This window comes from Methanoculleus chikugoensis (genome assembly GCF_019669965.1).
GTDB classification, from domain to species: domain Archaea; phylum Halobacteriota; class Methanomicrobia; order Methanomicrobiales; family Methanoculleaceae; genus Methanoculleus; species Methanoculleus chikugoensis.
The window spans coordinates 773173-1677799 of record NZ_AP019781.1 but is presented as its reverse complement, the minus strand read 5'-3'; the positions used below and the strand labels follow the sequence as shown (position 1 = coordinate 1677799).

875 protein-coding genes, 13 tRNA genes and 1 other RNA gene (1 of these 889 cut by a window edge) are annotated in these 904627 nt (G+C 61.8%); 457 read left to right on the top strand and 432 right to left on the bottom strand.

Going from position 1 to position 904627, the window contains the following annotated elements; all coding sequences use genetic code 11:
* Positions 1-130: 130 nt before the first annotated feature.
* The gene (locus MchiMG62_RS08465) at positions 131-763 is read right to left on the bottom strand and encodes a hypothetical protein (protein ID WP_221056585.1); all 633 of its coding nucleotides are present in this window, start codon (positions 761-763) and stop codon (positions 131-133) included.
* Between the two features lie 365 nt (positions 764-1128).
* Here MchiMG62_RS08465 and MchiMG62_RS08460 point away from each other — a divergent pair, with 365 nt between their 5' ends.
* A complete protein-coding gene (locus MchiMG62_RS08460) occupies positions 1129-2652 on the top strand; it encodes a glycosyltransferase family 39 protein (protein ID WP_244987643.1) in 1524 nt (507 codons plus the stop codon).
* Between the two features lie 74 nt (positions 2653-2726).
* On the opposite strand, the gene wecB is transcribed toward MchiMG62_RS08460, so the two are convergent.
* Both wecB and MchiMG62_RS08450 read right to left on the bottom strand, forming a co-directional pair.
* Positions 2727-3806: a non-hydrolyzing UDP-N-acetylglucosamine 2-epimerase gene (gene wecB, locus MchiMG62_RS08455; protein ID WP_221056583.1), complete on the bottom strand. Its 1080-nt coding sequence runs from the start codon at positions 3804-3806 to the stop codon at positions 2727-2729.
* A gap of 66 nt (positions 3807-3872) precedes the next feature.
* Positions 3873-4604, bottom strand: a complete 732-nt coding sequence (locus MchiMG62_RS08450; protein ID WP_221056582.1) for a glycosyltransferase — start codon at positions 4602-4604, stop codon at positions 3873-3875.
* 279 nt (positions 4605-4883) lie between these two features.
* Here MchiMG62_RS08450 and MchiMG62_RS08445 point away from each other — a divergent pair, with 279 nt between their 5' ends.
* Complete coding sequence (locus tag MchiMG62_RS08445) at positions 4884-5867, top strand: lysylphosphatidylglycerol synthase transmembrane domain-containing protein (RefSeq protein ID WP_221056581.1); 984 nt, start codon at positions 4884-4886, stop codon at positions 5865-5867.
* A gap of 113 nt (positions 5868-5980) precedes the next feature.
* Here the strand turns inward: MchiMG62_RS08445 and MchiMG62_RS08440 are convergent, their stop codons facing one another.
* The 4 genes from MchiMG62_RS08440 to MchiMG62_RS08425 all read right to left on the bottom strand — a co-directional run bounded on the left by MchiMG62_RS08440 (position 5981) and on the right by MchiMG62_RS08425 (position 9413).
* Positions 5981-7147: a M20 family metallopeptidase gene (locus MchiMG62_RS08440; RefSeq protein ID WP_221056580.1), complete on the bottom strand. Its 1167-nt coding sequence runs from the start codon at positions 7145-7147 to the stop codon at positions 5981-5983.
* A 12-nt stretch (positions 7148-7159) separates the two neighbouring features.
* Complete coding sequence (locus MchiMG62_RS08435) at positions 7160-7669, bottom strand: hypothetical protein (RefSeq protein ID WP_221056579.1); 510 nt, start codon at positions 7667-7669, stop codon at positions 7160-7162.
* A 276-nt stretch (positions 7670-7945) separates the two neighbouring features.
* Positions 7946-8824 (bottom strand): GTP 3',8-cyclase MoaA, encoded by an 879-nt coding sequence (moaA, locus tag MchiMG62_RS08430; RefSeq protein ID WP_221056578.1) that lies wholly within the window; start codon positions 8822-8824, stop codon positions 7946-7948.
* Complete coding sequence (locus MchiMG62_RS08425; protein WP_221056577.1) at positions 8802-9413, bottom strand: RlmE family RNA methyltransferase; 612 nt, start codon at positions 9411-9413, stop codon at positions 8802-8804. Before MchiMG62_RS08425 ends, moaA begins: the two co-directional genes overlap by 23 nt.
* A 232-nt stretch (positions 9414-9645) precedes the next feature.
* Here MchiMG62_RS08425 and MchiMG62_RS08420 point away from each other — a divergent pair, with 232 nt between their 5' ends.
* The gene (locus MchiMG62_RS08420; protein WP_221056576.1) at positions 9646-10389 is read left to right on the top strand and encodes a DNA polymerase sliding clamp; all 744 of its coding nucleotides are present in this window, start codon (positions 9646-9648) and stop codon (positions 10387-10389) included.
* Entirely contained in the window at positions 10389-11393 is a 1005-nt protein-coding gene (gene priL / locus MchiMG62_RS08415; RefSeq protein WP_221056575.1) for a DNA primase regulatory subunit PriL, read from the top strand. The genes MchiMG62_RS08420 and priL overlap by 1 nt, the downstream gene beginning before the upstream one ends.
* On the opposite strand, the gene MchiMG62_RS08410 is transcribed toward priL, so the two are convergent.
* The gene (locus tag MchiMG62_RS08410) at positions 11390-11572 is read right to left on the bottom strand and encodes a hypothetical protein (protein ID WP_244987642.1); all 183 of its coding nucleotides are present in this window, start codon (positions 11570-11572) and stop codon (positions 11390-11392) included. The two genes, priL and MchiMG62_RS08410, sit on opposite strands and share 4 nt — an antisense overlap.
* A gap of 91 nt (positions 11573-11663) precedes the next feature.
* Here MchiMG62_RS08410 and MchiMG62_RS08405 point away from each other — a divergent pair, with 91 nt between their 5' ends.
* From MchiMG62_RS08405 to MchiMG62_RS08365, 9 genes are all read left to right on the top strand, one after another.
* Positions 11664-12212, top strand: a complete 549-nt coding sequence (locus MchiMG62_RS08405) for an HD domain-containing protein (RefSeq protein WP_221056573.1) — start codon at positions 11664-11666, stop codon at positions 12210-12212.
* A gap of 40 nt (positions 12213-12252) precedes the next feature.
* The gene (locus MchiMG62_RS08400) at positions 12253-12804 is read left to right on the top strand and encodes a thiamine-phosphate synthase family protein (RefSeq protein ID WP_244987641.1); all 552 of its coding nucleotides are present in this window, start codon (positions 12253-12255) and stop codon (positions 12802-12804) included.
* A gap of 12 nt (positions 12805-12816) precedes the next feature.
* Entirely contained in the window at positions 12817-13005 is a 189-nt protein-coding gene (locus tag MchiMG62_RS08395) for a 30S ribosomal protein S17e (protein ID WP_054847239.1), read from the top strand.
* Positions 13006-13015: 10 nt separating this feature from the next.
* Entirely contained in the window at positions 13016-13891 is an 876-nt protein-coding gene (gene dapA / locus MchiMG62_RS08390) for a 4-hydroxy-tetrahydrodipicolinate synthase (protein WP_221056572.1), read from the top strand.
* The gene (dapB, locus tag MchiMG62_RS08385; RefSeq protein WP_221056571.1) at positions 13884-14642 is read left to right on the top strand and encodes a 4-hydroxy-tetrahydrodipicolinate reductase; all 759 of its coding nucleotides are present in this window, start codon (positions 13884-13886) and stop codon (positions 14640-14642) included. The genes dapA and dapB overlap by 8 nt, the downstream gene beginning before the upstream one ends.
* 61 nt (positions 14643-14703) lie before the next feature.
* Positions 14704-14877, top strand: a complete 174-nt coding sequence (locus tag MchiMG62_RS08380; RefSeq protein WP_054847238.1) for a 4Fe-4S binding protein — start codon at positions 14704-14706, stop codon at positions 14875-14877.
* 47 nt (positions 14878-14924) lie between these two features.
* Positions 14925-15941 carry an aspartate-semialdehyde dehydrogenase gene (gene asd, locus MchiMG62_RS08375; RefSeq protein WP_221056570.1) on the top strand — a complete coding sequence of 339 codons (1017 nt, stop codon included), beginning with the start codon at positions 14925-14927 and terminating at the stop codon, positions 15939-15941.
* Between the two features lie 13 nt (positions 15942-15954).
* The gene (gene albA / locus MchiMG62_RS08370) at positions 15955-16230 is read left to right on the top strand and encodes a DNA-binding protein Alba (protein WP_074369882.1); all 276 of its coding nucleotides are present in this window, start codon (positions 15955-15957) and stop codon (positions 16228-16230) included.
* A gap of 232 nt (positions 16231-16462) precedes the next feature.
* Positions 16463-16906, top strand: a complete 444-nt coding sequence (locus MchiMG62_RS08365; protein WP_221056569.1) for a hypothetical protein — start codon at positions 16463-16465, stop codon at positions 16904-16906.
* A gap of 335 nt (positions 16907-17241) precedes the next feature.
* Here the strand turns inward: MchiMG62_RS08365 and MchiMG62_RS08360 are convergent, their stop codons facing one another.
* From MchiMG62_RS08360 to MchiMG62_RS08345, 4 genes are all read right to left on the bottom strand, one after another.
* Positions 17242-18366, bottom strand: a complete 1125-nt coding sequence (locus MchiMG62_RS08360; RefSeq protein WP_221056568.1) for a DUF373 family protein — start codon at positions 18364-18366, stop codon at positions 17242-17244.
* A 55-nt stretch (positions 18367-18421) separates the two neighbouring features.
* Positions 18422-19282 (bottom strand): coiled-coil protein, encoded by an 861-nt coding sequence (locus MchiMG62_RS08355; protein WP_221056567.1) that lies wholly within the window; start codon positions 19280-19282, stop codon positions 18422-18424.
* 360 nt (positions 19283-19642) lie between these two features.
* Positions 19643-20770 carry a cell division protein FtsZ gene (ftsZ, locus tag MchiMG62_RS08350; RefSeq protein WP_221056566.1) on the bottom strand — a complete coding sequence of 376 codons (1128 nt, stop codon included), beginning with the start codon at positions 20768-20770 and terminating at the stop codon, positions 19643-19645.
* A gap of 11 nt (positions 20771-20781) precedes the next feature.
* Positions 20782-20961: a ribbon-helix-helix domain-containing protein gene (locus tag MchiMG62_RS08345; RefSeq protein ID WP_067073974.1), complete on the bottom strand. Its 180-nt coding sequence runs from the start codon at positions 20959-20961 to the stop codon at positions 20782-20784.
* 197 nt (positions 20962-21158) lie between these two features.
* Here MchiMG62_RS08345 and MchiMG62_RS08340 point away from each other — a divergent pair, with 197 nt between their 5' ends.
* The 3 genes from MchiMG62_RS08340 (at position 21159) to MchiMG62_RS08330 (ending at position 24367) form a co-directional block, all read left to right on the top strand.
* On the top strand, positions 21159-22157 hold the full coding sequence (locus MchiMG62_RS08340) for a pyridoxal phosphate-dependent aminotransferase (RefSeq protein WP_221056565.1): 999 nt from the start codon (positions 21159-21161) through the stop codon (positions 22155-22157).
* Positions 22145-22741 (top strand): NTP transferase domain-containing protein, encoded by a 597-nt coding sequence (locus MchiMG62_RS08335; RefSeq protein ID WP_221056564.1) that lies wholly within the window; start codon positions 22145-22147, stop codon positions 22739-22741. Before MchiMG62_RS08340 ends, MchiMG62_RS08335 begins: the two co-directional genes overlap by 13 nt.
* A 396-nt stretch (positions 22742-23137) precedes the next feature.
* A complete protein-coding gene (locus tag MchiMG62_RS08330) occupies positions 23138-24367 on the top strand; it encodes an ornithine cyclodeaminase, nickel-pincer nucleotide-dependent (protein ID WP_221056563.1) in 1230 nt (409 codons plus the stop codon).
* On the opposite strand, the gene MchiMG62_RS08325 is transcribed toward MchiMG62_RS08330, so the two are convergent.
* Positions 24364-25350, bottom strand: a complete 987-nt coding sequence (locus MchiMG62_RS08325) for an archaeosine biosynthesis radical SAM protein RaSEA (RefSeq protein ID WP_221056562.1) — start codon at positions 25348-25350, stop codon at positions 24364-24366. The genes MchiMG62_RS08330 and MchiMG62_RS08325 overlap by 4 nt on opposite strands.
* A 28-nt stretch (positions 25351-25378) precedes the next feature.
* Here MchiMG62_RS08325 and MchiMG62_RS08320 point away from each other — a divergent pair, with 28 nt between their 5' ends.
* Positions 25379-26464, top strand: coding sequence for a hypothetical protein (locus tag MchiMG62_RS08320; protein WP_221056561.1), 1086 nt, complete (start codon positions 25379-25381; stop codon positions 26462-26464).
* A 39-nt stretch (positions 26465-26503) separates the two neighbouring features.
* Positions 26504-26588 (top strand) — tRNA-Ser (locus MchiMG62_RS08315).
* A gap of 646 nt (positions 26589-27234) precedes the next feature.
* Here MchiMG62_RS08315 and MchiMG62_RS08310 read toward each other — a convergent pair.
* From MchiMG62_RS08310 to recQ, 4 genes are all read right to left on the bottom strand, one after another.
* A complete protein-coding gene (locus MchiMG62_RS08310) occupies positions 27235-27909 on the bottom strand; it encodes a flavodoxin family protein (RefSeq protein WP_221056560.1) in 675 nt (224 codons plus the stop codon).
* 385 nt (positions 27910-28294) lie between these two features.
* Complete coding sequence (locus MchiMG62_RS08305) at positions 28295-28699, bottom strand: pyridoxamine 5'-phosphate oxidase family protein (RefSeq protein ID WP_221056559.1); 405 nt, start codon at positions 28697-28699, stop codon at positions 28295-28297.
* A 108-nt stretch (positions 28700-28807) separates the two neighbouring features.
* On the bottom strand, positions 28808-29725 hold the full coding sequence (locus MchiMG62_RS08300) for an endonuclease/exonuclease/phosphatase family protein (protein WP_244987640.1): 918 nt from the start codon (positions 29723-29725) through the stop codon (positions 28808-28810).
* A gap of 135 nt (positions 29726-29860) precedes the next feature.
* Complete coding sequence (gene recQ / locus MchiMG62_RS08295) at positions 29861-31675, bottom strand: DNA helicase RecQ (protein ID WP_221056557.1); 1815 nt, start codon at positions 31673-31675, stop codon at positions 29861-29863.
* Between the two features lie 145 nt (positions 31676-31820).
* Between recQ and MchiMG62_RS08290 the strand changes: the two genes are divergently transcribed.
* Positions 31821-32000: a hypothetical protein gene (locus tag MchiMG62_RS08290; RefSeq protein WP_074369867.1), complete on the top strand. Its 180-nt coding sequence runs from the start codon at positions 31821-31823 to the stop codon at positions 31998-32000.
* Positions 32001-32008: 8 nt separating this feature from the next.
* On the opposite strand, the gene MchiMG62_RS08285 is transcribed toward MchiMG62_RS08290, so the two are convergent.
* Both MchiMG62_RS08285 and MchiMG62_RS08280 read right to left on the bottom strand, forming a co-directional pair.
* Positions 32009-32689, bottom strand: coding sequence for an endonuclease III domain-containing protein (locus MchiMG62_RS08285; RefSeq protein ID WP_221056556.1), 681 nt, complete (start codon positions 32687-32689; stop codon positions 32009-32011).
* A complete protein-coding gene (locus tag MchiMG62_RS08280; protein ID WP_221056555.1) occupies positions 32689-34281 on the bottom strand; it encodes an NAD+ synthase in 1593 nt (530 codons plus the stop codon). The genes MchiMG62_RS08285 and MchiMG62_RS08280 overlap by 1 nt, the downstream gene beginning before the upstream one ends.
* Before the next feature lie 302 nt (positions 34282-34583).
* On the opposite strand from MchiMG62_RS08280, the gene MchiMG62_RS08275 reads away from it, so the two are divergent.
* Positions 34584-35927 (top strand): ATP-binding protein, encoded by a 1344-nt coding sequence (locus tag MchiMG62_RS08275; RefSeq protein ID WP_221056554.1) that lies wholly within the window; start codon positions 34584-34586, stop codon positions 35925-35927.
* Between the two features lie 8 nt (positions 35928-35935).
* Positions 35936-37171, top strand: a complete 1236-nt coding sequence (locus MchiMG62_RS08270) for a GNAT family N-acetyltransferase (protein WP_221056553.1) — start codon at positions 35936-35938, stop codon at positions 37169-37171.
* Positions 37172-37200: 29 nt separating this feature from the next.
* On the opposite strand, the gene MchiMG62_RS08265 is transcribed toward MchiMG62_RS08270, so the two are convergent.
* Positions 37201-37425 (bottom strand): hypothetical protein, encoded by a 225-nt coding sequence (locus MchiMG62_RS08265; protein ID WP_244987639.1) that lies wholly within the window; start codon positions 37423-37425, stop codon positions 37201-37203.
* Positions 37426-37617: 192 nt separating this feature from the next.
* Between MchiMG62_RS08265 and MchiMG62_RS08260 the strand changes: the two genes are divergently transcribed.
* Positions 37618-38115 carry a metallophosphoesterase gene (locus MchiMG62_RS08260; protein ID WP_221056552.1) on the top strand — a complete coding sequence of 166 codons (498 nt, stop codon included), beginning with the start codon at positions 37618-37620 and terminating at the stop codon, positions 38113-38115.
* 26 nt (positions 38116-38141) lie between these two features.
* Here the strand turns inward: MchiMG62_RS08260 and MchiMG62_RS08255 are convergent, their stop codons facing one another.
* Positions 38142-39521, bottom strand: coding sequence for a hypothetical protein (locus MchiMG62_RS08255; protein ID WP_244987638.1), 1380 nt, complete (start codon positions 39519-39521; stop codon positions 38142-38144).
* A 395-nt stretch (positions 39522-39916) separates the two neighbouring features.
* On the opposite strand from MchiMG62_RS08255, the gene MchiMG62_RS08250 reads away from it, so the two are divergent.
* Positions 39917-40393 (top strand): pyridoxamine 5'-phosphate oxidase family protein, encoded by a 477-nt coding sequence (locus MchiMG62_RS08250; RefSeq protein ID WP_221056550.1) that lies wholly within the window; start codon positions 39917-39919, stop codon positions 40391-40393.
* Between the two features lie 59 nt (positions 40394-40452).
* A complete protein-coding gene (locus tag MchiMG62_RS08245) occupies positions 40453-41445 on the top strand; it encodes a YisL family protein (protein WP_221056549.1) in 993 nt (330 codons plus the stop codon).
* Between the two features lies 1 nt (position 41446).
* Here MchiMG62_RS08245 and MchiMG62_RS08240 read toward each other — a convergent pair whose 3' ends face one another.
* Entirely contained in the window at positions 41447-41968 is a 522-nt protein-coding gene (locus MchiMG62_RS08240) for a hypothetical protein (protein ID WP_221056548.1), read from the bottom strand.
* 126 nt (positions 41969-42094) lie between these two features.
* On the opposite strand from MchiMG62_RS08240, the gene MchiMG62_RS08235 reads away from it, so the two are divergent.
* Complete coding sequence (locus MchiMG62_RS08235; RefSeq protein WP_221056547.1) at positions 42095-42970, top strand: Clp1/GlmU family protein; 876 nt, start codon at positions 42095-42097, stop codon at positions 42968-42970.
* 7 nt (positions 42971-42977) lie between these two features.
* Here the strand turns inward: MchiMG62_RS08235 and MchiMG62_RS08230 are convergent, their stop codons facing one another.
* From MchiMG62_RS08230 to MchiMG62_RS08205, 6 genes are all read right to left on the bottom strand, one after another.
* A complete protein-coding gene (locus MchiMG62_RS08230; RefSeq protein WP_221056546.1) occupies positions 42978-44231 on the bottom strand; it encodes an SLC13 family permease in 1254 nt (417 codons plus the stop codon).
* A gap of 82 nt (positions 44232-44313) precedes the next feature.
* Positions 44314-45321 (bottom strand): phosphate uptake regulator PhoU, encoded by a 1008-nt coding sequence (locus tag MchiMG62_RS08225; RefSeq protein ID WP_221056545.1) that lies wholly within the window; start codon positions 45319-45321, stop codon positions 44314-44316.
* A 147-nt stretch (positions 45322-45468) separates the two neighbouring features.
* Complete coding sequence (locus MchiMG62_RS08220; protein WP_221056544.1) at positions 45469-45804, bottom strand: hypothetical protein; 336 nt, start codon at positions 45802-45804, stop codon at positions 45469-45471.
* Between the two features lie 251 nt (positions 45805-46055).
* The gene (locus MchiMG62_RS08215) at positions 46056-47018 is read right to left on the bottom strand and encodes a sulfurtransferase (protein ID WP_221056543.1); all 963 of its coding nucleotides are present in this window, start codon (positions 47016-47018) and stop codon (positions 46056-46058) included.
* 1101 nt (positions 47019-48119) lie between these two features.
* Positions 48120-48794: a metal-dependent hydrolase gene (locus MchiMG62_RS08210; protein ID WP_221056542.1), complete on the bottom strand. Its 675-nt coding sequence runs from the start codon at positions 48792-48794 to the stop codon at positions 48120-48122.
* A 60-nt stretch (positions 48795-48854) separates the two neighbouring features.
* Positions 48855-49463: a helix-turn-helix domain-containing protein gene (locus tag MchiMG62_RS08205; RefSeq protein ID WP_221056541.1), complete on the bottom strand. Its 609-nt coding sequence runs from the start codon at positions 49461-49463 to the stop codon at positions 48855-48857.
* 309 nt (positions 49464-49772) lie between these two features.
* On the opposite strand from MchiMG62_RS08205, the gene glyS reads away from it, so the two are divergent.
* Together glyS and MchiMG62_RS08195 are read left to right on the top strand one after the other, a co-directional pair.
* Positions 49773-51503, top strand: a complete 1731-nt coding sequence (gene glyS / locus MchiMG62_RS08200; protein WP_221056540.1) for a glycine--tRNA ligase — start codon at positions 49773-49775, stop codon at positions 51501-51503.
* A complete protein-coding gene (locus MchiMG62_RS08195; RefSeq protein ID WP_221056539.1) occupies positions 51500-53761 on the top strand; it encodes a DEAD/DEAH box helicase in 2262 nt (753 codons plus the stop codon). The genes glyS and MchiMG62_RS08195 overlap by 4 nt, the downstream gene beginning before the upstream one ends.
* On the opposite strand, the gene MchiMG62_RS08190 is transcribed toward MchiMG62_RS08195, so the two are convergent.
* Positions 53752-54126: an Sjogren's syndrome/scleroderma autoantigen 1 family protein gene (locus tag MchiMG62_RS08190; protein WP_221056538.1), complete on the bottom strand. Its 375-nt coding sequence runs from the start codon at positions 54124-54126 to the stop codon at positions 53752-53754. The two genes, MchiMG62_RS08195 and MchiMG62_RS08190, sit on opposite strands and share 10 nt — an antisense overlap.
* Before the next feature lie 66 nt (positions 54127-54192).
* Here MchiMG62_RS08190 and MchiMG62_RS08185 point away from each other — a divergent pair, with 66 nt between their 5' ends.
* Positions 54193-54456: a stationary phase-response protein gene (locus MchiMG62_RS08185; RefSeq protein ID WP_054848394.1), complete on the top strand. Its 264-nt coding sequence runs from the start codon at positions 54193-54195 to the stop codon at positions 54454-54456.
* Between the two features lie 115 nt (positions 54457-54571).
* On the opposite strand, the gene MchiMG62_RS08180 is transcribed toward MchiMG62_RS08185, so the two are convergent.
* Positions 54572-54985 (bottom strand): secondary thiamine-phosphate synthase enzyme YjbQ, encoded by a 414-nt coding sequence (locus tag MchiMG62_RS08180; protein WP_221058720.1) that lies wholly within the window; start codon positions 54983-54985, stop codon positions 54572-54574.
* A 195-nt stretch (positions 54986-55180) separates the two neighbouring features.
* On the opposite strand from MchiMG62_RS08180, the gene MchiMG62_RS08175 reads away from it, so the two are divergent.
* Positions 55181-55330 carry a hypothetical protein gene (locus MchiMG62_RS08175; RefSeq protein ID WP_342367207.1) on the top strand — a complete coding sequence of 50 codons (150 nt, stop codon included), beginning with the start codon at positions 55181-55183 and terminating at the stop codon, positions 55328-55330.
* A gap of 97 nt (positions 55331-55427) precedes the next feature.
* On the opposite strand, the gene MchiMG62_RS08170 is transcribed toward MchiMG62_RS08175, so the two are convergent.
* From MchiMG62_RS08170 to MchiMG62_RS08110, 13 genes are all read right to left on the bottom strand, one after another.
* Positions 55428-55745, bottom strand: coding sequence for a hypothetical protein (locus tag MchiMG62_RS08170; RefSeq protein ID WP_221056537.1), 318 nt, complete (start codon positions 55743-55745; stop codon positions 55428-55430).
* Complete coding sequence (locus MchiMG62_RS08165; RefSeq protein WP_221056536.1) at positions 55742-56800, bottom strand: ABC transporter permease; 1059 nt, start codon at positions 56798-56800, stop codon at positions 55742-55744. Before MchiMG62_RS08165 ends, MchiMG62_RS08170 begins: the two co-directional genes overlap by 4 nt.
* Positions 56797-57708, bottom strand: a complete 912-nt coding sequence (locus tag MchiMG62_RS08160) for an ABC transporter ATP-binding protein (protein WP_221056535.1) — start codon at positions 57706-57708, stop codon at positions 56797-56799. Before MchiMG62_RS08160 ends, MchiMG62_RS08165 begins: the two co-directional genes overlap by 4 nt.
* Positions 57705-57923, bottom strand: a complete 219-nt coding sequence (locus MchiMG62_RS08155) for a helix-turn-helix transcriptional regulator (RefSeq protein WP_221056534.1) — start codon at positions 57921-57923, stop codon at positions 57705-57707. The genes MchiMG62_RS08160 and MchiMG62_RS08155 overlap by 4 nt, the downstream gene beginning before the upstream one ends.
* A 5-nt stretch (positions 57924-57928) precedes the next feature.
* Positions 57929-58480, bottom strand: coding sequence for a DUF2178 domain-containing protein (locus MchiMG62_RS08150; protein WP_221056533.1), 552 nt, complete (start codon positions 58478-58480; stop codon positions 57929-57931).
* A 158-nt stretch (positions 58481-58638) separates the two neighbouring features.
* Positions 58639-61023, bottom strand: a complete 2385-nt coding sequence (gyrA, locus tag MchiMG62_RS08145; RefSeq protein WP_244987839.1) for a DNA gyrase subunit A — start codon at positions 61021-61023, stop codon at positions 58639-58641.
* 31 nt (positions 61024-61054) lie between these two features.
* Positions 61055-63028 (bottom strand): DNA topoisomerase (ATP-hydrolyzing) subunit B, encoded by a 1974-nt coding sequence (gyrB, locus tag MchiMG62_RS08140; RefSeq protein WP_221056531.1) that lies wholly within the window; start codon positions 63026-63028, stop codon positions 61055-61057.
* 215 nt (positions 63029-63243) lie between these two features.
* Entirely contained in the window at positions 63244-63558 is a 315-nt protein-coding gene (locus MchiMG62_RS08135) for a hypothetical protein (protein WP_221056530.1), read from the bottom strand.
* A gap of 399 nt (positions 63559-63957) precedes the next feature.
* Positions 63958-64773, bottom strand: a complete 816-nt coding sequence (cbiQ, locus tag MchiMG62_RS08130; protein ID WP_221056529.1) for a cobalt ECF transporter T component CbiQ — start codon at positions 64771-64773, stop codon at positions 63958-63960.
* Positions 64770-65603 carry an energy-coupling factor ABC transporter ATP-binding protein, CbiO family gene (locus tag MchiMG62_RS08125; protein ID WP_221056528.1) on the bottom strand — a complete coding sequence of 278 codons (834 nt, stop codon included), beginning with the start codon at positions 65601-65603 and terminating at the stop codon, positions 64770-64772. The genes cbiQ and MchiMG62_RS08125 overlap by 4 nt, the downstream gene beginning before the upstream one ends.
* A 30-nt stretch (positions 65604-65633) precedes the next feature.
* A complete protein-coding gene (locus MchiMG62_RS08120) occupies positions 65634-65984 on the bottom strand; it encodes a PDGLE domain-containing protein (protein WP_221056527.1) in 351 nt (116 codons plus the stop codon).
* Positions 65984-66622: a cobalt transporter CbiM gene (gene cbiM / locus MchiMG62_RS08115; RefSeq protein WP_221056526.1), complete on the bottom strand. Its 639-nt coding sequence runs from the start codon at positions 66620-66622 to the stop codon at positions 65984-65986. The genes MchiMG62_RS08120 and cbiM overlap by 1 nt, the downstream gene beginning before the upstream one ends.
* Before the next feature lie 63 nt (positions 66623-66685).
* Entirely contained in the window at positions 66686-67816 is a 1131-nt protein-coding gene (locus tag MchiMG62_RS08110) for an NAD(P)/FAD-dependent oxidoreductase (protein WP_221056525.1), read from the bottom strand.
* A 714-nt stretch (positions 67817-68530) separates the two neighbouring features.
* Between MchiMG62_RS08110 and pth2 the strand changes: the two genes are divergently transcribed.
* Both pth2 and truD read left to right on the top strand, forming a co-directional pair.
* Entirely contained in the window at positions 68531-68893 is a 363-nt protein-coding gene (pth2, locus tag MchiMG62_RS08105) for a peptidyl-tRNA hydrolase Pth2 (protein ID WP_221056524.1), read from the top strand.
* Positions 68890-70161, top strand: a complete 1272-nt coding sequence (truD, locus tag MchiMG62_RS08100; RefSeq protein WP_221056523.1) for a tRNA pseudouridine(13) synthase TruD — start codon at positions 68890-68892, stop codon at positions 70159-70161. Before pth2 ends, truD begins: the two co-directional genes overlap by 4 nt.
* A 20-nt stretch (positions 70162-70181) precedes the next feature.
* Here truD and MchiMG62_RS08095 read toward each other — a convergent pair whose 3' ends face one another.
* Positions 70182-70874 carry a dihydrofolate reductase family protein gene (locus MchiMG62_RS08095; protein WP_221056522.1) on the bottom strand — a complete coding sequence of 231 codons (693 nt, stop codon included), beginning with the start codon at positions 70872-70874 and terminating at the stop codon, positions 70182-70184.
* Between the two features lie 143 nt (positions 70875-71017).
* On the opposite strand from MchiMG62_RS08095, the gene MchiMG62_RS08090 reads away from it, so the two are divergent.
* Positions 71018-71650 carry a CDP-alcohol phosphatidyltransferase family protein gene (locus tag MchiMG62_RS08090; RefSeq protein ID WP_221056521.1) on the top strand — a complete coding sequence of 211 codons (633 nt, stop codon included), beginning with the start codon at positions 71018-71020 and terminating at the stop codon, positions 71648-71650.
* Positions 71651-71958: 308 nt separating this feature from the next.
* Here the strand turns inward: MchiMG62_RS08090 and artA are convergent, their stop codons facing one another.
* Positions 71959-72783 (bottom strand): archaeosortase A, encoded by an 825-nt coding sequence (gene artA / locus MchiMG62_RS08085; protein WP_221056520.1) that lies wholly within the window; start codon positions 72781-72783, stop codon positions 71959-71961.
* A 125-nt stretch (positions 72784-72908) separates the two neighbouring features.
* On the opposite strand from artA, the gene MchiMG62_RS08080 reads away from it, so the two are divergent.
* Positions 72909-73223, top strand: coding sequence for a transcription factor S (locus MchiMG62_RS08080; protein ID WP_054847464.1), 315 nt, complete (start codon positions 72909-72911; stop codon positions 73221-73223).
* 623 nt (positions 73224-73846) lie between these two features.
* On the opposite strand, the gene MchiMG62_RS08075 is transcribed toward MchiMG62_RS08080, so the two are convergent.
* Both MchiMG62_RS08075 and MchiMG62_RS08070 read right to left on the bottom strand, forming a co-directional pair.
* Complete coding sequence (locus MchiMG62_RS08075; protein WP_221056519.1) at positions 73847-74686, bottom strand: hypothetical protein; 840 nt, start codon at positions 74684-74686, stop codon at positions 73847-73849.
* The gene (locus MchiMG62_RS08070) at positions 74683-74856 is read right to left on the bottom strand and encodes a hypothetical protein (protein ID WP_221056518.1); all 174 of its coding nucleotides are present in this window, start codon (positions 74854-74856) and stop codon (positions 74683-74685) included. The genes MchiMG62_RS08075 and MchiMG62_RS08070 overlap by 4 nt, the downstream gene beginning before the upstream one ends.
* 370 nt (positions 74857-75226) lie before the next feature.
* On the opposite strand from MchiMG62_RS08070, the gene acs reads away from it, so the two are divergent.
* From acs to mreA, 3 genes are all read left to right on the top strand, one after another.
* Positions 75227-77125 (top strand): acetate--CoA ligase, encoded by a 1899-nt coding sequence (gene acs, locus MchiMG62_RS08065; RefSeq protein WP_221056517.1) that lies wholly within the window; start codon positions 75227-75229, stop codon positions 77123-77125.
* Positions 77126-77167: 42 nt separating this feature from the next.
* On the top strand, positions 77168-77731 hold the full coding sequence (locus MchiMG62_RS08060; RefSeq protein ID WP_221056516.1) for a TATA-box-binding protein: 564 nt from the start codon (positions 77168-77170) through the stop codon (positions 77729-77731).
* Positions 77732-78114: 383 nt separating this feature from the next.
* Positions 78115-78495 (top strand): MreA family transcriptional regulator, encoded by a 381-nt coding sequence (mreA, locus tag MchiMG62_RS08055; protein WP_054847460.1) that lies wholly within the window; start codon positions 78115-78117, stop codon positions 78493-78495.
* Here mreA and rpiA read toward each other — a convergent pair.
* Complete coding sequence (gene rpiA, locus MchiMG62_RS08050; protein WP_221056515.1) at positions 78484-79182, bottom strand: ribose-5-phosphate isomerase RpiA; 699 nt, start codon at positions 79180-79182, stop codon at positions 78484-78486. The genes mreA and rpiA overlap by 12 nt on opposite strands.
* Before the next feature lie 21 nt (positions 79183-79203).
* Positions 79204-79995 carry a 5'/3'-nucleotidase SurE gene (gene surE, locus MchiMG62_RS08045; RefSeq protein ID WP_221056514.1) on the bottom strand — a complete coding sequence of 264 codons (792 nt, stop codon included), beginning with the start codon at positions 79993-79995 and terminating at the stop codon, positions 79204-79206.
* A gap of 83 nt (positions 79996-80078) precedes the next feature.
* Here surE and MchiMG62_RS08040 point away from each other — a divergent pair, with 83 nt between their 5' ends.
* Together MchiMG62_RS08040 and MchiMG62_RS08035 are read left to right on the top strand one after the other, a co-directional pair.
* Positions 80079-80966 (top strand): ATP-grasp domain-containing protein, encoded by an 888-nt coding sequence (locus MchiMG62_RS08040; RefSeq protein WP_221056513.1) that lies wholly within the window; start codon positions 80079-80081, stop codon positions 80964-80966.
* Entirely contained in the window at positions 80963-81892 is a 930-nt protein-coding gene (locus MchiMG62_RS08035) for a hydantoinase/oxoprolinase family protein (RefSeq protein ID WP_221056512.1), read from the top strand. Before MchiMG62_RS08040 ends, MchiMG62_RS08035 begins: the two co-directional genes overlap by 4 nt.
* 50 nt (positions 81893-81942) lie before the next feature.
* Here MchiMG62_RS08035 and MchiMG62_RS08030 read toward each other — a convergent pair whose 3' ends face one another.
* The gene (locus tag MchiMG62_RS08030; RefSeq protein ID WP_244987637.1) at positions 81943-82542 is read right to left on the bottom strand and encodes a hypothetical protein; all 600 of its coding nucleotides are present in this window, start codon (positions 82540-82542) and stop codon (positions 81943-81945) included.
* Between the two features lie 429 nt (positions 82543-82971).
* Here MchiMG62_RS08030 and fdhF (MchiMG62_RS08025) point away from each other — a divergent pair, with 429 nt between their 5' ends.
* From fdhF (MchiMG62_RS08025) to MchiMG62_RS08010, 4 genes are all read left to right on the top strand, one after another.
* Positions 82972-85038: a formate dehydrogenase subunit alpha gene (gene fdhF, locus MchiMG62_RS08025; RefSeq protein WP_221056511.1), complete on the top strand. Its 2067-nt coding sequence runs from the start codon at positions 82972-82974 to the stop codon at positions 85036-85038.
* A gap of 2 nt (positions 85039-85040) precedes the next feature.
* Positions 85041-86192 carry a Coenzyme F420 hydrogenase/dehydrogenase, beta subunit C-terminal domain gene (locus MchiMG62_RS08020; RefSeq protein WP_221056510.1) on the top strand — a complete coding sequence of 384 codons (1152 nt, stop codon included), beginning with the start codon at positions 85041-85043 and terminating at the stop codon, positions 86190-86192.
* Positions 86193-86405: 213 nt separating this feature from the next.
* Positions 86406-88472, top strand: a complete 2067-nt coding sequence (gene fdhF, locus MchiMG62_RS08015; protein WP_221056509.1) for a formate dehydrogenase subunit alpha — start codon at positions 86406-86408, stop codon at positions 88470-88472.
* 2 nt (positions 88473-88474) lie between these two features.
* A complete protein-coding gene (locus tag MchiMG62_RS08010; RefSeq protein ID WP_221056508.1) occupies positions 88475-89713 on the top strand; it encodes a Coenzyme F420 hydrogenase/dehydrogenase, beta subunit C-terminal domain in 1239 nt (412 codons plus the stop codon).
* Between the two features lie 432 nt (positions 89714-90145).
* Here MchiMG62_RS08010 and MchiMG62_RS08005 read toward each other — a convergent pair whose 3' ends face one another.
* Together MchiMG62_RS08005 and MchiMG62_RS08000 are read right to left on the bottom strand one after the other, a co-directional pair.
* Positions 90146-90640, bottom strand: a complete 495-nt coding sequence (locus MchiMG62_RS08005; protein ID WP_221056507.1) for a hypothetical protein — start codon at positions 90638-90640, stop codon at positions 90146-90148.
* Positions 90641-90848: 208 nt separating this feature from the next.
* A complete protein-coding gene (locus MchiMG62_RS08000) occupies positions 90849-91820 on the bottom strand; it encodes a DUF1616 domain-containing protein (RefSeq protein ID WP_221056506.1) in 972 nt (323 codons plus the stop codon).
* 145 nt (positions 91821-91965) lie between these two features.
* Between MchiMG62_RS08000 and MchiMG62_RS07995 the strand changes: the two genes are divergently transcribed.
* Positions 91966-92526: an archaellin family protein gene (locus MchiMG62_RS07995; protein WP_221056505.1), complete on the top strand. Its 561-nt coding sequence runs from the start codon at positions 91966-91968 to the stop codon at positions 92524-92526.
* Positions 92504-93085, top strand: coding sequence for a flagellin (locus MchiMG62_RS07990; protein ID WP_221056504.1), 582 nt, complete (start codon positions 92504-92506; stop codon positions 93083-93085). The genes MchiMG62_RS07995 and MchiMG62_RS07990 overlap by 23 nt, the downstream gene beginning before the upstream one ends.
* A 5-nt stretch (positions 93086-93090) precedes the next feature.
* Here MchiMG62_RS07990 and MchiMG62_RS07985 read toward each other — a convergent pair whose 3' ends face one another.
* On the bottom strand, positions 93091-93777 hold the full coding sequence (locus MchiMG62_RS07985) for a metal-dependent hydrolase (RefSeq protein ID WP_221056503.1): 687 nt from the start codon (positions 93775-93777) through the stop codon (positions 93091-93093).
* A gap of 93 nt (positions 93778-93870) precedes the next feature.
* Between MchiMG62_RS07985 and MchiMG62_RS07980 the strand changes: the two genes are divergently transcribed.
* Positions 93871-94062, top strand: a complete 192-nt coding sequence (locus MchiMG62_RS07980) for a hypothetical protein (protein WP_221056502.1) — start codon at positions 93871-93873, stop codon at positions 94060-94062.
* Here MchiMG62_RS07980 and MchiMG62_RS07975 read toward each other — a convergent pair.
* Together MchiMG62_RS07975 and MchiMG62_RS07970 are read right to left on the bottom strand one after the other, a co-directional pair.
* Positions 94047-94760 (bottom strand): DUF5714 domain-containing protein, encoded by a 714-nt coding sequence (locus MchiMG62_RS07975; protein ID WP_221056501.1) that lies wholly within the window; start codon positions 94758-94760, stop codon positions 94047-94049. The two genes, MchiMG62_RS07980 and MchiMG62_RS07975, sit on opposite strands and share 16 nt — an antisense overlap.
* Positions 94761-94807: 47 nt before the next feature.
* Complete coding sequence (locus MchiMG62_RS07970; RefSeq protein ID WP_221056500.1) at positions 94808-96649, bottom strand: ABC transporter ATP-binding protein; 1842 nt, start codon at positions 96647-96649, stop codon at positions 94808-94810.
* A gap of 120 nt (positions 96650-96769) precedes the next feature.
* Between MchiMG62_RS07970 and MchiMG62_RS07965 the strand changes: the two genes are divergently transcribed.
* Complete coding sequence (locus tag MchiMG62_RS07965) at positions 96770-97582, top strand: hypothetical protein (protein ID WP_244987636.1); 813 nt, start codon at positions 96770-96772, stop codon at positions 97580-97582.
* 153 nt (positions 97583-97735) lie between these two features.
* Positions 97736-98524 (top strand): hypothetical protein, encoded by a 789-nt coding sequence (locus MchiMG62_RS07960; RefSeq protein ID WP_221056499.1) that lies wholly within the window; start codon positions 97736-97738, stop codon positions 98522-98524.
* Between the two features lie 12 nt (positions 98525-98536).
* Here the strand turns inward: MchiMG62_RS07960 and MchiMG62_RS07955 are convergent, their stop codons facing one another.
* Both MchiMG62_RS07955 and MchiMG62_RS07950 read right to left on the bottom strand, forming a co-directional pair.
* Complete coding sequence (locus tag MchiMG62_RS07955) at positions 98537-99571, bottom strand: 6-phosphofructokinase (RefSeq protein ID WP_221056498.1); 1035 nt, start codon at positions 99569-99571, stop codon at positions 98537-98539.
* Position 99572: 1 nt separating this feature from the next.
* Positions 99573-100496 carry a beta/alpha barrel domain-containing protein gene (locus MchiMG62_RS07950; protein ID WP_221056497.1) on the bottom strand — a complete coding sequence of 308 codons (924 nt, stop codon included), beginning with the start codon at positions 100494-100496 and terminating at the stop codon, positions 99573-99575.
* Positions 100497-100958: 462 nt separating this feature from the next.
* On the opposite strand from MchiMG62_RS07950, the gene MchiMG62_RS07945 reads away from it, so the two are divergent.
* The 3 genes from MchiMG62_RS07945 to MchiMG62_RS07935 all read left to right on the top strand — a co-directional run bounded on the left by MchiMG62_RS07945 (position 100959) and on the right by MchiMG62_RS07935 (position 102407).
* The gene (locus MchiMG62_RS07945; RefSeq protein WP_221056496.1) at positions 100959-101213 is read left to right on the top strand and encodes a DUF2795 domain-containing protein; all 255 of its coding nucleotides are present in this window, start codon (positions 100959-100961) and stop codon (positions 101211-101213) included.
* 135 nt (positions 101214-101348) lie between these two features.
* Positions 101349-101618, top strand: coding sequence for a DUF2795 domain-containing protein (locus tag MchiMG62_RS07940; RefSeq protein ID WP_221056495.1), 270 nt, complete (start codon positions 101349-101351; stop codon positions 101616-101618).
* 84 nt (positions 101619-101702) lie between these two features.
* Positions 101703-102407: a glycerophosphodiester phosphodiesterase gene (locus tag MchiMG62_RS07935; RefSeq protein WP_221056494.1), complete on the top strand. Its 705-nt coding sequence runs from the start codon at positions 101703-101705 to the stop codon at positions 102405-102407.
* Here MchiMG62_RS07935 and MchiMG62_RS07930 read toward each other — a convergent pair.
* Positions 102379-103077, bottom strand: a complete 699-nt coding sequence (locus MchiMG62_RS07930) for an alpha/beta hydrolase (protein ID WP_221056493.1) — start codon at positions 103075-103077, stop codon at positions 102379-102381. The genes MchiMG62_RS07935 and MchiMG62_RS07930 overlap by 29 nt on opposite strands.
* Positions 103078-103228: 151 nt before the next feature.
* Here MchiMG62_RS07930 and MchiMG62_RS07925 point away from each other — a divergent pair, with 151 nt between their 5' ends.
* A complete protein-coding gene (locus MchiMG62_RS07925) occupies positions 103229-104284 on the top strand; it encodes a S1C family serine protease (RefSeq protein ID WP_221056492.1) in 1056 nt (351 codons plus the stop codon).
* Between the two features lie 11 nt (positions 104285-104295).
* Here MchiMG62_RS07925 and MchiMG62_RS07920 read toward each other — a convergent pair whose 3' ends face one another.
* Positions 104296-104883 (bottom strand): nitroreductase family protein, encoded by a 588-nt coding sequence (locus MchiMG62_RS07920; RefSeq protein ID WP_244987635.1) that lies wholly within the window; start codon positions 104881-104883, stop codon positions 104296-104298.
* A gap of 210 nt (positions 104884-105093) precedes the next feature.
* On the opposite strand from MchiMG62_RS07920, the gene MchiMG62_RS07915 reads away from it, so the two are divergent.
* Positions 105094-106842, top strand: a complete 1749-nt coding sequence (locus MchiMG62_RS07915) for a PAS domain-containing protein (protein ID WP_221056491.1) — start codon at positions 105094-105096, stop codon at positions 106840-106842.
* Positions 106843-107428: 586 nt separating this feature from the next.
* On the opposite strand, the gene MchiMG62_RS07910 is transcribed toward MchiMG62_RS07915, so the two are convergent.
* The 3 genes from MchiMG62_RS07910 to MchiMG62_RS07900 all read right to left on the bottom strand — a co-directional run bounded on the left by MchiMG62_RS07910 (position 107429) and on the right by MchiMG62_RS07900 (position 110903).
* On the bottom strand, positions 107429-107785 hold the full coding sequence (locus MchiMG62_RS07910; RefSeq protein WP_221056490.1) for a type II toxin-antitoxin system PemK/MazF family toxin: 357 nt from the start codon (positions 107783-107785) through the stop codon (positions 107429-107431).
* Positions 107786-107880: 95 nt separating this feature from the next.
* A complete protein-coding gene (locus tag MchiMG62_RS07905) occupies positions 107881-108723 on the bottom strand; it encodes a PKD domain-containing protein (RefSeq protein ID WP_244987634.1) in 843 nt (280 codons plus the stop codon).
* A 101-nt stretch (positions 108724-108824) separates the two neighbouring features.
* The gene (locus MchiMG62_RS07900) at positions 108825-110903 is read right to left on the bottom strand and encodes a copper-translocating P-type ATPase (protein WP_244987633.1); all 2079 of its coding nucleotides are present in this window, start codon (positions 110901-110903) and stop codon (positions 108825-108827) included.
* Positions 110904-111229: 326 nt separating this feature from the next.
* On the opposite strand from MchiMG62_RS07900, the gene MchiMG62_RS07895 reads away from it, so the two are divergent.
* Together MchiMG62_RS07895 and MchiMG62_RS07890 are read left to right on the top strand one after the other, a co-directional pair.
* Positions 111230-113644, top strand: a complete 2415-nt coding sequence (locus tag MchiMG62_RS07895; RefSeq protein ID WP_221056488.1) for a PAS domain S-box protein — start codon at positions 111230-111232, stop codon at positions 113642-113644.
* A gap of 62 nt (positions 113645-113706) precedes the next feature.
* Positions 113707-114570 carry a cupin domain-containing protein gene (locus tag MchiMG62_RS07890; RefSeq protein WP_221056487.1) on the top strand — a complete coding sequence of 288 codons (864 nt, stop codon included), beginning with the start codon at positions 113707-113709 and terminating at the stop codon, positions 114568-114570.
* Positions 114571-114609: 39 nt separating this feature from the next.
* Here the strand turns inward: MchiMG62_RS07890 and MchiMG62_RS07885 are convergent, their stop codons facing one another.
* A complete protein-coding gene (locus tag MchiMG62_RS07885) occupies positions 114610-116544 on the bottom strand; it encodes a heavy metal translocating P-type ATPase (protein ID WP_244987632.1) in 1935 nt (644 codons plus the stop codon).
* Positions 116545-116813: 269 nt separating this feature from the next.
* Here MchiMG62_RS07885 and MchiMG62_RS07880 point away from each other — a divergent pair, with 269 nt between their 5' ends.
* The 4 genes from MchiMG62_RS07880 to MchiMG62_RS07865 all read left to right on the top strand — a co-directional run bounded on the left by MchiMG62_RS07880 (position 116814) and on the right by MchiMG62_RS07865 (position 123213).
* Complete coding sequence (locus MchiMG62_RS07880) at positions 116814-119666, top strand: PAS domain S-box protein (RefSeq protein WP_244987631.1); 2853 nt, start codon at positions 116814-116816, stop codon at positions 119664-119666.
* 253 nt (positions 119667-119919) lie between these two features.
* The gene (locus MchiMG62_RS07875; protein WP_221056486.1) at positions 119920-121836 is read left to right on the top strand and encodes an MASE3 domain-containing protein; all 1917 of its coding nucleotides are present in this window, start codon (positions 119920-119922) and stop codon (positions 121834-121836) included.
* 108 nt (positions 121837-121944) lie between these two features.
* The gene (locus tag MchiMG62_RS07870) at positions 121945-122400 is read left to right on the top strand and encodes a hypothetical protein (protein WP_221056485.1); all 456 of its coding nucleotides are present in this window, start codon (positions 121945-121947) and stop codon (positions 122398-122400) included.
* A 171-nt stretch (positions 122401-122571) separates the two neighbouring features.
* Entirely contained in the window at positions 122572-123213 is a 642-nt protein-coding gene (locus MchiMG62_RS07865; RefSeq protein WP_221056484.1) for a PGF-CTERM sorting domain-containing protein, read from the top strand.
* 7 nt (positions 123214-123220) lie between these two features.
* Here MchiMG62_RS07865 and MchiMG62_RS13235 read toward each other — a convergent pair whose 3' ends face one another.
* Together MchiMG62_RS13235 and MchiMG62_RS07855 are read right to left on the bottom strand one after the other, a co-directional pair.
* Entirely contained in the window at positions 123221-123583 is a 363-nt protein-coding gene (locus tag MchiMG62_RS13235) for a DUF5671 domain-containing protein (RefSeq protein ID WP_244987630.1), read from the bottom strand.
* Between the two features lies 1 nt (position 123584).
* A complete protein-coding gene (locus MchiMG62_RS07855; RefSeq protein WP_221056483.1) occupies positions 123585-124592 on the bottom strand; it encodes a DUF7490 domain-containing protein in 1008 nt (335 codons plus the stop codon).
* Between the two features lie 484 nt (positions 124593-125076).
* On the opposite strand from MchiMG62_RS07855, the gene MchiMG62_RS07850 reads away from it, so the two are divergent.
* The 3 genes from MchiMG62_RS07850 to MchiMG62_RS07840 are packed head-to-tail and all read left to right on the top strand — an operon-like array spanning position 125077 to position 128519.
* On the top strand, positions 125077-125982 hold the full coding sequence (locus MchiMG62_RS07850; protein WP_221056482.1) for an ABC transporter ATP-binding protein: 906 nt from the start codon (positions 125077-125079) through the stop codon (positions 125980-125982).
* A gap of 1 nt (position 125983) precedes the next feature.
* Positions 125984-127081: an ABC transporter permease gene (locus tag MchiMG62_RS07845; protein WP_244987629.1), complete on the top strand. Its 1098-nt coding sequence runs from the start codon at positions 125984-125986 to the stop codon at positions 127079-127081.
* A 4-nt stretch (positions 127082-127085) separates the two neighbouring features.
* On the top strand, positions 127086-128519 hold the full coding sequence (locus MchiMG62_RS07840) for a COG1470 family protein (protein WP_221056481.1): 1434 nt from the start codon (positions 127086-127088) through the stop codon (positions 128517-128519).
* Between the two features lie 70 nt (positions 128520-128589).
* Here MchiMG62_RS07840 and MchiMG62_RS07835 read toward each other — a convergent pair whose 3' ends face one another.
* A complete protein-coding gene (locus tag MchiMG62_RS07835; protein WP_221056480.1) occupies positions 128590-131385 on the bottom strand; it encodes a PAS domain S-box protein in 2796 nt (931 codons plus the stop codon).
* A gap of 365 nt (positions 131386-131750) precedes the next feature.
* The gene (locus tag MchiMG62_RS07830) at positions 131751-132779 is read right to left on the bottom strand and encodes a GNAT family N-acetyltransferase (RefSeq protein WP_221056479.1); all 1029 of its coding nucleotides are present in this window, start codon (positions 132777-132779) and stop codon (positions 131751-131753) included.
* Positions 132780-133355: 576 nt separating this feature from the next.
* Between MchiMG62_RS07830 and MchiMG62_RS07825 the strand changes: the two genes are divergently transcribed.
* The 4 genes from MchiMG62_RS07825 (at position 133356) to cysE (ending at position 135749) form a co-directional block, all read left to right on the top strand.
* Positions 133356-133427, top strand: a tRNA-Cys gene (locus MchiMG62_RS07825).
* Between the two features lie 4 nt (positions 133428-133431).
* Positions 133432-133698, top strand: coding sequence for a hypothetical protein (locus MchiMG62_RS07820; protein ID WP_221056478.1), 267 nt, complete (start codon positions 133432-133434; stop codon positions 133696-133698).
* 208 nt (positions 133699-133906) lie between these two features.
* Complete coding sequence (gene cysK, locus MchiMG62_RS07815; RefSeq protein ID WP_280636147.1) at positions 133907-134779, top strand: cysteine synthase A; 873 nt, start codon at positions 133907-133909, stop codon at positions 134777-134779.
* Between the two features lie 16 nt (positions 134780-134795).
* Positions 134796-135749, top strand: a complete 954-nt coding sequence (gene cysE / locus MchiMG62_RS07810) for a serine O-acetyltransferase (protein WP_221056477.1) — start codon at positions 134796-134798, stop codon at positions 135747-135749.
* Between the two features lie 4 nt (positions 135750-135753).
* Here the strand turns inward: cysE and nadA (MchiMG62_RS07805) are convergent, their stop codons facing one another.
* Positions 135754-136629 (bottom strand): quinolinate synthase NadA, encoded by an 876-nt coding sequence (gene nadA / locus MchiMG62_RS07805; RefSeq protein WP_244987628.1) that lies wholly within the window; start codon positions 136627-136629, stop codon positions 135754-135756.
* A gap of 164 nt (positions 136630-136793) precedes the next feature.
* Between nadA (MchiMG62_RS07805) and MchiMG62_RS07800 the strand changes: the two genes are divergently transcribed.
* Positions 136794-137141 (top strand): hypothetical protein, encoded by a 348-nt coding sequence (locus MchiMG62_RS07800; RefSeq protein WP_221056476.1) that lies wholly within the window; start codon positions 136794-136796, stop codon positions 137139-137141.
* Positions 137142-137150: 9 nt separating this feature from the next.
* Here MchiMG62_RS07800 and MchiMG62_RS07795 read toward each other — a convergent pair whose 3' ends face one another.
* Entirely contained in the window at positions 137151-137804 is a 654-nt protein-coding gene (locus MchiMG62_RS07795; protein ID WP_244987627.1) for a radical SAM protein, read from the bottom strand.
* 541 nt (positions 137805-138345) lie between these two features.
* Here MchiMG62_RS07795 and MchiMG62_RS07790 point away from each other — a divergent pair.
* Both MchiMG62_RS07790 and MchiMG62_RS07785 read left to right on the top strand, forming a co-directional pair.
* Positions 138346-138540, top strand: a complete 195-nt coding sequence (locus MchiMG62_RS07790) for a ubiquitin family protein (RefSeq protein ID WP_221056475.1) — start codon at positions 138346-138348, stop codon at positions 138538-138540.
* A 4-nt stretch (positions 138541-138544) separates the two neighbouring features.
* Positions 138545-139462 carry a TIGR00269 family protein gene (locus MchiMG62_RS07785; RefSeq protein ID WP_221056474.1) on the top strand — a complete coding sequence of 306 codons (918 nt, stop codon included), beginning with the start codon at positions 138545-138547 and terminating at the stop codon, positions 139460-139462.
* Between the two features lie 6 nt (positions 139463-139468).
* Here the strand turns inward: MchiMG62_RS07785 and hgcB are convergent, their stop codons facing one another.
* The 7 genes from hgcB to MchiMG62_RS07750 form a co-directional block, all read right to left on the bottom strand.
* A complete protein-coding gene (hgcB, locus tag MchiMG62_RS07780) occupies positions 139469-139780 on the bottom strand; it encodes a mercury methylation ferredoxin HgcB (protein ID WP_221056473.1) in 312 nt (103 codons plus the stop codon).
* Positions 139780-140826, bottom strand: coding sequence for a mercury methylation corrinoid protein HgcA (hgcA, locus tag MchiMG62_RS07775; RefSeq protein WP_221056472.1), 1047 nt, complete (start codon positions 140824-140826; stop codon positions 139780-139782). Before hgcA ends, hgcB begins: the two co-directional genes overlap by 1 nt.
* Before the next feature lie 4 nt (positions 140827-140830).
* The gene (gene hgcC, locus MchiMG62_RS07770) at positions 140831-141121 is read right to left on the bottom strand and encodes an HgcAB-associated protein HgcC (RefSeq protein WP_221056471.1); all 291 of its coding nucleotides are present in this window, start codon (positions 141119-141121) and stop codon (positions 140831-140833) included.
* A gap of 194 nt (positions 141122-141315) precedes the next feature.
* Positions 141316-142095, bottom strand: coding sequence for a formate dehydrogenase accessory sulfurtransferase FdhD (gene fdhD / locus MchiMG62_RS07765; RefSeq protein ID WP_221056470.1), 780 nt, complete (start codon positions 142093-142095; stop codon positions 141316-141318).
* The gene (locus tag MchiMG62_RS07760) at positions 142095-143279 is read right to left on the bottom strand and encodes an aminotransferase class V-fold PLP-dependent enzyme (RefSeq protein ID WP_221056469.1); all 1185 of its coding nucleotides are present in this window, start codon (positions 143277-143279) and stop codon (positions 142095-142097) included. Before MchiMG62_RS07760 ends, fdhD (MchiMG62_RS07765) begins: the two co-directional genes overlap by 1 nt.
* Entirely contained in the window at positions 143276-144076 is an 801-nt protein-coding gene (gene larE / locus MchiMG62_RS07755) for an ATP-dependent sacrificial sulfur transferase LarE (protein WP_221056468.1), read from the bottom strand. Before larE ends, MchiMG62_RS07760 begins: the two co-directional genes overlap by 4 nt.
* Positions 144077-144090: 14 nt before the next feature.
* A complete protein-coding gene (locus MchiMG62_RS07750; protein WP_342367205.1) occupies positions 144091-144417 on the bottom strand; it encodes a transcriptional regulator in 327 nt (108 codons plus the stop codon).
* Between the two features lie 142 nt (positions 144418-144559).
* On the opposite strand from MchiMG62_RS07750, the gene nifS reads away from it, so the two are divergent.
* Genes nifS through MchiMG62_RS07715 form a run of 7 tightly spaced genes read left to right on the top strand, consistent with a single transcriptional unit; the run spans position 144560 to position 149379 of the window.
* On the top strand, positions 144560-145708 hold the full coding sequence (nifS, locus tag MchiMG62_RS07745; protein ID WP_221058707.1) for a cysteine desulfurase NifS: 1149 nt from the start codon (positions 144560-144562) through the stop codon (positions 145706-145708).
* Positions 145709-145720: 12 nt separating this feature from the next.
* A complete protein-coding gene (gene nifU, locus MchiMG62_RS07740) occupies positions 145721-146110 on the top strand; it encodes a Fe-S cluster assembly scaffold protein NifU (RefSeq protein ID WP_221056467.1) in 390 nt (129 codons plus the stop codon).
* Positions 146111-146114: 4 nt separating this feature from the next.
* Positions 146115-146849 (top strand): HesA/MoeB/ThiF family protein, encoded by a 735-nt coding sequence (locus MchiMG62_RS07735; protein WP_221056466.1) that lies wholly within the window; start codon positions 146115-146117, stop codon positions 146847-146849.
* On the top strand, positions 146846-147124 hold the full coding sequence (locus tag MchiMG62_RS07730; RefSeq protein WP_221056465.1) for a ubiquitin-like small modifier protein 1: 279 nt from the start codon (positions 146846-146848) through the stop codon (positions 147122-147124). Before MchiMG62_RS07735 ends, MchiMG62_RS07730 begins: the two co-directional genes overlap by 4 nt.
* 14 nt (positions 147125-147138) lie before the next feature.
* Positions 147139-147555 carry a molybdenum cofactor biosynthesis protein MoaE gene (locus tag MchiMG62_RS07725; RefSeq protein WP_221056464.1) on the top strand — a complete coding sequence of 139 codons (417 nt, stop codon included), beginning with the start codon at positions 147139-147141 and terminating at the stop codon, positions 147553-147555.
* Positions 147552-148766, top strand: a complete 1215-nt coding sequence (locus MchiMG62_RS07720; protein WP_221056463.1) for a YcaO-related McrA-glycine thioamidation protein — start codon at positions 147552-147554, stop codon at positions 148764-148766. The genes MchiMG62_RS07725 and MchiMG62_RS07720 overlap by 4 nt, the downstream gene beginning before the upstream one ends.
* Positions 148726-149379: a TfuA-related McrA-glycine thioamidation protein gene (locus MchiMG62_RS07715; RefSeq protein WP_221056462.1), complete on the top strand. Its 654-nt coding sequence runs from the start codon at positions 148726-148728 to the stop codon at positions 149377-149379. Before MchiMG62_RS07720 ends, MchiMG62_RS07715 begins: the two co-directional genes overlap by 41 nt.
* Positions 149380-149968: 589 nt before the next feature.
* On the opposite strand, the gene MchiMG62_RS07710 is transcribed toward MchiMG62_RS07715, so the two are convergent.
* Positions 149969-150199 (bottom strand): hypothetical protein, encoded by a 231-nt coding sequence (locus MchiMG62_RS07710; protein WP_221056461.1) that lies wholly within the window; start codon positions 150197-150199, stop codon positions 149969-149971.
* Positions 150200-150386: 187 nt separating this feature from the next.
* On the opposite strand from MchiMG62_RS07710, the gene MchiMG62_RS07705 reads away from it, so the two are divergent.
* Positions 150387-150692 carry an ArsR/SmtB family transcription factor gene (locus tag MchiMG62_RS07705; protein ID WP_244987626.1) on the top strand — a complete coding sequence of 102 codons (306 nt, stop codon included), beginning with the start codon at positions 150387-150389 and terminating at the stop codon, positions 150690-150692.
* Between the two features lie 25 nt (positions 150693-150717).
* The gene (locus MchiMG62_RS07700) at positions 150718-151029 is read left to right on the top strand and encodes a hypothetical protein (protein ID WP_244987625.1); all 312 of its coding nucleotides are present in this window, start codon (positions 150718-150720) and stop codon (positions 151027-151029) included.
* A gap of 190 nt (positions 151030-151219) precedes the next feature.
* Here the strand turns inward: MchiMG62_RS07700 and MchiMG62_RS07695 are convergent, their stop codons facing one another.
* A complete protein-coding gene (locus tag MchiMG62_RS07695; protein WP_221056459.1) occupies positions 151220-152071 on the bottom strand; it encodes an alpha/beta hydrolase family protein in 852 nt (283 codons plus the stop codon).
* Positions 152072-152210: 139 nt separating this feature from the next.
* Here MchiMG62_RS07695 and rbcL point away from each other — a divergent pair, with 139 nt between their 5' ends.
* Positions 152211-153503: a type III ribulose-bisphosphate carboxylase gene (rbcL, locus tag MchiMG62_RS07690; RefSeq protein WP_221056458.1), complete on the top strand. Its 1293-nt coding sequence runs from the start codon at positions 152211-152213 to the stop codon at positions 153501-153503.
* 738 nt (positions 153504-154241) lie between these two features.
* Here the strand turns inward: rbcL and MchiMG62_RS07685 are convergent.
* Positions 154242-154967: a DUF5591 domain-containing protein gene (locus MchiMG62_RS07685; protein WP_221056457.1), complete on the bottom strand. Its 726-nt coding sequence runs from the start codon at positions 154965-154967 to the stop codon at positions 154242-154244.
* Positions 154968-155296: 329 nt separating this feature from the next.
* Here MchiMG62_RS07685 and MchiMG62_RS07680 point away from each other — a divergent pair, with 329 nt between their 5' ends.
* From MchiMG62_RS07680 to uvrB, 4 genes are all read left to right on the top strand, one after another.
* The gene (locus tag MchiMG62_RS07680) at positions 155297-155752 is read left to right on the top strand and encodes a ferritin-like domain-containing protein (protein ID WP_054848274.1); all 456 of its coding nucleotides are present in this window, start codon (positions 155297-155299) and stop codon (positions 155750-155752) included.
* A gap of 189 nt (positions 155753-155941) precedes the next feature.
* Positions 155942-158752, top strand: a complete 2811-nt coding sequence (gene uvrA / locus MchiMG62_RS07675) for an excinuclease ABC subunit UvrA (protein WP_221056456.1) — start codon at positions 155942-155944, stop codon at positions 158750-158752.
* A gap of 252 nt (positions 158753-159004) precedes the next feature.
* A complete protein-coding gene (gene uvrC / locus MchiMG62_RS07670) occupies positions 159005-160555 on the top strand; it encodes an excinuclease ABC subunit UvrC (protein WP_221056455.1) in 1551 nt (516 codons plus the stop codon).
* Positions 160552-162480: an excinuclease ABC subunit UvrB gene (gene uvrB / locus MchiMG62_RS07665; protein ID WP_221056454.1), complete on the top strand. Its 1929-nt coding sequence runs from the start codon at positions 160552-160554 to the stop codon at positions 162478-162480. The genes uvrC and uvrB overlap by 4 nt, the downstream gene beginning before the upstream one ends.
* Before the next feature lie 592 nt (positions 162481-163072).
* Here the strand turns inward: uvrB and MchiMG62_RS07660 are convergent.
* The 3 genes from MchiMG62_RS07660 to MchiMG62_RS07650 all read right to left on the bottom strand — a co-directional run bounded on the left by MchiMG62_RS07660 (position 163073) and on the right by MchiMG62_RS07650 (position 165964).
* Positions 163073-163294, bottom strand: coding sequence for a PspC domain-containing protein (locus MchiMG62_RS07660; RefSeq protein WP_221056453.1), 222 nt, complete (start codon positions 163292-163294; stop codon positions 163073-163075).
* Between the two features lie 88 nt (positions 163295-163382).
* On the bottom strand, positions 163383-164642 hold the full coding sequence (locus MchiMG62_RS07655) for a RecQ family ATP-dependent DNA helicase (RefSeq protein ID WP_221056452.1): 1260 nt from the start codon (positions 164640-164642) through the stop codon (positions 163383-163385).
* Between the two features lie 530 nt (positions 164643-165172).
* Complete coding sequence (locus MchiMG62_RS07650; protein WP_221056451.1) at positions 165173-165964, bottom strand: N-formylglutamate amidohydrolase; 792 nt, start codon at positions 165962-165964, stop codon at positions 165173-165175.
* 175 nt (positions 165965-166139) lie between these two features.
* Here MchiMG62_RS07650 and MchiMG62_RS07645 point away from each other — a divergent pair, with 175 nt between their 5' ends.
* Positions 166140-167435, top strand: coding sequence for a sodium-dependent transporter (locus MchiMG62_RS07645; protein ID WP_221056450.1), 1296 nt, complete (start codon positions 166140-166142; stop codon positions 167433-167435).
* Between the two features lie 12 nt (positions 167436-167447).
* On the opposite strand, the gene MchiMG62_RS07640 is transcribed toward MchiMG62_RS07645, so the two are convergent.
* Positions 167448-167945, bottom strand: coding sequence for a redoxin domain-containing protein (locus MchiMG62_RS07640; RefSeq protein WP_244987624.1), 498 nt, complete (start codon positions 167943-167945; stop codon positions 167448-167450).
* A 112-nt stretch (positions 167946-168057) separates the two neighbouring features.
* Here MchiMG62_RS07640 and MchiMG62_RS07635 point away from each other — a divergent pair, with 112 nt between their 5' ends.
* Entirely contained in the window at positions 168058-169377 is a 1320-nt protein-coding gene (locus MchiMG62_RS07635) for a hemolysin family protein (protein WP_221056449.1), read from the top strand.
* 467 nt (positions 169378-169844) lie between these two features.
* On the opposite strand, the gene MchiMG62_RS07630 is transcribed toward MchiMG62_RS07635, so the two are convergent.
* From MchiMG62_RS07630 to MchiMG62_RS07610, 5 genes are all read right to left on the bottom strand, one after another.
* Complete coding sequence (locus tag MchiMG62_RS07630) at positions 169845-170360, bottom strand: FKBP-type peptidyl-prolyl cis-trans isomerase (protein ID WP_221056448.1); 516 nt, start codon at positions 170358-170360, stop codon at positions 169845-169847.
* Entirely contained in the window at positions 170360-173569 is a 3210-nt protein-coding gene (locus MchiMG62_RS07625; protein WP_221056447.1) for a tetratricopeptide repeat protein, read from the bottom strand. The genes MchiMG62_RS07630 and MchiMG62_RS07625 overlap by 1 nt, the downstream gene beginning before the upstream one ends.
* Positions 173570-173871: 302 nt before the next feature.
* Positions 173872-174258, bottom strand: a complete 387-nt coding sequence (locus tag MchiMG62_RS07620; RefSeq protein WP_221058703.1) for a rubredoxin — start codon at positions 174256-174258, stop codon at positions 173872-173874.
* Between the two features lie 159 nt (positions 174259-174417).
* Positions 174418-174849 (bottom strand): J domain-containing protein, encoded by a 432-nt coding sequence (locus tag MchiMG62_RS07615; RefSeq protein WP_221056446.1) that lies wholly within the window; start codon positions 174847-174849, stop codon positions 174418-174420.
* A 6-nt stretch (positions 174850-174855) separates the two neighbouring features.
* Positions 174856-175254 carry a DUF126 domain-containing protein gene (locus MchiMG62_RS07610; RefSeq protein ID WP_221056445.1) on the bottom strand — a complete coding sequence of 133 codons (399 nt, stop codon included), beginning with the start codon at positions 175252-175254 and terminating at the stop codon, positions 174856-174858.
* Between the two features lie 43 nt (positions 175255-175297).
* On the opposite strand from MchiMG62_RS07610, the gene MchiMG62_RS07605 reads away from it, so the two are divergent.
* A complete protein-coding gene (locus tag MchiMG62_RS07605; protein WP_221056444.1) occupies positions 175298-176485 on the top strand; it encodes a proteasome-activating nucleotidase in 1188 nt (395 codons plus the stop codon).
* Positions 176486-176604: 119 nt separating this feature from the next.
* On the opposite strand, the gene MchiMG62_RS07600 is transcribed toward MchiMG62_RS07605, so the two are convergent.
* Both MchiMG62_RS07600 and MchiMG62_RS07595 read right to left on the bottom strand, forming a co-directional pair.
* The gene (locus tag MchiMG62_RS07600) at positions 176605-177048 is read right to left on the bottom strand and encodes a DUF5804 family protein (protein WP_054848672.1); all 444 of its coding nucleotides are present in this window, start codon (positions 177046-177048) and stop codon (positions 176605-176607) included.
* A gap of 479 nt (positions 177049-177527) precedes the next feature.
* Entirely contained in the window at positions 177528-178751 is a 1224-nt protein-coding gene (locus tag MchiMG62_RS07595) for a proteasome-activating nucleotidase (protein WP_221056443.1), read from the bottom strand.
* Between the two features lie 30 nt (positions 178752-178781).
* Between MchiMG62_RS07595 and MchiMG62_RS07590 the strand changes: the two genes are divergently transcribed.
* From MchiMG62_RS07590 to MchiMG62_RS07550, 9 genes are all read left to right on the top strand, one after another.
* Entirely contained in the window at positions 178782-179300 is a 519-nt protein-coding gene (locus MchiMG62_RS07590) for a multiprotein bridging factor aMBF1 (RefSeq protein ID WP_342367204.1), read from the top strand.
* A 315-nt stretch (positions 179301-179615) separates the two neighbouring features.
* On the top strand, positions 179616-180407 hold the full coding sequence (locus MchiMG62_RS07585) for a 2-amino-3,7-dideoxy-D-threo-hept-6-ulosonate synthase (protein WP_221056441.1): 792 nt from the start codon (positions 179616-179618) through the stop codon (positions 180405-180407).
* A 4-nt stretch (positions 180408-180411) separates the two neighbouring features.
* On the top strand, positions 180412-181197 hold the full coding sequence (locus MchiMG62_RS07580) for a 2-amino-3,7-dideoxy-D-threo-hept-6-ulosonate synthase (protein WP_221056440.1): 786 nt from the start codon (positions 180412-180414) through the stop codon (positions 181195-181197).
* Positions 181194-182180: a 3-dehydroquinate synthase II gene (locus tag MchiMG62_RS07575; protein WP_221056439.1), complete on the top strand. Its 987-nt coding sequence runs from the start codon at positions 181194-181196 to the stop codon at positions 182178-182180. Before MchiMG62_RS07580 ends, MchiMG62_RS07575 begins: the two co-directional genes overlap by 4 nt.
* Positions 182181-182185: 5 nt before the next feature.
* On the top strand, positions 182186-183010 hold the full coding sequence (locus MchiMG62_RS07570) for a prephenate dehydrogenase/arogenate dehydrogenase family protein (RefSeq protein WP_221058701.1): 825 nt from the start codon (positions 182186-182188) through the stop codon (positions 183008-183010).
* Positions 183007-183801 carry a prephenate dehydratase gene (locus tag MchiMG62_RS07565; RefSeq protein ID WP_221056438.1) on the top strand — a complete coding sequence of 265 codons (795 nt, stop codon included), beginning with the start codon at positions 183007-183009 and terminating at the stop codon, positions 183799-183801. Before MchiMG62_RS07570 ends, MchiMG62_RS07565 begins: the two co-directional genes overlap by 4 nt.
* The gene (aroA, locus tag MchiMG62_RS07560; protein ID WP_221056437.1) at positions 183798-185066 is read left to right on the top strand and encodes a 3-phosphoshikimate 1-carboxyvinyltransferase; all 1269 of its coding nucleotides are present in this window, start codon (positions 183798-183800) and stop codon (positions 185064-185066) included. Before MchiMG62_RS07565 ends, aroA begins: the two co-directional genes overlap by 4 nt.
* Positions 185063-186439 carry a shikimate dehydrogenase gene (aroE, locus tag MchiMG62_RS07555; protein ID WP_244987622.1) on the top strand — a complete coding sequence of 459 codons (1377 nt, stop codon included), beginning with the start codon at positions 185063-185065 and terminating at the stop codon, positions 186437-186439. The genes aroA and aroE overlap by 4 nt, the downstream gene beginning before the upstream one ends.
* Positions 186436-187434 (top strand): chorismate synthase, encoded by a 999-nt coding sequence (locus MchiMG62_RS07550; RefSeq protein ID WP_221056435.1) that lies wholly within the window; start codon positions 186436-186438, stop codon positions 187432-187434. The genes aroE and MchiMG62_RS07550 overlap by 4 nt, the downstream gene beginning before the upstream one ends.
* A 471-nt stretch (positions 187435-187905) precedes the next feature.
* On the opposite strand, the gene MchiMG62_RS07545 is transcribed toward MchiMG62_RS07550, so the two are convergent.
* Positions 187906-188535: a type I 3-dehydroquinate dehydratase gene (locus MchiMG62_RS07545; RefSeq protein ID WP_221056434.1), complete on the bottom strand. Its 630-nt coding sequence runs from the start codon at positions 188533-188535 to the stop codon at positions 187906-187908.
* A gap of 81 nt (positions 188536-188616) precedes the next feature.
* A complete protein-coding gene (locus MchiMG62_RS07540; RefSeq protein WP_221056433.1) occupies positions 188617-189417 on the bottom strand; it encodes a pyrroline-5-carboxylate reductase family protein in 801 nt (266 codons plus the stop codon).
* A 97-nt stretch (positions 189418-189514) separates the two neighbouring features.
* Between MchiMG62_RS07540 and MchiMG62_RS07535 the strand changes: the two genes are divergently transcribed.
* Together MchiMG62_RS07535 and tpiA are read left to right on the top strand one after the other, a co-directional pair.
* The gene (locus tag MchiMG62_RS07535) at positions 189515-192034 is read left to right on the top strand and encodes a U32 family peptidase (RefSeq protein ID WP_221056432.1); all 2520 of its coding nucleotides are present in this window, start codon (positions 189515-189517) and stop codon (positions 192032-192034) included.
* 76 nt (positions 192035-192110) lie between these two features.
* On the top strand, positions 192111-192779 hold the full coding sequence (tpiA, locus tag MchiMG62_RS07530; RefSeq protein WP_221058700.1) for a triose-phosphate isomerase: 669 nt from the start codon (positions 192111-192113) through the stop codon (positions 192777-192779).
* A gap of 205 nt (positions 192780-192984) precedes the next feature.
* On the opposite strand, the gene relB is transcribed toward tpiA, so the two are convergent.
* Positions 192985-193539: a type II toxin-antitoxin system RelB family anti-toxin gene (gene relB / locus MchiMG62_RS07525; protein ID WP_221056431.1), complete on the bottom strand. Its 555-nt coding sequence runs from the start codon at positions 193537-193539 to the stop codon at positions 192985-192987.
* 85 nt (positions 193540-193624) lie between these two features.
* Here relB and MchiMG62_RS07520 point away from each other — a divergent pair, with 85 nt between their 5' ends.
* Positions 193625-193885: a hypothetical protein gene (locus tag MchiMG62_RS07520; protein ID WP_221056430.1), complete on the top strand. Its 261-nt coding sequence runs from the start codon at positions 193625-193627 to the stop codon at positions 193883-193885.
* A 42-nt stretch (positions 193886-193927) separates the two neighbouring features.
* Here the strand turns inward: MchiMG62_RS07520 and rnpB are convergent.
* Positions 193928-194270: RNase P RNA component (gene rnpB / locus MchiMG62_RS07515), an RNA gene on the bottom strand.
* Positions 194271-194439: 169 nt separating this feature from the next.
* Between rnpB and MchiMG62_RS07510 the strand changes: the two genes are divergently transcribed.
* The 4 genes from MchiMG62_RS07510 to arcS are packed head-to-tail and all read left to right on the top strand — an operon-like array spanning position 194440 to position 198674.
* Complete coding sequence (locus MchiMG62_RS07510; protein WP_221056429.1) at positions 194440-195000, top strand: flagellin; 561 nt, start codon at positions 194440-194442, stop codon at positions 194998-195000.
* A gap of 29 nt (positions 195001-195029) precedes the next feature.
* Positions 195030-195596: a TIGR00296 family protein gene (locus tag MchiMG62_RS07505; RefSeq protein WP_221056428.1), complete on the top strand. Its 567-nt coding sequence runs from the start codon at positions 195030-195032 to the stop codon at positions 195594-195596.
* Between the two features lie 5 nt (positions 195597-195601).
* Positions 195602-197053: a tRNA guanosine(15) transglycosylase TgtA gene (gene tgtA, locus MchiMG62_RS07500; RefSeq protein ID WP_221056427.1), complete on the top strand. Its 1452-nt coding sequence runs from the start codon at positions 195602-195604 to the stop codon at positions 197051-197053.
* On the top strand, positions 197040-198674 hold the full coding sequence (gene arcS / locus MchiMG62_RS07495; protein WP_221056426.1) for an archaeosine synthase subunit alpha: 1635 nt from the start codon (positions 197040-197042) through the stop codon (positions 198672-198674). The genes tgtA and arcS overlap by 14 nt, the downstream gene beginning before the upstream one ends.
* A gap of 684 nt (positions 198675-199358) precedes the next feature.
* Here arcS and MchiMG62_RS07490 read toward each other — a convergent pair.
* Both MchiMG62_RS07490 and MchiMG62_RS07485 read right to left on the bottom strand, forming a co-directional pair.
* Entirely contained in the window at positions 199359-199682 is a 324-nt protein-coding gene (locus tag MchiMG62_RS07490; RefSeq protein WP_054848611.1) for a YbjQ family protein, read from the bottom strand.
* Between the two features lie 7 nt (positions 199683-199689).
* Positions 199690-199866 carry a hypothetical protein gene (locus MchiMG62_RS07485; RefSeq protein ID WP_178377721.1) on the bottom strand — a complete coding sequence of 59 codons (177 nt, stop codon included), beginning with the start codon at positions 199864-199866 and terminating at the stop codon, positions 199690-199692.
* A gap of 183 nt (positions 199867-200049) precedes the next feature.
* On the opposite strand from MchiMG62_RS07485, the gene MchiMG62_RS07480 reads away from it, so the two are divergent.
* Both MchiMG62_RS07480 and gltA read left to right on the top strand, forming a co-directional pair.
* Positions 200050-200910: a sulfide/dihydroorotate dehydrogenase-like FAD/NAD-binding protein gene (locus MchiMG62_RS07480; RefSeq protein WP_221056425.1), complete on the top strand. Its 861-nt coding sequence runs from the start codon at positions 200050-200052 to the stop codon at positions 200908-200910.
* The gene (gene gltA / locus MchiMG62_RS07475; protein ID WP_221056424.1) at positions 200903-202246 is read left to right on the top strand and encodes an NADPH-dependent glutamate synthase; all 1344 of its coding nucleotides are present in this window, start codon (positions 200903-200905) and stop codon (positions 202244-202246) included. The genes MchiMG62_RS07480 and gltA overlap by 8 nt, the downstream gene beginning before the upstream one ends.
* A gap of 254 nt (positions 202247-202500) precedes the next feature.
* Here gltA and MchiMG62_RS07470 read toward each other — a convergent pair whose 3' ends face one another.
* Positions 202501-204801 (bottom strand): Orn/Lys/Arg family decarboxylase, encoded by a 2301-nt coding sequence (locus MchiMG62_RS07470; RefSeq protein WP_221056423.1) that lies wholly within the window; start codon positions 204799-204801, stop codon positions 202501-202503.
* Positions 204802-204859: 58 nt separating this feature from the next.
* Entirely contained in the window at positions 204860-205708 is an 849-nt protein-coding gene (locus tag MchiMG62_RS07465) for a GNAT family N-acetyltransferase (RefSeq protein ID WP_244987621.1), read from the bottom strand.
* 192 nt (positions 205709-205900) lie between these two features.
* Between MchiMG62_RS07465 and MchiMG62_RS07460 the strand changes: the two genes are divergently transcribed.
* The 6 genes from MchiMG62_RS07460 (at position 205901) to glgP (MchiMG62_RS07435) (ending at position 217264) form a co-directional block, all read left to right on the top strand.
* Entirely contained in the window at positions 205901-207346 is a 1446-nt protein-coding gene (locus tag MchiMG62_RS07460; RefSeq protein ID WP_221056421.1) for a glycoside hydrolase family 57 protein, read from the top strand.
* Positions 207328-208500 (top strand): glycosyltransferase family 4 protein, encoded by a 1173-nt coding sequence (locus tag MchiMG62_RS07455; protein WP_221056420.1) that lies wholly within the window; start codon positions 207328-207330, stop codon positions 208498-208500. Before MchiMG62_RS07460 ends, MchiMG62_RS07455 begins: the two co-directional genes overlap by 19 nt.
* Positions 208478-210427, top strand: coding sequence for a 1,4-alpha-glucan branching protein GlgB (glgB, locus tag MchiMG62_RS07450; RefSeq protein WP_244987620.1), 1950 nt, complete (start codon positions 208478-208480; stop codon positions 210425-210427). Before MchiMG62_RS07455 ends, glgB begins: the two co-directional genes overlap by 23 nt.
* Positions 210428-210433: 6 nt before the next feature.
* Complete coding sequence (locus MchiMG62_RS07445; protein WP_221056419.1) at positions 210434-212791, top strand: DUF3536 domain-containing protein; 2358 nt, start codon at positions 210434-210436, stop codon at positions 212789-212791.
* Positions 212792-212804: 13 nt separating this feature from the next.
* Complete coding sequence (gene malQ, locus MchiMG62_RS07440; protein WP_221056418.1) at positions 212805-214301, top strand: 4-alpha-glucanotransferase; 1497 nt, start codon at positions 212805-212807, stop codon at positions 214299-214301.
* A 716-nt stretch (positions 214302-215017) separates the two neighbouring features.
* Positions 215018-217264 carry an alpha-glucan family phosphorylase gene (gene glgP, locus MchiMG62_RS07435; protein ID WP_221056417.1) on the top strand — a complete coding sequence of 749 codons (2247 nt, stop codon included), beginning with the start codon at positions 215018-215020 and terminating at the stop codon, positions 217262-217264.
* Between the two features lie 22 nt (positions 217265-217286).
* Here the strand turns inward: glgP (MchiMG62_RS07435) and MchiMG62_RS07430 are convergent, their stop codons facing one another.
* From MchiMG62_RS07430 to MchiMG62_RS07420, 3 genes are all read right to left on the bottom strand, one after another.
* On the bottom strand, positions 217287-217616 hold the full coding sequence (locus tag MchiMG62_RS07430) for a hypothetical protein (protein WP_221056416.1): 330 nt from the start codon (positions 217614-217616) through the stop codon (positions 217287-217289).
* A 231-nt stretch (positions 217617-217847) separates the two neighbouring features.
* Positions 217848-218600, bottom strand: a complete 753-nt coding sequence (locus MchiMG62_RS07425) for a roadblock/LC7 domain-containing protein (protein ID WP_221056415.1) — start codon at positions 218598-218600, stop codon at positions 217848-217850.
* Positions 218601-218662: 62 nt separating this feature from the next.
* Positions 218663-219091 carry a HAMP domain-containing protein gene (locus MchiMG62_RS07420; RefSeq protein WP_221056414.1) on the bottom strand — a complete coding sequence of 143 codons (429 nt, stop codon included), beginning with the start codon at positions 219089-219091 and terminating at the stop codon, positions 218663-218665.
* 397 nt (positions 219092-219488) lie between these two features.
* Between MchiMG62_RS07420 and MchiMG62_RS07415 the strand changes: the two genes are divergently transcribed.
* Positions 219489-220082, top strand: coding sequence for an MJ0548 connectase family domain-containing protein (locus MchiMG62_RS07415; protein ID WP_221056413.1), 594 nt, complete (start codon positions 219489-219491; stop codon positions 220080-220082).
* Between the two features lie 77 nt (positions 220083-220159).
* Here MchiMG62_RS07415 and eif1A read toward each other — a convergent pair whose 3' ends face one another.
* Positions 220160-220477: a translation initiation factor eIF-1A gene (gene eif1A / locus MchiMG62_RS07410; RefSeq protein ID WP_221058696.1), complete on the bottom strand. Its 318-nt coding sequence runs from the start codon at positions 220475-220477 to the stop codon at positions 220160-220162.
* A gap of 269 nt (positions 220478-220746) precedes the next feature.
* Between eif1A and MchiMG62_RS07405 the strand changes: the two genes are divergently transcribed.
* A complete protein-coding gene (locus tag MchiMG62_RS07405) occupies positions 220747-221007 on the top strand; it encodes an RNA recognition motif domain-containing protein (RefSeq protein ID WP_048184174.1) in 261 nt (86 codons plus the stop codon).
* Between the two features lie 372 nt (positions 221008-221379).
* Positions 221380-221634 (top strand): DUF2795 domain-containing protein, encoded by a 255-nt coding sequence (locus tag MchiMG62_RS07400; RefSeq protein ID WP_221056412.1) that lies wholly within the window; start codon positions 221380-221382, stop codon positions 221632-221634.
* 185 nt (positions 221635-221819) lie between these two features.
* Here MchiMG62_RS07400 and MchiMG62_RS07395 read toward each other — a convergent pair whose 3' ends face one another.
* Positions 221820-222308, bottom strand: coding sequence for an SAM-dependent methyltransferase (locus MchiMG62_RS07395; RefSeq protein WP_221056411.1), 489 nt, complete (start codon positions 222306-222308; stop codon positions 221820-221822).
* 211 nt (positions 222309-222519) lie between these two features.
* Between MchiMG62_RS07395 and MchiMG62_RS13315 the strand changes: the two genes are divergently transcribed.
* The gene (locus MchiMG62_RS13315; protein ID WP_280636146.1) at positions 222520-222648 is read left to right on the top strand and encodes a hypothetical protein; all 129 of its coding nucleotides are present in this window, start codon (positions 222520-222522) and stop codon (positions 222646-222648) included.
* 102 nt (positions 222649-222750) lie between these two features.
* Here MchiMG62_RS13315 and MchiMG62_RS07390 read toward each other — a convergent pair.
* Together MchiMG62_RS07390 and MchiMG62_RS07385 are read right to left on the bottom strand one after the other, a co-directional pair.
* Positions 222751-222835, bottom strand: a tRNA-Leu gene (locus MchiMG62_RS07390).
* 86 nt (positions 222836-222921) lie between these two features.
* A complete protein-coding gene (locus MchiMG62_RS07385) occupies positions 222922-224625 on the bottom strand; it encodes an AMP-binding protein (RefSeq protein WP_221056410.1) in 1704 nt (567 codons plus the stop codon).
* Between the two features lie 128 nt (positions 224626-224753).
* On the opposite strand from MchiMG62_RS07385, the gene MchiMG62_RS07380 reads away from it, so the two are divergent.
* The gene (locus MchiMG62_RS07380) at positions 224754-225308 is read left to right on the top strand and encodes a TATA-box-binding protein (RefSeq protein WP_221056409.1); all 555 of its coding nucleotides are present in this window, start codon (positions 224754-224756) and stop codon (positions 225306-225308) included.
* A 491-nt stretch (positions 225309-225799) separates the two neighbouring features.
* On the opposite strand, the gene MchiMG62_RS07375 is transcribed toward MchiMG62_RS07380, so the two are convergent.
* From MchiMG62_RS07375 to MchiMG62_RS07365, 3 genes are read right to left on the bottom strand one after another with little or no spacing between them, the layout of a single operon-like run.
* A complete protein-coding gene (locus MchiMG62_RS07375) occupies positions 225800-228529 on the bottom strand; it encodes a DEAD/DEAH box helicase (protein WP_221056408.1) in 2730 nt (909 codons plus the stop codon).
* On the bottom strand, positions 228477-229211 hold the full coding sequence (locus MchiMG62_RS07370; protein ID WP_221056407.1) for a metallophosphoesterase: 735 nt from the start codon (positions 229209-229211) through the stop codon (positions 228477-228479). The genes MchiMG62_RS07375 and MchiMG62_RS07370 overlap by 53 nt, the downstream gene beginning before the upstream one ends.
* Before the next feature lie 7 nt (positions 229212-229218).
* Positions 229219-229977 (bottom strand): hypothetical protein, encoded by a 759-nt coding sequence (locus MchiMG62_RS07365; protein WP_221056406.1) that lies wholly within the window; start codon positions 229975-229977, stop codon positions 229219-229221.
* Between the two features lie 186 nt (positions 229978-230163).
* Here MchiMG62_RS07365 and MchiMG62_RS07360 point away from each other — a divergent pair, with 186 nt between their 5' ends.
* Together MchiMG62_RS07360 and MchiMG62_RS07355 are read left to right on the top strand one after the other, a co-directional pair.
* Positions 230164-231132 carry a replication factor C small subunit gene (locus tag MchiMG62_RS07360; protein WP_221056405.1) on the top strand — a complete coding sequence of 323 codons (969 nt, stop codon included), beginning with the start codon at positions 230164-230166 and terminating at the stop codon, positions 231130-231132.
* A gap of 10 nt (positions 231133-231142) precedes the next feature.
* Positions 231143-234322, top strand: a complete 3180-nt coding sequence (locus MchiMG62_RS07355) for an LAGLIDADG family homing endonuclease (protein WP_221056404.1) — start codon at positions 231143-231145, stop codon at positions 234320-234322.
* A gap of 123 nt (positions 234323-234445) precedes the next feature.
* Here MchiMG62_RS07355 and MchiMG62_RS07350 read toward each other — a convergent pair whose 3' ends face one another.
* Entirely contained in the window at positions 234446-234673 is a 228-nt protein-coding gene (locus MchiMG62_RS07350) for a type II toxin-antitoxin system HicA family toxin (RefSeq protein WP_221056403.1), read from the bottom strand.
* On the bottom strand, positions 234670-234873 hold the full coding sequence (locus tag MchiMG62_RS07345) for a type II toxin-antitoxin system HicB family antitoxin (protein WP_221056402.1): 204 nt from the start codon (positions 234871-234873) through the stop codon (positions 234670-234672). Before MchiMG62_RS07345 ends, MchiMG62_RS07350 begins: the two co-directional genes overlap by 4 nt.
* 558 nt (positions 234874-235431) lie before the next feature.
* Here MchiMG62_RS07345 and MchiMG62_RS07340 point away from each other — a divergent pair.
* The 15 genes from MchiMG62_RS07340 (at position 235432) to MchiMG62_RS07270 (ending at position 247385) form a co-directional block, all read left to right on the top strand.
* Positions 235432-235998: a DUF4367 domain-containing protein gene (locus MchiMG62_RS07340; RefSeq protein WP_221056401.1), complete on the top strand. Its 567-nt coding sequence runs from the start codon at positions 235432-235434 to the stop codon at positions 235996-235998.
* Positions 235999-236164: 166 nt separating this feature from the next.
* Positions 236165-236737, top strand: a complete 573-nt coding sequence (locus MchiMG62_RS07335) for a hypothetical protein (protein ID WP_221056400.1) — start codon at positions 236165-236167, stop codon at positions 236735-236737.
* Between the two features lie 44 nt (positions 236738-236781).
* Positions 236782-236904: a hypothetical protein gene (locus tag MchiMG62_RS13310; RefSeq protein WP_280636145.1), complete on the top strand. Its 123-nt coding sequence runs from the start codon at positions 236782-236784 to the stop codon at positions 236902-236904.
* Between the two features lie 594 nt (positions 236905-237498).
* Positions 237499-237852, top strand: coding sequence for a dihydroneopterin aldolase family protein (locus MchiMG62_RS07325; protein WP_221056399.1), 354 nt, complete (start codon positions 237499-237501; stop codon positions 237850-237852).
* Complete coding sequence (locus MchiMG62_RS07320) at positions 237824-238654, top strand: TatD family hydrolase (RefSeq protein ID WP_221056398.1); 831 nt, start codon at positions 237824-237826, stop codon at positions 238652-238654. The genes MchiMG62_RS07325 and MchiMG62_RS07320 overlap by 29 nt, the downstream gene beginning before the upstream one ends.
* 44 nt (positions 238655-238698) lie before the next feature.
* Positions 238699-238992: a DUF424 domain-containing protein gene (locus MchiMG62_RS07315; protein WP_221056397.1), complete on the top strand. Its 294-nt coding sequence runs from the start codon at positions 238699-238701 to the stop codon at positions 238990-238992.
* Between the two features lie 3 nt (positions 238993-238995).
* The gene (locus MchiMG62_RS07310) at positions 238996-240039 is read left to right on the top strand and encodes a 60S ribosomal export protein NMD3 (RefSeq protein ID WP_221056396.1); all 1044 of its coding nucleotides are present in this window, start codon (positions 238996-238998) and stop codon (positions 240037-240039) included.
* 8 nt (positions 240040-240047) lie between these two features.
* Positions 240048-240917 (top strand): class I SAM-dependent methyltransferase, encoded by an 870-nt coding sequence (locus MchiMG62_RS07305; RefSeq protein ID WP_221056395.1) that lies wholly within the window; start codon positions 240048-240050, stop codon positions 240915-240917.
* Positions 240914-242044 carry a bifunctional phosphopantothenoylcysteine decarboxylase/phosphopantothenate--cysteine ligase CoaBC gene (coaBC, locus tag MchiMG62_RS07300; protein WP_221056394.1) on the top strand — a complete coding sequence of 377 codons (1131 nt, stop codon included), beginning with the start codon at positions 240914-240916 and terminating at the stop codon, positions 242042-242044. Before MchiMG62_RS07305 ends, coaBC begins: the two co-directional genes overlap by 4 nt.
* Positions 242026-242868 (top strand): pantoate kinase, encoded by an 843-nt coding sequence (locus tag MchiMG62_RS07295; RefSeq protein WP_221056393.1) that lies wholly within the window; start codon positions 242026-242028, stop codon positions 242866-242868. Before coaBC ends, MchiMG62_RS07295 begins: the two co-directional genes overlap by 19 nt.
* Positions 242865-243596 (top strand): 4-phosphopantoate--beta-alanine ligase, encoded by a 732-nt coding sequence (locus tag MchiMG62_RS07290; RefSeq protein WP_221056392.1) that lies wholly within the window; start codon positions 242865-242867, stop codon positions 243594-243596. The genes MchiMG62_RS07295 and MchiMG62_RS07290 overlap by 4 nt, the downstream gene beginning before the upstream one ends.
* Entirely contained in the window at positions 243583-244593 is a 1011-nt protein-coding gene (locus MchiMG62_RS07285; protein WP_221056391.1) for an AAA family ATPase, read from the top strand. The genes MchiMG62_RS07290 and MchiMG62_RS07285 overlap by 14 nt, the downstream gene beginning before the upstream one ends.
* Positions 244568-245284 (top strand): class I SAM-dependent methyltransferase, encoded by a 717-nt coding sequence (locus MchiMG62_RS07280; protein WP_221056390.1) that lies wholly within the window; start codon positions 244568-244570, stop codon positions 245282-245284. The genes MchiMG62_RS07285 and MchiMG62_RS07280 overlap by 26 nt, the downstream gene beginning before the upstream one ends.
* Positions 245285-245414: 130 nt before the next feature.
* On the top strand, positions 245415-245963 hold the full coding sequence (locus tag MchiMG62_RS07275) for a winged helix-turn-helix domain-containing protein (RefSeq protein ID WP_221056389.1): 549 nt from the start codon (positions 245415-245417) through the stop codon (positions 245961-245963).
* 147 nt (positions 245964-246110) lie between these two features.
* Positions 246111-247385 carry a serpin family protein gene (locus MchiMG62_RS07270; protein WP_221056388.1) on the top strand — a complete coding sequence of 425 codons (1275 nt, stop codon included), beginning with the start codon at positions 246111-246113 and terminating at the stop codon, positions 247383-247385.
* A gap of 21 nt (positions 247386-247406) precedes the next feature.
* On the opposite strand, the gene MchiMG62_RS13230 is transcribed toward MchiMG62_RS07270, so the two are convergent.
* The 4 genes from MchiMG62_RS13230 to MchiMG62_RS07255 all read right to left on the bottom strand — a co-directional run bounded on the left by MchiMG62_RS13230 (position 247407) and on the right by MchiMG62_RS07255 (position 249628).
* Positions 247407-247556, bottom strand: a complete 150-nt coding sequence (locus MchiMG62_RS13230; RefSeq protein ID WP_244987619.1) for a HepT-like ribonuclease domain-containing protein — start codon at positions 247554-247556, stop codon at positions 247407-247409.
* Positions 247557-247593: 37 nt separating this feature from the next.
* Positions 247594-247809, bottom strand: coding sequence for a HepT-like ribonuclease domain-containing protein (locus tag MchiMG62_RS13225; RefSeq protein WP_244987618.1), 216 nt, complete (start codon positions 247807-247809; stop codon positions 247594-247596).
* Entirely contained in the window at positions 247806-248021 is a 216-nt protein-coding gene (locus MchiMG62_RS07260; protein ID WP_342367229.1) for a nucleotidyltransferase family protein, read from the bottom strand. The genes MchiMG62_RS13225 and MchiMG62_RS07260 overlap by 4 nt, the downstream gene beginning before the upstream one ends.
* 278 nt (positions 248022-248299) lie before the next feature.
* Positions 248300-249628, bottom strand: a complete 1329-nt coding sequence (locus tag MchiMG62_RS07255) for an AIR synthase-related protein (protein WP_221056387.1) — start codon at positions 249626-249628, stop codon at positions 248300-248302.
* 86 nt (positions 249629-249714) lie between these two features.
* Between MchiMG62_RS07255 and thiD the strand changes: the two genes are divergently transcribed.
* The 8 genes from thiD (at position 249715) to MchiMG62_RS07215 (ending at position 254591) form a co-directional block, all read left to right on the top strand.
* Positions 249715-250515, top strand: coding sequence for a bifunctional hydroxymethylpyrimidine kinase/phosphomethylpyrimidine kinase (gene thiD / locus MchiMG62_RS07250; RefSeq protein ID WP_244987617.1), 801 nt, complete (start codon positions 249715-249717; stop codon positions 250513-250515).
* Positions 250516-250714: 199 nt separating this feature from the next.
* The gene (locus MchiMG62_RS07245; RefSeq protein WP_074370376.1) at positions 250715-251146 is read left to right on the top strand and encodes an Lrp/AsnC family transcriptional regulator; all 432 of its coding nucleotides are present in this window, start codon (positions 250715-250717) and stop codon (positions 251144-251146) included.
* Positions 251143-251430: a hypothetical protein gene (locus MchiMG62_RS07240; RefSeq protein ID WP_083608946.1), complete on the top strand. Its 288-nt coding sequence runs from the start codon at positions 251143-251145 to the stop codon at positions 251428-251430. Before MchiMG62_RS07245 ends, MchiMG62_RS07240 begins: the two co-directional genes overlap by 4 nt.
* Position 251431: 1 nt before the next feature.
* Positions 251432-251884, top strand: a complete 453-nt coding sequence (locus MchiMG62_RS07235) for a hypothetical protein (protein WP_221056386.1) — start codon at positions 251432-251434, stop codon at positions 251882-251884.
* A 119-nt stretch (positions 251885-252003) separates the two neighbouring features.
* Entirely contained in the window at positions 252004-252528 is a 525-nt protein-coding gene (locus MchiMG62_RS07230; protein ID WP_221056385.1) for a zinc ribbon domain-containing protein, read from the top strand.
* A 77-nt stretch (positions 252529-252605) separates the two neighbouring features.
* On the top strand, positions 252606-252896 hold the full coding sequence (locus MchiMG62_RS07225; protein WP_221056384.1) for a nucleotidyltransferase family protein: 291 nt from the start codon (positions 252606-252608) through the stop codon (positions 252894-252896).
* A gap of 484 nt (positions 252897-253380) precedes the next feature.
* On the top strand, positions 253381-253779 hold the full coding sequence (locus tag MchiMG62_RS07220) for a type IV pilin domain-containing protein (RefSeq protein ID WP_221056383.1): 399 nt from the start codon (positions 253381-253383) through the stop codon (positions 253777-253779).
* A gap of 281 nt (positions 253780-254060) precedes the next feature.
* A complete protein-coding gene (locus MchiMG62_RS07215) occupies positions 254061-254591 on the top strand; it encodes a hypothetical protein (RefSeq protein WP_221056382.1) in 531 nt (176 codons plus the stop codon).
* A 556-nt stretch (positions 254592-255147) separates the two neighbouring features.
* On the opposite strand, the gene MchiMG62_RS07210 is transcribed toward MchiMG62_RS07215, so the two are convergent.
* From MchiMG62_RS07210 to MchiMG62_RS07200, 3 genes are all read right to left on the bottom strand, one after another.
* Positions 255148-255396: a type II toxin-antitoxin system RelE family toxin gene (locus tag MchiMG62_RS07210; RefSeq protein ID WP_054848116.1), complete on the bottom strand. Its 249-nt coding sequence runs from the start codon at positions 255394-255396 to the stop codon at positions 255148-255150.
* Positions 255390-255656: an AbrB/MazE/SpoVT family DNA-binding domain-containing protein gene (locus MchiMG62_RS07205; RefSeq protein ID WP_074370364.1), complete on the bottom strand. Its 267-nt coding sequence runs from the start codon at positions 255654-255656 to the stop codon at positions 255390-255392. Before MchiMG62_RS07205 ends, MchiMG62_RS07210 begins: the two co-directional genes overlap by 7 nt.
* A 157-nt stretch (positions 255657-255813) precedes the next feature.
* Positions 255814-256044 (bottom strand): hypothetical protein, encoded by a 231-nt coding sequence (locus MchiMG62_RS07200; RefSeq protein WP_221056381.1) that lies wholly within the window; start codon positions 256042-256044, stop codon positions 255814-255816.
* Between the two features lie 37 nt (positions 256045-256081).
* Here MchiMG62_RS07200 and MchiMG62_RS13220 point away from each other — a divergent pair, with 37 nt between their 5' ends.
* From MchiMG62_RS13220 to MchiMG62_RS07185, 3 genes are all read left to right on the top strand, one after another.
* The gene (locus MchiMG62_RS13220; RefSeq protein WP_244987616.1) at positions 256082-256282 is read left to right on the top strand and encodes a hypothetical protein; all 201 of its coding nucleotides are present in this window, start codon (positions 256082-256084) and stop codon (positions 256280-256282) included.
* A 273-nt stretch (positions 256283-256555) separates the two neighbouring features.
* On the top strand, positions 256556-256753 hold the full coding sequence (locus tag MchiMG62_RS07190) for a hypothetical protein (RefSeq protein ID WP_054848115.1): 198 nt from the start codon (positions 256556-256558) through the stop codon (positions 256751-256753).
* Positions 256738-257073 (top strand): type II toxin-antitoxin system PemK/MazF family toxin, encoded by a 336-nt coding sequence (locus MchiMG62_RS07185; RefSeq protein ID WP_054848114.1) that lies wholly within the window; start codon positions 256738-256740, stop codon positions 257071-257073. The genes MchiMG62_RS07190 and MchiMG62_RS07185 overlap by 16 nt, the downstream gene beginning before the upstream one ends.
* A 146-nt stretch (positions 257074-257219) precedes the next feature.
* Here MchiMG62_RS07185 and MchiMG62_RS13215 read toward each other — a convergent pair whose 3' ends face one another.
* Positions 257220-257417, bottom strand: a complete 198-nt coding sequence (locus tag MchiMG62_RS13215) for a hypothetical protein (RefSeq protein WP_244987615.1) — start codon at positions 257415-257417, stop codon at positions 257220-257222.
* 26 nt (positions 257418-257443) lie between these two features.
* Between MchiMG62_RS13215 and MchiMG62_RS13210 the strand changes: the two genes are divergently transcribed.
* Complete coding sequence (locus MchiMG62_RS13210) at positions 257444-257683, top strand: hypothetical protein (protein WP_244987614.1); 240 nt, start codon at positions 257444-257446, stop codon at positions 257681-257683.
* A gap of 365 nt (positions 257684-258048) precedes the next feature.
* Here MchiMG62_RS13210 and MchiMG62_RS07175 read toward each other — a convergent pair whose 3' ends face one another.
* Both MchiMG62_RS07175 and MchiMG62_RS07170 read right to left on the bottom strand, forming a co-directional pair.
* Positions 258049-258261, bottom strand: coding sequence for a hypothetical protein (locus MchiMG62_RS07175; RefSeq protein WP_244987613.1), 213 nt, complete (start codon positions 258259-258261; stop codon positions 258049-258051).
* Positions 258262-258316: 55 nt separating this feature from the next.
* The gene (locus MchiMG62_RS07170) at positions 258317-258544 is read right to left on the bottom strand and encodes a hypothetical protein (protein WP_244987612.1); all 228 of its coding nucleotides are present in this window, start codon (positions 258542-258544) and stop codon (positions 258317-258319) included.
* A 298-nt stretch (positions 258545-258842) separates the two neighbouring features.
* Between MchiMG62_RS07170 and MchiMG62_RS07165 the strand changes: the two genes are divergently transcribed.
* The gene (locus tag MchiMG62_RS07165) at positions 258843-259070 is read left to right on the top strand and encodes a hypothetical protein (protein WP_221056379.1); all 228 of its coding nucleotides are present in this window, start codon (positions 258843-258845) and stop codon (positions 259068-259070) included.
* A complete protein-coding gene (locus MchiMG62_RS13400; RefSeq protein ID WP_221056378.1) occupies positions 259067-259330 on the top strand; it encodes a type II toxin-antitoxin system RelE family toxin in 264 nt (87 codons plus the stop codon). The genes MchiMG62_RS07165 and MchiMG62_RS13400 overlap by 4 nt, the downstream gene beginning before the upstream one ends.
* 113 nt (positions 259331-259443) lie before the next feature.
* Here the strand turns inward: MchiMG62_RS13400 and MchiMG62_RS07155 are convergent, their stop codons facing one another.
* The 3 genes from MchiMG62_RS07155 to mgtA form a co-directional block, all read right to left on the bottom strand.
* Entirely contained in the window at positions 259444-259824 is a 381-nt protein-coding gene (locus MchiMG62_RS07155) for a type IV pilin domain-containing protein (RefSeq protein ID WP_221056377.1), read from the bottom strand.
* Positions 259825-260157: 333 nt separating this feature from the next.
* Positions 260158-260316: an AlbA family DNA-binding domain-containing protein gene (locus MchiMG62_RS07150; RefSeq protein WP_221056376.1), complete on the bottom strand. Its 159-nt coding sequence runs from the start codon at positions 260314-260316 to the stop codon at positions 260158-260160.
* A 113-nt stretch (positions 260317-260429) separates the two neighbouring features.
* Positions 260430-262952: a magnesium-translocating P-type ATPase gene (gene mgtA / locus MchiMG62_RS07145; protein WP_221056375.1), complete on the bottom strand. Its 2523-nt coding sequence runs from the start codon at positions 262950-262952 to the stop codon at positions 260430-260432.
* A 555-nt stretch (positions 262953-263507) separates the two neighbouring features.
* Between mgtA and MchiMG62_RS07140 the strand changes: the two genes are divergently transcribed.
* The 4 genes from MchiMG62_RS07140 to MchiMG62_RS07125 all read left to right on the top strand — a co-directional run bounded on the left by MchiMG62_RS07140 (position 263508) and on the right by MchiMG62_RS07125 (position 270051).
* Positions 263508-263705, top strand: a complete 198-nt coding sequence (locus tag MchiMG62_RS07140; RefSeq protein WP_221056374.1) for a hypothetical protein — start codon at positions 263508-263510, stop codon at positions 263703-263705.
* Between the two features lie 23 nt (positions 263706-263728).
* On the top strand, positions 263729-265333 hold the full coding sequence (locus tag MchiMG62_RS07135) for a right-handed parallel beta-helix repeat-containing protein (RefSeq protein ID WP_221056373.1): 1605 nt from the start codon (positions 263729-263731) through the stop codon (positions 265331-265333).
* A gap of 627 nt (positions 265334-265960) precedes the next feature.
* Positions 265961-268477, top strand: a complete 2517-nt coding sequence (locus MchiMG62_RS07130; protein ID WP_244987611.1) for a CARDB domain-containing protein — start codon at positions 265961-265963, stop codon at positions 268475-268477.
* 338 nt (positions 268478-268815) lie between these two features.
* Positions 268816-270051 carry an oligosaccharide flippase family protein gene (locus MchiMG62_RS07125; RefSeq protein ID WP_221056371.1) on the top strand — a complete coding sequence of 412 codons (1236 nt, stop codon included), beginning with the start codon at positions 268816-268818 and terminating at the stop codon, positions 270049-270051.
* Positions 270052-270317: 266 nt separating this feature from the next.
* Here MchiMG62_RS07125 and MchiMG62_RS07120 read toward each other — a convergent pair whose 3' ends face one another.
* The 3 genes from MchiMG62_RS07120 to MchiMG62_RS07110 are packed head-to-tail and all read right to left on the bottom strand — an operon-like array spanning position 270318 to position 274965.
* Positions 270318-272579 carry a DUF2206 domain-containing protein gene (locus tag MchiMG62_RS07120; protein WP_221056370.1) on the bottom strand — a complete coding sequence of 754 codons (2262 nt, stop codon included), beginning with the start codon at positions 272577-272579 and terminating at the stop codon, positions 270318-270320.
* An 8-nt stretch (positions 272580-272587) separates the two neighbouring features.
* Positions 272588-273838, bottom strand: a complete 1251-nt coding sequence (locus tag MchiMG62_RS07115) for a glycosyltransferase family 4 protein (protein WP_221056369.1) — start codon at positions 273836-273838, stop codon at positions 272588-272590.
* Positions 273787-274965 (bottom strand): glycosyltransferase family 4 protein, encoded by a 1179-nt coding sequence (locus tag MchiMG62_RS07110; RefSeq protein ID WP_221056368.1) that lies wholly within the window; start codon positions 274963-274965, stop codon positions 273787-273789. The genes MchiMG62_RS07115 and MchiMG62_RS07110 overlap by 52 nt, the downstream gene beginning before the upstream one ends.
* A 1295-nt stretch (positions 274966-276260) precedes the next feature.
* Here MchiMG62_RS07110 and MchiMG62_RS07105 point away from each other — a divergent pair.
* Positions 276261-280682 (top strand): Ig-like domain-containing protein, encoded by a 4422-nt coding sequence (locus MchiMG62_RS07105; protein WP_244987610.1) that lies wholly within the window; start codon positions 276261-276263, stop codon positions 280680-280682.
* Positions 280683-280888: 206 nt separating this feature from the next.
* On the opposite strand, the gene MchiMG62_RS07100 is transcribed toward MchiMG62_RS07105, so the two are convergent.
* The 15 genes from MchiMG62_RS07100 to MchiMG62_RS07035 form a co-directional block, all read right to left on the bottom strand.
* A complete protein-coding gene (locus tag MchiMG62_RS07100; protein WP_221056367.1) occupies positions 280889-281554 on the bottom strand; it encodes an ABC transporter permease in 666 nt (221 codons plus the stop codon).
* Complete coding sequence (locus MchiMG62_RS07095) at positions 281544-282482, bottom strand: ABC transporter ATP-binding protein (protein WP_221056366.1); 939 nt, start codon at positions 282480-282482, stop codon at positions 281544-281546. The genes MchiMG62_RS07100 and MchiMG62_RS07095 overlap by 11 nt, the downstream gene beginning before the upstream one ends.
* 9 nt (positions 282483-282491) lie before the next feature.
* On the bottom strand, positions 282492-282692 hold the full coding sequence (locus tag MchiMG62_RS07090; protein ID WP_221056365.1) for a hypothetical protein: 201 nt from the start codon (positions 282690-282692) through the stop codon (positions 282492-282494).
* Position 282693: 1 nt separating this feature from the next.
* Positions 282694-283896, bottom strand: coding sequence for a universal stress protein (locus tag MchiMG62_RS07085; RefSeq protein ID WP_221056364.1), 1203 nt, complete (start codon positions 283894-283896; stop codon positions 282694-282696).
* An 81-nt stretch (positions 283897-283977) separates the two neighbouring features.
* Positions 283978-286254, bottom strand: coding sequence for a fasciclin domain-containing protein (locus tag MchiMG62_RS07080; RefSeq protein WP_221056363.1), 2277 nt, complete (start codon positions 286252-286254; stop codon positions 283978-283980).
* Between the two features lie 124 nt (positions 286255-286378).
* A complete protein-coding gene (locus MchiMG62_RS07075; protein ID WP_221056362.1) occupies positions 286379-288004 on the bottom strand; it encodes a cytochrome ubiquinol oxidase subunit I in 1626 nt (541 codons plus the stop codon).
* A gap of 13 nt (positions 288005-288017) precedes the next feature.
* Positions 288018-288140 (bottom strand): hypothetical protein, encoded by a 123-nt coding sequence (locus MchiMG62_RS13305; protein WP_280636141.1) that lies wholly within the window; start codon positions 288138-288140, stop codon positions 288018-288020.
* Positions 288137-289753, bottom strand: coding sequence for a cytochrome ubiquinol oxidase subunit I (locus MchiMG62_RS07070; RefSeq protein WP_221056361.1), 1617 nt, complete (start codon positions 289751-289753; stop codon positions 288137-288139). Before MchiMG62_RS07070 ends, MchiMG62_RS13305 begins: the two co-directional genes overlap by 4 nt.
* Before the next feature lie 127 nt (positions 289754-289880).
* A complete protein-coding gene (locus tag MchiMG62_RS07065; RefSeq protein WP_244987609.1) occupies positions 289881-290450 on the bottom strand; it encodes a cupredoxin domain-containing protein in 570 nt (189 codons plus the stop codon).
* 47 nt (positions 290451-290497) lie between these two features.
* Complete coding sequence (locus MchiMG62_RS07060; RefSeq protein WP_221056360.1) at positions 290498-291652, bottom strand: radical SAM/SPASM domain-containing protein; 1155 nt, start codon at positions 291650-291652, stop codon at positions 290498-290500.
* Positions 291649-292137, bottom strand: coding sequence for a siroheme decarboxylase subunit beta (gene ahbB, locus MchiMG62_RS07055; RefSeq protein WP_221056359.1), 489 nt, complete (start codon positions 292135-292137; stop codon positions 291649-291651). Before ahbB ends, MchiMG62_RS07060 begins: the two co-directional genes overlap by 4 nt.
* Complete coding sequence (ahbA, locus tag MchiMG62_RS07050) at positions 292134-292628, bottom strand: siroheme decarboxylase subunit alpha (protein ID WP_221056358.1); 495 nt, start codon at positions 292626-292628, stop codon at positions 292134-292136. Before ahbA ends, ahbB begins: the two co-directional genes overlap by 4 nt.
* Positions 292621-293712, bottom strand: a complete 1092-nt coding sequence (locus MchiMG62_RS07045; RefSeq protein ID WP_244987608.1) for a radical SAM/SPASM domain-containing protein — start codon at positions 293710-293712, stop codon at positions 292621-292623. The genes ahbA and MchiMG62_RS07045 overlap by 8 nt, the downstream gene beginning before the upstream one ends.
* Complete coding sequence (locus MchiMG62_RS07040; protein WP_221056357.1) at positions 293712-294047, bottom strand: hypothetical protein; 336 nt, start codon at positions 294045-294047, stop codon at positions 293712-293714. The genes MchiMG62_RS07045 and MchiMG62_RS07040 overlap by 1 nt, the downstream gene beginning before the upstream one ends.
* Positions 294048-294276: 229 nt before the next feature.
* Positions 294277-295056: a cupredoxin domain-containing protein gene (locus MchiMG62_RS07035; RefSeq protein ID WP_221056356.1), complete on the bottom strand. Its 780-nt coding sequence runs from the start codon at positions 295054-295056 to the stop codon at positions 294277-294279.
* A gap of 153 nt (positions 295057-295209) precedes the next feature.
* Between MchiMG62_RS07035 and MchiMG62_RS07030 the strand changes: the two genes are divergently transcribed.
* Together MchiMG62_RS07030 and cooS are read left to right on the top strand one after the other, a co-directional pair.
* A complete protein-coding gene (locus MchiMG62_RS07030) occupies positions 295210-295554 on the top strand; it encodes a DUF488 domain-containing protein (RefSeq protein WP_221056355.1) in 345 nt (114 codons plus the stop codon).
* Positions 295555-295600: 46 nt separating this feature from the next.
* Positions 295601-297511 (top strand): anaerobic carbon-monoxide dehydrogenase catalytic subunit, encoded by a 1911-nt coding sequence (gene cooS / locus MchiMG62_RS07025; RefSeq protein WP_221056354.1) that lies wholly within the window; start codon positions 295601-295603, stop codon positions 297509-297511.
* Here the strand turns inward: cooS and MchiMG62_RS07020 are convergent.
* A complete protein-coding gene (locus MchiMG62_RS07020; protein WP_221056353.1) occupies positions 297508-298365 on the bottom strand; it encodes a TrmB family transcriptional regulator in 858 nt (285 codons plus the stop codon). The genes cooS and MchiMG62_RS07020 overlap by 4 nt on opposite strands.
* Positions 298366-298441: 76 nt before the next feature.
* Here MchiMG62_RS07020 and MchiMG62_RS07015 point away from each other — a divergent pair, with 76 nt between their 5' ends.
* Genes MchiMG62_RS07015 through MchiMG62_RS06995 form a run of 5 tightly spaced genes read left to right on the top strand, consistent with a single transcriptional unit; the run spans position 298442 to position 301043 of the window.
* Complete coding sequence (locus MchiMG62_RS07015; RefSeq protein WP_244987607.1) at positions 298442-299218, top strand: DUF2115 domain-containing protein; 777 nt, start codon at positions 298442-298444, stop codon at positions 299216-299218.
* Between the two features lie 30 nt (positions 299219-299248).
* Entirely contained in the window at positions 299249-299587 is a 339-nt protein-coding gene (locus MchiMG62_RS07010) for a cupin domain-containing protein (protein WP_221056352.1), read from the top strand.
* Positions 299588-299603: 16 nt separating this feature from the next.
* Positions 299604-300377, top strand: coding sequence for a 4Fe-4S binding protein (locus tag MchiMG62_RS07005; protein ID WP_221056351.1), 774 nt, complete (start codon positions 299604-299606; stop codon positions 300375-300377).
* 50 nt (positions 300378-300427) lie between these two features.
* On the top strand, positions 300428-300763 hold the full coding sequence (locus MchiMG62_RS07000) for a cupin domain-containing protein (RefSeq protein ID WP_221056350.1): 336 nt from the start codon (positions 300428-300430) through the stop codon (positions 300761-300763).
* A gap of 4 nt (positions 300764-300767) precedes the next feature.
* Positions 300768-301043 (top strand): NAC family transcription factor, encoded by a 276-nt coding sequence (locus MchiMG62_RS06995; protein WP_221056349.1) that lies wholly within the window; start codon positions 300768-300770, stop codon positions 301041-301043.
* A 90-nt stretch (positions 301044-301133) separates the two neighbouring features.
* Here MchiMG62_RS06995 and MchiMG62_RS06990 read toward each other — a convergent pair whose 3' ends face one another.
* From MchiMG62_RS06990 to MchiMG62_RS06950, 9 genes are all read right to left on the bottom strand, one after another.
* Positions 301134-303539: a fasciclin domain-containing protein gene (locus MchiMG62_RS06990; RefSeq protein ID WP_221056348.1), complete on the bottom strand. Its 2406-nt coding sequence runs from the start codon at positions 303537-303539 to the stop codon at positions 301134-301136.
* Positions 303540-303973: 434 nt separating this feature from the next.
* Positions 303974-304633, bottom strand: a complete 660-nt coding sequence (locus MchiMG62_RS06985) for a fasciclin domain-containing protein (RefSeq protein WP_244987606.1) — start codon at positions 304631-304633, stop codon at positions 303974-303976.
* 232 nt (positions 304634-304865) lie between these two features.
* Positions 304866-306296, bottom strand: coding sequence for an aldehyde dehydrogenase family protein (locus tag MchiMG62_RS06980; RefSeq protein ID WP_221056346.1), 1431 nt, complete (start codon positions 306294-306296; stop codon positions 304866-304868).
* 37 nt (positions 306297-306333) lie between these two features.
* Complete coding sequence (locus tag MchiMG62_RS06975; RefSeq protein ID WP_221056345.1) at positions 306334-307401, bottom strand: MFS transporter; 1068 nt, start codon at positions 307399-307401, stop codon at positions 306334-306336.
* A 2-nt stretch (positions 307402-307403) separates the two neighbouring features.
* The gene (locus MchiMG62_RS06970) at positions 307404-309296 is read right to left on the bottom strand and encodes a beta-CASP ribonuclease aCPSF1 (protein WP_221056344.1); all 1893 of its coding nucleotides are present in this window, start codon (positions 309294-309296) and stop codon (positions 307404-307406) included.
* 21 nt (positions 309297-309317) lie between these two features.
* Positions 309318-309962, bottom strand: coding sequence for an archaeal proteasome endopeptidase complex subunit beta (gene psmB / locus MchiMG62_RS06965; protein ID WP_221056343.1), 645 nt, complete (start codon positions 309960-309962; stop codon positions 309318-309320).
* Between the two features lie 145 nt (positions 309963-310107).
* The gene (locus MchiMG62_RS06960; RefSeq protein WP_074370844.1) at positions 310108-310968 is read right to left on the bottom strand and encodes a CBS domain-containing protein; all 861 of its coding nucleotides are present in this window, start codon (positions 310966-310968) and stop codon (positions 310108-310110) included.
* Between the two features lie 14 nt (positions 310969-310982).
* Positions 310983-311411 carry a universal stress protein gene (locus MchiMG62_RS06955; RefSeq protein WP_221056342.1) on the bottom strand — a complete coding sequence of 143 codons (429 nt, stop codon included), beginning with the start codon at positions 311409-311411 and terminating at the stop codon, positions 310983-310985.
* A gap of 36 nt (positions 311412-311447) precedes the next feature.
* Positions 311448-312494 carry an amidohydrolase family protein gene (locus tag MchiMG62_RS06950; RefSeq protein WP_221056341.1) on the bottom strand — a complete coding sequence of 349 codons (1047 nt, stop codon included), beginning with the start codon at positions 312492-312494 and terminating at the stop codon, positions 311448-311450.
* A 44-nt stretch (positions 312495-312538) separates the two neighbouring features.
* Here MchiMG62_RS06950 and MchiMG62_RS06945 point away from each other — a divergent pair, with 44 nt between their 5' ends.
* Positions 312539-312697, top strand: a complete 159-nt coding sequence (locus MchiMG62_RS06945; RefSeq protein ID WP_054848624.1) for a preprotein translocase subunit Sec61beta — start codon at positions 312539-312541, stop codon at positions 312695-312697.
* Here MchiMG62_RS06945 and MchiMG62_RS06940 read toward each other — a convergent pair.
* Positions 312694-313443 (bottom strand): coenzyme F420-0:L-glutamate ligase, encoded by a 750-nt coding sequence (locus tag MchiMG62_RS06940; RefSeq protein WP_221056340.1) that lies wholly within the window; start codon positions 313441-313443, stop codon positions 312694-312696. The two genes, MchiMG62_RS06945 and MchiMG62_RS06940, sit on opposite strands and share 4 nt — an antisense overlap.
* A gap of 620 nt (positions 313444-314063) precedes the next feature.
* Positions 314064-315335: a glycosyltransferase gene (locus tag MchiMG62_RS06935; RefSeq protein WP_244987605.1), complete on the bottom strand. Its 1272-nt coding sequence runs from the start codon at positions 315333-315335 to the stop codon at positions 314064-314066.
* A gap of 81 nt (positions 315336-315416) precedes the next feature.
* On the opposite strand from MchiMG62_RS06935, the gene MchiMG62_RS06930 reads away from it, so the two are divergent.
* The 3 genes from MchiMG62_RS06930 to MchiMG62_RS06920 all read left to right on the top strand — a co-directional run bounded on the left by MchiMG62_RS06930 (position 315417) and on the right by MchiMG62_RS06920 (position 319408).
* Positions 315417-316964: an FAD-dependent oxidoreductase gene (locus MchiMG62_RS06930; RefSeq protein WP_221056339.1), complete on the top strand. Its 1548-nt coding sequence runs from the start codon at positions 315417-315419 to the stop codon at positions 316962-316964.
* A gap of 88 nt (positions 316965-317052) precedes the next feature.
* Positions 317053-318591, top strand: coding sequence for an FAD-dependent oxidoreductase (locus MchiMG62_RS06925; protein ID WP_221056338.1), 1539 nt, complete (start codon positions 317053-317055; stop codon positions 318589-318591).
* 550 nt (positions 318592-319141) lie between these two features.
* Positions 319142-319408 carry a DUF1922 domain-containing protein gene (locus MchiMG62_RS06920; protein ID WP_221056337.1) on the top strand — a complete coding sequence of 89 codons (267 nt, stop codon included), beginning with the start codon at positions 319142-319144 and terminating at the stop codon, positions 319406-319408.
* Positions 319409-319412: 4 nt separating this feature from the next.
* On the opposite strand, the gene MchiMG62_RS06915 is transcribed toward MchiMG62_RS06920, so the two are convergent.
* The 19 genes from MchiMG62_RS06915 to ehaB are packed head-to-tail and all read right to left on the bottom strand — an operon-like array spanning position 319413 to position 330394.
* Complete coding sequence (locus MchiMG62_RS06915) at positions 319413-319562, bottom strand: DNA helicase PriA (RefSeq protein ID WP_048063768.1); 150 nt, start codon at positions 319560-319562, stop codon at positions 319413-319415.
* Positions 319562-320329, bottom strand: coding sequence for a formylmethanofuran dehydrogenase subunit C (locus MchiMG62_RS06910; protein ID WP_221056336.1), 768 nt, complete (start codon positions 320327-320329; stop codon positions 319562-319564). The genes MchiMG62_RS06915 and MchiMG62_RS06910 overlap by 1 nt, the downstream gene beginning before the upstream one ends.
* On the bottom strand, positions 320326-322026 hold the full coding sequence (locus MchiMG62_RS06905) for a formylmethanofuran dehydrogenase subunit A (protein WP_221056335.1): 1701 nt from the start codon (positions 322024-322026) through the stop codon (positions 320326-320328). The genes MchiMG62_RS06910 and MchiMG62_RS06905 overlap by 4 nt, the downstream gene beginning before the upstream one ends.
* On the bottom strand, positions 322023-323312 hold the full coding sequence (locus tag MchiMG62_RS06900; RefSeq protein WP_221056334.1) for a formylmethanofuran dehydrogenase subunit B: 1290 nt from the start codon (positions 323310-323312) through the stop codon (positions 322023-322025). Before MchiMG62_RS06900 ends, MchiMG62_RS06905 begins: the two co-directional genes overlap by 4 nt.
* Positions 323302-323691, bottom strand: coding sequence for a molybdopterin dinucleotide binding domain-containing protein (locus MchiMG62_RS06895; protein WP_221056333.1), 390 nt, complete (start codon positions 323689-323691; stop codon positions 323302-323304). The genes MchiMG62_RS06900 and MchiMG62_RS06895 overlap by 11 nt, the downstream gene beginning before the upstream one ends.
* The gene (locus MchiMG62_RS06890; RefSeq protein ID WP_221056332.1) at positions 323688-324296 is read right to left on the bottom strand and encodes a 4Fe-4S binding protein; all 609 of its coding nucleotides are present in this window, start codon (positions 324294-324296) and stop codon (positions 323688-323690) included. Before MchiMG62_RS06890 ends, MchiMG62_RS06895 begins: the two co-directional genes overlap by 4 nt.
* 4 nt (positions 324297-324300) lie before the next feature.
* Positions 324301-325389, bottom strand: coding sequence for a hydrogenase large subunit (locus MchiMG62_RS06885; protein ID WP_221056331.1), 1089 nt, complete (start codon positions 325387-325389; stop codon positions 324301-324303).
* Positions 325386-325841 carry an NADH-quinone oxidoreductase subunit B family protein gene (locus MchiMG62_RS06880; protein ID WP_221056330.1) on the bottom strand — a complete coding sequence of 152 codons (456 nt, stop codon included), beginning with the start codon at positions 325839-325841 and terminating at the stop codon, positions 325386-325388. The genes MchiMG62_RS06885 and MchiMG62_RS06880 overlap by 4 nt, the downstream gene beginning before the upstream one ends.
* Positions 325838-326224: an EhaM family protein gene (locus tag MchiMG62_RS06875; RefSeq protein ID WP_221056329.1), complete on the bottom strand. Its 387-nt coding sequence runs from the start codon at positions 326222-326224 to the stop codon at positions 325838-325840. The genes MchiMG62_RS06880 and MchiMG62_RS06875 overlap by 4 nt, the downstream gene beginning before the upstream one ends.
* Positions 326221-326463, bottom strand: coding sequence for a hypothetical protein (locus tag MchiMG62_RS06870; RefSeq protein ID WP_054847527.1), 243 nt, complete (start codon positions 326461-326463; stop codon positions 326221-326223). The genes MchiMG62_RS06875 and MchiMG62_RS06870 overlap by 4 nt, the downstream gene beginning before the upstream one ends.
* Positions 326460-327305: a respiratory chain complex I subunit 1 family protein gene (locus MchiMG62_RS06865; RefSeq protein WP_221056328.1), complete on the bottom strand. Its 846-nt coding sequence runs from the start codon at positions 327303-327305 to the stop codon at positions 326460-326462. The genes MchiMG62_RS06870 and MchiMG62_RS06865 overlap by 4 nt, the downstream gene beginning before the upstream one ends.
* Position 327306: 1 nt before the next feature.
* A complete protein-coding gene (locus tag MchiMG62_RS06860) occupies positions 327307-327510 on the bottom strand; it encodes a hypothetical protein (RefSeq protein ID WP_244987604.1) in 204 nt (67 codons plus the stop codon).
* A gap of 5 nt (positions 327511-327515) precedes the next feature.
* Positions 327516-328169 (bottom strand): hypothetical protein, encoded by a 654-nt coding sequence (locus MchiMG62_RS06855; RefSeq protein WP_221056327.1) that lies wholly within the window; start codon positions 328167-328169, stop codon positions 327516-327518.
* Entirely contained in the window at positions 328162-328764 is a 603-nt protein-coding gene (locus MchiMG62_RS06850) for an EhaG family protein (RefSeq protein ID WP_244987603.1), read from the bottom strand. The genes MchiMG62_RS06855 and MchiMG62_RS06850 overlap by 8 nt, the downstream gene beginning before the upstream one ends.
* A complete protein-coding gene (locus MchiMG62_RS06845) occupies positions 328761-329216 on the bottom strand; it encodes an EhaF family protein (protein ID WP_221056326.1) in 456 nt (151 codons plus the stop codon). Before MchiMG62_RS06845 ends, MchiMG62_RS06850 begins: the two co-directional genes overlap by 4 nt.
* The gene (locus MchiMG62_RS06840) at positions 329210-329449 is read right to left on the bottom strand and encodes an EhaE family protein (RefSeq protein ID WP_221056325.1); all 240 of its coding nucleotides are present in this window, start codon (positions 329447-329449) and stop codon (positions 329210-329212) included. Before MchiMG62_RS06840 ends, MchiMG62_RS06845 begins: the two co-directional genes overlap by 7 nt.
* Positions 329446-329676 (bottom strand): EhaD family protein, encoded by a 231-nt coding sequence (locus MchiMG62_RS06835; RefSeq protein ID WP_221056324.1) that lies wholly within the window; start codon positions 329674-329676, stop codon positions 329446-329448. Before MchiMG62_RS06835 ends, MchiMG62_RS06840 begins: the two co-directional genes overlap by 4 nt.
* Positions 329673-329912 carry an EhaC family protein gene (locus MchiMG62_RS06830; RefSeq protein ID WP_054847529.1) on the bottom strand — a complete coding sequence of 80 codons (240 nt, stop codon included), beginning with the start codon at positions 329910-329912 and terminating at the stop codon, positions 329673-329675. The genes MchiMG62_RS06835 and MchiMG62_RS06830 overlap by 4 nt, the downstream gene beginning before the upstream one ends.
* A complete protein-coding gene (gene ehaB, locus MchiMG62_RS06825) occupies positions 329909-330394 on the bottom strand; it encodes a [NiFe]-hydrogenase-3-type subunit EhaB (protein WP_221056323.1) in 486 nt (161 codons plus the stop codon). The genes MchiMG62_RS06830 and ehaB overlap by 4 nt, the downstream gene beginning before the upstream one ends.
* Positions 330395-330733: 339 nt before the next feature.
* On the opposite strand from ehaB, the gene MchiMG62_RS06820 reads away from it, so the two are divergent.
* Positions 330734-330818, top strand: a tRNA-Leu gene (locus MchiMG62_RS06820).
* 514 nt (positions 330819-331332) lie between these two features.
* Entirely contained in the window at positions 331333-332013 is a 681-nt protein-coding gene (locus MchiMG62_RS06815) for a hypothetical protein (protein ID WP_221056322.1), read from the top strand.
* 51 nt (positions 332014-332064) lie between these two features.
* Here the strand turns inward: MchiMG62_RS06815 and MchiMG62_RS06810 are convergent, their stop codons facing one another.
* From MchiMG62_RS06810 to MchiMG62_RS06760, 11 genes are all read right to left on the bottom strand, one after another.
* Complete coding sequence (locus tag MchiMG62_RS06810; RefSeq protein ID WP_221056321.1) at positions 332065-332349, bottom strand: hypothetical protein; 285 nt, start codon at positions 332347-332349, stop codon at positions 332065-332067.
* 173 nt (positions 332350-332522) lie between these two features.
* Positions 332523-332756: a hypothetical protein gene (locus MchiMG62_RS06805; RefSeq protein WP_221058795.1), complete on the bottom strand. Its 234-nt coding sequence runs from the start codon at positions 332754-332756 to the stop codon at positions 332523-332525.
* A 174-nt stretch (positions 332757-332930) separates the two neighbouring features.
* Positions 332931-333644 carry a M48 family metallopeptidase gene (locus MchiMG62_RS06800; protein ID WP_221056320.1) on the bottom strand — a complete coding sequence of 238 codons (714 nt, stop codon included), beginning with the start codon at positions 333642-333644 and terminating at the stop codon, positions 332931-332933.
* Entirely contained in the window at positions 333645-336734 is a 3090-nt protein-coding gene (locus MchiMG62_RS06795) for a type I restriction endonuclease subunit R (protein ID WP_221056319.1), read from the bottom strand.
* A complete protein-coding gene (locus tag MchiMG62_RS06790; RefSeq protein ID WP_244987602.1) occupies positions 336731-337051 on the bottom strand; it encodes a winged helix-turn-helix domain-containing protein in 321 nt (106 codons plus the stop codon). Before MchiMG62_RS06790 ends, MchiMG62_RS06795 begins: the two co-directional genes overlap by 4 nt.
* Positions 337048-338550, bottom strand: a complete 1503-nt coding sequence (locus MchiMG62_RS06785; protein ID WP_221056318.1) for a DUF4062 domain-containing protein — start codon at positions 338548-338550, stop codon at positions 337048-337050. The genes MchiMG62_RS06790 and MchiMG62_RS06785 overlap by 4 nt, the downstream gene beginning before the upstream one ends.
* Positions 338547-340418 (bottom strand): DUF4209 domain-containing protein, encoded by a 1872-nt coding sequence (locus MchiMG62_RS06780; protein WP_221056317.1) that lies wholly within the window; start codon positions 340416-340418, stop codon positions 338547-338549. Before MchiMG62_RS06780 ends, MchiMG62_RS06785 begins: the two co-directional genes overlap by 4 nt.
* Positions 340415-341677 carry a restriction endonuclease subunit S gene (locus MchiMG62_RS06775; protein WP_221056316.1) on the bottom strand — a complete coding sequence of 421 codons (1263 nt, stop codon included), beginning with the start codon at positions 341675-341677 and terminating at the stop codon, positions 340415-340417. The genes MchiMG62_RS06780 and MchiMG62_RS06775 overlap by 4 nt, the downstream gene beginning before the upstream one ends.
* Positions 341674-342117: a DUF1016 N-terminal domain-containing protein gene (locus MchiMG62_RS06770; protein WP_244987601.1), complete on the bottom strand. Its 444-nt coding sequence runs from the start codon at positions 342115-342117 to the stop codon at positions 341674-341676. The genes MchiMG62_RS06775 and MchiMG62_RS06770 overlap by 4 nt, the downstream gene beginning before the upstream one ends.
* Positions 342117-344558, bottom strand: coding sequence for a type I restriction-modification system subunit M (locus MchiMG62_RS06765; protein ID WP_221056315.1), 2442 nt, complete (start codon positions 344556-344558; stop codon positions 342117-342119). Before MchiMG62_RS06765 ends, MchiMG62_RS06770 begins: the two co-directional genes overlap by 1 nt.
* 686 nt (positions 344559-345244) lie before the next feature.
* Positions 345245-347506 carry a PAS domain-containing protein gene (locus MchiMG62_RS06760; protein ID WP_221056314.1) on the bottom strand — a complete coding sequence of 754 codons (2262 nt, stop codon included), beginning with the start codon at positions 347504-347506 and terminating at the stop codon, positions 345245-345247.
* Positions 347507-347897: 391 nt separating this feature from the next.
* On the opposite strand from MchiMG62_RS06760, the gene MchiMG62_RS06755 reads away from it, so the two are divergent.
* The 3 genes from MchiMG62_RS06755 to MchiMG62_RS06745 all read left to right on the top strand — a co-directional run bounded on the left by MchiMG62_RS06755 (position 347898) and on the right by MchiMG62_RS06745 (position 352315).
* Positions 347898-349418 carry a TrkH family potassium uptake protein gene (locus MchiMG62_RS06755; RefSeq protein WP_342367203.1) on the top strand — a complete coding sequence of 507 codons (1521 nt, stop codon included), beginning with the start codon at positions 347898-347900 and terminating at the stop codon, positions 349416-349418.
* Positions 349419-349577: 159 nt separating this feature from the next.
* Complete coding sequence (locus MchiMG62_RS06750) at positions 349578-351572, top strand: monovalent cation:proton antiporter family protein (RefSeq protein WP_221056313.1); 1995 nt, start codon at positions 349578-349580, stop codon at positions 351570-351572.
* Positions 351573-351727: 155 nt separating this feature from the next.
* A complete protein-coding gene (locus tag MchiMG62_RS06745) occupies positions 351728-352315 on the top strand; it encodes a DUF2179 domain-containing protein (RefSeq protein WP_221056312.1) in 588 nt (195 codons plus the stop codon).
* Positions 352316-352660: 345 nt separating this feature from the next.
* Here the strand turns inward: MchiMG62_RS06745 and MchiMG62_RS06740 are convergent, their stop codons facing one another.
* Positions 352661-352948 carry a hypothetical protein gene (locus MchiMG62_RS06740; protein WP_221056311.1) on the bottom strand — a complete coding sequence of 96 codons (288 nt, stop codon included), beginning with the start codon at positions 352946-352948 and terminating at the stop codon, positions 352661-352663.
* Positions 352949-353357: 409 nt separating this feature from the next.
* Between MchiMG62_RS06740 and MchiMG62_RS06735 the strand changes: the two genes are divergently transcribed.
* A complete protein-coding gene (locus tag MchiMG62_RS06735; protein WP_221056310.1) occupies positions 353358-354767 on the top strand; it encodes a phosphoadenosine phosphosulfate reductase domain-containing protein in 1410 nt (469 codons plus the stop codon).
* On the top strand, positions 354742-355350 hold the full coding sequence (gene hisH / locus MchiMG62_RS06730) for an imidazole glycerol phosphate synthase subunit HisH (protein WP_221056309.1): 609 nt from the start codon (positions 354742-354744) through the stop codon (positions 355348-355350). Before MchiMG62_RS06735 ends, hisH begins: the two co-directional genes overlap by 26 nt.
* Before the next feature lie 415 nt (positions 355351-355765).
* On the opposite strand, the gene MchiMG62_RS06725 is transcribed toward hisH, so the two are convergent.
* Complete coding sequence (locus MchiMG62_RS06725) at positions 355766-357604, bottom strand: AMP-binding protein (RefSeq protein ID WP_244987599.1); 1839 nt, start codon at positions 357602-357604, stop codon at positions 355766-355768.
* 165 nt (positions 357605-357769) lie between these two features.
* Between MchiMG62_RS06725 and MchiMG62_RS06720 the strand changes: the two genes are divergently transcribed.
* Together MchiMG62_RS06720 and MchiMG62_RS06715 are read left to right on the top strand one after the other, a co-directional pair.
* Positions 357770-358618 (top strand): SDR family NAD(P)-dependent oxidoreductase, encoded by an 849-nt coding sequence (locus tag MchiMG62_RS06720; protein WP_221056308.1) that lies wholly within the window; start codon positions 357770-357772, stop codon positions 358616-358618.
* Between the two features lie 33 nt (positions 358619-358651).
* Positions 358652-358828, top strand: coding sequence for a hypothetical protein (locus tag MchiMG62_RS06715; RefSeq protein WP_221056307.1), 177 nt, complete (start codon positions 358652-358654; stop codon positions 358826-358828).
* A gap of 15 nt (positions 358829-358843) precedes the next feature.
* On the opposite strand, the gene MchiMG62_RS06710 is transcribed toward MchiMG62_RS06715, so the two are convergent.
* The 6 genes from MchiMG62_RS06710 to MchiMG62_RS06685 form a co-directional block, all read right to left on the bottom strand.
* Positions 358844-359230, bottom strand: a complete 387-nt coding sequence (locus tag MchiMG62_RS06710; protein ID WP_221056306.1) for a nucleotidyltransferase domain-containing protein — start codon at positions 359228-359230, stop codon at positions 358844-358846.
* Positions 359215-359637, bottom strand: a complete 423-nt coding sequence (gene hepT / locus MchiMG62_RS06705; protein WP_054847228.1) for a type VII toxin-antitoxin system HepT family RNase toxin — start codon at positions 359635-359637, stop codon at positions 359215-359217. The genes MchiMG62_RS06710 and hepT overlap by 16 nt, the downstream gene beginning before the upstream one ends.
* Before the next feature lie 124 nt (positions 359638-359761).
* Positions 359762-360076, bottom strand: coding sequence for an encapsulin nanocompartment ferritin-likeEncB family encapsulin nanocompartment ferritin-like cargo protein cargo protein (gene encB / locus MchiMG62_RS06700; RefSeq protein ID WP_221056305.1), 315 nt, complete (start codon positions 360074-360076; stop codon positions 359762-359764).
* Between the two features lie 244 nt (positions 360077-360320).
* The gene (locus MchiMG62_RS06695) at positions 360321-362015 is read right to left on the bottom strand and encodes a bifunctional metallophosphatase/5'-nucleotidase (protein ID WP_221056304.1); all 1695 of its coding nucleotides are present in this window, start codon (positions 362013-362015) and stop codon (positions 360321-360323) included.
* A 143-nt stretch (positions 362016-362158) separates the two neighbouring features.
* A complete protein-coding gene (locus tag MchiMG62_RS06690) occupies positions 362159-362596 on the bottom strand; it encodes an FKBP-type peptidyl-prolyl cis-trans isomerase (RefSeq protein ID WP_221056303.1) in 438 nt (145 codons plus the stop codon).
* A gap of 155 nt (positions 362597-362751) precedes the next feature.
* The gene (locus MchiMG62_RS06685) at positions 362752-363474 is read right to left on the bottom strand and encodes a hypothetical protein (protein WP_221056302.1); all 723 of its coding nucleotides are present in this window, start codon (positions 363472-363474) and stop codon (positions 362752-362754) included.
* A gap of 58 nt (positions 363475-363532) precedes the next feature.
* Between MchiMG62_RS06685 and MchiMG62_RS06680 the strand changes: the two genes are divergently transcribed.
* From MchiMG62_RS06680 to MchiMG62_RS06665, 4 genes are read left to right on the top strand one after another with little or no spacing between them, the layout of a single operon-like run.
* On the top strand, positions 363533-364132 hold the full coding sequence (locus MchiMG62_RS06680; RefSeq protein WP_221056301.1) for a hypothetical protein: 600 nt from the start codon (positions 363533-363535) through the stop codon (positions 364130-364132).
* A gap of 60 nt (positions 364133-364192) precedes the next feature.
* Complete coding sequence (locus tag MchiMG62_RS06675) at positions 364193-364339, top strand: hypothetical protein (RefSeq protein ID WP_176788108.1); 147 nt, start codon at positions 364193-364195, stop codon at positions 364337-364339.
* Positions 364336-364917: a GNAT family N-acetyltransferase gene (locus MchiMG62_RS06670; protein ID WP_221056300.1), complete on the top strand. Its 582-nt coding sequence runs from the start codon at positions 364336-364338 to the stop codon at positions 364915-364917. The genes MchiMG62_RS06675 and MchiMG62_RS06670 overlap by 4 nt, the downstream gene beginning before the upstream one ends.
* Positions 364892-365197: a zinc ribbon domain-containing protein gene (locus MchiMG62_RS06665; RefSeq protein ID WP_221056299.1), complete on the top strand. Its 306-nt coding sequence runs from the start codon at positions 364892-364894 to the stop codon at positions 365195-365197. Before MchiMG62_RS06670 ends, MchiMG62_RS06665 begins: the two co-directional genes overlap by 26 nt.
* A 126-nt stretch (positions 365198-365323) precedes the next feature.
* Here the strand turns inward: MchiMG62_RS06665 and MchiMG62_RS06660 are convergent.
* A tRNA-Thr gene (locus MchiMG62_RS06660) sits at positions 365324-365396 on the bottom strand.
* A gap of 80 nt (positions 365397-365476) precedes the next feature.
* Positions 365477-366214 (bottom strand): sugar phosphate isomerase/epimerase family protein, encoded by a 738-nt coding sequence (locus tag MchiMG62_RS06655; protein WP_221056298.1) that lies wholly within the window; start codon positions 366212-366214, stop codon positions 365477-365479.
* A 171-nt stretch (positions 366215-366385) separates the two neighbouring features.
* On the opposite strand from MchiMG62_RS06655, the gene MchiMG62_RS06650 reads away from it, so the two are divergent.
* From MchiMG62_RS06650 to MchiMG62_RS06635, 4 genes are all read left to right on the top strand, one after another.
* On the top strand, positions 366386-367561 hold the full coding sequence (locus MchiMG62_RS06650; RefSeq protein WP_221058533.1) for a hypothetical protein: 1176 nt from the start codon (positions 366386-366388) through the stop codon (positions 367559-367561).
* A gap of 56 nt (positions 367562-367617) precedes the next feature.
* Complete coding sequence (locus MchiMG62_RS06645) at positions 367618-368544, top strand: radical SAM protein (protein WP_221058531.1); 927 nt, start codon at positions 367618-367620, stop codon at positions 368542-368544.
* A 63-nt stretch (positions 368545-368607) separates the two neighbouring features.
* A complete protein-coding gene (gene hypD / locus MchiMG62_RS06640) occupies positions 368608-369639 on the top strand; it encodes a hydrogenase formation protein HypD (protein WP_221058530.1) in 1032 nt (343 codons plus the stop codon).
* A gap of 52 nt (positions 369640-369691) precedes the next feature.
* A tRNA-Arg gene (locus MchiMG62_RS06635) sits at positions 369692-369763 on the top strand.
* Between the two features lie 145 nt (positions 369764-369908).
* On the opposite strand, the gene MchiMG62_RS06630 is transcribed toward MchiMG62_RS06635, so the two are convergent.
* The 3 genes from MchiMG62_RS06630 to MchiMG62_RS06620 form a co-directional block, all read right to left on the bottom strand.
* Entirely contained in the window at positions 369909-371045 is a 1137-nt protein-coding gene (locus tag MchiMG62_RS06630; protein WP_221058528.1) for a PAS domain-containing protein, read from the bottom strand.
* Positions 371035-372174, bottom strand: a complete 1140-nt coding sequence (gene ercA, locus MchiMG62_RS06625; protein ID WP_221058527.1) for an alcohol dehydrogenase-like regulatory protein ErcA — start codon at positions 372172-372174, stop codon at positions 371035-371037. Before ercA ends, MchiMG62_RS06630 begins: the two co-directional genes overlap by 11 nt.
* Before the next feature lie 291 nt (positions 372175-372465).
* On the bottom strand, positions 372466-373983 hold the full coding sequence (locus MchiMG62_RS06620) for a transglutaminase-like domain-containing protein (RefSeq protein ID WP_221058525.1): 1518 nt from the start codon (positions 373981-373983) through the stop codon (positions 372466-372468).
* A 312-nt stretch (positions 373984-374295) separates the two neighbouring features.
* On the opposite strand from MchiMG62_RS06620, the gene MchiMG62_RS06615 reads away from it, so the two are divergent.
* Together MchiMG62_RS06615 and MchiMG62_RS06610 are read left to right on the top strand one after the other, a co-directional pair.
* Positions 374296-374973 carry a hypothetical protein gene (locus tag MchiMG62_RS06615; RefSeq protein ID WP_221058523.1) on the top strand — a complete coding sequence of 226 codons (678 nt, stop codon included), beginning with the start codon at positions 374296-374298 and terminating at the stop codon, positions 374971-374973.
* 169 nt (positions 374974-375142) lie between these two features.
* Entirely contained in the window at positions 375143-376060 is a 918-nt protein-coding gene (locus MchiMG62_RS06610; protein ID WP_221058522.1) for a PhzF family protein, read from the top strand.
* Here the strand turns inward: MchiMG62_RS06610 and MchiMG62_RS06605 are convergent.
* From MchiMG62_RS06605 to MchiMG62_RS13365, 3 genes are all read right to left on the bottom strand, one after another.
* Positions 376029-376901, bottom strand: coding sequence for a PhzF family protein (locus MchiMG62_RS06605; RefSeq protein ID WP_221058520.1), 873 nt, complete (start codon positions 376899-376901; stop codon positions 376029-376031). The two genes, MchiMG62_RS06610 and MchiMG62_RS06605, sit on opposite strands and share 32 nt — an antisense overlap.
* A 79-nt stretch (positions 376902-376980) precedes the next feature.
* Entirely contained in the window at positions 376981-378564 is a 1584-nt protein-coding gene (locus MchiMG62_RS06600; RefSeq protein ID WP_221058518.1) for a sodium:solute symporter family protein, read from the bottom strand.
* Entirely contained in the window at positions 378554-378682 is a 129-nt protein-coding gene (locus MchiMG62_RS13365) for a symporter small accessory protein (RefSeq protein ID WP_342367228.1), read from the bottom strand. Before MchiMG62_RS13365 ends, MchiMG62_RS06600 begins: the two co-directional genes overlap by 11 nt.
* Positions 378683-379013: 331 nt before the next feature.
* Here MchiMG62_RS13365 and MchiMG62_RS06595 point away from each other — a divergent pair, with 331 nt between their 5' ends.
* Together MchiMG62_RS06595 and MchiMG62_RS06590 are read left to right on the top strand one after the other, a co-directional pair.
* Positions 379014-380042, top strand: coding sequence for a nucleoside recognition protein (locus tag MchiMG62_RS06595; protein ID WP_244987835.1), 1029 nt, complete (start codon positions 379014-379016; stop codon positions 380040-380042).
* Positions 380043-380229: 187 nt separating this feature from the next.
* Positions 380230-380721 carry an SRPBCC family protein gene (locus MchiMG62_RS06590; protein WP_221058516.1) on the top strand — a complete coding sequence of 164 codons (492 nt, stop codon included), beginning with the start codon at positions 380230-380232 and terminating at the stop codon, positions 380719-380721.
* Positions 380722-380808: 87 nt separating this feature from the next.
* Here MchiMG62_RS06590 and MchiMG62_RS06585 read toward each other — a convergent pair whose 3' ends face one another.
* Genes MchiMG62_RS06585 through MchiMG62_RS06575 form a run of 3 tightly spaced genes read right to left on the bottom strand, consistent with a single transcriptional unit; the run spans position 380809 to position 382763 of the window.
* The gene (locus tag MchiMG62_RS06585) at positions 380809-382038 is read right to left on the bottom strand and encodes a 7-cyano-7-deazaguanine synthase (RefSeq protein ID WP_221058514.1); all 1230 of its coding nucleotides are present in this window, start codon (positions 382036-382038) and stop codon (positions 380809-380811) included.
* Positions 382028-382318 carry a hypothetical protein gene (locus tag MchiMG62_RS06580; protein ID WP_054847211.1) on the bottom strand — a complete coding sequence of 97 codons (291 nt, stop codon included), beginning with the start codon at positions 382316-382318 and terminating at the stop codon, positions 382028-382030. Before MchiMG62_RS06580 ends, MchiMG62_RS06585 begins: the two co-directional genes overlap by 11 nt.
* Positions 382311-382763, bottom strand: a complete 453-nt coding sequence (locus MchiMG62_RS06575; RefSeq protein WP_221058513.1) for a hypothetical protein — start codon at positions 382761-382763, stop codon at positions 382311-382313. Before MchiMG62_RS06575 ends, MchiMG62_RS06580 begins: the two co-directional genes overlap by 8 nt.
* Before the next feature lie 300 nt (positions 382764-383063).
* On the opposite strand from MchiMG62_RS06575, the gene MchiMG62_RS06570 reads away from it, so the two are divergent.
* The 3 genes from MchiMG62_RS06570 to MchiMG62_RS06560 are packed head-to-tail and all read left to right on the top strand — an operon-like array spanning position 383064 to position 384440.
* Entirely contained in the window at positions 383064-383564 is a 501-nt protein-coding gene (locus MchiMG62_RS06570; protein ID WP_054847209.1) for an SRPBCC domain-containing protein, read from the top strand.
* Between the two features lie 43 nt (positions 383565-383607).
* Positions 383608-384159: a CPBP family intramembrane glutamic endopeptidase gene (locus MchiMG62_RS06565; RefSeq protein ID WP_221058511.1), complete on the top strand. Its 552-nt coding sequence runs from the start codon at positions 383608-383610 to the stop codon at positions 384157-384159.
* 41 nt (positions 384160-384200) lie between these two features.
* The gene (locus MchiMG62_RS06560) at positions 384201-384440 is read left to right on the top strand and encodes a hypothetical protein (protein ID WP_221058509.1); all 240 of its coding nucleotides are present in this window, start codon (positions 384201-384203) and stop codon (positions 384438-384440) included.
* An 18-nt stretch (positions 384441-384458) separates the two neighbouring features.
* Here MchiMG62_RS06560 and MchiMG62_RS06555 read toward each other — a convergent pair whose 3' ends face one another.
* The 4 genes from MchiMG62_RS06555 to MchiMG62_RS06540 all read right to left on the bottom strand — a co-directional run bounded on the left by MchiMG62_RS06555 (position 384459) and on the right by MchiMG62_RS06540 (position 386861).
* Positions 384459-384716 (bottom strand): type II toxin-antitoxin system RelE family toxin, encoded by a 258-nt coding sequence (locus MchiMG62_RS06555; protein WP_221058507.1) that lies wholly within the window; start codon positions 384714-384716, stop codon positions 384459-384461.
* The gene (locus MchiMG62_RS06550) at positions 384717-384959 is read right to left on the bottom strand and encodes a DUF7557 family protein (protein ID WP_221058506.1); all 243 of its coding nucleotides are present in this window, start codon (positions 384957-384959) and stop codon (positions 384717-384719) included.
* A gap of 259 nt (positions 384960-385218) precedes the next feature.
* On the bottom strand, positions 385219-386052 hold the full coding sequence (locus MchiMG62_RS06545) for an SDR family oxidoreductase (RefSeq protein WP_244987834.1): 834 nt from the start codon (positions 386050-386052) through the stop codon (positions 385219-385221).
* A 14-nt stretch (positions 386053-386066) separates the two neighbouring features.
* Entirely contained in the window at positions 386067-386861 is a 795-nt protein-coding gene (locus tag MchiMG62_RS06540) for an acetoacetate decarboxylase family protein (protein ID WP_221058505.1), read from the bottom strand.
* 319 nt (positions 386862-387180) lie between these two features.
* Here MchiMG62_RS06540 and MchiMG62_RS06535 point away from each other — a divergent pair, with 319 nt between their 5' ends.
* From MchiMG62_RS06535 to MchiMG62_RS06525, 3 genes are all read left to right on the top strand, one after another.
* Complete coding sequence (locus MchiMG62_RS06535) at positions 387181-387813, top strand: hypothetical protein (RefSeq protein ID WP_221058504.1); 633 nt, start codon at positions 387181-387183, stop codon at positions 387811-387813.
* Positions 387810-388415, top strand: coding sequence for a hypothetical protein (locus MchiMG62_RS06530; protein ID WP_244987833.1), 606 nt, complete (start codon positions 387810-387812; stop codon positions 388413-388415). The genes MchiMG62_RS06535 and MchiMG62_RS06530 overlap by 4 nt, the downstream gene beginning before the upstream one ends.
* Before the next feature lie 254 nt (positions 388416-388669).
* Positions 388670-391063 carry a DUF362 domain-containing protein gene (locus MchiMG62_RS06525; protein ID WP_221058503.1) on the top strand — a complete coding sequence of 798 codons (2394 nt, stop codon included), beginning with the start codon at positions 388670-388672 and terminating at the stop codon, positions 391061-391063.
* A gap of 180 nt (positions 391064-391243) precedes the next feature.
* Here the strand turns inward: MchiMG62_RS06525 and MchiMG62_RS06520 are convergent, their stop codons facing one another.
* Positions 391244-392614 (bottom strand): hypothetical protein, encoded by a 1371-nt coding sequence (locus MchiMG62_RS06520; protein ID WP_221058502.1) that lies wholly within the window; start codon positions 392612-392614, stop codon positions 391244-391246.
* 918 nt (positions 392615-393532) lie between these two features.
* Here MchiMG62_RS06520 and MchiMG62_RS06515 point away from each other — a divergent pair.
* Genes MchiMG62_RS06515 through MchiMG62_RS06485 form a run of 7 tightly spaced genes read left to right on the top strand, consistent with a single transcriptional unit; the run spans position 393533 to position 401297 of the window.
* Positions 393533-394144 carry a GNAT family N-acetyltransferase gene (locus tag MchiMG62_RS06515; protein WP_221058501.1) on the top strand — a complete coding sequence of 204 codons (612 nt, stop codon included), beginning with the start codon at positions 393533-393535 and terminating at the stop codon, positions 394142-394144.
* Complete coding sequence (locus tag MchiMG62_RS06510) at positions 394141-396087, top strand: proton-conducting transporter transmembrane domain-containing protein (RefSeq protein ID WP_221058500.1); 1947 nt, start codon at positions 394141-394143, stop codon at positions 396085-396087. The genes MchiMG62_RS06515 and MchiMG62_RS06510 overlap by 4 nt, the downstream gene beginning before the upstream one ends.
* Positions 396084-397025 (top strand): respiratory chain complex I subunit 1 family protein, encoded by a 942-nt coding sequence (locus MchiMG62_RS06505; RefSeq protein WP_221058499.1) that lies wholly within the window; start codon positions 396084-396086, stop codon positions 397023-397025. Before MchiMG62_RS06510 ends, MchiMG62_RS06505 begins: the two co-directional genes overlap by 4 nt.
* On the top strand, positions 397022-397729 hold the full coding sequence (locus MchiMG62_RS06500) for a hydrogenase subunit (RefSeq protein WP_221058497.1): 708 nt from the start codon (positions 397022-397024) through the stop codon (positions 397727-397729). Before MchiMG62_RS06505 ends, MchiMG62_RS06500 begins: the two co-directional genes overlap by 4 nt.
* The gene (locus MchiMG62_RS06495; RefSeq protein ID WP_221058495.1) at positions 397726-399207 is read left to right on the top strand and encodes a proton-conducting transporter transmembrane domain-containing protein; all 1482 of its coding nucleotides are present in this window, start codon (positions 397726-397728) and stop codon (positions 399205-399207) included. The genes MchiMG62_RS06500 and MchiMG62_RS06495 overlap by 4 nt, the downstream gene beginning before the upstream one ends.
* Positions 399200-400783, top strand: a complete 1584-nt coding sequence (locus MchiMG62_RS06490) for a hydrogenase large subunit (RefSeq protein ID WP_244987832.1) — start codon at positions 399200-399202, stop codon at positions 400781-400783. Before MchiMG62_RS06495 ends, MchiMG62_RS06490 begins: the two co-directional genes overlap by 8 nt.
* Before the next feature lie 10 nt (positions 400784-400793).
* Positions 400794-401297 carry an NADH-quinone oxidoreductase subunit B family protein gene (locus tag MchiMG62_RS06485; protein ID WP_221058493.1) on the top strand — a complete coding sequence of 168 codons (504 nt, stop codon included), beginning with the start codon at positions 400794-400796 and terminating at the stop codon, positions 401295-401297.
* 11 nt (positions 401298-401308) lie between these two features.
* On the opposite strand, the gene MchiMG62_RS06480 is transcribed toward MchiMG62_RS06485, so the two are convergent.
* Positions 401309-401617, bottom strand: coding sequence for a hypothetical protein (locus MchiMG62_RS06480; RefSeq protein WP_221058492.1), 309 nt, complete (start codon positions 401615-401617; stop codon positions 401309-401311).
* 323 nt (positions 401618-401940) lie between these two features.
* Positions 401941-402246 carry a GNAT family N-acetyltransferase gene (locus MchiMG62_RS06475; protein ID WP_244987831.1) on the bottom strand — a complete coding sequence of 102 codons (306 nt, stop codon included), beginning with the start codon at positions 402244-402246 and terminating at the stop codon, positions 401941-401943.
* On the opposite strand from MchiMG62_RS06475, the gene MchiMG62_RS13395 reads away from it, so the two are divergent.
* From MchiMG62_RS13395 to MchiMG62_RS13300, 3 genes are all read left to right on the top strand, one after another.
* Entirely contained in the window at positions 402191-402595 is a 405-nt protein-coding gene (locus MchiMG62_RS13395; protein WP_425331904.1) for an ATP-binding protein, read from the top strand. The two genes, MchiMG62_RS06475 and MchiMG62_RS13395, sit on opposite strands and share 56 nt — an antisense overlap.
* Positions 402550-402843 carry a Fic family protein gene (locus MchiMG62_RS06465; RefSeq protein ID WP_221058487.1) on the top strand — a complete coding sequence of 98 codons (294 nt, stop codon included), beginning with the start codon at positions 402550-402552 and terminating at the stop codon, positions 402841-402843. The genes MchiMG62_RS13395 and MchiMG62_RS06465 overlap by 46 nt, the downstream gene beginning before the upstream one ends.
* A gap of 459 nt (positions 402844-403302) precedes the next feature.
* Complete coding sequence (locus MchiMG62_RS13300) at positions 403303-403431, top strand: hypothetical protein (protein WP_280636178.1); 129 nt, start codon at positions 403303-403305, stop codon at positions 403429-403431.
* A 494-nt stretch (positions 403432-403925) separates the two neighbouring features.
* On the opposite strand, the gene MchiMG62_RS13205 is transcribed toward MchiMG62_RS13300, so the two are convergent.
* Positions 403926-404303 (bottom strand): type II toxin-antitoxin system HicB family antitoxin, encoded by a 378-nt coding sequence (locus MchiMG62_RS13205; RefSeq protein WP_243668303.1) that lies wholly within the window; start codon positions 404301-404303, stop codon positions 403926-403928.
* Positions 404304-404458: 155 nt separating this feature from the next.
* Between MchiMG62_RS13205 and MchiMG62_RS13200 the strand changes: the two genes are divergently transcribed.
* Positions 404459-404572: a type II toxin-antitoxin system HicB family antitoxin gene (locus MchiMG62_RS13200; RefSeq protein WP_243668301.1), complete on the top strand. Its 114-nt coding sequence runs from the start codon at positions 404459-404461 to the stop codon at positions 404570-404572.
* A 69-nt stretch (positions 404573-404641) separates the two neighbouring features.
* Here the strand turns inward: MchiMG62_RS13200 and MchiMG62_RS06450 are convergent, their stop codons facing one another.
* On the bottom strand, positions 404642-404860 hold the full coding sequence (locus tag MchiMG62_RS06450) for a type II toxin-antitoxin system HicB family antitoxin (RefSeq protein ID WP_221058485.1): 219 nt from the start codon (positions 404858-404860) through the stop codon (positions 404642-404644).
* Positions 404860-405057, bottom strand: a complete 198-nt coding sequence (locus tag MchiMG62_RS06445; protein WP_221058483.1) for a type II toxin-antitoxin system HicA family toxin — start codon at positions 405055-405057, stop codon at positions 404860-404862. The genes MchiMG62_RS06450 and MchiMG62_RS06445 overlap by 1 nt, the downstream gene beginning before the upstream one ends.
* Positions 405058-405118: 61 nt before the next feature.
* Between MchiMG62_RS06445 and MchiMG62_RS06440 the strand changes: the two genes are divergently transcribed.
* The 3 genes from MchiMG62_RS06440 to MchiMG62_RS06430 all read left to right on the top strand — a co-directional run bounded on the left by MchiMG62_RS06440 (position 405119) and on the right by MchiMG62_RS06430 (position 407491).
* On the top strand, positions 405119-405562 hold the full coding sequence (locus MchiMG62_RS06440) for a hypothetical protein (RefSeq protein ID WP_342367227.1): 444 nt from the start codon (positions 405119-405121) through the stop codon (positions 405560-405562).
* A gap of 181 nt (positions 405563-405743) precedes the next feature.
* The gene (locus MchiMG62_RS06435; protein WP_244987830.1) at positions 405744-407237 is read left to right on the top strand and encodes a DUF4062 domain-containing protein; all 1494 of its coding nucleotides are present in this window, start codon (positions 405744-405746) and stop codon (positions 407235-407237) included.
* Complete coding sequence (locus MchiMG62_RS06430) at positions 407234-407491, top strand: type II toxin-antitoxin system HicB family antitoxin (RefSeq protein ID WP_244987829.1); 258 nt, start codon at positions 407234-407236, stop codon at positions 407489-407491. Before MchiMG62_RS06435 ends, MchiMG62_RS06430 begins: the two co-directional genes overlap by 4 nt.
* A gap of 69 nt (positions 407492-407560) precedes the next feature.
* Here the strand turns inward: MchiMG62_RS06430 and MchiMG62_RS06425 are convergent, their stop codons facing one another.
* The 5 genes from MchiMG62_RS06425 to MchiMG62_RS13295 form a co-directional block, all read right to left on the bottom strand.
* Positions 407561-407779 (bottom strand): type II toxin-antitoxin system HicB family antitoxin, encoded by a 219-nt coding sequence (locus tag MchiMG62_RS06425; protein ID WP_221058481.1) that lies wholly within the window; start codon positions 407777-407779, stop codon positions 407561-407563.
* A gap of 74 nt (positions 407780-407853) precedes the next feature.
* Positions 407854-408189, bottom strand: a complete 336-nt coding sequence (locus MchiMG62_RS06420) for a type II toxin-antitoxin system PemK/MazF family toxin (RefSeq protein ID WP_221058480.1) — start codon at positions 408187-408189, stop codon at positions 407854-407856.
* A 1-nt stretch (position 408190) separates the two neighbouring features.
* Positions 408191-408670: a hypothetical protein gene (locus MchiMG62_RS06415; protein WP_244987828.1), complete on the bottom strand. Its 480-nt coding sequence runs from the start codon at positions 408668-408670 to the stop codon at positions 408191-408193.
* Positions 408671-408710: 40 nt separating this feature from the next.
* Complete coding sequence (locus tag MchiMG62_RS06410) at positions 408711-409052, bottom strand: transcriptional regulator (protein ID WP_011843947.1); 342 nt, start codon at positions 409050-409052, stop codon at positions 408711-408713.
* 146 nt (positions 409053-409198) lie between these two features.
* Positions 409199-409327: a hypothetical protein gene (locus MchiMG62_RS13295; protein ID WP_280636177.1), complete on the bottom strand. Its 129-nt coding sequence runs from the start codon at positions 409325-409327 to the stop codon at positions 409199-409201.
* A gap of 130 nt (positions 409328-409457) precedes the next feature.
* Between MchiMG62_RS13295 and MchiMG62_RS06405 the strand changes: the two genes are divergently transcribed.
* Positions 409458-409694: a type II toxin-antitoxin system HicB family antitoxin gene (locus MchiMG62_RS06405; RefSeq protein ID WP_221058478.1), complete on the top strand. Its 237-nt coding sequence runs from the start codon at positions 409458-409460 to the stop codon at positions 409692-409694.
* Positions 409695-409750: 56 nt separating this feature from the next.
* Positions 409751-409912 carry a type II toxin-antitoxin system HicA family toxin gene (locus MchiMG62_RS06400; RefSeq protein WP_243668291.1) on the top strand — a complete coding sequence of 54 codons (162 nt, stop codon included), beginning with the start codon at positions 409751-409753 and terminating at the stop codon, positions 409910-409912.
* Between the two features lie 276 nt (positions 409913-410188).
* Here MchiMG62_RS06400 and MchiMG62_RS06395 read toward each other — a convergent pair whose 3' ends face one another.
* From MchiMG62_RS06395 to MchiMG62_RS06375, 5 genes are all read right to left on the bottom strand, one after another.
* Positions 410189-411004 (bottom strand): hypothetical protein, encoded by an 816-nt coding sequence (locus tag MchiMG62_RS06395; RefSeq protein WP_221058477.1) that lies wholly within the window; start codon positions 411002-411004, stop codon positions 410189-410191.
* Positions 411005-411124: 120 nt separating this feature from the next.
* Complete coding sequence (locus MchiMG62_RS06390) at positions 411125-412099, bottom strand: hypothetical protein (RefSeq protein WP_221058476.1); 975 nt, start codon at positions 412097-412099, stop codon at positions 411125-411127.
* A 10-nt stretch (positions 412100-412109) separates the two neighbouring features.
* Positions 412110-413135, bottom strand: coding sequence for a DEAD/DEAH box helicase family protein (locus MchiMG62_RS06385; RefSeq protein ID WP_221058475.1), 1026 nt, complete (start codon positions 413133-413135; stop codon positions 412110-412112).
* A gap of 2 nt (positions 413136-413137) precedes the next feature.
* The gene (locus MchiMG62_RS06380; RefSeq protein ID WP_221058474.1) at positions 413138-413989 is read right to left on the bottom strand and encodes a hypothetical protein; all 852 of its coding nucleotides are present in this window, start codon (positions 413987-413989) and stop codon (positions 413138-413140) included.
* Positions 413990-414408: 419 nt separating this feature from the next.
* Positions 414409-416205: a GmrSD restriction endonuclease domain-containing protein gene (locus MchiMG62_RS06375; protein ID WP_221058473.1), complete on the bottom strand. Its 1797-nt coding sequence runs from the start codon at positions 416203-416205 to the stop codon at positions 414409-414411.
* 396 nt (positions 416206-416601) lie between these two features.
* Between MchiMG62_RS06375 and MchiMG62_RS06370 the strand changes: the two genes are divergently transcribed.
* The 3 genes from MchiMG62_RS06370 to MchiMG62_RS06360 are packed head-to-tail and all read left to right on the top strand — an operon-like array spanning position 416602 to position 422162.
* Complete coding sequence (locus MchiMG62_RS06370) at positions 416602-419436, top strand: type I restriction endonuclease subunit R (protein ID WP_221058472.1); 2835 nt, start codon at positions 416602-416604, stop codon at positions 419434-419436.
* A 21-nt stretch (positions 419437-419457) separates the two neighbouring features.
* The gene (locus tag MchiMG62_RS06365) at positions 419458-420654 is read left to right on the top strand and encodes a restriction endonuclease subunit S (RefSeq protein ID WP_221058471.1); all 1197 of its coding nucleotides are present in this window, start codon (positions 419458-419460) and stop codon (positions 420652-420654) included.
* The gene (locus tag MchiMG62_RS06360; protein ID WP_221058470.1) at positions 420651-422162 is read left to right on the top strand and encodes a type I restriction-modification system subunit M; all 1512 of its coding nucleotides are present in this window, start codon (positions 420651-420653) and stop codon (positions 422160-422162) included. The genes MchiMG62_RS06365 and MchiMG62_RS06360 overlap by 4 nt, the downstream gene beginning before the upstream one ends.
* Positions 422163-422323: 161 nt before the next feature.
* On the opposite strand, the gene MchiMG62_RS06355 is transcribed toward MchiMG62_RS06360, so the two are convergent.
* The 4 genes from MchiMG62_RS06355 to MchiMG62_RS06340 all read right to left on the bottom strand — a co-directional run bounded on the left by MchiMG62_RS06355 (position 422324) and on the right by MchiMG62_RS06340 (position 426997).
* Entirely contained in the window at positions 422324-423982 is a 1659-nt protein-coding gene (locus MchiMG62_RS06355; RefSeq protein ID WP_221058468.1) for an AAA family ATPase, read from the bottom strand.
* A complete protein-coding gene (locus MchiMG62_RS06350) occupies positions 423966-425153 on the bottom strand; it encodes an ATP-binding protein (RefSeq protein WP_221058466.1) in 1188 nt (395 codons plus the stop codon). The genes MchiMG62_RS06355 and MchiMG62_RS06350 overlap by 17 nt, the downstream gene beginning before the upstream one ends.
* 467 nt (positions 425154-425620) lie before the next feature.
* Positions 425621-426313, bottom strand: a complete 693-nt coding sequence (locus tag MchiMG62_RS06345) for a ribonuclease III family protein (RefSeq protein WP_221058464.1) — start codon at positions 426311-426313, stop codon at positions 425621-425623.
* A gap of 3 nt (positions 426314-426316) precedes the next feature.
* Complete coding sequence (locus MchiMG62_RS06340; RefSeq protein ID WP_221058462.1) at positions 426317-426997, bottom strand: hypothetical protein; 681 nt, start codon at positions 426995-426997, stop codon at positions 426317-426319.
* Between the two features lie 271 nt (positions 426998-427268).
* On the opposite strand from MchiMG62_RS06340, the gene MchiMG62_RS06335 reads away from it, so the two are divergent.
* Together MchiMG62_RS06335 and MchiMG62_RS06330 are read left to right on the top strand one after the other, a co-directional pair.
* Positions 427269-427484, top strand: coding sequence for a type II toxin-antitoxin system HicB family antitoxin (locus MchiMG62_RS06335; protein ID WP_244987827.1), 216 nt, complete (start codon positions 427269-427271; stop codon positions 427482-427484).
* Between the two features lie 236 nt (positions 427485-427720).
* Positions 427721-428449, top strand: coding sequence for a hypothetical protein (locus MchiMG62_RS06330; RefSeq protein ID WP_221058460.1), 729 nt, complete (start codon positions 427721-427723; stop codon positions 428447-428449).
* 320 nt (positions 428450-428769) lie between these two features.
* Here MchiMG62_RS06330 and MchiMG62_RS06325 read toward each other — a convergent pair whose 3' ends face one another.
* Positions 428770-431385: a hypothetical protein gene (locus MchiMG62_RS06325; RefSeq protein ID WP_221058458.1), complete on the bottom strand. Its 2616-nt coding sequence runs from the start codon at positions 431383-431385 to the stop codon at positions 428770-428772.
* 381 nt (positions 431386-431766) lie between these two features.
* Between MchiMG62_RS06325 and MchiMG62_RS06320 the strand changes: the two genes are divergently transcribed.
* Entirely contained in the window at positions 431767-434349 is a 2583-nt protein-coding gene (locus MchiMG62_RS06320) for a TrlF family AAA-like ATPase (RefSeq protein WP_221058456.1), read from the top strand.
* Between the two features lie 560 nt (positions 434350-434909).
* Here MchiMG62_RS06320 and MchiMG62_RS06315 read toward each other — a convergent pair.
* From MchiMG62_RS06315 to MchiMG62_RS06305, 3 genes are all read right to left on the bottom strand, one after another.
* A complete protein-coding gene (locus tag MchiMG62_RS06315; RefSeq protein ID WP_221058455.1) occupies positions 434910-436922 on the bottom strand; it encodes an ATP-binding protein in 2013 nt (670 codons plus the stop codon).
* Positions 436923-437382: 460 nt separating this feature from the next.
* A tRNA-Ala gene (locus tag MchiMG62_RS06310) sits at positions 437383-437454 on the bottom strand.
* Positions 437455-437511: 57 nt separating this feature from the next.
* On the bottom strand, positions 437512-438639 hold the full coding sequence (locus tag MchiMG62_RS06305) for a nicotinate phosphoribosyltransferase (RefSeq protein ID WP_221058453.1): 1128 nt from the start codon (positions 438637-438639) through the stop codon (positions 437512-437514).
* Between the two features lie 145 nt (positions 438640-438784).
* Between MchiMG62_RS06305 and MchiMG62_RS06300 the strand changes: the two genes are divergently transcribed.
* Together MchiMG62_RS06300 and MchiMG62_RS06295 are read left to right on the top strand one after the other, a co-directional pair.
* Positions 438785-439456 (top strand): MTAP family purine nucleoside phosphorylase, encoded by a 672-nt coding sequence (locus MchiMG62_RS06300; RefSeq protein ID WP_221058451.1) that lies wholly within the window; start codon positions 438785-438787, stop codon positions 439454-439456.
* Positions 439453-440760 carry an amidohydrolase family protein gene (locus MchiMG62_RS06295; protein WP_221058448.1) on the top strand — a complete coding sequence of 436 codons (1308 nt, stop codon included), beginning with the start codon at positions 439453-439455 and terminating at the stop codon, positions 440758-440760. Before MchiMG62_RS06300 ends, MchiMG62_RS06295 begins: the two co-directional genes overlap by 4 nt.
* 34 nt (positions 440761-440794) lie before the next feature.
* Here the strand turns inward: MchiMG62_RS06295 and MchiMG62_RS06290 are convergent, their stop codons facing one another.
* Positions 440795-441313 carry a GNAT family N-acetyltransferase gene (locus MchiMG62_RS06290; RefSeq protein WP_221058447.1) on the bottom strand — a complete coding sequence of 173 codons (519 nt, stop codon included), beginning with the start codon at positions 441311-441313 and terminating at the stop codon, positions 440795-440797.
* Between the two features lie 96 nt (positions 441314-441409).
* A complete protein-coding gene (locus MchiMG62_RS06285; RefSeq protein WP_221058445.1) occupies positions 441410-443110 on the bottom strand; it encodes an AMP-binding protein in 1701 nt (566 codons plus the stop codon).
* A gap of 95 nt (positions 443111-443205) precedes the next feature.
* Between MchiMG62_RS06285 and MchiMG62_RS06280 the strand changes: the two genes are divergently transcribed.
* Positions 443206-443358, top strand: a tRNA-Trp gene (locus MchiMG62_RS06280).
* 626 nt (positions 443359-443984) lie between these two features.
* On the opposite strand, the gene MchiMG62_RS06275 is transcribed toward MchiMG62_RS06280, so the two are convergent.
* Positions 443985-444551, bottom strand: a complete 567-nt coding sequence (locus MchiMG62_RS06275) for a DUF421 domain-containing protein (RefSeq protein ID WP_221058443.1) — start codon at positions 444549-444551, stop codon at positions 443985-443987.
* A 164-nt stretch (positions 444552-444715) separates the two neighbouring features.
* On the opposite strand from MchiMG62_RS06275, the gene MchiMG62_RS06270 reads away from it, so the two are divergent.
* From MchiMG62_RS06270 to MchiMG62_RS06260, 3 genes are all read left to right on the top strand, one after another.
* Positions 444716-445897 carry a bifunctional 5,6,7,8-tetrahydromethanopterin hydro-lyase/3-hexulose-6-phosphate synthase gene (locus tag MchiMG62_RS06270; RefSeq protein ID WP_221058441.1) on the top strand — a complete coding sequence of 394 codons (1182 nt, stop codon included), beginning with the start codon at positions 444716-444718 and terminating at the stop codon, positions 445895-445897.
* A gap of 115 nt (positions 445898-446012) precedes the next feature.
* The gene (locus MchiMG62_RS06265; RefSeq protein WP_221058440.1) at positions 446013-446600 is read left to right on the top strand and encodes a PH domain-containing protein; all 588 of its coding nucleotides are present in this window, start codon (positions 446013-446015) and stop codon (positions 446598-446600) included.
* Positions 446597-448102: a PH domain-containing protein gene (locus tag MchiMG62_RS06260; protein WP_221058438.1), complete on the top strand. Its 1506-nt coding sequence runs from the start codon at positions 446597-446599 to the stop codon at positions 448100-448102. Before MchiMG62_RS06265 ends, MchiMG62_RS06260 begins: the two co-directional genes overlap by 4 nt.
* 129 nt (positions 448103-448231) lie before the next feature.
* On the opposite strand, the gene MchiMG62_RS06255 is transcribed toward MchiMG62_RS06260, so the two are convergent.
* From MchiMG62_RS06255 to MchiMG62_RS06240, 4 genes are all read right to left on the bottom strand, one after another.
* The gene (locus MchiMG62_RS06255; protein ID WP_244987826.1) at positions 448232-450079 is read right to left on the bottom strand and encodes a TIGR03768 family metallophosphoesterase; all 1848 of its coding nucleotides are present in this window, start codon (positions 450077-450079) and stop codon (positions 448232-448234) included.
* Positions 450076-451203, bottom strand: coding sequence for an IS256 family transposase (locus MchiMG62_RS06250; protein ID WP_221056709.1), 1128 nt, complete (start codon positions 451201-451203; stop codon positions 450076-450078). Before MchiMG62_RS06250 ends, MchiMG62_RS06255 begins: the two co-directional genes overlap by 4 nt.
* Positions 451204-451698: 495 nt before the next feature.
* The gene (locus MchiMG62_RS06245; RefSeq protein WP_221058436.1) at positions 451699-452781 is read right to left on the bottom strand and encodes a GHMP family kinase ATP-binding protein; all 1083 of its coding nucleotides are present in this window, start codon (positions 452779-452781) and stop codon (positions 451699-451701) included.
* A gap of 13 nt (positions 452782-452794) precedes the next feature.
* A complete protein-coding gene (locus tag MchiMG62_RS06240; protein WP_221058434.1) occupies positions 452795-453346 on the bottom strand; it encodes a ferredoxin domain-containing protein in 552 nt (183 codons plus the stop codon).
* Positions 453347-453433: 87 nt separating this feature from the next.
* Between MchiMG62_RS06240 and msrA the strand changes: the two genes are divergently transcribed.
* Entirely contained in the window at positions 453434-453928 is a 495-nt protein-coding gene (gene msrA / locus MchiMG62_RS06235; protein ID WP_221058433.1) for a peptide-methionine (S)-S-oxide reductase MsrA, read from the top strand.
* 419 nt (positions 453929-454347) lie between these two features.
* On the opposite strand, the gene MchiMG62_RS06230 is transcribed toward msrA, so the two are convergent.
* The 16 genes from MchiMG62_RS06230 to MchiMG62_RS06155 form a co-directional block, all read right to left on the bottom strand.
* The gene (locus MchiMG62_RS06230) at positions 454348-454773 is read right to left on the bottom strand and encodes a PaaI family thioesterase (protein ID WP_221058432.1); all 426 of its coding nucleotides are present in this window, start codon (positions 454771-454773) and stop codon (positions 454348-454350) included.
* A gap of 4 nt (positions 454774-454777) precedes the next feature.
* On the bottom strand, positions 454778-455476 hold the full coding sequence (locus MchiMG62_RS06225) for a glycosyltransferase family 2 protein (RefSeq protein ID WP_221058430.1): 699 nt from the start codon (positions 455474-455476) through the stop codon (positions 454778-454780).
* A 156-nt stretch (positions 455477-455632) separates the two neighbouring features.
* Positions 455633-456610: a glycosyltransferase family 4 protein gene (locus tag MchiMG62_RS06220; RefSeq protein ID WP_221058429.1), complete on the bottom strand. Its 978-nt coding sequence runs from the start codon at positions 456608-456610 to the stop codon at positions 455633-455635.
* Positions 456607-457920: a protoporphyrinogen/coproporphyrinogen oxidase gene (locus MchiMG62_RS06215; protein WP_244987825.1), complete on the bottom strand. Its 1314-nt coding sequence runs from the start codon at positions 457918-457920 to the stop codon at positions 456607-456609. The genes MchiMG62_RS06220 and MchiMG62_RS06215 overlap by 4 nt, the downstream gene beginning before the upstream one ends.
* A gap of 109 nt (positions 457921-458029) precedes the next feature.
* Entirely contained in the window at positions 458030-459424 is a 1395-nt protein-coding gene (locus MchiMG62_RS06210; protein WP_221058424.1) for an NAD(P)H-dependent oxidoreductase, read from the bottom strand.
* Positions 459425-459495: 71 nt separating this feature from the next.
* The gene (locus MchiMG62_RS06205; protein ID WP_221058423.1) at positions 459496-460071 is read right to left on the bottom strand and encodes a hypothetical protein; all 576 of its coding nucleotides are present in this window, start codon (positions 460069-460071) and stop codon (positions 459496-459498) included.
* 5 nt (positions 460072-460076) lie between these two features.
* Positions 460077-460826, bottom strand: a complete 750-nt coding sequence (locus MchiMG62_RS06200) for a 4Fe-4S binding protein (protein WP_221058421.1) — start codon at positions 460824-460826, stop codon at positions 460077-460079.
* Between the two features lie 34 nt (positions 460827-460860).
* Positions 460861-461736 (bottom strand): EFR1 family ferrodoxin, encoded by an 876-nt coding sequence (locus MchiMG62_RS06195; RefSeq protein ID WP_221058420.1) that lies wholly within the window; start codon positions 461734-461736, stop codon positions 460861-460863.
* A complete protein-coding gene (locus MchiMG62_RS06190) occupies positions 461733-462524 on the bottom strand; it encodes an EFR1 family ferrodoxin (RefSeq protein WP_221058419.1) in 792 nt (263 codons plus the stop codon). Before MchiMG62_RS06190 ends, MchiMG62_RS06195 begins: the two co-directional genes overlap by 4 nt.
* Positions 462525-462656: 132 nt before the next feature.
* Positions 462657-464243, bottom strand: coding sequence for a sodium:solute symporter family protein (locus MchiMG62_RS06185; protein ID WP_221058416.1), 1587 nt, complete (start codon positions 464241-464243; stop codon positions 462657-462659).
* 205 nt (positions 464244-464448) lie between these two features.
* Positions 464449-464952, bottom strand: coding sequence for an acetolactate synthase small subunit (gene ilvN, locus MchiMG62_RS06180; RefSeq protein WP_221058414.1), 504 nt, complete (start codon positions 464950-464952; stop codon positions 464449-464451).
* Positions 464949-466625: a biosynthetic-type acetolactate synthase large subunit gene (ilvB, locus tag MchiMG62_RS06175; RefSeq protein WP_221058412.1), complete on the bottom strand. Its 1677-nt coding sequence runs from the start codon at positions 466623-466625 to the stop codon at positions 464949-464951. Before ilvB ends, ilvN begins: the two co-directional genes overlap by 4 nt.
* Positions 466597-468108 carry a 2-isopropylmalate synthase gene (locus tag MchiMG62_RS06170; protein WP_221058410.1) on the bottom strand — a complete coding sequence of 504 codons (1512 nt, stop codon included), beginning with the start codon at positions 468106-468108 and terminating at the stop codon, positions 466597-466599. The genes ilvB and MchiMG62_RS06170 overlap by 29 nt, the downstream gene beginning before the upstream one ends.
* Positions 468109-468501: 393 nt before the next feature.
* On the bottom strand, positions 468502-469179 hold the full coding sequence (locus MchiMG62_RS06165) for a DUF4013 domain-containing protein (protein ID WP_221058409.1): 678 nt from the start codon (positions 469177-469179) through the stop codon (positions 468502-468504).
* Positions 469180-469353: 174 nt separating this feature from the next.
* On the bottom strand, positions 469354-470037 hold the full coding sequence (locus MchiMG62_RS06160; RefSeq protein WP_221058407.1) for a DUF4013 domain-containing protein: 684 nt from the start codon (positions 470035-470037) through the stop codon (positions 469354-469356).
* 254 nt (positions 470038-470291) lie between these two features.
* Positions 470292-470957 (bottom strand): DUF4013 domain-containing protein, encoded by a 666-nt coding sequence (locus tag MchiMG62_RS06155; protein ID WP_342367226.1) that lies wholly within the window; start codon positions 470955-470957, stop codon positions 470292-470294.
* Positions 470958-471307: 350 nt separating this feature from the next.
* On the opposite strand from MchiMG62_RS06155, the gene MchiMG62_RS06150 reads away from it, so the two are divergent.
* Positions 471308-471688 carry a zinc ribbon domain-containing protein gene (locus tag MchiMG62_RS06150; RefSeq protein ID WP_221058405.1) on the top strand — a complete coding sequence of 127 codons (381 nt, stop codon included), beginning with the start codon at positions 471308-471310 and terminating at the stop codon, positions 471686-471688.
* Between the two features lie 103 nt (positions 471689-471791).
* Here the strand turns inward: MchiMG62_RS06150 and MchiMG62_RS06145 are convergent, their stop codons facing one another.
* The 3 genes from MchiMG62_RS06145 to purH all read right to left on the bottom strand — a co-directional run bounded on the left by MchiMG62_RS06145 (position 471792) and on the right by purH (position 474577).
* Positions 471792-472484: a DUF4013 domain-containing protein gene (locus MchiMG62_RS06145; RefSeq protein ID WP_221058403.1), complete on the bottom strand. Its 693-nt coding sequence runs from the start codon at positions 472482-472484 to the stop codon at positions 471792-471794.
* A gap of 130 nt (positions 472485-472614) precedes the next feature.
* The gene (locus MchiMG62_RS06140; protein ID WP_244987824.1) at positions 472615-473058 is read right to left on the bottom strand and encodes a GNAT family N-acetyltransferase; all 444 of its coding nucleotides are present in this window, start codon (positions 473056-473058) and stop codon (positions 472615-472617) included.
* Between the two features lie 34 nt (positions 473059-473092).
* A complete protein-coding gene (gene purH / locus MchiMG62_RS06135; protein ID WP_221058401.1) occupies positions 473093-474577 on the bottom strand; it encodes a bifunctional phosphoribosylaminoimidazolecarboxamide formyltransferase/IMP cyclohydrolase in 1485 nt (494 codons plus the stop codon).
* Positions 474578-474878: 301 nt separating this feature from the next.
* On the opposite strand from purH, the gene MchiMG62_RS06130 reads away from it, so the two are divergent.
* The 3 genes from MchiMG62_RS06130 to dnaJ are packed head-to-tail and all read left to right on the top strand — an operon-like array spanning position 474879 to position 478373.
* Complete coding sequence (locus MchiMG62_RS06130) at positions 474879-475388, top strand: nucleotide exchange factor GrpE (protein WP_221058400.1); 510 nt, start codon at positions 474879-474881, stop codon at positions 475386-475388.
* A gap of 4 nt (positions 475389-475392) precedes the next feature.
* Complete coding sequence (gene dnaK, locus MchiMG62_RS06125; RefSeq protein ID WP_221058399.1) at positions 475393-477219, top strand: molecular chaperone DnaK; 1827 nt, start codon at positions 475393-475395, stop codon at positions 477217-477219.
* A gap of 5 nt (positions 477220-477224) precedes the next feature.
* Positions 477225-478373, top strand: a complete 1149-nt coding sequence (dnaJ, locus tag MchiMG62_RS06120) for a molecular chaperone DnaJ (protein WP_221058398.1) — start codon at positions 477225-477227, stop codon at positions 478371-478373.
* A 114-nt stretch (positions 478374-478487) separates the two neighbouring features.
* On the opposite strand, the gene MchiMG62_RS06115 is transcribed toward dnaJ, so the two are convergent.
* Complete coding sequence (locus MchiMG62_RS06115) at positions 478488-479516, bottom strand: Fic family protein (RefSeq protein ID WP_221058397.1); 1029 nt, start codon at positions 479514-479516, stop codon at positions 478488-478490.
* Positions 479517-479755: 239 nt separating this feature from the next.
* Here MchiMG62_RS06115 and MchiMG62_RS06110 point away from each other — a divergent pair, with 239 nt between their 5' ends.
* The 4 genes from MchiMG62_RS06110 (at position 479756) to MchiMG62_RS06095 (ending at position 483008) form a co-directional block, all read left to right on the top strand.
* The gene (locus MchiMG62_RS06110) at positions 479756-480523 is read left to right on the top strand and encodes a class I SAM-dependent methyltransferase (protein WP_221058396.1); all 768 of its coding nucleotides are present in this window, start codon (positions 479756-479758) and stop codon (positions 480521-480523) included.
* A gap of 105 nt (positions 480524-480628) precedes the next feature.
* Complete coding sequence (locus MchiMG62_RS06105) at positions 480629-480805, top strand: hypothetical protein (RefSeq protein WP_221058395.1); 177 nt, start codon at positions 480629-480631, stop codon at positions 480803-480805.
* Between the two features lie 539 nt (positions 480806-481344).
* Positions 481345-482298, top strand: coding sequence for a methyltransferase domain-containing protein (locus tag MchiMG62_RS06100; RefSeq protein WP_221058394.1), 954 nt, complete (start codon positions 481345-481347; stop codon positions 482296-482298).
* 341 nt (positions 482299-482639) lie between these two features.
* On the top strand, positions 482640-483008 hold the full coding sequence (locus MchiMG62_RS06095) for a hypothetical protein (RefSeq protein WP_221058393.1): 369 nt from the start codon (positions 482640-482642) through the stop codon (positions 483006-483008).
* A gap of 545 nt (positions 483009-483553) precedes the next feature.
* Here MchiMG62_RS06095 and MchiMG62_RS06090 read toward each other — a convergent pair.
* On the bottom strand, positions 483554-484120 hold the full coding sequence (locus tag MchiMG62_RS06090; protein WP_221058392.1) for a diacylglycerol/polyprenol kinase family protein: 567 nt from the start codon (positions 484118-484120) through the stop codon (positions 483554-483556).
* Between the two features lie 114 nt (positions 484121-484234).
* Here MchiMG62_RS06090 and MchiMG62_RS06085 point away from each other — a divergent pair, with 114 nt between their 5' ends.
* Positions 484235-485008 (top strand): TIGR04255 family protein, encoded by a 774-nt coding sequence (locus tag MchiMG62_RS06085; RefSeq protein WP_221058390.1) that lies wholly within the window; start codon positions 484235-484237, stop codon positions 485006-485008.
* Between the two features lie 12 nt (positions 485009-485020).
* Here the strand turns inward: MchiMG62_RS06085 and MchiMG62_RS06080 are convergent, their stop codons facing one another.
* Positions 485021-485206: a DUF2795 domain-containing protein gene (locus tag MchiMG62_RS06080; RefSeq protein ID WP_054847872.1), complete on the bottom strand. Its 186-nt coding sequence runs from the start codon at positions 485204-485206 to the stop codon at positions 485021-485023.
* A gap of 139 nt (positions 485207-485345) precedes the next feature.
* On the opposite strand from MchiMG62_RS06080, the gene malQ (MchiMG62_RS06075) reads away from it, so the two are divergent.
* A complete protein-coding gene (gene malQ, locus MchiMG62_RS06075; RefSeq protein ID WP_221058388.1) occupies positions 485346-486845 on the top strand; it encodes a 4-alpha-glucanotransferase in 1500 nt (499 codons plus the stop codon).
* A gap of 382 nt (positions 486846-487227) precedes the next feature.
* Here malQ (MchiMG62_RS06075) and MchiMG62_RS06070 read toward each other — a convergent pair whose 3' ends face one another.
* The gene (locus MchiMG62_RS06070; protein WP_054847873.1) at positions 487228-487425 is read right to left on the bottom strand and encodes a hypothetical protein; all 198 of its coding nucleotides are present in this window, start codon (positions 487423-487425) and stop codon (positions 487228-487230) included.
* A gap of 156 nt (positions 487426-487581) precedes the next feature.
* The gene (gene glgP, locus MchiMG62_RS06065) at positions 487582-489354 is read right to left on the bottom strand and encodes an alpha-glucan family phosphorylase (RefSeq protein ID WP_221058387.1); all 1773 of its coding nucleotides are present in this window, start codon (positions 489352-489354) and stop codon (positions 487582-487584) included.
* Positions 489355-489447: 93 nt separating this feature from the next.
* On the opposite strand from glgP (MchiMG62_RS06065), the gene MchiMG62_RS06060 reads away from it, so the two are divergent.
* The gene (locus tag MchiMG62_RS06060; RefSeq protein WP_221058385.1) at positions 489448-491895 is read left to right on the top strand and encodes a plasma-membrane proton-efflux P-type ATPase; all 2448 of its coding nucleotides are present in this window, start codon (positions 489448-489450) and stop codon (positions 491893-491895) included.
* A 10-nt stretch (positions 491896-491905) separates the two neighbouring features.
* On the opposite strand, the gene ppsA is transcribed toward MchiMG62_RS06060, so the two are convergent.
* The 3 genes from ppsA to gap are packed head-to-tail and all read right to left on the bottom strand — an operon-like array spanning position 491906 to position 496408.
* Entirely contained in the window at positions 491906-494344 is a 2439-nt protein-coding gene (gene ppsA / locus MchiMG62_RS06055) for a phosphoenolpyruvate synthase (RefSeq protein WP_221058383.1), read from the bottom strand.
* Positions 494341-495396 (bottom strand): NAD(P)-dependent oxidoreductase, encoded by a 1056-nt coding sequence (locus tag MchiMG62_RS06050; protein ID WP_221058381.1) that lies wholly within the window; start codon positions 495394-495396, stop codon positions 494341-494343. Before MchiMG62_RS06050 ends, ppsA begins: the two co-directional genes overlap by 4 nt.
* A 4-nt stretch (positions 495397-495400) precedes the next feature.
* Positions 495401-496408 carry a type I glyceraldehyde-3-phosphate dehydrogenase gene (gap, locus tag MchiMG62_RS06045; protein WP_221058379.1) on the bottom strand — a complete coding sequence of 336 codons (1008 nt, stop codon included), beginning with the start codon at positions 496406-496408 and terminating at the stop codon, positions 495401-495403.
* A gap of 661 nt (positions 496409-497069) precedes the next feature.
* Here gap and MchiMG62_RS06040 point away from each other — a divergent pair.
* A complete protein-coding gene (locus MchiMG62_RS06040) occupies positions 497070-497714 on the top strand; it encodes an HVO_A0114 family putative DNA-binding protein (protein ID WP_244987823.1) in 645 nt (214 codons plus the stop codon).
* A 3-nt stretch (positions 497715-497717) separates the two neighbouring features.
* Positions 497718-498065, top strand: a complete 348-nt coding sequence (locus MchiMG62_RS06035; RefSeq protein ID WP_221058376.1) for a HEPN domain-containing protein — start codon at positions 497718-497720, stop codon at positions 498063-498065.
* A 512-nt stretch (positions 498066-498577) separates the two neighbouring features.
* Here MchiMG62_RS06035 and gpmA read toward each other — a convergent pair.
* A complete protein-coding gene (gene gpmA / locus MchiMG62_RS06030; protein WP_221058374.1) occupies positions 498578-499324 on the bottom strand; it encodes a 2,3-diphosphoglycerate-dependent phosphoglycerate mutase in 747 nt (248 codons plus the stop codon).
* Between the two features lie 254 nt (positions 499325-499578).
* Between gpmA and MchiMG62_RS06025 the strand changes: the two genes are divergently transcribed.
* Positions 499579-501156 carry an META domain-containing protein gene (locus MchiMG62_RS06025; protein ID WP_221058372.1) on the top strand — a complete coding sequence of 526 codons (1578 nt, stop codon included), beginning with the start codon at positions 499579-499581 and terminating at the stop codon, positions 501154-501156.
* A 219-nt stretch (positions 501157-501375) separates the two neighbouring features.
* Positions 501376-502227 (top strand): META domain-containing protein, encoded by an 852-nt coding sequence (locus tag MchiMG62_RS06020; RefSeq protein WP_221058370.1) that lies wholly within the window; start codon positions 501376-501378, stop codon positions 502225-502227.
* 66 nt (positions 502228-502293) lie between these two features.
* Here MchiMG62_RS06020 and MchiMG62_RS06015 read toward each other — a convergent pair whose 3' ends face one another.
* The 4 genes from MchiMG62_RS06015 to MchiMG62_RS06000 form a co-directional block, all read right to left on the bottom strand.
* Positions 502294-502692 (bottom strand): nuclear transport factor 2 family protein, encoded by a 399-nt coding sequence (locus MchiMG62_RS06015; RefSeq protein ID WP_221058368.1) that lies wholly within the window; start codon positions 502690-502692, stop codon positions 502294-502296.
* 51 nt (positions 502693-502743) lie between these two features.
* Complete coding sequence (locus MchiMG62_RS06010) at positions 502744-504543, bottom strand: molybdopterin-binding protein (RefSeq protein WP_221058367.1); 1800 nt, start codon at positions 504541-504543, stop codon at positions 502744-502746.
* 12 nt (positions 504544-504555) lie between these two features.
* Positions 504556-505326, bottom strand: a complete 771-nt coding sequence (gene tsaA, locus MchiMG62_RS06005; protein ID WP_244987822.1) for a tRNA (N6-threonylcarbamoyladenosine(37)-N6)-methyltransferase TrmO — start codon at positions 505324-505326, stop codon at positions 504556-504558.
* A 112-nt stretch (positions 505327-505438) separates the two neighbouring features.
* On the bottom strand, positions 505439-506080 hold the full coding sequence (locus MchiMG62_RS06000; protein WP_221058364.1) for an FmdE family protein: 642 nt from the start codon (positions 506078-506080) through the stop codon (positions 505439-505441).
* Positions 506081-506402: 322 nt separating this feature from the next.
* Here MchiMG62_RS06000 and fdhF (MchiMG62_RS05995) point away from each other — a divergent pair, with 322 nt between their 5' ends.
* From fdhF (MchiMG62_RS05995) to fdhD (MchiMG62_RS05980), 4 genes are all read left to right on the top strand, one after another.
* Complete coding sequence (gene fdhF / locus MchiMG62_RS05995) at positions 506403-508472, top strand: formate dehydrogenase subunit alpha (RefSeq protein ID WP_221058362.1); 2070 nt, start codon at positions 506403-506405, stop codon at positions 508470-508472.
* Complete coding sequence (locus MchiMG62_RS05990; protein WP_221058361.1) at positions 508473-509711, top strand: Coenzyme F420 hydrogenase/dehydrogenase, beta subunit C-terminal domain; 1239 nt, start codon at positions 508473-508475, stop codon at positions 509709-509711. It abuts the gene before it with no gap.
* 310 nt (positions 509712-510021) lie between these two features.
* Positions 510022-510510: a VOC family protein gene (locus tag MchiMG62_RS05985; RefSeq protein ID WP_221058360.1), complete on the top strand. Its 489-nt coding sequence runs from the start codon at positions 510022-510024 to the stop codon at positions 510508-510510.
* A gap of 94 nt (positions 510511-510604) precedes the next feature.
* Complete coding sequence (fdhD, locus tag MchiMG62_RS05980; protein WP_221058359.1) at positions 510605-511348, top strand: formate dehydrogenase accessory sulfurtransferase FdhD; 744 nt, start codon at positions 510605-510607, stop codon at positions 511346-511348.
* Positions 511349-511812: 464 nt separating this feature from the next.
* On the opposite strand, the gene MchiMG62_RS05975 is transcribed toward fdhD (MchiMG62_RS05980), so the two are convergent.
* Positions 511813-514452: an aminotransferase class V-fold PLP-dependent enzyme gene (locus tag MchiMG62_RS05975; RefSeq protein WP_221058358.1), complete on the bottom strand. Its 2640-nt coding sequence runs from the start codon at positions 514450-514452 to the stop codon at positions 511813-511815.
* A gap of 69 nt (positions 514453-514521) precedes the next feature.
* On the bottom strand, positions 514522-515076 hold the full coding sequence (locus tag MchiMG62_RS05970; RefSeq protein ID WP_221058357.1) for a hypothetical protein: 555 nt from the start codon (positions 515074-515076) through the stop codon (positions 514522-514524).
* Between the two features lie 145 nt (positions 515077-515221).
* Between MchiMG62_RS05970 and MchiMG62_RS05965 the strand changes: the two genes are divergently transcribed.
* The 3 genes from MchiMG62_RS05965 (at position 515222) to MchiMG62_RS05955 (ending at position 517533) form a co-directional block, all read left to right on the top strand.
* The gene (locus MchiMG62_RS05965) at positions 515222-515530 is read left to right on the top strand and encodes a DUF1894 domain-containing protein (RefSeq protein WP_054848406.1); all 309 of its coding nucleotides are present in this window, start codon (positions 515222-515224) and stop codon (positions 515528-515530) included.
* A 243-nt stretch (positions 515531-515773) separates the two neighbouring features.
* On the top strand, positions 515774-516343 hold the full coding sequence (locus tag MchiMG62_RS05960) for a DUF47 domain-containing protein (protein ID WP_244987821.1): 570 nt from the start codon (positions 515774-515776) through the stop codon (positions 516341-516343).
* 5 nt (positions 516344-516348) lie between these two features.
* Entirely contained in the window at positions 516349-517533 is a 1185-nt protein-coding gene (locus MchiMG62_RS05955; protein ID WP_221058355.1) for an inorganic phosphate transporter, read from the top strand.
* A gap of 714 nt (positions 517534-518247) precedes the next feature.
* Here MchiMG62_RS05955 and nth read toward each other — a convergent pair.
* The 3 genes from nth to pyrH all read right to left on the bottom strand — a co-directional run bounded on the left by nth (position 518248) and on the right by pyrH (position 519745).
* Entirely contained in the window at positions 518248-518904 is a 657-nt protein-coding gene (gene nth, locus MchiMG62_RS05950) for an endonuclease III (RefSeq protein WP_221058354.1), read from the bottom strand.
* Positions 518905-518910: 6 nt separating this feature from the next.
* Positions 518911-518985 (bottom strand) — tRNA-Pro (locus tag MchiMG62_RS05945).
* A 55-nt stretch (positions 518986-519040) separates the two neighbouring features.
* Positions 519041-519745: a UMP kinase gene (gene pyrH / locus MchiMG62_RS05940; RefSeq protein WP_221058353.1), complete on the bottom strand. Its 705-nt coding sequence runs from the start codon at positions 519743-519745 to the stop codon at positions 519041-519043.
* A gap of 40 nt (positions 519746-519785) precedes the next feature.
* On the opposite strand from pyrH, the gene MchiMG62_RS05935 reads away from it, so the two are divergent.
* From MchiMG62_RS05935 to MchiMG62_RS05920, 4 genes are all read left to right on the top strand, one after another.
* Positions 519786-519944 carry a hypothetical protein gene (locus MchiMG62_RS05935; protein ID WP_221058798.1) on the top strand — a complete coding sequence of 53 codons (159 nt, stop codon included), beginning with the start codon at positions 519786-519788 and terminating at the stop codon, positions 519942-519944.
* Between the two features lie 44 nt (positions 519945-519988).
* Positions 519989-521002 carry an AmmeMemoRadiSam system radical SAM enzyme gene (amrS, locus tag MchiMG62_RS05930; protein WP_221058351.1) on the top strand — a complete coding sequence of 338 codons (1014 nt, stop codon included), beginning with the start codon at positions 519989-519991 and terminating at the stop codon, positions 521000-521002.
* Complete coding sequence (locus MchiMG62_RS05925; protein WP_221058349.1) at positions 520983-521474, top strand: Mut7-C RNAse domain-containing protein; 492 nt, start codon at positions 520983-520985, stop codon at positions 521472-521474. Before amrS ends, MchiMG62_RS05925 begins: the two co-directional genes overlap by 20 nt.
* A gap of 184 nt (positions 521475-521658) precedes the next feature.
* The gene (locus MchiMG62_RS05920; RefSeq protein ID WP_221058669.1) at positions 521659-522813 is read left to right on the top strand and encodes a glycosyltransferase family 4 protein; all 1155 of its coding nucleotides are present in this window, start codon (positions 521659-521661) and stop codon (positions 522811-522813) included.
* Positions 522814-522819: 6 nt separating this feature from the next.
* Here the strand turns inward: MchiMG62_RS05920 and MchiMG62_RS05915 are convergent, their stop codons facing one another.
* The gene (locus MchiMG62_RS05915; protein WP_221058347.1) at positions 522820-523872 is read right to left on the bottom strand and encodes a hypothetical protein; all 1053 of its coding nucleotides are present in this window, start codon (positions 523870-523872) and stop codon (positions 522820-522822) included.
* 218 nt (positions 523873-524090) lie between these two features.
* On the opposite strand from MchiMG62_RS05915, the gene MchiMG62_RS05910 reads away from it, so the two are divergent.
* Positions 524091-527585 carry a HEAT repeat domain-containing protein gene (locus tag MchiMG62_RS05910; protein ID WP_221058346.1) on the top strand — a complete coding sequence of 1165 codons (3495 nt, stop codon included), beginning with the start codon at positions 524091-524093 and terminating at the stop codon, positions 527583-527585.
* 269 nt (positions 527586-527854) lie between these two features.
* The gene (locus tag MchiMG62_RS05905; protein WP_221058345.1) at positions 527855-531292 is read left to right on the top strand and encodes a HEAT repeat domain-containing protein; all 3438 of its coding nucleotides are present in this window, start codon (positions 527855-527857) and stop codon (positions 531290-531292) included.
* Here MchiMG62_RS05905 and MchiMG62_RS05900 read toward each other — a convergent pair.
* Entirely contained in the window at positions 531289-531957 is a 669-nt protein-coding gene (locus MchiMG62_RS05900; protein WP_221058343.1) for a flavodoxin family protein, read from the bottom strand. The two genes, MchiMG62_RS05905 and MchiMG62_RS05900, sit on opposite strands and share 4 nt — an antisense overlap.
* Positions 531958-532011: 54 nt before the next feature.
* Positions 532012-532479 (bottom strand): FxLYD domain-containing protein, encoded by a 468-nt coding sequence (locus MchiMG62_RS05895; RefSeq protein WP_221058340.1) that lies wholly within the window; start codon positions 532477-532479, stop codon positions 532012-532014.
* 91 nt (positions 532480-532570) lie between these two features.
* Between MchiMG62_RS05895 and msrB the strand changes: the two genes are divergently transcribed.
* The 11 genes from msrB to MchiMG62_RS05840 all read left to right on the top strand — a co-directional run bounded on the left by msrB (position 532571) and on the right by MchiMG62_RS05840 (position 541330).
* A complete protein-coding gene (gene msrB / locus MchiMG62_RS05890; protein WP_054847934.1) occupies positions 532571-533059 on the top strand; it encodes a peptide-methionine (R)-S-oxide reductase MsrB in 489 nt (162 codons plus the stop codon).
* A gap of 31 nt (positions 533060-533090) precedes the next feature.
* Complete coding sequence (locus MchiMG62_RS05885; protein ID WP_221058339.1) at positions 533091-533714, top strand: class I SAM-dependent methyltransferase; 624 nt, start codon at positions 533091-533093, stop codon at positions 533712-533714.
* A gap of 1022 nt (positions 533715-534736) precedes the next feature.
* A complete protein-coding gene (locus MchiMG62_RS05880; RefSeq protein ID WP_011843868.1) occupies positions 534737-534961 on the top strand; it encodes a HypC/HybG/HupF family hydrogenase formation chaperone in 225 nt (74 codons plus the stop codon).
* Positions 534961-535302: a hydrogenase maturation nickel metallochaperone HypA/HybF gene (locus tag MchiMG62_RS05875; protein WP_221058337.1), complete on the top strand. Its 342-nt coding sequence runs from the start codon at positions 534961-534963 to the stop codon at positions 535300-535302. The genes MchiMG62_RS05880 and MchiMG62_RS05875 overlap by 1 nt, the downstream gene beginning before the upstream one ends.
* Positions 535299-536294, top strand: coding sequence for a hydrogenase expression/formation protein HypE (hypE, locus tag MchiMG62_RS05870; RefSeq protein ID WP_221058336.1), 996 nt, complete (start codon positions 535299-535301; stop codon positions 536292-536294). The genes MchiMG62_RS05875 and hypE overlap by 4 nt, the downstream gene beginning before the upstream one ends.
* A 93-nt stretch (positions 536295-536387) precedes the next feature.
* Positions 536388-536816 carry a GNAT family N-acetyltransferase gene (locus tag MchiMG62_RS05865; RefSeq protein ID WP_221058668.1) on the top strand — a complete coding sequence of 143 codons (429 nt, stop codon included), beginning with the start codon at positions 536388-536390 and terminating at the stop codon, positions 536814-536816.
* Between the two features lie 6 nt (positions 536817-536822).
* Positions 536823-537737: a DUF2156 domain-containing protein gene (locus tag MchiMG62_RS05860; RefSeq protein ID WP_221058335.1), complete on the top strand. Its 915-nt coding sequence runs from the start codon at positions 536823-536825 to the stop codon at positions 537735-537737.
* Positions 537734-538996 carry a dihydroorotase gene (pyrC, locus tag MchiMG62_RS05855; RefSeq protein ID WP_221058334.1) on the top strand — a complete coding sequence of 421 codons (1263 nt, stop codon included), beginning with the start codon at positions 537734-537736 and terminating at the stop codon, positions 538994-538996. The genes MchiMG62_RS05860 and pyrC overlap by 4 nt, the downstream gene beginning before the upstream one ends.
* 196 nt (positions 538997-539192) lie before the next feature.
* Complete coding sequence (locus tag MchiMG62_RS05850) at positions 539193-539510, top strand: DUF167 domain-containing protein (protein ID WP_221058333.1); 318 nt, start codon at positions 539193-539195, stop codon at positions 539508-539510.
* Between the two features lie 257 nt (positions 539511-539767).
* A complete protein-coding gene (dnaG, locus tag MchiMG62_RS05845; protein WP_221058332.1) occupies positions 539768-540982 on the top strand; it encodes a DNA primase DnaG in 1215 nt (404 codons plus the stop codon).
* A gap of 63 nt (positions 540983-541045) precedes the next feature.
* Entirely contained in the window at positions 541046-541330 is a 285-nt protein-coding gene (locus MchiMG62_RS05840; protein ID WP_048112360.1) for a UPF0058 family protein, read from the top strand.
* Between the two features lie 45 nt (positions 541331-541375).
* Here the strand turns inward: MchiMG62_RS05840 and MchiMG62_RS05835 are convergent, their stop codons facing one another.
* Positions 541376-542170, bottom strand: a complete 795-nt coding sequence (locus MchiMG62_RS05835; protein ID WP_221058331.1) for an ATP-grasp domain-containing protein — start codon at positions 542168-542170, stop codon at positions 541376-541378.
* 96 nt (positions 542171-542266) lie between these two features.
* Here MchiMG62_RS05835 and MchiMG62_RS05830 point away from each other — a divergent pair, with 96 nt between their 5' ends.
* The 11 genes from MchiMG62_RS05830 to MchiMG62_RS05780 all read left to right on the top strand — a co-directional run bounded on the left by MchiMG62_RS05830 (position 542267) and on the right by MchiMG62_RS05780 (position 550460).
* Entirely contained in the window at positions 542267-542743 is a 477-nt protein-coding gene (locus tag MchiMG62_RS05830; RefSeq protein WP_221058330.1) for a hydrogenase maturation protease, read from the top strand.
* 101 nt (positions 542744-542844) lie between these two features.
* On the top strand, positions 542845-543477 hold the full coding sequence (locus MchiMG62_RS05825) for a hypothetical protein (protein WP_221058329.1): 633 nt from the start codon (positions 542845-542847) through the stop codon (positions 543475-543477).
* A 21-nt stretch (positions 543478-543498) separates the two neighbouring features.
* Positions 543499-544020: a hypothetical protein gene (locus tag MchiMG62_RS05820; protein ID WP_221058328.1), complete on the top strand. Its 522-nt coding sequence runs from the start codon at positions 543499-543501 to the stop codon at positions 544018-544020.
* A 32-nt stretch (positions 544021-544052) separates the two neighbouring features.
* On the top strand, positions 544053-544841 hold the full coding sequence (minD, locus tag MchiMG62_RS05815) for a cell division ATPase MinD (RefSeq protein ID WP_221058327.1): 789 nt from the start codon (positions 544053-544055) through the stop codon (positions 544839-544841).
* Between the two features lie 307 nt (positions 544842-545148).
* Positions 545149-545391: a 4Fe-4S dicluster domain-containing protein gene (locus tag MchiMG62_RS05810; protein WP_048184822.1), complete on the top strand. Its 243-nt coding sequence runs from the start codon at positions 545149-545151 to the stop codon at positions 545389-545391.
* Positions 545391-545954, top strand: a complete 564-nt coding sequence (locus MchiMG62_RS05805) for a hypothetical protein (protein WP_054848121.1) — start codon at positions 545391-545393, stop codon at positions 545952-545954. Before MchiMG62_RS05810 ends, MchiMG62_RS05805 begins: the two co-directional genes overlap by 1 nt.
* Before the next feature lie 10 nt (positions 545955-545964).
* A complete protein-coding gene (locus MchiMG62_RS05800; RefSeq protein WP_221058325.1) occupies positions 545965-546882 on the top strand; it encodes an NADH-quinone oxidoreductase subunit B family protein in 918 nt (305 codons plus the stop codon).
* Positions 546879-548246: a Ni/Fe hydrogenase subunit alpha gene (locus tag MchiMG62_RS05795; protein WP_221058323.1), complete on the top strand. Its 1368-nt coding sequence runs from the start codon at positions 546879-546881 to the stop codon at positions 548244-548246. The genes MchiMG62_RS05800 and MchiMG62_RS05795 overlap by 4 nt, the downstream gene beginning before the upstream one ends.
* An 11-nt stretch (positions 548247-548257) precedes the next feature.
* Complete coding sequence (locus MchiMG62_RS05790) at positions 548258-548605, top strand: roadblock/LC7 domain-containing protein (RefSeq protein ID WP_067075881.1); 348 nt, start codon at positions 548258-548260, stop codon at positions 548603-548605.
* A 4-nt stretch (positions 548606-548609) separates the two neighbouring features.
* Positions 548610-549281 carry a roadblock/LC7 domain-containing protein gene (locus MchiMG62_RS05785; RefSeq protein WP_221058321.1) on the top strand — a complete coding sequence of 224 codons (672 nt, stop codon included), beginning with the start codon at positions 548610-548612 and terminating at the stop codon, positions 549279-549281.
* Positions 549282-549521: 240 nt separating this feature from the next.
* Positions 549522-550460: an ornithine cyclodeaminase family protein gene (locus tag MchiMG62_RS05780; RefSeq protein WP_221058320.1), complete on the top strand. Its 939-nt coding sequence runs from the start codon at positions 549522-549524 to the stop codon at positions 550458-550460.
* A gap of 602 nt (positions 550461-551062) precedes the next feature.
* On the opposite strand, the gene tes is transcribed toward MchiMG62_RS05780, so the two are convergent.
* Entirely contained in the window at positions 551063-552532 is a 1470-nt protein-coding gene (tes, locus tag MchiMG62_RS05775) for a tetraether lipid synthase Tes (RefSeq protein ID WP_221058318.1), read from the bottom strand.
* 142 nt (positions 552533-552674) lie between these two features.
* On the opposite strand from tes, the gene MchiMG62_RS05770 reads away from it, so the two are divergent.
* From MchiMG62_RS05770 to argF, 4 genes are read left to right on the top strand one after another with little or no spacing between them, the layout of a single operon-like run.
* Positions 552675-553175 (top strand): CDP-2,3-bis-(O-geranylgeranyl)-sn-glycerol synthase, encoded by a 501-nt coding sequence (locus MchiMG62_RS05770; protein WP_244987838.1) that lies wholly within the window; start codon positions 552675-552677, stop codon positions 553173-553175.
* Entirely contained in the window at positions 553169-553681 is a 513-nt protein-coding gene (gene pyrE, locus MchiMG62_RS05765) for an orotate phosphoribosyltransferase (protein ID WP_221058316.1), read from the top strand. The genes MchiMG62_RS05770 and pyrE overlap by 7 nt, the downstream gene beginning before the upstream one ends.
* Positions 553682-553707: 26 nt before the next feature.
* The gene (gene purD, locus MchiMG62_RS05760) at positions 553708-555000 is read left to right on the top strand and encodes a phosphoribosylamine--glycine ligase (RefSeq protein WP_221058315.1); all 1293 of its coding nucleotides are present in this window, start codon (positions 553708-553710) and stop codon (positions 554998-555000) included.
* Positions 554997-555926, top strand: coding sequence for an ornithine carbamoyltransferase (argF, locus tag MchiMG62_RS05755; RefSeq protein WP_221058314.1), 930 nt, complete (start codon positions 554997-554999; stop codon positions 555924-555926). Before purD ends, argF begins: the two co-directional genes overlap by 4 nt.
* 864 nt (positions 555927-556790) lie before the next feature.
* Here argF and MchiMG62_RS05750 read toward each other — a convergent pair.
* Entirely contained in the window at positions 556791-557024 is a 234-nt protein-coding gene (locus MchiMG62_RS05750) for a hypothetical protein (protein ID WP_074369538.1), read from the bottom strand.
* Positions 557025-557037: 13 nt separating this feature from the next.
* Positions 557038-558534 (bottom strand): methanogenesis marker 14 protein, encoded by a 1497-nt coding sequence (locus MchiMG62_RS05745; RefSeq protein ID WP_221058313.1) that lies wholly within the window; start codon positions 558532-558534, stop codon positions 557038-557040.
* Between the two features lie 411 nt (positions 558535-558945).
* Between MchiMG62_RS05745 and MchiMG62_RS05740 the strand changes: the two genes are divergently transcribed.
* Positions 558946-559350 (top strand): pyridoxamine 5'-phosphate oxidase family protein, encoded by a 405-nt coding sequence (locus tag MchiMG62_RS05740; protein ID WP_054847887.1) that lies wholly within the window; start codon positions 558946-558948, stop codon positions 559348-559350.
* A gap of 8 nt (positions 559351-559358) precedes the next feature.
* Here MchiMG62_RS05740 and MchiMG62_RS05735 read toward each other — a convergent pair whose 3' ends face one another.
* Entirely contained in the window at positions 559359-560546 is a 1188-nt protein-coding gene (locus MchiMG62_RS05735; RefSeq protein ID WP_221058312.1) for an argininosuccinate synthase, read from the bottom strand.
* Positions 560547-560980: 434 nt separating this feature from the next.
* Between MchiMG62_RS05735 and MchiMG62_RS05730 the strand changes: the two genes are divergently transcribed.
* From MchiMG62_RS05730 to MchiMG62_RS05720, 3 genes are all read left to right on the top strand, one after another.
* On the top strand, positions 560981-562240 hold the full coding sequence (locus MchiMG62_RS05730; protein WP_221058311.1) for a quaternary amine ABC transporter ATP-binding protein: 1260 nt from the start codon (positions 560981-560983) through the stop codon (positions 562238-562240).
* Positions 562227-563069 (top strand): ABC transporter permease, encoded by an 843-nt coding sequence (locus tag MchiMG62_RS05725; protein WP_221058310.1) that lies wholly within the window; start codon positions 562227-562229, stop codon positions 563067-563069. Before MchiMG62_RS05730 ends, MchiMG62_RS05725 begins: the two co-directional genes overlap by 14 nt.
* Positions 563070-563480: 411 nt before the next feature.
* On the top strand, positions 563481-564341 hold the full coding sequence (locus tag MchiMG62_RS05720; RefSeq protein WP_244987820.1) for a glycine betaine ABC transporter substrate-binding protein: 861 nt from the start codon (positions 563481-563483) through the stop codon (positions 564339-564341).
* A 436-nt stretch (positions 564342-564777) separates the two neighbouring features.
* On the opposite strand, the gene MchiMG62_RS05715 is transcribed toward MchiMG62_RS05720, so the two are convergent.
* The 3 genes from MchiMG62_RS05715 to carA form a co-directional block, all read right to left on the bottom strand.
* Positions 564778-564924: a hypothetical protein gene (locus MchiMG62_RS05715; protein WP_221058306.1), complete on the bottom strand. Its 147-nt coding sequence runs from the start codon at positions 564922-564924 to the stop codon at positions 564778-564780.
* Between the two features lie 114 nt (positions 564925-565038).
* A complete protein-coding gene (gene carB, locus MchiMG62_RS05710) occupies positions 565039-568209 on the bottom strand; it encodes a carbamoyl-phosphate synthase large subunit (RefSeq protein ID WP_221058305.1) in 3171 nt (1056 codons plus the stop codon).
* Positions 568209-569264 carry a glutamine-hydrolyzing carbamoyl-phosphate synthase small subunit gene (carA, locus tag MchiMG62_RS05705; protein ID WP_221058303.1) on the bottom strand — a complete coding sequence of 352 codons (1056 nt, stop codon included), beginning with the start codon at positions 569262-569264 and terminating at the stop codon, positions 568209-568211. Before carA ends, carB begins: the two co-directional genes overlap by 1 nt.
* Before the next feature lie 145 nt (positions 569265-569409).
* On the opposite strand from carA, the gene MchiMG62_RS05700 reads away from it, so the two are divergent.
* Positions 569410-570294, top strand: coding sequence for a flavodoxin family protein (locus MchiMG62_RS05700; protein WP_221058301.1), 885 nt, complete (start codon positions 569410-569412; stop codon positions 570292-570294).
* Between the two features lie 28 nt (positions 570295-570322).
* Positions 570323-570667, top strand: coding sequence for a hypothetical protein (locus MchiMG62_RS05695; RefSeq protein WP_054847884.1), 345 nt, complete (start codon positions 570323-570325; stop codon positions 570665-570667).
* On the opposite strand, the gene MchiMG62_RS05690 is transcribed toward MchiMG62_RS05695, so the two are convergent.
* The 8 genes from MchiMG62_RS05690 to MchiMG62_RS05655 all read right to left on the bottom strand — a co-directional run bounded on the left by MchiMG62_RS05690 (position 570664) and on the right by MchiMG62_RS05655 (position 579391).
* Positions 570664-571245: a carbonic anhydrase gene (locus tag MchiMG62_RS05690; RefSeq protein ID WP_221058299.1), complete on the bottom strand. Its 582-nt coding sequence runs from the start codon at positions 571243-571245 to the stop codon at positions 570664-570666. The two genes, MchiMG62_RS05695 and MchiMG62_RS05690, sit on opposite strands and share 4 nt — an antisense overlap.
* 334 nt (positions 571246-571579) lie before the next feature.
* Positions 571580-573223 carry a dihydroxy-acid dehydratase gene (gene ilvD, locus MchiMG62_RS05685; RefSeq protein ID WP_221058297.1) on the bottom strand — a complete coding sequence of 548 codons (1644 nt, stop codon included), beginning with the start codon at positions 573221-573223 and terminating at the stop codon, positions 571580-571582.
* A 466-nt stretch (positions 573224-573689) separates the two neighbouring features.
* Positions 573690-574439 carry a uroporphyrinogen-III C-methyltransferase gene (gene cobA / locus MchiMG62_RS05680; protein ID WP_221058296.1) on the bottom strand — a complete coding sequence of 250 codons (750 nt, stop codon included), beginning with the start codon at positions 574437-574439 and terminating at the stop codon, positions 573690-573692.
* Positions 574436-575320 (bottom strand): hydroxymethylbilane synthase, encoded by an 885-nt coding sequence (gene hemC, locus MchiMG62_RS05675; RefSeq protein ID WP_221058294.1) that lies wholly within the window; start codon positions 575318-575320, stop codon positions 574436-574438. Before hemC ends, cobA begins: the two co-directional genes overlap by 4 nt.
* Positions 575305-576552: a glutamate-1-semialdehyde 2,1-aminomutase gene (gene hemL / locus MchiMG62_RS05670; RefSeq protein WP_221058292.1), complete on the bottom strand. Its 1248-nt coding sequence runs from the start codon at positions 576550-576552 to the stop codon at positions 575305-575307. The genes hemC and hemL overlap by 16 nt, the downstream gene beginning before the upstream one ends.
* A complete protein-coding gene (gene hemB, locus MchiMG62_RS05665; RefSeq protein WP_221058290.1) occupies positions 576539-577522 on the bottom strand; it encodes a porphobilinogen synthase in 984 nt (327 codons plus the stop codon). The genes hemL and hemB overlap by 14 nt, the downstream gene beginning before the upstream one ends.
* Positions 577501-578772, bottom strand: coding sequence for a glutamyl-tRNA reductase (gene hemA, locus MchiMG62_RS05660; RefSeq protein WP_221058288.1), 1272 nt, complete (start codon positions 578770-578772; stop codon positions 577501-577503). The genes hemB and hemA overlap by 22 nt, the downstream gene beginning before the upstream one ends.
* The gene (locus MchiMG62_RS05655) at positions 578765-579391 is read right to left on the bottom strand and encodes a precorrin-2 dehydrogenase/sirohydrochlorin ferrochelatase family protein (protein WP_221058287.1); all 627 of its coding nucleotides are present in this window, start codon (positions 579389-579391) and stop codon (positions 578765-578767) included. Before MchiMG62_RS05655 ends, hemA begins: the two co-directional genes overlap by 8 nt.
* A gap of 153 nt (positions 579392-579544) precedes the next feature.
* Between MchiMG62_RS05655 and MchiMG62_RS05650 the strand changes: the two genes are divergently transcribed.
* From MchiMG62_RS05650 to MchiMG62_RS05635, 4 genes are all read left to right on the top strand, one after another.
* A complete protein-coding gene (locus MchiMG62_RS05650; protein ID WP_221058286.1) occupies positions 579545-580483 on the top strand; it encodes a DUF7544 domain-containing protein in 939 nt (312 codons plus the stop codon).
* 120 nt (positions 580484-580603) lie between these two features.
* Positions 580604-581293, top strand: a complete 690-nt coding sequence (locus tag MchiMG62_RS05645) for a PrsW family intramembrane metalloprotease (RefSeq protein WP_221058284.1) — start codon at positions 580604-580606, stop codon at positions 581291-581293.
* Positions 581294-581465: 172 nt separating this feature from the next.
* Positions 581466-581537, top strand: a tRNA-Gly gene (locus MchiMG62_RS05640).
* Positions 581538-581735: 198 nt separating this feature from the next.
* A complete protein-coding gene (locus MchiMG62_RS05635; RefSeq protein WP_221058283.1) occupies positions 581736-583160 on the top strand; it encodes an APC family permease in 1425 nt (474 codons plus the stop codon).
* A gap of 204 nt (positions 583161-583364) precedes the next feature.
* Here the strand turns inward: MchiMG62_RS05635 and MchiMG62_RS05630 are convergent, their stop codons facing one another.
* Entirely contained in the window at positions 583365-585182 is a 1818-nt protein-coding gene (locus MchiMG62_RS05630) for a KUP/HAK/KT family potassium transporter (protein ID WP_244987819.1), read from the bottom strand.
* Between the two features lie 77 nt (positions 585183-585259).
* Between MchiMG62_RS05630 and MchiMG62_RS05625 the strand changes: the two genes are divergently transcribed.
* On the top strand, positions 585260-586009 hold the full coding sequence (locus MchiMG62_RS05625; protein ID WP_221058281.1) for a hypothetical protein: 750 nt from the start codon (positions 585260-585262) through the stop codon (positions 586007-586009).
* A gap of 19 nt (positions 586010-586028) precedes the next feature.
* Here MchiMG62_RS05625 and MchiMG62_RS05620 read toward each other — a convergent pair whose 3' ends face one another.
* On the bottom strand, positions 586029-586310 hold the full coding sequence (locus tag MchiMG62_RS05620; RefSeq protein WP_244987818.1) for a formaldehyde-activating enzyme: 282 nt from the start codon (positions 586308-586310) through the stop codon (positions 586029-586031).
* Positions 586311-586463: 153 nt separating this feature from the next.
* Here MchiMG62_RS05620 and MchiMG62_RS05615 point away from each other — a divergent pair, with 153 nt between their 5' ends.
* Positions 586464-587567 carry an inositol-3-phosphate synthase gene (locus tag MchiMG62_RS05615; protein WP_221058279.1) on the top strand — a complete coding sequence of 368 codons (1104 nt, stop codon included), beginning with the start codon at positions 586464-586466 and terminating at the stop codon, positions 587565-587567.
* Positions 587568-587578: 11 nt separating this feature from the next.
* Here the strand turns inward: MchiMG62_RS05615 and MchiMG62_RS05610 are convergent, their stop codons facing one another.
* From MchiMG62_RS05610 to MchiMG62_RS05580, 7 genes are all read right to left on the bottom strand, one after another.
* Positions 587579-588226, bottom strand: a complete 648-nt coding sequence (locus MchiMG62_RS05610; RefSeq protein ID WP_221058277.1) for a DUF2284 domain-containing protein — start codon at positions 588224-588226, stop codon at positions 587579-587581.
* 864 nt (positions 588227-589090) lie between these two features.
* The gene (locus MchiMG62_RS05605) at positions 589091-590218 is read right to left on the bottom strand and encodes a helix-turn-helix domain-containing protein (RefSeq protein WP_221058276.1); all 1128 of its coding nucleotides are present in this window, start codon (positions 590216-590218) and stop codon (positions 589091-589093) included.
* Positions 590202-591188 carry a homoserine dehydrogenase gene (locus MchiMG62_RS05600; protein ID WP_221058666.1) on the bottom strand — a complete coding sequence of 329 codons (987 nt, stop codon included), beginning with the start codon at positions 591186-591188 and terminating at the stop codon, positions 590202-590204. The genes MchiMG62_RS05605 and MchiMG62_RS05600 overlap by 17 nt, the downstream gene beginning before the upstream one ends.
* On the bottom strand, positions 591188-591676 hold the full coding sequence (locus tag MchiMG62_RS05595) for an amino acid-binding protein (protein ID WP_221058275.1): 489 nt from the start codon (positions 591674-591676) through the stop codon (positions 591188-591190). The genes MchiMG62_RS05600 and MchiMG62_RS05595 overlap by 1 nt, the downstream gene beginning before the upstream one ends.
* A gap of 116 nt (positions 591677-591792) precedes the next feature.
* Positions 591793-592509 (bottom strand): DUF169 domain-containing protein, encoded by a 717-nt coding sequence (locus MchiMG62_RS05590; protein WP_221058273.1) that lies wholly within the window; start codon positions 592507-592509, stop codon positions 591793-591795.
* A 73-nt stretch (positions 592510-592582) separates the two neighbouring features.
* Positions 592583-593395, bottom strand: a complete 813-nt coding sequence (locus MchiMG62_RS05585) for an NAD(+)/NADH kinase (RefSeq protein WP_221058271.1) — start codon at positions 593393-593395, stop codon at positions 592583-592585.
* A gap of 7 nt (positions 593396-593402) precedes the next feature.
* Positions 593403-594179: a bifunctional fructose-bisphosphatase/inositol-phosphate phosphatase gene (locus tag MchiMG62_RS05580; RefSeq protein WP_221058269.1), complete on the bottom strand. Its 777-nt coding sequence runs from the start codon at positions 594177-594179 to the stop codon at positions 593403-593405.
* A gap of 89 nt (positions 594180-594268) precedes the next feature.
* Between MchiMG62_RS05580 and MchiMG62_RS05575 the strand changes: the two genes are divergently transcribed.
* The 4 genes from MchiMG62_RS05575 to MchiMG62_RS05560 all read left to right on the top strand — a co-directional run bounded on the left by MchiMG62_RS05575 (position 594269) and on the right by MchiMG62_RS05560 (position 596274).
* Complete coding sequence (locus MchiMG62_RS05575) at positions 594269-594646, top strand: translation initiation factor IF-5A (protein WP_054847588.1); 378 nt, start codon at positions 594269-594271, stop codon at positions 594644-594646.
* 25 nt (positions 594647-594671) lie between these two features.
* Positions 594672-595523, top strand: coding sequence for an agmatinase (gene speB, locus MchiMG62_RS05570; RefSeq protein WP_221058268.1), 852 nt, complete (start codon positions 594672-594674; stop codon positions 595521-595523).
* Positions 595524-595757: 234 nt separating this feature from the next.
* Positions 595758-596054, top strand: coding sequence for a type II toxin-antitoxin system HicB family antitoxin (locus MchiMG62_RS05565; protein WP_221058266.1), 297 nt, complete (start codon positions 595758-595760; stop codon positions 596052-596054).
* Positions 596032-596274 carry a type II toxin-antitoxin system HicA family toxin gene (locus MchiMG62_RS05560; protein WP_221058264.1) on the top strand — a complete coding sequence of 81 codons (243 nt, stop codon included), beginning with the start codon at positions 596032-596034 and terminating at the stop codon, positions 596272-596274. The genes MchiMG62_RS05565 and MchiMG62_RS05560 overlap by 23 nt, the downstream gene beginning before the upstream one ends.
* 261 nt (positions 596275-596535) lie before the next feature.
* On the opposite strand, the gene MchiMG62_RS05555 is transcribed toward MchiMG62_RS05560, so the two are convergent.
* Positions 596536-597207 (bottom strand): hypothetical protein, encoded by a 672-nt coding sequence (locus tag MchiMG62_RS05555; protein ID WP_221058262.1) that lies wholly within the window; start codon positions 597205-597207, stop codon positions 596536-596538.
* Positions 597208-597578: 371 nt separating this feature from the next.
* Here MchiMG62_RS05555 and MchiMG62_RS05550 point away from each other — a divergent pair, with 371 nt between their 5' ends.
* The 16 genes from MchiMG62_RS05550 (at position 597579) to MchiMG62_RS05475 (ending at position 613299) form a co-directional block, all read left to right on the top strand.
* Complete coding sequence (locus MchiMG62_RS05550; RefSeq protein WP_342367225.1) at positions 597579-598145, top strand: flagellin; 567 nt, start codon at positions 597579-597581, stop codon at positions 598143-598145.
* 14 nt (positions 598146-598159) lie between these two features.
* Entirely contained in the window at positions 598160-598738 is a 579-nt protein-coding gene (locus tag MchiMG62_RS05545) for a flagellin (protein ID WP_221058261.1), read from the top strand.
* A gap of 870 nt (positions 598739-599608) precedes the next feature.
* The gene (locus MchiMG62_RS05540; RefSeq protein WP_221058260.1) at positions 599609-600403 is read left to right on the top strand and encodes a FlaD/FlaE family flagellar protein; all 795 of its coding nucleotides are present in this window, start codon (positions 599609-599611) and stop codon (positions 600401-600403) included.
* Between the two features lie 3 nt (positions 600404-600406).
* Positions 600407-600901, top strand: a complete 495-nt coding sequence (locus MchiMG62_RS05535) for an archaellin family protein (RefSeq protein WP_221058259.1) — start codon at positions 600407-600409, stop codon at positions 600899-600901.
* 2 nt (positions 600902-600903) lie between these two features.
* Complete coding sequence (locus MchiMG62_RS05530; RefSeq protein ID WP_221058258.1) at positions 600904-601383, top strand: flagellar protein FlaF; 480 nt, start codon at positions 600904-600906, stop codon at positions 601381-601383.
* A 9-nt stretch (positions 601384-601392) separates the two neighbouring features.
* The gene (arlH, locus tag MchiMG62_RS05525; RefSeq protein ID WP_221058257.1) at positions 601393-602133 is read left to right on the top strand and encodes an archaellum protein ArlH; all 741 of its coding nucleotides are present in this window, start codon (positions 601393-601395) and stop codon (positions 602131-602133) included.
* Positions 602134-602136: 3 nt separating this feature from the next.
* Positions 602137-603990 carry an archaellum flagellar ATPase motor FlaI gene (gene flaI, locus MchiMG62_RS05520; RefSeq protein WP_221058256.1) on the top strand — a complete coding sequence of 618 codons (1854 nt, stop codon included), beginning with the start codon at positions 602137-602139 and terminating at the stop codon, positions 603988-603990.
* Between the two features lie 3 nt (positions 603991-603993).
* A complete protein-coding gene (gene arlJ, locus MchiMG62_RS05515; RefSeq protein ID WP_221058255.1) occupies positions 603994-605592 on the top strand; it encodes an archaellar assembly protein ArlJ/FlaJ in 1599 nt (532 codons plus the stop codon).
* A 2-nt stretch (positions 605593-605594) separates the two neighbouring features.
* Positions 605595-606734, top strand: coding sequence for a hypothetical protein (locus tag MchiMG62_RS05510; protein WP_221058254.1), 1140 nt, complete (start codon positions 605595-605597; stop codon positions 606732-606734).
* A 48-nt stretch (positions 606735-606782) separates the two neighbouring features.
* Positions 606783-607589, top strand: coding sequence for a DUF8579 domain-containing protein (locus tag MchiMG62_RS05505; RefSeq protein WP_221058252.1), 807 nt, complete (start codon positions 606783-606785; stop codon positions 607587-607589).
* 69 nt (positions 607590-607658) lie between these two features.
* Positions 607659-608021 (top strand): response regulator, encoded by a 363-nt coding sequence (locus MchiMG62_RS05500; protein WP_074369477.1) that lies wholly within the window; start codon positions 607659-607661, stop codon positions 608019-608021.
* Positions 608022-608023: 2 nt separating this feature from the next.
* Complete coding sequence (gene cheB, locus MchiMG62_RS05495; protein WP_221058250.1) at positions 608024-609058, top strand: chemotaxis-specific protein-glutamate methyltransferase CheB; 1035 nt, start codon at positions 608024-608026, stop codon at positions 609056-609058.
* On the top strand, positions 609051-611015 hold the full coding sequence (locus tag MchiMG62_RS05490; protein WP_221058248.1) for a chemotaxis protein CheA: 1965 nt from the start codon (positions 609051-609053) through the stop codon (positions 611013-611015). The genes cheB and MchiMG62_RS05490 overlap by 8 nt, the downstream gene beginning before the upstream one ends.
* 12 nt (positions 611016-611027) lie before the next feature.
* On the top strand, positions 611028-611642 hold the full coding sequence (locus MchiMG62_RS05485; protein WP_221058247.1) for a chemotaxis protein CheC: 615 nt from the start codon (positions 611028-611030) through the stop codon (positions 611640-611642).
* 17 nt (positions 611643-611659) lie between these two features.
* Positions 611660-612151, top strand: coding sequence for a chemotaxis protein CheD (locus MchiMG62_RS05480; protein WP_221058245.1), 492 nt, complete (start codon positions 611660-611662; stop codon positions 612149-612151).
* A 59-nt stretch (positions 612152-612210) separates the two neighbouring features.
* A complete protein-coding gene (locus tag MchiMG62_RS05475) occupies positions 612211-613299 on the top strand; it encodes a ligand-binding sensor domain-containing protein (RefSeq protein ID WP_221058244.1) in 1089 nt (362 codons plus the stop codon).
* A 547-nt stretch (positions 613300-613846) separates the two neighbouring features.
* Here MchiMG62_RS05475 and MchiMG62_RS05470 read toward each other — a convergent pair.
* The 5 genes from MchiMG62_RS05470 to MchiMG62_RS05450 form a co-directional block, all read right to left on the bottom strand.
* A complete protein-coding gene (locus MchiMG62_RS05470) occupies positions 613847-615616 on the bottom strand; it encodes a ribosome biogenesis/translation initiation ATPase RLI (protein ID WP_221058242.1) in 1770 nt (589 codons plus the stop codon).
* 6 nt (positions 615617-615622) lie between these two features.
* Complete coding sequence (locus tag MchiMG62_RS05465; protein ID WP_342367224.1) at positions 615623-615874, bottom strand: EMC6-like membrane protein; 252 nt, start codon at positions 615872-615874, stop codon at positions 615623-615625.
* An 838-nt stretch (positions 615875-616712) separates the two neighbouring features.
* Positions 616713-617738 carry an mRNA surveillance protein pelota gene (locus MchiMG62_RS05460; protein WP_221058238.1) on the bottom strand — a complete coding sequence of 342 codons (1026 nt, stop codon included), beginning with the start codon at positions 617736-617738 and terminating at the stop codon, positions 616713-616715.
* Positions 617735-619648, bottom strand: coding sequence for a ribosome rescue protein RqcH (gene rqcH / locus MchiMG62_RS05455; protein WP_425331899.1), 1914 nt, complete (start codon positions 619646-619648; stop codon positions 617735-617737). Before rqcH ends, MchiMG62_RS05460 begins: the two co-directional genes overlap by 4 nt.
* 487 nt (positions 619649-620135) lie before the next feature.
* Complete coding sequence (locus MchiMG62_RS05450) at positions 620136-620867, bottom strand: peptidylprolyl isomerase (RefSeq protein WP_221058237.1); 732 nt, start codon at positions 620865-620867, stop codon at positions 620136-620138.
* Between the two features lie 139 nt (positions 620868-621006).
* On the opposite strand from MchiMG62_RS05450, the gene MchiMG62_RS05445 reads away from it, so the two are divergent.
* The gene (locus tag MchiMG62_RS05445) at positions 621007-622512 is read left to right on the top strand and encodes an AAA family ATPase (RefSeq protein ID WP_221058236.1); all 1506 of its coding nucleotides are present in this window, start codon (positions 621007-621009) and stop codon (positions 622510-622512) included.
* A gap of 44 nt (positions 622513-622556) precedes the next feature.
* Complete coding sequence (gene cyaB / locus MchiMG62_RS05440; RefSeq protein ID WP_221058235.1) at positions 622557-623087, top strand: class IV adenylate cyclase; 531 nt, start codon at positions 622557-622559, stop codon at positions 623085-623087.
* On the opposite strand, the gene MchiMG62_RS05435 is transcribed toward cyaB, so the two are convergent.
* Positions 623074-623715, bottom strand: a complete 642-nt coding sequence (locus tag MchiMG62_RS05435) for a metallophosphoesterase family protein (RefSeq protein ID WP_221058234.1) — start codon at positions 623713-623715, stop codon at positions 623074-623076. The genes cyaB and MchiMG62_RS05435 overlap by 14 nt on opposite strands.
* A 3-nt stretch (positions 623716-623718) precedes the next feature.
* The gene (locus MchiMG62_RS05430) at positions 623719-624828 is read right to left on the bottom strand and encodes a TIGR04013 family B12-binding domain/radical SAM domain-containing protein (RefSeq protein ID WP_221058233.1); all 1110 of its coding nucleotides are present in this window, start codon (positions 624826-624828) and stop codon (positions 623719-623721) included.
* A 161-nt stretch (positions 624829-624989) separates the two neighbouring features.
* Here MchiMG62_RS05430 and MchiMG62_RS05425 point away from each other — a divergent pair, with 161 nt between their 5' ends.
* The gene (locus MchiMG62_RS05425) at positions 624990-625250 is read left to right on the top strand and encodes a ChaB family protein (RefSeq protein ID WP_425331898.1); all 261 of its coding nucleotides are present in this window, start codon (positions 624990-624992) and stop codon (positions 625248-625250) included.
* Positions 625251-625326: 76 nt separating this feature from the next.
* Positions 625327-625716: a PRC-barrel domain-containing protein gene (locus tag MchiMG62_RS05420; protein ID WP_244987816.1), complete on the top strand. Its 390-nt coding sequence runs from the start codon at positions 625327-625329 to the stop codon at positions 625714-625716.
* A gap of 417 nt (positions 625717-626133) precedes the next feature.
* Here MchiMG62_RS05420 and MchiMG62_RS05415 read toward each other — a convergent pair whose 3' ends face one another.
* Positions 626134-627156: a PIG-L family deacetylase gene (locus MchiMG62_RS05415; RefSeq protein ID WP_221058232.1), complete on the bottom strand. Its 1023-nt coding sequence runs from the start codon at positions 627154-627156 to the stop codon at positions 626134-626136.
* 714 nt (positions 627157-627870) lie between these two features.
* Here MchiMG62_RS05415 and MchiMG62_RS05410 point away from each other — a divergent pair.
* Genes MchiMG62_RS05410 through MchiMG62_RS05395 form a run of 4 tightly spaced genes read left to right on the top strand, consistent with a single transcriptional unit; the run spans position 627871 to position 631778 of the window.
* The gene (locus MchiMG62_RS05410) at positions 627871-629082 is read left to right on the top strand and encodes a phosphoglycerate kinase (protein WP_221058231.1); all 1212 of its coding nucleotides are present in this window, start codon (positions 627871-627873) and stop codon (positions 629080-629082) included.
* Positions 629079-630050: an ATP-dependent 6-phosphofructokinase gene (locus MchiMG62_RS05405; RefSeq protein WP_221058230.1), complete on the top strand. Its 972-nt coding sequence runs from the start codon at positions 629079-629081 to the stop codon at positions 630048-630050. Before MchiMG62_RS05410 ends, MchiMG62_RS05405 begins: the two co-directional genes overlap by 4 nt.
* A 20-nt stretch (positions 630051-630070) precedes the next feature.
* The gene (locus MchiMG62_RS05400) at positions 630071-631042 is read left to right on the top strand and encodes an ABC transporter ATP-binding protein (protein ID WP_221058229.1); all 972 of its coding nucleotides are present in this window, start codon (positions 630071-630073) and stop codon (positions 631040-631042) included.
* Positions 631026-631778, top strand: coding sequence for an ABC transporter permease (locus tag MchiMG62_RS05395; protein WP_221058228.1), 753 nt, complete (start codon positions 631026-631028; stop codon positions 631776-631778). Before MchiMG62_RS05400 ends, MchiMG62_RS05395 begins: the two co-directional genes overlap by 17 nt.
* Positions 631779-631796: 18 nt before the next feature.
* On the opposite strand, the gene MchiMG62_RS05390 is transcribed toward MchiMG62_RS05395, so the two are convergent.
* Positions 631797-632216 carry a pyridoxamine 5'-phosphate oxidase family protein gene (locus tag MchiMG62_RS05390; protein ID WP_221058227.1) on the bottom strand — a complete coding sequence of 140 codons (420 nt, stop codon included), beginning with the start codon at positions 632214-632216 and terminating at the stop codon, positions 631797-631799.
* Positions 632217-632381: 165 nt separating this feature from the next.
* On the opposite strand from MchiMG62_RS05390, the gene MchiMG62_RS05385 reads away from it, so the two are divergent.
* A complete protein-coding gene (locus MchiMG62_RS05385; protein ID WP_221058663.1) occupies positions 632382-632687 on the top strand; it encodes a prolyl oligopeptidase family serine peptidase in 306 nt (101 codons plus the stop codon).
* Positions 632688-632734: 47 nt separating this feature from the next.
* Here MchiMG62_RS05385 and MchiMG62_RS05380 read toward each other — a convergent pair whose 3' ends face one another.
* The 7 genes from MchiMG62_RS05380 to MchiMG62_RS05350 form a co-directional block, all read right to left on the bottom strand.
* Positions 632735-633550: an ABC transporter ATP-binding protein gene (locus tag MchiMG62_RS05380; RefSeq protein WP_221058226.1), complete on the bottom strand. Its 816-nt coding sequence runs from the start codon at positions 633548-633550 to the stop codon at positions 632735-632737.
* A gap of 96 nt (positions 633551-633646) precedes the next feature.
* The gene (locus tag MchiMG62_RS05375; protein WP_221058225.1) at positions 633647-634387 is read right to left on the bottom strand and encodes a DUF1673 domain-containing protein; all 741 of its coding nucleotides are present in this window, start codon (positions 634385-634387) and stop codon (positions 633647-633649) included.
* Positions 634384-634863: a DUF1673 domain-containing protein gene (locus MchiMG62_RS05370; protein ID WP_221058224.1), complete on the bottom strand. Its 480-nt coding sequence runs from the start codon at positions 634861-634863 to the stop codon at positions 634384-634386. The genes MchiMG62_RS05375 and MchiMG62_RS05370 overlap by 4 nt, the downstream gene beginning before the upstream one ends.
* Positions 634860-635558 (bottom strand): DUF1673 family protein, encoded by a 699-nt coding sequence (locus MchiMG62_RS05365; RefSeq protein WP_221058223.1) that lies wholly within the window; start codon positions 635556-635558, stop codon positions 634860-634862. Before MchiMG62_RS05365 ends, MchiMG62_RS05370 begins: the two co-directional genes overlap by 4 nt.
* Positions 635549-636157 (bottom strand): DUF1673 family protein, encoded by a 609-nt coding sequence (locus MchiMG62_RS05360; RefSeq protein ID WP_221058222.1) that lies wholly within the window; start codon positions 636155-636157, stop codon positions 635549-635551. The genes MchiMG62_RS05365 and MchiMG62_RS05360 overlap by 10 nt, the downstream gene beginning before the upstream one ends.
* A gap of 127 nt (positions 636158-636284) precedes the next feature.
* Positions 636285-637043, bottom strand: coding sequence for a hypothetical protein (locus MchiMG62_RS05355; RefSeq protein ID WP_221058221.1), 759 nt, complete (start codon positions 637041-637043; stop codon positions 636285-636287).
* A complete protein-coding gene (locus MchiMG62_RS05350) occupies positions 637043-637489 on the bottom strand; it encodes a hypothetical protein (protein ID WP_221058219.1) in 447 nt (148 codons plus the stop codon). Before MchiMG62_RS05350 ends, MchiMG62_RS05355 begins: the two co-directional genes overlap by 1 nt.
* A 75-nt stretch (positions 637490-637564) precedes the next feature.
* Here MchiMG62_RS05350 and MchiMG62_RS05345 point away from each other — a divergent pair, with 75 nt between their 5' ends.
* From MchiMG62_RS05345 to MchiMG62_RS05335, 3 genes are read left to right on the top strand one after another with little or no spacing between them, the layout of a single operon-like run.
* Entirely contained in the window at positions 637565-638185 is a 621-nt protein-coding gene (locus MchiMG62_RS05345; protein WP_244987815.1) for a TetR/AcrR family transcriptional regulator, read from the top strand.
* 40 nt (positions 638186-638225) lie between these two features.
* Entirely contained in the window at positions 638226-639434 is a 1209-nt protein-coding gene (locus MchiMG62_RS05340) for an aldo/keto reductase (RefSeq protein ID WP_221058217.1), read from the top strand.
* Positions 639435-639483: 49 nt separating this feature from the next.
* A complete protein-coding gene (locus MchiMG62_RS05335) occupies positions 639484-640254 on the top strand; it encodes a DUF169 domain-containing protein (RefSeq protein WP_221058215.1) in 771 nt (256 codons plus the stop codon).
* A gap of 73 nt (positions 640255-640327) precedes the next feature.
* Here the strand turns inward: MchiMG62_RS05335 and MchiMG62_RS05330 are convergent, their stop codons facing one another.
* Both MchiMG62_RS05330 and MchiMG62_RS05325 read right to left on the bottom strand, forming a co-directional pair.
* The gene (locus MchiMG62_RS05330; protein ID WP_221058214.1) at positions 640328-641095 is read right to left on the bottom strand and encodes a dienelactone hydrolase family protein; all 768 of its coding nucleotides are present in this window, start codon (positions 641093-641095) and stop codon (positions 640328-640330) included.
* Between the two features lie 79 nt (positions 641096-641174).
* Positions 641175-642935 (bottom strand): dipeptidase, encoded by a 1761-nt coding sequence (locus MchiMG62_RS05325; protein ID WP_244987814.1) that lies wholly within the window; start codon positions 642933-642935, stop codon positions 641175-641177.
* A gap of 504 nt (positions 642936-643439) precedes the next feature.
* Here MchiMG62_RS05325 and MchiMG62_RS05320 point away from each other — a divergent pair.
* The 3 genes from MchiMG62_RS05320 to MchiMG62_RS05310 all read left to right on the top strand — a co-directional run bounded on the left by MchiMG62_RS05320 (position 643440) and on the right by MchiMG62_RS05310 (position 647688).
* On the top strand, positions 643440-644567 hold the full coding sequence (locus tag MchiMG62_RS05320; protein ID WP_221056709.1) for an IS256 family transposase: 1128 nt from the start codon (positions 643440-643442) through the stop codon (positions 644565-644567).
* 138 nt (positions 644568-644705) lie between these two features.
* Positions 644706-647204, top strand: a complete 2499-nt coding sequence (locus MchiMG62_RS05315) for a PAS domain S-box protein (protein ID WP_221058210.1) — start codon at positions 644706-644708, stop codon at positions 647202-647204.
* 169 nt (positions 647205-647373) lie between these two features.
* The gene (locus MchiMG62_RS05310) at positions 647374-647688 is read left to right on the top strand and encodes a hypothetical protein (protein ID WP_221058208.1); all 315 of its coding nucleotides are present in this window, start codon (positions 647374-647376) and stop codon (positions 647686-647688) included.
* On the opposite strand, the gene MchiMG62_RS05305 is transcribed toward MchiMG62_RS05310, so the two are convergent.
* A complete protein-coding gene (locus tag MchiMG62_RS05305) occupies positions 647667-649178 on the bottom strand; it encodes a PKD domain-containing protein (RefSeq protein ID WP_221058207.1) in 1512 nt (503 codons plus the stop codon). The two genes, MchiMG62_RS05310 and MchiMG62_RS05305, sit on opposite strands and share 22 nt — an antisense overlap.
* A 295-nt stretch (positions 649179-649473) precedes the next feature.
* Positions 649474-650982 carry a potassium/proton antiporter gene (locus MchiMG62_RS05300; RefSeq protein ID WP_221058205.1) on the bottom strand — a complete coding sequence of 503 codons (1509 nt, stop codon included), beginning with the start codon at positions 650980-650982 and terminating at the stop codon, positions 649474-649476.
* 59 nt (positions 650983-651041) lie between these two features.
* Between MchiMG62_RS05300 and MchiMG62_RS05295 the strand changes: the two genes are divergently transcribed.
* The 3 genes from MchiMG62_RS05295 (at position 651042) to MchiMG62_RS05285 (ending at position 652717) form a co-directional block, all read left to right on the top strand.
* Entirely contained in the window at positions 651042-651200 is a 159-nt protein-coding gene (locus MchiMG62_RS05295; protein WP_221058204.1) for a hypothetical protein, read from the top strand.
* A gap of 133 nt (positions 651201-651333) precedes the next feature.
* Entirely contained in the window at positions 651334-652371 is a 1038-nt protein-coding gene (locus MchiMG62_RS05290) for an AI-2E family transporter (RefSeq protein WP_244987813.1), read from the top strand.
* Positions 652372-652450: 79 nt separating this feature from the next.
* Positions 652451-652717 (top strand): hypothetical protein, encoded by a 267-nt coding sequence (locus MchiMG62_RS05285; RefSeq protein WP_221058200.1) that lies wholly within the window; start codon positions 652451-652453, stop codon positions 652715-652717.
* Between the two features lie 66 nt (positions 652718-652783).
* On the opposite strand, the gene MchiMG62_RS05280 is transcribed toward MchiMG62_RS05285, so the two are convergent.
* Entirely contained in the window at positions 652784-653200 is a 417-nt protein-coding gene (locus MchiMG62_RS05280; protein ID WP_244987812.1) for a cupin domain-containing protein, read from the bottom strand.
* Between the two features lie 478 nt (positions 653201-653678).
* Between MchiMG62_RS05280 and MchiMG62_RS05275 the strand changes: the two genes are divergently transcribed.
* Positions 653679-654269 carry a DNA-3-methyladenine glycosylase gene (locus MchiMG62_RS05275; protein WP_221058199.1) on the top strand — a complete coding sequence of 197 codons (591 nt, stop codon included), beginning with the start codon at positions 653679-653681 and terminating at the stop codon, positions 654267-654269.
* Here MchiMG62_RS05275 and MchiMG62_RS05270 read toward each other — a convergent pair.
* Positions 654251-655144, bottom strand: coding sequence for an ATP-binding protein (locus MchiMG62_RS05270; protein WP_221058198.1), 894 nt, complete (start codon positions 655142-655144; stop codon positions 654251-654253). The genes MchiMG62_RS05275 and MchiMG62_RS05270 overlap by 19 nt on opposite strands.
* Positions 655145-655289: 145 nt before the next feature.
* Between MchiMG62_RS05270 and MchiMG62_RS05265 the strand changes: the two genes are divergently transcribed.
* From MchiMG62_RS05265 to MchiMG62_RS05250, 4 genes are all read left to right on the top strand, one after another.
* Positions 655290-656597 (top strand): condensation domain-containing protein, encoded by a 1308-nt coding sequence (locus tag MchiMG62_RS05265; protein ID WP_221058197.1) that lies wholly within the window; start codon positions 655290-655292, stop codon positions 656595-656597.
* Positions 656598-656694: 97 nt separating this feature from the next.
* Complete coding sequence (locus tag MchiMG62_RS05260; protein ID WP_221058196.1) at positions 656695-657555, top strand: metallophosphoesterase family protein; 861 nt, start codon at positions 656695-656697, stop codon at positions 657553-657555.
* A 209-nt stretch (positions 657556-657764) separates the two neighbouring features.
* Entirely contained in the window at positions 657765-658271 is a 507-nt protein-coding gene (locus MchiMG62_RS05255) for a GNAT family N-acetyltransferase (protein ID WP_221058195.1), read from the top strand.
* A gap of 184 nt (positions 658272-658455) precedes the next feature.
* The gene (locus MchiMG62_RS05250; RefSeq protein WP_221058194.1) at positions 658456-659169 is read left to right on the top strand and encodes a DNA alkylation repair protein; all 714 of its coding nucleotides are present in this window, start codon (positions 658456-658458) and stop codon (positions 659167-659169) included.
* Positions 659170-659302: 133 nt separating this feature from the next.
* Here the strand turns inward: MchiMG62_RS05250 and MchiMG62_RS05245 are convergent, their stop codons facing one another.
* Positions 659303-659731 (bottom strand): pyridoxamine 5'-phosphate oxidase family protein, encoded by a 429-nt coding sequence (locus MchiMG62_RS05245; RefSeq protein WP_221058193.1) that lies wholly within the window; start codon positions 659729-659731, stop codon positions 659303-659305.
* A 252-nt stretch (positions 659732-659983) separates the two neighbouring features.
* Here MchiMG62_RS05245 and MchiMG62_RS05240 point away from each other — a divergent pair, with 252 nt between their 5' ends.
* Complete coding sequence (locus tag MchiMG62_RS05240) at positions 659984-661141, top strand: TIGR04083 family peptide-modifying radical SAM enzyme (protein ID WP_221058192.1); 1158 nt, start codon at positions 659984-659986, stop codon at positions 661139-661141.
* A 193-nt stretch (positions 661142-661334) separates the two neighbouring features.
* Here MchiMG62_RS05240 and MchiMG62_RS05235 read toward each other — a convergent pair whose 3' ends face one another.
* Positions 661335-662141, bottom strand: a complete 807-nt coding sequence (locus MchiMG62_RS05235; protein WP_221058191.1) for a class I SAM-dependent methyltransferase — start codon at positions 662139-662141, stop codon at positions 661335-661337.
* Positions 662142-662319: 178 nt separating this feature from the next.
* Between MchiMG62_RS05235 and rsgA the strand changes: the two genes are divergently transcribed.
* Positions 662320-663414, top strand: coding sequence for a ribosome small subunit-dependent GTPase A (rsgA, locus tag MchiMG62_RS05230; protein WP_221058190.1), 1095 nt, complete (start codon positions 662320-662322; stop codon positions 663412-663414).
* Between the two features lie 30 nt (positions 663415-663444).
* Here rsgA and MchiMG62_RS05225 read toward each other — a convergent pair whose 3' ends face one another.
* Positions 663445-664194, bottom strand: a complete 750-nt coding sequence (locus MchiMG62_RS05225) for a class I SAM-dependent methyltransferase (protein WP_221058189.1) — start codon at positions 664192-664194, stop codon at positions 663445-663447.
* Between the two features lie 87 nt (positions 664195-664281).
* On the opposite strand from MchiMG62_RS05225, the gene MchiMG62_RS05220 reads away from it, so the two are divergent.
* A complete protein-coding gene (locus tag MchiMG62_RS05220) occupies positions 664282-665475 on the top strand; it encodes a M24 family metallopeptidase (protein ID WP_221058188.1) in 1194 nt (397 codons plus the stop codon).
* Positions 665476-665498: 23 nt separating this feature from the next.
* On the opposite strand, the gene MchiMG62_RS05215 is transcribed toward MchiMG62_RS05220, so the two are convergent.
* A complete protein-coding gene (locus tag MchiMG62_RS05215; RefSeq protein WP_280636175.1) occupies positions 665499-666380 on the bottom strand; it encodes an alpha/beta fold hydrolase in 882 nt (293 codons plus the stop codon).
* 229 nt (positions 666381-666609) lie between these two features.
* Here MchiMG62_RS05215 and MchiMG62_RS05210 point away from each other — a divergent pair, with 229 nt between their 5' ends.
* Positions 666610-667416, top strand: a complete 807-nt coding sequence (locus MchiMG62_RS05210) for a hypothetical protein (RefSeq protein WP_244987811.1) — start codon at positions 666610-666612, stop codon at positions 667414-667416.
* Positions 667417-667548: 132 nt separating this feature from the next.
* Complete coding sequence (locus tag MchiMG62_RS05205) at positions 667549-668346, top strand: class I SAM-dependent methyltransferase (RefSeq protein ID WP_221058186.1); 798 nt, start codon at positions 667549-667551, stop codon at positions 668344-668346.
* 35 nt (positions 668347-668381) lie between these two features.
* On the opposite strand, the gene MchiMG62_RS05200 is transcribed toward MchiMG62_RS05205, so the two are convergent.
* From MchiMG62_RS05200 to MchiMG62_RS05175, 6 genes are all read right to left on the bottom strand, one after another.
* Entirely contained in the window at positions 668382-668954 is a 573-nt protein-coding gene (locus MchiMG62_RS05200; RefSeq protein ID WP_221058185.1) for a class I SAM-dependent methyltransferase, read from the bottom strand.
* 10 nt (positions 668955-668964) lie between these two features.
* Positions 668965-669270 (bottom strand): hypothetical protein, encoded by a 306-nt coding sequence (locus tag MchiMG62_RS05195; RefSeq protein WP_244987810.1) that lies wholly within the window; start codon positions 669268-669270, stop codon positions 668965-668967.
* Positions 669271-669307: 37 nt separating this feature from the next.
* Entirely contained in the window at positions 669308-670477 is a 1170-nt protein-coding gene (locus tag MchiMG62_RS05190) for an aminotransferase class V-fold PLP-dependent enzyme (RefSeq protein ID WP_221058183.1), read from the bottom strand.
* 101 nt (positions 670478-670578) lie between these two features.
* Positions 670579-671847 carry an APC family permease gene (locus MchiMG62_RS05185; RefSeq protein WP_221058182.1) on the bottom strand — a complete coding sequence of 423 codons (1269 nt, stop codon included), beginning with the start codon at positions 671845-671847 and terminating at the stop codon, positions 670579-670581.
* 311 nt (positions 671848-672158) lie between these two features.
* Positions 672159-673232 carry an NAD(P)-dependent alcohol dehydrogenase gene (locus tag MchiMG62_RS05180; protein WP_221058181.1) on the bottom strand — a complete coding sequence of 358 codons (1074 nt, stop codon included), beginning with the start codon at positions 673230-673232 and terminating at the stop codon, positions 672159-672161.
* A gap of 196 nt (positions 673233-673428) precedes the next feature.
* Entirely contained in the window at positions 673429-673875 is a 447-nt protein-coding gene (locus MchiMG62_RS05175; protein WP_221058180.1) for a DUF3887 domain-containing protein, read from the bottom strand.
* 328 nt (positions 673876-674203) lie between these two features.
* Between MchiMG62_RS05175 and kdpA the strand changes: the two genes are divergently transcribed.
* The 4 genes from kdpA to MchiMG62_RS05155 all read left to right on the top strand — a co-directional run bounded on the left by kdpA (position 674204) and on the right by MchiMG62_RS05155 (position 680510).
* Positions 674204-675910 (top strand): potassium-transporting ATPase subunit KdpA, encoded by a 1707-nt coding sequence (kdpA, locus tag MchiMG62_RS05170; protein WP_221058179.1) that lies wholly within the window; start codon positions 674204-674206, stop codon positions 675908-675910.
* Between the two features lie 4 nt (positions 675911-675914).
* Positions 675915-677978: a potassium-transporting ATPase subunit KdpB gene (gene kdpB, locus MchiMG62_RS05165; protein WP_221058178.1), complete on the top strand. Its 2064-nt coding sequence runs from the start codon at positions 675915-675917 to the stop codon at positions 677976-677978.
* A 10-nt stretch (positions 677979-677988) separates the two neighbouring features.
* Positions 677989-678573, top strand: a complete 585-nt coding sequence (gene kdpC, locus MchiMG62_RS05160; RefSeq protein ID WP_221058177.1) for a potassium-transporting ATPase subunit KdpC — start codon at positions 677989-677991, stop codon at positions 678571-678573.
* Between the two features lie 143 nt (positions 678574-678716).
* On the top strand, positions 678717-680510 hold the full coding sequence (locus MchiMG62_RS05155) for a DUF4118 domain-containing protein (protein WP_244987809.1): 1794 nt from the start codon (positions 678717-678719) through the stop codon (positions 680508-680510).
* A 128-nt stretch (positions 680511-680638) separates the two neighbouring features.
* Here the strand turns inward: MchiMG62_RS05155 and MchiMG62_RS05150 are convergent, their stop codons facing one another.
* The 5 genes from MchiMG62_RS05150 to MchiMG62_RS05130 form a co-directional block, all read right to left on the bottom strand.
* Positions 680639-682090, bottom strand: coding sequence for an ATP-binding response regulator (locus MchiMG62_RS05150; protein ID WP_221058176.1), 1452 nt, complete (start codon positions 682088-682090; stop codon positions 680639-680641).
* 256 nt (positions 682091-682346) lie between these two features.
* Positions 682347-682823: a RidA family protein gene (locus MchiMG62_RS05145; RefSeq protein ID WP_221058175.1), complete on the bottom strand. Its 477-nt coding sequence runs from the start codon at positions 682821-682823 to the stop codon at positions 682347-682349.
* Positions 682824-682971: 148 nt separating this feature from the next.
* Complete coding sequence (locus MchiMG62_RS05140) at positions 682972-684009, bottom strand: PDDEXK family nuclease (RefSeq protein ID WP_221058174.1); 1038 nt, start codon at positions 684007-684009, stop codon at positions 682972-682974.
* A gap of 125 nt (positions 684010-684134) precedes the next feature.
* Complete coding sequence (locus tag MchiMG62_RS05135; RefSeq protein ID WP_244987808.1) at positions 684135-684407, bottom strand: HepT-like ribonuclease domain-containing protein; 273 nt, start codon at positions 684405-684407, stop codon at positions 684135-684137.
* 68 nt (positions 684408-684475) lie between these two features.
* Positions 684476-684769 carry a nucleotidyltransferase family protein gene (locus MchiMG62_RS05130; protein WP_054847796.1) on the bottom strand — a complete coding sequence of 98 codons (294 nt, stop codon included), beginning with the start codon at positions 684767-684769 and terminating at the stop codon, positions 684476-684478.
* A gap of 104 nt (positions 684770-684873) precedes the next feature.
* Between MchiMG62_RS05130 and MchiMG62_RS05125 the strand changes: the two genes are divergently transcribed.
* Positions 684874-685260: an HTH domain-containing protein gene (locus MchiMG62_RS05125; RefSeq protein WP_244987807.1), complete on the top strand. Its 387-nt coding sequence runs from the start codon at positions 684874-684876 to the stop codon at positions 685258-685260.
* A gap of 264 nt (positions 685261-685524) precedes the next feature.
* Here MchiMG62_RS05125 and MchiMG62_RS05120 read toward each other — a convergent pair whose 3' ends face one another.
* From MchiMG62_RS05120 to MchiMG62_RS05105, 4 genes are all read right to left on the bottom strand, one after another.
* Positions 685525-685908 carry a hypothetical protein gene (locus MchiMG62_RS05120; protein WP_221058172.1) on the bottom strand — a complete coding sequence of 128 codons (384 nt, stop codon included), beginning with the start codon at positions 685906-685908 and terminating at the stop codon, positions 685525-685527.
* Positions 685909-686153: 245 nt separating this feature from the next.
* On the bottom strand, positions 686154-687479 hold the full coding sequence (locus tag MchiMG62_RS05115) for a M48 family metalloprotease (protein ID WP_221058171.1): 1326 nt from the start codon (positions 687477-687479) through the stop codon (positions 686154-686156).
* Positions 687476-688018 carry a hypothetical protein gene (locus MchiMG62_RS05110; protein WP_221058170.1) on the bottom strand — a complete coding sequence of 181 codons (543 nt, stop codon included), beginning with the start codon at positions 688016-688018 and terminating at the stop codon, positions 687476-687478. The genes MchiMG62_RS05115 and MchiMG62_RS05110 overlap by 4 nt, the downstream gene beginning before the upstream one ends.
* 192 nt (positions 688019-688210) lie before the next feature.
* Positions 688211-688295: transfer RNA gene (locus MchiMG62_RS05105), tRNA-Leu, on the bottom strand.
* Positions 688296-688444: 149 nt separating this feature from the next.
* Here MchiMG62_RS05105 and MchiMG62_RS05100 point away from each other — a divergent pair.
* Together MchiMG62_RS05100 and MchiMG62_RS05095 are read left to right on the top strand one after the other, a co-directional pair.
* Positions 688445-688906 (top strand): cupin domain-containing protein, encoded by a 462-nt coding sequence (locus tag MchiMG62_RS05100; protein WP_221058169.1) that lies wholly within the window; start codon positions 688445-688447, stop codon positions 688904-688906.
* A 143-nt stretch (positions 688907-689049) separates the two neighbouring features.
* Positions 689050-689721, top strand: a complete 672-nt coding sequence (locus tag MchiMG62_RS05095) for a hypothetical protein (RefSeq protein WP_221058168.1) — start codon at positions 689050-689052, stop codon at positions 689719-689721.
* Between the two features lie 60 nt (positions 689722-689781).
* Here the strand turns inward: MchiMG62_RS05095 and MchiMG62_RS05090 are convergent, their stop codons facing one another.
* The 14 genes from MchiMG62_RS05090 to MchiMG62_RS05025 form a co-directional block, all read right to left on the bottom strand.
* Complete coding sequence (locus MchiMG62_RS05090) at positions 689782-690528, bottom strand: tetratricopeptide repeat protein (protein WP_221058167.1); 747 nt, start codon at positions 690526-690528, stop codon at positions 689782-689784.
* A gap of 47 nt (positions 690529-690575) precedes the next feature.
* Entirely contained in the window at positions 690576-691754 is a 1179-nt protein-coding gene (locus tag MchiMG62_RS05085) for an aminotransferase-like domain-containing protein (protein ID WP_221058166.1), read from the bottom strand.
* Positions 691755-691797: 43 nt separating this feature from the next.
* Entirely contained in the window at positions 691798-693537 is a 1740-nt protein-coding gene (locus MchiMG62_RS05080) for a DUF2070 family protein (protein WP_221058165.1), read from the bottom strand.
* 80 nt (positions 693538-693617) lie between these two features.
* The gene (locus MchiMG62_RS05075; RefSeq protein ID WP_221058164.1) at positions 693618-694508 is read right to left on the bottom strand and encodes a carbohydrate kinase family protein; all 891 of its coding nucleotides are present in this window, start codon (positions 694506-694508) and stop codon (positions 693618-693620) included.
* Positions 694505-694843 (bottom strand): DUF555 domain-containing protein, encoded by a 339-nt coding sequence (locus MchiMG62_RS05070; RefSeq protein WP_074369394.1) that lies wholly within the window; start codon positions 694841-694843, stop codon positions 694505-694507. Before MchiMG62_RS05070 ends, MchiMG62_RS05075 begins: the two co-directional genes overlap by 4 nt.
* Before the next feature lie 24 nt (positions 694844-694867).
* The gene (locus MchiMG62_RS05065; RefSeq protein ID WP_221058163.1) at positions 694868-695395 is read right to left on the bottom strand and encodes a nitroreductase family protein; all 528 of its coding nucleotides are present in this window, start codon (positions 695393-695395) and stop codon (positions 694868-694870) included.
* Positions 695382-695738, bottom strand: coding sequence for a hypothetical protein (locus MchiMG62_RS05060; RefSeq protein ID WP_221058162.1), 357 nt, complete (start codon positions 695736-695738; stop codon positions 695382-695384). Before MchiMG62_RS05060 ends, MchiMG62_RS05065 begins: the two co-directional genes overlap by 14 nt.
* A 56-nt stretch (positions 695739-695794) precedes the next feature.
* Positions 695795-696100 carry a DUF5350 domain-containing protein gene (locus MchiMG62_RS05055; protein WP_221058161.1) on the bottom strand — a complete coding sequence of 102 codons (306 nt, stop codon included), beginning with the start codon at positions 696098-696100 and terminating at the stop codon, positions 695795-695797.
* 74 nt (positions 696101-696174) lie between these two features.
* Positions 696175-698031, bottom strand: coding sequence for a Glu-tRNA(Gln) amidotransferase subunit GatE (gene gatE, locus MchiMG62_RS05050; protein WP_221058654.1), 1857 nt, complete (start codon positions 698029-698031; stop codon positions 696175-696177).
* Positions 698031-699260 (bottom strand): Glu-tRNA(Gln) amidotransferase subunit GatD, encoded by a 1230-nt coding sequence (gene gatD / locus MchiMG62_RS05045; RefSeq protein ID WP_221058160.1) that lies wholly within the window; start codon positions 699258-699260, stop codon positions 698031-698033. Before gatD ends, gatE begins: the two co-directional genes overlap by 1 nt.
* On the bottom strand, positions 699260-700738 hold the full coding sequence (gene argH / locus MchiMG62_RS05040) for an argininosuccinate lyase (RefSeq protein ID WP_221058159.1): 1479 nt from the start codon (positions 700736-700738) through the stop codon (positions 699260-699262). Before argH ends, gatD begins: the two co-directional genes overlap by 1 nt.
* Before the next feature lie 396 nt (positions 700739-701134).
* Complete coding sequence (locus MchiMG62_RS05035; RefSeq protein ID WP_221058158.1) at positions 701135-701368, bottom strand: heavy-metal-associated domain-containing protein; 234 nt, start codon at positions 701366-701368, stop codon at positions 701135-701137.
* 23 nt (positions 701369-701391) lie between these two features.
* Positions 701392-703251: a heavy metal translocating P-type ATPase gene (locus MchiMG62_RS05030; protein WP_221058157.1), complete on the bottom strand. Its 1860-nt coding sequence runs from the start codon at positions 703249-703251 to the stop codon at positions 701392-701394.
* Positions 703252-703271: 20 nt separating this feature from the next.
* On the bottom strand, positions 703272-703574 hold the full coding sequence (locus tag MchiMG62_RS05025; RefSeq protein WP_221058156.1) for an iron-sulfur cluster repair di-iron protein, ric: 303 nt from the start codon (positions 703572-703574) through the stop codon (positions 703272-703274).
* 450 nt (positions 703575-704024) lie between these two features.
* On the opposite strand from MchiMG62_RS05025, the gene MchiMG62_RS05020 reads away from it, so the two are divergent.
* From MchiMG62_RS05020 to hisB, 17 genes are all read left to right on the top strand, one after another.
* A complete protein-coding gene (locus MchiMG62_RS05020) occupies positions 704025-705011 on the top strand; it encodes an ABC transporter substrate-binding protein (protein WP_221058155.1) in 987 nt (328 codons plus the stop codon).
* A 129-nt stretch (positions 705012-705140) separates the two neighbouring features.
* A complete protein-coding gene (locus MchiMG62_RS05015) occupies positions 705141-705917 on the top strand; it encodes an ABC transporter permease (protein ID WP_221058154.1) in 777 nt (258 codons plus the stop codon).
* A gap of 1 nt (position 705918) precedes the next feature.
* Positions 705919-706680, top strand: a complete 762-nt coding sequence (locus tag MchiMG62_RS05010; RefSeq protein ID WP_221058153.1) for an ABC transporter ATP-binding protein — start codon at positions 705919-705921, stop codon at positions 706678-706680.
* Between the two features lie 61 nt (positions 706681-706741).
* Positions 706742-707254 (top strand): 50S ribosomal protein L16, encoded by a 513-nt coding sequence (locus MchiMG62_RS05005; protein WP_054848291.1) that lies wholly within the window; start codon positions 706742-706744, stop codon positions 707252-707254.
* Between the two features lie 102 nt (positions 707255-707356).
* On the top strand, positions 707357-708196 hold the full coding sequence (locus tag MchiMG62_RS05000) for a fumarate hydratase (protein WP_221058152.1): 840 nt from the start codon (positions 707357-707359) through the stop codon (positions 708194-708196).
* Complete coding sequence (locus MchiMG62_RS04995; protein ID WP_221058151.1) at positions 708193-708750, top strand: FumA C-terminus/TtdB family hydratase beta subunit; 558 nt, start codon at positions 708193-708195, stop codon at positions 708748-708750. The genes MchiMG62_RS05000 and MchiMG62_RS04995 overlap by 4 nt, the downstream gene beginning before the upstream one ends.
* Positions 708747-709019 carry a 4Fe-4S dicluster domain-containing protein gene (locus tag MchiMG62_RS04990; RefSeq protein WP_221058150.1) on the top strand — a complete coding sequence of 91 codons (273 nt, stop codon included), beginning with the start codon at positions 708747-708749 and terminating at the stop codon, positions 709017-709019. The genes MchiMG62_RS04995 and MchiMG62_RS04990 overlap by 4 nt, the downstream gene beginning before the upstream one ends.
* Entirely contained in the window at positions 709016-710116 is a 1101-nt protein-coding gene (locus tag MchiMG62_RS04985; RefSeq protein ID WP_244987806.1) for a 2-oxoacid:acceptor oxidoreductase subunit alpha, read from the top strand. The genes MchiMG62_RS04990 and MchiMG62_RS04985 overlap by 4 nt, the downstream gene beginning before the upstream one ends.
* Positions 710113-710901, top strand: coding sequence for a thiamine pyrophosphate-dependent enzyme (locus tag MchiMG62_RS04980; protein ID WP_221058149.1), 789 nt, complete (start codon positions 710113-710115; stop codon positions 710899-710901). Before MchiMG62_RS04985 ends, MchiMG62_RS04980 begins: the two co-directional genes overlap by 4 nt.
* Positions 710898-711428 carry a 2-oxoacid:ferredoxin oxidoreductase subunit gamma gene (locus tag MchiMG62_RS04975; RefSeq protein WP_221058148.1) on the top strand — a complete coding sequence of 177 codons (531 nt, stop codon included), beginning with the start codon at positions 710898-710900 and terminating at the stop codon, positions 711426-711428. Before MchiMG62_RS04980 ends, MchiMG62_RS04975 begins: the two co-directional genes overlap by 4 nt.
* Positions 711429-711432: 4 nt before the next feature.
* Positions 711433-712518, top strand: coding sequence for a succinate--CoA ligase subunit beta (locus MchiMG62_RS04970; RefSeq protein ID WP_221058147.1), 1086 nt, complete (start codon positions 711433-711435; stop codon positions 712516-712518).
* Entirely contained in the window at positions 712515-713381 is an 867-nt protein-coding gene (gene sucD, locus MchiMG62_RS04965) for a succinate--CoA ligase subunit alpha (protein WP_221058146.1), read from the top strand. The genes MchiMG62_RS04970 and sucD overlap by 4 nt, the downstream gene beginning before the upstream one ends.
* On the top strand, positions 713378-714190 hold the full coding sequence (locus tag MchiMG62_RS04960; protein WP_221058145.1) for a DNA integrity scanning protein DisA nucleotide-binding domain protein: 813 nt from the start codon (positions 713378-713380) through the stop codon (positions 714188-714190). The genes sucD and MchiMG62_RS04960 overlap by 4 nt, the downstream gene beginning before the upstream one ends.
* Before the next feature lie 60 nt (positions 714191-714250).
* Entirely contained in the window at positions 714251-715453 is a 1203-nt protein-coding gene (locus MchiMG62_RS04955; RefSeq protein WP_221058144.1) for a methionine adenosyltransferase, read from the top strand.
* Positions 715454-715485: 32 nt separating this feature from the next.
* Positions 715486-716388, top strand: a complete 903-nt coding sequence (gene hisG, locus MchiMG62_RS04950; RefSeq protein WP_221058143.1) for an ATP phosphoribosyltransferase — start codon at positions 715486-715488, stop codon at positions 716386-716388.
* Positions 716389-716392: 4 nt separating this feature from the next.
* Positions 716393-717112, top strand: a complete 720-nt coding sequence (gene hisA / locus MchiMG62_RS04945; RefSeq protein ID WP_221058142.1) for a 1-(5-phosphoribosyl)-5-[(5-phosphoribosylamino)methylideneamino]imidazole-4-carboxamide isomerase — start codon at positions 716393-716395, stop codon at positions 717110-717112.
* Positions 717099-717680, top strand: coding sequence for an imidazoleglycerol-phosphate dehydratase HisB (hisB, locus tag MchiMG62_RS04940; RefSeq protein ID WP_221058141.1), 582 nt, complete (start codon positions 717099-717101; stop codon positions 717678-717680). Before hisA ends, hisB begins: the two co-directional genes overlap by 14 nt.
* Positions 717681-718480: 800 nt before the next feature.
* On the opposite strand, the gene MchiMG62_RS04935 is transcribed toward hisB, so the two are convergent.
* From MchiMG62_RS04935 to MchiMG62_RS04925, 3 genes are all read right to left on the bottom strand, one after another.
* Positions 718481-718687: a histone family protein gene (locus MchiMG62_RS04935; protein ID WP_011843678.1), complete on the bottom strand. Its 207-nt coding sequence runs from the start codon at positions 718685-718687 to the stop codon at positions 718481-718483.
* Between the two features lie 186 nt (positions 718688-718873).
* Positions 718874-719635, bottom strand: coding sequence for a methanogenesis marker protein Mmp4/MtxX (mtxX, locus tag MchiMG62_RS04930; RefSeq protein ID WP_221058140.1), 762 nt, complete (start codon positions 719633-719635; stop codon positions 718874-718876).
* A complete protein-coding gene (locus MchiMG62_RS04925) occupies positions 719626-720636 on the bottom strand; it encodes a methanogenesis marker 2 protein (protein ID WP_221058139.1) in 1011 nt (336 codons plus the stop codon). The genes mtxX and MchiMG62_RS04925 overlap by 10 nt, the downstream gene beginning before the upstream one ends.
* Before the next feature lie 222 nt (positions 720637-720858).
* Between MchiMG62_RS04925 and MchiMG62_RS04920 the strand changes: the two genes are divergently transcribed.
* Positions 720859-722223 (top strand): replication factor C large subunit, encoded by a 1365-nt coding sequence (locus MchiMG62_RS04920; protein ID WP_221058138.1) that lies wholly within the window; start codon positions 720859-720861, stop codon positions 722221-722223.
* A gap of 470 nt (positions 722224-722693) precedes the next feature.
* Here MchiMG62_RS04920 and MchiMG62_RS04915 read toward each other — a convergent pair whose 3' ends face one another.
* Positions 722694-723101 carry a UPF0146 family protein gene (locus MchiMG62_RS04915; RefSeq protein ID WP_221058137.1) on the bottom strand — a complete coding sequence of 136 codons (408 nt, stop codon included), beginning with the start codon at positions 723099-723101 and terminating at the stop codon, positions 722694-722696.
* Between the two features lie 17 nt (positions 723102-723118).
* Here MchiMG62_RS04915 and MchiMG62_RS04910 point away from each other — a divergent pair, with 17 nt between their 5' ends.
* The 4 genes from MchiMG62_RS04910 to MchiMG62_RS04895 all read left to right on the top strand — a co-directional run bounded on the left by MchiMG62_RS04910 (position 723119) and on the right by MchiMG62_RS04895 (position 726133).
* Positions 723119-723658, top strand: a complete 540-nt coding sequence (locus tag MchiMG62_RS04910) for an archaemetzincin family Zn-dependent metalloprotease (RefSeq protein WP_221058136.1) — start codon at positions 723119-723121, stop codon at positions 723656-723658.
* Between the two features lie 144 nt (positions 723659-723802).
* Positions 723803-724345 (top strand): universal stress protein, encoded by a 543-nt coding sequence (locus MchiMG62_RS04905; protein ID WP_221058135.1) that lies wholly within the window; start codon positions 723803-723805, stop codon positions 724343-724345.
* A gap of 10 nt (positions 724346-724355) precedes the next feature.
* The gene (locus MchiMG62_RS04900) at positions 724356-725678 is read left to right on the top strand and encodes an ArsB/NhaD family transporter (protein WP_221058134.1); all 1323 of its coding nucleotides are present in this window, start codon (positions 724356-724358) and stop codon (positions 725676-725678) included.
* 5 nt (positions 725679-725683) lie between these two features.
* Positions 725684-726133 carry a universal stress protein gene (locus MchiMG62_RS04895; RefSeq protein ID WP_221058133.1) on the top strand — a complete coding sequence of 150 codons (450 nt, stop codon included), beginning with the start codon at positions 725684-725686 and terminating at the stop codon, positions 726131-726133.
* A gap of 333 nt (positions 726134-726466) precedes the next feature.
* Here the strand turns inward: MchiMG62_RS04895 and budA are convergent, their stop codons facing one another.
* From budA to MchiMG62_RS04880, 3 genes are all read right to left on the bottom strand, one after another.
* Entirely contained in the window at positions 726467-727279 is an 813-nt protein-coding gene (budA, locus tag MchiMG62_RS04890; RefSeq protein ID WP_221058132.1) for an acetolactate decarboxylase, read from the bottom strand.
* 10 nt (positions 727280-727289) lie between these two features.
* Positions 727290-727724 carry a nucleoside deaminase gene (locus MchiMG62_RS04885; protein WP_221058651.1) on the bottom strand — a complete coding sequence of 145 codons (435 nt, stop codon included), beginning with the start codon at positions 727722-727724 and terminating at the stop codon, positions 727290-727292.
* Between the two features lie 155 nt (positions 727725-727879).
* Complete coding sequence (locus MchiMG62_RS04880; protein WP_221058131.1) at positions 727880-728422, bottom strand: HEAT repeat domain-containing protein; 543 nt, start codon at positions 728420-728422, stop codon at positions 727880-727882.
* Between the two features lie 101 nt (positions 728423-728523).
* Here MchiMG62_RS04880 and MchiMG62_RS04875 point away from each other — a divergent pair, with 101 nt between their 5' ends.
* A complete protein-coding gene (locus MchiMG62_RS04875) occupies positions 728524-728949 on the top strand; it encodes a hypothetical protein (protein WP_221058130.1) in 426 nt (141 codons plus the stop codon).
* Positions 728950-728959: 10 nt separating this feature from the next.
* On the opposite strand, the gene nadC is transcribed toward MchiMG62_RS04875, so the two are convergent.
* From nadC to nadX, 3 genes are read right to left on the bottom strand one after another with little or no spacing between them, the layout of a single operon-like run.
* Positions 728960-729814 (bottom strand): carboxylating nicotinate-nucleotide diphosphorylase, encoded by an 855-nt coding sequence (gene nadC / locus MchiMG62_RS04870; protein WP_221058129.1) that lies wholly within the window; start codon positions 729812-729814, stop codon positions 728960-728962.
* A gap of 6 nt (positions 729815-729820) precedes the next feature.
* Positions 729821-730717: a quinolinate synthase NadA gene (gene nadA / locus MchiMG62_RS04865; RefSeq protein ID WP_221058128.1), complete on the bottom strand. Its 897-nt coding sequence runs from the start codon at positions 730715-730717 to the stop codon at positions 729821-729823.
* 2 nt (positions 730718-730719) lie between these two features.
* A complete protein-coding gene (gene nadX / locus MchiMG62_RS04860) occupies positions 730720-731478 on the bottom strand; it encodes an aspartate dehydrogenase (protein WP_221058127.1) in 759 nt (252 codons plus the stop codon).
* 236 nt (positions 731479-731714) lie between these two features.
* On the opposite strand from nadX, the gene MchiMG62_RS04855 reads away from it, so the two are divergent.
* The 6 genes from MchiMG62_RS04855 to MchiMG62_RS04830 all read left to right on the top strand — a co-directional run bounded on the left by MchiMG62_RS04855 (position 731715) and on the right by MchiMG62_RS04830 (position 736473).
* Positions 731715-732869 carry a tRNA (N(6)-L-threonylcarbamoyladenosine(37)-C(2))-methylthiotransferase gene (locus MchiMG62_RS04855; protein WP_244987805.1) on the top strand — a complete coding sequence of 385 codons (1155 nt, stop codon included), beginning with the start codon at positions 731715-731717 and terminating at the stop codon, positions 732867-732869.
* A 43-nt stretch (positions 732870-732912) separates the two neighbouring features.
* A complete protein-coding gene (locus MchiMG62_RS04850) occupies positions 732913-733356 on the top strand; it encodes a metal-dependent transcriptional regulator (protein ID WP_221058126.1) in 444 nt (147 codons plus the stop codon).
* Positions 733357-733488: 132 nt separating this feature from the next.
* A complete protein-coding gene (locus tag MchiMG62_RS04845; RefSeq protein ID WP_244987804.1) occupies positions 733489-734325 on the top strand; it encodes a metal ABC transporter solute-binding protein, Zn/Mn family in 837 nt (278 codons plus the stop codon).
* Positions 734322-735086 carry a metal ABC transporter ATP-binding protein gene (locus MchiMG62_RS04840; protein WP_221058124.1) on the top strand — a complete coding sequence of 255 codons (765 nt, stop codon included), beginning with the start codon at positions 734322-734324 and terminating at the stop codon, positions 735084-735086. The genes MchiMG62_RS04845 and MchiMG62_RS04840 overlap by 4 nt, the downstream gene beginning before the upstream one ends.
* Before the next feature lie 2 nt (positions 735087-735088).
* Complete coding sequence (locus MchiMG62_RS04835) at positions 735089-735898, top strand: metal ABC transporter permease (protein WP_221058123.1); 810 nt, start codon at positions 735089-735091, stop codon at positions 735896-735898.
* 50 nt (positions 735899-735948) lie between these two features.
* Positions 735949-736473, top strand: coding sequence for a hypothetical protein (locus MchiMG62_RS04830; RefSeq protein ID WP_221058122.1), 525 nt, complete (start codon positions 735949-735951; stop codon positions 736471-736473).
* Positions 736474-736847: 374 nt separating this feature from the next.
* On the opposite strand, the gene MchiMG62_RS04825 is transcribed toward MchiMG62_RS04830, so the two are convergent.
* The gene (locus MchiMG62_RS04825; RefSeq protein WP_221058121.1) at positions 736848-737300 is read right to left on the bottom strand and encodes a hypothetical protein; all 453 of its coding nucleotides are present in this window, start codon (positions 737298-737300) and stop codon (positions 736848-736850) included.
* Positions 737301-737460: 160 nt separating this feature from the next.
* Here MchiMG62_RS04825 and serS point away from each other — a divergent pair, with 160 nt between their 5' ends.
* The gene (gene serS / locus MchiMG62_RS04820; RefSeq protein WP_221058120.1) at positions 737461-738738 is read left to right on the top strand and encodes a serine--tRNA ligase; all 1278 of its coding nucleotides are present in this window, start codon (positions 737461-737463) and stop codon (positions 738736-738738) included.
* A gap of 45 nt (positions 738739-738783) precedes the next feature.
* Here the strand turns inward: serS and MchiMG62_RS04815 are convergent, their stop codons facing one another.
* Positions 738784-740844, bottom strand: a complete 2061-nt coding sequence (locus MchiMG62_RS04815; protein WP_221058119.1) for a PAS domain S-box protein — start codon at positions 740842-740844, stop codon at positions 738784-738786.
* Positions 740845-741045: 201 nt separating this feature from the next.
* Between MchiMG62_RS04815 and MchiMG62_RS04810 the strand changes: the two genes are divergently transcribed.
* Positions 741046-742269 carry a serine hydrolase domain-containing protein gene (locus MchiMG62_RS04810; protein WP_244987803.1) on the top strand — a complete coding sequence of 408 codons (1224 nt, stop codon included), beginning with the start codon at positions 741046-741048 and terminating at the stop codon, positions 742267-742269.
* 19 nt (positions 742270-742288) lie between these two features.
* Here the strand turns inward: MchiMG62_RS04810 and MchiMG62_RS04805 are convergent, their stop codons facing one another.
* The gene (locus tag MchiMG62_RS04805; RefSeq protein ID WP_221058117.1) at positions 742289-742990 is read right to left on the bottom strand and encodes a heme exporter protein CcmB; all 702 of its coding nucleotides are present in this window, start codon (positions 742988-742990) and stop codon (positions 742289-742291) included.
* Positions 742987-743919: an ABC transporter ATP-binding protein gene (locus tag MchiMG62_RS04800; RefSeq protein ID WP_221058116.1), complete on the bottom strand. Its 933-nt coding sequence runs from the start codon at positions 743917-743919 to the stop codon at positions 742987-742989. Before MchiMG62_RS04800 ends, MchiMG62_RS04805 begins: the two co-directional genes overlap by 4 nt.
* 617 nt (positions 743920-744536) lie before the next feature.
* On the opposite strand from MchiMG62_RS04800, the gene MchiMG62_RS04795 reads away from it, so the two are divergent.
* A complete protein-coding gene (locus MchiMG62_RS04795) occupies positions 744537-745820 on the top strand; it encodes a uracil-xanthine permease family protein (protein ID WP_221058115.1) in 1284 nt (427 codons plus the stop codon).
* A gap of 212 nt (positions 745821-746032) precedes the next feature.
* Here the strand turns inward: MchiMG62_RS04795 and MchiMG62_RS04790 are convergent.
* Positions 746033-746105 (bottom strand) — tRNA-Ile (locus MchiMG62_RS04790).
* 416 nt (positions 746106-746521) lie between these two features.
* Here MchiMG62_RS04790 and iorA point away from each other — a divergent pair.
* From iorA to MchiMG62_RS04775, 3 genes are all read left to right on the top strand, one after another.
* Positions 746522-748291, top strand: a complete 1770-nt coding sequence (gene iorA, locus MchiMG62_RS04785) for an indolepyruvate ferredoxin oxidoreductase subunit alpha (RefSeq protein ID WP_221058114.1) — start codon at positions 746522-746524, stop codon at positions 748289-748291.
* A complete protein-coding gene (locus MchiMG62_RS04780) occupies positions 748288-748875 on the top strand; it encodes an indolepyruvate oxidoreductase subunit beta (protein WP_221058113.1) in 588 nt (195 codons plus the stop codon). Before iorA ends, MchiMG62_RS04780 begins: the two co-directional genes overlap by 4 nt.
* Before the next feature lie 90 nt (positions 748876-748965).
* Complete coding sequence (locus tag MchiMG62_RS04775; RefSeq protein WP_221058112.1) at positions 748966-750300, top strand: DUF8157 domain-containing protein; 1335 nt, start codon at positions 748966-748968, stop codon at positions 750298-750300.
* A 526-nt stretch (positions 750301-750826) separates the two neighbouring features.
* Here MchiMG62_RS04775 and MchiMG62_RS04770 read toward each other — a convergent pair.
* Positions 750827-751807: a DUF8173 domain-containing protein gene (locus MchiMG62_RS04770; protein WP_221058111.1), complete on the bottom strand. Its 981-nt coding sequence runs from the start codon at positions 751805-751807 to the stop codon at positions 750827-750829.
* Between the two features lie 135 nt (positions 751808-751942).
* Positions 751943-752575: a hypothetical protein gene (locus MchiMG62_RS04765; protein ID WP_221058110.1), complete on the bottom strand. Its 633-nt coding sequence runs from the start codon at positions 752573-752575 to the stop codon at positions 751943-751945.
* A 212-nt stretch (positions 752576-752787) separates the two neighbouring features.
* Between MchiMG62_RS04765 and MchiMG62_RS04760 the strand changes: the two genes are divergently transcribed.
* From MchiMG62_RS04760 to MchiMG62_RS04745, 4 genes are all read left to right on the top strand, one after another.
* Positions 752788-753201, top strand: coding sequence for a hypothetical protein (locus MchiMG62_RS04760; protein WP_221058109.1), 414 nt, complete (start codon positions 752788-752790; stop codon positions 753199-753201).
* A gap of 338 nt (positions 753202-753539) precedes the next feature.
* Positions 753540-754193: a hypothetical protein gene (locus tag MchiMG62_RS04755; protein ID WP_221058108.1), complete on the top strand. Its 654-nt coding sequence runs from the start codon at positions 753540-753542 to the stop codon at positions 754191-754193.
* Positions 754190-754891 (top strand): hypothetical protein, encoded by a 702-nt coding sequence (locus MchiMG62_RS04750; protein ID WP_244987802.1) that lies wholly within the window; start codon positions 754190-754192, stop codon positions 754889-754891. Before MchiMG62_RS04755 ends, MchiMG62_RS04750 begins: the two co-directional genes overlap by 4 nt.
* Before the next feature lie 112 nt (positions 754892-755003).
* Positions 755004-755567: a hypothetical protein gene (locus MchiMG62_RS04745; RefSeq protein ID WP_244987801.1), complete on the top strand. Its 564-nt coding sequence runs from the start codon at positions 755004-755006 to the stop codon at positions 755565-755567.
* Positions 755568-755702: 135 nt separating this feature from the next.
* Here the strand turns inward: MchiMG62_RS04745 and MchiMG62_RS04740 are convergent, their stop codons facing one another.
* On the bottom strand, positions 755703-758138 hold the full coding sequence (locus MchiMG62_RS04740; protein ID WP_221058645.1) for a DNA-directed DNA polymerase: 2436 nt from the start codon (positions 758136-758138) through the stop codon (positions 755703-755705).
* A gap of 19 nt (positions 758139-758157) precedes the next feature.
* Positions 758158-759024 carry a malate dehydrogenase gene (locus MchiMG62_RS04735; protein WP_221058106.1) on the bottom strand — a complete coding sequence of 289 codons (867 nt, stop codon included), beginning with the start codon at positions 759022-759024 and terminating at the stop codon, positions 758158-758160.
* 204 nt (positions 759025-759228) lie between these two features.
* Here MchiMG62_RS04735 and MchiMG62_RS04730 point away from each other — a divergent pair, with 204 nt between their 5' ends.
* Entirely contained in the window at positions 759229-760116 is an 888-nt protein-coding gene (locus tag MchiMG62_RS04730) for a dihydroorotate dehydrogenase (protein ID WP_221058105.1), read from the top strand.
* The gene (locus MchiMG62_RS04725; protein ID WP_221058104.1) at positions 760109-760873 is read left to right on the top strand and encodes a dihydroorotate dehydrogenase electron transfer subunit; all 765 of its coding nucleotides are present in this window, start codon (positions 760109-760111) and stop codon (positions 760871-760873) included. Before MchiMG62_RS04730 ends, MchiMG62_RS04725 begins: the two co-directional genes overlap by 8 nt.
* Positions 760874-760901: 28 nt before the next feature.
* Here MchiMG62_RS04725 and MchiMG62_RS04720 read toward each other — a convergent pair whose 3' ends face one another.
* The 5 genes from MchiMG62_RS04720 to MchiMG62_RS04700 form a co-directional block, all read right to left on the bottom strand.
* On the bottom strand, positions 760902-762089 hold the full coding sequence (locus tag MchiMG62_RS04720) for a WD40 repeat domain-containing protein (RefSeq protein WP_244987800.1): 1188 nt from the start codon (positions 762087-762089) through the stop codon (positions 760902-760904).
* A gap of 833 nt (positions 762090-762922) precedes the next feature.
* Positions 762923-763546 (bottom strand): molybdenum cofactor guanylyltransferase, encoded by a 624-nt coding sequence (mobA, locus tag MchiMG62_RS04715; RefSeq protein WP_221058102.1) that lies wholly within the window; start codon positions 763544-763546, stop codon positions 762923-762925.
* An 18-nt stretch (positions 763547-763564) separates the two neighbouring features.
* Positions 763565-764476 carry a ketopantoate reductase family protein gene (locus MchiMG62_RS04710; protein ID WP_221058101.1) on the bottom strand — a complete coding sequence of 304 codons (912 nt, stop codon included), beginning with the start codon at positions 764474-764476 and terminating at the stop codon, positions 763565-763567.
* Between the two features lie 20 nt (positions 764477-764496).
* Entirely contained in the window at positions 764497-764964 is a 468-nt protein-coding gene (locus MchiMG62_RS04705) for a methylated-DNA--[protein]-cysteine S-methyltransferase (protein WP_221058100.1), read from the bottom strand.
* Positions 764952-766961, bottom strand: a complete 2010-nt coding sequence (locus tag MchiMG62_RS04700; protein ID WP_221058099.1) for an ATP-dependent DNA helicase — start codon at positions 766959-766961, stop codon at positions 764952-764954. The genes MchiMG62_RS04705 and MchiMG62_RS04700 overlap by 13 nt, the downstream gene beginning before the upstream one ends.
* Before the next feature lie 250 nt (positions 766962-767211).
* Here MchiMG62_RS04700 and MchiMG62_RS04695 point away from each other — a divergent pair, with 250 nt between their 5' ends.
* From MchiMG62_RS04695 to MchiMG62_RS04650, 10 genes are all read left to right on the top strand, one after another.
* On the top strand, positions 767212-767466 hold the full coding sequence (locus tag MchiMG62_RS04695) for a DUF5654 family protein (protein WP_054848266.1): 255 nt from the start codon (positions 767212-767214) through the stop codon (positions 767464-767466).
* Positions 767467-767524: 58 nt separating this feature from the next.
* Positions 767525-768571, top strand: a complete 1047-nt coding sequence (gene corA / locus MchiMG62_RS04690) for a magnesium/cobalt transporter CorA (RefSeq protein ID WP_221058098.1) — start codon at positions 767525-767527, stop codon at positions 768569-768571.
* A gap of 63 nt (positions 768572-768634) precedes the next feature.
* The gene (locus MchiMG62_RS04685; RefSeq protein ID WP_221058097.1) at positions 768635-768946 is read left to right on the top strand and encodes a hypothetical protein; all 312 of its coding nucleotides are present in this window, start codon (positions 768635-768637) and stop codon (positions 768944-768946) included.
* Between the two features lie 152 nt (positions 768947-769098).
* Complete coding sequence (corA, locus tag MchiMG62_RS04680; RefSeq protein ID WP_221058096.1) at positions 769099-770097, top strand: magnesium/cobalt transporter CorA; 999 nt, start codon at positions 769099-769101, stop codon at positions 770095-770097.
* Positions 770098-770185: 88 nt separating this feature from the next.
* Positions 770186-772222 (top strand): acetyl-CoA decarbonylase/synthase complex subunit alpha/beta, encoded by a 2037-nt coding sequence (acsB, locus tag MchiMG62_RS04675; RefSeq protein ID WP_221058095.1) that lies wholly within the window; start codon positions 770186-770188, stop codon positions 772220-772222.
* A gap of 13 nt (positions 772223-772235) precedes the next feature.
* Positions 772236-773147 carry an acetyl-CoA decarbonylase/synthase complex subunit delta gene (locus tag MchiMG62_RS04670; RefSeq protein ID WP_244987799.1) on the top strand — a complete coding sequence of 304 codons (912 nt, stop codon included), beginning with the start codon at positions 772236-772238 and terminating at the stop codon, positions 773145-773147.
* Between the two features lie 3 nt (positions 773148-773150).
* Positions 773151-774485: an acetyl-CoA decarbonylase/synthase complex subunit gamma gene (acsC, locus tag MchiMG62_RS04665; RefSeq protein WP_221058094.1), complete on the top strand. Its 1335-nt coding sequence runs from the start codon at positions 773151-773153 to the stop codon at positions 774483-774485.
* On the top strand, positions 774485-776407 hold the full coding sequence (locus tag MchiMG62_RS04660) for an ASKHA domain-containing protein (protein ID WP_221058093.1): 1923 nt from the start codon (positions 774485-774487) through the stop codon (positions 776405-776407). Before acsC ends, MchiMG62_RS04660 begins: the two co-directional genes overlap by 1 nt.
* A complete protein-coding gene (locus MchiMG62_RS04655; RefSeq protein WP_221058641.1) occupies positions 776404-777429 on the top strand; it encodes a uroporphyrinogen decarboxylase/cobalamine-independent methonine synthase family protein in 1026 nt (341 codons plus the stop codon). Before MchiMG62_RS04660 ends, MchiMG62_RS04655 begins: the two co-directional genes overlap by 4 nt.
* Entirely contained in the window at positions 777426-778181 is a 756-nt protein-coding gene (locus MchiMG62_RS04650; RefSeq protein WP_221058092.1) for an ATP-binding protein, read from the top strand. The genes MchiMG62_RS04655 and MchiMG62_RS04650 overlap by 4 nt, the downstream gene beginning before the upstream one ends.
* A 522-nt stretch (positions 778182-778703) precedes the next feature.
* Here the strand turns inward: MchiMG62_RS04650 and MchiMG62_RS04645 are convergent.
* The 3 genes from MchiMG62_RS04645 to MchiMG62_RS04635 all read right to left on the bottom strand — a co-directional run bounded on the left by MchiMG62_RS04645 (position 778704) and on the right by MchiMG62_RS04635 (position 781988).
* A complete protein-coding gene (locus MchiMG62_RS04645; RefSeq protein ID WP_221058091.1) occupies positions 778704-779093 on the bottom strand; it encodes a cupin domain-containing protein in 390 nt (129 codons plus the stop codon).
* Positions 779094-779133: 40 nt separating this feature from the next.
* Positions 779134-780126: a TIGR03557 family F420-dependent LLM class oxidoreductase gene (locus MchiMG62_RS04640; RefSeq protein WP_221058090.1), complete on the bottom strand. Its 993-nt coding sequence runs from the start codon at positions 780124-780126 to the stop codon at positions 779134-779136.
* A gap of 455 nt (positions 780127-780581) precedes the next feature.
* The gene (locus MchiMG62_RS04635) at positions 780582-781988 is read right to left on the bottom strand and encodes a PAS domain-containing protein (RefSeq protein WP_221058089.1); all 1407 of its coding nucleotides are present in this window, start codon (positions 781986-781988) and stop codon (positions 780582-780584) included.
* Positions 781989-782269: 281 nt separating this feature from the next.
* On the opposite strand from MchiMG62_RS04635, the gene purB reads away from it, so the two are divergent.
* The gene (gene purB / locus MchiMG62_RS04630; protein ID WP_221058088.1) at positions 782270-783610 is read left to right on the top strand and encodes an adenylosuccinate lyase; all 1341 of its coding nucleotides are present in this window, start codon (positions 782270-782272) and stop codon (positions 783608-783610) included.
* Positions 783611-783628: 18 nt separating this feature from the next.
* On the opposite strand, the gene MchiMG62_RS04625 is transcribed toward purB, so the two are convergent.
* From MchiMG62_RS04625 to MchiMG62_RS13195, 3 genes are all read right to left on the bottom strand, one after another.
* On the bottom strand, positions 783629-783904 hold the full coding sequence (locus tag MchiMG62_RS04625; RefSeq protein WP_221058087.1) for a winged helix-turn-helix domain-containing protein: 276 nt from the start codon (positions 783902-783904) through the stop codon (positions 783629-783631).
* Positions 783901-784551, bottom strand: a complete 651-nt coding sequence (locus tag MchiMG62_RS04620) for a hypothetical protein (protein ID WP_221058086.1) — start codon at positions 784549-784551, stop codon at positions 783901-783903. Before MchiMG62_RS04620 ends, MchiMG62_RS04625 begins: the two co-directional genes overlap by 4 nt.
* A gap of 199 nt (positions 784552-784750) precedes the next feature.
* Positions 784751-785023, bottom strand: a complete 273-nt coding sequence (locus tag MchiMG62_RS13195) for a hypothetical protein (protein WP_243669894.1) — start codon at positions 785021-785023, stop codon at positions 784751-784753.
* A gap of 2 nt (positions 785024-785025) precedes the next feature.
* On the opposite strand from MchiMG62_RS13195, the gene MchiMG62_RS13190 reads away from it, so the two are divergent.
* Entirely contained in the window at positions 785026-785268 is a 243-nt protein-coding gene (locus MchiMG62_RS13190; protein WP_244987798.1) for a hypothetical protein, read from the top strand.
* 1411 nt (positions 785269-786679) lie between these two features.
* Complete coding sequence (locus MchiMG62_RS04610) at positions 786680-787837, top strand: peptidase S9 (RefSeq protein WP_244987797.1); 1158 nt, start codon at positions 786680-786682, stop codon at positions 787835-787837.
* Between the two features lie 86 nt (positions 787838-787923).
* On the opposite strand, the gene MchiMG62_RS04605 is transcribed toward MchiMG62_RS04610, so the two are convergent.
* On the bottom strand, positions 787924-788136 hold the full coding sequence (locus MchiMG62_RS04605) for a hypothetical protein (protein ID WP_221058084.1): 213 nt from the start codon (positions 788134-788136) through the stop codon (positions 787924-787926).
* 21 nt (positions 788137-788157) lie between these two features.
* Here MchiMG62_RS04605 and MchiMG62_RS04600 point away from each other — a divergent pair, with 21 nt between their 5' ends.
* The 11 genes from MchiMG62_RS04600 to MchiMG62_RS04550 all read left to right on the top strand — a co-directional run bounded on the left by MchiMG62_RS04600 (position 788158) and on the right by MchiMG62_RS04550 (position 800280).
* A complete protein-coding gene (locus MchiMG62_RS04600; RefSeq protein ID WP_221058083.1) occupies positions 788158-788478 on the top strand; it encodes a hypothetical protein in 321 nt (106 codons plus the stop codon).
* A gap of 156 nt (positions 788479-788634) precedes the next feature.
* On the top strand, positions 788635-789642 hold the full coding sequence (locus tag MchiMG62_RS04595) for an asparagine synthase C-terminal domain-containing protein (RefSeq protein WP_244987796.1): 1008 nt from the start codon (positions 788635-788637) through the stop codon (positions 789640-789642).
* Positions 789632-789901 carry an Asp-tRNA(Asn)/Glu-tRNA(Gln) amidotransferase subunit GatC gene (gene gatC, locus MchiMG62_RS04590; RefSeq protein WP_221058082.1) on the top strand — a complete coding sequence of 90 codons (270 nt, stop codon included), beginning with the start codon at positions 789632-789634 and terminating at the stop codon, positions 789899-789901. The genes MchiMG62_RS04595 and gatC overlap by 11 nt, the downstream gene beginning before the upstream one ends.
* A complete protein-coding gene (gene gatA, locus MchiMG62_RS04585) occupies positions 789902-791203 on the top strand; it encodes an Asp-tRNA(Asn)/Glu-tRNA(Gln) amidotransferase subunit GatA (protein WP_221058081.1) in 1302 nt (433 codons plus the stop codon).
* Positions 791200-792615 carry an Asp-tRNA(Asn)/Glu-tRNA(Gln) amidotransferase subunit GatB gene (gene gatB / locus MchiMG62_RS04580; RefSeq protein WP_221058080.1) on the top strand — a complete coding sequence of 472 codons (1416 nt, stop codon included), beginning with the start codon at positions 791200-791202 and terminating at the stop codon, positions 792613-792615. The genes gatA and gatB overlap by 4 nt, the downstream gene beginning before the upstream one ends.
* A 6-nt stretch (positions 792616-792621) precedes the next feature.
* Positions 792622-795417: a DNA topoisomerase I gene (locus tag MchiMG62_RS04575; protein ID WP_221058079.1), complete on the top strand. Its 2796-nt coding sequence runs from the start codon at positions 792622-792624 to the stop codon at positions 795415-795417.
* 4 nt (positions 795418-795421) lie between these two features.
* Positions 795422-796114 carry a phosphoglycerol geranylgeranyltransferase gene (locus MchiMG62_RS04570; RefSeq protein WP_221058078.1) on the top strand — a complete coding sequence of 231 codons (693 nt, stop codon included), beginning with the start codon at positions 795422-795424 and terminating at the stop codon, positions 796112-796114.
* Positions 796115-796117: 3 nt separating this feature from the next.
* Positions 796118-796816, top strand: coding sequence for an RNA methyltransferase (locus MchiMG62_RS04565; RefSeq protein ID WP_221058077.1), 699 nt, complete (start codon positions 796118-796120; stop codon positions 796814-796816).
* A gap of 22 nt (positions 796817-796838) precedes the next feature.
* Complete coding sequence (dcd, locus tag MchiMG62_RS04560) at positions 796839-797402, top strand: dCTP deaminase (RefSeq protein ID WP_074369321.1); 564 nt, start codon at positions 796839-796841, stop codon at positions 797400-797402.
* Between the two features lie 110 nt (positions 797403-797512).
* Complete coding sequence (locus tag MchiMG62_RS04555) at positions 797513-799351, top strand: threonine--tRNA ligase (RefSeq protein ID WP_221058076.1); 1839 nt, start codon at positions 797513-797515, stop codon at positions 799349-799351.
* A 473-nt stretch (positions 799352-799824) separates the two neighbouring features.
* Complete coding sequence (locus tag MchiMG62_RS04550; RefSeq protein ID WP_221058075.1) at positions 799825-800280, top strand: ferritin-like domain-containing protein; 456 nt, start codon at positions 799825-799827, stop codon at positions 800278-800280.
* A gap of 62 nt (positions 800281-800342) precedes the next feature.
* On the opposite strand, the gene MchiMG62_RS04545 is transcribed toward MchiMG62_RS04550, so the two are convergent.
* Both MchiMG62_RS04545 and eno read right to left on the bottom strand, forming a co-directional pair.
* A complete protein-coding gene (locus MchiMG62_RS04545) occupies positions 800343-801524 on the bottom strand; it encodes a cation:proton antiporter (protein ID WP_221058074.1) in 1182 nt (393 codons plus the stop codon).
* A 135-nt stretch (positions 801525-801659) separates the two neighbouring features.
* Positions 801660-802952 (bottom strand): phosphopyruvate hydratase, encoded by a 1293-nt coding sequence (gene eno, locus MchiMG62_RS04540; protein WP_221058073.1) that lies wholly within the window; start codon positions 802950-802952, stop codon positions 801660-801662.
* Here eno and MchiMG62_RS04535 point away from each other — a divergent pair.
* Positions 802951-803139, top strand: a complete 189-nt coding sequence (locus MchiMG62_RS04535) for a hypothetical protein (protein ID WP_221058072.1) — start codon at positions 802951-802953, stop codon at positions 803137-803139. The two genes, eno and MchiMG62_RS04535, sit on opposite strands and share 2 nt — an antisense overlap.
* A 42-nt stretch (positions 803140-803181) precedes the next feature.
* Here MchiMG62_RS04535 and MchiMG62_RS04530 read toward each other — a convergent pair whose 3' ends face one another.
* The 8 genes from MchiMG62_RS04530 to xerA all read right to left on the bottom strand — a co-directional run bounded on the left by MchiMG62_RS04530 (position 803182) and on the right by xerA (position 808918).
* A complete protein-coding gene (locus MchiMG62_RS04530) occupies positions 803182-803577 on the bottom strand; it encodes a DUF3795 domain-containing protein (RefSeq protein WP_221058071.1) in 396 nt (131 codons plus the stop codon).
* Between the two features lie 198 nt (positions 803578-803775).
* Positions 803776-804048, bottom strand: coding sequence for a type II toxin-antitoxin system RelE family toxin (locus tag MchiMG62_RS04525; RefSeq protein WP_221058070.1), 273 nt, complete (start codon positions 804046-804048; stop codon positions 803776-803778).
* Positions 804045-804272, bottom strand: coding sequence for a DUF7557 family protein (locus MchiMG62_RS04520; RefSeq protein WP_054848320.1), 228 nt, complete (start codon positions 804270-804272; stop codon positions 804045-804047). The genes MchiMG62_RS04525 and MchiMG62_RS04520 overlap by 4 nt, the downstream gene beginning before the upstream one ends.
* Before the next feature lie 302 nt (positions 804273-804574).
* Positions 804575-804647, bottom strand: a tRNA-Gln gene (locus tag MchiMG62_RS04515).
* 125 nt (positions 804648-804772) lie between these two features.
* Positions 804773-806125, bottom strand: coding sequence for a mannose-1-phosphate guanylyltransferase/mannose-6-phosphate isomerase (locus tag MchiMG62_RS04510; RefSeq protein WP_221058069.1), 1353 nt, complete (start codon positions 806123-806125; stop codon positions 804773-804775).
* A 200-nt stretch (positions 806126-806325) separates the two neighbouring features.
* On the bottom strand, positions 806326-806769 hold the full coding sequence (locus MchiMG62_RS04505; RefSeq protein ID WP_221058068.1) for a tetratricopeptide repeat protein: 444 nt from the start codon (positions 806767-806769) through the stop codon (positions 806326-806328).
* Positions 806770-806881: 112 nt separating this feature from the next.
* Positions 806882-807817, bottom strand: a complete 936-nt coding sequence (locus tag MchiMG62_RS04500) for an SDR family oxidoreductase (RefSeq protein WP_221058067.1) — start codon at positions 807815-807817, stop codon at positions 806882-806884.
* A 186-nt stretch (positions 807818-808003) separates the two neighbouring features.
* Entirely contained in the window at positions 808004-808918 is a 915-nt protein-coding gene (gene xerA, locus MchiMG62_RS04495) for a site-specific tyrosine recombinase/integron integrase (RefSeq protein ID WP_221058066.1), read from the bottom strand.
* 1413 nt (positions 808919-810331) lie between these two features.
* Between xerA and MchiMG62_RS04490 the strand changes: the two genes are divergently transcribed.
* The 5 genes from MchiMG62_RS04490 to MchiMG62_RS04470 all read left to right on the top strand — a co-directional run bounded on the left by MchiMG62_RS04490 (position 810332) and on the right by MchiMG62_RS04470 (position 817234).
* The gene (locus MchiMG62_RS04490; RefSeq protein ID WP_221058065.1) at positions 810332-810913 is read left to right on the top strand and encodes a DUF5806 family protein; all 582 of its coding nucleotides are present in this window, start codon (positions 810332-810334) and stop codon (positions 810911-810913) included.
* Positions 810910-811665, top strand: coding sequence for a molybdopterin-guanine dinucleotide biosynthesis protein B (gene mobB, locus MchiMG62_RS04485; protein ID WP_221058064.1), 756 nt, complete (start codon positions 810910-810912; stop codon positions 811663-811665). The genes MchiMG62_RS04490 and mobB overlap by 4 nt, the downstream gene beginning before the upstream one ends.
* Before the next feature lie 4 nt (positions 811666-811669).
* Complete coding sequence (gene glmM / locus MchiMG62_RS04480; protein WP_221058063.1) at positions 811670-813040, top strand: phosphoglucosamine mutase; 1371 nt, start codon at positions 811670-811672, stop codon at positions 813038-813040.
* 343 nt (positions 813041-813383) lie between these two features.
* Positions 813384-816950 (top strand): hypothetical protein, encoded by a 3567-nt coding sequence (locus MchiMG62_RS04475; protein WP_221058062.1) that lies wholly within the window; start codon positions 813384-813386, stop codon positions 816948-816950.
* Positions 816947-817234, top strand: a complete 288-nt coding sequence (locus MchiMG62_RS04470; protein ID WP_221058061.1) for an acylphosphatase — start codon at positions 816947-816949, stop codon at positions 817232-817234. Before MchiMG62_RS04475 ends, MchiMG62_RS04470 begins: the two co-directional genes overlap by 4 nt.
* Here MchiMG62_RS04470 and cas1 read toward each other — a convergent pair.
* A complete protein-coding gene (cas1, locus tag MchiMG62_RS04465; protein WP_221058060.1) occupies positions 817216-818151 on the bottom strand; it encodes a CRISPR-associated endonuclease Cas1 in 936 nt (311 codons plus the stop codon). The two genes, MchiMG62_RS04470 and cas1, sit on opposite strands and share 19 nt — an antisense overlap.
* 506 nt (positions 818152-818657) lie before the next feature.
* On the opposite strand from cas1, the gene MchiMG62_RS04460 reads away from it, so the two are divergent.
* From MchiMG62_RS04460 to MchiMG62_RS04450, 3 genes are read left to right on the top strand one after another with little or no spacing between them, the layout of a single operon-like run.
* Positions 818658-819947, top strand: a complete 1290-nt coding sequence (locus MchiMG62_RS04460) for a phenylacetate--CoA ligase family protein (RefSeq protein WP_221058059.1) — start codon at positions 818658-818660, stop codon at positions 819945-819947.
* Entirely contained in the window at positions 819947-821248 is a 1302-nt protein-coding gene (locus MchiMG62_RS04455) for a phenylacetate--CoA ligase family protein (RefSeq protein WP_221058058.1), read from the top strand. The genes MchiMG62_RS04460 and MchiMG62_RS04455 overlap by 1 nt, the downstream gene beginning before the upstream one ends.
* Positions 821248-821679, top strand: a complete 432-nt coding sequence (locus tag MchiMG62_RS04450) for an ACT domain-containing protein (RefSeq protein ID WP_074369301.1) — start codon at positions 821248-821250, stop codon at positions 821677-821679. Before MchiMG62_RS04455 ends, MchiMG62_RS04450 begins: the two co-directional genes overlap by 1 nt.
* 7 nt (positions 821680-821686) lie before the next feature.
* On the opposite strand, the gene MchiMG62_RS04445 is transcribed toward MchiMG62_RS04450, so the two are convergent.
* The 4 genes from MchiMG62_RS04445 to hxlA form a co-directional block, all read right to left on the bottom strand.
* Positions 821687-822055 (bottom strand): P-II family nitrogen regulator, encoded by a 369-nt coding sequence (locus MchiMG62_RS04445; RefSeq protein WP_221058057.1) that lies wholly within the window; start codon positions 822053-822055, stop codon positions 821687-821689.
* Positions 822052-822783, bottom strand: a complete 732-nt coding sequence (locus MchiMG62_RS04440) for a DUF1538 domain-containing protein (RefSeq protein ID WP_221058056.1) — start codon at positions 822781-822783, stop codon at positions 822052-822054. Before MchiMG62_RS04440 ends, MchiMG62_RS04445 begins: the two co-directional genes overlap by 4 nt.
* A complete protein-coding gene (locus MchiMG62_RS04435) occupies positions 822780-823475 on the bottom strand; it encodes a DUF1538 domain-containing protein (RefSeq protein WP_221058055.1) in 696 nt (231 codons plus the stop codon). Before MchiMG62_RS04435 ends, MchiMG62_RS04440 begins: the two co-directional genes overlap by 4 nt.
* Positions 823476-823560: 85 nt before the next feature.
* The gene (gene hxlA / locus MchiMG62_RS04430; protein ID WP_221058054.1) at positions 823561-824850 is read right to left on the bottom strand and encodes a 3-hexulose-6-phosphate synthase; all 1290 of its coding nucleotides are present in this window, start codon (positions 824848-824850) and stop codon (positions 823561-823563) included.
* Positions 824851-824953: 103 nt separating this feature from the next.
* Between hxlA and MchiMG62_RS04425 the strand changes: the two genes are divergently transcribed.
* Positions 824954-825916, top strand: a complete 963-nt coding sequence (locus MchiMG62_RS04425) for a TIGR03557 family F420-dependent LLM class oxidoreductase (RefSeq protein ID WP_221058053.1) — start codon at positions 824954-824956, stop codon at positions 825914-825916.
* 555 nt (positions 825917-826471) lie between these two features.
* Here the strand turns inward: MchiMG62_RS04425 and MchiMG62_RS04420 are convergent.
* Both MchiMG62_RS04420 and MchiMG62_RS04415 read right to left on the bottom strand, forming a co-directional pair.
* Complete coding sequence (locus MchiMG62_RS04420; protein WP_221058052.1) at positions 826472-826819, bottom strand: P-II family nitrogen regulator; 348 nt, start codon at positions 826817-826819, stop codon at positions 826472-826474.
* A 10-nt stretch (positions 826820-826829) separates the two neighbouring features.
* A complete protein-coding gene (locus MchiMG62_RS04415) occupies positions 826830-828023 on the bottom strand; it encodes an ammonium transporter (protein ID WP_221058051.1) in 1194 nt (397 codons plus the stop codon).
* A 145-nt stretch (positions 828024-828168) separates the two neighbouring features.
* Between MchiMG62_RS04415 and MchiMG62_RS04410 the strand changes: the two genes are divergently transcribed.
* Positions 828169-828717 carry a DUF2115 domain-containing protein gene (locus tag MchiMG62_RS04410; protein ID WP_221058050.1) on the top strand — a complete coding sequence of 183 codons (549 nt, stop codon included), beginning with the start codon at positions 828169-828171 and terminating at the stop codon, positions 828715-828717.
* A gap of 38 nt (positions 828718-828755) precedes the next feature.
* Here the strand turns inward: MchiMG62_RS04410 and MchiMG62_RS04405 are convergent, their stop codons facing one another.
* From MchiMG62_RS04405 to cobT, 5 genes are all read right to left on the bottom strand, one after another.
* On the bottom strand, positions 828756-829286 hold the full coding sequence (locus MchiMG62_RS04405; RefSeq protein WP_221058049.1) for a nitroreductase family protein: 531 nt from the start codon (positions 829284-829286) through the stop codon (positions 828756-828758).
* A 76-nt stretch (positions 829287-829362) separates the two neighbouring features.
* Entirely contained in the window at positions 829363-830559 is a 1197-nt protein-coding gene (locus MchiMG62_RS04400; RefSeq protein ID WP_221058048.1) for a TraB/GumN family protein, read from the bottom strand.
* Positions 830552-831094 (bottom strand): YkgJ family cysteine cluster protein, encoded by a 543-nt coding sequence (locus tag MchiMG62_RS04395; RefSeq protein ID WP_221058047.1) that lies wholly within the window; start codon positions 831092-831094, stop codon positions 830552-830554. Before MchiMG62_RS04395 ends, MchiMG62_RS04400 begins: the two co-directional genes overlap by 8 nt.
* Positions 831082-831636: a GMP synthase subunit A gene (locus tag MchiMG62_RS04390; protein ID WP_221058046.1), complete on the bottom strand. Its 555-nt coding sequence runs from the start codon at positions 831634-831636 to the stop codon at positions 831082-831084. Before MchiMG62_RS04390 ends, MchiMG62_RS04395 begins: the two co-directional genes overlap by 13 nt.
* 39 nt (positions 831637-831675) lie before the next feature.
* Positions 831676-832692, bottom strand: coding sequence for a nicotinate mononucleotide-dependent phosphoribosyltransferase CobT (cobT, locus tag MchiMG62_RS04385; protein ID WP_221058045.1), 1017 nt, complete (start codon positions 832690-832692; stop codon positions 831676-831678).
* A gap of 228 nt (positions 832693-832920) precedes the next feature.
* Here cobT and MchiMG62_RS04380 point away from each other — a divergent pair, with 228 nt between their 5' ends.
* The 3 genes from MchiMG62_RS04380 to MchiMG62_RS04370 are packed head-to-tail and all read left to right on the top strand — an operon-like array spanning position 832921 to position 834990.
* Complete coding sequence (locus tag MchiMG62_RS04380; RefSeq protein WP_074369288.1) at positions 832921-833364, top strand: phosphatidylglycerophosphatase A; 444 nt, start codon at positions 832921-832923, stop codon at positions 833362-833364.
* A complete protein-coding gene (cobS, locus tag MchiMG62_RS04375) occupies positions 833361-834071 on the top strand; it encodes an adenosylcobinamide-GDP ribazoletransferase (protein WP_221058044.1) in 711 nt (236 codons plus the stop codon). Before MchiMG62_RS04380 ends, cobS begins: the two co-directional genes overlap by 4 nt.
* 37 nt (positions 834072-834108) lie before the next feature.
* A complete protein-coding gene (locus tag MchiMG62_RS04370; RefSeq protein ID WP_221058043.1) occupies positions 834109-834990 on the top strand; it encodes a ferredoxin-like domain-containing protein in 882 nt (293 codons plus the stop codon).
* A 75-nt stretch (positions 834991-835065) separates the two neighbouring features.
* On the opposite strand, the gene MchiMG62_RS04365 is transcribed toward MchiMG62_RS04370, so the two are convergent.
* Complete coding sequence (locus MchiMG62_RS04365) at positions 835066-835368, bottom strand: hypothetical protein (protein ID WP_054848184.1); 303 nt, start codon at positions 835366-835368, stop codon at positions 835066-835068.
* Positions 835369-835545: 177 nt separating this feature from the next.
* Between MchiMG62_RS04365 and tuf the strand changes: the two genes are divergently transcribed.
* The 3 genes from tuf to MchiMG62_RS04350 are packed head-to-tail and all read left to right on the top strand — an operon-like array spanning position 835546 to position 838839.
* Positions 835546-836823 carry a translation elongation factor EF-1 subunit alpha gene (gene tuf, locus MchiMG62_RS04360; protein ID WP_221058042.1) on the top strand — a complete coding sequence of 426 codons (1278 nt, stop codon included), beginning with the start codon at positions 835546-835548 and terminating at the stop codon, positions 836821-836823.
* Positions 836824-836853: 30 nt separating this feature from the next.
* On the top strand, positions 836854-837162 hold the full coding sequence (rpsJ, locus tag MchiMG62_RS04355) for a 30S ribosomal protein S10 (protein WP_011843573.1): 309 nt from the start codon (positions 836854-836856) through the stop codon (positions 837160-837162).
* Positions 837163-837174: 12 nt separating this feature from the next.
* Positions 837175-838839, top strand: a complete 1665-nt coding sequence (locus MchiMG62_RS04350) for a flippase activity-associated protein Agl23 (RefSeq protein ID WP_221058041.1) — start codon at positions 837175-837177, stop codon at positions 838837-838839.
* A gap of 498 nt (positions 838840-839337) precedes the next feature.
* Here the strand turns inward: MchiMG62_RS04350 and MchiMG62_RS04345 are convergent, their stop codons facing one another.
* Positions 839338-840423: a hypothetical protein gene (locus MchiMG62_RS04345; RefSeq protein WP_221058040.1), complete on the bottom strand. Its 1086-nt coding sequence runs from the start codon at positions 840421-840423 to the stop codon at positions 839338-839340.
* Between the two features lie 9 nt (positions 840424-840432).
* On the bottom strand, positions 840433-841599 hold the full coding sequence (locus MchiMG62_RS04340; protein WP_074369281.1) for a tubulin/FtsZ family protein: 1167 nt from the start codon (positions 841597-841599) through the stop codon (positions 840433-840435).
* A gap of 114 nt (positions 841600-841713) precedes the next feature.
* Here MchiMG62_RS04340 and MchiMG62_RS04335 point away from each other — a divergent pair, with 114 nt between their 5' ends.
* The 15 genes from MchiMG62_RS04335 (at position 841714) to MchiMG62_RS04265 (ending at position 853669) form a co-directional block, all read left to right on the top strand.
* Entirely contained in the window at positions 841714-842946 is a 1233-nt protein-coding gene (locus MchiMG62_RS04335) for an NAD(P)/FAD-dependent oxidoreductase (protein WP_221058636.1), read from the top strand.
* On the top strand, positions 842939-843658 hold the full coding sequence (locus tag MchiMG62_RS04330; RefSeq protein WP_221058039.1) for a dolichyl-phosphate beta-glucosyltransferase: 720 nt from the start codon (positions 842939-842941) through the stop codon (positions 843656-843658). The genes MchiMG62_RS04335 and MchiMG62_RS04330 overlap by 8 nt, the downstream gene beginning before the upstream one ends.
* The gene (locus tag MchiMG62_RS04325; RefSeq protein ID WP_221058038.1) at positions 843642-844622 is read left to right on the top strand and encodes a lysylphosphatidylglycerol synthase transmembrane domain-containing protein; all 981 of its coding nucleotides are present in this window, start codon (positions 843642-843644) and stop codon (positions 844620-844622) included. The genes MchiMG62_RS04330 and MchiMG62_RS04325 overlap by 17 nt, the downstream gene beginning before the upstream one ends.
* Positions 844612-846612 (top strand): Chlor_Arch_YYY domain putative glycosylation protein, encoded by a 2001-nt coding sequence (locus MchiMG62_RS04320; RefSeq protein WP_244987795.1) that lies wholly within the window; start codon positions 844612-844614, stop codon positions 846610-846612. The genes MchiMG62_RS04325 and MchiMG62_RS04320 overlap by 11 nt, the downstream gene beginning before the upstream one ends.
* Positions 846613-846794: 182 nt before the next feature.
* Positions 846795-847163, top strand: a complete 369-nt coding sequence (gene rpl7ae, locus MchiMG62_RS04315) for a 50S ribosomal protein L7Ae (RefSeq protein WP_221058037.1) — start codon at positions 846795-846797, stop codon at positions 847161-847163.
* A gap of 10 nt (positions 847164-847173) precedes the next feature.
* On the top strand, positions 847174-847383 hold the full coding sequence (locus MchiMG62_RS04310; RefSeq protein WP_011843564.1) for a 30S ribosomal protein S28e: 210 nt from the start codon (positions 847174-847176) through the stop codon (positions 847381-847383).
* Positions 847384-847385: 2 nt separating this feature from the next.
* Positions 847386-847577 (top strand): 50S ribosomal protein L24e, encoded by a 192-nt coding sequence (locus MchiMG62_RS04305; protein WP_054848180.1) that lies wholly within the window; start codon positions 847386-847388, stop codon positions 847575-847577.
* 5 nt (positions 847578-847582) lie between these two features.
* Complete coding sequence (gene ndk / locus MchiMG62_RS04300) at positions 847583-848032, top strand: nucleoside-diphosphate kinase (protein ID WP_074370498.1); 450 nt, start codon at positions 847583-847585, stop codon at positions 848030-848032.
* An 821-nt stretch (positions 848033-848853) separates the two neighbouring features.
* Positions 848854-849525, top strand: a complete 672-nt coding sequence (locus MchiMG62_RS04295) for a MarC family protein (protein WP_221058036.1) — start codon at positions 848854-848856, stop codon at positions 849523-849525.
* On the top strand, positions 849522-849728 hold the full coding sequence (locus MchiMG62_RS04290; RefSeq protein ID WP_221058035.1) for a hypothetical protein: 207 nt from the start codon (positions 849522-849524) through the stop codon (positions 849726-849728). The genes MchiMG62_RS04295 and MchiMG62_RS04290 overlap by 4 nt, the downstream gene beginning before the upstream one ends.
* Positions 849725-850522, top strand: coding sequence for a nitrilase-related carbon-nitrogen hydrolase (locus MchiMG62_RS04285; RefSeq protein ID WP_221058034.1), 798 nt, complete (start codon positions 849725-849727; stop codon positions 850520-850522). The genes MchiMG62_RS04290 and MchiMG62_RS04285 overlap by 4 nt, the downstream gene beginning before the upstream one ends.
* 9 nt (positions 850523-850531) lie before the next feature.
* Positions 850532-851275: a metal-dependent hydrolase gene (locus tag MchiMG62_RS04280; protein ID WP_221058033.1), complete on the top strand. Its 744-nt coding sequence runs from the start codon at positions 850532-850534 to the stop codon at positions 851273-851275.
* A 62-nt stretch (positions 851276-851337) separates the two neighbouring features.
* Complete coding sequence (gene thrC, locus MchiMG62_RS04275) at positions 851338-852543, top strand: threonine synthase (protein ID WP_221058032.1); 1206 nt, start codon at positions 851338-851340, stop codon at positions 852541-852543.
* Complete coding sequence (locus MchiMG62_RS04270) at positions 852483-853097, top strand: DUF5803 family protein (RefSeq protein WP_221058031.1); 615 nt, start codon at positions 852483-852485, stop codon at positions 853095-853097. The genes thrC and MchiMG62_RS04270 overlap by 61 nt, the downstream gene beginning before the upstream one ends.
* Positions 853094-853669: a LysE family translocator gene (locus MchiMG62_RS04265; RefSeq protein WP_221058030.1), complete on the top strand. Its 576-nt coding sequence runs from the start codon at positions 853094-853096 to the stop codon at positions 853667-853669. The genes MchiMG62_RS04270 and MchiMG62_RS04265 overlap by 4 nt, the downstream gene beginning before the upstream one ends.
* On the opposite strand, the gene MchiMG62_RS04260 is transcribed toward MchiMG62_RS04265, so the two are convergent.
* The 7 genes from MchiMG62_RS04260 to MchiMG62_RS04230 all read right to left on the bottom strand — a co-directional run bounded on the left by MchiMG62_RS04260 (position 853644) and on the right by MchiMG62_RS04230 (position 859193).
* Positions 853644-854555 (bottom strand): thiamine pyrophosphate-dependent enzyme, encoded by a 912-nt coding sequence (locus tag MchiMG62_RS04260; RefSeq protein WP_221058029.1) that lies wholly within the window; start codon positions 854553-854555, stop codon positions 853644-853646. The two genes, MchiMG62_RS04265 and MchiMG62_RS04260, sit on opposite strands and share 26 nt — an antisense overlap.
* Entirely contained in the window at positions 854556-855710 is a 1155-nt protein-coding gene (locus MchiMG62_RS04255; RefSeq protein WP_221058028.1) for a transketolase C-terminal domain-containing protein, read from the bottom strand. It lies immediately after the preceding gene.
* Positions 855710-855970: a 4Fe-4S binding protein gene (locus MchiMG62_RS04250; protein ID WP_054848131.1), complete on the bottom strand. Its 261-nt coding sequence runs from the start codon at positions 855968-855970 to the stop codon at positions 855710-855712. Before MchiMG62_RS04250 ends, MchiMG62_RS04255 begins: the two co-directional genes overlap by 1 nt.
* Positions 855970-856515, bottom strand: a complete 546-nt coding sequence (locus tag MchiMG62_RS04245; protein ID WP_221058027.1) for a pyruvate ferredoxin oxidoreductase subunit gamma — start codon at positions 856513-856515, stop codon at positions 855970-855972. Before MchiMG62_RS04245 ends, MchiMG62_RS04250 begins: the two co-directional genes overlap by 1 nt.
* Positions 856516-856659: 144 nt before the next feature.
* Positions 856660-857277: a 6-phospho-3-hexuloisomerase gene (gene hxlB / locus MchiMG62_RS04240; RefSeq protein ID WP_221058026.1), complete on the bottom strand. Its 618-nt coding sequence runs from the start codon at positions 857275-857277 to the stop codon at positions 856660-856662.
* A 101-nt stretch (positions 857278-857378) separates the two neighbouring features.
* A complete protein-coding gene (locus MchiMG62_RS04235) occupies positions 857379-858251 on the bottom strand; it encodes a methanogenesis marker 12 protein (RefSeq protein ID WP_221058025.1) in 873 nt (290 codons plus the stop codon).
* A gap of 66 nt (positions 858252-858317) precedes the next feature.
* Positions 858318-859193 (bottom strand): DUF368 domain-containing protein, encoded by an 876-nt coding sequence (locus MchiMG62_RS04230; RefSeq protein WP_221058024.1) that lies wholly within the window; start codon positions 859191-859193, stop codon positions 858318-858320.
* A gap of 306 nt (positions 859194-859499) precedes the next feature.
* On the opposite strand from MchiMG62_RS04230, the gene MchiMG62_RS04225 reads away from it, so the two are divergent.
* The 3 genes from MchiMG62_RS04225 to MchiMG62_RS04215 all read left to right on the top strand — a co-directional run bounded on the left by MchiMG62_RS04225 (position 859500) and on the right by MchiMG62_RS04215 (position 863258).
* Positions 859500-860432 (top strand): NAD-dependent epimerase/dehydratase family protein, encoded by a 933-nt coding sequence (locus MchiMG62_RS04225; protein WP_244987794.1) that lies wholly within the window; start codon positions 859500-859502, stop codon positions 860430-860432.
* A gap of 51 nt (positions 860433-860483) precedes the next feature.
* Positions 860484-861638 (top strand): cofactor-independent phosphoglycerate mutase, encoded by a 1155-nt coding sequence (locus tag MchiMG62_RS04220; RefSeq protein WP_221058023.1) that lies wholly within the window; start codon positions 860484-860486, stop codon positions 861636-861638.
* 72 nt (positions 861639-861710) lie between these two features.
* Positions 861711-863258, top strand: a complete 1548-nt coding sequence (locus tag MchiMG62_RS04215) for a beta-ribofuranosylaminobenzene 5'-phosphate synthase (RefSeq protein WP_221058022.1) — start codon at positions 861711-861713, stop codon at positions 863256-863258.
* Positions 863259-863315: 57 nt separating this feature from the next.
* Here the strand turns inward: MchiMG62_RS04215 and MchiMG62_RS04210 are convergent, their stop codons facing one another.
* Positions 863316-864320, bottom strand: coding sequence for a glycosyltransferase family 2 protein (locus tag MchiMG62_RS04210; RefSeq protein ID WP_221058021.1), 1005 nt, complete (start codon positions 864318-864320; stop codon positions 863316-863318).
* Positions 864321-865281: 961 nt separating this feature from the next.
* Here MchiMG62_RS04210 and MchiMG62_RS04205 point away from each other — a divergent pair.
* From MchiMG62_RS04205 to MchiMG62_RS04170, 8 genes are all read left to right on the top strand, one after another.
* The gene (locus MchiMG62_RS04205; protein ID WP_221058020.1) at positions 865282-867633 is read left to right on the top strand and encodes a carbohydrate-binding protein; all 2352 of its coding nucleotides are present in this window, start codon (positions 865282-865284) and stop codon (positions 867631-867633) included.
* Positions 867634-867847: 214 nt separating this feature from the next.
* The gene (locus MchiMG62_RS04200; protein ID WP_221058019.1) at positions 867848-869602 is read left to right on the top strand and encodes a right-handed parallel beta-helix repeat-containing protein; all 1755 of its coding nucleotides are present in this window, start codon (positions 867848-867850) and stop codon (positions 869600-869602) included.
* Positions 869603-869847: 245 nt separating this feature from the next.
* Positions 869848-871071, top strand: a complete 1224-nt coding sequence (locus MchiMG62_RS04195; protein ID WP_221058018.1) for a glycosyltransferase family protein — start codon at positions 869848-869850, stop codon at positions 871069-871071.
* A 204-nt stretch (positions 871072-871275) separates the two neighbouring features.
* Positions 871276-871563, top strand: coding sequence for a hypothetical protein (locus tag MchiMG62_RS04190; RefSeq protein WP_221058017.1), 288 nt, complete (start codon positions 871276-871278; stop codon positions 871561-871563).
* Between the two features lie 123 nt (positions 871564-871686).
* Complete coding sequence (locus MchiMG62_RS04185) at positions 871687-873600, top strand: glycosyltransferase family protein (protein WP_221058016.1); 1914 nt, start codon at positions 871687-871689, stop codon at positions 873598-873600.
* Positions 873601-874491: 891 nt separating this feature from the next.
* Complete coding sequence (locus MchiMG62_RS04180; protein ID WP_221058015.1) at positions 874492-875694, top strand: glycosyltransferase; 1203 nt, start codon at positions 874492-874494, stop codon at positions 875692-875694.
* A 357-nt stretch (positions 875695-876051) separates the two neighbouring features.
* On the top strand, positions 876052-877164 hold the full coding sequence (locus MchiMG62_RS04175) for a glycosyltransferase family 4 protein (RefSeq protein WP_221058014.1): 1113 nt from the start codon (positions 876052-876054) through the stop codon (positions 877162-877164).
* A 280-nt stretch (positions 877165-877444) separates the two neighbouring features.
* Complete coding sequence (locus tag MchiMG62_RS04170) at positions 877445-879040, top strand: IS1634 family transposase (RefSeq protein ID WP_221058633.1); 1596 nt, start codon at positions 877445-877447, stop codon at positions 879038-879040.
* A gap of 80 nt (positions 879041-879120) precedes the next feature.
* Here the strand turns inward: MchiMG62_RS04170 and MchiMG62_RS04165 are convergent, their stop codons facing one another.
* The 3 genes from MchiMG62_RS04165 to MchiMG62_RS04155 form a co-directional block, all read right to left on the bottom strand.
* Positions 879121-879441: a hypothetical protein gene (locus MchiMG62_RS04165; RefSeq protein WP_221058013.1), complete on the bottom strand. Its 321-nt coding sequence runs from the start codon at positions 879439-879441 to the stop codon at positions 879121-879123.
* Between the two features lie 310 nt (positions 879442-879751).
* Entirely contained in the window at positions 879752-879898 is a 147-nt protein-coding gene (locus MchiMG62_RS04160) for a hypothetical protein (protein WP_221058012.1), read from the bottom strand.
* A gap of 337 nt (positions 879899-880235) precedes the next feature.
* Entirely contained in the window at positions 880236-880523 is a 288-nt protein-coding gene (locus tag MchiMG62_RS04155; protein ID WP_221058011.1) for a hypothetical protein, read from the bottom strand.
* A 63-nt stretch (positions 880524-880586) separates the two neighbouring features.
* On the opposite strand from MchiMG62_RS04155, the gene MchiMG62_RS04150 reads away from it, so the two are divergent.
* A complete protein-coding gene (locus MchiMG62_RS04150) occupies positions 880587-881603 on the top strand; it encodes a GNAT family N-acetyltransferase (protein ID WP_221058010.1) in 1017 nt (338 codons plus the stop codon).
* Between the two features lie 637 nt (positions 881604-882240).
* Entirely contained in the window at positions 882241-883128 is an 888-nt protein-coding gene (locus MchiMG62_RS04145) for a polysaccharide deacetylase family protein (protein WP_244987793.1), read from the top strand.
* Positions 883129-883226: 98 nt separating this feature from the next.
* On the opposite strand, the gene MchiMG62_RS04140 is transcribed toward MchiMG62_RS04145, so the two are convergent.
* Together MchiMG62_RS04140 and MchiMG62_RS04135 are read right to left on the bottom strand one after the other, a co-directional pair.
* On the bottom strand, positions 883227-884717 hold the full coding sequence (locus MchiMG62_RS04140; RefSeq protein WP_221058009.1) for a lipopolysaccharide biosynthesis protein: 1491 nt from the start codon (positions 884715-884717) through the stop codon (positions 883227-883229).
* A 288-nt stretch (positions 884718-885005) separates the two neighbouring features.
* Positions 885006-885182, bottom strand: coding sequence for a hypothetical protein (locus MchiMG62_RS04135; RefSeq protein ID WP_221058008.1), 177 nt, complete (start codon positions 885180-885182; stop codon positions 885006-885008).
* 143 nt (positions 885183-885325) lie between these two features.
* On the opposite strand from MchiMG62_RS04135, the gene MchiMG62_RS04130 reads away from it, so the two are divergent.
* The 7 genes from MchiMG62_RS04130 to MchiMG62_RS04100 all read left to right on the top strand — a co-directional run bounded on the left by MchiMG62_RS04130 (position 885326) and on the right by MchiMG62_RS04100 (position 891391).
* Positions 885326-885793, top strand: a complete 468-nt coding sequence (locus MchiMG62_RS04130) for a polysaccharide deacetylase family protein (protein ID WP_221058007.1) — start codon at positions 885326-885328, stop codon at positions 885791-885793.
* 96 nt (positions 885794-885889) lie between these two features.
* Entirely contained in the window at positions 885890-886900 is a 1011-nt protein-coding gene (locus tag MchiMG62_RS04125) for a GNAT family N-acetyltransferase (RefSeq protein WP_221058006.1), read from the top strand.
* 192 nt (positions 886901-887092) lie between these two features.
* Positions 887093-887479: a DUF8044 family membrane protein gene (locus MchiMG62_RS04120; RefSeq protein ID WP_221058005.1), complete on the top strand. Its 387-nt coding sequence runs from the start codon at positions 887093-887095 to the stop codon at positions 887477-887479.
* Positions 887480-887536: 57 nt separating this feature from the next.
* A complete protein-coding gene (locus tag MchiMG62_RS04115) occupies positions 887537-888334 on the top strand; it encodes a DUF7982 domain-containing protein (protein WP_221058004.1) in 798 nt (265 codons plus the stop codon).
* Between the two features lie 454 nt (positions 888335-888788).
* Positions 888789-889871: a CapA family protein gene (locus MchiMG62_RS04110; RefSeq protein ID WP_221058003.1), complete on the top strand. Its 1083-nt coding sequence runs from the start codon at positions 888789-888791 to the stop codon at positions 889869-889871.
* Entirely contained in the window at positions 889868-891103 is a 1236-nt protein-coding gene (locus MchiMG62_RS04105; protein WP_221058002.1) for a glycosyltransferase, read from the top strand. Before MchiMG62_RS04110 ends, MchiMG62_RS04105 begins: the two co-directional genes overlap by 4 nt.
* A gap of 63 nt (positions 891104-891166) precedes the next feature.
* Positions 891167-891391 carry a hypothetical protein gene (locus MchiMG62_RS04100; RefSeq protein WP_054847332.1) on the top strand — a complete coding sequence of 75 codons (225 nt, stop codon included), beginning with the start codon at positions 891167-891169 and terminating at the stop codon, positions 891389-891391.
* Positions 891392-891495: 104 nt separating this feature from the next.
* Here MchiMG62_RS04100 and MchiMG62_RS04095 read toward each other — a convergent pair whose 3' ends face one another.
* Positions 891496-892839 (bottom strand): right-handed parallel beta-helix repeat-containing protein, encoded by a 1344-nt coding sequence (locus MchiMG62_RS04095; RefSeq protein ID WP_244987792.1) that lies wholly within the window; start codon positions 892837-892839, stop codon positions 891496-891498.
* Between the two features lie 658 nt (positions 892840-893497).
* On the opposite strand from MchiMG62_RS04095, the gene MchiMG62_RS04090 reads away from it, so the two are divergent.
* Both MchiMG62_RS04090 and MchiMG62_RS04085 read left to right on the top strand, forming a co-directional pair.
* On the top strand, positions 893498-894673 hold the full coding sequence (locus MchiMG62_RS04090) for a glycosyltransferase family 4 protein (RefSeq protein WP_221058000.1): 1176 nt from the start codon (positions 893498-893500) through the stop codon (positions 894671-894673).
* A 185-nt stretch (positions 894674-894858) separates the two neighbouring features.
* Complete coding sequence (locus MchiMG62_RS04085) at positions 894859-897045, top strand: DUF2206 domain-containing protein (protein ID WP_244987791.1); 2187 nt, start codon at positions 894859-894861, stop codon at positions 897043-897045.
* Positions 897046-897082: 37 nt separating this feature from the next.
* On the opposite strand, the gene MchiMG62_RS04080 is transcribed toward MchiMG62_RS04085, so the two are convergent.
* The 4 genes from MchiMG62_RS04080 to MchiMG62_RS04065 form a co-directional block, all read right to left on the bottom strand.
* Entirely contained in the window at positions 897083-898324 is a 1242-nt protein-coding gene (locus MchiMG62_RS04080) for a lipopolysaccharide biosynthesis protein (RefSeq protein ID WP_221057998.1), read from the bottom strand.
* A 250-nt stretch (positions 898325-898574) separates the two neighbouring features.
* On the bottom strand, positions 898575-901139 hold the full coding sequence (locus MchiMG62_RS04075; RefSeq protein ID WP_221057997.1) for a CARDB domain-containing protein: 2565 nt from the start codon (positions 901137-901139) through the stop codon (positions 898575-898577).
* Between the two features lie 400 nt (positions 901140-901539).
* A complete protein-coding gene (locus MchiMG62_RS04070) occupies positions 901540-903192 on the bottom strand; it encodes a hypothetical protein (RefSeq protein WP_221057996.1) in 1653 nt (550 codons plus the stop codon).
* Between the two features lie 229 nt (positions 903193-903421).
* Positions 903422-904627 carry the 3' portion of a right-handed parallel beta-helix repeat-containing protein gene (locus MchiMG62_RS04065; RefSeq protein WP_221057995.1) on the bottom strand. It continues 348 nt past the right edge of the window, so the window shows 1206 of its 1554 coding nt (coding positions 349-1554); the start codon falls outside the window, past its right edge; it ends in the stop codon at positions 903422-903424.

Genomic DNA, 904627 nt, shown 5'->3' with positions numbered 1-904627 from the left:
TGTCTTTCCCCTAGTAACTAGGTTCTCCAGGTTAAAAAGGATTGCTCACCAGGCGATGAGAACGCCATGGCAATGACTGCAGATGCCGGAATTCGACGGAAAAAACCCGTTCAACGACCTGCCCCCGAGGCTACACGCCCCCGGCGCGCATCTCTACGTGCACCTTTACTTCGTTTCCGGAGAGCTCGATCAGGTAGTCCCCATACTTGCCGAGGTAGATCCGCTTATCGGTCGCCGTGCCGAAACCTTTTCCGAACCCGTCCTCGGCCACGATCTTGCCGGACTCGCGCTCCCTGACGGTCACCGTAAACCATGCATCCTCGCTCGGGTATTCCTGTTTGACGACTATGTCCTTTTTGCTGCCGTAATCGCTTGTAGTATGCTTCTCCCGTGTGACCATCTTCGGCTCCACATCGAACTCGATGATGAGCGGGGGCGCGGTCAGGTTGAAGGAGTAGGCGTCTCTCGGGTGAGCGGGACCGAACTCTGTTGTCCTGTCGTAGAGCGTCACGTAGGGGTCCGGCGTCGGTGGGACCTCCGCCGGTCTGCTGAGCGTGGGGCCGGCCATAGCGCTTGTTGCAGTCGGATACGGGGTTGCCGGGGTCAGGTATCCGGGATCGTCATCCTCTCCGGCCGTCTCCTCCGGTGAAAGGCTTCCGGACCAGCCCGGATCGTTGCCGGTCGGCATCTCCGTGCACCCGGCGGATGCGAGAACCAGGATCATCACCGCAGCTGCAAAGAGCGACTTATATACCATGCTCATCGTAGAGGGATTATGCAGGGGGATATTTATGTTTTTACTCTTGGATATTCGGTGAAATAATTTATACGGGAGATGTGGATCTGAGTCAGGTGTTGTAGCCCGAAATCCAGCCGGATTAAGGATTATATCAACCCGGCCTCTGAAGGGCCATCTCAAAGAGGATGGTCGTGTTTTTTTCCGGGGAGATTTACCGGAAAGGATTTTTATATCCACCAAAAAATGTCTGCTGTATTTCGAATATAATGCATACACAAACGGATGTAACATGCAGTGTTCGGGGAGGAATGCTCACCAGACCTGGATCCCATTATCAAATCAATCCAGTAACGTATATCTGCACCCATGGCCAACGGTTGATGATAACGATGGGTAAAAAGCAGGAGAAACGGGCCAAACGCAAGGCAGACGTGCACGATGGCGGAAGGGATCTTGATTCAGGGATCTCCACTTCGGTACGCCCGGGTGCATCCGCCCTCGATACCGTTGTGGCATCCATAAAAACCAGCAGGTATGTCCAGACTCTTCTTGGGTTGACACTCGCCGGTTTTCTCCTCCGGTTCTATAACCTCGCCGGCAACTCGCTCTGGCTCGACGAGGCTGCGACCCTCACATTTGCCCGGCAGTCACTCCTCGGCATATGGGGGAGCACCGCTGGCGGCGAGTTCAACCCACCGCTCTTCTACTGGCTGGAACACGGCATGCTCTTCTTCGGCGAGAGTGAGTTCGTGCTCCGGTTTCTCCCCGCACTCTTCGGCGTCCTGACGATCCCGGTTATATACTACATCGGCTCTGAGTTCCGGGACAGGAACGTCGGGCTCATCGCCGCCGCCCTCCTCACGTTCTCGCCCTTTCATATCTTCTACTCCCAGGAAGCCCGGGCATACGCCCCGATGCTCTTCTTCTTCTCCTTCGCACTACTCTTTTACGTGCGGGCAAACAGATCGAACGAGACCCGCTCCTGGGCTCTCTTCGGCTTCTTCTCCGCAATTGCCTTCTGGATGCACTTCTACGCCATCGTGCCGGTTGCTGTCCTCGTTCTCCACGCCCTGGTCACCCGCGTCGGCGAGATCCGAAAGGATGTCAGGAACGTGAGGAGCCCCATCCTCGCGCTCGCTGCCTTCATCGTTGCCACCCTTCCCCTGCTCATCGTCACGTTCAACCTCTTCATGGCGAGGACGTCATCCACCCCGACCTTCGGCATGCAGGGACTCGACGTCATCCACATGACCCTCTCGCAGATATCGGGGTTCAGCGACTTCATCATGGTTCCCTTCCTCCTCCTCTTTCTGCTCGGCGTCGCCTATACCTGGCGCGAGGACAGGAACGAAGCGCTCCTCCTCGTCTTCATGATGGTTCTCCCGCTGGCGGCGAGCCTTATCCTCTCTTCACGGATGCCGATGATCCCGCGCCACCTTATCTTCCTCCTTCCTATCTACTTCATCGGGATCGCGTCGGCGTATCCCGGACTCCATGCCCTCGTCAGGGACAGGAGAGCGGTCTATCTCGCTATCACGCTGGTGTTTCTCGTCAGCGCACCCTTCCTTGCAACCTACTACACGACACTGCAGAAGAACGACTGGCGGGGATTCTCCATGGAACTGGGCGAGATGACCGGAGAAGGGGATCTTGTCGTCATGCTGCCGTCCTACATGGCGCAACCGCTCGACTACTACTACAGCAACGCAACCGACGGAACCATCGAACTCGGGGCGACAACCGGGAAGGATCTCGAGGCGATCCGGGACTGGCATCCAGAACAGCGTGCGTTCTACATCGTGACCTGGGATATCTTTGCCGTGGACCCCACCGGGGATGCGGTGGACTGGCTTAATGAAAATGCAGAGTTCGTCAGGCAGCGTGGGGGGATCTATCTCTTTGTGTCGACCTAGAGGGGTGGTTACGATGACTGCGCCCTGCGGCTCTGCCGGTGAAAAACATAGACCGGGAAAAACGGCGGGCGACACTATCGGTCGCTGAGAAGCACCTCTATAATCCTTTTACCCGACTGCCCGTCACCGAAAGGATTCATCCATGTCGCCTCGGTCGACAGCGTGGTTGACACGGCCTGTAAAATCCGTTTGGGTTCAGTCCCTGCGAGGATGTTTCCCCCAGTATCAAGAGCCTCGGGCCGTTCCGTATTCTCCCGCAACGTTATGCAGGGAACATGCAATATGCATGCCTCTTCCTGGATGCCGCCGGAGTCCGTCAGGATAGCCCTTGCGGATTTTTCTAAGAGCAGAAATTCCAGATATCCCTGTGGTTCGAGTACGTATACGCCCTCCGGTACTGGCAGGCCAAACTCATTGAGGCGCTTCAATGTACGCGGATGCGCGGGGAACAGTATCGGGAGCCCGTAGATCGAATAGAGATCCTGCATTGCAACGATCAGGTTCTCCAATTTCGCACGATCGTCGACGTTCTCCTGCCTATGAGCAGTGAGTAAAAAGTATTTCCCCGGTTCCAGATCGAGATCGTGAAGAATGTGCGATCGCTGCTCTGCAATCTCGATATTCTGAAGAACCGCATCGACGACAGTGTTTCCAGTTACCCGAATTTTCTCCCCGTCGATTCCCTCCTGCAGAAGGTTGGTCCGTGCCTTCTCTGTAGGGGCAAACAGGTATCTCGATAAATGGTCTGTTAGGATGCGGTTAATCTCTTCAGGCATCGTTCTATCCCAACTCCGTAATCCGGCTTCCACATGCCCGACGTCTACGTTCAACTTCGCAGCAGATAACGCCGAACCCAGAACCGTGTTGGTGTCACCCTGTACGAGCACAACGTCGGGTCTATCGTGGATAAGGATGCGCTCCAGGCCGACCATAATCTTACCCGTCTGCTCGGCATGCGTCCCTGATCCTACATTCAGCTTATGCCCGGGTTTCGGCAGTTCGAGATCGTGAAAAAATGCTGCATCCATCTCATACGAGTAGTGCTGGCCGGTATGGATGAGAGAGTAGTCTAGGTCGAGTTCCTCGCAATACCGGATGATGGGGGACATCTTAATGATCTCGGGGCGGGTTCCAAGAACAACAGCAACGTGCATGCTATATCACCTCTGGGTGTCATGATTTTTGTTGTGCGGCGAGACCGACGCAAAATCCGATCCGCATCAGTCCCAGTTCCCTTTGAAAACTCGAATCTTGAAGATCTTGGTCAGAAGCCGCACATGGTTCCGGATCTCCTTGCTGACGTTGATCTTCGATTCGCCGTACCTGCGCGTATGGAGTACGACTGGGACTTCCACCACCGATCTGCCGTTCAGGATCAGTTTGGCCAGTATCTCGGCGTTGATCTCAAAGTTATTGCTCTGTATGCGTATCTCGTCAAGGACGTCCTTCCTGTAGAGCCGGAAGATGGGGCTTACACAGGTGATTTTCGCACCAAGCAGGATCTGGTACAGCGTGTTCACTACTTTGCTCGGCAGAAACCGGATAAAACTGACCTCCTCCATTAATCCCTGTTCGAGGTACGGAGATCCCGATACGCAATCCGGATGCGACGCCCGGTATGCGGCGATAAGGGCTTCGACATCCTCCGGGCGAAAAGTGAGGTCCGAGTCCATGGTTACAACAAGATCGCCTTTACAGTACTGCAGGCCGTGCTTTATCGCCGCTCCCATACCTTTATTTGTTCCATTGGTCACCGCGATAACGTCGGATCGTTCGCGAGCGAGGCCCTGCAGCAACGGATATGTATCGTCACGACTCCCATCGTCAACCATAACATATTGGAAGGATTCCCCCGTAGCACCCGCAATACGATCGATCTTTGGAAAAAGCTCATCCCTGTACGTCAGTATGTTGTCTCTCTCGTTGTAGAGTGGAATGACTATGGAGATCATCAGATATCCTCCGTAAGCTGCATGGATTAATTATCATTGGCATCCTGACCTGATAAACCCTAGGCGATTGAATAGCTTTTACACGGAGAGGCGTTGATATGCATAAAATCCGATTCTCGGTGGATATCTCCGCTGGCTTAATGTATCAAAGAGACATACAATGTATATGACCCATGCCCGTTGAACTATCCTGTTCCCGGAGAGGGCATCCCGAAATTTCTCTGGCTGGGATATGTTCTCTGGATGTGAGGTACAGCCAGCCGGAGAGCAGGAAATTAGGTGACGACCTCCAGAGAGCCCCGGAGTCCTGAGGATGCCATGAAGTTTCACGTACCTCGCCAGGGATTCATTCAGTTACTGCTCCTCTTGATCGGTCTCGTGATCCTGGCATATTTCATCCTGCAGTCAGGCATCATCGGCAACCTCTGGATTATTACAACAATCAGCATTCCTCTGTTTACCCTGGCGTTTCTGCTCTCTATTGCAAATATAGGATCGAAAGTCTATCGCTGGAAGTACCTTAGCAGATACTATTATCAAGAGATATCATGGTACGATGCCTCCTTGGTGAGTGTATCCAGCCTGTTTTTTGCGAATATTACTCCCGGAAAGGTCGGCGACCTCTACAAAGCGTACTTCATGAACCGCAGGTACGGCGTGCAGTTTCTGGATGGGATATCCATGCTCTTTTACGAGCGTTTTTTCGAATTAACCATCCTCTTCCTGGTTGCTGCCGGCATCGTCATGATCCAGCTCAAGGCCGTGACGGTAATTGTGCTCGAGTTCACTCTGCTGGTGCTGTTCCTGTTGCTGGTTCTCTACTACAAAGCAGATTTCTTCATGGGGCTGGCGGAGAAGGTTCTGGTCAGGCTGCCTATTGAGAAGAGAGAACTGGAGCCCAACCTGCACATCCGGAAGATGCCGCTTTCCAAGATCTTGGTAGTCTTCCTGATAACGCTGCTCTCACTGGTTCTGGAGTTTGCCCGGCTCTGGTGTGTAGCACTGGCATTCGGCTTTCTCGTAAACCCGATTCAGTTATCGATCTTGATGAGCCTTGCCTTCATTATCGGGCTTGTCTCGCAGATACCTCTCGGCGTGGGGGCGATGGAGGGCTCGCTGAGCTACTTCATCACGGCCATGGGCGTTCCCTCGGTCACGGCGATCGCTATCGTCCTTGTTGATCGCATGATCTCGATGTATTTCGCCCTAGTGCTGGGCTTCATCTTCTCGAAACTCTCTTTCGATGCTCTCAAGGGTGCATGAAGATCTGAGCGGTCAGGATCCGACTGCTTCCTCAACTGGATCGAGACGAGAAGATGGAGGATTGGGGGGGCAGCAGGGTTGGGATCCGGGTGCGCCGCGTCAGTGGGAGGGGGTCACCCCGAGTACGCCCGGATAACCCCCCGGTAGACATCCACCGCCTTCTCGAGCTGCTCTAACGAAACCCGCTCGTCCACCGCGTGCAGCGTCGGGATCTCCCCCGGACCGTACTCAACGACGTCGAACCCCACGTCGCGAAGGTACTTCGCGTCGCTTGCCGCCCACTGGAGAAACGGCGTCACCGTCCCATAGACCCGCTCCACCTCGCGGGAGACCGTCCGGACGATCCGGGCATCCGGAGGCGTCAGGGTCGGCTCGGCCACGTCCGTCTCGCGTATCACGGCGTCCGGTGCATGTTCGGCGATGCCCTTCCGGAGTTCGTCAAGGGAGCAGCCCCACGGCACCCGGATGTCGAGTTCCATCCGACACTGCTCCGCCACGATGTTCGCCTTCTCGCCGCCTTCGATGCGGCCCGGGTTGAACATCACCCTCGTGAGGATATCGTCCCCTCCCGCGATCCCGAAGATCTCGGAGAAGACCCGGGCGGACTGGTCGATGAGCGGCTGCAGGTCTTCGCCGACAGGGAACTGGCGGGCGTGAACCTCCCGCAGGTAGCCGATGAGATCGAACGCCGCCATGACGGCGCTCTTCCCGACCAGGGGGTAGAGGGAACTGTGGCCTGGCCTGCCGCGGAAGGAGAGATCGACCCGGTAGAGGCCTTTCTGGCCGACCGCCGGGCTGGTCTCCGGCGTCGGTTCGGCGATCAGGCATTCGCGGGGTTCGAGCAGACCCTGTGCAAGCAGCGACCGGATTCCGTACTCCCCCCCGGTCTCCTCGTCGCAGACGAAGGCGAACTGGACACCCGGCTCCACCCCGCCCTCGATGAGGTCGCGGTAGGCGATAAGGAGGGCGGCGCATCCCCCTTTCATATCGGTGGCGCCTCTTCCCCAGACGTAACCGTCGGCAACCTCCCCGCTATGGGGGTCGTGCGTCCAGTCGTCGGGGATGGCGGGGACCACGTCGACGTGGCCGCAGAGGAGGAGCCGGGAACCGGCCCCGGTCGTGACGAGGTTCTCCCGCCCGCCGGGATGCGAGATGATACGGTTCTTCACCCCGAGGGAGTCGAGGAACTCCCCGATGAACGCGACGACATCCGCCGTGCTCCCCGGGGGGTTCTCGCTCCTGATCTGGATGAGTGCAGAAGCGAGTCGGGCGACATCCATAGAGCGGTCCTCTTATGCCGGTCTGTTCCGGACGTACTCGTCGAAGAGCCGGGCAAGCGACGAGGTGTTGTAGAGCTGTCTGATGAACTTCGGGTCGAAGAACTCGTCGATGAACGTCGAGAGGTAATCGGCCGGGATCGCCCTCTTGTCGTCGGGGTTGAGCACGATCCGGAAACTCCGGTAATGAGCGGGGTCGTCGTTGTCGTAGACGCCGGTCCAGAGCATCGGGAGCGCCTCGTACTTCTCCGGCTGCTCTTCTTTGAGCCAGTTGATAAATCCGGGGAAGTGCACCCGGTCGCCGACCTTCTCCTCGTCCAGACGCCACCGCATGTATTCCACGCTCATGATGTTCCGGGGCGACATGTAGTTGTAGGCGAGCGTGCTGAGCGTGTAGTCGATGTGGGCGAGGGCATCGGTGAAGTAGAAGTGCAGGACCGGATGGAACTCGGCGGGGCTCTCCAGGATCAGCGATTTGCTGTACAACTTCTGCATGACGCGGACGTACTCGTTCATTTCCAGCATATTCTCTCCTATTGGGGAGAGAGGTACAAAAAGTATTCCTTCCCGGTAACAATGGCGGTGATACGGGGCGGTGGGGGCTCTGTTCTACCGAATCGGAGTGTGAGATGGCCGAAGGTCTTCGAGTAATGACGGGTCACAGGGCCGGAGTTCGAAAAGACCGAACATCGCCTTCGCACCTCCGGTGCTCACGCTCCTGCCCTTCGGCCAGTCGCGCATCGAAAATTGCTGCGCAATTTTCTCAAGCTCCGTTCGGCCGCGATCGCGGCCGAACATCGCTTACGTAAAGAACGGCTTTCGCCTGCCGACGGCTTCGCGGAAGGCATCTTCGAGTTCCTTGCCGTGCTTGCCCCGGATATCGATCAGGTTGTCGCTCCGGAGAAGGCAGGGCTTGAGTTTCCCGTCTGAGGTCACGCGCAGGCGGTTGCAGAATGCGCAGAACTCCGTGTTGTGGAGCGGGCGCACCACCTCGACCTCGGCGCCGTCGAGGCAGTACTTCTTGCGGTGGTGCATCCGGCGGGTGACGACCCGTTTCGCCCGCTCGTTCAGGTCCTGCTCGACGCCATCCACGTCTCCGTGGAACTTGCATTCGTTGAACTCCATCAGCTCGATGACCTGGAGGATGACGTCGCGCTTGCTCCGGACGAACGCCATGAAGTCGTCCAGTTCGTCCTCGTTGATGCCGTCGAGGAGCACCATGTTGAGCTTGACCGGAGTCAGCCCGACCTCGATCGCCGCGTCGATCCCCTCAAGAACGTCCGCGAGGCAGTCTTTGCCCGTGATCTGCCGGTAGCGCTCGGGGCGGAGGGTGTCGAGGCTGACGTTCACCCGCGCAAGCCCGGCCTCTTTGAGCTCCGCGGCCTTCGCCGCAAGCAGCGTTCCGTTCGTCGTCAGGGACGACTCCACTCCCGGCGGCACCGAGCGGATGATATCGACGAGGTCGCGGCGGAGCAGCGGCTCCCCGCCGGTGAACTTGATGCTCCTGATCCCGAACTGCACGCCCACCTGCATCAGCTCGGCGATATCCTCGGCACTCATCTGCTCCTCCGGGTTCACCTCGCCCTCGGCGTGGCAGTAGATGCACCGCAGGTTGCACCGCTGGGTGAGGCTGATCCTGAGGTTGGTTACGGTTCGGTTATAAGGGTCTTTCAGCACCATCGCAGGTTCCTTTGAAATTTTTTGCAATAATATAGGTCTCGGCACTCCCTTTCCGCGACGCCTTCGTCCTGTAGCCCCGGACGGAATAGAAATGCTTCCTCACCTCGGCAATCAGTTCGCCGAAGAGCTCGCCCTGGAACGACTTGATCACCATGTTGCCGCCGGGTTTCAGGATCGTGCAGGCAAACGCCAGTGCGTCCTCGCCGAGCCCGATTGCACGGGCCTGGTCGTAACTCTTCTGCCCGGAGAGTTTCGGCGAGGCGTCGGAGACCACGACGTTGACGACACCGCGGGCCTCCTCGCGGATACGCTCCTGAACAAGAGGGTCGGTGAAGTCCCCGACGATGGTGGTGATGCCTTCCATGGGCGCGATGGGATTGAGATCCACGCCGATGACCTTCCCGTCGGTCAGGTCGCGGAGCACCTGCAGCCAGCTGCCCGGCGCCGCCCCGAGGTCGACGATGTTGTCGCCGGGTCTGATGATGCCGTTTCGCTGCTGGATCTCCAGCAGTTTGTAGGCGGCGCGTGCCCGGTATCCCGCTTTCATCGCCTTTCGATAGACGCTGTCTTTAGTCCATTGAGAACCCATTGGGAGCTACCCTCCACCTGAGGTCGACGGATGGCTGCCCGCACCGCCGGCACAATCAAGAAGATTATGTATAGTATTCGATGCTGTTAAACATCAATGATACGGTTCCGAGTACGGGCGATCGGTGTCTGCCGCGACCGATGTCATGAGCCTTTTGCCGATTTTGATCGTAAAGCACTATAATGAATAGGGTGATTATATACTTTCAACGAGAGTTTAATAAGGGGTCACAATGTTAAAGGCAACGATTGACGCAGAAATATTTCGGGAATCCATCGATGCGATCGCCGCACTGGTGACGGAATGCCGCCTGCACACGGCCGAGGACCAGATCCGGACACGCTCCGTCGATACCGCAAACGTGGCCATGGTCTCCCTGGAACTCCAGAGCACGGCGTTCAACTCTTTCTCGGCAACGACCGGGGAGCTGGGTCTGGATATCGCAAAGATGAAGAACATCATCGGGATGATGGGGAAGGGCGACGCGCTGACCCTGAACCTGCTCGACGAAGAGCGGAAACTAGAACTGAGTTTCGGCGGCTACCGCTACTCCATCTCGCTCCTTGACGTCAACACCATCCGGAAAGACCCGAACCCTCCGGGAATCGACCTCCCCGGCAAGGCGGTCGTCCCGGGCGACGCGCTGAACAACGCCATCAAAGCCGCTGCCGTCATCTCCGATAAGATCGCGCTCGGGATCGACCCCGATGCCATGACCTTCTACATGGAGGCGGAGGGGGATACCGACCACATCAAACTCGCGCTCGGCGAGGATGAACTCGTCGCGTTAAACCCGGTGCGGGCCCGCTCTCTCTTCTCGATCGACTACTTAAAGGACATGGGCCGGGTCATGGCGCGCGCGGACGAGGTGGAGGTCTACCTCGGCATCGATCACCCGGTAAGGTTTGTCTTTGACATTGCGGACGGCAACGGCCGCGTCGAGTACCTCCTTGCTCCTCGGATCGAGGCCGATTGATGGATATTGTACTCGACCGCAAAGAACTCATCAAATACCCCTTTTTGAAAGAATCGCAGCAGCTGGCCCGCCGGCACGTTGAGTCGCTCGAAGAGTTCCTTACCGGCAGCCCGGGCGCCGCGGCACTCGAGCGGGCAAAGGAGCGGGTCGTTGCCGCGGTCACGTTCAAAAAGGAGTTCGGGGACGAAGATACCCGGAACCTCAAGCCCGAACTCGAGATCGCGAGCTACGCGCTTGCCCGGATGCTCGTCTCCTGCATCGGCGACCGGTCGCTCATCGACCGCCTTGCCCGCTACGAGGCCGAAAGCGCATCCTTCTTCCTCGCGGCCGAAGAGCCGGAGATACGGCGGTTCGTTGCCAAGAGTGTCGGCATCGATACCCGGGCGGTTTCAATGCCGGTCACCCGGTACGTCGAACTGGTTCCGCACCTGCGCGACAAGCGGTGGCGGCTCGTCAACCGGGAGGTCCGGCAGGGAGGCGTGAACCTTGAGGCGGGCGAGATCGATGAACTTATCCGGGAACGGATCCGGGCGATCATCGCCGACCAGTTGCCGCTCCGGGTTCCGGGGGGGATCTGCGAACGTCTCGCGCCGGTTACAGGCGAGATTGCCGCGCTGCAGCAGCAGCAGGCCCTCGAGCAGTTCGGCGAGGTCAGGGAGGAGGCGTTCCCGCCCTGCATCGGCGCGCTCATCCAGGCGATCACCGCGGGAACGAACCTGACGCACATGGGTCGGTTCGCCATCACGGCGTTCCTCCACACCATCGGGCTGAACGTCGCCCAGATAGCGGACGTATTCGCGCGCGCTCCGGACTTCGACCCGGATATGACGATGTACCAGGTGGAGCACATCTCCGGCCGGGGCGGCACCGAGTATACCCCGCCGTCATGCGCCACCATGCGCACGTTCGGGCTTTGCGCCAACCGGGACAAAGACTGCGAACGGGTCAACCATCCGCTGAGTTACTACCGGTTCAAGAAAAATATAAAGAAAAAACGGAGTTAAGCGACCTTTTTATCGATCAGGTAGCCGGCGATACTGAGCGCGGCGATGAAGGCGACCAGTGCGGCGACGTATGCAAACCCCTTCATCTCTACCATAAGATCGGGCAGCGTCACCAGCAGCACGACAAACAGTGCAAGACACCCGAATGCGGCCAGCACCTCAAGAACCCGTAGATTCATGTAAACAGGTGGGGTACGTGCAGGTATATCTCTATCCATAGGGTGGGGGCGACCCACACGCTTATCCGGGTCGACCGACAATCCCACGCTTATGGAGAGAGACGGGGCACTGGCCCTGCTCCGGCGTTACGTGACGTCGCCATCCCATATCATACATAGCCATGCCACGGCCGCCATCATGAGGAAGGTCGCGGAGCAGCTCGGCGAGGATGCCGCGACATGGGAGGTCATCGGCCTTCTGCACGACATCGACTACGACGTCGTCGGCGGGGATATGGAGCGGCACGGCGTCGAGGGCTACCGGATACTCGTCGAGAACGGTGTCCCGGAAGAGATCGCGGATGTCGTCAGGCGCCACAACCACATGCTCTTTGGGGATTATGTCCGGCCGGTCGAGGTTGCGCTCCAGGCGGCGGACAGCGCCTCGGGCCTGATCATCGCCTGCGCCCTGGTGAAAGGCGGGGCGATCGACGAGGTCACCCCCCGGACGGTGAAGAAGAAGTTCAAGGAGAAGTCGTTTGCCGCCGGCTGCGAGCGCGAGAGGATCCGGATGATTGAATCCCTGATGGACATGGAGACGTTCTACCGCCTCGCGATCGAGGGGCTCGCGGAGGTCCGCGGCGATGTAGGTCTCGGCTGAGCGCAATCCATATATGACTCCCGGACCGAGGATAGAAGGTATGATGCAGGAAGAGCGCGAGAAGGTTGTCGATCGTCTGGAAGAGGCCGTAGCGCTCCTGGTTGAGCGGATGGACGCCCGGCTCATCCCGGAGGTCGGGATGAACATCGGCTACGCCCTGCCCGATGCGCGGAGCAAAGACGATGTGGCGGGAGTCCTCGGCCGGATCGTCAGGCTCGGCGAAGCGGTGCACCCCGTCGGGGAGATCGCGTTCGGGGCAAGCGACCACGTGGCCCGGATCGTCATTACGGCCATGCGTTTCGACCCGCGCATCCGGAGCGCCGCGAACATCCGTTTCTCGGAAGCAATCCTCCCGGAGCTCGATAACCTCCTCTTCGAGGTCTGCTCGTTCGACCGGGAGAACGAACCGCCGGGCGTGCAGACGATGGACTGGGGAGTCGCCTCCTGCTGCCGGGAGGGCGTGCCCGACGTCATCTATGACCGGGGGGCCGTGGGGAAAGAGCCGATGATCCGGGTTCTTGGGGAAGATCCGGTCACGGTCGCACAAAATATTCTTAAACTGTCGAATCGCATTACCTATGCACAATTGTAAGGGTAGGTCCACATGGGAATAAAACCGTCATACATCAAGAACCTCGGCGAAGAACTGATCGTCAAGCACCGCAGCAGATTCAGCGGAGACTTTGAAGAGAATAAACACGCGGTCGCCGAAGTTGCCATGATTGACAGCAAGACCGTCCGGAACCGGGTTGCCGGGTACATCTCAAGAAAGATAAATACCAGGAAGCGTTAAACCAAACTATATGTTTGAGGGAATCCTTCCGGCAATCATTACCCCTTTTTACCGGGACTCGAGGGCGGGTCTCGATATTGAAGGATTGCAGTCCAACATAGAATCACTCCTGCAGCGCGGGGTTCACGGTATCGTGCCCTGCGGGTCGACCGGCGAGTCCGCGACGCTCACGTTCGAGGAGCACGAACTGGTGATCGGTAAGACCGTCGAGGTCGTCGACGGACGGGTGCCGGTGCTTGCCGGGACGGGTTCGAACAACACGGAGGAGGCCGTTCGCCTGACCCGGTCGGCGAAGGACGTGGGTGCGGACGGCGCGCTCGTCATCAGCCCGTACTACAACAAACCGAACCGCTCCGGGCTCATCAAGCACTTCACGAAGCTCGCCGACCTTGATCTCCCGATCGTCCTCTACAACGTCCCGGGCCGGACGGGGCAGAACCTCCAGCCCGACCTGGTGGCCGAGCTCGCGAGACACCCGAACATCGTCGGGATCAAGGAGGCGAGCGGCGACATCACCCAGATCTCCCGCATCATCGAGGAGACGCAGGACGAGGAGTTCAGCGTGATCTCCGGGGACGATGCAATGACCATGCCCGTCCTCGCCATAGGGGGCACAGGCGTGATATCGGTGACGGCAAACGTCGACCCCCGCCGGATGGTGGAGATGTACGAGGCCTTCCGGGCCGGCGACCTTGCCCGCGCACGGGTTCTGCATTATGAACTTGCTCCCCTCATGCGGGCGATGTTCGTGGACACGAACCCCATCCCCGTGAAGAAGGCGGTGGAGCTCATCGGGATGGCCGCGGGACCGGTCAGGCTGCCGCTCGACGAACTTGACGAAGCAAAGACGGAACAACTGAGGAAGGTGCTGGTAAACCATGGTTAAGGTAGTCGTATCCGGTGCCCTGGGGCGTATGGGCACCAACATCGGCCGGATCGTCGATGAAGCCCCCGACATGGAGCTGGTCGGCGGCATCGATATACGGGAAGGAACGCTGTTCGGGACTGAGGTCGTCCCGGCGGGGAAGATAGATGCGTTCCTGAACGAGAAGAAGCCCGACGTCCTGATCGACTTCACCGTTGCGGCCGCTGCGGTCGAGAACATCAAAGCCGCCGCCCGAAACGACGTGGCGCTCGTCGTCGGGACGACGGGGTTCTCCCCCGAGCAGCGGACGACGATCGCGAGCGCCGTCGAAGGAACCGTCCCGGCGGTGATATCGAGCAACTTCTCCGTCGGCGTCAACATCTTCTGGAAACTCGTGCGGGAAGCGGCACGCGAGCTCGGTGACTATGACATCGAGGTCACCGAAGCCCATCACCGCTACAAGAAGGACGCCCCGAGCGGCACGGCAAAGACCATCCTCGAGATCCTCGACCAGGAACTCGGAAGCCGCGAAAAAGTCTACGGCCGTGTCGGCGAGGCCGAGCGGAAAGGCGAAATCGGCGTCCACGTCGTCCGCGGCGGCGATATCGTCGGCGATCACTCCGTCCTCTTTGCCGGGAACTTCGAGTGCATCGAGGTCTCCCACCGGGCCTACGACCGGGCGGTCTTCGCTCAGGGCGCCGTCCGGGCCGCACGCTGGGTCGTCGGCAGGGAACCGCGCATCTATAGTATGCAGGATGTCCTCGGGCTGTGATAAGGAAAGCGAAATTTATTTTTGATGCGATTGTAAACTATGTACATTCGGAGGAATCAAATTGGCAGCAGTTGTTGATATTGAAAAGTGTACCGGTTGTGAAACCTGCGTGGATGTCTGTCCGGCTTCCGCCATCACTATGGAAGACGGGAAGGCGAAGGTCGACATCGATCTCTGCGTCGATTGCGAGACCTGCGTCGACGAGTGCCCGTCAGAAGCGATCTCCATGGAGTAAAGAAACCAACTCTTTTAATACCTCCTACACTACAGATATTTTTGTCTATGATCAATGTAGGAGTGCTTGGTGCCACAGGAGCGGTAGGACAGCGCTTTGTTCAGTTGCTGGCGGATCATCCCTGGTTTCATCTTCAGACGCTGACCGCATCTGAGCGGAGTGCGGGAAAACCGTACGGCAAAGTGGTCAACTGGCGCCTCGATGCGCCGTACCCGGACAATGTCAGCGATATCGTCGTCACTCCCACAACCGTCGAGAGCCTGAAGGACTGCGATCTCGTCTTCTCGGCGCTCCCTCCCGAGGTGGCGGCGTCTCTTGAGACGGAGATCGCTGATGCGGGTATCGGCGTCTGCAGCAACGCCCGGTCGCACCGTATGGATGCGGACGTTCCGCTGGTGATCCCGGAGGTCAACCCGGATCACCTCGGTCTGATCGACGTCCAGCGGGATCGCGGGCGTGAGGGATTCATCGTGACGAACCCGAACTGTTCGACGATCGTCCTTGCGCTGGCCCTTGCACCCTTGAGATCGTTCGAGTTCCATGACGTGCGCGTGGCGACCATGCAGGCTATCTCCGGGGGCGGGTTTGCCGGCGTCTCCGCTATGGACATCTATGATAACGTCGTTCCCTACATCGGCTCCGAAGAGGAGAAGATGGAGATCGAGACGCTGAAGATCATGGGATCGTTTGACGGTTCCGAGGTGACTCCGGCTCCGTTCAGCGTGAGCGCAAGTTGCCACCGGGTTCCTGTCATCGACGGGCATACCATTGCGGTCTGGATCGACGTGAAGGAGCCGGTTGCCGAGGTGAAAAAAGTTTACGCAAACTTTAAGTCACCCTTCAACAATCTACCCTTACAGCCGGAGAAGGCCGTTGAGTTCCTCGACCTGCCCGACCGTCCGCAGCCACGGCTCGACCGTAACCGCGGGCGAGGCATGACGGTGTCGGTCGGGAGAATCCGTGAAGGATTACGGTTCGTTGCGCTCGGTCACAACACTATCCGTGGGGCCGCAGGCGCATCCGTCCTCAACGCAGAACTGATATGCTCGAAGAAGTACCTTTAGACGAGGTGGGCTAATGATAAAGGACAACACAGTATTCGTAGGAAACAAACCTGTCATGAACTACGTGCTTGCGGTGGTCACTCAGTTCAATAACGGAGCGGAGGAAGTCGCGATTAAGGCCCGGGGGAAGGCAATTTCACGTGCGGTCGATACGGCGGAGATCGCGCTCAACCGGTTCCTTGCAAACGTGGACAAAAAAGAGATCTTTACGTCGACCGAGATGATCGACACCGATACCGGTAAGACTAACGTATCAAGCATCGAGATTGTCCTCGCTCATGCGAAGTGAGATCCCGAAGCACTTTTTGATACCCGTGGGGAGAGCGTAGCGGTCGGATGTCGATGGAATCTCTCCCTTCGGGAGTTATTCTCGCGGATGCTCCCGCACGGTGCGCCGGCGGCATCCGGCGCTCCGGAAAAACCTCTCTTGCGCGCCCTATCCGTCAGACGGTCGTGTATGCGGCCGATTTGGTGCGGATCGACCATAAAGGCTTTATGAGCCGCTCTATATACGCTATACCATGAAACGGTTGGCGGTCGGCATGGCGCTGCTGCTGGTGGCTGCTCTCATTGCTCCCGCGGTGGCGGCGGGCGAGGAGCGGTACAGTTACATCACCGTCAAAGACGTCACCGTCCGGCTGGAGAAGGCGGATGCCGTCGTCACCATGAACTATACGATAGACGACGGCATCGGGTTCCTCGTTCTCCTCATTGGGAAATCCGATCTGAGGCAGAAAGCACTCGAGATACTGAACTTCAACAACGCCAGCGTTCAGTATCTCGATCTCGAGCGCATCGAGGTGCGCGTGAAAGATGCATCGAACGACTACGGGCAGGGGTCGTACTGGTTCCCCGCTCACCGGTTCGGCGTGGTCGTGCCCTCGCTCACCGTCGTTACCTCTCAGGACGTCAAACACTACGAGAACGTCAGCGAATTCCCCGATGGATTCGGCTATTTTGCCTGATCGTCGGTAAGCCGGACTTTTGACGCTACCTTCAGGTCTTTCGAGTACGGCGTTACGGCCGTGCTCACGCCTGCGGCAGCGGCCCGATCCCCGTAAGGGCGCGGTGGGTGTGGCGGGTGAATTGAGAGTCTTTTGGGGCCGCTGCTGCCTCGCGGCAGGGACGATCCGGGGCGTCTGGCATCGTCACACAGCCCGATGAGTGCCGTCTACAACTGCGGTCGTTATCAGGCCGAAACGCTTCATCCGCTATGTCGTCGAGAAGTGAGGGGCGGGAATCTCCCGCAAGACGGGGAGAACCTGGGTTCTGAAAGGTGATCGGGCGCCGCCACGTCTCTTCAGTGCGACTGGTTCGCGACCGGTTCGCGTTCGTCGACCCAGCGGCCCAGGAACGACTGGAGGTATACGCCGAAAAAGGCGCAGAAGAGCCCTCCGATTATCGCGAAGAGGATATACAGCGCACCGCTCGTACTCGTTATGGGGAACCCGGAGATCTCGCTGCTGATCGAGAGGATGTAGATGCTTGCCCCGTAGGCGATGGCCCCGATCGCCAGAACGAAGAACGGCAGGGCAATCACCCGCTGGATGGCTTCGCGTTCGTTCAAGAAGACGTCGATGATCTTTCCCACCGATGCCACGAGGCCGGCGGCGGTGAACCAGGCGACGGCACCGTAGATGAACGCGAGCACCTGGATGACGATGCCGAACGGGGAGTAGTATTCGAGGAGGCTTATGAGCCCGAGGATAATCCCGACGATACCGAGGAGTATCGCAGCGATGTAGGAGACGAACGTGAACCTCCCGCCGTGGAGCGATGCTTTCAGCGAGGTAATCAGGTAACCGAAGACCTCGTCTATTCCGATGCCCTTGAAGAGCAGGTAGGTGCCGATGACGCCGACGACGACGATGGTCGCACCCTCGGGGTACCCGAGGAGGTATCCCACGGCATAGAGGAGCATCGCGAGACCGACCGGGACAAGCACGATCTTCGAAACCTTCGGGTCGTCGAGCAGACGCCGTAAGATATAATACGTCCCCTCGAGGTTCGGCATCTGGTTGACCACGACTCTCCGCACGCTGCTGACCGGCACCCGGGACTGGATGATGGGGAGGACGTACTCGTCCTCGGCTCCGTCCGTCACGATGATGCAGGATGTGGAACCCGTTGCGGAGAGGATTGCGTCGAGACTGGACGCTACCCGCCGATCACCCTCGAGCAGGTTCATATGGTTGCCGCAGATGACGGCGACGGCGACCTCTTCCCCTTTCCCGGTAAGTTCGTCGTGGAGTTTGATCGTCTCGAAGATCGCGTTGACGTCGGAGTCCTCGGGATCGACCAGGGCGAGCGAGGTCGCCGCATGGAGGCATGCCTCCCTGCCCACGATGGGGCCATCGATCCCGGCTTTAAACCCGAGATCGTCATCGCGATCGACACAGAGGACGAGCGTCCGCTCTTTTGCCATTCAATAGAACATCGCCTCAGATCTATTAAATGATTTGCGGCGCGGTAAAAAAGTATTAGATGAGTTTTGCACGCTGAAGCAGGAGCAGATCGTCGGTGGTGATCTTCTCACCGTCACGGAACTGCTGGAAGACACGTTCCGCCTCTTTCCGGACGGCCTTCTGCTCTTTGGTGACTTTGGTCTTCTTGGTCTTCTTCCGGAGACCCGAGATAACCTTGTCGTAGTCACGGAGCTCCTTCTGGCAGGCGATGAACTGCTTGTGCTCTTCGTCCGCAGCCTCCTGGGCCTCGACGAACTGCTGGTGGGCCTGATCGGCCTCTTCGCGGGACTTGTCGGCCTTCCTGTAAGACTCCACCATCAGGTCGTGGTGCTGCTGTGCGGCTTCGGCCTTCTCGGTGACATCCTTGTGGATCTCGGACGCCAGTCTGCGAAACTCGCGGGCGTCGGTAAGCTTCGTCCGCATCTCTTTGTTCTGTTCGAGCTCGGCCTCCTGGTCCTTCGCCGCCGCCTTGAGCTGCTTGATCTTCTCGATCAGCTCACGTTCCTTATCGGTGCTGTAGACCTCGGTCTGCTGCTTGAACTCCAGGTGCTCGATCTGCTTCTGCAGTTCCTTGATGCCCCGGTTCTGGAGGTTGCCGTGCTCTCTCTTGAAGGACTCGATCTCCTCGAAGAGCGCGTTTGCCTTGTCGTTGTAATCGTTTCTCTGGTCTTTCAGCGCCTGGACTTCTTCGTTGATCTTATCCCGCTGCTCCTTGTGCTGTTGCGCCTCCTCGACGAACTCGCGGGTCTGGCCATTCAACGTGTTGCGTTCCCTGGCGTTTTTGCTGGCAAGCGCGTTCAGCTCGTTTCGCCGGTCTTTGTGCTGTTCAGACTCCGCAAGGACCTTTTTTCTCTTTTCAATCAGATCGTTCAGCATTCTTTACCAATCCTCGACATTCGGTACCTGTCTCATATCCCCGCCAGCAAAAGGCCGCTCCTGTGTGCTGCAGGATGCCGGAGGCTCGTGTAGCGGCCACACCACAAGAAAAGACGCTTCCCGGACTCGGTGATCGAGACCGTCGTTCATCTGTCTGCTCATGTGTTCAACCCCGGTACTTTGGCAATCGCAGATCCGGTGGATCTATGCCCTGCACAATACACCCCGTGCTGGAGGGATTATACAAGAACGTCTATAATTCAAACGTCATCTGTGCTCTTAAGTATTTCGTAGAAGCATGGAGGGCGCCTCCGTGAAACGATTCCGATTTAAGAAAGGTATGATAGAGGGTAGGGGATTTTAGAGGAAGTCTATGAGGCCGCCCCCGCTCGGGGCGTCCCTGGCCATGCGCCTGTTGGCAGGTGCGCCGGACCGCTGGGTCGCGGGTTCGTAGGCGCGGTGGCTTCCGAGGATCTGTGCACTTTTCACGCCGGTCATGACTGCCATGACACGAACTCTTCCTTCGTACTCGCTGTTCACCCGCGCCCCCCAGATGACGTCCGCGTGGGGGTCGAGTTCGTAGGTCAGGGAGCTTGCGATCTCTTCGGCGTCCTGGAGGGTCAGGTCGTTTCCGCCCGTGATGTGGATGAGGCTGCCCGTTGCTCCGCGGTAGTCGATGTCCAGCAGGGGGTGGTTGAGGCACTCGTGAACGACGCTCTCGGCTTTGTTCTGCTGCTTGCTCTCGCCGACGAGCATCACGGCGACGCCTCCCTTGCTCATGATGGCACGCACGTCGGCGTAGTCGATGTTGATGAGAGAAGGCTCCGTGATCGTCTCGCTGATGCCCTTGACGGTCTCCGCGATGAGCTGGTCCATGACCGAGAACGCCTGGCCGAGCGGGAGGTTCGGCACGTACTTGATGAGGCGGTTGTTGTCGAGCACGATCACCGAGTCGGCAGCGGACGAGAGCTGTTCAAGCCCCTCTTCCGCGCGGAGAAGCCGGGCTTTCTCGACCTGGAAGGGGTAGCTGACCATGCCGACGACGATGGCGCCCTGCTCCTTTGCGATCTGCGCGACGACCGGGGCGGTGCCCGTACCGGTGCCTCCGCCCATACCTGCGGTGATGAAGACGAGGTCGGCGTCGCAGAGGAGGTTCTCCAGGGTGGGCCGGGCCATCTCGGCTGCACGCCTGCCGACGTCGGGGAACCCGCCGGCTCCAAGGCCTTTGGTGAGCGATTTGCCGACAAGAACTCTCTTGTCGGCCTGGATCATGTCCAGGTGCTGCTTGTCCGTGTTGATCGCGATTGTCTCCGCACCGCTGACCTGCATGTGGTACAGCCGGTTGACGGTGTTGTTGCCCGCACCGCCGCATCCTACGATGACAATGCGTGGCTGGCCGATGATGTCATCTTCGCCATCTGCCATGTCCGTCTTCAGGTACTTCTCACGTTCGGCGTGTCTTAACGCTTCGTTGATGATCGTCTGCATCAATATACCTCCTAAACTTTGAATGAAATCTGGTCGGCCTCACGTAGAACACGGTTTCCATGCCTTTCAAGAAGCGCCCTGACCGAATACCGCACAGCCTCCGATACTGTGGGGAATTCGCCGGCTTCCACCAGCCTCTCGAGCATCTCGACCTGTTGCCGTGGCAATCTGATTGTTATCCGATCCATCATTTCAATCACTCATATCTGACATGTGGCTGCCCCTTGTCGGCCATTTGTCAGACAATCGTAACCTTTTCGTCTGACTGCATCAGATAAGGCATAATAATATCCGGATGGTATATATATCTATCGGTATGAAATTCTGCCCGACATAACGGTTTTATGGATAGCAGCCGACAACGTATCCTCAAAGAGTTGCCACGAATATGAGAGATAATCTCCCCGAAAGGGCGGAACATGGCGGCCGGGTGCGCTGGCACCGCACCCGGGAGATGGGCGAGCTGCTTGATTTCAGTGCTAACGTGAATCCGTATCCTCCGGATATCCCCTGGATTCCGGACGTTTCGGCGCTGAAAGATTACCCCGACGACCGGTATGTGACGCTCAAAGAGGAAATAGGCAGAACATTCGGGCGCGATGCCGCAGAGGTCGCCGTCGGCAACGGTTCCGTCGAGTTGATTCGCGCGTTCTGTTCTGCCGTGCTCGGGACCGGTGATGCCGCCTATGTCGAGTCGCCGACGTTTGCCGAGTACGGGGTGTCGGTGAGGCTTGCCGGTGCCCGGTGTACGGCGGATGAGAACGGGGCTGCCGTTCGGTTCCTCTGCAACCCGAACAACCCCACCGGGAAACTTCTGACCCGGGTGGAAGTCCTCCGGTTGCTTGAGGGGGTCGCCGGCCGGGGAGCGTGCCTCTTCCTCGACGAAGCCTTCATTGAACTCTCCGACCCGGCCCAGAGCGTTGTCGACGTCTCCCACGAGAACCTCTTTCTGTTGCGTTCCCTCACGAAGAGCTTCGCCGTGCCGGGCATCCGGTTCGGCTACGCCTTCGGCGCGCCCGAGCTCATCGAGAGGGTGGAGACGGTGCGCCTTCCCTGGACGGTGAACGCGTTCGCCGAGTCGTTCGCGATCGAGGCTTTCCGGCACTACGACCTCCTTGAGGAGTCGCGGGAGCGGATTGCCCGGGAGCGTGCCTGGCTCTGCAGCCGCCTGGATGTTCTCAATCTCGGCTATGCGCCCCCCTCTGCGAACTATATCCTTATTGAAGTCCCGATGGAGGCGGAGGTGCTCGTTGGGCGGCTCCTCTCCCGCGGCCTTCTTGTCCGGGACTGCCGGTCGTTCGGGCTCCCCCGGCACATCCGCGTGGCCGTCCGGACCCACGAGGAGAACAGGCAACTCATTGAGGCGCTCGAAGCATGCTTGCCCTGATCATGGCCGGGGGGCGAGGTACCCGTCTCCGGATGGGTGAGAAACCCCTGGTCACCATCTGCGGCCGGCCGATGCTCTCTTACGTCACCGACGCCTTCACGGCCGCAGGCCACGAGGTGGTCGTGGTCGCCTCGTACCGGACGCCGTTCACCAAGAACTGGTGCCGGGCGCAGGGGGTCGGCCTGTACGAAGCGGAGGGGCTCGGCTACATCGAAGACATCAACGCCGCTGCGGCGGACCTGGAGGAAGAAGGAACGCCCTTCTTCACCTGCGTATCCGACCTCCCCTGTCTTGCGCCCGATATCGTCACCGCCGTCGAGGACGCCTGGCGCCGGGCGGGAACGCCGGCATGCTCGACGTGGGTGCCCCGAGACCTCTGCGAGGAGCACGGCTGCCGCACCCGGTACACGGAAGCGGTCGACGGTATCCCGGCCTGCCCCGCCGGGATCAACATCCTGACGGCGGGCGATTCCGGTGCGGCACAGGACGAGTTGCAACTTCTCCTGCGCGACAGACGGCTTGCCTTCAACGTCAACACCCGCGAGGAACTGGCGCTGGTGCAGAAGTACCTCTGCCGGAAGTGAAGTGCATAGGGCTTCGGAAACACGAAGAACAGGTTAGTTCGGAGTAACGCTCCTTCGCACCCGGCGGTGCTCGAACTCCTTTCCCCGCACCTTGCGGTGCTCACGTTCGCTTTCCCTCACGTCTTGAAGCATTCCAGGTTTCTCACGATCAAAGTCGCGTCCGTGCTGCCATCTGCTGCTGGAATACCCGCACTGTCTCAGTCTCCTGACGTCCCGCCTGTCGCACTCGACCCCGCTGAAGAGAATTTGAGCGCCGAAGTTTTCCCACCCTCGGGACCGGTGCGCGCCGCCACTCACCCGGGAGAGTATCGTCACGGACCGGCGGCTGGGGCAGTGTTCTGGGGGGAGAGGCCGGCGGGGAAACTGTATTATCGGACTATCACCCATCTTTATAACATGGAATCCTGCCGGGAAATCGAGCTAGAAGGCCATATCATCGATTCGGGCGTCATGACCCTGGTGTTTGACAGGATCATGGATATGGGAGGCGAATTCGAGATCCTCACGTTCAATGTCGGGAAGCTGAAGACGGACACCAGTTACGCACGTCTGCGCGTGACGGCGCCCGACGATCACCTGCTCGACGCCATCCTCTCCGAACTGCACCGGCTCGGCGCGCGTACCCCCGAGATCGGCGACGTCACCCTCGTACCGGCAGAGGGCGACCGGATCCTGCCGAAGGGGTTCTACTCGACCACCAATCACCCGACCTTTGTAAAATACCGGGACGAATGGCTGCCCGTCGAACGCATCGAGATGGACTGCCATATCGTGGTCGACGAGAAGGAGAAGCGCGCGATCTGCACCCCGATAGCGAAGATCAAGGCGGGGGATGCGGTCGTTGTCAGCGAGACCGGGGTTCGCGTGGTCTACCCCGAGCGGCCGAGGAAAGTCAGCACCTTCGAGTTCATGCACGGGACCGTCTCGTCCGAGCGGCCGAGCGAGGCGATCATCGGAAAGATCGCCCGCGAGATCCTGAGATCAAAGAGGAAAGGCGAGAAGATTGCGCTCGTCGGCGGCCCCGCCATCGTTCATACCGGAGCGGCCGACGCTCTCGCAACGATGATCCGTGAAGGCTACATCGACGTGCTCTTCGCGGGGAACGCGCTCGCCACCCACGATATCGAGTCCAACCTCTTTGGCACGTCGCTCGGGATGAACGTCAAAACGGGCACGCTCGTCACCGGCGGGCACAAGCACCACATCCGCGCCATCAGCGAGATCATGCGGGCGGGCTCCATCAAGAACGCGGTCGACCAGGGGCTCGTCACCGGCGGGATCATGTACGAGTGCGTGAAGAAGGGCATCCCGTTCGTGCTCGCTGGCTCCATCCGGGACGACGGCCCGCTCCCCGACACGATCACGGACGTCGTCGAGGCGCAGGACACCATGCGCTGCCATATCCACGATCTCGGGATGGTGGTGATGGTGGGAACGCTTCTGCACTCGATCGCCGTCGGGAACTGCCTCCCCTCGTACGTCAAGACCGTCTGCGTCGACATCAACCCCGCATCGGTTACGAAACTGATGGACAGGGGCACGACGCAGGCGATAGGCGTCGTGAGCGATGCGGGAACGTTCCTCCCGCTGCTCTGCGAGCAGCTGGAGAAACTGGAGAAGTGCTAGCGGGTGAGCGGCATACAGAACGGCTCTTCCTGATCCAGCACGAACTCCCACTCTTCTTTGCACCCGCACTCCGTCTCCGCCAGGGCACGCAGGAGTTCGACGTCGCCGGTTAGCGAGTAGTCGGCGATCCCCTTCACGATCGGGCGGTCGCAGCCGCCGCAGTTGTGCGGCCCCCGCATCTGTCCGCCGCCGACAGGATCGCAGAGGATATGCACCGGGGAGGCGATCAGCACGTCAAGGACGCTCCAGAGGTACGGCGGCCGGTATGCGTGCTGCTTCCAGAGATGTTCGACCTCGGTCCTGCTCTGGACAGTGCAGAGGTTCATGGAGACGCTGTCCGCAACGGGAGCGACGTCCCTGATCGAGCGTATCATATCGTCGCGTGCCTCGCGTTCGGTCAGGAACGGCGGTTTCATCATCAGGTAGGCCTTCATGCCCGCACCGGCGGCGTGGGCGACCTCTGCGGCGCGGAGGAAGTCGGCGTACGAGAACCCCTTGTCGATGCTCCTCTCCCGGATGAGATCGTTCGTGGTCTCGAGGCCCACGGCGACGTGAAGCGGTTTATCCCAGTCGCCGGTATCGATCTCTTCCCGGAACTCGCGGACTGCGTCGGCCTCGACGTACTCGGGCCGTGTCTCGGCAATCACGGCCTTGCCGCGGAACGCCTCCGCGACTGCGCGCCGGACGGCGGGGGGAACCTCGCCGGGGTCGAAGAAACTCCCCGACGTGAAGATCTTGAGCACCTGGTAGTCCTCGTCGCGGAAGTTCTCTTTCACCCAGCGGACCTGGCGGATCATCCGTTCGGCGAGTTCTTCCCCCGGGAGGTCGGGATACCGCTCGTGCCGGTAGCCGCACATCCGGCACCGGTTCCAGGAGCACCCGCCGCTTCGAAAGATAACCGTCAGGGTATCGAGGATCCGTCCGTCAAAGCGGTCTTTCCCTCGCCAGGACGCCAGCGGCTTCTCGGTTAATTTGGATACCATTATACCTCATATTCGAGGATGTAATGATATGAAAAGGATCGCATGGCTGACGATCATCGCCGCGATGATGCTCGTCGGTACGGCATCGGCCGCATATATCTCATTCAGTGCCCCGCAGACGGTGTACATCGGCGATACACTCGAAATTACCGGTACCACGATCGTGGAGGGACTTCCCAAACCAACGATCAATCCCGGGTTCAGCACGGAGATTATACTGTATCGTGCCCAGTATATGAAACACGAGATTGAACGAAAGATTATCACCGTCCAGAATGACGGGTCGTTCTCCACGACGTTCGAGACGGACGGCCTCGAACCGGGGCAGTACTCGATTGAGATCGTCGATCCCACGCTCTCTACCTTTGGAAGCAGTTCGAAGAAACAGCAGATCGTCAATCTGGTCGACCGGTCCGGGAGTCTCAAGATCAACTCTCCGGGCAACCAGGACTTCGACGGCACGCTCGACCTCCGGGGTTCGATCGCGGATCTCGGTGACGCAGGCGTACAGGTTCGGGTCGAACGCGACGGCTTTATCGTCTACGGGCCGAAGTACGTGGCGACCGACAAGAACGGAGCGTTCTCCGTTGAGGTGCCCATCTCCGAAGGAGGCTCGTACGAGGTCACCTTCTCCGATACCAAAGGCTACATCGGCGACGCCGTATTCGTGGTAGCAGGGACACCCGGTCCGACGCCGACGGAGGCGATGATCTCCGCGAGTTCCCCCGCCGGCCGGGCCGCCCCGGCCTACTTCGAGGTCGACACCAGAAGCGGCACGGTGAAGATCGTGACCTCGGCCGGGATCGACTGGGTGGTCGAGTACGTCGATGAGGATGGAAATCTCCATAAAGTCAACAACAAGGGCATGCTCGAGCCTGAGACCGTGGAGGTTGCCGCACGGGGCGGCCTGGTTTATGTCAAGGTCTATCCCATGAGTTACAACGACAGCGGCACAGTGCAGGTCTCGGCCTCGAACGCCGACGCAGTCCGGGTAAGCCAGACCGCGCCCGGTCTCTTCGGGGACGCGACCCCCACCCCTGCGCAGGCCGCGCCGCTCCCTGCTGCTCTCGCACTCCTCGCGCTTCTTGCCGTTGTCTTCGCGCGCAGGGGATGAACAACCTTTTTTTGTCCGGTGACCAATAGGTTAAGGCGAGCCGGGATAGTCTAGTCCGGGAAGGCGGTGGCCTTGAAAGCCACTGGTGCCTGGCACCTCGGGAGTTCAAATCTCCCTCCCGGCGTCTATTATTCACGTCCAATCGTTGAAGAAAGTTAGTTCGGCCTTGTTGAAACCCCCTGTTTGCTCCAGATGGCCGCAATCAGGGGTGCTCAGGAGCACGGCTTTCCACTGGGCTGCGCACCTAGCGGTGCTCGTGCTCCGGACGTTCCGTCCATCGCAAGTCCAAGACCTTCGATCTTCTCCAGCGATGTCCCGTAGGGGGCATCGCCTATCGCCATGACTGCCCCCGCCCCTCGGGGCGGGGAACGACTGCCGGAACGGCAGGAGTTCGAGCACCGTTAGGTGCGAATGAGGAGGCCGAAGGCCGGGCGGGGTGGGGTTGTAGGCTGATCCCTGTATGGTGGAGACAGGGGAGGGGGCGTGCCCCCTTCGCACCTATCGGTGCTCAAGCTCGCTCCGCTCGCACTCCCCGTCAGCCCCACCCCCAATGGCGATTCTCCCACGGTCCACTGCATGGGGATGTTCGAGGAAAAAAGGTTGATCCTAGGGACAGCCGGGCCCAGCGTTAACCTCATCAGGAAAGGATGAAGATGGAACGCGGTTTCAGCAGAACCGGTAGTTCCGCTCTTCTATGGCAAGATACAGCTCCCCATGTCCGGTCCGGAACCAACGGTACCGGCGAGACGATCTAATGACTGCCGGTCTCTTTATTCCTCCCCGATCCAGCCCTCGCGTACCCACCGCTCGTACCCGTCCGGCCGCCAGTCCCGGTTCGCCCGCACTATCTCGGCGAAGTACTTCCGGTTCTCCGCCATCCCGGCCTCCTGCTCGGGATAGCGCGGCCGGTCCCTGACGGCGAGGACGAGTTGCCGCCCGAGATCGCGCGCCGCCGGTTCCGCCCGGTCGAGCGCCTCTGGGTCGCTGCCGAGTGCGACGCTCATCCCCCCGACCGTCGTCACCCCGAGGTAGTTGAGCGCGTGGTTCAGGTAGCCCGTGACCGCATCGCCTCCCGAGATCTCGGTGGTCGCGACGCTGCAGCCGTACTTCCCGGCGAAGTTCTGGTAGTGCATCGCGTCCGCCAGCCGGTCGATGAAGACCTTCATCTGCCCGCTGACGTTGTCGACGTAGACCGGCGAGGCAAAGACCAGCCCGTCGGCATCCCGCATCCGGTCGTACGCGGCGGGGAGATCGTCGGCAAAGACGCACGTTCCGTCCAGGCTGCAGCTCTCGCAGGCGGTGCAGGGGGTGACCTGCAGGTCGCCGAGATCGATGATGTCAATATCGGCACCGGACTCTTTTGCCCCGGCGAGCACGAGATTTACAAGTTTTCTTGTCCTGCTCCGCATCCCCCGCGGGCTTCCCACAACTGCAGTTATCTTCACTCTTCCGTCACTTCCCGGAGGATGCGTTGGCTCCGGCGCGGGAAAAATGTGCGGAACGGGGGGCGGCGCTCGCCGCGAGACGCAGTGCTTCGCTAAAGTTCTGAGGAAGCACCCCGAGGGTCAAATTATCGACCTCCCTTCGCGTTCTTCGCACCTGACGATGTTCTAACTCCTTTCCCTGCGGAAAGTCGTCCTTCGCGGCTTCGCGTGAGGCAACATTATTGCCCTCTATTGGTAACTCAGCGTTCTCCGGGGGTTGCGTGATGCATTTCAACAGAGTGCTGTGCCGGGCTTTTTACGAACCCTTGGGTTCCTTCGATCGCTCCCTACATGGGCCGCGGAGATTGTCCACGACAGATCCCGGCAGGGATCCCGGAGAAAAAAGTTAAAGTATCTTCTCCCCGGCCTTCGGTCCGGGGGAGCACTCGTAGACCTCCCGGATCTTCACGATGAGGAGGTTCTTCGCCGGTGCCTTCGCCATCTTCGAGTGGACAGTGAACTGCATCTTCTCGAACTCCGGGCCGCTCGACCGGATTTCGACGTCGCCCTTGACCTGGAAGCAGCCCTTCGTCTCGGGCCCCCAGACGTAGATAGAGATCTTCGGGTTCTCCTGGATGTTTGCGAGCGTCTTCTTCATGAAGTTGTCCGCGATCCAGATCGTCTCGTCGTCGACGAGCTCGACGAACCCGATCGGAACCACGTTCGGCCAGCCGCCCTTTGATGCAGTGGCGACCGGGAACGCCTTCATTGTGCGAAACGCCGTCTTCATCTCTTCAGTAAGTGCAACCATCGTTTTTCACCGGTATGATCTCTCGATTGCAGGTTTAAAAATAGATCCTGTGGGAAAACAGCGGTCATGGTGAGTCCGATTGGGCTTGCGTCCCGTCGGCCGCACCGCTCACGGCTCGAAGTCCATCACGACGGCGGAGTGGTCGCTCAACCCCTGCCCGCGCAGGTCGTGGAGGTACCAGCACGCCGTCGGGTTGAGGCGCACGGACGCGAAGATGTGGTCGTAGCGTTTGCACTTCGGCACGTCCTCGGGCCCGCGGTCGGGGCACCAGCTGTACTCTCTCGCCTGGTAGCCGTGCAGCCTCCGGAAGACGTCGGGGAGGTCATACTCCGCGAGACCGGGGAGGACATTCATCTCGGCGTTGTACCACCACCGTCTCGGGCGGCCGAGGTACTCGTCGCTCTCGGAGATCGTGGTGCTGTAGGTTTTGTCCGGGATGATGTCGCGGTAGAACGGAACGATCGTCCCGTCGGGAAGCTCCGCCTCCGGGATATGGAGATCGCCGCAGAGGATCCGCGGCCGTGCCGACTGAACGGCGAGGTGCCGGTAGATCCCGACCAGCGTCTCGGCCTTGGCGATCTCGTTCCTCCTGCTCCCTATGGCCGTCGGCACATGGACGTTGTGGATCTCGAACTCGCCCGCCGGTGCGCTGACGACGGCGGAGACCACCCGCTGTTTCCGCGGGATATCGAAGTCCAGCGGGTTTAGCGGCGTGAGGGGATACCTGCTCGCGATCAGGCACCCGCAATCCTTTGCTTCGCCGGGAGGCGAGTACTGTTCCGAGAGCCGGGAGGCGCTGTACGCGAACTGAAAGGGATCGTTTGTGCCCCGCGCGCGAAGTTCGTTCAGCCGCTCGGCCATGTAGGCCACCCGCGCGATCTCCACCAGCGCAAGGCTGTCGACGGAGTGGAACAGCCCGAACTTCTCCAGTTCTTCCCGGAAGAGCGGCAGGGATCGATCCGTCACCTCCTGGAAAGCGACGATATCAGGCGAGTGCTGGCAGACCGCTTCGACTTTCTTCTCCACGCTCTTAAGACCGGAGCGGAAGAGATCCACGTTCCATGAAATGAGCCGCATATGCCCTGTACATGGCATATTAGCACTCCTTGTTCATTAATACATCGAGTTGAGGCAATTTCAAGGTGTTTGTGCAGGGCGGGGTCACCCGCTCCGCTGCTCCGGCCCGATCCCGTGTTCGGTGCAGTGCTTATCGATGGCGTCGAGGAATCTCCTGCCGTAACGTTTCAGTTTCGCCTCGCTGACGCCGTAGATGTCGAGGAGGGCAACGCCGGTGCCCGGGTAGAACGTTGCCATCTCCTTGAGGCTCCGGTCGTGGAAGACGACGAACGGCGGCACGTGGTCGAGGTCGGCAACGATTTTCCGGAGCTGCCGCAGCCGGAGGAAGAGGATCTCGTCGTAGTCGTTCTCGACCCGTGCCGCGACGACGCCCTCAGGACGCGGCTCTGCGAGCGGTACCGGGATCTCCCCCGCGAGCACCTCCCGGCTCCGGTCGTTTTGCACGAGAACGGGGTACCGGCCGCCGGTCGACGTGACGAACCCTTTCCCGACCATCTCCTGGATGAAGAGCAGCCACTGATCGCGGGTGTAGCCTCCGCCGGAGCCGTAGGCAGGAAGCCGGTCGTGTCCGTTCTCGCGGATCCTCGTATTCTTCGATCCGGTGAGGACATCGGCGACGTAAGAAGCGCCGAACCGCTCCCCGGTCTCGCGGATGCAGGCGATGACCGCCGACGCGACCTCTGTCCCGTCAAAGACCCGGATCTCTGTCTCGCAGCGGTCGCACGCGCCGCACCGCTCTTCGGGGTAGGACTCGCCGAAGTAGGCGAGCAGGAACTTCCTCCGGCACCCGGCGGTCTCGCAGTAGTCGAGCATCGCTCCGGCTTTGCGATAGGCGACGTCCTTCTGCACCGCATCGCCGCCCTCCTTCTCGATGACGTAACGGATTGTGCCGTAGTCGCCACGGGAATAGAAGAGGATGCAGTCGCCCGGCTCCCCGTCTCTCCCTGCTCTGCCGGTCTCCTGGTAGTAGGACTCGATATCCTTCGGGAGGTCGGTGTGGATGACGAACCGCACGTCCGGTTTGTCGATGCCCATGCCGAAGGCGACGGTGGCGCAGATGATCGCGACGTCGCCGCGAGAGAATGCCTCCTGGTGCTCCGCGCGGACGGCGTCGGGGAGGCCGGCGTGGTAGGGCAGCGCCGAGAATCCCTTATCCTGCAGTTTCTTCGCGAGTTCCTCCGTTGCTTTCTGGGAGAAGCAGTAGATGATCCCGGCATCGTTTGGGTGCTCGGCGAGATAGGCGACCAGCCGCGGGAAGTAGCGGGCCTTCGGCACCACCCGGTAGGTGAGGTTTTTGCGGTTGAAACTCCCGACGAACCGGACCGGGTTTTTCAGGGCAAGTTGCACCGCGATGTCGTTCTGGACGGCGGGGATGGCGGTCGCGGTCAGGGCGATGACGGGGACCGCGGGGAACCGCTCTTTGAGCACCTGGAGTCGGCGGTATTCGGGGCGGAAGTTGTGGCCCCACATGGAGATGCAGTGCGCCTCGTCGATGGCGATGAGCCGGACGTCCGCACGCTCAAGGAGCGAGAGGAAGAACGGCTGCACCGCCCGTTCCGGCGAGACGTAGAGGATCCTGATGCGGCCTTCGAGGATCACCCTCTCAATGATCTTCTGCTCGCCGCGCCCGAGCGAACTGTTGATCGTCGCCGCCGGGATGCCGTTTGCCCGGAGACCGTCGACCTGGTCTTTCATCAGGGCGATGAGCGGCGAGACGACGACCGTAAGCCCGCCGAAGACGAGGGCGGGGAGCTGGTAACAGAGGGATTTGCCGCCCCCGGTCGCCATGACGGCGAGGACGTCGCGCCCGGCAAGGACGGTGTCGACGATCTCCTCCTGGTGGGGAAGGAAGGACGTATAGCCGAAGTATTTCTCCAGAACACTGTATTTTGCATTCATTGCTTCATCGGAGTCGGTGTGCGAATAGAGTTGGGCGGAAGCCGGGATAGGGTTTGTTGTTCCGGGCGGCGGTGACAGGATCCCGCACTCTCTTTCCTGTCCGGATCGAAGCGCATATCCACGGGAAGCGCAACTACTGGAAACGATGAAGAACGTCGATATGGCGGTCGAGAAGAACATTCTCACCATACGCGTAGACCTCGCAAAGGAGTTCGGGGCGTCCAAGAGCGGGAAGTCGATCACGATCGCCTCCACCGAGGGGAACGTCCCGGTGCCGGGGCACGAGGAGATCAAGATCGGGCTGAACATCTACCGGGCGAAGTGAGCGGGCGGTTACGTCCGCCCCACGGCACACCGGAGCGGCCCGCGGACCTCCCGGATGGGACAGCGGTCGCAGAGCGGCGATTTTTTGCAGATGGTGCTTCCCAGGCGCACGATCTGGGCATGGTAGTCGTTGAAGAGTTCCGCGTCCGACTCAAGGTTCTCGGCAAAGAACTGTTGTGTCTGGTCGTAGGACGCCCCTTCAGGGAGGAGGCCGTAGCGTGAAAATATCCGCCGGGTATACGCATCGACGACGAAGACCGGCTTTTCGCAGGCATACAGCAGGATGGTGTCCGCCGTCTCCTTCCCGAACCCCCGGAGGGCAAGCAGCCGCTCGCGGAGTTCGCCGGTTTCTACGGCCGCCATCGCCGCCGGGTCGGCCCCGAACTCGGCGACGTAGACCGCGGAAAACTCCCTGATCCGCTCTGCCTTCTGGTTGTAGTACCGGGAAGGGACGATCAGGCACGCGATGGCGGCGGTATCGGCCGCAGCGAGGAGATGGGGGTCGAGCATCCCGGCGTCTTCGAGGTTACGGACGGCCCGCGCAGCGTTCGTCCAGGAGACGTTCTGGGCGAGGATCGCGCCGATCATCGCCTCGAACGGCGTCCTTGCGGGCCACCAGTGCTGGTGGCCGAACGCTGCGAAGAGGGCGTCGTAGATGAGGTTGAGGTCGTCGGTGAGGGTCACCGCCATCACTGCCACCAGGGCTTCGCGGCGATCGGCATATGCCAGTCGGTGGAAAACGCCCTGCCGGTCACTTTTATCCCCGGCGGAGCCTGCCTGCGCTTGAATTCTGCCCGATCGACCATTCTCGCGACCTCCCGGACGGTCTCCTCGGGATACCCGGCGGCGATGATCTCGTCGACCGACTCGAAACAGTCGATATGACGGCGGAGGATCGCGTCGAGAAGGTCGTAAGGGGGGAGGATCTCCTGGTCGGTCTGGCCGGGCCGGAGTTCCGCGGAGGGAGGTTTTTGTAGCACCCTCTCAGGAATGACGGGGCGTTGTGCGTTCAGCCACCGGGCAATCCGGTAGACCATCCCCTTCGGGACGTCGGCGATCACGGATAACCCCCCTGCCGCATCCCCATAAAGTGTGGAGTAGCCGACCGCGACCTCTGACTTGTTCCCGGTCGAGAGGAGCATGGAGCCGAACTTGTTCGCGAGGGCCATCAGCGCCGTCGCCCGGATCCTGGCCTGGAGGTTCTCTTCGGTGATGTCGGGGGCAAGCCCCGCGAAGACATCCGCGAGGGCGCCGTCGAACGCCTCCATCATAGGGGCAATTGGAATGCACTGCACCCCGATACCGAGGTTCGCCGCAAGTTCCCGGGCGTCTTCGATGCTCTCCGCGGAGGTGTGTGGGGAAGGGAGGAGCACCCCGAGGACGTTCTCCGGCCCGAGCGCCCGGGCGGCGACGGCGGCCACGAGCGAGGAATCGATCCCGCCGGAGAGGCCGATGAGGACCGATGTCAGGTCGCATTTCTGGACGTAGTCGCGGGTGCCGAGGACCAGCGCCCGCCAGATCTCCGCCTCAGGTGTCGGGTCGTCGGGAGCGACCGCCTGCGGGACGGGGCGGGCAAGATCGACGGTTACGACGCCCTCGGCAAAGGCCGCACCGCGGGCGATGAGGGTTCCGTCTGCGGAAACGGCAATGCTCCGACCGTCGAAGACCAGATCGTCGTTCCCGCCGACGAGATTTGCCGAGACGATTGCGACCTGGCGGGTCCTTGCGATCTCCGAGAGCGCCTCCTCGCGCAGGGCGTGCAGGCCTGCGGCAAACGGCGATGCGGAGAGGTTCACGATCACCTCCGGCACCGGCCCGGCACACCGGATCTCCTCACCGATGGTGACCCCGACCGTCACCCCGTCGAGGTTGAGGGATTGCGGGATCCCGGGCCCCGGCTCGAAGTAGCGGTCTTCATCGAATACGCCGGAGGAGAGAAGGGCCTTCCGGAACGTCTTACTTACCGCACCGTCCCGGAGGAGGGCGGCGGCGTTGAAGAGCGGCCGGCCGGTGCCGGTGAGGTTCGGCTCGGCGAAACCGACGAGAACCGGGGGCGCATCCCTGAGGTCGGCTGCAAGTTCGCCGAGGACGGTGAGACTGCGCGCGATAAACCCCGTTTGCAACAGCAGGTCCCGGGGTGGGCAGCCCGGCAGGGAGAGCTCCGGTGCCACGATCAGGTCCGGCCGGTAATGGACCGCTTCATCGACGCCTGCCGCTATCCTGTCGGCGTTTCCGGCGAGGTCGCCGACGACCGTGTTCAGCTGGAGAAGTGCGATCTTCATGGTTATACCCGGTTCATCCTGATCAGTAATTGCGAAATGAATGGCATATGCCTTTGCACGACCTTATTCTCCTATCCGGGCGTGCAGAACACCCCGGAGGCCCCGGGTCTCCTCGGAGAAACCAGTGTAAAAAAAGCCGATACCGGATCAGGACAGCGTAAAGAGCGATCAGTTTTAATGGCCAGACGTAAAAGCGCCTTATGAAAGACCATGCATGACATCTCCCGTAAAGAAGAAATCCAAACCTGGTACGCCCGGATTGCGTGCAGACAGTCCCTCCCGGGTCTGAGGCGGGTAGCCTGATGGCCGGACAGCGCCGGTTCGCAGGTATAGCAAGCGAGGACGCCCGTCTTCCCCTTCTTGCGGCCTCGGTCGTCATTGCCTTCGTGGCAAACGCTGCCGGGCTCGTTGCCGGGATCACGAGCGTCTTTCCGCACCTCATGTATCTGCCTATCGTGCTCGCCGCCTGCTGGTTCCCTCGCCGCGGCATCGCTTTCTCGCTCGCCATCGCCCTGGGCTACCTGGCAATGACCCTGCCTTTCGCCGGGGGCGACGCCGGACCGGTCGTTGCGGCGCTCGCGCGTGCGATGGTCTTCGTCGCAATCGGCGCAGTCATATCGCTCCTCATCCTGGGTCTCCGGGAACGGGAGCAGCGTTACCGGGCGGTCTTTGACAATTCGGAAGCAGGGGCGTTCATCCTCACTCCCGGAGACGGCGAACCGCGCATCGAGGAGGTCAACTACGTGGGCGCTGCCCTCCTCGGTTCCCGGGCGAACGATCTGGTCGGAGAGCCCATCATCCGGTTCCTCGACGATCCTGCCGTATGGAGAGAGTTCCAGGCGAAGGTCCGCCGCGACGGTGCAGTCTACGGGTATGAGGTGCCCCTCCGCCGCCCGGACGGTGTCGCCGTCCGGGTGCTCGAATCGGGAGGACTGCTCCCGGACGGGCGGATCATCCTCACGCTCGTCGATATCACCGCCCGGACAAATGCTGAAGATTCCCTCCGCCGGACGAACGCCAAGCTGAACATGCTGGGACGGCTCACCCAGAACGATCTGCTGGCGGGGATATCGACACTCCTTGGGCGGATAGGCGACGGGGTGCAGCAGTTTGACGATCCTGCCCTTCTCCGGTACCTGGGCGGCCTGGAACAGGATGCCCTGGTCGTGCAACGTAGTGCGGAGATCACCAGGGATTATCAGGATCTCGGCCTCCGGCCGGCGGACTGGCAGCCCCTGCAGAGCGCGATCCGGGAGGCGACGTCGTGCCTCCTGCTGCCCGAGTTATCGGTCAGATCCTGGGTGGAGCGGGTCGAGGTCTTCGCTGACCCGATGCTCGACCGGGTCTTTTTGAATCTCATCAAGAGTTCCGCTCGCCACGGAAAGACCGTCTCGCAGGTCGTCATCACCTACCAGGTCGGGGATGACGGGCTCCTGATCTATGTAGAGGACGACGGTGTGGGTATCCCCGAAACAGAGAAAGAGAGGATCTTCGAGTACGGCGCCTGTGCCGGAGGGGGACTCGGGCTCTTCCTCGTCCGCGAGATCCTCTCGATCACGAATATGACGATCCGCGAGATCGGGGAACCCGGCACGGGAGCAAGGTTTGAGATACACGTACCGCTGGAAGGATACCGGATAATCTGAGGGAGACCATGTTTAAGAAAGTACTCATCGCGACGGATCTCTCCGAAGCCTCCATAGCCATGGTGAAGCGGGTCGGCGAGGTCCCCGGGGTCCGCGAGGTCATCCTCTTCCATGTCCGGACCTCGGCCGCCTCCATACCCGCCGACGGTCCGATCCGCCGGATGCAGGAGTTGGTGCTGCGACAGGGGTTCTCCGTGGAGGTAGTGATAGCGGAGAACGACGGGACGACTGTTACCGGGAGGATACTCAGGGCCGCAACCGAGACGGGCGCCGATCTGATTGCAATGGGTGTCAGGAACCAGGGGCTCCTCAGGAACCTCCTCGGCAGGAACGTTGCGGCTACCGTGCTCCGGGATGCCAGAACACACGTCCTTGTCGTTCCGCAACCGGCGGAGGGCAGACCGCTGCTCTTTTCGCGACTGCTGGTGCCGACGGATCTCACTGCCCTGGCGCCGGAGGTCCGTTCACTCCTGGAATTTCCCGCCGGAGACGGGACGGCGGTGCTCCTGCACGTCGTAGAACCCGGTCGTGCAGGCACAGAGCCGGAGGCGACCGGCCGGCTCTCCGCTCTCCACAACGACCTCACGCTCCCGGCGGGACGGAAACTCCGGGCCCTGGTGCGTACCGGACCCCCGGCACGCACGATCTGCGCAGTGGCAGAAGAAATCGGCGCCTCTGCGATCATCATCCCGCGTATGGATAGGCGTGATGCCGCGGGAAGCATATCGCTTGGTTTGGTCGCCGCCGGTGTCGTGGAGTGCGTAAGGCCCCCGGTACTGGTGCTGGCGGTCCCGATTCACCTCGCGGTCGAGACCCGGGAACTGCGAAGCGAGGAGTTCGCGCTTGCAGAAGAGATCTGGGTTGATTACCACGAACTAAAGGCTGACCTGAAGACGGATCGGATATTCGGGGTCTTTGCGGGCGAGTTCCTCGTCTCTGTCGCCCGATGCCGGCGGCATCCGGACGGCTGCGAGGTAGACGGCGTCTTCACCCCGGTCCGGTTCCGGGGCAAGGGGTATGCCCGGCGGGCGATGGACGCACTCGTCGAGGCGTGCCAGCACGATACCCTGTACATGCACTCGGTCAGGAACCTCGTCGATTTTTACGGGGAGTATGGATTCATATCGATACCGGAGAGCGACCTCCCGCCGACGATCCGGGCAAGGTATGCGTTTGCTCTCGGCGAGATGGAGGGGGCGAACGTCCAGCCGATGCGCCGGGCCGCAGGCTGGTTCCGGCGATAACATGTTCTCGCGCGACCGTTCCGCCCGATTCAGTCGTCGTAGAGATCCGGGAATTCTGCATCGTCTTCGATCTCGTCGGGGTACGGGACATCGATGACGATCGATCCGTCTTCGAGGATGTCGCCGATCTCGATGCATACCCCGGCAGGAAACTCCCGCTCCTCTGTTCTGCCGTCAGAGTGTTTGATGTACGCCCACATGCTATACCTCTTTAGATCCATTCTCTCGGTGCTCCCGGCCAATCCCGGAAACATGCTCCTATTCCAGTATCAGATGGCGGTTTTATAAAGATTTTGCGCTTTAAAATGCCGGATTATGTCATACTATTCCGGATTTCCAGGGTGGTGTACATGGTAGCGCATCCCTGACGGCCGTGCTGAAGGGATCTGTTCTGCCCCGGCGGCGATAGACAGCCATATATCGTGGCGGTGTCCAGGGAAGCATACATGCGCATCGGGATCCTCTCGGACACACACGACTGCCTCGAGATGGTGGACGCGGCCGTAAAACAGCTGAACGGGGAACGGGTAGATCTGGTGCTTCACGCCGGGGATTACGTCTCGCCGTTCGTCATTCCCCGGCTTGCGAATCTGCAGTCGCCCATGATCGGCGTCCTCGGGAACAACGACGGCGATCACCGTCTCCTTTCGGCACGGTTCGCCGAGCACGACCGGCTCAGCCTGCGGGGCACGTTTGCCGCCGTCACCGCGGGCGGCATGACGATGGGGCTGCTCCACGGCGATGACCGCGAACTCCTGCAGGCGCTCATCGGGCGGAAAGCCTTCGATGTCGTGGTTCACGGCCATACCCACCAGGCGCAGGTCAGAACGCTCTGCGGGACGCTGGTCGTCAATCCCGGCGAGGCCTGCGGTTACCTGACCGGGCGGCCGACCGTCGCCGTGCTGGATACGGGAACCCGGAACGTGGAACTGCTCTCCCTCTGATGGGGGTGAAAAAGAGGCGGTGCGGGTTAGACCGCTTCCGCGTCGCCGGATCCTTCGTCGAGTATCCAGGCCGGAGTGCCGGCATACCCGAGATCCGCCCTGAGCGTCGCCCCGGAGACCTCGAACGTATCCGGGACGTCGAAGTAGAGGTAGCCTTTCAGCGACTCGTACCGCTCAAGCGGTTTTTTGTCGAACGACTCCCCGAGCGTGGTGAAGGGCGGGACATCCAGGGGGGCAACCGTGGTTCCCCCGTATTCGAGGACGAACGCGTCCCGTGCGGGCGACTCGATGGTGTAGAGGTCGGAGTCGCCCTTGTGCCCGAGGTTGGTCGATTTGACGGCTACGAGGAAGAACATACGCCCCTCGCCTGCTTCGACGGTCGGCGTCGACTCATTGCCGGGAAATTCCCGGTATGTCGTTGCGGTCCGGGTGGACTCGGCGAGCAGCGAGATCATGTTCTCGCCGCCCGGATCGTCGTAGGTGTGGCGGTCCATGAGCGGAAGAACCTTCTCCGGCGGTGCGACCACGACCGGTCCGGTGCTGACCGCAAAGGTGCTGGCGGCAACGTTCATCGTGGAGATGCCGCCGTCTGTCGGCTGTATCTCGGCGGCCTGCCGGGTGGCATTCTCAAGCCCCTCCGATGCCGTGGCGAGATCCCTGAACGCCGTCGGAACGGCATCTTCGCCGGTATCAACCGGGTCGAGGAGCGTCTTGCTTGCTGCTGAGTATGCTTCGAGCGACCTGACGAACTCGTCCTTGAAGGGCTGCCGTTCCGGGGAGACCTGGAGCGGCTGCACCTCGCCGAGCAGCCTGACGGAGAACGCATGCATGTCGTCCGCCGCTACGGCAGCGGCATCTGCGTCCTGCAGATAGAGGGCGTGGGCATGCTCCATCGAGAGTCTCATCAGGCGGATGCTGGCGGTCTCGACCAGCCCGGCCAGCCGTTCGTCGTCATAATCGCCGGTTCCCTCGTAAGGGGCCCCGACCACAGGAACGGGCCGGTCGGTGCTCTCCGGCACGGCATGCATCACCGGCTCCGCATCGCTCTCGGAGAGGGGTTCTTCGGGTGGAGAGGAGGCGTTCTCCCCGTCCTGGAACTCTGCGAACGGATCGGGGTTATCCCTCTCATCCATGTGCGCCGGGGAGGTCTCGGTTGCGTTGTCCTCCTCCGGGAGTACCGGGGCCGTGTCTGTTGCGTTCCCCTCATCGGCGAGTACCCGGAGGTCGGATGGCTCCAGTGTGTCCCCTATCGCCGACAGGTTGCCGGGCGAGAACGGCAATAACTCTCCCGACTCAAGTGCCATGAGCCCCTGGCCCGAGTCGGCAACGGCCGGTATGGTGAGGAGGAATCCCGCGCAAACGGCAATTCCCAGGAAAATGAGAGCATTCTCATGGTGCTTGCTCATGAGCATTTTCTTTCAGTGGATTTATATAAATATTATTATATTGCACATTTTGAAAAAACACCCCTCCGGCAAAACCGTTTCCGCTACCGCCGGAGATCCGCCATCCCCTAGCTGCGTGCCCGGCAGCACCGAAGTCGTCACGAACGACCCGGGCCGGAACCGGCCGACAGGCGAACCCCTTCCGCCCCCTCCTGAGACGTGGGAGCCCTGCGGCGGGGAGGGCCCGATGGTTCTGCTTCGGGTTGGGTCACGATCCTCGATTCCGGCTCTTGAGGCTGGTAGTATCGTGGTCGCGCCTGCTGCCGGTCGGTTACGCCGAACTCCAGGGGCGTTGCCTTCTCTCCCCTGGAAACCTATATGTACTCTCGCGGGTTACCGGGTTAAGAGGAAGCCTGATGGAGATCGTGAAGATACCGAATATGGATAAAGCGGAGTACGATAAGCTCATCGAGGAGGGGTTTCTCAGCCGTATCGCGTTCCAGGGGGCTAAATACCCCTATATCGCCCCGTTCCTGTATGTCTTCGACGGAAAGTTTCTCTACTTCCTGGCAACCAAGTACGGCAGGAAGAACGATCTCTTCCGGCAGCATCCATACGTCTCCGTCGAGATCGAGAAGTACTCCGGTGATCTCTCCTGCTACACCTTCGTGACGATGCAGGGGTACCTGGTGCAGCTTGAGGACGCGATCGAGAAGAAGATCATCAGGGAGAAGTTCGTGACTATGATCAAGGCGCACAACCTCTCGAAGAACATCCTCGCAGCGCTCGGCCATAAGCCGGAGGAGCCGATCGAGGCGATCGCCTCCGAAGAGCGTTCGAACATCTGGAAACTGACCGGCGTGACCGATATCGTTGCCTTAAAGAACCTCTAACTTTTTTGACGGAGCCCGGGGCGCGGAACCCTTATGAGTCGGGAAGACACGGGACGGCTATGGCTCCGGGATGCCGTTTGGTGCTCTCCGCTCTTCTTATCGCACTGCTGGTCGCGACGCCCGCTCTTGCTCACGTTCCGCTCTTCGCCCGGGACGGGTCGTCATCCGACTCGGCGTTCGTCGTAGAAGATCCTGCAAAGTCGTGGGTGATCTACGACACCCTGCCGGACGGCCCCGCCGCCCGGTACTACCGGTTCCGGATGGAGGAAGGGGAGCGGATATACGCAACGCTTCAGGTTCCGCGTGCAGGCGGGTTTGTGCCGGGCATGGTGCTCACGGGGCCGGGTATCGTGAACTCGGGCACTGTTCCGCCCTACGTGGCTGTCCCGGAGGGTACCGGCGCGACGGCGGTGCCGGGGAATCTTCCCGGGCAGCCGGAGTACGAACCGTTCACGCCGTCGAAACTCTATGAACTCGCCCGGATCGATACGGCGGCGCCGCAGACCGGTGACTATACCCTCGCGGTCTACACCCCCGAGGAGGGAGGGAACTATGCTCTTGCGCTTGGCTACGTCGAGTCCTACACCCTCGGAGAATGGGTTCGGGTTCCGATCGACGTCGTTGCCATCCACCGCCATGAGGGGCAGCCTCTCCTCCTGATCTTCGCACCGATGATCGCCGTCCTTGTCACGGGGGCCGCCCTGCTGCTCCGGAGTCGCCGCCCCTTCTCCCCCTTCGCGCTCTTTGCGGCGATCGTCGGTCTCCTCTACATCGGGAGCGGCGCCATGACCCTGATGCAGATGGTTATCGCGGCCGTGGGAACGGACGCCGGGGCCGCTCTCCTCCTGACCCTTGTCTTCGCGGTCATCCCCGTTCTCCTCGGGGTCTGGGCGCTCCTGGTGGCCTTCCGCAGGCACGTCGGGGCCGGGGAGCGCATCGCCATGGCGGCGCTCGGCCCTCTCGCCCTGGTCACCTGGGCGGGGCTCGTGATCGGCCCCGTGCTTGCCTTCATTGCCGCTGTCCTGCCGGCCCGCCGCCGTCCGTTGCCGTGAGTCACACAAGGAACGGTTCGAGCATTGCCCCGGCGGTATCGAGCAGGCCGGCGAGGCCTTCCGGTGTTGCGGTCCCTTTCTCCATCCAGCGGATGATGCCGCGCCCATCCAGGAGGTAGATGTAGGCGAGCGAAGGGTCGCCGATCGCGTAGGCCCGCCGGCACCGCTCGATATCCTCCGGGTAGATCAGCACCCGGTCGTGCTCTGCGGGAGGGGTGCCGCCCGCGAGCCCCTGCCGGATGCGGTCGGCGAGTGAACTCCCGATGAGGCTGTCCCCGATGACCGCAACGAGGTAGGTCTTCACCCGGGGATTCTCGGTGAACGCTCCGACGAAGGGGCCGCTCCAGGACTCCGCCATCGGCCCGGCGGACTCAAGGAAGACGAGGACGACGAGCGAGACGTCGCCCTCGGCATCGTCGGGGAGGGTGACGACCCTGCCGGAGAGGGACGCAGCCATGAGGGTGGGGAACGTCCTGCCGAGGGCTGCGGGCACCGGTTCGGTGGTTGTTGGCGTTCTGTCCATGGCCTGCAGGTAAGGGCACCCTTACTATAAACCCTCTCCCGGGGAGGTGTGGTCTTTGGGCGGGAGGCATTGCGCCAAGCACTATACCTTTCGAGCGCAACAGTTCCTCCAGGGAGGCGTACCAGGTTGATCAGCATCGGGGAAGGATGGGAAGACCTCGCCGCGGCGCTCCGGGGTTCGGATGCCGGTGAGCGCGTCTACGTCGTCGGGGCGACGGACTGCGGGAAGACGACGCTCTGTCGGTATCTCGTCGATACGGCGGCGGCGCAGACGAGGGCGGCATACGTCGACTGCGACACCGGGCAGTCCCGGATCGGTCCGCCGACGACCGAGGGGATGGCTGTCTATCCCGACCCGTCGGACCCCTATCTCCGGTTCGTCGGTTCGACGTCCCCGGGCGGCCACTTCGTCCAGATCCTCACGGGAGCAAAACGCCTCGCCGAGAAGGCCGACGAACTCTCCGCCCGCGTCACCGTCATCGACTCGCCCGGGCTCGTCTCCGGCGGGGTGGGCATCGAGTTCCAGTTGCAGATGATCGATCTCCTCCGCCCCACCCGCATCGTCGCCCTCCAGCGCGGGCGGGAGCTCGAACGGCTGCTCGCGAACTTTGCCCGTCGTCCGGGGACTCTAATCCACCGGCTGGCTGTCTCCCCTGCCGTAGTTGCCCGGCCTGCCGCCGGACGGCGACGTTACCGCGAGGAACGGTTCACGGCCTATTTTGCCGGCGCAGAATCTCAGGATATCCCGCTCCGGGGGCTCGGGCTCCAGGGCAGGGTGCCCGACCTCGGGAACCCCCGTGGGATCGGCGGGAGGCTGGTCTCCCTCAATGACCCCGAGAACTTCGTCATCGCTCTCGGCATCGTCGAGGACCTGCACCCCGGAAGGCGGCTCGAGGTCTTCGCCCCGCCCTTCGACCCGGCCGCCGTCGCCTCGATCCGGTTCGGTTCGATCTCCCTGGATCTCGGGGCGGCTCCGGGGTCGATGGAGTCGTTCCGGCGCTGAGCCTCTCTCACGCAGGGATGAGCGAGAGCCAGATTATGTAGACCGCCGCCTGGGCGAGGGTGAGCGGGACACCGACCCGCGCAAACTCGCAGAATGTCAGCGTCTCGCCTCCCTTCTCCGCACCCTGGATGACGATGACGTTGCTTGCCGCGCCGAGGATCAGCATGTTCCCGGCGATGGTGCTGCCGGCCGCAAGCGCCATCAGCCCGACGGTGGACGTCCCGAGGTGGGAGAGGGCCGGGAGGAAGAGGGCGACGAAGGGGACGTTCGAGATGAACTGGGAGACGACGACGCCGGTTGCGACGATGACCGGGACGGCGCCGAGATCGAGCGAACTCCCTTCGACGAGCGGCTGGAAGAACCCCGACTGCCAGACGCTCGCCATGAGGACGAAGAGGCCGGCGAAGAACGCCAGTGTCGGCCAGTCGATCCGGCGGAGGATCTCCAACCGCCGCCCGCTCCCGGCGAGGATGGGGATGGCTGCAACGGCCGCGATCCAGGTCAGCGGGATATCGAGACCCGGGATGAGCGTCACCGCCGCTATTCTAACTGCAATCATGATGACGAGCAGGATGAGCGAGAGGCGGGCGAGGGCCGCGAGGCCGGGATCACAGATCGTCTCATCGCGGTGAACCAGCGGGACGGTGGAGTTGAGTTCTTCCGGGAATGCCCGGCAGAGAAAGGCGTAGACGAGCAGGAGGGAGATCGCTGTCGGGACGGCGAGATAGAGGGGAAACGTGATGAACGGGTTTGCAATGTCGCCCGAGAGCGCGATGAGGAGGTTCTGCGGGTTCCCGATGGGGCTTGCAACGCTTCCGGTCGTGACGGCGAACGCAAGGGTGAGCAGGAGGAGTTTTGGGGAGATACCGTGCCGCCGGGCGAAGTAGAGCATCAGCGGGGTGCCGACGACCGCGAGCGTGTCGTTCATCAGGAGCGCCGAGAGGACGCCTGCGCCGATGAGGATGAGAACGACCAGATGCCTGGCCGACCCCGCCCGTGAGAAGAAGCGAAAGGAGAGGTGGTGGAGGTAACCGCTCGACGCGAGTGCCTCCCCGATCACGAACATGAAGAAGAGGAAGAGCATCACGTCGAGGTTGATCGACGCGAGCGCGTCGAGCGGTGCGATCGATCCCGTCGCGAGGACGGCCGCCGCACCGAGGAGCATCACCTGCCAGATGCGGAAGTTGACGTTCCCGATCTTTCTGACCGCGATCAGGAGGAAGACGATGACGAGAACGACGAGCGGGATGAGTGTGCCCATGATATCGCCGGCGAAGAACTGCGTGCAACCGATTGGTTTTGCCCTCTATCCGAAAAAGGGATCTCCCGGAGCCGAAGAGCCGTCAGGCCTCCCGTCCGACGGTATAGTTGATGACGCACTCGCCGATGTCGCCGGAGTATTCTCCGATCCGCCGGATGCTGTCTGTGATCTGCCCAATCGGGATCGCCGTCACCGCCTCGAACCGGAGTACCCGGGTAACGATATCGCGTGTCGTCTCCTCGAGGTCGCGCACCCTCTGAAGCGTCGCGTTTGCCTTCTCGACGTCTCCCGTGTGAAACGCCTCCATGCTCCACGAGAAGATCTGCAGGGCAAGCGTGCTTGCCTCGTCCATGAGATCGAGGGTCGCCGTCTCGATCTCCCGGTCGATCAGGAGGAGGGCGTTGTGCGCGACCCGGGTGGCGTGGTCGGCGATCCGCTCGATGATCCTGCTCACCTGAAAGCAGTACGCCGCCTGGGCTACCGGGATGTCCATCCGGCGCGCGAGCGTGGCGTCGCTCGCGATGAGATTGTTCTGCCGCGCAACGAGCCAGTGCAGCCGGTCGACTTCCGTGTCCCGCGCGACGACATCGCCCGCAAGAGCCGCATCGTGCCCCCGTAGCGCGGCCATAGCGTCCTGCTGCATGCCCCGCGCGAGAAGGTGCATCCGTTTGATGGTGTTTTCAAGCGGCATCTCTGCGGGGTTGAGGAGATCCTTGATCGTTATCGAGGTGTCGGTCTCGCCGACCACCTCCTGGCCGATCGCCATCTGCGTGAACTCCCGGACGAGTTGCAGGATGAACGGCGGCATCCTTCCTTTCGACTCAAGACGGATGGTCGTGAACCCGGCAATGTACGCTCCCACAAGGAGGCGGAGCAGGTAGGTGCGGTCGGTTGCGGCTCCTACTTCGAAGGTCCTGGTCCGGTGGGCCGGCTCGCCGCTGATCTTCGGGGTGATCAGGAGCGATCCGTCGGGCTGCACGACCAATCCCACCGGGTCGTTCTTCTGGATATTCGCGGCCCTGATCCACTGTTTCGGCAGGGATACGATGTATGACGAACCGCCGGTGATCTGGACTTTTCTGATCTCCATGGGTTGGTAGGCATTGGTGCCGGGAGGATATATGAGTTCTGCGGGCTATATACGCCACCGGTATCTACGAGGAGCGACTATATTGGTATAGTCGTTTTCGGGAACATCCGCCCGCGCGATCTCCGGCGGGCGAATACTGTCGTTATATCACATGAGCGCCGTGATCCAGAGGGGCAGGGTGAAGAGGATAGCGGTCGTTGCGATCGACCCGATCCGGTATCGTCGTGCGGCGGCTTTGTCCTGGGGAGCCCGGGGCTCTATCTTCATCAGGACCACGGCAACGAGCGCGCCTGCTATCGGCCCGACGATCTGTCCGGCAACCAGCAGCCCGGAGGCGATCAGGCTCATCGACCGGAGCACCAGGACGAGGCCGGCCACCACCGCCGGCGGGATGATGGCGGTTTGACCGGCAGAACGCGGTGATGGGTCGCGGAGACCTGCCTCCCGGTGGAGAGCGAGCCCTGAAGAAATGCGGTTTTGCACCTGTGGCGCTTCTGCTCCGGTCCTTCGGACCATCGCAACTCGAAAACGCTTCGCGTTTTCTCGAGCTCCGGCCCTACGGGCCGTCGCATTTAGAGAGAAGAGGATACACGAAAAGACGACGTCAAGGGGGGAAGTGTCTTGTGTGGATCCAAATCTCTCTAGGTCTATCTAGTGCATTTTAATATTTAATAATTCCTGTTCTGGAAATGTAGAAAATAAAGGTTTTGGCCGGTTGCCCGGGAATTTAAGGGTTACCGTGCGGGAGCCGCCTCAACGCTCGCCCCTCGGGGTTTCGGCCCCTCTACGACCGGGTTATTCGGATAGGTGACCCACTCGGTGAACGAACCCTCGTAGATCCGGACGTTTGGGTAGAGGTAGAGCCATTTCAAGAGGACAAACTCGTTCGTGGCCTCCCGACCGGTTCCGCACGAGCAGATGACCGCCTTGCTCCGGTCGACGCCGTGTTCTTCCAGGATCGTGTCGAGCTCGTCGTTCGACTTGAGCCGTGCCGGATTCGCCTCGTGCATCAGGCTCTTCCAGGGCAGGTTGACGGTACCGGGGATATGCCCGGCCTTCCGCCAGGGCCCCTTCCCTTCATAGACCTTTGCCGGGCGCGCATCGAGCACGACCACGTTGTCGTTGTCCTTGATCCGCACGAACTCCTCGTAACCGATGGGGTAGTCGTCGCGAACCTCGGCGATGAAGCTGGACGGCTCGACCGCGGGATAGTCCTGCGAGAGTTCCCGCCCCTCGCTCTTCCACGCGTCAATCCCGCCGTCGAGGATGTATACGGTGTTGTGACCGTATTTCGCGAGGGTATAGGCCATCATCGTCTGCCCGAGCCCGTCGCCCGCGCCGGAGAACGCGCCTTTCCCGGTGTAGACAACGACCGGGGAGTCGGCGTCGATGCCCGCACGTCGGAACGACTCCTGGATACAGGCGTTCGGGCTGTACGACCCCGGAAAGCCGCGGTTGGATACTCGCAGCACGCCTTCGGTCAGGTAGACGGCACCGGGGATATGCTCCTGGATGTAGTCGTGTATGTTCGGCTGAACGTCGACGACCGTCAGGTTGGCGTCGTTCCGGTGGCGGTCCAGCCACTCCGAGTTCACCAGTTTGACCTTCCCGTCGCCACGGGGGTACGGGATATTCTCCCGGTCGCTCGTGGCCTGCAGGCGCTCCATCCCGCCGGGAGTAAACATCTTCTCTTCCATTTTCCCTCACCTCATGCTGGATACTCTCACCGGGGGCCGGTGAGCCCGCGTCACTCCAGGTTTGAGACCACATATATCTTTGTGCAGGATCGAGTGGGGGGCGGGGTCTGGTGAGTTGGAGTATTGCGTTCCGGTGAGCACGTTTGCTAAAGCGACGAGCTCTGAAGGTTGGCGCGCTGGTTCAATAGGTGCCGGTATGGGGGTTTGGGTGTGTGAAAGGTTGTTCGTGGGCTGCTCATGGGGAGACGACGTTGCACCTCTGGCAACCTCCGATCTGCTGTTGCTCGAAGTCCGATGGTGCTTACGGCCACTGCCATCGCGGCTCGAAGACCTTTGGTCTTCTCGTATGCCACTTATGCTCGCATTTGGAAGCCTGATGTCTTCTTGAACTCTGTCGTACGGGTGATTCGCCTTATGGTGATTCTTCTTCACTATGTCGTAAAGCCCGTGCACGGATTTCGAGGGGACTGCACACCTTCGATGCTCATGCTCCGGCCCTTCGGCCCATCGCATTCCGAAGGAACGTTGTTCTTCGGTGTTCGTGTTCTTGTCCTTTGGCCAATCGCCGGTCTAAGACCTTCGGTCTTCTCCTGCTCCTGCCCTTTGGCCAGTCACATATCGCCACGCACTGCCCGCCCCCTTGGGGGGGCGGAACGACGTTCCATCAGGAGCGGAGTTTGAGCACCGTCAGGTGCGAATGAGGAGCGCGAAGCGCGGGGGTGGGGGGTTTTGAGGAGAGGCTTGCGAGCGCCCATATAGGGGGAGTCCGACTGCCCAGGAAGGGCGACGGACAACGCTGGGAGTTTGAGAAAACCGAAGGTCTTCGAGTGGGGTTACAGATATCGGCATACAGGGCAGAGACAGGGGAGGGGGGCATGCCCCCCTCCCCGTCAGCCCCTCCCCCAATGGCGATATCCGATGGAAATCCGTGCGCGGGACTTAAGATGTCCCAAAATGTGGCTGGAGGAGCGCAAGCACCGAAGGTGTGAGTTGATCTTCCTCAACCCTCAGTCAAATATGCCACCAAAAAATACCCCCGAGCATACGCTCTCTGTAACCGCAAAGCCCCGTTGCTCCCGGAGAGGCCGGAGTGCGAACCCCTCACTCCCCGCCCCCCTCCGGGCCGACCTCGATGCTCTCTCCCGGCGAGAGCAACGCGACCCGGATCGACGTCGTCCGCTCGATGGTTCGCTTGAACTCCTCCAGGTTCTGCTGGATGATGGGGAAGGTGTCGTAATGCATCGGGATCACGAGCGGCGCGCCGATGTACCGCGCCGCGATCATCGCCTCTTCGGGCCCCATTGTGTAACACCCGCCTACAGGGAGGAGCGCCACGTCCGGTCGGTAGAGGTCGCGGATGAGCTGCATATCGGAGAAGAGCGCCGTGTCGCCGGCGTGGTAGACGCTGACGCCGTCCATCGTGATGACGAATCCGGCGGCCACACCACCGTAAAATCCCGCCCCCTCGTCCTCCAGCCACGACGAATGGAGCGCGGGCGTCATCGTGAACCGAACGCCGTCGACGGTGATGGTGCCGCCGAGGTTCATCGGTTCGACGGGAACGCCCTTTGCCTTCAGGTACTTCGCCACCTCGTTGATGGCGACCGTCTTCTTCGAGAGTTTTACGGTGATACCCAGGTGGTCGGCGTGAGCGTGCGTCACGGCAACGATATCGGGCTCTGTGGCGAGAGATCCCTCCGGGATGAAGGGATCGATGAGGATCGTCCGCGATCCTGCAAGAGAGAAACACGCGTGGCCAAGCCAGGTCAACCTCATGGAGAAGAGATCGGCTCGGATGTTAAAAAAGTGTTCAGTGGGTTATGAGGATACCGGGGTTCAGAACTCCCCCATATCTATCGCTTCGGTGATGTCGATCGCTTCGCTAAGGCCGTCGTTGATGACACCGCGCGTCATCGTCTCGGAGAGATCGCGGTCTTCCATGACGTCCCTGATCCGTTCCAGAAACGGGTCGAGTGTGGTGTCTCTCTGCTGCTCGATCACGTGGCGGTACTCACGGAGTGTCGAGGGGCTTACATCGAGTTCCTCGCTGATCTCCTTCATGGTCTTTCCCGAATCAAGAAGTTCCGCCATCGCCGCCTGGTCGAACGGCATCTTGAAATCGAGCTCCCGGAAGAGTTTGAGGCGGACCCGGGCACGCGCCACGGTCTTGCTCAGCTTCTCATCGCCGAGCGCCCTCGCGATCTCGGTGTCGTTCTTACCGTCGTAGTACGCGACCACAAGTTTCGCGAGCTGCCGCGGGGCGAGTTTGGTTTTGAAATACCCCCGATCGAGGATCTCCCGCATGATCAGGGCAATCTCGCGCTCCACAGCGTCGCGATCCCGGAGCGTACCGTGAACCTTTCTCATCGGTTCGACGATCGTCTTCTTGTTCGTGATGGTCGTGAACAGCTCGAGGAGCTGCTGCTTGCGGGTATCTTCTGCCATGTCCGTCTCTCTCAGTTCTGTATTCCACCGTCTGGTTCTGAAGGTCACCCATGGCGACCCGGTATATATACATTTTCCCCCGACCGGGGCGTAACGTTCCCTACATTACAACCGCTAACATTTAAACATTACCATATAAACTCTCAAAACAGAAGGATCGTTTCGGTGGATGTCACCATATCTTCCGGGATATGCCCTGCCGTGAAAAAAAACCCTCTGCCGGATCATCTATTTCTCGAAGGATCGTGATCTCGTGCGAGGTGAGGACTATTCTTTATTAGCACCGCCGCTCAACTGTACTGCAAGACTATGGCCGAAACGAGCGATATTTACGAAAAAGTCATGGAAGTAGCCAGAAGACGGGGTTTTGTCTGGCCCTCATCCGAGATATACGGGTCGGTCGCCGGATTCATCGATTACGGCCCGCTTGGAGCGATGCTGAAGCGAAACGTCGAGAATCTCTGGCGGTCGTTCTACGTCTTCCAGGAAGGCTACTACGAGATCGAATGCCCCACCGTCGGAAACGAAGCGATCTTCGTCGCATCCGGCCATGTGAAAGAGTTCGCCGACAAGATGGTGCAGTGCCCGCACTGCGGCGAGTACCTCCGCGCCGATCATATCGCGGAAGAGAACGGCGTTGCGAACGCGGGCACGCTCTCGGCGGAGGCGCTCCAGGCGGCACTCTATGAGCTTCCCTGCCCGTCATGCAAGGAACCCCTGGGCGAAGCGGGAGTCTTTGCGTTCAACCTGATGTTTGAGACGACCATCGGTCCCGGCTCGCAGCGGAAGGGCTACCTGCGCCCCGAGACCGCCCAGGGCATCTTCACCGACTTCTCCCGGCTCCTGCGATTTTACCGGGACAAACTCCCCTTCGGCGCCGTTCAGATCGGGAAGTCCTACCGCAACGAAATCTCCCCCCGCCAGGGCATGATCCGGCTGCGGGAGTTCTCTCAGGCGGAAGCCGAGATCTTCGTCCATCCGGGTGAGAAGGATCACCCCGCCTTCCACCGCTACGCGGACTACACGGCCCCTCTCCTCACCATCGCGCGGCAGCTCGACGGCCAGGAGCCGGCCGCAATGACGATGCGCGCCGCGGTAGGCGAGGGAGTTATCGCGAACGAGTACGTCGCCTACTACATCGCGCTCACGCACCGGATCCTGACCGCCATCGGTGTCGATCCGGCAAAACTCCGGTTCCGCCAGCACCTGACCGATGAGCGGGCGCACTACGCGGCCGACTGCTGGGACGCCGAGGTCTACTCCGGCCGGTTCGGGTGGGTGGAGATCGTCGGCATCGCCGACCGCACCAACTACGACCTGCGCTCGCATGCGGAGCACTCCGGCACCTCAATGACGGTCTTCATGCCCTACGACGAGCCGAAACGGGTCGTGAAACGGCGGATCGTGGCCGACATGGGGGTGCTCGGACCGCAGTACCGCGGCAAGGCGAAGGCGATCGCGGATGCTCTCGCCGCATCCGAGCCGGGAGAGGACGGCGCGCGGGTCACCGTCGACGGGGAGGAGTTCTTCATCCCCGCCGACCTCTACCAGGTTCGCGAGGAGGAGGTCGAAGTTCGCGGCGAAGAGGTGATGCCCCACGTCATCGAGCCATCCTACGGCATCGACCGGATGATCTACGTCGCCCTCGAGCACAGCTACGCCGAGGAAGAGGTCGACGGCGAGATCCGGAAAGTGCTCCGGCTCCCGCCGGCGGTCGCGCCGATCCAGGCCGCTGTCTTCCCGCTGATGAACCGCGACGGTCTCGACGATATTGCACAGACGATCACGGAGAGGCTCACGCAGTGCCGCATCCTCGCCCAGTACGACGACTCCGGCGCCATCGGCCGGCGTTACCGGAGGCAGGACGAGGTCGGGACGCCCTTCGCCGTCACCGTCGACTACGATACGCTTGAGGACAACACCGTGACCGTGAGAGACCGCGACAGCATGGAGCAGGTCCGCATACCGATCGAGCGCCTGCCCGAGATCCTCTCCGCACTCATCTCCGGCACCACCGCGTTCCGTGACATCAGGGCATGAACTACGTCTCTCACCCGCTGATCCGGCCGGAGAGCATCGAGGAACGGCGGTATCAACTCTCCATCGCGCTCCGGGCGCTTGATGCGAACACGATGGTCGTCCTCCCGACGGGGCTCGGGAAGACGGCCGTCGCGCTCATCGTCGCGGCGTCCCGTCTCTATTCTCACCCCGGGAGAGTGCTCGTGCTTGCGCCCACGAAACCTCTGGTCGAGCAGCACCTCCGTTTCTTCAAACAGTTCCTGCTCATCCGGGACGGCTCCGAGCCGGATGAATCCGATTTTGCCATGTTCACCGGCGACACCTCCCCGGAGGAGCGGGCGCGGGCCTGGGAGGCGTGCCGGGTCTGTTTCGCCACCCCGCAGGTGATCAAGAACGACTGCCTTGCGGGGAGGTACAGCCTCGCCGACGTCGTGCTGCTGGTCGTGGACGAGTGCCACCGGGCGGTGGGGAACTACGCCTACGTCTTTCTCGCACAGCACTACTGTACCGCGGCGAACGATCCCCTGCTGCTCGCGATGACGGCCTCCCCCGGCGGGGACCCGGCGAAGGTGCAGGAAGTCTGCAACAACCTGCATATCGAGGCGGTCGAGACCCGGGTGGAGACCGACGAAGATGTCCGGCCCTACATCCACGAGCGCGAGATCCAGTACGTCGACGTCTACCTGCCCGAAGAACTGCAGGCGGCGATCGTTGTCCTCCGGGGGCTCGTGGAGTCGCGCCTTGCCCGGCTCGCGAAGCTCAACTTCCGCGTTCCGAAACCGGACAAACTCTCGATGAAGGCGCTTAATGCCTTGAACGCCCAGATCCAGCAGCGTATACGGACGCGCGATCCATCGGCGTTCATCGCGGCATCCCTGCATGCCGAGTGCATGAAACTCCGGCACGCCATATCGCTTGCCGAGACGCAAGGAAGCGAGGCGCTCAAACTCTACCTCGGCCGGCTCGGCGCGGAAGGCGCCTCGAGCTCGGGGAGCAAGGCGAGCAAGCGCCTCGTCGCCGATCCCGCTTACCTGGGCCTCGTCGAGGCCGCCGCCGGCTGGAAGGAGGAGTTGCACCCCAAGGCTTCGATCGTCCGCGAACTGGTGCGGGCGCAGCTTGCGGCGCACCCCGAGAGCCGGATCATCGTCTTCGCCACCTATCGCGACACCGTCCAGACGCTCGTGGATACGCTCACCGCCGCCGGTATCGCCTGCGAGCGGTTCGTCGGCCAGGCGTCCAGGGACGCGGAGCGGGGACTCTCGCAGAAGGAGCAGATCGCAAGTCTCGCCCGGTTCCGGGAGGGCGAGTTCAAGTGCCTGATCGCGACCTCCGTGGGCGAGGAGGGGCTCGACGTCCCCTCGACGGATATGGTGATCTTTTACGAGGCCGTCCCCTCAGAGATCCGGAGCATCCAGCGGAAGGGTCGGACCGGGCGGAGCGGCAGCGGCACGATCGTCGTGCTGGTGACGAAAGGCACGTCCGACGAGACGTTCCGGTACGTGAGCCAGAGCCGGGAGCGGGCGATGGTGACAGGGATCAAGGAGATGAGCGCTGCGCCCCTGCTCGCTCCCGCTCCTGCCCCGACCCCGTCCGTCCCGGCCGCAACCAGACAGGCGGAGATCCTTTCGTTTGCCCCGGCGGGGCCGGCGATCACCATCGACGACCGTGAGACGTCGTCGAGGGTCGTCGGGCGCCTGTACGAACTCGGGGCATCGATCGCCCTGGAGCGCCTCGAGGTCGGCGACTACGCCATCGGCGACCGTATCCTCGTGGAGAGGAAGACCGTGCAGGATTTCATGAACACCCTCGTCGAGCGTGATCTCTTCGGGCAGATCAAGGCGATGGCCGACGCGGTGCTGCGTCCCGTCCTGATCATCGAGGGAGAGGACGACCTCTATGCGGTGCGAAACATCCACCCGAACGCAATCAGGGGCACGCTTGCGGCCATAACGGTCGATATGGGCGTCGCGCTGATACGCACCAGGGATGCGGACGACACCGCCGAGACGCTCTACGTCCTCGCACAGCGAGAGGGGAGCGAGCGGGGAGAGCGGAAGATACACCCGAAGAAGTCGTACCGCTCGGTCCGCGAGGAGCAGGAGTACGCGCTCGCTGCGTTCCCGAGCGTCGGCCTAAAAAGCGCACGTCTCCTCCTCGAACACTTCGGGTCGCTTAAAGCGATTGTCGATGCCGAACCGGAGGAACTCTCGTCGGTGTACGGGATCGGGGAAAAGACCGCCCGTGCGATATGGGATCTCGCTCGCAGACCCTATCGCTGACCCAGTCTCGCGAGGGCTCTGGCGCCCCGCTCGACCGCCTTCATCAGGGTCAGGCACTCGTCGGGCCTCTGATCCGTTCTGATCCGTTCGCAGAGGTGGACGATCGTCCGCTCGATCTCGGCGGCGGCCTCGCCCTGCACTTCTCGTGATGCCGGTGCCGGGGCCCGTCCGGGTTCCGGGGCCGGTGCAGGGGGCTCTGGCTCGGGAAGAGGCTCTTCTGGAGCGACACGCGGGCAGATGACGCACTGTGTCTCTCCCTTATACTCAAACAGGGGGTAGCCGCAGACCTTACAGGATTTAGCGAGCATCTTTCCTCCCTTGAGGAGATACTCGGCCATGACTTCGTCAGCCTGATCAGCCGTCATTTCGTTGAACTCCCTTAATGAACTTATATATGTCTGGATGCCATTAATAATAGAGGGGTAATTCTAATGGCAAGTCCAGACGAAACAATACGGATCTGCATTCAGATGCTGCAGAATATCAGCGAAGATTCTACCATTCCAAGAAATATCCGGCGCGTCGCAGACTCAACCAGATCGGTTCTCCAGGACGAATCGAGAAGCATCGGCCTTCGCGCCGCAACCGCAATCTCCATGATCGACGAGATCAGCAACGATCCGAACATGCCGGTTCATGCACGGACCCGCATCTGGGAACTGGTATCTCAACTCGAAACGGTACCTCTCGATTAAACCACTCATTCTCCCCGAGCGATCCGGCCCGGGCCGGAAGCAGGGCGATACTATCCGGGTCTCCGGCCCGAACACCGTACCCTTTTGTCCGCCGTGCGGCAATCCGGTCGTAATCTCAGCCTGTGACGGTGACGTAGACCGTCCGCTCGCGTCTCGATCGCACGTCGAGTTCCAGGAGGACGATCTGCTGCCAGGTGCCGCACGCGAGCGCACCGCCGATCACCGGGATGGAGAGCGACGGGCCGACGATCGCCGCCCTGACGTGCGAGCGGCCGTTGCCGTCGCCCCATGCCGCATCGTGGGCGTAGGGGATATCGGCCGGGGCGATGACCGCGAGCGCCCGGGAGAGATCGGTGAGCACGCCCGGCTCGTACTCAATGGTGGTGACGGCGGCGGTCGAGCCCGCGACGAAGACGTTCGCGAGGCCTTCCCGAACACCGCTCTCGGCGACCGCCTGCGCCACCCGGGGCGTGAGGTCGACGATCTCTCCTTCCCCGTGCGTATCTACCCTGATTGTCGTACGGAACATCATGGACACCTCATCCGCACCTCCTGTTGTCCTGTGGGTCACTTAAACCTCGTGTTCCTGCGGAACCGGGACGCCCCGGAGACGCTTTATGTGCGAGACGGATATCTCCTCTCCGGAGATGGTGCCGGGTGCCCTATCGCTGGAATGATGGACAGGATGTAGACGAGGCAATCGTTGTCGTGATGAATACGCTTGATGCGGGCGAGGATATCCCGGGGTGGCTGCTGCGCACCCTGCAAGCAGGCGATCGACGACTCCGACCCAGAGCTCGCACAGTACTTCTTTGTGGAACTCAAGCGGCACCGGCCTGAGGCGCTCCGGTACTTCACGAAACCGGCGTTCTGAGCTCCATGAGGGCGTCCGGCGAACCTCTGCGGGACGTGAGCGTCAGCAGGCCCGTGGCCCCGGCCCGCAGTCGGATGACCATCTTCCCGGGTGGGGTTCAGGAGTTCTTTACCACATTCCGCTTCCAGAGATAATACGGCAGGAAGAACGGCCAGAAGATGATGACCCAGATTGCCCACGAGGCCGGCTTCCAGGTCTCGATATCGCGGAGCCATTCGATCTTTGCCCGGGTTCCGGCACCGATCGCCGTCGCATCGAAGTACACGACGACTGCGCTCGCGACCGCCAGCACCGCCATGAGATAGACGGCGACCTCTCTCCCGACGATGTTCGAGACCGTCGCCGCCGTCAGCCCGGCAAGGAGGATGATGAGCACCACGCTCGGCTTCTCCAGCCATGAGGGGGTTTTGGTCATCGGATATCCTCCCGCATGAACCGGACCCATGCCAGCCCGAAGAAGGCCGCCGGCATTGCAAGCAGGGCGATGATGTTGCAGGCGAGGGCGCCGAGCAGACTTCCGAGCCCCGGAGTATTATCCCCTGCGGGCTGTGATGCGGCGCCGAGAATCGTCTGGTAGTTGCCGGTCGGCGAGACGAGCGTGACGATATCGGTGATCGCCCGTTTCTGGTTCATGTACTCTCTCGATGCCCGCTCGTACTCCGCGAGGGCTTCCGGGTCTACGGCATCGTCGGATTTGTATGCAACCGCGACCGATGTCACCGTGTAGGCCGAAGAGCTCTGCTGGTAGGAGTAGGTGGACATGCCCGGCGGGGTGGGGGCGTCGCCGAAGACGGCCGAGTATACCGGGGTGTACGCGAAGATCGGGACGAACGAAGAGAGGACGATCATCACGATCAGGGAGTACAGCAGGGCGCTCCCGCTGTCTTTCGAGACCGTCGACATCAGGAGGGCGAGGGCAAAGAACGTGAAGACGAGGAGGAACGACGCCACCCCGAAGACCAGGATGCGGGCGAACTCGTCGACGTTCGGGACGATGCCGAACAGGGCCATGATTGCAACGGAGACGGCCAGGACGACCCCCATCGCGAGCGCGATTGCACCGACGCCTCCGAGGGCCTTTCCGTTGATCACCTCGTCGCGGAACACCGGGTAGGCGAGCAGGCTTTTGAGGGATTTACTCTCCTTTTCCCGGGTCACCAGGTCGAACCCCATCGCGATCCCGAGCACCACGCCGATACCGGCCATCAGCATTCCCATCTGGGAGTATGCCGAGAGGACGGAGGGTTTCATTCCAGCAAGATTGCCGGCGAGCGTCGGGTCGTCTTCATTCTCCGCAATCATCTGGACCGCGTTGTAGTCGGAGAGGTCTTTCGAGTACTGGACCGCTCCGGTGATCATGCCGACGGCGGCGACGACGGCCAGGATCGCGAAGAGGAGGTGGAACCGCCTGCTCCGGAGATGGTCGGAGAACTCCTTGCCCGCGATGATACGAAGTCCGGTTGCGGTCATGCGGTTCCCTCCGTATAATACGAGAGCAGGATATCTTCCATGTCGGGCTTCTCGACCGTCAGTCGCCGGGGGAGGACGCCTTCGGCGTACAGAGCCTCTGCGATGAGGGTGCTGATATCGCTCTTCGCGACGATCCGGGCGGAGCAGGCGTCCTGCGAATACTCCGTAGAGAGGACTTCCGGGTTCGTGAGCCGCGGCATCGGGGTCATGGTCTCGACGTCGATCGTCACCCGGTCCTGCATCGCAGCGCGCGAGAGCATCTCCCGGTCGCCGGACGCGATGAGTTTGCCGCGTGCGAGGATCCCGACGGAGGTGCAGACTTTGCTCACCTCCGGGAGGATGTGTGAAGAAACGAGGACGGTCGTTCCCTGGTCGGCAAGTTCCCTGACGATCCGGCGGTAGTCCAGCACTCCCCGGGGGTCGAGGTTTGCCGTCGGCTCGTCGAGGATGACGACGGCGGGATCGTTGACGAGGGCCCGGGCGAGGCCGAGCCGCTGCCGCATCCCTTTCGAGTAGCCGCCGACCTTCGTCCCGACGCCGTCCAGCCCGACGAGGGCGAGGAGGTCGTCGATCCGCCTTTTCCGCTCGTCCTCCTTCAGGCCGTAGAACCTCGCCGCGTAGTCGAGGTTCTCTTTTGCGGTGAGGTCGGCGTAGAACCCGACGTCTTCGGGCATGTAACCGATCTTCTTCTTCACCTCGATTGGGTGGGCGGCAACCTCGATCCCGTCGATAGAGCACGCGCCCGATGTCGGCTGGATGAGCCCGACGAGCATCAGGATGGTGGTGCTCTTCCCGGCGCCGTTCGGGCCGAGCAGCCCGAAGACCTCGCCGGCGGGAACCTCGAGGCAGAGGTCGTCCACGGCCGGGATGCCGTCGTAGACCCTGGTCAGGTGGTCGCAGCGGATCATCGCCCGGCCTCCGTATCCTCGTCGTCCTCGAAGCAGAAGACCTCCTCGATGGTGACGCCGAAGGTCTTCGCAATCTTGTAAGCGACCTCGATGGAGGGGTTGTACTTCCCCCGCTCGATAGAGTTGATCGTCCGCCGGGTGACCCGGATTGTATCGGCAAGTTCCTCCTGAGTCATGTCGTGCATCGCGCGAAAGACCTTGATCTTGTTCTTCATCGGCTTTACGCCCCGTATTTTCTGTTGTAATACCACAGGAACGCGCCGTACAGCACGGCCAGCAGTACCGTGACCATCCCGAGTGCTGCGCCGAACGCGCGGGTTGTATCACGGATGCGGTGGCCTTCGGCAAACATAGTCTCGATGGCATGGAGGTCGTCAAAGGTCAGGTGCGCCGGATCGGGGATAAAACAAGAACTTTCGTAGTGATAGTCAGGAATCCCATAAAAAAGACGAATCGACCCATTGTCATACGTTTTTATGCCTGATGTACACCCCTCGCCGAACGAGAAGGTCATCAGTACGGCAAACCCGATCGCGGCGACGATAATGGTCACCTCGAGTGCGCTGAGTGCCGCCTTCCCGTGCAGGATCGTGGAGAGTTCGTCTTCCGTGACCTCCGTCACGTTGCGGCGGCAGAGTGCCAGGATAGCGACTCCAGCGACGACGGCAACGACCGGGACGATCATGTTTGCGGTTGTCAGGCCGAACCCAAGAGCAAGGATCAGACCGGCCGCCACCAGGGCAATGCAGATGAGATAGGTTCTCTGTTTCATAGTGTCTCAATGTAACACATGCTTCTCTTATTGGGTAAATATCTTCCTATATGGTGCAGCCGGTTTCTCTATGTAGCAGGGTTTCACAACAGTCAATCAGAGGCTGAAGGCCACGCAGGGATCCGAAAAAAATGTGCAAAAAGAGGGGGGACGGGCGCTTATGCCTCTTCCCCGTCTTCAGAATCCAGGATCGTGAACCCGATAACCCGGTCGCCGTCGTCGAGTTTCATGACCCGGACGCCGCGGGTGCCCCGCTTCTGGATCGAGATCTCGGATACCTTCGTCCGGATCACGATGCCGGACGCGCTCATCACGATAATCTCGTCGTCGTCGGAGACCGCCATCGACCCGACGACGTTGCCTGCCCGGGCGTCGACGACGATGTTTCGCACCCCGAGCGTGCCCCTGCCGTGACCGCGGAACTCATCGAACTCCGTCCGCTTCCCGTAGCCCTGCTCCGTGATGGTGAGGAGATGATCCTCCTCGACCACCGCTACCGCCTGGAGTGCATCGCCGTGGCGGAGCTTGATCCCCCGCACACCCATGGCGTTGCGGTGAACCGGGCGGACGGCCTCCTCGTGGAACCGGAGGCTCTGCCCGAACTGCGTCGTCAGGATCAGTTCCCGGTTCCCGTCGGTCGCCTTCACGTCCACCACCGCATCATCGTCACGGAGGTTGATGGCGTTGATCCCGGTCTGCCGCGGCCGCGAAAACTCGTCGAGCGCCATCTTCGCGACCGTTCCACCCCTCGTCGCGAAGAAGAGGTAGTGGTCCGGCCTGAACTCCCGCACGGGGATCACGGTCGTCACCCGCTCCTCGCCGTCGAGATTCAGGAGGTTGACGAGGGCCTTGCCCTTGCCGGTCCGCTGACCCTCGGGGAGATCATAGACCTTCAGCCAGTAGACCTTCCCCCTGTCGGTGAAACAGAGGAGGTTATCGAGCATGTTCGCGACGAAGACGTTCTCGACGCCGTCATCGTCTTTCGTCGCCATGCCGATGACGCCGCGCCCTCCGCGCCGCTGGTTCCGGTAGGTGTCGAGGTCGATCCTTTTTACGTAGTTCGAGGAGGTGAGCGAGACCAGCATCGGTTTGTCCTCGATAAGGTCCTCCTTCTCCAGGATCTCGGTCGCGTGCCCGATCCGGGTCCGCCGTTCGTCACCGAAGCGGGCGCTGATATCGACGAGTTCCTTCCTGATCTCGGCGAGGATGCTCGCTTCGCTTGCGAGGATCGCAGTCAGCCGTTCGACCTCCTGTGCGAGGGCGTCGCGCTCGTCCTGGATCTTCCGGTGCTCGAGTGCCGCAAGCCGCCGGAGTTGCATCTTCAGGATGGCGTCCGCCTGCGCCTCGTCCAGACCAAACTTCGCCACCAGGGCCGTCTGTGCCTCCTCGGTCGTCCCGGATGCCCGGATGGTTGCGATGACGGCGTCGATGTTGTCGAGCGCAACAAGGAGACCGCTGAGGATGTGCCTCCGCTCTTCCGTCTTTGCGAGATCAAACTCGGTCCGCCGCCGGACCACGTCCACCCGGTGCTTGAGGAACTCGTGGACGAGCTCCTTGAGGTTCAGAACACGGGGCTGGCGGTCGACGATGGCGAGATTGATGATGCCGAAGGAGGACTCGAGCGCCGTGTGCTTGTAGAGGAAGTTCAGGATCACCTGGGGTGCGGCGCCTCTCTTCAGGTCGATGACGATCCGCATGCCGTCCCGGTCCGACTCGTCGCGGATGTCGGAGATGCCTTCGATCCTCTTATCGCGGACGAGGCCGGCGATATTCTCGATCAGGCGCGCTTTGTTCACCTGGAACGGGATCTCGCTGATGATGATCTGCGGTGTCCGGCCCTCTTCCTCGATCTCCACGACTCCCCGGACGACGCACTTCCCGCGCCCGGTGAGGTAGGCATCCCGGACTCCTTCGGTGCCCATCATGATCCCGCCGGTGGGGAAGTCCGGGCCGGGCATGACCCGCATCAGCTCCTCGGTGGATATGCCGGGTTCGTCGATGATGCGGCAGGTCGCCTCGCAGACCTCCCGGAGGTTGTGGGGCGGCATGTTCGTCGCCATCCCAACGGCAATCCCGCTCGACCCGTTGACGAGAAGGTTCGGGATCCGGGCCGGGAGGACGTCGGGCTCCTTGAGCGACTCATCGAAGTTGGGGACGAAGTCGACGGTCTCCTTGTCGATATCGGCCAGGAGTTCCTCCGAGAGTTTCGTGAGCCTGGCTTCCGTGTATCGCATGGCGGCAGCGGAGTCCCCGTCGATCGACCCGAAGTTCCCCTGGCCGTCCACGAGTGTATACCGGTAGGAGAAGGGCTGCGCCATCTTCACCAGCGTGTCGTAGATGGCCGAATCGCCGTGAGGATGATACTTACCCATCACGTCACCGACAATACGGGCGCTCTTCTTGTAGGGCTTGTCGCTCGTGTTGCCGAGCTCCCGCATGGCGTAGAGGGTACGGCGGTGAACCGGCTTCAAGCCGTCTCTCGCGTCAGGGATGGCACGGCCGATGATCACACTCATCGCGTAGTCGATGTAGCATGATTTCATCTCCTCTTCTATGTTGATCGGGATGACCCCTTCAGACGTCAAGGTTGTTCACCTCCTTTGCATGCCGGCGGATGAAGTCTCTCCGGGCGTCCACATTCTCTCCCATAAGTTTCTCAAATATTTCGTTTGCGTAGACGGCATCCTCGATCTTCACCTGTTTGAGGATCCGGTTTTCCGGGCTCATCGTGGTGGACCAGAGCTGTTCGGCGTTCATCTCACCGAGACCCTTGTAGCGCTGGATCGTAACGCCCTTCTCACCAAACTCGGCGACGATCTCCCGCATATCCTCCTCGCGGTAGGCATACTTCTCCTGTTTTCCCCTGGCGACCCGGTAGAGCGGCGGCTGGGCGATGTAGATGTAGCCGTTCTCGATGAGTTCCGTCATATACCGGTAGAAGAACGTGAGGAGGAGCGTCCGGATATGCGCACCGTCGACATCCGCATCGGTCATCAGGATGACATGGTGATACCGGGCTCTCTCAGCGTCGAAATTGTCGCCGACCCCGGTGCCGATAGCGGCTATCAGAGCCTGGATCTCGGCGTTTTTCAGGATCTTGTGCTCCGACGCCTTCTCGACGTTCAGGATCTTGCCCCGCAGGGGGAGGATTGCCTGGAACTTCCTGTCCCGCCCCTGTTTTGCGGAACCGCCTGCAGAATCTCCTTCCACGATGTAGAGTTCGCTCTTTGCCGGGTCCCGCTCCTGGCAGTCGGCAAGTTTCCCGGGAAGACCTGCTGATTCCAGCGTGCTCTTCCGCCGGGCAAGCTCGCGGGCGTTCTTTGCGGCCTCCCGGGCACGGGCAGCCGTAAGTGCCTTGTCCACGACAACCTGGAGGGTTTTCGGGTGCTCCTCGAAGTACTCGGTGAGCGACGAGTAGACGAGCGAGTCCACGATGCCCCGGACGTTGCTGTTCCCGAGGCGCATCTTGGTCTGCCCCTCGAACTGCGGGTTCGCGACCCGGGTACTGATGACGGAGGCGAGCCCTTCCCTGACGTCTTCGCCCCTGACCTGAGCGTCGTTGTTCTTGAGAAGGTTGTTCCGGTGGGCTGCGTTGTTGATCGCCCGGGTGAGGGCGCTCCGGAAGCCTTCGAGGTGGGTCCCGCCCTCCCGGGTGTTCACGCTGTTGACGTAGGTGTAGATTGTCTCTACGTATGAGTCGTTGTACTGCAGGGCAACCTCGACCTCGACCATGCTCTCGGGGTCGCGCTTCTGGAAGTAGATGACGTCGTCGTGGAGGCTCTCTTTCCCCTCACCGATATGGGCGACGAACTCTCTGATACCGTCGTGGAAACAGTACGTGACCGAGTCCCCGGTGCGTTCATCCCGGAGGCTGATCGTAAGGCCGCTGTTTAAGTAGGCGAGCTCGCGAAGCCGGTGGTCCAGCACATCGTAGTCGAACTCGACGGTCTCGAAGATCGACCGGTCGGGCTGGAACGTTATCCGGGTTCCCTGGAGCCGCTCGTAGTCGAGCCGCTGCCCGGTGGGGCGGGAACCGTACCGCTCCTCGTGGCGCACCGCCATCTCGTGCTCGGCCTCCGGGCGGCTCGTGATCGGCTTTGCTACCAGGCCCTGCCGGAACTGCATCGTATAGACGCTGCCGTCCCGGAAGACCGTCGCATCGAGCCAGCTCGAGAGGGCGTTGACGACCGAGACGCCGACGCCGTGCAGGCCGCCGGAGACCTGGTAGGTATTCTTATCGAATTTTCCGCCGGCGTGGAGCACGGTGAGAACAATCTCGAGAGCGCTCTTGCCGTACTGGGGCATGATATCGACCGGGATACCCCGCCCGTTGTCATCCACTGTGACCGAGCCGTCCCGGTTGATGATCACCTGTATCTGGTCGCAGAATCCGGCGAGCGCCTCGTCTACGGCGTTATCCACAACCTCATAGACAAGGTGGTGCAGCCCCCGGGTTCCCGTGCTGCCTATGTACATGGCGGGGCGCTCCCGCACAGGCCTCAGGCCTTCCAGTACCGTGATGTGGGAGGCATCGTAGGTATCAGTCATTTGTGACCTCCGCTGAACGAGCGGCGTCCTGAATCACAGCAAAACTCACAGTATATATTGGTCGTGTAGCCACTTATACTGTTTGGATCCGGGAAATTCTCTGATTTGAGGTAATCCTGCTGCTTTGTGGTTCGATGGGGCTCCAGCGCAGGCATGCCCGGAAAGCCCCGGCGTTCCGGCCATCCCGGTTATGGGATGGGAAGCATGCGCTCCCGTCAATCGTATTTTCCTGTATCCGGATCGGGTATGCCGAGTTCTTTATCGACCGCGACCGCGAGCCGGTTGAGGAGCCGTTTCACATCGGCCGCGTCCTCCTTGTCCAGGGTTCCCGGCTGGTGCCAGATCACCATCTTGCGGAGCCGCTCGACGAGTTCGTCGATCTCGGTTCCCCGGAACTGTTCCGGCACGATGAAGTCGTTGAGGTGGTCCGCGGCGCCGAAGAATGCTCGCTCGGGGGGCAGGCCGAAGTGCCGTGAAAGCAGCATCAGGTTGACGACGAACCCTCTGCCGAATTCGCTCTTTGCAGGCATACTACCCTATGCACCGCCGGGGAATATGAACGATCTGGTTTTTCGTGTGATGATCGTGCCAAAGAAACGGTTCCGGGTCTGCGGGTCGGTCCTGCCTCAAACCTATCACCGGTTTCCATCGGGTTGCGAGAAACAAACTGATCGAAGCGGGGAAAAATCCCGATGCAGTGGACCGTGGGAGTATCGCCATGGGGGGGAACGACTGTCCGAAGGACAGGAGTTTGAGCACCGAAGGTGCGAATTGGGGAACAGGGGGAGACCCCCCTCCCCTGCGACCCCTCCCCCAAATGGTGATATACCTCAAAATCCGTACCAAAGAAACACTGAGGCCTGAAAAAGCGGAGATTTTCAGATGGGGCCCCACTCCTGGCAAAGGGCTCTATAGCGTCCCGCACTCACCTACGGCTGCACGTAGATCAGAACCGCAGAGAGCACGATGAAGCCGAGCGTCGCGATGAATAACACGGTCTCCCTGGTGCGGAGAGGCTTTTTCTTGACATACAGGCCGGCGTTCGCCCCGTATCCCCGGCAGAGCATGCTCGTGTAGGTGCGTTCGCCCTGCTCGTAGGACCGGATGAAGATCGTCCCGACCGTGTAGCCGAGCTGGTGCAGCCGGTAGCGGTAGGGGAGGGTGCGGTCGAGGGGATCGAAGCACCGGGTCGCCATCGCGGTTCGTATCCGGGTAAACATCTCGGCAAAGACGAAGAGGTAGCGGACCATCATCGCGAGCGTGAGGGTGAACTCCCGGGGCAGGCCGAGCCTCCCCGCCGCCTCGATCATATCCTGCATCTTCGTCGTCGACGAGAGCAGGATGATGAACGATACGCTGACGACGAACTTCACGAGGAGGATCGACGCGAACTCAACCGACTCTGCGTAGACCTCAATCCCGAACGGCAGGGTTGCAATCGTATGAAAGATATCGTAGTAGGGGTTTTTCACGAATACCTGGAACCCGACCAGGAAGATGCCGAACGGCAGGATGAGCGCGAGCCTCTTCAAGTAGACGGTCGGCGGGAGGCGGGATGCGGCCCAGAGTAGAGCAAAGAGGACGAAGAGGACGGCACCGAGTTCGTAGACGCTCGTCGAGTAGGGCATGGCCACCATGGCCACGATGGCGGCGAGGGCTATGAGGAGTTTTATCCTTGCGTCCAGACGGTGGACGATGCTTGTTCGATAAGCATACTTCTCGATGAAGTAGAGGTCGTCGATCATCTTCGTCTCGCGTAGGCTTCGAGGAACGCCTTCTTCGCGTCCTCGTAGGTGTAGGCCATATCGATGGCGACGTCGTTCTCCTGGAGCGACCGGATCAGTTTCGGTATGGGCGGCACGTCGAGCCTTGTCCGGGCGAGCAGTTCCGGCCGGGCGAAGACCTCCCCGACCGTCCCGGAGCCCACGACCCTTCCTTTATCCATCACGTAGACATAGTCTGCCATCTCCGCCACGAGGTCGAGATGGTGGGTCGAGAAGATCACCGTCATCCCGTACTCCTCGGGCAGCCGGTTGACGAAGCGAACGAGATCGGCGACGCCCTGGGGATCGAGCCCCGCGGTCGGTTCGTCGAGCACCAGCACCTGCGGCTCCATCGCGAGGATGCCGGCGATCGCGACCCGTTTCTTTTCGCCGCCCGAGAGATGGTGCGGCACGCGCTCGCGCAGGCCCTCGATCCCGAGGAGGCGAAGGGCCTCCTCGACACGGTGGGCGACCGTCGCCTCGTCGAGGCCGAGGTTGATCGGGCCGAACGCGATGTCCTGCTCCACGGTGGGGGAGAAGATCTGGTCGTCGGGGTTCTGGAAGACGATCCCGACGAACTTGCGCACCTCGCGGACGTTCTCGTTCGTGATGGGCTCGCCCCTGATCAGCACCTCGCCGGAGGTGGGTTTGAGGATGCCGTTGAAGTGCTTGAAGAGGGTGCTCTTCCCGGCACCGTTCGGCCCGATAATGGCGATGCGGGACTTTCTCCCGGCAACGAAGTTCACGCCCTCGAGGGCGCGGACGTCGCCGCGGTAGGTGTGGGTGAGACCGCGGGTCTCGAGCAGGTGCATAATGGCAAAAAGTGAGATTTTTTCAGGTATCTAGTTATCGGGCCGTGCGGAGACCTTCGCGACGGCGAAGACCAGTGCCAGCATAAGTAGCGTGCCGATAACGACCGCAAGAACCTCTCCGGTCTTATCCATGCCGGGGATGCTGTAGTCGGGCATGAGCGCCCCGTACGAGAAGTCGTTTCCGGTCGTGGCGATCACCTGCTCCTCCGCAGCGCCTGCGGCATCTTCGTCGAGCTCGCTCCCCATGAAGGGTTTGGCTTCGTAGATGCTGAAGAACGCGCTCTCAAGCCCGTCGGGGTTCCCGGACGCGAGGAACGGCGCGGCAACGGCGATCACGAGGGCGACCGCGATCCCGATGACGACGAACCGCTTTGTCTCCATTACGCGCTCACCCCTGTCGGGCGTTCGAGGATGTCGGGCCGTGCCGAGGCTATCAGGTAGAGGGCGACCGCGGTGATGCCCCCCTCGATGAGACCGATGACCGCATGGTAGGTCCCCATCATGGTGAGGCCGAGAGCGAGCGGGAACGTGCCGGCGACGGCGAGTTCGATCGCACAGAGGATTGCGGAGATGAAGAGCGATGCCCACCCGGCGATGAACGCGGCGGCATATGCATTCCCTATCACGGCTTTGACGGCGGTATAGCCGTAGTAGCCGATGAACCCTCCGACGACGCCCATGTTGACGATGTTCGCGCCCATGACGGTGATGCCGCCGTCACCGAAGATGATTCCCTGCACGAGGAGCACCAGCGTCAGGACGAAGACCCCTGCAAACGGCGACCCGAGGACGATTGCCGCGAGCGCAGCACCGACCATGTGGCCGCTCGTCCCCCAGGGAATGGGGATGTTCAGCGCCTGGATGGCGAAGATGCCTGCGGCGAGCACGGCGACCAGCGGTATCTTCTCCTCTCCCATCGAACGCCGCGCCCACCGGAGGGCGAGAGCGATGAAGACGAGGGCGATGACCCAGTAGACCAGGGCCTGCCCCATCGGTATAAACGCGTCAGGTATATGCATGACACACCTTGTGGAGTGGTAATACATCCGGGTATAAATGTATTACTAAGCGCATCGAATATCTTACCCGGTAAGAATCCGGCGTACTCCCGATGCGAAAAGTATGCCCATTGCCCGCGCCAGCGCGGGTTTCAGGGCCAGTTTGCGAAGCAGGGTGCCCGGCCGGTCCATGTCGCCGTGCTCCACGATCGTCGCGATGAGATCCGGATCGTCGAGGGCCCGGCAGAGGCGGTCGATCTCCTCCGCGGTCATCTTCTGCCGCATCCGGAGCGCTTTCATCCCGATATCGAGTTCTTTTCCGAAATCTTCCTTCCATCGCCGCTCGTAGTTGCGGAGGCGTTCGTCGTCGAACTCCCCGTGCTCCATGCACGCCGCGGCGACGGCGGCCGCGTGCTTCGCCGACCGGACGCCGGTGTAGATCCCGCCGCCCGACGTGGGCTTCGCGAACCCTGCCGCGTCGCCGATGATGAGCGCCCGGCTGCCGTAGGTCCGCGGCATGACCCCGAGCGGGATGACCCCGCTCGCGAGGTGGAGCGAATTTTGCCCGTAGCGGGCGATGAACCGGTCGAAGTGGTCTTTTGCGTGCTCCCTGGCGCAGAGGCCGACCCGGGCGCGGGTCGCCGAGACTGGGATCACCCACCCGAAGAAGTCGGGAGCGGCGTTGGGGTGGAGTTCCACGTAGCGCGGATTCATCTCGTACGGAACCTCCGCCTGCACCCCGGCGAGGTAGAGCGCAGGGCGCTGCAGGCCGAGCATGCGGGCGATGGAACTCCGCGGCCCGTCGGCGGCGATCAGGAGGCGGAAGGGGATCTCCTCCCGCCCATGGACGCCCCGGGTCAGGAGTGAGGTTCCCCTGATGCCCGACGCGCTGGTCTTCAGGCGGAACTCCGCCCCGGCGTTCGCCGCCTTCTCTGCCATCTCCCGGTCGAGGAGGCCCCGGTCGACGACATGGGCCTTCGTGACCCCCGCATCGAAGAGAAGTTCCCCCCCGAGACCCGAGAGCATGCGGGCGCCGCTCACCTCGTTCAGGACCGAGCGGCTCGAGACGCCGCACTCGGCAAGAGCGGAGACCGAGAGCAGTCCCGCGCACTGCACGGGGTAGCCGATCGTTCCGTGCTCCTCGATACAGAGCGTCGAAAGCCCCTCCTCCGCGCACGCCCGCGCCGCCGCGCTCCCGGCAGGCCCTGCGCCCACAACGACTACATCCCAGACCAGAGTATCATGCCCCGCACAAGTTGGTTCCCGGCCGCCGGTGGCGGCCCGGTTCCTGAGTAGAGTGGACTTCCGGTAACATAAAAGGGAGCGGGTGGGGGGGCGCGGGTAGAGTCGTAAGCATGTCCCTCTCGAAGACCTTTGCTCTTCTCATGCTCACTTCGCTTGCACTCTCAGACTGCCTGATGGTGTTCGAAATCCAGGTAGAACCCCCGGCATTCTTCTAGACCGCGCAAGCCCTGGCACGGATTTCAGGGGATATCGCCACGCACTGCCCCCGCCCCTCGTGGGCGGGGAACGACTGCCGGGAGCGTAGCGGACGGCGGGAGTTTGAGCACCGAAGGTGCGGAGGAGGAGCGCGAAGCGCGGGCGGGGTGGGGTGACAGGTGCGGAACTTTGAGGGTCGGAGACAGGGGAGGGGGGTTCGCCCCCTCCCCTGCAACCCCTCTCCCATTTGCGATATCCACCACGGTCCAGTTTACGGGTTTTCTCTATGTCCATCTTTCCAGTACCTGCCATCGAAAACGAACGTGATTTAGGTTTAAATCCTGGTTGACGCCCGGTTCTCCTGAAGTCCTCTCTCCAACCCCTACCACGTGCCCCTCCCCGTGTGCAGACAGGCGATACAGATATCAGTCCCGCCCCCCTCGCCCCCACAGCTGCGTATTTGACGGATCATGCCCCAGGTAGTACGAAATGTCGGATATGCGGGAGTTTAAATGGAAACAGTGTCTGGTCGTGCGCGCCGACATCAAGATGAGTTGCGGCAAGAAGTGTGCGCAGATCGCCCACGCCGCCATCGGGGCGTACGAGAAGGCTGATAAGACGGCAAAGAAAGCCTGGCTCGACGAGGGGCAGAAGAAGGTGGTGCTGAAGGCTTCGACCGAGCGGCAGCTCTTTGAACTCAAGACGATCGCGGAGCGGGCAGGCATCCCCGCGTCGATCATCCAGGACGCCGGGATGACCGAGATCCCGCCGGGAACCGTGACGGCGCTCGGCCTCGGCCCCGCCCGCTCCGAAGACCTCGACCGGATCACCGGAGACCTCTCGCTCCTATGATGCCCTCGCCCTATCCCCTGGAACAGGACCTCGGGATGCGCTACTACGCGTCCGATGCCCCCGGCATCGGCGGGCGGCTTCGTACAAGCCCCGCCGACTTCGTCGTCGATGAACTCCCGCTCCCGATCGCCGACCCGGACGGCCCCTACCTCATCTGCCGGCTCACCAAGACGAACTGGGAACTCCAGCGAGCGGTCAAGGAGATTGCCAAACGGCTCGGCATCAGCCACCGGCGGATCGCCTGGGCGGGGACGAAGGACAAGAACGCGGTGACCACCCAGTTCATATCGATCTATGATGTCCCGCCCGAAGCGGTCGAGCAGGTGCATCTTGCGGAGATCTCGCTCGACGTCGTGGGGCGGTCGCAGCACGCGCTCGCCCTCGGCAGCCTCGCGGGCAACCGGTTCGAGATCGTCATCCGCGACTGCATTGCAGAAGACCTCCCGGCGCGGGTGCAGGCGGCGACGGAGGTGGCGTCCGCCGGGATACCGAACTACTACGGGCTGCAGCGGTTCGGCGTCGTCCGACCGGTCACGCACCTCGTCGGCGAGAGAATCCTCAAGGGCGACTATGAAGACGCCGTGACCACCTACATCGGTCGGGCCTACCCCCGGGAGCCGGAGGCGGTGCAGCGCGCCCGGACTCATTTCGCCGAGACCCACGATGCACGGGCGGCGCTCGCAGATCTCCCCGTCCGGATGACCTACGAGCGGGCGATGGCGAACCACCTCGTCGCGAACCCCGGCGACTACGCCGGCGCGCTCCGGGCGCTCCCCCCGAAGCTCCTCTCGCTCCTCGTGAGCGCATACCAGTCCTACCTCTTCAACCGCGCGCTCTCCTCCCGGATCGACGCCGGTATCTCGCTCACCGAGCCTGAAGTCGGCGACCGGCTCCTCTTTTCAGGCGGCCGCGAGGATATCGTCTCCGCGCGGAACCGGCAGGCGGCCCTGATGCAGATCCGCCGCGGCCGGTGCCGGATCGCCCTCTTCATCCCGGGAGCCGAACCGGTGGTATCGCACGGACCTATGGACGAGATCATGCAGGGCCTGATGACCGAGTCGGGCATCGATGCCGGGGACTTCAAGCGCGCCTCCCGGTTCGTGGAGACGGCGTTTGCCGGTGTTCTGCGACCGATCAGCCTCTCCGCCGACGTAGAGGCTGACGTATCCGGTACGGACGTCCGGCTCAAATTCACGCTCCCTCCCGGCCATTACGCGACGACGGTCTGCAGGGAGTACATGAAGGCCGACCCGTACGTGATGATCTAGGCGTTCGGCGTCAAAAAGGATTATTTGCGAGGGACGGGATGGTAGATCACGTCCCACTCGGTAACCAGGTTGCTCCCGCACATGAAGTGGCGTTTCAGGGAGAGCCGGAACATCTCGTCTTCGGTCTCGATATGCATTCCGCCGACGAGAGACGGGGTGTCTGCGCCGCCGACGATGAACGGCAGATGGATCAGGCGTATCTCATCCACGAGCCGGTGGTTCAGCATCGACCAGTTCAGCGTCGGGCCCCCCTCGATCATCATCCGGCCGACGCCGTAGTTTTTCTTCAGGATAGCCATCAGTCCCGGCAGGTCGACCTCGTTCTCTCCCGCGACGACGACGTCGACGCCGCGTTCCCGGAGCCGGGCGACATTCTCCGTCGGCGCGGCCCCGCTGACGGCGATGACCGTCCGCGCATCCGGGCCAAGGATGTTTGCGTCCGGCGGGATATCCGCCCGGCTGCTTGGAATGACGCGGAGCGGGCTTTTTCCCTCGACCAGCCTGACCGTCAGGAATGAGTTGTCGATCCTGATGGTGTTCGCCCCTACCATGATAGCATCGTATTCCGCCCGGGTTCGGTGAAGGAGGAGTTCGGTTTCGGGGGCCATGTACTTCATGAGGATCTTGCTCGAAGCCCCGCGCTTCAGGGTAAGTTTCCCGTCGACGGTGATCTCCGACATCATGAGCACGTGCGGCCTGTCGTGTTCTGGCATTGGAATTCGTTCCCGATGATCTATCTGGCGGGAGCGTTTATGAATCTGATGATTTTAGCCGGTAAACGGTATTCCGGGTGAAGCGTTGCGCCGCGACAGGAGAGAGCAAAGGTTAAACTCCATACGGGCTGATAAATTATGCGATGAATATAACCTCCCTGCGGCCGAAATTCATCAAATATACAGAGCGAATCGCGTCGTTTTTTATATGCCTGGGCGTTACGCCGAACCAGGTCTCGGTGCTCTCTGTACTCTTCGGCTTTTCGTGCGCCTTTGCCTTTGCCGGGCGCCACTTCCTCGCGGGCAGCCTGCTCCTGTTCGTCTCGGCGATCCTCGACCTGGTGGACGGGAATGTCGCCCGGAAGAATCACACGGAGAGCCGGTTCGGGGCGGTCTTTGACTGGATCGCCGACAAATATGTCGACGCGGCGGTCATCCTCGGCGTAGGGTTCTCCGGTATCCCCATCATCAGCCACCTCATCGAGGTCCCCCCGGTCGCCGACTTCGGTGTCGTGGGGCTGGCGCTCGCGGGATCGCTGCTGAACACCTTCATCAAGCCGGTCACGTACGCAGAGATCGGGTATTCCGAGAGGGTCGCCGGGAAGATCGAGGATCCCCTCGAAGGGGTCGGTTTCTTCGGGCGGCCCGAGACGATCCTCGTGCTGGTGCTCGGCGGCGTGACCGGGCTCCTCTGGGTCTCGGTGCTCCTCATCGCGATCTGCACGAACCTCTCCGCGGCCCAGCGGGTCTTCTACCTCTACCGGCGGTATTCCTGACCGGTTCGCAGCTCTCTTTTTCGGGTCTTGAGGTGGAGCGTGGTGGGTGGGCGTTGCAGCCCGCATCCCGGCGGTGCTTAAACCGTGCCCCTTCGTGATGTCGTCCTTCGAAGCCATCAGGCTTCTCAAACTCCACCCCTTCTGCCTTCGCGGCTTCGCGTTCTTCGCACCTTGCGGTGCTCATGCTCCGGATGTTCCATCCGTCGCACTTCGCGTGAGGCTGTACTGTTATCTGCACTCGTTATCTCATGTGAAACCGCGAAGAACGACACTCCGGAGCGCGACTGCCGGGCACTTCCCGCCCGGCGTCAGCGTTCGGTCTTTCCGGCGTTCGGCCGGACAATCCGCTCCACTTCGCCGCGGTAGAGACGGTAGAGGTTCTCGGCGAGGGTGCCGAGTTGGGGCACGATCATGAAGAGAGCGTACGCGAGGATCACGAGGAAGATGAGCGCCCCGAGTTCCGCCATGACGTTGTGCGCCCAGAAGAAACTCTCGTACCCGAATTCGCCGTTGCCGGCGATCTCGGGGAGGTAGGGGAACCACTGTTCGGTGTAGGCCGCGATCACGAAGACGTTCCGCACGATATTGAGGATGTAGATCGTCGGGACTACGATGAAAAAGCCGGCGATCTTCTGCTTCAGCGTCGACTGCACGCCCCAGGCGACCCCGAGCATGATCGCGATGCTCTGGATGCCGGTACAGGCGAGGATGATCTCGGTCTGGAGTCCGTTGCGCTCCATCAGGTTCCAGGTCTGGAGGGATACGGGGTAGCCGACGGCCGCGAGCGCCGCCGAGGTCTGGTCGGTGACGACTGCAATCAGCCAGTTCCCGAGTGCGGGGATGTAGCCGAAGGGAGCGTAGATCAGGAATGCCACGGCGGCTATCATCGAGATCTGGATCACCCGGGGATCGTCGCGGAGCAGGTATTTTGCGGTGATGTAGAGGAAGGGTACCGAGAGGACGGCTATCGCCGGATACATGAAGTTATTGAGCGAGAAGTAGTAGGGGAGCTCGAGGAAGAGATATCCGACGATGCTTATCCACCCGCCGAGTGCAAAGTACTTCCGGAATCTGCCCGGGATAAGAAAGATGAGAAAGCAGATGCAGGAGATCAGCACCAGGTAATCCTTCATCCTTTACCCTTCGGCGTATCCGGCTATAATTATTTGTGCACCCGCTCTGCCCGGGTCGCCCATCGTGCTGAACGATCATGCGGCATGACCAAGAATTAATTGTGATCACCGCCCCATTCATTATAATGATGTTCTGTCCGCAGTGCAAAGGTCTGATGATATCGTCCGGTGGTCAGCTGAAATGCAAAAAATGTGGCTATATCCGGGAGATCGATGAGTCCGACCGGTTAAAGAAGACAGACAAACGCGTGGAGAAAGAGATCACCATCGTCGACGAGGAGGATAAGATAGCGACCCTCCCGACCGCGACCATCAAGTGCCCGGAGTGCGACTGCACGACGGCATTCTGGTGGCTACGGCAGTTGCGTGCGGCGGATGAGAGCGAGGTCAGGTTCTTCCGGTGCACCGCCTGCGGTAAGACCTGGCGCGAGTACGATTGATTCAGCCGCTTTACTGTTCTGGCGCCCCTTCGGGGCGCATTCCTTTCTGCTGATTCTGCTGATCTTGGCGGGCTCTTCTCCACGAGGGCCTAGTGCTTGTTGTCATCTAAAACCCAAAAATCCGACATCACCTTCGCGATCTTCGCGGCTTCGCGTGAGGCAAGGTTGTAGAGACAGCAATATAGCCTCACGCGAAGAGCTCCGGATGTCCCATCCGGAGCTTGAGAAGGCCGAAGGCCTTCGAAGTGCGACGTTCTAACGGAACGGAGCATGAAAAACCCGGAGGGTTTCGAAGTGCGACTTTCCCGAAGTGCGATGGGCCATCTGCCCGGAGTTCGAGCACCGTCAGGTGCGAAGTGAAGTTGCCGGCAGGTATCGCTCCGTCTTCGCGTCCTCCCGCGTGAGGTCATAGTGCCTATTTCAGCGTGCGATAAAACGTTCCAAATAAAGTGACACGATGCAGTAGTCTCGCGTTCATGCCTGTATTCCCCGTGAGCGTGCGGATGTGAGCGCCTCCTCAAACCGTGGGTGGAAGTAGCCCGGTTTCCCGGCGACACTGTGCGGGGGTCTCGATCCGTATGCAGGAACTGGGCTGGCGGATGGGGGGCGAAGTCTTACTTCTGCTACGCTATTGTATCCTGCGGCCGCATAGGATCGGTCGGAAAACCCTGCCGTATCAGTTCCTTTAACCGATCGATCGACGCTCTGACCTCATCGCCGGTGACGTTGCCTGCATGGCCGCACTTCTCCCCGATCTCGGCAAGGTGCCGGATGGTTCCAAGTTGCGTGAGATCAATGCAGTCGTTTTCATACAATCTTTGCATCAGGGGTTCGATACCGTCTTCCTTCCGGTATTCGAGGCCATACCTGTCGCACAACGTTCTCAGTTGCCGTTCGAGTGCAACCCTCGCGAGGACGCCTGCGGCACGAGGATGACCTGTCCTGCAGAGACAATCGGCTCCGTCAACCTCCCGGTCGATGAAGTCTGACGATATGAGTTCCCGGAGGTTTATCCTCTCTATTCCGATCACGTCCGATACGGAGAGGAGGATACTCCTTTGAATCTCGAAGACCCGCCAGAATTCATCGATAATCCGGGACTTGTTGCGTGACCATTGGAGCCGTTCCAGTTTGATGTAATCGATAACGCCGTAGTTGCCGTGCTTATCGCCGGAATAGCATTGGTTGAACTCATCAACCCTTTCGGAGGCGTACTCCCCGACATACCGGTGGGCAACCGTGTACCACCGTTGGTACTTTCGTAACGTATCTCGCTGTTTCTGCTGCTCCAGGTCGGACAACTCGCTCCACTGGTTACTCGGTGCAAAAAAGAGTGTTTCTGCAGGATCCGGTTTGTGGATCAGTTCCACGGCTCGAAGTAGCTCGATTACCGCCCTCTCGATCTCAATTGCATCCGTCTCAAGTCCGTTTATCGTCTGCTCGATCCCTTCAATCTCCTTCATCCCTTCGCCCCCTCCGCGATCGCCACCTCGTCCTCCGCGAGCCCATACGACTCGTATGCCCGCAGGCCGATCTGCCGGTCGGTCGCGTCGCTCATCCCGGCGAGCATCTCGTGCTCGTGGTTCCGGAAGGAGACGGTCTTTTGAATCACCCCGTCGTGCATGGTGATCACGTGAATATGGAAAAGTGCCCGGCAAAAAGGTTGGCATTTGTCATTCCCATTACGGAGGCGGCCGTTGACCTCTTACAATTCCCGTCGGCCTATTTCGGTGCGGCGGCCATGCAGGCACCCCCTCGCTGCGCGGTGCCCCCCTTCCGGCGAACCCTCAATCCCGTCCCGGCGTCCGCCCGGTGGCCCGGCCTCCCCGGGTTTCGATTTCTCATAATATCGCAAGTAATGCATGCTCCGGCGCAACCGCCGGTCATTTCGGTGCGGTTCCGGCAACAGTTCCCTGCCGCCTTCCCTCTGGTGCATCCATCCCGTCAACCAGAATGTTGATATACAATATACATTATTAATAATGTATAATTGAGGTATATGGATGGCGGAGAACTTTGATGTCAAACTCGATGAGGCGAAGTACTATACCCCTAAAGCCCACTGCAGGGAACAGTCCTGGGTCGGGGATTACAACCGGGCCTACCAGGAGTTCCTTGCGAACCCCGACGGGTTCTGGGACAGCGTCGCCAGAGAGCTTGAATGGTTCCAGCCCTGGGATCGGGTGAAAGAATGGGAGTACCCCCACGCCAGATGGTTCCTGAACGGGAAACTCAACATCACCCATAACTGCCTGGACCGTCACGTCCAGAACCAGCGGCGCAACAAGGTCGCGATCATGTGGCGGGGAGAGACTGAGGAGGAGGAGCGAATCCTCACCTACCGCCAGCTCTACCACGCGGTCTGCCGGTTCGCGAACGGTCTCTCGCGTCTCGGCGTCGGGAAGGGCGACCGGGTCTGCATCTACATGCCGCTCGTCCCCGAGCAGATCATCGCGATGCTCGCCTGCGCCCGCATCGGGGCGATCCACTCGGTCGTCTTCGGCGGGTTCGGCGTCAGCGCGCTCAACCAGCGGATCAAGGGCATCGGCGCAAAGGTGGTCGTCACCGCCGACTTCACCTACCGGCGCGGCAAGGCGATCCCGCTCAAGAATGTCGTCGAGGAAGCGGTCGTCAACGCGCCCTCCGTCGAGCGTATCGTCATTCTCCGGCGGGATCTCGACAAGCCCGTGGAGATCCACCCCGAGATGGAGGTGGACTACTACGACCTGATGGAGGGTGTCGAGCGTGAGTGTCCCGCCGAGCCGATGGATGCTGAGGATCCGCTCTTCGTTCTGTACACGAGCGGCACCACCGGGACGCCGAAGGGCATCGTCCACACCTGCGGCGGGTATATGGTCGGGACCTACTACACGACGAAGAACGTCTTCGACATCAAAGACAGCGACATCTTCTGGTGCACCGCCGACCCCGGCTGGATCACCGGTCACAGTTACTGCGTCTACGGCCCGCTCCTGAACGGTGCAACCTGTCTCATCACGGAGGCAACCCCCGATTACCCGGACCCGGGCACCTACTGGGACCTCATCGAGGAGTACGGCGTCACCATCTTCTACACCGCCCCGACCGCCATCCGGATGTTCATGCGGGTGGGTGAAGAGTGGCCGAACCGCTACAACCTCTCGTCGCTCCGCATCCTCGGGTCGGTCGGCGAACCGCTCAACCCCGAGGCGTTCGAGTGGTACTACCGCACCATCGGCAAAGACCGGTGCCCGATCATGGATACCTGGTGGCAGACCGAGACCGGGATGCACATGCTGACCACGATGATCGGCGAACCGATGCGCCCCGGATTCGTGGGGCGGCCGCTACCCGGTGTCGTCGCGGATGTCGTCGATATGGCGGGCAAACCGGTCCCGCCGGGTACGGGCGGCCTCCTGGTCATCAAAGAGCCCTGGCCGTCGATGATGCGGACGATCTGGAACGACGATGAGCGGTACTGCAAGTACTGGAACACCATCCCGGGCTGCTACACGGCCGCCGACCTCGCGGTGAAGGACAAGGACGGCTACATCATGGTCATCGGGCGGTCCGACGACCTGATCGTCGTCGCCGGGCACAACATCGGGACGGCCGAGGTCGAGAGTGCGCTCGTCTCCCACGAGGCGGTGGCGGAGGCCGCCGTCATCGGGATACCCGACGCCCTGAAGGGGAACGCCATCAAAGCCTTCGTTATCCTCAGGAACGGCCGCCGTCCCGGCGAGAAACTGAGGAACGATCTCGTCTACCATGTCAGGATGACGCTCGGTCCCATCGCCATACCGTCCGAGATCGAGTTCGTCGAGTCGCTCCCCAAGACCCGGAGCGGCAAGATCATGAGGCGGGTCCTGAAGGCTCAGGAGCTGGGTATGGACCCCGGCGATATCTCGACTCTGGAAGAGTAGAATACTAACTATTTATATACCATTTTTAAGTATGCTATATATATGAATGAGCACAGACCAGAGGAGTCCCTCAAGATAGAAAATATCGTTGCTTCCGCGAAAGTGACGGATTCTCTTGATCTGCCATCTCTTGCATCCCGGTTGAAGGACGCGGAATACAATAAGAAGCGGTTCCCCGGCGTCGTTCTCCGGATGCAGGACCCGAAGATCGCCGCGCTCGTATTCGGTTCCGGCAAGGTCGTCCTGACCGGTGCGAAGAGCATCGACAGCCTCTCGCGGGGCCTTGAGATCCTTGTCGAAAAGTTGCGGGCGCTCGGCATCGAGATCCCTGAGAACCCGACCTACAAGGTCCAGAACATCGTCACGTCCGCAGACCTCGGGACGCCGATCAACCTGAACAAGATTGCCGTGGGCTTCAACCTGGACAAGATTGAGTACGAGCCCGAACAGTTCCCCGGGCTCGTATACCGGCTCGACGACCCCAAGGTGGTCGTTCTCCTCTTCGGGTCCGGCAAACTGATCATCACGGGCGGCAAGGTGCCCGAGGATGCCCAGCGTGCGGTACGGCGGATTCTCTCCGAACTCTCCAGTCTCGGTCTCATCTGAAGCCCGTTTGATAGTCCTTCTCTTTTTTTTAAGGTCCATAAGGGCCTTCAGGGCCGTTGGCATCCCATAAGGGCCTTCAGGGCCGTTGGCACCCCGTGCAAGCCGTTTTGCATCTCCGGCGAACCGGGTACCCGCAGTCTCCCCGTCTGATGGCGTGGCCGCCGTCTTCCGCTCCCCCCGCCATCCCGATCGTTCTCTCCCCCTCCGGAGAGCACCCTCTTACTGCCTGCGGAAGCGCGCTCCGGTGAAGAAAAGACTGTTCTCAGCGGTTTGATGGCTCATCCATTCACTTAAAACAAACACAATCGCCGGATCTCCCATTGAAATAATAATATTTTTATAGTCAGATTTAAAACAATAGATAACTATCTGATGGTGAATGGATGAGGTCCGATAAGGTACGGTATTTTACGCCACGCGACGAAGAACTCGCCGAGCTCTTGATGGGCATTGGAATCAAACGAAACGTCTCCAAAGTGCTTGTATACCTGGCAAATACAGAGGAAGCGACATCCCGGGACATCGAGCGCGGCACCGATCTCCGCCAGCCCGAAGTCAGCATCGCCATGCGCTACCTCAAAGAGTGCGACTGGATCGATACCCGCGAGAGCAAGTCGGAGAGCAAGGGAAGGCCGGTGAAGATCTACACCCTCTCGCGCTCAATAACGGAGATCATGGACACACTTGAGAAAGAAAAGAAGAAGGAAGCCCGGCATCAGTTAGACCTTATCCAGAAGATGCGGGAATGCATCTCAACGCAGTGATACGACACTGCAACCCTTCTCCTCACCGACAATAACCGTTATCTTTTCCGTGTAGGCCGAGAACAGGCCGCACTCCAGTGCACCGGGGATCGAGGCGATCGCCGTCTCCAGGCGCCCGGGGTCCGCGATCGTCCCGAAACTGCAGTCGACGATGAAGTTGCCGTTGTCGGTGACGACCGGGCCGTCTTTCTTTACCCCTTCCCGGAGGACCGGATCGGCACCGAGCGCCGCGAGCCGGCGGGAGACTGCCTCCACGGCGAACGGGAGCACCTCGACCGGCACGGGCGCGTCCAGGGTCTCCACCATCTTTGTCCCATCGACGACGATGACCGCCCTCCGCGCCGCGTCGCAGACGCACTTCTCCCGCAGAAGCGCGGCTCCGCGCCCCTTGATCAGGCGGAGAGCCGGATCGACCTGGTCGGCCCCGTCGATAGCGATATCGAGTTCGGGGTGCTCGTCGAGGCTCGTGAGGGGGATGCCGTACCGGCGTGCCCGGATGGCCGCCTGGTAGGAGGTCGGGACGCCGGCGATGGAGAGCCCGTCCTCTGCTATCCGCTTGCCCAGCCGTTCCATCGCGAAGAAGACGGTCGACCCGGTGCCGAGCCCGACGACCATCCCGTCAGCGACCTCTTCTGCCGCCCGGTGGCCTGCATTCCGCTTCGATACCGCCTGTTCTGCTGTACTCATGCTGTACTCTTCCCCTCCCGTTCAGATATGCATGCCGTCGAAGATGCCCCGGAGTTCGTCCGCGGCGGCATACGCCGTGCAGTCGAGCGTGATCGGCGTGATGGAGACGTTACCCCTCTGCACCGCGTGCACGTCGGTCCCCTCCTCCGCGTCCTCGTAGAGCGGCCCGTCGATCCAGTAATAGGGGCGGCCGCGCGGGTCGAGGCGCTCCTCCACACCGGTATAGAAGAGTTTCTCGGCAAGGCGGGTGATCTCGTATCCGCCGCGCACCTGCGCCGGGATATTCACGTTGATGACGTGGGCCTTTCCGGGGAACCCGTTTGCAAGCACCCTCTCGCAGATCTCACGAACCACCCGCTTCGTGTCGAAGTACCGGTCGGTGATCCGCGAGGGGTCGTCGAACTTGTCGCCCTGATCCTCCACCTGGAGCGAGAAGGCAAGGGACGGCACCCCCTGGTTCGATGCCTCGAGCGCGGCCCCGACGGTTCCCGAGGTCATGATCGACTCGAATGAGAGGTTCTCGCCGATGTTGACCCCGCTGACCACGAGGTCGGGGTTCAGGCGCAGCGCGAAGAGCCCGATGATCACGGCATCGGTCGGTTTCCCACCGACCGAGTAGGCGGTCACGCCGTTCATCGTCACCTTTGTCGCGCGTATCGGCTCGAAGATGGAGATAGACCTTCCTACAGCGCTCTGCTGGGTGGCGGGGGCGACCACGGTGACGTCGGCGATCGGCGCGAGTGCGTCGTATGCCGCCCAGAGTCCCGTAGAGGTTATTCCATCGTCGTTGGTGAGCAGAATCTTGGGCTTCATCCTTGTCTATAGGGATGGTTCCCGCGCATCAAAAACCTGCCCGATCGTCAGGGTCAAGTTCTCTGTAGCTAACCTCTACTGCAATGAAGGTCTTTCTCGCCGAATACTCCGTATGCAACGACCCCGAGCTTGCGCCCGAGGGCGCCGCCATGCTTGCCGCCATAAGCGGGAGTTTTGAGCGGTGCGGCTACGACGTGGTGACGCCCGAGCGCCCCGACTTCGAGGGCGAGATCCGGAGGCTCGCGCCGGGATGCGATGTGGGCCTGGTCATCGCGCCGGATCATCTCCTCTTCCGGTACACGCATCTCCTTGAAGGGTTGACCCACAACATCGGGTGCGGGAGCATGAACGCGGCAGTCTGCGCCAACAAGCAGCGGACGGCGGATATCCTCTCCCGGAACGGGATAGCCGTCCCCCCCGCTGCCGGGGAAGGGAGGAGAGTCGTCAAGCCGATCATGGGCTGCGGCGCCCTGGGGGTCAGGCTGACGGATGAGGAGCCGGGAGCCGGCGAGTTTGCACAGGCCTACGTCGAAGGAGAGGCGCTGAGCGTGAGCCTGGTGGGGAGCCGGGTGACCGGCAACGTATGCGAATTCTACTCGGGCGTTCCTCCGCTCCGGCTCGCCGTCAACCGGCAGGAGATAGCCGTCGCGGACGACGGGAGATTCCTCTATCTCGGGGGAGAGACGCCCGTTCATCCCGATCGCGAGGAGGAGATCGTCGATGTCGCCGTCCGGGCGATGAACGTCCTCGGGTGCCAGGGATACACCGGGATCGACGTCATCGTCGGCGAGAGAATCTACGTCGTGGACGTCAACCCGAGGCCCACGACCAGCCTGGTCGGCATCGCGGCCGTCATGGAGGAGGAGATCGCCGATATCCTCGTTGCAGCGTCGCACGGCGAGGCGCCGGCGGAGGTGCACCTCGCCGGGAGGGTGCGGTTCGACAAGGACGGGGGGCTTCACCGGCTATGATCGGGATCGATATCGGCGGTGCGAACCTCAAGGTCGTCGACGATGCCGGCGTGCATATCCATTACTGCCCGCTCTGGCAGGGCGCACCGCTCGCCGATCTCCTCAAACCGTATGCCGGAAAGCCCGCTGCCGTGGTGATGAGCGGGGAGCTCGCCGACTGCTTTGCGAGCAAGATGGACGGCATCCGCTGGATCGTTGGGGCAGTCCGGGAGGTCATCCCCGACACCGTCTTCTACGGCACCGATGCGGCGTTCCATACCCGGCCGGTTCCGGCTCTTGCCGCCGCGAACTGGCTGGCGTCGGCCGATTACCTGCGGGAGAACTACGCCGACGCGGTGCTCCTCGACGTGGGAAGCACCACCGCCGACGTCATCCCGCTGAACTGTTTTGAGGAACTGAAAGGTCTGACCGACACCCGGCGGCTGCAGGAGCAGTACCTTGTCTATACCGGCATGCTCCGGACGAACGTCGCGACGTTGCTCTCGTCGGTCACGCTCGATGGGACGGCGACCCCGGTGAGCACCGAGTACTTCGCCGCAAGCGCCGACGCGCACCTCGCGCTCGGTCAGATCGCCCCGGAGGACTACACCTCCCCTGCACCCGACAACGGGGAGAAAACCCCTGAAGCGGCGCTCCGGAGGCTTGCCCGGGTGGTCTGCGCCGATCTCGACGAGATCGGGCGAGGCGGAGCCCTGGCCGTCGCCCGGCAGTTCTGGGATGCCCAGCGAACGCTGATCGCCCGCGCAGTGGAGCATGCAGTGTCCCGGAGCGGTGCCGGGCGACTGATCACGGCCGGGATTGGAGCGGACCTCTTTGCCCGCGAACTTGGCGGCGTTACGCTTGAGGAGGAGATCGGCGTGGTCTCGGACGCACTGCCGGCATACGCGGTCAGGGAGGTGGCGCTACGGCGATCCGGTGGAACCTGACCCTTCTTCTGCTCGCGGTATCGATCGCCGTCACGGCCGTGTCGCTGGTGTCAGGATTCCCGTTCTTCTTTCTCTTCCTGTTCATTCCGCTGGTTCCGCTCTTCGGGCGTCCCCCTGCCGCGAAGCGATGTCCTGCCTGCGGGTGGGAAACCGCAGGCGGCGAGCGCTTCTGCCCCTACGATGGGACGCCGCTCACGGTCGAGGGTGAAGGTGGCGAGGTTCAGCAGGGAGAGCGGTAACAGGAAACCGAAGAGGTTGGTCGCGGGAATCGTCCCGAAATCGCGGGAAGCGTAGTTCCGGATCGTTCCCCGGTCGACGACGATCCCCATCGCCCGGAGGTGTTGCGCCACCTGGTTGAAGGGCATCTGCTGTGAGAGGAGGAGACAGAGATCGACGATGGGCGACGCGAGACGGGTGTCGGGGTAGAAGGGAGCGTCCGCATAGCAGAGGGCGCCGCAGTCCCGGCAGTAGAACCGCTTCACGAAGACCCGGACGGTGTGTTCTTTTCCGTTGTCGTGCATGACGGCAAACCGTTTTGCCCGCATGTCGTGCCCGATCACCTGACCCCCGCACGACGGGCAGGCGTCGAGACCGTCAAATATCGCGCCGTCCATCGACGCGAGGGCGTTTCCCACCAGGTCGACGAGCATCGGCGGGATCGGCAGTGTCTTCTTTGCGATGGCAACTCTCTCCCGTGCAGTTATATGAGAGGGTATGCATCCACCGATAATAACATCTCCCGTCAAATGGGAACGGACGGCAAGACGTTCCCACACGTAGAGGAGTGTCCCGGAATGCGGACGCTTTTTTTCTGCCGTTCTCACGCAGGTTCGGGGCGGTTGTCCCGGCCGCCCGGAGATGCCTCCGTCGGGCACTGGTTCAGCACTTATGTCTGGTTTCGATCCCGGTTTGGGCCGGAGTTCCGGTGATTCTCAAGTGTGTTAATACCTAAATAACTGATTCGGATTGTTATTTGCCCGCGAATGCTGTCAGCAAATGGGGGGTGAATTCGGTTAACTATTACAATTTAAGTAGCTTAACCTCCGATATTCGGCTTGCCATACAGGTGTGGTAAAATTATGACGTTGAAGTATGTTCCTACAACATGCCCTTATTGCGGTACTGGCTGCAGTTTCAACCTTGTCGTCCAGGACGGCAAAGTTGTTGGAACGGCACCCTACCGCCGCTCACCCGTGAACGAGGGAAAGGTCTGCCCTAAGGGGACCTATGCCCACGAGTTCGTGAACAGCCCGGACCGCCTCACAAAGCCGCTCATCAAGAAAAACGGCAAATTCGAGGAAGCAACCTGGGACGAGGCCTACAACCTGATCGCGCAGAAGTTCAAGTCGTACAGGCCCGATGAGTTCGCGGCGCTTGCATCGGCGAGGGTTTCGAACGAAGAGAACTACCTGCTGATGAAGTTCGCCCGCGGCGTGATGAAATCCCGTCACATCGACCACTGCGCCCGGCTCTGCCACGCATCCACCGTCGCCGGCCTCGCCGCCTCGTTCGGCTCCGGTGCGATGACCAACTCCATCCTCGACATCGCCGAGTCCAAGTGCGTCTTCGTCCTTGGGTCCAACACTCTCGAGCAGCACCCGCTGATCGGCCGCAAAATCGTCCAGGCGAAGCAGAACGGCGCCAAGGTCATCTGCGCCGACCCGCGCTACACCCCGACCGCCCGGCTGGCCGATCTCTACATGCCGTTCGTCTCCGGCTCCGATGTCGCTATCTTAAACGGCATGATGCAGGAGATCATCAAGAACGGCTGGGAGGACAGGGAGTTCATCGAGAAGAGGACGAAGGACTACGAGAAACTCAAGGAGGTCGTCATGAAGGACGCCTACAGCCTTGAGAACGTCTCGAAGATCTCCGGCATCCCGGTCGACCAGCTCAAGCAGGCCGCCGAGTGGTTCGGTACCACGAAGCCCGGCGCGATCCTCTACTCGATGGGCATCACCCAGCACACCGTCGGCGTCGACAACGTCCGGTCGGTCGCAAACATCCAGATGCTGACCGGCAACCTGGGCAAGCCCGGCGCCGGCGTGAACGCGCTCCGCGGCCAGAACAACGTTCAGGGCGCCTGCGACATGGGTGCGCTCCCGGTCGTCTTCACCGGCTACCAGAAGGTCATCGACCCGGCCACCCACAAGAAGTTCGCCGACGCCTGGGGATTCCCCGACGGCATCTGCGAGCCGAAGAACGGCTACGAGGTCACCGTCATGATGGACGTCCTGACCGACAACCCCGGCGAACTCAAGTGTATGTACATCATGGGCGAGAACCCGATGCTCTCCGACCCGGACCTCAACCATGTCCGACACGCCCTCGAGAGCCTGGAGTTCCTCGTGGTCCAGGACATCTTCCTGACCGAGACCGCTGAACTCGCCGACGTCGTTCTGCCTGCGGCATGCTACGCGGAGCGTGACGGCACCCAGACCTCCACCGAGCGGCGCGTCCAGATGTGGCGCACGGCCCAGGACCCGCCGGGCGAGGCAAAGGTCGACTGGAAGATCATCAGCGAGCTCGCTGCAAAGATGGGCTACGCCAAGCAGTTCCCCTACCAGAGCGCCGAGGAGATCTTCAACGAGATCGCCGCCCTCACGCCGTCCTACCACGGCATGAACTACGAGCGGTTGAGCAAGCCCGAAGCGCTCCACTGGCCCTGCCCGACCACAGATCACCCCGGCACACCCATCCTGCACATCGGCAAGTTCTCGCACCCCGACGGCATAGGCGTCTTTGCGCCCATCGAGTGGAAACCCCCGGCGGAAGTCCCCGACGCGGAGTATCCGTTCGTGCTCACGACCGGCCGTGTCCTCTGGCACTGGCACACCGGCACCATGACCCGTCGTTCCGCAACCCTCGATGCCGAGGTCCCGACGGGCTGGATCGAGATCAACCCCGAAGACGCGCAGGCGCTCGGCATCAGGGACAAGGAGAAGATCCGCGCCGTCACCCGCCGTGGGTCCGTCGACGTCCCCGCGAGGGTGACCAAGGACATCATGAAGGGCATCATGTTCATGCCGTTCCACTTTGCCGAGTGTGCAGCGAACGTCCTGACGAACAACGCTCTCGACCCGATCGCCAAGATCCCCGAGTTCAAGGCCTGTGCTGTGAAGGTCGAGAAGATTACGGAGGCCTGAACATGGCAGCAATTGGAGATATGTTCTACACATGGGCGGCGGACGCCGATGTGCTGAAGAAAGGAGAGTGCGGAGGTGCGATCACCGCCCTGCAGCAGTATGCCCTTAAGTCCGGCATGGTGGACGCTGTCCTTGCCGTCAGGAAGGGTGCGGACCTCTACGACGCGGTGCCGACCGTGATCACCAATCCTGCGGAGATCGCAGAGACGGCGGGCTCGCTCCACTGCGGAACGCTCCTGCTCTCGAAACTGGTGAAGGACTACCTCGATAACAACAAGACCGCGAAACTCGGCGTCACCGTCAAGGGCTGCGACACGATGGGTCTTATCGAGCTCGCGAAGCGGAATGCGGTCGATATGGATCGCCTTCTCCTGCTCGGCGTGAACTGCGGCGGCTCCGTCAGTCCGGTCCTGGCCCGGAAGATGATCCGCGAGAAGTTCGAGGTCGACCCCGACCAGGTCCACAAAGAGGAGATCGACAAGGGCCAGTTCATCATCGAGTATGAGGGCGGCCATAAAGGGATCAAGATCGACGATCTCGAGGACGAGGGCTACGGTCGCCGGAGCAACTGCCGCCGGTGCCTCTACAAGGTCCCGCGCCAGGCGGATCTCGCCTGCGGCAACTGGGGCGTTATTGGGGAGAAAGCCGGGAACGCCACGTTTGTCGAAGTCTGCTCCGGGAAGGGCGCAAAACTTCTGGATGCGGCCGCAAAAGCCGGGGCCGTCGCCACCGAGCCCGCGAACCCGAAGGGCATCGAGATCCGCGGCAAGGTCGAAGGCGCCATGCTGAATCTCGGCAACAAGTGGCGGAAGAAGAACTTCGAGGCTCTCGCCTCCGATCTCTGGGGCACCATCGCCCGCGAGACCGGCCGGTGCATCAAGTGCTACTCCTGCATCGAGAACTGCCCGGTCTGCTTCCCGGTAGCGGGCGAACTCAAAGGAAACTCCCGGATGGTCGTCTCGGGAGAGGTTCCGCCGAACCCGATGTTCCACCTGCGGCGGTTTGCGCACATCTCGGACTCCTGCATCAACTGCGGCCAGTGCGAGGAACTCTGCCCGATGGATATCCCGCTTGCGCTCTTCTCCCACGCCGTCAGGACCGAGGGCGACACTGCATTCGAGCCCAAGCTCGGGAAGGCACCCTATACCAACTAACCATTTTTTTCTGATGCGGTATTCAGGTGCGCATCCCGGATCCGGCCTATTTCATGCTCCTGAATGCAGGTTCGGGCGAGAATGATCGATATCGCACCGGGCTCCCGGTAAAGATCATGCTCCTGCCCACACTTATTCACCAAAAAAGTGGGTGTTAATCACTATAGTTAAATATTCTGAACCCCGTATTTCTATGTATCCGAGGTTTTTACCATGGATCTCAAGTATGTACAAACTACATGCCCGTACTGCGGTACGGGGTGCAGCTTCAACCTCGTCGTGAAGGACGGGAAGGTTGTCGGCACACAACCTTACAAGCGTTCTCCGGTCAACGAGGGAAAAGTCTGCCCCAAGGGCACTTACGCTCACGAGTTCGTGAACAGCCCGGACCGCCTCACAAAGCCGCTCATCAAGAAGGACGGCAAGTTCGTCGAGGCGACCTGGGACGAGGCTTACGACCTGATCGCACAGAAGTTCAAGTCGTATAAGCCCGATGAAATCGCCTGCCTTTCCTCAGCCCGTGTCTCCAACGAAGAGAACTACCTGCTGATGAAACTGGCGCGCGGCGTCTTCAAGACGCGGCACGTCGACCACTGCGCCCGGCTCTGCCATGCGTCCACCGTCGCCGGCCTCGCCGCCTCGTTCGGCTCCGGTGCGATGACCAACTCCATCCTCGACATCGCCGAGTCCAAGTGCGTCTTCGTCATCGGGTCCAACACATTCGAACAGCACCCGCTCATCGGCCGCAAGATCGTTCAGGCAAAGTTGAACGGTGCAAAAATCATCGTATTCGACCCGCGCTACACGCCGACCGCGAAGCAGGCTGATCTCTATGCATCCTTCTACTCCGGCACCGATGTGGCCATCCTCAACTGCCTGATGGGAGAGATCATCAGGAACGGATGGGAGGACAAGGAGTGGGTTTCGAAGCGCGCAAAGGGATACGAGGAACTCAAAGCGACGGTTCTCAGCGACACCTATCTCCCCGAGAACGTCGAGAAGATCTCCGGAATTTCCGCTGCAGATCTCAAGACCGCAGCCGAATGGATCGGTACCGCCGAATCCTCCGCGCTCCTCTACTCGATGGGCATCACCCAGCACACCGTCGGCGTCGACAACGTCAAGTCGACTGCAAACCTCCAGATGCTTACCGGAAACATCGGCAAGCGCGGTGGCGGCGTGAACGCGCTCCGCGGCCAGAACAACGTTCAGGGCGCCTGCGACATGGGATGTCTCCCCGTCGTCTTCACCGGCTACCAGAAGGTCATCGACGAGGCCGTCCACAAGAAGTTCGCCGACGCCTGGGGCTTCCCCGACGGCATCTGCGAGCCGAAGAACGGCTACGAGGTCACCGTCATGTTCAACGTCCTGACCGACAACCCCGGCGAGCTCAAGGCGATGTACATCATGGGCGAGAACCCGATGCTCTCCGACCCGGACCTCACCCACGCAGAGCACGCACTCAAGAGTTTGGAGTTCCTGGTGGTACAGGACATCTTCCTGACCGAGACCGCCCAGCACGCGGACGTCGTGCTGCCTGCCTCCTGCTACGCAGAGAAGGAAGGCACCCAGACCAGCACCGAGCGGCGTGTCCAGATGTGGCGCACGGCTCAGGACCCGCCGGGCGAGGCCAAGGTCGACTGGAAGATCCTCTGCGAAGTGGCGGCCGCCATGGGCTACGCCAAGCAGTTCCCCTACCAGAGCGCCGAGGAGATCTTCAACGAGATCGCCGCCCTCACGCCGTCCTACCACGGCATGAACTACGAGCGGCTCAACCGGCCCGAAGCACTCCACTGGCCTTGCCCGACCACGGAGCACCCCGGCACGCCTATCCTGCACATCGGCAAGTGCTCGCACCCCGATGGAATGGGCGTAATGCACCCCATCGAGTGGAAACCGCCGGCGGAAGTCCCCGACGCTGAGTACCCCTACATCCTCACCACCGGCCGCTGCATCTGGCACTGGCACACCGGATCCATGACCCGCCGCTCCGCGACCCTCGATAACGAGGTCCCGACGGGCTGGATCGAGATCAACACCGAGGACGCAAAAGAACTCGGTATAGCGAACAAGGAAATGGTCCGGGCAATCAGCCGCCGCGGCGAAGTCGAAGTCGAAGCGAAAGTTACCGACGAGATCAAGAAGGGCGTCATGTTCATGCCGTTCCACTTCGCCGAGTGTGCAGCGAACGTCCTGACGAACAATGCACTCGACCCGATCGCAAAGATCCCTGAGTTCAAGGCCTGTGCTGTGAAGGTCGAGAAGATTACGGAGGCCTGAACATGGCTGCAAAAGGCGATATGGTCTACGCATGGGCAGCTGATGCCGCCTGCCAGGAGAAGGGCGAGTGCGGTGGAGCGGTCACCGCTCTGCTGACGCACGCGCTTAAGTCCGGCATGGTGGACGCTGTCCTTGCCGTAAAGAAGGGACAGGATCTCTACGATGCCGTGCCTGTGCTCATCACCGACCCGGCCGAGATCGCACAGACGGCCGGCTCGCTCCACTGCGGAACGCTCCTGCTCTCGAAACTGCTCAAGAAGTACCTGGAGGGCGCCGAGAACATGCGGATCGCCATGCCGGTGAAAGGCTGCGACGCGATGGGTCTCTACGAGCTCGCGAAGCGCAACCAGATCAACCTGGACAACGTCCTCCTGATCGGTCTCAACTGCGGCGGATCCGTCAGTCCGGTCCTGGCCCGGAAGATGATCGCCGAGAAGTTCGAGGTCGACCCCGACGACGTCGTCAAGGAAGAGATCGACAAGGGCCAGTTCATCATCGTCACGAAGGACGGCCAGCACAAGGGCATCTCGATGGACGAACTCGAAGAGGCAGGCTACGGCCGCCGGTCGAACTGCCGCCGCTGCAAGATGAAGATCCCGCGCCAGGCGGATCTCGCCTGCGGCAACTGGGGCGTCATCGGGGATAAGGCCGGCAAGGCAACCTTCGTCGAGGTCTGCTCCGAGAAGGGCGCAAACCTCCTCGACGGCGCTCTGAAGGCAGGAGTTCTCAAGACCGAAGCCGCGAACCCGAAGGGTATCGAGATCCGCGGCAAGGTCGAGAACGCGATGCTGAAGCTCGGCGACAAGTGGCGGGCGAAAGATTTCGAGGGCCTCGGCGAGGGCAAGGACCGCCTGAAAAAGATTATGGACGCGACGAGCCGGTGTATCAAGTGCTACGCCTGCATCGAGAACTGCCCGATCTGCTACTGCGTCGAGTGCAGCACGAAGAAAGCATACCTGGTCGAGCCCGGTCAGGTTCCGCCGCCCTTCATGTTCCACCTGATCCGGTACGCCCACATCTCGGACTCGTGTATCAACTGCGGCCAGTGCGAGGAGAACTGCGCGATGGATATCCCGAACGCGCTCTTCATGCACGCTCTGCAGGTCGATCTTGAGGAGATGTTCGGCCACACCCCGGGTGTGGACATGGAGCTCCCGGTGCTCGCGCTCGTCGAGGAGCAGACCGAACGCAAGCGCCTCGCCGACACCGGCAGCGACCAGATCTTCAACATCTTCGAGTAAGATCTCCCCCTTCTTTTTTTGGTAGGTTGCGACCGGTTAGCTGCGGTGCCGACAGTACACCACCGACAATCGATAGGCCCGCATTATCCCTCTGTCCGGGTTCCGTATCCGGGACGCTGATGAAGAGGGGTTGTGTGCGCAGTACTTCGCTAATTTCGGCATCTGAAATCGATCACTGCAGCCTCGCATAGCGACCTGCAACGGGATCGGCAGCACCCGGGCACCGGACTTCGCGCTCTTCGCGTGAGGCCATATTACTATCTTCACCCATTAACTCACGCGAAGTCGCGAAGAACGCGAAGGACGATGGATGGAACATCCGGAGTTTGAGCAACCGTTAGGTTGCGAAGGGAGGTCGATGGTTTGACCTCTTGAAGATCACCTCAACCGTTTTAGCGAAGTACTGGTGCAGAAAAGAGAAGAGAGGGGGTTTCACTCAACCGTATGGGAGAGGGGTGGAAGTGCGCTCTGGTCGGAGAAGGTCTCCTCGTGGCCGTCCGGGAACCGGACCACCGTCTGGCCCGGGGAGAGGTCGGTCTCGACCAGCGATGCAAACCAGTAACTGTCGATCACTTCCTGCGCCCCGGCGAAGTCGAGTCCCGGTGTCGAGTAGACCCGATCTCTATCGGTGCCGTCGATCTCCGCGAACTCCCGGACAGAGAACGCAACGTTGTCGCTCTCGGCCGAGGTCACCGTTACGGGAACCCCCAGCGCATCCTCGAGCGCGGACTTCAGTTCCTGTGCCGGATCGGCGATCTTGAAGAAGACGGCGATAGTCTCGATCCACGAGAGGGTGTAGTTAATTGTGATACTTGCGCTCCCGTCCTCGTCCACGGCTATCAGAAGGTTGTCTGTGGTGAATGCCCCGGCCGGAGCTACAATAACCGCCATGAGCAGAAGGGAGGCGACCAGAATCCCGCTTTTCATTCTTGTACCTCGATGAACCATATACTGTTTGGAAATTTAAACATTTGGAAAAAGACCCTCTGTGTTCAGCAATTCAATAACTGATTTTCTGTGCTGTATTTTACTGAAAATATAAAATCTCAAAAGATCCGGGTGAGGGATGTAGCCGGGATCATGGGATATACCGCCTCCCGTGACCCGACACGGAGCTCACCGCTCCCGTTCCCGGTCAGTGCACCCGCAGCCAGAGGTGCAGGTTGCGGTAACCGGCGTCGGTGAGATTGTTCTTGGGGATGTTGTCGGGCGGTGTCCCGGCAAAGAGGAGGAACTCGATCCGGTTCGTATCCGGATCCATGATCCGGAAGGAGTAGGGCTGCTCGACGGTCTGGTTGTGCGGCACCGTGACGGAGAACCGGTCAAGGAGCGTCGCCGAGACGATCGTCGACTGATTCGTCGCGTTATTGAACCTGCTCTCTACGGCAAACGTCTCCACCGTGTAGGTGATATCCCGGTATTCGTGGTTCCCGATCCCGATGATGACCGTCTGCGGCGTCCCGGACATGAACTCGGTCGGGTAATCGGCCGCTTTTCCTCGCGGCCCGAGGATGTAGAACTCGGTAAACTTCTCGCCCTCTTTCGGGACCGCGATGATGAAGACAGTCGTTGCCGCGGCCACGAGGACGGCGGCGATGAGGGCGACGCTCAAAATCCGGTCGAATCGGGATGCGGAACCGCCGGAGAACTCCTCCCGTATCGAAGTCCGGTACGTGGCGAAAGGAACCGCAAAACGGCTCTCTTCCGGAAGCTCTCGGCGTCGGAACTGGGCGGTGAAGCCGACGGCGAGACCGAATACCAGGAGGGTGACGGCGATGGAGTCAAGCCGGATGCCCCAGGGCGTGTAGTTGAGCGCGAAGCCGAAGAGCGGCACGATTGCTATGGAAAGCCCTATCGAGAGGGCAACACGTTCTATTCCGTCGAGGTCGCCTCTTGCCGGGAAGAGTGCCGCGGTCAGGAGGTAGCCGGGGATGAAGAGGATGAACGGCAGGACGAAGACCACGCGAAGGAGACTCTCGCTGATGATTGGGGCGTAGATGCCCGCAAGGGCGAGAAATGCCCAGAGATAGGCGCCCTTTAAATCCAGCGGGATGGTGCGGGGATCCAGCGACCCGATGAGAGTGTCTACGGTGGTTTCTGATGTCATTCTGCTACCTCCATAAATAGCCATGGTATAAATAGGTTCTCCGGCGAGGGCCTGTTTTGGGGATACGAACGCCCGGAATCGATGGAAGGCGGCCTGCAGGAAAAATCAGCATCTTTTAATCGAAGCGCGACCAACCCGCATTCATATGCCCCGGGAAGACTGGGACGATCGGGCGTTCACCGGACTTGAGGCGGCGATCGTCTTCATCGCCTTTATCGTCGTCGCTGCGGTCTTCGCGTACGTCGTTCTCGGGGTGGGCATGACCACGTCGCAGAAGAGCCAGGAGACGATGTATGCCGCTCTCGGCGAAGCCGGATCCGCCCTCCGTCCGGGACAGTCGGTCATCGTCAAGCTGGATAACGATCAGGGTCTCATCGAGTTCATGGAGTTCGATCTCGAGACTGCGACCGATCTCGCCGTCATCGATACGGGGCGCATGACCTACACCATCGCCACGAAGAAGACCCTCGTTACGTTCCCTCCCGGCGATCCCCGCGTAACCGTCACCTGGCGGTATCCCAAAGACGGCGGACCCCTCCTTGAGGCGGGCGAGGTCGTCACGGTGAAGCTGATGGTGGGAAGCGTGAAGATCGGACGCGGAGATACGTTCACCCTCCAGATGACCGCCGGAGGGGGAGAGACCGCTGCGCTGACCAGAAACGTTCCCGCGGGTATTGGGAAGAATGTCTACGTCGAACTCTTCTGACGCCGGGTTCACCGGACTCGAGGCTGCGATCGTGCTCATCGCATTTGTCGTCGTTGCAGCCGTCTTTGCGTACGTCGTTCTGGGGGCGGGCATCGTCTTCTCGGAGGCGAGCCGATCCACCGTTCACCGCGGCATCCAGGAAGCGGGGTCGAGCCTCACCGTGATCGGCGGCGTATACGGCGTCAGCGGCAATCTTGAACGGATAGACGCCATCATCATCCCGGTCGGTCTCACCGCAGGCAGCGAACCGATTGACATCACCACGATATCCGTCCGCCTGATCGGTTCCGCAAACAGGGCGATCATCGACCAGAACGAGCCCCTTGTCGACGTGGTTCCCATACTCGGGCGCTGGAGCGTCCAGGAGCGGTTCAACGCCGATTCCGATCACCTTCTCGAGCCCGGGGAGCAGTTCATACTGAACGTCTCGCCGGATATCAAGTCGGATTGCATAGCGTACCGGACGTTTGCCGTCGAGATCAAACCGGCCGGGAGGCCGGCGCTCCGGGTGGAGAGGACGGTGCCGGGCAGCATCACCACGATCACCCGGCTTGACTGACGCCTCTACCCGGCGTACAGGTAATCCCGGTGCCGTATCGCCCCGACAACCCCGACTGCCGCCACCACTGCGAGCAGCAGGTAATCCTCCGGCCCTGCCCCGGCCATCAGGATGCTCTCCGGGCTGCCGGCCGCCCAGGCGAGGAGTGAGACGAGGGCAAGGATTCCGAGGAGCGGAACGGAGACGCGGACGAGTGCCGCGGCGAACCTGGATATGCCGGAACCGGAGCTCCGGCAGGCGGCGAGAGCGATCCCGGCCGATGCCGCGAGGAATATCCATTCGGAGAGCGAAGAAACCTCGGCAAAGATGGCGCCGCCGAAGTAGTCGGTGAACTCGTAGGGCTCGTACGGGCCGAGGAGCGGGAAGTACCAGGTGACGGGGATCGCCCACATCGCGTCGAGAATCTGGTGGGAGAGTGCTCCCGCTGCGACGGCAAGGAGCGCAATGGATTCGTGTCTCCGATACAGGGTGATGCCCGCAACAGTGAGGAGCATGAGAAAGAGCAGCCCGTGCCCGAAGAGCCGCCCGGAATTGAGGGACCCTGCAAGAATAAGGTGACCGACCGGTTTATCGATCAGGTCGGGGAGGACGGCCCCGAGCGCAGAGAAGCCGATGAGCCGCCGGTCGTCCAGGCGTCCGGCGAAGGCGAGGCCCAGGACCAGGCCGAGGAAGAGGTGGCAGGCGACGAACATTTTTTTATAACAATGATGCCGCTCGGTTATATCTCTGCTGTTCGGGGTGGGGCAAACGATAATGGCCAGAGAGCGCCGATAACTCTCCGGATCATGACAACGCTGGACCGGCAGGAGTTCCTCATTCTCTTCGCCTCTTTCCTCATCGGCAGCGCAGCGGGGTGGTGGAGCCGCACTCACTGGGGTGACGGGCTCATCGCCGTCATAGCGACGCTTATCGGAACCGTTTCCGGCTACCTTATCATCGTAACCGCTCTCCGGGCCGCGGGTCACCCGGTCGGGTAGCCGGCGTGGAAGGGGCACTCCTCCCGCAGGCATTCGCGGTTGATATCGCCAAACTCACACCGCACCGCTTCTGCTACCGGGAGGTTCACCCCGAACCGCTCGGCAAGGAACGTGATCGCGGCGCGGATGGCAAGCCACGAGTCGCGTTTGCAGCACCGGGGGCCGCCGTGCCGGGCTATCGTCATCAGGCTCCGTGCGGTCATCTGGTTAGCAAGCGACCATTCCTGCTTTTTTAAGGGCGTTGACCCGGTGATCAGGCTCACGAAGATGCCGGTGCCGACCGCCGCCCCGCAGGTGCCGTGGGTTCCGCAGGCCCCTCCCGGAACCACGCCGGCCCTCGTGCGAGCCTGTCTGAGCAGGTCTCCTTTTCTCCCCGGCTCCCCCTGGTGGTTGCAGTAGGCGGCGATGAGGGATGCGGGCACGAGAAAATGGTGCTCCGGCCCGTGCATCCTCACCGCCGGATACCGCATCAGGATACAGGCGATGGCAAGCGGATCCTCGATATCCGTTGCGATGCAGAACTGTTCGATGAGGTCGAGCGCCTCCAGACCGTGGCACCGGTCGCAGACGAAGTGCCCGGCTTCGCAGGCGACTGCGGTGCTCATGACCTCCCCGCAGACAGCGCACGCAAGGTCGCGGGGCTTCTCGCCATACACCAGATCCCGGCCGCAGATCAGGCATCCTGCCTTATGCTCCATGACATTGGGGTGTGTCGCCGTATCTCATAATCCTGCGGCCCGGCGGATCACGTGGCCGCGGATTGGCCGGGGCGGTGTATGCGGCCGGAACCGTGCCCCGGCGGGAGACCCGTCCACTGCTCTTCCCGCACCCGCCCGCCTTCGACCGCGAGGACTCGGTCGGCAAGCGTCAGGAGCGACGGGCGGTGGGTGATGAGGATGGTCGTCCTGTTCCGGACGAGAAGCCGCAACGTCCGGCAGATCTGCTCCTCGGTCTGCATGTCGAGCGCGGACGTGGGTTCGTCGAGGATGAGGATGGGCGCGTCTTTGAGAAACGCCCGTGCGATGGCGACCCGCTGCCGTTGACCGACGGAGAGCTGCGTCCCGCGCTCCCCGACGATCGTCCGGTATCCGTCCGGGAACCCCATGATCTCGTCGTGGATTTGCGCTTTCCGTGCGGCTTTGACGACCTCCTCGAAGGTTGCCTCGGGCCTGCTGTAGCGGATATTCTCCTCGATGGTGGTGTGGAAGAGGAAGAGATCCTGCGAGACGAGCGATACCTGCCGCCGCAGCCACCTCGGATCGAGCGACGCGAGATCGCGGCCGTCGAGGGTGATCGTGCCTTCCTGCGGCGCGAACGCCCGGAGGATCAGGTTCGCAAGCGTCGTCTTCCCGGCGCCGGTCCGCCCGACGACGGCGACTACCTCGCCGGGATGGGCGACGAAGGTCACGTCCGCGAGAACCGGTTCCGACTCCGTATACCCGAACCGGACACCGGAGAACTCTATCCTGCCCTGCACCACGGCGGGCACGACCCCGCCGCCGGACGGCTCGCCGTGCATCGAGAAGAGGTCGCGCAGGCGGGAGGCGGACGTCGCCGCGGGCTGCATGACGACCGGGAAGGCGAAGAAGGTGTTGACGGTGGGGGCGAACGTCACAACGTAGACCGCGAACGCGACGAAGTCCCCGACGGTCATGCCGCCGGCAAGCACCTCGTTCCCGCCGACCCAGAAGACGGCGATCAGCATGAGCGACATCGTGCCGATCCTGAAGTACTCCGAGAACGCCGAGAGCATCGTGGTTCTGATCCGGGCATCGACCATCCGTGCAAGCGTTCCGGAGACCCGGTGAACCTCCCGCTCCTCCGCGGCGTGCGTCTTTACCGTGTCGATGCCGGAGATCACCTCCTGGATGTCGCGGGAGACGTAGGCCTGCCGTTCGCGCTCCCGGTGGGTGGCGGCGCGGATCCGCCGGATGAAGACGGCGTTGACGAGGAGGTAGAGCGGGATGAAGGCAGCGACGACGAGGGTGAGTTTCAGACTCAGGATGCAGAGGATGGCGAGGGTGAAGGCGACGTAGAGGCCGTTTGCGACGATCAGGGGGAGATACTGGGAGACGGTGTACTGCAGGATCTGGACGTCGTCGGAGAGGCGGGACATGATGTAACCGGTCTGCTGCGACTTGAAGTACGAGATCGGGAAACTCAGGACGTGCTCGACGAGGGCGGTCTGGAGGTTGAAGGCGTAACCTTCCCGGAACCGGGCGGTCCAGTAGTTCCGCAACAGATCCATGCCGCCGGTGAAGAGCCCGAGCACCAGGAGAGCGGCGATGAGGGTGTCGAGCGACGAGAGGATCCCGCCGGCCCCTGCGAGGAGGGAGTCGGGGGCCTCCGTCCCGCCGAGCAGAATGTTGTCGATGAAGAACTTGATGCTGAGCGGGAGCACGGTCTTTGCCGCTGAGACGAGAACGGTCGCCGCGAGGGCCAGAACGCCCACGTTCCGGATCGGCCGGGCGAACCGGAGGAAGAAGGCGAGGTCGGAGAACCCGAGTTCGCTCTTCGCCGTCACCGGCTGGCGCATGATATCCCGGGTGAAGGCGACGGTGCGCCGGCAACAGTCTGCAATGCTCATGGTATGTGTCCTGTCGGGGAGCGCACTCCGGTCTTGTGCCGGGTCTCCGTTGCAGTTCCATACCTTTCTGCCGTATAATACCTGTGCTCCGGCGCCGGGGCAAACCAGAAAGGATAACGTATGGCGGGACGAGTTCCCCGCATGGAGCTCTGTGCCGTCGGCGAACGCTTTATCGGCGCGGTTGTGGGAGCGGTGGCGATCGGTGCGGTTTTGCTCCTCGGCCGGCTGGAGTTCTTCCCCGACCCGGTTGTGACGGTGACGTTCCTCTTTGGCGGGGGACTCGTCGCCGGGCTCCTCACCCCGGGTTCAATCAGGGACGGCGCCGTTGCCGGTGCCGTCTGCGGGGTGATCGTGGCGCTGCTCATAGCCTCCGCAATAACCCTCATGAGTCTGGTAGAGAGCAGTCCGCAGTATCCCCCGCCCTGGATGACCTTCGGCTTCTACGCTCTGATCCTCACGGCACTTCTTCTCCCCTACAACGCCGTCGGCGGGGCGGCGGGAACAGCGGTGCGAAACGGGGTCCGGAGAGACGGCACTTCTGGGGCGGGCGAGCGGGCCCGGTGGGTCGGGATAGGAATCGGCACGGGCGTCATCGGCGGTTCGTCTTTCGTCATCGCCTTTCTCGGCCCGCTGATCCTGGGCCCTCCGCTCGCCGGCGGATTCATCGCGGGGTACTCTGCCGGGCCGAGACCGGAGGATGGCCTTGAGGCCGGGCTTGTCGCGGGGCTCTTCGGGACCGGCCTCTTCTTGATTCCATTCCTCTGGACGGCATCGCATACCACGGGGTTCGTCGCCGGGCTCGCGGGGATGGCCGCGGTCGCGCTGGGACTGCTTTTCCCACTCCTCGGGACCGCCGCCGGGGTTGCCGGTGCGGTCGTGCGGGCGAGTTTTGGGAAAGAGCAGGACAGGAACTTGAGAGGGCCTGAGGATTAAGGGGAAGCTCTTTTCCCCCTCGTAGAAGATGCTCGCGATCTTATAGAGGTCCATACCCGCCGTCTTGTGGTTTGCCACTGCACCACCCCATAAGCCTACGGCCGGTCGGAGACAAATCGGAAAGGCTATCGCGCGGCGCGGTGAGAGCCTCTCATGGTTTCATTCGCCGCTCGCCGCTTTTCCGGGGTGATCCCGGGAGCGCTGGCAGGCGGTGGTCTCTTTCTTCTCGGTCGGTCGGGTCTCCTCCCGGACCCGGTGATGACGGTGGCGTTCCTCTTTGGCGGAGGACTCGTCACCGGGCTCCTCACCCGGGGAAGGGTCCGGGACGGCGCGGTTGCCGGTGCCGTCTGCGGGGTGATCGTGGCGCTGCTCGCGGCGACTTTCACGAGCCTCGCGGCGCAAGACCCTTCGGTCCTGTCAACCTTTGCGTTCTACGCCCTGATCTTCACGGGGCTCCTCCTCCCCTACAACGCCATCGGCGGGGCAGCGGGAAGAGCAGTGCGTAGCGCTCTTCGGAGAGATGGCGCCGCCGGGGCTGGCGGGCGGCACGGGATCGCCGTCGGCACGGTCGTCATCGTCGGTCTGGCCCTCGCACCCGGTCTGCTGGCCATCATCACCGGCTTGGTCTTCGTATCCGGTCTGCTGGTCATGGCCGCTCCGCTTGCCGGCGGATTCATCGCGGGGTATGCCTCCGGGGGCAGGCCAAAAGATGGTCTAAAAGCCGGTTTTGTCGCGGCACTCTTTGGAGCCGGCCTCCTCTTCTTCATTCCATTGCTCTGGACCGCGTTGCACGATTTCGGGTTCGCCGAGACGTTTGAGGGGATGGTCGCGATCGCCCTGGTATACTTCTTCACCCTCCTCGGAACCGCCGGGGGGGTTGCCGGCGCGGTTGCGCGACGGAGTTTTAAGGTAGAGGAGGCTAATGGTGGGGCGGGGTTCTAACGAGAGCCCCCGTCACCCTCCATAAAAGATGCTCGCGATCTTGTAGAGATCCATATCCACCGTCTTGAGGTTCGCCACCGCCTCCTCGAGCGGAACCGCGACGATATCATTCCCCCGGAGCGCGACCATCTTTCCGAAGTCCTGATCCCTGATGAGATCCGCCGCCGCCACCCCGAACCGGGTCGCGAGCACCCGGTCGTGCGCCGTCGGCGACCCGCCGCGCTGGATGTGCCCGAGCACCGTCACCCGCACCTCCATATCGAGCCGCTTTTCGAGTTCGTCGCGCAGGTAGTTCCCGACACCGCCAAGCGTCACGTGGCCGAACTCGTCCTTCCGGGCGGACTGCGCGATCGCCTCCGCCATTCCCTTCGGCTGGGCGCCTTCGGCGACCACGACGATGCTGAACTTCTTCCCCCGCTCGTAGCGCACCCGGAGATGGTGGGTGACCTCGTCGAGGTCGAACGGGATCTCCGGAATGAGGATCTCGTCGGCTCCACCAGCGATTCCGGCCACGGTCGCGATCCACCCGGCGTGCCGCCCCATCACCTCCACCACCATGATCCGGTGGTGCGACTCCGCCGTGGTGTGAAGGCGGTCGATCGCCTCAGTGACGATGGAAACCGCGGTGTCGAACCCGAAAGTGTAGTCGGTCCCGCCGACATCGTTGTCGATGGTCTTCGGAACCCCGACGACCGGGATGCCCATCTTCGAGAGTTTGTTCGCGACGCCGAGGGTATCCTCGCCCCCGATCGCAACGATCGCGTCGAGCCCGAACTTCCTGATATTGTCGCGCAGCCGCTGGAGATCGGCCTCGTTCTTGAAGGGGTTCGTCCGCGACGTCCCGAGGATCGTCCCGCCCTTCGGGAGGATCCCCGTCACCGAGTAGTCGGTGAGCGGCTCGACGTTCCCGGCGACCAGCCCGAGCCATCCGTCCCGGATCCCGATTGCGTCGAACCCGTGTTTCGCCCCCGTCCGCACGACCGCCCGGATCACCGCGTTCAGGCCCGGGCAGTCTCCTCCCCCGGTGAGGATGCCGACCGTCGTCATCCTAGCACCTGCCTCCCATGCAGATCTTATTTGCCTCCTCCACGCTCGCATCGTCGAGGGTGATCGCCGATATCGCGTTGCAGAACCGGACCGCCTCGTCGAGCGGCCGCTGGTGGATGTTCCTGCCGGTCGCGTTCCCGACCGTGCCGCCGACGTGGATCTGGTCGTGGAGCTGCTGCAGGAACTCATGCATATCGGCATGCGACCCGCCTGCACAGACGACGCCCGTCCTGCCTGCGGCCGCCACCGCCTCCCGGAGCAGCGCGGCGTCGATCGATCCGCCCGCCTTCGGCGGGTTCACCTTCACGAAATCGCTCCCGAGGGCCGCCGCGACGCCCGCCGCGCCCGCGACCAGGTGCGGGTCGCGTTCGTCCTTGACCGCCTTGCCCCGGGGGTACATCCAGAGCACGGTGATAAGGCCGTTGGCGTGCGCGTTGTTGACGATCTGCGCCGCCTGGTAGAGCATCATCGGTTCGTACTCGCTCCCGAGGTAGATCGTGTAGCCGACGCCGAGGATCGAAAGCCCCGTCCGGTCGCGGAGGTCGACGACCTGCCGGACGAGATGGAGTTCCGAACTGAGCGGATCGCGCTGGGCGGTTTTGACCAGGTGGGTCTTGGAGTTGAGTTTGACGAGGTACGGCACGTCCCGGTAATCTTCGCCGTAGCGGGCGATCATCCCGAGTTGCGTCGCAAAAACCCCGATCCTCGCCCGGCTCGCGATCCGGAAGAGGTGTTCGGGATCGGCGTCGTCGGGGTGGATGCCTTCGCCGTAGAAATCGTCGTTGAGGTGCTCGACTTTCTGATCCCCGGCAAAGAGCATCAGCCTCCCGGTACCGTGCGTGATTCTCCGGTAATTCTCCCGGTACCTCTCCTGCTCCTCGGAGGGCACATCGAGAGGGATCCTGATATCGGGTGCAGGTGGCATACCCCATCTTCCCCCTCCCCCTGATACTTAAGTGTTGCTGGAACCCCGGAGAGCGCGGCGTGGAGGGCGTTTGCAGCGGATACGGTCGAATCCATCTCCGGGGATAAAAATATCCCGCGGTGGCGAGCAGCCGTCCCGTAATACGGCAGGATGGATCTGTTCTCTATTTGTGATTTGGCCTTTCTGAAGGGTCGATCCGGCCGGCGGAGCGATGACGGGATCGTGATGGGGATAATGCCCGCGTTCCTGCTGTGGGGTGCCATGGGGCGCCTGTCTCCCCCTCATCCCGGGGCGAGGACTTCCGCCATATGCGGTTTGCCCGACATCGCCGCAAGAACCCTGTCGTTCCGGCGGATAAAGCGCGATTCTTCTACTTCTGCCGCGAAGACGATAGGTATTTATGACAATGCTTCCTCTCCGGAAGCGCTCCCGGAAGGGAACAAAGACCAGGTGATGAAAGATATGAGAGGCACGCAGGAATCCGGCATGGGCGGGCAGTCCTCAGTCGCCGGGACCATACAGGAACTCGACCCGCAGATCATCGAGGTGAGCACCTCGGGATTAAACTTTCCCGCATCGAAGAGCGACCTTATCGACCGCGCGAAGGGAACCGACGCGCCCCAGATCGTCATCGATGCGCTCAACCAGTTTGAAGACAGGCAGTACAAAGACGTAGAAGACATTAAGTCTGAGTTCAGCAAGATCCAGCAGAAATAACAACTTTTACGCAGGTGCCGTCTCCGGCACCTGCCGAACTCACTCCCGTCCCGACCACCGAAACCGTTTAGTCGGGTGGTGCCCTGCAGGGGCCGTGCATCTGCATGCAGGTGCACGACAGGTAGGTGATTGAAGATGCCGGAAGAAGAGAGACCGTCCGTGAAGGGCGGACACCGGGGAGGCCAGGCGGCGGTCCATGCCGAAGGGTCGTTTGAGGAACTGAGCGCATCCGCACTCCAGAGCCACCTCAAGGGCATGGACTACCCTGCTGGAAAGCAGGACCTGATCGACCATGCCAGGAAGAACAATGCACCGGAGTCCGTGATCGAGGCGCTCGGCAGGTTCCAGGATAAGTCATACCAGTCGGCGACGGACGTGAGCCGGGAGTTCGGAAGGATCAAGTAACGCTTTCTGTTCGGCGCGAACGTTGAGGCTACTCCGGCCCCGATCCCCATCATCTATATCCGGTCCCGAGTGCATGGCACCGCCATGCTCATCATCGGACACCGGGGGGCAAGGGCTCTCGGGCCGGAGAACACCCTGAGCGCTCTCCGAAGGGGTATGGCGTGCGCCGATCTCGTCGAGGTCGACCTGCGCCTCACGCGGGACGGTATTTTAGTCGCAATCCACGACGCGACCGTCGACCGGACGACGAACGGGACCGGGCCGGTCAAGGGGTATACCATTGAGGACTTAACGAGACTGGACGCCGGGGAGGGGGAGAAAATTCCTACCCTGGGGGAGGTTCTCGACCTCGTCCGCAACGTTACGGGGCTTGTCGTGGAGATCAAGGAGCCCGGGACGGAGGCGATCGTCGTCTCGGCGCTCATGGAGATGATGCCAAAACGGCTCTTTCTGGTCTCGTTTTACTCTGAGAGCGTTGCGACGGTAAAGAGGCTCCTCCCTGGAACTCCGGCGGGTCTCATCTACTCTGAGGAGATCGTCGATCCCGTCGGACTCGCCCGCTCGGTGCAGGCCGATCTCCTCCTTCCGAGGTGGGATCGGGTCTCGCACGAGCTGGTGGATGAGGCGCACACGGCCGGGCTGCTCGTCGTTCCCTGGCTCTTAACCACGGAGGACGATATCCTTGAGGCGCTCCGGCTCGGCGTCGACGGGTTCTCAAGCGACGATCCCTGCAATGCGCGGCGATACCTTGATGCATCGGTCAGACAAGCGTCCCCGGGAGGTGCTTGAGGAGCCACGCCTTCACCTCGACGTAGAGGCTCCCGGCCGTCTCGTCGAGGGTGTGCCCCGCACCTTCGTAGATGATCAGCCGCCTGGGTTCACCGGCACGCCGGTAGACCTCCTCCGAGGAGGTATGGGAGAGGACCGGGTCAGCGTCCCCGTGCACCAGGAGGATCGCCGCACGGCCGGCGAGGGCGGCGACCGGTTCCGTCCCGGCGGACCGGGTGGCAATGGCGACGACGACCCTGACCGCCGGGACGTTCGCCGCCGCCTGGATCGCTACTGCTCCCCCGAGCGAGTGCCCGACCACCCCGGCGGCTGCGACGCCCCGGCTCTCGAGGTAGCGTAGCCCGAGGACGGTGTCGAAGACCGATTCCACGAGGTCGGTCGGGTGCCGGTACTGCACCCGGAGCGCACTGATCCGGTCGTTCGGAAGGTCCTGTGCCAGCCGCGGGTAGAGTCCCCGTGCCGGGGTGTCGAATCCGCCGCCGGTTCCGCCCACCATGACGACGCCGCTCCGGGCTCCCTGCGCTTCGTAGTAGCGGCAGACGGTCGTTCCCCGATCGGTCGCGATCTCCACGATCTCGTAGGCCTCGCCGGCCTGCGGAATTCGCCTGAGATCCGTCGGGCGCACGTCGACTCTCACACCCTCCACTTCGATTGCAGCCGTTCCGAGCATGGGGGGCAATAGAGATTGAGCCTATTTGGCTTTTGCGGCAGGAAGGTTTCCGCGCGCCCGGGTAAAAACCGACCCCGCGCAACCGGGGTAGCGTTGCTCCGTAGACCCGTGCGGAAAGTACATTACTATTGGTTGTGAATTATAAACTACGATGGATAATATTGGGCACAGACTCTTCCAGCATACCGGAGATTCTTCTCAGAAATCCGTTCAGGAAAGGCACGCTGCAAGCCCCAATTCCGGGGAGTCCGATGCCGACCTCCTCGACGCTTACTCCCGCGCCGTCGTCCGGGTCGTCGAGTCCGTGGGCCCCGCGGTCGTGAGCGTGGTCGTGGGGAAGAACTCTCCCGGGTGGCGCGGCGAGCAGGTGGGAGCAGGATCGGGCGTGGCCGTATCGCCGGAGGGCTACATCCTGACCAATAACCACGTGGTGCAGGGAGCGGGGAGGATCGAGATCTGCACGGCGGACGGGACCGCTCTCCCCGCACGCCTGGTCGGGGCCGACCCGGCAACCGACCTTGCCGTGCTCCGCGCCGGGACGGCGGATCTCCCCTACGCGTCGTTCGGCGACTCCGGGGCGCTCGCGGTCGGCCAGCTCGCGATAGCCATCGGCAACCCACTCGGCTTCGACTCGACCGTCTCGACGGGCGTCCTGAGCGCTCTCGGGAGGGCGTTCCGGAGCCGGGACGGCCGCCTGATCGAGAACATCATCCAGCACACCGCTCCCTTGAACCCCGGTAACTCCGGCGGCCCGCTGGTGGACTCCCGTGGCCGGGTCATCGGGATCAACACGGCCATCATCCCGATGGCCCAGGGCATCTGCTTCTCGATCCCCTCGAACACCGCCTCGTGGGTTCTCCCGCAGCTGGTCGCCGACGGCAGGGTGCGGCGCGGCTACCTTGGTATCGCCGGCCAGTCGCAACCGCTCCCGCAGCACCTCGTTGCAGCGCTCGGCCTCGCCGCGAACCAGGCGGTCGAGGTCGTCTCGGTGAACCGGGCCAGCCCCGCCGGGAGGGCCGGACTCAGGCCGGGGGACAGGATCATCGCGATCAACGAGACCTGCGTAACCTGTGTCGACGACCTGCACCGGTTCCTTGCCGCCTGGCCTATCGCAGAACCCGCAACCGTGACGATTGTCCGGAACCAGCGGCGGATCACGCTCCCGATCGTTCCCGCGGAAGCGGTCGCGTGCACTGCCTCCGGGTGAAGGGGGTACGGTCAGGGGACCCAGTCTATCCGGGGCTCCCGGCGCACCGGTTTCGGTGAGAGAGGGGCCGGATAACCGAAGACCAGCGGCGCCACGATCTGGTGATCGTCCGGAACCTTCAGCGCCGTAAGAAGGTCGGGGTTCTCCTGGACGAGAGCCGCCGAACCGATCCAGCAACTGCCGATACCGAGCGCCCAGGCGGCAAGCATCATGTTCTCCGCGCAGAGCGCGCAGTCGAGGAAACTCGATATGGCATTTTGGGCGCCGAGAACCAGGACCAGCACCGGGGCGTTGTAGAAGATGTTGAACCCGGGGTTCTTGAGCGCCGCGAGAAACTCCTCCATCCCTGTTCCGCCCTCTGCTCCGATCCTCTCGATGAGGATCGGTTTGCAGTAATCGGACACCCGCTGCATCAGAGCACGGTCTTTGACGATCACGAACCGCCAGGGCTGAAGCCCGAGGGCGGTCGGGGCCTGGATGCCCGCAGCGATGATCGCCCTCAGGGCCGCGTCCGGGACGTCCCGGTCGGTGTAGTTCCTGACGCTCCGGCGCTCCCGGATCACGGAGAAGATCTCGATGGACTCGGCATCCGTCATCATGAGCTCCGGCTATGGCCTGCCGGCGATATTTATACCTTGGTAGCCCACCTCTCCGGGCTTTCTGTCTGCTTCCCCGGCAACCCGGAGATGTCGCTAAATTGTCCGGGAGGTCGGAAAAAACCCGGGTTTCACCTGATGACAAGATAGCAATCTTTTTAATGTCCCCGGAGCACAACCACTACAGCGACCATATTTTGATGCCGGTGAGGTATGACGGACTCGCATCAGGATCGGGCACCCTTCCATCGTGCGGTGCTCAATGCTCTCGAAGATGGACTTCTTGTGATAGGCGACGACCGGAAGGTCAGGTGGTACAACCCCGCCCTCGCACGAACCCTCGGCATCCGGCAGACGAACGCCATCGGGATGGAGTTCGGTTCTCTCCTCGACACGTACTTCCTGCCGATCATCGAAGACGAGGACTCCGTGCAGCTGCTCCATCGTGTCCTTGAAAACGGCGCGGACCTGCCTCCTCTTCTCTGCCGTACCCGGACCCACGACGGCACCCGGCGCTGGATCTCGATATCAAGCAAACAGGCTTTCGCCGCGACCGGGCAGCGGCTCATCAAGATCCGGGACGCCACTGCGGATCTGAATGCGCATCACTTCAGGGCCGCGCTCGAAGGGTCCCCGGTGGTCGTCTTCGTGCAGGATGAAGAACTCCGCTACATCTGGTCGTACAACCAGCAGCTGGGGTCCACGGACGCGTCCATCATCGGCATGCGCGAAGAGGATGCTTTTCCCGAGGATGCCGAGCACCTTACCGCGCTCAAGCGGCGGGTTCTTGAGACGGGAAAGACCGTGCGGGCTGCGGTGACGTTCACCATCGCAGGCAAGCGACGTGTCCGCGATCTGACGCTCAAGCCGTTTCGGGATGCTGACGGGACGATTGTCGGCGTTACCGGGACGGCCTTCGACGTGACCGAGCAGAACCGGGTGGAGGAGGCGCTCCGGGAGAAGACGCACGAACTGAAGAAACGGATGGACGAACTCCGGTGCCTCTACACCATCGCGCACCTCGTCGAGACGCCCGGGATGACGCTCGAGAAACTCCTGCAGGCGGTTGCCGATACCCTCCCCATGGGATGGCAATACCCGGACAGTACCGGGGTGCGGATCACCGTCGACGGCCGGGATTACTATCGGGGCGATCCGGTGGATTCCCCCTGGAAACAGAAGAGCCTGATCGCCGTCCACGGCGAACTGGTCGGTGAGGTCGAGGTGCGGTACCTCGCGGAGGTCCCGGAGGGCGGCAAAGGGCCGTTCCTGCCGGAAGAGCAGATGCTGCTCGACTCCATCACGAAGCGGCTCGGCCGGATCATCGAACGGCTGCAGGTGGAAGCGGCGCTCGAGGAGAGCGAGGAGAAGTTCCGGGGGATTGCCCAGCGAAGTTTCGACCTCATCGTCACGTCATACCGGGACGACGGGCTGAACTACATCTCGCCGGCGATGGAGCGGATACTCGGGTATTCCCCCGAAGAGATGGTGGGAACTGATTGGGAGGATTACATCCTCCCGACGAGCCTTCTGGTCTGGAAAGAGGGGCGGCGGAGAGTTCTCCGGGGCGAGCAGGTCGAAGGGCTCCAGATTGAGGTTCGGCGAAAGAACGGGGAGACCGCCATACTGGAACTGAACGAGTCGCCGATCATCGAGAAGAAGGCGATCGTGGGATTCCAGGTGATCGGCAGGGATATCTCCGAGCGGATCCTGCACGAGCGGCTCCGGGAGCAGGCGTTCGATATGACCGAGCGGAATATCGCTCAGTTCGCCATCCTTGCCGACCACGTCCGCCACCCGCTCCAGGTGATCATGGGGGTCGCGGATCTCCTCGACGACGAAGCGGTCGCGGAGAAACTCCGGGAGCAGGTCCGGCGGATCAATGTGCAGATCGGCGAGCTCGACCGGGAATGGATGGAGTCGCGGAAGATCCGGGAGTTTTTGAAGCGATACGAACTTTAAGTGCCTGCTCCGGCCTCAAAACTGTTTCATAGGATCGTAGTGGGCATTTCACCGTATCAGGTGGATCCCGATGCAGATCGCCGCCTCACGCGAAGAGCGCGAAGCCGCGAAGTCCGGGGAATTATTTCGCCCTCCTCCGCACCTTGACAGTGCTCATGCTCCGGGCGTTCCATCCATCGCTCTTCCCGGCTTCGCGTGAGTTGACGGGATGCTACGTGAAATGGGTCGCGGTTTGGGGCGTCTCAAGTCCCATGCACGGATTTCAAGTGGATATCGCCATTGGGGGAGGGGTTTCAGGGGAGGGGCGAGCCCCCCCCTGAGCCCCTCCCCCACGGCGATACTCTCACGGTCCACTGCATCGGGATATTTCCTCGCTCCACTCGCTTTGTTTGTCGCATAATGAAGGTTTTCAGCCTTCTCGAACTCCTGCCTCGAAACTCTTCGAGTTCTCAAACTCCTGTTCTGCGAACCATCACGTAACAAATCGTAGCACGTTCCGACAGTCGCAACTCGCATCAAGTGCGTTCTGGGTGAAAATCCGTGTCCGGGAGCGCAAAGAACAGGACAGCATCCCTGGGAAACCTATTCACCGCCGCCCCCGCCCTCTCTTCTCCTGCACCCCCGGCATGGCCTCCCGGACGGCGGCGAGCGTCTCCGGCAGGAGCGTGCCTTTCTTTCCGACGACGTCCGCCGTCCGGATGGTGGCGGCGTGGGCGGCGAGAGCGTAACTCTCGGTGAAGAGGTCGAGCCCGCCCCGGGCGAAGTCGTCGAGCGAGAGGGGGATCGAGATTCCGTCGGTGGACGGACTGCTCGATACCGGGCAGATCAGCAGGCTCCCGGTCTCTCCTGCAGAAACGACCACCACCGGGCGCACCTTCCGCGCGCCCCCTCCCCCGATGCACACGGCGGCTAAGACGACGTCGCCGCTGGCGTACCGCCCCATGTACGTACCGGTCGACGTCAAAACCGATAAGAGAATTGATCCGGACCTTTATAGTAACAGGAGGAATGGGGGCGCTTTCGCCCCACGATGCGCCGTTACGGCGCCCGTCCGTTTGCTTTTCCGTTGGATCTCTGCTGCTCTTCGCGTAACTCCTTCTGGTTCTTCGCCTTCTCCTTCACCAGCGCGACCCGGGCATGCCCGTCACCGTTGCCGAACTTCGCCCCCTTCCCATTGCCTGGATTGATCACGGAGACGGCCCCGGTGCCGGCGACCGATACGGTACCGTTCTCTGTCATGGCGGCGCCGGTCACCGTCAGGTTGCCGTCGCCGGCAGCGAGATCAAGATCCTGATGCCGGTACTTCAGGATGAGCGTGCCGCCGTCTTTCATGCAGAAGTTAACCCTCTCCGGTGTTGCGTTCCCGATTCTGAACTCAGAGGGGTCTGATACCGCCACATTCGCGTTGCCGGCTCCGGCAAACCCGAGCCAGTCCGCGATGCTGACGAAGACGGTCATGACACCGTTGCTCTTCTGGTTCAGGGTCTTCGGGACGACCTTCACCTCCGCCGTCTGCGGGGCGACGGTCACGTTCAGGGTGTCGCAGGCGACGGCACCCGTCGCGTTGTTTGCGACCTCTACCGTGACCGTATAGGTGCCCGCGGCGAGGTAGGTATGGGTTGCCCGGACGGTGCCGTTCTGCTCGTCGTCCTGCACGATCTCCGCCTCGGTCCTTCCTGTGCTCCAGTCGACGGAGGCCGAGAGGTTCATCGCGTCGAAGATCTCTGTGTCGCTGCAGGCAGCGAGGATGGTGACCGGCTCCCCGGCGAGGACGGTGCGGTCGCCCCCGGCATCGACCGTGAGGGCGGCCTGCACGGCAGGAACCACCACGGCAAGGACGATGAAGAGGGAGACGACTCGGATTTTGGTATCTCGTTTCATGCGTACCTCATCTCCGGTAGATACTGGCCCTGCCCCTCTATTTGACCGCATTGAGCTTCCCGGTTCAATCAACCACCCAGGAAGTGGTGTAGTGGCCGCCCCTACACCCGGAGCAGCCGGGCATTGATCGCGACGATCACCGTGCTTGCGCTCATCAGCACCGCTCCTGCCGCCGGGGTGAGAAGGATCCCGGCGCCGATCAGAACCCCGGCGGCGAGCGGGATGGCGACGGCGTTGTAGCCCGTCGCCCAGAGGAGGTTCTCGAACATCTTCCGGTAGGTCTTCCTTGCAAGGCCGATGACCGCCGCCGCGTCCCGCGGATCGCTCCTCACGAGCACGATATCGGCGCTCTCCACGGCCACATCGGTTCCGGCCCCGATGGCGATGCCCACATCGGCCTCGACAAGCGCGGGTGCGTCGTTGATCCCGTCGCCCACCATCGCCACCCGGTAACGGCGCTGCACCTCCCGGATCTTCTCCGCTTTCTCATGGGGGAGGACCCCTGCGAAGAACTCGTCGAGGCCAAGTTCCCCCGCCACCCACTCGGCGACATCGCGATTGTCCCCGGTCAGCATCATGCACCGAACGCCCATCTCTTTGAGCCGGCGGATCGCCTCCCCCGACTCAGGCCTGATGATGTCGGCAAGCGCGAGCGCTCCCATGAGCCGGTCATCCTCGAGCAGGAAGACGACGGTCTTTCCCTGCCGCTGGAGCGGCCGAATCCGTCCGTCCCCGGCATCGATGCCCCGCTCCGCGAGGTAACCCGGCCCGACCACCCGGACGGTTCGGCCGTCGACCGTCCCCTCGACGCCGACCCCCGGGATCGCCCGGAACCCCTCTACCGTGAGCAGGATTAATTCCCGTTCCTCCGCGCTTCGGACGATGCCCCGGGCAATCGGGTGCTCGGAGTGCGCCTCAACCGATGCCGTCGTCCCGATCACGTCCTCCTCCGCCGCGCCGCCGAAGGCGAGGACGTCCGTGACACCGAATACCCCCGTCGTGAGGGTCCCGGTCTTGTCGAAGACGACCGCTGTCAGATCTTTTGCTCGCTCGAACGCGCTCCGGTCCCGGATCAGGAACCCCGACTTTGCGGCAAGCGCCGTCGAGACCGCGATCACGAGCGGGACGGCAAGACCGAGCGCATGGGGACAGGCGATGACCATCACGGTCGCGGCCCGCTCCACCGCAAACCCGCCCCCCTCCCCGAGGGTGAGCCATGCCGCGAACGTCGCCGCACCGGCCGAGAGGGCGATCACCACCAGCAGGAACGCCGCCCGGTCCGCGAGGTCCTGGGTCCGGGACCGGCTCTCCTGCGCTCTCCGCACGAGGTCGATCACCTGTGCGAGATAGGTCTCCGCACCTGTCTTTTTGACCTCGACGACGATCGATCCCTCGCCGTTGATCGCCCCACCGATGACCGTATCCCCGGGCCGCTTCTCCACCGGTCTCGACTCTCCGGTGAGCATCGCCTCGTCGACGCTCGTCGCCCCCTCGACCACCACGCCGTCCACCGGCACCTTCTCCCCGGGCCGGACGAAGACCCGGTCGCCCGGTTCGAGCCGGTCGACGGGCACGTCGTCCGTCTCGCCGTCCCGGAGACGGTGCGCCTCCGAGGGCATGACCCGGACGAGTTCCTCGAGCGCCCGCGATGCCCCGAGAACCGAGCGCATCTCCACCCAGTGCCCGAGGAGCATGATGTCGATCAGGGTGGCAAGTTCCCAGAAGAATCCTTCCTCGCCGACGATGCCGAGAACGACCGCCGAACTGTAAACGTAGGCGACGGTGATCGCGACGGCGATGAGCGTCATCATCCCGGGCATCCGTGCCCGCAGTTCGCTTACGATGCCGGTAAGAAACGGCCACCCGCCGTAGAGGTAGACTGCGGTCGCAAGAGCGAGGAGCAGGTAGTCCGAGCCCGGGAACCGGATGGCGATCCCGAGAAGTTCCTGGACCGGCTTCGAGAGGAGAAGGATTGGAATCGTCAGTATCGTCGAGACGATGAAGCGTCGCCGGAAGTCATCGAGGGCTTGGCGGTGCGTGCCATGGCCGGGCCGGTGGGTCTCCGGCGGCTTCTCCTGGGCGGCCTCTTTGAGATGCGTCTCGTACTGCCGTCCGCCCTCACCGTGGTCGTGGCCCACTTCACGTCCTCCCCGTCCGCTCCTCTTCTGCGGCCCAGTCATGCATGCTAACTCCGCGTGCGTACCCGCTCATGGGGGTGATGCCGTTCTTGCAGAATGTAACTATATCGGTCGCGCGCAGGCCTGAGAGCATCGGGACATGTGGTTGCCTTCTTCTGGGTGACGGATATCCGCCGGTGAAAATGAACAGATTTATACCTTCTGGGAAACAGCATAATGCCTGTGCTCGGATGAACTTGCCCGCAGGACCGACAGGATCGTCAAAATTCCTTTGAACTTTGGTCGAATATGCCCGGTGTGTGCGGGAACATTTTATCTGCCCATGGGGATGAAACTCCTCCGAGAGTAAAGGAAGGTGATCCCGGTCGATGCATGACTGCACACCCGCACATGGCGATATCCTCGAACTCTCCGGCATCCTGGATGCGTTCGACGAAGGGCTGCTGATAGTCGGCCCCGACAACCGGGTGGCCTGCATCAACAAGCATCTGCGGCACCTGCTCGGCATCACCCGTGACGCGCCCGCCGGAACCGACGCGGATCGCTTCGCTCACCAGGCCCTGATACCCCGCATCTGCGGGAAGTCGGGCAGATCCGAGATCACCGCATTTCTCTCCGGCCGCACTCCGGTTGCCGACTTTCCGTGCGTGATGCGGTTGCCCGACGGCGGCGAAGGGCGGTTCCGCTGCTCGTGCCGCGCCGTTCATGATGGCCGGCTTCGCGGCAGCCGGCTCGTCCGTTTCTCTCCCGACACCTCCGGCCCCGGGGCCGTCCCGGTCTCCGAAACCCGTGCCTTTCGGGTCGACGGCCCTGGAAGGGGTATGGATACCGCAAAGAGGAGGCGGATCGAGGCGATACTGCGGGAGAGCGAAGACCGGTACCGGTTCCTCGTCGAAAACCTCAACGAGGGCATCGCGCTGATCGACAGAGAGGGCATCGTGGTCTTTGCCAACCGGAAGATGGCCGATATCATCGGTTATTCGATCGCCGGGATCATTGGAGCGCCGGTCTATGCGTTCATCGACGAGGGGAGTGCCGGAGACGTAAAAGAACACCTGCAGAATCTTGGCCGGAACATGCGCGAGGTCTTCGAGTTTGAACTGGTTCGAAAAGGCGGTGGCCGTATCCATACGCTGATAGCGACCACTCCCATCATCGACACCGGCGGCACCTGCCGGGGATTCCTTGCCGGTGTCCAGGACATCACCCCCTTGAAGCAGATGGAGGCAAAACTCCGCGAGAGCGAGGAGAAATACCGGTCGCTCGTCGAGCTCTCCGCCGAGGCGACCCTGATCCATCGCGACGGGAGGATCATATTCATCAACCCCGCCGGCCTGAAACTGCTCGGGGCTTCACGCCCGGAAGAGGTGATCGGGACGGCTATCCTCGATATCGTCCGCCCGGATACCCGGGATCTCATCGAGGCCTTCGCCGTGCGGGACCTGCAGGGCGTGGAGACGCCGCTTGCTGAGTTATTGGTCGTCAGACTCGACGGAACGACGGTTCCCATCGAAGGGAGGGGGGCACGGACGATCTTTGAGGGCCGGCCTGCGGTTCAGGTCGTCATGCGGGACATCAGCCACCGGAAACAGGCGGAGGAGCAACTGCAGGCGAGGAACCGGCATCTCCTTCTGCTTAACCGGATCATCGGCACATCCGCTTCGACCCACCTGCCGGGAGAACTGCTGGAGACGGCGCTCAGCCAGACACTCGATCTCCTCGGCTACGACGGCGGCGCAATCTATCGCCTCGATTCCGGGCGGGGAGAGGCTGCTCTCCAGTGCCGGCGAAATATGCCGGATGCATGCCTGGAACTTACAGAGACCGTTTTTGGAAGATCGTTTGCCGATTCCATCGCCACCGGCCTTCCGTGCTACCTTGAACAGAACCGGGGCCCGAACACCCCGGGATCCCGTCTTCTCCGGGAGTTCGGGTTTGCCGCACTCGCCTGCATCCCGCTCGTCGTCGAGTCGGACGTCGTCGGGGCGCTCCTCATCGGAACCAGGGGGCATGGATTCTTCTCTCGCGACGAGCGTGCGCTCCTCGAAGCCGTCGGGCGCGAGATCGGGGCCGGAATCGTGCGGGGAATGCTCTACCGGAGGCTTGAAGTGGCAAACCGGGAGGCGAACCTCTACCTCGATATCCTCACTCACGATATCCGGAACGCGGACAACGTCGCAAACATCTACGCCGACCTCCTCATCGACGAGCTCGAGGGAGAGCCGGCCCGGCACGCCCGGAAACTGAAGGACGGGATCAGGAAGAGCATCGAGATCACCGCAAACGTCGCCACCCTCAGAAAGATCCAGGAGGGCCGGGACGGGCTTGCGCGGCAAAACCTCTACGACGTGATCCGGGGAGAGATCGCCCACTTCCCCGACCTCTGCATCAGGTACTCCGGGCTGCCCGTGGAGGTCTTCGCCGACGACCTCCTCCCCGAGATCTTCACGAACCTTATCGGCAACGCCGCAAAGCACGGCGGGTCGGGCGTCGAGGTCACGGTGGGGGTCGATGATCTGGACGAAGAGACCGTCGTCGTCACCGTTGCCGACACCGGCCCCGGGGTTCCGGACGATCTGAAGGAGGCAATCTTCTTCCGGTTCGAGCGGGAGGGCGGCAGGCGGGGGAGCCAGGGGCTCGGCCTCTCGATCTGCCGGATGCTTGCCGCGCGCTACGGCGGCAGGATCTGGGTCGAAGACCGTGTCCCGGGCCGCCCCGGGGAGGGTGCGGCGTTCCGGTTTACCCTCCGGAAAGCCGGACGCGGGGAAGGTGCCTCCGCCTGAGCGCTCCCGTGCATGCCGCTACGGACGATCTGCTTTATTCCTCCCGTCGCAGACATTTCATCATGTATAGGATCGCTCCTCTTCTCTTTGTCTGTATCCTCCTCTCTGCCGGATGCCTCGCCGCAGACGATTCTCCGGCGGAGGCGGGTGTCAGCCTGATCGCCCCGGTTGACCCGATACCCATATTCGACGGCCAGGCAACCTATGCCGGGATCATCGGTGAAGAGACGCCGCAGATCCGGGCAAACTACAGTATGGGATATGTCGCCATCGCACCGGGCAACGCGACTCCGCCGCACCGCCTGATCGGGACGGCGGAACTTGTCTACGTGCTCGATGGTACTGCGGAGATCCGCTGCGACAACGAGACGGTGACCGCCCGCGAGGGAGAGACCGTGCTCCTGCCGGAAGGGGTGCTGCAGTCGATAGTCTCGGCCGGGGATGCCGATCTCCGCTACATCACCGTGAGCCAGCCGGCCTACACGCCCGAGATCGAGATCTCGGGGGATGAACTTGACGCGGTCAACGTGAAGACGGACGGAAGGCCGATCGTTGTCGCCGATCCCCACGAAGGGATCGAGTGGGACCTTGAGTCCGGTGTCGCGGCCTTTACCCTCGTAAACCCGGTGCTGATGAACGAGACGACGATCCCGGTCGGCTACAGCGTTGCCTGCGTGGAACTCCTCCCGGGCGGATATCTAGGCTATGACGGGATTCTCGGTTCGTCCGATCTCCTCTACGTGATCGAGGGGGAGATCGAGGTCGCCACGCCCGGCGGAGAGACGATACGGGTTCCTGCCGGGAGTGCCGCCTACGTCCGACCCGACCAGGTGAAGGAGACCCGGAACGCCGCGGACTCGACGACGAGGCTTCTCTCGTTCATTGACCCTGCATGGACGCTGGAGAAGACTGTCCTCTTTGCATAGATCCACTTCCTTTTTTCCCGGCACCTGTCCTCAGCAGTTTCATGGAGGATTGCCGGTATCCGGCCGGCCTATCCTGAGGGCGTTTGCGATGACCGCAAGCGAGAGCCCCATGTCCCCGAACGCCACCGCCATCCAGAGGGTGACCAGCCCGAAGACCGCGAGCCCGGCGATGCCGAGTTTCACCACGAGCGCCGCTATGACGTTCTGCCGGACGACCGAGACCGTCTTCTCAGAGAGGGCGACGAGGTAGGCGACCCTCGAGATGTCGTCCTCCATCACGACGATGTCTGCCGCCTCGATCGCGACGTCTGAGCCTATCGCCCCCATCGCGACCCCGACGTTCGCCCGTGCAAGCGCCGGCGCGTCGTTCACGCCGTCGCCGACCATCACCACGAGCCCGTAGCGGTCCATCAGCCGCTCGACCATCGCCACCTTATCCTCCGGGAGGAGCCCGGCATGGCACTCGTCGATCCCGATATGGCGGGCCACTGCTTCACCGACACGTTCGTTGTCCCCGGTGAGCATCACCGTCCTGATGCCCCGCGCCTGAAGAGCGGCAACCGTCTTTTCTGCATCCCTCTTCACCACGTCCGAGAGAGCGACGAGCCCGATCACCCCTGAGGCGGTACCGGCGAGGACGACCGTCTTCCCTTCGCTCTCCAGCCGGTCGTACGCCGCCCGCCATGCCCGGTCATCTCCGTCGGCAAAGAGCGCAACGTTCCCGAGGGTGTAGGCCGCACCGCCGATCCTCCCCCGGACGCCTCTCCCCGTCAGTGATACGAACTCCTCGACGTCCCGCAGGACGGCTCCCTCCTCTTCCGCCCGCCGCCGGATCGCCTCCGCGATCGGGTGGCCGGAACGTGACTCGAGCGATGCGGCGACGGCGAGAACCTCCGCCTCAGGGACCCCGAACCCTACCACGTCGTCCACCTCAAGCCTCCCGGTCGTGAGCGTCCCGGTCTTGTCGAAGACGACCACCCGCGCAAGCCCCACGGCTTCGAGCGAGTCTCTGCCCTTGATCAGCACGCCGTTATGCGCCGCGGTCGTGATCCCCGAGACCATCGAGACCGGGGTGGAGATCGCGAGCGCGCAGGGGCAGGCGATGACGAGCAGGATCAGCGCCCGGTAGAACGCTTCGAGGAACGGGACGCCGAAGGCCAGCGGCGGGACGACGACGAGGAGGGCGGCGAGGAGGATGACCGCCGGCGTGTAGTAGCGGGAGAAGCGCTCGATGAACGCTTCGGTGGGAGAAGTGTGGGACTGGGCCTCCGCGACCAGGGCGGCGACCCGGGCTATCGTGCTCTCTCGTTCCGGTTTCGTCACCCGGACTTCGAGGTACCCGTCGACGTTCCGTGTCCCTGCGTAGACGCCGTCCCCGACTTCCTTTGCCACCGGGACGCTCTCCCCGGTGATCGCCGCCTGGTCGACCGACGAGGTGCCGGCAACGACGATGCCGTCGAGCGGAACGGTGTCGCCCGGTCTCGCGATTACAATCTCCCCGACGCCGACGTCATCGACCGGAACAGTCGTCTCGGCGTCGTCCCGCCTGACCCGGGCCGTCTGCGGCGTGAGGTCAAGGAGCGAGGCTATCGAGCGTTCGGCCCTGCCGGCCGCGTACTCCTCCAGGAACTCGGCGACGGCGTAGAGATACAGCACGGTCGCCCCCTCGGCGGGATTTCCGGTCAGGAACGCTCCTGCCGCCGCGATGGATATGAGCACGGCGATGCTGAACCGGAGCCGGATGAGAGCGAAGAACCCGGTTCTCAGGATATCGTAGCCGGATATGACCGCGGCGGCGAGGAGCAGGGCTGTCCCGGCGAAGGGATATGGGGTGAGGTACCCGACGATCACCCCCGCGAGGAGGAGGATGCCCGAGACCCCGAAGACAGCAACCTCTCGGCGGCCGACGACCTGCCCGTGAGAGGCCCCAACCCGGCAGCGGGGACAGGACGGACCTTCCTCATGCTCCGTCACGGCCCGCCTCCGGCCGGAGTCGTTCGGGCGCAGGTCTCCGTCATGATCGTACAACCTTAGCCGCTTCTCACTTAAAGGGTGTCCGGGCGCATATCCGGATCTGTCGCCGGCGCAATTGCTCGAATAGGGGGTCGCCCTTTCACCGAGCAGAACCATTATGACGAGTTCGACCCAACTGATCGGAACGACCGCCCCCAGCACAGCATGCCCGGGTGACGGCCTGCCGTCAATCTCCGTCACCCTGCCTGACTTCCCTTCAGTGTTAAACCATGCCGTCACCAGACTTCACCGCGACCGCTCCGGACAACCATGGCCTGCCTGCCGACGAGGCAATCTCCTGCAGGATCTGGATCAGCGGGCCCGACGGCGTGGCGCCTCCCCTCAAGGAAACGACGCTCGAAGAGCGCTCTGATCCCGCGGGGGCGGGCAACCTCCACCCGGAGGACGCCGGGACGGTGCTCGCCCGGTGGGAACGTTGCAACGACGCCGGTCTTCCATGGAGGTGCAACTACCGGATCCGGGATGCCGACGGCGGATACCGCACCATCGCGAGCAGGGGCATCCCGGTCAGGGACGCCACGGGCAGGATCGTCCTCTGGGCGGGGGTCGACCTCGACGTCACCGTCCGGGACGAACCGTGCTGGCAGACGAGGGAGCTCTGCACCCTCTCCGCGGTCGCCCGTGCGATCGAAGGCGGCGCCGATGCCGGCGAGGTCTTCCCGGAGACGGCCGCCCTTCTGCCCCGCGGGTTCCGCCACCCTGAACAGGTGTCGGTGCGGATAGTGCCCGGAATCGCCGTTCCGGGGCCCGGAAGGATTGTTGCCGGGATAGATGCCGGAGGACGTTCAGCCGCATACCTCGTGGTCGAGTGCCGGAGGGTCCCGGAGGGGAGGGACGATCCGTTCCTGCCGCAGGAGCATGCCCTCGTCCGTGCCGTCGCCGCGATGCTCGGGGCGGCCGTCGCGCCGGCACCCGCCGGGGCTGCTTCGTCCGGGCACCAGTACCGCCTCCTCTTCGACCAGATGCCGGACGCCGGCCTCCTTCTTGAGATACTCCGCGACGGTTCAGGGGACCCTGCCGGCTTCCGGGTCGTCCGGATCAACCGCAAAGCCGCCGAAAACCTCGGGCGTCCGCAGGAGGAGGTCGTCGGAGAAGACCTCCCGAAGGCTATTCCGGCGATCGGCACCGTTGCGCTCGACCTCTTCTACCAGGTTGCCGCAACCGGGAGGACGGTGCACCGCGAGATCTCGAGTCCGGATACCGGCTCCTTCTACGAACTGAAGGTATACCGGCCGCAGTATGACCGGCTCGTCGTCATTGCAGGAGACGTCACGGAACGGCGCAGGGCTGAAGAGATGCTGCGGGAGCAGCGGATCGCCCTGGACAACCGGGTGAGGGAACTTGCGACGCTTTACGCCGTGAGCGGCGTCATCGAGCGGCCCGGGAACTCGGTCGAAGAGGTTCTCCGGGATGTTGCCGTCATCCTCCCGGCCGGCTGGCTCCATCCGGAAGATGCCGCCGCCCGGATCGTGGTCGACGGCCGGGAATACCGGTCGGCCGGTTTTATCGAGAGCCCCTGGCGGCAGGAGAGCCCGATCGTCGTCAAGGGGAGGATCGTCGGGAAGGTGGAGGTCTGCTACCGCCACCCGCGGCCCGAAGACGACGGTACGCCGTTTCTCGTCGATGAACGCCGCCTGATCGATGCCGTTGCCGGGCGACTCGGCCGGGTCATCGAGCGGATGCGGGCGAACGAGGCTCTCGGGAGGAGCGAAGAGAAGTACCGTCTTCTCTTTGAACGGATGCTCGAGAGTTACACCCTCTACGAGGTTATCCGGGACGACGAAGGGAACCCTGTCGATTACCGTATCAGCGAGCTGAACGAGAAAGCGGCCGAGGTATTCGGCCGCAGCCGGGAAGAACTGGTCGGACAGCGGCTCTTCGATATCTTCCCGGCGATCCGCGAGGGTGCCCGTGCTCTCTATGGGGAGGTCACAGAGACCGGTCTTCCGGTTCAGCGGCGGCTGCAGGAGCCGAGAACCGGGCGGTGGTACGACCTGCAGATCTACCGGCCGCGGGCCGGGATGCTGGCCGTCACGGGGCAGGAGATCACCGAACAGAAGAAAGCGGAACTTGCGCTGCGGGAGAGCGAAGAGCGGTTCCGGGGGATCTTCGAGCAGGCGGGAACCGGGATCGCGCTCATCGACCCGGGCGGACGGATCATGGAGGCGAACCCGGCGTTCGTGCGCATGTTCGGTTACGACGAGGACGAACTGTATGGTATGCGGTCATACGACCTGATCTACCCGCCCGACCGGGAGGAGGCCGGTTCTCTCCACCGAGAGACCGCTTTGATGAAGGGTCTCCGCCGGGAGAAGCGCTACCTGACGAAGGACGGCAGGTTAGTCTGGGGGCGGCTGACCACGTCGCTGCTCCACGACTCCGGGGAGGGAGGCCTGGTCATCGCGATGCTGGAGGACATCACCGACTGGCGGGAGATGCAGAACGCTCTTGCGGAGAGCGAGGAGCGGTTCCGCGAGATCGCGCAGCGAAGTTTCGATATGATCTACACCTGTCACCGCGACCGGGGGATCACCTATATCTCCCCGGCGGTGACCCGCATCCTCGGCTATACTCCCGATGAACTCATCGGCCGCAGGTGTCACGACTATGTCGTCCCCTCGTCCCTCCCCGTCTGGGAGGATGGGCGGGAGAAGATCGCCCGCGGCAAACCGGTCGAGGGGGTCGAGGTCGAGTTCCGCCGCAAAGACGGGTCGGTGGCGTTCCTCGAACTGAACGAGTCTCCGATCGTGGAAGACGGCCTTGTCGTGGGCGTACAGATCGTCGGCAGGGACGTCTCGGACCGGGCGCGCTACGAGGATATGCGGCTGCAGGCATTCTACCAGATCGAGCAGAATATCGAGCAGTTTGCAGTTCTCGCGGACCATATCCGGCTGCCCCTGCAGGTGATCCTCGGCATGGCCGATCTGGCCGATGATGAGGCGATGTCGGCAAAGATCCGGGAGCAGGTTGAGCGGATCAACGCGATCGTCAGGCAGCTCGACGAGGGCTGGGTCGAGTCCCGCGAGATCAGGGAGTTCCTGCGGAGGAACGAACTGGTGTAGCGATCTCGTGTGGATAAATCTCGATCCGCATGAGAGCGCCCCATCTGATTGTCATAATATAATCCTTGTTTTTCCTGAATTGCGCCATATATGGGTTTTTTCCCCATCCAATACTTTAATGGTCCATTGGATATATTAGTGAGATGAAACATGGGCGGATGGTCCGGGCCCTGGCGCCGCACCACCGGGGCAGGGTTCGGGCGTGACGTCCGGGAGCCGGCCCGCTGTTCCCCGCCCGCACCGAAAAGGAGCCATGCAGACCAACTCTATGCAGACAGATTCTTCGGCGCGTACAACCCGGAGCGGAGCAGAGAGCCAGTGGGGCCGCATAGAACAGGGGGCCGCGGAATCCGGCATCTGGCGATCGTTCATCGTCCTTACGGTGCTTCTGGCCGCCCTCGCGGCAACAGGCCTGTACAGGTATCTCCTCTTCCACACGATCGCCGAATTCGTCGCCATCGCGATTGCGTTAGGCGTCTTCATCGTGGCATGGAACGCCCGGACGATGCGGGAGAACGGCTACCTGCTGGTCGCCGGCACCGGGCTGCTCTTCGTGGCCGGCATCGCACTGGTCCACACCCTCGCGTATGACGGCATGGGGATATTCGTCGGCTACGACGCAAACCTCCCGACGCAACTCTGGATCGCCTCGCGCTACCTCCTCGCCGGGACGCTGCTTGCCGCGCCTCTCCTGCTCCGGAGAAACCCCGGTCCCCGGGAGGTGTTTGCCGCGTTTGCCGGGGTTACCGTGCTCCTGCTCCTCTCGATCTTCGTCGTCCCGGTCTTTCCCGACTGCTACATCGTGGGTTCGGGGCTGACGCCGTTCAAGATCTGGAGCGAGTACATCATAGCGGTGCTGCTCGCCCTCGGGGCGGTCGCCGTCTACCGGGTGCGGGCCGCCTTCTCGCCCCGGGTGGCGGCCCACCTGCTCGCGGCCGTCCTCGTGATGATCGCCTCGGAACTTGCCTTTACGCTTTATATCAGCGTCTATGGCCCCTCAAACATGATCGGCCACCTCCTGATGGTGCTCTCGTTCGGGCTCATCTACGTCGCGTTCGTCGAGACGGGGATCCGGCAGCCTTATGCGCTGGTCTTTACCGGCCTGAAATCGAGTGAAGAGCGGCTCAGGCAGGAGAAGAACCGGCTCGCACAGTATCTGGACATCGCCGGAGCCCTCTTCGTCGTCCTCGATGGAGACGGGCGGGTCGCCCTCATCAACCGCCGGGCGTCCGAGGTTCTCGGCTGCCCGGCGGATGCGGCTGTGGGCGAGGCCTGGGCCGAGCGGTTCATCCCGCCGGCGGAGCGGGAGCGTTTCCGTGCGCTCTTCGCGGAGCTGAGAGGGGGTGAGATCGGGGAGAATGAGCGCGTGAAGATGCCGGTCGTCGCTACAGACGGCGGCGAACGGATCATCGCGTGGCACAACACCGTGCTCCGTGACGAGAACGGTGCCGTCTGCGGGATCCTGAGCTCCGGGGAGGATATCACCGAGCAGCAGCACGCCGAGGAGGCGCTTGTTCAAGCGAACGCGAAATTGAACCTTCTCGCCGGGATCACCCGCCACGACATCCTCAACCAGATCACCGTCGCACGTGCCTACATCGGGTTTGCCGGGGAGGATAGCGAGAATCCCGGGGTTCGGGCCTGTCTGGAGCGTGCTCATGCCGCCGTTGACGAGATCCAGAAGCAAATCGAGTTCAGCTGGGACTACCACGACATGGGGGTGAAGACGCCGGTCTGGCAGAGGCCGCAGGACCTTGTCGCGGAGAGCGTCTCCTATCTCGCCCTCCCGACAGGGATCGACGTCCGCGCCGACCTCTCGGGCCTTGAGATCTACGCGGACCCGATGGTGAAGAAGGTCTTTTACAATCTCATCGACAACGCCGTCCGCCACGGCGGAAGCGTGACGGAGGTCCGGTTCTCGTGCACGAGGGCCGGGCAGGACCTGCTGATCGTCTGCGAGGATGACGGCACCGGCATTCCGGACGGCGAGAAGGAGGCAATATTCCGCGAGACCTATAAGCGGCGGTACGGCCACGGGCTCTTCCTGGTCGCGGGGATCCTCGGGATCACCGGGATGACGATCCGGGAGACCGGTAGATCCGGGACGGGTGCCCGGTTCGAGATCACTGTACCGAACGGAGCATACCGGTTCGAGGGCGAGAGGGAATAGGAGCCCCGGATCTTCCCCTCGCCCGCGAAATCCTCATATGCCCCGGCGGCCCAGTCTCCTCCACCGAAAACGGCAGCCGTGCTCCGGGGGCTCGGGTGGTGGTGAAGGATGGAAGGGAACGGACGACCGGGTAAAACGGCGGAAGATCTTGAATGGGGGAGCGGTCCGTTCTTTGGGGCACTTGTCGTCCTTGCTATCCTGTGCGTCATCGCGCTCGGATTCCTTCACTGGAACAACCTGATCGACGAGACGCACCTTGCTGCGTTTCCCCGGGAAGGGTCTGTGGACGCCGCTTCCGTGACGCATCTCACCGAAGCGGACTTCCGGGACCACCCGGCGCTCGGCGCGCTGATCCTCGATGAGAAACGTGTCCTGGTCTCGAAAGGCCCCCTGTTCGATGCGCTCCTCTGGCTCGATCCCCGTTCTTCGTATAGCCCGTTCGGAAAAGAACATGAAAAGTGCAGTTCGCTCCGCATAACAACCGAGGAGATGCGGCGGATTCTCGCGAAGTATGCCCTCTGCGAATGGAACGGAACCGTCTACGGCGTGGCGCAGAGTGCGTGACGGCAGGAGATTTAGGAGTGCCGGCCGGTAGACGGGCGGCACAGAAACGATATATGGTGCCCTCTCCCCTCTTCTTTCCTGTATCACTCAGCCGGAGGTGCGACGAGAACTGTCTGCCTCGCGTGCATCCTCCTCCTTGCCGCGTCCATCCCGGTGTCGGCGGCCGGCGATATGAACACCGGGCGTTATGTCGTCCACTGGTTCAACGGCGACGGCGCGGAGGTCTTCTTCGACGGCGAGTTCAGGGGGATGATCGCCGATACCGAGCTTGTCGTGGCGGCGGATCCGGCGGCCCCGCCCGCACGGAAGTATACCGTCCGTGATGGAGACCGCCTGATGTATACCGGGTTCATCGAGCGAGCCCCCGCCACCGGAGAGACGATCGACCTCTTCCCGCAGCGCTATCAGGTCGAGCAGCCCGCCCCGGGCGCGGAGGTGAACGAGACCGGCTGGTACCTGATCTACGAGCCGGATGGGGAGGAGATTTACATCGACAACACGTTCGTGGGCGTCGTCGAAGGCGGGACCCTCCGGGTCGCGGTAAACACCACGCTCCCGCCTCCGGAAGAGTTCGTCTGCAGGAATAAGGATAGGGGGACGATGTCGCGATGTCAACTCCCGCCCCTGCCGCCGCCGGGAGGGACGGTTCACGTCTACACCCGGGTGCAGCCGGCACCTCACTTCTCCGTCTCGGTGACGCCGAACACCTCCTCCCTCCCGGCGGAGACGGTGCCCACCCCGCTCCCTGGATTCGGGGCGGCGGTGGCGGCCGCAGGACTGCTGGTTGCCGCGAGATCCCTCAAAAAGAGGTGAATCCTCTTCAGTGCTCTTTTTTAAGCAGCATCCAGTGGTAGCCCCAGACGACGAGCCCCACCGCGACCTGCGCCACGCTCCCGGGAAGTTCGGGATAGTACTGCGGCACCGGGTAGGGCTGGGGGGCCGGGTAGACGAAGACCTCGATTGCGATCGCGATGAGGTTCACGGCACCCGCGATCGCGACGATGAGCGCGATGAACGAGACGGCGTAGAGGTAAACCCTCCACGCGGTGAGGCCTTCCGGTGCCCCACCTCCTGGTGAGGCCCTCCGGCTCTCCTCCGGTGCCCCACCTCCTGGTGAGGCCCTCCGGCCTTCCTCCGGTGCCCCACCTCCTGGTGAGGCCCTCCGGCTCTCCTCCTGTGCCACCCTACCTCCTCCGCCTCGCAAGCACCGCGATTCCGGCACCGAAGAGCCCGGCGGCGGCAAGTGCGGCCTCAAACCCGGGTGCGTACGTTGGCGTCGGCGCACCGCTGCTCTGCACCCTGAACTGCCCTACCTGCGCGGAGGACGGCTTTGCCGGGGTCGGGGCCGGGGTCGGAAACGGGAGAGCGACCGGTGACGTACTCCTCGTGGAGTCGAGCACCGCACCGTCGGCGAGGATCACCTGCGGCGGGGGTGCCAGGGTGATCCGGCCGGTGCTGGTCGCGAAGGCCGCGCCGTCCTCGACGAGCCGGATGCGGATCTCGTAGTCGTAGCCGTTCGGCACCGTGATGCTCACCTTCTTCGTCGCAGAATCCCCGGGGACCGTCCCGAGCGGCCGGGACTCGCGGACGGCCGTGATCCCCGTCTGGAGGTTGACCGCCCGGATCTCCATCATGAGGTTCCCGGAAGAACTGCCGCCGTTCGCAATCTCGGTGATGACGTCGAGCGTGATCGGGTCGGCGTCGAGATCCGGGGTCATGACGTCGATCGCAGAGACAGTGAGGAGCGAGTAGGCCAGTCGTTGCGTAGCGACCGTCCTGTCGGGGAGAAAGACATTCACCGAACCCGACTCCCGCATACGCCCGTCCTGCCATATCGTCACCCAGATGTCGTAACCCCGGCCGTTCTCGAGCGTGAGCGTGATCTCCTCCTTCGCCGTCTTCCCTGAGACCAGGGTGCCGATGGAACGAACCGTCTCCTCGACGACGATATCCGTCCCGGCTTCTTTTGCAACGACCTGCAGGTCGACGCCGTCCACGTCCGCGTAGACCGCATCGAGGTAGGGGACCGCCGTGACCCGGGTGACGTTCGACGGCGGTTGGCCGTCCGGGATGCTGACATCGACGCTCCGAATCGTCACGTAGCCCGCCGGAGGCTGGGACGACGTGCACCCAGCCGCGAGCACCAGGAAGAGGAGCACGGCGACCGCTGCCGTACCGAATAGCCTTCTCATATCAATCAGGAGAACCTTCAGGCTGGCGGGAGAAAAGGTTTTTGCATTGCGACCTTCTCCAGGGGGTCTTAAGGAAGAAGGACGGCCGAACAGTTCTGGATACCCGTTATCGAAGTTTCCTGCCCTGCTGGTGCCCGAATGCCTGCCATGGGTAGGTTCGATTTTTTTCGTAGTTTACCATCGCCTTATCTCCCAATCCTCCCTATACTCTCTCGCCGAACACCGAAAGGGGGTACGAGCATGGCCCGTATCCTCGGGGGACGTCGCTGCAGGCCTTATGATTGGTGCCGCGCGAGGGCCGATACGCAGTCCAGTGCCCGATTCACGACGCATCTTGGGACTCTGCCGGAATAATCGTGACGTCTTAGAGACCGGAATCGCGATCATCACCTGAAGTGTAGACGATTGTCACAGAAAACGTTAATATGAGGGTGTCATAGTCTGCAATAAGACGCCGCCAAAACGGCCCTGGTGGGAGTGTAAAATGATACGAACGGAGAACCTCACGAAGATATATAATGGAAAAACTGCCGTCGACGGCCTGGATCTCGAGGTCGGGGAAGGCGAGATATTCGGCTTCCTCGGCCCGAACGGAGCGGGGAAGAGCACGACGATCCTGATGCTCACCGGCATGATCGAGCCCACCGGCGGCCGGTGCTTCGTCAGCGGGATCGAGGTCGCAAAAGACCCGCTGAACGTAAAGAAGATCATCGGCTACCTCCCCGAAGATGTCGGGTTCTACGGGAACATGACCGGCGAGCAGAACCTGGACTACTTCGCCCGGTTCTACGGGATGGATGCGAAAGCGAGAAAGGAGCGGATCGCCGAACTGCTCGAACTCGTCCACCTCGACGGCGTCGCCCAGAAGGCCGGAGAGTACTCACGCGGCATGAAGCAGCGGCTCGGGCTCGCCCAGGCGCTGATCAACGATCCGAAGGTGCTCTTCCTCGACGAACCGACGGCAAACCTCGATCCCGAGGGCGTCCGGGAGTACCGGGAACTCGTCACGCACCTCGCCGGCGAAGGAAAGACGATCTTCGTCTCCTCCCACATCCTCTCCGAGGTCAGGGAGGTCTGCCGGACCGTGGGGCTCCTCGCAAAAGGAAGGCTTGTCGCGCAGGGGACGCTCGAAGAAGTCGCCCGGGTGCTTGCACCGTCGGACGGCGATGCCGTCCGTATCGTCATCGAGACCCGGGAGCGCCTGCCGGCGATCGACGACCCCGCGATCATCTCCGTCGAAGGGAACGCTAACCGTGCGGTCGTCCGGGCAAAGGCCGATATCCGGGACCGGCTTTCCGCGGCCCTCTTCGAACAGGGGCTGCACGTCCGGGAGATGCGTCTTGAGGAACCCGAGATCGAGGACGTCTTCATGGCGGCCTACCGGAGGTGAGATGATGGCACTCGATCGATTGCTCAACGTAGCACGAAAAGAGTTCTCCGACCACATCACCAGCAGGCGCTTTGTCATCATTCTCGGCCTGCTCCTCGTGATATCGACGATCAGTATCTACGACGGCATCGAGAACTACAACAACAGCCTGGAGGCGTATACTGAGCAACTCCGGCAGATGGAGGAGTTCGATGACCCGTACAGGAACTGGATGCCCCAGAAACCCTCGATCATGTACGTCTTCATCTCCATGATGAGTTACATGACGATGCTCGGCGGCATCCTTGCCATCGCAATCGGGTTCGACCTGGTCTCAAAAGAGAAGGAGACCCGATCGTTAAAGACGCTCCTCTCCCACCCGGTCTACCGCGACGAGATCATCAACGGCAAGGCGCTCGGGGGCATCGCCGCGCTCGGGTTCGCCATGGCGCTCGCTCTTGCCGTTGCCATCGCCATGCTCCTCCTCTTCTCGGTCGTCCCGACGGCGGAGGAGTTTGCCGCCATCCTGGTCTTCGGGGCGGTCTCGCTCGGGTTCCTGCTCGCCTACTTCGCCGTCGCGCTCATGATGTCGACGGTCGCAAAAGAGAGCGGGAACGCGTTGATCTACACCCTGGTTATCTTCTTCGCCGTCTCCTCGCTCCTTCCCATGTTCGGGGCGATGGCCGCGAACGCTTTCGCGGGCGACCCGCCCGAGCCGCCCGAGATGGGTCCCATGCCCAAAGAAGTCGTGCGGGTCGCGAGCAGCGGCGGGTATTTCACCAGCAGCGTCTCGCAGAGCGTGGTCTACGGCGGAACCGAGGACCCGGAGTGGAAGGCATATGAAGAAGAAATGAAGACCTATGTCGAGAAACAGAGGCTCATCAGCGATATCTCGAACCTCCTCTCGCCGCAGATGAACTACTACACTGTCGCGATAGCGGTGACGAACCCACAGCTTTCCTCAATGATTGCGTCGCCTTACGGCGCGGCAACGGAAGAGGCGACCGGGCTTGCCGGTGCTCTCGGCCGGGTCTGGATGAACATCGCCGCGCTCATCGTCTTCCCGTCGGCCTTCTTCGCAGCGACCTACGTGAAGTTCATGCGGATGGATATCAGGTGAGACGATGACCGGCAGAATATCCCCACTATGCCTCCTCCTCGCGCTCTTCTTCGCCGCTTCGGCCGCCGTCCCGGGAGCGACCGCCGCACAGGGCGGGACGATGCAGACGGAGATCCGGTGCAACTTCCCCGGCGAGGTGATCGAGGCGGGCGACACCGCCGTATTCGACCTTGCGGTCACGAACCGCGGCGATATCGGGACGTGCCTCCTCAACTACTGGACGTTCCGCGGCACCGACAACTGGAAGATCCGGTTCGAGGCCGATGATCGCGAGGTCTACCGGATGCTGATCCCGGCCGGCGAGACGAAGACCGTCCGCCTGGTGGCCGAGACCTCCGGCCATGCCGCGGTGGGGGAGTACCCCATCCGGGTGGGTATCGGCGAAGGCACGATCTGGGTCTACGTCAAGATCACGAAGACGCACAGCGGTGAAGTGGGAACGCTTGAAGCCACCGTGGTGGATAAGGAAGGTAACGTGGTGAAGGGTGCCGACGTCGGCCTTTACGACCGTGATACCAGGATCGAGGGGATGCTTGCGACCGCCGAAGGCAAGGTCTCCATCGGCGCCCCGATGGGCACCTACACTGTAAAGGTCACCCGGCCCGGGTATCGGGCATGGGAAAAGAAGAATGTCGAGATCCGGATCGGCCAGACGGTCGACCTCGGGATCGTGCCGCTCGAGAAAGAGAACTTCTTTGCCGAGGTTCGGGTGAAGTCCCCATCCAGGATCGTGGCGATCGGCTCGAACCCGCAGTATGAGATGACCCTGAAGAACACGGGCAGAAACGACGATACCTACACTCTCTCCGTCGAGGGCCTCCCCGAGCAGTGGTATGCCCGGTTCAAGGAGAGCAGCGGCGCCACCGAAGAGGTCTCGGAGATCTACGTCCCGTCAGGCGAGGAGAAGACCCTGTATCTCGATCTCATCCCGCCCTACTCGGTAGATGTCGGCGAGTACAACTTCACGGCGGTGATCGGATCCTCTGCCCGGCAGTACGAGGAAGACCTGACGCTCCGGCTCCGGGGGTCCTACGACCTGCGGACTTACGCGAAGAGTTACCGCCACGAGATCAACCGCGGCGACACTCTCACGTTTGCTATGACGGTAACGAACGCCGGTGTCGGGGGAGCGCTGACAAACATCGGGATCAACATGAGCGCACCGGAAGGGTGGCGGGTGACCGTCGACCCGGCATCGGTCGCGAGCCTTGAGGCCGGCGAACGGGCGACGGTGCAGGTGACGGTGATCCCGCCGGCCGACATCGTCGCTGGCGAATACAAGGTCGTCGCGCTGGTAAAAAGCGATCAGGACGAAGAGGAGGACGAATACCGGGTCGTGGTGAAGGAACAGTCCTACGTCGCGGTGCTCGGCATCCTGGTGATGGCCGGGATCGGTGCGGGGCTCTGGTATATGTTCAGGAAATACGGGCGGCGGTAGGACGAAGACCTGCCGCTCGTCTTTTTTGGGGTTTTCTCAACTGTCGTATCGTTGAACCGCTCCGGCCGCTTCACCTGTACCGGACGTGCTCCTCCGGGACCGCCATCTCGAACCGCGCCCCTCTCCCGGGCTCGCCCGTCTCCCGGATGGCGATCCCGGTGATCGAGAGAACTTCTTTCACCAGGAAGAGCCCGAGCCCCGTGTGGCTCCCGAATCCCCGCTCAAATATCCGCTCCTTGTGCTCTGCAGGGACGCCGACGCCGTTATCCTCCCAGACTATCCGGGCACCGCCGCCGTCCGGCACGGCCGTGACGCGGATCTCGGTCACCGTCCTGCCGTGCCGCACGGCATTCTCCAGGAGGTTGAAGAAGACGGACGAGAGGAGCGGGTCGGCATAGACGGAGAGTCCGTTGAGGTCGGTGGAGATCCGGATCCCGATCGGCCGAAGGGCTTTTGAGGCCCCCGTGACCAGGGGCTCGACGAGGAACCACTGGGGAGCCCGGACGCCGAGATCCTGGTAATCTCGCGTGAACCCAATCTGCGACCGTATTATCTCGATCGCGGCCTGCTGCTTCCCGAGGGCGTCGGCGACGGCCGGATCGAGCGGCTGGTCCCGGAGGAGGGCGATATGCCCGAGCACCACCGTGACCTGGTTCAGGATATCATGCCGCACGATGCTGTTCATCAGGGTGAGTTTCTTGTTGGCCTGGATGAGCGCCGCCTCGGTCTGCTTCCAGGCGTCGATGTCGTGGATTGCGTAGTCGATTCCAACCGGGCGTCCTTCGTTCCCGTAAACGGGGATCGTGCAGGCCTCAACCCAGATGTAGAGCCCGTCCTTCCGGCGTATCCGGAAGACGTACGGCTGACGGGCGGTTGCGTCCCGTTCCTGGAGCAGGGCAAAGAACGTCTTCCGGTCGTCGGGGTGGATCAACTGCCTGATGAACCCCGGATCGCCCAGGATCTCCTCCCGGGTGTACCCGGTCAGACTCTCGCACGAGGGGCTGATGTACTCGATTGCCTGCGGCTTCGTCGTAGCACGGATGTAGCAGTCGTGCGACCGCTCCACGAGGCTCCTGAACCGTTCTTCGCTCTCGCGCAGTCTCTCCTGGGCGCGAATCCGCGAGAAAAGGTCGGCAAAGAGGTTGCCGACGATCTCAAGCAGCGTGTAGTCCTCGTCCGACCAGGGCCGCGCCTTGCGGGTGGTCTCAAACCCGACGACCCCGAGGATCTCGCCGGCGGTCGCGATCGGCACTAGGATGACCGACATAACTCCGTACCCCCGGAGAAAGTCGCGCTCCGCCGCTGCCTCCTGTGGGAGATCGGCGATATCGGGGATGCAGATCGACTTCCGTGCCTTGATCTGCTCCATTCCCCAGGAGATCACGCCGGCGGGCAGGTTCTGCAGCACGTCTATCTGCGGCTCTACCCCCTCCGCACACCACTCGTGGGTGTTCTCTGCGCTGGTGAGGTCGGGGGAGAAGCGGAAGATGTAACTCCGGTCGACATCGAGGAACAACCCGAGCACCCGGAGCGCCTCTTCGAGAGTGCCGTCGAGGTCTGCCGGATCGAGGCCGATGAACTTCGTGGAGATCGAACTTACCACCTGTTCGAGGTCTACCCGGTGCTGGATCTGCGCTTCCATCCGTTTTGACTCGGTGATGTCCCGCAGAGACTCGATTGCCCCGGAGAGCCGTCCCTGCGCATCGTAGAGCGGCGATGCTTTCGCCCAGAGGCAGACTTCCTCCCCCGTGCGAGGAGAAGTGATATGGACTTCCCGTGCGATGCTCTCACCGCCCAACCGGGAGAGGACGGTCTCCGCCACCAGCGGGGACCGGAGTCCGGGCACCGCCTTGCAGACGGCTTCCAGCCCCGCTCCGATGATCCGGCTCTTTGTGACCCCGGTCACCTCTTCGATTGCCCGGTTCCAGATGGTGACCTTCCCCGCGCGGTCAAGCACAAACGTCGGGTCGGGAAGGAAGTTTATGATGCCCCGGAGGTTTGCCTGGTAATTCTCCATCTCGCGGCACTGTGCCTCAAGCGCCTCCTGCCCTGCTCTCGCCTCCTCGAACGCCGCGGTCATCTCCTCGTGCGCCGCGTTCAGATCTTCCTCGAACCGTTTCCGGTCGGTGACATCGATCATCGACGCAACAAAGCGGTCCGTTCCCGGGATGGAACCGATCGTCAGGTGCATATCTTTCCGTCTGCCCTGTCGGTCGACCAGCCGGAACTCATAGGTGCCCGGCATCGAGTCGGGTTCAGTCCGCCGCTGCCGGTGGTAACTCACCAGCCGCTCCAGGTCTTCGGGAGCGACGAAGGTTGTCCAGGAGATCTTCCCTTCCACTTCTTCCCGGGAATAGCCGGAAAGGCGGGCGGCCTCGCTGTTTATGAGGGAGATCGTCATGTCTCCCTCGATGATGATGGTGGCGGAGCTGGTATGCTCGAAGACGCTCCGGTACAGGTCCCCGGCCCGCTGTACCTCCTCCTCGGCTTTTTTTCTCCGGACTGCCTGGAGAATCATGTTCTGGAGTTCGGCAAACTGTGCGGAGGGGTTGCCGCCTTTCTGGAGGTAGAAGTCCGCCCCGTTGTTGAGCGCCTCGATGATGACCTCTTCGCGGCCGCGGCCGGAGAAGACGATGAACGGTATAAAAAGGCCCCTGCGGCGGACCTCCTTTAAGAGTGTGATACCGTCCATCTCCGGCATCTCGTAGTCGGCAACGATAGCGTCGTAGGGGGCTTCCGAGAGCATATCGAGAGCCTGCAGCGGTGACGACGTCGTCTCGACCTGCATGTCTCCGGACTGCTCCAGGTAGATCCGGTTCAGTCCAAGAAGCGTCGGTTCGTCATCGACTACGAGGATACGATACATGCACCACCCTATTGTTGAGGGATGGTCGATATATATCTTAAGCATTTTGATTCGGTGTTGATACGACGTTTCAGGGAAAAGAAAAAAAACTCTCCCGATTTCGAGTTGACGCCATATGGTTGGGCGGTCGCTGCACTCGCCGCCGACCCGGTTGCCCGGGCGTTCACCGCGATATCCAGTGGGAGGAAGACCTGATCTTCATCACCCGTGACCGGACCTACCGCAACCGCACCGCCTACCTCGTGCAGGAGTACAGGGAGAGGACCGGCAGCGCTCTTACGATCGCCCGGCAGGATATCCGATGCCCCGGCGCTGATCCGGTTTGATGGCCGGGAAGAGACGGGGCGATGAGGGGGCACGCCCTGTCATTCGATGTAGGAGAGGACTTTGCGCTTCATCGGACTCTTGCTCGCGATGGTACTGTAGGCCCATCGGGCAACCCTGCCGATGAAGTCCTCCTGGCTCACCTCTAGAAAGAGGGTGAGCGAGGGATTGAACTTGGACTTGAAGAGGTTCAGGTTCTCGTTGTTCGCCCCGACGTTCTCCATGTGGCGGTACCCCGCATGCTTTGCCTGCTGGAGGAGCAGCCACTGCAGGAACTCGTTGCCGGGCATCGCGGTCATCTTCGGTGCTCCCATCCAGAGGGTGAAGGCCTTGTATTCCTGGGTTGCCTGCACGCCTGTTACGGCGCCTTCGTCGTCGTAGAGGTAGTAGAGCCCGAGTTCGTCGGGGTATGCCCGGAAGAGTTCCTCGAAGTAGGCGCGGCTGATCATCGGGATGCTCATCTCGGGGTCGCTGAACCGCTCCGCGACCGTGGAGTAGAAGATCGAGATGTCGGTGCTCTTCTCGAGGCGGTAGCCGTTCTTCTCGACCTTTCGCAGTTTTGTCCGGAGGTTGGAGGAGAAGCTATTCCAGATCTCGTCGAGCGGCGGATCGAGGGCGATCAGGTAGGTGAAATGGAGCCGGGTCTGGTATCCCTCCCTGAGAAACCGTCGAACATCGATGAAACCCGGAACCTGGGTTATGGAGAGGTAGTTCGGGGCCAGGGCCGCAAACTCGCTCTCCAGATCGTCACCAACCAGTTTGAGCATCGATTCCTTCTTGCTCTGCTTGGCAGTGTCGTAACGGCGGCCCATGACGAACCCGAGGTACGGCACCACCGACTGGAGCGGGGGTGGGGAGAGGAGGACGTTGACCCTGTGCAGCTGCTTCTGGAAGAGCGGCATGACGGCGATCAGCTCGTTGCCCTTGAAGACTCCGTAGGGGAGGAACCGAAAGCCGGTATGCTTCTCCGTTATCTTCATGAAGTCCCATTTGTGGAAGAGGCGGCCGGAGGCGCTTTCGTCTACAAATGTGTCCCATGTTTCCCTATCGTCGATAAGCCCTGTTGTCATGCTCTCTCCATGCCCCGGTGCGTCTGCAGGTTCGTGCGGAATATCCATCACCACAGATATATACGTTTCTCAGGAGATGGTCGGTTTTTTCGGGGTACCGGGTTTCCTGCTGCCGTTGCGGGAGGGCATCGTGCGCAGTGGCAACTCCACGGTATTACAACGTTAAGATCGGCGGCGACGCCACATAACTGCGGGTTCACCTGTGCGGAGGGCTGATCCGGGATGCTCACGGATCGGGGACTGGAACGCTATCAGCGGCCGGGAAACCGTGGTCGGTTTTCCGACGCGAGCGTTACAGCCGGAAGAGATTGACCGCCGGGATGGGCACGACCGGTTCCACCGCTCTGTGCTGAAGTTCGTGTCCCTTCTTCGCAACGGTCACGATTCCTCTGCGCCGTGACTGGTATTGAGATGCTGGTGGCTGAGAACCCGGCGGCCAACCAATGTCCGGGTGACTGCAGCATGCCAGGAACGGTTCCGCGGCGAATGCCCGACAGCCAGCGTGACCCGAAGGTATAAATATTCACAATTGTTAACTACTCTGCGCAAGATTAACAATTGTTAATTCATGCCTTTGCCGAGGTGGCGGAACGGCTACGCGGTTGACTGCAGATCAACTCCATCCCGGTTCGACTCCGGGTTTCGGCTCTCCATGAAGGAAGAGATCCAGAAGACGTTCGAAGCGCTCTTCGCGCTCGAGGATATCCGCGAAGTGCTCCGGGAGACGCTCCCGACCGGCCCGGATCCCGCCGAGGAGCAGGCGATCCGGGAGGGTGTCGCCCGGGTCCGGGCCGCCCTCGACGACCTGGAGGCCGGGACGGGCTCTCCGCTGGTCACGAAGATCACCGGCAGCCTCGATATCCGGAACCGGGAAGAGGCATATATCAACATCCAGCCGATCCAGGCTGCCGGCCGCTGATCGCGTTCGACAAGGAGGACGTCGTCCGGCACGCCCATCCACCGCCGCCGCGGTCGAGAAGGTCCGTGCGCTCGAAGAGGTGGCGGTGGATGCCGGAGACGCGGGAATGCTGCCTGTTCAAGTATATGAATGATCGAAGGAGGCTATACCTACGGGACGGATATACCGTGATATCACCTGGACGATCGGGAACACCCCGCTCGTCCGGTTGAACCGCGTGACGGAGGGCTCCCGGGCGACGGTTCTCGCCAAGGTGGAGTCGTTCAACCCGATGGCGAGCGTAAAAGACCGGATCGGGGTCGCGATGATCGACGAGGCCGAGCGGACCGGCGAGATCCGGGAGGGGACGACGATCGTCGAGGCGACGAGCGGCAACACCGGGGTTGCACTCGCGTTCGTCTGTGCCGCCCGCGGCTACCGGCTCAGGCTCGTAATGCCCGAGACGATGAGCGTGGAGCGGCGAAAACTCCTCGCGGCGCTTGGCGCCGAGGTGGTTCTCACGCCCGGAGCCGAGGGGATGGGGGGAGCGGTCGACCGTGCGGCCCGGATCGCCGCCGAGAACCCGGACACCTACTTCGTGCCCCGGCAGTTCGAGAACCCGGCAAACCCCGCCGTTCACCGTCGGACGACGGCCGAGGAGATCTGGCGGGATACCGACGGGACCGTCGACGCCGTCGTCGCCGGCGTCGGGACGGGCGGAACGATCACCGGGGTCGCGGAGGTCATCAAGGCACGAAACCCCTCCTTCAAGGCGTTCGCCGTCGAGCCCGCCGAGTCCCCGGTCCTCTCCGGCGGGGCGGCCGGACCGCACCGTATCCAGGGGATCGGGGCCGGATTCGTGCCGGGCGTCCTGCGGACCGATCTCGTCGACGAGGTCCTCCGGGTCGCCTCCGCGGACGCCTTCGCGATGAGCCGCCGGCTCGCCCGTGAAGAAGGGATCCTCGCCGGGATCTCTTCGGGCGCGGCTGTGCATGCGGCCTGTGAGGTCGCCGCCCGCCGGGAGTACGAGGGGAAGATGATCGTCGTGATCCTCCCCGACACCGGCGAGCGGTATCTCTCGACGGATCTCTTTGGAACGTGACGGGGGATGTGACACGGTGACCATCAGGGAAGACATCCAGACAGTCTTTGACAAGGACCCGGCGGCCCGGTCGACGCTCGAGGTGATCTGCTGCTACCCCGGCCTCCACGCGATCTGGGCGCACCGGATCGCGCATGCCTTCTACCGCCGCCGGCTCTACTTTGCAGCCCGGCTCGTCTCCCACATCTCGCGAGCGCTGACCGGGATCGAGATCCACCCCGGCGCGAAGATCGGCTGCCGGGTCTTCATCGACCACGGCTCGGGCGTCGTGATCGGGGAGACGGCGGAGGTCGGGGACGATGTCCTGATCTACATGGGCGTGGTGCTCGGCGGCACGGCGCTTGAGCAGACAAAACGACACCCGACGATCGAGGACGGCGTCATCATCGGGTCGGGGGCGAGCGTTCTCGGCCCCATCACCGTCGGGCGAGGGGCAAAGATCGGGGCGGGGTCGGTCGTCGTCCACCCCGTCCCCCCCGGTGCGACGGTCGTGGGCGTGCCGGGGAGGCTTGCCGGCCCGAAGTGCCGGAAGGGCCAGGAGAAACTCGATCGCGGCGACCTTCCCGACCCGATGCTCCGGGTGGTCAGCCGCATGCTTGATAGGCAGAACCGGATCGAGGAGCGGCTCCGGGCGGTGGAGCGATCGGGCCTGGTTGCCGGGAGACGCCAGGAGGAGATCGCGCTCGAGGAGAGGATCCGTGCGGCGCTCAAGGAGGTGATCGACCCGGAGGTCGGGATCGACGTCGTCGACCTCGGCCTGATCAGGGGGATCACCGTTCATGACTCCTCCGTGCTCGTGGAGGTGGTCCTGACCACCGCCACCTGCCCGCTCGTCGACTACCTCACCGACCGGGTCCGGCGCCGGGTCCTCGACGTGAACGGCGTCCGGGACGTCGAGGTGCAGGTCTTCGACGAGCCCTGGGACTGGGACCGGTACTTCGGTCAGCAGGATACCCTCGGGAAGATCTGAGGGACTACCGGGGAAGGTCCAGCATCCGCTGGATCGCCGTCCGCGCCCGGGCGGCGGTCTCCTCCGGGACCGTCACCCGCGGCTCGAACCGCTCGAGGGCCGCAAGCACCTTCGCGAGATCGGTCTTCTTCATGTTGACGCAGACCGCCTGCTTCGAGAGGGGGTAGAAGACCTTTCCCGGGCACTTCTTTTCGAGCTGATGGAGGAGCCCGACCTCGGTGCCGATGACAAACTCCCTGCGGGGGCTTGCACAGGCGTGCCGCACCATCCCCGAGGTCGAGAAGACGTGATCGGCGAGGTCGATCACCCCGGGCCGGCATTCGGGGTGGACGAGCACCCCGGCGTCCGGGTGGGAACGGCGGGCTGCCGCGACCTTGTCGGCCGTCATCCGGTTGTGGACGATGCAGTAGCCGTCCCAGGGCAGGATCTTCTTCTCCGTGAACCTCGCGACGTAGCGGCCGAGATTTCTGTCGGGGAGGAAGATCACCTCTTCCGCGTCGAGTGACTCGACGGCGGCGACGGCGTTTGCGGAGGTGCAGCAGATATCGCTCTCCGCTTTCACTTCGGCCGAGGTGTTGACGTAGGCGACGACGGCGGCGTCCGGGAACCGCTCGCGGAGCACCCGGACCTCGCCGGCGGTGATCATCTCCGCCATCGGGCAGCAGGCGTCGGCCGCGGGCAGGACGACCGTCTTCTCCGGCGATAGGATCGCCGCCGTCTCGGCCATGAAGTCGACGCCGCAGAAGACGATAACGCCGGCATCGAACTCCGCCGCCGCTCGTGCGAGTTCAAGCGAGTCCCCGACACGGTCGGCGATCTCCTGCACCGCCGGAATCTGGTAGTTGTGGGCGAGGATGACGGCGTCACGCTCCTCTTTCAACGCGGCAATCTGTTCGGTGAGGGTTTGATCGAGACTGGAAGACAAAATGGTATCACAACCCCTTTCTGCGGTCGACGATGCGATCCTGTCCACAACCGTTATCCCTGTGTTTACTTAACAATTGTGAATGTGGTGCGGCCCGGCTGCCGTGCCCGGACGATACCATGGCGCGAATCTTATCCGAACGGGACGTGACGATCCTGAAAAAATCCGCCCCGGAGTGCACGGGGCTGGTCTGTGCAGGTTCGGGAGGGCCCTACCGGTCCATCCTCCCCCCGCTTGCAAACCACTACGCTGCCGATCTCGCTGACTTCTGGGAACGGCTGGAGCGGCTGAACGACGATGACCTCCGGTATCTCGTCGGGCTGATACTGGACGGGAGCGAGAGCCTCGGCTGCGTCCCTTGCGGGCACGTCGAGGTCTTTCTCACCTTCGTCACCGACCGGCTCGGCCGGGATACCGCGCTCTCGATCCTGCAGCGCTACGAGAGCGAAGATGGGTGTGCCCGGTGAGCCCCCGCCTCAGACGTCCCGGAACGGGGTGAGATCGCACCCGGTGCAGGGGAGGCACATCGTCCTCGCTTGCCGCGGGTCGAGATCGTACCGCTCCAGTATCTCGCGGGTCATCGCCGCGAGCCGGAGAAGCCGCTCCGCCGAAGGACGCTCGACGGCGATCTCGCCTGCCCGAAGGGGCGATGCGGAGATCGGCCGGAGGACGGGGATGACGCCTATCTTCGCAAGAAGGGCGACGCCTTCCCTGACCGTCTCGTCGTCCTCGCCGAGGCCGATGATGAAGTTTGAGAAGACGGCGTTTCTCCCGAAGACCTCCACCGCCCCTGCGAGTGCGTCGAGGATGAACGGAAGGGAGAGGCCGGGGCAGACCCGGGCGAAGAGGCCTGGGTCCATCGTCTCGACGTTGTACTTGATCTCGTCGGCACCGGCAGCGCGGAGGACCGCGGTCGAGGCCGCGGTCGGGTAGACCGAGACCCCGATCGGGAGGTCGAACCGCTCCCGGAGCGCTTTCACCACGGCCGCCACCCGCTCCACCTCCCGCTCCGGCGATTCGGCGACGCCGCTCGTGAGGGAGATTGCAGAGAGGCCCCCGCCGGCGGCAGCCGCCTCGACCATCCTGATAATCGTCTCCGTATCCTTGATCGCCCCGTCGAGTTTCGGCACCGGGCAGAACTTACAGTCGTAGATGCAGCGCTCGCTGGCGGTGATATAGGCCTGCTCCGGGCAGTGGGAGAGTGGGCGCTCGAGCCTGCCCCGTACAATCGTCTCCCCGTCCCGGACGACGGCGACCCCATCTCCGTCCGGGACGACCCGGAGCGGCGATGCAGGGTTGATGGAGAGGCGGACGCGCCGGTCGCCGGAGCGGATGAAGATCGACGACCCTCCGGCGCCCGGCCCCGCCGTCGCCGTCGTCGGGAGGAGATCCGCGTCGAGCGCCTCGTCGATGCCCGCCGAGCGCCTCGTCGATGCCCGCCGAGCCGATGCTGACGAGAGATGCTTTCTCTTCAGGTGTCATGACGTCCATGCGTTCTCCCCCTCCCGCCCGTTGTCGTGGCTGCCATGGCGCGGACTTAACAATTGTTAACTTGTGTACGGATCTCCGGGAGATCCATATATTTCTTGTTGTCGCTGTAGATCCGGTTACATTCCGCCCCTGAACCTTGAGGATATTTATGGGGCGGTGGAACCAACACTCACGTACAGTATGCAGATCATCCTCCCGGACAGGAGCGTGCGGACTCTTTCCTGTACCTCCGCGCCGATAGAAGAGATCCTCCTCGAGTTCGGCATCAATCCGACGACCGTTATCGTCGTGAAGAACGGCAAGATCGTCCCCGAAGACGTGACGGCGACCGAAGGCGACGAGCTCAGGATCCTCCGGTTCTCGCACGGCGGGTGAGCCGATGACTTCGGCGGAGAACCGGTGCTCCCTCTGCGGCGAACCTGCGGTCGTCCGCCTCACTGAGCCGGAGCGGCGGCTCTGCGCCGGCCACTTCATCGAGGACGCCGAAACCCGCGTCCTCGTCGCCATGAAGCACGACCGCATGATCTCGCCGGGCGACCGGGTCGCCGTCGGCCTGAGCGGGGGAAAAGACAGCACCGCCCTGCTCCTGCTGCTCCACCCCATCCTCCCCACACTCGGCGCGAGTCTGGTCGCGATCACCATCGACGAAGGGATCGCGGGCTACCGGGAGGAGACCCTCAGGGCCGCACGAGACCTGACGGGCGAACTCGGCGTCGAGCACGCGATCGTCACGTTCGCCGACCTCTTCGGGAAAGACCTCGATGCAATGCTCGTCGGAAGAGAGGCGCAGGGCTGCACCGTCTGCGGCGTGCTGCGCAGGCGGGCGCTCGGCGAGGCGGTGAAGAGGACCGGCGCGACGAAACTCGCCACCGGCCATAACCTCGACGACGAGGCGCAGTCGGTTCTGATGAACGTCCTCCGCGGCGACCTCCCCCGCCTTCTCCAGGACACCTCGACCGGGCAGCCCGGGCACTTCGTCCCGCGGATAAAACCGCTCGCCGTCCTCTCCGAGAAGGAGATCGTGACCTACCTCCTCCTCCGCGGTTACTTCCGCGACCTGCCCGAGTGCCCCTACGCCGGGACGGCGCTCCGGTCGGAGGTGCGCACGATGCTTGCGGGGCTCGAACACCGCCACCCGGGAACGATGCTCCGCCTTATGCGGTTCCGCGACGGGGTCAGGCGTTCGGCTCGTTCCGCGGAGCCGGCGAAGGCGCTCTCCACCTGCCGCATCTGCGGCGAACTCACGAGCGGCGAGGTCTGCCAGGTCTGCAGGCTGCTCGGGCGGGACGGTGAGTAGAAGGTCTCACCGGTCGCCGCCGCAGCAGGATCCTTCGTCTCCCCCGCAGCCGCAGGTGCCGCTGTCCATATCCTTACCCCGGAGAGCCGCCCCGATCATCGCCCAGGCGCACCCGACTCCGCTCTGCACCGCAATCGCCTGCACCGGACAGTTTCGGGCGCACGCCCCGCACTCCATGCACTCCTCCGGCCGAACGACCTCGACCCGCCGGTTTCCCTCGGCAAAGACCCCGTGCGGGCAGACCTCGGTGCACCGCAGGCAGCCGAAGCACCGCTCCGGGTTGTAGCGGAGGGTATTCTCGCGGTAGGAGTCGAACATCAGACCGCCCCCAGGAGGTGCGCCGTCCCGAGGACGGCGGCAAGGGCGGCTCCCAGGACCGCCATTCCCGCCATGAACGGCACGTACCGGAAGATCTCCCGCTTCACACCGGTCCTCGACGTGAACGGGGTCGAGCCGGTGAAGTTGAGCGCGAGGTATGCGGTTACGGGGGGCATGAGGAGGAGAGGTGCGAACGCGGCAAGCACCCCGGCCCACCCGGACGCGGCAGTCTCAACGAAGAAGGCGGCTGAGAAGGGAAGGGCGACGATTCCCCCGAGGATGAGCCCTTTCGTGCTGAAGTCCCGGGTGGGAATGAACGGCAGCAGGGCCGGGAAGAGCACCGTTCCGGCGAGAACCGCGGCGACTGCTCCGAGCGCTGCCGGGAGGCCCGCGAGGAGGTAGAGCACGATCGCGCCTGCAACGGTCGGAAGCGCGGCGTGGACGAGTTCCATCGGCGCGAGCACGAGCCGGTCGACGGCCGGGAAGCGGACGCGCCGCATATCGGGCGTTGCTCTCCCGAGGGCGAGGTACTCCGGGAGGTCGCTCGCCCGCACGGGCCCGTACTCCACCTCGAACCTCGAACGCCGTAGCACTTCGTGGGCGGAGACGCCCGGGGCGCCGAGCTGCGGGACGATGAGCGTCCGGTGCCTCACGACGGACTCAAGACCGGTGAGCGCTATTCTCCGGACGATCTCGTCGGTGCCGAAGGTCCCCTTCCCCGCGGCGCACCAGACGTTGATCCCGAGCGTGTCGAGAACGAGGATGTAGCCGTCGCGGCCGGAGAGCGCGGACCGGAGCGCATCGAAACTCAGGGTGTAGTTTGCGGAGACGAAGACCGGGGAGTCCTCGGTCGGGTTCCCGAGCCGGTAGAGCCCCGGCTCGACGCGGTGGCCCATCCGGTTCACCCCGAAGCGCGCGAGGAAGTGATCGAGGCGATCGGCGAGCGTGATCCTGCTGTCCGTCGTCCGGATCTCCTGCACCGGCCCGGAGGCCGGCTGAACCGTCTCCGGGCAGGACGGGCAGCATGACCGTGACGGGGATGTCATGACTTCACTTCGCCTCCTCGATCAGCGGCCCGAGGACGCTCCTGACCATCCCACTGAGGCTTCCGGCCTTCATCAGCGCAAGGCAGCAGACCTCGCCGTCCTTCTCCCAGGTGATCAGCGCCAGTTTGTCGCCGGGCCGGATACCCGCCTTTTCCCGAACGTCTTTCGGCAGCACCATCTGCCCGCGCTCGTCCACGCTGAGCACCGCCTCCACGCTGCAGACGGCAGCATGATTGCACCCGCACGGCGTCCCATCTGACGGACACCGTTCCGGATCGGTATTCTCCTCTGCCATAGTGTTTCTCGTACTATGGTTGGGAGCGGTGGTATTTATGGGGATCTAAAATTTCTGAAAAATCAGATTTTTCAAAATTTTTCGCCAGTGTCCGTGAAACCCGGCACTGCAGAGCAGAAGCGTTCAGCAGATCTCTCCGGCCGATGGAAGCCGTTGTTCGACCGGGCGGGCAGGGCAAGGGACCGCCCCTCCGGTCACTCGCCTGCGGTCGCCTGCGAAGCGCCGCGGACCCGCTCCCACCCGGTATAGATGTTCATCTTTTTGCTCCGCACGAACCCGACGATCGTGAGCCCGCCCGCCTCTGCGGCCTCGACGGCGGTGGTGGTCGTCGCCCCCCGCGAGACGATCACCGGGATGTTCGCGACCAGGCACTTCCTGACCATCTCGGAGGATATCCGGCCGGAGCTGACCGCAAACGTCCGGGAGAAATCGATCTGCTCAAGCAGGCCGTGGCCGACGACCCGGTCGAGCGCGTTGTGCCGGCCGATATCCTCGGCGATCCGGATCGCTCTGCCTTCGGCGTCGAAGAGTCCGACGAGGTGAATGCCGCCGGTGATCCGGTGAAGGTCCGAGTCAAGCGTCTCTTTTGTCGCCGCCCGGATCGTCTCGGGCGCGAGGGTGAGGTCGGAGCGTATAGTGGGGAGGTGACCGGCATCGAGGAACGAGGTGCTCCCGCCGCACCCGGAGAGGACGGTCTTGTGGGAGGTCAGGATCGCGAACGGGTTCTTCGTGAGGACGCTCGCGGTATTCCCCTCGATCCGGATCGACTCGATCTCCGCGAGATCCCTGACGATCCGCTCCGTGTAGAGGAATCCCACGACGAACTCCCGGATCATCGCCGGGCTCGTCATCGCGGTGAGGGCGTGGCGCCCGTTGACGGTCACGGAGAGCGGCATCTCCTCGACGACGGGGTGGGTTGCGGGGACGAACGTCTCGTCGTCGACCCTGACGATCGGCAGTTCCCGGTAGAGCATCAGATCGCCCTCCGGGCGATCTCTTCGACGGTGGCTATCAGCGTATCAATCTCCTCCGTTGTGGTGTAGACGTAGGCGCTCGCCCGCACCGTCCCGTCCGGGAGGTCGAGGTGCTCCATGAGCGGCTGGCAGCAGTGGTGCCCCGACCGGACCAGGACGGCGGCGGCCTCGTCGAGGACCTGCGCCACCTCGTGCGGGTGCATCCCCTCGACCGTGAACGAGACGACGCCGATCCGGTCGCCGGGCGCGTCCGGGCCGGCGACCGTAACCCCGTCGAGCGCCGCGAGCCCGTCGATCAGCCGGGCGGCGAGTCGCTCCTCGTGCCGCCGCACCGTCTCCATCCCGATCTCCCGGAGGTACGCCGCCGCCCGTGCAAGCCCGATGGTGCCGGCGACCGGCGGCGTTCCCGCCTCGTAGCGCTCTTCGCCGGGAGCGAGGATGTAGCCGTCCGCCGTCGCGCTCTCGATCGAACCGCCCCCGACGAAGAGGGGTTCGAGGTCCGGCTCGCGCATCCAGAGCCCGCCTGTCCCGGTCGGGCCGAGCATCTTGTGGCCCGAGAAACAGAAGTAGTCGCACCCGATGGCGGCGACGTCGACCGGGATGTGCGGGGCCGACTGGGCGCCGTCGACGAGGAGCCGCGCACCCCGGTCGCGGCAGATCCCGGCAATCTCCCGGACGGGAAGGACGGTGCCGAGGACGTTCGAGGCGTGGGTGACGGCGACGAGCCGGGTGTCGTCGCGGACGGCAGCCTCCAGGTCGGCGAGGTCGAGGCTGCCCCCGGCGTCCGGCCGGACGATATCTACCGCGACTCCCCGCTCGCGGAGCCGGAGCCAGGGAAGGAGGTTGGAGTGGTGTTCGAGGAGTGTCGTCGCCACCCGGTCGCCCCGGCGCCAGTCGAGGCCGTTGACGACCGCCCCGATCGCCTCGGTGGTGTTCCGGGTGACAGCAAGGGTGCCGCTCTCTCCGCCGATGAACGACTTTATAGCGTCGCGGGCGTCCCGGTAGCGGTGGGTGGCGACCGCGGCGAGCCGGTGCACGCCCCTCCCGACGTTTGCCCGGTATCGCAGGTCGTACTCGACCATCGCCTGGACCACCGGCTTCGGGGTGAGCGCCGTTGCGGCGCTGTCCAGGTAGATGAGGTCGCGGGTGATCGGAAAATCCGCTCTACAGTCTTCAATGGTCATAAGACCTCATCCATACTCCCGCTCCGGTACCCGGCGAGGTCCAGGGCGACATAGGCGAAGCCGATCGCGCGGAGTGCGGCCGTCACAACATTTCGCATGGAAAAGAGCCTCTCTATCGCGTCGCACGGCACCTCGATCCTGGCGACGTCACCGTGCATGCGGACCCGCACCTGGGAGAATCCCCGGTCCTGCAGCGCTTCTTCGGCCGCCTCGATCCGGGCGAGCGCCTCCTCCGTGACCTCGTCCCCGTAGGGGATGCGGGTGGCGAGGCAGGCCGCCGAGGGTTTGTTCCAGAACGGGAATCCGCACTCGCGGGCGATCCTGCGCACGTCATCCTTCGTCGCACCCGCCCCGGCGAGGGGGTGGCAGACGCCCTCCTCGTCGCTTGCGGCAAGCCCCGGGCGGTACGTGCCGGGGTCGGAGGCGTTCGTCCCGTCTGCGACCGTGCCGATCCCTTCCCGCCGGGCCAGATCCTTCAGCAGGCGGGCCGATGTTTTCTTACAGGTGTAGCAGCGGTCGGGCCGGTTCGCCCGGAAGGTCTCATCCTCAAGAATCGGGAACGCCACGACCTCCAGGGGAAGGTCCAGCCGGCCAGCGGTCTCCCGCGCCTCCTCGATCTCTCGCCGGGGCAGAAGCGGCGAGTCAAGGAGGACACACCGGACCCGATCCTTCCCGAGTGCCCGGACGGCCAGGGCGGCGAGGAGCGCGCTGTCGACGCCGCCGGAGTATGCGATGAGGATGGGGCCTTTCTCCCTGAGAGCCTCGACGACGGCTTCTCTGCTGCACCTCGATTCCACCGGTGGACGCCTCCTTACGTCTCAGCGTCGCATGAGCCGCCGAGTTGATTCTCTTCGCGGATCTGCGTGCAGATCTCACATATCCGGGAGGCGAGGTCGTCGACACGGCCGGCCTGGAGGTCCTGTGCAAGCCGGTTGAGCGACTCTTTCACCTCTCCCTCAAAGACGATCCGGTACCCGCGTTTCCCGGTGCGGTACTGGGAGATCGCTGACGGCGTCATATCGAGGAGGCGGGCGGCCTCCAGCTGGGAAACGCCCATAGTATTCAGTTCTTCCGCGATAGCCGCACGGATTGCGGGCAATACGTTCCATACAATCAACTGGCAGGGGAGTTTCATCATACCACAACTTTTAATGGTTTCTGAACAAATCTAACGATGATGTTAACAATTGTTAATTTTAGTTCCGGAGGACAAATACCTTTGTACAGGATTGGGGTGCAGCGTGAACGCTACGGTTAACAGGCGATCACGGTCGGTTTACATGGACCACGCGGCGACGACCCCTACCTGCCCTGAGGTCGTCGAAGAGATGCTCCCCTGCTTCTCGGAACGGTTCGGGAACCCCTCCTCGGTCTATGCCCTCGCCCGTGAGGCGCAGGTGACGATGGAGAGGGCGCGGGGACGGGTAGCAGCGGCGATCGGGGCGAGCACGGATGAGATCTTCTTCACCTCCGGGGGGACCGAGGCTGACAACTGGGCGATCAAGGGGGTGGCGGCAGCGAACAAAAAGAAGGGCGACCATATCGTCACCTCCGCAATCGAGCACCACGCCGTTCTCCACCCCTGCAAGAGCCTGGAGAAGCAGGGCTACCGGGTCACCTACCTCCCGGTCGACGAGTTCGGGCGGGTCGACCCGGCGTCGGTCGAGGAGGCGATCACGGATGCGACCATCCTCGTCTCGGTGATGACCGCAAACAACGAGATCGGGACGATCCAGCCGATCCGTGCCATCGCGGAGATTGCACACGACCACGGCATCCCATTCCATACCGATGCCGTCCAGGCGATTGGGGCGATACCGATCGACGTGGATGCGCTCGGGATCGACCTCCTCTCGCTCTCGGCCCACAAGTTCGGCGGGCCGAAGGGGACGGGAGCGCTCTACGTCCGGCAGGGGACCCGGGTCGGGACGTTCATAGACGGCGGGGCGCAGGAGCGGGGCCGCCGGGCCGGGACCGAGAACGTCCCCGGCATCGTGGGGCTCGGTAAGGCGATCGAACTTGCGACCGCCGAGATGCCCGCGAAGGCCCCCCGGCTCGCCGCGATGCGCGATCGGTTGATCCGCGGGATCCTGGATGCGATCCCCGACACCCGATTGAACGGTCACCCGACCGAACGGCTCGCAAACAACGTCAACGTCGCGTTCCGCTACGTCGAGGGGGAGTCGATCCTTCTGTCGCTCGACACCCTGGGAGTCGCCGCCTCCACGGGGAGCGCCTGCACCTCAGCGTCGCTTGAGCCCTCGCATGTCCTGACCGCCTGCGGCCTTCCGCACGAGCACGCCCACGGCTCGCTCCGGCTCACCCTCGGTTCCCGAAACACCGATGACGACGTCGATTACGTCCTTTCCGTCCTCCCCCGGGTAATTGAGCGCCTGCGGAAGATGTCGCCGCTCAACCCGGAACGATAACGTGTGATTGCTATGTACAGCGAACGAGTCATGGATCATTTCATGAACCCCCGGAACATGGGGGAGATCCCGGATGCGGATGGTGTCGGTGAGGTCGGAAACCCGGCCTGCGGCGACATCATGCGGATAACCCTTCGGATCGAAGAGAACAGGATCGTGGATGCAAAGTTCAAGACCTTCGGGTGTGCCGCCGCCATCGCGTCGAGCTCGATGGCCACCGAACTCGTCAGGGGAAAGACCCTCGAAGAGGCGTGGGCTGTCACCAACCGGGCGGTTGCCGAGGCGCTGGAGGGGCTGCCCCCCCAGAAACTTCACTGTTCGGTTCTCGCCGAAGAGGGGATCCACAAGGCGATCGACGACTACCGGGCACGGTACGGGACGCCGACCGCGAACGGAGGATAACGGTATGCTCACCGAGCGGGAACGGGAACGCTACGCCCGGCAGATCCTCCTCTTCGGCGAGGAGGGGCAGGAACGGCTGAAGAAGGCGAAGGTCTTCATCGCCGGGGCAGGGGGTCTCGGCTGCCCGATCGCCCTCTACCTTGCCGTCGCCGGTGTCGGCGATATTCGTCTTGTGGACCGGGACACCGTGGAGCGGACCAACCTGAACCGGCAGGTCCTCCACTGGGAGAGGGATCTCGGTACGCCGAAGGCCGGGTCAGCGGAGGCGAAACTCCGGGAGGCAAACCCGGACATCCGGGTCGAGGCCCTTGCAGCGACGATTGACGAGGCGAACGTCCGGGACCTGGTGGGCGAGGCCGACCTGATCGTGGACGCGATGGACAACTTCCCGACCCGGTACCTCCTGAACCGGGAGGCGCTCCGGTCGGGTGTTCCCCTGCTGCACGGCGCAATCCGGGGATTCGACGGCCAGGCAACGACTATCATCCCCGGCCGGACTGCCTGCCTTGAGTGCCTCTTCCCGGAGGCCCCGCCCGCCGAGGTCTTCCCGGTCATCGGGACGACCCCGGGGATCATAGGCCTCATTCAGGCGAACGAGGCGATCAAGTACATCACCGGCACCGGGGACCTCCTGCTGGACCGGCTCCTCATCTGGGACGGCCGTTCGACGACGCTTGAGACGTATGCCGTGGAGCGGCGGCCGGACTGCCCCGTCTGCGGTGAAGGGGTGAGACTATGAAGATCCGGGTGAAGGCGTTCGCCCGGTTCCGGGAGATCCTCGGGAGCGGGTTGACGCTCGATCTCCCCGACGGGACAACGATGGCAGCGGTTCTCGCCACGCTCCGGGAGCGTGCCGGAGACGAGGGCGATGCAATCTTCGACGAGACCGGGGTGCTCCGGGCGCACGTCATCCTGATGCGAAACGGGAAGCGGATCGGAAAAATCGACCGCGATGCTCTTGTTCTTGCGGATGGGGACGAGATCGCCCTCTTCCCGCCGGTCGCGGGCGGATAAGGGGGTATGAGGTTATGATTGGCATCACCAGGGACGTCATCGACGCGGGTGCAATGATCGAGGCGGCGAAGAGGCCGGGCATGGGAGCCCTGGTCACTTTCTGCGGTGTCGTCAGGGACGACGACGGTATCGAGCGGATGGAACTGGAAGTCTACGAGGAGGTTGCGGTCCGTGAACTGGAGGCAATCCGCGACGAGGCGTTGCGGGAATACCCGATCGAGTCGGTGGATATCGTCCACCGTGTCGGGTCTCTCCGGGTCGGGGAGAACATCCTCCTCATCGTCGTCGGCGCCGGGCATAGGAAGGAGGCTTTCGATGCCTGCGAGTACATCCTTGAGCGGATCAAACAGAGCGTGCCGATCTGGAAGAAGGAGATCGGGAAGGACGGCGAGCGCTGGGTGCCGGGCGAGTCCTACGGGGGCGATGCATGATCCGGCTGCAGTCGTGCCGGAAGGCCTACGCGAACGAGACCCAGCGCACCATCCCGCCCGAAGAGACGCTCCGCCTGGCGCGGGCGAAGCTCCCGGCGGCGGGGATCACCCGGATCGCCGACATCACGAACCTCGACCGGATCGGCATCCCGGTCTTCTCGAGCATCCGGCCGACCGCCGGGGCCGGAGCGATATCGGTCTACAACGGGAAAGGCGCCACTCCTATCGAGGCGGAGGTCTCCGCCGTGATGGAGGGGATCGAGCGCTACTCGGGCGAGATGGATGGCCGGGAGACGGTCGTCGGGCGGTACAGCGAGGTCTCGGCCCGGAAGATGGCTATCGACCCGGCGGACCTGATCCTGCCCGATCGGGTTCCGCCCGATATAGCCGTCCCCTGGGTTGAGGGGTATGATATCGTCCAGGAGGAGGAGGTGCTCGTTCCCGCCCACGCGGTCTACCACCCCCTCCCGGTGACCTGCGGACGCCTCTTCCGGACCAACACCAACGGACTTGCTTCCGGAAACACCCTCGAGGAGGCGACCTTCCACGCCCTGATGGAGGTGGTCGAGCGTGACGCCTGGTCGCTTGTGGAGGTGACCCGGAATACCGGCCCCCGGATCGAGGGGATCGACGACGGGCTCGCCGCCGACCTGCTCGGGAAGTTCGCAGCTGCCGGCGTCGAGGTGACCCTGAAGGATATCACGAGCGATATCGGGATCCCCACGGTGGCCGCGGTGGCCGACGACGTCGTGCTCAAGGACCCGGCGCTCCTCACGATCGGGATGGGGTCGCATACGAGCGCCTGGATTGCGGTCCTCCGGGCGCTCACTGAGGTCGCCCAGAGCAGGCTGACGCAGATTCACGGCGCGAGGGAAGACACCGATACGGCGGACGTCAGAAAGATGATCGGGTACGAGCGGACGAAGCGGCTGAACCGGCACTGGTTCGCGGAGAGCGAGACGGTCCGGTTCCCGGAGATGCCGTCGTTTGACAGCGACGACTTCCTCACCGACATCAACCACGTCACCGAGCGCCTCGGGAGGGCCGGGCTCTCCCGGGTGATCGTGGTCGACCTCACGCGGCCGGAGATCGGCATCCCGGTCGTCCGGGTGATCGTGCCGGGGCTCGAGATGTACGCGATGGACCAGGACCGAATGGGGAGGAGGTGCCGTGACGCGCGGAGTCGTCGTCTTCCTCGGTCCCAGCTGTGACCGCGAGACTGCCCGGGCAATCCTCGACGCCGACTACCGCCCTCCGGCAAAGCGGGGCGACATAACCCGGGCTGCCGAAGACGGTGCCCGGATCATCGGGCTCATCGACGGCGTCTTCTTCCAGGACTGCGCCGTCGCCCACCGGGAGATTCTTGCCGTCCTCCGGGCCGGGGTGCGGGTCATCGGCGCCTCCAGCATGGGAGCCCTGCGGGCCGCGGAACTCGACAGCCTCGGGATGGAAGGGGTCGGGGAGATCTATCGGGCCTACCGGGAGGGGAGGCTCGTCGCCGACGACGAGGTGGCGCTCCTCTTCGACCCCGAGACGTTCATTCCGCTCTCTGAGCCGCTCGTGAACATCCGGGCGACCATCCAGCAGGCGCTTGAGTGCAACGTGATCGGCGCCGATGCAGCCCGGGGGCTCCTCGAGGCCGCCCGGGAGCTCTACTTCCCCGACCGGACCTACGATGCGGTCGTCGAGGCGGCGGAAGGGAAGGCGGACCCGGAGGACCTCACCCGGTTTCTGGCGTTTGCCGACGAACATGCCGTCGACCGGAAACGCGAGGACGCGCTGCTCGCGCTTGAATATATCCGGGATATCCGCGGGAAGCATTGAACCGGGCAGTTCAACGCTTCCACCACGGCTGCCGTAACAATATATCATTCTCCGGCCCCGAGTTCTGTATGCCGGTGCGGAACCATTCCCACCGCAGGGGCAACACGTTAATCGGGCCGGAAGCGGTTCTTCCCGGTCTCCGTCGCGCTTCCGGCATATGCGACGGGCCGGAGAAGATCCACCGGCCGAAACCTCACAGGCATGTACCGCGATTGCCCCGAATACCCCGGATCCGGGCGATGCCCACGCAGATGCCATCACCGCAAAAGGCCGGGTCCGATGCCGGCGGGGAGAACGCGTAACGTGGCTCTCCTACACCCACCTTTCCTGATCCACCGGACGATTCCGGGGCGGCATATCGCCTCCCGGAAGTTCTCCCCGGCCGCTACCTGTTTCATGCATCCGCTGCCCGGAGGGCCGCCTCCGTACGATGCACCGGCGAACCTCCGGCAGAGAGATGAAGGTTCGCGGAGTCGCCGCGCAGTACCTTCAGGGCGTACTTCTCCCGGTCACCGGAGGACTTCGAGCGGAGGACACCACCCCTGCACGGCATGCTGCAGCAGGAACGGCAGGACAAGGCCCGGCAGGATCAACCGCCGGCAGTCGCGGAGAACGCCGGAGTGAGTCCCGTTGCCCCTAGGGATGCCGAGTTCGCCTCCAGCGCCCGCTCGACGTCCCATCCCCGGTCCAGTTCACGGATACGTCTGGTTATCTCGAGATTATCCTGTGCGGCAAAATGACGGAGACTCTTCAGGATCTCGCGATCGATCCGGGCGTTGATCTCGGGCTGTGTGTTCTTTCTTACCCTGTTGGCGGCCATCCCCAATCACCTGCGCCGCGTGAACACACCCGGCCGGAAGAAGGTTACGATCTGATGCCGGATAGGATGAGTGAGCGAGCGCGGCCTATCTGCCGGAACAGGGGGGTTCCCTGCCATGAAAGTCCGGGCGGCCATTACAAGGCATCGGATCGCAACATTGATACCTGTAAAAAATAATCAACACCTGTTGACATTATCTTTCAGCACCCTCCCCGAACTGGCGCGGCTGCTCTCCCTGCTCGGGAATGAGCAGCGGCTTGCCGTGCTCAGGGCAATTGCAGACGACGAGAAGTACGCCCGCGAGATCGCCGAAGAGCTCGGCATATCGCGCCCGCTGGCCGCCATCTACCTGCGGCAGCTCGAAAAGTCCGGGCTCGCGGAGGGGATCAGCAGGACGTCAGACGAGCCGCCGTATCTCCGGCGGTGTTACCGGGCGGTGCCGTTCGAGCTGGTGCTGGACCTGAACATGATTCTGTCATTGGAGAGATCGTAAGATGCAACAGGAACGATGGAAATTCATGCTGAAGGCGCTGTGGGGCGCCGTCATCGCATTTCTCGTGATCAGCAGCCTTATCGCCGGCTTGTTTGGCGGTTCGAACTCCTTGAATGCCGTGCTCGCCGGGTCCTTCATTATTATCATAAATCTCGGCGTCCTGACGCTGCTCATCATCATTGCCGTAAGGATCAAGGAGTGGATCGAGGGGCAGGTGGCGAATGTCGCCGAACAGAAGGGTGCCGGCGCGGAACTGCAGATGCTGCGGCAGTCGGTGGAGCGGATCGAGGCGAAGGTGGATAGGATCGAGAAGGTTCTCGACGGGATCTCCGAGTGAACGCTAAAAAATGATTGGGTGGGTGTATGACGGACGTGCAGTAGCGCGCTGCAGGGTATGACGGACGAGGCGCAGGCAGGGTTCCATCACGCATAATGCCTGGCCACGTATTAGTAAGAAGTCCCTAGATAATAATGTTTATCTTTTATGATAAATCAGTCATTTTGTAGCAACTCGGCATCCTGCCCCGCTACCGGGAACCGCCCGGCTCCCGCCGCTCCAGCGAGAGGTGCTTGATAAGCCACGCGATACGGTCGCGGCGGGCGGTTTCGTCAAGGAAATGGCCCGCGTCGTACCACTTTATCGACTTTGGATCGCCCGCCTGCTCGAAGAAATCCCGGGCCTGCTCCTCCGTGAAGAACTCGTCGCGAAGAGCGGCCTGGAAGAAGAGCGGGGCGGGTGCGGCACGGCCGACCCAGACGGCAGGGTCGAGTTCCGCGAGCGTCCGGCGGTAATGCTCGAATTTCTCGCCCTGCAGGTCGGGCAGGTTCACGGTGGCGACGTCGACAAACCTTCCGGTGCCCGCCATCAGGACCGCGGCTCGAAGACGCCGATCGACGCCGGCGAGCACCGCCCCGAAAAGCGCCCCGACACTGTGGCCCACGAACCCGATCCGGTCCGGATCGACGCCCGGCTGCGCTACGAGGAGATCTATCCCCCGGCGAAGGTCGATCACCGTCCGGTTATGCTCCCGCACGGCCTCCTCGGGATCCGTGACTGCCTGACCCCAGGCTGCTGCCGTATCGGCGGCCCAGGGAGCGTCGACGAGCAGGGAGGCCGCACCCATCCCGGCAAGGGCCACGGCCTCGGCGAGGAACGTGGCGCGGGAACCAAGTCCCGGGTGGAGGAAGAGAATGGCAGCGGAGCGTTTCGACCGGTCAACTTCTGCCGGGGCCACCAGGTAGGCCCGAACCCCCCGACCCGGGGCGGTCCGGTAGGTCAGGTCGCTGACCGAGACGTCGGTGCCGGCAATCTCGATCGCGGGCGGTCTCTCTGCATCGTAGTCGAAGAGCGGGCGCAAATTATCGGCGGTTCGTTCCATAAGACTCCTTCTGTCTTCCTCTCGACCCGCTGGCGGATAAACCTGGCGCCTGCAGGGAGAAAGTGATTCCGGCATTCTATACCCTGCTCAGAATGGAAGGTTTTTCACCCCCAAACCCCATCCTTTCAGAGGTGATGCTATGGCGATTGATTGGTACGAAGAGTTTGTTGACTTGAATCACGCCCCCGGTCCGGACGAACTCGTAGCCCTCTACTACTTCGAGCCTGCGGAGGGGATCAGCAGGGAGGAGGCGGTCGGGAGAATCGCTTCCGAGAGTTCGACCGGAACCTGGACGACGCTCTTTACCCTGCCGCCCCGGATGCGGGATCTCCAGGCAAAGGCGTTCGAGATCGAGGGGAACTACGTTAAGATCGCATACCCGCTCGCCCTCTGGGAGGAGGGAAACGCGCCCCAACTCCTGAGCGGGATCGCCGGAAACATCTTCGGGATGAAGGCGCTCGACCGTCTCCGGTTGATCGACGCTTCGCTCCCTGCCGAATACCTCCGCCACTTCAAGGGGCCGCACTTCGGGATGGAGGGGATCCGGGATATGATGAAGGTCCGTGGGCGGCCGCTCACGGGCGCGGTCCCGAAGCCGAAGGTGGGCTTCACCGCAGAAGAGCACGCAGAGGTCGGCTACGAGACCTGGATGGGCGGGTTCGACTTCGTCAAGGACGACGAGAACCTGACGTCCCAGCCATTCAACCGGTTCGAGGACCGTGTCCGGGCGATGGCGAAGATGCGGGATAAGGCCGAGCAGGAGACCGGCGACGTGAAGTCCGCGTTCATCAACATCACGGCGGAGACGGAGGTCATGAAGCAGCGGGCGAAGATGCTCGCGGACTACGGCTGGAACTACGCGATGATCGACGTCGTGGTGGCAGGGACGGCGGCCGTCGCAACCCTCCGGGACTACTGCTCCGACCTCGGGCTTGCTATCCACGCCCACCGGGCGATGCACGCGGCCTTCGACCGTGACGAGAGGCACGGGATCACGATGCAGTTCCTGGCGAAGATGATGCGGCTCGTCGGCGTCTCGCAGATCCACACCGGAACCGCTGTGGGGAAGCTGGTCGGCACCCGGGCGGAGGCCACGCTGCTTGCGGACGTGCTCCGCGAGAAGCACACGAACGCCGTGGACCATATGGCCCTCGACCAGGACTGGGGCAGTATCAGGAGCGCCTTCCCCGTCTCTTCAGGCGGGCTCCACCCCGGGCTCGTGCCGGACGTGCTCGATATCTACGGCACCGAACTTGTCCTCCTCGTCAGCGGCGGCATCCACGGTCACCCGAAGGGCACCCGGGCGGGCGCGGAGGCCACCATGCAGGCGATCGAGGCCTGGAAGGACGGCGAGACGCTCGACGAGAAGGCGAAAAAGGCTCCTGCACTTTCGGAGGCGCTGGAGAAGTGGGGATATTATAAGCCGAAGTGAGGGGGTTTTGGAATTCCAGCTCGGAATATTGAATGCCGGCCTATCCGTGTTCGTATGGTGATCTCGCACCACTTGATCATGATGAACTGCATGGCTCTGGTGTTGAGACAGGGGAGGGGGATGCTCCCCCCTCCCCGTCAGCCCCTCCCCGCGTGGCGATACTCCCACGGTCCACTGCACGGGGACAACTTAGGAGAAACCAGGTTTGGGTTCTCCTGCAACCCATTCCAACCACTGCTTTTGCCGGTGTGACTTGAAGCAATGCTGCATGGGGCGTCATTGTTCTGAAACTCGGGTTGTAGGATTGTAACTCGCACCCTCCGCCAGTCGAGATCGCATGCACGGATTCCGTGGGGATATCGCCACGCACTGCCCCCGCCCCTGGGGGCGGGGAACGACTGCCGGAACGGCAGGAGTTAAAGCACCGTCAGGTGCGGGGGAGGAGGCCAGGTGGGGTGGGGGTTACATGGTTTTTATGAGATAAAGGCGGGGGAGGGAGCGTGCCCTCTTCAATGCCTAACGGCTTCTCGTGCTCCGTTCCTGTCGGAACATCGCACTCGCACCTATCGGTGCTCAAGCTCCGGTTCTACGAACCGTCGTACTCCCCGTCAGCCCCTTCCCCGGGGTGATATCCCCACGAAATCAAACCTGAGACGCAATCAGAAGGTCACGCATGAGTGGTGCTGGTGCGAGCACCGTTAGGCGCGAGGCAGGGAGACCCGCACCCTCTTTCCCAAATCAAGCCCTCGCCGGCCCGCGCCGCTCCGGGCAGCCTTCCAGAGCCGTCGTGTCCCCGCCGTATACCTTCCCCGCCACTCTCTCAAGCCCCCCGCGGAACTCGTCGATGTAGCCCTGCATCGAGAGGCTCCCTTCGGGGAACGGGCAGTCGATATCGTAGAGCCGTTCGATCATCGGATCGGAGGGGAGGAGGTCGACGGCGATCCCGGTCGCTTCCGTCGCCTCCACCATGGCCTTCCGGAACGGCCCGATGCAGTAGGCAAGCCGGTGCCGGTAGGTATCCCGTGTCTTCTCGAGGTAGCCCTTGAGCCGGTAGACCTCGATCCGGTGGAAGTCCCGCCGGATCCGCTCGTCCGTGGTCTTGCCGAGCATGTAGTGGTAGTTCCGGTAGGGGTACATGCACTCGAGCTCCGCGGGAACGGTCCCGCAGGTGCCGAAGATGACGATATGGTAGTCCTCCGGGGCAAGGACGCCGTCGATGACCCGCCGGAAGAGTTTGTGGCTCGGGCTCTGGCTGTAAGGTTTCCGCACGGCGCAGGGGAGAAAGAGGGCGATCTCTTTTGGCGCCACCCGGTAGTCGTCGATAATGAACCGGTAGGCGTCTTCGAACTCCTTCCGGTAGAACGGCGGGTCGAATATCTCGATCGGGTTCCCGTGCCTGTCCTGCACGACCTCGACGACCCGCCGGGGGGTGCCCCCGCCTCGCACTATCCGATCCTTCTGCATGAAAATGTGTTCCCCATAGAGGATAGAGCATTGAACCGGGAATCGCAAAAACCTCTCCCCTTCGGGGGCCGGTATCAGAATTCGGCCGGGCGCAAAATCCGTGAATCGTTGCCGGGAGCGCACCGGCAGAACAGGTGGAGACTGGTATCATGATGGCTTTCCGGGCGCCCTGTTCGTCCATGAGAGAGGGATGCGGTCGAAAACTGGTTAAAAAGGAAAATTATAAATATCCAAATTCCTAACTATCTATTTAGTTCGTTGCATTACGAACAAAATGTGCACCTGGCCCCAGGGGCCGGAACTCTCAACAAAGACAGGGGATAAGAGTCATGGATTCCGAAGACTTCCAGAAGATCATCACAAACGCCATCGACAACGAAGTAGAGTCGTATACCTTCTACAAGTCGGTCGCCGATAGGGCGAAGGACGCAAACCTGAAAACGATCTTCCTCGACCTTGCTGAGGAAGAGAAGGGCCACCGGGAGTACCTTCAGGGCCTGCTGCTCCGTGACGCAAAGCAGATGCACTTTGTTGCGGCCAGAGATTACAGGGTCACCGATTCCATCGATGAACCCATGCTCTCGGTCGATATGAAGCCGCTCGACGGTCTGGTCCTCGCCATCAAGAAAGAACTCCAGGCCGCCCAGATGTACACGCAGCTTGCCGCCGCCTCCGCGGATGCAGAACAGAAGATGGTCTTCGTCCAGCTCGCGAACATGGAGAAGGGACACAAAGCCCGGCTCGAAGATATCTACACGAATATGGCATACCCCGAGGCGTGGTAATCCCTACCGCCTCAACACCCTTTTACGAATCTTTTTGCAGGGCGGGTCCGCTCCCCGTTGCGGCCGAACGAGGCCTGTTCTCTCTCACCGGGATGGTTCCGATCCCGGGCGAAACGCCAAGGTAGTATTTAAAAATTTTGGATCGCAAACGGCTATGAGCTCAGAAGATCAATTTATCAGGACAGGGAAATGAAGAAGATCACCATCAAGGGGGCGCGGGAGCACAACCTCAACAATATCACCGTCGAACTTCCGCGCGACCGGCTCATCGTCCTCACCGGCGTATCCGGGTCGGGGAAATCCACGCTTGCCTTCGACACCATCTATGCCGAGGGGCAGCGGCGTTACGTGGAGTCGCTCTCCGCCTACGCGCGGCAGTTCCTCGGGCTGATGAAGAAGCCGGATGTCGACAGCATCGACGGCCTCTCGCCTGCCATCTCCATCGAGCAGAAGACGACGTCCAAAAACCCCCGGAGCACCGTCGGCACGGTCACCGAGATCTACGACTACCTGCGGCTCCTCTTCGCCCGGGTAGGGACGCCGTTCTGCCCGGAGCATCATATCCCCATCCAGGCCCAGTCACCGGAGAAGATCGCCGATCGGATCGGCTCCACGCTGACCGGGACGGTCACCATCCTCGCCCCGGTCGTGCGGCAGAAGAAGGGGACCTACCAGCAGGTCTTCAAAGACCTCGACCGGGAGGGTTACACCCGGGTCCGGGTCAACGGCGAGATCCACCGGACCGACGAGGAGATCGTCCTCGAACGCTACCGGAAGCACGATATCGACGTGGTCGTCGACCGACTCTCCGTCGACGACCACTCAAGGCTCGTCGAGGCGATCGAGAATGCTCTTAAGAAATCAGAAGGGCTTGTCATCGCCGTCGACGAGTCCGGCCGCGAAGAGACCTGCTCGTCGCTCATGGCCTGTCCTGTCTGCGGGATTGCGTTCGAAGAGCTCCAGCCCCGGATGTTCTCCTTCAACAGCCCGTTCGGCGCCTGCGAGGAGTGCAACGGCCTCGGGATCAGGATGGAGTTCGACCCCGACCTGATCATCCCGGACAAGAGCAAATCCATCGCCGACGGCGCCGTCATGCTCTACCGGAACTTCCTTGACGGCTACCGGAGCCAGTATCTCGGCGCCGTCGCAAAACACTTCGGATTCTCGGTCTTGACCCCGATCAAAGACCTCACCGAAGCGCAATACAAGGCCCTGATGTTCGGTTCATCGGAGCACCTCCGCCTCTCGATGAGGACGAAGAACGGGGATTCGTGGTCGCACTCCGGGGCGTGGGAAGGGCTCGCCCCGCAGGCCGAGCGGCTCTACCACCAGACCCAGTCGGAGTACCGCCGCCGCGACCTCGAGAAGTTCATGCGGATCCTCCCCTGCCCGAAGTGTGGAGGGAAGAGGCTCAAAGAGAAGGTGCTCGCCGTGAAGGTTGCCGGGAAATCCATCGTCGAGGTCACTGACCTCTCCGTCACCGGAGCGCTCGCGTTCTTCCGGACCCTGGAACTCACCGAGAGCGAGCGCGAGATCGCAAAACAGGTCTTAAAGGAGATCGTCGCCCGGCTCGCGTTCTTAGAGCAGGTCGGCGTCGGCTACCTGACCCTCTCGCGGAGCGCCGGGAGCCTCTCGGGTGGAGAAGCCCAGCGGATACGCCTCGCGACGCAGATCGGGTCGAACCTCACCGGGGTTCTCTACGTCCTCGACGAACCCTCCATCGGGCTGCACCAGCGGGACAATAGAAAACTCCTCGAGACCCTGCAGCACCTCCGCGACCTCGGCAACACCCTCGTCGTGGTCGAGCACGACGAGGAGACGATCCGGAGCGCCGACTGGGTCGTGGACATGGGCCCCGGGGCCGGGCTCCACGGCGGCGATATTGTTGCGGAAGGAACACCCGAAGTCATCGCCGCGAACCAGGCGTCGCTCACGGGGCGCTACCTTTCCGGCGACCTCAGGATAGACGTGCCCGCCGCCCGCCGACACAGCGACCGGTTCATCCGCCTTGCGGGCTGCCGGGAGAACAACCTCAAGAGCATCGACGTGGAGATCCCCATCGGCGTCCTGACGGTCGTCACCGGGGTTTCGGGTTCGGGGAAGTCCACGCTCATCTACGAGACGCTTTACCGGGCGCTAATGCAGGAACTCCACGACTCAAAGGAGTGTCCGGGGGAGCACGACAGCCTCACGTTCGACGACGAGATCGACAAGGTGATCGTCATCGACCAGAGCCCCATCGGGCGGACGCCGCGCTCGAACCCGGCGACCTACACCAAGGTCTTCGACGATATCCGGAAGGTCTTTGCCGAGACAAAGGAAGCGAAGATCCGGGGCTACAAGCCCGGCCGGTTCTCGTTCAACGTCAAGGGCGGGCGGTGCGAGGCCTGCCAGGGCGAAGGGCTCATCAAGATCGAGATGAACTTCCTCCCTGACGTCTACGTCGAGTGCGAGGAGTGCAAGGGGGCGCGCTACAACCGTGAGACTCTCGAGGTGAAGTACCGGGGCAAGTCGATAGCCGACGTCCTCGATATGAGCGTCGAGGAGGCAATCGACCACTTTGAACACTTCCCGTCCATCAGGAACAGACTCGAGACGCTCTCCAGGGTCGGGCTCGGCTACATCAAACTCGGCCAGAGTTCTACCACCCTCTCGGGCGGCGAGGCGCAGCGGATCAAACTGACCCGCGAGCTTGCAAAAAGGGCCACGGGGAAGACGATCTACCTCCTCGACGAACCGACGACCGGGCTGCACTTCCACGACGTGAAGAACCTGATCGCCGTCCTCGACGATCTGGTGGCGCGGGGGAACACGATGGTGGTGATCGAGCACAACCTGGACGTGATCAAGTCGGCCGACCACATCATCGACCTCGGCCCCGAAGGTGGGGACGCCGGCGGCGAGGTCGTCGCGGCGGGAACCCCCGAAGAGGTCGCGGCGGCGGAGGGGAGTTACACCGGCGTATTTCTGAAGGAGATCCTGGTGAACCATGAGACTTGAGTTCTTCGCACACCGCGGCCTGCTCCCTCGCGCAAAATCACATCGCTATTCATATAGCGGTTCACGCACGCGAAGCCACGAGATATTGGCTTTGTCGAAGCCCCCTGAGTTGACTCACGCGAAGTGCGAGCGCAAGCGGAGTTTGAGCACCGTTAGGTGCGAGCCGCGAAGCCGCGAAGTTTGGAACTGTGTTAACGGTTTCCTTCGCGTTTTCGCGCCTTCGCGTGCGATCCACCGGCATGCCTCACACACATGATCGACCTCCAGACCCTCCCAACCGAGCCCGGGTGCTACCTCTTCTCCGACAGTGAGGGCACCATCATCTACGTCGGGAAGGCGAAGAACCTGAGAAGGCGTGTATCGAGTTACTTCTCCCGGCACGACCTCGACCCGAAGACGAGATGCCTCGTCGCCGCGATCGCCGGCCTCGACTTCATCGTCACCGACAACGAGGTCGAGGCGTTCATCCTCGAGAACACCCTGATCAAGAAGCACCAGCCGAAGTACAACATCGACTTGAAGGACGCAAAGCGGTACGCCTACATTCACGTCACCGACGAACCTTACCCCCGGATCCACACCGCCCGCCAGCCCGACGGGAACGGCCGGTACTACGGGCCGTTTGTCTCAGCACGGGAGCGCGAAGACCTCCTCCGGCTCTTAAAGTCGCTCTTCGGGCTCCGGTCGTGCCGGCGTCTTCCCCGCCGCCCGTGCCTCCGTGCCCACATCGGTTCGTGCAGCGCCCCCTGCACGGGAAGGATCGGCGAGGACGACTACCGGGAGCGGGCGAGAAGGGCGGAGGCCGTCCTGAAAGGCGATATCGCCGGGCTCATCCGGACGCTCCGCGAGGAGATGGCAGTCTCGGCAGAGCGGCAGGAGTATGAGCGGGCGATGGAGCTCCGCGACCAGATTGCGGCACTTGAGGGGCTGCGCGAACGCCAGCACGTCGACCGGCAGAAGACCTACAACGAGGACATCGTCAACTATATCGTGAGCGAAGGAACCGTCTTTCTGATGCTCTTCAACGTCGACCGGGGAACGCTCTCGGGGAAGCGCGAGTATACCTTCGACGAGACGGAGGGGTTCCTGGAGGAGTTCCTCGCCCGCTACTACGCCGACCACGAACCGCCACAGGAGGTGATCCTGCCCGTTCCGGTCGACGACGCCGTCGCCGGCTATCTCTCCCATCTCCGGGGCGGCAAGGTCCGTGTGGTCGTGCCGCAGCGGGGCGAAAAGAAGAACCTGCTCGACCTGGTCAGGAAGAACGTCGAGATCGCGTTCTTCGGCGACCGGATCAAACTGGACGAGCTGAAACGCCGCCTGCACCTCCCCGACCTCCCGGTCGCGATCGAGTGCTTCGACATCTCCCACCTCTCCGGGACGGCGATGGTGGGCTCGATGGTCCGGTTCCTCTGGGGAAAGCCCGACAAGCGGAACTACCGCCGATTCAGGATACGGACGGTCGAAGGCGTCGACGACTTCGCGGCCATCGCCGAGGTGGTCCGCCGGCGCTACTCACGCCTCCAGAAGGAGGGCGGCGAGTTTCCCGACCTGATCCTGATCGACGGTGGGAAAGGGCAGCTCGCGGCGGCAACCGCGGTGCTCAAAGACCTCGGGATCAGAGTCCCGATCGCGGCGATCGCGAAGCGCGAGGAGGAGGTCTTCGTGCCGGGCTTCTCCCACCCCCTGCCTCTTGAGCGGCACGAGAAGGCGTCGCTCTTCCTCCAGGAGATCCGCGACGAGGCGCACCGGTTCGCGATCACGTATCATAGAACGCTCAGGAAGAAGACGGTGGCACCATGACGGAATTTCACCTTAAGGCAGACTTCAAGCCAACCGGCTCGCAGCCCGATGCGATCCGGAAACTCAGCGGCGGACTCGACCGCGGCGAGCGGTTCCAGACCCTCCTCGGGGTCACGGGCTCAGGGAAGACATTCACGATAGCAAACGTCGTCGAGGAGGTCCAGAAACCCACCCTCGTCATTGCCCACAACAAGACGCTTGCCGCCCAGCTCTACAACGAGTTCAGATCCTTCTTCCCCGAGAACCGGGTGGAGTACTTCGTCTCCTACTACGACTACTACCAGCCCGAGTCTTACATCGCGAAGCGCGACCTCTACATCGAGAAAGACGCCCAGATCAACCCCAAGATCGAACAGATGCGCCTCGCGGCCACCGCGTCGATCCTTTCGCGCCCCGACACCATCATCGTCGCCTCGGTCTCCTGCATCTACGGTCTCGGGAACCCCGCGAACTTCCAGGGGATGGGGTTCGAGGTGAAAGTCCGGGACAGGATGCGGCGGGACGACATCATACGGAAACTCATCGATATCCAGTTCGAGCGAAACGAGACCGAGCTCATGCCGGGCCGGTTCCGGGCGAAGGGCGACACCATCGATATCATCCCCGGCTACTTCAACAATATCATCCGTATCGAACTCTTCGGGGACGAGATTGACCGGATCAGCGAGATCGACAAGACCTCGGGAGAGCGGCTGGAGGCGATGGACTACTTCTTCGTCTACCCTGCCCGCCACTTTGTCGCCCCCGATGAGGTAAAAGAACAGGCAATAGTCTCGATTGAGGAGGAACTCGAGGAGCGGCTCCCGACCCTCGGGATGCTCGAGGCACACCGCCTCCGCCAGCGGACGCTCTACGACATCGATATGATCCGCGAGACCGGGACCTGCAAGGGTATCGAGAACTACTCCCGCCACTTCGATGGGCGGAAGGCCGGGGAGCAGCCCTATTGCCTGCTGGACTACTTCCCCGAGGACTTCCTGATGGTGATCGACGAGAGCCACCAGACCCTGCCCCAGGTCCGCGGGATGTATCGCGGCGACTATTCGCGGAAGAAATCACTCGTGGACTACGGGTTCCGGCTCCCGTCGGCGTTCGACAACAGGCCGCTGAAGTTCGACGAGTTCTCGGGCTATATGAGAAACGTCATCTTTGTCTCGGCGACCCCGGGAGACTACGAACTGAAGCGTTCGAGCGTCGCGGAGCAGATCATCCGGCCGACGGGGCTCGTTGACCCGGCGGTCGAGGTCCGGCCGATTGAGGGGCAGATCCCGGACGTGATGGCCGAGATCCGGGCAACCATCGAACGCGGCGACCGCATACTGCTGACAACCCTCACAAAACGGCTCGCCGAGGAACTCTCGGAGTACCTGGCCGAGCAGGGGATCAAGACCCGATACCTCCACTCGGAGATCGAGACCATCGAGCGGACGGAGATCATCCGGCAGCTCCGTCTCGGGAAGTACGACGTCCTCGTCGGGATCAACCTCCTGCGGGAGGGGCTCGACATCCCCGAGGTGGGGTTCGTCGGCATCCTCGACGCCGACAAGGAAGGGTTCCTCCGCGACGCGAGGAGCCTGGTCCAGACGATCGGGCGGGCGGCCCGGAACGTCAACGCGAAGGTCGTGCTCTACGCCGACACCATGACCGACTCGATCAAGAAGGCGATGGCCGAGACCGGGCGGCGGCGCGCGATGCAACTTGCGTACAACGCAGAGCACGGCATCACGCCGCAGACGATCGTAAAACCGATCCGTGAGAAAGAGGTCGATATTACCGATATCAAGCACGTCCCGAAGGCGGAGGTCCCGAACCTGATCATCGAGCTCGAGGCCGATATGCGGGAGGCGGCGGAGCGCCTGGAGTTCGAGCGGGCGATTGCCCTGCGGGATACGATCAGGAGGTTGCAGGAGGGGAAGGGACGGTAGAAAGGCTTAAACCTCCGGATTGCCGCGGAGTATGGGCCCGGGAGGCGCTGCGACGGGGTAAGTGGCGCCCTCAGTAATCTCCTCTGGCAGATTGAACGGTCAAAACGATGAAAGAGCCCGGTACAGTGGACCGTGAGAGTATCGCCACCTGGGGGAGAGGCTGACGGGGAGTGCGATGTTCCGTAGGAACGGAGCTCGAGCACCCGAAGGGTGCGGAGTGCGAGCGCAGCGAGCTTGAGCACCGTTAGGTGCGAGGGGGCTGGCCCCCCTCCCCTGTCTCTACCTCACAAAAGGATATCTGTAACCCCCACCCCACCCGGCCTTCGGCCTCCTCCCCCGCACCTGACGGTGCTTTAACTCCTGCCGTTCCGGCAGTCGTTCCCCGCCCACGAGGGGCGGGGGCAGTTCGTGGCGATAGCCGGTGGAAAGCCGTATACGGGCGAGCGATCAAAGGAAGCCTGATTAAGACTCCTGTTATGAGACGAGCAGTATGTCAGGCCTAGTTTTCCTGTTTAAAACATTCTCCGGCACCCACGACCGCCCTCCTCCGAAAAAAAACGGGCGCAGTTTCCCGACCGCACCCTGCCCTCTCTTACGCTTCGCCGAACGTCCCCACCGGGCGTGCCTGTCCTTCTTCGGGCAGGAGGATCCAGAGCAGGATGTAGATGATGATCCCGGGTAAGAATCCCGTGGGCACGGTGAAGATGACCCAGATCACCCGGATGACGTTCGGGTCGATCTCAAGATACTCTCCTATACCGCCGCATATCCCGGCGATCCACCGGTCGGTCGTCGAACGGGTCAACCTCTTCATGAGCAATCTCCTCGAATGCCCATTCTACGGCCCCGGTAATAGATGTTTCTTCTAAAGGAGGGAGAGGGTACCGTGAGGTTCCGGTATTTCATCCCGATGCCTTGCGGGCGGTGCCGCGTTTCCGCCGCCCGGCGCGGGGACGCGCCTTTCCGGCCGAAGCACAGGCATCGCACCCGTTGCAGGGTTCCTCGAAGTGCTCCCCGAAGTACTCGAGGAGCATCTTCCTCCGGCACCCCGTTATGGTGCAGTAGTCGACCATGCTCTGGAGTTTCGAGCGTGCGACCTCGCGCTGGAACTCGGATGCAAGATCGCGGTCGATGAACGATCTGAGGCGCCGTGCATCGTCGTCGCTATAAAAGAGGATGCAGTTGCTCTCCTTCCCGTCCCTTCCGGCCCGGCCGCTCTCCTGGTAGTAGGCTTCAAGCGTCTTCGGCATATCGTAGTGGACGACGGACCGCACATCCGGTTTGTCGATCCCCATCCCGAACGCGCTCGTCGCGCAGACGACCGGAATCTTCCCGCCGATGAACCGATCTTGCGTCTCCGCCCGGGCTCCTGCCGTCATGCCTGCGTGGTAGGGGAGTGCCGGGATGCCGTCGGTGCGGAGCCGCGCCGCGAGCGTCTCAGCCCCCTCCCGGGTCGCGACGTAGATGATCCCGGCGTCCCCTCTCTGACCCTGGAGGTAGGCACGGAGCCGTTCGTACGCGTCCTCCTCTTTTCTGACGACGGCGTAGCGGAGGTTCTCGCGGTTGAAACTCCCGACGTAGACCGAAGGATCCGATAGATTGAGCTGCCGCGCGATATCGTCGCGGACGTCCGGGGTCGCGGTCGCCGTCAGGGCAACCATCGGCACCCCGGGGAACCGTTCCTTGAGCACCGCAAGCGACCGGTACTCCGGGCGGAACTGGTGCCCCCACATCGATATGCAGTGCGCCTCGTCGACCGCAATCAGCGCGACCAGAAGGGACGCCATGAGGTCGAGGAAGTCGTCGCCGACCGCCTTCTCCGGCGAGACATAGAGGATCTGGATCAGGCCCTCGTTGAGTTCCGAGAGGATTCGCCGCGTCGCGGCGTAGGAGCAGGAGGAGTTCAGCGCTTCCGCGCCGATCCCGCGTGCCTGCAGGTCGTCGACCTGGTCCTTCATCAGCGCGATGAGCGGCGATATCACCAGCGTGACACCCTCGCCGATGAGTGCCGGAACCTGGTAGCAGAGCGATTTGCCGCCTCCGGTCGCGAGCACCGCGAGGACGTCGCGCCCCCCAAGAAGATCGCGGATGATCTCTTCCTGATAGGGGTTGAATGCAGAATGCCCGAAGTAGCGCTGCAGTATCAGGTGCAGGCGATCCATCGGTATATAAGTGGGGGCTCTACCGGCATAGTATCTTCGGCCGGAAAATTCCGGTGGAATACGGCTTGATCTGATAAGAATCCTCAGACAGGCTCTGTTGAACTCCTTCTGGATCCTGGAAATTGTAATAAAGGTGCGTGTGCCTATCCAGGCTTCAAGCACCTGAAAAGTCTGAGTACCGGCAATAACACGACTGCAATGAGGAAAGAACCCATACAGTGGACCGTGGGAGTATCACCTTGGGGGGTGGGGACAGGGGAGGGGGGCATGCCCCCTCGCACCTAACGGTGCTCAAGCTCGCTACGCTCGCACTCCCCGTCAGCCCCTCCCCCTGCGGCGATATCCCCTTGAAATCCGTGCCACTGTGGCTGCTGGATATTGCCGGGTATGGAAAGCGTGAGCACCGAAGGTGCAAACCGCACGAATCTTGTAACGATCAACCTATGGATTCATTGCAACCGTGGCACGACACGTTCTACAGAGCAAAGTTTTCTAGAAACGTTTCTCCAAAATGGACTTCCACAGAGTTTTCATCCCGAAACCTCGTCCCAGAACCCGGCAAGGGTCGAGAAGATCCTCCCCCGGAGTTCAACGAGCCGTGCCTCATCGACCTCGCGGCCTTCGGTCTCGTAGAGGCCGCGGTTGATCTCGACCTGAACCCAGGGGATCCGCCGCCGCCGGTAGTGCGCCACCGATATGAACCCGCCCCGGAAGGGATCGTTCATCGCAACCCGCCCCTCACCCTCAAACTCCGCCTGGAACGACCGGGTGAGCGCCTGGAGCCACTCCGGGGGGCAGGTCACGAGACCGCCCGCCCCTTTCGGTCTCCCGTTCCGGTCGCCCCTGTTGCTCAGGCAGAAGAGCGGGCGGGGGCGTCCGGCGTCCATTCTGACCGGCGGTGATCTCGGCAGCATGCTGTGGCAGTCGAAGGCGATCTCGATCGGCCGGGTATCGAGCGCCCCGGCCAGTTGTTTGTGGAAGGGGTGGTAGTAGTACTGCAGGAGGGTGCCTATCAGTTCCCTGCCGGGGGTCTGCCCTCTCTTGAAGACCGGGGTTCCGTCCTGCGTGATGACCTTGACCACGCCGTCCTGCGTCCTTGGCGGGTAGTCGTAGGGCGCCCGGTTGGTATCGACAAAGATCCTTGAGACGTCGAAGTCGACCACCGCCTCCACCGTATCGTCGAACCCGTAGAGGAGGCGGGTGTGGGGATCGCTATTGAAGACAATCTCCTTTCGCGTGAGGTTGACGAGACCGCGGAGTTCGGGCGGGATGGCGGTGCCGCCGTGAGGGATCGAGACGAGGAACGGATACCTTCCGTTCATTCTCTTTCCTCCCTGCCGGCGTATTTCCGGGATCCGGTGCTCATGCTGTTCCTGACCGCACTCGTATGGGGGCACCCGCTACAAAAGTGCAGTGGTCGGGGGTATCCGGCGGAGATGCATATAAAGGCGGAGCGCCTTCTTACCCCTGGGAAACCGTTCTCAACCGGTGAGTGATATGGAACGGGAACAATGGTCGTCAACCCTGGGGTTCATCCTTGCAGGCATCGGCTCGGCTGTAGGAATAGGGAACATCTGGCGGTTCCCCTACATCGTGGGCGTTAACGGGGGCGGCGCGTTCCTGATCCCGTACCTGATCGCCGTCTTCCTCTTCGGCCTCCCCCTGATGGTGCTGGAACTCGCCATCGGTCGCTCGACGGGGACATCGGTCATCTCCGCCTTCCGCTCGATACAGCAGCGGTTCACCGCCGCAGGCCTTGTCATCGTCGCCGTCGCCGGCCTGGTCCTCGGCTACTACCTCGTGATCACGGGCTGGGTGCTCGCATACGCGCTCTCCTTCGCCTTCAACCGGCCGATAGAGTTCGATACGTTTACGGGCTCTTACCTCCCGCTCGTCTTCTTCCTCCTCTCGGGGGTTGCGGTCTATGTGACGGTTCGTTCCGGGGTCAGGGAGGGGATCGAGAGGCTCTCCCGGTACCTCATCCCGGCCCTCCTCGTGATCCTCCTCTTTCTCGTAGCCTTCTCGCTCACCGAGCCCGGAGCCTTCGAGGGGATCGAGTTCTACCTCTCCCCCGACTTCTCCAGGCTGACTGACCCCGCCGTCTGGATCGCGGCCTTCGGGCAGGCCTTCTTCTCGCTCTCCGTGGGCATGGGCGTCCTGCTCACCTTCGGGAGTTACCTCGGGAAAGAGGCCCTCTTCCGGAACGCCGGCATCATCGCCGTTGCCGATATGCTGATTGCGATCCTTGCCGGGCTCGTGATCTTTCCCCTGGTCTTCACCGCGGGCCTTGACCCCGCGGCCGGGGTGAACCTCGCGTTCATCACCCTGCCCACGGCCTTTACACAGATCCAGTACGGGATGCTGCTCGGAGCGCTCTTCTTCCTGATGCTCTTTGCCGCGGCGCTCACCTCGGCGGTCTCCATGCTCGAGGTTCCGACGGCGGCGCTGATGGACTCCTACGGCTACCCCCGGAAGCGTGCCACGCTCCTTGTCTTCGCTGCAATCATGCTCCTCGGGCTCCCGTCCGCTCTCAGTTACACCGCCCTGAACCTCGAGGTCCTCGGGACACCGTTCCTCGACCTTGCCGACTACATGTTCGGGACGATCGGCCTCATCGTCGCCGGGCTGATCGTGAGCGTCGTCGGGGGATGGTTCATGAGCCGAACCCGGATCTGTGCGGAGATCGGCGGTTGCGGGTGGCAGCAGAGAGCCTATATGGCGCTCATCCGATACGGCGTTCCGGCAATCTTACTGATCACGCTTATCGGGAGTTTCTTCCGGGTTGCGGGATGACAAGATGCCGGGCTATATCTCCGGCGCCCGCTCCTCCGCTCGCCTGCTCTTCTCCGGCACGCGGAGAGCGTCGAGGACATCCTGCATATCGGGCACCGTCGTCGCCGTGTATTCCGCGACGAATATGATGCGCCCCACCTCATCGACGACGACGTTCGCCCGCCGGGAGTAGCCTTTTTGGCTATCGAAGACGCCATACATCTGCGCCACGGCACCGTGCGGCCAGAAATCCGCAAGGAGCCGGGTCTTCTTGATACCGAGGCTCCCCGCCCACGCCCGTTTGCAGGGGACGGAGTCCACGCTGATGCCGAGGGCGACGGCATCGAGGGCGTCGAACGTCTCCCGGTTCGCTTCGAGCGCCTTCATCTGTTCGGCACAGATGCGGGTCCATGCCAGCGGATGGAACGAGAGGACAACCCGTTTCCCCGGGAACGCCGATAATCGGATCGTGTTCCCGTTCTGGTCCGGTATCGAGAAATACCCGGCCTGCTCGCCGACTTCGACCACCATGTATCACCGGATGGGACTCTGTCCCGGCGACGATAAATTTTTCCCACGAACACTCCTCTCTCTGCCGGGGAAGTCCCGCAGGTTTAAGGTTCCTGCTGGCAAGAATAGTACAATGCCACCTGCCACCGATATCGCGATCATCGTTCTCCTGATCCTCGCGAACGGCTTCTTTTCGATGGCGGAGTTTGCGCTCATCTCTGCACGAACGGCACGCCTGCAGAAGAAAGCAGCGGAAGGCGACGCCGGGGCCGCCGCCGCCATCGAACTTGCCGACGATCCGACGCAGTTCCTCTCCACCATCCAGATCGGCATCACCCTCGTCGGGATCCTGGCCGGAGCGTTCGGAGGGGCGACGCTCGCGGGGCCTCTTGCGGAAGAATTTGCTAAATTTCCCTTGATCGCGCCATACAGCGGCCCGCTCGCGGTCGCAACTGTCGTTGCCGTCATCACCTACCTGACGCTTGTGATCGGCGAACTGGTGCCGAAACGGGTGGCCATGACCAACGCCGATCGGATTGCATCCCTGGTCTCGCGCCCGGTACGGTTCCTCTCGCTGGTTGCCGCACCGCTCGTCCGGCTGCTGAGCGCCTCGACCGAGGGGGTTCTCATGCTGCTCAGGGTTCGGCAACCTTCGGGGCCCGAGGTGACGGAGGAGGATGTCAGGGTTCTTATTGGGCAGGCCACCCGGGCGGGCGTCTTCGAGGAGGCGGAGCAGGATATGGTGGAGAGCGTCTTCCGCCTCGGCGACCGGCGTGTCAGCGTGCTGATGACTCCGCGGCCCGATATCGTGGCCGTGGACGTTGAAGACCCCGTCGAAGAGAACTGGCAGAAGATGGTGGATTCCCGGCATGTCTATTTCCCGGTCTACCGCGACCACCTTGACAACCTGCTCGGCACCGTCTCGGTCCGCAGCCTCTGGGCGCGGATGATCGCGGGCGAACCTCCCGACCTCTTGAAAGCAATCGAGCCCGCCTTCTTCGTGCCCGAGACTGTCCCGGCACTCTCGGTGCTCGACGAGTTCAAGACCTCCGGGGCACGAATCGCCCTCGTCACCGATGAGTACGGGAGTATTCAGGGGCTGGTTACCATCCACGACATCATGGAATCGATCGTCGGAGATATCCCGTCGGCAGAGTATCCCCCGGAGGGCACGGCAATTCGCCGTGAAGATGGGTCGTGGCTGCTCGACGGGATGCTCCCGGTCGACGAGTTCCACGATCTCCTTGACGTGACGGCTACCCTGCCCGGGGAGGGGCGCGGCTACTACCAGACGGTCGGTGGATTTGTGATGATGTATCTTGAGCGGACGCCGAATACCGGAGATCGGTTCACCTGGAACAGTCTCCGGTTTGAGGTGCTCGATATGGACGGTCACCGGGTCGATAAAGTGCTCGTGACCCCGATGGGGGACGGAAAAACAAAAAATGAGTAACTTTTGGTCTTGTTGAAATTCTCTCCGGAAAGTCGTTGGTCGCGTACCGGACACAGGGTCGGGAGGACTGCACGACTCGAAGCCTGATGGCTTCTCGTGCTCGGTTCCTGTCGGAACATCGCACCTCGCACCTCCGGTGCTCAAGTTCGCTGCGCTCGCACTCCGCACCCTTCAGGTACACGAGCTCCGTTCCTGCGCAACATCGCACTCTCCGTCAGCCCCACCCCCATGGCGACACCCCACGGAAGCCGTGCTATGTGTAATCACAAGAAATCAGCAGATTTGAAGGGCGGTAGCACGAACACCGGAGATGCGAGATGCACAGTTTCCTTGAAATCCGTACCAGTGTGACTGCAGAAACGCGGTTTCTGAGTTCTCTGCAACTGCGATAGAGGCCGATCTGCAGAGTGAGGTTTGTTCCAGGGACGACGCTCCAGAGGGAGTTCCAAAAAAGTGTTGAGTAATCCCTACACAATCTCGACGAGACGGACGCTGAACGTGAGATCCTCGCCCGCGAGGTGGTGGTTCGCATCGACGGTGACCGCATCGGCCGATACGGCGACGACCTTTGCGGGCAGCATCTGCCCATTCTGCAGGGATAATCCGACCTGATCGCCGACCGTCAGGTTCTCCACGCCGGCGATTCCGGCAGGATCGATGGCGAAGATGAGATCCTCGCGGTACGGCCCGTACGCCCGGTCGGCCGGGATCTGAAGGGTCTTCTCCTCACCAACCTGCATCCCGACGACACCTTCATCGAACCCCGGGATCACCCGGCCGGTGCCGACGGTAAAGCGGAGCGGTTCGCGCCCGGCGGAACTGTCGAAGACCGTCCCGTTATCGAGGGTGCCGGTGTAGTGAACCAGCACCGCATCCCCGGACTTCACCCGCTCCCCTTCGCGGTTGCCTGCGACACAGCCCGAGCAGAGAGCCAGGACGCACGCGATCAGCAGCAAGACGCTGTACGCCTTCCTTCCCCTCATTATTCTTCACCTCCGCCCCCGTTCTCGAGCGCTTTTCCGAAGCACTCCACCGCGTCGGCAAACCTGCCCTGCTTGTCGAGCGCTCTCCCTTTCAGGTACCATGCCCGGGCATGGCGGGGTTCGGCCTCGAGAACGCGATCGAAGCAGGCAGCCGCCCGGTCGGGTTTGCCCAGGTGGCTGAGAGCGAGCCCCTTCGCGAGCCAGGCATGGATGTCTTCCCCACCCAGCTCGACGGCCTTGTCAAACGCTTTGACGGCTTCTTCGTGCAGTCCCAGCGCATCCTTGAGCGTTCCCGTCGCGTTCCAGATGGCCGCGTTCTTCGGGTCGATCGAGAGCGCTTTCTCGTAGCTCGCGAGGGCGTCGTCGTACCTGCCCGCCTTCTCGAGCACCGTCCCCCGCATGAAGAGCGCGGCGGGGTTCTCGTCCTGGATAACGATGATCTTGTCGATCGACTTGACCGCCTCTTTGTATCGCCCGAGGTGGATGAGGGCCGACGAGCGGGCATGGAGAGTCTCGATGCTGGTCGGTTCCCGGTCGAGCACCTGCGTGTAGGCGACGAGGGCATTCTCGTACCTGCCGGCCTTCTCGTGAGCCTCGCCGAGCCTTCGCAGGGTGAGAACATCGGCCGGATCGGCTTCGATCACCTTCTCGAAGCACTCCACCGCGTCGGCGTAGCGGCCGAGCCACATGAAGACCTCGCCGCGCCGCTGCCAGGCAGCCCGGTTCTCCGGGCTCGCCTCGACGATGCTGTCGGAACACTCGAGCGCCTCCTCGTACCGCCCCATGTGCACGAGGGCGCTCTCGAGGGTGTACCATGCTTCGGTGTCGCGCTCGTCGCCCTCGAGCACCAGCGCGTACTGCTTGATCGCGTCGCTGAACTTCCCGTCCCGTTCGAGCGCCATGCCGAACGCCATTCTGGCGTCGCGGTCATCGGGGGAGCCTTTCAGGTAACGTTCATATGCTTCCGCCGCCTCTTCGTGCTTGCCGACGGCTTCGAGCATATCTGCCCGGATCCTTGCAACCGCGGCGTTCGAGGCGTCGGCGGCGAGCACCCGGTCGCAGCACTCGATCGCCTTCTGGTGTTTGCCGAGCCGTGCGAGGGTGACGGCGAGCGCAAAGCATGCGCCGGTATCCTCCGGCCGGCCTTCGGTCACTTTCGCGTAGCACTCGGCTGCATCCGCGTACTGCCCCATCCTCTCCAGCGCCCGGCCCCGGTTGAACCACGCAAAGAAGTTCTCCGGATCGGCAAGCGTGACCCCCTTGAACCGTCCGGCAGCCTCCTCATACCGCCCGAGCATGGCGAGAACAAACCCGAGACCTGCCGAGTATCCCCCGGCTTTCGGATCGGCTGCAAGGAGGGCTTCGTAACACCCGACAGCTGCATCGTAGCGGCCGAGGGCCTCGAGGATCCATGCTTTCCGAAGAATCGTCCCGGTGTCCCCGTGACCGGCCTGCGTCAACCGGTCGATGGATCCAAGTGCCTCTTCATACCGTCCAAGGCGTTCGAGCGCCGTGCTCCGGCCGAGCAGAGCGGCACGGTCGGCCGGGTCGGCCGAGAGCGCCCCGTCGTAGCAGGCGAGCGCCTCCTCGTACCGTCCAAGATGCATGAGCGCTTCTCCCCTGCTGTTCTCCCCCGCCGCATCCCCTGGATTGACGTTGAGGAGGGCTTCGAATGTCTCTGCCGCCTCCGCATACCGTCCAAGATGGAGGAGAGCGTCTCCCTTCCGGTACAGGAGATGGGGTTCGTCGCCGCCGGCTCCCCGCACCGAACCAAGGCACGCCAGCGCATCGTCGTGCCTGCCGAGGTTTATGAGCGCGTCCGCCTTCATCGACACGGCGACGGCGTTATGCGGTTCTTTCTCAAGAACCGCATCCAGGCAGCGTACTGCCTCCTCATACCTGCCGAGATGGAGGAGCGCTGTGCCGCTCCGCTGCAGGATTGAGACGTTTCCGGGTTCTGCCTCAAGGACACGCTCGAAGTCCTTCTGTGCCTCGGCATACCGGCCCAGGTGGAGCAGCGCAGTCCCCCGGCAGTTGTGGACGAGCTCGTTCAACGCATCGAACTTCAGCGGTTTCTGTCTCCGGGGCGCTCCCGCTTCGTCCCGCTCGAAGAGCGCGAGGTCGGTGCCGTCTCCGATCCACTTCATCCCGGTCGTCGCCCGGCTCTCGAGCACGCGGTCGAACGACCGGATCGCCTCGGTATACTGGCCGAGACGGAAGAGTGCCATGCCGCGGGCGTACCATACCTGGACCTGACCCTGGTCGTGTTTCAGGATATGGTCGAAGCTCTTGACTGCCCGCTCGTAGCGGCCGAGAGCGTCATAGACCATCCCCATGGCGTAGCGCACCGGGACGTGATCCGGGTCCGCGAGGGCGACTTTCTCGAAGCACTCCAGCGCTTCTCCGTGCTTTCCTGCGCGGAAGAGCATCGAGCCGCGGTGATACCAGGCGGGGACGTTTTCGGGCTCGACGGCAACGATCTCGCCGCAGCAGTCGGCGGCCTCCTGGAACCGGCCGAGATACTCGAGCGCCCGGGCCTTGCCGTAGAGCGCGTCGATGTTCCCCGGTTCCGTATCGAGTGTCCGGTCGAACATACCGGCGGCTTTCGAGTGAGCGCCCTGGTAGAGGTATGCTGCCCCGATGCGAGCAAGCAGATCGGTGCTGCCGGGATTCGTCCTGAGGACCTTCTCGAAGCATGCCGCCGCTTCCCGGTAGTCCCCGGCCCGCTCGAACATCCTCCCGCACCTCTCCCGCAGGACGATGTTCTCCGGGTCCCCTGCCAGCGCCCGTGTATAGGCCGATGCAGCCTCGGCATACCGTCCGAGCCGTTCAAGCATCTCCCCGTGCCAGTACGAGGCATTCGTATCCGCGGGTTCTCCTTCGACGATCTGTGCGAAACACCCCGCCGCCTCCTCGTACTCGCCGGTTCTGGCGAGGACATGCCCCAGCACCCGGAGCGTCCCGGCATCGTCGGGAGCCGACTCGATGGCCTTCTTCAGCCACTCGGCGGCTTCGCCGTCCCTGCCGAGACAGGCGAGCGCCCGCCCCATATACAGCCGGGCAAATCCGTTCTCAGGCTCTATCTTGAGCGCCTTCTCGAAACTCTTCACCGCCTCGCTGTAGTTTCCGGCCTCGAACTGAGACGTCCCCTGCTGTATCGAGGGGTTTGCGTTCTTCCCCTGACCCAGAATATTACTGAAGAAATCCATCCGACATCATCTGCCGCTGCTCATTTGATGCGCGATCATTCAACGTCGCATTCTCTGTAGGCGGCTGCCCGTAACGGAGGCAGCCGGTCTTTTCTAACATTGATGCGCCGGCCAGTATTTGAAAGGACCGATTGTGAGTGAACGGACTGACCCAGGATATAATGGGTGTTAGAGATTCTTAAAAGAGTGCTGCCGCAAAAATCCGGGATCGTGCCGGAGACCGGATCCCCCTGCAAGCCCGCGGAATACCGGCCGGCACGGTTCGGTTCCGGGAGAGAGGCGGGCGGGCCCCCATTCCCCCGTCAGACGTCCAGGATGGGTTCGAACTGCGATTTGCCGACCGGGCCGTGGAACTTCGTGATCTGCGGATCCATCCCGCAGATCGGGCATACGTAGTCTTCCGGCAGATCCTCGAATGCGGTGCCTTTTGGGTAGCCACGGAGGGGTTCGCCGCGTTTTTTGTCGTAGACGTAGCCGCAGATCTTGCAGACGTACTTGGTCGGCTCCCAGAGTTCGAATCCCCACTTCCCGATCTGTCCTTTTCCGGTTGCGCCGCAGACCGGACATACGTAGTCCTCCGGCAGGTCTTCAAACGCGGTACCCGCCGGAATGCCGCGGTGGGGTTCGCCCCGCATCGGGGAGTAGATGTAGTTGCAGTACTTGCACCGGTATCGTTTCACTTTCTCCATGGGCATCACGTTCACCTCGCGATAATCACCCGGCACGAGGGCGGTCTCACCTGATAAGGTTTCCCGTGATCCGACCGGACCGGCGCAGATCTCCTTCTCTTCTCCGTATCGCGGTGCCGATTGCCCGGGGAGCGGAGAACCGTCCGGTAAAAAAAGTGTTCAGGAGTCCTGCTGCTGTCTGCCGCCAAAGACAGCACGAGAGAGGAGCGACAGGACGAGCATGAAGACGATCAGGACTCCCCCGAGGAAGAGGAGGAGCATGACGCCGATTCTGCCGGTCCAGGAAGCCGGTGCCTGCCCACTCCACGAGAACCCCCGCATCCGGACCGTCTGCCCGTCGGGGTGGTACCGCTGGAACGGGTCATGCGGCCCTGCCGTGCCGCCGCCACGGAGCGCGAGGTCGTAGCGCGCCCGGGCGTCGGGGTCGATCAGCGTCTCGTACGCCTGCTGGATCGCGATGAACCGCTCGCCTGCATCCGGGTCGTGGTTTATGTCCGGGTGATACCGTTTCGCGAGCCTCCGGTAGGCCGCCCGGATCTCGTCGGACGTGGCGTCAGTGGAGACGCCCAGGATCTCGTAATGAGTCTCCACGGCGCCTCACGAAGCCCCGTCGCAGGAGACCTCACCCGAATCTCCGTTCACCGTCACGGTGGTGCCGGGCGGGAGGCTGGAGAACTCCGGCGGAAGGCGGTCGACCAGAGGGATCCCCGCGATGATTGCCCCGACCGCGATGATCGGTTCGGCCTCCGTATTGATGATCGCGGCGGGGGCGAGCCCGTTCTGTTTCAGCGCGTAGATCACGTAGGATCCGACCGTCGAGCCCTTCCCGTACGGGAAGGCCAGCACCCTCCCGGCGACGGATTGGCCTTCGAGCGGGTGGCCGTGCTCGACGACGATGCCGGTTTCGGGGTCGACGCCGGAGAGGAACGATATGGGTTCGGACGAAACGAGGAGTTCTCCGGTTCCGATACCCCTGGATATGCTTCTGCCTTGCATGATCACTCCAACCACATTATAATGTGGTTGGAGAACCAACTATATGAGTGACATGGACGAAACCATTGGCAGCACTCCCGGCAGCGAGCACGATATGCTCACTCTCCAGATCCAGGACCTGAAGGCCCAGATCCTGGACTACAAACTCAAGAACGAGTTGCTGGAAAAGGAGCTTCTGCAGCTCCGGAAAGAGAACGCCCAGTTAAAGCGGGTGCCGCTGTTTGTTGCCGCTGTGGTCGATGTACTTGAGAACGGCGAAGTGTATCTCCGGCAGCAGGGCAACAACCAGGAATACGTCACTACGGTCAGCGAGAAACTCTACCGCACCCTCAAACCCGGAATGAAGGTGGCGGTGAACAACACCCTCTCCATCGTCAAGACGATCGGCAACATCTACGATGCGAGAGTCAGGGTGATGGAACTCGACGAGCAGCCGAGCGTGACGTTCGAGCAGGTCGGCGGCCTGAAGGAGGAGATCGAGGAGGTCCGGGAAGCGGTCGAGTACCCGCTCACGAAGCCCGAGATCTACGAGCGCGTGGGCGTGGAGCCCCCGAAGGGCATCCTCCTCTACGGCCCGCCCGGCACAGGGAAGACCCTGATTGCAAAGGCGGTTGCCCGCCAGTCCCAGGCCCGGTTCATCAGGATGTCCGGGAGCGAACTCGTCCACAAGTACATCGGGGAGGGCGCGCAGCTCGTGCGCGAGCTCTTCATCCTCGCCCGGGAGCGCGCCCCGGCCATCGTCTTCATCGACGAGATCGACGCGATCGGGAGCATGCGCACGAACGACGGGACCTCCGGGAGCGCCGAGGTCCAGCGGACGCTGATGCAGCTCCTCGCGGAGATGGACGGGTTCGACAACCGCGGCGACGTCAAGATCGTCGCGGCGACGAACCGGATCGATATCCTCGACCGCGCCCTCCTTCGCCCGGGCCGGTTCGACCGGATGATCGAGATCCCGCTCCCCGATCACCAGGGAAGGCTCGCGATCTTAAAGATCCACACCCAGCACATGAACATCGGCGAGGACGTCAACCTCGCGGAGGTTTCGCGGCTCACCGAGGGCAAGAACGGCGCCGACCTCCGGGCGATATGCATGGAAGCGGGGATGTTCGCCATCAGGATGGAGCGCGATACGGTCAACAGCGACGACTTCATGAAGGCGATCGACAAACTCTCGGTGGACTTCGATCGCCACCACTTCCACACCACCTTCGGCGAGATGTTCGCCTGAGGGTGCTATCCTTTTTTTAACGATCCCGTTCCCTTCGGGAACATTGCTCTTCCCGTAACGGCACCGGGCAGGTTCCCCGGGGTTGCACGGCCCACTACTCCAGCAGCCCCCCGGTCGCCCTACTCTGCGGGGTACTCCTCTTCGGCGCACCAGACCTCGAGCACCGTATCCTCAGGCTCCGTCCGGTCGGCATACGCCTCCGGCGTCGTGCCTTCGTCCATCCATATGGTGTCGATCATATGGTCGCTGGAGATCCGGTAGAGGCAACGGTACCTCCACGGTTCTGCGGGCATCACGTCCCGCTCGTAGATCTGCCGGGCAAGCCCGGAAGAACAGAATACACCGTCTCCGGGCTCGAAGAGAACCTCCTCGACGTAGCGCTGGATGTACCACCGGAGTTCGGAGACGAGGGCAAGCGCGCTCCCGAGCGACGCCGTTCTGATGCGTATCCCGTATTCCAGCCGGTCAGGCTGATAAAAACGAAGAACGCCCCTGCTGGTCTCGGACTTGAGCAGGGTGGCGTAGAGGTCAACCCCCTCCGACTGAATGAGGAGGACGTTCATTGCATTATTGTGGGCGGGAGAGGTCGATAAGGTTTCCTTTAAGACCAGTCCGGGGCTTCGGCGGTGGAAGCGGGTGGGACATCGCATCCCGGGACAATCTCACTGCAATGCCATCAAGTGTCTGAATTTGCATACCTTTGAAATTCAAAGTTCTGCCCGTCACATGAACGATGCACGGATTCCGAGGGGATATCACGTCTTGGGGGGTGGGGACAGGGGGGGTGAGCCCCTCCCCTGCAACCCTCCCCAATGGCGATAACCACCACGGTCCAGTGTACCGAGATTTTCCATAGTTTCGGCCATTTAATTCGCGGAAAAGCCCGGAAGAAGTTCAAGCGTGCCGACGGTTCACCTGTGCAAATGTGAATAGCCGGAAGGCCCTCGAACATCCCCCTTAGCAACGGAACTTCGCGATGCTCTTTTCCGTACCCCGGCGGCAGGTTGCGGACAAAAAAAAGATTGGTGGAAGAAAGAACCCGTCAGAGATACATGCGGCTGTCCGGCGCCGCCACCTCGCGCTTCACCTTCTTTATCGCCGCGAGGAAGTCTTCGCGCTCGACGGCTTCGGCGTCCCGCCGGATCGCCATCATCCCGGCCTCACGGCAGATCGCCTGCAACTCGGCGCCGGTGGTGTTCTCGGCGAGTTCTGCAACCGCGGGCAGGTCGACGCTCCCGGCGAGCGACATCTTCGCGGTATGAATCTTTAAGATCTCAAGGCGCGCTCCGGCATCCGGCAGCGGAACCCGGATGATCCGGTCGAACCGGCCCGGGCGAAGGAGGGCGCGGTCGAGGATATCGATCCGGTTCGTCGCCGCGACGATCTTGACGTCGCCGCGGTTGTCGAACCCGTCCATCTCCGCGAGGAGCTGCATCAGCGTCCGCTGGACTTCGCGGTCGCCGGAGGTGGTCGAGTCGTTCCGGTGCGCGCCGATGGCGTCGATCTCGTCGATGAAGATGATCGACGGCGCCTTCTGCTTCGCGAGGTCGAAGAGTTCCCTGACCAGGCGGGCGCCCTCGCCGATGTACTTCTGCACCAGCTCCGAACCGACCACGCGGAGGAAGTGTGCGTTCGTCTGGTGGGCCACCGCGCGTGCGAGGAGGGTCTTCCCCGTGCCGGGCGGGCCGTAGAGGAGGACGCCCTTCGGCGGGGAGATGCCGATCTTCTCGAAGAGCTGCGGTTTCGTCAGGGGGAGTTCGACGGCTTCCCGGATCTCCTCGATCTGCGGTTCAAGGCCGCCGATATTCTCGTAGGTCTCCTCCGGGGACTCCACCAGTTCCATGCCGTAGATCTGCGCGTCGTAGCTCGTGGGGAGCACGTCCACGATCGCGAGGGACTGCTGGTTGAGCGTACACCGCACACCCGGTTTGAGGAGATCGGGGTCGATAAGCTGGGACGTACGGACCAGGAATCGCGGTCCTGCGCTGCTTCGCACGATCACGCGACTGTTGTCGATAACGTCGGTAACTGTCCCGATAACGAGAGGGGGGCTTCTGAGCTGTTCGATCTCGCTCTTGAGTTTCCGGAGCTCCCGTTCGTAGCGGATCTTCTGGGTCTCAACGTATCTTTTTTCGGACTCCATCTGGCGGAACTGCTCGCGTAGCTCCAGGTTTCGGTTTTCGAGGTTTGTAATCCGTTCCAGGAGATACTGGTAGATGTCTTCACCGGTATCCTTCTCTGGTGCCTGCCGAGCGATATCTCCCATGGGTCTCCTCGATTAATTATATAGGTTAAAATGAATATAAAATTGTTTGCGAGACTTATGCAGTGCGAACTATGCGGCGTTCCTATCGTGGGACCGTCGAAAACCATACAGATCGAGGGTGCAGAACTCTGCGTCTGCACGCGATGTGCGAAACACGGTACAGAAGTCCAGCAACCGCGGCGAACAGGCGCTCCACAGAAGAGGCCGGGAATTGCCGCCCCGCAGACCCCCCGGAGGAGGGGGCGGGACGTCTTTGACCTGATGGAAGGAGAACTCGTCGACGATTACGCCGACCGCATCCGGGCCGCCCGGGAAGAGAAGGAGTGGTCCACGCTCGATCTTGCGCAGGCGATCAAGGAGCGCGAGATCCTGGTCAAGAAGATCGAGAAGGGCGACCTCATCCCCGAAGACGACGTCCGGAAGAAACTTGAGAAGGCACTCAATATCAGGCTGATTGACTCGACCGAAGACAGCACCTCCACGGGCGGACCCGGCCGGGTGACCATGACCGTCGGCGACGTCATATCGTTCAAGAAGAGCCGGAAATAAGGCAAACCGCCATACTTTTTTCCGCCGGGCCATCTCCCGCCCCGGATCCTTCTCCCGCGTGCAAATCCGGCATATTTTTATACGAGAACACTGTAACGGTACTGCCAATGCGTGGTGGATGTTTTTTCGCCGGTGACCGCTTTTATCTCGGTTAACGAAGTAACCGCCGCGTACGCAGAAGCGATCTGCCAGTTTTCGACAGCCGGTATCCGTAACGTTGGAGCGGCAGCGTTTTATCGCTATTTTACCTGGTTTATCCAGTTTTAATCACTCCCGGAAAGACAGTATCATCAAAATCCGGGGAGGACTATGGGTATGAGAGGAAAAGAGATTCGTCTGGAACGTATTATGGATCGGAACACCGGCAGGACCATCATCGTGCCGCTCGACCACGGGGTGACGCTCGGCCCCATCCCCGGGCTGGTCGATGTAGGGAAGACCATCGACCTGGTCGCCGAGGGCGGCGCGAACGCGGTCATCGGCCACGTGGGGCTTGCGCTGCACGGGCACCGGGGGCACGGGCGGGACGTCGGCCTGATCATGCATCTCTCCGCGAGCACCAGCATCGGACCCGACCCGAATGACAAGGTGCTCGTGAACACCGTCACGAACGCCTTAAAAATGGGCGCCGACGGCGTCTCGGTGCACATCAACGTCGGCGCCGACTCCGAGGCGCAGATGCTCGAAGACCTGGGCAGAGTCGCGGTCGCCTGCATGGAGTGGGGGATGCCGCTCCTCGCGATGATGTACCCGCGGGGCAGGAAGGTCGCGGACGAGCACGACCTCGAGTGCGTCAAACTCTCCGCGCGGGTGGCGGCGGAGCTCGGCGCCGATATCGTCAAGACCGTCTACACCGGCGACCCGGACTCGTTCCGCGAGGTAACGAGAGGATGCCCGGTGCCGGTCGTGGTCGCGGGCGGCTCGAAGACCGATGATCGGGCAATCCTCGACCTGGTCGAGGGTGCGATGGAAGGAGGTGCCGCCGGGATATCGATCGGGAGGAACGCCTTCCAGCACCCGGCGCCCGATCGCCTTATCCGTGCCGCCGCACTGATCATCCATGAAGGGCGGTCGGCAGAGGAAGCAGTTGAGATCTTGAGGACGTGATAACATGATTGGAAAAGAGATCCGCCTCGAGCGGATAATGGACAGGAACACCGGCCGCGCCGTGATCATCCCCATGGATCACGGGTTCACGATGGGCCAGATCGAAGGGCTCTGCAACATGACCGAGACGGTCAACGCGGTGAGCGAGGGCGGGGCAAACGCCATCGTCCTCCACAAGGGGATGGTGAAGGGAGGGCACCGGAAGCGCGGAAAGGATATCGGGCTCATCGTCCACCTCTCCGCGAGCACATCGATGAACCCCGACCCGAACGACAAGGTGCTCGTCTGCACCGTGGAGGAGGCGGTCGCGCTCGGCGCCGACGCGGTCTCGATCCACATCAACCTCGGCGCGCCGAACGAGTCGAGGATGATCGAATCGGCGGGCGAGGTGGTGCGCGACTGCAACCGCTGGGGGATACCGCTCCTGATCATGATCTACCCCCGCGGCAAGGGGATCGATCCCGTATCGCCGCAGTCGGTCGGGCACTGCGTCCGGGTGGCGGAAGAGCTCGGGGCCGATCTCATCAAGACGAACTACACCGGGGATCCCGAGACGTTCCGCCGGATCACCGCCGCCTGCTCGGTGCCGGTGATGATCGCCGGCGGCGAGAAGGGCGGGGATATGGAGACGCTCACGACCATCCGGGACGCGATCGATGCGGGCGCGGCGGGTGTCTGCATGGGAAGAAACGCCTTCCAGCGCGGCGACCCGGCCCGGTTCATCGCCGCGATATCCAGGGTGGTGCACGAGGGCAAAAGCGCGGCCGAAGCCCTGGAGACGGAGCGATGAAGCAGTTCTGGGTTGATATCAGGCCGTGGAGAAAGGATCTCGCGGCGACCGCGATCGAGAGCGGCGCAGATGCCCTGATGGTAGACGACGCAGAACGCGTGCGGGAACTCGGCCGGGTGACGACGATCGCGGAGAACGGTGACCTCGTCACCGGAAAGGACGTCTTCGAGATCGAGATCGTCGACAAGGAGTCCGAGGAGGAGGCGCTCCGGCTCTCCCGCGAGGGCTACGTCATCGTCCGGACGCGGGACTGGACGGTCATCCCGCTCGAGAACCTCGTCGCGCAGTCCGACCGGATCGTTGCGGCGGTCGCGAACGCAGAAGAGGCAAAGGTCGCCCTGACCGTCCTCGAACGCGGGGCGGCGGGCATTCTCCTTGCGACCGACGATCCGGCGGAGATCCGGCGGGTGGCGAGCGTGATCGCCGGCGCCGGCGAAGAGGTTCCGCTCGTCCCCTTCGAGGTGACCCGGATCGTCCCCGTCGGGATGGGGGACCGGGTCTGCGTCGACACCTGCTCGATCCTTGCCGACGGGGAGGGGATGCTCGTCGGCAACACCTCCTCGGCGTTCCTGATGGTCCACCCCGAGACCCTGGAGAACCCCTACGTGGCGCCGCGCCCGTTCCGGGTGAACGCCGGGGCGGTGCACGCCTACATCCTCCTCCCCAACGGAAAGACCGCGTACCTCGCCGACCTCGCGGTGGGGGATAGGGTGCTCGTCGCGGAGCATACCGGCCCGACCCACGAGGCGGTCGTCGGCAGGGTGAAGATCGAGCGCCGCCCGCTCCTCCTCGTCGAGGCGAAGGCCGGCGGTGCAACGGTGAGCCTGGTTCTCCAGAACGCCGAGACGATCCGGCTCGTCAGAACCGACGGGACGGCCGTATCGGTCGCCGCCCTCGCCGTCGGCGATAAGGTGCTCGGCAGCGTCGCGGAGGGCGGGCGGCATTTCGGCGTCGCCGTCAAAGAGACGATCCTGGAGAAATGACAGCAATGCTTGCAGGCATCATCGGCGGCACGGGGCAGATGGGGCGGTTCTTTGCCGGGGTCTTCGAGGCCGCCGGGTGGGAGACGATCGTCTCCGGGACGAAGACCTCCCTCACCAACCGGGATGTCGTGGAGATGGCAGATCTCGTCATGGTATCGGTCCCCATCCGCGCCACTGTCGGGGTGATCCTCGAGGTCATTCCGTTCCTCTCGGAAGAGCAGGTCTTCTGCGACCTCACCTCCCTCAAGGTCGAACCCGTCCGGGCGATGCTCGCCTCCCGTGCGGAGGTGATCGGGCTTCACCCGATGTTCGGGCCGGGCGCCACATCGCTCCGGGGCCAGACGATCGTCGCGACCCCGGCCCGGTGCCGCCCGGAGACCCTTGAAGGGCTCCTCTCCGTCTTCCGCGACCAGGGAGCGGCGATCACCCTCTCGACACCGGAAGACCACGACCGGATGATGGCGGTGATCCAGGGGCTCACCCACTTCGGAACGCTTGCAAAGGCGGAGGCGATCCGCCGGACCGGCGCCGACGTCGGAGAGACCCTCGCGTTCACGAGCCCGGTCTACCGGATCGAGATGGGCCTCGTCGGACGACTCCTCGCTCAGGATGCGGGGCTCTACGGCGACATCCTCCAGATGAACCCGGCCGTGCCGGAGGTGCTCGGCAGGTTCGAGGAGGCTGTCCGGACGCTCCGCGAGATCATCGAGTCCCGGGATGACGAACGGTTCAGGGCGTTTTTTGCCGAGAATGCCGGACACTACGCCTCGTATCTCGCGGCGGCGACGGAAGAGACGGACGACCTCATCAACCACGTGGTGAGCCGATGACCGTCGCAACGCTCGGGCCGGCGGGAACATTCAGCCACGAACTCGCGGTCAGGCTCTACGGGGACGATATCGAACTCCTGTCGACCATCCGCAGCATCATCAAGCGCGTGGCGGCCGGAGGAGCAAAAGGGCTCGTGCCGATCGAGAACTCGGAGGCGGGCGGCGTGGGGGAGACGCTCCAGGGACTGATGGAGTTCGATGTCTCGATAACCGGAGAGGCCTACATGCCCGTCCGGCACCACCTCGCGGCCCGGGGAGATCCCGGACGCCTCTCGGTCGTCTACGCGCACCCGCAGACGCACGAACAGTGCTCCGTCCTCCTCGAGAGCCTCGGGGTGGAGGTCGTGCACACGAGCAGCAATGCGGCAAGCGCGATGGCGATGCAGAAGGACGAGCACGCCGGCGCAGTCGTCTCGGAGACGGCGGCACGGATCTACGGCCTCCCGATTGCCGTCCGGGACGTCCAGAACAGCAGGGAGAACACCACCCGGTTCGTCGAGATATTCGCTCTCCCCCGCGGGAGCGCAGGAGCCACGAAGTGCAGCCTCCTCGTCGATCCCGAACTCGACCGGGTCGGGCTCCTTGCCGATATCCTCGCGGTCTTCGCCCGGCGCGGGATCAATCTGACCCGGATCGAGTCGCGGCCGTCCCGCCGGGGCATGGGGAAGTACCTGTTCTTCATCGACATGGAGATCGCCGCAGGATGGCGGGAAGCAAAGGAGGAACTCAAGAGCATGACCGCCGTCAGGGAACTCGGGTGCTACGCCCGCATGGAGGTGCCGGAGATATGATCGTCAGGGTTTCGCGGATCGGCCCGGTCGACGCAACGTTTCCAGCGCCGCCCTCGAAGAGTTACACCCACCGGGCGCTGATCGCAGGAGCGCTCGCCTCGGGAAGAACGCGGATCGCGGGCCCCCTTCGGGCGGCCGATACGGAACTGACCGCCCGGGGGCTTGAAACCCTCGGGGTGCCGCTCGAGTGGCTGCCGGGGGAGATCGCCGTCGCCGGCTGCAGCGGCACCTTCCCCGCACCGGGAGAGGTGACGATCGACTGCGGGAACTCCGGAACGACGCTGCGGCTCCTCACCTCGGCGGCGCTCCTCTCCCGGCACCCGGTGGTGCTGACGGGGAGCCCGCGAATGCTCGAGCGGCCGGTCGGCCCCCTTGCCGGGGCGCTCCGGGCGCTCGGCGGGGAGGTCGCGTTTGTCGGCGAGCCGGGGTTCCCGCCCATCCGCATCTCCGGCAGGCTCCGGGGCGGGAAGACGGCGATCGACGGGAGCATCAGCAGCCAGTTCGTCTCGTCCATCCTGATGGCGGCGCCGTACGCGGACGAGGATGTGGAACTCACGCTCCCGGCGGCCCCGGCCTCCCGGTCATACCTCGACGTGACCGCGGACGTGATGCTCGGGTTTGGTGCGCATATCGAGCGGCGGGGCTACGACTGGTTCCGGGTGGAGAGCGGTAGAGCCTACCGGGGGAGGGACTATCCTGTCGAGGGCGACTACTCCTCGGCCTCCTACCTCTTCGCGGTCGCGGCCGTCTGCGGCGGGAGGGTCGCGGTCACGGGCCTGAACCCGGCGTCCGTCCAGGGCGACCGCCGGTTCCTCGACGCCCTCGAAGCGATGGGGTGCCGGGTGACCTCCGGCACCGACGCGGTGACGGTGGAGCGGACGGGCGATCTCGAAGGCATCGAGATCGATATGTCCTCGTCCCCCGACACCGTCCAGACGCTTGCGGCGGTGGCGGCGACGGCAGGGTCGCCGACGAGGATCACGGGAACGGCGCACCTGCAGTACAAGGAGAGCGACCGCGTCGGGGTGACGGCGGAGACCCTCCGGCGGATGGGTGCGGGAGTCGAGGTCACGGAGGACTCCCTCACGATCACGCCCGCGCCCCTCCACGGGGTGGCCGTCGACCCGCACGACGACCACCGGACAGCGATGGCGTTTGCCGTGCTCGGCCTCGCGGTCGGGGGGATGGCGATCCGTGACCCCGCATGCGTGGAGAAGTCTTTTCCCGGGTTCTGGGAGGCGCTCTACGGGGAGGGGCTGCTGTGAAGGTCGCCCTTATCGGTTTCCGGGGGACCGGGAAGACATCAGTCGGGCGGATCCTCGCGGATCGCCTCGGGCTGCCGTTCTACGACACCGATGCGCTCGTCGAGCGGCGGGCCGGGATGCCGATCCCGGAGATCTTTCGCCGGGCCGGCGAGGCGCACTTCCGCGCCCTTGAGCGTGAGGTTGTCGCGTCGCTCAGGGATGTGGAGGGCGTGATCGGAACCGGCGGCGGGGCGGTATGCGACCCGGCAAACGTCGCCGATCTCCGGCGGCAAGGCAAGATCTATCTCCTCACCGCACCGCCCGGAACCATCGTAAACCGGATCGCCGGGAGCGACCGGCCGGGGCTGACCGGTCTCCCGCCGGAGGAGGAGGTGCGCACGCTTCTTCTCCGGAGAAAGAAGGCCTACCTCGGTGCGGCCGACGTCTGCATCGATACCGGGAAGCGCACTCCGGGAGAGGTCGTGGATATGATCGTCCGGGAGCAAGGATATGGGAATGTGACCGCACGCGAAGACGCAAAGACGCGAAAGCATGAGCGCGATGCTCTCCTTGAGCGATTCGGGCTCACGGCCGTCCGGGATATGCTCGAACGGAATCCGGGTCTCATGGTGTGCGGCATCGCCGGGAACCCCTGCGCCCACAGCAGGAGCCCGCTCCTCTACAACCGGCTCTTTGAACACTTCGAGATGAACTATCACTACACTCGCTTCGAGTGGCCGGATGCGGGAGTCATCATCCGCCTCGCAAACCTCCTCCCCCTGAAGGGCTTATCCGTCACCATCCCGTTCAAGGCCGATGTGATACGCGATCTGGATGAAGTCGACGAGCACGCGGCAGCGATCGGGGCGGTGAACACCGTCGTCCGGTGCGGAGGGAGGATGTACGGCCACAACACCGACTGGCTGGGCGTCAGGACCCCGCTCATCCACCGGCGGGGCGGGCGGGCGGTGGTGCTCGGCGCCGGGGGCGCGGCGGCCGCTGCGGTCTACGCGCTTCGTTCGCTCGATATGGAAGTCACGGTGCTTGCCCGGAGGCCGGAGGCGGCGCGGAAGCTTGCCGAGCGCTTCAAGTGCCGGTGGGGAGTACTGGAAGATTTTAGGGGGAGCGACGCCGATGTTGTGGTACACACGACCCCGGTCGGGATGGAGCCCGACACCCGGAGCCTGCTTGCCGCGGACGACCTCGAGCGGAAGACGACCGTCTTCGACCTCGTCTATACGCCGCCGGAGACGCCTCTCATCCGGGCGGCGAGGGAGGCCGGGTGCGAGACGATACCCGGCACGGAGATGTTCGTCTACCAGGCAACGGAGCAGTTCCGGCTGATCACCGGAATTGCGGTCACGCCTGAACTGGTGCGGGAGATGCTTGCATGAACACGTTCGGAAGGAACTTCAGGTGCACGACGTTCGGCGAGAGCCACGGGTTAGCAGTGGGCGCGGTCGTCGACGGCTGCCCGCCCGGCATCCCCCTCACGGAGGCGGATATCCAGCCTTACCTCGACCGCAGGCGGCCGGGGAAGAGCCCGCTTGAGTCCGGGAGGCAGGAGACCGATCGGGTAGAGATCCTCTCAGGGGTTTTCGAGGGGCGAACGACCGGCGCCCCGATCGCGCTTCTCGTCAGGAACCGGGACGTCCGGTCGAAGGACTACGACGCGCTCCGGGACGTCTTCCGGCCGGGCCACGCGGACTACACCTGGCAGGCGAAGTACGGGCTCCGCGACCACCGCGGCGGCGGGAGGAGTTCGGGTCGGGAGACCCTTGCCCGGGTCGCCGCCGGGGCGGTGGCGATCCGATGCCTCGAACCCTGCGGCATCGCGATCCGGGGGAGGGTTCTCGAAGTGCACACCGCGACGGAGCCAGAAGCGATGGAAGCAGAGATCCGTGCCGCCCGCGATGCCGGCGACTCCGTGGGCGGGATCGTCGAGGTGACGGCGGCCGGGTGCCCGGCGGGGCTCGGCGACCCGGTCTTCGGGAAACTCGACGCCGCGATCGCCGGGGCGATGATGGGGATCGGTGCGGTGAAGGGCGTCGAGCTCGGCGAGGGGTTCGGCGCCGCCCGGTTGCTCGGAAGCGAGATGAACGACCAGATAGGCGAAGCCGGGTTTTTGAGCAACCGTGCGGGCGGCGTCCTCGGCGGGATCAGCACCGGGCAGGATATCGTCGTCCGGCTCGCCGTCAAGCCGACGCCCTCGATACGCAAGGCACAGCAGACCGTCGATATCGCCGGGAAGGGACGGGAGATTACGGTCGAAGGACGGCACGACCCCTGCATCGCGCCGCGGATCGTCCCGGTCGCGGAGTGCATGCTCGCGATGGTTATCCTGGATGCGATGCTCGAACAGGCGAAGTACCGGGAGTTTGGGGAGTAAAATCGAGGGGCAGGGCAGTCCCTTTAGGGAAGGGCTTTAGGGGTCCTGCCTTGCGAGGTATCGCTATCCCTGTGGAATCGAGATTGCTAGGCCAACGGATATCAAGTAAGGCCCGATGCGGTGGACCGTGGGGGTATCGCCATTGGGGGAGGGGCTGACGGGGAGGGGGGAGCATCCCCCCTCCCCTGTCTCCACATCCTAAGGAATTCCTGTAACCCCCACCCCGCCCGGCCTCCGGCCTCCCCCCCGCCCCCGGGGGCGGGGGCAGTGCGTGGCGATATCCCCTGGTAAGCCATTTTACGGGACCGGAGGGAAAACCGTCTTTCGATTACGTTAAACAAACGTGAACCTATGGCAGTCAAGAGCGTGGCGAGCACACCCACACCCTCAGCGCTTGCACACTCACCGTTTTGCCGAACTCAACTCGAAATTCACTATCTTCAAAAGCCCACCCCACCCCGGGCCTCCCCCTCACTTCAGCAGATCCGCAAGCTGCCGCATCTCCCGTATGTGGTACTGCCCCTCGGCCGTCGGGGTGCCGGCATGGCAGAAGGTGAACTCCGACCCGAAGAGGGGCAGGACTGCGCGGGCGTAGCGGAACTCGGCGCCCATGATACTCGTGCAGATGGGTTTCTGGGCCTGGTGGGTGAAGAGGACGAGTTCGAAGAGGTCTTCCCGGGTTTTAGGGCGCACGACGATCTTCGGGATATCGCCGTATGACCGGAGCATCTCCTCGATCCTCCCGAGCTCCGGCTGTGTGGGCATCTCGTTTGTGTGGAGCGACGCAAGGATCTGGACCCCCTGACTCTTGATGAACGGCGCGTGATCCCGGTAGCGCGCTTCCACGTCCACGATATCGACGTATCGCGCTATCGGCCCGACAATCCGGGCCCAGATGTCCGCGTCGCCGACAAACCGGCCTCCCTCGTCCCTGCTCCTGAGTGTGGCGATCAGCGGAATATCGGTCTTCTCCCGGATCGCATGAACCTGGTCCAGCAGATCCCCCTCCATCCTGTCAAGCCTGATCTCGATGAACGTCGGGTTGTACCCCGTCACCTCGTCGATAGCGGCGGCATTCTCCACAGAGACGACGATCTTCATAGTTACCGGATGTATTCCCGCCCTATCACTTAAAAGTCTGCCTGCGGTCGCCCGAAGATCGGGAGCGGTCCCGGCCCGCCGTCACTTCCCCACCGCACCGTAGCGTTCCAGCATGGCGGCGACCGCCTCGTCGAAGACCTCCGGCAGCCGTTCCCGGAACCCCCGGACGCCGACTTCCGTGACGCCGCCGCCGGTCGCGACCCGCCCGACCAGGTCGCCGGGGGTCTCGCCGGTCTCCCGGAGGTAGGCGGCCGTAGCTGCGGCCGTCTCCGTCGCGAGCGCGAGCGCCTGTTCCGGCGTAAGACCGCTCGCACGAACCGTCGCGCCCGCAAGTTCCTCGATGATGGCGGCGAACAGCCCCGGCCCGCAGCTCGAGAGTATGGTGGCCGCCGGGAGTTCTTCCTCGCCGACGAGCATCACATTCCCGATGGCCGAGAAGAGCCCCTCCACCCGGAGAGCGTCGTGCATGCCCACCTGCCGCCCATGGCAGATAAGCGTCGTCCCCTGCCCGACCGTGGAGGTGATCGTGGGCACGACCCGGGTGACCGAGCCCGGAAACATCCCCTCGATCTCCGCGAGGCCGATGCCTGCGGCGAGCGAGACGATATGCTCGTCACCGTCCATCACGGGGACGATCTCGCTGAGGACTTCTTTTGTCTCCTGCGGCCTGACGGCGAGGACGATCGTGCGGCACTGCCGGGCGAGTTCCCGGTTCGTTGCGGCGATGCCGATGCCGGGCCATGCTGCGGCGCAGGCATCCCGGCTCTCCCGGCTCCTGGACGTAACCACGACCTCATCGATGCCGAGAACGCCGGACGAGAGAAAACCGTTCACCAGCATGCTGCCCATGTGCCCGTAGCCGATAATTCCTATGCAATCCATACACAAGCCCCTCTCCAGATTGCTCTCCTGCCCGAAAAGGATACCCGCTTCGTCCGGGGTGGGTATATAGGCCGTCGAGGCGAACGGTACGGAACAGATGCCGCACGATCATCATCAGATGTCCGGGTCGCCGGAACTGCTTGCGCCGGCCGGGTCGCCGGAGGCCCTGGCCGCGGCGGTTGCCGCCGGTGCCGATGCCGTCTACCTCGCCGGGCAACGGTTCGGGGCCAGGCACTACGCGGCGAACTTCTCCGACGAGGAGCTCGAATCCGCCGTCGGTTACGCGCACCTCCACGGTGTCAGGGTCTACGTCACCGTAAACGTCCTCGTCCGGGACGCCGAACTCCCCGGCGTCGCCCGCTATCTCCTCCACCTCTACGAGCTCGGGGTCGACGCCGTCCTGGTGCAGGACATCGGGGTGGCGGCGCTTGCCCGGGAGATCGTCCCGGACCTCACACTCCACGCCTCGACCCAGATGGCGATTCACAACCGGGAGGGCGTGGCGCGGGCGGCACGGGAGGGGCTCTCCCGCGTGGTGCTCGCCCGGGAACTCACGCTAGCCGAGATCGAGGACATCGCGGCCGATGCGGAGGCGCGGGGGATCGGGATCGAGGTCTTCGCCCATGGGGCGCTCTGCTACTGCTACTCGGGCCAGTGCCTCCTCTCCTCGGTCATCGGGGGACGGAGCGGGAACCGCGGGATGTGCGCCCAGCCCTGCCGGAAGCCCTACCGGCTCGTGACCGCCGCGACGGACGAGTACGGGCGCCCGAAAGACCTGCGGGCAAGGCCCGGATCGGACCGTTACCTGCTCTCGACCCGGGATCTCTCGGTATACCCGCGCCTCGGCCTCCTTGCACGCGCACCGGTGGCCTCGCTCAAGATCGAGGGGAGGATGCGCTCGGTGGAGTACGTCGCCACGGTGACGGACATCTACCGGCGTGCTCTCGACGCGATCGCCGCCGGGGAAGACTGGTCGCCCTCGCGGGAGGATATGCGCGACCTTGCGCTCGCGTTCAACCGGGAGTTCACGGAGGGCTACATTCTCGGCGCCCGCGATATCATGGCACGCGACCGGCCCGGGAACCGGGGCGTCCCGCTCGGCACGGTCACCGGCTACGACCCCCGGAGGCAGGAGGCGACCGTGCGCCTCACCGGCGATCTCGTGCCGCGTTCCGGTGACGGGCTCGCCTTCTGCACCGACGATCCCGACCGCGACGCAGGAGCGGTCGTTCGCGGCACCCCCCCTGTCCGCTCCGGCACGGTGCGGCTCTCCGTCCCCGCACCCGTCGATGTCGGCGCCCGGGTCTTCCTGACGAAGAGCGCGGATCTCGAGGAGCGGGCAAAGCAGATCATGAAGAGACACCTGCAGCCGCTGCTGCTCGACGTAACGGTCGCCTGGGAGGAGGGGACGCCCTGCCTGGAGGCGGTCGTCGACCCGGACGGCGGCGAGCCGCTCCGGGTGCGCTACCGCTCCGACCTTGCGATGGAGCCGGCACGGAGCCGGCCGCTCACCGGGGAGCAGATCGCGGAGCAACTCACAAAGACCGGGGGAACCCCGTTTGCGATCCGGAACCTGACGCTCCGCTACCCCGGCGGGCTCTTTAGCCCGCTTGGGGAGTTGAACCGGGTCCGGCGGGCATTCCTTGGGAGGGTCGAGGAGTCGGTGCTCGCCGCACGGCGACCCGGGGAGGATGCGGTGCGGGCGGCCCGGGAACGGGCCGGGACGGCTATCGCCGGGCTGCAGCGGACGGCAGGCGCTCACCGGAACCCCCGGCTTCCGTCGGTCTCGGTCTACACCGACACCCTCGAGGGTGCGGAGGCTGCCGTCCGGGGCGGCGCCCGCACCGTCTACCTGGAGGTATGCGCTCCCGGCATCTTCGAGGAGGCCGCCGCCGTCTTCCGGGAGGGGGGTGCGGACCTCGTCTGGAAATGGCCGTCGGTCACCCGGCGCACCTTCCTCGACGCGGCGACTCCCCTCCTCCCGTCGCTCTACGATGCGGGCGTCCGCGGGGTGATGGTGAGCGGGCTCGGTGCTGCCGATGCGGTGCGGCGGGCCGAACCCCGGATGGCGCTCTACGGCGCCGCCGGGCTGAACCTCTGGAACCACCGCACCGCCGCGGAACTCGCGCCGCTCTTCCTGCGGTGCACGGCATCCCCCGAACTCCCGGCCGACGACCTTGCCGGGCTTGCGGCCCTGGCCGGGGATATCCCCGAACTCGAGGTGCTCGTGCAGGGCAACGTCGAGGCGATGGTGACCGAGGACAGGCTCGCGGCGGCGGTCGCCGGAGAAGGGTTCCTGGGCATCCAGGACGGGCGAAACCGCGTCTTTCCGCTCCGGTCCGACAGCGAGGGGCGGACCTACATCGCAAACGCCGTCGAGACCTCTCTCATCGACCGCCTCCCCCGGATCGCAGGGATGGGGATCGACGCCGTCGCCATCGACGCACGGGGACGGGGGCCTCGCTACGCAGCGGAGATGACCCGCCTTTACCGGGCGGGAATCGACGCTGTGGCCCGGGGGGAGACCGGCGCCCTCCCCGGGCTCAAGGACGAGATCAAACGGCGGGCGCTCGGAGGTATCACCGGCGGGCACTTTGTTAGGGGGATTGAGGAGTAAGGGGCGTCGTCGGCGGCCGCCCCCGGCATCAGAGTTAATATCAGGTGGAGCAACCTATCAGGCAGACGTGATGAATATGGATTCCCCGTTCATTCTGGTCAATCTCAAGACCTATCAGGAGGGTATGGGCCACAACGCTCACCGGATCGCCGCTGCGGCCGAGATCGTGGCAAAAGAGAGCGGAGCCGTCATCGGCATCGCGCCGGCCTTCACCGAACTCCACCCGATGAGCCACCACTACGCGATACCGGTCTACGCCCAGCATATCGATGCGATTACGCCCGGCGCCCATACCGGCCATATTCTCCCCGAAGCCGTCCGGTCGGCGGGCGCACGGGGCACCCTGATCAACCACTCCGAGCGCCGCCTCACCCTGGCCGACATCGACGCCTGCGTCCAGGCTGCCCGGAGGCTCCACCTCGAGTCGGTCGTCTGCACGAACAACGACGCAACGAGCGCCGCCGCCGCAGCCCTCCGGCCCGACTACGTGGCAATCGAGCCCCCGGAACTGATCGGGAGCGGGGTCTCGGTCTCGAAGGCCGACCCGGGGATCATCGAGCGGTCGGTCAACGCCGTTCGGGCGGTGAACCCGGACGTGAACGTCCTGACCGGGGCGGGCATCCAGTCGGGCGAGTGCGTGAAGATCGCCGTCGACCTCGGAACATGCGGCGTTCTCCTCGCCTCAAGCGTGGTCAAGGCCGACGACCCCGAAGCGGTTCTCCGGGATCTGGTCTCACTGCTCTAGAAGGGTCTTCACGGTTAAGGGCTTTCGAATCGGACTCCACATCCTTCGTGTGAGGTGCGCGAGGTAGAGGATAGAAGCAACGGCAGAGTCTCATGCGAAGACCCGATTTGGCTATGAGCAACTCCTCTTCGCGTCTTTCGCGCGAGACCTCGCCGCTGTCCCCGTAAACTATCTCACGCGAAGCCACGAAGAACCGAAACAAGTGTCACGTAATCAACGATATCAGGTCGTGCTTGGTGATCACACCCCGCACCTTCCCCTTCTCGATGACGATGACCGCGTGGTTGTGGTGCAGGAGGTGGACGACCGTATCGATCGGCGCCGTCGGGGGAACCGTCGGGAACCCGGGCTCCAGATAGTCCCGCACCAGTTTCCGGTGCGTCTGGTGGAGTCCTCCCTCCTCCATGGCGTTCATGATCGCCGACTCGGATATACACCCGACGGGCACCCCGTTCTCAAGCACCGGCAGTTGGGAGATACCGTTCTTGCCCATGATCTCGACGGCGCGGCCGACGGGTTCGTCCTGGCCGACGGAGAGCACGGGGGTGTGCATCACGTCGGCCGCCGTGACCGCCGAGTGCTCCGCTGCGCGCAGGACTTCCACGATCTTGGCGAGCGTGCTCACCCTCGGGTCCACGCTCCCCGCCTCGATCCGCGCGACCATGGACTGGCTGATTCCGGCCATACGGGCTACATCAGCCTGCTTTAAGCCCATCCGGAGCCGTTTTTCCCGCAGTTCCGCCGGGGTGGGTATCTCCATCTTATTACTATAGGTAATTTTTTTACATATATATTTGCCTGTAGGCACTGAAGAGGTTAATATACCCCCGGGCGCATGAGAGAGTATGCCCATAACGGAGGAAGAACAGCAGGCCGTCCTCGCGAAGGTCAGGGATATCCTCTCGACCTACCACACCCGGGAAGCCGTCCGGAGCGGACTGGAGTCCATCGGGTTCGTGGTCAGAGCGGAGCACGGCGACGTCGTATCCCTGGAGAACGCGCCCGCCGAGATCTTCGTCCAGATCTTCATAAACGAGCGGGACGACGTCTTCGATTCGCACGTCGTGACCTTTGAGGAGATTGACCTGAGACCGCGGGGCGGCTGAGGCTCCATAACGGTTTCATCGAAAAGAGCTCGCGATTGTGAAGAGTGGGAGGAGTAAGCCTCCTTCTGTTCTGTGCGGCATTCAGCTACGCGCCATACCTGAGCGGATACCAGACGATCCATATGCCCGATTCTGGCTTGCACCCGCAGGGATTCACCGTTTCATCGTTTCCCGCCGCTACGTTCAACGAGTTGCGCGGAAACCCGCGCCGCTCGCCCCCGGACGGGGGCTCGATCGTTTCATCACTGACGGCGGGCCGTGTCGTTTCTGTGTCATTGCCGTGACTCTCGCCACCCGCACTTGCATGCGGCTGCGTGTCTGGCCGGTGGGAGGACTTTCCTCAGCGGCACAAACATATGCCACCGTCGGCCGCACTCTCCCTCTCCCATACATTATTTCACCCGGGAATATATACCCGTGCGGGTGCTCCGCCCGGGTTCACCCCCAACCGCCGGAAATAGAACCAATCCATGGGCGTTTCAGGATCGGCCGCGCATACCAGAGACAGAGATAAATTTTTATACCCGTTCCAGGGTCTTACCATTGGCGTTACCATGGGGGGAAGCGAAGTTCACACACACCTGGAGCTTGCGGCAATCTTTGCGGCATTCGTCGCGGTCACCACACTCTTCTCGCTCGTCTCGTTCGGGGCGAACGGCATGAACAGCGGCTCAACGCCTGATTCGGATATATACCCCGTCTGCACCGCAGGCGAACCGTGTCTCGAACCGGTCGGGGAGGTCACCGGCTCCTCGTCGGTTCCGGGGCTCTCCGGGATCTACGTCGATACCGTCGCCGTCCGCATCGCCCATACCGGAAAAGGCGATCCGGTCGACCTTGCCCGGGCCACCGTGACGGTCATGGCAGGGACCTACCTCGAGATCCTCGCCCCGTCCGGAGACGTCCTCCCGCAACCGGGGACGTGGTCGGCGGCAACGTCCGGGGGCGACAACCTCCTCGGTGCCGGGGAAGAGTGCACGATCCGCCTGTGCCTCGACCGGCCGATTCCTGCGGGCGAGACCCTGACCGTTCTGGTGCGGCCCGAGGGCAACGCGCCCTGCTCCATCACCACTTCGCCCGGTGCTCCCGCTTCCTCTTCTCCCGAGAAAGACTAAAAGTATTCAATATCATACAACCCATTTTGATGGAAATGCTGACCCCGGAAGAAGGCAGAACGGCAGTTCGACTGGCACGGAGCGCCATCGAGAACGCCGTCGACGGCGAACGGATGGTGCTGCCCGATCCCCCTGAGGTCTTCAGGGATAAGCGCGGCGTCTTCGTCACGATCAAGCGGCAGGGACAACTCCGAGGATGCATTGGCCTCCCCTACCCGGTAAAACCGCTCGGTGACGCGATCGTCGAGGCGGCAGCATCGGCGGCTCTCGAGGATCCCCGGTTTCCCCCGGTATCGCGGTCGGAACTCGACGACCTCGATCTCGAGGTGACGGTGCTCACGCTTCCCCGGACGCTCGACTGCCCGCCACAGGAGCGCCCCGACCATGTCGAGGTCGGGAAGCACGGCCTGATCGTCAGCGGCCTCGGGAGAGGAGGTCTCCTCCTCCCGCAGGTCCCGACCGAGTACGGCTGGAGCAGCAGAGAGTTCCTCGACCAGACCTGCGTCAAGGCCGGGCTCCCGCCCGGGTGCTGGAAGCGCGCCGATGTCGCCGTGCAGACGTTCGAGGGGCAGATATTCGAAGAAAAGGCGGTTTAACCCGAATGGCAATTACGTTTGAAGTCATACACAAAGATATCGCGGGAAGGGTCGGCAAACTCAGGGTGAACGATAAAACGGTCCGGACGCCCGCGCTCCTCCCCGTCGTCAATCCCCACCTCCCCCTGGTCACCCCCCGCGAGATGCGGGAGATGGGCGTCGAAGCGCTGATCACGAACGCCTACATCTTCAGGCGGAGCACGGAGTACCGCGACCGGGCGCTCGCGGAAGGGCTTCACGGCGTCCTCGACTTCGACGGCGTCATCATGACCGACTCGGGCTCGTTCCAGCTCTCCGTCTACGGGGAGGTCGAGGTGAGCAACCAGGAGACGCTCGAGTTCCAGCAGGCGATAGGAAGCGATATCGTCGTCCCCCTGGACATCCCCACCCCGCCGGACGCGGGGAGGGAGAGGGCGGCACGAGAACTCGGGATCACGATGGAGCGGATCCGGGAGGCACAGGCCCTCTTCCCCGACGCGAACCTTGCCGGGCCGGTGCAGGGCGGCATCTTCACCGACCTCCGCGAGGAGGCGGGCCGGGCCGTCCGGGACCTCGGCTTCACCTTCGCTCCCGTCGGGGCCGTGGTGCCGCTGATGGAGAGTTACCGCTACAAAGAACTCGTGCAGGTCGTCCTCGCGGCGAAACGCGGCCTCTCACCGGCGACTGTCGTTCACCTCTTCGGCGCAGGCCACCCGTCGATGTTCGCCCTCGCCGTCGCGATGGGCTGCGACCTCTTCGACTCGGCCGCATACGCCCTCTTCGCGCGGGAAGGACGCTACATCACCCCGCACGGGAGTTTCAAGATCGACGAACTCGCAGAACTCCCGTGCGCCTGCCGGGTCTGCCGCTCGATGACCGCCGACGAGCTCCGGAAGTCCGACGATCGGGAGCGGCTGCTCGCCCTCCACAACCTGCACGTCACCCTCGCGGAGATCGCCCGTATCCGGCAGGCGATCCAGGACGGGACGCTCTGGGAACTGGTCGACGAGCGGTGCCGGAGCCACCCGCGCCTGCTCGACGGCTACCGTGAACTCCTCGCCCGCACTGCGGAACTCGAACGCGACGATCCCGTCTCCAAGCGGCGGTTCTTCTACCGGGGTTCGGAGACCTGCCGGAGAACGGAGGTGCTCCGATTCCACGAGGTCATCCCCCGCATCCCCCTCGGCGAGCAGGTGCTCATCTCGTTCGACGGGCAGGGTGCGCCCGGGTTCGACACCCTCCTGAACTTCAAACCACCCTTCGGCCCCTACCCGGTGGAACTCGCGGAGACCTTCCCGGTAGGCCAGAGCGAGGTCCCGGAATGGGACGACGATATGGTCAGGTCGGGGTGCGTAGGTATCCGGGCGCTGATGGAGGCGCACCCGGAGAGCCGGTTTGCCGTCCGGTGCGGCGAGGAGTGGGCGAGCCTCGTCCTCGAAGAGGTTCCGGGTGCGGAGGTGCTCCATGAGCAGGTATGAGGCGCAAAAACGCGACGGCCTCGCCCGGATAGGGTTCTACGAGCACGAAGAGGCGAGCGTATCCCTCCCGGCCGCCCTCGATACGGACGTCCTCTTCCCCACGCTCCGCGACCGGGCTCTCTCGAACGTCCCGCTCTCCATCGACCCGGCGTTCGTGGAGAACTACTTTTGTCCCGGCGAGGGGCAGCCGGTGGCCGTCCACCCGCTCGCCGCCTCGGCGGAGTCCGGGGACTGCGTCATGGTCGCGAACTGGCATACGGCAGGGAAGAACCCCCGGAATTATGCGGGATGGCTTGTTGCCTTAAAAGAGAAGATCCCGCCGGATACTGCGTGGTACGCCCCGGCTGCGGCGCTCCCCTCGACCGCCTGCCTCCTCATCTACTCGGGCTTCGACCTCTTCGACTACCGGGGGGTCGACCTCGCGTCTGCGCAGAAGAAGTTCTGCCTCCCCGAAGGCGAGTTCCCCGCTTCACTGATGGAGACCGGGGTCTGCGGGTGCGAGGGCTGCCGGGAGGGCGACCTCGCGTGGCACAACCGCCTTGCGCTCGACCGCGAGATTGCCCTCGTGCGGCACTACGTCGAGGCGGGCAGGCTCCGGGAACTGATGGAGGTCCGGTGCCGCACGGATGCCGCACAGGTCGGCATCCTCCGGTTCCTCGACCGCAACTACAAACTCATGGAGCGTTCCCTCCCGGTGGCGCGGGCGGTGCCGATGCGGGCAAACACCTCTGAATCGCAGAACCGGGCGGAAGTCCGGCGGTTCGCCGACCGGGTGATCGAGCGGTTCGTCCCGACCAGAACGGACGTCGCGGTTCTCCTCCCCTGCTCGGCGAGGAAGCCCTACTCGCTCTCCCGGAGCCACAAACTCTTCATGAATGTCGTGGACCGAAGGGCGCACGAACTGATCGTCACCTCGCCCCTCGGTCTCGTCCCGAGAGAACTCGAGCGGATCTACCCGGCGGGTCACTACGACGTGCCGGTGACCGGTTACTGGGACCGTGAGGAGTGCGCGTTCATCGCCGATATCCTCGCCCGCTACTTCGCCGCGCACCCCTACCGGCGGGTGATCGCCCACCTCGACGGCGGCGCGCTCACGGTTGCCGAGATGGCGGCGGAAGCCTGCGGGATCGACCTCGAGGTGACCTCTCAGGGGCACCCTACGGCGCCCGCCTCGCTCCGGGCCTTGAACGACGCCCTCGAAGGCGAGCGGCGGATGCAGACCGACACCATCCGCGGCACGGTTTCCTGGCAGTTTGCGACCGATATCAACACCAGAGGCCTCCAGATCCGGGGGAGGAGCATGCAGATGGCGGTTCTGCGTGGGAAGCAGCAGCTCTTCAGCATCGATCCCGGGACCGGGCTCTTCCGCCCGACGTTTGCGGGATGGGACCTGATCCCGGAGGGTTACCGGGTCAGGATAGACGAGTTCGTGCCGCAGGGCGATGTCCTCGCGCCGGGGATCACGGACTGCGACCCCCGGATTCGGGAGGGCGACGAGGTGCTGGTCGAGGGCCCGCTCGCGATCGCCACCGGCCGGGCGATGATGGGCGCGGACGAGATGCTCCGGTCGAAGCGCGGGGTCGCGGTGCGGGTGCGGAAGGTGAAGAAGATCGGAGAGTGAGCGAGCCCGGGGGTTCGCTTCCCCCTGGGCTCATGTTTTGTGGCGGTTGACCCTGAGATCGCTACAGGGCGTCGTTTTTCGCGCCTGCGACATCAGGTAACACAGTCTAGCGAGTATAGAGCCCGGTACAGTGGACCGTGGTGGCTGCGCACCTTAGGTGCTCGTGCTCCTGCCCTTCGGCCAGTCGCATATCGCCATTGGGGGTGGCGGCTCGCGGGGAGTGCGAGCGCAGCGAGCTCGAGCACCGTTAGGTGCGAGGTGCGACGTTCCGGAGGAACGGAGCTCGACCACCGTCAGGTGGGGAGGGGGAGCATCCCCCCTCCCCTGTCTCTACCCCAGAAGGCTATACCTGTGCCCCCACCCCGCCCGGCCTTCGGCCTCCTCCCCCGCCCCGAGGGGCGGGGGCAGTGCGTGACGATAGCCGATGGAAATCCGTATACGGCTCTTCTTCAGCATCTCCCATGCAGTGGACCGTGGGGGTATCGCCACTGGGGGTGGGGCCGACGGGGAGGGGGTTCCCCCCCCCCCCCCCCCTGTCTCTACCATGTAAACCCCTGGCTGTAGCCCCCATCCCATCCGCGCTTCGTGCTTCTCCCCTTCTTGCAGGGGCGTACGCACGGCCGCAAGTTCGTGCTGTAAATCCCAGCTAAAAAGAAAAGCAGGAACCCCTGCTGTCAACCACCCTTACTTCCTCGGAACGAGTTTCACCGCCGTCCCGTAGGCGAGGAGTTCCGCCGCCGTCGTCATCGTCTGCGACGTCGTGAACCGGATGTTCACCACCGCGTCGGCCCCGAGATCGCGCGCGGAATTGACCATCCGGTTGTATGACTCCGTCCGGGCGTCGGAGAGCATATCGGTGTATTCCTGGAGCTCGCCGCCGACGAGGCTTTTTAAGCCCGCAGTGATATCCTTCCCTATATTCTTCGTCCGTACGGTGTTGCCGAAGACCACGCCGAGGATCTCTCCCACAGCGTAGCCCGGCACCTCTGCAGTCGTCGTCAGTATCATGCTTCGTTCACTCCTTGATCGCTTCGATGGTCTCCTCGCGCCCCCGCCATACGATCAGCGCGAGGCCGATCACGATGAGCGGGATGCTGTAGATGAGGAGGAACGGGAGCCCCAGGACCGCGATGATTGCGATCGCCGCGCCGATGGCGGTCAGGGCAATCCCCCAGATTACCTGGTTCCGCATACCCATCTTCTGTGATGGATCAACGGATAACCATTCGCGTTTTTTACTCCGTATCCATCTTCGCTCAGGCCGGTCACGGGGTATGGTTCAAGACGAAAGAGCTGCAGTAAAGAGGCTGAAGTTACAATATGTACGAAATGTTCAGGTGTATCTTGACGCCAAGATCGACCAACATCATCAGGAGTGAATCAGTTGTATAAGATAGATGCGGCGACAAAGCTCGCCGACCGGGTTTACGAATACTGGATACGTGCGCCGCAGGTGGCGCAGCACGCACGGGCGGGTCAGTTTATCATCCTCCGCCTGCACGAGGCGGGTGAGCGGATACCGCTCACCATCTCCGCGATCAGGGGGGACACCGTCCGGGTGATCTTTATGACCGTCGGCAAGACGACCGAGGAGCTTGCGACCCTCGGCGCGGGCGACAGCATCAGCGACGTCGTGGGGCCGCTCGGAAAACCGAGCGAGATCGGCAACTACGGCACCTGCTGCGTCATCGGCGGCGGTGTCGGGATCGCAAGCACCCCCCTCATCGCGAAGGAACTGAAAAGTGCCGGCAACCACGTCATCGGGATCATCGGGGCGAGGAGCGCCGATCTCCTCATCCTCGAGGACGAGATGCGCGAGATCTGCGACGAACTCCACATAACGACCGACGACGGGAGCAAGGGCGTTCACGGGTTTGCGGCCGACGTCCTGAAGAAACTGCTCGCGGAGAGGAAGATCGACCGGGTCTGGATTATCGGCCCCGCCATCATGATGAAGGTCACCGCCGGCGCGACGGTTCCCTACGGCGTGAAGACCTACGTGAGCCTCAACCCGATCATGGTCGACGGGACAGGGATGTGCGGCTCCTGCCGGGTGACCGTCGGGGGAGAGACGAAGTTTGCCTGCGTCGACGGCCCCGAGTTCGACGCGCACCAGGTCGACTTCAATGAGTTGATGCAGCGGCAGCGAATCTACACCGGGCAGGAGAAGGCCTCGCTCGAGCGGTTTGCGGAGCACCGGTGCCGGTGCGGCGAAGGAGGCCACCACCATGAGTGACCGGCCGGCCGACGTCCGGATCAAGGACTTCAAGGAGGTCGATGGCGGCCTCTCCGCCGACGAGGCGATCGCCGAGGCGGAGCGCTGCCTGCAGTGCAAGAAGCCGCTCTGCGTGAAGGGCTGCCCCGTCTGCATCGACATCCCCGCGTTCATCGGGCACGTCGCGGAAGGGAACTTCCCCGCGGCCGCACGGGCGCTCAAGGAGCAGAACATGCTCCCCGCCATCTGCGGGAGGGTCTGCCCGCAGGAGACCCAGTGCGAGGGGGTCTGCATCCTCGGCAACAAGGATACCCCGATCCGGATCGGCGCGCTCGAGCGGTTCGTGGCCGACCGGGAGCGGGAGAGCGGCGCCGAACTCCCCGAGACGGCAAAGCCGACCGGGAAGCGCGTGGCGGTCGTGGGCTCCGGCCCCGCCGGGCTGACGGCCGCGGCCGAACTCGCCCGCGCCGGCCACACCGTCACGATCTATGAATCGCTCCACGAGGCCGGCGGCGTCCTGACCTACGGTATCCCCGCATTCCGGCTCCCGAAGGACGTCGTCAGAGCGGAGATCGACCAGGTGCTCGCCCTCGGTGCCCGCCTGAAGAAGAACCACCTCGTGGGGAGGAGCGTCAGCACGGACGAACTCCTCGGCTACGACGCGGTCTTCCTCGGAACCGGGGCTGGGCTTCCTGCGTTCATGTGCATCCCGGGAGAGAACTTAAACGGGGTCTACTCAGCAAACGAGTTCCTGACGAGGGTGAACCTGATGCACGCCGATGCGTTCCCCGAGTCCGACACGCCTGTCCTGCACGCCGCCCGCGTCGCGGTGATCGGCGGCGGCAACGTCGCGATGGACGCGGCGAGGGTGGCTCGCCGCCTGGGGGCGAAGGTCTCGTTGATCTACCGGCGGGGAGAGGCAGAGATGCCGGCGCGTAGGGCCGAGGTCCTGCACGCGAAGGAGGAAGAGATCGAGTTCTTCACCTGCACGAACCCGACCCGGATCCTCGGCGAGCAGTGCGTCACGGGGATCGAGTGCGTGAAGATGTCGCTCTGCGGCATGGACGCGAGCGGCCGCCGGTCGCCTGAACCGATCGAGGGGAGCGAGTTCACCCTCGACGTGGACATGGTCGTCCAGGCGATCGGCACGAGCCCGAACCCGCTCCTCGTCTCCCTGATCCCGGGGCTCGAGCGCGGCCGGAGGGGCAACGTCGCCGTCGACAAGAACGGCCGGACGTCCATCCCCCACGTCTACGCCGGCGGGGATATCGCCACCGGCGCGGCGACGGTGATCGAGGCGATGGGCTCGGCGAAGAAGGCGGCCGCGGCGATCGACGCGATGCTGAAGGGAGAGTAAGGCCTTTCTACGGCTCCGGCGTCAGGTGTCCCGATCCACCGGCCGGAGATCAAATCAGGGCGTACCCCGCCCTGTAGACACTCTTTTGAGAGCACCATTAACCCACGCGAAGAGCGATGGGCTGAACGCCTGGAGTTTGAGCACCGCAGGTGCGAAGCCGCGAAGAACGCGAAGGGAACTGTCAACATCCCGGACTTCGCGCCTTCGTGCCTTCGCGTGAGGCTACGTTGCTAACTCTCCAGCATCCGGCCCCATCACTCCGCAACACAGTAGATGTAATAGACCCTCTGCCCGTCCTCCGCTACGACGTCCACCCCGTGCACCTCGTTCTCGAACCCCGGGAAGCGGGAATCGAACTCCTGCAACGCCGTGAGGTAGTCGACGATCGCCCGCGTGGCCGGGGTGCACCGCTCCCCCGGCATGATGACCGGGATGCCGGGGGGGTAGGGGACGACCATCACCGCAACCGTCCTCCCCGCGAGTTCGCTCGCGGGCACTGGCGTCACCTCGCCGCGCACCAGGCGGCGGTAGGCCTCCGCCGGCGTCATCGCCGGTTCCGGCAGCGTCGCGTAGACGTTCCTGAGCGTGCCGGCGATCGCCTCATCACGCAGATAGCCGTGCATCTCCCGGCAGAGGTCGGCAAGGCCCCGCCCGGCGTACCGGGCCGGATAGCGGCGCACGAGATCGGGGAAGACCTCCTCGAGCGGGTTGTTGCCGTCGTAGAGTGCCTTGAACCGGAAGAGTTCCGCGAGCAGCGTCCCGGACTTGCCCTTGGTGATCCCGAGCGTGAAGAGAATCAAGAACGAGTAGTACCCGGTCTTCTCGACGACGATCCCGTTCTCCCGGAGGTACTTCGTGACGATGGCCGCCGGGATCCCTCTCTCTTCCATCCTCCCGCCCGGGCCAATCCCCGGGGTGAGGATCGTCACCTTGATCGGGTCGAGCATGGCGTAACCCTCCTCGATGCCGTCGAAGCCGTGCCAGGCATCGTGGGGCTCCAGAAGCCAACAGCCGGCATGGCTCCGGAGGAGCGCCTCGTCCGCCTCACCAAGCGGTCTCTCCGTCTCTTCGTCCATGATACAGTCGGGCTGCCAGACGGTGAACCACCAGTAGTCCTTCCCGGTCCGGTTCGCGGCCCGGATCTCTTCGGCCACCGTCACCATCTTCTTTCTAAAGACGATCGCCTCCTCGATCGCCTCTTCGACGAGGAACCTCCCCGAGTGTCCTGCCATCATCTTGGTGGCGACGTCGAGCGACGCGATGATAGTGTACTGGGGGGAGGTCGAGGTGAGCATCATGAACGCCTCGTTGAACCGCGGGTGGTCGACCGATCCTGTGCCCTGCCTGACGTGGAGCATCGAGCCCTGCGAGAAGGCGGCGAGGACCTTATGGGTCGACTGGGTGGCAAAGATCGTCGGCCCGGCCGCTCCCGCCCGGTGCATCCCGAACCTCCCGGCGTAGAGGGGGTGGAACCGGGCGTAGCCCGACCACGCCTCGTCGAAGTGGATGTAGGGGACGGTGTCGCGCAACTGCTCCTCGATCCTCTCCGCGCTATAGCAGATCCCGTCGTAGGTAGAGTTCGTGACCACGGCCATCCTGACCGTCTGCGAAGCGGGATCGTCGATGAGAGGGCAGTTCCTGACCTTCTCAGCGACGACCTCGGGACGGAACTCGCTGCTCCGGACGGGGCCGATGATCCCGTACTCGTTCCGGGCCGGGATGAGGTAGATCGGGACGGCGCCGGTCATGACGATCGCGTGCATCACGGACGCATGACAGTTCCGGTCGACCAGGACGACGTCGCCGGGAGTGACGGTCCCAAGCCAGACGATCCTGTTCGCGGCCGACGTGCCGCCGGTGACGAAGTAGGTCCGGTCGGCCCCGAAGACCTCCGCGGCCTTCCGCTCCGCCTCCCCGACGACGCCGGAATGATCCAGGAGCGAGCCGAGTTCCTGCACCGAGGCCGAGAGGTCGGCCCGAAGAGCGTTCTCCCCGAAGAAGTTGTAGAAGATCCGGCCTGCGGCGTTCTTGAGGAACGCGACGCCGCCCATGTGCCCCGGCGTGTGCCAGGAGTAGCGGTACTCCTCGACGTAGTCCATCAGCCCCCGGAAGAACGGCGGAAGGACGTCGGCGAGGTAGTTCGTTGCCGCCCGTTTGATGTGGCCGGCAATGAAGCCGGGGGTATCCTCGAGTTTCCAGATGTAGCCGTCGATCCGGGATATGACAGAGAGAGGGATGGCGGAGATCGCCAGTTTCTCGGTGTTTAAGAATATCGGGATCTTCGGGTTCCTCTCCCGGATGAGGGTGATGAGATCCGCAACGGTGAGCGTGCCGTTCGTGGTCTCGGGGGAGAGTTCCCAGTCGATGACGATACAGCTCGCGTGAGGGTGCGAGAGGAATGCGTGAAGCCCGCCACGTGCGGTCAGGGCTTCGATAACGATAAAATCCTCGTCTTTCAGTTCTTTCACGATCTCCCGCGATGCCCGTCCTTCTGCGGTATCCGAGTGCAGTTCGTCGTCGATGACGAGAACGGGAAACTCCTCCAGGTAGTCCATGCAGCCACACTCCCTGAAGAGTGATCGGGAGGGGGCGCTTTAGAATCTTTTGGCCCGGTCACCCGAGCTCGAACGACGTCACGCCGAAGATCTCACGGATAGGGAGATCGGGGATCGTCTTCGTGTAGATCCGCCCCGTCTCGAAGACGGGCGACATCCCGTGCCGGCGGGCGAGCGCCACGGCGGCGGCGTTCGGCTCCGGCGTATCCAGGTAGACCGGCTCGCCCGGTGCCTGCGCGGAGAGAGCAAGGAAGATCTCCTCCGCAATTTCCGGCGTCTCCGCAAAGAGCGGCCCGATTTTGTAGCCGCTCCGGCACCTCCGGATGACGCCGTATCCCCTGATACCGCCGTCGTCCGCGAGAACGGCACGGCCCGACGTCCCCTCCTGCCGGATCCAGGATGACAGGAACGCGGGGCGCGGCGCCGGGAAGTGCCGGGCATCGTACGCGCTGAGCCGCTCGAACGGCACCTCCGCGAGATCGGCCGGGCCTTCGGGTTCGCTGCCGCCGCCGGTGCCCTCGAACCTGATGTTACGGTATGCAAACCTGAACCCGGACCGCGTGCGGTACTTCTCCTGCATCTCGACGACGCCGTCGCCCCCGACGTTCCGGTCACCTGCATGGGCCATGCCTGCGGCAAACAGCCTGCTCCCGTAGCCCCGGTTCCGGTACCCGGGCTTCAGGATGTACAGCCCGGCAAAGGCGAACGTCTCGCCGTAGTTGACGACCGAGACCGAGCCTATCGGCTCCCCGTCGAGTTCTGCGACGAAGAACCCTCCGGGATCGGCGGCGTAGAATGCCTCCGCGTCGTGAACCCCCGGGTTCCACCCCTCCTGCCCCGCCCAGTCGACGGCGGTCCCGACCTCCCGCCGGTCCATCGTCCTCACGAGAAATCCGTCGCCGCTCACGATGTTCCTCACTATGCGATGGATCGTCCCTGCATTTGAGTTATCCGGAAGATAACGGGATGAGGCTCTCTCGATCTCCTGCCGGAGCAACATCCGCACGCCGCCGTTGCATCAGAGCCTGGAGAGACGGAGAGGATCGATGTGGCCCCGGAACTGACGACATTTATATACGGAAACGGACATCTACCCCCGATGACAGGCGAGGGCTCAAATTCACCAAAGGTCTGTCTGGGATTCGATATCCACTATCCCTGTTACCTCAATCCCGGATTTCGGCCAGATACGGTAAAGAGAACGAGAGACGCGAAAGACAGGTACTTTAGTCCGAATATAAAGGAAGACCTGGGAGACGTCATCGACCGTTCCTTTCGGCCGGCAACGGAGATCCTCCTCGACCTCCTGGACGGCGGGTTTGCCTGCGCCCTCAGCATCTCCGGGACGGTCGTGGAGCACCTTGAGGAGTGGTACCCGGAGATGCTCGACCTCCTCTCCCATGCGGCCACCCATCTAAACGTCGAACTCCTCGCCCAGACCTACCATCACAGCGTCGCCGGACAGTTCGCCGATCTCACGGAGTTCGAGGCCGAACTCCTTATGCATCGCGACCTGATGAAGGAACTCTTCTCCGTGGCGCCGACCGCGTTCGCTCATACCGACTACCCCATCACCCCCGCCACCGTGAAGGTGCTCAAGGATGCCGGAATCCGGGCGGCGATCATCGAGGGGAGCGAGGGCCCCGCTCTTGAGAGAGACCCGAACTACACATACACCTACCGCGATCTTCCCGTCATCGTCACCCACTGCGATCTCGCCGACGATATCGCCGTGCGGTTTCCCTGGCGCGGATGGGACAAATGGCCGCTCATGGCCGACCGGTACGCGGAGTGGCTCTCCGTATCCCCGGGCGACTGCGTCACGCTCTTCCTCGACTACCGCGTCTTTGGGGATGCCATCGGGGCCGAGACGGGCATCCTCGAGTTCCTGCGGGCGCTCCCGTCCGCCCTCACCGGGGAGGGGATAGAGAGCGTGCATCCCTCGGTGGCCGCAACATTCCCGGCGCACGGGGAGATCGGGGAGAGAGCCGAACCGAAGAACCTGCAGATGACCATCCTGCAGCAGTCCGCTCACCAGGCGCTCGAGGAGGCCCGCGACCTCGTCGCGGACAGGAACATCTGGCGATCTCTTCTCGATACCGATCATATCCGAAGGATGGCCATGCGCTCGGCCTCGTGCGGAAAGCCGCTCCACGCCGTCAGCCACCAGGCGGCCCACGACCACTTCGCCTCCTTCATGCGGGTGCTCTCCGACTTCGAGGAACGGTCGGCAGCCAGCGCACGGTCGCGCAAAGCCGTCCTCTCGCTCCGGTGCGTCCCGCCGGAGAAGGCGTTCTACTTCTCGTCGCACGAACGGCCGGCCGGCTACGCCGCCCACAGCCTGCAGGAACTCCTGAACATGCTCGAATTTGCTCCCGACGACGTTATCCGCTACCACGTGGAGCGCGAAGACTTCACCCGCTGGATCGACCTCGTCATCGGCGACGAAAACCTGGCGAAGAAGGTCTCGGGCGTCGCCGACCGTGCCGAACTCCGGTCGGCGATCCGAAAGAGGATTGAGAGACTATGGAATCGTTTAAAATAGCCTTCTTCTGCTGGGAGTCGCTCCATTCCACCTTCAAGGTGGGCGGCCTTGCCCCGGCGGCGACCCACCTTGCCGAGCGCCTCGCCCTGAAAGGACACGAGGTTCACTTCTTCACGCGGGGGGAAGGGAATGATGCGACGGTCAACGGAGTCCACTACCACTACTGCCTGCCGTACGGCGGCAACGTCATCGAGTACTGCAGGACGATGAGCAACATGCTCGTGGACGCGTTCCGCGCTCACGACACGCCGCCGTTCGACATCCTCCACTTCCACGACTGGCACGTCGTGGAGGCGCTGCACGTTCTCCGCGACCGCAACACCGTCCTCTCCTTCCATTCAACCGAGTACGGCCGGCACGGGGGGAACTTCGGCGGCTGGTGGGAGTTCCAGGAGATATCGGGCAAGGAGTGGTACGGGGGCTACATCGCGAAGTCGGTCACGACCGTCTCCAACTCGACGAAGACCGAGGTGATGTGGCTCTACAACATCCCCGAGTGGAAGATCGCCGTCATCCCGAACGGGATCGATCCCGACGCCTACCGCACCCCGGTCGACCCGGGCGAGGTGAAGAAACACTACGGCATCCACCCGCTCGCGCCCGTCGTCCTCTTCGTCGGCCGTCTCACCTACCAGAAGGGCCCCGACCTCCTGATGCAGGCCATACCCGAGATCCTCGCCAAACGCTGGGACGTGCAGTTCCTCTTCGCCGGCACCGGCGATATGCGCGGCTACCTGGAGGGGATGGCGAACGGTCTTCCCGTGCAGTTCCTCGGCTACGTCTCCGATACGGATCATGTCCGGCTCCTGAACGCCTGCGATCTCGTCGCCATCCCGAGCAGGAACGAGCCGTTCGGGCTCGTCCTCACGGAGGCCTGGAGCGCGGAGCGTTGCGTCGTCGCGACGGAGGTCGGGGGGCTCGCCGAGAACATCGATAACTTCAGGAACGGGATCAAGGTGCCCGTCCGGCCGGACTCGATCGCCTGGGGGGTCTGCCACCTCATCGACGACCCGGCCTACATGCAGAGGCTCGGGAAAGCCGGCCAGAGGAAGGTGATGGATAAGTTCAGGTGGAGCGTCGTCACGGAACGGGTGCTCGGCGTCTACCGGGACATCCCCCGGGCGGGCCGCGATGAAGACCTCCGGGACGGGTGAGAGCGTGCAGCAGGCGTTGCCCGAGATCACGAAGACCGGGAGCCTCATCACCGACTATGACGTCTACCTCTTCCGGCAGGGGAACCACTCACGCCTCTACGAGAAGCTGGGGGCGCATCTCGCCGTCGCCGACGGCGTGCAGGGGACGTTCTTCTCCGTCTGGGCGCCGAACGCCGCGGAGGTCTCGGTCATCGGGGACTTCAACGGGTGGAAGGCGGGCAAAGACCCGCTGACAGCGCGGAGCGACGGTTCCGGCATCTGGGAGGGGTTTGTCCCGGAACTCGGCCACGGGACGCTCTACAAGTATCACATCCGGAGCAGGTACCGCGATTACCGCGTGGAGAAGGGGGATCCGTTCGCCCGCTTCTGGGAGGTTCCGCCGAAGACCGCGTCCGTCGTCTGGGATCTCTCCTACGCCTGGCGTGACCGGGCGTGGATGCGCTGCCGGGAAGAGGTGAACACCCCGGACGCCCCGGTATCCGTCTATGAGGTTCATCTCGGTTCGTGGCGGATGCAGGAGGGGCGATGCACGAATTACCAGAAGGTTGCAACCGAACTTGCCGACTACCTGCTCGAGGCGGGGTTCACGCACGTCGAGTTCCTCCCGGTTATGGAGCACCCGCTCTACGCCTCCTGGGGCTACCAGACGCTCGGCTACTTCGCCCCCACGAGCAGGTACGGCACCCCGCAGGAGTTCATGCACCTCGTCGAGCACCTTCACCTGCGCGGGATCGGGGTGATCCTCGACTGGGTGCCGTCCCATTTCCCCTCCGACGGCTACGGCCTCTCCTACTTCGACGGCACCTACCTCTACGAGCACGCCCTCCCCGGCCGGCGCTACCATCCGGAATGGAAGAGTTACGTCTTCAATCTCGCGAGGAACGAGGTCAGGTCGGTTCTCATCAGCAGCGCCGTCTTCTGGCTCGAACGCTACCACGCGGATGGTCTCCGGGTCGATGCGGTCTCCTCGATGCTCTACCTCGACTACGCCCGGAGCGCCGGGGAGTGGACGCCGAACGTCTACGGCGGGCGGGAGAACCTCGAGGCGATGACGTTTCTGCGGAAGGTGAACGACACCATCCACGCGAACTTCCCGGACGTTCTTGTCATCGCCGAGGAGGCAACCGCCTGGCCGGGGGTGACCGCCCCGACCGCGACCGGGGGGCTCGGGTTCGACCTGAAGTGGAACATGGGCTGGATGCACGATACCCTGGACTACTTCACGCTCGATCCGGTCTTTCGGAAGTACCGCCCCGATCTCCTGACGTTCAGCATATGGTATGCGTTCTCCGAGCGCTACGTCCTCCCTCTCTCGCACGACGAGGTCGTTCACGAAAAAAGTTCGCTGATCGGGAAGATGCCCGGCGACGAGTGGCGGAAACGGGCAAATCTCCGTCTCCTGTATGGGTATATGTTCACGCACCCGGGCAAGAAACTCCTCTTCATGGGCGGGGAGTTCGGGCAGTGGTCGGAGTGGGGCCACGAGACCGGGCTTGAGTGGCACCTTCTGGAGTACGCGCCGCACCAGGGGATCCTCCGGTGGGTCACTGACCTGAACCGCCTCTACCGGCGGGAGCCCGCCCTCCACGAGCGGGACGCCGATCCGGCGGGGTTCGAGTGGGTCGACTTCTCGGACATCGAGAAGAGCGTCGTCAGCTACCTGCGACGGGGGCGGTCGGCCGACGACGTCGCCCTGGTCGTCTGCAACTTCACGCCGGTGCCGCGCTATGGCTACCGGGTCGGCGTCCCGTTCGGCGGGCTCTGGAAGGAGGTGCTCAACAGCGATGCGATCGAGTACGGTGGGAGCGGCGTCGGGAATCTCGGCGGGGTGGAGGCGGAGCGGGTTCCGGCACACGGCCGGCCGTGCTCGCTTTCGCTCACCCTGCCCCCGCTCGGGGCGGTCGTCTTCCTTCCCGAGGGGGCGTGACGATTGATGCGTGCCGTCTGCATCCACGGTCACTGCTACCAGCCCGCGCGTGAGAACCCCTGGCTCGGAGAGGTCGAAGTGCAGCGTTCCGCCGCGCCGTACCACGACTGGAACGAGCGGGTGACCGCAGAGTGCTACGCCCCGAACACCGCCGCACGCATCCTCGACGCCGACGGGTTGATCGAGGAACTCGTGAACAACTACGCACGGATCAGTTTCACGGCCGCACCGACGCTTTTTGCCTGGCTCGAGCGGCACCACCCGGAGGTCTACGGTGCGATCCTCGTCGCCGACCGCGAGAGCCGGGAACGCTACGGCGGCCACGGGTCCGCGATCGCCTGCTGCTACAACCACGCCATCATGCCGCTTGCGACCCGGCGGGATAAACAGATCCAGGTCGCCTGGGGTGTGCGCGATTTCACGGCACGGTTCGGCCGGAAGCCCGAAGGGATGTGGCTTCCGGAGACTGCGGTCGATATCGAGTCCCTGGATCTGCTGGCGGCAGCAGGGATCCGGTTCACCATTCTCGCCCCCCACCAGGCCGCAGGTGTGCGGGCGATCGGGGAAGAAGGCTGGACGGACGTCTCCGGCGGAGGGGTCGAGACGAGGATGCCCTATCTCTGCCGCCTCCCCTCCGGGCAGAGCATCGCGATCTTCTTCTACAACGGGGCAATCGCTCGGGACGTCGCGTTCGGCGACCTGCTCTCCGACGGGGGACGGTTTGCCGGGAGATTGCTGGGCGCGTTCTCCCGGGAACAGGACCGCCCTGAACTCGTGCATATCGCAACCGATGCCGAGACCTACGGCCATCACCGCACGTTCGGGGAGATGGCGCTCGCCCGCTGCCTTCGTGTCATCGAGGCGCACCGCGACGTCCGCCTCACGGTCTACGGCGAGTACCTCGAGGCCCACCCGCCCACGCACGAGGCGCTCATCCGCGAGGGGACGTCGTGGAGCTGCGCCCACGGTGTCGAGCGGTGGCAGGGGGCGTGCGGGTGCCATAGCGGGACGCATCCCGGTTGGTCGCAGGCGTGGCGGTGCCCGCTCCGGGAGGCGATCGCCATGGTCAGGGACGCTCTTGCTCCCCGGACGGAGGAGGCGCTCGCGGCCGGTGTCCGCGGCGATGCCGTCGATCTCGTCCTCGACCGGTGGTCGGATGAGAGCGTGGCGGCGTTCTTCTCCCGGCACGCGCCCGGCGGCCTCTCTCCCGATGACCGGCGGCGGGTGCTCTTCCTCCTTGAAATTGAGCGGCAGGCGATGCTGATGCAGACAAGTTGCGGCTGGTTCTTCGACGACATCACAGAGCCGGGGAGCGTCCAGGTGATGCGGCACGCGAAACGGGCGATGGATCTTGCCCGGCAGGTTCTCGACTTCGACATCGAGGCTGCGTTCGTCGAGATCCTCCGCCGTGCTCCGGTGAACGATCCAGGGTACGCGACCAGCGCGGAGGTCTACGATGCCCTTGTCCGGCCGGCAGCGGTCGATCTTCCCCGGATCGCAGTCGGGGCCGCTCTCTACGCGCTCTTCGGCCTCGAGCACCCTGCGGCTGCGTCGGGGATGTACGCCGTTCATGGAGACTGGCCGTACCGCCCGGCCGCCGGAGATCGTCGTATCCTCGGGACCGTCCGGGTGCGGTCACGGGCGACGGGGGAAGAGGCGTTCTTCGATGCGGCCGCGTTCTTCGGCGGGCTCGACCGGGTTGTCATCGGCGTGCGCGAACCCGGGGGCGATGAGGCGCTCAGGACGGCGTGGGAGAGCACCGATCCGGCTGGAACGATATCCAGAACCTTCTCCCGGGCCTACACCGCGCCCGACCTCTCCGAAGAGGAGCGGTGGACGATCGCCCGCGAGATCGCGCCCGGTATCGGAGAAGCGGTCTCTCGGGTCTATCGTGATTCGGCGGCGACGATCGGGGTGCTCGACGACCTCGGGATCCCCATACCGGGAGCCGCCGCCCGTCTTCTGGCGCATGCCCGCATCGAGCGGCTGCTCGCGATGATCGGAGAGGGATGCCTCGACCTCGGGCGATTCTTCGCGCTCGTGGAGGAGGTGCGGGAGGCTATCACCGAGCCCGATCTCGCGGCCCTCGGGGCGGCGGCGAGCAGGCGGATCGCGCGTGCTCTCCGGGAAGCGGCGGCCCGGCCGGATGATCCGGCCCCGCTCGAAGCGATCTCCCGTATCGCCGGGTGTGCAAAGGTATTTCCATTATCCCTCAGTCTATGGGAGAGCCAGAAGATCTGCGTCGGGATGCGCGGGCACTATGCGGAGATGCGGGAGCGCGCCGGCGGGGGTGACGGGGGTGCAGGACGATGGGCGGAGGCCTTCAGGAGAGCGGCGGCATGCCTCGGCGTGCGGGTGACGTGAGGGCGGATCGGGTATGAACAGGCGGGGCAGCGGGGTTCTCCTGCATATAACGTCGCTGCCGTCGGTATATGGGATCGGTGATCTCGGGCCCGCGGCGTACCGGTTCGTGGATCTGCTCGCCGGGGCAGGGCAGCGCTACTGGCAGATCCTCCCGCTCAACCCGACGTGCCCGGAGTTCGCCAACTCGCCCTACCAGGGCACCTCGGCGTTCGCCGGGAACACCTGGCTCATCAGCCCCGAGCAGATGGTCGCGGACGGTCTCCTCGCCCCGGAGGATATAGCAGACCCGCCCGGCTTTCCCGAAGACCGGGTCGACTACCGTGCGGTTCTCGACTACAAGAACGGTCTCTATGATAAGGCATTCGAGCGGTTCAAGCAGCAAGGCTGCGATTTTCGCTACGAGGATTTTGCGGCCGGAAACACGTCATGGCTCAACGACTACGCCATCTTCGTTGCCCTCAAGGGTGAGTTCCCGGGAAAGGCGTGGAGCGACTGGCCGACCGGAATTCGGGACCGACGCGAGGAAGCGCTCCGAAAACGCGGCACCGAACTTGCCGACCGGATCTTGCGGGAGAAGTTCCTCCAGTACGTCTTCGACCGGCAGTGGCAGGCGCTGAAAGTCCATTGCCGCGCACGCCACCTCCAGATCATCGGGGATGTCCCCATATACGTCACCTACGACAGCGTCGATCTCTGGGCGAACCCGGGGCTCTTCAAACTTGACGAGCAGAAGAAGCCAACCGCTGTATCGGGCGTGCCCCCGGATGCATTCAGCGAGACCGGGCAACTCTGGGGAAACCCGGTCTACAACTGGGACGCGCACCGGGAGCAGGGATTCGCGTGGTGGGAGAGCCGGATCGACCGCACCCTCGCCCTCGTCGACCGGCTGCGCCTCGACCACTTCCGGGGGTTCGTGCAGTACTGGGAGGTGCCTGCCGGCGATGAGACCGCCCGGAACGGGCGCTGGGTCGATGCACCCGGCCGGGATCTCTTCACCCTGCTTGCCCGGAGCAGGCCGTGCCTCCCTATCATCGCCGAAGACCTCGGCTACATCACCCCCGACGTCCACGAGATGATGGCCTACTTCGGGTTCCCGGGGATGAAGATCCTGATCTTCGGCTTCTCCGGCGACGTCGCGCAGAACCCGCACGCGCCGCACAACTTCGCAAAGGGCTATGTTGCCTATACAGGGACGCACGACAACAACACCGTCCGGGGATGGTTCGAGCACGAGACCTCCGAGGAGCAGAAGAACCTCCTCTTCCGCTACATCGGCGGATCGGTGAGCGGCGATCAGGTGCACCGGATCCTCATCCGTCTCGCGATGCTCTCCCCTGCCGATACCGTCATCGTCCCGATGCAGGACATCCTCGGCCTCGGGGAGGAGGCACGGATGAACCGGCCGGGCACGACGGAGGCGAACTGGGAGTGGCGGCTCCGGCCGGATCAGATAGGGGAAGAGAGCATGCGGGAGCTTGCCGAGGTGACGGGGATCTACGGGAGGGGGTGAAGGAGGGGCGTTGGGGTTCGAAAAATAAATTTCGAGCGCCGCCAGATGCACCAGAAGGAAACGATGACAGAGCCTGAGACGCTGGATTGCGGGGCTGCACACCTCACGGTGCTCATGCTCCCGGCCTCTGGCCAGTCGCGTAACGAACCATCGCTTATCGCCACGCACTGCCCCCGCCCCCTTGGGGCGGGGAACGACTGCCGGAACGACAGGAGTTAAAGCACCGTCAGGTGTGAGTGAGGAGGCCGGGCGGGGTGGGGGTCACAGTTTAGTTTTATGAGGTAGAGACAGGGGAGGGGGGATGCTCCCCCTCCCCACCTGACGGTGCTCGAGCTCCGTTCCTGCGGAACATCGCACTCCCCGTCAGCCCTTCCCCCACGTGGCGATATCCAGTGGAAATCCGTGCACACCATATGCAACAGGTAAGAGCGAAGCAACCAACAGAGGAGTTAAAACCCGCCCTACATCGTCACCGTACCGCCCCGTGGGAGAATCACACCAGGAAGTGGCCGAGCAACCCCTTGCACCCCCGGCCCCTTCATTCATCCCGCAGACGCCCGGCGCACCATTCACCGGGACCGCCGCTCAGATCCTGACGCCTCTCAACAAGCACCATATTAGCACTTATTTTTTATTTTCTCAGCATTTTGAGAAAATATGAAAACATATATAATAATAAACAGGGACAGTACACCAACCAAAAGGGGACAGAATTCATGGAATACTCCATACACGATCAGTTCGATCACGTCCCGGAGCGGCTCTCCGGACTCGTCGACCTCGCATACAACCTCTGGTGGAGCTGGAACGCGGAAGCCCGGACACTCTTCAAGCAACTGAACAACCAGGCGTGGAAAGCAAGCGTCCACAACCCGGTCAGGATGCTGCGCGAGATCCCGGTCGAGTTCCTGAACCGGGCGGCGGCGGACCCCGCCTACTGCCACCGCTACGAGATCGTCATGCGCCGGTTCAGGAAGTACATGAGCGCTGCCGGGACCTGGTTCTCCGAGGAGTACGGCGAACGGTCCCCGCTTCCCGTCGCCTACTTCTCGGCGGAGTACGGGCTCCACCACTCGCTTCCGATCTACGCAGGGGGGCTCGGGTTCCTCGCCGGAGACCACCTGAAGGAGGCAAGCGATCTCGGATTCCCGATGGTCGCCGTCGGGTTCCTCTACTCACAGGGCTACCTGCACCAGCAGGTCAACTCCGACGGCTGGCAGGAGGACGTCACCGAACCCTTCGACCGCGATGCGGCGCCCGTCGTCCCCGTGCTCGATGCCGACGGTGAAGACCTGGTGGTCAGGGTTCCCCACATCGACCCGCCCATCTACGTCGCCGTCCGGAAGGTGCAGGTCGGCAGGATCCCGCTTTACCTTCTGGATACGGATATCCCCTGCAACGATTCTGGGAATCGGGGCATATCGTCCCGCCTGTATGCCGGCGACCGGGAGCAGCGGCTCCGGCAGGAGATCGTCCTCGGCATCGGCGGGAGAAAGGTGCTCCACACCCTCGGCATCGAGTACGCGGCGGTGCACCTGAACGAAGGCCACCCGGCATTCGCGCTGCTCGAACGGATCCGGGAGCGGGTCGAGCGGGGGATGGAGTTTGAGGAGGCGCTCCGCGAGGTGCGGGCGACCTCCGTCTTCACCACGCATACGCCCGTCCCTGCAGGCCACGACGTCTTCTCCGTCGATCTCATCGACCGCTACTTCGCGCCCTACTACACGGCGCTCGGCATCGACCGGACGAGGTTCCTGCAGCTCGGCGTCCACCCGGAGAGCCCCGTCTCGGGGTTCAACATGACCGCGTTCGCCCTGCGCGCTTCGGAACACCATAACGGCGTCTCGCGCGCAAACGGGGCCGTCGCCTCCGATATGTGGCGATGCCTCTGGCCCGGGCCTGAGGAAGCGGCGGCGCCCATCGACTACGTCACGAACGGCGTCCACGTGCCGACCTGGCTGAACCCCCGGATGAAGGCGCTCTACGACCGGCATATCGGGCCGACGTCTCCCGACTGGCTCCCGGAGCACGACGACCCGGCGATATGGGAACTCGTCGACGAGATCCCGGACGCCGAACTCTGGGAACTGCATCTCCGGCTGAAGGCGAAACTCATCAACCGGCTCCGGGAGCGCGAACGGCTCCGGTGGACGACGCGCTCCGGCGGGGCGCCGAACCCGGCAGCGGGAGGCGGGTTCCTCAACCCCTCCGTCCTGACGATCGGGTTTGCCCGGCGGTTCTCGACCTACAAGCGTGCGTACCTCATCTTCGAAGACCCGGAACGGTTGAAACGCATCCTGAACAACCCCTGGCGCCCCGTCCAGATCATCTTCGCCGGCAAGGCCCACCCGGCCGATAACGAGGGCAAGGAAGTGCTCCGGCAGATCTACCGCTACACGCAGGATCCTGCATTTGGAGGGCGGGTCGCATTCATCGAGGATTATAACGACCAGGTGGCCCGGTACCTGGTGCACGGCGTCGACGTCTGGCTGAACAACCCCCTGCCCCCGATGGAGGCAAGCGGCACGAGCGGGATGAAGGCGTCGCTCAACGGGGTGCTGAACCTCTCCATCATGGACGGGTGGTGGATCGAAGGCTACAACGGCGGAAACGGATGGGCGTTCGGGGAAACGGCAGCCGACTGCGAGGCGAGGGACGGCGTCGACGCCGCGGCGATCTACGACCTCCTGGAGAACGAGGTCGTCCCGCTCTACTACGACCGCTCCATCGACGGTATCCCCCATGGCTGGGTAACGATGATGAAAGAGTCGATCAAGAGCAACGGCCCCCGGTTCTCATCCCGCAGGATGGTAAAGGAGTACGTCGCCCGGTATTATCCGTCGCTCCTGAAGGCTGCGGGGGCGGCATACGCCCGAACCCCGGCGACGGCGAAACCCCGGCAATCGCCGGCCTGGAACCCGCAGGTGCGGGAAATGGAAGCGGACGATCCCTTCTCCCCGTGAGCAGGTGAAACGCCGGGGGTCGCTACGGGGAGACCTCACGGCCGCTCCCGGAGCGGTTGCCCTTACGGCCCCCTCTCCTCCGGCCCTCCCCGGTGCCCCGCTCCACATGTGGGGATCTTCCGCCGGCCTGTGCAACACGCTTCCGTGTCTCATCGTCGGCGGCCTGGAGACCGCGTGCTCCGTGCGGTGCCCTGCCTCCGGCACTCGCGACCCGCCGGCGGGTCTCAGTGCTCGCAGCCTGGAGGCCCCGTTCGGTGTGCGGCGCCATTCCGCCGGTTCTCGCTACCCGCTGCCGGGTCGCTTCGTCTGCCGATGCAAGACCGCGTTTTGTCCGTCGCTTCTTGCCGGTCATAGCCAACCACCCGGCTCGTCCGCGTCATCGGGCGCCCCATGCATCCGCTGCCGGGCGGGGGTATCCCCGCTTCCCCCTGCCGTCATCCGTCTCTCCCCCATGAGAGGCGGGTGAATGGATCGCCCATTATGAAATGGTTATTCTGCCGCCTGAACAGCAAAATACTGCCGGATCAGGTGGGACGGCCTACTGAACCGGATGGGATTTTCAGGGGTTCCATGCGGGATATGGTCATACCCCGCCCTGTAACTCCCTGATCATCCGCCGTACCTGGCCGAACTGCACCTCCGGCCGGGTAACGATACAGAGGTATTCATCGCCGCAGGGAGCGATGACGATGTTTCCGCCCCGGTAAAAGAGTGTCATCTGCACGAACGCCCCGTTTGACGGCACAGCCGACTGCAGGCGGAGCACCCACCGGAGCAGATCCTCGGCAACGGCGACGGTATAGTCGGCATCGATCTTCCCGACCGATGAGGTGCAGAGGCCGTCGGCAAAACAGGCAACGGCGGTCACCCCGGGTTGCCGGAGCAGCTCCCCGAACGGATCGGATTCCTCTCCGGAAGATGCATCGCGGGGTGGCGTCTCTTCGTTCTCCGCGGTCCCGGCCACGATATCTTCCTGCCCGTCGTTCTCCGCGGAATAGCCGGTCACGGGAGAGCCGTTGCCGGGCTGCAGGAGGGCCTGCATCTCTGCCGATACGGCGAGAGCCACCTGCAACTCTTGGGGTTCGTACCGGTAGAGGCCGAAGTCGAGGATCGGCTGGCTGCCGAAGTACTTCAACGCCGACGGCCCGCTCAGGGACTTCAGCGGGTGCATGAACTGTGCGGCGAGAGGTTCTCCCTTCCGCACCAGCATGAACCCCTCTCCGTCCTGCATCCTGATCCGTACCACCCCGGAAAAACGGGTCGTGTGGGAGAAGATCCACCGGAGCGGCGCCTGCATCTCCCCGATGACCGTTCCGTCCGGTAAATTATTCGTCATTCGTAACCCTGCCCGACCGCATCCAATCTGTCGAAAACAAGCGTTCTCACCGCCCGTTTCCCCTACTCGGCGTCGTCCTTGGCAAGGGTGTCGAGGATCATGTAGGAGTTGATCAGGCGGTTGAACGCGACTGCGAGTTCGCCGATCTCATCGTTGCTCGTCACCGTGATCTCGACGTTTGTGAGATCGCCCTGGCTTGCACTGGTCGCGGCCTTCGAGAGCTGCTCGATGGGGTTCGTGATGCTCTTTGAAAGGAAAAAACTCCACATAAAGACCACGAAGACCGTGAGCAGGGTCATGATGATGATGCTGTTCTGCAGGCCGAGCGTGGCGATGACGCTCCCGGTGTCCCCCGCCGAAACGATCCCCAGCAGGAAGATGGGGATGACCGCAACGGTGAGCATGCTCGCCATAAGTTTGTAGAAGATCGGGATCTGGATGGTGAGGCCGTCCTGGAATACCCCGATCTCTTGCGAGAAGGTATCAGCCATGAGAGAGTATTTCCTCATTTTAGTATATTAATATATTTATTATCAAAAAATGATGTAGAGTCAATATATCAGATTTCAATAGTTCTACATAGGTAGTCGACGATTTCAGGCATTTTTATACACCTTCGAACATAATATCCGGAATTCCCGGAGATCACAGTGTCCTTGAATTTCGATATATACGTACGTATGAAGATCGTTTCTATTCCCGCTGCAATCTGCGAATGTTTTTCACGCGCAGGCCCGCCAACCATCTTGCCCGGGAGGCGATCTCCGGACTGCAGAATGCCGGGCGTGGAACGGCTATCCAGAGGGGCATCGACAGATTGATACGGGTACGGAGGAGTTGGGATGAGCGCAGCCTCCCGCACCGTGGCGGGGGTTGAGGGTTCATGGTATGACGCTTGTGATCGCTTTCATCGGAGAACAGGGCGCCGTGATGGCGGGAGATATGCGGGAGATCGCGTTCGGAGGGGACGATTCCCTTATCGAAGAGCTGGAGCGCGAACTCTACGGCGGTTCGATCGCCTCCGACGGAGACCTCGCGGAGCGGGCGGGCGCGATCGGGGTGACGGTCCGGGTCAGGGACGACAAAGCCAAGGTCTCGCAGCGAGACGGGGTGCTCGTCGGCGAGGTGACCGAGACGGAGGGGGCGAAGACCTCAAGAAGGAGGCTCTATGCTACGAAGGGGAGGTACGCGATCGCCGATGTCGTCGATTCCCGGCTGCGGGTGACGCAGAGGGGGAGAGCAAGCAACTTCGTGGTGCTCGGGAACGATATCACGAAAGAGGTTGCCAACCAGTGCATCCAGGGGATGTGGGAAGGGGGAACGATCCAGGATGCCCTGCGTCTCATCATGCTCACCATGCAGATAGCGGCAAGCGTAACGGCGTCGGTGAGCAGAACGTTCGTACTGGTGCATACCGATATCGCGGCGGATATCTCGGGGGCTATCGCTAACGATTCCCGAAAAGGACAAAGCCCGGATTGAGTTCGTCCCCGATCAGGTACGGGGCCCTGCCGGAGACAGGCGACGATGCCTCAGCCCCGGCGCGCAAAATGCGGGGGTTATTGACTGAGATAGTTGTGCTTTTTGAGCCAGTCTACCTGGGGCCTGATGTACCGGTAGACGATATCGCACTTCTCGTCCTGGAAACTCCAGGGGACGACAATCAGGAGGTCGCCTTCGCGTATCCAGAGCCGCTTCTTGATCTTGCCCTTTATTCTTCCCGTGCGCGTGACGCCGTCCTCGCAGCGGACGCGGATGTGATTTGCTCCGAGCATCAGGTCGGCCCGGCCGAAGATCTCGCGATTCCTCTTCTTCGGCAACCGTACACGTATGATCTCGTCGCCTTCGTTATTCTGTGTCCCTCGTGTATTTGTCAGTTAATCAACTCCCTAACAGGCGGCGGCGCATCCCGCCCGATATTCTCCTGGGAGTGTATATCAATGACCCGGGCCACCATTAAGGTATCTGTCCCGGGGAAGATCCGCACAACCGCGATCCCGCAGGGTGGGCGGCCTTCGGGTTTAGAGGCATGATTCCGGCAGCGGGTGCGGCCACCTGCCGGGAGAGATGACTCCAAACCGCTCTCCGGTTTTTCTTCCGAAGAATAATTAAGGTTTGAGCGTACATGTGTGAAGAGGATCTTTGAATGGAAAGCAACAAGCTGTACGTCGGTAACCTCACCTACTCGGTAAATGAAGAGCAACTGAAAGAACTATTCAGCCAGTACGGGACGGTGAACGACGTCAGAGTCATTGAGCGCAAAGGGTTCGGGTTTGTCGAGATGTCCAGCCCCGAAGAGGCTGAGGCAGCAAAGGAAGCCCTGAACAACACTGTATTCGAAGGCCGTACCATGAAGATCGACGAAGCTCGGCCCCCGAGACCGAGAAGCGACTTCCGGCGGTACTAGGCATATCCCCGAAGAACAGTATTCCGAATATCTCACATTTTTGAAGAGTCGGGGTTCATGCGAACCTCACCTCTGATTGTCCGGTATGGACGGTTCCGTTCCCGGTTCCTGTCGTTGCAACCGTTCCGTCGTGCGTGACCGGCTTTAGGACGCCAGCACTCCCGTCAGGAGACTCTCTCCCGCGGGATTGTGCGGGAGGATGCATGGCCTGCCCGCCCGGTGCAGCCGCCATCACCCCCCGCATGAAATATTCTCTCGCTGGATTGCCGGCATTTTCACCTTAAACGACGACAAACTTTTTATTCAACCTGAGCTATGGTGACGCCGTGTGTCCCGCGATGCGGGATGCAGGTAAATGAGGTGGTGAGAACTATGGCAGAAGAGAGACCTTCAGTTAAAGGTGGAATGGCCTCTGCAGCACAGGCTTCCTCCGTCCAGGAACTGAGTGCATCCGCATTCCAGAAGTACCTCGGCGGTATGGACTACCCGGCCGGTAAGCAGGACCTGATCAACCACGCACGGAAGAACAACGCACCCGACGCGGTGATCCAGGTCCTCGAGATGTTCCAGGACAAGTCGTTCCAGTCCGCAGCAGACGTGAGCCAGGAATTCGGCAGGGTCAAATAACCCTACTTTTTTTCGCGCCAGGCTGGCCGTGATCCCCGGCGTCTGACCCTGTTGAAATGCTTTCCACAACTTCCGGATAACACTCGGCGATAGAGGTCAGTGGTACGGTCTCACGCGTCGATGATGTATGGAGAATCCGGAGGTGATTCGTTTTCCGGGGAGGATTTCAACAAAGCCCGGTATCTCTATTCTTCGAAGGTGAACTCCGCCGCCCAGTCGAACCCCGGGTTCTCTTCATACCACTGCGGCCAGTGAGACGACCAGGCAGGCACGCCCACTTCCCGAACCCGTTCGGTGGCCGGGAGGTAGGGCTTGATGTCCAGCACCGGCGTCGCGTCGTCGGCATCGATATACGCGACCCTTATGATGCCCGTTGCGGTATCGATATCGACGACCGGAACAACCGAGAGCGCGATCGGGTTCGGCCGGACGGGTGATCGGGTGGCGAAGATCCCGATCGTCTCCGGGCCCCTCGTGTACGGTTTTCTGCAGGCCGTCTCGATCCGGCACTCCGGTGTATCGACCCGGTCGCCCCACCAGAGCACGACGATATGGCTGAACCCCTCCAGTCCCTGGAGCGCGGGCCGGAACGGCCCGGCAACCTCGATCGAGAACGATTCGTCGTCGGCATGCACGATGCCGACCGGTTTTACGGTGAAGGTGCGCGTATCCACAACGATGCCTCTCCCCGGTTCAGGGGTTGGAGCAGGAGTATAAAAAGGGCCTGAGTCTGCCCCGGGGCAGGGTTGCTGCACCGCCCGAGTCGCCTTCCCTCCCTGCTGCAGGAGCGGGACCGGGGATGTGATGAGGCGGTTTTCCATGGGAATATAAAGAAGAACCGCCTAATGCCTCAACGGGGAGACCCCGACGGGAGGAGTAACCGACATGGCAGACGAGACGAAGAAGAAGACACCGAACACCGCGGACAGGTTCTGCTGGGGCGCAGACGATCTCATCATCACGCGGAAGCAAGAAATGGACGAGCCGAAACCGGACGATACGATCGTTTATTGAGCGGCCGGGCGCAGCCGACCGTTCCCGTATCCGACGTTTTCAAACTCCCCGGACGACGGCGCTAAACGTATCCCGTGATCGGAGTAATCCTGAAAAAACGTATGCGAGAGGCCGGATTCGAACCGGCGAACTCCTACGAGACCAGGCCCTGAACCTGGCGCCTTTGACCTGGCTTGGCAACTCTCGCGCGATTGTGTGGCGAACCCCCGCCGTTGGCGCGTCCCGGCGTTCCTCGCGCCTAATACTGTAGCATCTCCAACAAAATAAAGGTAATCACTCCCCGCCCTCTCCGATGCCGGGAGAGTTGTGGGAGTTGTTGTCCATAAACCGCCGCATCTCCAGTTCGCGCAGTTCGTGCCGCTTGATCTTGCCGGAGATGGTCTTCGGGAGCGACTCCACGAACTCGATCAGACGCGGATATTTGTATGGCGCCGTCACCCGCTTGACCTGCTTCTGGATGTCTTTGACCAGCGACTCCGTGGGCCGGTGCCCGGGCTTTAAGACGATGAAGGCCTTGACGACCAGCCCGCGGAGCACGTCGGGCGACCCGACGACCGCCGCCTCCTGGACGGCCGGGTGCTCCATGATGGCGCTCTCGACCTCGAACGGCCCGATCCGGTAGCCGGAGGATTTGATGACGTCGTCGTCGCGCCCGATGAACCAGAAGTAGCCGTCCTCGTCCATATAGGCCTTGTCGCCGGTGTAGTAGAACCCGCCCGAGAAGACCTTGCGGTTCTCTTCGCTGTTGTTCAGATAACCGGAGAAGAGCCCGACCGGCCGGGGCTCGACGTTGATCGCGATCCGCCCTTCCTCCCCGACGCCCACCGGGTTGCCGTCGTCGTCGTGGAGTTCGATATGCCAGCCCGGCATCGGCCTTCCCATCGAACCGGGCTTGGGTTTCATGCCGGGAAGCGTCCCGATGCAGAGCACCGTCTCGGTCTGGCCGTAGCCTTCGTAGATCGTCCTCCCGGTCCCTTCCTCCCATGCCCGGATCACTTCGGGGTTGAGAGCTTCGCCGGCGCTGCAGCAGTGGCGCATGTCGGCGAGATCGAACTTGTCGAGGTCGGCGAGGATCAGCATCCGGTAGATGGTCGGGGGGCAGCAGAACGTCGTGATCCCGTACTTCTCCAGCAGCGGGAGGATCTCGGTGGCGTGGAACCGGCCCCGGATATCATAGACAAAGATGCAGGCGCCGACGATCCACTGACCGAAGAGTTTCCCCCACGCGCTCTTCCCCCAGCCGGTATCGGAGAGCGTCAGGTGGAGGTCGTTCGGGTGCAGGTCGTGCCACAACTGCGCGGTGACAAGGTGCCCGAGCGGATAGGAGTGGTTGTGGACCACCATCTTCGGCTCGCCGGTGGTGCCGGAGGTGAAGAAGATCAGCAGCGGGTCGGTTGCTTTCGTCCGGTGCATGCCGGGGAGGTTCACCAGTTTATGCGAGCAGGGCGCGGGGTAGTCGAGCTCGACGGGGTAGCTGACCCACCCGTCCCGCACGCCGTCGATCATGAGCCGGACGGCAAGTGTGGGGCACTCTTCGCGGATCTCCTCGACCTTGTCCGCGTGCTCGGCCATGGTAATGATCATCCGGATGTCGGCCGCCTGGATGCGGTACTTCAGGTCCTTGGGGGTCAGCATCGTCGTCGCGGGGCAGTAGACTGCGCCGAGCTTGATGAGCGCGATGACGAAGATCCACCATTCGGGCGTCCGGGGGAGCATCAGCATCACCCGGTCGCCTTTCTTGATGCCGTACTTCAGGCAGATGTTGACGGCCTGATTCGAGAGGCGCATGAGGTCGAAGAAGGTGTATTTCTTCTCGTTTCCTTTCTGGTCAACCCAGATCATCGCCAGCTTGTTCCGGTCCTTCTTTGCCCATGCGTCGATCACGTCGAAGCCGAAGTTATAGTATTCAGGGACGTCTATCGAGAAATTGGCGCACAGGTCCTCGTAGGACGGTGGTTTTTGCTCTTCATCTCCCATAACGCGGTCCCTTAGAAGTTGCGCGTTTATGGTTTAAAGTATTCACGAAGTTGAAACGGGCTCCGTATCCGGAATAGGCATAAAGATTACCCATTAGTATTATGGTTCAAAAAATGATACTCATATCGATGGCTGAGAAGGGATACGAGTCACTGAAAATTGAGAACATCGTTGCCTCCGGGGTGATTGCCGACGCAATCGACCTCGAAAACGTATCTGAAAAAATAAAAAACTGCGAACTGAATACAAAGAGGTTCCCGGGGGCGGTCTACCGCATCGAAAATCCCAAGATTGCATCCCTGATATTCTCCTCGGGAAAAGTGGTGCTCACCGGCATCAGGAAGAAATCCGACCTCCGTCCGGGCCTGGAGATCATCATGCAGTCGCTCCGGGATGCCGGTGTGGAGACCTACGATGTGCCGCAGGTTGCGATCACGAATATGGTCTGTTCGTATGACATGGGGAGGTACATCAACCTGAACAAGGTGGTCATCACCCTCAACCTCGAGAACATCGAGTATGAACCCGAGCAGTTCCCGGGGCTTGTCTACCGCATCGATGACCCGAAGATTGTCGCCCTTCTCTTCAGTTCCGGCAAGATCATCCTGACCGGCGGGAAGAATATTGAAGATATCAAGAGAGGACTGGATTTCCTGGAGCAGCGGCTCGAAAATATCATGTAAAACGGTTTCTGGTTACGTTTTTTCGGATTGGGGGAAGGAAGCCCCTGTTTTTTCGGCCGGGTATGATCTGTCACTCCGGGCGTTCTGCCGATACGTGACGGGAGAGTGTCCGGGCCTGAAGTAGGCTATTTTGGTGGCCGCATCCGAGGGGGCTCGTGCATCAAGCGTATGCCGCCGATCTTACTCAAGAATGCTGTTCTTGCGTCGCAGTTCACATGCACGGCTTTCATAGGGATATCGCCATTGGGGGTGGCGGCTCGCGGGGAGGGGGCGTGCCCCCCTCCCCTGTCTCTACCCCATTAATGGAATACCCATAACCCCCACCCCACCCGGCCTCCTCCCCCTTCCTGCGGGGCGGGGGCAGTGCATGGCGATACTCCCACGGTCCACTATACCGGGCTTTTTCCTAGTTTCTGCCGCCACCCCCAGTCACAGGCTATACTCAAAAGCCACCATCAGGTGGCCCTAGGTGCCGGCAAACTCCAACCCTCTCACCAATATCTATGCGTCTTCACGTAGTTCCGCTCGGCCTTGAGGATCTCCCGGTAGAAGGCGTCCCCTTCGGAGAGGGTCGCGAGGATCCGTGAAGCCACATCCGGGCCGACGCCTTTTGCCGCAAGGGCGGTCACCGCCTTCTTCCCGCTGGAGAGGACGATGTTTGCGTTCCGGAGAAACCGGACCTCGATCGCCCGCTCCTCCTCGGACTTGTTCTTCTTCTTCACCGCCGGGATGAGGTCTTCGTCCCAGGGTTTCAGCGCCGCGATGAGGCGGGCGCTGCAGAGGGGGCACTGCGGCTTATCGGGGACGCGCTCGACGACCGTCCGGCTCTTCCACTTCCGGCAGTTCATGCAGAAGAGGACGACGTCCTCCTTCTCGAGACGGCGCATCAGTGTCCCGATAACCGCCTGGTCGACCATCGGCGGCGGGATCATGTCCCGCGAGGAGGAGAGCCCCTCGCTCCCGAGCGGGCTTAACCACCCTATGGCGACGGCGATGCGGCCGTCATGGACGGCAGTGAGGATCTCCTGAGCCGCGTCCGTGTCCATGGAGGTGCTGAAGAGCTCCCGGTAGGCCTCGGACGCGATGACCGTGCCGTCGAAGAGGTCGATGAGCCGGTGGATGCTGAACCGCTCGTAGTCGGCGTCCGCGTCGATGGCGCCGAACTTCTTCGCTACCTGCACGAGTTTCCACTTGAAGAGCGCCGTCCGTTTCAGGGCGAGTCTCAGGATCCCCGGGAGGTGTTCGGGTTCGAGCGCCGCGAGGGTCTCCTGCACCTCCAGTGAGCGGACTTCCGACGGCAGCCGCAGGAGGAACCGGTAGGCCCCGACCTCGATACCGACGGTCGTCCCGTAGCGGGCGGAGAGGAGGACCGAGAGCGCCCGGGCCAGCGCCTCGTTCGCCTTGTGCCCGCCGCAGACGTTGCAGACCACGCCTTCGTCCGCGTTCTCGAGGGTGATGAGGGTGTCCGAGGGGACGGGGTGGTTCCCCTCGTCCATCCGGCCGATGAACCGCTCCGCGTAGGCGATCGCTGCCGGGATATCGGAGTAGCGGCCGAACGCCCGGGTTCTTCGGAGCGCCCCGACCTCCCGGGCGACGGCGAACGGCACCGGGATCTGCTCGCCCTCCCACGACGGGACCTCGCCTTTCGCCCGGGTCGCCGGCTCGACCGTGATCCGGGTCCCCTCGATCTCGAGCACGCACCAGAGCTGGCCCTTCGTGATGAAGACCGCGCCGGTGTGCATCCACCCGAGGACGAACGACTCGTCGAGCGTCCCGACGATGCGGCGCGAGACCATATCGAAGATCTCCATCTTGCGCTCGTCGTGGATCATCGAGAGGTTCTCGATGAGGTAGCGCCGGGCCCGGCCCGTCCGGACGATCCGGGTGCCGTCGATCCGGATCAGCCGGTGCTCGGCCATCTGGCGGCAGACGTCGTCGAGGAGCGACCCGAAACCCGCAAAGACGTTCGACCGTTCGATCATCTCCCGGATGCGGGAGATCTCGATCTCGCCGTACTCGACCGCGATCGCCGCCACCTGGTTCGCGAGCACGTCGGCAGCACCGGCGGGCGGGACGATCCGTTCGCACTCGTTCGCCTTTGCTCTCCGCGCAATCACGAGCGATTCCAGGAGGTCGTCGAACCCCGTTGCAAGGACGGTTCCGCGCGATACGGCGTCGAGACGGTGGCCGGCCCTGCCGACCCGCTGCACCAGGCGCGAGACCTGCCGGGGGGAGCCGAACTGGACGACGTGCTCGATGTGCCCGATGTCGATCCCGAGTTCCATCGAGGACGTGGCAATCAGCGTCCGAACGTCGCCCTTCCGGAACCGCTCCTCGGCATCGACCCTGACGTCCCGCGAGAGCGAGCCGTGATGAACCTCGACGTCCCCGCGGGAGTAGAGGTGGTGGCCGAGCGCTTCGGCGGTCACCCGGGTGTTGACGAAGACGAGGGTGGAGCCCGGCGCGTCCAGGCACTTCCCGACGGCACGCGCCTGGGCGCCGAACTCCTCCCCAGCGAACCGGACGCCGATATCGAGGCTGCTCGCGACCGGCACCTCGACGAGGGAGAACGACCTCGCCCCGCAGAGGAACCGACCGATATCGTCCGGGTTCCCGACGGTCGCCGAAAGGCCGATTCGCTGGAACTCTCCCGCGTATTCGGCAAGGCGTTCGATCGCCACCGCGAGCTGCGCTCCCCGCTTGCTGTCGGCGAGCTCATGGATCTCGTCGATGATGACGTATCTTACGTTTTTCAGGTGCTCGCGGAGACGTTTGCCCATGAAGAGCGCCTGCAGCGACTCCGGGGTGGTGATGAGCAGGTCGGGGGCGTTCAGCGCCTGTTTTCGCCGCTCGTTCTGCGGCGTGTCGCCGTGCCGGACGCCGACCGAGAGACCGAGTTCCCGGCACCACCACTCCATCCGGTTAAGGATATCCCGGTTCAGGGACCGGAGGGGCGTGATGTAGAGCGCCTTGAACCCCGCACCGACGGTCTCGAGGAGCCGGTCGAAGACCGGGAGCATCGCGCTCTCGGTCTTCCCTGTGCCGGTCGGCGCCACCAGGACCAGGTGCTCCCCCGCAAGGAGCCGGGGAATAGCCTGCTCCTGCGCCTCCGAGAACCCGGTGAACCCGCGTTTTCTGACGACATCCCGCACCCGCGGGTCGAGGAGGTCAGCGGTCGTCTGCGGGGCAGAGCGTGGCCGGTGAGCCGACGTACGTGCCATCTGCGAGAAACACCTCCGCATTCTTTTCGTCGATGCACCGGGAGAGGGGGCCGAGCCCGCTCTCCCGCAGCCGTCCGACGTCTATCCCGCCCGCGAACTCGTTGAAGGCCGGGACGAAGAGGAGTCGGGTGCGCTCCCCGGACGGCTCCTCGACCGTCGAGTAGAGGTAGGCCGGGCGGGCGCGTGCGGCGCACCCGACGGAGTCGACGAGCGAGACGACCGGGTGGTGGTGGCCGACGACGACGAGGTGACCGGGGAGGTCGGGGGCGGGATGGGTGTGACCGTGAAGGTAGCCGACGCCGTCGATGAGCGCACCGTCGGCGGGCAGAAGTTCGCCGGGTTCGAGGAACCTCCCGATACCCCCGTCGTGGTTGCCCGGGGCGACGGCTATCGGCACCCGGTCCCGGAACGACCGGAGGACGCCGGGGAGCTCCCGGTACTCCTGCCTGCTCGTTATCGGGACGTTGTGCTTGACGTCACCGAGGAGGAGGAGGAGATCGGGCTCTGCCTCCTCGATGCAGGCGATCACCCGGTCGGCCCGGTCGGTGCTCCGGCTCGCGATGTGGACGCCGTGACGTTCGAGCCCCGATTCGATGCCCATGTGCAGGTCGGCGACGACCAGCACCCGCCGGTCGTGCTCGACCAGGAGAGCAGGGCCGTTCTCGATGAAATGGAGGTGCATTATCGTGTCAGATCAGTTTTATCATGCCCGATGCGGGCTGGTAACACTCACCTGCGGCGAGGAGTTCCTCGAGCGCGGCGCGGGCCTCCCGGGCGGAGAGGCCCGCCCGCACCCCGGCGGCGACGGCGTCCTCAAACCCGACGCCCCGGGCGCCGCCCTCCCCTTCGAGGGCATCGAGGAGGAGGTCGGGGGCGGCGAGGGGTGCGATCTCGCCGACGGCGATATCCGGGCGGACGGTTGCAAGCGCCGTGCGCACCATCGCGGCCATCCCACGGATATCCTCGTCCGTGGTCCCGTAGAGGCGGCGGGCGGCCGAGGCCTGTTCGTCGCCGCCGTCCCGGAGCGCTTCAAGCCTATCAAGCGTCGCGCCGGCGGTCGATAGCACCCAGAGGTCGCGGGCGGTGCGGGTCACCACAGAGAGCGCCTCGGCCTCCACCGTCGCGCATGCCCTCTCACCGGTTCCGGTCAGCGTCGCCCGGCCGGTGACGGCGACGAACGCGGGCGGTTCCACGTAGCCGAGCGTCTCGACCGCGTCCGGGCTCTGCCAGTCGACCGAGACCTGGAACGCGCCGGTCGGATCGGCAAGCCGGGCCTGCATGACGTCGCCGCTTCCCCTCTTCTCGGTAAGGGCGCCGACGATGAAGAGGCGGCGGCACCAGGCGGCACCCGGCGTCACCACGTACGGGCCGCCCCGACCGTCGCCCGAGTCCGCCGTGTGCCGCGCGGCGGAGAAGTCCTGCGCAAATACCCGCTCTACAGGTTCCATACATCCGTCCGTTCGAGGAAGGGAGCGAGGATATGCCGGTGCGGGAGGACCTTGCGGATCTCCACGCGAACCACCGGCAGTTCCATAGCGTTTCGGTACCTACCTGTTCGCCCTCAACCCTCTAAAAAGGATCACCGGAACGGATGACGATCCTTTTACGATGGACGAGCACCAACACCTATGCAAATGGACGGCAACCACACCATCTGGATAGAGAAGTATCGGCCCAAAAGGCTCGACGAGATGGTCGGGCAGAAGGAGATCGTGGTACGCCTCCAGTCCTACGTGAAGACCGGAAACCTGCCGCACCTCCTTTTTACGGGCAGCGCAGGGATCGGCAAGACCACCGCCGCCGTGGCGCTCGCCCGGGAGTTCTTCGGCGACTCCTGGCAGATGAACTTCCGGGAGATGAACGCCTCCGACGAACGGGGAATCGACGTCGTCCGGAACCAGATCAAGGAGTTTGCCCGGACGTCGCCGCTTGCCGGCGCGACGTTCAAGATCCTCTTCCTGGATGAGGCGGACGCGCTCACCACGGACGCGCAGGCAGCTCTCCGGCGGACGATGGAGACCTACGCCCGAACCTGCCGGTTCATCCTCTCGTGCAACTACTCCTCGAAGATCATCGACCCCATCCAGAGCCGGTGCGCCATCTACCGGTTCAGGCCGCTTGACCGGGAGGCGGTCATCGAGGAGACCAGGAGGATTGCCGCGGCCGAAGGCCTCACGGTCACACAGGGTGCGCTCGACGCCATCGTCTACGTCGCCTCGGGGGATATGAGGAAGGCGATCAACGCCCTGCAGGGTGCCGCGATCGTCCGGAAGGATATCGACGAGGAGACGGTCTACGCGATCACCGCGACCGCCCGCCCGGACGAGATCGATGAACTCCTCGACCTCTCGATAGCGGGGAAGTTCGACGAGGCGGAGCAAGCGCTCTCCGATCTGACCCGCGGCCGCGGCATCGCCCCGAACGAGCTGATCAACCAGTGCTACCGGGCGCTGGTCCAGCGCGATATTGACCGGACGCTCAAAGTGAAACTGATCGACGCCCTCGGTGAGACCGATTTCCGCCTCTCGGAAGGGGCGAGCAGCGATATCCAGATGGAGGCGCTGCTCGCGCGGTTCGTCCTCGCCGCAGAGCAGCACCGCTGAGGACTCCGTCTTGACCGAAGAGATAACCGTCGAAGTCACCGATAACGTCGGTGAGTGGACGAAGTTTCTGAAGAAACAGTACAAGCGCGAGCTTGCCGAACTCTCCCGCGAGTACCCGCACAACCACTCACTCATCATCGACTACCGCAAGATCCTGAACAACAGGTTGGCATTTGAACTCCTGAGGAGTCCGGGGAAGGTCATCGGGGATATCAAGGACGCGATCGTCCAGAACAAACTCCTCAAACTGAAGGATGGCCAGGACCCGGATCTCGTCAACATCCGGTTCACGAACCTGCCGCAGAAGACGAACGTCCGCGACATCCGGGCGGACCAGATCAACACCTTCGTCGCCATCGAGGGGATCCTCCGAAAGACCACGGAGGTCCGCCCCCGGATCGTCACCGCGGTCTTCCGGTGCCGCTCCTGCGACAAGAACACCGACCCGGTACCCCAGGGCTACGGGCGGTTCGACGAGCCCGACTTCTGTCCGAACTGCGAGAGGAAGACCCGTCTCGATCTCGTCATGAACCGGTGCAGGTTCGTCGACGCCCAGAAACTCCGGATCCAGGAGTCCCCGGAAGGCCTTCGGGGCGGGGAACAGCCCCAGACGCTCGATATCGACGTCACCGACGACCTTACCGGGATGGTCTCGCCGGGCGACCGGGTGGTGGTGAACGGCATCCTCCGGTCGGTGCAGAGGATCAACTACGGCCAGAAGAGCACGCTCTTTGACATCTACCTCGAGTGCAACTCCATCGAGGTTGCCGAGAAGGAGTTCGAGGAGGTCTCGATCACCGAGGAGGACGAGACGAAGATCATGGCGCTCGCCCGCGACCCGATGATCTACAAGAAGATCGCCCGGTCGATCGCGCCGACGATCTACGGCACCGACGACGTGAAGGAGGCGATCGCGCTCCAGCTCTTCGGCGGGATCGCGAAAGATATGCCGGACGGCTCCCGCCTCCGCGGCGACGTCCACGTCCTCCTGGTCGGCGACCCGGGTATCGCAAAGAGTCAGATCTTGCGGTACGTCGTGAAACTCTCGCCCCGCGGGATCTACACGAGCGGCAAGTCGTCGACCTCCGCCGGGTTGACGGCGACGGCGGTCAAGGACGAGTTCGGCGACGGGCGGTGGACGCTCGAAGCCGGTGCGCTGGTCCTCGCGGATATGGGGATCGCCGCCGTCGACGAGATGGACAAGATGGCAAAGGAGGACCGGAGCGCACTCCATGAGGCGATGGAGCAGCAGTGCTACGACGACAAGACGGAGGTCCTCACGGAGAGCGGGTGGAAATTCTTCCGCGACGTGACCGCGGACGATCGTGTCGCGACGCTCTCTCCCGACGGCAGGCTGGAGTACGCATCGCCGTCGAACTTCGTGGCGTCGGAGTATGACGGGGAGTTGTACTACGTCAGATCACGGCAGGTCGACCTCGCGGTCACGCCGAACCACCGGATGTACGTCAACCTGAACCGGCGCGCCGACGAGTGGGAGGGGTTCCGGCTCGTCCGCATGGACGAGATCCCCATCCACAAGAGGATGCGGTTCAAGAAGAACGCCGTATGGACGGGGGAACGGCAGGAGACCTACGAGATTCCGCCCGTCGTCAAGTTCGCGAACCAGAACTCGGAAGGAAAACTTACCGATCCTGTCACGGTCGGGATGGACGACTGGCTTGAGTTCCTGGGCTACTTCCTCTCGGAAGGGTCGGTTCAGTGCCACTACCAGACGGGGGTTCCTTACCGCGTGATCATATCGCAGACGAACCCTGAGTCTGCCGAAACGATCCGGCAGTGTCTCGAACGGCTGCCGTTCCGGTTCTCCTACGATGGGAAGAACTTCGCGATCAACGCAAAGCAACTCGCAGAACATCTTACGCCGTTCGGCAAATGCCACGAGAAGTACGTCCCCGGCTACGCGAAGAGCCTACCCCCGGAGCAGATCGGGATACTCCTCGACGCGCTCATGCTCGGGGACGGCTACGTCAACAAAACGACCGGAGTCTCGATATACACGACCTCTTCGAAGAAGCTCGTCGACGACGTCACCGAGCTCCTGCTGAAGAAGGGGTGGTCGGGGAACACCTATCGATTGCGGGAGGCCGGGGAGGTCGTATCCAACCCGCGGGGCGGGACCTCGACCGTGACCCACGACGTCTTCCAGGTGACGTTCATCCGCGACGGCCAGAACGAGCCGAACATCAACACAAACGGAAAGCAGCATATCGAGAAGCGCCCGTATAAGGGCACGATCTACTGCCTTGAGGTCCCGAACCACACCCTCTACGTGCGGCGAAACGGCATCCCGGTCTGGTGTGGCAACTCGATCTCGGTCGCAAAAGCCGGCATCACCGCGACCCTGAAGTCCCGGTGCGCCCTCCTCGGCGCCGCTAACCCGAAACTCGGGCGGTTCGACCAGTTCGTTCCGATCGGCGAGCAGATCAACATGCCGCCGTCGCTCCTCTCCCGGTTCGACCTCATCTTCGTGATGACCGATCAGCCGGAGGCCGAGCGCGACGGGGCGATTGCGCAACACATCATCAAGACCCACAGCGTGGGCGAGTTGATCAAGCAGCACGCGTACGAGCCGCTGCCCGATGTCGACGACGAGTACATCGAACGGGCGCTTGCGCCGGTCATCCCTGACATCGACCCGACACTCTTACGGAAGTACATCGCCTACGCGAAACGGACGTGCTTCCCCATCCTCTCCGACGGGGCGAAGGAGGCGCTGATCGCCTACTACATGCGCCTGCGGAACCTCGCGAGCGGGAACAAGCCCGTCCCGGTCACCGCCCGGCAGCTCGAGGCGCTGGTCCGGCTTGCGGAGGCGAGCGCGAGGATGCGGCTCTCGAACACCGTCGATACGGAGGATACCGACCGGATATTAAAGATCGTGGATGCCTGTCTCCGGCAGGTGGCCTACGACGCAGAGAGCGGGAGTTTCGATATCGACAAGCTCGTGACCGGGGTCACGAAGTCGCAGCGCGACATCATCCGCTCGGTGAAGGAGACGATCCGGAACGTCTCGGGCGACTCCGGCGGCCAGGCGCGGGTCGACGAGGTGATCGAGATTCTGGTGCAGCAGGGATTCTCCCGCGACAAGGTCGAGCACACCCTCGAGCAGCTCAAGCGCGGCGGCGAGGTGCTCGAACCCCGGCACGGGCTGGTGAAGCTGATCGGGTGAGGGGGAGGGTCAACCCTTTATTCATGGAGGACAGGCCGGGCTCTTCCGGGGGGATGCCCGATCCGGTGGAACTAGAATGTCGGTCAACGTAGCCCGCCAGAGTTGACGTTCACATGCGCCGGCCTAGAGCAGATCGTTTAACTCTTCGACCGTCAGCTCGGCCTGTTTTAAAATGTGTGACAGCGTTGAGCGCTTGATCGGCTTATGCATGGGGACTGTCAGTTTGAGTATTCTATCCGGCAGGCGCTTATGCAGGCGGATGTGACTGCCATGCGTCCGGACGACAACCCATCCACCTCTTTGAAGAGCGATCACGATCCTGTCATAATTAAGAACCGGCACCTTGCTCATACGGCAATCTCAACCTGCTCGGCTGTTTCACTACAAACGAGATCATCCTCAACGACTTCGAGATACAGCTCGATAGCTTCCCTGATATTTTCCAATGCCTCTTCCCTCGTATCGCCCTCGCTGATACAGCCGGGAAGGCTTGGTACATAGACCGTATATCCCCCTTCCTCACTGGGTTCGAGCACTACACGCAGTCTCATACCTTAACCTATCCAGCAGACGTATACTTAATTGTAATACCGTACGACATTCCGCAGCATTGATTGAATCCGCCGGTTTTGATCAAAACTACCTCTGGTTCACCGCGCTTACGACGATCCGGGTCAGGTTCTTCGCAGAACAAAAGCCATTGGGGTATTCACGATCACATCGCCGCCACTGGCAGGTCAGAGGTGTCGTACGAGTGCCTGGTTGCCGGAGAATAGCGTACCCTGCCGGATCCGCTTCGCCGTGAGAACGGTCTTTCCCTCCTGTCCCCGGCCCCCGGAGCAGAATCGTTCGCCCTGCTTTTGCAAACAGTTGAAAGTCGTGTAGATGATTGTGAGAGAAATGCTATATAAGCCCGGGTCTATCTCCTTGTACGGATGCCCAAAACGCGTTCGCAGAACGGCGGAGGTTCATCCACCCCTCCAAGGTCGGATGAATCCCCCACTACTCTCAGGCGAGAGCATGGTTCGCATTCCATGTGCTTAAGGTTGAACCTCGTTTGCCTCTGGGGATGTTACAGGAGGAAAAATCACGTGAAGCCTCACTACACCATGGTAATATTCTTTTTTATTCTCCTCACAGCGGGGTGCATCGAGCCCGTGACCACCGATCCCGCAGAGGTTACGCCGTCACCCATAACCGAACTTCCCCCCGATAATGCACCATCACTCCGTGATTCAGCCTTCATCAGGATTGAGGAATGGGAGGAGCCCGCCGAATACACGAGTTTCTCTCCGCCGTCATACATCCCCGGGGAGTATACCCTCTACGGCCTCCTGATAGCCACTGCCTGGAACGAGTCCTACGGCCACTACACAACGGTCGGCGAGACCCTGCGCTACGCACGCAACGATACAATGCAGAACGCATCGTGGACTACCGATATGACGCTGCTCGAGATCTCCTGGAGCAACTACGGGTATGACCCCTATGCGAAAGATCCGATCGTTAACAGAGAACCAAAACCCGTTGATATCAGGGAGTATATGGGACGGATCTACGAAACCGAAGAAGAACACCTGATCGTCTGGACGGCGGCCGGGAACGCTACGTATCAGGTGCGCGGGTCGCTTGACCGCGACGAATTGCTCCGGGTGGCGCGGTCGATCGCCTGTTAATCGGCGGATATCATGGAGGGGAGATGAACCATCTCTGCAAGCAGTTATTACGGCTCCGAGAAACACTGTACAGCGAAATCAATTGCAGAGGACCATCAAAGAGGAGAGCAGGCTCTGTAACGCTTCAGAATGAAATCAGACGCACGTTAACAACAGGAGATTGCAAATGGGCTGCATAAACACCTCAGGTATCCACCGCCTCTACGAGCACCTCTCCCAAAGCCGGCTGCGGTTCGTAATCCCGCCGCTCGTCGCGGTCATCGCGTGGATCGTCTGGGCAGGGGTCTTCAGCATTGCCTCGGGCCATCCGGGGCCAGCACCGCTCTACGCCCTCCTCACCTTCTTTCTGGTGATCATGATCCTTGCGGTTGCCGGAGCCGCGACACCGTTCCCGCTCGTTGCAGGCGTCCTCTCATTTCACGGAAAAATCCAGACAATGCTCGTCACCGCCGCAGCGATGACCCCGCTGGTATTCCCCCTGTTCATAACCCCACACCGCTGGAGAGGCGAGCCCCCGCTGCTCGCGGACAGGCTGCCGATCTTCGGGTGGCTCTTCGACGCCTTCATGAACGCACTGCCGTTCGCCGAAGGTACATTCGCACACGATCTGGCGTTCTCTGCGTTCCTGCTCCTCGGGTTCTACCTCGAGTGCGTGCTGGTCGCCGCCGTCTTCTACGCAGTTCTCCGGGTGGTCATCTCCCTCCGCCGCCCGGACTCCGGGGATGGGGGTGGTGTATAATGAACCTGGTGCCTGCCCGGACAGGATAGAGGGGAGATGAGTCCATGAAGACCTTAAAAATCATCGTCGAGAAACACCCGGACAGCTATGTCGCCTACCCTCTGGGTCTGAAGGGTGTCGTCGTTGCAGAGGGGGACAACCTTACGAAGAGGCGCTTACCGAGGTGAAATCTGCCATACAGTTTCACATAGAGACCTTCGGGAACGATGCGTTCGAGAACAATGACATCATGGAGACCTTCGTCGCCGAAGTTGCCGTATAGATGAAGTTCCCACACGATGCGCCCCAGCGGAAGGTGCTGAAAACGCTGGAAGCGCTCGGTTTTCAGGTTGTCAGGACGGGCAACCATATCGCACTAATCAAGGTTGCCATAAAAAGATCTATGAACCTCCAGTATACCCATATCGAAACACTTTCCCCTAAGGGTTCTGCCATCTGAACCATATTTGATGCAAGAAGGGTGAAACGGCTTTCCACTGGATATCGCCACGCGGGGGTGGGACCGGGAGGGGGTGTCCCCCTCCCGGCGAAGGTGTTTTGGGATGCCCACATCCGCAGCAATTCGGACGGCACAACGACGCCGCTCACGATGCCGAATCACCCCAAAATCAAAGGCCCGACCCTCCGAACCATCTGCACGCAGGCAGGTATCTCTCGAGAAGAGTTCCTGCGTGTTTATGAGCGCGTGTAAAACAGAACCCCTTCTTTCTCACCCCCCCGGGGCGCACCTTCTTACTTCCATACCCACAAACCTACTAACCATGATCACCGACCGCGAGAGAGCGGCCTTCGAAGCCGGTATCAAACTCGGCGCCCTCTACCACCAGTTCGTCGGGACGCCCATCGCCCGCGAGACCGCCGCGACCGTCGAGGCCGCCATCGAGCAGGCCGTCGGGCTCCAGCCTTACGTGACCGGCATCACCGTCCGGCTGAACCGCGACATGATGGTCTCGAACCGGTTCGGCTACTCGGAACTTGCCGGGCGGATGTTCGACGCCGCTATCACGACAACGGTCGGCGCAACCGTCTGCCGCGCCCGGCTGCACCTCGAGGACGACTACCCCATGATGGAGATCGTCGAGTTCCATGAAACTCCCCGCGATACCGATCACTGACGACCATATCCACATCGACCCGGCAAACGGCCGGGGGGTAGAGGCCGCGAAGGACTTTCGCCGCAGCGGGGGGACGCACATCTTCCTGGTCGCGAAACCCTCCTGGTCGCTTGGGGTCGAGCCGTCGTCGGGCGAGGATTACCGGGAGGTCTTTGATAGAACGCTCCATGTGGCGGAGATGGTCCGGGAGACCGGGCTTATCGTCTACCCGGTCCTCGGCGTCCACCCGGCGGAGATGAACCGCCTCACGGAGAGGATGAGCCTTGAAGCGGCCGCCGGCGTGATGACGGCCGGGCTTGACCTCGCCGCCCGCTACGTCGGGGAAGGGCGGGCCGTCGCCCTCAAGAGCGGCCGGCCCCACTACGAGGTCGCGCCGGAGGTGCTTGCGGCCTCGAACGCGGTCCTCTTCCACGCGCTCGAACTCGGGGCCGACTGCGGCTGCGCCGTCCAGCTCCACGCCGAGAGCGGGCCCTGCACCGACGTCGTCGATATGGCACGGCGGGCCGGTATCCCGGTCGAGCGGGTCGTCAAGCATTTCGCGACGCCCGATACGCCCCTCATGCCCTCCTTCATCGCGCGGCACGAGGATATCCCCGCGCTCGCCCGGTCGGGCCGGCGGTTCACGATGGAGAGCGACTACATGGACGAGAACTCCCGGCCCGGCGCGGTCATCGGGCCGAAGTCGGTGCCGCGGTTCACGCGCCGGTACCTGGAAGAGGGGCTCATCGCCGAAGAGGACGCCTGGCGCATCCACGCCGAGACGCCGTCGCGCACCTACGGCGTGGATATCGCGCTCCCTTGACGGAACTGCGCACCTTTTTGACGACTCCCGTCAAACGGTATGTGATGTACTTAAAAGTGCACCGCATACCGGGCGCCGGTGAGGTGGTGGCTGCCTGCGACGCCGAACTCATGGACGCCACCCTGATGCACGGAGATATTGAGGTCTGCATCACCGGAGGATTCTACGGCACCGAGCGTGCCGGCGAAGAGGACGTCCGGGGGGCGCTCGCGGGCGCGGAGAACGCCAATATCATCGGCAAACGCGTCGTAGCCCTCGCCGTCGCCATGGGGCTCATCTCGGAGAACGACTGCATCATGATCGGCGACGTGCCGCATGCCCAGATATTCAGGATCTGAACCATGACCATCCAGACGAGCATCTGCCCCCGTTGCGGGAAGCCGAGCGAGGAAGGATTCTGCCCGGAGTGCCGGGCGGCGGATGTGCGGTTGCTGACCTGCGAGCCTCACGTGACCACCGTCTACTGTCCGGTCTGCGAGTCGCAGAAACGCGGCAAGACCTGGTCCGACCTGCAGATGCCCCACGTTGACCGCATCACCGAACTGGCGGTATCGGCGGTCAGCATCCACGAGGATGCGAAGGATATCCGGATAACCGTCCGGTCAGAAGATATCGCGTCGAACAGGACGGCCTGCACCGTCGAAGTGGAGGCGAGCCTGTATGGTGTCCCGGTCCGGGAGACCTGCAGTACCGAGATCCGCTGGCAGAAGGAGTCCTGCGACCGGTGCAGCCGCATCTCCGGGGGCTACTACGAGGGGATCGTCCAGGTGCGGGCTACGGGCAGGAAGATCAACGCCTACGAGCGCGAGGTCGCCGCGAGCCTTGCACAGCAGGTCGAAGAGTCGCTCCAGCAGTCGGGCGACCGGTTCTCGTTCATATCGGATCTCGAGGACGCAAAGGACGGCGTCGATATCACCGTCGGGACGCAGCACCTCGGCCAGGATATCGCGAGGGCGATCACGGGGGCGCTCGGCGGGCGGTTCACGACCCACCCGAAGCTGGTCGGCGAGAAGGAAGGAAAAGCGCTCTACCGGGTCACCTACTCCATCCGGCTGCCGTTCTACCAGAAAGGCGACGTGGTGGTATCCCGCGGCAACTACTTCGAGGTGCGCGAGATCGACGGGCAGCGCCTCCGGGTCTTCGATCTCGCGGCCGGCGTTGCCCGGACGCTCACCGAGGACGAGGTCGAGCGCCTCCTCGGGAACGTGCGCGAGGCCGAGTCCGCGCTCGTCGTCTTCACGCAGCCGGGCGTTGTGGGGCTGATGGATCCGAAGACCTACCGGACACGGGAACTCAATACGGTTCCCTGGACGTTCCCGATAGAGGGGCAGCCGATCCGGGTGCTTCGCGACGAGGAGCAGGATCGGCTGGTCATCGTCGGGTGAGTCCTGCCATGCGTGCGCGGAAGGTGCCGGCAGCCGCCCTCGCCGATATCGCGGACGCGGAGTGGGTGGACACCTCCCGCCGGCCGTATGTCGAGGGCGGCATCGCCTGGGTTCCGGTCAGGGAGGGCTATTCTGCCGACGAAGACCTTCCGGAGCGGGAGGCTTACCGCGGCCGCGGCTACCACCTCATCGGCGACGTCGCGGTCGTCCACGGTGACGCGCCGACGGAGGAGGAACTTGCCGCGATCGTGGAGCACTGCCGTCCCCGAGGAGTCGTTTGGGTGAAGGGGTTTTCGAGCGAGATGCGCATCCCGGACGTAGAGATCCTCTACGGCACCGCCGGCGAGGTGCGGCACCGCGAGCAGGGCTGCACCTTCTTCCTCGACCCGACGAGGGTGATGTTTGCGCAGGGTAACCGCAACGAGAAGGCGAGGATCGCCGCCCTTGTCCGGCCCGGCGAGCGGATTGCCGATATGTTCGCCGGGATCGGCTACTTCACCATACCGGCGGCCATGAGCGGTGCACGGGTCCACGCGATGGAGATCAACCCAATAGCCTTTGAATACCTGCAACGTAACATTATGGCAAACCACGTTCGAGGCCGGGCCGCGGGCGAACTCGGCGACTGCCGGGAACTCCTCTCCGGTGTCTACGACCGGGTCCTGATGGGGCATTTCGACGCCCCCTCAATGCTCGCCGACGCCCTCGTCCACGTCCGGGAGGGGAGCGTGCTCCACGTCCACAGCATCGGGGACGTGAGCGAGACGATCCGGGAACGGGTGGGCGAGGCCGGCTTTTCGGCGGCGGTGACCTCCCGGCGGGTGAAGAAGTACGGCCCGCACGCGTGGCACATGGTGCAGGATGTGACGATATCGTGAAGACGCTTTCGGGAAAGACGGTGGTGCTTGCCGTGACGGGGAGCATCGCGGCCGTCGAGACGGTGAAACTCGCCCACGCCCTGCGCCGCCGGGGCGCGACGGTGCAGGCGGTGATGACGGAGGCAGCAGCCGGGATCGTCCACCCCGACGCCCTGACCTACGCAACGGGGCGGCCGGCGATCACCCGGATCACCGGCCTGGTAGAGCACGTTCTCTACTGCGGGGAGGGCGGGGAGGCCGACCTCCTGCTCGTCGCACCCTGCACGGCCAATACCATCGGCAAGATCGCCTGCGGGATCGACGACACCCCGGCCACGACCTTCGCCACGACGGCGCTCGGGCGGCGGATGCCGGTGGTGGTCGTCCCGGCGATGCACGAGAGCATGTACCGCCACCCCGGGGTCGCGGAGAACTTACGAAGGCTCCGCTCCTGGGGGATCGATGTCGTCGACCCCCGGATCGAGGAGGGGAAGGCGAAGATCGCCGATACCAATACGATCGTCCTCCACGCCGAGCGTGCGGTCTCCGGCCGGCCGCTCGCGGGGAAACGGGTGCTGATCACGAGCGGGGCATGCGCGGAGCCCCTCGACGACGTGCGGGTTCTCACCACCCGGTCAACCGGGCGGATGGGACAGGCCCTCGCGCTCGAGGCCTTCCGGCTCGGAGCGGACGTGACGGTGGTGCACGCGGGGTCGATCCCCTGCGTCCGAAACGTCCGTGCGACGACCGCGGCCGGGATGCGGGACGCGGTTCTCTCGGTCTGCCGCGACGAGGGGGTCGATATCTACGTCAGCGCGGCCGCGATATCGGACTTTGCCCCCGAACGGCACGAGGGGAAGATCCCGAGCGGTTCACCCCTGACCGTCCGGCTCAACCCCCTCCCGAAGGTCATCGACGAGGTGATGGCCGCCTGCCGGCCCGTGACGGTGGCGTTCAAACTGGGCTGGGACGAGGAGGAGCGGGCGAGAACGATGCTTGAAGGAGGCGCGAGCGTTGTCGTCGTGAACGCTCCCCCGACGATGGGCGCGACGGAAGGGTCATTCCGGATCATGACCGCCCGCGGGGCGCGGGACGTCTCCGGGAGCAAAGAGGAGGTCGCCAGGGCGATATGGTCCGAACTGCTGTAGCCTTCTCTCCCGGCCACATATCCGGCTACTTCAGGCGCGTCGAGGGGGCCGGCCCGGAGAAGACCGGGAGCGTCGGGGCCGGCGTGGTCATCAGTGAAGGGGTGCGCTCGACGGTTGAACCCGCCCGCGAAACAAGCGTCCGGGTGGTCCGGCAGGGTCACGTAAGCGCCGGGTCGCCGCTGATCGAGTACGCCCTCGAACGGCTGGGTGTCGCCGCCCGCGTCACGACGGAGTGCCGGCTCCCCATCGGCGCCGGGTTCGGCCTCTCGGCGGCGGCGCTGCTTGCGACGCTCACGGCCGTAAACCATCTCTTCGACCTCGGCCTCTCCACGGAGGAGGTGGCCGCACGGGCACACGAGGCCGAGGTTCTCCACCGCACCGGGCTCGGGGACGTCGCCGCGAGCAGATCCGGTGGGGTCGTCTGCCGGAAGGGGCCGGGAATCCACGCGGAGATCACCCGCATTTACCCACGGGAACCCCTCTACGCCGTGAGCCTCGGGGCGCTCCCGACCGCTTCGGTCCTCTCGTCGGCGGAGGCCATGGAACGGATAGCCGCCGCGTTCCCGGATCGCTGCCCCCGTGATCTCCCCGACTTCTGCCGGCTCTCGCGGGGGTTCGCCGAGAAGAGCGGCCTTATTGCGCCGGAGGTGCGGCGGGTGCTCGAAGCCTGCGACGCCGAGAGGGTTCCCGCCAGCATGACGATGCTTGGAAACGGCGTCTTTGCCTGCGGTGGGGCTGCGGAGCAGGTGCTCTCTCCGTTCGGAGAGGTCTACACCCTCCGCGTCGCCCGCCGCGGCGCATACCTGATCGAGGTGAAACCATGATTCCGAAAGACCATCCACGCTACCGCTCCCTTGTCGCCCGCGAACGGATTGCCCGGTGCGCACGCGAGGGCGTCGTCGCCCTGGAGGGGCTCGCCGCCCACGGACGCGGGGAAGCGTTCGACTACCTGATCGGCGAGAAGACGACCGAGAGTGCCGCCCTTGCCGCCCGGACGGCCGCGGCGATGCTCCTCTCTGCCCGGCACGCGGTGATATCGGTGAACGGCAACACGGCGGCGCTTGCGGCGGCGGAGATCGCGGCGCTCCAGCGGGCGAGCGGCGCCGACGTCGAGGTGAACCTCTTCCACCGGACAGAGGAGCGGATCGAGCGGATCAACCGGCTTCTTACGGGGAACGGCGTCCGTGTCCTCAGGGGTACGCCGGAGCGGCTCGTCCCGCTCTCCCACGACCGCGCCCTCTGCCTCCCGGAGGGCATCGGGGACGCCGACGTGGTGCTGGTGCCGCTCGAGGACGGGGACCGGTGTGCTGCACTCCGGGAGATGGGCAAAGCGGTCATCACCGTCGACCTAAACCCGCTCTCCCGGACCGCCCGCACGGCGACGCTGACGATCATCGACGAGGTGACGCGCGCCATTCCCGCGATCACCGCGGCGTGCGCCTCCCTCGCTGCCGGCGAGGCCGAACGACTGGTCGCCTCGCTTGACAATACCTATCTCCTTCGGGCGGCAATAGATGAGATGAGAGAGAGACTGGCCCATGCTCTGGAGTGAGATCTACCGCCCGAGGCGGTGCGACGATATCATCGGACAGGACGAGGTCGTTCGTCACCTGACGGCGTTTGCGGATTCCGGCAGCGTGCCCCATATGCTCATCTCCGGCCCGCACGGCACCGGGAAGACCGCGGCCGTCGAGTGCCTCGCAAGAAGGCTCTACGGCGAGAACTGGAAGGCGAACACGACCGTCTTCAGCGCGACCGATCTCCTCGGGAGGGGAAGGAGCGCGCTTGAGACGGACGAGCGGTTCAGCATGGTCTACCGCAAGGACCGGAGCCTGATCGTCAACTTCAAGCAGATCGTGAAGTGGTACGCCTCGATGCGGCCGCTCGACGCCGACTTCAAGCTGATGGTCTTTGAGGACGCGCACGGCCTGACGTTCGAGGCGCAGCAGGCCCTGCGCCGGACGATGGAGCGATACAGCGCCACCTGCCGGTTCATCTTCGTCACCGTCCGCCCCTCGACGATCATCCCCGCCATCGCGTCGCGCTGCCTGCCGCTCTTCTTCGCCCCGATTGAGAGCGGTCTTGTCCGGGCACGGCTCGAGGAGATCCTGGCCGCGGAAGGGGCTGCGGTTCCGGCCGACGACATCGACCTGATCGTGCATGCCGCGCAGGGGGACCTGCGGCGTGCGATCATGTACCTGCAGATCGCCGCGAGAGCGGAGAAGGACTTCGATCTCGCGGAGATCTCGCGCTCCGAGACCGCGAACGTCGCTACGTCGGCGTTCATCGCCCTCCGGGACGGCAACTTCGACGCCGCCCGCTGGATAGCCGAGTCGCTGATGATCGAGTACGGTCTCTCGGCGCGGGAGGTCGTCGGCGAACTCCGGCAGGCGGTCAGGCGCGAGTACAACCATCCGGCCCTTGCCGTCGCGCTTGCCGACGCGGATCTCCGGCTTACCCACAACGCAAACGATTTTGTGCAGATCAATGCACTACTTGCCCGGATAGCCCGGGAGGTGTTCAGTGAAGAAAGTACAACAGCATTATGACGAGGTCGCGGATATCTACGACGAGCGTTACGACGGCAGCCGCGGGAAATATTATCACGGGCACATCTCCGACCACGTGATGCGGGAGCTCCCGAAAGATGGGTTCCTTCTCGACGTCGGGTGCGGAACCGGACTCTTCGTGCAACGCTACGTCGAGGAGGGCGGCCGGGCGGTGGGGCTCGATATCAGCCCGGGAATGGTCAGGCACGGGCGGCAGCGGTGCCCGGAGAGCGGGTTCTGCGTCGGTACGGCCGACGTCCTCCCGTTCAAGGACGCCACCTTCGACGCCCTTGCGAGCCTGCTCGCCTTCAGCTACGTCCCCGACCCGGAGGGGATGCTCCGGGAGTGCTACCGGGTCCTGAAGCCCGGCGGCCGGATCGCCGTTTGCACCCTCTCGCGGACGATATTTACGAGCATCGTTCCTGTCGTCTACCAGATGGGGGAGAAGGTCGGTCTGAAGAAGGTGGGCGTCGGGGATTTCGATGAGCACTACTACACCAACGTCGAGATCGCCTCGCTCTTCCGCGAGGCCGGGTTCGAGGATGTCTCGGTCGGGCGGTGCTCGTTTGCACACTTGAACCTCGCCGACCCGGTCTTTAACCTCGCACGGAAGGTGGAGCCGATCATCGAGGAGAAACTGCCGTACCTGGCGTATAACGTCTGTGCGGCGGGGAAGAAACCGAAAGAGTAGGTTGTTTTGTGAACGGGCGCAGGGGTCGTTCCCTGCTCCCGCCCGACCCGGGCTGCGCGGAGGGGCTTCATCTTACGCTACGGCGACGGTAACGGAATAGTTATATTCTGTCTTTCCGAACCGCTCCCCAATGGAGCCAGTTGATATCGTCCTGACGAAGGATACGTTCGAGGTGCTCGCATCCGAGACCCGGCTTGATATTCTAAAGACCTTATCCACACGCAGGATGACGGTCACGGAACTCGCGGACAGCCTTAACATAGCAAAGTCCACGGTTCATCACCACCTGCAGAGACTGGCCGGCTCCGGTTTTGTCGCAGCCGGGGAGGACGGGCATGCCTGGGTGTACTACGCGCTCACGCCGGAGGGACGCGCCCTCCTGCAGCCGCACGGCGGCGCCCGGATCCGGATCCTCCTGGCAGCAGGACTGGCAAGCCTCGCCGGAGGCGTCTGTGCCCTCGCGGCCTTCCTGACCGCGCTGGTCCGGGAAGAACCGGTGCCCCCGCTTGCGGGAGGGGGAGGCATCCCGGTCCCGGAGGGGGCTCCCGTGGAACTGCTCATTGCCGGGATCGCGCTCATGGTGATTGGGGGAGCCCTGGTGGCGTATGCCTATGTCCGGTGGCGGAAGAGGCGTGCAGCGACGCAGTCTCCCGATCCTGCGGGTGGGGAAGCCACGTGACTGATATAGTTTTTGAACCCGTTCGACCGGGATCGAACGTTTTCGCCGGTATTATCGTCTTCCTGCAGAAAGACTCCGTGTGGATGCCCGGAAGTTACCCGGTTCGCGGATCACCGGCCACCTCGATGCCATCCACAGGAGAGAACGATGAAAAAACTATTGATCTCTGGAATAGGCATCCTGGTTCTGGCGCTCATTGTTACGGGACTGGCTGTCTGCGGGACCGTACCTCTGAGCACGAATTCCATCTCCGGCGTACACGTAGCCGACGACACTGTGGCGGCCGGGAACAACCGGTTTGCGTTCGACCTCTACCGGCAGCTTGCTAACGACCCGGTGCATGCGCGAGACAACCTCTTCTTCTCGCCCTACAGCATCTCCTCAGCCCTCGCGATCACCTACGAGGGCGCTCGCGGCACGACCGCCGACGAGATCGAATCGGTGCTGCACCTCCCAACAAACGAGACCCTCCGGCGGGCGGGGTTTGCCGGGCTGGATGCCAGCCTCAACCGGAGGAGCGGCAACTACACCCTCCGAACCGCAAACGCCCTCTGGGCGGAGGAGACCTATTCGTTCCTCCCGGCGTACATCGATGCGGCCGCCCGTTGGTACGGGGCGAACGTCACGAACCTCGACTTCGTCAATGACCCCCGGGGGTCGCGGGAGACGATCAACCGGTGGGTGGAAGAGCAGACCGAGGATAAAATCCGCGACCTTCTCCCAGCCGACTCGATCGACGACCTCACCCGGCTCGTGATCACGAACGCTATCTACTTCAAGGGTACCTGGGTCAAGCAGTTCGATCCCGCCGAGACGGCGGAGGAGGCGTTCCGGATCGCTCAGGACGAGATAGTGCGGGTCCAGATGATGCACCGGACGGACGAGGATGCAATTTACGGGTATACCGAGACCGGGACCCTCCAGGTGCTCAGGATGCCGTATGCGCACGGGAACGGAACGGAACTCTCGATGCTCGTCATCCTCCCGAAGGAAGATAACCTGACAGCGGCGGAGGAGGCTCTCGACCCCGAAAAGCTCGACGAACTCCGGGGCTCGCTGACCGACCGACGCGTCAGAGTCGTCTTCCCGAAGTTCACGCTTGAGACGGAGTACAGTCTCCCGAAGGCGCTCGCAGCGATGGGGATGCCGACAGCGTTCTCCCCTGACGCCGACCTCTCGGGGATGGACGGCACGGATATGCTCTTCGTCAGCGATGTCGTCCACAAGGCGTTCGTCGACGTGAACGAGGAGGGGACCGAGGCAGCGGCGGCGACCGCCGTCATCGTCGCGGGCGGGGGGGCTGTAGGTCCGGAGACCGCACCCATCTTCCGTGCGGACCACCCGTTCGTCTTCCTCATCGTTGAGAAGGATTCAGGCACGATCCTCTTCATGGGGAGGGTCGTCAACCCCGAAGGCCCGTGAGGTGGACAGAGGAGGGGCGCTCTACCCGGCGCCTTCTGTGCCGCCGAGCAAAGAGAGGAGCGCCACGACCTCCTCCTCGAGTGCGGGGATATCCTGATCCACGACCGCCCAGACCTCCAGGGGATCCACGCGGGAGTATGCATGAACCAGAACGTTCCGAAGGCCGATCACCTGCTTCCAGGGAACACCGGGAGAAGCGCTTCGAAGATCAGGAGGGACGCGACGTTCCAGAGGGAGCGGAGCGTGAGAAGACCTCTGGTCTTCGAAGACGTGCGGCTGCTTCCCCGATGATCTGGAGATGATGTACCATCCAGACCTGCACCAGTTCGTCCTGCAAAAAAGTGTCTCTGCCCCGGATCGCATACCGCTCAATCTCCTTGATCGCTTCCAGGATGTCGAGGAGCCGGTCGATCCCGTCCCTCATAACGGCACTGCCTCTTTGAGGATCCGCTTTTTGTAGCGCTCCTTGAGCGCAGTTTCCGTCACCACGTCCACCCGGCACCCCAGGGCCTCCTCCAGGTCCTGGATGAGCGCGATATGATCGAGGAGGCTCCTTCCCGGCTCCAGCTCCACCAGAAGGTCAAGATCGCTCTCCGGGCCTGCCTCGCCCCGGGCGACCGAGCCGAAGACCCGCAGGTTCCTGGCACCGTGCCGCCCGGCTATTGCGAGAATCCTGGACCGCTTCTTCCGGATCAGATCCTGTGTGACGGGTATTGCTGTTCAATATCTCCTGTCGGGAGCTGGCGATATAAATTTGCCCCCGATGACCGCGTCGTCACGAGACCCCTGGCAGGACAGGGCCTCCCTATGGGAACGGCCGTCCTGCCCTCCCGATAGCGTGGGGCAGATACCCTCCCACCCGGCCGGAGCGGTTCGACAACGGTCATCGGCAAGAGTCACAACGATCTATCTCCTCACGAAGAGCGGAGCCGGGAGAGGATCCGTTCCTTCTTCGCGAGCGCCGCCTCCGCCGCCCGCTCGACCCCGGCCTTCATCTCCTCGAAGTCCCGTTTGTCCTCGTCCACGACCTTCTTCACCGGGGTGTATGCCGACTCCCGGAACCGGGGCGTGAAGTCCCGGATCTCGCCGCCGACCGAGAGGACGGACTCGGGCGCTCCTTCCTCGACGTAACCGACCTCTTTCATCGCGACGCCGGCGGACTCCACGACCCGCCGGATCTCCGGCGCAGCCTCGGGCGGCGCGACGACCAGGAGGGCGTCGAGCGATACGCCGAGGTAGTCGATCTCGAGCGCGTCGAGCATCTCAAGGACCTTCGGCTCCACGAGCGTGCGGAGTTCATCCTCGACGACGACAATCCTGCAGCCGGCGGTCTCAGCCATCTCGTAGGCGTCGCCCCGGAGCCCGCCGTTCGTGACGTCGGTCATGGCGTGGATGCTCGCGAGGACGTCGCTCGCAAGGAGCGCCTCGCAGGCTTTGAGGAAGTGGAGGTTGATCGTCTCCTCGACGACCTCAGGGAACCCGGAGTAGATCGCGGCGGTGGTGATCGTCCCGCCCCCTGCCCCTTCGGTCATGAGGAGGACGTCGCCGGGGGCGATCTGCTTTCGGGCGGTGAGGTGGTTCGCGACGCCGACGGTGCCGACGCACCCGGTCATCCGGGAGCCGAGCACCATGTCCCCGCCGATGCGGAGAGTCGAGCCGGTGACGAGCGGGACGCCCATCGCCTCGCCGACGGCGGAGACACCCGCCGTGTAGTCGAATATCTTCGCAACGTCGCCGTCGTCGGCGACGTGGATATCGGAGAGGAGCGCGACGGGTTTTGCGCCCATGACGTAGACGTCACGGAGCGTCGCCCGGGTGACGTGGAACCCGGCAAGGAAGGGGAAGTCGGAGAGGCGGGAGTGCATCCCGTCGACGGTGGTGACGATGTAGTCTCCGCCGGCACGGACGGCGCCGGCATCGTCCATCTCGTCGACGCCGACCGCTGCCTCCGTCCGGCCGATGATCCGGGCGAGCTGCCGGTGGGCGAAGAAGTCGCCCGTTCCCCTCGAACCGACGCCGAACTCTCCCATGGTCGAACCGGAGGGCTCGAACGTAAAGAGGTCGCCGGCAAGGCCGGTCGAGTTCTTCGCTTCGGCGAGGACCGCCCGGGCGAATGCCCCGGCGTATGCGGGTGTTACGCGGTGGTGCTTGATCGAGAGGATATCCCGGGAGAGAAGGCGCACGATCTCGTCGTCAGGGGTGCCGGCGGCGAGGTGCCGGCGGCTGATCTCTTCTACATCCATTGTAAGAGTGGTCGGTGCAGGACGAGATAAAGGGAATGGCGCAGGAGAGGCAAAGATTCAAGCGGATACCGGGCGACACCTGAGGGATGACGGATGCGCAGATGATTGCCGCCTGCTCCGTCGCCGGTTCGGACTCGGGGGGAGGGGCGGGCATCCAGGCGGACTTGAAGACGTTCACGGCGCTCGGGGTCTTTGGGCTGACGGTCGTTACGGCGGTAACGGCCCAGAACACCCGCGAGGTGCGGGGAACCTGGGTGCTCCCGCCGGACGCGGTCCGGACGCAGATGGAAGCGGTCGCCGACGACTTCTCGATCGGAGCGTGGAAGACCGGGATGCTCGGGAACGCCCCGATCGTCCGTTCGGTCGCAAAGACCCTGCCGGAAGGGGCCGCGCTCGTGATCGACCCGGTGATGATCTCGACGTCGGGCCATCGGCTGCTCGCGGAGGATGCCGTCAGGGATCTTGCGGAACTCCTCATCCCCCGGGCGGCGGTCGTCACCCCGAACATCCCGGAGGCGGAGGTGCTCAGCCGGATGCGAGTCACGACCGTCGAGGAGATGCATGAAGCCGGGCAACGGATCCTCGACCTCGGCGCCCGTGCCGTGGTGGTGAAGGGCGGGCATCTCGCCGGCGGTGCGGCGGTCGATATCCTGGTCGACCGGGACGGTGGGTTACAGCTCTCCGGGGAGCGATACCCCTACTCGGTACACGGGTCGGGATGCTGCTTCTCGGCGGCGCTCGCTGCCTGCCTCGCCCGGGGGATGCCCGTGGAGGAGGGGTTCCGCGCGGCAAGAGCGTTCATCGATACGGCCATCCGGGAAGCAGCGGGAGGAACCGGGCCGGTCAGGATTGTCAACCCGGGAGGAACGATTTTTCACAGGGGATGAAATGAGATTTCCACATTACCGAGATCATCTAAATTTTGTTTCCACCCTCCCCGGGGAAACATGCATTTAATCACCTGGCGGAGCCCCGACAAAACTCCCAGATACTCCTCATTATCCGGTAGAAACGAAAAATAATCCACTCAGATTATAAAAGCAAATGCGGAATTGTTATTAATAAAAACTTGTAACTATTGTATGAATGGACGAGATCGACGACGCGATCCTTCGGGAACTGCAGAAAGACGGGCGAATGTCTATGGCAGAACTCGGCTCAATGCTGGGTATCGCACCGTCGACGGTCTTTAAACGGATCGAGAAGCTGAAGAACGCCGGTATCCTCGAGCGGTTCACGATCGTCATCAACCAGAAGTGTTTCGAGCATACTCTGGTCGCTTTTCTGAACGTCAGGGTTCACCCTGACGGGAAACCGGAGGTCGAGGAGTTCATGCGGAGTCTCCCGAGCATCCTTGAACTCTACGAGGTTCTTGAGCCGGGCGACTTCTTCGTCAAGGTCCGGGTGCAGAACATATCCGAGTTGAAACGGAGCGTGCTCGTCCCCCTCTCCGGCCTTCCAGGGGTGAGGGATATCCAGACGATCATCTCGGTGAGGAAGGTCAAGGAACAGACATGAACGGAATGGAAGTTGAGACCATACAGCAGATGCTTGCGATCGTGACGCTTCTTTTAGGAGCGCTCCTCATCGGCATCATCTTCAATGCCTACCGGATCGTGAGGCAGCCTACCCTGCTTCTCTTCATCTACGGGCTGTTTACGCTGGTCGTAGGGATCACGTTCGCCGATCTCGTGAGCATCTTCACGCCCGATGCATTCATCGTCGCCTGGTCGGCGATCTTCTCCCGCATCGTGGTGATCCTCGGCCTCTGCGTGATGGCTTACGGTATCCTGAGAGGATAATATGCGCACCGGTACTTCGTTTGCCCGGGACTGGCAGCTGATCAAGGTGGCACGGTCGCTGCAGCGGCACGACGTCACCGGATCGCTCGTGCAGAAACTCCTTGCGGACGCCCCGGCCGGGCTCACGGAGCGGATAGCCGCCATCGCCAGGCGGCTCGGCGAAGAGAACGGAACGGAACTCCTCACTCACGCTGAGGAGCAGCTCAATCCCCCAACCCTGATGGAGGGGCTCCTCCTGACGTGGGGGATCCCCTGCGAGTCCTCGGACACCGCCGACGGAGGAGTCTCCATCGCGGTCGACGGCGCGGCAACGGTGGTCCGGGAGGCCTTCGCGGACGTCCGGGTGGCCGGGCCCTATCTTGAGGGCTACGCCCGGGCGCTCCAGCGCGACGCGGTGCTCGAGCACGGCGGAGGCGGCAGGATGACAATCCGGTTCCCGCCCCGAAATGAGTAGACGACGGCTCGCTCCGGCAGCAACACGGGTGCGGCCGCGTTTTTAGCGAACTTTTTTGCAAATATTTATCTCCTGCGCGTTCGTTTGCTTATTTACAGTCGCTAAAAGGAGATTGTAGAATGACAGACGGGATACGTACGTGCCAGAGCTGTGGGATGCCGATGAGCGCAAAGGAGCAGTTCGGGACGGAAGCAGACGGCGCACTCTCGAAGGACTACTGCACCTACTGCTACCGGGACGGGGCGTTCACGGCGCCCGGGATCACCATCGACGAGATGGCGAAGATCGGCGGAGGGATGATGGCACAGATGTATGCGATTCCCCCCGAGAAGGCGATAGCGTTCACGAAGGAGCAGATATCGTGCCTGAAGCGGTGGGCCGGCCGGGAGATCGCGCTCTGCGAGAGCTGCGGGATGCCCCTTGCCCGCGACGAGGACGCCGGGACGGAGGCGGACGGGTCGCTCTCGGTGAAATACTGCACCTACTGCTACCGCGACGGGGGGTTCATTGAGCCTGAGCTGACGCGGGAGCAGGCAATCGAGCAGTACGCGCCGATGATGGCCGCGAACCTCGGCATGCCGCTTGAGAAGGCGAAGGAGATGGTCGGCCAGTACCTCTCGACGCTGCCGAGGTGGCGGGGGTAGGCGGATCTCTCCCCACCGGATTCCGGGAGAACTCTTATATCCCCCGGTTCATAAGATCGATACAGGGGAGAGACCGGTTGAGCCTGCACGCCGAGCTGCTTGAAAGGAGGGAGGAGATCCTCGCAGTCGCAGCGAGGCATGGCGCCCGGACGGTCAGGATCTTCGGGTCGGTGGCCCGGGACGAGGAGACCCCGGAGAGCGACCTCGACCTCCTCGTCGAGTTCGAGCCGGGAAGGAGTCTCCTCGATCACATTGTTCTCGCTCAGGACTTAGAGGATCTGCTCGGCCGCGAGGTCGACGTGGTGACCGAGGGAGGACTGCACTGGTACGTCAGGGATCGCATCTCTCCGGAAGCCGTGCCGCTGTGAAGGATGCCCGGCTTTATCTGATCCACATCCTTGAGTCGATAGAGAAGGTCGAGGACTATACTCGCAAAGGGCGAGACGCGTTCATGTCCTGATCTTCATTCTGCAACGCCGTCCCGGGGGCGCCCGGCATGATCCACGGTGCGCAGATACCTCTCCCATAGCGGCTGCGTCTGCACGTCGCCCCGGACCCGGCCCGCTCGAACCACCATGACGCCCCACCCCGCCGCACCCGGGCGGCACACCGGAAGGGGGCCTTTTTTATATGTGCATACCGATGAACTCGTATTACCCACAAAACGGCATTCTGAGCCTGTTTGTTCTTTTCGGCAAACTATGTATTCCATGAAAGATTCTTTCATGCGACCGACGACAGGGACACAAAATCATTCCGGAAAGAATCACTACAATATCTTTATATATCTTGCAAAATCAGTTTGTTTCATCGACTGCCTGCCCCATCGGGGCTCGGAGTCTAGAGGTGTGTATGATGAACTTCAGAGAGAATGAAGAAGCAGTATCGCCGGTTATCGGCGTCATCCTGATGGTCGCCATCACGGTGATCCTCGCCGCGGTTATTGCGGCGTTCGTGTTCGGAATGACGGGGAATGTGCAGACGACGAAGACGGTTGCGGTTACGGCGCATGTGGATGATAACAAATACCTTGTGGTAACTTTCCAGGGTGGTGCTGATGCCGGCTCTGTGGAAAATCTAAACCTGACTATCAACGGCTCAGGTACCGCCGATACAAATAACGTAAATACGCCTAAGATCGGCCAATCCTTCAAGAGCACTGGCACAGTTGTCCCTGGAGACTGCCATGCAGTAGTTGTGGCAACGTTCAAGGACGGTTCGTCCCAGGTCGTCCTAGAGCGGCAATTCTAAAATCACTTTTTTCAGGCCAGGATAATTCCCTCAAGGCACCGTGAATAAATCCCAATCAAGCAGCCGATTTTCAGCGGTAAGAACTCCGGAACGGCAGTTATTTTGCAACCCTCGCGCATTAATCATCAATGCGAGAGGCATGTTGCTGATGACGCACCGGATTCGACGGTAATTTTGAGGATGAACATCTTACTGCAGAAATCGACGGAACCACACCGGCGGTCTTTTTAGTCCGCCAAACCAAGGATCTACATAACGCCCATCCAAAAGGAGATATCAGAATGTCCGTAACCACTAGATCCCTCCTCCCCGCCCTCCTCGCCGCCGTCCTTCTCCTCCCGGCGAACATCTACGCTATCGGCAATGCCGTCGGCGCCGGCCTCCGCTTCCCCTTGTTCCTGTACCAGGATACCACCTACGGCGCCTCTCTGATCCCGGTCTGGCGCGAGATCTCCTACGTCACATCCGGCATCATCGGCGGCCGGTCGGCCCTCTCCATCCTCCTCTGGGTTCTCGGCACCGCCCTCCTCATCGCCGCAATCGTCTACTTCGTCGCCAACCGGCATGAAGACTACGAGGCGTTCCGAAAACTCCTCGCCCTCCTCGTCTCCGGCGGCGCCGTCGCCTACCTCCTCTCCTGCGTCGCCCAGTACGGCCTGACTCTTTACGGCCCGGCGGGATTCGCCGTCCCGGTCGGCGTGCCGCTCATCCTCGCTGTGGCGGGGTATATCATGACGGCGGAGGAGGACGATAAATTGGAGGAGGAGGAGGAAGAAGGGGACTATGGGGGAGAGGTGGAAGAGGAACAATAACAAATCGTTTTTTACGGATTGAATCTCTTTTTTGTTCGTTCTCGCCGGTTGCCCGCGTTGGAAAGCGCCCAAAGTCACGGTGTTCGCTCAGCCACGCAGACCCGAGCATGGTTTTCGAGGGAATATCGCCATTGGGGGTGGGGCCGACGGGGAGTGCGATGTTCCGTAGGAACTGAGCTCGAGCACCCGAAGGGTGCGGAGTGCGAGCGAAGCGAGCTTGAGCACCGGAGGTGCGAAGGGGGATGCAGCCCCCCTCCCCTGTCTCCATCGCATTGGGCGTATTTGTAAACCCCACCCCGCCCGCGCTTCGCGCTCCTCCCCCGCACCTGACGGTGCTTTAACTCCTGCCGTTCCGGCAGTCGTTCCCCGCCCCAAGGGGCGGGGGCAGTGCTGGCGATACCCCCACGGTCCACTGCACCGGGTTTTTTCCTCGGTTAAAATGCCTGAGTGATTCCGCTAATGAAGCAGAATCCCACATGCAACAGCACAACCACACTCAAAAATCAAAAAAACGGCAACGCGAAAAGCGCATGGTCTTACAGAGCGCTGCTATTCGTTACTGCTCGTCCTTATGGTAGAGATCCAGAAAGATCAGGAGATCATTTCGCTCATCATAGCAGTATGACAACCGGAATGGAGGGATATATACCTCCCTCGTCTGCTTTCTACCATATCTCATCGGTTTTCCGATCTTCGGATCGTCGATGATCTTAAGGATCTGTTGTTTCACCCGGTCCTTTATCCTGCCGTCACGGATCTTCCTGATCGTCCTCTCAAAGGATGCGCCGTAGGCAACGGTCACCATGATTCAAGATCACGAACAAAATCGGCATGGTCCTTCTTGACAAATTTGCCCTCTTTAAACTCCTGAAGCGCCCGCTCTGTCCTTTCTGCAAAGAGAATATCCTCTTTCAGCTCCGGCTCCAGTTCATCAAGCGGTTTTACGATAAAGCGGTCCCCCTCCCTGACGATGAGCAGTTGTGTACCCTCAGGAAACCCCCTCCGCATGAATGCCGGAATGACAATCTGCCCCTTTGAACTCAGTCTGGTGATACCGATATCCATAGACCATCGTAAGATATATCTTACTCGATCCTATATGAGGTTTTGCATGGCACCAGGCACACCCTTCAGAAACCCGTGAGCGGCCGCCCGCTCACAGGGTTGGAGAAGCAGGCGTGTTCTTCCATCCCGGGGCTGCCCGCCCGCAAGTCGGCGGTCATCATAACCTCGCCCAAAACAGTTTGTGAATTTTCGGTGTACCATACAGGGCTTCCGCCACCAGGACCATAGCCGGGGTCAGAACCCGGACCTTCAGCCCGACAACGCCTTCCCTCCTCGCCCCAGCGGCCGGGTGCGCCCCCTCCTGCCTCGCGATCATTGACCTCCCGCTCATCTTCATCGACCTCCAGGTCATCGCCGGCAACAACCCCGGCGGGCAGGTCACGTTCATCACGACCCACACCTATCTCTTCCTCGCCGGAACCGCGGTGCTCTATGTCGCCGTCCTCGCCCGCCGAGCCTCCCCCCGCCTCCTCGCCTACGCGGTCCCGGTGGTGATACTCCTCCCGCTCGCCTGGGAGGTCGTCGTCGACTTCCAGTTCGCCACCAGCTGCCGGGAGGGCTACCACTTCTGGATACCCGTGGTGGAATACATCTGGTACATTCAGTACGCGATCTTCCCGTTCTGAGGGGGGAGCGGTCGCATCATATCGCCAATGTTCCAGGGAAGCCTCCCTGAAGGTCAAACCGCTGACCTCCATTCGCAACCGAATGGTTGGTCGCGCCCCGCCCCCCACACCTGATGGTGCTCACGCTCCTGCCCCGGCATGAGGGGGACTTCCATCCCCCACACAATGTTCTCAAGTGTCGGGGCACAGATCGCCCCGATAAACACACCCTCTTCAGACAGAGATATGTAGATTGAAGCACCAGAAGATGATATACCCAGAGGTGAGACGACCATGACCCAGGTGAAAGAGGAGATCATCAGTGAACTGAACGACCTCCCGCCCCGGACATACGGTGAGGTGCTTGATTTCATCCGGTTCCTCAAGTTCCGGCGCCGAAAGGCCGCCCTGGACACCGCCCTCGCAAGCGAGCCTGTGCTCCGGAAGGACTGGCTCCGGCCCGAGGAGGAAGAGGCGTGGAGCGATTTGTAAAGGGCGATGTTGTCGTTGTGCCGTTTCCCTTCTCAGACCTGTCGACGGTGAAGCGGCGACCGGCCCTTGTCGTTGCGGCACCCGGCGGGGACGATGTCATCCTCTGTCAAATCACGAGCCAGCAGATCCGGGATCGCTACGCCGTTGGTATTACCGAACCTGACTTTACAGAGGGAACACTCCACAAGCCGAGCAACATCCGGCCAAACCGGCTTTTTTCGGCCAGTGTCGACCTGATTCTTTATCGCGCCGGCCATCTCAATGACCAGACCGTCACGTCGGTTATCGATGGGATCATCGAGATCCTGGAGGCAGAGTAACTTCCTGTCCCAACGTTCTGCCGGGATCCCACAGTTTTTGCCTTCGCACCCCTTCACGTTCAGCCCGCGCACGGCCCGCCTTTATCAATCCCTTTTTCCCAGACTCATCCATGATACGCTCCCTCTTCACCGCGACAAGACCCTTTTTAGCGATCCTGACGTCTTCGAGCCCACGTTCGTTCCCAGAAGTACGCCGGTCTCGACGCCGACGGGGTGAAGGAGGCGCTCCGGACGCTCTTCTGGCTCGCGGTCATCGGCATCCCGCTCATCTTCGTCGTCCTCCAGGTCATCGCCGGCCGGAGCCTCGGCGGGCAGGTCACGTTCATCACGACCCTCACCTGCATCTTCCTCGCCGGGGCCGCGGTGCTCTATGTCGCCGTCTTCGCACCTAACGGTGCTCACGCTCCTGCCCTGCGGCCAGTCGCTCCTCGCAAAACGCGCCTCCCCCCGCCTCCTCGCCTACGCCGGCGCGGTGCTGATGCTCTTCCCGCTTGCCTGGGAACTTGTCGTCGACTTCCGGTTCGCTACGAGTTGCTGGGAGGGCTACCACTTCTGGATACCGGTGGTGGAGTACGTCTGGTACATCCAGTACGCGATCTTCCCGCTCTGAAGGGCAGGGAGTTGACGTTTGTAGGTTCGTCGCAACCCCGGGTACGGCCCCACCCTGTACGGCCCGGCGGGGTTTGCCGTCCCGGTCGGGGTGCCGGTCATCCTCGCCGTCGCGGGGTACGTCCTGGAGACCGAGGGCGCTGAGGATGAATACGACGACTACGAGGAAGAGACGGGAGGTGAGGAGTGATGCGCTCCCCGCTTCCCCGTCGTGCCTTTGCGGGGGTGGAGCTTGAGCACCGGAGGCGCGAACGGCAGAGCGGAAAGACCCCCTGTGCAAAGTCGGGGGGTGGTTCACGTGATTTTACAACATCGCAGTCAGGCTGAATAGTTGTACGATAGCGTTAACAGTTGACCTCGGAGGGGTTAGAAACGCCCATACCGCTTGTGCGCTCGCTCGATCGGCATCACGGCGAGAACATGAACCTCCTGCTCTGCCTCATGAATGCGATAGAATGCCGTGAAGGTATGGCTTATATGAAGGCGATAAGTGTCCTCCCGTCCCTGAACATACAGACGTTCCTTATCGCTTCCGCCACCGGGGAACGGATCTTCTTGAAGCGTCTTCAGTTTCTCCATGACGATCCGCCGGCTCTTCGGGCGGAAACTCTGGATACTCTCAAGGGCCTTGCGGTTAATCAGTATCCGGAACGTCAAAATTCAGCTCCACAAAATCCCCCTCCGCCTCGATACGATCCATATCCTCGATGAACCGGCGCTTTTTCTCCAGTTCCACCATGTGGGAAAGGAGATCATCGAACGTCTGTCCCGGGCGCTTGAGATCGGAGATGTCCTCCCATACACCTTCTGAGACCGGTATCCGCTTGGTTGCAGCCATGACAATACTGTAAGTGCTGATCATATTTACAATGGTTGGTGAAGGCTCTTCCCGCTTGCGTGGGAGGTCGTCGTCGACTTCCGGTTCGCGACGAGTTGCTGGGAGGGCTATCACTTCTGGATACCGGTGGTGTAGTATATCTGGTACATCCAGTACGCGATCTTCCCGCTGTGAGGGGGGAGCGGCCCCTGTTTGACAGACCGGGGAGAGGATCCGATCGAGCAGGGGGGCGGGTTTCGCCGCATTCTAGACGAGGCAGAGGAACAGAATCTGCCTGGGCCTGTGCTCGAAGAGGCTGAAAAACAAGTGACCGAACAAGGGGATGGCCACGATCGAGATCACCAGATCCAACCGGGACCGGCTGAACCGCCTGCGCCGCTACCCCAGAGAACCATACCGAACCATAGTCCGCCGGCTGATGGACCAGAGCGAGGACCCCGAGCCCCTGAGCCCTGAGACGATTGCCGACATCCAGGCGTCGCTCGATGAGATCAGGCGGGGCGAGTTTGTGACGCACGAGGAGTTGAAGCGGGATCTGGGGATTGAGTGAGGTACACGCTCATCTACTCGAAAAGAGCCCAGCGTAAATTAAAGCGCCTCCCAAAGGAGACTGCGGCCCGGATCGTCAGGGTACTTGAACTGCTGGCTGAAGAAGAATACCCTCACCTGCAGGTGAAGCGCCTGACGAACTTACCGCTATTCTCCCTGCGAATAGGGACGCACCGGGTTATCCTGGCATCTGAGCATCGGCAACTCGTTATTATGGCGGTCGATCTCGATCATCGAAAGAATGCCTATGATAACCTGTGAGATATCGCTGATGCTCATGCCCTCGAACCCGTGCCGGGACCCGGACAATCGAGGCCCCTCCACCGGAATACGAGACCGGCGGCTCCGCCTGTAGAGGCAGACCGCCCGGCGCATTAGAGCGTCTTATCAAGCAGTATCCACGACTTGTTATCACCAGACGTCCCGACGATAACAACCCGCGTCGCGTCCGGGATGCTGGATGTATTGGTCGCCCCGGCCCGGACGTCGAGTTTGAAGTTCACGTTCCCCTCCCCAACCCCGCCGATCCAGCACCGGATCTCCGTGACTCGGTCCATGTTCATCCCGCCGTGCACCATGAATGTGACGTTCTCCCCGGACCGTGTCGCCGTCACCATGACGGTCTTCGGCTCCTCCGGGAGCCCGATCCCGAAGACCATCGATGCCACGATCGCCGCGAGGATGACCACGACCGCCACCATCAGGATCGTACTCACCACCTCCGAGACCCCGCCCTCGGTATCCGCACCTGCCATAGAAGAGAATATCCCGGTTAATCGGATAAAAGGCTGCTCATTTCGAACCGGACGGCAGGGATGCTTCCCCGTTCGAGAGATGCGCGGAGAACACTCCTTGAGCGAAACAGGGACGGGAGGTGTCCGGGGATACTCACCGGTATCCGGGCATCGCTCGATGAGATCCGGCGGGGCGAGTTCGTGACCCATAAAGCGCTGAAGGGATCTGGGGATAGAGTAATCCGGGGTGTCGCTCAGGGCCTATCCTCCGGACCGGTCATTACAACGGTCGGCATGCTCCATCATCCTGCGGGCCATCGCAACCCGCCTCTGCGGCGGCATCCCGGCCCGGGATCATCGAACCGTCACGTAACGGACGTGAGCCCCTGCACCTCCTTCCGAATCGGCAAACGCGGCAACCTCATGGTGGAGTGTCCTTGAGGGCGCCCTCTTGAACTCAACCCGCTCTGACTCTCCACCCCGGATGAGGGCGAGGAGGTGATCGAGATCCATAGTTACTGTAAACTTCTGTAACAGGGAGGAATACTACGATAGATGATTTACTGTATCATAATACGATGATTCAGTGTGATACGGTAACATCCGGATGAATGGCGCCGGCTCATTCACAACCGCCCGGCAAAGAACCTAGTCTTCACCACCTCGACCACCGCAAGGTAACCCACCACCAGCCCGGCGAGGACCAGGTAGAAGTGCGGAGGCAGCGGAACAAAGCCGAAGGCTGCCCCCAGGGAGAGGAAGGGCACCACGAGGGCGGCGGCGACGACCGCGACGGTGCTGAGGGCCAGCTGCCAGCTCGGTCTGCTCCGGTAGAACGGGCTCATCCGCGTCCTGATGATGAAGATGATCAGGGTCTGGGTGACAATCGACTCGATGAACCACGCGGTCTGGAAGAGAGGGGCCGTTGCATGAAAGACCAGCAGGAGGACACCGAAGGTGATGAAGTCGAAGAGCGAGCTGATGGGGCCGAAGACGAGGATGAAGTCCCTGATGAAGTGGATGTCCCAGCGCCTCGGGCGGGATATGTACTCGTCGTCGACCCGGTCGGTCGGGATCGTCGACTCGGAGAGGTCGTAGAGGAGGTTGTTGAGGAGGATCTGGATCGGGAGCATCGGCAGGAAAGGCAGGAACAGCGACGCTCCTGCGACGCTGAACATATTGCCGAAGTTCGAACTCGTCCCCATCATGAGGTACTTCATCGTGTTCCCGAACGTCCTGCGCCCCTCCATGACGCCGTCCCCGAGGACCTGAAGGTCTTTTTCAAGGAGGACGATGTCTGCAGACTCCTTTGCAATATCCACCGCCGTATCGACCGAAATACCGACGTCGGCGGTCCGCAGGGCCGGAGCATCGTTGATCCCGTCTCCCAGAAAACCGACGATGTGGTTGTTTCTCATCAGCGCCCGGATGATCTGGTCCTTCTGGATGGGCGTCACCCGGGCAAAGATCGTGGTCTCGTCGACCACCCGCGCAAGCGCCTCATCGGTCATGTGGGTGATCTCGGCACCGGTCAGGGACCGGCGCACCGGGAAGTCCAGGTCGCGGCAGATCTTCCTTGTGACCTGCTCGTTATCCCCGGTGACGATCTTCAGGTCAACCCCGTCGCTGACAAGCCGCTGGAGCGACTCCCGCGCCTTCTCCTTCGGTGGGTCGATGAAGGCCACAAAGCCAAGCAAGACCAGGTCCTTCTCGTCGTCGGGCGTATAGACCGCCTTTGCATCTCCGGTTTGCCGGCAGGCAACCGCAAGAACCCGGAAACCGTCGGCGCTCAGTGCCTCGTAGCGGTGTTCCACCTCCTCCTGCAGTTCGCCGGTGAACGGCCGGACCCCTGCCCGGTCTCTGGTCGAAGAACAGATAGCAAAGACCTGCTCCGGCGCACCCTTTGTGACCAGAAACCGCTTGCCGTCCTTCTCGACGGTGACGGAGGCCCGCTTCCTGACAAAGTCGAAGGGAATCTCGTCGATCTTCCTGTAGCCCTCGACCGGGATGTCGCGGTACGCGAGGATTGCCTCATCAAGCGGGCTCTTCAATCCTGTCTGGTTGAGGCTGTTAAGGTACGAGAAGAGCAGCACCGTCTCGTCGTCGTGCCCCTCCGGATCGGTGTGGAGCACGAGGGATATGGCGTTCTCCGTCAGCGTACCGGTCTTGTCGGTGCAGAGGACGTCCATGCTCCCGAAGTTCTGGATCGCCTCAGGGTGCTTCACGAGGACGCCCTTCTCCGACATGGCAATGGCACCTTTTGCAAGGTTGAGGGAGAGGATCATGGGGAGGAGTTCGGGTGTCAGCCCGACGGCGAGGGCCACGGCGAAGAGGAGGGATTCAAGGACGCCGTGTTTGAAGACAGCGTTGACCAGGAATACGATCAGCACCAGGAGGAAGGTGGTGCGCATGATCAGGTAGCCGAAGTGCCGAAGCCCCCTCTCGAACTCGGTCTCAGGAGGACGTGCGGCAAGCGCCTCTGCGATATGCCCGTATTCGGTATTCTTCCCGGTCATGGCGACCACGGCGGTCGCGTGGCCGCTCACCACCGATGTCCCGAGGAAGAGGTAGTTATTCCACACGGTCCGATCCGCATCTGCCGCAGGAAGGGGGTCTGCGGTCTTCTCCACCGGGAACGGTTCGCCGGTCAGGGCCGACTGGTTGATGAAGAAGTCGCGGGCGGCAAGGACGCGGGCGTCTGCGGGCACGATGTTCCCGGCAGTGAGGTCGATGACGTCTCCGGGAACCAGCTCGGTCATCCTGATCTCCCGGCGTTCTCCATCGCGAAGCGTCGTTGCCGTCCTGGTAATCTTCTGTTTTAAGAGATTGACCGCCGATTCGGCCCGGTATTCCTGGAAGAAGTCCAGGGTAACACTGAGGACGACGATGACGAGGATGATTGCGGCCTCAACGATCTCGCCGACGAAAGCCGATACGATCGCGGCGATGACGAGGATGATCACGAGCGGATTCTTCAGGTGGCCGAGGAAGGCGATCAGGCCGCGATACCGGCGCGCCTCTGCGATCTCGTTCATCCCGTACCGCCTCTGCCTCAGGGCCGCCTCGGCGGTCGAGAGGCCGGAGGGAGACGACCCGAGGTGAGCGAGGCAGTCGTTGGCGGTCATCGTGAGCAGGTCCTCGGTCCTCATGTACCCCTGCAACAGACGGCGGCCATGCGATAATAGTTTCGAGGGCCTGTCTCTGCACGCCTTGAACTTATATCCGGGTGGACGACAAGACCGGAGCCCATACGCCGCCTCACCCAAAAAGATCGATCAACCCCCTCAAACCATCCCATCAAACAAGATTCACGACTCATTTCCGGCAAACCCACGACCCGTGTCGCCTCCGGAACGATGCGCGTCCCGGTCGCTCCGACCCGGTCCAGGCGAGTTTTGGGATTCAAACATCCTGTCTGCCATAGGCCGACTTCCATCTGCGCCCCCGGCCATTGTCTCCCAGAACACGCAGCGATCCACCGACACAGGCCGGCCTGCCGGGGTCGCCGTGAACCGAAATGGACGTACTCGTTTTCCCGTCATAGAGAGAACGAACAGCCTCCTCCGCCCTAAATCATTAAATGGTACCTGTGCATCATAAGGGGTATGAGCCTGGTTGGCGGCGTTGTACGGGGCCTTTCAACCCGGTCCTTGCGGGAGGGACGGAGTTCCGGCATTGAACGCCCCGGCTGTGGTGTTGGCGCGATGCGGGAGACGGACATTCTCGGGGGAACGGACATCCGGGTCCTCCCCCTTCGGCAGGGAGTTGCTTTCCGGCCACAGACCGGCGACGATAACCGGCACCAGCGATCCGGCGACCGCAGGCGTATCCCGATACCCCGGAGGTTCGGGTCGGGGAGGATGCAGGCGAGAGTACACGGTTCGGTGGCGATCTTTGAGTGACCGACGGTAGATGAGAGAACACGATGCCGGCGATACCATATCCCCAAAAGAGAGGCGGACGCGCGCTTATTGCCATAATCATCGTGATAGCAGCCGTGTGCGCCGTTTTGCTGGCATTGCATCTTCAGCCGTGGAAACCGACTCCGTCCGGCCCGCCGGTGCCGGCAATACCGACTCCCGTGGTGCCGACGGTGACAGAACCCACTATCATCGTCGCAGCGAGCGACAGCAGTGCGGCATCGAAAGCCGGAGCAGATTATATCTGTGACGGTATCGACGATCAATATGAGATCCAGGCTGCGATCGATGCCCTCCCCGCCCGCGGCGGGACCGTCCAGCTGACGGAAGGAACGTTCAAGTGCTCCGGAAACATTCTGCCCGGATCATATACGACTCTCTCCGGCCAGGGTGATGAACGTACCACCCTTATTTTTACAAATAACGGCCTGATCTGGTTGAAAAATGATTCTATTGCACTGGAAGGGTTCCGGGCAACCGGATCCGGCTACTCCGGGCAATCGGCGCACAGGGGTGTGATCTACATCACTGCAAGCCATATGTGGATCAAAGACGTCACGGCCACGGCTGACAGGTCCATCCAGGCTGTTTTTTACGTGCAGTCCATCGAAGGCTATAACAGGGATATCGAGTACATTGCGTTCATCGGCTGTGTGGCCGATAGTCCCGGAACGTACGGATTTCTCCATAGTTCGCAGGATACCGAGTACAGGGTACACAGATACGTCCAGTATACCGACTGCAGGGCAACCGACTGCGGCCGATATTCCAGATTCAATAACTGGGTCACAGGATTCGATTTTGCGGAACTCAACGACATCGAGAGCCTGCGGGTGACCCGGTGTATCGCCGAAGGCAACTGGGAATCCGGGTTTCACCTCGAATGGGCTCCCGACAAGAACGACGTCGTCTTCACCGACTGCATCAGCAGAAACAACGGCCGGAAACCCTACCCCGACTATTACGACACAAGCGGCGAGTACTACTTCGGTGCCGGCTACTACGCGCCGAAGGGCTCGTACACGTTCAACAACTGCACCGCGGAAGGGAACAGCGCCTACGGATTCTTCTTCAGTTACCCCGACGGTGTCTACCTGTACGACTGCACGGACTTCGAGACGGGCCGGGGGAAGACCGACTACTCGCAGGTGAAACCGACGTCGTTCTTCATCGTGCAGTCGCTATTGACGCACGCCAACCCCTCGATCGTCATGGAGAACTGTGAAAGCATCGAATCTTTCGGATACGGTCTGCACATTGCGCTGATGGATCACGTACAGATCAACAACTTCCGGTTGACCGATCCGGCCGGGATCGACGGCAAGGGCGCCGTGGTGGGGGGTTCGCCGCGAGGAGCGTTATTTATGGATTCCAGCATCGACATCCATGCAACGGGGGATCGAGTCTCCACTCTGATATATGCGATGGGTAACAGGAATGTCGTATACTCCGGGCAGATAGATTCAAACGCGGCGCATCCATTCGTTATCGACGGATATGGGACCAGCAATGTACGGGTACAGAACATGCAGATGTTACCGGTTGGCTCAGCGGGCATAATGTTGACGCAGGATGTACCCGAGGGTGCAGTAACGATCGTAAAGTCGTGACACGTGTTCGGCAGACACGAGAATCGCCCGCTCTGTATGCGGAGCATCCGTTTGAACCGCATCCGCACTCCTCCTATCCACTCTCCGGCACAAAAGATCTCCGGGTTCGATACGTCCTGATCGCTCCTGTCGCCCGGGATCCGGTTTCAGGGTTTATTCCGCCTCTTCCGGCCGACGGCCTTTTCACCGGCCGGGGATAGGGCCGTCCGACACCTGCGGGCACGGTGTCCGGCGACGACGGTTGCGGACATGTGATCGCCCCGGGGTATTTGCTCCGATTCAAACACATGAAATGGCTATCGGACTGCGAAAAACCATTATTTTGTATGCCGGTTGTTCTTCCGGGCAGCCATACGGTCGCGTGCGAGTTCGCGTCGTTCATGCCCATAGTTTAAATAACATGATAAATATATTATTTTTATATAAAAAAAGCAATTTAATTTTATTTTAGAATTATTGCGGTTTTAATCAGTCTGATTTAAAATATCGTAGATTATATATCTCTAATAAATTTAAATATTTTTATATATTACAATTTTCTGATACTGGGTATCGCCTGAACGAGGTGACTTAGTGATAGTCAAAAGAACAACGAGGCTAATTATTGCAGTGTTCCTGGTATTCGGCATGGTGCCGTTTGTCGGAGCACTGGAGCCCAGCACGGCCACGATAACCGTGGCTGCAAGTGACAGCACCAGCACAGCGAAGGCACAGGCCGACTACGTCTGTGACGGATCAAACGATCAGGCGGAGATCCAGAACGCCATCAACGCCCTCCCCGCCAGCGGCGGAACCGTCCAGCTGACGGAAGGGACGTTCAATTGCGCCGGAAGCATTCTGCCCAAGGCACATACGACTCTCTCCGGCCAGGGCGATGACAAGACCTTTATTCGGTTCACGAACGACGGGATTCTCCGGGTCGATGCCGAATACGTGACGCTGGAGAACTTCCATGTCAAAGGCACCGGTTACAGCGCATCGCGCGACTTCGGCGTGGTGTACATCCGTGCAGGTCACAACGCTGTCCGGGACGTCACCGGAACTGCCGACCGGACCATCCAGGGGCTCTTCTATGTGCGCTCCGTCGGTCTCGGCAACAAGAACATCGAGGACATCGAGTTCACCCGGGTGGTTGCAGACAGTCCCGGAACCTACGGGTTTCTCCACAGTTCATGGGGCACCAACTACAAGGTGCACAAGAACGTACGGTATACCGACTGCAAGGCAATCGACTGCGGTCGATACAGCGCCTACAACCCCTGGGTTACCGGGTTCGACTTCGCAGAACTCAACGACATCGAGAACCTGCGGGTGACCCGGTGTGTCGCCGAAGGCACGCTTGAGTCCGGGTTCCATTTCGAGTACGGTCCAACCAAGAAGGATATCGTTCTCACCGACTGCATCAGCAGAAACAACGGCCAGAAGCCGTTCCCGAAGACCTACAGCCTGGGCGGCGAGGACTACTTCGGTTCCGGTTACTACGCGCCGAAGGGCTCGTACACGTTCAACAACTGCACCGCGGAAGGGAACAGCGCCTACGGGTTCTTCTTCAGCTACCCTGACGGCGTCTACCTGTACGACTGCACGGACTTCGAGACGGGCCGGGGGAAGACCGACTACTCAGCGGTGAAGCCGACATCGTTCTTCATCGTACAGTCGCAGCTGACAAACGCCAACCCCTCGATCGTCATGGAGAACTGCGCGAGCATCAACTCCCACGGTCGCGGTCTCTACGCAACGCTCGTCGACTACGTCCAGATCAAGAACTTCACGATGACCAACCCAAGAGGCATCGACGGTGTCGGCGCTCTGATAGGAGACCCCGCACTGGGAGTGGGTTTTGTCTCTTCAAACCTCGACATCCATGCCTCAGGGAACAGCGCGTCCAAACTTGTCACGGTGAACAGCGCATCCAATTCAAAATTCACCGGGAGCATTGTATCCGACGTGGCGACGCCGTTCACCGTAGCGGGAGGAGGGACCAACAACGTCGTCGTTGAAGGTATCAAGACGGTTTCGAATACGCTTCCGGTGGGTTCGTCGGGAATCACGACGAGCAGCGTCAACTCGGGAGCGGTCAGGATCACCGACTGTACGGTCGTCAGGCCCGGCAGCACCCCGCTCCCGACCCCGACCGTTCCCACCACGCCGGCTCCCTCCGGGAAGCCGGACCTGGTGGTGACCGACATCGCCTGGACGCCGGCAAACCCCGCCTCCGGGGATGCGGTGACGCTGAAGGCCACGATCAAGAACCAGGGCGACGCCCCCACGCCTGCGGGCACCCGGCACGGCGTCCTCTTCACGTTCGATGACGGTGCCGCCGGTGCAGGGGTCTGGTCCGACGCCCACACGGCATCGATCGCCCCCGGCTCCTGGGTCACCCTGACCGCGAACGGCGGTTCGGCCGGTGCAACCTGGACGGCCGTCGAGGGTACGCACACCGTGAAGGCCACCGTCGACGACGTCAACCGGATTGCTGAGTCGAACGAGGCCAACAACGTTCGCACCGAACAGATCGCGGTCTCGAAGGCCGCGTCGGGGTCCACCCCGACCCCCACCCCCACCACGCCGGCCCCCTCCGGGAAGCCGGACCTGGTGGTGACCGACATCGCCTGGACGCCGGCAAACCCGGCCACGGGGGATGCAGTGACGCTCAAGGCCACGATCAAGAACCAGGGTACCGCCCCCACGCCTGCGGGCACCAAGCACGGCGTCCTCTTCACGTTCGATGACGGTGCTGCAGGCCCCGGCGCCTGGTCGGACACCCACGCCACGGCGATCGCTCCCGGTGCATCGGTCACCCTGACCGCGAACGGCGGCTCGGCCGGTGCAACCTGGAAAGCCATGGTGGGCACGCACACCGTGAAGGCCACCGTCGACGACGTCAACCGGATCGCCGAAAGCGACGAGACGAACAACGTTATGAGCAAGGCGATTATCGTCAAAAACCTGCCGGTTCCCGTCAGGGGCGACCTCAACGGAGACGGCAACGTCGATTGGGTCGACGTGACGATCGCTGCCGAGATGGCGCAGAAAACAACGCCGTCCGACCCGGCTGCCGACGTTAATGGAGACGGCACCGTGGACTGGAAGGATGTTGCCCTGATCGCCGACGTCTTCTTCGGCAGGACCTCTTCTCTCTAAAGCGTCTGCCGGGAGGAGTGGTTGATCCCTCCTCTCCTCCCGGTTTTGCCACGGGTACCGCCCCGTAACACCTGTGCAGTACGTGGTCATATTGATTATGGACAGGTTTTTTCACCTGATCCGGGGCTGCCCGGATCCGTCGTCAGTAACAGCCCATGCTCTTTCGGGCTACGGCGACACCGCACTTCGCGCCTCTCGCTGAACAGGAGGATGCGTGGACATGCCGGCCGTTCTGGATCCTTTTTTGCCGGAATGGGCCCCCTCGATACGGCGATACCGGTGCAGGAGAGCCTTCAGGACGGATAATTTGATATACGCGATACATCCATTGGGGGGTAATGCACGCGTTCCCAAAAAGCCCCATTGAGCTGAAGACCTATCTTGTAGACCCGCTGTACAGGAACACGTTCTTCATCATCATCACATCAATCTCAAGTGCAGGCTTTGGTTTCATCTTCTGGATGCTTGCAGCACGGTTCTACCCGCAAGAAGACGTAGGAGTTGCAACGGCCCTTATCTCATCCATGGGGATGCTGATCCTCTTATCGAAGCTCGGGTTCGATCAATCGATCATACGGTTTTTTCCGACGCGGGATAAATCCAGAGTCCTCGGGACGGCAATAACCGTCACGACACTATTCGGGCTTGTCCTGGGAGTTCTGTTCATAGCTACGGTGGATATCTGGTCGCCCGGGCTGCACCAGGTCAAGGACTATGCGCTCCTCTACATCGCTTTTCTGATAGCCAACTCCGTAACGGCCTTCATCGGTGCAGCGTTCGTTGCACTGCGGAAATCCGAGTTCTACTTCCTTCAGAGCCTCCTTTTCGGTTCAAGGCTCCTTATTCTCATTCCCCTGGTTTTTCTCGGAGCACTTGGAATCTTCAGTTCGCTGGGTCTCTCGTTCATCATCGCCCTCATAGTTTCGGTCTTCCTGCTCTACAGGTCGGGGATTCATCTATCCGGCCTTGATCAGGAATTTTTGCTCGATTCGTTTCGCTTCTCTGCAGGAAACTACATTTCCGGATTGCTCATTGCGGCCCCGAGCACGATCCTCCCGATCCTTGTGTTGAACATTCTCGGTGCAGAACAAGCCGCTCAGTACTTCATTGCGTATGCGATTGTCATGTTCTTATTCCTCATACCCACGTCATTTACGACATCGCTCTTTGTCGAGGGGAGCCACGGCGAAGCACTGAAGAGAAACGTGCTGAAATCGCTCGCCGGAATTTTTGCGCTGCTCGTTCCGGCGGTTGTGGGCCTCTTCGTATTTGGAGAGTATATCCTCGGTTTGATCGGTCCGGATTATGTAGCAGGGCTCGAACTAGTCAAGGTTCTGGCGATTTCAAGTTTTTTCTTCTCGTTTTCAGAAGTATTTATTGCAATCAAGAAAGTCCAGTACGGGCTGAAGAGCCTGATCGTCATCAGCGCCATCATTTTCATCCTGCTTCTGGGATCCAGTTATGCCTTGATGCTGCAGTTCGGGATCCTCGGTGTGGGGTATGCATGGATCCTGACATACGCATCGATCGGCATCGTTGTCGTGCTGTCCATGGCCAGGCGGTACGTTCTGTGATTCGGTAGTGCCCTGCGAACACCTGGTAGTCTGAGATCCCTCCGGGTGTTCCCGCGCTTGCCTGCCATCCTATCATCACCCCCACCCCTCCCCGCGAGCCGCCACGATCCGCGGCATGCAGACGTGAATGACAGCCGGAATAGGACTTTACCAGAGCCCGATATGGGAAATTTATCAGGTATATGCCGGGGCACTACCCGTGATCCGCTCTCCCGTGCACACCCGGACGTCAAAGAGCGAACGCCGAACCCGGGACGGAGGGAGCATCACTCGTTCCGATAGATCCCGCTCTGACCGTTTGAATACACCTTGTTGTTGCGGTAGATCGCGGGATATATCTCTTCGATGCTCCAGTGATCATAATACTCCTCAGGACCGCTTGCAGAGCGCTCGACGACGTTATATGTGCCCAGATAGGTATATGCGCCCCAAACCGGTTTGAAGTCTGTTTTGGGCAAAAAGGGGGGGTTCCTCGCGAGGTTGCCGTAGGAAGTCAGTACATTGTCTTTCCGTGTTCTATCCGCATAGACGATCGAACCGTCCCTCATGTACTCACCCAGCCAGCGGGCACCAAAAACGTCGTGCTCCGGTATGAACGTTCCATAGAAGACATTTTTCGGTGTATCGCCCCCGTATTTCTTGATCGAATCCTGGCTTAGCGCGATGGATGACGGCTGATCGTTGGCGCACTCGTAGATCCAGCCTGTACTGAAGAGGAACAGCAGTGAGAAGAGAACCGAGATCAGTACCAGCGGCGTCCGTCCCGTGAGCCATCCGCTCCGGAGTTTACTGATGTATGTTCCCGGTGCCGCAAGTATGCTGATGCCGCCGATAACGCAGAGCGGGGCAAGGAAGATGAGCACAATCTGGTACAGTCTCGAGGTGTTGAGTGTGCTGGAAAAGTTCGGTACGAGGACGCCCGCAACTCCGAAAAGGAGCGCAATAAAAGAAAACGCAACGTATTCCCGTGAAAAGTTGGTGTTGGTGCGCCGGAAACAGATGGCGATGAACCCGACGACGATGAGTGCCAGAGTTATGAGGTGGAGGCCCTTGGCGACAGTATGCAGGGGCGATTGAGGAGTACTGATGAGAAGATCCAGTCCTTCGGTTGCCTCGGGGTTCAGCAGGTCCACAAAGATCGTATTGCCGATGTGATCGATGATCGATACGATTGTATCGAAGGATGTCCCTCCCGCGACGAGCATATACCACCCGAGCGTGAATCCGGTAAAGAAAAGGACGTGGGCGAGCGTTATCGTCCTTCCATCGTCTTTCCGGCTCAAGGAGCCTCCGCCTGATGATCTCTCCCCCACTGCTGTTCGCGAACGGTTGAGCATAGTATCGCCGCGGGTTGCGGCGATCGAGGAGAGCGTCATGTAGAGCCAGACCGCGATGAGGGCGAGCAGGTAGATATACGATGTTCCGTAATGCGAGATAGCCAGAGAGGCACCGAATACAACAAATAACGTGAAATTCGTTGTTCTGGGTATATTCCTCGCGACCATGAGCATGATGAGCAGGACGAGAAAGAGTTCTGCAATCTCCTGACGCGCCAGAGAGGCCATTTCCGCGTAAAATATGATGAACGAGACGAAGAAGAAGCATGCAAGGAAAGCGCTCTTTGCCTCCACCTGCCTTCGGAAAACATGATACAGTCCCAGGGGCACAAGGGCGAACGTAAGCGGATAGACTAATTTGAACACCCATGTCAGGTCCAGTCCCGTGATATACGAGTAGATCGGAGCCATCAGGACGACGGAGAGCATTGCGTTCACGTTTCCGGGACTTGTGGAGTCCCAGAATGCGTTGTCCATGACGAGGTTTGCAAGGAACGTCTCATAGTGGATATCGTAGCCCCAGAGATACAGGGATATGAGCGATGTGTGAAGCAACAGCGAGACGGAGATGGATAAGATCGCCAGAGGATACAGTGCTTCCGGGATCACCCGATCAAATCCAACCAGTATAGGGATAACCGCGATGAACGCGATCACCAGCATGAGAATTCCGTTGCTGTGATACTGGTTTACAAAATAGGTCCCGATAATTGTCAGCAGCGGCACCAGGTACAGGAGAAGCGCAGGTCTCGAGAGAACCATCTCCGTATCGATATAGCCCGATTCGACGGGTTCTTTATCTCGGACGAGGCTGAGCAAGAGCAGGATCGATGTCGTGACGTTGATCGTCATCAGGATTGAACCGGATGACAGCGGCCGGGAGATCCCAACGAGGGGATAAAGCACGCTCATGAGCAATCCGGTGAACATGAGGATTGCTATACTCAATCCAACTGCATAGAGAAGCGTCTCGATGGTGCTTAGATAATGCACCCTCATGATTCTGAGGACGATTATGCCCGGAATAAATGAGAAAAAAGCAAATCCCAGGATCGCCTGCAGAACCAGGATATGCGAGTTCGTACTCCCGAGGAGTTGTATAACCAGCAGCCCCAGCTGGAACACCAGGATCGCAATGAAATAACTCCGGATCCTCCAGTCGTTTAGCGTAATGGGGTTTCGGATCTGCATGGCACCATCTATGCGAAGCCGGTATGACGGGCACCTGACCCCGAAACCAGCGTCCGGTACAGGTCTTCCAGATTCCCTCCGATTATTCGCCAGTCGTATTTCGCTTCGGCCAGTGCTCGAGCATTATCTCCGATTCTCTTCCGTTCGTCTTTATCGTCGATCAGATACCTGATCCCTGCTATGAACTCCTCGTCGATGTCGTCGACGATGATCGCATGCTCGTAATGTTCGGCATCGATTCCTTCGATTCCTTTCTTCGTGGTCACGATGGGGAGACCGGCGCTCATATAATCGAATATCTTCAGTCTTGTTCCTCCTCCGCTTCTCAGAGGTACGATGGCGATATCGGCGCCGGCAATATTCTGGATATCGGTGATGAATCCAAGCGACCTGACGTTTGCTTCTTCAAACTTCGGAACCTGCGTTCCACCGATGACAAATGATACGTCCGGGTTTGTATCGGCAAAACGAGGCGCGATATACGATTGAATAAGATCGAACCCTTCCCGGTTCGGCGGATGCCTGTAGAGACCGTGGAAGAATACGGCAATATCCGCGGGATGCAGCCCCATCTCTTCGCGAATCCTGGTTCTTGCTTCATCAGATATCCGCGGACGGATACTGCAACCCGAAGGAACGACACTGATCGTCCCGTCTTTGAGATGATACCTTCTCCTGAACGTACCTGCATCATTGTCGCTCACGGCGGTGATGTGGTCGACGAGGTACTTGCAGGAGACCCTCTCCAGTAAATTCGTATAGGCGGGTATGAGTTTCCGCTCCACCAGGGAGTAGTGGTTATGGTTCGCAAAGGTCTGTTGAATGAAATCAGATTCGACATTGTGAGCATCGTAGACTACCGTTATCTTCCTGCGCGTAAGGAGACCGAGCAGCCTGGCCACCAATGCTCCGCTGGGATGGGTGATCTGGACGAGATCGATCTCTTCGTCCCTGATGATCCGTGCCGCCTTACGGATGAAATCGGGATTGATGTCCCTGAATATGGATAGTCTCCTCCGGAGCGCCTCGATATCGTGATAGGTGTATACCTGCGCGACATCGTCATCGCTCTCATCATACAGGTGAGCCGGTTCGAGCACAACGATACGGTTATTTGCGGCCTGGCACTTGACAAGGTTGCAAAACCTGTTCTGGCCCCCGCTCTGGGGTTTTGACAACCCGACGGTTGTCGGGATCGCCAGTATGTTCATAGGCACTTCCGGTATTCCTGTTCGAGTTTTTCCACGACCCGGTCCCATGTCAGATTCTCTCGAACGAACTCCTGTCCTCGCTGAATCATTTTTCTCCCTTCCCCGGGATTTTCAAGGCAGAATGCCATTTTCTCCGCCAGATCCGCACAGTCTCCGTATCGTACCGTCAGGCCGCAGTCGCCTTTCCTGATGAGCTCTCCGCTGCCGTTGCCGTCTGTCACAATCACCGGAGTTCCGCTCATGATCGCCTCGAACGGAACAAGCCCGAATATCTCATACTTTCCCGGATAGACAAGCAGATCGGCATCCTGGTAGGCAAAGCCGACATCATCGATATACCCGACAAACCGTACCCGGTCCTGAATACCGAGAGCCCGTACTTTCTCCTCGAGTTCCCGTTTGTAACCCCATTCCGGCCCGACAATGACCAGGATGGCGTCTTTTTGTTCCTGTACCAGCCGGTAAAACGCTTCTATCAGAAAATCGATCCCCTTGATTCTATCGATTCTGCCCAGGTATAGAATGAGATTGCTTCCGTTCTCTATTCCGCAAAATTTCCGGAACTCCCCCTTGCTCCTGGCGGTAACGCACCTCTCGAAACTGATGCCGTTGGGAATAACGGCGATCTTATCCTCATGAATGCCCATCAGTATATTCTGCTCCTTTTCCATGCTGTTCATGACGATCAGTCTTGATGCAGCATCTAAAATGGCGGATCCGAAGATAAAATCAAAGACATTTTTCACCCTGGCCTTACCCAGGGTTTTGTTCTTCGGGAGCGAGCCGTGTGGTTGCAGGACGTAGGGAACGCCGTACTCCCTGGCATAATGACTTACCATGGCCGCAAGGAGCGTCCTGTGCTCGTGGATGTGAATTATATCATAATTCTGCAGATCCCGGCGTGCAACGAACGGTAAATAGTACGGGACTATGGGCGGTGCTGCTGTGCCCGGAAAATACTTCCGTAAATTTTCAAAATAGTAAACCTTCATCCCCTCGACATTGAGGGGTCTGTTCGTGGGAAGCCCGGTCGGGTAAGTGCTCCGATTCGTCGTATATACAGTGACGTCGTGGCCTGCTCTCTGGAGACGCTTTGAGATCTCATATGCCGCACGTGCCACACCCCCGGACTCCCAGCTCGGCTTGAAGAACGGTGTCACCTGGAGAATCTTCATACGCGATCACAAACCTGCTGCTTGAGCCGTCGTCTGATTATGCCGGCGTAGTAGTTCCGGCGGGACAAAGGGAGAAGCCGGACCCCGCATTCGGCGAGGGATGCGAGCCCATGCTCTCCGATGCGGTACGGGCAGGCTGCAGGGCTGCAGGTGAGTGTCTCCTCACCGTCTGTAGTAGGCCGGTGGTTCCGGCTCCGGCTGCCGGCGTCGGAGGAGATCGTCTCCAGATCCCCGGAAAGCCGATCGTTCCGCTGAGGTTCCTCCCGCACCCTCGCAAACGGATTTTTCCCGTTGTTTGTCCCGGGAGGGATATCCCCAACGTCCTGCAGCCGTACCGACATCATCCGACATCCTCTGCAGGGTAGGTACCGCTCAACCGCCGGCACTCTATGTCTGGATGCCGAGGAGGCCTACATTTCGTATCGATCGAGCAAAACTCCAGCAGGTGAGCGTGTCGCCGAATATCACTCCCTCCTTAGGTGTCGAGTTCCATGCTGGCACTCGGAATATATAATACTTTGCTCAAAATATTCAATCATTAATATAGAAATACGGATATGCTCACCTCCCCGGGGGTTTGATTGGCAAACAGAACGGTCTGCGACGGAGACCAGGGTCCCCCTTTCATCTTCCCCGATAGGGTGCGCCCCGGTCGAATGCTTACCGTCTCAGCCGTATGGGAAGAGTTTCGCAGAAAATCAGCAGCGTTTCTGCAGACACTGCCGGAAATATTGTCGGGATGAAATGGCTCCGCTCTCCCACTCGGGCCTTGACCGGGGAAAGGAGCCGGGCAGGCTTGATGCGTCCGCCCGCTACTTGCACGAACGCCCCGACGAACCCGCTACGACGCCGTGGTGTGGGTCGCCAGGCGGAAGAACCGGCGGGACCTTGCGGTGATGCGCCGCCCGGCCGGGCACCCGGTCCTTCTGCAAGAGATTTAACGAAAAATTCGCGACAGGAATGGTCCGGGGGAGAATATACGCGGCCACCGGCCTCCTCCCCCGCCGGCAGGAAGCAGTTTGAAAAAGCTCCCTCCGGATCTCTCTCTGCCCATAAGGATGCATACGAGATCCCTGTTTTTATTATAAAAATTCGAGAATAAATCACCGTAAAGGATATATATTTATACCGCCATCCACCCACTCACCGGCTACCATATGACCGGGTCTTAAATCGGAATTCGCTCTCCGTCTGCCGGACGCTCCGGCGAGCACCTGCTTTAGCCAGCCTGTTTGCGCTACCGGAAGGTCCGCGCCGCCGTCCTGCGGACAGGGAGCGATTGTCAAGGGGGAAAAATGACAAAACACACATATCTGCTACTATTGTGCGCAGTCGTCGCGATCGGGCTGCTGATCCCGCCGGTCATGGCGGTAGAGGCTGCGCCGGGGGAGGATCTCTATTCTCCCTTCAATAAAGCGCAGGAATGGCCTGATATCGACGGCAACATGATCGTCTGGGAAGACGACAGGAACGGTAACAAGGACATCTACTTTGGGACGGTAGACAAATTCAGGGCAGATCCATATCGGGGTATGCAGTATCCTTCCTACTCGGGCGAGAGTATAACGGATAACCCTGCCTCGCAGGAGAAACCGTCCATCTCAGGAGACTACATCGTCTGGCAGGACAACCGGAACGGGAACTGGGATATCTACCTCCACCGGCGCTCGACGGGTGAAGAGACACAGCTCACAACCGACCCGGGCAAACAGTGGATGCCCATCGTCCGCGGGGACTACGTTGCCTGGTACGACGACAGTACCGGCAGCACAAACATCGTCCTCTATGACATCCGCGAGGGGGCCGTGAAGGCCACTATCGACGCTGACGCAAAGACGACGATTTCTGGCGGGAGCACTGAGTTCAAGCCCGCTCTCTCTGAGAGGTATGTTGCCTGGGTAAACGCGTCGGACGGTGAGAGAGTCTGGTACTACGATATCGATGCAGGAACGTCCGGCCCGGTATCCACGAACAAGGTGACACAATCCTGGCCGTCGCTGTACGGGAGCATCATCACATGGGAAGATCGCCGGGTGAACGCCGACATTTACATGACTGATCTCGACGATCCGTCCGGAGGAGAGCAGAGGATCACGTTCGACACTTCCGAACAGGTCTCGCCGGCAATCAGCGCGAGCATCATCGCCTGGGAGGACATGCGGCCTTCGGGACGGAGCATCTTCATGTACGACCACCTCTCCGGTGGAGAAGAGATGTCCGTTGGTCTGGCCGAAGACAGATTTGACGAACATCTCTACCCCGCCATCAGCGGAAACACCATCGTCTGGCAGAGGGGCCGTGGCTCGGACTCGAACCTCTACATATTCGTCTACGAACCGGGAGCACCGGTCGAACCGGAACTGACAACCATCGAGGTTAACCCCTCCGCGCCCACCCTGGAGATTGGCGACACCGAGCAGTTTAACGCGACCGCTTTCGACCAGAACGACCTTGAAATAACCGACGTCGAGTTCAATTGGTCGTGCAGTAACACGACCGTCGGCACCATCGATGGCACCGGTCTCTTCACCGCCCATGCAGCGGGCACCGCGACCATCACTGCAACCGCCGAAGGCGTCCCCGGAACCGCGACCGTCACCGTCAACGCAGAAGACCCCGCTGAACCGGTGCTCACGAGTATCACACTCACACCGCCCACGCCCACCCTGAAGATCGACGGCACACAGCAGTTCACCGCAACCGCCTTCGACCAGTTCGAAGAAGAGATGAACGGCATTGCATTCAACTGGTCGTGCGACAACGAAACCGTCGGAACCATCGACAATGCCAGCGGCTTCTTCACCGCTCTCGCCGCAGGCACCGCGACCATTACCGCGACCGCCGAAGGCGTCCCCGGAACCACGACCGTCACGGTCACCGCCGACGAACCGGTAGTACCGGTCGTGACGCGCATCGCGATCGACCCGTCCACGTTCACACTTGATCTCAACGCGACGAAGCAGTTCAACGCGACCGCCTACGACCAGGATGACAACGCAATGACCGGCGTTGAGTTCAACTGGTCGTGCAATGACGAGACCATCGGTGAGATCGACAGTACCGGCGTCTTCACCGCAAAGGTCGCAGGCACGGCGACCATCGTTGCGTCGGCAGACGGCAAATCCGGAGAAGCTACCGTCACCGTCACCGACGAAGCACCGGTTGCAAGAAGCATCACGGTCACACCGTCCACGCCCACGCTCGCCATCGACGACACACAGCAGTTCTCGGCAACCGTCCTCGACCAGTTCGGCGGCGCAATGACCGGCGTTGCGGTCATCTGGTCGTGCAGCAATGAGACCGTCGGCGAGATCGACGGTACCGGTGTCTTCACCGCGAAGGCCGCGGGCACCGCAACCATCGTTGCGTCGGCAGACGGCAAATCCGGAGAAGCTACCGTCACCATCACCGCCAAGGACCCGGTAGGGCCGGAAGAGCCGGTGCTCACGAGTATCACGCTCACACCGCCCCGGGCCACACTGGACGCCGAGGACATCCAGAGATTCATGGTGACGGGCCACGACCAGAACGGCAACGCCATGCCCGCCGGTGAGATCGACTGGGCCTGCAGCGACGAAGCCGTCGGGACCATCGACGGGGAAGGACGCTTCACCGCCCTTGCCGCGGGAACCGCGACCGTAACCGCAACGGCAGGCACCTGCTCTGCGGAAGCAGCCATCACCGTCTGCGAAGAAGAGCCTCCGCTCGCGAAGATCGCGGTCGTGCCGTCGGCGGCAAAACTCGAGACCGGCGACGAACTGGAGTTCCGTGCCGTCGCGTTCGACCGGTTCGGCAACATCGTCGAGGACGCCGAGATCACCTGGGAGAGCAGCGATCCGTGCGTCGGCACCATCGATGAGTGCGGCGTCTTCACCGCCCGTGACGGCGGCACGGCGACCATCACCGCATGCGGAGACGGTGCTGAAGGAACCGCAACCGTCACCGTGAACTGCAACGACCCGGTCGTGACGTCCATCGTCGTCACCCCGGCCGCGATAACGCTCGCCGCCGGCGACACCGCGGCGTTCACCGCAACCGCCCTCGACCAGGACGGCTGCGAGATACCCGACGTTACAATCGAGTGGGGCTGCTGCGCTGAGACCGTCGGCGAAGTCGACGACACCGGGTTCTTCACGGCCCACGCCGCGGGCACGGCGACCGTAACCGCATCGGCCGAAGGGGTCGCTGGGACGGCGGAGATAGAGGTCACCGAGGAATCCGCAGGTGTCGTGGTCTCCCCGTCGGCGATCATCCTGAACCGCGGGGACAAGTGGCAGTTCACGACCGTGCATGACCTGCAGGACAACGCAGGTTCCATGATTACCCGGTGGTCATGCGAAGAAGACGAGGGTGTCGGGACCATCGACGAGTCCAGCGGCCTCTTCACCGCGCTCTGCGGGGGAACCACGTCCGTCACCGCAACAATCGACGGAGTCGACGAGGTTGGAACCGCGACGGTGACCGTCCGGTCGACGGCGCCTGAACTTGCGCGGATCGAGGTCAGCCCGTCCGACTTCTGCATCCCGGCCGGGAACTGCCTGACGCTCACTGCGAGAGGGTTCGACCAGTACGGTCTCCCCATGGACGTCGATGTGGATTGGGAGAGCAGCGACCCGTGCGTCGGCGAGATCGATCTCTGCAGCGGCGCCTTCACCGCTCTTGCGGAAGGGGAAGTGACTCTCACCGCATCGGCGAACGGGGTCTCCGGCTCCGCCTGCGTGACCGTCGAGCCCTCGCTCCCGGTTCCGGCCTGCATCGAGGTCGCCCCGCCTGACGCCACGCTCACGGCCGGAGGAACCCGGGAGTTCACGGCCACGGTGTTCGACCAGTGCGAGATCGAGATGGACTGGGTCAGGGTCAGATGGTCGTGCTCCGACGACGATATCGGCACGATCGACCGCTCGGGCCTCTTCGCAGCCTTCTCACAGGGCTCCACGGACGTGACGGCGTGTGCCGGCGGCGTTGAAGGAACGGCCACGGTCACCATCACGGCGGCGCCCACGACCGACCCCACACCCGATCCCACGCCCAATCCCACGCCCGATCCCACGCCCAATCCCGGGAACAACGGCGGGTCGGCAAACGATGGCGGCTGGAGCCCCCGCACCCACTATGCAGGGATCTGTGAGGATCTAAAGAGCGGCGAGACGCACACGTTCTCGGGTATCGACGTCACGTCGGTCGGCAGCATCGCTATCACGGCGGCCGACAACATCCCGCGGCTGCTGATGACCGTGAAGGAGACGGGGTGCCCCAACCTGGCGGCGCCTCCCGGCGGCAGCACCTACGAGTACGTCGAGATCGCCGTATCATGGGCGAACCCGAACCAGATCGGCGGCGCGACCTTGACCTTCACCATCCCGGCGAAGTGGCTTGAGGAGCACGACATGCTCCCGGAGGACGTCAGGCTCATGCGTTACGTCAACGGGGGCTGGCAGATCCTGGAGACCGAGGTCCTCGGTGAAGAGAGCGGATCGTACCGCTTCCGGGCGACCACTCCGGGGTTCTCCACCTTCGCCATCGCCGCGATGCCGGAGAACACGACCATGACGGCGGAGACGAACGTCACGACAGAGGCTACCGCGACGCCCGAAGGGACAGAAACGATGACGACCGGGCCGACCGTCGCGGCGACGACGACACCCGCGGCACCGCTCGTCTACGCGCCCTTCCTTGCACCGCTGGCCTTCCTCCTCTGGGCGAGGAGGAGACACTAACCCTACTTTTTTAGCGCACCTCTCCTGCCGCTCCCGGAACGACGGAGACCCGGGTTCGACAGGACTCCCCGCGACTCGTCCACCTCTACGGGGATCCCCTGTCCTTCTTCCGGAGCGCTTCCCAGTACTCGCGGTTGTTGCTGCATCCGGGGTCCGGCGCGTGGATATCCGGACCGTCGGTCTTCTCACGCCCCGGTCCTGCCGAATTATCGCGACCGGAACAGCCCGGGGGAGATCGCGAGCACGGACCCAAGGAGGAGAGCGGCGAGGACCGGGGCGAGGGCGAATGCCTCCGGGGCGGCGAGGAGGGCCGCGTAGAGGTACCAGAAGGGGAGAAAAACCTGCGTATACGGGGCGGGCGCGACGAGCCCGGAGAGGGCGATGGCGGCCATGACCGTGACGACCGCATAAAGGTGCCCCTCGCCCGATGAGCCCGGGACGACCGCCACCAGGACGCCGAGAGCGTTTGCCGCAACCACGGCGGAGGCGAACGATACAACCGCATACAGGATCCCCGCCGGGACCGGCGGGTGGACGAGCAGGAAGGCGGCGAGGGGGATCGCGACCTGCGTCCCGTCGAGGAGGGCGTTCGCGAGGACGTATCCGGCGGTCAGCCGGCGGGGAGAGACGGGCAGCAGGGCCATCCGGTCCAGCATGCCGCTCTCGCGGATGCGGACGAGCCCGATCGACGACCCGAAGACCCCGGAGAAGACGACGGCGACCGTGATGCCGGCAGCCTGCAGGGATGCGGGCACGTCGGCGAGGATGAGGGGAAGCAGGAGCGCCGCCGGCAGGGCGAACTTGAGGATGAGCCCCCGGCGGTTCCGGAGGTCTTCGAGGAGCTCCTTCTGGAAGAACGAGTCAGGGTGCATCTGCCCCCTCCCCCGTATACGCGAGAAAGAGATCCGGGAGCCCCGGGGCCCGCAGATCGACGCCCACGACCATCCCGCCCTCTCTCGCCACCGCGTGGACGATCCGGGCGAGGAGAAACGACGGGCTGGACTCGTCCGGCGCGGCTATCACCGTCACGCAAAATCCGTCCTCCCGCTCCTCCGCGCCCACGCTCTCGACGCCGGGGACCTCGCCGAGCGGCTGGAGCGCGACCGGCGCCGTCAGCCGGAGGTCGATCGTCACCTTCGCACCGAGCGACCGGACGAGAGCGGCCGGTTCCCCCGAGACGAGCAGCCTGCCCCGGTCGAAGAGAGCAACCCGGTCGGCAAGACCTGCCGCTTCGCTCACGTCGTTCGTGGAGAAGACGACCGCAGCCCCCCGCCGGGCTGCCGTGCGGAGCAGCCCGGCAAGGGTGATCCTCGCCCGGTAGTCTAGGCCGATCGACGGCTCGTCCAGCAGAATGAGGGAGGGCTCGTGCGCCAGGGCCTCGATCAGGCCGAGTTTCCGCCGCATCCCGTAGGAGTAGGTAGAGACCGGGTCGTCCCGCCGCTCCCGGAGCCCGAAGCGCGAGAACAGGTCTTCGAGCCGGTCATGCGCCGCCGAAGGGTCCATGCCGTAGGAGCGGGCAAAGAACCGGGCGTTCTCGTAGCCGGTGAGCGTCTCCCAGTGGGCGGTATGGTCAAAGAGCATCCCGGTGCGGCGCATCATCGCCCGCCCGGCCGCCGGGAGGGTGACGGTCCCTTCGTCGGGAGAGATCAGGCAGGCGACGACTTTCAACAGGGTCGACTTCCCCGACCCGTTGGGGCCGAGGAGGCCGAGGATCTCTCCCTCCCCCACGTCGAGCGTGACCCTATCAAGCGCCCGGACGGAGCCGAACCGTTTCGTCACGTCACGCAGGGAGACAGCCATCGCTCTCTCTCACCGGAACTCAAGGAGGGTGGACCGGGTGACCCGCACCGCCCCTCCGGGGATGGTCTCGGCGACCTCGTAGACGAGGATCCGGTCGCCCGGGCGGACGGTCTGCCCCATGACCTTCCCGCGCAGGATATGCCGGTGAAAGTCGGGGGCAAACCGTTTCACCCGGGTAAAGACGACCACCCGGGCGTCGGGGACCTGCACGCTAACCGCCTCCCATACCGAACCGCCGGGCCGCGTCCTGCACGGCGCTCTCCGTGATCCGGGAGAGGCCCCGGGCCCGGGCGTGCTCCTCGATCGCCGTCCGCGCCGCCCCCCGCGCAAACGGCGGCACCCGCGAAAGGAGGGCCTCCGCCTCCGGGGTCCAGGGTATCGCGTCGATAGGCAGGTCCGGCACCGCGATCGGTCCTGCCGGCGGCGCGACGACGAGGACGTTCGTGGTGCTCATCCGGGCGAGGTTCAGGGCGTTCGACCCGACCAGCGACGCCTCCTCCCGGTGGAGCCCGTAGCGGCCGAGGACGAGGAGCCCCGCCCCCCTGGCCGCCGCGTAGTGGTGCACCTGCGGGCAGACCCTGCCGGCAACGACCGCCGTATGGACCCGGGCGCCCAGGGTTCGCGCGAGGGCCGCCCCGCGTTCCAGGTTCCGCCGGTAGAGGTGTTCGAGGCCCCGGTCGATGATCTCGTCGTGGAGGCGTTCCTGGGCCGGAAAGTTGAACCGGCGCTGCGCATCTTCCGGCAGGGCGTCGGCGATGACCGGGAAGACACCGGCGTGAAAGAAGGGATCGTAGACGGCCACCGCCTCGAGCGGCGCATCGAATGCAGCGGCAATCGTGGCCGCTCGGTGCAGGGCCGCGTAACTTGCGTCGCTCCCGTCCACGCCCACGACAACCGGCCGGTTCTTCAGGTTCCAGGGCCGCCGCACCAGCAGGAGATCCCCTTCGCGGGCATACAGGAGCACCCGTTCGGCGAGGCTCCCGAGGGGGATCTCCGGCGTCTGCCCGTGCCCGGTCGCGCCGAGCACCGTAAGATCCGGCCGGCGCTCCCGGATGAGACGGAGGAACTCGACGTAGCCCCTTCCCTCGGCCGTAACCGGCTCGAACGGGACGCCCCGTGCGGCAGCCTTCGCCGCCGGCGGCGCGAGGTAAGCGTCCGATATGAGCGCCATTCCGCCGGATATCAGGTCGTCGTGCGTCGCCCGCAGGGGGCCGAGCCGTTCCTCCTCCCGGTAGCGCTCCGGGAGGCCCGGCTCCATATCCTCAAAGCGCTGCCGGTGCATCCGGGCGGCATACACGTGGCAGCCGGTGCACCTGCCCGTGCCGGCGGCGGAGGCGAAGGCCAGGGCCGCGTCCACCGCCAGGTCGGAACAGGGAGATCCGTCCACACCGACGAAGACCTGCTGATACATCATGCACAAACAAGGCAGAAGAGCGGCACAAACGGCATAAATGCTTCGGGTACGGTTGGCCGGGCCGTAACGGAGGCGTGAAGATCAGGTCCCGGACGGCAGCAGGACGGTGTCAATGCCCTGGATAACACCGTTGTCGGCCGGAAGTTCGGGGATTGCGACCGTGGCGTTGTTCACCATGACGGCCGGGCCGGTAGCGTTCACGGTAAGGTTCCCGCCCTGCAGGGTCCGGAGCGTCGAGGCGTTTCGGAGACCATCGAGCGTGTAGGAGCCGTTTACGATATGGTAGAGCACGATCTCCGTGCTGTTCGCGGAGCCGTTCAGGACCGACTCGCGGGTGCCGGGGTCCATCTTGTCGAACGCAGCGTCGGTCGGGGCGAACACCGTATACGGTCCGGGACCCTCAAGCCTCGCGGCAACGCCCGTCGACTGGAGGAGGCCCGTGAACAGCGTGAAGTTCCCGAACGCGGGGCTCTCCTCAAGGGGGATGCTGGTCTCGGTCGATAAAAGGACCTCCATGATCTTCCCGGCGGGATCCGGCAAGGAGAGGGAGAAGGGGAGGGTTGCACCCGCTCCCATCCCCTGTCCCCCGGTCATGGCGCCGGTCTGGTTCTGCGTCATGTTCTGGGTCATGTTCCGGGTCATGTTCTGGGTCTGGTTCCGTGCCGGGGTATGCGCGACCGCGGGCGTCATCGTCGTCGGGGCCGGAGTGACGGCGGTGGGCGGCACGATCTTCCAGAGTTTGCCGGTGCTGGTGGCGTTGTCAGGGCCTCCCACGTCGTTCGTCAGCACATACATATCCTGGCTGGTGTCCTCGCCGAACCCGCGCAGGAACGCGCCCAGGGTCTCGTTGTTCCGGGCGGTGATGTTCACCATCTGGGCATCCCACATGGCGTTCTCTTCGGGCGTCAGGCTCGCGGCAGTCTGCGGCAGCGCCCCCTCGGCCCATCCCGTCGGGGGTGTCGCGGCGAGAAGGGTGCCGTTCCCTACAGTCCGGCTGTCGCTCCAGTAGCCGAAGAGGTACCTGCCCTGGAGCCCGACATCGGCCGTCCCGCGGTAGACGTTGCCGCCGACGACGACGACGCCGAGGTCATGGCCGCCCTCGAAGATGGGGCCGATCAGGGGCTCGCCCTGGAGCCCGGTGATATTACAGGACGCACCGGGGGCCGTGGTGGCGTTCGGGTCGAAGCAGTGCGTGCCCTCGCGGATGTGCCAGCCGTAGTTCCCGCCGTTCAGGACGACGTCCACCTCCTCAAAGAGGTTCTGCCCCGCATCGGCGACAAAGAGCGTGTTGTTGCCGCCGGAGTCAAAGGCCATGTAGGCGGGGTTCCGGAACCCGTAAGCATAGATCTCGGCCGGAACCGCCGTGTAGGCGTAGGTGTCGAGGATCTCAGGCTGGGTCCCCACGAACGGGTTGTCGGACGGTATGCCGTAGAGGCTGCCGGCAAACGTCGTCCACGTCGGTTCGGGCGGGTTTTCCGTCCGGTTGACGCTCGCGTTCCCGGTCTGGTTCGCCGCCGCGGTCATGGTCGGCTGCGGCATGCCCCCGGTGGCGGTACTGTCCACGTCAATCCGGAGAATCTTGCCGTAGATCTTCGTGAGATCCTGGGCGTTCCCGATACCGGGGGTATGCCCGTTCCCGACGTCGTTCGCCTTCCCGCCGTCACCGAGGGATATGTAGAGATAGCCGTCGGCGGGACTGAAGGCGAGCTGTCCGCCGTTGTGGTTCTGGTAGGGCTTGTCGATGTACATCAGGACCTTCTCGGAGGTCATGTTCACCGTGTTCGGGTTTTCGGGATCGACCTGGAACTCAGAGATGTGGTTCGTGCAACTCCATCCCTCGGGAGCTTCCGGTCTCAAGGGTGCGCTGTAGAACGCGTAGACCTTACCGTTGGTCTTGAAATCGGGGTGGAACGCGATGGAGAGCAGGCCGCGCTCGTCGTAGGTCGGGCTGAGGCCGACGAGTTTGTCCCGGAGATCCAGGAACGGCTCGGGAAGCACGGTACCGTTCGGATCGACGATCTTCACGAGACCGATCTGGTCCACGACGAAGAGCCGCCCGGTCCCGTCGTCAGGCGATGCGACCATCATGGGTGAGGTGAAGTTCCCTGCGATGAGTTCAAGGCCGATGTTGGCCGCAAAACTCGGAATCGGCGTCAGGTTCGTATGGGATGCGTTGTTCTCGAATGCCGCATCAAGCGGGGATCCGGCGTTCGTGAGGTCCGTTGCGTTTCCTGTCGTCTGGTTTGAACTCTCGTTGGTACCGCTGACATTGCTCGATCCCACCACCTGCGCCCCCGCACCCGCAACGAGCGCGAGAACCAGGAGGAGGGATGCTATGACAAGGGTAACTTTTGTCATGCGAGTCCGGACATGACACAGGGGTAGATAATAGTTGTGCCCGATCCTCCGGTCGCATCCCGGCCCGGTGCGGGTCTGGATTTGTGAGATCTATCTATCCTCGCGGGATTCTCGCCCGTCGGGGTCAGACGGAGTCTTCGTCCGCCGGGTGGTACGCCGTCACCTTCGCGACGTACCAGAAGACCACCCACGAGAGCACGAGCACGATCGCCCAGACCCCGGCGATAACCGGCAGAGGGAGGGGGGTCGCGTAGGCCTGGCCGCCCGGGACGGGGATGATCTGGTAGAACGTCCAGGGTGCGCGTGCCGACTCTCGCACGAACCCCATCACGTTCACGATCGCCGTCCCGAGGATACCGGCCGTGAAGGCGGCAAGGAGCGAACCCCGGGTGAGGTAGCCCCACTGCCCTTCCTTCTCCTCGCTCGTCAGGACGATGACGTCGAGCATGACGATCGCAGCACCGATCGCCGCCATAACAAAGAGGGCGACGTATTTCAGCGGCATTCCCCCGATCGGGTTGATCCAGGCCCCGGGGTCGTCGATGAAGAGCGTGCCGAGCCAGGCGGGCTGGACGAGGATGAACCCGGCGACGGCGGTCATGACCAGGAATCCCTTGAAGATCGTCCGGATGGTGCGGTTCTCCGGCCGGGAAAGGAGCTGGTCTCGGCGGGTGAGGAAGTAGGTCCCGATGGTCAAAAATAGCCCGGCAAGAAGCGTCACCATCATGAGCATCTCCCAGGCCCGGGGGCCGTGCATGATCATCGTGAAGGCGGAGGGCGCGTTCTCCTGGATTGCGGTCATGTACAGCTGCCCGAGGATCGGCTGCATGATCAGCCCCGCGAGCCCCCAGGCGATCCCGTATGCAGCCACCCAGTCCCACTGCTTCTTTGCGGCGAAGTCTTTCTGGTCGATGTAGTGGACGGTCGCAAGGGTCGTGATCAGGAACCCGAAGAAGGCGATTGCGGCGGCGACCCGGTGGAAGGTGAGTTCCCAGAGGGTCGGGTTGAACCAGAGCGCCATCGCCTGGTCAAGCGTCATCGGGAGCAGCCCTGCTTCGGTGAAGGTAAACGACTTCACGCCCGGCGTCAGCATCCCGGCGGCGAGGGTATCGATGGTGACGGTCTGGACAAAGACGCTGACCGCGTAGCCGAACCCGAGCGCGAGGTGCACGCCGGGCCGGATCCGGTCCCAGGCGAACCAGAAGGTGAAGAGCAGGAGGATGATGACCCCATAGAGGATGAAGTAGGCAAAGAGCGGCCACCAGTAGAGGTGGAAGACGTTCATGGAGAGGTCCGGGAAGAGCGCGATAAAGGCCATCATCCCCCCCGCCGCAAACGTCGACCCCGCCGAGAAGAGGATGAGGACAAAGAGCGTGAGCGACCGGGCCAGGTTCCTGTAGCGCATGCGCCGGTATCGGAAGTAGAGGAGCGCCGTGACCGCGATCACCCAGGCGCCCCCGACGTGCAGGTTCGCAAAGACGACGTGGATCAGCATGGTAAACGCGATGACGGCGGACCGGCTGATATCCCCGACGCTCTGGATGGGTATGCCGGACGTGGCGTAGTCTGCGGTGCTCTCGCTGAGATTGTTCGCAAGGATGGTTGTCGAGGGTATCGTCCCGCCCTGGAGCGGGACGATGACGACCGCAAGAAAGATGAGGTAGGCTACGATCGCCACGATGATCGCGGATATGAGGCGCAGTCTTCTCCCCGACCCCTCTTCCGCCGTTCTTGTTTCCCGTGTAACCATTCCCGTACCTCCTCTAAAACGGCGGGGGAAGTTTCGTGAACCCGAAGTGCCAGAAGACGTAGATCGCGACCCCGATGTAGACCGCGATCGCGACCCACATGACGTAGATCAGCGCCCGGCCCCGTCTCCGGCTCATACCTCTTCCTCCCGCTCCGGGTGATAGGATGTCACCCGGGATGTGAACCAGAAGATCGCGAAGACCAGCCCGAGGATGATCAGCCAGAGCACGAAGATCTGGTAGGCCGGCACCGGCGTCGGGTAGGTCTGCTCCCCGGGCACGGGGACGATCTGATAGAACAACCACGGCGAGCGCGCCGATTCCCGGACATACCCCATAACGATGACGATCCAGGTGCCGAGCGCCCCGGCGATGAGCGCCGCCATGCGGGACGCCCGGGAGAGGTTGCCCCACTCCTCGTCCCGGCGCCCGCGGAGGGCCAGGAGGTCGATGCCGACGATGATCGCCCCGATGGCAATCAAGACGAGGAGGGCGATGTGCTTGTAGTACATGATCCCGATCGGATTGAGCCAGGTCCCGGCGTCGTGCTCCATGATCCCCCCGAGCCATGCCGGCTGGACGAGGACGAGCCCCGCCACCCCGGCGATGAGGGCGAACGCCCGAAAGAGGGTTCTGATGTCGTGCCGGCCGAGCCGGACCAGGAGACGCTCCCGCCGCTCGACGAAGTAGACCGAGACGGTGACGATGAGGAGCGAGAGCAGGCCGACCATCATGAGCATCTCCCACGCCCGCGGTCCGGTCATGATGTTGGTGAAGGCCTGGTTCTGGTGGGTGAATATGGTGTACATATACCACAGGCCGAGGAGCGGCTGGGCGATGAGGCCGAGCAGCCCCCAGAGGATGCCGAACGAACCCACCCAGTCCCAGTACTTCTTCGACGGCGGATCGGTCCGGTCGTGGAAGTGGAGCATAGCGAGGAACGCGAGCAGGAAACCGAAGAAGGAGATTGCGGCGGCGACCCGGTGGGACTGGAGCGGCCAGAGCGTGGGGTTGAACCACCACTGCAGGTACTCAGCCCAGGGCATGCCGAGAAGGCCGGGCGCCCCCCAGGTGATGGTCTTCGCGCCCGGCGTCAGCATTCCCGATACGAAGGTGTCGATGGCGAGGGTCTGCAGGTAGATCGAGACCGGGTAGCCGACGGCGAGGAGGACGTGCCAGGCCGCCCCGATCCGGGCCCAGGTGAACCAGAGGGTGTAGACGAAGAAGATCTCGACCCCGAAGAGGATCGCCTCAACGAGGAGCGGCCACCAGTAGATGTGAAATCCCTGCGTGGCGAACGTCGGGTAGAGCGCGATGAAGAACAAGACCCCGGTCGCCGCGAGCGTCGCCCCGGCCGAGAAGAGGATGACGTTGAAGAGCGCGACCGACTTCCCGAGACGGCTGTAGCGCTCTTTCCGGGAGGCGAGAAAGAGGATGACGAGCGAGAGGAGCACCCAGGCGCCCCCGAGGTGCAGGTTCGCAAAGAGGATGTGGGTGAGCATCACGAACGCGATGAAGATCGACCGGCCGGAAGCCCCGAGGTCGACCTCCTGGATGGGCATCTGCTCCTGGAACTGCGGCTCCGCCCCCGAAAGGTCGCTGGAACGTATCGCCGTCGAGGATATGAGCCCGCCCTGCAGGGGTATGACGTAACCGTAGAGGACGATGATGAAGAGCGCAAGCGCGACCAGGATCCCGGCGATCTTCCAGATATCGCCGCGAGTATCGTACTCGCCGGATGCCGGCGGCATTCCACCTGCCTGCGTTCTCGTCCCCCCCCGGCCCGGGCATGGGGAGCCGGACATATAAACGTTATGCCGGGCGACACCGGGAGCGAGGAATTGGGAGATCCTCCGGATCTCCCATCGATGGACGCAGTTACTGCACGACGAAGTCCCCGGTCATCTGCTGGGGATGGACGTCGCAGCGGAAGAAGTAGGTGCCGGGCGTCGCGGGCGCCGTGAAGGTGTAAGTGGTCGTCGCCGGGCCGGTGACGATCTCGCCCTTAAAGATATTCTGGCTCGCGGAGGAGTCGGTGTAGACCGCGAAGTTGTGCGGGATGCCGTTGTCCTTGTTGGTGAAGTTCACCGTCACCTGCGCTCCCGCGGGCACGGTGATCGTGCTCTTGTCGAACTTGATATTCTCGGCGGTGAGATCGACGGTCGTAGCCTGACCGCCCGCTGCGGTGGTCGCCGTGGTTGTGGTGTTCGCTGCTGCCGTGGTTGTGGTTGCTACTGTTGTGGCGTTTGCCGCCGCCGTTGTCGCCGTTGCGGCAGGGGTTTCGGTTCCGGTTGGTGTCGTTACCGTTGCTGTAACGGACGGTGTCCCGGTCCCGGTCGGCGGGGCCGTCGGTGCGGTAACATTTCCGCCCGGCATGGTGCATCCAGCGGCCAGGACTCCGGCGCTCACGATGAGGAGCGCGACCAGAAGGATTACGCTGGGTCTCATGGGGGAGACCATATCATATGTTCTATTTATAAATTCCCCAGGTATGCTCACCCGTGCCGGAGGCAGAGCGGGTCGCCGCCGTTGAGATCGCCGCTCCGGATGTAGGCACGGACCCTGCACCCCGTGCCGCAGACCTCCCGCCGGCCGCAGGTGCTGCATGGACTTCCGGTTCGTGTCCCGTCCGCCCGGAACGCCGCGAGCACCGGGTTCTCCGGATCGTTCCAGATCTCGCCAAACGGCCGGTTCCGCACGTTGCCCGCCAAAAATTCCTCAAACTGCGCGAATTGGCAGGGGTAGACGTTCCCGGAAGGGGCGATATTCGCCACCCGCCTCCCGGCGCTGCACCCGGCCGTGCGGGTAAGGAGGCGGTATACCCGGTCGTATGCCGGATGTGCATCGGCTTCCAGCCTCGCAAGCAGGCAGGCGCCGTCCTGGGGAGCATCGACGGTCAGGAACTCCATCGTCGCGGGATCGGTCCGGAGTGTCTCATGGTAGATCCGGTCGAGGACCGCCCGCACCTCCCCGGGCGCGACCTGCAGGTCGGCGTGGACGTCCCCTCCCCGCCCGGTCGGGACGAGCCAGTAGACGCAGAACCGGTGCACCCCGATCGACCGGGCAAGCGCGATCAGGTCGCCCAGTTCGTTGTGGTTCCTCTTCGTGACCGTGAACCGGACGCCGCACCGGAGGCCCGCATCGATGCAGTTCTGCAGCGCCTGCACCGAACGGTCGAAACTCCCCGGCACTCCCCGGAACGCGTCATGGGTCGCCGCCGTCGCCCCGTCGAGGGATATCCCGGCATACCCGATCCCGGCATCCCGGAGCCTTCGAGCGACCGCCGGGGTGATGAGGGTCCCGTTCGTGCTCAGGACCGCAGGGAGGCCGCGTCGGCGAGCGTGGGCCGCGAGGGTCCAGAAGTCCTCCCGCACCAGCGGCTCCCCGCCGGAGAAGAGGAGGAGCGGGACGCCTGCCCGGGCCAGGTCGTCGATGAGCGCCGTCGCCTCGTCCGTCGTCAGCTCGTCCTCCCGCCTCCGGCCGGGCCCTGATCGGAGGTAGCAGTGCGTGCAGGCGAGGTTGCACCGGGAGGTGACGTTCCAGAAGACCACCGGCCCGGACCTGCTCTCCGCAAGCGCAAGGGCGCTCTGCGATGCCGCACGGCCGCTGACCGGGCCTTCGCCGTGCACGAGGCGCGTGAACCGGATCACCGGACCGCCTCCTGCAGGAGGAGCGCGAGCCCCGGGGGCGCGCGTTTCAGTTCCCGGGTGCTGACGAGGACAGTGTAGTCGTCGATGCCTGCCGCTTGAGAGAGCCGGGCGATGTCGCGGTCGACCTCATCGCGACGCCTGCCGTGCAGGACGACAAAGAGGTTGTACTCCCACCTGCCGGGGATAACGGCACGCTCGTAGCAGTGCGTCACCTCCGGGAACCGGGCCATGATCTCCGCCGCCCGCGCCACGTTCCCGGGCGGCACCCGCCACGCGACCATCGCGTTGACCAGGATACCGGCCTTCCGGTGGTCGAGCCGCACCGCGAACCGCCGGACGACGCCCCGGGAGAGGAGAGTCCCGATCCGGGCAATCACCTCCGCCTCCGTCATGCCGAGGTCCTCCGCGATCGCCTGATACGGCTCGCTGACGAGCGGGACGCCATCCTGCAGCCTGAGCAGGAGCGCACGGTCACGATCGTTCATGTCCCCTCCTCTCCGTCGGGAAGGAAGCGGAACCGGACACCGATCTTGAATCGCCGCACCGAAGGCAGGTCCAGGAGATCGTGCGAGGAGACGCCCGCCCGGGCCGCAAGCCCCCCCACTGTCCTGCGGAGGGCCGCATCGTTGCCGGCCGCGAGCGTGAACCAGAGGTTGTAGTCGTGGTCCCGGAGGTAGTTGTGCGAGACCCCGGGCTCCCGGTTGACGACCGACGCACACTCGTCCACCCGGTCCGGCGGCACCCGCATGCCGATGAGCGTGGAGGCCGGAAGGCCGATCCGCGCCGACTCGAGGACCGGCGATATGGCCAGGACGATGCCCTCGTCGGCGAGCCGGCGCACCCGCCGGAGCACCTCGGTCTCCGGTAGACCGACGCGGTCCCCGATCTCGCGCCACGGCCGCGGGGCCAGGGGAAAGTCGTCCTGCAGTGCTTCGAGAAGTTGCCGATCAAGGGTATCCAAGTCCCGGTCAGTCATGCTTCATCTCTCCCTGCCCCGGCTCGTAGGGGCAGCAGGGGTCTTCCGCCAGGATATCGCCGCCCGGTCCGGAGGAGCGCACCGCTCCCCCGCAGGAATCTTCGCGCCGCCGCCTGACACCGTAGGCCCGGGCACGGCACCCGCCACAGGTCCGGCGATACCCGCACCGCCCGCACTTCCCTCCCAGGCGGTCGGGGTCGCGGAGCGCGGCAAGGATGGGGGAACCGCGCCATATTTCCCCGAACGCCTCCTCCCGGACGCTCCCGACCGGGAGGGGGAGGTACGGGCAGGGCGTCACGTCCCCGGCCGGGGTGATCCGGCAATACGCGGTGCCGGCGATGCACCCCCTCCCCCACAGTGCAGGGTCAAGCCCCATCCGGGCGGCCACCCGGACGAACTGCGGGGCGCAGGTCGGCCGAACCGAGAGCCCCGGATCGCGGGCGTGCGCGAGGATACGCCCGATCGCTCCCTCAGAGGACTCCGGCGGGATATCGGCAAGGTCTTTTCCCCGGCCCGTCGGGACCAGGAAGAAGAACTGGTAATCGCGGACGCCGAGACTCTTCCCGAACGCGACGATCCCGTCGACCTCCCCGGCATCGGGTCCGCCGATCGAGGCGTTGATCTGGACGGGGACGCCCGCTCTCCGGAGAGCGCGGATGCCGTTGACCGCCTGCTCCCAGGCGCCATCGACGCCCCGGAAGGCGTCATGAACCCCCGGGTCCGTGGAGTCGATGCTGACCGCCACCTTCCGGATGCCGGCATCCCGTATCCGGCCCGCGACGGCGTCGGTGACGAGGACGCCGCTCGTGCCCATGGCGACCCGAAGCCCGCGCCCGGCAGCGTAGCCGGCAAGATCGAAGATATCGGGGCGGAGGAGCGGTTCGCCCCCGCTGAGGATCAGGATCGGCCGGCCGACGGCGGCGATCTGGTCGATCAGGGCCATCCCCGCGGCGGTGTCGAGGTCCCCCGGAGACCCGTCTCTGCTCGCATCGATGGAGCAGTGGGCGCAGGCGAGGGTACACCGGGACGTGACGTTCCAGGAGACGATGCGGGGTCCGCTGCCGCCGTTCATACCCCTCTCCATCACCCTGCTCCCTCCTCCCCGTGCGGGAAGATGACGAGCAGCCCGGCAAAGAGCGCGATCAGGTCGAGCGGCGGGAGGAAGCCTGCAACGAGAGCGTATCTCCCGGCCCTGGCGAGATCGCCCCGGCCGATCGTCCGGTATGCCGCAAGCCCAAACCCGATCCCGGCCGTCTTGACTGCGGCAAGGAGAAGCGCCCCCGCCGGGAAGATGCCGGGCCTTGCGGGCAGGCCCCCGATGACGATAGCGAGGAGTGTCGCAACGGCAAAGAGCCCGAAGACCACCGATATGGCGATGAGGACCCGTGCAATCTTCGTCTCCTTTCCCATGCCCCCCATACCGGGCCGCTCCTCTGCGTCGTGGGTATTAACCTTTATCCCGGAGGGGAGCATAAGAGCGGCATGCGCCCCTGATCGCAGAGGCACAGGCTGTCGGGCAGCGTATCGATGAACTTACCCGGGGGTTCCCACCGTGCCCGGCCCATATGGCCCCGGCTGTAACAAGGAGATAAGGGAAGAAGGGGATACGGGGTTGCCCGTTCCCTTTGCCTTCAATGTCTGTTCCTGATCATTGTACGATAAAATTACCGTTCATCGACGGGTGAACATCGCACTGGAAGTAGTAGGTCCCGGGTTCGGACGGTGCCGTGAAGGTGTAGTTCGTCTCGGCAGGCCCGGTGATGATGTCACCCACAAAGATGGATCTGGAACGGAGATTGCTGTCGTAGACCGCGAAGTTGTGGGAGATGCCGTCGTCCTTGTTCACGAAGTGCACGGTCACGTTCGCTCCCGCAGGCACCGTGATCGTGCTCGTATTGAAGGCGGTGTTCTCCGCGGTGAGGTTCACCACCGTCGCGTTCCCGGTTGCGTTCCCGCCGACGGTGACGTTGACCGTGTCAAAGACGAGCGGGATGAGCGGGGTGTGGTCGTTGTTGACCGCCTGTACCGAGAAGTTGTGCGCCCCCGGCGTCACGTTCTCCCAGGTGTGGGAGAGGTTCGTGGAGATGACGTAGCCGCCGGTCTTGGGGATAGCAGGCGCGCTTGCGTTCGTCGGGACCACGGCATCCAGGTAGTAGTGCAGGTGGCCCTCGCCCGGCACGTTCGGCTGCCCGGTCGGCGCAACCAGTGTGAAGTTCGTGACGTTCACGCTCACCGTGACGTTCCCGGCGGCGACGCTGGCATTCGCCTCCGGCGACGTGATCGTGACGTTTGTCGCATTGGTCTCGTTCCCGGCCGCGGCCGCAGTCGGGGTCTGGCCGCCCCCATACTCCTGGGCGACCGCCCCGGAGAAGAGAGCCACACACCCTATCACCAGGGTGAGGATCAGGAGTCTCGCCAATCCAGTCATGCGGGGCGGGGGGACGGGCGCGAGTGCTATATACTTTTCGCAGGGCCGCCACTTGCGCCCCGGAGAGCCGGGATTCACGGGAATAACCCTCATTGTTCGCCTGGTTTCCCCGGAGAGACAGGGTTAAATGACGGGGCGCCGTATCCCCGTCTCATGCTGCGCACAAAGAGGATCTATGAAGAACCCTCGGTGGACGACGGGATCCGGATTCTCGTCGACCGGCTCTGGCCGCGGGGCCTCTCGAAGGAGAAGGCAGAGATCGACCGGTGGGAGAAAGACCTTGCACCGACGAGCGAACTGCGGAAGTGGTTCGGGCACGACCCGGCGAAGTGGGATGAGTTTCTCCGGCGCTACCGGGCCGAACTCGAGGGGAAGGAGGAGGAACTCGCCCGGCTCCGGCAGGAGGCGAGCGAGGGGACCGTCACCCTCCTCTACGCCGCAAAGGACGAGGAGCACAACAACGCCGTGGCCCTGAAACGCTACATCGGGGGAGGGTAGCCGGAGCGCCGACACCTACTTATGGTTTCAGGAGAGGGCACTCCCCATGACCATGGAGAGCGACAGGATATCCTACCACGACTCAGTCCGGACCGTCTACGAACGGCTCAAGAAGGACGGCATGTCGAACGTCTGGGATCGCTACGAGGCTCAGGGCTTCGGGAAAGACCCCGACAAGCGGTGCGGCTTCTGCCAGGCGGGCGCCCGGTGCGACTTCTGCTCGAACGGTCCCTGCCGGGCGGACGCAAGCCGAAACCACCGGGGCGTCTGCGGGATCAACGCCGACGGCATGGCGATGCGGATGATGCTCCTCCGGAACGTCATGGGCGCGTCGAACTACCACTTCCACGCCCAGCAGGCCGTCAGGACCCTCCGGGCGACCGCGGAGGGAAAGACCCCGTTCTCGATCGCCGAGCCGGAGAAACTCCGGACGTTTGCGGGACGGCTCGGCATCGATACCGGCGGGAGCGACGCCGAGGTCGCGCTCCGGCTCTGCGACTTCGTCGAGGAGGACTTCCACCGGTTCACCTACGAGCCGAGCCGGATCGTGGAGCGGCTCGCCCCAGAGGAGCGAAAAGAGGTCTGGAAGCGCCTTGGGCTCTTCCCGGGCGGGATCACGGGCGAGACGATCGTCGTTACCGCGGCCAGCCTGACCAACGTCGACGGGTGGTACGCGAGCCACGCCATGCGGGCGATGCGCCTCGGCGTCGCGATGGCCTACCAGAGCCAGATCGTCCTCGAGTACATCCAGGACATCCTCTACGGTATCCCGCAACCGCACCCCATGCGGGTCGACCTCGGGGTGCTCGACCCCGACTACGTCAACATCCTCCCGAACGGCCACGAGCCCTTCCTCGGGTTCGCCCTCATCGATCTCGCCCACACCGGCGAGTGGCAGCAGAAGGCAAAGGATGCGGGGGCAAAGGGCCTCCGGGTCATCGCGAACATCGAGACCGGGCAGGAACTGATCCAGCGCCGGAAGATGGACGACGTCTTCTACGGCTACACGGGGAACTGGATCATGCAGGAGGCGGTCCTCGCCACCGGGGCGGTTGACGTCTTTGCCGCCGACATGAACTGCTCCCTCCCGCTCGATCCCCTCTACGCCGAGAAGTACCACTTCAAACTGATCCCGGTCAGCGAGGTCGTGGTCTTCGAGGGCGGGACGGACCGGCTCGAGTACGTCCCCGAGGAGGCAAAGGAGCAGGCGGCGGCCCTCCTCCAGATGGGGATCGAGAACTTCAAGAAGCGGCATGCGAAGATCGAACCGATCCGCGGCCTTCCTGTCCGGGAGGCGGTGGTCGGGTTCGCTCCCGAGAGCATCGTCGCGGCGCTCGGCGGGAGCCTCGACCCGCTGCTCGGTGCTATCAAGGACGGCACCATCCGGGGCATCGTCGGGCTCGTCTCCTGCACCACGCTGCGCGACTCCGGTCAGGACGTCCACACCGTTGCGGTCGCAGAGAACCTGATCGCCCGCGACATCCTGGTCCTCGGGATGGGATGCGGCGTCGCCGCGCTCCAGGTCGCCGGGCTCTGCTCACCGGAGGCGAAGGAGAAGGCCGGGCCGGGGCTTAAGGGCCTCTGCACGGCGCTCGGCGTGCCGCCGGTCCTCGGCTTTGGAACCTGCACCGATACCGGCCGGTGCGCCGACCTCCTCTTCTCGGTCTCCGACGCCCTCGGCGGGGTGCCGCTCCCGGACCTCCCGGTCGCCGTCGCCGCCCCGGAGTACATGGAGCAGAAGGCGACGATCGACGCCCTCTTCGCGCTCGCGCTCGGCGTCTATACCTACGTCAACCCGGTCCCGACCGTGACCGGGGGGCCGGACCTCGTCAAACTCCTCACCGAGGACCTCCCCGGCATCACCGGCGGGGTGCTCCACGTCGAGACGGACGCGAGAGAGGCAGCGGAGGGGATGCTTGCGCATATCGAGACGAAGCGGACGAAGTTGGGGCTCTAAGCACCACAATCCTCTTTTTGGCCTGTCACCCGGGATGGTACAGAACCTCCCCCGCTTCCTCCCGGCCCCTCGATCCGCTCCGCAGTCGCGATCATCCTGTTGACGAACTGCCGCTGGACGCAGGTGATGAACGGGAGGGTGATCACGACGGCGTTACGCACTCCGTCCTCCCGGTAGACGATCATGCAGACCCGGTCGTCGGCGATGAAGATGTACTCGAGCAGAAACGCCGCCCCGTCCACCGAGAGCGGGGCGCAGTAGACCTTCTCAAAGACGTTCTCCTGAAAGAAGGTGCAGAAGGGTTTCGGGGCGTAGAGCGATGCGTCTCCGAGCGGCTTTGTGATCCCGCGCTTCCCGTTCGGGAGGAGGACGCTCACCGGATGGTCTCTCGATGCATCGGCGATCAGCCGGGCGAACTCACCGATCTCGCCGTAGTCGAGGCAGACGACCGCGAGGTCGCGGGTGACGCCCGCGGCAAGCGACTCCGCGTGGCGCCGGATGCTCCACTCCCCCTGCACGTACCAGATCGGCGAGTTCTTCGACCGGGCGTCAAGCGAGAGGGCCTCCAGGTCCTGCACCGCCGCCGTCGCCGCGGCATCGGCCGCGCTCTTCAGGTGGCGGATGACGACGGCGGGTTCGGCCGGGATGTAGAGATAGGGGTTCCCCCGCCGGACCGTGATGAAACCCCGTGCGGCAAGCCCTTCGGCAATGTCATACACCCTCGGGCGGGGAACCCCGCTCGCTTCGTGGACCTGGCGGGCGCTCCCCTCGCCGATCCCGACGAGGGCCGCATAGACCCGGGCTTCGTACTCCGTCAATCCGAGCGTCGTCAGGTTCCGGACGAGACCGTTCATAGTTGTTACTATGATAGTTACACCATGATTAAACCTCTCCGCGTCGCATGATCTCCTGTCAAGCTCTGGTGAGACCATGCAGCTGGAAACTATCCTGAACCGTATCCTGCGGCTCATCGGCCGGGAAGACCGTGAGACGTCCGGGGCCGGCCCCGGCGACGCCTGCTCCTTCATCATCGACCCCTTCTCCGGGGATGATGAAGGCGAGGCCGGGGACGGGCAGTCGGTATCGGTGGCGGCGATCAGGAGAGCGTGCCGGCGGATGCAGGAGGCAGCGACGAAGAAGGACCTCCTCTACGTGATCGTCGACGAGATGAAGGTGTTTGACCTGCACGACCTGGAGGTGATGAACGCCCGGTTCGAGCGGAAGGTTGCCGGCCTCCCGGAGGACTACCGCGACCGGCTCCTCGAAAGCGTCCGGGAGGAGATCTTCGGGGCGCACCACCGGCTGGTCCTCCTCTCCCGGAACGGCGGTGGATCCGACGACCCCCCGGACCCGGCGCTCGGCGCCTACTGCGCCATGGTGGCGGAGGCCTGCACCGAGAAGGCTCGGGAGAAGGACCCGAAGTATCTCTACCTGAAGTACCTCCTCTCCGGGTTCACGATGTTTGTCATGGACGAGCCCGCCCACCCGGTCGGCACCCCGTTTCCCGGCGGGCAGATCGTCGACGAGTGGGAGGGGGCCTACCTCTGCCCGGTCAGGGATAAGGCCGACGACGTGGCTTTCGCTCTCTGCCCCTACTGCCCGGCGGTCCAGAGCACGGAGCCGACCTTCCCGGAGATGCGGGCCCGCCGCCATGAGCGGCGGCGGCGGGAGAGCCTGGCGAACTACTGGACCAACTATAAGGGATGAATGCGATCTGACAGACTGGAGATGAATGAGATGAAGATTGTTGATGTAGCAAAGGTACCGATCAGCGAGACGCCGCACCATGTCGACGCCCGGAAGGTCTACGACACCGAGCACGCGAACGCGGTTGTGATCACGCTTGCGCCGGGAGAGTCGCTCAAGAAGCACATAACCCCGGTGGACGTCTTCTTCTACGTCCTCGAAGGGACGGGGATCGTCGAGATCGGCGACGAACGCGCGGAAGTCGGCAAGGACCACCTGGTCGACAGCCCGGCAAAGATCCCGCACCGCCTGGCAAACGAGAGCGAACGCCCCTTCCGGGTGCTCGTGGTGAAGGTCCCGCGCCCGACGACCGGGACGAGACTGCTCTGAGGAAGGGTAAGAAACAATGGTTGTTGAGGCTATCCCGAAAGGCGTAGGCTTCATCTACGCCCTCCTCGCCATCGTCGTCCTCGTCTGGCTCTGGCGCTCCGGCCGGTTCACCCGGCGGCGCGCGCTGCCGTTCCTCGTCGTCTCGGTGCTCCTCGGATTCCTGGTCTTTACGCCGGTCTTCCCCTACCAGTTGCAGCTCCTCGTCCTCCAGGACGCAGCGGGGCTCGGGGCGCCGCTTCCGGGGGTACTCATCGGGACGCTTGCCTTCATCGTCCTTACCCTCGTAGTCGGCCGGATTATCTGCGGGCAGATCTGCCCGGCGGGCGCCGTCCAGGAGGTCATGCACCTCGTGCCGGTGAAGAAATACGGCAGCGCCGAGAGCCGGGTCCCGGTGGCGGTCAGGGCCGGCATCTTCGTCGTCTTCCTCGCCGCCGGCCTCGGGCTCGGGATAAACCTCCTCGGGCTCATAGGCCTCGCAGACTTCTTCAACCTCGCGGTCATGAGCGTATCGTTCTTCGTCTTCCTCGGGATCGTCCTCATATCCGCCGTCGTCTACCGGCCGTTCTGCCGATACGTCTGCCCCTACGGCGCCCTTCTCGCCCCCGCGGCGTCAAGGGCCCTCTACCGGCTCCGGCGGACGGACGCCTGCATAAAGTGCCGGAAGTGCGAACGGGCGTGCCCGACCGGAGCGGCGAGGCCCGACGACCGTCTCGGGGAGTGCTACCTCTGCGGCCGGTGCACGGAGGCCTGCCCGGTTGACGGGGCGCTCGTATACGGGCGGGGGAGATGAGAAGAGTACATATGCGAAGGGCATCAGAGTAAAGAAGAGGTTGGTATACCATGGCTAAAGAGAATCGCGCAGAGTTGCAGGGGAAGGTCCTCCGGCTGGCGGACCTCGTCGCCTACCAGGACGGGACCGTGGCGAGCAGGATGATCATCAACAAACCCTCGGGGAGCATCACCCTCTTCTCGTTCGACGAAGACGAGGGGCTCTCGGAGCACACCGCGCCCTACGACGCGACCGTGACGATCCTCGACGGAGAGTGCGAGGTCTGGGTCGCGGGCGAGACGTTCCAGATGAAAGAGGGGGAGACGATCATCTTCCCGGCCAACGTCCCCCACGCCCTCTCGGCCATAACCCGGTTCAAGATGTCGCTTACGATGATTCGGGAGTGAGGGTATGACAAACGAGAAAGAGGGCGACTACTGCACTATCTGCGGTGGGGTCCGGCCGGACGCGATCAAGATCAAGACGGTCCTCGTGGACGGAAAGGAGACCGGCATCAACCAGCTCGAATTCATCGTCGCCGGTGTGCGGGATCTGCATCTCGAAAACGACGCCGCCATCCGCGACGAACTTCTCAAGTGGGCGAGCGAGTTCAACTACATCCCGACGAAGAAGAAAGCGGCGTACGGCGATGCCCTGATGCAGGAGTACAAGGGAACGCAGGAGTGAGCGGTCGGCACCGGAACGGTCTCCGGCGCCGCACCCCTCAGGAAGTTGCTTTTTTCAACAGGCTCCGTCCCGTGAGCCGCCAAAAAAAGGTCAGGCGCTGATGGCAGCCAGCCTGCCATCTTCGCGCACGAACAGCCAGTAGCCCTCGGTCGGGGAGAGTCCTTGATCGTCGGTCTGGTTGTTGACGATCACCGGCCGGTAAGTCTGGTCATCCGCATTGTAGCCGACGACGTAGACCCAGACGTTTTCCACCGACCTGAGCGTCTCATCCGCAGAATGCGGGGTCAGATCGGAGTAGCCGATGGCGTTCCATCCCGGACTGAGCGTCTTTGTTGCAGGAGCTCTCATCGGGTTGGTGCTGAGGTTCAGCTTCAGGGTCAGATTCTCGGCCGAGTAGACCCAGTATCCCTCAAGGACCTTCAGCGTCTCGTTCTCACCCACCGGAGTGAAGCCGGTCGCCGGGGCAAAGGTGTAGACCGACCTTCCGCCCATGTCGACATCGCCGAAGACTGCTGCCACGGTGTTGTTGCCCGCAGAGAGCGGTTTCGGGATAGAGACAAAGTTCCAGCCCTCATACAGCTCGAGATCCACGGTCTTCCCCGGAGTCGGCGTGACGTTCACCGTCGGAGTCGGAGTAACGTTCACCGTCGGAGTCGGAGTAACGTTCACCGTCGGAGTCGGCGTGACGTTCACCGTCGGAGTCGGAGTAACGTTCACCGTCGGAGTCGGAGTAACGTTCACCGTCGGTGTCGGGGTAACGTTCACCGTCGGTGTCGGAGTAACGTTCACCGTCGGAGTCGGGGTAACGTTCACCGTCGGTGTCGGGGTAACGTTCACCGTCGGTGTCGGCGTGACGTTCACCGTCGGTGTCGGCGTGACGTTCACCGTCGGTGTCGGAGTAACGTTCACCGTCGGGGTTGGGGTCGGGATCGTGGTGCCCGGTGGGATCAGGACACCATCGATCACGTAAACGGTGATGTTGTTCGTGATCTGAATCTGGCGCACGACGACGTTGTTGTTGATGATCAGTCGACCATCGTCGGTGATCGAGACGTTCACGTTCGTTCCCTCAACGGTCGGCAGGGATATCTGGCCGTCGGTCGAATTCCGGCAGAGTTTCACGAGATCTTCGATCGTGTAGTTCCCCTGGATGGTGTGGTAATCAATGATGTTGTTCAGGAGCGTGGTGTCGTTCAGAATCGCCGAGAGCGTCTGGTTGCCCAGGCCGGCGAATGCCTCATTGGTCGGGGCGCATATGACATACGTCACGTTCTGCTGAAGCCTCTGGTCGATCGTCGAATTGTTGATGACGGTGACGAACGTCGTCAGGTTCTCCTCGCCGGAGAGTTTCGTAGCGATCTGAGCGGTCACATTCACTGCCGGCGTCGGTGTCGGCGTGACGTTCACCGTCGGAGTCGGAGTAACGTTCACCGTCGGTGTCGGAGTAACGTTCACCGTCGGAGTCGGAGTAACGTTCACCGTCGGAGTCGGAGTAACGTTCACCGTCGGAGTCGGAGTAACGTTCACCGTCGGAGTCGGAGTAACGTTCACCGTCGGAGTCGGAGTAACGTTCATCGTCGGTGTCGGCGTAACGTTCACCGTCGGAGTCGGAGTAACATTAACTCCTCCAGTGGCCGTCACGTTGACCGTATCGGCAACCAGCGGGATGAGCGGGGTGTGATCGTTGTTGACCAGCTGGACCGAGAGGTTGTGCGCACCCGCCGTCACGTTCTCCCAGGTGTGGGTGAGGTTCGTCGAGATGACGTAGCCGCCGGTCGGCGGGATGGCGGGTTCACTCGCGTTCGTCGGCACCGGGGCGTCCAGGTAGTAGTGCAGGTGGCCCTCGCCCGGCGCGTTCGGCTGCCCGGTCGGCTCCACCAGCGTGAAGTTCGTCACGTTCACGCTCACCGTGACGTTCCCGGCAGTGACGTTGGCACCCTCCATGGGCTCGATGATGGTGACGTTCGCTTCAGTGGGCGGCGTCACGTTCCCGGTCGGTGTCGGGGTGACGTTCCCGGTCGGTGTCGGGGTGACGTTCCCGGTCGGTGTCGGGGTGACGTTCCCGGTCGGTGTCGGGGTGACGTTCCCGGTCGGTGTCGGGGTGACGTTCCCGGTCGGTGTCGGAGTCACGTTCCCGGTCGGAGTCGGCGTCACAACCGCCCCAAGAACGGTCACGTCAATTGTCAACGTATACGTGGCATTCTCTAAGGTGTGATCCGGAGGCCCGTAGGAGAAGGTTAGATTGTCCCCGTCGGTCACGTTCGTCACCGCGGGTCCTGTCGTGCCCGCCTCATCGTTCACCCAGAACGTCCAGTTGTTCGGAGTCCCGTTCACGATCTTGTTCTCAATCCCTGCAATCGCTAGAATGCTGAGATTCCCCTCTTCCGGAGGCAGGTCTTTGGCGACCAGGTACTTAAAATCTCCAAGAATCGAGGCCTCATCGAGTGCTCCAAGCACGGTCGCTTGTGGTACCGCATACGATTCGGTACTGTTCACAGGCGTAATGTTCACAGACTCATCAGGGCTCAGTTCGACAGGCCCTCCTCCAATCAGGACTGCCGTAGTTGCGGCAGTGAGTGACAGGAGAAGAACGAGGCAGAAACCGAGCAGTAAATGTTGCTTCACACATATCCCCCCTTGCAGGCAGGGGAATATTCAATGTTATATAAAAATATTGCGATAATAATTCTGAGATCTCAAATAAGGCGAATAAAGGCCATATCTCCCCATATCCACCGTGAGAATAGATCCTCGGTGGAAGGCCAGGCCGACCCTCCTCTCCGGCGGAAGAAATCAGCAAAACGCCGGCGGCGCTCTCATCCGTGAAAATGCAAAAGGGTGTTACGGTCCGGAACAGGCCTGATAGCCGTCCGGACGGTGCCGGGGGGCCGGTATCGGTGCTTACCGTTCTCCGCCCCGGTAACTTCACCTCACTGCGCGCTGCCCATCAGCATGGTCTGATTCACCACGGCCGCTGTCCCGGTCGGTGTCGTGGTGACCACCGTCCCGGTCGGCATCGTCGTGGTCTGCATCGCGGTCTGGTTCTCCGTCGTCAGGTTCACGCTTGCAGGCACCAGCACCCGGTCGATAACGTGGATCACGCCGTTCGTCGTGTTGATGTCCGCCATGGTGACGGTGGCGTTCTCAACCATGACCTTGCCGTCGACGACGGTGACGTTCAGGTTCTCACCGGCGAGCGTCGTAAGCGTCGTCATGTTCTCGGTCTTACTCCCCATGCCAAGGAGCCCGCTGAAGATATCGAGAATTCCGCCTCCAGTCTGATTTCCGGTCTGGTTCCCGGTCTGGTTTCCCGTCTGGTTGCCGGTCTGGTTACTGGCCATCCTCATGAGGTCCGCCGAGGTGTACTTCCCTTCGACAACATGGTACTGGAGAACCGTGGTCAGGTTGGTGGTATCGTTGAGGAGCTTCCCCACGGTCTCGTTGCCGAGCGCGTTGAACGCATCATTGCTCGGAGCAAAGAGCGTGTAGGGTCCCCCGGAGTTGAGGGTGTCGTAGAGCCCGGCCGCATTGACCGCTTTCGTCAGTCTCGTCAGATTCTGGTCCTGGCCGATATAGGCGGCGATTGTCATATTAGCAGTCTGATTGCCCATCTGCCCGGTATCATTCCCGGGTGTCTGCGTTGCATTCCCGTATCCCACCACCGCCGCCGTCACAGCAAACGGCATCGTCAGAAGGACGAGAATACATACGCATAGCATTGTCCATCGTCTCATACTACCATTCCCCCCTGGGGAGAGGGGGGAAGGATACGTACCACATTATAAAGGTTTTGTTATAATTATCGGGTTGGGGTTTTCAGGCCTACAGCCGCATGAGGACCGCCTGCTCCTCCATGTACTCCTCGAGCGCCCGGCTGCCGTTCTCCCTGCCGATACCGCTCTCCTTCGTCCCCCCGAACGGCACCTCCGGCGGGATCCGCAGGTGCTGGTTGACCCAGACGATCCCCGCATCGAGTTCTTCCGTCGCCCGGGCGATCACGTCGGCGCTCCGGGTCCATACCGATGCCCCGAGCCCGTACCGGGAGTTGTTCGCCAGGGTCAGCGCCTCATCGAACCCCGAGACGGTCGCCACCGGCAGCACCGGGCCGAAGACCTCCTCCGAGAAGAGGACGGAGTCGTGCGGCACACCGGCGATGAGCGTCGGCAGGAAGAAGAGGCCCCGGTCGTAGTTCTCCCCGGAAGGAGCCCGTCCGCCCGCGACGATCTCTCCCTCGCCCCGTTCCCGGACGGCCTCCACCAGGCCGGCGACCCGGAGAAGCCCCGCCCGGTTGTTCAGCGGCCCCATCTCGACGCCGCGGTCCATGCCGTTCCCGACCGCGATCGCCTCGACCCTCGCGGTGAGGCGCCGGATGAACTCGTCTGCGATCGACTCGTCAACGTAGAGCCGTTTGACCGCCGTGCAGACCTGGCCGCAGTTGTAGTACCGTCCTCTGATGACCCCTTCGACTGCCTTCCCGATATCGGCGTCGTCGCAGACGATCATCGGATCGCTCCCCCCGAGTTCCAGCGTCAGCCGCTTTAAGGCCGGGGCGGCGTCGAGAGCGACCTGCCTCCCCGTCTCGACCTCCCCGGTGAACGAGACCTTCCGGATAGCCGGGTTTCTCGCGATCTCCCGGCCGACCGTCTCCCCCGGCCCGGTGACGACGTTGAGGACACCGGGCGGGAGACCTGCCTCCCCGAGGATCTCCGCGAGCCTCATGCAGGTCAACGGCGCGGTCCGGGCAGGTTTTAAGACCACCGTGTTCCCCGCCGCGAGAGCCGCCCCGATCTTCCAGCCCATGATGATCGCCGGCATGTTCCAGGGGATGATCGCGCCGCAGATGCCGAGCGGCCGTCTCCGGACGGTGGTGCGGCCGTAGCCTTTGAGGTTCGCGAACTCGCCCCGCGGCACCGCCGAGATGCCGTGGTAGTACTCGAGGATGTTTGCGAACCCGTTGATCTCGTCGACCGCCTCGCGGATGGGTTTGCCCTGTTCGGCGGTCAGGAGCGCCGCAAGGTCGGTATTCCTGCGCCGGACCTCCCCTGCGGCGAAGAAGAGGATCTTCGCCCGGTCCCTCGGGCTTTTCGCGGCCCAATCGGGAAATGCCTCCCCGGCGGCCTCGATCGCGGATACGACATCATCCGCGCCCCCGAGCGGCGCTTCACCGACCACGTCGCCTGTTGCGGGGTTGTGCACCGGAAAGATCCTGCCGGAGATCGAATCGCGCCGTTCGCCGTTGATGAGCATCTTCATGGGTGATTCTATGACCGGGGGGGTAATATGCGCTCCGTCACCCGCGGTACTCGCACCGGCACCTGCCGATGGGGACGGCCACCGCCGCCGCCATTCCGGCCATCAGGAGGAATGCAGCCAGGAACCCGACATTTCCGGCGACCAGCCCGGCAACGGCGGAGAGGAAGGTGAACCCGGCGTAGGATGCGGTGTTGAAGAGCCCGGTCATCACGCCCTGCTCGATCCTCGTCTCCGCGAGGAACGCGAGCGTCGCGACGATGATCACGCCCGAGAGCGCCCCGATGACGGGGAACGCGTACGGCGTACCGTAACTCGCCAGAACCGCCGCCCCCATCAGGATCGCGGCGGCCCGGATGGTAGGAACAGGACGGAAGTTGATCCGGGGGGCGACGAGAACGGCAACGACGGTCGCGATGTTGATCGTCGCCAGCTGCAGGGCAAGCACCGACGGGTTGTTCCCGGTATACCCGGGATAGATGGCCGCCACCGCCCCGGTCATCCCCACCAGAACGACCGCCGCGGCAAAGAGCCAGAAGTAGTTCCGCACGACCCCTGCGAGATCCGCTTTCGCAAAGCCCACGCGCTCGCTCTCCCGGACGGCGAACCCCATTACGGCCGCGGGGACGGCAAGCACCGTAAAGAGGGCGATCCCCGCAAGATGGGAGTCGAGGACAGCATCGAGCCAGCCCGCCGCGAGAAGCCCCACGACCAGACCGAGGTTCAGGGCCGCCATGACGTAACCGCTGAGCTGCCCGGACGACGGGTGCGAGTTCGCCCACGCGAGCGCCGCCGAGAGAAAGAGCCCGGCACCGATTCCCTCGACCACCCGGAAGACGAGGAGCGGCAGGCCTGAAGGGAAGAGCAGGATACAGACGCCGCTTGCAAGAGTCAGGAGAAGCCCGGTGCGGATGAGGGGGACGCTGCCAATCCGGTCGCTCGCAATCCCCCCCGGCAGCACCGTGAGAAACGCGCCTAAAAAGTATGCAGAGTAGACCACGCCCTGCAGCGCCGCCCCCTCGGCAAAATCGGGAAGCACCGGGACGACGGCGTTCGAGAGCGCCATCACCACGAATATCCCGAGGAGGACGGGGAGTTTCTGCAGCATTCCTAGATCATGCGGTAGGTCTCGAGGTTCATGGGGGAGTGCGTCTCGATACGGTGCCGCTTGTAGATGGAACTTGCAAGGTCAATGGTCTTATTCTCGTCGCCGTGGATGGTAAAGATCTTCTCCGGGCGCGGCTGGAGGTGAGCGACGTAGTTCATCAGCTGTTTGCGGTCGGAGTGGCCGGAGAACCCGTCGCTCGTCGCGATCTCGAGGTTGATCACGATCGTCTCGCGCCAGCCGAGCGGGATCTCGCGCCATCCCTTCTGGATACGCCGCCCGAGCGTCCCATCCGCCTGGTAGCCGACGAAGACGAGGGTGTTGCGCTCGTCCGGGCCGAGAGCCTTGAGATACTCCATCACCGGCCCGCCGCTTAACATACCGCTCGTGGTGATGATGACGCAGGGGTCGCCCGTTATCACCTTCTCCCGGATGGCCGGCGAGTCCACCTGGACGAAGGCCTCGGAGAGGAAGGGGTTCAGCCCTTCGCGGAAGATCTGGTTCCGGAGATCGCTGTTGAGGTACTCCGGGTAGGTCGTATGGATCGCCGTCGCCTCTTTGATCATGCCGTCGAGGTAGATCTTCACCGGCGGGATCTTCTGTTTCCGGATCCCCTCCTCGAGGGCGAGCATGACTTCCTGCGACCGCCCGACGGCGAACGCGGGGATGATCACTTTGCCGCCGCGCTTGATCGTCGTCGAGACCGTCTCGTAGAGTTTATCCTCGGCGTCTTTCCTCTGGGGCTGGATATCGTTCGCCCCGCCGTAGGTGCTCTCCATGAAGAGCGCCTCAAGCCGGGGGAAGGACGAGACTGCCGGGGAGAAGAGCCTCGTCTTCTGGTAGTTGAAGTCGCCGGTGAACGCGATGTTGTAGAGCCCCTCGCCGATATGGAAGTGCGCGATGGCCGAGCCGAGGATATGCCCCGCGTTGTGGAAGGTGAGTTTGACGTCGGGGGCGATATCGGTCACGCTGCCGTAGTTGAGGGTGATCGAGTGCTTCATGTAGGTCCGCACCTCGTTCGAGGTGTAGGGGATCTTGTCCGTCTCCTTCCGGACGACGTCCAGGTAGTCGAGCTGGAGCATCGTCGAGAGGTCTCTCGTCGGCGCGGTCGAGTAAACCGGGCCCTCGTAGCCGTATTTGTAGAGGAGCGGGACGAGGGCGCAGTGGTCGAGGTGCGCGTGGGTGAGCACCACCGCGTCGAGCGAGTCGAGGGGGTAGATCTCGGGCACGTAGAGGTACGGCGTCCCGTTCGCGATGTTGCCGGGTTTCTCCCCGCAGTCGACCAGGATCTTGCTCTCCGGCGTCGATATCAGGAACGCGGCGCGACCGACCTCGCGGCAGCACCCGAGCGTCGTGACCCGCAGCCACTGGTCTTTGCTCGTGACCTCGCGGTGGATACGGCGGCCGATCGTCCGCAGGAACGCCTTGCGCTCGTCTTTGACCGACCGCAGGTAAGTGCGGATCTGCTTCACCGTCGAGCTCTCGATGGGCGGCGTCCGGACAACCTTCGGCGTCCAGCCGATCTGTTTCGTGATCTCCCGGAGGGTTACCCCGTTCTTACCGATGACGACGCCGGGCTTCTCCGCCTCGATCAGGACCTCCCCCGTCTCCGGGTCGAAGAAGAGGTCGGTGATCCCCGCGTTCTCCGGCACGACCGCCCGGATCTCCTGGGCGGCCCGCTCGGGGTCTTCAAGGATGTTCGGGCGCACGACGATCCGCTTCCGAAGATCGCGCGCCAGTATCTTTATCAGGTCTGCCTGGTCGGCAAACTGTTTCGGGTCATCGGTGTAGATGACGAGCTCGGGGCCTTCAAACTCGACGTCCGAGATCGTTATCCCGCTGGGAACGATCTTGTTGATCTGCTCCTTAAGCTCCTGGAGTTTATCTTCAATAACCATTAAAATCGTCCTAAAAAAATATCAGGGTGTTGGGCGGGCTGCGGATGGTTTCTGCAACCCGCTCTCGATCTGTTCTTCGTATTTGTCCTTCGTGATCACGACCACCATGATATCCTCGCCGGATGCGGAGTCACGGCGCATCGCCGATCTGACGGCACGGACGGCGAGATCTTTCGCCTCGTCCTCCTTCATGCCGGGCTGATACTGGTCTTCGAGCACACCATAGGCAAACGGCGACCCCGAGCCGGTGGCGACGATATCCTCTTCCCGGGTCGCCCCGCCCATGGCGTCGACGGAGTAGACGCTCGGCCCCTCGTCGTCGAACCCGCCCATCAGGAGCTGGACATAGTAGGGATAGTAGCGGTTCTGGTTCAGGTAGTTCGAGAGCAGGGTCGACGCAGCACCGACAGACATCGTCTTGCCGCGGCGCATCTCGAAGAGATTGCACTCGACCTGCAGAATCCGGACGAGTTGCTGTGCGTCGCCGACGCCGCCGGCGGTCGTGAGGCCGATCCTCGGCGTGATCTGGTAGATCTTCTTCGCACGCTTGCTTGCGATCATGTTCCCCATCGTCGCCCGCATCTCCGTTGCAAGAACCACGCCGCCGTCGAAGATCAACCCGACCGTGGTTGTACCTTTCATAATCTCTTGGGAAGTATCAAGCATTGAAGCACCCCTAAAACCATTAAAACGCTTTATCTCGCTCAAAAGCGGTTAAGCGTATAGCGATATCATAAAACATAAATTTATCGCCGTACCGGGTCACGGTACGACATGGATAGACATCTGTATATTATATGAACATTGCCCCTTAATTCTTTCGCAGGGCCTGCTGGTCCGGCAGCAGCACCTTGATCAACTCGCGGTCGAAGAGCATGGCGACAAGCCGCTTGTTTCCGTTGACCACCGGGAGCTGGTCGACCCGGGCCCGCCGCATCTTCAGTGCGCATTCGCCGACCTCGGCGTTCAGGGGGACGGCGAGGACGTTCTTGACCATCGCGTTCTTCACGGGGATCGGGAGGAGCTGGATCCGGGAGATCCCGTAACTGATGGTGTGCATGTCCCGGATGCTCTCCCACGTCCACTCGTCGTCGTCCGTGCCGTTCGAGAAGTCGCTGACCTCGACGCCGTCCTCGATGCGGGAATGCCTGATGAGATCCCGCTCCGATATGATGCCGGTGAGCGTGCCGTCCTCAACCAGGACGGGGATGGCATCGTAACCCGAGATTTCGAGGATACGACCGACGAGCGAGAGGGGCGTCTCCTCCCAGAGGGCGTAGGTCTTGCTGATGTAGTTGTCCCTGATAGGGAGGGTGATGCGCAACTGGGCGATGGCGCCGATGAGGTCGGCCACGCTGATCAGCCCGACCATCTTCCCGGCATCCATGACGGGAAGTCTCCTGATGTTGTGGCGCACCATCAGCTGGGCCGCCTCCGAGATGGGGGCGTCCGGCCGGATGACGACCGGATCGGGCGTCATCAGGAGCCCGAGCTGGGTCTCTTCCGCCTTACGGAGGAGATCCTTTCGGGTGATGATGCCGACGAGCTCGCCGTCTTTGAGGACGGGAACACCGCTGATGCCCGTGCGTTTCAGGATACGCAGGACGTCGTCCCGGTTGCCGGGGATCTCGACGCAGACAACGTCGGCCACCATGAAGTCCCGGACGAGCATCTGCTGCAGAGAGGTTATGATCTCACCACCGTTGTCGTAATGGGACTGTTTTGCACCACGTAGTCGGTCACGCTCCCGAGCAGGAGCCGGTCGACACCGCTCTTCCCGTAGGAGCCGAGAACGATGAGATCGATGCCCAGCTCTTCGGCGAGCGAGACGATCTGGGAACCCGCGTGCCCCTGCCGGAGATGCGTGGTCAGCGAAACGCCCGCCGCATCCGCCTTCTTCCGGGCTGTTTCAAGAACATCCTCGCCCTCCTTCTGCAAAACACTATAGATGATCTCGAGTGTGTTGTCCATGGGAAGGGAAGAAAATAGCCCGGATTCGACCACATATACAGCGTGAACTTCGGCTTTCCACACGCCGGCCTCGCCGAGAGCTGTCTCGAATGCCCGGTCGGCCGGTTCGGAGCCGTCTATAGCAACAAGTATCTTACGGAACATACACACCACGCAGAACAGATACTTTTTATCAGGTTTCTATTGCATGGTTAAAACTGTTTGGCAAATAGATGAAGAATCCAGCCGTTTCACGATTGTCGTCCTGATATCCCGGCTGAAGGAAATATTTTTTTCTGACGGGTTTATGACCATGAAATTCGCTTTCTGCCCTTCCTCAAGGTACCCGGACACCCCCGCCAGCCGGGCTCCGGACACCGCGGCGCGGAGGATCTCTTCGGGGGGCGCGCGGTATACCGTCGCGGTAAACGCCATCTCCCGGAGCATGTCGGGCTGGACGAACATCACATTGTCCGTCCCGAGGTAGAGTGTTCCCCCGAGTTCGAGGATGCGCGCGATAGGCGGGTGGGCCGCCGACGCCGCGACTCCGAGCAGCCAGTTCGACCTCGGGCAGACGACGATGGGGATCTCCATATCGACGATCCGGCGGAGCTGCGCATCCGTCGCGTGGGTGCAGTGGACGAGCAGGTCGGGCTCGAACGCGAGCGCGTCGTCGACGTCGTTCGGGTTCCTCTCCCCGGCGTGGAAGGCGACGAGTTTCCCTCTCGCCCGCGCATTCCTGACGACCTCTTCGGCGTTCGCCACGTCGTGAACGCTGCTGATGCCCGCCCCGTCGCTCACCGCCTCCCCGCCTTCGCGGCCGAGGATGACCGGCCGGCAGTCGAGCCCGGCCGCCGCCTCGCGGAGCGCCGCGACGCCCGCGATCCCTCCTTCGCGGAAGTCGGCAAACCCGGTCGTCCCGGTGGCGAGCATCGCCGAGATGCTCGATCGCATCCCCCGGACGAGTTCGGCCTGCGGGGTCGCTGCGAGGATCCTGTGCTTCAAGCCGTTCGGAGGTTTGACGAGGTCGGCGAGGCTGCCCCGGGCGGGGAGATCCATCGCGACGGTGTCGCCGAGGTGCGTGTGGGCGTTGAAGAAGGCGGGCACGATCCACCTATCGGGCGTCCGGGACGCGGGCTCTATCGAGGTGACGACCCCCCCTGAGACGGTGATGGTGACGTCTTCTTCCCGGAGGTCTTCGCCGAGGAGCGCACGGCCGGTGACGACGTAGGGTGAGACTTCCTGCATGGTCGATCCTCTGTTTTATATATTGCAAAGGAGAATATTTCAGTATGGCGAAGAAATCTGGCGGAAGACTGGTATCCTCTGCCGGCCTGGTCAATTACTACGACAGCGACGATCACCGGGCCATCCATATCAGCCCGATAGCCGTTGTTGTGATAACCGCCGTGACCGGAGTGGCAGTCTTTGTTCTCAATGCCCTCTTCTAATCCTTTTTGTTCTCCTTCAAGGCAATCCTGATGATGTCTTCCCTGGGCGTGAAGTAGACGCTGTCGTGCCCGTTCCACGCCCGGCAGTTCCGGAAGACCACCGCAGGCACACCCTGGTGGCTCTCGCCCATGACGAAGTTCGCGAAGGCCGCGATCTCGTCGACGACCGCTTCTTCGGTGATCTCGAGGACGTGGCCGAAGAGATCGGTGTCGCCCCGGTAGTCGTCGATGGCCGTCATACCCGCCCAGCCGATGGCGATGCCGGTCTGGCCGCGCCGGAACGCCCGCCCGCAGGTGTCGGTGACGATCACCCGGACGTCCTTTCCGGTGATGCGGCGGATAGCGTCCCGGACCTCGGCGGCGGCGCCCATGGGGTCGGGCGGGAGGATGATCAGCCGGCCGTCTTCGACGTTGCTGTGGTCGACGCCCGCCCGGACGCCGATGTGGCCGGACGGCAGTTCGGAGAGGATGAACGGGTATTCGAGCAGGATGTCGGTGGACGAGTCCAGCACCGCCTGTACGAAGCGCGGGTCTTCCTTCGTCTTTGCCGCGATCCGCACGGCTTCCGCGCCGGGGGTGATGGCGGCGAGTTCGCGGGTGAAACCCTTGGCCTTCGAGTAGACGGACGAGGCGACGGTGAGGATGTCCCCGTCCTCGAACGCGACCTTTTCACAGATCAGGGCGGGAAGATCGTCTCCTCGCTGGATCAGGGGAAGATCCCGAACACCGATTACCTGGATATCCATTGGACTCACGGATCAGTGGTCGTCTCCGCATGCAGAAAAAGGCTCGGATTTTCACGCAGGGGGCTCTGACGGATTGTGGGGATTACTCGTGATTCCGGCCGGGCGCGGCGGACGGGGAGGCCCGGGCATGAGCGCCGGCAGGTGTGGGTTGTGACGGATGGGAGGGCAGGAGCTCAAGAAGGGCGATGGCCCTTCGCTGTGCGACAGACTAAACAGCCGAAGCGAGAAACAAGCCCGGTATAGTGGACCGTGGTGGCTGCGCACCCTCGGTGCTCGTGTTCCTGCCCTTCGGCCAGTCGCATATCGCGACTGGGGATGGCGGCTCGCGGGGAGGGGGGCGTGCCCCCCTCCCCTGTCCCCACCTGTAAACTGACCTACAAGCCCCACCCCGCCCGCGCTCCGCGCTCCTCCCCCGCCCCCAGGGCGGGGGCAGTGCGTGGCGATAGGCGATGGAAATCCGTGTCCCGGCTTCCCCCCAGGACTCCATCCATCTCTAGCGTCTCCCCATGCAGTGGACCGTGGGGATATCGCCATTGGGGAGGGGCCGACGGGGAGGGGGCCTGCCCCCTCCCCTGTCTCTGCCATACACAGAGACCTTTGTAACCCCCACCGCCCACCGCTCACCCGCACGACAACCCCACATCCTTCCTCAACCGAAACTCCGGCTCGAACGCGGCGATCAGGTCGAGGTACTGCTCGACGGTGCGAGTGAAGAGGAAGCGCTCCCGCACCCTCTCGCGCGCCGCGTTCCCGAGCCGGTCGCGGAGATCGGGGTCTCGGAGCAGCCGGACGATCCTCTCCGCCGCCTCGTCGACGGATGAGACCAGGAACCCGCTCTTCCCGTCCTCTATCTGCTGGCGGATGCCGCCGACGTTCCCGCCGATCACCGCCGCGCCCTTCCACATCGCCTCCGATACCGTCAGCCCGAACCCCTCCCGGAGGGACTTCTGCAGGACGACCGCCGCCCGCCGCTGGAGCGCGTTCACGAGCGCACCGTCCTGGACGCTTTTGACGATGATCCGTTCGTTCCTGTGGGCAAGAAGCGACCGGTAGACCTCCGCACCTTCCGGGTCGTCGGTCGCGACGTTCCCGACGAGAACCAGGGTGCACTCCTCCTCCTTCCGGGCTTTCTGGAACGCCCGGATGACGCCCAGGGGGTCCTTCCAGCGATCGAACCGGGATATCTGGACGACGAGAGGGAGATCGGTCGGGATGCCGTAGTGATCGAGGCGCTCGTCGATGGCGCTCCCGGAGAGTTCCTTGTTCACGATGGAGAAGGGGTCGATCCCGGGCGTGAAGAAGACCTGCGGTCTCGTGAGGTCCTGCCGGTACTCTCCGCAGGAGAGGACAACGGCGTCGTACTTCTCAATGAACGGGACCAGGTAGTTCCAGACCTCCCGGTTCGGCGCGGTGAGGTCGAGGTGGCAGCGCCACACCCAGGGGCATTTCTTCCGGTAATGGGTGATCAGCGGGAGCGGCTGCGGGTCGTGGACGAAGACCATGTCGTGGTCGATATGGTTCCTCACGGCGTTCTCGTGGATGACGTCCTCGTAGATCTCCTTCTTCCGGCCGGAGAGGTTGATCTCTGCCCCCTGGAGGGCGTTATGAAACTTCTTTGTCACGCTGAAGAAGTCCGGGGGGCCGTGGACGACGCGCCACCCGGTCTCTATGCCGAGGCTGTTTGTCAGGAGCGTCAGGGATGAGAGGATCTGGGAGACTCCCCCGCCGTAGTAGGTGGAGTTCATGTGCAGGACGTGCATGTCGTGGAGCGGCCGTGCCTTCGCCTCGATGCGGCGTACGACCTCTTTTCCGACGTACTGTTCGTAGTCCCCGATGGTGTGAATCACGCTCATCCCAATCGCCCCTGCATCGAAGCGTTCGCTCTTATGCATACCGGTGGGTTCCGGTAGATGACGGTCCTGCATAACGATATATAGGTGCCGCGGCACCCACCAGCGAAGAGAGGAAGAAGCATGGAAGAGGCACCGGAACGGGACGCGAGTCTGCCGGGAAGGGCGGAGTCGTACTGGATGGCCACCTCGCCGGAGACGGGGTTTCCGCCGCTCGACGGGGACGGGCGCGTGGACGTCACGGTGATCGGCGGCGGGATTGCAGGCATTACCACGGCGTTTCTGCTGAAGAAGGCGGGGCTGACCGTCGCCCTCATCGACGCCTACCGGATCGTCACGGGCGCCACCGGTCATACGACGGCGAAGGTCACGGTGCTCCACCGCCTTATCTACGCCGATCTGATCGACCGGCTCGGGAGCGTGAAGGCCCGGCAGTATGCCGCTGCGAACCGGGCGGGGGTCGAGACGGTCGCGTCCCTCGTCCGGGAGTACGACATCCCGTGCAGTTTCGAGCGGAAACCCGCCTACACCTACGCGGAGTCGGAGGAGTCCCGCGAGAAGGTCATGGCCGAGGTTGACGCGGCACGGCACCTCGGGCTTCCTGCGGCGTTCACGGAGGATGTCCCGCTGCCGGGAGAAAGTCATGGGGCGGTGGTCCTCGAAGGCCAGGCGCAGTTTCACCCGCGTAACTACCTCCTGCTCCTCGCCGGACACCTCCCGGGGGAGGGGAGTTACGTCTTTGAGATGACGAGAGCCGTAGGCATCGAGGAGCGGGCGGACGGCGTCGCGGTGAAGACAGACCGGGGCACGCTCCACTCCGGTCACGCGGTTCTCGCGACCCACTACCCCATCTACGACCGTCCCGGTGCATACTACGCCCGGATGCAGCCGTCGCGGTCTTACGCACTCGGCATCCGGATCGACGAGCCGTTCCCGGACGGGATCTTCATCAACGCGAGCGACCCCGTTCACTCGTGGCGATCACAGCCCGCCGGCGACGGCGACCTCGTCATCGTCACCGGCGCGGCGCATGGCACCGGGCAGGTGACCGACACCCGGGCGCATTACCGCGATCTCGAGGCCTACGCCCGGTCGGTCTACCCGGCGAGATCGGTCGACTACCACTGGTCGGCGCAGGACTACATCACGGCCGACCGCGTCCCCTACATCGGCCGCCTTGCCGGGGGGCACGACCGCGTCTTTGTCGCGACGGGGTTCGGCAAATGGGGGATGGCCGCCGGCACGGCGGCGGGGATGATCCTCACCGACCTGATCCGGGGCCGCACGAACCCCTGGGCGGAGGTCTTCGACCCCTCCCGGTTCCGGGAGCGGCCGGAGTTCCCCGACCGGGTGCAAAAGAGACTCGAGGCCGCGGGAGGGGCGATCGAGGTCGGCGCAGCCGGTTTCGACCGGGAGGTCGCGGCAATACCGCCCGGGGAGGGGAAGGTCGTCGAGGCGGGCGGGCAGAATGTCGCGGTCTTCCGGGACGAACGCGGCGGGATCCGCACGCTGGATCCGACCTGCATGCACATGGGCTGCACCGTCGCGTGGAACAACGCGGAGAAGTCCTGGGACTGCCCCTGCCACGGTTCCCGCTACGCCGCCGACGGGAGGGTGATCGAGAGCCCGACAGTGAGGAACCTGCGGAGGAAAGAGGTCGTGCGGCGGTAACCCCGGGGTGGGGGGACAGTGCACTGCACCGCTCTCCGGCCCGGCCCCATACCCACACTATATATGCTCCCGGCGAAAGGGGCTGGGCATGGAGCATTGGCCGGATGTATATGATCTGCCGGGCAGGCACGGATCGTTCTGGATGGAGACTACCGCGGCGGAGACGCCGCATCCTCCGCTGCCGGGGAACCTGGAGACCGACGTGGCGGTCGTGGGCGGGGGTATCGTCGGGATCACCGCCGCCGTCCTGCTCAAACGGGCCGGTTATGCGGTCACCCTGATCGAGGGGGACCGGATCGCCCGGGGGGTGACCGGGCACACGACGGCGAAGGTCACGGCGCTCCACCGGTTGATCTACAAGGATCTCATCGACCGGTTCGGGGGCAGGCTGGCGCAACAGTACGCCGAAGCAAACCAGGCGGCGATCGAGGCGATAGCATCGCTCGTCCGGGAGCATACTATCGCCTGCGACTTCATCCGGAAACCGGCCTACACCTACGCGGAGTCGGAAGTGGAGCGGAAGAAGGTCGAGGCCGAGGCGGATGCGGCACGGAGTCTCGGGCTTCCTGCGGCGTTCGTCGAGGAGATCCCGCTCCCCGCCCGGAGTTACGGCGCGGTGGTCATGGAGAACCAGGCGCAGTTCCACCCAGTGAAGTACCTCCTCCACCTGGCGTCGCTGATCCCCGGCGACGGGAGCCGGATCTACGAGAAGACCCGGGCGCTCGAGGTGCAGGACGGGGGAGGCCGCTGCACGGTCAGGACGACGTCGGGAACCGTCACGGCAGAGAGCGTGGTTCTCGCGACCCACTACCCCTTCTACGATGCGCCCGGGTTCTACTTCGCCCGGATGGAGCCGTCGCGGTCTTACGCGCTCGGTGTCCGGATCGACGAGCCGTTCCCGGACGGGCTCTTCATCAACGCCGATGGCCCCGTCCACTCCTGGCGATCGCAGCCTGCCGGCGACGGTGAACTCGTCATCGTCGGCGGCATGGAGCACCGGACCGGCGAGGGCGTGGACACGCGGAGGCACTACCGCGACCTCGAGGCCTACGCCCGGTCGGTCTACCCGGTAACGTCCGTCGACTACCGGTGGTCGGCGCAGGACTACATCACCATCGACGGCGTCCCCTACATCGGCAGGCTCGCCGACGGCCACGAGAACGTCTACATCGCGACCGGATTCCGGAAGTGGGGGATGACCAACGGCACCGCGGCTGCAACGATCATCACCGACATGATCCGGGGGCGCGAGAACCCCTGGGCGGAAGTCTACGCCCCCAACCGGTTCAAACCGGCGGCATCCGCCTGGCGGTTCCTCGCGCACAACATCGAGGTCGCCGAGAAGTACATCGGCGGCGCGATATCCCGGCCGGCCGGGGACCTCGCGGACGTCGCACCCGGCGAGGGAAGGGTCCTGATGATCGAGGGGAAGAAGGCCGGCGTCTTCCGGGACGAGAAAGGGCGGGTTCACGCGGTCAACCCAACCTGCACCCACCTCGGGTGCGTCGCCGCGTGGAACAGCGCCGAGGAGACCTGGGACTGCCCCTGCCACGGCTCCCGCTACGATGCCGACGGAAGGGTGATCCACGGGCCGGCGGTGAGGGATCTCAAGCCGCGGAGAGGGTGAGCGAACCTGAGATCTGTGCGAAAATATCGAGATTCTTCATGTTACAACGGCACGGTAACAAAAAGGGCATGTGAACACGACTGAACTTCGCTATGCATTCAGAAGAACGGCAGAACGAGGAGTAATTCCCACACAGTGGACCGTGGTGGCTATCGCCACGCACTGCCCGCCCCTCAGGGGGGCGGAACGACGTTCCATCAGGAGCGGAGTTTGAGCACCGTCAGGTGCGAATGAGGAGCGCGAAGCGCGGGCGGTGGGGGGTTACAGGAATCCCTTCGTATGTGGAGACAGGGGAGGGGGGATGCTCCCCCCTCCCCGTCAGCCCCTCCCCAACGGCGATATCCCCTCGAAAGCCGTGTCAGAAGAGTAACTGAAAGAGATCAAAGTCCCGATTTTAGATTCACAAACGTCCTGGCAGTCATCCGTTAAAGATCTTCAACCCTCTCAACCTCCACCCCGCAAAAGCATCATCCAAGAAGACACCTCTGCCCAGTAGAAAACTCCAGATGGATAACTATAAATCCGCCCGCCCGCACAACTCCCATTGATCATGTATCTCGTCATCCGCTGTCCGGGCTGCAAGACCTTCAACTATGTCGACCGTTATCAGCGCTGGAGGCTCTGCCCGATGTGCGGCGAGGTGATCAACGTCCAGCGGGTGCCGGTCTACCTGGACGCCGACGACTTCCAGGACGCGGAACGGGTGGTGGAGCAGCTCGAGTCCTACCTGCACCAGACCGGGAAAAAAGACCTGACGGAACAGGACATCCGCCAGCTCAGGGCACAGTATGCCCGGTGGGTGAAGAACCGGGTCTGACCGGTCACCAGAGACGCCCGCAGCCCGGGCAGAGCATACTCACTCTTCTTCCGCAGTGCGGGCAGTAAAGGCCCGTGCGCTCGTTGTTCTCCAGCGGCCTCCCGCACCGCTTGCAGTGGATCGGGGCCTCGAACCCACACTCGTGCCTGACCATCAGTCCAGATATTCGTAGTCCTTCACAAAAAGGTTTCCTTTTCCGCGGTTCGCAAGATCGCCGGCAAACTGGATAAGCGTACGCCCGTCGTGCTGTACCGTCCCGATCTTCCTGAAGGTGGGGATCATCCCCCGCGCGGTGCCGTAGACGTAGCAGGAGCCGCCCTTCATGTTCGCGGCCGGGCGGCTGCAGTTCCCGTGGACGACGAGCGTACCGCCGCGCATCTCCGCCCCGGTCATATCCCCGGCATCGCCGTGCACGATCACCGTGCCGCCGGCGATGCTCTCCGCGAGGAAATCCCCGGCACGGCCGAAGACCTCCACGGCGCCTCCCTTCATCCCCTTCCGGCCGCCGCGGTATCCCGAGGCGCAGTAGTCGGCGGCGTCGCCCCGGCAGATGATGGTCCCTCCCGCCATCTCCCGGCCGAGCCAGCCGTCGGCGTTCCCGTGGATCTCGATCGTCCCGCCGCTCATGAAGTTGCCGCAGTGCATCCCGATACCGCCGAGGACGGTGATCTTCCCTCCGTCCATGTACTCGCCGACCCTTTTTAACCGGAACGTGTCCCCCGAGAGGACGACCTCGACATCCTCTGAGCAGTCGGCGCTCCCCTCCACCGAGACCGAGAAGAGCTCGTCGAGCCGAAGCTCCCGATTCCCCCGCCAGACCGAGAGGTCGGTGCCGGAGAGGAAGTTCTTCGGGACGATCGACTCCGCCTCGATGGGGATGAAACCCGTCGCCGCTGGTTTCATCGCGAGCGTGACCTTCATAGGTCGGCCTCCGTCTCGATGCACCGGCTCCGGGTCAGGTACTCATCCTGCACCGGGTAGTTCCTCATACGGACGGTGTAGTAGCGGTCGAACTTCTCGATGAAGTCGGGATCTTTCCCCATATCGTATGCCTCCGAGACCTTCGGCGCGACCCAGAACGTGGCGTTGCTCCCGTCGACCAGGCACTCGCCCCGCCGGGCGACGACCCGGCCCCGCTTGATCGTATATTCGGTCCGGCTGAACCCGTCGATCACCCTCTGGTACTCAGCCGACGGGTCGACCTCGTCGATCTTGAGGGGGTAGATGGCGACGTCCGCATCGGCACCCGGAGCGAGATGTCCTTTCCCGAGATCCTGGATCCCGAGCGCCCGCGCCGCACCGGCCCGGGTCATCACCGCGATCTCGTGCCAGTCGAGTTCGCGCTCGATCGCCGGGAGGGGCACCCGGGACCCCGTATCGGGGTGAATCGTCGCGAACTCGGCGTCGCGGTACCGCTTGCTCATCAGGAGAGCGATGATCTCCGGGTACTTGACGAACGGCGCACCGTTCGGGTTGTCCGTCGTGAGCAGGCACTGCCAGGGACTCTTCGTGAGGAGGGCGAGTTCGAGGCCTATCGCCCACATGATCGAGTTGACCAGGTTCTTGCGCCGGTAGACGACCGGGATGATCCCCGAACCGGTCTCGAGTTCCACGTCGTGGTTGCTCCACTTGTCGTGATGGAGGCGGTAGAGGTTGAACTCCATCGGCCCGTCGGCGGTCATCGTCGTCGTCCGGCCGAACATCACCTGCCCCATATCCATGACGATCTGGGGGCGCATGTTGACGAAGTTCGCAATCGGCTCGCTCTTCGAGCAGAAATCCTTCCACCCCGAACCGCCGTAGGCGTGGAACTGAACATGGGTCGCATACAGTGTCTGCCTCTTTTTGTTCAGGTCGGGGATGAGGCCGAACGACCCGAGCGTGCAGGTGTAGTTCCCCGGGGTGCCGAGGTTATTGCAGTGGAGGTGCACCGAGTGCGGGAGGTGCAGGAGTTCGTTCGCCTCCACGACCGACCGGATGATCTCGGCCGGCGTCACCTCGAAGTAGGGCACCGGGTCGCGGATGCAGGTGACGTTCTTGCCCCACTGCCAGGCCTCGGTGCCGCCGGGGTTCGTGAGTTTGACGCCGAACCCTTTTACGGCCGAAAGCGTCCAGGCGATGATGGCGGCGACCCGTTTCGTATCGCCGTCGCGGATCGCCTCCAGGATCCCCCAGTTCCCATCGAAGAGGGTGTTCGCCATCGTGTCCTGCAGCGGCGTGTAGGAGAACTCCTCGTGGGTGTGCCGTGCTTCGAGCGGCGCCATCGCGCCTTCGAGCAGGGTGGTGTAGCCCATCACGCTGTAGCGGTAGCTGTTGCCGTAGGTCGTCGGGACGCTGTAGCCGGAGGTGGCGTGCATCGCCCCCCGGCGGGGCGTTCTTCCCGCCCGCATATCCTCCGGGCTCATGTAGCGCCCGAAGTTCACCTTCGTCCCGCAGATATGGGTGTGGGAGTCGATCCCGCCCGGCATCGTGAGCATCCCGTGAGCGTCGACCACCTCTGCGGCATCGCTCACCTCCTCGACGATCTTCCCGTCCCGGATGGCAAGATCCATCACCTCGCCGTTGATCCCGCTGAGCGGATCGATCACGCAGGCGTTCTTCACCAGGAGTTCGGTCATGGACGGGGTTCCTCCTGCATCAGGGCATACATCCGGGAGAGAACCTCCTCGTCGGAGAGGTAGTCGGTCGAGAGGACTCGCCTCGTCCGGATCGGCACCCCGTCCATCCGGTAGGCGGTTCCTTCCGCGTCGATACCGGTCACCGCGACCGGGATCTGGACGTTGCAGAACGCGGTGGTGGCGTTCGGGTAGGGGTCGAGCTGGACGACCGGGATCTCGGCGAGGTGTTCGAGACACTTCCGCGGGAAATGGGCGGCCGGGTCGCTCCCGACGATCAGCGCCGCGTCGCACTCCTTCCGGGCGAGAATATCCACCGCCGTCGTCTCTCCCGGGTTGTAGAAGGCGATCCCCCGCGAGAAGTCGATCCCGAAGGGGTAGCCGGTCATCCACGTGTTCACTTCGTTCGAACCGTAGACGTTGTAGTGGCCGCGCATCGCCGAGATGGTGAACTTCGTGTGCCGGTTCAACTCCGATATGAATTCGATGGCGTTCCGGATGTTCTTGTACTTCCCCTGCGTCATCGTGAGCCCGAGCCCGAAGTAAACCGCCCCGAACTTCGCGGATTTGCAGAGGTTTGCCACCCGGATAAGCTGTTCGCGGGTGACGCCCGCGACCGTCCGCGGGATCGTGTCCGTCTTCCCCTGGACGATCGCCCGGAGCGCCGAGAGCACCGCATAGTCCCCGCCGGGTTTGATCTGGACGAACTCGTCGGCGATGTTCGCGGTCTCGGTCTTCCGGACGTCGACGACGATCACCTTCCGGTCGCGGAAGGCGTTCTCGAGGAAGAACCCTTCCGCGTACCGCGTGTAACGCGAAAGGTGGCGGGGATGGGCGTCGATCGGGTTCGATCCCCAGTAGATGACGAGATCCGCCCGGTTCTTCACCACCCCGAGCGTGCATCCCGGGTGCCCGACCTCCTGGATGGCGAGGATCGAGGGGCCGTGGCAGACCGAGGAGGTGTTGTCGATGACGCCATGGATGAGTTCGGCCATATGCACCCCCACGCACTGCGCCTCCCCGTGGGTGCCGCTCCACCCGTAGAGGAGCGGCCGCTCGGCGGATAGAAGCATATCGGCGGCGTACCGGATGGCCTCGTCGTAGGTGATATCCTTCCACTCGTTTTCGACGCGCAGGATCGGGTTCTTCAGCCTCTTCTCGCCCATGAACTTCGTCATCCCGAGCTCGCAGGCGTTCGTGACGGCGACCACCCGGTTCCCTTCGACCTCCACCTCGATGTCGTCGCAGAGGCATCCGCAGAACGGGCAGACCGCGTCCTTAACGATCATAGGCGAGGCCTCCCAGGTCTTCCATCAGTTTGTGAACCAGTTTCGGCTCTTCGTCGGTCGGTTCGATCTCCACCTCGTGGGACTTGAAGTCCGGCATCCCGGTGGACCGGGTGCCGGCGGCGACGATGTGGTTTGCGTAGGGCCCGTAGGGGACGAAGACGGTTCCCATCTCCACTTCCAGCGACGCCGCCGCCCGCATGACGACATCGCCGCACGGCCCGGTCACCCGGATCGCGTCTCCGTCGTCGAGCCCGAGTTCCATCATATCGAACTCGTGCATGAAGCAGGTCGAGGTCTCGGCCGCGTACTCGGGCGACGTCTTGTTCTCGACGGTCACGCCCTGGTTCACCGTCCTCCCGGTGATCATGAGGAAACTCATACCTCCGCCTCCCCGATCTGCACCCCTTCCACCATCCGGGCGACCCGGATCGCGCGGTTGGGGCACTGGGTCTCGCAGGTCTTGCACCCCGTGCACTTCTCCTCGTGGAGGATCCGCACGCGGCCGCCCTCGACCCGCATGATCACCTCGTCGCTTGAGGATGTCCCCGACCCTGCAAGCTGCGGGTCGATCTCCCGGTTGACCGGGCATGAGACGCAACAGTTTCCGCACCGCATGCAGAGGTTGTCGTCGACCTGGAGGTGATACCACGACCAGAACGCCGTCCCGTCGCGCCGGGTGACGTCGAGGATCCGGCCGCTCGAGAGAACGCCCTCGGGGCACGCCTCGACGCAGAGGCCGCACCGGATACAGTGGCCGGGGTAGATCTCCGGCTCCCACCCGTCCCTCGTGCGGAGAACCGCGATCGCCTTGGGCGCGGGGCAGATCATCATGCAGGAGAGGCACGCCGTGCACTCGTTCCCCGTCAGGGTCGGGTAGCCCTTGAAGTAGGAGGGGGTCTCGAGCGGCGCGGTCTTCGCGAAGAAGAACTTCCGGATCCATTCCGGTCGGAGGAACTCTCGCAGATAGTAGATGATCGATCGCATCTCTTCACCTCTCGTTGCACGCGATGCAGGGGTCGCTGCTGATGAACGTCGACGTCACGTCGGCGATCGACGCGGCGTCCTTGATCATCGCGTGGGCGCAGGCCTCGATGTTCATGACCGACGGCGTCCGGATCGCGATATCGACCACCCTGCCGTAGTCGTCGGTCCTGATGGTGTAGGTCAGCTCGCCCCGGGGGGCTTCACCGGCATACGACGTCTCCCCCGCCTTGCAGAACCCGCCGCCCCGGATGGGGCCTTCGGGGAGGGTGTCGATGCACTTCCTTATCAGGTCGATGCTCTGGAAGACCTCCTGGAACCGGACCATCACCCGGGCGAAGTTGTCGCCCTCCGTCCGGGTTACTTGCGTAAACCCGAGTTCGCGGTAGGTCGGGTGGCGGAGGCGGAGGTCGCAGTCCTCGACACCGCTCGCCCGGGCGGTGGGGCCGACGGTGTGGGCGCGGATCGCATCTTCCCGGCTCATGAACCCGATCCCTTTGCTCCTGAGCGCAATCAGCGGGCCGGTCTCGAAGATCCGGGTATGCCGCCTCATCTCCTCCTCCACCTTCGCGAGGTCGGCGAGCATCGCCGCGGCGTCCCCGGGGAGGAGGTCGAACCGGACGCCGCCCGGGATCATGTAGGCGGTGTTGATCCGCGAGCCCGTGAGCCGCTCCAGGTTGTCGAGCACCGTCTCCCGGGTATTCAGGAGGTACATCGCGAGCGTCTCGTGCTCGATCGTGTAGCAGTAGGAGAAGTTCGCGAGGATGTGGCTTGCTATCCGGTCGAGTTCGTTCGCGACGACCCGGAGGTAGGCCGCCCGCGGCGGGACGGCGATATCGCTGATCTTCTCCATCGCCTCGATGAAGACCATGTTGTGGACGACCGAGCAGATGCCGCAGACCCGTTCGGCGAGGAACATCACCTCCTGCCAGGGGCGGCCCTGCATGATCCGCTCGATCCCCTTCTTCATGTAGCCGAGTTCGACCTCGGCGCGGAGCACCCGCTCGCCCGCCGTCTCGCACTTGAGGCGGACGGGCTCCTTCCAGCAAGGGTGCATCGGGCCGAGCGGGATGGAGACGTCGACAGTCTTCTTCATGGCTGTTTCTCCTCGTAGTCTTTGAATATCAGCGGCGCGACCGAGAGTATGGCGTTCAATATCTCCGTAGGGCGGGGCGGGCAGCCCGGCACCTGTGCGGCTATCGGTATGTACTTCTCGGCGGGTGGGCTCGTCAAGGTACCTCTCCGGGCATAGACACATCCCGATATGGGGCAGTTGCCGATGGCAACGGCAACTTTCGGATCCGGGATCTTATCCCAGATCTCGCGGAGTTTGTCCACCCACTGGGGGGTAACGGAGCCGATCACCAGGAGGACGTCGGCCTCCCGGGGGTTGTTGTGGACGTAGATTCCGTACTGCTCGATGTCGTAGCGCGGCGCGAGGCAGGCGAGCACCTCGATGTCGCAGCCGTTGCACGACCCGACGTCGACGTAGGCGACGTGGATCGACCGGGAGCGGACGGTGTTCTTGATCTTCTGGAGGATGCTCATGGGCGGATCGCCTCCCGGACCCGTGCTTTTCCTCTCGCGATCGCCTCTTCAAAGGGCATCTGCTGTGTCATTGCTGTCGTATCACTGTAGATCGTCTGCATCGTTTCCGTATCCACGAGGGGGATGAACCGGGTGAAGAGTTCGTAGCCGAGTTCTTCCGCGACCGGGTCGCCGTCGTTCGCGTGCCGCTGCCCCATCTGCCACCGGGATTCGAGGTTTTCAAGCAGGGACATGTCGAACCGCCGGATCAGCATCATCCGGAGTTTGGCATCGCTCATCCCGAGGCGCTCTGCAATCGCACGGACGGTCTCGTCGTGTTTCGTGCTCGTCAGGATGGTGTACTTCATCTGCCGGAGATCCTTCTCGTAGAGGTAGCCGGTCATACGAACCCTCCGGCCTTTGCGAGGGCGTAGACGACAAAGAGGCCGATCACCAGCCAGAGTAACGCCATCTCGAGCTGTTTGAGCCGCCTTTCATCTGAGGCGTAGTGGACGAGCGAGAGGGCCGCGAGGATCCCGGAGAGGACCACTGCCTCAGCGAAAACCGTCCGGTTCGTCACCCATTGCAGGATCGCTATGACGATGTAGATGACCGCCCCTAAGAGCACCATCCTGCGGATCATGGCATCACCCACCAGAGAACCGCAGCGTAGCCGACCATCAGCAGGGTGACGATCCCCTGGACAGTGACACTGTCGAACGGCGAGAGCATGGGCGTCACCGCGCAGACGAACGAGAGCGATACGAGGACGACCGTCATGATGACGAGGGCCAGAGAGAACGGCACGGCCCCGATGAAGATCGCGACGAACGCGAAGAGGAGGACGAACGTCTTAAGCCCGTCGATGACGGAGATCCCGGCCCGCCAGACACCGAAGTGCTCGGTCTTGTAGCCGCTCACGAGTTCTTTGGACTCGACGATCGAGAAGGGGCCGTAGGGCAGTTTCGAGAGGATGACGAGGTACATAGCGATCGCGGCGGGCGGTGCGATCAGGAGGAGCGGGCCGTGGATCGCCTGGTAGGCGATGATATCACGGAGGAGGAGCGAGTCCGTGAAGAAGTAGATCGCGGCGATCGTGACGAAGAGCGGGATCTCGGAGGCCGCGGATATGACCGACCGGACGCCGCCGAACTTCCCGTAGGGCGACCCCGACGAGAGCCCGAACCCGTGCTCGACGACCTTGTGCAGCATGTAGATCGCAAAGAGGATCAGGATGCTCTCGCCCGCAAGGACGACGAAGAGCGCGGCGCTCCATATGCCGATGCCGATGAGCACGACCCCGACGTAGAGCAGGCTGCTCGCCGTCTTCGGGACCCAGGTGCTCTTGAACGAGAACTTCAGGGCGTGGAGGATTTCCTGCCAGACCGGGGGGCCCGGTCGCATCTGTACCCGTGCGATGACTTTCCGGTGGAGCCCCAGCAGGAGGAGGCCGAATGCTGCTGCAAATACCAGGTACTCGATCATGTCAGTATCCTATGAAGGGGATGTCCTCTTCTCCGCCCGGCGCCCGCCACCAGAGCCCCAGGAAGAGCACCAGTACGGGAAAGGCGATCACGATGGCCGTCTCGGCCGCCCAGAGCGGTATGAGGGATGCCGCGAGCAGCCCCCATGCGACGACGATGACAAGGGCCGATGCCGCGAGTCCGTAGGTAACTGTCGTTTTCTTCATGGCTATCAGATGGTTATGACAATCTCCACGACGCGGAGGAAGATCAACAGCGACGAGAGGGAACACATGATGACGTAGGGGGCGCCGGGCGCCCGGAACATCTCGGCCTTCGCCGCGTAGAACGGCGCCATCCCCTCTCCGATGACACCGAGGGCGAGGAAGGCTTTCGCCACCAGCGGGACCGCAAAGCCGCCGCCCGCAAGGACCGGTATCGCGAGCGTGCCGGTGGTCGCAGCGACCAGGGCCGCGCCCCCGAATAGCGGCAGGGTGGCGACCATGGCGACGATGCCGTATTCGTATGCGGCGTCGAGGACGTGGCGGCTTTTGACCGCCGCGACGATGCCGATGTTCGCGATCCCGACGAGGGAGACGAAGAGCGTGAAGTTGAAGAGGTCCCCGCTCCCCATCGCCCCCATCGTTGCAAGGCCGCAGGCGATCGCCATGAACCGCCGGAACCGCATCTCCGAGACCGTCGTCTCCTTCGCGTAGTAGGCGTCGCCCCCGAACGCGATATCGATCTGCCGTTCAGGCCTGCTTGCGATAGCAAGGCCCGTAAAGATCAGCGCGAGCAGGAAGAGCGTGATCGTGTAGGGGGTGTAGTAATGGAGGATATCCCCGAACTCCAGCACGAAGAGAGGTTCGCCGCCGATATCAGGCATTCGGACCACCCCGCATGGTGCCGATGAGCGACATCTTGGCCATGACCTTGACGAGGATCGCGGAGCCCGAGAGCATGACCGCGAAGAACCAGTACTGCGGGAGGATCATGAAGATGAAGAACGCGATGATCCAGAGCGCCCACGAGTAGCCGCTCGCCGTCTCGATCAGCTCGAACCGCTCGTTATGGCCGCGGCAGAGGAGGTAGAAGAGCACGCCGAGGCCGGCGACGACCCCGCCGGAGAACCCGGAGAGGACGATGCCGTAGACGACGAGGAGCGCGGCAAGGATGCCGGGTGCGCTCTCCATCACCTCGATCTGCAGGCCGGCGTCGGGCGGCCGCGTGTAGCCTTCCTTGATCCGGTAGATCTCCGAGAGCGCGATCAACTCGGACGTGCCGACGACAAGGCCCGGGAGGATGAGGGCCTCCGCGAGGTCGGTGCCGATCAGCGCGATGAACGCGAGGCTGACGACCTCGATGAGGTCCGTGAGGAGGAGCCGGTGGAAGCCGTCGGTCTCCCGCATCATGGCGAAGAACGCGACTCCCATCGCTGCGAACGCCACGAGGAGGCCGAGCGAGTACTCGGGGATGATCATTCTTCCTCCCTCCGGTAGAGGTATGATGCGATCGCAAACGCCGTGAAGAGGATGCTCGTCTCGACGACGGTGTCGGCCCCCCGGGTGTTGTAGAGGATCTCGTCGATGATCCCGCCCGGGTGAGCGACGATCGTTGTGCCGATGTAGAGCGTGTTCTCCGAGAGGTAGAGTGAGAGCGGGGTTAAGTAGGTGGTGACGTAACCCGCGTAGGGCGAGTTCTCCGGGTACTGGCAGATGACCTCCGTTGTGCCGAACGGCACGCCTCCCCGGTCGTAGGGGTAGAGCCCGCTGGTGGGGTCGAGCCGCGTCTTCGGGTAGAGCTGGTTCTCCTCGAACGCGAGCGGCAGGGAGAGGATCCCGATGAGGGAGACGAGGATGCACGCACCGGCGAAGAGCGCAGCGAGGTTCTTGAAGTTGGAGAGGATCCGTGAGATCCGCGTGATGATCAGCACGATGCATCCCTCCACTCCATCAGGCGGACGATGACGAACGTGCTGATTGCGGTGACGGCAATGAACGTCATGAGCGCCAGGGCTTCGTCATAGGCGAGCATGACGAGGAGGAGGCCCCACCCCGGGATCTCGAGGTTGATCAGCCGGGCGATGTAGGTCTTCGGCCGCACGAAGGCGACGGAGAAGACGCCGATCAGGAGGATGGCAAGACCGAGGATGAATGTGGTATTCACGTCTCGGCCCTCCGGACGGCCATGAGGACGAATATCGTCGAGATCGGGGCGATGAGGGAGGCCACGATCGCGACGTCCAGGTAGCCGCGGTCCACGATGAACGGCAGGGCGCCGGAGACCAGGATCCCGAGCGCGATCAGCTTCGCGTAGGGGTCCTTGAGGAGCGCGGCGGAAAGAGCGCCCGCGAGCGCGATGAGCCCGAAGGCAATCTCTAACGCAAGGATCATCGCTTCATCCTCCCGGCGTAGGTGCTTGCGATGGCGTTTGCCTCAAGCGTGGAGCCGACGAAGTAGGCTGCCGCCGCAACGAGGGTGATCGGGTGATCGAGCAGCAGGACGAGGCTGCCTGCGACGGCGAAGTTCAGGACGTTCGCGTACGGGAACCTCCGGCCGGTGTTCCGCTCGAGGATGGCTCGTGCGGCGGCATAGACCGCGATCGCGGCCACAACGTAGAGCGCGATCACTCCCGGATCCTCCAGAGCCGTCCAAGGAGCCGGCTCGCGTGGGTATGGGAGAGCCCCTGGATGGTGAGGATGGCAATCACCATCCCCGCGATGAAGTCCGAGGCGGCAAACCCGACCTGGGTGAAGCCGTAGATGACGAACGTGGCGAGGACCGCTCCGGTGGTCCCGGCGTAGCCGGGGTCGTAGCAGATACGGTTGCCGATATAGACCATCACGGCCGCCGCGAGCCCGCCGGGGATGCCGGCGAGGTAGACGCCGCAGGCGGCAAGGAGCGTCCCGGCCGAGGCGTCGGGGGAGCAGACGATGTTCCCCATCATGGTGCCGCCGGAGATATCGCCGCCGCCGGCCTCGATATCCCGGGCGATTGCCGTGGCTCCGACGACTCCTCCCGCCTCCGGCAGTTTGAAGAAGATGTCGACGGCTACGAAGAGGATCCAGCTGATAATCGCCGCTGCCGGGATATGGAGGAGCTCGCTCAGCATTTCAGTTCAACTACAGGAGAATACGGTCGATCAATTCAATAAATGTTTTGTTGTTACCATTCCGGGCGCGATTCGGCCGGAATGCACCGGTGAAGCACCCCCGGCACAATGCACCCCCGGGTTAATTTTGTATATTATATAATATATTTTACAAACAATATAATTTTCCACGCCCGTTCCGGGGCCGTTGCGCGCCGCAGATGCCGGGTCGCTGCCGGAGGTTCGGGTGCCGGGAGCCGGCAGGATATGCCCGGGACGGCGATGGATAAACGGCGGGATTCGGGGTGCCGGGAGGAGAGGGGAACAAGTATAATGCTCCGTGTGCCGACATATATGCACGCGGGGGTTGCCGAGCCAGGTCAAAGGCGCTGGATTTAGGGTCCAGTCTCGAAGGAGTTCAAGGGTTCGAATCCCTTCCCCCGCATCCTGACTTCGGGTTTGATTCTCTTCTGTCGAACGGGATTGGGATTGATCTATATTCTGGCTAGGGGAATCACAGGTATTTTCTCTATTCTGAGTCCAATTCAGAGCCCATCCGAGTAATGCAAGACCGATACTAAAGAAGACGAGACCGTCTCGCTCAAGGGGAGTTAGTTCTGGTGCGGGGAGTCCAGAATACATCAGAGTGCCAATAATTACCAAGGATCCTCCTGCAGTAACCAAGCTCCAAGTTGAAAAAACCGATAAGAAACTCTGTTTCTGAAAATTTTCCCACACGCGCCTGCTAAAAGCAGTAAGAAGAAATACCCCAAGTAACACAACTCCTGCAATGGCTAGTTCCAGCGCCATGATTGATCGTCTCGCGATTGTCTAAAAGAAAGTGTTATAGATTTCGATTCTGGTTTGATCCAGAACTCTATGGAATACCGTGTCGTTGAACGAGTCTGCAGTTGAAGCGAGACATTTATAGCGATCAAACACGATTGCCTTCTTAATGGGTGAAATCTGTGAAGAGAAGTTCTAAATCAATAATATTAATTGGAGTCATAATTGTTTGGGCTATATATATTATTGTCGCACTTGGAAATATCGTTGAGTTATCTCATATAGCTGGAATAACACTCTCAATATTCGTAATTATAGGATTATACCTGTTTGGCATATTCTATCTCGATACATCCGTTGCGTATATATTATATTGGTATTTTTTTATTTTACAAGCGAGAAAATCGAATTTTTCAGTTCAAACCCAGATACCTCCAGTTCAAGCCCCTGAATGCCGTTCAAATTTAGAACAATTAAACTTAAAACACTTCATTCTTGAATCAGCAGCAGTTGAGACTTATATTACTAAAATACAAGGACACATTGATAGGGTTCCCGGGAATGCCTGTGAGTTTGAAAAGTACATTGGCTTTTTAGAGCGCACTGTAGGAATTCTATTGATCATGACAGGCAATATAGTTGCAGTAACGCTTCTTTTCATCGCAAAAAACTTGCTTGTTACCCCCTCTTCAGATAGTGTTCGTAGCAGTGAATATACACTTATGGGGACGATGCTTTCTTTGGTAATTGTACTTATAATTGGATTGCTGGCCCGCCTTGTACTGATAGTAATGATACAGCAAGGCGGAATCGATTTCATAAATACAGCAAGTATATTCTTCAACTTGCGTTAAGGTTAAAGGGTTGCATTCGTGGGTGACATCCCGGCAAATTTTCCGGGAGGTTCAGACGGCCGCCTCGTCGTCACGGGAGCGAGCGAACCGCATCAGCACCCGCATCAGCACCCGCATCAGCACCCACATCAGCACCCACACCTGCAGCACAGAGGCCCCCGCAACCGCCACCGTCAGCGCGCAGAAGACCCCCCAGGCAATCGGGGCGGGCCACCCGACCAGCCAGACCAACAGGGCGGCGATGAAGAACCGGAATGCCCACTCGCCGGGGTAGAGCAGGTCCCGCCAAGTTTGTTCTGCAACCAATGTATCACCGCCCTCGTTTATGATCTTCATAATAAGCCCACAATAGCCCCCATATTACGACGCCAAGGATGATCAAGAAGATCCCAAACATCCGCATTTTCGCAATATCAAGCACAAATCCCTTCCCCCGCATCCTGACTCCGGGTTGAACCTCTTTTCTGCACATCTTTGGTGGAGCGCGTCCTTGGTAAGGACGGGGTCGTTCATGCATTGACCCCCTCCACAACCGCGATCTCCTCCTCCGTGAGCCCGTAGACCGGTCTATCGATCTGCCGGTCGGTCGCGTCGATCATCCCGGCGAGCACCTCCTTCTCGTGCGGGGCCTTCGCCGCCGCGAGGCGCCTGTTCAGGTCGAGCATCTTCTCGACGAGGACGACGATCTGGTCGCGGCGGGCGACGTCGGCGGGGTGCGTTTGAGGGTGGCAGGGGACGAGCACTTCCTACCAGACCATGACCGGTGAGTTCCGAGTCGGTCTTGGTCGTCGGAGGTCCCGTATGGGAAGAAGGGATCAGGCAGACGCTACGACCGGAGGAAGTGTGGTCTGCCAGTGGAGGAACTTTGTCAACGGACTTTCCTTGGCGACAGGCTCGATCAGGTATCGGGCCGCTTTTCAGTAACTCCAGGTCTCGTGGCCCAGTGGGGCCTGATTTAGCACATCCCGATAGTGCCGCCACTGTGGCATGAACTGATCCATCAGTTCTCTGAACCGGTCGGTATGATTTCGTTCAAGGAGGTGCACCATCTCGTGCACAACAACGTATTCAAGGCACTGAACCGGTTTTTTTGCGAGTTCCAGATTCAGCCAGATCCGCCGGGCTTCGATGTTGCAACTGCCCCACTTTGTCTTCATCTTTTTAACTCTCCAGTCGTCGACCGTTACCCCGAGCGTATCCTGCCACTTCGTGATCAGCGGCACGAGCAGGGCTTTGAGCTCCTTGCGATACCACTTGAGCATGACCTGTTCTCGTTTCTCGGCATCGCTTCCCACCGGAACATACAGGTCAATCCTTGCTTTATTAGCCTCAGCCCGGGAAGGGCCTGCATCCTCGATAACATTTAGCAGATAGCGTTTACCGAGATAGTAGTGTGTCTCGCGGTAGGTGTACTCTCGCGGGCTCTGGCGTTCCTGGCTCCTGAATCGGGTCTGCTGCCGTTTGATCCACGGCAGTTTCGTGATCACCGCCAGTCGCACCGCTTCATCGTCCACGCGTAACGGCGCCGCCACCCTGACCCGGCCTTCAGGAGGGTATACCCCAAGATGCAGGTTCTTGATGTCCTTTCGGACCACGTCGACCTGCATGTCATTTACGGAGATTCTGTGCATTCAAGCATACTCCTGCTGGTTTTTGACCAGTTCAAGGATCTTGTCGAGTTCCTCGTCGTCCTGGACGACCTTCTTGATGGCGATACGGACCATCTTCGTTTTGATAGGGTTGTGCGTCCAGTCGTCCTGTTTGGTCAAGGTTACCGCTTCATGGACCGCGAGCGCGATCGCTTCGTCCTCGCCGAGGTTGTCGTAGAGAGCCTGTTTTGCAGGGCTGTCAAGGGTCCTGGGATACCGTGCGCTGTCGCCGGGGCGCTTGATCTGCTTTGTCAGTTCAACGATCTTTTTGAGGTATTCCTGGTACCCGAGAGCCTGCGCCCGGCGTTCTTTGATCAGCGCGTCCAGCAGTTCGGACATCTTTTCGTAATACTTCGGGTTGATCGGTGTCTCGTCGATGATCAACTTGCGGACGTTGTTCTCGATGGTTTCCGCAACCGCTTCGCGATCACGCCGTATGCCCGGCGGGAGCGTCTCCACGGCATCGACACCGTGCTCAAGGAGGAGCTGAACCAGTGGTATATCATCGAATGCCGATATCTTCACGCTCTCTTCGGCGCGGATGTAGGTGTCGAGGAGATGCCGCATGGCCGGCTCGTAGAGTTTCAGGTCGATATAGTCGCCGCTTGCTCGCATGACTTCTTTGCGGACGTTGTCGTAGTGGGTGACCTCGGCCCGGATCTCTGCGGCCTCGGCGTCGGTGTATCCGGCATCGTGCATCTCGTTCGCCAGGCCGGCATACGCCCGGAGGAGGGCGGCGGTCAGTTTGTAGAGGGCAAGCCGTTTGCGCTCGTTCTCCTTGAGCGCCTCGGGTTCGGTGGTATCAGCTGCACAGAAAAAATGCTGATACGCAAGGGTGTCCCGGGGAGGTTCGATCGGCTCGCACAACGTCCTGATCGCCTCAAGGGCGTCGTCGAGTCGCTCCCGCCCTTTCTCCAGGCGGTCTTTCAACAGCCCCGATACGTCCTCTCTGTCGAAGCCACCGAAGGCCTCGCCGGTGTAGTCCTTGATCGACTTCTCAAGCGACCGGAAGAGGTCTTTGTAGTCGATGATGTAGCCGTACTCCTTGTCCTCGCCGTCGAGGCGGTTCACGCGGCAGATCGCCTGGAAGAGGCCGTGGTCACGCATCTGTTTGTCGATGTAGAGGTAGGTCGCCGGCGGGGCGTCAAATCCGGTCAGGAGTTTGTCGACGACGATCAGGAGTTTCATCTGTCCGGGCTCGTGGATGAACCGCTTCTTTATCTCCTTCTCGAACTGTTCGACCTTGTACATCGCCGTGTCCTCCGGTTCGTCGAAGTGTTCGGCGAGCATCTTGCGGTAGATCTCGTACTGCCGCAGTCTCTCGGTCAGCCCTTCGCCGGCCTCTTCGCCCTTGATGTCCGAAGGTTGCGGCGCGTAGGAGGTGATGATCGCGCATCTGCCCGCAAGGTCGGTCTTGTTGAACATCTCGAAGAACCGGCAGGCCGAGTAGATGCTGCTGGTGACGAGGAGCGCATTCCCGCGGCCGCTCCTGAGCCGGTCGCGCAGTTCCATGTCGAGCAGGACGTCGGCGACGATCTTCTCCAGGCGGTCCTGTGCGCTGAGCACTTTCTGCATGGTTCCCCACCGCTTCTTGAGCTGGGCTCTCGCGGCGTCGGTCAGGCCCCGGGTCTTGATCTCGAACCACTGGTCGATCTTCTCCTGCGAGGTGATGCTCTGGTCGATGTCACGGGCTTCGTACTGGAGGTCCAGGACGACGCCGTCACGCACGGCCTCGTCGTACTTGTAGGTGTGGATGTAGGGGCCGAAGACCTCGATACTCTTCTGTTTGTCCTGTTTGAGTAGGGGAGTGCCGGTGAACCCGATCAGCATCGCCCCAGGGAGGAGCGCCTTCATCGCCTGGTGCAGTTTGCCGGACTGGGTGCGGTGGCATTCGTCGACGAAGACGAAGAACTCGCCTTTGGGGGAGAATCCCCGGGGCAGGTTGCGTTTGATCTCTTCGATATAGGTCTCGAGATCGGCGTCGCTGAGGTCGTCGCCACGGCCGAACTTGTGGATCAGCGAACAGACCAGCCATTCTGTGTCGGTGTTGAGAACGCGGACGAGGTCGGCACCGCTTTTGGTGCGGTAGATATCCTCGCTGACGCCTAAAAAGACCTTCTCGATCTGGTCGTCGAGTTCGGTGCGGTCGGTGACGAGCAGGACGCGGGCGCCCGGCACGTGTTCGCGGATCCATTTGGCGAGCCAGACCATGATCAGGCTCTTGCCGCTGCCCTGGGTGTGCCAGATGATCCCGCCCTCGCGCCGCTTCACGCGCTCCTGTGCCGCTTTGACCCCGAAGTACTGGTTGTGCCGGCAGGTCTTCTTGGTCCCGGCATCGAAGACGATGAAGTCGTGGACGATCTCAAGCAGGCGGTCTTTCCGGCAGAGCTGGTCGAGTTCTCGGAGGAGCGGGTTTTTTCCGGCGGCAGGCGGGGCGTCGGCTTCTTTCCAGCGCAGGTAGTACTTCTCCGGCGTCTCGATCACGCCGTAGCGGAGCCCTTCGGTCTCGTTGCCGGCCATCACGAGCTGCACGGTGGAAAAGAAGGGGCGGATGAAGATCTTCTTCTGGTTGTCGAGGTTCTGGCGGATGCCCTCGGATACGGAGACGATCGAGCGCTTGAGTTCGAGGACGCAGAGAGCGATGCCGTTGACGTAGAGCACGATGTCGGGGCGCTTGCTGTTCTCGCCGGTGATGGTGACCTCTTCGGCGACGGCGAAGTCGTTCTTCTCCGGGTGGTCCCAGTCGATGAGCCAGACGGTGATGTGCTGCTCGCCGATGTCGGGCCGGACCTTCACCCCGTAGCGGAGCAGCCCGTAGACCTCACGGTTGGCGTCGTAGAGGCTCTTGCTCCCGCCGACCGCCTTCGCTTTGCCGAGTTCGTAGAGGACTTTCCCGACGATCTTCTCGCTGTAGCCCCGGCGCGTGAGCCACGCGGCGAGCAGTCCCTCCTCGACGTTGCTGTTCCCCTCGCGGTGTTCCCAATCGCCCAGGTAACGGTACTTGAGGGCATCGCGGAAGTAAGCGACAACCCGCTCCTGCGTGAGACGCTCACGCTCGCCGACAGTACTCATCTTTGCCTCCGATAATTTCCCAATGGCCGCCTTTCTTCGGACCGACCCGCCTGTCTCAATCGCCGGACCTGCCACTCAATCCCTTTCGGCGTGATGCCGATCCGCTCTGCGAGTTCACGTGTACTGATGGTCGGCTCGGCGAGGAACGGGTTCGCCGGCACCGGCCCGTGAGGCCGGTCGGCAAAGAGCATCACCTGGACGCTGCCGTTGCTCGCGTAGTCGCGGTGGGCGACGGCGTTCACGATCGCCTCCGCCACCACCTCTCTTGGGATCTCGTAGCGCACCGGGGCCTGTTGCCGGGTAGTGCAGGCGGTCACGGCGTATCCCTTCCGGCAAGCAGGGCACGGCCCCTCTCGGTGATCCGGTACTTCTGGTTGCTGCTCCGGGGCCTGTCCGGAATGGTCATCTCGATCAACCCCGCCTGCATCAGTGGCTTCAGTACGGAGTTCCTGAACTTGGTGCGGTTCGTCCTCCCTGCAACGTCCATAAGTTCGGAGATCGACGTCTCCGTCACACAGATGCGCAGCACTTCGACTTGGTCCCCACTTAGTCCCAACTTGGTCCCCACCAGGTCCCCTGTTTGAGCACCTATCACCCGGTCTTGCTTGGGGCGCCACAGAACCTGGACGAACTGTTCGCCGTTCTGCCGGAATTCCGGCGGCGGCAGGCCGGCCCTGGCACATTGCTCGATCATGTCGAGGGTTCCGGTGCCGGCTTTCTCGATATAGCGAGTCAGGAAGAGCGGCTCTGCGATGAGAGGGTTGCGCGGGATAGAGGGGTGCGGGACACGGAGTGCCTCGGGCGAAAGGGACGGCGGCAGCTGACCGGGATTCCACACCTCCAGCCGGTCGGCAAAGAGCATGACCTGAACCGAGGCGTTCGAAGCATAGTCCCGGTGCGCAATGGCGTTGATGATGGCCTCGCCCACAGCCTCCGGGGGGACCTCGTACGTCGCCGGTGCCGTTGGCCCCCCGGCCCGGGTGCCGATAGAACAGGCAATCTTGGAGAGTACGAAGTCAAGCGATTGATCGACCAGTTCAAAGACAGTGCCCTTGTAAATCTGGTAGGAGGGAATGGGTTTACTCACCTCGATGCCGTGGAAATGAAGGCACTTGACCTCGGAGCCGGCGAGGAAACGCTGTGGCTGTTTTCCGAACAGGAGCACGGCCGCGTTGTTGGGGAGACTCCCGTCAAGCAGGTTCAGGTGCGCCAGCGCCTTGCGCACCGGGGTATCGGGGCTGAGGGCATACCCTCGACTTTGCTGAGCCCGGGAAAGAAACTCCCCGACCTTCTCCTGCGAGATATCGTCGAGCGTAGCATCAACACATGCGGAGGCATCAAACGGGCGGGTTCGCAGCGTGCCGGTGCGGTCCAGGTGTTCGACAAGGCTGGCATAAACCTCCGCCGTCAACTCCGGAACGCTGCCGAAACGGCGGCGGATGAGCTGGCCGTCAATGTTGCGGAGAAGAGCAAGCACCTTCGGGTCGCGCACCGAGTCATCGTTGCCTTTGACGAAGACCAGGCGTTCTTTACCGCCGGCAGTGGCACGATCAAACTCCCGCTCGGTGGGCGAGCGACCGTCGGTATCCGCACGACCGTACTCGTTGCCAAGCAGGCAGAGGTAGATGCCGCAGCGGTCCACCTCTGCCAGATAGGTCTCGTCCGGCCGGCGCCCGGAAGCCGGCAGGTCTTCGAAGAGGAATACATCGTAAAAACGATGCAGCAGGGGGTCCCGCCTGATGTAATCGCTTAACGCCCGCCGCTCTTCGGCGAACTCCTTCTGCACGCTGCTGACGAAGATCCGGATGGGGGTCATGCCTCCCCCTCTTCCTCACCGACTTCATCGATCTTACGTGCAGCGTTCCAGAATGTGTTAAACACAAGTTTGAGACCAAGCCACCAGGCATACACCGCATAAACGGTTTGACAGGCTTTGTCGTCGAGAAGGCCGTGTGCGAGCTCATTACGGAGGTTCGGCCCGCAAGCGTCACAGAATAGCGCTTTTATCTCAAACGTCAGATCCTCGCCAAATATCTTTTCGCATTCTGGCAGCTCTATCAGTGTGCTCAGGCCATTTTCTGTCTCAATGCCTCTATTATCCAGGGTTGTGGTCTTGACACCGGCGGATTTTAAATGATACCTGACCATATGCTCGATCTGCGGTACCAGGAGGTGGAGCGTCGTCACGAAGTCGTTGTCGTAACCGGAAAACAGAGCCATTCCAAAGAGACGTTCGCGGCCTGGGGGTACGATCGGCGAACGACTGGCAAGATAAATGAAGTCTGGTTCACGTAAGCGGTGCTCTAATTGTAGAACTTCAAGTGCAGGCAAGATACGGCCCCGAACGACCATTTCGACCATGATACCGTGATCGTGGATCATCTCGGCACAGATGACGGCCTTATTTTCTTCGGAAGATATATCGCTAAGATTCATCCATGGCCGTTTGGCTATAACGCGACCATCACGACCCATCACGATCCCCGGGATGATAGCCTGAAGAGGGTACTTCCGAAGTCTCTCGTTTACTTGTCGGCGAAGTTCTTTGGCTTTTGAATATGGTTCTAGATCGGCGAACGCCTCGAGGGCCTCTATAGTGCTCTTGCCATGCACTGAATTCCTAGCGTCTTCAATACACTGACTGAGATCTATACCGGGGATGCTTATGACACGCATCTCATCCAGCGCCATCTTTCCCGATTCGTTGAGACGTAATTGAAGCTCTTTGAGACGCTCATCTACCCGGTGAGCAGGGCGTTCAGAGCGGGGAATTGTGCGGTAGGTCTGGATCGCATCCTCGTAGAAGCTCGCGGCAGCCATATGGCTTGGTTTCTCAGCTGCAATTCTAGCTTCAGCTTCCTTGACAAAACTTTCCGCCACGGCAACCGTCATTTCAATTGACTTTGGGGTATCGCCGGCTGCCTTAAACCACTTTGCTGAAGCCTTAAAGAATTCGCGGGCGCGGCGGAAATCACCCTCGTCATCGAACTCGCGTGCCAAGGACTCGAGTTTCTGCGCGATAATTGATTGTTTGTCCCGACCGAGTCCATTATCGAAGAGCAGGTCTGCCAGCCAGAGGGCGAGAAAGCCATCCCGACATGTTGCCGTTTCGAATGCCCTGATAACGGCGTTTTCCATCTCTCTCAAGCGGTCTTTGGACCCCGCTTTGAGCATGTGAGCCAAGCCTATGGCACGCTCCCAGCACTCTCGACCATCGGACACCCATGTCTCGGTATCCAATGGGATCGAGCGATAACTATCGATTGCCACCAGAGCATACCTGACATCGCGTGGTCGTTTTCTGATCCAGACAAGGTCCGCCAGACGCGCTTTCAACCACGGATCGTCAATACTATCCACTATTTCAGAAAGGAATGTTATGTCGGAATCCAACAAGTCCTCGGGGATTGCCGACCGTCCCTCCCTCATTACCGTAGCGGGCTTGAAGGGTTCGTTGATGCTTTTAGGAGACAGCATCATCGAGCAAGCGTCGCCCAACAGCCAGAGCACCTTTGCGTCGGATTGCTGCCCATCTGCCGTTGCCCGTTGTGCAGCGGCATGAAAGGCCTGCCACATAGACCAATAACCGTCTCGCTCTGTCTGGGCCAAGACCTCTTTCCAGCCACAATCCGCGAAGTCTTGGTGCGTGATCCCAAGGTCTGCGGGGCAACGCTCAGCGCTCATTGTGTGCTCACCCCGCCTACTGATGGCAATCGGATGCGCCCGGTGAGGAGCTGCTGCATCATGCCCTGCTTGATCTGCTTTGCCTTCTCCCGGCGGCGTTCGAGGGCGGCGATCTCGGCGTCCATGTCGGAGAGGACGGCGGCGATAGCGGTTTGCTCGGGAAGAGGAGGGGTTGGAATGGAAAAAGTTTTAATTTCCTTCGTATTAATGCTGGCCTGACTGACGGCTTGTTTAGCAATAGAACGTGCCCAATTCCGGGAAAAATCGGAGTTTAGAACATAGAATAGCCATTTTGAATTAGTATTATTACCAGAGCGTATCATTAGCAAGTTCATTCCATGATATAACTCCTGAACATCGCTAACTAGAGCAACTTTCCCTATATGATCAATACTGTTGATATGACTATATAGAATGTCGCCCGGTTGTAATTTGTAACTCTCAACTACCTTGCTGTATTTAGCATAGCCAACTTTGGAAAAATCCACAAACCCACTTGATATAGTCTCTATTCTTGTGATAGGTACTCCATCACGCAAAGAGGCGACGTATGTCGTTCCGTTGCGGATCAGAGTTGCGTGATCCCCAAGTTGCTTTGTCTCCCACTCGCCTGCAAACCCCGGCAGCCTCTTCTTCCCCGTGAGGAGCTGCTGCATGGCGGCCTGCTTGATGGCCCGCTTCTTTTCGATGAGCGCATCCAGCGCCCCGATGAGCCCGTCCACATCGGAGAGGGCGGTGACAATGGCGCGTTGTTCATGCAGGGGAGGTAGACAGATCTCAAAGTTTTGCATAATATCCCAATCTGTACGCGGCATGTGTGTCCCATAGGAGATGCTCGCCGCCTCAACGAACCGATCGCTTTGGACGATGGCGAACAGGAAAGCACTATCTACCTGCGCCGCATCAGCCACCAAAGGCCAGATCTCGGTAGTACAGATGCCATCACGATCTGCATGCCAGAACTTGCGAAGATATGAACGCAGCCGTCCGAACAAGACATTCCCAGCAAAAAATCGATAATTGGATGATGTCGAGCATCGTGCTGTGGTACACTCTAGCAACCGCCCATTGCCTTGGCCGATATGCTCAAGTTGTACACACGGTGTATCTGGATCCACACTCGAAGGTACTACTTTCTGATTGCGAATTGCTGCGATATTTCCCAACCGTTTCGTTTCCCACTCATCCGGTATCACCCCCAAATCCGTCCGCTTATACCCCGGCGGCACGTCCTCCACCCCTGCCTGCCGGTCGGTCATCCCCTACCTCCTCCCGGCACGGCACCTCTGCCAATCACGGTCGAACTCCCCAACCGCCGGCAGAACGGACTTGAGATGAGCCGGGAGGGCGCAGATAACACCCCCGCCGTTTGTGCCACCGCCCGTGGCACAATTCCACCCCCGCCGAGCTCCGGGTACTCGCGGTAGAAGGCGAGCATCCGCTTGATATTTCGCTCCGAAAAGCCCTTCACCTCCGGCAGCTCGTTCTTCAGCGCCGAAGAGAGGCGCGGGATGACCGCAGCCCCCCATCCCTCCGAACGCTGCCGCTCGTGAATGATCCGGCCAACCTCCCAGTAGAGCCGGACGAGCTCGGCGTTGACCGCCAGGACCGCCCTGGTCCGTGCCGAGAGGATCCGCTCCTTCACGTCGACGAGCAGGCCGGCAAAATCGTCCGGGGCAACATCCGATCCGCCTCTCATCACCACACCAACCCCATCCTCTTCAGGTGCGCCTCGACCTTCTTACCGAACGCCTCCACCTCCCGCTCCAGCTCCGGCAGCGGGCGGGCATACCGCTCGTCCAGTTCCTTCACCCGGCCGGCGAGCCGCTGCGTCAGCCGCTCAACCTCGTCCTCGACGGCAGCCCGGATCGAAGCAAACCACTTATCCTCCACCACGAGCGTCCTGATCTCGTCCACAGCAAGGGTCGCGTAGCGGGCCAGCACCCGCTCATCGAGCGCCGCCCGTGCCTCCTTCACCGCTTTGCCAGCCCGGGCCTCGGCCTCGATCAACTCCAGGCACCGCGTGAGGGCCTCGCGCTCCTCGGCAAACTCCGCAGCTCTGCCGATCTCCTTCAACCGGTCGTTCACTGCCTTTCTGGTGACGTTCCCCTTCTCGTTCACCACGTCCTCGAGCAGGACCTCCTCCCCGGTATGCTCCTCGACGAACTCCTCGAGCTCGCGGGCGGCCGCCTCCTGCCGGGCCGCGAGGTCGTCGATGGCCGCCTCCTCGGCGGCGAAGTAGCGGTGAACGATCAGGGCCGGCGGGATCAGGTCCATCTTATACTTCCGCCGGCCGATGACGAGATCGGGCGTCTCCTTGATCTTCCTCTCCTTATCCTCGATGATCCCGCGGGGCTTCGCCCCCGCGACCCATCCCTCGGCGGCGACGAGATCGACGTCGTCCTGCATCCCCCCGGCCCAGTAATCCATCAGGCACTGGTAGGCGTCGTACTTATCCAGCAGCGGCAGGCCGGCGAACCGCACGAGCATATCCTCCGAGAGCGCACGAACGACCTCCCGTGGTTTTGCGCCGGCATCGAGCGCCCAAAGACGCGGCTCGTGCGCCGTCCGCCACTCATCGAAGACGGCGGCGACGCGGGCCGCGTAGGCCGAAAACTCCGGGTGAGCGAGGATGGTCGCCTTCACCTGCGCGGGCTCGACCCTCGGCTCCAGGTACCCGGGGCGGCCGTTCGACCGGAACAACGCATCCCGGAGCGTCGGGAAGACCGACCAGTAGTGCTCCAGGGCGTCGACGTCCCGCACCGGGATGCCGCCGCTTAAGTGGGCGTCGAGATCGTGGAGGTCCTCGGGCTCGCTCGAATCGATGTAGCGCGGGATGTTCAGGTTGTAATCGTTCGCACCGCTCGCGATCTCCGCGATGGGAACCATGCGGGAGTAGCGGGGCAACTCGATCCGGTTGTTGAAGACGTCCACAATCTTCCTGATATCCTGCGACCGGAGCCGGTTCTTGTTCCCGTCCTTCTCGAACCCTCTTGATGCATCGATCATGAAGATACCCGTCCGGGAAGAGGCGTTCTCCTTGTCGACGACGATGATGCAGGCCGGGATACCCGTCCCGTAAAAGAGGTTCGGGGGCAGGCCGATGATGCCCGCAATTAACCCGTGCCGGACGAGATTCCGCCGGATATCGGCCTCCTTGTTGCCGCGGAAGAGCACCCCGTGCGGGAGGATGATCGCGCCCTTCCCGGTGCTCTTGAGCGACGTGATCAGGTGGAGGAGAAACGCATAATCGCCGTTCTTCGCCGGCGGGACGCCATACTCGAAGCGTTTGAACTCGTCGTTCTCCGGGTCGAGCCCGTTCGTCCAGGCTTTGGAGGAGAATGGGGGATTTGCGACCGCGAAGTCGAACTTCTTCAGGCTCCCGTCGGGGTTCTTGAAGTGCGGGTCGGCAAGGGTATTGCCGCGCCAGATCTCCGCCCCGGGGTGGCCGTGGAGGATCATATTCATCCGCGACAGCGCCCAGGTGGCGTTGTCCATCTCCTGGCCGTAGATCGTGATCCCCCGCGGGGCCTCGTCGCTTGCCTTGAGGAGGAGAGACCCCGACCCGCAGGCAGGGTCGTAGAGGGTCTGGTCCTGGCGCGTCTCGGGGCCGATACCGATCACCTTCGCAATGACCCGGGAGACCTCGGCCGGGGTGTAGAACTGCCCTTTGCTCTTGCCCGACTCGGTGGCGAAATGCCGCATCAGGTACTCGTAGGCATCACCGAGCAGGTCGTCGCCCTCGGCGCGGTTTGCCCGGAGGTCCAGGCCGTCGAAGATCGCCACCAGCTTGGAGAGCCGGTCCTGCATCTCCTTGCCCCGCCCGAGTTTATCCTCGTCGTTGAAGTTAGCCTGGTCGATGACCCCCTTGAGCCCGTTCACCTCTGCGAGCCTGCCGATGATCTTGTTGATCTTATCCCCGATCTCCTTGTCGCCCTTCAGCCTCACCATATCAGTGAAACTTCCCCCTTCGGGAACCTCGATGACCGCGTCCTCCTTCCCCGCGTATTTGTCAGAGACGTATTTCACGAAGAGCAGCGTGAGGATGTAATCCTTGTATTGTGAAGCATCCATGCCCCCGCGGAGCTCGTCGCAGCTGCTCCAGAGCGAGCTATAGAGTTCGGATTTTTTGATTGCCATTGTTCTCCTCCCTTATGTATTCAGTTTTTGTCCGGTCATTATTTCGCAGATTTTGGATTATCCGACTTCAGGACATGCGGATCTTTTGAATTTGCCGCAACCCGGGTTAGATTCAATTCGGACTGCATAAACGTTAATGTTTTTGTGCCGGGCGGCGCCGACCGCTCAAGTACGGGGGACCAACGAACACAACTGCCGGTAACTGGAGGAGAACGGCGGGGGTCACCGTATTCCCTCCCGCACCAGGACGTTCACGGGGCGGAGCAGCGGATGAAAATTTTCCCTCAGGGGCCGGTGCATTCACCGCCAGTGTTCCCGGTACCTTTTCCAAATGCGAAGTGCATTACCGGTGTATGGCCCACTGGATCGCCTCCTCCAACCGCGACAACCAAAAGATCCCTGATGCGGAAACGTTGCCGGGCGATAGAACAAGGGCACCGATGTTCTCCTCAAGCCAAATGGTGAAGTCGTATGCCTCGTCTCTCCGGACATTATGCAGATCCTGATCTCGAATCTCTCCTATCACACATGTTCCCCTTCAAGGTACCGCGCCGGAGATCGCAAGGCGGTCGGAGAAGAGCATCACCTGAACGCTCCCGTTACTGGTGCGGCCGTGGTGGGCGACGGCATTCACGATCGCCTCCGCCACCGCCTCCTCCGGGATCTCGTAGCGCCCCCGGCTCCTCTCACGCCAGTTCGTGCCGCCGCAGAAACTCCCGGACCTGCCTCGACTCGATCCAGCCCCGGTCAAGGGCCGTGATGTAGCCGTTGATCCGGTCGACCTGCTCCCGGATCCTCCCCGTAGCCCCCCCATCATCGATCAGCTCGGTCATGCCCAGGATCACCTGGAGCGGTTGGCGGATATGGTCGCCGAGGATCGCGAACTGCTCGATGTTCCGCTCGATCTGTTCGAACGCGCGCTGCCGGAGGCGCTCGTTCTGCTTCCGGTCGGTGATGTCCCTGCCGACCACGTGAACCCCGATCACCGAGAGGTCGCGGATGATCGGCGACTCGTTCAGTTCGAGGTAGGTCACCGACCCGTCTTTGCGGCGGAACTCGATCTCGAGCCCTTCGACCGGCTCGCCACAGGAGATCTTCGCTCGCCCCTCCTCCCAGGCGGGGAGCGACGAGGGGACGACGAAGTCCCGGCACCTCCTGCCGATGATCTCATCGGGAGCGTAGCCGAGGATGCGGGTCACCGCCGGGGAGATGTAGGCGATCCCGCCCTCGTGGTAGCAGGTGTAGATCATGTCGAAACTCTGTTGCATGATCTCCCGGAACTGTGATTCGCTCTTCTCGAGGGAGTCCCAGGCCTGGAATCGCTCTATCATGCTTCCGAGCCGCCTGGCGACGGTATCGAGCAGCGCCCGCTCTTCGGCAAGGAACGGGCCTTCGTCCCTCTCGGGCCTCTCGTGAAGGTAATAGATCTCCACCATCCCGACCGTCTCCCCGAGGACGACGATAGGTGATGCCTGCCGCCAGGGCGTCTCCGCGAAGCGTTCCGTTGCAAACCGATGCCCGTGCACCGTGATCCTCGCAACGGTATCCTCCGGATACTGCCAGCCGGTGGAGAGAACCCGGATGATTTCGAGAAAGACCTCATCGAGTGAGGTCTCCGATCGCCGTTCGATGATCCGTGATATCTCGTACAGGATCGAGAGCTCCTTCACCCGCTCGTTCAGGTCGTGCGTCCGCTTCCGCAGGGCGTCCTCCCCCCGCTTCTTCCCGGTGACGTCCCGCGCAATCGCCGCAACCCGGATGACGTTGCCCCGCTCGTCGGCGGCCGGGTAGAGGACGACGTCGTACAGCCGCCCCTTCCATGCATCCTCGAACCGTGCAGGTCGGCCCGACGCGACGACATCCCTGAGGCGGGCCGCGTACGCCGCCGCCTCATCCGGCGGGAAGAGTTGGAATATGTTCCGGTCGATGAGATCCTCCCGGCTGCGCGCAAATCGCCGTGTCGTCGTCTCGTTGATCTCGATGAGCCGGCCATCCCTATCGAGGAGAACGATGATCTCGCTCGGGGCGTTAAGGAGCGCCCGAGCCGTCGCCTCGCTCTCCCGGAGTTCGTCCTCGGCACGCCTCCGGTCGGTGACGTCGTAGAGCTGCTCGACGATGAACGCCACCTCGCCCATCTCGTCGAGGATCGGGCTTGAGCGGCACTCCAGGTACCTCCCGAGTTCGGGCACGAACTTCTCCACGACCTCCCGCTTCTTGCTCGCGATTGCAGACTCCGTCGCGCAGACCGAACAGGGCGCTGCTCTCCCGATGAGGTTGTAGCACTTCCGCCCCTCCACCTCCTCCGGCGTCATCCCGAGCATCTCGTAGCTGGCGCGGTTGTAGCGCAGGATCGTCCTGTCCGGGAGCTGGATGCCGACGATGTCGCCGAGGTTCTCAAAGAGCCCCGCGAGCAGGGTGTTCGCCTCCGCGAGGCGGCGGCGTGTCCGCTCCTCTCCGGTGACGTCCTGCCAGGTGACGGCGGCGCCGGAGACGGCCCCGTCCGTGACAACCGGCGAGGCGGATACGACGACGTGAAGATCCTCCCCGCCGGGGTCGTGGACGGTGTACCGGCAGGACGCGAGCCTCTCTCCCCTGAGCGCCCGGCACCCGGGGAGGTCGCCGGGCAGAACCGGTTCGCCGCCGGGGTACCTGAGCGATACGTCCTGCCTCCCGAGGAGCGCCCGGGCAATCCGATCCTCCTCGCCCGGGCCCGCCGTGATCACCCCTCCGTCGGCGTCGTAGACGAAACCCTGCCTGCCGACGGCGGCAAGAAGTGCATCGCGCTCCAGTTCTGCGCGGGCGGCACGGGCGGCAAGGCCGCGGTTTTCATCGAGCAGGGCCTCGATCCCCGCCGCCAGCCTCTCCCGCGACCGGCAATCGAGGGCTGGAGCGGCATCCTGCAGTATCTCCAGAAGATCCGCCGGTAATACATCTTGCAGGTTCTCCATAGTTCACCAAACAGTTCCGGTATCCAGATACGTTCCCGCTTTTCGTGCCCGCCCGGCAGGTGCATCCCCGCGCTCCAATCGGTTGCAGGCCCCCTCCGTCGGATTCGCCGGTTGGACGGCGTTTCCCGGGGGGTCGAAAGGCACAGCCCGGGTACGAGCCGGCGAACCGTCACCCGCCGGGACAAATAATGCGAGTATAAAATATAATTCTGATCGGATAAAAGTGATCGGCATCTGAGACGGGTGAGGCGCAACCGCGGCAGGCGACCAGAACGTAGATAACCGATACGCACCACGGAGGTGGTGCGGCCGGAGATCCCATCGACCCGCACCGGGTGCGAGCATGCACCGTCGCAAAAATCGCTTCTTCCCGGAACCTGGCAGAAAGGCAGTGCCGGCGGCACACAGCCAGTTCGCGATCATAGCTCCCGAACTCGGGCTCATATTCCTCTTCATCGCGCTGGTGTCGTGCTCCCCGTTCCTGGTCGCCCTCTGGTACGGCGAAGGCAGCCTCCTTCTCCCTATGGCCTCGGCACCGGCGGGGTTCAGCATCATCGGGGTCTGGCTTGCCGGCGTCCCGAAGGTTGAGGGAGAGGCGCGCCTCTCCGTCGCGCTCTCGGCGGTCGCGCTGATCTGGCTCGCCGCCGCCCTGATCGGCGCGCTGCCGTACACGTTCGGCCTCAACCTCCCCTATACCGACAGCGTCTTCGAAGCGATGTCGGGCTGGACGGGCACGGGGTTCTCCCTCCTCCCGTCGGTCGACGCCACGCCGAAGGCGATCCTCTTCTGGCGGTCGCTGACCCAGTGGATGGGCGGGCTCGGGATCGTCGCGTTCACCATCGCTCTCGCGGGCAGATCGGGCCTGACCCGGTTCCGGCTCTACCGCTCGGAAGGGCGGTCAGAGACGCTCGTGCCGGGCGTCGTGACCACGGCCATCGAGATGTGGCGGATATACCTGGTGCTCACCGCCCTCGGCATCGGGCTCGTCCTCCTCTCGGGCATCCCCCTCTGGGACGCCGTAAACATCGTCATGACGGCGATATCGACCGGCGGGTTCTCGGTGCATTCGGCCGGCATCCTCTACTACGACAGCCCGCTGCTCGAGATGCTCGTCGTCCCGATCATGATCGCCGGGGCGCTGCCGTTCAAACTCTACTTCCTGCTCTACTACAAAAAGAGGTTCCAGTTCTTCTCCGACCGCCAGGCGATCCTCCTCTTCGCGCTCATCCTTGCCGGGTGCGCCGTCATCACCCTCGACCTCGCAACCGTCTCGGCCCTTCCCCCCGCCGAGGCGCTCCGGCAGGGCATCTTCATGACCGTGAGCGGCATCACCTGCACCGGGTTCCAGAACACCGACCCTAAAACCTGGTACGGCTCGACGGTGATGGTTCTCGCCGCGCTGATGTTCATCGGCGGATCGGCCGGGAGCACCGCCGGCGGCATCAAACTCGGCCGGGTCATCCTCGGCCTCGAGATGCTCCGATGGTGGTTTCGGCGGCTTCATACCGGCTGGCGGACAATCACCCCGCTCCGGCACGACGGGCGGCCGATCCTCGAACACCTCCCGGAGTACGAGGTCTCGAAGAGCATGCTCGTCGTCGTGCTCTTCGTCCTGATGGTCGCAATCGCCACTCTCCTCCTGCTCCACCTCGCGCCGCAGGACGGGTTCGACTCCGCCGACATCATCTTCGAGGTCGTCTCCGCCTCATCCAGCGTCGGGCTCAGCACCGGGTTTGTGAACCCCGGGCTCTCCCCCGCAGCGAAATGGCTCTTCGTCATCGTGATGTGGGCAGGAAGGCTCGAGATCGTGCCGGTCCTCGCCCTGGTCTTCGGGGCGGCGCGGAGACGCCGGCCCGCTGGCCCCGGGCCGGGCCGCAGACGGCCGCCCACATCGCGAAGACAGCTATTTTAAGCCAAATACAGAATTATTATCTGAAAAGAACGGCAACAACTCATCATATTCCGCCTGCCGCGTTGCCGCAAAGCCGGGTGCATCCCCCGCGGAGCGGAGGGCGGTTCAGCCCCGGGTGCGCGTGCCGCACGCCGGGATACGACAGCAAGGAACCCTGCCATGGACACAGCCTTTCTCGAACAGATCCTGATCATATTCGCCCTCTCCATCGGAGCGCTCGCCCTCTGCTACCGGCTGAAGATACCGGGAATCGTGGCGTTCTTCCTCGCCGGCATCATCGCAGGGCCCTACGGTCTCGGTTTCATCACGAACCGGGCCGACGTCGAGATCCTCGCGGAACTCGGTATCATCTTCCTCCTCTTCACCATAGGGATGGAACTCTCGCTCAAGAGTTTCCTCGAGATGAAGAAAGGAATGCTCACCGGCGGGGTGCTCCAGATCGGCATCACCATCGGCGTCGTCGCGGTGATAGCATCCGCCCTCGGCCTCGCGGCGCCGGAAGCAATCTTCTTCGGGATGCTCCTCGCCCACACGAGCACCACCGTGATGCTGACCGTCTTCCAGCACCGGGGAGAGGTGGATACGCCGCCGGTGCGGCTCGCGCTCGGCATATCGGTCCTCCAGGACCTGAGCACCGTGCCGATGATCCTCCTCGTCCCCATGCTCGGCGGCATGGGGTCGGCCGGGGTCGTCCCGTCGCTCATCAACTTCGCTCTCGGTCTCGTCCTCCTCGGCGTCGTCACGGCAAGCGCCCTCTGGGTCGTCCCCCGTCTCCTCTACCGGGTCGCAAGCCTCCGGAGCCGGGAACTCTTCATGATCACCGTCATCGCGCTCTGTCTCGGGACGGCGTGGCTCACCTCGCGGGCCGGTCTCTCCCTCGCCCTCGGGGCCTTCCTCGCGGGCCTGATCATATCCGAGTCCGAGTACAGCAACGCGGCCCTCTCCACCGTCATCCCCTTCCGCGACGTCTTCACCAGTTTCTTCTTCGTCTCAATGGGGATGCTCCTCAACACCGGGTTCTTCGCGGCCCACGCGCTCGTGATCGTCGCGATCATTCTCGGCGTCATCGTCCTCAAGGCGATCATCGGGGCCGTCGCCGTCCTCCCGGCAGGGGTCTCCCTCCGGACCGCCGTCCTCACCGGGCTTGCCATCGGCCAGATCGGCGAGTTCGCCTTCATCCTCTCGCGGTCGGGGATCGAGTACGGGCTCCTCGGCCCCGACCTCGAGCAGATCTTCCTCGCGGTATCGGTCGGGACGATGACGGTCGCCCCGTTCGTCATCGGGTCGGCCCCGGGGGTGACCGCCGCCGTCCGCCGCCTTCCCCTGCCGGAACGGCTCAGGGCACGGGACGCGCCCCTGAAGACGGCTCCCGCGAACGGCCCGAAGGAAGGGCATATCATCATCGTCGGGTTCGGGCCGATGGGGCGGCACGTCGCCGAGGCGGCACGGAGCACCGGGGTCCCCTACATGGCCGTCGAACTCAACCCGAAGACGGTGCGGGAGAAACGCACGAGTGGCGAACCGATCTTCTACGGCGACGCCGCCAACGAGGGAGTGCTCGCCCATGCCGGGATCGAACGCGCCCGCGTGGTGGTCGTCACCATCCCGAACGCGGCCACGGCACGCCAGGTGACGGCGATTGCCCGGAAGATGAACCCGGAGTGCGCGATAGTCACCCGGACCCGGTACATGGAGGATTCCCTCCCCCTCTACGCGCTCGGGGCGGACGACGTCATCTGCGAAGAGTTCGAGACCGCAGCGGAGGTGCTCGCGCGGGTCCTGATCAAGTACCCGGTGCAAAAGAGCGATATCGACAGGCTCGTCGCCTCGATGCGGACCGGGAACTATGAGATGCTCCGGGAGGCGTCGGGACAGGTGCCGTCGCTCCGCGACATCGGGCTGCACCTCGATAACGCCGAGATATCCATCGTCCGGGTGGAGAAGGGCGCCCCGATAGCCGGGAAGACCCTGGCCGAGACCGATCTGCGGCGGAGGTACGCGGTGACGGTGCTCGCGATCAGGAGGGGCGCGGAGACGCTCGCCGGGCCGGACGGCGGGACGCTGATCGAGGCCGGGGACCTCTGCATCCTCGTCGAAGCCGGGCAGAAGAACGAAGAGGTATCCTCCCTCTTCCGCCCGGGACCGGAGGCGTGAACCGCTCGCGCCCCCGGCCGCCATGAGGGGGGGGATGCGCGCTTGCGGCGCGGGAGGGAGAAGGGGCGGTGTCCGGCCCCGCAATTCGCGCGGATCCGGGACCGGGGCCGGCACGCGACTGCATCCTCATATACCCGGCCGGGCGACGCTCCCATATGGACTTCCTCTCCGCCGGCACCCTCACCCCGGTCCTCATCCCGCTCCTCGTCTTCGGGGCGCGGGTGATCGACGTCAGCCTCGAAACGCTCAGGATCATACTCCTTGCCCGGGGCGGCCGCCTCATCGTTCCCGCCATCGCCTTCGTCGAGATCCTCTTCTGGATCGTCTCCCTCGGCCTCGTCGTCAACGAATTCACCAATCCGGTCTACCTCATCTCCTACGGGGCCGGTTTCGCTGCCGGGAACTATGTCGGTATCCTCCTCGAAGAGAGGCTCGCTATGGGGATCTGCGTCCTCCGGGTGATCACCTCGGAAGAAGACCGTGCCCTCATCGACGCTATCAGGGCCGCCGGCTACGGCGTCACGGTCGTTGCCGCGGAAGGGCTCCATGGACCCTGCACCATCTTCTACTCCGTGGTGCGGCGGTGCGACCTCCTGCCGATAGCCCGGGTGGTCGAAGAGATGAGCCCCTGCGCATTCTGCACCGTCGAGGACGTCCGGTCGACCACCCACGGGACCTTCCCCCGGTCCGGCGAGGGCACGTGGTCGGGCATCCAACGCCGGGCGGTGCGGATCGGGAAGTGAACCGGGAAGACGGCGGATGAAACCGGGGATGCAGCTAACGGGGAAGAAGAGTGTGCCGAACCGGATACCCGGCCGGGAAAAATGGGTGTGATAAGGTCAGAGCCTAGTTCTTCTTGGCCTTGTCCTGAACCTTCTCCGCCTTCTTTTCCTGCTTCTTATCCTGGGGCTTCTTGTCCTTTGCCATGGATGACACACCTCCCTCCCGAGGTGGGATAGATCTGATGTCATCACGCCGGGATATAAATTTTACGGACAGTCCTCCCCGCTACGCAGAATCTGGACAAAAAAATAAGAAGTTTCCCGGTATCCTGGCTGTAGCGGGAGAGAGGGTCGCATCGGAGCGTCCTATGCCCTGCGCCCGGCACTGGAGAGCGTGTAGAGCACGACGAGCGTGAGCGCCCCCACCACCTGGACGCCGATCACGAGGGGCACGACGGGGATCGCGCCGGCAACCGCGAAACCCCCGGGTATCGGGCCGATATCGGCCGGCGTCCCTGCAGGCGCCGAGCCGGGTTCGGCAAGCCAGGCGCAGAAGAGCGCTGCGCCGACCGCAAACATGACGACCGCCATGAGTATGAAGATAAACAGCCCGAGCACCTCGCTCTTTCGGAGCGTCCTTCCTCCAACGCGCATCGATATCAACTTTGCACCCCCGCTCTCATGCAACTTCGTCACCCCACATTCCCCATCCGGCGATTATGGTTCCGGACAGGGGCACACCCTCGACTGTCATGACGGGAGACCCCGGTCGATCCGGGTTCTCCCCGTTTGCCGGTGTAGAATTGCTGAAACGCCGGAACCTGGCCGGCGGGCATAATTCTACATGATTTAACATGATAATACTATGAGACAGTGCGTATATTTAATAGTTGTTCTTCCCCTCCCCGTCACGGCCGAAGAGCCCGATTCACGGGAATCAGGATACTCAACCCGGGTTCCGGAGGCCGGTGCGGCGGGGCGAACCGCCGCCGGAGAGATTACGGCGGGAAAGACGTAGAATACACCCAAGACTTTTATTCGTTTCGCCCCAACGAATATGCGAATGCCCCGCATCTACCTCGGCAAGATCCTGCTTCGCTGGTGCGACGCATGCCATGCCCCCGTGCTCTCCGGGGTCTGCGCCTGCGGCGCCCCCACCCGTCCGGTAGCCGTCACGCCGCCGGGAGACGCCCGGCCCGCGTTCCCCGACGACATCGAGCGGATAAACCGCATATTCCGCGACCATTTCGGAGCGGCGCTGATACCGGAGGGCCATATCGCGCTCCTGAACAAGGTTCCCGCCGACGACCGCATGGACGAGATCGTCCTCGGCGGGGCGGTCGTCGGCGCGGTCCGCTACATCCCGGACGAGCGCCGCTGGGAGCCCCTCCCGCGCCCGGCCGCCGCGAAGTACCTGCGGCCGACGAAGCGGTATGTCGTCGTCGACGACGGCGCGATTCCGTCCATCCGTGAGTCCGGGGCAAGCGTTCTCGCACCGGGCCTCGTCTCGATCGACCCCGCCGTCGCCGAAGGCGACGAGGTCTTCATCCTGACGAAGGCCGGGGACTGCATCGGCGTCGGGAGGGCAAAAGTCGACGCCGCAACCGCCGGGACGATGGAGCGGGGGGTCATCGTCAGGACGAGAAAGAACGTCCAGTCGGTGTGTGTCCCCGGTGAGGCGACATGGGACGATGCCGTACGGGCAAACGAACCGGCTCTCGCGGATTACGAGGCGAAAAGCATCCGGTTCGTCCGCGAGGTCGCGGAGCAGAACCGCGAGAGGCCCACGGTCTCCTACTCCGGCGGCAAGGACAGCCTCGCGACCCTGCTCGTCGTCTTAAAAGCGCTCGGCCCGGTGCCGCTCCTCTTTGCGGACACGGGGCTCGAGTTCCCCGAAACCTGCGAGAACGTGGACGCGGTGGCGGAGCGCTACGGCCTTGAAGTCCTGCGGGTCCGTGACGATGAGACCTTCTGGAAGACGTTCGAGGAGAGCGGCCCGCCTGCCGTCGACAACCGCTGGTGCTGCAAGGTCTGCAAACTCCACCCTGTCGGCCGCCTGATCGGCGAGAACTGGGGAGAATGCCTCTCGTTCATCGGGCAGCGGAAGTACGAGTCGGTGAAGCGGATGCAGAGCAGACGGGTCTGGCGGAACGCCCACGTCCCGGAGCAGCTCTCGGCGGCCCCCATCCAGCAGTGGACGGCGATGCACGTCTGGCTCTACATCTTCCGCGAGAAGGCGCCCTACAACACCCTCTACGAGCGGGGACTCGACCGCATCGGGTGTTTCATGTGTCCCTCAAGCGACCTTGCGACGTTTGCGATCATCGGGGATTCTCATCCCGAACTCCTGGAGATGTGGAACGAGAACCTCGCCCGGTGGCAGGAGAACCGGGGGCTCCCCGACGACTGGATCGAGCGCGGGCTCTGGCGGAAACGGGGGGATGCGGATGAAGAAGAGGATAGTTATAATTGATTACGGCCTCGGCAACCTGCGAAGCGTGTTGCGCGGTCTCGAACGGGCGGGGGCGGCGCCGACGATCACGGCCGACCCGGAGGCGATCGCGTCCGCCGACGGCATCGTCCTCCCCGGCGTCGGGGCGTTCCGGGACGGGATGGAGATGCTCGGCGGACTCGCGGATACCGTTCTCTCTGCCGCGAACGAGACGCCGCTCCTCGGGATCTGCCTCGGGATGCAGATGCTCATGGACAGCAGCGAAGAGCACGGCATCCACCGCGGGCTCGGCCTCGTGCCGGGCGACGTAAAGCGGTTCATCCCGGCCGCCGGGGAGAAGGTTCCCCACATGGGCTGGAACACCATCCATATCGACCCCGAAAACCCGCTCTTTGACGGGCTCCACGAGGAGGAGTACGTCTACTTCGTCCACTCCTACTACGCGGCGGCCGCACCGCCGAACACCATCGCGAGCACCACCTACATCCACTCCTTCGCCTCGGCGGTCAATAGCGGGCTCACCTACGGTGTCCAGTTCCACCCCGAGAAGAGCGGCGCGGTGGGGCTGAAGATTCTTGAGAATTTTATCGAGCGGGTTTGCTGACCGGAGGCCTGCAGACAGGCTTTTTGCCGCCGATGAGGATGGTGTTCTTTTTTGGTGCACGAGGCCGCGGCGGGGTTGATGGTTATCAGATTTACGCTTAGGATCGCCTCAAGAGAGTTCGGGCGCCGCGAGGTGCGATACGAGTTTCTGGAGTGCAACAGACAAAACGGCCCGAACGAGGAGCAAACACCGCGCAGTGGACCGTGGTGGCTATCGCCACGCGGGTGGCGGCTCGCTGGGAGGGGGTCTCCCCCTCCCCTGTCTCTGCACAAAAGGACACTTCTAACCCCCACCCCACCCGCGCTTCGCGCTCCTCCCCCGCCCCTCGGGGCGGGGGCAGTCATGGCGATATCAAAGGGAAAGCCGTACCTCAATTTTTGTGGGCATCGCCCAGGTAAAAAAGGGAACGGGCGGTTCAGTTCCCGTTGTTGCTCTTGCGCAGTTCCTGGTCGCGCAGGACGTTCCTCTGGATCTTGCCGGATATCGTCTTCGGGAGTTCCTGGACGAACTCGATCAGCCGCGGGTACTTGTACGGGGCGGTGGTGTTCCGGACGTGGGCCTGGAGTTCCTTGACCAGCGATTCGGACGGCTTATAGCCGGGCTTTAAGACGATGAAGGCCTTGACGACCATCCCGCGGATGAGGTCGGGCGACCCGACGACCGCCGACTCCTGGACGGCCGAGTGCTCCATGAGGGCGCTCTCGACCTCGAACGGCCCGATCCGGTAGCCGGACGACTTGATGACGTCGTCGCTACGTCCGATGAACCAGAAGTAGCCGTCCTCGTCCATACGCGCCTTGTCGCCGGTGTAGTAGTACCCGTTCTGGAACGACTCCCGGTTCGCCTCGGGGTTGTCCAGGTACTCCACGAAGAGCCCGACCGGCCGGGGGTCGAGTTTGACCGCGATCCGCCCCTCCTCCCCGGCGCCGACACGGTTGCCGTCGTCGTCGTGGAGCTCGATATGCCAGCCCGGAGCGGGTTTACCCATGGAACCGGGCTTATGCTTCATGCAGGGGAACGTCGCGATGCAGCAGACGGTCTCCGTCTGGCCGTATCCCTCGTAGATGGGCTCGCCGGTGCCGTCCTCCCAGACGCGGATCACCTCGGGGTTGAGCGGCTCCCCGGCGCTGCAGCAGTGCCGCAGGTCGCGGAAGTCGAACTTCTCGAGGTCGGCAAGGATCAGCATCCGGTAGACCGTCGGCGGCGCACAGAACGTGGTCACCTCGTACTTCTCGATCAGCGGAAGGAGCTCGGTCGCCCCGAACTTCCCCCGGATATCGTAGACGAAGATGCAGGCTCCGGCGATCCACTGGCCGAATATCTTGCCCCAGGCGCACTTCGCCCACCCGGTGTCGGAGAAGGTCAGGTGCAGGTCGTTCTCCGTGACGTCCTGCCAGAGCGAGGCGGTGATGATGTGCCCGAGCGGGTAGGAGTGGTCGTGCAGCACCATCTTGGCTTCGCCGGTGGTGCCCGAGGTGAAGTAGATCAGCATCGGGTCGGTCGATCTCGTCCTTTTCGCGACCGGCATGCTGACCTTGTGGTGCGATACCGGTGCGGGGTACTCGAGCTCGTGCAGGTAACTCGCCCAGCCCTCCCGCTCCCCGTCCACGAGGAAGAGAGTGTCGAGCAGCGAGCAGGAATCGGCGACCTCATCGATCTTCTCGGCATTCTCGCAGTTGGTGATGATCATCCGGAACTTCCCGGCCTTGATGCGGTATTTGATATCTTTCGGAGTCAGCATCGTCGGGCAGGGGCAGAAGACCGCGCCGAGTTTGATGAGCGCGATGACGAAGATCCACCATTCCGGGACACGCGGGAGCATCAGCATCACCCGGTCGCCCTTCTTGATGCCGTACTTGAGGAGGATGTTTGCGGCGCCGTTGGAGAGGTACCGCAGATCGCGGAAGGTGTATTTCTTCTCGTTTCCCTCCTGGTCAACCCAGATCATCGCCAGTTTGTTCCGGTCGGTCTCGGCCCACCGGTCGATCACGTCGTAGCCGAAGTTGAACTGCTCGGGGACGTCGATCCTGAAGTTGGCGCAGGCGGCCTCGTAATCGGTCATGTTCGGCTCACGGGTGTTTGCAGACTGTACCCCCGCGGGAACCGCGGTCTGCACGCCTTTCGCGGATGCACCGTTGAGGTACTTCGTGCAGAGGTCGTTGAGCCATTCCGACCGGGACATATCCCGGTATTCGCGTATCCTGTCGATTGCTTTCACGAGGTCGTCATCCATCGTGACCGAGTATCGCACCATACAGTACAGGTTTGTGGTGCAGTATATCACCTTTTTGATTCTCAACGCACCGCCGCCCGGGAAACCAGCCCCGTAAAGTGCACCATTGCGGAGTGTGTGCCGTGGAGCGCACCAACCCAGGGCACCGCCACGTTCAAATAGAGCGGGCATACACCCGGACCGCGTATGGCGGAGCAGACCATCCTCGTCACGGGCTCGACGGACGGTATCGGGAAGGCGACCGCACGCGAACTCTCCCGGCAGGGCCACCGCGTGCTGCTCCACGGCAGAAACCCCGGGAAGGGCAGAAGGGTTCTTGCCGAACTGGAGGCGGCCACCGGCTCCGGCCGGCTCGATCTCTTCACCGCCGACCTCTCGGTGCAGGACCAGGTCAGAGATCTTGCGGAGGAGGTCGCCGGGGCTTATGACCGGCTCGACGTCCTCGTCAACAACGCCGGGGTCTTCATGCCGGAGCGGGAGGTCGCTCCCGGCGGGATCGAGACGACGTTCGCCGTGAACTTTCTTGCGCAGGTCCTGCTCGCCCACGAACTCCTTCCGCTCCTTGAGCGGGGCGCCCCGGCACGGATCGTCAACGTCGCGTCGATCGCTCACCGGAGCGTGCGGTCGGTCGACTGGGAGAACCTGCCGGGTTTTCCGGACTACGACGCCTACGATGCCTACGCCGTATCGAAGGTAGGGGTCGTCGCCTTCACCGCCCGGCTCGCCCGGACGCTCGAAGGGACGGGGGTGACGGCGAACTGCCTCCACCCGGGGGTGATCGAGACGAAGCTCCTCCGGGCGTATACTCACGGCAGGGACGGCGGTGCACCGCCGGAGAAGGGGGCGGAGGTCGAGGTGCACCTCGCCCTCTCCCCGGATGCCGGAGAGACGAGCGGCGGCTACTTCGAGGAGAGCCAGTGGAGACGCCCGTCGTCCCTCGCCCTCGATGCGGGGGTGCAGGAACGGTTCTGGGAGATGGGGAGCAGCCTCACCGGGGCGGTGCGGTGGGCCAACCCGAAAGCATATGCACGATGAGGGCGAGCGAGCACCACCCGGAGGGAGAGCAGCATGGCAAAACGCAAGTTGAAAGGCGAAGAGAAGGCAGAGACGAAGGAGTACTGGTGCGAGATCTGCGGGGCGGCCTGCGACGAGATCACCGAAGAGAACTACCCCGACCTCGAGAAGGCGAGGGCGCTCTGTCCGGACTGCAGGAAGTCCTACGAGGAGTCCTGCAGGATCAGGTGACGGGCGAGAAAAACTTCATGACCGGACGCGGCGGAGCAGATCCCCGGATGAAACCGGCACCTGCCGGTGCTTCATGTCGCGCCAGACGGCAAGCTGCCGATACAGCCAGTAGTCCAGATCGTCCGGATTGTCGGCATAGAGCACCGCATGCGCCTCAAGAACCGCGCCCCTGAGGTACCAGGGGATCTCGTCGAAGATGACGATATCGTAGCGCTCTCCCGCCGTGAGCATCCGCCCATAAACCGGAGCGCGGTCAGCACTCTCGTGCAGGATGAGGCAGATGTCGATATCCGACCGCTCGTCTGCGTAGCCTTTGACGTGCGACCCGTAGATGAGGATACCCCTGATGGACGGCAGCACCTCGCGGAAGTGTTCGAGGAGTTCGGTTATCCGTGGAGCCACGTGAGTATCACCCCGGAAAATTCGCGCAGGGCTTCGGTGAGCCGTGCGATTGAGGCATACGCTATTCGGTCGTTGACGCCGTCGTATTCATGGACCAGTCGGTTCCGGAGCCCGTTTGCCTCCTTCAGGGATTGGCCGAGATCCGCCGAAACGATCTCCCGTTCGACCAGGTAGTCGACGTTGCTGTAGTCGTCCTGCGCCGAAGAGTCCAGGCTGCGCCTCATGAGGGCACAGATGTCGGCCGCGGCTTCGACCGCTTCCTGGAACTCCTTGTACATTGCCTTCCTGAGTATCCTGTCGGTGAGGATCTCTTCGGAGAAGTGCAGATCGATAAACTCCACCCGGTCGATCAGCATTTCGCATTTCTGCACCACCCTCTCCGCGATCGTCTGGGTGTGAGTCGCCATCGCTGAAGTTTCACCCGAAGTCGTATTTGAGTGTATGCATTTGCGGGAAGCGTCGTAACAACCGGCTCCGGCGGGCGGGGTTTCCGGCGCCGGTAACCCCTCCCGGATCCCCGCCGGGGGTAGATCACTTCCCGCCTTTCTTCAACTCCTCGATCATCTCCTCGACTTCTTCGTAGCCGTGCCGGTAGAACTCCTCTTCGGCGGGCTCGATCTCCCGGAGCAGCCGCAGAAACTCTCCCGCGTGCTCTTTCTCCTCGTCCGCGATATCGCGCATCACCTTCCGGACCAGCGGGTCGTCGGTCGACTCGGCGATCTGGATGTAGAACTGGATCGCCTCGTACTCGGCGGCGATCGAGAACCGGATCGTCCTGATGAGTTCTCCCCGGTCCAGTTTGCGCTCCATACGGTTCCCGGAGAACGGCTGTGCAAATTCAGGCATCTCGGATGACCTCCGGGGCGGTCATGGGAAGAGGCGTTATATATACGTTAGGCCGGTTGCCGCCCCATGATCATGGAACGGTGATATCCTCACCCCGAAACGAATTTCACGAACAGATGGGCTCCAACCTCATCGACGAGAGTATGGTAGAAGATATTCTGGATCTCAAAAGACGGATACTAAAGGGTAAGGGAAGAATCCCGACCGGAGGCTCCTGACCGGAGGGAGACGTGGACGGTATCGGTCAAATAACACCCTGTCCGGCCTTCGCGATCCTCCCCTCCGGCTTCGCGTCCACCGGCTCCGGAAGGGACTCCATATATGCGACCAGGGCATCGACGTCGTACGGGCCGTTGACGATATTCGTCCCTTCCCTGAAGACGGCGTACTTATCGCCGCCGGTCGCGAGGAAATCGACCATCGCCGCCGTGTAACTCCCGTTCGGGTCGAGCAGGGTGCCATTCACCCGGATATCGACGATCCTATCCCCAGCAGGCTTTCTCTCGTCGAAGGTATACGTCAGCCCGGATACGGCAAGGTTATGGGGCGGTAACGGCGCCTCCCACTGCCGCTCCAGGACGTTCCGGACCTGTTCTCCCGTCAGGGTCATCGAGAGGACGGTCGACGAGAACGGCTGCACCGCATACAGGTCGCCCCGGGTGACGTTCCCCTTCGCGATCTCCGCCCGGAGCGAGCCGGTGGTGACGAACGCTATATCGGCGCCCATCGCCGCCCGCTGGCTGTCGGCGACGAGGTTGCCGAGCGCGGATTCGCCGGCATCGGTCTGCAGCCGCGTGATCTCGGTAGAAGTAGTCGTTATGACCCGGGCCGTCAGCGGTTCGACCGCTGCTTCGCAGGCCTCAAGCAGGGCCAGGGCTTCCGGGTCGGGGCTGGTGCCGTTTCTGTACGCCGGGACGATCCGTGCCGACGTATGGGTGACCTCGCCGGTGAGGGGATCGATGACGATATCGACGTCGGCGAACGCCCTGCCGTAACTGTACGCCTGCGTCACCAGCACCGGGTTTTGGCCGGCGTTCTCCAGGTAGGCGTTGGTGAACGCATGGGTGTGACCCGAGAGGACGACGTCCACGTCCGCATCAAGGCCGGCGACGATCGCGGCGACCCTGCCGGTGACGTTCTCCCCCTCCCGGGTCGGGCCGTCATAGGGCTCCTGCACCCCGCCCTCGTGGAGGACGACGACGATCGCGTGGACTCCCTGTTGCTGGATCTCCGGGACGTAGCGGTTGATCGACTCGGTCTCATCTTCGAAGAGAACCTCCTCGATGTTGATCGCCTTCTGGATCGAGGGCGTCTCGACGGTCGTGGCGCCGATGAACGCGATCTTTGCACCGCCGGCATCGCGGATGGTGTAGGGGGCGGCAAGGAGGGTGCCGTTCGTCTTCCAGACCACGTTCGAGGAGACATACTCCGCCGCCGCGCCAGGGTAGGGGTCTACCGGGCGGGCGAGGGGCGCCGTGCCGTTCCCGCCGCGAACCATCCGCAGCAGCTCGTCCGTGCCCCGGTCGAACTCGTGGTTGCCGAAGGTCGCGATCATCCCCGGGTAGTCATCCGCGAGGCCGTTGAAGAAGAGCACGGCGGGTTCGTCCAGCAGCAGCCCGGATTCGGGCGGCGATGCCCCGACGGCGTCCCCGGGGAGCGCGATGAACGTTGTTGTGCCGCCGTCGTCCGCCGCCGCGGATCTGAGGTACGACGCAAGCACCGGGGCGCTCCCGGCTGGTTCGCCGTTGAGTTTCTGCCCGTCGGGGATCTGCCCGTGGAAGTCGTTGACCGCGAGGATCCTGACATGCACCGGTTCGGGATCCGGGGAGAAGTATCCAGAGAGTGCGATGGGGGCGAGAGCGACGGCGAGAAGAACCAGTAATCCGATGATCGCCTGCCGCCGGGGCGATCCGGCGCCTGTGGGCGATCCGGCTGTCATGAAAAGAGGTCTTCCCGCACGGGATAAATACCAGCTGGAACAGATCCGGGTGAGAGCGAAGAAACAGGGCGGTTATGCCGCAGGATAGGGATAACGCCCAGCCCGGCGCGGCGGGATCTATCCGGTTGTTCCGGGGCGGCCGCTCAGCCGTCCCGGGGGAGGATCGTCTCGACGGTGATCGTATAGGTGATCGTCTCCCCGGCAAGCGGGTGGTTCGCGTCGACAGTGATACGCTTCTCGTCCACGTCGAGGACGGTCACCAGGCAGGGTTTCCCCATCACCTCGACCTTGATGAACTCACCGGGAACCGGTTCGTGGTCGAGTCTCAGCCTCGTGCGCTTTATCGTGACCACGAGTTTCCTCCGGAACTTCCCGTAGGCCTTCTCCGGGGGCAGCACCACGGTCACCGTCTCGCCCGGCTCTCTTCCGATCAGCGCCTCCTCAAAGAGGGGATTGATCTGGTTCGCACCGAGGGTGACCCGGACGGGTTCGCCCGAACGGGTGTCCTCGAAGACCTCGCCGTCGGGGCGGGTGCTGGTGAAGTGCAGGAGCAGGGTGTCTCCGTCCGTCACGGGTGCCATAGATGCCTGATCGGTTTGTCGGGCAGGGGTTTAATTCATTGGGAATGCAGCGGATCCCGGGCATCGCTCCCGGAAGGCTTACGCGCAAACGAACCTCCCAGGACCATCTTCCGCCACGCTTACCCGGGACGGTCTGCCTCCCTCGCCGTTGTATCCTAGGGTTTCACCGCAGGCACCTCACCAGATGTCCCCGCAGGCACACCACCAGATGTCCCCGCAGGCACACCACCAGATGTCCCCGCAGGCACACCACCAGATGTCCCCGCAGGCACACCACCAGATGTCCCCGCAGGCACACCACCAGGTTTCTCAGCGGGTTGCTGGCGTGCACCTTCACTCGCGCTCTCAGCGGCACGGCCGCCGAAGAAGAACCCGATGATGGATGCAAGCGCACCCGTCAGGACACCGATGATGGTCTTTAGCAGTTCGCTATTCGGGTCTTTAATGACAAGATACAGGACAGCCGTCCCGACGAGCAGCGTCACCGCCAGCATCAGCGAGAATCGTGACAGTCCTTTCCGTTCAGGTATCTGAACGAGAAGCATCTCGCAGTACTTCAGCCTCAGATTTTCATCCCGGACATTGTGAATATCGGCTATAATTGTGTTGCGCAGGTGGATATTCGAGTAGGTTACGACGAGCCAGGGAAGAATGATCAAGATGCCGATAACAAGCAGGACAAGAAACAGCAGCAAGATACTAGTGGGGTCAGGAGACACCGGCGTTTCCGTGCCTGCCGTTACCGTCTCTTTGGTGGTTGGGGTCACCGCCCCTCCCGTGACCGTTGCCGTCTCCTGAGCCACTGTACCCTGGGCCAGTGCGCAGCCGACGAGAAGCGACACTAAAATTACGAGAATCGCAATCTTTCGCACATCCATCCCCCCAATTCCAGCGTTCTGGAATTAAGCACCCAGAGGATTGTCACAACATAAAGGTATGGCTCCACAGAGTCGGGACGGGACGGGCACTGCAATCAACGGCGGCTCGATCGCTACCTACAAATACCATCCCGGATCCGGGCGGTTCCGCCCTCGACGCAGGGCCGACCGGCTGCGCCGTTCGATGATCACCGACGCCAACGATCTCCTGCCCGAAACCCGACGGTACCGACTCTTACCGTCGAAACAAAGACATGTGAGAAGAGCATGCTGCGGGCTTGTAGAAACAGAGTTCTTAACGAAAAAGGCGTTCTGGGGCAACCAGAGCACGATGATGATCGCGACGTACTCGCACCTGGTAGACGAGGATGTCGATAACGCCTTCGCCGCCCTCGCCGGAGTGGAGTTGCCCGAGAGCGACCGGGCGAGCGAGTCGCCGGAGCCGGTGCAGTGTGGCCAGTGTCACTGCGTCATGCCCCCCGGGTCCCGGTTCTGCGCCCGGTGCGGGATGACGCTCACGGTCGAGGCGGCGGAGTCCCTGAACACGGTCATCAGGGCCGCCGAAGCGGTCATATCGAACCCGAACGATCCTGAGGTGCTTACGATCCTGCTTGAGGCCCGGGCGAGGATGGCGATGAAGGGCGGCGGGGAGACGTGATCCGGGAGAAACCTATTTTAGGTACGCCGGGGTATTTTATCATATCACGAGGGAAGAAAGATGGCAAAACCGATCGAACTTGGGCTTGTTCTGGAGGGGGAAGACGCCCGGCGGTTCCAGCGCTACCTGGACCACCCCACCGACACCGATGACGGCCGTGAGCTGATCCGCGAAGCCGCCATCCTCGCCCGCGAGATGCGATTGTGACCGTAAGAATACCCTTCGACAATCTCTCTTTTTCTGTTCTCACCGAAGACATCGACGTTTCATCGTTCCGGTGCGGAGAGCCGGATCTGACGGAGTTCCTGATCGAAGACGCGCTTGAAAATCAGGCCGCCCGGCTGTCGGTCACACGGCTCGTGTCGTATGAAGGGCAGATTGTCGGTTTTTTCACACTCACCAACGACTGTATCATCAGGAAAGGGATCAGTGACGACGACGGTGAAGAATGGTATCCCTATCCGCACTATCCGGCGCTGAAGATCGCACGACTGGCAACGCACCAGGAGTTCGAAGGCCGGGGTGTCGGGCGGGCCATGTTGTTGAAGACGGTGGCCATCGCCATGCGGCTCTCGCAGTATGTGGGGTGCCGCATGATCACGGTTGACTCTAAGCCGAAATCCGAGGGGTTTTATCTGAAATACGGCTTCCAGAGGGCTTTGATGAAAAAGAAAAAGGATACGATCCCTCTCTACCGTGACTTCTATCGGTCCTACCAGGAAGCCGAGAGGAGGATGAGTCCGCCGCTGTCTGTTTTCGATGGCGGCGGCCGTCGAGAGCCTTGATACGCCCCTGGCGGAGGATGCTGTTCTGCGGGTGACGGTGCTGGCGACCTGCTCATGCTGTGGCGCTATCCTGAGAGAAGGGGATCGCTTCTGCACCGGGTGCGGGACGCCGCAGACGATGGAGGCCGCGGCCGAGCGCCTGGGCGACCTGCTCGCGAAAGACGCCGGAATCGCCCGGGACGATCCCCGGCTGCAGGCGGCGCTTGCCCGCGTCCGCAACGAGGAGCCGGAGGCGTGGAACGCCTTATTGAAGAAGATCGGCCCGCGGGCGACGGCATAACCCTACTCTCTTTTTTGTGCCCGGATTCTCGTGCACGCGACGGCGTGCGCCCCTTTCAAAACTGATCCGAAAATAACGCTGATACGAGCTTCTTTTCAAGAAGGGATTAAGAACTTGGGTTCTTAGAGCCTCAGGCGAGATTCGAACTCGCGACCTCGTCCTTACCAAGGACGCGCTCTACCGGCTGAGCCACTGAGGCGTGACGCACCAATTATGTTGGAGGTTTACCCTATAAAAGGTTACGGCCGAAACCGGGGAAAGAACCAGGCGGGACCGACCCTATTCACTCCGTCCGGCGGCGTCGATCGCCGCGAGCGCGGATATACTGGCGGTCACCCCTTCGAAGGTCTCCACCTCGACGATGGGGATGGCGCCGCTCCTCCGCACAGCCTTCATCACGGCCGAAAAGTCGATCTTCCCGTCCCCGACCGGTGAATGCGTATCTTCGGTGCCGTCGTTGTCGTGCAGGTGGAAGTGCGCCGCCGGGTGGGCGAGGAAACAGTCCAGGCACCCGTTCAGGTTCGCGTGGCCGACGTCGAGCGCGAGCCCGATCCCGATCCCGTCGATGAGCGGCAGGTCGTCGCAGGAGCGCAGGAAGAAGTACTCCCAGTTCCCCATGTTCTCGACGAAGAACGTGACCGAGAGGTCGGCGGCCGCGAGAGTCAGTTCGGAGAGCGACTGCCGGAACCGCTCCACCGCCTGCTCCCGCTCCGCGCTCCACGCATAGTAGCCCGGGTGGATGACCACGTCCGCACCGACCTCGGCGGCGACGGCGAAGGACTGCGTCAGAACCTCGACGCTCGCCCGCCGGATCGGGTCGAGGAGGCTTGCGATATTGACCCCCCGGGACGGTGCGTGGATGAAGTACCGGTACGAGTAACTTTCGAGCGGCTCCGCACTCTCCAGGTAGTGCAGGCCGTCGTCCATCACCTCCACGCAATCGGTGATGGGAGCGAGACGCTCAAGCGCGAGGGAGAGCGGCTCGTGGTGAAGACAGTAGGTGGAGACGCCGAACATACAGAATGTTCCGGCCGGGACGATAAATAGGTTCGGAACAGGCAACTTCCGGCGTATCGCCGTCCCACCCCCCGGGCGGACCGGATCGCCCAATCCGGCACGAGACAGCCCTCCGGCGGCAAAAAAGACCAATCCGCATGGTTTATACAATCAACACCACTATGAATAATCATGGCTGACGGCTTCGTCCCGGAGGTTGTTGTCTCGAACCGGCTTGAGAAGGCAAAGGCCGAGATCTTCTCCTACATAGAATCCAACGCCGAAGCCATCGACGAGAACTTCGCCATCTTCTTCGGGAACGTCATCACGATCCTCGACCGTGCGGGTGTTCCCATCACCGACGCAGTCTACGACGAGTTCATCGACGCAATCGTATTCCGGGTCTTTGAGGTCAGCAAACGGGCCGGGGACATGAAGTACCTCAACCGTGCCTGTGAACTCGCCTGCGGGATGAAACGCAGAAAAGAGCGCAAAGCGGGCGTCCACCTTGCCGCCGCCGTAAAACTGATGAAGATGGGGATGCCGCTTGCGGCGACCGTCTTCCTCCAGCCCTACCGCAAGCACGACGCCGCAGTCGGGTGCTGGTACGCCTACTGCTACTACGCCCTCTACAAAGAAGGGTCGGCCGAACCCGGCTACTCGGCCGCGGAACGATGGAACTACCTGAAGGCCGCGCGCCAGTACATGGAGGAACTCGGGCAGTTGCGGCCGGGGCTGCAACGGCTGGTCCGGGGCGAACTCGAACAGGACACGTGGCTTGCCGAGCCGTTCTGGGTGATGATCTTCCTTGCGACCGAATGGATCCCCGACAACCGCTGGTTCCTGGAGATCGGGATCGCGCGGAGCAAACAGGAGAAGAACGACGTCGCGCTGGTCAAGATGCTCCAGATCGGCCTCATCCGGTTCCCCGACGACATGCTCTTCTACCGCGAAGCCTACCACCTCAAGTTCGAGCAGGGCGACCTCGCCGACGCGATGGGTCTCATCCGCGACCTGATCCAGAGGTTCCCCGATGACTTCGAACCGATCTACTACGGCCTCCGGACCGCCCTCTACCTCCCGGGCGAGGAGTTCAACGTGTTCCGCAAAACCGCCGAACGACTGAAGATGCCGGGCCACGTCCTCTGCCTCATCGACTACGCGTATGCCTTCCTCCGGGGGAAGCGGGGGCAGGCGGCCCTCTGTCTCGACGAGTTTCACCGGAAATACCCTTCATTGAACTACTACTCCGATATGCTCCGGTTCGTCACCGCCGATATCCCTCCGACCGAGAAGGGCGTCAATGCAGCGGTTTTCACTTCGGTCGACCATTTCTGCAAGAAGATGCTCAAGATCGGCGACGCCTGAGAGTGCCGCGATGAGCAGCCTGATAGTCCCTCGCGCCGGATAGTAACGAGGACTCCATGGCATACCGTCATCTCTTCGGCCCGGTCCCCTCCCGGCGGCTGGGCGTCTCGCTTGGGGTAGACCTGGTGCCGCAGAAGACCTGCGCCTACAACTGCGTCTACTGCGAGTGCGGGCGGACGACCAGCCTCACCTGCGAACGGCGCGAGTACGTCCCGACCGGCCGGGTCATCGCGGAGCTTGACGACTTCCTCGCGAAGGGGCCGGATCTCGACTACGTCACGTTCGCCGGCTCCGGGGAACCGACGCTTCACGCCGGGATCGGGGAGATCATCGCCTGCATCAAAGACCGGCATCCCCGCTACCGGGTCGCGGTCCTGACAGGGAGCGCGCTCCTCGCGGACCCGGATGTCCGGGCCGCCCTCATGCGGGCCGACCTCGTGGTGCCGTCGCTCGACGCCGTCTCCGAAGAGGTCTTCTCAAGGATCAACCGCCCCACTCCCGGCATCACCGCCGAACAGGTGCTTGAGGGGCTGCTCGACTTCGCCTCCGAGTATCCCGGCGAGATCCGGCTCGAGGTCTTCATCGTCCCTGGCATCAACGACACGAAAGAGGAGATCCGGCTCCTCAAAGACGCCGTCGCGGCAATCAATCCCGACCGCGTCCAGGTGAACACCCTGGACCGGCCCGGCACCGATATCCGGGTGAGGCCGGCGTCCATTGGGGCGCTCGAACGGATCGCGGCGGTGCTCGGCGGTGAGGTGATCGGGGCGGCCTGCACCGACCGGGCGCTGCCGCCGGTGAGCGGGGATCTCGCAGAGTCGATCCTCGCGACCATCCGGCGCCGGCCCTGCACGGCCGCGGATCTCGCCGCACTCCTCGGCATCCGCCCGGCCGAGGTCGCGAAACACCTCAGGGTCCTCGAGTCCGGCGGGCTGATCGAGCCCGTGCGCGAGGAGAGAGGCGTATTCTACCGGCCGGTCTGAGAGAGCCCGGTATCGCTACCGGCATAAATATGCCGGAGCGACAAAAGATAGGTATGAGGATTCATGGCGGTTGGTAAGGATATACTCAAGACACTGCACGCGCTCGTCGACCGGGATATCACCCTCATGCACATCTGCGGCACCCACGAGGCGGCGATAGCCCGCGCCGGACTCCGGAGCGTCCTTCCCGAGGGGCTCAAGATCGTGATGGGGCCGGGCTGCCCGGTCTGCATCACGCCGCAGGGCGAGATCGATGCCGCGCTCGACCTGGTGGAGCGGGACTGCACCATCGCCACCTACGGCGACCTGCTGCGTGTCCCGGGGTCGAAGGGATCGCTCGAGTCGAGCGGCGGGGACATCCGGGTGGTGCAGGGCGTCCACAAGGCGGTGGAGATCGCCCGGAGGGAACCCGACCGGGAGGTCGTCTTCATATCGGTCGGGTTCGAGACCACCGCGCCGACGGTCGCCGCCACGATCCTCTCCCGCCCGCCGGAGAACTTCTCCATCCTCTCGTGCCACCGGCTCGTCCCGCCGGCGATGGCGTGGCTCCTCGCCCAGGGGGAGGCATCGCTCGACGGGTTCATCCTCCCGGGGCACGTCTGTGCGGTGATGGGCTACGAGGAGTACGAGCAGTTCCCCGCCCCGCAGGTCGTCGCGGGGTTCGAGCCGGAGGACATCCTCCTCGGTCTCCTGATGGCGGTGCAGCAGGTCCGCGAGGGGGCGCACCGGGTCGAGAACGCCTATCCGCGCGTGGTCACCCGGGAAGGGAACGTCAAGGCGAAACGCCTGATGTACGAGGTCTTCGAGCCGTATGACGTCGAGTGGCGCGGATTCCCGGTGATCCCGGCCTCCGGCCTCCGCCTGAAACCGGAGTTCGAGGGCTACGACGCGCAGAAGAAGTACGATATCGAGATCCGGCACGTGGACAAGCACTCCGCCTGTATCTGCGACAAGGTGCTGCGCGGCATCGCCCGGCCGTCCGACTGCAAACTCTTCGGGAAGGTCTGCACCCCGCGCACCCCCGTCGGCCCCTGCATGGTCAGCCACGAAGGAGCCTGCAAGATCTGGCATCTCTACGAATCGCGGAGGGCGTGAACCCGCCCCCTCCGCTGGCCTTTTATACCTTACACAACAACATAATATGGCAGTCTCGGTAGGGTAGTGGATATCCTGAAAGCCTCCGGAGCTTTCGACCCGGGTTCGAATCCCGGCCGGGGCGTTTCTTGTTTTCGGGTCTGGTTCCCATCGGTGTTACGGTCGGCAACGCAGCCGGTCATCTCCACGTCGTGAAGGGACGCGATGCTTTGAACTATCGACGATCCCGTTCGCCGGAACCCGCGCCTGCCGGAGAGAACGAGCGTGGATCAAGGGTCTTCTTCGTTCAGGTTCGAAAAGCGGAAAAACACCCTCCGGGCGGAACTGGAACCATCGCCGTGCCGTAGCAGGAACTGCCTGACGTTCGCCGACCTGAGCCATCCCCGGTCGAGCTCGGTGACGAAACCGTCAATCCGGCGCGACTCTTCGAGGATCTTCTCTGCAAACGGGTCGTCGATCATCTCCGCATACCCCACGATCACCTGCAGGGGATTCCTGATATGGTCCCCGAGGATGGCAAACTGCTCGATATTCTTCCCGAGCTGTGCGTAGGTCTCCCGTCTCATCTGCTCGGCGAGGACGCGCTCGGTGATGTCCATGACGATCAGCATGATGCAGAGCGGCTGCCCTGCACCGTTCTGCACGACGCTGCCCGATATCTGGATGTGAAACTGAGAGCCGTCATCTCGCAGCCCGATCGTCTCCTGCACGATCGCATGGTCGTCGAGGAGGTGGGCGGTGACCTTCTCCCCGACAGTGGGGTCCGCGAAGAACGCCCCCAGGTTCTTCCCCGCGATCGTGCCCGCCCCGTCGTAGCCGAACATCGCGACAAAACTCCGGTTGGCATACATGACCGCTCCGGTGGGATCGGCGATGAGGATGCCGTTCGTCGAGGATTCGAGAGCGCTCTCCTTGATCCTGAGCTCGCGCTCGGTGCGGATCCGCTCGGTGATGTCCCGTGCAATCGCGACGACGTACCGCTCGCCGCCGAAGGTGACCGACCGGACGGTGATCTCCATCGGGATCTCCGTTCCATCCCGCGCTACGAGCGGCGCGATGAAGGTCTGCCCGGATTCGGACGCCATATCGCTGCTCTCCCGGATGAATTCGGCAAACCGGGCCTTCTGCTGCGGCGAGATCAGATCGATGAACGGTTTCCTGAGCAGTTCCTTCTTCGAGTAGCCGAGATACGCACTCACGGATGCGCTGACGTCCGCAAGCATCCCGGTCTCCGCGCGGAGCAGGAATATCGCGTCGTAGGTCTGGTCGAGCAGCGCCCGGAACCGCTCGAGTTCGGCAAGCCGGCTCTGCAGCTCGGGATAGTAACTCTTGTGCAGGGAGGTCTCCCCGAGGCCGATGATCTTCTCCCGGAGCGCATCCCGGTCTTCAGGGGCTTCAGAAGGCATGCATATAAATCCGTTCGATCTCGTCGCAGGTGAGACTGCGCGGGTTGGTTACCATACAGGGATCGTTGTACGCCGCTTCGGCAAGGGCGGGAATCGCGTCCTCCCGGACGCCGACCTCGGCGAGGGTTTCGGTGACCCCGAGCGCCCTCCGAAACACCGCCACCTTCTCCGCCGGGGTCGACTCTCCTCTTCCGATGATCGCGCCAATCCGCTCGTAGCGGTCGGATGCCGCCTCGTAGTTGGCCGCCATCACGTGCTCGAGGAGCAGTGCGTTGCACCGCCCGTGCACAAGGTCGTAGGCTCCCCCGAGGGAGTGCGCCATCGCGTGCACGGCCCCGAGGCTTGCGTTCGAGAATGCAAGCCCGGCGTGAAGGCTGGCAAGGAGGGTCGAGAACCGCAGGTCCAGGTCGTCCGGCTCCTCCAGAACCGCAGGCAGTGCGCTCGTGATGAGTCGTATCGCCTCCAGGGCATGCACGTCGGTCATCGGGGAACTGGCGTTCGAGACGTAGGCCTCGACCGCATGGCTGAGGGTATCCATGCCGGCATCCGCGGTCAGTTCCCGCGGCATCGTCGTCAGGGGTCCGGGATCGAGCAGGGAGATGTCGGGGACGAGCGTTTTAGAGACGATGGCGATCTTCCGCTTTCGCTCTTCGTCCGTGATGATGGCGAACTGGGAGACGTCGGCGGAACTTCCGGCGGTCGTCGGGATGCAGATGAGCGGCGGCGCCGGGACCGGGACCCGGTCGACGCCCTCGAACGTGAGGATATCCCGCATGCTGGAACTCGCTATCCCGATACCCTTGGCGCAGTCCATCGGGCTCCCCCCGCCGACGGTGACGATGCCGTTGCACTCCTCAGCGAGGTATGCTTCCTTACCCGCCATAACCTGCCGGGAGCGGGGGTTTGGAGAGATAGCGTCAAAGACGGTGAACGAGACCCCCGCTTCGGTCAGGCTCTCCCCGACGGCACCCGCCCAGCCGGCGGCCCGGACGCCCGGATCGGTGACGAGGAGGACATGCCTCATCCCGAAGTTGCGGGCATACCGGCCGGCGAGGCGCAGTGCACCGTGCCCGCAGATAAATTCAGGAGTTACAAATTTTCTCAGGTCAAGCTGGCTTCTCTGGATCATGATTCAATACCGTCCCTGGATCATGATTCGACCCGGTAGTATGCTGGCGACTGAGGGGAGAACTCTTACTCAGTTGTAAGGAGCCGAATCCATATATATCTGGCGAGCCGCCGCAATCGATAGATATATGTTCTGTAATTACAATTACCAGAACTTACGCCGTTAATTCAATTCTGCACAAATAATGGACATACTGCGCGAAGATCCCTGCGTCTCCCCTGCCGGTCTGCAGCAGGCCGGGAGGGAGCCGGAACGGCTCCCGCATCGGTCCGAAAAAACAAGTGGATAGTGTCACTCGACAGCCGTAAGACTGATCCCGAAACACCCCATGCTATAGAGATCAATGTCGTAGTCCGCCGTATCTGAGGCGATCGCCGGGTATTGCTTGACGAGCCTGAAGAAGACAGCGTCGTCGGGCAGGGCCGGGTCCATCGGGGCGTCGACGTTCTTCTGGATGACGAGGCGTGCGGAGTCGAGGTTCGTGGCATAGTACTCCTTGAACGCGGTCCGCTTCTCCTCGGGGATGACGACCCAGTCGGCCGCCTCGGCAACCGTCAGGTCGTTCGGGACCCAGCCGTAGCCGGGGAGGTAGTACTCCGACCAGAAGTGGCCGCCGGGCGTCTCACTCATGATCATCTGGTAGCCGCCGAGGGCACGGGCGGGGATCCCGAGCGACCGGCAGAATGCGGCGAAGAGCATGCTCTGGGTGCCGCAGTCGCCGTGACCGGTCTCGAACATATGGGTCGACTCGGCGACCTTGGGCTCGCGGGCATCGAGCGAGGCGTGCGGAACGTGGCTGTAGGGGTAGGTCTTTATGATGTGGTAGTAGATCATCTGCGCCTGCAGGTGCGGGTTCGTCTCGTTCCCGACGATCTGGAGCGCCCTCTCCCGGACGGCATCCGTGATCTCGATGTTTCGCTCGGACTTCGTGTAGAGCAGGTACTCGGGATCGCTCGTGTTGTACTCCCCGACCAGCGCCGGGTCGATATCCTCGAAGATCTGCTCGTAGGAGGTGAACGCGATATCCGCCGTGATGACGAGGTCGCCGTTGACCGCCCCGGCCGGGACCTCATAGTAGACGTAGCCGATGGGACCGGTGGTGAACGGGCCGGCGACGATGAAGTCGGGGCACGAGAGGTTCGTGACGGTGACGTTCCTCTGCGCGTCCGTCTCGACCGGGAGCGGGAGCCAGATCCTTAAGGTACCCGTCGAGGGGAGCGCCTCGTGCGGGATCTCGAGCCGCTCGACCCCCGCGTAGCGGACCGGGTTCACGTATGGCCCGTGCTCCGGACGGTCCTCCGCCCAGGCATACCGACCGATGTAGTCGAAGTCCACACCACTCACGGTCTGCTTCTGCATCTCGTCGGGGTGCGCGTAGAGGTAGTTCCCGGCGACGTCGTAGAAGTAGAGCGTCTCGTTCTCCGAGACAAGTTTCTGGGCGCGAGTATCCAGCCATTCGGCTATCGCAGCATCGGTGATCCCGGGAACCCTCTCCCGCAGCGCCGCCTCTGCGGCGCTACGGTCGAACTGGTACTCAGTATACGTCCGGTTCGCCTGGAAGATGGCATTCCTCGCCGTCAGCGCCTTATTCGTATCGCCGGCGGCCGTGTAGAGGGCGTAGGCCTCGGCAAATCGTTCTTCGGCGACCCGGTAGTTGGCGGCTCCGTATTCGGCGAGCCCCCGGGCGTAGGCCTCGTCGGCCGGTGCAACAGTATTGTTCTTCTCGTCCGTTGTGGCGATGCATCCTGCTGCAGCGATGAGGAGCAGGACGGAGGCAACCAGGAGAGCGGTGATCGCATGATATCTCATAGTAGAGAGAAGATGCGGAACAATTAAAAATCTTTTTATTCCAGCGGGGCTTTCTCCGCAGGTTATCGAAGATTTGCCGCAGTTTTCAGCACGGTGTCCGGGAATTCCGGAAATCGCGGAGCCGTGCCTTATTTACCGGGAACCGGAACGCAGCCCTCTTCTCCGGTGTGCTTCATCTCATCGGATGTGCCCTTATTGGACAGAGAAACCACAGGATTTTTGTAAATCCCGTTTAACTCACAATTCTGCCGATAAAAGAGAGAAAGGTATATCCGTCAGAAGATAATTTATTAACTGAAAACGGAGGCTTTTATGCAGAGCGCTGTACGCAATCTTCTGGTCTTTTCTCTCATCGCCTGCTTCCTTCTTGTCCTTCCTGCGAGTGCTCAGCCGCCCGTAGGCGGGGACAACGGATGGTATGCGGTCAACTGTAACGTGAACGGAGCCGACGTCTACTTCGGAGACGAATACAAGGGCACGATCGAGAACGGCGTGTTCTATGTCCCGGTCTACACCACCGGTGCACCCTACAAGACGTTCCGTGTCGAAAAAGACGGATACGCGACCCACTACGGGGACGTAACCTCGGTTCCGAGTAAAGGAGAGGTCTTCGACCTCTACGCGACCCTCAACCCCGCTGCACCGCCCGCCCCGATCGGCGGCGACGTCGGGTGGTACGCCGTCCACGTCAACGTCGACGGGGCAACCGTCCAGTTCGACAACGAGGTCAAGGGCGTCACCAGCCAGGGCGTCCTCACCGTGCAGGTCTACACGACCGGAACACCGTATAAGACCTACACCGTGACGAAGGAAGGGTATCTCCCCTACACGGCGGCCGTCGACCAGTACCCCGCCAGGGGCGAGACCGTCGACCTCTACGTGAACCTGAGCTCCGCGCCCCCCACGCAGCAGGCGCCCCTCGCTCCAGCCCTTGCCGGCGTCGCCCTGCTGATTGCCGGGCTGGTGCTGGTTACCGGGAGAAAGAACTAACCCTCACTCTTTTTTCGTGACTCCTGCCCGTTGTCCCCACAGCGGAGCAATCTGCCGCCGTTATCCTGTCCGAACGGACAGCAAGTTCTTTCTCCTCCAGAGGAGGACGGGTGCTCATGAACAGACGGAGCCGGTCTTCGGTCTCACGGCAGGCAGTGCGGGTGGATTTATGAAACGCTACCGGTTCAAGAAGATCGATGCCTTTGCAGTCGCCGGGTCGTCGGGAAACCCCGCGGGATACGTCCGCCTCTCCCCCGGGGAGGAGATCACCGACCGCGATATGCAGCAGATCGCCCGCGAACTGAAGGGTTTTGTCTCGGAAACCGGCTTTCTCCGTGAAGGCACGCCGGGCGAGTGCGACCTCTCGATACGCTACTTCTCCTGCGAGCGGGAGGTCGAGTTCTGCGGCCACGCGACGATAGCCATCATGGACGACGTGGTGCGTAGCGACGACCGGTTCAGGAACCGGGAGAGCCTCCGCCTCCGGACGAACAGAGGTGTCGTCACGGTCCTGAACCGGACGGGCGAGGACGGCATGGTCTACATCCGGGCTCCCGAACCGGAGTTCTCCGACACACGCCCCGAGATCAGAGAGACCGCCGCCGCGCTCGCACTTGACGTCCGGGATATCGATCCCGCGATACCCATAGGCGTCGTGAACGCCGGCCTCGATACCCTGCTCGTCCCCCTCGCCTCGCTCGACGCCTGCATCCGGTGCTCTCCGGACTACGCGACGCTCCGTGCGTTCTCCCTCTCCCATGCCGTCGACGTGGTCGTCGTCTACACCCGCGAGACGGCCTTTCCAGGGCACGACCTGCACAGCCGGGTCTTCGCCCCGACGTTCGGGTACCTGGAAGACCCAGCGACCGGTTCGGGGAACGCCGCCCTCGGAAACTTCCTCATCCGGCAGAACCTCTGGAAGAACCGGACGCTCGTCATCGAGCAGGGGCCGGACCGGGAGAACCCGAACATCGTCCGCCTGCTCCGCCCCGAAGACGGTGGGCTCATGTTCGGTGGGGGAGGCCGGGTGCGGATCGACGGGGAATACGTCCTTTCTACAGGAGCTCCCCCCGGGCAACCGGAATGACCCTGCCGCCGACCTGCACCGCAATGGACTCCCCGCGCCGCGCCGCCCTGCAACGGATCAGGGACGGGCGGTGTATCTCGCAACCCTGCTCCACGCGGATATCAAGCGAATCGCCGGAGAAGTAGCCGTGCCGGAGGAGGTAGCCGGCAAGGCACCCGTTCGCGCTGCCGGTCGCCGGATCTTCCGGGACGCCGAAGTGGTCGGCGAAGACCCGTGCGTTGAACGTGTTCTCCGGCCGGTAGGGTTCCGGGCAGAAGATGAAGACGGCTTTTGCCGCCGTCGTGCGGATGAGGGCTTCGTAGGCGTCGCGATCGATCGTCGCCCGCCGTACGGATTCAAGGCTCCTCACCGGGACGATGATGAACGGGAGCCCCGTGGAGACCTCCTCGACCGGGAAGCGGGGATCGATCGCGGTTTCCGGGAGCGAAAGGACGCCCGCGAGCGTATCCGGGGAGAACTCTCCGGTGAAGACCGGCGGGTTCTGCCGCATCCAGGCGATCCCATCGGGGGCAAACGAGACCGGAATCTGCCCTGCCGCAAGGTTCAGCCGGACCTCGGGGACGGGTTCCTGCAGGACTTCCTCCCGGATCACGTAGGCCGTGCCGAGCGCCGGGTGCCCGGCGAAGGGAACCTCGTGCTCCGGCGTGAAGATGCGCACGTCATAGGCACGGTCTTCTCCCCCGCCCGACCGGACGAACGCGGTCTCGGAGAGGTGCATCTCCCGGGCAATCGCCTGCATGGCCGTATCGGAGAGCGCTCCGGCGTCCAGCACCACGGCGAGCGGGTTGCCGGCATACCTCCTCTCCGCGAAGACATCGACGATGTAGTAACGCATGGTCATGGCGCCTTTCTGCAGATCGTCCGTTCTGCCGGAGGATAACGGTTGCGACTCCGGATGCGGGAAAAACGGGGAGCCGCCGTCAGGCAGCCCCGGCCGGTTCATCCTGATCTGCATGCACCCGGTGCCGGTCGAGTACACACCCGACCAGCAGTGCAGCCATCGAGAGGGGGAGAGCAACGACGAGCGGGTCCACGTCCTGCCACGGGGCGGAGAGAACCGCCGGCACCCCGAAGAGGAGGTTCGAGAGCCCGAGCGCCGCCGACTCCTTGACGTGGACGAAGGCGGTCCACACGAACCAGGCGGCCGCTCCGGCGACCAGGCTCAACTTCGCCGCGAGGAGCGACGGCCGGCTGCTGTAGACAGCGTGAGCGTAGGCCGGCAGGAACGCCGACGCACAGAGGCCCATGAACATCGCCGTCGCCCGCGCAATGATGCTGCCGGGCATGATGAAGGCCAGGATGACGCTCGCGACGATCATGACGACGGTCGCCGCCTGAATCCTCTTCATCGACGCCCCCCGGGAACCGGTGTGCCGCATCATATCGAACCCGAGCGACGTGCCCATGGCATGGAGAAGGGAACTGAGCGTGGACATCGCAGCGGCGAGGAGCGTCAGCATGAAGATGACGACGAAGAGGTCCGGCATCGACGCGTTGATGAAGTTCGGTATGATCGTGTCGATGTTGCCGTCGGTAGCCGCCGCAAGAGCGATCACGCCTCCCGTCCGGTAGAAGTAGACGTTCGTGAGCGCGCCGACCGTGAAGGCGACTCCGGTCATCATCAGGATGAACGGCCCGCCGACGAGGACCGCACGGTTCAGCGACCGGCTGTCTTTGACGGTCATGAACCGGACGACGAGTTGGGGCTGCGCCAGCACCCCGATGCCCACCCCGAGAACGAGCGTCGTCACCAGCGTGAGCCAGATCGGCGACCCGAGCGCCGGCATGGAGGCCCACCCGGTCATCCCCCCGGCGGCGAGCGTCCCGGGGACGAGGTCCGACATCGCGGCAAGGGCGGTGTGCGCCTCGATGACCCCCCCGAGCTGGATGTAGGTGAGCACGAGGAGGATGGTCATCCCGACGAGCATGATCCCGCCCTGGAGCGCGTCGGTGTACATGACGGCGATGAGCCCGCCGAGCACCACGTAGAGGGCGACGACCGCGGCGAACGCGATGAGCGCGGTGGCGTACGGGATCTGCAGCGTGCTCGTGATGAACTGGGCGCCGCCGATCAGGATCGCCGCCGTGTAGAGCGGCATGGAGACGACGATGACGAGCCCTGCGGCATACCGCATGAACGGCGACTGATAGCACTTCCCCATCAGGTCGGGGAAGGTGACGGCCTTAAGTTTGCTCCCGATACTGCGGGTCCGTTTCCCGAAGACGACGAACGCGATGAAGATCCCGAGCCCGATGTTGAGGACGGTCAGCCAGATCATCCCCATGCCGAGCTGCGCCGCAACCCCGCCGAACCCGACGATGGCGGAGGTGCTGATGAACGTCGCGCCGTAGGAGAGGGCAAGAACGACAGGATTGACCTTTCTGCCGGCCACCATATAGTCGTCGTCTCCTTTCGTCTGGCGGTAGCCGAGATAGCCGAGGCCGATGGTGGCGGCGAGGTAAACCAGCGTCACCGCGATGAAGAGCCCGGTATCAACTGCCATCCCGTTCCTCCTCCGTTCCTTTATTCCAGTTCAACAGGCCGTACACTAAGCATGCGAGCGTGAAGCCGAGCGCAAGCAGATATCCAACCCAGATCGCGGGATCGGTAATGCCAAACATGACAAACCACCTGACGGTAGCGGAAAAACCGTTACATTACACGGGAACTCAGCAAAAGGGCCGGTTCCCTATCTAAAGAAGAATGCGTTCTGCGCAAACGTGCACCGCACGTTCGGACAGTTCTGCACATATGTGCAACAGGACTCTAAATCGTTGCCAATCATCGAGTACCTAAACAGCATCCAGATCCATTGTATTTAAATCATACGATATTGCTGCCGGAGAGGCGGAGGGAGATCGCACCACTGCCGAATTCCTCGCGCATGAGAGCCCTGATCGGGGTAACGACTGCAATGACACCGGCATACTCCGCTCGCGGCCATCCAGAACGGTGATATCCCCGGACGACGTACCGAATGTTGTTTCGGAGCGGGACGAACGCCGCAAGGCGGGGCGGGTCATGGACGGCACGGCGGAGATCATTTCAGCGGCACTGGGCCTCTCGCTCGAACTCCTGGTTCGGACGGTTCCGATCGTCGTCGCCGGCGTCCTGATCGCCGAAGTCCTGATTGCTCTCAAAATCACCGACAGGATAGCAAGCGTCGCCTACCCGGTCACGACGTTCTCCCACCTCCCCCGCGAGTGCGGGGCGAGTTTCCTCCTGGCGTTCGTCTCGCCGCAGGCGGCCGACGCGATGCTCGTCGACTACCACCGCAGGGGGATGATCGGGAGGAGCGAGCTCGTCGTCGCGGCGCTCATCAACTCCTTCCCGTCCGTCGTGATGCACTGGCGCTACCTCATCCCGGTCTACGTGCCGCTGCTCGGGGTCTTCGGCCTGATCTACTTCGGCATACTGATGGGGATCGGGTTCCTCAAGACCGGGATCGTCATGGCGGCCGGGAGGGTGCTGCTCTCCCCGCCTCCCGCGTCCGGGCCGCCGGAGAAGTCTTCCGGGCCGACCCCGTCCGTTCGCGAGGCTCTGCGGGCATCTCTTAAACCGACCGCGAAGACCCTCCGCCGCATCCTCGGGATCATGATCCCGACGATCGTCGTCGTGGCGTTCCTGGTCGAGGCGGGGGTCTTCGACGCCGTCGCCGCGTACCTGGAGAGCGCGAGCCGGCTCTTCCCCATACCGCCCGAAGGGCTCGCGATCGTCGCCGCGAAGTTCGGGTCGTACGTCGCCGCGGCAAGCCTTGCGTCCGGGCTGCTTGCGGCGGGGGATATGGCGGGCAGGGATATCGTCATCACGCTGCTCGTGGCGAACCTGCTCACCAGCGTCGTCACCTACCTGCGATGGCTCGGGTCGTTCTACGCCGCGATCTTCGGCCCGAGGCTGGGTGCCGAGATCATGATCCTCTCGGTCGCGCTCCAAGACGGCCTCCTGCTGATAACGATCTTCCTGCTGGCCTGGTTCTGGTAAGAGGGAGAGCACGTCTCCGGATGGGAGCCTCCGCCCGCACCCGGGGCATACCGCGGAAGTGCCGCGTCCCGGAGGGTATTCCGATTTTGCCGGCTTTATCATTGTTTTCACCGGCGTACCCGTGACGGGAAAAATATATCATGGAGAAGGGATGAAGCCCGGGAACCATCGGAGGGAGAACGATACAATGGCAGAAACAAATCTCATCGCTGAATCGGGAAAACAGGATATCGTCATCTCACGGGAGTTCGATGCCCCGCAGGACCTCGTGTTCAAGGCATGCACGGACCCGGGGCTGGTATCGCAGTGGTGGGGGCCAAAGGGCGTCACGACCACGGTCGAGAAGATGGACACGAGGCCCGGCGGGATGTGGCGTGCCGTCCAGCGCGATGCCGAGGGAAACGAGTACGCGTTCCACGGCGTATACCATGAGGTTACGCCCGGGCGGATCGTCGACACCTTCGAGTACGATGCCATGCCGGGCCATGTCCTGCTCGAGACGGAGACGCTCGAAGACCTTGGCGGCGGCAGGACGAAGCTGACCGACCACCTGATCTTCCAGTCGGTCGAGGACCGCGACGGGATGCTCCAGGCGGGATCGCAGGAAGAGATGATCGAGCCCCTGGAACGGCTTGCCGGGCTCCTGCAGTCGTTGAAACAGGCGGCGTCGGCAAGGTAGCGGCGGTCCATAACCGTAACACATGGATTTTGCCTCCGGGGAGAAACCCGGAGGCAGCCTCGGCGCGGACCGTGTGCAAACAGTATATCACAGAAAAATAGGCCTTTCGGATTCAATTTTCAGGTGGTAAGACTTTTCCGGGACATTTCTTATTGTGTCCATAACATCTTGGGCGAATCGGTGAAACAGCTCTTCATCCTGCTTAACAATTTTTGCAGCAACATAAGGGAGCTTGTATTGCAAGACACCCCTTGAAAAACGCATTAAGTCCATTACATTTACTGCGCCTTTCCCATCGCTGAAGTCTTCTGAGAAGGGAGATCGCTCATACGTTGAGTTATCATACCCCTGAAGAGATCGTATTGAAATTGTACGCAGTAAACAAGCACAACATCGTCCGCACATCTTCGTTTCATTCCCCCGCGGCTGCTGGCTAAAACATGAATAACTGCATTCAATTGCTGTTTTGAAGTTTTCTTTCAGGTTTTGTTTTGCAATTTCAAGGACCTCTTTTTTCGTCATCTTTAAGAAAGGTGTTTTGATCTGAATATCTTCTCCATAAATATCGGACAATAATCCCTGCAGTAAGCGAACAAAATTAGGATCCATTGTTCTTGTGGGTTTTGAACCTTCGAATAGGGGAGGATTGTGCATCATCACTCCATTTTCCCCGGTAATAAGCGTATTTGATTTATTCAAGTAAAGATGAATCGATGCCAATCCGAGAAAAATTAAACCTCTTGAATTCGAGATACCAGTATCGAGAGGCAAATTTTCTCCCCTTAAACCATAAGTGATCGTTTCGATTTTCCGTTCAGGGAAAAGATTCATCACATTTTTCATATGTGATTCTGTGTAGGTGGATTTTACGACATGGACTAATGTTGCTTTTGGAAACTCAGTCGCTGCCGCGATACTATCCAATCCTTCAGAAAACAATAGAAGTTCTCGTTGACCCTCATCAAAAAGTTTCATTTGAATCTGTGTTTTTGGCTTCTGCGATGTATCACAAAGAAAGTCCAGAGAAAAATCTCGTCGATAAAGAGACCATAAGATTTTAATCAGCTGTTCTTCTTCACCCTTCCAAAATGGGAGATCGTATACGGGAATTTCAATTTGGTGTTGCTCATCTCTCGCACAAACATTTAGTCGATCAATGAAGTTGCAATACATGATTATTCTGACAAAATCATCAAGCCTTGCAGGCAACCTCTTTCGTACTGGAGCGTTCTTTCCTTCACTAAAGAAAAAACGATTTATCTGCCCACTGTTGATATTCAGTTTGTAATTTTCAACTAGCGCTTTGTCAATTTTCATGATTGCCTCTGACAACTTGGATAATTATTTTCCTTACCTCTTCTTTGTGCGTGACAATCATTTGTGGATCCGAAAGACTGTGTTCAGAAAGCTCTTTCCCGATCCTTTTTACGGCTTCCTGCAATTTTTTTAGAATCATTTCCTTTATGGCCCTTCTTTCTTCGACAGCCCTTGACTTGAACTTTGGAGCAATTTCTTCAGAGTTCAGCGTTTTTGCTGCGTAATCGACTAAAATAACATATAAGACTTCTTCAAATTTTGTGTCAAATTTATTACTCATTCAAAAACGCCTCTTCAACACTATCAATACCCTGATCGATGACCATTCCCATGATCGTTTCCAGTTGCTCCTTGTACTGTGGAGATATGTTTTCTGAATCAACGATTAAATCCATAGCAGAATCGGTTAGATACTGGTGAATCACCCCTTTTGCGACATCCTCCATAATTTCAGACATTGCTGCGTCGGTACCCTCCCTTTCAGCTATTTCTGCATAATGAGCGACTTTTTGTAGAATGGTAATCAAAAGGATAGCAGCAACTGCGATTGCAAAGAAGGAACTTGCGGGGGCAAATACGCTCAATAGAATTTTTGCAGCAACTACCCGGCCAGCCTCAGTGGGAGTATCACTCACTGCGGTTTCAATTTGACCGATCTGGCGTTTTGGATAATGAGCAATTCCAGGCCCTGTAGCGCTTAGACTTGATCTATTCTGACTACCCATCGTCGATTACTCTTAAAGGGGGTGTTAACGCAAGGACATATAAAGCTATACTTTTATACTCAAAGTTAGTTGTAAACATCTTCGAAGCACGTTTCGCACTAAGAAAGGCCTTCACTTACTTCTTCCAAAAACAATGACAATGATCTGAATCCACTGTCAGAGCAAGTTACTTCCAGAGAAAGCAAGGTCTACTTGGGACGGGCTAAGCCACTGCGACAACCTCATCAAGAGTTGTCGGGTATTCGCCGACGGGTTAATAACCACCGGACCGTCATAGAGCACGCCAGAGGTGAATACGTTATGGAAGAAGCAGAGCAGATCAGGTCGGAGATCCTCGTCGAGCGTGTTTTCGATGCACCGCGCGAACTCGTCTGGAAGGCATGGACAGAGCCGGGGTGCGTAAAGCGCTGGTGGGGGCCGAAAGGCTTCACCGCGCCCGTCATCGAGATCGATCTCCGCGTGGGAGCGAGGTACCTGTACGGCATGCGGTCGCCCGAGGGCCGGGACTTCTGGAGCACGGGCGTTTACCGCGAGATCGCCCCCGCGGAGCGGATCGTCGCCACCGACTCGTTCGCGGATGCGGAGGGCAACGTGGTCCCGGCCTCGGACTACGGGATGACCGGAGACTGGCCGCTGGAACTGGTGGCGACGGTGACGTTCGAGGACGGCGACGGCGGGACAAAACTGACCATACGGGAGCCCGGCATCCCGGCGGGCGAGATGCGGGATATGGCCGAGGCCGGCTGGAACGAGTCCCTCGACAAACTCGCAGAACTCCTGAAGGAACTCTCGCGGAGATAACCCGGCGCCTGAAGACCCGGCGTGGCCGGCAGCGGTTATTCCTATGGCCGACGTCCTGATCGTCCTCGTCCTGCTCGGTATCGCCGTCGCGGGGGTGGCGGTCGCGGTGCGCTACCGGCGTGATATGCGTGCCGGCCGGCCGCTCCCCGCCGACCCTTCTGTCCCGTATCTCACGATCCCGGTCTTCGTCCTCCTCTTCTTCATCGCCGCCGCATTCGAGGAGGTGGGCTGGACGGGATACGCCACCGACCCCCTGCAGGAGCGGCGGAGCGCTCTTTCCGCCGCGCTCATCATCGGGACGATCGGGGCGGCCTGGCACTTCATCCCCTGGCTCCTGCAGAACAGCCCGGTCTGGGCGGCGGGGCAGGCCCTCTCGACGGTCGCGCTGCGGGTCCTGATCGTCTGGCTCTACAACAACACCCATAAAAGCGTCTTTGCCGCGACCCTCTTCCACGGCATGGTGAACGTTGCCGGGTTCTCGTTCCCGAACTTCGGTTCCCACTACGACCCGGTCGTCACCGGGGCGATCGCGGTAGCGGTCGCGGCGGTGGTGGTGGCCGTCTGGGGGCCGACGACGCTCGCCCGCCGGTCCTGACAGCACGGGTGTACTACAACGGCAGCAGACACCTTTCGTCCGTGCGACGGAACGACCCCGGGCGGAACGAGCCGGGAGACCCTGCCGTCCTCCGGGAGGTCTGCGGCGAAAAGCCGTCCGGTTCCATTGCCGGGAGACGCAAGCGCGACGGGGCTGGTGAATCCACCGGCGACCGGTTCAAGGCCCGCTTCTTCCGGAGCGATCGTTCCGGGGATATTCTGATCGGCGATCTCACCTCGAGGGTGGTGGATCGAGCGGCAGCACTTGAAAGTCATCCATAAAATATTCAAGGGAGACTCTCAGATCCTGTCGTACACATTCTCCCGCTTCCCGACCTTGATCACGTACACAATCATGATCTTCTTTCGTAAGTCCAGAATGACGCGGTAATTTCCTACCCGCAGTTTGAAGTAGGGAGATCCTCGCAACGGGTGCAGGTGATCGAGGGGGTTGTCGCGGATCTTCTCGACGGCTGCAACGATCCTCGCAGCAGTTTCGCGGGGGAGTTGTTTCAGGTTTTTAAGGGCTTTTTCGGTCCAGATCACCGTATAGGCCATTCAATCGATCCCCAGTTCCAGCTTCAACTCCTCCGTCGTGTAGACTCTCCCCGCCTTGATATCCGCAATCGCCTCCTCGATATCACGGATGTCTTCATCCGTCAGTTCTCCGGCAGCCTCCTCCAGGGCGTCCCGGGTGAGACGGTCGATCACGTCGTTGTACGTCTCCCGGGGGTAGTTTTTCAGTTTATCCAGCCTCCCCTTCACTTCCGGGGTCACCTTGATCGTTGCTTCCACACCCATACACCACAATATACCACAGGGGAACATCAACCTTTCCGGCCGGAGCAGAACCCGAACCCCTTTATAGCAGGGGATGCTCGTGACAGGCGCCAAAAAGTTCAGCACGCTCTGGAATGCCGCAGGAGCATGACCGCGAAGAGTGCCGTGATGCCGACTGCATAATCCACCAGGATCGTATGCGGTGCAGCGTGGAGATCCGTTCGGTATCCGTACAGGCAACCGGGTATGATTGTTGCCCGACGGGGGCAAAAAGAGAGGGTCAGAAGTATGTCCCGCCCTTCGCGAACGCTTCCCGCCGCTCGCGTGCCATCTGCCGCAGCCGCTCCTCCACCTCCGGGGTGCCGAGGATATACCCCTTCCAGAGGTCGGTGTAGGGTTCTTCGGGCACGACGATGATCCCTTTATGCTCAGCGACCCGGTCGAGGATGAGCGACGCCGCCTTATCGGCGGGGTACGCGTCGTCGGGGATCCGGAGTTCGCCGCGGGCCTGTCCGTCGATACCCTTGTTGAAGATCGGGGTGGCGATGTTCGCCGGGCAGATCGTCGAGAAATAGAGCCCCTTATCCGCAAACTCGTACTTCAGGCATTCGGTGAGGCCGGTGACGCCGTACTTCGTCAGGGAGTAGAGTGCCTGGAACGGAGGCGGAACGATGCCCGCTATCGAGCTGGTGTTCACGACGTGCCCGAACCCCTGTTTGAGCATGATCGGGACGGCGGCATGGACGCCGTAGACGACGCTCCAGATGTTGGTATCGATGATCGCCTTCCAGTCCTCGAGGGTGGCCATCTCGAACGGGATGGTCCCCCCGACGCCCGCGTTGTTGAAGAGGAGATCCAGCCTGCCCGCCTCTGCCGCCGTATCCTCGATGCCCTTCTGCACCTCTTCCTGCTTCGTCACGTCCATGACAAGCGGGCGTGCCCGGCCTCCGTAGGCGGAGAGCTGCCCCGCGGCCGCGGCAACCTTCTCCCGGCTGCGGCCGGCCATGTAGACGATTGCTCCCCGCTTCAGGAGTTCTTCGCTGATCGCGTACCCGATCCCGGAGTTCGCACCGGTGACGATGCAGACCTTACCCGTATAATAATCAGAATCCATAATCCTCGCCTCGCTTACTCAATCACCCTTGCGCCCATCGCGCGGAGGATGGCTCTCCCCTCGACCATTACCGCCTGCGTCACCCGTTTTATGGGCAGGGCCGCGAGGCTGTTGACGATGTAGTACTGGGCCGGGTTCTGCATCGGGGTCAGTTCGGTCCACTTCAGGCTGCCTTTGCCGACCTGTGCCGTCTCCACCTCCATGCCCTGGGGGTAGAGGACGAACTGGGAGAGTTCCGCTCCCGGAGCCCCCACCTTCGGGATGTACCGCCACCCGAGGGTGTTCATGGAGAGGAACTGCGCCTTCAGGGCATCGAGATCCCGCCCGGTTATCGATCCTCTGGCCTCGAAGTTCATGTTGAGGAAGGTGTTCCCCTCGTAGCTGACGGCCGTGGCGAAGTTGGGCCGGACGATATGCAGGTCCTCGATATCCGCATAGATCTTCGGGATGCCGGTCTGTTCCCGTCCCCCGAGGATGGGTGCGGTCTTGTTCTCCCAGACCACCAGCGTATAGGCGCCGTCGAGTTCGTCCTTCTTGCCGTGGAACCGGACCGGCGCCGCCACGTTGATCAGGTTGTACTGGCCCCCGTGCATCCAGTTGATCTCGGTGAATTTGTTGAACGCGACCTGCACCTCGGGGGCCAGGAGTTCGAATCCCTCGGGGATGTATCTCTCAAGAAGGTCTCTCTCGGTTTCAAAACTAATGACGAGACCGGTCGCCCTCTGCGTGACCAGTGTCTCCGGGTCGAACTTCCCCCCTCCGAAGTGAACCGGCATCAAGTAGGTAAAATCGTCCTGTGGTCGGAACATACTGTTCTCCAATCTGCTTCATGTCATCCCATAAGGCTTATACCTTTTGAATATCATCTCTCCTGCACTGTATTCCAAAAATCCTCATTTTAAACCCCGCTTTTCCAACCAGAGGCAATTTCCGCGATCCGCGACAACGTCGTCGGATCAGCGCCGTAACCCGGCAAAGAGATCGAGAACTGGCTCCGCTCATGGTGCGACAGAGCCAGCCGGCGTCAGAATACAAACGTATAAATAAATCGATAATTCAGATCAGAGTATTTACTCTATCGACGGTAATTATCCATCGGTCTCCGGATAGAACCGGGGAGATGCAATTATGGGATCAGTCAGCCACCCAGGAGAGAAGAGCGATCCAGTCGCGAGAGCGGAGTCCGATCTCTCCCTCGAGGTCGTCATCCTGCTCGTCTTCGGGGTCTTCATGCTCCTCTTCGGCCTGCTTCTCTTCAGGATTCATACAGGCGAACTGCCGTATGCCCCGGACAGCACCTACGGGCTCTTTCTCGTAATTGTATCGTTCCAGATCATCACGATGGGAAAGACCCCGTTCGGCGATCTCCGGCGTTCGTGGGCGGTCATCCTCATCGGAGTCTGCACGGCGGTCATCGGGATGACCGCCTGCTTCATCCCCGGACTGCTGGCCGGGCCGGTCCGCATCCTCGTCGGAATCCTCCTCTCTGCCGGAGGGGCCGCGCTCCTCGCGCAGTTGTTCATCTCCGAAGATAAGGCCCGGCTGTGGCTGAAAATCCCCGGGATCCTCCGGCACCTGACGATCGCCTGCATCATCGTGTACGTGCTCTCGATCGTTCTCGGCCTCGTCACGCTCCTTCCCGGCATCACGACCGACTCCGTGACCGCAGTCCTCCTCATCGTATACGGCATCGGCTTCTTCTACCTCGCCTGGTGCATCCAGAAGGCCAACCGGCTGTACCCCCCGGAGGGATCGGCGTGATCTCGAACGATCCCCGGACAACCACAGGCACCGGCCTGTTCCGGGAGGCATCCCTCCCGCTCTCGATCGCCCTGGTCATCCCGGTCGGCGCCCTCCTGGTCCTCCTCGGGCTGCTGCTCTTCCCGGTGAACCTCGGATTGATCCCGTTCTCCCCGGACGGCCAGCTCGGCCTGCTGCTCGTCATCATGGCCATCCAGATGCTGGCCCTGGGCGAGACCCCGATGGGCCAGTACAGGCGCTCACGGCTCCTGATCGTCATCGGGATCGCCTTCGCCGCCATGGGGATCTTCTCCTGCATCGTTCCGGGCATCCTGACCGACGTGATCCGGCAGCTCCTTGCGATCCTGAACATCGCCGGGGGCGCGATACTCCTCGGGAAACGGTTCCTCCCGATGCTGCAGGGTGCCGCCGAACCGGCTCCTCTCCCGCCCATCCTCAAACGGCTCCTGGTCACCCTGACGGTCTTGAACGTCGTGGCGATCGCGTTCGGTATCAGCATGCTGCTGCCGGGCCTCGTTCCGGGGATGGTCATTGCGGGGATCGTCGTGATCAACGGCCTGCTCCTCTTCGCCCTGGCATCGATCCTCCTGAAACTGGGATGAAGCGGCCGCGGCCACACTACCCTGTTTTCCCCAAACGCCCCCCAAGATGTCCCGGTTCATGGTATCACCGTGAGTAACGGAGAGAGAAAAAGCAGAAAGTATATCTCCAGATGCGGAAATCGAACTACCAGGGCAGATCGATGAAGGCTTAATGCGCCGCAAACCGGGAAGGATCCCGGAAGGACCAGTATCCGGGCGATATTGAGGATAATCTGAATGCCCTTGCCTGAAACGTTCAGAGAGGTGGCAATACCATGACTGCACCTGAACAGTACGTAAAAGGAGCCCCGGTCGATTCGGATATCGGGAGGAGACCCACCGACGCGGAGGGATCTCCCGTCTGCGGCGCCAGGCTGGACGCTTCGCGGGCCTATGCCGGCATCCCCGCGCTGCTCCGGAAGGTGATCGACGAGAACGACACCGCCGCCTGGGCGGAGATTACAGAGAAGATCGACTACATCTACACGCATATCGGTTACGCCTTGAGCACTCTCGACCGGGAGACCGGTTTTATCGCCGCGGTCAGGTCCCGGGTGCGATCGGGCAGGATACTCCTCTTCAAGCCCAACCTGGTCGGACCGCAGGTCATCGATCCCGGGACGCACGGCGAAGACCTCGGCGCCCCCGTCTGCACCGACTGGTCGGTGATAGCCGCCCTGATGCGGTGGTTCCACGACAACCTCGATATCGACTACCACCGGATGGCACTCGGGGAAGCCTCCACGTCTTCCCTCCTTCTCGAGAGCGCCTTCAGCCGGCAGGCCAGGCGGACGATCACCTCCGAGGCGATCTTCGAGGGGCGGAGCGGGGACTTCTACGGCGGCTGGGGCTTCTACTTCGTTCGCCGCTACCTCGCACAGCGCCACCCTCCTTCCCACACCGACGACCCCATGAGGGGGTACGAGGAGAGCGTGGCCGGCAGGTACCTCCCGCCGGGCAGGGCGGGTGACCGGCTGATGGTCTACGACCTGAACAAGCTGGGCGACGACCCGTCACGGGGGAGGACGGTCCCCGTTCCCGGAGGAGCGAACTTCCCGGAGATCACCCTGCACAAGGTGATCGTGGGCGGCGACGCCGACGATCGCGGGGACTATCCCGGCTGCGTCCTGGTCAACGTCCCGAAACTGAAGATCCACGCACAGGACCTCATCACCAACGCGATAAAGAACCTGGGTATCGGCCTCTACCCGACGCAGTGCCCCTCGGGCGCATGCCCCGGGCGGACCTCGTGGAAGTACGCGCTGCCCCCCTCCGCAACGCCGAGTTTCAAGGCGAAACTGCCGCATATGCCCTGGGTCGTCGAGATGGATACCGCCGCAAACCTGCCGGTCAAGGACGAGAACGGAGCATACGCCGCGACGAGGACCGCGGGGATGCCGGGAACCCAGGCCGACGTCATCAGGGCGGTGCAGAACCAGCAGGTCTTCATGCTGCACGTCTCCGACGCGATCGACACGATCAACCTCAACCACAACCCCGAGGGCATCGCCGTCAGAGTCCCCGAAGGCTACATCTGGGCATCTCTCGACTGCGTTGCACTGGATCATCTCTGCTCGCGGTACTGCTTCAAGACCGTCCCCATGGCCGAGGGGCTGAAGCTTAAGGAGGAGAACGGCTGGGTCACGGAGTTCGTCCGTCACGTCCCGGTGGCGACCGTCGAAGGGCGAAACATCGTGACCGTAGAAGGGCTCGACTCGCCCCTCTTCCGGTACAACCTCTACCGGTATGCCGAAGAGCGGGGGGTGGGCCGGCAGCAGTACTACGTCACGGGCTGGGACGGCACCACAGGGACGCCGCTCGCGTCTCTCGCCGGGCACCCGGGGAGGATTAAAGGCACGGCGTTCGTCGAACTCATGACGAAGACGATGTACTACAACCCCTCCTGCATGCTGTGGGATATGCAGAAGACCCTCCTGAGCTACGCGGAGGCGCACGATCGCCTGACCGGCTCCTCGCTCGTCGAGCAGTTCATGGAAGGATTCGACGAGAACCGTGACGGCATCATCGATTACGACGAGAACGGGCGGAAAGGGTTCTGGACACCGGGGTTCAGCATCCTGTCGCATGCGCTGGACCTCCAGATGGCCGGGGATTACGGTATGCTCGAAGGGGATTTCTACCGGACGGCAAACTACTCCCTGAAGCATACCGATCCGCGATGGAACCCGCAGGGTCACGACTTCGCCCGCGAGTACATGCTCGTCTGGATCGCGACGAGGGCTTACGAGATGTCGAAGGCCGAAACGGTGAGCGACGACCCCTTCGTGCCGGGGATGAAGTGGGGCAGGGGGATGTGGCCGGGTTGGAACCTCGCAACGTGGCACCTGCTCTCCGGGTTCGTATACGGCGGAATCTCCCCCGACCTGGTCAGCCCCGGTTCACTCTATGGGACGGCGTTCAGGTACGCCGATAAGACCCGGAACAACGGTGCGTATACCAGAAGCGTCGATCAGGCGGTCTGTGACCCCCGCGCCGTCGCTCTATACTTCGAGGCCGCCTCAAACGGTGCGGCTCCCCTGGACTTCACCCTCTACGTGCCCGCGGGGTTCGGGAGTCTCGCGGGTGTGAAGATCCCCAACGTGGAGGAGACGGACGATCCGGGCAGGATCTTCACCGCACGTTTTGCCGGGGGCCGGGAAGTCTGGTAAGACGGGTGCGGGCAACCCCGGCAAACTCCCGAAGGTGCTGTCCCGGCACCCGCGCCGGCAGGCAAAAAAAGCGATTCGGAACGGCCATACCGGCCGGGGGCGGTGAAGGGGTATCCTCCCCTTTGCCTCGCCGGAACGAGGAGTTCGCCCGTCCCGGCGACCCCGCTTCCCGACTATCTTCTATGATTGGTGAACGAATCCCACATCGACGCCGACGAGCCCGACGACGGCGCCGGTCGCGTCCCTGACCGGGGCATACCCGGAGAGGAGGGTGGCGGTTTCATTGCCCCATTCGTCGACGTAGAACCCGGGTTCGGCAGAGGGTTCCGTAAATCCGGCGAGGAACGCGACGTCCTCTTCCGTGGGCACGTAGGTGTCGCCTATCGCGGGCGCGTACCCGTCGCCGTAATCGGCGTCTACGACGTACTCGGTGGCGTTATCGGTCTTGCGCATGGTATAGACGTAGATGACCCCGGGGTTTGCGTCCCGGAAGGCATCGAGCCGGTCGCGGATCGAGATGTATGCCGTGGTATTCTCGTCGCCGGGCCTGAGCATTGCCATTGCAGCGCCGTCGATCTCGCCCGCAATCTCCGCCGCGAGGGCCTTCAGCCGCTCCTCTGTCACCGGGCTCCCTGCCTGGATGCCCGCCATCCCGGCGCTGGAGCCGCTCGCGTTCGTTATCGGAGCATACGCATAAATGATGGAGTAAATCTCAGCGGTGGGCTCCTCAAAGCCGGCGAGGAGGACGGTGTCGAGAGCCGTCAGGGTGTAGCCTTCGCCTATCGCAACCCCGTCGTCGCTGCCGTAGTCGGCATCCACGACGTACTCGGTGGCGTTCCCGGCTTTGCGCATCGTATAGATGTAGGCGATCTCGGGGTTCTCGGCCCGGAAGGCCTCGAACCGGTCGCGAATCGCGATGTACGCCGACGTATTCTCATCGCCGGGTTTGAGCGCCGCCATAGCGTCGCCGTCGATCTGTCCTGCAATCTCCGCCGCGAGAGCTTCGAGCCGCTCCTGCCCGATCGGGCCGTTTGGTTCGAGGCAGGCTATTCCAACGACGACACCGCTTGCATTCCTCACCGGAGCGTACCCGTAAACGGCGGAGTAAACCTCAGCGAAGGGTTCCGCGAACCCGGCGAGGTACGGGGCTCCCGGGTCCGCAACGTGGTATCCCCCGCCGATAGCGTATCCGCCGGCACTGCCGTAGTCTCCGTCAACGACCTGCTCGATGGCGTTCCCCACCCTGCGCATCGTAGAGATGTAGACGATCTCAGGGTTTGCGGACCGGAAAGCGTTGAGCTGATCATGGATGGCGGTATACGCCGACGTATTCTCGTCTCCGGGCTCGAGCACGGCGAGAGCGTCCCCGTCGATCTTATCCGCAATCTCCACCGCGAGAGCCTTCATCCCGTCCAGCGTGGGCACCTTCTGCACCGGCACGATCTCGCCGGGGGTCGGTCCGGTCGCGCCGGGCGCAAATGCGATCATAATCCCCGCTGCAACGACGATCAGCGCGATAACGGCGGCTATCAGAATGTTCTGGCCTGTCATACCCGATACTCCTTTCTGGTTCTATTGCAGAAGCGAAAATTTAAAGACTCGCAAATTCATCGCGGCTGTTTGCGCCTCTATGGTGATTTCGGCGTGTGCCTGCCGGAATACAACACCCCGGGTGAAATGGGGAGATGCGAGACCCGGCGTCGATGCCCCATCCCCAACGAACGCCGCACAATCCATCCCGGCACTTCCCGGAGAGTATGGGCGCGAGTGCCTCATCAGGGTATTAATGAAGCCGTCCCGGAGCGCTCTCCCCACCTCCGTACGGGAAGGTGAAGGTGATGGCGAGGATGCTTTCCCATCACGCTCATGGTCATCTTAATCTCATTAACACGCGGGACGCCTGCGTCTCCAGATGAAACAGGCCGAAACGCGGGCAGTCGAATCGAGATGTGAGCAACGAGCGTCGATGGCCGCACGAACGCCGGAGGATGGAACGGCCGGCACAACGGTCTCAGCCGCACCCATCGGAGCCGGACGGCAGGGCGCTCCGCCTTTGGGGCGCGCAGTGGCAGTCGGAGGCGCTATGGCGCGCGGTGAGGCAAACGGCGCCGCTCATTCAACCCGATCCCCCACGAGAGAGAAGGTCCCATCGATAAAAGACATAAAAATCATGCAAATCAGGATCGGGGCGGAGAGAACGCTGTTTTTGTGAAATAGATATAAATAGCACGAAAGAGCATAACTAGCCAAGGACAAACGCCGGTGATGTGCCTGGAATTTAACCAAAATGACTATCCTGATGTTGCTGAATTAAGATCGGAAGGCGTTTCAAGCACGCATCCTCCCGCCGGCGCTTCAAAGGTCCCCGAGCCGGCACCATGCTGCTCGACATGCACGCCGTGATCCCCTACGAACCCTGTAACTCCACAGCAAAGCCTTGCGAGGTTAACTACACCGATGATCCCCGAAATGCCAGAGTATACCAGCCGTACTTACGATGAGGACAGGTCTCTCCTCACGCTCCAGAGTATCGTTGCCGAGGACTTCCGGACTGCCGGTGGCCTGAGGAGAAGGCTCCTCAGGACGGATGCAGCGCAGCCGCCCACCAGGATCGAAGGCTCCCTCGTGGTTCGCGAACTCTTCCCCCACGAGTTCCCGCACGTCGAAGAAGAGGTGTGGAGCCACTACCGCGACCGGAAGGTGCATCCGGGCGGCGACAGGATCTTCGGGGCGCTGGCTGGAGAATACCTCGTCGGCACTGCCCGGTGCCGCAAACACCCGGACGGCTGCGAGGTGGACAGGGTCTACGTCCTCTCAGAATACCGGGGCCGGGGAATCGACCGACAACTGATGGATCTTCTCGTCCGCGAATGCGGTGAACGGGATATCCTGTACCTGCATTCCCGTACCGGGCTCATCAACTTCTACGCGTCCTTCGGCTTCTCCCCCATCTCCAGGAGGGAACTCCCGAAGACGATCCGGGAGCGGTTCATCTTCCATACCGGAGAGGTGGAAGCCCTCGGGATCACGCCCATGAAGCGGGAACCGGGCTCGCAGGCCGGAGAACTTCAGCGGACGTGATCGGAGTGATTCTCTCCCTCCTGGCTGCCGGTTTCTCTCTGCTCCTTCTCGGCACGATCCTCCCGCTCCTCATCCGGCGGGAAGATACGCCGGTCCGCACCGCCTCGCTCACGGCGACCCTTCTCGGGTCGGCCTTACTCGCGGGAGCCGCACTCCCGGTGCTCCTTCACGCCACGACCGTCTCCGCGACGCTCTGGCAGATGCTCCCCGGGATCGACTTCACCGTCGTGCTCGACCGGCTCTCGGCCCTCTTCCTGCTCATCCTGGGCGTCGTCGGGATCGCCGACGCGGTATACTCCTTCGGCTACGTGGAGCACTGCAACCACCCGATCCGCAGGAACCTCCTTGTCTCCCTGATGAACCTCTTCATCCTCTCGATGGGGATGGTGATCCTCGCCGGAACCACGGTTCAGTTCCTCGTCTTCTGGGAGATGATGGCGATTGCGTCGCTCTTCCTCGTCCTGTACGACGTTGAAGACGAAGGAGTCGGGCGGGCGGGCCTCTTCTACGCGGTGATGTCCCAGTTCTCCACGGTCTTCCTCTTCATCGGGTTTATCCTCCTCTACGGCGAGACGGGCACGTTCGCCCTTGTCCCGGCCGCGCCGCTCGCCTCCCCCGCGGCCATCGCGGCGTTCCTCTGTCTCTTTATCGGCTTCTCGGTCAAGGCAGGCATCGTCCCGTTCCACAAGTGGCTCCCGTACGCCCACCCGGCCAGCCCCTCGAACATCTCCGCCCTGATGTCGGGCGTGATGCTTAAGGTCGCCGTCTACGGCCTCGTTCGCGCAGTCCTCGACATATTCACGCTCGATTTCGCCATAGGCGCCGTCATCCTCCTCTTCGGCACCGCGAGTGCAATCCTCGGGATCATCTACGCGTATAAAGAGACCGATATCAAATGCCTCCTCGCCAACCACAGCATCGAGAACATCGGGATCATCTTCAGCGGGATCGGTCTTGCCGTGATCTTCACCGACCTCGGGATGCCGGCGCTCTCGACGCTCAGCCTCCTTGCAGCCCTCTTCCACTCCTTCAACCACGCCCTCTTCAAGAGCCTCCTCTTCATGACGGCGGGATCGGTCGTCGCCGCCACCCGCACCCGGAACGTGGAGGAGATGGGCGGGCTCGTCCACCGGATGCCGCTCACCGCGGGCCTCTTCTGCACCGGGGCCGTCGCCATCGCCGCGTTCCCGCCGCTGAACGGGTTCGTCAGCGAACTGATGCTCTTTGAGTCGTTCTTCTTCGGCCTCCAGGCCGTCGACCCGCTCACGAAAGTCCTCCTCATCTCCACCCTCTCGCTCCTCTCCCTGACGGGAGCCCTGACGGCGGCCTGTTTCGTCAAGGTCTTCGGGATCGCCTTCCTCGCCCATCCCCGGTCGGCCAGCGCCGCGGATGCAGAGGAACAGTGCAGGCCGATGCTCCTCGGCCCCGCGATCCTGGCCGGCCTCTGCGTCGTCGCGGGCGTCGGCTCGTTCCAGATCTTCCGAGCCCTCGGCTACGACCTCCCTCTGCCCGACATGCTCGTCGTCGGCACGCTGATGGCCGCCACCCTCGTCGTCGTCTTCCTCGCGGCGGCGAGGACCGCCCCAAAGACCCGGGTCTCGGAGACCTGGGGATGCGGCATCCTCTCCCAGAACAGCCGGATGGAGTATACGGAGACGGGCTACGCTGAACCCGTGGTCACCATATTCTCCTCGATATACAGGAAAGAGAAGAAGATCGAGAAGACCTGGCTCGACCCCGACCGGACGATCGTTGCGGGGGCCCGGATCGAGATGTCGCTCATCAGGTTCTTCGAGGAGTACCTCTACCTCCCGGTCGCCCGGGGAGCCCTCGCCGTCTCCTCGCTCGTCCGGAGATTCCACGCAGGAACCCTGGACACGTACATGCTCTACACCTTCGTGATCATCGTCATCCTGGTGCTCGGGCTGGGGTGGTTCATATGAGCGTCTCCTTCGCCGTCTTTGCAGTCTTGAACATCGGGTTCGTCCTCCTGGTCTCGCCGCTCTTCATGAGCCTGATCAAGATCGTGAAGGCCCGGGCACAGGGGCGGCGCGGACCGCGCCTCCTGCAGACGTATTATAACCTCGCCAAACTCCTCCGGAAGGAGACGATCTACTCCCCGGTCTCCTCGTGGGTCATGCGGGCCACCCCCTATGTCTGCCTGAGCATGGCCGTCGTCGCGGCGCTCTTCGTACCCCTGCTGTACATCCCCGAACCGGTGGCCGGGTTCGGGAACGTCATCCTCTTCCTCTACCTGCTGGGGCTGGCCCGGTTCTTCACGGCGCTCTCCGGCCTCGACGCCGGGAGCACCTTCGGGGGGATGAGCTCCTCGCGGGATATGAGCCTTGCAGCCGTCATCGAACCGACCTCCATCGTCGTCATGGCGGCGCTCGCCGTCGTGGCCCGATCCCTGAACTTCCTTGAAATTGCGCGGAATAATGCGGGAATGCTCTTTCCGGCATCCGCGACGATGATCCTCATCGGGATCTCGCTCTTCATCATCCTGGTCGTCGAGACCGGCCGGATCCCGGTCGACAACCCCGAGACCCACCTCGAACTGACGATGGTGCACGAGGGCATGGTTCTCGAACAGTCGGGAAGAAACCTCGCCATGATGGAATACGCCGGCGCCATCAAGCAGACGCTCTTCATCGCCATCATGGTCTCGGTGCTGATGCCCTTCGGGCCCGTGACCGAACTCTCGGCGGCGGGCGTCCTCTTCGCCATGGGCCTCTTCGTGGTGAAAGGATCGGTCGTCTCGGTGATCCTCGGCCTCTTTGAGTCGTCGATAGCGAAGATGCGGTTCTTCTCCCTCCCGAACCTCTTCATCATCGCCTACTTCTTCTCGGTACTTACGATCTTCATCGAGGTGTTTGCATGATAGAAGCACCCTTCGTCGACGGCATCGTCCGGTTCATCTTCGTCGCGATCGTCATCACGGCCGTCTTCCTGATCTCGGCTCGGTCGCTCCCCTTCCTGCTCCAGACCTACCGGCTGCAGTCGCTCCTGCTTGCGGCGCTCGCGGTGGCCATCTTCTTCGCGGAAGGAAGCACGGTTCTCCTCTGGATAGCCGCCCTCACGGTCGCGAGCAAGGTGCTCGTCATCCCGTACTTCATCGGGGAGATCCAGGAGCGGATCAGCATCCGCCGTGACCTGGAGTTCCGTTACCTGGCGCCCGCGAGCTCGATACTGGTCTCCATAGCGCTGATCGTCGGCGTCTACCTCTCGCTCGGCAACATCCTCTCACCGGTCCACGCAGACGCCGAACCGATATTCTTCTTCGGCGCGGTCATCGGCATCTCGCTGATGCTGATGGGGATGCTCGTCCTCTTCTCGAGGAAGAAGGCGATCACCAAGGTGCTCGGTTACCTCTCGATGGAGAACGGAGTCCTCATCTTCGGCATCTGCGTCACCGAACTCCCGTTCATCATGGACGTCATGATCATGATCGACCTCATCATCCTGGTACTCCTGACGACAATCCTCACGGTCGGCATCGATTCGACGATTGAAGTCTACGAAGAGAAGATACGGCGATATTCGCTCTGGAACTCGCTCTGGAAGGCGCGGGAGGATGCGCCATGATCCTGGCCTACCTCGCTATAGCGCTTGCCGCGATCATCGGTTTCGTGCTGATACCGTCCCGCCGCGTCCTGCATATCCTCGCCGCCGCCGAGAGCGCTGCGGCCCTCGTCGTGACGGGCGTCATCGCCATGACCGTACCCCTGCCCGCGGCCGACCTCGGCCCGGGGACCGGGATATTCTTCGCGGACCATCTCGGGGTATTCCTCGCCGCAGTCTCCGGCATCGTCTTCTTCTTCGCAAGCCTTTATGCGGGGGGATACACCGAGCGGCTGATGGAGACGGGCGAACTCAACCCGAACAACCTCAGGCTCTTCTACAGCGGCCTTGCGCTTCTCCAGGTCTTCGTCACCCTCGCGTTCTTTGCGAACAACCTCGGGGTCTTCTGGATCCTCGCCGAACTGACGACGGTCTTCTCCGCCCTGCTCGTGGCGATCCTGGCTGCACGGGAGAACATCGACGCCGCACTGAAGTACATCTTCATCGTCTCGGCCGCGATGCTCTTCTCGTTTGCGGGCATCATCTTCCTCTTCGAGACCGCACGGAGCACCCTCGGCGAAGGGACGCTTGCCTGGACGACGCTGATGAAGCACGCCTCCTCTCTGTCGCCGACGCTGCTCTTTGCCGCGTTCGTCCTCCTCTTCATCGGGTTCGCCGCGAAATCGGGTATCTTCCCGTTCCATACCTGGCTTCCCGAGGCCCATTCCAAGGCACCGTCGGCCGTGAGCGCCGTCCTTTCGGGCGTCCTCTTGAACATCGGCATCTACGGGATCATCAGGGTCTTCGCCCTCGTCCACCAGACGGCGTTCGCGGAGAAGGTCTCCCTGCTCCTGATCGTTGCGGGTCTCCTCTCGGTCGGCATCGCAGCCTTTGCGATGCTCTACCAGAAGAACCTCAAGAAACTGATCGCGTTCTCGAGCATCGAGAACATGGGTCTTCTTCTCATCGGGATCGGCGTCGCATCGCCTCTCGCGATCTTCTGGGCGGTCGTCCACATGCTCGCGCACTCGCTCACGAAGGCGTCGCTCTTCCTCTCGGCCGGGATCCTTCACCGGCAGTACCGGAGCCACGACCCGGGGGCGGACGACCGGATCGTCGACGTCTTCGACCTGCAGCCCTCGGCAGCCTGGGGCGTGATCATCGGCACCCTTGCCATCGCCGGGGTACCGCCGTTCCCCATCTTCTTCACCAAGTTCTTCCTGCTCGTCCAGGTGGCGACCGTCTCCCCCTGGCTCCTTGTGGCGACGCTGCTGCTGATCCTGGTCGCGGTCGCGGGGATGGCGCGGTTCCTGATCCGCGAGTTCTCGGCCAGGTCGGGGCCGGGCGCCCCGAGACCGACCCGGTACGTCGTTCCGCTCGGGATGCGCCTGTCGTTTGTCCTGCTCATCGTCATCATCGCTGTCCAGGGCCTCTGGTTCCCGGCAGAGGAGGTCTCGGTGATAACCGATATCGTCGCCGAACTCGGGTTCGGAGGTGTCTGACGTGACGGGGAGAGAGATGGTTGCCGAGGCCGGGGCGCTCGCCCCCGGCGCCGTCCCCGAAGAGGTCCGGCCGGGAGAGGTCCTGCTCCGGGTCGCGCCCGGCGACGTCGTCAGGCTCTGCGGAACGGCCGCGGAACGGGGCTTCGAACTCGTCGACCTCACCTGCGTCGAGGGGTTCGACCGGGAAGGAACGGCCGGCCTGCTCTACTGCATGGAGAAGGCGGGCATCCCGGGGACCCTCACGCTCTCGTGCACGCTCGACGGCGAATCGGCCCCGTCCGTGGACTGCGTCTTCTCGTCGGCGTCGTGGTACGAGCGAAAGATCCGGGATCTCTTCGGGATTGATTTTCCCGGTGCGTTTGACCGGCGAAGGCTCGTCCTCCACGAGTGTTACCCGGAGGGGTTCCATCCGATGAAGAAATCGGTCCCGAACAGGCCGTTCTCGCCGGTGACCGCCATCCCGCCGGAGGAGGAGTACCAGTTCATGCCGGTCGAGGGGAAGGGCGTGTACCAGATCCCGGTCGGGCCGGTGCACGCCGGGATCATCGAGCCGGGCCACTTCAGGTTCAGCGCGGTCGGGGAGACCGTCGTGAACCTCGAGGTGCGGATGTTCTACAAGCACCGGGGGATCGAGAAACTCGCCGAGGGGAAGAGGCCGGACGAGTGCGTCGCCGTCGCGGAAGCGGTCAGCGGCGACGAGAGTGTCGCGAACGCCCTCGGCTTTGCACTTGCGGTCGAGCGGATCGCGGGCGTCGCCGTCCCCGGACGTGCGGAGTACCTCAGGACGATCTACGCCGAACTCGAGCGCATCCATTCCCATCTCGGGAGCCTGGCCGGGATGCTCGTGGACGTCGCCTACCCCGTGGGCGCGAGCCGGTTCACGGTGCTCCGCGAGGAGATCTTCCGCCTCAACCGCGACCTGACCGGGTCGCGGTTCATGCGGGGCGCCGTCAGGATCGGCGGCGTGGGCGCGGACCCATCAAACGACCGGCTCCGGGCGCTCTCGTACTTCCTGCCCGGTGCGGAGGAGCGGTTCCGGGAGTCGCTGCGGGTCGTCCTCGCCTCCCCGACGGTCATCGACCGGTTTGCGACGACCGGGGTCGTCGAGCCGCGGTTCATCCGCCCGCTCCACCTCACCGGTCCCACCGCCCGTGCGTCGGGCTCGATCCGCGACGTCCGCCGGGATCACCCCTACGGCGCCTACGCCGATCTCGCCATACCGGTGCGGATGCTCACGGGCGGGGACGTGCTCGCCCGGTTCAGCCTCCGGGCGTCCGAGGTGATGGACTCGCTCGCGATGATCCGGGCGTGCCTCGAACGCCTGCCGGACGGCCCGGTGATGGCGGATGTGGGCGGCGTGCCGGACGGGTATGCCCGGGCGATGGTCGAGTCCGCCCGCGGGCAGAACGTCCACCATGTCCGGGTGAGGGAGGGCAGGATCGACCGCTACTCGGTCAGGACCGCATCCTTCTGCAACTGGCAGGCGATCCAGCACGCGGTGATGGGCAACATCGTGGCGGACTTCCCGGTGATCAACAAGAGCCTCGACCTCTCCTACGCGGGGACGGATCTCTGAGGTGACGAGAATGCTACCGATACTGAAGAATATTGTATCCAGAAGGCCGACCGAAGAGATCTCCCCCTGCGACCCGGAGGTCGAGGCGGTCGGGAGAGCGCTGAAGAGAGCCGTCGACGCCCGGATGAGGCGGAGCCTCGCCATCCGCGAGCTCGATTCCGGGAGCGACAACGCGACCGAGATCGAGATCAACCTCCTCTCGTCTCCGCATTACGACGTGGAGCGGTTCGGCGTCTCGTTCGTCGCGTCGCCCCGCCACGCGGATCTCCTCCTCGTCACGGGCGCCGTGACGCGGAACATGGAGGTTGCGGTGAAGAAGACCTACGAGGCGATGCCCGCCCCGAAGTACGTCGTCGCGGTCGGCGACGACGCCTGCGACGGCGGGATCTACCGGGGAACCTACGCGGTCCTCGGCGGGGTCGATGCCGTCCTCCCCGTCGACCTGAAGATCCCGGGCAACCCGCCCGAACCGATCGATATCCTGCGGGGGATTCTCGCTCTGATGACCAATTGAAGGATGCCGGCTTAACCCGGCCCCCTCTCGCCCTCCATCCTCTTCGCCTTCATCTCCTTCGCCCTGCCGATGAGGTACTCGAGTTCCACGAGTTCCCCGGCGCTCCCGCAGGCGCCCCTGCTGCACGCCGCGTCGTGCAGCCTCCAGCACTCCTGCTCGATGCGGTTGAGGTCCTCCATCGAATGGAGGTGGTATCGGGCAAGGATATCCCCGTGCTCGCGGACGAACGCGGCGATCTCCGCGAGGAGGGCCGTTCGGTCCGCCTTTGGCGCCGGCGACCCCGCCGTACACCGGCCTGCCCCGGACGTGGTGCGCTCCATAGTACGTCCTCACCCCGCGAGGAGTTATCCTTTCCGGAAACGACGGGAACCTGCTTCACGGGGAGGGACGCGGGTCGGAGCCGGTCATTGTCCGCGAGAAGCGACTCTTCACGCTCCCGGAAACGGTGAAAGCCACTCCCTGCACCCGGATCCTAAAGAGATCCGGGGCAACGGGTGCGAACGACTCTTCCGGCCCGGTCTCTCGATCCACGGCGAGCGCCGGGATGTCGCCGGGCGGCAACCGGCGGAAGAGTGAGTATCTTTCGGCATATCGGGATACGAAGGAACCGGAACATGGCACCCAGGCCCCCGGAACACGCGGCCTACCGGCCTGCGTCCAGGGTCTTTGCCATCGCGTAGTAGTCCAGCCTTTTCCCGTTCCCGACGGGGATGTAATCCTCGCATTCCGTCGCGTATCCCAGCCGGTCATAGAACCGCTTCGACGGCAGCGAGGCGGAGAGATCGACTCTTCGTATCCCGCGGCGGAGCGCCTCGCTCTCCAGGGCATGCATCAGGAGGGCGCCGTATCCCCTGCGCTGGCGGGAGGGGTGCACGAAAACCCGTTTGATCGTCGTGCCGAGCAGGGTTCCGGTGCCGGCGATCCGGGAGGCGCTTCTCAACGCGCTCATCCACCGCGATTACTTCAACAACACGGTCCAGACGCAGGTCAAGATCTTTGACGACCATATCCGCTTCCACAATCCCGGCCATCTCCCCGAAGGCGTTACCATCGATATGATCCTCAAAGAGCACTACTCTTACCACCGCAACCCGAAGGTTGCCGAGATTTTCTACCGTGCCGGGTTTGTCGAACGCTACGGATCGGGCATCGAGTACGCTGGACGAGGGGTTCGAGTCCATCATGTGCCGGGTTTGTCGAACGCTACGGATCGGGCATCGGGCGGATCATTACAGCCTTCCGCAGCGCCGGGATGCCGGTTCCCGCCTTCGCCAGCAGCCCGCTTGGGTTCACCCTGACGATGCGGATGGATATGCTGAACGAGAGTTCCCTTCGGAAGATGGAACTGAATGAACGGCAGATCCTTGCGGTGGAACGGGTCAAGGTCGAGGGGAGCATCACGAGCGGTGCCTATCAATCACTCACCGGCGTCTCGGCAGCGACGGCTTTCAGGGATCTCAAGGCCCTGGTTGACCGTGGTATCCTGGAGCAGGTGAGCCCGTCGAGGAGGAATACACGATATGTCCTGCGGGAGAGGCCATCATGAAGTGTGGAGATTTCCAGAGCGTTCCTGCGAAATAGGGGCTATTCGGGGCCTGAAACCGGGGGGATTCCCCGCCCGGCATGGATAGGTGATGGATGAATGAGAGATGAATGAACGATGATTGAGAGATACGATGAATAAGAAGAGCTGATCGAAGATGAGTGATGAGCACCGGATCTGAGAGTACCTGTACAGATAGAGAGATGCGTCTCTCCTAGTACTGAAGTACAGCAGAAGGCACACACAGTCCCCGGCACCGGTGCCGGGGTGGGTGCGGGTGCGTATGTGTGCGAAATCCGGAATGCCGGAAGTGATCTCACGATACGGCAGCCAGGGGAGGAAACCCTGATGGGGCGTCGAAAAATCGTCCGTTATGTGACATCGCCGGCTGCAACGCGCTGGAAACCGGTGCAAAGCGGGGGTGCGTGCCGCAAGAGCCCCTGCCGGAAGTGCTGGAACGCAGTGAGGAAAATCTCTGATTTCCCGGTCCACCGGGCGTTTGCGCGGGTGGAGGTGGGGATCGGCCGGTGCGACGTCTGCAGGGAGAAGAAGGCGGTCTACCGCTCGCCGGAGGCGCAGGCGAGGGTGTAGGAGGTGCGATGTTCTGGAGGGGCGGAGTTCGAGCACCGAAGGTGCGAGGTGCGAGCAAGAGCGAGCATGAGAAGCCATCAGGCTTCGAAGGGTGTTATGCGAGGCTCGTGCGGGAGTGGAATACGGGGGAGGGGGTGCGGTGAACACGTCGGATATCGGACACACACCAAAACAGAAGATGTCCGATAAATGTCCGTTATCTTGCAGGGTATACTCTCGACACATCAGGCTTTCCCGGGACGTAGTCGGGCTAAAACGTATCTTCTGCCCTTTTTGGCACCGATTGCTTCGAGCAAGCCACGGTGGACGAGATCGAGAAGATCGCGGTACCGGGTCTTCTCTGATACCCGGGGCAATCGATGCATAGTCCACAGCAGTTATACCGCCGTTTTCCCTGGCAAAGGACATGGCCTGCAGCTCCCGCTCGTTCAGACCGGCACCTCGCAGAGAGTCTTACCAGATTAAACTTGTACTCAAGGAAAACCCGTTGGTCGTCATCCCTCAGCCGGCAGACCACACCCTCCCCGGGCACCCTCGGCCACCTCGAACGTCGTGATGATCGGCCGCCTCCCGTCTTCCAGCGGGAATTCTTCTAAGTACAGCTCCGTAGCCTCTTTGAGGTTGGCCACCGCCTCTTCAACCGTCCTGCCCTGGCTGACGGTGCCAACCTCCGGGCACTCCGCGACATACATATCCTCTTCCCTGTAAAGCACGGCCGTAAACGTCCTCATGATCTCACCGATAGAATTGCATCTCTCCTTGTCGTGATAATACTTGACCACTATATCCTGGCCGGTCGTCTCGTCTGTAATGTGTTCTTCGTGGGTCTCAACTGCAGGTTGGCACCCGCACGGATACCCTTTATGCATCATCGGGTAATGAACTATCACGAGCAGGGGTGCAATCGGATGAGAAGCCTGCAATACCGTATCCTCCTCCGAAGAGAGCCTGAAGGTGGGTATAGCGTCACCGTGCCGACACTTCCGGGTGCGTCACCTTCGGGGAGACCGTCGATGAAGCGATAGCGATGGCACGGGAGACCATCGAGGTCTACATTGAAGGTTTCCAGGATAAGGGCGAGGAGGTTCCCACCGAGGAAGGACTCCTGGAATACACCCTCACCGTTGAAGCCCATGCCTGAACTTCCGGCGTTCACGGCGCAGGACGTCATCCGGATTCTGAAAAAGAAGGAACCGGTGATCGAAGGGGCTCACCCTCTACCGACCGCCACGTAAATTGCTGAAGACCGTGACGGTGGAATCGGGAGCCCGTCCTCCCGGAGCCCCTCGATGTGGAACTCAATCGCCTCGTGCATCCGCTCTTCCGCTTCCTCACGAGTTGCCCCGGTGGCCACGCACCCCGGAAGGTCCGGGGAGTATGCCGAGTAGTTGCCGTCGGTCTGCTCGACGATGACAAGAAATCGATACATTATTCATTCCTCCCTTTCAGCCCTGCCTGTTTGAGAACGCTGTTCAGCGTTCCCGGAGCAAGATCGTCCGCCGGATGCCCGGCGATGGTGATCCGGCCTGGTTTTGACGGATGCTTATACTGCCGGTGGCTGCCCCGGGTCGCCACCAGGTACCACCCGTCCGCTTCGATCATCTTTATGCAGTCTTTCACTTTCATTCTTTCCCTGCCCATTTTACCTTACGTCGATCGAAACCTCCGGGAGCCCCGGGTGGCCGCTATGCTGTTTGCCCCGTATGAAATACTGTATGAGGATGTTCATGATTCTTGCGTTCCGATCCAACCTCCGGCCCGTATCGAGAGACTCGCATCCGGTTTCATACCCGCAGGCGGGCTCGTCGTCGATGTGGAGGGGGAACGCTACCGGATCGAGGCCGGGGATGTGAAGAGCCTGATCTTCTCCGGCCGGCCGGCGCCGGTCGTGCGGGAGCGACATGAAGGTGGAACTGGATTGACAATCGAGGGGCATGCGGCGGTGAATCCCGCCGGGAGAGCGGTGGTGATCCGGACCCGGGCGGGGGCCTGGATCGTCCCGTTCGTCTCCTTTCGGCGGGTGGCGTGCGGGGAGGCTGTATCCGCCCCGCTCTTCCCCTCGTGCGGGGCTGTCCAATGCGCGGTGAAGTTCGCCGGGCGATCGAGGTTCTCGCCGGCGGCGGATACATGATGTGATATGGTAGCGCGACGACACCCCTCTTGCGAGAGGATGCCGCGATCGACCGGCATTAGATTCTTCTTCACTCCCGAGAGATTACTCAGAAAGAAATCAGAGGTATACAGAGGGGAGACATGGCAGTCGAAAAGATCGGCGCTCGGACTCGTCTGGGAGCATCTGTAAGAGCAGTAGCATGAACCCCGTCCGCATCTTCATCAGCAGCGTGCAGAAGGAGTTCGCCGACGAGCGGGCGGCTCTCCGCGACTACCTGCGGGGCGACGCACTGATGCGGCGGTTCTTCGAGGTCTTCCTCTTTGAGGAACTTCCGGCCGCCGACCGCCGCACCGACGTTGCATACCTCGACGAAGTCCGGCGCTGCGACATTTATGTCGGGCTCTTCGGGAACGACTATGGTTACGAGAACACCGGAGGGCTCTCCCCGACCGAGCGGGAGTTCGACCTCGCCACCGCCGAGGGGAAGTACCGGCTCATCTACGTCAGGGGCACGGACGACGCCGCCCGCCACCCGAAGATGCGTGCGCTTGTTCGCAGGGCGGAGGGCGGGCTGATCCGGAAGCGGTTTAACACCCCCTCGGAACTGGTCGCCGGGCTGTATGCGGCGCTCGTTGAGTACCTGGAGGAGAAGCAGCTCATCCGCTCCAGCCCCTTCGACGCGGCCCCGTGCATGAAGGCGACGCTCGACGACCTGGATCCCGAACGGATGGCGTGGTTCATCCGCACGGCCCGAGCGACCCGCCGGTTCCCCATCGCCCCCGATGCCTCTCCCCACGACCTGCTGGAGCACCTGAACCTGCTCGACGACGGCCGGGTGACGAACGCCGCGGCCCTCCTCTTCGGTAAACAACCGCAACGGTTCCTGATCTCCTCCGAGATCAAGTGCGCCCACTTCCACGGCACCGAGGTGGCCAAACCGATCCCCTCATACCAGGTCTACAAGGGCACGGTCTTCGATCTTGTGGACGCGGCGGTGGATTTCGTCTTGAGCAAGATCGCCCTCTCGGTCGGCACCCGCGAGGCCGGCCCGCAGGCCCCGGTGCGCTACGAGATTCCCAAAGAGGTGGTGGCGGAGGCGATCGTGAACGCCGTTGCCCACCGCGACTACACGAGCAACGGCAGTGTCCAGGTGATGCTCTTCTCCGACCGCCTGGAGATCTGGAACCCCGGCATCCTCCCGCCGTCCCTGACGCTCGAAAAACTCCGGCAGGCCCACGGGTCGGTGCCGGCGAACCCCCTCCTCGCCGAACCGATGTATCTCGCCGGCTACATCGAGCGGATGGGCACGGGGACGCGGGACATGATCCGGCACTGCACCGAGGCCGGGCTGCCCGAGCCGGAGTTTGCCGTCAGCGATGGGTTCCGGACGATTATTCGCCGGACTCTGGCTCCCGGCCAGACACCACAGCCAGAGTCACAGCCAGAGTCACTTGAAGCGAGAGTTCTGGTGCTCCTGAGTGTTGCCCCCAGGTCTAAAGCAGAATTATCAAGGGGGCTCGGACAGAAAGAGATCTCCGGTCAGCTGAATAAGGTCGTCCGTCAACTACTGGCCGATCAGATGCTCGAGTACACCATCCCTGAGAAACCCGGCAGTCGGCATCAGAAGTACCGCCTGACTGAGAAGGGTCGGGCTACGGCAGCGAAACACGGTTCCGGAGGAGACACTCCGTGAGCCCTGCCGGCAAGCATGAAGCGAGAGGCTTGCACTACCGTATCCTCCTCCGAAGAGAGCCGGAAGACGGGTATACCGTCACCGTGCCGACCCTTCCGGGGTGCGTCACCTTCGGGGAGACCGTCGACGAGGCGATAGCGATGGCACGGGAGGCTACCGAGCTCTACATCGAGCATCTCCTGGAAAAGGGTGAGGACATTCCCACCGAAGAAGGGCTCCTGGAATACACCCTCACCGTTGAAGCCCATGCCTGAACTTCCGGCACTCACAGCCCTGGACGTCATCTGGATTCTGTAAAAGAAGGAACCGGTGATCGAGGAGGCTCACCCTCTACCGACCGCTACGTAGATAGCTGAGGACCGTGACGGCGGAATCGGGAGCCCGTCCTCCCGGAGCCCTTCGATGTGGAATTCGATCGCCTCGTGCATCCGCTCTTCCACTTCCTCACGAGTTGCCCCGGTGGCCACGCACCCCGGGAGATCCGGGGAGTATGCCGAGTAGTTGCCGTCGGTCTGCTCGACGATGACAAGAAATCGATACATTATTCATCCCTCCCTTTCAGCCCTGCCTGTTTGAGAACACTGTTCAGCGTTCCCGGAACAAGGTTGTCTGGCAGTTATTCCAGCAATAACAGGTCCTTCAACAGAACGCTTATTGCTTCCATATCTTCGACCGAGCACTCTCCGATCTTTCGGACGAAACGGTCCTCTGAGAGGGCAACAATCTGGAAGACCAGCGCCGCACTATTTACCGTAAGCCCGTTCTGTGAACTCTTCTCGACGCCGTAGGTGTGCGGGAACCCGAACGCCGCCGGAGTCGTCGTGAGCGGGACCACGATTGTCATCCCCCCGTGAGAGACGGCGAGCACCACGGCAGGCCGGAGCCCGCTCTGCTCGTGCCCCCGTGCGTCGGTGAGATCGACGAACCAGATATCACCCCTGCTCCGGCCCATCCTAATGCCTCATCGACCGGATACCGGCCCGCTGCCACTCCTGCAGTTCGGCGTCGAGCGCCGCCTTCTCTTCGTCGGTGGGAACGAAGAGGTACTGCTTCGCCCGGTTGACGCCCTTGACGATCTGCTCATTTGAGTAGAAGGACTTCATTCTCCGGACCATCCGGTATGCCTGCTCCGGCGGCTGGCGCATCTCGTAGGCCAGGTACCCGTAGGTCGCTCCGATCTCAAGCAGGGACGGGCTTTTATCGAAGAGGCCGGTGAGTCCGGCAACGGCATCCGCCTCGGCGGGAGAGAGCATGCTCTCCGTCTCGCACCGGGAAAACTCGTCGGCATGCTGGTAGTACTCCCGTGCAAGGAGCGGTGAATATGGCCCCCGGACGTAGAGGCGGAATGGATACGCAAGTTCGACGCCCTTCAGCCTCAGCAGGTAGACGAGCTTCTGGGCGATGAGCCGGTGCTCGAACAGATCCGTATTCATCCGGAATCCCGCTTCCCGGAAGCAGGCAATGACTTTGCTTCTATCGTTCACAGGTATCACCCTCGCAGCCCAGGAGTTTGCAGAGCCAGCCCCGGACACGCCGCCACTCGGCGAGTCCTTCCGGGGTGATGGCGTAGAGCTCCAGTTCCTTCCCTTCGAGCGTCACCTTCTCGGAGCGGAGGTATCCCATCTCGACAAGTTTCTTGAGGTTAGCGTAGAGCACGCCGTCGCTCAGGTTCAGCCCGGCCTTGAGCTGCCGTGCGGTGGCCCCGTCCTCGCCGAGCTCGGAGAGCGCCCAGAGTATCTCCAGGCGCACCCGGGAGATGAGAGCGCTGTTCACGTCCTCGGACTCTTCCACGATTGCTATGAGATCGTCAGGCATAGGTGACTTTCAACTTTGAGTAGATGTTGGAGCGGGAGGTGATAAAGGGTTCGGAGATCTGCGGATTGCTCCGCTATGGAGTAAAGGCCCGGCCTGATGTGGGCAAGCCGCACATCCTGGAGAAAGGCAGGACGTTTTTCAGGTAATCACTTCTTAGATCTGCCGGACTTCATGACCGTGTTGTCCGGGTTGAGCTGATTCGCCCTGTTGTCCGCTGCTGCTTTGTGTGAGGGGTTGTTGGGGTTCTTAACGTCCGCACGCTGGTTCTTTGCCATACAACCTGCTTGTTTCGATTCTTCATATGCTTTTTCGTCGACCCAAAAAAGGATGGTCCCCCTATGGGGACAGGCACAGACGCCCATTATACCCCATCGGGGCCTGTACCATTCACGAGCCGAGTATAATATGATGAGAAGCCTGAATTACCAAATCTTCCTCAGGAAGGAGCGGGAAGGCGGGTATACTGTTATTGTGCCGAGCCTTCCCGGCTGTGTCACCTATGGGGAGACCGTTGACGAGGCGATAGCGATGGCACGGGAGGCTGTTGAGATTTATATTGAAGAGCTCCGGGAGAAAGGCGAGGAGATTCCCACCGAGGAAGGGCTCCTGGAATATACCCTCACCGTCAAAGCCCATACCTGAACTTCCGGCACTCACGCCCCGGAACGTCATCAAGATTCTGGAGACGGAAGGGGTTTGTGCTGAACCGGGTGAAGGGAAGTCATCACCTCTTCTATCACCCGGAGACGAAGCGCCGGGCCGTCGTCCCGGTGCACGGGCGGGACGTCCCGACCGGCACGCTCCTGGAGATCCTCAAGCAGGCCGGGATTGAGCGGGAGGAGATTGAGGATCTGTTGTGAGAAGGCCATATATTTCAGTTCATGATATCTTGATACTCTATCTGCCGCTTGCGTAGATGCCTGTATTTTGTCAGACCCTCTGCATTCTTATAGGTCTTTTTGCCCATCTTCACGCCCCGCCATCCAGGTTATCTTATGATCTGAACCAAAGCCTGAGTACACGTAGCCTAGTTCCCCAAGGTCATTCTTCTGAACGTATTTCTACAGAGCGCTCCCTGGGTTTTACTCAAATTCTTTATCTCTATATCACTGGCAAATAGTCCTTGAAAATTTCCATCACAGCCGATAAATAGACCATGTCTTCCGCGTCTTGAAGTATTTGTCATCGTTGTTGTAAATTCGGAAGAAATCAGCCATGTACGGAATAACCTCCGATCCTGTCTCTTGTGCAGAGTAGCCTAACGCACTAAGTAAGCGTCCTATAAAACGAACAATCTGCATGACATGTAATCGGACATAGGGTATCGTTATGTCTGCTATAGCCTTCTTCATCGAAGCTTCATAAACGGAGGTAATGTTCTCACCAATTTCACTGTGGTATGATACCAAAGCTTTGCCGTTAATGAGTTCATCAATGATAAGCGCGTTGTAACCACGCTTTTCCATCTGACGATTTAATGAATGTTCTTTAATCATTGGTAACATAACGTGCTGAAACCATGCACTGTTCGGATCGCTCTGGCTTACCGAACCTGACTTACTAGTAATTAGGTCAAAATTATAGTATCGAGTTATATTTGTAGCGAAGTCTGAAAGGATAGCAATGATCTGATCATGAATAACTAAACGCGGAAGTCGTTCTGAGGGATTATAGCGCGAGGCGATTTCATCTATTCTCTCAAGAAGCTCTCTTATGTTGTGTCCATGTTTACGAATCTCGCTAATGGGAGGAAATTTTTCCTGAGTCAAAAAGTGATCTATAATCAGAGCTAATTTTGCAGAACGTTCAATACCGATTGTAAGCGCGAAGAATGCCTGCCCATAATATGCGGGTTGTGCATAATTAGCTTTTCCTAGTGCTGTGACACCTATTGCTAAGTGCTCAGAAGCTGTGGCCGCTTCTCGTGATAGTGCTTGCCATGTGGCATTCATAATTAATTTCGTGGAACCAGTGCTTAAATAATTTATTAATAGCAAAGATAAGATCTCCCGACTCCTCTAAGAATCTAACCATATGTATGGATAGAGTGGAAGATATGCGAACATCAATAACTAAATTCCATAAATCTTCTTTAAAATCGAAACTATTTCTGAATTTTCGTATTTAAACCTATCAAGATTATATAACGAGTCAATCACGGCTTCGTCGTTCAGCAGGTTCGGTTCTCTTACGAAATTTTTAACCATTCTACTTTTTATCGCTTTTTCAATCCGTATCACATCATCCCTTAGCAATCTCTTACTTATGTCATTTGACATAATTTGCAGTGCGATAGGATCATTTGCGCCATACCACACGCATTTAGATAAGTCAATAAACTTCTTCTCAATGGTCTCGCTATTTGGAATGTTGAGAAGCGACATCCACTTACCCATCGCAAACAGACCCCACGAAATGAAACCGGACAAACTTCCCTCAAGTTCTGAATACGCATTTAATAGATCATTTTTGTAACCTTTCTCTGCAATAGTTTCGATTGGGTCTTCCTTAATCCAAGACAAAGATCCCCATACCCATTTCTCCTTTACTCTGTCAGAGTCAAGGTATGTATTCCCCTCGACAGTTGACAATAAATTATACAATAGTCTTTTCCACAATTCTCCAAATCTACGGTCAAAGACATTAAAATCGATATAAACTAACTCCCGTATTAGCGCCATATTACTACTAAGCCAATTAATTTGTTCTAGTGAACTTAAAGGAGTGGAACCAGATTTGTAGAAGACGACGCCCCGCCTGTTTAGCACCAACTTTTCGGATCTGATCTCAACAATCCTGTATTCTTGGAGAAATCTGCTTTGAATTTCTGACAGGAGAGTTGACACCTCTCTGTGATATTCCATTGATTTACTCCCAAAAGATAAAATTTCAACTAATCGCTTATTGTTTTCCAACCAATCAACAGTTCCTTCAGCTATCCCCGCGAGGAGCAATGATTCGAGAGTGCCTAGAATGATTTTATACGTGGTATCCATTACATTTCTGGATTTTTTATCAATTAGGACTTCAATAGGGTTTTTTGCCACAGATATATCTTTAGAAGTGGATTTTAAATATTTCTGGATGTCCTAAAAGCGTTTTCCCTGCCCCTGTGGGCATTGAGATTAGCTGATTCGAAGATTTATCAAGGATTCGCCATTCAAATAATGCCTCATATTGTGAATGAAAAATGAAATACTTCTTCTCCTCGATTCTCGCTTCAATGAAAATATTAACTTCTGATTTCTGCCTATGAGTGATATAGGGCAGTACTTCGCGCAAATTCCATACAGAATACCGGACCAAGTATCCTATTGAGGATGACAATTTAAGAAGAATAGAAGAGATTTCCGTAAACCCCAATTCGTTTAGTTTTATCGCAATTTCCCGAATTTTGGCATTGTGTTCTGGAATATCGTTCAAATCCCCTTTAATCAGAGAATCAACGACAAAAGACATCCTTTTTGCAATCACTCCGATAAATGGCAAATAGTACCAGTTCTCATCACCTGACTGAGTCTCAAGTTTGGATCTTACTGATGATATTAGTTTTTTTGAAATCTCTTGGCATTCTACGAACTTTCCTCCGATAAAGTGGATGACTAGGCTAAACAGGTCCTTAATTATGGTGTCATCGTCATTTATGCTCTCTATATCCTCTATAAGTCGATTACTTAATGCCGCGGATATAGCATGTCTCCTACATGCAAAAAAGCCTATTGCCGAGTAAAGCCGGAATCTGAAGATTAAATTTTCATTTACCTCTATTCCAAGTTTTTTCGCTTCGTTAATTAATTCCACAATCTTCAAAAAGTGTCGGGAGGCTGTTAGCAGATAGACATCAGGATCTTTGATTTCACTAGAAGGTTCTGGATGACTATTTTCAATTGATTCTGCATAAATTGAGAGAATTTCAGTTTCCTTAATTAACTCTTCAAATTTTTGCTTGAAGTCGAGGAATAATCCATCATCTTGTGTTCCAGAACCTTCTATTTTTATTTTGAAAAGTGCTTCATCTACAGCTTTGATTTTTTCAACATGAACAAAGTGGGAATAATTATCAGGTTCTAGAATGTTTGACAAAACTAACACCTAGGTCTTATTTTGCATGCCAAATCTGCCAGAAAAACCCATTTCTCATACCATTCTTTAACGCTTGGGTTCTTAAGATCAATGATCCTCGTTGGTATACACTCGTACTTCCTTCCGTCTAGGGTTGTACTTCGCCACTCCATTTCATCTCGATAGAGATGCTTTAAACTCCCACTATAATCGTTTTTCCTCTTTTTACTATGCAATATCACCCCGATTCTCATAATGGGATTATCACTTATACTCTCCAGTTCCTCTTTCCTGATTGAAAAATCCGGATCAGAAATGAGTCTGGACTGAAGCGCTTTAGAAATAGCTGCAATGCTTGTATCTCCGATTCGAGTTTGTGGCATTATTCTCTTCAATCTTAATTGGTTCTCTACAAGGTCATTAATCAAGCCGGAATACGATGAGCTTGTAACCGCAGCTTTGCACTCGATATAGGTAATAAATTGGCGAGTCCCGTCAAGGCCATATAGATCGATAAGTCCGTGACCTTTAAAGGGTTCTTCAGCCCATCCGATTGGAAGAATAACATAACCTTTCTTTTTTTCAAGATAATACGCAGACTGAGCCTCTCCAAAATTTCCCTTTGCATCTGTTGAAGCCCCAATTTTCTCTAAATCAGCCTTTAACTCAGTTATTCTCTTATCTATTGTAATATCATCTACACCTATCTCTTTCATGGCACTTTGGAGATCTTCAATTTTTATTGCCAATTTTGAGGCGTGATACTCTTCGTATTCTTCCCATTTCTCCTCCGTAAAATCAAAAAAGTCGGCAGAGTAAGCATCAGGGAGTATCTCAACTGGAGTGGTTGGTATTCTGTCACCATCGTTTTCCAAATGTCTCCCCTCGCCACAGTGTGTTATATTTGCTCACAACACTTCTTTGATCAATCTAATCAGAGCATGACTGTACAGTGAATTGCCCTATCCGCAGACAATGTTATAATAAAATCTCTTATATGCAGATGTGGTACTTAAGCCAATCCCTTTTAACCGTTGAACTTATTTCAAGGAGTCAGGATTATTTTCATTTTCCATTCCAATTCGGGAATTGCCCATAGGGTGAAAATTGGGGTTTTCAAGATTTATCTTTAAGTGTCCTATTCGCACTGTTCACCAATCTGAATGGAAAGAGCACAAAAAACAAAATGTATTATTGATAAGTCTTGATGGGAACAGTCACAGAGTATTGACTGGATCTTAAAAACCTCTCTTGAAGTTCGCTAGCCACGAAGTAGTCCTAAAATTAAGCCACTTTAGATATTCTGGTAGTAATGCCGGATTTTGTCTGCTATGAGGCGTCTACGCATGTATAGAAAATCCTCGTAATCGCTGACATCCATCGTTTCTATCCCTTCCGGGATACAGTGTGCGGCAAAATTCGCCTTCATCTCATTCAGGCTGGTAATCCCGCCATATGCTGCTTGTCCAGCAACACACTGCTCCAGTATCTGAGTAAAGTAGTCTTTTGGAGCCTGATCTCCGACGGCGATGTTAATCTCACTCTGCATCATCACATAGTTCGCGATCTGATTGTATTTGCCCTTCGTTAAATCGTGTTTTTTGAGGTAACTCCGGGGGAAGAGATGATGTATGTCACCGCGATGAGTTATCAGGTCATGGACAGTGATATCCTTCGAGAGGAATCCCTTATCGTTGGCATGCACCTGGGCGGCAAGATACGCATAGAAGTACGGACTGGTTGCGACAGATGTATTCATTGCCTGAGGTAAGCCTGCATCCCAGAAAGCATCGGAGAGTTCTGCCTCCTCAAGGTCACGGAGATAGGCCTTTGCTCCACACTCATTGATCTGCTTGATATCGAAGTTCATCGTGCTCTCCGCAGAGCCCGAATAGTGTCCGGTCAGTAAGGACATGACAAACCACCGCCGCACACACGATTCAATATCATTGGCACACTCATTCTGGTTTCGCATTGTCAGGTAGAGAGTGTATGCAACGTTTAGAGCGTTTCGAGACCGTATCATCGAGGTTTCGATGAATCCTGCCGACCGTATGATCATCAAAAAGCGCTTGAAGTCCGTCTCGTTCATGAATCGCATGATGCCTTTCTCAAGCGTCCGGAATGACTGCTCCGCAATCGTCTCCTCATACTCGCGTGTCTCGAAATTTCTCCCCGAAAGGAGCGCAACCAGATCTCCCAGCTTCGCACGCTGGAATTCCGACATGAAGGCCACACGGAGCATATCGGTATAGGAGGGGTCATACAGATCATCATTTTCCTTGCGGAGCCAGCTCATCTTTGAGAAATAGTCTGTGTTTGCAAACTCCGTATCCGACTCCTTGATCTGCTCATAGAATTCAGGTGCGATTGCCAGGTGGCAGAAATAATCGATGCACTTCCGAAGAAGGTTGCCGCCATAGACATCATTAGCCGCAATCTTCGACATGACGAAATCTGCCTGGCTTAAGACTGTCCCTTTCGAATTAATACGGATAAAAATCTCCGTTACCGCCTCGATATCCAGATCCGAATCTAATTCTATGAGCCCGATATGATTGTTAACGATCCCACGTAACAGCTCAATACTTTCGTAGATCTCGTCTTGATCTGTACCTTCATTCTGCTCGCAATACTCTTTGACAAGTCGAAGCATCTTCACATCAGGCGAGAGTACATCCGTAATATTCGGAAGCCATTGCTTATCTTTCCGGATGGCCGGGTTAGTCACCTCGAATCTCTGCTCGATGGGATTGAAGGCAATGGTGATGTTCACTTTTCTGTAATCTTTGTTGATCACGCTCATACCCAGAAGTGCCGACATAAGCGCGGTAACCCGTTGCTGTCCGTCGATCAGAATCCGCTTTCCTTCAGATATGCTTCCATCCTTAAGACGGACATGAGGATTCTTCCATGCTATCAGGTATCCTACCGGGTAGCCCGTATAGAGCGAATCGATGAGGTCACGTACTTGTGTGGCTGACCAGACAAACGGTCGCTGGATCTCCGGGATGGCGATCGCACCCGTCTGCACCCAGGTCAAGAGTGCCTGAACTGAGTACTGGTTTACTGCGTACTTTTGAATGGTCATCCGCGAAGGCCTCCAAAAGATCCCCGTAGATTGCGTTTATCCCGGAATAACTGCGTGATAGCAGTCAAGATGCGAGAGAAGTGTGGTGTTTGTCGTGTAAACCCTGGATACATGGTTAATATGTCTTTGGCTCGGTCGAGTTTATATATAGTGCGATTTTCTCCTGCGCAATGAGGCTTTTTGCAGGTGATCGAGTCTACATTTAATGCATTGCATTTTCTCCAAAATTCGATTTTATCACCAACTTTCCTCCTTTGCCATAATTCTCCTTTAGCAAAGGTCAATTGGGTCACGATCGGTCATGAAGATTCCACAACCCTTATTTACACGGCTGTTTTTAATAACTAATGAATAGGGCTCGTTATTCTCCTATTCTCCTCAGCGTGGAGAACTTGTATGGACTTAAACGAATTTCAGACGCGTAAAGAGAAAATAGACGTCTACCTTGCCGAGCAGGGCTGGGACGTCACCAACCGCGCCTCTGTCATTCCCGAAGTCGATACCGAACAGTCAGACTTTCTCGCACACTCCTATAAGACCGTCTCCGAGACGCTCAAGAACGATCTGGAGAGCAAGTACGTCGACTACCTCCTGCTTGACAGCCTGGGCGCTCCGCTCGCCATCATCGAAGCCAAACGTACCTTAAAAGACCCGCTCATCGGGCAGAAGCAGGCGGAGCAGTACGCCGACGATATCAAGCGGCAGACCGGGAGAGACGTCTTCATCTTCCTCTCCAACGGCTATGAGATATGGTTCTGGGACCGGGAGCGCTACCCGCTCCGGCTGCTGAAGGGCTTCTACGCGCAGAAAGACCTGGAGCGGCTCCGTTTCCAGATTCAGAAGATCGATCCCGCCCGATCGATCGAGATCAATACCCGCATTGTCGACCGCTCAAAGAGCATCGAGAATGTCAAGCGCGTGCTGGAGCATATCCGTAAAGGCCACCGCAAAGGGCTGATCGTCATGGCGACCGGGACGGGCAAGACCCGCGTGGCGATGGCGATCATAGATGCCCTCCTCCGGGAGAACCGTGTGCAGAAGGTACTCTTCCTCGCCGACCGCAAGGCGCTCCGCGATCAGGCGTGGAATAAGGGCTTTCTGGAGTTCTTCCCCCACGAGGCCAAGGACAAGATCCTGCACGGCATATACAATAAAGAGAAACGGCTGTACGTCTCGACCATTCAGACATTTCAGGAGATCTATACCCAGAAGGACGAGCGTGGGCAGTACCGCATCTCTCCCGGCGAGTTCGACCTGATCTTCTCCGACGAGGCGCACCGGAGCATCTACAACAAGTGGCGAGACGTCTTCACCTACCTGGACGCCATGCAGATCGGACTGACGGCAACACCCGCCGAACTGGTCGACCGGGACACCTTCCGGTTCTTCCACTGTAACGACAATATGCCGACCGCGCTCTACTCGTATGACGAGGCGGTGAAGGATGGCGTCCTGGTCGATTTCCGCAAAAGCATCATCGGAGCGCAGACGCACTTCCAGATCGAAGGTCTCCGACCTTCCGACCTGACGGAGAGTGAGCGCAACCGGCTGATCGAGCAGGGGATCGACCCGGACGAGATTAACTTCGAGGGCACAGAGCTGGAGAAGAAGGTCGCCGTCAAAGGTACGTCCGAAGCGATCGTGCGGGAGTTCATGGAGGGCTGCCAGATGGACCAGGCCGGGACGCTTCCGGCAAAGTCGATCTTCTTCGCCATCTCAAAGAAGCACGCTCGAAGGCTGCATGAGGCATTCGACGACCTGTATCCCGAGTATAAAGGACGGCTGGCGCGGATCATCGTCTCGGACGACCCCCGCGCCGAGGCCCTCATCCACGACTTCGAACACGAGTCCTTCCCTCGCGTGGCAATCTCGGTGGATATGCTCGATACCGGCATCGACGTCCCGGAGGTCTGCAACCTCGTCTTCGCCAAACCCGTCTTCTCAAAGATCAAGTTCTGGCAGATGCTGGGGCGCGGGACACGGTCGGACGCCGCATGTAAACACCGGGAATGGCTGCCGGATGGGCATAAAGAGTATTTCAAGGTCTTTGACTTCTGGAATAACTTCGAGTACTGGAATATGAATCCAGATGGAGTGAAGAACGAGCCGACCGAAGCCATCACGAGCCGGATCTTCTTCCTCCGCTTGAAGCAGCTGGAGCGGCTCCTCGCGCAGGGCGACGGAGAGCGGGCGGCGGTCGTCCGGCAGAGGCTGGAAGAGGATATCCGCTCGCTTCCGATGGACTCTGTAACCGTCCGGGAGCACGAGCGGGAGATCGCCAAAGCGCTCTCCCCGAAACTCTGGGACAATGTCGGGCTTGACCCTCTGGAGTACCTGAAGAGCACAATCATGCCCCTCATGCGCTTCCAGACCGGTGTTAATCTCAAGGAGGCGTCCTTCACCGTCAAGGCGGAGCGGCTGGGGCTGGCGGTGCTGGAAGGCAATGAGAAGGAGATCGAGCGACTGAAGCCGGAGATCGGGGAGATGGTCGATCACCTCCCCCGGACGCTCAACATCGTCAAGGAGATGGAAGAGCGGCTGGACGAGGTGCTCACCCGTGCGTTCTGGAAGGGTCTCTCGTTTGAGGACGCTACCGGGCTTGTCGGGGATATCGCCCCGCTCATGAAGTACATGTCGAAGGAGGCACACGAGCCGATCGTCATCGACATGGGGGATATCATTGAGCAGCGCACGCTCTGGATGTTCAAGGAGGATGCTCCGGAGTACGTGACGGCATTCAGGGAGAAGGTCGAGAAGCGGGTTACGGAGCTGGCCGACTATAACCCGGTCATCCAGAAGATCCTCCGTGATGACCCGATCACCGAAGCCGACCTTCACGATCTCGAAGAGGCGCTGGCGGAGGCCGGGGTGAACGTCACCGAAGAGATGTTGCAGACCTCGCCGCATCACCCGTATGGCTCGCTCGTGACGTTTATCCGGTCGCTCTTCGGTCTCTATGAAGCGCCTGATCCGAAGAAGAAGATCGAAGAGGCGTTTCAGACCTACATGATCGAGAGTAATAAGCACTACAACGCCGACCAACTCCACTTCATCCGGACGATTCAGACCGTTTTTATGCGTAAGAGGCGTATAGAAATGGACGATCTATACCTTGCCCCTTTCATCAACTTTGGCAGTACTGCACCTAAGCCGATGTTTGACGAGGACGACCTGAAGGCGTTTATCGGCATCTGTCAGGGGCTGGAGCGGGAATTGTTTGCGGAGGCGTGAGATTTTTTGAGTGGAGAAAGGTTGCCTGAAGGGTGGGAATGGCGGAGAATAAGAGATTTTGTCAAAAAAGTCGATTCTATTGACCCGACGAGGAGCTCCACAAAGCGATTCTGCTATATTGACATCGATTCTATCGATAATTCTAACCAGACAATTCAGAATCCAAAGTTAATTACCGGGAAAGAAGCTCCTTCACGAGCTCGCCAAATTATCAAAAAGGATGATATTTTATTCTCTACAGTGCGTCCGTATTTAAAAAATATCGCACTAATTGATGAAATATATGATAGTCAGGTCGCATCTACCGGTTTTTGCGTAATAAGGGTGACCGAAGGGGTTGATAATAAATACCTGTTCTATTACCTTAAGTCAGACGCATTTTTGAGTGAACTAAAGAGGTACTACCGGGGAGCGAATTACCCTGCAATATCTGACTCTGAACTGTTACGTCAACAATTCCCTCTTCCTCCTCTCGAAACCCAGCGCAAAATAGTCGCCATTCTTGAGAAGGCAGAGGCAACGCAGCGCCTGCGGGCAGAGGCGGATGCGCTGATGCAGAGCCTTTCCGAAAGTGCTTTTATCAATTTGTTTGGTAATCCGTTAGAAAATCCGTCTGGCTGGAAAGTCAAACGACTCGAAGACGTTTCAGAAATCGTATCTGGTGTCACAAAAGGCAGGAAATTTAAAGATCAAGCGACAATCTGGGTCTCTTATCTCCGTGTCGCAAATGTACAGGATGGATATTTAGATCTGGCTGAGATTAAAGAGATAGAAGTGTTAGAGTCTGATGTAGACAAGTATGCATTAACTCCAGGGGATGTGCTTTTAACAGAAGGTGGAGACCGTGATAAACTGGGAAGGGGTGCTGTTTGGAATGGTGAAGTCCCGTTATGCCTTCACCAAAACCATATCTTCCGAGTAAGGGTAAATCCAGAGTTTCTGACCCCTGAATATCTGAGTATGCTTACCGGAAGCACATACGGTAAAACGTATTTTCTCAAATCAGCCAAACAAACCACAGGAATTGCAAGTATAAATTCAACGCAACTAAAGAATTTCCCTACCTTCCTTCCACCCTTAGAATTACAGTATGAATTTTCAGAGTTCGTAAAGAGGGTTGAGGTAGTAAAACGCAAACAGGGCAGCTCTAAACAAAGAATAACTATGCTATTTGAATCCCTAACGAATAACGTATTCTCTGGAGAGATGACCGCGTGAAACTCGCCCCCGACCTAAAATCAAAGATCGACACCCTCTGGGATCGCTTCTGGAGCGGCGGGATGTCCAACCCGCTCCAGTCCATCGAGCAGATGTCCTATCTCATCTTCATGAAGCGCCTCGAAGATATGGATGTCGTCGAGCAGAATCGAGCACGGGCGCGGGGGGTGCCGTATACGTCAGTCTTCGAGGGGCATGAGGAGTGCCGGTGGTCGAGCTGGAAGCACTACCCTGCCGAGCAGATGCTGGAGCACGTCCGGGATAAGGTCTTTCCCTTCATCAAATCGCTCCATAACGGCGAGAAGACGCTTTTTTCCCGGCAGATGCAGGACGCCGTCTTTATGATCCCGAAGCCCTCGCTCCTCCAGGAAGCGGTCGCTCTCATCGACGATATGAATATCACGGCGCAAAACCGGGATACCCAGGGCGACATCTACGAATACCTCCTCTCCCAACTCTCCACCGCCGGGAAGAACGGACAGTTCCGCACCCCGCGTCATATCATCCGGATGATCGTCGAGCTGGTCGACCCCGACATCACCGACCGTATCTGCGATCCTGCGTGCGGCACGGCCGGGTTCCTCATCAACGCCTACGAGCACATCATACGAAAGTACACGAGCCCCGACCTCCTTGAAGTCGACAGCGAGGGGGAGTATCACAACCTCATCGGCGACAACATCACCGACCAGAAGCACTGGGAGAAACTCTGGAGCGATACGTTCTACGGATTCGATTTCGACTCGACAATGACCCGGATATCGCTCATGAACCTGATGCTCCACGGCATCAAAGCGCCTCACATCGAGCTCAAGGATACCCTCTCCAAGCGATACACTGAAGAAGAGCGCTACACGGTCGTGCTCGCCAATCCCCCCTTCAAGGGCAGCATCGACAAGAGCGACATAAACGACAGCCTCTCGCTTGCGACGACAAAGACCGAACTGCTCTTAGTCGAGCGGATGATACAACTCCTGACGATAGGCGGGAAGTGTGGCGTTATCGTGCCGGACGGCGTGCTCTTCGGGAGCTCAAGAGCACACAAAGAGCTCCGCCGGATGCTCCTTGAGGAGAATCAACTGGAGGGTATCGTCTCCATGCCTTCCGGGATCTTCAAGCCCTATGCCGGAGTCTCGACCGCCGTACTGATCTTCGTGAAGGGCGGAAAGACCGGGAAGGTCTGGTTTTACGACATGGAGGCGGATGGGTATTCGCTCGACGACAAGAGGACGTTCATCGACGGCAAAGGAGATATTCCAGACATTATCGAGCAATTCAGGGAGCGGAGAGACACAAACCCGACAGACAGAAAGGCGAAGTGCTTCCATGTGCCGGTCGAGGAGATCCAGGCGAATAACTATGACCTCTCGATCTCTCGCTATAAGGAGATCGAATACGAGGAAGTCGAGTACGAGTCTCCGGAAGTTATCATCGAGAAGATTGAGGCTCTGGAGAAAGAGATCCTGGACAATCTGGATGAATTGAAAGCATTGCTAAGAACTGGATAGGATTTGTATCCCCCATTTTTAAATTCGCTGGATTATATCCCGGCAGAGACGCTTGTTTTCATCGGGGTATAACCGGGTTAAACCGTCAATCCCGGTGGTCTTCTCTCACAGACATGCCGGGATACTGTCACTATCGGAGGCCGGCACGAAACCCACAACCCCTAACCCCCCACCCCCAGCTCCTCCGACCCCGTGATCGCCCGGACAATCCCGGCAACGACCGCCCGCTCCTCCGGCTGCAGCCTCGTATAGTACAGTCGCGTATTCTTCGCCTCGACGATCGCCACGGCATCCGCGACCAGCTTCAGGAACCCCTCCCACCCGGTGCCCCCGGATGCGATGATCTCGCGAACGGCGCTCCCGACCGCGGAGACCTCCCCCTTCCTTGCGAGCCGCTTCAGGAACCCGGCCGTCATCCTCCGTGCCGTTGCCGGGTCCAGGCGGCTCGCGTGCGCATATGCCGCCCGGATCAGCGAGAGGCCGTTTGCCCGGTTCCCGGCCAGCAACTCCTCCCCCGCCAGATCGAGCGCGAGGCGCACGAACCGGCCCGGGTCGTCGGGCTCTTCCCCGGCCTCCTGCAGCGCCGCCAGCACATCCTCCCGCCTCCCGGCCGCGGTCCGGTCCGGCAGGGCTTCGCCCTCCATAACACCCGGCGTCCCCCGGTATGGTATATCGACGGCCCCCGGCCGCTCATGCCAGGCCTCCAGGAACCCGATGAGACCAAACACCCGGTCACGGCCGGCCGGCCTCCGCAGCGCCCGCCACAGCCTAAAAAGCCGATCCCGGGCCTCGTAGGTCGTCCTCTTCTTCATCGGGCGGGAGACGACGTAGCCCTCGGCCTCCAGCCTCCGGACCTGCGCGTTCACCGTCGCGAGGTTCAGCCGGGCGCGCTCTGCGACGTCTTTCGGGGTGAGCGGGGTCTTTGCGGCGAGGATCGTATCGAGGATGAGCCGCCGCTGCCCCGGAAGCCTCCGGAAGACCTCCCGGTAGTAGGGCGTCTGCTCGTCCGCCAGCCTGAAGAAGGCCTCCGCCACCTTGCCGGCCCCGCACTGCGAGAGGATCTCGTACAGCCGGACCACCAGCCCCGGGTTGCCGCCGACGAGGTGCCAGAGGGCCTCGATGCCGGGCTCGTAGTCCCCGAAGTTCTCGATGAAGGCGGTGTTGCCGTCGACCTCCGCGACCCTCCGCATGAGGTCCTTCGATCCGGCGCAGTCGAGTTCCCGGAGGTGAAAGACCCGGAAGAAGTTGTAAAACGGTTCCTCATGGTCGAGGACCCCGGGGAAGAGCGACGGTGCCGACGCAATGACCGAAAGGTTATCTGCCCGCTGGAAGACCGACCGCAGCGCCCGGACCTCGGGCCTCCCCATCTGGGAAAAGACCTCGTGGATGTTCTCGACGAAGACCACGACCTGCCTCTCCCCGGCCGATGCGGCGATCCGCTCGACCGCGGCCTCGCGGACCAGTGAATCCTCGCCGAGCGCGGCCACGTCCGCGGTCTCGACCCCCATCCCCGCGAGCACCCGGAGAAAGAAGTCGGACGCCCTGAACATCGAGTACTCCTCCCCTGCAAGGTCTACGGGGATCACCCGGTCGGAGAGTTCGTCGCGTATCCTCCGGCAGAGCAGGCTCATCAGGTGAGACTTCCCGGCGCCCCGGTCCCCGACCAGGAGGAAGAACCGCGGCGTTCTGGAGCCGGACGCCCGGTCTGCTTCGTCGAAGAGGCTCTCCAGGAGTTCCTGCCGGCCGACGAGAAGGTGCCGGAGCGTCTCCCCCTCAAGGGCCGCGGGGAAGTAGCGGTAACACCTACCAGGTGCCGGCATAATAGATCCTCCACCAGTCCCGGAGCATCTTCGAGTAGAACCGCAATTCGCCGGGAGTCTCCGAAGTGACGTAGAAGTCGTGGTTCAGCTGTGCCAGCAGCGCTAAAAAAGCATCCTCGCTCTCTGATGCGGTGCTCTGCCGAAAGATCTCGTAGGCAATACCCGCGGGCAGGGACTCCGCGAGACTCACCCTGCTTAAGATGGCGCGGGCAGCCTTCGCCTCCTGCCCGGAGTAGGTCGTCTGGAGACGGCGCGAGTAGTGCTCAAAGTAGTGGCGACCCTCGCTGCCGAGGATCCTCCTGTTGTAGACCCTCTCGACCAGCGCCGGGGAGGGCACCCCTCCGGAGATCTCCACCTCTTCCTTTAAGCCAGAGAGGACGATCATGAGGAAGTAGGGGATGTAGGGCTCGCCCACGCAGTCGAGAACCGCCCACCCGATATCCGGAGAATACTCCCACCCTTCCTCCCGGAAGATGCGTTCGACGACGGAGAGTGCGACATCTTCGCTGAACCCGCCGATGGTGACCCTCCGGAAGTCATTGATGACCGGGGTCCCGCCGATATGGTAGACGACGTGGTCGATGCTGACCGAGCCCCCGACGATGAACCTCACACCGGGCGAGACCTGCCGCAGCCGCCGGAACCATTGCAGGAACTTCCTCGCATCGTCCTCCTCCATATTCTGTATGGCAACTGGAAACTCGTCGAGGATGATGCAGACCGGCCCGGTGAGCCCTGCAAAGATCTCGTCCACCTTCTTTGCCTTCTCGTGCCAGTCGTCCGAGAACTCCGCTCTCAGCCGGCTCCGGAGCTTTGCCCTGAAGGCCGGGGTCTCGATCTCGTCGATATTCTCCTGCACCAGGGCAAACGCCCTGCCGAGTGCCGAGGAGATCCGGGCCTTGACACTCGCTCCCTCGCACTCGACGAGCGCCGTGACGAGATCGGTGATGAACTCCCCCGGCGAGTTGACGTTCTCGACCTCGAGGAATACACATGATTGGCCTTTGTTCTCGAGGTCTCTCTCGATCTTTCGCATGATCGAGGTCTTGCCGAACCGCCGGGGGGCGACGAGCATGACGTGGTCGTTCTTGATGGTGCTCAGGATGAACGCGGTCTCGCGCTCGCGGTCGACGAAATCGTCTCCTGTTGCGGGGCTTCCTACGGGCAGCATGTATGACACCTGACAGATCAAGTGTATAACAAATCTGTTATATAACAGATTCGTTATTCTCCGGGCGGGTCTGCCGGGGGAGGGCAGGGGGGCCGGCACCACCTCAATGCCAGTATATACGCGAGCGGCACCTGGACAGGAGACCGGAAGAATGACAATGGACCGCGACAGCAGGCGACCCCGGGAGCGGTGGCGACCGTTCTCCAGAGCAAGAGAAGTGCTGGAACAGTTGATAGAAACGCCTTGCGGGCAGAGGCTACGCGAGATGCAGCTCACGGTAAAACAGGTTCAAAAGAACAACATGGACCGAGCGGGAATTGAACCCGCGGCCTCTTCCATGCCAAGGCGCTCTCCCCTTTACAGCCTCGGATGGAATAAATCCGCGGAATCTATCGTTTGAATACAATCTAGGGAATACGTGCGCGGCATGATGTCGCGGGAAAGTGGTTGGGAGTCTCTTGAATCGGTTACTCAACATTCAGCTTCTGTAACGCCTCGCGTGCGGCATTCATTTCTGCTTGTTTTAGGCTGAAACCGACACCTTGCGCAATCTCTTCCCCGTTGAGACTGACTGTTGCTCTCCATCCCTTCTTGTGGCCGGGGCCTTCGTCAGAAGGGCTGTATTTCAATACCCCTAACGAGTGCCGTTCAACATGCTCTTTAAGTCTGCCTTTATAATTGCCTTCCGGGTCGAAGGTCTTGAGTTCTTCGATAAATATGCCAAGGATAACCTCACGCGCTTTTTCTATCCCTTCAGCACAATGAATTGCACCGATGAATGCTTCAAATGCATTGGCAGTCATCTTCACCGTTGGCTTTTCTTTTCCCCGGAAATGTATTGCCTCGTCAATCTCGAGATCATACTTAGCGACGATATCTGCCAGGTTTGAATTTGCTGTCACCTTAATCCTTTTATTCATCTCTTTGGGCTCATACAATTTTAAGCCGTGCAGATATTCAGCAACCACAAAATCAAGAAGATAATTGCCAAAGAATTCTAATTTCTCATTATCTTCGCAAGGGACATCCGTCCCATTGGCGAATGAACTATGTGTGAGCGCGATCTCATAGAGAGCGAGAGATTCTTCAGAGGCTTTCTCAATTCCGAAGTAAGGACCGCTGAGAATATCGAGTAGCTGCTTCTTACGGGACTCATTCATAAGTCACGCATCACCATCGTTGATCTCATCGTTCTTCCTTTCCATCTGCGTGATTTTATGCTCAATTGTTGAAATTTTCTCATTGATGCCTGCAAATTGCATATTGTAATGTAATTCACAACGCAGACATTTCATTTCATCAAGAATATGTGAATTCAAGGAATTTTGTTGTTCTAACCTTTGAATAATATTCTGAAGGTTCTGATTGACGTCCTGAAGATTTTTCCATAATTCAATATTCTTGGTACAATTTTCTTTTTGATCGTGAACAGATTGTGTAAGTAAAGATAAACCGTTTTCAATATCAGATAACTTTTGGGAAATTTCTGTCTGCTTACCCTTAAACTGATTTACCTCTAACAGCTCTTCATCGTTAGACTGGCTCTGATACACTATGGTAAGTGCTATAGCAAATAGGGCGAGAATTATGCTTGAAACTCCAAATGAGAAGCCAAGGCGTTCAGTTTGTGTTACTGTATCGGGAAGAGGCAATTGTTGACTCAACATGAACAATGCTATACCTGCACCAACTAAGGCTCCTGCAAGGAAAAATGCTAATAATTGCCGATACAGTAGCCGATGAGGAGTTTTTTGTTCTGAAATAAAATATGTGAGTAGTCGAATTACCGAAAACGCAACACCGATCGGAATCACCCAAGCTAAGTAGTATTCTAAGAATCCCATGAGTATTTCATCCCGTATATCCCTATTTAATCTTCAAATAACATTATAATATCCATTTAAACTATAAATAGAAAATAGAGGCTTCTAACGAACCAGAGTACAAAATAGAGCCAGATTCTGGACCCAATAGGATATCTCGGTTGGATGAGGCCAAACTCGAATATACCATCAAATTAGGGAGTTACAATGAAACACGAAACTCAATACTAGAAACATTTCGAATCGACTCACTTGAATAATTTGCAGGATATACCTCGATGAACCACCTGCAGTGCCGTATCCTCCTCCAGACGGAGCCGGAAGGCGGGTATACACCGTTACTGTACCGACCCTGCCCGGGTGCATCACCTTCGGGAAGACCGTCGATGAGGCAATAGCAATGACACGGGAAGCCGTCGGGGTCTATGTTGAGGATCTTCAGGAGAAGGGCAGGGAGATTCCCACCGAGGAAGGGCTGTTGGAGTACACCATTACCATCGAAGTCTAGATGTGAACTCCCTAACGGCATGCCCTTGGAGATTGGCAAGCAGGCCAGGTTGGCGAGGAGAGACCGATTATCTCTGCAGAGGCGTGTACATGGTATTGGTCACTCTTATGCGGCCACGGGCCTTTCTCACATCTCATAAATCAGTTAAGATGTGTCTCGTGGCGTTGCTATTTGATTTCCTTTAAGGTTCAAAAATTTCCAGTTAATCATATTTCATTAAGGGTTGAATTGGATGTATGCAAGAACCTTGGGAACAACAGTTATGTCAGTTTGACAGCCGATTGGAAGAAGCGAAAAAATGGAAGCCTGAATTTACCAATTTGGTTAGTAGACTGCCCAAAATACCAATCGAATACCAAATATCCAACGAGGGTCTACTCTCAGTTCAACTGGCGGTTTATGTCCTCAATGGTTGTCTTACTCCAACTTATCAGGCACTTTTGGCATTCAATACGCTATACGAAGGCAGAATTCTAAGTATGATATCGTTTCCAGTACGTATTATGCTCGAATCATGGGGTGCAGCTCATTACGCAAACCAGATATTAGTCTATATGGAAGAGACAGGTGATGTGCATAGGGCACTAGAGAAAAGTCACAAATTGTTACTTGGAGCTCGTTACCCGATCGATCTTCCTTGGGGGGGGAAAGCTAGTACAAAGTCGGTACACGTGATGGACTTTATCAGATGCCTGAAAGATACCTATCCTCAAGTGGAAGATACTTACAGTTTCTTATGCGAATCGTGCCATCCTTGTTGGCTGATGAGTACATATTGGTCGCTGTATCCTGCCCATAATAACGAGGAACTAAGAAACCAAGGGATTGGGTATATTGAAAAAGTATTCACTTCGATGGAGTGTACGATTTCTGGTATCACTTTGGACGTAGAAAACACTTTAAAATCGGCGATATTGTATATTGAAAAAGACCCGAAAAATAATCCGGGCAAACCAATCGACTAAATGGAGGCAAAGCCGAAGCCAATCATCAATCTAATATTCTATCGGCGAAATACTACTGATTTTGTGAAATTCGATAAATCTTCCTAACTTAATTGCTCTGTCTAAATAATTAGAAATATTTTCATTTTGCGATTAGACAAATGAAAAATCTCTTATGCAGGTATCTGCAATTCCATTCATGGGCCTTTTTAGAATATCGGAAGTCTAAGCAAGAATCTCATTACGGGAATTGTCCTGTTTCGCAGGAGTGGATTGAGGATTTTTCGTAGATTTCCTAGTAAAATTGAAAATTTTATTGGCTATCAAGTCATCTTGACGTCTCAGATCTTAAAACAGCAAATTTTAGCACGACCTATCGGGACCACGAAGGAGTCATCAGCAACGTCAATCTCTTGGTCGTATTTCACTGGCACACCCTCAAAGATCTGACTTCGTTTAACATCCCCTTGAGGAGTCACTAGTGTAACCTGAAAATTATACGAATCCCCTGCATACCAGAGATAGGCATTGTGACCCGGTGACCAGAGCGCTTTATTTGAGATAGTATTTGGTGGGCACCCTGCTCTCCAGAGTAGGTTACCGTCCTCAGATACGTATATGATGTCGTCTTTTCCAAGGAGAAGGTATCCCTTTCCGTCGGGAACAATTCCTTTTATATTATTCTTAGTTTTCAATTCCCAGATGGCCTCACCTGTAGGTGATATTACTCTGATACTTTTATTTCCCACACGTAAGAGGAGGTTGTCAGATCCGGGAACCGTTATGGCTTCGTATATAGCTGCACTAACTTTCAGATCAAAAACTGTCTGCTGGCTAGTTACCTGATAACTTTTCTTTCCGGTTCTTTTCAATGAGAAACTTCCCCGAGTTATTTGGTCAATCCCAGCACCATATTCCTTTTCTTGATGTACATCATCAACTTCAATTGTGTCTAGAGGGATCCATTCCCCTGGCTTCAAACGCTTAAGAACGTTTTGTGCTCCATTAAAGTCGGTGAAAACGCCGGATTCGGGCGCTTCAAAAACAATCGAGATAGGGTTTGCCGGGGTCGTGAATCGTGCGTACTCTTTACCCTTTGAGTTCAGTACTATCAATTCTGCTGGATCATATGCCAATCCATTATGCCATAAGCCAATAAAAATTGCGTCGCCTTCTGGTGATACAGCGAGACAGGTCAACTCGGATAGATAGGCTTTTGACCAGATTTGATTCAGGGCATAATCATAACAAATAATTTCGTGCCAGTACGCAAAGGCATTCTCTCGTGATGCCTCCTCCTGCTTTTTCTCTTGAGCAGTAAGCGAGGATTTGGGTTTCCCAATGCAAATCCGTTTATTCTCTTTATCGAGAGCGAAAAAATCAAACCGTTTTTCATCAGGGTTGCTATAACACCAAAGTTCTTCGAAAGGTTTATCTGCCTTTATTTGTGGAGAAGACGAGTCAATGGATAGATCTGAAATGCTAGTCGCATTTTCAACCGGTTTAATTTCGAATGTCCGCCACTCTTGCCCACTCGGCGTAGCCCAGAGATATCCATCATAAAAGAACAGCTGATTCTGATACTGGAATAACCGCATGTTCCGGTTTCCTTCAGGACCTTCTGTTACTTCGCCCGTATGCCGGTCAAGTTCATATCGTCTTCCGTTATCACAAATCATCAGATATCTTTCACTGCCAGGAATGGGTGTTACCGATACCGCTTGGGCAGGGGTCTTCGCAAAGTAACGAATAGCGCCATCTTGGCTGATCCAGAATGTATTGCCTGACCTAAAAGATATTACTATTAAACTTTCCACTAGCGATATGAAACACCCGCTTTCACGGAAAGAGTGCGTCCACAATAAGGTACCTGATAAGTTCCAAGCAGTAAGCCGCCCATCTGCTTCCAGGATAAACAAGGTATCTGTCTGTGGATCATAGGTATAACCAGCAAAAGGACTATTTATCGACGCCCGCTCCATTCCCGAAATGAATTCCTCTGCCATTTCCGTGGCAAGAACTTGGATTACTTCTTCCTGTGTTTTAGGGTTTTGGGGGAGATTTGCCCTTCTTCTGCATTCTTTTTCCTTAATATCAGCCTCTCGTAGATCAGATATTGCAATCCTCGTAAGAAGTGTTCCTTCCGGGGATATGCGATAGAGCCTGTCCATCGTGGACACCATAACATCCGCGCTATTCTCAACGGTGCTTAAATGGTAAGGAGTAGCTTTGATCAAACCAAACAGAGTATTAAACTGCTCAGTAAACTGGAGACCCCAAAGGTAATCTCCACTTAAGGAGAAGCAATAAAGCTCACCCGGACCCTCCGTTGTTTCTCTTGTTCCAACGAACCAGCTGCTGTCATTCATCGCCATTCGGAAGGGCTGCCAATTGAATTGGAAGAGATGAAGAGTCCCAGATTTGAATTCAATGTACCCAATTGTATTCTCTGACTGGAAAATTGCGCCATAACGATTCGCATCAATCACATTCGCGCGATTTAAAGTCGCTTCATCAATACTGAATTGTGTTCCATTCTCTTGGTCAAAAACGATGATTGAGTTACTCACTCCCAGAGTGAAACTATGATTATTGTATGAGAGCAGTTTTACCTTGTTTTTTGACCTGAAAATGAATCCTGGAAGTTTATCATTGACTTTACCAGAGATGAAGAAGTTTTCCAGAGAAAGGCCGTTTGATGAACTCGTTGATAGCGTCTTTAGTTTTCTAAATCTGGGTGTTTTAGCCGAAATTACATACCTTTCACTATTTCTGACTGGTTGTGGTGATTGAGATTTCTTTATTGATTGAGTATTCTTAGAATCCGACGCCTGATCAACGCTTTGCGTGGTTTTATTGCCACCCTTTAGCCAATCCAGAAGCCCCATAGTGTTTCCCCGTCCCACAGACTGCTCATCCACAACCGTGATTAGTGTTGGATTGATCAGGATAACCATTAACCTTTTTATATGGGACAACAGTTGTGGACATGGATTCTGTCAATTGTGTGGAACAAAGCATTCTCTAAAGGCTTGAAAGTTAACAAATAATGAAATTTGAGTTTTAAAACTGTCGTGCTTATCGATGCAAGTGCCGAATCTGTTCTTCTCCAGAATAAACGCGTTGAACGTGTTGAGTACATTATGTTTGAGAGAGATAGGGTTCTAAAAGTTGTCTTTTCCGATTTTTGAGAGAGGAATTTGCTTTGCACTTCATTTTCTAGGAGGCTATCCAGTATATCAATTAGAAACGCATTTATACGCTTGGACTATTACAATCACTTAATCCACTAGAATTCCCTCTCATCCCCCTAAAGTTGAAATGGATGGTACAGAAAGATGGATCTCTCCAACATTGAAAGTGGTGCAAGATTCTATCGCTGTGACTTGCACGTTCATACCCCTAAATCTGGATGCTATAGCGATAAGGAAGTCCAACCAGAAGAAATTGTAAAAGCGGCGCTCGCCAAAAACCTTGATATTATTGCTATAACGGATCATAACTCCGAAGGCTTATACATAGAAGTTGCAGAAGCCGCAAAGGGTACACGCTTATTTGTCATCCCTGGGGTTGAGATCACCACCTCTCAAGGGGGAGAGAGACAAATACATATGCTAGCCCTGTTTGACCCTAATGAATATCTGGCAATAAGCGATTTGCTATCGGATATTGGAATCTATCACAATCTAAGAGGGCAGTCTGAAGCCGTTTCAAATAAAACGATTCCTGATATAATGGAGTCAATTTATAAATTCAATGGCATAGCGTTACTATCCCATATTGATTCAGAATCCGGCTTAGATTACGAAATTAAAAAATTGACCCCAACAAAAGAAGCAATACTCAAATCTGAATGGTTAAATGGCATCGAGATAACTCAACCTGATACACAGTCCAAATTCCCTGATTACGCTTGTCTACAGAGCTCTGATGCTCATTCATTGGCAGATATCGGACGTAGGTATTGTTTAATAAAAATGGGAAAACCTAGTTTTGAGGGGATTCGCCAAGCACTCCGTGACCCCGGTTCTAGAATCTGCTTAACTGGTGATGAAGAGTTATACCATCCGTCTTTTTTAGGCATGAGTGTCGAAGGTGGCTTTCTTGATGGTCAACCGATACGATTCAATAAAAACTTAAATTGCCTTATAGGTGGAAAGGGGACAGGAAAATCAACCGTTATTGAATTAATCCGGTATTGTTTAGGTGTATCTTCCTCTAGTACCACAGTTAAGCAAAACCATGAGTCTCACATCGCATATGCCCTGCACGACGCAAAGGTAGCACTTTATCTTGAGGCAGAAAATCAGGAAAGATACATAATTGAGAGAAGATATAATGAAAATCCAAAGATTTACCGCGAAGATGGTGAAGAAACGACGATAAATCTCCATAAATTTTGTGACGAGTTTTTCCATTTTGAAGTCTACAGTCAAAATGAATTATTAGATATTGCACGGAATTTTAAAAATCAGTTAATAATGATTGATCAATACATTAATTTAAACGACTTAAATGAGGAAAAGGCTCGTATAATAAACGAGCTTAAAACCAATCAAGCGGAAATTATGAGAATATCTGATCAAGTTGATGATTTGCATTTAAAAATATCAAACTTGGATATAATACGTGAACAACTAAGGGTATTTGAATCCCAAGGAATTAAAGAACAACTTAAAGATCACCCCTTGTGGAGTCAGGAGGAAATCATTCTTAGTAATATTGAGACAATAATCACTTCGGAGATTTCTTCGAAACAGGCTGAATTAATTAAATTTGAGCAAGAAGATCTTATAGCACCTAAAATTGAAAATCTTGACCTATTACCCAATAAAGACCTTTTAGAAATTTGTACTGGCCTTCTAATCGCAGCAAAAAATGAGATTAGAGATGCTATTCAAAAACAAGTTGATTGCTTAAATGATTGTCACAAAAAGACACTAGATGTTCGAGGAAACTGGAATCAGTTGCATAACAAAAAGAAAGAAGAACTCAATATCCTATTGTCAAATCTAGAGAATAACGGTGTACCCATAAAGAACTATCAAGAGTATCTCCGTTTAGAACAGGAAAAACAAAGATTAGAGAGCATGGCTCAACAGGTTGATACCCATGTGGCCGATCTCTCATTGTTGAGCGCTGATCGTATAGCCCTCCTTGAAAAGTTAATAAATGTCCGAAAGAGAATTTATCTTAGACGATTAGAGCTAATCCGAAATATTAACCATTCTTTGAGAGGATTTGTCCGTATTAAAATTAAGGAAAACGGTGATAACTCAAAATATAGAGAGTTGCTAGTAGACACGATATTAAGCAGTTCTAAAATAAGAATAAACAAGGATGATAGGGTTAAAATTGCGGATAACATTGAGCCATTGGACTTATGTAATATTATCAAGAATAGAGATAGCAACTCGTTGGTGACAAAAACTCACATTTCCGGAGATGTAGCTGGTAAAACACTTATTTTAGCTCAAGGTGCAGTATTTGAATTAGAGATTGTCGAACTTGAGGATAGGATAACAATTGAATTAAACGATCATTCTTGGAAGGAAATTTCTAAGTGTTCCGATGGTCAAAAGTGTACAACCATCCTTGCTATTGCCATGTGTGAGCGGGATTTTCCATTAATAATTGACCAGCCTGAAGATTCGCTCGATAACTCGTTCATTTATAGCCAAGTCGTGAAGATTCTTAGGGAAATCAAAAATCACCGGCAATTAATAATAGCAACACATAATGCTAACATCCCAGTCTTGGGCGATGCAGAGTTAATTTTAGTTATGAGGTCTAATGGGCTGAATGGGTTTGTGAATGACAGGGGTGTTATCGATAAGGATACAATTAAAACCCATGTACAAACCATTCTTGAAGGGGGTAAAGACGCATTCGATATGAGAAGGCAAAAATATGGATTCTGAAACACTAACTATACTTTACCATTAGATTTATTCGGCGATTACCCTAAGATGAGCAGATATCTCCGTGAAACCTCCTTTTTCTTTGTGTAGGTTTCAGGGGAATCTTTCACAGAAATAGAACACCCGAAGGAGAACCAATCTGGTTATCCTCTGAGAAGAGGAGGACATTACAGCGCTTGAGGATGATCTCCGAGAAGTGCTTGAGAAACTCCGTCTTTGACAGGAGAATCCCTGTATGCTGATGTCATAATTCGAAATAGGTAAGATCCCATGTGTGAGTGGTTCGGTCAGCCTTGACAGGTTCACTGCCTGAAAGACTGTTAGAAGGCGTGAAACGGTAGGGGTTGTGATCGGTGTCACTCCATTACCGACATCCACAGAAACAGAGGATTGCTATATTTTATCGAGAAACTCCCGGAAACCTTTAGGAAAAGCGCCTACTACTAACAGTATAGGATATCAATAATATCTAATTGTTATAATCGTTTTTTTCAGTGAGACATCTCTTCACTCTGACACCCTGAATCGCTCTGACTTTCAATGCCATATTCGACATCGAATCATATCGCCGCTGAAGAGGCATTTGCTTGTTTAACTGCATCATCTGCGGTTTTCGTTTTTTCAATGAGCCTGTTCTTTTGGATGTCAAGCTGATTATTTATGAAACTGTGCCTGATTTCACAATCGCTTAATATATCGCTCCACTTCCGAATGTATATTTTAGAATTTTCTAAATCTTGGACTATCCCTCTTTCTCCCTTCCCCTCATAACTTTTTATCTCTCTCACAATGAGACCCCTTGAATCGTATTTCGTCCCGACTAAGATGAATTCCCACGAAAAACTATCACCATTAAACCGGGATTCAGATAATATCACGCTTAAATAGGTCTTCACTTGATTTAGTTGCTCTAACCCAATTCGCTTTTTTGGGTGTTTAAGTTCGATAATAACGTTGTGAACCCCTTTTTGGTGCTTATTTTGCCGACAGATGAAGACATCAACCTGTTTATTCTTATCAGGATTATCAATGTGAACTTCTTCATCCTTTGCCGATAGTATGCGAATATGATTTCGAAGGGCTTTCTCAAAGGTGTCTTCAGCTGCCGCCACCAAGGCATATTGTTCCCCAAAAAGCCATGTATTGCTTTCCACAATTTTTTGGATGTGGTCTACCTCATTTGCTCCAAAGGAGTCATTAAATAGACATTCTTCTATCAATTTCAGTACCATTTGTCTATCGGCGATTAATTTTATTGTCTTAACAATTTTCTGCATTTCAGTTACTTTAAGCAGCTCGGCCAATTCTCCTCTCTCGTCAGCATCAAGCTCAACAATTTCCTCAATAATTTTCAGAATTTTATCCCTATCTTCAGAGTTTAATACAACATTTAGGAGGTCTACGAACACCTTTTGTTGTTCTTTACTTAAATTCGAAAAAATTCGCGGTTGGGTAGTATATATTTCTCGGATAACTTCTTCCAGATCTTCTATCTGGATTAACTGAAAGGAATCTGCATCTTTTTTTACGATGATACCTTCTCTCTCAAATTCTGCGATGACTTGCTTGGCGTGTTTTCGTAAAAATGGCTTCCTTTTTCTTCGTAAGTATCCATGTAGTTGATCAGTTAATTGCTTGAACGTCTCATCCGAGCGCCCAAATCCAGTGATATTCTCTTGATCTTCCGTGGAGTCGAATTTAAAGTCACTGAAGTATTTACTTGCGATGAAAACGCTGTGATAAAACTTATCTCCCTTCTTATTCAGTGTCGTGTACTCTTTATGGAGTTCGGTGTAATTATGATCTAAATAGTAATACCTTGAATATTCTTGATTTAGGGGTATTTTCCATCTAACATAACGTATGGAAAACTTTTCTCCTTGTCGTTTCCCTGTTAATGTAAAGTTTTCTTCATCTTCTATAAGTGGACTATAATCTAACTCTTCGCCATTAACAATTAGTTTATAGCCCTTATACTTATTCAGCTCCAAGAACCAGCAAAATTCCCGCTTCAAATAATCTAATAATTCAGTTTCCCCTACGTTTTTCCCATATTTATTGTGATTGTATTCTTTAAAGTCAGAAAATGTCACCATTGTGCCTGATTGTTTATTGGATTCTTCGGGCATTTCATCCAATCCCGAGAATAATTCAAGCCTGCTACCTAATATTTCAATAGAATATGAGTATGTCTTCTCCCCTTGCTGGTACACCGTTTCCCATCGAGCTCTTTGTGCGAAAGTAGCAAACGTCAACCTACCCAATCCATTTTTCCCATGGTACTGTGATGTGTTTCGGTTATTGCTGTCGTCTTTGAGCTTATCCGATTCAAAAATGGGTTGAAATTTAAGATTGAGTTGATCCTGGGGAATTCCATGACCATTGTCCCTGACAACAAGCCTTCGTAACCCCCCTGCGCTAAATTCATAGTCGATCTCAACTATGGACGCACGAGCATCAAAGCCATTCCAAATATATTCGGCCACTGCTTTGGGGAAATTCTTATCAGTAAAATTTAATTTGCTCAAGGCAGTAATGATACCGTCTGTGGTGATTTTAACTTCTTCTGGCATACGGCAAGGAGTATTGTAATAAGCACTTCCCATTAAGGTTTTGTTTTTACTTTTAAGGGGTAAAGGCCATCAGAGAACCATTTCCGCTGTAATATGAAGCCAAAACCTGGTGTTATAGAGAATTCCCAGAAAACCAGACAGAGTGTATCATGACACACCCTTACCTCTCATGAATGTTACTACCTCCCTAAGGCCTCCTGCCGCCCACGCGTGATCGCTGGAGTGTACGTACAAAAATGCAAGTTTACGTACGCTTGAAAGGGAATAATCAGAGAGAGAAAATACCAAACGAACCTCACGAAAAACGTATCCGGCGACGCCTGCACACCACTCTTCTCCGGAAATCCACGCCTACCTAAAAAAACCGCATCAACGCCGGCCAGCAGAAATCCCTGCACATCAACAAAAGACGCAATCTATAGAACTCACTCCGCGAAAACAACATCCCAAAAAAACAACATGGACCGAGCGGGAATTGAACCCGCGGCCTCTTCCATGCCAAGGAAGCGATCTACCCCTGATCTATCGGCCCCTGTTACCCTACAATGTTGATCGCGATCACATAATAAGGATTGGGGCGGGCCGCCCCCTAATCCTCCCCGGCAAGGGTTGAAAGCCGCGAGAGCACCCGTTCCCGCGCATCCTCCATCTTCGGGCGCACGAGGGCGACGCCGTTCTTGATGCAGGGCGCGAGGAGCGGCACCGCGCCCTTCGGCGCCGGGGTGCGGGCGGGGAGCACGAGGCGCCGACCGCCGGGGAGGTCGTAGACCTGCTTTGTACTGCTCCGCTTCCCGCGCTTCGCGTAGGGCCGGCCCTTCATCTCCACGATGTCCATCGCGAAGTCGATCACCGGGGCGTTCGCGATCGCGCCCCCGACGCCGAAGGCGTCGGCGACGTCGCGGTAGGCGGCGACCTCCGCGCGCGTAAGCCCGCCCGAGAGGAAGATCTTCACGTCCGGGTAACCGTTGACGTCGAGCTCCCAGCGCACCTCCTCGATGATCGCCCGCATGTCGCCCCGGCGCGACCGCGGCGTGTCCAGCCGCACGGCCGTCGCCCCGCATGCCGCCGCCCGGACCGCCTCGTCCGCCTCGTCGGAGAAGGTGTCGGCGAGCATGATCCGCGGCACCTCCGGGCCCGCGCCCTGCGCAAACGCGAGCCAGGCGTCCTCCTGCTCCGGGTAGCACATGATGAACGCGTGCGGCATCGTCCCCGCGAGCGGGATCCCGTCCGGCGCACAGGTGTTGCTCGCAGCGTCCGCCCCGCCGATCCAGGCCGCCCGCTCGATCATCGCCGCGATCGCCGGGTGCTGGCGGCGCGACCCGAAGGAGAAGACCGGCCGGCCGCCCGCGGCGAGCCGGATATGCGCCGCCGCCGACGCCACCCCCGAGGCGTGGCAGAGGAACCCGAGGATGGCGGTCTCGTAGACCGCGAAGTCCCGGTAGCGCCCGGATATCCGGAGCACCGGCTCGTTTCTGGAGAAGACCGAACCCTCCGGCATTGCGTCCACGTCCACCGGGAGGTCTTCGAGCAGGTTGATGACGTCGTCAAGCCCGCAGAAGACACCCCACGGGTCCGGGAGCGCCGCCGCCGTCACCTCCATCGCGACGTGCGGGTTGATGCCGTCCCGCTCCATCACCTCCACGACCCGCCGGAAGTAGATGTCCGTGCACTCACCGTTCTTGATGGCGTCCTCGCCGACCACCTGAAACCGCCCCATGGATATTCCGGTTGTCGCGATGGCGTAAATCCTTATTGAACCGATCCGGCGGCACCGGAACGGTGAGTCTTTTTTGCTGGGAGGTCTACACTCTAAGGAGAATGTCGTACGGAGAAGCGTATGCCGCTGTAGGGGAGAGGATCTAGTGCTCGGGATCATCGGGGGCACGAGCCTCCTCTTCGCCGACCTGCCGGCGCTCGAGAAGACGACCGTCGCCACCCCCTACGGAAAGGCGGAGGTGCACACCGGGGCCTTCGCGCTCCTCCTGCGCCACCAGCACAACCTCCCCCCGCACCGGATCAACTACCGTGCGTGCCTCGCCGCGCTCGCCGTCCTCGGGGTGGATGAGATCGTCGCGTTCGGCTCCGCCGGGTCCCTGAAGCAGGAGATCCCGCCGGGCTCGATCGTCATCCCTACCGATTATCTGAGCGTCACCGACATCCCGTCCATCCACGAGTGCTCGATCGATCACGTCCGGCCGGAACTGGACGCGGATCTCGTCCGCACCCTGGCCGAACTGGTACCGGACGCACGGACGGGCGGGGTCTACGCCCAGACCCGGGGGCCGCGGATCGAGACGGTCGCCGAGGTCGAAGCGCTTGCCCGCGTGGCGGATATCGTCGGCATGACGGTTGCAAGCGAAGCGACGCTCGCCCTCGAACTCGGGATGCGGTTTGCCGCCGTCTGCACCGTGGACAACTACGCAAACGGTCTCGGGGAAGAGACCCTGACCTACGAGCACATCCTCGCGACCTCGCGGGCGAACTGCCGCAGAACCGAGAAGATTCTTGAGAATATCGTGGAGAGATTTGCATGAACGAGATATTCACCGCCAGAGGATCCGTCCTGATCGCCGGGGTCACCGTCGACGGAGCGACCGTCGATATCGCGGTCGATGAGACCGGCGCGATCGCCGCGATCGGGAAGGACGCCAGAAAGACCATCGACGCCGAGATCATCATCGACGGCTCCGACCGGGTCGCCGTCCCCGGCCTCGTGAACACCCATACCCACGCCGCGATGAGCCTGCTACGCGGCTACGCCGACGACATGATCCTGCAGGACTGGCTCTCGCAGAAGATCTGGCCGCTCGAGGCCCACCTCACCGGCGACGACGTCTACGCCGGCACCAGACTCGCGTGCCTGGAGATGATCAAGAGCGGCACCGTCGCGTTCAACGACATGTACTTCTTCATGGACCGGGCGGCCGCCGCGGCCGACGAGATGGGCATGCGGGCGACGTTCGCCTACGGGTTCATCGACCTCGGGATGGAGGAGAAGCGGGAGGCCGAGATCAAAGCGACGGAGGCCCTCGTCGCCCACATAACATCGCTCGATAACCCGCGGATCCGGGCGGCCGTCGGCCCCCACTCCGTCTACACCGTCTCCCCCGAAGGGCTCACCTGGTGCGCCGCCTTCGCAGAAGAGCAGGAGATCGGCATCCACGTCCACCTCTCCGAGACCGAGAAGGAGGTCGTCGACTGCGTCGCCCGGTTCGGCAAACGCCCCGCATACCTCCTCGACGAATGCGGCTGCCTCACCCCCCGGACGGTCGCCGCGCACTGCTGCTGGCTCGACGAGGCAGAGTGCCGGCTCCTTGCAGAGCGCGGCGTCACCGCCTCCCACAACCCGGCGAGCAACATGAAACTCGCCGTCAACCGGGCGATGCCCTACCACTGGCTGAGACAGTACGGGGCGAACGTCGCCCTCGGAACCGACGGCTGCTCCTCGAACAACAACCTGGATCTCATGGAGGAGATGAAGTTCGCAGCCCTCCTCCAGAAGTTCGCCTGGAACTCGCCGACCCTTCTGCCTGCCGGCGAGGCGATCGCGATGGCGACCGCGGCGGGCGCCCGGGCGCTCGGCACCGGCCCCGGCACCCTGACCGTCGGCGCACCGGCCGACATCGTCCTCCTCGACGCCCGTGCGGTCTGCAACACCCCGCTCTTCCACCCCGATTCGAACGCCGTCTACGCCTGCAACGGCGGCACGGTCATGACCGTCCTCTGCCAGGGGAGGATCCTGATGCACGAGCGGGAGGTCCCGGGGGAAGAGGAGATCGTCCGGGAGGCCGCAATGACCGCCCGGTCGCTCGTCGCGCGGGCGGAAGAGTCCTCCTGAACTTTTTTTTTGCGGAAAAAGCGGCGCATAGGAACTAACAGAGTTCCACGACGCCGGAGACACCGTCGAGGGCGCCCGGCACCAGTTCGCAGACCATGATATGCCCGACCATCTCGCCGGGGATATCGATTGAAGACCGGATACCGTAGCGTATCGTCGGCACGAACCCGAACCTGCAGTAATACTCCGGGTCCCCGGCCAGGAAGACCGCTTTGAACCCCATGCCGGTCGCCCGCCTCAGGGCCGTCGATATCAGTTCCGTCCCGATACCCCGGCCGCGGTACTCGGCCATCACCGCAACCGGAACGAGGAGGAGCCCCTCGAACCGGGGGCCGCCGTTCGTCACGTAGGTCCGGGTCAGCATGATATGCCCGACGACCTTCCCGTCCTCCTCGGCCACCAGCGCGAGTTCCGGAACGTATCTCTCGCTCTTCCGGAGAGTAGCCACCAGGTTCTGCTCGCTGTCGTCCCCGGCTCCGGCCGCCCCGAAGGCGGTTGTTACCAGGTGATAGATGGAATCGTAGTCGTCCCTGCTCTCCTGCCTGATGATCATGGTGTGCCCTCCTGCGCGGTTGGGCCTGCAGAATTGCCGTCCGGCCAGAAAAAGAGTGCGCCCTCCCGGGGCTCGAACCCGGGCGGCGGGGGCAGGTTACGCCGTCTCGATCTTCGACTCGCTCTCGAGGCCGAGCTCCTCGATCGCCATCTCGCACATCTTGAACTTCATGATCTTGCCCGAGACCGTCATCGGGAAGTCGTCGACGAACTTGACGTAGCGCGGGATCTTGAAGTGCGCGATCCTCCCGCGGCAGTACTCCTTCACCTCATCCTCCGTGAGGACCGCACCGTTGTCGGTCTTGACCCAGGCCATCAGCTCCTCGCCGTACTTCCGGTCCGGGACACCGATCACGTAGGCGTCGGCAATTTTCGGGTGGGTATGAAGGAACTCCTCGATCTCGCGCGGGTAGATGTTCTCCCCGCCGCGGATCACCATATCCTTCAGGCGGCCGACGATCTTGACGTAGTCCTCCTCGTCCATCGTCCCGAGATCGCCGGTGTGGTTCCAGCCGTTCTCGTCGATCGTCGCCCGGGTGGCGTTCGGGTTGTTGTAGTAGCACCGCATCACGCAGTAGCCCCGGGCGCATATCTCGCCGGTCTCCCCGCGGGGGACGATCCTCTTCGTGTGCGGGTCGATGATCTTGATCTCGGTGTGGGGGAAGGGCTTCCCCACCGTCGAGACCCGCCGCTCCAGGGGATCGGCGGTCGTCGTCATCGTGACGCCGGGGGAGGTCTCCGTCTGCCCGTAGACGATCACAATCTCGGACATGTTCATCTTCCTGTTGACCTCCCGCATCACCTCGGTCGGGCAGGGCGACCCGGCCATGATCCCGGTGCGGAGCGTATCAAGCCGGTACTTCGGGAAGTCCGGGTGGGCGAGTTCCGCGATGAACATCGTCGGCACCCCATGGAGCGCCGTGCACTTCTCGTCCTGCACGGTCTTGAGGACCGATTCGGCGTTGAAGACCGGTGCCGGCAGCACCATCGCGGTCCCGTGGGTGACGGCGGCCATGTTCGAGAGCACCATGCCGAAGCAGTGGTAGAACGGCACCGGGATGCAGAGCCGATCCTCGTGAGTGAACTTCATCCCCTCGCCGATGATGAACCCGTTGTTCAGGACGTTGTGGTGGGTCAGGACGACGCCCTTCGGGAACCCGGTCGTCCCGCTGGTGTACTGGATGTTGACCGCGTCGTCGAAGTCGAGCGACGCCTCCCGCTCCCGGAGCTCGCCGGGGCTGATGAGGTCGGCCTTCGCCATGAGGTCGTCCCAGGTGTACATCCCGTTGTAGGGAATGTCGCCGAGGAAGACGACGTTCTTTAAGAACGGGAACTTGTCGCTGTTGATCCGGCCAGGTTTCGCCTCGAACGCCTCCGGGCAGGACTCGTAGAACATCCCGACGTAGTCGGAGGTCTTGAACCGCCCCTGGATGAGGAGCGTCTGGACCTCCGACTGCTTCATGGCGTAATCGAACTCGTAGGTCCGGTAGGCCGGGTTGATGTTCACCATGATGGCGCCGATCTTTGCGGTGGCGAACTGGGTGAGCACCCACTCCGCGTAGTTCAGCGCCCATATGGCGACCCGGTCCCCGCGTTCCACGTCGAGCGCCATCAGGGCACGCGCCAGGGTGTCGACGCGCTCAAGAAACTCCGCATACGTCCAGCGGATATTCTGGTGGACGGAAACGAGCGCATCGCTCTCCGGATGCGCCGCTGCGATTCGGTTCAGCATTTCACCGATGGTGATGCCAAGCAGGGGTATCTGCGAGTTCCCACACGCGTAACTGCCCTCAACCATTCTATATAAATGGGTTCTGTGACGGTTATATGATTAATGGTTCTTACCGAGCGTAATCCTTATACTGCATGGCCGTCAAAGATATAGAGGACAGAGGGGTCGTGGCCAAGCCCGGAATGGCGACGGGCTCCAGCGGTCTTTGCACGTGATGAACAATGGGTCTCCTGACTAACGGATGATGACCCGTTGGAGCACTGATGCATGTCGGAGAGACCCGTCGATCGTGAGTTCAAATCTCACCGACCCCACATTCTTATGATCTTCACCGGATACCGCAGGGTATCTCTGGAACTTCTCCTTCGCGGCTTCACGCCTACGGTGTTCATGCTCCTGCCCTTCAGCCAGTCGCACTTCGAAACCCTCCGGGTTTCTCAAGCTCCGTTCCTACGGAGCGTCGCACTTCGCGCCTGACGGTGCTCGAACTCCGGCCCTTCGGCCTGTCGTTCTTCGCGGCTTCACGCCTACGGTGTTCATGCTCCTGCCCTTCAGCCAGTCGCACTTCGAAACCCTCCGGGTTTCTCAAGCTCCGTTCCTACGGAGCGTCGCACTTCGCGCCTGACGGTGCTCGAACTCCGGCCCTTCGGCCTGTCGTTCTTCGCGGCTTCGCGTCCTTCGCGTGAGACTGTATCGTTATCTGCACCAGTTACCTCACGCGAAGCCGCGAAGAACCGTTTGGTTGTGAGTAACTCCCCTTCGAAGCCAGATGGCTTCTCATGCTCCGGACATTCCATCCGTCGCACTTCGCGTGAGGCCGTGTCATTACTCATAAACTGTCAACTCACGCGAAGAACGACTTCCCCTTTGGGGAAGGAGTCTGAGAAGCCGTAGGCTTCGCGCCGCGAAGGACGCGAAGATGTCCTGCAGAGCAGGTCACTCAGTCTTCTTCTCCTCCTCTGCGGCCGCGGCCCTGTGCCGGTCGGTCTCCCGGTAGGTGAGCGCCGATATGTCGCCGTCGCTCTCGATGTAGGCCACCCGCACCTTCTCGACCCCATCGATGCCCCGTGCCCGGAGTGCGATGGACGGGACGTCCGGAGCTCGAGCACTCGAAGAGTGCGAGCCGCTCGATGAGGTCGTCGTGCGTCATCAACTCCCGCCGGAGATTTTTTTCGATGACCCTGCCGTTCTCGATCACCTTCAGGGCTTCCGGAGAGACGATCTTGCGGATCCGCATGCTCTTATACTGCCCGATGGAGACGAGCACCGAGAGACCGAGGAGCGTCGACGCGCTGACGAGCCCTGCAAGGAGCGAGTCGTCGCCCGCGGTGATCGCCTGCGAGATGCTCTCGGATATGATGAGCAGGAGGATCAGGTCAAAGGGCGTCAGCTGCCCGAACTCGTGCCTGCCGATGACCCGCATGACAAGCAGGAGGAAGAAATAGATCACCGCCGCCCGGAGGGCGAGTTCGACGAGCGGCGTCTGGAGGACGAAAGGTTCCGACATCGGGCGTGAGTGAACCGTGACCGGGTTATACCTTCCCCTGTTTTGCGGGAGACGTCCTCGCCCGGTCTCCTGAACCGGATCTCCCGCACATAACAGTATCGCCCTGACCGGGAGGTCTTTAAACCTGCCTCACCAATATTTCAGCACTATCTGAGGGCATCCATATGTATCTCATCGGTGAAGCATTGGTTGGAGACGGCGCAGAACTTGCGCACATAGATCTGATAATGGGAAACAAAGAGGGCGCGGTAGGACAGGCGTTCGCGAACTCGATCTCGCAGCTTTCGAAGGGGCACACGCCGCTCCTCGCGGTCGTCAGGCCGAACCTGCCGGCGAAACCCTCGACGCTGATCATCCCGAAGGTCACCATGAAGAAAGGGTACCAGGTGAACCAGATGTTCGGGCCCGTCCAGGCCGCGGTGGCGAAGGCCGTCGCGGACTCGGTCGAGGAAGGCGTCTTTGAGGGGATCGACATCGAGGACACCGTCATCATGGCGAGCGTCTACCTCGACCCCGCTGCAGAGGACTACAACAAGATCTACCGGTTCAACTACGGCGCGGTGAAACTCGCGCTCCGCCGGGCGCTCGACCGGTTCCCCGACGTCGAGACGCTCCTGCATGAGAAGGACCGGGCCGCCCACGCGGTCATGGGCTTCAAGGTCCAGCGGCTCTGGGACCCGCCCTACCTCCAGGTCGCGATGGACCTCGTCGACAGGAACCACATGCGGAAGGTCCTCGAGTCGCTGCCCCAGAACGACCACCTGATCATCGAGGCGGGCACGCCCCTGATCAAGAAGTTCGGGCTCTCGATCATCTCCGAGATCCGCGAGATCCGGCCGAACGCGTTCATCGTTGCGGACCTCAAAACCCTCGACACCGGGAACCTCGAGGCCCGCATGACCGCCGACGCCGGCGCCGACGCCGTCGTGATCTCCGGCCTCGCGCCCATCTCGACGATCGAGAAGGCGATCGAGGATACCCGGAAGACCGGGATCTACACGGTCGTGGATATGCTCAACGTCGAGAACCCCGTCGCCGTCATCGAGCAGTTGAAGGTCAAGCCGGACGTCGTGGAACTCCACCGGGGCATCGACATCGAGGATACCGACTACGCCTGGGGAGATATCCCGGCGATCAAGAAGGCCGGCGGCGAGCGGCTGCTGGTCGCGACGGCGGGCGGCATCCGGCAGCCCGTCGTGAAGGACGCGCTCAAGGCGGGCGCGGACATCCTGGTCGTCGGCCGCGCCATCACCGCGAGCAAGAACATCCAGCACGCGGCCGAAGAGTTCCTCCAGGAACTGAGCACCGAAGAGATCGATCAGTTCAGAATCATGACCGACTTCTAACGTCGGCCGATATCTTTTTTCGCCGGAGAGTTTCCGGCAAAATTTGCCCGGCGGCGCAGGGATGCAAGCCGTCCGGGACAATAGGTTAACGTGAGCGGAACGGCAACGATTGACCATGTCGTTTCCCGGCCCGGTGAGCAGGCAGACTCCGGCCGACGGGGGAGCGCCGGAACCCGGAACGGGCACGGACGGATGTCGGCGGCTGAACCGGAAGTGCATGCTCTCGATGTACATCGACTACGCCATAGGGTATGCGGTCCTGCTCGCGGCTTATTTCCTCACAAGGACCTACGCGCAGGGGTTCCTGGGCCCCTACTACGATCTTATCGGGTACGGCTTCCTGGTCGTCCTGGGGCTCGTCCTGGTCTACATAGCCGTGGCTCCGCCGGTCTTCTACGCCCGGTACCGCTACCGGATCACCGAAGACCGGGTTGATGTGCGCTGCGGGATCGTGTTCATCCGCCATACCCTGGTACCGATCGAGCGGGTGCACCAGGTGGAGATCGCGAGAGGGCCGATCAACAACCTGCTCGGCCTCGCGGACGTCACCATAACCACGGCAGGAGGCGAGGCGACCCTCAGGTACCTGGAACTTGACGAGGCTGAGAAGGTGGCCGACCGGCTCAACAACCTGATCGGGAGGATGCTCCGGGACAGGATGCCGACGACCCCGGGCCCCCGGCCGGGGGCTGCAGACGAATGACCGACGAGTGCAGCAGCGATACGGCTGCGGACACCCCAACTCGTCATGGCGAGACGATCCGGTGCCACCCGAGCATCATCGTGGAGCGCTCGCTCTCCGCAATCGTGGTGCTGGCCGTCCTCGCCACGCAGCTCGGCAGGGGTGCCGTACCGGCCGTGTTCGCGATTCTCTTCATCGGGCTGGTGCTCTTCAACTACCGGCAATGGAGCCGGACGACCGTCCGGTTCGACGAGACGGGCGTGGTGGTGGAGAGGAACACCCTCTTCAAGATGAAGAAGACGCTCCCCTACGCGAAAGTGGCGTCGGTCAATATAAACCGGGGCGTTCTGAACAGGGTCTTCGGGACGTCGAGGCTGCTCGTCAACATCAACTCGGGCAGCGGTGCCACGGTGCCGGAAGCCGTCCTGACGTTCCGGCAGGATGCGGCGGAGAGGATACGGGCGGGGATGGCGGAGCGGCTGTACGGCGGCGAACCCGTCCCGGAAGAAGAGCCGGCCGAACCCCCGGCCACGTTCTCCCCGGCGGACGTGATCGTCCACGGCCTCTTCAGCGTCTCGACCTACCAGACGGTATCGGGTTTTGCGTTCCTGGCCTACTCAGTCTTCCAGTTGTATCTCTCCGCGGGGACAGGGGTGGACGGGAGAGCACTGGTCTCCCTGCTGATGTTCGTTGTCGTCCAGCTGGCGCCGTCGGTCTCGCTGATATCCCATTACTACAACTACCGGGTATACCGCCGGGGCGACACGATATACCTGGAGCACGGCCTGATCCGGACGTATAAGACGTCGTTTGACGTCTCACGGATCAACGCCGTCCGGGTAAAGCGGACTCTTATCGCCCGGCTCCTGCACCGGTCGTGCATCGAGGTGGAGGTGGTAGGGCTCGCGTCCGGGAGCGGGGAGAGCCTCCGCCCCGTCCTCTGCCTCTTGAAGGACGATGCGGCGCAGCAGAGACTTCTCGAAGAGCTGGTGCCGGAGTTCGTGTATGATGGAGACCGGGAGCGGCAGCCCGCGGGCGCGAGAGGCGTGCTCCTGGTCCGGGCCGCTATAGCCTCTCTCGCGCTCGCTCTGGCGATGGTCTATCCGTCGATCTACGTCTACCGCGCGACGGCGGCCCTGACCGGGATCGCCGGCACGGTGCGCCCGTACGCGCTGCCGCTCGCGACGGCAGCCGCCATCCTCACGATACTCTACGCGGCATACGTCTCTTACCGGATCACGGAGTTCGGCACGGATAGCGACCTCTTCACGTTCGTGAACGGCGCCGTCGACCGCGAGACCGTCGTGATGAACTACGACAGGGTGCAGATGGTCCGGATAACGAGAGGCCCGGTCGCCCGGCTCTTCGGCGTCGCGAGGGCGAGGGTGCATCTCCTCTCGGCGATCGGGGGGGCGAGCGTTAGATCAGGATATTTCGAGGAGGGCCGGCTCGCAGCCATCGGCGAGACCGTCATGGCGCGGATCGCGAGCGGGGAGTACGATTACCGGAAGAACAGTATCTGAGCAGGGGAAGGCCCCGGCTGTGAGAGATCTCGAATCTGGGAAGAGGAATCAGCTCGATCGGTATGAGAAAAAGGGTGGCAGGTCAGGGCTCACCGGTAGACCGGGCCCGGTAAAAGTGCGATCGCCTGCCTAGAGATCTCTTCCAGTCTTCTGAAGTATCTCCTGCATCTCCGGGGTCAACTGGAGAACAAGTTCTGCGTTATATGCACCGCTCGGTTTCATCTCTACGGGAGATTGGAATATCTGTTGGGCTGCGATAGCATACGACCGCGATTGGGCAGCGGGCGATCCGTCTCTGACCGCCGGATCAACATTGGTCGTAAAGATTGAGACGGTATTGTCGCCGTTATAGACGACCTCGAAGATCCGGAACTGCTGGGGGAACTCCCGCAGTGATGCGGTTTCAACCTGCCAGAAACCGAGTTCAGGGCGGTCGACATCCGGAGATTTGATAGGGATCACGGTATTTTGGTGACGATGCCCCGAGATCCATGCCATGAGATTTGGATAGGTCTGAAGTTTGGCTATCAGATCAACATCAGATACCGCGGCGTACTGACTCCATTTCATTAACGAACTCAGACCGGCTTCATCCTCCTGGATGACTATCGGGATGTGTGCTGCGATGATCATGAGCTTTCCTTCAGCCTGACCACTCTCGAGTTCCTGTACCAGCCAGTCGTAGCGTTCCTGATCGATAGAACCAAACCCGGAGCTGCCTTCACCGGGATCATCGTCCCTCTGGGTATCATCAAGCACAATGACCTTTATCGGAACATCCGATCTCGGTTCGAATGAGTAACAGGCAAATCCCGTTGTTCTATCGGACTGGTTGAATCCATGTCCTTTAGGGCTTGAAGAGGAGTCTAAAAACTCACCGTTCCACTCTGTTCTTGAGAGGAAACTGCGATTTTGATCGGCCGGGACTGTTGGGGAACCATCAGGGAAGTCGGTGACAGGGCCTGCACCGATAATGTCACCATAGGGTGTCCGACCATCGATTGCTCCCATATAGAAGCCACGGCTCTTCAACTGGCGCGGGTCGGAGAAGATATTACCTAATTCGAGTACGGCGGTGCCGGTCAAGGCACTGTTGACGTGATCATCCGGAGGGAAGAGACCCATCCAGAAATGATCGTGATTGCCGAGAACCTGATACCATCTGATCGATTCATCAAGCCCTGCCGCTTTGTACTGGTCCTGGTAATCGTTGAGAGGGCCGGGGATTGGATCGTCCCTGTCACCCGAATCGGGGTTGACCATCCTGCCGTCGAGCACATCGATATACCATTGCAGTTCGTTGTATTGGCCGCTGTTGATTGCGTCACCAAGGAATATGCCGAAGTCGAATGGATCCTCTTTGTGAAGGGCGTTCACCGTCTGGACCGCTGCGTCGAGGACATGGGTGGTATACAGCATGGCCGGAGAGTATCCAGAAATTACACCCCATTTATAGCCATAATAGACCACTTGAGCAGGAGACTCTTTGTCGGTGATATGGATATCGCTCATGGCAAAGAAGGTCAAAAGTTTCTCTGCATTGGTATCAGATCCAGGGGTGTATCCATCCGGCATGAGGTCCAGTCTCTTCTCATAGTCCAGCCCCTCGCCAAACTCCCAGACCCCATATCCATACTCTGAAAAGTTCGCGACCTGATCCGGATGCAGGGCAGGCGACGTCGAAGGGACGGGGACGGGAAGAACAGTTCTGTCAACTGTTGTCAGGACCAGAGAATCTATTGGATAATCCGGTTCTCCTTCTTCAGGGGGCTGGGAGCCGGGAGCAGTACAGCCTGCTGCAGTGATGAACACCACGAACAGAAGAGCCAGTATGGCGCCTGTTTTTGAATTGTACATATTTTTCTTTAAATCAAGATGATGATAAGGCTGTTTATAGAAGAGCGCTGGATCGTCAGATGTAGGTAACGTCTCAGATCTTCTGTAATTTGCCTGAGCCCTGTCTCCTTGTCTGATCATTCCTTCTCCATCGTCAAATACCTTCTGCCGGTGACCCACTCCTCGTTGATGTCCATCAGGATAGATCCGACCAGCCGGAGAAGGGATTCCTCGTTCGGGAACACGCCTACAACCTTGGTTCTCCGTTTCAGTTCCCTATTGACCCGCTCCACCATGTTCGTCGTTCTGAGCCGTTTCCCGTGCGGTTTTGGGAATGCCGTGTAACTCATAAGCCCGGGGAGGAATCGTTCGATGGTGTTGGCTGCTTTCCGGTACCCCCTGGCATTCAGGTCATCAGCGAGATCTTGAAGCCTTTGTTCACTTCCATAGGCCTCCTTCAGGCCTTCTACAACCTCTTTCTGGTGTTTCCGAGGAATATTCCTCAAGACAGCTCGGGTACAATGAACCTGACACATCTGCCAGGATGCACCGAGGAAGGCGGCTTCAGCCGCCTTCTGGATGCCGGTATGCCCATCCGAGACGACCAGTTGAACCCCGGTGAGTCCCCGTTCGTTGAGCTCCTCGAACATTCCTGACCAGAATTCTTCGTTCTCACAATCCGTGATTCTTGCGCCCAGGATCTCCCGGTAGCCGTCATCCCGGACGCCGGCGACCACCAGGACCGCTTTGGTGACGTATCGTGCTCCGTCCCGGATTTTGTAGTAGGAGGCATCCACGAAGAGGTATGGGATAGCCTGTTCGATCGGCCGCAGGAAGAATGCCTGCACCTGGTCGTCGAGGTTCTTGGCCATCCGGGAGACCGAAGCCGGGGAGAGCTGGTCGATCCCCAGATGACTGACGATCTCCTGGATCTTTCTCGTCGAAACTCCCTGGAGGTAGGATTCGACAATTGCGTTCACCAGAGCTTTCTCCACCCGGGCATAGCGCCCGAAGACCTGTGTCTCGAACGGGAACTCCCGGAACTGCGGTTTCCGGAGGATCGTCTCCCCGTATCGGGTCTTGAGGGATCGGTCCTTGTAACCGTTTCGATGCGCTTTCCGCGCATCGGTGCGTTCGTACTGGGCGGCTCCTGCCTGCTGGAGGGCCTCTGCGAGCATCACCTGGTTGAGGAACCAGGTGATGAGCGTCTTCATGCCGTTCTCCTGATCGGAAAGATAATCTTCGATTAACGCTAAGGGATCCATGGCCCTGTTTCTCCTTTGTCCAAATCTAGGTTGGATCCAGGGCCAATTCAATTTTACAGAACTTTCGTTACGCTACCCAGATGTATATGCCGGCAATGACGGGATACGACAGTACGGATAACAATACTCCTTTTCCTGCAGCTGCGCCCATTCATAACGAGGCTCACAAAAATTGACTGGATTTAGACTTAAATTTCGAACGGAGTAAATTTCATTGAGAAATGTATTTTACCCGTTGTGTGTTGTACCTGGCACATAACGAGATTCGGTATTTCAGAATACTAATTATTTCTCACCTAAATAGCGATCAAACGCAGATAATACTTTATTATTCTCCACATCGTTATGAGTGATCAGGAATTTGGGCTAAAGGCATGCATCTTAGCAGTCAGCGTAAATGGAGCACATGCTGCACGCGTGTCTTCCCATGGCCCAAGGGACCCCGATCTGCTTGTAATATCTTAAAGAAGAGATGTTGAGTCTGGGTAGCCGGCCTCACACCCTCTCTTCCACCCGGATCTTCAACCCCTCGTTATCGACCGTCGTAGCGATAGCGACCCGGAGCCCTGCCTTCTCAAGGATCCCGGCCACCTCCTCCTCCGGGCGGTCCGTGATGACCGCGATCGACGGGCCGACCGAACTCATCCCGACGAACTCAAGGCCGGCGTCCCGGAGCGCCGCCATGTAGCGGTAGATCTCGAACCCGTGGTGCTCCACCTCGGCGCGTTTGGAGCCCCGGAACTCGATCTCCCAGATGACGTCGCCGGCTTTCCGGAGGTCGCCGCGTTCCAGCGCAGGGATGAGATCCATCAGGACGAGGTAGGACTTCAGCTCGCGGTCGCGGTAATCGAGCGTCCGGGCCTTGTTCATCAGGAGGTCGAACTCCTTCTCCCCCGCCGACGAGATATCGGAGGACGGGATGGCGATGTAGACGTTTTTACCCTCGGCGAAGGCGTGCCGGTAGATGAGCGCCAGGTCGTCGCCCATCACCACCATGCCGCCGTGGCTGCTCGCCGCGGGGCCGACGCCGGTCTCGAACCCGAACGCGACGTTCCCGGCCACCGTCTCCTCGACGAAGTTGCAGCCGAGGAGGAGGCGGAGCTGGTCGCTCGTCAGCGGCGAGCCCACGGCGGCGTTGAGGGCGTTCGCAGCCGCGATCAGGATGGTGCTCGTCGACCCGAGCCCGACGTGCTCGTACTGGTGGTCGCGGGCACGGATCTTAAAGCCGCCCGTATACCCGACGACCTGCCGGAACGCCTCCGCGAAGTGCCGGAGGATCGGTTCGCGGGTGTAGTCGATCTCGAGCCCTGAAGGCGTGCACTCGACCTCGGCGGTGCAGTAGACCCCGATGGCGAACCCGATCCCGCCTCCCCCGGGGCGGTCGGGGGAGAACCGGTTCATGTCAAGCACGGTGAGGTGGATCCTCGCCGGAGCGCGGGCGACGACGGTGCCGGAGACCGGCGCGAGCGGGTAGTCCTTTTTGAGGCCGCACGGCCGGATATTCTCGCCGGGGGAGAAGGAGGTGAACTCGTACTCGACGAGGTCGAGATCCCCGCCCCGGATCTTCATAACAGGCATGCTGATAACCCGGTTAGCGTGTACGGTCAAAGAAGATATCCTTTCCCGATGCCCGGAGCGGGATACCGTAGGCTACCCCGCAGCCGTCCAGCCACCCGAGCGAGAGCGCCCCGACGCCGACGGTATACATGACCCGGTTGTCGACGTTGTGGATGCTCGCGGTCTTCGCCGCGGAACCGACGGCGATCCCGAGATCCGCCATTCGGACGATGCAGTTCGGCCCCCGGAACGGGGTGGCCGGCGGGGTTGTCCCGCGCTGGGCGTCGAGCATCTCCGCGCATGTAGCGTAGCCGCACCCGCCGCAGTCGAGGCCCACGGCGTCGGCGAAGAGCGAGCCGATGAGGAGACAGGCGTCGCTTGCCGCGACGTTCCCCGCGTCCCTGATGAAGAAACCCGCGTCGTGCTTCTCGCCGTACTCCCGCATCGCCCCGGCGAGCTGCTCCTTCTCCCTGCCCGTGACGATCATCGTCTTGATGACGTCGCTGCCCCGGGCCTTCGGGGCGGTGCGGGCAGAGAGCGCCATCAGCCGGGCGACTATCTCTACGGCGTCTGATTCAACGACCATGAGAATACGTACCCTCTACCCCAGATAAGGGTATGCCCGGAGGGGTCGATACCTTTTTCCACAGACCCGCCAAAAAACGGAACCGTCATGACACCGGAGAAGAACCTCGAACTTGCCACCTTCGGCGCGGGGTGTTTCTGGGGCGTCGAGGAGGCGTTCCGGCGCGTCCCGGGCGTCGTGGATACCGCGGTGGGATTCATGGGCGGCACCGCCGAGAACCCGACCTACCCCGAGGTCTGCACCGGCAGAACCGGGCACGCCGAGGTCGTGCAGGTGACCTACGACCCGGAGAAGGTCTCGTACCGGATGCTCCTCGACACGTTCTGGGACGCCCACGATCCGACCACCCCGAACCGGCAGGGGCCCGATATCGGGACGCAGTACCGGTCGGTGATCTTTTACCACACCCCCGAGCAGGAAGCGGAGGCCCGGGCGTCGAAGGAGGAGATGGAACGCTCGGAAAGGTTCCGCCGCCCCATCGTCACCGCGATCGAGCCCGCGGGGACGTTCTGGCGGGCCGAGGAGTACCACCAGCAGTACTTCGCGAAGCGCGGGGGCGGGCAGTGCCAGACGGTGTGGTAGGGGATTTCTTCTGACTGCCAGGAGGCCCGGGTTTTAACTCGCAGCGCTACTATGTGGCATTTAACTTCGTAAAGTCCGTACACGGCTTTCCAGTGGCTATCGCCATGACTGCCCCCGCCCCCAGGGGCGGGGGAGGAGGCCGAAGGCCGGGCGGGGTGGGGGTTACAGGTTAGCCTTACGAGGTAGAGACAGGGGAGGGGGGATGCTCCCCCCTCCCCGTCGGCCCCACCCCCAATGGCGATATCCCCACGAAATCCGTGGTTCGTTGCGCGACAGGATCGGAGCACGAAAAGCGTTGAGGCTTCGAGGTGCGCAGCCCCATGTCCACGGTATCGGGCTTACGCTCATGCCACTGTTTAGAAAAATAGGCTCATGGCCGGATGCAGGGCAGGCACCGCTAAATCGGCACCAACCCCCCTTCACTCTTTCTGCGCCGGAACCCCGATCTTGAACCCCACGCCCTCGAACGAGGCGACCATCCGGTCGCCCGAGTAGACCTCGACGGCATAGAGCGACGTCTTCTCCGTCTCAGAGACCTTGCGGGCGACCGCTTCGAGCGTCGCTCCTGCAGGCACGGAGAGGTACTGGATATACGCCGAGAGCCCTATCTGGTCCTCCCCGCTCAGGTTCCCGGCGATACCGAAGGCTTGGTCCGCGAGGGCGAAGATCGCCCCGCCGTGAGTCGTGCCGTGACCGTTCTCCATCCCCGCGGTCGGCATGGAGACCCGGACGCGATCGCCCTCGATCGCCGTCACCCTCATCCCGAGGCGGCGTGCAAATGGGCAGGCGTCGGACCGGCGCACCACATCGGCATAGGCTTCCGGGACGGGGGCAGCCTCCTTCATAGCGCTACTTGTACTCCCGTTGCGAGTAGGTGGCGCCGCCGGCCTCGCCGCCGCGAAGAACGATGTAGAACCATTCCCAGAGCGACTTGAGCGTCCCGAACTGCTGGTAGCGCCGCATCGAGAACCCGACCTTCAGGCGGGGGTCCAGGTAGACCTTCCCGAGTTTGCGCATCCGTTGCGCGATCTCGAGATCGTCCCCGGCATCGATGCAGCGGTACATCCCCGCCCGGACGAACACCTCCCGGTCGAAGGCCGTGTTGCACCCGAGCGTGAAGTAGATCGTCCGGGTGTGGTAGCCCAGGCGCGAGAAGGTGTTTGCACCGAGAAGAGAGAGCCGGTTCCTGAAACTGTCCTCGATCGGGTAGACCGTGCCGTAGAGCTGCACGATATCCCGCTCCGCGAAGTTCCTCCCGATCCGCTCCACCCAGTCCCGGGGGAGGATGCAGTCGGCATCCGTCGTGGCGACGATATCGCCCTTCGCCGCCATCGCTCCGTCGTTCCGGGCTCCGCCCACCCGCTTGCTCGTCTGGATGAAGACCTGATCCGCGAGGGGTTCGGCCAGTTCCCGGGTCCTGTCCTTCGAGTCTCCGTCGACGACGATGATCTCGTAGGTATCCCGCGGCACCGTCTGGTCTGCGAGCGACGCAAGGCAGCGCTCGATGTTCTGCTCTTCGTTGTAAGTCGGCACGACTACGGAGATCATCCCTCGATCAACTCCCGGTATAGTTGTTGATGCCGTGCTGCTATAAGCGTGATGCCGCATCTCCCTGCCACCATAACCGGAGAAGAGGATCGGCCGCCGGGAAGCGCCGCGACGGCCCGATGGGCGCATACACTGCCCCTCAGGGTGAACCCGGCACTACCCGGCCAGTTTCTGGTACAGGTCGATGTGGCGGTTCGCAATCGTCCTGATATCGAACTCCTCCGTGAACGGCCGGGAGAGCGCCGCATGCCGCCCGAGCAGACCCCGGTCCTCGAGCAGCACCCCGGCCTCCTCGATGTCGTCGAAGTACAGGGCGGTATCCCTGAAATTCCCGGTGAACTCAGGGATCCTCCGGGCGACGACCGGCAGGCCGGTCGCGAACGCCTCCAGGGCGACCATCGGGAGCCCCTCTGCGAAGGAGGGGATGAAGAAGAGATCGGCGCTGCAGTAGGCGGCGGTGATGTCGTCGACAAAACCCGTGAAGAGGACGTTCTTCCCGGAACGGCTTTTCTGCTCCTCGATCATGCTGTAGTCCTGGGAGAGCCGCCCGTAGGGGAACCCGCCGACCCAGACGAAACGGGTGTCCGGATGTTTGTGCGAGAGGTCGAGAAAGTCGTAGATGCCTTTCCGCGGCGTCTGCTGGGCGACGGTGAGCACCACCCACTCGTCCTCCCCGATACCGTACTTCTCCCTGAATGCCGCCCGCTTCTCCGGGTTCGGCTGGAACTTCTCCCGGTTCACGCCGTTCGGGATGAGGGTGGTCTCGACGTCCGGGGCGATCTCGTGAACCTCCCGGTCACAGAGGGGCGAGATGGTGATGATATGGTCGAAACTCCCGTAAATATTCGGGTAGAAATGGTTGACCGTCTCGGAGAAGGCGACGTTCCCGGTGTTGAGGCGGGGGGTCGAGTGAGCCGTGAGCACCTTGACGCCGAGACTGTACTTCTTGTTCGTCAGGGCAAGGGGGCCGAAGGTGTGGTAGTGGACGAGATCGAAGTCGCGGCCACGGGCGTTCCAGGCGATCTCCGGGCAGGACTCTTCCCGGGTGAGTGCATTATAGAGCATCTTCGCCAGAGTGGCGCACCCGATGTACTTGAAGAAGAGCATGTCCTCGACGAAGAAGTTGAGTTTCATGGGTATCCCTTCACGAACTCGATCGCGCTCCTGATGCAGCCGTCCATATTGAGGTACTCGAACTGCGAGAACCGCCCGACGAGGTCGATGCCGCGTTCCCGGCAGAACTCGCGGACGATTGCGATGTTCTTCTGGTATTCGATATCGTAGACGACGTACGCGAACTTCTCCCGCGCAACGCCGGTATAGACGACGTCGTCCCGTGAAGGGATGAACCCGGCGGCGACGAGCGACGCCACGGTATGCTCGACGATCTCGGCATCCGACATCCGGGAGACCGCGTCCCCGTCGTTGTAGGTGATCTCGGCGAGGATCGAGGAGTGATCGGGGGGGGCGACCTTGCTGCTGTAGTTCGAGGGGAACGAGATCCGGTTGAAGAGGCCGGTCTTCTCGTCGGGGACATAGAGCCACGAGATGTCGGGAACCTCCCCGGCAAGGCCGATGAAGACCGAGCAGAGCGAGTTGTAGCGGAGGGCGTCGCAGGCCGCCTGCACCTCGGCAGGGACATCAGAGAGGCAGGGGAGCAGGTTCTGGAGCGGGATGGTCGAGATCACCCGGTCCGCATGGACGGTCTTTTGGCCGTCGCTGACGACAAAACCGCCCCCCTCCTCGCGGACGGAGGCGACACGGAACCCTGTCCGGACGGACGGAACGACCGGTTCCGCGATCGCCCCGACAAGCGCCTCGATCCCGCCCGTCACCGGGTAGGAGAAGACCGCCTGGTGGACGTAGCCCTCGGTCTCGATGCCGATGGCCGACTTGATGATATCCTCGACCGGCGGGCGGGGAATGCGCCCCTCCACCCAGTGGTGCGACATCCGGTCGGCCGGGTAGTTCCAGATCTTCTCGTTGTAGGGGAGCATGTAGCACTCGGCGATGCCCCGGCCGAAGGTGTAGGTGATCCACTCGGCAAAGTTCGTCGGCGGTAGAACCTCGCCTTTCTCGACGGCGATGAGGTTCTTGACGAACTCGTTGATGCAAAAGAAGCGGTCTTCGTCAGGGAGTTGATACAGGCCGTTCTCGAAGGGATATTTGACGTAGCGGCCTTTGTAGAGGATCTTCGTGTTCCGCGTCCGCCGGTCGGCGTTCTCGCCGAGAACCGAGAGCATGAAGGAAAGGACTTCCGTATCGCGGGAGAAGATGATGTGCGAGCCCCCGGCATCGAACGTAAACCCCGCTTCCGTCCGCGAGCGGCAGAGTCCCCCGATCCTCTCACCCTGTTCAAGAACGGTCACGTCGTCGCCCCGTTCGTGGAGCAGGCGAGCGAGCGTTATCCCGGTGAGACCGCCACCCAGTACCGCCGTTTTCACGCTTATACTGTTTATGCCGAAACCATATATGGTTGACCATCCGTTTCCCCGAGGACGGCGCATATTGGAGCAAATTGCGGGAGTTCCCGGGCAGGGAACGCAGAGTGCGCTACCGCTCCGCCTTCCTCTCTGCGAGAACCCGGCTCGACTCAATCGCCTTCTTGAGCGGCTGGATCATGTGGGAGGGCATGTTCTTCACCACATCCCGCCGGACGGAGGGGATGGTCATCACAAGAGAGGTCGCCCGGACGCCGATCCTCCGGGCGTAATCACGGGTGGGGAAGTCGTAGAGCCCGTGCTGCCGGTAGTACCGGTCGTCCGCCTTGAAGATCGCCCGCATCCCTCCCCAGATCTCGTCCCGGAAGACCTTGTGGCCGGCGACGGCGGGGAAGGTGACCGGTGCGACGTACCCCCGCTCGGAGAGCCTCACGGAGCGTTCGGCGAGAGCGTGCAGGGCGGCGTCGATCTCGCTCCCCGGCTCGCCGGTAACGATCCCGGCAAGGTTGGCTCCTTCCATCACCGCGAGGCCGGTGAGAACCTCCCGGAGGGTCGCGAGATGGCCGAGCGGCCCATCTACCAGGTACGCGACCTGTTTCCCCTTGAACGCCGGTATATGCCCGTTGAAGAAACTCCGGTCGAAGAACTGCTTCCAGGCGGCCGAGAGGAAACGGTCGCGGACGGTTCCGGCCATGACCAGGATATCCGCCGGGACGACATACTCCTCCCAGAACGCCCGGAAGCCGTCGTCGTAGACGCAGGTGTTGTCGAGGGCGCACCGGCAGCACCCGAGACAGGCGCCTTTCATCCCGGCGTCCCGGATGTGGGCGACCCGGGCCGAACTCCCGTAACACGCCGCGAGCCCGTCGACCATCGCCGCGAGGCCGGAACCGGGTTCTGCATCGTGGAGGATGACCACCCGTTTTCCGCGGGTATCGACCGCGGCCGGCGGGGTCTTTCGGGCGTAGGGGGAGGAAGGAGCGGGCAGCGGCGGAAACGCACGCTGAACCGGGCGCCGTTCTGCTGTTGCTTCCAGGAAGTCGGAGAAGAAGAGGACGAGCTGCTCCTGGAACACCTCGTTCCGGAGATCCTCCATGTGAGCCGAGCAAAAACCGACGTAGCGCATCTCAAGGTCGTCGCAGATCCCGTGCAGGTAGGCGTGGGCGGTGTGGTCGAAGTAGCGGATGGATGTGGTGAGGCAGGCGGCGTACTTGCCGGAAAACGCGTCAGTCGCGTTCCGCTCGCCGACCAGTTCGATGAACCGCTTCAACTGGGCCGGAACCAGCATGACGTAGACCGGGGTTGCCCAGAGCACGCCGTCGGACGCCGTTACCGTGGCGAGCAGCCCCTCCCACGCCTCTTCCTGGCGCTCAATCGACCTGATATCCCGCCCTGCATGCACCACGGAGAAGGTGTGCTCCGGAAATGCCTCCTCGAGGAACCGGACATACTGCAGGGTGACGCTCATCTCGCCCTTGGGGCTCCCGGAAATGACAGCGATCTGCATGATCTTGCCTGCTCATATTTTATATACGGATCTGAAGCAGACGGGCGGATATACCTTATGGGAAGAGGGGGTTACGCGGCGGCCCGTTCTCGTATGGCGCTCGCGGCCCATCCGGCAGCTGCAGCGAGAACGAGCAGCGCGCTGACCGCGATGAACGTGAACTTGATCGGCGAGATCACGGCGGTAATCGCCGCAACCCCGTAGAGCTCCGCCGGGTAGGCGAGGAGCATCGCGATGACCCCGATGTTCTCGCAGTAGTCGGCGATGCCCGCAACGAGCGGGACGAGGTTGAGGCGCATCCAGGGGCTGCCTGCCGGGAGCCACCGGGAGAGGAGCCAGGATATCGCAACCGCATAAAAGAGCGTATATGCCAGCGGGAAGACGAGGTCGAGCGGCACGATCCGCGCCAGGTAGAACGCCCGCCCGGCGTCCCCGAGCGCCGCAAGCATCGCGTACGCCTGCACCGGCGTGTAGGTGAACTCCATGTCGAGGATCCCGGCGCCGCCCGTGATCTCTGCGAGCGCGGAAAGGCCGAACGGCCGGCCGTTGATCAGGACCGCCGAGACGGCGAAGAAGGCGAACGACGCGACGAGCGTTCTTCCCGACGAGATGTTCCGGATGACGGACGAGATTGTATCGGCGATCATGATCTCTACGCGTACCTGACGGCCCCCTCCGGGCAGGTGTCGACGCATTCGCCGCAGAGGATGCACTCGGTGCTCTCCATCTGCCCTTCCCTGACCATGCCGTGGACGTCGAGACCCATCGGGCACGCCTTCGAGCATCTCTCACAGTCGATGCAGCGGCCGGATACGGCCGCGAGCTGCAGGGCGGGCCAGCCGACGGCGTTCCTTATCTTCCGGCCGACGATCATCAGGGTGGCTATCGGGCAGAGGACGCGGCAGAAGCCGCGACGGCCCATGAAGTATGCGGCAGCGAAGATCGCGAGGAAGATGAACCCCGCGATCACCAGGGTCTCGAAGGACGTGATCGAGAGCCCGTTCACCGTGCCGTAGAAGGGATCGACCGCGAGGATACCGCCGGCACCGATGAAGAGGTACGCAATCAGCGCAAGCCAGAGCACCGTGACGCCGTACTTGACCAGGTTGCGCCGGTCGTCCTTGACGGTGCGCTTCATGACGGGCGAACAGATCTCCTGCCACGCCCCCATCGGGCAGAGCCAGCCGCACCAGAGGCGGGAGACGCCGAGCGAGAGAACAGCGAGCGCGGCAAAGAGGAGCAGGCTGCCGGTGGCTATACCTTCGGCCGCCCCCATCAGGATGACGATGGGCGAGATGTAGAAGAGCGTGGCCGGAAGGAGGAGAAACGAGACGATGAGCAGCGCTTTCCTGATCTTCTGGCGCGAGAGTCGCGGATTTTGTGAAAGAGTGGTTTCTGTCACTTCGATCAGGTTCTATTCTGATATTTATTGATGATTATACTTCCCCCGGGCGCTCACCCCGGGTTCCCGGCAACCGTCCCTGCACGGCCGGAGTATCCGGAGCCGGCACGTTTTGCCCCCGCTGCGCCTCCATATCCGCAACCGTGAGATCCGGGTGCCGGTAGCGCCCCCGGCCCTCGGTCCCGAGCATCACGTTGAGCTGGATCGCCTCGGTCGGGCAGAAATGGAGGCAGGCGCAGCAGATCTCGCACTTCCGGCCCCACGCCGGGCGGCCGTCGACGAAGGTGAGGTTGCCCGCCGGGCAGACCTTTGCACAGGTGCCGCAGCCGGTGCAGGCGTCCGATACGGAGAAGACGTCGGCCGCACCGCGGGCGCTCGCCGGGAACTGCCAGTAGGTCAGGGCTCTCACGAGCCTGGAGACGGGCGCAAACCCCGGGGAGACCAGCCGGCCGCTCCCGATCGCCTCCGCGATCCCGGCGAGCCGTATATCTCCCGCAACAAGGACGTTGTCGAGCGCCCTGCCTTCCTGCGGCCGGAAGAGCGGCGGGAAGTTGGCAGGCATCCTGACCGTAAACGCGGCATCGAGCCCACGGCCCTGCCGTTCACGGAGGATCCCGTCCACCTGGTGGAGCGCCGAGACGCCCATGCCGCCCATCGTGACGACCGCGAAGGTGTACTTCGCTCGCGAAAGGTCGAGACGTTCCGCGAACCCGGCGACCATGAGCGGCACCCCGAAGTCGTAGACCGGGCAGACGATCCCGACCCGGTCGGCGTCGGGGGTGATCGCACCCGGGGTATCCGCGAGCGATGCGATCGGGACGAGTTCGGTCTCCCCGAGAGCCCCGGCGATCTTCCCTGCCGCTGCAAGGGAGTTACCGGTCCCGGTGAAGTAGTAGATGACGGTCTTCATGGCCGGCGTTCCAGCTCGACGATCTCGACCGACGGGTTCCGGTAGCGCTGCCTCCCCTCGGTAGCCTTGCCGGCCTGGATGGCCTCAACCGGGCAGAGGTGGATGCACCCGCAGCAGAGTTCGCACCGGTGGTTCCAGACCGGCCGGCCGTCGACCATCTCGATGTTCTCCGCCGGGCAGATGCTCGCACAGATGCCGCAGGATGTGCACCTCTCCGTCACTGTGAACCTGCGGTCTTCCCCGTGGACGCGGGAGCGGAACCGGGGATACATGACGGCCCTGATGAGGCGTGTCAGAGGCGCATGCGGGAGTTTCGGCCTCTCCCCCTTCCCGATCCGGCCTGCGATCGCCGCGAGCTCCGCGTCCGCCACAGCAAGCATCCGGTCCCGCTTCTCTCCCGCGGGCGAGCCGTACATCAGGATGTAGTTGCCCGGCATACTGACCGCAAACCCCGCGTCGAGCCCCCTTCCGGCCTTCTCCCTCAGGATTCCGTCGAGCTGCCGGAGCGCCGCGGAGCCTCCGCCACCGCCGTGCGTGACGATAGCGAAGACGTAGCCTGCCGGGGCGAGGTCGAGACGCTCCGCAAACGAAGCCACCATCGCCGGGAGCCCGGAGAAATAGACCGGGCAGAGGATCCCGACCCGTTCGGCAGCGGGGGTGATCTTACCCGCGGTACTCCGGAACGCCGCTATCGGGACGATCTCCGTATCCCCAAGGGATCCGGCGACCTTCTTTGCAGCGGCAAGGGAGTTGCCCGTGCCGGTAAAATAGTAGATGACGGTCTTCATGGCAACCTCTAACAATCCACCGGTTGTGTCGGCAGTCTAAGTGTTCGCTCATATGGATATGGACTTTGCGAAGAGAGGCGGGCGGACTCTGGTGCAGAGGCGCAAAAAAGAAATGGCGGGAGCGCTCCGCCGTCACTGCCGGCGGGGCGATTCCCGGTCGACAAACAGGGTCTCTCCGGGGCTCGAGGCCGGTGAAGGGAGGGGAGGCGACTGGATGAACCAGCCGGTCCGGGTGCTGTCGAGCACGTCGTCGGAGTTCCGGGTGGTCATGAGGCTGACGACAACCATGGTGAGGATCGAGATCCCGAGCGCGTAGATGCTGAAGTGCATGGGAAGGGGCGCCACGAACTGGTGCCAGTAGCCGAAGACAGCGGACGCAACGAGCCCGACCAGCATGCTCGCGATCGCTCCCTGTCCCGTCGCACCGCGCCAGTAGAGCCCGGCAAGCAGCGGAACCGCGAACGTCGCGAGCATCACCCCGATGCCCATCCAGATCAGCCACGCGAGCATCGGCGGCGGGTTGACGGCGAGCAGGAGCGTCCCGCCGGCCGCGAGGACGATCGCGACCTTCGAGACGAGGAGCACCTCTTTATCGGTCGCCGAGGGACGGAGGATGTTCTTGTAGACGTCCCACGCGAACGACGTGCCGACCGTGAGCATCAGCCGATCGGTCGTCGACATCACCGCCGCGAGGACGATGACCGCGAAGAGCGCCCACAACGCCACGTTCGGCATCGCGTACTCGACGCCCGCGATGAAGGCGAAGTCCTGGGCGTTCACGGCGTCGGGGAGGACGATCCTCCCCTCCTCGACGAGCGACCGCACGGCAAACCCGGTGAACTTGACGAGGAACATCACGACCGCGTAGATGACGAACGCGAGGAGCGGCGCCCACTTGAAGTAGCGTTTCTCCTTGACTGCCAGGACGTTGCTGACGACGTGCGGTGCGCAGGCGAGGCCGACCATCAGGAGGATCCCGAACGAGAAGAGGAACTCCGGCGTCGTGTAGGCATACGCCGCGTAGGCCGGGCTCGGGAACCAGGGCTCGACGAAGTTCGGGTCGATCCCGGCGATGACGGTATTGATGTGGGCCAGACCGCCGGCGCTCATGATGACCGGCGGCGCCATCAGGAGGACGCCGAAGATCAGAATGCCGCCCTGAAAGAGGCCCGTCCACGATACGGCGTAGAGCCCCCCGACGACCGTATAGGCCGTGATGATGACCCCGGAGATGAGGAGCGCCTGCCAGTGCGGGATACCGAAGAGCCAGACAAGCACGATGCTGATCGCGGCATACTGCCCGACGAGGTAGATCAGCGAGACGACGATGCCCGAGACCGCGGCAAGCGCCCGGACCGCCCGCGGGCTCTCGAACCGGTCCGCGAGGTAGTCCTGAACGGTCAGGTAGCCCCGTTCTCTCCCGAGGGTGTGGAGTTTCACCCCGAAGAAGATGATACAGAACGAGGCCGCGAGGGGCACGAAGATCTGCTCCCATATCCCCGGCCAGCCCGACGTGTACCCAAAGCCGCTGACGCCGAGGAGGCTCATCCCGCTACAGATGGAACAGACGATCAGGATCGTAAAGACCCAGAACCCGAGCGATCTGCCCGCGACGATGTAGTCCTCGGTGTTCTTGATCTTCTTTGAGGCCCAACTCCCGATGCCGATGAGCACCACGAAGTAGAGCACGATCACGGCGAGCGTTGCGAGGTCCGCCATTCAAGCGGCCTCCCTGAACCGGAGGCCCCAGAGGGCGAGCAGTACGACGACAATCAGGATCGTACCGCCCACGACGAGTCCCGTATGGAAAGGTAATCCGAAGAACATGCTGTGTTAGTGTGTGGCGTGTTAGCATATAACACGATCGCCGGAGAGGCAGGGAGATCGGCCTGATGGCGTGACGGACGCACTGGACCAAAAATAGTTATTTTGAACTTTTCACGGTCTTCGCCCCACGGAGAAGAGCAATCTTCCCTGTGCGGACGAGTTCCTTGATGCCATACTGGCGCAGGAGTTTCTCCAGCGCGTCGATCTTCTCCGTATCCCCGGTCACCTGGAGGACCAGGGTCTTCGACCCGACGTCCACGACCTGTGCCCGGAAGATGTCCGCGATCTGGAGAATCTCGGCGCGAGACGGTCCGGTCTCGGCGGCGACCTTGATGAGGGCGAGTTCCCGCTCCACGCTCTCCCGTTCCGTCAGGTCCGAGACCTTGATAACGTCGATGAGTTTGTTGGTCTGCTTCATCACCTGCTCGATCACGCCGTCGTCGCCGTTCACCACGATGGTGATCCGGCTCATGTTCGGCTCCTCGCACGGCCCGACGGCCAGGCTCTCGATGTTGAACCCCCGCCGCGAGAACATCCCGGCGACCCGGCTCAGGACGCCGGCCCGGTTCTCGACGAGAACGCTCACCGTGTGCGGTTTCATGGCTGGCGCACCCCGATCATCTCGTTGATGGCAGCACCGGCCGGGACCATGGGGAAGACGTTCTCCTCCCGCTCGACCCGGAAGTCCAGGACGAACGGCCCGTCGGTGGCGAGCGCGGTCTCGAGCGCCTCCCGGACGCCGGCCTTCTCCTCGACCGTGATCCCCTCGATCCTGTAAGCATTCGCGATCTTCACGAAGTCCACCGGCGGCAACTCCGTGTAGGAGTAGCGGCGGTCGTAGAAGAGTTCCTGCCACTGCCGCACCATGCCGAGGTACATGTTGTTCAGGATGACGACCTTGACCGGGATCTGGTACTGCGCCACTGTCCCGAGCTCCTGGATGTTCATCTGGAAACTCCCATCGCCGGCGACGTCGACGACCGGCATATCCGGCCGGGCGTAGTGGGCGCCGATGGCCGCCGGGAACCCGTAGCCCATCGTCCCGAGACCCCCGGAGGTGATCCAGGTCCGGGGTTTCCTGAAGCAGTAGTAGAGCGCGGTCCACATCTGGTTCTGGCCGACCTCGCTCACGACGATCCCCTCGCCTTTCAGGAGATCGGAGAGCTGCTCCACGACGTACTGCGGGCGGAGACGGTCGTCGTCGCGGTAGCGAAGCGGGTACTGCGCCTTCCAGGCACCGGTCCGGGCGACCCAGTTCGCCGTATCGCCGCGCTTCTGCATCCGCCGGAGGAGCGCCTGGAGAACGGCCTTCACGTCGCCCACGATCGGGACGTCGACCTTCTTGTTCTTCCCGATCTCCGCCGGGTCGATATCGATATGGATGACCGCGGCGTTCGGGGCGAACGTCTCGATCTTGCCCGTCACCCGGTCGTCGAACCGGACGCCGACGGCGATCAGGAGGTCGCACTCCGTCACCGCGTAGTTTGCGGACTGGGTGCCGTGCATCCCGAGCATCCCGAGATTGAGGGGGTGGTCGCCGGGGACGGCGCCGAGGCCCATCAGGGTCGTCGTCACCGGGACGGCGGCCGTCTCCACGAACTCCAGGAGTTCGGCCGAGGCCTCCGAGAGAACCACCCCGCCGCCGGCGTAGACGAGCGGGCGCTCTGCCCCCGCGATCAGATCGAGCGCCTTATCGATCTGGCGGACGTGCCCCTGGTAGGTGGGCTGGTAGCCCCGGAGAGAGACCGTCCCGGGGACGGGCGTTCCCTCAAGCACCTGGCCCGTGCTGACGTCTTTGGGGAGATCGATCAGCACCGGGCCGGGCCGACCGGTCCGCGCGATGTAGAACGCCTCCTGGACGACGCGGTCGAGGTCGGCGGCGTCTTTGACCAGGTAGTTGTGCTTCGTCACCGGCATCGTGATCCCGGTGATGTCCGACTCCTGGAAGGCGTCGTTCCCGAGAAGACCGGTCGGCACCTGGCCGGTGAGCGCCACGACCGGGATGGAGTCCATGTAGGCCGTCGCGATCCCCGTGACCAGATTGCACGCGCCGGGGCCGGAGGTGGCAAGGCATACCCCTACGCGGCCGCTCGCGCGCGCGTAGCCGTCGGCCGCGTGCGCCGCCGCCTGCTCATGCCTTACCAGTATGTGCCGGATCGACGAATCGTAGAGTTCATCGTAGATCGGCAACACCACGCCGCCGGGGTAGCCGAATATGGTATCCACCCCTTCACGCTGCAGCGCTTCAATCAGAGTCTTTGCTCCGGTCTTCATGCTCTTCCCTGAGTAATCTGTTCATCCCGGCGATAACTGCTTCGACGCTGGCCATGATGATGTCGGTCCGGGCGCCACGCGAGGTCACGGTCTTTCCGTCCTTGCTGAGCTTCACCGATACGTCGACGAGGGCGTCGGTGCCGCCGGTTATGGCATCCACGCTGTATTCGTCGAGCCTCACGCTCCCGACGTCCGCGACCGACCGCTGGAGCGCGCGGATCGCCGCATCCACCGGCCCGGTCCCGACTGCGGCACCGGTGACCTCGTCGCCATGGACGAGCATCGTCACCGAGGCGGTCGGCATCGCGTTGCTCCCCGAGACGATGGTGAACTGGCGCAGTTCGATGCAGGGCGTAAACTCGATCTCCATGACGGTATCGGTTATCGCCATGATGTCGGCGTCGGTTATCCGCATCCCGGCATCCCCGAGGCGTTTGATCCGGGCAACGATCTCTGCGAGCTGCGCAGCGTTCGGGGCGTAGCCCATATCATGGAGCGCGGCCTCGACCGCCGCCGACCCCGAGTGCTTCCCGAGAACGATGCGGCGCCGTCGCCCCACCCTCTCGGGCTGGAGCGGCTCGTAGGTGCTTGCGTCCCGCATCACCCCGTGGGCGTGGATCCCGCTCTCGTGGGTGAAGGCCATCTCGCCGACGATCGGTTTGTTGGTCGCGAGCGGAACCCCGGTCAGCCGGGCGACGTGGGTCGAGAGGGGATAGAGTTCTTCGGTCCTGATCCCGGTGTCGACCCCGTAGAGCACCTCGAGCGCCATCACCAGTTCTTCGAGGGAGGTGTTCCCCGCCCGCTCCCCGAGGCCGTTGACGGTGACGTGGGCGCAGGTCGCCCCCGCCCGGAGGGCGGCGACGGTGGTTGCAAGCCCGAACCCGAGGTCGTCGTGGCAGTGGATCGAGAGCGGGGCGAAGAGGAGCGGCGGGATGATCGCGGCCGCACGCTCGGGGGTGAGGAGCCCGACGGTGTCGCAGAAGCAGAGACGGTCGGCTCCCCGCTCGACCCCTTCCCGGAAGACCGTCGCGAGGAAATCCTGGTCGGCACGGGACGCGTCTTCTCCCGAGAGTTCAACGATGAGGCCGCGCTCTTTCGCGTACTCGACGGCGCTCCAGGCCATACCGGAGACCTCCTCGCGGGTCTTACGGAGTTTCTTCGCGATGTGGAGGTCACTCACCGGGACGACGAGGTGGACGGAGTCGGCACCGGCATCGGCGGCGAGGTCGATGTCCCCGGGAAGCGCCCGGACGTAGGTGCAGCACTCGGCGGCGAGCCCGGCGTCGGCGATGGCGCGGATCGATTCGCGTTCTCCCGCGGATGCGGCGGCTGATCCTGCTTCAATCACGTGGACGCCGACGTCGGCGAGGTGCGTTGCGATCTCAAGTTTCTCGGCCGGCGTGAGCGAGACACCCGGTGTCTGTTCGCCGTCCCGTAGAGTTGTGTCAAAAAAGCGGATCGATTCAGCAAATAAAACAATCACACATAGTGCAATTCACCGTCAGGAAATTGGCGGCGAGGATATTTAAACGTTGGGCATTCGAGGAACCTGGTGCAGGGCAAAGGTTCTGTGAAAAAAACCCTGAAAGTCATATTCCCGGCTTCATGGCCAACCGGGCAGGAGCCGCAAAGGGGCGAGGTCCATGGGGATCCTGGTGACGGGGTTTGGATCCCTATCTGCCATACACCGTTAACTCTCGCGTTGCCGCGAAGGACGCGAAGATCGGTTGACAGGTTGGGTGACGCCCCTTCGAAGCCTGATGGCTTCTCATGCTCCTGCCCTTCGGCAGTCGCGCTTCGCGTCTTCGCGCGAGATTTCATCGTCATCCCCTACTGGCAGTTCACGCGAAGCCGCGAACCGAAAAAGAAGAGGAGTTTACGCCTGCGCCGGGGCGCTCTCGTAGAGGAGGGCGACGTAGCGGGCGGAGAAGATGATGAACGCCGGCATGAGCAGGAAGACAAGGATCGGCCCGACGAGCGGAATCAGGGCAAGCACAAACTGTGCGATCGTTATCACGATGCCCATGACGAGGAGGGCGATGAAGGAGCGGATCCACCCGACCCTGCCGACGTGGCGGACGAGGGTGCCGACCCTGAAGGCCTCGCGCATCTTCCCCGTCCGGGCGAACCTGACCGCCGCGAACGTCGAGAGGATCCCGATGATGATGGCTGCAAGGATGAAGATGACGAGGATGGCGAGGGCTACGAAGATGGCCATCTCCGGGCTGATGAGCGGTTCGGGACCGGATCCTGCCGGGGTTACCGTCGCTGAGACCGGGATGAAGTACATCAGGAAGGGAAGGACCGTGAGGATCATGAGCGGGATCGCGTAGACGATCGTGATGACGATCAGTTTGATGCCGTCGACAAAAAGCCCGATCCAGCCTTCGAGTTCCGGGGCGGGCTTCATGCCGCTCATGACCCGCACCGTGTAGCCGTACATGAACGGGAATATGATCGTGCTGACGAGCAGGAGGAGCCAGCGGACCCACCTGCCCCAGATAGCGTCCTTCGCATAATCGAAGGACTCGCTGATTAATCGGACGACACCCATGTGTATCACCGCATGTTCGGATAAGCATTACCCGGATCAGGGATAAACACGCTGCTTTTATCCGGGGAGAACCCCGTGCGCTCCGGAGATTCTGTCGACGGGGCAAAGACGGTATCGTCGACCGGGTGCAAACAGGTGCGGGACCGGAGAAAAAGGGAGGGGTTGGTTGAGCGATTACGCGGAGGCAGGGGCTTCCTCGTAGACCTGCGCGAGGTAGCGGGCGTAGAAGATGGCGAACGCCGCGTTGAGGAAGAGTGCAATGAGCCATCCGAGGAGGGGTATCGCACCGAGAATGCCGACCACGAAGCCGTAGACCAGCGCGATGACGAGGAGGATGATGACCGCGATGATCCAGGTTCCCCAGCCAAGCGCACCGATCTGCGCAAAGATGGCTTTGAAGTTGAACGCCTCACCGACGCTGTCGGTGTGGGCGAACCGCAGAACGGCGAACAGGGCGATGAACGCCATGACGATCGCGACGAGGAAGGCGAGGAAGGCTCCTGCCATTGCACCGAGGATCGCGGCGCCGGCCGCAGCCGGGTCGGTCGTTGCCATTCCTGCAATGATGCTGAGGCCGCCGAGGACGAGGAAGATCAGGATCGCCGGGATCATGTAGACCAGCCCGATGATGTTCATCTTCCATCCGTCGACGAAGAGCTTGCCCCACCCGTCGATCTCGGGGGCCGGTGTGTTGCCGGCGAGCACCCGCACGACGTAGCCCGAAAGCAGCGGGATCAGGGAGACCGTGAAGGTCTGCACGAGCGCCATGACGGCCAGGATGACCCACTGCATCCACTTTCCGACCAGGGCCTCCTTGGTATACTCAAACGAGTTGGAGATCACATTACCGTAGTCCATAGGTGTACCACCTTTGTTAAATTTGAGAATTTTTTATATAAAGGTATTGGTCTAAATTCAAACAGTACTGTATCCCTTTCCAGAAAAGGGATAATTTGACCCGTAAAAATCGTCTAATTCCGGCACAGAACAGTTCGACAGGGACCGGAGCGGCGCGGCATATATAAAGCCGGGTTTCAGGAACGGCCATGATGTATGCCGTGCCCGGGGCTCCCGGAACCTCTCCGGGCGGCGTTATGAAAAGAAAGTGGGGTTCAGGCCGGTGCCTGAGCGCTCTCGTAGATCAGCGTCATGTACCGGGCCGCAAAGATGTACCAGACGGGGTACAGGAAGAGCATGATCAGCCAGCCGAGGATCGGGATCATGCCCAGGATGCCAGCGATGAAACCGAAGACAACCCCGGCAACCACGAGGACGATGATGGCAATGATGTAGCTCCCCCAGCCGATCTTTCCGATGTGCTCGAGGATGGCGCCGAAGGCAAACGCCTGGCCCATGCTGTCCTTCTTTGCGAACCTGATGATACCGATCGCCGAGATCAGCGATATGAGGATCCCGACGACAAGCACGAGCAGGAGGCCGATGCCCAGCGACCCGAGGGCGAGCATGGGATCTCCGCCGTTGGCTGCCATGAACGCCGGTACCATGAAGATAGCCATGATGATGAAGAGCGGGATGGCGTAGATGATGCCGATGATGAGGAGTTTCAGGCCGTCGACGAACATGCCCACCCAGTTCCCCGGCTCGGGAGCCGGCTTCACACCGCTGTAAATCCGGACCATATATCCCATGATGAGCGGGAATATGATCGTGCTGATGGCGAGCAGGATCCACTGGACCCACTTGCCCCAGACTGCGTCTTTTGCATAGCTGAACGAATCGCTCAGCATGTTTCCATAATCCATAGGTGTCTCACCCACGATTTACTGTGAGATAAGATGGTATAAAAGAGTTGCCATAATTGCTCAATCTACAGCCTCCTTTTGCTGAAACTGAGCGATCATTTCGATACGAATGAAGTAATTCCGACTGAGAACGGTTTCCCGATCCGGGGCAGCGCGGTACCGGCAGGCACCGGGGTATCTCCTCACCCAGGCGCCGGAGCGCTCTCGTAGGCCGCGGCGAGATAGCGGGCGCGGAAGATGTCGGACGGCACACGAAAAGAAGAGGGGTCTGCATACCGGCCCCTCCCGCCGGAAACGGGAGCCCGACCGCCAGATATTTTGAAGGTACTTATAGATGTCAGGAGAAAAAATAGGACTACATAAATATGGATACGCTCAATTCTGGAATTACGAGGGACGCTATGGCAAATTACTGTCAGGAGTGTGGAAAAGAGTTGATCAGTCCGAATGCTGAGATCTGTCCTAATTGTGGAGTCCGACTTAAAGAAATAGTAATTAACAGAAGAAGTCCGGTCATTGCTGTGGTATTGTCCTTCTTCATCTGGGGATTGGGTCAGGTGTATAACGGACAGTTTGGCAAAGGCATAGCATACTTTGTCGTCGGCGTACTCTGTGTGGCATCTCTGATGATATTGATCGGCTTTCTGTTGGTTCCGCTCTGGTGGCTTATCGGAATGGTCGATGCATACGTCTCTGCCAAACGGATTAATGCCGGCGAGGATGCATCCAAATTCATTAACGTCTAACTATTTTCATGTAAACGCCAAATGGCGTAGTCCTCCTGCCGAAGGGGCATCTCCTCCTGTCAAAGGAATACTGATGGTCGCTTCAAAAAAAAAGCGTGAGACCTTACCCCCGTGCCGGAACACTTTCATAAGCCACCGCGAGGTAACGGGCGCGGAAGATGCCGTAGACGACCCCGATGAAGAGGTTGGCGATCCACCCGAGGACAGGCAGCGAGGTGATGAGGGCGGTCGCGGCCGTATACACGAGGCCGATGAGGATGAGGATGACGACCGCGGCGATCCAGGCGCCCCACCCGATCCAGCTGATCTGCGAGAGGATCGCCCCGATGTTGAACGCCTGGAGGAGGCTTCCCGTGTGGGCGAACCGCACGACCGCGAGGAGGGAGACGAACGATATGACGATCCAGACGAGGGCGGCAATCGCGATCCCGGTGACGGCGGCGGCGACGGCCGAGGCCCATACGTCCGGGTTGTCGAGCCCTCTCGCCGCTACGGCGGAGAGAACCGCAACCCCGCCGAAGACGGCCAGGGCCACGATGACCGGGATCAGGTAGATAAGATTGATGATGTTCAACTTCCACCCGTCGAGAAAGAGCCTGCCCCAGTCGTCGACCTCGGGAGCGGGCCGCCGGCCGGCGAGCACCCGGACGATGTAGCCGTTGTAGAGTGGGACCAAAAAGAGCGTGAACGTCTGGACGAGCGAGAGGAGGACGAGGAGGAGCCACCGCCCCCATTCGCCCCAGAGGGCCTCTTTCGTGTAGCCGAATGCTCTTGAGATGAGATTGCCGTAGTCCATACCACACCACCTTCGGCCGTGGAGGGGCGGTGGGCCGTATAAACGTTTTGAACAGTCACGTTTTTGAGCCGGTTTGCCGTTCCGATACCCTGCCCGCACCCAGACCAGGGCCCGATAAAGCCCCGAATGGTCAAAGATCCCGTCTCAGGTAGACCATATCGACGAGCCGTTCGCCGCAGTCGAAGATAGGATGGTCGTAATGGTCGATAAAGAAGTTCTCGACGCGATGGGAGACGGTAAACCCGCACCGCTCGTAGAACCGGAGGATGCGGGGGGAATCGCCCGTGCCGACGAGCATCGTGCGGCACCTGCCCCGGTAGTGGTCGAGGATGTACTCGATCAGCCGCCTGCCGTAGCCCCGGCCCCGGAACTCCTCGTACGTGGCTATGTTCTTCAGTTCGTAGACGCCGTCGCCTTCGCACGTCACCACGCAGACACTCACCGGATCCCGGTCATAGAGAACAAACATATCCCCGCGGTCGAGGTAGACATCGATCATCGACTCCTGCTCGTCGCCTTCGAGCAGAAGGTCAAGGAACCGTCTCTTATCTTCCCGGAGCAGTTCGATCTTCATGATGAGTCCGGCCGGAATGCGGAAAAAAAGAGTTTCAGTGCCGGAAGTGCCGCACCCCGGTGAAGATCATCGCGATGTTGAGCCGGTTCGCCGCCTCGATGACCTCCTGATCCCGGATTGAGCCGCCCGGCTGGACGAGCGCCGTCGCGCCCGCCGCCGCCGCAACCTCCATCGTGTCGGGGAACGGCAGGAAGGCGTCCGACGCGACCGCCGACCCGGCAAGGGGTTTCCTGGCCTTCCTGACCGCGATCTCCGCCGACTCGACCCGGTTCATCTGCCCGGCGCCGATCCCGATGACCTCCGTTTCGTTCGCAAAGATGATGGCGTTGCTCTTCGTGTGCCGGCAGACCTTCATGGCAAGCTGCATCGCCCGCATCTCGTGGGCGGTGGGCTCCCGCTCGCTCACGACCTGCCAGTCCTCGCGGAACGGCTCCGTCCGCTGGACCAGGACGCCGCCGTCGATGCTCCGGACCGCGTCCTGCACCACCGGTTCGGGCAGCCGGAGCACCCGCATGTTCTCCTTCGCCTTCATGATCTCAAGCGCCTCCGGCGTGTAGGACGGAGCGACGACGACCTCGACGAATGTCCCGACGAGTTCGCGGGCGACGTCCGCTCCCACCTCGCGGTTCATCGCGACGATCGACCCGTAGGCCGAGACCGGATCGACCTCCCGGGCGGCGATGTAGGTATCGAGGAGGTTCTCGCCGGTCGCCACGCCGCAGGGGTTGTTGTGCTTCACGATGACCACGGCGCATTCCTCGAACTCGCGGAGCAGGCCGACCGCGGCGTCGACGTCGAGGTAGTTGTTGTAGGACATCTGTTTGCCCTGGAGCGGCTCTTCTCCCGCGATGCCCGCATCGCCGTAGACCGCGGCCGCCTGGTGGGGGTTCTCGCCGTAGCGGAGCGTCCTGCCGTTCCTGAACTGGAGGGTGAGGACGTCGGGGAACGGCCGGTCGATGCCGGTGAGGTAGTTCGCGATCGCGGCATCGTAGGCGGCTGTCCGTGCAAACGCCTTCGCAGCGAGGTTCAGACGTTCTTCGGGGGAGAACCCGCCCCGCCGGACGGCGTCCGCGACCATCCCGTAGTCGCCGGGGTCCATGACGACCGCGACGTACTTATGGTTCTTCGCCGCCGCCCGCACCATCGCCGGACCCCCTATATCGATGTACTCGATGATCTCATCGATGCCGAGCCCCGCATCCCTCATCGCCTCGAAGGGGTAGAGGTTCACCACCACGAGGTCGATCGGCTCGATCCCGTGCTCCTGCATCACGGCGTCGTCGATCCCCCGGCGGCCGAGGATGCCCCCGTGGATCTTCGGGTGGAGGGTCTTGACCCGACCGTGCATCATCTCGGGAGAGCCTGTGTATGTCGAGACGTCGGTGAACGGAATCCCCGCCTCCGCGAGCGCGGCCCCGGTGCCGCCGGAGCTCAGGAGCCCGTAATCGTGCTCGACAAGCACCTTTGCGAGATCGACGATGCCTGCCTTGTCCCAGACAGACAGCAGTGCCCACTTCATGGATACACATACGAGGGGTAGAGAGATATATCTGGCGCTGCCTGCAGAACCGGCCGCGTTTCCCCCGGCGGAAAGACGGCAGGCCCGCTCACGGGGTGCGTCTGCATGACGTGAGCGGAGAACGTCGCACCTCGCGCGAATCCGGATACCGGAGGGATAATTCCGCCGAATGAATCTCCAATCGAAAATCCGGCATCTTACCGGAGGCGGATAGCTGCAGGTTCAGTTAAGATTATATAGAACCACATTGCAATAAATAATCGAACAACTCCATTACATCGTTTTAAAGCAGGTTAGGCGTATGAAGGGGAATACATCCGAACCAAACGAGAAGCACCAGAATCTCGCAAACGAGGCGGATGCAGCATCTCCGGCGCTTGAAGAGCTGCAGAAGGCATATGACGACCTGAACAGTCGTTATCTGCGTCTTGCAGCAGATTTCGACAACTACCGCAAAAGGATGGCCCGGGAACTCGACGCCCGTACGACGTTCGCCATCGAGAACTTCGCGGTGGAGTTGCTCGAGGTCGTGGACAACTTCGAGCGGGCTGAGAAAGCCGAGGGTGCAGGCCTCACGGAAGGGGTGGAACAGATCAGGAAACTCTTCATGACCATCCTCGAGCGGCACGGTATTGCGCCCATCGAATGCCGGAACCTTCCTTTCGACCCCGAACGGCACGAGGCGATCGCCTACGTTCCTTCGGATGCGAAGGAGGGCACCGTGATCGACGAGGCCGTCCGTGGATACTGTATGCAGGATAAGATCATCAGATGCGCAAAAGTCGTCGTATCTAAAGGAAAGGAGGAATAACAGAATGGTTTCGGAAAAAGTTCTGGGTATCGATCTTGGAACAACCAACTCGTGCATGGCAATCATGGAAGGCGGGCGGGCAACGGTCATCGCCAACGCCGAGGGCGGCAGGACCACTCCGTCGGTCGTAGCGTTCTCCAAGGAGGGCGAGCGGCTGGTCGGCAACGTCGCGAAACGGCAGGCGATCACGAACCCGAACCGCACCATCCAGTCGATCAAGCGGAAGATGGGCACGAACGAGAAGGTCACCATCGGGGACAAGTCGTACACCCCGCAGGAGATCTCCGCGATGATCCTCCAGAAGATGAAACTGGACGCGGAGGAGTACCTCGGCGAGAAGATCGCGAAAGCCGTCATCACGGTGCCGGCCTACTTCAACGACGCCCAGCGGCAGGCAACGAAGGACGCAGGGACGATCGCCGGCCTCGAGGTGCTCCGGATCATCAACGAACCGACCGCGAGCGCGCTCGCCTACGGCATCGACAAGGAAGGCGACTCCACGGTGCTCGTCTACGATCTCGGCGGCGGCACGTTCGATGTCTCGATCCTCCAGCTCGGCGACGGCGTCTTCGAGGTCAAGGCGACCGCAGGCAACAACCGCCTCGGCGGCGACGACTTCGATAAGAGGGTCGTCGACTACCTGGTCGAGGAGTTCAGGAAGAAGGAGGGCGTCAACCTCCAGAACGACCCGGTCGCGATGCAGCGGCTGCGCGACGCAGCCGAGAACGCGAAGATCGAACTCTCCACCGTCCAGAAGACCAACATCAACCTTCCCTACATCACCACGACGGAGAGCGGGCCCAAGTTCCTCGACACCGATCTCTCCCGGGCGAAGTTTGAGAGCCTGATCGCCGACCTCGTCGACTCGACCCTCGGGCCGGTGAAGCAGGCGCTCTCCGACGCCAAACTGAGCGCCGACGATATCGACCACGTTCTCCTCGTCGGCGGGTCGACCCGTGTCCCGCTCGTGCAGGAGACCATAAAGAAGGTTCTCAAGAAGGAGCCCGACAAAGGCATCAACCCCGACGAGTGCGTAGCCCTCGGCGCCGCCATCCAGGCAGGGGTGCTGACCGGCGAGACGAAGGACGTCCTGCTCCTCGACGTGACCCCGCTCTCGCTCGGCATCGAGACGCTCGGCGGCATCGCGACGAAGCTTATCGAGCGCAACACCACCATCCCGACGCGGAAGAGCCAGATCTTCTCGACCGCCGCCGACGGCCAGACCTCGGTCGAGATCCACGTGATGCAGGGCGAGCGGGCGCTCGCAAAGGACAACTTCACGCTCGGGCGGTTCCAGCTCACGGGCATCCCGCCCGCACCCCGGGGCATCCCGCAGATCGAGGTCACGTTCGATATCGACGCAAACGGCATCGTCCACGTCTCGGCGAAAGACCTCGGCACGGGGAACGAGCAGTCGATCACCATCAAGCCGCAGGACTCCCGCCCGTCCGAAGCCGAGATCCAGCGGATGATGGACGACGCAAAGAAGTTCGAGGAGGAGGACCAGAAGAATCGCGAGGAGATCGAACTCAGGAACACCGCCGACACCGCGATCTTCACCGCCGAGCGGGCGATGAAGGACGCAGGCGAGTCGGTCGAGGCCGCGGACAAGGAGAAGATCGAGAGCGCGATCGCCGACCTCAAGAAGGCGCTCGAGGGCGACGACCTCGAGGCGATCAAGCAGAAGATGGATGCCCTGACCGAAGCGGTATATGCGCTGACGACGAAGATGTACCAGCAGGCACAGGCGGCCGCCCAGCAGCAGAAGGCGGAAGAGACCGCAAAGAAGGGCGATAACGTCGTCGATGCCGATTACGAAGTCAAAGAGTGAGGTCGATGGGTCCGGACAGCTACTATGATATCCTCGGTGTCTCGCAGAGCGCCAATGACGCGGAGATCAAGAAAGCCTACCGGAGCCTGGCCCGAAAATACCACCCCGACGTCTGCAAGGAGGAGGGGGCCGAGGAGAAGTTCAAGAAGATCAACGAGGCCTACAGCGTCCTCTCGGATACGCAGAAACGCGCCCAGTACGACAATATGGGGCACGAGGCGTACAGCAGCGCGTCGAAGGGCTCGTACGCCGGCGGCGGATACTCGGGCGGCTTCAGCGCCGACTTCTCCGGGTTCGGGGATATCTTCGAGACTTTCTTCGGCGGCGGGGGCAGGCAGCGTGCCGGCCCGCGCCCCGGTGCCGACCTCCTGATGAAGATGCGCATCACGCTCGAGGAGGCGGCGCTCGGGACGGAGAAGGAGGTCGGCGTCGACCACGTCGAACCCTGTCCGGAGTGCGACGGCTCGGGGAGCGAGACGAAGAAGACCACCACCTGCCCGACCTGTGGCGGCAGCGGCCAGATGCGGCAGATGAGCCAGTCCATCTTCGGGAACTTCGTCCGGATGACGCCCTGCACCGCCTGCGGCGGCCGGGGGAGGGTCCCCGAGACCCGGTGCAAGGCCTGCGGCGGAACGGGGCACCGGCGTGCCCGGCAGACGGTGAAGGTCAGGATCCCGCCGGGCGTGGATACGGGGATGCGCCTCCGGATGGAGGGCTACGGCGACGCCGGGGATTACGGTGCGCCGCCGGGAGACCTCTATATCGAGATCAGCGTCGCGCCGCACCGGTCGTTCACCCGGCGGGGCGACGACCTGGAGACGGCGGTCGATGTCACCCCGGCCCAGGCGGTGCTGGGCTCCGAGGTCGAGGTGCAGACGATCGACGGGCGCACGGTCGTCCTCAATGTCCCGCCGGGCGTGCAGCACAATACCGGGCTGAAGATCCCGGGCGAGGGCGTCCGGTGGCAGACGAAGCCCGGCGACATGCTGGTGCGGGTGCGGATCGTCGTGCCCGACCGCCTGACGGAGGAGGAGCGCGAACTCTATCTGCGCCTGCTCGAGATCGAGGGGCACAAACCCTCCGCGAAGGGCGCGAAGAAGGGCAAGGGCTTCTTCCAGGACGTCGTCGACAAGATGAAAGAGTCGGTGAAGTGAGAGGGAGTCCCTCACTTCGTCGATCTGGCTTCTGAACTCTTTTGGTGTGAGCCCCGGCCGGGATCTGAACCCGGGCCGTCGTTCCTGCACTCCGGGCGGCTGCTCGATCGGACATCAGACTTTTTTCTTCAGTTCAGCGAACTGCCGGACGAGCCTGGCGTTTTCCTCCCGGATCCTGCTGTTTCCGTCGGAAAATTTCTGCCCGACCGCATCTGCGATTCGCCCGTGCTGCTCTCTGTAGATGGTATACAGCGTCTCGATGATCGGGGCATAATCTCCGTCATCTGCCTTCACGAACGCGTTCAGGTAGGCCGACCGGTGTTCCAATCCCAGGTAGAGCGTTGGATAACCGGATCGTTCCAGGACTAAATTTATCAACGCCCGTCCAACCCTTCCGTTTCCATCGATGAACGGATGGATCATCTCAAATTTTGTGTGGAGTACTACGGCGAGTTCGAACGGATTCAGGTGCCGTTTATTCTGCCGGTACCACCCGATGAGAGCACCCATCTCCTCAGGGACGAGGATCGCGGGAGGTGGTTCATAGTCCACCCGCTCGATGCCTACCTGGATGTTCCGATAGTCTCCCGGGTCCCGGAGGACCTCATTCATCAGTATCTCGTGGATCTTCCTGATGAGCTTCTCAGTTATATCCCCGGAATACCCTTCGAGGTATCTTCGGAGGTTGATGAAATTGAGGATCTCGTACACCTCATCCATCTTCTTTCCGGCCGGAGAGATGTTATGTTCCAGGAGTTCCTGCGCTTCCCGGAGACTGATGGTATTCCCCTCGATCGCCGTCGTGCCCTGAACATATCTGAGATACATTGCATCCACATAACGCTCGCTCTCATCGGGGTAGAGTTCCTTGAAAAGTCCGTAGAAGTAATGAAGAGTTTCGAGATCGACGGCCCGGGTTCTGTCGAGGGCCGTGAAGGAGTAATGCTCCAGCCGGTAATCGAGGTATGTTGTTAACCTGAGAGTATGGAGAACGGAGAGTTTTGATAAAACGTCCTCTCGGGCTACCGTTTCGAGCCTTCCGATGTATATCTGAAGCGGCAGCGATTTTGAGTTAACTTTAACTTTATCTCTGATGTAGAGGTATTTATTGCCCTTGATTGTCTTTACCGTCAGTTCCGGCATGGCTTTGTTGATCTCAGTCTTGAGAGAAGAAAAGGTTACTGCAGGGTTAACCAGGTTGCGCTGTAATCGCCTTCATTGAAAGCGGGGATTAATCATCAGAGCGTTGACGGTCTTATCAAGCATTAAAGGCTGAAAACGCTTATGCTGAGGACGCTGAAAGTTACCTTGCGGCAGAGGAGCGGAAGCGTAAAGGCATGGCAAAAATCGTTAAGGTGTAATTAGAAGTTAAGGAGTATGACATGGAAGAAACAACAATCCACGAAATTGATTTTGCCCTCATCAATGAATTTTTTACAGAGCTTGAACGGCAGGGACCCGGCAGCCCCGAAGAAACCATCAGGGCATTGGGTTTTATCGGAAACCTTTCAAACAAAACAAAAATTGCCGATTTAGGCTGCGGCACAGGCTTTCAAACAATGGTTCTGGCACAAAATACAGAAGCAGCCATCACCGCCCTCGACCTTTACGCCGGCTCGATTGATAAACTCAACGCAACAGCCGCCAAACTCGGTTTGCAGGACAGGGTGAAAGGAATTGTCGGGTCGATGGATAATCTGCCGTTTCAGGACGACGAATTTGATCTGATATGGTCTGAGGGGGCTATCGCCAATATCGGTTTTGAACGGGGCTTGAATCACTGGAGACGCTTCCTCAAAAAAGATGGGTATGTCGCCGTAACGTACGAGTCATGGTATACCGATGAACGCCCCGCCGAGATTGAGAAGTGGTGGTTGGACGCGGTTCCTGAAATCAGCACGATAGCGCATAACATCTCCATCATGCAAAAAGCAGGTTATGTTCCTGTTGCCGCATTTACGCTGCCTGAACGGTGCTGGATAGACAATTATTTCGTTCCGCAGAAAGCACGGCAAGAGGAATTCTTGAAGAAATATGCGGGAAATAAAACCGTTGAGGATATGATTGCATTCATGAGGCGCGAAGCAGATCTGTATTCAAAATACAAACGGTATTACGGATATGTTTTTTATATCGGGAAGAAGATATGACCACATTTCCGTGATCCCGAGAATTCGCCGGATCTCAAGTCCCGGAAAACCGGATCTGCAAGACTCTCGACCCTGATAGCGTCCGGCCGCTCGAAGCACGGCGGTATGGTTGCGCGGGTGCGGATCGTCGTGCCCGACCGCCTGGAGGGGGAGGATCCCGAACCCTCCGCGAAGAAGGGTAAGGGCTTCTTCCGGGGCGGCGGCGACAAGATGAAAGCGTCGGTGGAGGAGGGGGAGCCTCTCACTTTGGCGGTTTGGCTTTTTTATAGTGGTCTGATGTGACCCGGGTTGGTGGGCAGGCTATGATTCGAGCGTCGGAAGCGCGAATACTGACGTCCAAGAGGGGTTACCCGCACCAACCCATGCACGGATTCCCACTGGATATCGCCGCGCACTGCCCGCCCCCTCCGGGGGCGGGAGGAGCGCGAAGCGCGGGCGGTGGGGGGGCGAAGGGAACAGTCTCTTAGTCAGATCCAGAATCCACTAGGTTGACCTCGGAGACAGGGGAGGGGCTGCCCGTAGCCCCCACCCCGCCCGGCCTCCGGCCTCCTCATTCGCACCTAACGGTGCTCATGCTCCGGCCCTACGGCCCGTCGCACCCCACACCTCGGGGCGGGGGCAGTGCGTGGCGATATCCCTCGAAATCCGTGCCAGGGGATTAAACCTCATGGCCTGAACTCACGCACAGCGAGGCTTCATATTGCGCCCAACTGCAACCGCAACAGTCGGGCCATCCTGACCAGTCTTTCGGCTACCGATGTTAAGACCTCTGCTTCCCCCATCCCCCCGTTTTATCCCCCTCCCGGCCCAATACCATAGGAATGAAGCTGCTCTTCGAACTCTCCGGCGAGCATCCCGACCTTCCCGTCGCGGAACTGGAGTGCGTGGGAACCGTCCTCGACCGGCGGGCCCAGGTCGCGGTCGCCGAGTGCCCCGACCCCCTGGCCGCCGGGCGCCTCGCCCTGACGCATGTGGTGATGGAGTACCTCGGGGAGTGCGAACCCACAAGGGCGGCGTTTGCGGATCTCCTCCGCGACCTCGCGATCACGACCGAAAAACCGTTCGTCGGCCGGGGGAAGATGATCCAGGGGAGCAGGATGGATATCGAGCGTCTCGACCTGGAGCGGCTGATCGGAACCCTGATCGCCGGCCCGGTCTCGCTCCGCGACCCGGTCGAGGAATACCGCGCCGTCGTCTCGGAAGACCGCTGCTACTTCGGCCGCGTCATCCTCCGGATCGACCGGGGCGGGTTCGATGCCCGGAACCCCATGCGCCGGCCGTTCTTCCACCCCGGCGTGATGATGCCCCGGATGGCCCGGGCGCTCGTGAACATCTCCCTGGTCCACCCGGGGGAACGGGTCTATGATCCCTTCTGCGGCACCGGCGGGATCCTGCTCGAAGCCCGGGAGATCGGCGTCCGGATCCTCGGGAGCGACTTCGACCCCGCGATGGTCGACGGCTACCGGCAGAACCTCCCGGGGTCCGATGTGCTGATCGCCGACGCTACGGCGGTCCCGATCTGCGACGGGGCGCTTGATTCGGTCGTGACCGACCTCCCCTACGGCCAGTCGGTCAGAATCCGCGCCGAGAGCATGGACGAGCTCTACGACGGATCGCTTGCGGAGATCCGGCGCATCCTCCGGCCCGGGAGGCGCGCGGTCGTCGTCACGCACCGCGACATCACGCCGATCGCCGCCCAACACTTCACCGTCCTGCAGGAGCACGAGCAGCGGGTGCACAAGAGCCTGACCCGCCGGATCCTGGTGCTCGGCTGACGCCTTAAACGCGGAGTCAGCAGCATCGGGCACCGGCATTCGCGGCTTCGGGTTTCTCAAGCTCCGGATGTCCCATCCGTCGCTCTTCGCGTGAGACCGTATTGTTGCCCATTCCGGTCAGCTCACGCGAAGAACGACTTCCCCTTTGGGGAAGGAGTTTGAGAAGCCGTAGGTTTCGAGCCGCGAAGGACGCGAAGTGCGACTGTCGGAACGACAAGAGCATGAGCACCGAGGGTGCGAAGAACGATCGGTGGTTTGATCTCCCGGGAACTTCCTCAAGATCGTTAGCGAGGTACTGATGCCGACCCCGGTTTTATGAGGTCGCCCGCCAAGGTCTAGATGTGGGAGTAAATCTTAAGCGATACGGGCTTTATCTCATCCGGTGGCAGCTCTCGACGCCGATCCTCGCCGGCGTGCTCTACCTGCTCACGGACCTCGGGGCGCTTACCGCCACCATCATCGCGAACCTCATCGGCGGCCTCATCTTCTTCTGGGTCGACCGGTTCATCTTCACCTCCGAGACGCTCGCCGCCCAGTGGGAGGTCAGGGAAGAGGTCAAGTGCGTGGACTGCGGGAAAGTCGCCCGGGGCTACCGCCTCGTCCGGGCGAAGAACTACGACAAATCGAACGACCCTGCGCCCGAGTTCCGGTGCGAAGAGTGCTCGAAGAAGAAGTCGGAGGAACTCAAGAAGCGGGGTGTGAAGCACTGAGGAAGAGAGGCGGGTTTCCCGCCCCGTAAGGGCCCAACCGGTGGGCCTCGGGGAACCATGCTCCTTCTTTCTCATCACGCCTGCTCACCTACGGCTTTCCAGTGGATATCGCCACGCGGGGTGGGGCTGACGGGGAGGGGGGCGCGCCCCCCTCCCTTGTCCCCTCAAAGAACTTCGTTCTTCTCGTGTTCCTGCCCCCGCACCTCGCACCTCCGGTGCTCGAACTCCGTTCCCATGGAACGTCGTTCCTACCGGTGCTCCAGCTCCGTTCCTCGCACCTAACGGTGCTTACGTTCGCTATCGCTCACGCCTCGAAGACCTCCGGTCTTCTCAAACTCCAGCCCAGCGGCCCATCACATCCTACGGACAGTCGTTCTCCGGAACGTCGCACCTTCGGCCAGTCGCACTCCCCCAGAGGCGATATGCCCACGGTCCCCTGTACCAGGCTTTTTATCGCCCCGGCCAATTCTGCCAGCCGCAGTCAAACAACCTCGCTTTTCCCAGGTTCGGTTCCCGCACGACCCCATGCACACTAAAGACCCTCCTCAAACAAACCCCACCCCGACTCCCACCGCCGCCAGCATCACGCACGCCCCCACCTGAATCGCCACGTTGTCGTCGAGCGGGAAGCAGGCCTCGATGATGCCGGCGACCCCCGCCACAACCGCGGCCGCCCACCAGGGGATCAGGAAGCAGAGGGCAAGCGCGGCCGCGGCTGCCCCGGCAATCGTCCCCTCGAGCGATTTCTTCCCGACGAGGGTATGTCGCCCGAAGCGCAGCCCGATGAGCGTTGAAACGCTGTCGAGCACTCCGACCGTGACGAGGCCGACCGCAGTGTACCCCCTCCCGAAGACCGCGAGGCAGAAGAGTGCTCCGGCGGCGTAGGCGATCCCGCCCTTGAGCGGCACCTTCCCGGTACGCTCCGACTCGTCCATCACCCGCGAGAGAACCGGGACGTCGTAACCGCGGGTGAAGGCGTCGCAGAGGAGGAACTGGATGACGAGAGCGGCGCTCACGAAGACGAATGCTCCCCGGTCGTCCAGGCGGAGGATCACCGCCGCGCCGAGGAGACCCATGAGCAGGTGGACAGTCTGGCGGAACGTTTCGCCCATCACACCCGGATAGCGACCGCGGAAGATAAACCTCGTGCGGGTTCCGGCAAATGCCCGGCAGCAGTCACCTTAAAATAGTCTCCTTCCATCCAACACCCCCTGAGGGAGAAGAATATGGCAGAAGTACGGAAGTACGTCAACCCGCCCGCCGCCGAAGTGATATGCGAGTTCCGGTTCCCCGAGGACACCCCCTGGGACCTGACCTACCCCGGCATGCTGTATGGTCACTTAAAAGACGCCTACCCGAAACGCGACCAGCGCTACGTGCGCGAGGTGGTGATGCTCCTCGGCCCTGAAGGACTCCGCGAAGAACTCCTGGTCGGCGAACGCTCGATCTTTCTTGCCGAGGACGAAGGCTGCGCCGTCCAGGTCGGGCCCCGCCTGCTCTCGGTGAGCTGCCAGAAACCCTACGTCCACTGGGAGGCCTTTTCGGAGCGGATTCACGGCGCGTTCGACCGGTTCCGGGAGGTCATCGGCACCGACGCCATCGGCACCATGAACCTGCGCTACGTCAACTTCATCGAGATCCCAGAGCGGGAGGTGGCGCTCTCGGACTACTTCGCCTTCTACCCCGCCCTCCCGCCGGAACTCCCGCGGGTGCCGGCGGGGTTCATCACCGGGTGCGAGTTCTCGTTCCACGACAACCGCGACAACTGCCGGGTGGAACTCACCGACGCCGTCCCCGAATCGACGGAGCACAACGCGTTCCTCTTAAACATCGACTACTACCTGACGGAAGGCCAGAACATTCCGCCGGACGGGGTTGCCGACTGGCTCGAGATCGCCCATACCCACGTGCGGGAGATCTTCGAGGCCTGCATCAAGGAGACTCTTCGCGACCTCTTCACCGTCCGGGAGGAGGCGACGGCGACCGCAGCGGCACGGTGATATCCCGGACCCTCACATCAGCATCCCGATGGTCTCGGTCACGACGTCCGGGCTCGTATACCGCCTCTCCGGCAACCGTGCGAGCGCCCGCAGGATGTCGCCCGGTGCACCTGCCTCGCGGGCGTAGGCGACCAGGCTCTGCCGGGTCGCCGGGTAAGGGGCGTCGCGGAGGTACTCGTGAACGCGGGACGTGGTCATGGCGGTTGGCAACGCCGTCTCAATCACCTCCTTTCCGGCTCCTATGGAGCGGGGTCTATTTGACCGTACCCCTCACCGGTGCGGGATAAGACTATACGTTGGGGCCGCCCCAGAAGGGCGAGTTATCGGGAGAAGACGTATGATTCAGACACGGGGAAGCGGCATACTCCTGCATATCACGTCCCTGCCGTCGCCGTACGGCATCGGGGACTTCGGCCCGGCGGCATACCGGTTCGTCGAGGCGCTTGAGCGGGCACGGCAGCACTACTGGCAGATCCTGCCGCTCAACCCGACAGAGGCGGCGTACGCCCACTCCCCCTATTCGAGCCCGTCGGCGTTCGCCGCAAACACCCTCCTCATCAGCCCGGAGATGCTTATCCGGGAAGGCTACCTCAGGAAGAGCGAACTGGAGCCGGCGCCCGGTTTTCCGGACGGGCGGGCGGCCTACGAGGCGGCCGTGTGGTACCACGAGCGGCTGTTTGCGGCTGCATACGAGCGGTTCCGCTACTCCGGGCCGGATCGCAGGTTCGAAGCGTTCTGCGACGGGGCGGGATGGTGGCTCGACGACCACGCGCTCTTCGTCGCGTTAAAAGACCATTTCCGCGGGCAGGCGTGGACCCGGTGGCCGGACGAGATCCGGGCCCGGGAACCGGAAGCCCTCAAGGAGATGCGCGAACTGCTCGACGACCAGATACGAAAGGAGAAGTTCCTCCAGTACATCGCCGCCCGGCAGTGGTCGGCCCTCCGCCGGTACTGCACCGACCACGGCATCCAGGTCATCGGCGATATCCCGATCTACGTCGCCTACGACAGCGTCGACGTCTGGGCGAACCCCGGGATCTTCAAACTGGACGAAGACCTCCGCCCGACCGTGGTGGCGGGGGTGCCGCCCGATATCTTCAGCAAGACGGGGCAACTCTGGGGGAACCCGGTCTACGACTGGGCCGCACTCCGAAAACGGGGGTACAACTGGTGGGCGGGCAGGCTCGCCCGGTCCGGCGAACTCTACGACCTCTTCCGGATCGACCACTTCCGGGCGTTCGCCGACTACTACGAGATCCCGGCGGGCGATCCGACGGCGGAGCACGGGACCTGGGTCGACGGGCCGGGAGCCGGCTTTTTCGAGGCGCTCGTCCGAAAGCACCCCTGCTTTGCCATCGTCGCCGAAGACCTGGGGGCGAACACCCCCGCCGTCCAGGCCCTCCTCGACCGGTTCGACTTCCCAGGGATGAAGATCCTCCTCTTCGCGTTCGGCGAGGGGATCGCAGGAAGCGCCCACATCCCGCACAACTACGTCCATAACCTCATCTGCTACACGGGGACGCACGACAACAACACGGCACGGGGATGGTTTGAGGAGGAGGCGACGGATGAGGATAAAGAGCGGTTCTTCGCCTACGCCGGGCGGGAGGTGAGGGCGGACTCTGTCCACCGGGAGTTCGTCCGGCTCGGGATGACATCGGTCGCCCGGGCATGTATCGTTCCCATGCAGGACGTTCTCGGCCTCGGCGCCGCGGCACGGATGAACTACCCCTCGACCACCACAGGGAACTGGGAGTGGCGGATGACGCCGGAGGAGTTCGCCGGTGCGCCGTTCGAGTGGCTCCGGGAACTCACGGAACTCACCGGGCGGGGGTGAGTCGGTGGTCCTGGAACCTTAACGCTGGATGATCCTCTAGATAGCCTTGCCCAGAGTTGCTCCAGAGCACGGATCTCCATCGGATATCGCCACGCACTGCCCCCGCCCCTCAGGGGCGGGGGAGGAGGCCGGAGGCCGGGAGGGGTGGGGTTACAACCATCCTCATATGAGGTGTAGACAGGGGAGAGGGCATGCCCCCTCCCCGCGAGCCGCCTCCCCCAGTGGCGATATCCCCATGGTCCAGTGTATCGGGCACTCTCGGAAACACGCTAGTTTCCATGTTCTGGGACAACACGACCTACTTGATGGTCTCTCCGGAGTCCAGAAGTCAAAGAGCAGGAGCACCCCTTCTACCGGGTTGCTTTTGAGGCCGCCATCTGGATCAATATCTGGAAGTCAGCCCCTCGAGTTCCTCGCGGATCGTCCGGCGGACCATCTCCTCGATGGCGGTGTAGTCACGCTTCGCCTTCTCCTGCTTTGCGATCATCTCTTCCATCTTCATGATCCCGAGCGAGAGGTTCTTCCCATACTTGAGGGCGACCTCCAGCGCCTCCTCGTCGACCCGGACGACTCTGGACATAGAGGGATCTTTTTCGGGCCGGGATTTAATTGTTACAGTTTTGTTACAGCATAGTCAAGATTGTTACAATGCTGTTACATCTCCGAGGATCTCGTAACATCTCCGTTACACGAGCCGTTCGGGCAGAAGATCCGCCCCCTTTCGGCCCCGGCCCCTTTAGAGATACGCCTCCGTCGCGTAGCGACGCATCATCCGGTGCGTGTTGAAGTAATAGGCTATCTTCGCGATCGAGCTCCGCATGATCGTCGCCCACTCGTCCTTCCGGAGGTAGTAGGTGGGGATGATCAGGTACTCGAGTTTGCTGTAAAGGTCCTGGAGTTCCCGGGCCCGCCGTTCGGCCTCGCTCACCGGGGCACCGGGTCCGGGGCCGATCGCCCACCCCGTCGTCCCCTCGATCCAGCCCTCGATCCACCACCCGTCGAGAACGCTGAAGTTGACCACGCCGTTCAAGGCGGCCTTCATGCCGCTCGTGCCGCTCGCTTCGTAGGGTGGGAGGGGCGTGTTCAGCCAGACGTCCACCCCCGCGGTCATCAGGCCCGCAATATCCATCGAGTAGTTCTCGAGGTAGACGCCCGTCACCTCCCCCTCAAGGTCGTGCATGGCGTCGTGGACCCGGCGGATCTCCTGCCTGCCGGCCGCGTCGGCCGGATGGGCCTTCCCGGAAAAGACGAGCTGGATCGTCCCCCGCCTGCCGGCCTCCCGCAGTTTCTCAAGGTCCGAGAAGAGCAGGGCTGCCCGCTTGTAGGCCGCCGCCCGCCGGGCAAACCCGATCGTGAGGGCGGAAGGGTCCAGGTCGACGCCGTTCTTCTCCCTGACGTAGTCCACCAGGGTCTGCTTAGCCTGTCGGTGGGCGTGCCTGATATCCTCGTGCGGGATCTTGTCGACCCTGACGAGCAGCTCCGGCTCCTGCGCCCAGCCGGTGATGTAGCGGTCGTAAAGATCCCGGAACGGTCCCGACGTCCACGTGTGCGGGTGAACGCCGTTCGTCACCGCACGGATGTGAAAGGCCGGAAAGAGCCGTTGCGAGAAGTTCATGTGCGCCGTCGTCACGCCGTTGACGTACCTGCTCAGGCGGAACGCAAGGGTCGCGAGCGCAAGCCCGTTGTCCCCGACGTACTGCCCGAGCAACTCCGGCGGGACCTCCCCCCTGAGCAGGCGAACCGCCATCTCACGCGGGAACGTCTCGAACGCCGTCGCCACCGGGGTATGGGTGGTAAAGATACAGTGTGTCTGCACCTTCTCTTCGTCCATACCCGGGCGCCTGAGGAGCTCGAGGGTGAGGAGGCTCGAGTGGCTCTCGTTGATATGGTACTTGCCGACCCTGATCTCCTGTGCCGCGAGCATCCGGGCCCCGCCGATCCCGAGCACGATCGCCTGTTTGAACCGGTACTCCTGGTCGCCGCCGTAGAGGCAATCGGTTATCCCCCGGTCATCCGGCGTGTTCTCCGGGAGGTCGGTATCGAGGAAGAAGACCGGCACGAGGCCGCCAACAGGGCTCCAGTAGTCGTAGATCCAGGCCCTGATCGCGACGTTCGCATCCCCGATCCGCACCGTCACCCGCTCGGGGAGTTCCCGCATGTGCCCCCGCGGCTCCCACTCGTCCGGAAGGTCGACCTGATCGCCCTCCGGGGTCAGCCGCTGCCGCACGTAGCCTTTCCGGTTGACGAGCGTCACCGCGACCATCGGGATGAAGAGGTCGGCGCTCGAACGGATGACGTCCCCGGCAAGCACCCCAAGACCGCCGCTGTAGGTCGGTATATCGCTCTCGAGACCGATCTCCATCGAGAAGTAGGCGATCTTCTCCCCCTCGACGAACGTATCCCTGCAGAGTTTGTTCGAGAAGTAGTAGGTCCCGCCCCGAATATCCACTGAATACGTTGCCGTTGCCGGGTCCACCGGCATCCCGCAGACAGGGTCCCTCGCCGCCATGGCCCTGCATTCCCTCTGCTCCATATGAACCTGCCTGTGCCCGGACAGCGGCACCTATATACGATCCGGTAGAGAGGGGCGGGCGGAAGAGCCATGGAGCGTCAGGTGATCGGCACCGACGAGGCCCGGGGCATGGCCGTCGACGACCTCTACCGGGTTCTATCCTCCCGGCGGGACGGCCTGTCCGGGTCCGAGGCAGGGGACCGGATCCGGAAGTACGGCTACAACGAGATCCCCGAGAAGGAAGAGAGCGCGGTCAAAAAGTTCCTGCACTACTTCTGGGGCCCCATAGCGTGGATGGTCGAGGCGGCGCTCGTCATCTCCGCCGTCATAGGGCGCTGGGAGGACTTCGCGATCATCCTCCTCCTCCTCCTCGTGAACGCGGTCGTCGGTTTCTGGCAGGAGCGCCAGGCCGGAAACGCCATCGCCATGCTGAAAAAGAGGCTCGCGCTCGAGGCAAGGGTGCTCCGCGACGGCCGGTGGCAGACGATCGCCGCACGGGACCTCGTTCCCGGCGATATCGTCCGGGTCAGGTATGGGGATGTCGTGCCTGCCGATATCAAACTCGTCGAAGGTGACTTCCTCTCGGCCGACGAGTCCGCGCTCACCGGGGAGTCGATGCCGGTCGAGAAGCACGTATCGGATATAGCCTACTCCGGCTCCACCGTCAAACAGGGGGAGATGACCGCGCTCGTGGTGGCAACAGGGGAGAAGACCTTCTTCGGCCGGACCGCCCGTCTCGCCGGGGAGGCGGCGACGGTCAGCCACTTCCGGAAGGCCGTCGTCAGGATCGGCGATTACCTGATCGTGCTCGCGGTCGCCCTCGTCACCGTGGTCTTCATCGTCTCGATCATCCGGCAGGAGAGTCTCCTCGAAACCCTCCAGTTCGCGCTCGTCCTGGTCGTGGCGGCCATCCCCGCGGCGATGCCGGCCGTCCTCTCGATCACCATGGCCGTGGGGGCGACGGCGCTTGCGCGGAAGGAAGCCATCGTCAGCAGACTCGTCGCCATCGAGGAGATGGCCGGGGTGGACGTCCTCTGCACCGACAAGACCGGGACAATCACGGAGAACAGGCTCACCCTCGCCGATGTCGTCCCGTTTGAAGGGTTCGGGAAGGACGACGTCCTGCTTGCCGCCCTCCTCGCGTCCCGCGAAGAGGACCGGGACCCCATCGACGTCGCGATCATCGAGTCAGAGGAGGCGCAGGACCTCAAAGAACGGCTTTCCGCTTTCACCGTCACTGGCTTCAAGCCCTTCGATGCGGTGATAAAGCGTACCGAGGCCACGGTCCGGGGCGGCGACGGCCGCGAGTTCTCGGTCGCAAAGGGTGCGCCGCAGGTGATCCTCGCCCTCGCCGGCGAGAGAAAGGATCTCCGGGAGAGGGTCGACCGCCTCTCCGAAACCTTCGCGAAGAAAGGTTACCGGATGCTCGGCGTCGCAAGGAGCGACGCCCCCAACACCTGGGTATACGCCGGCGTCCTCGGCCTCCACGACCCGCCCCGCGACGACTCCGCGGCAACCATCAAAACGGCGGCGGATATGGGGCTCGACGTCAAGATGGTCACCGGCGACCACACCGCGATCGCCCGGGAGGTCGCCCGGGAGGTGGGCCTCCGGACGGAGATCACCACCGCCGATGCCTTCGTAAAGGAGAGCGACCCGAAAGCCGCGGAGATCGTCGAAGAAGCGGCCGGGTTTGCCGAGGTCTTCCCCGAACACAAATACCGGATCGTCTCCCTCCTCCAGTCGCGGGGGCACATCGTCGGCATGACCGGAGACGGCGTGAACGACGCCCCCGCGCTCAAAAAGGCTGACGTCGGGATCGCCGTCGCGGGAGCAACGGATGCAGCGAAGTCGGCGGCCGCGATCGTCCTTACAAAACCGGGCCTCTCAGTGATCATCGACGCGATCAAAGAGAGCCGGATGATCTTTCAGCGCATGAGCCACTACGTCACCTACCGGATCGCCGAAACCATCCGCGTCCTCTTCTTCATCACTCTCTCGATCCTGATCTTCGGGTTCTTCCCGATCACCGCCCTGATGATCGTCCTCCTTGCCCTCTTAAACGACATCCCGATCATGACCATCGCCTGGGACAACGTCCTCTACTCCCGGTCGCCCGAACGGTGGAAGATGCGCGAGATCCTCACGCTCTCGACGATCATCGGGTTTGTGGGCGTCGTATCCTCCTTTACCCTGCTTGCCATCGCGCAGGGACCGTTCAACCTCCCCCTGGACGTCATCCGGTCGCTCGTCTTCCTCAAACTCGCGGTCGCCGGCCACCTCACCGTCTTCGTCGCCCGCACCCGGGGCCCGTTCTGGTCCGTCCGGCCCGCCCCGGTCCTGCTCGGGGCGGTTATCGTCACGCAGACAGTCGCGACCCTGATCACCGTCTACGGATTCATCATAACGCCCATCGGCTGGCCGCTTGCGGTCTTCATCTGGGTCTACGCGCTCGTCTGGGCGCTCGTGATCACGGACCCGATAAAGGTCTACGCCTACCGCCTCATCGACCGCGGCAGTATACCGTTTGTCCGGTGAGGGAGATCCCTCACCGGGGCAACGGGGCCATCCTCTTTGCCGCTGAAAGCCGCTCCTCGACCTCGGCCACACGGAGGGTGATCTTCAGGATCGCATCGGGCTCGACCGATATCGAGTCGATCCCCTGCTCTACCAGGAAGTCGGCGAACTCCGGGTAGGTGCTCGGCGCCTCGCCGCAGAGTCCGCTGTGCCGTCCGTTCCGCCGGCACCCCTCGACGGCCATAGCGACCATCCGTTTGACCGCCGGGTCGCGCTCGTCGAAGGCCCCGCCCACGACCGCCGAGTCGCGGTCGATGCCGAGGACGAGCTGGGTCAGGTCGTTTGAGCCGATCGAGAACCCGTCGAAGTACTCGCTGAATGCATCTATCTCGACGACGTTGCTCGGCACCTCGCACATCTGGTAGACCTGGAGACCGTTCTCGCCCCGGCGCAGATCGTTCTTCGCGAGCTCCTCGATGACCCGCTTTGCCTCCTCCACCCGGCGGCAGAAGGGGATCATGATGATCAGGTTCGTCAGGCCCATCTCCTCTCTGACCCGCTTCAGCGCCCGGCACTCGAGGCTGAACCCTTCCCGGTAGCGCTCGTCGTAGTAGCGGGAAGCGCCGCGGAACCCGAGCATCGGGTTTGCTTCCTCGGGCTCGAAGTAAGCACCGCCGAGAAGGCTCGCGTACTCGTTCGTCTTGAAGTCGCTCGTCCGGACGACGACGGGGTTCGGGTAGAACGCCGCGGCGATCGTCCCGACGCCCTCCGCGAGCCGCTCGACGAAGTATTCCTCCCCGTCCGGGTAGCCGTAGGTGAGGTCCGCGATCGATTGCCGGACGGAATCGTCCGTGACCCGGTCGGGGTGGACGAGCGCCATCGGGTGGACTTTGATGTAACTGCTGATGATGAACTCCATCCGGGCGAGTCCGATGCCGTCGTTCGGGAGCATAGCGAGCCCAAAGGCCATATCGGGATTCCCGAGGTTCATCATCACCTCGGTCCGGGGCCGCTGCAGGTCCGAGAGCCGGGTCTTCTCGACGTGGAACGGGAGGGCCCGATCGTAGATGAACCCCTCCTCCCCCTCGGCGCAGCTCACCGTCACCTCCCGGCCCGTCGGGACCTTCTCGGTCGCGTCGCCCGTCCCGACGACGGCAGGGATGCCGAGTTCCCGGCTGACGATCGCGGCGTGGGATGTTCGCCCGCCCCGGTTCGTCACGATGGCGGCGGCCGTCTTCATCACGGGCTCCCAGTCGGGCGTCGTGGTGTCGGAGACCAGGATCTCCCCCGGCTTGAACTCCGGGAGGCGGCTGACGTCGGTGACGATCCGGGCCTTTCCGGCGGCAATCTTATCCCCGATGCTCTTCCCGGCGGCGAGCACCATCCCCCGCTCGTCGAGGCGGTAGGTCTCGAGGACGTCTCCCGCCTTCTGCGACTGCACCGTCTCGGGCCGGGCCTGGACGACGAAGAGTTCCCCGGTCTCGCCGTCCTTCGCCCACTCGATATCCATCGGCACCGGTTTATTGGCCTTCGCCGAGTAATGGTCCTCGATCGTGAGCGCGTACCCGGCAAGCGTCAGGATATCGTCGTCGTCGATACAGAACCTCTTCCGGTCGGCCTCCGGGACATCGACCCTCCGGGTGACCTCCTTCGTCCCCCCGTGGCCGTAGATCAGTTTCACTCTCTTCTCGCCGAGGTTCTTCCTGACGATCGCCCGGTAGCCCTTCCGGAAGGTCGGCTTGAAGACGTAGAACTCGTCGGGGTTGACGGCGCCCTGGACGATCATCTCGCCGAGGCCATAGGAACCAGTGATGAGGACCACATCCCGGAAACCGGTATCGGTGTCGAGCGTGAAGATGACCCCGCTCGATGCCAGGTCGGAGCGGACCATCTTTATGACCCCGACCGAGAGGGCGACCTTGAAGTGGTCGAAGCCGTTGTCCACCCGGTAGGCGATCGCCCGGTCGGTGAAGAGGGAGGCGAGGCACCGGACGTAGGCCTCCCGGAGCGCCTGGTAGCCGCGGATGTTCAGGAAGGTCTCCTGCTGGCCCGCGAATGAGACCGTCGGGAGGTCTTCGGCGGTGGCGCTCGACCGGACGGCGACGTCGGCGTCGGGCCCGTACTCGTCGCAGAGCATATCGTAGGCTGTCCGGATCTCATTCCAGAGGTCGTCGGGGACCCCTGCCGAAAGGATCAGGTCGCGGGCCCGCCTTCCCCGCTTTGCGATGTCGGCGACGTCGCTGCGGTCGAGCCCGGCAAGTGCCTCTTTGAGGTCGTCGAGGATCCCTGCGGATGCAAGGACGTGCCGGTAGCCTTCGGCGGTCACGGCGAACCCGTCGGGGATCTTCACGCCCTTCTGGGTGAGTTCGCTGTACATCTCGCCGAGCGATGCGTTCTTCCCGCCGACCAGGCCGACGTCCTCGTTTCTCGTGTCGGCAAGCCAGCGGATGTAGGTAGCGTCCTGCTTCATGCTCTCCCTCCGGCAGGCGCCTCTGCCGGCACCCGGTAGGTCCCGGCGACGACGTTCTGCGGGTTCCCGGCAAAGAACGCCCTGATGTTCTCGATGCTTGCATCGAGGATCCGGTCGACCGCCTCCCGCGTATTGAAGGCGTTATGGGGGGTGAGGATCGCCTTATCGGAGTGCAGCAGGCCGAAACTCTCGAGCGCATCCCGGAGTTCGTCTTCCGACGCCTCGCCGGCCCCCTGGAACTCCTCCTGGATCCAGACTTCTTCGCCCTCGAAGGTGTCGAACGCGACTCCCCCGAGCCGGCCCTCGCGTAGAGCGTCCGCGACCGCTCCCGTATCCACCACGCCGCCCCGTGAGGTGTTGACGAGGAGCACGGTATTTTTCACGAGCCGCAGCCGCCCGGCATCGATCAGGTGGTGCGTCGCCTTCGTGTAGGGGACATGCAGGCTGATGACGTCCGCCTGCCGGAGAACGTCATCAAGGTCCATGTAGCGGACGCCGTACTCCTCCGTGAGGGCCGGGTTCGGCCTCAGGTCGTAGGCGATCACCTCCATCCCCGCCGCGTGGGCGATGCGGGCGAGGTGCGACCCGATGCGTCCGGTCCCGATCAGGCCGAGGGTCTTACCGGCGAGGTCCATGCCCTGCAGTCCGACCCGCGAGAAGTCGCCCCGGTCCGTTCGCTCAAACGTCGGCCTGAACCGCCGGGCGAGGGCCAGGATGAGCCCGAACGCGAACTCCGCCACCGTGGACTCACCATAGTGCGGCACGTTAGAGACGGCGATGTTCCGCTCCCGGCAGGCAACGGAGTCGATATGGTCGAACCCCGTGGACATGGCGGCGACCATCTTGAGGTTCGGCAACCGGTCGAGGACCTCGCGGGTGACGCGGGACATGACGAAGACCCCGATGCCGTCGGCATCGCGGGCAACCGATACGTTCTCGATCGTGAGCGGTTCGGTGTGCAGGGCGAGATCGTAACCGCTCGGCCCGGCGAACGCCCTCCCGATCACGTCCTGTTCATGCTCATCGAGGCCGAAGAAGACTAATTTAGTCATCCCCTCACTCCCGGGACGCCATGTAGGCGGCGATATCGACCATCCTCTTCGCGTAGCCGAACTCGTTGTCGTACCAGACCAGGACCTTGACCATCCGCCCGCCGACGACGCTCGTGGAGAGCCCGTCGACGACCCCGGAGTGCGGGTCTCCGACGATATCGGCCGATACAATCGGATCCAGGGTATACGCGAGGTATCCCTTCATCCTTCCTTCCGCCGCCTTCTTCATCGCGGCGTTCACCTGGTCCGCCGACGTCTCGCGTTTCAGTTCCGCGACGATATCGAGGACGGACCCATCGGGGATGGGGGCCCGGACGGCTATCGCGTCCATCTTCCCGGTGAGTTCGGGCAGAACCCGGGTGGTGGCGACGGCGGCCCCGGTCGTCGTCGGGATGAGCGAGACGGCCGCGGCCCGTCCACGGCGCGGTTTCTTCGCTGCCCGATCAACCAGTGCCTGGGTGGCGGTGTAGGCGTGGATCGCCGTCGCCATCAGGCGTTCGACACCGAAGGCGTCGTTCAAGACCTTCGCCGCCGGCGCGAGCGCATTGGTCGTGCAGGACGCGTTCGAGACGACGGTGTGCTTTGCGGGGTCGTAGGTACCCTCGTTGACCCCGAGCACGACCGTATGGTCGGCGTCGGGCGAGGGTGCGCTGATGACGACCCGTGATGCCCCGGCGTCCAGGTGCTTCGCGGCGCCCGCCCGCTCCGTGAAGTGCCCCGTGCACTCGAGCACCATATCCACACCGAGGTCCTTCCACGGGAGGCGGGTCGGATCCCTCTCGTGCAGCACCCGCACATCCTTCGGCCCGAACCGGATATGGTCCGGGCCGGCCTCGACCGGGAACGGCGCCCGCCCGTGGACCGAGTCGTACTTCATCAGGTAGGCGAGTTCTTCCGTCGGGTTTGGATCGTTCACCGCGACGATCTCGATCTTCTCCGGCGGATCGGTCAGGTAGTTGTAGAGAACTTTCCGCCCAATCCGCCCGAACCCGTTGATGGCAACCTTCTTCATGACACTTCCCCCTGTCAGACAGGTGGCCCTCTGCGGGATGGTATATATGATCTTCCTTCATCCGGGGATGGTGCCGCGGAAACTCGCCGGTTCGGGGGCAGTTTGGGTTTTCCGGCCGCAGGGTTTCGCGCCGTCCGGACCCTGCGACACCGCCGGAGGCCGACACTCCCTCTGAAAGCCGGCGCGATGGTCGCCTTCCGGGGCCACGGATCTCCACCGGATATCGCACCTGACGGTGCTCGTGCTCCGGATGTCCCATCCATCGCAATCGCCATGACCGGCCTCGGTCCGCGTGGGAGGGGCGGGGGATGCCGGAGAAGAACTTTGGGGTGACATTCTGCCCGGGGAGATCCCGGAAAAAGACCGGCAACTGACCAGATCCCTCAACCACTAATTTAGTGGAAATTAGTAGTTCGTTGGTAGTTCACTGTAACGATGCTCGGGGGAGGCGCAGCGGGGTCCCCGGCCACCCGATATACCGGGGAAACGAAGTTCCGAGGGCGACACCGTGCGGTCGGATGACTCCGCGCAATCTGTGCAAGCACCTCCTGCACAAATACCACATCCCGGTACGCCCATGCAAATGATGAGCCCCCCGGGATGCCTTTATGTGCCCTTGCTGATATATACTCAACAAGTGATGAGAGAAAGTCAACATCTGTTGAATAATATTCAACAAAACGAGAACCCCGGCCGGCAGCTCCTGGATGAAGAGACACCCGCAGCAGACGGGAACACCCCGCCCGGCAACCCCCACCCCTGGGACTTCCTGGACGCATACGGATCGCTCTTCCGGAGATCGTCGTTGATCCTCCTCGTCCTGCTCGGGAGGGACTACACGAGGAAGTTCCATGTCCGGGAGATCTCCCGGATAGTGCATCGCGATGTCTCGCTCGTCAGCAAAAACCTCAAAGACCTCGAGACGATGGGCCTGGTCACCCGCGAAGATGTGGGAAACCTCGCCTTTTACCAGGCAAATATGGAGAGTACCCTCCTGCGGCAGATGAAGGTCTGGTTCACGCTCCTTGAACTGCAGCCCCTCATCCGGGACCTGCGGGGTATGACGACGAACGTTATCCTCTACGGAAGTTGTGCGCGAGGGGAGGATACGCCCGCAAGCGATATCGACCTCTATGTCGAGACCCTCGACAAAGAGCCTATCCAGGAGATCTTACATATGCACCGGAACACCCTTGCGCGAGAACTCTCCCCGATCGTCAACACGCCGGATGAAACCTATCGATTAAAGACCAGGGATGCCGCATTCTTCGATACTATCCAGCAGGGTATTGTTCTTATCGGGTGAGGGATGTCATACAAATTCCAGGATTGTTTGAGCCGTCGAGGTGTGGTCAAACGGCCCGCGAACAGGGCGACGGTCGAGAGGGAGCTCACTGAAACAAAGGGAGATCTCGACTCGGCAAAGAAATCGCTTCTCGAATCCGACTTTAAGTGGACCATCATCAAGGCATACTATTCCATGTTTCATGCCTGCAAATCGCTGCTCTTCAGTGCCGGTTACGTCGAGAAGAGCCATGAGTGCCTTATAGCCGCCATCGAAGAGTTGTTCACCGATAGAGGAATCCTGCCTCTCCTGCAATCGTCTCCGACCTCCGGAGAGCGAAGACTGCACGAGAGGCAGCCGACTATGGTCTGACGTACGGGGAAGCCTCTGCAAACGGAACCGTGCAGGATGCGGAGCAGATCTTCGATACAATCTCCGGCTACCTTGTAAAACAGGGGTTCGAGGCGCCTTCCCCGTAATTGCAGAGATGCCCGGCGGAGGGTAATGATAACCCACGTTACTTCCCTGACTTCTCCCACTTTTACAATCGTTGGACCGTAGTATGGACCCGTTGCGAAGCCGATGATGGTCTGCAGACGGGCCGCCTCGGGGCAAGTGAACCGGGAAGGGTTCAACCCAATACTTCCAGGATTGAGATGCACAATTGGTCCGATTAGCGATGAACGGGCGATAAAATGAGCAGACATTCAGCCGGATAATGACATTTCGACGCCTTCGGGATTAGCATGACCTCTGGAACGGAGCATGCCTCTTGCGTTCGCATCGTCTTCCACGGGAAGATAGACGTGAGGGACCGCACCCTCCCACAGGCCGGAGCGCACGTATGCGCATCCCCCCCTCCGGGAGGGGGCCACCACCCTCACCTATCCCGGCCCGGCCTGCCGCGCCACGCCCCGTGCAGCCGCCGCGACCTCCTCCGGGTCGCCAAGGTAGTAGCGCCGGACGGCCGTTAAGTCCCCGCCCAGTTCGTAGACTAAAGGATAGCCGGTGGGGATGTTGAGGGCCGCGATCTCGTCGTCGGGGACCCCGTCCAGGTGCTTGACCAGGGCCCGGAGGCTGTTGCCGTGGGCGGCGACCAGGACCGGTTTGCCTGCCGCAAGGTCCCTCTTGATGCAGTTCTCCCAGCAGGGGAGCACGCGCTTGAGCGTATCGTGCAGGGACTCGGTCGCAGGAAGGCTCTCCGGGTCGAGGTCCGCATAGCGGGAGTCGAACCGCGGGTGCCTTGGATCGTCCCATGCGAGCGGGGGCGGCCGCACGTCGTATGCCCGTCGCCAGAGGTGCACCTGCTCCGCACCGTACTTCCCGGCGGTCTCCTGCTTGTTCAAGCCCTGCAGGGCGCCGTAACTCTTCTCGTTTAACCGCCAGGAACGGTGCACCGGGACGTACATAAGGTCGAGGTCGTCCATGACGATCCAGAGCGTCCGGATCGCCCGCTTCAGGACTGAGGTGTAGGCGACGCTGAACGTATACCCGCCGCCCCCGAGGAGTTCAGCCGCGCGATGCGCCTCCTTTATACCCTGCGGCGTGAGGTCGATGTCGGTCCAGCCCGTGAACCGGTTCTCCCTGTTCCAGGCGCTCTCGCCGTGCCTTAGCAGGATCAACGTTGCCATAGTACTCTTCTTCCGCACCCGGTATGGGACCCACCCGGATAAAACCCTTGCATATGCAGGAAGGTGCCCGGCGAACGATGCCGCAACGCCCAAATACGGCGGGACAGCTCGCCCCTCGCCATTAGGCGGCATAACATAACAGAACCCAGATAAACCATATAATCACCGGGTTTGACAAACCGGCCATGTATAGGTTCGATTTTTTTCGTAGCCTACAATTCATTTATCACTCATTCCCGCCCATATGCAGGTGTATGGCACCGAACAGACAAAGGAACAGGAACACCATCCTCACGGCGGCATCGCTCTTCGTCATAGTCGTGGCGTGCATCGTCGTCGCGGGGTGCACGGGGGGCACGTCGACGCCCGGTACGGTCGTCGGGCTTGCCGGAACCTCCTGGACTCTCGATTCGTACCTCGACGAGAACGGCACGCTCGTCCCGGTTCTGCCGGGAACGGAGGTCACGGCGGCCTTCGGCCCCGACGGCAAGGTCGCCGGCTCCGCCGGGTGCAACGGCTACGGCGGCGACTACCAGCTCGACGGCACGAGCCTCTCGGTCTCTTCGCTCGTCCAGACGCTGAAACTCTGCACGGAGCCCGAAGGCATCATGGAGCAGGAGGCGCGGTTCATCGATCTCCTCGGCTCGGCGGCTGAATGCCGGATCGAGAACGACCGGCTCGTCATCACCGACGCTGCTGGAGCGACGACGCTCATCTTCGTTGAGGAAGACGCGCCCACGGGGCTCGCGGGAAACACCTGGTGGACGCTTGTGAGCCTCGCCGGGGAGAACGGCACCCAAACGCCGGTCCTTGACGGCACGGGCGTGACGGTGACCTTCAGCGCAGAGGGCAGCCTCGGCGGATCGGCCGGGTGCAACCACTACAGCGCGGACTACACCGTGGACGGCGCAACCCTCACCATCAAGCCGGCCGTCAGGACCGAGATGTACTGCAACGAGCCGCCCGGCATCATGGACCAGGAGGACCGCTACCTTGCGCTCCTGACCGATGTCGCCTCCTACCGGATGGAGGCCAACAGGCTGATCCTCGCCGACAGCGACGGCACCGACCTGCTGGTCTTCGAGAAAGCCGCACAAACGCCCAACCTCCCGCTCGTCGGAACGGACTGGGTGCTTGAGTCCTACAGCACCAATGGAGACGCGATCTCCTCGGTGATCGTCGGCACGAAGGTCACCGCGAACTTCGCGGCCGACGGCAACGTCGGCGGGAACGCCGGGTGCAACCACTACGGCGGCGAGTACTCCCTCGACGGCGCGAACCTCTCGGTCTCGTCGCTCTTCAGCACCCTGATGTACTGCGAGACGCCGGGGGTCATGGAACAGGAGGCGGCGTTCATGAGCCACCTCGCGAACGTCTCCTCCTACCGGACGGAAGGCGACCGCCTGATCCTCACGGACGCGGAGGGCACCGACCTCCTCTTCTTCGTGCAGGCCGAGGAGGTCCCGCCGGCACCGCTCGCCGGGACGGAGTGGACGCTCGAGTCCTTCAGCAGCCCCGACGGGGAGTCCGTCTCCTCGGTGATCGCAGGGACCACGATCACCGCGGTCTTCTCGCCCGACGGCAACGTCGGCGGCAACGCCGGGTGCAACTCCTACGGGGCCGGCTACCAGCTCGACGGCGCTGAACTCAGCATTGAGCCGCCGATCAGCACGAAGATGTACTGCGGCGAGCCGGAAGGCGTCATGGAGCAGGAGAACCGGTACCTCAACCTCCTTACCTCGGTTGCAGGCTACCGGATCGACGGGAACCGGCTCGATCTCCTCGATGAATCAGGAGCGACCCTGCTCACGTACAGCGCGGGCCGGGCCTGATCCCTACCCCATCTCCGGCTCAGGGGCCGCACGGCCCCTGCCCGATTTTACCCATTTCACCCCGCCGGAGCGACCGTCTATCTCTTAGAAGCGCTCTCCGGACGGAAACCCCGGATCGGCCCAGGACGCATCCGATCCGGGGGGAGAGGAGAATCGAGAGGATTTTGATGGAAATGGGTTATTATTTCTTCTCTCGCCTCCCATGCCTACCCGAAAGAGATGGGACGAGAGGGACAGAACATACTTGCAAAGACGGCATTCCTGATCGTCGTGGCGGCGTGCATCGTCTCGGTCGCCTGGACCGGCGGTGCGGACACGTCCCCCGACGAGACCGACCGCATCACCGAACCACTTAGCGGGACGGCATGGAACCTGGTCGAGTTCCGCGCCGATAACGGTTCCGTAGTCGCGCCCCTGCACGGGAAGGCGCCGCTCATCGCCTTCGGCGAGAGCGGAACGCTCACGGGGTCCGCCGGGTGCAACCTCTATTCCGCCTCCTACCGGATCAACGGCTCCACCATTGCAGTGGAACCGGTCGTCGCCACCGCGGCCTACCCCGCGAATGAGCAGGAACTCGTCCGGCAGGAGAACCGCTACCGGGAACTCCTCGTGGCGGCCGCCTCCTACCGGGTCGAGGACAACCGGTTGACGATCTCCGGGCCGTCCGGCCGCGAACTCCTCGCCTTTGCGCGGGCAGAGCAGCCCGAGAGCGCGCCGCTGCTTGCGACCGAATGGCACCTTGCCCGCTACACCAACGGCAGCGGCAGCACCGTCGCATCGCCGGTGCCCGGCACCGATATCACCCTGGTCTTCGACGGCGACGGCACGCTCTCGGGGTCGGCAGGGTGCAACGCCTACTCGGCCCCCTACCGGGTCAACGAGACGGGGCTTAGCGTGGATCGGGTCATCGCGACGAAAGCCTCCTTTACCGAGCCCGCCGGCGTCATGGAGCAGGAGAAGGCCTACCTCGACCTCCTCCGGTCGGCGGCGGGCTACCGGATCGTCGGGGACACCCTCGCGGTCATCGACGGCAGCGGCAGGGCGATTCTCTTCTTTACTACGGAAGGCTGAGAAGAGTCCATCAGGACACTTTTTTGCAGGCTTAAAAGAGTTAGTTTGTAGGATACGACCGCCCTTCTAGCCCTCTGCCGGAAGCGAGTAGTGCATCTGGGCAAAGACCCACGCGTGGCCGGTTCCCCGGAGCACCGCCGTCATCCGCCCGTTCCGGGTCCGGGGGATGCCATCGACGACAAACCGGCAGGTCATATCGGCCATCACCCAGGCGACCGTCCCCTCGGCGCCGATGAGAACGTCGGAGAGGTCGAGCGCGACCGTCTCCGCCTCCGTAAAGCCGCGCTCGAGGTGTCGGCAATAAGCCTCCCTCCCGATCGCCTTCTCAGCGGCACCTGTGCCGAAAGCCCGGAAGTCAGGGTCGGCGAGCGCTACCAGGGTCTCGATATCCTTCCTGCCCATGGCATCCGTCATCCGCCGGAGCACCGCCATGATCTGCTCCCGTGTCTGCTCGCTGACTCGCATGAGGAGTGGTCATGTCAAAAAGAGTTATTCGTTTCGAGCAGGTGCGGCGGTTCAGACCGAAAAGACGCCGGGCGCGTCCCCGTCTCCCGGGTCTCTCCCGATCGACCGGAGGTACGCGCGGAACCCCGGCGAGCGTGCGGCCTCGACGAGGGCGGCGACGCCCTCGCCCGCGGCAAGTTCCTCTCGTATCACCAGGTCGCACGACTCGTAGCCGATCGACGTGAACCGGAGCCCCGCCTCCCGCGCTTCAAGGGCCGAACAGACCCGGATGTCCCCGGGTTCGCCGGATGGGGAGGCATCGATACCCTCCCGGTCAAGCCACGCATCGAGGAGGAACTGCGCCGCCGCGCTCTTCGGGCGGTTCGCTACCCGGAGCGATGCAAGGCTCCCGGCGTCGGGAGGATCGGCCGACGCAACCCCGAACTCCGTCCGGGCCACCGGCACCCTGAGGAGGCGCGTGTCGGGCAGGTACCGGAGCACCTGATCGCTCCATGCCGATGCGGTCTCAGGGAGAGCAACCGTAGCCGCATGGCAGGTCTTCGCCCGCAGGGCAAGCACCGCTCCAACCGTCGATGCGTTGCAGCAGTGGAGATGGTAGCCGGCCTCCGCGAGAAGGTTGCCCAGTTCGCCGAGGACGGGGTCGCGCCTCCCGACGCAGACGAGCGTCCGGGCGAGGGAAGCGGGCGGGACGGTGAGCCGGACACGCACCTCCTCGCCCGCCTCGATCCCCTCGCGAGCGGCCGGGATATGGAGGTAGCCGTTCGCCCGGACGACCGCCATCTGGATGCCGCCGCCCCGGGGATGGGGTGTCGCCCAGCAGGTGCCGTCGACCCGCCCGACCGAGACCGGGACGAACTCGTCGAACCCGAGATCGGATGCCTGCCGTCGCGCCAGCCGGACATCCAGCTCCCCGAACGGGAGCGGCTCAAGCCCCCACCACGCGAGAAGGCTCCCCGCAACCTCGCGGAGAACCGTCTGGGCGGCGACGGGATACCCCGGCATCCCGAGAACCGGCTTGCCGCCGACGTTCGCGAGCAGCACCGGTTTTCCCGGCCGGACCGCGATCCCGTGGAAGACGATCTCCCCGAGCTCCTCGACGACGTCACGGGAGAAGTCGCGGGTGCCGGCCGACGAACCCGCCGAGAGGATGACGAGATCGTTCTCGGCGACCGCCGTCTCCACCGCCTCACGGATCAGGCCGGGTTCGTCGGGAACGATCCCGTACCGGCGGCAGGTCGCCCCAATCCCGGTGAGGTAGGCCTCCGCCATGAGGGTGTTCGTCTCGATCGTCTGGCCGGGCCCCGGCGCCGTACCGAGCGGCACGAGGTCGCTCCCCGTCGGGACGATCCCGACCCGGACCGACCGGACGGCGAGCCGGGTTATCCCGTAGGTCGCGAGCGCACCGATATCGAACGGCCTGACCCGGTGGCCCTTCGGGAGGACGAGTTCCCCCGCCCGGACATCCTCACCGGTACGGCGGATGTTCTGCCCGGGTGCGGCGGACTTCCGGATCCGGGGTATGCCGCCCTCGTCCCAGGTATCCTCGATCATGACGACGGCGTCGAACGGTCGCGGGAGCACCTCGCCGGTGTTGACGCGGGCATACCCGGCAAGGGGCAGCGGCCGCTGGTCCTGCGCTCCACGGGTCTCGCCGCTCTTCACCGCGTACCCGTCGAACTTCGCGATATCGGCCATGGGAACGGAATACCCCGCATACAGGGGTTCGGCCGTCACCCTGCCGACAGCCTCTGCGAGCGGCACGGTCTCGGCGCGGCCCGGCGAGGAAAACTCCCGCCGCAGCATCGCGAGCGCCTCCGAGAGCGGAGTAAGGTTCAGGTATCTGCGTGACATATTCGTCCTGGATCATTGTTTCTCTACTTTCTGCGGCCGGGAACGAACGGTGCAGTCGAAGAGCGACGCCTCGTCGGCCGCAAGGATCGCATCGACGCTCTCCGGCACGTCCCGGAGGAGGAAGACCGCCTCCTTCCCGGGGCAGGAGAGAACGTACCGGTCTCCTCCCGAACACCCCAGCCGGCGGTTCCCGAGGCTCGCGCCGGTGATCCCGATGAGCGTGTCGGCGATGCAGGGGTCGGGGCCGGGCGCGACCGAGACCTCGGGGGACGCGAGGTCGCGCCCGAAGATGCGCATCGCCGCCTCCGCGAGCCGCACCCCGACCGCCACCCCGGGGCAGAGTTCCCCGTGATAGTTCACCGCCTCACGGATAAGACCCGCCCGGTACTCGCCGGGCCCCATCTTCCGGATCTTCTCCGTCCGGTCGTGGCCGGTCGCGGAGAAGACGCAGTCCCATCCCGTCTGGTAGGGTTTGATATCGATCACCGGTGTTTCGTCGATCACGTCGACGTTCGCGAGCAGAAGAAACCGGTCGTCCCGTATGCCGCGCAGCCGGACCACCGAGACGGAGAGGGGGTTCGGCCGCGCCGGAGAGCGGAGAGAGAAGACACCTTTCTCCGGCAGATCGCTCGAGACCTTCCGGGGAACCGCTCTCAGGACGTCCCGGCCGGCCTCGTGCAGCCAGCAGACGAGGATCAGGTGCGAGTTCTCCTCGATACCGGAGAGCCCCCCGGCGTACCGGGAATAGATCTCGATCTCGGCGTCGACGCCCTGGACCGGCATATCGCTCCTTGAGCGGATACTGGAACGCACGAGTCCGATCGGAGAGAGTTCCATGCAGTGTCTTCTATCTCGATAGGATGTAATGCCTCCCCGCGGGGGGAGGAGGGGCTCCTCAGTACGCTACCTTCTCGTAATAGGACTGTGACCGGCAGTCGGAGCAGGCACCGTCGACGAGCAGGTTGTCGGGAACCATCTCGCCGCAGATGGAACAGATCGCGGACTTCCACGGCCATTTCTGGGGCACTTTCACCCGCACCCGCTCACAGGAGAGGAAATCTCGCCCGGCATCGATGACCTCGTCGATCAGATCGATACCCCGGGTTCTCGGATCGAAGAGCGGATCCTTGGTGTACCAGAGAGCGAACGTCGGATACCGCTCGATCTTAGCACCATCGACGAAGACCCGGGTCCCGTTCACATACGGGGCGTCGGCCGGCCCGTTCACGGTGAGGGCGAACTTCCCGATCGGGAGCACCCGGAGACGGTGGTTGCCGGTCGTACAGTGGGCGATCACCTGCAGGGCGTCGGGCAGGCACTTCGTGGTCTCACAGACGGCATAGATCTTCTTGCCCCGGGGAGATTCCAGGAGTTCCAGAGCATAGTCCACCATATAGACCCCGACCAGGAGTCCGGGGGCCGCAAAGGTGTGAAAATCGATGCATCTGTGGAAATTATCGATTAATTCCGGAGGGGAGCCTTTGGACTCGAGCCGGGCCTCGATATCTTCCCATGTATGATTCAGTCTCGGTTGCACGGAGATGTATATGGTCAAGGTAGGTTGTAAACATTTTGGATCTGTAAATTGAGTTTAATTTACCCAAAACGGGTTGTTGCGGCGTATCGCCGATGAAGCGCCACCGAATCACATAATAATCGATATCGTGGTTGATACCCCCGGTGCCGGAGATTGGGTCTGGGAGTCGATCAACTATATAGTGTGAAAAGTCGGCTAAGGTTAAAAGAGTAAGTTTAAATTTATATACTACTTAGTAGAGTAAAGCCACTGTTAACATGTCCGTTCTAGCCGGACATGCATGGCAAAACCGACGTTGAATGCAACTATCGGGAGAATTCACATGGCTGACATTAATGGTAAATTACGTTACGTTCCCACAACCTGCCCCTACTGCGGCGTAGGGTGCGGACTCAACCTTGTGGTGAACGATGGCAAACTCGTGGGGGTCGAACCCTACAAGAGGACCCCGATCAACGAGGGCAAACTCTGCCCCAAGGGAATGACCTGCTGGGAGTTCGTGCAGAGCCCCGACCGGCTGACGAAGCCCCTCATCAAGAAGAACGGCAAGTTCGAAGAAGCGTCCTGGGACGAGGCATACGACCTCATCGCCTCGAAGTTCAAGGAGACCTACGAGAAGTTCGGACCGAAGTCCCTCGGCTTCCAGGTCTCGTGCCGGACGCCGAACGAGGAGTGCTACGCCTTGCAGAAACTCGCGCGGGTGGCCTTTAAGACCAACAACATCGACAACTGCGCACGTATCTGCCACGGACCGTCCGTCGCGGGTCTCTCGCTCTCGTTCGGCTCCGGTGCCGCGACGAACCCCTTCGAAGACCTCGCGAACACGGACCTCATCTTCATGATCGGGGCAAACTCGGTTGAGGCACACCCGCTCGCCGGCCGCCGGATCCTCCAGGCAAAGAAGGCGGGCAAGACGCTCATCGTCTGCGACCCGCGCTACACGCCCACGGCGCGCCTGGCCGACCACTACGTCCGCTACAACCCCTCGACGAACATTGCCCTGATCAACTCGATCATGTACTGGATCATCAAGGAGAACCTCCACGACAAGGAGTTCATCGAGAAGCGGACGAAGGGATTCGAGGATATGAGGAAGGTCGTGGAGAAGTACGCGGATGTCGAGTCGATCACCGGCGTTCCGACCGAGCGGGTCAAGGAGATCGCCCGGATGTACGCCAACGCGAACAACGCGGTGATCATCTACTGCCTCGGCATCACGGAACTCTCGACCGGTACCGACAACGTCCGGTCGCTCGGAAACCTCGCAATGCTCACCGGCAACATCGGGAGACCCGGTGTCGGCGTCAACCCGCTCCGTGGCCAGAACAACGTCCAGGGCGCCTGCGACATGGGTGCCTACCCGAACGTCTTCTCCGGCTACCAGAAGTGCGAAGACCCCGTCGCCCGGAAGCGGATGGAGGAACTCTGGGGCGTCACCGGGCTTTCAAGCGAGTACGGCGTGACCCTGACGGAGCAGATCAACCAGTGCGGCGACCCGATCAAGGCGATGTACATCTTCGCGTTAAACCCGGTCGTCTCCTACCCCAACGCGAACCACGTAATGAAGTCGCTTGAGAAACTGGACTTCCTGGTCGTGCAGGACCTCTTCATGACCGAGACCGCCCAGTACGCAGACGTGATCCTCCCCGGTGCATCCTTCGCCGAGAAGGACGGGACGTTCACCAGCGCCGAGCGGCGTGTCAACCGTATCAGGAAGGCCGTCGAGACCCCCGGCGATTCGAAGGAGGACTGGCAGATCTTCGTCGACCTGGCCCACAAGCTCGGCCTCAATGGATTCGACTTCAACTCTCCGGAGGATATCTGGGACGACATGCGGCGGGTCACCCCGTCGATGGCCGGCATCTCCTACGCGAGGATGGAGAAGCCGGAGTCCGTGCACTGGCCCTGCCCCACCGAGGAGCACCCGGGAACCCCGATCCTGCACCGCGAGAAGTTCTCCGCGGCCGACGGTCTCGGCACCTTCTTCGGGCTCGAGTACCGGCCGCCCGCGGAGGTCGCCGACGCCGAGTATCCGTTCACCCTGATGACCGGACGTCTGATCTTCCACTACCACACCCGGACCCAGACCGGCCGGGCGAAGATCCTCCATCAGGAGGTGCCGGAAGCCTACGTGCAGATCAACGAAGAGGATGCCGCGCGGCTGAAGATCCAGAACGGAGAGATGATCCGGCTTCGGAGCAGACGCGGTGAGGCGGAGGCCCTTGCCAGAGTGACCGACGAGGTCGCGCCCGGCGTGCTGATGATGGCGATGCACTTCGGCGGGAAGGGGTCTGTGAACCTGCTTACGAACAATGTGCTGGACCCGCTCTCCAAGATGCCGGAGTTGAAACACAGTGCGGTTGCCGTCGAGAAGATCACGGGGGTGCAGTAAATGGTAGCGAAGGGAGATATGGTATACGCCTGGACGACGAGCCCCGACATCGCCAAAGTGGCGGAGTGCGGCGGCGCGGTGACCGGGCTTCTCAAGTACGCCCTGGAGAACAAGATCGTCGACGCCGTGCTGGCGGTGAAGAAGGGCGTGGACCTCTACGATGCGGTTCCCACGATCATCACCGACCCGGCCGAGATCGCACAGACGGCAGGCTCGCTCCACTGCGGGACGGTCCTGCTCGCGAAACTGATCAAGAAGTACCTCGGGGGCGCCGAGGATATGCGCCTTGCCGTGACGGTGAAGGGCTGCGACGCAATGGGCATCTACGAGCTCGCGAAGCGCAACCAGGTCAACCTGGACAACCTCCTCCTGATCGGCGTCAACTGCGGCGGTTCGGTCAGCCCGGTGACCGCCCGGAAGATGATCACCGAGAAGTTCGGGGTCGACCCGAACGACGTCGTCAAGGAAGAGATCGACAAGGGCCAGTTCATCATCGTCACGAAGGACGGCCAGCACAAGGGCATCTCGATGGACGAACTCGAGGATGCGGGCTTCGGCCGCCGCGGCAACTGCCGCCGGTGCAAGATGAAGATCCCCCGCCAGGCGGACCTCGCCTGCGGTAACTGGGGCGTCATCGGGGATAAGGCCGGCAAGGCAACCTTCGTCGAGGTCTGCTCCGAGAAAGGTGCAAACCTCCTCGACGCGGCCGTGAAGGCCGGAGCCGTCGCCACGGAGCCCGCGAACCCGAAGGGTATCGAGATCCGCGGCAAGGTCGAGAACTCGATGCTGAAACTCGGCGACAAGTGGCGGGCGCGCTACTTCGAGAGCCTCGGCGAAGGGAAGGAGCGTCTCCAGAAGATCATGGAGGACTCGAGCCGGTGCACCAAGTGCTACGCCTGCATCGAGAACTGCCCGATCTGCTACTGCGTCGAGTGCAGCACGAAGAAGCCCTACCTGGTGGCGCCGGGTGTGCTCCCCGTGCCGTTCATGTTCCACCTGATCCGCTACGCCCACGTATCGGACTCCTGTGTCAACTGCGGCCAGTGCGAGGAGAACTGCCCGATGGAGATCGCGAACTCGCTCTATATGCACGCCCTGCAGACGGACATGGAGAAGATGTTCGGCCACACCCCGGGTGTGGACCTGGAGCTCCCGGTCCTTGCGCTCGTTGAGGAGCAGGCGGAACGCCAGCGGCTCTCCGCAACCGGCAGCGACCAGATCTTCGACGTGTTCAAATAATCTCGTGTTATGGCAGGCGGTGAGGGGGTAACACCCCTGAGCCTGCCGGTGCCCGACCGTTCGGTCGGGTGTGTGGTCGACCGTCTTGAGTTCCATAAAAGCCTGAATGCGCTCGTGCCGGGGCGCAGAAGGTGTGTCTGGCAATACCCGGTGGCGGGGGGAGATTCCCCTGTCATCTCTTTGCGCCGCCGGGCCAGCCGTAATAACCTCTCTTCTCCAGGTATCCGGAGCATTTCACCGGAGAACGTTCATGCAGCGGACGAACCGCCGATCGGAAGACTGAACTGTCGGAGATCCTTACGAAACTTGTATGCGATTCGTATGCCCGCTTATTGTCGTTCGCAACATCGGGATCTCCAGGACGTTCTACGAAGAGGTGCTCGGCCAGAAGGTCGGCTACGATCTCGGTGAGAACGTATCGTTCGAGGGCGGTTTTGCGATCCACCTCCGGTCGCATTTTGCCGATCTGATCGGCGTCGACGAAGACGATATCGTCCGGGGCTCGAAGAACGCCGAACTCTACTTTGAAGAGGACGACCTGGACGCCTTTCTCGAACGGCTCAAAAGGATGGACTCGGTGAGGTACGTCCACGGGGTGATAGAGCAGCCCTGGGGGCAGCGGGCCGTCAGGCTCTACGACCCCGATATGCACATCGTCGAGGTCGGCGAACCCATGGAGAGCGTGGTGAAGAGGTTCCTCAAGGGCGGACTCTCAGTCGAAGAGACAGCACGGCGCACCTCGATGCCGGAAGAGTTCGTCCGGCAGTGTGTTGAGGCGGTGCGGCCCGATAGAGTATAGTTCATCCCCGCGGATCTCTTATAGCATGACCCGCCCCACACCGGGCGGTACCCGGTGCTGCCCGGGAGCGTGCAACGAGCTGAAGTGAGGAAGCATGTTCAAGAGAATTGCCTGTATCCGTATCGGCGGCGGAAGCGTCACCCGGGATGCCGCCGAAGAGACACCAGTCGCGATCTTCGTCAACGGCCGGCACCTGACGACCATTGCCTTGAGCCCCGGCGGTTTTGAGGATTTCGTCACCGGCTACCTCTACACCGAGGAGATCATCCGGAGCGCTGACGAGATCGAGTCGGTCAGGATCGAGGAGAACAGGATCAGCGTCATCACGAAGAACATCTTCAAGCGGGTCAGCGTGAAGAAGACCATCCTCTCCGGGTGCGGGGGAGCCGTCTCCTACATCGACACCCAGAAGTTGCCCGCAATCGACTCCGATCTCGTGGTTGCCGTGCCCGAGATCGAGGCCGCCGTCGCCGCCCTCAACGCCCCCGAACCGCTCGACGCGGTTGCGCTTGTCACTGAAGGCCGCATCGTCGCCCGCGCAGAAGACCTCGACCGGCACAACGCCCTTGATGAGGTGATCGGCCGGGGGCTGCGGGAATCCCTCGACTTCTCCCGGACGGCCGCCGTCGGCACCGGGGCGGTCACCTCCGAGATGGTCAGGAAGTGCCTTGCGGCGAACATTCCGGTGCTCGCCTCCACCGGGGCCCCGACCGCGCTTGCCGTGGAGGTCGCGGAGGAGACCGGGCTCTGTATCGTCGGGGCCGCGGGAACGCCGGAGATGGCGGTGTATACGCATCCGGAGAGGGTTGCGGGGATGGAGGGGCGAGGGGGCTCGTAACTCCGGTGCCAGTTCCTCATACGAGGCCGCGAAGGGTTTGACCACTAATACCCTGCTCTCCCCGCACCTGACGGTGGTCGAAATCCCGTTCTGTGGACGTTCCCCCGGGTAATATCCCCTTAGTTCACTTCATGATGAGATTCGGGAAGGACCGTGCACGGCTTCCCACCGGCTATCGCCACGGACTGCCCCCGCCCCTTGCGGCCGGGGTGGGGATTACAAGAGTCTTTGTATGTAGTTGAGACAGGGGAGGGGGGCTGCACCCCCCTCCCCGTCAGCCCCACCCCCAATGGCGATACCCCCACGGTCCACTTCATAGGGGGGTTTCGGAAAGAACTGTGCACGGCTTTCCCCCGGCTATCGCCACGGACTGCCCGCCCCCCTCCCGGGGCGGGAGGAGCGCGAAGCGCGGGCGGTGGGGGGACTAAAAGAGGTAGAGTGTCAATTTTGGGAGGGAGACGGCTCTACCGTCCCCGGCTGATCTCGTCGACGGCCGCAACCAGGAGATCGATCTCCTGCTCCGTCGTGAACGCCGCGAGACTCGCCCGCACCGTTCCCTCCGGGAGGTTCAGGTGCTCCATCAGCGGCTGGCAGCAGTGGTGCCCCGACCGCACCAGGATATCCGCATCCTCGTCGAGCATCTGCGCCGCCTCCTGCGGGTGAACACCGTCGATGGTGAACGAGACGACCCCGATCCGGGCACCCGGCTTCCGGCCGGCATAGACCGTGACCCCGTCGATCCCGGAGAGCCCCGCGATGAGCCGGGCGGTCAGGCGCTCCTCGTGCCGGTGAATCTTCTCCATCCCGATCCCCGAGAGGTAGTCCACGGCGACGCCGAGCGCGATCCCGCCGCCGACGTTCGGCGTGCCGGCCTCGTAGCGCTGGTAGCCCTCCGCGGGCACATGCCCCTCCGCCGTCACGCTCGTGACCATCCCCCCGCCGAGGACCGGCGGCTCGATGAGCGCCTCGCGCATCCAGAGAACCCCGGTCCCCATCGGCCCGAACATCTTGTGCCCCGCAAAGCAGAGGAAGTCGCAGCCGAGTTCCGCGACGTTCACCGGCATGTGCGGCAGCGACTGTGCTCCGTCCACCAGGAGGAGCGCCCCGTGCTCCCGGCAGAGCCCCGCGATCTCGTTAACCGGCGTCGTCACGCCGAGGACGTTCGAGGCGTGGGTGACGGCGACGAGCCGGACGCCGCCGCCGGCCAGGGTCTCTTCGAGCGCGGCAAGGTCGAGCGCGTAGTCGGCGTCGATCCCGACCACGTCGAGCGCGACCCCCTGCTTTGCCAGCGCCCTCCAGGGGAGGAGGTTCGAGTGGTGCTCAAGGATGGTGGTCGCCACGCGGTCGCCCGGTTTCCAGGAGAGCCCCTGTGCGACCACGTTGATCGCGTCCGTGGCGTTCTTCGTGAAGACCGTCACCCCCGCCTCCCCGCCGATGAACCGGGCCACCTTCTCGTGGGCGTGCCAGTAGCGCTGCGTCGCGATCCGGGTCAGGCGGTGAACGCCCCGGCCGACGTTCGCCCGGTAGCGGTGCTCGAACTCGACGAGCGCCTCCACCACCGGCTCCGGCGAGAAACTCGTCGCTGCGTTGTCGAGATAAACGATGTCGCCGAGGATCGGGAAGTCCTTGCGGATCCCGTCCGGGAAGGACTCGGTCTCTGCCGGCGGTGCCGGCTCGCGGGTACCCGTACTCTTCATGGCTGCCGCCCGGGCCTCCTTCTTCACCGGGGCCTCCTTCAGGGTGAAGTCCTCGTTCACGGCGATGCCCCGTTCCCGGCAGATCTCGCGCATCTTCGGGGGCAGCGCCCGCCACCGCCAGAGTCCCCATTGGTGGTAGGCGTCCGGCAACCCATTCTTCTCCGCCCACCGGATAAGGAATTCGTCCCAGCGGCCCGTCAGGTCCGGGTGCATCTCCCGGAGCCCCTCGTACTCGCTCTCAAGCACCGCCGGGCAGAGGTAACAGCCCACCCGTTCAAGACCCTTCTCGTAGAGCGGGTTCATGGGGACCTCCTGCCACCAGAGGTAGAGGAAGACCTCAAACGCCCGCCAGTTCCGGATCGGCGAGACGTTCAACTGCAGGGGATTTGCCGGGTTCTGACTCGTCTCGTCGAGGTCGGCACGGTTCCAGGACTCGTACCAGCGGTTCCCCTGGATGGTGACGCAGGGGCCGAGCCCGGCGAGGTAGATCTTCAGGGGCTGCAGTTTCAGGAGTTTGCAGCACCAGCGGTGGTCCTTCCCGGGCGGCCCGGCCTTCTCGACCGCCTGGAAGAAGTCGCCGCCTTTTTTGATGATCTCGACGTCCTGCGACGCCGCGAACTCCACCGTCTCGGGGAGCTCGAGCCCGGTGTCGATGAAGAACGCCTTCTCCACCCCTGCCTTCCGCGCGAGATGGAGGACGGCGGTGCTGTCCTTGCCGCCGGAGAACGAGACGTTCACGCACGGCCGGTCGTTCATGTGCTTTTTGATGGTGCGGACGGCGTTGCGTTCAAGGTTTTTCAAGTGGTAGCGGTTCTTCTCGATCACCTCGTCCCAGCCCGGGTCGGGCCGGGTGCGGGGCGCAACAGAGACGAGTTCCTTCACCCGGACCTGCCCGTCCTTGACGACACCGGTGCCGAACCGGTTCTTGTAGGCGACGATGACCGTCCCGTCGGGCACCCCCGTCGCCAGGGCGAACCGTTTCCCGCCGATGCGGCCCTTATGCGCGCGCACGGCGGGCTCGGCCTCGAGATCGACGATGCCTCTCGTTGCATACGGCAGGATGTACGGGAGTGCTTCGGGAGCGATATCGAGGCTGAACTTCCGCGCGATCGGGTCGAACGTGAGCCAGCCGAGCCGGTCGCCGTGGACGATCACGAGGTCCGCCCGGTCGGCGCCGCCGGTCTTGTTCAGGAGCACGACGCGGGGCAGGGGGATATCGCCGAACCGTTCGGTAAGAAGACGGCGTATGAGGGCCGTATCCGCTGCGAGGGCCGGGCGGACGTCGTGCGGCTGCAGGAGCTCGATCTCCCGGACCCTCGTCTTGCAGGAGCAGGTGCGCCCGATGAGGGGGACGTTGCACTGGTCGCACCAGTAGAGAACTTTTTTTACTGCCGGTTCGCGGTTCACGTAAAGAACAGTTGGTTTTCCGCAGACATTAAGGGAACCGGTGGGGGCGCCGGGGTGGAGCGTCCCCCCTCACGGCCGCCGCAAGAGCAGGCCGAGACCGGCAACGAGGACGGCCAGCAGGACCGCCGCAACCGCGAAGAAAGCGGTCTCGGCATACCGCTTCGCCTGAACGCCGGGGTAATCCGGACCCGGTTCGATGACGTCGATCGGGGCGCGGGCTTCGGCGCCGGAGACCGGGTCGGTGGCGACGAGCAGGAGCTTCCCCTCCGGCAACTCGGAGGAGGGCACCGTCCCGCGGAAATACCGGGTGGTATCGTCGGCGGCCACACGATCGTCTTCGAGGATCGTGTAGCCTGCAACGGGCGATCCGGAAGAGGCGCTGTAGATCAGCACGTCGACGCTTCCCGGAGGACGGTAGAAACTCGCGTCCCGGCTCCAGGCAGCGGAGATAACAAGGTCTTCGTCCCCGAAGAGGGTGTCGTTCGATAGCGAGAGCGTGAGAGACGGAAGCGGCGGGGGCGTCGCGCCCGAGACGGAGCAGGGCATGATGAGGAGGGCAGAGAAAGCCACCAGGAGGAAGAGACGGGGCCGGAGCGAGCGGGCCGGCATACCATACGGCTTCATACCCGGGTATCAGCCCGGTATGCGATAACCTTTCCCTCGCCGGAAAAAAGACGTCCGATACCGGGAGCAACACGGCGCAACGCCCTGGTGCGGCGGGCCGGGAGGTTACGCAAAGTTTATTCGCCTAAATGCGAATTATTTATAGATGGCATCGCGCTGCGTAAACAACCTGGGTGGACTGGTGCTTCTCAAGGACGTGACACCCGATCAGGTGAACGACTACGTGCGAAAGCACAGCAAAGAATATTACGAGATGGAACCGGGATTCGTCTTCAAGGAGATCCGGATGCTCTTAAAAGAACCCATGCTCGTCGGCCTCCAGATCCGGAAGGGGAAGATTCTGATGCCGTTTACGAAGCCCTGCCCCGGTTACGGGACGATGCTCTTCGAGATCGCGGCAAAGGATGCGGATATCGAGTTCATCCGCGACAACCTCGTGAAAATCTCGGAGTGAGGGGCGGGGCGTCCCGCTCGCCCGGCATAACGCCGGACAGACCGCTCTCGACAACCGGTCGATGCGCTCACCAGGCGGCCTTGCAGATCCTCTCTCCCCGTTTCGCCGTCTCCTGCCGCCCTTCCGGGGCGGCATGACCGATCGGTATATAGCCCCTGGCGGGAGAAACTTATACCGATCATTGTGGGCATTAAGGAGTGGGTAGTCCCTCAGGATAAGGTTTTTTTTGACCTCTTTGACGAGATGGCCGGAACGGTCGTTTCCGCAGCCGATCTTCTCGTTGATTTCGTCGAGAACTTCGAGAACGTGAAAGAAAAGTGCTACCAGGTGAAGCAGATCGAGCACCGGGGAGACGAGATCACGCACCAGATCTACGAGCAGCTGAACCGGACGTTCATCACGCCGCTTGAGCCCGAAGAGATCTCCCGCCTCGCCTCAGCGCTGGACGATATCCTCGACTACATCGACGGCACCGCACAGCAGATGTACAGTTACGGCATCACCGAGACCGACGACTCGATGATCGAACTTGCAAAGTTGATCCAGTTGAGCGTCATCGAGATCGAGAAGGCCGTCACCAGCATACGGTCGATCAAGGATCCGGGCCTGATCGAAGAGCGGTGCATCGAGGTGAACCGCCTGGAGAACATCGCAGACAACGTCCTCGGTCATGCCATCATGGACATCTTCAAGACGAAGGATGCGATCACCATCATCAAACTCAAGGACATCTACGAGAACCTGGAGATGGCGACCGACAAGTGTGAAGACGTCGCCAACGTCTTGAGCGACATAGCCATCAGACATTCCTGAGCGCTATGGACCCGATCATCATCCTCGGCATCGTTCTTGCCCTCCTCTTTAACTTTGCAAACGGCTTGAACGATGCCGCAAACTCGATCGCCACCATCATCGCGACAAAAGCCTTAACCCCGCTGCAGGCGGTCCTCCTCGCGGGGGTCTTCAACCTCCTCGGCCCCCTTCTCTTCACTACGGCGATTGCGGCAACCATTGGAAGAGGGATCGTCGACCCCTCATTCCTTACGCCGACGCTGATCCTGGTGGCCCTGGTCGGCGGGGTGCTCTGGGTTCTTACGACCTCTCTTCTCGGGATCCCAGTATCGAGTAGCCATGCTTTGATTGGAGGGCTTCTTGGTGCCGGCATTGCAGGTGCCGGAACAGGAGCGATCATCTGGCCATCGCTTTCGATGATCGAGCAGACCGTCTTCTATGGGCTCGCCGGCATCGTCCTCGGTGCAATCGTCACGGGAGCGTTTGCATACCTGAAGGGCGAGTTCAAGCCGTGGAACCTCCTTGTCGGAGGACTCATCGGGGTGACGCTGGCAATCCCGATAGCCATCGCAACTGGATTCCTGAAGGTCAGCGGCCTCCTTGCGATCATCATCTTCATCGTCATCTCCCCGACGCTCGGGTTCGTCGTCGCGTTCATATTCGGCACCGCCGTCGTCCACGCCTTCCGCAACTACGCTCCGCGGCGCCTGACCCGCTTCTTTCGGAACCTCCAGATCTTCTCGGGGTCGCTGCAGGCGGTCGGTCACGGCGGCAACGACGCCCAGAACGCGATGGGCATCATCACCGCCATGCTTCTTGCCGGCGGGCTGATCTCCGAATTTGCTGTCCCGCTCTGGGTGATACTGGCCTCTTCACTTGCGATCTCGATCGGGACGCTCCTTGGGGGATGGCGGGTCATCGACAAGATGGCGAACAAAATCACCCGGATCCGGCCTTACCAGGGGTTTGCGGCATCGACCTCCGCCGGGGGCGTCCTCTCGCTGATGAACGTCTTCGGCGTCCCGGTCTCGACGACACACGCGACGACCGGGGCGATCATGGGCGTCGGCGCGACACGCGGCTACTCAGCAGTCAAATGGGGCGTGGTCCGCGAGATCCTGATCGCCTGGATCCTGACCGTCCCGGCGGCGGCGGTCGTGGCCGGGATCTGTCTCCTCGCCGGCCAGGCGGTGTTCGGCGGGGTGTTTTGAATAAACTGGTTCGCTGCCCGGCCACCCGCACTCTCTTTTAATCGAACTTTGTGATAGTTGACGATCGCAGGACGAAGTCTGGCTGGTTTACATGAGCCTGTAAATTCAGCCGTTGCATAATTCCATCTACGGATTTTTCAGGTACGGCTGTGAAGCCCGGACTGGGCATGCCTCCCACGTTAGTTCTAATATAATATCACAACTCAGAGCCACTCCCTCTATTTTCGAAAACGCATCATAAGGAGCCTGCGCCCATGCACGGCTTTCCCGGCGATATCGCCACGCGCTGCCCCCGCCCCTCGGGGCGGGGAACGACTGCCGGAACGGCAGGAGTTAAAGCACCGTCAGGTGCGGGGGAGGAGCGCGAAGCGCGGGCGGGGTGGGGGCTACATGCCCCCTTAAGGGATGGAGACAGGGGAGGGGGGCTGCACCCCCCTCCCCGTCAGCCCCTCCCCCCAATGGTGATATCCCCACGGTCCAGTGCACGGGATCTCTCACAGTTATGCTTCGTGTTCGAGTTTGAGACGTCACTGAGTTCAAATCGCAAGATTCGCTAGAACTGAAACAGAAGCACTATCAGTTACAAGTAGCCCAGCCGCTGAAAAATCCGTAGATGGGCTTTGCAGGAATCCCAGAAAACAACAGTTCAGAGCGCAACGGATCGACCCTGCAACCTGTTGCGCCCCGCGCAACCGCGAGCCGGAATAGTTCGCCCTACTCCTCCCCGCCCCCCAGTTCCCGGTAATACCGGCAGAGGTCCGCGACGACGCACTCCGCGTGCTTCGGGTTCTGCGCCGTGCAGACGGCCCGGCCGTGGCGGATCAGGAGATAGTTGATGTCCCCCCAGGCCTCCTCGGGGAAGAGAGCCACGAGATCGCGCTCGATGATGTCGGGGTTCGTGCTCTCGGTGAACCCCAGCCTCTTCGAGACCCGGCGGACGTGGGTGTCGACCGCGATGCCGACGTTGATGTCGAACGCCTGGGAGAGGATGATGTTCGCGGTCTTCCTCCCGACACCGGGGAGGGACCGCAACTCCTCCATCGTCCGCGGGACCTCGCCGCCGAACTCGGCGACGATCTTCCTCGCCGCCCCGACGATATGGCGCGCCTTCGTGCGGTGAAACCCGATCGTCCTGATGATCGGCTCCACCTCCCCGGGCTCCGCGCGGGCGAGCGCCTCCGGCGTCGGGTAGCGGGAGAAGAGAGCGTCCCGAACGGCGTTGACGGCGCGGTCGGTCGTCTGCGCCGAGAGGATCGTGAGGATCAGCGTCTCGTACGGGTTATGAAAGTCGAGAAAATGGCGCCTGCCGTCGACGACGGGATACTGTAGAAGAAGACGGCGGTAGACCTCGCAGGCGGTCGTGCGGTTCATGACTGATGGGGCAGGGCAGATTCGAACTGCCGTCAAAGCGTCCCAAACGCTCTAGGATGGACCAGGCTACCCTACTGCCCCTGTACCTGCATACGTTGGGAATCCAGACAAAAATAGTTGCCGATGAAGGAGAGGTTCAGGAGAGCAGGGGGGTCGAACCCTCTTCGCAGACGACGGTGCCGACGAACGCGCCCTCCACGATAGCCCGGTAGAGGTTCTCCGGGTCGCGGCCGTCGAGCACCAGGAGCGGGATGCCCGACCGCTCGATCACCTTTCCCGCCACGATATCAAGCACGATGTTCGCGCCCGCATCCATCCGGCTCCCCGTGATGATATCGAGGAGCTCCTGCGGCGTGAGACGCTCGTGCCTCACCGCACCGGCATCCTTCTTCGGGTCGGCGCTGTAGATCCCGTTGACCGATGTGGCGTTGATGAGGAGGTCGGCACCGACGCTCTCGGCGAGAACCGCGGAGACCGCATCGGTCGTCTGCGCGGGGGTGATGCCGCCCATGACGACGATCTTGCCGGTCTCTGCGAACTCCAGCGCCTCCGTGTAGTTCTCCGCAACGCGCGGGTAGGCCGCATCTCCGAGCCCGGCGATGAGAAGGCGCGCGTTCAGCCGGGTCACCATGATGCCGAGTTCGTCCGCTACCGCCTCCCCGGCGCCGAGACCGCGGGCGACCCCGATGTACCGGCGCGCCTCCCCGCCGCCGCCGACGACGATGAAAATCCGGCACTTTCCGGCCATCTTTTTCAGAACAGACACATATCGATCGATATTGTTCGATTCAAGCGAAGGAACCAGAACCGAGCCGCCCAGAGAAATTACGATCTTCTTCATCCCACCCTATTATTATCCCCGATTCACTCATATACCTGTTGTGAAGAGGCTGCACTGCCCTGTATGCAATTCCACGGATCTCTGGGCGGTTACCGGCGGCTATACCGGCTGTATCTACCGCTGCAAGCGTTGCGGCTACTCCGGGGCGCTGGTCGTCGAGTACGACGACGGAGAAGACGGGGAGCGGGGCGACCGGTAGCCCGCCCGCAATAACTATCATGGTTCCCCTCACGCGGTGATCATATGCACGAGGCGCGACTCTACCAGAAACTGGAGGAGAACACCGTCCGCTGCTCTCTCTGCGCACACAGGTGCACCATCAAGGAGGGCAGACAGGGCGTCTGCGGCGTCCGCATCAACCGCGGCGGTACGCTCTATGCCGCCACCTTCGGCAAGGTCGGCGCCGAAGCGGTCGACCCCATCGAGAAGAAGCCGCTCTACCATTTCCTGCCTGGAACCCTCTCCTACTCTCTCGGCACCATCGGGTGCAACTTCCACTGCGCGCACTGCCAGAACTGGCACATCTCCCAGCAGACACTGGAGATGGAGCTGCTCAGGGATATCAGCCCGGAGCAGGGCGTGGAGCGGGCGATCCGGTCGGGCTCTGCAAGCATCGCATGGACGTACAACGAGCCCACCATCTGGCACGAGTACCCGCTCGCGATGGGGACGCTGGCGCGGCAAAAGGGTCTCGGAGCGGTCTACGTCACGAACGGCTACATCACCGAAGAGGGGCTCCGCGAGCTCGCGGGAATGCTCAACGCCTTCCGCGTCGACATCAAATCGTTCTCCGACACCTTCTACCGGAAGGTCTGCGGCGGGCGGTTGCAGCCGATCCTCGACGCGACGGCGCTTGCGAAAGAGTTCGGGATGCACGTCGAGACAGTAACACTGGTCATCCCGGGGCAGAACGACTCGATGGAAGAGATGGAGACGCTCATCCGGTGGGTGCTCGAGAACCTCGGCCCCGACACCCCGATGCACTTCACCCGGTTCCACCCCGACTACAGGATGCTCGACGCGAGGCCGACCGAGATCAGGGCTCTTGAGAAGATCTACGAGCGTGCGAAAGAACTCGGGATTCATTACCCGTATCTCGGCAACGTCGGAGGGCACCCCTACGAGAACACCTACTGCCCCGCCTGCGGCAGCCCCGTCATCGAGCGGTCGGGCTACGCCGTCCGGATAACGGGGCTTGAAGGGCACACCTGCACCGAATGCGGTGGGCGGATCGAGTATGTCTCGGAGATCCGGTGAACGCCGGAGATTCCTGACCGACCGGATGCTCGGGACGCTCACCCGCTACCTCCGGTTCATGGGCTACGACACCATGAGCGCAAACAGCCTCTCCCCGGGGAGCACCCGGGAAGATACCCTCCTCCTCGAGATCGCCGCCGGGGACGACCGGTTCCTCCTGACCCGCGACCGCGAACTCGCACGACGGGGCGGGGAGCAGGCGGTCTACATCGAGTCCGAAGAGATCATGGCTCAGATCCGGCAGGTCGCCGACCTCGGGCTGATCGAGCCCGAGATCCGGATGAGCCGCTGTTCGCTCTGCAACACCCGCCTCCGGCTGGCCACCGTGCGGGAGATCCGGGAGGCACGCTACGCCCCGCGGTCGACCCGGGGAAAGGAGTTCTCGTGGTGCCCCGCATGCAGGAAACTCTACTGGATGGGCTCGCACGGCACCAGCCTTGAGCGCCGCCTCAAAGAGTCCTTCTCTTCCTGACCCGGTGCATTGGAACCCCAAAACACCCCATTTCAGGTCTTTTTTGAGAATCCCGGAAAGATATATCATCTCAGAGGCATTATGAAGCGCTCGGACTGCATGCCGGCCCGGTGTGGATCCTGACGTAGCGGAAGGGAGCCGTGAGCCCCGGTGGCCGGCAGAGACGACAGAGACGAGGAATACCATGGAGAGCCTGAAGATAGCATTTTTCTGCTGGGAGTCGCTGTATGCGGAGCGGGTTGGCGGGCTCGCGAGCGCGGCGACAAATCTTGCCGAGACGCTGGCGCAGAACCACGAGGTGCATTTTTTCACCCGGGGAGAAGGGGAGGACGCCGAGATCAACAACGTTCACTACCACTACTGCCGGCCGTCGGGAGAGGACATCGTCCGGTACTGCTCTGATATGAGCCGGAAGATGCTCGACCGGTTCGGCGAATTCGACGCACAGCCGTTCGACCTCCTGCACTTCCACGACTGGCACGTGGTCGACGCGCTCCACCGTCTCCGGGACGGGGAGACCGTCTTCACCTACCACTCGACCGAGTTTGGAAGAAACGGGAATAATTTCAGCACCGGGTGGCCGTTTACGGAGATATCCAGGATCGAACGTTACGGTGCATCGATTGCAAAGCACGTAACCGCGGTCTCCTCGACCCTCCGGCAGGAGGCCATGAGCCTCTACAACATCCCGGACTGGAAGATCGACGTCGTCCATAACGGCATCGTGCCCGATCACTACCAGGCGGACGTCGATCCGGAAGCGGTGAAACGGCGCTACGGCTTTGACCCGGACTCCCCGCTGATCCTCTTCGTCGGGCGGCTTGCGTGGCAGAAAGGGCCCGACATGCTGGTGGACGCGGCTCCCGCCCTCCTCCGGGAGCATGCCGATGGCCAGTTCGTCTTCGTCGGCGACGGACAGATGCGCCGGGGGCTCGAGACCCGGGCCCGGTCGCTTCCCGTCCGGTTCCTCGGGCGGCTCTCCGACGCGGAGTACGTGCCGCTCCTCAACGCAAGCGACATCGTCGCCATCCCGAGCAGAAACGAGCCGTTCGGGCTTGTGCTCCTTGAAGCATGGAGCGCCGGCCGGAGCGTCGTCGCTTCCGACGTCGGCGGGCTCTCGGAGAACATCGAGCACGGGACCGACGGGGTCAAGGTGCGGCCGCACCCGGACTCGATCGCCCGTGGGCTCTCCCGGGTGGCCGACTCACCCGAGAAAGGGCTCGCCATGGGCCGGGAAGGGCTCGACAAAGTGAAGAAAGAGTTCCTGTGGAACCGTGTCGCCGGGCGGATGGAAGGCGTCTACAGAAAACTCGCGAAGCACGACACGATCCCCTGCTGATCCCGGTCACGGCAGCATTGCGGCCGTAAGGTGTTCCATCAGGCGGAACGGGTCGGACGAGACGATCGGAGTCCCGGCATAGAATTCCATCCCTCCGATATCCGACGTCCGGGAATGGAGGTCGCCCCGGTCGACAACCCAGGTGACATAATACCCCTCCTCCCCGAGCGGGGGCATGTAGACCGCCGCGTTGAAACTCTGCACCCCGATGTTGCGGTAACACTCGAACACCTTTGCGAGAGCCGGGGCGATATCGTGCGGCGACTCCGTGACGATTGCAACCTCGTGCTCCTTTCTCGGGGCGAGGTGCGCCATGATACGGGCGCCCCTGTAGACGAGCCCGAGTCCGACGGCGGTGTGGGCGGCGAAGAGGTCGTCGTAGTACTCGCTCCCGTAGCGGCACCGGTACTCATCGCGAACCCGCTCAAGACGTGACGGAGCGGCATACGGAAGGTGCGTGAGCAGCACCTGGGCATGGTTGTGCACGATGCTCGCCCCCGCACGCCAGAGGAAGTTCCAGATGACGAAGGGGTAGACCGCCCGGGGGTCGGTTCGGTTCGCGTCCTGGCACCACCGGATGGCCACGCTGATCATATCGGCGACCTGCGGTTCGCTGGTGACGTAGGGGTCGTCCTCTTTTGCGATGATGACGGCGTGGAGGTAGTCGTACTTGGCGATGTTGCTTGCCGTGACCCAGTGGTCGCCGTCGATCCGCCCGAACGTATCGGCCGGCGTCTCCTCGAGGGGGTTTGCGAACGGACCTTCCGCTGAGAGCACCGAAAGATCCCGCGTCTCCTCGGCGCGCGGCGTCAGCACCGGCCGGCGTGCCCGAACGGAGTTAAAAAGCGTGCTCTCGCCGGTCTGGTTATTGGTCACCCTCACGATCTGCTGTGTCTCGATATCGCCGTACTTCTCCCGCACCCACTCGCGCATCCCGTCAGTGAGGACCAGGTGTCCGGGTTCGACGTACCAGGAGTATATCCGCGAGACGAGGGCCTCCGTCTCCGGTGCGAGTTCCTTCACGATGCCCGGCAATCGGGTGATATCAAGCCGTACCATGGAGTCCCGGTATACCGGCCTTCCACCGATAAAGATTCGCATCGGCCGGGGATGACCGCGAGACAGCCCGACCGGGGTGAACCGTTCCCGGTCACGGCCCCGGCGCGCCATGAGGCGCGAAATGCAAGATTTATTGGTAACGGGCGCAGAATGTAATCTAAATACACGGGATTCAGCTAAATAGCACCTCCACTAACAGATTCTACCGGCAGCAGGAAATGGCATTCTTTGATAAGTTCCGGACGAACGTCGACGGGTTACAGCAGGCGAAGGACTATCCCGGCCTGGTTGCGGTTCTGAACAGCGATGACCCCCGTAACCGTGCCGATGCAGCGCGGGCTCTCACCGCTCTCGGGGTTCCCGCCATCCCGGATATCCTCAGGGCGCTCGAACATGCCCGTCCCGCGTCATGTGCCCGGATGGTCGAATCCCTCGTTTCGGTCGGCGCACCGTCTATCCCGCTGCTCCTCGCCCTGATCCTCCGGGCCAGCCCCGGCCTGCAGGCATCCATCAGCCGCGCAATCGCGGAGACGGACAACTCGATGGCCGAGACGCTGCTGCCCGCCCTGCACCACGACCAGCCGGCAATCCGGCGTGCCACGGTGATCGCCCTCCAGGGGATGGGCAGGAAGGCAATCCCCCCTCTCACGAAAGCGCTCCACGACAGCAACCGTTCGGTGCGGAGAGAGGCCGCAAACGTGCTCGCCTCAATGCAATGGTCGCCCGACGAAGTCCCGGAGAAGGTGCAGTTCTACTACCTCCGGGAAGACTGGAAGGAACTCGCCAAACTCCAGGGAGCCGCCGTCCCGGCCCTCCTCAAAGCCCTGGCGAGCGACGACCCCCGGGTACGGAGCGAGTCGGCGCGAACCCTCGGGAAGATCCGTGACTCCCGGGTTGTCCCGCCGCTCATCAAAGCGGTAAAAGACCCCCGGCCGGACGTCCGCATACGTGCCGTCGAGGCGCTCGGGGAGGTCGGCGACGACCGGGCGAAACCCCCGCTGGCCGATGCCCTCAACGATCCCCACCACCAGGTGCGGATGGAAGCGGCATGGGCCCTCGGCAAACTGGGCTGGGTGCCGCAAAGCGACCTGCAGAGGGCGGAATACCTGATCGCAGGCGAACAGTGGAAAGAGCTGGTCAGGATGGGAGGACCGGCCATCCCGCCGCTCATCCGGGCGCTGGGGATCGGGTACTCGGGTGTTCGCACCGGTGCGAGCGAAGCGTTGCGGCAACTGGGGCAGCCCGCACTCAGCGCCCTGAAGATGGAAGCCGCGTTGAAAGACCCCGAACGGAGACAGCGGGCCCTGGCTGCCCTCGAGTACATCCGGCAGCGCCAGGAAGAAGTGTCCCGGACAAAGCCCGCACAGGAGGACGCCTCCAGATACAAGGAAGAACTCAAAGAGGGGCTTGCTATCCAGAAACGGTTCGAGAAGCAGTTCGGGCGCCCGAACTACGCCCCGGACGAACGGGTCAAAAAACCCTCGCCGCCGGCCGGCGACGAGATGCAAAACGAGCCCGAGCAGCCCATAGAAGAGACACCAAAAGAGCCTGAAATGGCCGTAAGCCTCAGCGACCTCATCAGGGAGAGCCAGCAGGCGGAGGCTGCGTGGGCACAGGTCAAGGCACGCTGGAAGGCCGGTATCCCGGCGGCTTCCGAGAGTGCGATCTCGCTGGATCAGCTCATTCCGATTGAGTTCGAGCAGGAGATCTTCAGGATCGGCGAGGCCGAAGAGGAGGAGCAGTTTGCCTACCGGCCCGAGGAGGAGGACCGGGAGCCGCAGGAACTGGAGATCCCACAGATCCCGAGGGAGACGGTTGAACCGCCGGAACCCCTCGAACCGCTCCCTGAAAAGACGCCGCTCGAAAAGTGCCTTGAAGCGCTCAGGAGCAGCGACGCCAGCATCCGGGCTGCGGCGGTCGCCGCGCTCCAGGGCATGGGGAAGGAGGCGGTCGGATACCTCATCGAAGCGTTAACCGACCCCCACTACGGCGTCCGCATCGCCGCCGCGGAAGCGCTCGGCGAGATCGGGGATCCGGATGCCGTCGAGGCGCTGGTCCAGGCACTCGGTGACGCGAGAGAAGACGTGCGGATCGCCGTCATCTCGGCGCTCGGTCGTATCGGCGACCGACGCGCAGTTGGGCCGCTCATTCACCTCTTCCGCGACCGGTACCACGGCGTCCGGGTCGCTGCGGCGGATGCCGTCGCGGAGTTCGGCCGTGGCGCGCTCAAGGAACTCGAAGAGGCACTGAACGACCCCTTACCGGTCGTCCGGGTGACCGCGGCGAAAGCGATAGGGCTCGTCGGCGCAACCGGGTCGATCCCGCTCCTCATCACGTACCTGGGAGATACAGCGCCGGATGTCCGGTGGAGCGTTGCCCGGGCCCTGAGCACCTTCGGCGCCATGGCGATCGATCCGCTCTTCCTTGTGCTGAGAACGGGCAACAAGGAGGTGCGTCTTGCCGCAATCGATGCCCTCTGGGAGATACCGGACGAGCGTGCAGCCGACGTTCTGCGCTACGCTCTCGATGACGAAGACGAGGAAGTGAGGACAAAAGCTGCGGCCGCCCTCAGAAAACGGCAGGTGATAGATGTCTGGCGGAGGACGCTCGGCAGCCAGGTCGAGGAGGAGGAGTGCACCCCGAAGAAGACGAGGAAGGTCCGGCTGGAGGAGAAGAAGGCGTTCGAGCAGTCGGGCCAGCAGGATATCGATACGCTGATCAGGGCGCTCAAGGACAAGGACTGGAACACGCAACTCGGTGCCGCTACACGCCTCATCATGATGGGGCGCCCTGCCGTGGACGCCCTCATCCGTGCACTCAGGGACGAAGACCCGGATATCCAGTCTGCTGCGGCCAGTATCCTCGGTGACATGCGCGAGACCGCGGTCACGCCGCTCATGGATGCCCTGCGCGACAGCGACCGGTTCGTCAGGCTCGTTGCCGCCCGCAACCTGGGCCGGATCGGGAACAAACGGGCTATCGAAGCCCTGATCGGCTCCCTGCACCGGGAACCCGACGCCGAGGTCCGGGCAACCGTGGCGGAAGCCCTTGGGTACATGGGAAGCAAGGAGGCGATCGAGCCGCTGGCCCTGGCACTGCAGGACCGGGATGAGGGAGTCAAGATTGCCGCCGCGCGGTCGCTCGGCTACATCGGGGATCTCAGCGCCCTGGAACCGCTGGTCATGGCGCTTCACGACGTGGACGACCGGGTCAGGTACGCCGCGCTTGAGGCCCTGAAGAATCCCGGCGACACGATGCGCCGTCACCTGATCGACGCTCTTCGCTCGGGGGACGAGACGTTCCGGGCAGGGGTCGCCGAGGCGCTGGAAGCGGGCGGCTGGAGACCGGAGACCGGCGAAGAACGGACGATCCACCTCATGGCGCGGGGGAGGTGGGCCGATGTGGAATGGCTCGGCGCCGACGCGCTCCCGGTGCTTGCGGAAGCGCTCTCCGATCCGTTGATCGAGGTGCGGACGAATGCCGTCCGGGCTATCGACCGGATCGGGGGAGAAGACGCTGTCGCCCCGCTCATTCAGGCACTCGGGGACGATGCCCTTGCGGTCAGAAAACGGGCTGAATGGGCCTTGATCCAGATGGGCGAGGCGGTGCTCCCGGCACTCGACCTGGCGGAGAGCGAAGAAGCACAGCCGGAAGGCCGGGAAGGGCTGCAGCGGATCATCGAGGAGATCCGCAAAGAGACGGGGAGGACCTAAGATATCCGCCCGGCTTCCTTCCGGTAGTCGTACTCGTGGTGCCAGCGGTCCTCCGGTCTCGGTATGCCGGCCTTCCACCGGTAAAGATTCGCGTCGGCCGGGGCAGGATCAGGAACGCCGGAAGATAAGATATCGGTCCCGCCTGCAACCGCGGCATGCTGCAAACCATGAAATGCAAGATTTATTGGCAACGAATAACTAATAGAATCTGAATAGACGGAGATCCGGCTGAACGCCACCTCTGACAACGCACTCTACCTACTGCAGAAATGGCATTCTTTGATAAATTCCGGACGAGTATCGAGGGGTTACGGCAGACGGCGGATTATCACAGCCTGATTGCGGTCCTGGACGGTGAAGAACCCGGTAGCCGCGTCGATGCAGCGCAAGCTCTCTCTGCCCTCGGGGTTTCCGCCGTCCCCGACCTTCTCAAGGGACTCGAGAATGCCAACCGCATCTCACGGGCCCGGATGCTCGGGGCGCTGGCTTCGGTCGGCGCTCCATCCATCCCCCTGCTCCTTGCCCTGACTCTCAGGGCAAGCCCTACCCTGCAGGCATCCATCACCCGCGCAATCGCGGAGACAGGCGACTCGATGTTTGAAGCGCTGCTGCTCGCGCTGCACCACAAGCAACCGGCGGTCCGGCGCGCCGCGGTGCTAGCTATCCGGGGAATGGGCAAAAAGGCGATCCCGCCGCTCGTTGAAGCATTCCACGACAATAATTACCCGGTCCGGAAAGAGGCTGCCGGCGCGCTTGCCGCGCTGCGGTGGGTGCCCGACGAACTCCCGGAGAAGGTGTGGTATTACTTCCTCCTGGAAGACTGGACGGAACTCGCCAAACTCCAGGCGGCAGCCGTCCCGGTCCTCTTCAAGGGCCTCGGCAGCAAAGAGCACCGGATCCGGAGCGAGTCGGTACGAGCGCTCGGGAAGATCCGCGACTCCCGGGTCATCCCGGCGCTTATCAGGGCGCTGGAAGACCCGCAGATGGACGTCCGTGTACGTGCTGCCGAGGCGCTCGGGGAGATCGGCAACGACCGGGGGAAACCCGCCCTGGTCGAAGCGCTCAACGATCCCTGCCATCCGGTGCGGATGGAGGCGGCCTGGGCGCTGGACCGGCTGGACTGGATTCCGGAGAGCGATCTGGAACGGGCGGGGTACCTGATCGCAAAGGAGCAGTGGAACGAACTTATCCGGATGGGAAGGGCGGCCATCCCACCGCTCATCCGGGCGCTGGAGGTCGAGTACTCGGGTGTCCGCACCGGCGCGAGCGAAACGATGCGGCAACTGGGACAACCCGCGCTTGATGCCCTGCACGCGGTGATGAATTCGGGCAGTCCCGAGATCCGCGAGCAGGCAACTGTTGCGCTGGATTACATCAGGTCGCGCAACGAGGAGAACTCCCTGGCAAGGCCAGTACAGACTGCGCCTTCCAATTACGACCGGGAACTCAGAGAGGGGCTTGCCGCCAAGAAGCGAATCGAAGACCACTTCGGATCGACCTCCCGGCCACACAGTCGGCCGGCTCATCGCGGGCCGCCAGCACGGGCGGAGGAGGTGCAACCGGCCGACGAGGGGGAGGAGAACACCCTCGCGCCGGAACCCGTCGCCCAACAATCGGAAGATGCCGGAGAGGTCGGGAAGCTCCTCGAGGAGAGACCGGAGACCGAAGAGGCATGGGCCGGAGAGAAGATCCAGCCGGGATCGAGGAGACCGGTCTCGCTGGACGAACTCGTCCCGGATACGGGCGTTGAACAGGAGACCGGTGATGAGAAGCGCACAAAAGAGGAGAGACCCGCTCCTGCAACGCGGGAGAGGACGATCCTGCCGGAACCACGCACCTCCGCCGCACCTCCGGAGCAGGCACCGGGGAAGGCATCGCTCGAACGGTGCCTCAACGCCCTGCAGAGCGACGACGCGGATATTCGGGCCGCGGCGGTTACAGCGCTACGGAGCATGGGAACGCCGGCGGTCGAGTACCTCATCGCCGCACTCTCCGATCCGCACGACGCGGTCAGGATCGCCGCCGCGGAAGGGCTCGGCGAGATCGGCGACGAAAACGGCGTCGACGCGCTGGTTCTCCTCACCGGTGACGCCGAGCAGGATGTCCGCAGTGCCGCTGCCGCCGCGCTCGGACGGATCGGGGATGCGTGTGCGGTCGGCCCGCTCATACGACTGTTCGGCGACAGGTACTCCAGGGTCCGGTCCGTCGCAGCCGAGACCGTTGCGGCGTTCGGGCCGGATGTGCTTGAGCCGCTGGAAGCGGCACTCGAGGACCCGGTGCCGGTAGTCCGGTTGACGGCGGCGAGGGCGATCGGGATCGTCGGGAACCCCCGGTCGATACCGCTCCTCATCAGGCATCTTGAAGACCCCGCCCGGGAGGTCAGCGTGACTGCCGCCCGGGTTCTCGGGGGATACGGGAACCTCGCAGTCGAACCGCTCGCGGCAGTGCTGCGCGAAGGAGATAAGGCAGGGCGCCTCGCAGCAGTCGATGCCCTCGGGGGGATTGAGCCGGGGAGAGCGGACGAGGCACTGGCATACGCCCTGAGCGACGAGGACCAGGAGGTCCGGGAAAAAGCGGCTACCATACTCATGAGACGGCGCGCAGCGAACATGTGGCAGAGCACCTTCGGCAACAGGGCCCGGGAGGAGAAAGAGGTCTCCATGAAGAGTTCCGTCGGACAGGCGGGCCGGGAAGAGATCGATACGCTCATCACTGCGCTCAATGACAGGTCGGTGGAGGTGCAGGCGTCTGCTGCCACCCGGCTTATCGCGATGGGGCGGCCGGCCGCCGAAGGGCTGCTCCGGGTGCTCAAGGACGATGACCCGGAGTTGCAGCGCGCCGCCGCCGGGGTTCTCGGCGAGATGCGCGAAGCGGCAGTCGAACCGCTCATGGACGCCCTGAACGACACAGACCGGTTCGTCCGGCTGGTTGCTGCCCGAAACCTGGGCAATATCGGAGACGCACGGGCCATCGAGGCCCTGAGCGGATCCCTGAAGAGCGAACGCGACAGCGCGGTCCGGGCGGCCGTGGCGGAAGCCCTCGGGTACATGGGAAGCAGGGAGGCGATCGAGCCGCTGACACTGGCGTTGCAGGACCGGGACGAGGCGGTCAAGGTTGCCGCCGCGCGGTCGCTCGGCTACATCGGGGACCTTCGCGCCCTCGAACCGCTCATCGGGGCCTTGAGCGATGTGGACGACCGGGTCAGGTACGCCGCACTCGAGGCCCTGAAGGATCCCGGCGACACGATGCGCCGCCACCTGATCGACGCTCTTCGCTCGGGGGACGAGACGTTCCGGGCAGGGGTCGCCGAGGCGCTGGAAGCGGGCGGCTGGAGACCGGAGACCGGCGAAGAACGGACGATCCACCTCATGGCGCGGGGGAGGTGGGCCGATGTGGAACGGCTCGGCGCCGACGCACTTCCGGTACTTGTGGAAGCGCTCTCCGATCCGTTGATCGAGGTGCGGACGAATGCCGTCCGGGCTATCGACCGGATCGGGGGAGAAGACGCTGTCGCCCCGCTCATTCAGGCACTCAGGGACGATGCGCTTGCGGTCAGAAAACGGGCCGAATGGGCCCTGATCCAGATGGGCGAGGCGGTGCTCCCGGCACTCGACCTGGCGGAGAGCGAGGAAGCGCAGCCGGAAGGCCGGGAAGGGCTGCAGCGGATCGCGAGAGAGATCCGCGCGAAAGAGACGGAGAAGAGTTAGGGCAGCCGCCCGGCTTCTCTCCAGTAGTCGTACTCGTGGTGCCAGCGATCCTTGTTTGCCGTGACCAGCGCCCGCATCCCCTCGAGCATCGCAGCGTGGAGTTCCTCCTGATCAGGATAGGTCTCCTTCTTCTCGATGGCTCTTGCGAGTTTTCTCCCGAGCTCGTAGGCCCGCCCCTCCGCAGGCACGATCGTCTCCGGGTCGCCGCCGAGAACCACGCCGACGCCGCCCACGGTGTTCGCGCCCAGGGTCTGCAGAACCCGGTTCAGGTACGCCACGACCTCGTCCGCCCCGGAGCCGCCTGCCGTGGAGACGGCGCACCCGTACTTCCCGATGAACATCTGGCAGTGGATGGCGTCCGCCATCCGGTCGAGCATCGTCTTTATCTGGGCGGTGACCGAGTTGATGTAGTTGGGCGACCCGAGAACAATCCCGTCGCTATCGAGCATCTTTTGGTAGAGTTCGGCAAAATCGTCTTTCCTGACGCATTCCCCCCGCTCGTAGCAGACCGTGCACCCGATGCAGTACTCGATCCGGAGCTTCGCGACATCCACGAGTTCCACCTCCGCTCCGGCGCTCTTTGCCCCGTCGAGGACGGCCTGAACGAGCCGGAGCGTCTGGCTCCTTGAGGCGCGGGGACTTCCATTTATCCCAAGTATCTTCATCTCATCTCCTCCTGCCTATAAACCCGTATCCCGGATAACCCTTTACCCGCAGCCTTACGGGATGTCGTGCGTGACGTCGATCTCGGCGTGATACTGCCGGTCACAGTCGCCGGGGAGTGGGTTGGTGGTGAATATCTTCGTCTCGCCCGCCTGGAACCGGGGAGCGAGAACGGTCTCGGTCGCCCGGATCATGCTGCTCTGGTCGTCGATGAGCATGAACCGGATGACGACGTTTCTCGCGGGGCCGTCACCGTCGTTGGTCACCGTTCCCGTCACGGTCCAGTAGCAGGATCCGTCGGTGCGCATTCGCTTCTCGGGCGTGGTGACGCTGGCCGAGAACGACGGTTTCGGCCCGGCGGGGGAGTAGGTGGTATAAGCGCCCGGTGTCGCCTCCGGGGTCGGGTCCTCCGGCTCCGGCTCCGCGGAATCCCCCATGCAGCCCGCCGTGACGGCAGCGCCGAAGAGGCAGCCGAGGAGGATAAAGATTACAAAATTCCTTCCCGGAAGAGGGTCTCTCTCCATGATGGTTCATCGACCGGCGGGTATATAACGGATGCGAAAACGCATCCGGGCGGGGAACGATTTATCTGCTCTCCGGACAATGGCCGGGACGATGATCAGGGAGACGGGAGAAACCGCCGGGAGGGTGTTGGTCTGCAACGCCGTGACCGGGGAGATGGAGGAGGTCGAGAGGGTCGTCAGATCCGACGAGGAGTGGCGGCGCCGCCTGACGCCGGAAGAGTTCTCCATTGCCCGGAAGGCGGGCACGGAACCGGCTTTCACCGGGAGGTACCACGACTGCAAGGAGGACGGCCTCTACGTCTGCGTCTGCTGCGGCAACCACCTCTTCTCCTCGAAGACGAAGTTTGAGTCAGGGACGGGCTGGCCGAGTTTCACAAAACCGGTCTCCGGACGGAACATCAGGACGGAACCCGACACCCGGTTCTCCATGAACCGGACGGAGGTGCTCTGTCGGCGGTGCAACGCCCACCTCGGCCACGTCTTCGACGACGGGCCGCCGCCGACCCATACACGTTACTGCATGAACTCGGCGTCGCTCCGATTCGTGCGGCAGAAGGATCTCCCCGGCCGGCGCGAATGATTATCCGGGAGCGGCGCCGACCCACTGATCAGTGACCGCCCAACCATCCCCCTGGGACGAGGACTACCGGAGGCGGGGAAACCTCTGGGGAGGAGCGCCAGCGCCGCTCCCGGAGATTCCTGCCGATGCCGCCGTCCTCGAGGTCGGCTGCGGAAACGGCAAGACCCTCGAAGCCCTCGCCCGGCGATCCTCGCGCGTGACCGCGGTCGATATCTCTCCCGAGGCCGCCGCCCTCGCCCGGCGCCGCCCGGCGACGGCGGAGATCGGTCTTGCCGTAGCCGACGCCCAGCACCTGCCGTTCCGGGACGAGGCGTTCGATGCGGTCTTCCTGGTCCACGTCGCCGGCCACCTCCCCGCGCAGGGCAGAAAGGCCGTGGCCTCCGAGGCCGTCCGGGTGCTCAGGCCCGGCGGGACGCTCTTCTTCAGGAGTTTCTCCGTCGAGGATATGCGCGCCGGGAAGGGGACGGAGACGGAGCCGTGGACGTTCCGGCGGGGCGAGGGCATCATCACCCACTACTTCACCGAGGCCGAGACGGCGGAACTCTTCGCGCCGCTCGTGGCGGTCTCGGTCCGGACGCACCGCTGGCGGATGCGGGTCAGGGGGGAGGACCTCCCCCGGGCCGAGGTGGAGGCGGTGTTTCGCCGGGAGGGGTAGAGAGGGTTCTGCACTCAGGGCGGCCGGATCCCGGTCTGAAAGGTACGTATACTTGAGGTTGACACGAACCACTTTCTCCCTTCGCCCCGATGCACTGGACAGTGGGGATATCGCCATTGCGGGAACGCCGCTCCGGAGAACGACGTCCTGAAAGGACGGAGTTCGAGAAACCCGCAGGGTTTCGAGGCGTGAGCGATAGCGAGCTTGAGCACCGCAGGTGCGAGGGCGCATCCCCCCGGTCTCTCCCCATTGAGGATGAGGTCGTCCCAAAAGACAAACTCTGGACTCGAAGACCTTTGGTCCTCTCATTCTCCGTTCCGTTGGAACGTCGCACTCTCCGGGCCATCGCATCCTGCAGACTGTCGTTCCCATCGGAATATCGCATAACCCCATGCACGGATTTCCATCGCCTATCGCCACGCACTGCCTGCCCCCTTGGGGGCGGGAGGAGCGCGAAGCGCGGGTGGTGGGGGTTACAGATGTCCGAGTACAAGGTAGAGACAGGGGAGGGGGGCACGCCCCCTCCCCGCGAGCCGCCTCCCCCAATGGCGATACCCAATGGAAAGCCGTTTCACCCTCAACGCCTAGAATAGGCCTCATATGGCAGATTTCTAGGAATTATGCTCTCCGATTAGGGTATGCCGAAGGTTTGGATGAGAAACCCGAAGGGTTTCGATTCAGGATCTCGAGCACCGGCGGGCGGCAGGCCACCACCGTCCACTGCACAGGGACAGGCGGGAATAGATACGGTACTCCCATAAGATTACGCTCCCGGGCACAAACACCAAAAGGGCGCGGGCCGGCGGCGCCGGCGCCCCACGGTCGGCCACGCCCTCCACCCCTCCAGCGGCCGGAACCGGGGATAGACATACCTTTTTACCCGCCCGAACCGACTTATACGTACCTGAATACGGAGGATGCGCGAACCGCGCCGGTCGGTGCGGCTGCTCCCGGGCCCCTCCGTGCAGCATGGTCAATCTTTTTTGACATTCGGACACAACAACAGATGAGGAAGAGAGGTCATGTGTATTGCAATGCCCGCTGAGGTACTCGAGATAAAAGAGGGCAACATCGGCGTCGTCGACTTCGGCGACCTGCAGCAGGAGGTCAGGCTCGACCTCGTCGACGTGAAGGTCGGGGAGTTCGTGCTCGTCCACGTCGGGTTTGCCATCCAGCGCCTCAGCAGAGAGGAGGGGCTTGAGACCCGCGAGGTCTTCAGGCAGGTCTACGCCGCGATGGAGGAGTAATGCACGAGTACAGCATCGCCTACGACATCTACACGACCGCCCGCCGGGCTGCGATCGAGAACAACGCAAAAGAGGTGAAGTGCGTCTCTGTAGATGTCGGCAAACTGGCGATGGTGAACCCCGAACAGGTAGCGTTCCTCTTCAACGTCATCATCGAGGACGACCCGCTCTTATCGGGGGCACAACTCTCGTGCCGGGACGTCGAGGCACGCACCCGCTGCTCCTGCGGCTACGAGGGGGACGAGCGGTTTGTCTGCCCCGGGTGCGGGAAACTCCCGGAGATCGTTGCAGGAATGGAAATTGTAGTCACCAACATCGAGATAGAAGTGGACGAAGAATGAAAGTCAACCTCATGCACGGTGCCGGCGGCGAAGTGATGGGCGAGCTCCTGCGCGTCATCACCAACCTCGAGCACAACAACGCCGGCGGGATCGGGCTCGAATCGCTGGACGACGGCGCAGTCATCCCACTGAACGGTCAGAACATCGTCTTCACGACCGACAACCACGTAGTCTCGCCGATCTTCTTCCCCGGAGGGGATATCGGGCGCATCGCCGTCTGCGGAACCATCAACGACCTCGCGATGATGGGCGGGCGGCCGATCGCGCTCTCGTGCGGCATGGTCATCCCCGAAGGCTTCGAGGTCGCCGACCTCGAGCGGATCGTCGCGTCGATGGACGCAGCACTCGGTGAGTGCGGGGCGAGCCTCGTCACGGGGGACACCAAGGTGCTTGAGCGGAGCGCGCTCGACACCATCGTCGTCAACACCGCCGGCATCGGCGTCGCCGAGCGGGTGGTGCGGGACAACGGCCTTCAGCCCGGAGATACGATCATCGTCAGCGGCACCATCGGCGACCACGGCATCGCCATCATGGCCCACCGCGAGGGGTTCGATTTCGGCGGCCAGATCAAGTCCGACGTCGCTCCCCTCTGGCCGCTCGTCGAGAAGGCGCTCGCCGCCGGGGACATCCACGCCATGAAAGACCCGACACGAGGCGGGTTTGCAAACGCCATCAACGAGATGACGAGAAAGAGCGGCGTCGGCGTCGTCATCGAGGAGGAGGCTCTCCCCTTCCGGGCAAGCGTCCGGAGCGCCGCCGGGATGCTCGGCCTCGACCCCCTCGAGGTGGCGAACGAGGGCAAGGTCGTGATGGGGGTCGCGCCCCATGATGCGGAGGCCGTCCTCGCGGCGCTCCGGAGCCACCCCTACGGGCGTGACGCCGCGATCGTCGGCGAGGTCGTCGAAGGCTCGAACGTGGTCATGCGCACCGCCATCGGCGGAGAGCGGTTCATCGAACCGCCGGTCGGCGACCCGGTTCCGCGTGTCTGCTGAAAGACACGACATTTTTTTGCATCGCCCGGACGTGACCCGCGCCTGTCATATACGATAAACGCCGTGAGCACTCTTATGGAGAGGCATGAAACGATGACGGAGGAGGCGGGCATCGAGGTGCGCCTGGTGAACGTCTGGGACGTTGAGACGATCGCCGATCTCTACCGGGCCGGCGGCTGGTGGGACGAGCGATGGGATCCTGCCGACCTCACCGCCCTCATCGAAGGGAGTTTCGCCTTCGTCGTCGCCGTCGACCGGACGACCGGCAAAGCGGTCGGCATGGGCAGGGTGATCTCGGACGGGGTCTCGGACGGCTACGTCCAGGACCTGGTCGTCCTCCCCGGGTACCGCGGCCACGGCATCGGAACGATGATCTTATCTGCACTGCTCGATTACTGTACGGCTAAAGGTGTCGCCTGGGTCGCCCTCGTCGCCGAACCCGGAACCGAGCCGTTCTACACCGCGCTCGGTTTCCGGAGGATGGAAGGGCACACACCCATGCGGTGGTATCCACAAGACTGATGAGACATGCTGAGATTTGCCGACTTCAAACCCGTGAGCCTGGACGATCGCGACCTCTTCTCAAGGCACTACCGGCAGTACCCCCAGGTGCACAGCGACAACACGTTCGCAAACATGGTCTGCTGGAACCACTACGCTGACTACCGCTTCGTAGAGGTCGAAGGTTCGATCGTCCTCTCGAGCACCATCGACGGCGTGACGGCGTTCCGGATGCCGATCGGCCCGAGAAACCCGGATCTCCTCGAGGACGTCATCGACCTCGCACTCCGGGAGGGGAACGATATACCGTTGCGGGTTCTCGACCCGGCAAACGAGGAGTGGCTCCGGGAGGCCTACCCGGACCTCCCGCTGCACGAGAACCGGGACTTCTTCGACTACGTCTACCGGACCGAAGACCTCGCCGAACTCGCCGGGAAGGACTACGCCACCATCCGCCGCCAGGTCAACCGGTTCGGGCGGGAATACGCGTATACCGTCGAGAAGATCACGGAGGAGAACATCGAGGAGGTCTGGGAGTTCCTGGTCGTCTGGTGCGAGTGGCGGGACTGCGACTCCGAACCCCTTCTTGCTTACGAAAAAGACGCCATCCTCTTTGCCGCGAACAACTTCTTCGCCACCGAACTCGAGGGATGGCTCGTCAGGATCGGCGGCACCATCGGGGCGATATCGATCGTCGGGCCGGTCAACGAATCGATGGCGGTCGTCCACTTCGAGAAAGCCCTTCCCGAGACCTACCGCAGCATCTACAAGGTGATCACGACCGAGACGGCGGCCGGGCTCCGGAACCGCTACCGCTACGTCAACCGGGAGTGCGATATGGGCGTCGCCGGGCTCCGGGAGTCGAAGACGCGCTACCATCCCGCGTGCATGGTCAAGGTCTACTACGTGACCCGGGACGACCTGGAGGCGTGCTGCCGATGAACGCCGACCTGGTGCTCCGGAACGTGACGCTCCCGACGGGCCGGAGCGCCGATATCGTCGTCGCCGGCGGTATCGTCCGGCACGTCGGTGCGCCGGTGCGTGCCGACGAGACGATCGACTGCACCGGGTACACCTGCCTCCCCGGTGCGATCGACATGCACGTCCACATGCGGGGAGGAATGCAGGCCGGGAAGGAAGACTGGCGGACGGGGACGACGAGCGCGGTCGCCGGCGGGGTGACGGTCGTCGTCGACCAGCCGAACACAGTCCCCCCCCTGACCACGCCCGAACTCCTCCGGGCACGCATCCGCGAGGCGGAGGAGCGGGCCGTATGCGGGTTCGCGGTGAACGCGGGCGTCGTGCCGGGGGCCGATCTTGACGGGATGTGGAAAGCCGGCGCGATGGCCTTCGGGGAGACCTTCGCCGCTCCGTCGAGTTACGGCGAGGGGCTCGATGAAGAGACGCTCAAGGAGTTGTTTGCCAACATCCACGCCCTCGGGGGGGTCGCGACCGTCCACGCCGAGGAGGTCTCCGGCCGGGCACCGGCGACGCTCGCCGACCACGACCGCGCCCGGTCCGGCGAAGGAGAGGCACGGGCCGTCCGGACGATCTCGGCCCTCGCCCCGGCAGGGCTGCGGCTCCACTTCTGCCACCTCAGCACCGCCGCCTCAGTCAGGGCCGCGCGCGGCACGGTGGAGGTGACGCCGCACCACCTCTTCCTCTCGCGTGAGAACTTCGATCCGGACGAGACCAGAGCACGGGTGAACCCCCCCCTCCGGGACGAGGTGACCCGGCGCAATCTATGGTCGTGCTGGGACAGGATAGACGTCGTCGCCTCGGACCACGCCCCGCACACGTTTCAAGAGAAGGGGGTGCCCTTCGAGACCGCGCCCTCCGGCATCCCCGGGGTCGAGACGATGGTGCCGCTCCTGATGGCGGCGGTGCAGCAAGGCCGGATCACCCTTGCCTCGGTTATCGAGAAGACGTCGTGGAGACCCGCAGCCATCCTCGGCATCCCGCGCGCGGGATTCGAGCCGGGCGACCGGGCGGACTACGCCCTCTACCCGGACGAGATCACCCGGATCGACGCCTCCCACCTCCACGCAAAGTGCGGCTGGTCGCCGTTCGAAGGGCTCGACGCGATCTTCCCACAAAAGGTGGTCGTCGGGGGAACGCGGGCCTACGCCCACGGCGATCTCCGGGAAGCCTGTGCAGCGTGGTATCCCGGGCAAGGATATTTATCTTTGCAGAATAAATAATACAAGGCCGATAAAGCGCACCTTATAGGTCCCCGGGTGATCATCTGGCGAGACGCCCGGACATGATCCGCGGGACAACCCAGGTGCGCGACAGGCACGCCCGGCATATGGGTTCGATCGGGTGAGGAACGGCAAAAGCCGCCTGTGAACACCGATCGTTAGTGTCGGGCGACATCCCTTCGAGAGGACTTTTCTCATGGAGACCTACGTCGATGCCGTCGCCGAGACCCCGCACGGGGTGACGATCACGCTCGATGTCACGGCGGGTGCAAAACGATCGGCGTTTCCTGCCGGCTACAACGAGTGGCGCAAAAGCATCAAGTGCCAGATAACGGCCCCCGCCGTCGGCGGGAAAGCGAACCGCGCTATCACCGACCTCCTCGCGGAGATATTCGGCGTCTCCCGCGCCGACGTGACCATCATCGCCGGACACACGTCTTCCTCGAAGACCGTGGCAATCGCCGGCGTATCGAGATCTCATGCTCTCGCGTGCCTGGAGACCGCCGGGACCTGACCCGGTGCGGACAGGAAAAGCGGGATACCCGGGACAGAACGGCTTTTGCCGTGAACGAGCGATACAGAACGACGTGGAAAAATGCTCTCCATCAGGGGCATAGCCCGGGATTCATCTTTTAAAAAAACTTGCGCCGAACTCGCCATCTGATTTAAGTAATTGCACCCTAGATATATGATTAACCCGTACGTCCGCGCAGATCAAAACCCATGCGGGTACGGCATCAGGCTTATCCATACAAAAGGAGGCAAGACTCCATGTACTCACCGGATACCACAAAGTATCTTATTCATCTTATCCTGCAGATCGAGGGGGTGGTAGATAAACCCGACGTAGTGGGCGCCATCTTCGGCCAGACCGAGGGGTTGCTCGGCGAAGACCTCGACCTGCGCGACTTACAGAGAACCGGCCGCGTCGGCCGGATCGATGTTCAGATCACCACGAAACGAGGAGAGACAAAAGGCGAGATACTCATCTCGTCTTCACTCGACCGGGCTGAGACCGCGCTCCTCGCCTCGTCGCTCGAGACGATCGACCGGGTCGGGCCGTGCACGGCGCACGTGAAGGTCGACCGGATCGAGGATATCCGGGTGACCAAGCGGCGCAGGATCGTCGAGCGCGCCAAAGAACTCCTCCTCGAAGACTTCGACGAGGGCTCCATCAACAGCGACGAACTCCTCGACGAGGTCAGGGAGACCATCAGGATCGAGAAACTCGAGTACCTCGGCGAAGAGAAGGTGCACGCGGGGCCGAACGTCATGGACTCCGACGCCATCATCCTCGTCGAGGGGCGGGCCGACGTCATCAACCTGCTCCGTTGCGGGATCAAGAACGCCGTTGCGGTCGAAGGAACCAACGTCCCACGCATCATCGTCGATCTCTGTTCGCAGAAGACCGTGACGACCCTGCTCGACGGCGACCGGGGCGGAGAACTGATCCTTCGCGAGCTCCTCCAGGTCGCCGAGATCGACTTTGTGGCCTACAGTCCCCGCGGAAAGAGCGTCGAGGAGATGAGCCGCAAAGAGATCGTCAAGGCGCTCCGGAACAAGGTGCCCGCAGTGGGGGTTATCGACCAGCCTCCCGCCGACGAGAAGAACGAGGGGGCTGCACGCGCAGCCCGCGCCGGGATTCGGGCTCCCACCGATGCGGACGAGAACGAGCAGTCGCCGCGCCGTGAATGGGGCCCAAAGCCCCCCTCGACGCTCGGGGAACATATGGCCGACGTCCGGGACAAAAAGATTGCGCGGTTCCTCTCACCGGACTACACCGTCCTCCTGGAATCCAACGCAACCGATGTCGAAGGCGCACTCCAGAACCTGAACGGCGATGTCGAGGGGGTTGTCGTCGATCGTATCATCGACCAGAAACTCCTCGATCAGCTGGGGGGGAGGGACCTCGAGTTCGTGGCTGCCCGGGACTTTAAGGGGATAATAAAGCGCCCGCTCTCCATAAGACTCATAAAGATAGGGTGACGGTTATCCCCGGTGCAAATTTATATATATTTATATCCACCATTTTTATCTCTGGGAGAGAATATGCACAAGGAAGAGTTGATAGCCTTACATGGGATTCTTACTGAGATTAAAGACTTTTTTGAGTTGCAGAACCCGGAGTTGAAATTTTCCCAATATTACGCGTTGAAGATAGACCCTTCTCAGGTGCATAAGAGCAAGATGGAACATAAGTATGCGATATTCGTGCTCGGCACGGAACTTGCGAACGCCATGAAGGACGTGGAGTTCTCGTCATCCGGCCGGATCTCCGCCCGGATGAAGGAACTTGCCGAGAAGACCTTGAAAGAGATAGAATATCTCCAATAAGAATGTTATGCAGGGCCGGAGGCCCCCTGCCCCCGCCCCTCTCCTTCAGGCACGCATCTCGCGCTCGCGCTCGATGAGGTATCGGGCGAGCAGTTTCGGGATGGGCGCCGCCATGCAGTGCCAGTTCGGCGTCCCGTTCACCTCGAGGACGGTGTACCCCTCGCGATCGAGGAGGAGATCGACCCCGCAGTAGTCGATCCCGATCGCCGCCGCCGCCGCCTCGGCAGTGGCGCGCATCTCCTCGTCGATCGCGACCGGCATCCCGATCCCGCCCTGGTGGATGTTGTGCATCAGGGTATCGGAGACCCGGGCTATCGCACCGACGGCCTCGCCGCCGAGGACGAAGACGCGGAAGTCCCGGTCGTTCTTCACGTACTCCTGCAGGTACCAGGGCCCCGGCCCGAGTTCACCGGGCCCCGTCACGAGCCGGATACCGTTTCCGTCATACCCATAGAGCGGTTTGTAGACAATTTTCCCGTGCCGCTGGAGGAATTGCCGCGCCTGCCCCTCGGACTGCGTGTAGACCGTCTCGGGCGTCCTCACATTGTTTGCGAGGAGGAGTGCCGTCGTCATCACCTTGGATGCACAGGCAACGATACTTTCGGGCGTGTTGATCACCCGGTTATTGAGCGAGAGCACGTTTAAGGTCTCGAACTGGTGCCCGTCCTGCCGGATACCGCAGACCCATATGAGTTCGTTCTCAAGCCCGGAGTCGAGGGAGTTGACTGCGCCGAGATCGAGAACCCCGTATCGGGCATCGGCTCTCTCCAGTTCACGCATAACAGCGCCGGTCGAGTTGTCGTCCGGCGTATCGGTCGGTTTTGGTACGATGTGGATCATGCGCCTCACATCCCGCTCCCGGAACGGCAGTTCACGGTCGGGGAATTTTCAGTACCATTTTGTACCTTGACGGATATAATCGGTAGGGAAGGTAACATGCAGAAGAGCCGGGTATGTATCATCGGGTGCGGAAACCCCCTCATGGGGAACGACGGGGCAGGGATCTCGGTGATGCACCTCTTCGACGGGAGATTGCCCGGTGTGGATGCGATCGACGGCGGCACCGGCGGGTTTGGTCTGATCCCGCTGATGGAAGGTTACGAACAGGTGGTTATCGTCGATGCGATGGTGGGTATCGGCGACCGCATCGGAGAAGTCCGTACATTTGAAGTCCCGCCGTCGTGGGATATCCCGGTATACGCGCTCCACGACATCGGGATCGGCGAGGTGGTGACGCTTGCCCGGGAACTCGGGTATGCCGGAGAGATCGTGACCGTCGGGATTGAAGTAGGCGAGATCCAGGCATTCAGCAGGGATATCGATCCGGAGGTTGTAGAGGGGATCCAGATTGCCGAGCAGAAGATCCTCACCATCCTCAGGGAGTGGACCGGTGATCAGGAGAGCAGATCATAGATAGGCGTCACCATACCACCTGAATTACTGCGTATCGACTCCCCTTCGTGTGGATATAAATAACAAGATTTATCATATACCACTGAGCTAAAAGTCTCTGAATGCAACTGCCACGCGGCCGGTTCCATCGTCTAATCAAATCCACGACAACCCGCGCCCTGACAAATGAGATTAACGCAGAACGGTTCACCGGGATCTGCACAATTGTTCTGGGTAGCGAGAGCGTTATCCTTGTGCTGAACGACGGTGAGGTTGTGCTTGCCGAATATGGGGGCATGAAAGGGCAGCACGCACTGGACACGGTGTTAGATGGCGGAGAAGACGAGGTGGCGGCAGAACTGAACCTTCTGACGCCCGAACAGGTACGGCTCGCTCTGGAGTTCAATTCCCCGTTTACGATAGGGACGCCCGGGAGATCCGGCCGGCCGTCGGCGGGGAGAGGTGCTCCGGGAGGAGCAACGCCACCTGCCGGACCGAAGGGTGTCGGTGCGGTCTCTTCATCCAGGCGTCGTCCGAAACCGACCGCAGAGGTGCATCATATTCCCATGCCGGGAGTGAAACCCGCACAGGAGACGGCCGAGGCGTCTCAATCGGGAGGTGACGAGATCGATGCGCTCGTCCAGAACATGGAAGAGATGGACGTCGAGCAACTGGTCGGCAGTTTCAAACTGAACTGCAAAGACATGCTCAAGAAGATCCACCTCGACCACCTCATCAAGGACAAAGAGACCTAAACTTCAGGAGCTGGTAACAGAATGGATTCAACAGGCACTATCCAGTTTTTCCTCATCCTCCTCACGATAATAACGGTAGCCGGTTTTACTGGCATTACGTACTACCTTGCGGAGTTATCCCGGGCAATCAAAGGGCAGGGTTCTCCCCAGGTTTCAGTAACGCCGGGGACGCCCCGGGGTCCGGATCTCGCCGAGCCAGTCTCCACGCCTCCCTCGAAGCCGATCGAGCCCGCGAAGATGGGAAGCCTTGAGGAGACGCTCGGTGCAATCAGCGAGAAATACAGTCTTGCATCCCTGACGCTGGCGACCGCAGACGGTCTGCTGATCGGCTCGACGAAGTCCGGCAGCGAGGACGAGGCCGCACGGTACAGTCATCTCTACGCACAGGGAAGATTGCACGACGAGGAAGGAGCGGAACTCCTTGGTTTTTCCTACCGCGGAGAGACGGTGGTCGGCATCGCCCACCCATCGGGGCATCTCTCCGGTGAACAGACGAACGCACTCGAGCACGATATCCGGGAAACCCTGCAGCACTGGGTGTAAGAGCGGGAAGATCAAAACAGCGAGTGATCACCATGGTAAAAGTATACACGATTGCGTCCGGTAAGGGCGGTACCGGCAAAACGACGGTCACAGCAAATCTGGGTCCGATGCTGGCCCAATATGGAAAGAAGACATGCATTCTGGATGCCGATGTCGGAATGGCGAATCTCGGGCTCATTCTCGGGCTTGAAAACCTCCCGGTGACCCTGCACGAAGTGCTGGCCGGCAAAGCGCGCGTCCGGGACGCCATCTACGACGGGCCGTTCGGCGTGAAGGTCGTCCCGTGCGGGCTCTCCCTCCAGGGCTTCCAGCAATCGAACCCCGACCGGCTCAAGGACATCATGACCGACCTCGTGAGCGAGTTCGAAATCCTGATCCTGGATGCTCCTGCAGGGATCAGCAGGGACGGCGTCATCCCGCTGACGATTGCCGACGGGGTGATTCTCGTGGTAAATCCCGAGATCTCCTCGATCGTCGACTCATTAAAGACAAAGATCCTGACCGAGACCGTCGGCGGGCATGTCGAAGGGGCGATCATCAACCGGGTCGCGGCCACCGGGAACGATTTCAACAGCGCACAGATGGAGAAACTCCTCGGGGTCCGGGTGCTCGGGATCATACCTGAAGACCCGAACATCCGGCGCGCATCTGCCGGGAGGTCGCCGATCGTGGTGAAGTACCCCTCGTCCGGTGCATCCCGTGCCTTCAAGCGCCTTTCCGCCGATATAGCCGGCATCGAGTACACCGAGGAAGAGACAAAACCTTCCCGGGAAGGCTTTGTCGACCGGCTTGCCCGTGCCCTCTTCCGGACGAAAGCGTGATCGTTGCGGTCGGCAAGACCTATCACGCTCATCACCCCCTTTCATCGATTCGTTTTCGCACGGAGAGCAATGCGGAGCCGACCCCGCCGATACCGGTCCCGGCTGCGTGAGGCGCCAGGGAGAGAGCGTCCTTCCCGCCGCCGCCGGCACGGTTATTTTTGCATGAACTCTAAAACGCCCTGTACAACCCTAGAATGAAGTAAAACGGCATAAAATCAGAAATATTCTTCTGCGTGAGAGATGCTCTTAGCGAACAAACTATATACTTTTAATAGCAGGAAGTGTTAACCACTCCCTGAGGCTCGCAATGGAGATACATGTGGATAAGGACGCGTGCGTAGGGTGCGGTCTCTGTGTCAAGGACTGCCCGATGCACGTGTACGAACTCCAGGACAACGTGAGTGTCGCGGTCAGGCCGAACAACTGCATGGGATGCCTTTCCTGCCACGAGATCTGCCCGGCTCAGGCACTCGAGCACCGGGGCATCTACGCCGCCCGGAGACACTACATCGACATCAAGGTCTGTGAAATGCTTCGGAAGGTGGTCTGATGAGCGCCGGATACATTGATGAGATGCACGAGGCTTTTCACTCCGATCTCGTCTACCGTGCCGAGGATATTCCCCTCGAGTGTTCACCGAAACCAAAAGAGTTGGAACATACGCTCCACGGCGTGATGAAACTCAACGGCCTCGTGATCAGGTCGCTTGAGGAGATCGCCGGCCGCGGGGCAAATGCCGTCACCTACCGCGCCGGGAAGAAGTTCGGTCACGAGGTCGCCCAGTACTTCCAGAAGCGCGAGGACGTGGAGGGAGCACTCCATGAACTCTCCGACCTGCTCCGGGGCCAGTACTCGTTCGAGGTCTGGAAGCCCGAGGACAAGGAGACGTTTATCATCGAGGAGAACGGCGAGACGTTCATCTACCTCGTCTTCCACGACTGCATCGTCCGCCAGACGCTCCGGCGCAACGGTCTCGACCAGGGCGGCCCGCTCTGCCAGACCCTCTTCGGGTACGTCGTCGGCGCGGTCGAGGAGATCACCGGCAGGAAAGCCAAACTGGAGATCGTTCACACCGGCCCGAACGCCTGCCTGAAGAAACTGATCCTGAAATGAGGCGAGGACGATGAAGATTGCTATTGAAGAACTCGCAGGGTGTTCGGGATGCACGATCGCGGTGCTCGACCTCCACGAGATGCTGCTCGACATCCTCGCGGAAGCGGAGATCGTCTACTCCCCGGTGATCATGGACGTCAAGGAGCCTCCTGAGGATATCGATATAGCGTTCGTGACCGGAGCCGTCCGCAACGAAGAGAACCGCGAGCGCCTCGAAAAGATCCGGAAACGGTCAAAGACACTTGTCGCACTCGGGACCTGCGCCTGCTATGGGGGCGTATCGGGTCTCTCGATGCTGAGCTCGAACGAGGACATCTTCTCCTGCGTCTACCGGGAGGCGGCGACGACGAAGCCCGACGGGGTTATCCCGACGGACGTGCCGCCGTTCCTCTACCGGGCGTTCGCGGTCGGCGATCTCGTGAAGATCGATTACTACGTCACGGGCTGCCCGCCGAAAGAGGCGTTCCTGAGAGACCTCATCCCGGCGATGGTTTCGGGAAACACCCTTGAACTCTCGCGCAAGTCCGTCTGTTCGGAATGCGACAGGAAGATGGGGCAGGTCGAGAACTGGACGCTCAAGCGCCGGCACGAGGGTGTTCCCGACCGCGAACACTGCCTGCTCGGGCAGGGCTATCTCTGCCTCGGGAGCGTCACCTTCGGGAGATGCGGCGCGTCGTGCCCCAAAAACAACATCCCGTGCCACGGGTGCAACGGCCCCTCGCTCGATATCCTTCGCGAGCCCTGCCGGGACATCTATGGCATGATGGTGCGAAGAATCTCGGATCTCACCGATAAGCCGCAGAAAGAGGTGGAGAAGGAACTCTACGACGTCGCACACACGATGTATGCCTTCACCATCGGGAGCCTGATCATGGAAGACAAGGAGAACTCAAAGATCCGGGATCTGGTAAAGGAGAGGAGCAGATGAAAGAGATCACGATCAGCCCGGTGACCCGGATCGAGGGTCATGCAGGCGTCAGGATCTACCTCAACGACCGGGGAGAGGTCGACTCGGCCCACTTCCAGGTCGTGGAACTGAGGGGATTCGAGAAGTTCCTTATCGGCGCTTCAATCGAGGAGGCACCTCGGATCACGCCCCGCATATGCGGGATATGCCCCTCGGCGCACCACCTGGCTGCAGCGAAGGCGACCGACCAGATCTACGGCGTCGAACCGCCCGCGACCGGAAAGAAACTCCGGGAACTCTTGAGCATCGGGCAGTTCATCCATTCCCACGCCCTCCACTTCTTCATGCTCGCGGCTCCCGACTTCATCCTGGGACACGACGCGCCTGCGGAGGAGAGGAACGTCATCGGGCTTGCTCGCCACTCGCCGGATCTTGCGAAGAAGGCGATTGCGGCCAGGAAGTTCGGTCAGCGCCTGACGGAGGCGGTCGGCGGCAAACCCATCCACCCGTCGAACGCGCTGCCCGGCGGGATGTCGACGCCGCTCACGGAAGGGAAGAGAGCCGAGCTGATGACTATGGCGAACGAGGCGCTCGGGATCGCGCGCGAGGGATGGGATCTCGCTCGCGGTCTCCTCGACGGCGTCGACACGGAGTTCGGGGCAGTAACGACCGGGTTCCTCGGCATGGCCAACAACGGGGTCTACTCGACCTGTGATGGGCCTGCTATGATGCTCGGCCCGGACGGGAACCACCTCGGCTCGTTCTCGGGTCAGGACTACACGAACTTCATCGAGGAGTACTCGGAAGACTGGTCGTACCTGAAGTTCGCCCGGTTCAAAGGCGGAAACTACTACCGGGTCGGGCCGCTCGCCCGGCTCAACATCGTGCAGAAGATGGGCACGGAGCACGCGGACGCCGCTCTCGCGGAGTACCGCGAGTGGTTCGGCACCCTCACCCAGGCCACGCTCGCATACAACCTGGCACGCTACATCGAGTTCCTCGCCTCGTGCGAGCGGGCCGTCCAGTTGCTCTCCGACCCGGGCATCACCGGCTCAGAGATCCGGACGCCGGTGGGAGCGGTCGTGAACCGTCGGGGCGTCGGGATCATCGAGGCTCCCCGGGGCACTCTGATCCACGACTATACCGTCGATGAGAACGGCATCATCGAGCGGTGCAACCTGATCGTGGCGACCTGCCAGAATAACTACGGGATGGATCGCGGCGTGGAGGATATGGCACGCCGGGTGGTGGAGAACGGAGCGCTGACCGAAGGGGCAGCAAACCGCATCGAGATGATCATCAGGGCGTATGACCCCTGTATCTCGTGCGCAACGCACGCGATCGGGAGGATGCCCCTCAAGATAGAATGCGTTCGGAGAACGTGAGGAGATAGACCATGCTTAAACAGATTCTGGGAGAATTCCTGAAACTTGACGGGGTTACCGCCGCAGTCGTGGCGGGGCGGGACGGCTTTGTGATCGAGAGCGTCGTTGCCGGGGACGTGGACGTCGAGGCCCTGGGCGCCATGGCGTCGACCGGTATGGGCACGTCCGAAGCCATGAGCGACGAACTCGGGAAGGGTGAGATGAGCCAGATGCTCATCGAACTGGAGAACGGGCCGATCCTGCTCTCCCCGCTCTCGGAGGACGAGCTGATCGCTATCGTGGCGAACGCGAACGTTAATGTCGGGAGAATCCGCTACGAACTGAAGAAGAACAGGGATCGGATAACTGCTGCTCTGTGAGACGATGCTACCCGACGGCATCTCACTTGGACGACTGCAGGGGCCTCTCTCGGCCCTTGCTTCAATCAGCCCTCACTTCACCGGAGCGGTGCGCATCAGCGAGACCGGAGGAACCGGTTTTGTCCTGATTCAGGCCGGGAAACCCTATGCATCTGCGTTCGAGAACCGCAGCAAAGGTTTGCTGCTCAGCGGAGACGAAGCGTACAGATACCTGTTTGATCGGCCGTCGCTTGAATCCGAACTGATCGCCTACACCGCCGGGGAGACCGAGGTGGCCCGGGAAGCCTCCCGTGAGGCCGGGTGCCTGATCACCGAGGGCGGTGCAAAGCCATCTTCCCGGATAGGGTCGGTGAACACGAGTTGCCTCGACCAGATCGCACGGCAGCCGGGTGTCGTTGCCGTCTCGGTCTTCCACGAGGGGTTTGCCCTCCAGTCGCTCGGATCCGGGGACTTCGAGCAGGTGGCCGCGGTCTCCGAAGACCTGCTCCGTGCCGGCACCCGCATCACCGGCGATATGGAGATGGGCGGCCTCTCCCAGATAATCCTCGAGACACCGACGGGGAAGCTCATCATCGCACCCTACGGCGATCTCTCCCTCTGCATCCTTGCAAAGCCGGATGCCAACCTCGGCCTGATCCGGCTCTCTATACGAGGGATGCAGGATAACCCCGGGTGAGAGAAGGGACGGTTCCGGCACTCCCCGCTCTCTCCCGGCGAACCGTTTTGACGGTGCACGCGAGGCCTGTGTACGGGAGAACCCGCATGCACTCATTTTTGCCGCATTGCAGGATCTCCCGGAGCGCGCACGAACGCACCAAACAGTTGATATCTCCGCCCGCCGGAGTATTTCTATGCATCTCTTCATCGGATCGAAGAGAACGGCGAGGCAACCCCGCCCTCGCGGGGGGATCGCCCTATGAAGTATTATCCGGTTCATGCCGGATACCCGCCGTATGCCGAGGTGAATCCGGCGATTGAAGCGGCCTTTGCCGAGCACGGGAGAGGCAACGTCCAGATGCCGCCGAAGGTCTACGTGACGCTCGTCGAGAACGGGGACTTTCGGACGATGCCTGCTTACCTCCCGGCCCGGGGGATTGCCGGGGTGAAGATCGTCAACGTCCACCCGCATAACCGCACGAGAGGCCTTCCCACCGTCATGGCGCTCACCATCATCATCGATATCAAGACCGGTATTCCGACGGCGATCATCAACGCCACCGAACTCACCGCGTTGCGCACCGGGGCGGCGGGCGCGATTGCGGCGAAGTATCTCGCGCCCCGTCACCCCGTCACCCTCGGGATCGTGGGAACCGGGCGGCAGGCGGAGGCGCAGGTCGAGGCGACGGCTGCCTCGCTCGCGATCGAGGAGATCCTGGTCTGGAGCAGGACAGAGAAGAGTGCGGAGGCTTTTGCGACACGTTACTCCGAGTACAACGCCCGGAGCGTCCCGATCGAGCGCGCCTGCGACTGCGACGTACTGACCACGACGACGCCGTCGACAAAACCGGTCGTGATGGCGGACTGGATCCACGAAGGAACGCACATCAACGCGATCGGCGCGGATGCCCCCGGCAAGCAGGAACTGGATCCCGCGATTCTGCTCAAAGCCGAGGTCTTCGTCGACGACCCCGGCCAGGCGGCCCACTCGGGCGAGATCAACGTCCCGGTCGGCACCGGGCACTACGACCTCGCCCGGATCGCGGGAACCCTCGGCGAGGTCGTCATCGGGAAGAAAGAACGGTCGTCCCCGGACGCCGTCACGATCTTCGACTCCACCGGGCTTGCCATCCAGGACCTCGCCATCGCCGCCCTCGTCCTGCGGGACGAGGGGGAGTACGAACTGCCGTTCCCGTGAGATCGGCCCTGCGGGAACCCCACCCCGGAGGCCGAGACTCCCAGATTATCCATACTTGACTCGCGCCAAAATTCGAGGGTGGGACTGTCCAGCAATATTCTGCAGTCGCACTGACACGGATTTCAAGGGAGGTGCGAGGTGCGCACCTCCGGTGCTCAAACTCCGTGCCTACCTGGACGTCGTAAGCCCAGAACATTCGGTCTTCTCCAGCGATGTCCCGTAGGGGCATCGCCTATCGCCACGCACTGCCCCCGCCCCCGGGGGCGGGGGAGGAGCGCGAAGCGCGGGCGGGGTGGGGGTTACAGATGTCCGCGTACGAGGTAGAGACAGGGGAGGGGGGCGAACCCCCTCCCCGCGAGCCGCCCCCCCAAGGGCGATGTCCCCACGGAATCCATGCCGGGGAATTCCAACTGTCACGTATGAACACCGCTGGTGCGAGTGGTGACGGCGCAGAGCACAGCTGGCCGAAGAAGGTGTAACATCCCTGAGAACGACTGCCCGTAGGACGCGACGGTTCGTGAAAACTGGAGCGTGAGCACCGAAGAAAAGCCGCCGGGGAGGGGGTTGCCCGATCCCTCCCGGCTCCGTATGGAGCAGGTGAGTTACTCTTCCGTCCTGGGCTCTGCGAAGGCTTTCCAGACCTGTTCGCGGTAGACCGGGCCGCTGTTGTAGGTGCAGAACGGGATCAGGCGGCCGTCCGGGGTCGCGTAGTGGATACAGCACCGCTGCACCCGGCAGAGGTCGTAGTTGTACTTGTCCATGAAGTGCATCGTGCCGATGAAGAGGGCGTTCCAGTGGAACTCGCGCAGAGCCTCGAAGTTCTGCATGATGAGAGCCTTCCCAATCAATTTCATGAACTCCCCAGTGTTCTTCTGCTCCGCCTTCCTCGTGGAGTAGTAGAGGTCTTTGACCCCCTCGACGAGGGTCATGTACTTGTTGAGCGACCCGCCTTTCGCGAGTTTCGCCGTCATCTTCTCGACCGACTCGAAGAAGGCGTCGACGTCCACCATCTTGTTGATCGGAACCATCCCTTCGTCGGTGACGAAGACGTAGGTCGCTGCGCCGCAGTGCTGGTGCGTGGTGAACGTGATCTGGGGTTTACCCGTGTAGGCCTCGACGAGTTCGGAGATCGGGACGACGCAGGGCACCGGGTAGAAGTAGTCCTTCTTGATCACGCCGTCCGTCTGCTCCTCGATCCGCTCCGCAAGTTCCGGGATGGTGATCCGTTCGTTCCTGACGTCATCCTCGCTTGCAGCCCCGGTGAACGCCACCGGCTGGAAGTTTACGCCACGGATGACCTTGATGCGCTCTGCGGCGTACTTGACAATGGCGCCTACCTCATGATCGTTCCTGCCCTTGATGACCGTGGGCACCAGCACCACCCCGAGGCCGATTGCCGCGCAGTTCTCTATCGCCCGCTGATCGCTCGCGATTTTCGAGTTCGTCTCGCGGCTTACACCGTCAAAGTGCAGGTAGACGGTGGAGAGCCCTGCCTCCTTGAGTTGTTTCACGTATTCGGGGTCCTGCGCGAGCCGGATACCGTTCGTCGCGACCTGCACCTGGGACATCCCGAGTTCTTTTGCCTTCCGGATGAGTTCGGGCAGATCGTCGCGCATCGTCGGCTCGCCGCCCGAGAACTGGACGGCAGGAGCGGGAACAGGCTTTTCCTCGCGCAGCATGGAGAGCATCCCGACGATCTGGTCGAAGGTCGGTTCATAGACATAGCCGCATGCCTGGGCGTTTGCAAAGCAGAAGTCGCAGTTGAGGTTGCACCGGTTCGTCAGGTCGATATTTGCGAGCAGCGTCGTCGACCGGTGGTTCTCGCAGACACCGCAGTTGTTCGGGCATCCTGCCGGGGAACCGGTCTTCTGTGGGTTCGAGACTCCCTCTCCGATGCATTCGAAATCTTCAAATCTCCGGTACATCTCCGCATCGGACCAGTAAAGGCCCCGGTACACACCATGCTCCGGGCAGGTGCGGACCAGCCAGACCTTCCCCTCTTCCTCAACGATATCGGCATCGAGCACGCGACCGCATGTTGGGCAGAGGCTCTTCGTCTTTTTTATCAGCATTCTCTCACCGTGCCCACCTATTCATTCGTATCTCATATTTCGACACTTTAATCTTTATATTTACTGATTGTACTGAATATTGACAGTTATCAATTCAGACATCGGCTACTGGATCGTCTCCGGGCTTGCGGCACTCTGGATCATGCTTCCGGCATACGTGCCGAACTCAGCGGCCGCACTCTTCGGCGGCGGGAGACCCATCGATCTCGGGCGGACGTTCTCCGACGGAAGAAGGATCTTCGGTGACGGAAAGACGTACCGGGGGTTCTTCGGAGGCGTCCTCTCGGGGGTGCTGGTAGGTCTCATCGAGATCTGGGCGGCTACCACGTTCAGCCTGGGTGTTCTTCCCCGGCAGACGTTCCTCTCCGTCACGCTCCTCGCAACCGGCGCGCTTCTCGGCGATCTCGTCAAGAGTTTCCTGAAGCGGAGGCTGGGTAAGGAACGGGGAGAATCCTGGTTCCTGGCCGACCAGTACGACCTGGTCGTCGGTTCATTTCTGCTGATCCTCATCATCGACCCCCAGTGGTTGTCCTGGAACATCACCCTGCCCATTGCAGTCTGGATCATCGTCATGACACCCCTCCTGCACCGGGTGGTGAACATTATCGGTTATTACATAGGAGTTAAAGAGGTACCATGGTGAACCCAATCGCGACACTGTTGCTTGAGTGCGGGGCCATCGAGTTCGGGGAGTTTGTCCTCGCCTCGGGAGCCCGGAGTTCTTACTACATCGACATAAAAGCTGCGACAACGAACCCCGCCATCCTCAGAGAGATCGGGAAAGCCATCGCCGAAGGGTGGGAGTTCGAGATGGTCGCCGGAGTGGCGGTCGGCGCCGTACCGATCGCCGTCGCCGTCTCGCTCGCGAGCGGCCGGCCGTACGCGATCGTCAGGAAAGAAGCCAAGGATCACGGCAAAGCCGGAACGATCATCGGCAATGTTGCCGGGAAGAACGTGCTGCTGGTCGAGGACGTGACCACATCCGGGGGAAGCGCCCTCTACGGTCTTGATGCCCTTCGTGCCGCGGGCGCGCACGTCGACCGGGTAGTGACCGTCGTCGACCGGGAGGCGGGCGCTCGCGAGGCGCTTGCAGAAAAAGGTGCGTCTCTTCTTGCACTTGTGCGGGTCAGCGAGCTGCTGGACGGATAAACATTTTTTAAGAGCGGGCATATATGATGGATATGAAAGTACTCGTTGTAGGCGGTGGTGGCAGGGAGCATGCGATCACCAGGGCGCTTTCCTGCAACAGTGACACGAAGATCTTTTCTGTCATGGCAAGCAAGAATCCGGGAATTGCCCGGGTCGCGGAGCGGGTGCTCCTCGAAAAAGAGACCAATATCGAGAGAATACTACCATTCGCCATCAGTTGCGGAGTCGATGCTGCGGTCATCGGGCCGGAGGCCCCCCTTGAGGCAGGCATCGTCGACCGCCTCGAGGAGGCGGGGATACCGTCTCTCGGGCCGACGCGCGCCGCGGCCCGGATAGAGACGGACAAGGCGTTCTGCCGCCGGCTGATGGAGCGGCACAGGATCGCGGGGTGCCCGGAGTACCGGGTCTGCCATGACCCGGAGGAGGCGCGGCGGTTCATCGAGTCCTACGACGGCGATCTCGCGATCAAACCGATCGGGCTCACCGGCGGGAAGGGCGTACGGATCATGGGCGAGCACGTCGATGTGGCGGGGGCGGTCGAGTACACCCGGGAGATCGGGGGGAACGTCGTCCTGGAAGAGCGGCTTATCGGGGAGGAGTTCACGCTCCAGGCATTCGTCGACGGCGAACACCTGGTGCCCATGCCGCTCGTGCAGGATCATAAGCGTGCCTACGAAGGGGACGTGGGACCGAACACCGGCGGCATGGGCTCGTACTCCCTGGGAGATCACATGCTCCCCTTCGTCTCCCGCGAGGACTACGAGAAGGCCCTCCGGATCATGGAAGAGACGATCGCGGCCATGCGGGCCGAGGGGACGCCCTATCGGGGGGTTCTCTACGGTCAGTTCATGAACACCCGCGACGGCCCGAAGGTCATCGAGTTCAACGCCCGCTTCGGCGACCCCGAGGCCATGAACGTTCTCTCGCTCCTGGAGTCGGATTTTGCCGGAATCGTCGGCCACATCATCGAGGGCGATCTTGCGCCGTCGCACGTCCGGTTCGCGAACAAGGCGACGGTCTGCAAGTACCTTGTCCCCGAGGGCTACCCGGAGGCACCGAGGGCTCACGAACCGCTCGCCCTCGGCGACTATGGCGACGCCCTGCTGTATTACGCAAACGTCGAGGAGCGGAACGGGACGCTCCATACCCTGACGTCGCGGGCGCTCGCGTTCGTCGGGAAGGGCGAGACGCTCGCGGAGGCCGAAGCGATAGCCGAGAAGGCGGCATCTTCCGTATCGGGAAGCGTCTTTCACCGCAGGGACATCGGCACTCCCGAGATCCTCGAAAAACGGTGCCGTCACATGAGGGAGATTGCATGAAGAAGGATTTTCTCTCGCTCCTCGATCTCGACGAATGCGAACTCGAGAGCATCGTCGCCGACGCGGTGCGTCTGAAGCGGCTGAAGTCTGCAGGAACCGCGCATGAATACCTGAAGGGCAGGAGCCTCGGGATGATCTTCGAGAAGGCGTCCACCCGCACCCGGGTCTCGTTCGAGGTGGGGATGTCCGATCTCGGCGGCCACGCGCTCTTCTTAAACCCCCAGGATATGCAGCTCGGACGGGGCGAGGAGATCCGGGACACGGCACGGGTGCTTGCCCGCTACGTCGATGCGGTGATGATCCGCGCCTACAGTCACGCCACCATCGAGGAGTTCGCCCGTTACGCGAATGTTCCGGTCGTCAACGGCCTTTCCGACCGCCTGCACCCCTGCCAGGTGCTGGCCGACATCATGACCCTCAGCGAACGGTTCGGTGACCTCCACGGCCTGAAACTCGCGTGGGTCGGGGACGGCAACAACGTCTGCAACTCGTGGATCCTCTCCTCCGCCCTGACCGGGATGGAGATTGCGATTGCGAGCCCCCCGCGCTACCGGCCGAAGGACGAGATCGTCGACCAGGCACGGGCGATGGGAGGAAAGGTCACCGTCGTCGCCGACCCGGATGAAGCGGTCAGAGACGCGGATGTCCTCTACACCGACATCTGGGTCTCCATGGGCGACGAACAGGAGCGTGCCGAGCGGCTGCAGGCGCTCAAGGGCTACACGATAGACTCCCGCCTCCTTACACAGGCATCCCCCGACGCTCTCGTGATGCACTGCCTCCCCGCCCACCGGGGCGAGGAGATCACCGATGAGGTGATGGAAGGGCCGCAGAGCATCGTCTGGGACCAGGCCGAGAACCGGCTCCACGCGCAGAAGGCGCTCCTCGTGCGGCTGGTCGCGGGCGGGATGCCGGCGGGGGATTAAGATATCTCTGCAACCGAACCGTTTCACCCAGGGTTCGACGGGTGAGAACGGTTGTGGGCTCTTTCCGGCCGGGGGGTCGTAGTATTCCCTGACGGAGGGAGCCCGTCCAAGGATTTTTCGGAATTTTGCTCTTACTGGAGCACCGCCTATCCCCATGCACGGCTTTCCAGGAGATATCGCCACGCACTGCCCCCGCCCCTTGGGGCGGGGAACGACTGCTGGAACAGCAGGAGTTTAAGCACCGCAGGTGCGAATGAGGAGGCCGGGCGGGGTGGGGGTTACAGGGGTCTTTGTATGTAGTGGAGACAGGGGGGGGGCTGCACCCCCCTCCCCGTCAGCCCCTCCCCCAATGGCGATATCCCCACGGTCCAGTGTCCTGTGATTTCTCACGGCCAGGGCCGTATGTTCGAGTTTGAGATGTTACCTGGTTTCGAACCGTAACGATGCGTCAGAAATGAAACAGGAGTACTGTCAGGTGCGAGTTGCACAGTCCGCTAAAAATCCTTGGACGGGATTTTTCTGCTAAGAAGACCCCGAAAACCCCCAAACAGTCCCCGTGCGGCAACTCTTCCTCAAACCACCGCCCCGGCCTTCACCGTGCATCCCGGGATCATGCCTCGCGCCGGCAACCCCCGGCGCACAAACAAAAAAATGGCCTTTGTTGAAATCCTCTTCCGGAGGACGAATCATCTCCGGATTATCCAAACCTCCCCGACTCACGCGAAGCCGCGAAGGGAGACTGTCAATACCCATCCAGACTTCGCGTTCTTCGCGCCTCCGTGAGACCACATCATCGACCTATACCGGTAACCGAGTGTTATCCAGAGGTTGTGGAAAGCATTTCAACAGGGCCAAAAAAGGTGGTTATTCCGCGACGAACTCTTTGAGACGCGCGAAAAGGTATTCCTGCACTTCTTCGACGACCTCTCGTTTGCCGCGGAACGCAATCAGTTCCCGTGCGTCTCCGTCCATATTCGCGAACGACAGCCTCTGCTGCCGGCGCACCACCTCAACGTCGAACTTCTCGGCAACGTCGTAGATCATCTTCCGCGGTACACCGGGGGGAACAAGCATATCGTAGAGTTCTTCTTCAGCCATGGTTCACCAGATCCTACTTTCCTATTTTGATCCGGCGGGACATAATACATGGCCCTCCACGCACGCCGCCGAGCGGGGCCTTCGGTTTCCCGAGCGAGTTCATGCACCTGCCCATCAGTGCCGCCCCCCGGGCAAGACCGTCGTCCACGAAGACCAGGTGGTCGTTCGGGACGTCGTAGAGGTTCCGTTCGGCGACGCCCTCGATGATGTACTCGGGCTTCCTCCCCGATATCGCCGCACGCCCGGTGAACCCGATCGACGAGTTCGGCGGAACCATCCCTCTCTCGACGGCGATGTCGATGAGCCGGAGCGCCATCCTCGCGCAGACCCGGTCGACGACCTCGGTCAGTACGCCCATGCCGTGTTTCTCGTGGATCTCGCGCCCGATCTCCTCAAGAGCCGGCGTTGCGCTCCCGTTGACGCCGCAGTCGCACCCGATGAGGGCGACGCCCGACCTGTCGGCCACGTCGGCGCAGACCGGAACCCGCCCGAACCTCGTCCGGTCGGGAGGGACGATACGGATATCGATGTGCTCGTGGCAGCGGTCGACGTAACTGTCGACGACGGAACGCTTCCTGCCCCCGAACGCGCCCTTGATACTGTGGTCGCCGAAGAGGTCGAGCGCGGTCCCCGTCCGATCTTTGACGAGCCCGGTGCCCCGGACGATCGCGTCCGGTATGGCTCCCGCGAGCCCGCAGAAGTTCCCGGTCGTCTGGGCGAACGGGTTCGGGTCATCGCGTGCGACATCGCTCGTGATCCGGCCGTCGAGCGTCGTCCCGAAGTCGATGGATATACAGGGGTTCCGGAAGTCGACCGGCGTCCATTTGGCGCCTTCCTTGATCCCCGCCATCGCGAGCTCGCCTTCCATCTCGTTTGCCACCATCTCGACGCCGGTGCACCCGACCGGCGGCACGACGCCGGCCACCGCACCGACGAAGACCACCTTGTCGGCAAACGAGAACTGCCGGAGTTTCGGCGGGAGGTTGTCGATCGACATCGGCGGGGTCATCTTCCGCGGGGGGACGCCGGCCTCGAGGCAGCCGTTTGCAAGAGCAATGATGAAGTCCCCGACCTGGTCGGGGGAGTCCATCGCCGCCACGACGCCGGTGCTCCGGACGACGAAGTCGAGATCGTCCTTGATGCTCAGGTGAGCCTCCTTGTGGCACTGGATCAGGGTGTCGCGCACCAGTTCCGTAACCGATTCCCGCGTCAGTTCCGTACCGTCCAGGGTCGCCCCGAAGACTGTCTCGCCGGGTTTCGGGGGCCGGACGTCGCGGCTCATGGTCACGGTCTTGTTGATGACGTAAGACCTGCCCGTCTCAAGATTCGTGCCGGTCAGGATGCACTTGGTCGTGGTGTTGCCCATCTCAACAGACGCCACGATGAAGTAGGGCTTCACCCGGTACTCGGGAACACACGCACCCGCTCCGTGGGAGATCGCCGGAGGAGGCGGGCTTTCGACGATATGCGGTGTAGGTTTGAAAAAGCGCTCCAAAAAGCGGGCACACATAGTAGTCGTTTCCTCGTCTCCCATTTTATATCTTTCCATGATTCCATACGGCTCCGGGGCCCGGATAGGGAGGAAATTCCCGGGAAAACTCTGCTTCCGATTCCGGGGACTTCACTTCGGGTTCTCCCGCAGGATTTGTTGATTCGGACGATGGTTGACGTCCCGGATCGAATCCATGAGGTCGGAGAGGCACGGTCGTTGCTGTGCAGGAAGAGGGGCGTGAGAAGCCGCCCGGCTTCAGATACCCGCACCGGGGGGAGCGCGCCCTGCCGCCATCACAGAGCATCGCCGAACGGCCGGCATCTCCGGTTCCGGCAGAGCGCTTATATATCGATAACACGGATAACCCCATTAGCGGGCAGGCTGCGGCGCTCCGTCGCACCCGTTTCGCCCGAAAAAGAGGTGAACCGTATGGTTGCGCTTTCAGGCGAGATTAAGGAGATATTTACAAAGACGAAAGTGATGCCGATGGCCACCGCGTCGAAGGACGGCGTTCCGAACGTGGCGCCGATGGCATCGATCCAGCTCGTCGGCGACGATACCATCTGGATCATGGACAATTACATGGTAAAGACGCTTGAAAACCTCAAAGAGAACCCTATCACGGCGCTCTACTTCTACGACCAGGAGACCAAGCGCTGCTTCCAGGTAAAAGGCTCGACGGAGATCAAGACGTCCGGCCCCGATTACGAGAAATTCCGGGCTCAGGTGAAGGCAAAGAGCGACAAATACCCGGCGAAATCGCTCATCGTCATCACAATCACCGATGTCTTCGAGTGTACTCCGGGAAAAGAAGCCGGGAAGAAGGTGCTCTAAGCACCTCTTCAACGTTTTTTAAGGTTCTGGAAGAGACGCGCCTGCAGCCCGAAGTAGTTCGAGAACCCGACGGCATGGTTCTGGTCGATCGTCGTCGAGTCGAAGGAGACCAGGTCGTCCGAGTACAGCGCGAGGTCCGAGCTCCGGCCGAGCACCCTGACGCTGCCCTTATACAGGCCGACGTCCACGAAGCCGCTCGCCCGCTCCTGGGTCTTGTCGATGAACGCATTGAGCGCGTAGAAGAGCGGTTCGTGCACGAGCCCCATATAGGCAAGTTCTGACCACTTGTCGTCGACGATATGCTTGAACGCAAGTTCCGAGCGGGTCAGGACGAGGTGCTCAAGGTCGCGGTGCGCGGCAAGGAGGACGGTTGCGGCCGGGTGCTCGTAGTTTTCCCGGGCCTTCAGGCCGAGGACCCGGTCCTCGATCATGTCGTTGCGGCCAACGCCGTTCCTTCCCGCGATCTGGTTCAGTTCCTGGATCAGGGCGATGCCGGGGAGTCTCTTCCCGTTGAGAGCGACCGGGACACCCTGCTCGAACTCAATCCGGACCTTCTCCATGACGTCGGGGGCGTCCTTCGGCGATACCGTCCAGGCGTAGATCTCCTCCGGCGGGTGGAAAGCCGGGTCTTCGAGGTTGCCGCCCTCGATGCTCCGGCTCCAGAAGTTCTCGTCGATGCTGTAGGGCTTGTCCTTTGCCACGGTCACCGGGACGTTGTGCTCCTGCGCGTAGCAGATCTCCCACTCGCGGGTCAGGTTCATCTCCCGCATCGGCGCAACGATATCGTACCCGGCAGACCTGAAGATGAAGTCGAACCGGAGCTGGTCGTTTCCTCTGCCGGTGCACCCGTGTGCGATCTTTGAGGCGCCTTCCTTCTTTGCGACCTTCACGATCTCTTCGGCGATCAGTGGGCGAGCAAGCGCCGTGCCCATCGGGTAACCCTCGTAGGACCCGTTCGCCTTGATCGAGGGGAAGATGCAGTCCGTTACGAACTTCTCCCTGGCGTCGATGGTGTAGTGTTTGTCCGCAAGCTTCTGGCCCTTCTCGGTTGCCCGGGCGATATCTGCTTCGGGCTGGCCCACGTCGACGGCAACGGTGACGATCTCGTCGAACCCGTAGTGTTCCCGCAGGAGGGGGATACAGATGGAGGTGTCGAGACCTCCCGAAAATGCTAGGACGACTTTTCCCTTTTCCATGGTAATTGATCTCCGCGTTCCTGGTTCCTTGTCTGACGGCAGACTGGAGTAATCTACATTATTATGACCTTTGACCCAATAAAAGAAGTGGTATGGACGGGCGCACCGGCAGGAATCCCATCCATTCACTCTTTTTTTCCGGGTGCATGAGGATTGGCCGCAGAGGTTTTGGGGACGCTATCAGGGCGAGCCGGCAACCCCAGGACCCATCTGCGCGACCGGGTCACCCGGGGGCCGGAGAACGGGATATTGGGATCCCGGAAGAGCGAACGTAATTAAAGGAATCAGCAGAAAAATGCGGATAAAATCCGAGATTAGCGTCTCGACTGAGGGGTACTACAGAAAACGCTGCAGAGTGACGTAAAAACAAAAATCGAACGGATTTTTGCCCATTTCGTGAAAAACGAAATTATAAGGCTGATGACCGAGAAAACGTGAAGCTGGAGGGTTCCGTCATTTTTGAGAAGAGACCCATAGAGGATACAACACCGCTACAACCAATAATCAGGGTCAGGAACCTGACCAAGGTATTCGGGCAGAACCCGGAGAAGGCACTGGAACTCCACAGGAGAGGCCGTTCGAAACAGGAGATCCTTGAGGAGACCGGCTCGACGCTGGCCCTCACCAGCGTCTCGTTCGATGTCATGCCGGGCGAGACGTTCGTGCTGATGGGGCTGTCCGGGAGCGGGAAATCGACGCTGTTACGTTGCATCAACCGGCTCATCAAACCGACCGAGGGCGAGATACGGATCGACGGCGAGGAGATCGTCGGCATGGGCCAGGAAGAACTCCGGATGATCCGGCGGCGCAAACTCGGGATGATCTTCCAGAGTTTCGCTCTTCTTCCCCACCGAACGGTTCTCGACAACGTTGCCTTTGGGCTCGAGATCCAGGGTGTCCCGGTGGAAGAACGACACAAAAAAGCCGAAGAGGTGCTCCAGATGGTGGGGCTCGGCGGCTACGGGGCGAGCATGCCCGGCGACCTCTCCGGCGGCATGAAACAACGCGTCGGGCTTGCCCGGGCGCTCACGAGCGATCCGGATATTCTCCTGATGGACGAAGCGTTCAGCGCTCTTGACCCCCTCATCAGGAGGGATATGCAGGATGAACTGCTGGATCTCCAGCAGCGGCTGGAAAAGACGATCATCTTCGTCACCCACGACCTCGATGAGGCCCTGAAACTCGGGGATCGGATCGCCCTGATGAAGGACGGCGCGATCGTGCAGGTCGGCACGCCGGAGGAGATCCTGACCAATCCGGAGAACGCCTACGTCGAGAAGTTCGTCGCCGACGTCGACCTGACAAGGGTGTACTCGGCAAGCGACGTGATGCGCCGCCCCGAACCGGTCGCCCGGTGCACCGCAGGCCCAAGGGTTGCCCTGCACCTCATGGAGGAGCACGATATCGGGAGCGTATTTGTGGTCGACCGCGAGCGCCGCCTCAAGGGCCTCGTTACGCTCGAGGATACCCTTAAGGCTGTACGAGCGGGCAGGGGACTTGGGGAGATCGTCACCACCGAGGTCCCGACCGTGGCACTCGACACACCGCTCACCGATATCATATCGCTGATCGCCGGGAGTCCCTATCCTGTGGCGGTGGTTGACGACGAGAGCAGGCTTCGGGGACTGGTGTTCCGGGGCGCCATCCTGGGTGCACTGGCACGAAAGGGAGGGGATGTTGATGGATCTGCCTAAACTCCCCGTTGGAGAGGCTGTCGAGGTGCTCGTCGAGTGGATCGACGACTACTTCGGCTGGCTGCTCGACGGTATCAGCGGAGGGCTCGGGTTCCTCATCGGCGGGCTTCAGGACCTCCTGCTCGCCATACCGGTATCGGTCCTGATCCTCCTCGCGACTGTCCTGGTCTGGTTTGTCACCCGGCGCGACATCAAACTGGCGGCACTCACCGTGCTCGGCCTGTTGCTGATCTGGAACCTCCAGCTCTGGAACCTCGCGATGCTCACCCTGGCGCTCGTCCTCGCCTCGACGGTAGTCGCGCTCGCGATATCGATCCCGCTCGGTATCGCGGCCGCAGGAAGCGATGCACTCAACGCCGCGCTCCGGCCGTTCCTCGACTTCATGCAGACGATGCCCTCGTTCGTCTATCTCATCCCCGCCGTGATCTTCTTCGGCCTCGGGAACGTGCCGGGCATCATCGCGACGGTCGTCTTTGCAATGCCGCCGGCGCTCCGCCTCACGAACCTCGGGATCCGGCAGGTGCCGACCGAGCTCGTCGAGGTCGCGGACGCTTTCGGCTCAACGCCCCGGCAGAAACTCTTCAAGGTGCAGCTCCCGGTCGCGCTCCCCACCATCATGGCGGGGGTGAACCAGTGTATCATGCTCGCCCTCTCGATGACCGTCATCGCATCGATGATCGGAGCAGGGGGGCTTGGGTACCAGGTGCTCGTGGGCATCCAGCGGGTGGATATCGGCATGGGTTTCGAGGCGGGGCTTGCCATCGTGATCATCGCGATCATCCTCGACCGGATCACCCAGAACCTTGTGCCGCAGCGTGAGACCCGGTGACCCGTCTCAATACTATTTTTGAGGGGAACGAGTGGCCGGCTCATCCTCCGGCATCCACGGTCGTATTGACCGAAGAGAGACCGGACAGACAGTAGAGTAAAGAGAGCTTTATCGCCATACGTCCGTTTAATCGGAGTTTCAAAAGGGCTCAGTTTGCCGATCAGGGCACGAAAAACCTAAATAAGGTTAGGCCTATATGTTGAAGTGGTCAATATCCGGCCTTTTTGCCCTGGGGTGCAAACACGCCAGGAGCGGCACATACCGCCGCCTCTGCTCAATCTCCGGCTTATCGGCGCATACGTCGTCCGGATCATCCGTGAGAACCCGGAACCCCACACAGCCGGGCTCTGAACATCATTTAGTCGCCAAAAAGCGGCGAAAATTCGATAAGGTGATTATATGGTTCATAAAATGAGAAGCACACTCGTACTGGCAGGTATCCTGGTTCTCTGCCTCATCTCCGCCGGCTGCACCGGCACGGAAGCAACCGAGGCCAAGAAGGAGGTCTGTATCGGCTACGTTACCTGGGACTGTGCTATCGCGAGCAGCAACGTCATGAAACTGGTCTTTGAAGAAGCAGGATACGACGTCGACATGATCGCCGTTGACGCAGGTCCGCTCTTCCAGGCGCTTGCCCGCGGTGACGTCGACTTCACAACGACCGGATGGCTCCCGCACACGCATGAGAGTTACTGGGATCAGTATGGCGACCGGATCGATTATGTCAAGCCGAACATTCCCGGAGCGGCACGCATCGGACTCGTCGTCCCCACCTACGTGACCATCGACTCGATCGAGGAGATGAACGGTGTCACTGACCGGTTCGGCGGCAGGATCGTCGGTATCGAGCCCGGTGCAGGCGTCGTGGCCAGGACCGAGCAGGCCATCGATGAATACGGCCTCAACTACAACCTTGTTGCCAGCAGCAGCGCCGGCATGGCCGCTGAACTCGGCTCCTCCATCAGTGATGAGGAGTGGGTTGCCGTGACCGGGTGGTCGCCGCACTGGAAGTTCGGCCGCTACGACCTCAAGTTCCTCGACGACCCGAAGGGCGTCTACGGCGGGGCCGAGGATATCGTGACCCTCGCACGGCAGGACCTCGCGACCGACGACCCAGCGGCCCACGGCATCCTGACCCGGTTCGAGTGGACCGCCGAGGATATCGCGTCGGTCATGACCGATATCGAGGGTGGCATGCCCGAAGAGGAGGCCGCGAAGAAGTGGATCGACGCCAACCGCGACAGGGTCGATGCCTGGCTCGGGAACGCATAAACCCCTCTTTTTTTGCAGAAGGTTCCCACGCAACCGCCTGATGCTGCGTTGCTAACCGCAGGCAGTGTGACCTCTGACAGAGGTGTTTTCAGCGCCGGGAACCGATGCAGTCTCACGCGAAGAGCGAGCGTAGCGAGCTTGAGCACCATTCAGAACGACGTCTCTGTGGAATGTCACACTTCGCACCTTACGGTGCTCAAGCTCCGTTCCTATGGAACGTCGCACTTCGCACCTTACGGTGCTCATGCTCCCTCCCCACAGGGGAGGTCGCACTTCGAAACCCTTCGGGTTTCTCAAGTTCCGTTCCTACGGAACGTCGCACTTCGCGGCTTCGCGTTCTTCGCGTGAGATTGCATCATTCTGCCTACAACCAGCTCACGCGAAGCCGCGAAAAACGCGAAGATTAGTGGATAGTAGCCCAACTCGCACTCCAGTTTTACAAACCGTCGTCCTTCGCACCTTCGGGGCTCAAACTCCGGCCTTTCGGCCCGTCGCACTTCGCACCTTCGGGGCTCAAACTCCGGCCTTTCGGCCCGTCGTCCTTCGCGCCTTCGAGGCTCGAACTCCGGTTCTTACGAACCATCGCACTTCGCACCTTGCGGTGCTCATGCTCCGTTCCTTGCGGAACGTCGCACTTCGCGTGAGCCGAACTAGATGAGAACACCGGAAGAAAAAGAAAGGGCGGTAAGATCCTGGATTACGCCAGCCCGTGATAGTGCCCGAGCGGTTCGAGGGTGATCTCCTCGCGCTTGATGGCGTCGATCGCCATCGCCGCCGCCCGCGCCGCCTGGAGCGTGGTGATGTAGGGGATGCCGTAATCGACGGCGGCGCGCATGATCTGGATGTGATCCTGCCGGGACGCCTTGTCCGCCGGGGTGTTGATGATCAGCCGGATGTTGCCGGAACGCATCGCATCGATGACGTTCGGGGATCCTTCCTGGACCTTCCGCACCAGGTTCGCCTCGACGCCGTTCTGGGTGAGGAAGTCGACCGTCCCGCTCGTGCCGTAGAGCGAGAGGCCGAGTTCTCGGAGTTTCCGGGCAACCGGCAGGAGTTCCTCCTTCTGTTCGTCCGTCACCGAGATGAAGATATTTCCCGTCGTCGGCAGGGTATTGTCCGCGGCGGTGCACGCCTTGTAGTAGGCGCGGCCGAAGTCGTAATCGATCCCCATCACCTCGCCGGTGCTCTTCATCTCCGGCCCGAGCACGGTGTCGACGCCGGGGAGTTTGTTGAAGGGCAGGAGCACCTCTTTGACCGCAACATGCTCGATCTCGGGCGCGGCGACACCCATATCGGCGAGCTTGTGCCCCACCATCACCTTCGCCGCGATCTTCGCGAGCGCGATGCCCGTCGCCTTCGCGACGAACGGCACCGTCCGGCTCGCACGCGGGTTCGCCTCGAGCACGTAGACCACGTCGTTCCTGACGGCATACTGGATGTTGATCAGCCCGACGACCCCGAGGCCGAGAGCGATCTTCTTCGTGTAGTCCCGCACCCGCGCGATCACCGAAGGGGAGAGGGACTGCGACGGTATGACGCAGGCCGAGTCGCCGGAATGGACGCCGGCCCACTCGATGTGTTCCATGATGCCGCCGATCAGGACATCCGTCCCGTCACAGACTGCATCGACGTCGATCTCGACGGCACTCTGGAGGAAGGAGTCGATCAGCACCGGGTGCTTCCGGCTCACCCGGACGGCCTCCTTGATGTAACTCTCGAGTTCGGTCTCGTCGTGGACGAGTTCCATCGCCCGCCCGCCGAGGACGTAGGACGGCCTGACCAGCACCGGGTAGCCGATCTCCCCGGCCATCCTCCGCGCCTCCTCCTCCGAGTAGGCGGAACTGTTCGCCGGGCTCGGGATCTCGAGCCGGGCAAGGAGCCGGCTGAACCGGTCGCGGTCTTCCGCCGCGTCCATGGCGTCGGGCGACGTGCCGAGGATCTTCGTCGGCAGACCGAGACGCTTGATCTCCGCCTCCAGCGGCACGGCCAGGTTCACCGAGTTCTGGCCGCCGAACTGGACCATAACGCCGTAGTAATCGTCCTTCTTGAGGATGTTCATGACGTCCTCAAGCTGCATCGGCTCAAAGAAGAGTCGATCGGAGGTGTCGGCGTCGGTCGAGACCGTCTCGGGGTTGTTGTTGACGATATGGACCTCGATCCCCTCTTCCTCGCGCAACGCCATCACCGCGTGGACGGTGCAGTAGTCGAACTCGATCCCCTGGCCGATCCGGATCGGCCCGGAACCGAGGATCAGCACCTTCTTCGCACCGTTCCGGGCGATCTCGCACTCCTCCTCCCAGGTGGAGTAGAAGTAGGGCGTCGTCGCCGGGAACTCGGCGGCGCAGGTGTCCACCATCTTGTAGGTCGGCGTTCCGGAGAGAGCCTCGATCTCGGCGGCGGTCTTCTTCGTCAGCGCCAGGAGATCTTCGTCCGAGAAACCGTGGCGCCGGGCGACTCTGACGTCCTCCGGTTCGAAATCGGTCTCGAGCTTCCGCTCGAGGTCGACGATGTTCTTGACCTTTTCAAGGAAGAACGGCGCGATCGCCGTGAGGCCGGCAACCTCCTCGACCGTGAACCCCACGCGGAAGGCATCGAAGAGGCACCCGAACCGCTCGTCCGTCGGGGACGTCAGGATCATCCGGATTTCGCTCGGGTTCGTGTGCCGCTGCATGTCGTTGTCGAGCGACCGGAGCGCCTTCTTGAACGCCTCCTCGACCGTCCGCCCGATCGCCATCACCTCGCCGGTGCTCTTCATCGCCGTCGTGAGCGTCCGGTCCGCCGACTTGAACTTATCGAACGGCCACCGGGGCACCTTCACCACTACGTAGTCGATGGCGGGCTCGAAGGATGCCGGGGTGACGCCGGTCACGGGGTTCATGATCTCGTCGAGCCGAAGCCCGATCGCGATCTTTGCCGCGACCCGGGCGATCGGGTAGCCGGTCGCCTTGGAGGCGAGCGCGGACGACCGCGAGACCCGGGGGTTCACCTCGATGATCCGGTAATCGCCGTCACGGTAGGCGAACTGGATGTTGCACCCGCCCTGGACGTCGAGCGCCCGGATGATCTTTATCGCGGCGGTCCGGAGCGTCTGGAACTCGTCGTCCCGCAGGGTGAGGATGGGCGCAACGACGACGCTCTCGCCGGTGTGGACGCCCATCGGGTCGACGTTCTCCATACCGCAGACGATGATGCAGGTGTCGGCCGCGTCCCGCATCACCTCGAACTCGATCTCCTTCCACCCGGCGACGCTCTCTTCCACGAGCACCTGGTGAATCCGGGAGCGGGCGAGCCCGAGCTCGCATATCCGCCGCATCTCCTCGGGCGTGTGCGCCACGCCGCCGCCGGAGCCGCCCAGGGTGTATGCCGGCCGGATGATCGCCGGGAGACCGACCTCGCGGATCGCCTCGTCGATCTGGTTCATGTGCTCGAGAATCATGCTCCGGGGGACGGGTTCGCCGATGGCGTTCATCAGGTCGCGGAACTGTTCGCGGTCTTCGCCCCGGTAGATCGCCTCGAGCGGTGTGCCCAGGATCTCGACACCCTCGAGCGCACCCATCTCCGCGAGTTCCGCGGTCATGTTGAGGCCGGTCTGGCCGCCCATCCCGCTCAGGATCCCGTCAGGCTTCTCTTTTGCGATGATCTTCGCGACGAGTTCGGCCTTCAGAGGCTCGATGTAGATGACGTCCGCCGTATCGGGGTCGGTCTGGATCGTCGCGGGGTTCGAGTTCACGAGGACGACCTCGACCCCCTCCTCCCGGAGCGCGCGGCAGGCCTGCGACCCCGAGAAGTCAAACTCGGCCGCCTGCCCGATCTGGATGGGGCCGGAGCCGATGATAAGAACTTTCTTGATATGAGATTTCTTCGGCATTACGGAATCTCCCTGTATATGCGGTCAAAGAAGCGCATCTCAGTGTCCCGGGGGCCGCCGTGCGCCTCCGGGTGGAACTGGACGCAGGTGATATTGAGGTCACTGTTCTCGAACCCCTCGATAGTGCCGTCGTTCACGTTCCGGTACGAGACCGTGCAGCCCTCGGGCAGGGTCTCTTCGTCCACCGCGAACCCGTGGTTCTGCGTGGTGATGGAGATGCTCCCGTCCCTGTAGCGGACCGGCTGGTTCGCCCCCCGGTGTCCGAACTTCATCTTGTAGGTCTCGGCGCCGAGCGCAAGAGCGGTCACCTGGATGCCCATGCAGATGCCGATGATCGGCACCTCGCCGGCGAGGTCGCGGACGCACCGGATGGCGTGCGTCGCCCTCCTCGGGTCGCCGGGGCCGTTGCCGACGAAGAGTGCGTCGGGTTTTGCCGCCATCACCTCGTCCGGTGCTGCGGTGTGCGGGAAGACGTGAATATCGGCGCCCCGGCGGCCGAGGCTCTCAAGAATGTGCCGCTTCACCCCGAGATCGATGACGGCGATCCGCTTTCCGGAACCGGCGATCCGGTAAGGCTCGGGGCAGGAGACGCTCCCGATGAGGTCGACGTCACCGATCGGGGGTGCTGCCCGGGCGCGCCTGACCGCCTCGTCCCCATCGTCGCTCCCGACGATGAGCGACGCCTTGAGCGTGCCGACCGTCCGGGTCTTTATCGTCAGGCTGCGGGTATCGACGCCCGATATCCCGAGAAGGCCGTTCTCTTCAAAATATTCTGCAACCGAGGGTCGTGCCGCGGGAACGCGTGCGATCTCGCGCGCGACGCAGCCCTGCGGGTGAACCTTCGAACTCTCAAAATTCTGCCGGTCTACACCATAATTCCCGATGAGGGGATACGTAAACATTAAAACCTGCCCGGCATAACTGGGGTCGGTCAATGCCTCCATGTAACCGGTCATCTGCGTTGTGAAGACGAGTTCGCCGGAACATGTCCCCTCAACGCCAAAACCATCTCCCACAACAGATGTTCCGTCTTCAAGACCCAGAACCGCCTTCATGAATTACCATACCATGTGGATCAGATTCCTTATTAACGGTAATGACGGATCGAGCGCCCGCCCCCGCACCCCTGCAGGAAACCCGAAACGGCGGGGCTTCATCGCCCCGAAATGTTGAAGGCGGCCGGGCGTGAGATGACACACAATGAGCGAGAGCGCGGCGGAGAAGATCCAGGACATCGAGACATCTGAAGGGACGTTCACGCTCAGGCTTGTCCGCGACGACCTGGGGGAGATCTACCCGGGCATGATACGGTATACCGTCGAGGTCCTTCGCGGCACCGAGACGGTCTACACCTACGCTATCAACACCTACGAGAGTGGACGCCTAGGAACCCTCTTCGATACCAGGAAGGCGGCGGAGATCGTCTTCGCCCGGCTCGCGCACGACGTGACGTCCCGCCCTCATCTCTATACCCGATCACGGGTCTTCACCCGCCCGCTCCCGGGCACCGGCACGGCCGACGTCGTCATCCTGCAGGGGAGCCCGCGCCGGTTCGGGAACTCCGCAAAGATTGCGTCGTGGTGCGACGACGAGGCCGCACAATCAGGCCTCACGTCCCGGGTCTTCTACCTGCAGGAGATGGATATCCGCCCGTGCATCGGCTGCTACGTCTGCTACGACCAGGGCTACTGCCCGGTCGAGGACGATATGCCCCCGATCATCCGGGCGCTTGAGGCCGCTTCCGTGATCGTCGTATGCACCCCCGTCTACACCGGCACCGTCCCGGCGGCTCTCAAGGCGGCGATGGATCGCTGCCAGTGGCTTCATGCCCGGGAGAAGATCCTGGGGAAGGAAGTGCGCGCCCGGGGCCTGCTCGTCGCCGTCGCGGGACGGCGGGGGAGCGAACCCTTTGTCTGCGTAACGAGGGTGGTGGGGATGTTCATGGAGAACCTGGGCATCCGTCCCGCCGACCCGGTGCTGATCGGCGATCTCGATCGGGCGAGAGACGTGGAAACGATCGGCGGGGCTGAAGACGGCGTCCGGGCGGCGCTCTCCGCGCTCCTCGCGCCCCGAAACGAAAGATAATATAGCATCCGTTCCCCACCGATGATGCATGGCTGAAGTGACAGTTGAGATTGTCGGGCTCGAAGAGTCCGAGTGCGGTCCGTTTCCCTGCGACGAGACGAGATCCTGCGGACTCGAGACCTGTTATCCCTCGAACAACCTGATAAACGCCATCAGCGCGCTGCGCGACGAGCTCCTCGACCTCTACGGCGATACAGTCGAGGTGCGGATGACATTGATCGACGAGGAGATGCCCGACTACGTGAGAGAGATCATCGAGGAGCGCCACCCGCCCATCCCGATCATCCTGGTCAACGGCAGGCTCACGTCGATCGGGAGGGTCTCGCTCGACCTGATAAAAGAAGAGATTGATTATGCACTGGAAGAGTCTTAAAATATCTTCTTCAGTTCGCCGGTCGCAAGGTCGAAGTAAAGGCCATGAAGCCGGACCCGTCCCTCTTTTTCTGCGGCCATGACCGGCGGGTAGGTGCGGAGGTGCTCGAGTTGCAGGCCGACGTTCTCGATCTCGACGAGCCTCTGCCAGATCTTCTCTTCTTCAGGGGTTTGCGGCACCTGCATCCGGCACTCAACGCGGCGCTTCGCCTCTTTTGCGTTGTTGAGCCAGAGCGGGATGTACGCATCGTCACTCTCCTGGTCGAGCCCCTTTATGGCGCCGCAGTCCGAGTGCCCGCAGATGACGATATCCCCGACTCTGAGGTGGTTGACCGCGTACTCGAGCACGGTCGCGAAGTTCCAGTCGTGAACCGGGACAATGTTGCCGATGTTGCGCTGGACGAAGATCTCGCCGGCCCTGGAACCCGTGATGCGTTCAGGGTCTACTCGCGAGTCTGAGCACCCGATCCAGAGGACCACCGGGTGTTGATCTGAGGCAAGCGGGCCGTAATGATCGGGATTCTTTTTAAAATCATCTTCCAGGAAGTTTTTGTTACCCTCAATAAATCTGTCAATCATTCGTGTGCTCCGTGAATAATGTAATGATATGGGCGCCCGGATGGGTACGCCCGAAAGGAGAGTTATGTCCAGGGGTTTAAAAAATATAGTTCTTTGGAATCTCTGGAAAAATTGCAGCAGCAAAGCGGGAGAAAAACGGCCATCCAGCCCCTGGATGGGGGCAGGGGAACCAGAGCAGCCCCGGGCACCGGTGCAAGGAGCGAGGCGCGGAGCAGCGAGTGCGCCATCATGTCCGGGTAAATCCGTTTAACCGAACCGGTTTGTTAAAAAGGTGCTCTCCGCCGGGATCGCGGCGCCCGGCGGAGAGTATGCGCTCCCCCTCCCGGAGACGAGGTCACCTCTGGACGGCGCCGAGGTTCGCCTGCTCCACGGTCTGCGCGTAGCGGGCGAGCACGCCGGTAAGCCGTTTTTGCGGCGGCTTCCAGGCCTTCCGCCGCTCTTCGAGGGTCGCTCTCTCTACAGCGAGGTCGAGGCTCTTTTCGTAGAGATCGATCGCGATCTCGTCGCCGTCCTCGACGAGGGCGATCGGCCCGCCGACCGCGGCCTCGGGAGCAATGTGCCCGATGCACGGCCCCCGGGTGCCGCCCGAGAAGCGGCCGTCCGTCACCAGGGCGACCCGGGCGTAGCCGAGGCCCATCAGTGCGGATGTCGGCGAGAGCATCTCGGGCATTCCGGGCCCTCCCCGCGGCCCCTCGTACCGGATCACGATGACGTCGCCCTCCGCAATCTCGCGATGGAGGATCGCCTCCATCGCTGCCTCTTCACCGTCGTAGACCCGTGCCGGCCCCCGGTGCCGCCACATCGCCTCCGGGACGGCGGCGCACTTGACGACGGCGCCGTCGGGGGCGAGCGTTCCTCGCACGATCTTGAGGCCGCCAGCGGGGCTGACGGGGGCGTCGGCCGTCCGGATCACCTCCGGGTCGGCGACCCGCGCGTCTCCCGCGATCTCAAGGATCGACCGGCCCGATACCGTCGGTGCGTCGTCGAGGTAACGCTCGAGCATCTTCAGGACCGCAGGGATCCCTCCGGCCCGGTAGAGGGCGAGCATCGAGTGCGGTCCGCCGGGCTGCATGTGGCAGATGTGCGGGGTCTCTTCACCGAGGCTGTTGAAGGTCTCAAGATCGAGGGGAACACCCGCCTCCCGGGCGACGGCCATCAGGTGGAGCACCGTGTTCGACGATCCCCCGAGCGCCATGTCCACCCGGATGGCGTTCTTGAGACTTGTCGGGGTGACGATATCCCGCGGGCGGATACCCTCCCGGACGATGCCGACCGCCCGCTCCCCGCTCTCACGGGCTATGCGGAGTTTTGCGGCGTCGACTGCGGGGATGGCAGCGGTTCCCGGGAGGGAGAGGCCGAGCGCCTCGGTCACGCACGCCATGGTGTTTGCGGTATAGAGCCCCTGGCAGCTGCCGCACCCGGGCATCGCCGCGCACTCGAGCTCCCCGAGTTCCTCCTCGCTCATCGTCCCGGCCGCGACGCGGCCCACGCCCTCGAAGACGTCGATGAGGGAGAGTTCGCGGCCCGCCGCGTAGCCGGGGAGCATCGGGCCGCCGGTGACGACGATCGTCGGGACGTTGCACCGCACCGCCGCCATCAGCATGCCGGGGACGATCTTGTCGCAGGTTCCGATGCAGACCAGGCCGTCGAACCGGTGCGCCTCGGCCATCAGTTCAACGGCGTCGGCGATGTTCTCCCGTGACGGGAGCGAGTAGCGCATCCCCTCGTGGCCCATCGCGATCCCGTCGCAGATGCCGATGGTCCCGAACTCGAACGCCACGCCGCCCGCGGCCGCGACACCCTCCTGCACCTTCTGCGAGAGGGACCGGAGGTGGATGTGCCCGGGGACGATCGTGTTATACGCGTTTGCTATCCCGATGAAGGGCTGGTCCATCTCACGGTCGGTGACGCCGAGCGACCTGAGCAGCGCCCGGTTCGGAGCACGCTGGTAGCCAGTCTTTACCTTCTCACTCCGCATGGTAATCCTCGTAGGAGAGTACACGCGCAGGGGGAGAAGAGGATTCCGGTTGGGCGGGGAGGTGGTGCAGGGGGGAGATGTTCGCGCATGATGGCGGGCGAGTGATATCTCATGTTTGAGAATGCTTACAACGCACACCCTTTGAGTTATCACGGCCCATTCGGCCAAACATACCCATACACGGATTCCCAGTGGGTATCGCCACGCACTGCCCCCGCCCCCTAAGGGGGCGGGGGAGGAGGCCGAAGGCCGGGTGGGGTGGGGGTTACAGATATCCTTTTATGAGGTAGAGACAGGGGAGGGGGAACCCCCTCCCCGCGAGCCGCCTCCCCCATGGCGATACTCCCACGGTCCACTGCATGGGGAGGCGCGGAAAAAATGATATGTGGCCGGGGCACGGTCTCCCATCGGCAACGCCCGGGCACCGTCCCCTTCCGGTACGGGACTCTACCTGAGAGAGGCTATATCAGGGGGCTGCCTGCTCCTCGCCCCCATCATACAGTTCCACAACCCCCCCTATCACGATCACCGCCGGGGGCCGGACGCCTGCGGCGCGGGCTTTTTGGGCGATATCGGCGAGCGTCCCGACCGTCACGCGCTGGTCGGGACGCATCCCCCGCTCGATGATCGCGACCGGGGTCGCGGGGTCCTTGCCGTTCGCGGTGAGCGCCGCCGCGATGGCCGGGAGGTTCTTTACGCCCATCAGGACGACTAGCGTCCCTTTCAGCCGCGCGAGAACCTCCCAGTCGAGGGCGGACTCGGGTTTCGTGGGGTCCTCGTGGCCGGTGATGAAGGTCACCTGCGACGCATACCGCCGGTGGGTGACCGGGATGCCGACCATCTCCGGGACGGCGATGGCGCTCGTCACCCCCGGCACCACCTCGACCCTGATGCCGTGCTCCCGGAGCGTCTCGACCTCCTCCCCGCCGCGGCCGAAGAGGAAGGGGTCGCCGCCTTTCAGGCGCACGACCGTTTTGCCCGCCTTCACCCGCTCGACCATCAGCGCCTCGATCTCGTCCTGCTCCATGGTGTGGTTCCCGCCGTACTTCCCGCAGTCGACGAGCTCGGCGTCCCGCGGGAGCGTCGCGAGGATCTCCTCGCCCGGGAGCTGGTCGTAGAGGACCACGTCCGCTCTGTCGATCACCTCGCGGGCCTTCATCGTCAGGAGGTCGAGCCCGCCGGGGCCGGACCCCACAAGATACGCTTTTCCTGTCATGGTTTTATCCCCAGTGCCGCGTAAGCCTCCCGGATCAGTCCGGCCGCCTGCACACGCAGCGCCCGCCCCCACTCCCGGGCTTCGCCGACGGTCGCAACGCGCCGCTCGATCCGCTCCCATCGGGAGCCGTCGAGCGCGAGCACCTCGGCGATCAGGTTCCCGTCCCGGCAGTAGATCCCCTGCGGGGTGAAGCACCCGCCGCCGACCTCCTCCATGACGGCACGCTCGATCTCGACGTCAAGGCGGGTCGGCGCGTGGTCGAACGCTGCGAAGGCGCCGGCGACGGCCGGGTCGTCCCGGCAGACGACCGCGATGGTCCCCTGGTTTGGGGATGGGACGAACCGGTCGGTGGGGAGGGCTTCTCCCGGGAGCGTGAGCCCGAGGCGTTCGAGGCCCGCCTCCGCGAGCACGATGGCGTCGTACTGCCCCTCACGGAGTTTCCGTATCCTGGTATCGACGTTCCCGCGCAGTTGCTTCACCTCAAGCGCCGGGGCGTCGCGGAGGAGCTGGGCGCGGCGCCGGGTGCTCGACGACCCGATGACAGAGACCGCATCGAGGGGGCACTCGTGCGCGAGGAAGTCCGCCGGCGAGTCCCGCTCGAGCACCGCACAGCAGGTGAGCCCCGCCGGGCGGGCTGCGGGGATATCCTTCATGCTGTGCACCGCGGCGTCGATCTCGCCGCGGAGGATGGCGTCGTCGAGCGCCCGCACGAAGACCCCCTGTCCCCCGATGGCATGGAGCGGGACTCCGGTCGCGGTGTCGCCCTCGGTCGCGATCGTGACGAGTTCCGCCTCGATCCCCCGATCAGCGAGCATGCCGACCACCCTGTTCGTCTGTGCAAGCGCGAGAGCGCTTCCCCGTGTGCCTATGCGAAGAGACATGATCCGTATGCTTCCGCTATCTGTTCGATATCCGCTTTCGTGTGCGCCGCCGAGAGGAAGTTCGTCTCGAACTGCGACGGCGGGAGGAAGACCCCCGCCTCGAGCATCGCTTTCCAGAACCGCGAGAACGCCTCCGTGTCGCACTCCTTGACCTCGCGGTAGTTCCGCGGCGGCTCGCTCCGGAAGAAGTGCTTGAAGAGCGAGCCCACCCTGACGAATGTTCCTCTGCCCGCATCCGCAGCGACCTCTCCGATCACCCGCGTGGCTTCGTCGAGCCGCCGGTAGACCTCCGGGTGCTCGTGCAGGTAGCGAAGCGCCGCGTACCCCGCCGCGAGGCTTGCCGGGTTGCCGCTGAAGGTTCCGGCCTGGTAGACCGGTCCTGCGGGAGCGACCAGTTCCATGATCTCGCGCCGTCCCCCGAACGCCCCGATGGGGAGGCCGCCGCCGATGATCTTGCCGAACGTGGCGAGGTCCGGCTTTACCCCGTAGAGCACCTCCGCGCCGCCGATCCCAACCCGGTAGCCGGTGATCACCTCGTCGAGGATGAGGAGGACGTCGTGGGCGGCGGTGATCTCCCGGACGTCGGCGAGATAGCCGTCATCGGGGAGGACCGGGCCGATGTTGCCCATGATCGGTTCGAGGATGAACACGGCGACGTCGTCGTTTCCGGCGAGCAGCGTTTCCAGCGCCTCGGGGTCGTTGTAGGGGACCTGCCGGGTGTGCGCCACCAGATCCGCAAGGACGCCCGCGGAGTCGGGCACCCCGAGCGTGGTCGCTCCCGACCCGGCCTTGACGAGGACCGCGTCGTGGGCGCCGTGGAACCCCCCCTCGATCTTGATGATGTCCTGTTTCCCGGTGTAGCCGCGGGCGAGCCGGATCGCGGCCATCGTCGCTTCGGAGCCCGACGAGACGAACCGCACCATATCGACCGCGGGATGGTCGCCGGTGATGACTCCCGCGAGGTCGAGTTCGAGCGGCGTCGGCGTGCCGTAGAGCCACCCCTTCTCGAGCTGGCGCTCGATCGCCTCACGAACCTTCGGGTGCGCGTGGCCGAGGATGAGGGGGCCGTAGCCGAGACAGCAGTCGATGAGATCCGCGCCGTCGACGGTCGCAAGATGCGAACCTGCGGCGCGCTCCACGTAGAACGGGTAGGGTTTGATCGCCCGCACGGGGCTGCTGACGCCGCCCGGCATCAGGGTCTTTGCGCGTGCGAAAAGGTCACTGCTCTTCATCGAGCCACCTCGCCGCGTCTTCTGCAAAGTAGGTGATGATCAGGTCGGCCCCGGCCCGCCTGATGGCGGTGAGGGTCTCGATGGCGACGGCGCGCTCGTCCAGCCACCCGCGCTCGGCGGCGGCCTTGATCATCGCGTACTCCCCGCTGACCTGGTAGGCCGCGACCGGCAGGCCGAGGTTCGCGACGGCCGCGAGGATGTCGAGATAGGCGCCGGCCGGCTTGACCATCAGGATATCCGCCCCTTCGGCCGCGTCGAGCTCCGACTCCATCAGCGCCTCCCGGGCGTTGCCCGGGTTGATCTGGTAGGTCGTCCGGTCCCCAAACGAGAACCCCGAGTCTGCCGCGTCGCGGAACGGCCCGTAGAGGGCGCTCGCGAACTTCGAGGAGTAGGACATGATCAGGACGTCCTGGAATCCGGCGGCATCGAGAGCCTGCCGGATCGCCCGGACCATCCCGTCGAGCATGCACGACGGCGCGACGATATCGGCGCCGCTCTCTGCGTGGGAGACGGCGATCTGCGCCATCAGTTCAAGCGAGGGGTCGTTTAAGAGGTCGGGGCCGTCGACGGTCTCGCCGACAAAACCGCAGTGGCCGTGATCGGTGTACTCGCAGGCGCAGACGTCGGTCACGACCACCATCTCCGGAAGATGCTCCTTGACTTTTTGGACGGCACGCTGGACGACGCCGTCCGCCGCGTATGCGCCGGTCGCCTTACCGTCTTTTGCGGCCGGAACCCCGAAGAGGAGCACCGCCCGGATGCCGGCATCCCGGAGGCGCTCGCAGTAGCCGGCGACGCCGTCCACCGGGTGGCGGAACTGCCCCGGCATCGAGGCGATCGGAAGCGGTGCGCTGATCGATTCATCCACGAAGACCGGCGCAATGAGATCGGTCTTTCGAAGTTCGGTTTCGCGGAGGAGCGGCTGGACGATCCGCCGCCGCATCCGTCTCATTCTTCGTTCTGGATACATGGTTTTCCCCGGGTAATCGCCCTTATCAGGGCCTCTGCTGTCATGATATCCCCGCGCTCAGCACTCGCGCGGATGGCCGTCGTCACATCCGAGAGGAGTTTCTTCGTGAGCACACGTGTCAGGTCGTCGACGACCTCCCCTGTGCGGTCGTCCGTCTCCCCCAGGCGCGCGAGCGCCCGGTCGCGTTCACGCGCCCGGATCGACTCCGCCCAGGTGTAGAGGAGGGCGAGCGTCTCGTCGGCCGCCGTCCGGCGGAGGAGCCGGATGAAGTGATCGGTCTCCTCGTCGATGATCCCCCGTGCGCGGTCCGCCTCGCTCCTCCGGGAGTCCATGGCAGCGTCGTTGACGTTCCTGAGGTCGTCGATGGTGAAGAGGTGCACGCCTTCGATCGACCGCACCCCCTCCTCGACGTCGCGGGGCTGGGCGATGTCGATGAGGATCAGGTGGCGGGGGTGTGGATCGAGCGGCCAGAGCCGCTCCTCCATCACCGTCCGGATATCCTCCTCCCGGATGACCGGATGCGGTGCGGCGGTGCAGGAGATGACGACATCGGAGAGCGCGATGTAGCGGTAGAGGTCCTTGAAGTTGACCGCGCGCCCCCCGATCTTATCCGCAAGCATCACCGCCCGCTCATAGGTTCTGTTGGCGACGTAGATGGCCGTAAGGCCTTTCGCGGCGAGCGCCTGCGCCACCAGAACACCCATCTCTCCGCTCCCGACGACCAGGATGTGCCGGTCGCTGAGGGTGCCGAGGAGGTTCTCCGCGAGCGTCACGGCCGCGGAGCCGACGGAGACCGCACCCCGGTTGATCTGCGTCTGGCGCCGGACCCTGACCCCCACGTGCACCGCCTTGTTGACGCAGAGGGAGATGACACTGTTCGCGGCCCCCGCTTCTTCTGCGATCGCGAGCGCCTGCTTGAGCTGCCCGAGGATCTGGTCCTCGCCGACGATCAGCGAGTCGATCCCTGCGGCCAGTTCCAGGAGGTGGCGAGGCACGGCCTCGCCCTCGATGACCGTAAACCCATGCCTGCCCTTCTCCTGCAGGAATCCTTCAAGGCTCCGTGCGTCCCCCTGCACCAGCACTTCGACGCGGTTGCATGTCTGGAGCAGGAGCGCACCCCGGAACCGCTCCTGTGCCTCGCGGAGGAACGCCGCCTCATCGGGGAACCGGAACGCCTCAAGCGTGGCGATGTCCGCGGTGTGGTGGCTGACGCCCGCGAGCGCGAGGGGGATGGCGAGCGGTTCAGGCATGCAGGTACCTCTCGATAGCCAGTGCGCGCGCCCGGCCGTAGTCGGTGGCGAGCGCTGCCCGGATCTCGTCGTCCAAGAGGATCTCCCAGAGGATGCGGGCCCGCTCTGCCTGCACCGGTTCGGTCTCCCGGAGCATCGGACGGATCTCCTCCTGCAGCTCGATCATCATATCGAGGTCTGCGTAATCCGCTTCAAGTCTCATGCGGAGGTACCGCGAAACGGCGGGACTCTTTCCGCGGGTGCTGATCGCGACGAGGAAGCGGCTGCCCCGGACGACCGAAGGGATGGTGACGTCGCCGGGCTCGCCTGCGGCGTTGTTGAAGAGAACACCGGCCTCAGCGCACAGTCTTCCGATACGGTCGTTGAGGCCCGAATCCGGCGTCGCGGCTACTGCGAGGAACGCACCCGAAAGAAAGCCCCGGAGCGCCTCGTCCGGGAGAGCCGAGAGATCGGTCTCCTGCCGCCGGATCGCGAGACCGTCGAGGTCCGGCGAGAAAGAACGGCTGATCACCGTCACCTCCGCCTCATGCTCAAAGAACGCAGCCTTTCGGGCACCGACGTCGCCTCCGCCGAATATGAGCACCCTCCTGGCCGTCAGGTCAAGCATGAGAGGGATCATTCGTTCTATAGTGTGGTGAACGGACTACATTAAGGTGTTGAAAAACAGGTTCCCTCAAAAACCCGTGAGCGTGCGACGCGCGGTCGGATCACCGGGATCCGTTTACCAAAACAAGGTATTAATGAGACGGAGATCATCTTCTACGTGAGTGATATGGCTGAAGATATGTATGCATTCAGCAGACTGGACGGTGCTTTTCAGCGCACCAAAAGCCTGCTCTGGCCGATCAGGTGGGGTGTCTGGCTCCGCCTGGCCCTGATTGCGCTCTTCGTGGGAGGGGGCGTCAGTCTCCCGAACACCTCCGGATATACCTTCGAAGAAGGCGACCTCCCCCCGGGCGTCGTGGAGTCCCTTCCCGATATCGCGCCGCTTATCGTGGCGTTTATCCTCATCGTGCTTGTGATCGCTCTCATCTGGTGGATCATCGGAACGGTGATGCAGTTCGTCTTCGTCGACATGCTCCGGACGGATGATATCCATATCAGGCCCTTCTTTGGAGAACGGCTCGGAAAAGGGGTCCGGCTCTTCCTCTTCCAGGTCGGCCTCACGCTGATCCTGATCCTCGCCATGATGGCGCTCATCCTCATGCTCGTCGGGATCGGGGGGTCGGGTGTCGGTGGTGCTGCATTCATCCTGGTGTTCATTCCGTTCATCCTGGTTGCAGCCCTCCTCTTCGGCATTATCTTCCTCCTGACCAACGACTTTGTCGTCCCGATCATGATCCACGAGGACTGCGGGATCATCGAGGGTTGGCGGCGGCTTTTCGGGATGATATCGGCCAACGTCTGGCAGACCGTCGTCTACGTCGTCACCAGGCTCGTGCTCGGCCTCATCGCCGCGATCGTGCAGGCGGTTCTGGTCATCCTTGCGCTGCTGATCATCGCGATACCGTTCGTGCTCATCGGGATCGTGCTCCTCGCCGCACTCCAGGCTGGAAACTACGTGCTGCTCCTCACCCTCCTCATCCCCTACCTCGTCATCGCCATCCCGGTCGCGCTCCTGATCGCGGTGCCGTTCGTCACGTTCTTCCGGTATTACGGACTGCTGGTGCTCGAGGGGCTCGCCCCGGGGTGCCGCCTCCTCCCCGAATAACCTCTTTTTTAGACCGGGAACGAAGGCAACGGCATTTTCGTCCGTCTCATTGATCGTCTCGCAGGGCAGCCCGTTGAAGAGAAAGACTCTTCCACTTTGAAACCATGAACCCCGATCAGCATGATCGTCGAACCGCTGCTGATCCTTGCCCTGGCGCTGGCGCCGGGGGTGTTCTGGGCGTGGTACTTCTACCACAGGGATAAATTCGAGCCCGAACCGGCGGCCCTGATCGTGAAGATCTTCCTCCTCGGCGTCCTCGTCACGTTTCCCGTCGCCTTCGTCGAGGGGTTCTTCGGCCTCTTCATCGCATCCCCGCTGATCATGGGCGCCGTTGTCGCGCCCATCGTCGAGGAGTACGGCAAGTTTGCGGTCGTGCGCCGATTCGCCTACCATAACCCCGAGTTCGACGAACCGATGGACGGCATCGTCTACGCCGCAGTCGCCGCTCTCGGGCTCGCATCGCTCGAGAACGTCCTCTACGTCTTTACGGCATACCTGACATCGCCGGCGCTCGCCCTCGGCACGATCGCCATCCGCGCGATCTTCTCGGTTCCGGGGCACGCACTCTTTGCCAGCGTATGGGGTTACGCCCTCGGCAGGGCCAAGTTCACGGCCGCCGAACGGCGACCGGCGATCATTCTTCAGGGGCTTATACTCGGGATGGTGCTGCACGGTATCTTCAACTTCCTGCTCTTCTCCGCCGAGATCGTCGCCTACGCCATGGCCGTCTTCATTCTGGTCCTGACACCGGGGCTCTGGATCCTTGCAAACCGAAACATCAGGCGGGCGCTCGACCACGGGCACCGATAAGTGCGCGAGAGCGGCGTGATCGGCCTCCCGCAAGGCCGACCATGGGCCCGGAAACACCGCCCGTCCATGCGAACATGCAGGGACGACACCGCTCGATCCGGGCCGCGCTTCGATAGCCTTATTAGCCTGAAAATCCCATGTTGTAAGGCACACAGTGCGAAAGCACAGGCGTGCGCCGATAGTGTAGTGGTTATCACTAGGCGTTGCCAACGCCTAAACCCGGGTTCGAGTCCCGGTCGGCGCACTGAGATACTTTCCTCTTCAGGTTTTTCATCCGGCATACCTGCACGAGTTTTGCAACCTTTTTTCAGAAGAGCCACAGCACCCCTCCTCCCCGGGGGGACTGAAGTGCAGGAGATCCTCCCCGAATATCCGACATACTGACCCCCTAAAGATAAGCGCGGAACATTTATCGCCGCTACCGCCCCCTCATCGCGCTGTAATGGAAGTAAAGAGGGAACTCTCGCAGTTCGACCTGACGAACATCATCGTCGGGGCGATCGTCGGCGCCGACATCTACATCGCGTCCGCGCTCACTGCAGGTCTGGTCGGCCCGTTCTCGATCGTCCTCTGGGCGGTGGCCGGGCTCTTCGCCGCAACGATCGCGATAGTCTTCGCCTACTGCAGTTACTACGTCCCCCGTGTCGGCGGACCGTTCGCCTACGTCTCGGAGGCGTTCGACGAATTTTACGGGTTCCTCACCGGCTGGAGCATGTGGATCGCGGAACTCCTCGCCCTTCCGGTCTTTGCGATCGCGTTTGTGAATTACCTTCAGGCACTCGTCCCTCTCACCCCGGCCGCAGAGGTCGCCGTCAAGGCACTCTTCATCGGATCGTTGACATTCGTCAACATCGTCGGCGTCAGGGCCGCGGGGAGGCTGAACGATGCTCTGACGATCGTCAAACTCTCCCCCCTGCTCCTCCTCATCGTGGCGGGGCTCGGTTTCTTCCTCGTCCGGCCGGAGACAGTCATCGCGAACTACACTCCGCTGCTCCCCCTCGGGCTCGATAACGCCTCCCATGCGCTGGTCCTGATCTTCTGGGCCTACGCCGGGTTCGAGATCGGGACGCTCCCGGCCGGCGAAGTGCAGGAGCCACAAAAGACCATTCCCCGTGCAATCGTCAGCGGGATGCTGATCGTCACCCTCTTCTACCTCCTGACAAACTTTGTGCTTTATGGGCTCATCAACTGGACAGAACTCGACCAAAGCACCGTCCCGCTCGTCGCCGCCGGCACCATCCTCTTCGGGTCGGCAGGCGCGCTCATCATGACGGTCGGCGCCCTCTTCTCGGTCTCCGGGTCGGACGAATCGGGGATGCTCGGCAGCGCCCGGCTTGCATATGCTATGGCGATAGACGGCCTCTTTCCCCGTGCATTTGCAAAGATCCACCCGCGCTACGGCACGCCCTACGTGATCCTTATCGCCCAGGGCGCTATCGCGTTCATTCTCTCCAACGTCGGGAACCTCTCCGGGCTGATATCCTTCGCCGTTCTCAACCTCGCATTTTCGTTTCTGCTCACCTGCTTTGCCCTCATCGTCCTCCGGGGAGACGACGGCGCAAACCTCCGCGGGCAGCACCTCCTCCCCCTTGTAGGCATCGCCATCTGCCTTTTCCTTCTCTTCTCCACCACAACCTTTGATAAGGTCGCAGGAGTCCTGGTCATCCTAGCAGGCATCCCAGTCTACCTCTTCTATTCCCCGAAAGAAGAAGTACACCACCTAAAAACCCTCTTCCTCTCCGAAGAAGCCGTGTTCCTGCGGCGGCTCGAAGCAAAGGAGACGTACCTTGCAAACCTCTTGGATCTCATCCACACGGCCCTCAGGAGGATCCGGCGGCCGGGCAGTCGCGAACCAGGAGGACGGTAACAGTCATTCTTCTCTTGTCGGGGAGCGACCGATGACCCCTGCATCATCCCGTTTCGTTAGATACGGGAATCCTACGATAACCCTCAGGGTGTCCATCTCCTTTGTCCGGATGATTAGCCATCTCCACCATGTGAGTCGTCGGGACAGGGTACCCACAGATCTCTCCGGCAACGGGATTGTTGCAGCAGGTTCTCTCCAGCGCAACTACATCTCCACCCGGGTGAGAACGCCGTGAATCTTATCCGTGGGCAACTTGTAGAACTGGACGAACGACGGGCTAAGGCGCTTTATGGCAGAGTAGACCTTCCAGACGATGTTGTCCGTAACGATGTCCTCAAGGCCGTAAAAGATAGCCTTCTCCCGGATGCCGGCATCCTGCAGGATCTTTTTGATGTCCGCAACCTCCATGTAGCCGATCTCGATCTTGAACCTCCGGAGTCCCGGCGCCAGATCATCCTCAAACCCGCTCTTCACCCCGAAGGGGTTGTCCTGGATGATGATGGAGATGATGATGTTGTCCTCGTAGACGATGTTGTTCGTGAACATCGTCAGCGCGATGTAGGGAGGAATCATCCGGACGTCCCGTGCAAAGAAGAGCGCTGTGCCGCAGATCTTAGAGACCTCTTGAGTGAGGTCCCGGTAGGTGGCGAGAAACACGGGGAGTTCCATCGGGCGGAACCTACAGGCCATCCGGTTCTGACCGGCGCGGTAGATGAGAATGACCGCAAGCGGTATCGAAGCTATGATGAGTGCAACGTAGGCTCCTGCCGGAATCTTTGAGGTGGCGGCTATGAAGAATGCTATGTCCACCAGAGTTACCCCGATGCCGATAAGCCCGGGGAGAACCAGCCTTCTGCGAAAGAGGATGGAGGTGATCATGATGCCCGTAATGGTCATGGTTCCCGTAACAGCAAAACCATAGGCGGCGGCCAGGCGGGCGGAGGATTGGAACAGAAACATCACCGCCAGTACGGCAAAGAGAAGGAACCAGTTCACTGAGCCGATATAGATCTGAGATCGGAGTTCCGCGGACGTATAGTCGATCTTCAGCATCGGGAGCATACGGGTAGTGATCCCCTGGTAAACGATCGAGAAGAGTCCGCTGATCATCGCCTGGGAGGCGATGATGGTGGCCAGGATGGAGAGAAGGAGGAACGGGACATAGATCAGGGGTGAGATGCTCCTGACCATCTCGAAGAGGACGAAGTGTACGTCGGGGTGGGTGAGAAGGAAGGCTCCCTGACCAAGATAGTTGAGCACCAGGGCGACGAAGACGAGATACCAGGCGCGGACGATAGGAGTTCTCCCCAGGTGGCCCATATCCGCATACAGAGCCTCGCCTCCTGTAGCCACCAGGATGACCGATGAGAGGAGGAAGAACGCAGGCCATCCCCCGTCCAGGAGAAACTGGATGGCATAATAAGGATTTACCGCAAGGAGCACTGCCGGAGCCCACAGGATCCCTATGATGCCGGAGACGGCAAGCGCCAGAAACCAGGTTCCCGCCAGTGGTCCAAACGACCAGGCCACCCGCTCGGTCCCGCGCTGCTGGACTGCAAAGAGCCCGATGGCGATGGCCGCGGCGATCAGGATGAGCATGCCTTCCGTAGCCGCCCCAAACCCCGGGATCAGGACGAGGCCCTCCACGGCGGAGAGGATACTGATCGCCGGGGTAATGACCCCGTCGCCGATGAGGAGCGCGACGCCAATGACGGTCATCGCGGAAACGATCGTTAACCCTGTTTTGGATCTGATGTAGGGTGTGAGGAGTTCCCGAAGGACGATGGTGCCCCCTTCACCCTTTCTGCCTAGGCTCATCGCAAGCCACGCGTACTCGACCGTGATGAGGATGATCAGCGTCCAGATGAGCAGGGAGAGGATGCCCATCACGTTTGAGGCCGTGGGCTCCACCAGGAGAAAGATCACCGTAAGCGTGTAGATAGGGCTTGTCCCGATATCCCCGAAGACGAGGCCCATGGATTTCAGGACACCATGCCAGGGATGACTGTCGTGACCGGTCACACCTCACCTCGGTGGTATGGAGCGGATTTTGTGTCTGAGGATACATTTATTCTCCTCCTCACGATGACGAGGAGGCCATGATCTCCATCCCCGTCCTCCCGCTCCTTGCCGCCGCCGTCATGATAGCCGTCCACCTGGCCGCAGGCAGGCTGCGGTTCCTCGACGTCATACCGCGGAGCCGCTGGCTCTCGATAGCCGGCGGGGTCTCCGTGGCTTACGTCTTCGTCCGTCTGCTCCCCGAACTGGGTGCCGGTCAGGAGGTTATCCGGGCATCCATCGTCGGCGGGGTGCTTGCAAGTATCGAGAACCACATCTACCTTGTTGCCCTCGCCGGCCTCGTCGCCTTCTACGGACTTGAACGTGTCGTCAGGAGATCGCAGGTATACCAGCCGCAGGCCCGGGAGTCGGGGCGCACGACGACCGGGCCGGGCGTCTTTGTGCTGCACATCGCATCCTTCGGCGCTTACAACGGCCTGATTGGCTACCTCCTGCTCCACCGCATCCGGCCCGGTCCCGTCAGCCTCGCCTTCTACACCGCCGCGATGGCCCTTCATTTTCTGGTCACCGATTACGGGCTGCGCAAGGACCACCGCCGGGACTACGACAGGATCGGGCGTTGGGCGCTCACCGCAGCACTCGCTGGCGGCCTCGCGGCAGGCTACCTCACGAGCCTCCCGGAGGTCTGGATCGCCGTCCTCACCGCACTCCTCGCCGGCGGCGTGATCCTCAACGTGCTCAAGGAAGAACTCCCCGAAGACCGCCAGAGCCGGATCGCCCCCTTTGTTCTCGGCGCATTCGGGTATGCTGCGATCCTGCTGCTGGCATAAAAGGAAGATCGCCACCGTATCATGCGAAGGGATGTTTGGCCGTGTCTTTCCGGGCGAGCACCTCGCTCATCCCCGGCTCACCCGCCACCGTCCGGCGGATAGCGGTCTTCGTCGCCTCGTAATTCCAGTCATAGATCTTCTTTTTGTCCGCCGCATCCCACTCGATGAAGACCGATGCTATAATCAGCAGGTTCGGCCTCAGCCTCCGGGATGACTCAGCGACGCTGTCAACCACCGCCTTCGCGACGGCGGCCGGGCCGCACGGAACGCCGTCGGGCCTGCAGAGATCATCCATGGTCATCCGGTGCTTCCCGAACCATACCCTTATATTTTCCGCTCCGTAGTATACCCAAAAACGCAACCTGGAGAGGGTTGCACCATCTCAACCTGCGTCCGGCGCACCCGCCAAAAGAGGGGTGTTTTGGGCGCGCACCGGATCTATCGGGGGGCTGTCGTGGACTCGATCAGGATTGCAATCGTGGGCGTCGGGAACTGTGCCAGTTCGCTGTTACAGGGGATCGAATATTACCGGGGGAAGAGCGAGAAGGACGCAATCGGGCTGATGCACTGGGATCTCGGCGGATACCGGCCGTCCGAGATCGAGGTCGCTGCGGCGTTCGACATCGATGCGAGGAAGGTCGGTAAAGATATCTCGGAAGCTATCTTCTCCCCCCCGAACTGCACCACGGCGTTCTGCCCAAAGATGCCGAGAACCGGTGTCGCCGTCCGGATGGGGCGGGTGCTGGACGGTTTTCCCGGACACATGCAGGATTATCGGGAGGAGTGCAGGTTCGTGCTCGCCGCCGAGGAGGAGGCGTCGCGCGAGGACGTCGTCCGGGTGCTCGAGGAGTCGGGCGCCGAGATACTGCTCAACTACCTTCCCGTGGGCTCCGAGGAGGCCGCGCGGTTCTATGCCGATTGTGCGCTGGAGGCGGGCGTCGGCCTCGTCAACAACATGCCGGTCTTCATCGCGAGCGATCCGGCCTGGGCAGCGAGATTTCGTGAACACGGCCTTCCGATCATCGGCGACGACGTCAAGGCCCAGCTCGGTGCGACGATCACCCACCGCGTTCTCGCGAACCTCTTCCGGCAGCGGGGAGTGCGACTCGACCGGACGTACCAGCTGAACACCGGCGGCAACACGGACTTTCTCAACATGCTCAACCGCGACCGCCTCGCCTCGAAGAGAAGGTCGAAGACCGAAGCGGTGCAGTCGGTTCTCGAAGTGCCGCTCGACGACGACGACATCCACATCGGCCCGAGCGACTACGTCTGCTGGCAGAAGGACAACAAGGTCTGCTTTCTCAGAATGGAAGGGCGGCTCTTCGGGGACGTCCCCATGCACCTCGACCTCCGCCTCTCCGTCGAGGACTCGCCCAACTCCGCAGGGATCGTCATCGACGCCATCCGGTGTTGCAGGCTCGCCCTTGATAGGGGCGTCGGCGGTGCGCTCATATCACCGTCCGCCTACTTCATGAAGCACCCCCCGGTGCAGTTCCGGGACGACGACGCCTGGCACATGACCGAGGAGTTCATCCGGGGCGCCCGGGACGACTGAAGGCCGGCGCGTCACTCGATGAGGACGAGCCCTACCGAGGTGATGTTGCCGTGCTCGATCTTCCCGTACTCGAGGTCGCGGCAGGGGACGACGTGCAGGTTCCACCCGACTTTCCGGGCGGTGGAGAAGACGTCGATCCCGGCCCCCTCCATCGTCGGGCGGACGAGATCCATATGCCGGCAGAGCCTCCGGATGCTCTCGTCGACGACCCCTTCGTGCTCCTCGGCGACGCAGTGCAGGTGCTCGCAGTAGATGCAGGGATATCCGCCGAACCCGAAGGCCTTCGGGAAATCGTCGTAGAACGCCGTCTTCTCGAGGAGGTGCACCGTCGAGTTCACCCAGAGGATGAGGTCGCGGAAGAACGGGTGGAAGTCGAGCGGTATCTCGTCGGGTTTGAGGTCGGGATGCCCGGGGATGCCCTCGAACCGGAGAAGGAGGGCGGTGCCGTACTCGCCGAGCAGCCGCCCGGTCTCGGCGGGGGTGGGGGCATACGGCGGGCAGGACATGTGTTTTCCATAGCCCTTGCACCCGAACCGGCACTTGAACCGCACCCACTCCGCGACGACGACGTCATGCGCCGCTATCCGCCGCGCTTCCGCGCCCCGCTCCCGTGCAAGGGAGGAGAGCTTCTCGATCTCCTCTTCAAGTTCGCGTCTCACCGCGCTTCACCTCGATGAGGGGTATCTGCCGGCTCCGGGTATTTATGGGTAGCGCGGGGGAGAGGGGGATCTGCCGGGGTGATGAGTGAGGATCGAAAGAGACTATTGCAGGCGATAGAACTCACGGGGCACACGAGCATGCTTAACACGATTAGTGAAACAGGGAAGTGCGAGGAAAAGCCCGATGCAGTGGACCGTGGGAGAATCGCCATTGGGGGTGGGGCTGACGGGGAGGGGGCTGCGCCCCCTCCCCTGTCTCCACGTTATAATGGATCTCTGTAACCCCCACCACCCGCGCTTCGCGCTCCTCATTCGCACCTGACGGTGCTCAAACTCCGCTCCTGATGGAACGTCGTTCCGCCCCCCTGAGGGGCGGGCAGTGCGTGGCGATAGGCGACTGGCCGAAGGTGCGACGTTCCGGAGAACGACTGTCCGTAGAATGCGATGGCCCGCTGGGCCGGAGCTTGAGAAACCCAAAGGGTTTCGGACAGGAGTTTGAGAAGACCGGAGGTCTTCGAGGCGTAAACGATAGCGAACGTAAGCACCGTTAGGTGCGAGGAACGGAACTGGAGCACCGGTAGGAACGACGTTCCATGGGAACGGAGTTCCGTGAACCGGAGGTGCGGGGCAGGAGCAGGAGAAGACCGAAGGTCTTGGACTTGCAATGGATAGAACGTCTGGGAGCATAAGCCCCGCCAGATGCATAGCCAGTGGAAATCCGTGCACGGTTTTGTGACGTCTTGGTGCGTGACAGACTGTATGGCGGGAATATCTAGAAGCGACAAAACTTCAAAAAAGGAGCGCCACTCTAACCAGAGCCCAACGACGACCACTGCGAGCGAAAAACTCACCCAGACCCCCCGCTCACCCCACCGGCTCCCACCCGGTGCAGACGTCCCGTCCGGGATCGAGGAGCACGTCGTGGGGGAGCCCGATGAGCGCGACGGCCGCGAGCGCCCCGATGACGCCCCGCCCGCCGTGGAGGTGCGCCCCGAACCGCTCGGCGGCTTCTTCGGCATCTTCCCGGCCGATCACCGCCTCCCTCGCGCTCCTGCCGTAGGCCCGGAGTGCGCCGGGCACCCGGAACCCCTGCCGGACGGCGATGCCCCACTCCGGGGACGCCGCCTCCCCGGCAACGAACCGCACGGCGGCCTCCTCGATCCGCGGCACGAGATCGGGCTCCACCGCGAGCTCGATGCAACTGCACGAGTTCCCGGCCGTCCGGGCCTCGAGCCGGGGGTTGAGCATCGCCACGCGGTGACCGATCGGCATGACGCCGTCGAGTTTCGCAAGGTGCTGGAGGAGGGCGAGGGCAAGGGCGAACGTCGCACCCTCGGTCCCGGTATCGGTGTCGTCGATCCCGACGGCGACGTAGGCGAGCGCCCGGGTGACCACCTCCCCCTCGACTACCGGCCCTTCGCGGCGGACGGTGACGCCGCAGACACCTTCGGCGAGGGACATCATATCGGTGAGCGAGTAGGCCGGGCCGCCGATGCACCGGATCTGCTGGCGGATGTAGCCGTCCTCGTGGAAGACGCCGACGATCCCGACCGCCGGCGCGGGGTCGAGCCCGACGGCCACCTCCCGCCGCCCGAGGCTTGCCCGCTCGCGGAGCAGCGTCCCGTCCCGGCGGACGGACTGCAGGGCGCCGCCGGCACGGGCATGATGGAACTCGCAGAAGGCTGCGCATCCCCCGCTCATGCACTCGTGGTAGATCTCGACCTCGCCGCCGTCGACCGTGGTGAATATCCGGCGGCAGGCGCTCTCCGGCATCACGCTGCTCGCCGCATACCGCGCCGCGTGCCGCCCCCGCTGCTCCTCCGTGACGAGGACGCACCCCTCCTCGATGAGGCGGTTCACCCAGTCCTGGACGGTGCTCCGGGGGGTCTCGGTCGCCTCAGCGATATCGGCCACCGTAAAGTAGCCACTCTCAAGCGTCGCCTGACGCATCAGCCGCAGGTACAGTTTTCTCCGTTCAAGAACCCTGGACATGCCGCTCCCGGATGTAGAGGAGGTCGCCGATCACCGCGCTGGCGGTCTCGGTGGAGCCCGCGCCCTTCCCGATGAACGTCAGGTCCCCGGCGAGGTCCGTCTCCACGGTGACCGCGTTGAGCGTCCCTTCGACGACGAGAGGGTGCGCTTTTGCAACGATCCGCGGCGAGACGCGGAGCACCCCGGCCTCCGGGACGATCTCGCCGATGAGCCGGATGGTGCAGTCCTGGTCTTCCGCAAGCCGCAGGGCCTCGGGTGTCAGGAGGGTGATCCCCGTCCTCTCCACGTCGTCGAGCGTGGTCTGCATATCGAGGATAGTGTTTGCGAGGATGACCAGTTTGATGCCTGCGTCGATCCCCTCGACGTCGTAGGTGGGATCGGCTTCGGCATACCCGAGCTCCCGGGCCTCGGCAAGGGCCTGCTCGTAGGTGAGGCTGTCCTCGGCCATGCGGGTCAGAATGTAGTTGCAGGTGCCGTTGAAGACCCCGTAGAGCCGGGAGATGGTGTTGCCCGCAAGCCCCTCCTGCATCGCGTGGATGAGCGGGATCGCTCCGCAGACCGTCGCTTCGTACTTCAGGAAGACGCCGTTCGTCTCTGCAAGCGCCCGGAGTTCCGGGTAGGCAAGGGCAATCGGGCCTTTGTTCGAGGTGACGACGTGTTTTTGCCGCCGGAGGGCTCCCCGGATGTGGCCCAGCGCCGGCTCGCCGTCGTCCACGTTCGTCGGGGTCACCTCGACGAGGACGTCGTAATCCGCCTTCGCCACCACGTCGCCGGGACTGACGTCCGGACCGCCGCAGGGGCCGCCGTTCTCCTTCCGGGCAAGCGCCGCCGCAAGGTCGATCCCGGCCGGATCGATGATCCCGCTCCTTGAATCGGCAAGGCCGGTGACGGTGATATCAAGGTTTTTTGCAAGGATTGCCCGGGCGATGCCCCGGCCGACGGAGCCGAACCCGAGGATGGCGATCCGCATCATGCATCCTCCAGGGGCTCGATGATGAGGAGGTTCTTCTGCTCCGCAACGCTGCGCAGGATCCGGATCGCTTTCTTCATCTCCGTCCGGGTGGTCGAACGGATGGTGATGCGGGCCGAAGACGGGGAACTGATCGCCGGCATGACGAGAGAGAGCTCCGTCACCTCGGCCGAGCCGGTCGTGTCGATCCGGCCGACCGTGTCGGAGAGATCCGTGTGCATCAGGTGCCCGATCATGATCAGCGTGCATTCATAGAGGAGCCGTTCCTCGTCGATACGCACGACGTTGACGCCCTGCTCGCGGAGCAGTTCAAGGAGCCTCGAAAGACGCCCCTCGGGGAGTTCCAGCACGATCTGGACGTCCAGCGCCTCCGTAGCCGCCGGGGCCTCCCTCTGGTGGATAACCGCGATGATATTTCCCCCGACGGCCGAGATCGGCTGGAGGGCTGCAACCAGTTGTCCGGGTCGGTCCCTCATCTCGAGCTTCATAGATACCTGCAAAAAACCACCTGCTGAATAGTTGACCTGCCGGAGAGATAAGCCTTGTACCCCGGAACAGCCCCTCGATGGGGAGTGTGCCGGAAAAATTGGTGCGGGATGCTCTATTACTTCACCGACCCGGGTGCGGCGGTGACGACCGGAAGCGCCCGGGCAAACTCGGGAAGGAACTCGGCAGGAATGCCCATGACGAGTTCGTTGTCCTCGATCCCCGAGAACCGGCGCGAACCGTCGCACCCGAGCGAGTAGTTGATCTTACCGGAGAGATAGGGCAGCGCGGTCGCATCCGCACAGACCGACTGGATCCCCGACATCGTGGACCCGATCCGCCCTCCAAGCAGATAGAGCGTCGTCTGCGCGAGTTTCAGCATCCCCCGGGGCTCGGCGACGACGACGACGACATGCGGGTCGAACGGCGTCTTCTCAAGCGGCGCGTAGACGGTCGCGTAGGTCTCGAGTTCCGGGACGTGCGGCACCTGCTGGATCGTCCGCATGCAGGCGGCCCAGCTCTCGAACTTGCCGAGTTTATAGTAGAACTCTCCCGTGCGAAGGCTCGGCGTGAGTTCCTTCAGCCCGAGCGCCCAGGCGCCCCCCATGCAGACGTGTTTGTCGGCGGTCGCGTAGAAGATCTCGCCGCCCAACCGCGCCCTGCTGATCATCTGGCAATGACGAACCGTCTCCTCGATCGGCCCGACCCCTTCGGGGATGCCGTCGGGATTCTTTGCGAGTTTCACCGCGACCGGTGAGCCCCGAAGGTTGAGGGCAGTCTTGAGCGTCTCTGCGATCTCCGCGTAGGGGATCTCCATGCGCATCTGGTCTTCCATAATCGTGCTCACTCCTCTGTGGAGATAGTCCCCGCGGTCACTCATAAAATCTCTGTTCGAGGTATCGGCAGGGTCAGAGATTGCGCAATTTATGGTTCACCTTCTCGAAGAAGGGCTTGCCCGTATGGACGAAGAGCGCAGGCTGATCCGACTTTTTGACCGTGAGCGTTGACTCTTTTGCGAGCTCGAACGTGCTCTGCCCGTCGATGACAAGATGCGCCGGTTTCTCGGTCTCGAGGGTTATCTCAAGCGTCCTCTGGGTGCTGATGAGATGGGGGCGGGACGAGAGCATATACGGCGCGAGCGGCACGAGGAGGAACCCCTCTATCTGCGGGTCGACGATCGGCCCTCCCGCGCTCATGGCGTAGGCGGTCGAACCGGTCGGGGTCGATACGAGCAGACCGTCGGCCCGGAACCGCTCCGCGGGCGTTCCGTCGGCGTAGACGCCGAACCTGAGCATCTTCGCCGGACGGTCGGTGACGACGAGCCCCTCGTTGAGGGCGTCGCCGAGCAGTTGCCCGTTGACGGAGAGGCTGACCCGCATCCGGCTCTCGACACGGAACCCATCCGTGTGGGTGGCGAAGAACGCTCCTGCTTCGTCGGGTTCCAGGTCCGCGAGGAATCCTACCTCGCCCCAGTTGATCCCGAGAACCGGAACCTGCTTCTTCATCTGGTGGACGGTGAGGAGAACCGATCCGTCACCGCCGACGACCACGACCAGGTCGCCGCCGATCTCCTCGAACGGAACGCCCTCTTCTCCGAGGTGTTCCGCCGTGCCTTTCTCGAACGTAACGTCGTGCCCCAGGTCTTCGAGTTCCCGGGCGAGCGACGCGGTGTAGCAGAGCGCATCCGCCTCATCGATACGCGATACAAGGACAATCTTCATGCGCGGTTCACCTCAGGTACTCAATAACTTTGTTGTGCAGGGTGCTGTTCGTGGCGACGAGACTGCGCCCGACGGAGACCTCTTCAGGGAAGACAAGGGCATTCCCTTCGAGATCGGAGACCGTCCCCCCGGCCTCCTCGCAGATCAGCATCCCCGCCGCCGCATCGGTGACCCGGAGCGTCCCCCGCACGTCGATGAAGCCGTCGATACGGCCGCACCCGACGTAGCAGAGCTCGAGCGCCGATGCACCGAGGAGGCGCCACCGCCGGATCTTCCGGCCGATCATCTGGACACGCGTCGGGTCGAACTTCCGGCCGTAGACGCTCATGGCGCTCTCTTCGAGGAGCGATACCTCCGAGACGCGGATAGGCCGCCCGTCGAGACAGGCGCCCCGTCCCCGGACGGCGCAGAACGTCTCGCCGGTGGCGAGGTTCTGGACATAGCCCGCCTGCACGACCCCATCCTTTGCATACGCGATGGAGAGGGCGTAGAACGGGATCCCGACCACGGCGTTGTAGGTGCCGTCAACCGGGTCGAGGAAGATGGTGCCGCTCTCCCCGTCCATCTCGGCGCACCCGAGTTCTTCGCTGATCAGGCGCCGGCAGAAGGGGTGGCACGTGAAGTAGTCCACGATGAGATCCTCTGCGACCTGGTCGATCTTCTTGGTGGGCGTGCCGTCCGCGCCCATCCTGACGTACGCCCCTGCCTCAGGCGTTCCGGCCATGCCGGCCACGGCATCACGGACAGCCCCCGCCACGTCATCACATGCCCGGATAAACTCCATCAAATCTCCTCGTCCCGTCCCCAATTCTACGGTGTATTTATGTACTGCAATCCAGATACATTAATCACGCGTTTGTTGAGTGAGACAATATGAAGGAACAGACAGAAGTTGGGAAACTGAAAGAGGGACGCTACGTCGTTGTAGATGATGAGCCTTGCAGGATTGTCGCCATCGCCATCTCCAAGCCGGGAAAGCACGGAGCGGCGAAGTCTCGAATCGACTGTATCGGCATCTTCGACGGCGTCAAGCGCTCGATCGTCCAGCCGGTCTCGGCAAAGACCTACGTGCCCGTAGTGGAGCGGAAGATGGCGCAGGTCATCTCGATCGCCGGCACGACCGTCCAACTCATGGACGTCAAGGACTTCGAGATGTTCGAGCTCAATCTGACCGAGGAGCAGGTCGCCGGCCTTGAGCCGGGTAAGGAGATCCCGTATATCTCATCCCTGGGCAAGAAGAAACTTGAGTGACCTTTTCTGGCTTACGAAAACGGGCATGCACGAGCTCGCCCATCTCCATTTTGCGGATGCAGATGCATCGTATGAGGATGCCCGCTACGCCATCTTCGGCGTCCCCTACGACGGTACGACGTCGTTTCGACCGGGGACGCGGTTTGGGCCCCGGGCAATCCGGGAGGTCTCGTTCAACTTCGAGTCCTACGACCCCGCGACCGGGATAGACTTCTTCGAGGTGCCGGTGACGGACCTCGGCGACCTTGCGGTCTCCCGGCTGCCGGAGGAGGTCGCCGGAGAGGTGGCCGACGTCACGGCCGATATCGTCCGGGACGGCAAGGTGCCGGTGATGCTCGGCGGCGAGCACACCGCGACGGTCGGCGCGGTCAGGGCCGTCCGGCCGGATGTCTATGTCGTCTGCGACGCGCACCTGGATCTCCGGGACGAACTGGACGGGACGCCCTACAGCCACGGGTGCGTCACCCGGCGCGTCCTTGAAACGGTCGAGGACGTCGTCATCATCGGCGCCCGGAGCGGCGATCGCGAGCAGTACGAGATTGCTGCGGAGAGAACGCAGCTCTATACCGCCGATATGGTGCGCGAGCGGGGCATCGGCGCCGTCCTCCGGGAGGTCCGGGAGCACGTCGCGGAGAGGAGGATCTACCTCTCGATAGACGCCGACGCGATCGACTGCTGCCTCACCCCGGGCCTCGGGACACCCGAGCCGTTCGGGATGACGCCGCTCGAGATCCGGGAGGTCGTGCGTGCCCTCGCGCCGCACGCCGCGGGGTTCGATTACGTGGAGGTCGCTCCGAACGATTCCGGGCAGACGGCGGCGGTGGCGGCGCAGATGGTGCGGGAGTTCATCGCGCGGCACTGGGTTGCCGGGCGGTAATCCAGGTTCTCCTCCCGGCGATCCGCCTCGCCATCGCCACCATCACCTTGCCGAAGGCCTGCGGGTGCGCTACAGCACCGAGGTTCAAGGAATGCGAAAATACTCCTGGTTAAAGCCCATGGAGAGTGTTAAATCGGCTAACCGTGATAGCCGCCCTCGATGCGCCGGACCCGGTATCGGCACTATGCTTATCAAACCAAACCGCATACATCCAGTTGATTCGAGGTGAATGTCATGTTCGTCAAATTCAAGATATTCTATTACGATGGAGGCTGGACTGCTCGTGCTACAGATCACGGTATCATCACCCAGGGAGAAACTCTTGGCGAACTTATCGATAATATCATAGAGGCAACAGAACTCTATTTCGAAGGCGAGATCGGACAGGGAGAACAGATCACAATCACCGTTACGACCGAACCTGTGCCCGACTTCATCCTTGAACTCGACCAGGCCGACGCCGAACCACTTACACAACAGTTTGAATGCCAATTCACAGTCGATCGCAATGCCAAGGCGACCAGTTGTTAGTGGATTTGAAGTTATTAAATTCCTCGAATCTCTCGGCTACACATACCTCCGGCAAACAGGAAGTCATGTCCGGATGGTTATCCAGAAAGGCGATAACACGTTTTATGTTGTCGTACCTCTGCACAACGAGCTAAAAGTTGGAACATTCTATTCAATACTCGACGAAGTTTCAAAAGCAACTGAGATTCCCCGGAATGAGTTGATCGAAGCAATAAGGTAATCTCTCCTTTTCAATTCCTCTCGTATGCCCGATCATCTAACAGTGTAAACTTCCCTTTCTGAATGGACAAACCGGTTGAAATACTCTCCACAACTGCTGGGCAATACCCGGTTTGCCGATGGAGGCCAGGGATGGGTAATCCGGAGGAGGTTCATCCTCCGGGGAAGACTTCAACAAAGCCCGGATCTTCGGAGTCCATCTCAATCCTCACCGTCGGTCGCCCCACCCCGGCACCGGCGAAGGGCTGTCACCGCACCAGTCTTATGTATCCACATACTCCTCCGGCACCTGGATCTTCAAGTGGTAGGAGTCGATGCACCGGGTGTTGATGACGAAGTAGTAGTCATGGTAACCCTCGTAGAAGATGCTCACCCACTGTTGCTTCTTGAGATCGGGCTTATCCTTCACCGCCAGGAAGTCGGCGAAGTTGAAGGTGAAGACCCGGACGAACCGATTCGGGTCCCGGGCATCCATGACCTGGCAGTTGAAGAACGGGATCTCGTCGTTTGAGGTCGTGATATCCGAGTAGTCGAGCCGCCACATCGGGAACGGGACCCGGACGATCCCGGTCGTCCCCGACCACTGGCCGTCGATCGTCGCGTAGGTCACCCAGCGGGTGATGCCGGGCCCGGCCACGGCCGGCAGGGAGGTCATGTTCAGGCGGCTCTCCCCGGCCGGGATCTGGTAGGTTGTCGGGTCGACGAACCCAATCGGTCGCGGCTTCCCGTCCCAGGTAGGGACCGGGGTGGGGGTCGGCGCCGCAGTTTGAGGGGGTATCGCGGGCGTCCATGCCGGGGTTATCGTCGGCTCCGGCTCCCCGGCCCCCCATAATCCCGGCAGCTCGCCGGTCGCCGCCGGCTTGACGACCAGGGCAATCACGAGGACGACCGCGATTCCCAGAACGACGTAGATGAAATCCTGTTTCTTCGTCATATCCCGTTCATTCCTCCCCTTCGGTTGAGACGAACCTGTGCGGCCGAACCCCCATCCGTCCCCGGCACCGGGAAAGATGCTGATTATTTCCCGTAATGAAACGTTGTTTCCTGAATGGGTCGGCCAATCACGAGGTTTTTCAGTACAGGTATCGTTGTACCGCCTGCTACAAATACTTGCCTGAGGCCGGCGCTGGGCGATAAAAGGGATTTTATCCGTATTCGTTATCAAAACCGGCTATTTTCAAATCCCCGGCATTTTGAATAACTTTTTATACAGGTTTGCGCATATACTCAAAAGAACCGCATTGATCCGGATGAGGCGCTCATTCGGACTCCGGTAACAGGAGGAAACGATACATGAGCAAATTGATGAGAAACGAAGACGCATTCACCGGCCTTGAGGCCGCGATCGTCCTGATCGCCTTCATCGTCGTGGCCGCAGTCTTCTCGTACGTGGTGCTCGGCGCCGGTTTCTTCACGACACAGAAGAGCCAGGAGGTCGTCCACACCGGTGTGGCTCAGGCGAGCTCGAACATGGAAGTGTCGGGGCCCGTCGTCATAGCGGGAAATGACACCAACAAGGTAGCGAATATTACCTTCTATCTTCAGCTGGCGGCCGGCGGGTCACCGATCGACATGAACAAAACGACCTACGTCGTCTCGACTAAGACGAACCAGCAGACCTACACGAGCAGCAATGTCACCACAGAATGGTATATTGACGGCGTAAATGCTACAGAGGGCGCGAATAACCTCCTCGAGAAGTTCGAGTTCGTGAAGGTGACCATTAATGGTACCACTCAGAAGCCCCTACCAGCAATTGGCGTGAACGACAAGTTCATCGTCGAGATCCGGCCCGACCAGGGTGCGGCATACCCGCTTGAGCGGAACGCCCCGCCGAGCCTTGAGGATGGTCATTACTACGAGGTCTACTGAGGAGGGTGATGTAAATGAAGAGACAATTCAACGATAATGCATTCACCGGCCTTGAGGCGGCGATCGTGTTGATCGCCTTCATCGTCGTGGCCGCAGTCTTCTCGTACGTGGTGCTCGGCGCCGGCTTCTTCACGACCCAGAAGAGCCAGGAAGTCGTCCACACCGGCGTAAGCCAGGCAAGCTCCAGCATGGAGATCGTCGGCTACGTCTACGGAATTGGAGACAAAACTAATCAGCAGTTGACATCCATCAAGTTTGCCGTTGCGAACACTGCCGGTGGAACGGCCATCGACATCAAGCAGATGGTTATCACATATGTGGATGAGGATCACCACGATGTGCTGCAGTACCAGAGTAATGCGACTTCAACTTTAGGTACTGGCAACTGGACAGTCACGGCGCGGTACAACTCCGACGACAGTGCAGCCGACATGCTCCTCGAGCCGGGCGAGCAGTTCGAACTCCAGGTGGCCGTCCCGAACCCTGGAGTAAACAAGGCATTTTCGGTGAACCTGCAGCCGGCCGCCGGTGCCGTCTTCCCGATCCACAAGACGGTCCCACCTGCCGTCGAGCCGTACAACTTACTCCCCTAACCCTTTTTTAGCGTAGAGCAGTTCACAACCCATTCAACCGGCCGGGATTACCGTTGCACTTCGGAGACAGGTAGCCCACTCCCCGTAATGCCCTGTAAGTTGATGGGATTCAGACACCGGGGCATCCAACAATCGCATCCCCGTCAGTCGGAACTTATCGAACTGGATCCTGAAAACCTGAACAATACAAAGGCAACTTGCAGCCAAACTGTGTCTGTATCGACCGGTCGACATGCCCCACCAAAGTTCTGCCGGAGAACAGGGTCACCGGATACGGCTGAACGGGTGCCCCGCCAGCAACTGGCACACGGCTAGAGCTCGCCGTCATCTAAACTTATGAATCTCATACCATGCCTTCCGCAACAACGTGAGCGACCATGTTAGCATTTACGCACCCTTGCTTCACGCGAAATTCGGGTGTGGGCAGGCGGGCGTCGAGAAGGGCCATCATCAAACCCGCAAAGACCTTCCTCGCCTGTACGAGCGCGGACTCCATCGGGTAGAGTATGTGCTCGGGTCCGACACCGTCGATTCGCAGGGGAAAATGCAAAGAGATTCTTCAACCCCAGCAGGCCGGCCATCCCATCTGCGCGGTTCCGGCATCACCGCGGGGAAACCGGAGTGTCGAGCATAACATTTCCAGGAGAATCGCCAACATCGCCGGCAAACGCCCGATTGCACCATCCAGATCCCGTACCTCGCCTCACCCCACCCCTCAGGGAACCATACCGTTCGGCAGCCGCCGGCAATACCGAAGGGATATACCCCGAACAGACCCTTGACAACGTCCAGAAGACGTTAAGGCGACCGAAAATCGGATATCAACATGAGCAACTTTTATTAACTATGACACAAATATAATTCAATATTATGGTGGGGGTAGACCAGGCTCAAATCGATAAAATACTCTCCGGTGCGTCCTCGGAGGACCCGGAGGCCCGTCTCGACACCCTCGAGAAGGAGCTGGACTTCGTCAAGACGTCGATCAAGCGGCTGCTCATCGACCTCCGGGAGCGGATGAACGAACTGGACAACCCGTTCACCAGTGCCGCCGCATCCTACACAGGGAACCGGCTCGCGCAATCCTATGACGCCGGGGACGATGAGCAGCCGGACGACGAGATGCCCGAACTGGACGCGATGCCCGCCAGTCTCGGCGATCCGGCGACCACCGCAATAGAGGGGCTTGGCGGCGGCGAACTCTTCCCGACCGATCTCGGGGCGGCCGGCTTCCCGGAAGCCCGCACTGCGGCTTTCCCGCAGGCGAAACCCACGGGAAAACTCAAACTCCAGAAGGTTCACCGGCTCTTCGAGTGGGTTCACCGGGGATGCTCCCGGTACGGGCACGAGCACATGGCAATCATGATCGACGCCTACCGGTCGATGGGTTACATCACCGAAGAGGTCTCCGACCAGATCGGAGAGATCATGCGGATGGCCCCCGAAACCCGCAGAGACGTGCAGGAGATCGGCCCGAACGAGTTCGTCTCGGAACTCTACATCTTAAACCGCATCCTCGACCCCGACGACGCGACGCTCGACCGGGATATGATCGAGGTGCTGATGCTCTCCCGGCGCGATGCGGAAGAACCCGACGGCGGAAAAACGCCCTCAAAGGAACGGAACGCCGGCGATACCTGGATCGAGTTGCTGGATAGGATATGATGAATGTCGAGCGAAACCTTCACCACAGCGATGTTCCTTATCGCCGCCATCATATCGGCCGGCGTCCTCATTAACGCAGTATTTCCAGTAATCTACACCCTATCAAGCTCGATCTCGTCGTCCTCCCACAACGTGGACGAACGACTGAGTACGGACGTGAAGATCGTCACGACCTACGCCAGCAGCACCGGCCACACGGCCAGGATCTGGCTGAAGAACATCGGTGTCGGGAGAGTCGCCGATAACGACATACAGAGAGCCGACGTCTTCCTCGGCGGCAAAGGAGACTTCATCCGGTTAACGCGAGCGGCGACACTTGCCGAAGGGACCTGGAAGTACGAGATCCTCGAAGACGCCAACAACTACTGGGACCCCGGCGAGACCCTCTACATCGAGGCGATGACCACAAAGATTCCCGGTAAGGGGGAGATAGTCTACTTCCAGTTCGTCCTCCCCTCGGGGCTCACCCGGTCGACCACCTTCACCGCGAGTGATTGACCATGAGTGCGGGACCTCTCGTCGCATCCGGAGTCGGCATCCTCCTCCTGGTCGTCACCGCCTACGTCCTGATCGGCGGCACCCTCACCACCACCGAAGTGATGGTCGAAGCGCAGAGCAACCTCGCCGCTCACCAGGAGGTCCGGATGCGGACGGCGATCGCGATCCAGAACACGACCCTCGACGGCACGACCCTCGACGTCGAGGTGAAGAACACCGGGAGCGAACCTGTCATTGAGATCGCGTCCATCGACGTCTACCTCCAGATCGAGGGCGAACCGATCTACATCCCCCACGGCACCGACACCTACCACTGGAACAAGGTGAACATAACTCCCGACGGGATACACCCGGAAGAGCTCGATCCCGGCGAGACCCTCATCCTCTCCGTCACCTGCACGGAGAACGCCACCCCAACCTGGGTTCAGGTCGTCACCCCGAACGGAGTCTCCAGTTCAGCGTACATACCAACCCAACCATAGGTGAATAACATGGCACTGAGCGACGCAAACAGCAGTATCCTCGACACACCCGACAAGACGATCCTCTCGACCGGAAACACCGAACTCGACAAGAAGATCGCCGATGGTCTCCCGCTCCAATCCCTCACCCTCATCGAGGGAGAGAACGACACCGGAAAGAGCGTGCTCACCCAGCAGATCGTCTGGGGAGCCCTGAAACAGGGGTTCAACGTCGACCTCTTCTCGACCGAGAACACGAGCAAGAGTTTCATCACCCAGATGGAGTCGATGAGCCTTGATATCTCCAACTACTTCGCCTGGGGCTACCTCCGGGTCTTCCCCATGCACGTCGTCGGGTTCGAGTGGACGAAGGAGAAGATGCAGGGGACGCTCGAGCGGATGATCGCCTACATGGAGCAGAGCAAGGCGCAGGTGATCGTCATCGACTCGCTCACCCTCTTCACCGAGTACGCCAAGCAGGACACAGTTCTTACGTTCTTCACGAACTGCAAGAACCTCGTCGACCACGGCAAGACCATCCTCGTAACCCTCCACACCTACGCCTTCGTGGAGGACTCGCTCGTCCGGATCCGCTCGATCTGCGACGCTCACCTCTTCATGAAGAAGGCGCTCGTCGGGGGCAAATACGTCATGATGCTCGAGGTCGTCAAGGTCCGCGGCGCACGAAAGACCACGGGCAACATCATCAGTTTCGAGGTTCACCCCGGGTACGGCATCAAGATCATCCCTGTCTCCGTCGCGAAGGTGTAGAGAATGGCGTCGGCGCTGGAAGCAACGGTCACCCTCCCCTTCGAGCCGGAGTTCATCGACGAGGGAAACGACTGCTACAACAACGTGGAGTCCTGCGCGCTCTACAGGATGCTCCCGGCAAATGCACGCGATTACGTCAAGGCAAGCCCTCACCTCCTCGAGTACCTCCACATCCTGCCGGTCAACACCGTCGGCATCCCGCTCTTCCTCTCGGAGTTGAAGAAGGATCTGAAATCGATGGAGAACCCGAACATCATCTACCCGGTGAACGAGACGACGTTCATCCATATCTTCCCCGACCCAAACGACGTCCGGAACTGGTACATCCCGATCGAACCTTCGTTTCTCCACTCCGTCAAAGAGATCCTCCCGGTGATCGAAGAGAGACTGATCGATATGATCGACGCCCTCGACGAAGAACCGGTGACCGAGCAGGCACGGATCGGGGTGCTGAAGGGCTTCATCCAGCAACTCGTCTACATCAAGCGGCCGGGCGAGGAGATCGACGAGTCGCTGCTTGCCGGCGGGACGGCAAAGGATCTCACGACCCGGATAAAAACCTTCCTCACCTCGGAGATCGGGGCGCCGAAGCAATCCCGGACGGCGGGACATCAGGAACTTGCCGACGGGCGGATCATCCTCACGCAACAGGAGTACAGGGCGCTCGAGTACATGATCGTCCGCGACAAGATCGAGATGGGGACACTCAAGCCGTTTCTCTCCGACAAGTACATCGAGGATATCACCTGTGACGGCGTCGGGCCGATCTTCATCGAGCACAAGATCTTCAAAGGCCTAAAGTCGGTCATCGGGTTCCGGGACTCGCAGGAACTCGATGCCTTCGTCATCAAACTCGCCGAGCGGATCAAACAGCCGTTGACCTACCGGAACCCTATCGTGGATTCGACCCTCCCCGACGGCTCGCGTATCAACATCGTCTACGGAACCGAGATCAGCAAGCACGGAAGCAACTTCACCATCCGTAAGGTGAACGAGGTGCCCCTGAGCATCCTGCAGGTGATCGAGAGCGGGGCGTGCAACTACATGATGGCCGCCTACCTCTGGATCTGCCTCGAGTACGGGATGTCGATGTTCGTCTCCGGCGAGACCGCAAGCGGCAAGACGACCACCCTGAACGCCCTCACGACCTTCCTCCCGCCCGAGAACAAGATCGTCACCATCGAGGATACCCCCGAACTGACCGTCCCCCACAGGAACTGGACACGTGAGGTCGCGAAGGCCAAAGGAAAAGGCGAAGGAGAAGGTTCGGAGGTCACGATGTTCGATCTCCTCAAAGCTGCACTGCGTCAGCGTCCGAACCAGATCCTGGTCGGTGAGATCCGTGGTGTGGAGGGGTCCGTCGCATTCTCCGCAATGCAGACCGGCCACCCCGTGATGAGCACCTTCCACGCAGCGTCGGTCGAAAAACTGATCCAGCGTCTCTGCGGCGACCCGATCAACATCCCGAAGACCTACGTCGACAACCTCAACCTGGTCATCATCCAGAGCGCGGTGAAACTCCCGCAGGGCGGAACCGTGCGCCGGATGCTCAGCGTCAACGAACTCGTGGGCTACGACCCCGAGACGCAGGGGTTCTCCTTCATGGCGGCGTTCGTCTGGGATCCCGCCACCGACACCTTCACCTTCACCGGGAAAGGAAGCAGCTACCTGCTTGAGAATAAGATCGCAACGATGCTCGGCATCCCCGAGAACCGGCGGGCCGAGATCTACGATGAGGTCGATAAACGCGCCAAAATTCTTGAGCGGCTTCACAAGGCCGGGTACACCCAGTTCTGGGACCTCTTCCACATGACCACGAAGATCAAGAAACAGGGGCTGCTCAACATCGAGGTGTAGGCGTTGTTTGAGGATGTGACCGAACGGCTGCGGGCGGCAAACCAGGGAAAGATCCCGTTCGAGGAGCAGGCTGCAGCTCTCGGCGATCTCCGCTCCACCATCCTCGAGAACAAGAAGATGGAGCAGGACCTGCTCCTCATGTACACCTACATGGCCGCGATCACCACATCGACCGTGACCAGGCCCGAGATCTTCCAGTACACCGCTGAGCGGTTCGAGTACATCCCGTCGCGCTACATAGCAAAGGTGCAGCGCCTGGTCGCCAAGTGGGGCCAGAATTACTCCAGCGCCCTCCGGGCGATCGCCGAGCGTTGCCGGAACGCAACCCTCCAGAGCATGCTCAACCGCTACGCCAACTCCATCGACTCCGGTGTTCCGGATGACGACTTCATCACCACGGAACTCTCGAGCATCCGGAGCATCTACCGGAACTCGTTCGAGCAGGGGATCGAACTCCTGAAGAAATGGGGCGACGCCTACATCGCGATGCTCCTCTCCGGAGCGCTCGTCGCGATCATCATGATGATCTCGGTCGCCATCTACGCACCCGACGGGATTGAAGCGACGCTGAACACATCCTATCTCATCATCCTCGCAATATCGATCTTCGGCCTCACGATCATGTACCGGGCCGTCCCCGACGACCCCCGCACGCACGGTCTTTCCGAGATCTGCTCACGAGAGCAGTCCCTCATCCGGCGGCTGGAACGCCTTATCCTGCCGATAACCGCCGCAATCGGGCTGATGCTCATCCTCGTCGGCGCCAACGCGGGCATCATCTTCCTGCTCGTCGGCCTGCTCCTGATGCCGCTCGGGGTCATCGGCTACATCGACGATACGAACGTCGTCAACCGGGACAACGATTTCGCCACGTTCATCCGGGGCCTCGGGTCGATCATGGGCGGCAAAGGCATCACCACCGGCGACGCGCTCCAGGAGGTCGACCGGAAGTCGCTCTTCCACCTGGAACCGTTCATCAACTCGGTCTCGTCGAAGCTGAACCTCGGGCTCGACGAAGCCGGGAGCTGGAAGAAGTTCATCGGGGAGACCGGCAGTTACCTGATCTACAAGTACATGAACATCTTTCGCGACGCGGTGGCTCTCGGCGGGTCGCCCGACGCGATCGGAAAGATCGTCAGTTCGTCGATGCTCGAACAGGTGCTGCTCCGGAGAAAGCGCGACATGATGGTGAAAGGGTTCGTCGTCCTCCTCGTGCCGATGCACGGAGCGATGATCAGCATCTTCGTCTTCCTCTTCGAGATCCTCCTCACGATGTCCCGCGCCGTGACGGAGGTGATGACCCGCTTCACAGAGACCTCTGCCGCGCTCTCGGGAGGGTCGGCCTCTATCGGCAGCAGCATGGGAGCATCGCTAAACATCTTCGCTAACTTTCCCGAAGACACGATGCGAGCCTACGTGGTAACGATCCTCTTAATGCTGACCGTTGCAAATGTACTGGCAGGAAAGATTGTCATGGGCGGCGACCGATACCTGTACTACTTCTTCACAAGCCTGCTCTGTGTGGTAACCGGTGTCGTCTATATCATTGCACCGATCGTCGTGGGCGCACTCTTTGTCATTCCGACATTCACGGGGGTGTGAAAGTGAGAGAGAGCCTGCGTCGTCCGCTTCTGTTCCTGATCACCGTTGGTACAGGCTCCGTGATCATCGTCTTCGACGCCGCTACCGAGATCATCATCGCAGGCACCGTGCTCGCAGGGTTTCTCGCGCTCGTCGTCACCGGGGCGCTCGACCTTGCCGAACTGAAGCCGTCGAGGTTGCGCACCGCGCTCCGGGAGCGTGGAAAGAAGAAGGAGCAACCCGACGCCCCGGAGACGGTAAAACCGGGTGCACCGGCAGAAAGCCCATCCTCCACCTCGAACCGCCCGTTCTCCGGGATCGATCTTTCCAGCATCCGGGGTATGTTCGGGACCTTCAAGGCATCGATCATGGAAGCGATCGCGCATGCCCGCGCACCTGAGGATGAGAAGAAGAGCAACATCCAGAAGATCGACGCCATGCTCGACCAGGCGGTCGAGGGTGCGGTCCCCGATCAATCCATAACCCCGGCACCCCCGAAGGCCGGCGGGAATTCTGCCGATCCACTTGCTTCGCTTGCAGATCTCGACATCGACTCGCTGGAGGGGCTCGATCTCGACGATGAAGCGTCCGCGGGAACAGTCTTTGACGCCGACCAGATCTCTCTCCTCTCGGCGGAGGATGCGGAAGCCATATCGGATATCCTCAAGTCGCACCAGGACGAACTCGATGAGTTCGACCTCCCGACCGGCATCGATCTTGCCGGGGGTGCCGGCGAACCCGACGGCGCCCTCCCGCCGGTAGCAATGGACGTCCCGGAACTGCCCGGAGACGACGGTATGCCGGACATGAGCGCACTGAGCGAAGAACTCTCCGCGCTCGACGCGCTGGATCTCGACGAGCTGGATCTTGGCGAGATCGAGGGCGAGGAAGAAGACGAGGGGATCGACGCCGAAGAACCTATCCCGGAAGAAGAGATCATCGAAGAGATAGCGGAGGAGCCGAAAGAAGACTTCGACATGGTTTCCTTTGCGTCCGGCGGCGCGGTCGAGGATGACCTGATCACCGCACTCAAAGCCGACGCCAAGAAGAAAGAGTATGTGGAGGATATCAGCCTGGTCCGCGAATTGAAAGGGGAGAAGTTCCCTGCGAAAGATCTTGCGGCGGAACTCGAGGATATCCTCACGGCAATGAGATCACAATGATGATAGTATCGCGCAGGATATAATACAGGGGAGGCAGGGGAGGAAGAGATGAAATCGGTTCCGGTAAAGGTCGAGCACGAAGGCAGGTGGGTTCCGACGACGATGGGTATCGCCGAGGACCGTTTCCGCATCGATCTTCCTCTTAAGCAGGAGATCCCCTACAAATCCGTGGTCGACCTCGAGGAGAAGAAGAACCAGATTATCATCACCGCCGGGGCGGACGGAGAGGCGGTCTACCGCATCGCCTCGGTCGAGAAGGTTCTCGCGGTCTTAAAGAAGTTCATCATCACCCAGGCCAGCGCCTACCGGCTGAACGCATTCTTCATGTCGCCCGCAATCCGCGGGGGGGTACTCGTCCAGAACGCCCAGTGGGAGAAGGGCGCGATCGCCGTCATGAAGACCGGCATCTGGTTCGTCAGCCAGGAGAAGCAGGTCTGCATCCCCCTCGACGAGGTGACCGGCATCGAACTGACGTCCCGGGAGATCCAGGAGAAGAATCTCGACGTCGTGAAGATCGACCACCTCATCGAGAACGAGCTCGTGACGAGTTTCGTTCTCTGCCCGCTGACGACACTCCAGGTTCTCTACAACTTCCTCAAAGAGGCGACACACGACACCGAGATCCGCGAGGAGATCGATCCCCTGACCGGGCAGGTGGCCATGCTGGTCTACAGCGGGATGGACTCGAGCGCCATCGAGAACATGCTGAAACTCTCGCACAAAGAACTCGAAGCCGTCTACGAGAAACTTCTCGGCTCGGGCCTCGCTGAAGTGCTCTACGTCAGGAAGGAGGTACAACTTACCCCGAAAGGCGTAAGATACATCTCAGAGTCTGTAAAATCTCCAATGGATTAAAAACCTTATTTCTTCAAAATACGAAGATATATATAACTTTTTTATCAAATATTCAATGAGTGGTGTTCGATGGGGAGAATCTTAATCGTCGATGACACAATGTTCATGAGAACGCTGCTGAAGAACATCCTCTTCTCCGGCGGGCACGACATCGTCGGTGAGGCAGCGGACGGGGCGGAGGCCCTCGCCAGGTATCAGGAACTCAAGCCGGACCTCGTCACGATGGACGTGGTCATGCCGAAGATGAACGGAATCGAGGCGCTCAAGGCCATCAAAGCAGCCGACCCGGCAGCAAAAGTCATCATGTGCACGGCGGTCGGCCAGGAGCAGATGGTCAAACTCGCCGTCAAGAGCGGTGCGAGAGGCTACATCGTCAAACCGTTCCAGGCTCCGAAAGTCCTCGAAGAAGTTAAGAACGTCCTCAGTGCGTAACCATGATACGGGTTCTGATCGTCGACGACTCGCTCTTCATCCGCACGATACTCCGGGATCTGCTCAAAGGCGCCCCTGATATCGAAGTGGTCGGAACGGCGGTCAACGGCATCGATGCCCTCGAAAAGATATCCAGTCTGAAACCCGACGTCGTCACGCTCGACATCGAGATGCCCCGGATGAACGGCCTTGAGACACTTGAGGCGCTTTCCGGGGTTCCCGCGAAACCGAAAGTGATCGTTCTGAGCACCCTGACGTCCCGCCAGGCCGATATGACCCACCAGGCGTTGCGGCTCGGAGCGGACGATTTCATGCTCAAACCGAGGGATGTTCCGAACGTCAGGGGCATCGAGAGCGAACTCATCCAGAAGATCAGAAACCTTGTCGCGCTCCCGACGATCGTAAAACCTGCTGTAATCAGCCGGAATGAGGCGGATGCAGTCGTTTTGATAGGCTCTTCTGCCGGGGGTCCCCCGATGCTCGACACACTCCTCTCCGCGCTTCCGCCGGACCTGCCTGCCGCGGTCGTCGTCACCCAGCACATGCCCGAGGGGTTCACCGCATCGCTCGCCGAGCGCCTGAACAGGGTCTCTGCTCTCCCCGTGAAAGAGACCGAGAACGGAGACAGCCTGCAGACCGGAACTATCCTGATCGCAAAGGCAGGGTTCCACACCATCGTCTCGGGAGTCGCAGCGGGCAAAGGAAAAAACTACGGGCGGATCATCCACTCGACCGCTCCCCGCCTGCACGCGGTCCGGCCTGCCGTCGACAAGACCTTTGCCTCTGCAGCACACGTATTCGGCCCACGCACCGTCTCCGTGCTCCTCTCGGGGATGGGGAACGACGGCGGCGAGGGAATGTTCGCGGTGAAGACTGCAGGCGGCAGGACGATGGTATGCGCCGAAGAGGACTGCCTCGTATACGGGATGGCGCGCTCCGCCCTCTCCAGGAACTGTGTCGATAAGGTAGTCCCGCTCAAGGGTCTCGCGCGCGAGATCACGAGAGCAGTCAAACAACTCGAGGTGAATCATGTTTGATGAAGAGGGATATCGGAAGCTGTTTGTTGAGGAATCGCGAGAAAACCACGAGAACATCGTGAACAATCTTCTTGCTCTCGAGACCGGGGATGACCAGCAGGCCGCCATCGACGAGATCTTCCGGTCCGCACATACACTCAAGGGCATGTCTGCATCGATGGGCTTTGATGCGATGGAGCATCTCTGCCACTCGATGGAGGACGTATTCTCTCTCATCCGTAGCGGCCGGCGCGAGGTGACCGTGTCGCTCACCGATCTTCTGCTCACCTGCACCGACGCGATTGAGGGGATGCTGGACGCTATCGAGGCAGGAGGAGCGCCGTCCGACGAACAGTCCGCAAGTCTGGTTCTGGAACTCCAGGCGTTTGCCGAAGAAGAGGAGGGGGGAGAGCAGGAACCATCTCCCGGTGCGGCGCCCCCGGCCGGGGTTCCGGCTGAACCGGCAGAAGACGCCGATGATCGCCCGCTGTATACACTAACGGTTGCCATCGACCCGTCCAGCACCATGAAAGACGTCCGGGCGATGCTGCTCCTGCAGAACCTGGAAGAGCTCGGGACGATTCACTCGACGACCCCCGCACGGGAACTCCTCGAGGACGGGAAGTTCGACGGATCGTTCGAGATTCTTATCGAGAGCGAGGCGGGGGAAGATGCGCTCAGGACGATCGCTTCCGGCACGGAACTCTCGCTTCTTGCCCTCTCCACACCGGAATCGCTGCTGGATGCTCCTCCCGTGATCCCCCCGGCGGCAAGCGAGGAGACCAAAAAGCCCGAACCAACTCCGGAACCGCAGGCCCCGCGGCCGGCGAAGACCGAGAAGAGCCGGGAGATCAAGAACATCCGCGTCGACATCCAGCGGCTCGACCGGATGATGAACCTGGTGGAGGATCTGGTCATCAATCGCGGACGGCTCGAGCAGATCGCGAAGAAGCACGGCATCAAGGAGTTCGACGAGGCGCTCTCCATGGTCGGCCGTTCGGTCTCCGACCTTCAGAACCTCATGATGGGGATCCGGATGATGCCGCTCGAACGTATCTTCAACCGCCTTCCCCGCGTCGTGCGGGACGTTGCAAATTACGATGGGAAAGAGGTCGAGTTCACCATCGAGGGCGGCGAGACCGAACTCGACCGGAGCATGATGGACGGGCTCTCCGACCCGCTCCTGCACCTCATCAGGAACGGCGTGAACCATGGCATCGAGACGCCGGAGATCCGAAAAGCCAGCGGCAAATCCCCGAAAGGATTGCTGCGGCTGTCGGCGCGGCGGGACAAGGACAATGTTGTCATCGAGATCGAGGACGACGGTGCCGGCATCGATCACGAGAAACTCCGGAAGAAAGGGGTCGAGAGAGGCCTCATGACGCCCGAAGCGGCGGCGAACGCAACGAAAGACGAACTTGTCGGCCTGCTCTTCGAGCCCGGGTTCAGCACGGCCGAGACGATCACCGACATCAGCGGCAGGGGCGTCGGACTCGATGTGGTCAAGAAGACGATTGAATCGCTCAAAGGAACGATCAAGGTCGAGACCGAGATCGGCAGGGGAACGAAGTTCGAGCTGGTTCTCCCCCCGACGATGGCCATCATCGACGTCATGATGGTGCACATCAACGGGATGCGGTGCGCCATCCCGATCAGCAACGTCGTCGAAGTGGCGCAGACGAGACCGGAGGCGATTCACCGGATCGGCAACACCGAGGCGATCCTGCTCCGGGACCAGACCCTTCCCATGCATCGCCTGGAGGATATGTTCGGCCGGGCAGAGAAGAGCAACACGCTGGTCGTGCTGCAGAACGACGGCAGGAGATGCTGCATCGTCGTCGACACCGTCGACGGCCAGCAGGAGGTGGTGGTGAAGCCGCTCTCCAGCATTGCAGGCAACTGCCGCGGGATCAGCGGGATCACCATCCCCGGAGACGGGGATGTCGTGCCGGTACTCGATGTAAATACAATGATTTAGGAGAGATAGTTCATGGAACTGGATCCGTTTCAGAAGGACGCGCTGGCAGAGTTTGGGAATATCGGTGCCGCACACGCGGCAACGTCGCTATCGCAGATGCTGATGAGCCCGATCGAGATGACGGTGCCGGAGGTGCAGGCCATCGATATCGCCAATCTACATAATTATATCAACAACGAGATAACCGCCATGGTCGTCTTCCAGATTCAGGGGGAGGTCGCAGACGGTGGATACGTCGTCGTCAGCATGCCCCGGGAGACCGTCATCCAGCTGACCAACCAGATGCTCGGCACCACCGATGCCGATCGCGATATCAATGAGATGGACCAGAGCGCTGCGATCGAGATCGGGAACATCATGATATCGGCGTTTCTCGATGCGACGGCCGAACTGCTGGGCATCGTCATGCTGCCGTCTCCCCCGGCGTTGGCCATCGATATGGCGCATGCCGCCTTCGAATCCATCGTCGCGCAGGTTGCCGGTGACGTGAACGATGTCCTGATCTTCAACACCGAGCTCACGAGCGAGGCACCGCCCGTCTACGGGAGCATCTACATGCTTCCGAACGCCGAACTTACGCAGCAGCTGTTCCTCATGCTGGAACGGATGATGGAACCGCTCTCATAACCAGTCTCCGGGATACCATGGAGAACAACTTTTTCGGTGAGGAGACGGCAATAATCCTGGGCCTGGGCGAGCTCCAGGTCGGGAAGTGTCCGATGGGGACGATTGGGCTCGGCTCCTGCATCGCGCTCATCCTGCACGACCAGCGGAGGTCCCTTGCGGGGCTCGCCCATATCATGCTCCCCGAGAGCCGGGGAGATACCGATCGTCCCGGGAAGTTCGCAGATACTGCCATGTCTGCTCTCCTTGAAGAGATGGGGAAAGCCGGGAGCACAAAGTCCTCGATCACCGCAATCGTGGTCGGCGGTGCAAGCATGTTCGAGTTCTCGGCCAATTCCCTGAATATCGGCGAGCGAAATGCTACCGCAGTGAAGGAACGGCTCCAGGAGCAGGGCATCCGGATCGAGCACGAGGAGACCGGCGGCAAGGTCGGGCGATCCGTGTATTACTGGCCGGAAGGAAAGGGCCGCCTCATCATCAAGAGGGCGGACGGAACATGTATCGCGCTCTGATACTCATTTTAGCCGCGGCATCCTTCTTCACCCCTTTTGCATCAGCCCTGTACGTCGAAGTGCCCGATTATCATTCGGGTATCGCGTCCACCGGGGTAAAAGACACAATCAACGGCCGGTATGGGGACGTCATCTTTGCGACCGACGGCGGCATCTCCGTGTACACGGAGAACGGTACCTGGTATTCGGTCAACGCAAGGAACCCCGGTGAGACGGCCTATGGGTCGCTCGCGCCTCTCGAGACCATGGTCACCGCGGTCGCGCTCGACCCGGATGGGCGCCTCTGGCTCGGGTACCCGAACGGGCTTCAGATCGGAGACGGAACCGGATACCGTGCCGTCAAGGACCTGGATCTCCTCAAGAACCTCAACGTCAACTGCATCGCACGGTGGGGGGACGAGATGTGGATAGCCACCGGGCGGGCGGGCCTCCACCGCTATCAGGATGGCGAGTGGACATGGTACAAGCCTGCCGGGCCGGAGAATCTGGGATGCTATACGATCGTGAGCATGGCGGTCGATGCCGCGAGCGATGCACTCGTCATCGGGTCGGAGAGCGACGGCATCCGGGTGCTCAGGGATCGGACGGGAGACGCCCGCTTCGAGCAGGTCACCTACGGTAGCGACACGCTTCGCCGGGTCTCCGGGGTGCGGGTCGATCCGTTCGGGGGGGTGTACCTCTTCAACCGCACGACGGTTCTCCATTACGCCCCCGATGCGGGGGTTACACCGGTCCTCAACGCCGGGAACCTGAGCGCGTTCCCGGTCGTCATCAACGACGTTGCAACTACGGCCGACGGGACGCTCTACATCGCATCCGATAACGGGATATACAGGTGGAACTCGTCGGGCGTCGTCCGGCATATCACGTCCGGAGACGGTATCCGCGCAAACGCCGTCAAGAAACTCTTTGTCGACGCCTACGGACGGTGCTGGTTCGTCGTTCCCGGAAACGTGGGCTATATTCCGCCGACGGCAGGCCACGCCACTCTCGATCTCTCCGCAGTCCCGGTGCCGACGCCGGTGGTGACCGAGACGCCCCTGCCTCAGACCCCGGTACCGGCGGCGACGCCTGGAGAGGCTGCCGGACTGTTTGATGGGGTGTGGGCTTTCTTTGAGGGGTTGTTCGGCGCGGTGAACTCCGGGTGAGCGGGGCTTGAGAGTGTGAAACGGGGAAGGGGCCTCCGGCTTTCTTGATACCATGGCAGGAGCGCAGGCGTGTTTGGGCCAGCCTTTAGGTTAGTTAGGATTGATTCTAGAAGAGTATAAACGGCTCTGTTGTCGGGAAATCACAATCCACCCACCTTTTACGAGATTGATGGGTCGTTAGAGGCGCGAAAACTCGATACACTGGATCGTGGGAGAATCGCCACGGAGGGAACGACTGTCCGAAGGAAAGGAGTTCGAGCACCGTCAGGTGCGAGTTGGAGACAGGGGAGGGGGCACGCCCCCTTCGCACCTATCGGTGCTCAAGCTCGCTCCGCTCGCACTCCGCACCCTTCGGGTGCTCGAGCTCCGTTCCTGCGGAACATCGCACTCCCCGTCAGCCCCTCCGCCATGGCGATACCCACTGGAAATCCGTGTCCGAGGATCTGCAACTATCGCAAGGTGAGGGCACGAGCGGTATGGATGCCGGCAACTCACCTTACTATCGTATGCCCACCAGAAAAGGAGCGTGATCTTCTTGCCCACTCTATTACTTCGAGATATCCGTGTAGTAGTACTCCCCGGCGCCGATCTGCTCCCGGTCAAGGAACGAGCCGGGCTTGTTGATCCGCGGCCTCCCGCTCTTGTCCCGCCGGAAGGTGATCCCGAGCGCCTTGAGGAACCGGTTCATGCCCGGCGCCATGTCGAACGGCCCGGCGGCTTTGCCGTTGATGCCCGGCTTGCCCTCGAAGACCAGGATACGGTCGCTGATCATGTCGATGACGTAGATGTCGTGGTCGATCACGAGCGTGCTCGCGGCCCGCCCCTCGGCATGCTTCCTGATCATCCTCGAGATCTTCACCCGCTGCTCCACGTCGAGGTGGGCGCTCGGCTCGTCCAGGATGTAGAGGTCGGCGTCGCGCGAGAGGCAGATCGCAATCGCCACCCGCTGGAGTTCGCCGCCGGAGAGGGTATTCACCGGCGCCTGGAGGAACTGAGCAAGGGAGAGGGGTTCCAGGATCTCGTGCTGGTAGTATGACGTGTCGAACTTCGTCGTCGCCTGCCGGAGGAGCTCCTCGACGGTCGCCTCCGTATCGCCTTTGAGGTACTGGGGCTTGTAGGAGATCCGCACCTGGGTATCCATCGCCCCGGTATCGGGTTCGAGCACCCCGGCGAGGAGCTGGGCGAACGTACTCTTCCCGATACCGTTCGCCCCGAGGACACCGAGAACCTCGCCGCTCCGGATCTCCCCGCCGTCGACGGTGAGCGAGAACTGCTCGAACGCTTTCGTCATCGCCGGGAACTCGAACAGCACCTCCCGGTCCGAGTCGGCAGCGTGGGCCCGGGTATCGAACGTCACCGCATACGTCCTGAACCTGACGTTCTCCTCCGGGAGGAAGCCCTCCAGGTACTGGTTGATCCCTACCCGGACGCCCTTCGGGTGGGTGATGACGCCGAAGACCGCCGGTTCTCCGTAGGCGATATGCACAGTATCGGCAAGCATGTCAAGGATGGCAAGATCGTGCTCGACGATCACGACCGGCCGCTCCAGGGCGAGTTCCCGGATCAGGTTCGCGGCGGCCATCCGCTGGTAGACGTCGAGATAGGGCGTGATCTCGTCGAAGAAGTAAAAGTCGGCGTCACGCGCAAGGCAGGCGGCGAGCGCCACCCGCTGGAGTTCGCCGCCGGAGAGGGTCGTTATCGGCCGGTCGATGACCGCCTTAAGCGTCAGCCGGTCGATGTAGTAGTCGAGTTTGCCGCGCTCGTCGGTAGTCGCGAGGAGGTCGTGTACCGAACCGGAGAAAACCTTCGGGATCTGGTCGATATACTGCGGTTTTACCGCGACCTTCACGTTCTTCTGGGAGAGCAGCTGGAGGTAGTCGAAGAGCTCGGTTCCCTGGTAGAGGTCGAGAACCTCTTTCCAGGATATCCCGGCATCGGTTCTTCCCAGGTTCGGGACGAGCGTGCCCGAGAGGATCTTCACCGACGTGCTCTTCCCGATACCGTTCGGGCCGAGGATGCCCGTGACCTTCCCCTCGACGGGGATCGGGAGGCCGTAGAGGACGAAGCCGTTCTGGCCGTAGCGGTGGGTCGGCTGGTCGAGCTGTTCGGGGAGGTTGACGATGTCGAGCGCCTGGAAGGGGCACTTCTTGACACAGATACCGCACCCGACACAGAGTTCTTCGGATATGACGGCCTTCTGGTCTTCACCGATGACGACGGTTTCGTCGCCGGTTCGGACACGGGGGCAGTAGAGGATGCACTCGGTGCCGCACTTGACGGGGTGACACCGATCACGGTGTACGATAGCAATACGCATGGGTGATCACAGAACGGTGGTAGTCAGGAGGATCGTCCAGGTCATGAACCAGAGCGCGAACGTCATGAAACTCTGGTAGAACCAGTCCTTTCCGGTCAGTGCCATGTGGTCGATCCGGATGAGCATGAAGATGTGTTTCTGGAAGACGACGCCCGCCATGAGAAGGAGGATGCCGATGATGGCGTTTTCCTGAAGGCCGCTCGCCGGGTCGGGCGTGCCGGAGAGGTAGAACGAGAGTCCTCCGACCAGGATGCCCATGAAGCAGGCTACAAGCGTCCGTGTTATCCGATTTCTGTGCTCAGCCCGTTTCTCGGCACGTGTCCGTGGCCGTGTCTTTTCAGACTCTGCTGCTACCGCATTCTCACTCATCGTGACACCAGTGTTGCGCCATTCCTGAAAGGGAAGTCCCTTCGGGGCGGCGGCCCGGCGGGAGCAAACCGACTTCTGGCCACTTCCCGGGATTGACGGAATTACTACATTATAGGGCGTTCTCCGGTTATAAATGATAGGTACCTCCTGCTCCAGGGGCGACAGTCCCGGCAGGCAGGTGATAGTAATGAGGTGCAGTGACGTGGAAAAGACCGCATCACACTTGCGATGTTCGTCGAACTCCAGTCCGACGCACGTCACATGAGACGACGATACAGAGATAGCGCCACGATCTCACACGAAGAACAACGTTTTGAAGAAATGGAGTTTGAGCACTCGAAGAGTGCGCAGGGGAGTCATATACCCATCTACCGAACTTCGCGTTCTTCGCACCTGCGGTGCTCAAACTCCGGGCGTTGCGCCCATCGCTCTTCGCGGCTTCGCGTAAGTTAACAGGTGCAGATAGCTATACAGTCTCACGCGAAGTGCGACGGATGGGACATCCGGAGCATGAGCCCCGCAAGGTGCGAAGGACGCGAAGCCGCGAAGTGCGACTTTCCCGAAGGGAAAGGAGTTCGAGCACCGGAGGTGCGAAGTGCGACTGCCAGAATGGCAGGAGCATGAGCACCGTCAGGTGCGAAGTGCGACGTTTCGTAGGAACGGAGTTTAAGAAACCCAAAGGGTTTCAAGGAGTTCGAGCACCATCAGGTGCGAGGTGCGCCGCCTCTCACTCGATCTTATACCGCAGGATCGCCGCGGCACCGCCGATGGCATCAAGGCGCTCCCCGGGCTCGAATTCGGTGCTCAGCACCACGACCGTTGCGTTGACGCGCTCGGCCTGCTCGATGACGCCCGTAGCCTCATCGTCGCGGAGCAGGGTGTCGGCGACCAGCACCGTCTCCGCCGCACCGTAGACAACCGCTTTGCGGACTTCGTCGATACCGTAGGCGACGGCGCCCTCGGTCGCGATCCGGAGCAGGACCTCGTCCATCAGCGCGACCTCCCGTGCAAGGTGGAGGTCGCCGAGCAGCCGGTCAAGGATCCCCTGCCCGATGACCTCCTGCACGGCGCCCCGCCCGATGCGCCGGGTCTCGACGGCGACCATCCGCCCGGCGAGGTCGGGGGCGCGGGCCTTCACGTACTCCGCGAACTCGTCCTTCACGAACCCCGGGCCCGCGACGACGAGAGGGCCGGTGACCGCGGCGACCGTCTCAAGCGTCTTCTCGAAGAGCGTCGACCGGGTGCCGGTCTCGGCACCCTTGCTGCTCCCGGCCGTGACGGTCGTCACCCATTCCGGGCCGAACTGGCGCAGGCGGTAGACCTGCGCCTCCCCTTCCTCGACGCTCACGACGTGAACCACGCCGTATGCGGAGGCATCGACGGCACGCCGGATCCGCTCGCAGTCGACGGCACGCCAGCGTTTGACGACCGAGATCTCGAACCCGGCCTCGACGTTCAGGGTGTGGTGCGCGGAGACGTCCACCCCGCTCTCGATGACGCCGGCGATCCGGAGACGGTTCGTGTGCTGGTGGAACTCCACCTTCTCGACCCGGATCCCGAGCCGCACCGGCCGCTTCTCGACCTTCTCCGGCCGGAGTTTGTCGGTCGCCGCCTCCACGCTCCGGAAGGTCGTCGCAAAGACGAGATCCCCCGGCCCGACCAGGTGGGAGAGGTGCCAGAGGTCGTCGAGCGTCTCCGGGAAGAGACGTATCTCGCCGAACTGCTTCTTCATCTCCCGGACTTCGGCCTTCATGGTTCCACGATATCCGAGCCTCCCGGCGGGACGAATGCGGCGACCGCTTCGGTGTTCAGGGCGTTCTTGAGCCCTTTCCACTCGTCCTCCGAGAGTTTCTCCCTGAGTGCCCGGACGACCTTCCTCGCGGTATCGTTTGGTTCGAACTGCCCGGGCCGGAGTTCCACCCACACTTTCGTACGCCCGGTGACGGCATCGGACGGGCCGCCGATGACGGCGACCTCGGGAGCGGTCGCAAGACCGATCGCCATCCCCAGGGGCACGTTCCTGAAGTACTGCCGCTCGCCGCGGACGATGAAGGCTCCCCGGGCCACGTACTCGCCGGACTCGGCCGTCTTGCTCACCTGGTCAGGCTGGGCGGCGTAGACGTCCGCCGTGAAGTGCCCGGCCTTCCAGGCGTTGGAGTAGGAGGCGGCGAACCGCACGGCCTCGTCAAGGTGCTCGGTCGCGCCCTTCACGATGACGACGCTCCCGCCGTGGACGTCGGCGTGGACGAAGAGGTCCCCGCCTTCCATGTATTTCTTGACGAGTTCCTCGTTCTGGGAAGCATCCCGGCCGCCGATGACGAGGACGCCGTCGCTGGTGGTGAACCAGCGGAAGCGGTGATACCACCGCTTTTTCTGGAGAGCAAGGCTCCGTTTCGCCCTGGGCTTCTCGGGAACCGTCCGCTCCATCGCCGCGAGCGCGCCCGTCTTCTTCTTCTTGAACTTCTTGATCTGGTCGTAGTAGCGGCCGAGGTTCTGCTCGATCGTCTCGTGGACGTATACCTTAACCCGCTCTCCCGATAGGTCGAGATCGACCGCCGCATCGGCAGGATGGACGCCCCTGACCATCTTTACCGCAGGGTTATCGCCGTTCGCTTTCAGGATCTGCTCGATCTCCTGCCACGACCGGTTTTTGCTCGCCTCATCGAGCGTCGCTATGATCCCGGTAACGGCCGTGTAGTTCTCGTAGATCACTTCCACGATCCGCCCATAGCGCTCGATCTTCTTCTCGAAGCCCTTGATCGCCTCAGCCTGCCGCCGCCGGATCACCTCCGCCTGGGAGAGGCGGGGCTTCTCGGCCGCGGCTCCCTGCTTCTCGCCAGCCGTCTTCGGGTAGAAGGCATCCAGCGCCTCGCTGAAGGTCGCAAACCGCTCGCGAACCTCTTCCCCGGCAAGCACCACCGGCCAGCACCCGGACGGCGTTATCACCGGCTCACGGCGTTCCCCGACATCGGCCATCAGCCGTTCGAACGCTTCCCAGACGGCCGTCGCGTCCACTTCGGCGGCGGCGGCGCTCTTCTCGACGCCCGCCATCCAGCAGACCTCTTCGGCATACGCGCCGCCGAGCATGCACCCGACGGCGAGCGTCCGGACGATGTCGCGGTCGGACTCTGCAAGCATCGTCCGGAACGCCTCCGGCGAGAGAGACAAGCAGTCGGATCCCTCGAAGGCGTAGACCGCACCCGGGACCACCTCCCGGGTCTTGAACCGGTGGTGCCAGAGGGGCTTGATTATCGTATACGCTTCATCGCAGAGGACGGCGTTCCCCTCGTCGAAGAGTTCGAAGATGAGGTGGTAGGTCGTATCCCGCTTCCCGATATCGAGGCTTATCGTGCGCTCGAGCCCGAGCTGCCGGATGCCGAGCACCTTCCCGCCCTCGAGGTGCTTCCGGAGCAGCATCGCAAAACTCGGGGGGTTCTTTGGAGGCACAGGAAACTCCGCGGTAAAGTGGGCGCGCCGTCCCGTCTCGACGAGGAAAAAGTACTTCGCCCGGTCTTCACCGTTCAGCCTGATGCCGAGGGTCTTCGCGTCGAACTGGTAGATCTTGCCGACCCAGAGCGGGAGGCGATCGGCGGCCTCCGCTACCAGCGCCCGAAGATCGACCCCGCTCATTCCCTGTAGTGTCGCCATTGATTCAGAATACATTCGGCCCGGTACCTAAAGAAGGGTACGGGCGAGTGACGCAGGTTCTTGATCTGGTGGGAATCGGGCGGGGGAGCGGGGCCAGGAGAGGCAGCACAGCGGGGTCATTGCGCTCGATGATCCGAAGGCGGCAATACTTCGGAGTCCGGGGTAGCCTGCCCTTAGATATGAGACGGTCGGGGAAAAAATCCAATGAACTGGACCGTGGGAATATCGCCCTGAGGGGGAGGGGAGCATCCCCCCTCCCCTGTCTCTACCCCAGAAGGCTATACCTGTGCCCCCACCCCGCCCGGCCTTCGGCCTCCTCCCCCGCCCCTTAGGGGCGGGGGCAGTGCGTGGCGATATCCACCGGAAATCCGTATCCGGGGATGCGCAACAGCAGGAGCATAAAAGCCCAGCCAGGGCTACCCCACGCTCCACAGCATCTCAAAGATATCCACTAACGTAAAAAAAGTCTTCAAAAAAGCAAAATCACAAGAGCAGAGGAGAATTACTCCTCAGTCTCGTTCGTCTCTTCGGGTTCGGCGGTCTCGATGATCTCGGGCGCCGCCTCCGGCTTCTCCGGGCGGGAGATCGTCTCCTTCATGACGACGTCGTTGATATCGGAGTAGTTCTCGAAGATCTCACGAACGAGGGTACCGCGCCAGACCATCCAGCGGCGGTCGTAGGTGATCGCGGGGGGGAGTTCCAGTTCGACCGTCCCGTCGGCGATGGTGATCCCGATGTCGGTTCTGCCCGAGAAGAGCTTGATGAGGCCCTTGATCTGCTCCACCGGCTCCTCGACCTTCTCGAGGATCGCGTAGGAGTAGTTCAGGGTCTTGCCGGCAAGCGGGTGGTTGAAGTCGACGACCGCACGCCTTCCGATGACGTCGACGACGACGCCCTCGCGGCCTTCGACCTCGACCCGCATCCCCCTCTGGGGCTTCTCGCGGAACTGCGTGACCGGGACGGACTTTACGGCTTCATCCTCGTGCGCCCCGAACGCCTTCTCGGGCGGAACGTCGACCTCGCCCTCGGCGCCGACCTCTTTGCCGACCAACTCGTCCTCAAGACCGATGATGATGTGGTGGCTCCCCAGGCGGACGGTGACAGGACCGTACTCCGCCCGCGGGTTGTAGATCCCTTCTTCCTTTGCGTTCTCCTCATCCGTGGTATCGAAAATATTCTCACCGACGCGGCCGGTGTACCTGAGCCTGATAAAATCTCCTTCCTGAAGTGCCATTCCATTCACCTTGGATAGCGGATGCGTTGCGGTCGCGGTACGCCTTCCGCACCGGCCCGCCGCATGCCTGCGTCTTGTTGTTCCATTTTATTTGGATGGAATGGTATTTATACTGTCTACCGGAACACCCGGCGGGATCATGGACGAGATACAGCAGCAGGTCGGCGGAGTCTCGTACGCCCCCTCGCCTCCGGAAGAGTTCTGCGGCAGACGGGAGGAACTCGAGCAACTCTCGGCCATCCTCTCGCGGGCAGGAGAGCACGGGCAGACGGTGATGATCTCCGGTCCACCGGGCATCGGAAAGAGTTCGCTCCTGAACCGGCTCGCATACGAGGTGCAGGAACGCCCCGGCGGGCGACAGTCCCCTGTCCTCAGGGCAGAGGTCTTCGACCTCCCGGGGATGATCTTCGCTGCGTTCCGGGAGTTGTTGAACGATCTTAGGCGATCCTCGGCATCCGCAAGGTTCGGGAGCCTCCTTGATGCCGAGAGCATGAGCGAGGCTCTCCGGTATGCCGACGACGTCTTCGAGAAATACGCCGCCCCGGTGGAGCCGGTCGGCCTGCTCCCGAAGGCCGGCGAGGAGATCGTCGGCGTCTTCGCCCGAACACCCGAGGTCGGATACGACCGTGTATACCAGGCCTTCGAGGAACTGCTCAAGGAACTCGGGAGACAGATGAGCATGACGGGCCACGTTGCGGCGGTTCTCCTCGACGACGTCCACCTCGCCTCGAGCCACGACCGGCGCCTCCTCCGGGATGTCGTGCGCGACCTCCCGCCCGGCATCCTCCTCGCCTTCACCTGCCGGACGGAGGATGGCGCCGGTTCCGGATACGCGACGATGCAGGAGGAGATCCGGGAGCTCGGTATCCACGAAGTGCAACTCACCGGGATGCAGCGACCCGAGATCCGGGAACTCGGGGAGAGGCGGTTTCACTTCTCCATCGACGATGCGGCCGCCGGCCTCCTCGAAGAGAGAGCAGGCGACCCGTTTGGCCTTATGGCCTGCTTCAACGCCCTGCGCAACCGGGGGCTCTCACCGTCCCGGGAGAACGTCGCGGACGTCATCGCCGGGGCAGACGATCCGGCGGGGCTTGTCTTCGCCGCGCTCCCCGAACCCATGAAGGCATGGATGGAGAACCTCTGCGTCTTAAACCCCCCGTTCCCCGTGCCGGTCATGGCCTGCATGCTCGATCTCCAGGAGGCGGGCGTGGCGCCGGCAACCGACCGGCTGCTGGAGAGCAGCATGTTCCGCAGGCTCCCGGACGGCGAGTATGCCTTCGCGCACCCCCTCCTGCAGGAGCACTGCAGGCACTGCCTCTCTGAAGAGACGACGGTTGCGCTCAACGCCCGCGCTGCAGACTGCTTCGAGCGCTCCATACATCGCCTCCCCGACAGGCTGCACGTCCTCCTCTCGCTTGCCGGTCACCTCTTTGACGCGCACGAGTACGGGAAAGCCGCCGACCTGAACCTGGAGATCGGGCTCCGGTTCCATCATCGCGATGACCACGACACCGCCCTGCTGCTCACGGAGCGGGCGATCATCTCCGCGGAGCATCTCGAAGACGATGCGCTCCTCGCCGCCGCAAAACGGCAGAGAGACCTTATCCGGCAGAGAGCCTCCGGCCCGCTCACGGCCGGGCGGTGAGGGTTTATCGTCGTTCCCGAGAGACGATCTGACGCAGGGTGAGCATGCTCGAAGTGGAAGCAAAATTTGCGGTCAAAGACCTGGAGAGCGTTAGGGCCGGGCTCGACCGGAAGGGGGTACGGATGGGAAGAAGGCAGCAGGAACGCGATGTCTACTACAACGCTCCTCACCGCGATTTCGGGGAGACCGACGAGGCGTTACGGGTCAGGTACGACGATACCGGGGTCACCGTGACCTACAAAGGCCCGAAGATCCGGGTCGGGAGTGCAAAGGCCCGCGAGGAGTTCAACCTCGCGGTAGCCGACGGAGAGACGCTTGAAGGGATCCTCTCGCGTCTCGGGTTCCGGCGGGCCGCCATGGTCTTGAAGGTGCGGGAGTTCTACGAGATGGGGGACGTGACGGTCACGCTCGACGACATCGAGGGGCTCGGGACGTTCGCCGAGATCGAGATCCTGACAGACGAGAACAAAGAGGATGCCGCCGACCGGATCGGGGCTATTGCAAAAGAATTGGGTGTAGGCGGTCCACCGATCTACACCTCGTATCTGGAGATGCTGTTATCTAAACAGCAATAAGGTCGATATGGATATCTTTGGGCTCCTTCCCGAAACGGATGATAGCACCGTAGCCTTCTGAAGCGGGGCCGGGGTTGACGACCTTGACGCCGTCGACCTCGGTGACGCCCCGTGCCTCGTGAATGTGAGCACAGCAGACCAGATCGAACCGGGCCAGGTGCTTGCGGATGCTCGGGCTGCCGACGTGGTTATCCTCGACGGTGTCCAGCGCCTCGTATGGCGGGGCGTGACAGAGCAGGACGTTGTGGATGTTTTTATCCATGTGATTGGTGATCCGGGTGAGGTCTTTGTCGATCTCTTCCTCCGTCAGCTCGAACGGCGTGTCGAACGGGGTCTTGTTCGAACCGCCAAGACCCGCGAGCGTGATCTTGCCGAGTGCGATCCACGAATTGTGCAGGCAGACCGCATCCGAGCGTTCGAGCACATCGATGATCTCGCGGGGATCGCAGTTGCCGGGGATTGCGAAACACGGCACCTCAAAGTTGGAGAGTACCGAATCTACAGGCTCAAGTGGACCGAAATTGGTGATATCGCCTGCAATGATGACTGCATCGTAGTCGTAGCTGAGAAAAGCGTCAAGCTTTCCGTAGTTACCGTGCAGATCTGCTAGGAGTAGCACATCCGTCATGCTCTATAGATGAGAAGTGCGTCTAAAAAACCTTATCTCATGATCCATCCACGAGCCGGTTATTCTGCCGTCGAGCGCGAGTTTCCCGAGAACCTTCTCCGTCTCAGGAAGGAGCGGACGGGGGCGGGCATCCTGAAGGGGAGTCCCGGGAAGCGGCATGAAGTAGTGGATGTGCGCCTTCCCGCCCCGGGCGACCATCTTCACGAGGTCGAGCGTCGCGCGCTGATCGTCGTCGCTCTCGAACGGCAGCCCGAGGATGAAATCGACGACCGGAACGAGGCCGTGCTCCCGGCAGAGGTCGAAGGCACGGACGACGTCCTCGACGGTATGCCCCCGATGAAGGCGGCGCAGCACACGATCGCTCCCCGACTGCGCCCCGAAGTGCAGGCGGGTGTTGGCGCAGTGGTCGAGGACGAGCTCGACGGACTGCCGCGAGACGCACTCCGGGCGCACCTCGCCGGGGAAGGTGCCGAAGTAGACCCGGCCTTTGAGGCTCCGGAGGAGACGTTCGACCCTGTCGAGACGGAGGTGGACGCCGTCGGAGCCGTAGGCGAACGCGTTCGGGGTGACGAACCGGATATCCCGGTAGCGCGAGGCGTAACGGGCGATCTCGTCGATGGAGCGGTGGCGCATGCACCGCCCGAAGAGGCGCGGTGTCTGGCAGTAACCGCAGGAGAACGGGCACCCCCGGGTGATCTCGACGAACCCCTTGATCTGCGAGAAGGGCGGGTAGCCGTCGAGGAGGACGGTGTGGCGGGCGGGTGTGTAACCCGCGGCGGTGGCGACCCCGGGAGGAGGATCTCGTCCTTCCTCGATGGCGGAGAGAAGCGCCGGGAGGGTGTACTCTCCCTCCCCGACGACGACGTAGTCGGCGTACTCCGCCACCTCGCGGTAGCAGGCGGAGGCGTGGGGGCCGCCGACGATCGTTACGCAGCCGGCCTCCGCGATCTCGTCGCGATACACGCGCTCGTTGATGGAGTTCAGGCTATAGAGGGTGACGTCGGGACGCGGCCCGTCCGCCGCCCCGAGGTCGTATCCGTGCACCTCGCACGCTGCGGTAAGCGCGGCGAAGGTGTTGTTCGCCAGGGGGATCTGTCGCCAGTAGACCTTCATATCTGCTGTGTTCCAGCCGTGCAGCCTGCGCTCACCGGGGTTCCCGGCGGTTCCGTCTGCACGGCATGTATCCTACCAATCTCTCTGGGCACGCGATTAAGGTGACGACCTGCCGCTGCTGGTGAGAGAGGCGCTTCCCGGGCACGGCCGGGATATCTACCGTGAAGCGTTCAACAGCGCCCGGGAGCAGTACGCCGGCCCTTCGGGGCGGCGAAACCAAAAAAAACTCGCAGGAGGAGGTTGCCCACAAAGTCGCCTGGGCGGCGGTGGAGCAGGTCTACGAGAAAGGGGCGGGCGGAGAGTGGAGGAGAAAGGAGGGGCGACACATTCGATCGTGCTCCGGGCAATCCTGTCTTCCGGGCGCACGCACGGGAGAACGCTCCTGTGGCACCACACATCCAGCCACCAATATATTTCAATAAGAATTAAATAATCCGGCCTGTATTCACCCTCTTACCGTGGGACAGGACGTTCCACGATCGTGGAGACGTGATGCAGATGAGAGGAACTGCCACAGAGATGCAGGCACGGAATATTATACGGGGGAAGGATATTGCGGATTATTCGGTCAGGAACCCGCAGGGTGAGGATCTCGGGACGATCAAGGATGTCGTGATCGATACGAGCGAAGGCTGCATCGCTTATGCCGCCCTCTCGTTCGGGGGGATCCTGGGGCTCGGCGACAAACTCTTCGCCGTCCCCTGGGAGGCCCTGCGGTACAACGCGACCGACGACACCTTCGTCCTTGACATGCCCAGAGAGCGGCTGGAGAACGCGCCGGGCTTCGACAAGGACAACTGGCCGACGACCGCTGAACGCGGGTGGCTCACCGGGATGTACAGCCACTACGGGTATACCCCCTACTGGGAGCGTCGCTCCGAACGGTGAGCCTGCCGGAAGAGCAAGGACCAACCGGCCGCGGGCCCGTATGCAGAACCGGGCCCACGGGTGCTGATAATATTCCGAGGCAGATGGGGAGGCCCCGGAGACGACTGCGCAGGGAAGACCTGTTTCACATGGGGCTGTCCGGCCGCCACGCCGGGTTAAGGCGGGCATGACGTCGGGAAATACCGGACCAGGCCCCATATTTGCCGATACCGGCCCTCCGGGTGAGACACCATGGGCCAGTCTCCCCGGTGTGAATTTGAGGCTGCGATCAGCATAACAATAGATATGGGCAGGCCCGGTACGCATAGTGGCCACCATAAGAGAGAAAAGCCGGAAACACGAACTGCCCATTGCTACACCGAGGGTCAGGGTCCTCCGAACAGAGGAAACCTGCAATCCCGGATATAGCAGAGGACATTACACATAGTTCCGCGATGTAAACAAATTCCACTGGCTTTGCTTTGCTGGGTAATCCTCACGTACAACATACTCGAAATCCCCGGGATCGTTCGGATACTCGATCCAGTAGAATTTTCGTCCTATCTGGACATTGTATGCCGTCTCCCAGTCAGTTTTAACCAAGTTCGATTTGCTGTTTTTATAATTCACGATATTCTCTTTTGTTTGAACATAACCCAGCCCCGGGCGGATGGGATTATAAATAGTGTACCAGGTTGCATCAACTGATTTGATACCGTAATTAACAACCAAAAGATCGATAGCTGCGAGAACGGCGTTTCCGGTCATCTCGTGATCCGGATGCTCGTGGGAGTTTCTCGCAATGTGAACCGGCGCGTGTGAGTGTATAAGAATCATGTCTTTACTATAGTTCCCGGAGATAATCGTCTGATAGATTGTTTCCGCAAGGCCCTCTGCGAGTTTTTCACTGTATACGTTCTTCATCGTGCCGTTATGGAGACCTCCATCCGGATATAGATATGATTGTGATGAATTCGAGGGATCAGGATAACTCATTTGAACTTTTTCAACTACGCCGGAGCCGACCCGGGCATCGACCCGGGATCTCCAATCGAACTCCTGTATCATACTTGAGTTATCGAGGAACACATGTTGGTAAGAGCCGTTAAGCCCGCACCTCTTTCTAGAGAGATCGTTCGAATAGAAGCCTCTATTAAATACCTGGCCGTTGGGAGCAACCCAATTTTTAGAATCCGTTCCATCATCCTTTACCCATGCTCTTGCGGCATCCGATTCAAGGCCGTATTCGCGCCGATCAGCTCCTCCATCCGTCACAACGATCCAGAGAATCGGATGCCTGTTAAGATCGTACTTGTAGAGCGAACCTGACATCCCGATATCGATATCATCAGGATGGGCTCCGACGTATACGGCCAACGCGGTATCTATTGCGCTCACCCCGGCCGGCAATGTGAGGAGGAATATCGCGATGGTAACGGCGAGATAAACCGGTCTCATCATGAGCGACCCTTGAGCGCCGGTCAGACGATAAATTTATGGTGGCCCCTCCAGAGACCTCTCTGGAACCTTTGCTGGCGCGAGGCTGGGTAGAACCGTTTTACTGTTAAATGATGCTCATCGAATGGAATCCCGCTTGGAACAAGGTCGTATTTTCCTTTGCGAGTACTCGAACCATAAGATGGCCTTACCCGGAAGGGAGTCTGACGGTCGGCAGAACAAAAGACGTCCCGCCGATCGTAGACGTTTCAGGCCGGTGTCCTCCGGCAACAGCAGCTTGCCGACCTCGCTCTCCCGGAATGGCACGGTAAACCTTCAGGAAGAGCAGGCCGGCCGCGGGCCTGCGACTGTCCGGTAGTATTCACGGTGCTTCGTATTCACAGTGCTTCGGTATGGCAGGTATCCCCAACCGGAAAGCGGGCGAGAACCATGGTCAGTCGTTCGCCTGGCGCAGAAGAAAGCACAGGAAGATCTTATCATCCGGGTGTGCCTGTCGGGATCAACGCCGGGATTCACAGCAACAGGGCGATTGAGAGTGCCCACAAGGGTTCAAAGCCCGGGTAACCGGAGATCCCACGCCCGGGATGCCGTGGCGAACACTATATATGCCAACGCATGCATCCAGTGAAACACCGTGCTTCTGCGGGGAACGGCCGGAAGCCGGACCGGGAGGCGGAACCGCCCGGCCGCTCTCCACCGTTCCGGGGGTGTGCCGGTATGCAGAAGGTAATACCAAGACGGAAGAAAACCATCCGGGACATCGACGTGACGGGGAAACGGGTCCTCGTCCGTGCCGACTTCAACGTGCCGCTCGATGAGGAAGGAGCAATCGCCGACGACACCCGCATCCGGGCCAGCCTGCCGACGATACGCTACCTCTGCGAACGGGGAGCGCGGGTAATCCTCTGCTCCCACCTTGACCGGCCGAAAGGCGAGATCGTTGAGCGGTTACGCCTTGCCCTCGTGGCGAACCGACTCTCCGAACTGCTCGACCGGCCGGTCGCCGCGCTCCGGGACTGCATCGGGCCGGAGGTGGAGAGCGCGGTCGCGGCGATGAGCGACGGGGATATCGTCCTCCTCGAGAACCTCCGGTTCCACCCGGAAGAGCGGGCTGACAATCCCTCCTTTGCGGAGAAGCTCGCCGATCTTGCCGAGGTCTACGTCAACGACGCCTTCGGCGCCTCGCACCGGGCCCACGCATCGGTCGTGGGTGTCCCGCAGCACCTGCCGGCGGTGGCCGGGCTCCTTCTGGAGAGGGAAGTCGACGCGTTTACGCGCATCCTGCAGAACCCTGAGAGGCCGTTTGCCGCCGTTATCGGCGGCGCCAAGGTGAGCGACAAACTGGAAGTCCTCGAGAACATCGTCTCCCGGGTGGACCTCCTTCTCATCGGAGGGGGCATGGCGGCGACGTTCCTTGCGAGCCGGGGCTACCCGACCGGTGCGTCGCACGTCGAGACCGACCGCCTGGACGACGTCAGAAGGGTCGGGGAGAATGCAGAAAGACGCGGCGTCCGCCTCATCCTCCCCCGGGACGTCGTCGTCGCGGAGAGACTGGAGGAGGGCGCTTCGACCCGGGTTGTGCCCGCGACGGAGATCCCGGACGGCCGGATCATCGCCGATATCGGGCCTGAGGCTGCCGACGAGTTCTCCCGGGAACTCGGGCGTACCCGAACCGTTGTCTGGAACGGCCCGATGGGGGTCTTCGAGATCCCGGAGTTTGCGGAGGGGACCCGCCGGGTCGCCGCGGCCCTCGCCAACCTCCGCGGCACCACGGTCATCGGCGGCGGTTCGACCACGGATGCGGTGCAGCGGTTCGGACTTGCCGACGAGATGACCCATGTCTCGACGGGCGGCGGGGCCGCGCTCACTATGCTTGCGGGAAAGCCGCTTCCGGGCGTGGAAGTGCTCGAAGATGCGGAGGAGCCATGAAGCGGATCGGTATCCTGACAAGCGGCGGCGACGCTCCGGGTATGAACGCCTGTATCCGGGCGGCGGTGCGGACCGCGCTCGCGAACGACCTCGCTGTCGCCGGGATACGCCGGGGATACACCGGGCTCATCGCCGCCGACGCGGTGTCGCTCGACCGGGCGGCGATCCGGAACACCATCCACCTGGGCGGCACTATCCTTGAGACCTCCCGGAACCCCGACTTCTACACGAGGGAGGGAAGGCTCCGGGCAGCGGCAGCCATCGAGCGGATGGGGCTTGACGGCGTGGTCCTGATCGGGGGGGAGGGGACGTTTCACGGCGCAAGCCTGCTTGCCGCCGACGCGGATACTGCAGCGCTCGTGGGGGTGCCGGGGAGCATCGACAACGACGTCTACGGGACCGACTACTGTGTCGGGTTCGACACGGCGGCGAACTGCGCGGTCGAGGCGATCGACCGCATCCGCGACACGGCCCGGTCCCACGAGCGCCTCTTCTTCCTCGAGGTGATGGGGCGGACGGCGGGGTTCCTGGCACTCGAGAGCGGTATCGCCGGCGGCGCCGAGGAGCTGGTCATCCCGGAAGAAGAGGTCTCGATCGACCGGATCAGCGAGCGCATACGGGCGGGGTTCACCACCGGGAAGAAGAGCGCAATCGTGGTGGTGGCGGAGGGGAAGACGCCGGGTATCTCCTTTGAGATCGCCCGGGAGATCGGGAAGCAACTCAACGCCGACCCCCGCGTCGTCGTCCTCGGGCACCTCCAGCGGGGCGGGCCGCCGACGATGCGCGACCGGGTGCTCGGGAGCCTCCTCGGTGTCGCCGCCGTCGAGGCGCTGCTTGAGGGCCGGAACGGGTGCATGGTGGGAGAGATCGGCGGCGACCTTCGATGCACCTCGCTTGAAGAGACCTGGCAGAAGAAGAAACCCCTCGACGAGAACTTATTGCGGATATTTTCGTTCCTCTCGGAATAGGGCGGGTGAGCGGAATACCCATGGATGCAATCGAAGTGATCGACCTCACCAAACGGTTCGGTGACAACGTCGCCGTGAACGGAATCGGGTTTAAGGTGAGGGAAGGAGAGACGTTCGGGTTCCTCGGCCCGAACGGGGCGGGCAAGACCACCACCATCAGGATGCTCACCGGCATGACCGGGATCACAAGCGGCCGTGTCCTGATCCACGGCCACGACATCGTCCGCGACACCCTGGCCGCAAAACGGCTGATGGGCGTCGTCTCCGAGACGTCAAACGTCTACGACGAACTCTCCGCCCGGGATAACCTCGTCTTCACCGGCCGGCTCTATCACCTCAGGAAGGCTGAGATTGAGAGGAGGGCCCGGGACCTCCTTGAGACCTTCGGCCTCTACGAGCGGCGTCACGAGCCCGCGGAAGGGTTCTCGAAGGGGATGAAACGCCGCCTGACGCTTGCCATGGGGCTCGTGAACAGTCCAAGGATCCTCTTCCTCGATGAACCCACGTCCGGGCTTGACGTCCAGAGCCGGCGGCTCATCAGGGACGTCGTCCAGGACCTCGCCCAGAAGAACGTCACCATCTTCCTGACGACCCACGACATCGAGGAGGCAAACGTCTCCTGCGACCGGGTCGCCATTATCAATAGAGGGACGATTGCGGCGATCGACGCGCCGGAGAAGCTGAAGCAGACCTTTGAGAGTCTCCAGTCGGTCGAGATCTCCTTCGATGCCACGAGGCCCGGTCTCCTCGAGGCGCTTGAAAGGCTCCCGCAGGTCAGCGACGTCAGGAAAGAGGGGGACAAGTTCCGGCTCTACACCGCGGACCCCCCGGACGTCCTCGGTTCCCTCTGCGTGTTTGCAAAAGAGCAAAACCTGCGCCCAATCAGCGTCACCACCCTCGGGCCGAGCCTGGAGGAGGTCTTCATCCGCCTCACCGGGCTCTCCGTCGGCATGAAGAAGGAGGCGAGGGGAACCGATGCCGGGGTGGTTTGAGCGGGTCTCATGCGACATCGGTGCAGCGTGGGCGATAGCACGCAAGGACATGAAGATCTATTACCTCAAACCTTCTATCCTGGTATCCAGCCTGCTCTTTCCGTTCGTTATGTTCCTCGCCTTCGCCATAGGGAGGAACGCTCCCCCGGGAACCCTGCTCCCGGGTCTCCTCGCCATCACCCTCCTCTTCAGCGCCTCCTCCATCGAGCCGGTTTCCATCCCTATCGAGCGGAGGACGAAGACCTTCGACCGCCTCCTCGCCGCTCCGGTGTCTGTTCAGGCGATTGTCCTAGGGTCGAGCCTGAGCGGGGCAATATTCGCATCTGCGATCGGCGTCGCCACAACTGGCGTTGGCCTGGTTGCCTTCCATGCTGAGATTATCCACATCGTGGCGCTTCTCGTCGCGCTCGCGTTCACCTCCCTCTGCTTCTCGATGATGGGCACACTCTTTGCCGCCTACCGCACGGAGAACGTAGGCGAGGTAATGTCGCTCTTGAACCTCGTCCGCCTGCCCCTCCTCTTCATCAGCGGGGTCTTCATCCCCTACGCGAGCATGCCGGCATGGGGGCAGAGCATCGCGCTCCTCTCCCCTCTCACCTACGCTCACGACTTGATACAGTTTGCGTTCGACGGGACGACCCGCTTCGGCCCGGGCGTCGATACCGTTGCCCTGGTGCTGGCGATCATCGTCTTCCAGGTCGCGGGGGTCTTCCTCTACCGGAGGTCACGGGAGTAGGCCGTGCAGGTTCCCGGGTTAGACGGACTTCTCCCAGCCCTGGCCCATATCGATGAGGGGCCGCACCTCGCCGACCTCGAACGTCACCGAGGCATGGATCATCGCCGCCGCATCCTCACCCGCGGCCGCGGCGATCTGCCTCCGGTAGGTCTCCAGCGTCTCTCCGGAGGTCGCGTAGTTCTTCATTTTCAGGTAGACCCGGAGGCCCTTCCAGTCCGCAAGCGTCGCTCCCTGCTCCATGATCGTGAAGACGGCATTGGGATTCTCCTGCAGGTAGGCAAACGTGCGGTTATTCCCGAGCCCCATCACGACGGTCTTCTCGTCGACCATCATCGGCGACCCAAAGACCGCCGCATCGATCTTTCCTTCTTTGTTTGCGGTGCTGAGCACACCGAGCCTCGGTTGTTTGTTGAAGTAGTCCATCAATTTAGATACCATAGATACATTCCTCCTCTGAACCAGAACTAATCGTCCTGTCCTAAATAGATATGGGTATGGGCCGCACGAGCCCCATAGGCCGCCGGGAGAGGCCCGGGTTCCCCCGGCCCCCAAGAGGCCGATCGAGAGCCTGAATTCCCGGAAGGCGAGCCGGAACTCCCCGGGATACCGGAGTGGGAGTTCAACGGCACCCCACGGTCCAACCCGGACGGCTACAACCGCCATAATCCGGTAGATCATATCGAGAACTGGACGACGCCCATGCTCGTGATCCAGGGGAGACAGGACTACCAGGTGCCGGATACGCAGAGTCTTGCCGCCTTCACCGCCCTCCAGAAGAAGGGCATCCCAGGTCAGCTCCTCTACATCCCCGATGAGAACCACTGGGTGTTAAAGCCGCGGAACAACATCTTCTGGCACTCGACCAGCCTCGACTGGATGGACCGGTGGACGGGGAATGCCGCAACGTGAGGGGTCAATCGGCCATCGTATGGCACGAACGGCCATCTCCGGGGCCGTTAATACCCCGTTGCGTAGTAGTAGCCGCCCTCCTCCCGGACGCGAACCGGGACGCGGAAGAGGTCGCCGATGGCCTCGTCGGTCAGGACTTCCGCCTTTGGGCCGTCCATCCGGACGGCGCCGTCCCGCATCAGGACGACCCGGGAGATCTCGGGGATGATGTCGTGGAGGTTGTGGGTCACGAGGATGATGCCGGTGCCCGACCGTGCGATCTTTCGGAGGGTTTTGCGGAAGGTGTGAAGCGCGTGGAGATCGAGGCTGTTCGTGGGCTCGTCGAGGACAAGGGTGCCGGGGTTGTGGACAAGAGCCCGCCCGATCAGGAGCCTGCGACCCTCGCCAGAGGAGATCTCCGTCATCGGGCGGTCGGCGAGGTGGGCGACCTCGAGAAACTCGAGGATCTCGTCGGTCTTCTGCTCCATTCCAGGGGTCACCTCGTGGGAGAGGAAGAGGCCGATGCTCGAGAAGAACCCCGAGAGGACGACCTCGCGGCCGGATATCCTGCGGACGAAGGTCTGCTGGAGGTCGCCGGAGACAAGCCCGATGTGCGACCGGAGGTCAAAGGCGTCCCACGTATCCTGCCCCCGGAATCGGAAGACAGTCTCCGGGCCCGGCGAGGAGGGGTAGTACTCGCGAGTGATCGCCCGGATGAGCGAGGACTTCCCGGCCCCGTTCGGGCCGAGGATGGCGATATGCTCTCCCTCCCGGATCGTGAGCGATACCCGGTCGAGGAGTCTGTGGCCGTCCCGGACGACGCTGACGTTTCGGAACTCGACGAGCGGCGGTGACTGTTGAGCGTCGGCGGTGCTATCGGTCATGCCGCCTGCTCCGTTGGGTGGGGTCTGCGATGCAGGGATCTCATCGGATATCGCTCTGTATATTGGACGGTTCTCTTCAAAAGGTATGCTCCGTCATCACGGGGAACCAAGCAGCGCCGCAACTCTCTCCGGGTCGTCCGTGTAGATATGGAGGAAACCGGCGGGCTCGAGCCTCACTCTGACGTGGCCGGGATACCGCAGACTGAGAAGGGCGCGATAGAGCGACTCCAGTATAAACACCATCCAGCCGACCGCCAGGAGAACCTGAAAGCCAAGATAGGGATCAGCGGCCGGGTCGCCCGGGTAGCGCATCAACCAGTTCCCTACGCCGGCAAAGAATATCGCTGCAGTCATGAGTACAAGGAGCAGTGCGGACACCCAGCGGGGTATAGAGAGGTAGGGTCGTTTCACCTCGACCGACCGGATCGTGTCCTTTCCGAAGACAAGCGGCCCGGTATGCGATCTCCGGATGGTGACGGAGTTCCCGGAGAACTCGATCGCGGTCCGGTACGGATCGAAGTAGATGCGCCATGCAGCCCACGCCAGAAGGGAGACGGCCAGGAAGGTAAAGGTGAGAGCGGGCCACAGGGAGGGGATCAGAACGGATATCACGAAGAGGGAGAGGAAGGTGAGGACGGAGAACGGCATCAGCACAAAGAAGCGAGGACTGGTGTACTCCACGAACACGTCCTCCACCACCTCCCGGCTGCCGCCTTTAGCGGCTTCGAACCCGACCTCACCCTCCAGCGCGGCGTACCGCCGCCGGCAGGCTCCGGCGGCGGCGTTCGAGCACCAGCCCATCCACCGGCGTATCGCTTCAGCGAACTTCATCGTCATGCGGATGCCTCCCCGCCGACGTTTGCGCGGTAGATCTCTTTCCGGTGGAAGAGATAGATCGCCATGATGATGATCCCCCCGACAAGCGTCGCCGCTCCCCAGGTCAGCGGCTGCCAGGTGACGATATCGCCAAAAAGCGTCTCCTTCTCGAACTTCTCCCCGGCACGGACACTCTGCGCGTCGTAATACACGGCGACGGCGGAGAGGAGGATGAGGATCGGGAGGAACTCACGGTCGTAAACGACCGGGAGGAGCCAGGCCAGGGCAATGAGGATCAGCAGCATGTTGTCCTGGTAGCCGCTCCGATCGCCGCCTGCGGTGCCGGCCGGCTCCGGGCCGGGGTCTGGCTCCGGCTTCTTTCTCTGCCACGCATCCCCGTAGCCCGCTTCCGCGCTCGTGCGCCGGACGGGTCTGACGGCGTCGGCGTTCGGGCACCAGCCGAGCTTCTTCCGGATATACTCCATAACGACCGTCATCCGGCTACCCCCAGTGTTTGGGCTATCCGTTCGGGGTCGTCCGTGTAGACTGCGGCGATCCTCTTCGGCGTCGTTATCGTCAGGGTTCGCGGGTACCGTGTCCGCACGTAGGTGCGGTAGATGATCACGGGGAAGAAGATAGCGCCGCCAAGCCCGAAAATGAACCGCATGGAGGTCGGGTTATCCCATCCAAAGTATATACCGGCGGCCGCCGATACGAGAAGGGGCGCCAGTGCCGTCGCAAGGAGCCATGATGGGACAGGGAGTTTGTTCTCTCCCACCTCCGCCTTCACGACGGCATCTTTCGGGATGACGATGGGACGAAAGAGCGGCCGCCTGATGGTGATCGCCTCCGAAGAGATCTCGACGCGGGCTCTTCGTATGACACTGTACAGTTCCACACCGGAGAAAGCCAGTATGACACCCAGCAGGATAAGGCGCCCTGCAGGGGCTGTCACAGCGAGGCAGCCGATGAGCAGAGCGCCAGCAACAGGCAGAATGAGGTAGATTGCCGGAGTGCCGATCGGGCCGTAATCCACCAGTGCACCCTCCACCACCTTCTGGCTGCCCTCTCTCGCCGCCGTACCGACCTCGCCCTCCGGCGCGGCATACCGGCGCCGGACGGTGCCGGCAGCTGCCGCGTTCGGGCACCAGCCCATCCACCGGCGTATCGTCTCGGAGAACTTCACAGGCATACAGGTTCACCCTCCGCTACCGCATCCAGGGCATACATCGACCCCTTCTCCGCGATCAGGGTAGTCCGGTGCCGCCACTCCCAGAGGAGCGTGATGCCGTACTGGGCCCAGCCAGCAAGGCTCAGACCCAACATGAACCCGAGAATCGGGCCGAAAGTGCGGCCCAGGGCAAAATACGCTATAAAGCCGGCGAGAATAACGGCGGCCGCCGGCGTGCTCAGACGCCGGACGATGCGCTGCCTTTTAGTCATGTTGGCCTCGATGAACTCACCGGCAACAACCTGTGCATACTGCCTCCGGTGACCGGCCAGGAAACCGAGGGTAAATCCCACCCCAATGGCAAGGCCCATCCAGACCTCCGGGTACTCCGGAGCGTCCTCGATCAGGAGAAAGGCCGTAGCTGCCGCCGCCGAGAAGGCCACTGCCGCGACGAGCAGCCGGTTGTGGTAGCGGTGCCACCATCCAGATTCGGTCCGGGGGACACAGTCCTTCCCGCCCGCCGCTACGGCCGTAACCGGCAGCACCGTTAGATCCCTCCGCATCGACGCCTGCATGGGACACCACCCAAGATACGCCCGTATCGTCTCCATGAGAGTCATAACATCATCTCCAGGATTCTTTGTCTGCCCGCTATCATTTCCCTCAAAGTGGGTTCACTGCTGATCTCCACCCCGAATATCTCCCGGACGGGTGTGCAGACCAGATCCATCGCTCCACGAGTTATCATCAATCTGTTCCCTCCGGTGCGCGTCGCCGTTCCCAGATGTAGAGTATGGGAAAAGAAACGATACCAATAAGCACGAATGCCTGGAGGAGGGGGATAATGGGATACCCCAATGCTAGGTAGCGCAGAAGAAAAACCATGGCTACTATGAGGTAGAAGACAAATGACCGCGCAACGGTGACGCGTTGAACCTCACCGTCGGTGAAGACAATGCGGGCCAGGAACAGGCTGATGACGATAAGGACGGGAAGCCAGTAGATCTGGCTGATAGAGTACGCAAGGGATGCGTAGAGGTAGATTAGGAAGATTATAGCGAGAAGGGCGGCATCGAACGCTTTCTCGATGGCAGCTCCTCTCCGCTTCGTTTTCTTCTCTCTGTTTCTTAACCCGAGAGCGTGGTGGAGGATACTCACAGGATTGGGATCGGTCAAATGCTCTTTTCGCCTGTACCACACCACGATGCAGAAGACTACTGCAGTGATCGCCAGTGGCAGGGGAAACAACAGAAATGCCGGTATTGGGAGATAGCCGGCTGTGATGACGAAAGCAGTGATGATGACCAAGATCCAGAAGACTGCAGTTGAGCGCCAGAGTTCCTCTTTGGCGATTGAATCGATCTCCATGTTTATACCGCCGACCCGTCGCCGGCCGTCATGTGGAGTGTCCCCGCGCATGCCGGACCCCGGCTGCATCTGCCGGTGCGCCTGCCCCTCCGCGGGACACCATCCGAGGTACTCCCGCATCGTCTCCATGAGCGGCATCACACCATCTCCCGGAGTTTCGCAAAGAGTTCGTCGGCCATGCGGGTCGGATCGTCGGTCTTTTCAAGCGTAATCCCCAGTTCGTCCGCGTAGCCCCAGAGGAGCTCGATGCACCGGGTGTATCGCTGGCACGCGCCGCAGTCGCCCTCGTGCTCGTACCAGACCTGCACCCCGTGGTCCGCCGATACGAAGACGATGGCTGCGGCGTCAAACGGGACGGAGCGGCCGAAGAGGACGCCAATCTCTGCGTTCAGGCGCTCGATCTCGATCTGGTTCGCCTGCGCCATCGAAAGAAGCGTCTCCTCGACCTTCCGGTCCATGGCAAGCAGCGCCTTCGAGACCGCCTGGCGGGATATCTTGAAGCGGTCCGCGATCTGGACATTCGGGAGGCCGGTGCGGCGGAGGCGCCAGAACGCAAACTGCCTGTCGTTTAAGGGGATAGGCATGCGTCAACATTCATAGGTTGACGATATATACATTTCGATTTGTTTCACCGCTAACTCTCCTGCAGGGCCGCCCACGTGCCCGGGGAGATCGGTGTACCTCTCCTACCCTCTCCGCTCATGGAGGCAATCCGAATCGTGTATGAAACCGCACGAAAAGAAAGCCATAATGCCCTGAAGATCGTTGGAATGAGTGGTCACTCCAGAACGACCGGTCACACCCGCGAGGCCCGTATGACCGAGGACAGGGACAGAAAAAAGACCGCCATCGTCGCTACTGCCGTCCGGCTCTTCACGGAGAGGGGATTTCACGGCACCCCGACGTCGCTCATCGCGCGCGAGGCCGGCATCTCAAACGGGACGCTCTTTCACTACTTCCCGACGAAAGAGGAACTCATCAACTTCGCCTACTTTGATATCGAAGTTGTCCCAAAACCTCTTTGCCGGGAGGGGGACACCCGCTCGCACCTTGCGGTGCTCAAACTCCCTCCGGTCGCACCTCCCCGGACCCTCCACCGAGTGGCGATACCCGATGGGAAGCCGTTTCACCCCCCTTGCCCGGGATATCGTTCAGAGGGGAGAAACCTCGGAGGTGAGTGTTCCGATCAGGGAGTGTGGAACGTTCAGGATCTTTTCGGGATGACCTCGTCAAGAACCGGATGGCGGAGGAGATCGGCAGGAGGGTTGACGGGAGAATGACGGATAGCGGTTCTTTGAGAGAGGAGAGGAGGTACTGACCATGCTGTATCGGAAGATGGAGAAGACCGGCGACGAACTCTCGGTACTGGGCTTCGGCTGCATGAGGCTGCCGACGAAGGGTATGGGCATCGATGAAGAACGGGCGATACGGCAGATCCGGTACGCCGTCGACCACGGGGTGAACTACCTCGACACCGCGTTGATGTACCCGGGGAGCGAACAACTCCTCGGCCGGGCGCTCGCCGACGGCTACCGGGAAAAGGTCAAACTGGCGACGAAACTGCCGCATATGCTCATTAAATCCCGCGAGGATATGGACAGGATGCTCGATCTCCAGCTCAGGACCTTAAAGACGGACCATATCGATTACTACCTGATCCACAGCCTCACGAGCTGCGAAGGCTGGAGGAAGATGAACGACCTCGGGGTCGCCGGGTTCCTCGATGCGGCAAAGGCGAACGGCCGCATTGTGAACGCGGGTTTCTCGTCCCACTGCGGCGTCGAGGCCTTCAAGGAGATCGTCGACGGCTACGACTGGGACTTCTGCCAGATCCAGTATAACTACCTCGACGAGACGAACCAGGCGGGGACCGAGGGGCTCATGTATGCGGCTTCAAAGGGGCTCGGCGTCGTCATCATGGAGCCGCTCCGGGGCGGCTACCTCGCGAGGGACCCGCCGGCGCAGGTGCGGGCCGTCTGGGACGAGGCCGACGTGAAGAGGACTCCGGCCGAATGGGGGCTCCGGTGGGTCTGGAACCACCCCGAGGTCACGGTGGTCCTCTCGGGGATGAACGACGAGCAGCATATCGAGGAGAACATCCGGATCGCTGGCGAAGCCCGCCCGAACTCTCTCACCGAGAAGGAACTTGAGATCGTCGGCCGGGCGGCAGAGGCTTACCGCAGCCTGAACCGGGTGGGCTGCACCGGGTGCCGGTACTGCATGCCCTGTCCGGCGGGCGTGAACATCCCCGGATGTTTCGAGGCCTACAATACCGGCGGGGGAACGCTCCCGTCGAAGGTGATGTATCAATTCCGTATCGGAGGGAAGATGGACGGAGCGGAACCGGCGTATGCGTCGTTGTGCAAAAACTGCGGCAGATGCGTGAAGGTATGCCCGCAGCATCTCCCCATCCCGGAGCACCTCGCGGAGGTTGCGAGGGAGTATGAGACCGTCGGCGCCCGGATCATCGGGAGCGTGACGGAATACGCCCTCAGGCTCATGCGCTGGAACACGCTGAGGAAATCCTGAAGCGGCACGGATCAGAATATTAATCCCCACCGCCCCGGAACAGGGCCATATGGACACAGCACTGCGCGACGCCTACACGCGACTCCACGAGAACTACTTCCCGGGGACGGACCTCCCGATCGCCTTCGAGGTCGGGGGTGTGACCGACGGGGTGGAGGAGGCCTCCGCCCCGAAGGGCTGGAGGTGCTTCGTCTGCGACCTTACGAAGGTACGGAACGGCAGAAGCCTCGCCTTCTCCGAAGAGTCGATCGGGTGCCGCGGGGGGAGGTTCTACCTCGGCTACGACGCCGAGCGGTTCCCCGACTTCCGCTACTTCCTCTCCACCGGGAAACCCGGCGAGATGGAGGGGGAGCGCTACAAGCAGACGCCGGAGATCGTCGACGAACTCGACCGGGGGACCGCCCGGATACCGACGAAAGGTAAGGAGATCGTCTTCAAGCGCTGGGACAACCTCACGGACGCGGACAACCCGGACGCCGTCGTCTTCTTCGCGCGGCCCGAGGTGCTCTCCGGCCTCTTCACGCTTGCAAACTTCGACCGCTCAGACCCAAACGGGGCCGTCTGCCCCTTCGGCGCCGGGTGCAGCTCGATCTTCTACTATCCGTGGCTCGAACAGCAGAGCGAGAACCCACGAGCGGTGCTCGGGCTGTTCGACCCCTCGGCACGGCCCTGCGTCCCGCTGGACATCCTGACGATGGCCTTTCCCATGAAGATGTTTGAGAAGGTGGTCGGCTTCATGGAGGAGAGTTTCCTCATCACAGACTCGTGGGAGAAGGTGATGAAGAAGATAGACCGGAGCAGCAAACTGCATTCGCCTTAAAATTTGGGTGGCGAGAATCACCCGAGCGTCCGGTCGAAAATGCTGCGCATTTTCTCCAGCTCCTGCTGGGCGCTTACGCGCCCACCAGTCGCTGGTTAAAGAACCCCACCATCTCCTGATATGCGCTCTCCGCGACGGGCGTCTCCGCGAGCTGCCCGCCCTCGCCGATCATGAACCCGTGCGGTTCGCCCTGGTAGACCTTGAGCTCGAAGTACTTCCCGGCCGCATCGAGCTCGGTCGCGTAACGGTAGATGTCGGCCACCGGGCTCGCCTCGTCCGCCGTGCCGTGGATGATCAGCATCGGGTCGGTGATGTTCTCGATGAACTCCGCCGGGGGAGTCCCGTTCGCCTGCCCGCCGGAGTAGGGGAAGCCGTACCAGGCGACACCCGCACTGAACTCCTCGATCCGGGGCAGGAAGAGCATCGTGTAGCGCCCGCCGGCGCAGAATCCCGTCAGGCCGATGCTGCTCTCATTCACTTCCGGCCGGGTCGCGAGATACGCGACCGTATCCCGGACCAGCGCCTCCGTCACGTTGTCCTCCGGCGCCTCCCCGAAGGTCTGCCACTCGGGGACGATGACGACGAACCCCTCCGTCGCCAGGCGGTCGGCCATGACCTGATAGCCGGGCTCCAGGCCGTTGAAGGAGTGGAGCAGCACCACAGCCGGATACGGGCCGCCGTCCTCGGGCGTCGTGATGTAAGCCGGATAACTCCGGTCCCCGCTCTGGATCTTCACCGTCGTTCCGTTCCGCATCCCAGCAGTCCCGATGTCGGCGGCGCCCACACCGCCGACGAGAAGGAGCAGGGATACGACCGCTGCAAGCAGGAACACATATCTCATAGGTTTCCCCCCGTTCCAGGGTGCACCCCAATCCTGCTCGCGTCATATAACGGTGACGCCCGTTCGGCAAAAAAAGTGGTCAGATGAGTTCCCGGATATCCGCAAACGTTGCGTTCTTCGGGACCCAGACGCTGCTCTCGGTGTAGTTCAGCCCGCCGGTCGCGCGGAGCTCATCCAGTTCGTAGATCCGCGGCCCGTACTGGTACCCGGTCTCGTTCAGCCACCATGCCGGGTACCCGGGCTCCTCGACCGCCTCCGTCGTCGGGTCGGTTATGAGGCCGTTCGAGTACGTGACGATCAGCGTGCCCGACAGATCGTGCCATTCCTCGATGATCTCGTCGCCCCGCGTGACGGTGAAGTCCGTGAGGAGACGTAGCGCCCCTTCATCGTCGCCGGCGGCGATGAGGTCGGCCGCCTTTCTGTCGGTCTCCTGCACGAGGACGATCGACTCGGCCTCGAGTTCGCCCTGTTTTTCGTTGATTTCGTCGATCATCGCGTCGTAGCGAAGCATGGCCCAGTTCGTCACAAAGTCGAACGTCCAGTAGGCGGTACTGCTATCATATGTCGACCGGTCGCCAGCTGCGTACGCGGCTGATACGTTCGTCGAGCCCGCGTAGATCGGCGCATAGACCGTCTCGTACGCGACCGCCGGACCGAACCAGAGCACGCCTCCCACCGGGTCGGGGAGGGACGAGCGTGCTTGAGCGACGTAACTGTAACTGCAGAAGATCTCCGAGATCGGCCGCGGATTCGCCCCGGGACGGACCTCCATGTACGATCCGTTCTGGAAATTGGTGTGGGCGTCGGCGGGCCCCAGGTAGCGGTATGGGTTCCCGAACGGCCCTGCGGTCCCACCGCTCGATAGGTCGAATTCGGTTCCCTCGTAGTGATCCCGGAAGAGCGAGAACGCTCCGGTCAGGTTGACCTTCTCGTCGGGCGCGATGGTGAACGGGTACGCCTTCGTGTACGAGTTCTCGACGTACGGGCTCAGGTTGAGCGACGGGGCAAGCCGGTCCTGGATACGCCAGACCCGCATCAGCGAGTAATAGGGATGCGCATACTCGCCGTAGCTGACGGCCTCGAGCCAGTCGAGGGGGCCGTCCGCAGGCGACCACACGCCGCCCTCGTCGAGTTTAGTGAAGAGATCCTTCGAGTAGATCTGGTCGGGGTTCCCGGGAACGACCTCGCGGATCCTGAACTCGTTTGCCGCGACGAAGACCTCTCCGTCGGGGATCTTCTCTGCAACCCAGAGACCCCCGCCGTCCGCCTCATCGAGGCTCGAGCAGATCTCGATGACCCATGCCTCCTGTGGGTCGGCGAAGACGAGCGTCTCGCCGGTTCCATAGTAGCCGTAGGTGTCGATCAGACCGCCGACCAGCTCGACCGCCTCCCGCGCTTTCGTGCACCGCTCGAGCGCCACGTTCGAGAGCTCCGAGGAGTAGAAGATCCGCTTTCCTTCGGCTGCATCGAACTCGGCTTTCGCGTAGTCGGTACACTCGGCGGAGAGGAGCTGGTGTTCGTTCATCATGCCGTACGAGCCGGTGTAATAGGCGTAGGTGTGCGGCACCTGGTCGATATGCCCGAGAACCAGGCGCGAATCACCGGCGCTCGCGCCTCCCGCCGCATCCGAACCGCTGTCGGGATCGAAGAAGACCGGCCTCTTCTCTCCGGGAGCATGGTCGGCCGCTGGAACGTAGAGTATGCTGATGTCGTCGATGTTCCTCCAGTCTTTCCCGACACCGTCGTTCGTATGCCCGACGTACATCGACCCGTCTTCGGATGCGCCGGGGGTTATCGCAAAGACGGTGCATGCCGCTGCATTTGAAACCAGAAGAAGCACGGCGAAGAGACAGAGGCAATTTTGAAGAAAATGAGTCGTACCGATACGTATTCGCATGAAGGAAAAAAGGCGACCCGGGTAGAAAAACATAGCGAATTTATTGTCGTATTCGACGCCACTTTCGGGAAAAATGCCCACCTAGACTGAATGTTATTCACGCACCACCCTCCCGGCGCCTGCTCTCGGCCTGACGGTTCCTGCCGGCGGTTTATGGAGGCACGAACCGAATGAAGGGCGTCAGGAGACAAAAAGGAGTATAGTCCGGCCTTCTTGTGCCTTTGCAGGTACCAAATGCCAAAGGTTAATTGCAGAGGTATCCTAAAACCGGTTCACGGATAGGGGTCCAATTCCATTCAAGCGTTCTACCCGGAACGTCGCCGGATCAGCCCACAATAAGGCCGGCACCGGGAGCGCTCGAGAGAGTAAAGGTAGCGTAACGAAAGTTCTGTAAAATTGAATTGGCCCTGGATCCAACCTAGATTTGGACAAAGGAGAAACAGGGCCATGGATCCCTTAGCGTTAATCGAAGATTATCTTTCCGATCAGGAGAACGGCATGAAGACGCTCATCACCTGGTTCCTCAACCAGGTGATGCTCGCAGAGGCCCTCCAGCAGGCAGGAGCCGCCCAGTACGAACGCACCGATGCGCGGAAAGCGCATCGAAACGGTTACAAGGACCGATCCCTCAAGACCCGATACGGGGAGACGATCCTCCGGAAACCGCAGTTCCGGGAGTTCCCGTTCGAGACACAGGTCTTCGGGCGCTATGCCCGGGTGGAGAAAGCTCTGGTGAACGCAATTGTCGAATCCTACCTCCAGGGAGTTTCGACGAGAAAGATCCAGGAGATCGTCAGTCATCTGGGGATCGACCAGCTCTCCCCGGCTTCGGTCTCCCGGATGGCCAAGAACCTCGACGACCAGGTGCAGGCATTCTTCCTGCGGCCGATCGAACAGGCTATCCCATACCTCTTCGTGGATGCCTCCTACTACAAAATCCGGGACGGAGCACGATACGTCACCAAAGCGGTCCTGGTGGTCGCCGGCGTCCGGGATGACGGCTACCGGGAGATCCTGGGCGCAAGAATCACGGATTGTGAGAACGAAGAATTCTGGTCAGGAATGTTCGAGGAGCTCAACGAACGGGGACTCACCGGGGTTCAACTGGTCGTCTCGGATGGGCATACCGGCATCCAGAAGGCGGCTGAAGCCGCCTTCCTCGGTGCATCCTGGCAGATGTGTCAGGTTCATTGTACCCGAGCTGTCTTGAGGAATATTCCTCGGAAACACCAGAAAGAGGTTGTAGAAGGCCTGAAGGAGGCCTATGGAAGTGAACAAAGGCTTCAAGATCTCGCTGATGACCTGAATGCCAGGGGGTACCGGAAAGCAGCCAACACCATCGAACGATTCCTCCCCGGGCTTATGAGTTACACGGCATTCCCAAAACCGCACGGGAAACGGCTCAGAACGACGAACATGGTGGAGCGGGTCAATAGGGAACTGAAACGGAGAACCAAGGTTGTAGGCGTGTTCCCGAACGAGGAATCCCTTCTCCGGCTGGTCGGATCTATCCTGATGGACATCAACGAGGAGTGGGTCACCGGCAGAAGGTATTTGACGATGGAGAAGGAATGATCAGACAAGGAGACAGGGCTCAGGCAAATTACAGAAGATCTGAGACGTTACCAGAGTAAACCGCTCCGGGCTGCCGGTGATAACCTCCCCACGCTCCCGGTTCGCTCGACAGCGTGTCTTATGAAGGAGGATCGAATTTTGATACACGATCACGAATCACCCGAGAAAGGATCTGAAACAACCCAATATCTGGAGAACCTGATAACATACGCCAACGCCCCCATCATCGTCTGGGATGCGAGTCTCAGGATAACGCGGTTCAACAATGCCTTCGAACGGCTGACGGGGCGGACCGCGAGCGAGGTCATCGGTCGGTCGCCGGAGATCCTCTTTCCCGAAACCCGGCGGGAAGAACTGATGGATCTCATTCGGAAGACGACGGCAGGGGAGCGATGGGAGACCGTCGAGATCCCCATACTCACGGCGGACGGCAGGATCAGGACGGTCCTCTGGAACTCCGCCGCCGTATACGAGAACGACCAGAAGACGGTCTCCTCGGTCATCGCGCAGGGCCAGGACATCACCGAGCGCAAACAGGCCGAGGAGGCGCTGCAGAGAGCGCACGACGAACTCGAGATGCGTGTGCGGGACCGCACCCTCGAACTCCGGGAGGCGAACAAAGCGTTGCAGGCCGAGATCGCCGAACGCATCCGGGCCGAAGAGGCGGCGAAGGCCGAGCACAAACGGCTCTACGACGTCCTCGAGATGCTGCCGGTATACGTGATACTCCTCTCGCCGGACTATCGCGTACCCTTCGCCAACCGCTTCTTCCGGGAGCGGTTCGGTGAATGCGGTGACCGGCGCTGCTACGAGTACCTCTTCTCGCGATCGGAGCCCTGCGAAAACTGCGAGTCGTACAACGTCATGAAGACGGGAGCGCCCCACCACTGGGAGTGGACCGGCCCTGACGGTCACGATTACGATATCTCCGACTTCCCCTTCACCGACGCGGACGGCTCCCTCCGCATCCTGGAGGTCGGGATCGACATCACCAAACGCAAGCGTGCCGAGGAGGCGCTGCGAAGGCTGAACGAGACGCTTGAGGAGCGCGTAGTCGAACGTACGGACGAGCTCGCGAAGGCCAACGCCATCCTCAGCGCCATCTGCGAGAATACGCCGGCACCCATCTACGTCACCGATCGCCGGAGCCGTCTCGTGATGTGCAACCCTGCCGTGCTCCGGATAATCGGCAGAACGCAGTCCGAAGTGCTCGGGAAATCGAAGGCCGAACTCCTCGGGCCGGAGGTCGGAGGGCCCATCGTAGCCCACGGACAGCGCGTTATGGAGACCGGGAACATCGAGACCTTCGAGGAAGGGGTCGGCGACCGGATCTACTACTCGACGAAGACGCCTCTCCGGAATATACAGGGAGAGAGCACCGGAGTCATCGCCGTCGGAACGGAGATTACGGAACTGAAGCAGGCAGAAGCACAGAAGCAGAGGCTTCTGGAACAGTTGCAGCAGTCGGCCGAAGAGATGGAGGTCCAGAACGAAGAACTGCAGTGCACCGCCGAGCAGTTGCAGGAGAAGACCGAAGAGCTGGCGCTTCTCAACCGGGCTCTGCAGGAGAGCGAGGAGCACTTCCGCTCTCTCATCGAGAACGCGTCCGATATCATCCTCCTTCTCGATATAAATGGGTGTATCACCTATGCGAGCCCCTCAGTGAAGCGGATTGGAAATTACGACCCCGAAGATCTCATAGGAATGAATGCACTCGACCTTACGCATCCTGATGATATGCCTACAGTGCTGGAGGCGATGAGAACCAGAATGGTTCAGCCATCAGCGATAATCACCTTCGAGGTCAGGGTCAGGGACTCCGCAGGGCGGTGGATATACCTCGAAGTTACCGGTGCGAGCCTGCTCCGGGAGGGGAGCGCCCGGGGGTTCATCGTCAATGCACGCGATATCACCGACCGAAAACACGCCGAGGAGGAGCGGAACCGGCTGATCGCCAGTCTCGAGGAGGCGCACCGGGAAGCGAACCTCTACCTTGACATCATGACACACGACATCAGGAATGCGAACAACGTCTCCGGTATCTACGCCGGCCTCATGCTCGATCTGCTCGAGGGGGCCGAGAAGGCCTACGCGCAAAAACTTCACGACAGCATCGCACGGAGCACCGAGATCCTCATGAACGTCTCGACGATCAGGCGCATTCACACCCGTTCGACCGGGTTTGCGCCGGTCGACCTCAGCATGGTCGTCGGTGAGGAGGCCGGAAACTTCCGCGGCGCATCGATACGCCGGGAGGTTCCGTCGCTCGATGTTCTGGCGGACAACCTTCTCTCCACGGTCTTCATGAATCTCATCGGCAACAGCGTCAAGTTCGGCGGCTCGGGCGTGGAGATCGTCGTCCGGGCGGAGGAGCGGGACGGCGAGGTGCTGGTGACGGTCGAGGACAACGGGCCCGGCGTGCCCGACGACATGAAGGAAAAACTCTTCCACCGGTTCGAGCGGGGGAAAGCCCGGGGGAGGGGCGACGGTCTCGGGCTCTTCATCTGCAGAACGCTCATCGAGCGCTACGGTGGGCAAATCTGGATCGATGACCGCGTACCCGGCCGCCCGGAGGAAGGGGCGGCATTCAGGTTCACGCTCAAACCGGCAAACCGGGATCGGGATTCCGGTTTGTGAATCGGGGTGTTTCCGTCAGACTCTTTCCAAAATGTATTAAACAGCAAGCACATCCTGTATCATCAGTCGGCCGGCAACGCCTCGCGGCAGCAGTATACCCTGCTCATGGTCTCGAGTCTCATCCCGTGGGGCCACCGGCCCGATCACCCTCGGCCTCTCCTTCATCGGCATGCTTTTCGTCCAGGCGATGCTCACGGTCGCGTCTCACCGCCGCGTCACGATGTCGTCCCTGGCGGAGATCAGGAGAGACGTGCTTGCCACAGGGTTCGACCTTGTCTTCGCCGCAGTCTTTGTGCTCTCGCTCGCTGTCATCGCCCTTGCCATCTTGAGCCGGGACGAGGTTCGCGCCGACAACCTCGAAGAAGAGACCTCCAGGACTACGGTCGCCGGGGCGTGGCCTCCTCCTCCGTATCAAGAAGAGAGGGCGGGGATTTCACTTCCCCGCCTCTTTTCTCCGACGCGTCAGAAGACTACGAAGGCCTGAGTTGTCGCCTGGCAGGTGTTCCCGTCATCGAGCGTCACGGTCAGCGTGACCGTATAGGTCCCTTCCGCCGTGTAGTCGTGGGTGACGTCCTGGCCGCTGCCGGTCGCTCCGTCACCGAAGTCCCATGACCAGGAGGTCACGGAGCAGTCGCTCTGGATATCAGCCTCGCCGTGGAACGAGTTCCCGCTTGTCGTGATGCTTGCCGAGCAGGAGCAGGGCTCCGGCGGAGCGGTCACCGTCACGTCCGTCGTTGCCCGGCAGGTGTTGCCGTCGTCGAGGGTTGCGACCAGCGTAACCGTGTAGGTTCCCGCCGCGGCGTAGGCGTGGCTCGCGGTCTCGCCTTCACCGGTCGCTCCGTCGCCGAAGTCCCACGCCCAGCCGGTCACCGAACAGTCCCCGTCGACCGCAGCCGAACCCGTAAAGGCAACCGGCTGCTCCGGTTCGATCTGGTCGCGGTCTTTCGCGATGCTTGCCGTGCAGGAGCAGTTCTCCTCCGGCGGCGGCGAGACGGTGATGTCACTCGAGGTGTTGCACGCCGTGCCATCGTCGAGGGTCACGTTCAGCCTGACTGTGTAGGTTCCTGCCGTGGCGTAGGTGTGGCTCGCGGTTCCGCCTTCACCGGTCGCCCCGTCGCCGAAGTCCCACGCCCATGCCTGGATGGCGCAGTCCCCGGCAACCGATGTCCGGTCGGTGAAGTCGACCGTCTCGTTGGCGACAGGGTTCTCCGGGCTCCAGGTGAAGTCCGCCGTGCAGGAGCAGTTCTCCGAGGGAGGCGGTGTAACCGTGACGTTCCCGGATGCCTTGCACACCGTGCCGTCATCGAGAGTCACGTTCAGCCTGACCGTGTAGGTGCCTTCAGACGAGTAGTTGTGGGTGACGTCCTGGCCGCTGCCGGTTGCACCGTCGCCGAAACTCCAGGCCCACGCATCGATCCCGCAGTCGCCGTCGACCGTGGCCTTCCCGGTGAAGTTAACCGTGGCGTTGACGGCAGGACTCTCGGGGCTCCAGGTGAAGTTCGCCGTGCAGGAGCAGTTGCCGGGCCCGGGTCCGGGTGTCGGCGTGGTGGTCGTCGTGGTGGCCGGGAAACAGACCACTCCCGCAGGGCAGCCCGGCCGCCCCTGGTCGGGGCGCGTGCAGACCGGGTAGGCTGCACCGTCACCGTGGAGTTTGAGGAGAACGAGATCCCACGCCCCGGTCGAGTTGTCATACCAGGCGACGAGGTCGCAGGAGATCGTGGGGTTCATCTGGTCGTAGGAGTCGTTCGTGAGCCGGTACTCCCTGCCCGAAGTGTGGTTGAAGAGGAAGATGTCCCAGTTTCCGTCTCTATAGTCGCTATAGACGATCCGATTGCCGGATATATCCGCATGTGAGAGGTTATTCGGGTAAACTTCAAGCGCTCTGGTGATACCGGGCATGCCCGGTTCGCCGCTCGTGAAGGTGCCGGACTGAGGAGCTGCGGTGGCGACCACGACAATCGAGATGACCGCCACAATGAACACTATCAGATACGTTACAGGTACTCGGGGTTTTCTCATACAATCCCCGGGACGAGTAAATCCCATATAATATATAAATATTATTATAAATGTGGAATATATCCGGTTGCACCCGGGCGGATCCCGGCGGAGATCACGGGCAACTCAAAGCCGGAACCGGCCGGATCTCTCCGGGGATACCCTCGCGGGATTACGGCGATAACCTCGCCCCATCTCAGCCCTCTCAAAGATCCCGCCACAGAACGGGTGCAATGCCGGCAAAGGGTTTCTGTCCGGTTCCGGGCGGCGTTTACGCTCCCCCACCCAGTGCATCGGAGCCCGGGGGGTTCTCCGGTTCATCTCTGCAGAGAAGCCTGGTGCGGACGGCGTCCGTCATCTCGTCCGTCGTCAGGAGGAGGAGTGTATCTTTGGCCCCGATGACCGTGCTGCCGACCGGGACAAAGCGTTCGTCCCCCTTCTGCATCAGGATGATGAGTGTGCCCTTCGGCAACCCGAGGTCGACGACCTGCTTGCCCACCGCCGAAGCGTCGGGGGGGATGACCAGTTCGAGCAGCTCGCTCGGGGTATCGGGGTCCACGTCGAACTCACGGGAGAGTTTGCCCGTCTCCTCGAGCGGGGCGGCGAGACCGAGCCACCGGGCGACGGAGGGGATCGAAGTCCCGTGCACGAGCGCCGAGAAGATGACGATGAAGAAGACGACATTAAAGATAACGTCTGCGTCCGGCACCCCTGCGACGAGGGGATAGGTCGCGAGGATGATCGGGACAGCGCCCCGGAGCCCCACCCACGACACCAGGGCCTTCTCGTTCATCGGCATCTTCCAGGGGAGCAGCGTGAGCAGGACGGCGACCGGCCGTGCAATCAGGATCAGGAAGAGAGCGGCGAGAAGTCCGGGGACGAACGCCGATGCAAGCTGCGAGGGGAAGACGAGGAGCCCGAGCGCAAGGAACATCACGATCTGCATCAACCACGCGATCCCGTCATAGAACCGGATCAGGCTCTTTTTGTGAACGACGACACTGTTACCAATGATAAGACCGGCGAGGTAGACCGCGATGAACCCGTTTCCGCCGACGGTGGCAGTCAGCCCGTAGACCAGCAGCACCATCGCGAGGGTGAGCACCGGGTACAACCCCTCGGTCTCCAGTTTGATACGGTTGATGAACCAGACCGTGAACCTGCCGAGCCCGTAACCCATGAGGCCGCCGACCGCCATCTGCTGCGCGAACGTCGGGACGAGATCGAAGATCGACGAACCCGGGGTAAGGATCAGGCCGATGATGCCGGTGGTGAGCAGGACCGCCATGGGATCGTTGCTCCCCGACTCAAACTCGAGGAACGGCCGCAGGTTTCCCTTCAGGCGGGCCCGTGCCGTTCGCAGGATCGAGAAGACCGCTGCTGCATCGGTGGACGAGACGACCGCACCGAGGAGAAGGCCCGTGAGCGGAGAGAAACCAAGGACCAGGACGGCGAATGCGCCGAGCAGGACTGCGGTCAGGACAACGCCGATCGTCGAGAGGGCGATCCCCGGCCAGAGCACAGGCTGGATCTCTTCCCACCGGGTGTCGAGACCGCCTGAGAAGAGGATATATGCAAGTGCTATAATCCCGATGAGCTGCGCAATCGTCGGGTCGTCAAACGGGATGCCGCCCGGCCCCTCCGAGCCCGCCAGCATCCCGACGACGAGGAAGATGAGGAGAGCAGGAACGCCGAGTCTCTCCGAGAACTTATTTGCAACGATGCTTATCAGAAAAAGCACCGCTATACCGATAAATACGAGTTCGAGGGTGACGACCATCTGTGGATAGTATTCGCGCGTACGGTGCTTTAAAATTGCCTACTCACTCTTTCGATCGGATGACCCTTCGGGTGGATACCTTCCCGTCGCCGACCGTTTCGCGAGCATCGGCACCCGGCACAACCCCAAAGCCCGTCGACGATCAAGCAAGGGGGCCGGGCGTGCCGGCGTTCACGGGCAGAGCGGCACTCGCGCTCTCGGGCGACGGCGGAGGATGAGCGGGTGGGTCTGATCCGTCGGTCTCGTCGGTTCCAAGGTGTATCGCGGGGTTGATATAGTATCCGTAAGAACATCTCACTCAGGATGACAGAAACCCCGGTTTTTCCAAGGCGCGTGAGCACCATACTCCTGTTGACGGCATTGGTGTTCCTTATCATCGGGATAGAGGCGATCGGATACATCGTCACCATCATCGCCGTATCGGTGATCCTCGCCATGATCGTGTACCCCCCAACGAAAGCTCTTCGATCGAGGGGACTACCTGAGGTCGTCGCCGTCGGCGTGGTCACCGTCGTCGCCGGCTTTGCCGTCCTGCTGATCTGCTATCTCGTCTTCTTCTCGTTCGAGACGTTGATCGCAGATCTCCCCCTCTACCAGCGGGAGTTGACCGTCAGGCTATCGGAGATCCTTACTCTTCTGGATAGATACGGAATTGAAACGGGTTCGCTCTCACCGTCTTCGGTAAACCTGCAGGGATTCGTGGGATTTCTCTCCTCATCGGCTATCAGTATCGCGGATCTCCTGCTCTACCTCTTCTTCATAGCGGTGACGACGATCTTTATGCTCTTTGAGGCGCCGCGGATGCCCGAACGGGTGAGGAAGGTGATGAAGAACGACGAGGCCGTCGAGTCGTTCTCCCGCATGAGCAGGTTCCTGGTCAACTTCGTCATCGTCAGGACCGAGGTAAACCTCATTCACGGCTTCCTCTTCGGCACGTTCCTCTGGGTCATGGGGGTGCACGCGGCCGTCCTCTGGGGGGTGCTGACGTTTCTGCTCTCGTACATTCCCTACATCGGGCTGGTCATCGCGGCACTCCCGGCGATCTTCTTTGCCTGGCTGCAGTTCGGGATAGGGGGCGCGATCGCGGTGATCGTGGTCGTCGCGATCCTGAACGCGCTCGTGGAGAACCCGATCTTCGCGCACTTCGCATCGAGGCGCTTCGAGATCCCCGCCCTCGTGGTCGTCCTCTCGGTCATCTTCTGGGGATGGGCGCTCGGTGTTGCCGGGATGATCTTCGCCGTCCCGCTCACCCTCATCGTCCTTATGGTCGCTCAATCGAGCGAGGACTGGGCCTGGGTGAACACGATCCTCGGTGTCGACCACCTCTTTACGGGAGAGCCGGCTCTTCCGGCGGAGACGCGGGAAACCGACGTGCCACCGGCGAGGTAAACCGGCAGACCCGATTTTTTTCCGCCGCCACGGGGAAGGTTGATACCCTCTTCGCGCCCTCCTCTCCTGAGGAGTGAGCATGCTACTACACACACGTGCAATCATCAAAGCGATCTGGGACGCACAGGGCTACGGGAACCTCGCCGTCTGGGCGGATGGGACGACCTCCGTCATCGCCCCGGGCGAGAGCCCGGAAAAAGACGGAACACCACCGCTTGCGATCTTCAAGCCCATCCCCCTCGTGGCCAGATTCCCGATGCTCGACTTCGCCATCCACGACCCCGATCTGCTGGAACGGATCGAGACGACAATCAGGGAGGCAGGCGGCGAGATCGAGCGGGACTGAGGATGGCTCGGCACTTACCGTAACTACAAAAAAAAGTGATCTGATTTTAGAGCGATCCGGAAAGGATCACTCGGTCGTCTTCCCGTCGAAGTGCTCGTCGTCCGCCATGGCCTCTTTGCGGGTCTTGTGCACGACCTTGTCCCGGTGCTCCGGCGGGGAGTAGATCGTGTAGAGTTTGAGGTCGGCGGTCTTTGAGGTGTTGATCACGTTGTGCTTTGCGCTGTTCGGCACGACCACGGCGCTGCCGTCCTTCACCTTGTACTCGGTGTTGTCGATGACGACCTTCCCCTCCCCTTCTTCGAACCGGAAGAACTGGTCGACGTCGTCGTGAACCTCCTCGCCGATCTCCTCGCCGGGCTTCAGGCACATCAGCACGAGCTGGCTGAAGTTGCTCGTATAGAGAACCCTGCGGAATTCGGTGTTCTTTACGGTTTCAGTCTCGATATCGATTGCAAATCCTTTCTTCATATCCAGAACCTCCATGTAAGCAGGTTTGTTGTTGTGGGTGGTAACAATATTCCATTATGCCGTCACTGGTATTTAACATTAGGCCGTTTCAGGTCTCTCGAAGACGGAATAAAACCGGTGATGGCTACATTGGGTAATTTAAGCCGTCTATGCAGTCAAAACATAATTCAACAGCACGGATCCCGGGATTCTCCCTCGGGGTGATCATGGCGACGCGGTGGCGGATTACCCATAACAGTCCGGTTCATAGTCGGATTTATCGACGGCGCGACGATCTCCTCCATCCGAGCCCGGGCTGCTCCCACGAGGGAGAGCACCGGCACCACGACAACAGCCCATATATGGTTGTTCATACCTCCTCCTCCATACTACCGACTCTCCATGCGGCCGCAAAAGCACCGCAGGTGCGAAGCGAAGGCCGGTTCGCCTCCGCCCGGAACCTTGATGGGCAGGTGGAGGAGACCTTTCAAGGGGAATACGACCGGAGATCACCATGATCCTTCCACCTTCATTCTACGAACGCGATACCGTGGCCGTCGCAAAAGACCTGCTGGGGTGCCTGCTTGTGCACCGGAACGAGACAGCGACGATGGGATGGATCGTCGAGGTCGAGGCATATCTCCGGGACGATCCGGCGGCCCACTCGTACCGTGGAGAGACGCCACGGAACCGGGCGATGTTCGGGCCAGCGGGCCACGCCTACGTCTACCGGATCTACGGCCTGCATACCTGCGTCAACGTCGTGACCGGCCCTGAGGGGACGGGGGAGGCGGTCCTCGTCCGGGCGCTCGAGCCGGCCGGCGGGATCGAGTTCATGCAGGCGCGGCGGGGAACGGACGATCCGCTCGCGCTCGCGAGCGGACCGGGCAAACTGACGCAGGCGCTCGGGATCACAATGGATCTCGACGGAACCTCCCTCTCCGGGGGTCCCCTGCAGATCTGGTCGCCCGAGAGCCTCTCCGACCGCCGGCCGGAGGGAGCGGACGGGGAGATCGTGCAGACGACCCGGATCGGGATCACGAAGGCGGCGGACCTCCCCCTCCGGTTCTACCGCAACGGGAGCCGTTACATATCGCGGCAGTGACCCACGCCGGGGCCCCGGGGCCGGACCATGCTCCCCTCCACTGCCTCGCCCTGCAGCGTTATGGTCTGTTCGGCCACCGGGATCTCCTTCTTCGCACGTTTCAGGGCCTCGTCCACGACGTAGCGTACCCCGCCGCAGCAGGGCACCTCCATGTGCAGGACAGTGATCGACCGGATCGTGTGCCGTGAGAAGATCTCGGCGAGTTTTGTGACGTACCCTTCAATATCCGCATCCAGTTTCGGGCAGAAGATGATCAGGATCTTCCCCTGCAGGAAGTCCCGGTGAAATTCCGGGTAGGCGAAGGGGACGCAGTCTCCGGAGACGAGGAGGTCGGCGTCATCAAAGTAGGGCGCAGCGGGATTGACGAGCGTCAGCTGGACCGGCCACTGCCGCAACGCCGACCCGAACCGGGCGGCACGCCCTGTCTCCGCGGCCTCTCTCTCCGGGATGCTCCTTGCCATGGTACCCGGGCACGCTGCCGGGGCTGCGGGAGCAGGGCCGGCACGAGCCGCCCCGGTCTCATGCGGGGGGATCGGGATACCGTGTTCGTCCAGGTACTCAATCGCCTGGCGGTAGAGGCCCTCCTCCCCGTGGCCGAGGAGGTGCTCGAGGTGCGCCTTGATGACACCCATCCCCTGCGGGACAATCTTCGCCATCACGGCCTTCTCGTCGTAGGGTCCGGCCTCCCGCTCGATGACGGAGATCGCCCCCTCCGGGCACGTCCCGATGCAGGCGCCGAGCCCGTCGCAGAAGAGGTCGCTCACGAGCCTTGCCTTCCCGTCGATGATCTGAAGCGCTCCCTCCGGGCAGTCAGGTATGCAGAGCCCGCACCCCGTGCACTTCTCCTCGTCGATATCGATGATCTTCCTCTTCATCCGGGACTCCTCCGTCCGATAGATCATCTAACAGGTTCGCACCCAAAAACGTTTGCAGCCCGGTGACTCCGAGAATCCTATGCAGTGCCGGGGTAGTGGTTGTAGGTATCAAGGGGAACACAAGGCAGTTATTCGTGAAAGGGATATGTATGAAGTGATGCCGGCCCGCCATCCCGCACCCGCATTTGATCTCTTCAACGTCTACTTCGAGCGCATCTACGATCCGACCATGCACGTTGTCTTCACCCTCGACGGCGAAATCGACGTCGGGGCCATGAGGACGGCGACGGTAAGATTGATCGCGTCCGATCCCTACCTCCGCTCGCGTTATGTGGAGGTTGACGGCCGGCCGGTCTGGGAGGAGATCCCGGAGGAACTCCGGGAAGGAGCGTTCGTCCTCTTCCCGGCCGGCGACGACGAGCCTCTCACGCCGCCCCCGCCGCCCCTCGACGTCCGCTCCGGGCCGCAGGTGCGGGTCGGCCTCTACCGGAGAGAGGAGGGCGATATCGTGGCCGTCACCTGCCACCACGGCTTCTGCGACGCCACCGGCGCCCTCACCCTTGCCCGGGACCTCTTTGCCGTCTACCGGGGGATCGTGGACGACCCCGGTTTCCGGCCGCCGTCCCGCGCTCCTTACGAGCGGAGCACGGACAGGATCCTTGCGCTCTACTCAGAGGGTGAGCGGCAGCAGGCGCTCGCGGAGGAGGGGCCCTTCGTCGACCGGTGGCGCTTCCCGGTGGAGCGGACCGGGAGGGGGACAGCCCGGATCGCCCGTCGGACGCTCGCGCCGGAACGGCTCGGGCGCATAAAGGCGTTCGGGAGAGAGCACGGGGCTACGGTGAACGACGTCCTCATCGGTGCGTTCTTCCTTGCGTTCCAGAAGATCCGGGACGACCCCTCGGACCGGGAGGAACCACGGTCGTTTCTGACCTCGGCCGATCTGCGGAGGAGGTATCCCGGCCTCTACGAGGACTCTCCGCTCACGAACCTCTCCATCGCCTACGAGATCACCCTCGCCGCCGGGGAGGGGGCGCGGCTGGAGGAGATCGTCGGCCGAGTGGCGGCGATAACGGCCCGCCGCAAGGCGGGCAGCCTCGGCCTCGCGGCCATCCTCTTCTACGAGGAGATCATGGCGGGCGGGATGCCGGCGGTGCGGACGTTCTTCGACGGGATGATTGACCGGTATGAGGCGTCCGGCCACAAAAACCCGGTTTTCTCGAACCTCGGCATCTTCAATCCCGGCGATTATCTCCCGGTCCCGGGGAAGGACAGCAGGATGCTCGATCTCCGGGAGATCCAGTACCTCCCCTGCGTCTGCTGGCCGTACGGGTTTTTGATGATCGCCTCCACCTTCCGCGACCGCCTGACCCTCGCGACGGCCTACGAGGAAGGACCCTACTCGACGGCCGTCGTGGAGCGGTTCCTCGAGTACGTGGACGGGTATCTTCCGTGAGGAGGAGTGCGCGACATTGAGACGCGCCGGGGACGTGTGAGCGGTGCGGCCAGAACCGATCGCGAGACCTATCACCTTCGACGCCCAACCCCGGGTCATGCCGCGAACGAGAATACTCGCGTTCAGCGATCTCGCGTGGGGGACGCGGGAGAAGGGGTCAGCCGGCGGCCGGGTCGGGATCGGCTCGTTCCTCCGGCCGATCGAGGAGACCGAACCGGATATCATCATCTTTGCCGGCGACGCCGCCTACGACCGGTGTTCGCGCTCAAGGCTCGACGAGACGGAGCTCTTCCTCGGCCTCCTCCGCGCGATCGCGGCGGGAGGTCGGCACTGCGTCGTCGTCGAGGGGAACAACGACGACACGATGGGCACCTACGGCCGGGTCCGGGATGCGGCGGAAGCGAACCCCTATCTCCACGAGATCTCGGGGAAGACGGAGACCGCCTGCGGCATCCGCTTCCTCGGCGTCCCCACCGGGAAGGAGAGGAGGATGGCCCGCTCGGCCGAAGGGGCGGTCGATATTGTTGTCGCCCACGCACCTCTCGCCGACCGGATCTGGCTCTTCGATATCCCGGCGGCGTGCATCGTCACCGGCCACTACGGGATGATGGCGGACGTGATCGCCGGGAAGGCGTATCTCGCCCTCGACTGCTCCCCGGCCTCGTATGCGGTGATCGACCGCGAGGAGGGGTGGCGGATCGAGTACGTTACCGGACCGTGCCGGATCGGGCTCAGCCCGGAAGAGGGGGCTGCCGCCGACGGCTGCGACCCGGCCACCCTCCGGGACCTGACGGAGGGGCGGGGACCGCTCCCCTACCGCGAGGAGGTCGGGGCGCTGCGGAGGGCAAAGCGGGAGATTGCAACGCTCGGGCGGGAGGAGGCCGTTTTGCGCCTGCTTGCGCTGGGGATCAGAAAGACGCACATCGAGCGGTATCTTGGGAAGAGGGGGCGCCGTTGATGCCAGGTGCACCGCCACGGAGATCCGCTCCGCCCGTTGCGATACCAACCACCAGGACACAACATACCGGCATTATATGCATATACCGGCAACATTGCTCTCAACAGTGCAACCATGATCTCCATAAAGAACGCCAGAACCTCCCGCGGTCCGGTTGAAACAGCGCCCTGCGCCCGGGGGTTCCCGGCGAAGGCGAAGAGGGGGAAGGTATGACCGTAACGGCGCTCCCCATCGAGTACCACACCACGGACATCGCCGGCATCGACGTTATCCGCCCGCTCTGGAACCGGATCTGCGAGCACCACCGCATCCGTGCGCGGACATTCCGGGCCTTCTTCGAGCACACGACCTTCGACAACCGGAAGGTGTACTTTGTCCGGTGTGCAGAGGCGGGAGACCTCCGGGTCGACCTCGCCTCCGACCCGGTAGCGGGCCGATGCGTTGGGTACTGCGTAACCTCGCTCTCGGCAGATCAGATCGGGGAGATCGAGTCCCTCTACGTCGACGAGACCTACCGCTCGCAGGGTATCGGCACAGCACTCGTCCACCGGGCACTTGCGTGGCTGGACGAGAACGGCTCGGTCGAGAACCGGGTGGCGGTCGCGGAAGGAAATGAGGAGGCCTTCCCGTTCTACCGAAAGTTCGGGTTCTACCCCCGCCGAACGGTGCTCGAACAGGTGCGAGGGAGCGCACCCCCTCAGCGGCCGGAGACGTGAGATCCCCCGGCCGGCAGCAATGTTCTTCCGATAAACCCCGCGTTTTTATTCGCCTGCAGGGCCGCTGGAGCAGAGTCCGACCGAGGGTTGCATGCCGCCGTCGAGCATGCTCCGCGCACGGATTGAGCGGCAGAGGGATACGAATGCCGTATTGCTTATCCCCCTTCCCCCCGTACACCTGCATATGGACACGGTCGTCGAAGCGATACGGCAGGAGTTCGCGGCGCACGCAGACCCGGAGATCCGGGAGAAAGGCCAGCGGTTCTTCAAGGAGGAGGTCCGGTGCTACGGGATGAAGACGGCAACTGGAATCGCGATCGCAAAAAAATACTGGAAGGAGGTCAAAGCCCGCGAGAAGCAGGAGATCTTCTCCCTCTGCGAGGAACTTTACTCGTCGGGGATGATGGAGGAGGCGTTCGTCGTCTCCGAGTGGGCTCCGCGGCTCGCCGGCCGCTACGAATCCGGCGACATCGCCGTCTTCCGCCACTGGATAGAGACCTACATCACCAACTGGGCCACCTGCGACGGTCTCTGCAACCATGCCGTCGGGGACTTCATCGTCCGGTACCCCGAGCATATCGAGGAATTGAAACGCTGGACGCAGTCGGAGAACCGCTGGATGCGGCGGGCGGCGGCGGTCTCGCTGGTCGTGCCGGCGAGGCGCGGGGAGTTCCTCAGCGACGCCCTCGGGATCGCCGATCTTCTCCTGACCGATACGGACGACCTGGTGCAGAAAGGCTACGGGTGGCTCCTCAAGGAGGCGAGCAGGAAGCACACGGACGAGGTCTTCTCCTACGTCATGGCGAACAAGAGGGTCATGCCCCGGACGGCGCTCCGGTATGCCATCGAGTTGATGCCGAAGAACCTGAAGGCCGAAGCGATGAAGAAGGACTGGTAAGTCTCACGCGAAGTCGCGAAGGACGCGAAGGCAGGTAGATGGATACTTGTAAGCCATTTCGCGGCTTCGCGCTCTTCGCGTGAGGTTCTATCGCTATCCCTGTACTTCACTTCATGCAAAGGCGCAGGGTGGCTCAGAACCTGACCCGCGGCGCCTCGGCCTCCCGCATATTCTGTTCCAGGGTCCAGAAGTACGCCTCGCCGTGCGCCACGCGGAAGACGGCGAGTTTCGGGTCGTCCGCGCCCGAGACCCCGATCTGGAGGAGCCACGACCGCTCTTTGACGAGCCGCTCTTTCAGGGCCGCATCATCGAGGAACTCGACCGCTCCCTTGATGCGCATCATCATTCCTTTACCCTCGGGGTTGTAGAAGCAGAACTCGACCTTCGGGTTTCTGGTGAGCTGTTGCCAGACGGCCTTCGGGGTCCCGGTATGGTAGTAGAACCCGGTCTCATCGGCAAACCACATGGCAAACGCGCGGACCCGGGGCTGGTCGCCGTCCATCGTCGCGATGTAGGTCACGGGGTTTTCGTTTGCGAACTTCACGCACTCGGAAAAGTCCATCGTTCTTCCTCGTATACCGATACGAAGAGGGGATAGAAAATTGTTCCGGGAACGCCGCGCGGGCCGGCCGATCCTGCTTCTCCGTGCTGCGGCCGGAGCCGGGGGATCTGCCGGTTGAAGGCGGAGGGTGGACGGTTCTCCAGAGCCGTCATCGCTCTCTGTGAGAAAACCGTGCCCGCACGCCGGATGCGCACCCGGGCTGCGGGTATCCGGATGAATAGGTTTTAACATCATCAGAGAGAACTCGGTACGATGAAGAGCCCATTCCACGTCATGATCATCCCCACGCTCGGTTGTCCATCGAAATGCCACTACTGCTGGAGTTCCGACGAACGGTCTCCGCGGATGAGCATCGAGACCGTCCGGGAGATCGCAGCGTGGCTCAAGGACTACCGGTCCGACCAGGTCACGATCACCTTCCACGGTGGCGAGCCGCTTCTTGCCGGAGCGGAGTTCTACCGGCAGGCGCTCCCCATCCTCTCGGAGGAACTCGCACACCTTGAACCGACGTTCGCCCTGCAGAGCAACCTCTGGCTGCTCACCCCGGAACTGGCGAAGATCCTCGCGGAATACCGTATCCCGATCGGCTCGAGCATCGACGGCCCCGAGGAGATCACCGACGTGCAGCGTGGAATGGGCTACTTCAAGAAGACGATGCGGGGCTATGAGATTGCACGGGAGAACGGGCTTGATGTCCGGTTCATCTGCACGTTCACCTGCCGGTCGGTCAGGCGCAAGGAGGAGATCGTCGACTTCTTCCTCGCGAGCGGCTTTCCCCTCAAACTGCACCCGGCACTGCCGTCGCTTAGGAGCGACGACCCGAAAGAGTGGGCGCTCGAACCGGAGGAGTACGGGGAACTGCTGGTCTACCTCCTCGACACTTACCTGGGGAACCTCGGACGGATCGAGATCATGAACATCAACGACCTCTGTAAGGGCATCTTCACCCGGCACGGCACCGTCTGCACGTTCGTGGACTGCATGGGAAGCACCCTTGCCTTCGGGCCGGACGGGAGCATCTACCCCTGCTACCGCTTCGTCGGGATGCCGGAGTACGTGATGGGAAACGTCTACGACCGGCCCACCCGCGACGATCTCGCCAAATCGGACGCCTGGAAACTCATGCACGCATTCAAGGAGTATGTCGACGGCGCCTGCAAAGAGTGCTCCCATATCAAATACTGCCGGGGCGGGTGCCCCTACAATGCGATTGCGCCCACAAACGGCGAGATTCAGGGGGTCGATCCCCATTGCGTTGCATACAAACGGATATTCGACGAGATCACTGAACGGCTGAACGACGAGATGTTCGGCTCAGGTGATGACGATATGGATGGGTTCGGATCGCCGTTCGGGCGGAGGGCAAAGCCGGGGATCATGGCGATCCTGCAGACGATGGCCATGAAGTGAAGGAGACCGGGCCGGGATAGTATCCGGGGCCTTGAGGGTGAACCCGGTTGTTGCGGGCGGCCCGGGCCTCGTCTTCCTCGTCGCGTATGCCGCGAGCGATCGCGGTAGCCTCTCCGGTCCGGCCCCGGTGGGCTGGAGAGGCCGATCGTCTACCCCGCGCTCTTCCGGCTCATGGCGCCAGAAGGGTAGGAGACTACCTCCTCCCCGTTGCCTTGAAGAAGGTGTAGCAGAAGACCCCGTCAGATCGGGAGGTACGGTAGAGGTCGCGTATCCCCCGTTCCCAGTCCTCGCGGCTCATCATCCCCCGGTTCACCGCCTCGTCCCCGACGCCCTCGACCATGGCGGTGAAGGTCAGTTCCGTGAACCCGCGGGCGAGGTCCGGCCGGGAGGCGTCCGCGTAGACCATCCGCGGAGAGACATAGACGTCGCGGTAGCCGGCACCGGCGACGAGCGGGTAGAGTTCCCGCCCGATCAGGGCGTTGCCGCCCATCTCCCGCTGGAGGTCGACGAGGCACCCGATCGCCCGGCGGGCATGGGTGCTGTCGGGGTGGAAGTACGCCGAGCCATGATCCCCCTCGATCACCGTGATCGTGCCGCCTTCGCGGAGCAGCGGGCGGAGGCGCTCGAGCGCACCACGGGGCTCCGCCAGGTGTTCGAGGACGAAACAGAGGAAGATGTGGTCGAAACTTCCCGGCCCGTAGTGGAGGTCGAAGATATCCCCCTCCTCGAACGTGACGTTGGTGATGCCTTCGGCCTTTACGCGCTTACTTGCCGCATCAAGCGAGATTTGAGAGATATCGACCGACGTGATCCGCGCATCCGGGCTGTTCCGGGCCAGGATCACCGTCTGGGCGCCGGTGCCGCACCCCGCCTCAAGCACCCGTGAGCCTGCCGGATACCGGGTGTCGTCGTGGAGGAGCCCGGCAAGGGTCTCTCCCTGATCGCTCAACCGCTCCGCTTCCCGCTCCGTGTAGCCGTGGACATACTTCCTGCCGCTCATTCTCCTTGCAGGATTTATAGCACGAACCCTGTATTAAGGCATCTGCGGTAACCGGGTATCCCTTCCGGCATCGCCTTGCACTCTACGAAGGGGTCTTGCGGCATGCGGCCGATAACCGCGACCACAAAGCACTTGGCACCTTGCATGCCACACATTTTAGAGAGGAAAGGTCGTTTCAATGAGCCAATCCACTTCCCGATGCGGACGGCAGCATCCCCACACGCTCGAAGACCTCGGCTGGACGGAAGAGCACGAAAGAGCCTTCTCGAAGTACGCCGGCCCATACTTCCCCGGCCGCGTGGTCTGCCGGCAGAAGACCGTGTGGGACGTGCTCGTCGACGGTGGATCGGTCACGGCCGGGATCTCCGGAGCCCTGCGGAGGCTCGGCCGCTTTCCCGCCGTGGGGGACTTTGTCGTACTCCTCGACCAGCCGGAGGCAGGAGCATCGACGATCGTCGATATTCTCCCGCAGAAGACCAGGTTTGCCCGGGGCACACCGGGACGCGAAGGCGGCGATCAGGTCATCGCGGCGAATATCGATACGGTCTTCATCGTGACTGCCGCCGGCCACGACCTCAACGCCCGCCGGATCGAGCGTTACCTCGCGATCGCTTACGCATCCGGGGCCCGGCCGGTCATCGTCATCAACAAGTCCGACCTCGCGGACGACCCCGCAACCCTTGCCGACGAGATTGCTTCGGCCTCTCCCGGCATACCGGTCATCCCGATCAGCGCCGTGAGCGGGGATGGCGTAGACCGGCTCGATCCGTACCTCGCGCCGCGAACGACGGTCGCCCTCATCGGCTCGTCGGGTGTCGGCAAGTCCACCCTGATCAACCGGCTCATGGGCCGCCCGGTGCAGGAGACAGCGCACACCCGGGACTACGACGGTAAAGGCCGGCACACCACGACCGTCCGCCACCTCTTCGTCCTCGCCGGCGGGGCGCTCATGATCGACAACCCCGGCATCCGGGAGGTCGGCATCGGCACGGCATCCGCCGGGATTGCCGAAACGTTCCCCGAGATCCTCGAACTTGCGGAGGGCTGCAGGTTCTCGGACTGCCGGCACGAAGAGGAGCCGGGCTGTGCGGTCCGGGCGGCCGTCGCGGCCGGAACCCTCCCTGCGGCACGATTGGAGAGTTTCCAGCGGCTCGTGCAGGAGCTCGCCTTCGAAGAGGAGAAAGCGGAGATCGGGCTTGTCCGGCTCGAGAAGAAGCGCTGGAAGGCGATCGGCAAGATCCAGAGGGATATCGGGAAGACAAAGGGGAGGTAACGGCCGCCGGAGGTTAACCTCCCGGCCGGATCACTCCTTCTTCCGGAGGATGAAGAACTCGTAGCCGTACTCGTCGGCATGCTCCCGGTAGACGGCGCTCTCCCGTTCGGCGAACTCAATCTGAGCCTCCGCTTCGGGATTTCCGGCGACTTCCGGCCGCAGGCCTTCTATCCGCTTGAGGACCGGCACATAGTAATTCTCCCACCACGCGGACTTCGGGAGCGGAAAGGTCGCGACGACCTCGCAGCCGGCGTCCTCGGCGATCGCGCGGTTTGCCGCGACCGTTGTTATCGCCGGGTAGCATTCGTTCCAGAACGCCGCCGCCTCCGGCGAGGGGTCCTCGACGAACCAGGCGGCCTCGGTGAGGCAGAGGTAGCCGCCCGGCCGGAGGAGCCGCCTCCACGAGACGAGCCCCTCCGAAAACCCTATGACGAAGATTGATCCCTCTGCCCAGAGGATATCGAACGATGCGTCGGGGAACGGGAGGTCGTCCATCGAGGCGCGGACCGTGGTGATCCGGTCCCTCACCCCCGCCGATGCCGCGCTCCCGGCAAGTTGATCGAGGTAGGGCTGGTGGACGTCGGTGGCGGTGATACGGCAGCCGGGAGAGATCCGGGCGAGTTCAACCGTCTGCATCCCGGCCCCGCACCCGATATCCAGGATCTCAGGTTGGGCCGAAAGATCGGTAAGCATCGAAAAAGCCTTCCGCGTGCATGCGTTGCTCCCCGGCCCCTGGCGGGGCAGGTTCTCGTGCAGGGTAAAGATGAAAGGGGTATCCATGACAGCTGTGCGCCGTGCGTCCTCATAAACCCGCACGAAGCGACCGTTGCCGTCCATCGTAAATACCATTGCCACCAATTCTTGCGTATGGAGAAACAGACCCCTGCCTCCGAACTCCGGGACCGCATGGAGCGCTTCAGGATCCGGATGGAGAGGGATGATCCGTCATGGGAGTTCGCCGCGATCTTCGGGAGGACAAATCAGTTCTACTTCACCGGGACGATGCAGGACGGGGTCCTTCTCATACCCCGCAACGCCGGGGCCGTCCTCTGGGTGCGCCGGAGCATCGACCGCGCAGAGGATGAGTCGCTCTTCCCCGACATCCGGCCGATGAAGAGTTTCCGTGACGCCGCCGCCGGTATGGGGGCGTGCCCGGGAACGGTCCACCTGGAGACCGAAGTGGTCCCCCTCGCGCTGCTCGAGCGGTTCCGGAAGTACTTCCCCTTCAGGGAGACGGGGTCGCTCGACGCCCCGGCGGCAGCGGTCCGGGCGAAGAAGAGCGCTTACGAACTCTCTCTCATGGAGCGGGCAGGGAAGATTCACCGGCACGTCCTCGAGGACGTCGTCCCCGCTATGCTCCGGGAGGGGATGAGCGAGGCCGAGCTCGGCGGCGAGGTCTTTGCCCGCATGGTCAAGGAAGGGCACCACGGCATCGCCCGGTTCGGGAGGTTCGGGACGGAGATGATCCTCGGGCAGCTCGGCTTCGGGGAGAACTCCCTCTACCCGACCAGTTTCGACGGGCCGGGCGGGTGCCGGGGGGTGGCCCCCGGCGCCCCGGTGCTCGGCAGCCACGACCGGAAACTCAGGACAGGAGATTTAGTATTCGTCGACTGCGCCTGCGGGGTGGAGGGCTACCACACCGACAAGACCGTGACGTATACCTTCGGGAGACCGGTCTCCGAAGAGGCGGCGGAGGCCCATTACCGGTGCGTGGAGGTCCAGGACGAGGCGGCTTCGCTGTTGCGGCCGGGGGTCATGCCCTCAGAGATCTACGAGACGATACTCGGCGGTCTGGAGCCCGCGTTCCTCGAGAACTTCATGGGCTACGGGGACCGGCGGGCGCAGTTCCTGGGCCACGGCATCGGCCTCGCCGTGGACGAGGCGCCCGCGATCGCGCGGGGTTTCGATGAGCCGCTCGAAGAGGGGATGGTCTTCGCCCTCGAACCCAAGAAGGGGGTGCGCGGCGTCGGGATGGTCGGGATCGAGAACACCTTCGTGGTCACCCGCGGCGGGGGCCGGTGCATCACCGGGAAGAACGCCGGGCTGATCCCGGTGGGGTGAGGGGAGGGAACCCTCCCGCCCGTTCAGGAGAGCCCGGCAACCGGTTCCATCGGCCAGGCCTTCTCCCCGACGAAGTCCAGCAACGCCCGGTTGACCTCCCCGGCATGGGTCCAGGTGATCCCGTGCGGCCCGCCCTCGACCACCACGAGACGACTCTCTCTGACCATCCCGTGGATGCGTTTACCCGAGGCCGGGAAGGGCACGATCCGGTCGGCATCGCCGTGGATCACGAGGACGGGCACGTCGATGCTCGCAAGGTCGCCCCGGAAGTCGGTCAGCCACGCGGAGACGCAGTCGAGCGTGCCTATCGGGGAGGCGGCGGCTGCGATGTTCCAGCTGAGGCGGACGACCTCGTCGCTCACCCGGTCGCCCCCATAGACGTCGACGTTGTAGAAGTTCGATAAGAACCCGGAGAGGAACGCCGGACGGTCGGCGGCGATGCTCTCCATGATCCCGTCAAAGACGCTTCCTTCGACGCCTTCGGGGTTGTCGGACGTCTTCAGGAGGAACGGGGGGATCGCGGATATGAAGACGGCTTTCTCCACGCGATCGCTCCCGTAGGTGCCGAGGTAGCGGGCGACCTCGCCGCCGCCCATCGAGAAGCCGACGAGCGTTGCAGCGGTGAGGTCGAGTTCCGTCATGAGTGTGTGCAGGTCTTCTGCCAGGGTGTCGTAGTCGTAGCCGAAGGTCGGTTTGGCGGAGTTGCCGAACCCCCTGCGGTCGTAGGCGACGACGCGGTAGCCCGCATCGAGCAGTACCGGCACCTGCTTCTCCCAGGACTTGCTCGAGAGCGGCCAGCCGTGGACCAGAACGACCGGCTCGCCCGCACCGTGGTCCTCGTAGTAGAGGTCGATGGTGCCCGAATTTTCTTTACCGACGGTGAGATACGACATGGATACCTCCATCTCTGCGGGCTCCCGACACCGGCCATACTATATAATGATGCGGTCCCGGGCGGGATCGCGCACCTGTGACCTGCAGCTAGCCGGAGGGCATCTCGCGGCATCCAGCAGCCGGGCCGGGGAAGGTTGATAGACGGGCTCTTTGAAAACAGAAGGTTATAATACCGGCAACTTCCAGATCCCTTCACCGATAATGGGGAATCGATCGATCTTTTCCAGGGCGGCACTCATCATGGCAGGCATCCTCGTGGTGATCCTCTTCGTATTCATAGCGCTGACCGCAATAACCCTTGCCCAATCATCGGCGGAGAGTTTTAGGTCGACGTATCATTACGGCCTGACGCTCTCGACATCCGGTCCTCTCGACAATGCGGTCCTCCTGATTCCCCTTCCTTCTTATTACAACTCGGATACCGGTACAAACGTCACGCCCGTCAATCTCTCCCGTGCAAGTTTCAGCAACCTCGACAGGAGTGATGTATCGGTAAAGATTGAGAACGTCGGCGGGGTCCCCATGCTGAACATCTCGGCCGGGCGGCTCAATCCCGTCTATAAAAACCGCATCCGGCCGATCGGGATCATGCCGGGACAGAACGAATCGGAACTCCCCGAACCGACCCACGTATACTCCGACAGGTACTCGGAAGAGACGCAGGTGCTCGTCGAGATGGAAGTTTCTATGCCTCCCACCGAGTCGGGCCACGAGATCGAGACCAGAACTCCGATAGGGGTCGAACCCCTGCTTGTCCCCTACCGGATCGTCGGCAACCTCAGCAATTCCGGCGGGTTGATCGACGACTATTACGTGAGCCCCGGATCCTCCGGCTACGTCGTCGAGGTGCCATTCATCCTCTCATTTGACGCCGCCGACGAGAACGTCCTCACCATCTCGGCCGACCTCCTGGGGACAAACCAGTGGTGGATCCTCGGCTGGCAGTCGAACTCGTACCGCGAGAGTCTGCGCCATGAGTTCAGGGGTCCGTGCAACGGCACGTATCCGGTAAGAGGCGTTCTCGTGACCGGCGCGGGTGTATACTGAGCCTTCCCGGGCCCCCTCTCGCAGAGCCGCACTCGTAGCAAAAACACTAAATACTCGCCTGAGACTCAGGAGTGAGTCAAGCGGGGTGAGTTCACGCACGATTCAGATCATCAACGCGACGCCTGGGACGAGTTGAACGCGCGGCACCACCGCCATCCGCTCAGGGCGGTGATTGGCGTCGACGATCTGAACAATATCTATATCGACGGCAGCCAGAAACGCCTCATCTCCAGAGCGGTCGGCCTGGAGCCATACTTTACGGTGCTCGATTACGGGTGCGGCGTCGGTCGGTGGACACTCTGGTTCGCCCGGCAGGTACATCGCGTTATCGGGGTGGACATCTCGCAGAAGATGGTGGAGACGGCACGGCAGGAGGCGGATACGGCGGACATCCGCAACGTCGAGCACCATACCGTCAGGGAACTGCCGCTTCCCTTCGAGAACGGTGCGTTCGACCTCGTCAACGTCGTCTGGGTCCTCCGGTACCTCACCGACGAAGGCGAGCTTGCACACACCGTCAACGAGATCTGCCGTGTGGTCCGGCCCGGGGGGCATGTCACGTTCATCGAGAAGGTCGCACGGAGACAACCGGAGTTCAAGGAACACGAGGGTGACTTCAGCGGAGCCGCAGTATTCCGGAGGGGGGAGCAGTACCGATCGCTCTTTGAGGAGTGCGGCATGGTGACGAAGGAGAGCGAAGTCTCAAGCGCATCCCCTCTTTACTGGTCGTATGTTTTCGTTTGCGACACCGTAAGGCGCTGGAACCTGCCGGACCTGCTATCGAAGTTAGCCCCCTCGATCGTCTCCGCAAGTATCGCGAGCGACGACCTGACGGCAAGGGTGATGCACTTCCTGAACGACAGCGGGATCATCTCCTGCAGCCATCACTTCTTCTGCTTCCGGAAACCGGATGACGATCATACCCGATGACGACCAGCAGGGAGACAGCTCTTCCCTGCTGGTTATCAGCCCGCCTCTGCGGCGATGACCGAGAAACCGGCCCCGGACTCAACGTCCACCACGCAAAACCCGGTGCGCCGGAGGAACTCCAGGATGTCATTCTGCGAGTAAAACCGGGCGCGGGAGAGGAACCGGTGTTTCCCCTCATCGTGCAGGTATTTCCGGGCAACCTCTCCATCCCGCTCGAGGAACCCGATGACGAGCGTTCCTCCGGGGACGAGGATCCGGTGGATCTCGTGAAACGCCCGGACAGGATCGTCTAGGAAACAGACGACCGTCACCATCAGGACGGACGAACACGACCCGTCCCTGAGCGGGAGCGATTCCGCCCGCCCGCGGATCACCTCGACTCCCCGCTCCCGCGCCATCCGGCCGAGAGCGAGCGAGGGCTCTATCCCGAACGGGATACCGAGGGGTGCGGCAAACCGCCCGGACCCGACGCCCACCTCGACGGCACGGGCGTCCGGGCAGGGGAGGAGACGCCGGATCCGGGCGAGTTCCGCGTGGTACTCGGCGCGATGCTCCTCGAACCAACGATCGTACTCCTCCGCAAATCGCTCGAATACGTTCCAGGGCATTTCGCTCCCGTCAATCATGCCCATACAGGTGTTCTCTCACCCGTTTCCCGACCGCCTCCTCTCTCTGCTTCAGCACCGGGAGATCCACCGATCCTTCCCGGTAGGAGGAGAAGAGGAGGTAGAGGAAGTTCACCGTCAGGTCCATCACCTCCTTCTTGAACCGGACCTCGACGGTAGTATCTCCGGCAAACCCCTTGATGGAGAACCAGTCGGGCTTCTCGAACTTATAGAACCCTTCGCCGAGATTGGGGAGCGATTCAACCTCCCCGAAGTTCTCCAGGTAGGAGAAGAACCCAGCCGGTACCGGGGCACTCAAGAGGAACTCCTTCATGAATGTGCCGTCGGCACAGGATTTATGGCGAACCGACCGAAGAATTCGCATTTCGTGCAACCTCCTTTATCGCCTGTGCGGCGATCCGGCACTCTTCGTCCGTGGTGAACCAGGAGAGGCTGAGCCGCACGGAGCCTCTTCCGCCGTCGATCACCCGATGCACGAGAGGCGCACAGTGCAGCCCCGTGCGGGCGACGATCCCGTAGACACGGGCGAGGATGAAGCCCACGTCGTCGTTCTCCAACCCCCGGATGTTGAACGAGACGATGGGGAGGGAGGGCGACTCGTTGTAGACCGTGACGTTCGGCTCTTCCCTCAACTCACGGATGAGAAACGCCGTCTGGCGCTCCGCTTTCTCCGCGACGGCGTTCACCCCTATCGACGCAATGTAGTTCACCCCGGCAGCGAGCGCCGCAAGCCCGGGGTAGTTATGGGTTCCGGTCTCGAACCGCCCCGGCATCTCCCGGGGCTGGTAGAGCGAGAAGGAGTCCGTCCCGGTCCCGCCGTAACGGACGGGAGCGATCAATTCAGGGTTCCGCAGGTAGAACCCGCCGGTGCCGGGAATACCGAAGAGCCCCTTATGGCCGGTGAAGACATAGGCGTCGACCGGGAGGTTCCCGAGGTCAACGGGGATATGGCCGGCGGTCTGCGCCCCGTCGACGATGAAGTAGACCCCGCGATCGTGCAGGACCTCCCCGATGCCGGCGACGTCCTGCACCGACCCGAGCACGTTGCTCCCGTGGGCCGTGACCATCAGCCGGGTATCGGGCGTGAGGGCCGCTTCAACAGCGTCGGGGGAAACAGTGCCGTCCTCGAAGGGAAGGACGGTCAGCCGGATCCGGTCCTGCCGCTCGAGCTCGTGAAGCGGCCGCAGGACCGAGTTGTGGTCGAGTTCCGTCGTGATGACGTGGCACCCTCGCCCTTCTCCGTCAAGAAACCCCTGGATGAGGATGTTCAGGGAATCGGTCGCGTTCTGGGTGAAGACCACGTGCTCCGGCGGCTCAGCGCCAAGGAGGGTCGCGAGCGCCTCGCGGGCGAGCGTAGCATAATCCTCACCCTGGCTGCCGGTGGTCCTTCCCGACCCGAAGACGGGGAGGGCAAGGGATTGCCTGACCGCCTCGAGCACCTCCGGGGGTTTCGGCCAGGTCGTGGCGGCGTTGTTGAAGTAGATGATCGGCGGACTCCGGGCCATGCAATATTCAGAGGATCCGCCCTCTACGGTCAAAAAAGAATCGTTCCGGACTTCTGAACATACCGGCGCCGGACCCCGTCGGGCGGCGATCGTCTCCAGGCTCAGGGATTGCGCCGCTTCGCGAGGATGTAGACCGGTATCCCCGCCAGCATGACCGCACTCCCGACAGCGATGGAAGCGGCCGGGAGCGTGAACGCGAGCACGAGGCAGCCGAGAAGGCCAAGCACCGCGATCTTCCGGCTGTACAGCCTCTCCTGCTCCGTCAGGGTGTACGCAGACGCGTTCGTGACCGCGTAATACAGGAGCACGGTGAAGGAGCTGAACCCGATCGCCGCACGAAGATCCACGAGCAGCACCACCACGACCAGAATGACGCCGACCGTCAGTTCGGCGAGGTGAGGAACCCGGTGCACCGGGTGGATCCGGGCGAGATACGAGGGCATTCTCCGGTCCCGCGCCATGGCAAAGAGCATCCGGCTGATGCCCGCCATGAGGGAGAGCAGCACTCCCAGCGTTGCGGCGGTCGCGCCGGCCCTGACGAGCCACTGCCACTGAATAAGACCCGCCCCGGCGAGCGCCGTCACCAGGGGCGCGCTGGACTCTGCGAGCGCGGCAGGCCCGACGAGGAGCAGTGCAGAGACGGCGACGACGGTGTAGACGACCAGTGTGATGCCGAGACCGAGCACGATCGCCCGGGGGATGGAGGTCTCCGGGTTTCGGACCTCCTCGCCCAGGGTGGCGATCCTCGAGTACCCCGCAAAGGCAAAGAACCAGATCCCCGCCGACTGTAAGATCCCGTAGAGGCCGTTCGGCCCGATAAGGGGACGGAGGTTGCCGGGATCCGGTGTGCCGGCAAACACGAGAGCAACGATCGCGGCAAGGGAGAGCAGGACCACAGCAACGATGACTTTCGTCGCGCCGGCAGTCTTCTCGATCCCGAGATAGTTCAGAACCGTGAACGCGATCACCGCCCCCGCGGCAAGGTGGCGTGCATACCCGGGGATCAGGTAGTAGCCGAAGGTGAGCGCAACCGCAGAACAACTGGCGAGTTTCCCGACCACGAACCCCCAGCCCGCCACCCAGGCCCAGAACCCGTTTAACCGTTCCCGTGCGTAGACGTAGGTGCCGCCCGACGCCGGGTAGAGGCGGGCGAGCTCGCCGGACGAACCGGCGTTGCAGTATGCGACGGCAGCCGCAATCGCGAGGCCGACGACCAGCCCTGCCCCGGCCGCGGCCGCCGCCGGCGCAAGGGCCGTGAAGACGCCGGCGCCGATCATGGAGCCAAGCCCGATGACGATGGCGTCTCCCGTCGTCAGCCTTCGCGAGAGCCTGCTCTCCGCAGTCGCGCCGTGGGGCGTCATTTTCGTCATCCGGATCTCCCCTCATGCCTGCAACTGCCGGAGACGGCATCCGTGGCCCTCGCAGTCGCCGGGGAGCATATATCGATGCGATTGTTAACTGTTGCGCCGGCGCGTGAATGGCGCCCTCCGGAACCGCAGCGGCTCGGCCGGTGGGCACAAAAAAGATCTGTTGAAATGCTTCATACCCTTCTGGAGAACACCCAGTTACCTGGAGAGGGTACCGGTGTGACCTCACGCAAGTCAAGATGTATGGATAATCCTGCAGTGGACTCGATCTCAGGGAGAGGGGTTTAACAGAGCCCAAAAAGATCTTCGAGTGTCTACTCCTCCACAATAACGACCGGCTTGATCAGGTCCTTCGGCTTGGCCTTCATCAGGAGAAGCGCCTCCTCGAGTTTATCGAACCCCTTGAAGACGTGCGTCGCCATGAGCGACGGGTCCATACGCCCGCACATCACCACTTCGGCCAGCCGCTCCATCCGTACCCTCCCGCCGGGGCAGAGTCCGGTCATGATGTTCTTGTCCGCCATCCCGAACCCCCAGCCGATGCGGGGAAGGGGTATGATGTCCTGTTCGCCCAGGCCCGAACCGAAGTAATTGATGTTTGATATGACCGATCCGGGTTTTGCCACGTTGATCGCGTCCATCATGATATCAGGGCCGCCGCCGGCGACGATCACGGCATCGACGCCCTCGCCGTTGGTCGCGTTCCGGATCTGCTCGACGGTGTCTCCCTCCTTGTAGTTGACGATATTCGTCGCGCCGTACTCCTTTGCAACCTTCACCGAAGCGGGCCTCGTGCCGACGCCAAATATCCGCCCTGCCCCCCGGAGTTTCGCACCGGCGACGGCGGAGAGGCCGACCGGCCCGATCCCCAGGACCGCGACCGTGGACCCGATCTTGATTTTCGCGTTCTCGGCGCCCATAAACCCGGTGCTGAGCATATCCGGGAGCATGACCCCGGCCTCAAGTGACATCCCCTCCGGCAGGTGCGCGAGGTTGTAGTCCGCCAGGTTCACGTGGAAGAACTCGCCGAAGACGCCGTCTTTCGTGTTCGAGAACTTCCAGCCCCCGAGCGGGCCGCCGGTCTGCGACGGGAACCCGCGCTGTGCGGCATCGGTCTCCCAGTCCGGGGTGATGGCCGGGACAATGACCCGGTCGCCGGGCTTGAAATCTTTCACCTCGCTGCCCACTTCGTCGACGATCCCGAGCGCTTCGTGCCCCAGGATGAGGTTGTGCCGATCCCCGATCGCCCCCTCCCAGACGGTGTGGACGTCGGACGTGCACGGCGCGAGCGCCAGCGGTCTGACGATGGCGTCCCGCGGGCCGCAGGCAGGCCGTTCTTTCTCGATCCATCCGATCTCCCCGATCCTCAGCATTGCCAGTCCTTTCATGATCCCTGTCTCCTTGCGCCGGGCAGTGGGGATCGGGTACTATAAAAAGAACAGGATCGCCGGGGAAAGGCCGGCTCGCCGGGAGGTGTCCCTCGCCTGTGCCCTGGAGGATGCCGATCCGGTGCCCGCGTATCAGCCATCGGGGCCGGTTCGCCACCCTATGAGAACGCCTGCCGCCGGCGTTCCAGGATGTGCATCAACTGCGCAGTTTCGGGGAGTTGAACCAGAGCCCGTGGAGCTGGTGCGATGCGTCACCCTCCAGGAAGACGAACCGGAGAGCAACGCCGTCCTCCTGCTCGAACTTCGCCCGGTAGGTCACGGCGATGTAGTCGCCGGTCTCGGTGACGACAGGATCGCTTCTGGACTCATAGAGCCCGATCCGCGATGTGACTTCTTCGCGGTTCTGCTCGAACGCGGCCTCGTCAAGGGCCTGTTTCATCTCCGGGCTGAAGTCGCGGGAGTATACCGTATAGTTGCCCTCATTGAAGCCCTGCATGACATTCTCGGCGATCGGGTCCGCGTATACAAGCACCTCGGCCGCCTCCTCGCCGGAGAGCACCGTCTCCTGGCCCATGCAGCCGCAGATGGAGACCGCGGCGAGGACCACGAGGACGGCAAGGAGCGGAATCTGAGAACGACTCATGATAGAATATCGAACCGGCAGGTGATGAATGTAGGGATCGGACTGCCGGGAGGGAGAACCGTAACGGCTATCGGAGCGGTGCAGAGGCTGTCGACAGGGGATTTATGTTCTGGATCTTTCACCGGTTTGAGCGGGGCAGGGCGCAGGTCTCGGCCACTTCACCGGATATGTTCCAGATCCAAGCCGGGGAAGGGCGAGATCTCCGGAGCCCGGTGTTACTCTCCAGCATCTCCAGCCATTTAGCCACGGAGAATACCGTTGCACGAATGAGTTAGTTTTATAGCGGCATAAATTATCTTCCAGGATCGATAAAAATCGGCGATCCACAATGACACAACCTGCACCGCTCCTCGACGGGTTACTCTTCATCGCGTTCTTCACAGCAGTCACCATCACGGGGGTGCTCTTTGGCCGGTACATGGCGCACGTGTTCTCCGGGGACTACTCCCGCGGCATTCCCGGGGCGCTGGAGGCCCGGCTCTTTCGCTTCATCGGCACGTCTGCCGGCGAGGAGGAGGACTGGATGGGATACGCACGGGAGATGCTCATCTTCAACGGCATCGGATTTATCGCACTCCTCGCGCTTCTCCTGTTGCAGGGTTACCTGCCGCTGAACCCGGAAGGCTTCGGCGCATTCGACCCCGGCACGGCGCTCCACACGGCGGCGAGCTTCGTCACCAACACCAACTACCAGATATATGCAGGAGAGGCCTCCGCGAGTTACCTGACCCAGATGGCCGGCTTTACGGTCCAGAATTTCCTCTCGGCCGCCACCGGGATCTGCATCGCCATTGCGGTGATGCGGGGAGTCACCCGCCGGTCGACCGACCGGATCGGCAACTTCCGGGTGGACGTGACCCGGTGCGTCCTCTACATCCTCCTCCCGGTTGCATTTCTCGCCGCCCTCCTGCTCGTCTCGCAGGGGGTCATCCAGAACGTCGACCCCTACGTGCATGCCGCGGGGTACGGCCCGGCCGGACCGCAGACGATCGCCATGGGGCCTGTCGCCTCCCAGGAAGCCGTCAAGGAGTTCGGCACGAACGGGGGCGGGTTCTTCAACGCCAACTCCGCCCACCCCTACGAGAACCCAACACCGTTCACCAACCTCGTGGAGATCTTTCTGATCCTCCTGATCCCGGTTTCGTTGCCCTTTGTCTTCGGGCGGATGGCCGGGTCCATGCGGCAGGGATGGGCCATCTATATCGTCATGCTCGCGATCTACCTCCCTGCCCTCGGCGCGCTCTACGTTGCCGAACAGGACGGCAACCCGCTCATGGGGCAGTTCGACGTGACCGGGATCTCGATGGAAGGAAAAGAAGTCCGCTTCGGGCTCGGCGGCACCGCCCTCTTTGCCGCCTCCACCACTGCAACGTCCTGTGGGGCGGTCAACGCCATGTTCGACTCCTTCATGCCGATTGCAGGCATGGTGCCGATGCTCCTGATCCTGCTCGGCGAGGTCGCCTTCGGCGGGGTGGGATCGGGGTTCTACACCATTATCGGGTTTATCGTGGTCGCCGTCTTCATCGCCGGGCTGATGATCGGGAAAACTCCCGAGTACCTCGGAAAGAAGATCGAGATCCAGGAGATGCGCATGGCCGTTCTCACAGTTCTGGTGCCGGGCGTCCTCGTCCTCATCCTCACAGGGATCGCGCTGTTCCTTCCCGGCACGGCCGGAGCGATGCACAACCCGGGTCCGCACGGCCTCTCCGAACTCGTCTACACGTTTGCCTCCATGTCCAACAACAACGGGAGCGCGTTTGCCGGGTTCGACGCTTCAGGGATCTTTTATGCGCTTACCGGCGCCGCGGCAATGACCATCGGGCGGTTCGTCCCGGCGGTTGCGATGCTTGCCCTCGCCGGGTCGATAGCGCAGAAGAAGACGGTCCCACCGGGACCCGGGACCCTGCCCACCGCATCGGCAACGTTCGCCATCTGGATGATCCTGGTTATCCTGATCGTCGGGGCGCTCACGTTCTTCCCCCTCTTCGCCATGGGGCCGATCGTCGACCACATGTTGTTGTCCGGAGGCGGGTAGCCCGATGGCCAGGAAACGGTATCCCCGGTTCGGGGCCCTCGAACCGGGTCTCGTCCGCGAAGCGCTCGTTGGGAGCGTCCTCAAACTGGACCCGCGCAGGCAGATCGAGAACCCCGTGATGCTGGCAGTGGAGATCGGGGGGATCGTCACGACGGCAGGGTTCTTCGTCGGCCTCTCGACTGCCACCGGAGAACAGTCGTTATTCACCGGCCTCGTCTCCCTCTGGCTCTGGCTGACGGTGCTCTTCTCAAACTTCGCAGAATCTCTCTCCGAGGGGAGGGGAAAGGCGCGGGCAGCGTCTCTCCGGCAGTCCCGCACCAGCGTGCCCGCACGCCGCCTCGAGAGGGAGGCATTTGATGCACCGGCGAACGAAGTCGCCTCCTCCGACCTCCGGCCGGGCGACCTCGTCCGGGTGAGGGAGAACGAGATCATTCCCGGCGACGGGGAGGTGGTCAGGGGAGCCGCCCTCGTCAACGAAGCCGCCATCACCGGAGAGTCCGCGCCGGTCGTGCGCGAGGCAGGCGGGGACCGGAGCGCGGTGACGGGGGGAACAACGGTGCTCGCGAACGAGATCATCATCCGGGTCACCACGGAGCCCGGCCGGACCTTTCTCGACCGCATGATCGCCATGGTTGAGGGAGCCGAACGGCGCAAGACGCCCAACGAGGTCGCGCTCGAGATCCTGCTCCTGGCGCTGACCGCCGTCTTCCTGGCGGTCGTCGGCAACATATACCCGGTATCAGCCTACAGCGCCTCGTTCACCGGATCGGGTGCTCCTGCGAGCCTCACGGTGCTGGTCGCGCTCTTTGTCTGTCTGGCCCCCACGACCATCGCGGCCCTCCTCCCGGCGATCGGGATCGCCGGCATGGACCGGCTCTTCCAGCGCAACATCATCGCGCTCTCCGGTCGGGCGATCGAGGCTGCAGGCGACGTCAACGTCCTGCTCCTCGACAAGACCGGGACGATCACCCTCGGAAACCGCCAGGCGGCGGAGTTCGTCCCGGTGGAGGGGCAGTCCCGGGACGAACTGATGCAGGCCTCCCTTCTCTCCTCGTACGCCGATGAAACGCCGGAGGGCAGGAGCATCCTTGCCCTTGTCCGGGAGAAGACCGGCGTCGTGCCGGCATGCCCTCCGGATGCACGGTTCATCCCGTTCTCGGCCGCCACCCGCGTGAGCGGTGCCGAGTGCGGCGGGACGTCGTACCTGAAGGGAGCCGCCGACACGATCACGAGGCTCGTCCCCGAGCGTGGAGGAGCGGTACCCCCGGACCTGGCGACAAAAGTGAACGGGATTGCATCGGCAGGAGGCACACCGCTCGTAGTGGCGCGCGACAGGACGATCCTCGGCGTGATCTTCCTCAAGGATATCCTGAAGACCGGGATCCGGGAACGGTTTGCCGACCTTCGCCGGATAGGAATACGGACGGTCATGATCACGGGCGACAACCCGCTCACCGCGGCTGCAATCGCAGCGGAAGCGGGTGTGGATGACTACCTTGCCGAGGCGAAGCCGGACGACAAGTTGAGGCTGATCCGCGAGACGCAGGACGAGGGCTACATGGTCGCCATGACCGGCGACGGGACCAACGATGCGCCCGCCCTTGCCCAGGCCGACGTGGCGGTGGCCATGAACAACGGGACCCAGCCGGCGCGGGAGGCGGCCAATATCATCGATCTTGACAGCGATCCCACCAAACTGCTGGATATCGTCGAGATCGGCAAAGAGATCCTGATGACCCGCGGAGCCCTCACCACGTTCTCCATAGCAAACGACATCGCCAAGTACTTCGCCATCATCCCGGCCGCGCTGGTCGGGATCTACCCACAGCTCGTCATCCTGAACATCATGGACCTCGCCACCCCGCAGTCAGCCATCCTCTCTGCGGTCATCTTCAACGCCCTGGTCATCCCGCTCCTGATACCGATCGCGCTTGCCGGAGTACGGTTCAAACCGATGCCGGCATCGAGGCTCTTTGCCTACAACCTGATCATCTTCGGCCTCGGGGGCCTCGTCGCTCCGTTCATCGGCATCAAAGCACTCGACCTCCTGATCGCCGGGGTCCTGTAGGGGTATATCCATGACGGAGATACAACAGGCAGTAAAAAGCGGTCTGCTCCTCTTCCTCGTCCTCTTCATCATCACGGGGTTCGCCTACCCCCTGACGGTAACGCTCATTGCCGGGGCGGTATTTCCGTACCAGGCCCACGGGAGCCTGATCGTCGACGGCCAGGACCGGGTGATCGGCTCGGACCTGATCGGCCAGAACTTCAGTGCACCGTTCTACTTCCAGGGCCGCCCCTCGGAGACGCCGATCACCGCCTACAACGCCTCCTCCTCCGGAGGGTCGAACCTTGCACCCGGAAATCCCCTGCTCCTCGAGCATATCGCAGGCCGGGTGAGGGCTCTCCGAAACGCCGGCGTGCAGGGCTCGCTCCCGTCCGATCTCGTCATGGCTTCGGGAAGCGGTCTGGACCCCGACATCAGCCTGGACGCCGCACTGGTGCAGGTCCCCGCCGTCGCAGAGGCGCGCGGTCTTCCGGAGAAAGAGGTCCGTGCGCTCGTTCTCGCCCGGGCGGAGAGCCTCCCGGTTCCGTTCGTAGAACCCTACGTCAATGTCCTCTCGCTCAACCGTGAGCTGGATCGCCTGGACAGGAGGGGCTGAACACGGCTGAAAGGACCGCCGAGGAAGGCCGCCCCCTGCCCGAGGACCTGCTCGCCGTTGCAGAGCAGGCGGAACAGAGAGCAGGGAAGGGGCAGCTGACGATCTACCTGGGATACGCCGCCGGCGTCGGGAAGACCTATGCGATGCTGGAGGACGCGCTCAGCCACCGGAGCGACGGGCTCGATATCGTGATCGGGTATGTGGAGACGCACGGCAGGGCAGAGACGACTGCACTCGCCGCAAGGCTCGAGGCAATCCCCTCGATTCGCGTCGATTACCAGGGACTCACGCTGCGGGATCCGGATATCGACGCGATCCTCAGGCGACGCCCGCAGATCGTTCTCATCGACGAGCTTGCGCACACCGATGCTCCGGGGAGCCGGCACGCCAAACGCCACCAGGACATCGAGGAGATCCTTCACGCGGGGATATCGGTCTACACCACCGTCAATATCCAGCACATCGAGAGCCAGAACGACATCGTCGCCCAGATCACGGGCATCCGCGTCGCAGAGACGGTGCCGGACACGTTCTTCTACGATGCCGACGAGATCTGCCTGATAGACATCCCGCCGGAGGAACTCCAGATCCGCCTCCGCGCCGGAAAGGTCTATGTGCGGGATATGGCCGAGCAGGCCGTCCAGCGGTTCTTCAGCGTCGAAAATCTCCTGGCACTCCGGCAGATCGCTCTCCGGTTCATGGCGCAGGTCACCGACCGGCAGATGCTCACCCGCATGCGGGCCAGGGCCATCCCGGGGCCATGGCCTGCCGGGGAACGGCTCCTCGTGGGGATACGACCCGGCCCGACGGCGGACCAGATGGTCCGTGCGGCGTACCGCCTTGCGGACAGGTTCCGTGCGGACTGGATCGTGATCTCCATCGGGACCGAGACTGAGCAGAACCTCACGGACCAGGAGCGACGGTGGCTCAACGATGCGATGGAGACGGCAAGGAGCCTCGGAGGGCGGATCGTCCGTTACCGCGGAGGGGACGTTCCGGGGGAGCTGATCCGGTATGCCCGGCAGCACAACGTCACCATGATCATGCTCGGCAAACCCCGCGGACTGGACATCTTCTACTCTCCCGTGTACCGCACCATGGTTCGGTCAAAGGGGATCGATATCTTCCTCTACGAACCGAAAGCGGCGGTAAGTATCCCTATCCACAGGCAACTGCCGCAATTTGTGAGTCCAAACCTCATCATCAGCGCAATACTCATCGCGCTTGTGACGATCGTGAATTACTTCCTGCGAAATGTCATCAGTTCGTCAAACCTGCTCATCATCCAGTTGGTTCCAGTGGTGGCGGCAGCGCTCTTATTCCGCCGGGGTACAGCGATCATCACCGCTATCGCAAGCATCCTGATCTTCGACTTCGCTTTTGTGGCTCCCTACTACACGCTTACGATCGACGACTGGGATTACTTCATCTCGTTTGTGGGGTACGTGGTCATTGCGTTCATCATCAGCGGTCTCGCAACAAGGCTCCGCTACCTGCTCCCGCAGATACGGAGGAGCGAGGCAAAGGTTGAGGCCGTCGCCGTCCTCTCCCGCGACCTGGTGAACGTCGCGCACCGCCAGGAGATCTTCGATACGCTCTATCGTCACATGAAGCAGTTTGGCGAAGGTGCATTTGCCGTTCTCACGCCGGGTGCGGGGGGGCTCTTCGTGAACGTCGGGGATCCCGATTATCCGCTCACCCAAAAAGAGCGGACTATCGCCCAGTGGGCCTTCGAGAATGGCCGGACAGCGGGGAGAGGCACCGAAACGCTCCCGATGGGGATAGGGCACTACGTTCCGATGAAGGCGTTTGCGGTTACGTTCGGCGTCCTGGCGTTCGCGTTCAGGGATCCGGAGGAGGTGCTTACACCGGAGAATAAGGAGATCCTCCAGACCATGGCATACCTGGGGGCTCTGGCCCTGGAAGAGGTAGAGTGAGCGGACAGTCCCTGCCGCCGGCGCCGACAATCGAGGGGCGCTGCAGGTCAATTCCCCGGTACGACAGGTGATGTCAGGGAGGGAGATCAAACCAGGTTGGGTACAGGCGATCTGAGATGCAACCGGTTTCACTCCGGAACCCGGTATGCCCCGTGGGGCACAAGCATCTCGAACCGAGCCCCCTTCCCGGGCTCGCCCGTCTCGGCGATGCTGATCCCGGTGATCCCGAGAATCTCCCGGATCAGGAAGAGGCCGAGCCCCGTGTTCTTCCCGACGCCCCGGTAAAAGATCCGCTCCTTCTCTTCCGCGGGAACACCGGCGCCATCGTCTTCCCAGACAAGGGTGAGATCTCCGTTCTCCGCCGGGCGATGCCGGACGCGGACCCGGGTCGCCGACTCACCGTGCCGGAGCGTGTTGTCCATCAGATTGGAGAAGACCGTCGCAAGCATCGGATCCGCATAGACGACGAGATCTCCGGCTTCGTTCTCGACCGGCAGCCCGTGAAGCGCCCCGTTCCCGAGCGCATCAGAGACCCGCTGCCACTCCGGCGACCGGACACCGAGATCCGTGTAGTCCCGGGTGAACTCGATCTGACGGTGTATCCTGTCGGCTGCGCTCTGTACCCGGGCAAGATACTCCGAGATGTCCTGGCCGGGCCCGGCCTCCTCTGCAATCCAGAGGTTCCCGAGAAGGATCGTCAGCTGGTTCAGGATGTCGTGCCGGGTGATGCTGCTCATCAGGTTGAGTTTCCTGTTCGCGACGGCGAGGCTGTTCGTCTGCCGGACAAGTTCCTCGGCGTGATACGCGATCTCCCGCTCCAGCGCCATGTACTCGCTGATATCCATAACAGTGAACGTCAGGGCGCGGGAGGAGCCCGTCGGATCGAGAGGCGTGCCGGAGAAGAGCGCGTCGAGAGTCGCTCCGTCCTTGCGCACATAACGGGTCTCAAGCATGCACGTCCCGGTCTTCTCGATCTGGGCGTATACCCTCTGCAGGGCGGACTTATACTCCGCGTCGCCCGGATAGAGCTGCCGCATGGGCTGGCCGAGGAGTTCATCGCGGGTGTAACCGACAAGCTCGCAGAGCCGTTCGTTGACCTCCATAACAACCCCATCCACGGCCGTTCCGATACCGGTGGGGGCGGTGCGGATGATGCTTTCCGCCCTGCGCAGCGCCGCTTCCGCCCTCCGCTTCCCGGCCAGTTGCCGGACCGCATTGGCAAGCTCGGCAAACTGCGCCCTCGGGTCGCCGCCTTTCTGGAGGTAGAAGTCGGCACCGCTCTTCAGCGCCTCGATCACCACCTCCTCGCGCCCTCTGCCGGTGAAGATGATGAAGGGTACCTGCGATCCCGCCTTCCGGATCTGCTGCAAGAGAGCGATCCCGTCCATCTCCGGCATTATGTAGTCCGAGACGATCGCGTCGTACCGGCCGGTCCGAACCATTTCACATGCCTCCAGCGGGCTTGTGGTAATATCGACGGTGATGTCGCCGGTTCGTTCAAGGAAGGCGCGACCTATCTCGAGCAGCGCCTCTTCATCGTCCACGTAGAGGATGTGATCGGGAGCGGCAAGGGAATGCACTATATCTACATAAGAGAAACAATATAAAAACCATTTCTAATTGTAAAGGCTATACTCAATCGGATCGCGCCATTGCATGGGGTTAAAAGAGCGCCTTTGCCAAATGACCGCAGATATGTACGTAGATCGGCGAATAGACCTCACTCCGCGTAAGCGCAGCCACGACCGCACGCTCCGCTCCTTCGGGTCGTCCGACCCAGGATCGCCAACGGCGGCATCCCGGGGTTGCACCGGGGCCGGTGTAACTGCAGCCGGTTCACCGCACCTTTGCGACCATCTCGATCTCGACCCTCGCCCCTTTCGGGAGGCCGGCGACCTGCACCGCTGCCCGTGCGGGATACGACTCTTCAAAGTACTCCCCGTAGACGGCGTTGATCGTATCGAAGTCCGCGAGGTCTGTTAAGTAGATCCGGGTCTGGACGACGTCGGAGAAGTCGAGGCCTGCTTCTGCGAGTATGGCCCGCAGGTTCTCCATCGCCTGGACCGCCTCGCCGGCGACGGTACCGGGGAGGTTGCCGGTGGCCGGGTCGAGACCGATCTGTCCCGATGTAAAGAGGTAGTCGCCGCACCGCACGGCCTGGCTGTACGGCCCGATGGGTTCCGGTGCGTTCTCCGTGTAGAGAGATGCGTGCACCGGATCGGGCAGGGCGGAGGATACGATCGCGTATACGCCGAATCCTGCAAGGAGCCCGCATGCAAAAACAAGAGTCAGGATCTTCACGCCGCCGTCCATTCCCTATCCCCGCCCGTCGAGACCGAAGCGTCCCATATGAGGTGTTCGATGCGCCGGGACGTATAAGAGCGGGGGCGCTGCCGGGAGACTGGTCGCCGATACCGGGCACCCCACGGGCATTTATGGGTCGATGAATGGCATTCAGCCTCTATCCGTTCCCTTCCTGCAGCAGGGTAGAGATGTCTTTCTCGGTCTTGCAGAGCCGCACCATCGACTGTGCAACCCAGTACGGGTCGATCTCTTCCCCGAAGAAGAACTGAAGCCTCGTCCACCCGGACGGGTCGGTAGCGAGCTCGACCCTCTGCGCGTCCGGGATGGCCGTGGCGAGGTGCTCGCGGAGTCTGGAGAGGAAGTCCGCAACCTTCGGGTACTCTCCGTGCCTGACCTGTATCTCGATGCTGATGGAATCCCCCCGGTCGTCGAACTCGTAGTGCACCGCTGCCGGCCACCCTTCGCGGTATACCCGGACGTTCTCCATTCCGGTCGCATGCGTCGAGAATATCGGCAACTTCATCTTCGAGAACTTCTCGACGATCGATCGAAGCCGTAACCTCTGCCCCTTCATTTCCGGATCCACTTCTCCCGATACCAGGAAGCGGGAGTGGTAGAAGTACTCGTGCCTGCCGAGCCGGTAGCGCTCGACCACCAGCAACCGCAGATCGAGATCGCTGTGTTCGTTGAGGTAGCTGAACTCCCGGATAAGGTCGTCCGGGGCAGCGTCGAGGACGATGATGCCCCGGATCTGTCCGGCTCTCAGATACGAGGCAACGTTGCTCTTCACCAGGGCGAGCCGGTCCGCGGGGTTCTCTTCCCCCTCGACACCGGCCATGGATTGGAGTATTTCTTCGAGAAGGCCCGCAGATCTCTCGTTCACCTCATCAGGCGTAAGGTTGCGCATTGCTGAGAGAGAGTCGCATAACTGACCGATGATCTTGCGCCGCGACTCCCCGTTGCGGGCCAGTTTCACCTCGACGATGACCGGCAGCCCGTTGCTGTCGATGAGAACAATATCGGCGAACCCGTTTCCAAGCGGAAACTCCCGGCAGATCGTGACGAGCGCGGAATCGTCCCGGTCGACGAGGAGCACCGGGTGCCCGGCAAGGATCTCCTGCAGTTCGTACTCGTTCCTGAAGGGTTCCGGCTGCTGGGCCAGTTCGCTCCCTTCGCCTATTCGTATCGCGGGCATCGAATCTCCATAGCGAGTATGGAGGGGGAGGTTGATATGGTTATCAATTGGAGTGCCCCGGGGTTCGGAATGCGGCGGTGAACGGCTATCGCGTCATCCGCGTGTCAGGCAGCGCCATCCCGAAGTTACCGCCCGCGCTCCTGCTCGAGGATGCGGCGGATCTCCTGCCGGAGCTCCGGAACGCGATTGACGACAGTCCGCCAGACAAGCTGCGTGTCGACACCGAAATACGTGTGAATCAGTTTGTCCCGCATCCCCGCCATCTCACGCCAGGGAACGGCGGGATACTTCTCCCGGACGGGCAGCGGAATCTTTTTTGCCGCTTCGCCGATGATCTCGAACTTCCTGATGACGGCGCTCTGAGTCCTGTCGTCATGCAGGAACTGATCATAGGTCATGCCAACGGTAAACTCCTCAATCCTCTCAAGCGCAGCAGCAAGGTCCGAGAGATAGAGAGTATGCGATCTCATGCGACGAGGAGGTCCCGGGTGACCGATCTCCGGATCTCCGGGCGAAGTGCCGCCTTCGGCACGACGTCCACGCCGGACCCGAGTTTTTCTTCGAGGTACTGTGACAGCCCGACAAAATCGAAGAGATCCGCACCGGAACCGAACTCGACGAGTACGTCGATATCGCTGCCCTCCCCCTGTTCTTCACGGGCATATGATCCGAAGAGGGCGATGCTCTCGACGTGATATCGCTCTCTGAGTTCGGCCTTCAGGGAGCGAAGGACCTCGAGGACTTCGGTGCGGGTTTTCATGTGCGCAACGCTCCTGCTGTATGTCCTCTTACGCTCGCGGATTGCTTTAATCTATTGTTCTTCGTGGGAGCATCAGCCCCAGCCACCTCCCGAACAACCTGACGGTGGAAAAGATTCGGGCCGGCAACTCCAATATCAGGAACCCGATCCTTGCATCGTACGTCGCAAAGGGACTGCTACTGTACCGCGGCCTTGGCTCCGGTATCAAGCGGGCACTCGAAGACTGGCCCGAGATCGACTTTACCGACGACCGGGACGGTTGCCTCTTTACCGTCACGGTTAACCGAAAGGAAGAGGAGCGTTCGGAGAAAAGTTCGGAGAAAATCCTCGTGCTTCTGAAGGCCGAACCCCGGCTAGCCGCCAGAGAGATCGCAGAGAGGCTGGAAATCACGCAAAGAGCGGTTGAAAAGCAGATCGCCAACCTTCGTGAAGATGGTCGGCTCCGTCGCATCGGTTCTGCCCGAGGCGGTCACTGGGAGGTTCGGGAATGATCTTCACCGAAGCATGCTTCATCCCCAGGACAGTGAGCTGCCGACATGATCGAGGGAGACCGGCTCCGTGAGGAGGTGTTGCCCGGGCTACCTGAACCTGCTCATGATATGGGAATGAACAAAAGAACAGACTACCGTCCAAAACGAGGACAGTAGCGAGTATAACAGGTACACATATTGCACAATCTCATAAGTGGTTTTCGGTGCTCAACAGATCCAGAACAGGGCGGTTATAGATTAGCGAAAATTTAGACGCTCTCCCCGTCACTGCGCCGCCTTCTTCTCCTGCACCGGGGGGTCCTTGATCGTAACGTCGACCGACTTCGCGTTCTTCCCGCGAACCTCCACCTTGTAGGTGCCCGCTGCCGGGAACTTGTGCGCGAAGAACGTGTAGGTCTGCGGGCCGCCGGCAGAGAGATCCTGTTTCTTGCCGACCAGCTCGCCGTTGATCCACAGCTGCGCCTTGAAGTGCGTGTCCCAGTCCGAAGACGGAACTCCTTCGTTGTCGAACCAGTAGCCGATGCTCACCGAGACGTTCGGGAAGAAATACACGTTGCCCTTCTCGTCGCGGCCGCCGCCCGTGCTGCCGCTGACCGTGGCAGTCGCTTCTACGGAGTTGATGGTTGCATCACGGAATGTGGGAGACATGGCGGCACATTAATAAAAGTAGCATAATAAATTTCGTATGCATCGCGTTACCTGGTCAGACTCGCCGGAGACGTGTGCGGGACCGCTTTGGCGTCGACCGGATCCCATGAGGACGCCGGGTATTTGGAGATCCACAGTCAGCAATTCAGAATGCGAGGAATATGCAAAATTCGGGTTAGTGTTGATCTAAGGATGGGGCCGTATCTGAGGCTGTTGTGGGCGAGTTATGAAAGCCAGAAGTACCGTCACGTGAGTAAAGTGCCCATTAAGAGTACGGCTAGAATGAACGTAATTATCCCACCCGTAAGATGCGCTCTTTTCCACCGGAGAAGATCACTGTCGTCCGACGACAACCCATGCAGAAATTTCACGACGGAAGGCCACAGCAGGATGCTGATGCCGACGAAGAAAAGCGACGCTGCAGTGATGACGGTCACTCTCGGAAGAATACCCGCTGTGGTGGAAAGCGACACCTGGTTAGTCAAGAGAACCGACAGATCGAAAGAGGCGTAGTACAGGACTGTAAAAAGCATAGATATGACCATAGCAGCCGGGAATGTTAAAATGAGCAGTAACATGTGGATGAAAGGCGAAGAGACATGTTGTAGTATAAACAACCGGAGCCTTGTAGGAGGATGTGTCGCACGTGCAAGGAGCCATCTCCATCGGGAAACCGGCATGGAATGCAAACTTAACGCTCTGACAAGAGGTGCTGGCGCTCCCTGGTACCGGGCTGCAATACAGTCGGCTGCCAGTTCTGAGTACCAGAGGGCTGCCAGCGGCAGGAAGATAATACTCGCAACCCACATCAGGCTTGTCAGCAGCATGAAGAATAGAGACGGGAGAGTCAGGAACAGAACCTGTTCAAATTTATAGGTGATAATTTCCCCGGGAGGCATCAGTCCGGAGAGTTCGGTGAAGAGCAGATACGACGTCATAAGCCATACGATGATGACCGAGACAACGACTGTAACAACAAAGAGGACGGGCCAGAAGTTGAACAGGATTCGGAAACCGCTTCCTGCACCGATGATCAGGGTGTCACCGTTTCGGACATGGGCGATCTCATGAAGGAGGACTCCCCGCGCACCCTCGTTATCCGATTTCCAGAGTTTCACCACACCCCCCATGAGTCCCATACCCGCCTTCCGAAAACCAACAGGATATATGAAAGCGACCTGATCTCCGCGTAACGGGTTGTTCGATATGGATACATCGGGCAGGTAGTTCCGGATAAACGCGGAGATCTCCAGGAGGGTTGCGATCTGAACGTCGTCCGTGAGGCCATACTTCCGCCGTACGTACGATCGCCTGATAGACGGAGCCGCAAGAGAGAGAACGCCGATAATTATTATCAGCAGCGGGAACAACTCAACGAAATTTGCCATCCGCAAAAGAAATCCAAATGGAAGGATATCTTCTCCCGGGAGAGGTGTCGTTGAAAAAACGTCAGAAAGCAGTATCTGGAGGAAAGTCAGGTTGAAAGGGAGAGTCACTACAAAGATTATGAGCCATATCCAGAGATAAGGGGGGAGAGAGTACAGTTTCCCTTCCTCGGGAATAGTATTCATACACTCCTCTGAAGGTGCCCAATAACTTCGATGGTCCCGTCGGGCCGTTCCAAAAGTGCGCGGATTATCCGATATGCAATGCAGTCACGCTCTTCATCCGGAAGAGGGACGTTTTTTAGTTGTTCGTCGAGGATGGATACTACCTGTCTGATCGAGTAAACCGGTTCTTGCACCCGATCTCCACCCTGCTGAAGTTCGGGCCCGACAAAGGATTCTTTTGCCCTGTCGTGTAGCGAGAGGATATTGCAGACCGTCGTCAAGGTATTGTTTATTGATGCCGTCGAATCCAGGAGTTTGAGAATGTATGGAACTGCGGCAAAAATTCCCGCAAGAATGTGGGGAAGAAGAAAGACTATTCCCCCAGGCACAAACGAACCTTCAGGGGCGTCATCCATTTTGAAGAGTGCCTCCCGCCGCTTTCCTCCGGCGATATAGGCACTGACAAGCAACGGGGCAAAATCAGATTCGTCGGGTATCACATTCTCGGCGAGATAAATAGACCACAGTTGAAGTGACGGCGACAGCTGTTCAGGCACCATACCCTTCTCACCCATCTCCAGCGGGGCACTAGAATACATGTGAACATATAATATTATGGAATAAAAGATAAGGCAATGACTTTACGGTGAAAAAGCGCAGGAAAGTACCTTGTCTGGCCGGAAATCACTTTGTTTGCCCCGGCCACCTCTCGAACAACCAGAATATGCAGAGATATAACCCAAATTCCAGAATGCGAGGGGTGGGATTCGAACCCACGGACCCCTGCGGGAGTGGATCTTAAGTCCACCGCCTTTGGCCGGGCTTGGCTACCCTCGCTCGAAAAGTGCCATTACCTATTCTCCACCGCATGTATTAAGTCCAGCGCCCGCACCCCGCCGGGGAAAAACCCGCTTCGGCAACCGTTCTCCAGGGCAACTCCCGGCCCCAAAGGTATTTGAGGACGGGCCCGAATGGTGGGAACTACCATGGAGAGAGACCGTAACCCGGACAGTCCCGAAGTGCCCTACTGGCACGTCTGGACCGACGAGAACGGCGTGAGCCGGCAGGACCGTTGCCGGATGAGCGACTTTGAATTTGCAAGCGTATCGAGCGGTGCCGCCCCGTCGTGGATCGGGAGACCCGGCGACCCGGCCCGCCGCGTCGTCATCCTCGTCCTCCCCGCGGGCTGGGTGGGCGAGTGGCACGAGAACCCGGAGCCGCAGTGGATCGTGCCGCTCTCGGGGCACTGGTTCGTCGAGACGATGGACAGCACCCGCGTGGAGATGGGGCCGGGGGAACTCTCGTTCGGGAACGACCAGAACACCCGGCCCGACGAAGAGGGGCGCAGGGGCCACCGGTCGGGGACGGTGGGCGACGAGGACGCGGTGCTGATGCTCGTCCAGGTGAAGAGGAGCCCCGTCCCCGGTAAGCCCTGCCGGCAGGAATAGCAAGACCGGATAGGGGAGGCACAGATCTGTCTACTGAACTTCACGTTCTTCGCGGCTTCGCGTGAGATAATTGGGTTGAGCACCGAAACAGCCTCACGCGAAGGACGCGAAGACGCGAAAGGGATACGAACCCGGAGAAAACAATGACGGGCACCAGGATCCATCTATCGGCGCTCTCGCTCGCGGTTGCAGGCGCCTGCTTCTTCGCGTATCCCGCGATCCGACCGTACACCGACGAAGCGTCCCTCGCCGGCGCCGGGGCATTCGCCTCCCCCGCCTGGCTCCTCTCGCACACGCTCGCCATGGTGGGGTTCATCCTGCTCGTGCTCGGATTGCTCGGCCTCTACGGTGCCCTGCGCGAGACAAAGGCCGAACCCCAGGGCATCGCGGCGCTCGTCCTGACCTGGACCGGCGTCGGGCTGGTCCTCCCCTATTACGGGGCCGAAACGTTTGCACTCGCCGCCGTGGGCCGGGAGGCGATCGAGCAGAACAGCGTCGATCTTCTGGTAACGCTCACGGACGCGATCCGGTTCGGGGAAGGCGTCTGGTTCTTCGCGGCCGGCCTCCTCGCTCTTGCGGCAGGCAGCATCCTCTTCGCAGCCGCGATCTGGCGCTCGGGCATCCTCCCCCGGTGGAGCGGCATCCCGCTCGCGCTCGGTTTTGCACTCTTCCTCCCGCAGTTCTTCACGCCCCCGCCGGCCCGTATCGCCCACGGGCTGCTCGTCATGATCGGGTGCTGGCTCGTGGCGTGGAGTATGGTGAACGCCAAAACAGGAGAAAGGGAAGACCGGGCCGGGTCAGACGGATCGCGATAGAGGAGTTGCGTTACGGCGATCCGTTTACCCGGCGGAGGCGTTCCGGGCACGACGCACGGGTCAACGCCGCCGGAGAGACCACGCACCAACCGCAAGCAGGCCGGCGACTGCGATCAAACTCCCGACCGGCACCGCCGTCGGAGGAGTAGCAGCCTGCATCGCCGCCGCCAGGTCCTCGCGGGCGTCCGGCATATCCGGCCAGGGAAGGCTGTAGTCAGGGTCGAGCGTGAGCGAGCGGTTCAGGGCCGCGGCCGCCTCCGCGGCGCTGCCGGCGGCAAGGAGGACCTCACCCCGGACGTGCCAGAGGTGGGCGCTCTCCGGAGCGAGGGCGAGTGCCCGGTCGATGGCCGACTCTGCGCCGGCAAGGTCGTCCATCCCGGCGAGCGCCATCGCCTTCATGCCCCAGGACGTGGCGTCTGCAGGGTCGAGGAGGAGCGCGGCCTCCGCGTCGGCGAGCGCGGCGGAATAGTTCCCCATCGCGAGGTACGCATACCCGCGGTTCGTGTAGCGGACGGGTTTTGGGTCGAGGGCGATCGCCTTGCTCACCACGGCCGCCGCCTCCGGGTAGCGCCCGAGTTTGCGCAGGGCGTATCCCTCCATGCAGAGGAGGGCGGCGTTCCCGGGCTCGTCGACAAGCCCCTCGCCGGTCGCGATGAGGACCCCGTCCCAGTCCTCCTCCGCGACGGCGGCCGAGGCCCGGGCGTCGGGGTCGGCCGCGGCGAGGCAGCAGCCGGGGACGACGAGCAGGAAGATGAGGAGAGCGGTGCAGAACCGGAAGTAGCCCGGATGCGAGGAGAAGGAGGTCATTGAAGAGTACAGGACTCTCGCTGCCGTTAAATATTGTGAAACAGAGATCAGGCCAGCCGCCGCACCACCCTCGCCAGCCGGTGGATCCCCTCCGCGATCTCCTCCTCGCCGGCCGCAGAGAAGTTCAGCCGGATCGTATCCTCCCCGCCGCCGTCGACGTAGAACGGAACCCCGGGAAGGACCGCGACGCCCTCTTTGACGCCCTCACGGAAGACCTCCATCGACGAGACGCCGTCCGGCAGGGCCGCCGTCATGAACATCCCGCCCTCGGGGTTCGTATGGGTCGTCCCCGGCGGCATCAGGTCGTCGAGGAGGTCGCACATCAGCCGGCAGTTTGCGCCGTAGACCGCCGCAACGCGGGCGACGTGGGCATCGAGATCGTGCGTCGAAAGGTAGCGGTGCAGGATCACCTGGCAGAGGAAGTTCGAGTGGAGGTCGGCCGCCTGCTTCGCGACGTTGAACTCACGAAGGACCGGTACCGGCGCATATATCCAGCCGATCCGCATCCCGGGTGCGACAATCTTCGAGAACGACCCCGAGATCACCGTCTGCTCCGGGAGGTAGCGCTTCACCGGCGGCCGCGGTTTCCCGTCGAAGAAGAGCTCCCCAAAGGCGTCGTCCTCGTAGAAGACCGTATCCGTTCCTTCGAGGATCTCCGCGACCGCCCGACGCTTCCCTTCCGAGTAGGTCGTCCCCGACGGATTCTGCGAGTTCGGGATGCCGTAGAAGAACTTCGGCGCGTGGTCGTGGACGAGCGACGCAAACGCCGCGAGGTCCGGGCCGTCCTCCTCCAGGGGAACCGAATGAACGACAGGTTCGTAGAGGGAGAAGGCCTCGATCGCGCCGAGGTAGCCCGGCCGCTCCATCCCGACGGCGTCCCCCGGGTCGAGGAAGATCTTCGCGACCAGGTCGAGGCACTGCTGCGAGCCGTTCACGATCTGGATCTCCTCGGGCGTCGCCGGGAGGCCGAGCCTTCTTTGGTAACGGTCGGCGATGAACTCCCGGAGGGGGGGGTAGCCGTCCGTCGTCGTGTACTGGAGCGCCGTCCGCCCCTCTTCGGCAAAGACCTCGCGGGCCGCCTCCCGGATCCCCTCGACGTCGATGTAGGCCGAGCCCGGCAGGCCTCCTGCAAACGATATCACCCCGGGCACCGCCGAGACACGGAAGAGCTCTTCGAGGAACGACTCCGGGGCACACCCCATCCGACCAGCGAACCGGTAGTTCATGATAGGGGTTGGGCGTGCAAAAAGAAAAAGGGCGTTCCCGCCCCTACTGGAGCGCGATATAGGCGATGACCGAGAGCAGGAACGCGAGGATGAGGATCATCAGGCTCAGCGGGGCGATGAACACGAGCATCGCGTTCACGGTGCTCGCGAGCTGCGAGACCCGCTGCGACCCGAAGACGACAACCCCCTCGCACGAGGCCGTCGCCGCCCCCACGCGGGCCAGCGCGAGATCGGCGATCGCTTCGCGGACTGCCTGCTCGATGTAGGGGACGATCGCCTTCGCCGGCACCACGTAGCCGACCGGGTTCTTCCCGGTGATCGTGTTCACCGTGTGCGTATCGGTCGTCATGATCTCCGCCTCGTCGACGTCTTCGAGCGCCACGGCCCGCAGTTGCTCCCGGACGCCCGGGGCCATGTTGTTCCCGTCGATCAGGACGTAGGCCGCCCGCTTCCCCTCGACCTCCGTCACCAGCGCCTGCACCCCGAGCGACCCGAACCCCTGCTCGCGGGTGAACGGAACCCGGACATGCGAGACACCGATCGCGAGCGGCTCCGCCGGGAGGTCCCGTGCAGCCCGGAATCCCTCGCGTGCGGCGGCGATGTACTCCGTCGCGATCCGCGTCGCCGGGAGGACCGGGGAGCCCACGCTGGTCATGCAGTTGTGAGCGTCCACGAACGCGACCTCCGAGAAGGCGCACCGCCCTTCGGCCATGATCGCCATCCCGACCGAGTAGTCGAGATCCTCCGTCCGCTCCGGTGACCGGGTGCTCACCATCAGGAGAGCGTCCCCGAACCGCTGGCAGAGGATCGAGACCGAGCCCGATTCGACCCGGACGGGACGGCTCGCGACGGCGGAGAAGGCGAGCCCTTCACGGGACGCCTCAACGGCGCGAGCGATCTTCTCGATCTCGCTCTCCGAGACCAGGTTGAAATCGTGGGTGGCGCAGCCGTGGGCGACGAGCGTCTCCTCGGGGAACGTATCGTGGAGGATCCGGGGGAGGTTCCCGCCGCCGACGTCCCCCATCGGGCCGGGGTGGACGTTCGGGACGGTGAAGAGGACGTCTTTTCCGGCGTCGCGGGAGAAGAAGAGCGAGATCTGGGGCACATAGACCTCCTCGCCGATCTCGCGGAAGAAGTCCTCCATGTTCTTCGACCCGTCGGTCAGGTGGGCGATGAAGGTGTTGAGGAAATTGAGCCCGCTGATCTGGAACGCCCGCTTCAGCGGCCGCTCGATCAGCCAGATCAGAAAGATGAAGACCAGCCCGAAGACCGCCTGGAGCAGGAGGGCATAGGGGACGAACCCGGGGGTGAAGAACCAGGTTCCGACCGCTATGGCGGCTGCGCTCTGGGTGAACGCGGGGAGGACCATCCGGCTGATCCGGTAGTCGGCAACGGCCGCGAGAACCAGCAGCCGGAGGCCGAAGGCCAGGCCGAACGCGACCGCATAAAGCATGGGAAAGAGAGCACGACCAAAGACAAGCACCGGGGAAAGGCTCAGGATCACCGCAAGAACCGTGCAGGCCAGGGCGAGGAGCGCCGACCGGTTCCAGGTGATGTAGCCGCCGAAGACCCGCACCAGCGGCACCGTCAGCAGGAAAGCGACCAGTGCCGGGACCGAGAACCCGAGGGTGCCGATCAGGAACAACTCGTCCCCCACCCGGTAGGTGGCAGCATCGATGACGAAACCAAGCACAACGATGAGTGCAAGCGACCGCGGCCAGGATGGAGCGGAGAAGATGTAGCGGGTGAGCCGCTCGACACGCACGTCGGGGCCGGACTCCATCAGGCGCCTCCGGGTATCCTCGGGCCGGAAACGGCGGCCGGCAGAGAGATGCCGGCCATTAGCGCTGTATTTCCCATAATTCAGATGATAATTTCGCCGGGCTCGCCAAAGACTTTCCGGTACCGCGCAAGCATCCGCTCCCAGTCGGGGAGGTTCGTCTGGGTGCCCGGCCGCTCGACGACGAAGGAAGAGACCACCGCCCCCGCGCGGCAGCAGTCGAGCGGGGCGTAGCCCTTCCGGAACGCCGTGAGGAACCCGGCACGGTAGCCGTCACCGGCACCGGTGGGGTCGACGGCCTCGACGGTGACGGCCGGAACGTGGTACTCCTCGCCGTCCATGCAGAGGATGCTCCCCTCCGCCCCCCGGGTCGTGACCGTCATCGGGATCGACGCGACGAGTGCGGTCCGCTCCAGCCCCAGCATCTCGCACATCCGGTCCATCTCGTGGTTGTTCGAGAAGAGGATATCGATGTTCGCGAGGATGATCTCGAGCTGATCGGGGGTGTAGCAGAGGAGATCCTGCCCCGGGTCGAAGGAGGCGAACCTGCTCTTCTGGGCCACCCGGACGTTGAAGTCGGGATCGGCCGTCGCCATGTGGACGAAGTCGAGAGCGGGAGCCTCCGCACGGGAGAACGCGGCGGAAGCGCCCCACTCGAAGAAGGTCTCCTGGTCGCCGTCGTCGTCCGTGAAGACGTACGCGGTCGCGGTCCGGGCATCCTTCACCTGGGTGAAGTCCTGCACGATCTCGAGACCGTGCAGCCACCGGTCGTAGTCGCTCCCCGGGAAGTCGCCGCCGACCGTGGAGACCAGCCGGCACCGCTCCCCGAGCATCGCAATCCCGGCCGCGATGTTCGCCGCCCCGCCGCCGAAGTAGACCTCGTGACCGGTGATGTAGGTCGAGTTATGCCGCCCGGGGAGTTTCGGCACCCGGAAGAGGTGGTCGATGGCGGTATGCCCGACGACGGAGATCATAACTCCTGCACTTCCTGGACCTTCAGCGGCACGTCGTGCAGCGCCTTCCCGACGACCGACTTCGCTATCCTTGCCGCGTGCTCTTCGGACTCCGCACGGAAGACCTTCATCTGCAGCACGAGCCCGACGAGGGCGGTGCCGGCGACCACGAGCGCGGTGTTCAACTCCCCCTCGCAGAAGGGGCAGGCGATCATCCCCGCCTCGATCTCCACGAACTTCGCCGAGGGGTTGAGCCGCTTCCCGGCCTCGCTGATCGCGATGCTCACGGCGTCGTCCATAGACTTGACATCTTTAATTATCCACGCTGATTCAAGCGTAACCAAATAATCCGACATTATTCTCTCCGAGAATGTTTGATCCTACCAGGTCTCGCGGTGCACGTGCTCGTCCACCGGCATCCGCTCCATAGGTTCGAGCGGCGGCCTCCCCTTCCCGACCGCGAGAAGCGCGACGGGGCGGATATGCTGCGGAAGGCCGAGAAGATCGCGAACCTCGCTCTCCTCGAACGCCCCCGTCCAGCACGAGTGCAGGTCCCGGGCGTGGGCGGCGAGCATCATGTAGGTGCAGGCGATCGTGGCGTCCTCGAGCGCGTAGAGGATCCCCCGCTCCCCGTAGTGCGACATCGACCGGACGTAGTTCGCACAGACCACGAAGACCGCCGGGGCTTCACGGATGTGCACCTGCTCCAGGGCCGCCGACGCGAGTTCCAGCCTGACATCGTCGTCGGTGACGATGACGACATCCCATGCCTCGCGGTTGCCGGCGCTCGGCGCCGTACTCGCGCAGGCGAGGATGTAGTCGATATCCTCCGGATCGAGCGGCTCCCCGGAGTATTCCCGGACAGAAGACCGTGCTCTCAGGAAACGGAGGAGATCAGAGGAGTTCATGCTCGTTGAGCGTCTCCCATGCGGCCTGGGCTGCGGTCGTGGCGGCGCTGACGGCCCTCCCTATCCGCTCCGACGCGGCCCCGAGATCCATACTCTCCGTCAGGCTGATCGCCTCGTTGAGGTGATCGATGGCCTTCTTAAACTCGGAAAGTCCCGTATCGCCATACGCAAAATCGAGTTCCGAGCGGATCGACTGGAGCACCATCACGAGCATCCGTTTTCCGCCGGGCTTCTCCGCGAGCGGAAACTGGATCAGGGCTGTCGTCAGGTGCGACCCCACAATCAGTTCGGATTTCGCCCGTTCGGCAAACTGATAGGTCTTGATGGCGGATTTGAGATCCATACCACATACTGGAACTCTCAAGTATAAAAAGTATTGAAGGAGAAGAGAGGGACGGCTTATCTCGATTTCTGCTTTGTCCCGAGAGCCGAAACCTTCGCGCGGCGTATGCCGCGGCGCACCCGCACATCCACCGTCGGGCCGCTTGCTCCCCGGCCCCGGCCACCGCGTCCGCCGCGTCCACCGCGACCGCCGCGGCGCTGGTCCTGCCCTTCCCTGCTCGCACGCTTCTGGATATCCGCTGCCGCCTTGAACCGCTGGTTCGGGCCGGGTTTCTTCACTTCGCCTTCACTTGCAGGGACGAGCCGAATCTGCCCCTTAACGCCCTTGACCTGGGCCCACTGGACACTGCCTGTCTTTCCCATGATAAAACTCCTTTATATTTATGCACGGAACCGGAGATAAAAGTAACCCGGCCGGGACGGACCCGGGCCGGGGATCAGGAGAGTAACCGCTGGAGCTCGCGTCGGAGGGTCTCGCTGATGACCTTCCCGTCGACGCTCCCGCGGAGTTCCTGCATGACGACGCCCATCAGGGGGCCGAGCGCGCCCATACCCTTCTCCCGGGCGAACGCCTCACGCTCGGCCACGATACGACTCACGATCTCCTCCACGTCCGCCTGCGAGACGGCGGGCCCCATCTTCTCGATCGCCGCGTCCACCCGCTCGCCGGGAGTCCCGGCACCTCCGGCAGTCCGCGCGAGTTCGGTGAGGAGATCGGGGATCGCCTCCTTCGCCGCCCGGCCGGCCTCGACCGCCGAGAGAAGGGCTAGGATCTCCTCCTCGCTTACCCGGGCGACCTCGACGCCGTCGCGGGCGAGTTCCCGGCAGGTGGCAAGCAGCGTCCGTGCAGCAAGGGTGGGACGGACACCGGAGGCGACCGCCTTCTCGAAGAGCGGCAGCCGCTCGGAGAACGCCACCTGCCGCGCCAGCCCTTCGTCGAGCCGGAACTCCCGGACGAACCGCTCCGCGCGGTCGGTGAGGAGTTCGGGGATATCGATGCTCTCCCAGTGCTCCTCGTCGATCGTGACCGCAAAGACGTCGGTCTCGGGGTACATCCGGGCGGCTCCCGGGAGCGGGCGCATATAGGCGGAATTCCCCTCCTCGAGCATCTTCCGGGTCTCTTCGGGGACGCCCGAGAGGCCCATCTCGGCGCGGACCATCACCTGCTCGGCGGCACACCCGGCACGCTCTCTTCCCGCCGCGACGATGACGACGCAGTCCTCCTCCGCGGCGCCGACGAACTCGCGCAGGCACGCCACCTCTTCTGCCGTGACGCCGTAGGCGGGGAGCTCGTCGGTGTGGAAGATCCCGCCGACGCCGCACTTCTTTGCGTAGTCCGACATCTCGCTTCCGAGCCGCCTGCCGGGCTGGATCTCGCGCCCAACGAGGCCCGCGAACCCACAGAGCCGGACGGCGAGGACGGCTTTCGCCTTCTTCAGGATCGAGGATTTCGTCCCGGCAAAGAGAGCGGTGACGTCGATGACGGTGTGATCGACCCGGGCGCCCCTCTCACGGAGGGCGTCCCGGATCTCAAGCAGATTGACCTGCCGCTCGACCTCGCGCCGCACCACCTCGGCGATCAGGTCGAGTTCCTGGACGCCCTTGATCTCCACCCGGGCGCCGTCGGCGATGGAGACGTTGATGTCCTGCCGGATCGTCCCGAGCCCGCGCTTCACCCTCCCCGTGGAGCGGAGGATCATCCCGATATGCCCCGCGACCTCCTGGACGGCCTCGGGGGTGCGCATGCAGGGGGCGGTGGTGATCTCGACGAGCGGGATCCCCAGGCGGTCGAGGGAGAAGGTCTCGTCCTCCACCCGCTGCGCCGCCTCCTCTTCAAGGCAGATCGTCTCGATGCGGCACCCGCCGGGAAGGGCGCCGGAGAGCGCGACGAGCGCCGTCCGCTGGAACCCGCTGGTGTTCGAGCCGTCGATGACGAGTTTCCTCATCGTGTGGACCTGCTCGACCGGGGTCATACCGAGCATCTTTGCTATCGTGAGGCAGACTTCGAGCGCCTCGGGGTTCATCGGGGTCGGGGGCTCCTCGTCGTGCTCCACCAGGCAGACCGTGTCGTAGGTGTAGTAGCAGAACTTCCGGACGAGTTTCATCTCCTCGCGCGCCGCCCGGTCGATCTCGCCAAGCTCGCTCTCCGTCGCCCGGAGGTAGCGGTGGAACTCCCCGTTTCGCTCCGAGGTCTCCCGGAGGCAGGTCGGGCACCGGCAGAAGAGCTTCTCGGCGGTATCGAGCTGCTGGTGGATCTCGATGCCGGCTTTGAGGCCGAGTTTCTCGTAGTCCATCATACCGACCTCCGCCGGATCTCGCCCGCAAGATCGGTCTGCATCAGCGTCTTCGCCCGTTCGGGGTCGGGTTCGTTTCCGAGCACCCACATCAGTTTGACGAGCGCCGCTTCAGGCAGCATATCCTCACCCTCGACGACCCCGGCGGCGAGGAGATCCCTACCTGTGTTGTAGACCCGGTCGCAGACCCGGCCGTGCAGGCACTGCGACGTCATGACGACCGTCGTCCCGTCCTCGATCATCTCCCGGAGCTTCGGGACCCACCCGGTCGCCACGTGCCCGAGCCCCGTCCCCGATATGACCAGGCCGGCGTAACCCTCGAAGACGTCGAGGACGCTGGAAGGCATCCCGGGGTAGAAGTGGATGAGGGCGCACCGCTCTTCGAGCGTATCACGGAGTTCGGGCTCCTCCGCGCCCCGCCGGACCGCCTCGTCCGAGAGGGTGACGGAGAGCGAGGGGTAGTCGACGTAGCCGAGCGGATCCATGCCTGCGCTCTGGAACGCATCGCGCCGGGAGGTGTGCATCTTACGGACTCTCGTCGCCCGGTGGATTGCGCACCGGTCGTCGTTCGTCGTCGCGTGCATCACCACCGCCACCTCGCCGAGGTTGCCGGCGGCAACGGCGGCGCTGCAGAGGGTGTTCATGGCGTTGTCGGAACTCGGGCGATCGGCAGACCGCTGCGACCCGACAAAGACGACCGGTACCGGCGTCTTGAGCATGAACCTGACCGCTGCAGCCGAGTAGGCCATCGTGTCGGTGCCGTGGGTGACGATCACCCCGGCGACGCCGGCCCGGATCTCGTCGTAGACCGCCCGGGCAAGTTCCCGCCAGAGTGTCGGCTGCATGTTCTCCGAGAGGATGCTTGCAATCTGGCAGTCGCGGTAGCGGGCGACGTCCCCGAGTTCCGGGATCGCCCGCAGGATATCGCTCGCCGAGAACTGGCTCATCACCGCGCCGGTCCGGTAGTCCACCCGGCTTGCAATCGTCCCGCCGGTGGAGATGACGGCGAGTTCCGGGAGGTCGGGGTTCTGGACGACGACCCCGGCGCCTGCCGGCGGCTGGGGGGCCGGGCGCTCGACGAACGCGATCTTCTCAAACGACGTCCCGATGTTGTAGCCGCTTTCCAGTTTGACGACGGCCATCCCGTCCCGTTCGGCGATATAGGTGCCGGTGAGCGCGGTACCGCCGTTTGCATACCGCACCAGATCTCCGGTCTCGAGTCTCTCCATTATGCTGCAAACCTCCGTGCTTCAAGGATAAGGTCTTCGAATGCGCTCGATAGTGCTGATTCCGTCTCCTCCACCCAGCCTGCGTCCCGGGCGAGGAGTTCTTTCTGCTCGTCGATCTGAACGGCAACCGCCGCGGGTGCCGGGCCGCCGACGATGTTCCGCACGGCGACGGCGTGGCGCGGGTCGAGGGCTGCATCGATCTTCTCCCGGGTTAGCCCCAGTTCCACAACCGAGAGGTCGGCAGATTCGCGAGCGGCGGCCTCGAGCGTGGCCAGGTCGAGCGACCCGTGCCTGACCGCCCGCCCGACGATCCGATGGGCGGTGCGGAAGGGGAGCCCGTACTCCCGGACGAGGACGTCGGCGAGTTCCGTCGCGGTGGAGAAGCCCCTGTCCGCCTCGGCGGCCATCCGCCCGGTATCGAAGGCCGCTGACCCGAGCATCCCGGCGAGAAGCGGGATGCTCTGCCGGGCGGCTTCGACGCCGCGCCAGAGGTGCGGGGTCAGTTCCTGGAGGTCGCGGTTGTAACTCATCGGGAGACCCTTCGTGATCGTGATCGCCGCTGTAAGTTCTCCGGCAACCGATCCGGCCTTCGCCCGCATGATCTCCGCCACGTCCGGGTTCTTCTTCTGGGGCATGATCGAGGAGGAGGAGCAGTAGGCGTCGTCGAGCCGGACGAACCCGACGAACGCCGTGCTCCAGAGGACGAGCTCCTCGCAGAGGCGGCTCGCCGTCGTCATGCAGATGGAGGCATCGGCAAGCACCTCGACGGCGAAGTCCCGTGCGGCGACCGCGTCCATGCTGTTCGGCGCCGGGCGGGCGAACCCGAGGAGCCGGGCGGTGTAGTCGCGGTCGAGGGGGAAGCCGGTCGAGGCGAACGCCGCCGAACCGAGCGGCGAGGCGTCCACCCGGGCATACGCCTCACGGAGCCGGGCCGTATCGCGGGAGAAGGCCTGCTCGTAGGCGAGGAGGTAGTGGGCGAGCGTCGTGGGCTGGGCGTGCTGGAGGTGGGTGAAGCCCGGCATCACTGTCTCCGTATGGCCGGCGGCGACGTCGAGCAGGGTCGCCCTGAGATCGGCAAGCGACCGGACGAGGGCAAGGATCTCCTCTTTCAACCGAATCCTGATGCAGGTCGCAACCTCGTCGTTCCGTGATCGCCCCATGTGGAGGCGGCCGCCGAAGTCCTCGCCGACCCGGTCGATGAGGTAGGCCTCCTTGCCCGCGTGGATGTCCTCGAACCGCTCGTCGAACGCCTCCTCCGGGAGGCCGTGGTCGTAGAGATCGAGGAGCGCCGCCATCAGCGCACGTGCCGGGGTCTCGTCGATGATCTCCTGCCGCGAGAGGCCGAGGAGGTGCGCCATATCCACGAGGAGGTCCGCCCTTGCGATCCACCGGTCGGCGTCCATCGATGCAAGAAAATGCTCGAGATCGCCCGACCGCTCGCCGGCGAGACGGCCCTGCCGAATCTGATCCGAACGCATTATATCAACAGTCCTGTCTGTATCGTTTGACCCCTGGAGAGATTAAAACCACGCCCGGGGCTGGGGAGGAGGAGTGAGAGAGGAGAGGAACATGTGTCCGCCCGGCGGATAGAGATCGAGGTCGTTTTAAAAAGAGATCTCAAGATGGGCAGATTCGATCCCTCCTCGAAGATATGCAGCAAATGTGGTATCTCAAGCCGGATCTCTGAGAGAAAATGAGTCCGTCCTGACTGTGGCGCTCATCATGAGCGCGACATCAACGCGGCGATCACCGTTAAGAAATTCGCCCTGCAAGGTCGGGGTAACAGGTGCGGAACGCGCCGTCGAGCCTGCGGACCTGCTCCCGAAGGGGAGGGGGATGAAGCAGGAAGCCCCTCCCAACAGGCGCGGGGCAATTCACTTATCTTTAACTTGAGATTTTAGAACAACGTATCCAAGCGCGGTAATGGCCTTTTCGACATCCCCGATGGATATTTTTTCAGTATCAAAGTCAAATTTTACTTTGCTTGAGTTAAACAGCACCTTTACGCTATCTTTATCCACACCGGCCAAAGATTTTGTTGCTTTTTCAATCTTCTGAACACATGACGGGCAAGCCAATGTTTCTAATTGAATCGTTGCTTTTTTCATGTTCATCTCTCCTTATTCTAATATCATAATTGGTAACGGAGAAGCCGCATCCCGTTTAGAATCACGGCTAATATGCTTGCTTCGTGTACCAGCATCGCTATAGACATGTTCATCCATTCACTTAAAAATACACTTGCAAGCAGGATCAGCACAACTCCTACTGCGATAACAATATTCTGGTGCATATTAGCAGCTGTTGCTTTTGTTAAGCCCAGTGCGTGTGGCAAGCGACTGAAATCCGAATTCATCAGGACGACGTCCGAGGTCTCAATTGCGACATCTGTGCCGCTTCCCATAGCAATTCCGATCTGTGCCAGAGCCAGAGAGGGGCTATCATTCACTCCGTCTCCAACGAATGCCACTATATGACCTTTAGTTTTTAATTTTTCAATATATTTCGACTTATCTCCCGGTAACATATGTCCGTGCGCTTCTGTCAGCCCCAGTTCACCCGCCACCAGATCAACTGTCCCCTGGTTGTCTCCCGAGAGAACTACCAGATTTTTAACGCCCAATTTCTTTAATTTTTGCAGGTCTTCTTTTACGCCCGGGCGAATCTGGTCACGGATACCCATCAGTGCTTTTAGTTCACCATCGACGGATATTAAAACGAGTGAGTTTCCGTTCTTTTCGAATCGGGCAATATCTGCACGGGCCTTTTCAGCTAAATGAACATTCTCCCGCTCCATGAGCGTAACATTGCCTACCGCAACCCTATGTCCCTCGATGTAAGCGACAATTCCGGCGCCTTTTACAACATCCGTTCGTTCTACTCGACATAATGTCGTATCACCGATATGTTCTACAATCGCGTTGGCCAGGGGATGGTCCGATTCTTTTTCAACGCTTGCAAGGTAAGCTAATACCCCTCCAACGTTGTCTGTGTAAAATTCTTTGTCTGCGACTTCAGGATTGCCTATTGTCAACGTACCTGTTTTGTCGAAAACGATTGTATCAACCCTGCTAAAATCCCCAATAACTTCACTGCCTTTTAAAAGAACGCCGTGCCGTGCTCCGTTGCCAATGCCCGCTACGTTTGAAACAGGTACGCCGATAACCAGTGCGCCGGGGCATCCCAGAACTAACAATGTAATGGCCAGTTCAACATCTCGTGAAAATAACCATGTGATAATTGCAAGCCCTAAAACTGCCGGAGTGTAGTATTTAGAAAATCTGTCAATGAAGCGTTCCGCTTCGGATTTTGAATCCTGCGCTTCTTCAACTAACTCTATAATTCTGCCAAAAGTAGTATCTTCACCTACACGGTCGGCAACAATTTGAAGCGTTCCATTCTCCAGAATCGTTCCGGCATATACGCCCGAATCTTTCTTTTTGCCAACCGGGACAGACTCGCCGGTGATACTTGCCTCGTTAATGTGGCCTTCTCCCGACAGAACGGTTCCATCAACAGGAACTTTCGCGCCGGTTTTCACCAGTAAGATATCGCCGACGTCAACCTCATCCACTAATACTTCTTCAAATACACCATTCTCCATCTGTTTTAAAGCGCTCTCCGGCGCCATCTCCGTCAGCTCTTTTATGGCCGAACGCGTCTTGTTCAATGTCCGCTGTTCCAGAAAAGCGCCAAACAAGAATAAGAAGGTGACAATGGCGGACTCCTCAAAATTTTGAAGGAGAAACGCCCCGATAACCGCGACGGTAACTAAAACATCGATACTGACGACTCTAATCTTCAATGCCTGATAGGCCTGAATTGCAATAGGCGCAATCCCTAACATTGAGGCGATAGCCAGGAACCAGATAGCTACGGTCTCATTTTGAAAACCCAGTCCACTGATAAATCCGAAAACGATTAAGATGGCGCTGATCAGCGTTATATGATTTTTCTTGCTGAGTATAAACCTCTGCACAAATCTCACCATCTTCTCTGCATTATAACGATTTAAGCACGGTATGCCCTATCCAGCTCGGCCAACATACTGTAAACAGCCTCATAACTTTCGCACACATCTCCCGGGACTGTGTATGTATCCGTAATCTCCCGCAGTTTGGCAAACTCTTCGTTTAACTCGGGTTTATCTGAACCTGCGTCTTTTGTTTTCTTAACGATTGTATCAAACAATTTGCGAACTTCATGAAATTCCGGGTGATTTCCCCCATGAACTCTTGCTACAATCGGCACATACTGTTTCAATGTCTGAAGATGCTTTTTCATCGCCTCGTCAAATGTTAAGTCATTTGTCATTTTTTCTTCCTCCGGTTTTTACAGATTGATTGTTTCCGGCAACCATATCCGGGCATCCAACTCATGTACGGTAGATTACAGTAGGATACTGTAGGTTAAGTAAGAGGTTGTCCCGAAAGGATCTCCGGACCTTCGATACGCCCTTATCAGAGCGCTGATTTCCCGGATATATTCCCGGGCAAAGATGGTGAAACGCCGTTCCATTGGGTATGCGCCTGGACGGGGGAGGGACCGGGAGGGGGGCCCCGGTAGAGGCATCCGGGGACGACCTCACCCGGCAAAGTGCGCCTCCGCCTCCACATTACCTCGCACCCGTTTCTCCAATAGGGGAAAATGTCGAACAAATTTTAATATCATAGTATAATTATACTGCCAATTTTCGACACTACTATATACCGACAGCGTTGATGATTACTCATTATACAGTAACCCATACTGATGGAGATACGCATGAAGCAACTTACTGCAATTCTTCTGGCCGTGGCCCTGGTCGCGGCGTTCACATTTGTAAGCGGATGCACCGGAACAAATACCGGCGACGTGACGCATCTGCGGATCGGCTACCAACCGAGCACCCATCAGGTCGCCCACGTGACCGCGATGGAGAAGGGATGGTGGCAGGAGGACCTCGCACCCTTCGGCATCACGCAGGTGACCGACTACAACTTCCCCACCGGCGCGCCCGAGATGCAGGCGATGCTCTCCGGGGACCTTGATATCGCCTACGTCGGCGCCGCCCCGTTCATCGCGGCCGTGAGCACCGGGCTCGACGCGAAGATCATCGCAGCGGTGCAGACTCAAGGATCCGATCTGGTACTCAGGAACGAGGTTCCCTATACGGGCCCTGCAGACCTCGTCGGCAAGAAGATCGCCACCTTCCCACCGGGAACGATCCAGGACACCATCCTGCGATCCTGGCTTGAAGAGAACGGCGTCGACCCCGCAAGCGTCACCATCGTCGCCATGGACCCCGGCGCCGCAACCACCGCCATCTCCGCCGGCCAGGTCGACGGCGTCTTCCTGCCCCACCCGTCTCCGTCCATCATCGCGGCGGAGGGCACGGGGAGGACCGTGGTGCAGTCGGGCGAGATGATGAAGGACCATGCCTGCTGTGTCCTCGTGGCGAGCGGTTCTTTGATCCGCGAGCACCCCGAGATCGTCGAGCAGATCGTGAAGACGCACATCAGGGCGACGGAGTACAACCTCGAACACCCCGACGAGGCCGCATCCATCTACTCCGCAAAGACCGGACAGAACGTCGAGACCGTGAAGGCATCCTTCCGGGACTGGGACGGCACCTGGACCGCCGACCCGAACGTCATCACGACCTCGGTGGTCGAGTATACGAACCTCCAGTACGAGCTCGGCTACATCAACAAGCCCCTGACCCAGGACGACCTCTTCGACCTCTCGTTCTACGAGAAGGCCCGGGCATAACCCGGGACCTCTCCATTTCTTCTCCAAAAGTATCTTTTACGGCGATGCCGATGAAGTAATAGAAAAGGTTCCTGAGGTGATCGGCCAGCGATCCACTCCGGCACCCGTCATGAGCAGCGGAATAGAACCATGAAGCAGCAGACACAGAAACGACTCCTCGGCATCGCAGCGGTCGCCGTCGTGGCGATAGTATGGCAGATCATCGCCGAGTACGTGGTGGGGCGATCATTCATCCTCCCGAGCGTCACCGACGTCGCCAGCGCATTCATAAACCTCCTCGGGTCCGGCACGCTCCTCACCGACCTTGCAGTGAGCCTCGAACATTTCGGGATCGGGATCATCGCGGCGTTCATCCTCGGCGTCCCCCTCGGGATCCTGATGGGATGGTTCCGGGTGGCGGACCACCTCCTCGACCCGATCATCGAGACCCTCCGCCCCATCCCGCCGCTCGCCTGGATCCCGTTCGCCATCATCTGGTTCGGGCTCACCACCCAGGCGGCAGGCTTCGTCATCTTTGCAGGAGCGTTCTTCCCGATCCTGACCGCGACCTACGCCGCGTTCCGGGACGTCCCGAAGGTCTTCGTCGAGGCGGGCAAGGTGCTCGGGTGCGACACCTCGTTTGAGCTGATCCGCCATGTCGCCCTGCCCGCCGCCGTCCCGGCGATCGCCTCCGGCGTCAGGATCGCCATGGGTGTCGGCTGGATGTGTCTCGTGGCCGCCGAGATGTTCGGCGTCTCCACCTACGGCCTCGGCTACCAGCTCTGGCATAACTACTACCTCCACCAGATGCCCAATGTCGTCGTCTACATGCTGATCCTCGGATTTACGGGGCTCATCATCGACCGCATCTTCAGGAACTACGTCGATAAGCAGCTCCTGCGGTGGCGGGCAGGAGAGGTGGCCTGAAATGAGCGGAGTCTCGGTCGCGAACGTCGGCAAGGCCTTCCCGAAGGAGGACGGCACCTTCACGCAGGCGCTCGAGGGCGTCAACCTGGAGATCGGCGATACTGAGTTCATCTGCCTGGTCGGGCCGTCGGGGTGCGGGAAGACGACGCTTCTCCGGATCATCGCCGGACTCGAGACCGCGACCACCGGAAGCGTGACCGTCGACGGCCACGCGGTCACCGGCCCGGACCCGAAGCGCGGGATGGTCTTTCAGGAGTACTCCCTCTTCCCCTGGCGGAGGGTGATCGACAACGTCGCCTTCGGCCTCGAGATGAAAGGCGTCGCAAAAGAGGAGCGGCGGCGGACGGCCGACCGCTACATCGAGATGGTCGGCCTCTCCCAGTTCCGGGACGCCTACCCCTACGAACTCTCCGGGGGGATGCGGCAGCGGGTGGCGATTGCACGAGCGCTCGCAAACGACCCCGACGTTCTCCTCATGGACGAACCGTTCGGGGCGCTGGACGCCCAGACCCGGAACAGGATGCAGAAAGAGCTCCTCTCCCTCTGGGAACAGACGAAGAAGACGATCGTCTTCGTCACCCACAGCGTCGACGAAGCGGTCTACCTCGCCACCAGGATCGTCGTCCTCTCCCCAAGGCCGGGTTCCGTCCGGGAGGTCATCGAGATCCCCTGGCCGCACCCGCGGGATCGCACCAGTGCAGAGTTCGCAGAAGTCCGGCGAAGGGTGCTCCGGATGATCGACGAGACCGAAAACACCCAGTAAGGTTTATTAGAAGACATCTCCATTTTATAAAGCACTCAAAGATCGGCAGGAGTTTTTAACGATGGTACGAAAACCAGCGAAGATGTACAGGAATCTCGCAAAGAAAGCATATACACGCAGGGAATATATGGGCGGCGTGCCGGGCAGCAAGATCGTGCAGTTCGATATGGGCAACCTCACCGAGAGTTACCCGGTCGAACTCTCCATCGTCGCCGAGGAGACCTGCCAGATACGCCACACGGCCCTTGAGGCCGCCCGTATCGGCATCAACCGGCAACTCCAGAAGGAGGTCGGGAGGGCAAACTTCCACTTAAAGATCCGGACCTTCCCGCACCACGTTCTCCGCGAGAACAAGCAGGCGACCGGCGCAGGTGCGGACCGTGTCTCGGAAGGCATGCGACTCGCCTTCGGGAAAGCCGTCGGCACCGCGGCGCGAGTGGAGAAGGGCCAGAAGGTCTTCTCCGTCTGGACGAGCCCGCAGTATGTCGAGAAGGCCAAGGTCTCGCTCAAGCGCGGCACGTACAAACTTCCGACTCCCGCAAGGATTGTCGAAGAGCGGGCGCCGACAGCATAAACCCACATCACTTCCCATCTTTTTTCCGGGGAACTCCCCGCAGGCGGCGTATCCGTTACCGGGAGAAATATAGGTATTTATAGTCTCTTCCCACCAGTATACATGATGGTTAATCCGGCAGATCCGGCGCTTTCGAGCGCACTGGCAGACGCCACAGAGAGAGCGCTGCAAGAGGCCGAGATCCGGCTGCCCCCCGATGTGCTCGCGGCGCTCCGGAGGGCGGCGGCAGCCGAGAGGGACGAGATCGCACGCCGGGAACTCGGCAACATTCTCGAGAACATCGCGCTCGCAGCGGAGCGGCAGGTGCCGATCTGCCAGGATACCGGCGTGCCGGTGGTCTACCTCACCCTTCCGCCCGACGTCCCGTTCTCACCCGCCCTCTTTGACGGGGTGCGGGAAGGGGTGCAGAGAGCGACGGCCGCGATCCCCCTCCGTCCGAACGTCGTCGACCCCCTTACCCGGGAGAATACCGGGGACAACACCGGTGTGGGGATGCCTGCGGTCCACGTGACGCCCGGGGAGAGGCTCACGGTGACGGTTCTCCCGAAAGGCGCGGGTTCCGAGAACGTCTCGAGGATCGGGATGCTCCTCCCCTCGCAGGCAGGGGAGATCCCCCGCTTCGTCGCGGAGACGATGCTTCTTGCGGGAGGGAAACCCTGCCCCCCCGTGATCCTCGGCGTCGGGATCGGCGGGACGTTCGATATGGCGGCCGCGCTTGCAAAGGAAGCGCTCCTCCTCCCGGTCGACACCATGGACGATTACGAGCAGGAACTCTGCGACGCAGTCAACGCCCTCGGGATCGGGCCGATGGGGCTCGGCGGCGACACGACGGCGCTCGCAGTGAAGGTGAAGCGCGCCGGCTGCCACACCGCCTCCCTCCCGGTGGCGGTGAACGTGCAGTGCTGGGCCTGCCGCCGGGCGACCGTGGAGGTGAAGCGGTGAATCTCCGGACACCGCTCGGCGCCGAGGTGCTCGACCTCCGGGCAGGGGATACGGTCACCCTCTCGGGGACGATCTACACCGCCCGGGACGAGGCTCACCTGCGGATGATGGAAGAAGGCATCCCCTTCGATCCGGAGGGCGCCGTGGTCTACCACTGCGGCCCGGTGGTGCAGGACGGCCGCCTCGTCGTCGCCGGCCCCACGACATCCGCCCGGATGAACAGGCTCACGGGATTTCTCATCGACGCGGGCGTCCGCGCCCTCGTCGGCAAAGGCGGCATGGGGCCTGAGGTGGTCGAGCAACTCCGGGGGCGCGGAGTCTACCTCGCGCTCACGGGCGGGTGCGCCGCGCTCGCCGCCGCACGCATGCGCCTGTCCGGCGTCTATTTCGAAGACCTCGGCATGGCCGAGGCTGTCTGGATAATCGAGGCCGATCACCTGCCGCTGACGGTCGGGATCGACGCCCACGGTGGCGATCTCTTCCGTGCCGTACGCGAGAAAGCGAAAACACAATTTCACCAGCGATTCAATATCAACCAGGATACCGTCTCATGAAACTCGTCATCGATGAAAGCCGCTGCAAAGGATGCAATCTCTGCGTGCTGGTCTGCCCCTACGGTATATTTCGGGAGGGAACGGAACTCAACAGCCGGGGAATCGTGGCCCCGGTCCTCGACCGCCCCGAACGGTGTGCGAACTGCAGGCTGCAGGCCCTCTACGGCAGGATGCTCTGCGGGGTCTGCCACATGATCTGCCCCGACCAGGCCATCTCCTGGGTCGAAGAGAAGCCGTTCGAACCGCACAAAGTGGAGGTGGAGTTTTGAGCAGAACCGAGTTCATGCAGGGGAACGCCGCGTGCGCCGAGGGGGCGCTCGCCGCCGGGTGCAGGTTCTTCGGCGGCTACCCGATCACGCCGTCGACCGAGATCGCCGAGACGATGGCCCGGAGACTCCCGAAAGCCGGCGGGGTCTTCATCTCCATGGAGGACGAACTCGCGAGCATCGCCGCCGTCATCGGCGCCGCCTGGACGGGGGCGAGGGCCATGACCGCGACGAGCGGTCCCGGGTTCTCGCTGATGATGGAGAATATCGGCTACGCGGCCATGACCGAGACGCCGTGCGTCGTCGTCAACATCCAGCGCGGCGGCCCGAGCACCGGGCAGCCGACACGGGCGGCGCAGGGGGATATGCTCCAGTGCCGGTTCGGGTCGCACGGCGACTACAGCACCATCGCACTCACCCCGAACTCCGTCCAGGAGATGTTCGACCTGACGGTGAAGGCGTTCGACCTCGCGGACCGGTTCCGGGTCCCCACATTCCTGATGTCCGACGAGATCGTCGGGCATATGCGCGAGCGGGTAACCATCCCCGACGCGGTCGAGGTCGAACGCCCCCGCCCGCTCGCGGAGGGGAGCCTCCCCTTCGAGGCAGGGGACGACGGCGTCCCCGGGTTCGCACCCTTCGGCTCGGGGAGGGCCGTCCACGTGACCGGCCTTACCCACGACGAGCGCGGATACCCGGACACGACCGATCCCGAGGCGCACGATAAACTTGTGCGGCGGTTGGTCGCGAAGATTGAGTCGGCACGCCGCGATATCGCCGACTACGAGGTTGTAAACCCCGACGCCGAGACGGTCTTCGTCACCTACGGCCCGCCGTCGCGGACGGTGGAGCAGGTGATGCGCGACCGTCCCGACGACTCGATCGGGCACCTGCGCCTCCGCGTCGTCTGGCCGTTCCCGGAGTTCGCCCTCAAGGTCTTCCCGAACGCCAGGACCTTCCTGATGCCGGAACTGAACATGGGCCAGATGGTGCGGGAGGTCCAGCGCCACGTCGACCAGCCGGTCATCTCCATCCCGAAGATCGGCGGCGAACTGCATACCCCCGCCGAACTCGTGCGGGTGCTGGAGGTGTACCGATGATCGCGCCCGACTGGTTCCGGGAAGACCGCCTGCCGCACATCTACTGTACCGGGTGCGGGAACGGGACGATCATCAACTGCACCCTCGCGGCGGTCGAGGAGATGGGCTGGAAACGGGATGAGACGGTCTTCGTCTCCGGGATCGGGTGCTCCTCCCGCGCTCCCGGCTACATCCTCACCGACTCGCTCCACACCACTCACGGCCGGGCGCTCGCGTTCGCTACGGGCGTGAAGATGGCGCGGCCGGACCTGCACGTCGTCGTCTTCACGGGAGACGGCGACCTCGCCGCCATCGGCGGGAACCACTTCATTCACGCCTGCCGCCGGAACGTGGACATGACCGTGATCTGCATGAACAACCACATCTACGGCATGACCGGCGGGCAGGGGAGCCCGACGACCCCGCCGGGAGCCATATCGTCGACAACGCCGTACGGGGCGAGCGAACCGGCCTTCGACCTCGCGGAACTCGCCGTCGCCGCCGGCGCGAACTACGTCGCCCGCTGGACGTCCTACCACGTCAAGGAACTGACGAAGGCCGTCGCCGCCGGGATGCAGACGCCGGGGCTCTCCTTCATCGAGGCGAGAACCCAGTGCCCGACCAACTACGGCCGCCACAACAAACTCCGGACCGTCCCGGCCATGATCGAGCATCTCCGGAGCCACGCGATACTCGTCGCGAAGCGTGATCGGCTGGTCGCGGAAGGAAAGCCGATCCCCGAAGGGACGTTCACCGTCGGGGAACTCGTCCGGCGGAACCGGCCGGCGATGGGGGTGCAGAGATGAGGCACGAGATCCGGTTCTCGGGATACGGAGGACAGGGGATCATCCTCTCCGCGGTCATCCTCGGGCGGGCGGCGGCGCTCTACGACGGCAAATACGCCGTCCAGACGCAGGTCTACGGCCCGGAGGCGCGGGGCGGGGCCTCGATGGGGCAGGTGGTGATCGATGATACGCCGATCCTCTACCCCGAGGTGACCGAACCGGACATCTACGTCATCATGTCCCAGCAGGGGTTCGAGAAGTATGGAATTCGTGCCGGAGAGGACGCGGTCATGCTCATCGATGCCGACCTCGTCCGGTCGCGGCCGACCTGCCGTTACTACGAGATCCCGGCGACATCGGAGGCGAAAGGCACTCTCGGGCGGGAGATCGTCGCGAACATCGTGATGATGGGCGCTCTCGTGACCGCAACCGGGGTCGTGAGCAGGGAGGCGATCGAGCGTGCGGTGCTCGACAGCGTCCCGAAAGGCACCGAGGAACTGAACTTGAAAGCGCTAAAGCGGGGATTCGAACTCGGAGAACGAGCGTGAACCTATGAAGTTACTGGAATACGAGGCAAAACGGGTCTTTGCAGAGTACGGGATACCGGTCCCGAAAGGGGTCGTCATACGGGCGCCGGAGGAGGTCGCGGCACACCTGCCGGACCTCGGCGACGGTGTGGTCCTGAAAGCCCAGGTGGACGTCGGCGGGCGCGGCAAGGCCGGCGGCGTCCTGATGGCCGACCGCGCGACGGCGGCCGAGACCGCCCGGGAACTCTTCTCCCGGGAGATCAAGGGCGTCCCGGTCAGGGAGATCCTCGCAGAGGAGCGCCTCCCCATCGAGCACGAGTACTACGTGAGCATCGCCGTCGACCGGTCGAGCAGACAGCCGGTGGTGCTCTTCGCCGACGCCGGCGGTGTGGAGATCGAGAAGATGGCGGAGGAGGACGAGTCCGCCGTACGGAGGGTCGTCGTATCCCCCCTCCTCCGCGACATCCCGCCGTTCCTGATGCGGGAGCTCCTCGGCGGCGCGCCGAAGGAACTCGCGCCCGTCATCAACAGCCTCTACCACGTATTCCAGGGGAAGGATGCCATGCTTGCGGAGATAAACCCGCTCGTGACGACGGCACGGGGGGTCTACGCGGCGGACGCGAAACTGATCATCGACGACAACGCCCTCGCCCGCCAGGGGATAACCGTCAACCGCGACCTCTCGGAGCGCGAGCGCGAGGCCGAGAAGCACGGCTTCTCCTACGTGGAACTGGACGGAACCATCGGGGTCATCGGCAACGGCGCCGGGCTCACGATGTCGACGCTCGACCTGATCGAGTTTTACAACGGCCGGGCCGCGAACTTCCTCGACGTCGGGGGCGGCGCCGACCAGGAACGCGTGATGCACGCCGTCAAACTCGTCGCGAGCATGCCCGGGGTCAACGTGATCGTCGTCAACCTCCTCGGGGGCATCACCCGGTGCGACGAGGTGGCGAAGGGGATCATCGCCGCCGGCGTCGCGCCGACGGTCATCGTCCGGATGGCCGGGACGAACGAGGAGGAAGGCCGGCGGCTGCTCGCCGAATGCGGCTACCGGATGCTCGAGAGCATGGATGCTGCCGTGAAAGCGGCGATGGAGGTCGCAGAATGATCTACGGAGACAAAAATCTCGGCGTGATCGTCCAGAACATCACCGGCAAGCAGGGGACGTTCCACACGGAACTGATGAACGCCTACGCCCGCGAGGTCGGGGGACGGGGCGTCGTCGCGGGGGTTGCACCCGGGAAGGCCGGGAGGGAGGTTCACGGCGTCCCGGTCTATAACACGGTCCGCGAGGCGCTCCGCGAGCACGACGCGACCGCAAGCGTCGTCTTCGTCCCGGCAGGCGCTGCCGGCGACGCAGTCATGGAGGCGGCGCACGCGGGGATCGAACTTGCCGTCGTCATCACCGAGCACATCCCGGTCCATGACGCTATGTCGGCGATCGCCTACGCGAAACTCCACGACTGCACGGTCATCGGCCCGAACTGCCCGGGCCTCCTCTCACCGGGAGAGTGCAAACTCGGGATCATGCCGGCACACCTCGCCCGCCGCGGCAACGTCGGCGTTGTCTCCCGGAGCGGCACCCTCACCTACGAGGTGGTCGACGAGCTCACCCGCGCCGGCATCGGCCAGAGCACGGTCGTCGGGATCGGCGGCGACCCGGTGATCGGCCAGACGTTCGTGGACGTCCTCGCGCGGTTCGAGGAAGACCCGCAGACGAAGGCCGTCGTCGTCATCGGCGAGGTGGGCGGCAACCTCGAGGAGGAAGGCGTCCGGTCGACCGATCTCCCCGTCGTCACCTACATCGCCGGCGTGAGCGCCCCGCCCGAGAAGAGGATGGGCCACGCCGGCGCGATCATCGAGGGAGGCGAGGGCGACGCCCGATCCAAGGTCCGGCGGCTCCGAGCCCTGAACATCCCCGTCGCGTCCCGTCCATCGGAGATACCGGGGCTGATCCGCGAGGTCGTATGAACGGCGACCTGATGCTTGCAACTGCCTGCGACGTGGCGGAGAAGATCGGGGCGCGGGCGGTCGTCTCGTTCGTCGAACCGGCCCCGGTTCTTGCAAAGGTGCCCGATATCCCGATAATCCGGGTGCAGGAACTCCAGCTCGACGTTTTAAAAGACCTCACCATGCACGATATCCTGGAGGTGAGCGAGCGGCATATGCTCGACGCCGCCGTCCACCTCTACCTCCGGCGCAACCTGGAAACCGGCCTCGTCGTCGGCGTCTTCCCCTACGCCGTCATCCTCTACGACATCGAGGAGGGGAAGAACTTCATCAACCTCAAAGACTTCTCCGACATCGTCCCCCGCGAGGTGCTCCATGCGGCTCTCTCGCTCGCCCTCGAGATCGCGGTCGAGGGGAGGGAGGGTAGAGCCATCGGCACCGCGTTCATCATAGGAGACCCGGAGGAGATCTTCCGGCACTCCCACCAGGCGATCCTCAACCCCTACCAGGGGCAGCCCGGAACACTCCGGGACCTCAAGAACCGGGACAACTGGGAGAGCGTCAAAGAGTTCGCCCAGCTCGACGGGGTCTTCGTCATCGATAAAACCGGCGAGGTGCGGGCGGCGGGCCGCTACCTGGACGTCACCGGGCGGGGCATCTCTCTCCCCGGGGGTCTCGGGGGGCGGCACCGCGCAACCGCGTCCATTACCCACGAGATCCCGGTCATCGGCATCACGGTCTCCGAGAGCGGAGGCATGGTGCGCATCTTCAGGGACGGGCAATGCAAGATCAGCATCCGTTCCGATATCCGCCTCCGTAGTGACGGTTAGAAATGGTTATATGAATTGCAATCATTTCTCTTATCATACTTTAGAACTACGGTGGATTTGATGACCAGAAACATCAGCGTAGAAGGGCTTGACCAGATCCCGATCGAGAAGCAGCGGATAGAGCTGGTGGAGAGGAAGTGCCTCGGCCACCCGGACAGTCTCGCGGACGGCATCGCGGAGTCGATCAGCAGAGCGCTCAGCAGGTCGTACCTGGAAGAGTGCGGCAGCGTCCTGCACCACAACACCGATCAGGGCGAGGTCGTTGCGGGAGAGTCGATCCCGAAGTTCGGCGGCGGCCGGATCACGAAGCCGATCTACTTCCTCATATCGGGCCGGGCCACGAAGACCTTCAACGGCATAAATATCCCCGCGGACGCGATCGCCGTCGAGGCAGCGCGGGATTACATCAAACAGATCCTCCCCACCCTCAACATGGAGCGCGACATCATCGTCGACTGCCGGATGGGGAAGGGGTCGACCGACCTGCAGGACGTCTTCCGGTCATGCGAAGGGAAAGTCCCGCGGGCGAACGACACCTCGTTCGGTGTCGGGCACGCGCCGTTCAGCGAGGCGGAGAGCATTGTCAGGGGCGTCGCCGCATACATCGACGACACGCTCCGCCCGAAGTATCCCGTCATCGGCCAGGACTGCAAGATCATGTGCCTGCGTGACGGCGACGCCATCACTCTGACCATCGCGATGGCGTTCGTGGACCGCTACTGCTCAAGCATCGCCGAGTACATCGAGCAGAAGAACTTCCTGACGGAGCAGATCGCGGCGGTCGCAAAACAGTTCACCAGAAGATCGGTCAACGTCGCCATCAACACCGCCGACGACCTCGAGGCCGCCAGCGTCTTCCTGACGGTCTCGGGCACCTCCGCCGAGATGGGCGACGACGGCTCGGTCGGCCGCGGCAACCGCGCGAACGGGCTGATCACCCCGAACCGCCCGATGAGCATGGAGGCGACGAGCGGCAAGAACCCGATCAACCACATCGGCAAGATCTACAACCTCCTCGCGACCCAGGTCGCGCAGGACTGCGTCGCGAAGGTCGACGGGATCGAGGAGATGTACGTCCGCATGCTCTCCCAGATCGGCTACCCGATCGACCAGCCGCACGTGGCGAGCGCCCAGATCCTCACGAAACCCGGCTACGACATCAAGTCCATAAAGCCCGACGTCGAGGGCATCATCGACGAATGGCTGGAGAAGACCCCCGCCATCACCGAGAAGGTTATCAGGGGAGAACTCTCTACCTTCTAACCCTTCTAACATTTTTGGAGTTGTTCTAACCCATGAGTAAACCGTCACCCCGGCAGCCCGTGCCCGGACCCGGGCTCGTTCGTCTCGCCATCCCGAACAAAGGAAGGATTTCCGGGCCCATCAACGAACTGATCGAGAAGAGCGGCCTCCACCTGGCCGAAGGCGGGAGCGATCGGAGGCTCATCACCCGGACCCGCGACCCGAACGTGGAGATCCTCTTCGCCCGCCCGATCGACATACCTGAGTACGTGGCGAGCGGCGTCGCCGATCTCGGGATTACCGGGAAGGATATGGTGATGGAGCGGGGTTCCGCGGTCGAACAGGTTCTCGACCTGCAGACCGGGAAGGCCACGCTCGTCGTCGCCGTGCCTGAGGAGTCGGACGTCGAGACCGTCGCCGACCTTGCAGGCGCAAAGGTGGCGACCGAGTTCCCGGCGATCACCCGCGCGTTCTTCGCCGGGCACGGGGTCGCCGTCACGATCGTGACCGTCGGCGGGGCATGCGAGGCGACGCCGCACCTCGGGATCGCCGACGCCATCGTCGACCTCTCCTCCTCGGGGACGACGCTGCGGACAAACCACCTCCGCGTCGTCGACGAGGTGCTCGCCTCCACGACCATTCTGGTGGCGAACCCCGCTTCGCTCACGGCCAAGCGCGAGAAGATCGACGAGATTGTCCTCGCCCTCGAGAGCGTCATCCGGGCGAAGGGACAGTGCTACCTGATGATGAACGTCCACCGGAACGCTCTTGCGGACGTGCGGGAGGTGCTGCCCGGCCTCTCCGGCCCGACGGTGATGGACGTGGCATCCGACGAGAATCTGGTTGCCGTTCACGCCGTCGTGAAAGAAGAGCGGGTCTATCAGTTGATAAACCAGTTAAAGCGCGCCGGCGCAAAAGACATATTAGTTATGCCTATTGAACGGATCATACGCTGAGAACATGGAGATCTATCCTGCAGTCGATATTCTGGACGGCCGGTGCGTGCAGCTGGTGCAGGGGCGGCCGGAGGCGGCGACGGTCTACGGCGATCCGGCCGCCTGGGCGCACCGGTGGCTTGACCAGGGAGCGGACGGCCTTCACGTCGTCAACCTCGACGGGGCGTTCGGCCGGGCGCGCAAAAACGCCGATCTGATCCGGGCGTTCACCCGCGAGACAGAGACGTTCGTCGAACTCGGCGGCGGTATCAGGAGTGTGGAGGATGCCGCGGGGTGGCTTGAGGCCGGCGTCGACCGGGTGATCGTCTCGACCCAGGCCGTCCGGGAGCCGGCGATCGTCCGGACGCTTGCCGATGAGTTCGGCGGCGAACGGGTGATGGCGGGCATCGACGCCCGGGCCGGCGAGGTGATGATCGAGGGATGGGAGCGCCCTGCCGGGAGTTACCTCGCCTGGGCGGAGCGGTTCGAGAGCCTCGGCGCGGGATCCCTCCTCTACACGAACGTGGACGTGGAGGGGCTCCAGCAGGGGATCGCCATCGAACCCGTGACGGAACTCCTCCGCCGGGTGAAGGTTCCGGTCGTCGTCTCGGGCGGGATATCGAGTCCCGGGGACGTCGCGGCGCTCCGGAAAGCCGGAGCGGCAGGAGCGGTCCTCGGGTCCGCCCTCTACGCCGGGAAGGTTCGGCTCTCGGAGGCCATGGAGGCTGCGCATGCGAACGAGTGAAATCCACCGCACGACACGGGAGACCGATATCAGGCTCTCCCTCGACCTCGACGGGACCGGGGCAGGAACCATCGAGACCGGGATACCGTTCTTCGACCACATGCTGACATCGTTTGCCCGGCACGGGCGGCTCGATCTCTCCGTCCGCGCGACCGGCGACCTCGCCGTGGACGCTCACCATACCATCGAGGATATCGGGATCGTCCTCGGGACGGCTCTTGCCGAAGCGGTCGGAGACGGGAGGGGGATCACCCGCTTCGCCGACGCCGCCGTCCCGATGGACGAGGCGCTCGCCCGGGTGGCGCTCGATCTCGGCGGCCGGGGCTACCTCGTCTTCGAGGGTGGCTTCTCGCCGGTGGGCCCGGGCGGCATCCCCGGCGACCTCATCGAGCACTTCTTCTACAGCCTCTGCACCAACGCCGGGATCACCGCCCACATCGCGGTCTCGGGCAGGAACGACCACCACGTCTGCGAGGCGGCGTTCAAGGCGTTCGCCCGGGCGCTCCGGGCGGCCGCGGCGATCGATCCCACGATAGGCGACGTGCCGAGCACCAAGGGGACGCTGTGAGCCCCGAAAACGATACTTTTTTGTCAGTGGTGCATTGCACACGGTTGTTGGCTCTCGCAGGGCTGTGAGGGCCGCAGTTTTGCTCTCAGGAAAGGGGAGCGCAGGCGGGGGCTACGAGAAGATCCGTTTGGGGTAGAGACAGGGGAGGGGGGATGCTCCCCCTCCCCGCGAGCCGCCTCCCCCAATGGCGATATGTGACTGGCCGAAGGGCAGGAGCACGAGCACCGAAGGTGCGCAGCCCCCACGGTCCACTGCACGGAGAGATACCGGCGAAGAACCATGCACGGCTTCCCACCGGCTATCGCCATGACTGCCCCCGCCCCTCGCGGGCGGGGAACGACTGCCGGAACGGCAGGAGTTCAAGCACCGCAGGTGTGAGTGAGGAGGCCGGGCGGGGTGGGGGCTACAGTCATCCCGGACAGGTAGAGACAGGGGGGGGAAGACTTCCCAGAGACGCCATCCCACGGGGCGATATCCACCATGCACTACCCGGATCCGGCCCGCCTTCCTGAAGTGGAAAGGTTTCGCCCGGGAGCGCTGTAGCGGCCCGTAGAACCTGCACGGTGCAGCAGACGTGAATACTCCTGACATCTCGGGACAACCCGGCTGGAATCGCCGCTGTGAGCGTCTGACACGTATCCGCGATCTGTCTGCCGGCTTCACGGGAGCGAAACGCAGTACCCGGCACGCTCCCGGAACGAAAGATAGACCGTCCGGGCGTTCGGCATGTATGCTGCCGGAACAGGATATGAAAGGGGGCCCATAGGAACCCCGGTAAAGAGAAGGAAAGATGGGTCGATTTACGCGGACTTAACCGCGAGGTCGACATCTTCCGCCTTGATCGTCTTGCGTCCCGCGTGCTGGGCAAGCCTGTTGGCTTCCTTGGTCAGCTCGGCGATGTACGCCTCAGCCTTGGTAACCAGTGCGGCAGCGGCGTCGCTGCCGACTCTCTCAGCACCATTCTTCTTTGCGATACGTACAACCGCAGCAATAGGTAGATCTGCCATAATCTCATTCCACCTCTAAAAAGAGGTGTATCAGTTAATATTTAAACGTTTCGGGATAATCTCGGGAATTTGCGTTTCTCTTTACCATTGAGGGTATGTCCGGACAGGGCACCCCGATAATCGGCAGGGAACGGTGCCGATTTTTAAAACGGGTATAAGAGCCCCAATCACATATCGAGAGCATAATCAGGGACTTTCCGATTGCGCCAGAGATTTCGCCAGAATTATTGCATTGGTATAATCTGCAGAGGCGCGCGACGTATCCACGAAAATTCTATCGATATTTACCACTGGAGCACCATGCCCCGCCCCGGCTCCGAGGAACGTGAGCGTGCGAAAGATCAGGTTCCCGGATATCCCGTCGGGAGCCACGACCATCCCGTACCTTCCCGCCGCCCCCTCGATCAGGATCTCGGCGTGCTCCGCCCCGGTCAGGCGTGCGACGAGCTCGGCATCCGCCATCGTCCGGTCGACGACCGGGTGCCGCCCGAGATCCCCGAGCCGTCCTCCCGAGAGGACCGCCACCCCCTCGGGGAGCCCGAAACTCCGGGCGATATCCCTGCCGACTCTGGCGAACCGCACCTTTTCCTCGACCGTCCAGCCCTCGTCGACCCCGACCGGGGCGAGGAGGAAGAGATGCCCGTCAGCGGTCTCGAGGAGGGCAATCCGTTCCAGATGATCGACGCCTGCAGCCTGCTTGAGGGCTTTCAGGGTGGATGACGCGGGGAGAGTGCCCCTGACGGCTGCATCGATCCTGCCGGCATAAAGAGCTTCGATGAGGGCGATCTGTGGTTCCGCGGCCTCGACGACCGTAACCGCATCACCGAACGTTCCGGCGGTTCCCGGCGGGGAGAAAAGGATGAGATCGACCTCCCGGCCGACCGCCCGGACGGTCGAGAGGATCTTCGCGTCGGGAGACGCCGCACCAAGACCGACCGTTACCGGCATACCCCTCCGTCCGAAAAGATCCCCATGATGCCGTTCCGGTCGAGATCGAAGACCTGTGTCTCCCGGCCCAGGTACCTGACAGAGAGCCTCCCGGTCCCGTTAACCTCACCGATGGCAGCGGCGGTGATTCCGACGTCGGCAAACCGGCGGCAGACCTCCTCCACGTTCGCCGGATTGACGGTCAGGATGAACCCCATGCCGGGGTACATGCGCACCCATTGCTCGAAGGAGAGGCCGATCGCCGAGAGATCCGGCCGGGGTATCGCCTCGAGGTCGATCACCGCGCCCTTCCCGCTCACCTCAAGGAGCATACCGAGGGTTCCGATGACGCCCGGGTTGCTGATGTCCTTGCCGGCCGTCACCAGGCGCTCTTTTCCCAGATCCTCCATCACCCGGATCTGGGCTCGCACCGCTTCCGCCGACTTCATCGTGACCGAGTCCCAGTTGAAGCAGCACGCCGGGTGCACCCGGCCGTCGAGGTCAATCGCCGCGACGACCACGTCCCCCTCCTCTGCCGTGTTCGAGAAGATGAGCTGATCCATCCTGGCCGTCCCGAGGATCGCCACGTCCACAACGCTGTAGGGCGTCTCCGGGTGGAGGTGCCCTCCCACGATCGGGACGCCGAACTGTGCGGACGCTGCGACCATACCCCGGGTCACCTCGTCGCGGATCCGGTCGTCCGTAACGGAGAGGATATCGACCATCGCAACCGGCCTTCCGCCCATGGCGGCGATGTCGTGAACGTTCACGAGCACGGCGCAGTACCCCGCCCAGAACGGGTCCGCCTCCATCAACCTGCTCCAGATACCGTCCGCCGCAAGAAGCAGCGCGTCCTCTGCATTATGCCGGATGACCGCGGCATCCTCACCGAAGGAAGCGACAATATCAGGGCTCTCTATCCGGAGAGACCGGATCATATCCCCGATCTCCCTCTTCCGGGTGACGCCTTCGTATTCCCTGACGGCCCGTGCTACCGTATCGGTGGAGCAATCCTTCACCACAAGAACACCAACACTCCAGGTTTCTTTATGGTATTCTGCCTCATCAGAGATAATGTATTTGATTCACCGGTATTATGCACTCCGTTCCCGGAACCGATCGGGAAGGGAACTGCCGACAGGAATCCGGCCGGAACGGGTACGGCTCCCCTGCGGCGCGTCCTCGAGATCGTTTTGCATCGCACCGGGGTGGCATTTTTGATACCCCGCGTCGAATAGTCTGGTATGGACTGGGTGGAGAAGTACAGGCCGCAGCATCTTCAGGATGTCGTGGGGAACTCCGGCGCCGTCAGGCAGATATACGAATGGGCGCGGGACTGGTCGCGGCAGAAGAAGCCGCTCATCCTGTACGGAAAACCCGGCACCGGCAAGACCTCGAGCGCGTATGCCCTCGCAAACGACATGAACTGGGAGGTGGTGGAACTGAACGCCTCCGACCAGCGGACGAAAGCGGCCCTCGAGAAGGTGGCGGGCTCGGGCTCCACCACGGCGAGCCTCTCCGGCGCGAGCCGCAAACTCATCCTGCTGGATGAGGCCGACAACCTGCACGGGCAGGCCGACCGGGGCGGGGCGAAGGCGATCGTGGAGATCATCGCGGCGGCGCAGCAGCCGATCATCCTGATTGCAAACGACTACTACTCCCTCACGAGAGATCTCAAGGCGGTCACGGAGCCGGTGCAGTTCCGGGCGCTCCAGGCCCGCTCGATCGTTCCCCGCCTCCGCCAGATCTGCGCCGCGGAAGGGATGACATGCGATCCCGCCGCGCTCGACGAGATCGCGAGCCGCGCCGACGGCGACATGCGGGCCGCGGTGAACATGCTCTACGCCGCGGCCATCGGGAAGGAGCACCTCGCGGCGGGCGACGTCCACACCTCCGCAAAAGACGAGCGCTCGACCATCTTCGAACTCGTCGGATCGGTCTATAAAGAGAGGAGGGACGCCGACCTGCTCCGCATGGCGGTGGAGGTCGAGGATACCCCCGACACCGTCGAACAGTGGCTCGAGGGGAACCTCGACCACATGCCGGATCTCGCCTCCCGGGCGAAAGGCTACGCCTGCCTCTCGCGGGCGGACGAGTATATCGGCAGGACCTACCGCCGTCAGTATTACACCCTCTGGCGCTACGCGAGTGCGGTCATGCTCCTCGGCGTCGCCGACGCCGCCGGCGGGCACGGCGTCCGCGGCCGCATCATGCCGCCGTCGCGCTGGCAGAAGATGGGGGCGTCGAAGAAGCAGAAGGCGGTCCGGGCCGGCCTCTCCCGGAAGCTCAGCGAGATGACCCATACCCCGGAGGATACGCTGCGGGAAGACTTCTTCACCGCAATCAGCATCCTCGTCGAGCAGGATCCTGCAAAATACGTCCGCGGGTTCGAGCTCGACGCCGACGAGCTGACCCTCTTCATCCACGACAAAGCCCGGGCGACGAAGGTCGTCAAAGACGTGGCAAAGGAAGAGAAAGCAAAGGAGAAGAAGGCCTCAGCAAAAGAGAAGGCAACTGGGAAAGGCAGGAAGTCCCGGGACGACGATCCGCCTGCCGATACCGGTGAATCCCGACGGGACCCTCCCCCGGGCCAGGCGACGCTCTTCTAGTGGACCGGGGAGCCGGAAGGCGCACGCAAAGAGCGAGCGTAGCGAGCTTGAGCACCGTAGGTGCGAGCCGCGAAGGGTGATGGCTGGGCATTACAGTCCACTTCGCGGCTTCGCGCTCTTCGCACCTGCGGTGCTCATGCTCCGTTCCTTGCGGAACATCCCACTTCGCGTGAGGCCGTATTGTCGCTCAGCCCCGCCATCTCACGCGAAGTCGCGAAGGGCGCGAAGTCTGGTTAACGGGTGCTGACAGCCCTCTTTGCGGAATTCGCACTCTTCGAGTGCTCATGCTCCGTTCCTCGAAACCCTTCGGGTTTCTCGAACTCCTGTCCTTCAGACAGTCGTTTCTTGAGGAACGTCGCTCTTCGCGTGAGGGTATGATGGCGCAGGTGATCGCGAAACCGGCCAGTCTGGAAACGTCGCTCTTCGCGTGAGGGTATGATGCACGTGAGCGTATAGACGAAATGGCTCAACTACGGGGCACGCCGGCGGTAGCGGTGAAGGAGGACCGGGCCGCAGTCCACGACCTCGCCGCCGTCCCCGTAGATCTCGCATCCCAGGTGGTAGACCAGGAGATCGCTGTCGATCCGGTCGGCAAGCGCGATCAGCGGCGGGACCATCTCCACGCCGGGTCGCACAGCGTAGATCAGGTCCGCGCCCTCATACAGCCGGATATCCGGTTCAAAGACGTCGTCGGTCACCACAGTAAGCCCGTCGTGCCGGATGCCCGCCCGGACGTCGGTGCAGAGCACCAGGGCACCGGCAGCTCTGATCAGCCTTGCGGCCTCGGGATTGTTGCCGATACCCACCTCGACAGCCCGGCGATACCGGGCGGCGATATACTCCCCGATACTCCGTTCAATACGTTTATAGTGACACATTACCCAGAGATTAGGTAATGGGCATCAATATTCTTTGGGACCCACAGGCACCGGGAGGTATCGAACTCCCGGTCGTCAGGATGATCGCGATGATCCTCGGGAAAAAACCCGCGCTCGTCGAATACCCGTTTCTCATCGACGGGTACGACCGGAACCGCGACCAGCACGATGCTCAAAAGATCCTGGACCGCCTGCAGGACACCCTCACGCGCAGATACGATATCGACGGCCCCCTGCTGCTCGTCACCTCCCGCGACCTCTACGTCAACGGATTTGACTTCGTCTTCGGCCTCGCGAGACCGCCATGCGGCGTCGCCATCGTCTCGACCGCCCGTCTCGGAAACGACTACTACGACAGGGTGCCGGACGACACCGACCTCATCGACCGGACGGCAAAAGAAGGCGCGCACGAACTCGGGCACCTCCTCGGGCTCGACCACTGCCCCGACCCCGAGTGCGTCATGTTCCGGCCGAAGACCCTGGACGAACTGGACCGGAAGAGGAAGAGGCTCTGTCCGGCCTGCCGGGAGGCGCTCGCGTCGTTAGGCGGGCGTTGACGGCAAACCCGGTGCATCAAAAAGCTGGTTCCCGGTGCCAGAAATTCCCGCCGAGAGAGCGTCTTCCGGCATTTTGACAGGATATGGGCCCGGAATCGGGCAAACAAAAGTATTAAAACAGCGCGCCGGGATACCTAGATCACAATGGGATACTCTTCGTCCTTGATCCAGCGAAAGTTCAAAGATATCGTCGGGAAGCGGTATGACTCGGTCCTGAAGGATTACAGCGAGTTCCTGCTGACCGACGAAGAGATGGTCGTTCCCGAGATCCGGTCGATCCTGGTGCCGCTCGATCTCTTCGTTCACGACATCACCGACGAAGCAATCGACGTACTCTCCGCCTACGACGCCACAATCTCGCTCGCCTACATCACCGACGCCGAGGTGATCGAACTCCTCAAACAGGCGCTCGACCGTGAATCGACGGAGGAGTTCCGGTCAAAGAAGGAAGAGTACGGTCGGAAACTCCTCGAACGGACTGCCGCAAGACTCGAAGAACACGGCTTTTCGACCCAGACACGGATGTTTGTCGGGCATAAAGGCGACGACGTCGTCCGGATGGCGAAGAACCACGACATGGTCGCGCTCTGCCGCCGCTACGCCGACGGGGAGTCGACCGACGTCTCGGTAAGCCCGATCGTTCTGCGCATCTGCCAGCGGGTGGAGACCCCCGTGCTCATCTACTGAAGGGTGCATAGTGGATACGGTTGCACTGATCGCGGTAGCGGTCTTCCTCTTCACCTATGCGCTGATCATCGACGAGCGGATTCACCGGGCGGTCGCCGCCATGCTCGGTGCGGCGATCGTGGTCTTTGTCGGGATCGTCCCCTGGGAGGCGCTCCTCGAGCACGTCGACTTCGGAACGATCTTCCTGCTCCTCGGGATGATGATCATCGTCAACACCGCGCGGGGCAGCGGCCTCTTCGAGTATATCGCGATACGGACCGCAAAACTCGCGGGGGGAAGCCCGATCCGGATTCTCATCCTCTTTGCGGTTGTAACGGCGATCGTGAGCGCATTCCTCGACAACGTCACCACCGTCCTCCTGCTCACCCCGATGCTCCTCTACGTCGCGAGAGTGATGAACCTCAACCCCATCCCCTTCCTGGTCACGGAGATCTTCGCCTCCAACATCGGTGGGGCGGCGACGCTCATCGGCGACCCCCCGAACATCATGATCGCATCGTCGGCAGGACTGACGTTCAACGAGTTCCTGATCCACCTTGCCCCCATCATGGTCGTCGATATGGCGATTCTCATCGGGTTGATGTACCTCATCTACGGCCGTTCCATGAAGGTGAGCGCCGACGAGCGGCAGGAGATGGTCCGGACGCTCAACGGTCTCGATGAACGGGCGGCGGTCGTCGACCGGTCGCTCTTCAACAAGTCGGTGGCCGTCATCGTCTTCGTGGTCCTCCTCTTCTTTGTCCACGACCGGATCGGAGAGATCCTGCACATTGTCCTGCCGTTCGTCGACCCGGCGATGGGGCTCGAACCCGCAGAGGTGGCCCTCATCGGGGCGGCAATCCTCCTCTTCTGGAGCAGGCAGTCGCCCGAGGAGATCTTCGAGAAGATCGAGTGGCCGGCCCTCTTCTTCTTCGGCGGGCTCTTCGTCATCGTGGGCGCCCTCGTCGAGACCGGCATCATCTCGAGCATTGCCCGGGTCATGATCGAGAACATGGGTTCGACCGGGGAGGCGATGTTCATCGTGACATGGTTCGCCGCGATCGCCTCGGCGATCGTGGACAACATCCCTCTCACCGCGGCGATGATCCCGCTCATCCACGACCTTGGGGCGACGATGGACGTCTACCCGCTCTGGTGGGCGCTCGCCCTCGGTGCGTGCCTCGGCGGTAACGGGACCGCCATCGGGGCGTCGGCAAACGTCGTCGTCATCGGTATCGCCGAGCGCGAGGGGTTCGGCATCACCTTCGTCGACTTCCTGAAAGTAGGGATGCTCGTGCTCTTCGTGACGGTGGGGGTAGGATTCGGAATGCTCTGGCTGAAATTTGTGATGTGAATAACATGAAGATTCTTGTGCTTATCGATGGTTCGAAGTGGAGCCAGAAAGCGGCTCTGCATGCGATTGGACTGGCAAAGCCGAAGAATGCCGAGGTAGTCCTCTTCTCGGTGCTGGATATCGCGGAGGCCAAGGCGATGGCGTTCAACTTCTGCGCCCAGAGCGGGATCTGCGACCAGTTGAAGGGCTACGAAGGGCAGATATGGAAGGATATGCGGAAGAGCATCGAAGATGACCAGAACAGCATTCTCACCCGCTACCAGGGTGAGAGGATCCGGTGTTCGACAAAGATCGTCGAGGGGGCAATCAGGGAGGAGATCCTTGAGGAGGCAAACTCCGGCGAATACGGGCTGATCGTCATGGGTGCTTTCGGCAGGAGCGGGAAGTCCCGGATCGGCGCCCTGCTCGAGCAGATCGGCGGTGCGGTCAGACCGCCGCTGCTGGTCGTCCGGTAACTTTTTTGTCGGGCCGCGGTGATGCGAAGGACGCGAACGAAGTTCGGTCAACTGTCGGCGAGAGGCTCCTTCGCGGCTTCGCGTCTTTCGCGTGAGGTCGTATCGTTGCTCAGCCCCGCCATCTCACGCGAAGGCGCGAAGAACGCGAAGTTCGGCAGATGGGTATGGCAACTCCCCTTCGCGGCTTCGCGCTCTTCGCACCGGGTGGTGTTCACGCTCCGGATGTCCCATCCGTCGCTCTTCGCGTGAGGCCTTTAGCCTTATCCGGCAACAGTTCGTGAGAACCAGAACTCAAGCACCATCAGGTGCGAGGAAAAAAGTAGTCTCTCCGGCTTATTCCACCTGCTCAAGGTCGTCTGAGAGGTCTGCAGAGAGATCAACCGTCAGGAAGTCGCCGCCGGACGGGAGCGCCATGGTGAAGTTCGCCGTGGTGTCGACCTGCACGGTGCCCTCCGCCAGGGTCATATCGAGCACGTGACCGCCGGCGGCGCGATCGCCGGTGATGAAGTGAAGGTGGTAGCCGGGGACGTTGACACCTTCTGCCAGTGCCGGCGTCCAGAACCCGATTGCGGTTCCGGTGACGTTCTCGAGCGTAAAGACCGTCTGATTTGCCGTCACGTCGATGAGCCGCGGATAAGGCTTCTCCTGGGCGGGCACGCTCCGGGTTACCACGTGCGGGAAGGTGCCGTCCACCCTGATCGCGTAGAAGAGGTTCTCTGAAGGAAATTTCGCCTCCACGCGGCTCTGGAGAGCGGTCAGATTCATCGGCTCGTCGACCGCGACCGTGATCTCCGGATCAAAGAAGGTCGCGGCCGCAAACGGCGTCGTCGCGCTTCCGGAAGCCAGGTAGGGCCGTCCGTCGACCCGGATCAGGTACCACTCGCCGTCGATGCCGATCAGTTCCCCGTCGAGCCGGTCGCCGCACCCGATCCCGAAGTCACCGTGCCTCGCGAGTTCGTCAAACGCCATGCTGCCGTCGTAGGTGCCCTGGAGGAGCGCATCGATGGTCGAGACCTGAAAGAGCGTATCCCTATCTTCGCACGCGGGGACGGCCGGGAGAGGAGCGGCCGCAAGGCCGATCCAGACCCCGGCGAGGAGGAAGGCGACGGCAACGACCGCGTAACGGAGCAATCTGTCCCCACCCATAAGAACCGCCTCACAACTCCCCGATATCCTCATCCCAGAGATCGGGATGCTGCTCGATGAACGCGCCCATCATCTCCTTGCAGACGTCGAGATCCAGATCGAGCACCTCGACCCCGTGCGACTCGAGGAACTCCCGCGCTCCCGCGAAATTTACCGACTCCCCCGCCACGACCTTCCCGATCCCGAACTGGACGACCGCTCCCGCACAGAGGTAGCAGGGCATCAGCGTGGAGTAGAGCGTGCAATCTGCGTAGTTACCAATCCTCCCGGCGTTCCTCAGGCAGTCAATCTCGGCGTGGAGTACGGGATCGTCAGCCTGGACCCGGCGGTTCCGGCCGCGCCCGATGATCCGGCCGTCGCGCACCAGCACCGACCCGATGGGTATTCCGCCTTCACGCAGGCCCGCTTCCGCTTCTTCGACGGCGCATTTCATGAATATGTCCATATCCATCTCTTCCCGGGCGCACAATTGCATAATACATCGATTGCAACACCCTATCAGATATAAAAAGACGTTTCTGGATTATAAACGCATACGGGACAAGAACGGCAGCCCGGGGGACTGACGGCGAAGTATCGGGACTGAGAGCCGCACCTTCTTCAGACGCTCGGGATCTCCCGCTCGGTTCCGATCTCATCGAGCGCCAGCCGGCCGGCAATCCTGACGTCGCGATCGGCATCCCCGAGGAGGCGCAACAGTGGTTCCCGCGCCCGCGGGTTGCCTATCCGGCCGAGCGCCCAGGCCGCCATCCTCCTGACCCGGGGTTTCGTGTCGTCAAGCAGCCGGATCAACGGCTCGACCGCCCGGGGATCGCCGATCTCCCCGAGCGCCCAGGCTGCCCCCATCCGAACCCAGGGGCTGTCGTCTTCCAGGCTCCGTATCAGCGGGAGGACGGGTTCGCGCCCATCGAGGAGCCCGAGCGCCTTCGCCGCCTTCCACCGGACATCGACGTATTCGTCCTCCAGCGCCTCGATGAGCGGCCTTACCGCGCGACTGTCGCCGAGTTCCCCGAGCGCGTCGGCAGCCCGCCACCGCTCGTTGAGATTCCCGGACGCAAGCATCGAGAGGTACCTGTGGAGTTTCTTCTCCCTCTCAAGGCCTTCGGTCTCTCTCTCCGGCACCGGCGGATCCCTCCCTGCCATGGGCCACCTCACGCCCATCTGGGGTCGGCCGGGTATAAGGTTTTGCCCGGAAGATACGCACAGGGGGTGCATTTTTCTCCTCTCCCTGCCTTCACCATAGTATGGAGAGTCCGACGGTTACACCGGAGGGTACAGCATTTCCCCCGGATCTGGAACGTCTCGGCATCGTTGCCGGAGCGAAGATCGATATCAGAGATCTCGATGCGATGGGTCGCCGCCACAACTTCCATGTCTTTCTCTACTTCGAGGAGGATCTAGCCAGAGACTCCACGCTCCGGGAAGACCTGCAGGAATACCGCGACGTTCCCGACCTGGACCGCCCGTTCGTCAACCTGAATGCGTTCCTCCGGTTCGCCGCCGAGCAGGACCCCCTCTTCACCCGGCGCCTGGACGAACTTCCGCTGGTCATCGAGGTCACGGCCTACGGGGAACTCAGGACAGAGGAGGGCAAACTCATGCCGTACGTCAAAGGGCTGATGCCGTTTCTGGACGAACTCACGATGGAGGATTCCGGGATCGCATCCTGAACCCTCTCTTTTACGGAAGCCTGACGGTGCCCGCGCCCTTCAGGATATCCAGGCTCACGTCGAAGTTCCTGACCGTATGGGTGAGGGCACCCATGCTGATGATATCGATCCCGGTCGCGGCATACCCGGCAAGATCGTCGCCGGCGACGCCCCCCGAGACCTCGAGGGTGACCTGCTCCCGGAGACCACGGGCGGCCAGCGCCCCGACCGTCTCCCGGACGGCATCCGGCGCCATGTTGTCGAGAAGGACGATGTCGGCACCGGCAAGTGCCGCCTCGACGGCGTCCCGTGACGTCTCGACCTCCACCTCGACCGCCCGGTAGCGGCTCCGCCCCTTTGCCTTTCGGATCGCCTCCGAAAGCGGCACCAGTGCGAGGTGGTTATCCTTGATCAGGACCATATCCGAGAGGCAGTAGCGGTGCGGGTCGCCCCCGCCGAGAACCACCGCCTTCTTATCGAGCATCCGGAGTCCCGGGGCGGTCTTCCGCGTCGCGGCAACCCGGATGTCGGGGGAGACCGCCCGGACGGCCTCGACCGCCTCCCGGGTCCGGGTTGCAATCCCGCTCATCCGCCCGATGATGTTGAGCGCCGTCCGCTCCAGGAGAAGGATCGGCCTCGCGCGGCCCTCGAGTTCGAGGAGAACCGCTCCGGGAGCAACCGACCTGCCGTCAGGGATACGCTGACGCACCTCGATCCCGAAATGCTCGAAGAGCGCCCGTGCCTCCTCGATGCCGGCGACGGTCCCCGTATCCTTCGCCCGGATCACCGCCCGGCAGGCGACGTCGGGGACGACCGCTTCGGAGGTGACGTCGCCCCACGGCGCATCCTCCCGGACAAAACGGAGCAGGTCCTCGATCGGAATCATCCGTACTCACGCCCCGACGGCGATCATCCGCTCGATCGCCCGCCGTGCCCGGTCCATGACCTCCGGGGGGAGGACGACTTCGTGCTCCCCGGACTCGAGCGCCCGGCGGAGGTCTTCAAGAGAGATCTTCTTCATATCCGCGCAGACGGCCTCCGGCTTCTCGTAAAAGATCCTTCCGGGATAGAGCACCCGCAGACGGGAGGCCATCTCCCGCTCGGTGAAGACCCACCAGGGCTCCTCCCCGCCGGCGGCTGCGCCGCGGACCATGCCCCCCGTGGAGGCTATCAGGTCGGCCTGCATCTGAACCTCCGGCGGGCATTCGGGGTGGCAGACGATTGTGCCGCCTTTCTTCCGGGCAGCCTCGACGTCGGCAAGGGTGAACCCCGTATGGACGTAGCAGTGGCCGCCGGGAGGCAGGGGAATAATCGTCTTTTCGGGGAGTTCCCGCTGGACGTACGCCGCGAGGTTTGCGTCCGGCCCGAAGAGGATCGTGTCATTCGGCAGGGACGCTACGACACGAACCGCGTTTGCCGAGGTGCAGGTGATGTCGGCGAGCGCCTTGCTCTCCGCCGTGCTGTTGACGTAGACCACCACGGCCGCGTCGGGGTGCCGCCGGCGCGCCTCCCGGATCATATCCGGGGTCAGGAAGTCGGCAAGCGGGCATCCGGCGTCCTCAACCGGGATGACCACCTTCCGAGCTGAGTTGAGGATCTTTGCCGTCTCGGCCATAAACCGGACACCGCAGACGACGATCAGGTCCGCCGCAGTCTCCTTCGCCTTCACCGCAAGCTCGAGGCTGTCGCCCACCACGTCGGCGAGCGCCTGGATCTCAGGAGGCTGGTAGTTATGCGCCATGATTACTGCGTTCTTCTCGGCCTTGAGCGCACGAATCTCCTTTTCCATTGTTACGTACCCACCACCAGAGGGTTCTCGAGGTTCTTTAAGAGCGTCAGGATGGAGAGGGCCGCCATATAGCTCGTCGCAGGGTTATCGGGGCTCGGGACGTTCCTGACCCGGACGTAGATGTCCCCGAAGTCCCCCTCGACGAATATCTCGTGGATGTTCCTCTCCGCCGCAGGGTCGACCCAGAGTTCCACGTCGGCATCCCTGCCGGCGGCGAGTCCCAACGCTACCGCGACGTTGATATTTTTAGGGTATTGCTTTATACAGTCGTGCGCCAGCCCCTTAAATATCTCTGTCCGGGCTTCGGCGGTCATCCCGAGCGACGCGGGAGGTTTCGTCGTCCGCAGGAGGAGGCGGCTCGGCGGCGAGACCTGCCCGATCTTGAGGTTGTCGAGTCCGATGATGGCGCCGCTCGGGATGCGGATCTTCTTTCCCGCCTCCCGTGCAACCTCGACAAGGTGCTCGCGGAACTCGTCGTCCGCAAGAGCCCCCCCGGAGAGGACGATGATGTCCCGTCCCGACCGGAGAACCGCCTCGCCGTATATCCTGACGGCGTCGACCGAGGCGGCCTCTACGACGATCGAGAAGTCTTCCCGCATAAAGGCGTCGAAGTCCGTGTATGGCCGGGCATGGCAGAGCGCCGCCAGTTCCTCCGCCCGCCCGGGGAGGATATCGAAGACGGCGGCGACCCGGATGCTCTCGGCGTGTGTGGCGATGATATGCCCGACGTTGCCGCATCCCAGCAACCCTATTTTAATCATCGAATAAAGAAGTTGTAATGTCAGCGGTTAAGTATTGTGCTCGGCACGGAACCGGTCGAAAGAGGAGCAAACTATCCTCCGACCGATAGAGGCAACCGGACCGCCGGGAGCCCGGGCCGGCCGCCGACCGCGCGCAAGGAGAGTCGATCGCCATCACGTTTGAGGAACTGCGGGGAAGACGGATCTACATCGAGACCTACGGGTGCACCTACAACCATGCCGACACACAGAGGCTCGTGGCGATACTGGAAGGTTTCGGCTGCACGCTGACCGAACGGCCGAAGGAGGCGGATGCCGTCATCGTCAACACCTGCACGGTGATCGGCGCGACCGAACGTAAGATGCTCCGGCGCCTCGCTCTATTCGCCGACCGCGACCTCTACGTGACCGGGTGCATGCCGGTTGTCCAGATGGATAAGATTCGTTCGGTCTGCACGCCGCACGTCATCTATCCTGACGAGATCCGTGAGCGAGCCGCCGGCGTCGGCACCCGGGGGCCGGGGGCGACCGGCGTGGTGCAGGTGGCGAGCGGATGCGTCGGCCGGTGCAGTTACTGCATCACCCGGTTCGCCCGGGGACGGCTCGCAAGTGCGCCTGCAGAGGATATACTCGATGCCGTCCGGGCTCTCGTCGCCTCGGGCGCCTATGAGATCCAGCTGACCGGGCAGGACGTGGCCGCATGGGGGCTTGAGCGGGGTGAGTTGCTCCCCGATCTTCTGCAGGAGATAGCAAAGATCCCCGGAAGGTTCGCCGTCAGGCCGGGGATGATGCACCCGGCTACGGTGCTCGGGATCCTCGATCCACTCGTCAGGGCGTACGAGAGCGAAAAGATCTTCCGGTTCCTCCACCTCCCCGTCCAGTCGGGCTCCGATACCGTCCTCGACCGGATGCAGCGCGGCTACGCTGCGGCCGACGTCGTCCGGATCGTCGATACGTTCCGGGACTGCTACCCGGATATGATGATCTCCTCCGACTTCATCACCGGGTTTCCCGGGGAGACGGACGAAGAGTTTTCACAGACGCTCGAACTCCTCCGGAGAGCGGCGTTCGTGAAGGTGAATATCACCCGCTACTCCCGGCGGCCCGGAACGCCCGCCGCGGCCCTAAAAGACCTCCCCGAGCGGATACGCAAAGACCGCTCCCGGGCGCTGCTTGCCGAAGCAAACCGGATCTACGACTCCTACAATGAGCGCTGGATCGGGCGGGAGACAGCGATCGTTGCGACCGAGAAGAACGCGCCGGGATCGACCGTCTGCCGAAATCCCTGCTACCTCAACGTCGTCGTAGAAGAGGATCTGCCGTTCGGATTCACCGGGAGGGCGGTGATAACCAAAAACCGCCGGCACTACGTCACCGCCGAACTGATTCCTTCCGACGACGAGAAGGTTTAGCCGCGGCGAAACTTTTTCTTTTGATAAGGCGTATCCTCTCTCCATGCAGGGGATCACCGGGCAAGAACTCTCCTCGAAGAAGGCGGAATACCTCAAATACATCCACATGCAGGGCGACGTCGTGAAGACGACCGAGATCGCCGCCCACTTCTCCGTCGCGCCCTCGACGGTGACGAAAGCGCTCACGGAGATTGCAAAAGCGGGATACATCGAGCATACGCCCTACCACGGGGTGAGGCTCACCTCTCGCGGCACAGAGTACGCCCGGTTCCTGATTCGCCGCCACCGGATCGTCGCCCTGGTGCTCAGTCGCCACGGGCTCGAACCCGAAGAAGCCTGCAGGGAAGCGAGGAAGATCGAACAGTGTTTCTCGAAAGACCTCACCGACAGGATGTGCACGTCGCTCGGGCACCCGATGATGAGCGTCTGCGGGGAGATCGAGCACGATCGCCACTGCTGCGGGTCTTTTGGCGGGTACCGCGGGTGACGGCGAAACGCCTTTGTCGTTTGTGCGGGAAAAATTTAGATAGATACCAAATCCGGAGTGAGATCGATGAGGTCGCAGGATAACAACAATACCACTTCTCTATCTCTCGTCGCAGCCGTATTTACAGTCCTTTTGCTGGCAGCAGCCACGGCAGGGTGTACCGGCACCGACCGGCAGAACACCGGAGACGTCGTCGTCGCGGTCACCATACCGCCCGAACAGGAGTTCGTGGAACGGGTGGGGGGCGATCACGTCCGGGTGATCCTGCTGGTGCCGCCGGGGGCCGACCCGCACACCTACGAACCCCCGCCGGGAGTTCTCGCCGACGTCGCAGGGGCAGATATGTATGCCGTGGTCGGCTCGGGGATCGAGTTCGAACTCGCCTGGCGGGAGAAGATCGCCGCCCTGAACCCCGAGATGCTGGTCGTCGACTGTTCGCGCGGCGTCGACCTGATCACGGCCGGTGACGGCGAGCACGCGGGGGCCGACCCCCACATCTGGACATCCCCCAAGAACGCGAAGATCATGGTCGGGAACATCCGCGATGGGCTCATTGCGGTCGACCCGGCAAACGCCGAAGACTACCGCCGGAACGCCGATGCCTATCTCGGGGAACTCGACGCCCTTGACACGGAGATCGCCGGTGCGCTTGCCGCATCGGGGGTGAAGACGGTCATGGTCTACCACTCGTCGTGGGCCTACCTCGCCCGGGACTACGGCTTTACCGAGGTTCCGATCGAGAGCGAGGGAAAGGAGCCCTCGCCGCAGAGGATAGAGCACCTCATCAAGCAGGCGGAGGAGGAGAAGATCCGAGTGATATTCGCGTCGCCCGAGCATTCCACCCGGAGCGCCGAGGTGATCGCGGACGCGATCGGGGGCACCGTGGTGACGGTGAGCCCGCTCGCGAAGGACTACCTCGCGAACATGCGGCACGTGGCCTCGGCGTTTGCGGAGAGCAACAGACCATGACCGCACCCGTGATCGAGGTCGAGGACGTCCGGGTCAGGCTGCGCGGCCATACCGTCCTCGAAGACGTGAACCTCGCCGTCTACCCGGACGACTTCTACGCGATCATCGGGCCGAACGGCGGCGGGAAGACGACGCTTCTCAAGGTGATTCTCGGTCTCCTCCAACCCTCCCGCGGCACGGTCAGGATCCTCGGCGGCACGGGGGCGGCGGCGAGGAGGGATCTCGGCTACGTCCCGCAGTTCCGGACGTTCGACTTCGAGTATCCCATCACCGTGCGGGAGATGGTTCTCTCCGGCCGCCTCGGTCACATCACCCGAATCCCGCGGCGTTACGGGGCCGAAGACCACGCCCGGACGGAGGAGGCGCTCGAGACGATGGGCATCGCCGGTCTCGCCGACCGGCAGATCCGGGATCTCTCCGGCGGGGAGCAGCAGCGGGCGATCATTGCCCGGGCGCTCGTCGGCGACCCGAAGGTGCTGCTCCTCGACGAACCGACGGTCTACGTGGACGCGCCGACGGCGGCGCAGTTCTACAGCATCCTTGACGGGCTCCGCGAACGGATGGCGATCGTCCTCGTGACCCACGACATCGGGGTGATCCCGGAGCATGTGACCCGGGTCGCCTGCTTAAACAGGCGCCTCTATACGCACGACACAAACGAGATCACGCCGGATATGCTTGAAGCCGCATACCACTGCCCGGTCGATCTCATCGCCCACGGGGTTCCGCACCGGGTCTTTTCAGAGCACCGGGAGGAGTGAGCATGTTCGAGGTGCTCGGGTTCGAGTTCTTCAGGAACGCCCTCATCGCCGGGGTGCTCGCGAGCGTGGCCTGCGGCATCATCGGGACCTACGTCGTGGTGCGGCGGATGGTCTCGGTCAGCGGCGGCATATCGCACGCGGCCTTCGGCGGGATCGGCCTCGGCTACTTCTTCGGGATAGACCCGCTCCTCGGCGCAGCCGGATTCACCGTGGCGACGGCGCTCGGGATGGGCGCGCTCCAGCTCCGGGCCCGGCAGCAGATGGACACCATCATCGGTGCGGTCTGGGCGGCGGGGATGGCCGTCGGGATCCTCTTCGTCTACCTGACACCGGGATTCGCCCCCGACCTCTTCTCCTACCTCTTCGGGAACATCCTCCTCGTGCCGCGGGGAGACATCCTGCTGATGGGGGTGCTCGTCGCCATCATCGTCGCCGTCGTGGCCCTCCTCTACCGGGAGCTCCAGGCGGTCACCTTCGACCCGGACTACGCGAGGGTCCTGAACCTCCCGGTCGAGCGGCTTTCGCTCCTCCTCCTCGTGCTGATTGCGCTCACGGTGGTGATGCTGATCCGGGTGGTGGGGATCATCCTGGTGATCGCGCTCCTGACACTCCCGGCGGCGATCAGCCGCCTCTACACCACCCGGATCCGGAGCATGATGATCCTCGCCGTCGCCCTCGGCATCGTCTTCACCCTGGCGGGGATAGGGCTCTCCTACCTTCTCGACGTCCCCTCGGGTGCGACGATCATCCTCGTGAGCACGCTCGCGTATGCGGGCGCCCTCGGGGCCGAGCGCCTCCGGCAGGGCGACTAGCGGGACAAACCGGTGCGCTTATGCCGGCATACGCAAGAGGTGAGTGAGCAATGGATCCGATCATCGAAGAGGGATACGCCCGCCTCCTCGAAACCCTTGAGGACCTGCAGGCGAAGAAGGAAGAATCGGCCTCGGAACTCCGGGGCAGCATGGGAGCCCTCCTTGCGCGGATGGCTGCCGATACGGCGCCGGTCGTGAAGCAGATCGGGCTCGAGATGCTCCGGCGCGCAAAGAGGGAGGCGTCAGGGGAACTCTACGACCAGGAGTTCTACGAGAAGAAGATGATCGTTCTCGGGAAGGGCGACCCGCTCCCCTACCGCCCCGACGACCCGAGCATGCCCGTCGATGCCCAGATCTGCGTCCTCGACGAGGACGGGGCCTTCCACGAACTGATGTACACCAACATCGAGATCCGGACGGACTCCTACCTCGCATCGCTCGCGCCGGAGGAGGCGTTCGACATCTACGGCTACGAACTCGTCTTCATGCTCTACAGGGCGCTCTACGAGTACGCAGAGAAAGACGAGGAACTGACGGCCGCGCTCGCGCGGACGCTCGAGTATCTCGCCTCCTGAAAATCATTTTTTTTGAAAGCGCCCCGGATGTCGAGGAGATCCAGGTTTAGCGGGCCGCCCCGGGGATTTGATCGCTGCATGCGTGTTACCCCCATAGAAGGACAGGCAGGACTCGATCAAAAGCCCGGTGCAATTGGACCATGGGAGAATCGCCTTGGGAGGGGGAGGGTTGCAGGGAGGGGGACCCCCCCCTGTCCCCTCCCCCCGTGGCGATACCCAATGGGAATCCGTGCACGGGTTCGTGGTGCCCCTATGAGCAATCGGCGGGACACCCCGAGGCTTCGGCAGGCTTTGGCACCCGCAGGACATAGTGGGGCGACCGGCAGAGGCAGGCCACCGTTATCAACACGCTGCCCTCCCCGCCACCCAACCCCTCACCGGCGCCCGAAGATGGGGATGAGCGGTTCGGTAGGATCGCGCCCGGCCCCGAGCGCCGTGATCGAATATGAGCGCCGGAACTCCCGGCCTTCGGCATTCTCGTAGGTGACGACCGCTTTTGCCTCCGAGACCATCGACGCCAGGCTGAACCGGGACTTCTCGTCCGGGTCGAGCGAGGCGACCTCGAACTCGATGTCGAGCGGGACGAGTGCGACATGGATCTTCTGCGCCCTCGCAGTCCCGGTATTGATGACGGTGATCTCCCGCGCATTCTCCGAGAGCTCCGCGATGACGAGCGGGTAGTTCGCCGTATCTCCCATGATATGGAAACTCATCAGGAGAACGATCACGAAGACGAGTGCGATGAGGGCGAAGATGGGCTCGATGAAGAGCAGTCCGAGCGTGATGAGGGCAGCCGTCGCCAGGACGATCTTCTGGTTCTTTTCCATACCAGATGAGTTGGTTCGCCGGAAATTATAAGAGTAGGTTTCGGACGGGGGCGGCAGGATGCAGTCCGGGCGCTCGGCCCCGGAGTCCCCGGCACCCATCCTGCAGAGGGGCAACACGACCCTATTATACCGTCATGCCGAAGTATGTACGAGAGACAGCATGCTTGAGTTGAAGTTCGTTCGTGCACACCCCGAGATCGTCAGGGCAGACCTCACGAAGAGAGGAGACACCGAGAAACTTGCCTGGGTCGACGAGGTGCTGGAGATGGACCGGAGAGCACGGGAACTCACCGTGGCGATCGGGAGCCTGCGCAACCGCAGAAACGTTATATCCCGCGAGATCAGCCAGGCGAGGAAGGCAGGAGAGGAGATCGAGGGGCTCCTTGCCGAGGCGGCGGGCCTTCCCGCGCGGGTCAACGAGGCCGAGGCGGAATACGATGACCTCACCGAAGCGATAAAGTATCGCCTGATGCGGCTCCCGAACATCCTGCACGAGAGCGTGCCCATCGGTAAGGACGATTCCGAGAACGTCGAGATCCGCCGGTGGGGTGAACCGAACCTTCCCGCGTTCGACTTGAAGAACCACGGCGCGCTCGCCGTCGAGCACGACTGGGCGGACTTCGAGCGCGCGGCGAAGATCGCCGGGTCCGGGTTCTACTTCTTGAAGGGCAGGCTCGCCCTGCTTGATATGGCGCTCCAGCGGTTTGCGATGGACATTCTTGTCGAGCGCGGATACACCCCGATCATCCCTCCCTACATGATGAACCGGGCCGCATACGAGGGCGTGACCGATCTCGCCGACTTCGAGAACGTCATGTACAAGATCGACGGCGAGGACGAGTACCTGATCGCGACGAGCGAGCACCCGATGGCCGCGATGTACAGCGACGAAATCTTCGAGGAGAAGGATCTGCCGCTCCGGCTGGCGGGGTTGAGCCCGTGCTTCCGGCGCGAGATCGGGGCGCACGGGCTCGATACGAAAGGGCTCTTCCGCGTCCACCAGTTCCACAAGGTGGAGCAGTTCATCTACGCCACGCCGGATCAGTCCTGGGATCTCCACGAGGAACTGATGGCGAACGCCGAGGCAGTCTTCCAGAAACTCGGCCTCCCCTACCGGGTCGTCCTGATCTGCACCGGGGATATCGGGACCGTCGCTGCGAAGAAGTACGACCTCGAGGTCTGGATGCCGCGCGAGGAGCGCTACCGCGAAGCGGTCTCCTGCTCCAACTGCACGGCCTACCAGGCGGTCAGGCTGAACATCAAGGTGCGCGATCCGACCGAGTTCACCGAGAAGCGCTACCTGCACACCCTGAACAGCACTGCAATCGCGACCTCCCGCGCGATCCGGGCGATCCTCGAGAACTACCAGAACGAGGACGGTTCGGTCACGATCCCGAAGGCCCTCAGGCCCTACCTCTACGGCGAGGAGACGCTGTAGCGGGACCGGCAACAATCTTTCCGGCAGGTGCAGAACGCCAAACAATTACTTTTTTCGTAACCCGGCTATCTCGCCCACCAGCGTCCTGTAGACCCGGCGCTCCTCGGTGACGTCCTCGTAGGTGACATACTCTGTCCCGTCCGAGAGTTCGACAGGCGAGAAGCGGATCGTCTTCTCCTTCCCGTCCCTGCACCGGACCTGAAACGTCCGCAGCCGGGGCCGGCCGGGGCCGGCCTGCTCCCGGTCGGTCTTCCAGACGGCGATCGCCTTCCGCCGGCAGACGGGATCGGGGAACGCCAGCCGGAACCAGTTCTTTCCGGTGGGGATATCCTCAAGCGTGTACCCGAAGAGGTCGGTGAACGCCCGGTTGAGGTAGGTATAGCGGCCGTCTGAATCGATGATCGCGGCGGCAAACGGCGAAGAGTCGATGACGTCCCGGAACCGCCGCTCACTCCGGAGGAGGTTCCCTCTTGCACGGCGGCGCAACAGAGCGACAGAGGCCTGATTGGCGAACGCCTCAATGACTTCCCGGTTTGCGAGATCACCCGGCCGCGTGAGTTTGATCATTATGCACCCCGAGACACCCTCCCTGCAGGAGAAGTTCCTCCCAAACCCCCTGCCGAGCCCGAGTTCTGTCTCGGCCTGCACACAGTGCTCTTCGGGGATCTGGTGAAAGAAAGTATCGTAGAGTGAAGGGCTCTCAAAGATCCTGTCCGTGGATACGCCAGAGCCCGATAGGAGCATCTCACTGAGAGGGAATGGTATGCCGATAAGTTCAGTCCCGATAACACCCTGCAGGCGTTCAATCTGTTCTCTGTCCCCTACGACCCCCCTGAACCTGATCTCCCGCCGCTCTGCGTCCAGGGTGCAGACAAATATGATGCTGTCGGGAGTGAGATCATGGAGACGGTCTCCGATGTAGTGATAGATGTCGACGGAATCTTCCATCTCGATGAAATCCATCGCAGTCCGGGAGAGGAATAACAGGTTCCGGACCTGCTCCTGTTCGCGCGCGAGGCTCTGCCTGAGTCTGTCGTCGGCGATCTTTCTATCGATTGCAATCGCGGCCTGCCGGACGAATGCCTCTATGAGTCCCCGGTTCGGCAGTTCAGTGCCCGCCTGAATGCTTATCCCGACATCTCCCACGATTCTCCCCCTGGAGACGAGGCCCATCAGGTAGGTGTCGATGCCCCCTGCAGCCTCCTCAACCTGCTGGCAGCTCTCCTCGGGGATCTCCATGTGCATGAGCCTGTAGAGGGGAGGGCCCTTGACAAGTTTCAGGTGACGGATGAGCTCTGCCGTATCAGCTTTCGTGATAGGAAACGCCATCCCCTCCACCTTCATTCCTACGAACTGCTCCGTGACCGCGATGGCAACAGGGTTTCCGACGACGCTTTTTAGAATGAGTATCTGGTCCGACTCATCGATGATGCCGACCCAGACCAGGAATCCCGGAGCAAGAGTGTATAATTCCTGTGCAACGTACTGGTAGATGTCGTCGGTCACATCCATGTCCCTGAAGTCCCGACCAGTCCGAGCGAGGAATTCCATGTCACTGACGTAGCGCTTCCGCTCGGTGATATCCTCAAGGACAAGGGTGCACCCTTTCTCCCCGTCCTCGAAGGTCGTCGGGATCGCCTGCATCTGGTAGAAGAACTCCCCGTCATCCCGCGCGTAGCGGATATCGGCGACCACCTGCTCCCGCTCGAGTCCCTCGATCACCGCGAGTGCTTCCGGAGAGGAGACGACGGGGAGGGCGGCCTCCTGGATGGTCCGGCCTATCAGGTCGTCCTTCGACCGCAGGAGGTGCCGGAGGCACTGGTCGTTGACCTGGACGATTCGCTGATCGGCATCCAGGATAATAATGAGATTCTTCGTGAAGCAGAGGAAGGCGGAGATCGGGACGCGCTGGGCGAGGGAGTAGAGTTTCGCGTTGCCGATCTGCCGGACGTCGACCTTGCCGGCAACTTGGAGGATCTCAAGGTGCTTCGAGACCGAGTTCCGGGTGACGCCGAGCTGTTTCGCCACCTCGGTGATGGTCATGCCCTTCGGCCGGAACCGGAGAGCACGAAGGATCCGGTTCGGGAGATCGTGCTCCTCCTGCATGGGAGCGGAGAAGGTACAGCACCATATATACCTTATCCACGCCGGCACCCGGGATAAAACAGCCCGAACACACGGCCTTTCCCCCCGATGTTCCCCTCACAGGTGCCGAGTAACAGCCCGGGACCGACGTCTGCCGGCAGCGATGCACCATACGCCCCTCAAAGGAGATACCATATAACCGAAAAAACCATACGAAAATCTATGCGCCTCTTTCCCTATGCAAAGCCATATATCCTCCTTCTCATCGGCATCACCGTAGCCGCGGCAGTCCTCACCTCCGGGTGCATGCAGAGCACCGGACCCGTGCAGGAAGCGGGCGACGCCTACCGAAACCCCCCGCCCACGGCGGTAGCCTCCGATCTCGAGTCGATCGTCTCGGCCGGGGTTGTGAGCGCCGGCGTCCCCGGCACCCTGATCGAGATCTCGACGCCGGGATGGACCTGGAGCCACGCGGCCGGCAACGCCTCGCTCTCCCCCGCGATGCCGGCGACGCCGGAGATGCGGTTCATCATCGCGAGCGTGACAAAGACCTTCACGAGCGTCGCGGTTCAGCAGCTTGCCGAGGACGGAAAGCTCTCGCTCGACGACCCCATCGACCGCTGGCTCCCGGCGGGCGTGGCGGAGGCGATCCCGGAGAGCAACACAATCACCGTCCGCCACCTCCTCGACCACACGAGCGGGATCGCGGACTACGACGAGAACGCGATCGTCCTCGAAGAGTACATGAACCCCGATACCCCGATCCCCTACCAGGAAGGGATGCGGCAGGGCCTCGATGCAGGCCCCCTCTACCCGCCGGGAACGGGGTACACCTACTCGAACGTGAACTACATCCTTCTCACGCTGATCGTCGACGAGGCGGCCGGCGTCCCCTACGAGGACTACGTCACCCGCAACATCCTCGTCCCGGCGGGGATGAACGATACGTTTGTCCACCGGATCAATCACATCCCCGGGCCGCATATGCGGGCACAGGAAAGCGAAGAAGACGGCACCGTCATGGACTTCAGCGACCTCTACATCCAGTTCGACCGGGGCGCCGGGGATATCGTGAGCACGACGGCCGATCTCAACAGGTTCCACCGTGCACTCCGCTCGGGAGCGCTGATCAGCCCGGCATCGCTTGCGGCGATGGAGAACACCTCCCCGCAGTCTCAGAAGATCGGGTTGGTGCCCGGTCTCGGGGAGTTGAGCGTCGGGTGCGGTTATGGATACTTCACGCAGCAGAACGCATCGGAGGGCCTGACCCTCTACGGCCATACCGGCGGGTACTACGGCTCGTACACGATACTCTACTACTGGGCCGAGAAGGACACCTACATCGCCATGAACAGCAACTCTGCGGCAAAAGCGGGCGCGGTGAATGAGGAGGTCCTCGCCCCGGTCCTCCGGTATCTCAGGGAAGGGACGGCGGCCGGGCAATAGGCCGGCCCGTTCCATATTTTTACGGAATTGTTCGGACGATCCGCTCCTTCGTCACCTTCCCGGCGATGAAGCGGGCGAGGGCAAGGAACGCCAGGCCCACGACCGCGAGGACCGCCTCCGCCGTCGCCGAGATTCCCGACCCGCCGGATAAAACGGCCTGGAGCCCGCCGATCAGGAAGATGAACCCGAATATGAAGGCGAACCCGAGGATCTGGTTCTCCCGCATCCCGAGCGCGAGCTGGGCCGCGCCGATGAGCCCGGCCGCGGCGGCGATCCAGACCGGAACGACGGCCGCGAGGTGGAGGAGGAGCAGGGGTTCGGCGGCGATGGGAGCGTCCGCCAGAGCAGAGGCTGCCCCCATGCTCACCGCGGCCGCGAGGAGGGTCGTCAGGTACGCCGGGACGACGACCCCGAGGGCTTTCCCCTCCCAGAGACGCTGGAGCGAGACCGGGGCGCAGAGGAGGGTCTCGATGGTGCCGTCCCGCTTCTCGCGGAGGAAGGCGTCGGAGCAGAAGATATAGCCCATGAAGACCCCGACCGGGAGGGTGATCGCTGCGATGCCGCCGGCAACAGCCGCGGCGTCTCCACCGGCTGCCGCGGCGATGCCGAGGGCGGTCATGACCGGGAACCAGATAGCGAAGATGAACGCGGTGATGAGGACGCCCCGGTTCCGGAGGGCGAGCCTTATCTCCCGGCGGGCGATGACGGAGAGCGTGCTCATGCCCCGCCCTCCGCCCGGCCGACGTGTTCGAGGTAGATCTCCTCAAGCGACCGCGACGACCGGCGGACCTCCTCGATACGGAACCCTGCCCCGACAAGGGCCGCAACGAGGTCGGGTATCGCGGCCGGATCGGCGAGGGTGCATCGGAGGGCGTCGCCGTCTGCGTCGCACCCGGCAACGAACGGGAGGCTCCCGACGGTCTCGCACGCGCGGGCGCGATCGCCGGGGTCGGTGAGGGCGACCGTCACGGCCGGACGGCCTGATGCCGCGGTGAGGTTCTCCACCGAGTCGAAGGCGCGGATCCTGCCCTCGGCGAGGATCGCGACCGTGGAGCAGATCCGCTGGACCTCGTCGAGGTGGTGGGAGTTTAAGAAGACGGTCATCTCCTCCCGGCGGGAGAGTTCGAGGATGAGGTCGCGGACCATCCTCTGCGCGCCGGGGTCGAGGCCGGAAGAGGGTTCGTCGAGGAAGAGGATCTCCGGGCGGTGGAGGATCGCCCGGGCGATACCGAGTTTCCTCTTCATCCCGGTCGAGAACGTCCCGACCGGGTCGTTCCGCCGGTCGGCGAGATCGACGAGCGCGAGGAGTTCGTCGATCCGCTCCGCCGGGTCGTCGACGCCGTAGAGCCCGGCGTAGTAGGCCAGGTTGTCCGCGGCGCTCATCCGGTCGGCAAGGCCGTTGTTCTCGAAGAGCACCCCGACTCGCGCACGCGCATCGTCGTCGGCGGCGAGGTCCCTCCCGAGGACCCGGACATCGCCCGCGCCGGGGGCGAGGAGGCCGAGCAGGATCCGGATGGTCGTGGTCTTCCCGGCGCCGTTCGGGCCGAGGTAGCCGAAGATCTCCCCATGCCCGACGGTGAACGAGACGTCGCGGAGGATATCGCGGCCGTCGAAGGACCGCGAGAGGCCCCGGACCTCGACGGCGTTCACGCCCGGCTCCTCCGCTCGATGCCGGGACGAATACAGGATCCAGCCGCATGACCGGGTGAAAACATACCGATCAATTCCCGGCCACGGGGCATCAAACCATCGGTTTGTGCGGAAACGACCATGAGATGGCGCCGGGCCTTATCCTGTAGGGTAGGAGGGAGAGTGACAGGCCTCCCTCTTACGCGACAGAGACGGGGGAGGGAGCAATGTATGGCTCACCTCTCCTGTACGGCTTTCATGGGAGTATCGCCATGACTGCCCCCGCCCCTCGGGCAGGCCGAAGGCCGGGTGGGGTGGGGGTTACAACGGATATACTGAATTGGTGGTGACTACGGGTGGATCCAGTACCGTACTCCGCCCTGCACCGGGGTTACAACGGATATACTGAATTGGTGGTGACTACGGGAGAGTTCTACAGGGTAGAAGCAGGGGTGGGGGCTACAAAGAGATACCGCCAAACACCCGGGCGCACCGCGCCCCATATCCTCCATCCGGCTCAGGCCTTCTCCCGCTGAAATGGGAACTATTATGGAGGCTGAGAGGGGAATATCATCATTATAGGCCGGAACGCTCCGTGCTCCACCCCGGGGCCGGTCGTTTCGCCGGGAGCCGCTACAATGGAGTTCTCTTACGGCATCGACGACCGGCCGCGGCCGGCATCGCTCCTCATCTTCGGTCTGCAGTGGCTGGCGGTGAGCGTACCCCTCGTCCTCATCACCGGCAGGGTAGTTGCCGGGCTCGAAGCCGGGGGATCGGCCGTCCCGTACCTCCAGAGACTCTTCCTCCTCGTTGCGCTGGTGCTGCTCGCGCAGGTGTATCTCGGGCACCGGCTCCCCCTGGTGCTCGGACCGGCGACGGTGCTCCTGGTCGGCATCCTTGCAAGCCTCGATGCAGGGTTTCCGGCCATCAATGCGTCGCTGGCGATCGGCGGGCTCCTCCTCACCGGACTTGCGGCGACCGGCCTCATCGGACACCTCAGACGCCTCTTCACGCCCCGGGTGATCGCGGTCGTCCTCATGCTCATCGCGTTCACCCTCGCACCCATCATCCTCGATCTCATCACGGACGGCGGCGGCACGGTTCCGGCGACGCAGACCTTCCTCTTTGCCGTCGCGTTTGCGCTCGTCCTCTTCGCCGCACACGGATTTCTCAAAGGGGTATGGAAGTCAACCCTGCCGCTCTGGGCGATCCTCCTCGGCACCCCGGTCTACATCGCTCTCTTCGGGGCGGTCTCTCTGCCGCCCGCGGATACCGCTCTCGTCGCGCTGCCTGAAAACCTGCTCGCACCGCTCGCCGTGCCCGACGCCGGGGTGCTCGCAGCGTTCCTGATCTGCTACCTCGCGCTCGCCACGAATGACCTCGGGTCGATCCAGTCGGTGGGCAGTTTGCTCAAAGCCGAGGGAATGGGCGAACGGGTGAACCGCGGGGTGGCCGTCACCGGCCTCGGGAACGCCCTTGCGGGTGTTACAGGAGTGATCGGCCCGGTGAACTTCTCGCTCTCCCCGGGCATCATCGCCGCCACCGGGTGCGCGTCACGGTTCGCCCTCGTCCCGGCCGCGGTCGGGCTCGGGCTCGTGGCCGCATCGCCCCTTGCCATCGGCTACCTGGAGAGCATCCCGGCACCCGTCATCGGCGTCGTCCTCACTTACGTCATGGCCGCCCAGATTGCGGCGGGGCTCATGCTCGGCCAGGAGAGCGGGACGGTCGGGACGTTCGACGGAGGGCTGGTCGTCGGCATCCCCCTCCTTCTCGGGACGCTGGTGGCCTTCCTGCCCCCGGAGGTCGCCGCAGGGTTTCCGGCACTCATTCGCCCGCTGATCACGAATGGTTTCGTTGTGGGTATTGTCACGGTCTTACTGCTCGAGCACATCGTCTACCGGCGGCTACAGGCTTCGGGCTGAACGGGTGCGCTCGTGCATCGCCTCCCGTTTCCCGCGATGTTAAACGAGAGACGATATTGCCGGAGAACCTCGGATACAGCATGAATTTTGAATAGGAGACCAAGTAGATATACAGTAAAGAGGACAGCGAGGCCGTGAGATTTGAGCGCACGACCACCTAGTTATCAGCCGTGTTCGAACAACTCCTGAAAACAAGCTAGAATGAGAAACGATGGGCCCGGTGCGATTCGAACGCACGACCTCCCGGTTATCAGCCGGGTGCACCACCGGCTATGCTACGGGCCCGACGCACTTGTAGTAGTGCCTATAAATGTTGTATAATCTTCAATTTAAAGGTTGTGCAAGAACCCTGCCCGGAATCGCCTGAGTGTGACATCACTGAAGAACCGACAGGGGCAACAGTCCAGGAGTGAGTACCCTCCCGGGACGAAAACCGTCGCGCATGGCTGCATCGGGGCGAGCAGAGGCGTTGCGATCATCGCCGCCCCTGCCGCGGGCAATGCGCATATCCTGAGGAAGAGGCGTCCGTGATCAAACCCCGGGAGAGAACGCCTTCATCCCCCGGAGAACGATGGGTTGCAACGGATGCGGCCCGTCGCGGCTGCCCCCCAATACCCGGCATTTCGGCACCGGATTGTTCCGGACAGGCATCCAAAGCGCTATGTTGAAACCCGACAATAGAAGTACAGTTGAGTGGAACAATGGCAATACGGTACCTACTCGGAAACGAGGGCATCGCTCACGCGTGCCTTGAGGCAAACATCGATTTTGCCAGCGGTTATCCCGGCACGCCGTCCTCCGAAGTGATCGACGTCCTCCGGGTGCAGAAGGAGCGGCCCTTCACCGTGGAGTGGTCCACGAACGAGAAGGTCGCCTTCGAGAACGCGCTCGCCGCCGCCTGGTGCGGGGTTCGCGCGCTCTGCACCATGAAGCACGTCGGGCTGAACGTGGCGGCCGACCCCCTGATGACGAGCGCATACACCGGGGTGACCGGCGGGTTCGTCATCCTCTCCGCCGACGACCCCTTCGCGCACAGTTCCCAGAACGAGCAGGATACCCGGCGCTACGCGCACTTCGCCCGGCTCCCCTGCCTCGACCCGGCATCGGTTCAGGAGGCGCACGATATGATGCGGGACGCCTTCGCCCTCTCCGAAGAGTTCGGTCTGCCGGTGATCTTCCGCCCCACCACCCGGATCTGTCACTCGAAGGGCGACGTCGACCTCGGAGAGGTCGGCACCGAGCACCGGGCCGCCGAGTTCCGGCGCGACCCGAAGCAGTACGTGGTCATCCCCGCGCATACCCGGGTGCTGCACAAGAAACTGAACGAAAAACAGCCAGACCTCAAGCGGCGGCTGGTCGAACTCGGCTACAACCGCCACACCATCCGGGGCAAAACCGCCGTCGTCGCGAGCGGCGTCTCGGCCGCCTACGTCCGGGAAGTGCTCCCCGCCGACGTCTCGCTCGCGATCGTCGGCGCCTACCCGATCGACGAGGAGTGGCTCCGGGACTTCGTCGACCGGCACGATAAGGTTCTCGTCGTCGAAGAACTCGATCCGGTCGTCGAGGAGGTTGTCCGGCAGGTGGCGACAAAGACCGAGGTCTTCGGTAAGATCGACGGCACGGTTCCGTATGAAGGGGAGTTCACCCCGGCGACCGTCGCCGCCGCCCTCGGGAAGGCGGGCATAACCCCCACGGCGACCTTCCCGGCGGCAGCCCCGGTCCCGGGAGTCCCGCCCCGTCCGCCGATCCTCTGCGCCGGGTGCATGCACCGGCCGACGTTTTACGCGATGCGGAAGGTCTTCCGCGACGGCATCTTCCCGAGCGACATCGGGTGCTACACCCTCGGGCTCCAGCTCGGCGCGGTGGACACCACCATCTGCATGGGCGCCTCGATCACCGTCGGGAGCGGGATCGCCCGGTCGGGGGAGGAGCGCCCCGTGGTCTCGACCATCGGCGACTCGACGTTCCTGCACACGGGAATACCGGGACTCTTAAACGCCGTCTACAACGGCGCCGATATGGTCGTCGTCATCCTGGACAACCGGATCACCGCCATGACCGGCCACCAGCCGAACCCCAACACCGGCATGACGGCCACGGGCGAGGAGAGCACCCCGATATCGCTCGACGCGATCTGCCGGTCGTGCGGGGTCTCCTGGGTCGAGACGGTCGACCCCTACGACCTTCCGGTGCTCCTCGACACCCTCCGCAGGGCAAAGGAGCGGAGGGGTGTCCGGGTCGTCATCGCAAAGCAGCCCTGCGTCATCACCGCACGGCGGAGCGGGATCAGGCGCAAACCCTACACGGTCGACCCCGAACGGTGCACGGGCTGCGGCGCCTGCCGGTCGTTCGGCTGCCCGGCGATCGCGTTCGTCGATAAGAACGCGACGATAACCGAACTCTGCGCCGGTTGCGGCGTCTGCGCGGACATCTGTCCGTCGGGCGCGATCGTCATGGGGGGACGGCGATGAAGCCCTCGTTCGACGTCCTGATCGTCGGGATCGGCGGCCAGGGAACCGTTCTTGCCTCGAACGTCCTCGGCGAGGCCTGCATCATCGAGAAACGGGCAGTCCGGAGCGCCGAGACCCACGGGATGGCGCAGCGCGGCGGGTCGGTGGAGAGCCACATCCGGATCGACGGGGAGCACGGCTCCCTGATCGTGCCGGGGACGGCCGATCTCCTCGTCGCCTTCGACCTCCTCGAAGCGCTCCGCTACCGGCATTACCTCCCGGCAGGTGGGAGGCTTGTCGTGAACCGGAACCTGGTCGTTCCGACGTCGGTCTACCAGCAGGGCATCGACGTCCCCGACGAGGAGAGCATCCTCGCCGCACTCGCCGACCTCGACGTCACCTGCATCGACGCCGCGGCCCTCGCAGAGGAGGCAGGGAGCATCCTCTCGCAGAACATCGTGATGCTCGGGGCGGCGTCGGGCGAGATCCCGCTCCGGCCCGAGACCCTCGAAGAGGCGGTGCGGCGATGCGTGCCGCCAAAGACCGTCGAGGCCAACACCGCGGCCTTCCGGCTCGGCCGGGAGAAGGGCGCCGGCACGCCCTGAGCGGGATCCGCCGCCCATCCCCACAGTCCTATTTTTCCGCAGAACGGGGCGCCGCAACCTGTATAACCCATCCTGCCGAGCTGGTATGCCATGAGCGAGCGGGGTAGCGTTGAAGGGCCGTTAGCGGTCGACGATGCCGGGCGCGAGCGGCAGCTCGCGTTCTTTGAGGAGCCGGCGATCCCGGACTACATCCAGCGTCTGGTCGAGTCCTACATCGAGAAGAAGACCGGGAAACCGTGGGACGACCCGGTCGTGCTCGACCGGATGCGTAACGCCATCCTCGCCCAGAAGAGCCGGTACTGGAAAGAGAAGCGGGTGAGTTACCGGAAGGCCTACCAGGTTCTCGGCTACCTGGCCTACCACGCGCCGGTCTACCTGGTGCAGTTCGAGCACATCCTCTGGCAGATCATCGACCGCGGGCTCGCAAAACCTCATATGCGCATCCTCGATCTCGGCACCGGACCGGGAGTCGTGCCGCTCGCCGTCATCGATCTCCTCGGGCGGCTCGGGAGCGGCTCCGCAGAGGTCTATGCCGTCGAGCAATCGGAGGAGCACTTCGAGGCCTACAACGCCCTCGTCCCGGCAGCCGCCGCGGCGCGAGGCAACGCCGTGCGGGTGGAAAAACCCATCCGTGCCGACATCGGGGCGCTCGAGGCCGGGGACCTGCCCGACCGGATTGACCTCATGGTCTTCTCGAACGTCCTGAACGAACTCCGCCATCTCGATATCGACCGGCGCGCCGACCTCGTCGCCGGTCTCGCCGACCGGCTTTCGCCCGACGGGACGATCGTCGTCGTGGAGCCGGCCGACCTCGCCAACTCTACCGCCATGCGGCAGACCGTGCGGGCGATCGCGGAGCGCGGCCCTGCGATCTACAGCCCCTGCTCGTTCATCCGGGGAACCGCCTGCAACCCCGTCCGATGCTGGACATTCGAGCAGAAAGGCGACATCCGGCCGACCCGGTTGATGGAGCGCCTCGCAGCGGGGAAAGACGGCTACCGGTTCATCAACGTCGATATCAAGTACTCCTCAGCGCTCCTGCGGAAAGATGCAAAGAAGCAGCACGCCTACCGCGTCCCGCCGGGGGCGAAGTTCGCCCGCCTCTCGCACCTCCGCCGGCATCGCGACAAAAAGATCAACGTCGTCGCCGCGCTGATGTCCGGCAACCTCGGCGACAACCGGACGAAGGTCTACAAGGTCTGCGACGGGACGCCTGCGGACCCCACCTACGCCGTCGTCCCGGCGACCCTCCGCGGCGCGAACCGCGACGCGCTCGAAGGTCTCCCCTACGGCGATATCGTCCGGCTCTACGGGGTTCTCGTCCGGTTCAACCGCGACCATGATGCCTATAATCTGGTCGTCCTGCCGGGGACACGGATCGAGCCGGTCGGGCGTCCGGGGGGAGAGGGGACGGAGATAGCGTAGATCCACTGAAGAGGCTTCTGCCGGAGTTTTGGTAAAAGGGTCTTGCAATCCTGTTCGGGGGGGAGAGCCGCATGGTCAGTTACAACTCCCATGTACGGGTTTCGAGGGACTGCGCACCTAGCGGTGCTCGAACTCCATTCCTATCGGAACATCGCTTATCGCCACGCACTGCCCCCGCCCCTGAGGGGCGGCGGGGGGAGGCCGGGCGAGGTGGAGTCACAGGTGTCCGTGTACAAGGTAGAGACAGGGGAGGGGGCACGCCCCCTTCGCACCTATCGGTGCTCAAACTCGCTCCGCTCGCACTCCCCGTCAGCCCCTCCCCCATGGCGATATTCCCACGGTCCACTGTATGGGGCTTTGCTCTCGTCTTTTCACTGTTCTAGTTATTCACACAATAGAGATGCTCCTAACCTAGAGAAGGAGAACGCATGTTCTTTCCACAGACCAAGAACTTTGTCGCTAACGGCCACACATCCCCTGCCGGGGCGCAAGGGAGCGCCCCCGCAAACCCGCCGGAAAAAAGATATTACGCCCCGCCACCGCCGGCACGGAACGGAGAGGCACTCCTGAGCGCGTAGAGCAGCCCGCCGTAACCGAGACTGACCGCGATAATCTGAACGATCGCCCCGAGCAGCGGGATGAAGATGAGGACCTGCAGGATCACGAACCCCAGGACAAATATCCACGAACGCCCCGGGCTCCACCCTGCCCGGGAGGCGATGACGTCCCCGAGGGCGTATGCAACAAAGAGCGACGAGAGCATCAGGGCGACGATGAAGAGCATTCCTGCGACGAGTGCGATGGGGAGGCCGACGATCGTGATCGCGATGATGACGAGGATGATCGCCGATACGACGATCGCGACGAACCCGAGAACCGTCAGGAGAACCGGACTCTTCTCGACCTGCCCGACCACCGCCGCAAAGAGGTCGGGGAACCCCCGGATGAGGAGGAGCCCGAGGATAAGGAACCCGACGGCGAAGAGCACCGAGAAGAGGTCGGGCAGCAGTCCGGGCTCCGGCGGCTCTTCGAACGTCACGTTCCCGGCCGTGCCGGGATTGTTGAACGTCTCGCCCGATACCGTCAGGTTGCGGAGAACCGATCCTGCGTTGGTGACCTCTCCCGCCGAGATGAACGCGTCGCGCTCTATGACGGCATTCCCCCCGATCCTGACCGTGCCCCCGGTGATGAGGGCGTTCGTCGCGTTCCCGTTCAGTTCGATATCGCCCCCGGCGGCAAGCACCTTTCCGCCGACATCGCCGTTGATGACCAGGGTTCCTCCCGCGGCGATGACGTCGCCGGCGACCGGCGCATCCACCGTCACCATGCCCCCGGCGACCGTCAGGCTGTCTACGGGGGCGTTGACTGTCACGGATCCGCCCGAAGCGACCACGTCGTCGGGGATGGGGGTGTCGATCACCTGCTGACCCCCGCCGAGGAAGGTGAGCGCCTGAACTCCGGACGGGATGAGCAGCAGGCCGATAATCAGCACTACCAGATGCTTCATACACCGGGAATAGAGCGCTCCCCTCAAAAATCTTCGCGCGAAAGGGAAGGTGATACCGGATCGGTGGTGCTCACGGCCGAGATTAAGGCCGATAAGCCCGCCATCCGGAGAAACCGCGTCCTGGAACCGTTCCCGCTACACCAGATCCCCGAGGCGGCGCTTGAGCTCGGCGAGCGCCTCGTCCTTCCCGGGAACTTCCGAATCCTGGACGGAACGAATGTTCTCCTCGATCGACGTTGCCATCCACTCCTTCGGGACGCCGGACGCCGTGAAGAGTTCCTGCCACTCCCCGGAGCCGAACGGGATGACTTTGACCAGTTTACCGAGAATGTTCCAGTCGACGACCCTGTACTCCTCTCCGGTGCTGGTATCCGCCACCTGTACCGACCGGTCGTCGTTGCACCTGATGACCCGGGCGTGGATGACGTAGACGCTCACCTCGTCTTTGTCGGTGAAGGAGATCTGGACGATATCGTCCGGCTGCGGGCTCTCGGGCACCATGTAGAGGACGATGTCGCCCGGATACATCAGCTCCGGCTCGTATCGGTCAGCGATGCCGATGTAGCCGGTATCGGAGACGTAGAGCCGGAGATACTCCTGGTAGAACTTCCGGACGATCCAGTAGACCGCTCCCGGGTGAGTCTCCGCCAGTTTCAGGAGGAGATTGTGGATGGCACTTGGAATGCTCTCCGGCCGATCCAGCACCTGGCGGGCCAGATTCTCGTACGCTTCCACAACCCCGGCCTCTTTCTGCGTTGCCTCTGCCATGCTAACAAACCCCGCTGCATAATACCGGTGGTAGGATAAAAGTGTTCCTCCGTGTTTTCCTGGCACGCCGCCCGGATAGGCGTATGTTCCCGGCCCCGTACCGGTCCCGGAGAAGGGGAACCGCCGGCACCGCCATCGAATACATGAGGAGAAGGAAGAACTATAACGCTTATATTCGAACGTGACCATAGAGTAAAGTAGAGGATATTGATATGGGTGGCATAAAGGATTCTACGTATCTTGATGTCCAGAAAGCCCTCTCCCGGCGGTTCTCTCCCCAGGACGGGTGGCAGTTCGCATGGTCTTCCGCCAGCAGTGCGCAGCCGGAGGGTCTGCTCTCCCGCCGGGTCGCCGGCAGGACGGAGCGGGTGCTCGTGAACGTGAAGATGGCTTCCAACGTCCCGGCAGGCACCGTCCAGGCACTCGAGGCTGCCGCAAGCGCCGGCAAAGCCGACAGGGCGGTTCTCGTCGTGCCCGGCGGGGCGGCCGTCCCGGAGGTTCCCGAGGGGGTCGACGTCCTGGAGATGGGCAACTGGCAGATCGTCGGCGGCCGCATCGCCTGGGCGAAGAACATCGAGAGGAGCGCGTTCCTCGAGGAGGAGCGTGCGAGGAGGGGCCTCGCGTAACGCGGCCCTTCACAACACTTTTACAACGACGTTTCGATAGTCCTCTACCTAAGAGAGGAACGTTGCATTTTCGCGATTTGAGCCGCCTTCTCGCCCGGTCCGTGCGATCCCCGGCATCCCGGGACAGCGTAGACGACGTTCACATGCATAGTAAAGGGCGTTTAGCCACGAGCCGTCCGCGAACCGGATCATCGCCTGCCATACGGGATCCTCATCATTCGCGCGGCTCCGCTTCCCGTCTCGTAACGGCTGTTTTCATGGAGAGAGTCGATCCGATACCTCCGATGTGTAGACGCGTGTCACAGAAAAGGTATATAGTGGAACATTGATTTCCAACCATGTACGCCGGACCGTGCATCCTGACTGCAGTTCTCATCGCCGTTCTCGCGTGCGCCGGGTGTCTGGGACCGGCCGGACCAGTCGTAAATACCACCCCGGAACCGACACCGGAGCCCTGCGAGACCTGCACCGTCCCCAAGGACTTCTGCGGCCCGCCCGGGGTCTGCCCGGGGGAGCCGGTGAACGGCATCTATGCCTTCACGGACAGGAACACCTACCGGATCGGGGACGTGGTGGAGTTCGGCATCGTCAACTGCGGCGATGAACGAAAGGCGTTCGGCACCCCAGATCCGTGGGTGATTCAGCAATGGGTCACAAACGCATCCGGGGTCACTCATCAGGGGAGCTGCGGTGACCCGGCGGTGGGGAACTGCACCGGCGGCATGTGGGTGATGATCGGCATCAGCGGGTGGTATCATACAGGCGAGACGGTGTACCTCTACCCCGGAGAGAACTGGACGGTGCAGTGGAACACTACGGACTGGTGGGATACCGCAAAGGTAAGAGGAGACCACGTAGAGCCGTTTGATCACCGGAAAAGGAGCGACGGGTCTTCGTATCAGATTAGTGAAGACCCTCTTACTCCCGGGATATACCGGGTGTGGTATATGTGGTATAGTAACAACGCATCCAAGGAGTTCGAGTTTGTGTGACGGATGAAGCGGACAACTCCGGCCCCCGGAAGCATAAGGGTGTGTACGCAAACGGAGAAACCACCATGAAACCACGCATTCCCACATGCATCGCAATGATAATCTTCGTCGTCCTTGCCAGTGCCGGGTGCCTAGAACCGACCGGTATCAACATGACCATAAACGCCACACAGGAGCCTACACCAGAGCCTTGCGAGACTTGCAGCGTCCCCGAGGGATTCTGCGGCCCGCCCGGGGTCTGCCCGGGGGAGCCGGTGGACGGCACCTACGTCTTCACGGACAAAAACGTCTACCGTATTGGGGAGGTGGTGGAGTTCGGCATCGTCAACTGCGGCGATGAGCGCATAATGTTTGCTCATCCATCCCCGTGGTTGATTGAAAGATGGATCGCAAACGCATCCTGGGGTACACCGGAGAACGATACCGACGGTACGTGGGAGATGGTCGGCCATGTTGCAGGATTTGTTCAAACAATGGCATGGCCTCTCCATCCCGGAGAGACGGAGACGACGCGGTGGAATACTACAGACTGGAATACTCCAGAGTGGGGGAGGGAGGTGCGGCCGGTGGACGATAACGCCACCCTCATCCCGGGGACATACCGGATACGGTACCCCTGGATTGGGATATCCCCGGGGGACCGGATACAGTACGTAGAGGACAACCTCAACTTCACCAAGGAGTTCGAGTTTGTGTGACGGGTGAAGCGGGCAGCCTCTGGCCGCTATGCAGCCCAACGGGTCCCATTCACCCGGAGGCATAAGGATGTGCGTGCAAATGGAGAAACCACAAATTCACCTATGCATCGCGATGATAGCCCTCATCGCCGTCCTCGCGACCACCGGGTGTCTGGGACCGGCCGATACCGCCGTAAACGCCACCCCGGAACCGACACCGGAACCCTGCGAGACCTGCACCGTACCCGAGGGATTCTGCGGCCCGTCCGGGGTCTGCCCGGGGGAGCCGGTGAACGGCACCTACGCCTTCACGGACAGGAACGTCTACCGGATTGGGGAGGTGGTGGAGTTCGGCATCGTCAACTGCGGCGATGAGCCCGTGGGGTTCGGCAGCCCACTCCCGTGGTGGATTGATAACTGGGTCACGAACACATCCGGATGTACGCCGGGCAATTGCACCGGCGGCACGTGGGAGCCCATAGCCGATGGCGGATGTGCTCCGGCTGTGATGTGCTTCCTCGACCCCGGAGAGAACTGGACGGTGCAGTGGAATACTACAAACTGGTGGGATACTGCAGAGGCGAGCGGAAGCCCCGTACATCCGTATGATATTCGGATTAGCGACGACCCCCTTATCCCCGGGATATACCGGGTGCGGTATGAGCCCAACTTCACCAAGGTGTTCGAATTCGTATGAGGGGGGAGAAGCAGGCGATTCCGACACCCGGGACCGGGGCACGCCATTTTCCGGGTGTAGAAGGAGCCGGCACGAACCGGGAGCGCAGAACCCCGGTCGGTCGGGTCACGTCACCAGCAAGGCGCTCCCGAGCCGTCACATCCCGAAGTCAAAGAGCGTCGTCCGTGTCGGGTCGACGTCGTGCCAGTCCCACCCGAGCGGCTCGATGATCCGCGAGAGGGGACTCTTGAGCGTCTTTTCAAGCATCGTCTCCCAATCGACGACGAACTCGGGCGGCACCTGGTCGGCGTACTCGAAGCAGACCACGTCCGTCCTCGGGTACTTCTCCGTGACGTTCTTGATGTAGACCCGTTTTGGCTTGCTGCCCCGCTTGAAGTCGGTCCCGAGATGCTCGTTCGAGTACTTGGCGCCCCGGATGTGGGCGTCGTCGTTCTCGTAACTATCGAGGTTCTTCCCGATCCCGCCTGGAATACCGGCCTCGTCGAGCGAGTACTCTCCGCGGCGGTACTTCCTGATAACGTCGCGCAGGTAGGCCTGCACGTCGCTGAACGCGTCCCCGCGGAGGATCATCTCGATGACGGCGCGCTGCACCTCCCGCGTGATCTGCGGGGAGTCGCTCCGCCGGATCTCGAAGCCGACGACATCCACCTCGTCGACGTCCTTGCCCTCTTTCCAGACCAGGTGCCCGGCGTAGCGCTTCTTCTTGCCTGCCTGGAAGAAGCGGCGGTAGACCTTCTCGAACTTGATGGAGAAGTAGTGCGTATCGGCGGCGAGCTCGGTCTTCGCGAAGCCGCCGTAGCTCGCGTTCAGCTTCGCCTCGATTGCCCTCGCACGGGCGATCGTCTCTTCGAGGTTCCCCGGCGGAACCTGCACCATACAGGAGTCGGTATCGCCGTAGAGGACGGTGTAGCCGAGACCGGTGATGACATCCCGGGTGTGCCTGATGATCGCCCGGCCGACCGACGTGACGGCCGACCCGATCTCGCGGTCGTAGAGCCTGAACCGGGTGTAGCCCGAGACCCCGTAGTAGGAGTTCATGATCACCTTCAGGACGTTCTGCTGGAGGTCGTAGAGGACGTACTCCGGCGACCCGAAGGGGTAAAGATTTCGGAGGCGCTTTCGCTCGTCCCGCTCTTCGAGGAGTTCGGCGATGATGCTCCGCGTCAACCCGTCCGGTTTCCGGGAGAACCGGACGCCGTTCGGCGCCCGCAGTTCGCCGTCCGGGTTCTTCGTCTCGGGCGAGGCGTTGATCGTCATCATCGCCATCGGGTAGAGGGACTTTAAGTCGAGGACCACCACGTTCTCCCGGAGGCCCGTCGCAGGCTCAAAGACGGTCGCCCCCTCGAACTCGTCCCCGGCGGCGAGGCCCTTGGAGGGGAGGACAAACCTTCCCGATGCCTTCCGCAGGACGTAGATGTCGATGACGTTCGAGGAGTTCAGCGTCCGATCGAGCGGGCACCCGACGTACCTGGCGATCTCCCGGTAGAACTCGATGATGTTGTTCTTTTGATCGATCCCGACGCAGAGTTCGACGTCGCGGCAGTTGTACTCCACGAGCCGCTTCGGGTCCGACCGCCAGAGCTCGGTGATCGTCCCGGTGTAGCGGACCTTCGTCACCCCGAGTTCCTCTTCGGCGACCGCGTCGAGCCGGTAGGACTCCTTCTGCGCCTGGTGCATCTTCCGGTAGGCACCGAGGAGATCGAAGATCGAACGCCCACGGATGGCGTTTCGTTCGGTCTGCCCGGGGATACGGGCAAGATCCTCGGCCGGGAGACCAAGCGCCGCCATCCGTTTCACGATGTAGGGGATATCGAACTCCACGAAGTTCCAGCCCGAGAGGATATCCGGGTCGCGCTCCCTCGTGTAGGCGACGAGCCCGCGGAGCATCGAGGCCTCGTCCGGGTACCGGACGACCCGGTGCCGCTCGTTGACAGAGAGGTCGGGCACGTCGCCCGCCGCCGCGCCGGGCTGCCAGAGGAGGGTCAGGTAGTCGCCGTCGAACGAGTCCCAGCAGGTGACGCAGATGATCGGGTCGCGCTCGGGCTCGGGGAACCCCTCCTCGTCCACGCACTCGATATCCATGATGCACGTCCGGGCGGGAGCCTTGATCTCGGCCGGCGCGAGGTCGGAGTACTCGACCTCAAAAGCACCATCAAGCAATGCAACAGCATCGGCCGGGAGTTCGACACCGGCGGTAAGGCCGCGGTCTATCATGAACCGGGTGGTAAACGGGATATCGGCCTCATAGTGCTGCTTAAAGTCATCGCGGACGGCACGGACGTCGCCGGGACGCCGGGTGTAGAGCCGCCGGAGGGGAACGCCCTGGATGGAGCGGTAGTCCGTATTCCGGTCAACGTCGACGATCTCCCGGGGGAGGGATCTGCCGTCCACCTGATCGGCAGGCACGTAGAAGTAAGGCCGAAAACCGGTCACCCGGACCTGGATGGCCTTCCCGGATGCGTCCCGTCCGAAGATGTGAACGACCGGGGTATCGGCACCGACGCTGTACTCCACCTGATGAATGCCGACACGCATCTTCCCGAAGTCGTCGAGGACGGTCGTAACGCTCATGCCGGGCTCAAGCACCCGGTCAGCCATCGAATCTCCTGCAGAGGTCCCTGACAAACGCCCCCGCCTCCGCCATCTTTGCGGACTCCCAGGTATCGAGATCCCACTCCTCGATGCCGAGGATGCCCTCGCGGCCTATCCGGGCGGGGACGCCGAGGGAGCAGCCGGAAAGACCGTATTCGCCGTCGAGCACGCACGAGCAGGGGAGCACCTCGCGCCGGTCGTCGAGGATCGCCCGGATCAGCATGGTGACGTGGTACGCAGGCCCGAAGACCGTCCCCCCTTTGCCGCGGATCACCTCCATGCTCGCCCCACGCATCCGGGAGAGGATTGCCTCCCGCTCTTCGATACCGAGATCAGCCCCGGCCTTCGAGAAGAGCGGCACCTGATGTTCGCCATGCTCGCCGAGCACCCAGGCGGGTCCCGGTTTCCCCGCTTCATCGAGGTAGCGGGCAAATCGCGCGCTGTCGAGCTGGCCTCCGAAACCGATGCACCGGTGCCGGTCGATGCCCATCATCTTCCAGAGGCCGTAGTTGTTCGCGTCCATCGGGTTCGTGACGGAGATGACGACTCCGGGGAATCCCTGCAGGAACTCGCTGCACCGCTTCGCCACCGGTATGTTGGCATCGAGGAGGTCTGCCCGGGTCTTGATATCCGGTGTCCTCGGGGTGCCTGCCGCAAAGACGAATATATCGGCATCCCGTATCGCGGCCGTTTCAGTGACGATCGCGATGTCGATACCCGTGTGCTGCAGGTCGAGCACCTGCGCCCGGAGGAGGGGCTCGTATACGTCGTAGACGACGATCTCGTCTACGAGACCGAGCGCGGCGGAGAGGAACGCCGTTTCGCCCCCCACCTTTCCGACGCCCAAGATTGCAAGCGAGGTCATAGTATCGGTCCTAATCAGAGTAATGGTATAAGGTATGCGCGCAAAGAGGCCCCGGACTGCACGGAGAATAACAATCCGGCGGGGAAAAAAGCCTCCTTACCGCTTCCCGTGCCGGTACCCGGGCTCCGGAGAGCGGAGCACATACTTTCCTGTCAGTACACTTGGCGCGAGAGTATAATAATACCCCGCTCCCACCTGTTTTCAATGGTTGCGCTTTATCCAGGCCCCATCGAGGTCGGCGGCATCCGGTTGAGGAACCACCTGCTGCTCGCGGCCGGCATCCTCGGCACCACCGGGGCGTCGCTCGCCCGTATCCTCGCGAACGGAGCGGGCGGTGTGGTCACGAAATCCATCGGCCCGAGCCCGAAAGAGGGGCACCCCGGCCCCTGCCTAGTCGTGGTCGACGGCGGCATCATCAACGCCATGGGCCTGCCGAACCCCTCGGCCGCGTTTGTGGAGGAACTGGCCGCCCTTCAAAGCGAGCCGGTGATCGTGAGCATCTTCGGGGGAACACCCGAAGAGTTCCGGACGGTCGCCGGGTGGTTTGCCGGTAAGGCCTCGGGGCTCGAACTGAACCTCTCCTGCCCCCACGCGGAGGGCTACGGGGCGGCCATCGGGAGCGACCCGGCTCTCGTGGAGGAGTGTACCCGGGCTGTAGCCTCCCTCGGGGTTCCGACCTGGGTGAAACTCACCCCGAACGTCGCCAATATCGCCGAGATCGGAGCGGCGGCGGAGCGTGGCGGGGCGGACGCGATCGTCGCGATCAATACCGTGAAAGCGATGCGGATATCGACGGCGCTCCGCCGGCCGGTGCTCGGGAACCGGTTCGGCGGGCTCTCGGGGAAAGCCATCTTCCCCGTCGCGGTCCGGTGCGTCTACGACCTCTACGAGGCGTGCTCCATCCCGATCGTCGGGTGCGGCGGGATCTCCACCGCCGACAACGTCGTCGAGATGATGATGGCGGGTGCGAGCGCCGTCGAGATCGGGAGCGCGGTCGTCGACGACATCGGCATCTTTGCCGCGATTGTAAACGATCTCTACAATCCTGACGGCATCGACGCGGACGAGATCGTGGGGTGCGCCCATGCATGAGCAGATGCCCGCAGGGGTCATGATAACAGAGATCGTCGAGGAGACGCCGTCGATCAGGACGTTCGTCTTCGACCGGAAGATTGCAGCGAGGCCGGGCCAGTTCGTGATGGTCTGGGTCCCGGGCGTGGACGAGATCCCGATGGGCCTCTCCTCCCCGTCGTCGATAACCGTCCAGAAGGTCGGAGACGCGACCGCCGCTCTCTTTGCGATGCACGAGGGCGACCGGATCGGGATCCGCGGCCCTTACGGGAACGGCTTCTCCGTCTCCGGGAGGACGCTCGCCATCGGCGGCGGCGTCGGGGCCTCTCCGCTCCTGCCGCTTGTTGCGGCCGGGCAGGTGGACACCTTCCTCCTCGGCGCACGGACGGCCTCCGAGCTCCTCTTCACCGACCGGATACGGGGTGCGGCGGCGTTGATGATCGCGACCGACGACGGCACCGCAGGCCACCACGGGTTCGTGACGGAACTCATCTCGAGGGTGGACCTCGCCGACTTCGACCACATCTGCATCTGCGGGCCGGAGGTGATGATGGCGGCGGTCCTCGCCATCCTCGACCGGGAAGGGTGTACGGAGCGGGGGCAGTTCTCCATAAACCGCTACATGAAGTGCGGGGTCGGTCTCTGCGGGTCGTGCTGCACCGACCCGCACGGCCTGCGGGTCTGCAGGGACGGCCCCGTCTTCTCCGGCGACGTCCTGCTCGATAGCGAGTTCGGGCATTACGCGCGCGACGCGAGCGGAAGCAGGCGCCGGGTCTAGTCCGTCCATCCTGCCCGAAAAGAGTGGGTCAGGCCAGGAAGTCTTCCTGGGGTTTAAAGAGGAGGGAGATGATGTTCTCCACCCACCCGAAGACCCTTGAGGTTATCGGGACTTCTTCCCGGGCCGCGGCGCCCACTTCCGCCCCTGTATCCGTGCTGGTGTTCCCGGGTGCCGGGGAGGCGGTCACGCCTGCCGTCGCCTCTCCCGGCTGTTCGGTCTCGTTGATAACGGCCTCCGGCGGATTCCAGGTCTCGACCAGGTCCGGATCGTTTGTGAAGAGACGGATTGAGCGATCGCCCTCGCCGCCCCCGACGACGAGGAACGAACCGTCGGGGGTCACCGCGACGGACTCCGCGCGGCCGCCAAGGCCGATCTTCTGGACCTCGACTCCCGTGCGGTCGATGACATGGATCATCTTGCCGGCTGCAGCGAAGATCCTGTCAGCCTCGTTCGTCAGGGCCGTCGAGACGACGGCATCGCCCACGGGGTATTTCCAGAGGTGTTCGCCCTCCCCCGTGGAGAGGTAGAGGCACCGGTCGACCGACCCGGCCGCCACGAACCGCCCGTCGGGGGTGAGGGCAATCCCCCTCACCAGTCTGCCGGTTCCGTAACTCCAGGACTCTCCTTCCCTGCTGTTGAGGAGGTATACCCCCTGGTTATCGCAGCCGATCGCGATCCTGCGGCCGTTCTCCGATATCGCGAGACCGTAACTGTCGGTTCCCATATCGTAGTCCCAGAGTTGCTTCTTGTTCCGATCAAAGATGTAGACCGCACCGTTATCGCAGCCGGCGGCGACATACATCCCGTTCGACGAGAGATCCACGCTCCGATAGATAAAAGATGTCTTCACTGTCCAGAGCAGGTCTCCGTCCCGGTTGTAGAGGTAGAGTTTGTCCGCAGCAACGCCGATCCACGACCCTTCGGGCGATATCCCGACGCCGTTCACACGCGCTCCGGCAGAGTTCTGCCAGAGGACGTTGCCCTGCCGGTCGAGAAGGTAGACCATCGAACCTGCAGAGGCAACGATCGTGGAACCGTCGTGCGTGACCGCCACGGAACTGACCGGGCCGCTTGCCCCCAGGCTCCAGACGGGAACGTAATCCCCCTTGTCGGCGGAGACAACCCCGCACAGGGCTGCAACAAGACAGCAGAAGAGAAGGAGCGGTGTCGCTATACGTCCTGCTCGATTTCCCTGGATCGCACGCCCGGAACGCATTATTCCGGAACCGTCCCGGACCCTGCCGGTAGAACTGGATGAAGTCACTTCCCCCGATGACATCACGGCCTGACTTCTCGGAGATAGTATATAGTTCTTTCGGGCGATGTACCGCCTCCGGCTCCCGGGGCGGTTCGGCGGGTCCTGAACGACCCCGATCAGGGACGGCCGGGGGTTGCCACGGTTTCGGGAGTGCCGGTAGAACTTTTCGAGGATTCGGAAGAGTCTCAGTACTTCACCAATTTCGGCACCCGACACCGGACTTCGCGTTCTTCGCGCCTTCGCGTGAGGTGACGGCGGGAGCAGTACCGAAATCTCACGCGAAGAGCGCGAAGCCGCGAAGTGCGACTGGCCGAAGGTGCGACGTTCCAGAGGAACGGAGCTGGAGCACCGTTAGGTGCGTGGGCAGGAGCATGAGCACCGCAAGGTGCGAAGTTCGGTGCCCGGGTGCTGCCGATCCCGTTGTAGGTCGCTATGCGAGGCTGCATTGGTCTATTTCAGATGCCGAAATTAGCGAAGTACTGTGGTTCGTAAGAACCGGAGTTCGAGCACCGTCAGGTGCGAAGTGCGAGTGTAGCGAGCATGAGAAGCCATCAAGCTTCGAGCCGCGACGTTCCATCAAGAATGGAGTTTGAGAAGCCTCGATGGTTGATCCTCCGGGTGGACTGCTCCAACCATGTTAGCAAAGTACTGAGCCGGATTCGGGAACTCACCGCTCGGGCACGAGAAAAGGGGGTTCCTGAACGGGGAATGCTCGCAGAGATACGGCAGGCCGGGCGGTCTCCCGTCCGGTTACGGGTCGGGGTTCCGTGCGAAAATCGGCGTGACGACGTTCAGCAAGGGCCACGCAGGTCGTCGGTGTCGCATCCTGCCGTGGGATTGATCGACTCCAGGTCTTCGAGATTGTTGATATTCGTAAACGTCAGCAGGTTGGGATCGATCTCGCGAATCCTTTCTACAGACACGTACCGGGTATTGAGACTCCAGATCATCGCCCGGAGCGAGAGTGAATCGTGCTCCTCCAGGTAATCGAGCAGTGCGCTCCTCCGGTAGACCGCGTGGAGCGGTTCGAGCATATCGGCGTTCCAGCTAGGAATAGCGGCATCGTAGCCGACTGCGGCGTCGAAGAGCAGCCGGACCACCCCCGGGTGGATGCAGGGCATGTCGCAGGCGGCAACGAAGACATACTCCCCGTGCACCGCGAGCGCCCCCGCGTGCAGGCCGCCGATGGGGCCGAGACCTCTCCGGACGTCCGATATGCACCTGATATCCCCAAGATGACCGAACCGCTCGCACTGCCCGGGATCCCGCGCAACGACCACGATCTCGTCGACCGCCTCCTCCAGGGTGTCGATGAGGCGGTCGATGAAGGTCTTGCCCCGGAACGTGAAGAAGTACTTCTCCCGCCCCCCGGCACGGCGTGCCGCTCCGCCGACAAGGACAATCGCAGATCGCATGCTCTTCTCTCCCGGCCGTCAGAGCCGCTCCCGGAAGCGGATCAGTTCAGCGATGCAGGTGTTGTAAGGCGCCCCGATGCCGTGCCTTTCGGCGAGTGCCGCCACCGCACCGTTCATGAAGTCGATCTCGGTCTTCCTCCCGCCAGCGATATCCTGGAGCATCGATAAGTGGTGGGCGGCCGTCGCGGGGAGCTGCGCCGTCCGGAGATACTCCAGGTACGCCGCCGGCGTCTCCCAGGGGAGAGCGACGCCTTCTGCTTCCGCCACCCGGTAAGCCTCCTCCACAATCGCGGTGACGACCGCCCATGCATGCGGATCGGCGAGCACGCCGTAAGGGACGTTCATGAGGGCGCCGAGCGGGTTTAGCGCGCAGGTGTAGAGGGTCTTACCCCAGATGTCCGTCCGGATATCGGCGGTCGCCTCCGCCCGGATGCCGGCATCCCGGATGAGGGCGGCGAGACGCTCGACCGCGTCGTCCGTACCGGACGGGAACCGCCCGATTTTCATCGACGCCGCCTCCACGGAGACGTGAACCGAGGCATCGCCCCGCCACTCGAACCCGGTGATGATCATGGCTCCGATGACCCGATCGGTGAACCGCGCAATGATCTCCTCGTTTCCGATGCCGTCCTGGAGGCTCACCACCTCGCGTCCCCCGATGGCGTCGGCGAACTGGCGACAGATCGCCTCCGTGTCGGTGGATTTTGCGGCGACGATGAAGTAGTCGGCATCCCGCCACGCGTCGGGGAGTTCCTCGGAGCAGCTGAACCGGTATGCGCCCTCTCCCCATATGCCGGTCATCAGAAAGCCCCGATCCTGCACCGCATCCGCGTGCCGCGCCCTCGCTACGGCATGAACGTCCGCGACGCGGGACAACTTTGCGGCAACGGTCAGCCCGACCGCCCCGGCACCCAGGACCACGATCTTCATTTCACTATATTATGACGGAGTTACCTGTTAACTCCTCTCTTTTCCGGGGTGCAGACATCTCCCCTGCGTTCCAGGGCAAGCAGGGTCTTTTTGATGGCGAGATCGGGGGAAAATCCACCAATGCCGGCTTTCGCGACGACCCGGTGGCAGGGCACCACGATCGGGGTCGGGTTCCGCGCCATCGCCGCCCCGACCGCCCGGGGCGCGGTCCCGACCATCCGGGCAACCTCGCCGTAGGTGACGGTCTCCCCGCAGGGGATTGCCCGGACGGCACGGTAGATCTTCGCAAAGGTCGTGTCGCCCTCGGTCGCGACGCTCCTGAGCGAGGAGAGGTCCGCCGGCCGCCCGGCACAGTAGCGCAGGAGTTCCTCCGGCACCGATCCTGCAATCCCTTCACGTGCGAACCGCACCCGGTAGACGAGATCGTCCTGCCATGCGACGTGGACGTACCAGAGGTCCAGCCGGCACGATCCGGTCAGGATCGCCATCTCTCGGCCTCCTTCCGGAACGCTTCAACGGTGCATGTCCTCATCTCATCCTGCATCCACGGCGGCAGCCCCGCATGAACCCGGCGTTCCAGGAACCTCTTCTCCCCGAGGACGAGCATACCCCTGTCCTCGGGCGTCCGGAGCACCCGGCCGAGCGCCTGCAGGGCGCGGTTGACCGCCGGGAGAGTGTAACTGATGAACTCCCCCTCCTCGCCGAACTTCATCCGGAAGTAGTCGATAACCATCTTGCGGACGCGGTTGAACGGCGCGAGCGGGAGGCCGATGACGAGCGCCCCCGAGAGCATCTCGCCGCGGTAGTCCAGGCCCTCGCTCCATTTGCCGCCACAGACCGCAAAGAGGATGCCCGAGCGGCCGGTTCCGGGGAGGGCCATGAACTCCCGGAGCATCACGGCCGAGGCCGCGGTATCCTTGGACTCGATGTAGATCTGTTTCTTTCTGATCCGGGGAGCGCAGCGATCCGCGAAGGTGTTCAGGAGGTCGTAGGAGGGGAAATAGATCGCGAGGTTCCCGGGGAGGGCGGCGAACGTCGTGATGTAGTCCTCGGTCCGTGCGAGGTTCTCCCGGTCCCGGCGCATCGAGTAAGCGGTGGTGATGTCGGTTGCGCAGAAGATGCGGCGGTTCTCCGGGGGAAAGGAGTTCGGGAGCGAGATCGTCGTGACAGGAAGGTCGCCGAAGTAGTAGCGGCGGTAACTCTCGATGGGCGAGAGCGTCCCCGAGATCAGGACGCAGCAGGCGTGCGCCCGGGCGATCTCCTGGAGTTTGGTGCTCGGGTCGATGTTTCGGACCTCAAGCGCCACGGCCCCGTCCTCCTCTTTGCGGTAGACCGTGAGGTAAGCCGGGTCGGCGGCGGAGCGGAAGATCCGGTAGAAGAACTCGGTCAGCCGCTCGATCGCGCTCTCCCGGAACTCGCCCGCCTGCATGTTCTTCTCGCGGATCCCCTCGCTGATCTTGAGGAGGTCGTCCACGATCTCCTCCACGTTCCGGTAGAGCGTGCCGGAGAGGATCATCCGCTGGAAGATCGCGGGATCGAACCAGTCCTCGGCCTCGTGCGAACCTTTGAGCGCCTCCATGAACCGGGTGATCTGCGGCAGGATCTGGACGATAGCGTCCGCCTGCGGCGACCGGCGGCGTCCGGAGAGTTCGTGGCCGGCCTGCACGATATCCCGCTCCTCGATCGTCACGCTCTCGATGCTCTGGACGACGTCGCCGCAGTTATGGGCCTCGTCGATGAGCAGCATGGCGTCGTGCCCCTCGATCCCGAGCGACTGGTAGAGCTGTTCCCGGATGATATCGTCGAAAAGGTGGTAGAAGTTCACGAGCACCACTTCGGCGTCCCGGGCGGCGTGCATCATCGTATCGTAAGGACAGATGTCGCCGCAGAACCCGGCCAGCTGGTCGGGCCAGATGAGCTCGGTGCTCACCCGCTCGGCCCGGACGCGCAGGGCCGCCGACGGGATCATCTTCAATCCCCCGTCCTCGGGCTCCACGAAGGATTTGCCGTGGATGAAGTAGGGGCAGATGAGCGGGTGTTCCGGGTCCATCTTCCGGATCTGCTGTTTGATCTGGCGGTCGTTCGCCGGGACAAGCGACCCCTTCTGCGCCCGCTCCCGCATCAGGGCCGTCGAGAAGGACTTGACGCCCTCGCACCGCCGGTAGATGTCACCTTCGCCGCCGAGCGGGCACATGCTGGACTTGCCGATGAGGTAGGCGAACTTGAGGTTGCCGCGCTTCTTCCGGATGAGCTCAAGCTCGCGCATGAACGTCGCAAGCTGGCTGATGGTCCGGACGGCGACGAGCACTTTCCGGCCCCGGCTCTCCGCGAGGAGCGCGGAGGCCACGCTCGACTTGCCGCTCCCGGTCGGCGCATCGATCATGGCGATGCCGCCGTCGCGGGCGACAGATGCGGCCAATTCAAGCATCTCCCGCTGATGAGGCCGGTACTCCCGGTACGGGAACCAGTCGTCGAGGCTATCCATTGCATACAGTTCGACGTCGTACGTCAATGTAGTTTGGGTGCCCGGGACGAAAGTGAAGGCGAGGAAGGCCGGGGAGAGGATGATGCCGGATCTACGGCGACTCTGCCGGGAAAACTTCGCGGCGCACATATCCGGCCCTGCTTCCCCTAAGAGCCCATAAGGGAGACGCGAAAGCCTGACGGAGCCCGGAGAATGCCGCACGGCGAAAGTATTATATTAGTTACCGTACACCTCCCGACTGAGGAACCATATGTCTTTCAAAACAGAGGTCATCGACAAGATAGCGGCCCTCGTCACGGCCGCATTTGGTCTGGTCGCCGCTCTCGCATGGAACGGCGCCATTCAGGAACTTTTTGCCCTCATATTCGGGGAACAGAGCACGCTCGTTGCCATGTTAGTGTATGCCGTCGTCGTGACGATCATCGCGGTGATTGTGGTGATCCTGATCGGCCGTGCCGCCGCAAAGGCGAAGAGAGAGGATGAGGTGGCGGCAGCAAGCAGGTGAAGCACGAACCCACTCTTTTTCGGCAGATTCATCTGAACCGGAATCAATCCAACCTTCCATGAGCCCGCACGACGGCCAGAGCCGGGGATCGAGCGGACGCATTACCGAAACCGACGTTTCCCGCTCACGACCGGTCACCGTCACGGTCATCGACTACGATGAGGCCCGCTTCAGTGAGCGAACGTACACGCTGCCGGGGGAGATCCAGATCGCCGTCCTCCCTCAGGGGGTCACCTGGATCGACGTCGACGGCGTCCACGATACCGGGGTGATCCAGGCGGTCGGGGATGCCGTCGGGATTCACCCCCTGACCTTGGAGGACATCGCGAACGCCCGCCAGCGGCCGAAGATCGAGGACTACGGCGATTACCTCTACGTCGCGGTCCGGATGCTCGCTCCCGGCGACGGCGAGTTCAACAGCGAGCAGGTCAGCTTGGTGCTCGGGAGGGGTTACGTCGTATCCTTCCAGGAGCAGCCGGGCGACGTCTTCGAGCGTATCCGGGAGCGCCTGCGTGCGGGAGCAGGAAGGCTCCGAAGCGTCGGGCCGGACTACCTCTTCCACGCTCTGCTGGACGCGATCGTCGACGGCTACTTCGCCAAGATCGAGGAACTCGGGGAGCGTGTCGAGATCGTCGAGGAGGAGGTGGTGGCGGACCCCGACCGCGGGACGCTGCAGGCGATATATGCGTTAAAACGGTCCTTAATCGCGCTCCGGCGTTCGGTCTGGCCGCTCCGCGAAGCAGTCGCACAACTCGAGCGGGGCGAATCGCCCCTGATCGATGAAACGACGCTCGTCTACTTCCGGGATGTCTACGACCACACCATAGAGGTCGCCGAGACGGTGGAGACCTACCGGGATATGATATCCGGGACGCTCGACGTCTATCTCTCAAGCCAGAGCAGCCGGATGAACGAGATCATGAAGGTCCTCACCGTCATCGCCACCATCTTCATCCCGCTCACCTTCATCGCCGGGGTCTACGGCATGAACTTCGCCTACATGCCGGAGATCAGCCATCCCTGGGGCTATCCGGCCGCCCTCGCCTCCATGGCGGCCGTCGCGGCCGCGATGCTCCTCTACTTCAGGAAGAAAGGGTGGATCTGAACCGCGACCGGCACCCCCCGCTCATAACCGGATACCGGTATCTTCCGTTGCGTCGAAGCCCGCGTGCGCCGGCGGGACCAGGGCGAGGGGCATGCAGGCGAACCGGCGACACCCGGAGAGGCAGGAAGAGAGGCGTGCGGCGCTCTGAATCGTCGCCGTCATCGTGATCTCCGGCGCATCAGGGACGAGTGGGAATGCTACTCGTTTCGGAGAACGGTATCAAGTTTAAAGGTCTTCGTTATCGGCGTCATCCTCCCCCGGATCCGGATCGACACCAATTACGTCCCGGTCGCCTACGGGATCGTCGGTGCGGGAATCGCTGTCGCGACCGAGAAGATCATCGTCTACGACGGCGGGCCGGTAAAAGATGCATGATCGGCCCGGCAGTGGTGTTTTATACCTTAGGATGAATGCCCCTTCCCCGGGATGGTGTCCATAACTCCTGCCGGGCGGCTCGCCGGGCGATTCCCCGAGACCGGCGAGGTGTATCCGCCTCTTCCCCGGGGAGCAGGCAGTCCGGAGGTTTGATGCAGCCGGAAAAAACCTGTGGGATACTCTCGATCCGGGTGATCGACTACACGCAGGACCGCATCGAGGAGCACGAGTGCATCGAACTCACCGAAGCATGGTCGTGGATCGGCCGGGAGACGGTCACCTGGATCGACGTCGTCGGGGTGCCGGAGCGCGACGAACTCGTGATCCTCGGCAGACAGGCGGGGATCCACCCGCTCACGATGGAGGATATCACGGCCCCGGACCAGCGGCCGAAGGTGGAGGAGTTCGGGAACTACGTCGCCGTCATCGCGAGGATGCTCTCGGAGAGAGGCGGCAGGGTTGCAAGCGAGCAGGTCAGCCTGATCTTCGGGGAGAACTACGTCATAACGTTCCGCGAGCAGCCATTCCGGGTCTTCGAACAGGTCAGAGAGCGGCTCAGGAACGAACTGAGCGTCATCCGGGGATCGGGGCCGGACTTCCTCGCGTATACGCTCCTCGACGCCATCGTGAGCGTCTACCTCGCCATCCTCGACGCGGTCGACGACCGGGTGGAAGACCTCCAGGGCAGGGTTCTGGCTTCCGCGGATCCGCTTGCCTTGAAGCAGATCTACGAACTCAAAGAAGATCTCCTGACTATCCGGAGAGCGGCCGTGCCGGCACGCGAGGTTCTCGGGTCGCTCGCGAGCCGGGAGTTGAGCCTTGTCCGGAAGGAGACGATCCCGTACTTCCGGGATATATACGACCGGTGCATCCAGGCGGCAGAGGTTGCGGAGTATACCCGGGATACGCTCTCCGGCGTGATGGATCTCCATACCTCGAACCAGAACAACAGGCTCGCCGAGATCACGACGATCCTAACCATCGTCGCGAGCATCTTCATCCCCCTGAGTTTCATCACCGGGTTTTACGGGATGAACCTCAGGAACATACCGCTCGAAGACTCGCCGCTCGGATATCCTCTCGTCCTCAGCCTCATGCTGGGCGTCGTGGCCACGATGCTCCTCTACTTCAGGAAGAAAGAGTGGATATGACGCCGGGCCCGAAAACCCCGGCGGCTGCCACCCTGCGCGGGTACAATGTTTTATGAACGTGTGCAGAGTATCACCCGCTGATGGCACCATGAAGAACAGACTCAGGGATCCTCTTGATGCGGCGATAGAACGCGGCCGCACCGGCCTCGATGCGAGGATGCAGGCACTCGCCGGGAAGCTCGCCTATGCGGATACGGCATACGCCCTCCCCGTGACCTACGCCGTCACCGGCATCGCCGTACGGGACGCGGATGGAGCGCGCGAAGCGTACCGGCAGTCCGGCAACAACCTCCTCGTCGCCTGCGAGTGCCTGATGGCCGGAGAAGGCGGTGTCGCGAGCCCCTGCACCGGGTTTATCCCCGATGCGGTCATCCGGGGGCTCGGCTACACCCTGGTCGACGGGAGCGTCACCGGCCTCGGCCTCCTCGTCGGGAGACCGGAGAGCCCCGATGCCGCCGCGGCCGTCTGCCGGGAGATGCAGGAGAAGTCGCTGCTCACCTTCCTTGCCGGCGGGGTCGTGGAGGCGCTCTCCGGCGCCGGTGTCCGCCTGGGGCTGGATTACCGTCTGGTGCCGCTCGGGCCGGAGAGCGCCCGGGGCATCCACTTCGCCGACATCCTCGCCCGGGTCGCGATGATGTTCGGCGGGGTGCAGCCGGGAGACGTCCACTCTCTGCTCGGATACGCCGCAGAGCGGGCGAAGGCGTTCGTGATCGCCTTCGGGAGCCTCACCGACGAAGAGGTCGCGTTCGTCGACGCCCTGCGGGTGCTCGGGATACCGATCCTCGCGGCAGGCGCGGGTTACGAGGGAGGGGAGTGGTTATCAGTCGCCCCCGTGGAGGCGGTTCGGACGGGAATGGATCTCAGGGGGATCAAGGTCACGGTCACGGCGATCCCGATACCCATGGCCTGTTCCCCTGCGTTCGAGGGGAAGAGCATCCGCAAAGAGGAGATGTACGTGGAGTTCGGCGGCGGGAGGACGCCTGCCTTCGAGCTCCTCCGGATGCGGCCCCGCGAGGAGGTCGAGGATGGGAAGGTCACCATCGTCGGGCCCGAGGTCGACGCCGTTCCGGAAGGCTCCGCCCTCCCGCTCGCGATCCTGGTGGATGTTGCCGGTGCGAGGATGAAGACGGACTACGAACCGGTGTTCGAGCGGCGGATCCATACCTTCATCAACTACGGCGAGGGGTCCTGGCACGTTGCCCAGCGGGATCTCATCTGGGTCAGGCTCTCAAAAGAGGCGGTGGCGAAAGGTGTTAAGATACGGGACATCGGGACGCTGCTTGTCCACAAACTCAAGGCAGAGTTCCCGGATCACATCGACGCGGTCCAGGTGACGCTGGTCACCGACCGCCGGAAGGTCGAGGAAATGCTCGCGGAGGCCCGGGCGGTCTACGCGGCGCGGGACGAACGGATCGCCGGCATGAAGGACGAGGACGTGGAGACCTTCTACTCCTGCACCCTCTGCCAGACGTTCGCCCCGAACCACGTCTGCGTCATCACCCCGGAGCGGCCGGCGCTCTGCGGGGCGATCACCTGGCTCGATGCCCGGATTGCCCACGATATCGCTCCCGCCGGGGCGAACCAGCCGGTCCCGAAGGGGGAGACGGTGGACGCCGTCTCCGGGGAGTTTGCAGGGGTGAACCGGTTCGTGAAGAAGGCATCCCACGGTGAGGTCGATCGGATCGCCCTCTACAGCATGATCGAGAACCCGATGACCGCCTGCGGGTGCTTCGAGTGCATCGCGGCGATCGTCCCGGAGGTGAACGGCATTCTCATCGTCAGCCGGGAGTTCACCGGGGAGACGCCGCTCGGAATGACCTTCTCGACGCTCGCCGGGACGATCGGGGGCGGCGCGCAGACGCCGGGGTTCATCGGCATATCAAAGAACTACATTCTCAGTGATAGGTTCCTTGAGGCCGAGAACGGCATCGTGAGGGTGGTCTGGATGCCGTCATCCTTGAAAGAGGAACTCGGCGACCGGCTGCGGGCGAAACTCGCCGCACAGGGGATGCCGGACCTTTTCGAGAAGATCGCGGACGAGGTCTCGGCGCCGACGATCGAGGATCTCGTTGCGTTCCTCAAGCGCGTCGATCATCCCGCGCTTGCGATGAGGTCGCTGATCTGAGGAGGGATGGTGCGTGACGGAGAAGAGTGACGAGAGAATGGCCATCCGGGAGGTGCGCCTCGGCGCCACGCAGGCTGAAGGGGGAACCCGGGAGGTCTCCTGCGTCATCGGGGGCGAGCGGAGTCTGCCGTTCTCCGAAAGGACGCCCGGCCGGCTCCTGGTGGCGCTTGAGATCTGCGACGACCCCCGGTTCTGGCCGCCGGTTGTCCGCGACTACGTGGGCGACCTCGCGAACAACACCGATGAGTGGGCGCGGGCCGCGGAGCGCACCTATGGCGCGGACCTGGTGCGGCTGAACTTCACGAGCACGAAGCAACGCGGTTTTAATGCGTTCGACGCGATCGCCGCGACGACGGAGGCGGTGCTTGCGGCGACGGCCCGTCCCCTGATCGTCGAGGGGAGCAACGAGCCGGAACTCGACAGCGAGGTCTTCCGCCGCTGCGGGGAGGCTGGAGAGGGCGAGCGGCTCCTCCTCGGGACCGCGGAGGCCGACCGCTACCGGAGCGTCGCCGCCGCGGCGTTGGCATACGGTCACGCGGTGATCGCCCAGTCGCCCATCGACGTCAACCTGGCCAAGCAGTTGAACATCCTCCTCCGCGAGACCGGCGTGCCGCAGGACCGGATCGTGATCGACCCCTACACGGGTGCGCTCGGCTACGGGTTCGAGTACACCTACTCGGTGATGGAGCGGATACGCCTCGCCGCTCTCTCCGGCGATGCGGACCTCGCGATGCCGATGATCAGCGCTCCCACCGACACCCTCTCGGTCCGGGAGGTGAGGGAGGCCGCACCGGCGGATCGGGAGGCGATGGCGGTTGCCTGGGAGTTCTACACCGCCTACGCCGCATTCGTCGCCGGCGCGTCGATCGTCTGCGTCCGCCACCCGCTGACCGTGGAGAGGCTCAAGAAGGCCCTTGAGGTGTGAACCATGGCGATGAAAGCACTCGACATCTACAAGCATCTCCCGAAGACGAACTGCAAGAGGTGCGGCTACCCCACCTGCCTCGCCTTCGCCATGAAACTCGCCATAGGAAAGGCGGATATCGAGGCCTGCCCGGACCTCGACCCCGATACGAAGACCCTCCTCGGCGGGGTGACCCGGCCGCTGGTCCGGCTCGTCGAGGTCGGCGCAGGCGAGCGGTCGATCGCGGTCGGCGAGGAGTTTGTTCTCTTCCGGCACGAGAAGACCTTCTACCACCCGCCCGGCATCATGGTGCAGGTCTCCGATGCCTGGTCGGAGGACGAGGTGCGCTCTGTCGTGGAGACGGTCAAAGAGACCGTCGTCCACCGGGTGGGGCAGGACCTCGTCCTCAACGGAGTTGCGGTGAAGTACGAGAGCAACCGTCCCGATCGCTTCGCAGAGGCCGTGGCGCTCTCCGGGGGCGGGAGCAGCCTCCCTCTCGCGCTGATCGCTGACGACCCTGCAGCCTTCGAGGCGGCCCTCGCGGCCGCGGGGCAGTACCGGCCGCTGGTCCACGCCGCGACCGAAGAGAACTGGGAGGCCCTCACCGCCCTCGCGAAGCGCTACGGCTGTCCTCTCGCCGTCCGGGCCGCCGGTCCCGCCGAACTTGCCGTCCTCGCCGTGAAGTGCGCGGAGGCCGGGGTCCCCGACCTCGTGCTCGACCCCGCACCGTTGTCACTCTCCGACTTCATCGCCACTGCAACGGAGATCCGGAGAGCGGCCGTCGGGCGGACCGAGCCTGCGCTCGGCTACCCCCTCTACCTCGACGCCGGCGCCTTCGGGGAGACCGATGCGGCCCTCGCGGCGGGCATCCTGAAGTATGCAGGGATCATCGTCACCCTCCCGCTCTCCCCCGCCTCGCGTGGGGCGGCGCTCACCCTGCGGCAGAACATCTACACCGACCCGCAGAAGCCCATCCAGGTGATGCCGGGCATCTACCCGATCAACGAGCCCGGGCCGGCCGCCCCGGTCCTCCTCACGGTGAACTTCTCGCTCACCTACTTCACGCTGCTCGGCTACCTGGAGGCATCCCGGATCCCCTGCTACCTCTTCATAGCGGACACGGAGGGGCTCTCGGTCCTCACGGCCGTAGCCGGCGGGAAACTGACGGAGACCCTCGTCGCCGACTCGCTCAAGAAGTTCGGCGTCGCAGAACTCGTGGACCACCGGTTCCTCGTCATCCCCGGCTACGCCGCCCCGCTCTCCGGAAAGATCGAGGACGCGACCGGCTGGAAGGTGCTGGTCGGCCCCCGCGACGCGGCCGATCTCCCCGGATACCTGGAGAAGGAGTGGAAGGCCTGATGCCGACCGTGACGTTCCTCCCGGGTTACCGGAAGGTGACCGTGCCGGAGGGGGCGACCCTCCTCGACGCGGCCCGCGCTGCCGGCCTCTCCATGAACGTGGTCTGCGGCGGAGAGGGTAAGTGCGGGAAGTGCCAGGTCTATGTAAAAGACGGCACGGTGTCGTTCGACCGCGAGAAGTACCGCAGGTTCTTCTCGGAAGAGGAGATCGCCCGCGGGGTATGCCTTGCCTGCCGGGCGTACGTCGTCGGCGACGTCCAGGTCGAGGTCCCCGCCGGGTCGCTCATCGAGGAACAGAAGATCCTCGTCGAGATCCCCGGCATGCAGGAGATCCCGCTCAACCCCGCCGTGCGGAAATACGAGGTCCGCCTCGAACCGCCGTCCCTTGAGGACACGACCCCCGACCTCGGCCGCCTGCTCGAGGGGATCGAGCGACAGGGCGGGCCGCCCCCGAACAGGGTCTACGCGCCGCTCGGCGTCCTCTGCTCCCTCCCGCAGGTGCTCCGCCGGAGCGGGTGGCACGTAACCGCCACGGTCGCCCTTGTCCCCGGCGGCTACCGCTTGAGCAGCGTGGACGAGGGCGACACCACGGGGAGACTCTACGGGGCGGCGGTGGATCTCGGGACGACCACGATCGTGGCCTACATCCGGAGTCTCGTCGACGGCCGGATCCTTGCTACGGCCTCGAACTACAACCGCCAGATCTCCTGCGGCGAGGACATCCTCTCGCGGGTGAACTTCTCCCGCAGAAGCGGCCTTGCGCGGCTGCAGCAACTCGCGGCGGAGAGCATCAACGAGGCCCTGACGACCGCCGCCGATGCCGCGGGGATCGACCGCGAGGAGATCCTGGAGGTGATGATCGCCGGCAACACGGTGATGACCCACCTCCTCCTCGGGATCGACCCCGCCTACATGATCGCTGAACCCTACATCCCGGTCGTGCGCCGGATGCTCTCGACGGCCGCCGGGCGGATCGGCATCGCGGCCCACACGAACGCCGGGGTCTACACCTTCCCGGCGGTCTCGAACTTCATCGGCGGCGACATCATCGCCGACATCCTGGCCGCCGGGATGGCGGAGCGCGAGGAGGCCACGCTCATGGTGGACATCGGCACGAACTTCGAGGCCGTGCTCGGCAACAGCGACTGGATGCTCTCCTGCGCAGGCGCGGCCGGCCCGGCCCTGGAGGGCGGGGAGGTGCTCTTCGGGATGCGGGCAAACCCGGGCGCGATCGAGCGGGTCCGGATCGACCCCGACACCCTCGCGCCGTCCGTCTCGACGATCAACGGTCTCCGACCGCGAGGGATCTGCGGATCAGGCCTCATCGACCTGCTTGCGGAGCTCTTCCGCGCCTGCGTCATCGACCGGACAGGGGGGATCAACCTGGAACTCGATCACCCCCGTATCCGGAAGGGGCAGTATTACCCCGAGTACGTCGTGGCCTGGAAGGAGGAGACGTCGATCGGGAAGGAGATCGTCATCACCGAGAACGACATCAAGAGCCTGATCATGAGCAAGGCGGCGATCCATGCCGCCTGCATGACGCTCCTCGACGCAGCGGGCCTTGCTCCCGGTGATATCAGCAGGGTCTGCTTCTCAGGGGCGTTCGGGAACTACCTCAACAAGGAGAACGCCGTCACCATCGGGCTGATACCCGAGATACCCCCCGAGTGTATCGAGAACATCGGGAACGGGGCGATCACCGGCGCGAACATCGCCCTCGTCGACCGCAGGCGAAGGAAGGAACTCGACGGGCTTGCCCGGCGGATCACGTATATCGAGCTGAACGCGGACCCGTCGTTCATGGACCGGTATACGTCGAGCTGTTTCCTGCCGCATACGGACATCGCGCTTTTCCCGCACGTGCAGCAGACGCTCGAGGCGTGCCGGGCGAAGCAGGGGGTGAGGTCGTGGCAGGCATGATCCCGTCCCCTGAACTCCTCGCGACCGGCGTGGGGGCGCTTCCCCACCGTGACCCCGACGCGGCGTGCCGGGCGGTGCTCGCGGCCTTCCCACGGATCCCTTACATCCCCACCCTGCCGAACCGGGGACTTTTAGAGGCGATCGTCGTTGCCGATGCCGAGCACCTTCCCGGCGGAGTGGTCCGGGACAGCGGGCTCGTGGTCGACCGGAGCACCGACCCCTCGGAGGCGATGGAGCGGGTCCTGCTCGACTACCTCGAACGGAACGCAGAGCCCTACCGGGTCGGTGAAGCCTACGGGTCGGGGTTCCACGCGATGCTGGGCCGCGACCTCTCGGACGCCCTCCTGGTCAAGTGTCAGGTGACCGGCCCGGTGACCTTCGGGATGCAGGTGGTGGACGAGACGCGCCGGCCCATCCTCTACGACCCGGAGTACGCCGACCTGCTCGGGAAACTTCTCGGCCTCCGGGCCAGATGGTGCGAGGAGACGATGCGGGAACGGATGGGTGCACGCGCGACACTCGTCGTGCTGAGCGAGCCCTACCTTGCGTCGCTCGGTTCAGCAGTCGTCCCGGTGGATGCCGGGGTCGCGGCCTCCGCCATCGAGGATATCGCCGCCCTCCTCGACGGGGGGTTCGGGATCCACTGCTGCGCCAACACCGACTGGGGATTCGTCCTCGGCCTTGCCCCCGCCGTGGTCTCGATCGACGCCTGGACCTACGCCCGCGAGTTTCTGCTCTACGCCGACGATATCGCCCGCTACATGGAGCGGGGTGGCGTGGTGGCCTGGGGGATCGTCCCCGCGGACCACGCCGTCTTTGCGGCGGAGAGCCCGGACTCGTTCTTCTCCCGGTTCCAGGATGTCCGCGCCCGCGCGACGGAGACCATCGACCCCGACCTCTTCGACCGCCAGTCACTGATCACGCCGACCTGCGGGATCCGGAACGCCTCCGAGGGAGAGGCCGCCGCGATCATGGCGGCGACCGCGTCGCTCTCCCGCCGCCTGCGGGGTGAGGAGCCATGATCCGGCCCTGCACCGTCGTCATATCCGGCAAAGGCGGGACCGGGAAGACGACGATCGCGTCGCTCCTGATCGATGCGCTGATCGCGGCCGGCAAGCGGCCGATCCTCGCCGTGGACGCCGACCCGAACGCGAACCTCCACGAGGCTCTCGGGATCGCCCTCACCGAGACGCTCGGGAGCATGCGGGAGGAGGCCTTCACCCGGTCCATCCCCCCGGGCATGGACCGGACTGGATATGTCAGATACCGGTTCCGCCGGGCGCTCGCGGAGGCGGAGGGCTACGACCTCCTTGCCATGGGCCGGCCGGAGGGGTCGGGGTGCTACTGTTTCCCGAACGCCCTCCTCACCGAGTGCATCGAGACGCTTGAGCGTGGTTACCGGCTCGTCGTCGTGGATTCCGAGGCCGGGATGGAGCATATCGCCCGGGGGACGATCCAGAGCCCGAAGGTCCTCCTGATCGTGAGCGATCCCGGGGCCCGCGGGATGCGGACCGCCGGCCGCATCCGGGACCTCGCGGAGTCGCTCGGCCTCTCGCGGGAGAGGATCTTCCTCGTCGTCAACCGTGACCGGGGCGACGACACTATCGAGAGCGATCTCCCCCTCATCGCCCGTATCCCGGAGGACCCGGGCATAGGGGAGGCGGATCTTGCCGGGACGCCGATCGTCGGGATCCCGCAGAACAGCCCGGCGCGGGCGGCGGTGCGCGATCTTGCCGCCCGGCTCGTTGAGGAGTGCGCCCGGCGAGGGGAGTGACGGCGCCGCGCCGGGACAACGCAACGGTTCCGGCGCAATCATACTGTCCGGACCCGCATTGCCCGGGACGGTGAAGGCGCAACAGGAAAACCTGTGGAGAACTCTCGATCCGGGTCGTCGACTGCACGAAGGAGCATGAGTGCGTCGAACTCACCGGGGCCGGGCCATGGATACGCCGACAGACGGCCACCCGGATCGACGTCGTCGTGGTGCCCGGCAGGCAGGCATCCGCCCGTTCATGATTCTGCGCAAAGTTCAGTATATACTCAAACTCCGACATTCCCGACTATCCGACAACGATCGTCTCGATGAACGCCGTCGCGGGGGGTAATGCTCCTTTACTTAAAAAAGATGAGGCGGATATTGAAGGTGCCCCCGGGTGGGTTCCATCGGCTTATAAGGTGGAGATGCCGATTTTTTCAGCAGGGAGATGTGTGATAACGGGGCGGAAATCCCCGTACCCGGGGGCACCGGACACGGAGGTGTGATATCGGGAAGAATGAGGCCGGGAAACCCCTGCCATCACTTCGGGCCGGTAACAAATACTGCCAGCAGTGCGAGATCCTCCTTGTCGGCGATGACGGTGTGACGGACGCCGGGCGGCGTGGTGAAGGTGTCCCCGGGCTTGAAGAGTATCTCTCTCCCATCGAGGATCATCTTCCCGTGCCCGGCGAGGATGGCGTTCCACTCCCACTGGCTCTCGTGAAGGTGGTCAGGAACCTCACAGTCCTTACGCACCCTGACGAGATGGGAAGAGAACGACCCCTTCGTGTCCGCTCCCGGCGCGAGATCCGCCAGGGCGACACCGGTCCATGCCGGGTTCGAGTACCACACGGGTCGCCTGCCCGCTTTCTCTGCAGGGAAGAAGGCGGCACCCTCCTCCATGAGCCGGGCAATGTTCTGGTTTTCCATCGTTTCTCCCATAGATCGGGATGGACCGGGCAAGCCCGGTTCATTCCGTGACGGCGGGGATGATCTCCTTGAAGATATCGATGCCGAGGTTCACGTTCGGGCTCGAGTTGCCGAGACAGAAGTGGTTGATGCCTGCAGCCTTGAACCGCTCGATCTCCTTGATCATCCCTTCGGCGTCGGTTGCGACCATGAAGTTGTCCTTCATCATGTCATGTCCGACAAGGTTTGCATGGAGTTCGACCTCCTTTGCATCGGAGACCTTGTATTTGAACATGGCGGGAACCAGGCAGCCGGCCCAGAAGCGCAGTGCCTCAATGGCTTTGTCATAGTCGGCGTCGACCGAGTACCAGACGAGCATGGCGTGCTCCATCTTGCTCGGGTCCTTCCCGGCCTCGCGGGCGCCTTTCTCGAAGTTCGGGATGGTGACATTCTTCAGCACGGAGGGCGGCGCAGACACCGTCATGAGGTGGTCGGCGTGCTTCCCTGCCAGCTGTGCTCCCTTCGGACCCATTCCGCTGAAGTAGAGCGGAACCTTGTCGTCGGGCTTGGTGTACAGAAACGCCTTGTCGAAGGTGTAATACTTGCCCTTGAAGGAGACGGGCTCCTTGCTCTCCCAGAGTTTCTGCATCACTTCGACGGCCTCGACGGTCATGTCCTGCCGCACCGGTACGCTCGGCCACTCGCCGGTGACCGGCACCTCGTTCAACGCCTCGCCGGCGCCCACGGCAATGCCCACACGACCGGGGTACATCTGCCGGAGGGTGGCGAACGTCTGTGCGACGACTCCCGGGTTGTACCGCATGATCGGGCAGGTGATGCACGTCGAGAAGAACGCCTTCTTGGTGGCCTGGAGTGCTGCACCCATCCAGGCCCAGGCCTGCCCCGTCTGTGCATTGGTGTGATACCAGGGGTGGAAGTGGTCGTCTACCCAGATAGAATCGAAACCGACATTTTCTGCTCTGACTGCCTGTTCAAGCGCATCCATGGGGCGGTACTGCTCAATAGATGCAAAGTAACCCATCTGTGTCTTCATGGTACTGGTCTCCTGATGATCGGCAAAGTCACCTATCCAAGGGCAGGCCTACCCAAATCTTGATACGCTACCAGTTCCAACGAGAGCACTGGTACGGCAGCTGAGGTCCACACATCTAATCCCACTTATCTGTGGTGGATCACGGCCATCCTACCCCATTGAAGGTTCTCTTCCGATCCTGTTGTGGTGTGCGGACTAGTTCTCCGCAGAAAGAATAATGTTTGCGACTGACTATATAGATATCGTTTAATGTTCAACAATGCCCGGACGGCGATCGGAGATATTGGCCTGCCCCGCGATTCATCTTGGATCATACCACCGGGGGATCGTCAAATTATCAGGAGAATCGTTGGGATTCCAGCACGAATAGCCCGACAATCCCCAGGACACGCGGGGAGCGGGGGGTTACACCCGGAGGGCAGGAGGGGGGCTGTGTTCAACAATAAGAGAATGTTTTATATACTAATTCCAGAAAAGTCATTCTCTCGCGTTACACGAGCATTGCACGCCTGGAACGGCGCTTCAGCCTCCTTACGGACAGCATCCGATACGTCGATCATAAAAGACGCGATCTCTCCGGAAGGTAGTTTGAAGACATAATGGGAGATCCAGGGAAAGTCCTCGCGGTTCCGGTATTTGAGCGGTGTAACAAACTCCGGCTTTTCGGTGGTCAGAACGCGATACAGGAGATCGTGCACGTACGGGTTCGGGAGATCGGGGAATTCCTCGAAGAGTTTCCTCCCGACGAGGTCTTCTTTGTTCATCCGCAGGAGGGCTGCTGTTACCCCGTTAACGTCTTTGATGATGTACTCGTTTCCTCCCTCAATCGGCTCGTAGATCAGGACGCCGTTGCAGGCCTTCTCGAAGAACGACCGGTAGCGCGTCTCCTTGAAGGCCAGCTCCTTCCGGGCCAGCCGCTCAGTGGTGATATCCCTGAAGAGGATGGCGAACTCGTGTGAGGTCACCCCGCCGTCTGGAGTGATCGGGGTGAAGACCACGTCGAAGTAAGCGACGCCCGACCGGGTGCTCGGAATCCGCTGATCCCGTTTCAGGCGGTCGAAATCGCAGGCGAGTTCCGTCTCGGCGACTTTTCCCTGCCGGATCAACTCGAGGATCTTCCCTTTATAGCAGGAGATATCGAAGATATTTCCTTCCGCCAGTTCCTGAACCCCGTTCAGGCCGAGGATCCCCAGGGACGCACGATTTGCGTTGAGAACGGTCCCATCGGCCGTAAAAAGGATGATCCCGCTGGGAACCCTCTCGAAGATCGTCCGGATCATCTTCTCCGAGTACTTCAGGGCGGCTTCGGTGTTCTTCCACGCCGTGATATCCTGCAGGCTGATCAGGATCCCCGGCTTCCCCACATGGGAGACCGTCGGGGCAAACTCGATGTGATAGATGTGGTTCGTGCTGTCCTCGATGTACTGCATCTCGGAGAGGTAGGTGCCGGACTGCCGGACCCTCTCGATATTCCGCATGATGGTCGGGTCCGAGAAGATACGGAGGTTCAGGTCGAAGAGGGAGGCGCCGAGGATGTTTCTCCCGCGGTGGATGCCGAGAGTCCTGATGAAACTCGTATTCACCATGAGGATCTGGAGGTCGGCGTCCAGGATGACGATCGCGTTTGAGAGGCGGTCAAAGAGTTCCGAGAGCGGGACCCGCTGCGCCGGGGTGTACAGCTTCGATCTTCCGAACCGCTGCATGCTCACGTCCCCGCTCGACTGGAGCATCTCGAGGTACTTGGCGACGGTAGCCCGGTTCATCCCGAGTTCGCGGGAGATTGCGGAGATGGAGAGGCCCTGCGGCGATCGCTTCTCAAGAAGGCTGACAATTCTACCGAATATATCCTGATACTCGCTCATGAATGCTATCCTCCGGACCTCACGGAGTTCACCGGGATCGGTTGTCGGTCGGGAGATCTCCCGACAAGATCATTAGGGAGATCGTGACTAGTATCTTTCGGGCTTCCGGGAGAGCCCCCCATTGCCGGCGGTCCGGAGACTCTCCACCGGACAACTCCCACTATCGCTACGGAATAGGCCTCCATAGCGATAGAACCGGGGCGACAGTCTGCTTCCCGGGGAGTGGAGAGCAGCCTTCCGGCAACCCTTTTTTGTAGCGAGAATGCCAACACTTCTCTACTATGGCAATCCATCCCATCGACTACCGGTACGGCACCCCGGAGATGCGTGCCGTCTGGAACGAGGAGAACCGCTTCCGGGCGATCGTCACGGCCGAAGTGGCGCTGGCCCGGGCTGAGGCGGCGCACGGGATGATCCCCCGCGAGGATGCGGAGACGATCGCAGCCTCCGCACCCGAGGCGCGCCTCGAGCGGGCGAAGGAGATCGAGGCCGAGATCAATCACGACATGATGGCGATCGTCAAGGCCGTCACCGAGGTCTGCGGCGACGCCGGGCGGTGGATCCACTACGGCGCGACCTCGAACGACATCCTGGATACGGCGACCGCCCTGCAGGTCCGCGAGAGCCTTGCGCTCATCGAGGAGAAACTGGGCAGACTCCTCGGCGTGCTTCTCGCCCGGAGCGCCGAGACGAAGACCCTTGTCTGCGCCGGCCGCACCCACGGGCAGATCGGCGTCCCGACCACCTACGGCCTCCGGTTCGCGATCTGGGCGAGCGAGGTCTCCCGGCACATCGAGCGGCTCCGCCAGATGCGCCCGCGGGTCGTCGTCGGGCAGCTCACCGGTGCCGTAGGCACCCAGGCGGCCCTCGGGGATGTCGGTATCGAGATACAGGAGACGATGATGGAGTTCCTCGGGATCCGGCCGGTGGACGTCTCGAACCAGATCATAGCCCGGGACCGCTACGCGGAGTACTTCATGCTCCTTGCAAACATCGCGACCACGCTGGACAAGATCGGCCTTGAACTCCGGCTGATGCAGCGCTCCGAGATCGGGGAGCTCGCGGAGGCGTTCGGGAAGAAACAGGTGGGTTCGAGCACGATGCCCCACAAGAGAAACCCGATCAAGAGCGAGCAGGTCTGCGGCCTTGCCCGGATCGTCCGCTCCGCGGTCGAGCCGGCACTGCAGAACAACGTCCTCTGGGACGAGCGCGACCTGACGAACTCCTCCCCGGAGCGGGTGCTCTTCCCCGAGGCGTCGGTGCTCGCCGACCACATCCTCAACGTGATGATCGGCGTGATGGAGGGCCTCGAGTTCAACAAGAAGAACATCCGAAAGAACCTGATGATGCTCCGGGGCGTGAACCTCGCCGAGTCGGTGATGATCGACCTCACGAGGCGGGGCATGAACCGGCAGGAGGCCCATGAGGTGATGCGGACGGCGAGCATGCAGGCCCTCGCCGAAGACCGCGACCTCAGCCAGGTGCTCGGTGAGCGAGCCGAGGTCACGAAGTTCGTCACCCGCGAGGAACTCGACGCTCTCCTCGACCCGGACACCTACATCGGGACGGCCGTCCGGCAGGTGGAGCGGCTGATCGAGAAACTCAAGCCGCTCTGCCGGTGAAGGGATCCCGGGCGGCCCTCATAGTTTGAACCGGGGAGGGGCATCGAAGAGTTTGCGATAGAGCGAACCAAAGAGCGCGGTGTACTCTCCGGCCCTCTCGGTGGAGAGGTACCGGGTCTTGTCCCCCTCCACCACTTCAACGATATACCCTTTTTCCACGAGAAACCGGAGATACTCCTGCCCGGTCTTCGAGTTCAGGTCGCACCGGTTGATGATGCCGGTAAACGACTGCGGCGTTCTGCAGAAGACCAGAATCTCCCAGTAGATCTCGAACGCCGTCCTGCGCCCGCTCATCGCCGATCCAGCTCCAGCGTTTCTTTCAGGAGAGACTCAGACTCCTCGATCCTGTCGAGCCGCTCGTCCCAGACCCTTGCGAACCGGGAGAAGTAGTACGAGGAGGCGAGGCTGGTAAGGGCAATCCCGATCGTGAGGAGCATGAACGGGATGACCAGGTAGTTGTCGAGGGTGAAGGAGATGCCGCCCGCTGAGATAGAGAGGTGCTCCAGGCCGACGGCAACCCCGAGGAGAAACGAGCAGACGCCGCCGAGCGTGCAGACCAGGATCATGGTACGGATGGTTGCGCGGTTGTCGCGGTAATGCGAGAGCATCCTTACGATGAGACGGGTGAGAGCCTCGTCCGGCACCTCGCCTCCCTTCTCATCCAGATCATCTTTGATCGCCTCGGTCCCTTCGAATATCCTGATGCTGGTGAGAATCCAGCGAAGGCCCATAAGGGTGGCGACAAGTGCGACGAACAGGACGACAGGGGAATAGATCACATACAGCGCGGCGGAGAAGGTCTCGTACATAGAGACCGCCTCTCCGACGAGCACGCTGATGCCGAGCGCCATCACAACTGCGGCAAAGACGACGTTCGCGATGGTAACAACATAGAAGTGCCGAATCTCGCTTCTGAATCGGACGGGTGCTGATTCGTGCATGGGGGTATTCACCGGTCTATCTATCTATTCGCGTTCTGCAAATAAAGGGGATGAAACTAAGATACGTATCGATGTTTCGCAGGCATATCCAAACGAACAGCCGATACCGGCCGACCCCTTGCTCAAAATAGAATAACGAGACGGGAGTCGGATCAGAACAGAGCGCGGCCCCCCGCCGGAGAAAGAGGGTGGTGGCGATTCAGACGGGATGCACCATCGCATCCCGTTCGGCCGCCACGATCTCCCGCAGGAGCCCGAAAGGTCGGCGATCAAGTAGTGCCCTGCCGGCATGTTCAGAACTTTTCCGCGATGCCGTAACCGTATGACCGCAGTACCTCGCTGCTTCGGGTATGCGGCAAGCACGAGCCCCCGCGACTCCAGAAACTCCTTCGGCGGAGACGATGGAGATGGGCTGGATCTGTTCGTCTTCGCCGGGCACCATCGACCAGGTATGGATGTAGTAGTCGACCAAGTATGGATGTAGTAGATGTCCGGCAGCCCCTCTTCTTCGTGCAGGTAGAGATCGCTTCCGCGCCCGAATGCCCTGCCTGCGTTGCCGCCCCGTGGTGCGAGGTAGAGCCAGACGTCACGGTCGGTGTCGAGGAGGATCTCACCTTTCTCGGATTGAATACATTTCTTCATGGTCAGTCACCTCTGCCCCGCTGGCCGTGCAGGGCGATTCGGCAGGCGGCGGCGATGACCCCGAAAGCCCGGTGAGGTGGCCACACCCTTCCGCGGCCCGGGCCGAGGAACAGGAGGTTCCGCCACCGCCCACCAGGTAGAGATATCATGACGAGTACCATATATTTTGATAATTTTAATATTAAGTACTACAATTTAAATCATTTGTAGCATAAATATCCCGGACGGCGTCACCGTCCCGGTCTTTTGCCGTCCGACCGACCCCGGCTCCCCGGCATGCCGGACAGTGCCCCGGGAACCAACCGATACAAGAAAACCAGATCTCTTGAACCTCTTCCGCGCCTGCTCCCGACGAACACAACTCCCGGGCACGACGGTTCACCGAACGTGCACCTGACGATGCTCGAAGGACGCTCCCTGAGGGGCATCCTGATCCTGAGGATGCACGCCTCCCCGGGGCAACCCTTGAAGATACACTCGGCGGGATATGGTCGAGCGTGGTGGCGCTGATCCTCTAGCCCGTCGTCGTCTTTGCCGTCGCATACACGCGGTTCATGCGGACGGATATCCGATGATAGACGGGCGCGCACTTTCGCTCCCCGGGAAGGGCTGCATCGGAGGCAAGCCGATTATTCCGCCGGGTTTCGATATTCGGGGAAGGTATGCAGGATTCTTACCGGGGTATGCACTCATACCCGCGATCCGGGGACCGAGGTACATTTCCACTGGAGATCGGCCGTGCTGCCGGGAGATGGCACAACGAGGGCATGTCAGGAGAATGCGACGGCCCGGGTACAGCCACGACAGTTCGATGCTTGTCACAGAAAAGGTATATGGGGGAACGTTGACGCCTTGAACGGTGACACTGTGTACGGTATCCCGCGGGGGCCGGGAACCCCGATTGCCGTCGTATCCCGGCCCCCAAAAGCGTGCCCGGAGGGCAATAGGGCTGCTGGGTGCCGGGGGATAGCCGTTGCGGTTCCGTGTTCCTCCAAGCACTGTTACGGAATTTCGAGTGACATAGTATTGCAATGGGAAGGGAATGTGCCAAATAGGATAGTGATGTGATGTCAATTGGTTCTTGTGGTCCTGTTCAGGACGTTAAATTGAACGCGTCGGCAAAGATTAATTCTGCAGAATTGTACCAGAGGGATAACGGTACCCGCTATGTTGTAATAGACTGGTATGTAAGTGGATGTTTCGATTATAGTCGACAGTTCACGTTCACGAGCTGCGAACTCAGTACAACGATCAAAGTGAGTTGGCCTAGTGGTTCGAGTGAGATCGTGAAACCTCTCTATACCGATTACTGCATACAGTCCGGTACGGACAACATAGCTGTGGCGCCTTCAGCTTCCCCCTATACAGTGGAAGTAAAAGTACATGCTGAATGTTGGGTCTGGGTTATCACATGGACAAATATCGGTAGAGAGGATGCTGCCGCTTCCTGCGTTATATACCCATGAAACGTACAGGAGAGGTCTGTGTGAATCAAAAAACGATCTGTATCGTCCTGTTGCTGATCGCGTCCGCTCTCCCGGCAGCGGCTGCACCCGTTGTTCAACTGACAAACGATTCGGCATTCGATGCGTATCCCTTCTGGTCGCCAGACGGTGCCAGGATCGCCTTCGTCTCATCCGACGGAGTCCATGCCGGTATCCGGGTGATGGAGCGTGACGGCCGGATCCTGACGCAGGTGACGGCCGACCGTTCGTGGAATCTCTTCACCGAGTTCGATCCCTGGTCGCCGGACGGGGAGAAACTCCTCTTCCTCTCCGACGACGGAGGAGGGCTCGACCTCTGGACGATGAACCCGGACGGGACCGGGAAGGTGCGCCTGACCGAAGGCGGCCGCATCACCCCCAGTCCGGGGCTCTCCGGCTACGGGGCGGACTGGAGCGCCGATGGAAAGCGGATAGTCTATACCTCCTGCCTCTTTGAGAATGCGGCCATCCAGGAAGGGTCGCCTGCGGTGAACCTCTCGGCCATCCGCACGGAAGCGAATATCTGGATCATGGACGCGGACGGGGGTAACAAGAAGCAGCTGACGAGCGACGGGGATGCACGTCTGCCCCTGTGGCAGCCGCAGGGGGACAGGATCGCATACCTCGCAGACAGATCCGGGAGCCGGGAGATCTGGACCGTGCAGAGCGACGGAACGGGCAAGACACAGGTGACGTTCAGCGAGGGGAGCGTATCCGGGTATTCCTGGTCCCCGGACGGTGCCAGGATCGCCTACGTCGTCGCGTCACCGCCGGGGACATTGCCGGAGTTCTCTCTCTGGGTTATCGATAGCGACGGATCGTGTTCGGAGCAATTGACAACCGGAAACCGGGACAAATCACCGGTCTGGTCGCAGGACGGTACTAGGATCGCCTTCCGGTCGGAATCGCGGGACCAGACGCTCTGGGTGATGATGAGCAACGGTTCCGACCTCGCACCCCTCGGCCCCGATAACCCGGCATTCATGATGCAGCAGTGGTCTCCCGACGGCAGAACGATTGTCGTGAGCGATGGAAACGACCTGTCTGCAATCCAACTCGAAGACCCGGCGGCACCCGCGTCGCCGGGATTTGAGGTAGTTTCTGCAGCGGGTGCACTGCTTCTCACAGTATGTCTGCTCAGACTGCGAAAACAGGAATGAAGGGGAGCGGAAATGTGCCGCACGAAGACGATTACCGGTGGAGCGCGACGCGTTAACGGGTGTCGCCATCGCCGTCTTCACGCCGCTCACTCCTTCTCCCGTGCTCCCCGCAGTGTTTTTACATCCCCCACGGTCACCACGCGAACCACACCGCTCGGGACGTCGCCTCCGGCATCGCCCATCCGGTCCTCGATCCAGCCCTCCATCTCCAGGTACGCCGCCCGCAACCCTTCGAGAACATCCGGATCGGCATCCCAGAGGGCGCGTTCGTGCGCTTCAAGCAGCCGTCTCCCGATCACCTCCAGCGCCCAGGGATTCTCGTGGGAGCAGACGTTCGCGAGCGGGAACGGCGTGGGGGGACGCTTTCGCTCGATACGTCGGTGGAGACGATGAAGATCAACCGGACTTCCCAGTCACCGCCCACGATTGAAATCGTGGTCAATACAGGCCTCCCGGTTCCGCTGAACACGCCACTCTGGGAGGCGTGCAACGAGACGCTACACGAGACAAGGACATATGCCAATGTCGTTAACTGCACGTCCTCCTCCAGAGACGGCCGGGTGACGCTCACCTTTGCCGAGGGCCACGCGCCCGAGGTGACGCTGCGTCCTGCCAGGATCGCCATATCCGCCCGGGGGTGACAGATTCAGGCGGAAACCCCCCAAACGCCCGCATTTGGCGCCGGCCGGTGTACGCACATTTATAATTCACCAGTGCAAACACTGAAGCGGATCCGTTTTTTTGAGGCGCGCGCATACCGCGTGAGCCTCCCGGCGATACCTGCCGGATTACGGAATATGCCGGCCATGAACCTGACGGGATGGATCGAACGCGACGGGGTGCGGCTTTCACCGACTGACGTGGAGCGGATGCTCAGCGAGGAACCGGAGGCCCTCACCCGGTGCGGCGGCGAGTTCCTGCTCACCTACGGTGATTGCACCGCACGTGACGCATTCGGGATCATGCCCGGCCCGGTTCCGCCGGGAACCATATGCTGCGGCGGGCGGGAGGTTGCCCGGGTAGCCCCCGACCCGGCGCCCTGCACGCTTGAAGAGGCGATCGTCACCGCAGTCAGCCTCCGGAGCGACGAGGGCGTCGTGGCGTTCTCCGGCGGCGTGGACTCTGCTCTCGTCGCCCGCCTCGCCCGCCTCCCCTGCGTGGCCGTGGGGCTCCGCGGGTCGCACGACGTCAGGCGGGCCGCCGCAGCCGCCCGGATGATGGGGCTCGACCTCGAGATCGTCACACCGACCGAGGACGAGGTCGCGGAGACACTCGCCCGGGTCGTCCGGGCCATCCCCGACCCGACGAACCCCCTCGAGGCCTCGATCGCGACGACCCTCTCCTTCGTCGCCGCGTGGGCGGAAGAGCGCGGCCATACCCGGATCCTCGCCGGGCAGGGGGCGGACGAGCTCTTCGGCGGCTACGCCCGCTACCTCGCCTCCCCCGACCTCGCAGCGGAACTCGAACGGGACCTCGCGGACCATGGACGCCAGAGAGCGCGGGACCAGGCGGTGGCGGCGCTTCACGGGGCATACTTCTCGATGCCCTACCTCGATGTCAGGGTGGTGCGCGCCGCTCAAGGGATCCCGGCCAGGGAGAAGGTGCGCGGCGGGGTGAGAAAACACCCCCTGCGCGAGATCGCGGAGCGGCACATTCCCGCCGAAATCGCCCGGGCCGAGAAGAAAGCGATGCAATACGGGAGCGGGATCTGGAGAGCGATACAACGGCTCGCACGTGACAATGGTTATAAAAAGTCGGTACAAGGGTACTTAACGGAGATCAGTAGGGCGGAACATGATTACTGAGAGCGATATTGAGCATATAGCAGAACTTGCGGATATCGGCATATCAAGAGACGAGGTGCCGGAGTTCACCAAACAGTTCAACGCGATCGTCGAGTACTTCGAGGTCCTCGACACCGTCGAGGGCGAGAGCGCCCCGGTCGTCGGGATCACCAACGTCTTCCGGGAAGACGAGCCCCGACCGGGCTTCTCGCAGGAAGAGGCACTCGCGAACGCGGGGTCGACCGAGAACGGATTTATCAAGGCGCCGAGGGTGATGTGAGTGGCGGGAACCCTCGACTTCTCGCCGGACGACCGGTACAATGCCTTCATCACCACCTGCCGCCAGGCGCCGTTCTCTGACGGGACGCTCGCCGGCACCGCCGTCGCGGTCAAGGACAACATCTCCACGACAGGGATACGGACCACCTGCGGATCGAAGATCCTCGAGGGCTACGTCCCGCCGTATGACGCCCACGTCGTGGAGCTCCTCCGGCAGGCAGGTGCCGCGATCGTCGGCAAGACCAACATGGATGAGTTCGGGATGGGCTCCACCACCGAGACGAGCGCGTTCGGCCCCACCAGAAACCCGGCAGACCCGGAGCGGGTGCCCGGCGGTTCGTCCGGCGGGAGCGCCGCCGCCGTCGCCGCGGGCCTCGTCCCGATGGCGCTCGGCACCGATACCGGCGGCTCGATCCGGTGCCCCGCGGCGTTCTGCGGGATCGTGGGCCTCAAACCCACCTACGGCCGGGTCTCCCGCTACGGCCTCATCGCCTACGCAAACTCCCTCGAACAGGTCGGGCCGATGGCGCGGACGGTCGAGGATGTATCGAGGCTGATGTCGGTGATCGCGCACTACGACCCCCGCGACTCGACGATGCTCGACCGCCCGTATGACCACCGGCCTGTAGCCGAGGTCAAAGGGCTCAGGATCGGGATACCCGAAGAGTACTTCGGCGAAGGCGTCGACCCCCGTGTGGGAGAGAGAGTCCGGGACGCCATCGGCGTCCTCGAAGGGCTCGGGGCCGAGACGGTCCCGGTGAGCATCCCCGGGATGCGGCACGCGCTCGCGGCCTACTACGTCATCTGCACGAGCGAAGCCTCCTCAAACCTCGCGAGGTTCGACGGCGTCCGCTACGGCCCGGCGGTCGATACCAGGAAATCCTGGCACGAAGCCTACCAGGATCTGCGGCTGGAGTTGTTCGGCGCCGAGGTCCGGCGCCGGATCATGCTCGGGACCTTCGCCCTCTCGGCCGGTTACGCCGGCCGGTACTACGCGAAGGCGCAGGTAGCCCGCCGAAAGATCCGGGAGGACTTCGAGCGAGCCCTTCGGGAAGCGGACGTCATCGCCGGCCCGACGATGCCGACGGTCGCCTTCCGTCTCGGCGAGAAGACCGACCCGATCTCGATGTACCTCTCAGACATCCTCACGGCGCCCGCGAACCTCGCCGGGATCCCGGCGATATCCGTCCCGTGCGGCAGGGTGGACGGACTCCCCGTGGGCCTCCAGATCATGGGAAGACAGTTTGAGGACGAGCGCGTCGTCGATGTCGCGTTTGCCTACGAGCAGGAGGTGAGGGCATGAAGACGATCGTCGGGCTCGAGATCCACGTCCAGCTCTCGACCGCGACAAAGCTCTTCTGCGGGTGCTCGACCGACTACCGCGACGACGAGCCGAACACCCACTGTTGTCCGGTCTGTCTCGGCCTCCCCGGCGCGCTCCCGCGCCTGAACAAAAGAGCGGTCGAGTACGGCCTGAAGGTGGCGAAAGCCCTCGATATGAAGGTCCCGGAAGAGTCGGAGTTCGCCCGGAAGAACTACTTCTATCCCGATCTCGCAAAAGCCTACCAGATCACCCAGAGCGATAAACCGCTCGCGGTAGAGGGGACAGTCGAGATCGAGGACGACGAGGGGCACGAGAAGATCGTCCGGATCACCCGGGCGCACCTCGAAGAAGACCCCGGAAGGCTCATCCACGTCGCGGGCGGGTCGAAGTACTCGCTCGTCGACTACAACCGATCGGGTATCCCCCTCCTTGAGATCGTCACCGAACCGGACATGCGCTCTCCACAGGAGGCGCGCCGGTTCCTCAACAAACTCCGGACGATCCTCGAGTATCTCGGCGTCTTCGACGGCGAGCGGGAGGGCGGCCTCCGCGTGGATGCAAACATATCGATTGAGGGCTCCGAACGGGTCGAGGTCAAGAACATCTCCTCCTACAAGGGCGTCGAGAAAGCCCTCACCTTCGAGATGACCCGGCAGAAGAACCTGCTCCGGCGCGGCCAGAAGGTGGCGCGAGAGACCCGGCACTTCATGGAAGGGCGCGGGATCACCACCTCCGCCCGCAGCAAGGAGGAGGCGCACGACTACCGCTACTTCCCCGACCCGGACCTCCCGCCGCTCCGGGTCGCAGACTGGGTCGCGGCAATCGACCTTCCTGAACTGCCTGTCGCCCGGAAGAACCGGTTCATGGCGCAGTACGGCATATCGCTCAACCACGCCAGAACCCTGACGGGAGACCCGAAGCTCGCCGACTTCTACGAGGAGGTCGCTCACGTCGACCCCGTCCTCGCCGCCACCTGGGTGGCCGACACGCTCCTTGGAGAACTCAACTACCGCGAGATGAGCATCGCCGCCGTCCCGGCCGAGCGCATCGCGGAACTCCTCGCGCTTCTGCGGTCGGAGACGATCACCGATGCGGCCGGCGTCCAGGTTCTGCGGGAGATGCTCGATGCCTGCGCCGCCGGCAAGCCCTGCGAACCTCCCGCCGCGATCATGGAGCGCGAGGGGCTCGCCAGGGCCACGGGAGGCGAGTTCACGCAGGTCGTCGAGAAGGTGGTCGCCGCGAACCCCCAGGCCGTGGAGGACTACCGGGCCGGCAAGAAAGGAGCCCTGAACTTCCTCGTGGGGCAGGTGATGAAGGAGACCCGCGGGCGGGCAGACCCGCGGGAACTCGGCCGCATCGTATCCGGGTACATTGATACAGGCGGGGTGTAATCCGCAGTGCATCTGATCATCGCAGAGAAGAACATCTCGGCAAACCGGATCGCGCAGATCCTCGCCGGCAGCGAGAAGGTGAGAGCGACGAAGGACGGAAGCGTATCCACCTACTCCTTCGACACGAAGACGGTGGTCGGCCTCAAAGGGCACGTGGTGGAGGTGGACTTCGAGCCCGGCTACACGAACTGGCGGAGCGAGACCCATACGCCACGGAGCCTCATCGACGCGGGCATCGTCAAGAAACCGACCGAGAAGAAGATCGTCAACCTCATCCAGAAACTCTCGAAGAAGGCTGACCTCGTCACCATTGCCACTGATTACGATACGGAAGGAGAACTGATCGGGAAGGAGGCCTACGAACTCGTCCGTGCGGTGAACCCCGGCGTCAGGATCAACCGGGCCCGGTTCTCCGCGATAACCCCGGCGGAGATCCGTTCCGCGTTCGAGAACCTGACCGACCTCGACTTCGACCTCGCGGCCGCCGGCGAGGCCCGCCAGGCGGTCGACCTTATGTGGGGCGCGTCGCTGACCCGGTTCATCAGCCTCGCGGCACGCCGGGGCGGCACGAATATCCTCTCCGTCGGCCGGGTCCAGAGCCCGACGCTCGCCATGATCGTTGACCGGGAGCGCGAGATCGAGAGTTTCGTCCCCCAGACCTACTGGATGCTCTCACTCGAAACCGAGAAGGACGGTGTAGCGATCGAGGCGCGGCACACCGCCGGGCGGTTCACCGACCACGATGCGGCCCTCGCCGCGGAGGCGGGAACAAAGGAGCCGCTCATCGTCACGGACGTGAAGGAGGGGCAGAAAGTCGACCGGGCGCCGACGCCGTTCGACACCACGACGTTCATCGTCGCGGCGAGCCGCCTGGGCCTTTCGGCGGCAAACGCGATGCGGATCGCCGAAGACCTCTACATGAACGGGTACATCTCCTACCCGAGGACCGATAACACGGTCTACCCGAAGTCGCTGAACCTGGACACGATCCTCAATACCCTCAAAGGAGGAATCTTCGATAAGGATGTCGCCTGGGTGCAGCAGAACCGGCGGCCCGTCCCGACCCGGGGCAAGAAGGAGAGCACCGACCACCCGCCGATCCACCCGACAGGGGCGGCGGCCCGGGAGGCTCTCGGGCAGGACCGGTGGAAGGTCTACGAACTCGTCGTGCGCCGGTTCCTCGCGACCCTCTCCCCCGACGCGAAGTGGACGACGACGAGATGCACCTTCGACGCGGCCGGCGAGCCCTACAAGGCCACGGGCGGCAGACTCCTCTACCCCGGGTGGCGCCGGGTCTACCCCTACTCGGAGGCGAAGGAGAACATCCTCCCGGTGCTCGCCCCGGGTGAGAGGCTGCCGATCAGGGAGGTGAACCTCGAAGAGAAGGAGACGCAGCCGCCGGCGCGCTACTCCCAGAGCCGGCTCATCCAGGTGATGGAGGAACTCGGCCTCGGCACGAAGAGCACCCGGCACGAGGTGATCGGCAAACTTGTCTCCCGCCGCTACGTGGAAGGCAACCCGCTTCGCCCGACGCTCGTCGGCCGGGCGGTCATCGACGCGCTCGACAACCACGCCGAGACGATCACGGAGCCGGAGATGACCCGGACGCTCGAGGAGCACATGCAGCTCATCAAGCAGAGCCGGCGCTCCCGCGACGACGTCGTCACCGAGTCCCGCGAGATGCTTCATAAGGTCTTCGACAAACTCGAGGCGCATGAGTCGGAGATCGGCACCGAGATCATGGAGCAGACCGCCGAGGAGCATACCGTCGGCCCCTGCCCGGCCTGCGGCCACGATCTCCGGATCCGGCACATCGGCGTCTCCCAGTTCATCGGCTGCACCGGCTACCCCGAGTGCCGGTTCAACATCAGCCTGCCCGGCAGCACCTGGGGCAAGGCAATCCGGGTCGAAGCGACCTGCGGAGAGCACAACCTCTCCCACGTCCGCCTGATCCGGAAAGGCGCCCGCCCGTGGGACATCGGCTGTCCGCTCTGCAGCCATATCGCCTCGAACGTCGAGGCGCTCCGGATGATGCCCTCGATGACCGACGACCTCATGCACCGCCTGCACGCGCACCACATCTACACGGTCTCCGAGATCGCGGGCATGCAGCCTGAAGAACTCGCGAAGGCCGTCGGCGCCGGGACGAAAGAGGCCGCAGAGCTCGCGAGAGAGGCAGAGGATGCACTCGAGGTTCTCCGCCGCCGTTCGGAACTCAGGAAGTTCGTCAGAAAGATCGTGCCCCCGAGGAAGGGGCGGAGCCACGCGAAGATCATCAAGAACCTCCTCGAACAGGGGATCGGCGATATCCACGCGCTCTCGCTCGCCGACGTTGCGGCGATCAAGAAGGCCGGGATACCTGAGACCACCGGAACCGAACTCCTGGACGCGGCCCGCGGGCTCTGCAACGAGCGCGCCCTCCGGGAGGCCGGGGTTCCCGCAGTCAGCCTGAAGAAGTACCAGGCAGGCGGCGTCTCGAGCCCCGACGACCTCTGCTACCTCCCCATCCCCTACCTTGCAAGCAAAACCGGCATTAACCCGGAAACCGTACATAAACATGTGGATCTGGTCTGCAGGCACCTCGGTCGCCCCGCCCCCCAGAAGATCTCCAAGGCAGTCTTCGAGCGCGGGCGCAAAGAACTCCTGGAGATCCCCGGGCTCGGCGAGGCGACCGTGGACAGGCTCTACCTTGCAGGCATCTATGACGCCGCAACGCTTCGTGAAGCCGACCCGGAGAAGGTCTCCTCCATCACCGGCATCCCGAAGGCCAGACTCCGCGACTACATCGGCCACCTGAAGTGACACCATGCACGCGAACTGGAAGACCTGGGCACACGTAACGAAACTTGACCCTGATAAACGCCTCCCCGAGGGAGCCGTCGAGGAGATCGCGACGAGCGGAACCGACGCCCTGATGCTCTCGGGCACGCTGAACGTGACGCGGGAGAACCTCCATGAACTCCTGGATCTGGTCTCCTCCTACGGGCTGCCGCTGGTGGTGGAACCGGCGAGCCCCGACTGCGCCATCTTTGATAACGGGATCGACCACCTCTTCGTGCCGAGCGTGTTGAACACGAACGACGTCCGCTGGGTCGTCGGGAAGCACTACGCCTGGCTCCGCCAGGCGAGCAGTATCGACTGGGAGATGGTGGTGCCCGAGGCCTACATCGTCCTCAACCCGAACTCGGCCGTCGGCCGGGTGACGGGGGCGGACTGCAGCCTCTCGGGAGAGGACGTGGCCGCGTTCGCACAGGTCGCGGACCGCTACTTCCGGTTCCCCATCGTCTACATCGAGTACAGCGGAACCTACGGGGATCCCGCAATCGTGCAGGCGGCGTCCGAGGCGATCGAGCACGCCACCCTCTACTACGGCGGCGGGATCCGTTCGGCCGAGCAGGCGGCGGAGATGGGCCGCTATGCCGACACGATCGTCGTGGGGAACGCGGTCTACGAGGAAGGGATCGACGTGCTCCGGGCGACGGTCCGGGCGGTACAATGAGGCATGCCTGAGATCTCGATCGTCCTGGTCGAACCCCTCTACGAGGGAAACATCGGGTTTACCGCCCGGGTGATGAAGAACTTCGGGTTCACCCGGTTGGTTCTCGTCAACCCCTGCACGCTCGGCGACGACGCGACCATGCGCGCCTCCCACGCCCGCGACGTTCTCGAAGGCGCCCGGCAGATGACGGTCGAGGAGGTCTACCGGGAGTTCGACTTCGTGGTCGCGACGACCGGCGAGGTGAGCAAATCGGTCTGCACTCCGATGCGGATGCCCTACTACGCGCCGGCGGAGGTCAGGGAGATCGTCGGCGATATCGACGGGAAGGTCGCGATCCTCTTCGGGCGGGAGAACTGGGGGCTTGCGAATACCGAACTCAAACGGGCGAACCTCATCTGCACCATCCCGACCTCGGAGATCTATCCCATCCTCAACCTCTCCCACGCGGTGGGCATCCTCTGCTACGAGCTCGCGAACCTGCCGCGCGGGACTTACCCGCTCGCGGGGCAGGTCGAGATGGATTCGCTCTATCGGCACATCAGCGCCTTCCTCGACCGGATCGACCATCCGGACTTCAAGCGGGAGAATACGATGACGCTCATCCGCCGGGTGCTCGGCCGGACGAAACTGACCATCCGCGAGGCGAGCACCCTTCACGGGCTGATGCGCCGGACGGAGTGGCATCTCGAAAACAAAGAATAGGTTGCGGGAGAGATCTACTAGAATGATTCTTGTCGACTGGCAGATAGAGGATCGGATCAGGCGCGGGCATATCCGGGTAGACCCCTTCGAACCATCCCTGATCCAGCCAAATTCCCTGGATATCAGGCTCGGTTCGCACTTTGTCTGGTACGTTCCCGGAGAGACCGTGATCGACCCCTACGACAGAGAGACTGTCTGCAGAGAGACCGAGGAGACGGTGGCCGACTCGATCGTCCTTACACCGGGCCGGTTCCTCCTCGCCGAGACGCTCGAGTCGATCGAGCTCCCCGACGACGTCGTGGCGAGCATCGAGGGGAAGAGCAGCATCGCGCGCCTCGGGGTCGAGCTCCACCAGACGGGGGGCTGGATCGACGCGGGCTTTCGGGGGACGATCACGCTCGAGATGTGCAACGTGAACTCCCGGCCGGTCAAGGTCTATGCGGGGATGCCGATCGGGCAGCTGGTCTTCTACCGCACGGATCGTGCCGCGCGCCCGTACAACATGAAGCAGGACGCGAAGTACATGGACCAGCGGCAGGCGACCCTCTCCCGCTACCACGAGAACGCGCGCCGCGCACAGGAGTGACACCGGGAATCCGACAGGATGGCGGCCCGGGGTACGTGCTCCCTGCCCGCCGAGCGTCATGCACTATATAGCAGGAAAACAGATATTGAACGATTCAACTGGGGATACCAATGCGACTTCTTCTGATCCACTCTGACCATATCGAATACGAGGCCCGGAAGAAGACGAAGGTCGCCGAAGAGGACGCGGTCCCGAAGGACGCACTCGACGAGGCGCTTGCCGTCTTCTGCGCGGTTGAGTCTGTCGACGAGGAAAACATCGAGGATGCCGTCAGGCAGGCGGCGGACGAGATCATCACCACCGCCCGGCAGCTCGGCACTACCAATATCATGATCTACCCCTATGCCCACCTCTCCTCCGACCTTGCATCGCCGGATGCGGCGGTGAGCGTTCTTAAGGGCATCCAGGAAACTCTCGCCGGTACAGACGACGACGTTGTCGTGAAGCGGGCGCCGTTCGGCTGGTACAAGGCCTTCTCGCTCTCCTGCAAGGGCCACCCGCTCTCGGAACTCTCCCGGACGATTGTGCCCGTTGAAGGAGCGGCCGCACCGAAGAAGGAGATCGAGCACGAGTTCTTCGTCATCACCCCTGAGGGGGACCGCAAAGACGCAGCCGAATACGCAAAGGAGAACACTCCTTTTGCCTCGCTGATCCGCAAAGAACTCGGATATCCGGGGCCGGAAGGGGGCGAGCCGGCGCACGTCGACCTGATGCGCGCGAAGGAACTCGTGGACTATGAACCACGCGCGGATGTCGGGAACCACCGCTGGATGCCCCGGGGGAAACTGATCCGGGACCTCCTCTCCGACTACGTCCTTGCGCAGGTGCTCGAGTACGGCGGGATGCCGGTCGAGACCCCGGTGATGTACGACCTCGGCGATAAGGCAATCTCGGAGCACGCCGCCAAGTTCGGGGAACGGCAGTACCGGTTCAAGAGCGGCAACCGCGACATGATGCTCCGGTTCGCGGCGTGTTTCGGGATGTTCTCGATCATGCACGACATGCACATCTCCCCGAACACCCTCCCGATGAAACTCTACGAACTCTCGACCTACTCGTTCCGCCACGAGCAGAAGGGCGAGGTGATCGGGTTAAAGCGCCTGCGCGCATTCACGATGCCCGATATGCACACCCTCTGCCGGGACGTGGACGGCGCGCTCACGGCGTTCGAGGAGCAACTTGCGATAGGCTGGAAGAGCGGCGAGGATCTCGAGACACCGCTCGTCGGGATCTTCCGGTGCACCCGGGACTTCTTTGAGCAGTACGAACTCTGGGTGAAGGGGATCGTCGCGAAGTCGGGCGTCCCGATGCTGGTCGAGGTCCTCTCGGAGCGGACTCATTACTGGATCGCTAAAGCCGATCTCGCAGCGATCGATGCGCAGGGCAGGCCGATCGAGAATCCGACCGTCCAGATCGACGTGGAGAGCGCCGACCGGTTCGACATCAAATACTACGCCCCTGACGGGACGGAGGTTCACCCGCCGATCCTCCACTGCTCGCCGACGGGCTCGATCGAGCGGGTGATCTGCGCGATGCTCGAGAACACCGCAACCCAGGAGGTCCCCTCGTTCCCGACCTGGCTCGCCCCGACCCAGGTCAGGCTGGTGCCGGTGGCGGAGCGGCACGTCTGTTTCGCGGAAGAGATCGGCGCCCGCCTGAACGCGACCGGCATCCGGGCGGATGTCGACGACCGGGACGAGAGCGTGAACAAGAAGGTCCGCGAGGCCGGGATGGACTGGGTGCCCTACGTCGCGGTGATCGGGGACCAGGAGGCCGAGACCGGCCGGCTCATGGTCACCATCCGGAGACTCTCGGAGAAGAAGAAACCCTACAAGGAGTCGATGACTGAGAGCGAACTCATCCAGGCGGTGAAGCTGGAGACCACCGAAAAGCCCTTCCGCCCGCTCTACACGCCGAGGCTCCTCTCGCGGAAGCCCCGGTTTATTTAATCTCTTTTTTTGCAAAGCACGAAGCCACGCTGCTGCAACTCCCACCAAATGGTTCGCACGCTCCTTTCAGTCGTGCCTCGCACCTGACGATGTCAAACAGGGGATATCCCACCTACCGTTCTTAGAAACGCCACAAACCCAATCTACGGCTTTCCACCGGTTATCGCCACGTGGAGGAGGCGGCTCGCGGGGAGGGGGGATACCCCCCTCCCCTGTCCCCACCCCCTATGGCGATACTCCCACGGTCCACTGCATCCGGATTTTCCCTCGATTCGGTCACCTTCTTTGTCGCAAATCGAAGCTCCTCAGCCTCTTCGAACCTCCCGGATTTCCTCCTCAATCGTCGCTTGCCTTGATAACTACACATGAAGACCTGCAGGCATCTCACACACCTTGATCCAACACCACACCAAACCCCGCCCCCAACAAGGTATAAAAACCTCAAACGCTACTGTCCCACCGGTGCATGAGTCATGGACACCGACGAATATCGTTCTATCATATCGAACGCTATCGAGAGGGAGATCGAATCCTACACCTTCTACCGCACGGTCAGGGAGAAGGTCACGGATGAGAACTTAAAGAATCTCTTCAACGAGCTTGCCGGGGAGGAGAGCAAACACCGAAAGACCCTGGAGGCCCTTCTCTTAAAAGAGCCCGGGAAACTGGGGTTCGACACGAAACGGGACTACAAGGTCGCCGACACCCTCGATGTCCCGCCGCTCTCGGCCGACTTGAAACCGCTCGACGGCCTGGTCATCGCGATCCGGAAAGAACTCGACGCGATGCAGATGTACACCCAGCTCGCGGGCCTGAGCGTCGACCCCGACCAGATCGAGCTCTTCGAGAGCCTCGCCTCGATGGAGCGGGGCCACAAGGCGCGCCTCGAGGACATCTACACCAACAGGGCGTTTCCTGAGGCCTGGTGAGAACCGGGCGTGTCGGGAGACTAGACGTCTCTTTTAAAATGATGGGGGGATCTTCCCCCGCATCACTCCGGGGTACAGTATGCGCCCTTGAAGAACCAGTTCCGGTAGACGATCGGGGTTATGAGGGTGGTCAGCAGGCTCATCAGGATACAGGCCACAAAGATGCCCTGGTCGATGAACCCGGCATTCAACCCGATCAGCGCGATGATCATCGTCACCTCTCCCCGCGCCGCCATCCCGAACCCGACGATGAGGGAGTCCTCACGGCACATCCCCATCAGCCGGGCAGGGAGACCGCACCCGACGATCTTGGTGACGAGAGCGACCACGGTCAGCGCCGCAACGAAGAGAGCGATCTCAGCGGTGAGTGCATGGATGTCGACCAGGACTCCAAGCGATATGAAGAAGATCGAGGCGAAGACGACCTCGAAGTATTCGGCGCCCAGTTTGACGCTCCTGCTCTGCCGGAGTTCGACATCGCTGAAGGCAATTCCGGCGAGGAACGCCCCGATGATCCCCGATAGACCGATGAGATCGGCGACCAATGCGTAGAGGAACGCCAGCATCAGGGCAAAGATGAAGACAAAACCGCGATACTGCCGCGCCAGGGGGGATGCATCCATCCGCTGGATGAGTCTTCGTACAACGAGGACCCCGACGGTACCGGCGACGACGACAAAGGCCAGAGCTATGGCGATCGTCTGGATGAATGACCCGATCGCGACTCCCCCGGCCACCAGGTCCAGGGTGATAGAGAGCGCGAGTAAAGAGAGGATATCGTCGATGACCGCTGCGCCGATGATCGCCTTCGCTGCCTCGGTCTGGAGCATGCCGATCTCCTTGAGGACGTTCGCGGTGATGGCGGTGCTCGTCGCGGTCAGCGCCGTCCCGACGAAGACCGCGGTTGCGAAGTCGAACCCGAAGAGGATGGTGACGGCGTAACCGCCTACCCACGGGACGACCACGCCGAAGAACGAGATGACGCCGTTACGAAGCGTGAGGATATCCTTGAGATTGAACTCGAACCCGATGGCAAAGAGGAGGATGATCGCCCCCATGTGGGCCAGAGCCGCGACAAAGTCCGTGTAGGTGATCAGGCCGAGCACGCTCGGTCCGACCAGGATCCCCACGAGGATGGCCCCGACCGTCGCCGACTGGTTGATCCTGGATGCCAGGAGATAGCCGGCGAGCGCGAGGAAGAGGAGGAGGCTCACCTGGAGTTCGATAGATAATGCACTTTCCATGGTTTACCCATGATCTGGGAGGGAGGCCTTAAGAAATATGTGGAACACGGGAGAGTTGCAGTGCAATCCAGAACCATCTCTCCGCCGCACCCGAGATTCTGCCTGATGACACGGTCTCAGACGCCACCCCGGCAACTACCGGACAAACCCGCTCCTCCCGGCATACCGGGCCGTATCCCCGGCCATCTCTTCGATCCTGATGAGCTGGTTGTACTTCTCCACCCGTTCGCCCCGTGCCGGTGCACCGGTCTTGAGGTGCCCCGTCTGCATGGCGACGGTGAAGTCGGCGATGAACGTGTCGACCGTCTCGCCGCTCCGGTGGGAGACCATCGCGCCCCAGTGCTGCTGCTGCGCGAGATGCACCGCGGCGATTGTCTCGGTCACCGTTCCGATCTGGTTGGGCTTGATCAGGACGGCGTTGGCGGCCCCCTTCCGGATGCCCAGATCGATCCGATCGACGTTCGTGACGAAGAGATCGTCGCCGACGAGTTCCACCCGATCCCCGAGTGCCTTTGTCAGCAGCCGCCAGCCGTCCCAGTCGTCCTCGGCAAGGCCGTCCTCGATGACGATGACCGGGTATGCCGCCACAAGGTCGCGGTATCGGTCCACCATCTCGGCAGCGGTCAGGGTCAGCCCTTCGGTCCTGAGGTTGTAGACGCCGTCGTTGTAGAACGCGCTCGACGCCGGATCGAGAGCGATCCCGATCTCCTGACCGGGCGCGTACCCGGCACGTTCGATTGCTTCCACGATCAGGTCGAGCGGCTCGGTGTTCGTGGAGACCGCAGGGGCAAACCCGCCTTCGTCGCCGACGCCGGTCGTGTAACCCCGCGCTTTGAGGATCTCTTTGAGCGCATGGTAGGTCTCGCTCCCCCACCGGACCGCTTCCGCGACGCTCGGAGCGCCGTAGGGTGCAATCATGTACTCTTGAAAGTCCGGCCCCTGCCAGTTGGCGTGAACGCCGCCGTTGAGGATGTTCATCATGGGGACGGGAAGGAGCGGCTTGAGCGGGTCTCCCAGGTACTCCCAGAGCCAGAGACCCTCTGCGGCGGCGGCTGCCCGGGCGGCGGCCATGGAGACTGCAAGCGTGGCGTTGGCGCCCAGGTTCCGCTTGTTCGGTGTTCCGTCGAGATCGGAGAGTGACTCGTCCACCGCCGCCTGATCACTGGCGTCCATGCCCTGCAGGGTGGCGGCGATCTCGCCGTTGATCCGGCTGACCGGCTTCTGCACTCCTTTGCCGCCGTAACGGTCTTTTACGCCGTCCCGAAGCTCGACGGCTTCGTGTTTCCCGGTCGATGCGCCGGACGGGGTCGCGGCACGCCCGGACACCCCGCCGGCGAGTATTACATCCGCTTCGACGGTCGGGTTCCCCCTTGAGTCCAGGATCTCGCGGGCATGGATCGATCGTATCCTCGTATCAACCTCGGTCATGCTCGATGGCACCGGGAGGCGGGAGGGTATCGAGCGCAAAAAAGGTATCGACGGCGCCGGGGTCACGCGGGCGGTGGCGGCAGCATGGGCCGATATCGCATTGCCGTTTGCGATGAACCCGATTGCCCGTTCTCGTCCGTCATCGGAGGTTATTGAGGCACAGGGCAGGTATGCGAAGTTCTATTGAGACACAAAAGGAACCGGCGGCGGTGCGGGTGATGCTCCCTCCTCACCACGTCCGACCGCAGTGCAGGCAGCGATCCCTGTGCATGCTGAGGATATTCCCGCACTGTGGACAGGTCCAGCGAACTTTCTCCAGTTCAACGAACTCCGTGACTCCCTGTTCCCGTATCTCGCGCAGGTTGTCGAGCACGCTTGTCCGGTATTTTGTGTAGCGCCTGTCTAGGTGTTTCAGCCGCGTGCAGGGATATCCGGCGCATTCGTAGCAGTACTCCCCCGTACGGTCTTCGCACTGCCGGATCCCGCACCGGGCGCAATACGCGTTCAGCCTGCCGGCATCCTCCGTCCGGCAGCCCGGACACCTGTTCTTCTCCCGCAGGTAACCGATGCAGAGCCCGCAGTTTATGCCACAGGGGGCGATCAGGAGAGGAGAGAGATGGGTCATTCTCGTATGCTCGCCGTACGCCAAAAAGTCCCTTCCGGTTTCGCCGCCGAACAAGATGAGAGTGGCTGCAAAATACTCACGTGCGGCAATGTGAAGGCCGGATGAATGCAGTACCCCCGGGCAATATCAGAACTTTAAGTTCAATATCCCAGGCATACCGCGCAGATCATCCCAGTTCACGACCTTAGGTAGGCAGATTCAATATTTCCGATAGACTTTACTCCGGTTTCCGACCTCGACCAGGGTGATTATCATTGTATTGCCCTCGATGGTGAGGATCGCTCGATACTGCCCAACACGAAAAGAGTACAGGGGGCTGCGTGAGTGCCCCTTCATCTTTTTAACGTAAGATTTGGGGTGCGGTTCATCTGCCAGAGCATAGAGTTCATCCTTAATTTGTTTGCGATCAGGCTCGGGGATTTTATTGAGGTCCCGCTCGGCACCCGCCGTGATGAGCAGTCGCCATATCATAGGTCCTGTTCCCGGACATACTCCTCGAAGGGACGAACTCTGCCGGCCCGAATGTCTTCAAAGGCTTCTTCAATTTTCTTCATGGACTCTTCGGAAAGCGGTTCCGGATCATACGCCATGTCCAGGAGACGGTTCAGCGTCTCGTCGTAGGTTTCTCGTGGGTGGAGTTTCATATCATCCAGGCGAGACTTGGTCTCGGGTTGGAGTTGGATCGTCGTTACCATAGTCCACTATAGGCGAGTATGGGGAATAAAGGTTATCCCGTGTCACTCTCCAGATTTTCCCTTAGGATACACACACCCCATGATCCGAATCCGAGGTGTCTGTCGGCAGCAGGCTCTAACTTCATCCGGGATTTGAGAAGGTCCATCCGATAGCGGATTCCCTCATCAATCAAACTCGCCGGCACCCTCCCCGATAATGCCGCAATAAGGGAATCGGTAGATATGGTGCACCGTTCGAATTGCTCTCCAATCTCGTGCCATTCTTAAAAACTATGCCTCGGGTAGTAAACATGAAGTTTTCATACCCCCGGGCGGATTCGAACCGCCGTCGCCGGATCCAAAGTCCTGCATGATTGACCACTACACTACGGGGGTGCCGAGAGAAACGAACACGAACCGCCGATACAGCAGGCATCGGCTCCTATATTTTATGTACCGCGGGATTATATCGGTTTGCTCGCGGGCAGAAGGGGTGAGGAGGGGAGGCCAGCCGGGGCTACTCACGTCCGATCGAAGTCGTCCTCGAACCTGACGATGTCGTCCTCGCCGGTGTACTCCCCGATCTGGACCTCAATCAGTTCGAGCGGCAGGAGACCGGGGTTCGCGAGCCGGTGAACCGTTCCCGCAGGGACGAACGTGGACTCGCCGTTCCGGAGGAGGTAGGTCGCATCGCCGATCGTCACCTCGGCGCACCCGGTGACGACCACCCAGTGTTCGGAGCGGTGGTGGTGCATCTGCAGCGACAGCCGCCGTTTCGGGGGGACGGTGACCCGCTTGATCTTGTATGACTGCCCCTCCTCAAGGTTCGTGTAGGAGCCCCAGGGGCGGTGGACCTGCGTGTGGAAGAGAGCACGCGAATCCCCCTTCTCACGGAGGGCTTTTGCAATCTCGCCCACCCGCTGGGCCTCGTCCCGGGCGGCAACCAGGATCGCGTCCTTCGTCTCCACGATGGCAAGGTCGCGGACCCCGACGGTGGCGACCAGGCGGTCGGCGATGATCAGGTTCTCGGAGGAGTCGATCCCGATATGCTCGCCCCTGACTGCGTTACCGCTCCCGTTCTTCTGGAGAGCAGCGTAAAGTGCGTCGAAATTCCCCACGTCGCTCCAGTCGCATTCAAGCGGCACGACCGCCGCCCGCCGGGTCTTCTCCATGATCCCGTAGTCGATGGAGAGAGCGGGGGTTGCGCCGTACGCCTCCTGAATGGGCTGCTCGAACGCCCGGGCCACCTCCGGTGCACACGCCTCGCACTCGGCGAGGAAGAGGCCGGCATCGAAACAGAACATGCCGGAGTTCCAGAGGTAACCGTCGGCGACGTAGTGCCCGGCGGTCTCGATATCGGGCTTTTCGACGAAGGCGTCCACGAGCGAGCCGTCGCCGAGAGGCTCGCCGGGCCGGATATAGCCGTATCCGGTGTGGGGCGAGGTCGGCCGCACCCCGAAGACAACCAGGTAGTCCTTAGTAAGCCGCTCCGCCCGGCGGAATGCGTCGCGGAACTGCCCGGCCGCGGTGATCAGGTGATCCGAGGGGAGAACCGCGACCGTATCCGGCCCGTCATCCCGGGTGATCTCGCGAGCGCCGTAGTAGATCGCCGGCAGGGTGTTCTTGCCTACCGGCTCCACGAGAACGCGGCAGTCGCACCCGATGGCGGCGAGCTGGTCTCTGACCAGGAACCGGTGATCGGTGTTCGTGACGATGGCGATCTCCTGCGGCGAAGAGAAGAGGAGCGCCCTCTTCACGGTCTTCTGGAAGAGAGACTCGTCGTCGACGAGAGGGATGAACTGTTTCGGGTAGTGTTCCCTTGAGAGCGGGAAGAGGCGGGTGCCGCTCCCCCCTGCAAGTATGAGCGTCTTCATGGGATGACTCCGTGCCGGAGGCACTCGATTATGTACTCTATGCGGCAGGGAGGATAAAAACGTAAGGTTCTCCGGGAGTTCGGGCGAACCCGGCGCTCTCACGATGCGGCCGGGCGATAGGGCGCAGTAAGGCGAACCGTATCGCACCCGACAGTGTATCGGCCCGATATCCCCCGGGAAAAAGAGTGATCCTGACCCGGTCAGGCCCGGGTCATCGTCGAGTCCCCCGGGTAAAGCGCCCGGGCCTGCGGATCGAGGTCTTCGGCCACCGCAAGAACATTCTCGGCCTCATGGTAGTTCCCGAGCCTGCCGAGTACCATGCCGTACGTCACCAGAGCAAAGATGCACGACCGGTCGATCGTGAGCGCCTGCCTGCACGCAAGGGCCGCTTCCTGGGGGCGATCGAGCCGGGCGAGGATCACCGCCCGGTTGTTCCAGGCATAGACATCATCGTTGTCGCAGAGTATCGCCGCACTGAATGCAGCGAGCGCTTCTTCGTAGCGTCCCTGCCTCTCAAGCGCCACACCCCGGTTGTTCAGGGCGGCCGGGTCATGCGGACCCTCCGTGGCGACGTGGCTGTACGCCCGTGACGTATCTCTGCCATTGCCCTTACGGGGCGTCTCCGGTGTAACCAATTGGGGCATACGTCTTCACCTCGCCCCCTTTACTGTGGAGTAACAATATATAGGTTCCTGCACCTCCCGTGCCCGGGAGCGTAGCGACCCCGGATCGACCGACGGGTTCTCACAGGAGCGGTTACCGATCAGCGTCCCTGAACCACGCCACGGTTTCGCGGAGCCCCGCTTCAAGCGTGGAGCGTGGAGAGAACCCGAAGGCATCCCCCGCACTGGATATGTCGGCGAGGGAGTCGCGCACGTCCCCCGCCCGCGGCGGTTCGTATATCGGCCGGCGGTGTATGCCGGTGATCTCCGCGAGCATGGACGCAAGGTGGTTCAGGCTGATCCGGCTGCCGCCGGCGATGTTGAAGACACCGGAGGCATCGCTCTCCATCGCCAGGATGTTCGCCCGCGCCACGTCGGCGACAGAGATGAAGTCGCGGGTCTGCTCCCCATCGCCGTAGATGATTGGCGACTTATCCTCGAGCAGGCGGGTGATGAACTTCGGGATAACCGCCGCATACTCGGAGTTCGGGTCCTGCCGGGGGCCGAAGACATTGAAGTAGCGCAAGAATACCGTCCGGACACCGTAGAGGTCGGCGAAAACGCTCCCGTAGTATTCGCCTGCGAGTTTCGAGACTGCATAGGGGGAGAGCGGCCCCGGCGCCATCGTCTCGTGTTTGGGGAAGACCGGATCGTCGCCGTAGATCGCCGAGGTGGATGCCGCCACGACCGTCGGGACGCCGCACTCTTTTGCCGCCCAGAGGACGTTCAGGGTTCCGGCCACGTTCACTTCGTTCGTCTCCAGGGGGTTTGCCACAGACCGGGGAACAGAAGCGACGGCCGCCTGGTGGAAGATACCGTCCGCCCCGGCGCAGGCGTCGACGAGCAGGGGAAGATCGGTGACGCTCCCCTCGATGAACGTCACCCGGGGACGAGCCAGGAGATGAGCGATATTCTCCCGCCGTCCGGCGGAGAGGTCGTCGACGATGACGAGATCGTGACCCCCGCGTGCCAGTTCCTCTGCGAGATTGGATCCGATGAACCCCGCCCCGCCCGTGACGATGTAGCGCATGTGAGTAGGGTAGGCGCTTCAGTAATTTGAGCGTTGCCGGGAGAGGGGGAAAGGAGGGGAGTGCCCTTTCGGGAGAGACGGGGAGGTTCTCCGCGGATACCCCCGCACGCCTGCGCCATGGAGTGCCACGTCGGCCGCCACCCGTATAGCATCATACAGTTTATTTGGATCGTCCGCCGGGCCGGATCACTCCTCCTTTTTTCCGTTCGAGAGCGGGAAATACTGCTGATAGACGCGTTTACGCTCGTCGATATCGGTATGCAGGTAGATCTCGGTCGTCTTGATGGAGGAGTGCCCCAGATTCTCCTGCACGACACGGAGGTTCTTTGACCGCCGATAGAGCTCGCTCGCGTAAGAATGGCGGATTTTATGCGGCGTAATCCCGGATGGAGCGTTTTCCTTGAAGAGGTGCTGGACGGTCCGCGGGGAGATATGATTGCCCTGCTGACCCACAAAGAGCGGCCCCTCGATCTTGTTGCCGATAAACCGGTTGATCTCTTCAAGCGTCTCGTCGTCGACGAATACCGTCCTTATCTTATCGCCTTTCCCCTTAACTCGTATCGTCTGCTCCTCAAAGTCGATATCTTCGACGCACATCGCGCAGAGTTCCGAAACACGGACACCTGTTGCGTAGATCAGGCGGACGATCAGCCGGTCGCGCTCGCTCTCGATGGTGTTGATCAGGCGGATCACCTGACTGTGTTTGAGGTATTTCAACTCCTGATTCTTGATCCGGGGCCGCTCCACCCCGAGCATCGGGTCGGCGACAACGGCCCCCTGCACGTAGAGATACTTGTAAAACGAGGAGAGCGTCGAGATCATCCGGTGGAGAGTCTTGGGCTTGTAGTCCTGCTTCTCCGTAAGATACGAGAAGAAATCGGTGACGAGGGCCGCAGAGACGTTGACGTCCGCATCCAGGGGAGCGTCCTCAAACACGGCCTCATCGAACGGGACCTCGTCCGAGTTCTGCCGGAGCCAGGCGTATCGGGCGAAACGCCGAATGGTCTGAAGGTATTTTTCGATCGTCCGGGGCGAATAATTCCGCATCCGGAGGTAACTGCTGAAGCGATCCAGCCATTCCGAGAAACAGGCGTTTTCCATTGTACAATACATTAAATAACGGAGCATATCAAGATTGCGGTAAATGCCTATTCCCCGCAATAAATTACATCACCCAAAAACCCCGCCGGACCCGAGGGAGGCCACCGATCCCCGACCCCCCACGTATGCGCCGGAAGAGTCGCTCCAGAGGCGGCGACCCGGCGGAAGAACCGAACCAGGCACCAGATACACAGACGGGGGAGCCCGGAGAAGGAAATAACCCGTCAGAACCGCAGCCGCAGCAGACGACGTCGTACTTCCGAGATCACTCAAAAAATGCGCCAGAGCATTAAAAAAGGGACCGGTTTCACCCGAATCCGTAAAAAAAGAGTATTCGGTGATGCAATCGATATCGGATATCGGAGTTCGGAGGTATGCGGGGCTGCCCATCCCCGGTGGGCGGGTGGCAAACCCTACAGAATACATCCCCTTTCAGGTATATGAACCCCATACCGCGCGGGATGAAAGTGAACGATCCGGGAGCAGCATAGGTGCCACGCAGCCCACACCTCCGGCCCATATATAAATGACCCTCACAGGTGCGAATAAACGCCCGATCGGCCCGGGAGACAACCTCACCCATAGGGGCGAGCGCGATCGTGGCCCAAAAGTCCGATGTGGGGGTGCCGGATTCCCGGCGGCCGCCCCGAAGGAGAGCGCCCAGTACCAGCACTTCGCACATAACAGCCCTTGCAATCGACCCATGCAGCCTCGCATAGCGACCTACAACAAGATCGGCAGCACCCCGACTTCGCGGCAACGCGATCTTCGCGCGAGAGCATAGTGCCATCTTTACCCATTATCTCACGCGGGAGAACGCGAAGAGAGGTCGATGGGCTTGACCCCCTCAAAGATTACCTCAACCGTCTTAGCGAAAGAGGTTGTCCCAAAATGCTGTTACCGGGAGAGGGGGACACCCCCCCGGACCCTCCCCGCGTGGCGATACCCAATGGGAAGCCGTTTTACCCCCGGCTCAGGACGTGGCTCAGATAGCAGATACCCAGGAATTAAGGGCTCCGATTAGGATATACCGAAGGTTCGGAGATCTTTTTGGGATGACCTCAAATACTGAGTCCGGAGACCCCTGGAAGTTGCGCACACCAGAGCCCGAGTGACCCTGGAAGCATCGAATCCCAACGGCCGCGGACAGGCCCCGGAGTATCCGGGAGCGATACCCACCGAGTATTGTGCCCGGATAGTGCAATACACCGCCCCGGATGAGCGGATCATACCGCCCCGCACCGGGAACAAAGGGGCAGGCATAAACCATATGATGCTATATAATTAACCGGGGCGATTATGACGCCGGTAGCCTGCAGAGCAACCGATCCCTGCGGCGCACCCGGCTTCTCCCGAAGCACCACCGCTCGACCAGCCTTATTGAAATAGCAAAACCAACAAGAGGTAGATAAAATGGAAGGACCAGACAGCATCAAAGACCCGAACAAATACCAGAAGTTCAAGAAGGTGGACGGCGCCACCTACCAGCGGGTCAACCAGTTCCTGCGCAAACACACCCACATCACCGCCCGTGAGTGGGCGATAGCCCGCCTCTGCGCAGACTTCAAGACCACCAGCGGCTCAGAGATGACGTTCATCGGCGAGAACCTCCCCGAACTCTGCCCGTTCATGGTCGACTCCTACTCCCCGCAGGCAGTCAACCAGGCAAGGAGCTCGTTCAAGAAGAAGGTGAAGAAAGCAGGAGCCACATTCTTCTACGGAGCAATGTGCGGTTTTTTCACCGCAGAGGAACTCGACGAGATCCTCTTTGAAGCGAGCGAGGTCGCCCGGTTCCTCCTGGAGGTGGAAGGAACGAGCCTGAACCTCGACGACGAGATCGACGTCGAGGACCGGATCACCGAGGTGATGCGGGGCGTGGCCGAGGCGGCTTCGGTCATCCTGAAGGCCCGGCCGGGCCAGGAAGGTGGGGGCCGGGGAGAAGAAGAACTGGGAGAAGAGCCGGAAGTACAGAATCAAGAAGAAGGAGAGTTATGAAGATCATACAGGTCGTCGGCCGCTCGAACGCCGGGAAGACCACGTTCATAAAGAACCTGATCGGGGCGCTTTCCGCACACGGGGCCGTCGGAGCAGTCAAACATCTCGGGCACCACGGCTTTTCGCTCGAGCCCGGAAAGGACACCACCGCGTATTATGAATCGCATGCTGCTATATCCGGCGGTGTCGATGAAGAGAAGTCGGTCATCGTCAGGCGCGAGAACGATCTCAACTCCACCCTGGAGGTTCTCTGCAACGCCGGGATTGAGTATGCTATACTCGAGGGATTCAAGTCGAGATCGTTCCCGAGGATCGTGATCGGCGATCTCGAGAGCGAGAACATCGTGCTCCGCAACCCCACCATCGAGGAGGCGATCGCCGCACTCGACCGGTTCGAGGACTACTACACCGTCGAGGGGCTGGTCAGGGATCTCCGGCGCGAATGCGGCGTCTCGCACGCCGGGGCCATCCTCACGTTCAACGGGATCGTCAGGGAATGGTCGGAGGACGACCGGACCGAATACATGGACTTCGATAAGACCGTCGACGCCGTGGCGGAGAGCATCCGGAAAGAGATTGCAACCGTCCCGGGAATCATCGGCGCCCGGTTCTACCACCGGAAAGGACGGCTCTATGCCGGAGAGGATATAACCTATCTTGCTATACTTGCAGAGCACCGGCAGGAGGCCTTCGCCGCCGCCGCCAACGCAATCGACAGGCTGAAACGGGAATTACACGACGTGGAGAAGTGACAGGATGCGAAACGGAAAACAGATGTTTGGAACGAACGGCGTGCGGGGCGTGATCGGAGAGACGATGACGCCGGCCCTCGTCCTCAAGATCGGTGCAGCGCTCGGATCGATGAGGAGAGGCCGCATCGCGGTCGGCAGAGACACGCGGACGTCCGGCGAAGCCCTGACCCATGCCCTCAAGGCCGGGCTCCTGATGACCGGGTGCGACGTGGTGGACATGGGCGTCCTCCCCACCCCGGCCCTGCAGTATATCATCAAGACCAATCGGTTCGACGGCGGCGCGATGATCACCGCATCCCACAACCCGCCCGAGTACAACGGCGTGAAGATCATCGAGGCCGACGGCACCGAGATGTCCGATGAGGAGATCATCCGGCTCGAAGGCCGGTTCTTCGCAGAGGAGTTCGATGTGGTCGACTGGGATGGCGTCGGCAGCGAGAGCGCCGCACCCGACCGGCTCGAGGAGTACATCGAGGCAGTCGTGGCGCACTTCCCGGAAGGCATCGGCAGGGGTATGACCGTCGTCGTCGACCCCGGCTCCGGGCCCGCGGCGCTCACGACCCCGATCATCCTCTCGAGGATGGGGTGCCGGGTTCATACCATCAACGGCAGGCTCGACGGCACCTTCCCGGGCCGGATGCCGGAACCGACACCCGAAGGACTGCAGCCCCTCTCGGAGATGGTCCTCGCCACGGGCGCCGACTTCGGGGTGGCGCACGACGGCGACGCCGATCGGGCGGTCTTCGTCGATACCAAAGGACGCTATATAGAAGAGAACTACGAGTTCGGCCTCATCGAGGACTATGTCTGCGGTAGAAACAGCAACGGGCTCGTCGTCACCCCGGTCGCCACCTCCCGGCTGATACGGGATATCGCGGAGAAACACGGTTGCACCGTTGATTATACACCCGTCGGGAGCATCTACGTCGCGAGAAGGATGATAGAGCTGATCGGCAAGGGCAGGAAGGTCTCGTTCGGCGGTGAAGGAAACGGCGGGCTGATATATCCCGACCACCAGTTCTGCCGGGACGGGGGCATGACCGCCGCCATGATGGTGGCGGTGCTCGCGAGCCATAACGGCAGGAAACTCTCGGATATCGTCGACGAACTCCCCGCATACCACCTGGTCAAGGAGAAATACCATACCGCCGACCCGGCCGCACTGGTTCGCACCGTCGAAGAGGCGTTCGCAGGAGAGACCATCGAGAAGATCGACGGCATCAAGATCGTCAGGGAGAACGCCTGGGCACTGGTGCGGGCATCGGGCACGGAACCGATGATCAGGATCATGATCGAGGCAAAGGACCCGGCCGTCGCGGACGCCATGTACCGGGAGATTATGATGGTCGCGACGGGCCGAAGGGCCGGAGCGTGAGAAAACGCGAAGCGTTTTCGAGTCGCGACGGACGGGACGTCCGGAGCGTGAGCACCGCAGGCGCAAGTCGCGACGGGTCGCTAAAACCAGGGCAGATTACTAACACCACAGGCGCAGGCGATCCGATCGGCCAGATCTCCCCAACCCCTCGCCTGCGGGATCGGCATACTATGAAGCAGTTCCGCCCGGGCTGCCCGGGATGACTGCTATCCTCCACCTTATCCCCGATATTTTTGAGGAACTCTCCAAATCCATTGAAAAACATTCTTGTGAGAGGGGGGCAACCTATATATCTGATAATGGATATGCATGATGCAGAACCCACGAGAGAGCGCTGATCAAAATGGATGGAAAGCTACAGATAAAACAGAAGATCAACTCCGCTATCTCTTCTGGCGATCTGCGTGAGCTTGAAAAGGTAGCTTCGGACATATCGGAGACCCAGACGAGGAAGGAGAAGAGATCGCTCTACGAGCAGATGAATGCCGCCCTGGTCGAAGCGGCATTCGACGAAGGCCAGCCGGAACTCTTAAGCCAGCTCGTCGAACCGACCAGAGAAGAGATATTTGATCTCGCCAATCGTGCTGCCGCCATCTATAGCGAGAAAAAAGACGAAGCGTGGTTCTCCGCGATATTCACGCTGGTCGATAAACTCGATCGCAAGAGCCATCAATCCGATATCCTCGCCCGGATCTCCCGTGACCTTGTCCAGGCGGGGGTTGATTCCGGCGACATCCATTACATCGAGAAAGGAGGAGAGGCCTTCGATAAGATCAGCATCCGCAAATACCGCTCGGCCATCCTCTCCGAGATCATCCCGCTCTTCATCCGGTACGGGCAGAAGCACCGGAACGTCGAGATCATGCAGTATGCTCTTCAGATGCTTCCCGAGATCGGCGACATATCGCGGCAGTCGCAACTCCACGCCGACGTGGCCCGGGCGATTGCCGGGGCCGGCATCGAAGCCGGTGAGATCAACCTCGTGATCCGCGGCCTTCTAAGCGCCGCCGAGATCAACCAGAAGATCCGGCGCACCAACTCGATCGCCGACATCGTGGACGCCGCCTGGAAATCCTCCCTGAAGAAGGAGATCTCCGATATCGAACATATCCTCGACTCTCTCCCGGATATCCCCGAAGAGCGGCTCACGGAAGTTCTCGCGATCCTGACCGAGCAGCTTCTCGACCGCCAGCGGGACAAAAAACAGGTATACACCAGACTGCTCAGGATCGACGACGAAAAGCCGTGGGCAGGCCAGACCCTCGTCCTCGAACTCCTGAAGAAAGCCGAACGGAGCGGGGAACGCTGGTTCCTCGAGAAGGCGTTCGAGTTCAACGCCCGGGGCACGGGAGAGACCCAGCTTCCCATCGAAGAGATCGTCCTCTCCGGGATCGCGGTCGTCGAGAAGAGCGGCAACCCGACCGTCCTCCTCGACATCACGCCGCTGATCGACGAGTCCTCCGATGCTGCGAAAGCGGCCCAGCTCTACCGGCAGATCACCGACGCACTCTCCCGCATGGGTGACTTCCATCACGCAATCGAGGTCATGAAGAAGGCCAGCAGCAGTGCACAGAGGATCAACGCCCAGTTTTTCGACACCAGTGTCCGCCTGATCAAAGAGGGGGTTCGGCGCGACGAGATCGGGCTCGTCCGCGAGAACATCCTCGCCACACTGGAGATCGAGATCGCCGATTCGCTGGTTCACCAGGCGGTGACCGACTTCTGCAAGGAGTACGACTTTGACGAGGTCGTCAGGCACATACCAGCCATAAAGGAACTCGCGGGCTCGCACCGCACACAGGACACCCTGCTTCTCGAGTGCAGCACCATCCTGATCGAGCGGGGGTTCGTCCGCCAGAAAGAGCCGTCGCCCCTCGTGGATCTGGTGAGCCAGATTGGCGAACAGGATCTCCGCGAGCAGGCCATCTCGACCATCGCAGTCGAGATGGCACGGGTCGGCGTCACCCGGAAAGACCGGGATCTCCTCCGGCACGCGACCGGACTCACCTGCGAGATCGTGGATCAGCGGGCACGGGCCGAGGCGATGGGGGGCATCGTGGACCAGGCTGCCGTGCTCGCCGTTGAGGACGGCGACCTCGACCTGCTTCACGGGATGCGGGTTCTCTCCACGTCCCTCTTAGAGCGGGACTACTGCCTCTTTGCGATGGGCAAGGTCGTCCACGGCCTGATCATGTACGGGATCGAACAGCTCTCGCTTCAGGCACTGGACGAGGCGGGCCAGATCCTCTCCCAGATCGCCGACCCGTCCCTGCAGCGGCAACTGGCCGATCCCCTCATCGAAGGCTACGTCCGGGTCGGGAGCCTGCAGGTGGCGGACCACCTCTCCCGGGGCGAGGCGCAGATCTTCGAAGGCATGATGGAACCGTTCGAGATCGCGCTCAACCTCCTCAAGACCAGCACCTCGCGCGAGGAGATATCGATCAGGATAGCAAGTTACGTCGATATCATGCTCGAGTACACGCAGGTCTACGCGAGCCCGATCTTTGCGGCGCCCATGTCGCTCTTCTCTCTGGAGATCGAAGGCGAATACGAACGGACCGCCATGATCCAGCGGATCCTCACGTTCTTCACCGACTACACGAAAGAGTTCGACTCGGCCGATCCGTATGAGGTGACGGCTTACCTGCTCGAAGGGAGCGAAGGAGGGGCGGCGGCGCAGCCGGTGCTCGAACTGATGTACCGGCTCTTCGAGCACACCAACGAGGTCTACGCGCGCTACACAGGGATGTACCGGATCGTGAGCGCCTACTCGGCTCTCGAAAACGTTGAGCAGGCCGAGACAATCATCCGGAGGCTCCACGAGACCATCGGCGACCTCTCCGATCCGTCCGTCCGCGCGATCATGCTCGCCGACCTCGCCGGACTCATGGCCGGGATCGATCATGATGCAGCCAGAGATTACCTTGCCGAGGCGCAGGAGACGCTTGATGCCGCAGGGAGCGAGCGAGAGGCGTTCGTCAGGAAGAACCTGATCTACGCCGCAAGAAACCTCAATGCCGTGAACCGGCAAGAGAATGACATCGAATGGGCAATGGGGCAGGTCGACAGGATCGAGGATCCGGTCGAATACGTGGACGCTCTCGCGGCGGTCTTCGACATGGTCAGCGAACCTGCGCAGAGGAAAGAGATCCTCTCGTCGATGTGCCATACCGTCGTGAACATCCCCTCTCCCTACGTCCGGCTCTCGATGCTCTTTGACGTGGCGCAGTTCGCCGAGACGTACGGCGACGAAGAAGAGATCGAAGAGCTGTTAAACGGCATGGAGCAGACCACCGGTTACATCCAGATCCCGTTCATCACCGCTATGGCGCAGCAGCGGATGGCCCAGATGCTCTTCTCGTTCTACCGGGCAAGCGGGAAACCGGCCGCCCGAGAGCGCGCCGCCGGTATCGTCTCATCCATCGAAGACGACAGGATCCGGTACAACCTGACGGTCCAGCTCGATCAGAACATGCCCCCCTCATGGAAGAACACCGTGTACGCCAGGATCCTCGACTGCCGGGACAAGATCCGGAACGGCGAGTACACCACAAAGGACATGGTCACGCTCGATCGGGCGATACGTGCGGCGCCCGACAGGGCAAAGCGGGCAGCCTACTACACGGAACTCTACCTCATTGCCCGGGGCGCAGGACAGCAGGAGGTTGCGGACAGGATGCTGCTCTGCGCGCTCGAGGAGGCCCGGATCATCAGGCCGCTCTCGCGTCGGGCGTTCGTGCTCGGCGATATGGCATGCCGGATCTATGCGGAGCGTTATGAAGACCGCACGAGGGAGATCCTCGATCTGGCCGTGAGCGAAGCGCTCAACATCCGCGACTCGGCGATCCGGGACGAAGTTTACGACGAGCTGGATATGTCCATGCGGATCATCCAGGAGCACTGGCTGTGAAGACGATCGAGATCCGGGTCTCGGGAAGAGTGCAGGGCGTCGGGTTCCGCGCGTGCATCAAGAGGATCGCCACCAATCTCGGCGTCGGCGGCGAGGCGATGAATCTTCCCGACGGGCAGGTCCTCATCACCGCAACCGCCGACCCGGTCATCCTCGATAAGTTCGTCTCTATGCTCTACGGGTGCCCCCGGGTCGTCGTCAGGGATCTCGTCCAGCAGGAGATCCCCCATTCCGCGTACCCCGAGTTCACCATCCAGCGGGGCAGCTACCAGTACAGCACATGAAACTCGGCGTTTGCAAGGAGCGCATCCCTCAGGATGCGCACCTGCGCGTCGATACGGGTCTGGTCGATGGAGTCGCGGAGCGCCGTGCTCAGCCGGGCCGAGAGATCTCCCCCGAGGTAACACCGCTTTTCCCCGCATTCGTAATCGCCGCTTGAGATCTCTTCGCGGGCAAACCGGATGACGGCACGATCCACCATCGAGGCTTTCTGCGGTTCGATGAGGTCGTGGACGAAACTCCCCGCCCCTTCGTGAAGCATGCCGAGGTCGGGATCGAGGTGAGCCCCGACCACCGAGACGCAGCAGTTGCCGTAAAGCATCGCGTAACCGAACGCAAACATCGCATTGACGGGGTCGAGGTAGGGGCGGCTCGTCCTGCGGCGGAACCCGAGTTCCGGTGGGAGCGTGCGGGAGAGGATCTCGTAATACATATCGGCGGTCAGGCGGGAGAGTCGACGCAGATTCTCCATCGTGACCGAGGCCGAGAGTTCCTCCCGGGCCTGATAGAGGAAGTCAAGTTCTCCGGCATAGAAGATGTCGTGCCCGGTCTGATCATAGAGTTCCTCGAGGAGGAGAAGCCTCGACTGGAGGGCAGCCCGCGCGAGCGGCTGAGCGAACCGGTGGGGGCCGGCCCGCTCCTGGGCGAGGCGCACCGCCTCGTCCGGCCGGTAGCCGTACGGGTAGAGGTATCCGACAGGCGTGCCGTCGATGTCGAAGATGGTGATGGCAGCGCCGGCTTTGAGGAGATTCGTCACCGCCGAGGTGTGCAGGGTATGCCCGCCGACGATCAGGAGGTGCTTCACCGTCTGTATGGGGTAACGCCGGGTATCGCTCCCGCGCGCGATGATCAGCTCCTGTGTCGTCGCCTTGATGTGCCCCCCGTAGCCGAAGACGGGGAGCCAGGGTTCCGTCGCTGTCATTCGATCACTCTGGAAATGAACATTGGGCTGCTTTTGGTGATTAATGCATCGAATCTCCCGGATACAGAGAACACAACATCGGCAGAAGGGGAGCGGATCGGCCGGCCGCCTGCCTGTGCCGCCGCCGTCCGGCGCGGGTCCTTCGGGGGTTGTTCAGGAGACGCTTCGGGAAGGAAGGGGCTGGACGACCCGGGACTGTGTAACCGGACCGGAGATTGACACGGTGTGTCGTGCCAAGTCTTGACAAACCTTTTCCGCACCGCCCGCCCACATAAAGATAAAGTATGTCCGGCGGTGCCAGGAGCACCGACAAACGACGTTCCTTCAGGATGCGACGGTTCGTCAGAATCGGAGCTGGAGAAACCCGGAAGGGTTTCGGGAACGGAGTTTGAGCGCCGGAGGTGCGAAAGTGCGATTCCGGCAGGGAATGCCGCACCTTGATGCCGGGCAACATAGCCGGGATGGGGCACGATCTCTCCAACCGGTAAAAAAAACGATGGGATACTATGTTCTGGAATAGAGCGATGGAGACGATCCGGCCTGACGAACTCGCGGATCTGCAACTGAAGCGGCTGAAATGGTCGCTGCACCAGGCACAGAAAGTAGGGCTATACCAGAGAAAACTAAAAGAAGCGGGCATCTCGCCGGACGAGATCAGGACGCTCGACGACGTGGAGAAACTCCCCTTCACCTACAAAAAGGAACTCCAGGCCGGATACCCGTTCGGCCTCTTTGCGACCCCCTTGAAAGAGATCGTCCGGATTCACACCACCTCCGGCACGACGGGCAAGCCGACCGTCGTCGGCTACACCCGCCAGGATCTGGATAACTGGTCGGAGTTGATCGCGCGGAATTTGACGATGATCGGTCTTTCCGAGGACGACGTCTTCCAGAACGCGGTCAACTACGGCCTCTTCACCGGGGGGCTCGGGTTCCATTACGGCGCCGAGAAGATCGGGGCGACCGTGCTCCCGAGCGCGACCGGAAACACCCGGCGCCAGATCGAGATGATCGAGGACTTCGGGGTGACCGCGATCCACTGCACTCCGAGTTATGCCCTCCACCTCGCCGAGGTGGCCGAGTCGATGGGAAAGACGCTGGACTCCCTCAAGACCGGGATATTCGGGGCCGAACCCTGGTCGGAGAACACGCGGGCAGAACTCGAGCGGCGCCTCGGCGTGAAGGCATACGACAGTTACGGGCTCTCGGAGATGTACGGCCCCGGTGTGGCGTTCGAGTGCCCGGAGAGGGACGGTCTCCACCTCTGGCACGACTGCTACCTTGCGGAGATCATCGACCCGAAGACGGGCGAGCGTCTCGCTCCCGGCGAACGGGGCGAACTCGTCATCACCCCGCTCGTCAAGGAGGCCCTGCCGCTCATCCGCTACCGCACCGGCGACGTGACCCGGCTGATGGAGGATGGATGCGCCTGCGGGCGCGGACAGAAGATCGAACGGATCACCGGCCGGAGCGACGATATGCTGGTCATCCGGGGGATCAACGTCTTTCCGTCCCAGATCGAGCACGTGCTGCGCGCCCTCCCGGAGGTCGGGGAGCAGTTCATGGTATATATCGATCGCGTCAAACATCTGGATGAGATGACTATCGAGGTAGAGATGAGCAGGGCGGGGTTCTCCGGCGAACTGCAGGACCTCGCCCGTATGCAGAAGAAGATCTCCGGCGAACTTCACAACGTGCTCGGCCTTCGGACCGCGGTGACCCTGGTCGAGCCGGGAACGCTCCCCCGGTTCGAGGGGAAGGCAAAACGGGTCATCGACCGGCGGGGAGCGATCTGATGGCTCCGTGGAACCCGCGGATTGAGGAGATGCCGCTCGACGAACTGCGGCGCCTCCAGTTCAAACTCGTCAAATCCCTGGTATATCGGCTCTACAGCTTCAACGACTTCTACCGGAGCCGGATGAAGGAGCACCAGGTTCACCCCGACGATATCAGGACGCTCGAAGATGTCGCGAAACTCCCGTTCATGTACAAGAGCGACCTGCGGGACGGCTACCCGGACAGGATCTTCACCGCCGAGCGGAATGAGCTGGTCAGGTACCACGTCTCTTCCGGGACGACGGGGAAACCGACCGTCGTCGGCTACACGGAGCGGGATATCGAGAACTGGAGCGAGTCCCTGGCGCGGGGCTTCTCCTCCTGCGGTCTCGGGCGGGGCGACGTCATCCAGGTCAGTTACGGCTACGGCCTCTTCACCGGCGGCCTTGGCGCCCACTACGGCGCCGAACGGGTCGGCGCAACCGTCCTTCCGACGAGCGTCGGGAACACCGAGCGGCAGATCGAACTGATGCAGGATCTCCACGTCACCGCGATCGCCTGCACCCCCTCCTACCTCCTCCACATGGGAGAGGTGGCGGAGAAGATGGGCGTCTCGATCAAGAACGATACCGAGCTGCGGATCGGCTTTCTCGGCGCCGAGCCCTGGTCGGAGCAGATGCGGAGCCGGATCGAGGACTGGCTCGGAATCCGCGCATACGACATATACGGGACGAGCGAACTCTCCGGGCCGATGTTCACCGAGTGCGCCGAGCAGCAGGGTGTCCACATATGGGGCGACCTCGCGCTCGTCGAGATCGTGGATCCCGCGACCGGCGAGGTGCTCGCGCCCGGCGAACAGGGCGAGCTGACCATCACCATGCTGCAGAAAGAGGCGCTGCCCATGGTCAGGTACCGTATCGGCGACCTCACCGCCATCGAGGAGAGCCCCTGCGCCTGCGGCCGGACCCACCCGCGCATCAACCGCATCCGCGGGAGGGTGGACGACATGCTGATCGTCCGGGGCATCAACGTCTTCCCGTCGCAGGTGGAGCACGCGCTGCTCGAGATCCCCCAGGTCGGCAGACACTTCCAGATCGTCGTCGACCGCAAAGGTGCGCTCGATTCCATGCTCGTGCGGGTGGAAGTGAGCGAAGAGGCGTTCTCCGACAAGATCACCGAACTCATGGTGATCAAGAAGGTCGTGGAGCACCGCCTGCGGAGCTCGCTGAACGTGGGCGTGGACGTCGAACTGGTCGAGCCGGGAACTCTTCCGCGGTTCGAAGGCAAGTCGAAGAAGGTTGTTGACAGGAGGTCATTGTAATGGAGAAGTCGTATATCGTCAAACAGATCTCGATCTTTTCGGAGAACCGCCCGGGGCGCCTCGCGGCGATCGCCGGTGCGCTCCGGGATGCGGGAATCAACATATTTGCGTTCAGTATTGCCGAGGCGGACGGGTTCGGTGTCGTCCGCGCGCTCGTCGACCGGCCGGAGGACGCCCACCGGAGACTGACCGATCTCGGGTTCAGGGTCTCGTTCACCGACGTCATCGGCGTGAAGATGCGGGATGAGCCGGGCGGCCTCTCGGACATCGCGTCGATCCTCGGGGATGCCGGGATCAACATCGAGTATGCCTACGCCTACTCGGGGAAGGACGCGGCGGTCCTGATCCTGCGCGTTGACCAGGCTGAGGATGCCGTCCGGCAGATCCTCGGCCACGGCGGGGAACTCCTCAAAGCATCCCTTTTCCGATAATTCAAGATCAAACCGGTTCCCGGGGCGTTCCCGGGTCCTCGGCCTCGCCTTTGCGGAACATGTGAACCCTTCCCGTAACGCGCCGGATAGGAAGGACGAATGCAAGGCCCATCCCCGGCTGATCCAGTTCTGCGGCGGCGATGATCGCGTCGAGCACCGCGTCCGCCCGGTCGGCGGCGACGACGGTTAAGATGATCTCTTTCTCGGGCTCGATAGCGATCCCGAGAAGAGATTTCACTTCACGGATACCGGTCCCGCGGCCAAAGATGATGGTCCCTCCCTCAGCCCCGGCGCCGCGAGCCGCTGCAAGCACCGGCTCGGACCAGCCCCGTTTTACGATCGTGACAATCAGTTCGTTATCGGACTCATTACTCAAGTTTCTTCACCTCGTGTTCTCCGGTAGAGGATGCCGAGCGCCAGCACCGAGAGGATGGGTGCAAGCGCTATCAGCGCGATCAGCCCGAACCCGTCAACGACGGGGTTGCGGCCCTCGATCCCCGCCGCAACTCCGACGGCAAGGGAGAGGAGGAAGGTGACCGCCATCGGGCCGGTGGCGACACCTCCTGAATCAAACGCGATCCCGACAAAATCCTGATCGGTGAAGAGGAGAAGGACGATGACGAGGAGGTAGCCGGGAATTATGATGGAGAGCAGTGGAATGCCATAGACGAGACGGGCCATCCCGAGCGCTACGGAGATCGCAACCGCAACAGAGAGGGTGTAGACGATCAGGGATTCCTTGATGTAGCCGCTCGAAGATTCTTCAACCTGGTAGCCAAGAACCCGGACCGCGGGCTCCGCGTAGGTGGCGAGAAAACCAAGGAGAAATCCGAACGGGATGAGCAGCCACAGGTGGCCGAACGCGGTGACAGCCTCCCCGATCGCCCTGCCAGCCGGGAGGAACGCAACATTGACGCCCTGGAGGAAGAGAGCCATGCCAAGGGCTGCGATCAGGATGCCCCGCACGAGGTTTATGACGTAGACCCGCGGAAGTTTCAGAAAGAGCACCTGGAAGACCCCGAAGAAGATGAGCAGGGGTAGAAGCGCCTGCGCAACCTCAAGAAAGACCTGATCCATTCCCTCGAGGAGGGGCGCCACGATCATAGATAGATCACTCCCACCAGCATGACGCCGATGACCGGACCGAGTGCGGCAAGCCCGACCAGCCCGAAGCCGTCCGTGAGGGCCGAACGCCCGGCGAGAACCGAACTGACGCCGGTCCCGAGCGCCAGGATGACCGGAATCACCAGGAGCCCGGTTGTCACGCCGCCTGCATCAACCGCGACGGCGAGGAGATCCGGCGGTGTGAACGGCGCAAGAAGAAGGACGATACCGTAGCCGGCGGCAAAGAGGTAAGCAAGAGGGAATCCGAAGATGATGCGAAGGACTCCTATGGTGACAATGAACCCGACGCTGACCGCGATCACAAGGATCAGGGGACCGGACGGGATGCCGCCTCCCGAGGCGGTGTCGAGCATGCCCGCGAGGATACGGATATTCGGCTCCGCGATGGTCGTCAGGAGGCCGAAAAAGAACGTTCCCGCAATGACCAGTGCGAGTGAACCCCGGGCAGGGAGTTCCGACCCGATTGCATCGCCGATGGGGAGGAGGCCCGCCTTCACGCCGGAGAGAAAGAGGGCAATTCCGAGAACAACCATGCCGCTCCCGAGCAGGAACAGGAGGAGATCAGACGGCGCCGCACGGAGCACCCCGACCTCGAGGATGACGATGATCAGGATGATCGGGAGGACTGCCTGGACGACCCCTACGACCTCCTCCCTGATCTCCTGCAACATGCCGCCGCTCCTCCCCGGAAAACCGTTCGGGTGTCGGATGATCTACCTGTGTCACGCCTTCAGATAAAGGCAGGGGCGCCGCCGGTCAGTGCCGTTTCTCCCATTTCAGGAGTTCGGAGACCTCTGAGAGCGTCTTTCCGCGCCGGATCTCCTCCCGGATCCGCTCTTCGGTCTTTTTGACCTCCACCGCGCGCCGGGCAACCTCGTACGCGCGCTCCCGGGGAACCACCACGACCCCGCTCTCGTCGGCGACGATCCAGTCTCCCGGCCGCACCTCCTGGCCGCAGCAGGTGATCTCGGTGTTGATCTCCCCAAGACCCTTCGGGTCACCGGCGTTCGGGACAGTCGCCGTGGCGAAGACCGGGAACTTCATCTCCCGGATGTCGTCGACGTCCCGGACCGCTCCGTCGATCACGACGCCGGCAACCCCCCGGTTCTTCGCAGAATGGGTGGCGAGTTCCCCCCAGGGAGCGACGTCCGTCCTCCCGTCATTGCTGGCGACGAGAACGTCGCCAGGCCCGGCAAGATCGATCGCCTCGACGGGTTTTGCCCAGTCCCCGGCGACAGTCCGGACGGTCACCGCCCGGCCGACCGCCTTTACCCCGCCGCAGATCGAGACGATCCCCGCCATCGCGCCCTTCCGGTGCATGGCGTCGGTGACGTTCGGTGCGGAGACCGCTTCGAAGAGGCGGCGGATAGCAGCCTCCGGGCTCTCCTCCTCCCGCTGCCGGACTTCCGGCCGGTCGATGGCCTCCCTGACCTGCCGCGCCGCCCCGGTCACGTCGGCGGCCTTGACGATGTTCCCTCCCACGATGACGACCGAGGCACCTGCGGCGACCGCCTCGGATGCGGTTGCTGCATCGAGCCCGCCCGCAACGGCGATCGGGACGCCCACCTCTCCTGCGAGGCGGCGGAGGAGGTCGAGCGACGATCTGCCGATCATCTGCTGGTCGATGCCCACATGGGCGTTGATGTAGTCGACACCGAGCGCGGCAAGTTCCCGCGAGCGGGAGACGGGGTCGACGACGTTGATGAGGTCGGCCATGAGCCGGACGCCGTACTTGCGGGCGGAGCGCACCGCCTCGACGATGACGGCATCATCGGCATCGGCGAGGATGCAGACGATCCCGGCGCCGGACTTCGCCGCCATCTCCACCTCGACGGCCCCGGTATCGGCGATCTTCATATCCGCGACGATCTCACGATCAGGAAAACGTTCCCGGAGCGTCCGTACGGCCTGCATCCCCTCGCTCTTGATCAGGGGTGTCCCGACCTCGATCCAGTCCGCACCGCCACGGACTGCTTCACCTGCGATCTCAACCGCACGATCGAGCTCGAGGAGATCGAGCGCCACCTGGAGAGTAGGCGTTGCCATGCAGTACAGTATGGCGAGGGTTCTATTTATCTGGTGCCGGGCCGGGGGAAACCTATATCCCATGAGATGCTTGAGGTGGCCGGCGACACGGATGTGATGACGGATGGTCGAGATCGGTTATAAACTGGCATGCGAGGAGCACGGCCCCCTGGAACTCGTCTGCAACGCCCGCCAGGCGGAAGATGCCGGATTTACGTTTGCCATGATATCGGATCACTACCACCCCTGGACGAGCAGGCAGGGGCAGAGCCCGTTTGCCTGGGGCGTGATCGGCGGCATCTCGCAGGTGACGGCGGATCTCCGACTGGTGACGGGCGTCACCTGCCCGACGATCCGGATCCACCCCGGGATCATCGCCCAGGCCGCCGCAACCGCCGCCATAATGATGCCGGGACGGTTTGCCCTCGGCCTCGGGTCGGGTGAGAACCTCAACGAGCACGTCTTCGGCAGCCACTGGCCTCCGGCGCCGGTCAGGATCGAGATGCTCGAAGAGGCGGTGGAGGTGATCCGGCTGCTCTGGAAGGGCGGGATGCAGGACTATTACGGCGCCTTCTACACGCTCGAGAACGCACAGGTCTTCTCGCTCCCGGAGGATCTCCCTCCGATCTACATCGCGTCCGAAGGCCCGATCAGCGCATCCATGGCCGCGCGGGTCGGAGACGGGTTCATCAACCCTGGCAGCAACGCGGAGAAGAACCTCATCATCTTCCGGGACTCCGGGGGCGCCGATAAACCGGCATACATCGAGAACTCGGTCTGCTGGGCCCAGACCGAGGAAGAAGGGCAGAGGACCGCATACGAACAGTGGCCGATTCCCGCAAACGCCGGGGAACTCAACCGGCTCCTCCCCACGCCGACCCACTACGAGCAGGCGGCGAAGATGGTGACGCCGGAGGACGTGGCGAAGCATGTGGTCTGCGGGCCCGACCCGGAGGCGCATATCAGGAAGATCGAGGAGAGTATCGGGAAGGGGTTCGACCACGTCTGCATCCACCAGATCGGGGGCCAGCAGCAGGAGTTCATGGAGTTTTACACAAAGGAGGTTCTGCCGCATTTTGGGAAGTAGGAGGGGGAATGGAGGGTTTTGGAGGCACAAACCCTGGCGAGGGCAAGCCGTGGTAGGCGGAAAACACCAGTGATTGTGGGTCTTGCCACGTAAAAACCTACAAATGAGGAGGGATCCCAGTGCAGTGGACCGTGGGAGTATCGCCATGGGGGAGGGGCTGACGGGGGGGGCGTGCCCCCCCCCCCTGTCTCCAACTCATACCATTGATGCTCAAACTCACCGTGTTAGCATCCCCCGTCAACCCCCACCCCGCCCGGCCTCCGGCCTCCTCATTCGCACCTGCGGTGCTTAAACTCCTGCTGTTCCAGCAGTCGTTCCCCGCCCCAAGGGGCGGGGGCAGTGCGTGGCGATACCCCATGGAAAGCCGTGCATGAGTTGTGATTGACCGGAGGACACGAACCCATGCGGAAGATGACGTTCCTCCAGGAAAGGAGTTCAAGCACCGACAGTATAAATGGCGACGGGTCAAAGGTGCGGCAGACAGCACGTCTAACGTGCAGACACTATCAAAGATTAAATCCCAGGCAAAACCCCTCCAAAAAACCCAAAAAAAAGTTACGCTTCCTCCGGATCCTCCAGCTCCTCCAGATCCGTCCGCACCCGACAGATGCTCTCCACCGGCAGGACGAAGATCCTGCCGTCGCCGGGCTTGCCGGTACGGCCGTTCGCCCGGCAGATACCGATGACCCTGTCGACATCGGCATCCCTGACGACCATCTCGATCTTCACCTTCGGGATGAGTTCGACCGGCACCGTCTTTCCCCTGAACTTGAGGGCAATACCCTTCTGCGCCCCCCGCCCTATCACTTCGCTCACGGTCATCCCATAGATGCCGCCTGCCTCGAGTGCCGTCCTCACGGCATCGAACATCTCGGGCCGTATGACTGCGGTAACCATCTTCATCCGCACCACCTCACACCCGCACGGACTCACCGTGCTGGGCGATGTCCAGTCCGACATACTCCTCTTCCTCGGTGACCCGCAGGCCCATCACCGTATCGACGACCTTTGCGATGACGTAGGTCACGCCGAACGAGTAGGCCACGACGATGGCCACATCCACAACCTGGATGAGGAACTGGGTCGGGTTCCCGTAAAGCAGACCGTCCACGCCGCCGATAGCCGCGACCGCAAAAACTCCAGTTGCGAGGGCGCCGAAGATGCCGCCCATGCCGTGGATCGCCCAGGCGTCGAGGCTCTCGTCGAGCCCCTCCCGAACCCGGAAGAGCAGCGCGCCGTAGCAGACGAGACCGGCAGCGGCCCCGATGGGAATCGCGGCTATGGGTGTGACGAATCCGGCCGCCGGAGTGATGGCGACGAGCCCGGCAATCGCTCCGCTGATGATCCCGACCGATCCGGGCCTGCCGCGAACCCAGGCGGCACAGAGCCAGGCGAGTGCCCCGGCAGCGGCGGCGATGTTCGTCGCGATGAACGCGTTCGCTGCAAGGCCGTCCGCGGCGAGAGCGCTCCCGGCGTTGAACCCGAACCACCCGAACCAGAGAAGCGCCCCGCCGAGGAGGACCATCGGGATGTTGTTCGGCTCCATGCCGTGGCCGCCGAACCCGAGACGCTTCCCGATGACGAGCGCGAGCGCCAGCGCCGAGAAGCCGGAACTGATGTGAACGACCGTGCCGCCGGCGAAGTCGAGCGCACCGAACTGGGCCGCCCATCCGCCGCCCCATGCCCAGTGGGCAAGCGGGTCGTAGACCAGCGTCGTCCAGAGCAGACCGAAGACGACGAAAGAACTGATCTTTATCCGTTCCGCAACTCCAGACGTCACGATTGCAAGCGTGAGTCCCGCAAAGACCATCTGGAAGGCCGCAAAGAGTAGATCGGGGATGCCGTAACCTTCCATTCCGACGCCCTGCAGGAGGGCGTACTCCAGGCTCCCGATCAGCCCGTTGATGTCGGCGCCGAAGGAGAGGCTGTAGCCGCAGACGACCCACTGGATGCTGACGAGGGCGAACGCGATGAACGAGAGCGCGATCATCGAGATGAAGTTCTTCCGGCGCACCAGCCCGCCGTAGAAGAGCCCCACTCCCGGGGTCATCAGCATGACCAGTGCCGTACAGACCAGGATAAACGCCGTAGCGCCGGAGTCAATCATGCCCCGGCCCCCGGCTCACCCACAAACTGTTCTCGTCATTCATCGGAAGGAAGATTCCTTCCAATGCATATAATTTTTTCCACAGCCTGCGTACGGCATGAAAGGACTGATGCATCTGCAGGCACAATCATATCTCCGAGATGCGATGAGCACAAGGGGAGATGTCCGCCGGGTCTGCGCCCGCCTGCGGTCGGCAGGGACCAGGAGAGAACTCACGACGATCCTCTACCGGGAGGTGTCCGGCTACTCGCTCTTCGACCTCCAGGAGATGCGGGCGCGGGTGGAGCGCGACCTCCGGTCCGTCCCCGCCGGATACCGGCGCCGGCTCTACCCGAGCGTGATGGAGCAGATCTTCGAGACGCACCATACCCTCATCTCCGCCGCCCGCCGGGGAGATCTGGAAGACGGGGAGAGGCCGCTCCCGGGGGAATACCGGGACTTCTGCGACATGGTCGAGAAGACGTGCCTTGCCGGAGGCGAGGAGGAGCGGCACCTCGAACTCCTCTACTTCCTCCTCGCCGCCTTCAACATCTTCGTCCTCGACCGCCCCGCCCACCCCGTGGGAACGCCGTTTCCCGGCGGGTTCGAGGTCGAAGTCAGGAACGGGGAGTACCTCTGCCCGGTCAGGGAGAAGGCCGACGACGTCCCAAACGCCCTCTGCCCCTACTGTCCGGCAAAGCAGAGCGACGGATGAAGAAGAAGGCGTGAAAAAAGAAGTTCCGTTATACGATCCTACTCTTCTTCCTCGTAGCGCTCGAAGAACGTGACCTCGTCAAGAAACTTCTTCGTCTTTATCTGGATCTCCTCGGGGTATCCTGCAGGCACGAGCGATACAAGCGTATACTCCTCCGGGACGTTGAGAAGTTTCCGGACGTCCTCGGCGTAATCCTTCTTCTCCCCCGCCACCCAGCAGGTTCCGACACCCCATGCCTGGAGCGCGAGGAGGAGCTGCATCGTCGCCGCACAGCAGTCTTCGAGGTAATACTTTGCATCCCGCTTCCCGAAGACGACGAAACAGATCGGCGCATCGGCGATAAACCTGGCGTTCTCGGCGAGATCGGCAATCGCCCGCAGCGTCTCGCGGCTCTGGACCGTCCCGAAAAGCCAGGGCTGCTCGTTTCGTGCGGTCGGAGCAAGGCGCGCGCAGTCCAGGGCGTCTTTGATGATCTTCTCCTCAATGGGATTGTCCTTGTACTTCCGCACGCTGTGCCTGCTCCGTATCACGGTGACACCGAGATTGACCGTTCCACCAATCGGACTCATGCAACGATGGTGGGCACTCCCGGCCTAAATACCTTGGGGAAACGGATGAGGGGAGGGCTCCAGCAGAAAGGCCGCCCTAGAAGAGGCCCAGTATCATCTGGAGCATGTTCGAGAAGCCGTCGGTGATGACCACCATCGGATCGACCCCAAGGATCGGGAAGATGAACAGGAAGTACGTGATTGTCCCGAGCGTGCTCCCCACGTTCGTGAGAGCTGCAACCAGCACTACCCGGAAGAGCGGGATCCGCCGCATCTCCGAGAAGGTCTCGGCAGCGATGATCTGCCGGAAATCCCCGATAGCAGGTTTGCGAATCTTTGCCTCGACGATGGCGGCGAACCATCCTGCCGCAAGCAGCGGGTTGAGCGACGTCAGCCAGGAGACCGCAAACGCCGTGGCAGCCGAGAGAGGGTGTCCGCCGGCTGCAAGCGCGAATACGGCGCTCAGGACGCCGTTGATCACGATCCAGTAGAGGAGAGCGGTCAGCAGGACGTCAATCCCCACGCCCGAGAACGCTATCGCGGCGATCAGGAGGAGGAAGAGGAGGGTGACGGCAGCCCCGATGATCTTCGCCCACGGCAGACTCTTCACCCCGGCGGTCAGGGTCGGGAGCGGCGGCAACATCTCCGGGGCGTCCAGGTAGCGTTGCACGCCCTGGATATGCCCGGCGCCGACGACGACAAGTACCCGCTCGTACCGGCCGGTGAGCATCAGGACCTGGTGGGCCAGATAGGCGTCCCGTTCGTCGATCAGGGCCTGGGCGCCCCGGGGAGAGAACTTCCGGAACTCCTCCATCGCGGCGCTCACGACGTCCTGGTCCGTGAACTCGTCAACATCGATCTTCTCGCCCTCGACGCTCACAAGCGAGTAGATCAGGGCTCCGACGAGTTTGATCTTCTCCCAGATACCCATCTTGCCCCAGAACCGGGCAAGCGTGATCCGGATATCCCGGTCGATGAGCGCCACAGGCTTCTGGTGTGCTTCAGCCTCCTCGATGGCGGCGATCATCTCGGCACCGGGCTTCACGCCGGTTTCTGCGCCGATTCGTTGCTGGATGTAGGTGAGCACCCACTGAACGAGGAGCTGGCCGAAGTTCCCGCCTTTCAGGATCTCCGCCACCGAGGGTTCGGCCGTCTCCTGGGTGAGCGATATGAATCTTCCCCGGTCAAGCTCGACGCCGACGATATCGGGCTGGAACTCTTCGATGGCGGATCGAACCTCCTCAACGCTCTTCTGCGAGACGTGGGCCGTCCCGACGAGACGGATCTCAGTCATGGAGCACCTTCACGCCCTCGCTGTCGATCACGGCGCGCTTCCCCGGCGGCACCACCGCTTCATGGAAGACGGCGCGGATACCGGCCTCCTCCACCGTCTCGGCGGCCTGCCGCCTGCAGAGGTCGGTCGCCGCATCGCGCGCATCGCAGGGGGAGAACCGCGCACCGAGGCCGGGACACTCCGATACCGCGAGGTCGTCGTCCACCAGCATGAACGGATAGGTGCGGCAGATCCAGGGGCGGTGAGCATAGATCGAGCACCGCCCGTCCCGGAGGAAGATGCAGGCATCGACCGTTCGCCTGAGGCACCATGCAAGAGTGTACTCCCCGCCGCCATCGGCACCGATGAAGTCGGGATAGGGCTCGGCAACCTCGTCCCAGGCCATACCGGTCGCCGCCATGATTGCCCGGACCTCGGCAGGACTCACCAGCACGAGGTTCGAGTCCTCCGCGACCCGCCGGCAGCAGCCGCCGCATCCCCTGCAACGGAATCCAATCGACCCGAGTTGAGCCGCAACGTCATCTACTCCGAGCATATCCTGTCAAAATTCTCAAAGAGAAGCCTTCCGTTGACGGTATGGCTGACCTCCGGGTGCCACTGGATCCCGTAGAGGTGTTCACCGGGAGATGCGATCGCTTCCACGTCGCAGATGGACGATCCTGCAAGCCGGACAAACCCTTCCGGCACAACCGAGACCTCGTCCGCGTGCGATGCCCATACCCGTATCCGGTCGGGGTAGCCCTGGAGAAGGGAACTCTGTTCGAGGATCTCGACCTCGACGGCACCGAACCCGCCGCTCGCACCCCGGCGGATCGCGCCCCCACGGGCCGTCGCCATGATGTGCAGCCCAAGACAGATCCCGAGGACGGGGAGACCGAGGTCAATGTAGGCAGAGGCGACGCCGGCACGCGCAAGGGTCGGGCCGCCACCGAGGATGACTCCCCGGCAGCCCCGGGCGACCTCGGCCGGCGGCGTCTCATTTGAGATCATCGTGGCTTCGATCTCCATGTCACGGAGCGTCCGGAGGATCAGATGATTGAACTGCCCGTAATTGTTGACCACATAGAGTGGAAGCATTGCTTATAGATGGATGTAAAAGGGTAAATAGTCCTTCCCTCAGGAGTACTTCCTGACGAAATCGAAGACTTTTCGGGAGATCTCTTCGGGCTCGTGACCCATGAGGTAGGCGAGCGTCAGGGCTCCTCCGGCCCCCATACCCTCCTTGACCTCGCCGATGCAGTAGCGGGCGAGCCCGACGTGGCCGATCTCGGCGAAGTTCGGGTCGACGTAGTATGCGGCGGTGCCGACATCGGCAACCGACCGGACGAATCCGGCGGACGGATCGTCCCTGACGTAGACCGTCGTCGCGAGGTGCGGCACCCGTTTCCCGAGCGCTTTCAGGACGGCCGCAACGGCAAGCATCTGGGTTCCGCCCGCAAAGAGGATGTCGCCGGTATAGGTGCTCGCGATCCCCGCCGCAACCGGCATCATAGGGTCGCCCGCAGCACGCAGGATCGCGAGAGGCCCTCTCGCACCCGTCGCGTCGATCCGGGCGAGCGCTTCCCGGCAGATGGTGTCTTTCAGGCCGAGGGGGTTCTTCGCAAACGCGCTGCTGACCGAGGCGTCGTAGCCGAGCGCCCGCAGAACGCAGAGGGCGGTGGTGGTGCCGCCGGGGACGCACTCCCCGAGCATCAAAAAGTCGCTGTACTGAGCAAGAAGCCTGCCGACCATCTCCCCCCGCTCGAAGAGGGCAGCCGCCTCCGGCACTGCGTCCTCCGTTCTCGGATCGCCGCCGGGGCTCCCGTAGACGTCAAGGCAGGGGACGGTGGGAGTATGGGCGAGCCCCGCGTTGATGATGACGGGGCATAGCCCGGTCAGTTCCACCATCGACCGGGTGATGCTCGCCGGCGTCGGGCACCCCGTGGGGGTGTTCGGCCGGGCCGCGACACTCGTGATCGCGCCGGTCGTGACGAGCTCCGCGTCCAGGTTCGGTGTCAGCAGGGTCTTTTCGGGGGTCGGCCCTGCGCCCGACACGCCGGGGACGGTGGAGAGCATGGTGTTGCCGAGGACGAGTGCCAGCATCGGGCGCTCGGGCCTTATCTGCAGGTCTTCTGAGAGGAAGGGATGAGACATTATTACAGGGTAGGCGCCGCAGAATAGAAGAGGTTGCCGTCGGGGCGTGCGGGAGGAAGGCAGGGGTCGGACGTGAGCGTGGAGGGGGCGCGCAGTGGCCGGGTGTGGCGGAGCGTCGCGGTCGCACCCGGTGCTCCGCTCCAGCTCCGGCTGCTCGAACCGGACGGTGCGAGCGCCCATCGCTAATACCAAACTCCAAAATACCTCCCCTACCCTAATACTTGAATAATGTTCGAGATAGAGCGCAGACTGGAAGAGAAGGGCATCGTAAGGGGAGATATCGTCGCTGCCGCGATGGAACTCTACGTTCCCCACGGGATAGAGGCGGATGAGGCCGCGCGCAGGCTTGACGCAAAGATCGGGAAGGCACTGGAGGACCCAAACATTTCATCGCTCCTCCTCGGCGCCCTCCTGCTCGAGGACGAACTCTACGTAAAGCGGAAAGACTCCGAGATCGCCGACGACCCGGTCTTCCTCCTCTCCGACGAGATCATCGGGATGGCCATCGCCGAGGTGATCGGGGGGACCTATGCGCGGTTTGAGTTCACCCGCTACGACCAGAAGAAACCGGGGATCCTGGGCAACCTCGGGCCGTTCCTCGACGACGCCGTCGCCGGGCTGATCGCGGGCTGCACGTCGCGCCTTTACAGCGAGTCGATGGGATCGGTGTGAAGTCGGTCCTCGCCCTCCTGCAGTTCTGCACCTCCCTCCCCCTCGGGAGACCGGTCGAGTTCGAGCACTTTGCCCGCCGCTCCTACCTCTACCCGCTCGCCGGGTACGTCATCGGCGGGATAGCGGCCGGAATTACCTGCTGGATAGCGTCCCCCGTAGTGGGTGCGGTCGTCGCTCTCGCGACGGTGCTCGTCCTCTCCGGGTGCAACCACTTCGACGGCCTGCTGGACTTCGGCGACGGGCTTATGGCCCACGGCAGCCGGGAGAAGAGGGTCGCGGCCATGACCGACCGGACGACCGGCGCCGGAGCGGTCGCGGCGGGGATCGTCGTCACGCTTCTCGCGTTCGCCGGGCTCCAGGCCGCCGCGCACCTCCCGGCGGCCATCCTCATCGCCGAAGTCTGCGCAAAGGTCGCGATGTCCTGGCTCACCACGCTCGGCGCGCCGTTCCGGGAGGGGATTCACTCCTACCTCCACGGGTTTGCAAAACCGTGGTTCGTCGTCCCGGCCTTCCTGCTCGCACTGCCGCTCTTCCTGCTGCCGGTGCCGCGGGCGAATATCGCGCTCGCCCTCGCCGCTACGGTCGTCATCGCCGCACTGATGCTCGCTCTCTCCCGACGGCTTTTTTGCGGCGTCAACGGCGACGTCGTCGGCGCGACGAACGAGATCGTTCGGGCAGGGATCATTCTCCTCCTCGCCCTCCTGTAATCACCTTTTTTATCCCGGCGGCCGCTACTACTGTAGAATGATACAGGACCATACCCTCTACTCCCGGGGAGGGATCATCACCGAGCGAAACGCAGACTATGCGACGGTACGGCTGCGGATTCCGGCAGGAGTTCTCTCCGCGGCGCAGGTCAAGCAACTCGGAAAAATCAGCGAGAAGTACGGTGACGGCTCGCTCCACCTCACCATGCGCCAGACCGTGGAGATCCCGCACGTGAACCCCGACAACCTCGCAAAGATCGCAAAAGCCCTCGAGAAGAACGGGACGCCCATCGGGGCGGAACAGAACGAAGTCGTCAACGTCATGGCCTGTCCGGGCACGGAGCGATGCAAGTACGCCAACTGCGAGACGATCGACCTTGCCCGGAAGATCGACGAGCGGGTCTTCGGGAAAGAACTCCCGATCCGGCTCCGCATCGCCATCTCCGGCTGCACCCATATGTGCAACAGCCCGCTCCTCAACGACATCGGGATCATCGGCAGGATCCGGCCGTTGCGCACTCCGGGGCTCTGCACGGGGTGCGGCACCTGCGTGGAGTACTGCAGGGAATGCGCCATAAAACTGAAGAACGGCATATCGGTTCTCGACGAGAGCAAATGCGTCCAGTGCGGGATATGCATCCACTCCTGTCCCTACCACCTCCTGAAGTCCGAGTACGCCCACTACCAGATCATGGTCGGCGGCCGGCGCGGAGCCTCTCCCACTACGGGAAAAGAACTCGTCACCGTTGAGACGGAAGAAGAGGTCGTCGAGGTCGTCGACCGCATCGTCTACTGGGTCTACCGCACCGCATGGAGCGGCCGGCTTCTCGCGGATCAGATGGACGAGATCGGGTACGACAGGTTCGCAGAAGGGATCCGAAGAGAGTTCGGGCAGAACGACCCTGCCGAGGAGGAGTGAAGGATAGCCCCGTGCGCCGGCGCCGGAGGCGGTAACAGGCCGATGACCGCCCCGGTGAAGAACCGGCACCGGGATCTACCGGCGGTACATTGAAGCGAACCCTTCGCCCGCGTCATCATCGCACTCGATAGCAGTGCCGTCCCGGACAAGGGTATTGAACATCATGGCTGCGTTGAGCAGGTTCTCGTCCGGATTTCCACCTTGCTGAACGCCGGAGAAAGCCTGGCGCTGCGGCGTCGGGATCGTCCGCTTGCCCACCCGGACACCCGCACAGTGCCTGCAGTAGCCACAGTGGGAGTGAACCGAGACCTCGCGATCTGCGCATGCTACCTTCACCCGGTCACTTCCATCGTCACGGTGAAACTCAAGTATCTTCATGGTACGAGGAACGTAGATTTCCCGAGAATAAGATTCTGTCGATTACCGGGGTTTTTTGAAGCGTGCGCGCTACTGGCGCGCATAGAAATGCTTTATATGGAAGACGTCCTACGTATAAGATACTCGCATAAGCAGGCTGTTCGAGCTGACACGCCTATTGAGTGGAGGATACAAACTATGGCAGCTGAGAAGCCCCACATGAATTTAGCAGTAATCGGACACATCGACCACGGGAAGTCTACCACCGTCGGTCGGTTGCTCTTTGAGACCGGAGCGGTACCGCCTCACATCATCGAGTCGTTCAGGAAGGAGGCCGAATCCAAAGGCAAGGGCTCCTTCGAGTTCGCCTGGGTGATGGACAGCCTCAAGGAAGAGCGTGAGCGTGGTATCACCATCGATATCGCCCACAAGCGGTTCGACACGGACAAGTACTACTTCACCGTCGTGGACTGCCCCGGCCACCGTGACTTCGTCAAGAACATGATCACGGGCGCATCCCAGGCAGACGCCGCGCTGCTGGTCGTCGCCGCACCCGACGGCGTGATGGAGCAGACCAAGGAGCACGTCTTCCTCTCCCGTACGCTCGGCATCAACCAGCTGATCATCGGCGTCAACAAGATGGACGTCGTCAAGTACGACGAGAAGCGCTTCAACGAGGTCAAGGAACAGCTCTCCCAGCTGCTCAAGATGGTCGGTTACAAGCCCGACGCCATCAGCTTCATCCCGATGAGCTCGTTCGTCGGCGACAACATCGGGAAGCTCAGCGAGAACACTCCCTGGTACAAGGGCCCGACGGTGCTCGACGCACTCAACGCGCTCACCGAACCCGAGAAGCCCACGAACCTGCCCATGCGTCTCCCCATCCAGGACGTCTACTCCATCTCCGGTATCGGGACCGTCCCCGTCGGCCGTGTCGAGACCGGTATCATGAAGAAGGGAATGAAGGTCAGCTTCATGCCCGCGAACAAAGAGGGTGAGATCAAGTCCATCGAGATGCACCACGAGGAGATCCCGCAGGCACTTCCGGGCGACAACGTCGGGTTCAACGTCCGCGGTATCGGCAAGGGCGACATCCGCCGTGGCGACGTCTGCGGTCCCGCCGACGTACCCCCGACCGTTGCAGAGGAGTTCATCGCTCAGATCGTCGTGCTCCACCACCCCAGCGCCCTGACCGTCGGTTACACCCCGGTCTTCCACTGCCACACCGCCCAGATCGCATGCTCCTTCGTTGAGCTCATGAAGAAACTCGACCCGCGGACCGGCCAGGTCAAGGAAGAGAACCCCACGTTCCTCAAGACCGGCGACGCTGCAATCGTCAAGATCCGGCCCACCCAGCCCATGGTCATCGAGAAGGTCAAGGAGATCCCGCAGCTTGGGCGGTTCGCGGTCCGTGATATGGGATCCACCATTGCGGCAGGCGTGTGCATGGACATCACACCCAAGCAGATGAGATAAGAAGATACCTATAATTTTTTGGTGGTTAACATGCAGAAGGCCAGAATACGTCTTTCCGGAACTGATTTCGAAAAAATCGAGATGGTCTGCGACCGGATCAAAGAGATAGCAGAGCGTACCGGCGTCAATCTGGCAGGTCCGATCCCGCTGCCCACGAAGAAACTCGTGGTCCCCACCAGGAAGAGCCCTGACGGCGAAGGTACCGCAACCTGGGATCGCTGGCAGATGCGGGTGCACAAGAGGCTCATCGACATCGATGCCGACGAGCGTGCGCTACGCCAGCTGATGCGCATTCAGGTTCCAAAAGACATCGGCATTGAGATTGTGCTGGAGAGCTGAGGTGAGTGCGGCGTGAAGGCCGCCGTGTTCGCGGCAAGGTTCCGTGAACGACTCCCGTTCGAGGGGCTTTTTCTCCTCATACTTCTGGCCACAATTATTCTTCGTTTTTACTTTCTAGATCTGAAACTCTACCACCACGACGAGGCTATTCACGCGTGGTTCTCATACAAACTCCTGACCGAGGGGGCCTACATCTACGACCCCATGTACCACGGGCCGTTGCGTTACTACGTCACGGCCGGGATGTTTGCACTCCTCGGTGACTCCGACCTCGTGGGCAGGCTCGTCCCGGCACTGCTCGGCACCCTGCTTGTCCCGTTGCTCTACCCGATCTACAAGCTCGGGTACCTCGACAAGAAGCAGACCCTGGTAGCGGCGCTCTTCATCGCCATATCGCCGAACATGGTCTACTTCTCACGGTTCCTCCGTGACGATCCCTTCATCATCTTCTTCACGATGGTGCTCCTCGTCGCTCTCCTTTACTACTTCGAGCGAGGGCAGATGCGGTATGCACTCATCGCCGGGACGGTGATCGGCCTCGGGATATCCACGATGGAGAACATGCCGATCGTCATCCTGATCTTCGGGACATACCTCCTTTACCTGGTCTGGACGAGAAAGGTTCGGCTCCCGAAGCGCTGGGTTCGGGATCTCGCGCTCGTCGCCCTCGTTGTCTTCGGGATCATGGCGGCCTTCTACTCTTCGTTCGGCGCCCATCCGGAGATGATCGTGACCTGGTGGCTCCGGGCCATCGAGCACTGGACCGCCATGCATCAGATGCAACGTCTCGGAGGGCCGCCGTACTTCTACATCCTGCTCTTCATCCTCTACGAGGTGCCGATCCTGATCCTCGCCGTGGTCGGGACGTTGCAGTTCATCGATATCCGCGGGATTATCACCCGCCGGAGAGAGAGGGGAGAGCGTCCGGCAGAGCTCCCCGGTGAAGAAGCAGCGGACGAGGCCGCCGGAGTTACAGCCCCGCCCACCCTTCAGGCACCGGGCTGGAGGGACCGGCTCCGCGAGATCCTCTCAGGCACCGGTGAAATCCAACCGGTCGACCGGCAGAAAGAGTTTGCGCGGTTCGCCATCTTCTGGATGCTCCTCTCGATTACAGCCTACGCCTACATCGGCGAGAAGGTGCCATGGCTGATCCTCCACCAACTCCTGCCCATGATCTTCGTCGCGGTCTATGCGATGACCACGAAGAAGGCGGTCATCGCCGTCGCGGCAAGCGTCTTCCTGATCGTCATGACGTTCCACGTGGCGTACACCCCGGCGGATATCAACGAGCCCATCGTGCAGGTGCAGAACTCCGAAGACCTGCGGGAGGTCTTTGCGAAGATCGATGCCGCGGATAAGGTGGCGGTTGCGACCGACTCCTACTGGCCGCTGCCCTGGTACTACCGGGGCGACCGCGCCTCGAAACTCGCGTATTACAGCCAGAAGGTGAGCGAGCAGACGATATACGGAGGAGACTTCGATCTCGTGATCACCCACGATGCCGATACCTACCCGACTCTCGAAGGCTACGTGAAGGAGACTTATCGGCTGAACTACTGGTTCTCGTACGAAGAGAATAAGGACAGGCTGCTTGAGTATTACTTCCTGCGGGACGGAAAGGTGGGGAGCAGGAACCTCGAGGTCTTCTCGAAGGTTCCCGCAGGGACGACTGCCTGACACCCCTTTTTCGGTTCAGCGGTAGAAGATCTAGGTTCCCCACATCTCCTTCTTCTCCTCAAAATCTCCCGGAGTTCTCAAGACTCGGATTCTCGCGCTTCGCGTCCTTCGCGTGAGGCTCTATCACTCCCTTGTACTGAATACTCACGCGAAGCCGCGAAGAGCGATGGGCGGAACGCCCGGAGCTTGAGCACCGCAGGTGCGAAGAGCGCGAAGTTCGGTATAATCACCTGCAACTCCCCTTCGCGGCTTCGCGTTCTTCGCGCGAGTTAAATGGGCAAAGATAGCAATATGGCTTCACGCGAAGCCGCGAAGAACGCGAAGGGAGGTCGATGGTTTGACCTCTTGAAGATTACCTCAACCGTTTTAGCGAAGTACTGGGGTTTTAGATGACAACAAGCAGTAGGGTCAATGGACTTTACCAGGAGCGTTGGACGCTACTCACGCCGGAGAACAGGTACAAAAGATGAGGGTGCGAAAAGAGGGCGGGTGTCAGGGCTATCCGAGTTCGTCCCAGCCGGTCTTCTTCCGGTATATCACGACGCCTGCGACGATAAGGACGATGATGACCCCGATGCCAATGTAGAGGAGGAGGTTACCTCCAAGATTGAATCCTTCGCCGATCTTCTCCTTGAGCGCATTCGCATCGGCCAGAGCCTCGTTCGCCTTATTCAGGCCGTCCCCTGCCTTCGACCGCGCCAGCGGATAGTTCTTGCCGTTCAGGTTGTCCTGTGCCTGGGAGTAGAACTGGACGGCGCTCTCCCGCTTGGTCATGATGGCGACCACCTGCGGATCGGCACTCATGGAACGGTTCTCGACGAAGTAGGTGATCATCCCGTCGAGGGACTCGATCGCCGCGCCGGTGTCGGCGACTGATTTCTCGGCCCATGCCTTATCGAGGAGCGCAATCCCCTCGTCGATATCTTTCTTTGCGGTGGCGATGTAACTCGCCGCCTGCGACGGGCCTGCAGACCCGGCGCTGGTGAGCGCCTGGCTCGCGGCGTTGTACCTGGCCTGGACGGCGGCGACATCCACGCCCTGTGCGGATTTCTCATCGAGATCGGCCTTCAGGTCTTTGAGGCGCTGCTGCTGGGCGGCAAGAGAACCCTCGACCTGGGCCGAATTCACGACGTCGCGGGTCACGGAGTGAGTGTCCTTCACATCTTTGTCCCGCAGGTGCTCGATCTTGGTCACCAGAACCTTTAAGCCCCCGGTCGAAGGGACAACGCCCCGCACCTGGGCATCCAGCTCGATATCGCCCTTACCATAGGAGATCTCGAACTCCGTCAGAACCGGGTAGTACCCGGTCTTCTTGGTGGTGTAGATGGCGACCCCGTCGCGGTAGACGATGAAGTCCCAGACAGGGTTCTGCAGCCCGGTGCTGAACTCGAATGACTCGTCGTTCCCGCCATCGGTGAGCATATCATAGGTGAGCACGTAGCGCGCGGTCACCTGCTGACCGGGTTCGAGAGCGCCGCTTGCGGGGTTGACGGTCTCGGTCTTGACGTCGAACGCCGATGCTGCCTGCGCGACACAGACCAGTGCCAGCAGGAGAATGAACCATCTGCTGATGTTTGCTTTCATAGCGCATCCTCACTCGAACAGCGGCTCTATGCCGTCGTCAAACATGGTCGAGCGTTTTTCCTTAGACTTGAGGACATCTTCCTTCGTGGACTTGGCAATCTCAAGAAGTTCGGTGATCCGGGGAGCGTTCCCGATCGTCGCGAGAACCACCACCGCGGCGATGTAGTCGCTCTGCACCGGGTAATCCCCGCCACGCACCTCGACGCCGGCGATATTCTCCTCCACCCAGCTCTTCGACTTCTCGACGCCCTTCCTATCCATCTCATCCGGCGGTCCCGCGAGAAGGACGAGACCGCGCTCGGCCGTCGAGTAGTCGCACGGCAGGGTGAGACGCCCGAGCATGGCACGCCGAACAAGAGCGATGATCTTCGCCGACTTGTCCTCGCCGGTCAGGACTTCCTCGGTCTTCTCCTTCTTGCGCACCAGGCCGGAGAGGAGCCCCTGGCTCTGCTTCGTACGGGGGCTGATCTTCTCGCTGATGGCGTATCCGACAGAACTGATGCCGCCACCCCGGAGAGTGTTGATGACCTCGCTCGAATCCACAACCATCTCGCCGACGCCGGCCTTGCCGACCTCGCCTGCACGGAAAAGCACTCCGAACCGGCGGACGATCTCGTCGTTCAGCCGGTTATACGCATCCTTGACGCTCTCTCCTTCATTCTTCCAGGCACTATTGTCGAAGATGAAGGTATTATCCGCCTCGTTCACCAGGGTGCTCAGGGAACGCGCTGCATTGTAGGAATAGAGTCGGCCTTCCTCGGGGGCAGGCAGGATGCCGATCGCATAGACCGGTTCCCGGTAGATGCGCTTTAAGTGGCGGGCGAGGACCGGCGAACCCCCTGAGCCGGTTCCGCCGCCGAGGCCGGCGATGATGACAAAGGCATCGATGTCGTGCGTACCGCGCGAATCGATGGCGTTGATAATAGCATCAATCTCATCGGCGGTCACCCGCGCACCGGTCACGTTGTCGGTCCCGACACCATGGCCTTTCACCACGGTCTGTCCGATCAGGAGCCGATCTTTAAGTTCGATGTTTTTCAGCCCCATCAGGTCGGTACGCGCCGTATTTACGGCAATCCCCCTGAAATTCTGGGTCTGCATTCGTTTGTCCTGTTCGATGAACATATCGACAATTTTGCCCCCAGCCTGACCGAATCCTATGAAGAAGACCCTCATTCAGCTTCACACCCTCATAATGACTAATTAATTATATCCACGCTTATGTATAAAGACCATGCATACAATATAACCCAAAAGTGTTCTTATAATTTTCATACGTAGGGATAAATGATGAAGATCTGCGTTGTGGGGGGAGGTCTGTCCGGTCTGGTCTCGGCTCTCGAACTCGCCGGGACACACCAGGTAGATCTCTTTGAGCAAAGGCCCGTTCCGGGCGGCTGCCTCGGTTCGTACCGGATCGGCGATTACTGGATCGAAGAGTATTACCACCATTGTTTCGCCGGCGATGCCGCCCTGCTCGACCTCTTCGATACGCTGCAGGTGGCGGATCGACTGGTATGGCTTCGAGGTTCCACCGGCTACTACGTCGACGGAACCATCCACCCGCTCACCACCCCGACCGAGATCCTGCGCTACCCCCATCTCACTCTCATGGAAAAGGCCCGCCTCGGGCTGCTGACGCTGCGCTCCCGCCGGTTGGACGTCTCGGCGCTCGACGGGATCACGGCCAAGGATTTCATCCTGGATAACCTCGGTTCCGGGATATACTCCTCGTTCTTCGAGCCGCTCTTAAAGAGCAAGTTCGGCGACCGCTCCGGTGAGGTCTCCGCCGCCTGGCTCATATCCCGTATCGCCATCAGATCCGACCGGGGTGCCGGGGGTGAGCGCCTGGGATACCTGAAAGGGGGTTTCCGGCACTTCGTTGCGCGGCTCGAAGAAGAGGCGACACGACGGGGCGCCTCGATCCTGCCGGACACTCCCGTCGAGGAGATCCAGCGGGAGGGGAGCGAATGGGTCGTCAACGGAAGATCGTATGACGCCGTCGTATCGACGCTCCCCCCGCAGGTGACTGCAGACCTTGCCGGTCTCGATATCGCCGAAATACCCTATCAGGGCGCCGCCTGCATGACCCTCGCACTCGACAGGGACGTGACCGACGGCATATACTGGCTGAACATGAAGGATGCGGCTCCTTACGGTGCGGTGGTCTCGCACACCAACTTCGCTCCGTTCGAGTGGTACGGCGAGCATATCGTCTACCTTGCATCCTACTTCACCGGCAGGCTCCCGGAGGGATTCGAGCAGTCGATGCTTGCCGACTTCTGCCGCCGGTTCTCCGTCGACGAGGACGAAGTGCACTGGCACCGGCTCGCGGTCGACCCGTATGCCGGCCCGGTCTACACGACGGGGCTCCGCAACCGCCTGCCCGACTACGAAGAGCACGGACTCTTCCTCGCCGGGATGTTCAGCCCTCCGAACTACCCGGAGCGGAGCATGAACGGTTCGGTCGTTGCCGGGCAGGAAGTAGCAAAGAGGGTTCTCGCGAGGTATCCGGATGCGTGAGATCGAGGTGAGCGCCGTTCTTCCGGTCTACAACGATCTTTTAGCGCTCAGAACCGCCATACCACAGTCGCTCGAAACATTGGAGGCGATCGCTCCGGGGAGGTTCGAGTTGATCGTCGCCGAGGACGGGAGCACCGACGGGAGCACCGAGTTCGTCAGGGAGCGCGAGGCTAACGATCCCCGTATCCGCCTGCTCCATTCCGACGAGCGGCTCGGGCGGGGACGGGCGCTCAACCGTGCATTTTCCGGGGCGTTGGGATCGATCGTCTGCTACTACGACGTGGATCTCGCGACCGACATGCGGCACCTCCCCGAACTGGTTGACGCCATCCGCAACGGCAACGACATTGCAACGGGCTCCCGCCTCCTTCCCGAGAGCGTCATCGTACGGAGCGGCGGGCGGGAGATCGCGAGCCGCGGCTACAACACGCTCGTCAGGACGATCCTCGGAAGTTCGCTCTGCGATCACCAGTGCGGGTTCAAGGCGTTCCGGCGTGACCGCCTTCTCTCCCTGATCCCGTCGGTGACCGCAGATCACTGGTTCTGGGACACCGAGGTGCTGGTTCGGGCGCAGAAGAACGGCTACCGGATACAGGAGTTCCCCGTGCAATGGCGGCAGGGCGAGGGGACGACGGTACGGAGGAAAGACGTAGTTGAGATGGGATCGGCGATTCTTCGCCTCTGGTGGCGCCTCCATGTGGAAAAAAATTAGCGCTGTCGTCATCCCCACCCTGATCGCGGTCGGAATCGTCGCCTACATGCTCTACCGCGTATGGGACGACCTCCTGCTGACGCTCGAACATGCGGTGCTGCCGTTCCTCTTTGCCGCCGTCGGGATCTGCGTCACTGCCTGGATCCTCCGGGGGTACCGGTACCGGTTCATCCTGCAGGGGCTCGACATCAGGAAAGGCCTCTGGTTCTCGACCGCCTGCATCTTCATCTCCCAGACGGCGAACCTCATCGTCCCTGCGCGTCTCGGCGATTTCGTGCGGATGCTCATCCTGAAGCACGAGGATGACGCCACCTACTCGCAGGGGTTCTCGTCCCTCGTCGTCGAGCGTGTCTTCGATATCCTGATGGTCGCGGTGCTCGGTGCCGTCGCGCTCCCGTTCGTCCTCGCGGTACTCGACGTACCCGACTGGTTCATCACGGTCATCGTCGTCCCCCTCGCCGCAGGAGGCGTCTTCTTCGCCGTGCTTCTCCGGTCGGGCAGGATAGAGTCGGGGAACCGGATTATCGCCGCCATCCAGAGGATGCTCGACGAAGTGAAACGGGCCTCCCTCAATCCCCGGGCCCTCGCCGTGCTCAGCGGCTCATCGCTCCTGATATGGCTCGTCGATGTGCTGGTCTGCTACGCGGTCGTCCTGATGTTCCAGGCGCCGGTTCCATTCGGCATCGTCGTCCTCGCGATCGTCATCGGCAACCTCGTCAAGGCTGTTCCGATCACCCCGGGAGGAGTGGGCACTTACGAACTCGCGCTTGCTCTGACGTTCGGGATCGCGGGAACCCCGGCGGCCACGGCAACGCTGATAGCGGTCATCGACCACCTGATCAAGAACCTGGTCACGCTCGTCGGGGGCGTCGGGTCGATCTACTACTTCGGCGACTGGTCGATGAATCTCTTGAAAAGAGCATTCAACAGGGAGATCGAGACGGAGGATACGTTTGGCGGTTGAGTTTATCGTTCCCGTGCTGCTCTGGCTTCTCGTCGTCAAGATGCTTCATCTCGCCGTCTGGCCGGCACTCGACCGCACCCTCGGCAACCTCTCGGCAGCCGCGGCATACCCGGCATCGATCCTCCTCTTCACGCTCGGTACGTGGTACCTGGGACTGACGGGCCTTCCGATCGTGCTCGCCATTCTGCCGTTTGCGGTCGCAATCGCGTACGCAGGGTCGCGCCGGTTCTTCACGCGGGAGCGGCTGCGGTCGGCGCTCACCTGGGACCTCGCCTTCCTGCTCCCCTTCCTCTTCATGCTCGAGGTGCGCTGGATCAACCCGAGCATCTCCTACGCCGAGAAGTTCATGGACCATGCGATCCTCGCCTCGATCATGCGGGCGCCCGCCGTCCCGCCGCTCGATCCCTGGTACGCGGGAGGGACGCTGGACGTCTACTACTACCTCGGCTACTGGACGGGGGGAGCGCTCGGGCTTGTATCCGGCGTGCCTTCTACGGTCGCCTTCAACCTCGTACTCCCGACGGTGCTCGGTCTTGCCGTCGTTGCGTTCTACGCCCTCGGACACCTCCTCCTCGACCGTTACCGGTGGCTCCCGGTGGTTGCGCTCTTCCTCCCGAACCTTTCGGCAATCTATCATATCCTGATCGGGGACGCCTGGTTCGACGTCCTCTGGGGGAGCACCCGGACGATCGAGAACACCATCAACGAGTACCCCATCTTCTCGATGCTCTGGGGCGACGTGCACCCGCACGTCATGAGTTTCTTCAACCAGGGGTTCCTGCTCTTTCTCCTGGTCTTCGCCTACCTGCGGTGGGGAACGCTCTCCATGCGGGGGCGGGCGCTCCTTTGCGGGCTCGCCGCCCTCTCCCTCGGGTCGATGCCCGGGTTCAACTCCTGGGACGTGCTGGTCTATGCCCCGGTCACGCTGGTCTTCGGCCTCCTGATATGGTGGCGCTACGGGAATCTTCGACCGGACAGCCTGAAGTCCTGGATGGTGCTTGCAACGGTGCCGCCGCTCGCGATCCTGACGTATCTCCCGTTCTACCTGCAGCTCAACAGCCCCGGCGTCGCGGGAGTTGCGATCGTCCCCACGCCCTCCGCACCGGTGGAGTTTCTCCTGGTTCACGGGTTCTTTCTCGCGGTGCTGATCGCGTACTGCGCTCCGGATATCCGGAGGCGCCCCTACCTCCTGCTCGCCGCGGTCCCGTTCGTGCTCGCCGGCTACCCGGCAGCGGCCATCGCCGCCGTTCCGCTGGTCTACCTCGCCGCCCGCCGCCGCTTTTCGGCCATCGATACGCTTGCCATGCTCGGGCTTGCGATCGTCCTCGTCACCGAACTCATCTACCTCGTGGACAACATGGGAGAGACCTACTTCCGTATGAACACGGTCTTCAAGTTCTACCTTCCCGCGTGGTTCCTGATGGGGACGGCAAGCCTCGCCGTCGTCGGGGAGTGGCTCCGGGGCGCCGGGATCGACCGGCACGTTTCCGCCCGGATGGAGAAGGCACTCCCGGTGCTGGCCGCCGTGCTCCTCCTCGCCGCGCCCTTCGCGATCAACGTCGACTTCGGCTACGGGAGCCATACTCTCGACGGGGCGGCATACCTCGAAGGTTCGCATCCCGGAGACGCGGCGGCGATCGCGTTCCTCCGAACCCTCCCCGGCGACCACGTCATCGTCGAGGCGGAGGGCGGCGACTACACCTACTACTCACGGGTCTCGTCGTTCACCGGAATCCCGGCCGTCATCGGGATGCCCTTCCACGAGTACATGTGGCGGGGCGACGAGGGCCGCATCAGCGAGCGAAGCGCCGACGTGCGGGCGATCTACGAGCAGCCCGGCCGGACCGTCGATCTTGCGCGGGCGTACGACGCCACCCTGCTCTACGTGGGTGCGGCAGAGCGCGAACGCTATGCCGTCTCGATCCCGACGGATGCGCTCGAACTCATCTACGACGCGCAGGGAGTCCAGATCTACCGGATCCCTGCATAAACCGTCTGCGACGACGTCCATGCGGGCCGGTGCGAAAACAGCGGAATCCTACCCCTGAAAAGGGAGGAGAATGACAAACCTTTATCACTCCTCTTATTGACATAATACAGCGCATTCGATCAGCTACGCTACTGATGAATGATGACGGAGCAGCAGAGGGCTGCACCCGAAAGAGGTGAGTTATGGCAAAGGCATACGTAAAATTCGAGATTCCGGAAGAGATCCAGAATAAGGCCCTTGAAGCCCTTGAGATCGCAAGAGACACCGGCAAGGTGAAGAAGGGGTCCAACGAGGCAACGAAAGCAGTCGAGCGGAACATTGCCCAGCTGGTTCTCATTGGTGCGGACGTTGAGCCAGAAGAAATTGTGATGCATCTGCCGCTGCTCTGCGAGGAGAAGCAGATCCCGTTCGTCTACATCTCCAAGCAGAACGACATCGGCTCCGCGAGCGGCCTCGAGGTCGGCTCGGCAGCCGCCGCGATCGTCAAGTCCGGCAAGGCAAAGGACCTCGTCGAGGAGATCGCGAAGCAGATTGCTGCACTGAGAGAGTGAGGGATAAATCATGGCAAACGACGGAACGCCCGCAGAAGTTATCGAGATCATCGGCATGACCGGGATGCATGGCGAAGCCCAGCAGGTCAAGTGCCGGGTTCTCGACGGTCCGAACAAGGGGCGGATCATCACCCGCAACACGGTGGGCCCGATCAGGGAGGGAGACATCCTTTCGCTGCTCGAGACCGAACGTGAAGCGAAGAAACTCTCGAGGCGGTAACCATGGTCGACAAGTACGTCTGCACGTTCTGTGGAGAGGTTCTGGAACCCGGAACCGGCAAGATGTTCGTCAAGAAGGACGGAACCATCTACTACTTCTGCAGCACCAAGTGCCAGAACAACTACAGGCTCGGCCGGGTGCCGCGCCGCGTCGAGTGGACTGCGGCCGGACGGAAAGCCCGCGGTAAAGAGTGATCGGCATGGACCGCACCTTCGTGATGGTCAAACCCGACGGCGTCCAGCGCGGGCTCGTCGGGGAGATCGTCTCCCGGTTCGAGGCGAAGGGCCTCAAACTCGTCGGGGCGAAACTCGAACTCCTCCCCGAGGAGCGGGTCGTCGAGCAGTACCGCGAACACCTGGAGAAGCCCTTCTTCCCGGGCCTTAAGGCCTACATCATGAGCGGACCCTGCTTCCTGATGGCCTGGGAGGGGAAGGGCGTCGCCGCGGTCGTCCGCAGGATGGTCGGCGCCACCAACCCCGCGGAGGCCGAACCCGGTTCAATCCGCGGCGACTTCGCGCTCGATATCGGGCGGAACGTGATCCACGCTTCCGACTCCCCCGAGAGCGCCGCCCGCGAACTCGGCATTCACTTCGCACCGGGCGAACTGGTCGATTACTCCCGGATCGACGAGCCCGTTCTCTACGAGTAAACGGCAGAGCCGCCGGAGTCCGGCGGGAGCCGTTTCTTTTTCTTGGAGATTTTGTTGCGTAGCGGTGCGCGGGGATTTTGCTGTGGGCGCTCCTCAGGTGATCAGAGTCATCTCGATACCGGGGGTGCTTCTCATCTGGGGGTGAAGATTCGTAATCTTCATGTTGCGAATGCAAGCGCGCATGACGAAATGCGAAACCGCCATAGTGGGAGAAACCACGACACAGTGAACCGGAAAAGACTCGCACCCTCGCACCATTCTATGCTTAAACCCCTGCCGGGACGGCAGTTGCACTTACGAACCATCGCACCTCACGCAGCCCGTGCACGGCTTTACTGTGGCTATCGCCACGCACTGCCCCCGCCCCTTGGGGCGGGGAACGACTGCTGGAACAGCAGGAGTTTAAGCACCGTAGGTGCGAATGAGGAGGCCGGAGGCCGGGCGGGGTGGGGGTTGCAGATAGACATATGAGGGAGAGACAGGGGAGGGGGCACGCCCCCTCCCCGTCAGCCCCACCCCCAATGGCGATATCTCCATGAAATCCGTGCCAGACGCAACCAAAGAAAATCGTCAGGTACGCAGTCCTCACAGTCCACCGCGCCGGGCTTCTTCCTCGTTGTGGCCGTTGAATATCAACCACCTCCCATCACACCACAAACCACCCGGACCACGAAAAAAGCCCTCGAAAGAATAACCCCGCACCGCCGGCCCCCTTCGTTGGAAAAATTCTTCACAAAAGAGGATTTCCGGAGCAACAGATCGGCCTTCCTCCCCCAAAACCACAAGTGCTAATATCGAACCAACCAAATATCAGACTATAAATGGTGGATCTCCTGAGTTTTGTGCTGCTGAGTTTCTCTTCGATCCTCATCGTAGTGAACCCGCTTGCAGCAACCCTGATCTTCGTCTCCCTCACCGGCACAATGGACCAGGCAGCCAAACTCAGGGTCGCCCGTGACGCAACCCGTTTCGCCCTGATCACCCTGCTGCTCTTCACCTTTGCAGGGGGCTGGATCCTGCAGCTCTTCGGCATCTCCATCGAGGCATTCCGCATCGCAGGCGGAATCCTCCTCTTCGGCATAGGCATGGACATGGTCTACGCCAAGACTTCCCGGACGAAGATGACGGCTACCGAGAAGTACGAAGGGCAGGACGCAGACGACATCGCCGTCATGCCGCTCGCAATCCCGATGATCGCGGGGCCCGGTGCCATCACCTCCGTAATCGTGCTGATGAACGAGGCGATGGCCACAAACGGCGCGACGGGCATGAACATTGCCGCAATCGCCGTCGTGCCGCTCGCTGCCGTTACGGCCATCTGGATCACCTACTATATGATGCGGAATGCCGACATCATCGTCCGGCGCATCGGCCAGCGGGAATACCGCGCCGTCAACCGGTTGATGGGGATGCTCCTCATCGCGATCGCAGTCCAGTTCATCATCATCGGCATCAGAACCGCCTTCCCCATACTCACCGGAGGTATTGCATGACACACGATCTTACGTTTCCCGGAGCCGCCCTGATCAGCACCTGCATCATTGCAGGCGGGATCCTGATCGCGGCGCAGATGTTCGCTGTCGCTATCCCGTTCGCCCCGTACGTCATGGTGGCGCTCGCCGTGCTCGTCGTCCTCGGCGCCGCCATGCTCATCTTCTCCTGCCGGGGCCGGGACGCGAGCCCGTCTCAAGAATGACGAAGATAACGCTTGCCCAGATCACCGGAGGCCGCGGCAGCCCTGCGGAGATGCTCGAGGCGGCCGGCCGGATGGCCGGGGAGGCCGGAGCGGCGGGAGCATCGCTCATCTGTTTTCCCGAGCAGTTCGTAACCGGATGGTCGCCGAAGATCCCGCCGGGCTCCGGCGAACCCCTGGACGGCCCGCTCACTGTTGCGTTTTCGCGGATAGCACAGGAGAACGGTATCGCGGTCGCAGGGTCGATCGTCGAGGCGGGAGAAGGATGTCTCCCGAAAAACACCGTCGTGGTGCTCGATAAAGACGGAGAACTCCTCGCCGCCTACGCGAAGATCCACCTCTTCTCTCCCGAGGGGGAGGATCGATACTACACCGCAGGCGACCGGATCGCCACGTTCACCGTCGACGGGACGAAGTTCGGGATTGCCGTCTGCTACGACCTGCGGTTTCCGGAACTCTTCCGGATCTACGCCATAGCCGGTGTCGAGTGCATGCTGGTCCCGGCGGCATGGCCCTGCTCCCGGCTCTCTCACTGGGAGACCCTGCTCCCCGCACGGGCTCTCGAGAACCGGTATTACGTGGCCGGGATCAACACGGCCGGCCGGCCGGGCGCGCCCTGCTGCGGGGGGTCGCTCGCCGCCGATCCGGACGGCACCGTCATCGGCCGGTGCGGGGCCGGAGAAGAGGCCCTCACCGTCGAGGTCGATCCGGCGGCGGTTCATGAGGCACAATCCACACTTCCTTCACTTTCAGACCGCAGAAGTGACCTTTATCACAGACTGCTCTCTAAATTTTAGAGATTTCCCATGCGGGGTGACCAGCACGTATCGCTCAGTCTCGCCACGGCAGCGCTCCTTATCGCTCCCTGGGCCACCACCATCGACCCGCCTGTGATCGCCGTCCTCCTCTTCGGTGTTTTCGTCGGATCGCTTGCCCCGGACGCAGACGCCGTCGATGCGGCGATATTCAACGGGAGAATTGCCGGTGCGAAAGGGAAGAGAGGGCAGGTCGTAAACGGTTTTGCCGTGGTGCTTCCGGTCTTCGGCTATACCATCAGGTATCTCATTTACTACCCGCTCTCCCTCGTCTTCATGCTCCTCCTCCGGAAGAGTTACCGGCACAGGCACCGCGGGCTGCTCCACTCGTTCTCGGGCGTCGCGCTGACAGCGCTCGTCCTCTCCGGTTACCTGGCGCTCATCCTCACCTGGCTCGGGAGTTCCCTCGCGCTCCTTCCGGCGTTCGGGTGCGCGTTCTTTGCAGGGTGCATTCTTCACCTCGTGGAGGACACCTGCACCCCGGCCGGGGTCGCCTGGCTCTATCCCTTCTCCCGGCGGCGGGTGGCCGGGCGTGTCCGGAGCCGGGGATCCTTTGAGGTGCGCCCTGCAGCCTTCACCATCGTACTCGTCATAGCGGCGGCCGGGTTCTCCGTCGCGCCGTTCGTGACCGACATCCCGGTCGAGGAACTCGGATCCCTCGCGCTCGTCGCCGCCCCCGTCCTCTGGCTGCTCTTCATGCTCGTCTCCCGCGTCCGGCCCGAGCGGCGGCAGTAAGCCGAACCTTCCCGGAACCATGGCATATCTATACGTATCCGCGCGACCAACGATCCTCTACTATGTACCGTCTCGTCTGCGTTCATTGTGGTGCAATCTACTCACCGGACCAGATCATCTATACGTGCAACCGCTGCGGACACCTGCTGACCGTCGAATACGACATGGACGGCATCGACGTCTCACGTGACGAATGGAACCGGCGCCCCCTCTCCGTCTGGCGCTACCGTGAACTCCTCCCGGTTCGGGGCGAACCGGTCTCCCTCCAGGAAGGAGGCACCCCGCTCTACCACCTGAAAACCATCGGCAAGGAACTGGGCCTCCCCGAACTCTACGCAAAACACGAGGGGATGAACCCGACCGGTTCGTTCAAGGACCGCGGCATGACCGTGGGCGTCAGCATGGCCTGCGAACTCGGGATGACGAGCGTCGCCTGCGCGAGCACCGGGAACACCTCCGCAAGCCTGGCCGCCTACGCAGCGAAGGCCGGCGTCCCCTGCGTCGTTCTCCTGCCCGCAGGAAAAGTCGCTCTCGGGAAGGTTGCCCAGGCGCTGATGCACGGCGCCCGGGTCATCTCCATCCGCGGCAACTTCGATCGGGCGCTCGAGATGGTACACGAACTCTGCATCACCCACGGCCTCTATCTCCTGAACTCGGTCAACCCCTACCGGCTTGAGGGACAGAAGACGATCGGGTTCGAGGCGATCGACCAGCTCGGCGGCGAGGTGCCCGACCGGATGGTTCTCCCGGTCGGGAACGCGGGCAACATCTCCGCGGTCTACAAAGGGCTTCGGGAACTTGAGGCCCTCGGGTTCATCGACCGGCTGCCGATGATGACCGGCATCCAGGCTGCCGGCTCCGCACCCGTGGTGAGAGCGATAGAGCGGAACCTCGATGTGCTGGTCCCGGAGTCCGCGCCCGAGACCATCGCGACCGCGATACGGATCGGCGCTCCGGTGAACGCGGAGAAGGCGCTCGTCGCCATCCGGGCGACGGGCGGGACGGCGGCATCCGTGACCGACGAGGAGATCCTTGCCATGCAGCGCGATCTTGCGAGGAAGGAGGGGATCGGGGTCGAACCCGCCTCGGCAGCCTCGGTCGCCGGAATACGGAAACTTGCCGAACTCGGCCTGATCGATAAGGATGAGCGGATCGTCTGCGTGGTGACCGGTCATCTCTTGAAAGATCCCGAAACAGTGGTGCGACAATGCGAGCCCCCCACCGAGATCGACGCGGATCTGCCCTCGCTGCTCTCTGCCTTGCGCTGATCCTGATCGCTGCTCCGGCGACGGCACAGGAGGCCGCCGTCCGGGTGCTCCCCGACGGCACCGCCTACGAGGCCTCGATCACGGTCACGGGGAGCGAACACACCTTCTGGACACCGGGAATGCTCGGGGAGCGGGTTCCGCTCCAGGTCGAGGATCTCAAGGTGCTCGGTCCCGCGGGCCCGGTCGAGTACCAGGACGCGGGAAGGGGCGTCATCACCTTCCCGGAAGGGAACTACACGATAACCTACCGGGCTCCCGTGAGGGATAACCGCCTTGTCGCGGCCTTCGATACACCGTATGCCGTGACCGTCGACCTGCCCGGGGGCTTCGACGTCAGAAACCCGCTCATCGGCATGGTCAGCCCCGGCGCCGTGATCTCCACCGGGCCGAACGGGACAACGGAGGTCGCCTGGGACGGGATACGCGTCGTGGAGGTCCGCTTCTACACACCCGAGCGCGAGATCCTGCTCACCACCTTCGGCACCATCTGGCTCGCGGTCGCGCTCGTCCTGATCCTTCCCCTCGTCATCTCGCGGAGGAAGGAGGGCGAATGATCGAGATCGTCGCCGCATCGTTCCTGATCGGGTTCTCCGGGGCCGCCTCGCCCGGCCCCATGACCGCTTCGGTTCTCGGCCTCGGGTCGCGGCAGCCCGGGCGGTTCGTCACAGGGCTGGTCGCGGGGCACGGCATCCCCGAAGCCGCCATGGTCGCGGCCATAGCCTTCGGCGTGCGCGACGTTCCGCACATCGACCTCATCGCCCTTCTCGGCTCAGGTATTCTGATCGCGTTCGGCATCGTGCAGTTCCTCCGTGCGGGAGAGAGTGTCATCGTGAAGGAGGAGACCCGGGCACCGGTTGCCCTCGGGCTGGCCTGCACGCTCGGCAACCCCTACTGGTGGGTCTGGTGGCTCACGTTCGGCGTCGGGTTTCTCGCGCTCCACCCGGCGTTCGTCGAGTTCTACGTCGGGCATATCGGCGCGGATATCGTCTGGCTCGGGCTCCTTGCCTTCGCAGTCGCGCGGGGAGCGAACGTTCTCGGCCCCCATTACAAAAAAGTGGTGCAGGCGAGCGGACTCGCCATGGTTCTCTTCGGGCTGTACTTTATTCTGACGATTCTTTTCGCTTGATGTCGATCCCGAACCGCTCGGCGTTGGAGTCGGCGATCGCCTGAATCTGCGCGATCACGTCGTCCCGGCGGGCGGGCTTGAAGAGGTGCCGGAACCGCTTCTGCTTTGCGAGGTACTCCTCGACGGGTTTCCGCCGTACCTTCTTCGCCTTCTCCACCCGGCCGTCGACCATCTCGTAGTTCACCCAGAGACCGGTCTCGATGGCGAGTTTAGCCATGTTGAGCGTCTCGCCGGACTCAAAGCCCCATCCCGTGCAGCAGGGGGTGTGCACCTGGATGTAGCAGGGGCCGGGGGTGTTGATCGCCCGCTCGACCTTCTGCACGAAGTCGTTCGGGTAGGCGATCGAGGCGGTCGCGACGTAGGGCGCGCCGTGTGCGGCGAGGATCGCGGGCATGTCCTTCTTCGGGCGCGGGTTGCCGAGCGAACACGACCCGGCCGGGCTCGTCGTGGTGCTCGCACCGTAGGGTGTCGCGCCCGACCGCTGGATACCCGTGTTCATGTAGGCCTCGTTGTCGTAGCAGATGTAGGTGATGTCATGACCGCGCTCGAAGGCGCCGCTGATACAGAGCACCCCGATATCGAGCGTGGACCCGTCGCCCCCGATGCAGACGACCTTCTCCGTTCGTCCCTGCCGCTTCAGCGCGGCCTCGATGCCCGACGCAACCGCTGCAGGGTTCTCGAAGAGCGAGTGGATCCAGGGGACGCCCCAGGCCGTCTCCGGGTAGGGCGTCGAGAAGACCTCCATACACCCCGTCGCGGCAGCGATGATGACGTTCTTTCCGGTCGCCTTGAGGAGGAGCCGGGCCGCAAGCGCCGGGCCGCACCCTCCGCACGCCCGGTGCCCGGCCGAGAAGAGCTCGCACCCTCCTCCCTCTACTTCGGCCATTCAGAGCACCTCCGTCCGTAGTCCATAGAACATATCTCCTTCTCCTTTCTCGGCGAGATCGACGACTGCGGCGATGTCCCGTTTGCGCACGTCGCGCCCCCCGAGGGCGATGATGTAGTCGTACACGGAGATGCCGGAGCCGTAGAGCGCCGCCTTCACCTCGGTGCCGACCGCCCCGCCGTTGCCGAGCGATATGTTCTTGTCGAGCACCGCGACCGTCGAGACACCCTTCAAGGCATCCGCAATCTCCTGAGCCGGGAACGGCCGGAACATCCGGATCTTTAAGAGCCCGACCTTTCGTCCGTGCTCGCGCATCTCGTCGATGGCGTCTTTTGCAGTGCCGCAGATGGAGCCCATCGCAACGAGCGCGGTATCGGCGTCCTCGAGCCGGTAGCCCTCGACGAGCGCGGAGTAGTCCCGCCCGAACTGCTCGCCGAACTCGCGCCCGGCCTTGACGAATGCCTGTTTGGCACGCTGCATCGCCCGGTCGACTTCGTAGCGGAATTCGGTGTAGTACTCGGGCGTCGCATACATCCCGAAACTCAGCGGATTTTCCGCGTCCAGCCGCTGGTACGGGTTAAAGGCCGGCAGATAGGCGTCCACCTCTTCCTGGGTGGGAAGAGCGACCGGCTCGAAGGTGTGCGTGAGGATGAAGCCGTCGAAGCAGACGAACGCCGGAAGGAGGATGTCGTGATCTTCACAGACCTTGTAGGCGATCAGGTGGAGATCGGCGGTCTCCTGGTTGTCCTCGGCGTAGAACTGCAGCCACCCCGAGTCACGCAGCGATATCGAGTCCTGCTGGTCGTTCCAGATCGAGAGCGGCGCGCCGAGCGAGCGGTTCGCGATCGTCATCACGATCGGCTGGCGCATCCCCGCCACGTTGAAGCAGACCTCGAACATCAGGGCAAGCCCCTGGGACGTCGTCGCCGAATAGACCCGGGAGCCCGCCGCACTCGCACCGAGGCAGGCGGAGAGGGCCGAGAACTCGCTCTCGACCGTGATGTACTCGGCATCGATCTCGCAGTTCGCCACCATCTGGGCGAGGTCTTCGACGATGTGCGTCTGCGGCGTGATCGGGTAGGCTGCGATCACCTGCGGGCGGCAGCGTTTCACGATCTCGGCCACCGCATGCGACCCTTCCATAAACTCCAGCATTATTTCTCCTCCTTTTCCATCCGGATGCTTTTCTTCGGGCAGATCTCTACGCAGATGCCGCAGCCCTTGCAGTAGTCGAGATCGGGCTCGAACGTGCCCTCCTCGGTCTCGCGGACGCACCCTTCCGGACATACCAGGGCGCACATGCCGCACCGGCTGCATGTCTCGGGATCAAAGACCGGTTTGAAGACCCGCCAGGCGCCCGTCTTGTTGTCAAGCGCTTTCCCCGGCGGCGCGACACAGCCGACCCGTAGCGCCATTATGCGGCACCCCCGATCTGGTTGTACGCGCGTTCCGCCGCCCTGACGTTTTTGTCGGCCATGCTCCCGGAGAACCGGCTCCGCAATGCATGCTCCAGCGGCTCCAGCTTGATCTCGCCGGTGGCAGCGGCAAACGCGCCCATCAGGGTTGTATTGGTGATGGGCACACCGAGTTCTTCGAGCGCGATGGTGGTCGCATCGATGGTGTAGACCTTCACGCCCTCCGGAACGTGGGAATCGAAATCGGACTTCTCGGTGTTGATGATGGCAATTCCGCCCGCTTTCATACCGTTGAAGACGTCGACATCCCCGATCAGGGTCGGGTCCTGCACGATGATGTAATCGGGTTCGTAGACCTGGCTGCGCAGCCGTACTTTCTCGTCGCTGAACCGGACGAACGCCTGAACCGGGGCGCCCCGGCGCTCTACACCGAAGGCCGGGAATGCCTGGGAAAAGACACCTCCCTCAAATGCAGCGTAAGCAATGAGTTCGGCGGCGGTCACGGAACCCTGACCACCCCTGCCGTGAATGCGTAACTCTCTCAAACAAAAACCCCCTTTAAATCTTAATGATTAATAATATAAATACCCGGCACTCAACAGGGCGGGCCGGAACATCTGTTGCCCCCCGGAGGTGATAATTTTTGCCGGTGCCGGATGAGGAGACGCGGGAGACGAGACTGCCGCCGATCACTGGACGTTTGCAAGGCGGCTTCTGAGATCCTCGGCGGTGCAGTGCCGGACTTCCATGAGAGCCGAGACGATCGCATCCGAAAAGACCAGCGCCACGGTCTCGAAGAGTGTCCCGAGCGGGGCGAACGATCCGGAGACCGATCGGTACTGTCCGGTGAGCTGGCGGATCTCGAAGTCGTGCGGGATATCCGCATCTTTGAGCCGGTTGTTCCCGATCTCGACGACGCAATCTGCCATGCGGCCGATACGCGAGTCAGCCGTCGAGGTGACGAGACAGATCTTCCCCCCGATCTCCCGGGCGGTCTCGCACGCATCCACGACCGACCGGGTCTCTCCCGAACCCGAGAACGCGACGAGGACGTCTTCCGGGCCGAACGCGGGCGTGATCGTCTCACCGATGACGTAACTCTCGAACCCGAGATGCATCAGCCGCTGGGCAAACGCCCGCGCGACAAGGCCGGAGCGTCCGGCTCCCGCGAGATATATCCGTTTTGCACTGAGAATCTCTTCGAGAAGCCGGCCGGCATTTACCTGATCCAGCGTGCGCGCCGTCTCTTCGAGACGCGACGTCATCAGGAGCATGAGATCGGCGATACTGGGGCATTCCTGCTGCATGGTTCCGGCCTCTCCTCTATTCAATCCACTATACGACACCACGTCACTTAAAAGAGTAGGAAACAGGAGGTTCGGCCCCCGCCGGTCTGCCCGGGCGGGGGCTACCGCTCAACCGCGAGCCCGAGGATATCGGTTGCCCCCGAGAAGACATCGCAGGCGATCCGGGCGAGCCCCCGGGAGGCGCACCACTCGTCGTAGACGGTGACGTTACGGGAGAGGAGTTTCTTCACCCGCGGCGCGATGGCGGGCGCCATGGAGCCGGCGAGGGCGACGTTCGCACCGGGGTTGAGGAGAAGCATCGAGGCGCATTCCATCGCGGCAAACATGGCCATCGTCTCCGTCCGCAGATCGGAAGGCACCGTGTAATTCACGCCTGCGTGAAGAAAAGCGTCGTTTGCCGTCGACTCGCCCCGGTCGATCCGGCGGATGGCATCCACGTCGAGGGCGCCGTGCCGGGTGCCGGGCGCGAAGACGCAGGCGTCGAACGCACCGGTGATCCTTCCGGCGGTCACGAGGAGGGTGACGGTGTTCGAACTCGCGTCGCAGACCACGACGTCGTCCCCGAGGTCGTGCACGACCTCATACAGGATCCCGATCTTCTCGGGGCTCGACTGGTGGGAGTAGGCCTTGAACCGCGGGTCGGTCGGCGATGCGCGGTGCAGCCCGGGGATGACGACGGCGGGAAGACCGCTCTCCTCGATCGCGTCGTAGACCCTGGTGCCGCCGCCGATGTGCTTGCCGGCACCTTCCCGTGAGATGACACCGCGGTTCCTGACTCGTTCAATCCCGGTGATGGCCGAGATGCCGTCGCCCATCGAGTAGCAGACGGCAATACCCTCGATCTCGTCGAGCGGAGCGAGTCGGGCAAGATCGTCGGCCGAGAAGCCTCTCGCCTCTTCCCGGGAGATCTTGAACTCCGCGTCCCCGCTTGAGAAGCGCATCGCGGTGGTGCCGTGGTCGATGCCGATGAACATGATATATTCCGTTGCACCCTCCGGGGGAAGTAAGTTTTTGGATCGCTCCATGCAAAGAGGCGTAAATCAGGCCGTGCCGACCTGGTAGCGCCTCTTTACGTACTCAAACGCGCCGACGACGGCAAGTCCCGCAAGGAAGAAGACCCAGCCGCCACCCACCATATCTCCGGCCGCGGCTCCTGTATCCCAGAGCATCCGAGCCGAACCGAGCATCAGGCCGGTGAGCAGAGCGAGCATCGCCGCGTGGTAGGTCGCGAGGAGGTACTTGAGGGCTTTCGTGAAGAGGAGGAGGCCTGCAACACCGCCGGCGATGTAGGCCAGGATCTCGGGAAGCAAGAATGCGCGGAGCGCCGCAAGCATGAACTCGTACTGGTTGAGAACAAGGGTCATGTAGGCTCCCGATATCCCGGGGAGGATCATGGCGCAGAGAGCCACCATCCCGGTGAGGAAGAGGACCGGCAGGGAGTGGCCGGCGTCGAAGCTCCCGAGGCCCCCGAGGAGGTAGCCGGCGCCGGCCCCGACGACGAGGTAGGCGACGGTGGCCGCGTTCGGGGAGCGGATCTCAAAGAATATCGCGACCGCAGAAGCAATGATCAGGCCGAGGAAGAAGGAGTAGGTCGCTACCGTGTGGTCGGTGAGGAGGGTAAGGATCACCCCGGACATCAGGAGGAAGGCGGTGCCGATACCGGCAAGGAGGACGACGATGAACGGAAGATCGATCTTCTCGATGTCTGCCCTGAGAGACCCAAAGTCCCCCCGGACGAGGTGTTTTACCGAGGCAGGGTCGACACTGCCGATGGCTCCGACCAGCCGCTCGTATATCCCGGTGATGAGGGCGATCGTTCCCCCAGAGACACCGGGGATGATATCGCAGGCCCCCATCGCGAGGCCGCGGAGATAGATCCCGGCGTGTTCCCGTATATCATCCGGGCGCAGGCTCATCGTCCGGCTCCGCTCGGGCTATCGACGAACGCAAAAATTCGGCTCTGCAGGCTGACGGCGACGGAAAACCGGCCGGATCTGCAATGGGTGCATGCCTCTCTCAATCGGACAACTCCTTGTGATTCATCATATGTCGGAGGCAATCATGAAAAATCTGCCCCGAACGAAGGTACCGGATCGTGGAGTGAACGGCGTGCGCACATTAACTTTTCTCCGGGTTGAACTCCCCCGCTCGTGCCGGATAGAGAGGGCGTCTCCCCGCTCCACCCATAAGTAAATCCTATAGCATGAGAGGGAGATTACTCTATGATGTTCTCTATCGTAACGGGCGGTGCCGGGTTCATCGGTTCGCACGTCGTCGACGCGCTGGTCGCGGCGGGAGACGACGTGCTGGTCATCGACGACTGCAGTGCGGGCACCGAGACGAACCTCGCGCACCACGCGGCAGCCGGGCGGGTCGCCCTTGTCAGGCAAAACCTGCTCGACGACGGGTGGCAGGAACGATTTTCCGGCGCAGACCGGGTCTACCATCTCGCCGCAGACCCCGACGTCCGGCAGAGCGCCGTGACCCCGGACTCCCAGATCAGGAACAATATCGTCGCGACGCACCGGGTGCTCGAGGCGATGCGGGCGCACGGCGTTCCGGAACTGGTCTTCACCTCGACCTCGACCGTCTACGGCGATGCCGCCGTCATCCCCACGCCGGAGACCTATACGCCGCTCGAACCGATATCCGTCTACGGTGCGACGAAACTCGCCTGCGAGGCGCTCATATCGTCGTACTGCCACTCGTTTGAGATGACGTCCTGGGTTTACCGGTTTGCAAACATCATCGGCGAGCGGAGCGGGCATGGGGTCATCACCGACTTCATCCGGAAACTTCGCGAGAACCCGCAGGAGCTCGAGATCCTCGGCGACGGCAGGCAGACGAAATCCTACCTGGAGGTCGGAGAGTGTGTCCGTGCCGTGCAGTTCGGGATCGAGCACTCGCACGATCCGGCGAACACCTTCAACATCGGTTCCGAGGACTGGATCGACGTCGTCAGGATCGCCGATATCGTCACGGAGGAGATGGGCCTCTCCGGCGTCCGCTACCGGTTCACCGGCGGAGCGCGCGGCTGGGTCGGCGACGTGCCGAAGATGCAGCTCTCGGTCGAGAAACTCAAGGGTCTCGGGTGGCGGTGCCGAACCACGTCGGAAGAGAGCGTCCGGAGAGCGGTCCGCGCCATGCTCGGGTAGGGGGCACGCCGCCCCCGGATCAGGGATTACCAGGACTTGCACAGGGTTTACATGAAGTACGTCGTCATTCTCGGGGACGGCATGGCGGACGAGCCGCTTGCCGAACTGGGGGGCAGGACACCCCTCGAGTACGCAGAGATACCGAATATGGACAGGATCGCCCGCGAGGGGCGGTGCGGGATGCTCCGGACGGTGCCGGGGGGATTCGAGCCGGGGAGCGACGTCGCGAACCTCTCGATCCTTGGCTACGACCCCCGCACCTCCTATACCGGGAGGGGGCCGCTCGAGGCGGCCAGCATGGGCATCGATCTCGGGGACGGCGAGATGGCCTACCGGTGCAACCTGGTCGCGATCCGCGACGGCGTGATGGAGGACTTCAACGCCGGGCACATCTCGAGTGCCGAGGGCGCCGAGCTCCTCCGCAGCCTCTCTGCCGCGCTCGGCGATGTCCGGGTCCACCCGGGGATCAGCTACCGGAACCTGATGACCGTTCCCGGCGCGCGGGGCGCCGTCACCACCCCGCCCCACGACATCGTCGGTCAGCCGGTCACAGAGTTCCTCCCGCGCGGAGGCGACGCCGAACTCCTCCTCGACTGCATGGAGCGGGCACGCAAGGTCTTTGTCGATCATCCGGTCAACCGGCGCCGCCGCGAGGACGGAAAGACCGCTGCAACCGATATCTGGCCGTGGAGCGGCGGGAAGAAGCCGTCGCTCGCGCCCTTCCGCGAGAAGTACGGCCTTGTGGGCGGCGTGATCTCCGCGGTCGATCTTCTCGGCGGCATCGCCCGCCTCGCCGGGATGGAGGTGATCCACGTTCCCGGCGCCACCGGGTTCATCGACACCGACTACGAGGCGAAGGCACGGTACGCAGTCGACGCCCTCGACCGCCTCGACTTCGTCTACATGCACGTCGAGGCCCCCGACGAGGCCGGGCACATGGGGAGCGTCGAGGAGAAGGTGCGGGCGATCGAGCGGCTCGACGAGGCGATCGGGATCGTCCTCGACCGCCCGGACACGACCGTCGCGGTCCTCCCCGACCACCCGACGCCGATCCGGTATAAGACCCACACAGCAGACCCGGTGCCGTTCGCGGTGCTCGGGAAGGGGAGGGACGACGTCTCCGCGTTCTCCGAGCGCGAGGCGGCAAAGGGCTCGTTCGGGCTCATAGAAGCGCCGGACTTCCTCTCCCTGTTCTTTTCGCCGTGAGCCGCCCCTGAGAAGGGCGGATCTTTTGGCACCACCTTTTTGTAGTCCCCATGTACAACGCTACCCAAGGATATGGAACCCCTGACGGCAGACAGCATCGTCGAGAAGATACGGGAGATCGAGCAGGGCGTGGGAAGGCTCTCCCCGATGCAGAAGGTTCTCATCGGAACCGACGGGTCGGTGACCGGCCTGCTCGAGATGGCGACCGGCCACCCCGTCACCATCACCACCCTGGTACAGGACGTCGTCGGCGCCGATACCGAGGCGGCGGCGGCACTCGATATCGAGCAGGGCGACGAGGTCAACTACCGCGTCGTTGAACTGAAAGACGGCGTAACGGGAGAAGTGCTCATCTACGCGGTCTCCTGCACCCCGCTCCGGCGGCTTAAACCGGAGTTCAGGCAGGATCTCATGCGGGCCGATATTCCCATCGGGAGGATTCTCCGCCGCCACCGGATAGAGTCGCGCCGGGAGATCACCGACGCCCGCGTCGTCCGTGCCGGCACGGATCTTGCCCGGACGTTCAACGTCCACCGGTGCGAACCGATGCTCTCGCGGAAGTACCGGATCATCCACCGCGAAGAGCCGCTGATCGCCATCGAGGAGATCTTCCCCTGCACGGCGTTCACCGACGAGATCAGGGTGCTCGTCGATGCTCCATCAAGGATCCACATCACCCTGCTCGACATGAACGGCGCGTCCGGCAGGGTGGACGGCGGGGTCGGGGTCACCCTCGACGAGCCGGGGTGCGTGCTCGATGCACGGAAAGCCGCGGGGATCGAGGTTCGCGGCGGCGACGAGGAGTCGCGCCGCAGGGTTGCCGATGCGGCCCGGGCGGCGAAGGAGACGCTCGGACTTCCCGGGGGCGCGGAGATCGCCCTGCATGCCGCCGCACGGCATCACGCCGGGCTCGGGAGCGGGACGCAGGTTGCTCTCGCCACGGCCGCCGCCCTCTGCCGGCTTTACGAGCGGGACGTCTCCGTATGCGATCTTGCGAAGGTCGTCGGGCGCGGCGGGACCTCCGGCATCGGCACGGCGGCGTTCGAGCAGGGGGGGTTCATCCTGGACGGCGGGCACCGGTTCGGCTCTCCCGGGGGCAAAGATGATTTCCGCCCCTCGGCGGCGTCGCGGGGCGTCGCGCCCCCGCCGGTTCTCGCCCGGCACCGGTTCCCGGAGGACTGGCGCATCCTGCTCGTCACGCCGCAGGTAGGCGCAGGAGCGCACGGGAGAGGGGAGGTCGATATCTTCCGCACCCACTGCCCGGTTCCCCTCGACGAAGTCCGGGAGGTCTGCCACGAGGTGCTCATGCGGATGATCCCGGGCCTCGTCGAGCACGACCTCGACCTCTTCGGTTCGGCGATCAACCGGACACAGTCGCTCGGGTTCAAGAAGGTCGAGGTGGGCCTGCAGCACCCGGTCATCTCCTCGCTCCTCGAGGCGACGGTGCAGGCCGGCGCCGCCGGAGCGGGCCTGAGTTCGTTCGGGCCGACGGTCTACGCCGTCGGGGATTCCGGGATGCAGGATGTGACCCGGGCGGCGAGGGAGGTGCTCGGCGAGCAGGGGGGGTCGGTGCTGCTCACGCGGGCGAGGAACTCCGGGGCGAGCGTGCGGGCGGAGTGACGAACTCGAATGCTCCTTCGCGTCTTTCGCGTGAGGCCGTTTCGTTGCATGGAGACCTCAGTACTTTGAAAAGTCTTCCGGATCAGCCGGACAATAGGGACAAGGATCATGACTTTCTGTCACCTTTTCAAATTGGTTCTCATCCGTCCCGGCATGCAATGGTGGAGACTCCTGTTTAGGGGAACCGGATGATTTCAGGTTCTTCGATGCCTTCATAATCTCTACCAGGGCGTTGAGGATCAGACCGGATGTGATCAGGAGCATCCCCATGATGAGGGTGAGAGCACTGACCATCGAGAACGCAAATGGAAATCTTGCTGTGATGTAGTAATCCGAAAAAGCCATGAACCCCACAAAAACCCCGGCTATGGTTAATAACAGTCCGGGCATGCCGAAGAACCATATCGGCTTCTTGCAACTGACAAGTTTGATAATTGCATTGAGAACGGACAACCCGTGAATGAACGGATTTTGTGACGAAGTGTTCTCAATGTCATAGCGAACCCGAATAGGTTCCTCCGCAACTTTAAGATTCTGAGCGCCGATTTGAATGAGAATCTCCGAACCTGCCGACATATCGTTCCCGCCGAGCTGGATTGTTTGGATCGCTCGTTTTCCGTATGCCCGGAATCCACTCTGTGAATCGGTAATATTCATATCACTTGCGTATTGTGTGGCGGTATCGAGGACCTTCATCCCGACCCTTCGATAGGCCGGGATGTCCCCTCTTGCGCCCTTGATAAACCGGGAGCCTATGACAACATCGTTCCCCTCGCGAAGTTTCCTCAGGAGGTTTTCGATGTCCCGGGGATCATGCTGACCATCGGAATCCATGATGACAAGCTCGTCCGCCCCGATTTTCCGCACTGTGTCGAAGATTGTCTGAAGAGCCCCGCCATAACCGCGGTTGACCTCATGCTGTATGACGAGGGCACCAAGCGCTCTGGCAATCGGCACTGTGTCATCTTCCGATCCATCATCGACCACGAGGACAATATCGGCATACTGCCGGGCCCCCATAACAGTCTTGGCAATATACCTCTCTTCATTGTAGGCCGGCATAGCCACAACAGTGCGGGTAGAAGGGTGCCTCGCCGGATTACCGGAAGGGTCTTCCGAATGAAAACGATTTCGTTCAACGGTTCGAGCAGGTGCAGGTGATAACCTCATCGAAGAGCCTCCTCAAAAAACGACTGATAACCGGTCAGGTGTACCAGGAATAGAAGGCCGTAGTAGGAAACCACATCCGACTTCCTGCGCTGTATCAGGGTATGGAGAGTACGGCGGGGGTAAAAACGAATGCTGTATGGGGTTACATCCCCGATTCGCTCCTGTGTATCGCTTCCCGGAGAGTATATGCAGCCAATGTGTTTGCAGGTGGAAAGGCAATTCCTTTCAAAGGGTTCCCTGCAACCACGGACAAAATCGACATCGTTCGGCATCAAGCGATACATACTAATCAACCCCCCTGCATGCATGTTATAGCGTGGTATTGAGTTTTTCGCATCTGAACAATATCTAACCGGATTTGGGATATTCGGTGCCCGTATGTTGACCATTGCTTTGCAGCAACTCTCCAGCAGGCACTCGATGATAGAAGCCACACCGCTTAGTATATATTTTTTGGGGAGTGCGATGATCTCAAAAGTCCTGCAATCCACCCTGAACATTGGTTTGCCAAAGGAAACGCGGATATCGTCTCATTTTGGAAGTATAACAAGTCCGGCAGGCGGAATGTCGTATAGAACACCAGCTCACCAGAAACGTGTGTAACGCCACGGTCACCAGCACCACCAAGAGTAATATATAATTATTGTTGATAATGTAAATTCTATTAAAGCAGAACATTATGTGAAAATCGAGAATATTATAGATAATTTAAACTATTTGTGCCATAGAATCAACGATATTGATAAAGAAATAAATAAATATAAGACCTTAAGAATATACTACTGAGGGGCTACCCTCTATGAATCCTCTGGGGCTGCATCGGCCTCCAGAGGGCATTCTACGGAGATGATGCATGAAAAAAACCCAGTTTCTGGTACTGACATTGTCCGTGGTGCTTGCTATGGCCGCACCAGCACTGGCAGCCCAGGACCAGACCCCCCAGGGTTCGTATGATGTCGCGGTATACATCGACGATACGAAGGTCCTTGCGGAAGGCAGCGACGGACAGATCATCAGCGACGGAACAGCAGGAATCGATGACAGTAAAGTCATACAGGCCGCAATGAAGGCCGTCAGTAACGGCAGCGTGGTCATTCAGGCCGGAACCTATGCTCTGAACAGCCCCGTTGAAGTAAGAGTATCCAATCCTACCCCGGCTCCCTCCGAAAAGCCGGACCTCGTGGTGACTGATATCTCCTGGAAGCCGAAAAAGCCAACATCGGGAAGTCCAGTGACGCTCCAGGCTACGATCAAGAACCAGGGCGACGTCCCCACACCTGCGGGTGTGAAGCACAGCGTCCTCTTCACGTTCGATGACGGCGGCGCCGGATCCAGCGTCTGGTCTGACACCCACACGGCATCGATCGCCCCCGGGTCCTGGGTCACCCTGACCGCGAGCGGCGGATCAGCCGGTGCAACCTGGACGGCCGTCGAAGGCACGCACACCGTGAAAGCCACCGTGGACGATGCCGGCCGGATCGCCGAAAGCGACGAGACGAACAACGTCTGCAGCGAGCAGATCACGGTCTCGAAGGCCGCATCGACACCGACTCCGACTCAGACACCGACTCCCACGCCGACGGAAGATCCTTCCGACGTGCCGAAGCCCTACAAGGCGCATGCGATGCCCGGCCGGATCAACTTCGTTGACTTCGACTTCGGAGGCGAAGGTGTTGCGTATCACGATACCGAAGCAGGCAACCAGGGCGGTTACGCATACCGCACCGACAGCGCCGACGTCGATATCGGTGAGCGGAGCGGCGTCAACGTCCCGGTTGTTTCCCACACCTATGCCGGAGAATGGATCCAGTTCTCCGAGGTGCAGGTAGCCGAATCCGGCACCTATGTTGCCACGTTCTACACCAGCACTACGGAAGACGGGAAGTCATTCTCGGTTCTGGTGGACGGGAAGAAGGTCGCTACGGTCGACGCGCCCAACACGGGCGACTGGTACACGTTTGCTCCCATCACGGTGCAGATACCCCTCACCGCCGGTAAGCACACGATCCAGATAACCATGGATACCGGCTGGGTTGACATGGCGTATGTCGAGTTTGCAACCGAAGCACCGACACCCACGCCCACAGCGACGCCGACCGTGACGCCGACGCCCACTGCAACGGCGACACCAAAGCCGACCCAGACTCCAGTGCCGACTCCCGGCGATGAGTATGGAGCGGGTGCAAACCCGACCGGAAACCCCATCGGCGGAGGTGACGGGTATACGGACATCATCAGCCGGAACGACCCCCGCGTGAAGTTCATCGTCGATACGCGGAGCGAACTCCTCTCTGCCCTGCAGAGTGCACGCTCCGGAGATATCATCTATGTCGAAGGCAACGCGAACATCGACATGAGCGGCTACTTCAACGTCCGGGTGCCGACCGGGGTGACAATTGCGAGCAACCGGGGTGAGGATGGAGCTGCAGGCGGGCGGATCTTCCAGAACAGGCTCGCCAATGACAATCGCCCCTCCGAGTACTGGCCGCCCTTATTCAAACCCTCCGGGGCCGGGACGAAATTCACCGGCCTGCGTATTGAAGGGCCGGATAAGACCACGAGTGCTTCGGATCTAAGGTGCGGGATCCAGACAAATTACCAGATGGAAGTTGACAACTGTGAGATCTGGGGCTGGAGCGGTGCCGGCATCGCGGTCTACGGCACAGGAGGGGGATCCGACATGAAGAACGGCGGATACTTCCACCACAACAACATACACCACTGTCAGAGATCTGGCGTTGGGTATGGTATCGTCGTGGCCAATGGCGCAGTATCCCTGATCGAAGCGAATTACTTCGACTACTGCCGGCACGCAATCGCGGGTGACGGTCATGTCGATAACGGATACGAGGTGCGATACAACCTGTTCGGGTACAACTTCCCGAAGAGTAACAATGCACACGTGGTTGACATGCACGGAGTAAGTACGGCATCCGGGAACGTCGCCGGCGACAGGCTGATCATCCATCACAACACGTTCGAAGCTATCAGCACAACCGATTACTGTATTGCCGTCCGGGGGATCCCCAAAACAGGGGCCTACATCGACCACAACTGGATCAAGTATACCGGCGATCCAATCGGGCGAACCGGCGTTACAACCAGCCAACTCAACACGCGCATGTACATCGGTGAGAACAAGGGACCGAACGGCCAGATCCTGTCGACGCTTAACCAGCGTATCATCTCGACCAGTCTGTCGTAACGGCCCTCATCCTTTTTTTGTCGTGTCGCGGATCCGGGAATCCACACCGTCAATATGCCGCGACAGACATGGCGTGAAGAACACCATTACACAGTCGTACGCTTTCTCGTGAACCCATAGTACCCCGGTCTGACACCTGTCCGACCAAAAACCCGGAGCAAAAACATTTTCACAACAGAAGGTATAAGGCGCGAGATGGATGTGTCACAAAAAAGTGGTCATTGTTCTGACTCTGTTCAGCATAGCACTGCTCACTCAACTAGCGGTCGGAGATGATCATCATGCATTTATGAAGAGCGGAGAACACGGAATCCAGGAATTGAGAAACTCCCTTTTTGATCCCTTTGGTGCCCAAGAAAATATACCGTTCATGATTATTGGCGAGCGAGCCGGCAACACACTGCATTCTCTTGAACCGGAAAAGACAGATCCCGTGAATTCCCTCTCATTTCCCTTCAGGGTTAACTCGGCATTGGCATCTGCAGCACTCAACCAACTCCCGACGTTTGGTGCCGAATCGAATCCCACCGGCAGCCCCATCGGCGGAGGGTATGCCTATCATGATATAATCACTCCGACGGATCCAGCGGTGAACTATACCGTCACAACCGCAGATGAGCTGCTCACTGCCCTTCAGAACGCAGAGCAAGGAGATGTGATATATATCGATGAAATGGTCAACATCGATCTTACAGATACACCCGAAGTTGTCATCCCTGCCGGTGTAACCCTTGCCAGCAACAGGGGAGCCAGAAGCACGGCCGGATCGGCGGCATATTCATTTAACATCAGTAAACCAGGAAATTACGTCCTTTGGGGCCTTACTTCTGCACCCCGGGAGAACGGCAAATCCCTCTGGGTTTCAATGGATGAAAAGGAGAGTCGACATTGGAACCTTGAAGGTAGTTCAAATTGGAGCTGGAATCGCGAAGGAAGCCACAATCTGTCTTCCGGGCAACATTGCCTGGTTATCCGGGGGCGGGAGAATGGATCGAAACTCGACAGACTCTTTATTACAGCAGATCCGGACCTTGTCCCCGATGCTGCCATAAAAGAACATGAAAAAGAAGATCACATATGGTTGGAAGCGGAATCCGGCTTAACATCGCCTCCGATGAGGAAACTCCCGGACCCGACAGCATCAGGCGGAATGTGCATCTCAATCCTCGAAGGCTCCTGCAGGAATGAAACTCCAATTTCTCCCGGCGGAAAAATCTTTCTGACGAGAGCGGCCAACTCACGGTATCCGACCGGGCTTGTCACAGGCGGGGAGAATACCAGGATCACCGGGATCCGTCTGGAAGGTCCGGACATGACAACCGAGAATGTGAATCCACCAGCTCTTGGGATTTATGCCTCCTATCGAACGGAAGTTGACAACTGTGAGATCTGGGGCTGGAGCGGTGCCGGAATAGGGGTCTACGGCACAGGAGGGGGATCCGACATGAAGAGCGGCGGATACTTCCACCACAACAACATACACCATTGCCAGATGAACGGTCTTGGATATGGCATCATTGTGGCCAATGGTTCAGCATCCCTGATCGAAGCGAATTACTTCGACTACTGCCGGCACGCAATCGTGGGTGACGGTCATGTTAATAACGGATACGAGGTGCGATACAACCTGTTCGGGTACAACTTCCCGAAGAGTAACAATGCGCACGTGGTTGACATGCACGGAGTAAGTACGGCATCCGGGAACGTCGCCGGCGACAGGCTGATCATCCATCACAACACGTTCGAAGCTATCAGCACAACCGATTACTGTATTGCCGTCCGGGGGATCCCCAAAACAGGGGCCTACATCGACCACAACTGGATCAAGTATACCGGCGATCCAATCGGGCGAACCGGCGTTACAACCAGCCAACTCAGCACGCGCATGTACATCGGTGAGAACAAGGGACCGAACGGCCAGATCCTGTCGACGCTTAACCAGCGTATCATCTCGACCAGTCTGTCGTAACGGCCCTCATCCTTTTTTGTCGTGTCGCGGATCCGGGAATCTGCAGCCGTCCGTGCACCGATGACGGAAACACCGTGAACACTCACATTTAGGCAGTTCTGTCCGATGTGCATGATGACATTATAGTGTTATAAGGCGAACTCTATCGCCTAACACGCTATACACGCAGAACTGATACCCCAACAATGGGTAAAAGAACTGGAAGGCACCTAAGCTATATATAGGGCAGGCGAAATGGTCTGTCGATGAACTTCATCGTCCTTGATGAACACCCTCCGGAAGATGGGCGCGTTGGTCGGCACATAAGATATCTACTGCAAAATAACGAGCGTGTCTTTCGCCTGCACTTCAGTCTCTTCGATCCTACCCTGGAGTCAGGCCATTTCTCCCTCTACGGCGAGAAAGGTTTCAGGATCTCCCCTCCATCCTCCCATATGCGTCCATTGAATTTCTGTGTATTTAATATGAAATATCTCCTCCCCTTCTGTTTTTATTCCAGGATAAAATGGATATTGAAAGAACTAGGTGTAGATCTAACCGCCCCGGCGGTACTACACGTCCACGACCCCTGCCTCCTGAAAATTGCAACTATGATGAAGAGAAAACTTTTCCAGAGCGCAAGGATTGTCTACGATAGGCACGAGTTTTACGAAGTATTCAATAAGAGAACCCAACTGCCAACGCTAACCCGCCACAGATTGTACGAGCTTCTTGCAGAGGATGCGGTCGACGGAGTCGCCCATGCCAGTTTGGGGGGGGAATCGGATCCCAGGTTGCTCTTTCCAAGAGCAGAACACACGCATATCCCAAATTTTCCCCTTACTGATACATACGATGAGGCACGTATCCGTGAAAAGATTCTCATGTCGGAGAACAACTCTGCATTTAATCTCCTTTACATCGGCTCTCTCAACCCACATGACCGGGACGTCCGGCTCATGCTGAAGATCGCCGCGGATATACTGGCCCATATCCCAGAGACCACATTCTTCATCGGCGGACCATCCTACGGTAATGATGAGGAGTTACAGCAGATGATGATACCATTGCGGGAAAAATACGGCACGCGGTTTCATTTTCACCTGGGATACGTGGGCAGGAACATGGCCCAGAGACTCACCGAGGACTGTCACATCGGTCTTCTCTTCATTGACCCGGAGACCACGTACTGGATCAAAAGTTCTCCAAACAAGTTGTATGAGTATCTCCGTTGCGGGGCGATTCCGGTAATGCGAGCATCCATTGAATCGCCTGAGAGTGTATCTTCATGTTCGCTCCTGTTTGACCGGTATACCCCCGAAGAGGAGATCGTCTCAAGCCTTCGAGATCTGGCGACCGATCCCGAGAGGTGCAGGAGGATGATGGAGGATGCACTCACTCTCAGTGCTCAATTCACATTTAATACTGTGGGTCCGGAATACTTCAGGTTGTACAATCGACTCTGGAACGGTCGTTCGTCGCCGCTATAATGCCGGGTACATCTATCGGCCAATCAGGATAGCCGGTGAAGGCCGTCGCAATGGGCTTTTAAGTACCCTCATCGCAGGTGAAGACCCGGGTTCTCTCGGTCCCCGCGGACCCTTGCAACCTCTCGACCGGAAGGTAACATTCCACACCTCGCGGCTCAGCACAACCGCAAGAGCCACTTAAACGGCAGAAAGGTCTTCCACGGCGTGAAGATCCGACCCCCTGATAAGCGGCACGCCGTAATGATCGGCCAATTCGAGCTACATGTCTTCCGGGACCGCGCACTTCCGGTTCATTTCCAGGGCGATCTCTTGTTCCCCCATCTCTTTCAAGACGACGGCAAGCTCGCTCTCACCGATAACCAGATTGGAACGATTGAGAAAGGCGTCTGGATGAGGCCGGGTATTTACGCGTTCGTTGCGGAAACAGGCGATCGGCGAGCGGACATAGAGGGGATATCATGGGGAAATATATGGAACGACACGCTCGGATGATCAACCTCCCCAAAGATCCATATCCATCGCGGGGTGTTTGGCTCACCTCCAGGAAGAAAGGTGAAATTTATTATGGTTGACTGCTGAAGGCGCTACCATCTAGAGAGAGGAACAGGATCCGGAATGAAGATTCGGTTACTGGAGAGAACGGCCTGTTTTTTTCCATATCTGGTGTTGTTTGCCTACATCGTAGGGGCAATCTCCTGCTACATGTTTGGCATGACGGGCTACCTGATCAACGGCTCAATTATGGCAATACCGGTATTCATCGCATCCGCTGCATTCATTCTCATTAAGAAAACCGATATCGACCTCTTAACGAAGGTGACGTTGTTCCCCTGTTCCTCTTCGACGTCGGTAACACTCTTTTTACTAGCCTATACGTTTTCCATCCTGCTCCTGTTCGCGGCCCCGGTCGAACCGAAATTGAGCCTTGGAGCGGTGATTATCCCGTACGCTATAATATTTCTCCAGACTTTATCACGGAGGATACTTCCTGCGGTTGTGCTCTTTGAGATCATGCTCGTCCTTGCAGTCACGATTTACAGTTATACACTCAGATCAGCCCTGTACTTCGGGGCTACGGACACAATGCCGCACATCTACATGTCCGCCGTAACCCTCCTTTCCGGGCATGTAATCTCAGGAGGGCTCGGAGATTATGCCTATTTCCCCCTGTATCACGTATTTATGTCCCTATCATCGCAAATCCTGGGTCTGGATATTCAGACCGCTCTGTTCATCGTCACCTGCCTGATCTACGTTACAACAGTGTTGTTCCTGTATCTTCTGGTCAACGGCATCTTTCACAATGAACAGATCTCTCTTATGATTGCTCTTATCTATGCCATGAATGCCGACGTCATATACTACGGCACATATATGGTGACCAGAACCCTCGCCTATGTCGGGTTTCTCATCCTCCTGTACCTGCTTTATTCCCTGGAAAAACCAAAGGCTAACTCAGAACGTGTCATCACGAGGTCCACAGGCCAGAGATTCTGCGTTGTGGTCGTACTCATCTTCATTCTTTTAGTCCACCAGATCTCCACTCCGATGATCATCATCCTGCTCGGGCTCCTCTTTGGTATCGAGAGATTCATTCACGATAGAAGGCATGTGAACCTGATCCTCTTGATGGTGCCCATCACCCTGTTTGCCTGTTACTGGACCTTCACTGCCTATTCTTTCTTTGAACAGATACTCCCACGCGTCGATCCGGCGCTGTATCAAACGATTATTCTATCCGGGGTGGTAAATCTGGGTCTCAGTTTCCTAACGGACAACCTTGATACGTTGTTTGTTGTATTTTTTGGCGTGATGGGAATGCTTTATCTCCTATGGAAGCAGCAGCCGAGATACTCAGTAGTATTCGGGATTTTCGGAATGATAGCGATCCTCCTGAACGTTCCGAACATCCTTTCCGTAGTATTCCAGTTTATGCAGATACTCCGAATCGACAGGTTTGCATTTCTGTTTCTGCCGTTTCTTGCCATCGTTATGGGCGTTGGGATATACATCCTCACCAGACATCTATCAACTATGAAGATATCGCCAAAACTGGTTGGAACACTGCTGATTGCTCTGGTTGTTCTCTACGGCATCGGTTCCCTGGGGCTTGTCAAGCATGAGCCGTCGTACCAACGGTACTCCTTCGAACAGGATGAGATCGCCGGATTCAACCACGTGCTGGAGACGGTACCCGGGGACTCTTCCCTGTTCTCGGATTACTATACGAGCCGTTTCTTCGCCAGGCAGGGTAGGTACGAGCCGGAAATTCCGGGATTGCCTTATTACACCCTTCACTGGATGCAGGATAATCTGACGGTATCGGGCAAGAGCGGATACATTATTATTCCGTATGAGCAGTTCCGGAAAGGTGGGTTACTCTACGGGAAGAGCGCTGGATTTGATCCGGAGAATAACCAGCCCTATCTCCCGACAGAGGAAAACATCCGGTATATCACGCTTCAACTTTCCTCTAAGGACAAGATTTACTCGAATGAGGGCATCGATCTCTATCGCTTCATGCACTGAAGTATGCAGGAAAGGCGCGTCTTTTCGATTTACTCAACGCATCCGTCAAGCTGCAATCCGGATCCGGCATCGACGCATCATTGCCCGGAGTTTTTCAAAACAGGGAGCAGGACGCCATCGGGTCATCGATACTTACCGTGCAGGCCAACCCATACAAAGCCAATAACTCCGTTCGCACTCACTCCGCAACGGCAAATTGCTCATCACGAAAAAAGGCTACACTTAACCCTGATCCATAACTCTCTACCCGAAACGCTCCGAAAAATTGAACCTATGGATATCTCATGCCCTGCTTCACCGGAAAACATAGGAAAATTAACCGGAGGACAGACCTGCTTTGAGGAGCAAGGGGCTCGTTTCCACGCAAAAGGGCCTGCTGAGAAAGATATATATCCTTTTGCTAACATGGCAGTGTAACCCGATGGACACCTGCCCGACATTACCACAGCACCTGCCCATGAAAGAACTGGTTCCGACCGCAGGGGATCCGACACCATATGCGATGAGTAGTCTATGGGGAACCTTCTGCACGAACCGGGCCCGACCAATACTCTCTGTCGCATTCGAGATTTCAGCTAACGCGGTAAAGAAAATCACTTCAAAAACGTTCTTCGATATCAACAAAATTTTCTGCAGCATGTGTCGTAGACGGTAACCGATAAGATCGATTGGCCGCCCGAAGAGCACAACCCTGGACAATCGGTATGTGCCGGTTATTCGGGACGGCGAAGCCAAGGAGCCTCGATGTCGGCCCTGAGGTTCATGCCAAGCATGCTGGTGCATTAAAGGAGATCGGATGACGGGAAATGAACACAATGCGGCAATAAACACAATGCGGCCTCCTCACATAACATCAGCAGTAAAAATGCGGTTTTATGAGGTGAAGGAGAGATGACATTATTATGGCTCTTTGTAATCGTCGGCGTGTCGGCGTTGTTGATCTGGCAGTTTGTAGGATATCCCCTATTAATGGCAACCGTCGCTCTTAGGGCAAAACCCAGGGTCGTGGATTATACGTACCAACCGTTCGTCTCGATCCTGGTTCCGACGTATAACGAAGAGACCGTTATTGCACAGCGGATAGAGAACCTTTTGAACCTTAATTATCCCGGAGAGAACTACGAGATCATTGTGGTTGATTCCGGTTCTCTTGACGGAACCGTCGGCGTCGTGCAAGATCTCCTGCAAAGTTATGGGGATCACAATCCGCCAGTGAAGATCATTCGGGAAAAAGAGAGGCGTGGGAAAGCATCCGCAATAAACTTCGGAAAGAGGGCAGCAAGAGGAGATTTCGTCTTGGTGACCGATGCAAACGCAGCCTTTGACCCGAACGTACTCCGAGAAATCATGCCGCACTTCAAGGATCCAAAAGTAGGGGCCGTAGGGGGTAAATACTGTGTTGCAAATCCAGAAAATTCTCTTGCGGCCTCTACCTCTTTCTACTGGGATCTGGAATACATGATGCGGGTCGGTGAATCCGCGCTGGACTCGGCATGTACCTTCCACGGGGAGATCAACGCATGGAGGAAAGACCTCGTCGATGCCGATGTCCGGATGCTTACTGAAGATTTAGACATGTGCGTCTCCATCAAAGAAAAAGGATATAAAATCGTTTACGAGCCCGGTGCGATCGTATACGAACCCGCTCCCACCACGCCGGAGGATCAGATCAAACAAAGAAAGCGGACGAGCATCGGGACAATCCAGATTCTATTTAAACATGGAAAGTTCCTGATATCCGCAAAAGACTGGTATCGAAGATTGATCTTCCCCTCACATAAGGCACTGACCATGATTTCTCCCTTCATGATCCTGACTATCCCAATACTCTATCTGGTCATAGGGGATCTTCAGGTTGCACTGGCACACCTTATTCTCACGTTAACTTTCTTTGTAAGCCTTTTTGCTGCACTTCTTTTTGCGAGATCCCGGTTGTTACCCGGGAGGAAAGATGAAACAGCTTTCTCAGTGGCTTCAATTCCCAAAATTATACACTACGTACTGTTGAACGAATATCTCATACTCCTGGCATGGAAGGATTTTCTCTTTGGGAGATACTCAGTCCTATGGGAAAAAGCAACGACAACTCGCTGAAGGTTTCAATTCCGATACCTACCTCCGGTCCGGCACCACCGCATCCCAGTACTCCGGCATCCGTTCTTAATGAGGCATACCTGAACAGGCGATCAACATACCCCGGAAGTATCGGCAAAGGGCTCCGGAAGGAGTCCATTGCCCCTGCACTTGATACCTTCCCCAGAAGCGCCAACACGGCGAAGACACCGAACTGCACCATGCCCGTGAGATGAACCAGATTTTCCTTGAGATCTTGACCCCAGCCGGAGTAAAACCCCGTATTCCGGGGATAGGTAACCTGAGTTCGCACAATTCAGACATGAACCCCCGTCTCTGCGGCATGCCACCGGTTCAGGCATCAGGAATGTGAAATACATGAAAATTATCATGCTCCGCTCCAATCCCATCGATCCGGATGTAAGGCTGGAGAAAGAAGCGAAAACATTGGCGAACGCGGGTCATGATGTGACGCTGGTAGGATGGCAAAGATTCGGTAATGCGCCGGTTCAAGAAAAACGGCACCGTTATACCATTAGGCGCTTGAAATTTAGAGCTCCCGTTGAAAAAGGGGTAATCCTATATCTCCCGATCTGGTGGATTCTCGCGTTATTCTGGTTGTTAAAGGAAGACTGGGATGTTGTCCATGCTGCCGATCTTGACACATATGTCCCTGCCATCCTTGCCGCCAAATCCAAGAGGAAACAACTGGTCTACGACATCTTTGACTTTTATGCCGATCTGGTGGTGTTGCCCGCATACGTCAGGAATTGTGTGGCTGCGTTTGATATTTACTTAATGAGATTCGCAGATGCAGTCATTGTAGTAGATCCCAGCCGATTGAGGCAGATTGGAAAAGACGGGGATAACGGTATCAACATCATTTATAATTCCCCTGAAGATTCCCGGCACTTAGCGACGGTGGATATGCGGCAAGAGCAGTGGAAGCCGTTTAAGATCTTCTATGCCGGAATACTGGGAGAGGGTAGGGATTTCGAATCGGTAATTCATGCAGCAAAAGATATTGGGGATGTTCTGGTCGAATTTGCAGGATTCGGATACTATGCAGAGTATTTACGGTCTATAAGCGAACAGGAGCCCCATGTCACATTCGTCGGAAGAATTCCTTATGATGATGTCATTTCGAGGACGTTACAATCGGACCTGCTGTTCGCCCTCTACGATCCCGATGTCCCAAATAATCGTTATGCCAGCCCTAACAAACTATTTGAAGCGATGATGTGCGGGAAACCGATCCTGATCAGTGACGGGACAGCAATGGCTGAGATTGTAAGGGAGGAGAAATGCGGCTTCGTCGTGCCGTACGGGAACGCTGACGCGATCAAGCATGCAATCCTTACGCTCAAAGAAAATCCCGCCCTGTGCAAGCACCTTGGCAAGAACGGCCGGGAAGCCTATGAAAAAAAGTACAATTGGGAGAACATGGAGGAGCGGTTGCTGAAGATTTATGTTGGCTTACAAAAGAAGTAAGCTTAAAACAATTCTTCTCCGATACGGAGTGTTATTGTGACCTGCCGATCCGAAGAAAAATTACCCCAAAAGATCCGGGTAACAGGAGCCTGCGCTTGAATCGAATACCGGGTATCTCCGACACGGCACAATGGCGGTAGTGCTCTACCTGACCCGGTAAGCCGCCATGCCATACACAACCCACCTTTCGCACTAACCTGACTCCTTAGTCGAAATATCAAACCGCAAGATCCTTGTACTTTCGGGAAAAACCTCTGCTGTGCCCACCTCTGCTGACTTCATCGAAGGCTCCAACGTCTCGATCGGCCATCTCGGGATCGTTGCCGGTGCTTTCGACACCCTCGGGATCGCCGAGGTCGTTGACCGTGCCATTCCCAAGACGCGGCACCACCACCTCACCCACGGGGATATTGTCAAAGCCATGGTGCTCAACGGTCTTGGTTTTGTCGAGCGCCGGCTCTACCTCTATCCGGAGTTCTTCTCGGAGATTGCCGTCGACCGGCTCCTCGGCGAGGGCATCACCACCGAGCATCTCAACGACGACGTCCTGGGCAGGACACTCGACGCGATCGCCGCATACGGTCCGACCGAGCTCTTCAACGCAATCGTGGCCGAGTGCCTCCTCGCCAGCGACTACGGCACGCACTGCCTCCACGTCGATACCACAACGTTCAGCGTCAGCGGCGAGTATGACGCCGACTTCGACTCCCGCGATATGACCATCACCTACGGCCATCCCAAGGATGGTCGGTGGGACCTCAAGCAGTTCGTCCTCGGAATGGCGACCGATCAGCACGGCATCCCGCTCTTTCTGCAGACCTTCTCCGGGAACGAGTCCGATAAGAAAACCCTGCTGACGATCATCACTCAACTGACTGAGAACCTGCAGCACCCGGGCAAGGTCTACCACATCGCCGATGCCGCGTTCTATACGGCCGAGAACCTCGCGACGCTCGGCACTCATACCTTCTGGATCAGCCGGGTACCAGCGACCCTGAACGAGGTCAAGGATCTCGTCGCCGCCGATCTCCCCCTGCACCCGTGCGCGGACGATCGCTACCGATATGCGGAGCATATGTCTGAATATGCCGGCATCCCGCAGAAGTGGGTCGTCTACCACTCGGCACCGATGCAGGAGCAGCAGGAGAAGACATTCGCAAAAAGGCTGGAGAATGACAGAAAAAAGGCAGAGACGTCGCTCCGGAAACTCGGCGCACGGGAGTTCGCCTGCGAGCCGGATGCCCGGATCGCCGCCGAGAAGTGGCTGCAGGAGCACCTGCAGTTCCGTTTTAGCTCTCTGGACATCCGAGCAACTACCCGGAAGCTGACGAAGAAGCGGGGCAGGCCGAAGGCGGATGAACCGGTGGAGACGGTCTATACGGTCTCTGCAGAGGTTGAGTACAACCCCCTGGTTGTCGAACAACGTCGGCAGAAACTCGGCCGGTTTGTCCTGGCGACGAACGATCGGGAACTCTCACCGGACGAGCTGCTGACGAACAACAAAGAGCAGGGCACGGTGGAGCGGGGGTTCCGGTTCCTCAAGGATCCCTCGTTCCGGGTGGCGGAGATCTTTCTCAAGAAACCCTCCCGGATCCAGGCACTGGCGATGATCATGGTCCTCTGTCTCTTCATCTATGCGATGACCGAGTTCCGGCTCCGCCGGAACCTGCAGGAGAACGGGGAAACGGTGACCGGCCAGACGAAGAAGCAGACCCAGAACCCGACCTTGAAGTGGCTGTTCTTCCGCTTCCGCGGAGTCCGGGAACTCCGGTTCCAAGCGGGAGAGGCGGTGACGGTGCTGGTTACGAACATGAACCCGGAGTTCTGGAAGATACTCCGGTTGCTTGGAACGGAGTATGAAAATTACTATTTGTGATCAAAGACATGCGGAATGTGGGACAATTAAAGCATTGCCGGAACAGGACAAAAATCAGGGGTGCAAGAGCAATGGAGGGATCATGGCTCAATCCGTTTCAGCCAGGCTTCCCTCCAGAAAAGCAAGCACGACCTGTCGCAATCACTGTGCCTCTTCCCATCGCAGTAGACCCCCTCCAGGAAAACCGTAGGACTCCTTAATATTCTTACTTCACCGTTAGATTCAAGGGTGATTGACCGTACCTTTTTAAATACGCGGCATTTTTCCCCACAAAAATCCTCCATTTCCGGCATGAAGAGCAGACCTTTGTATTTCCCATTCTCATCAAGCGTGGAGCGTATTTCTTCTAAAGACCGAACCTGGACAAATTCACCGGGTTGTAGATCGAGTACCTCTTCCACAGGCATAACCTCCTTTTGGGTAACGGTTGGTCGATTTGTGCTGCAAGCGTCGTCGCTTAAAGGTGAAAGTATCGGCTGAACCTGCCTCCATAATGGAGCGACGTATGGAACCTGTTTAACAATAGGTACCAGAGGAGTCTTGATAGACGCATTCCATACTCTCTGCACGCGAAACACGTATGACGGCCGCGTAAATCCGTATACTTCCTGGGCCATGAAGGTACAGGGTATTGCACGTTGGTTCATACTTCCCCCCGTTACTTTTACCAAGAGATTAACTCCTGGACGCTACCGACCAGCAGTCACGCAATTAAATCCATCCATTGCAATTATCAGGATTTACCAGCATATTATGGACTATTCCTGGAAAGAATGCAAGATTCAAATCACATTGTTCCATTTCATCCAGCAGCACGGCCGGCATAAGCTCCTGATTTGACAGGGTCCAGGTCATCATACTATATAAATCATTTGCTGCAGATATAATTCCCGACACCTCCGGAGAACGATACAGGATCCTGGAGTTAACTCTGACCCCTGATTCGAAATGGGGCAGCATACTGAATGATAACTGAAAAGAGTTTCAAATCATTCCCTCTCAAATACTCTATCTGTCTCCAATCGCCCCTCGTTCAACGGAGTGTGGTTGCCAATGGTTTTCACCGGCAACTCAAACCACAGGGTCTTACCGTCGAAGGCTGCTCCGCTGCGACGGTACCTAGGCGGAAACAGGAGCAATATCTCTCGAAAAGAAGGTTAGCCTACCGACGCAACAACTATTTCGGAGTGAAATCTCAGGCGCTCATGGACAAGGCCATGCACAGGGCTGCCTGCGGTCGTCTCTTGCCGATCAAGGAGAGAGAGGGAAACAAAGCCATCAAGAGATCCTGCTCATCGGCGGAGCAGCCGTTCGGCCGGCTCGGGGCGGCCCCGGATGTCGGCTGCTTCATGGTCACAATCGTTAAAAACCGCCTCTGTAGAACGGCTTCAGTCGCCCCCGGATACTGCTCAGCCGACATGGGGAGAAGGTGCGATCCCCCGACGAGGTTTTTCTGCAGAGTCAAAAAACCGTCATTACTCATTAATACTCCACATTGTGTCATATAGAAAGTTTTTTTTACATTCGGAAAAGTAATGGCCCTTCCATGGGCTATTCCATACAAGAACTGTCGGAGGAGAATGCGGGGGCCTGGGATGAGTTTAACAACCGGTGCCCGGAGGGGACATTTTACCATACCACAAAATGGAAGAGTACACTGGAAAATACACTCAAAATCGACCTTAAGTACTGGATCCTCCGGAAAGAGCAGAAGATAGTCGGCATATTCCCTTTGAGGCATCGCACAATAGTATTTCTAAATGGGCTTGACCCTATCCCTTATTCAGGATTCAACAGTATCCTGCTGGATGATGATTTCAATCCCCGAGACCTGAATGAAATACTTGCTCTGTTCGCATCGAAGTACGCGTTTTTTTCATTGAATATGAATAATAAAGCGCTGTTTGACCATATAGGATACAACCATCATCCCACCGACAATACAGGCAATATGGTATTGGATTTACAGCAGAAACCACCAGACAGTATCTGGGAAAACTTCCCTGCCAGAAAAGGACAGAGGAAGTTTATTCGCAGGTTCGATGAGAAGGGATTTGAAATCCGTGAACTCCGCCGGCAGGAAGATGTGAAAACGTTTTATCGGTATTATGCTGAAAACCTCATACGCATAAACGCAGATATTTTGCCTCTCACTTTTTTCCAGAAACTTCTGGAAACATATTCGCAGGATGAGATGCGTGTGACATTGTTATCAAAAGGGGACATATATGCCGGGGGATTGCTCACCTTCGTCCATCCCGCCAGCAAGACAGCATATTTCCAATATCTCTCCCTGAATCGAAGTCTCCCCAACACATATCACCCCACCTATGCACTCTTCTGGGAAGGGCTTAATTGGGCGTGGGAAAATGGATATCAGAAGATCTCCTTCGGCCGGCAAAAGATGGATCCGAAGAATACCCGTTTTCGAATAAAGACAGATTTTGGAGCAGAACACCTGCCGATATATTCGAGGGTAGTCCTGTTCTCTAAAACTACCTCGTTACTCTATCGGCTCAGAGAACGATATCATGAAGCCGGCATGAACAGAACTCCTCAATAACCAGAGGAACCCGACAGTGCGATGGGATGTGGAAAGGCTTGAAAATGATAAATCGAACATTCCGATGCATTGGCCGTCGACTCGATCCCGGGCATGGTTCTCCATATGGTAACCGTTTACTCAAGGCTGAAGTCGCCTAAAACCCTCTGCCGGGCGGGGCTGACCTTCAAATCCCGCGTGTGCATAATAACAGGGCCGGACCGCACATCACCATCAGGCATCTCGTATGGATTCCGCCTCCCCGACATGTTATCAGGTGCCGACATGAGGCTGAAATAGAAGTCGGAGATCACTTCTCGTCTAGTGAGTCCGCAACCTGCAAGGCCTCATGATCGTTTCAGACTGTGCTCGACAGCAGTGGAGATCGATGATAGGATCCGGGAACATAATGCCAAAAGGGCTTTACCAGATCCTGCCATTTTTGGGGGGGCGGGAGGAAAAGCATAATATCTCCCATTCCAAGTGTGCGTGAGGGAGTCGTCTGCAGAGAATAGATCTGCTCAAACAGGACAGTGAGATCTGGAACCTGTTTACCAGAAAGGAAGAGTACAATGCGTGCAGCCGTGACCGGTATGACCGGTTTCCGTACTACAGGAGTTGCCACCGGGACATATCCGTACCCCGGGCATCACAGTTGTTGACGGAAAAGGGTTACCAGTGCGAATATCCGGAAGCACAGCCATTCGCAATCTGTCTGACACACGATATTGACACGGTATACAGGCCCATACATTCCAAGAGCCTTGAAATCCTGAGTGCACTGAAGAACAGGGATTTCACACGTGCCGGCCGGATCGTCCCACAGCTGCGCTCGAAGAAGTGTCCGGAATGGAACTTCAAGGGGATTGCCGCTCTCGAAGAATCCTACGGAGCATCCTCCAGTTTCTATTTCCTGGCCCTTGACAAGGGGGACAGGGACTGCACATACGCGATCGAGGATCTGGAGCAGGAGATGTGTACACTCCTTGACGGGGGATGGGAGATCGGCCTGCATGGAGGATGCGAGGCCTACCGTGACTTTGAGCAGCTGCAGAGAGAGAAGCGGCGATTAGAGAAGGTTCTGAATCAGACAGTAAACGGATATCGAAATCACTTTCTCAGGTTCCGGGTGCCGGACACCTGGGAACTGCTGGAACGAGCAGGGTTTCGGTACGACACCACCCTCGGATACCCGGACTGCACCGGGTTCCGGAACGGGATGTGCCACCCGTTCCGGCCGTTTAACATAAATACCAGCAGGGAAATGACTATCCTGGAGATTCCGCTCGCAATAATGGACAGGACACTGCTTTCCTTCATGCGGTTGAACATGGAGCAGGCCTGGACTCAGACAGAGCGCCTTCTCGATACCGTCGAACGGCATAACGGCGTACTCACTATCCTCTGGCATAATACGTTCATGACCGGTGCACCGCTTCAATTCTACCGGAAGATCCTGGAGTACGGCCATGAGAAGGGCGCCTGGATGACGAGCTGCAAAGAGATTGAAGCATGGTGGCAGAAGAGCGGAATGCAGCCCCCTTGACTTCAAGGGGCACCTGTCCTTAACACTCTACGGGCGCCTTTCACCCGATGATCCCGGCACCCTCTCCGACCAATCCGGGGACAATTTTCTCAAACCCGCTATCGAAAGAGGCCTAACCGTTCCATCCAATCGATGTGCTTTGTGGGAATCGAACCCTGGATCATCCCTATGAGTTCGCTACGAAGCAGAGGATCTGTAAAGAAGATCAAAAGATAATAGGCAACCGCGGTTATACCTGCGATCCCAAACAGGAGTAAGAGCGGGAGCCCGACATATACCCCGAGCATAAGAGGAAGAGAGATGATGATGCTCAACAGCAGGTGCCGGCCCAGACTGAGCATGCTGTCCCGGGATCCAGCCCCGGATTCCCGTAAGAGGTAGACACTCTTCGCTCCCCATATGAGCATGCCGCCGATGGAGAAGATAGCAAGGGTTAAGAGGGGGTTACCGGTGGCGCCGACGACAGAGAAGATGACCACCCATGCACATAGGGTCATGACCTCGAAACATGAATAAGTCTTCTGTTTCTCCAGAACTCCGAACAGCGTTGTAATCGGCGAGACAATGAAAACTGCGAAGAGCCAGGGGGCGAGGATCTGTGCATAGGTACCGGCGGTAAGCCAGTTCGCCCCGAAGACGAAGGTGAAGAGATCCTCGGCAAGGATGATGAAGATGATAAAGGGGAAGATACCAACGGCGATAAGCCGCGTATGGACCTCCTGGACGACGGTCTTCACACCACCGGTTTGATTCATCTCCTCGCTCGCTTTCTGATAAAACACCTGGGAGATGGCTGTTCCCACCATCGCCATCGGCAGTTTTACTGCCATTATAGCAAGAGCATAGTTGCCGAGGACGGTGGGGTTGAAGAAGTAGGCAAGCATGAAGGCAGGCAATTCCCAGGACATGCTGTTTGCAAGGTTTCCTGCGGTTCCATAGGACGCGAACTCCCTGTACCGGACGGCAAGTTCCCTCATCCGCCTCATCGTAACGGATTTCAAGTGGCTGACGTCCTCCTGCGTTCCGAAGAGCATGAAGAGGTCGGCAAGAGCAAAACCCGCCACCGAACTGAGGATAAGACCCAGGGGGGAGGCGATGATCAGCCCGCCACCGATCTGGAGCACTCGTGTCGAGACCGAATTCACAACAATGCCCTTGGAGAGTACGCCATACCTTGCCTTCCGGGAGAGCCACCGATTCAGGATCACGAAGAGACTATTGAAAGTGATGAAAACCGGGAGCCATATGAGATAATCGGCGATCATCGGCGTTTCAAAGACTGCCCCGAGCCAATCTGAAAACCCGATGAAGACAGCGCCGGCTGCGGCAGAGGTGCCTAAAATACAGACGATACAGAGCACGGAGACATTCATGGAGTCCTCATCCTTCTCCGGCAGCATGATCACATAATGGTAGGAGAGGGAGGAGATGACCACGAGCACCGCGGCAATAGAGAGGAAGAGCTGGGCGACGCCGAAATACTCCGGGGAGTAGATCCGCGTAACTACCGGGATGAGGAGGATGCCGACGACCTGCGCGAGCACGGTGCCCGTCGTCAGTTTGAAGATATTGCTGAGGAAACTTGCCACGCGATTCCCCTGTCTCCTATCCAATCCCGGCGGGGCTATATGTGTTTCGCCCTGCACTCAGAGAGGGTCCAAAAAATTATAGACGGATACCAGGCAAGAGGTTCCGGAAGCATCAGAAACGAGGGAGGGGCGTCTGGTTCGATTCGGAACTCTGCAAGAAGCGCAGTGCCATCGAACGGTTCTCCAGCCGGATCGAGGCATTCAAGAAGATTAATTCCCGATATGAACGATACGAGGCCTCGTTCCTCGGCCTGATCCGCCCGGCATTTGCTATCACGAAATGGAGAGTTACGGGATGAACTCAATATCAACGCCACCAACAACCTCTTCCTCAAGGCAACCATGCAGATGCATGAGATCTTCCGGCAGAACCCGGAGATACGGCGTCTCTTCACCTATGCGGAGATGTGCAGTGAAACATTCAGTGACGACCGGGACCGGTTCCCCCACGATGTGAACAACCACGTGAGCCCTTTGAGCCCCGGGCCTCACGCCGCCTCGCCGAGCACAGGGCTGCCACCCCGAGGACCTGATATCCAGCCGTTCGCTGTCTGCCTCACCCGTGTATCGACGGGGTTTACCGGTTCGCGCTCCCAAGGTGTGATGCATTGCGGCCCCTGAAGGCCGGCGAGATCACAAAAACTCTCACCGGCACCCGGCAGTTCCGGTTGAACGAACTTCCCTGGTTCAACTTCCGGGAGATCACGGCCCTTGAGGAGGGGTGCGGTGCCCGGTCGATTTTTTACTTCCTCGCCCTCGCAGCCCAGAAGCAGCGGCTGGAAGCGGCCCTCGGCCGGCCGGTCGTCGGCTACCTCAGCCGAGCGGGGTTTTGCGGCGAAGCCACCATCGGGTATGCCGACGGCATCGGTTTCAGGGGCGGGATGTGCTACCCCTTCAAGGCTTATGACCTCAAGGCCGGCCGAGAGATTGATATCCTAGAGATCCCTCTTGCTGTTATGGACCGCACGTTCGAGGGTTATATGCGGCTCGACGCCGGAAAAACCCGGGAGGTCGCCCGGTGCCCCATCGACGCAACCGAACGCTGCCGTGGGGGGTTCACCCATTCTCCGGCATGATTCCTGCATGAAGGAGGGGCTGAAGATCTACGAGAAGATTCCGCGACACTGTAAGGGGAAGGGACGGCGCGGGGCGGAAATTGCCGATAGATTGATATGATGGCAAATGACCTTGAAGCAAGAGTTCTTGAGTTCCAAGAGTACGGTTTGTGGAACGAACTTGCTGTTCAGTCTCCTCAAGGAACCATCTTTCACAATACCGACTACTTGCAGGTGGTTGCAGATGCCTCCTCAAGTAAACTCAAAATCTATGGGTGTTTTAAAAATGATGAACTGTTAGGTGGGTGTTCGCTGTTTGTAAAAGACTGGGGCGGGGTCGTTTCTTATGCGGTATCATCGGGACCGCTCACCCCATATGGAGGTTTTCTCCTCCCGGGCCCGGACACCTCAAAAGTGCGCGAAAGTGAATTGGTCCAACACGGCATCATCAATACACTCTGTGACAGCATCCGGGAAGATCGCTATTCTTCAATAACCATAACCAACTCGCCGGATTTGCCGGATATTCGACCCTGTTTATGGCGTGGCTGGAAGGGAAGTGTGGCGTATACGTATTACATCGATTTAGAGGGCAATTTTCCTGAGAGGTTTTCAAAGAGCGTTCGAAGAGAAGTAAGGAAAGCAGAAGATACTGGTTTGCATATTGAGAAACTCAATGATGTTGCGACGCATCATAAGTTACTTACTCAAGTATTTGATCGTCAAGATCAGGATACTCCAGTTGAAGAGAATTTTTTTACGAGCATGCTTGGCCTCACTGAGAGAAAAAAATGTGGCGGCATGTGGGTTGCACGAGATGAGTCTGAAAATATCTTAACATCCCGCATCTGGATCTGGGATAACAAAAGGGCATACGCCTGGAGTGCAGCTTCGAACCAGGAATTTCGGGATAGTGGGGCAAATCGGCTCTTATTTGTCAGCCTTCTTGAGGAGATGCAGAAGATGGGATTTCATCAGGTCAATATGATGCATGGAAATACACAACGCCTGAGTTATCATGCGACAGGGTACAATCCAATTTTGGTGCCGTATTATAGTGTTGCAAGAGGCGATTTTGTCTATAACCTGGCATCGACCATCCAAACGGCAATAATGAACCGCAGATGAGAGTGAAAAGCGGGGCACTAGAAGGATATCCCACGGAACAGCCCCGAAAGTAAGCGTGAGCACCGCCGGGTGCGAGCGGGTGTCCTCTCCCGGTAACAGCGCTTTGGGATGAACTCATGCATAGTATTGTTCGTACTCCGCCGGATCAGCGGTAGTGCTGACGCTGTGCGCTATCATTTTTGATCGGCAGGGATGGGGAGATATGATGGCATAGTGGGGCCACCATCAAACCCGCAGGCCGTCTCCGGGATCTGCCCGGGCCTCACCGAAGGGAATATATGTAATACCCACGATTTCAGGCATGTTCCACCGATGCGTAAAAGAGATATTGCACCAATCGCCCTGATGGTCTGGATGCTCACCGTGAGCAACCTTATGGGTATATCCTACGGCTCGGACTTAAAATATTTTATAGCCGTCGCGCTTGTAGGGTTCTTCGTCATTCTCTACCTGATTCATCCGGTTTTCTCAAAACCGGGGTACATCCGCAATACCTACCGTATGGGAATTGTGTGTGCGGCGCTTTTTTGTCTGATCATTTTCCTGAGAGTACTGGAGCTGATCGAATACTTGAGATGACCAGCATGCAAGGGACGTTCCACCCCCTATCCAACGGGTTGCCCTTAGATACCAGGTATGACAATGAACGGGTATAACCATTACAGAATCGGCTCCTACCTCCTCATCGGCTTTGCACCTCTGCTTATCCTTGCAGCCGTACTCACCGATCCGCAGGAATACATGCAAAGCCCGTTCCTCATGCTGAGCGCAACCTGTTTCATCGGAGGAGGCTTTCTCTTCGCTCTCAGCGGAGATAAACCCATAGATGCATGGCTTGCCGGCCGACTCTCCGTGCAGGGCATCCCCACCCTCGGCCACATCATCCGTGACATGGGCGGCTCCGGGCCCGCGGTTTTTCTTCCACCGGAGAGCGAAGGTGGGAGAGTCACGCAATTCACTTCGACCCGGTCCGATTACAGATCCTTTGCGGCTGAAGGCGGCGGATTCGCGTACCATAACGGGAGCACGGGTATCCTGACTCCTCCCCTGGCGGCTCCCCTCCTGGATGACCTAAAGAATGACAACGATCTCGCCCTCCCAAAGGATTACAGTCTGCTCATGGGAGCGATCCGCGAGGTGTGCGAGGAAACTCTTTCGGTTACCGAGTGGATGGATATCCGGAGAGACGGTGATCGGGTAATCTTCACGCTGCACAACTATCTGCTCTTTTCAGGCTGCGCTTCGCTTCACGCGGATTCCCCTGAGTTCTGCATGCTCTGTCCATGCTCGATCTGCAGCCTGATCGCATGCATGATCGCTGAGGGGCTCGGGTGCGAAGTCAGCCTGAACCGGACTGCTCTGGACGATGCCGACCGTTCACTCCGAGTAGAACTGTCCTGCGCCTTCGCGGGAAAATCCTCGCTACCGGCCTGATGGATATTCAAGGAGAGAAGAGTCGTTGCGGCATCAGTCCCCTGCTTCATCACCGGTCAGTGGGGGTAACTTTCATCATCTGCCGCCCGGCGATCCCGGTACATACTCGGTGCACAAGCAGTTAATGGTTCGGCATCCCGAGTTCCACCGACCGGTGCCGCACCATGCTCCACCGGGATTCGGGAGCTCCGGGAAAGCCGTATGCGTCGGGATACGCATGCTGGAGGTCAAAATCAGGGCAAAATATATATTCTCGGATCGCCTGTCAGGGACTCAACGTATCGGGGAGGGAAGGCAGTATTCACGATTATCCGTACATGATACCATCTCTCGCAGATGCCGGCAGAGTTCCATCTATCCGGCCCGATGGGATGGAGGCCTTCAGATCGACGATGAAGACCGGCTGCAGGCCCGGATCTTCCGCCCCGGGCAAACATTCCGCAGGAGGAGCGGTGTGACATCGGTGCGGCTGCGAGCGGTGGGAGACGTGCTGCTCTGGATGAGGAACGGCAAGAGGCCTTTTGCCCTGGTTCAGCATGAACTCCGGCAGAAAGACCTGCTCTTCGGGAACCTGGAGACGGTGCTCTCCGAGAGCGGAACCGAGAGGAAGAAACGCTGGGTCAATACAACCCCCCCGGCGGCGGGTGAGTACCTCAGAGAAGCCGGGTTCGACATCCTCAGCGTGGCGAACAACCACACGCTCGATATGGGCCGGGAGGGGTTTGAGAAGACCCTCGAAGGGCTTGAGGCACGAGGCATCGCCTACGTCGGAGGGGGAAGAGGCGATGAAAAACTCCCGGGGCTGATCGTCGAGCGGAGCGGGATCAGGTTCGGCTTCCTCGCATACACGACCGGAAGGTTCCGGTCGCCGCCGGGTGTCACCGTGGCCAAACTGAAGAGGAAGAGCGTCATCGAAGATATCAGGGCGCTGAAGGAACGCACCGACCACGTCATCGTCTCCCTGCACTGGGGGATCGAGAACACCTATTACCCCTCGCCCGACCAGGTCAGGCTTGCTCACGCCTTCATCGAGAACGGGGCAACCCTGATCCTCGGGCACCACTCGCATACCATCCAGGGGCTGGAACGGTACAAAGGCGGCCTGATCGCGTATTCGCTCGGGAACTTCCAGTTCGATACCGAGATCTTCAAGGAAGGGATCAACAGCACCATGATCCTCTCGGTGGACTTCGACCGGCACGGCATCCGGGATTACACGACCATTCCCTGCGTCATCAACAGCGACTTCCAGCCCGAGGTGGCGAGGGGGCAGACCAGGAAACTGGTGGAACGCTGGATAGCGAAGTGCTCCGAGAGGGTGCGCAACGGGGGCGTCACCCGAACGTGGTGGTTCGAGCAGATCGGCGCGGATTACCTGGAGTACAACCTGGAGAGTTACCGTTACCGCATCCGGCAGCACGGGCTTGCGCCCCTGCTTGAGTGCGGGGTCTGGCTCTTCACGCCGTTCTGCCTGAACTGCTACGCGGGCCTGATCCGGAAACGGCTCCGGGAACGCGGCACGGGGGGACGGGCATGAAGATACTGCAGGTGACCCCGTTCTTCAAACCGCTCTGGGAATCGGGCGGGGTGGCACGAGTCGCATACGACATCTCCCGGACCCTGCACGCGAACGGGCACGATATCACGGTCTACACGACGAACCGGAGCATCTACCCGAACGATCTGCCGACGAACCGCGTCACCTCCGTCGACGGGATGAACGTGTATTACTTTGAGAATTTACGAAAATACGCCCCGGGTGTGACCCCGCCGGTGATGCCCTACCGCATGCCGGCGGTCGCGAGGCAGGAGATTCCCGGGTTCGACCTGGTCCACATCCATGACCACCGCACCATGCTCACCATCATCGCCTCGCACTACGCGAGGAAGTACGGCATACCCTACGTGCTCCAGGCGCATGGGGCGCTCCCACAGGATACGGGGTCCAAACGGATGAAGCGGCTCTTCGACCGGTTCTGGTCGGATACGGTGATCCTCGGCGCTGCGGGGGTTATCGCGCTCAACGAAACAGAAGCGGAGCGCTACCGCGAGCTGGGTGTTGCCGACGAGAAGATCGCGATCTTCCCGAACGGCATCGACCTCGCCGAGTACCCCTCCCTTCCCGCCCGCGGCAGGTTCCGTGCGGCATGGGGGATCGACGACGCCACGAAGGTCGTGCTCTACCTCGGGAGGCTCGACCCCACGAAGGGGATCGATCTTTTGATCCGCTCGTTTGCCGTGGTTGCGCGGGAGTTCGACGACGCCGTCCTGATGCTGGTGGGTGGGGATATGGGCCACAACGATGAGTTCAGGCAGCGGGTCGGGTCGCTCGGTCTCGACGACCGGGTGGTCTTCACGGGGTTCGTGAGCAAGGAGGAGAAGATGGCGGCGTACACCGACGCCGACGTCTTCGTGACGCCGAGCTTCACCGGATTTCCCGTCACGTTCCTCGAAGCGTGTCTCTGCGGAACACCCATCGTGACGACGGGGAAGGGCGATCTGCTCGGGTGGATCGACAACACCGTCGGGTTCAACACCGGGTATACGCCGGAGGCGCTCGCCGGCGCCATCGGACGTCTGCTTACCGACGAAGCGTTGCGGGAAAGGTTCGGGGAACAGGCGAAAGAACTCGTCCGGACCAGGTACAACTGGGAGACGATCGTCCGCGACATCGAGACGTTTTATGCGAAGGTTGCCGGGAGCGCGGAAGGGAATGCACCGGCGGACGTCTCACGAGAGGCGGTCCCGAAGGCCCCGGACACCTTTTGATTTTTTCCGCCCGGCAGAGCCGCTCCCGGGAATACCCGGCATACTCTCAATAGAGGCCGGAGCATGAGAAGAACGAAGTTCTTCGAGAGCGCGAAGTCCGGATGGGTATTGACAGCCCCCTTCGCGTTCTTCGCGTCTTCGCGTGAGGCAATTGTGCGGGAACAGCGATGCAGTCTCGCGCGAAGGCGCGAAGGCGCGAAGTTGGTGAAGGTGTTCGCAGTTCCTTTCGCGCTCTCGCACCTGACGGTGCTCGAACTCCGGCCCAAAGGGCCGTCGTTCTTCGCGTGAGCCGCAGATATGAATAATCCGGAGGGGATTCGTCCTCAGGAGGATTTAACAAAACGTAAAAAAGATTAGGACCGGGCCCGTCAGGCCCGATGGTATCGACCGGTTTACTCGCCGGCAGACGCAACCGCCATGCCGTCCGTCTGGACGTTCTGGCCGCCTTCGACCAGGAACGCCTTCTCGGAGGCGGAGGTTACCTCTCCCGTGTACTGGACGTTCTGGTTGTTCTTCGCCCAGACGAGCGTATCGACCCGGTCACCGGAGGCGTGGATGTCCACTTCGGCATTGCTGAACTGGCCGTTCGTGCCGCCGAGGCTTGCACCCTTGCCGTCGATCCCTGCCGGGTTCACGAGTTCGAAGTTCTCGATCCGGATGTTGCTCGCGAGGTCGACCTGGAGGCCGTAGCCGTGCGAGTCGATGCTCGTGCAGTTCTCAAGCACCAGGGCGGGGTCGGTCGAGCGGCTCGGGATGCTGTAGTAGCCGGCCGGCTTACGGTGGGTGTAGTCGGTCTTCCCGGCGCCGGTGTCCTTGTCGACACAGTCGTAGAGTTTGCCGCCGTTCGTCGCGTAGAACCCATACAGCGAGTTGCCTTCCGCGACGCAGTTCTTGAACGTCACGTCGGCGTTCGGGGCGTAGTATCCGCACCCGAAGTAGTGGGTCGACATGTCGCTCTGCTTGTAGGGCACCGACGGGTAGGGTTTCTGCCCGTTGTTCTTGCTCGTGCAGTTCTCGAGGACGGCGTTCGTCACCTTCGGGTCGAACTCGAAGTGGAACCCGGACTCCAGGTTACCCTCAGCAAGGCAGTTCGTCACTCTGAGACCGTCCATGTCGTTCAACTCCGCGAAGTCGAACCCAGTGATCCAGGGGTTGAACGCGCCTTTGCTTCCGCAGTTGATCGCCTGACAGTTGTCATAGCGGACGTCCTTGATCACCTTGTTCGTCGATCCCCAGGCATTGTGGAGGAACCCGTAGGTGCCGGTGTCCACGGCCTTGCAGTTGACGAACTCGACGTCTTCAAGGGTCGGGGCATAGACCGCCGGATCGTGGATCAGGAGATAGACCGCCTGGATGCTGGCATCAGCGGTACCCGTGATGTTGTGAATCTTCGCGTGGCTTGCACGGATAGTCATCACACCGAGCCACTTGACGCCGCTGCTGTAGCCGCTGCCCTCGATGTGGAACCCGTCGAGGGTCACGTACTCCTTGTCGACGCTGATACGTCCATCGCTGGTGAAGACAAGGTTCGTTGCATCCGGACCCTGTCCGGAGAGCGTCGTGCCTGCCGGCGGCGCGATGACGCCGGCGCAGTTGAACGTACCGTCCGAGAGGACGACGTTACCGCCTTCGGGCAGCGCGGCGAGCGCCGCCTGGATCTCGGCCTGGTCGTCGACTCCGTCACAGACATAGTCTGCCTGGTTCTTCGACAGCTCGGTGCTATCGCTTGCAGCCACAGTGAGCGTGGCCGGACTTGCGGACTCGGCTGCACTTACCGGAGAGAGTGCCCCAATAAAGCAGCACACCAGAAGTGCTGCAGCCAGTCTCAGTATATTCTGCCTGTCTGTCATGCCATTCAGCCTCTCTGTGAGGTATCACTACCGTCTTTCCATCGCAATATAAATATTTTACCGTGAAAATAAAATTAATTTGAGGAGTTAATCGGCAATATGGGCCGCACCGATGCGATATGCTGTGGTGACATGGCATCATAACAGAGATCGTTTTCTGCAAAAAGATATTATATAACTAGTTTGATTAAAACCGAAGATTACAAATACTCGCGCTTCCCGCCACCGTTCGACGGGAGTGACCCTCCCCGAAACGCTTTCATCCGAAACGGATGGGGGTTCGGTCTCGTGCGCCGGCATGGCACGGGCCATCCGGCCCTCGCTACGAGGCGACGGCGTGAAACGGCAAGGATTCCATACCGCTTGCGCGTATCGAAAACCGTTGCGGCCTGATGCAGCAGAAAGACCATGTAGAGACGCCGGGAGGGAAACGGCCGCCGCGGTAGATGCCGCCGGCTCTCTGCAGACCCCACCAGGGTTCATCCGTCAAACAACGCTTCAGGGCACAATCTCTATATAGAGCATCCTCATAGAGAGGGCCCCTATGCGCGTGGCGTGCCTGACCTTCTGGTTCTACGACTACACCATCCAGATGGCAAACGAACTTGCCCGGCATACCGAGGTGCTGCTGCTGCTCCCGGACTACAGGTCGGAAGAATATGTGGAGAGCATCGACCCGACCGTGAAGGTTCACATCTTCGGCTACTCGCGATACGCCGGGAGGTTCGGTCCGTCGTGCTACCCGGTGCTCAAAGATATCGTCGCCGCAATCGACGACTTCGCACCCGACGTCGTCCACTTCCAAGTGAACAACCCCATGCTCTGTCCGCTCCTCCCGATGCTCCGGAAGCACCCGCTGGTGGCGACGTTCCACGACATCGAACCCCACCCCGGCGAAGACCGTCTCCTCGACGCAGGTTCGCTGCTCTACCGGCTCACCCTCTTCGTATCAAGGGTCATGCCCGACCGGATCTTCGTTCACGGGAAGGCACTCCGGGAGACCCTGGTGAAGGACTACCACGTCCCGGAGCGGAAGGTGCACGTCATCCCCATCGGCGAGCACGAAGTGGCGCCGTTCGTGAAGTTCGAGCGGGCCGACCTGGAGCCGGACGGCCGGCGGGTCCTCTTCTTCGGACGCATCCACCGCTACAAGGGGCTCGACTGCCTGATCCGGGCGGAGCCGCTCATCACCCGGGAGATCCCGGACGCCCGGATCGTCATCGCCGGAACGGGCGAGGAGTTCAGCCGGTACGAGGAGGCGATGGCGGGCCGGGACACGTTCGAGGTCTACAACTACCGGATACCCTATGAAGAGGGCGCCCGGCTCTTCCAGCAGGCGAGCGTCGTGGCGCTCCCGTACCTCGAAGCGTCCCAGAGCGGCGTCATACCGACCGCGTACGGGTTCCGGCGGCCGGTGGTGGTGACCGACGTGGGGAGCCTGCCCGAGGTCGTCGACGACGGTGTGACCGGCTACGTCGTGCCGCCGCGGGATCCGGAAGCACTGGCAGCCGCGATCGTCCGCCTGCTGAAGGACCCCGGGGCGTGCCGCCGCATGGGGGAGCGGGGTTACGCGAAACTGAAGACGGACATGGCCTGGTCGACGATAGCACGATCTCTCCTCGCTGTCTACGGTGAACTGGCATCCGCCCGGGGGAAGGGAAACGTTCCCGCGGACGAGGCGTTCGCCGATAACGCCCCTGCTGCCGGGAACGAGCGTTGACCGGATCTCCCTCCCGCAACGGGGCCCGAACCGGCGCAACACATTAATAGGTTGGCCGGGGAGTAGGTGCACCGATGCAGCAGGCGGCCCGTCGGGTGTCACCGAAGGAGAAGATTCGCTGCCCACACACGTAGCCGGCCAGAGACATGACAAGGGATACCATGCACCTTCGAAACCCGTTCCGAATGAATGACTGGGATAACAGAACGTTTTTCTGGACATTCCAGGCGATCCAGTTCGTCTTCCTCGCGGTGGTCTGTCTCGATCTCATCGGGTATTACGTACCGATTGCCAGGGAAGCCCTGGCGTTCCTGTATCTCACCTTCCTCCCCGGGGTCCTCGTGCTGAAGGCGCTCAGGCTCCACGATCTCGGCACAATCGAGACGGTGCTCTACTCCGCCGGGCTGAGTCTCGTGATCGTCATGCTCACCGGCCTTACCGCCAACGTCGTATATCCGCTGCTCGGGTACACGCGGCCGTTCTCGTTCCCGATCCTCCTCCTCACGCTCGTCGCCGTCGTGCAGGTTCTGCTCTACCTCGCGCTCACCAGGGATAAGGGGCGTACCGGTGAGAGCCCCAGGCTCGCCGTCCCCTCCTCCCCTGCGGTACCGTTCCTGATACTGCTCCCGTTCCTTGCGATCATCGGAACCTACATGCGCAACAACTACCACATGGTCACGCTCCTCTTCCTGCTCCTCGTCCTGATCGCCGTCATCGGTCTCGCCGTCGGGTTCGACCGCTTCATCCCGAAATCCTGCTATCCGCTCGGGATCTACGCCATCGCGTTATCGCTCCTCTACCATACCTCGCTGATATCGGAGTACGTCTGGGGTTACGATATTCACCACGAACTCCACCTCGCAAACGGCGTGCTGATCTCGGGGCTCTGGGACATGGCCATCCCGTATAACACGAACGGGATGCTCTCCGTCGTTGCGCTCGTCCCCATCTACTCGCTCATATGCGATCTCGACCCCGTCTGGATCTTCAAGATCGTCTACCCCCTTCTCTTCGCGCTCGTGCCGCTCGGGCTCTACCGGGCGGTCGAGAAACAGACGGACGCGAGGATAGGGTTTTTCTCGATCTTCTTCTTCTTCTCGTTCTTCACGTTCTACACGGAGATGATCTCCCTCGCCCGCCAGCAGATCGCGGAGCTCTTCCTCGCGCTGACCGTTCTTGTGATGATCGACAAGACCATGGACCGGGGGAAGCAGGCGTTTCTCATGATCGCATTCGCGTTCGCCATGATCGTCTCGCACTACGGGCTCTCGTACATCTACCTCTTCTCGCTCGTTCCGGCATGGCTGCTGCTTGCCGTTCCCGAGCGCCTGCAGTCCCGGCTGCCGGAGAGGCTCGCCAGGGGCGCGGCCCTCCTGAGGCACGATCCCCTCGCTCCGGCGGGAACCGGCGGGAGGACGACACCGGTGAGGACGCTCATCCTCCCCTACATCGTCATCTTCGCCGTCCTGGTCTACCTCTGGTACTCGACGGTCGCCGAAGGCACGGCGCTCGCTACCGTCACCGGCATCGGGGACAAGATATGGAATACCCTCTTTATGGACTCATTCAACCCGACAACCGCCCAGGGGATGCATATCCTCACCAGCCAGTCGACGACGCCTCTCCACGGCCTCGCGAAGATCGTCCATGTCGCCACCCAGGCCCTCATCGCCGTCGGGCTGCTTGCAACCCTCGCAAGACGCGAGCGGTGGCGCATCGAGCCCGAGTATCTCGCCGTCTCGCTCGTTTTCCTGCTCATCAACGTAGCCGGCATCGTCGTCCCGTTCTTCGCAAGTTCGCTCAACACCAGCAGGCTCTACCACATCACCCTGATCTTCCTTGCCCCATTCGCGATCATCGGCGGCATAGCGCTGTACGAGAGGTTGACCGGGTGGATACGCGCAGTCAGGGTTGCCCCGTTCATGGGGACGGCGTACCAGGCCCTCTCCGTATTCTTCGTCGTCTTCTTCCTCTTCAACAGCGGGCTCCTCTACCAGGTCATGGACGACAACCCGACATCGATGGCGCTCGACACCGCCGGCGACAAACCGGTCTTCAACAGCAGGGAGGTGCAGGGGGCAGTATGGCTCTTCTCAGAGGGGAACGAGCGCCCGGTCTACGTCGACGGCACACGCTGGTGGCTCCTGCTGGGGTTCAACCCGGGCAGCCAGCGGTACGTTCCGGCAAATGCGTCGCTGCTGGAACCCAACTCCTACCTCTACTTCGGCACGTACAACCTCGTGCGGGAGAGCATCCGGATCGAGACGCAGGATCAGGCGGTCACCACGGCAACGTATACGGATGCAGACCGGTTCATCCGGAGCCGCCACCGGATCTACGACAACGCCGGTTCCGCCGTCTACTACCGGTGAAGAACCGGCCCGGGTTCCCATAGCGCGCCGGAAAAACCTATAGCCATCCTTTCTTCTTCAGGATCAGACCGACGAGGAGCGTTCCGGCGACGTACGTGGCGAGCCACGCGTATCCCATGCCGATGAGGCCGAACCGGTTCATCAGGGTGTAGCCGAGCCCGAGCAGGGCGACGCTGATAAAACCGCTGAGGACGACGAGGCTCCGGATATCGTTTCGGACCTTCGCGACGGATATGAACGTCTGGCAGACGGAGACGAAGAGGGCGGATGCGGCAAGCACGCGGAGCAGGGCCATCCCTTCGACGTAGTCCTTACCGATCAGGTTGAGGATCTGCTCTCCGAAGAGGGAGAGGCCGATGATCGCGGGTATGAGCAGGGCGAACATGCTCGCGAGCGTCCGGAGAACGCTCCTCTTCATCTCCCCCCCGTGGCTTCCCTCGACGAAGAGCGAGGTCGTGAACGCGTAGGGGATCATGAAGAGGATCGAGACGATCGCGTAGGTGATGTAGTAGTTGGCGGTGCTCTCGGCCCCGAGCACGTTGAGCACCATGATCGGGATGAGCATGTTCGGGGCGGACATCAATATCCCGGCGACATACGCACCGGCGGAGAACTGCCATGCCTCCCGCAGGAAGACCCGGTCGACGCACGGCGTCGGCCGGACAGAGCACCGGGCAAGGAGGATGAGCGCCAGGACGAGACCGAGGATAAACGAGAGGCCGAAGGCGCCGAAGATGCCCACCGCGCCGAGGAAGACCAGGGGGACGAGGAAGAGGATCCGCGTCCCGTAGAGCAGGTTCAGCGCGAAGTAGTGTTCGGACTTCCGCAGGGCGTTGAACGCACCCTCAAAGACCCAGGTGACGGAGTAAGACCCGAGGATGACGAGGTAGAGCGGCGCGATCGATCTGACGATGGCGAGCTCGGGAGCCAGGACGTCGACCGTTGCGATGAAGAAGAGGCCCGCACCGAGCGCAACCGCCGTAGGGACGAGGACGGCGGTTCCGAGCACCCTGTTCTTGTCGCGGGTCGGAAAGAACCGGATCACCGACTGGTCGAGACCGAGGCGGGAGATGAGGATGAGGAGGCCCATCGACGACATCAGGGCGGTTGCAATACCCACGTCCGCCTGCGAGTAGAACCGGGCGGCGATCATCCAGAAGAAGAACCCGAACCCCGCTGCAACGAACGACGAGGCCATGATAAAGAACGAATTCCGGATAAGCGGCTGCTGTAGGTGCTGCCTGACCTCACTGAAGTTCTTCGGGAGCGCTACTGCCATTCGGCCGCCTGTATCGGTCGGCACCTATATAGATGTATCCGCCGCTCCAACCCCGCGAGAGCCGGAGATCCTCCGGGAGAGAACGTTCAGGGCCGTGTTGCACGATGCGGCAACGGACGATGCCTGCCGGATCCGGGGAGGAGCGCCGTCCATAACCAATATGACCAAGCACCGTACAGGTGTTACGGGGCGGCACCCGTGGCAAAACCAGGAGGAGAGGAGGGATCAACCACTCCTCCCGATAGATGCTTTAGAGAGAAGAGGTCCTGCCGAAGAAGAAGTCGGCGATCAGGGCAACATCCTTCCAGTCCACGGTGCCGTCTCCATTAACGTCGGCAGCCGGGTCGGACGGCGTTGTTTTCTGCGCCATCTCGGCAGCGATCGTCACGTCGACCCAATCGACGTTGCCGTCTCCGTTAAGGTCGCCCCTGACGGGAACCGGCAGACTTCCAACGACAATCTCTTTGCTCATGACATTGTTGGTCTCATCGCTCTCGGCGATCCGGTTGACGTCGTCGACGGTGGCCTTCACGGTGTGCGTGCCCACCATGGCCTTCCAGGTTGCACCGGCCGAGCCGCCGTTCGCGGTCAGGGTAACCGATGCACCGGGAGCGATGGCCGTAGCGTGGGTGTCCGACCAGACGCCGGGGCCTGCCGCGCCGTCATCGAACGTGAAGAGGACGCCGTGCTTGGTGCCCGCAGGCGTCGCGGCGGTACCCTGGTTCTTGATCGTGGCCTTGAGCGTCACCGCATCCCCGGTAGCGGGGTTTGCCGGCGTCCAGGCGATGTCGGTCACCACAAGGTCCGGCTTCCCGGAGGGGGCCGGCGTGGTGGGGGTGGGGGTCGGGGTGGACCCCGACGCGGCCTTCGCGACCGCGATCTGTTCGGTGCGAACGTTGTTGGCATCGTTCGACTCAGCAATCCGGTTGACGTCGTCGACGGCGGCCTTCACGGTGTGCGTACCCTCGACGGCCGTCCAGGTTGCACCGGCCGAACCGCCGTTCGCGGTCACGGTGACCCAGGAGCCGGGGGCGATCGATGCCGTGTGGGCGTCGGACCAGACCCCTGCACCGGCGGCACCGTCATCGAACGTGAAGAGGACGCCGTGCCGGGTGCCCGCAGGCGTGGGGGCGTCGCCCTGGTTCTTGATCGTTGCTTTCAGCGTCACCGCATCCCCGGAGGCGGGGTTTGCCGGCGTCCAGGCGATGTCGGTCACCACAAGATCCGGCTTCCCGGAGGGAGCCGGCGTGGTGGGGACGGTCGGGGTCGGTGCCGGCGAGCCGGTGGACGTCACCTTCACGTTCTGGAGGGTCGCCTGACCTGCCGGAACCGTGCTCACGACGGTCACGCCGGGGGAACCGGCGGGGAGGGTCTTTGAGACGATCTCCATCTCCTTCACGAGGACGTTCTGGGTCCTGTAACCCTCGATCACGAACGGTTTTGCCGCATCGGAGACGATCTGACCGGAGAAGACGGTGTTAACGTTCTCCTTCGCCCAGACAAGCGTCTCCACGCGGTTGCCGGACGCATAGATGCTCACCTCGGAGTTATCGAACTGGCCGTTCGTGCCGCCGAGGCTCGAGCCCTTGCCCTTGTACCCGATCGGGTCGATCAGGTGGAAGTTCCGGATCTTCACGTTGTTCGCGAGGTCGACCTGGAGGCCGTAGCCGTTCGTGTTGATGCTCGTGCAGTTCTCCATCACGGTAGAAGGGTTGACCGAGCGGCTCGGGATGCTGTAGTAGCCGGCAGGCACCCGGTAGGAGAAGTCGGTTCTCCCGGCACCGGTGTCCTTCTCGACACAGTTGTAGAGCTTGCCGCCGTTCGTCGTGTAGAACCCGTTCATGGAGTTGCCCTCCGCGACGCAGTTGATGAACGTCACGTCACAGTTCGGGGCGTAGTAGCCGCACCCGAAGTAGTGGGTCGACATGTCGTTCTGCTGGTAGGCCCGCGTCGGGAAGGGTTTCTGCCCGTTGTTGTTGCTCGTGCAGTTCTCGAGGACGGCGTTCGTCACCTTCGGGTCGAACTCGAAGTGGAACCCGGACTCGAGAGTGCCCTCCGCATAGCAGTCCTTCACGCGAAGGCCGTCCATGTCGTTGAGCTCCGCAAAGTTGAACCCGGTCACCCAGGGGTTGAACGCTCCGAACTTGCCGCAGTTGATTGCCTGGCAGTTCTCGTAGCGAACGTTCTTGATCACCTTGTTCGTCGTCCCCCAGGCGTTGTGGAGGAACCCGTAGGTCCCGGTGTCCACGGCCCTGCAGTTGACGAACTCGACGTCTTCAAGGGTCGGGGCATACACGGTAGGATCGTGGATCAGGAGGTAGACCGCCTGGATGCTCGCATCCGCCGTTCCCGCGATGTTGTGGATCTTCGCGTGGCTTGCACGGATGTTCACCACGCCGAGCCACTTGACGCCGCTGCTGTAGCCGGTTCCCTTGATGTGGAACCCGTCCAGCGTGACGGACTCGCGGTCGACGTTGATCCGCCCGTCGCGGGTGAAGACAAGGTTCGTCTCCGATTCACCTTCCCCCTTGAGGGTGGAGCCTGCTTTAGGAGAAATGATCCCTGCGCAGTTGTAAGTACCACTGGAGAGGAGGACAACACCGCCGGATGACGGCAGGGCATTCAGTGCTGCCTGGATCTCCACGTGATCGTTGACCCCATCACAGACATAGGCAGCCGCCGCTTTATCGGCCGCACTGCTGTCGCTTGCCGCGACAATCGTGGTGGGAGTCGCTTCGAGCGCCCCGACAATCGGGATGAGCCCGACAATCAGGAACACTGCAATAAGAAGCTTCGTTGTCCGTCTATCTCGCATTATCTCACCTCTTGGGAGATACTCCATTATCTGATAGCCGTATTTTAAAAGGTTTTTTAAATAAAATGGGCTGATTTAAAAGATTTGAATTTTAAAATAACCAGCCATTAACGGCATAATCGATAATTTCCATCATTTTGGGAATTTGTGCCCCGACAAAAAAGAATATATACAAATTCGAAATTTAGCGCATACGCCCACAGAATACGCGCCTCGACCGGGGATCCTCGGGGGTATTCCGGACGGGTGAACGGGGGCAGAATACTCAATATAATACGGCAACTAGTATAAAACTCGCGGAATTGTGCGACACCCCGCACCCGGCCGACCGCGGCGGCAACTACCCCCTGCCGCACCCCGGCCGGAAACGGCACCGGTGATCCCGGGGACGTACGGGCAGTCAGAGCGAGCCCGAGGTGACCGCCACGTTCTCAAACGTCACCGCACCGGCAGGAACCGTATTCGTGAGGATGACGCCGTTGGTGAACGGTGCGAGGTTCGCGGAGACGATCTCCATATCCCTGATCCGGACGTTCTGCGTGCGATCGCCCTCGATCACGAACGGTTTTGCCGATTGCGAGACGATCCTGCCCGAATACTCGACGTTCTCGTTGTTCCTTGCCCATATCAGCGTCTCCGCCCTGTCGCCCGATGCATAGATGTTGACCACGGAGTTAGACAGCGGCCCCCCCTGCGATCCTCCGAGGTTCGTCGCCTTTCCATCGATCCCGGCCGGATTCTCCAGGGAGAAGTTCTTGATCAGGACATCGCTTGCGAGGTCGATATGAAGGCCGTAGCCGTACGAGTCGATGCTCGAACAGTTCTCAAGCACGAGGGACGGGGCTATCGATCGTGTCGGGGCGGCGTAGAACGATGCAGGCTCCACGATCCGGTAATCGGTCTTCCCGGCTCCGACATTCCGGTCGACACAGTTGTAGAGTTTGCCGCCGTTCGTCGCGTAGAACCCATACCGGCTGTTCCCCTCGGAGTAGCAGCTGATGAAGGTGACGTCACCGCGGGGCGCGTAGTAGCCGCACCCGAAGTAGTGCGTGGATCGGTCGTCCTCGCGGTAGGCCTTTGTCGGGTAGGCTTTCTGCCCGTTGTTCCTGCTGATGCAGTTTGTGAGGATGCAGTCGCGCTTCTCGGGATCCCACTCGAAGTGGAACCCGGACTCCAGGTTACCCTCAGCGAGGCAGTTCGTCACCCGGAGACCTTCGATGTCGTTGAGCTCCGCAAAGTCGAACCCGGTCACCCAGGGGTTGAACGCCCCGTCGCTCCCGCAGTTGATCGCCTGACAGTTCTCGTAGCGAACGTTCTTGATCACCCTGTTCGTCGACCCCCAGGCGTTGTGGAGGAACCCGTAGGTCCCGGTGTCCGCGGCCTTGCAGTTGACGAACTCGACGTCCTCGAGGGGAGGAGCGTAGACGTCCGGGTCGTGCAGCAGGAGGAAGACCGCCTGGGTGGTGGCATCGGCGGTCCCCTCGACAGCGAGGACCTTCGCGTGGCTCGCATAGATGGTGACCACGCCGAGCCAGAGATCGGGCTCGGTCTTCGGGTATCCGGTGCCCCTGACGTGGAAGTTGTAGAGCGTGACGGACTCGCGGGAGACGAGGAGCCGCCCGTTATCGGTGAACTCGATGAACGTCGCATCCGCCCCCTCCCCGCGAAGCATGGTCTTCGCGCCCGGGTAGATGTTCCCAGCGCAGTTGAACGTGCCTTCGAGGAGAGCGACCGTGCCGCCCGAGGATAGTGCATCGAACGCCGCCTGGATCTCCGCCTGGTCGTCGGTGCCGTCGCAGACGATGTCGGCCCGGGCCTTCGCTGCAGCGCTGCTGTCGCCTGCCGCAACGACGATCGTCGGCCCGGCAACTTCCGGGGGCACCGCCGGCGTCGTGGGGATGGGGGTGATCGGGGGAGGGGGAGGGGGAGGGGGCACCGGCACCGGAGGGTAAAAGTGCATGATCAGCACGGCGGCAACGATCACCGTGAGTATGATCGCGACGGCGATGAGGATGCGCCGTTCTCTCGTCCCCAACTGCAGTCCTGCCGACATGAAAGTACCCGTCCGTTATTGCTGCTACCCGGGGTCGTGCGGAGCCGCGAGAGCCCGGCGACACCTTCCGCCCCGGATCAACCCCTATGGCACGGAAGTACCATTTAAGGGTTTAGCCGGCCCGTCCTCACCGGAGGGTTCCGCCGGGGATTCCGGAAAGGAAACGGCCGACTCTGGAGGTCGAGGGATTTACGCATGAAACCTTCCGCACCACGGGCGCCCCGGGGACCTATGCCGCACCGCCGGCCGGCAGCACCTTGAGACCCGTCAGGTCCACACCCCCTTCCAGGTTCCACTCGACCGCCACCGGGCGGGGAGCATCGGAGACGATCGTCCCGGAGTACGCGACGTTTCTGTTGTTGACGATGGAGACCAGCGTCTGCGGCCGGTCGCCCGACGCGGAGATATCGATGACCGAGTCGGAGATGCCCGCATCGATCGTCGAGTTCACCGGGAGTTCGCCGGACGGGCACCCGAGCATCGCCCCTACACCGTTGATACCCGCCGGATCGGTCATGGTGAAGTTCCTGATGAGCGCGTTCTCCGTGCCGCAGACAAAGAGGCCCCAGCCGTACGAGTCGAGGCTCCGGCAGTGATCCATCACGATGGACGGGCTCTTCGAGACAGGCAGGGATTGGAGGATGCAGTAGGAGATGGGTTTCGCGGAGGTGCCGGCGGTCGAGTTACGGCCGGTCTCGCTCTCGGTGCAGTTGTAGAGGAGCATGCCCTCCGGGTTGATGACGAAGAACCCGAACGCACCGTTCCCCTCTGCCCGGCAGTTCACCAGCGCCACTTCCCCTCCCGGGAGGTAGAAGCCAGCGCCGAAGAAGTCGGGGTCGCCCACCAGGTAGTCGTCGGGATAGGGTTTCCGGCCGTTGTTGCGGCTCACGCAGTCGGTGAAGACGCAGTCGCGCTTCTCCGAGTCCCACTCGAAGTGGAACCCGGACTCCAGGTTGCCCTCCGCGAGGCAGTCCGCCACCCGGAGACCCTCGATATCGTTCAACTCCGCGAAGTTGAACCCGGTCACCCACTGGTTGAACGCACCGTTGCTCCCGCAGTTGATGGCGGAGCAGTTCACGTACCGGACGTTTTTGATCGTCGTGTTCTCAGTCCCCCAGGCGTTGTGGAGGAACCCGTAGGTCCCGGTATCCGCGGCCCGGCAGTCGGCGAACTCGACGTCTTCGAGGACGGGGGCGTAGACGTTCGGGTTGTGCAGGAGGAGGAAGACCGCCTGGATGCTCGCGTCCGCCGTGCCCGTGACGTTGTACACCCGGGCATGGCTCGCGTAGACGGTGAGCACCCCGTGCCACCGGGTGAGGTCGAGGGTCGTATCCGTACTCGCATTCACGTAGCCCGAGCCCCGGATGTGAAATCCATCCAGGGTGACGCTCTCCTCCGAGACGTTAAGGAGGCCGTTCCGGCTGAACTCGAGGGA

Excerpts from the sequence above, each read along its gene's own strand:
- recQ (WP_221056557.1), bottom strand. The coding sequence starts at position 31,675 with ATGAATGCAAAATACAGTGTTCTGGAGAAATACTTCGGCTATACGTCC.
- MchiMG62_RS07875 (WP_221056486.1), top strand. The coding sequence starts at position 119,920 with ATGCAGACCAACTCTATGCAGACAGATTCTTCGGCGCGTACAACCCGG.
- MchiMG62_RS05965 (WP_054848406.1), top strand. The coding sequence starts at position 515,222 with ATGGCATCGCGCTGCGTAAACAACCTGGGTGGACTGGTGCTTCTCAAG.
- MchiMG62_RS06260 (WP_221058438.1), top strand. The coding sequence starts at position 446,597 with ATGACCGACGAGTGCAGCAGCGATACGGCTGCGGACACCCCAACTCGT.
- MchiMG62_RS06690 (WP_221056303.1), bottom strand. The coding sequence starts at position 362,596 with ATGGCACCCGTGACGGACGGAGACACCCTGCTCCTGCACTTCACCAGC.
- MchiMG62_RS06970 (WP_221056344.1), bottom strand. The coding sequence starts at position 309,296 with ATGGTTATTGAAGATAAACTCCAGGAGCTTAAGGAGCAGATCAACAAG.
- MchiMG62_RS08175 (WP_342367207.1), top strand. The coding sequence starts at position 55,181 with ATGCGGGCGAGGATATCCCGGGGTGGCTGCTGCGCACCCTGCAAGCAG.
- MchiMG62_RS04195 (WP_221058018.1), top strand. The coding sequence starts at position 869,848 with ATGAACTTCATCGTCCTTGATGAACACCCTCCGGAAGATGGGCGCGTT.
- MchiMG62_RS06315 (WP_221058455.1), bottom strand. The coding sequence starts at position 436,922 with ATGCCAGAAGAAGTTAAAATCACCACAGACGGTATCATTACTGCCTTG.
- iorA (WP_221058114.1), top strand. The coding sequence starts at position 746,522 with ATGGCAATACGGTACCTACTCGGAAACGAGGGCATCGCTCACGCGTGC.
- gyrA (WP_244987839.1), bottom strand. The coding sequence starts at position 61,023 with ATGAAATCATGCTACATCGACTACGCGATGAGTGTGATCATCGGCCGT.
- MchiMG62_RS06895 (WP_221056333.1), bottom strand. The coding sequence starts at position 323,691 with ATGAGTTTCCTCATGATCACCGGGAGGACGGTGAACCAGGGCGTGACC.
- MchiMG62_RS06735 (WP_221056310.1), top strand. The coding sequence starts at position 353,358 with ATGCCCCGCATCTACCTCGGCAAGATCCTGCTTCGCTGGTGCGACGCA.
- MchiMG62_RS08240 (WP_221056548.1), bottom strand. The coding sequence starts at position 41,968 with ATGGACAGAACGCCAACAACCACCGAACCGGTGCCCGCAGCCCTCGGC.
- MchiMG62_RS06070 (WP_054847873.1), bottom strand. The coding sequence starts at position 487,425 with ATGTCCAGAGTCGTCCGGGTCGACGAGGAGGCGCTGGAGGTCGCCCTC.
- MchiMG62_RS08095 (WP_221056522.1), bottom strand. The coding sequence starts at position 70,874 with ATGCCAGAACACGACAGGCCGCACGTGCTCATGATGTCGGAGATCACC.
- MchiMG62_RS07605 (WP_221056444.1), top strand. The coding sequence starts at position 175,298 with ATGAGTGACATGGACGAAACCATTGGCAGCACTCCCGGCAGCGAGCAC.
- MchiMG62_RS05145 (WP_221058175.1), bottom strand. The coding sequence starts at position 682,823 with ATGGACGGCGGCGTGAAGATCCTGACTCTTGTTTTTGCATGCGGGCTC.
- MchiMG62_RS06615 (WP_221058523.1), top strand. The coding sequence starts at position 374,296 with ATGCAGAGCGCTGTACGCAATCTTCTGGTCTTTTCTCTCATCGCCTGC.
- MchiMG62_RS06540 (WP_221058505.1), bottom strand. The coding sequence starts at position 386,861 with ATGTTCCGACCACAGGACGATTTTACCTACTTGATGCCGGTTCACTTC.
- MchiMG62_RS06035 (WP_221058376.1), top strand. The coding sequence starts at position 497,718 with ATGTCATACAAATTCCAGGATTGTTTGAGCCGTCGAGGTGTGGTCAAA.
- MchiMG62_RS07975 (WP_221056501.1), bottom strand. The coding sequence starts at position 94,760 with ATGGAGCATAAGGCAGGATGCCTGATCTGCGGCCGGGATCTGGTGTAT.
- MchiMG62_RS08125 (WP_221056528.1), bottom strand. The coding sequence starts at position 65,603 with ATGCACCTGCTCGAGACCCGCGGTCTCACCCACACCTACCGCGGCGAC.
- MchiMG62_RS08020 (WP_221056510.1), top strand. The coding sequence starts at position 85,041 with ATGGCAGCAATTGGAGATATGTTCTACACATGGGCGGCGGACGCCGAT.
- MchiMG62_RS08290 (WP_074369867.1), top strand. The coding sequence starts at position 31,821 with ATGAAGAACGTCGATATGGCGGTCGAGAAGAACATTCTCACCATACGC.
- MchiMG62_RS05650 (WP_221058286.1), top strand. The coding sequence starts at position 579,545 with ATGGCTGAAGATATGTATGCATTCAGCAGACTGGACGGTGCTTTTCAG.
- MchiMG62_RS06580 (WP_054847211.1), bottom strand. The coding sequence starts at position 382,318 with ATGAGTAATAAATTTGACACAAAATTTGAAGAAGTCTTATATGTTATT.
- MchiMG62_RS06105 (WP_221058395.1), top strand. The coding sequence starts at position 480,629 with ATGGTTGCGCGGGTGCGGATCGTCGTGCCCGACCGCCTGGAGGGGGAG.
- MchiMG62_RS06715 (WP_221056307.1), top strand. The coding sequence starts at position 358,652 with ATGGCAAAACGCAAGTTGAAAGGCGAAGAGAAGGCAGAGACGAAGGAG.
- MchiMG62_RS04895 (WP_221058133.1), top strand. The coding sequence starts at position 725,684 with ATGAAGATTCTTGTGCTTATCGATGGTTCGAAGTGGAGCCAGAAAGCG.
- MchiMG62_RS06025 (WP_221058372.1), top strand. The coding sequence starts at position 499,579 with ATGGCACCGAACAGACAAAGGAACAGGAACACCATCCTCACGGCGGCA.
- MchiMG62_RS04270 (WP_221058031.1), top strand. The coding sequence starts at position 852,483 with ATGCGAGCCCCCCACCGAGATCGACGCGGATCTGCCCTCGCTGCTCTC.
- MchiMG62_RS04700 (WP_221058099.1), bottom strand. The coding sequence starts at position 766,961 with ATGGATAGCCTCGACGACTGGTTCCCGTACCGGGAGTACCGGCCTCAT.
- MchiMG62_RS04105 (WP_221058002.1), top strand. The coding sequence starts at position 889,868 with ATGAAGATACTGCAGGTGACCCCGTTCTTCAAACCGCTCTGGGAATCG.
- MchiMG62_RS06565 (WP_221058511.1), top strand. The coding sequence starts at position 383,608 with ATGGCCGACGTCCTGATCGTCCTCGTCCTGCTCGGTATCGCCGTCGCG.
- hisH (WP_221056309.1), top strand. The coding sequence starts at position 354,742 with ATGAAGAAGAGGATAGTTATAATTGATTACGGCCTCGGCAACCTGCGA.
- MchiMG62_RS07165 (WP_221056379.1), top strand. The coding sequence starts at position 258,843 with ATGGCCACGATCGAGATCACCAGATCCAACCGGGACCGGCTGAACCGC.
- dnaK (WP_221058399.1), top strand. The coding sequence starts at position 475,393 with ATGGTTTCGGAAAAAGTTCTGGGTATCGATCTTGGAACAACCAACTCG.
- MchiMG62_RS07645 (WP_221056450.1), top strand. The coding sequence starts at position 166,140 with ATGGAACGGGAACAATGGTCGTCAACCCTGGGGTTCATCCTTGCAGGC.
- cobT (WP_221058045.1), bottom strand. The coding sequence starts at position 832,692 with ATGTCTCATCCCTTCCTCTCAGAAGACCTGCAGATAAGGCCCGAGCGC.
- MchiMG62_RS06915 (WP_048063768.1), bottom strand. The coding sequence starts at position 319,562 with ATGGTCAGGCACGAGTGTGGGTTCGAGGCCCCGATCCACTGCAAGCGG.
- MchiMG62_RS07790 (WP_221056475.1), top strand. The coding sequence starts at position 138,346 with ATGCAGATCATCCTCCCGGACAGGAGCGTGCGGACTCTTTCCTGTACC.
- MchiMG62_RS06240 (WP_221058434.1), bottom strand. The coding sequence starts at position 453,346 with ATGGTCGTTGAATCAGACGCCGTAGAGATAGTCGCCCGGCTGATGGCG.
- dapA (WP_221056572.1), top strand. The coding sequence starts at position 13,016 with ATGTTTGAGGGAATCCTTCCGGCAATCATTACCCCTTTTTACCGGGAC.
- MchiMG62_RS08260 (WP_221056552.1), top strand. The coding sequence starts at position 37,618 with ATGCGCATCGGGATCCTCTCGGACACACACGACTGCCTCGAGATGGTG.
- MchiMG62_RS04765 (WP_221058110.1), bottom strand. The coding sequence starts at position 752,575 with ATGGCAGAGGCAACGCAGAAAGAGGCCGGGGTTGTGGAAGCGTACGAG.
- cbiM (WP_221056526.1), bottom strand. The coding sequence starts at position 66,622 with ATGCATATACCTGACGCGTTTATACCGATGGGGCAGGCCCTGGTCTAC.
- MchiMG62_RS07130 (WP_244987611.1), top strand. The coding sequence starts at position 265,961 with ATGGTGCCGTTTGTCGGAGCACTGGAGCCCAGCACGGCCACGATAACC.
- ehaB (WP_221056323.1), bottom strand. The coding sequence starts at position 330,394 with ATGCTGAGCGAGCTCCTCCATATCCCGGCAGCGGCGATTATCAGCTGG.
- MchiMG62_RS04410 (WP_221058050.1), top strand. The coding sequence starts at position 828,169 with ATGAGCACAAGGGGAGATGTCCGCCGGGTCTGCGCCCGCCTGCGGTCG.
- MchiMG62_RS04210 (WP_221058021.1), bottom strand. The coding sequence starts at position 864,320 with ATGCCGGCCTACAATGAAGAGAGGTATATTGCCAAGACTGTTATGGGG.
- MchiMG62_RS07020 (WP_221056353.1), bottom strand. The coding sequence starts at position 298,365 with ATGAACGGTCTCGTCCGGAACCTGACGACGCTCGGATTGACGGAGTAC.
- MchiMG62_RS07925 (WP_221056492.1), top strand. The coding sequence starts at position 103,229 with ATGGATAATATTGGGCACAGACTCTTCCAGCATACCGGAGATTCTTCT.
- MchiMG62_RS07540 (WP_221056433.1), bottom strand. The coding sequence starts at position 189,417 with ATGGATTGCATAGGAATTATCGGCTACGGGCACATGGGCAGCATGCTG.
- MchiMG62_RS06415 (WP_244987828.1), bottom strand. The coding sequence starts at position 408,670 with ATGAATACGGATCTGTTCGAGCACCGGCTCATCGCCCAGAAGCTCGTC.
- carA (WP_221058303.1), bottom strand. The coding sequence starts at position 569,264 with ATGAAGGCGGTTCTGGGTCTTGAAGACGGAACATCTGTTGTGGGAGAT.
- MchiMG62_RS06295 (WP_221058448.1), top strand. The coding sequence starts at position 439,453 with ATGAACGAGATATTCACCGCCAGAGGATCCGTCCTGATCGCCGGGGTC.
- MchiMG62_RS06505 (WP_221058499.1), top strand. The coding sequence starts at position 396,084 with ATGAGCGTCTCCTTCGCCGTCTTTGCAGTCTTGAACATCGGGTTCGTC.
- MchiMG62_RS05720 (WP_244987820.1), top strand. The coding sequence starts at position 563,481 with ATGAGAAGCACACTCGTACTGGCAGGTATCCTGGTTCTCTGCCTCATC.
- MchiMG62_RS13365 (WP_342367228.1), bottom strand. The coding sequence starts at position 378,682 with ATGTTTGGCATTACCGATCCCGCGATCTGGGTTGGATATCTGCTTGCG.
- MchiMG62_RS04725 (WP_221058104.1), top strand. The coding sequence starts at position 760,109 with ATGCATGAGCAGATGCCCGCAGGGGTCATGATAACAGAGATCGTCGAG.
- MchiMG62_RS05355 (WP_221058221.1), bottom strand. The coding sequence starts at position 637,043 with ATGCCGCTCATGGAGACGATGCGGGAGTACCTCGGATGGTGTCCCGCG.
- MchiMG62_RS13295 (WP_280636177.1), bottom strand. The coding sequence starts at position 409,327 with ATGGCAAAGAACCAGCGTGCGGACGTTAAGAACCCCAACAACCCCTCA.
- MchiMG62_RS05085 (WP_221058166.1), bottom strand. The coding sequence starts at position 691,754 with ATGAACTACCGGTTCGCTGGTCGGATGGGGTGTGCCCCGGAGTCGTTC.
- MchiMG62_RS08325 (WP_221056562.1), bottom strand. The coding sequence starts at position 25,350 with ATGGTATCCAAATTAACCGAGAAGCCGCTGGCGTCCTGGCGAGGGAAA.
- MchiMG62_RS07650 (WP_221056451.1), bottom strand. The coding sequence starts at position 165,964 with ATGAACGGAAGGTATCCGTTCCTCGTCTCGATCCCTCACGGCGGCACC.
- asd (WP_221056570.1), top strand. The coding sequence starts at position 14,925 with ATGATCAATGTAGGAGTGCTTGGTGCCACAGGAGCGGTAGGACAGCGC.
- MchiMG62_RS05435 (WP_221058234.1), bottom strand. The coding sequence starts at position 623,715 with ATGACGGATGTGCTACTCCTAGCAGATCTGCACGGTAACTACGGAAAG.
- MchiMG62_RS07505 (WP_221056428.1), top strand. The coding sequence starts at position 195,030 with ATGGAAATGCTGACCCCGGAAGAAGGCAGAACGGCAGTTCGACTGGCA.
- MchiMG62_RS05210 (WP_244987811.1), top strand. The coding sequence starts at position 666,610 with ATGGCAGGCATCCTCGTGGTGATCCTCTTCGTATTCATAGCGCTGACC.
- MchiMG62_RS06185 (WP_221058416.1), bottom strand. The coding sequence starts at position 464,243 with ATGGCGGACCTCGCAACGCTCGCCGTGATCGTGCTCTACTTCGTGGTG.
- MchiMG62_RS07275 (WP_221056389.1), top strand. The coding sequence starts at position 245,415 with ATGGAGCCAGTTGATATCGTCCTGACGAAGGATACGTTCGAGGTGCTC.
- MchiMG62_RS06810 (WP_221056321.1), bottom strand. The coding sequence starts at position 332,349 with ATGAAGATCATAAACGAGGGCGGTGATACATTGGTTGCAGAACAAACT.
- MchiMG62_RS05900 (WP_221058343.1), bottom strand. The coding sequence starts at position 531,957 with ATGAAGATACTTGGGATAAATGGAAGTCCCCGCGCCTCAAGGAGCCAG.
- encB (WP_221056305.1), bottom strand. The coding sequence starts at position 360,076 with ATGCCTGAATTTGCACAGCCGTTCTCCGGGAACCGTATGGAGCGCAAA.
- MchiMG62_RS04155 (WP_221058011.1), bottom strand. The coding sequence starts at position 880,523 with ATGAGTAATGACGGTTTTTTGACTCTGCAGAAAAACCTCGTCGGGGGA.
- MchiMG62_RS06060 (WP_221058385.1), top strand. The coding sequence starts at position 489,448 with ATGGAGCGTCAGGTGATCGGCACCGACGAGGCCCGGGGCATGGCCGTC.
- MchiMG62_RS04815 (WP_221058119.1), bottom strand. The coding sequence starts at position 740,844 with ATGCAGGAGGAGCACGATCTCCCGAACCGGATCCTTCGTGCTCTCCGG.
- ilvD (WP_221058297.1), bottom strand. The coding sequence starts at position 573,223 with ATGCGGAGTGAGAAGGTAAAGACTGGCTACCAGCGTGCTCCGAACCGG.
- MchiMG62_RS04070 (WP_221057996.1), bottom strand. The coding sequence starts at position 903,192 with ATGTCGGCAGGACTGCAGTTGGGGACGAGAGAACGGCGCATCCTCATC.
- MchiMG62_RS05560 (WP_221058264.1), top strand. The coding sequence starts at position 596,032 with ATGCCAAGGCGACCAGTTGTTAGTGGATTTGAAGTTATTAAATTCCTC.
- MchiMG62_RS07990 (WP_221056504.1), top strand. The coding sequence starts at position 92,504 with ATGTCTACGTCGAACTCTTCTGACGCCGGGTTCACCGGACTCGAGGCT.
- MchiMG62_RS04535 (WP_221058072.1), top strand. The coding sequence starts at position 802,951 with ATGCTCGATGGCACCGGGAGGCGGGAGGGTATCGAGCGCAAAAAAGGT.
- MchiMG62_RS06570 (WP_054847209.1), top strand. The coding sequence starts at position 383,064 with ATGGAAGAAGCAGAGCAGATCAGGTCGGAGATCCTCGTCGAGCGTGTT.
- MchiMG62_RS07550 (WP_221056435.1), top strand. The coding sequence starts at position 186,436 with ATGAACACGTTCGGAAGGAACTTCAGGTGCACGACGTTCGGCGAGAGC.
- tsaA (WP_244987822.1), bottom strand. The coding sequence starts at position 505,326 with ATGCCGGTCCAGGGCGTCGACGCCGAGATCGAGATCTATTCCCGGTAC.
- MchiMG62_RS06445 (WP_221058483.1), bottom strand. The coding sequence starts at position 405,057 with ATGAAAGTGAAAGACTGCATAAAGATGATCGAAGCGGACGGGTGGTAC.
- glyS (WP_221056540.1), top strand. The coding sequence starts at position 49,773 with ATGGCCGAAACGAGCGATATTTACGAAAAAGTCATGGAAGTAGCCAGA.
- MchiMG62_RS06925 (WP_221056338.1), top strand. The coding sequence starts at position 317,053 with ATGGAGCATTGGCCGGATGTATATGATCTGCCGGGCAGGCACGGATCG.
- MchiMG62_RS07725 (WP_221056464.1), top strand. The coding sequence starts at position 147,139 with ATGATTGGCATCACCAGGGACGTCATCGACGCGGGTGCAATGATCGAG.
- MchiMG62_RS04880 (WP_221058131.1), bottom strand. The coding sequence starts at position 728,422 with ATGGCAGGGAGGGATCCGCCGGTGCCGGAGAGAGAGACCGAAGGCCTT.
- MchiMG62_RS07890 (WP_221056487.1), top strand. The coding sequence starts at position 113,707 with ATGTATAGGATCGCTCCTCTTCTCTTTGTCTGTATCCTCCTCTCTGCC.
- MchiMG62_RS07040 (WP_221056357.1), bottom strand. The coding sequence starts at position 294,047 with ATGGGGGGCATGGGAAAGGAGACGAAGATTGCACGGGTCCTCATCGCC.
- MchiMG62_RS07230 (WP_221056385.1), top strand. The coding sequence starts at position 252,004 with ATGACAGACGGGATACGTACGTGCCAGAGCTGTGGGATGCCGATGAGC.
- MchiMG62_RS07295 (WP_221056393.1), top strand. The coding sequence starts at position 242,026 with ATGGTCCGAACTGCTGTAGCCTTCTCTCCCGGCCACATATCCGGCTAC.
- budA (WP_221058132.1), bottom strand. The coding sequence starts at position 727,279 with ATGGGTGGGGACAGATTGCTCCGTTACGCGGTCGTTGCCGTCGCCTTC.
- MchiMG62_RS06935 (WP_244987605.1), bottom strand. The coding sequence starts at position 315,335 with ATGCATAAGAGCGAACGCTTCGATGCAGGGGCGATTGGGATGAGCGTG.
- MchiMG62_RS05865 (WP_221058668.1), top strand. The coding sequence starts at position 536,388 with ATGACGGAGGAGGCGGGCATCGAGGTGCGCCTGGTGAACGTCTGGGAC.
- MchiMG62_RS07255 (WP_221056387.1), bottom strand. The coding sequence starts at position 249,628 with ATGGATGTAGAAGAGATCAGCCGCCGGCACCTCGCCGCCGGCACCCCT.
- rbcL (WP_221056458.1), top strand. The coding sequence starts at position 152,211 with ATGGCGATTGATTGGTACGAAGAGTTTGTTGACTTGAATCACGCCCCC.
- MchiMG62_RS05470 (WP_221058242.1), bottom strand. The coding sequence starts at position 615,616 with ATGCGTATTGCTATCGTACACCGTGATCGGTGTCACCCCGTCAAGTGC.
- MchiMG62_RS06725 (WP_244987599.1), bottom strand. The coding sequence starts at position 357,604 with ATGGTGCGATACTCGGTCACGATGGATGACGACCTCGTGAAAGCAATC.
- MchiMG62_RS04775 (WP_221058112.1), top strand. The coding sequence starts at position 748,966 with ATGAGCGAGCGGGGTAGCGTTGAAGGGCCGTTAGCGGTCGACGATGCC.
- MchiMG62_RS05100 (WP_221058169.1), top strand. The coding sequence starts at position 688,445 with ATGGAGAGAGACCGTAACCCGGACAGTCCCGAAGTGCCCTACTGGCAC.
- argH (WP_221058159.1), bottom strand. The coding sequence starts at position 700,738 with ATGCGTTCGGATCAGATTCGGCAGGGCCGTCTCGCCGGCGAGCGGTCG.
- pth2 (WP_221056524.1), top strand. The coding sequence starts at position 68,531 with ATGTCGGATATGCGGGAGTTTAAATGGAAACAGTGTCTGGTCGTGCGC.
- MchiMG62_RS05565 (WP_221058266.1), top strand. The coding sequence starts at position 595,758 with ATGTTCGTCAAATTCAAGATATTCTATTACGATGGAGGCTGGACTGCT.
- MchiMG62_RS04325 (WP_221058038.1), top strand. The coding sequence starts at position 843,642 with ATGTGGAAAAAAATTAGCGCTGTCGTCATCCCCACCCTGATCGCGGTC.
- MchiMG62_RS04185 (WP_221058016.1), top strand. The coding sequence starts at position 871,687 with ATGAAGATTCGGTTACTGGAGAGAACGGCCTGTTTTTTTCCATATCTG.
- MchiMG62_RS04915 (WP_221058137.1), bottom strand. The coding sequence starts at position 723,101 with ATGTGTCACTATAAACGTATTGAACGGAGTATCGGGGAGTATATCGCC.
- purD (WP_221058315.1), top strand. The coding sequence starts at position 553,708 with ATGGATATGAAAGTACTCGTTGTAGGCGGTGGTGGCAGGGAGCATGCG.
- MchiMG62_RS04520 (WP_054848320.1), bottom strand. The coding sequence starts at position 804,272 with ATGGTAACGACGATCCAACTCCAACCCGAGACCAAGTCTCGCCTGGAT.
- MchiMG62_RS04885 (WP_221058651.1), bottom strand. The coding sequence starts at position 727,724 with ATGGACATATTCATGAAATGCGCCGTCGAAGAAGCGGAAGCGGGCCTG.
- MchiMG62_RS06550 (WP_221058506.1), bottom strand. The coding sequence starts at position 384,959 with ATGGGTGTGGAAGCAACGATCAAGGTGACCCCGGAAGTGAAGGGGAGG.
- cyaB (WP_221058235.1), top strand. The coding sequence starts at position 622,557 with ATGCTCGAAGTGGAAGCAAAATTTGCGGTCAAAGACCTGGAGAGCGTT.
- MchiMG62_RS06085 (WP_221058390.1), top strand. The coding sequence starts at position 484,235 with ATGGCAGAAGTACGGAAGTACGTCAACCCGCCCGCCGCCGAAGTGATA.
- gyrB (WP_221056531.1), bottom strand. The coding sequence starts at position 63,028 with ATGACTGATACCTACGATGCCTCCCACATCACGGTACTGGAAGGCCTG.
- MchiMG62_RS05465 (WP_342367224.1), bottom strand. The coding sequence starts at position 615,874 with ATGGGCATCCTGGTCGGAGGACTCTCGTTCTACCTCTCCGGCACGCCC.
- MchiMG62_RS08195 (WP_221056539.1), top strand. The coding sequence starts at position 51,500 with ATGAACTACGTCTCTCACCCGCTGATCCGGCCGGAGAGCATCGAGGAA.
- MchiMG62_RS05285 (WP_221058200.1), top strand. The coding sequence starts at position 652,451 with ATGCTACTACACACACGTGCAATCATCAAAGCGATCTGGGACGCACAG.
- MchiMG62_RS06940 (WP_221056340.1), bottom strand. The coding sequence starts at position 313,443 with ATGGATATCCAGGTAATCGGTGTTCGGGATCTTCCCCTGATCCAGCGA.
- MchiMG62_RS07110 (WP_221056368.1), bottom strand. The coding sequence starts at position 274,965 with ATGAAGATTCTCCAGGTGACACCGTTCTTCAAGCCGAGCTGGGAGTCC.
- cheB (WP_221058250.1), top strand. The coding sequence starts at position 608,024 with ATGATACGGGTTCTGATCGTCGACGACTCGCTCTTCATCCGCACGATA.
- MchiMG62_RS07285 (WP_221056391.1), top strand. The coding sequence starts at position 243,583 with ATGCTCTGGAGTGAGATCTACCGCCCGAGGCGGTGCGACGATATCATC.
- MchiMG62_RS04840 (WP_221058124.1), top strand. The coding sequence starts at position 734,322 with ATGACCGCACCCGTGATCGAGGTCGAGGACGTCCGGGTCAGGCTGCGC.
- MchiMG62_RS04295 (WP_221058036.1), top strand. The coding sequence starts at position 848,854 with ATGGTGGATCTCCTGAGTTTTGTGCTGCTGAGTTTCTCTTCGATCCTC.
- ahbA (WP_221056358.1), bottom strand. The coding sequence starts at position 292,628 with ATGACTGACCGGGACTTGGATACCCTTGATCGGCAACTTCTCGAAGCA.
- truD (WP_221056523.1), top strand. The coding sequence starts at position 68,890 with ATGATGCCCTCGCCCTATCCCCTGGAACAGGACCTCGGGATGCGCTAC.
- MchiMG62_RS05920 (WP_221058669.1), top strand. The coding sequence starts at position 521,659 with ATGGAGAGCCTGAAGATAGCATTTTTCTGCTGGGAGTCGCTGTATGCG.
- MchiMG62_RS08090 (WP_221056521.1), top strand. The coding sequence starts at position 71,018 with ATGAATATAACCTCCCTGCGGCCGAAATTCATCAAATATACAGAGCGA.
- nifU (WP_221056467.1), top strand. The coding sequence starts at position 145,721 with ATGTACAGCGAACGAGTCATGGATCATTTCATGAACCCCCGGAACATG.
- hemB (WP_221058290.1), bottom strand. The coding sequence starts at position 577,522 with ATGTATCCAGAACGAAGAATGAGACGGATGCGGCGGCGGATCGTCCAG.
- MchiMG62_RS06905 (WP_221056335.1), bottom strand. The coding sequence starts at position 322,026 with ATGACCGAACTCCTGGTGAAGAACGCCTGCGTGATCGATCCGCTCAGC.
- MchiMG62_RS07835 (WP_221056480.1), bottom strand. The coding sequence starts at position 131,385 with ATGTATCGTATCCTCGTAGTCGATGACGAACCGACGCTTCTTGGACTG.
- MchiMG62_RS05990 (WP_221058361.1), top strand. The coding sequence starts at position 508,473 with ATGGTAGCGAAGGGAGATATGGTATACGCCTGGACGACGAGCCCCGAC.
- gatD (WP_221058160.1), bottom strand. The coding sequence starts at position 699,260 with ATGGAGAGACTCGAGACCGGAGATCTGGTGCGGTATGCAAACGGCGGT.
- MchiMG62_RS04180 (WP_221058015.1), top strand. The coding sequence starts at position 874,492 with ATGACATTATTATGGCTCTTTGTAATCGTCGGCGTGTCGGCGTTGTTG.
- MchiMG62_RS06515 (WP_221058501.1), top strand. The coding sequence starts at position 393,533 with ATGCCAGAGTATACCAGCCGTACTTACGATGAGGACAGGTCTCTCCTC.
- MchiMG62_RS06130 (WP_221058400.1), top strand. The coding sequence starts at position 474,879 with ATGAAGGGGAATACATCCGAACCAAACGAGAAGCACCAGAATCTCGCA.
- MchiMG62_RS05260 (WP_221058196.1), top strand. The coding sequence starts at position 656,695 with ATGCCGCGAACGAGAATACTCGCGTTCAGCGATCTCGCGTGGGGGACG.
- gatB (WP_221058080.1), top strand. The coding sequence starts at position 791,200 with ATGAAGACGATCGTCGGGCTCGAGATCCACGTCCAGCTCTCGACCGCG.
- MchiMG62_RS05860 (WP_221058335.1), top strand. The coding sequence starts at position 536,823 with ATGCTGAGATTTGCCGACTTCAAACCCGTGAGCCTGGACGATCGCGAC.
- MchiMG62_RS04935 (WP_011843678.1), bottom strand. The coding sequence starts at position 718,687 with ATGGCAGATCTACCTATTGCTGCGGTTGTACGTATCGCAAAGAAGAAT.
- MchiMG62_RS05540 (WP_221058260.1), top strand. The coding sequence starts at position 599,609 with ATGGTGGGGGTAGACCAGGCTCAAATCGATAAAATACTCTCCGGTGCG.
- MchiMG62_RS05240 (WP_221058192.1), top strand. The coding sequence starts at position 659,984 with ATGAAGAGCCCATTCCACGTCATGATCATCCCCACGCTCGGTTGTCCA.
- MchiMG62_RS06110 (WP_221058396.1), top strand. The coding sequence starts at position 479,756 with ATGGAAGAAACAACAATCCACGAAATTGATTTTGCCCTCATCAATGAA.
- MchiMG62_RS07565 (WP_221056438.1), top strand. The coding sequence starts at position 183,007 with ATGACCGTCGCAACGCTCGGGCCGGCGGGAACATTCAGCCACGAACTC.
- MchiMG62_RS05970 (WP_221058357.1), bottom strand. The coding sequence starts at position 515,076 with ATGAAGCCGTATGGTATGCCGGCCCGCTCGCTCCGGCCCCGTCTCTTC.
- pyrC (WP_221058334.1), top strand. The coding sequence starts at position 537,734 with ATGAACGCCGACCTGGTGCTCCGGAACGTGACGCTCCCGACGGGCCGG.
- hxlB (WP_221058026.1), bottom strand. The coding sequence starts at position 857,277 with ATGCAGCAGGAATGCCCCAGTATCGCCGATCTCATGCTCCTGATGACG.
- MchiMG62_RS05795 (WP_221058323.1), top strand. The coding sequence starts at position 546,879 with ATGAAAGAGATCACGATCAGCCCGGTGACCCGGATCGAGGGTCATGCA.
- MchiMG62_RS07995 (WP_221056505.1), top strand. The coding sequence starts at position 91,966 with ATGCCCCGGGAAGACTGGGACGATCGGGCGTTCACCGGACTTGAGGCG.
- MchiMG62_RS13200 (WP_243668301.1), top strand. The coding sequence starts at position 404,459 with ATGGCACGGGAGACCATCGAGGTCTACATTGAAGGTTTCCAGGATAAG.
- MchiMG62_RS07035 (WP_221056356.1), bottom strand. The coding sequence starts at position 295,056 with ATGACTGGATTGGCGAGACTCCTGATCCTCACCCTGGTGATAGGGTGT.
- MchiMG62_RS08225 (WP_221056545.1), bottom strand. The coding sequence starts at position 45,321 with ATGGAGATCAGAAAAGTCCAGATCACCGGCGGTTCGTCATACATCGTA.
- MchiMG62_RS06630 (WP_221058528.1), bottom strand. The coding sequence starts at position 371,045 with ATGCCTTCTGAAGCCCCTGAAGACCGGGATGCGCTCCGGGAGAAGATC.
- MchiMG62_RS08210 (WP_221056542.1), bottom strand. The coding sequence starts at position 48,794 with ATGAGGTTGACCTGGCTTGGCCACGCGTGTTTCTCTCTTGCAGGATCG.
- cas1 (WP_221058060.1), bottom strand. The coding sequence starts at position 818,151 with ATGACAGCGACGGAACCCTGGCTCCCCGTCTTCGGCTACGGGGGGCAC.
- MchiMG62_RS08345 (WP_067073974.1), bottom strand. The coding sequence starts at position 20,961 with ATGATGGATCGGATAACAATCAGATTGCCACGGCAACAGGTCGAGATG.
- gpmA (WP_221058374.1), bottom strand. The coding sequence starts at position 499,324 with ATGGCAACGTTGATCCTGCTAAGGCACGGCGAGAGCGCCTGGAACAGG.
- MchiMG62_RS07750 (WP_342367205.1), bottom strand. The coding sequence starts at position 144,417 with ATGATGAAACTCCCCTGCCAGTTGATTGTATGGAACGTATTGCCCGCA.
- MchiMG62_RS07950 (WP_221056497.1), bottom strand. The coding sequence starts at position 100,496 with ATGCCACCTGCACCCGATATCAGGATCCCTCTCGATGTGCCCTCCGAG.
- MchiMG62_RS07940 (WP_221056495.1), top strand. The coding sequence starts at position 101,349 with ATGCCGGAAGAAGAGAGACCGTCCGTGAAGGGCGGACACCGGGGAGGC.
- MchiMG62_RS07870 (WP_221056485.1), top strand. The coding sequence starts at position 121,945 with ATGGAAGGGAACGGACGACCGGGTAAAACGGCGGAAGATCTTGAATGG.
- MchiMG62_RS08270 (WP_221056553.1), top strand. The coding sequence starts at position 35,936 with ATGTTTAAGAAAGTACTCATCGCGACGGATCTCTCCGAAGCCTCCATA.
- MchiMG62_RS05960 (WP_244987821.1), top strand. The coding sequence starts at position 515,774 with ATGGCCGGAACGGTCGTTTCCGCAGCCGATCTTCTCGTTGATTTCGTC.
- tes (WP_221058318.1), bottom strand. The coding sequence starts at position 552,532 with ATGCTGATAAAAAAGACGAAGAGCCTCTGCCCAACATGCGGTCGCGTG.
- MchiMG62_RS07545 (WP_221056434.1), bottom strand. The coding sequence starts at position 188,535 with ATGAAGATCGTCGTCTCTGTGGAGAATGCCGCCGCTATCGACGAGGTG.
- MchiMG62_RS04250 (WP_054848131.1), bottom strand. The coding sequence starts at position 855,970 with ATGGCGCTACGGGTCGGCTGTGTCGCGCCGCCGGGGAAAGCGCTTGAC.
- MchiMG62_RS07930 (WP_221056493.1), bottom strand. The coding sequence starts at position 103,077 with ATGCTCGGAACGGCTGCAATCGAAGTGGAGGGTGTGAGAGTCGACGTG.
- MchiMG62_RS07535 (WP_221056432.1), top strand. The coding sequence starts at position 189,515 with ATGCCGCACGATCATCATCAGATGTCCGGGTCGCCGGAACTGCTTGCG.
- MchiMG62_RS06880 (WP_221056330.1), bottom strand. The coding sequence starts at position 325,841 with ATGAGCATCCTCCAGAAGATCAAGAACACCGTCCGCTCCCGGTCGATC.
- MchiMG62_RS04490 (WP_221058065.1), top strand. The coding sequence starts at position 810,332 with ATGGAAGGACCAGACAGCATCAAAGACCCGAACAAATACCAGAAGTTC.
- MchiMG62_RS06750 (WP_221056313.1), top strand. The coding sequence starts at position 349,578 with ATGGACACAGCCTTTCTCGAACAGATCCTGATCATATTCGCCCTCTCC.
- MchiMG62_RS07240 (WP_083608946.1), top strand. The coding sequence starts at position 251,143 with ATGAACGGAATGGAAGTTGAGACCATACAGCAGATGCTTGCGATCGTG.
- MchiMG62_RS06345 (WP_221058464.1), bottom strand. The coding sequence starts at position 426,313 with ATGAATGAGTCCCGTAAGAAGCAGCTACTCGATATTCTCAGCGGTCCT.
- MchiMG62_RS08005 (WP_221056507.1), bottom strand. The coding sequence starts at position 90,640 with ATGAAAAGCGGGATTCTGGTCGCCTCCCTTCTGCTCATGGCGGTTATT.
- MchiMG62_RS05725 (WP_221058310.1), top strand. The coding sequence starts at position 562,227 with ATGGATCTGCCTAAACTCCCCGTTGGAGAGGCTGTCGAGGTGCTCGTC.
- MchiMG62_RS08450 (WP_221056582.1), bottom strand. The coding sequence starts at position 4,604 with ATGATCTCCATAGTCATTCCACTCTACAACGAGAGAGACAACATACTG.
- fdhF (WP_221058362.1), top strand. The coding sequence starts at position 506,403 with ATGGCTGACATTAATGGTAAATTACGTTACGTTCCCACAACCTGCCCC.
- MchiMG62_RS04500 (WP_221058067.1), bottom strand. The coding sequence starts at position 807,817 with ATGCGCTACATCGTCACGGGCGGGGCGGGGTTCATCGGATCCAATCTC.
- MchiMG62_RS06605 (WP_221058520.1), bottom strand. The coding sequence starts at position 376,901 with ATGACCATGCGTTACTACATCGTCGATGTCTTCGCGGAGAGGAGGTAT.
- MchiMG62_RS07005 (WP_221056351.1), top strand. The coding sequence starts at position 299,604 with ATGGTTGTTGAGGCTATCCCGAAAGGCGTAGGCTTCATCTACGCCCTC.
- MchiMG62_RS05180 (WP_221058181.1), bottom strand. The coding sequence starts at position 673,232 with ATGAAAGGACTGGCAATGCTGAGGATCGGGGAGATCGGATGGATCGAG.
- MchiMG62_RS04655 (WP_221058641.1), top strand. The coding sequence starts at position 776,404 with ATGATCCCGTCCCCTGAACTCCTCGCGACCGGCGTGGGGGCGCTTCCC.
- MchiMG62_RS04290 (WP_221058035.1), top strand. The coding sequence starts at position 849,522 with ATGACACACGATCTTACGTTTCCCGGAGCCGCCCTGATCAGCACCTGC.
- MchiMG62_RS06525 (WP_221058503.1), top strand. The coding sequence starts at position 388,670 with ATGACTGCACCTGAACAGTACGTAAAAGGAGCCCCGGTCGATTCGGAT.
- MchiMG62_RS06425 (WP_221058481.1), bottom strand. The coding sequence starts at position 407,779 with ATGTATCGATTTCTTGTCATCGTCGAGCAGACCGACGGCAACTACTCG.
- MchiMG62_RS04425 (WP_221058053.1), top strand. The coding sequence starts at position 824,954 with ATGGTCGAGATCGGTTATAAACTGGCATGCGAGGAGCACGGCCCCCTG.
- MchiMG62_RS05270 (WP_221058198.1), bottom strand. The coding sequence starts at position 655,144 with ATGAAGAGGAAGATCATCGATATCGACGAGGAGAAGTGCACGGGGTGC.
- MchiMG62_RS04770 (WP_221058111.1), bottom strand. The coding sequence starts at position 751,807 with ATGAAGCATCTGGTAGTGCTGATTATCGGCCTGCTGCTCATCCCGTCC.
- MchiMG62_RS06585 (WP_221058514.1), bottom strand. The coding sequence starts at position 382,038 with ATGAAAATTGACAAAGCGCTAGTTGAAAATTACAAACTGAATATCAAC.
- MchiMG62_RS04970 (WP_221058147.1), top strand. The coding sequence starts at position 711,433 with ATGAAGTTACTGGAATACGAGGCAAAACGGGTCTTTGCAGAGTACGGG.
- MchiMG62_RS05400 (WP_221058229.1), top strand. The coding sequence starts at position 630,071 with ATGGATGCAATCGAAGTGATCGACCTCACCAAACGGTTCGGTGACAAC.
- MchiMG62_RS06800 (WP_221056320.1), bottom strand. The coding sequence starts at position 333,644 with ATGCACAGAATCTCCGTAAATGACATGCAGGTCGACGTGGTCCGAAAG.
- ppsA (WP_221058383.1), bottom strand. The coding sequence starts at position 494,344 with ATGAAGCAGGACGCTACCTACATCCGCTGGCTTGCCGACACGAGAAAC.
- MchiMG62_RS05745 (WP_221058313.1), bottom strand. The coding sequence starts at position 558,534 with ATGTGTGCCCGCTTTTTGGAGCGCTTTTTCAAACCTACACCGCATATC.
- MchiMG62_RS07075 (WP_221056362.1), bottom strand. The coding sequence starts at position 288,004 with ATGGTTACACGGGAAACAAGAACGGCGGAAGAGGGGTCGGGGAGAAGA.
- arcS (WP_221056426.1), top strand. The coding sequence starts at position 197,040 with ATGAGCAGGTATGAGGCGCAAAAACGCGACGGCCTCGCCCGGATAGGG.
- MchiMG62_RS05110 (WP_221058170.1), bottom strand. The coding sequence starts at position 688,018 with ATGGTGCCTGAACAGCTGTCGCCGTCACTTCAACTGTGGTCTATTTAT.
- MchiMG62_RS05265 (WP_221058197.1), top strand. The coding sequence starts at position 655,290 with ATGTATGAAGTGATGCCGGCCCGCCATCCCGCACCCGCATTTGATCTC.
- MchiMG62_RS06475 (WP_244987831.1), bottom strand. The coding sequence starts at position 402,246 with ATGAGCGCGTTGAGAAGCGCCTCCCGGATCGCCGGCACCGGAACCCTG.
- MchiMG62_RS04160 (WP_221058012.1), bottom strand. The coding sequence starts at position 879,898 with ATGATGACCTGGACCCTGTCAAATCAGGAGCTTATGCCGGCCGTGCTG.
- MchiMG62_RS04260 (WP_221058029.1), bottom strand. The coding sequence starts at position 854,555 with ATGGCCGAAGTAGAGGGAGGAGGGTGCGAGCTCTTCTCGGCCGGGCAC.
- MchiMG62_RS06100 (WP_221058394.1), top strand. The coding sequence starts at position 481,345 with ATGAAGCTGCTCTTCGAACTCTCCGGCGAGCATCCCGACCTTCCCGTC.
- MchiMG62_RS05065 (WP_221058163.1), bottom strand. The coding sequence starts at position 695,395 with ATGAACTCCTCTGATCTCCTCCGTTTCCTGAGAGCACGGTCTTCTGTC.
- MchiMG62_RS06330 (WP_221058460.1), top strand. The coding sequence starts at position 427,721 with ATGCAAGAACCTTGGGAACAACAGTTATGTCAGTTTGACAGCCGATTG.
- MchiMG62_RS08155 (WP_221056534.1), bottom strand. The coding sequence starts at position 57,923 with ATGAAGAACAAGATCAAGGTCTTTCGCGCGATGCACGACATGACTCAG.
- ilvB (WP_221058412.1), bottom strand. The coding sequence starts at position 466,625 with ATGAAGACCGGAGCAAAGACTCTGATTGAAGCGCTGCAGCGTGAAGGG.
- MchiMG62_RS04805 (WP_221058117.1), bottom strand. The coding sequence starts at position 742,990 with ATGAGCACGCTCTCCGTCATCGCCCGCCGGGAGATAAGGCTCGCCCTC.
- MchiMG62_RS07460 (WP_221056421.1), top strand. The coding sequence starts at position 205,901 with ATGACAGGCGAGGGCTCAAATTCACCAAAGGTCTGTCTGGGATTCGAT.
- MchiMG62_RS05070 (WP_074369394.1), bottom strand. The coding sequence starts at position 694,843 with ATGTCGGATTATTTGGTTACGCTTGAATCAGCGTGGATAATTAAAGAT.
- MchiMG62_RS06745 (WP_221056312.1), top strand. The coding sequence starts at position 351,728 with ATGGACTTCCTCTCCGCCGGCACCCTCACCCCGGTCCTCATCCCGCTC.
- rpsJ (WP_011843573.1), top strand. The coding sequence starts at position 836,854 with ATGCAGAAGGCCAGAATACGTCTTTCCGGAACTGATTTCGAAAAAATC.
- MchiMG62_RS04420 (WP_221058052.1), bottom strand. The coding sequence starts at position 826,819 with ATGAAGATGGTTACCGCAGTCATACGGCCCGAGATGTTCGATGCCGTG.
- MchiMG62_RS07865 (WP_221056484.1), top strand. The coding sequence starts at position 122,572 with ATGAACACCGGGCGTTATGTCGTCCACTGGTTCAACGGCGACGGCGCG.
- MchiMG62_RS07115 (WP_221056369.1), bottom strand. The coding sequence starts at position 273,838 with ATGGGACCGGGTCGTGGAAAAACTCGAACAGGAATACCGGAAGTGCCT.
- MchiMG62_RS07210 (WP_054848116.1), bottom strand. The coding sequence starts at position 255,396 with ATGGTGACCGTTGCCTACGGCGCATCCTTTGAGAGGACGATCAGGAAG.
- MchiMG62_RS07310 (WP_221056396.1), top strand. The coding sequence starts at position 238,996 with ATGACCATCCAGACGAGCATCTGCCCCCGTTGCGGGAAGCCGAGCGAG.
- malQ (WP_221058388.1), top strand. The coding sequence starts at position 485,346 with ATGATTCAGACACGGGGAAGCGGCATACTCCTGCATATCACGTCCCTG.
- MchiMG62_RS06150 (WP_221058405.1), top strand. The coding sequence starts at position 471,308 with ATGGATACGCTCAATTCTGGAATTACGAGGGACGCTATGGCAAATTAC.
- MchiMG62_RS08405 (WP_221056573.1), top strand. The coding sequence starts at position 11,664 with ATGGAGAGAGACGGGGCACTGGCCCTGCTCCGGCGTTACGTGACGTCG.
- MchiMG62_RS05770 (WP_244987838.1), top strand. The coding sequence starts at position 552,675 with ATGCTTCCGGCATACGTGCCGAACTCAGCGGCCGCACTCTTCGGCGGC.
- MchiMG62_RS05175 (WP_221058180.1), bottom strand. The coding sequence starts at position 673,875 with ATGAGTCGTTCTCAGATTCCGCTCCTTGCCGTCCTCGTGGTCCTCGCC.
- MchiMG62_RS05955 (WP_221058355.1), top strand. The coding sequence starts at position 516,349 with ATGGACCCGATCATCATCCTCGGCATCGTTCTTGCCCTCCTCTTTAAC.
- MchiMG62_RS07375 (WP_221056408.1), bottom strand. The coding sequence starts at position 228,529 with ATGGCACGTACGTCGGCTCACCGGCCACGCTCTGCCCCGCAGACGACC.
- MchiMG62_RS06765 (WP_221056315.1), bottom strand. The coding sequence starts at position 344,558 with ATGGCAATCAAAAAATCCGAACTCTATAGCTCGCTCTGGAGCAGCTGC.
- MchiMG62_RS05595 (WP_221058275.1), bottom strand. The coding sequence starts at position 591,676 with ATGAAGCTCGAGATGAGGGACCGACCCGGACAACTGGTTGCAGCCCTC.
- MchiMG62_RS06320 (WP_221058456.1), top strand. The coding sequence starts at position 431,767 with ATGGATCTCTCCAACATTGAAAGTGGTGCAAGATTCTATCGCTGTGAC.
- MchiMG62_RS07030 (WP_221056355.1), top strand. The coding sequence starts at position 295,210 with ATGCTGCGCACAAAGAGGATCTATGAAGAACCCTCGGTGGACGACGGG.
- MchiMG62_RS04975 (WP_221058148.1), top strand. The coding sequence starts at position 710,898 with ATGAGGCACGAGATCCGGTTCTCGGGATACGGAGGACAGGGGATCATC.
- MchiMG62_RS05985 (WP_221058360.1), top strand. The coding sequence starts at position 510,022 with ATGCGATTCGTATGCCCGCTTATTGTCGTTCGCAACATCGGGATCTCC.
- MchiMG62_RS08010 (WP_221056508.1), top strand. The coding sequence starts at position 88,475 with ATGGCTGCAAAAGGCGATATGGTCTACGCATGGGCAGCTGATGCCGCC.
- MchiMG62_RS05220 (WP_221058188.1), top strand. The coding sequence starts at position 664,282 with ATGGAGAAACAGACCCCTGCCTCCGAACTCCGGGACCGCATGGAGCGC.
- MchiMG62_RS06205 (WP_221058423.1), bottom strand. The coding sequence starts at position 460,071 with ATGATCGCCGATACAATCTCGTCCGTCATCCGGAACATCTCGTCGGGA.
- MchiMG62_RS08160 (WP_221056535.1), bottom strand. The coding sequence starts at position 57,708 with ATGATCCGCTGCGACCACCTGACCAGGGTCTACGACGGCATCCCGGCC.
- MchiMG62_RS06945 (WP_054848624.1), top strand. The coding sequence starts at position 312,539 with ATGGCGAAGAAATCTGGCGGAAGACTGGTATCCTCTGCCGGCCTGGTC.
- corA (WP_221058098.1), top strand. The coding sequence starts at position 767,525 with ATGAGCCCGCACGACGGCCAGAGCCGGGGATCGAGCGGACGCATTACC.
- MchiMG62_RS06195 (WP_221058420.1), bottom strand. The coding sequence starts at position 461,736 with ATGAAGACCGTCATCTACTACTTCACCGGGACCGGTAACTCCCTTGCA.
- MchiMG62_RS13315 (WP_280636146.1), top strand. The coding sequence starts at position 222,520 with ATGGCAGACGAGACGAAGAAGAAGACACCGAACACCGCGGACAGGTTC.
- MchiMG62_RS05810 (WP_048184822.1), top strand. The coding sequence starts at position 545,149 with ATGGAGATACATGTGGATAAGGACGCGTGCGTAGGGTGCGGTCTCTGT.
- MchiMG62_RS07345 (WP_221056402.1), bottom strand. The coding sequence starts at position 234,873 with ATGAGACTGCGTGTAGTGCTCGAACCCAGTGAGGAAGGGGGATATACG.
- MchiMG62_RS07290 (WP_221056392.1), top strand. The coding sequence starts at position 242,865 with ATGATTCCGAAAGACCATCCACGCTACCGCTCCCTTGTCGCCCGCGAA.
- MchiMG62_RS07235 (WP_221056386.1), top strand. The coding sequence starts at position 251,432 with ATGCGCACCGGTACTTCGTTTGCCCGGGACTGGCAGCTGATCAAGGTG.
- MchiMG62_RS05875 (WP_221058337.1), top strand. The coding sequence starts at position 534,961 with ATGCACGAGTACAGCATCGCCTACGACATCTACACGACCGCCCGCCGG.
- MchiMG62_RS06495 (WP_221058495.1), top strand. The coding sequence starts at position 397,726 with ATGATCCTGGCCTACCTCGCTATAGCGCTTGCCGCGATCATCGGTTTC.
- MchiMG62_RS06850 (WP_244987603.1), bottom strand. The coding sequence starts at position 328,764 with ATGATCATCCCCGAGTACTCGCTCGGCCTCCTCGTGGCGTTCGCAGCG.
- MchiMG62_RS06245 (WP_221058436.1), bottom strand. The coding sequence starts at position 452,781 with ATGCCTGTTATGAAGATCCGGGGCGGGGATCTCGACCTCGTCGAGTAC.
- MchiMG62_RS06350 (WP_221058466.1), bottom strand. The coding sequence starts at position 425,153 with ATGCTGCCCGTAGGAAGCCCCGCAACAGGAGACGATTTCGTCGACCGC.
- MchiMG62_RS04255 (WP_221058028.1), bottom strand. The coding sequence starts at position 855,710 with ATGCTGGAGTTTATGGAAGGGTCGCATGCGGTGGCCGAGATCGTGAAA.
- MchiMG62_RS06230 (WP_221058432.1), bottom strand. The coding sequence starts at position 454,773 with ATGAAGGAGGCTGCCCCCGTCCCGGAAGCCTATGCCGATGTGGTGCGC.
- MchiMG62_RS04125 (WP_221058006.1), top strand. The coding sequence starts at position 885,890 with ATGATGGCAAATGACCTTGAAGCAAGAGTTCTTGAGTTCCAAGAGTAC.
- flaI (WP_221058256.1), top strand. The coding sequence starts at position 602,137 with ATGGCGTCGGCGCTGGAAGCAACGGTCACCCTCCCCTTCGAGCCGGAG.
- artA (WP_221056520.1), bottom strand. The coding sequence starts at position 72,783 with ATGAAGGATTACCTGGTGCTGATCTCCTGCATCTGCTTTCTCATCTTT.
- MchiMG62_RS04545 (WP_221058074.1), bottom strand. The coding sequence starts at position 801,524 with ATGGAAAGTGCATTATCTATCGAACTCCAGGTGAGCCTCCTCCTCTTC.
- MchiMG62_RS08215 (WP_221056543.1), bottom strand. The coding sequence starts at position 47,018 with ATGGAAGAGAAGATGTTTACTCCCGGCGGGATGGAGCGCCTGCAGGCC.
- MchiMG62_RS07245 (WP_074370376.1), top strand. The coding sequence starts at position 250,715 with ATGGACGAGATCGACGACGCGATCCTTCGGGAACTGCAGAAAGACGGG.
- MchiMG62_RS05155 (WP_244987809.1), top strand. The coding sequence starts at position 678,717 with ATGCTGGAGGACGCGCTCAGCCACCGGAGCGACGGGCTCGATATCGTG.
- MchiMG62_RS04285 (WP_221058034.1), top strand. The coding sequence starts at position 849,725 with ATGACGAAGATAACGCTTGCCCAGATCACCGGAGGCCGCGGCAGCCCT.
- MchiMG62_RS08400 (WP_244987641.1), top strand. The coding sequence starts at position 12,253 with ATGATGCAGGAAGAGCGCGAGAAGGTTGTCGATCGTCTGGAAGAGGCC.
- MchiMG62_RS06875 (WP_221056329.1), bottom strand. The coding sequence starts at position 326,224 with ATGACCGGCTACCTCTACGAGAAGGATCTCCGGCAGATGAAGTACACC.
- aroA (WP_221056437.1), top strand. The coding sequence starts at position 183,798 with ATGATCGTCAGGGTTTCGCGGATCGGCCCGGTCGACGCAACGTTTCCA.
- MchiMG62_RS07490 (WP_054848611.1), bottom strand. The coding sequence starts at position 199,682 with ATGATACTGACGACGACTGCAGAGGTGCCGGGCTACGCTGTGGGAGAG.
- MchiMG62_RS06860 (WP_244987604.1), bottom strand. The coding sequence starts at position 327,510 with ATGAAGAAAACGACAGTTACCTACGGACTCGCGGCATCGGCCCTTGTC.
- MchiMG62_RS06620 (WP_221058525.1), bottom strand. The coding sequence starts at position 373,983 with ATGAGATATCATGCGATCACCGCTCTCCTGGTTGCCTCCGTCCTGCTC.
- MchiMG62_RS07620 (WP_221058703.1), bottom strand. The coding sequence starts at position 174,258 with ATGGAGAAAGTGAAACGATACCGGTGCAAGTACTGCAACTACATCTAC.
- MchiMG62_RS08465 (WP_221056585.1), bottom strand. The coding sequence starts at position 763 with ATGAGCATGGTATATAAGTCGCTCTTTGCAGCTGCGGTGATGATCCTG.
- MchiMG62_RS08410 (WP_244987642.1), bottom strand. The coding sequence starts at position 11,572 with ATGAATCTACGGGTTCTTGAGGTGCTGGCCGCATTCGGGTGTCTTGCA.
- MchiMG62_RS06270 (WP_221058441.1), top strand. The coding sequence starts at position 444,716 with ATGTATCTCATCGGTGAAGCATTGGTTGGAGACGGCGCAGAACTTGCG.
- uvrB (WP_221056454.1), top strand. The coding sequence starts at position 160,552 with ATGACGGAATTTCACCTTAAGGCAGACTTCAAGCCAACCGGCTCGCAG.
- dnaG (WP_221058332.1), top strand. The coding sequence starts at position 539,768 with ATGTACTCACCGGATACCACAAAGTATCTTATTCATCTTATCCTGCAG.
- MchiMG62_RS06520 (WP_221058502.1), bottom strand. The coding sequence starts at position 392,614 with ATGACAGGCCAGAACATTCTGATAGCCGCCGTTATCGCGCTGATCGTC.
- MchiMG62_RS13305 (WP_280636141.1), bottom strand. The coding sequence starts at position 288,140 with ATGAGCCGGAGACGGGGCCGGGCGCTGATCTACGTCATGTGGGTCGCG.
- MchiMG62_RS07420 (WP_221056414.1), bottom strand. The coding sequence starts at position 219,091 with ATGGCTGATACCTTCTCGCAAGAGATCGGGGTATTCCAGGACGGCCTC.
- MchiMG62_RS08190 (WP_221056538.1), bottom strand. The coding sequence starts at position 54,126 with ATGACGGCTGATCAGGCTGACGAAGTCATGGCCGAGTATCTCCTCAAG.
- MchiMG62_RS07840 (WP_221056481.1), top strand. The coding sequence starts at position 127,086 with ATGACCGGCAGAATATCCCCACTATGCCTCCTCCTCGCGCTCTTCTTC.
- MchiMG62_RS06610 (WP_221058522.1), top strand. The coding sequence starts at position 375,143 with ATGAAACGCTACCGGTTCAAGAAGATCGATGCCTTTGCAGTCGCCGGG.
- MchiMG62_RS04905 (WP_221058135.1), top strand. The coding sequence starts at position 723,803 with ATGGGATACTCTTCGTCCTTGATCCAGCGAAAGTTCAAAGATATCGTC.
- MchiMG62_RS07595 (WP_221056443.1), bottom strand. The coding sequence starts at position 178,751 with ATGGGAGATATCGCTCGGCAGGCACCAGAGAAGGATACCGGTGAAGAC.
- MchiMG62_RS06775 (WP_221056316.1), bottom strand. The coding sequence starts at position 341,677 with ATGACCGACCGGCAGGCAGGGGTGGAGGACGTGCCGCCGGGGTATAAG.
- MchiMG62_RS08420 (WP_221056576.1), top strand. The coding sequence starts at position 9,646 with ATGTTAAAGGCAACGATTGACGCAGAAATATTTCGGGAATCCATCGAT.
- MchiMG62_RS06795 (WP_221056319.1), bottom strand. The coding sequence starts at position 336,734 with ATGAGTACTGTCGGCGAGCGTGAGCGTCTCACGCAGGAGCGGGTTGTC.
- MchiMG62_RS05095 (WP_221058168.1), top strand. The coding sequence starts at position 689,050 with ATGACGGGCACCAGGATCCATCTATCGGCGCTCTCGCTCGCGGTTGCA.
- MchiMG62_RS05295 (WP_221058204.1), top strand. The coding sequence starts at position 651,042 with ATGACCCTTCGGGTGGATACCTTCCCGTCGCCGACCGTTTCGCGAGCA.
- MchiMG62_RS05635 (WP_221058283.1), top strand. The coding sequence starts at position 581,736 with ATGGAAGTAAAGAGGGAACTCTCGCAGTTCGACCTGACGAACATCATC.
- MchiMG62_RS07155 (WP_221056377.1), bottom strand. The coding sequence starts at position 259,824 with ATGGCAGGTGCGGATACCGAGGGCGGGGTCTCGGAGGTGGTGAGTACG.
- MchiMG62_RS08185 (WP_054848394.1), top strand. The coding sequence starts at position 54,193 with ATGGCAAGTCCAGACGAAACAATACGGATCTGCATTCAGATGCTGCAG.
- MchiMG62_RS13225 (WP_244987618.1), bottom strand. The coding sequence starts at position 247,809 with ATGAGGGACGGGATCGACCGGCTCCTCGACATCCTGGAAGCGATCAAG.
- MchiMG62_RS05360 (WP_221058222.1), bottom strand. The coding sequence starts at position 636,157 with ATGACTCTCATGGAGACGATACGGGCGTATCTTGGGTGGTGTCCCATG.
- MchiMG62_RS06890 (WP_221056332.1), bottom strand. The coding sequence starts at position 324,296 with ATGCGATCGATCATCTACTATCTGCGAGAGTTCCTCCGACCGGAATGG.
- MchiMG62_RS07905 (WP_244987634.1), bottom strand. The coding sequence starts at position 108,723 with ATGAAACGAGATACCAAAATCCGAGTCGTCTCCCTCTTCATCGTCCTT.
- MchiMG62_RS07965 (WP_244987636.1), top strand. The coding sequence starts at position 96,770 with ATGGCGGGACGAGTTCCCCGCATGGAGCTCTGTGCCGTCGGCGAACGC.
- MchiMG62_RS05405 (WP_221058230.1), top strand. The coding sequence starts at position 629,079 with ATGAAGCGGATCGGTATCCTGACAAGCGGCGGCGACGCTCCGGGTATG.
- MchiMG62_RS05035 (WP_221058158.1), bottom strand. The coding sequence starts at position 701,368 with ATGAAAAAAGCAACGATTCAATTAGAAACATTGGCTTGCCCGTCATGT.
- MchiMG62_RS08335 (WP_221056564.1), top strand. The coding sequence starts at position 22,145 with ATGCTTGCCCTGATCATGGCCGGGGGGCGAGGTACCCGTCTCCGGATG.
- purH (WP_221058401.1), bottom strand. The coding sequence starts at position 474,577 with ATGAAGTGGGCACTGCTGTCTGTCTGGGACAAGGCAGGCATCGTCGAT.
- mobA (WP_221058102.1), bottom strand. The coding sequence starts at position 763,546 with ATGCGATCTGCGATTGTCCTTGTCGGCGGAGCGGCACGCCGTGCCGGG.
- hemC (WP_221058294.1), bottom strand. The coding sequence starts at position 575,320 with ATGTCTCTTCGCATAGGCACACGGGGAAGCGCTCTCGCGCTTGCACAG.
- MchiMG62_RS06930 (WP_221056339.1), top strand. The coding sequence starts at position 315,417 with ATGGAAGAGGCACCGGAACGGGACGCGAGTCTGCCGGGAAGGGCGGAG.
- gatE (WP_221058654.1), bottom strand. The coding sequence starts at position 698,031 with ATGGACTACGAGAAACTCGGCCTCAAAGCCGGCATCGAGATCCACCAG.
- mreA (WP_054847460.1), top strand. The coding sequence starts at position 78,115 with ATGAGGTCCGATAAGGTACGGTATTTTACGCCACGCGACGAAGAACTC.
- MchiMG62_RS04660 (WP_221058093.1), top strand. The coding sequence starts at position 774,485 with ATGCCGACCGTGACGTTCCTCCCGGGTTACCGGAAGGTGACCGTGCCG.
- MchiMG62_RS04415 (WP_221058051.1), bottom strand. The coding sequence starts at position 828,023 with ATGATTGACTCCGGCGCTACGGCGTTTATCCTGGTCTGTACGGCACTG.
- pyrE (WP_221058316.1), top strand. The coding sequence starts at position 553,169 with ATGGTGAACCCAATCGCGACACTGTTGCTTGAGTGCGGGGCCATCGAG.
- MchiMG62_RS08360 (WP_221056568.1), bottom strand. The coding sequence starts at position 18,366 with ATGGCAAAAGAGCGGACGCTCGTCCTCTGTGTCGATCGCGATGACGAT.
- MchiMG62_RS07045 (WP_244987608.1), bottom strand. The coding sequence starts at position 293,712 with ATGGAGAGGGGTATGAACGGCGGCAGCGGACCCCGCATCGTCTCCTGG.
- amrS (WP_221058351.1), top strand. The coding sequence starts at position 519,989 with ATGCACGAGGCGCGACTCTACCAGAAACTGGAGGAGAACACCGTCCGC.
- MchiMG62_RS07735 (WP_221056466.1), top strand. The coding sequence starts at position 146,115 with ATGCTCACCGAGCGGGAACGGGAACGCTACGCCCGGCAGATCCTCCTC.
- MchiMG62_RS05480 (WP_221058245.1), top strand. The coding sequence starts at position 611,660 with ATGGAGAACAACTTTTTCGGTGAGGAGACGGCAATAATCCTGGGCCTG.
- glgP (WP_221056417.1), top strand. The coding sequence starts at position 215,018 with ATGGAATACTCCATACACGATCAGTTCGATCACGTCCCGGAGCGGCTC.
- MchiMG62_RS05490 (WP_221058248.1), top strand. The coding sequence starts at position 609,051 with ATGTTTGATGAAGAGGGATATCGGAAGCTGTTTGTTGAGGAATCGCGA.
- MchiMG62_RS06680 (WP_221056301.1), top strand. The coding sequence starts at position 363,533 with ATGGCTCCACAGAGTCGGGACGGGACGGGCACTGCAATCAACGGCGGC.
- MchiMG62_RS07640 (WP_244987624.1), bottom strand. The coding sequence starts at position 167,945 with ATGGTGGTCGAAGTCGGCGAGCAGGCCGGGTATTTCTCGATACCGGAC.
- relB (WP_221056431.1), bottom strand. The coding sequence starts at position 193,539 with ATGGAGATACCCACCCCGGCGGAACTGCGGGAAAAACGGCTCCGGATG.
- MchiMG62_RS06590 (WP_221058516.1), top strand. The coding sequence starts at position 380,230 with ATGGCAGAAACAAATCTCATCGCTGAATCGGGAAAACAGGATATCGTC.
- MchiMG62_RS08035 (WP_221056512.1), top strand. The coding sequence starts at position 80,963 with ATGATCGGGATCGATATCGGCGGTGCGAACCTCAAGGTCGTCGACGAT.
- MchiMG62_RS06010 (WP_221058367.1), bottom strand. The coding sequence starts at position 504,543 with ATGTCACGCAGATACCTGAACCTTACTCCGCTCTCGGAGGCGCTCGCG.
- MchiMG62_RS07095 (WP_221056366.1), bottom strand. The coding sequence starts at position 282,482 with ATGGCTGTCTCCCTGCGTGACGTGACGAAACGGTTCGGCTCCGTCCGG.
- MchiMG62_RS04440 (WP_221058056.1), bottom strand. The coding sequence starts at position 822,783 with ATGATCGTGGCGCCCCTCCTCGAGGGAATGGATCAGGTCTTTCTTGAG.
- glmM (WP_221058063.1), top strand. The coding sequence starts at position 811,670 with ATGCGAAACGGAAAACAGATGTTTGGAACGAACGGCGTGCGGGGCGTG.
- MchiMG62_RS04390 (WP_221058046.1), bottom strand. The coding sequence starts at position 831,636 with ATGCTTCCACTCTATGTGGTCAACAATTACGGGCAGTTCAATCATCTG.
- MchiMG62_RS04555 (WP_221058076.1), top strand. The coding sequence starts at position 797,513 with ATGCGACTTCTTCTGATCCACTCTGACCATATCGAATACGAGGCCCGG.
- MchiMG62_RS08355 (WP_221056567.1), bottom strand. The coding sequence starts at position 19,282 with ATGCTGAACGATCTGATTGAAAAGAGAAAAAAGGTCCTTGCGGAGTCT.
- MchiMG62_RS04980 (WP_221058149.1), top strand. The coding sequence starts at position 710,113 with ATGATCGCGCCCGACTGGTTCCGGGAAGACCGCCTGCCGCACATCTAC.
- MchiMG62_RS05715 (WP_221058306.1), bottom strand. The coding sequence starts at position 564,924 with ATGGTTCGTAAGAACCGGAGTTCGAGCCTCGAAGGCGCGAAGGACGAC.
- MchiMG62_RS04875 (WP_221058130.1), top strand. The coding sequence starts at position 728,524 with ATGGAGAGTCCGACGGTTACACCGGAGGGTACAGCATTTCCCCCGGAT.
- MchiMG62_RS05575 (WP_054847588.1), top strand. The coding sequence starts at position 594,269 with ATGAAGGAACAGACAGAAGTTGGGAAACTGAAAGAGGGACGCTACGTC.
- MchiMG62_RS05735 (WP_221058312.1), bottom strand. The coding sequence starts at position 560,546 with ATGGAAAAGGGAAAAGTCGTCCTAGCATTTTCGGGAGGTCTCGACACC.
- kdpC (WP_221058177.1), top strand. The coding sequence starts at position 677,989 with ATGACGGAGATACAACAGGCAGTAAAAAGCGGTCTGCTCCTCTTCCTC.
- MchiMG62_RS04220 (WP_221058023.1), top strand. The coding sequence starts at position 860,484 with ATGAAGTACGTCGTCATTCTCGGGGACGGCATGGCGGACGAGCCGCTT.
- MchiMG62_RS05625 (WP_221058281.1), top strand. The coding sequence starts at position 585,260 with ATGATCTCCATCCCCGTCCTCCCGCTCCTTGCCGCCGCCGTCATGATA.
- MchiMG62_RS08280 (WP_221056555.1), bottom strand. The coding sequence starts at position 34,281 with ATGAAGATCGCACTTCTCCAGCTGAACACGGTCGTCGGCGACCTCGCC.
- MchiMG62_RS08265 (WP_244987639.1), bottom strand. The coding sequence starts at position 37,425 with ATGTTTCCGGGATTGGCCGGGAGCACCGAGAGAATGGATCTAAAGAGG.
- MchiMG62_RS05840 (WP_048112360.1), top strand. The coding sequence starts at position 541,046 with ATGCACAAGGAAGAGTTGATAGCCTTACATGGGATTCTTACTGAGATT.
- MchiMG62_RS04745 (WP_244987801.1), top strand. The coding sequence starts at position 755,004 with ATGATAGCCCTCATCGCCGTCCTCGCGACCACCGGGTGTCTGGGACCG.
- MchiMG62_RS04075 (WP_221057997.1), bottom strand. The coding sequence starts at position 901,139 with ATGCGAGATAGACGGACAACGAAGCTTCTTATTGCAGTGTTCCTGATT.
- sucD (WP_221058146.1), top strand. The coding sequence starts at position 712,515 with ATGATCTACGGAGACAAAAATCTCGGCGTGATCGTCCAGAACATCACC.
- hgcC (WP_221056471.1), bottom strand. The coding sequence starts at position 141,121 with ATGGCAGAGGAGAATACCGATCCGGAACGGTGTCCGTCAGATGGGACG.
- fdhD (WP_221058359.1), top strand. The coding sequence starts at position 510,605 with ATGTTCAAGAGAATTGCCTGTATCCGTATCGGCGGCGGAAGCGTCACC.
- MchiMG62_RS07960 (WP_221056499.1), top strand. The coding sequence starts at position 97,736 with ATGGTTTCATTCGCCGCTCGCCGCTTTTCCGGGGTGATCCCGGGAGCG.
- MchiMG62_RS05075 (WP_221058164.1), bottom strand. The coding sequence starts at position 694,508 with ATGATCTCCGTCGTCGGGCATACCGCCATCGACCACCTCTTCCGGGTG.
- MchiMG62_RS04215 (WP_221058022.1), top strand. The coding sequence starts at position 861,711 with ATGGAACCCCTGACGGCAGACAGCATCGTCGAGAAGATACGGGAGATC.
- MchiMG62_RS05545 (WP_221058261.1), top strand. The coding sequence starts at position 598,160 with ATGAAGAGACAATTCAACGATAATGCATTCACCGGCCTTGAGGCGGCG.
- MchiMG62_RS06780 (WP_221056317.1), bottom strand. The coding sequence starts at position 340,418 with ATGAGCGCTGAGCGTTGCCCCGCAGACCTTGGGATCACGCACCAAGAC.
- dapB (WP_221056571.1), top strand. The coding sequence starts at position 13,884 with ATGGTTAAGGTAGTCGTATCCGGTGCCCTGGGGCGTATGGGCACCAAC.
- MchiMG62_RS08030 (WP_244987637.1), bottom strand. The coding sequence starts at position 82,542 with ATGCTCGTCGACCTGGTGGGAAACGCCCTCGCGTCGATGGACGGCGCG.
- MchiMG62_RS05395 (WP_221058228.1), top strand. The coding sequence starts at position 631,026 with ATGCCGGGGTGGTTTGAGCGGGTCTCATGCGACATCGGTGCAGCGTGG.
- MchiMG62_RS06115 (WP_221058397.1), bottom strand. The coding sequence starts at position 479,516 with ATGCCGGAACTGACGGTAAAGACAATCAAGGGCAATAAATACCTCTAC.
- MchiMG62_RS07920 (WP_244987635.1), bottom strand. The coding sequence starts at position 104,883 with ATGATGACGGATGCCGAGTCCATCGAGATCTTCTCCGTGATCCGGGAG.
- MchiMG62_RS08230 (WP_221056546.1), bottom strand. The coding sequence starts at position 44,231 with ATGGGCACACTCATCCCGCTCGTCGTTCTCGTCATCGTCTTCCTCCTG.
- MchiMG62_RS07325 (WP_221056399.1), top strand. The coding sequence starts at position 237,499 with ATGATCACCGACCGCGAGAGAGCGGCCTTCGAAGCCGGTATCAAACTC.
- kdpA (WP_221058179.1), top strand. The coding sequence starts at position 674,204 with ATGACACAACCTGCACCGCTCCTCGACGGGTTACTCTTCATCGCGTTC.
- MchiMG62_RS06250 (WP_221056709.1), bottom strand. The coding sequence starts at position 451,203 with ATGGATCCCTTAGCGTTAATCGAAGATTATCTTTCCGATCAGGAGAAC.
- MchiMG62_RS04920 (WP_221058138.1), top strand. The coding sequence starts at position 720,859 with ATGGACTGGGTGGAGAAGTACAGGCCGCAGCATCTTCAGGATGTCGTG.
- MchiMG62_RS08340 (WP_221056565.1), top strand. The coding sequence starts at position 21,159 with ATGAGAGATAATCTCCCCGAAAGGGCGGAACATGGCGGCCGGGTGCGC.
- MchiMG62_RS07150 (WP_221056376.1), bottom strand. The coding sequence starts at position 260,316 with ATGGATCTCGATCACCTCCTCGCCCTCATCCGGGGTGGAGAGTCAGAG.
- MchiMG62_RS06760 (WP_221056314.1), bottom strand. The coding sequence starts at position 347,506 with ATGGAGAACCTGCAAGATGTATTACCGGCGGATCTTCTGGAGATACTG.
- MchiMG62_RS04625 (WP_221058087.1), bottom strand. The coding sequence starts at position 783,904 with ATGAGCGGGCGCAGGACGGCGTTCGAGATCTACTGGGAGATTCTGGTC.
- MchiMG62_RS08040 (WP_221056513.1), top strand. The coding sequence starts at position 80,079 with ATGAAGGTCTTTCTCGCCGAATACTCCGTATGCAACGACCCCGAGCTT.
- thrC (WP_221058032.1), top strand. The coding sequence starts at position 851,338 with ATGTACCGTCTCGTCTGCGTTCATTGTGGTGCAATCTACTCACCGGAC.
- MchiMG62_RS05750 (WP_074369538.1), bottom strand. The coding sequence starts at position 557,024 with ATGGCTGAAGAAGAACTCTACGATATGCTTGTTCCCCCCGGTGTACCG.
- MchiMG62_RS06885 (WP_221056331.1), bottom strand. The coding sequence starts at position 325,389 with ATGAAGAAGACTGTCGACGTCTCCATCCCGCTCGGCCCGATGCACCCT.
- MchiMG62_RS06275 (WP_221058443.1), bottom strand. The coding sequence starts at position 444,551 with ATGTCGGAACCTTTCGTCCTCCAGACGCCGCTCGTCGAACTCGCCCTC.
- MchiMG62_RS05005 (WP_054848291.1), top strand. The coding sequence starts at position 706,742 with ATGGTACGAAAACCAGCGAAGATGTACAGGAATCTCGCAAAGAAAGCA.
- MchiMG62_RS05550 (WP_342367225.1), top strand. The coding sequence starts at position 597,579 with ATGAGAAACGAAGACGCATTCACCGGCCTTGAGGCCGCGATCGTCCTG.
- MchiMG62_RS08395 (WP_054847239.1), top strand. The coding sequence starts at position 12,817 with ATGGGAATAAAACCGTCATACATCAAGAACCTCGGCGAAGAACTGATC.
- rpl7ae (WP_221058037.1), top strand. The coding sequence starts at position 846,795 with ATGGCAAAGGCATACGTAAAATTCGAGATTCCGGAAGAGATCCAGAAT.
- ercA (WP_221058527.1), bottom strand. The coding sequence starts at position 372,174 with ATGATCCAGAGAAGCCAGCTTGACCTGAGAAAATTTGTAACTCCTGAA.
- gltA (WP_221056424.1), top strand. The coding sequence starts at position 200,903 with ATGAGTGACCGGCCGGCCGACGTCCGGATCAAGGACTTCAAGGAGGTC.
- MchiMG62_RS05690 (WP_221058299.1), bottom strand. The coding sequence starts at position 571,245 with ATGATTGACAGATTTATTGAGGGTAACAAAAACTTCCTGGAAGATGAT.
- ilvN (WP_221058414.1), bottom strand. The coding sequence starts at position 464,952 with ATGAAACCGCACACGGTGAGCGTTCTCGTCGAGAACCGGGCCGGCGTC.
- MchiMG62_RS04395 (WP_221058047.1), bottom strand. The coding sequence starts at position 831,094 with ATGCTCGGAGTAGATGACGTTGCGGCTCAACTCGGGTCGATTGGATTC.
- MchiMG62_RS05835 (WP_221058331.1), bottom strand. The coding sequence starts at position 542,170 with ATGATCCACATCGTACCAAAACCGACCGATACGCCGGACGACAACTCG.
- MchiMG62_RS06355 (WP_221058468.1), bottom strand. The coding sequence starts at position 423,982 with ATGCCGGCACCTGGTAGGTGTTACCGCTACTTCCCCGCGGCCCTTGAG.
- MchiMG62_RS04635 (WP_221058089.1), bottom strand. The coding sequence starts at position 781,988 with ATGAGCGAGTATCAGGATATATTCGGTAGAATTGTCAGCCTTCTTGAG.
- MchiMG62_RS07425 (WP_221056415.1), bottom strand. The coding sequence starts at position 218,600 with ATGACGAATAATTTACCGGACGGAACGGTCATCGGGGAGATGCAGGCG.
- MchiMG62_RS06980 (WP_221056346.1), bottom strand. The coding sequence starts at position 306,296 with ATGAAGATGCTCATCAACGGCGAACGGCGCGATTCGATCTCCGGCAGG.
- MchiMG62_RS07105 (WP_244987610.1), top strand. The coding sequence starts at position 276,261 with ATGACAAAACACACATATCTGCTACTATTGTGCGCAGTCGTCGCGATC.
- mgtA (WP_221056375.1), bottom strand. The coding sequence starts at position 262,952 with ATGAGGACCGAGGACCTGCTCACGATGACCGCCAACGACTGCCTCGCT.
- MchiMG62_RS04340 (WP_074369281.1), bottom strand. The coding sequence starts at position 841,599 with ATGAGGGTCTTCTTCATAGGATTCGGTCAGGCTGGGGGCAAAATTGTC.
- MchiMG62_RS13205 (WP_243668303.1), bottom strand. The coding sequence starts at position 404,303 with ATGATGCATAAAGGGTATCCGTGCGGGTGCCAACCTGCAGTTGAGACC.
- fdhD (WP_221056470.1), bottom strand. The coding sequence starts at position 142,095 with ATGCTCTACCGGGAACTGCCGATCGTCAGGGTCGACGACGAGACGTTC.
- MchiMG62_RS07680 (WP_054848274.1), top strand. The coding sequence starts at position 155,297 with ATGGATTCCGAAGACTTCCAGAAGATCATCACAAACGCCATCGACAAC.
- MchiMG62_RS07485 (WP_178377721.1), bottom strand. The coding sequence starts at position 199,866 with ATGCGGAACCAGGTAATCTGGGGGATTGCCCTGACCGCCATCGGCGCG.
- MchiMG62_RS04475 (WP_221058062.1), top strand. The coding sequence starts at position 813,384 with ATGGATGGAAAGCTACAGATAAAACAGAAGATCAACTCCGCTATCTCT.
- MchiMG62_RS05015 (WP_221058154.1), top strand. The coding sequence starts at position 705,141 with ATGAAGCAGCAGACACAGAAACGACTCCTCGGCATCGCAGCGGTCGCC.
- MchiMG62_RS05060 (WP_221058162.1), bottom strand. The coding sequence starts at position 695,738 with ATGGATCTCAAATCCGCCATCAAGACCTATCAGTTTGCCGAACGGGCG.
- MchiMG62_RS06405 (WP_221058478.1), top strand. The coding sequence starts at position 409,458 with ATGATGAGAAGCCTGAATTACCAAATCTTCCTCAGGAAGGAGCGGGAA.
- MchiMG62_RS04620 (WP_221058086.1), bottom strand. The coding sequence starts at position 784,551 with ATGCACGAATCAGCACCCGTCCGATTCAGAAGCGAGATTCGGCACTTC.
- MchiMG62_RS05700 (WP_221058301.1), top strand. The coding sequence starts at position 569,410 with ATGAGCGAGAGCGCGGCGGAGAAGATCCAGGACATCGAGACATCTGAA.
- MchiMG62_RS06265 (WP_221058440.1), top strand. The coding sequence starts at position 446,013 with ATGTCGTTTCCCGGCCCGGTGAGCAGGCAGACTCCGGCCGACGGGGGA.
- MchiMG62_RS04205 (WP_221058020.1), top strand. The coding sequence starts at position 865,282 with ATGAAAAAAACCCAGTTTCTGGTACTGACATTGTCCGTGGTGCTTGCT.
- MchiMG62_RS04830 (WP_221058122.1), top strand. The coding sequence starts at position 735,949 with ATGGATCCGATCATCGAAGAGGGATACGCCCGCCTCCTCGAAACCCTT.
- MchiMG62_RS08075 (WP_221056519.1), bottom strand. The coding sequence starts at position 74,686 with ATGAAGGAGATTGAAGGGATCGAGCAGACGATAAACGGACTTGAGACG.
- MchiMG62_RS06910 (WP_221056336.1), bottom strand. The coding sequence starts at position 320,329 with ATGAAGGTCACGCTCGCGATGAAACCAGCGGCGACGGGTTTCATCCCC.
- MchiMG62_RS06435 (WP_244987830.1), top strand. The coding sequence starts at position 405,744 with ATGAACCCCGTCCGCATCTTCATCAGCAGCGTGCAGAAGGAGTTCGCC.
- MchiMG62_RS05300 (WP_221058205.1), bottom strand. The coding sequence starts at position 650,982 with ATGGTCGTCACCCTCGAACTCGTATTTATCGGTATAGCGGTGCTTTTT.
- MchiMG62_RS07730 (WP_221056465.1), top strand. The coding sequence starts at position 146,846 with ATGAAGATCCGGGTGAAGGCGTTCGCCCGGTTCCGGGAGATCCTCGGG.
- eno (WP_221058073.1), bottom strand. The coding sequence starts at position 802,952 with ATGACCGAGGTTGATACGAGGATACGATCGATCCATGCCCGCGAGATC.
- MchiMG62_RS07135 (WP_221056373.1), top strand. The coding sequence starts at position 263,729 with ATGCCGGCGATACCATATCCCCAAAAGAGAGGCGGACGCGCGCTTATT.
- nadX (WP_221058127.1), bottom strand. The coding sequence starts at position 731,478 with ATGATTAAAATAGGGTTGCTGGGATGCGGCAACGTCGGGCATATCATC.
- hypD (WP_221058530.1), top strand. The coding sequence starts at position 368,608 with ATGGCGGTTGGTAAGGATATACTCAAGACACTGCACGCGCTCGTCGAC.
- fdhF (WP_221056509.1), top strand. The coding sequence starts at position 86,406 with ATGGATCTCAAGTATGTACAAACTACATGCCCGTACTGCGGTACGGGG.
- MchiMG62_RS05320 (WP_221056709.1), top strand. The coding sequence starts at position 643,440 with ATGGATCCCTTAGCGTTAATCGAAGATTATCTTTCCGATCAGGAGAAC.
- gap (WP_221058379.1), bottom strand. The coding sequence starts at position 496,408 with ATGAAGAAGGTTGCCATCAACGGGTTCGGGCGGATTGGGCGGAAAGTT.
- MchiMG62_RS05555 (WP_221058262.1), bottom strand. The coding sequence starts at position 597,207 with ATGACGAAGAAACAGGATTTCATCTACGTCGTTCTGGGAATCGCGGTC.
- MchiMG62_RS06190 (WP_221058419.1), bottom strand. The coding sequence starts at position 462,524 with ATGAAGACCGTCATCTACTATTTTACCGGCACGGGCAACTCCCTTGCC.
- hepT (WP_054847228.1), bottom strand. The coding sequence starts at position 359,637 with ATGGCGACTCACACCCAGACGATCGCGGAGAGGGTGGTGCAGAAATGC.
- rsgA (WP_221058190.1), top strand. The coding sequence starts at position 662,320 with ATGAGCCAATCCACTTCCCGATGCGGACGGCAGCATCCCCACACGCTC.
- MchiMG62_RS05415 (WP_221058232.1), bottom strand. The coding sequence starts at position 627,156 with ATGATGAGACCGGTTTATCTCGCCGTTACCATCGCGATATTCCTCCTC.
- MchiMG62_RS06960 (WP_074370844.1), bottom strand. The coding sequence starts at position 310,968 with ATGCTCGTCCGGGACTTCATGGTGGCCGACGTTGTCTGCGTCGAGATC.
- hisA (WP_221058142.1), top strand. The coding sequence starts at position 716,393 with ATGGAGATCTATCCTGCAGTCGATATTCTGGACGGCCGGTGCGTGCAG.
- corA (WP_221058096.1), top strand. The coding sequence starts at position 769,099 with ATGCAGCCGGAAAAAACCTGTGGGATACTCTCGATCCGGGTGATCGAC.
- MchiMG62_RS06480 (WP_221058492.1), bottom strand. The coding sequence starts at position 401,617 with ATGGAGCGCACCACGTCCGGGGCAGGCCGGTGTACGGCGGGGTCGCCG.
- acsC (WP_221058094.1), top strand. The coding sequence starts at position 773,151 with ATGGCGATGAAAGCACTCGACATCTACAAGCATCTCCCGAAGACGAAC.
- MchiMG62_RS06080 (WP_054847872.1), bottom strand. The coding sequence starts at position 485,206 with ATGACCACGTCCCGCGTTCACGAGTACCTCCGCGACGCCCCTTACCCG.
- ftsZ (WP_221056566.1), bottom strand. The coding sequence starts at position 20,770 with ATGCAGACGATCATCAACGAAGCGTTAAGACACGCCGAACGTGAGAAG.
- MchiMG62_RS08320 (WP_221056561.1), top strand. The coding sequence starts at position 25,379 with ATGAAAAGGATCGCATGGCTGACGATCATCGCCGCGATGATGCTCGTC.
- MchiMG62_RS05585 (WP_221058271.1), bottom strand. The coding sequence starts at position 593,395 with ATGAAGATTGTCCTTGTATCGCGTATCGATGAGGCGGATGCGCTCTGC.
- nadA (WP_221058128.1), bottom strand. The coding sequence starts at position 730,717 with ATGGAAAAGGAGATTCGTGCGCTCAAGGCCGAGAAGAACGCAGTAATC.
- MchiMG62_RS06485 (WP_221058493.1), top strand. The coding sequence starts at position 400,794 with ATGCTACCGATACTGAAGAATATTGTATCCAGAAGGCCGACCGAAGAG.
- MchiMG62_RS05805 (WP_054848121.1), top strand. The coding sequence starts at position 545,391 with ATGAGCGCCGGATACATTGATGAGATGCACGAGGCTTTTCACTCCGAT.
- MchiMG62_RS05800 (WP_221058325.1), top strand. The coding sequence starts at position 545,965 with ATGAAGATTGCTATTGAAGAACTCGCAGGGTGTTCGGGATGCACGATC.
- MchiMG62_RS06995 (WP_221056349.1), top strand. The coding sequence starts at position 300,768 with ATGACAAACGAGAAAGAGGGCGACTACTGCACTATCTGCGGTGGGGTC.
- MchiMG62_RS06165 (WP_221058409.1), bottom strand. The coding sequence starts at position 469,179 with ATGGGTGTCGTCCGATTAATCAGCGAGTCCTTCGATTATGCGAAGGAC.
- MchiMG62_RS05200 (WP_221058185.1), bottom strand. The coding sequence starts at position 668,954 with ATGCCCTGGAACGTATTCGAGCGATTTGCGGAGGAGTACGATCGTTGG.
- MchiMG62_RS06305 (WP_221058453.1), bottom strand. The coding sequence starts at position 438,639 with ATGGGGCGGTTTCAGGTGGTCGGCGAGGACGCCATCAAGAACGGTGAG.
- MchiMG62_RS07370 (WP_221056407.1), bottom strand. The coding sequence starts at position 229,211 with ATGCACCTCCATTTCATCGAGAACGGCCCTGCTCTCCTGGTCGAGCAC.
- MchiMG62_RS07125 (WP_221056371.1), top strand. The coding sequence starts at position 268,816 with ATGCACGCGTTCCCAAAAAGCCCCATTGAGCTGAAGACCTATCTTGTA.
- MchiMG62_RS07510 (WP_221056429.1), top strand. The coding sequence starts at position 194,440 with ATGGGGGGAAGCGAAGTTCACACACACCTGGAGCTTGCGGCAATCTTT.
- pyrH (WP_221058353.1), bottom strand. The coding sequence starts at position 519,745 with ATGAAGAAGATCGTAATTTCTCTGGGCGGCTCGGTTCTGGTTCCTTCG.
- argF (WP_221058314.1), top strand. The coding sequence starts at position 554,997 with ATGAAGAAGGATTTTCTCTCGCTCCTCGATCTCGACGAATGCGAACTC.
- MchiMG62_RS07415 (WP_221056413.1), top strand. The coding sequence starts at position 219,489 with ATGACGCTTGTGATCGCTTTCATCGGAGAACAGGGCGCCGTGATGGCG.
- MchiMG62_RS04740 (WP_221058645.1), bottom strand. The coding sequence starts at position 758,138 with ATGAGCGTTACGACCGTCCTCGACGACTTCGGGAAGATGCGTGTCGGC.
- MchiMG62_RS07220 (WP_221056383.1), top strand. The coding sequence starts at position 253,381 with ATGATGAACTTCAGAGAGAATGAAGAAGCAGTATCGCCGGTTATCGGC.
- MchiMG62_RS04400 (WP_221058048.1), bottom strand. The coding sequence starts at position 830,559 with ATGACTGAGATCCGTCTCGTCGGGACGGCCCACGTCTCGCAGAAGAGC.
- hgcB (WP_221056473.1), bottom strand. The coding sequence starts at position 139,780 with ATGTTCGACTCCTACCGCGAGAATACCCTCCGCTACAACCCGGAGCGG.
- MchiMG62_RS05280 (WP_244987812.1), bottom strand. The coding sequence starts at position 653,200 with ATGGAGGTTCTGGATATGAAGAAAGGATTTGCAATCGATATCGAGACT.
- rqcH (WP_425331899.1), bottom strand. The coding sequence starts at position 619,648 with ATGTATTCTGAATCAATGGCGACACTACAGGGAATGAGCGGGGTCGAT.
- MchiMG62_RS06290 (WP_221058447.1), bottom strand. The coding sequence starts at position 441,313 with ATGATCATCAGGCAGGAGAGCAGGGACGACTACGATTCCATCTATCAC.
- MchiMG62_RS04365 (WP_054848184.1), bottom strand. The coding sequence starts at position 835,368 with ATGAAGATACTTGAGTTTCACCGTGACGATGGAAGTGACCGGGTGAAG.
- MchiMG62_RS05135 (WP_244987808.1), bottom strand. The coding sequence starts at position 684,407 with ATGACCTATGATCAGTTCCTGCATGACGACAGGACTCAGAGCGCCGTC.
- MchiMG62_RS06450 (WP_221058485.1), bottom strand. The coding sequence starts at position 404,860 with ATGTATCGATTTCTTGTCATCGTCGAGCAGACCGACGGCAACTACTCG.
- MchiMG62_RS05080 (WP_221058165.1), bottom strand. The coding sequence starts at position 693,537 with ATGGAGTCCGGCCCCGACGTGCGTGTCGAGCGGCTCACCCGCTACATC.
- MchiMG62_RS05485 (WP_221058247.1), top strand. The coding sequence starts at position 611,028 with ATGGAACTGGATCCGTTTCAGAAGGACGCGCTGGCAGAGTTTGGGAAT.
- mtxX (WP_221058140.1), bottom strand. The coding sequence starts at position 719,635 with ATGCCGGTAACGGTCGGTCTTGGTGCGGCGTCTCCCGACGCGAAGATC.
- uvrC (WP_221056455.1), top strand. The coding sequence starts at position 159,005 with ATGATCGACCTCCAGACCCTCCCAACCGAGCCCGGGTGCTACCTCTTC.
- MchiMG62_RS06650 (WP_221058533.1), top strand. The coding sequence starts at position 366,386 with ATGGCTGACGGCTTCGTCCCGGAGGTTGTTGTCTCGAACCGGCTTGAG.
- MchiMG62_RS05460 (WP_221058238.1), bottom strand. The coding sequence starts at position 617,738 with ATGAAGGCCGAAGTCCGGGAGATGAAGAAGCAGTTCGGCGAGATACGT.
- MchiMG62_RS06370 (WP_221058472.1), top strand. The coding sequence starts at position 416,602 with ATGGACTTAAACGAATTTCAGACGCGTAAAGAGAAAATAGACGTCTAC.
- MchiMG62_RS04695 (WP_054848266.1), top strand. The coding sequence starts at position 767,212 with ATGTCTTTCAAAACAGAGGTCATCGACAAGATAGCGGCCCTCGTCACG.
- MchiMG62_RS04850 (WP_221058126.1), top strand. The coding sequence starts at position 732,913 with ATGCAGGGGATCACCGGGCAAGAACTCTCCTCGAAGAAGGCGGAATAC.
- MchiMG62_RS07695 (WP_221056459.1), bottom strand. The coding sequence starts at position 152,071 with ATGGAACGAACCGCCGATAATTTGCGCCCGCTCTTCGACTACGATGCA.
- albA (WP_074369882.1), top strand. The coding sequence starts at position 15,955 with ATGATAAAGGACAACACAGTATTCGTAGGAAACAAACCTGTCATGAAC.
- MchiMG62_RS05330 (WP_221058214.1), bottom strand. The coding sequence starts at position 641,095 with ATGAGATATGTGTTCCTGCTTGCAGCGGTCGTATCCCTGCTCCTTCTC.
- uvrA (WP_221056456.1), top strand. The coding sequence starts at position 155,942 with ATGAAGAAGATCACCATCAAGGGGGCGCGGGAGCACAACCTCAACAAT.
- MchiMG62_RS04780 (WP_221058113.1), top strand. The coding sequence starts at position 748,288 with ATGAAGCCCTCGTTCGACGTCCTGATCGTCGGGATCGGCGGCCAGGGA.
- MchiMG62_RS07070 (WP_221056361.1), bottom strand. The coding sequence starts at position 289,753 with ATGCCGCCGGCATCCGGCGAGTACGATACTCGCGGCGATATCTGGAAG.
- rpiA (WP_221056515.1), bottom strand. The coding sequence starts at position 79,182 with ATGAGTACAGCAGAACAGGCGGTATCGAAGCGGAATGCAGGCCACCGG.
- MchiMG62_RS07315 (WP_221056397.1), top strand. The coding sequence starts at position 238,699 with ATGTACTTAAAAGTGCACCGCATACCGGGCGCCGGTGAGGTGGTGGCT.
- MchiMG62_RS07760 (WP_221056469.1), bottom strand. The coding sequence starts at position 143,279 with ATGACCATTGAAGACTGTAGAGCGGATTTTCCGATCACCCGCGACCTC.
- MchiMG62_RS04755 (WP_221058108.1), top strand. The coding sequence starts at position 753,540 with ATGTACGCCGGACCGTGCATCCTGACTGCAGTTCTCATCGCCGTTCTC.
- MchiMG62_RS04225 (WP_244987794.1), top strand. The coding sequence starts at position 859,500 with ATGATGTTCTCTATCGTAACGGGCGGTGCCGGGTTCATCGGTTCGCAC.
- MchiMG62_RS04080 (WP_221057998.1), bottom strand. The coding sequence starts at position 898,324 with ATGGCAGTAGCGCTCCCGAAGAACTTCAGTGAGGTCAGGCAGCACCTA.
- MchiMG62_RS06545 (WP_244987834.1), bottom strand. The coding sequence starts at position 386,052 with ATGGATTCTGATTATTATACGGGTAAGGTCTGCATCGTCACCGGTGCG.
- MchiMG62_RS06865 (WP_221056328.1), bottom strand. The coding sequence starts at position 327,305 with ATGATCGAGTACCTGGTATTTGCAGCAGCATTCGGCCTCCTCCTGCTG.
- surE (WP_221056514.1), bottom strand. The coding sequence starts at position 79,995 with ATGAAGCCCAAGATTCTGCTCACCAACGACGATGGAATAACCTCTACG.
- MchiMG62_RS04305 (WP_054848180.1), top strand. The coding sequence starts at position 847,386 with ATGGTCGACAAGTACGTCTGCACGTTCTGTGGAGAGGTTCTGGAACCC.
- MchiMG62_RS04120 (WP_221058005.1), top strand. The coding sequence starts at position 887,093 with ATGGGGAGATATGATGGCATAGTGGGGCCACCATCAAACCCGCAGGCC.
- MchiMG62_RS07085 (WP_221056364.1), bottom strand. The coding sequence starts at position 283,896 with ATGATGTATCAGCAGGTCTTCGTCGGTGTGGACGGATCTCCCTGTTCC.
- MchiMG62_RS04085 (WP_244987791.1), top strand. The coding sequence starts at position 894,859 with ATGAATGACTGGGATAACAGAACGTTTTTCTGGACATTCCAGGCGATC.
- MchiMG62_RS06210 (WP_221058424.1), bottom strand. The coding sequence starts at position 459,424 with ATGCAGATCGCTGTCATTTCCGGGAGCCCCAAGGGCGAGATGAGCGTC.
- MchiMG62_RS07575 (WP_221056439.1), top strand. The coding sequence starts at position 181,194 with ATGAAGCAGTTCTGGGTTGATATCAGGCCGTGGAGAAAGGATCTCGCG.
- MchiMG62_RS07270 (WP_221056388.1), top strand. The coding sequence starts at position 246,111 with ATGAAAAAACTATTGATCTCTGGAATAGGCATCCTGGTTCTGGCGCTC.
- MchiMG62_RS06835 (WP_221056324.1), bottom strand. The coding sequence starts at position 329,676 with ATGATCCTTGCGTTAGAGATTGCCTTCGGGCTCATCGCGCTCGCGGGC.
- MchiMG62_RS05915 (WP_221058347.1), bottom strand. The coding sequence starts at position 523,872 with ATGGTACGGCTTGATATCACCCGATTGCCGGGCATCGTGAAGGAACTC.
- MchiMG62_RS07710 (WP_221056461.1), bottom strand. The coding sequence starts at position 150,199 with ATGGCCGCCAACAGGGTAAGAAAGAACACACAGCCCGAGATCAACGCC.
- MchiMG62_RS04370 (WP_221058043.1), top strand. The coding sequence starts at position 834,109 with ATGATACAGGACCATACCCTCTACTCCCGGGGAGGGATCATCACCGAG.
- MchiMG62_RS05025 (WP_221058156.1), bottom strand. The coding sequence starts at position 703,574 with ATGACAAATGACTTAACATTTGACGAGGCGATGAAAAAGCATCTTCAG.
- MchiMG62_RS05820 (WP_221058328.1), top strand. The coding sequence starts at position 543,499 with ATGGATTCAACAGGCACTATCCAGTTTTTCCTCATCCTCCTCACGATA.
- MchiMG62_RS04810 (WP_244987803.1), top strand. The coding sequence starts at position 741,046 with ATGCGCCTCTTTCCCTATGCAAAGCCATATATCCTCCTTCTCATCGGC.
- MchiMG62_RS06160 (WP_221058407.1), bottom strand. The coding sequence starts at position 470,037 with ATGGACTACGGTAATGTGATCTCCAACTCGTTTGAGTATACCAAGGAG.
- MchiMG62_RS04265 (WP_221058030.1), top strand. The coding sequence starts at position 853,094 with ATGATCGAGATCGTCGCCGCATCGTTCCTGATCGGGTTCTCCGGGGCC.
- MchiMG62_RS07360 (WP_221056405.1), top strand. The coding sequence starts at position 230,164 with ATGGACGGCAACCACACCATCTGGATAGAGAAGTATCGGCCCAAAAGG.
- MchiMG62_RS05695 (WP_054847884.1), top strand. The coding sequence starts at position 570,323 with ATGGCTGAAGTGACAGTTGAGATTGTCGGGCTCGAAGAGTCCGAGTGC.
- MchiMG62_RS07385 (WP_221056410.1), bottom strand. The coding sequence starts at position 224,625 with ATGGGAGATGAAGAGCAAAAACCACCGTCCTACGAGGACCTGTGCGCC.
- MchiMG62_RS05335 (WP_221058215.1), top strand. The coding sequence starts at position 639,484 with ATGGACACAGCACTGCGCGACGCCTACACGCGACTCCACGAGAACTAC.
- MchiMG62_RS13210 (WP_244987614.1), top strand. The coding sequence starts at position 257,444 with ATGTCGCCGTCTTCGCACCTAACGGTGCTCACGCTCCTGCCCTGCGGC.
- MchiMG62_RS06465 (WP_221058487.1), top strand. The coding sequence starts at position 402,550 with ATGCCGGTTCCCGCCTTCGCCAGCAGCCCGCTTGGGTTCACCCTGACG.
- MchiMG62_RS07200 (WP_221056381.1), bottom strand. The coding sequence starts at position 256,044 with ATGAACGTGACCTGCCCGCCGGGGTTGTTGCCGGCGATGACCTGGAGG.
- MchiMG62_RS08135 (WP_221056530.1), bottom strand. The coding sequence starts at position 63,558 with ATGCCTGCAAAGAGCGAATTCGGCAGAGGGTTCGTCGTCAACCTGATG.
- nifS (WP_221058707.1), top strand. The coding sequence starts at position 144,560 with ATGGACCACGCGGCGACGACCCCTACCTGCCCTGAGGTCGTCGAAGAG.
- MchiMG62_RS07980 (WP_221056502.1), top strand. The coding sequence starts at position 93,871 with ATGACAACGCTGGACCGGCAGGAGTTCCTCATTCTCTTCGCCTCTTTC.
- MchiMG62_RS04345 (WP_221058040.1), bottom strand. The coding sequence starts at position 840,423 with ATGAAAGCAAACATCAGCAGATGGTTCATTCTCCTGCTGGCACTGGTC.
- MchiMG62_RS07445 (WP_221056419.1), top strand. The coding sequence starts at position 210,434 with ATGCGTGCCGTCTGCATCCACGGTCACTGCTACCAGCCCGCGCGTGAG.
- MchiMG62_RS06870 (WP_054847527.1), bottom strand. The coding sequence starts at position 326,463 with ATGATCCGCAGGATGGTGCTCTTAGGGGCGGTCATCTACATCGTCATA.
- MchiMG62_RS04525 (WP_221058070.1), bottom strand. The coding sequence starts at position 804,048 with ATGATATGGCGACTGCTCATCACGGCGGGTGCCGAGCGGGACCTCAAT.
- MchiMG62_RS05790 (WP_067075881.1), top strand. The coding sequence starts at position 548,258 with ATGCTTAAACAGATTCTGGGAGAATTCCTGAAACTTGACGGGGTTACC.
- MchiMG62_RS04230 (WP_221058024.1), bottom strand. The coding sequence starts at position 859,193 with ATGAGCCTGCGCCCGGATGATATACGGGAACACGCCGGGATCTATCTC.
- MchiMG62_RS05780 (WP_221058320.1), top strand. The coding sequence starts at position 549,522 with ATGAAGTATTATCCGGTTCATGCCGGATACCCGCCGTATGCCGAGGTG.
- MchiMG62_RS07350 (WP_221056403.1), bottom strand. The coding sequence starts at position 234,673 with ATGAGCAAGGTGCCGGTTCTTAATTATGACAGGATCGTGATCGCTCTT.
- MchiMG62_RS05340 (WP_221058217.1), top strand. The coding sequence starts at position 638,226 with ATGCTGTATCGGAAGATGGAGAAGACCGGCGACGAACTCTCGGTACTG.
- MchiMG62_RS07405 (WP_048184174.1), top strand. The coding sequence starts at position 220,747 with ATGGAAAGCAACAAGCTGTACGTCGGTAACCTCACCTACTCGGTAAAT.
- MchiMG62_RS08170 (WP_221056537.1), bottom strand. The coding sequence starts at position 55,745 with ATGACCAAAACCCCCTCATGGCTGGAGAAGCCGAGCGTGGTGCTCATC.
- priL (WP_221056575.1), top strand. The coding sequence starts at position 10,389 with ATGGATATTGTACTCGACCGCAAAGAACTCATCAAATACCCCTTTTTG.
- MchiMG62_RS07470 (WP_221056423.1), bottom strand. The coding sequence starts at position 204,801 with ATGGACTACCTGGAGGAGTTTCCCGTTCTCGTCATCGACGACGAACTG.
- arlH (WP_221058257.1), top strand. The coding sequence starts at position 601,393 with ATGGCACTGAGCGACGCAAACAGCAGTATCCTCGACACACCCGACAAG.
- MchiMG62_RS05830 (WP_221058330.1), top strand. The coding sequence starts at position 542,267 with ATGCAGAAGAGCCGGGTATGTATCATCGGGTGCGGAAACCCCCTCATG.
- MchiMG62_RS06950 (WP_221056341.1), bottom strand. The coding sequence starts at position 312,494 with ATGCAGGAAGTCTCACCCTACGTCGTCACCGGCCGTGCGCTCCTCGGC.
- MchiMG62_RS04835 (WP_221058123.1), top strand. The coding sequence starts at position 735,089 with ATGTTCGAGGTGCTCGGGTTCGAGTTCTTCAGGAACGCCCTCATCGCC.
- MchiMG62_RS07900 (WP_244987633.1), bottom strand. The coding sequence starts at position 110,903 with ATGACTGGGCCGCAGAAGAGGAGCGGACGGGGAGGACGTGAAGTGGGC.
- MchiMG62_RS06985 (WP_244987606.1), bottom strand. The coding sequence starts at position 304,633 with ATGACAATCGCCGCCTATATCGGCCAGGACCAGAATCTGACGAGACTG.
- thiD (WP_244987617.1), top strand. The coding sequence starts at position 249,715 with ATGACGGATGCGCAGATGATTGCCGCCTGCTCCGTCGCCGGTTCGGAC.
- MchiMG62_RS05420 (WP_244987816.1), top strand. The coding sequence starts at position 625,327 with ATGAGAGGAACTGCCACAGAGATGCAGGCACGGAATATTATACGGGGG.
- MchiMG62_RS07700 (WP_244987625.1), top strand. The coding sequence starts at position 150,718 with ATGCTGAAGGCGCTGTGGGGCGCCGTCATCGCATTTCTCGTGATCAGC.
- MchiMG62_RS05580 (WP_221058269.1), bottom strand. The coding sequence starts at position 594,179 with ATGGAGTTTATCCGGGCATGTGATGACGTGGCGGGGGCTGTCCGTGAT.
- MchiMG62_RS07800 (WP_221056476.1), top strand. The coding sequence starts at position 136,794 with ATGGCGCGAATCTTATCCGAACGGGACGTGACGATCCTGAAAAAATCC.
- MchiMG62_RS07660 (WP_221056453.1), bottom strand. The coding sequence starts at position 163,294 with ATGAAGAGGTTGACCCGTTCGACGACCGACCGGTGGATCGCCGGGATA.
- MchiMG62_RS06645 (WP_221058531.1), top strand. The coding sequence starts at position 367,618 with ATGGCATACCGTCATCTCTTCGGCCCGGTCCCCTCCCGGCGGCTGGGC.
- MchiMG62_RS08180 (WP_221058720.1), bottom strand. The coding sequence starts at position 54,985 with ATGTTCCGTACGACAATCAGGGTAGATACGCACGGGGAAGGAGAGATC.
- MchiMG62_RS05910 (WP_221058346.1), top strand. The coding sequence starts at position 524,091 with ATGGCATTCTTTGATAAGTTCCGGACGAACGTCGACGGGTTACAGCAG.
- MchiMG62_RS04955 (WP_221058144.1), top strand. The coding sequence starts at position 714,251 with ATGACCAGAAACATCAGCGTAGAAGGGCTTGACCAGATCCCGATCGAG.
- MchiMG62_RS04235 (WP_221058025.1), bottom strand. The coding sequence starts at position 858,251 with ATGTTCATCGGCATCGACCACGGCACCACCGCGATGCGCTTCTCAAGC.
- dcd (WP_074369321.1), top strand. The coding sequence starts at position 796,839 with ATGATTCTTGTCGACTGGCAGATAGAGGATCGGATCAGGCGCGGGCAT.
- MchiMG62_RS04460 (WP_221058059.1), top strand. The coding sequence starts at position 818,658 with ATGTTCTGGAATAGAGCGATGGAGACGATCCGGCCTGACGAACTCGCG.
- MchiMG62_RS07625 (WP_221056447.1), bottom strand. The coding sequence starts at position 173,569 with ATGGATTTCTTCAGTAATATTCTGGGTCAGGGGAAGAACGCAAACCCC.
- MchiMG62_RS07785 (WP_221056474.1), top strand. The coding sequence starts at position 138,545 with ATGACTTCGGCGGAGAACCGGTGCTCCCTCTGCGGCGAACCTGCGGTC.
- MchiMG62_RS05185 (WP_221058182.1), bottom strand. The coding sequence starts at position 671,847 with ATGACGAAAATGACGCCCCACGGCGCGACTGCGGAGAGCAGGCTCTCG.
- MchiMG62_RS07455 (WP_221056420.1), top strand. The coding sequence starts at position 207,328 with ATGGAATCGTTTAAAATAGCCTTCTTCTGCTGGGAGTCGCTCCATTCC.
- MchiMG62_RS05445 (WP_221058236.1), top strand. The coding sequence starts at position 621,007 with ATGGACGAGATACAGCAGCAGGTCGGCGGAGTCTCGTACGCCCCCTCG.
- MchiMG62_RS04150 (WP_221058010.1), top strand. The coding sequence starts at position 880,587 with ATGGGCTATTCCATACAAGAACTGTCGGAGGAGAATGCGGGGGCCTGG.
- MchiMG62_RS07365 (WP_221056406.1), bottom strand. The coding sequence starts at position 229,977 with ATGGAACCTGTAGAGCGGGTATTTGCGCAGGACTTCTCCGCCGCGCGG.
- MchiMG62_RS06920 (WP_221056337.1), top strand. The coding sequence starts at position 319,142 with ATGTATCTCGTCATCCGCTGTCCGGGCTGCAAGACCTTCAACTATGTC.
- MchiMG62_RS07590 (WP_342367204.1), top strand. The coding sequence starts at position 178,782 with ATGAATATAAAATTGTTTGCGAGACTTATGCAGTGCGAACTATGCGGC.
- tgtA (WP_221056427.1), top strand. The coding sequence starts at position 195,602 with ATGGCAATTACGTTTGAAGTCATACACAAAGATATCGCGGGAAGGGTC.
- MchiMG62_RS05030 (WP_221058157.1), bottom strand. The coding sequence starts at position 703,251 with ATGGTGAGATTTGTGCAGAGGTTTATACTCAGCAAGAAAAATCATATA.
- MchiMG62_RS05825 (WP_221058329.1), top strand. The coding sequence starts at position 542,845 with ATGCAACTGCCACGCGGCCGGTTCCATCGTCTAATCAAATCCACGACA.
- MchiMG62_RS05535 (WP_221058259.1), top strand. The coding sequence starts at position 600,407 with ATGTCGAGCGAAACCTTCACCACAGCGATGTTCCTTATCGCCGCCATC.
- wecB (WP_221056583.1), bottom strand. The coding sequence starts at position 3,806 with ATGCACGTTGCTGTTGTTCTTGGAACCCGCCCCGAGATCATTAAGATG.
- hypE (WP_221058336.1), top strand. The coding sequence starts at position 535,299 with ATGAAAGTCAACCTCATGCACGGTGCCGGCGGCGAAGTGATGGGCGAG.
- MchiMG62_RS13310 (WP_280636145.1), top strand. The coding sequence starts at position 236,782 with ATGAAGACCTTAAAAATCATCGTCGAGAAACACCCGGACAGCTATGTC.
- MchiMG62_RS06020 (WP_221058370.1), top strand. The coding sequence starts at position 501,376 with ATGGGACGAGAGGGACAGAACATACTTGCAAAGACGGCATTCCTGATC.
- MchiMG62_RS06220 (WP_221058429.1), bottom strand. The coding sequence starts at position 456,610 with ATGAAACTCAACTTCTTCGTCGAGGACATGCTCTTCTTCAAGTACATC.
- MchiMG62_RS05140 (WP_221058174.1), bottom strand. The coding sequence starts at position 684,009 with ATGCCCGCGATACGAATAGGCGAAGGGAGCGAACTGGCCCAGCAGCCG.
- MchiMG62_RS07855 (WP_221056483.1), bottom strand. The coding sequence starts at position 124,592 with ATGAGAAGGCTATTCGGTACGGCAGCGGTCGCCGTGCTCCTCTTCCTG.
- MchiMG62_RS04570 (WP_221058078.1), top strand. The coding sequence starts at position 795,422 with ATGCACGCGAACTGGAAGACCTGGGCACACGTAACGAAACTTGACCCT.
- MchiMG62_RS08150 (WP_221056533.1), bottom strand. The coding sequence starts at position 58,480 with ATGAAACAGAGAACCTATCTCATCTGCATTGCCCTGGTGGCGGCCGGT.
- MchiMG62_RS08440 (WP_221056580.1), bottom strand. The coding sequence starts at position 7,147 with ATGGATGTCGCCCGACTCGCTTCTGCACTCATCCAGATCAGGAGCGAG.
- MchiMG62_RS04730 (WP_221058105.1), top strand. The coding sequence starts at position 759,229 with ATGGTTGCGCTTTATCCAGGCCCCATCGAGGTCGGCGGCATCCGGTTG.
- MchiMG62_RS06395 (WP_221058477.1), bottom strand. The coding sequence starts at position 411,004 with ATGAATGCCACATGGCAAGCACTATCACGAGAAGCGGCCACAGCTTCT.
- hisG (WP_221058143.1), top strand. The coding sequence starts at position 715,486 with ATGAGTAAACCGTCACCCCGGCAGCCCGTGCCCGGACCCGGGCTCGTT.
- MchiMG62_RS07585 (WP_221056441.1), top strand. The coding sequence starts at position 179,616 with ATGAGAGGAAAAGAGATTCGTCTGGAACGTATTATGGATCGGAACACC.
- MchiMG62_RS07915 (WP_221056491.1), top strand. The coding sequence starts at position 105,094 with ATGACGGACTCGCATCAGGATCGGGCACCCTTCCATCGTGCGGTGCTC.
- MchiMG62_RS05430 (WP_221058233.1), bottom strand. The coding sequence starts at position 624,828 with ATGAAGGTCTACTGGCGACAGATCCCCCTGGCGAACAACACCTTCGCC.
- MchiMG62_RS07205 (WP_074370364.1), bottom strand. The coding sequence starts at position 255,656 with ATGGATATCGGTATCACCAGACTGAGTTCAAAGGGGCAGATTGTCATT.
- MchiMG62_RS05130 (WP_054847796.1), bottom strand. The coding sequence starts at position 684,769 with ATGAAAACCCGCACCGAAGTCCTCGAGGTCCTTCGCTCCCTGAAGGCC.
- MchiMG62_RS04330 (WP_221058039.1), top strand. The coding sequence starts at position 842,939 with ATGCGTGAGATCGAGGTGAGCGCCGTTCTTCCGGTCTACAACGATCTT.
- MchiMG62_RS08060 (WP_221056516.1), top strand. The coding sequence starts at position 77,168 with ATGAATGAGCACAGACCAGAGGAGTCCCTCAAGATAGAAAATATCGTT.
- MchiMG62_RS07120 (WP_221056370.1), bottom strand. The coding sequence starts at position 272,579 with ATGCAGATCCGAAACCCCATTACGCTAAACGACTGGAGGATCCGGAGT.
- MchiMG62_RS07580 (WP_221056440.1), top strand. The coding sequence starts at position 180,412 with ATGATTGGAAAAGAGATCCGCCTCGAGCGGATAATGGACAGGAACACC.
- MchiMG62_RS05905 (WP_221058345.1), top strand. The coding sequence starts at position 527,855 with ATGGCATTCTTTGATAAATTCCGGACGAGTATCGAGGGGTTACGGCAG.
- MchiMG62_RS07985 (WP_221056503.1), bottom strand. The coding sequence starts at position 93,777 with ATGTTCGTCGCCTGCCACCTCTTCCTCGGCCTGGTCCTGGGCCTCGCC.
- MchiMG62_RS05255 (WP_221058195.1), top strand. The coding sequence starts at position 657,765 with ATGACCGTAACGGCGCTCCCCATCGAGTACCACACCACGGACATCGCC.
- MchiMG62_RS06955 (WP_221056342.1), bottom strand. The coding sequence starts at position 311,411 with ATGTTCCGTAAGATACTTGTTGCTATAGACGGCTCCGAACCGGCCGAC.
- MchiMG62_RS07685 (WP_221056457.1), bottom strand. The coding sequence starts at position 154,967 with ATGCAGAAGGATCGGATAGTGCGAGGCGGGGGCACCCCCCGGCGGGTC.
- MchiMG62_RS06665 (WP_221056299.1), top strand. The coding sequence starts at position 364,892 with ATGGCGGCGGCCGTCGAGAGCCTTGATACGCCCCTGGCGGAGGATGCT.
- MchiMG62_RS06695 (WP_221056304.1), bottom strand. The coding sequence starts at position 362,015 with ATGACAGCCGGATCGCCCACAGGCGCCGGATCGCCCCGGCGGCAGGCG.
- MchiMG62_RS04090 (WP_221058000.1), top strand. The coding sequence starts at position 893,498 with ATGCGCGTGGCGTGCCTGACCTTCTGGTTCTACGACTACACCATCCAG.
- MchiMG62_RS04530 (WP_221058071.1), bottom strand. The coding sequence starts at position 803,577 with ATGACCCATCTCTCTCCTCTCCTGATCGCCCCCTGTGGCATAAACTGC.
- MchiMG62_RS06675 (WP_176788108.1), top strand. The coding sequence starts at position 364,193 with ATGGCAAAACCGATCGAACTTGGGCTTGTTCTGGAGGGGGAAGACGCC.
- MchiMG62_RS05380 (WP_221058226.1), bottom strand. The coding sequence starts at position 633,550 with ATGACCGATAGCACCGCCGACGCTCAACAGTCACCGCCGCTCGTCGAG.
- MchiMG62_RS08435 (WP_221056579.1), bottom strand. The coding sequence starts at position 7,669 with ATGCTGGAAATGAACGAGTACGTCCGCGTCATGCAGAAGTTGTACAGC.
- MchiMG62_RS05000 (WP_221058152.1), top strand. The coding sequence starts at position 707,357 with ATGATGGTTAATCCGGCAGATCCGGCGCTTTCGAGCGCACTGGCAGAC.
- MchiMG62_RS05655 (WP_221058287.1), bottom strand. The coding sequence starts at position 579,391 with ATGATCCCTCTCATGCTTGACCTGACGGCCAGGAGGGTGCTCATATTC.
- MchiMG62_RS07380 (WP_221056409.1), top strand. The coding sequence starts at position 224,754 with ATGGCTGAGAAGGGATACGAGTCACTGAAAATTGAGAACATCGTTGCC.
- MchiMG62_RS08275 (WP_221056554.1), top strand. The coding sequence starts at position 34,584 with ATGGCCGGACAGCGCCGGTTCGCAGGTATAGCAAGCGAGGACGCCCGT.
- MchiMG62_RS06375 (WP_221058473.1), bottom strand. The coding sequence starts at position 416,205 with ATGACCATTCAAAAGTACGCAGTAAACCAGTACTCAGTTCAGGCACTC.
- MchiMG62_RS07635 (WP_221056449.1), top strand. The coding sequence starts at position 168,058 with ATGCCACCTGCCACCGATATCGCGATCATCGTTCTCCTGATCCTCGCG.
- MchiMG62_RS08000 (WP_221056506.1), bottom strand. The coding sequence starts at position 91,820 with ATGACATCAGAAACCACCGTAGACACTCTCATCGGGTCGCTGGATCCC.
- MchiMG62_RS04710 (WP_221058101.1), bottom strand. The coding sequence starts at position 764,476 with ATGAAGATCGTGGTCCTGGGTGCCGGGGCGGTCGGGCTGACCGTTGCC.
- MchiMG62_RS04795 (WP_221058115.1), top strand. The coding sequence starts at position 744,537 with ATGGAGTTCTCTTACGGCATCGACGACCGGCCGCGGCCGGCATCGCTC.
- MchiMG62_RS05895 (WP_221058340.1), bottom strand. The coding sequence starts at position 532,479 with ATGGAGAGAGACCCTCTTCCGGGAAGGAATTTTGTAATCTTTATCCTC.
- MchiMG62_RS06975 (WP_221056345.1), bottom strand. The coding sequence starts at position 307,401 with ATGCTGCAGAAACTCCCCGTCCTCCTCGGGATATTCGTGGTGATGGCG.
- MchiMG62_RS08165 (WP_221056536.1), bottom strand. The coding sequence starts at position 56,800 with ATGACCGCAACCGGACTTCGTATCATCGCGGGCAAGGAGTTCTCCGAC.
- MchiMG62_RS06090 (WP_221058392.1), bottom strand. The coding sequence starts at position 484,120 with ATGGGCGAAACGTTCCGCCAGACTGTCCACCTGCTCATGGGTCTCCTC.
- MchiMG62_RS06770 (WP_244987601.1), bottom strand. The coding sequence starts at position 342,117 with ATGAGAGGCGGATCGGATGTTGCCCCGGACGATTTTGCCGGCCTGCTC.
- MchiMG62_RS08250 (WP_221056550.1), top strand. The coding sequence starts at position 39,917 with ATGGAGATCGTGAAGATACCGAATATGGATAAAGCGGAGTACGATAAG.
- MchiMG62_RS07880 (WP_244987631.1), top strand. The coding sequence starts at position 116,814 with ATGCCGTCACCAGACTTCACCGCGACCGCTCCGGACAACCATGGCCTG.
- MchiMG62_RS07010 (WP_221056352.1), top strand. The coding sequence starts at position 299,249 with ATGAAGATTGTTGATGTAGCAAAGGTACCGATCAGCGAGACGCCGCAC.
- hemA (WP_221058288.1), bottom strand. The coding sequence starts at position 578,772 with ATGCCTGAACCGCTCGCCATCCCCCTCGCGCTCGCGGGCGTCAGCCAC.
- MchiMG62_RS07600 (WP_054848672.1), bottom strand. The coding sequence starts at position 177,048 with ATGAACGTCCTCCTCATTCAGTCGGAGGGGGTTGACCTCTACGCCACC.
- MchiMG62_RS04550 (WP_221058075.1), top strand. The coding sequence starts at position 799,825 with ATGGACACCGACGAATATCGTTCTATCATATCGAACGCTATCGAGAGG.
- fdhF (WP_221056511.1), top strand. The coding sequence starts at position 82,972 with ATGACGTTGAAGTATGTTCCTACAACATGCCCTTATTGCGGTACTGGC.
- MchiMG62_RS04735 (WP_221058106.1), bottom strand. The coding sequence starts at position 759,024 with ATGACCTCGCTTGCAATCTTGGGCGTCGGAAAGGTGGGGGGCGAAACG.
- MchiMG62_RS06340 (WP_221058462.1), bottom strand. The coding sequence starts at position 426,997 with ATGGGATTCTTAGAATACTACTTAGCTTGGGTGATTCCGATCGGTGTT.
- MchiMG62_RS08245 (WP_221056549.1), top strand. The coding sequence starts at position 40,453 with ATGGCTCCGGGATGCCGTTTGGTGCTCTCCGCTCTTCTTATCGCACTG.
- MchiMG62_RS07215 (WP_221056382.1), top strand. The coding sequence starts at position 254,061 with ATGTCCGTAACCACTAGATCCCTCCTCCCCGCCCTCCTCGCCGCCGTC.
- MchiMG62_RS07340 (WP_221056401.1), top strand. The coding sequence starts at position 235,432 with ATGGTAATATTCTTTTTTATTCTCCTCACAGCGGGGTGCATCGAGCCC.
- MchiMG62_RS05120 (WP_221058172.1), bottom strand. The coding sequence starts at position 685,908 with ATGTCTCCCACATTCCGTGATGCAACCATCAACTCCGTAGAAGCGACT.
- MchiMG62_RS05215 (WP_280636175.1), bottom strand. The coding sequence starts at position 666,380 with ATGGAGGTATCCATGTCGTATCTCACCGTCGGTAAAGAAAATTCGGGC.
- MchiMG62_RS06900 (WP_221056334.1), bottom strand. The coding sequence starts at position 323,312 with ATGATCGTTAAGGACGCGGTCTGCCCGTTCTGCGGATGCCTCTGCGAC.
- MchiMG62_RS04650 (WP_221058092.1), top strand. The coding sequence starts at position 777,426 with ATGATCCGGCCCTGCACCGTCGTCATATCCGGCAAAGGCGGGACCGGG.
- MchiMG62_RS04450 (WP_074369301.1), top strand. The coding sequence starts at position 821,248 with ATGGAGAAGTCGTATATCGTCAAACAGATCTCGATCTTTTCGGAGAAC.
- hgcA (WP_221056472.1), bottom strand. The coding sequence starts at position 140,826 with ATGACATCCCCGTCACGGTCATGCTGCCCGTCCTGCCCGGAGACGGTT.
- MchiMG62_RS06720 (WP_221056308.1), top strand. The coding sequence starts at position 357,770 with ATGGCGGAGCAGACCATCCTCGTCACGGGCTCGACGGACGGTATCGGG.
- MchiMG62_RS05370 (WP_221058224.1), bottom strand. The coding sequence starts at position 634,863 with ATGACGGTCGTTATGGAGTATATCCGGAAGAAGCTCGGCTGGTGCCCG.
- MchiMG62_RS07335 (WP_221056400.1), top strand. The coding sequence starts at position 236,165 with ATGGGCTGCATAAACACCTCAGGTATCCACCGCCTCTACGAGCACCTC.
- MchiMG62_RS07080 (WP_221056363.1), bottom strand. The coding sequence starts at position 286,254 with ATGACAAAAGTTACCCTTGTCATAGCATCCCTCCTCCTGGTTCTCGCG.
- MchiMG62_RS05410 (WP_221058231.1), top strand. The coding sequence starts at position 627,871 with ATGCAGAAGGTAATACCAAGACGGAAGAAAACCATCCGGGACATCGAC.
- MchiMG62_RS05115 (WP_221058171.1), bottom strand. The coding sequence starts at position 687,479 with ATGAATACTATTCCCGAGGAAGGGAAACTGTACTCTCTCCCCCCTTAT.
- MchiMG62_RS08255 (WP_244987638.1), bottom strand. The coding sequence starts at position 39,521 with ATGAGCAAGCACCATGAGAATGCTCTCATTTTCCTGGGAATTGCCGTT.
- dnaJ (WP_221058398.1), top strand. The coding sequence starts at position 477,225 with ATGGGTCCGGACAGCTACTATGATATCCTCGGTGTCTCGCAGAGCGCC.
- MchiMG62_RS07100 (WP_221056367.1), bottom strand. The coding sequence starts at position 281,554 with ATGCACCCTGACTCGTTCTTCCAGAAGGAGCTCCTCGAAGACCTCCGG.
- psmB (WP_221056343.1), bottom strand. The coding sequence starts at position 309,962 with ATGCTTGATACTTCCCAAGAGATTATGAAAGGTACAACCACGGTCGGG.
- MchiMG62_RS05010 (WP_221058153.1), top strand. The coding sequence starts at position 705,919 with ATGAGCGGAGTCTCGGTCGCGAACGTCGGCAAGGCCTTCCCGAAGGAG.
- minD (WP_221058327.1), top strand. The coding sequence starts at position 544,053 with ATGGTAAAAGTATACACGATTGCGTCCGGTAAGGGCGGTACCGGCAAA.
- MchiMG62_RS04455 (WP_221058058.1), top strand. The coding sequence starts at position 819,947 with ATGGCTCCGTGGAACCCGCGGATTGAGGAGATGCCGCTCGACGAACTG.
- MchiMG62_RS07320 (WP_221056398.1), top strand. The coding sequence starts at position 237,824 with ATGAAACTCCCCGCGATACCGATCACTGACGACCATATCCACATCGAC.
- MchiMG62_RS04335 (WP_221058636.1), top strand. The coding sequence starts at position 841,714 with ATGAAGATCTGCGTTGTGGGGGGAGGTCTGTCCGGTCTGGTCTCGGCT.
- kdpB (WP_221058178.1), top strand. The coding sequence starts at position 675,915 with ATGGCCAGGAAACGGTATCCCCGGTTCGGGGCCCTCGAACCGGGTCTC.
- MchiMG62_RS05055 (WP_221058161.1), bottom strand. The coding sequence starts at position 696,100 with ATGGGAAAGACAGGCAGTGTCCAGTGGGCCCAGGTCAAGGGCGTTAAG.
- MchiMG62_RS06535 (WP_221058504.1), top strand. The coding sequence starts at position 387,181 with ATGGGATCAGTCAGCCACCCAGGAGAGAAGAGCGATCCAGTCGCGAGA.
- MchiMG62_RS05600 (WP_221058666.1), bottom strand. The coding sequence starts at position 591,188 with ATGCGGATCGCCATCCTCGGGTTCGGCTCCGTCGGCCGGGGCATCGCC.
- MchiMG62_RS04565 (WP_221058077.1), top strand. The coding sequence starts at position 796,118 with ATGCCTGAGATCTCGATCGTCCTGGTCGAACCCCTCTACGAGGGAAAC.
- MchiMG62_RS05245 (WP_221058193.1), bottom strand. The coding sequence starts at position 659,731 with ATGGACTTTTCCGAGTGCGTGAAGTTCGCAAACGAAAACCCCGTGACC.
- MchiMG62_RS06410 (WP_011843947.1), bottom strand. The coding sequence starts at position 409,052 with ATGCCTGACGATCTCATAGCAATCGTGGAAGAGTCCGAGGACGTGAAC.
- MchiMG62_RS05375 (WP_221058225.1), bottom strand. The coding sequence starts at position 634,387 with ATGACGATGAAGTTCGCTGAAGCGATACGCCGGTGGATGGGCTGGTGC.
- nth (WP_221058354.1), bottom strand. The coding sequence starts at position 518,904 with ATGAACCGCACGACCGCCTGCGAGGTCTACCGCCGTCTTCTTCTACAG.
- MchiMG62_RS07520 (WP_221056430.1), top strand. The coding sequence starts at position 193,625 with ATGCCCATAACGGAGGAAGAACAGCAGGCCGTCCTCGCGAAGGTCAGG.
- MchiMG62_RS07170 (WP_244987612.1), bottom strand. The coding sequence starts at position 258,544 with ATGATCAGCACTTACAGTATTGTCATGGCTGCAACCAAGCGGATACCG.
- MchiMG62_RS08330 (WP_221056563.1), top strand. The coding sequence starts at position 23,138 with ATGGAATCCTGCCGGGAAATCGAGCTAGAAGGCCATATCATCGATTCG.
- MchiMG62_RS08080 (WP_054847464.1), top strand. The coding sequence starts at position 72,909 with ATGATGTTCTGTCCGCAGTGCAAAGGTCTGATGATATCGTCCGGTGGT.
- acsB (WP_221058095.1), top strand. The coding sequence starts at position 770,186 with ATGAAGAACAGACTCAGGGATCCTCTTGATGCGGCGATAGAACGCGGC.
- tpiA (WP_221058700.1), top strand. The coding sequence starts at position 192,111 with ATGGATTCCCCGTTCATTCTGGTCAATCTCAAGACCTATCAGGAGGGT.
- MchiMG62_RS06285 (WP_221058445.1), bottom strand. The coding sequence starts at position 443,110 with ATGGTTGAGGGCAGTTACGCGTGTGGGAACTCGCAGATACCCCTGCTT.
- MchiMG62_RS06685 (WP_221056302.1), bottom strand. The coding sequence starts at position 363,474 with ATGGATGTGCGAAAGATTGCGATTCTCGTAATTTTAGTGTCGCTTCTC.
- MchiMG62_RS05605 (WP_221058276.1), bottom strand. The coding sequence starts at position 590,218 with ATGTCCAGGGTTCTTGAACGGAGAAAACTGTACCTGCGGCTGATGCGT.
- MchiMG62_RS05275 (WP_221058199.1), top strand. The coding sequence starts at position 653,679 with ATGATCCTTCCACCTTCATTCTACGAACGCGATACCGTGGCCGTCGCA.
- MchiMG62_RS08285 (WP_221056556.1), bottom strand. The coding sequence starts at position 32,689 with ATGGCGGTGACCCTCACCGACGACCTCAACCTCATCTACGACGCCCTC.
- serS (WP_221058120.1), top strand. The coding sequence starts at position 737,461 with ATGCTTGAGTTGAAGTTCGTTCGTGCACACCCCGAGATCGTCAGGGCA.
- MchiMG62_RS07430 (WP_221056416.1), bottom strand. The coding sequence starts at position 217,616 with ATGACCGGCAAGAAGCGACGGACAAAACGCGGTCTTGCATCGGCAGAC.
- MchiMG62_RS13215 (WP_244987615.1), bottom strand. The coding sequence starts at position 257,417 with ATGCAGGTGAGGGTCGTGATGAACGTGACCTGCCCGCCGAGGCTCCGG.
- hisB (WP_221058141.1), top strand. The coding sequence starts at position 717,099 with ATGCGAACGAGTGAAATCCACCGCACGACACGGGAGACCGATATCAGG.
- MchiMG62_RS05500 (WP_074369477.1), top strand. The coding sequence starts at position 607,659 with ATGGGGAGAATCTTAATCGTCGATGACACAATGTTCATGAGAACGCTG.
- MchiMG62_RS05530 (WP_221058258.1), top strand. The coding sequence starts at position 600,904 with ATGAGTGCGGGACCTCTCGTCGCATCCGGAGTCGGCATCCTCCTCCTG.
- MchiMG62_RS04705 (WP_221058100.1), bottom strand. The coding sequence starts at position 764,964 with ATGGCGATCCTGACCGGATCGTGCCGGCTGGACCTCTGGTACGTCCAC.
- MchiMG62_RS05350 (WP_221058219.1), bottom strand. The coding sequence starts at position 637,489 with ATGCCTATCCCCTTAAACGACAGGCAGTTTGCGTTCTGGCGCCTCCGC.
- MchiMG62_RS13190 (WP_244987798.1), top strand. The coding sequence starts at position 785,026 with ATGGATGTAGTAGATGTCCGGCAGCCCCTCTTCTTCGTGCAGGTAGAG.
- MchiMG62_RS05505 (WP_221058252.1), top strand. The coding sequence starts at position 606,783 with ATGAAATCGGTTCCGGTAAAGGTCGAGCACGAAGGCAGGTGGGTTCCG.
- MchiMG62_RS06440 (WP_342367227.1), top strand. The coding sequence starts at position 405,119 with ATGCTGTTTGCCCCGTATGAAATACTGTATGAGGATGTTCATGATTCT.
- MchiMG62_RS04825 (WP_221058121.1), bottom strand. The coding sequence starts at position 737,300 with ATGGAAAAGAACCAGAAGATCGTCCTGGCGACGGCTGCCCTCATCACG.
- MchiMG62_RS06655 (WP_221056298.1), bottom strand. The coding sequence starts at position 366,214 with ATGTTCGGCGTCTCCACCTACTGTCTTCACCACGAGCCGCTCTCCCTC.
- MchiMG62_RS06050 (WP_221058381.1), bottom strand. The coding sequence starts at position 495,396 with ATGACTAAATTAGTCTTCTTCGGCCTCGATGAGCATGAACAGGACGTG.
- MchiMG62_RS07720 (WP_221056463.1), top strand. The coding sequence starts at position 147,552 with ATGATCCGGCTGCAGTCGTGCCGGAAGGCCTACGCGAACGAGACCCAG.
- MchiMG62_RS08460 (WP_244987643.1), top strand. The coding sequence starts at position 1,129 with ATGGGTAAAAAGCAGGAGAAACGGGCCAAACGCAAGGCAGACGTGCAC.
- glgP (WP_221058387.1), bottom strand. The coding sequence starts at position 489,354 with ATGGCGGCGAGGGACCCTGTCTGCGGGATGCCGGTGGACCCGGCAACG.
- MchiMG62_RS04990 (WP_221058150.1), top strand. The coding sequence starts at position 708,747 with ATGAAACTCGTCATCGATGAAAGCCGCTGCAAAGGATGCAATCTCTGC.
- acs (WP_221056517.1), top strand. The coding sequence starts at position 75,227 with ATGGCGGAGAACTTTGATGTCAAACTCGATGAGGCGAAGTACTATACC.
- MchiMG62_RS05450 (WP_221058237.1), bottom strand. The coding sequence starts at position 620,867 with ATGGCACTTCAGGAAGGAGATTTTATCAGGCTCAGGTACACCGGCCGC.
- MchiMG62_RS05925 (WP_221058349.1), top strand. The coding sequence starts at position 520,983 with ATGTCTCGGAGATCCGGTGAACGCCGGAGATTCCTGACCGACCGGATG.
- MchiMG62_RS05020 (WP_221058155.1), top strand. The coding sequence starts at position 704,025 with ATGAAGCAACTTACTGCAATTCTTCTGGCCGTGGCCCTGGTCGCGGCG.
- MchiMG62_RS05310 (WP_221058208.1), top strand. The coding sequence starts at position 647,374 with ATGCTTTTCGTCCAGGCGATGCTCACGGTCGCGTCTCACCGCCGCGTC.
- MchiMG62_RS07820 (WP_221056478.1), top strand. The coding sequence starts at position 133,432 with ATGAAGGAAGAGATCCAGAAGACGTTCGAAGCGCTCTTCGCGCTCGAG.
- MchiMG62_RS05365 (WP_221058223.1), bottom strand. The coding sequence starts at position 635,558 with ATGCCTGTGAAGTTCTCCGAGACGATACGCCGGTGGATGGGCTGGTGC.
- MchiMG62_RS04100 (WP_054847332.1), top strand. The coding sequence starts at position 891,167 with ATGAGAAGAACGAAGTTCTTCGAGAGCGCGAAGTCCGGATGGGTATTG.
- MchiMG62_RS06225 (WP_221058430.1), bottom strand. The coding sequence starts at position 455,476 with ATGATCTCCGTAGTCGTGCCGACTTACAACGAAGAGCAGAACATCGAG.
- MchiMG62_RS07970 (WP_221056500.1), bottom strand. The coding sequence starts at position 96,649 with ATGAGCATTGCAGACTGTTGCCGGCGCACCGTCGCCTTCACCCGGGAT.
- MchiMG62_RS04760 (WP_221058109.1), top strand. The coding sequence starts at position 752,788 with ATGGGTGGCATAAAGGATTCTACGTATCTTGATGTCCAGAAAGCCCTC.
- mobB (WP_221058064.1), top strand. The coding sequence starts at position 810,910 with ATGAAGATCATACAGGTCGTCGGCCGCTCGAACGCCGGGAAGACCACG.
- MchiMG62_RS05235 (WP_221058191.1), bottom strand. The coding sequence starts at position 662,141 with ATGAGCGGCAGGAAGTATGTCCACGGCTACACGGAGCGGGAAGCGGAG.
- gatC (WP_221058082.1), top strand. The coding sequence starts at position 789,632 with ATGATTACTGAGAGCGATATTGAGCATATAGCAGAACTTGCGGATATC.
- cbiQ (WP_221056529.1), bottom strand. The coding sequence starts at position 64,773 with ATGATCGACGACCTCTACTTCATCGAGAAGTATGCTTATCGAACAAGC.
- MchiMG62_RS07655 (WP_221056452.1), bottom strand. The coding sequence starts at position 164,642 with ATGGATCGCCTGCACCTGATACTGCAGCGCTACTTCGGGCATTCTGCA.
- MchiMG62_RS04405 (WP_221058049.1), bottom strand. The coding sequence starts at position 829,286 with ATGAGTCCGATTGGTGGAACGGTCAATCTCGGTGTCACCGTGATACGG.
- MchiMG62_RS07140 (WP_221056374.1), top strand. The coding sequence starts at position 263,508 with ATGCGGGAGACGGACATTCTCGGGGGAACGGACATCCGGGTCCTCCCC.
- MchiMG62_RS06500 (WP_221058497.1), top strand. The coding sequence starts at position 397,022 with ATGATAGAAGCACCCTTCGTCGACGGCATCGTCCGGTTCATCTTCGTC.
- MchiMG62_RS07400 (WP_221056412.1), top strand. The coding sequence starts at position 221,380 with ATGGCAGAAGAGAGACCTTCAGTTAAAGGTGGAATGGCCTCTGCAGCA.
- MchiMG62_RS05620 (WP_244987818.1), bottom strand. The coding sequence starts at position 586,310 with ATGACCATGGATGATCTCTGCAGGCCCGACGGCGTTCCGTGCGGCCCG.
- MchiMG62_RS05740 (WP_054847887.1), top strand. The coding sequence starts at position 558,946 with ATGGTTGCGCTTTCAGGCGAGATTAAGGAGATATTTACAAAGACGAAA.
- MchiMG62_RS06855 (WP_221056327.1), bottom strand. The coding sequence starts at position 328,169 with ATGCCTGATATCGGCGGCGAACCTCTCTTCGTGCTGGAGTTCGGGGAT.
- ndk (WP_074370498.1), top strand. The coding sequence starts at position 847,583 with ATGGACCGCACCTTCGTGATGGTCAAACCCGACGGCGTCCAGCGCGGG.
- MchiMG62_RS05645 (WP_221058284.1), top strand. The coding sequence starts at position 580,604 with ATGATCGTCGAACCGCTGCTGATCCTTGCCCTGGCGCTGGCGCCGGGG.
- MchiMG62_RS07895 (WP_221056488.1), top strand. The coding sequence starts at position 111,230 with ATGCATGACTGCACACCCGCACATGGCGATATCCTCGAACTCTCCGGC.
- MchiMG62_RS06145 (WP_221058403.1), bottom strand. The coding sequence starts at position 472,484 with ATGGACTACGGCAATCTCATCTCAAGAGCATTCGGCTACACGAAAGAG.
- MchiMG62_RS05880 (WP_011843868.1), top strand. The coding sequence starts at position 534,737 with ATGTGTATTGCAATGCCCGCTGAGGTACTCGAGATAAAAGAGGGCAAC.
- MchiMG62_RS06015 (WP_221058368.1), bottom strand. The coding sequence starts at position 502,692 with ATGCGAGTCAGCGAGCAGACACGGGAGCAGATCATGGCGGTGCTCCGG.
- MchiMG62_RS04720 (WP_244987800.1), bottom strand. The coding sequence starts at position 762,089 with ATGCGTTCCGGGCGTGCGATCCAGGGAAATCGAGCAGGACGTATAGCG.
- glgB (WP_244987620.1), top strand. The coding sequence starts at position 208,478 with ATGAAGACCTCCGGGACGGGTGAGAGCGTGCAGCAGGCGTTGCCCGAG.
- cobA (WP_221058296.1), bottom strand. The coding sequence starts at position 574,439 with ATGACAGGAAAAGCGTATCTTGTGGGGTCCGGCCCCGGCGGGCTCGAC.
- MchiMG62_RS04640 (WP_221058090.1), bottom strand. The coding sequence starts at position 780,126 with ATGAAGACACAGATGGGTTACTTTGCATCTATTGAGCAGTACCGCCCC.
- MchiMG62_RS04175 (WP_221058014.1), top strand. The coding sequence starts at position 876,052 with ATGAAAATTATCATGCTCCGCTCCAATCCCATCGATCCGGATGTAAGG.
- MchiMG62_RS08365 (WP_221056569.1), top strand. The coding sequence starts at position 16,463 with ATGAAACGGTTGGCGGTCGGCATGGCGCTGCTGCTGGTGGCTGCTCTC.
- tuf (WP_221058042.1), top strand. The coding sequence starts at position 835,546 with ATGGCAGCTGAGAAGCCCCACATGAATTTAGCAGTAATCGGACACATC.
- MchiMG62_RS07190 (WP_054848115.1), top strand. The coding sequence starts at position 256,556 with ATGACCCAGGTGAAAGAGGAGATCATCAGTGAACTGAACGACCTCCCG.
- MchiMG62_RS04910 (WP_221058136.1), top strand. The coding sequence starts at position 723,119 with ATGGGCATCAATATTCTTTGGGACCCACAGGCACCGGGAGGTATCGAA.
- MchiMG62_RS07570 (WP_221058701.1), top strand. The coding sequence starts at position 182,186 with ATGCTTGCAGGCATCATCGGCGGCACGGGGCAGATGGGGCGGTTCTTT.
- MchiMG62_RS06255 (WP_244987826.1), bottom strand. The coding sequence starts at position 450,079 with ATGATCAGACAAGGAGACAGGGCTCAGGCAAATTACAGAAGATCTGAG.
- MchiMG62_RS04310 (WP_011843564.1), top strand. The coding sequence starts at position 847,174 with ATGGCAAACGACGGAACGCCCGCAGAAGTTATCGAGATCATCGGCATG.
- MchiMG62_RS08120 (WP_221056527.1), bottom strand. The coding sequence starts at position 65,984 with ATGGAGACAAAGCGGTTCGTCGTCATCGGGATCGCGGTCGCCCTCGTG.
- MchiMG62_RS07175 (WP_244987613.1), bottom strand. The coding sequence starts at position 258,261 with ATGGAGAAACTGAAGACGCTTCAAGAAGATCCGTTCCCCGGTGGCGGA.
- MchiMG62_RS06575 (WP_221058513.1), bottom strand. The coding sequence starts at position 382,763 with ATGGGTAGTCAGAATAGATCAAGTCTAAGCGCTACAGGGCCTGGAATT.
- MchiMG62_RS05590 (WP_221058273.1), bottom strand. The coding sequence starts at position 592,509 with ATGGAAGACCAGATGCGCATGGAGATCCCCTACGCGGAGATCGCAGAG.
- malQ (WP_221056418.1), top strand. The coding sequence starts at position 212,805 with ATGAACAGGCGGGGCAGCGGGGTTCTCCTGCATATAACGTCGCTGCCG.
- MchiMG62_RS06140 (WP_244987824.1), bottom strand. The coding sequence starts at position 473,058 with ATGAAGATCGAACTGCTCCGGGAAGATAAGAGACGGTTCCTTGACCTT.
- MchiMG62_RS05785 (WP_221058321.1), top strand. The coding sequence starts at position 548,610 with ATGCTACCCGACGGCATCTCACTTGGACGACTGCAGGGGCCTCTCTCG.
- MchiMG62_RS05850 (WP_221058333.1), top strand. The coding sequence starts at position 539,193 with ATGGAGACCTACGTCGATGCCGTCGCCGAGACCCCGCACGGGGTGACG.
- MchiMG62_RS05190 (WP_221058183.1), bottom strand. The coding sequence starts at position 670,477 with ATGGCCCGGAGTCCGCCGATCATCTACTTCAACAACGCCGCCACGACC.
- MchiMG62_RS07945 (WP_221056496.1), top strand. The coding sequence starts at position 100,959 with ATGAGAGGCACGCAGGAATCCGGCATGGGCGGGCAGTCCTCAGTCGCC.
- msrA (WP_221058433.1), top strand. The coding sequence starts at position 453,434 with ATGACACCGGAGAAGAACCTCGAACTTGCCACCTTCGGCGCGGGGTGT.
- MchiMG62_RS07955 (WP_221056498.1), bottom strand. The coding sequence starts at position 99,571 with ATGACGACGGTCGGCATCCTCACCGGGGGAGGAGACTGCCCGGGCCTG.
- speB (WP_221058268.1), top strand. The coding sequence starts at position 594,672 with ATGCACGAGCTCGCCCATCTCCATTTTGCGGATGCAGATGCATCGTAT.
- MchiMG62_RS07850 (WP_221056482.1), top strand. The coding sequence starts at position 125,077 with ATGATACGAACGGAGAACCTCACGAAGATATATAATGGAAAAACTGCC.
- MchiMG62_RS07015 (WP_244987607.1), top strand. The coding sequence starts at position 298,442 with ATGCAGCTGGAAACTATCCTGAACCGTATCCTGCGGCTCATCGGCCGG.
- MchiMG62_RS04510 (WP_221058069.1), bottom strand. The coding sequence starts at position 806,125 with ATGAAGACGCTCATACTTGCAGGGGGGAGCGGCACCCGCCTCTTCCCG.
- MchiMG62_RS07845 (WP_244987629.1), top strand. The coding sequence starts at position 125,984 with ATGATGGCACTCGATCGATTGCTCAACGTAGCACGAAAAGAGTTCTCC.
- MchiMG62_RS08205 (WP_221056541.1), bottom strand. The coding sequence starts at position 49,463 with ATGGCAGAAGATACCCGCAAGCAGCAGCTCCTCGAGCTGTTCACGACC.
- MchiMG62_RS04505 (WP_221058068.1), bottom strand. The coding sequence starts at position 806,769 with ATGCCCCAATTGGTTACACCGGAGACGCCCCGTAAGGGCAATGGCAGA.
- MchiMG62_RS07000 (WP_221056350.1), top strand. The coding sequence starts at position 300,428 with ATGGCTAAAGAGAATCGCGCAGAGTTGCAGGGGAAGGTCCTCCGGCTG.
- MchiMG62_RS07910 (WP_221056490.1), bottom strand. The coding sequence starts at position 107,785 with ATGGGGCGGTACGCCAGCGGCGACGTCGTCTTAGCCGCCGTGTGCATC.
- MchiMG62_RS06740 (WP_221056311.1), bottom strand. The coding sequence starts at position 352,948 with ATGCGCGTTGGAGGAAGGACGCTCCGAAAGAGCGAGGTGCTCGGGCTG.
- MchiMG62_RS04280 (WP_221058033.1), top strand. The coding sequence starts at position 850,532 with ATGCGGGGTGACCAGCACGTATCGCTCAGTCTCGCCACGGCAGCGCTC.
- MchiMG62_RS07610 (WP_221056445.1), bottom strand. The coding sequence starts at position 175,254 with ATGCAAGGCAGAAGCATATCCAGGGGTATCGGAACCGGAGAACTCCTC.
- MchiMG62_RS04380 (WP_074369288.1), top strand. The coding sequence starts at position 832,921 with ATGTTCGAGATAGAGCGCAGACTGGAAGAGAAGGGCATCGTAAGGGGA.
- MchiMG62_RS08305 (WP_221056559.1), bottom strand. The coding sequence starts at position 28,699 with ATGGTTGCACTTACTGAAGAGATGAAGACGGCGTTTCGCACAATGAAG.
- MchiMG62_RS04645 (WP_221058091.1), bottom strand. The coding sequence starts at position 779,093 with ATGGAAAACCAGAACATTGCCCGGCTCATGGAGGAGGGTGCCGCCTTC.
- ahbB (WP_221056359.1), bottom strand. The coding sequence starts at position 292,137 with ATGAACGATCGTGACCGTGCGCTCCTGCTCAGGCTGCAGGATGGCGTC.
- xerA (WP_221058066.1), bottom strand. The coding sequence starts at position 808,918 with ATGGAAAACGCCTGTTTCTCGGAATGGCTGGATCGCTTCAGCAGTTAC.
- MchiMG62_RS06555 (WP_221058507.1), bottom strand. The coding sequence starts at position 384,716 with ATGGCCTATACGGTGATCTGGACCGAAAAAGCCCTTAAAAACCTGAAA.
- MchiMG62_RS05250 (WP_221058194.1), top strand. The coding sequence starts at position 658,456 with ATGGACACGGTCGTCGAAGCGATACGGCAGGAGTTCGCGGCGCACGCA.
- MchiMG62_RS05390 (WP_221058227.1), bottom strand. The coding sequence starts at position 632,216 with ATGGTATCTAAATTGATGGACTACTTCAACAAACAACCGAGGCTCGGT.
- MchiMG62_RS05090 (WP_221058167.1), bottom strand. The coding sequence starts at position 690,528 with ATGACCTCCTTCTCCTCGCATCCGGGCTACTTCCGGTTCTGCACCGCT.
- MchiMG62_RS07830 (WP_221056479.1), bottom strand. The coding sequence starts at position 132,779 with ATGACAACAGGGCTTATCGACGATAGGGAAACATGGGACACATTTGTA.
- MchiMG62_RS04595 (WP_244987796.1), top strand. The coding sequence starts at position 788,635 with ATGCCGGCCATGAACCTGACGGGATGGATCGAACGCGACGGGGTGCGG.
- purB (WP_221058088.1), top strand. The coding sequence starts at position 782,270 with ATGGCAATCCATCCCATCGACTACCGGTACGGCACCCCGGAGATGCGT.
- MchiMG62_RS07630 (WP_221056448.1), bottom strand. The coding sequence starts at position 170,360 with ATGAGGGGAAGGAAGGCGTACAGCGTCTTGCTGCTGATCGCGTGCGTC.
- MchiMG62_RS05225 (WP_221058189.1), bottom strand. The coding sequence starts at position 664,194 with ATGGATACCCCTTTCATCTTTACCCTGCACGAGAACCTGCCCCGCCAG.
- moaA (WP_221056578.1), bottom strand. The coding sequence starts at position 8,824 with ATGGTGCTGAAAGACCCTTATAACCGAACCGTAACCAACCTCAGGATC.
- MchiMG62_RS04960 (WP_221058145.1), top strand. The coding sequence starts at position 713,378 with ATGAACGGCGACCTGATGCTTGCAACTGCCTGCGACGTGGCGGAGAAG.
- cooS (WP_221056354.1), top strand. The coding sequence starts at position 295,601 with ATGACCATGGAGAGCGACAGGATATCCTACCACGACTCAGTCCGGACC.
- MchiMG62_RS06785 (WP_221056318.1), bottom strand. The coding sequence starts at position 338,550 with ATGACCCCCATCCGGATCTTCGTCAGCAGCGTGCAGAAGGAGTTCGCC.
- hemL (WP_221058292.1), bottom strand. The coding sequence starts at position 576,552 with ATGAAGAGCAGTGACCTTTTCGCACGCGCAAAGACCCTGATGCCGGGC.
- MchiMG62_RS08425 (WP_221056577.1), bottom strand. The coding sequence starts at position 9,413 with ATGGGTTCTCAATGGACTAAAGACAGCGTCTATCGAAAGGCGATGAAA.
- MchiMG62_RS07305 (WP_221056395.1), top strand. The coding sequence starts at position 240,048 with ATGCGTGCGCGGAAGGTGCCGGCAGCCGCCCTCGCCGATATCGCGGAC.
- MchiMG62_RS06420 (WP_221058480.1), bottom strand. The coding sequence starts at position 408,189 with ATGGGCCGGAGCAGGGGTGATATCTGGTTCGTCGATCTCACCGACGCA.
- MchiMG62_RS06325 (WP_221058458.1), bottom strand. The coding sequence starts at position 431,385 with ATGGTTATCCTGATCAATCCAACACTAATCACGGTTGTGGATGAGCAG.
- MchiMG62_RS07065 (WP_244987609.1), bottom strand. The coding sequence starts at position 290,450 with ATGAGACCCAGCGTAATCCTTCTGGTCGCGCTCCTCATCGTGAGCGCC.
- msrB (WP_054847934.1), top strand. The coding sequence starts at position 532,571 with ATGATCAGGGAGACGGGAGAAACCGCCGGGAGGGTGTTGGTCTGCAAC.
- MchiMG62_RS04115 (WP_221058004.1), top strand. The coding sequence starts at position 887,537 with ATGACAATGAACGGGTATAACCATTACAGAATCGGCTCCTACCTCCTC.
- carB (WP_221058305.1), bottom strand. The coding sequence starts at position 568,209 with ATGCCGAAGAAATCTCATATCAAGAAAGTTCTTATCATCGGCTCCGGC.
- MchiMG62_RS04435 (WP_221058055.1), bottom strand. The coding sequence starts at position 823,475 with ATGTTGCAGGAGATCAGGGAGGAGGTCGTAGGGGTCGTCCAGGCAGTC.
- MchiMG62_RS07935 (WP_221056494.1), top strand. The coding sequence starts at position 101,703 with ATGCTCATCATCGGACACCGGGGGGCAAGGGCTCTCGGGCCGGAGAAC.
- MchiMG62_RS06600 (WP_221058518.1), bottom strand. The coding sequence starts at position 378,564 with ATGGCAGTTGATACCGGGCTCTTCATCGCGGTGACGCTGGTTTACCTC.
- nadC (WP_221058129.1), bottom strand. The coding sequence starts at position 729,814 with ATGATTCCGATCGAGGACCTGCTCCGTTTTGTCCGGGAGGATGCGCCG.
- hxlA (WP_221058054.1), bottom strand. The coding sequence starts at position 824,850 with ATGGCAACGCCTACTCTCCAGGTGGCGCTCGATCTCCTCGAGCTCGAT.